This window comes from Bradyrhizobium canariense, assembly GCF_900105125.1.
In the GTDB taxonomy this organism is placed as follows: Bacteria; Pseudomonadota; Alphaproteobacteria; order Rhizobiales; family Xanthobacteraceae; genus Bradyrhizobium; species Bradyrhizobium canariense_A.
In genome coordinates this window covers 6,186,479-7,109,224 of record NZ_LT629750.1, presented here as the reverse complement: position 1 = coordinate 7,109,224, position 922,746 = coordinate 6,186,479, and the positions used below count along the sequence as shown (strand labels likewise).

Annotated in this window: 850 protein-coding genes, 6 tRNA genes, 10 pseudogenes and 2 riboswitches (2 of these 868 only partly in view); of the genes and pseudogenes, 374 read left to right on the top strand and 492 right to left on the bottom strand. The window is 61.4% G+C overall.

The window, feature by feature from the left end; all coding sequences use genetic code 11:
- From BLV09_RS33555 to BLV09_RS33540, 4 genes are all read right to left on the bottom strand, one after another.
- On the bottom strand, positions 1-96 hold the beginning of the coding sequence (locus BLV09_RS33555) for a TetR family transcriptional regulator (RefSeq protein ID WP_146691409.1). The gene continues 579 nt to the left of window position 1, outside the view; the window shows 96 of its 675 coding nt (coding positions 1-96); its start codon is at positions 94-96; its stop codon lies off the left edge, out of view.
- Positions 97-201: 105 nt separating this feature from the next.
- The gene (locus BLV09_RS33550) at positions 202-2,493 is read right to left on the bottom strand and encodes a xanthine dehydrogenase family protein molybdopterin-binding subunit (RefSeq protein ID WP_146690473.1); all 2,292 of its coding nucleotides are present in this window, start codon (positions 2,491-2,493) and stop codon (positions 202-204) included.
- Positions 2,490-2,966, bottom strand: coding sequence for a (2Fe-2S)-binding protein (locus BLV09_RS33545; RefSeq protein ID WP_146690472.1), 477 nt, complete (start codon positions 2,964-2,966; stop codon positions 2,490-2,492). Before BLV09_RS33545 ends, BLV09_RS33550 begins: the two co-directional genes overlap by 4 nt.
- A gap of 12 nt (positions 2,967-2,978) precedes the next feature.
- On the bottom strand, positions 2,979-3,839 hold the full coding sequence (locus tag BLV09_RS33540) for an FAD binding domain-containing protein (protein ID WP_146690471.1): 861 nt from the start codon (positions 3,837-3,839) through the stop codon (positions 2,979-2,981).
- A gap of 286 nt (positions 3,840-4,125) precedes the next feature.
- Between BLV09_RS33540 and BLV09_RS33535 the strand changes: the two genes are divergently transcribed.
- Positions 4,126-4,653 (top strand): cupin domain-containing protein, encoded by a 528-nt coding sequence (locus tag BLV09_RS33535; protein ID WP_100386460.1) that lies wholly within the window; start codon positions 4,126-4,128, stop codon positions 4,651-4,653.
- 67 nt (positions 4,654-4,720) lie between these two features.
- Here BLV09_RS33535 and BLV09_RS33530 read toward each other — a convergent pair whose 3' ends face one another.
- The 6 genes from BLV09_RS33530 to BLV09_RS33505 form a co-directional block, all read right to left on the bottom strand.
- The gene (locus tag BLV09_RS33530) at positions 4,721-5,455 is read right to left on the bottom strand and encodes a TetR/AcrR family transcriptional regulator (protein WP_157810259.1); all 735 of its coding nucleotides are present in this window, start codon (positions 5,453-5,455) and stop codon (positions 4,721-4,723) included.
- A 166-nt stretch (positions 5,456-5,621) separates the two neighbouring features.
- Complete coding sequence (locus BLV09_RS33525) at positions 5,622-7,049, bottom strand: aldehyde dehydrogenase family protein (RefSeq protein WP_146690469.1); 1,428 nt, start codon at positions 7,047-7,049, stop codon at positions 5,622-5,624.
- A gap of 114 nt (positions 7,050-7,163) precedes the next feature.
- Positions 7,164-8,036 carry an ABC transporter permease gene (locus BLV09_RS33520; protein WP_146690468.1) on the bottom strand — a complete coding sequence of 291 codons (873 nt, stop codon included), beginning with the start codon at positions 8,034-8,036 and terminating at the stop codon, positions 7,164-7,166.
- Between the two features lie 14 nt (positions 8,037-8,050).
- Positions 8,051-8,860, bottom strand: a complete 810-nt coding sequence (locus BLV09_RS33515; RefSeq protein ID WP_146690467.1) for an ABC transporter ATP-binding protein — start codon at positions 8,858-8,860, stop codon at positions 8,051-8,053.
- Between the two features lie 113 nt (positions 8,861-8,973).
- Positions 8,974-10,014 (bottom strand): ABC transporter substrate-binding protein, encoded by a 1,041-nt coding sequence (locus tag BLV09_RS33510; RefSeq protein ID WP_146690466.1) that lies wholly within the window; start codon positions 10,012-10,014, stop codon positions 8,974-8,976.
- A 110-nt stretch (positions 10,015-10,124) separates the two neighbouring features.
- Positions 10,125-10,328, bottom strand: coding sequence for a hypothetical protein (locus BLV09_RS33505; RefSeq protein WP_146690465.1), 204 nt, complete (start codon positions 10,326-10,328; stop codon positions 10,125-10,127).
- A 207-nt stretch (positions 10,329-10,535) separates the two neighbouring features.
- On the opposite strand from BLV09_RS33505, the gene BLV09_RS33500 reads away from it, so the two are divergent.
- Together BLV09_RS33500 and BLV09_RS33495 are read left to right on the top strand one after the other, a co-directional pair.
- A complete protein-coding gene (locus tag BLV09_RS33500) occupies positions 10,536-11,456 on the top strand; it encodes an alpha/beta hydrolase (protein WP_146690464.1) in 921 nt (306 codons plus the stop codon).
- 19 nt (positions 11,457-11,475) lie between these two features.
- Positions 11,476-12,162, top strand: coding sequence for an aspartate dehydrogenase (locus tag BLV09_RS33495; RefSeq protein WP_146690463.1), 687 nt, complete (start codon positions 11,476-11,478; stop codon positions 12,160-12,162).
- A gap of 28 nt (positions 12,163-12,190) precedes the next feature.
- Here BLV09_RS33495 and BLV09_RS33490 read toward each other — a convergent pair whose 3' ends face one another.
- The 3 genes from BLV09_RS33490 to BLV09_RS33480 all read right to left on the bottom strand — a co-directional run bounded on the left by BLV09_RS33490 (position 12,191) and on the right by BLV09_RS33480 (position 14,969).
- A complete protein-coding gene (locus tag BLV09_RS33490) occupies positions 12,191-13,138 on the bottom strand; it encodes an amidohydrolase family protein (RefSeq protein WP_146690462.1) in 948 nt (315 codons plus the stop codon).
- A 65-nt stretch (positions 13,139-13,203) separates the two neighbouring features.
- Positions 13,204-14,253 carry a hypothetical protein gene (locus tag BLV09_RS33485; RefSeq protein ID WP_146690461.1) on the bottom strand — a complete coding sequence of 350 codons (1,050 nt, stop codon included), beginning with the start codon at positions 14,251-14,253 and terminating at the stop codon, positions 13,204-13,206.
- A gap of 29 nt (positions 14,254-14,282) precedes the next feature.
- Complete coding sequence (locus BLV09_RS33480; protein WP_157810258.1) at positions 14,283-14,969, bottom strand: cysteine hydrolase family protein; 687 nt, start codon at positions 14,967-14,969, stop codon at positions 14,283-14,285.
- Between the two features lie 299 nt (positions 14,970-15,268).
- Between BLV09_RS33480 and BLV09_RS33475 the strand changes: the two genes are divergently transcribed.
- The gene (locus tag BLV09_RS33475) at positions 15,269-15,580 is read left to right on the top strand and encodes a hypothetical protein (RefSeq protein ID WP_146690460.1); all 312 of its coding nucleotides are present in this window, start codon (positions 15,269-15,271) and stop codon (positions 15,578-15,580) included.
- A gap of 99 nt (positions 15,581-15,679) precedes the next feature.
- On the opposite strand, the gene cofC is transcribed toward BLV09_RS33475, so the two are convergent.
- The 6 genes from cofC to BLV09_RS33445 form a co-directional block, all read right to left on the bottom strand.
- Positions 15,680-16,303 carry a 2-phospho-L-lactate guanylyltransferase gene (gene cofC, locus BLV09_RS33470; RefSeq protein WP_167558971.1) on the bottom strand — a complete coding sequence of 208 codons (624 nt, stop codon included), beginning with the start codon at positions 16,301-16,303 and terminating at the stop codon, positions 15,680-15,682.
- Entirely contained in the window at positions 16,300-17,259 is a 960-nt protein-coding gene (gene cofD / locus BLV09_RS33465) for a 2-phospho-L-lactate transferase (RefSeq protein WP_146691408.1), read from the bottom strand. Before cofD ends, cofC begins: the two co-directional genes overlap by 4 nt.
- Positions 17,260-17,261: 2 nt before the next feature.
- The gene (cofE, locus tag BLV09_RS33460; RefSeq protein ID WP_244548876.1) at positions 17,262-18,020 is read right to left on the bottom strand and encodes a coenzyme F420-0:L-glutamate ligase; all 759 of its coding nucleotides are present in this window, start codon (positions 18,018-18,020) and stop codon (positions 17,262-17,264) included.
- A 149-nt stretch (positions 18,021-18,169) separates the two neighbouring features.
- Positions 18,170-18,847, bottom strand: a complete 678-nt coding sequence (npdG, locus tag BLV09_RS33455) for an NADPH-dependent F420 reductase (protein ID WP_146690458.1) — start codon at positions 18,845-18,847, stop codon at positions 18,170-18,172.
- A gap of 22 nt (positions 18,848-18,869) precedes the next feature.
- On the bottom strand, positions 18,870-21,275 hold the full coding sequence (gene cofH / locus BLV09_RS33450) for a 5-amino-6-(D-ribitylamino)uracil--L-tyrosine 4-hydroxyphenyl transferase CofH (RefSeq protein WP_146690457.1): 2,406 nt from the start codon (positions 21,273-21,275) through the stop codon (positions 18,870-18,872).
- An 86-nt stretch (positions 21,276-21,361) separates the two neighbouring features.
- Entirely contained in the window at positions 21,362-22,621 is a 1,260-nt protein-coding gene (locus BLV09_RS33445) for a pyridoxal-phosphate dependent enzyme (RefSeq protein ID WP_146690456.1), read from the bottom strand.
- A 156-nt stretch (positions 22,622-22,777) separates the two neighbouring features.
- Between BLV09_RS33445 and BLV09_RS33440 the strand changes: the two genes are divergently transcribed.
- On the top strand, positions 22,778-23,596 hold the full coding sequence (locus BLV09_RS33440) for an IclR family transcriptional regulator (protein WP_146690455.1): 819 nt from the start codon (positions 22,778-22,780) through the stop codon (positions 23,594-23,596).
- Positions 23,597-24,058: 462 nt separating this feature from the next.
- Positions 24,059-25,000: a Bug family tripartite tricarboxylate transporter substrate binding protein gene (locus tag BLV09_RS33435; RefSeq protein ID WP_167558970.1), complete on the top strand. Its 942-nt coding sequence runs from the start codon at positions 24,059-24,061 to the stop codon at positions 24,998-25,000.
- A gap of 102 nt (positions 25,001-25,102) precedes the next feature.
- Here BLV09_RS33435 and BLV09_RS33430 read toward each other — a convergent pair whose 3' ends face one another.
- The 3 genes from BLV09_RS33430 to BLV09_RS33420 form a co-directional block, all read right to left on the bottom strand.
- Entirely contained in the window at positions 25,103-26,233 is a 1,131-nt protein-coding gene (locus BLV09_RS33430) for a DSD1 family PLP-dependent enzyme (protein ID WP_146690453.1), read from the bottom strand.
- Positions 26,234-26,333: 100 nt separating this feature from the next.
- The gene (locus tag BLV09_RS33425) at positions 26,334-27,335 is read right to left on the bottom strand and encodes an LLM class flavin-dependent oxidoreductase (RefSeq protein WP_146690452.1); all 1,002 of its coding nucleotides are present in this window, start codon (positions 27,333-27,335) and stop codon (positions 26,334-26,336) included.
- A gap of 55 nt (positions 27,336-27,390) precedes the next feature.
- A complete protein-coding gene (locus tag BLV09_RS33420; RefSeq protein ID WP_146690451.1) occupies positions 27,391-28,575 on the bottom strand; it encodes a M24 family metallopeptidase in 1,185 nt (394 codons plus the stop codon).
- Between the two features lie 229 nt (positions 28,576-28,804).
- Here BLV09_RS33420 and BLV09_RS33415 point away from each other — a divergent pair, with 229 nt between their 5' ends.
- Genes BLV09_RS33415 through BLV09_RS33400 form a run of 4 tightly spaced genes read left to right on the top strand, consistent with a single transcriptional unit; the run spans position 28,805 to position 33,457 of the window.
- Positions 28,805-29,650, top strand: coding sequence for an FAD binding domain-containing protein (locus tag BLV09_RS33415; RefSeq protein WP_244548875.1), 846 nt, complete (start codon positions 28,805-28,807; stop codon positions 29,648-29,650).
- A complete protein-coding gene (locus BLV09_RS33410) occupies positions 29,647-30,135 on the top strand; it encodes a (2Fe-2S)-binding protein (RefSeq protein WP_100386442.1) in 489 nt (162 codons plus the stop codon). The genes BLV09_RS33415 and BLV09_RS33410 overlap by 4 nt, the downstream gene beginning before the upstream one ends.
- Positions 30,132-32,441: a xanthine dehydrogenase family protein molybdopterin-binding subunit gene (locus BLV09_RS33405; protein WP_146690450.1), complete on the top strand. Its 2,310-nt coding sequence runs from the start codon at positions 30,132-30,134 to the stop codon at positions 32,439-32,441. Before BLV09_RS33410 ends, BLV09_RS33405 begins: the two co-directional genes overlap by 4 nt.
- The gene (locus BLV09_RS33400; RefSeq protein ID WP_146690449.1) at positions 32,438-33,457 is read left to right on the top strand and encodes an LLM class flavin-dependent oxidoreductase; all 1,020 of its coding nucleotides are present in this window, start codon (positions 32,438-32,440) and stop codon (positions 33,455-33,457) included. The genes BLV09_RS33405 and BLV09_RS33400 overlap by 4 nt, the downstream gene beginning before the upstream one ends.
- A 251-nt stretch (positions 33,458-33,708) precedes the next feature.
- On the opposite strand, the gene BLV09_RS33395 is transcribed toward BLV09_RS33400, so the two are convergent.
- The 10 genes from BLV09_RS33395 to BLV09_RS33350 are packed head-to-tail and all read right to left on the bottom strand — an operon-like array spanning position 33,709 to position 44,058.
- Positions 33,709-34,761 carry an ABC transporter substrate-binding protein gene (locus BLV09_RS33395; protein ID WP_146690448.1) on the bottom strand — a complete coding sequence of 351 codons (1,053 nt, stop codon included), beginning with the start codon at positions 34,759-34,761 and terminating at the stop codon, positions 33,709-33,711.
- A gap of 28 nt (positions 34,762-34,789) precedes the next feature.
- Positions 34,790-35,203 (bottom strand): Rieske (2Fe-2S) protein, encoded by a 414-nt coding sequence (locus tag BLV09_RS33390; protein WP_146690447.1) that lies wholly within the window; start codon positions 35,201-35,203, stop codon positions 34,790-34,792.
- Positions 35,200-36,312: an amidohydrolase family protein gene (locus BLV09_RS33385; RefSeq protein WP_100386437.1), complete on the bottom strand. Its 1,113-nt coding sequence runs from the start codon at positions 36,310-36,312 to the stop codon at positions 35,200-35,202. Before BLV09_RS33385 ends, BLV09_RS33390 begins: the two co-directional genes overlap by 4 nt.
- Positions 36,309-37,415, bottom strand: coding sequence for an amidohydrolase family protein (locus BLV09_RS33380; protein ID WP_146690446.1), 1,107 nt, complete (start codon positions 37,413-37,415; stop codon positions 36,309-36,311). The genes BLV09_RS33385 and BLV09_RS33380 overlap by 4 nt, the downstream gene beginning before the upstream one ends.
- Positions 37,415-38,530 carry an ABC transporter ATP-binding protein gene (locus BLV09_RS33375; RefSeq protein ID WP_146690445.1) on the bottom strand — a complete coding sequence of 372 codons (1,116 nt, stop codon included), beginning with the start codon at positions 38,528-38,530 and terminating at the stop codon, positions 37,415-37,417. Before BLV09_RS33375 ends, BLV09_RS33380 begins: the two co-directional genes overlap by 1 nt.
- 29 nt (positions 38,531-38,559) lie before the next feature.
- Positions 38,560-40,326: an ABC transporter permease gene (locus BLV09_RS33370; protein WP_146690444.1), complete on the bottom strand. Its 1,767-nt coding sequence runs from the start codon at positions 40,324-40,326 to the stop codon at positions 38,560-38,562.
- A 13-nt stretch (positions 40,327-40,339) separates the two neighbouring features.
- The gene (locus BLV09_RS33365) at positions 40,340-41,359 is read right to left on the bottom strand and encodes an ABC transporter substrate-binding protein (RefSeq protein ID WP_244548874.1); all 1,020 of its coding nucleotides are present in this window, start codon (positions 41,357-41,359) and stop codon (positions 40,340-40,342) included.
- A gap of 55 nt (positions 41,360-41,414) precedes the next feature.
- Positions 41,415-41,828, bottom strand: coding sequence for a Rieske (2Fe-2S) protein (locus BLV09_RS33360; protein ID WP_100386433.1), 414 nt, complete (start codon positions 41,826-41,828; stop codon positions 41,415-41,417).
- Positions 41,828-42,931, bottom strand: a complete 1,104-nt coding sequence (locus tag BLV09_RS33355) for an amidohydrolase family protein (protein WP_146690443.1) — start codon at positions 42,929-42,931, stop codon at positions 41,828-41,830. Before BLV09_RS33355 ends, BLV09_RS33360 begins: the two co-directional genes overlap by 1 nt.
- On the bottom strand, positions 42,928-44,058 hold the full coding sequence (locus BLV09_RS33350) for an amidohydrolase family protein (protein ID WP_146690442.1): 1,131 nt from the start codon (positions 44,056-44,058) through the stop codon (positions 42,928-42,930). Before BLV09_RS33350 ends, BLV09_RS33355 begins: the two co-directional genes overlap by 4 nt.
- 150 nt (positions 44,059-44,208) lie before the next feature.
- Here BLV09_RS33350 and BLV09_RS33345 point away from each other — a divergent pair, with 150 nt between their 5' ends.
- The gene (locus BLV09_RS33345) at positions 44,209-44,712 is read left to right on the top strand and encodes a MarR family winged helix-turn-helix transcriptional regulator (protein WP_146690441.1); all 504 of its coding nucleotides are present in this window, start codon (positions 44,209-44,211) and stop codon (positions 44,710-44,712) included.
- A 125-nt stretch (positions 44,713-44,837) separates the two neighbouring features.
- Here the strand turns inward: BLV09_RS33345 and BLV09_RS33340 are convergent, their stop codons facing one another.
- The 7 genes from BLV09_RS33340 to BLV09_RS33310 form a co-directional block, all read right to left on the bottom strand.
- Positions 44,838-45,953: an aldo/keto reductase gene (locus BLV09_RS33340; RefSeq protein ID WP_197685000.1), complete on the bottom strand. Its 1,116-nt coding sequence runs from the start codon at positions 45,951-45,953 to the stop codon at positions 44,838-44,840.
- A 23-nt stretch (positions 45,954-45,976) separates the two neighbouring features.
- Entirely contained in the window at positions 45,977-46,846 is an 870-nt protein-coding gene (locus BLV09_RS33335; protein WP_146690440.1) for an ABC transporter permease, read from the bottom strand.
- The gene (locus BLV09_RS33330) at positions 46,843-47,601 is read right to left on the bottom strand and encodes an ABC transporter ATP-binding protein (protein WP_146691405.1); all 759 of its coding nucleotides are present in this window, start codon (positions 47,599-47,601) and stop codon (positions 46,843-46,845) included. The genes BLV09_RS33335 and BLV09_RS33330 overlap by 4 nt, the downstream gene beginning before the upstream one ends.
- 35 nt (positions 47,602-47,636) lie before the next feature.
- Positions 47,637-48,719 (bottom strand): ABC transporter substrate-binding protein, encoded by a 1,083-nt coding sequence (locus BLV09_RS33325; protein WP_167558968.1) that lies wholly within the window; start codon positions 48,717-48,719, stop codon positions 47,637-47,639.
- Positions 48,720-48,792: 73 nt separating this feature from the next.
- A complete protein-coding gene (locus BLV09_RS33320) occupies positions 48,793-50,151 on the bottom strand; it encodes a spinster family MFS transporter (protein ID WP_146690438.1) in 1,359 nt (452 codons plus the stop codon).
- A complete protein-coding gene (locus BLV09_RS33315) occupies positions 50,114-51,100 on the bottom strand; it encodes an NAD(P)/FAD-dependent oxidoreductase (protein ID WP_146690437.1) in 987 nt (328 codons plus the stop codon). Before BLV09_RS33315 ends, BLV09_RS33320 begins: the two co-directional genes overlap by 38 nt.
- A gap of 26 nt (positions 51,101-51,126) precedes the next feature.
- Entirely contained in the window at positions 51,127-52,794 is a 1,668-nt protein-coding gene (locus BLV09_RS33310; protein ID WP_146690436.1) for a UGSC family (seleno)protein, read from the bottom strand.
- Between the two features lie 220 nt (positions 52,795-53,014).
- Between BLV09_RS33310 and BLV09_RS33305 the strand changes: the two genes are divergently transcribed.
- Positions 53,015-53,509, top strand: a complete 495-nt coding sequence (locus BLV09_RS33305) for a MarR family winged helix-turn-helix transcriptional regulator (protein ID WP_146690435.1) — start codon at positions 53,015-53,017, stop codon at positions 53,507-53,509.
- A gap of 300 nt (positions 53,510-53,809) precedes the next feature.
- Here the strand turns inward: BLV09_RS33305 and BLV09_RS33300 are convergent, their stop codons facing one another.
- Positions 53,810-54,433 (bottom strand): TetR/AcrR family transcriptional regulator, encoded by a 624-nt coding sequence (locus BLV09_RS33300; protein ID WP_244548873.1) that lies wholly within the window; start codon positions 54,431-54,433, stop codon positions 53,810-53,812.
- A 301-nt stretch (positions 54,434-54,734) separates the two neighbouring features.
- Here BLV09_RS33300 and BLV09_RS33295 point away from each other — a divergent pair, with 301 nt between their 5' ends.
- Both BLV09_RS33295 and BLV09_RS33290 read left to right on the top strand, forming a co-directional pair.
- Positions 54,735-55,979 (top strand): efflux RND transporter periplasmic adaptor subunit, encoded by a 1,245-nt coding sequence (locus BLV09_RS33295; protein WP_146690434.1) that lies wholly within the window; start codon positions 54,735-54,737, stop codon positions 55,977-55,979.
- Between the two features lie 32 nt (positions 55,980-56,011).
- Positions 56,012-59,233: an efflux RND transporter permease subunit gene (locus BLV09_RS33290; protein ID WP_146690433.1), complete on the top strand. Its 3,222-nt coding sequence runs from the start codon at positions 56,012-56,014 to the stop codon at positions 59,231-59,233.
- A gap of 168 nt (positions 59,234-59,401) precedes the next feature.
- Here BLV09_RS33290 and dhaK read toward each other — a convergent pair whose 3' ends face one another.
- From dhaK to BLV09_RS33220, 14 genes are all read right to left on the bottom strand, one after another.
- Complete coding sequence (gene dhaK / locus BLV09_RS33285; protein WP_146690432.1) at positions 59,402-60,391, bottom strand: dihydroxyacetone kinase subunit DhaK; 990 nt, start codon at positions 60,389-60,391, stop codon at positions 59,402-59,404.
- Between the two features lie 43 nt (positions 60,392-60,434).
- Complete coding sequence (locus tag BLV09_RS33280) at positions 60,435-60,863, bottom strand: hypothetical protein (RefSeq protein ID WP_146690431.1); 429 nt, start codon at positions 60,861-60,863, stop codon at positions 60,435-60,437.
- On the bottom strand, positions 60,860-62,458 hold the full coding sequence (gene ptsP / locus BLV09_RS33275) for a phosphoenolpyruvate--protein phosphotransferase (RefSeq protein ID WP_146690430.1): 1,599 nt from the start codon (positions 62,456-62,458) through the stop codon (positions 60,860-60,862). Before ptsP ends, BLV09_RS33280 begins: the two co-directional genes overlap by 4 nt.
- A gap of 4 nt (positions 62,459-62,462) precedes the next feature.
- Positions 62,463-62,777 carry an HPr family phosphocarrier protein gene (locus BLV09_RS33270; protein ID WP_146690429.1) on the bottom strand — a complete coding sequence of 105 codons (315 nt, stop codon included), beginning with the start codon at positions 62,775-62,777 and terminating at the stop codon, positions 62,463-62,465.
- The gene (gene dhaM / locus BLV09_RS33265; RefSeq protein WP_100386419.1) at positions 62,770-63,171 is read right to left on the bottom strand and encodes a dihydroxyacetone kinase phosphoryl donor subunit DhaM; all 402 of its coding nucleotides are present in this window, start codon (positions 63,169-63,171) and stop codon (positions 62,770-62,772) included. Before dhaM ends, BLV09_RS33270 begins: the two co-directional genes overlap by 8 nt.
- Complete coding sequence (gene dhaL, locus BLV09_RS33260) at positions 63,168-63,782, bottom strand: dihydroxyacetone kinase subunit DhaL (RefSeq protein WP_146690428.1); 615 nt, start codon at positions 63,780-63,782, stop codon at positions 63,168-63,170. The genes dhaM and dhaL overlap by 4 nt, the downstream gene beginning before the upstream one ends.
- The gene (locus tag BLV09_RS33255; protein ID WP_146690427.1) at positions 63,779-64,786 is read right to left on the bottom strand and encodes an ABC transporter ATP-binding protein; all 1,008 of its coding nucleotides are present in this window, start codon (positions 64,784-64,786) and stop codon (positions 63,779-63,781) included. The genes dhaL and BLV09_RS33255 overlap by 4 nt, the downstream gene beginning before the upstream one ends.
- Positions 64,779-65,876: an ABC transporter ATP-binding protein gene (locus BLV09_RS33250; RefSeq protein ID WP_146690426.1), complete on the bottom strand. Its 1,098-nt coding sequence runs from the start codon at positions 65,874-65,876 to the stop codon at positions 64,779-64,781. Before BLV09_RS33250 ends, BLV09_RS33255 begins: the two co-directional genes overlap by 8 nt.
- A gap of 6 nt (positions 65,877-65,882) precedes the next feature.
- The gene (locus tag BLV09_RS33245; protein WP_146690425.1) at positions 65,883-66,092 is read right to left on the bottom strand and encodes a hypothetical protein; all 210 of its coding nucleotides are present in this window, start codon (positions 66,090-66,092) and stop codon (positions 65,883-65,885) included.
- A complete protein-coding gene (locus BLV09_RS33240; RefSeq protein WP_146690424.1) occupies positions 66,089-67,042 on the bottom strand; it encodes a carbohydrate ABC transporter permease in 954 nt (317 codons plus the stop codon). The genes BLV09_RS33245 and BLV09_RS33240 overlap by 4 nt, the downstream gene beginning before the upstream one ends.
- Positions 67,039-67,998 (bottom strand): carbohydrate ABC transporter permease, encoded by a 960-nt coding sequence (locus tag BLV09_RS33235; RefSeq protein WP_167558966.1) that lies wholly within the window; start codon positions 67,996-67,998, stop codon positions 67,039-67,041. The genes BLV09_RS33240 and BLV09_RS33235 overlap by 4 nt, the downstream gene beginning before the upstream one ends.
- Before the next feature lie 114 nt (positions 67,999-68,112).
- The gene (locus BLV09_RS33230) at positions 68,113-69,453 is read right to left on the bottom strand and encodes an ABC transporter substrate-binding protein (RefSeq protein WP_146690423.1); all 1,341 of its coding nucleotides are present in this window, start codon (positions 69,451-69,453) and stop codon (positions 68,113-68,115) included.
- 222 nt (positions 69,454-69,675) lie between these two features.
- Entirely contained in the window at positions 69,676-69,954 is a 279-nt protein-coding gene (locus BLV09_RS33225) for a class I adenylate-forming enzyme family protein (protein WP_349536700.1), read from the bottom strand.
- A gap of 450 nt (positions 69,955-70,404) precedes the next feature.
- Entirely contained in the window at positions 70,405-71,121 is a 717-nt protein-coding gene (locus BLV09_RS33220; protein WP_146690421.1) for a TetR/AcrR family transcriptional regulator, read from the bottom strand.
- Between the two features lie 90 nt (positions 71,122-71,211).
- On the opposite strand from BLV09_RS33220, the gene BLV09_RS33215 reads away from it, so the two are divergent.
- The 5 genes from BLV09_RS33215 to BLV09_RS33195 all read left to right on the top strand — a co-directional run bounded on the left by BLV09_RS33215 (position 71,212) and on the right by BLV09_RS33195 (position 78,936).
- A complete protein-coding gene (locus tag BLV09_RS33215; protein ID WP_146690420.1) occupies positions 71,212-72,354 on the top strand; it encodes an FAD-dependent monooxygenase in 1,143 nt (380 codons plus the stop codon).
- A gap of 629 nt (positions 72,355-72,983) precedes the next feature.
- Positions 72,984-74,267 carry a cystathionine gamma-synthase family protein gene (locus BLV09_RS33210; protein WP_100386409.1) on the top strand — a complete coding sequence of 428 codons (1,284 nt, stop codon included), beginning with the start codon at positions 72,984-72,986 and terminating at the stop codon, positions 74,265-74,267.
- A 314-nt stretch (positions 74,268-74,581) separates the two neighbouring features.
- A complete protein-coding gene (locus BLV09_RS33205) occupies positions 74,582-75,796 on the top strand; it encodes an FAD-dependent monooxygenase (RefSeq protein ID WP_146690419.1) in 1,215 nt (404 codons plus the stop codon).
- A gap of 282 nt (positions 75,797-76,078) precedes the next feature.
- Positions 76,079-77,005, top strand: coding sequence for a Bug family tripartite tricarboxylate transporter substrate binding protein (locus BLV09_RS33200; RefSeq protein WP_146690418.1), 927 nt, complete (start codon positions 76,079-76,081; stop codon positions 77,003-77,005).
- Positions 77,006-77,445: 440 nt separating this feature from the next.
- Positions 77,446-78,936, top strand: coding sequence for an ATP-binding protein (locus tag BLV09_RS33195; protein ID WP_146690417.1), 1,491 nt, complete (start codon positions 77,446-77,448; stop codon positions 78,934-78,936).
- Positions 78,937-79,131: 195 nt separating this feature from the next.
- Here BLV09_RS33195 and BLV09_RS33190 read toward each other — a convergent pair whose 3' ends face one another.
- The 13 genes from BLV09_RS33190 to BLV09_RS33130 form a co-directional block, all read right to left on the bottom strand.
- On the bottom strand, positions 79,132-80,436 hold the full coding sequence (locus BLV09_RS33190; RefSeq protein ID WP_146690416.1) for an NAD(P)/FAD-dependent oxidoreductase: 1,305 nt from the start codon (positions 80,434-80,436) through the stop codon (positions 79,132-79,134).
- 3 nt (positions 80,437-80,439) lie between these two features.
- Complete coding sequence (locus BLV09_RS33185) at positions 80,440-81,249, bottom strand: GntR family transcriptional regulator (protein ID WP_146690415.1); 810 nt, start codon at positions 81,247-81,249, stop codon at positions 80,440-80,442.
- Positions 81,250-81,256: 7 nt separating this feature from the next.
- Entirely contained in the window at positions 81,257-82,237 is a 981-nt protein-coding gene (locus tag BLV09_RS33180; protein ID WP_100386405.1) for a Bug family tripartite tricarboxylate transporter substrate binding protein, read from the bottom strand.
- Positions 82,237-86,025 (bottom strand): hydantoinase B/oxoprolinase family protein, encoded by a 3,789-nt coding sequence (locus BLV09_RS33175; protein WP_146690414.1) that lies wholly within the window; start codon positions 86,023-86,025, stop codon positions 82,237-82,239. Before BLV09_RS33175 ends, BLV09_RS33180 begins: the two co-directional genes overlap by 1 nt.
- Before the next feature lie 556 nt (positions 86,026-86,581).
- Positions 86,582-87,319 carry an MBL fold metallo-hydrolase gene (locus BLV09_RS33170; protein ID WP_146690413.1) on the bottom strand — a complete coding sequence of 246 codons (738 nt, stop codon included), beginning with the start codon at positions 87,317-87,319 and terminating at the stop codon, positions 86,582-86,584.
- Between the two features lie 142 nt (positions 87,320-87,461).
- Positions 87,462-87,854, bottom strand: coding sequence for a DUF962 domain-containing protein (locus BLV09_RS33165; protein WP_146690412.1), 393 nt, complete (start codon positions 87,852-87,854; stop codon positions 87,462-87,464).
- A gap of 45 nt (positions 87,855-87,899) precedes the next feature.
- Positions 87,900-88,625 (bottom strand): ABC transporter permease subunit, encoded by a 726-nt coding sequence (locus BLV09_RS33160; RefSeq protein ID WP_167558964.1) that lies wholly within the window; start codon positions 88,623-88,625, stop codon positions 87,900-87,902.
- A 130-nt stretch (positions 88,626-88,755) separates the two neighbouring features.
- Positions 88,756-89,754, bottom strand: a complete 999-nt coding sequence (locus BLV09_RS33155; RefSeq protein ID WP_146690410.1) for an ABC transporter ATP-binding protein — start codon at positions 89,752-89,754, stop codon at positions 88,756-88,758.
- Positions 89,754-90,521, bottom strand: a complete 768-nt coding sequence (locus BLV09_RS33150) for an ABC transporter permease subunit (RefSeq protein ID WP_146690409.1) — start codon at positions 90,519-90,521, stop codon at positions 89,754-89,756. The genes BLV09_RS33155 and BLV09_RS33150 overlap by 1 nt, the downstream gene beginning before the upstream one ends.
- 58 nt (positions 90,522-90,579) lie before the next feature.
- Positions 90,580-91,635 carry an extracellular solute-binding protein gene (locus tag BLV09_RS33145; protein ID WP_146690408.1) on the bottom strand — a complete coding sequence of 352 codons (1,056 nt, stop codon included), beginning with the start codon at positions 91,633-91,635 and terminating at the stop codon, positions 90,580-90,582.
- Between the two features lie 217 nt (positions 91,636-91,852).
- Positions 91,853-92,608: a phosphonate metabolism transcriptional regulator PhnF gene (phnF, locus tag BLV09_RS33140; protein WP_283806807.1), complete on the bottom strand. Its 756-nt coding sequence runs from the start codon at positions 92,606-92,608 to the stop codon at positions 91,853-91,855.
- Between the two features lie 19 nt (positions 92,609-92,627).
- The gene (locus BLV09_RS33135; RefSeq protein ID WP_146690406.1) at positions 92,628-93,839 is read right to left on the bottom strand and encodes a CaiB/BaiF CoA transferase family protein; all 1,212 of its coding nucleotides are present in this window, start codon (positions 93,837-93,839) and stop codon (positions 92,628-92,630) included.
- Positions 93,836-94,939, bottom strand: coding sequence for a TauD/TfdA family dioxygenase (locus BLV09_RS33130; protein ID WP_146690405.1), 1,104 nt, complete (start codon positions 94,937-94,939; stop codon positions 93,836-93,838). Before BLV09_RS33130 ends, BLV09_RS33135 begins: the two co-directional genes overlap by 4 nt.
- 1,159 nt (positions 94,940-96,098) lie before the next feature.
- Between BLV09_RS33130 and BLV09_RS38885 the strand changes: the two are divergent.
- Positions 96,099-96,305, top strand: a pseudogene (locus BLV09_RS38885) (tyrosine-type recombinase/integrase); the annotation flags it as partial.
- A gap of 180 nt (positions 96,306-96,485) precedes the next feature.
- Here BLV09_RS38885 and BLV09_RS33115 read toward each other — a convergent pair.
- Positions 96,486-96,562: transfer RNA gene (locus tag BLV09_RS33115), tRNA-Pro, on the bottom strand.
- 69 nt (positions 96,563-96,631) lie between these two features.
- Between BLV09_RS33115 and BLV09_RS33110 the strand changes: the two genes are divergently transcribed.
- The 4 genes from BLV09_RS33110 to BLV09_RS33095 are packed head-to-tail and all read left to right on the top strand — an operon-like array spanning position 96,632 to position 100,162.
- On the top strand, positions 96,632-97,624 hold the full coding sequence (locus tag BLV09_RS33110) for an L-threonylcarbamoyladenylate synthase (protein WP_146690404.1): 993 nt from the start codon (positions 96,632-96,634) through the stop codon (positions 97,622-97,624).
- Positions 97,625-97,672: 48 nt separating this feature from the next.
- Entirely contained in the window at positions 97,673-99,100 is a 1,428-nt protein-coding gene (locus BLV09_RS33105; protein ID WP_146690403.1) for an FAD-binding oxidoreductase, read from the top strand.
- 14 nt (positions 99,101-99,114) lie between these two features.
- Entirely contained in the window at positions 99,115-99,558 is a 444-nt protein-coding gene (locus tag BLV09_RS33100; protein ID WP_174556622.1) for a GNAT family acetyltransferase, read from the top strand.
- A 22-nt stretch (positions 99,559-99,580) separates the two neighbouring features.
- A complete protein-coding gene (locus tag BLV09_RS33095) occupies positions 99,581-100,162 on the top strand; it encodes an NUDIX domain-containing protein (RefSeq protein WP_146690401.1) in 582 nt (193 codons plus the stop codon).
- A 182-nt stretch (positions 100,163-100,344) separates the two neighbouring features.
- Here BLV09_RS33095 and BLV09_RS33090 read toward each other — a convergent pair whose 3' ends face one another.
- On the bottom strand, positions 100,345-101,112 hold the full coding sequence (locus BLV09_RS33090; RefSeq protein WP_146690400.1) for an SOS response-associated peptidase: 768 nt from the start codon (positions 101,110-101,112) through the stop codon (positions 100,345-100,347).
- A gap of 125 nt (positions 101,113-101,237) precedes the next feature.
- On the opposite strand from BLV09_RS33090, the gene BLV09_RS33085 reads away from it, so the two are divergent.
- From BLV09_RS33085 to BLV09_RS33070, 4 genes are all read left to right on the top strand, one after another.
- Positions 101,238-101,753 (top strand): hypothetical protein, encoded by a 516-nt coding sequence (locus BLV09_RS33085; RefSeq protein ID WP_146690399.1) that lies wholly within the window; start codon positions 101,238-101,240, stop codon positions 101,751-101,753.
- Positions 101,754-101,945: 192 nt separating this feature from the next.
- The gene (locus BLV09_RS33080; RefSeq protein WP_146690398.1) at positions 101,946-102,368 is read left to right on the top strand and encodes an NUDIX hydrolase; all 423 of its coding nucleotides are present in this window, start codon (positions 101,946-101,948) and stop codon (positions 102,366-102,368) included.
- 208 nt (positions 102,369-102,576) lie between these two features.
- On the top strand, positions 102,577-102,954 hold the full coding sequence (locus BLV09_RS33075; protein ID WP_146690397.1) for a TIGR02301 family protein: 378 nt from the start codon (positions 102,577-102,579) through the stop codon (positions 102,952-102,954).
- Between the two features lie 187 nt (positions 102,955-103,141).
- On the top strand, positions 103,142-103,408 hold the full coding sequence (locus tag BLV09_RS33070; RefSeq protein ID WP_100386386.1) for a hypothetical protein: 267 nt from the start codon (positions 103,142-103,144) through the stop codon (positions 103,406-103,408).
- Positions 103,409-103,458: 50 nt separating this feature from the next.
- On the opposite strand, the gene BLV09_RS33065 is transcribed toward BLV09_RS33070, so the two are convergent.
- A complete protein-coding gene (locus BLV09_RS33065) occupies positions 103,459-104,793 on the bottom strand; it encodes a dihydroorotase (RefSeq protein WP_146690396.1) in 1,335 nt (444 codons plus the stop codon).
- Positions 104,794-104,929: 136 nt separating this feature from the next.
- Here BLV09_RS33065 and BLV09_RS33060 point away from each other — a divergent pair, with 136 nt between their 5' ends.
- The 6 genes from BLV09_RS33060 to BLV09_RS33035 all read left to right on the top strand — a co-directional run bounded on the left by BLV09_RS33060 (position 104,930) and on the right by BLV09_RS33035 (position 111,406).
- A complete protein-coding gene (locus tag BLV09_RS33060; RefSeq protein ID WP_146690395.1) occupies positions 104,930-105,811 on the top strand; it encodes a YgfZ/GcvT domain-containing protein in 882 nt (293 codons plus the stop codon).
- A complete protein-coding gene (locus BLV09_RS33055; protein ID WP_100386383.1) occupies positions 105,808-106,434 on the top strand; it encodes a DNA-3-methyladenine glycosylase I in 627 nt (208 codons plus the stop codon). The genes BLV09_RS33060 and BLV09_RS33055 overlap by 4 nt, the downstream gene beginning before the upstream one ends.
- A complete protein-coding gene (locus BLV09_RS33050; protein WP_146690394.1) occupies positions 106,431-107,048 on the top strand; it encodes a YfbR-like 5'-deoxynucleotidase in 618 nt (205 codons plus the stop codon). Before BLV09_RS33055 ends, BLV09_RS33050 begins: the two co-directional genes overlap by 4 nt.
- 77 nt (positions 107,049-107,125) lie before the next feature.
- On the top strand, positions 107,126-107,632 hold the full coding sequence (locus BLV09_RS33045; protein ID WP_100386381.1) for a tyrosine phosphatase family protein: 507 nt from the start codon (positions 107,126-107,128) through the stop codon (positions 107,630-107,632).
- A gap of 19 nt (positions 107,633-107,651) precedes the next feature.
- Complete coding sequence (locus BLV09_RS33040; RefSeq protein ID WP_100386380.1) at positions 107,652-108,623, top strand: NUDIX hydrolase; 972 nt, start codon at positions 107,652-107,654, stop codon at positions 108,621-108,623.
- 71 nt (positions 108,624-108,694) lie between these two features.
- Positions 108,695-111,406, top strand: a complete 2,712-nt coding sequence (locus BLV09_RS33035; protein WP_146690393.1) for a DUF2339 domain-containing protein — start codon at positions 108,695-108,697, stop codon at positions 111,404-111,406.
- 7 nt (positions 111,407-111,413) lie between these two features.
- Here the strand turns inward: BLV09_RS33035 and BLV09_RS33030 are convergent, their stop codons facing one another.
- The 4 genes from BLV09_RS33030 to BLV09_RS33015 form a co-directional block, all read right to left on the bottom strand.
- Positions 111,414-111,656, bottom strand: coding sequence for a DUF6894 family protein (locus tag BLV09_RS33030; RefSeq protein WP_100387527.1), 243 nt, complete (start codon positions 111,654-111,656; stop codon positions 111,414-111,416).
- A 280-nt stretch (positions 111,657-111,936) separates the two neighbouring features.
- Positions 111,937-112,530: a hypothetical protein gene (locus BLV09_RS33025; RefSeq protein ID WP_100386378.1), complete on the bottom strand. Its 594-nt coding sequence runs from the start codon at positions 112,528-112,530 to the stop codon at positions 111,937-111,939.
- 115 nt (positions 112,531-112,645) lie between these two features.
- Positions 112,646-113,632, bottom strand: coding sequence for an acrylyl-CoA reductase (NADPH) (acuI, locus tag BLV09_RS33020; RefSeq protein ID WP_146690392.1), 987 nt, complete (start codon positions 113,630-113,632; stop codon positions 112,646-112,648).
- A 43-nt stretch (positions 113,633-113,675) separates the two neighbouring features.
- On the bottom strand, positions 113,676-114,926 hold the full coding sequence (locus tag BLV09_RS33015; RefSeq protein WP_146690391.1) for an MFS transporter: 1,251 nt from the start codon (positions 114,924-114,926) through the stop codon (positions 113,676-113,678).
- A gap of 377 nt (positions 114,927-115,303) precedes the next feature.
- Between BLV09_RS33015 and nadA the strand changes: the two genes are divergently transcribed.
- From nadA to nadC, 3 genes are all read left to right on the top strand, one after another.
- Positions 115,304-116,416, top strand: coding sequence for a quinolinate synthase NadA (nadA, locus tag BLV09_RS33010; protein WP_146690390.1), 1,113 nt, complete (start codon positions 115,304-115,306; stop codon positions 116,414-116,416).
- 107 nt (positions 116,417-116,523) lie between these two features.
- The gene (locus BLV09_RS33005; RefSeq protein WP_146690389.1) at positions 116,524-118,131 is read left to right on the top strand and encodes an L-aspartate oxidase; all 1,608 of its coding nucleotides are present in this window, start codon (positions 116,524-116,526) and stop codon (positions 118,129-118,131) included.
- Between the two features lie 25 nt (positions 118,132-118,156).
- Complete coding sequence (gene nadC, locus BLV09_RS33000) at positions 118,157-119,035, top strand: carboxylating nicotinate-nucleotide diphosphorylase (RefSeq protein ID WP_146690388.1); 879 nt, start codon at positions 118,157-118,159, stop codon at positions 119,033-119,035.
- A 95-nt stretch (positions 119,036-119,130) separates the two neighbouring features.
- Here nadC and BLV09_RS32995 read toward each other — a convergent pair whose 3' ends face one another.
- The 3 genes from BLV09_RS32995 to BLV09_RS32985 all read right to left on the bottom strand — a co-directional run bounded on the left by BLV09_RS32995 (position 119,131) and on the right by BLV09_RS32985 (position 124,134).
- On the bottom strand, positions 119,131-120,576 hold the full coding sequence (locus tag BLV09_RS32995; RefSeq protein ID WP_146690387.1) for a cell wall hydrolase: 1,446 nt from the start codon (positions 120,574-120,576) through the stop codon (positions 119,131-119,133).
- A gap of 453 nt (positions 120,577-121,029) precedes the next feature.
- Entirely contained in the window at positions 121,030-123,888 is a 2,859-nt protein-coding gene (gene ppdK, locus BLV09_RS32990; protein WP_146690386.1) for a pyruvate, phosphate dikinase, read from the bottom strand.
- Positions 123,889-123,978: 90 nt separating this feature from the next.
- Positions 123,979-124,134 carry a DUF3096 domain-containing protein gene (locus tag BLV09_RS32985; protein WP_100386371.1) on the bottom strand — a complete coding sequence of 52 codons (156 nt, stop codon included), beginning with the start codon at positions 124,132-124,134 and terminating at the stop codon, positions 123,979-123,981.
- Positions 124,135-124,373: 239 nt separating this feature from the next.
- Here BLV09_RS32985 and BLV09_RS32980 point away from each other — a divergent pair, with 239 nt between their 5' ends.
- Positions 124,374-124,739: a DUF1236 domain-containing protein gene (locus tag BLV09_RS32980; RefSeq protein WP_146690385.1), complete on the top strand. Its 366-nt coding sequence runs from the start codon at positions 124,374-124,376 to the stop codon at positions 124,737-124,739.
- Positions 124,740-124,903: 164 nt separating this feature from the next.
- Here BLV09_RS32980 and BLV09_RS32975 read toward each other — a convergent pair whose 3' ends face one another.
- The 7 genes from BLV09_RS32975 to BLV09_RS32945 all read right to left on the bottom strand — a co-directional run bounded on the left by BLV09_RS32975 (position 124,904) and on the right by BLV09_RS32945 (position 131,409).
- Positions 124,904-125,491 carry a class I SAM-dependent methyltransferase gene (locus BLV09_RS32975; RefSeq protein WP_146690384.1) on the bottom strand — a complete coding sequence of 196 codons (588 nt, stop codon included), beginning with the start codon at positions 125,489-125,491 and terminating at the stop codon, positions 124,904-124,906.
- Between the two features lie 4 nt (positions 125,492-125,495).
- On the bottom strand, positions 125,496-127,607 hold the full coding sequence (gene glyS / locus BLV09_RS32970; protein ID WP_146690383.1) for a glycine--tRNA ligase subunit beta: 2,112 nt from the start codon (positions 127,605-127,607) through the stop codon (positions 125,496-125,498).
- Positions 127,607-128,542: a glycine--tRNA ligase subunit alpha gene (locus BLV09_RS32965; protein WP_146690382.1), complete on the bottom strand. Its 936-nt coding sequence runs from the start codon at positions 128,540-128,542 to the stop codon at positions 127,607-127,609. The genes glyS and BLV09_RS32965 overlap by 1 nt, the downstream gene beginning before the upstream one ends.
- A 425-nt stretch (positions 128,543-128,967) precedes the next feature.
- Positions 128,968-129,159 (bottom strand): hypothetical protein, encoded by a 192-nt coding sequence (locus BLV09_RS32960; protein WP_100387524.1) that lies wholly within the window; start codon positions 129,157-129,159, stop codon positions 128,968-128,970.
- Positions 129,160-129,261: 102 nt separating this feature from the next.
- Positions 129,262-130,173: a S49 family peptidase gene (locus BLV09_RS32955; protein ID WP_146690381.1), complete on the bottom strand. Its 912-nt coding sequence runs from the start codon at positions 130,171-130,173 to the stop codon at positions 129,262-129,264.
- 248 nt (positions 130,174-130,421) lie between these two features.
- Positions 130,422-131,189 (bottom strand): tRNA1(Val) (adenine(37)-N6)-methyltransferase, encoded by a 768-nt coding sequence (locus BLV09_RS32950; protein ID WP_146690380.1) that lies wholly within the window; start codon positions 131,187-131,189, stop codon positions 130,422-130,424.
- A complete protein-coding gene (locus tag BLV09_RS32945; protein ID WP_100386365.1) occupies positions 131,182-131,409 on the bottom strand; it encodes a DUF2007 domain-containing protein in 228 nt (75 codons plus the stop codon). The genes BLV09_RS32950 and BLV09_RS32945 overlap by 8 nt, the downstream gene beginning before the upstream one ends.
- A gap of 136 nt (positions 131,410-131,545) precedes the next feature.
- Here BLV09_RS32945 and BLV09_RS32940 point away from each other — a divergent pair, with 136 nt between their 5' ends.
- Both BLV09_RS32940 and BLV09_RS32935 read left to right on the top strand, forming a co-directional pair.
- Positions 131,546-132,556: a polyprenyl synthetase family protein gene (locus BLV09_RS32940; protein WP_100387523.1), complete on the top strand. Its 1,011-nt coding sequence runs from the start codon at positions 131,546-131,548 to the stop codon at positions 132,554-132,556.
- A 170-nt stretch (positions 132,557-132,726) separates the two neighbouring features.
- A complete protein-coding gene (locus BLV09_RS32935) occupies positions 132,727-134,151 on the top strand; it encodes a solute carrier family 23 protein (RefSeq protein ID WP_146690379.1) in 1,425 nt (474 codons plus the stop codon).
- A gap of 149 nt (positions 134,152-134,300) precedes the next feature.
- On the opposite strand, the gene BLV09_RS32930 is transcribed toward BLV09_RS32935, so the two are convergent.
- The 3 genes from BLV09_RS32930 to BLV09_RS32920 all read right to left on the bottom strand — a co-directional run bounded on the left by BLV09_RS32930 (position 134,301) and on the right by BLV09_RS32920 (position 139,050).
- A complete protein-coding gene (locus BLV09_RS32930) occupies positions 134,301-135,227 on the bottom strand; it encodes a 4-(cytidine 5'-diphospho)-2-C-methyl-D-erythritol kinase (RefSeq protein WP_146690378.1) in 927 nt (308 codons plus the stop codon).
- 118 nt (positions 135,228-135,345) lie between these two features.
- Positions 135,346-137,127: a tetratricopeptide repeat protein gene (locus tag BLV09_RS32925; RefSeq protein ID WP_100386362.1), complete on the bottom strand. Its 1,782-nt coding sequence runs from the start codon at positions 137,125-137,127 to the stop codon at positions 135,346-135,348.
- A gap of 264 nt (positions 137,128-137,391) precedes the next feature.
- On the bottom strand, positions 137,392-139,050 hold the full coding sequence (locus tag BLV09_RS32920; RefSeq protein WP_146690377.1) for an electron transfer flavoprotein-ubiquinone oxidoreductase: 1,659 nt from the start codon (positions 139,048-139,050) through the stop codon (positions 137,392-137,394).
- Positions 139,051-139,195: 145 nt separating this feature from the next.
- On the opposite strand from BLV09_RS32920, the gene BLV09_RS32915 reads away from it, so the two are divergent.
- The gene (locus BLV09_RS32915; RefSeq protein ID WP_146690376.1) at positions 139,196-140,017 is read left to right on the top strand and encodes a uracil-DNA glycosylase; all 822 of its coding nucleotides are present in this window, start codon (positions 139,196-139,198) and stop codon (positions 140,015-140,017) included.
- Between the two features lie 88 nt (positions 140,018-140,105).
- Here BLV09_RS32915 and BLV09_RS32910 read toward each other — a convergent pair whose 3' ends face one another.
- From BLV09_RS32910 to BLV09_RS32895, 4 genes are all read right to left on the bottom strand, one after another.
- Positions 140,106-141,656, bottom strand: coding sequence for a glycosyltransferase family 39 protein (locus tag BLV09_RS32910; RefSeq protein ID WP_146690375.1), 1,551 nt, complete (start codon positions 141,654-141,656; stop codon positions 140,106-140,108).
- Positions 141,657-141,760: 104 nt separating this feature from the next.
- Positions 141,761-142,504, bottom strand: coding sequence for a ribonuclease HII (locus BLV09_RS32905; RefSeq protein WP_244548872.1), 744 nt, complete (start codon positions 142,502-142,504; stop codon positions 141,761-141,763).
- 110 nt (positions 142,505-142,614) lie between these two features.
- Positions 142,615-143,070 (bottom strand): VOC family protein, encoded by a 456-nt coding sequence (locus BLV09_RS32900; protein WP_146690374.1) that lies wholly within the window; start codon positions 143,068-143,070, stop codon positions 142,615-142,617.
- A 24-nt stretch (positions 143,071-143,094) separates the two neighbouring features.
- A complete protein-coding gene (locus BLV09_RS32895) occupies positions 143,095-144,258 on the bottom strand; it encodes a PA0069 family radical SAM protein (protein ID WP_100387522.1) in 1,164 nt (387 codons plus the stop codon).
- Between the two features lie 193 nt (positions 144,259-144,451).
- On the opposite strand from BLV09_RS32895, the gene BLV09_RS32890 reads away from it, so the two are divergent.
- Together BLV09_RS32890 and BLV09_RS32885 are read left to right on the top strand one after the other, a co-directional pair.
- On the top strand, positions 144,452-145,021 hold the full coding sequence (locus BLV09_RS32890; RefSeq protein ID WP_146690373.1) for a glycosyltransferase: 570 nt from the start codon (positions 144,452-144,454) through the stop codon (positions 145,019-145,021).
- A gap of 70 nt (positions 145,022-145,091) precedes the next feature.
- A complete protein-coding gene (locus BLV09_RS32885) occupies positions 145,092-146,036 on the top strand; it encodes a bifunctional helix-turn-helix transcriptional regulator/GNAT family N-acetyltransferase (protein ID WP_100386356.1) in 945 nt (314 codons plus the stop codon).
- Here the strand turns inward: BLV09_RS32885 and moaB are convergent.
- Positions 146,033-146,596, bottom strand: a complete 564-nt coding sequence (moaB, locus tag BLV09_RS32880; RefSeq protein ID WP_146690372.1) for a molybdenum cofactor biosynthesis protein B — start codon at positions 146,594-146,596, stop codon at positions 146,033-146,035. The two genes, BLV09_RS32885 and moaB, sit on opposite strands and share 4 nt — an antisense overlap.
- A gap of 110 nt (positions 146,597-146,706) precedes the next feature.
- The gene (ypfJ, locus tag BLV09_RS32875) at positions 146,707-147,648 is read right to left on the bottom strand and encodes a KPN_02809 family neutral zinc metallopeptidase (RefSeq protein WP_100386354.1); all 942 of its coding nucleotides are present in this window, start codon (positions 147,646-147,648) and stop codon (positions 146,707-146,709) included.
- A gap of 226 nt (positions 147,649-147,874) precedes the next feature.
- On the opposite strand from ypfJ, the gene BLV09_RS32870 reads away from it, so the two are divergent.
- Together BLV09_RS32870 and BLV09_RS32865 are read left to right on the top strand one after the other, a co-directional pair.
- Positions 147,875-149,008 carry a site-specific DNA-methyltransferase gene (locus BLV09_RS32870; RefSeq protein WP_146690371.1) on the top strand — a complete coding sequence of 378 codons (1,134 nt, stop codon included), beginning with the start codon at positions 147,875-147,877 and terminating at the stop codon, positions 149,006-149,008.
- A 267-nt stretch (positions 149,009-149,275) separates the two neighbouring features.
- The gene (locus tag BLV09_RS32865) at positions 149,276-149,962 is read left to right on the top strand and encodes a glutathione S-transferase family protein (RefSeq protein ID WP_100386351.1); all 687 of its coding nucleotides are present in this window, start codon (positions 149,276-149,278) and stop codon (positions 149,960-149,962) included.
- 83 nt (positions 149,963-150,045) lie between these two features.
- Here the strand turns inward: BLV09_RS32865 and BLV09_RS32860 are convergent, their stop codons facing one another.
- Complete coding sequence (locus BLV09_RS32860) at positions 150,046-150,474, bottom strand: nuclear transport factor 2 family protein (RefSeq protein WP_146690370.1); 429 nt, start codon at positions 150,472-150,474, stop codon at positions 150,046-150,048.
- A gap of 91 nt (positions 150,475-150,565) precedes the next feature.
- On the opposite strand from BLV09_RS32860, the gene BLV09_RS32855 reads away from it, so the two are divergent.
- Positions 150,566-151,489 (top strand): LysR family transcriptional regulator, encoded by a 924-nt coding sequence (locus BLV09_RS32855; protein ID WP_146690369.1) that lies wholly within the window; start codon positions 150,566-150,568, stop codon positions 151,487-151,489.
- A 2-nt stretch (positions 151,490-151,491) separates the two neighbouring features.
- Here the strand turns inward: BLV09_RS32855 and BLV09_RS32850 are convergent, their stop codons facing one another.
- Positions 151,492-152,106 (bottom strand): glutathione S-transferase family protein, encoded by a 615-nt coding sequence (locus BLV09_RS32850; RefSeq protein WP_146690368.1) that lies wholly within the window; start codon positions 152,104-152,106, stop codon positions 151,492-151,494.
- Positions 152,107-152,235: 129 nt separating this feature from the next.
- Here BLV09_RS32850 and BLV09_RS32845 point away from each other — a divergent pair, with 129 nt between their 5' ends.
- The gene (locus BLV09_RS32845) at positions 152,236-153,513 is read left to right on the top strand and encodes a flavin-dependent oxidoreductase (protein ID WP_146690367.1); all 1,278 of its coding nucleotides are present in this window, start codon (positions 152,236-152,238) and stop codon (positions 153,511-153,513) included.
- A gap of 72 nt (positions 153,514-153,585) precedes the next feature.
- Here BLV09_RS32845 and BLV09_RS32840 read toward each other — a convergent pair whose 3' ends face one another.
- Complete coding sequence (locus tag BLV09_RS32840; RefSeq protein ID WP_146690366.1) at positions 153,586-154,737, bottom strand: A/G-specific adenine glycosylase; 1,152 nt, start codon at positions 154,735-154,737, stop codon at positions 153,586-153,588.
- A gap of 121 nt (positions 154,738-154,858) precedes the next feature.
- On the opposite strand from BLV09_RS32840, the gene BLV09_RS32835 reads away from it, so the two are divergent.
- The 10 genes from BLV09_RS32835 (at position 154,859) to BLV09_RS32790 (ending at position 165,090) form a co-directional block, all read left to right on the top strand.
- Complete coding sequence (locus BLV09_RS32835; protein WP_244548871.1) at positions 154,859-155,107, top strand: type II toxin-antitoxin system RelE/ParE family toxin; 249 nt, start codon at positions 154,859-154,861, stop codon at positions 155,105-155,107.
- Positions 155,082-155,399 carry a HigA family addiction module antitoxin gene (locus tag BLV09_RS32830; protein WP_146690365.1) on the top strand — a complete coding sequence of 106 codons (318 nt, stop codon included), beginning with the start codon at positions 155,082-155,084 and terminating at the stop codon, positions 155,397-155,399. The genes BLV09_RS32835 and BLV09_RS32830 overlap by 26 nt, the downstream gene beginning before the upstream one ends.
- Before the next feature lie 36 nt (positions 155,400-155,435).
- A complete protein-coding gene (locus BLV09_RS32825) occupies positions 155,436-155,915 on the top strand; it encodes a DUF721 domain-containing protein (protein WP_146690364.1) in 480 nt (159 codons plus the stop codon).
- A 120-nt stretch (positions 155,916-156,035) separates the two neighbouring features.
- Entirely contained in the window at positions 156,036-156,692 is a 657-nt protein-coding gene (locus BLV09_RS32820; protein WP_100386343.1) for a DsbA family protein, read from the top strand.
- Between the two features lie 229 nt (positions 156,693-156,921).
- Positions 156,922-160,386, top strand: coding sequence for a chromosome segregation protein SMC (gene smc, locus BLV09_RS32815; protein WP_146690363.1), 3,465 nt, complete (start codon positions 156,922-156,924; stop codon positions 160,384-160,386).
- A 117-nt stretch (positions 160,387-160,503) separates the two neighbouring features.
- Positions 160,504-161,481: a small ribosomal subunit Rsm22 family protein gene (locus BLV09_RS32810; protein WP_146690362.1), complete on the top strand. Its 978-nt coding sequence runs from the start codon at positions 160,504-160,506 to the stop codon at positions 161,479-161,481.
- Between the two features lie 140 nt (positions 161,482-161,621).
- A complete protein-coding gene (locus BLV09_RS32805; protein WP_100386340.1) occupies positions 161,622-162,182 on the top strand; it encodes a LemA family protein in 561 nt (186 codons plus the stop codon).
- 30 nt (positions 162,183-162,212) lie between these two features.
- Entirely contained in the window at positions 162,213-163,433 is a 1,221-nt protein-coding gene (locus BLV09_RS32800; protein ID WP_146690361.1) for a M48 family metalloprotease, read from the top strand.
- Positions 163,434-163,606: 173 nt separating this feature from the next.
- On the top strand, positions 163,607-164,362 hold the full coding sequence (locus tag BLV09_RS32795; RefSeq protein WP_100386338.1) for a hypothetical protein: 756 nt from the start codon (positions 163,607-163,609) through the stop codon (positions 164,360-164,362).
- Positions 164,363-164,421: 59 nt separating this feature from the next.
- The gene (locus tag BLV09_RS32790; protein WP_167558962.1) at positions 164,422-165,090 is read left to right on the top strand and encodes a hypothetical protein; all 669 of its coding nucleotides are present in this window, start codon (positions 164,422-164,424) and stop codon (positions 165,088-165,090) included.
- Positions 165,091-165,131: 41 nt separating this feature from the next.
- Here BLV09_RS32790 and BLV09_RS32785 read toward each other — a convergent pair whose 3' ends face one another.
- The gene (locus BLV09_RS32785) at positions 165,132-165,671 is read right to left on the bottom strand and encodes an adenine phosphoribosyltransferase (protein ID WP_100387521.1); all 540 of its coding nucleotides are present in this window, start codon (positions 165,669-165,671) and stop codon (positions 165,132-165,134) included.
- Positions 165,672-165,827: 156 nt separating this feature from the next.
- Complete coding sequence (locus tag BLV09_RS32780) at positions 165,828-167,993, bottom strand: anthranilate synthase component I (RefSeq protein ID WP_146690359.1); 2,166 nt, start codon at positions 167,991-167,993, stop codon at positions 165,828-165,830.
- A gap of 338 nt (positions 167,994-168,331) precedes the next feature.
- On the opposite strand from BLV09_RS32780, the gene BLV09_RS32775 reads away from it, so the two are divergent.
- Positions 168,332-169,333 (top strand): VOC family protein, encoded by a 1,002-nt coding sequence (locus BLV09_RS32775; protein ID WP_146690358.1) that lies wholly within the window; start codon positions 168,332-168,334, stop codon positions 169,331-169,333.
- Between the two features lie 161 nt (positions 169,334-169,494).
- Here BLV09_RS32775 and BLV09_RS32770 read toward each other — a convergent pair whose 3' ends face one another.
- From BLV09_RS32770 to petA, 3 genes are all read right to left on the bottom strand, one after another.
- Positions 169,495-170,169: a dienelactone hydrolase family protein gene (locus BLV09_RS32770; protein WP_100386334.1), complete on the bottom strand. Its 675-nt coding sequence runs from the start codon at positions 170,167-170,169 to the stop codon at positions 169,495-169,497.
- 182 nt (positions 170,170-170,351) lie between these two features.
- Complete coding sequence (locus BLV09_RS32765; RefSeq protein WP_146690357.1) at positions 170,352-172,421, bottom strand: cytochrome c1; 2,070 nt, start codon at positions 172,419-172,421, stop codon at positions 170,352-170,354.
- A 65-nt stretch (positions 172,422-172,486) separates the two neighbouring features.
- On the bottom strand, positions 172,487-173,014 hold the full coding sequence (gene petA, locus BLV09_RS32760; RefSeq protein WP_100386332.1) for a ubiquinol-cytochrome c reductase iron-sulfur subunit: 528 nt from the start codon (positions 173,012-173,014) through the stop codon (positions 172,487-172,489).
- A 278-nt stretch (positions 173,015-173,292) separates the two neighbouring features.
- Between petA and BLV09_RS32755 the strand changes: the two genes are divergently transcribed.
- The 4 genes from BLV09_RS32755 to hemF are packed head-to-tail and all read left to right on the top strand — an operon-like array spanning position 173,293 to position 175,668.
- Positions 173,293-173,763 carry a tRNA (cytidine(34)-2'-O)-methyltransferase gene (locus tag BLV09_RS32755; RefSeq protein ID WP_146690356.1) on the top strand — a complete coding sequence of 157 codons (471 nt, stop codon included), beginning with the start codon at positions 173,293-173,295 and terminating at the stop codon, positions 173,761-173,763.
- Complete coding sequence (gene queE / locus BLV09_RS32750; RefSeq protein WP_146690355.1) at positions 173,760-174,392, top strand: 7-carboxy-7-deazaguanine synthase; 633 nt, start codon at positions 173,760-173,762, stop codon at positions 174,390-174,392. Before BLV09_RS32755 ends, queE begins: the two co-directional genes overlap by 4 nt.
- A gap of 14 nt (positions 174,393-174,406) precedes the next feature.
- Positions 174,407-174,772 carry a 6-pyruvoyl trahydropterin synthase family protein gene (locus tag BLV09_RS32745; protein ID WP_146690354.1) on the top strand — a complete coding sequence of 122 codons (366 nt, stop codon included), beginning with the start codon at positions 174,407-174,409 and terminating at the stop codon, positions 174,770-174,772.
- 8 nt (positions 174,773-174,780) lie between these two features.
- Complete coding sequence (hemF, locus tag BLV09_RS32740; RefSeq protein WP_146690353.1) at positions 174,781-175,668, top strand: oxygen-dependent coproporphyrinogen oxidase; 888 nt, start codon at positions 174,781-174,783, stop codon at positions 175,666-175,668.
- Positions 175,669-175,670: 2 nt separating this feature from the next.
- Here the strand turns inward: hemF and BLV09_RS32735 are convergent, their stop codons facing one another.
- Genes BLV09_RS32735 through BLV09_RS32715 form a run of 5 tightly spaced genes read right to left on the bottom strand, consistent with a single transcriptional unit; the run spans position 175,671 to position 179,242 of the window.
- A complete protein-coding gene (locus BLV09_RS32735) occupies positions 175,671-176,438 on the bottom strand; it encodes a TSUP family transporter (RefSeq protein ID WP_146691403.1) in 768 nt (255 codons plus the stop codon).
- Between the two features lie 11 nt (positions 176,439-176,449).
- Complete coding sequence (locus BLV09_RS32730) at positions 176,450-177,706, bottom strand: CCA tRNA nucleotidyltransferase (RefSeq protein WP_146690352.1); 1,257 nt, start codon at positions 177,704-177,706, stop codon at positions 176,450-176,452.
- Positions 177,703-177,966 (bottom strand): DUF6111 family protein, encoded by a 264-nt coding sequence (locus tag BLV09_RS32725; protein ID WP_100386325.1) that lies wholly within the window; start codon positions 177,964-177,966, stop codon positions 177,703-177,705. Before BLV09_RS32725 ends, BLV09_RS32730 begins: the two co-directional genes overlap by 4 nt.
- On the bottom strand, positions 177,963-178,622 hold the full coding sequence (locus BLV09_RS32720; RefSeq protein ID WP_433994369.1) for a CoA pyrophosphatase: 660 nt from the start codon (positions 178,620-178,622) through the stop codon (positions 177,963-177,965). Before BLV09_RS32720 ends, BLV09_RS32725 begins: the two co-directional genes overlap by 4 nt.
- An 8-nt stretch (positions 178,623-178,630) precedes the next feature.
- Positions 178,631-179,242: a DUF1285 domain-containing protein gene (locus tag BLV09_RS32715; RefSeq protein WP_146690350.1), complete on the bottom strand. Its 612-nt coding sequence runs from the start codon at positions 179,240-179,242 to the stop codon at positions 178,631-178,633.
- Between the two features lie 296 nt (positions 179,243-179,538).
- Between BLV09_RS32715 and BLV09_RS32710 the strand changes: the two genes are divergently transcribed.
- From BLV09_RS32710 to BLV09_RS32685, 6 genes are all read left to right on the top strand, one after another.
- Positions 179,539-180,543 carry an AAA family ATPase gene (locus tag BLV09_RS32710; RefSeq protein ID WP_100386322.1) on the top strand — a complete coding sequence of 335 codons (1,005 nt, stop codon included), beginning with the start codon at positions 179,539-179,541 and terminating at the stop codon, positions 180,541-180,543.
- A complete protein-coding gene (locus BLV09_RS32705; protein WP_146690349.1) occupies positions 180,543-181,487 on the top strand; it encodes a DUF58 domain-containing protein in 945 nt (314 codons plus the stop codon). The genes BLV09_RS32710 and BLV09_RS32705 overlap by 1 nt, the downstream gene beginning before the upstream one ends.
- The gene (locus BLV09_RS32700) at positions 181,487-184,297 is read left to right on the top strand and encodes a DUF4159 domain-containing protein (RefSeq protein ID WP_146691402.1); all 2,811 of its coding nucleotides are present in this window, start codon (positions 181,487-181,489) and stop codon (positions 184,295-184,297) included. Before BLV09_RS32705 ends, BLV09_RS32700 begins: the two co-directional genes overlap by 1 nt.
- A 9-nt stretch (positions 184,298-184,306) precedes the next feature.
- Positions 184,307-186,370, top strand: coding sequence for a hypothetical protein (locus tag BLV09_RS32695; protein ID WP_146690348.1), 2,064 nt, complete (start codon positions 184,307-184,309; stop codon positions 186,368-186,370).
- A gap of 161 nt (positions 186,371-186,531) precedes the next feature.
- On the top strand, positions 186,532-186,954 hold the full coding sequence (locus tag BLV09_RS32690; RefSeq protein WP_146690347.1) for a DUF2946 family protein: 423 nt from the start codon (positions 186,532-186,534) through the stop codon (positions 186,952-186,954).
- A gap of 155 nt (positions 186,955-187,109) precedes the next feature.
- Positions 187,110-189,386 carry a TonB-dependent receptor gene (locus BLV09_RS32685; RefSeq protein WP_146690346.1) on the top strand — a complete coding sequence of 759 codons (2,277 nt, stop codon included), beginning with the start codon at positions 187,110-187,112 and terminating at the stop codon, positions 189,384-189,386.
- A gap of 85 nt (positions 189,387-189,471) precedes the next feature.
- Here BLV09_RS32685 and BLV09_RS32680 read toward each other — a convergent pair whose 3' ends face one another.
- The 4 genes from BLV09_RS32680 to BLV09_RS32665 form a co-directional block, all read right to left on the bottom strand.
- The gene (locus BLV09_RS32680; protein WP_146690345.1) at positions 189,472-189,984 is read right to left on the bottom strand and encodes a GNAT family N-acetyltransferase; all 513 of its coding nucleotides are present in this window, start codon (positions 189,982-189,984) and stop codon (positions 189,472-189,474) included.
- Positions 189,985-190,053: 69 nt separating this feature from the next.
- Complete coding sequence (locus BLV09_RS32675; protein ID WP_146690344.1) at positions 190,054-190,989, bottom strand: glycosyltransferase family 2 protein; 936 nt, start codon at positions 190,987-190,989, stop codon at positions 190,054-190,056.
- 52 nt (positions 190,990-191,041) lie between these two features.
- Complete coding sequence (locus BLV09_RS32670) at positions 191,042-192,094, bottom strand: hypothetical protein (protein WP_244548870.1); 1,053 nt, start codon at positions 192,092-192,094, stop codon at positions 191,042-191,044.
- 199 nt (positions 192,095-192,293) lie between these two features.
- Positions 192,294-192,779 carry an NUDIX domain-containing protein gene (locus BLV09_RS32665; RefSeq protein ID WP_146690342.1) on the bottom strand — a complete coding sequence of 162 codons (486 nt, stop codon included), beginning with the start codon at positions 192,777-192,779 and terminating at the stop codon, positions 192,294-192,296.
- Positions 192,780-192,935: 156 nt separating this feature from the next.
- On the opposite strand from BLV09_RS32665, the gene BLV09_RS32660 reads away from it, so the two are divergent.
- On the top strand, positions 192,936-193,823 hold the full coding sequence (locus BLV09_RS32660; protein ID WP_146690341.1) for a metallophosphoesterase family protein: 888 nt from the start codon (positions 192,936-192,938) through the stop codon (positions 193,821-193,823).
- A gap of 26 nt (positions 193,824-193,849) precedes the next feature.
- On the opposite strand, the gene BLV09_RS32655 is transcribed toward BLV09_RS32660, so the two are convergent.
- From BLV09_RS32655 to aceA, 3 genes are all read right to left on the bottom strand, one after another.
- Positions 193,850-194,404 (bottom strand): hypothetical protein, encoded by a 555-nt coding sequence (locus tag BLV09_RS32655; RefSeq protein WP_146690340.1) that lies wholly within the window; start codon positions 194,402-194,404, stop codon positions 193,850-193,852.
- Positions 194,405-194,663: 259 nt separating this feature from the next.
- On the bottom strand, positions 194,664-194,873 hold the full coding sequence (locus BLV09_RS32650) for a DUF4170 domain-containing protein (RefSeq protein ID WP_079542893.1): 210 nt from the start codon (positions 194,871-194,873) through the stop codon (positions 194,664-194,666).
- A gap of 14 nt (positions 194,874-194,887) precedes the next feature.
- The gene (gene aceA / locus BLV09_RS32645) at positions 194,888-196,195 is read right to left on the bottom strand and encodes an isocitrate lyase (RefSeq protein WP_146690339.1); all 1,308 of its coding nucleotides are present in this window, start codon (positions 196,193-196,195) and stop codon (positions 194,888-194,890) included.
- Between the two features lie 189 nt (positions 196,196-196,384).
- Between aceA and BLV09_RS32640 the strand changes: the two genes are divergently transcribed.
- The gene (locus tag BLV09_RS32640; protein ID WP_146690338.1) at positions 196,385-197,830 is read left to right on the top strand and encodes a helix-turn-helix domain-containing protein; all 1,446 of its coding nucleotides are present in this window, start codon (positions 196,385-196,387) and stop codon (positions 197,828-197,830) included.
- Positions 197,831-198,079: 249 nt separating this feature from the next.
- Here BLV09_RS32640 and BLV09_RS32635 read toward each other — a convergent pair whose 3' ends face one another.
- On the bottom strand, positions 198,080-198,343 hold the full coding sequence (locus BLV09_RS32635; protein WP_146690337.1) for a hypothetical protein: 264 nt from the start codon (positions 198,341-198,343) through the stop codon (positions 198,080-198,082).
- Between the two features lie 1,246 nt (positions 198,344-199,589).
- Between BLV09_RS32635 and BLV09_RS32630 the strand changes: the two genes are divergently transcribed.
- Together BLV09_RS32630 and BLV09_RS32625 are read left to right on the top strand one after the other, a co-directional pair.
- Positions 199,590-200,408 (top strand): hypothetical protein, encoded by an 819-nt coding sequence (locus BLV09_RS32630; RefSeq protein WP_146690336.1) that lies wholly within the window; start codon positions 199,590-199,592, stop codon positions 200,406-200,408.
- A gap of 548 nt (positions 200,409-200,956) precedes the next feature.
- On the top strand, positions 200,957-202,951 hold the full coding sequence (locus BLV09_RS32625; protein WP_146690335.1) for a hypothetical protein: 1,995 nt from the start codon (positions 200,957-200,959) through the stop codon (positions 202,949-202,951).
- Between the two features lie 186 nt (positions 202,952-203,137).
- Here BLV09_RS32625 and BLV09_RS32620 read toward each other — a convergent pair whose 3' ends face one another.
- The gene (locus BLV09_RS32620) at positions 203,138-203,899 is read right to left on the bottom strand and encodes a S1 family peptidase (RefSeq protein ID WP_167558961.1); all 762 of its coding nucleotides are present in this window, start codon (positions 203,897-203,899) and stop codon (positions 203,138-203,140) included.
- A gap of 185 nt (positions 203,900-204,084) precedes the next feature.
- A complete protein-coding gene (locus BLV09_RS32615) occupies positions 204,085-204,540 on the bottom strand; it encodes a DUF2846 domain-containing protein (RefSeq protein WP_167558960.1) in 456 nt (151 codons plus the stop codon).
- Between the two features lie 314 nt (positions 204,541-204,854).
- Here BLV09_RS32615 and BLV09_RS32610 point away from each other — a divergent pair, with 314 nt between their 5' ends.
- Positions 204,855-206,129: an acyl-CoA dehydrogenase family protein gene (locus BLV09_RS32610; protein ID WP_146690332.1), complete on the top strand. Its 1,275-nt coding sequence runs from the start codon at positions 204,855-204,857 to the stop codon at positions 206,127-206,129.
- 370 nt (positions 206,130-206,499) lie between these two features.
- Positions 206,500-207,117: a flavin reductase family protein gene (locus BLV09_RS32605; RefSeq protein ID WP_146690331.1), complete on the top strand. Its 618-nt coding sequence runs from the start codon at positions 206,500-206,502 to the stop codon at positions 207,115-207,117.
- A 406-nt stretch (positions 207,118-207,523) separates the two neighbouring features.
- On the opposite strand, the gene BLV09_RS32600 is transcribed toward BLV09_RS32605, so the two are convergent.
- The 6 genes from BLV09_RS32600 to BLV09_RS32575 form a co-directional block, all read right to left on the bottom strand.
- The gene (locus BLV09_RS32600; RefSeq protein ID WP_100386304.1) at positions 207,524-207,712 is read right to left on the bottom strand and encodes a hypothetical protein; all 189 of its coding nucleotides are present in this window, start codon (positions 207,710-207,712) and stop codon (positions 207,524-207,526) included.
- An 82-nt stretch (positions 207,713-207,794) separates the two neighbouring features.
- Positions 207,795-208,658 carry an alpha/beta fold hydrolase gene (locus BLV09_RS32595; protein WP_167558959.1) on the bottom strand — a complete coding sequence of 288 codons (864 nt, stop codon included), beginning with the start codon at positions 208,656-208,658 and terminating at the stop codon, positions 207,795-207,797.
- Positions 208,659-208,678: 20 nt separating this feature from the next.
- The gene (gene yghU, locus BLV09_RS32590; protein WP_146690329.1) at positions 208,679-209,563 is read right to left on the bottom strand and encodes a glutathione-dependent disulfide-bond oxidoreductase; all 885 of its coding nucleotides are present in this window, start codon (positions 209,561-209,563) and stop codon (positions 208,679-208,681) included.
- Positions 209,564-209,706: 143 nt separating this feature from the next.
- Entirely contained in the window at positions 209,707-211,950 is a 2,244-nt protein-coding gene (locus tag BLV09_RS32585) for a xanthine dehydrogenase family protein molybdopterin-binding subunit (RefSeq protein WP_146690328.1), read from the bottom strand.
- Entirely contained in the window at positions 211,947-212,429 is a 483-nt protein-coding gene (locus BLV09_RS32580) for a (2Fe-2S)-binding protein (RefSeq protein ID WP_100386300.1), read from the bottom strand. Before BLV09_RS32580 ends, BLV09_RS32585 begins: the two co-directional genes overlap by 4 nt.
- A gap of 1 nt (position 212,430) precedes the next feature.
- A complete protein-coding gene (locus BLV09_RS32575) occupies positions 212,431-213,300 on the bottom strand; it encodes an FAD binding domain-containing protein (protein ID WP_146690327.1) in 870 nt (289 codons plus the stop codon).
- 272 nt (positions 213,301-213,572) lie between these two features.
- On the opposite strand from BLV09_RS32575, the gene BLV09_RS32570 reads away from it, so the two are divergent.
- From BLV09_RS32570 to BLV09_RS32555, 4 genes are all read left to right on the top strand, one after another.
- Positions 213,573-214,904: a lytic murein transglycosylase gene (locus tag BLV09_RS32570; RefSeq protein ID WP_146690326.1), complete on the top strand. Its 1,332-nt coding sequence runs from the start codon at positions 213,573-213,575 to the stop codon at positions 214,902-214,904.
- Positions 214,905-215,107: 203 nt separating this feature from the next.
- Complete coding sequence (locus tag BLV09_RS32565) at positions 215,108-215,611, top strand: DUF1993 domain-containing protein (protein WP_146690325.1); 504 nt, start codon at positions 215,108-215,110, stop codon at positions 215,609-215,611.
- A 423-nt stretch (positions 215,612-216,034) separates the two neighbouring features.
- The gene (locus BLV09_RS32560) at positions 216,035-217,138 is read left to right on the top strand and encodes an alkene reductase (RefSeq protein WP_146690324.1); all 1,104 of its coding nucleotides are present in this window, start codon (positions 216,035-216,037) and stop codon (positions 217,136-217,138) included.
- Positions 217,139-217,418: 280 nt separating this feature from the next.
- The gene (locus BLV09_RS32555; protein ID WP_146690323.1) at positions 217,419-218,231 is read left to right on the top strand and encodes a tetratricopeptide repeat protein; all 813 of its coding nucleotides are present in this window, start codon (positions 217,419-217,421) and stop codon (positions 218,229-218,231) included.
- Here the strand turns inward: BLV09_RS32555 and BLV09_RS32550 are convergent.
- From BLV09_RS32550 to BLV09_RS32465, 18 genes are all read right to left on the bottom strand, one after another.
- A complete protein-coding gene (locus BLV09_RS32550) occupies positions 218,217-218,933 on the bottom strand; it encodes a hypothetical protein (protein WP_146690322.1) in 717 nt (238 codons plus the stop codon). The genes BLV09_RS32555 and BLV09_RS32550 overlap by 15 nt on opposite strands.
- Before the next feature lie 193 nt (positions 218,934-219,126).
- A complete protein-coding gene (locus BLV09_RS32545) occupies positions 219,127-220,866 on the bottom strand; it encodes an ABC transporter substrate-binding protein (protein WP_433994455.1) in 1,740 nt (579 codons plus the stop codon).
- Between the two features lie 129 nt (positions 220,867-220,995).
- Positions 220,996-221,322 carry a DUF2160 domain-containing protein gene (locus BLV09_RS32540; protein ID WP_100386292.1) on the bottom strand — a complete coding sequence of 109 codons (327 nt, stop codon included), beginning with the start codon at positions 221,320-221,322 and terminating at the stop codon, positions 220,996-220,998.
- Positions 221,323-221,506: 184 nt separating this feature from the next.
- Positions 221,507-222,313 (bottom strand): carbohydrate ABC transporter permease, encoded by an 807-nt coding sequence (locus BLV09_RS32535; protein ID WP_146690321.1) that lies wholly within the window; start codon positions 222,311-222,313, stop codon positions 221,507-221,509.
- On the bottom strand, positions 222,313-223,215 hold the full coding sequence (locus BLV09_RS32530; protein ID WP_100386290.1) for a carbohydrate ABC transporter permease: 903 nt from the start codon (positions 223,213-223,215) through the stop codon (positions 222,313-222,315). Before BLV09_RS32530 ends, BLV09_RS32535 begins: the two co-directional genes overlap by 1 nt.
- Positions 223,215-224,300 carry an ABC transporter ATP-binding protein gene (locus BLV09_RS32525; RefSeq protein ID WP_100386289.1) on the bottom strand — a complete coding sequence of 362 codons (1,086 nt, stop codon included), beginning with the start codon at positions 224,298-224,300 and terminating at the stop codon, positions 223,215-223,217. Before BLV09_RS32525 ends, BLV09_RS32530 begins: the two co-directional genes overlap by 1 nt.
- Positions 224,301-224,312: 12 nt before the next feature.
- Positions 224,313-225,392: an ABC transporter ATP-binding protein gene (locus BLV09_RS32520; RefSeq protein WP_100386288.1), complete on the bottom strand. Its 1,080-nt coding sequence runs from the start codon at positions 225,390-225,392 to the stop codon at positions 224,313-224,315.
- Complete coding sequence (gene glpD / locus BLV09_RS32515; protein ID WP_146690320.1) at positions 225,389-226,933, bottom strand: glycerol-3-phosphate dehydrogenase; 1,545 nt, start codon at positions 226,931-226,933, stop codon at positions 225,389-225,391. Before glpD ends, BLV09_RS32520 begins: the two co-directional genes overlap by 4 nt.
- A gap of 95 nt (positions 226,934-227,028) precedes the next feature.
- A complete protein-coding gene (locus BLV09_RS32510; protein ID WP_146690319.1) occupies positions 227,029-227,859 on the bottom strand; it encodes a DeoR/GlpR family DNA-binding transcription regulator in 831 nt (276 codons plus the stop codon).
- Between the two features lie 125 nt (positions 227,860-227,984).
- Positions 227,985-228,176, bottom strand: coding sequence for a hypothetical protein (locus BLV09_RS32505; protein ID WP_100386285.1), 192 nt, complete (start codon positions 228,174-228,176; stop codon positions 227,985-227,987).
- Positions 228,177-228,418: 242 nt separating this feature from the next.
- On the bottom strand, positions 228,419-228,853 hold the full coding sequence (locus tag BLV09_RS32500) for an acyl-CoA thioesterase (protein WP_146690318.1): 435 nt from the start codon (positions 228,851-228,853) through the stop codon (positions 228,419-228,421).
- A gap of 33 nt (positions 228,854-228,886) precedes the next feature.
- Positions 228,887-230,983 (bottom strand): 3-hydroxyacyl-CoA dehydrogenase NAD-binding domain-containing protein, encoded by a 2,097-nt coding sequence (locus BLV09_RS32495; RefSeq protein WP_146690317.1) that lies wholly within the window; start codon positions 230,981-230,983, stop codon positions 228,887-228,889.
- A gap of 9 nt (positions 230,984-230,992) precedes the next feature.
- The gene (locus tag BLV09_RS32490; protein ID WP_146690316.1) at positions 230,993-232,276 is read right to left on the bottom strand and encodes an acetyl-CoA C-acetyltransferase; all 1,284 of its coding nucleotides are present in this window, start codon (positions 232,274-232,276) and stop codon (positions 230,993-230,995) included.
- Positions 232,276-234,546 carry an acyl-CoA dehydrogenase gene (locus BLV09_RS32485; protein WP_146690315.1) on the bottom strand — a complete coding sequence of 757 codons (2,271 nt, stop codon included), beginning with the start codon at positions 234,544-234,546 and terminating at the stop codon, positions 232,276-232,278. Before BLV09_RS32485 ends, BLV09_RS32490 begins: the two co-directional genes overlap by 1 nt.
- Before the next feature lie 193 nt (positions 234,547-234,739).
- On the bottom strand, positions 234,740-235,363 hold the full coding sequence (locus tag BLV09_RS32480) for a flavin reductase family protein (RefSeq protein WP_167558958.1): 624 nt from the start codon (positions 235,361-235,363) through the stop codon (positions 234,740-234,742).
- 140 nt (positions 235,364-235,503) lie between these two features.
- A complete protein-coding gene (locus BLV09_RS32475) occupies positions 235,504-236,112 on the bottom strand; it encodes a TetR/AcrR family transcriptional regulator (RefSeq protein ID WP_100386280.1) in 609 nt (202 codons plus the stop codon).
- Between the two features lie 18 nt (positions 236,113-236,130).
- Positions 236,131-239,271, bottom strand: a complete 3,141-nt coding sequence (locus tag BLV09_RS32470; protein WP_146690313.1) for an efflux RND transporter permease subunit — start codon at positions 239,269-239,271, stop codon at positions 236,131-236,133.
- 203 nt (positions 239,272-239,474) lie between these two features.
- Positions 239,475-240,581: an efflux RND transporter periplasmic adaptor subunit gene (locus tag BLV09_RS32465; protein WP_146690312.1), complete on the bottom strand. Its 1,107-nt coding sequence runs from the start codon at positions 240,579-240,581 to the stop codon at positions 239,475-239,477.
- A 54-nt stretch (positions 240,582-240,635) separates the two neighbouring features.
- On the opposite strand from BLV09_RS32465, the gene BLV09_RS32460 reads away from it, so the two are divergent.
- The 4 genes from BLV09_RS32460 to BLV09_RS32445 are packed head-to-tail and all read left to right on the top strand — an operon-like array spanning position 240,636 to position 244,830.
- Positions 240,636-240,992, top strand: a complete 357-nt coding sequence (locus BLV09_RS32460; RefSeq protein WP_146690311.1) for a hypothetical protein — start codon at positions 240,636-240,638, stop codon at positions 240,990-240,992.
- A 4-nt stretch (positions 240,993-240,996) separates the two neighbouring features.
- Positions 240,997-242,514 carry a DUF4153 domain-containing protein gene (locus BLV09_RS32455; RefSeq protein ID WP_146690310.1) on the top strand — a complete coding sequence of 506 codons (1,518 nt, stop codon included), beginning with the start codon at positions 240,997-240,999 and terminating at the stop codon, positions 242,512-242,514.
- A gap of 7 nt (positions 242,515-242,521) precedes the next feature.
- Complete coding sequence (locus BLV09_RS32450; RefSeq protein ID WP_100386275.1) at positions 242,522-243,223, top strand: response regulator transcription factor; 702 nt, start codon at positions 242,522-242,524, stop codon at positions 243,221-243,223.
- Positions 243,220-244,830 carry a sensor histidine kinase gene (locus tag BLV09_RS32445; protein ID WP_244548868.1) on the top strand — a complete coding sequence of 537 codons (1,611 nt, stop codon included), beginning with the start codon at positions 243,220-243,222 and terminating at the stop codon, positions 244,828-244,830. The genes BLV09_RS32450 and BLV09_RS32445 overlap by 4 nt, the downstream gene beginning before the upstream one ends.
- Positions 244,831-244,977: 147 nt before the next feature.
- Here BLV09_RS32445 and BLV09_RS32440 read toward each other — a convergent pair whose 3' ends face one another.
- The 3 genes from BLV09_RS32440 to BLV09_RS32430 form a co-directional block, all read right to left on the bottom strand.
- Positions 244,978-246,312, bottom strand: coding sequence for an MFS transporter (locus BLV09_RS32440; protein WP_146690309.1), 1,335 nt, complete (start codon positions 246,310-246,312; stop codon positions 244,978-244,980).
- 193 nt (positions 246,313-246,505) lie between these two features.
- The gene (locus BLV09_RS32435; RefSeq protein ID WP_146690308.1) at positions 246,506-247,252 is read right to left on the bottom strand and encodes an SDR family NAD(P)-dependent oxidoreductase; all 747 of its coding nucleotides are present in this window, start codon (positions 247,250-247,252) and stop codon (positions 246,506-246,508) included.
- Positions 247,253-247,471: 219 nt separating this feature from the next.
- Entirely contained in the window at positions 247,472-247,777 is a 306-nt protein-coding gene (locus BLV09_RS32430; RefSeq protein WP_146690307.1) for a histone, read from the bottom strand.
- A gap of 273 nt (positions 247,778-248,050) precedes the next feature.
- On the opposite strand from BLV09_RS32430, the gene BLV09_RS32425 reads away from it, so the two are divergent.
- Complete coding sequence (locus tag BLV09_RS32425) at positions 248,051-248,467, top strand: DUF2809 domain-containing protein (RefSeq protein WP_244549221.1); 417 nt, start codon at positions 248,051-248,053, stop codon at positions 248,465-248,467.
- Here the strand turns inward: BLV09_RS32425 and BLV09_RS32420 are convergent.
- The 4 genes from BLV09_RS32420 to BLV09_RS32405 all read right to left on the bottom strand — a co-directional run bounded on the left by BLV09_RS32420 (position 248,452) and on the right by BLV09_RS32405 (position 252,108).
- A complete protein-coding gene (locus tag BLV09_RS32420) occupies positions 248,452-249,630 on the bottom strand; it encodes a winged helix-turn-helix domain-containing protein (RefSeq protein ID WP_146690305.1) in 1,179 nt (392 codons plus the stop codon). The two genes, BLV09_RS32425 and BLV09_RS32420, sit on opposite strands and share 16 nt — an antisense overlap.
- Positions 249,631-249,821: 191 nt before the next feature.
- Complete coding sequence (locus tag BLV09_RS32415) at positions 249,822-250,073, bottom strand: hypothetical protein (RefSeq protein ID WP_146690304.1); 252 nt, start codon at positions 250,071-250,073, stop codon at positions 249,822-249,824.
- 140 nt (positions 250,074-250,213) lie between these two features.
- A complete protein-coding gene (locus tag BLV09_RS32410) occupies positions 250,214-250,444 on the bottom strand; it encodes a hypothetical protein (protein WP_100386269.1) in 231 nt (76 codons plus the stop codon).
- 260 nt (positions 250,445-250,704) lie between these two features.
- Entirely contained in the window at positions 250,705-252,108 is a 1,404-nt protein-coding gene (locus BLV09_RS32405) for a caspase family protein (protein ID WP_146690303.1), read from the bottom strand.
- 380 nt (positions 252,109-252,488) lie between these two features.
- Between BLV09_RS32405 and BLV09_RS32400 the strand changes: the two genes are divergently transcribed.
- From BLV09_RS32400 to BLV09_RS32395, 3 genes are all read left to right on the top strand, one after another.
- Entirely contained in the window at positions 252,489-253,121 is a 633-nt protein-coding gene (locus tag BLV09_RS32400) for an OmpA family protein (RefSeq protein ID WP_100386267.1), read from the top strand.
- A gap of 75 nt (positions 253,122-253,196) precedes the next feature.
- Positions 253,197-253,325: a hypothetical protein gene (locus BLV09_RS38530; protein WP_283806804.1), complete on the top strand. Its 129-nt coding sequence runs from the start codon at positions 253,197-253,199 to the stop codon at positions 253,323-253,325.
- Positions 253,326-253,366: 41 nt separating this feature from the next.
- On the top strand, positions 253,367-253,732 hold the full coding sequence (locus tag BLV09_RS32395) for a hypothetical protein (protein ID WP_146690302.1): 366 nt from the start codon (positions 253,367-253,369) through the stop codon (positions 253,730-253,732).
- 35 nt (positions 253,733-253,767) lie between these two features.
- On the opposite strand, the gene BLV09_RS32390 is transcribed toward BLV09_RS32395, so the two are convergent.
- Positions 253,768-254,349, bottom strand: a complete 582-nt coding sequence (locus BLV09_RS32390; protein ID WP_146690301.1) for a TetR/AcrR family transcriptional regulator — start codon at positions 254,347-254,349, stop codon at positions 253,768-253,770.
- Positions 254,350-254,539: 190 nt separating this feature from the next.
- Between BLV09_RS32390 and BLV09_RS32385 the strand changes: the two genes are divergently transcribed.
- Positions 254,540-256,009 (top strand): MATE family efflux transporter, encoded by a 1,470-nt coding sequence (locus BLV09_RS32385; RefSeq protein WP_146690300.1) that lies wholly within the window; start codon positions 254,540-254,542, stop codon positions 256,007-256,009.
- Between the two features lie 13 nt (positions 256,010-256,022).
- Here the strand turns inward: BLV09_RS32385 and BLV09_RS32380 are convergent, their stop codons facing one another.
- Entirely contained in the window at positions 256,023-256,502 is a 480-nt protein-coding gene (locus BLV09_RS32380; RefSeq protein ID WP_146690299.1) for a VOC family protein, read from the bottom strand.
- 210 nt (positions 256,503-256,712) lie between these two features.
- Positions 256,713-257,747, bottom strand: coding sequence for an alpha/beta hydrolase (locus tag BLV09_RS32375; RefSeq protein WP_244548867.1), 1,035 nt, complete (start codon positions 257,745-257,747; stop codon positions 256,713-256,715).
- 262 nt (positions 257,748-258,009) lie between these two features.
- Here BLV09_RS32375 and BLV09_RS32370 point away from each other — a divergent pair, with 262 nt between their 5' ends.
- Together BLV09_RS32370 and BLV09_RS32365 are read left to right on the top strand one after the other, a co-directional pair.
- Positions 258,010-259,536, top strand: coding sequence for an amidohydrolase family protein (locus BLV09_RS32370; RefSeq protein ID WP_146690298.1), 1,527 nt, complete (start codon positions 258,010-258,012; stop codon positions 259,534-259,536).
- 221 nt (positions 259,537-259,757) lie between these two features.
- On the top strand, positions 259,758-260,207 hold the full coding sequence (locus BLV09_RS32365; RefSeq protein ID WP_146690297.1) for a hypothetical protein: 450 nt from the start codon (positions 259,758-259,760) through the stop codon (positions 260,205-260,207).
- 18 nt (positions 260,208-260,225) lie between these two features.
- On the opposite strand, the gene BLV09_RS32360 is transcribed toward BLV09_RS32365, so the two are convergent.
- Together BLV09_RS32360 and BLV09_RS32355 are read right to left on the bottom strand one after the other, a co-directional pair.
- Entirely contained in the window at positions 260,226-260,963 is a 738-nt protein-coding gene (locus BLV09_RS32360; protein WP_146690296.1) for an enoyl-CoA hydratase/isomerase family protein, read from the bottom strand.
- Between the two features lie 118 nt (positions 260,964-261,081).
- Positions 261,082-261,606, bottom strand: a complete 525-nt coding sequence (locus BLV09_RS32355) for a cupin domain-containing protein (protein ID WP_100386259.1) — start codon at positions 261,604-261,606, stop codon at positions 261,082-261,084.
- 132 nt (positions 261,607-261,738) lie between these two features.
- Between BLV09_RS32355 and BLV09_RS32350 the strand changes: the two genes are divergently transcribed.
- On the top strand, positions 261,739-261,954 hold the full coding sequence (locus BLV09_RS32350) for a CsbD family protein (RefSeq protein WP_100386258.1): 216 nt from the start codon (positions 261,739-261,741) through the stop codon (positions 261,952-261,954).
- Between the two features lie 139 nt (positions 261,955-262,093).
- On the opposite strand, the gene BLV09_RS32345 is transcribed toward BLV09_RS32350, so the two are convergent.
- Genes BLV09_RS32345 through ggt form a run of 3 tightly spaced genes read right to left on the bottom strand, consistent with a single transcriptional unit; the run spans position 262,094 to position 265,201 of the window.
- On the bottom strand, positions 262,094-263,071 hold the full coding sequence (locus BLV09_RS32345) for a D-2-hydroxyacid dehydrogenase family protein (protein WP_146690295.1): 978 nt from the start codon (positions 263,069-263,071) through the stop codon (positions 262,094-262,096).
- Between the two features lie 34 nt (positions 263,072-263,105).
- Positions 263,106-263,570, bottom strand: a complete 465-nt coding sequence (locus tag BLV09_RS32340) for an FKBP-type peptidyl-prolyl cis-trans isomerase (RefSeq protein WP_146690294.1) — start codon at positions 263,568-263,570, stop codon at positions 263,106-263,108.
- A gap of 44 nt (positions 263,571-263,614) precedes the next feature.
- Complete coding sequence (ggt, locus tag BLV09_RS32335) at positions 263,615-265,201, bottom strand: gamma-glutamyltransferase (RefSeq protein ID WP_100386256.1); 1,587 nt, start codon at positions 265,199-265,201, stop codon at positions 263,615-263,617.
- Between the two features lie 204 nt (positions 265,202-265,405).
- Between ggt and BLV09_RS32330 the strand changes: the two genes are divergently transcribed.
- On the top strand, positions 265,406-266,158 hold the full coding sequence (locus BLV09_RS32330) for a rhodanese-related sulfurtransferase (RefSeq protein ID WP_146690293.1): 753 nt from the start codon (positions 265,406-265,408) through the stop codon (positions 266,156-266,158).
- Positions 266,151-266,366 (top strand): SlyX family protein, encoded by a 216-nt coding sequence (locus tag BLV09_RS32325; RefSeq protein WP_146690292.1) that lies wholly within the window; start codon positions 266,151-266,153, stop codon positions 266,364-266,366. Before BLV09_RS32330 ends, BLV09_RS32325 begins: the two co-directional genes overlap by 8 nt.
- A 225-nt stretch (positions 266,367-266,591) precedes the next feature.
- Here BLV09_RS32325 and BLV09_RS32320 read toward each other — a convergent pair whose 3' ends face one another.
- Positions 266,592-266,813, bottom strand: coding sequence for a hypothetical protein (locus BLV09_RS32320; RefSeq protein ID WP_100387509.1), 222 nt, complete (start codon positions 266,811-266,813; stop codon positions 266,592-266,594).
- 117 nt (positions 266,814-266,930) lie between these two features.
- Here BLV09_RS32320 and hemE point away from each other — a divergent pair, with 117 nt between their 5' ends.
- On the top strand, positions 266,931-267,995 hold the full coding sequence (hemE, locus tag BLV09_RS32315; RefSeq protein WP_146690291.1) for a uroporphyrinogen decarboxylase: 1,065 nt from the start codon (positions 266,931-266,933) through the stop codon (positions 267,993-267,995).
- 141 nt (positions 267,996-268,136) lie between these two features.
- Here the strand turns inward: hemE and hemC are convergent, their stop codons facing one another.
- The 5 genes from hemC to BLV09_RS32290 all read right to left on the bottom strand — a co-directional run bounded on the left by hemC (position 268,137) and on the right by BLV09_RS32290 (position 273,848).
- A complete protein-coding gene (hemC, locus tag BLV09_RS32310; protein ID WP_146690290.1) occupies positions 268,137-269,120 on the bottom strand; it encodes a hydroxymethylbilane synthase in 984 nt (327 codons plus the stop codon).
- A 92-nt stretch (positions 269,121-269,212) separates the two neighbouring features.
- Positions 269,213-270,853, bottom strand: a complete 1,641-nt coding sequence (locus BLV09_RS32305; protein WP_146690289.1) for a GMC family oxidoreductase — start codon at positions 270,851-270,853, stop codon at positions 269,213-269,215.
- Positions 270,854-270,896: 43 nt separating this feature from the next.
- A complete protein-coding gene (bioB, locus tag BLV09_RS32300) occupies positions 270,897-271,913 on the bottom strand; it encodes a biotin synthase BioB (RefSeq protein WP_146690288.1) in 1,017 nt (338 codons plus the stop codon).
- Positions 271,914-272,007: 94 nt separating this feature from the next.
- Positions 272,008-273,117 (bottom strand): S-(hydroxymethyl)glutathione dehydrogenase/class III alcohol dehydrogenase, encoded by a 1,110-nt coding sequence (locus tag BLV09_RS32295; protein WP_146687829.1) that lies wholly within the window; start codon positions 273,115-273,117, stop codon positions 272,008-272,010.
- A gap of 179 nt (positions 273,118-273,296) precedes the next feature.
- The gene (locus tag BLV09_RS32290; RefSeq protein WP_146690287.1) at positions 273,297-273,848 is read right to left on the bottom strand and encodes a carboxymuconolactone decarboxylase family protein; all 552 of its coding nucleotides are present in this window, start codon (positions 273,846-273,848) and stop codon (positions 273,297-273,299) included.
- Between the two features lie 297 nt (positions 273,849-274,145).
- Between BLV09_RS32290 and BLV09_RS32285 the strand changes: the two genes are divergently transcribed.
- Positions 274,146-275,357, top strand: a complete 1,212-nt coding sequence (locus BLV09_RS32285; protein WP_174556621.1) for a multidrug effflux MFS transporter — start codon at positions 274,146-274,148, stop codon at positions 275,355-275,357.
- 2 nt (positions 275,358-275,359) lie between these two features.
- Here BLV09_RS32285 and BLV09_RS32280 read toward each other — a convergent pair whose 3' ends face one another.
- The 3 genes from BLV09_RS32280 to BLV09_RS32270 form a co-directional block, all read right to left on the bottom strand.
- Entirely contained in the window at positions 275,360-276,247 is an 888-nt protein-coding gene (locus tag BLV09_RS32280; protein WP_146690285.1) for an amidohydrolase family protein, read from the bottom strand.
- Positions 276,244-277,536, bottom strand: coding sequence for an MFS transporter (locus BLV09_RS32275; RefSeq protein WP_146690284.1), 1,293 nt, complete (start codon positions 277,534-277,536; stop codon positions 276,244-276,246). Before BLV09_RS32275 ends, BLV09_RS32280 begins: the two co-directional genes overlap by 4 nt.
- Before the next feature lie 254 nt (positions 277,537-277,790).
- On the bottom strand, positions 277,791-278,756 hold the full coding sequence (locus BLV09_RS32270) for a GlxA family transcriptional regulator (RefSeq protein ID WP_146690283.1): 966 nt from the start codon (positions 278,754-278,756) through the stop codon (positions 277,791-277,793).
- 232 nt (positions 278,757-278,988) lie between these two features.
- Between BLV09_RS32270 and BLV09_RS32265 the strand changes: the two genes are divergently transcribed.
- The gene (locus BLV09_RS32265; RefSeq protein WP_146690282.1) at positions 278,989-279,630 is read left to right on the top strand and encodes an HD domain-containing protein; all 642 of its coding nucleotides are present in this window, start codon (positions 278,989-278,991) and stop codon (positions 279,628-279,630) included.
- 620 nt (positions 279,631-280,250) lie between these two features.
- Here BLV09_RS32265 and BLV09_RS32260 read toward each other — a convergent pair.
- Positions 280,251-280,535, bottom strand: a complete 285-nt coding sequence (locus BLV09_RS32260) for a hypothetical protein (protein ID WP_146690281.1) — start codon at positions 280,533-280,535, stop codon at positions 280,251-280,253.
- Between the two features lie 699 nt (positions 280,536-281,234).
- Between BLV09_RS32260 and BLV09_RS32255 the strand changes: the two genes are divergently transcribed.
- On the top strand, positions 281,235-281,543 hold the full coding sequence (locus tag BLV09_RS32255; protein WP_146690280.1) for a hypothetical protein: 309 nt from the start codon (positions 281,235-281,237) through the stop codon (positions 281,541-281,543).
- 552 nt (positions 281,544-282,095) lie between these two features.
- Positions 282,096-284,036 carry a sigma-54-dependent Fis family transcriptional regulator gene (locus tag BLV09_RS32250; protein ID WP_146690279.1) on the top strand — a complete coding sequence of 647 codons (1,941 nt, stop codon included), beginning with the start codon at positions 282,096-282,098 and terminating at the stop codon, positions 284,034-284,036.
- A gap of 69 nt (positions 284,037-284,105) precedes the next feature.
- Here BLV09_RS32250 and BLV09_RS32245 read toward each other — a convergent pair whose 3' ends face one another.
- From BLV09_RS32245 to BLV09_RS32215, 7 genes are all read right to left on the bottom strand, one after another.
- On the bottom strand, positions 284,106-285,734 hold the full coding sequence (locus BLV09_RS32245; RefSeq protein ID WP_100386240.1) for a molecular chaperone GroEL: 1,629 nt from the start codon (positions 285,732-285,734) through the stop codon (positions 284,106-284,108).
- Between the two features lie 65 nt (positions 285,735-285,799).
- Positions 285,800-286,600, bottom strand: coding sequence for a metal-sulfur cluster assembly factor (locus BLV09_RS32240; protein ID WP_146690278.1), 801 nt, complete (start codon positions 286,598-286,600; stop codon positions 285,800-285,802).
- A 5-nt stretch (positions 286,601-286,605) separates the two neighbouring features.
- A complete protein-coding gene (locus BLV09_RS32235; RefSeq protein WP_100386238.1) occupies positions 286,606-287,649 on the bottom strand; it encodes an amidohydrolase family protein in 1,044 nt (347 codons plus the stop codon).
- A gap of 109 nt (positions 287,650-287,758) precedes the next feature.
- Positions 287,759-288,115 (bottom strand): MmoB/DmpM family protein, encoded by a 357-nt coding sequence (locus BLV09_RS32230; protein WP_100386237.1) that lies wholly within the window; start codon positions 288,113-288,115, stop codon positions 287,759-287,761.
- A gap of 41 nt (positions 288,116-288,156) precedes the next feature.
- A complete protein-coding gene (locus tag BLV09_RS32225; RefSeq protein ID WP_146690277.1) occupies positions 288,157-289,254 on the bottom strand; it encodes an aromatic/alkene monooxygenase hydroxylase subunit beta in 1,098 nt (365 codons plus the stop codon).
- Positions 289,255-289,302: 48 nt separating this feature from the next.
- Complete coding sequence (locus BLV09_RS32220) at positions 289,303-290,346, bottom strand: FAD-binding oxidoreductase (protein ID WP_146690276.1); 1,044 nt, start codon at positions 290,344-290,346, stop codon at positions 289,303-289,305.
- 97 nt (positions 290,347-290,443) lie between these two features.
- Entirely contained in the window at positions 290,444-292,114 is a 1,671-nt protein-coding gene (locus tag BLV09_RS32215; RefSeq protein ID WP_100387506.1) for an aromatic/alkene/methane monooxygenase hydroxylase/oxygenase subunit alpha, read from the bottom strand.
- On the opposite strand from BLV09_RS32215, the gene BLV09_RS37590 reads away from it, so the two are divergent.
- Positions 292,092-292,511, top strand: a complete 420-nt coding sequence (locus tag BLV09_RS37590; RefSeq protein WP_167558957.1) for a hypothetical protein — start codon at positions 292,092-292,094, stop codon at positions 292,509-292,511. The genes BLV09_RS32215 and BLV09_RS37590 overlap by 23 nt on opposite strands.
- 47 nt (positions 292,512-292,558) lie before the next feature.
- Here the strand turns inward: BLV09_RS37590 and BLV09_RS32205 are convergent, their stop codons facing one another.
- Both BLV09_RS32205 and BLV09_RS32200 read right to left on the bottom strand, forming a co-directional pair.
- The gene (locus BLV09_RS32205) at positions 292,559-292,924 is read right to left on the bottom strand and encodes a hypothetical protein (protein ID WP_244548866.1); all 366 of its coding nucleotides are present in this window, start codon (positions 292,922-292,924) and stop codon (positions 292,559-292,561) included.
- A 56-nt stretch (positions 292,925-292,980) separates the two neighbouring features.
- Positions 292,981-294,024 (bottom strand): NAD(P)-dependent alcohol dehydrogenase, encoded by a 1,044-nt coding sequence (locus BLV09_RS32200; RefSeq protein WP_146690273.1) that lies wholly within the window; start codon positions 294,022-294,024, stop codon positions 292,981-292,983.
- A gap of 336 nt (positions 294,025-294,360) precedes the next feature.
- Between BLV09_RS32200 and BLV09_RS32195 the strand changes: the two genes are divergently transcribed.
- Together BLV09_RS32195 and BLV09_RS32190 are read left to right on the top strand one after the other, a co-directional pair.
- Entirely contained in the window at positions 294,361-296,241 is a 1,881-nt protein-coding gene (locus tag BLV09_RS32195; protein WP_146691400.1) for a sigma-54-dependent Fis family transcriptional regulator, read from the top strand.
- A gap of 108 nt (positions 296,242-296,349) precedes the next feature.
- Positions 296,350-296,769, top strand: a complete 420-nt coding sequence (locus BLV09_RS32190; protein ID WP_146690272.1) for an SseB family protein — start codon at positions 296,350-296,352, stop codon at positions 296,767-296,769.
- 252 nt (positions 296,770-297,021) lie between these two features.
- On the opposite strand, the gene BLV09_RS32185 is transcribed toward BLV09_RS32190, so the two are convergent.
- The 13 genes from BLV09_RS32185 to BLV09_RS32125 all read right to left on the bottom strand — a co-directional run bounded on the left by BLV09_RS32185 (position 297,022) and on the right by BLV09_RS32125 (position 310,079).
- Entirely contained in the window at positions 297,022-297,483 is a 462-nt protein-coding gene (locus tag BLV09_RS32185) for an Lrp/AsnC family transcriptional regulator (RefSeq protein WP_100387504.1), read from the bottom strand.
- A 246-nt stretch (positions 297,484-297,729) separates the two neighbouring features.
- On the bottom strand, positions 297,730-298,491 hold the full coding sequence (locus BLV09_RS32180) for an SDR family NAD(P)-dependent oxidoreductase (RefSeq protein WP_167558956.1): 762 nt from the start codon (positions 298,489-298,491) through the stop codon (positions 297,730-297,732).
- On the bottom strand, positions 298,488-299,996 hold the full coding sequence (locus tag BLV09_RS32175; protein WP_146690271.1) for a class I adenylate-forming enzyme family protein: 1,509 nt from the start codon (positions 299,994-299,996) through the stop codon (positions 298,488-298,490). The genes BLV09_RS32180 and BLV09_RS32175 overlap by 4 nt, the downstream gene beginning before the upstream one ends.
- A 29-nt stretch (positions 299,997-300,025) precedes the next feature.
- Positions 300,026-301,015, bottom strand: coding sequence for an ABC transporter ATP-binding protein (locus BLV09_RS32170; protein WP_146690270.1), 990 nt, complete (start codon positions 301,013-301,015; stop codon positions 300,026-300,028).
- Positions 300,993-302,021 carry an ABC transporter ATP-binding protein gene (locus tag BLV09_RS32165; RefSeq protein WP_146690269.1) on the bottom strand — a complete coding sequence of 343 codons (1,029 nt, stop codon included), beginning with the start codon at positions 302,019-302,021 and terminating at the stop codon, positions 300,993-300,995. The genes BLV09_RS32170 and BLV09_RS32165 overlap by 23 nt, the downstream gene beginning before the upstream one ends.
- Position 302,022: 1 nt before the next feature.
- Positions 302,023-302,868: an ABC transporter permease gene (locus BLV09_RS32160; protein ID WP_100386227.1), complete on the bottom strand. Its 846-nt coding sequence runs from the start codon at positions 302,866-302,868 to the stop codon at positions 302,023-302,025.
- A gap of 4 nt (positions 302,869-302,872) precedes the next feature.
- Positions 302,873-303,841 carry an ABC transporter permease gene (locus BLV09_RS32155; protein ID WP_146690268.1) on the bottom strand — a complete coding sequence of 323 codons (969 nt, stop codon included), beginning with the start codon at positions 303,839-303,841 and terminating at the stop codon, positions 302,873-302,875.
- 13 nt (positions 303,842-303,854) lie between these two features.
- Positions 303,855-305,459 carry an ABC transporter substrate-binding protein gene (locus tag BLV09_RS32150; RefSeq protein ID WP_146690267.1) on the bottom strand — a complete coding sequence of 535 codons (1,605 nt, stop codon included), beginning with the start codon at positions 305,457-305,459 and terminating at the stop codon, positions 303,855-303,857.
- Positions 305,460-305,534: 75 nt separating this feature from the next.
- Positions 305,535-305,969 carry a PaaI family thioesterase gene (locus BLV09_RS32145; RefSeq protein WP_244548864.1) on the bottom strand — a complete coding sequence of 145 codons (435 nt, stop codon included), beginning with the start codon at positions 305,967-305,969 and terminating at the stop codon, positions 305,535-305,537.
- Positions 305,966-306,979 carry a quinone oxidoreductase family protein gene (locus BLV09_RS32140; protein ID WP_100386224.1) on the bottom strand — a complete coding sequence of 338 codons (1,014 nt, stop codon included), beginning with the start codon at positions 306,977-306,979 and terminating at the stop codon, positions 305,966-305,968. The genes BLV09_RS32145 and BLV09_RS32140 overlap by 4 nt, the downstream gene beginning before the upstream one ends.
- A 155-nt stretch (positions 306,980-307,134) precedes the next feature.
- The gene (locus tag BLV09_RS32135) at positions 307,135-307,986 is read right to left on the bottom strand and encodes a VOC family protein (RefSeq protein WP_244548863.1); all 852 of its coding nucleotides are present in this window, start codon (positions 307,984-307,986) and stop codon (positions 307,135-307,137) included.
- A gap of 87 nt (positions 307,987-308,073) precedes the next feature.
- Positions 308,074-308,793: an aspartate/glutamate racemase family protein gene (locus BLV09_RS32130; protein ID WP_100386222.1), complete on the bottom strand. Its 720-nt coding sequence runs from the start codon at positions 308,791-308,793 to the stop codon at positions 308,074-308,076.
- Positions 308,794-309,053: 260 nt separating this feature from the next.
- Positions 309,054-310,079 (bottom strand): histone deacetylase family protein, encoded by a 1,026-nt coding sequence (locus tag BLV09_RS32125; protein WP_146690265.1) that lies wholly within the window; start codon positions 310,077-310,079, stop codon positions 309,054-309,056.
- Positions 310,080-310,229: 150 nt separating this feature from the next.
- On the opposite strand from BLV09_RS32125, the gene BLV09_RS32120 reads away from it, so the two are divergent.
- From BLV09_RS32120 to BLV09_RS32110, 3 genes are read left to right on the top strand one after another with little or no spacing between them, the layout of a single operon-like run.
- Entirely contained in the window at positions 310,230-311,339 is a 1,110-nt protein-coding gene (locus BLV09_RS32120) for an ABC transporter ATP-binding protein (RefSeq protein ID WP_146690264.1), read from the top strand.
- 16 nt (positions 311,340-311,355) lie between these two features.
- Entirely contained in the window at positions 311,356-312,204 is an 849-nt protein-coding gene (locus BLV09_RS32115) for an ABC transporter permease (RefSeq protein ID WP_167558955.1), read from the top strand.
- A 57-nt stretch (positions 312,205-312,261) separates the two neighbouring features.
- Positions 312,262-313,272, top strand: a complete 1,011-nt coding sequence (locus tag BLV09_RS32110) for an ABC transporter substrate-binding protein (protein WP_167558954.1) — start codon at positions 312,262-312,264, stop codon at positions 313,270-313,272.
- A gap of 29 nt (positions 313,273-313,301) precedes the next feature.
- On the opposite strand, the gene hutC is transcribed toward BLV09_RS32110, so the two are convergent.
- Together hutC and BLV09_RS32100 are read right to left on the bottom strand one after the other, a co-directional pair.
- On the bottom strand, positions 313,302-314,042 hold the full coding sequence (hutC, locus tag BLV09_RS32105; RefSeq protein ID WP_146690261.1) for a histidine utilization repressor: 741 nt from the start codon (positions 314,040-314,042) through the stop codon (positions 313,302-313,304).
- A complete protein-coding gene (locus tag BLV09_RS32100; protein WP_146690260.1) occupies positions 314,039-315,400 on the bottom strand; it encodes a formimidoylglutamate deiminase in 1,362 nt (453 codons plus the stop codon). Before BLV09_RS32100 ends, hutC begins: the two co-directional genes overlap by 4 nt.
- Before the next feature lie 115 nt (positions 315,401-315,515).
- Between BLV09_RS32100 and hutI the strand changes: the two genes are divergently transcribed.
- From hutI to BLV09_RS32085, 3 genes are read left to right on the top strand one after another with little or no spacing between them, the layout of a single operon-like run.
- Positions 315,516-316,736: an imidazolonepropionase gene (gene hutI, locus BLV09_RS32095; protein ID WP_146690259.1), complete on the top strand. Its 1,221-nt coding sequence runs from the start codon at positions 315,516-315,518 to the stop codon at positions 316,734-316,736.
- Between the two features lie 24 nt (positions 316,737-316,760).
- Positions 316,761-318,428, top strand: a complete 1,668-nt coding sequence (gene hutU / locus BLV09_RS32090; protein ID WP_146690258.1) for a urocanate hydratase — start codon at positions 316,761-316,763, stop codon at positions 318,426-318,428.
- Positions 318,429-318,440: 12 nt separating this feature from the next.
- Positions 318,441-319,025: a HutD/Ves family protein gene (locus BLV09_RS32085; RefSeq protein WP_146690257.1), complete on the top strand. Its 585-nt coding sequence runs from the start codon at positions 318,441-318,443 to the stop codon at positions 319,023-319,025.
- On the opposite strand, the gene BLV09_RS32080 is transcribed toward BLV09_RS32085, so the two are convergent.
- From BLV09_RS32080 to BLV09_RS32060, 5 genes are all read right to left on the bottom strand, one after another.
- Complete coding sequence (locus tag BLV09_RS32080; RefSeq protein ID WP_146690256.1) at positions 319,022-319,834, bottom strand: phosphate/phosphite/phosphonate ABC transporter substrate-binding protein; 813 nt, start codon at positions 319,832-319,834, stop codon at positions 319,022-319,024. The genes BLV09_RS32085 and BLV09_RS32080 overlap by 4 nt on opposite strands.
- A 28-nt stretch (positions 319,835-319,862) precedes the next feature.
- The gene (locus tag BLV09_RS32075) at positions 319,863-320,864 is read right to left on the bottom strand and encodes an ornithine cyclodeaminase family protein (protein ID WP_146690255.1); all 1,002 of its coding nucleotides are present in this window, start codon (positions 320,862-320,864) and stop codon (positions 319,863-319,865) included.
- 75 nt (positions 320,865-320,939) lie between these two features.
- Positions 320,940-322,199 (bottom strand): Zn-dependent hydrolase, encoded by a 1,260-nt coding sequence (locus BLV09_RS32070; RefSeq protein WP_146690254.1) that lies wholly within the window; start codon positions 322,197-322,199, stop codon positions 320,940-320,942.
- 313 nt (positions 322,200-322,512) lie between these two features.
- Entirely contained in the window at positions 322,513-323,361 is an 849-nt protein-coding gene (locus BLV09_RS32065; protein ID WP_146690253.1) for a GntR family transcriptional regulator, read from the bottom strand.
- 49 nt (positions 323,362-323,410) lie between these two features.
- Complete coding sequence (locus BLV09_RS32060) at positions 323,411-323,794, bottom strand: RidA family protein (protein WP_100386208.1); 384 nt, start codon at positions 323,792-323,794, stop codon at positions 323,411-323,413.
- 327 nt (positions 323,795-324,121) lie between these two features.
- Here BLV09_RS32060 and BLV09_RS32055 point away from each other — a divergent pair, with 327 nt between their 5' ends.
- The 6 genes from BLV09_RS32055 (at position 324,122) to BLV09_RS32030 (ending at position 329,390) form a co-directional block, all read left to right on the top strand.
- Positions 324,122-324,898, top strand: a complete 777-nt coding sequence (locus BLV09_RS32055; RefSeq protein ID WP_146690252.1) for an amino acid ABC transporter ATP-binding protein — start codon at positions 324,122-324,124, stop codon at positions 324,896-324,898.
- Positions 324,899-324,904: 6 nt separating this feature from the next.
- Positions 324,905-325,606, top strand: coding sequence for an amino acid ABC transporter permease (locus BLV09_RS32050; RefSeq protein WP_146690251.1), 702 nt, complete (start codon positions 324,905-324,907; stop codon positions 325,604-325,606).
- Positions 325,607-325,615: 9 nt separating this feature from the next.
- Positions 325,616-326,293, top strand: a complete 678-nt coding sequence (locus tag BLV09_RS32045) for an amino acid ABC transporter permease (RefSeq protein ID WP_146690250.1) — start codon at positions 325,616-325,618, stop codon at positions 326,291-326,293.
- 57 nt (positions 326,294-326,350) lie between these two features.
- Positions 326,351-327,202, top strand: a complete 852-nt coding sequence (locus tag BLV09_RS32040) for a substrate-binding periplasmic protein (RefSeq protein WP_167558952.1) — start codon at positions 326,351-326,353, stop codon at positions 327,200-327,202.
- 132 nt (positions 327,203-327,334) lie between these two features.
- Positions 327,335-328,252 (top strand): glutamate cyclase domain-containing protein, encoded by a 918-nt coding sequence (locus BLV09_RS32035; RefSeq protein ID WP_146690248.1) that lies wholly within the window; start codon positions 327,335-327,337, stop codon positions 328,250-328,252.
- 61 nt (positions 328,253-328,313) lie between these two features.
- Positions 328,314-329,390, top strand: coding sequence for an alanine racemase (locus tag BLV09_RS32030; protein ID WP_167558951.1), 1,077 nt, complete (start codon positions 328,314-328,316; stop codon positions 329,388-329,390).
- Between the two features lie 258 nt (positions 329,391-329,648).
- Here the strand turns inward: BLV09_RS32030 and BLV09_RS32025 are convergent, their stop codons facing one another.
- Complete coding sequence (locus BLV09_RS32025; RefSeq protein WP_146690247.1) at positions 329,649-330,497, bottom strand: LysR family transcriptional regulator; 849 nt, start codon at positions 330,495-330,497, stop codon at positions 329,649-329,651.
- Positions 330,498-330,603: 106 nt separating this feature from the next.
- On the opposite strand from BLV09_RS32025, the gene BLV09_RS32020 reads away from it, so the two are divergent.
- Positions 330,604-331,614, top strand: coding sequence for a bile acid:sodium symporter family protein (locus BLV09_RS32020; RefSeq protein WP_146690246.1), 1,011 nt, complete (start codon positions 330,604-330,606; stop codon positions 331,612-331,614).
- 99 nt (positions 331,615-331,713) lie between these two features.
- Here BLV09_RS32020 and rnz read toward each other — a convergent pair whose 3' ends face one another.
- Together rnz and BLV09_RS38320 are read right to left on the bottom strand one after the other, a co-directional pair.
- Complete coding sequence (gene rnz / locus BLV09_RS32015; protein WP_146690245.1) at positions 331,714-332,619, bottom strand: ribonuclease Z; 906 nt, start codon at positions 332,617-332,619, stop codon at positions 331,714-331,716.
- A 233-nt stretch (positions 332,620-332,852) separates the two neighbouring features.
- On the bottom strand, positions 332,853-333,137 hold the full coding sequence (locus BLV09_RS38320) for a hypothetical protein (RefSeq protein ID WP_244548862.1): 285 nt from the start codon (positions 333,135-333,137) through the stop codon (positions 332,853-332,855).
- 122 nt (positions 333,138-333,259) lie between these two features.
- On the opposite strand from BLV09_RS38320, the gene BLV09_RS37715 reads away from it, so the two are divergent.
- Positions 333,260-333,598, top strand: coding sequence for a hypothetical protein (locus BLV09_RS37715; protein ID WP_174556577.1), 339 nt, complete (start codon positions 333,260-333,262; stop codon positions 333,596-333,598).
- Positions 333,599-334,403: 805 nt separating this feature from the next.
- On the opposite strand, the gene BLV09_RS32000 is transcribed toward BLV09_RS37715, so the two are convergent.
- Both BLV09_RS32000 and BLV09_RS31995 read right to left on the bottom strand, forming a co-directional pair.
- Positions 334,404-334,724: a BA14K family protein gene (locus BLV09_RS32000; protein WP_146690244.1), complete on the bottom strand. Its 321-nt coding sequence runs from the start codon at positions 334,722-334,724 to the stop codon at positions 334,404-334,406.
- 354 nt (positions 334,725-335,078) lie between these two features.
- A complete protein-coding gene (locus BLV09_RS31995; protein ID WP_100386196.1) occupies positions 335,079-335,339 on the bottom strand; it encodes a XapX domain-containing protein in 261 nt (86 codons plus the stop codon).
- A 286-nt stretch (positions 335,340-335,625) separates the two neighbouring features.
- On the opposite strand from BLV09_RS31995, the gene BLV09_RS31990 reads away from it, so the two are divergent.
- From BLV09_RS31990 to BLV09_RS31975, 4 genes are all read left to right on the top strand, one after another.
- Positions 335,626-336,024 (top strand): thioesterase family protein, encoded by a 399-nt coding sequence (locus tag BLV09_RS31990; RefSeq protein WP_146690243.1) that lies wholly within the window; start codon positions 335,626-335,628, stop codon positions 336,022-336,024.
- A 684-nt stretch (positions 336,025-336,708) separates the two neighbouring features.
- The gene (locus BLV09_RS31985) at positions 336,709-337,179 is read left to right on the top strand and encodes a DUF2231 domain-containing protein (protein ID WP_244548861.1); all 471 of its coding nucleotides are present in this window, start codon (positions 336,709-336,711) and stop codon (positions 337,177-337,179) included.
- A gap of 3 nt (positions 337,180-337,182) precedes the next feature.
- Positions 337,183-338,550: a PQQ-dependent sugar dehydrogenase gene (locus BLV09_RS31980; protein WP_244548860.1), complete on the top strand. Its 1,368-nt coding sequence runs from the start codon at positions 337,183-337,185 to the stop codon at positions 338,548-338,550.
- Positions 338,551-338,915: 365 nt separating this feature from the next.
- Positions 338,916-344,456: a trifunctional serine/threonine-protein kinase/ATP-binding protein/sensor histidine kinase gene (locus BLV09_RS31975; RefSeq protein WP_146690242.1), complete on the top strand. Its 5,541-nt coding sequence runs from the start codon at positions 338,916-338,918 to the stop codon at positions 344,454-344,456.
- A gap of 434 nt (positions 344,457-344,890) precedes the next feature.
- On the opposite strand, the gene BLV09_RS37585 is transcribed toward BLV09_RS31975, so the two are convergent.
- Positions 344,891-345,253, bottom strand: coding sequence for a hypothetical protein (locus tag BLV09_RS37585; RefSeq protein WP_167558950.1), 363 nt, complete (start codon positions 345,251-345,253; stop codon positions 344,891-344,893).
- A 506-nt stretch (positions 345,254-345,759) separates the two neighbouring features.
- Here BLV09_RS37585 and rpoH (BLV09_RS31965) point away from each other — a divergent pair.
- A complete protein-coding gene (gene rpoH, locus BLV09_RS31965) occupies positions 345,760-346,692 on the top strand; it encodes an RNA polymerase sigma factor RpoH (protein WP_146690241.1) in 933 nt (310 codons plus the stop codon).
- A gap of 85 nt (positions 346,693-346,777) precedes the next feature.
- Here the strand turns inward: rpoH (BLV09_RS31965) and BLV09_RS31960 are convergent, their stop codons facing one another.
- The 3 genes from BLV09_RS31960 to BLV09_RS31955 form a co-directional block, all read right to left on the bottom strand.
- Positions 346,778-349,132 (bottom strand): FdhF/YdeP family oxidoreductase, encoded by a 2,355-nt coding sequence (locus BLV09_RS31960; RefSeq protein WP_146690240.1) that lies wholly within the window; start codon positions 349,130-349,132, stop codon positions 346,778-346,780.
- A gap of 231 nt (positions 349,133-349,363) precedes the next feature.
- On the bottom strand, positions 349,364-349,771 hold the full coding sequence (locus BLV09_RS37580; RefSeq protein ID WP_167558949.1) for a hypothetical protein: 408 nt from the start codon (positions 349,769-349,771) through the stop codon (positions 349,364-349,366).
- A gap of 132 nt (positions 349,772-349,903) precedes the next feature.
- Positions 349,904-350,317: a hypothetical protein gene (locus BLV09_RS31955; RefSeq protein WP_146690239.1), complete on the bottom strand. Its 414-nt coding sequence runs from the start codon at positions 350,315-350,317 to the stop codon at positions 349,904-349,906.
- 178 nt (positions 350,318-350,495) lie between these two features.
- On the opposite strand from BLV09_RS31955, the gene BLV09_RS31950 reads away from it, so the two are divergent.
- The 8 genes from BLV09_RS31950 (at position 350,496) to BLV09_RS38315 (ending at position 361,077) form a co-directional block, all read left to right on the top strand.
- On the top strand, positions 350,496-351,677 hold the full coding sequence (locus BLV09_RS31950; RefSeq protein WP_100386189.1) for an efflux RND transporter periplasmic adaptor subunit: 1,182 nt from the start codon (positions 350,496-350,498) through the stop codon (positions 351,675-351,677).
- Positions 351,674-354,787, top strand: a complete 3,114-nt coding sequence (locus tag BLV09_RS31945) for an efflux RND transporter permease subunit (protein WP_146690238.1) — start codon at positions 351,674-351,676, stop codon at positions 354,785-354,787. Before BLV09_RS31950 ends, BLV09_RS31945 begins: the two co-directional genes overlap by 4 nt.
- A gap of 191 nt (positions 354,788-354,978) precedes the next feature.
- Positions 354,979-356,247: a cupin domain-containing protein gene (locus tag BLV09_RS31940; protein ID WP_146690237.1), complete on the top strand. Its 1,269-nt coding sequence runs from the start codon at positions 354,979-354,981 to the stop codon at positions 356,245-356,247.
- A 241-nt stretch (positions 356,248-356,488) separates the two neighbouring features.
- Entirely contained in the window at positions 356,489-356,893 is a 405-nt protein-coding gene (locus BLV09_RS31935) for a cupin domain-containing protein (RefSeq protein ID WP_157810233.1), read from the top strand.
- Positions 356,894-356,989: 96 nt separating this feature from the next.
- Positions 356,990-357,655, top strand: coding sequence for a 2Fe-2S iron-sulfur cluster-binding protein (locus BLV09_RS31930; RefSeq protein WP_146690236.1), 666 nt, complete (start codon positions 356,990-356,992; stop codon positions 357,653-357,655).
- A complete protein-coding gene (locus tag BLV09_RS31925; RefSeq protein WP_146690235.1) occupies positions 357,652-358,632 on the top strand; it encodes an FAD binding domain-containing protein in 981 nt (326 codons plus the stop codon). Before BLV09_RS31930 ends, BLV09_RS31925 begins: the two co-directional genes overlap by 4 nt.
- A 13-nt stretch (positions 358,633-358,645) precedes the next feature.
- Positions 358,646-360,847, top strand: coding sequence for a xanthine dehydrogenase family protein molybdopterin-binding subunit (locus BLV09_RS31920; RefSeq protein ID WP_146690234.1), 2,202 nt, complete (start codon positions 358,646-358,648; stop codon positions 360,845-360,847).
- Positions 360,844-361,077 carry a hypothetical protein gene (locus BLV09_RS38315; protein ID WP_244548858.1) on the top strand — a complete coding sequence of 78 codons (234 nt, stop codon included), beginning with the start codon at positions 360,844-360,846 and terminating at the stop codon, positions 361,075-361,077. The genes BLV09_RS31920 and BLV09_RS38315 overlap by 4 nt, the downstream gene beginning before the upstream one ends.
- A 736-nt stretch (positions 361,078-361,813) precedes the next feature.
- Here the strand turns inward: BLV09_RS38315 and BLV09_RS31910 are convergent.
- Positions 361,814-362,839, bottom strand: a complete 1,026-nt coding sequence (locus BLV09_RS31910; RefSeq protein WP_349536699.1) for an aldo/keto reductase — start codon at positions 362,837-362,839, stop codon at positions 361,814-361,816.
- Positions 362,840-362,899: 60 nt separating this feature from the next.
- The gene (locus BLV09_RS31905; RefSeq protein WP_146690232.1) at positions 362,900-363,925 is read right to left on the bottom strand and encodes an NAD(P)-dependent oxidoreductase; all 1,026 of its coding nucleotides are present in this window, start codon (positions 363,923-363,925) and stop codon (positions 362,900-362,902) included.
- Between the two features lie 427 nt (positions 363,926-364,352).
- On the opposite strand from BLV09_RS31905, the gene BLV09_RS31900 reads away from it, so the two are divergent.
- The 3 genes from BLV09_RS31900 (at position 364,353) to BLV09_RS31890 (ending at position 367,330) form a co-directional block, all read left to right on the top strand.
- On the top strand, positions 364,353-365,261 hold the full coding sequence (locus tag BLV09_RS31900) for an AraC family transcriptional regulator (protein WP_167558947.1): 909 nt from the start codon (positions 364,353-364,355) through the stop codon (positions 365,259-365,261).
- A gap of 60 nt (positions 365,262-365,321) precedes the next feature.
- Positions 365,322-365,549 carry a hypothetical protein gene (locus BLV09_RS31895; RefSeq protein WP_244548857.1) on the top strand — a complete coding sequence of 76 codons (228 nt, stop codon included), beginning with the start codon at positions 365,322-365,324 and terminating at the stop codon, positions 365,547-365,549.
- A 296-nt stretch (positions 365,550-365,845) separates the two neighbouring features.
- Entirely contained in the window at positions 365,846-367,330 is a 1,485-nt protein-coding gene (locus BLV09_RS31890; RefSeq protein WP_146690230.1) for a porin, read from the top strand.
- Positions 367,331-367,665: 335 nt separating this feature from the next.
- On the opposite strand, the gene BLV09_RS31885 is transcribed toward BLV09_RS31890, so the two are convergent.
- Complete coding sequence (locus BLV09_RS31885; protein WP_146690229.1) at positions 367,666-367,932, bottom strand: hypothetical protein; 267 nt, start codon at positions 367,930-367,932, stop codon at positions 367,666-367,668.
- 193 nt (positions 367,933-368,125) lie between these two features.
- Between BLV09_RS31885 and BLV09_RS31880 the strand changes: the two genes are divergently transcribed.
- Positions 368,126-368,923 carry a transcriptional initiation protein Tat gene (locus BLV09_RS31880; protein WP_146690228.1) on the top strand — a complete coding sequence of 266 codons (798 nt, stop codon included), beginning with the start codon at positions 368,126-368,128 and terminating at the stop codon, positions 368,921-368,923.
- A gap of 93 nt (positions 368,924-369,016) precedes the next feature.
- Here BLV09_RS31880 and BLV09_RS31875 read toward each other — a convergent pair whose 3' ends face one another.
- The 4 genes from BLV09_RS31875 to BLV09_RS31860 form a co-directional block, all read right to left on the bottom strand.
- Positions 369,017-370,339 (bottom strand): sensor histidine kinase, encoded by a 1,323-nt coding sequence (locus BLV09_RS31875; protein ID WP_244548856.1) that lies wholly within the window; start codon positions 370,337-370,339, stop codon positions 369,017-369,019.
- A gap of 417 nt (positions 370,340-370,756) precedes the next feature.
- Complete coding sequence (locus tag BLV09_RS31870) at positions 370,757-371,131, bottom strand: response regulator transcription factor (RefSeq protein WP_100386175.1); 375 nt, start codon at positions 371,129-371,131, stop codon at positions 370,757-370,759.
- Positions 371,132-371,250: 119 nt separating this feature from the next.
- Positions 371,251-371,910, bottom strand: coding sequence for a response regulator transcription factor (locus tag BLV09_RS31865; RefSeq protein WP_146690227.1), 660 nt, complete (start codon positions 371,908-371,910; stop codon positions 371,251-371,253).
- A complete protein-coding gene (locus tag BLV09_RS31860; protein ID WP_244548855.1) occupies positions 371,907-374,636 on the bottom strand; it encodes a PAS domain-containing protein in 2,730 nt (909 codons plus the stop codon). The genes BLV09_RS31865 and BLV09_RS31860 overlap by 4 nt, the downstream gene beginning before the upstream one ends.
- A 1,985-nt stretch (positions 374,637-376,621) precedes the next feature.
- On the opposite strand from BLV09_RS31860, the gene BLV09_RS31850 reads away from it, so the two are divergent.
- From BLV09_RS31850 to BLV09_RS31825, 6 genes are all read left to right on the top strand, one after another.
- Entirely contained in the window at positions 376,622-377,269 is a 648-nt protein-coding gene (locus BLV09_RS31850; RefSeq protein ID WP_244548854.1) for a winged helix-turn-helix domain-containing protein, read from the top strand.
- A gap of 237 nt (positions 377,270-377,506) precedes the next feature.
- Positions 377,507-378,973, top strand: coding sequence for a catalase (locus BLV09_RS31845; protein WP_146691393.1), 1,467 nt, complete (start codon positions 377,507-377,509; stop codon positions 378,971-378,973).
- A gap of 111 nt (positions 378,974-379,084) precedes the next feature.
- Positions 379,085-379,828 (top strand): MIP/aquaporin family protein, encoded by a 744-nt coding sequence (locus BLV09_RS31840; RefSeq protein ID WP_146690224.1) that lies wholly within the window; start codon positions 379,085-379,087, stop codon positions 379,826-379,828.
- Positions 379,829-379,923: 95 nt separating this feature from the next.
- Entirely contained in the window at positions 379,924-381,186 is a 1,263-nt protein-coding gene (gene hemA, locus BLV09_RS31835; RefSeq protein ID WP_146690223.1) for a 5-aminolevulinate synthase, read from the top strand.
- 31 nt (positions 381,187-381,217) lie between these two features.
- Positions 381,218-381,472 carry a hypothetical protein gene (locus BLV09_RS31830; protein ID WP_146690222.1) on the top strand — a complete coding sequence of 85 codons (255 nt, stop codon included), beginning with the start codon at positions 381,218-381,220 and terminating at the stop codon, positions 381,470-381,472.
- Positions 381,473-381,532: 60 nt separating this feature from the next.
- The gene (locus BLV09_RS31825; protein WP_167558946.1) at positions 381,533-382,327 is read left to right on the top strand and encodes a hypothetical protein; all 795 of its coding nucleotides are present in this window, start codon (positions 381,533-381,535) and stop codon (positions 382,325-382,327) included.
- Here BLV09_RS31825 and BLV09_RS31820 read toward each other — a convergent pair.
- From BLV09_RS31820 to BLV09_RS31810, 3 genes are read right to left on the bottom strand one after another with little or no spacing between them, the layout of a single operon-like run.
- Positions 382,324-383,604, bottom strand: coding sequence for an efflux RND transporter periplasmic adaptor subunit (locus BLV09_RS31820; RefSeq protein WP_146690220.1), 1,281 nt, complete (start codon positions 383,602-383,604; stop codon positions 382,324-382,326). The genes BLV09_RS31825 and BLV09_RS31820 overlap by 4 nt on opposite strands.
- 2 nt (positions 383,605-383,606) lie before the next feature.
- Complete coding sequence (locus BLV09_RS31815) at positions 383,607-386,783, bottom strand: efflux RND transporter permease subunit (RefSeq protein WP_146690219.1); 3,177 nt, start codon at positions 386,781-386,783, stop codon at positions 383,607-383,609.
- 52 nt (positions 386,784-386,835) lie between these two features.
- Positions 386,836-387,360, bottom strand: a complete 525-nt coding sequence (locus BLV09_RS31810) for a DUF305 domain-containing protein (protein ID WP_433994368.1) — start codon at positions 387,358-387,360, stop codon at positions 386,836-386,838.
- 427 nt (positions 387,361-387,787) lie between these two features.
- Here BLV09_RS31810 and BLV09_RS31805 point away from each other — a divergent pair, with 427 nt between their 5' ends.
- Both BLV09_RS31805 and BLV09_RS31800 read left to right on the top strand, forming a co-directional pair.
- Positions 387,788-388,027 (top strand): hypothetical protein, encoded by a 240-nt coding sequence (locus BLV09_RS31805; protein ID WP_100386165.1) that lies wholly within the window; start codon positions 387,788-387,790, stop codon positions 388,025-388,027.
- A 1,004-nt stretch (positions 388,028-389,031) separates the two neighbouring features.
- Positions 389,032-389,322, top strand: a complete 291-nt coding sequence (locus tag BLV09_RS31800; protein ID WP_167558945.1) for a DUF2158 domain-containing protein — start codon at positions 389,032-389,034, stop codon at positions 389,320-389,322.
- Positions 389,323-390,917: 1,595 nt separating this feature from the next.
- Here the strand turns inward: BLV09_RS31800 and BLV09_RS31790 are convergent.
- Entirely contained in the window at positions 390,918-391,361 is a 444-nt protein-coding gene (locus BLV09_RS31790; RefSeq protein ID WP_146690216.1) for a hypothetical protein, read from the bottom strand.
- Positions 391,351-391,665 (bottom strand): hypothetical protein, encoded by a 315-nt coding sequence (locus BLV09_RS31785; protein WP_146690215.1) that lies wholly within the window; start codon positions 391,663-391,665, stop codon positions 391,351-391,353. Before BLV09_RS31785 ends, BLV09_RS31790 begins: the two co-directional genes overlap by 11 nt.
- Before the next feature lie 66 nt (positions 391,666-391,731).
- On the opposite strand from BLV09_RS31785, the gene BLV09_RS31780 reads away from it, so the two are divergent.
- Positions 391,732-392,658: a DUF4238 domain-containing protein gene (locus tag BLV09_RS31780; RefSeq protein ID WP_146690214.1), complete on the top strand. Its 927-nt coding sequence runs from the start codon at positions 391,732-391,734 to the stop codon at positions 392,656-392,658.
- Positions 392,659-393,103: 445 nt separating this feature from the next.
- On the opposite strand, the gene BLV09_RS31775 is transcribed toward BLV09_RS31780, so the two are convergent.
- The 4 genes from BLV09_RS31775 to mnmA all read right to left on the bottom strand — a co-directional run bounded on the left by BLV09_RS31775 (position 393,104) and on the right by mnmA (position 395,674).
- Positions 393,104-393,180, bottom strand: a tRNA-Met gene (locus tag BLV09_RS31775).
- 117 nt (positions 393,181-393,297) lie between these two features.
- On the bottom strand, positions 393,298-393,660 hold the full coding sequence (locus tag BLV09_RS38310; RefSeq protein ID WP_146690213.1) for a hypothetical protein: 363 nt from the start codon (positions 393,658-393,660) through the stop codon (positions 393,298-393,300).
- A gap of 171 nt (positions 393,661-393,831) precedes the next feature.
- Positions 393,832-394,470: a class I SAM-dependent methyltransferase gene (locus BLV09_RS31765; RefSeq protein ID WP_100386161.1), complete on the bottom strand. Its 639-nt coding sequence runs from the start codon at positions 394,468-394,470 to the stop codon at positions 393,832-393,834.
- Between the two features lie 16 nt (positions 394,471-394,486).
- Entirely contained in the window at positions 394,487-395,674 is a 1,188-nt protein-coding gene (gene mnmA, locus BLV09_RS31760; protein WP_100387493.1) for a tRNA 2-thiouridine(34) synthase MnmA, read from the bottom strand.
- 350 nt (positions 395,675-396,024) lie between these two features.
- Here mnmA and BLV09_RS31755 point away from each other — a divergent pair, with 350 nt between their 5' ends.
- The 8 genes from BLV09_RS31755 to flbD all read left to right on the top strand — a co-directional run bounded on the left by BLV09_RS31755 (position 396,025) and on the right by flbD (position 404,186).
- Positions 396,025-397,659 carry a flagellar hook-length control protein FliK gene (locus BLV09_RS31755; protein ID WP_167558944.1) on the top strand — a complete coding sequence of 545 codons (1,635 nt, stop codon included), beginning with the start codon at positions 396,025-396,027 and terminating at the stop codon, positions 397,657-397,659.
- A gap of 10 nt (positions 397,660-397,669) precedes the next feature.
- Complete coding sequence (locus BLV09_RS31750) at positions 397,670-398,386, top strand: flagellar hook assembly protein FlgD (protein ID WP_100386158.1); 717 nt, start codon at positions 397,670-397,672, stop codon at positions 398,384-398,386.
- A 214-nt stretch (positions 398,387-398,600) separates the two neighbouring features.
- Positions 398,601-398,876, top strand: a complete 276-nt coding sequence (locus BLV09_RS31745) for a DUF1153 domain-containing protein (protein WP_002714638.1) — start codon at positions 398,601-398,603, stop codon at positions 398,874-398,876.
- Positions 398,877-399,048: 172 nt separating this feature from the next.
- Positions 399,049-400,668 carry a flagellar basal-body MS-ring/collar protein FliF gene (gene fliF / locus BLV09_RS31740; protein WP_146690211.1) on the top strand — a complete coding sequence of 540 codons (1,620 nt, stop codon included), beginning with the start codon at positions 399,049-399,051 and terminating at the stop codon, positions 400,666-400,668.
- Position 400,669: 1 nt separating this feature from the next.
- Positions 400,670-401,755: a flagellar motor switch protein FliG gene (gene fliG, locus BLV09_RS31735; protein WP_100386156.1), complete on the top strand. Its 1,086-nt coding sequence runs from the start codon at positions 400,670-400,672 to the stop codon at positions 401,753-401,755.
- Positions 401,755-402,396, top strand: a complete 642-nt coding sequence (locus BLV09_RS31730; RefSeq protein WP_146690210.1) for a FliH/SctL family protein — start codon at positions 401,755-401,757, stop codon at positions 402,394-402,396. Before fliG ends, BLV09_RS31730 begins: the two co-directional genes overlap by 1 nt.
- A gap of 3 nt (positions 402,397-402,399) precedes the next feature.
- Positions 402,400-402,750: a flagellar motor switch protein FliN gene (fliN, locus tag BLV09_RS31725; RefSeq protein ID WP_100386154.1), complete on the top strand. Its 351-nt coding sequence runs from the start codon at positions 402,400-402,402 to the stop codon at positions 402,748-402,750.
- Positions 402,751-402,806: 56 nt separating this feature from the next.
- A complete protein-coding gene (flbD, locus tag BLV09_RS31720) occupies positions 402,807-404,186 on the top strand; it encodes a sigma-54-dependent transcriptional regulator FlbD (protein ID WP_146690209.1) in 1,380 nt (459 codons plus the stop codon).
- Positions 404,187-404,400: 214 nt separating this feature from the next.
- On the opposite strand, the gene BLV09_RS37575 is transcribed toward flbD, so the two are convergent.
- The 10 genes from BLV09_RS37575 to BLV09_RS31680 all read right to left on the bottom strand — a co-directional run bounded on the left by BLV09_RS37575 (position 404,401) and on the right by BLV09_RS31680 (position 413,611).
- Positions 404,401-404,556: a hypothetical protein gene (locus BLV09_RS37575; RefSeq protein ID WP_167558943.1), complete on the bottom strand. Its 156-nt coding sequence runs from the start codon at positions 404,554-404,556 to the stop codon at positions 404,401-404,403.
- A 183-nt stretch (positions 404,557-404,739) separates the two neighbouring features.
- Entirely contained in the window at positions 404,740-405,321 is a 582-nt protein-coding gene (locus BLV09_RS31715; protein WP_146690208.1) for a flavin reductase family protein, read from the bottom strand.
- Positions 405,322-405,329: 8 nt separating this feature from the next.
- Complete coding sequence (locus BLV09_RS31710) at positions 405,330-406,175, bottom strand: ATP-binding cassette domain-containing protein (protein WP_146690207.1); 846 nt, start codon at positions 406,173-406,175, stop codon at positions 405,330-405,332.
- A gap of 8 nt (positions 406,176-406,183) precedes the next feature.
- Positions 406,184-406,990, bottom strand: coding sequence for an ABC transporter permease subunit (locus tag BLV09_RS31705; protein WP_146690206.1), 807 nt, complete (start codon positions 406,988-406,990; stop codon positions 406,184-406,186).
- Positions 406,987-408,156: an FMNH2-dependent alkanesulfonate monooxygenase gene (gene ssuD / locus BLV09_RS31700; protein ID WP_146690205.1), complete on the bottom strand. Its 1,170-nt coding sequence runs from the start codon at positions 408,154-408,156 to the stop codon at positions 406,987-406,989. Before ssuD ends, BLV09_RS31705 begins: the two co-directional genes overlap by 4 nt.
- Complete coding sequence (locus tag BLV09_RS31695; RefSeq protein WP_146690204.1) at positions 408,153-409,106, bottom strand: sulfonate ABC transporter substrate-binding protein; 954 nt, start codon at positions 409,104-409,106, stop codon at positions 408,153-408,155. Before BLV09_RS31695 ends, ssuD begins: the two co-directional genes overlap by 4 nt.
- 34 nt (positions 409,107-409,140) lie before the next feature.
- Positions 409,141-410,091, bottom strand: coding sequence for a sulfonate ABC transporter substrate-binding protein (locus BLV09_RS31690; RefSeq protein WP_146690203.1), 951 nt, complete (start codon positions 410,089-410,091; stop codon positions 409,141-409,143).
- Positions 410,092-410,437: 346 nt separating this feature from the next.
- Positions 410,438-410,593 (bottom strand): hypothetical protein, encoded by a 156-nt coding sequence (locus tag BLV09_RS37570; RefSeq protein WP_167558942.1) that lies wholly within the window; start codon positions 410,591-410,593, stop codon positions 410,438-410,440.
- A 21-nt stretch (positions 410,594-410,614) separates the two neighbouring features.
- Positions 410,615-412,090, bottom strand: a complete 1,476-nt coding sequence (locus tag BLV09_RS31685) for a putative sulfate exporter family transporter (RefSeq protein ID WP_167558941.1) — start codon at positions 412,088-412,090, stop codon at positions 410,615-410,617.
- Positions 412,091-412,402: 312 nt separating this feature from the next.
- Complete coding sequence (locus BLV09_RS31680; RefSeq protein WP_146690202.1) at positions 412,403-413,611, bottom strand: LLM class flavin-dependent oxidoreductase; 1,209 nt, start codon at positions 413,609-413,611, stop codon at positions 412,403-412,405.
- Positions 413,612-413,824: 213 nt separating this feature from the next.
- Here BLV09_RS31680 and BLV09_RS31675 point away from each other — a divergent pair, with 213 nt between their 5' ends.
- The 5 genes from BLV09_RS31675 (at position 413,825) to BLV09_RS31655 (ending at position 417,131) form a co-directional block, all read left to right on the top strand.
- Positions 413,825-414,934 carry an ATP-dependent DNA helicase gene (locus BLV09_RS31675; protein WP_146690201.1) on the top strand — a complete coding sequence of 370 codons (1,110 nt, stop codon included), beginning with the start codon at positions 413,825-413,827 and terminating at the stop codon, positions 414,932-414,934.
- 193 nt (positions 414,935-415,127) lie between these two features.
- Complete coding sequence (msrA, locus tag BLV09_RS31670) at positions 415,128-415,847, top strand: peptide-methionine (S)-S-oxide reductase MsrA (protein ID WP_146690200.1); 720 nt, start codon at positions 415,128-415,130, stop codon at positions 415,845-415,847.
- A gap of 91 nt (positions 415,848-415,938) precedes the next feature.
- The gene (msrB, locus tag BLV09_RS31665) at positions 415,939-416,352 is read left to right on the top strand and encodes a peptide-methionine (R)-S-oxide reductase MsrB (RefSeq protein ID WP_146690199.1); all 414 of its coding nucleotides are present in this window, start codon (positions 415,939-415,941) and stop codon (positions 416,350-416,352) included.
- Positions 416,353-416,454: 102 nt separating this feature from the next.
- Positions 416,455-416,619 (top strand): DUF3309 family protein, encoded by a 165-nt coding sequence (locus BLV09_RS31660; RefSeq protein WP_100386144.1) that lies wholly within the window; start codon positions 416,455-416,457, stop codon positions 416,617-416,619.
- A gap of 221 nt (positions 416,620-416,840) precedes the next feature.
- Complete coding sequence (locus BLV09_RS31655) at positions 416,841-417,131, top strand: hypothetical protein (RefSeq protein ID WP_100386143.1); 291 nt, start codon at positions 416,841-416,843, stop codon at positions 417,129-417,131.
- Between the two features lie 168 nt (positions 417,132-417,299).
- Here BLV09_RS31655 and BLV09_RS31650 read toward each other — a convergent pair.
- The 3 genes and pseudogenes from BLV09_RS31650 to BLV09_RS31640 all read right to left on the bottom strand — a co-directional run bounded on the left by BLV09_RS31650 (position 417,300) and on the right by BLV09_RS31640 (position 419,722).
- A pseudogene (locus BLV09_RS31650) lies at positions 417,300-418,054 on the bottom strand (IS5 family transposase).
- Positions 418,055-418,135: 81 nt separating this feature from the next.
- Positions 418,136-418,708 carry a DUF4112 domain-containing protein gene (locus tag BLV09_RS31645; RefSeq protein WP_433994367.1) on the bottom strand — a complete coding sequence of 191 codons (573 nt, stop codon included), beginning with the start codon at positions 418,706-418,708 and terminating at the stop codon, positions 418,136-418,138.
- A 51-nt stretch (positions 418,709-418,759) separates the two neighbouring features.
- Positions 418,760-419,722, bottom strand: a complete 963-nt coding sequence (locus BLV09_RS31640; protein ID WP_146690197.1) for an AraC family transcriptional regulator — start codon at positions 419,720-419,722, stop codon at positions 418,760-418,762.
- Between the two features lie 274 nt (positions 419,723-419,996).
- On the opposite strand from BLV09_RS31640, the gene BLV09_RS31635 reads away from it, so the two are divergent.
- Positions 419,997-420,236, top strand: coding sequence for a hypothetical protein (locus BLV09_RS31635; RefSeq protein WP_146690196.1), 240 nt, complete (start codon positions 419,997-419,999; stop codon positions 420,234-420,236).
- Between the two features lie 40 nt (positions 420,237-420,276).
- Complete coding sequence (locus tag BLV09_RS31630) at positions 420,277-420,525, top strand: GCG_CRPN prefix-to-repeats domain-containing protein (RefSeq protein WP_146690195.1); 249 nt, start codon at positions 420,277-420,279, stop codon at positions 420,523-420,525.
- Positions 420,526-420,603: 78 nt separating this feature from the next.
- Here the strand turns inward: BLV09_RS31630 and BLV09_RS31625 are convergent, their stop codons facing one another.
- From BLV09_RS31625 to BLV09_RS31610, 4 genes are all read right to left on the bottom strand, one after another.
- Positions 420,604-421,017 (bottom strand): DUF5413 family protein, encoded by a 414-nt coding sequence (locus BLV09_RS31625; RefSeq protein WP_146690194.1) that lies wholly within the window; start codon positions 421,015-421,017, stop codon positions 420,604-420,606.
- Between the two features lie 200 nt (positions 421,018-421,217).
- Positions 421,218-422,864, bottom strand: a complete 1,647-nt coding sequence (locus BLV09_RS31620; protein WP_146690193.1) for a hypothetical protein — start codon at positions 422,862-422,864, stop codon at positions 421,218-421,220.
- A 37-nt stretch (positions 422,865-422,901) separates the two neighbouring features.
- On the bottom strand, positions 422,902-424,194 hold the full coding sequence (locus tag BLV09_RS31615; protein WP_146690192.1) for an adenylosuccinate synthase: 1,293 nt from the start codon (positions 424,192-424,194) through the stop codon (positions 422,902-422,904).
- A 280-nt stretch (positions 424,195-424,474) separates the two neighbouring features.
- Positions 424,475-426,472 (bottom strand): M13 family metallopeptidase, encoded by a 1,998-nt coding sequence (locus BLV09_RS31610; RefSeq protein WP_197684998.1) that lies wholly within the window; start codon positions 426,470-426,472, stop codon positions 424,475-424,477.
- A 279-nt stretch (positions 426,473-426,751) separates the two neighbouring features.
- Here BLV09_RS31610 and BLV09_RS31605 point away from each other — a divergent pair, with 279 nt between their 5' ends.
- Entirely contained in the window at positions 426,752-427,687 is a 936-nt protein-coding gene (locus BLV09_RS31605; RefSeq protein ID WP_146691388.1) for a DMT family transporter, read from the top strand.
- Here the strand turns inward: BLV09_RS31605 and BLV09_RS31600 are convergent.
- Complete coding sequence (locus BLV09_RS31600) at positions 427,684-428,085, bottom strand: DUF1330 domain-containing protein (protein WP_146690191.1); 402 nt, start codon at positions 428,083-428,085, stop codon at positions 427,684-427,686. The genes BLV09_RS31605 and BLV09_RS31600 overlap by 4 nt on opposite strands.
- A gap of 112 nt (positions 428,086-428,197) precedes the next feature.
- Here BLV09_RS31600 and BLV09_RS31595 point away from each other — a divergent pair, with 112 nt between their 5' ends.
- The gene (locus tag BLV09_RS31595; protein ID WP_146690190.1) at positions 428,198-429,043 is read left to right on the top strand and encodes a metal-dependent phosphohydrolase; all 846 of its coding nucleotides are present in this window, start codon (positions 428,198-428,200) and stop codon (positions 429,041-429,043) included.
- A 104-nt stretch (positions 429,044-429,147) separates the two neighbouring features.
- Positions 429,148-429,417: an EamA family transporter gene (locus tag BLV09_RS38305; RefSeq protein WP_283806872.1), complete on the top strand. Its 270-nt coding sequence runs from the start codon at positions 429,148-429,150 to the stop codon at positions 429,415-429,417.
- 78 nt (positions 429,418-429,495) lie between these two features.
- Here the strand turns inward: BLV09_RS38305 and BLV09_RS31585 are convergent, their stop codons facing one another.
- Complete coding sequence (locus tag BLV09_RS31585; RefSeq protein ID WP_146690189.1) at positions 429,496-431,181, bottom strand: methyl-accepting chemotaxis protein; 1,686 nt, start codon at positions 431,179-431,181, stop codon at positions 429,496-429,498.
- A gap of 227 nt (positions 431,182-431,408) precedes the next feature.
- Between BLV09_RS31585 and BLV09_RS31580 the strand changes: the two genes are divergently transcribed.
- Positions 431,409-432,452, top strand: coding sequence for a C-terminal binding protein (locus BLV09_RS31580; RefSeq protein ID WP_146690188.1), 1,044 nt, complete (start codon positions 431,409-431,411; stop codon positions 432,450-432,452).
- Positions 432,453-432,583: 131 nt separating this feature from the next.
- Complete coding sequence (locus BLV09_RS31575) at positions 432,584-433,555, top strand: MBL fold metallo-hydrolase (protein WP_146690187.1); 972 nt, start codon at positions 432,584-432,586, stop codon at positions 433,553-433,555.
- Positions 433,556-433,681: 126 nt separating this feature from the next.
- Here the strand turns inward: BLV09_RS31575 and serA are convergent, their stop codons facing one another.
- The 10 genes from serA to BLV09_RS37565 form a co-directional block, all read right to left on the bottom strand.
- Positions 433,682-435,271, bottom strand: a complete 1,590-nt coding sequence (serA, locus tag BLV09_RS31570) for a phosphoglycerate dehydrogenase (RefSeq protein WP_146690186.1) — start codon at positions 435,269-435,271, stop codon at positions 433,682-433,684.
- A gap of 212 nt (positions 435,272-435,483) precedes the next feature.
- The gene (locus BLV09_RS31565) at positions 435,484-436,656 is read right to left on the bottom strand and encodes a phosphoserine transaminase (protein WP_146690185.1); all 1,173 of its coding nucleotides are present in this window, start codon (positions 436,654-436,656) and stop codon (positions 435,484-435,486) included.
- A gap of 79 nt (positions 436,657-436,735) precedes the next feature.
- Positions 436,736-436,960 carry a hypothetical protein gene (locus BLV09_RS31560; protein ID WP_146690184.1) on the bottom strand — a complete coding sequence of 75 codons (225 nt, stop codon included), beginning with the start codon at positions 436,958-436,960 and terminating at the stop codon, positions 436,736-436,738.
- A gap of 172 nt (positions 436,961-437,132) precedes the next feature.
- Positions 437,133-437,603, bottom strand: coding sequence for a GNAT family N-acetyltransferase (locus tag BLV09_RS31555; protein WP_146690183.1), 471 nt, complete (start codon positions 437,601-437,603; stop codon positions 437,133-437,135).
- Between the two features lie 17 nt (positions 437,604-437,620).
- Entirely contained in the window at positions 437,621-438,211 is a 591-nt protein-coding gene (locus tag BLV09_RS31550; RefSeq protein ID WP_146691387.1) for a glutathione S-transferase family protein, read from the bottom strand.
- 80 nt (positions 438,212-438,291) lie between these two features.
- A complete protein-coding gene (locus BLV09_RS31545; protein WP_146690182.1) occupies positions 438,292-439,143 on the bottom strand; it encodes an outer membrane protein in 852 nt (283 codons plus the stop codon).
- A 225-nt stretch (positions 439,144-439,368) separates the two neighbouring features.
- Positions 439,369-440,217 (bottom strand): outer membrane protein, encoded by an 849-nt coding sequence (locus tag BLV09_RS31540; protein WP_146691386.1) that lies wholly within the window; start codon positions 440,215-440,217, stop codon positions 439,369-439,371.
- 280 nt (positions 440,218-440,497) lie between these two features.
- On the bottom strand, positions 440,498-441,757 hold the full coding sequence (locus tag BLV09_RS31535) for an MFS transporter (protein WP_146690181.1): 1,260 nt from the start codon (positions 441,755-441,757) through the stop codon (positions 440,498-440,500).
- Positions 441,758-441,922: 165 nt separating this feature from the next.
- The gene (gene glmM, locus BLV09_RS31530) at positions 441,923-443,272 is read right to left on the bottom strand and encodes a phosphoglucosamine mutase (RefSeq protein ID WP_146690180.1); all 1,350 of its coding nucleotides are present in this window, start codon (positions 443,270-443,272) and stop codon (positions 441,923-441,925) included.
- Positions 443,273-443,488: 216 nt separating this feature from the next.
- Positions 443,489-443,656, bottom strand: coding sequence for a hypothetical protein (locus BLV09_RS37565; RefSeq protein ID WP_167558940.1), 168 nt, complete (start codon positions 443,654-443,656; stop codon positions 443,489-443,491).
- Positions 443,657-443,767: 111 nt separating this feature from the next.
- Here BLV09_RS37565 and BLV09_RS31525 point away from each other — a divergent pair, with 111 nt between their 5' ends.
- Positions 443,768-444,904, top strand: a complete 1,137-nt coding sequence (locus tag BLV09_RS31525; RefSeq protein WP_146690179.1) for an alpha-hydroxy acid oxidase — start codon at positions 443,768-443,770, stop codon at positions 444,902-444,904.
- A 119-nt stretch (positions 444,905-445,023) separates the two neighbouring features.
- Here the strand turns inward: BLV09_RS31525 and BLV09_RS31520 are convergent, their stop codons facing one another.
- The 10 genes from BLV09_RS31520 to BLV09_RS37560 all read right to left on the bottom strand — a co-directional run bounded on the left by BLV09_RS31520 (position 445,024) and on the right by BLV09_RS37560 (position 454,072).
- A complete protein-coding gene (locus BLV09_RS31520) occupies positions 445,024-445,581 on the bottom strand; it encodes a hypothetical protein (protein WP_146691385.1) in 558 nt (185 codons plus the stop codon).
- A gap of 189 nt (positions 445,582-445,770) precedes the next feature.
- On the bottom strand, positions 445,771-446,391 hold the full coding sequence (locus BLV09_RS31515; protein WP_100386121.1) for a hypothetical protein: 621 nt from the start codon (positions 446,389-446,391) through the stop codon (positions 445,771-445,773).
- Between the two features lie 62 nt (positions 446,392-446,453).
- Entirely contained in the window at positions 446,454-447,296 is an 843-nt protein-coding gene (locus BLV09_RS31510; RefSeq protein WP_146690178.1) for a shikimate dehydrogenase, read from the bottom strand.
- A gap of 30 nt (positions 447,297-447,326) precedes the next feature.
- Positions 447,327-447,968 (bottom strand): YoaK family protein, encoded by a 642-nt coding sequence (locus BLV09_RS31505; RefSeq protein ID WP_146690177.1) that lies wholly within the window; start codon positions 447,966-447,968, stop codon positions 447,327-447,329.
- A 15-nt stretch (positions 447,969-447,983) separates the two neighbouring features.
- The gene (locus tag BLV09_RS31500; protein ID WP_146690176.1) at positions 447,984-448,778 is read right to left on the bottom strand and encodes a GNAT family N-acetyltransferase; all 795 of its coding nucleotides are present in this window, start codon (positions 448,776-448,778) and stop codon (positions 447,984-447,986) included.
- 34 nt (positions 448,779-448,812) lie between these two features.
- Positions 448,813-450,864 (bottom strand): elongation factor G, encoded by a 2,052-nt coding sequence (locus BLV09_RS31495; RefSeq protein ID WP_146690175.1) that lies wholly within the window; start codon positions 450,862-450,864, stop codon positions 448,813-448,815.
- 185 nt (positions 450,865-451,049) lie between these two features.
- Entirely contained in the window at positions 451,050-451,535 is a 486-nt protein-coding gene (locus BLV09_RS31490) for a DUF992 domain-containing protein (RefSeq protein ID WP_146690174.1), read from the bottom strand.
- A 264-nt stretch (positions 451,536-451,799) separates the two neighbouring features.
- A complete protein-coding gene (locus BLV09_RS31485; protein WP_146690173.1) occupies positions 451,800-452,333 on the bottom strand; it encodes a DUF992 domain-containing protein in 534 nt (177 codons plus the stop codon).
- Positions 452,334-452,459: 126 nt separating this feature from the next.
- Entirely contained in the window at positions 452,460-453,662 is a 1,203-nt protein-coding gene (locus BLV09_RS31480) for a pyridoxal phosphate-dependent aminotransferase (protein ID WP_146691384.1), read from the bottom strand.
- Between the two features lie 236 nt (positions 453,663-453,898).
- Positions 453,899-454,072, bottom strand: a complete 174-nt coding sequence (locus tag BLV09_RS37560) for a hypothetical protein (RefSeq protein WP_157810222.1) — start codon at positions 454,070-454,072, stop codon at positions 453,899-453,901.
- A 406-nt stretch (positions 454,073-454,478) separates the two neighbouring features.
- On the opposite strand from BLV09_RS37560, the gene BLV09_RS31475 reads away from it, so the two are divergent.
- The 7 genes from BLV09_RS31475 (at position 454,479) to BLV09_RS31450 (ending at position 459,582) form a co-directional block, all read left to right on the top strand.
- Entirely contained in the window at positions 454,479-455,132 is a 654-nt protein-coding gene (locus BLV09_RS31475) for a glutathione S-transferase family protein (protein ID WP_100386113.1), read from the top strand.
- Positions 455,133-455,298: 166 nt separating this feature from the next.
- Positions 455,299-455,475 carry a hypothetical protein gene (locus tag BLV09_RS37555; protein WP_167558939.1) on the top strand — a complete coding sequence of 59 codons (177 nt, stop codon included), beginning with the start codon at positions 455,299-455,301 and terminating at the stop codon, positions 455,473-455,475.
- Positions 455,476-455,640: 165 nt separating this feature from the next.
- On the top strand, positions 455,641-455,817 hold the full coding sequence (locus BLV09_RS37550) for a hypothetical protein (protein WP_157810221.1): 177 nt from the start codon (positions 455,641-455,643) through the stop codon (positions 455,815-455,817).
- Between the two features lie 123 nt (positions 455,818-455,940).
- Complete coding sequence (locus BLV09_RS31470) at positions 455,941-456,756, top strand: PAS-domain containing protein (RefSeq protein WP_100386112.1); 816 nt, start codon at positions 455,941-455,943, stop codon at positions 456,754-456,756.
- Positions 456,757-456,875: 119 nt separating this feature from the next.
- Complete coding sequence (locus BLV09_RS31465) at positions 456,876-457,337, top strand: GNAT family N-acetyltransferase (protein WP_146690172.1); 462 nt, start codon at positions 456,876-456,878, stop codon at positions 457,335-457,337.
- A 358-nt stretch (positions 457,338-457,695) separates the two neighbouring features.
- On the top strand, positions 457,696-458,637 hold the full coding sequence (locus BLV09_RS31460) for an aldo/keto reductase (protein WP_100386110.1): 942 nt from the start codon (positions 457,696-457,698) through the stop codon (positions 458,635-458,637).
- A gap of 213 nt (positions 458,638-458,850) precedes the next feature.
- Positions 458,851-459,582, top strand: a complete 732-nt coding sequence (locus BLV09_RS31450) for an HAD family hydrolase (protein ID WP_146690170.1) — start codon at positions 458,851-458,853, stop codon at positions 459,580-459,582.
- A 2-nt stretch (positions 459,583-459,584) separates the two neighbouring features.
- Here BLV09_RS31450 and BLV09_RS31445 read toward each other — a convergent pair.
- From BLV09_RS31445 to BLV09_RS31435, 3 genes and pseudogenes are all read right to left on the bottom strand, one after another.
- Positions 459,585-460,281: pseudogene (locus tag BLV09_RS31445) on the bottom strand (glutathione S-transferase family protein).
- A 196-nt stretch (positions 460,282-460,477) separates the two neighbouring features.
- Positions 460,478-461,185 (bottom strand): glutathione binding-like protein, encoded by a 708-nt coding sequence (locus BLV09_RS31440; RefSeq protein WP_146690169.1) that lies wholly within the window; start codon positions 461,183-461,185, stop codon positions 460,478-460,480.
- Positions 461,186-461,344: 159 nt separating this feature from the next.
- Complete coding sequence (locus tag BLV09_RS31435; protein ID WP_146690168.1) at positions 461,345-461,581, bottom strand: hypothetical protein; 237 nt, start codon at positions 461,579-461,581, stop codon at positions 461,345-461,347.
- 297 nt (positions 461,582-461,878) lie between these two features.
- On the opposite strand from BLV09_RS31435, the gene BLV09_RS31430 reads away from it, so the two are divergent.
- Both BLV09_RS31430 and BLV09_RS31425 read left to right on the top strand, forming a co-directional pair.
- Positions 461,879-462,772: a LysR substrate-binding domain-containing protein gene (locus tag BLV09_RS31430; RefSeq protein ID WP_146690167.1), complete on the top strand. Its 894-nt coding sequence runs from the start codon at positions 461,879-461,881 to the stop codon at positions 462,770-462,772.
- Between the two features lie 175 nt (positions 462,773-462,947).
- Positions 462,948-463,202 carry a hypothetical protein gene (locus BLV09_RS31425; protein ID WP_100386104.1) on the top strand — a complete coding sequence of 85 codons (255 nt, stop codon included), beginning with the start codon at positions 462,948-462,950 and terminating at the stop codon, positions 463,200-463,202.
- Between the two features lie 259 nt (positions 463,203-463,461).
- On the opposite strand, the gene BLV09_RS31415 is transcribed toward BLV09_RS31425, so the two are convergent.
- Entirely contained in the window at positions 463,462-465,447 is a 1,986-nt protein-coding gene (locus BLV09_RS31415; protein ID WP_146690165.1) for an alkyl/aryl-sulfatase, read from the bottom strand.
- 62 nt (positions 465,448-465,509) lie between these two features.
- On the opposite strand from BLV09_RS31415, the gene uvrB reads away from it, so the two are divergent.
- The 5 genes from uvrB (at position 465,510) to BLV09_RS31390 (ending at position 472,883) form a co-directional block, all read left to right on the top strand.
- Complete coding sequence (uvrB, locus tag BLV09_RS31410; protein ID WP_146690164.1) at positions 465,510-468,581, top strand: excinuclease ABC subunit UvrB; 3,072 nt, start codon at positions 465,510-465,512, stop codon at positions 468,579-468,581.
- On the top strand, positions 468,562-469,428 hold the full coding sequence (locus BLV09_RS31405) for a hypothetical protein (RefSeq protein WP_146690163.1): 867 nt from the start codon (positions 468,562-468,564) through the stop codon (positions 469,426-469,428). Before uvrB ends, BLV09_RS31405 begins: the two co-directional genes overlap by 20 nt.
- Positions 469,429-469,434: 6 nt before the next feature.
- The gene (locus BLV09_RS31400) at positions 469,435-470,412 is read left to right on the top strand and encodes a beta-ribofuranosylaminobenzene 5'-phosphate synthase family protein (protein ID WP_146690162.1); all 978 of its coding nucleotides are present in this window, start codon (positions 469,435-469,437) and stop codon (positions 470,410-470,412) included.
- Positions 470,409-471,977, top strand: coding sequence for a non-canonical purine NTP pyrophosphatase (locus BLV09_RS31395; protein ID WP_146690161.1), 1,569 nt, complete (start codon positions 470,409-470,411; stop codon positions 471,975-471,977). Before BLV09_RS31400 ends, BLV09_RS31395 begins: the two co-directional genes overlap by 4 nt.
- A 142-nt stretch (positions 471,978-472,119) precedes the next feature.
- Positions 472,120-472,883 (top strand): IS5 family transposase gene (locus BLV09_RS31390; protein ID WP_146686312.1). Its coding sequence is split into 2 segments (ribosomal slippage): positions 472,120-472,455 and positions 472,458-472,883, totalling 762 coding nucleotides; the frame shifts between segments, so codons are not numbered across the junction.
- A gap of 763 nt (positions 472,884-473,646) precedes the next feature.
- On the opposite strand, the gene BLV09_RS31385 is transcribed toward BLV09_RS31390, so the two are convergent.
- From BLV09_RS31385 to BLV09_RS31375, 3 genes are all read right to left on the bottom strand, one after another.
- On the bottom strand, positions 473,647-473,838 hold the full coding sequence (locus BLV09_RS31385) for a hypothetical protein (RefSeq protein ID WP_100386097.1): 192 nt from the start codon (positions 473,836-473,838) through the stop codon (positions 473,647-473,649).
- A 59-nt stretch (positions 473,839-473,897) separates the two neighbouring features.
- Positions 473,898-474,134 (bottom strand): hypothetical protein, encoded by a 237-nt coding sequence (locus BLV09_RS31380; RefSeq protein WP_100387483.1) that lies wholly within the window; start codon positions 474,132-474,134, stop codon positions 473,898-473,900.
- Between the two features lie 161 nt (positions 474,135-474,295).
- Positions 474,296-475,402 (bottom strand): alpha/beta fold hydrolase, encoded by a 1,107-nt coding sequence (locus BLV09_RS31375; protein WP_146690160.1) that lies wholly within the window; start codon positions 475,400-475,402, stop codon positions 474,296-474,298.
- Between the two features lie 351 nt (positions 475,403-475,753).
- Between BLV09_RS31375 and BLV09_RS31370 the strand changes: the two genes are divergently transcribed.
- The 6 genes from BLV09_RS31370 (at position 475,754) to BLV09_RS37545 (ending at position 479,207) form a co-directional block, all read left to right on the top strand.
- Positions 475,754-476,209: a nuclear transport factor 2 family protein gene (locus BLV09_RS31370; RefSeq protein WP_146690159.1), complete on the top strand. Its 456-nt coding sequence runs from the start codon at positions 475,754-475,756 to the stop codon at positions 476,207-476,209.
- A 124-nt stretch (positions 476,210-476,333) separates the two neighbouring features.
- On the top strand, positions 476,334-476,600 hold the full coding sequence (locus tag BLV09_RS31365; protein ID WP_146690158.1) for a hypothetical protein: 267 nt from the start codon (positions 476,334-476,336) through the stop codon (positions 476,598-476,600).
- 163 nt (positions 476,601-476,763) lie between these two features.
- Positions 476,764-477,198, top strand: a complete 435-nt coding sequence (locus BLV09_RS31360; protein WP_100387482.1) for a nuclear transport factor 2 family protein — start codon at positions 476,764-476,766, stop codon at positions 477,196-477,198.
- A 160-nt stretch (positions 477,199-477,358) separates the two neighbouring features.
- Entirely contained in the window at positions 477,359-478,276 is a 918-nt protein-coding gene (locus BLV09_RS31355; RefSeq protein WP_146690157.1) for a hypothetical protein, read from the top strand.
- Between the two features lie 163 nt (positions 478,277-478,439).
- A complete protein-coding gene (locus tag BLV09_RS31350) occupies positions 478,440-478,871 on the top strand; it encodes a hypothetical protein (protein WP_100386092.1) in 432 nt (143 codons plus the stop codon).
- 198 nt (positions 478,872-479,069) lie between these two features.
- Positions 479,070-479,207, top strand: a complete 138-nt coding sequence (locus tag BLV09_RS37545) for a hypothetical protein (protein WP_167558938.1) — start codon at positions 479,070-479,072, stop codon at positions 479,205-479,207.
- A 12-nt stretch (positions 479,208-479,219) separates the two neighbouring features.
- On the opposite strand, the gene BLV09_RS37540 is transcribed toward BLV09_RS37545, so the two are convergent.
- The 3 genes from BLV09_RS37540 to BLV09_RS31340 all read right to left on the bottom strand — a co-directional run bounded on the left by BLV09_RS37540 (position 479,220) and on the right by BLV09_RS31340 (position 480,512).
- Complete coding sequence (locus BLV09_RS37540; RefSeq protein WP_167558566.1) at positions 479,220-479,381, bottom strand: hypothetical protein; 162 nt, start codon at positions 479,379-479,381, stop codon at positions 479,220-479,222.
- Between the two features lie 181 nt (positions 479,382-479,562).
- On the bottom strand, positions 479,563-480,045 hold the full coding sequence (locus BLV09_RS31345; protein ID WP_100386091.1) for a MaoC family dehydratase: 483 nt from the start codon (positions 480,043-480,045) through the stop codon (positions 479,563-479,565).
- Positions 480,045-480,512 (bottom strand): MaoC family dehydratase, encoded by a 468-nt coding sequence (locus BLV09_RS31340; RefSeq protein WP_146690156.1) that lies wholly within the window; start codon positions 480,510-480,512, stop codon positions 480,045-480,047. The genes BLV09_RS31345 and BLV09_RS31340 overlap by 1 nt, the downstream gene beginning before the upstream one ends.
- 212 nt (positions 480,513-480,724) lie before the next feature.
- Between BLV09_RS31340 and BLV09_RS31335 the strand changes: the two genes are divergently transcribed.
- Positions 480,725-481,018 carry a DUF4282 domain-containing protein gene (locus BLV09_RS31335; RefSeq protein ID WP_100386089.1) on the top strand — a complete coding sequence of 98 codons (294 nt, stop codon included), beginning with the start codon at positions 480,725-480,727 and terminating at the stop codon, positions 481,016-481,018.
- 133 nt (positions 481,019-481,151) lie between these two features.
- Here the strand turns inward: BLV09_RS31335 and ychF are convergent, their stop codons facing one another.
- The 4 genes from ychF to BLV09_RS31315 all read right to left on the bottom strand — a co-directional run bounded on the left by ychF (position 481,152) and on the right by BLV09_RS31315 (position 484,353).
- Positions 481,152-482,249: a redox-regulated ATPase YchF gene (gene ychF / locus BLV09_RS31330; protein ID WP_146690155.1), complete on the bottom strand. Its 1,098-nt coding sequence runs from the start codon at positions 482,247-482,249 to the stop codon at positions 481,152-481,154.
- Positions 482,250-482,413: 164 nt separating this feature from the next.
- Positions 482,414-483,019, bottom strand: a complete 606-nt coding sequence (gene pth / locus BLV09_RS31325; RefSeq protein ID WP_146690154.1) for an aminoacyl-tRNA hydrolase — start codon at positions 483,017-483,019, stop codon at positions 482,414-482,416.
- 129 nt (positions 483,020-483,148) lie between these two features.
- Positions 483,149-483,880: a 50S ribosomal protein L25/general stress protein Ctc gene (locus BLV09_RS31320; RefSeq protein ID WP_100386086.1), complete on the bottom strand. Its 732-nt coding sequence runs from the start codon at positions 483,878-483,880 to the stop codon at positions 483,149-483,151.
- Between the two features lie 188 nt (positions 483,881-484,068).
- Positions 484,069-484,353, bottom strand: coding sequence for an accessory factor UbiK family protein (locus tag BLV09_RS31315; protein WP_100386085.1), 285 nt, complete (start codon positions 484,351-484,353; stop codon positions 484,069-484,071).
- A gap of 171 nt (positions 484,354-484,524) precedes the next feature.
- Here BLV09_RS31315 and BLV09_RS31310 point away from each other — a divergent pair, with 171 nt between their 5' ends.
- The 6 genes from BLV09_RS31310 to BLV09_RS31285 all read left to right on the top strand — a co-directional run bounded on the left by BLV09_RS31310 (position 484,525) and on the right by BLV09_RS31285 (position 489,893).
- Positions 484,525-485,259, top strand: a complete 735-nt coding sequence (locus tag BLV09_RS31310; RefSeq protein WP_146690153.1) for a dienelactone hydrolase family protein — start codon at positions 484,525-484,527, stop codon at positions 485,257-485,259.
- Positions 485,260-485,274: 15 nt separating this feature from the next.
- Positions 485,275-486,129: a prolipoprotein diacylglyceryl transferase gene (gene lgt, locus BLV09_RS31305; RefSeq protein WP_100386083.1), complete on the top strand. Its 855-nt coding sequence runs from the start codon at positions 485,275-485,277 to the stop codon at positions 486,127-486,129.
- 56 nt (positions 486,130-486,185) lie between these two features.
- Positions 486,186-487,253, top strand: a complete 1,068-nt coding sequence (locus BLV09_RS31300; RefSeq protein ID WP_433994454.1) for a class I SAM-dependent methyltransferase — start codon at positions 486,186-486,188, stop codon at positions 487,251-487,253.
- Positions 487,250-488,017 carry a peptidoglycan editing factor PgeF gene (gene pgeF, locus BLV09_RS31295; RefSeq protein WP_146690151.1) on the top strand — a complete coding sequence of 256 codons (768 nt, stop codon included), beginning with the start codon at positions 487,250-487,252 and terminating at the stop codon, positions 488,015-488,017. Before BLV09_RS31300 ends, pgeF begins: the two co-directional genes overlap by 4 nt.
- 124 nt (positions 488,018-488,141) lie before the next feature.
- Positions 488,142-488,774, top strand: coding sequence for a hypothetical protein (locus BLV09_RS31290; RefSeq protein ID WP_146690150.1), 633 nt, complete (start codon positions 488,142-488,144; stop codon positions 488,772-488,774).
- Between the two features lie 165 nt (positions 488,775-488,939).
- Positions 488,940-489,893, top strand: a complete 954-nt coding sequence (locus BLV09_RS31285; protein WP_100387481.1) for a ribose-phosphate pyrophosphokinase — start codon at positions 488,940-488,942, stop codon at positions 489,891-489,893.
- Positions 489,894-490,044: 151 nt separating this feature from the next.
- On the opposite strand, the gene BLV09_RS37535 is transcribed toward BLV09_RS31285, so the two are convergent.
- The 11 genes from BLV09_RS37535 to BLV09_RS31235 all read right to left on the bottom strand — a co-directional run bounded on the left by BLV09_RS37535 (position 490,045) and on the right by BLV09_RS31235 (position 502,187).
- Positions 490,045-490,236 (bottom strand): hypothetical protein, encoded by a 192-nt coding sequence (locus BLV09_RS37535; protein ID WP_167558937.1) that lies wholly within the window; start codon positions 490,234-490,236, stop codon positions 490,045-490,047.
- A 1,062-nt stretch (positions 490,237-491,298) separates the two neighbouring features.
- A complete protein-coding gene (locus BLV09_RS31280; protein ID WP_146690149.1) occupies positions 491,299-491,805 on the bottom strand; it encodes an SRPBCC family protein in 507 nt (168 codons plus the stop codon).
- Between the two features lie 10 nt (positions 491,806-491,815).
- Positions 491,816-492,652, bottom strand: coding sequence for an XdhC family protein (locus BLV09_RS31275; RefSeq protein ID WP_100387480.1), 837 nt, complete (start codon positions 492,650-492,652; stop codon positions 491,816-491,818).
- 11 nt (positions 492,653-492,663) lie between these two features.
- Positions 492,664-493,875, bottom strand: coding sequence for a vWA domain-containing protein (locus BLV09_RS31270; RefSeq protein WP_146690148.1), 1,212 nt, complete (start codon positions 493,873-493,875; stop codon positions 492,664-492,666).
- A complete protein-coding gene (locus BLV09_RS31265; RefSeq protein WP_146690147.1) occupies positions 493,872-494,744 on the bottom strand; it encodes an AAA family ATPase in 873 nt (290 codons plus the stop codon). Before BLV09_RS31265 ends, BLV09_RS31270 begins: the two co-directional genes overlap by 4 nt.
- A 159-nt stretch (positions 494,745-494,903) precedes the next feature.
- On the bottom strand, positions 494,904-497,324 hold the full coding sequence (locus tag BLV09_RS31260) for an aerobic carbon-monoxide dehydrogenase large subunit (RefSeq protein ID WP_146690146.1): 2,421 nt from the start codon (positions 497,322-497,324) through the stop codon (positions 494,904-494,906).
- Entirely contained in the window at positions 497,321-497,821 is a 501-nt protein-coding gene (locus BLV09_RS31255) for a (2Fe-2S)-binding protein (protein WP_146690145.1), read from the bottom strand. Before BLV09_RS31255 ends, BLV09_RS31260 begins: the two co-directional genes overlap by 4 nt.
- A 10-nt stretch (positions 497,822-497,831) precedes the next feature.
- Positions 497,832-498,695: an FAD binding domain-containing protein gene (locus BLV09_RS31250; protein WP_146690144.1), complete on the bottom strand. Its 864-nt coding sequence runs from the start codon at positions 498,693-498,695 to the stop codon at positions 497,832-497,834.
- A 333-nt stretch (positions 498,696-499,028) separates the two neighbouring features.
- Positions 499,029-500,246, bottom strand: a complete 1,218-nt coding sequence (locus tag BLV09_RS31245) for an MHYT domain-containing protein (protein ID WP_146690143.1) — start codon at positions 500,244-500,246, stop codon at positions 499,029-499,031.
- A 215-nt stretch (positions 500,247-500,461) separates the two neighbouring features.
- The gene (locus BLV09_RS31240) at positions 500,462-501,025 is read right to left on the bottom strand and encodes a 6,7-dimethyl-8-ribityllumazine synthase (RefSeq protein ID WP_146690142.1); all 564 of its coding nucleotides are present in this window, start codon (positions 501,023-501,025) and stop codon (positions 500,462-500,464) included.
- Between the two features lie 73 nt (positions 501,026-501,098).
- A riboswitch (FMN riboswitch) is annotated at positions 501,099-501,247 on the bottom strand.
- A 109-nt stretch (positions 501,248-501,356) separates the two neighbouring features.
- Positions 501,357-502,187 (bottom strand): LON peptidase substrate-binding domain-containing protein, encoded by an 831-nt coding sequence (locus BLV09_RS31235; protein ID WP_146690141.1) that lies wholly within the window; start codon positions 502,185-502,187, stop codon positions 501,357-501,359.
- A 505-nt stretch (positions 502,188-502,692) separates the two neighbouring features.
- On the opposite strand from BLV09_RS31235, the gene BLV09_RS31230 reads away from it, so the two are divergent.
- Positions 502,693-503,193, top strand: coding sequence for a YbjN domain-containing protein (locus tag BLV09_RS31230; RefSeq protein ID WP_100386071.1), 501 nt, complete (start codon positions 502,693-502,695; stop codon positions 503,191-503,193).
- A 170-nt stretch (positions 503,194-503,363) separates the two neighbouring features.
- Positions 503,364-504,203, top strand: a complete 840-nt coding sequence (gene proC, locus BLV09_RS31225; protein WP_146690140.1) for a pyrroline-5-carboxylate reductase — start codon at positions 503,364-503,366, stop codon at positions 504,201-504,203.
- Positions 504,204-504,239: 36 nt separating this feature from the next.
- On the opposite strand, the gene BLV09_RS31220 is transcribed toward proC, so the two are convergent.
- From BLV09_RS31220 to BLV09_RS31205, 4 genes are all read right to left on the bottom strand, one after another.
- Positions 504,240-504,635 carry a thioesterase family protein gene (locus BLV09_RS31220; protein ID WP_146691383.1) on the bottom strand — a complete coding sequence of 132 codons (396 nt, stop codon included), beginning with the start codon at positions 504,633-504,635 and terminating at the stop codon, positions 504,240-504,242.
- A 173-nt stretch (positions 504,636-504,808) separates the two neighbouring features.
- Positions 504,809-505,012 (bottom strand): tautomerase family protein, encoded by a 204-nt coding sequence (locus BLV09_RS31215; protein ID WP_146690139.1) that lies wholly within the window; start codon positions 505,010-505,012, stop codon positions 504,809-504,811.
- A gap of 191 nt (positions 505,013-505,203) precedes the next feature.
- Positions 505,204-506,739, bottom strand: a complete 1,536-nt coding sequence (gene hisS / locus BLV09_RS31210) for a histidine--tRNA ligase (RefSeq protein WP_146690138.1) — start codon at positions 506,737-506,739, stop codon at positions 505,204-505,206.
- A gap of 168 nt (positions 506,740-506,907) precedes the next feature.
- On the bottom strand, positions 506,908-508,020 hold the full coding sequence (locus tag BLV09_RS31205; protein ID WP_146690137.1) for a branched-chain amino acid aminotransferase: 1,113 nt from the start codon (positions 508,018-508,020) through the stop codon (positions 506,908-506,910).
- A 291-nt stretch (positions 508,021-508,311) separates the two neighbouring features.
- Between BLV09_RS31205 and BLV09_RS31200 the strand changes: the two genes are divergently transcribed.
- Genes BLV09_RS31200 through BLV09_RS31190 form a run of 3 tightly spaced genes read left to right on the top strand, consistent with a single transcriptional unit; the run spans position 508,312 to position 511,003 of the window.
- Positions 508,312-508,863 (top strand): MarR family winged helix-turn-helix transcriptional regulator, encoded by a 552-nt coding sequence (locus BLV09_RS31200; protein WP_146690136.1) that lies wholly within the window; start codon positions 508,312-508,314, stop codon positions 508,861-508,863.
- The gene (locus BLV09_RS31195) at positions 508,860-509,591 is read left to right on the top strand and encodes a response regulator (RefSeq protein WP_100386064.1); all 732 of its coding nucleotides are present in this window, start codon (positions 508,860-508,862) and stop codon (positions 509,589-509,591) included. Before BLV09_RS31200 ends, BLV09_RS31195 begins: the two co-directional genes overlap by 4 nt.
- A gap of 23 nt (positions 509,592-509,614) precedes the next feature.
- A complete protein-coding gene (locus BLV09_RS31190; protein ID WP_100386063.1) occupies positions 509,615-511,003 on the top strand; it encodes an ATP-binding protein in 1,389 nt (462 codons plus the stop codon).
- A gap of 84 nt (positions 511,004-511,087) precedes the next feature.
- Here BLV09_RS31190 and BLV09_RS31185 read toward each other — a convergent pair whose 3' ends face one another.
- On the bottom strand, positions 511,088-511,630 hold the full coding sequence (locus BLV09_RS31185) for a DUF3617 domain-containing protein (protein WP_146690135.1): 543 nt from the start codon (positions 511,628-511,630) through the stop codon (positions 511,088-511,090).
- Between the two features lie 46 nt (positions 511,631-511,676).
- Entirely contained in the window at positions 511,677-511,967 is a 291-nt protein-coding gene (locus BLV09_RS31180; protein ID WP_146690134.1) for a hypothetical protein, read from the bottom strand.
- A 162-nt stretch (positions 511,968-512,129) separates the two neighbouring features.
- Here BLV09_RS31180 and BLV09_RS31175 point away from each other — a divergent pair, with 162 nt between their 5' ends.
- The 4 genes from BLV09_RS31175 to BLV09_RS31160 all read left to right on the top strand — a co-directional run bounded on the left by BLV09_RS31175 (position 512,130) and on the right by BLV09_RS31160 (position 514,904).
- Positions 512,130-512,600, top strand: coding sequence for a hypothetical protein (locus BLV09_RS31175; RefSeq protein ID WP_146690133.1), 471 nt, complete (start codon positions 512,130-512,132; stop codon positions 512,598-512,600).
- A 137-nt stretch (positions 512,601-512,737) separates the two neighbouring features.
- On the top strand, positions 512,738-513,466 hold the full coding sequence (locus tag BLV09_RS31170) for a ribonuclease T2 family protein (RefSeq protein WP_146690132.1): 729 nt from the start codon (positions 512,738-512,740) through the stop codon (positions 513,464-513,466).
- Positions 513,467-513,548: 82 nt separating this feature from the next.
- On the top strand, positions 513,549-514,409 hold the full coding sequence (locus BLV09_RS31165; RefSeq protein ID WP_100386059.1) for a 23S rRNA (adenine(2030)-N(6))-methyltransferase RlmJ: 861 nt from the start codon (positions 513,549-513,551) through the stop codon (positions 514,407-514,409).
- A gap of 279 nt (positions 514,410-514,688) precedes the next feature.
- Positions 514,689-514,904 (top strand): cold-shock protein, encoded by a 216-nt coding sequence (locus tag BLV09_RS31160; protein WP_100387477.1) that lies wholly within the window; start codon positions 514,689-514,691, stop codon positions 514,902-514,904.
- A gap of 81 nt (positions 514,905-514,985) precedes the next feature.
- Here the strand turns inward: BLV09_RS31160 and BLV09_RS31155 are convergent, their stop codons facing one another.
- Positions 514,986-515,609, bottom strand: coding sequence for an outer membrane protein (locus tag BLV09_RS31155; protein WP_100386058.1), 624 nt, complete (start codon positions 515,607-515,609; stop codon positions 514,986-514,988).
- A 251-nt stretch (positions 515,610-515,860) separates the two neighbouring features.
- On the opposite strand from BLV09_RS31155, the gene uvrC reads away from it, so the two are divergent.
- The 10 genes from uvrC to BLV09_RS31105 all read left to right on the top strand — a co-directional run bounded on the left by uvrC (position 515,861) and on the right by BLV09_RS31105 (position 526,101).
- Positions 515,861-517,933: an excinuclease ABC subunit UvrC gene (uvrC, locus tag BLV09_RS31150; RefSeq protein ID WP_146690131.1), complete on the top strand. Its 2,073-nt coding sequence runs from the start codon at positions 515,861-515,863 to the stop codon at positions 517,931-517,933.
- Positions 517,934-518,025: 92 nt separating this feature from the next.
- Entirely contained in the window at positions 518,026-518,643 is a 618-nt protein-coding gene (pgsA, locus tag BLV09_RS31145) for a CDP-diacylglycerol--glycerol-3-phosphate 3-phosphatidyltransferase (RefSeq protein ID WP_100386056.1), read from the top strand.
- Positions 518,640-518,891, top strand: a complete 252-nt coding sequence (moaD, locus tag BLV09_RS31140) for a molybdopterin converting factor subunit 1 (RefSeq protein ID WP_146690130.1) — start codon at positions 518,640-518,642, stop codon at positions 518,889-518,891. The genes pgsA and moaD overlap by 4 nt, the downstream gene beginning before the upstream one ends.
- A gap of 90 nt (positions 518,892-518,981) precedes the next feature.
- Positions 518,982-519,449 (top strand): molybdenum cofactor biosynthesis protein MoaE, encoded by a 468-nt coding sequence (locus tag BLV09_RS31135; RefSeq protein WP_146690129.1) that lies wholly within the window; start codon positions 518,982-518,984, stop codon positions 519,447-519,449.
- Positions 519,449-520,483 carry a 50S ribosomal protein L3 N(5)-glutamine methyltransferase gene (gene prmB, locus BLV09_RS31130; protein WP_146690128.1) on the top strand — a complete coding sequence of 345 codons (1,035 nt, stop codon included), beginning with the start codon at positions 519,449-519,451 and terminating at the stop codon, positions 520,481-520,483. The genes BLV09_RS31135 and prmB overlap by 1 nt, the downstream gene beginning before the upstream one ends.
- Positions 520,484-520,578: 95 nt before the next feature.
- On the top strand, positions 520,579-521,925 hold the full coding sequence (locus BLV09_RS31125; RefSeq protein ID WP_100386052.1) for an aspartate aminotransferase family protein: 1,347 nt from the start codon (positions 520,579-520,581) through the stop codon (positions 521,923-521,925).
- A gap of 116 nt (positions 521,926-522,041) precedes the next feature.
- Entirely contained in the window at positions 522,042-522,602 is a 561-nt protein-coding gene (locus BLV09_RS31120) for a phage holin family protein (protein ID WP_146690127.1), read from the top strand.
- 5 nt (positions 522,603-522,607) lie between these two features.
- Positions 522,608-523,735, top strand: a complete 1,128-nt coding sequence (locus tag BLV09_RS31115; RefSeq protein ID WP_146690126.1) for a YihY/virulence factor BrkB family protein — start codon at positions 522,608-522,610, stop codon at positions 523,733-523,735.
- A gap of 56 nt (positions 523,736-523,791) precedes the next feature.
- Positions 523,792-525,234: an EAL domain-containing protein gene (locus tag BLV09_RS31110; protein WP_146690125.1), complete on the top strand. Its 1,443-nt coding sequence runs from the start codon at positions 523,792-523,794 to the stop codon at positions 525,232-525,234.
- Positions 525,235-525,249: 15 nt separating this feature from the next.
- A complete protein-coding gene (locus tag BLV09_RS31105; protein WP_146690124.1) occupies positions 525,250-526,101 on the top strand; it encodes a TIGR01459 family HAD-type hydrolase in 852 nt (283 codons plus the stop codon).
- A gap of 84 nt (positions 526,102-526,185) precedes the next feature.
- On the opposite strand, the gene BLV09_RS31100 is transcribed toward BLV09_RS31105, so the two are convergent.
- Complete coding sequence (locus BLV09_RS31100; protein ID WP_100386047.1) at positions 526,186-526,581, bottom strand: response regulator; 396 nt, start codon at positions 526,579-526,581, stop codon at positions 526,186-526,188.
- A gap of 237 nt (positions 526,582-526,818) precedes the next feature.
- On the opposite strand from BLV09_RS31100, the gene BLV09_RS31095 reads away from it, so the two are divergent.
- The 11 genes from BLV09_RS31095 to BLV09_RS31045 all read left to right on the top strand — a co-directional run bounded on the left by BLV09_RS31095 (position 526,819) and on the right by BLV09_RS31045 (position 538,932).
- Entirely contained in the window at positions 526,819-527,790 is a 972-nt protein-coding gene (locus tag BLV09_RS31095) for a bifunctional riboflavin kinase/FAD synthetase (RefSeq protein WP_146690123.1), read from the top strand.
- Positions 527,791-527,975: 185 nt separating this feature from the next.
- Positions 527,976-530,975, top strand: a complete 3,000-nt coding sequence (ileS, locus tag BLV09_RS31090) for an isoleucine--tRNA ligase (protein ID WP_146690122.1) — start codon at positions 527,976-527,978, stop codon at positions 530,973-530,975.
- On the top strand, positions 530,972-531,466 hold the full coding sequence (lspA, locus tag BLV09_RS31085) for a signal peptidase II (RefSeq protein ID WP_167558935.1): 495 nt from the start codon (positions 530,972-530,974) through the stop codon (positions 531,464-531,466). The genes ileS and lspA overlap by 4 nt, the downstream gene beginning before the upstream one ends.
- A gap of 96 nt (positions 531,467-531,562) precedes the next feature.
- Positions 531,563-532,294, top strand: a complete 732-nt coding sequence (locus BLV09_RS31080; protein WP_146690121.1) for a hypothetical protein — start codon at positions 531,563-531,565, stop codon at positions 532,292-532,294.
- Positions 532,295-532,412: 118 nt separating this feature from the next.
- Positions 532,413-533,801 (top strand): M16 family metallopeptidase, encoded by a 1,389-nt coding sequence (locus BLV09_RS31075; RefSeq protein WP_146690120.1) that lies wholly within the window; start codon positions 532,413-532,415, stop codon positions 533,799-533,801.
- Between the two features lie 56 nt (positions 533,802-533,857).
- Entirely contained in the window at positions 533,858-535,174 is a 1,317-nt protein-coding gene (locus BLV09_RS31070) for a M16 family metallopeptidase (RefSeq protein WP_433994453.1), read from the top strand.
- Positions 535,175-535,244: 70 nt separating this feature from the next.
- Positions 535,245-535,664 carry an alternative ribosome rescue aminoacyl-tRNA hydrolase ArfB gene (gene arfB / locus BLV09_RS31065; RefSeq protein ID WP_146690118.1) on the top strand — a complete coding sequence of 140 codons (420 nt, stop codon included), beginning with the start codon at positions 535,245-535,247 and terminating at the stop codon, positions 535,662-535,664.
- Between the two features lie 350 nt (positions 535,665-536,014).
- The gene (locus BLV09_RS31060) at positions 536,015-536,350 is read left to right on the top strand and encodes a c-type cytochrome (RefSeq protein ID WP_146691382.1); all 336 of its coding nucleotides are present in this window, start codon (positions 536,015-536,017) and stop codon (positions 536,348-536,350) included.
- Positions 536,351-536,746 (top strand): VOC family protein, encoded by a 396-nt coding sequence (locus tag BLV09_RS31055; protein WP_146690117.1) that lies wholly within the window; start codon positions 536,351-536,353, stop codon positions 536,744-536,746.
- 34 nt (positions 536,747-536,780) lie between these two features.
- Positions 536,781-537,329, top strand: a complete 549-nt coding sequence (locus tag BLV09_RS31050) for a gluconate 2-dehydrogenase subunit 3 family protein (protein WP_146690116.1) — start codon at positions 536,781-536,783, stop codon at positions 537,327-537,329.
- Between the two features lie 34 nt (positions 537,330-537,363).
- The gene (locus BLV09_RS31045; RefSeq protein WP_100386037.1) at positions 537,364-538,932 is read left to right on the top strand and encodes a GMC family oxidoreductase; all 1,569 of its coding nucleotides are present in this window, start codon (positions 537,364-537,366) and stop codon (positions 538,930-538,932) included.
- Between the two features lie 99 nt (positions 538,933-539,031).
- Here the strand turns inward: BLV09_RS31045 and BLV09_RS31040 are convergent, their stop codons facing one another.
- Positions 539,032-539,349: a ribbon-helix-helix domain-containing protein gene (locus BLV09_RS31040; RefSeq protein ID WP_100386036.1), complete on the bottom strand. Its 318-nt coding sequence runs from the start codon at positions 539,347-539,349 to the stop codon at positions 539,032-539,034.
- Between the two features lie 287 nt (positions 539,350-539,636).
- Here BLV09_RS31040 and mutL point away from each other — a divergent pair, with 287 nt between their 5' ends.
- On the top strand, positions 539,637-541,448 hold the full coding sequence (mutL, locus tag BLV09_RS31035; protein WP_146690115.1) for a DNA mismatch repair endonuclease MutL: 1,812 nt from the start codon (positions 539,637-539,639) through the stop codon (positions 541,446-541,448).
- A gap of 160 nt (positions 541,449-541,608) precedes the next feature.
- Here mutL and rsmD read toward each other — a convergent pair whose 3' ends face one another.
- On the bottom strand, positions 541,609-542,160 hold the full coding sequence (gene rsmD, locus BLV09_RS31030) for a 16S rRNA (guanine(966)-N(2))-methyltransferase RsmD (RefSeq protein WP_146690114.1): 552 nt from the start codon (positions 542,158-542,160) through the stop codon (positions 541,609-541,611).
- Positions 542,161-542,342: 182 nt separating this feature from the next.
- Positions 542,343-544,538, bottom strand: coding sequence for a pseudouridine synthase (locus tag BLV09_RS31020; RefSeq protein WP_146690113.1), 2,196 nt, complete (start codon positions 544,536-544,538; stop codon positions 542,343-542,345).
- Between the two features lie 139 nt (positions 544,539-544,677).
- On the opposite strand from BLV09_RS31020, the gene BLV09_RS31015 reads away from it, so the two are divergent.
- Together BLV09_RS31015 and BLV09_RS31010 are read left to right on the top strand one after the other, a co-directional pair.
- A complete protein-coding gene (locus BLV09_RS31015) occupies positions 544,678-545,124 on the top strand; it encodes a nucleoside deaminase (RefSeq protein ID WP_146690112.1) in 447 nt (148 codons plus the stop codon).
- A gap of 95 nt (positions 545,125-545,219) precedes the next feature.
- Positions 545,220-546,017: a substrate-binding domain-containing protein gene (locus BLV09_RS31010; RefSeq protein ID WP_146690111.1), complete on the top strand. Its 798-nt coding sequence runs from the start codon at positions 545,220-545,222 to the stop codon at positions 546,015-546,017.
- A gap of 114 nt (positions 546,018-546,131) precedes the next feature.
- On the opposite strand, the gene BLV09_RS31005 is transcribed toward BLV09_RS31010, so the two are convergent.
- The 9 genes from BLV09_RS31005 to BLV09_RS30965 all read right to left on the bottom strand — a co-directional run bounded on the left by BLV09_RS31005 (position 546,132) and on the right by BLV09_RS30965 (position 554,000).
- Positions 546,132-546,875, bottom strand: coding sequence for a transporter substrate-binding domain-containing protein (locus BLV09_RS31005; RefSeq protein ID WP_433994452.1), 744 nt, complete (start codon positions 546,873-546,875; stop codon positions 546,132-546,134).
- A gap of 191 nt (positions 546,876-547,066) precedes the next feature.
- Positions 547,067-548,368, bottom strand: a complete 1,302-nt coding sequence (locus BLV09_RS31000) for an MSMEG_0569 family flavin-dependent oxidoreductase (protein ID WP_146690109.1) — start codon at positions 548,366-548,368, stop codon at positions 547,067-547,069.
- A gap of 13 nt (positions 548,369-548,381) precedes the next feature.
- Positions 548,382-548,669, bottom strand: a complete 288-nt coding sequence (locus tag BLV09_RS30995) for an MSMEG_0570 family nitrogen starvation response protein (RefSeq protein ID WP_146690108.1) — start codon at positions 548,667-548,669, stop codon at positions 548,382-548,384.
- Complete coding sequence (locus BLV09_RS30990; protein ID WP_146690107.1) at positions 548,662-549,828, bottom strand: MSMEG_0565 family glycosyltransferase; 1,167 nt, start codon at positions 549,826-549,828, stop codon at positions 548,662-548,664. The genes BLV09_RS30995 and BLV09_RS30990 overlap by 8 nt, the downstream gene beginning before the upstream one ends.
- Positions 549,825-550,820, bottom strand: coding sequence for a sll0787 family AIR synthase-like protein (locus BLV09_RS30985; RefSeq protein ID WP_146690106.1), 996 nt, complete (start codon positions 550,818-550,820; stop codon positions 549,825-549,827). Before BLV09_RS30985 ends, BLV09_RS30990 begins: the two co-directional genes overlap by 4 nt.
- The gene (locus BLV09_RS30980) at positions 550,820-551,368 is read right to left on the bottom strand and encodes an MSMEG_0567/Sll0786 family nitrogen starvation N-acetyltransferase (RefSeq protein WP_146690105.1); all 549 of its coding nucleotides are present in this window, start codon (positions 551,366-551,368) and stop codon (positions 550,820-550,822) included. Before BLV09_RS30980 ends, BLV09_RS30985 begins: the two co-directional genes overlap by 1 nt.
- Positions 551,365-552,501 carry an MSMEG_0568 family radical SAM protein gene (locus BLV09_RS30975; protein ID WP_146690104.1) on the bottom strand — a complete coding sequence of 379 codons (1,137 nt, stop codon included), beginning with the start codon at positions 552,499-552,501 and terminating at the stop codon, positions 551,365-551,367. Before BLV09_RS30975 ends, BLV09_RS30980 begins: the two co-directional genes overlap by 4 nt.
- Positions 552,410-553,471 carry a Nit6803 family nitrilase gene (locus BLV09_RS30970; protein WP_146690103.1) on the bottom strand — a complete coding sequence of 354 codons (1,062 nt, stop codon included), beginning with the start codon at positions 553,469-553,471 and terminating at the stop codon, positions 552,410-552,412. The genes BLV09_RS30975 and BLV09_RS30970 overlap by 92 nt, the downstream gene beginning before the upstream one ends.
- A 46-nt stretch (positions 553,472-553,517) precedes the next feature.
- Complete coding sequence (locus BLV09_RS30965) at positions 553,518-554,000, bottom strand: MSMEG_0572/Sll0783 family nitrogen starvation response protein (protein ID WP_100386023.1); 483 nt, start codon at positions 553,998-554,000, stop codon at positions 553,518-553,520.
- A gap of 342 nt (positions 554,001-554,342) precedes the next feature.
- Here BLV09_RS30965 and BLV09_RS30960 point away from each other — a divergent pair, with 342 nt between their 5' ends.
- A complete protein-coding gene (locus tag BLV09_RS30960) occupies positions 554,343-555,725 on the top strand; it encodes a PLP-dependent aminotransferase family protein (protein WP_146690102.1) in 1,383 nt (460 codons plus the stop codon).
- Here the strand turns inward: BLV09_RS30960 and BLV09_RS30955 are convergent.
- The 3 genes from BLV09_RS30955 to BLV09_RS30945 all read right to left on the bottom strand — a co-directional run bounded on the left by BLV09_RS30955 (position 555,722) and on the right by BLV09_RS30945 (position 558,961).
- Positions 555,722-556,345, bottom strand: coding sequence for a DJ-1/PfpI family protein (locus tag BLV09_RS30955; RefSeq protein WP_146690101.1), 624 nt, complete (start codon positions 556,343-556,345; stop codon positions 555,722-555,724). The two genes, BLV09_RS30960 and BLV09_RS30955, sit on opposite strands and share 4 nt — an antisense overlap.
- Before the next feature lie 7 nt (positions 556,346-556,352).
- Positions 556,353-557,660, bottom strand: a complete 1,308-nt coding sequence (locus BLV09_RS30950; protein WP_146690100.1) for an MFS transporter — start codon at positions 557,658-557,660, stop codon at positions 556,353-556,355.
- 122 nt (positions 557,661-557,782) lie between these two features.
- The gene (locus BLV09_RS30945; protein ID WP_146690099.1) at positions 557,783-558,961 is read right to left on the bottom strand and encodes an MFS transporter; all 1,179 of its coding nucleotides are present in this window, start codon (positions 558,959-558,961) and stop codon (positions 557,783-557,785) included.
- Positions 558,962-559,035: 74 nt separating this feature from the next.
- Between BLV09_RS30945 and BLV09_RS30940 the strand changes: the two genes are divergently transcribed.
- Together BLV09_RS30940 and BLV09_RS30935 are read left to right on the top strand one after the other, a co-directional pair.
- A complete protein-coding gene (locus BLV09_RS30940) occupies positions 559,036-559,836 on the top strand; it encodes an AraC family transcriptional regulator (RefSeq protein WP_146690098.1) in 801 nt (266 codons plus the stop codon).
- Between the two features lie 185 nt (positions 559,837-560,021).
- Complete coding sequence (locus BLV09_RS30935; protein WP_146690097.1) at positions 560,022-561,371, top strand: malonyl-CoA decarboxylase; 1,350 nt, start codon at positions 560,022-560,024, stop codon at positions 561,369-561,371.
- A 59-nt stretch (positions 561,372-561,430) separates the two neighbouring features.
- Here the strand turns inward: BLV09_RS30935 and BLV09_RS30930 are convergent, their stop codons facing one another.
- Positions 561,431-563,821, bottom strand: coding sequence for a TonB-dependent receptor (locus BLV09_RS30930; RefSeq protein ID WP_349536698.1), 2,391 nt, complete (start codon positions 563,819-563,821; stop codon positions 561,431-561,433).
- A gap of 433 nt (positions 563,822-564,254) precedes the next feature.
- Between BLV09_RS30930 and BLV09_RS30925 the strand changes: the two genes are divergently transcribed.
- Positions 564,255-564,569 (top strand): hypothetical protein, encoded by a 315-nt coding sequence (locus BLV09_RS30925; RefSeq protein ID WP_146690096.1) that lies wholly within the window; start codon positions 564,255-564,257, stop codon positions 564,567-564,569.
- A gap of 72 nt (positions 564,570-564,641) precedes the next feature.
- On the opposite strand, the gene BLV09_RS30920 is transcribed toward BLV09_RS30925, so the two are convergent.
- The 8 genes from BLV09_RS30920 to BLV09_RS30880 all read right to left on the bottom strand — a co-directional run bounded on the left by BLV09_RS30920 (position 564,642) and on the right by BLV09_RS30880 (position 570,746).
- The gene (locus BLV09_RS30920; protein ID WP_146690095.1) at positions 564,642-565,811 is read right to left on the bottom strand and encodes a mandelate racemase/muconate lactonizing enzyme family protein; all 1,170 of its coding nucleotides are present in this window, start codon (positions 565,809-565,811) and stop codon (positions 564,642-564,644) included.
- Between the two features lie 131 nt (positions 565,812-565,942).
- Positions 565,943-566,191, bottom strand: coding sequence for a DUF3297 family protein (locus tag BLV09_RS30910; RefSeq protein WP_146690094.1), 249 nt, complete (start codon positions 566,189-566,191; stop codon positions 565,943-565,945).
- A 17-nt stretch (positions 566,192-566,208) separates the two neighbouring features.
- The gene (locus BLV09_RS30905) at positions 566,209-566,685 is read right to left on the bottom strand and encodes a glutathione peroxidase (RefSeq protein WP_146690093.1); all 477 of its coding nucleotides are present in this window, start codon (positions 566,683-566,685) and stop codon (positions 566,209-566,211) included.
- A 31-nt stretch (positions 566,686-566,716) separates the two neighbouring features.
- A complete protein-coding gene (locus BLV09_RS30900) occupies positions 566,717-568,117 on the bottom strand; it encodes an amidase family protein (RefSeq protein WP_146690092.1) in 1,401 nt (466 codons plus the stop codon).
- Between the two features lie 184 nt (positions 568,118-568,301).
- Positions 568,302-568,868 (bottom strand): c-type cytochrome, encoded by a 567-nt coding sequence (locus BLV09_RS30895; RefSeq protein WP_146690091.1) that lies wholly within the window; start codon positions 568,866-568,868, stop codon positions 568,302-568,304.
- An 82-nt stretch (positions 568,869-568,950) separates the two neighbouring features.
- On the bottom strand, positions 568,951-570,273 hold the full coding sequence (locus BLV09_RS30890; protein WP_146690090.1) for a PQQ-dependent sugar dehydrogenase: 1,323 nt from the start codon (positions 570,271-570,273) through the stop codon (positions 568,951-568,953).
- Positions 570,270-570,464: a hypothetical protein gene (locus tag BLV09_RS30885; RefSeq protein ID WP_146690089.1), complete on the bottom strand. Its 195-nt coding sequence runs from the start codon at positions 570,462-570,464 to the stop codon at positions 570,270-570,272. Before BLV09_RS30885 ends, BLV09_RS30890 begins: the two co-directional genes overlap by 4 nt.
- A gap of 24 nt (positions 570,465-570,488) precedes the next feature.
- Positions 570,489-570,746, bottom strand: a complete 258-nt coding sequence (locus BLV09_RS30880; RefSeq protein WP_100386010.1) for a DUF6894 family protein — start codon at positions 570,744-570,746, stop codon at positions 570,489-570,491.
- 300 nt (positions 570,747-571,046) lie between these two features.
- On the opposite strand from BLV09_RS30880, the gene pqqA reads away from it, so the two are divergent.
- The 10 genes from pqqA (at position 571,047) to BLV09_RS30830 (ending at position 581,232) form a co-directional block, all read left to right on the top strand.
- Positions 571,047-571,127, top strand: coding sequence for a pyrroloquinoline quinone precursor peptide PqqA (pqqA, locus tag BLV09_RS30875; protein WP_012029362.1), 81 nt, complete (start codon positions 571,047-571,049; stop codon positions 571,125-571,127).
- Between the two features lie 136 nt (positions 571,128-571,263).
- The gene (pqqB, locus tag BLV09_RS30870) at positions 571,264-572,193 is read left to right on the top strand and encodes a pyrroloquinoline quinone biosynthesis protein PqqB (RefSeq protein ID WP_146690088.1); all 930 of its coding nucleotides are present in this window, start codon (positions 571,264-571,266) and stop codon (positions 572,191-572,193) included.
- A gap of 74 nt (positions 572,194-572,267) precedes the next feature.
- Positions 572,268-573,023, top strand: a complete 756-nt coding sequence (gene pqqC / locus BLV09_RS30865) for a pyrroloquinoline-quinone synthase PqqC (RefSeq protein WP_146691380.1) — start codon at positions 572,268-572,270, stop codon at positions 573,021-573,023.
- A gap of 117 nt (positions 573,024-573,140) precedes the next feature.
- Complete coding sequence (pqqD, locus tag BLV09_RS30860; RefSeq protein WP_100386008.1) at positions 573,141-573,458, top strand: pyrroloquinoline quinone biosynthesis peptide chaperone PqqD; 318 nt, start codon at positions 573,141-573,143, stop codon at positions 573,456-573,458.
- Positions 573,455-574,663: a pyrroloquinoline quinone biosynthesis protein PqqE gene (gene pqqE, locus BLV09_RS30855; RefSeq protein ID WP_146690087.1), complete on the top strand. Its 1,209-nt coding sequence runs from the start codon at positions 573,455-573,457 to the stop codon at positions 574,661-574,663. The genes pqqD and pqqE overlap by 4 nt, the downstream gene beginning before the upstream one ends.
- Positions 574,653-575,639, top strand: coding sequence for a prolyl aminopeptidase (gene pip, locus BLV09_RS30850; RefSeq protein ID WP_146690086.1), 987 nt, complete (start codon positions 574,653-574,655; stop codon positions 575,637-575,639). The genes pqqE and pip overlap by 11 nt, the downstream gene beginning before the upstream one ends.
- A 13-nt stretch (positions 575,640-575,652) precedes the next feature.
- Positions 575,653-576,324 (top strand): DUF4286 family protein, encoded by a 672-nt coding sequence (locus BLV09_RS30845; protein WP_146690085.1) that lies wholly within the window; start codon positions 575,653-575,655, stop codon positions 576,322-576,324.
- A 239-nt stretch (positions 576,325-576,563) separates the two neighbouring features.
- Complete coding sequence (locus BLV09_RS30840; RefSeq protein ID WP_146690084.1) at positions 576,564-578,363, top strand: FAD-dependent oxidoreductase; 1,800 nt, start codon at positions 576,564-576,566, stop codon at positions 578,361-578,363.
- Positions 578,333-580,180: a 2-oxoacid:acceptor oxidoreductase subunit alpha gene (locus BLV09_RS30835; RefSeq protein ID WP_167558933.1), complete on the top strand. Its 1,848-nt coding sequence runs from the start codon at positions 578,333-578,335 to the stop codon at positions 580,178-580,180. Before BLV09_RS30840 ends, BLV09_RS30835 begins: the two co-directional genes overlap by 31 nt.
- Entirely contained in the window at positions 580,177-581,232 is a 1,056-nt protein-coding gene (locus BLV09_RS30830; RefSeq protein ID WP_100386002.1) for a 2-oxoacid:ferredoxin oxidoreductase subunit beta, read from the top strand. Before BLV09_RS30835 ends, BLV09_RS30830 begins: the two co-directional genes overlap by 4 nt.
- Positions 581,233-581,245: 13 nt before the next feature.
- Here BLV09_RS30830 and BLV09_RS30825 read toward each other — a convergent pair.
- The 8 genes and pseudogenes from BLV09_RS30825 to BLV09_RS30785 all read right to left on the bottom strand — a co-directional run bounded on the left by BLV09_RS30825 (position 581,246) and on the right by BLV09_RS30785 (position 591,188).
- Positions 581,246-581,961: pseudogene (locus BLV09_RS30825) on the bottom strand (IS5 family transposase).
- 139 nt (positions 581,962-582,100) lie between these two features.
- On the bottom strand, positions 582,101-582,526 hold the full coding sequence (locus BLV09_RS30820) for a DUF4399 domain-containing protein (RefSeq protein WP_146690082.1): 426 nt from the start codon (positions 582,524-582,526) through the stop codon (positions 582,101-582,103).
- A gap of 19 nt (positions 582,527-582,545) precedes the next feature.
- The gene (locus BLV09_RS30815; protein ID WP_146690081.1) at positions 582,546-584,060 is read right to left on the bottom strand and encodes an SUMF1/EgtB/PvdO family nonheme iron enzyme; all 1,515 of its coding nucleotides are present in this window, start codon (positions 584,058-584,060) and stop codon (positions 582,546-582,548) included.
- A 167-nt stretch (positions 584,061-584,227) separates the two neighbouring features.
- Positions 584,228-585,772: a SpoVR family protein gene (locus BLV09_RS30810; RefSeq protein ID WP_146690080.1), complete on the bottom strand. Its 1,545-nt coding sequence runs from the start codon at positions 585,770-585,772 to the stop codon at positions 584,228-584,230.
- Positions 585,769-587,049, bottom strand: a complete 1,281-nt coding sequence (locus BLV09_RS30805) for a YeaH/YhbH family protein (RefSeq protein WP_146690079.1) — start codon at positions 587,047-587,049, stop codon at positions 585,769-585,771. The genes BLV09_RS30810 and BLV09_RS30805 overlap by 4 nt, the downstream gene beginning before the upstream one ends.
- Before the next feature lie 13 nt (positions 587,050-587,062).
- On the bottom strand, positions 587,063-589,006 hold the full coding sequence (locus BLV09_RS30800; protein ID WP_100385997.1) for a PrkA family serine protein kinase: 1,944 nt from the start codon (positions 589,004-589,006) through the stop codon (positions 587,063-587,065).
- Positions 589,007-589,371: 365 nt separating this feature from the next.
- Positions 589,372-590,565, bottom strand: coding sequence for an ABC transporter substrate-binding protein (locus BLV09_RS30795; protein WP_100385996.1), 1,194 nt, complete (start codon positions 590,563-590,565; stop codon positions 589,372-589,374).
- A gap of 395 nt (positions 590,566-590,960) precedes the next feature.
- Positions 590,961-591,188, bottom strand: coding sequence for a hypothetical protein (locus BLV09_RS30785; protein WP_146690077.1), 228 nt, complete (start codon positions 591,186-591,188; stop codon positions 590,961-590,963).
- 164 nt (positions 591,189-591,352) lie between these two features.
- Between BLV09_RS30785 and BLV09_RS30780 the strand changes: the two genes are divergently transcribed.
- From BLV09_RS30780 to BLV09_RS30755, 6 genes are all read left to right on the top strand, one after another.
- Positions 591,353-594,199 carry a bifunctional transaldolase/phosoglucose isomerase gene (locus BLV09_RS30780; protein WP_146690076.1) on the top strand — a complete coding sequence of 949 codons (2,847 nt, stop codon included), beginning with the start codon at positions 591,353-591,355 and terminating at the stop codon, positions 594,197-594,199.
- 104 nt (positions 594,200-594,303) lie between these two features.
- Positions 594,304-595,278 carry a phosphogluconate dehydrogenase (NAD(+)-dependent, decarboxylating) gene (gene gnd / locus BLV09_RS30775; protein ID WP_146690075.1) on the top strand — a complete coding sequence of 325 codons (975 nt, stop codon included), beginning with the start codon at positions 594,304-594,306 and terminating at the stop codon, positions 595,276-595,278.
- A gap of 57 nt (positions 595,279-595,335) precedes the next feature.
- Positions 595,336-596,859, top strand: coding sequence for a glucose-6-phosphate dehydrogenase (gene zwf / locus BLV09_RS30770; RefSeq protein WP_146690074.1), 1,524 nt, complete (start codon positions 595,336-595,338; stop codon positions 596,857-596,859).
- Positions 596,852-597,595 (top strand): 6-phosphogluconolactonase, encoded by a 744-nt coding sequence (gene pgl / locus BLV09_RS30765; protein ID WP_100385991.1) that lies wholly within the window; start codon positions 596,852-596,854, stop codon positions 597,593-597,595. Before zwf ends, pgl begins: the two co-directional genes overlap by 8 nt.
- Positions 597,596-597,629: 34 nt before the next feature.
- Positions 597,630-598,148 (top strand): gluconokinase, encoded by a 519-nt coding sequence (locus BLV09_RS30760; protein ID WP_146691379.1) that lies wholly within the window; start codon positions 597,630-597,632, stop codon positions 598,146-598,148.
- Positions 598,145-598,957 carry an HAD family hydrolase gene (locus tag BLV09_RS30755; RefSeq protein ID WP_146690073.1) on the top strand — a complete coding sequence of 271 codons (813 nt, stop codon included), beginning with the start codon at positions 598,145-598,147 and terminating at the stop codon, positions 598,955-598,957. Before BLV09_RS30760 ends, BLV09_RS30755 begins: the two co-directional genes overlap by 4 nt.
- A 188-nt stretch (positions 598,958-599,145) precedes the next feature.
- Here the strand turns inward: BLV09_RS30755 and BLV09_RS30750 are convergent, their stop codons facing one another.
- Positions 599,146-600,951 carry a glycoside hydrolase family 15 protein gene (locus tag BLV09_RS30750; protein ID WP_146690072.1) on the bottom strand — a complete coding sequence of 602 codons (1,806 nt, stop codon included), beginning with the start codon at positions 600,949-600,951 and terminating at the stop codon, positions 599,146-599,148.
- Between the two features lie 29 nt (positions 600,952-600,980).
- Positions 600,981-602,927: a 4-alpha-glucanotransferase gene (gene malQ / locus BLV09_RS30745; RefSeq protein WP_146690071.1), complete on the bottom strand. Its 1,947-nt coding sequence runs from the start codon at positions 602,925-602,927 to the stop codon at positions 600,981-600,983.
- Positions 602,928-603,129: 202 nt separating this feature from the next.
- On the opposite strand from malQ, the gene BLV09_RS30740 reads away from it, so the two are divergent.
- The 6 genes from BLV09_RS30740 to treY are packed head-to-tail and all read left to right on the top strand — an operon-like array spanning position 603,130 to position 617,174.
- Complete coding sequence (locus BLV09_RS30740) at positions 603,130-605,085, top strand: alpha-1,4-glucan--maltose-1-phosphate maltosyltransferase (protein ID WP_146690070.1); 1,956 nt, start codon at positions 603,130-603,132, stop codon at positions 605,083-605,085.
- Positions 605,086-605,097: 12 nt separating this feature from the next.
- On the top strand, positions 605,098-608,397 hold the full coding sequence (treS, locus tag BLV09_RS30735; protein ID WP_146690069.1) for a maltose alpha-D-glucosyltransferase: 3,300 nt from the start codon (positions 605,098-605,100) through the stop codon (positions 608,395-608,397).
- Positions 608,394-610,541, top strand: a complete 2,148-nt coding sequence (gene glgB / locus BLV09_RS30730) for a 1,4-alpha-glucan branching protein GlgB (protein ID WP_146690068.1) — start codon at positions 608,394-608,396, stop codon at positions 610,539-610,541. Before treS ends, glgB begins: the two co-directional genes overlap by 4 nt.
- 2 nt (positions 610,542-610,543) lie before the next feature.
- Complete coding sequence (gene glgX / locus BLV09_RS30725; RefSeq protein ID WP_146690067.1) at positions 610,544-612,619, top strand: glycogen debranching protein GlgX; 2,076 nt, start codon at positions 610,544-610,546, stop codon at positions 612,617-612,619.
- Entirely contained in the window at positions 612,616-614,382 is a 1,767-nt protein-coding gene (gene treZ, locus BLV09_RS30720) for a malto-oligosyltrehalose trehalohydrolase (RefSeq protein ID WP_146690066.1), read from the top strand. The genes glgX and treZ overlap by 4 nt, the downstream gene beginning before the upstream one ends.
- Entirely contained in the window at positions 614,382-617,174 is a 2,793-nt protein-coding gene (treY, locus tag BLV09_RS30715; RefSeq protein ID WP_146690065.1) for a malto-oligosyltrehalose synthase, read from the top strand. The genes treZ and treY overlap by 1 nt, the downstream gene beginning before the upstream one ends.
- Positions 617,175-617,225: 51 nt before the next feature.
- Here treY and BLV09_RS30710 read toward each other — a convergent pair whose 3' ends face one another.
- The gene (locus tag BLV09_RS30710; protein ID WP_146690064.1) at positions 617,226-617,537 is read right to left on the bottom strand and encodes a polyhydroxyalkanoic acid system family protein; all 312 of its coding nucleotides are present in this window, start codon (positions 617,535-617,537) and stop codon (positions 617,226-617,228) included.
- Between the two features lie 168 nt (positions 617,538-617,705).
- Between BLV09_RS30710 and BLV09_RS30705 the strand changes: the two genes are divergently transcribed.
- The gene (locus BLV09_RS30705) at positions 617,706-617,870 is read left to right on the top strand and encodes a DUF3309 family protein (protein WP_100385981.1); all 165 of its coding nucleotides are present in this window, start codon (positions 617,706-617,708) and stop codon (positions 617,868-617,870) included.
- Positions 617,871-618,066: 196 nt separating this feature from the next.
- Complete coding sequence (locus BLV09_RS30700) at positions 618,067-618,867, top strand: transporter (RefSeq protein ID WP_146690063.1); 801 nt, start codon at positions 618,067-618,069, stop codon at positions 618,865-618,867.
- A gap of 13 nt (positions 618,868-618,880) precedes the next feature.
- Here the strand turns inward: BLV09_RS30700 and ligD are convergent, their stop codons facing one another.
- Entirely contained in the window at positions 618,881-621,541 is a 2,661-nt protein-coding gene (gene ligD, locus BLV09_RS30695; RefSeq protein ID WP_146690062.1) for a DNA ligase D, read from the bottom strand.
- A gap of 122 nt (positions 621,542-621,663) precedes the next feature.
- Between ligD and BLV09_RS30690 the strand changes: the two genes are divergently transcribed.
- Positions 621,664-622,545, top strand: a complete 882-nt coding sequence (locus tag BLV09_RS30690; RefSeq protein WP_146690061.1) for a Ku protein — start codon at positions 621,664-621,666, stop codon at positions 622,543-622,545.
- 149 nt (positions 622,546-622,694) lie between these two features.
- Here the strand turns inward: BLV09_RS30690 and BLV09_RS30685 are convergent.
- The 7 genes and pseudogenes from BLV09_RS30685 to BLV09_RS30655 form a co-directional block, all read right to left on the bottom strand.
- Positions 622,695-622,910 (bottom strand): annotated as a pseudogene (locus BLV09_RS30685) (DUF6496 domain-containing protein); the annotation flags it as partial.
- Between the two features lie 92 nt (positions 622,911-623,002).
- Positions 623,003-623,692, bottom strand: a complete 690-nt coding sequence (locus BLV09_RS30680) for a response regulator (RefSeq protein WP_100385977.1) — start codon at positions 623,690-623,692, stop codon at positions 623,003-623,005.
- Positions 623,689-626,412, bottom strand: coding sequence for a sensor histidine kinase (locus BLV09_RS30675; RefSeq protein WP_146690059.1), 2,724 nt, complete (start codon positions 626,410-626,412; stop codon positions 623,689-623,691). Before BLV09_RS30675 ends, BLV09_RS30680 begins: the two co-directional genes overlap by 4 nt.
- Before the next feature lie 56 nt (positions 626,413-626,468).
- A complete protein-coding gene (locus BLV09_RS30670) occupies positions 626,469-627,074 on the bottom strand; it encodes a K(+)-transporting ATPase subunit C (protein WP_146690058.1) in 606 nt (201 codons plus the stop codon).
- 99 nt (positions 627,075-627,173) lie between these two features.
- Positions 627,174-629,288 (bottom strand): potassium-transporting ATPase subunit KdpB, encoded by a 2,115-nt coding sequence (gene kdpB, locus BLV09_RS30665; protein WP_100385974.1) that lies wholly within the window; start codon positions 629,286-629,288, stop codon positions 627,174-627,176.
- Positions 629,289-629,312: 24 nt separating this feature from the next.
- Positions 629,313-631,016, bottom strand: coding sequence for a potassium-transporting ATPase subunit KdpA (gene kdpA, locus BLV09_RS30660; protein WP_146690057.1), 1,704 nt, complete (start codon positions 631,014-631,016; stop codon positions 629,313-629,315).
- A 44-nt stretch (positions 631,017-631,060) separates the two neighbouring features.
- Positions 631,061-631,150, bottom strand: a complete 90-nt coding sequence (locus tag BLV09_RS30655; RefSeq protein WP_016846764.1) for a K(+)-transporting ATPase subunit F — start codon at positions 631,148-631,150, stop codon at positions 631,061-631,063.
- Positions 631,151-631,769: 619 nt separating this feature from the next.
- On the opposite strand from BLV09_RS30655, the gene BLV09_RS30645 reads away from it, so the two are divergent.
- From BLV09_RS30645 to dapA, 5 genes are all read left to right on the top strand, one after another.
- Positions 631,770-632,231 carry a hypothetical protein gene (locus BLV09_RS30645; RefSeq protein ID WP_146690055.1) on the top strand — a complete coding sequence of 154 codons (462 nt, stop codon included), beginning with the start codon at positions 631,770-631,772 and terminating at the stop codon, positions 632,229-632,231.
- A gap of 23 nt (positions 632,232-632,254) precedes the next feature.
- Positions 632,255-632,539 (top strand): hypothetical protein, encoded by a 285-nt coding sequence (locus tag BLV09_RS30640; RefSeq protein ID WP_146690054.1) that lies wholly within the window; start codon positions 632,255-632,257, stop codon positions 632,537-632,539.
- Positions 632,540-632,722: 183 nt separating this feature from the next.
- Complete coding sequence (locus BLV09_RS30635) at positions 632,723-633,010, top strand: hypothetical protein (RefSeq protein ID WP_146690053.1); 288 nt, start codon at positions 632,723-632,725, stop codon at positions 633,008-633,010.
- A gap of 36 nt (positions 633,011-633,046) precedes the next feature.
- The gene (locus tag BLV09_RS30630) at positions 633,047-633,502 is read left to right on the top strand and encodes a hypothetical protein (RefSeq protein WP_146690052.1); all 456 of its coding nucleotides are present in this window, start codon (positions 633,047-633,049) and stop codon (positions 633,500-633,502) included.
- A gap of 2 nt (positions 633,503-633,504) precedes the next feature.
- Positions 633,505-634,461, top strand: a complete 957-nt coding sequence (gene dapA, locus BLV09_RS30625) for a 4-hydroxy-tetrahydrodipicolinate synthase (protein ID WP_146690051.1) — start codon at positions 633,505-633,507, stop codon at positions 634,459-634,461.
- Positions 634,462-634,503: 42 nt separating this feature from the next.
- On the opposite strand, the gene BLV09_RS30620 is transcribed toward dapA, so the two are convergent.
- Positions 634,504-634,791, bottom strand: a complete 288-nt coding sequence (locus BLV09_RS30620; RefSeq protein WP_146690050.1) for a hypothetical protein — start codon at positions 634,789-634,791, stop codon at positions 634,504-634,506.
- Positions 634,792-635,101: 310 nt separating this feature from the next.
- Between BLV09_RS30620 and BLV09_RS30615 the strand changes: the two genes are divergently transcribed.
- From BLV09_RS30615 to BLV09_RS30610, 3 genes are all read left to right on the top strand, one after another.
- Positions 635,102-635,554 carry a hypothetical protein gene (locus tag BLV09_RS30615; protein WP_167558932.1) on the top strand — a complete coding sequence of 151 codons (453 nt, stop codon included), beginning with the start codon at positions 635,102-635,104 and terminating at the stop codon, positions 635,552-635,554.
- Between the two features lie 131 nt (positions 635,555-635,685).
- Complete coding sequence (locus tag BLV09_RS37530; protein ID WP_167558931.1) at positions 635,686-635,856, top strand: hypothetical protein; 171 nt, start codon at positions 635,686-635,688, stop codon at positions 635,854-635,856.
- Positions 635,857-635,882: 26 nt separating this feature from the next.
- Positions 635,883-636,287: a hypothetical protein gene (locus tag BLV09_RS30610; RefSeq protein ID WP_146690048.1), complete on the top strand. Its 405-nt coding sequence runs from the start codon at positions 635,883-635,885 to the stop codon at positions 636,285-636,287.
- Positions 636,288-636,349: 62 nt separating this feature from the next.
- Here the strand turns inward: BLV09_RS30610 and fdhF are convergent, their stop codons facing one another.
- The 7 genes from fdhF to mobB all read right to left on the bottom strand — a co-directional run bounded on the left by fdhF (position 636,350) and on the right by mobB (position 645,406).
- Entirely contained in the window at positions 636,350-639,115 is a 2,766-nt protein-coding gene (gene fdhF, locus BLV09_RS30605) for a formate dehydrogenase subunit alpha (protein ID WP_146690047.1), read from the bottom strand.
- Complete coding sequence (locus BLV09_RS30600; RefSeq protein WP_146690046.1) at positions 639,112-640,821, bottom strand: NADH-ubiquinone oxidoreductase-F iron-sulfur binding region domain-containing protein; 1,710 nt, start codon at positions 640,819-640,821, stop codon at positions 639,112-639,114. The genes fdhF and BLV09_RS30600 overlap by 4 nt, the downstream gene beginning before the upstream one ends.
- A 146-nt stretch (positions 640,822-640,967) precedes the next feature.
- Positions 640,968-641,225, bottom strand: a complete 258-nt coding sequence (locus BLV09_RS30595) for a hypothetical protein (protein ID WP_146690045.1) — start codon at positions 641,223-641,225, stop codon at positions 640,968-640,970.
- 94 nt (positions 641,226-641,319) lie between these two features.
- Positions 641,320-642,963, bottom strand: coding sequence for an OFA family MFS transporter (locus BLV09_RS30590; protein ID WP_100385961.1), 1,644 nt, complete (start codon positions 642,961-642,963; stop codon positions 641,320-641,322).
- 338 nt (positions 642,964-643,301) lie between these two features.
- Complete coding sequence (locus BLV09_RS30585) at positions 643,302-643,553, bottom strand: sulfurtransferase TusA family protein (RefSeq protein WP_146690044.1); 252 nt, start codon at positions 643,551-643,553, stop codon at positions 643,302-643,304.
- 60 nt (positions 643,554-643,613) lie between these two features.
- Entirely contained in the window at positions 643,614-644,870 is a 1,257-nt protein-coding gene (locus BLV09_RS30580; protein WP_146690043.1) for a molybdopterin molybdotransferase MoeA, read from the bottom strand.
- An 8-nt stretch (positions 644,871-644,878) separates the two neighbouring features.
- A complete protein-coding gene (gene mobB / locus BLV09_RS30575; RefSeq protein WP_146690042.1) occupies positions 644,879-645,406 on the bottom strand; it encodes a molybdopterin-guanine dinucleotide biosynthesis protein B in 528 nt (175 codons plus the stop codon).
- 123 nt (positions 645,407-645,529) lie between these two features.
- On the opposite strand from mobB, the gene fdhD reads away from it, so the two are divergent.
- Complete coding sequence (gene fdhD, locus BLV09_RS30570) at positions 645,530-646,420, top strand: formate dehydrogenase accessory sulfurtransferase FdhD (protein WP_100385957.1); 891 nt, start codon at positions 645,530-645,532, stop codon at positions 646,418-646,420.
- A complete protein-coding gene (gene mobA / locus BLV09_RS30565) occupies positions 646,413-647,096 on the top strand; it encodes a molybdenum cofactor guanylyltransferase MobA (protein ID WP_146690041.1) in 684 nt (227 codons plus the stop codon). Before fdhD ends, mobA begins: the two co-directional genes overlap by 8 nt.
- A 167-nt stretch (positions 647,097-647,263) precedes the next feature.
- Here the strand turns inward: mobA and BLV09_RS30560 are convergent, their stop codons facing one another.
- The 3 genes from BLV09_RS30560 to BLV09_RS30550 are packed head-to-tail and all read right to left on the bottom strand — an operon-like array spanning position 647,264 to position 651,363.
- Complete coding sequence (locus BLV09_RS30560; protein ID WP_167558930.1) at positions 647,264-649,213, bottom strand: molybdopterin biosynthesis protein; 1,950 nt, start codon at positions 649,211-649,213, stop codon at positions 647,264-647,266.
- Positions 649,214-649,221: 8 nt separating this feature from the next.
- Complete coding sequence (locus tag BLV09_RS30555; RefSeq protein WP_146690039.1) at positions 649,222-650,340, bottom strand: molybdopterin-binding protein; 1,119 nt, start codon at positions 650,338-650,340, stop codon at positions 649,222-649,224.
- A gap of 57 nt (positions 650,341-650,397) precedes the next feature.
- Positions 650,398-651,363: a TAXI family TRAP transporter solute-binding subunit gene (locus BLV09_RS30550; RefSeq protein WP_146690038.1), complete on the bottom strand. Its 966-nt coding sequence runs from the start codon at positions 651,361-651,363 to the stop codon at positions 650,398-650,400.
- A gap of 121 nt (positions 651,364-651,484) precedes the next feature.
- Between BLV09_RS30550 and BLV09_RS30545 the strand changes: the two genes are divergently transcribed.
- The 5 genes and pseudogenes from BLV09_RS30545 (at position 651,485) to BLV09_RS30520 (ending at position 656,208) form a co-directional block, all read left to right on the top strand.
- Positions 651,485-652,465: a Bug family tripartite tricarboxylate transporter substrate binding protein gene (locus tag BLV09_RS30545; RefSeq protein WP_100387467.1), complete on the top strand. Its 981-nt coding sequence runs from the start codon at positions 651,485-651,487 to the stop codon at positions 652,463-652,465.
- Positions 652,466-652,658: 193 nt separating this feature from the next.
- Positions 652,659-652,734: transfer RNA gene (locus tag BLV09_RS30540), tRNA-Ile, on the top strand.
- Positions 652,735-652,957: 223 nt separating this feature from the next.
- Positions 652,958-653,062: pseudogene (locus BLV09_RS30530) on the top strand (IS5/IS1182 family transposase); the annotation flags it as partial.
- Between the two features lie 291 nt (positions 653,063-653,353).
- Entirely contained in the window at positions 653,354-654,868 is a 1,515-nt protein-coding gene (locus tag BLV09_RS30525; RefSeq protein WP_197684997.1) for an amidase, read from the top strand.
- 32 nt (positions 654,869-654,900) lie between these two features.
- Entirely contained in the window at positions 654,901-656,208 is a 1,308-nt protein-coding gene (locus BLV09_RS30520; protein ID WP_146690037.1) for an MFS transporter, read from the top strand.
- A gap of 365 nt (positions 656,209-656,573) precedes the next feature.
- Here BLV09_RS30520 and BLV09_RS30515 read toward each other — a convergent pair whose 3' ends face one another.
- The 5 genes from BLV09_RS30515 to BLV09_RS30495 form a co-directional block, all read right to left on the bottom strand.
- Positions 656,574-658,376, bottom strand: coding sequence for a gamma-glutamyltransferase family protein (locus BLV09_RS30515; protein ID WP_146690036.1), 1,803 nt, complete (start codon positions 658,374-658,376; stop codon positions 656,574-656,576).
- An 8-nt stretch (positions 658,377-658,384) separates the two neighbouring features.
- Complete coding sequence (locus BLV09_RS30510) at positions 658,385-659,398, bottom strand: 2Fe-2S iron-sulfur cluster-binding protein (RefSeq protein WP_146690035.1); 1,014 nt, start codon at positions 659,396-659,398, stop codon at positions 658,385-658,387.
- Between the two features lie 11 nt (positions 659,399-659,409).
- Complete coding sequence (locus BLV09_RS30505; protein WP_146690034.1) at positions 659,410-659,889, bottom strand: GlcG/HbpS family heme-binding protein; 480 nt, start codon at positions 659,887-659,889, stop codon at positions 659,410-659,412.
- A 59-nt stretch (positions 659,890-659,948) separates the two neighbouring features.
- Complete coding sequence (locus tag BLV09_RS30500; protein ID WP_146690033.1) at positions 659,949-661,448, bottom strand: aldehyde dehydrogenase family protein; 1,500 nt, start codon at positions 661,446-661,448, stop codon at positions 659,949-659,951.
- A 79-nt stretch (positions 661,449-661,527) separates the two neighbouring features.
- Positions 661,528-662,865: a hypothetical protein gene (locus BLV09_RS30495; RefSeq protein ID WP_197684996.1), complete on the bottom strand. Its 1,338-nt coding sequence runs from the start codon at positions 662,863-662,865 to the stop codon at positions 661,528-661,530.
- Positions 662,866-663,300: 435 nt separating this feature from the next.
- Here BLV09_RS30495 and BLV09_RS30490 point away from each other — a divergent pair, with 435 nt between their 5' ends.
- The 6 genes and pseudogenes from BLV09_RS30490 to BLV09_RS30465 form a co-directional block, all read left to right on the top strand.
- Positions 663,301-664,071 (top strand): TenA family transcriptional regulator, encoded by a 771-nt coding sequence (locus BLV09_RS30490; protein WP_100385947.1) that lies wholly within the window; start codon positions 663,301-663,303, stop codon positions 664,069-664,071.
- Positions 664,072-664,075: 4 nt separating this feature from the next.
- Positions 664,076-664,402, top strand: a complete 327-nt coding sequence (locus tag BLV09_RS30485; RefSeq protein ID WP_100385946.1) for a 2Fe-2S iron-sulfur cluster-binding protein — start codon at positions 664,076-664,078, stop codon at positions 664,400-664,402.
- A 44-nt stretch (positions 664,403-664,446) separates the two neighbouring features.
- The gene (locus BLV09_RS30480; protein WP_146690031.1) at positions 664,447-664,755 is read left to right on the top strand and encodes a ferredoxin; all 309 of its coding nucleotides are present in this window, start codon (positions 664,447-664,449) and stop codon (positions 664,753-664,755) included.
- A gap of 19 nt (positions 664,756-664,774) precedes the next feature.
- Positions 664,775-665,143, top strand: a complete 369-nt coding sequence (locus BLV09_RS30475; protein ID WP_100385944.1) for a 2Fe-2S iron-sulfur cluster-binding protein — start codon at positions 664,775-664,777, stop codon at positions 665,141-665,143.
- 308 nt (positions 665,144-665,451) lie between these two features.
- Positions 665,452-666,270 carry a GntR family transcriptional regulator gene (locus tag BLV09_RS30470; protein WP_146690030.1) on the top strand — a complete coding sequence of 273 codons (819 nt, stop codon included), beginning with the start codon at positions 665,452-665,454 and terminating at the stop codon, positions 666,268-666,270.
- A gap of 92 nt (positions 666,271-666,362) precedes the next feature.
- Positions 666,363-666,650, top strand: a pseudogene (locus BLV09_RS30465) (recombinase family protein); the annotation flags it as partial.
- A gap of 175 nt (positions 666,651-666,825) precedes the next feature.
- Here the strand turns inward: BLV09_RS30465 and BLV09_RS30460 are convergent.
- The 3 genes from BLV09_RS30460 to BLV09_RS30450 form a co-directional block, all read right to left on the bottom strand.
- On the bottom strand, positions 666,826-667,767 hold the full coding sequence (locus BLV09_RS30460; protein ID WP_167558929.1) for an amidohydrolase family protein: 942 nt from the start codon (positions 667,765-667,767) through the stop codon (positions 666,826-666,828).
- A gap of 107 nt (positions 667,768-667,874) precedes the next feature.
- Positions 667,875-668,192: an extradiol ring-cleavage dioxygenase gene (locus tag BLV09_RS30455; protein ID WP_100385941.1), complete on the bottom strand. Its 318-nt coding sequence runs from the start codon at positions 668,190-668,192 to the stop codon at positions 667,875-667,877.
- 20 nt (positions 668,193-668,212) lie between these two features.
- Positions 668,213-669,058, bottom strand: a complete 846-nt coding sequence (locus BLV09_RS30450) for a hypothetical protein (RefSeq protein WP_100385940.1) — start codon at positions 669,056-669,058, stop codon at positions 668,213-668,215.
- Positions 669,059-669,170: 112 nt separating this feature from the next.
- Here BLV09_RS30450 and BLV09_RS30445 point away from each other — a divergent pair, with 112 nt between their 5' ends.
- From BLV09_RS30445 to BLV09_RS30410, 8 genes are all read left to right on the top strand, one after another.
- Complete coding sequence (locus BLV09_RS30445; RefSeq protein WP_197684994.1) at positions 669,171-670,052, top strand: branched-chain amino acid ABC transporter permease; 882 nt, start codon at positions 669,171-669,173, stop codon at positions 670,050-670,052.
- A 1-nt stretch (position 670,053) separates the two neighbouring features.
- Complete coding sequence (locus BLV09_RS30440; RefSeq protein WP_167558928.1) at positions 670,054-670,869, top strand: branched-chain amino acid ABC transporter permease; 816 nt, start codon at positions 670,054-670,056, stop codon at positions 670,867-670,869.
- A complete protein-coding gene (locus BLV09_RS30435; RefSeq protein ID WP_146690027.1) occupies positions 670,866-671,651 on the top strand; it encodes an ABC transporter ATP-binding protein in 786 nt (261 codons plus the stop codon). Before BLV09_RS30440 ends, BLV09_RS30435 begins: the two co-directional genes overlap by 4 nt.
- Complete coding sequence (locus BLV09_RS30430; protein ID WP_433994366.1) at positions 671,648-672,352, top strand: ABC transporter ATP-binding protein; 705 nt, start codon at positions 671,648-671,650, stop codon at positions 672,350-672,352. Before BLV09_RS30435 ends, BLV09_RS30430 begins: the two co-directional genes overlap by 4 nt.
- A 10-nt stretch (positions 672,353-672,362) precedes the next feature.
- Positions 672,363-673,202: a creatininase family protein gene (locus tag BLV09_RS30425; RefSeq protein WP_167558927.1), complete on the top strand. Its 840-nt coding sequence runs from the start codon at positions 672,363-672,365 to the stop codon at positions 673,200-673,202.
- A 53-nt stretch (positions 673,203-673,255) separates the two neighbouring features.
- Positions 673,256-673,912 (top strand): cysteine hydrolase family protein, encoded by a 657-nt coding sequence (locus tag BLV09_RS30420; protein WP_146690025.1) that lies wholly within the window; start codon positions 673,256-673,258, stop codon positions 673,910-673,912.
- Positions 673,913-674,031: 119 nt separating this feature from the next.
- The gene (locus BLV09_RS30415) at positions 674,032-674,841 is read left to right on the top strand and encodes a GntR family transcriptional regulator (RefSeq protein WP_146690024.1); all 810 of its coding nucleotides are present in this window, start codon (positions 674,032-674,034) and stop codon (positions 674,839-674,841) included.
- Between the two features lie 161 nt (positions 674,842-675,002).
- On the top strand, positions 675,003-676,175 hold the full coding sequence (locus BLV09_RS30410) for an ABC transporter substrate-binding protein (RefSeq protein WP_146690023.1): 1,173 nt from the start codon (positions 675,003-675,005) through the stop codon (positions 676,173-676,175).
- A gap of 205 nt (positions 676,176-676,380) precedes the next feature.
- Here BLV09_RS30410 and BLV09_RS30405 read toward each other — a convergent pair whose 3' ends face one another.
- Together BLV09_RS30405 and BLV09_RS30400 are read right to left on the bottom strand one after the other, a co-directional pair.
- Positions 676,381-677,226, bottom strand: a complete 846-nt coding sequence (locus tag BLV09_RS30405) for an N-acyl homoserine lactonase family protein (RefSeq protein ID WP_146690022.1) — start codon at positions 677,224-677,226, stop codon at positions 676,381-676,383.
- 60 nt (positions 677,227-677,286) lie between these two features.
- Positions 677,287-679,008, bottom strand: a complete 1,722-nt coding sequence (locus BLV09_RS30400) for an amidohydrolase (RefSeq protein WP_146690021.1) — start codon at positions 679,006-679,008, stop codon at positions 677,287-677,289.
- Between the two features lie 256 nt (positions 679,009-679,264).
- On the opposite strand from BLV09_RS30400, the gene BLV09_RS30395 reads away from it, so the two are divergent.
- From BLV09_RS30395 to BLV09_RS30385, 3 genes are all read left to right on the top strand, one after another.
- A complete protein-coding gene (locus tag BLV09_RS30395; protein WP_146690020.1) occupies positions 679,265-680,755 on the top strand; it encodes a 2-hydroxymuconic semialdehyde dehydrogenase in 1,491 nt (496 codons plus the stop codon).
- Positions 680,756-680,869: 114 nt separating this feature from the next.
- Positions 680,870-681,403: a 3-hydroxyanthranilate 3,4-dioxygenase gene (locus BLV09_RS30390; RefSeq protein WP_100385929.1), complete on the top strand. Its 534-nt coding sequence runs from the start codon at positions 680,870-680,872 to the stop codon at positions 681,401-681,403.
- Positions 681,404-681,478: 75 nt separating this feature from the next.
- On the top strand, positions 681,479-681,883 hold the full coding sequence (locus tag BLV09_RS30385) for a RidA family protein (RefSeq protein ID WP_146690019.1): 405 nt from the start codon (positions 681,479-681,481) through the stop codon (positions 681,881-681,883).
- Between the two features lie 44 nt (positions 681,884-681,927).
- Here BLV09_RS30385 and BLV09_RS30380 read toward each other — a convergent pair whose 3' ends face one another.
- The 9 genes from BLV09_RS30380 to BLV09_RS30340 form a co-directional block, all read right to left on the bottom strand.
- Positions 681,928-682,647, bottom strand: a complete 720-nt coding sequence (locus BLV09_RS30380; protein WP_146690018.1) for an ABC transporter ATP-binding protein — start codon at positions 682,645-682,647, stop codon at positions 681,928-681,930.
- On the bottom strand, positions 682,640-683,392 hold the full coding sequence (locus BLV09_RS30375; RefSeq protein ID WP_146690017.1) for an ABC transporter ATP-binding protein: 753 nt from the start codon (positions 683,390-683,392) through the stop codon (positions 682,640-682,642). Before BLV09_RS30375 ends, BLV09_RS30380 begins: the two co-directional genes overlap by 8 nt.
- Complete coding sequence (locus tag BLV09_RS30370; RefSeq protein WP_146690016.1) at positions 683,389-684,324, bottom strand: branched-chain amino acid ABC transporter permease; 936 nt, start codon at positions 684,322-684,324, stop codon at positions 683,389-683,391. Before BLV09_RS30370 ends, BLV09_RS30375 begins: the two co-directional genes overlap by 4 nt.
- On the bottom strand, positions 684,324-685,187 hold the full coding sequence (locus BLV09_RS30365) for a branched-chain amino acid ABC transporter permease (protein WP_146690015.1): 864 nt from the start codon (positions 685,185-685,187) through the stop codon (positions 684,324-684,326). The genes BLV09_RS30370 and BLV09_RS30365 overlap by 1 nt, the downstream gene beginning before the upstream one ends.
- A gap of 100 nt (positions 685,188-685,287) precedes the next feature.
- Positions 685,288-686,499 carry an amino acid ABC transporter substrate-binding protein gene (locus BLV09_RS30360; protein WP_146690014.1) on the bottom strand — a complete coding sequence of 404 codons (1,212 nt, stop codon included), beginning with the start codon at positions 686,497-686,499 and terminating at the stop codon, positions 685,288-685,290.
- Positions 686,500-686,541: 42 nt separating this feature from the next.
- The gene (locus BLV09_RS30355; RefSeq protein ID WP_146690013.1) at positions 686,542-688,224 is read right to left on the bottom strand and encodes an amidohydrolase; all 1,683 of its coding nucleotides are present in this window, start codon (positions 688,222-688,224) and stop codon (positions 686,542-686,544) included.
- A gap of 293 nt (positions 688,225-688,517) precedes the next feature.
- Positions 688,518-689,411, bottom strand: a complete 894-nt coding sequence (locus BLV09_RS30350) for an MBL fold metallo-hydrolase (protein WP_146690012.1) — start codon at positions 689,409-689,411, stop codon at positions 688,518-688,520.
- 6 nt (positions 689,412-689,417) lie between these two features.
- Positions 689,418-690,191: an amidohydrolase family protein gene (locus tag BLV09_RS30345; protein WP_167558926.1), complete on the bottom strand. Its 774-nt coding sequence runs from the start codon at positions 690,189-690,191 to the stop codon at positions 689,418-689,420.
- A gap of 415 nt (positions 690,192-690,606) precedes the next feature.
- Positions 690,607-691,521, bottom strand: a complete 915-nt coding sequence (locus tag BLV09_RS30340; RefSeq protein WP_146690010.1) for an ABC transporter substrate-binding protein — start codon at positions 691,519-691,521, stop codon at positions 690,607-690,609.
- Positions 691,522-691,661: 140 nt separating this feature from the next.
- On the opposite strand from BLV09_RS30340, the gene BLV09_RS30335 reads away from it, so the two are divergent.
- Positions 691,662-692,867, top strand: a complete 1,206-nt coding sequence (locus tag BLV09_RS30335) for an ABC transporter substrate-binding protein (protein ID WP_146690009.1) — start codon at positions 691,662-691,664, stop codon at positions 692,865-692,867.
- Positions 692,868-692,969: 102 nt separating this feature from the next.
- Positions 692,970-694,646, top strand: a complete 1,677-nt coding sequence (locus tag BLV09_RS30330; RefSeq protein WP_244548852.1) for an amidohydrolase — start codon at positions 692,970-692,972, stop codon at positions 694,644-694,646.
- A 709-nt stretch (positions 694,647-695,355) separates the two neighbouring features.
- Here the strand turns inward: BLV09_RS30330 and BLV09_RS30325 are convergent.
- The 4 genes from BLV09_RS30325 to BLV09_RS38525 form a co-directional block, all read right to left on the bottom strand.
- Positions 695,356-696,684, bottom strand: a complete 1,329-nt coding sequence (locus BLV09_RS30325) for an NAD(P)/FAD-dependent oxidoreductase (protein ID WP_146690008.1) — start codon at positions 696,682-696,684, stop codon at positions 695,356-695,358.
- Positions 696,685-696,781: 97 nt separating this feature from the next.
- The gene (locus BLV09_RS30320; RefSeq protein WP_146690007.1) at positions 696,782-698,455 is read right to left on the bottom strand and encodes a hydantoinase B/oxoprolinase family protein; all 1,674 of its coding nucleotides are present in this window, start codon (positions 698,453-698,455) and stop codon (positions 696,782-696,784) included.
- On the bottom strand, positions 698,452-700,467 hold the full coding sequence (locus BLV09_RS30315; RefSeq protein ID WP_146690006.1) for a hydantoinase/oxoprolinase family protein: 2,016 nt from the start codon (positions 700,465-700,467) through the stop codon (positions 698,452-698,454). Before BLV09_RS30315 ends, BLV09_RS30320 begins: the two co-directional genes overlap by 4 nt.
- Before the next feature lie 79 nt (positions 700,468-700,546).
- On the bottom strand, positions 700,547-701,239 hold the full coding sequence (locus tag BLV09_RS38525) for a helix-turn-helix domain-containing protein (RefSeq protein WP_146690005.1): 693 nt from the start codon (positions 701,237-701,239) through the stop codon (positions 700,547-700,549).
- A 107-nt stretch (positions 701,240-701,346) separates the two neighbouring features.
- Between BLV09_RS38525 and BLV09_RS30305 the strand changes: the two genes are divergently transcribed.
- The 4 genes from BLV09_RS30305 (at position 701,347) to BLV09_RS30290 (ending at position 705,257) form a co-directional block, all read left to right on the top strand.
- Positions 701,347-702,447 (top strand): ABC transporter ATP-binding protein, encoded by a 1,101-nt coding sequence (locus BLV09_RS30305; RefSeq protein ID WP_167558925.1) that lies wholly within the window; start codon positions 701,347-701,349, stop codon positions 702,445-702,447.
- 24 nt (positions 702,448-702,471) lie between these two features.
- Positions 702,472-703,539: an ABC transporter substrate-binding protein gene (locus BLV09_RS30300; protein ID WP_146690003.1), complete on the top strand. Its 1,068-nt coding sequence runs from the start codon at positions 702,472-702,474 to the stop codon at positions 703,537-703,539.
- Positions 703,540-703,617: 78 nt separating this feature from the next.
- Entirely contained in the window at positions 703,618-704,454 is an 837-nt protein-coding gene (locus BLV09_RS30295) for an ABC transporter permease (RefSeq protein ID WP_197684993.1), read from the top strand.
- A gap of 2 nt (positions 704,455-704,456) precedes the next feature.
- Positions 704,457-705,257 carry an ABC transporter permease gene (locus BLV09_RS30290; RefSeq protein ID WP_146690001.1) on the top strand — a complete coding sequence of 267 codons (801 nt, stop codon included), beginning with the start codon at positions 704,457-704,459 and terminating at the stop codon, positions 705,255-705,257.
- Between the two features lie 597 nt (positions 705,258-705,854).
- Here BLV09_RS30290 and BLV09_RS30285 read toward each other — a convergent pair.
- From BLV09_RS30285 to BLV09_RS30260, 6 genes are read right to left on the bottom strand one after another with little or no spacing between them, the layout of a single operon-like run.
- Positions 705,855-707,081, bottom strand: coding sequence for an allantoate amidohydrolase (locus tag BLV09_RS30285; protein ID WP_146690000.1), 1,227 nt, complete (start codon positions 707,079-707,081; stop codon positions 705,855-705,857).
- Positions 707,078-707,908: a type 1 glutamine amidotransferase gene (locus BLV09_RS30280; RefSeq protein WP_146689999.1), complete on the bottom strand. Its 831-nt coding sequence runs from the start codon at positions 707,906-707,908 to the stop codon at positions 707,078-707,080. The genes BLV09_RS30285 and BLV09_RS30280 overlap by 4 nt, the downstream gene beginning before the upstream one ends.
- A 3-nt stretch (positions 707,909-707,911) precedes the next feature.
- Complete coding sequence (locus tag BLV09_RS30275; RefSeq protein WP_146689998.1) at positions 707,912-709,084, bottom strand: iron-containing alcohol dehydrogenase; 1,173 nt, start codon at positions 709,082-709,084, stop codon at positions 707,912-707,914.
- A gap of 9 nt (positions 709,085-709,093) precedes the next feature.
- Positions 709,094-710,479, bottom strand: a complete 1,386-nt coding sequence (locus tag BLV09_RS30270; protein WP_146689997.1) for an aldehyde dehydrogenase family protein — start codon at positions 710,477-710,479, stop codon at positions 709,094-709,096.
- Between the two features lie 37 nt (positions 710,480-710,516).
- Positions 710,517-711,884, bottom strand: a complete 1,368-nt coding sequence (locus BLV09_RS30265) for a glutamine synthetase family protein (protein WP_146689996.1) — start codon at positions 711,882-711,884, stop codon at positions 710,517-710,519.
- Between the two features lie 59 nt (positions 711,885-711,943).
- Positions 711,944-713,287 (bottom strand): aspartate aminotransferase family protein, encoded by a 1,344-nt coding sequence (locus BLV09_RS30260; protein WP_146689995.1) that lies wholly within the window; start codon positions 713,285-713,287, stop codon positions 711,944-711,946.
- A 366-nt stretch (positions 713,288-713,653) separates the two neighbouring features.
- Between BLV09_RS30260 and BLV09_RS30255 the strand changes: the two genes are divergently transcribed.
- From BLV09_RS30255 to hisN, 3 genes are all read left to right on the top strand, one after another.
- Positions 713,654-714,490 (top strand): DeoR/GlpR family DNA-binding transcription regulator, encoded by an 837-nt coding sequence (locus BLV09_RS30255; protein WP_146689994.1) that lies wholly within the window; start codon positions 713,654-713,656, stop codon positions 714,488-714,490.
- A 13-nt stretch (positions 714,491-714,503) separates the two neighbouring features.
- Positions 714,504-715,520, top strand: coding sequence for a helix-turn-helix domain-containing protein (locus BLV09_RS30250; RefSeq protein WP_146689993.1), 1,017 nt, complete (start codon positions 714,504-714,506; stop codon positions 715,518-715,520).
- Positions 715,521-715,589: 69 nt separating this feature from the next.
- On the top strand, positions 715,590-716,381 hold the full coding sequence (gene hisN / locus BLV09_RS30245; protein ID WP_100385902.1) for a histidinol-phosphatase: 792 nt from the start codon (positions 715,590-715,592) through the stop codon (positions 716,379-716,381).
- Positions 716,382-716,407: 26 nt separating this feature from the next.
- On the opposite strand, the gene BLV09_RS30240 is transcribed toward hisN, so the two are convergent.
- Complete coding sequence (locus BLV09_RS30240) at positions 716,408-717,367, bottom strand: choline kinase family protein (RefSeq protein ID WP_146689992.1); 960 nt, start codon at positions 717,365-717,367, stop codon at positions 716,408-716,410.
- Positions 717,364-718,320: a phosphotransferase gene (locus BLV09_RS30235; protein ID WP_146689991.1), complete on the bottom strand. Its 957-nt coding sequence runs from the start codon at positions 718,318-718,320 to the stop codon at positions 717,364-717,366. The genes BLV09_RS30240 and BLV09_RS30235 overlap by 4 nt, the downstream gene beginning before the upstream one ends.
- Positions 718,321-718,536: 216 nt before the next feature.
- Between BLV09_RS30235 and BLV09_RS30230 the strand changes: the two genes are divergently transcribed.
- Positions 718,537-719,943 carry an amidase gene (locus BLV09_RS30230; RefSeq protein ID WP_146689990.1) on the top strand — a complete coding sequence of 469 codons (1,407 nt, stop codon included), beginning with the start codon at positions 718,537-718,539 and terminating at the stop codon, positions 719,941-719,943.
- A 43-nt stretch (positions 719,944-719,986) separates the two neighbouring features.
- On the opposite strand, the gene BLV09_RS30225 is transcribed toward BLV09_RS30230, so the two are convergent.
- The 4 genes from BLV09_RS30225 to BLV09_RS30210 all read right to left on the bottom strand — a co-directional run bounded on the left by BLV09_RS30225 (position 719,987) and on the right by BLV09_RS30210 (position 725,347).
- On the bottom strand, positions 719,987-721,807 hold the full coding sequence (locus tag BLV09_RS30225; RefSeq protein WP_146689989.1) for an ABC transporter ATP-binding protein: 1,821 nt from the start codon (positions 721,805-721,807) through the stop codon (positions 719,987-719,989).
- Position 721,808: 1 nt separating this feature from the next.
- Positions 721,809-722,726 carry an ABC transporter permease gene (locus BLV09_RS30220; protein WP_100385897.1) on the bottom strand — a complete coding sequence of 306 codons (918 nt, stop codon included), beginning with the start codon at positions 722,724-722,726 and terminating at the stop codon, positions 721,809-721,811.
- Positions 722,727-722,728: 2 nt separating this feature from the next.
- On the bottom strand, positions 722,729-723,709 hold the full coding sequence (locus BLV09_RS30215; RefSeq protein WP_100385896.1) for an ABC transporter permease: 981 nt from the start codon (positions 723,707-723,709) through the stop codon (positions 722,729-722,731).
- 75 nt (positions 723,710-723,784) lie between these two features.
- Positions 723,785-725,347, bottom strand: coding sequence for an ABC transporter substrate-binding protein (locus tag BLV09_RS30210; protein ID WP_100385895.1), 1,563 nt, complete (start codon positions 725,345-725,347; stop codon positions 723,785-723,787).
- 300 nt (positions 725,348-725,647) lie between these two features.
- Between BLV09_RS30210 and BLV09_RS30205 the strand changes: the two genes are divergently transcribed.
- From BLV09_RS30205 to BLV09_RS37525, 4 genes are all read left to right on the top strand, one after another.
- Complete coding sequence (locus BLV09_RS30205) at positions 725,648-726,496, top strand: HAD-IIA family hydrolase (RefSeq protein ID WP_146691374.1); 849 nt, start codon at positions 725,648-725,650, stop codon at positions 726,494-726,496.
- A complete protein-coding gene (locus BLV09_RS30200) occupies positions 726,496-727,479 on the top strand; it encodes a phosphotransferase enzyme family protein (protein ID WP_146689988.1) in 984 nt (327 codons plus the stop codon). Before BLV09_RS30205 ends, BLV09_RS30200 begins: the two co-directional genes overlap by 1 nt.
- A gap of 176 nt (positions 727,480-727,655) precedes the next feature.
- The gene (locus BLV09_RS30195; protein WP_146689987.1) at positions 727,656-729,818 is read left to right on the top strand and encodes a N,N-dimethylformamidase beta subunit family domain-containing protein; all 2,163 of its coding nucleotides are present in this window, start codon (positions 727,656-727,658) and stop codon (positions 729,816-729,818) included.
- Positions 729,819-730,071: 253 nt separating this feature from the next.
- Complete coding sequence (locus tag BLV09_RS37525; RefSeq protein ID WP_167558924.1) at positions 730,072-730,242, top strand: hypothetical protein; 171 nt, start codon at positions 730,072-730,074, stop codon at positions 730,240-730,242.
- Between the two features lie 17 nt (positions 730,243-730,259).
- Here BLV09_RS37525 and BLV09_RS30190 read toward each other — a convergent pair.
- Positions 730,260-730,379, bottom strand: a pseudogene (locus BLV09_RS30190) (IS481 family transposase); the annotation flags it as partial.
- A gap of 307 nt (positions 730,380-730,686) precedes the next feature.
- Between BLV09_RS30190 and BLV09_RS30185 the strand changes: the two are divergent.
- The 4 genes from BLV09_RS30185 (at position 730,687) to BLV09_RS30170 (ending at position 733,629) form a co-directional block, all read left to right on the top strand.
- The gene (locus BLV09_RS30185; protein ID WP_244548851.1) at positions 730,687-731,568 is read left to right on the top strand and encodes a LysR family transcriptional regulator; all 882 of its coding nucleotides are present in this window, start codon (positions 730,687-730,689) and stop codon (positions 731,566-731,568) included.
- A gap of 117 nt (positions 731,569-731,685) precedes the next feature.
- The gene (locus BLV09_RS30180; protein WP_146689986.1) at positions 731,686-732,135 is read left to right on the top strand and encodes a DoxX family protein; all 450 of its coding nucleotides are present in this window, start codon (positions 731,686-731,688) and stop codon (positions 732,133-732,135) included.
- Positions 732,136-732,338: 203 nt separating this feature from the next.
- Entirely contained in the window at positions 732,339-733,340 is a 1,002-nt protein-coding gene (locus tag BLV09_RS30175) for a glutathione S-transferase family protein (RefSeq protein ID WP_146689985.1), read from the top strand.
- Positions 733,333-733,629 (top strand): DUF2218 domain-containing protein, encoded by a 297-nt coding sequence (locus tag BLV09_RS30170; protein ID WP_146689984.1) that lies wholly within the window; start codon positions 733,333-733,335, stop codon positions 733,627-733,629. The genes BLV09_RS30175 and BLV09_RS30170 overlap by 8 nt, the downstream gene beginning before the upstream one ends.
- A 216-nt stretch (positions 733,630-733,845) precedes the next feature.
- On the opposite strand, the gene BLV09_RS30165 is transcribed toward BLV09_RS30170, so the two are convergent.
- From BLV09_RS30165 to BLV09_RS30145, 5 genes are all read right to left on the bottom strand, one after another.
- A complete protein-coding gene (locus tag BLV09_RS30165) occupies positions 733,846-734,670 on the bottom strand; it encodes an alpha/beta fold hydrolase (RefSeq protein ID WP_146689983.1) in 825 nt (274 codons plus the stop codon).
- 112 nt (positions 734,671-734,782) lie between these two features.
- Positions 734,783-736,504: a ubiquinone-dependent pyruvate dehydrogenase gene (poxB, locus tag BLV09_RS30160; protein WP_146689982.1), complete on the bottom strand. Its 1,722-nt coding sequence runs from the start codon at positions 736,502-736,504 to the stop codon at positions 734,783-734,785.
- A 149-nt stretch (positions 736,505-736,653) separates the two neighbouring features.
- Complete coding sequence (locus BLV09_RS30155) at positions 736,654-737,520, bottom strand: alpha/beta fold hydrolase (protein WP_146689981.1); 867 nt, start codon at positions 737,518-737,520, stop codon at positions 736,654-736,656.
- A 93-nt stretch (positions 737,521-737,613) separates the two neighbouring features.
- Positions 737,614-738,408 carry an acetoacetate decarboxylase gene (locus tag BLV09_RS30150; RefSeq protein ID WP_146689980.1) on the bottom strand — a complete coding sequence of 265 codons (795 nt, stop codon included), beginning with the start codon at positions 738,406-738,408 and terminating at the stop codon, positions 737,614-737,616.
- An 81-nt stretch (positions 738,409-738,489) separates the two neighbouring features.
- Entirely contained in the window at positions 738,490-739,428 is a 939-nt protein-coding gene (locus BLV09_RS30145) for a fumarylacetoacetate hydrolase family protein (RefSeq protein ID WP_244548850.1), read from the bottom strand.
- A gap of 544 nt (positions 739,429-739,972) precedes the next feature.
- Here BLV09_RS30145 and BLV09_RS30140 point away from each other — a divergent pair.
- The 8 genes and pseudogenes from BLV09_RS30140 to BLV09_RS38280 all read left to right on the top strand — a co-directional run.
- The gene (locus tag BLV09_RS30140) at positions 739,973-741,619 is read left to right on the top strand and encodes a hypothetical protein (protein WP_197684992.1); all 1,647 of its coding nucleotides are present in this window, start codon (positions 739,973-739,975) and stop codon (positions 741,617-741,619) included.
- A complete protein-coding gene (locus BLV09_RS30135) occupies positions 741,616-742,734 on the top strand; it encodes an HlyD family secretion protein (protein ID WP_146689978.1) in 1,119 nt (372 codons plus the stop codon). Before BLV09_RS30140 ends, BLV09_RS30135 begins: the two co-directional genes overlap by 4 nt.
- Before the next feature lie 29 nt (positions 742,735-742,763).
- Entirely contained in the window at positions 742,764-744,143 is a 1,380-nt protein-coding gene (locus BLV09_RS30130) for an efflux transporter outer membrane subunit (RefSeq protein ID WP_146691371.1), read from the top strand.
- 271 nt (positions 744,144-744,414) lie between these two features.
- Entirely contained in the window at positions 744,415-745,614 is a 1,200-nt protein-coding gene (locus tag BLV09_RS30125; RefSeq protein ID WP_146689977.1) for an alpha/beta hydrolase family protein, read from the top strand.
- A 306-nt stretch (positions 745,615-745,920) separates the two neighbouring features.
- Complete coding sequence (locus BLV09_RS30120; RefSeq protein ID WP_100385878.1) at positions 745,921-746,616, top strand: gluconate 2-dehydrogenase subunit 3 family protein; 696 nt, start codon at positions 745,921-745,923, stop codon at positions 746,614-746,616.
- Positions 746,616-748,394, top strand: coding sequence for a GMC family oxidoreductase (locus BLV09_RS30115; RefSeq protein WP_146689976.1), 1,779 nt, complete (start codon positions 746,616-746,618; stop codon positions 748,392-748,394). The genes BLV09_RS30120 and BLV09_RS30115 overlap by 1 nt, the downstream gene beginning before the upstream one ends.
- Positions 748,391-749,719 (top strand): cytochrome c, encoded by a 1,329-nt coding sequence (locus BLV09_RS30110; RefSeq protein WP_146689975.1) that lies wholly within the window; start codon positions 748,391-748,393, stop codon positions 749,717-749,719. The genes BLV09_RS30115 and BLV09_RS30110 overlap by 4 nt, the downstream gene beginning before the upstream one ends.
- Positions 749,720-749,766: 47 nt before the next feature.
- Positions 749,767-749,970, top strand: a pseudogene (locus tag BLV09_RS38280) (SDR family NAD(P)-dependent oxidoreductase); the annotation flags it as partial.
- A 245-nt stretch (positions 749,971-750,215) separates the two neighbouring features.
- Here BLV09_RS38280 and BLV09_RS30100 read toward each other — a convergent pair.
- From BLV09_RS30100 to BLV09_RS30075, 6 genes are all read right to left on the bottom strand, one after another.
- Complete coding sequence (locus BLV09_RS30100) at positions 750,216-751,100, bottom strand: alpha/beta hydrolase (RefSeq protein ID WP_146689974.1); 885 nt, start codon at positions 751,098-751,100, stop codon at positions 750,216-750,218.
- Positions 751,101-751,424: 324 nt separating this feature from the next.
- A complete protein-coding gene (gene cyoD / locus BLV09_RS30095; protein WP_146689973.1) occupies positions 751,425-751,799 on the bottom strand; it encodes a cytochrome o ubiquinol oxidase subunit IV in 375 nt (124 codons plus the stop codon).
- Positions 751,799-752,419 (bottom strand): cytochrome o ubiquinol oxidase subunit III, encoded by a 621-nt coding sequence (gene cyoC / locus BLV09_RS30090; protein WP_146689972.1) that lies wholly within the window; start codon positions 752,417-752,419, stop codon positions 751,799-751,801. Before cyoC ends, cyoD begins: the two co-directional genes overlap by 1 nt.
- Positions 752,416-754,398: a cytochrome o ubiquinol oxidase subunit I gene (cyoB, locus tag BLV09_RS30085; RefSeq protein ID WP_146689971.1), complete on the bottom strand. Its 1,983-nt coding sequence runs from the start codon at positions 754,396-754,398 to the stop codon at positions 752,416-752,418. The genes cyoC and cyoB overlap by 4 nt, the downstream gene beginning before the upstream one ends.
- A gap of 1 nt (position 754,399) precedes the next feature.
- Positions 754,400-755,272, bottom strand: a complete 873-nt coding sequence (gene cyoA, locus BLV09_RS30080; RefSeq protein WP_197684990.1) for a ubiquinol oxidase subunit II — start codon at positions 755,270-755,272, stop codon at positions 754,400-754,402.
- Positions 755,273-755,544: 272 nt separating this feature from the next.
- A complete protein-coding gene (locus tag BLV09_RS30075) occupies positions 755,545-755,958 on the bottom strand; it encodes a MucR family transcriptional regulator (protein WP_100385869.1) in 414 nt (137 codons plus the stop codon).
- An 813-nt stretch (positions 755,959-756,771) separates the two neighbouring features.
- Between BLV09_RS30075 and BLV09_RS30070 the strand changes: the two genes are divergently transcribed.
- The gene (locus tag BLV09_RS30070; protein ID WP_167558922.1) at positions 756,772-758,208 is read left to right on the top strand and encodes a LuxR C-terminal-related transcriptional regulator; all 1,437 of its coding nucleotides are present in this window, start codon (positions 756,772-756,774) and stop codon (positions 758,206-758,208) included.
- A gap of 1,106 nt (positions 758,209-759,314) precedes the next feature.
- Here BLV09_RS30070 and BLV09_RS30065 read toward each other — a convergent pair.
- The gene (locus BLV09_RS30065; RefSeq protein ID WP_167558921.1) at positions 759,315-761,291 is read right to left on the bottom strand and encodes an ATP-binding protein; all 1,977 of its coding nucleotides are present in this window, start codon (positions 761,289-761,291) and stop codon (positions 759,315-759,317) included.
- A gap of 294 nt (positions 761,292-761,585) precedes the next feature.
- Between BLV09_RS30065 and BLV09_RS30060 the strand changes: the two genes are divergently transcribed.
- The 3 genes from BLV09_RS30060 to BLV09_RS30050 all read left to right on the top strand — a co-directional run bounded on the left by BLV09_RS30060 (position 761,586) and on the right by BLV09_RS30050 (position 764,080).
- On the top strand, positions 761,586-762,479 hold the full coding sequence (locus tag BLV09_RS30060) for a LysR family transcriptional regulator (RefSeq protein WP_146689968.1): 894 nt from the start codon (positions 761,586-761,588) through the stop codon (positions 762,477-762,479).
- A 582-nt stretch (positions 762,480-763,061) separates the two neighbouring features.
- Positions 763,062-763,490 (top strand): DoxX family protein, encoded by a 429-nt coding sequence (locus BLV09_RS30055; protein WP_146691369.1) that lies wholly within the window; start codon positions 763,062-763,064, stop codon positions 763,488-763,490.
- 44 nt (positions 763,491-763,534) lie between these two features.
- A complete protein-coding gene (locus BLV09_RS30050; protein WP_100385863.1) occupies positions 763,535-764,080 on the top strand; it encodes a YbhB/YbcL family Raf kinase inhibitor-like protein in 546 nt (181 codons plus the stop codon).
- A gap of 700 nt (positions 764,081-764,780) precedes the next feature.
- Here the strand turns inward: BLV09_RS30050 and BLV09_RS30045 are convergent.
- Together BLV09_RS30045 and BLV09_RS30040 are read right to left on the bottom strand one after the other, a co-directional pair.
- Positions 764,781-764,855: transfer RNA gene (locus BLV09_RS30045), tRNA-Glu, on the bottom strand.
- Between the two features lie 75 nt (positions 764,856-764,930).
- The gene (locus tag BLV09_RS30040) at positions 764,931-765,272 is read right to left on the bottom strand and encodes a hypothetical protein (RefSeq protein WP_100385777.1); all 342 of its coding nucleotides are present in this window, start codon (positions 765,270-765,272) and stop codon (positions 764,931-764,933) included.
- An 82-nt stretch (positions 765,273-765,354) separates the two neighbouring features.
- Between BLV09_RS30040 and BLV09_RS30035 the strand changes: the two genes are divergently transcribed.
- Together BLV09_RS30035 and rpoH (BLV09_RS30030) are read left to right on the top strand one after the other, a co-directional pair.
- Positions 765,355-766,359: an RluA family pseudouridine synthase gene (locus BLV09_RS30035; RefSeq protein ID WP_433994365.1), complete on the top strand. Its 1,005-nt coding sequence runs from the start codon at positions 765,355-765,357 to the stop codon at positions 766,357-766,359.
- Positions 766,360-766,574: 215 nt separating this feature from the next.
- Positions 766,575-767,471, top strand: a complete 897-nt coding sequence (rpoH, locus tag BLV09_RS30030) for an RNA polymerase sigma factor RpoH (RefSeq protein ID WP_100385776.1) — start codon at positions 766,575-766,577, stop codon at positions 767,469-767,471.
- 253 nt (positions 767,472-767,724) lie between these two features.
- Here rpoH (BLV09_RS30030) and BLV09_RS30025 read toward each other — a convergent pair whose 3' ends face one another.
- A complete protein-coding gene (locus BLV09_RS30025) occupies positions 767,725-768,231 on the bottom strand; it encodes a hypothetical protein (RefSeq protein WP_244548849.1) in 507 nt (168 codons plus the stop codon).
- Between the two features lie 167 nt (positions 768,232-768,398).
- On the opposite strand from BLV09_RS30025, the gene BLV09_RS30020 reads away from it, so the two are divergent.
- Entirely contained in the window at positions 768,399-768,743 is a 345-nt protein-coding gene (locus tag BLV09_RS30020; RefSeq protein WP_146689967.1) for a hypothetical protein, read from the top strand.
- A gap of 115 nt (positions 768,744-768,858) precedes the next feature.
- Here BLV09_RS30020 and BLV09_RS30015 read toward each other — a convergent pair whose 3' ends face one another.
- The 5 genes from BLV09_RS30015 to BLV09_RS29990 form a co-directional block, all read right to left on the bottom strand.
- Positions 768,859-769,482 (bottom strand): peptidoglycan recognition protein family protein, encoded by a 624-nt coding sequence (locus tag BLV09_RS30015; protein WP_146689966.1) that lies wholly within the window; start codon positions 769,480-769,482, stop codon positions 768,859-768,861.
- Positions 769,483-769,516: 34 nt separating this feature from the next.
- On the bottom strand, positions 769,517-770,737 hold the full coding sequence (locus BLV09_RS30010; RefSeq protein ID WP_146689965.1) for a GGDEF domain-containing protein: 1,221 nt from the start codon (positions 770,735-770,737) through the stop codon (positions 769,517-769,519).
- Positions 770,738-771,623: 886 nt separating this feature from the next.
- Entirely contained in the window at positions 771,624-772,235 is a 612-nt protein-coding gene (locus BLV09_RS30000) for a LysE family translocator (RefSeq protein ID WP_146689963.1), read from the bottom strand.
- A gap of 16 nt (positions 772,236-772,251) precedes the next feature.
- A complete protein-coding gene (locus BLV09_RS29995) occupies positions 772,252-772,935 on the bottom strand; it encodes a hypothetical protein (protein WP_146689962.1) in 684 nt (227 codons plus the stop codon).
- A 216-nt stretch (positions 772,936-773,151) separates the two neighbouring features.
- Positions 773,152-773,550 (bottom strand): response regulator, encoded by a 399-nt coding sequence (locus BLV09_RS29990; RefSeq protein ID WP_146689961.1) that lies wholly within the window; start codon positions 773,548-773,550, stop codon positions 773,152-773,154.
- Between the two features lie 179 nt (positions 773,551-773,729).
- On the opposite strand from BLV09_RS29990, the gene BLV09_RS29985 reads away from it, so the two are divergent.
- Positions 773,730-774,572, top strand: coding sequence for an SDR family NAD(P)-dependent oxidoreductase (locus BLV09_RS29985; protein ID WP_146689960.1), 843 nt, complete (start codon positions 773,730-773,732; stop codon positions 774,570-774,572).
- A 1,115-nt stretch (positions 774,573-775,687) separates the two neighbouring features.
- On the opposite strand, the gene BLV09_RS29980 is transcribed toward BLV09_RS29985, so the two are convergent.
- The 3 genes from BLV09_RS29980 to hutH all read right to left on the bottom strand — a co-directional run bounded on the left by BLV09_RS29980 (position 775,688) and on the right by hutH (position 779,443).
- A complete protein-coding gene (locus BLV09_RS29980) occupies positions 775,688-776,491 on the bottom strand; it encodes a lytic murein transglycosylase (RefSeq protein WP_146689959.1) in 804 nt (267 codons plus the stop codon).
- Positions 776,492-776,718: 227 nt separating this feature from the next.
- Positions 776,719-777,513 carry a lytic murein transglycosylase gene (locus BLV09_RS29975; protein ID WP_146689958.1) on the bottom strand — a complete coding sequence of 265 codons (795 nt, stop codon included), beginning with the start codon at positions 777,511-777,513 and terminating at the stop codon, positions 776,719-776,721.
- A 352-nt stretch (positions 777,514-777,865) separates the two neighbouring features.
- Complete coding sequence (hutH, locus tag BLV09_RS29970) at positions 777,866-779,443, bottom strand: histidine ammonia-lyase (RefSeq protein WP_146689957.1); 1,578 nt, start codon at positions 779,441-779,443, stop codon at positions 777,866-777,868.
- A 481-nt stretch (positions 779,444-779,924) separates the two neighbouring features.
- Here hutH and BLV09_RS29965 point away from each other — a divergent pair, with 481 nt between their 5' ends.
- Entirely contained in the window at positions 779,925-780,293 is a 369-nt protein-coding gene (locus BLV09_RS29965) for a hypothetical protein (RefSeq protein WP_146689956.1), read from the top strand.
- A gap of 90 nt (positions 780,294-780,383) precedes the next feature.
- Here BLV09_RS29965 and BLV09_RS29960 read toward each other — a convergent pair whose 3' ends face one another.
- The 8 genes from BLV09_RS29960 to BLV09_RS29930 all read right to left on the bottom strand — a co-directional run bounded on the left by BLV09_RS29960 (position 780,384) and on the right by BLV09_RS29930 (position 789,222).
- Positions 780,384-781,349 carry a reverse transcriptase family protein gene (locus BLV09_RS29960; RefSeq protein WP_146689955.1) on the bottom strand — a complete coding sequence of 322 codons (966 nt, stop codon included), beginning with the start codon at positions 781,347-781,349 and terminating at the stop codon, positions 780,384-780,386.
- Between the two features lie 4 nt (positions 781,350-781,353).
- The gene (locus BLV09_RS29955; RefSeq protein ID WP_146689954.1) at positions 781,354-781,665 is read right to left on the bottom strand and encodes a helix-turn-helix domain-containing protein; all 312 of its coding nucleotides are present in this window, start codon (positions 781,663-781,665) and stop codon (positions 781,354-781,356) included.
- 37 nt (positions 781,666-781,702) lie between these two features.
- Positions 781,703-781,879: a hypothetical protein gene (locus BLV09_RS37520; protein ID WP_167558919.1), complete on the bottom strand. Its 177-nt coding sequence runs from the start codon at positions 781,877-781,879 to the stop codon at positions 781,703-781,705.
- Positions 781,880-782,383: 504 nt separating this feature from the next.
- The gene (rpoD, locus tag BLV09_RS29950) at positions 782,384-784,510 is read right to left on the bottom strand and encodes an RNA polymerase sigma factor RpoD (protein WP_146689953.1); all 2,127 of its coding nucleotides are present in this window, start codon (positions 784,508-784,510) and stop codon (positions 782,384-782,386) included.
- A gap of 350 nt (positions 784,511-784,860) precedes the next feature.
- A complete protein-coding gene (dnaG, locus tag BLV09_RS29945) occupies positions 784,861-786,882 on the bottom strand; it encodes a DNA primase (RefSeq protein WP_146689952.1) in 2,022 nt (673 codons plus the stop codon).
- A gap of 203 nt (positions 786,883-787,085) precedes the next feature.
- Entirely contained in the window at positions 787,086-787,484 is a 399-nt protein-coding gene (locus BLV09_RS29940; protein WP_146689951.1) for a gamma-glutamylcyclotransferase family protein, read from the bottom strand.
- A 32-nt stretch (positions 787,485-787,516) separates the two neighbouring features.
- On the bottom strand, positions 787,517-788,329 hold the full coding sequence (locus BLV09_RS29935) for a transglutaminase-like domain-containing protein (RefSeq protein ID WP_146689950.1): 813 nt from the start codon (positions 788,327-788,329) through the stop codon (positions 787,517-787,519).
- 2 nt (positions 788,330-788,331) lie between these two features.
- Positions 788,332-789,222 (bottom strand): transglutaminase family protein, encoded by an 891-nt coding sequence (locus BLV09_RS29930; RefSeq protein WP_146691366.1) that lies wholly within the window; start codon positions 789,220-789,222, stop codon positions 788,332-788,334.
- Between the two features lie 98 nt (positions 789,223-789,320).
- Here BLV09_RS29930 and BLV09_RS29925 point away from each other — a divergent pair, with 98 nt between their 5' ends.
- The gene (locus BLV09_RS29925) at positions 789,321-790,124 is read left to right on the top strand and encodes an N-formylglutamate amidohydrolase (RefSeq protein ID WP_146689949.1); all 804 of its coding nucleotides are present in this window, start codon (positions 789,321-789,323) and stop codon (positions 790,122-790,124) included.
- A gap of 194 nt (positions 790,125-790,318) precedes the next feature.
- Here the strand turns inward: BLV09_RS29925 and BLV09_RS29920 are convergent, their stop codons facing one another.
- Positions 790,319-790,936: a LysE family translocator gene (locus BLV09_RS29920; RefSeq protein WP_146689948.1), complete on the bottom strand. Its 618-nt coding sequence runs from the start codon at positions 790,934-790,936 to the stop codon at positions 790,319-790,321.
- A gap of 412 nt (positions 790,937-791,348) precedes the next feature.
- Between BLV09_RS29920 and BLV09_RS29915 the strand changes: the two genes are divergently transcribed.
- Positions 791,349-792,020: a TetR/AcrR family transcriptional regulator gene (locus BLV09_RS29915; RefSeq protein WP_100385757.1), complete on the top strand. Its 672-nt coding sequence runs from the start codon at positions 791,349-791,351 to the stop codon at positions 792,018-792,020.
- An 81-nt stretch (positions 792,021-792,101) separates the two neighbouring features.
- Here BLV09_RS29915 and BLV09_RS29910 read toward each other — a convergent pair whose 3' ends face one another.
- The gene (locus BLV09_RS29910) at positions 792,102-793,295 is read right to left on the bottom strand and encodes a patatin-like phospholipase family protein (protein WP_100385756.1); all 1,194 of its coding nucleotides are present in this window, start codon (positions 793,293-793,295) and stop codon (positions 792,102-792,104) included.
- Between the two features lie 65 nt (positions 793,296-793,360).
- On the bottom strand, positions 793,361-793,669 hold the full coding sequence (locus tag BLV09_RS38275) for a hypothetical protein (RefSeq protein WP_244548848.1): 309 nt from the start codon (positions 793,667-793,669) through the stop codon (positions 793,361-793,363).
- Positions 793,670-793,797: 128 nt separating this feature from the next.
- Here BLV09_RS38275 and BLV09_RS29900 point away from each other — a divergent pair, with 128 nt between their 5' ends.
- Positions 793,798-794,067 (top strand): hypothetical protein, encoded by a 270-nt coding sequence (locus BLV09_RS29900; protein WP_146689947.1) that lies wholly within the window; start codon positions 793,798-793,800, stop codon positions 794,065-794,067.
- A 46-nt stretch (positions 794,068-794,113) separates the two neighbouring features.
- Positions 794,114-794,341, top strand: a complete 228-nt coding sequence (locus BLV09_RS29895) for a hypothetical protein (RefSeq protein WP_146691364.1) — start codon at positions 794,114-794,116, stop codon at positions 794,339-794,341.
- 59 nt (positions 794,342-794,400) lie between these two features.
- On the opposite strand, the gene BLV09_RS29890 is transcribed toward BLV09_RS29895, so the two are convergent.
- Both BLV09_RS29890 and BLV09_RS29885 read right to left on the bottom strand, forming a co-directional pair.
- Positions 794,401-794,961, bottom strand: a complete 561-nt coding sequence (locus BLV09_RS29890; protein WP_146689946.1) for a hypothetical protein — start codon at positions 794,959-794,961, stop codon at positions 794,401-794,403.
- 12 nt (positions 794,962-794,973) lie between these two features.
- On the bottom strand, positions 794,974-796,386 hold the full coding sequence (locus tag BLV09_RS29885) for an LVIVD repeat-containing protein (RefSeq protein WP_146691363.1): 1,413 nt from the start codon (positions 796,384-796,386) through the stop codon (positions 794,974-794,976).
- Between the two features lie 171 nt (positions 796,387-796,557).
- Between BLV09_RS29885 and BLV09_RS29880 the strand changes: the two genes are divergently transcribed.
- Genes BLV09_RS29880 through BLV09_RS29865 form a run of 4 tightly spaced genes read left to right on the top strand, consistent with a single transcriptional unit; the run spans position 796,558 to position 798,310 of the window.
- On the top strand, positions 796,558-796,872 hold the full coding sequence (locus BLV09_RS29880) for an ArsR/SmtB family transcription factor (protein ID WP_100385753.1): 315 nt from the start codon (positions 796,558-796,560) through the stop codon (positions 796,870-796,872).
- Positions 796,865-797,335: an SRPBCC family protein gene (locus tag BLV09_RS29875; protein ID WP_146689945.1), complete on the top strand. Its 471-nt coding sequence runs from the start codon at positions 796,865-796,867 to the stop codon at positions 797,333-797,335. The genes BLV09_RS29880 and BLV09_RS29875 overlap by 8 nt, the downstream gene beginning before the upstream one ends.
- A complete protein-coding gene (locus BLV09_RS29870; protein ID WP_146689944.1) occupies positions 797,328-797,789 on the top strand; it encodes an SRPBCC family protein in 462 nt (153 codons plus the stop codon). The genes BLV09_RS29875 and BLV09_RS29870 overlap by 8 nt, the downstream gene beginning before the upstream one ends.
- Positions 797,790-797,797: 8 nt before the next feature.
- On the top strand, positions 797,798-798,310 hold the full coding sequence (locus BLV09_RS29865; protein ID WP_146689943.1) for an SRPBCC family protein: 513 nt from the start codon (positions 797,798-797,800) through the stop codon (positions 798,308-798,310).
- 128 nt (positions 798,311-798,438) lie between these two features.
- Here the strand turns inward: BLV09_RS29865 and BLV09_RS29860 are convergent, their stop codons facing one another.
- From BLV09_RS29860 to BLV09_RS29850, 3 genes are all read right to left on the bottom strand, one after another.
- A complete protein-coding gene (locus BLV09_RS29860) occupies positions 798,439-800,049 on the bottom strand; it encodes an acyl-CoA synthetase (protein WP_146689942.1) in 1,611 nt (536 codons plus the stop codon).
- A 181-nt stretch (positions 800,050-800,230) separates the two neighbouring features.
- The gene (locus BLV09_RS29855) at positions 800,231-800,686 is read right to left on the bottom strand and encodes a GatB/YqeY domain-containing protein (RefSeq protein ID WP_146689941.1); all 456 of its coding nucleotides are present in this window, start codon (positions 800,684-800,686) and stop codon (positions 800,231-800,233) included.
- Positions 800,687-800,759: 73 nt separating this feature from the next.
- The gene (locus BLV09_RS29850) at positions 800,760-801,467 is read right to left on the bottom strand and encodes an alpha/beta fold hydrolase (RefSeq protein ID WP_146689940.1); all 708 of its coding nucleotides are present in this window, start codon (positions 801,465-801,467) and stop codon (positions 800,760-800,762) included.
- 159 nt (positions 801,468-801,626) lie between these two features.
- On the opposite strand from BLV09_RS29850, the gene carA reads away from it, so the two are divergent.
- From carA to BLV09_RS29835, 3 genes are all read left to right on the top strand, one after another.
- A complete protein-coding gene (gene carA, locus BLV09_RS29845) occupies positions 801,627-802,817 on the top strand; it encodes a glutamine-hydrolyzing carbamoyl-phosphate synthase small subunit (RefSeq protein ID WP_100385746.1) in 1,191 nt (396 codons plus the stop codon).
- A 207-nt stretch (positions 802,818-803,024) separates the two neighbouring features.
- Entirely contained in the window at positions 803,025-803,534 is a 510-nt protein-coding gene (locus BLV09_RS29840) for a PaaI family thioesterase (RefSeq protein WP_146689939.1), read from the top strand.
- Between the two features lie 67 nt (positions 803,535-803,601).
- Complete coding sequence (locus BLV09_RS29835; RefSeq protein WP_146689938.1) at positions 803,602-804,144, top strand: hypothetical protein; 543 nt, start codon at positions 803,602-803,604, stop codon at positions 804,142-804,144.
- A 202-nt stretch (positions 804,145-804,346) separates the two neighbouring features.
- Here BLV09_RS29835 and BLV09_RS29830 read toward each other — a convergent pair whose 3' ends face one another.
- Positions 804,347-804,874 carry a Dps family protein gene (locus BLV09_RS29830; RefSeq protein ID WP_100387447.1) on the bottom strand — a complete coding sequence of 176 codons (528 nt, stop codon included), beginning with the start codon at positions 804,872-804,874 and terminating at the stop codon, positions 804,347-804,349.
- A 122-nt stretch (positions 804,875-804,996) separates the two neighbouring features.
- Between BLV09_RS29830 and BLV09_RS29825 the strand changes: the two genes are divergently transcribed.
- The gene (locus BLV09_RS29825; protein WP_100385743.1) at positions 804,997-805,704 is read left to right on the top strand and encodes a class I SAM-dependent methyltransferase; all 708 of its coding nucleotides are present in this window, start codon (positions 804,997-804,999) and stop codon (positions 805,702-805,704) included.
- Between the two features lie 66 nt (positions 805,705-805,770).
- Positions 805,771-805,847: transfer RNA gene (locus BLV09_RS37515), tRNA-Ala, on the top strand.
- A 30-nt stretch (positions 805,848-805,877) separates the two neighbouring features.
- Here BLV09_RS37515 and BLV09_RS29820 read toward each other — a convergent pair.
- Entirely contained in the window at positions 805,878-806,246 is a 369-nt protein-coding gene (locus tag BLV09_RS29820; protein WP_146689937.1) for an ArsR/SmtB family transcription factor, read from the bottom strand.
- Positions 806,247-806,364: 118 nt separating this feature from the next.
- On the opposite strand from BLV09_RS29820, the gene BLV09_RS29815 reads away from it, so the two are divergent.
- From BLV09_RS29815 to BLV09_RS29795, 5 genes are all read left to right on the top strand, one after another.
- Complete coding sequence (locus BLV09_RS29815) at positions 806,365-807,525, top strand: MFS transporter (protein WP_146689936.1); 1,161 nt, start codon at positions 806,365-806,367, stop codon at positions 807,523-807,525.
- A 265-nt stretch (positions 807,526-807,790) separates the two neighbouring features.
- Positions 807,791-811,120, top strand: a complete 3,330-nt coding sequence (gene carB / locus BLV09_RS29810) for a carbamoyl-phosphate synthase large subunit (RefSeq protein WP_100385740.1) — start codon at positions 807,791-807,793, stop codon at positions 811,118-811,120.
- A gap of 215 nt (positions 811,121-811,335) precedes the next feature.
- Positions 811,336-811,809, top strand: a complete 474-nt coding sequence (gene greA, locus BLV09_RS29805) for a transcription elongation factor GreA (protein WP_174556618.1) — start codon at positions 811,336-811,338, stop codon at positions 811,807-811,809.
- A gap of 260 nt (positions 811,810-812,069) precedes the next feature.
- On the top strand, positions 812,070-812,465 hold the full coding sequence (locus tag BLV09_RS29800; protein WP_146689935.1) for a DoxX family protein: 396 nt from the start codon (positions 812,070-812,072) through the stop codon (positions 812,463-812,465).
- Between the two features lie 8 nt (positions 812,466-812,473).
- Complete coding sequence (locus tag BLV09_RS29795; RefSeq protein ID WP_174556576.1) at positions 812,474-812,881, top strand: DoxX family protein; 408 nt, start codon at positions 812,474-812,476, stop codon at positions 812,879-812,881.
- Positions 812,882-813,052: 171 nt separating this feature from the next.
- Here the strand turns inward: BLV09_RS29795 and BLV09_RS29790 are convergent, their stop codons facing one another.
- Positions 813,053-813,532, bottom strand: a complete 480-nt coding sequence (locus BLV09_RS29790; protein ID WP_167558918.1) for an Lrp/AsnC family transcriptional regulator — start codon at positions 813,530-813,532, stop codon at positions 813,053-813,055.
- A gap of 268 nt (positions 813,533-813,800) precedes the next feature.
- On the opposite strand from BLV09_RS29790, the gene trxB reads away from it, so the two are divergent.
- The 4 genes from trxB (at position 813,801) to BLV09_RS29770 (ending at position 817,581) form a co-directional block, all read left to right on the top strand.
- Positions 813,801-814,766, top strand: coding sequence for a thioredoxin-disulfide reductase (gene trxB, locus BLV09_RS29785; protein ID WP_146689933.1), 966 nt, complete (start codon positions 813,801-813,803; stop codon positions 814,764-814,766).
- Positions 814,767-814,784: 18 nt separating this feature from the next.
- Entirely contained in the window at positions 814,785-815,708 is a 924-nt protein-coding gene (locus BLV09_RS29780) for a LysR family transcriptional regulator (RefSeq protein WP_167558917.1), read from the top strand.
- Positions 815,709-816,188: 480 nt separating this feature from the next.
- Positions 816,189-817,136 (top strand): 4-hydroxy-tetrahydrodipicolinate synthase family protein, encoded by a 948-nt coding sequence (locus BLV09_RS29775; protein ID WP_146689932.1) that lies wholly within the window; start codon positions 816,189-816,191, stop codon positions 817,134-817,136.
- Complete coding sequence (locus BLV09_RS29770; RefSeq protein ID WP_244548847.1) at positions 817,099-817,581, top strand: GNAT family acetyltransferase; 483 nt, start codon at positions 817,099-817,101, stop codon at positions 817,579-817,581. The genes BLV09_RS29775 and BLV09_RS29770 overlap by 38 nt, the downstream gene beginning before the upstream one ends.
- 21 nt (positions 817,582-817,602) lie before the next feature.
- On the opposite strand, the gene BLV09_RS29765 is transcribed toward BLV09_RS29770, so the two are convergent.
- Positions 817,603-820,020 (bottom strand): heavy metal translocating P-type ATPase, encoded by a 2,418-nt coding sequence (locus BLV09_RS29765; RefSeq protein ID WP_146689931.1) that lies wholly within the window; start codon positions 820,018-820,020, stop codon positions 817,603-817,605.
- 54 nt (positions 820,021-820,074) lie between these two features.
- On the opposite strand from BLV09_RS29765, the gene BLV09_RS29760 reads away from it, so the two are divergent.
- The 3 genes from BLV09_RS29760 to BLV09_RS38520 all read left to right on the top strand — a co-directional run bounded on the left by BLV09_RS29760 (position 820,075) and on the right by BLV09_RS38520 (position 821,016).
- Entirely contained in the window at positions 820,075-820,350 is a 276-nt protein-coding gene (locus tag BLV09_RS29760) for a metal-sensitive transcriptional regulator (protein WP_100387445.1), read from the top strand.
- A gap of 136 nt (positions 820,351-820,486) precedes the next feature.
- Positions 820,487-820,636 carry a hypothetical protein gene (locus BLV09_RS37510; protein WP_167558916.1) on the top strand — a complete coding sequence of 50 codons (150 nt, stop codon included), beginning with the start codon at positions 820,487-820,489 and terminating at the stop codon, positions 820,634-820,636.
- Positions 820,637-820,881: 245 nt separating this feature from the next.
- A complete protein-coding gene (locus tag BLV09_RS38520) occupies positions 820,882-821,016 on the top strand; it encodes a hypothetical protein (RefSeq protein WP_283806798.1) in 135 nt (44 codons plus the stop codon).
- A gap of 157 nt (positions 821,017-821,173) precedes the next feature.
- Here BLV09_RS38520 and BLV09_RS29755 read toward each other — a convergent pair whose 3' ends face one another.
- The 6 genes from BLV09_RS29755 to BLV09_RS29725 form a co-directional block, all read right to left on the bottom strand.
- On the bottom strand, positions 821,174-821,854 hold the full coding sequence (locus tag BLV09_RS29755) for a ParA family protein (protein WP_100385730.1): 681 nt from the start codon (positions 821,852-821,854) through the stop codon (positions 821,174-821,176).
- Between the two features lie 502 nt (positions 821,855-822,356).
- Complete coding sequence (locus BLV09_RS29750; RefSeq protein WP_146689930.1) at positions 822,357-823,547, bottom strand: ABC transporter substrate-binding protein; 1,191 nt, start codon at positions 823,545-823,547, stop codon at positions 822,357-822,359.
- A 108-nt stretch (positions 823,548-823,655) separates the two neighbouring features.
- Positions 823,656-824,015: a hypothetical protein gene (locus BLV09_RS29745; protein WP_244548846.1), complete on the bottom strand. Its 360-nt coding sequence runs from the start codon at positions 824,013-824,015 to the stop codon at positions 823,656-823,658.
- Positions 824,016-824,163: 148 nt separating this feature from the next.
- A complete protein-coding gene (gene ilvD, locus BLV09_RS29740; RefSeq protein ID WP_146689929.1) occupies positions 824,164-826,005 on the bottom strand; it encodes a dihydroxy-acid dehydratase in 1,842 nt (613 codons plus the stop codon).
- 150 nt (positions 826,006-826,155) lie between these two features.
- Positions 826,156-826,536 carry a fluoride efflux transporter CrcB gene (gene crcB, locus BLV09_RS29735; RefSeq protein WP_146689928.1) on the bottom strand — a complete coding sequence of 127 codons (381 nt, stop codon included), beginning with the start codon at positions 826,534-826,536 and terminating at the stop codon, positions 826,156-826,158.
- A gap of 271 nt (positions 826,537-826,807) precedes the next feature.
- A riboswitch (Fluoride riboswitch) is annotated at positions 826,808-826,868 on the bottom strand.
- A 103-nt stretch (positions 826,869-826,971) separates the two neighbouring features.
- Positions 826,972-827,361, bottom strand: coding sequence for a hypothetical protein (locus BLV09_RS29725; RefSeq protein ID WP_146689926.1), 390 nt, complete (start codon positions 827,359-827,361; stop codon positions 826,972-826,974).
- Between the two features lie 496 nt (positions 827,362-827,857).
- Here BLV09_RS29725 and BLV09_RS37505 point away from each other — a divergent pair, with 496 nt between their 5' ends.
- On the top strand, positions 827,858-828,079 hold the full coding sequence (locus tag BLV09_RS37505; protein ID WP_167558915.1) for a response regulator: 222 nt from the start codon (positions 827,858-827,860) through the stop codon (positions 828,077-828,079).
- 1,424 nt (positions 828,080-829,503) lie between these two features.
- On the opposite strand, the gene BLV09_RS29715 is transcribed toward BLV09_RS37505, so the two are convergent.
- The 4 genes from BLV09_RS29715 to BLV09_RS29700 form a co-directional block, all read right to left on the bottom strand.
- Positions 829,504-830,043: a hypothetical protein gene (locus tag BLV09_RS29715; RefSeq protein WP_146689924.1), complete on the bottom strand. Its 540-nt coding sequence runs from the start codon at positions 830,041-830,043 to the stop codon at positions 829,504-829,506.
- A gap of 534 nt (positions 830,044-830,577) precedes the next feature.
- A tRNA-His gene (locus BLV09_RS29710) sits at positions 830,578-830,654 on the bottom strand.
- 228 nt (positions 830,655-830,882) lie between these two features.
- Positions 830,883-831,314 (bottom strand): phasin, encoded by a 432-nt coding sequence (locus tag BLV09_RS29705; protein ID WP_146689923.1) that lies wholly within the window; start codon positions 831,312-831,314, stop codon positions 830,883-830,885.
- Positions 831,315-831,611: 297 nt separating this feature from the next.
- Positions 831,612-831,989, bottom strand: coding sequence for a phasin (locus BLV09_RS29700; protein ID WP_100385717.1), 378 nt, complete (start codon positions 831,987-831,989; stop codon positions 831,612-831,614).
- Positions 831,990-832,333: 344 nt separating this feature from the next.
- Here BLV09_RS29700 and BLV09_RS29695 point away from each other — a divergent pair, with 344 nt between their 5' ends.
- Complete coding sequence (locus BLV09_RS29695) at positions 832,334-835,927, top strand: PAS domain-containing protein (protein WP_146689922.1); 3,594 nt, start codon at positions 832,334-832,336, stop codon at positions 835,925-835,927.
- A gap of 129 nt (positions 835,928-836,056) precedes the next feature.
- A complete protein-coding gene (locus BLV09_RS29690) occupies positions 836,057-836,884 on the top strand; it encodes a metallophosphoesterase family protein (RefSeq protein ID WP_146689921.1) in 828 nt (275 codons plus the stop codon).
- On the opposite strand, the gene BLV09_RS29685 is transcribed toward BLV09_RS29690, so the two are convergent.
- The 6 genes from BLV09_RS29685 to BLV09_RS29660 form a co-directional block, all read right to left on the bottom strand.
- Positions 836,823-837,308 carry a Crp/Fnr family transcriptional regulator gene (locus BLV09_RS29685; RefSeq protein ID WP_146689920.1) on the bottom strand — a complete coding sequence of 162 codons (486 nt, stop codon included), beginning with the start codon at positions 837,306-837,308 and terminating at the stop codon, positions 836,823-836,825. The two genes, BLV09_RS29690 and BLV09_RS29685, sit on opposite strands and share 62 nt — an antisense overlap.
- A gap of 146 nt (positions 837,309-837,454) precedes the next feature.
- Positions 837,455-840,646, bottom strand: a complete 3,192-nt coding sequence (locus BLV09_RS29680) for an efflux RND transporter permease subunit (RefSeq protein WP_146689919.1) — start codon at positions 840,644-840,646, stop codon at positions 837,455-837,457.
- On the bottom strand, positions 840,643-842,067 hold the full coding sequence (locus BLV09_RS29675) for an efflux RND transporter periplasmic adaptor subunit (protein ID WP_146689918.1): 1,425 nt from the start codon (positions 842,065-842,067) through the stop codon (positions 840,643-840,645). The genes BLV09_RS29680 and BLV09_RS29675 overlap by 4 nt, the downstream gene beginning before the upstream one ends.
- Positions 842,064-842,471 carry a FixH family protein gene (locus BLV09_RS29670; protein WP_146689917.1) on the bottom strand — a complete coding sequence of 136 codons (408 nt, stop codon included), beginning with the start codon at positions 842,469-842,471 and terminating at the stop codon, positions 842,064-842,066. The genes BLV09_RS29675 and BLV09_RS29670 overlap by 4 nt, the downstream gene beginning before the upstream one ends.
- 97 nt (positions 842,472-842,568) lie before the next feature.
- On the bottom strand, positions 842,569-843,075 hold the full coding sequence (locus BLV09_RS29665; protein WP_167558914.1) for a hypothetical protein: 507 nt from the start codon (positions 843,073-843,075) through the stop codon (positions 842,569-842,571).
- Positions 843,032-843,823: an alpha/beta fold hydrolase gene (locus BLV09_RS29660; protein ID WP_146689915.1), complete on the bottom strand. Its 792-nt coding sequence runs from the start codon at positions 843,821-843,823 to the stop codon at positions 843,032-843,034. The genes BLV09_RS29665 and BLV09_RS29660 overlap by 44 nt, the downstream gene beginning before the upstream one ends.
- A gap of 149 nt (positions 843,824-843,972) precedes the next feature.
- On the opposite strand from BLV09_RS29660, the gene BLV09_RS29655 reads away from it, so the two are divergent.
- The 3 genes from BLV09_RS29655 (at position 843,973) to BLV09_RS29645 (ending at position 847,611) form a co-directional block, all read left to right on the top strand.
- Entirely contained in the window at positions 843,973-844,623 is a 651-nt protein-coding gene (locus BLV09_RS29655) for a GntR family transcriptional regulator (RefSeq protein ID WP_146689914.1), read from the top strand.
- On the top strand, positions 844,620-846,149 hold the full coding sequence (locus tag BLV09_RS29650) for an aldehyde dehydrogenase (RefSeq protein WP_146689913.1): 1,530 nt from the start codon (positions 844,620-844,622) through the stop codon (positions 846,147-846,149). Before BLV09_RS29655 ends, BLV09_RS29650 begins: the two co-directional genes overlap by 4 nt.
- A gap of 94 nt (positions 846,150-846,243) precedes the next feature.
- On the top strand, positions 846,244-847,611 hold the full coding sequence (locus BLV09_RS29645; RefSeq protein WP_146689912.1) for an MFS transporter: 1,368 nt from the start codon (positions 846,244-846,246) through the stop codon (positions 847,609-847,611).
- Positions 847,612-847,831: 220 nt separating this feature from the next.
- Here BLV09_RS29645 and BLV09_RS29640 read toward each other — a convergent pair whose 3' ends face one another.
- Both BLV09_RS29640 and BLV09_RS29635 read right to left on the bottom strand, forming a co-directional pair.
- Positions 847,832-848,482 (bottom strand): 3-oxoacid CoA-transferase subunit B, encoded by a 651-nt coding sequence (locus BLV09_RS29640; protein ID WP_100385705.1) that lies wholly within the window; start codon positions 848,480-848,482, stop codon positions 847,832-847,834.
- Positions 848,482-849,219, bottom strand: coding sequence for a CoA transferase subunit A (locus BLV09_RS29635; protein ID WP_146689911.1), 738 nt, complete (start codon positions 849,217-849,219; stop codon positions 848,482-848,484). Before BLV09_RS29635 ends, BLV09_RS29640 begins: the two co-directional genes overlap by 1 nt.
- Positions 849,220-849,439: 220 nt before the next feature.
- Here BLV09_RS29635 and BLV09_RS29630 point away from each other — a divergent pair, with 220 nt between their 5' ends.
- The 4 genes from BLV09_RS29630 (at position 849,440) to BLV09_RS29615 (ending at position 854,710) form a co-directional block, all read left to right on the top strand.
- Positions 849,440-851,371, top strand: a complete 1,932-nt coding sequence (locus BLV09_RS29630) for an AsmA family protein (RefSeq protein WP_146691359.1) — start codon at positions 849,440-849,442, stop codon at positions 851,369-851,371.
- A 160-nt stretch (positions 851,372-851,531) separates the two neighbouring features.
- Positions 851,532-852,914: an ABC transporter substrate-binding protein gene (locus BLV09_RS29625; RefSeq protein ID WP_100385703.1), complete on the top strand. Its 1,383-nt coding sequence runs from the start codon at positions 851,532-851,534 to the stop codon at positions 852,912-852,914.
- Between the two features lie 72 nt (positions 852,915-852,986).
- Positions 852,987-853,847: a carbohydrate ABC transporter permease gene (locus BLV09_RS29620; protein ID WP_433994364.1), complete on the top strand. Its 861-nt coding sequence runs from the start codon at positions 852,987-852,989 to the stop codon at positions 853,845-853,847.
- A gap of 11 nt (positions 853,848-853,858) precedes the next feature.
- Positions 853,859-854,710 carry a carbohydrate ABC transporter permease gene (locus tag BLV09_RS29615; RefSeq protein WP_146691357.1) on the top strand — a complete coding sequence of 284 codons (852 nt, stop codon included), beginning with the start codon at positions 853,859-853,861 and terminating at the stop codon, positions 854,708-854,710.
- A 12-nt stretch (positions 854,711-854,722) separates the two neighbouring features.
- Here the strand turns inward: BLV09_RS29615 and BLV09_RS29610 are convergent, their stop codons facing one another.
- The 5 genes from BLV09_RS29610 to BLV09_RS29590 all read right to left on the bottom strand — a co-directional run bounded on the left by BLV09_RS29610 (position 854,723) and on the right by BLV09_RS29590 (position 862,272).
- Positions 854,723-855,538: an ABC transporter permease gene (locus BLV09_RS29610; protein ID WP_146689910.1), complete on the bottom strand. Its 816-nt coding sequence runs from the start codon at positions 855,536-855,538 to the stop codon at positions 854,723-854,725.
- Between the two features lie 148 nt (positions 855,539-855,686).
- Positions 855,687-856,601 (bottom strand): ABC transporter permease, encoded by a 915-nt coding sequence (locus BLV09_RS29605; RefSeq protein ID WP_100385700.1) that lies wholly within the window; start codon positions 856,599-856,601, stop codon positions 855,687-855,689.
- Positions 856,598-857,779 (bottom strand): ABC transporter ATP-binding protein, encoded by a 1,182-nt coding sequence (locus tag BLV09_RS29600; protein ID WP_100385699.1) that lies wholly within the window; start codon positions 857,777-857,779, stop codon positions 856,598-856,600. Before BLV09_RS29600 ends, BLV09_RS29605 begins: the two co-directional genes overlap by 4 nt.
- Positions 857,780-857,878: 99 nt before the next feature.
- On the bottom strand, positions 857,879-859,333 hold the full coding sequence (locus tag BLV09_RS29595) for a glycerol-3-phosphate dehydrogenase (RefSeq protein WP_100385698.1): 1,455 nt from the start codon (positions 859,331-859,333) through the stop codon (positions 857,879-857,881).
- Between the two features lie 251 nt (positions 859,334-859,584).
- On the bottom strand, positions 859,585-862,272 hold the full coding sequence (locus BLV09_RS29590) for a sensor domain-containing protein (RefSeq protein WP_146689909.1): 2,688 nt from the start codon (positions 862,270-862,272) through the stop codon (positions 859,585-859,587).
- A 269-nt stretch (positions 862,273-862,541) separates the two neighbouring features.
- Between BLV09_RS29590 and BLV09_RS29585 the strand changes: the two genes are divergently transcribed.
- On the top strand, positions 862,542-863,690 hold the full coding sequence (locus BLV09_RS29585) for an NAD(P)/FAD-dependent oxidoreductase (RefSeq protein ID WP_349536697.1): 1,149 nt from the start codon (positions 862,542-862,544) through the stop codon (positions 863,688-863,690).
- 175 nt (positions 863,691-863,865) lie between these two features.
- Here BLV09_RS29585 and BLV09_RS29580 read toward each other — a convergent pair whose 3' ends face one another.
- A complete protein-coding gene (locus BLV09_RS29580; RefSeq protein ID WP_100385695.1) occupies positions 863,866-864,051 on the bottom strand; it encodes a YdcH family protein in 186 nt (61 codons plus the stop codon).
- 276 nt (positions 864,052-864,327) lie between these two features.
- Between BLV09_RS29580 and BLV09_RS29575 the strand changes: the two genes are divergently transcribed.
- Entirely contained in the window at positions 864,328-864,534 is a 207-nt protein-coding gene (locus BLV09_RS29575) for a YdcH family protein (protein ID WP_100385694.1), read from the top strand.
- 70 nt (positions 864,535-864,604) lie between these two features.
- Here the strand turns inward: BLV09_RS29575 and BLV09_RS29570 are convergent, their stop codons facing one another.
- Entirely contained in the window at positions 864,605-864,982 is a 378-nt protein-coding gene (locus BLV09_RS29570; protein WP_100385693.1) for a response regulator, read from the bottom strand.
- Positions 864,983-865,120: 138 nt separating this feature from the next.
- On the opposite strand from BLV09_RS29570, the gene BLV09_RS29565 reads away from it, so the two are divergent.
- The 3 genes from BLV09_RS29565 (at position 865,121) to BLV09_RS29555 (ending at position 867,166) form a co-directional block, all read left to right on the top strand.
- Positions 865,121-866,293 (top strand): GAF domain-containing sensor histidine kinase, encoded by a 1,173-nt coding sequence (locus BLV09_RS29565; protein ID WP_146689907.1) that lies wholly within the window; start codon positions 865,121-865,123, stop codon positions 866,291-866,293.
- Between the two features lie 373 nt (positions 866,294-866,666).
- Positions 866,667-866,891: a hypothetical protein gene (locus BLV09_RS29560; RefSeq protein ID WP_100385691.1), complete on the top strand. Its 225-nt coding sequence runs from the start codon at positions 866,667-866,669 to the stop codon at positions 866,889-866,891.
- Between the two features lie 23 nt (positions 866,892-866,914).
- Complete coding sequence (locus BLV09_RS29555; protein WP_100385690.1) at positions 866,915-867,166, top strand: hypothetical protein; 252 nt, start codon at positions 866,915-866,917, stop codon at positions 867,164-867,166.
- A gap of 93 nt (positions 867,167-867,259) precedes the next feature.
- Here the strand turns inward: BLV09_RS29555 and BLV09_RS29550 are convergent, their stop codons facing one another.
- Positions 867,260-867,955, bottom strand: coding sequence for a GGDEF domain-containing protein (locus BLV09_RS29550; RefSeq protein ID WP_146689906.1), 696 nt, complete (start codon positions 867,953-867,955; stop codon positions 867,260-867,262).
- A gap of 183 nt (positions 867,956-868,138) precedes the next feature.
- Between BLV09_RS29550 and purE the strand changes: the two genes are divergently transcribed.
- From purE to rpsU, 3 genes are all read left to right on the top strand, one after another.
- The gene (gene purE / locus BLV09_RS29545; RefSeq protein WP_100385688.1) at positions 868,139-868,627 is read left to right on the top strand and encodes a 5-(carboxyamino)imidazole ribonucleotide mutase; all 489 of its coding nucleotides are present in this window, start codon (positions 868,139-868,141) and stop codon (positions 868,625-868,627) included.
- The gene (locus tag BLV09_RS29540) at positions 868,624-869,721 is read left to right on the top strand and encodes a 5-(carboxyamino)imidazole ribonucleotide synthase (RefSeq protein WP_146689905.1); all 1,098 of its coding nucleotides are present in this window, start codon (positions 868,624-868,626) and stop codon (positions 869,719-869,721) included. The genes purE and BLV09_RS29540 overlap by 4 nt, the downstream gene beginning before the upstream one ends.
- Positions 869,722-869,906: 185 nt before the next feature.
- Positions 869,907-870,212: a 30S ribosomal protein S21 gene (gene rpsU / locus BLV09_RS29535; RefSeq protein ID WP_100385686.1), complete on the top strand. Its 306-nt coding sequence runs from the start codon at positions 869,907-869,909 to the stop codon at positions 870,210-870,212.
- A 135-nt stretch (positions 870,213-870,347) separates the two neighbouring features.
- Here the strand turns inward: rpsU and BLV09_RS29530 are convergent, their stop codons facing one another.
- From BLV09_RS29530 to BLV09_RS29475, 12 genes and pseudogenes are all read right to left on the bottom strand, one after another.
- Positions 870,348-871,307 carry a hypothetical protein gene (locus BLV09_RS29530; RefSeq protein ID WP_146689904.1) on the bottom strand — a complete coding sequence of 320 codons (960 nt, stop codon included), beginning with the start codon at positions 871,305-871,307 and terminating at the stop codon, positions 870,348-870,350.
- Between the two features lie 104 nt (positions 871,308-871,411).
- Positions 871,412-871,696, bottom strand: coding sequence for a cupin domain-containing protein (locus BLV09_RS29525; protein ID WP_100385684.1), 285 nt, complete (start codon positions 871,694-871,696; stop codon positions 871,412-871,414).
- 21 nt (positions 871,697-871,717) lie between these two features.
- Positions 871,718-872,815 (bottom strand): calcium:proton antiporter, encoded by a 1,098-nt coding sequence (locus BLV09_RS29520; RefSeq protein WP_146689903.1) that lies wholly within the window; start codon positions 872,813-872,815, stop codon positions 871,718-871,720.
- 54 nt (positions 872,816-872,869) lie between these two features.
- Positions 872,870-873,682 carry an alpha/beta hydrolase gene (locus BLV09_RS29515; RefSeq protein ID WP_146689902.1) on the bottom strand — a complete coding sequence of 271 codons (813 nt, stop codon included), beginning with the start codon at positions 873,680-873,682 and terminating at the stop codon, positions 872,870-872,872.
- An 18-nt stretch (positions 873,683-873,700) separates the two neighbouring features.
- Positions 873,701-875,098 carry an NAD(P)(+) transhydrogenase (Re/Si-specific) subunit beta gene (locus BLV09_RS29510; RefSeq protein ID WP_146689901.1) on the bottom strand — a complete coding sequence of 466 codons (1,398 nt, stop codon included), beginning with the start codon at positions 875,096-875,098 and terminating at the stop codon, positions 873,701-873,703.
- 43 nt (positions 875,099-875,141) lie between these two features.
- A complete protein-coding gene (locus BLV09_RS29505; RefSeq protein ID WP_100385680.1) occupies positions 875,142-875,459 on the bottom strand; it encodes a proton-translocating transhydrogenase family protein in 318 nt (105 codons plus the stop codon).
- Positions 875,460-875,603: 144 nt separating this feature from the next.
- Positions 875,604-876,734, bottom strand: coding sequence for a Re/Si-specific NAD(P)(+) transhydrogenase subunit alpha (locus BLV09_RS29500; RefSeq protein ID WP_146689900.1), 1,131 nt, complete (start codon positions 876,732-876,734; stop codon positions 875,604-875,606).
- A 135-nt stretch (positions 876,735-876,869) separates the two neighbouring features.
- Positions 876,870-877,022, bottom strand: coding sequence for an aa3-type cytochrome c oxidase subunit IV (locus BLV09_RS29495; protein WP_100385678.1), 153 nt, complete (start codon positions 877,020-877,022; stop codon positions 876,870-876,872).
- An 85-nt stretch (positions 877,023-877,107) separates the two neighbouring features.
- Positions 877,108-877,512: a type II toxin-antitoxin system death-on-curing family toxin gene (locus tag BLV09_RS29490; protein ID WP_146689899.1), complete on the bottom strand. Its 405-nt coding sequence runs from the start codon at positions 877,510-877,512 to the stop codon at positions 877,108-877,110.
- Between the two features lie 12 nt (positions 877,513-877,524).
- Positions 877,525-877,749: an AbrB family transcriptional regulator gene (locus BLV09_RS29485; protein ID WP_100385676.1), complete on the bottom strand. Its 225-nt coding sequence runs from the start codon at positions 877,747-877,749 to the stop codon at positions 877,525-877,527.
- An 84-nt stretch (positions 877,750-877,833) separates the two neighbouring features.
- Positions 877,834-878,549 (bottom strand): annotated as a pseudogene (locus tag BLV09_RS29480) (IS5 family transposase).
- Between the two features lie 202 nt (positions 878,550-878,751).
- Positions 878,752-880,611 (bottom strand): M3 family oligoendopeptidase, encoded by a 1,860-nt coding sequence (locus BLV09_RS29475; protein ID WP_146689898.1) that lies wholly within the window; start codon positions 880,609-880,611, stop codon positions 878,752-878,754.
- Between the two features lie 137 nt (positions 880,612-880,748).
- On the opposite strand from BLV09_RS29475, the gene BLV09_RS29470 reads away from it, so the two are divergent.
- The 3 genes from BLV09_RS29470 (at position 880,749) to BLV09_RS29460 (ending at position 886,754) form a co-directional block, all read left to right on the top strand.
- Positions 880,749-882,260, top strand: coding sequence for a sigma-54-dependent transcriptional regulator (locus BLV09_RS29470; protein WP_146689897.1), 1,512 nt, complete (start codon positions 880,749-880,751; stop codon positions 882,258-882,260).
- A 402-nt stretch (positions 882,261-882,662) separates the two neighbouring features.
- A complete protein-coding gene (locus BLV09_RS29465) occupies positions 882,663-884,864 on the top strand; it encodes a L,D-transpeptidase family protein (RefSeq protein WP_146691356.1) in 2,202 nt (733 codons plus the stop codon).
- Between the two features lie 273 nt (positions 884,865-885,137).
- A complete protein-coding gene (locus BLV09_RS29460) occupies positions 885,138-886,754 on the top strand; it encodes a DUF882 domain-containing protein (RefSeq protein WP_244548845.1) in 1,617 nt (538 codons plus the stop codon).
- A 190-nt stretch (positions 886,755-886,944) separates the two neighbouring features.
- Here BLV09_RS29460 and BLV09_RS29455 read toward each other — a convergent pair whose 3' ends face one another.
- On the bottom strand, positions 886,945-887,217 hold the full coding sequence (locus BLV09_RS29455; protein WP_100385672.1) for a DUF2312 domain-containing protein: 273 nt from the start codon (positions 887,215-887,217) through the stop codon (positions 886,945-886,947).
- A 279-nt stretch (positions 887,218-887,496) separates the two neighbouring features.
- Positions 887,497-887,799 carry a DUF1244 domain-containing protein gene (locus BLV09_RS29450; protein ID WP_146689895.1) on the bottom strand — a complete coding sequence of 101 codons (303 nt, stop codon included), beginning with the start codon at positions 887,797-887,799 and terminating at the stop codon, positions 887,497-887,499.
- A 185-nt stretch (positions 887,800-887,984) separates the two neighbouring features.
- Here BLV09_RS29450 and BLV09_RS29445 point away from each other — a divergent pair, with 185 nt between their 5' ends.
- Positions 887,985-888,617 (top strand): DUF1036 domain-containing protein, encoded by a 633-nt coding sequence (locus BLV09_RS29445; protein ID WP_100385670.1) that lies wholly within the window; start codon positions 887,985-887,987, stop codon positions 888,615-888,617.
- The gene (gene pyk / locus BLV09_RS29440; RefSeq protein ID WP_100385669.1) at positions 888,614-890,050 is read left to right on the top strand and encodes a pyruvate kinase; all 1,437 of its coding nucleotides are present in this window, start codon (positions 888,614-888,616) and stop codon (positions 890,048-890,050) included. Before BLV09_RS29445 ends, pyk begins: the two co-directional genes overlap by 4 nt.
- Positions 890,051-890,177: 127 nt before the next feature.
- Here the strand turns inward: pyk and BLV09_RS29435 are convergent, their stop codons facing one another.
- The 3 genes from BLV09_RS29435 to BLV09_RS29425 form a co-directional block, all read right to left on the bottom strand.
- Entirely contained in the window at positions 890,178-890,603 is a 426-nt protein-coding gene (locus tag BLV09_RS29435) for an OsmC family protein (RefSeq protein WP_100385668.1), read from the bottom strand.
- Positions 890,604-890,705: 102 nt separating this feature from the next.
- On the bottom strand, positions 890,706-891,380 hold the full coding sequence (locus BLV09_RS29430; RefSeq protein WP_100385667.1) for a TetR/AcrR family transcriptional regulator: 675 nt from the start codon (positions 891,378-891,380) through the stop codon (positions 890,706-890,708).
- 274 nt (positions 891,381-891,654) lie between these two features.
- The gene (locus tag BLV09_RS29425; protein ID WP_146689894.1) at positions 891,655-892,878 is read right to left on the bottom strand and encodes a glycosyltransferase family 87 protein; all 1,224 of its coding nucleotides are present in this window, start codon (positions 892,876-892,878) and stop codon (positions 891,655-891,657) included.
- A 193-nt stretch (positions 892,879-893,071) separates the two neighbouring features.
- Here BLV09_RS29425 and BLV09_RS29420 point away from each other — a divergent pair, with 193 nt between their 5' ends.
- The gene (locus BLV09_RS29420; protein WP_146689893.1) at positions 893,072-894,085 is read left to right on the top strand and encodes a TRAP transporter substrate-binding protein; all 1,014 of its coding nucleotides are present in this window, start codon (positions 893,072-893,074) and stop codon (positions 894,083-894,085) included.
- A gap of 121 nt (positions 894,086-894,206) precedes the next feature.
- Here the strand turns inward: BLV09_RS29420 and BLV09_RS29415 are convergent, their stop codons facing one another.
- The 7 genes from BLV09_RS29415 to BLV09_RS29385 form a co-directional block, all read right to left on the bottom strand.
- Positions 894,207-895,412, bottom strand: coding sequence for an ABC transporter substrate-binding protein (locus BLV09_RS29415; protein WP_146689892.1), 1,206 nt, complete (start codon positions 895,410-895,412; stop codon positions 894,207-894,209).
- A gap of 204 nt (positions 895,413-895,616) precedes the next feature.
- On the bottom strand, positions 895,617-897,539 hold the full coding sequence (ftsH, locus tag BLV09_RS29410) for an ATP-dependent zinc metalloprotease FtsH (RefSeq protein ID WP_100385663.1): 1,923 nt from the start codon (positions 897,537-897,539) through the stop codon (positions 895,617-895,619).
- Between the two features lie 245 nt (positions 897,540-897,784).
- Positions 897,785-898,852, bottom strand: coding sequence for a tRNA lysidine(34) synthetase TilS (tilS, locus tag BLV09_RS29405; RefSeq protein ID WP_146689891.1), 1,068 nt, complete (start codon positions 898,850-898,852; stop codon positions 897,785-897,787).
- A 68-nt stretch (positions 898,853-898,920) separates the two neighbouring features.
- Positions 898,921-899,943: a tol-pal system protein YbgF gene (ybgF, locus tag BLV09_RS29400; RefSeq protein WP_146689890.1), complete on the bottom strand. Its 1,023-nt coding sequence runs from the start codon at positions 899,941-899,943 to the stop codon at positions 898,921-898,923.
- 165 nt (positions 899,944-900,108) lie between these two features.
- On the bottom strand, positions 900,109-900,600 hold the full coding sequence (gene pal / locus BLV09_RS29395) for a peptidoglycan-associated lipoprotein Pal (protein WP_146689889.1): 492 nt from the start codon (positions 900,598-900,600) through the stop codon (positions 900,109-900,111).
- Between the two features lie 323 nt (positions 900,601-900,923).
- Positions 900,924-901,664: an N-acyl amino acid synthase FeeM domain-containing protein gene (locus BLV09_RS29390; protein WP_167558912.1), complete on the bottom strand. Its 741-nt coding sequence runs from the start codon at positions 901,662-901,664 to the stop codon at positions 900,924-900,926.
- A 179-nt stretch (positions 901,665-901,843) separates the two neighbouring features.
- A complete protein-coding gene (locus tag BLV09_RS29385; protein ID WP_100385659.1) occupies positions 901,844-904,174 on the bottom strand; it encodes a putative bifunctional diguanylate cyclase/phosphodiesterase in 2,331 nt (776 codons plus the stop codon).
- Between the two features lie 475 nt (positions 904,175-904,649).
- Between BLV09_RS29385 and BLV09_RS29380 the strand changes: the two genes are divergently transcribed.
- The gene (locus BLV09_RS29380) at positions 904,650-905,633 is read left to right on the top strand and encodes a fatty acid desaturase family protein (protein ID WP_100385657.1); all 984 of its coding nucleotides are present in this window, start codon (positions 904,650-904,652) and stop codon (positions 905,631-905,633) included.
- A 44-nt stretch (positions 905,634-905,677) separates the two neighbouring features.
- Here BLV09_RS29380 and tolB read toward each other — a convergent pair whose 3' ends face one another.
- The 11 genes from tolB to BLV09_RS29325 all read right to left on the bottom strand — a co-directional run bounded on the left by tolB (position 905,678) and on the right by BLV09_RS29325 (position 914,353).
- Entirely contained in the window at positions 905,678-907,009 is a 1,332-nt protein-coding gene (tolB, locus tag BLV09_RS29375; RefSeq protein ID WP_100387439.1) for a Tol-Pal system beta propeller repeat protein TolB, read from the bottom strand.
- Positions 907,010-907,087: 78 nt separating this feature from the next.
- Positions 907,088-908,023, bottom strand: coding sequence for a protein TolA (locus BLV09_RS29370; protein ID WP_100385656.1), 936 nt, complete (start codon positions 908,021-908,023; stop codon positions 907,088-907,090).
- Positions 908,024-908,033: 10 nt separating this feature from the next.
- Positions 908,034-908,480 carry a protein TolR gene (tolR, locus tag BLV09_RS29365; RefSeq protein ID WP_100385655.1) on the bottom strand — a complete coding sequence of 149 codons (447 nt, stop codon included), beginning with the start codon at positions 908,478-908,480 and terminating at the stop codon, positions 908,034-908,036.
- Between the two features lie 37 nt (positions 908,481-908,517).
- Complete coding sequence (gene tolQ / locus BLV09_RS29360; protein ID WP_100385654.1) at positions 908,518-909,231, bottom strand: protein TolQ; 714 nt, start codon at positions 909,229-909,231, stop codon at positions 908,518-908,520.
- A 396-nt stretch (positions 909,232-909,627) separates the two neighbouring features.
- Entirely contained in the window at positions 909,628-910,104 is a 477-nt protein-coding gene (locus BLV09_RS29355; protein WP_100385652.1) for a DUF2852 domain-containing protein, read from the bottom strand.
- Positions 910,105-910,221: 117 nt separating this feature from the next.
- Entirely contained in the window at positions 910,222-910,944 is a 723-nt protein-coding gene (locus BLV09_RS29350) for a TetR/AcrR family transcriptional regulator (protein ID WP_146689887.1), read from the bottom strand.
- 74 nt (positions 910,945-911,018) lie between these two features.
- Complete coding sequence (locus BLV09_RS29345; protein ID WP_146689886.1) at positions 911,019-911,438, bottom strand: YciI family protein; 420 nt, start codon at positions 911,436-911,438, stop codon at positions 911,019-911,021.
- Between the two features lie 49 nt (positions 911,439-911,487).
- Complete coding sequence (locus BLV09_RS29340; protein WP_146689885.1) at positions 911,488-911,904, bottom strand: YciI family protein; 417 nt, start codon at positions 911,902-911,904, stop codon at positions 911,488-911,490.
- A 136-nt stretch (positions 911,905-912,040) separates the two neighbouring features.
- A complete protein-coding gene (locus tag BLV09_RS29335) occupies positions 912,041-913,246 on the bottom strand; it encodes a serine hydrolase domain-containing protein (protein ID WP_146689884.1) in 1,206 nt (401 codons plus the stop codon).
- An 85-nt stretch (positions 913,247-913,331) separates the two neighbouring features.
- On the bottom strand, positions 913,332-913,697 hold the full coding sequence (locus BLV09_RS29330) for a nuclear transport factor 2 family protein (protein WP_146689883.1): 366 nt from the start codon (positions 913,695-913,697) through the stop codon (positions 913,332-913,334).
- Positions 913,694-914,353: a glutathione S-transferase family protein gene (locus BLV09_RS29325; protein WP_146689882.1), complete on the bottom strand. Its 660-nt coding sequence runs from the start codon at positions 914,351-914,353 to the stop codon at positions 913,694-913,696. The genes BLV09_RS29330 and BLV09_RS29325 overlap by 4 nt, the downstream gene beginning before the upstream one ends.
- A 144-nt stretch (positions 914,354-914,497) precedes the next feature.
- On the opposite strand from BLV09_RS29325, the gene BLV09_RS29320 reads away from it, so the two are divergent.
- Positions 914,498-914,995: a winged helix-turn-helix transcriptional regulator gene (locus BLV09_RS29320; RefSeq protein WP_146689881.1), complete on the top strand. Its 498-nt coding sequence runs from the start codon at positions 914,498-914,500 to the stop codon at positions 914,993-914,995.
- A gap of 36 nt (positions 914,996-915,031) precedes the next feature.
- Here the strand turns inward: BLV09_RS29320 and BLV09_RS37770 are convergent, their stop codons facing one another.
- Positions 915,032-915,172 (bottom strand): TetR family transcriptional regulator, encoded by a 141-nt coding sequence (locus BLV09_RS37770; RefSeq protein WP_197684989.1) that lies wholly within the window; start codon positions 915,170-915,172, stop codon positions 915,032-915,034.
- Between the two features lie 20 nt (positions 915,173-915,192).
- Here BLV09_RS37770 and BLV09_RS29310 point away from each other — a divergent pair, with 20 nt between their 5' ends.
- From BLV09_RS29310 to BLV09_RS29290, 5 genes are all read left to right on the top strand, one after another.
- Entirely contained in the window at positions 915,193-915,438 is a 246-nt protein-coding gene (locus tag BLV09_RS29310; protein ID WP_244548843.1) for a hypothetical protein, read from the top strand.
- Positions 915,439-915,464: 26 nt separating this feature from the next.
- The gene (locus BLV09_RS29305; RefSeq protein ID WP_100385644.1) at positions 915,465-915,758 is read left to right on the top strand and encodes a hypothetical protein; all 294 of its coding nucleotides are present in this window, start codon (positions 915,465-915,467) and stop codon (positions 915,756-915,758) included.
- 89 nt (positions 915,759-915,847) lie between these two features.
- On the top strand, positions 915,848-916,636 hold the full coding sequence (locus BLV09_RS29300) for an SDR family NAD(P)-dependent oxidoreductase (RefSeq protein ID WP_146689880.1): 789 nt from the start codon (positions 915,848-915,850) through the stop codon (positions 916,634-916,636).
- Positions 916,637-916,734: 98 nt separating this feature from the next.
- Positions 916,735-917,037 (top strand): hypothetical protein, encoded by a 303-nt coding sequence (locus tag BLV09_RS29295; protein WP_146689879.1) that lies wholly within the window; start codon positions 916,735-916,737, stop codon positions 917,035-917,037.
- A 189-nt stretch (positions 917,038-917,226) separates the two neighbouring features.
- The gene (locus tag BLV09_RS29290; RefSeq protein WP_146691355.1) at positions 917,227-917,664 is read left to right on the top strand and encodes a hypothetical protein; all 438 of its coding nucleotides are present in this window, start codon (positions 917,227-917,229) and stop codon (positions 917,662-917,664) included.
- A 77-nt stretch (positions 917,665-917,741) separates the two neighbouring features.
- Here the strand turns inward: BLV09_RS29290 and BLV09_RS29285 are convergent, their stop codons facing one another.
- The 5 genes from BLV09_RS29285 to BLV09_RS29265 form a co-directional block, all read right to left on the bottom strand.
- Complete coding sequence (locus tag BLV09_RS29285) at positions 917,742-918,155, bottom strand: VOC family protein (protein WP_146689878.1); 414 nt, start codon at positions 918,153-918,155, stop codon at positions 917,742-917,744.
- Between the two features lie 39 nt (positions 918,156-918,194).
- Complete coding sequence (locus BLV09_RS29280; protein WP_146689877.1) at positions 918,195-918,743, bottom strand: SRPBCC family protein; 549 nt, start codon at positions 918,741-918,743, stop codon at positions 918,195-918,197.
- A gap of 37 nt (positions 918,744-918,780) precedes the next feature.
- Complete coding sequence (locus BLV09_RS29275; protein ID WP_146689876.1) at positions 918,781-919,194, bottom strand: DoxX family protein; 414 nt, start codon at positions 919,192-919,194, stop codon at positions 918,781-918,783.
- 206 nt (positions 919,195-919,400) lie between these two features.
- The gene (locus BLV09_RS29270) at positions 919,401-920,672 is read right to left on the bottom strand and encodes an RNA polymerase sigma factor (protein WP_146689875.1); all 1,272 of its coding nucleotides are present in this window, start codon (positions 920,670-920,672) and stop codon (positions 919,401-919,403) included.
- Positions 920,669-921,037 carry a YciI family protein gene (locus BLV09_RS29265; RefSeq protein WP_100385638.1) on the bottom strand — a complete coding sequence of 123 codons (369 nt, stop codon included), beginning with the start codon at positions 921,035-921,037 and terminating at the stop codon, positions 920,669-920,671. Before BLV09_RS29265 ends, BLV09_RS29270 begins: the two co-directional genes overlap by 4 nt.
- 131 nt (positions 921,038-921,168) lie before the next feature.
- On the opposite strand from BLV09_RS29265, the gene BLV09_RS29260 reads away from it, so the two are divergent.
- Entirely contained in the window at positions 921,169-922,134 is a 966-nt protein-coding gene (locus BLV09_RS29260; protein WP_146689874.1) for a 2-hydroxyacid dehydrogenase, read from the top strand.
- A 27-nt stretch (positions 922,135-922,161) separates the two neighbouring features.
- Here the strand turns inward: BLV09_RS29260 and BLV09_RS29255 are convergent, their stop codons facing one another.
- Positions 922,162-922,746, bottom strand: partial view of a TetR/AcrR family transcriptional regulator gene (locus BLV09_RS29255; RefSeq protein WP_146689873.1) — the 3' portion only. Its footprint extends 72 nt past the window's final position; 585 of the gene's 657 nt are visible here — the last part of the coding sequence; the start codon falls outside the window, past its right edge; its stop codon occupies positions 922,162-922,164.

Sequence of the window (922,746 nt, the reverse complement as noted above, 5' to 3'; positions counted from 1 at the left end):
GCGCGCACCTTCAAAACCTATCCGGGCGAACTCCTCGGTCGCCTGCTTTAGTATCTTTTCCCGGACCCGGGCCGGATCACTACTACGAGGTGCCACGCTGATCATCTCCATACCGACGTGCAACGATGGAGGCAGGCGCACGGATTCGCAATGCCCGGCCGACGCGGCCGGCCGACGATCGGTGGCCGCTGCGCAGGTTGCTCAGGCGACCGCCTGGATCGCCCCGCCATCCTCCGCCATTTGCCAGATCCGGGCCGGCGACAGCGGCAATTCCATCGGCTGCACGTTCAGGTGGGATAGCGCATCCGCAACCGCATTGGCCATGATGCCACCGACCGGAATCAGGCCACCCTCGCCTGCGCCCTTCACCCCCAAAGGATTGTTCGGGCACGGCTTGAGCTCCAGCGTAATCGACCGGATGTTGGGAAAATCCGATGCCGTTGGCATCAGATAATCGGCGAACGAGCCAGTCAACAACTGCCCGTTCTCGTCATAGACGAGATGCTCCAAGAACGCGCCGCCAAGACCCTGGACGATCGAGCCAATCGCCTGGCCGTGCAATGTCGATGGATTCACGATCCTGCCGACATCCTCGACCGACAGATAGTCGATCACCTTGACGTGGCCGGTGCCAGGATCCACCGCGATATGCGCCGCCTGGGTGCCATAGGCCCAAGTATACTTCTTGTTGAAAAACGTCGCTTCCACCTCTAGCGGAACGTCGGACAGGCCCGCCAGCGCCAGCGTCTTGCCGCCGTGGACGATCTGTTCGCCGTCGATCGTCACCTCGCCGGCCGCACAGCCGAAACGCAATGCCGCCGCCGCGCGAATGCTGTCCTTCAGCTTCCCGGCCGCGAGCAAGATCGCCGAGCCGCCCATCACGGTCGAACGCGAATGATAGGCGCCATAGCCGTTCTTCACGTCGCTGGTCGAACCATGCTTGATGGTGATCTTCTCGTAAGGAAGCTCGGTTGCGTCGGCGGCAATCTGGGCCATGATCGTTTCCAGCCCTTGGCCCACCGAGGACGATCCCAGATAGACGGTGAGCGAACCGTCGGTCCCGAGCACCAGCCGCGCGTCCTCGCTCGGCCCGGCTGCGCCGCCCTCGATGAAGCTGCCGACGGCAAGGCCGTGATAGTAGCCGTCGATCAACTTGCCGCTGAGCTTGCTCTTCTCGGCCCAGTCGAACTCCTTCATGCAGAGATCGAACACCGCGTGATAATCGCCGCTGTCGAGCTCCGTCGAGCTGTCATAGGGCGTGATGCTGGCAAGCGGATACGGCATCTGGGCATCGGCCACGAGATTGCGCCGGCGCAGTTCAACGCGGTCGATCTTCAGGTCCTTGGCGGCCAGATCGATCATCCGCTCGCGAATGAAATCGGTCTCGTAGCGTCCGGGGCCGCGATAGGTGCCGCTCGGCGTCTTGTTGGTGGTCAGCATCGTGGTCTTGAGGTCGATATGCTCGAACGTATACGGCCCCGACATGTACTGCGCGACGTTGCGCGGACCGACCGAACCGTTGGTGCGAAGGTAGGCGCCGATATCCGCCCAGGCCTGGCCGCGCAGCGCCAAAAAACGACCATCGCGGCTGACGGCGATCTCCACCTCGCATTCGATGTCGCGCGCATGATTGGCGGTCATCATGTGCTCGCGGCGATCTTCGGTCCATTTCACCGGGCGCCCGACCAGCTTGGCTGCGGCCGGGATCAGGTAATCCTCCGGATAGAATTCGCCGCGCGATCCGAATCCGCCGCCGACGTCGACCTCGATCAGGTTTACGGCCTCGACTTCGAGGCCCAGCGCGGCAGCCAGCACCCGTCTGTTGTACCACGCCGTCTTGGCCGCGCCCCACACCGTGAGTATGCCGGCATCGGCATTCCACTCTGCGACGAAGCCGCGCGGCTCCATGAACATCGCGGCATGGCGCTGAACCTTGAAAGTTTCGCGCCGCGTGTAATCGGCGGCTGCGAAAGCGGCGTCCGCATCACCCTTGAAGGCCTTCCAGGTGATGGCCGCATTCGATCCATGATCCTCGAACAACACGGCCGGCATAGCCCCGGCCTGCCCGCGATTCGTGATGGCCGGCAGCGGCTCGATATCGAGATCGATATAATCGAGCGCATCTTCGGCTATGCCCGGCGTATCCGCCAGCACCACGGCGATGGGTTCGCCGACATAGCGAACCTTGCCGTCGGCCAGCATCGGCTGGTGAAATACTTCAAGCTGCGGAAGCGGCTGCAGCCGGAGCGGAATCCTGGGCACGACGGTGCCGAGATCGGCGCCAACCACAACGCGACGGACTCCGGGCAACTGCATCGCGCGGGAGACGTCAATCGCGTTGATCTTGCCATGCGCCACCGAGCTGCGCAGGATTACCGCATAGAGCTGACCCGGCCGATTGACATCGGCGACATAGGTTCCCCTGCCGCGCAGGAAGCGCAGGTCCTCGGTGCGCTCGATCGGCTGGCCGATATAGGAATTGCGAGATTTCATGCTTTTTCCTTTTGACCCGCATAGAATTTGCGGGCGCCAAGAACGGCCTCAACGATCGGAACGTAGCCGGTGCACCTGCAGAGGTTTCCCGACAGGACATCGCGGATGCGCTCTTCGTCGGCTTCGGGCTCGCTGGTGAGCAATGCATGCGCCGTCGTGATGAACCCGGGCGTGCAGAATCCGCACTGAAGCGCGTGATGCTTGCGGAACGAGGCCTGCAGCGGCGACAACTCGTCGCCCGACAGTCCCTCGACTGTCAAAACCTTCTCGTCCTTGGCCTGCACCGCAAGCATCAGGCAGGAACGAACCGCCTCGCCATTCACCAGCACCGTACATGCGCCACAGACGCCATGTTCGCAGCCGAGATGCGTGCCGGTTCTGCCGAGATTATCGCGAAGGCAATCCGCCAGGGTCGTCCGTGCCTCGACGCTGGCACTGACCATCGCACCGTTGAGTTCGAATTCGATCTGCATTGCGTTACCTGACTATTGGCCGATAGACTGCTGCAGCCCGCGGGCCAGCAGCGTCCCGACAAGCGCGCGGCGATAGGCGGCGGGGGCATGAATATCCGAGGGCGGATCGATCTCCGATCGCGCGGCTGCGGCAACCGCTGCGATGACTTGGTCATCGACGACGCTTCCATTCAGCGCGGCTTCGGCGGCGCCGAGCCTGATGGGACAATCGGAAATGCCGATCGCGCCAATATGCGTATTCACCACGCGCCTGTCGTCGTCCAGATCGTAGAACAGGGCAACACCCGCCATGGCGAAATCGCCCTTGCGACGCGCGAATTCCTTGAAGGCCCACCGTCTCGCAGCAGGCCACGCAGGGAGATGGACTTCGGTCAGAATCTCGTCCGGCTCCAGCGTTGTCTGCAACGCAGCGGTAAAGAACGCGGAAGCTTTCTCGATGCGGGTGCCGGCGCCGCCCACGATTGTCAGCCGAGCCTCGCAGGTCAGCGCGACGCCCGGCATCTCCGCGGAAGGATCGGCATGCGCCAGCGAACCTCCGACAGTTCCCCGGTTTCGGACCTGATAATGCGCTACATGCGTGATCGCTTCGGCCAGCAGCGGATGCGCCTTTGCCAGCCGCTGATCGCTTGCGATGTCGCACCACCGGACTTTCGCGCCGAGGTGAACACCATCATCCTCGATCCGGATCATGTTGAGATCCGGGATGTGTTTCAGATCGACCAGCAACTCGGGAACCGCGAGCCGAAATGCCATCATCGGCATCAGGCTCTGGCCGCCCGAAATGACCTTCGCATTGCCGTTGCCCGACTGCAGCAGGCTTACGGCCTCCGCCAATGTCGTGGGTGACCTGTATTCGAACGCGGACGGCTTCATATAGCCCCCAAGAGAGTGAAAACCTGCTAAGCTCGAAGCCTGTTTAGAAGATGTCTTATGTTGACCGTTTAGTCAACTGACGCTTCTCGAATACCAATTCTGGCCGACCTCACCAGTGGCCTCACCCGCATCGGCTTGCTATCAGCGGTCCGGACAACACAAAATCGCGCAATGTACAGCCGCACAGGTTAGCTGCTATTCAGTTGACTAATTGGTCAACACAAAATAGATTTTTGCCTGCCGGGCGATGCTATCTGGCACGTCTTTGATTTTTCAGGAGATTGATATGGCTACGGCGAGACACGCGCGTCCGAAAGAACTCGAGGGCGTGCCGATCGATACCATTCTTGAGCGCTACGTTGCGCGTTTCGCAGACCGCAAGGCCGATTGGGCCGCGTTCGAGGATGCCAAAATCGAAGGCTTCAAGCGGGCCCAACATCGCTTCATCGGCGCAGGCGGCTCCGGAAAGCACGGCGACAAATCGTCGATTCCGGCCGGCAACTTCACGCTGTCCATCATGTTCGTCCCACCGGGCCAGGGCAACGCCGCGCACACCCATGAAGTCGAAGAAGTCTTTTTCGTCCTCCAGGGATATCTCGACGTTTTCGTTCAGGATGAAGACGGCCGCAAGATCACACGCCGGCTCGGCCCCTGGGAGTGCATCTCCTGCCCGGCGGGAGTCATCCATGGCTATCAAAACGACAGCCTGGAGCCGGTCTATTTCCAGGTCATGATCGGACGCGGCAAGCCCGAAACCATGGGATATGCCGACGAGGAACTATTCAAACGCCGAGACAATCACCTCAAGTCCTGACCGCTTCATTTGCTCGCGCGCATGTCGGCGCGCGAGCAGGCGGCCAGCCATCATGTCACAGCGATATTCAGGCGGCTCCGCGCGAACGAGCTTTGTGACCCACCGCGCCGTATTGCAGATAACCCAGCGTCAAATCTTCGATGTGCACGATTCGCGCTTTCATCTCATCTTCCGTGGAAAGTTTTCGGTCCAGAAGATAGGACAGCGTGTAACGGTTTGACAGATAGTGATAGGCGAGCGCCGAGATCGAGATATAGAGCTCGACCGGATCGACGTCGGACCGGAAATCGCCGGACCTGGCGCCCTCCTTCAGCAGATTTGCGATATTGCCGAGCAAGCCGCTATAGCCGGCTTTCGTCAATTTCGACTTGCGCAGATGTTTTCCTTTGTGAAAATTCTCCGAATTGAGAAGCCCGATGAACTCGGGGGAATCGCGCCAGTATTTGAAGGTTGAGCGAACCAGCTTGCGAATCCCGTCGACCGGCGACGATACGTCCAGCGGCCACGTCATCTGGTATTCGTGCATGCCCTGATAAGCCTGCTCGAGAACTGCGATGAACAGTTTCTCCTTGCTGCCGAAGTAGTGGTAGATGAGGTTCTTGCTGACCTTGCTCAGGCGCATGATGTCGTCGATACGCGCCCCGTCATATCCCTTGGCGGAGAATTCCTGGGTCGCCACATCAAGGATCCGCTGCCGCGTCTTGTTGACGTTCGTTGTCGTGCCGTTGACCGCAACCGGCGCCTTGGTTCGTGGCGATGCGGCGCGCGCAGCCTTTGTCCCCTTGGCTGGCGCGGCTTTCATCTTCGTTGGCTTTTCGCGGGCCGGTTGCACATGACGCATGATCTTTGGCTTTCAATAGAGTGGGCGCGGCTACCCTACGTTGCGCACCGCAGCCGATCCAGTGCCCGAACCGGACGTTCCTCCGCAACCCACCGCTTTGTAATTCCCTCGAACGGTTTGACCGCGCTCAGTTCGCGCCGGGCCGGATGCCGATGAACTTGATCTGGGACAGTTCTTCCATGGCGTATTCGACGCCTTCGCGCCCGATGCCGCTCTGCTTGACGCCGCCAAACGGATACATGTCGAGACGAAAGCGGCTGGCTTCATTGATCCACAGCGATCCCACCTCCATGTCATCGGCGAACCGCATGGCGTTGGCGAGACTTCTGGTGAACACCGCCCCCTGCAGCCCGAAATCGGAATCGTTGGCGAGTTCGATGGCCTGATCGGCGCCGTCGAACGCCGTCACCAGCACGACCGGCCCGAATACTTCTTCATTCCACAACCGCGAATCGCGCGTCACGCCGGTCAAAATCCCGGGCGAGACGGTCGCCCCGTTTCGCTCCGGCGCCAGCGCCAGCGTCGCACCGCGATCGACGGCATCCGCGACCATCGCCATCACGCGCTCTGCTGCCCCCGCATGCACCATCGGCCCGACGTCCGTCGCGACATCCGACGCCGGACCGACCTTCAAGGCGCGGGCCGCCGTCACAAACAGCGGCAGGAAATCGCCGAGCACCGAACGATCCACCAGTACGCGCTGCGCGGAAATGCATTGCTGGCCGCTCGCCTCGAAACCCGCCGACGCGATCCGCAACGCGGCAAAGGCCAGATCGGCATCTGCGAGAACGATATTGGCCGCATTGGAGCCGAGCTCAGCGAGAAACTTGCGGGCGCCGGCGGCGCGCACCAGATCGTTGCCGGCCGCCGTGCCGCCGGTGAACGAGATCGCGGCGATGCCGGGATGGGACGCCAGCGCGATCGCGGTGTCCTTGTCGCCGGTCACGACGTTGAACAGGCCTTCAGGCCATCCGGCGGCCAGGAATAGCTCGGCCAGTCGCAACGCAACCCGGGTGCCGGCGAAGGCCGGCTTCACTACAATGGCATTGCCGACTGCAACCGCGGGAGCCACCTTCTGCAGCAGCAGATTCACCGGCGCATTGAACGGCGTGATGCCGGCAACGACACCGAACGGCACGCGCCGCGTCATTCCGACCAGGCCCGCACCGGCAGCCGCCGCGTCCAGCGACAGCACCTCGCCCTTCAACTGCGGCGCCGCTGCGGCACAGGCCTCGATGAACTCCGCGCCCCTGTTGGCTTCAAACCGCGCCATCCGGATCGGCTTGCCGACATCCTCCGAAATCAGATCGGCGAGCTCGACCGCATGTGCGCGCACGGCTTTCGCCGCCGCCTTCAGCCATTCGACCCGAGTGGCGAGCGGCGCTTTCCTATGCCGGAGGAATGCTTCCCTGGCCGAGATCACCGCCGCATCGACGCCGGCTCTGCCGGCCTCATTGATGCGGCCAATGACGATTCCGTCCTGCGGACGCTTGAATTCAGTTTGCGAGGTGGCGGCGACGGAGGCGCGGGGGATGAAGCTTGAGGCTGTAAACATTGGTCATTTCGAAACAGAGGATCGGGACGGCAGGAACCACCCACCACATGGATTTATTTCTGGCCTGCGGGACAAGGCTTGCAAGTCAGGGAGTGCCACAGCCGGTCTTTTCGCTCACATCGATCCGGCCTTGGTGGCGTCGCTCGTGCGCTCCCGGTATGGCATGGCGAATTGCTCCAGCATTTCGATCACACCAAACAGGATCAGGCCGAGCACCGTGAGCGCCAGCACACCTGCGAACAGCAGCGGCGTATTCATGTTCCCATTGGCCACCATCAACTGATAGCCCAGCCCCGAATCGCCGCCGACGAACTCGCCGACCACGGCGCCGACCACAGCCAGCGTGATGGAAATCTTGAGACCTGCGAAGATCGACGGCAGCGCATGAGGAAAGCGGATCAGCCGAAAGGTCGCGAAACTGGACAGGCCCATCGAGCGGGCCAGAAAAATCTTCTCCTGCTCGATCGCGCTGAGGCCCATCACCGTGTTGATCACGATCGGAAAGAACGCGATCAGGAATGCGATCAGTATCTTGGGCAGCAGGCCGAATCCAAACCAGACCACGAACAGCGGCGCGATGGCCACTTTCGGCATCGCCTGGGTGGACACCAGCAGCGGATAGACCGACTTCGCGAAGACAGGCCAGTGAAAGATTCCCAGCGCCAGCGGAATCCCGATCACGATGCTGAGGATGTAGCCGAGCATGATCTCGACAGAAGTCGTCCAGGATTCGCGAAGCAGCAACGAAGCATTGTCGATGCTGGCTGCGATGATCTTGCTCGGGGCGGGAAACAGGTAGGTCGGAATCTTGAAGAAATCCGCCGCGACCTCCCACACCACCAGCAGCAAGCCCGTCACCAGAATGGGAAAGATGATCTCCGCGCGCCTGTCGCGGGATCGCTTGCTTCTGCTTTCGCTTTGAACGCGCCGCTCCACCTGCTCGATGGAAAGCGCCGCTGTTTGTTCGAGTGCCGCGGCAGATGGCATATCAGGCTCCTGCATCAATGCTCCCGCAGAATGCCGCGGGCGAGGAAGATTTCCAGAATTTCGCGGCTATAGCCCGCAAATTTCGGCGATTCGCGCATCGCAAGGGTCCGCGGGCGCGGCAGATCGATATTGATGATCTTGTCGATCTTGCCCGGCCGCGGGGTCATAACGATGACCCGGTCCGACAGGAATACGGCTTCGGCGATGCTGTGCGTCACGAACAGGATCGACACGCTGCGCGTGCTGCAGATGTCCTGCAGATCGAGCACCAACTGGTCGCGCGTCAAGGCGTCGAGCGCGCCAAACGGCTCGTCCATCAGCAGATGCGAGGGATCGTGCAGCAGGGCACGGCAGATCGAGACGCGCTGGCGCATGCCGCCGGAAAGCGACTTGGGATATTTGTTCTCAAAGCCGCCGAGGCCAACCGCCGCCAGCAGTTCCCGCGCGCGAATTTCAGCCGCCGCGAGATCCATACCGCGAGCTTCCGCCTGCAGCATGACGTTCTCGAGCACCGTTCGCCAGTCGAGCAGCACGTGATTCTGAAAGACGATTCCGATATCGGTGCGGGCCTTGGTGACGCGCTGGTTGTCGACCAGGATCTGGCCGTCGGAAGCCGAAGTCAGGCCCGCGGCAATCATCATCAAGGTGCTCTTGCCGCATCCGCTCGGGCCGACCAGCGATACGAATTCGCCCTTGCGCTGCTCGATCGAAATCCGGTCGAGCGCTCGCACCGGCCCATCATCGGACGGATATACCTTGCTCAGCGATTGAATCTGCAAATAGGCGGACCCGGTATTGACCGTGGCGGGTGAGCTAGCTTGCATGGCAGCCTCAAATCTGGTGTTGGTCCATTTCAATGCAAACGTAGCGCCCGCAAAGCTGCACTACAGCGAATGCGCTCCGAGTTCGTGGAGCATTGCCGCGCGACGCCTCGCCTTCAGGCGTTCTGCGGCGGAACAAACTCAGCCTCGGTCGGCACGAACTCATTGGTGTAAAGCTCGGCCGCCTCAAGCGGTGTGGTGACGCCGCCATAGGCTTTCAGTACCGCCACCGTCGAGGTCCAGTCCTCTGCTGCCATCCAGCCGAGCGGCTTGTTGGCCGTGGTCGGCGTAACCCAGGTGCTCCAGGACAGCTGCGCTTCACGAAGCGTGATCGCGACGTCAGTCGTCTCCGAATATTTCTTCACGATCTGCGTCAGTTCCTCGGGATTGGCGCGCCCATAGAGGAATCCCTTGACGCTGGCGCGAACCATCCCGCGGATGAGTTCCGCTTCCGAAAGCAGATCGTCGTGGACAATGATGCCGTTGCTCATCGCGGTCACGCCCTCGTCGGCGTACCAGAATGCGCGAACCTTCTTCTTGCCACGAACTTCGATTCCCGGGATGTATCCCTGTGCAAAGCCGCCAATCGCATTGAGCTGGCCGGAAATCAATGCAGGCCCGGCACCGGCGCCATCGACATTGACGACCCGCACCTTGCTGGGGTCGAGACCGGCCCCCTTCATGAAGGCGGGCCATTGCTGAAACTGCGCCGTTCCGGTCGCAATGCCGACGGTCTTGCCCTCGAGATCCTTCGGCGTCTCAACGTCGGACTCTTCGAGCACCATCGCAGCACAGGGATTGCGGCGGTAGATTCCGCCGACCATCTTCAGCTTCATGCCCTTCGAAACACTGTTGCCGACGACGAACCCGTCGGCGAAACCGAACTGAGCAGCTTTTGAAGCGACGATCTGGGAGGTATTGCCCGAGCCTTTGCCCTGGTTGATCGTGACATCCAGGCCGACGTCGGCAAAATATCCCTTTTCCTTGGCGATGGCGAAACCGGCGTTCGGTCCGCCATAAATCCAGTCCGACTGGAAGCTCACCGGCCGCAGCGACTTGAGCGACTGGGCATTTACGATCGCAGGAAGCGACAACGATGCGGCCACGGAAGCGCCCGCCTGGAGCAAGCCGCGCCGCGTCAATGAGCCTGTAGACATAGTTCCCGCTCCCGGTGGGCCGTGATAAGTGCGAATTATTGCCACGCATTGATCAATGTCAATGCTAACTAACTAGTCTGTCTCTTCCGAACCCACAGGAATAGCTTATTTTATCGGCGGATGCGAACAATAATCGGGCAGCCGCCGCGATCCGCATTGAACTGAAGAAGCGGACCGCACGCCGGTGCCATTCCCGCCAGCCGCTGCCGCTCGGCGCGGCTCACATGTTCATCGCATTTGCGAAGATCGTTGCCACAAATTTCGGCTGCAATTGCGCGCCGTGCCGCGGTGAATCCACCCCGATCGCCGACCATTCCTTTCCTTGTTAACGAAAAGGCTCGAAAGGGCCGAGATTGTTGACGGCTAACCACTTAGTTAGTCTAATGATGGCGAACACATCGTTGGCGGTCGATTGGCCAACGATCATACCTCGGATGGCGAATCCACGCGGGTCGAACGGCGCTGCTAAGGCGCTGGCCAGCCCGATCGCAGATTATCGCAGCAGATAAAGCCCCTTTCATATGATGGACCGTAACGCCGCCCTGCCCGACATCCCGGATGATCTGCGACAGCTTATGGCGGAGGTCGGTCCAAAATGGCGCGACAGCGTAGCGAAGAACGTCGATCTGATGATCCACCGATTTTCGGATGTGCTCAAGCGCAGCCCGCGCGACGGAGTGACCGTTCGCCCTGGAATTTCGTATGGGGACCACGAGCGCAACGTCTTTGACGTCTTCCTGCCCGAAAGCATGGCTACGCCACCCCCCGTCGTTCTGTTCGTGCATGGCGGTGCGTTCGTCAGCGGGCACCGCAACCGCACCGAGCAGATTTATTCGAACGTGCTGTATTATCTGGCGCGGCACGGCATCGCCGGGATCAACATTGGCTACCGTCTTGCCAACCACGCCACCTATCCCGCGGCGACGGATGATATCGCCGCCGCGGTCGCATGGGCGCATGCGCGCGCCGCGGAATTCGGCTGGGATCCCGCGCGTATCTTCCTGATGGGTCATTCGGCGGGCGCGGCCCACGCCGGAAGTTACGCCTACGATCCCAGGTTCCGGCCAGCCGGCGGAACCAAGCTTGTCGGCATGATCGTGGTTAGCGGCCGCGTCCGGATCGACAACCTGCCGGAGAATCCGAACGCCGGGAAGGTCGAGGTTTATTACGGTCCTGATGCCTCGAAGTTCGACGATTACTCGCCGGTTGCGCATATCGACAAGGACAGCCTCCCGACCTTTGTGGCCTGGGCCGAATTCGAGAACCCATTGATCGACGTGTATTGCGCCGAACTGGTCTATCGGCTGGCCCATGCGAAACGCAAGGCGCCGCCGTCGATGTGGCTTTCCGGGCATAACCATACCTCGTCGATCGGGCAGATCGGCACGTCTGACGACGCGCTGGGCCAGGCCATCGTCGATTTCGTGCGCAATCCGCGCTGACAATTCGGGAAAACAGCTGATGAAAATCGCCCTGATCGGCGTTGGCGCTATAGGAAGCTGGCTGCAGGAGAGGCTCGATCCGAAACCGGTCGTGGTTCGCCGCGGCGACGCCTTGCCGATGGCCGACGTCGTGGTGGAAGTCGCCGGGCATGCCGCGCTGGCGCAATATGGTGTTGCCGCGCTCCGGCAAGGCAGCGATCTGGTGATCGCCTCGATCGGCGCGCTGGCGGATGAGGCACTTTGGGTGTCGCTGCAGCAGGCCGCGACGCGCGCAAAAATCCTGCTGCCGGCCGGCGCCGTGGCCGGCATCGATGCGCTGGCCGCGGCCCGCCTTGGCGGGCTGGATTCCGTGCGCTACTCCTCGCGAAAACCGCCGGCCAGCCTGTCCAACACGCTTCCACTGGACCGAGAAAGCGTCGTCTTCGAAGGCAATGCGCGCGATGCCGCCCTGCAATTTCTGAAGAACGCCAATGTGGCGGCAACCATCGCGCTGGCCGGCATCGGTTTCGAGAAAACCGAGGTGCGTATCATCGCCGATCCGACCCTGACGCAGAACGTTCACGTCCTGGAAGCGAGCGGAGCCTTCGGCACGTTCACCATGAACATTGCGGGGCGCCCGCTGCCGGGCAACCCCAGGAGTTCGAGCCTGACGGCCATGAGCCTGCTGCGCTGTATCCAGAACAGGCAATCATCCATCGTGCTGTAACGCGCGCTCCGGCGAGCGCGCATCGGCTTCAGATGCGCAGCAGGCGCTTGGCGTTACCGGAAAAGATCTTGGACTTGTCGGCATCGTTCAGCCAGGTCTTGTGCATCCATTGCACGCCGGCCGTATTGGACGCGTAGGGCCAGTCGATCGAGAACATGATGCGGTCGATACCGATCTCGGTGATGCAGCACTGCAGCGCCGGATCCGAGAAAAAGCCGCTGGTGGTCACATAAAAATGCGAACTAAACACCTCGCGAAAATTCTTCATCGGCGTATCGCGTGACAGCGCCTCGTCGATCCGCGCCAGCGTGTAGGGGATCGTCTCGCCGAGGTGGCCCAGAATGATCTTCACGTCGGGATGCGCGTCGAACAGACCGCTGAGCACCAGCCGCATCGCCTGCGTTCCGGCCTCGAACGTAAAACCCCAGGCGGCACGAATGAACATCGGATGGGTTTTCGCGTAATCGCCGTAATAGGCCTTGATGACAGCCGGATTTGGATCCGCGGGGTGAATGTAGAGCGGCACGTCCAGCGCCGCCGCACGTTCAAAAATCGGCCAGTAGCGCTTGTCGTCGAGAAACGGGCCCTCCGTCAGGCTGTGCAGCATGCCGCCCTTGAAGCCGAGCTTGTTGACGGCACGCTCCAGTTCATCCGCAGCGGCCAGCGGATGCGCGGTCGGAAGCGATGCGAAGCCGGCGAACCGCGTCGGATGATTCTGAACCGCTGCGTGCAGACGATCGTTGGCAGCCTTGGTCCATGCGACGGCGACGTCTTCCCGCACGCCCTGGGAGCCCGGAGGACCGTGCGACAGGATCTGAAGATCGATGCCCGCCTCATCCATCTCACGGATGCGCTGGGCGCCGAGATCTTCCATGCGTTTCACCAGTGGAGACGGCATACGCACCGAGTGATGCCTGGTATCGAGCGCATTGTTCCAGTCCGGATCGAAATAGTGTTCTTCCAACGCGATAATCATTCTGTCTCCTGGCTGTCACTGCGTCCGGACGGACGAAACGAAACTTGGATAAGCGGCAACTGCGATTACGCCCGCTGCACTTCGGGTCTATCAACCGCCGGAACAAGCGTCGCCTGGCTGGCGTCGCGATCGAACGTCGCGACGAGTTCGCGGTTAATATCGCGCGCGACGGTCCAGCCCTGGTAGATAAAGGCAGAGTAGAGATCAACGCATGTCGCGCCGGCGCGGCGCATCGCCAGAACATCGGACGCGCTGCTGATTCCGCCATTGCCTTTGATCGGAATGCGGCCGCGCGCAAATCTGGCCGCCCGCTCCACATTGACCAACGCGGTATCGAAGATGGCACGCCCGTGCAAGGTCCCGATGCCCGTGCCCAGCCGCGGCTCGGCAAGCCGACGTCCGCCGCCGACCTTCAGGCCGCCCACCCTGGCCTCAACACACAACTCGACAAGTTCGGCGAAGCGGTCGTGCGACTGGGTGGTATCGTTGGGCACCCGCACGATGATCGATCCCGTATTTCCATCGATCCGCTCGAGGATGCGGCGCAGCATGCCGATCTCATCGAAAGTCTCGCCAGGCTTCAGCACATTTGGGCACATCAGGCTGATCTCGACGGCATCCACATGCGGCATCACCTCAAGTACACCCGCCGCAATGGTTTCCGACGAGAATCCGCCGACATTGGCGACAATCGGCACCGGCTTGACTGTGCGTTGCTTCAGCCGTTCCACAGCGTAGGCGCGGCCCTTGCTCGGCACGCCCATGGAATCGGCGATGGACTCCCTGTTCCGATACCGGACCAGCCGCGGAAACGGATTTCCATAGCGCGGCTCGGGCATGATGGAGCCGACGCAGATGAAACCGAAGCCGAGGCTGGACAATGAATCCAGCAGATCGCCGTTTTTGTCGAAGCCAGCTGCGAGGCCGACCGGGCTCGACATTTCGAAGCCGGCGAAGGTCGTGGTCAGGCGCGGATCAGATACCTTGAGGCCACCGGCGGCTGACAGCAGCTGCCAGGGCAACGGCCAGCGTAACGCTGCGTTCCCGAGATAATGGCTGCGGTCCGCCGGCAAGGTGAACAGCGCGGGAGCAAGCACGTTGCGATATAGGGACATAGTCGATCGACGCCGAGACAGGCCCGCCCCTAGTTCGACACTGAAGCGAGGGCCGGTTGCTCCGCAGTCGCGCAGCCGGCGTTCCAGATCGCGGCGACCTCCGAAGAGTTCACAACCTGGCCGTAGTCCCGGCTGAATCGCTTGAGCGCGCCGACATGGTCTTGCTCACTGGCGGCGCCGCAACAATCGGCTACGACCGTGACATAGTAATCGATGAAATAGGCGTCGCGGCCAAGCGACTCGACGCAGGTATCGGTGGCAATGCCGGTCAGCAACAGACTGCGGATTCGGTGTTTCCTCAGAATGTCCTTGAGCTCCGTATTGACCATCGCGCTATAGCGATGCTTGATCACGATGGGCTCGCCGGCTTCCGGCCTCACTTCAAAGAAGTCAGCGCCCCAGCTGCCGGTCAGGCAACGCGGCATCTCCATGCCAAGTCGGGAATTTCGCTCGCGCATCGGCGCGGACAGGTATTCGGGGTCGTAGATGGCCTGAACGAAGACCACCAGAACGCCGGCTTTGCGCGCCGCTTCGATCAACCGAAGCAGCGCTGGCACCCGTTCGGTCTGGATTGGCTTCAGGTCAGCCCCGACCTTGTCGAAAAAGCCGCCGCTGGCTGCAAAATCGTTCTGCACATCGATCACGACGAGAGCGCAATGCCTGGGATCGATCTTCTGATCCAGTCTCGCGAGTAGTTCGGTACTATCGTCGGACAACGCGCGCTCCTGGGCTGCAATCATTCCCGGCAGAAGCCGCTTCCATCAATCCGGCGCCGGCCCGCCGGGCTGCGGCGCGGTTCATCGAAATCTTCCTTGAGACTGACCAGTTAGTCAAGACGATTTTCTTCTCTCCAGTTCGAGAAGTTTCGCTGCCACAAAAAGGCGAGGCGCGTGATCCCTGGCTGAATCGCAAGGAAGCGGCAGCGTTGATCTGGCATTGCTGGAGGCATCGGGAGAAGCAGACAATCCACTCAGGTTCGTCGAAGGGAAAGCCGGTGCTAACCGATAAGTGCCCATTGCATCAGGTTGCGCGCTTCATCCTGATCGGGCGTTACACCAGCACTCGGGCCGGCGCGATCGCAACAGCATCGCCCTGCGCGGAACCGGGCCGCTCATTTGCGAACTTGGAACGAGGCATCTTTTACCGCAAGCCGATTGGCAAACGAGCCAAACGCCAGACCCCCGCGCCTATCACGCCGCGGCTGCTTGCCCACATGCGCCGCTGGAAAGAGCGAAAGCTGATCGCAACCTGCTTTATGGCGTTCAATGGCAAACCGGTGACGTCGGTCAAGAAAGGTTTCCGCAGAGCAGTTGGGCTAGCTGATTAAGAGTCTGGCTTGTTTGCAATTTTGACAGATGCTTAGCTGTAAACTGCGTCGCAGTTGAGCATTTTGGAAACAAAGGTCACGTCCTTTGCATCCGGGCCATCACGTCAGATCACTCGGCAGATCAACGTCCGCTCGCGAGTAATGCAGCCATCGCCAAAGGTGTTCGGGAAGATCGACATCGAACGAGAGGCTGTCGTCGCGAACGATTCGCAGAGCGAGATGGGCTTCGTTCGCCAGGCTGCAGTGAGCATCGTAGCTATCCGGGCCGAATTGAAACTGAAATGTTCGGGCGGATGCGTGCCGCAGCAGCAGAAGATTGGTCCCCGTCGCGCTCTCGTCGGGGACAATGACGATATCGCCGGGTTCTGCAACGACAGACGAAAGAGAATTGGACGTGGAGAGCGGCAAGTCGATCGGCATTATCAACAGACCTTCCATGTCCGGGTGCCGGGCGGCAATTGCCGCGCGCGCCTCCTCAAGCGCGCGGTTGAGATCGGAACTTGAGTCCGCAAGGACCGAAGCGCCGTACCGGCCCGCAATTTCGACGACGTGCGGGTCGGCAGTAACGACATAGATCCGGGCCGGTGCAACCAGGGTACAGACCATTGCCAGCGTCCGGCACAGGAAGAACTCGCATAGCGCGCGCCTTGCATGCACGTCCAAGGCCGCGGAGAGCCGGGATTTACCCTGATCGAGACTCTTACATGGGATCAGTATGATCACCGGATTCCGCTCCCGAGCGTTTTCAAAAATGTCAGGCAACTCTGCGCAAGTGTCTTTCGATCCTCGATCGAGCGCATGACGGTTCCCGTGACATTGGTCGCAATTCCCATCGCCTGAATGTCGGCGACGTGAACGTCATCGATAGTGTCGATCACCAGGCCGTCGATCAGGCCGCGATAGTGAGCCGCAACGCTGGTGACGGATGGCTGTACGCCAAGTTCCTGCATGATCTTGGCAGCCGGTCCCTTGATTGCCGTGCCGCCGACAATCGGCGACACGGCGATAACAGGCGCGCCGGTATCCTTGATCCAGCCGCGCATGGCCGGAACGGAGAGGATCGGATCAACGCTAAGGTAGGGATTTGACGGGCAAATGATGATTGCTTCAGGCGTCTCAGCGCCACGCATCGCTTCAACGAGCGGATTAAGATGTGCGGCGGCATCACCGTCGAACGAAAGACGCTCAACCGGAATCTCGCAGCGCAGCCGGACAAAATAATCCTGAAACGGCAATGTCAAACCGCCGCTGTGAACTTTCGTGCGCACCGGCTGGTCCGACATCGGAAGCAACTGCGACGAAATCCCGAGCGAGCGGCAAAGATCCGCGGTAACCGCCGTCAATGTATCTCCGGCCCGCAACCGGTAGGTCCGTATTGCATGGGTAGCGATATCGCGATCGCCGAGCCGGAACCAGTCCGGACCGCCGAGACGGGAGACCTGCTCCATGAACGTCCAGCTCTCGTCACGGATGCCCCAGCCCCGTTCGGGGTCAGCGATGCCCGCCAGCGTGTACATGACCGTATCAAGATCAGGCGAGATGTGCAGACCAAGGTGTTCGAAGTCGTCACCCGTATTGACCACGACAACGAGGCGATCACCGAGCACCCTAGCAAGGCCATCCGCGAGCTTGGCCCCGCCAACGCCGCCGGCCAGCGCCACGATTCGTCGGTCCGTCATACTCACCTGAACAAATCCTTTTGCTTCGGCCGCAACAGGTCCGCAGTCGATCCTTCACCGGTTTCAACGAGACCACGCACGAGGATGACCGGCCTGCCTTCACCGGCTTGCCCCATCATCAATGAAGCTGCTGCCGCCAGTTCGTCCGCCCAGCCGACTTCGGTGGTTTCAAGCGGGCGTCCGAAAAGATCCGGGCGCCCCCTCAAGTCGAGCAGCGTCGGTACACCGCTAGCACCGATCGCGGTACCGATGGTTCCATTGCGCCATGCGCGGCCGAAACTATCGATGATCAGAACACCGACATCAATCTCTACACGCGCTGCAATCGCGCGCCGGATTGCGGTCGCGGAACGATCCGGATCGACGGGAAGCAGCAACGCGTGGTCTTCACCGTTCACATTAGACCGGTCTATTCCCGCGTTGGCCATGACAAACCCGAGTTTGTGCTCGACGATCAGAACACCAGGACCACGACGCACGACGGTTTCCGATTCCGACAGAATCAGTTCAACAAGCCTCGCATCCTTTTGAACCTCGGTGGCCAATTCGATGGCTCGCGGCGAAGGGATCACTGTGGCGAGATCGACAGTACGATTTTCCGCTTTCGATACGATCTTCTGGGCCATCACAAGAACGTCACCGTTCTGTAAATCCCAATCCGCCTTTTCAATCGAAGCAAGGATGATCTCGGCCAGATCGTCACCTGGCTCGATCAGCGGGACGTCAGGTAACGGTCGTAACCAGAGGTCGTGCGAGATCAACGTTCCTTACCTCGCCAGTTTTCGGCCAGTTTGGTCATACGCCGGCCGGCAGATTGGATCTTGGTCATCCGGCAGATCAATATCAGCGACAGCATCAACTTTTGGCAACGATCGCACTGGAAATGACCGCCGCACCGACGCTAGACAACTCACAGTTTTTCCTTGACCGGCAAACCGGTGATACGGATTCCACTGCGGGGGATCTTATATCGCCGATTGATCGCGATCAGCACCGAAGTCAATGCTTCTGCTGCTGCGGAATTGCCGGCTGTTCCAGCGTAGATACCCCGCAGCCCGATCGCTTCCACCAATTCGATGACTTTTTCGCAAGCCGTTCCATCGTCACCGCAAACCAGCACGTCACAATCGACGTCATGATCAAGATCGGCGAGGTGATGGGCCGAGACGTTCTGGAACGCCGATACGACGCGCACGCCGCCTCCGAGCAGAGCCTGCAAATTCGCAACGGCGGACCCACCGTCCGGAAGTTGCACGCGGCTGACTTTCGGCGGCACCAGCGGCACGGTGGCGTCGATCAGTATCTTTCCCTGCAATGCGTCCCGCAGAGGTTCGACGGTCTTTACTTGTCCCGCAAACGGTACGGTCAGGAGCACAATCTGAGCTCCGGTGACAGCCTGAGCGTTATCTGTCCCTCGCGTGCGCGAATGACCGATCCGCTCGTTGATCTTGCTGGCGGCCTCAGCCGCGCGGGCCGCATCACGCGAACCGATCACGACCGGATAACCGGCATGCGCGAACCGCAAAGCCAGTCCACCACCCTCGTTCCCTGTCCCACCAAGTACCGCTATCGTCTCGCTTCCACTCATTCTCGAAGTCCCTTGCCCAGCATCAGGCCGGAAGTGGAGCCGCGTTCATCGCGCCTCGCATGTTGATTTCTCCCAGAACCATCGGCTGCAATGGCGGCGCGCTGTAAGAGGCCACGACGCGGTCCGGCGCAGCGGCCGCGTAGAGCGATGTCCGTTGCATCGAAATCCGGCCACTCGTTCGGATGATGTCATCCATTGCCTCGGGCGCGAATTCCTGGCCATGCTCGGTGCCCGCAGCGCGCGAGATGCTCTCGTTCATCAGGGTGCCGCCAAGATCGTTGGCGCCGGCCGCAAGGCAGGCCTTCACGCCTTCCGGACCGAGCTTTACCCAGGAGACCTGAATGTTGGTTATAAGCGGATGCAATGCGAGCCGCGCCACGGCGTGCATCAGCAAGGTCTCGCGGAAGGTCGGCCCTTTACGGGCGCGCCCTCGGAAATAGAGTGGCGCCTCCATGTGAACGAACGGCAGCGGCACAAACTCCGTAAAGCCGCCAGTGCGCTCCTGAAGGTCACGTAAACTCAGCAAATGCGTGGCCCATTGCTGCGGCGTATCGATATGGCCGAACATGATGGTCGATGTGGTCCGCAGTCCCGCGCCATGTGCCGCAGCAATCACATGCAGCCATTCGGCGGCGCTGAGCTTGTCAGGACACAAGATGGCGCGTGCGGTGTCGTCGAGGATTTCGGCCGCAGTTCCCGGCAGTGAACCCAGGCCGGCGTCTCGCAACATCCGGAGGAAACGTTCAACCGATATGCCGAGCGTCGAGGCGCCGTGAGAAACTTCGAGCGGCGAAAAGGCGTGAACGTGGATACCCGGCGCGCCGGATTTTGCCGCGGCAAGCAGATCGAGATAGGTCCGGCCGGTGTAGCGTGGGTGGATACCACCCTGCATGCACACTTCGGTCGCCCCGCGCGCCCAGGCTTCCGCCGCGCGGCGTGCGATTTCGTCATGATCGACGTCGTAGGGCTTGCCACGCAGATGGTCGGCGCCTTTGCCCTTCGAGAAGGCACAGAAGGTACAGCGATAAGCGCAGATATTGGTGTAATTGATGTTGCGGTTGACAACGTAGCGTACGATGCCTCCGCTTGTTGCCTCGCGCAAGGCATCGGCCGCGTTGATGACCGCCTCCAGATCGCCATCGCGCGCGGAAAACAGTCGCGCAATATCGTCACCGCTGAACCTTGCACCGGAAGTCGCACGCACAAGCAAGCGCTCGACGCCGGGATCGACCTCACGCAGCGGGGCTGGCGCCGAAATCTCCGGCGCGCATGGCAACCCTGGCGACCAACGGTCGGCGCGCGCCCAACCCTCCGCGTCGCTGGCTCGCAGCAGCGGCGTGCCGAGCGCCGGATCGGTCCATCGCTTCATGTCGTGCCAATAACGAGGATACAACGGCAACCGCGATAACAAGCTAAGTCCGGCACGCGCCGTGGCACCGCGCAACATGTCGAGGGCAGGCCACGCCGCTTCAGGATTGACATGATCCGGCGTGACCGGCGAAATGCCACCCCAATCGTTGATGCCTGCCTTGAGCAATTCGGGAAAGCGCTCATAGCTCAGGTTCGGCGGTACTTGAATGTTCATTGCCGGCCCGAGGATGAGCCGCGCGGCCGCGGCAGTCCACAACAGATCCTCGAACGAGGCGCCTGGCACATTGGCCATCCGCGTTCCGGCTTTGGGTTGGAAGTTCTGGACGATGACTTCCTGGATATGACCGAACCGCTCATGCAGCGCATTGATCACAAGTAGGGATTCGATGCGATCCTCGCGCGTCTCGCCGATACCGATCAGGATTCCGGTTGTGAAGGGGATCGCAAGCCGGCCGGCCTCGGCAAGCATCGCAACCCGCGTTTGCGGTACCTTGCCCAGGGAGCCGTAGTGCGGCCCGCCTTTTTGCAGGAGACGCATCGAGGTACTCTCCAGCATAATGCCCTGGGAAGCGCTGACGCATCTCAACCTGGCCATTTCATCCGACGACAGGATGCCGGGATTGACATGCGGCAACAGCCCGGTCTCGGCAAGCACCTGTCTGCAGGCTTCCACGAGATAGTCGATCGTACTGGCGTAGCCAAGGCGCTCAAGTTCATCGCGCGCGACGCGGTAGCGCTGCTCCGGCAATTCGCCGAGCGTGAAAAGCGCTTCCGTGCACCCTGCAGCGACGCCCGCGCGCGCAATCGCCAAAACCCCGTCTATCGTCAGGAAAGCCGATTCTCCCTGGCGAGGCGGATGCGCAAAGGTGCAATACCCGCAAACGTCACGGCACAAACGCGTCAGAGGAATAAAGACCTTTGGAGAGAACGAGATCAGATTTCCATGGCCCTCGGCCCGCAGAGCGCAACTGCGATCCATCAGGTCTCCGATGGAAAGCCCATCGATCTCGCGCAGCACGCGCTGCACGACGTCGTTTGCCGGAAAGAACTCCGCCATCTTGCGATACTCGCTTACCATTCAATACCAGCGAATTTTCTGCTGGTAGCTCCCAGCCATTGCACCGCTCGATCGCTGTTCCAAGTTCAACTCCTGAACGCAGCCGGGACGGCTTCACGTAGGTGTGAAAAGACGGATTCCACATCACCGTCCTCGGTCCGCAGTTCACCTTGTGCAGCAGCGGTTGCTTGCGGATCCTTTAGCCCCGAGGCCGTCAGCAACGTAACCACCGTTTCATCCGCGCGAATTTGACCCGCCGCCTTGAACTGCGCCACCGCGGCGATCGCGCCTGCGGAAGCCGGCTCGACGTAAAGTCCTTCCAGCCGCGCCAGCTTCTGCTGATATTCCAGGATCGCCTCGTTACTAACCGTCGCCGTACAGCCGCCTGACTTTCTCAAAACGTAAAGTGCCTGGAACGTGCTGCGCGTAGCGGTCGTCGATTTAGCGAGCGTGTCGTGGGTCATCGGCATGTCCGGCAGCACATCGCCGCCATCACGCAATGCCGCCCCGAGCGAACCATATACCTCCGCGGCCATCATTCGGGGCATTCGATCGATCCAGCCGAGGGCAAGCATTTCCGTAAAACCACGCCACATCCCGATCAGCGCATCGCCATAGCAAACCGGCAACACGCAGCAATCCGGAACCCGCCAGTTCAGCGCCTCTACGACTTCGTATGCAAGCGTCTTATAGCCCTCGATACCGTAGGGGTTGCTGCCAACAACCGGGCCGAAAAACGGCGATGTCGGAAACCAGCCGAAATGATCTACCGCGTAACGCATCAGCGGCCAGCGGGACTCTTTCCTCGCGAGCGATACCACCCTTGCGCCGTAAACACGCATCTGGGTCTGCAACGGGCCGATCACGCCGCTCGCCGTGAAGATAATGCATGGAAGGTTGGCTTTGGCCGCGTAGGCGGCAACGGCGGCGCCGGCATTTCCGGTTGAACTTGAGACGACGGCCGGCGCGCCCATCTTTTTTGCCGTGGAGACAGCGACGCAGGCGAGCCGATCCTTGAACGACCATGTCGGGCTGCGCGTCTCATCCTTGCCGAACAACCCCTCAAGTCCGAGATGTTTACCAAACGCAGAAAGACGGTGCAGCGGGGTGCCCCCCTCGCCCAGGCTGATGGCCTCGTTGATCGAGACGGGCAGGATATCTCCATAGCGCCAAAGTCCGCGATCAGCACCCGAAGGCCGGGACCGCGAATGCGCCTGCGTACCGTCGTACTCAACGACCAGATTGCTAGGTGCCTCATTCCGGCATTTGGGGCAATCGCTGACGTAATCCCGCACGCCGAAGCAGGAACTGCAGCGTAGACATCGAAGCCCTACGACCTTTGCCATGCAAATTCCCGCAGACCGCCCTCACAATTTGACATGGGGGCAACGGCGTGCCAAATATCGGCACAACGTTCCAGTTATCTATCTCAACAGAACCTTTTCGCCTGAGACTGTCAAGTCAACGTTGGGCCCTTGCCACCTTGAACCCGGGAGACGTCCGTGGGCCGAATTGCCGTAGGTAGCGGAGAAAATCAATCCGTTACGCGGGCCATCGAACTGCTCAACCTGCTGGCAGACTCTACTGAGCCGCTTGGCGTGCGCGATATTGCGCGGCGCATCGGCGTTGCTCCGAGCAACGTTCAGAGGCTGATCAATACGCTCACCAAAGCCGGCTTTCTTGAGCAAAGCGAGAGCAACGGGCGATACAAGATCGGTCACCGGGCGTTTCGCGTGGGTAGCGCTTTTATCGAACAGAACAATCTCTATTCGGCCGCGATGCCCGAGCTTTATAACCTGGCAAGCCTGCACATCACTGGATTTCTCGGTGTCTTGCGCGAGAACATGGTCGTGTACCTGGCGACCGTGCAAAGCGAGGGTCCTGTTGCGGTGACCCACCGGCCTGGCTCGCAAACCTATCTGCATTCGACTGCGATGGGCAAGGCTCTCCTGGCCGAGATGGACGACTCCAGAATCAAATCCATCCTGACCGCTCGTCCCTTGCCACGCCTGACGCCCAAAACCCAAATCTCGGTGCCTCAGTTGCTCAAGGAGATCGAACTAATTCGTCGCACCGGCGTGGCGATCAGCGAAGAGGAAAATCGCTACGGCTTCTTTTCGGCAGGCACCGTTATTCGCGATTTCAGCGGAACCGCTGTAGCCGTTATCAGCGGCGCCGTTCCCGCGGCCGTGACGGAATCGGATGATCGCGCGAAGATCGCCGAGCAAGTGTATCAGGCCGCGCAGAATGCGTCGCTAAAACTGGGAGCACCGAAGCGCCGGCGTGAATCTCTCTACAAACCGAGCCGCAAAACGCGATAGTCGCGCCAGCGGAACAGCGCTGTTCCCATTTTTCGAACACGCCAGGAGACTCTCTCCGATCAAGCAGTTCGTCTCCGACCCGTCAGTTATGATCTTTGCCAGAGATTCCTGTCCAACGTCAGATTACGAGCCGTTGCGCCTAAATCCGCGCCGCGCTGCCACATAAATTTGCAAACAATCCCCGCATCATCTTCGCTGCGTCCATCTGACACGATGGTGCGGCCGCGCCTGAATTGACACCTCATCCTTGTCATGTAAGCTTTAATTAGAACGATGTGCCGATAAGTGGAACGCCGTTGGGCGATGGTGATCCGCTCCTCCAGTTGGCCTGTGATTTGCTCTGTCGAGGCTGCATTCGATCGCACTACGGTGCGGGTTTGAGAGAGGCCACAGATGTCGTTGTTTAAGAACTGCTCGTCACATTCATTTGACAGACGGGTCAAGCGGGCAAGCATGATCGCGATGTCATCCGCTCTGCTTTGCGCCGTATCGCCGGTTCACGCCGGTAGCTACCCGGATCGTCCCATTCAGATTATTGTCCCATTCACGGCGGGCGGAAACACCGACACCATCGCAAGGCTGATAGCCGATGAGATGCAGCATTCACTCAAGCAGCCGGTGATCGTCGTTGATAAGCCTGGTGCGGGCACAAATATCGGAGCGGAATACGTCGCCACGAGCGACCCCGATGGGTACAGGATGCTCCTCAATGCGCCGGCTTCGTTCGTCGTGAATCAATTCATCTTCGACAAACTGGAATACGACCCCGACACGGCCTTCGCACCGGTTTGTCTTCCTGCGCGCGTTCCGAACGTGCTGGTCGTGCATCCATCGCTCGGTGTTACCACCATTCAGCAACTGATCGACAAGGCGAAAGCCAATCCCGGAGCCCTGCAATACGCAACGGCGGGAATCGGCACGACAAGTCATTTGTCCGGTGCCCTGTTTGCAGAAATGTCGGGAATAGAAACGACCGCGGTACCATACAAGGGCACGTCACAATCCGTCACGGATTTGGTCGCGGGTCGCGTGGCATTCACCATCGACAACCTCGGTCCCATTCTGCCGTTCATCAAGTCCGGTCAGTTGATCGCACTCGGAGTGTCCACAAAGAACCCCGTTGACGTTCTTCCAAACGTTCCGCCCATCAACACGGTGCTGAAGGGCTACGAGCTCAGCCCATGGAACGCTTTGGTGATGCCGGCGAAAACGCCAGACGACATTGTCCATCTGGTCGGACGCGAATGCGATCGTATCGTGCATCTTCCCGATGTTGCCGAAAAAATAAAATCGCTTGGCTCGGACCCCGTTGGCGGCACACCCGAAGAGCTGGCGGCTTTCCTGAAAACCGAACGGGTTCGATGGGAAGCCGCAGTGAAAGCTGCGAAAATTCCGAAGGAATGAGCGCAGGGGAGCACGTGATCCGCCAACCAATCCTGGTCGGTCGCGCGCCTTCGATGGATCAACGCGCGATCGGAGCCACTGGCGGGCTGAAATGCCGGGAAGTCATCGCGTAGCGGCCTCGCGCCATCCATAGCGCGCGGCAATCGGCCAGATCTGCATTTCTGCCTCTTCAACAACGTGATAAAATGCGTGGAGATTGATGGTCGGGTCGCAATGGCTTGCACCCAACAGCACCCTTTGGCCAAGCGCAGGCTGCCTAACCCCGTCAGGAAATGTTAGAATCCCGTGTTCGTCGCCGGCGAAGCGGTAGGCTGCACGCCCGGCCACACCAAGGATTTTGCACGGCGGCGGACCGTTGGTCGCCAGCGCTTTGGTGCCCGCATCAACCGTGACCTCATTGGCTCGGTTTACCGAGACGACGGTTGCCATCACGAACAGGCTCGGCTCGAAGGGCAGCCCGGCGCCGGTCTCGTCGACAATGCGCGCATAGTCCGCATCCATGAAGATATAAGACCCGACCTGAAGCTCAGTGTAAGGGCCAACGCTGTCCTGCACGTGCGTTCCCGTTCCACCTCCCGTGACAATCGTGGGGCGGAGGTTCACCTCGGCCAAGGCTGCGGCAAAGTCCCTGAGCATCGCGGCGGCCTTTTCAGCCGCGGCGCTCCGGGCAAGCGGTTCAGGAATATGCTGAGCATTACCGGCAAAGCCCTGGATGCCGGCGAACCGTAGTTGAGGATGCGAGGCAATCGCGCGGGCCAAGGCCACTCCCTCCGCGACACTGGTAACTCCAGTGCGTGCCTGACCGACATCGGTATCGACCACAATCGAAAGAGGAGGCTGGTCGAGAGCAATTGCTTCAGCGGCAGCACGAACCTGTTCAACGTGATCGAGCGCGATCGTGAGCGGACTCGTTCGATTAAGCGCCGCCAGCCGCGCGAACTTTGCGGGATCGACGACCGGCGCTGTGAGCAGCAAGTTCGGTATGCCGGCTGCGGTGAGCATTTCCACCTCGCCAACCGTCGCACACGCAATGCCGAGCGCCCCTGCCCCGATTTGCAAGCGAGCGATCTCCACCGATTTGTGGGTCTTTGCGTGAGGCCGCAAACTCACACCCGATCGCCTGGCAATCGCGGCCATCTTTTCGATGTTGCGCCCGAGAGCCCCCAAATCGACGACGAGAGCTGGCGTGTCCACTTCGCGCAGTATGGTGTCGATCTGGAGAACGGCTAACAACCTTTAACAAGAGCCATGTCTAACAAGAGCATGTTGAGCTGGGATTGCGCCTTGCGCCGATACGAACCCAACCAATTGGCGGACCGTGCCGGACAAAGGCTCATTTGATATGCGGCATGACCTCTTCGGCAAACCAATGCATCTGCTCAAGCAATTCTTCCTGCGAATTGACCGCAACCGCCATCGCGGCACAATGATCGACGCCCATCGCCTTTAATTGATGGATCTTGTCGATGATCGACTGCGGAGATCCGACCAGATTGGCGGTGACCTGATGCGCCGGATCGCGACCGGTATGTGCCAAGGATACACGATGCGCGACAAGACCGCTCTTCATGTAGGTCTGTTCCGCAGCCTCCTGCGTTTTTCCGACCAGCAGAGAGAACTGGGGAGCGACTTCGACCTCTTTCGGATCGCGCCCAGTGGCCTCGGCATGCTTGCGCAGCGCCTGGATTCGCTCGGCGATCTCGTGGAACGGCCTCCAGCCTGGGAGCCAACCCTGACCAATCTCGGCCGCCCGTTCGACTGCCTTGAGACTGTGGCCGCCGATATAAAGCGGAAACGGATCCTGCTTCGGCTTCGGAAACATCTCGATGTTCCGATAGGAGTAATATTTTCCGCTAAAGGACGACACTTTTTCAGTCGTCAATTTTTGGAATATCTGAAGCCCCTCTTCCATCATATCGCCGCGGTGCGGATGCGCGTACCGATTGCCGACCCAGGACTCGAATTCTTCCCGATATGCGCCGAGGCCGACCGCCATCATGAACCGCCCGCCGGACATCTGATCGATCGTCGCAACCTGTTTGGTCAAATAGACCGGCTCACGATTTGGCATCACCAAGAGGGCGGTACCGACCCGAAGCTTTGTCGTCGCCTGCGCAATCATCGCCAGCGTGATCAGGACGTCGTAAAAATTCGGCGAATCCTTGAAGTGTTCGCGTACATAGTTTGGCGGTGTAATATGGTCATTGCCCCACACCGAGTCGTATCCGAGTTTCTCGGCAAGCTGAGACTGAAGCACCAGATCTTGCGGCGTGCAAAAGTTCACGGGATAAGCCAGCCCCTCATATCCGGTGGAAAGGCAAATCGAGAACTTCATGGCTCGCGCACTCCTTCAGTTCGATCAGAACGGCCGCCGGTCGGCGAAATCAAGTCTAGAGGATTCTCAACCCCGTAGGCAGGGACATCAGCGATTCGGCGCCATCCTTCGTAACCCTGACCATGTCCTCGACCTGCAATCCCGCGAAGCCGAGCTCGTAATATGGCGTTTCGACGCAGATCACCATGTCTTCCTCGAGAACGTCTACCGAGCTCGCGGCGATATTCGGCGGATCATATCCATCAACGCCAATGCCATGTCCGACGTGGCTGCGCGCGAAATGCGGAATGCCTTCTCGCTGAACCGTGGCGACGATTTCCTTGAAAAGGTCGGCGACCCTGAGGCCCGGCTTGATGATATCGTAGCCGCGCAGCACTCCCTTCTCGACCGCCGCGTAATATTTCCTGATTTTCTCTCCCGGATCCCCCAGTGCTGCGCCGCGAGACATGTCGGAACGGTAGTGCCGGTATCGTCCACCGACGTCAAAGCGGATAAGATCGCCGTTCTTCAACTTCCGATCTGACGGTTGCACGTTAATCATCGCGCTTCGATTGCCGAATCCGATGCAGCCGACGACTGGTGCAGCGTCGTTCTCTACGAGATGCGCGTTGAACCTTCGCAACATTTCCCGCTCAGTAACGCCCTCCTTCGCGATCGAAAGCGCGGCGTCGATCGCGCCCTCGGTCACCCGGGCAGCGTGCCTCAGTATTTCAATCTCACGAGGCGTCTTGATCGCGCGAACCCGCTCGAACAGCGAGAAGCATCGCACGAATTTGATATCCGGAAGCGCCGCTTGCAGTTGATCCATGCACTGGGGCGTGATCCCCATTTCATCGATGCCAACCGTTCCGCGTTCAATGCCCCGCTCCTTCATCGCGCCTACCAGCGCATCAACCGAGTTCTTGTAGGCCTTGCTGCTGAACAGCTGATGCTGAAGCTGATCCGCGGCGTCGAGTTGCACGGACCGATCCGTATCGATCTGGAAATAGCCGTATCGGCGAATGTCGCTTATCCAAGGGTTCTGGTCCGGAACAAGATCCAGAAGGCTTGAGTTCACGATGATAGTGGGCTCATGGCCTTCACCAGGAAACAGCACATAGGCCTGCGGACCGCGCCGGACCCACTGCGACATCGCCCAAAAGCCGCTGAGATAGGTCACGTTCTCGGCACAGGTCGCAATGACAGCGTCGAACCCATCCTTTCGCATCAGCGCTTTCAGCCGCGGAACATTCGCCAGCATCAACCTTAAACTCCCTTGACGGACATTGTTCCGATAATAGGAACGACGTTTCAATAAATTGAGCTCTGCGGGGCTCCGTGTCAACTGGCAAGGAAAATTGACACCTGAATTTCACAGTGACATCCTCCATATAGAAACATCGTTCTGATTATCAGAACATCTCAAGGCGGGCTATGGTCCACTGCACGCCATCGGGAATGGGCTCGTGAAATTTCCTCCTCTCAGCTGTTTGACGCCGCGGTCGCTCGACGAAGCCATCGCGCTTCTGGAGTTGCACGGCGGGGATGCCAAGCTGTTAAGCGGTGGTCAAAGCCTGATGCCGATGCTGGCGTTTCGTCTGGCATCATGCAGTATCCTGATCGATCTCAAGCTTATTCCCGATCTCGATCGCATTACCGTTACCAATCGCGGCGTCGAACTCGGCTCAAAGGTGCGTTGGCGCGATATTGAGCACGATGCTCGTTTGCCAGACGCACACCCGTTGCTCTCGATCGCGGTTAAACACGTCGCCCATTACGCGATACGAAATCGGGGAACAGTGGGCGGAAGCCTGGCACACGGCGACCCAGCATCCGAGCTGCCGGCGCTGGCCGTCGCCTGCGGCGCGATGATCGCCGTTGCCGGACCGAACGGGCGACGGTCAGTACCCGCAGAGGAGTTCTTTCTGTCACCCCTCGTGACAGCGCTTGAGCCTGACGAAGTCATCGTCTCCTTGCACTTTCCGCCTTGGCCGACAGAGCGGAGCTTCGGCTTTCAGGAATTCTCGCGGCGCAGGGGAGACTTTGCCATGGCTGGCGCAATCGTCTTTTTTGACAAGGACGAGGGCCGAAATATCCGCTCGCCCCGTATCGGAGCATTTGGGGTCGCAGACACCCCGCTGCGGCTAGAGGAAGCGGAAAAGTTCCTTCTGGGCAACAGCGCGAACTCGCAGATTTTTGAAGAAGCCGCAGCGCACGGCGTTCGGAACATCGATGTGCGGAGCGACGTACATGCTGATTCCGATTATCGTCGATCCCTGCTTGCAACCCTTGTCACACGCGCGCTGGCGGAAGCGGCCAAACGGACACGTCCATGACCTCAGTACCGGTTGCAATCACGATAAACGGGGTGAAGAAGGCGCTGAACCTGTCGTCCCGTATGACGCTTGCGGACGCCTTGCGTGACGTCGTGCGCCTCACCGGAACGCATGTCGGCTGCGAACATGGTGTTTGCGGCTCCTGCACCGTCATCGTCGATGGACTTGCTGTCCGTTCGTGCCTGATGCTGGCGGTTCAGGCGGATGGCTCCGAGATAACGACTGTCGAAGGGTTGGCCCACCAGGGTGAACTTTCAGCGCTGCAAGCGTCGTTTCGGAAGCATCACGCGGTCCAGTGCGGCTTCTGCACGCCAGGCATACTGACGACCATGCACGTCTTTCTCAAAGAGGAGCCAGACGCGGATGAGGAACGCATTCGCGAAGTCTTGTCCGGAAACCTCTGCCGCTGCACCGGTTATGTTCAGATCGTGGAAGCCGTCATGGATGCACGCGCGAGCTATTCCCGGAGCGGACCTGCCGCATGAAGAGATCGAACGCCTATATCGGCAGCCCGCTCGACAGAATTGAAGACTTCCGTCTGCTCACAGGCGCCGGCGCGTTTGTCGGCGACCTTAAGCCGGACAAGCTGCTCCATGCCGTGATCCTTCGAAGTCCGTTTGCTCATGGACGAATCAGGAGAATCGAAGCTGGGCCTGCGAGGTCGTTGGAAGGAGTCGCGGCCGTCCTTACCGCGGCTGAAATCGGCGAGGTCCCCATCATTCCAATTCGACAGCATGGGAAGCCCGAAGGAGAGCCTTATCGCCAACCCGTGATCGCGGACAAAAAAGTCCGGTATGTCGGTGAGCCTGTCGCCGTCATTATTGCCTCGGAGCAGTGCATCGCAGAAGATGCTGCCGAGCTCATTGAAGTCGAAATCGACGAACTTCCCGCGGTCGCGACCCACGAGATCGCCGCGTCTGGCCAGACGCTCCTGTTCGAAGACACCGTCACCAATCTGGCGACGGCTTTTTACGCTCGAATGGGCGATGCTGACGCGGCCTTCGCGACGGCCGAATACAAACGCAGAGAAAAGTTCAGCGTTCAGCGGCATACCGCGTCCCCCATGGAAACGCGAGGCCTGCTTGCCGAATGGGATCCGGAACTTGAGCGGATGATCGTCAGCGGCGCAACCAAGGTGCCGTTCTTCAATCGGCGCGTCCTCGCCGAAATGTTGAAATTGCGACAGTCGCAGGTCGATTTGATCGAAGTCGATGTCGGCGGCGGTTTCGGTGCGCGCGGCGAGTTCTATCCCGAGGACTTTCTTATTCCGTTTGCCGCGCGCTATCTGGGCGGGAAGGTCCGATGGATCGAAGATCGTCGGGAACATCTGATGGCGATGAACCATGCCCGCGAAATGTATGCGGACCTGGAAATCGCCTGTCGTACTGACGGCACCGTGGTCGGCGTAAGGGGCCGTATCGATATCGATCTGGGCGCCTATGTAAGAACCAACGGATTCACGACGCCACGAAACGTGGCTCAGTTCGTCTCGGGCCCGTATCTGATGCCCAATATTGCGATCGATGCTTTTTCTTACCTCACCAGCAAGACACCGACCGGAACCTATCGCGGTCCGGGTCGATACGAGGCCAGTTTCTTTTGCGAACGGCTACTGGATATGGCAGCTAATGATCTGGGCATTGATCCTGCGGAATTTCGCCTGAAGAATTTAATCCCGGAAGATCAGCTGCCCCGTCCGCTCGCGACGATGGCCGGTCTCGACCGCACCTGGCAGACAGAACTCGACAACGGCGCGTACGGTATCGTCATGCAGCGATGCCTTGACGAATTCGGCTGGAACGAAAAGAAGAAGATTCAGGGCCAGATGATCGATGGCCGCTATCACGGCATCGCCGTCGGCAATTTTGTCGAAGGCGGAGCTGGCGGCAGATTCGAAAATGCCCGGATGACGATCGAGACTGACGGAACTGTCACCGTTGCAGTCGGCTCTACGGCATTGGGGCAGGGTCTTCAGACAATATTGAGTCAGGTCGCGGCCGACGCGCTTTCGATGCCGATCGAACGGATCCAGCTATTACATGGATCAACGACGCTGGTAACGCAAGGTTTCGGGTCGTTCCATTCGCGCTCGACCGTTATGGGAGGGTCTGCGATTCTGCTAGCGGCTGAATCTCTCATTGCGATGCTCCGCGATAAAGGCGCAAGGCATTTCGGATGTGAGTACGGCGACGTCTCGGTATCCGATGGCTATGTTCGGTACGGGAAAAAATCCATCGAGTTTTCCACCTTTGCCGGATCGGAGGTCGAACGGCAGTTCGAAAACCACAAGCTGACCTACAGCTATGGGAGCCATGCGGCTCACATCGCGGTCGACCCCGGCACCGGACACGTTGAACTTCTCGATTATATGACAGTCGACGATGTCGGTCGCATCATCAACCCGGCGACCCTACACGGTCAGATTCTCGGCGCCATCGTCCAGGGGCTGGGCAGTACCTTTCTCGAGCACTTGCAGTACGACGAGAACGGCCAGTTGCTGACCGGCTCCCTCGCTGACTATCTTTTGCCGACAGCGACGGATTTCCCAAATATTCGCGGCATTTCGCTCGGCCTTCGCCCCTGCCCGAACAATCCTCTTGGCGCGAAGGGCGCCGGCGAAGGAGGTCTGATCGCCGTCGGGGGAGTGATTGGAAATGCAATAGCGGCCGCGCTCCGCTCGATGTCCGTCGAGCCGCGAGATTTGCCATTGTCGCCATCAAACATCTGGAGACTGATGCAGCAGGTGAAGCCTATGAGCAGTACCCCTAAAACAACCGTGCAACCGCAATGAGCGACCTTCCCAAGATCAGCATACGACTGGACGGCTCAATCCCGCCGCGGGAGTGCGTGGAGCTGGCAGTCGCCGCCGACAAGGCCGGACTTTCAGGCGTTTGGTTTGCGGAAAACGCCTTCGCAAGAGGAATCTGGCCGGCAGCAGCCGCTTGCGCAGTTGCGACCAAACGCGTTCACATTCATGTCGGTGTCTTTAATCCGTTCAATCGCCATCCGACGATGATGGCGATGGAAGTGGGCGCCCTGGATGAACTATCGAACGGTCGGGCCAGCATAAGCCTCGGAGCAGGTATCATGGCAGCTTCTTCCAAAATGGGAATCGATGCAGAAAAGCCTGTTCCTGCGCTTCGAGACGCTTTGATCATTTTGCGCGCGCTGCTCAACGGCGAAGAGGTCAACTACATCGGTCAAAGATTCTCCGCCAAGAAGATCAAGCTCGACTATAAGCCGCGGTCGGGTATTCCGATTTTCTTGGCCGGCCGAGGCAATCTGACGATAAAGTTGGCCGGTGAAGCGGCTGATGGGCTCTTGGTTTCGAATATGTGCTCAGCCGGATACGCCGGACGCTCCGCGGAGTTAATGCGCTCCGCTCGTTTCGGTGCCAAAAATGGATCTGCCGGTCTCGTCGTTCAATACATGCCCTGCATCACCAACGGCGCACCGCTCGAGGCGTTCAGAGATGCAAAACGCATCGTGGGCGAGATGATGCCTCGGTTCTGGGCGCTTGGGCAAAAGGTTTCGTCTGCGAAGGAGGCGCTGCTGCTTGGGACCGGCCTCAGTGAAGAAGAATTTGCCGAAGCAGCGAGCGATATTAACAGCGGCCAAGATCCAGCGGACGTTCTCGACGAGCGCTACGCAACCACATTTTCACTTTATGGAACACCGGAGGAATGCCTGGCCCTTGCGAGGCGCTACAAGGCGGCAGGCGTTGACGAACTGGCATTGACCTTCAGCGGGCCATCCGCGCCGCATGAGATCGCCGCCATTGGTAAAGCCATCGAGGCTTCTGAATAGGAGACGCAGTTCCGGTAGCGCCGGCTGATAACCCAGCACTATGCGAACAAGACGAATGGGCGGTCTAGCCGTGATCCCGATTCCAACTGATAAGGTTTCTTCTAAAACCTTATCAGTGAAGAACTGCCTCCGTTTTACGCCATTCCTATCAGCTAGCAGACTGACTCCATTTGTATGAAAACCTATGCAGTTCAAGCTATGGTTTGCCACGAGCTGCTCATAGGACCACAGAAGAAATTGCCCCATTCGACTCATTTGTAAATGCTGCGCGCCAGATCCAGCATTTCGTTCTGCCGCGCCGGGTCGGAGCCGCCCATTAATTTGACATCGGCTATCGCACGCGCCTCCGGAGAGACCTTATCGAGAACGCCGTGCCGCACGACGCCAAATCCGTCCTGCGCGAATATCTGCTGAACCTCGTCGGACATCGAGAAATCGATATAAAGGCGCGCGGCGTTCGGATGCGGCGCGCCCTTTATGGCAGCGGTCGCATAGAGAACGTAAGGCGCGCCCTCCGCAGGCAGGACTGTGCGAACCGGGAGGCCCTTGAGGTTCTGAATGTCCCCCAAGATGAAGGGCATGTAGATGGCCATTTCTCCGCGCGCCACGCGCCGTGCCGCTTCGCGCTGTTCCCGCGTGAACTGGATAGCCTGTATCGCCAACGCTTCGTTATAGCCCTTTCCCAACTTTTCCTGGGTCACGAAAAACAGAACGTAACCACCGCCGACCGCCCGCATGTCGTCGGACAATATCTTGCCTTTCCACTTGGGATCGGTCAGGTCGCGCCAGCTCTTGGGCTCCTGTCCTGGCGGGACGAGCCGATTGTTGACCAACAGTCCATAATTGATGGTCATGACGGGCGCCTTGAGACCATCGTCCCGGAACGGTTCGACGAGCCCGGTCGCATCGGGTACGGGCTCATGAGGCACGATAGACTTGTCCTCGGCGTTGAGAATGAGAACCTGATTTTCAGAATTGAACATGACGTCACCGAGGTACCGGCCGGCGGATTGTTCGGTGCGTATGCGTTCGCGCAATTCGCTGGCGCGCGCCTCCAGGACTTGCACGGGTATGCCGTATTTCGCCTCGAATGCCCTGGCAATCGCCTTGGTGGAGGGGGCGCCCACAAGCGCGGTGTACAGAACGAGCCCCCCTTCAGCCTTGGCAGCGGCGACGACCTTGTCCCAATCCGCCACCTGCGCGGATGACGGCGCGCTTGCGCCTATCAGCGGCAGAACGACGCACAGGCTAGTAAGTGCTCGTCGCGCGACGGCGAGAGGCGGCCCAAAGCGAAACGCGATCATGATTCCTCCCAAAACTCTTTTTGTTTGTTCAGAGGGTCACGACGACATAGTCGTCTTCAACCCGAACGTCATAGCTTTCGGCCACGTAGGGACCTTTTACCAATTGATCGCCGCTTTGCACGGTGACATCAAAGCTGCGGATCTTGAGCCGGTTTGGCGCGCAATAGGATTGCCCGGTCTTGATTTCGAATTCCCAGCCGTGGAACGGACACCGGATGAATTCGCCTTTCCGTACAATAGTGTATTCGCCAACGCCCTGCGGCTGCACCAACCCGACCACGGCACCCTTGCACAGTTCCGCGCCGCCATGCGGACAACGATTGAGCAGCGCGAAGAACTCGCCGTTGACGTTGAACACGCCGATGTGGCGGCCGGCCACTTCGACGATCTTGTGAGAGCCCGGCGGCATATCCGGGGCCTTGCCAACGACATGACGGTTCATGGCAGGCCGTAGAGTTCCCGGGCGTTGCTGCTGAACACTTTTCTGCGTTCCTCATCGGACAACTGAATCTTGAAGGCGTAGCGCGGGTCGTCAAAATCCCAATGTGGATAGTCGCTGGAGAACATCAGCCGATCCCAGCCCAGCCAATCGATGACGTCGCGCAGATGGGCCTGCTTGCGGGTCTCTTCCATGGGCTGGGTCGTGAACCACACGCTGCGCCGCAGATATTCGGACGGCGGCCTTGGCACATGCGGTACCTCCGCGCGCAACCGCGACCAATGCTTGTCCATGCGCCAGCTCAGATTCGGCGCCCAGGTGAAGCCCCCCTCGACGGAGACCACCTTCAGCTTCGGAAACCGTTCGAACACGCCCTCAAAGATCATGCTGGTCAGGACGCCCTGCATGATCGTGCCGAATGTATTGTGCTCCTCCAGGTAATAAGTGGGCCATCCCGCGCCGGCGGAGGGATGTCCACCGCCCATCGCGGCAGGGTGAAACGCGACCGGAAGGCCGACGCGCTCCGCGGCGGCATAGATCGGCCAGTAACGCTTGCGCCCCAGCGGCTCCTGAGCTTTCGGGGAAAGCAGAATTTGCCTGAATCTCTTGTCAGAGGCACGCCGCTCGATTTCCGCAGCGGCAAATTCCGCATCCTCCTGCGGCACGATAATCGCGGCGACCAATCTGCGGTCCTGGTCCACCCATCGTTCCACCTGCCAATCGTTGATCGCGGTCGATAGCGCCTCGGCGAAGTGCTGGTTGCGCTCTTCGAAGATACCGCGTCCGAGCGCGATCAGCATTCCGAATTCGATTCCGTTCGGATCAAGATGCTGGTTCTGCAACATCGCCAACGAACAGCCGGGCGGCCCGCCCTCCTCCGGATAGGCGTCGGCCCGCATGCCGCGCGCCATCATGCGAGGGTGCGGCTCCTGATTGTAGAGGCCGCCGCGGACATGCGGTCCGATCGCCTCGACATGCTCGCGCCAGCGCGCCGGTAGCCATGGATAAAGGTCCGCCGCGGATCGCGCGGTGATATGCACGTCGCAATCGACAATGTAGGCGCGGGTTGAGGCCGGACGCGCGGTGGCGCGTTCAAGGAGGTCCTGGGTCATGTGGAAAGCTCCGATGCAGCGGGGATTGCAATGTGCGGCTTCTGAAGTCGGTGATAGGTCGCATAGGGATTGTCGATCGCGATCTTGCGAATGAGTTCCAGTGAAAAGCCGTCCGGAATGACGTCCTCACCGTCGAAATGCCAATGCGGATAGTCGGTGGAGAACAGTAAAATGTCGTCCGTGCCGAAATGGTCGAGCACCCGCTCTACCAAGGTTGGATCCGACGGCGCGTCGAAGGGCTGCAGCGTCAGCCGGACGCGCTCGCAGATGATTTCGCGCGGGATGCGATCGATCCAGGGTAATTCGGTGCGCACGCCGAGCCACATCTTGTCCTGCCGCCACAGGAACGGCGGCAGCCATGTCGCGCCGGTTTCAGCCAGCACGAAGGTAAGGTCGGGAAATTTCTGGAACACGCCCTCGGCCAGCAAGCTGACTAATGCGCCCTCGAATCCGGTGGACTGCGTGACATAATCCTCAACGAAATAAGACGGCCAGCCGTTTCCCATTGGCGCCTGCCGGTAGAGGCCGCCGGCGTGCAGGCAAATCGGGAGACCAGCGCGGGTGGCGGCCTCAAAGACCGGCCAATAAATCCGGCGTCCGATCGGTATCTCGCCGAGCGATGGCAACAAGATCTGGACGAAATCGGGATTACCCGCCAACCGCTCGATCTCGGCGACCGCGAGTTTTGGGTCCTGCAACGACACGACGATGGAGCCGCGAAGCCTGCGGTCGGTCGGAAGTAATTCCTTGGCGACCCAGTCGTTGAACGCGCTGAGAATGGCCGACGCCATATCGCCGTTGAACAGCGCAACGGCGCCATGGATGATGTTGCAGATGGCGTAATCGGTTCCGAAGGCGTCGAGCGCCTGGCTCCGGAGCATCGCCATGTCCGAGCCCGGCGCGCCACCCTTGGGCTTCCAATCGGGGCGGCCATGAATCGACAGCAGCGGATTGTTGCTGGTCATCGTAAAACCCATACGATCGACGTGCCGATTGTGAAGCTGATCGCTCCAGTAGTCTTTCATGTAGGGAAGCAGCGCCGACATCGGAGGCGCAGCGGGATGAATGTCGCAATCGACGGCTCCGCGAAAAGGAAGTTTCATCAGTTGGCCTCCCCTTGATCCACCACGGCCCAGGCCGCGCTCTGAGGAACGGCCACGGTTACATTGTCACCAACGGCATAGTCGCCGAACGCGGGGGCATCGACGTTAAGTCGGCCCTCCTCTGTCTCCACAAAGATCGACCGCGTCGGGCCGCGGAAAATCGTATGCGCGATCCGTCCGGACCAGCGCAGGCCGTCGTCATCGGCACCGGCGACGGGAGCCGCGATGCTGATGTCTTCGGGCCGCACCATCACCGTGACGGCTCGCCCAGCCGGCACTTCGGTCGCGGCCTCGCAACGCCCGCGCCAACCGCGACCGACCACATCAAGCCGTACCTTGCCGCCGTCGATGCGCGCGCAAGCCTCCACATTGGCGGCGAGCAGATTGGGGGTACCGAAAAAACCGGCTACCGTCCGGTTAGCGGGGTAACGATAAATATCCTCTGGCGCCCCAATCTGCTGAATCCGGCCCTGATCCATCACGACGACACGGTCGGAAAGCGCCATCGCTTCCGACTGGTCGTGCGTGACATATAGCGTCGTCATGCCGAGCCGTCGCTGAATGGCGCGAAACTCATCGCCCATTTGCAGGCGCAGCTTGGCGTCAAGATTGCTCAAGGGCTCGTCGAGCAGAAGTACCTTCGGCTCGAACACCAACGCCCGCGCGATGGCAACGCGTTGTTGCTGGCCCCCCGACAGTGCCGGTGCGGGGCGCTCGGCGAACCGCTCCATTTCGACCAGACGTAGCGCCTTCGACACGAGATCGCGGATGTCGGCAGCGGACCGCCGCCGCACGCGCAAGGGATAGGCGACATTCTCGAACACCGTCATATGCGGCCAGATCGCGTAGGACTGGAACACCATGCCGAGACGGCGTCTCTCCGACGGCACGAAAATGCGCGAGTCTGCATCGCTGACCAGTTCGTTGCCGATACTGATCCGTCCGCCGGTATTTTGCTCAAGGCCCGCCACCATGCGCAAGGTTGTGGTCTTGCCGCATCCCGAGGGCCCTAGCAGGGTGACGAATTCACCCTCGCTAACACGCAGGTCGACATCGCTGACGGCGGCGAAGTCGCCGAAGCGGCGGCTGACCTTTTCAAGCACGACATTAGACATCAGGCACCCAATTCAAATCCGCCGCACCATTACAGCGCGCCGACCCATTTCTTGATGACGCTTAGCTGGACCCATCTGAAGACGATCACCATCACCATCATCAACAGGCCGATCACGCTTACCTGCTCTGCACTGCCATTGGCCCAGAGTTTCAGAAGGACGACCGACAGAACCTCGGAACCGACGGAGTAAAGCAGCACGGAAGCACTGAGCTCGCGCATGATCCCGAAGAACACCAGCACCCAGCCGACGGCGAAGGATGGCCAGACCAGTGCGATCATGATGCGCTGCATCGTCTGCAGCCAGCTCGCGCCGTGGACGCGCGAGCACTCCTCAAGGTCGAACGACAATTGAGCATAGGCGCTCGACATCACTCGGACCGAGAGCGGAGTGCCCAGTGAAATATAGGCGAGCAGAAGCGCCCAGATCGTCCCGTAGATCGGGATGGCATGCGGCAGCAGCGCGAAGCCCCACAGGAAACCAACTCCGAGAACGATGCCCGGCATCATCCAGGGCAACCATGCCATCGCATCGATCAGGCGGCGTCCACGCCACCTGGTCCTGACCGAGATGTAGGCGACGGTACCGCCGAGCCCCATTGTCAGCGTGGCGCCAACGAAACCCAGAAGCATGGTGTTGCCGAAGCCGCGCCAGAACTCACTGCTGCCGGCCACCTCCTGATAATGTTCGAGCGTCAGCATGTCCCATTGATAGAAGCCGAAGAACTTGAAAAAGGATCCGATCAGCAGTTGACCTACCGGCAGAACGACCGTGACGAAGAAGAACAGTGCGCAAAACGCGAAGGTTACCCAGCGCCATCTGCCCAGCTTCATCACCGCCGGCGAATAGCCCTTGCCGGTTACCGTCTGGAAGCTGCGTCCGCGCAACACGCCCCATTGCAGCAAGATGATGAGGAACATCAGCGCCATGATCACGAAGCTGATCGCGGTCGCATATTGATATTGCGGCGGCGAGCGCTGATTGATGGAATCGTAAATGTCAGTCGTGATGACGTGAATGCCGGCCGGCGAGCCGAAAAACAACGGCGATTCGAAATTCTCGATGCCGCGGATGAAACTGAGGATAGCAGCGCCGGTGAGCGCTGGCAGCATCAGCTTCAGCGTCACCGTCAAGAATGTCCGCAGGCGCGTCGCCCCGCACATCCGGGCCGCTTCCTCGAGGCTTGGATCCATCGCGCGAAACGCATCGACGATCAACAAGAACAGGAAGGGCACAGAATATTGCATCATGTGCCAGATCACGCCGCCGTAGGAATAGACGTTGATTGGCGAACTCGTGGATCCCGTGATCCACTGGTAAAGCTGGTTGAGAAGCCCAACCTGCGGATTTCCCAGCATGCCCCAGGCCATCGCGGTGAGGATCGGCGGGATAAAGAACGGCAGCGTCACCAGCACTTCGAGCGTTCCGCGAAACGGAGTGTCCGTCCTCGCGAGAATCCAGGCCAGCAATACCGCGATGATTACCGACGGGATGGTCTTAGCCAGCGATATGCCGATGGTATTGAGAAGGATAAGCAGACTCTGCTGCGAAACGATGTCGCGATAGCCGTCGAGATTGAACACGCCGACGACGCCAGGAGGCGTCGAATGCAGGCTGCCATAGAGTAGCATCGACAGCGGGTAGACCGTCAGAAACGCCAGCAAAAGGGCCAGCAGCGTCAAGCCGACGATGCTGCCAGCCGGCGTCGCACGCAGCCATCGCCAAGCGGCGGAACTGCTCGACGGTGACGGCCTCGTCACGATATCCGATACGCGATCGTCGGCTGAAAGAGTCATTGGACGAAGGGCCTCAAGGGTAGAGTTTCCTGGCCAGCGCCATCATGTCCGCGCGCTCAGACAGTTTAGCCGGGCCCATCAGCTTGGCGTTCGCATAGGGCTGGGCGTCCGGATCGGCACGTTCGGCCGCGCCCTGCACGACCGGAAGCATCCAGGCATTGGCATAAAGTGCCTGCGAATCGACGCTCAGGAAATGTTGCATGAAGAGCCGCGCGGCATTCGGATGCGGCGCGCTCTTCAGCATCGCCATATCCATCTGCGCGTAAGGAGCCCCCTCCTTCGGCACCACGACCTTGACCGGCAGACCCTTGAGATCCGAGGCAAAGGCGAAAACTTGTGAAATATAAATCGGGTATTCGCCCCGGGAGACGCGACGCGCATCATTGCGCATGTCGCGGCTAAACACAGGCTTTTGCGCGGCCAGCTTTTCGTTGAAATCAGCGCCCATGTTTTTTTGCAGGATGGCGAACAGGGTGTTGCCACTGCCAAGCGGACGCATGTCATCCGACAGCAGCTTGCCCTTCCATTTCGGCGCATTCAGGTCGTTCCAACTCGTCGGAACGTCCTCATTCCGAACGAGCCTTGTGTTGATCAGAATGCCCATCGGCTGAACATAGGCTGGCACGCTGAAGTCGGTGGTCTTGAACGGCGGACGAAGGTTAGCGGCATTGGGGATCGGCGGCAGCTTCTGAATGAAGTCGCCATTCTTGAGCTGTTCTTCGATCATGGTCGTGGTGACCATTTCGGCGTCGCCGAGATAGCGTCCGGCCGATTGTTCGGTCCGGATGCGCTCGACCAGTTCGCTGGCGCGCAAATCGAGGCTCTCTACGGGGATCCCGTAAGTCTTCTCGAATGACTTGATAACTGCCTGGAAGTAAGGCGCGCCCAGCGCCATATTATAGACGACGACCTTGCCCTCTTGTTTGGCTGCAGCGACAACCGCGTCCCAGGATGCATCTTGCGCCGACGCAGGAACCGCGGCACCAGCTAACAAGGCGACTACGGCAAGTAGTCTTTTCAAATTCAGCGCCAAGATTGCGTCCTCCGCCTTGTTTTATTGTTATGGCGATCGAGCGTTCGATCGGCTCTCAGACTTCGATCACCACGTACTGCTTCTCGATCGAAACCGGGAAGGTTTCTGCTTGCAACTCGCCTTCGACCAACGCCCCGCCGGATTCTACTTTCAGCTCGAAGCTGCGAACTTTGGTACGATCCGGTTCGCACCATGATTTTCCCGTTCTTAGATCGAATTCCCATCCATGCCATGGACAGCGCAATAATTCGCCGCGGCGGCTGAACTGGTAAGACCCCGGCTCGCTGGATTCCACGAGACCGACGATGCGCCCCTTGCACAAGGACGCGCCTTCATGCGGGCAGCGATTTCCGACCGCGAAATACTCGCCGCCGACGTTGAAGATTCCGATCTCGCGGCCCTTCACGCTCACAAGTTTGCGCTTGCCGGGTGGAATATCGTCAACCATTGCCACGACGTGCCGCGCCATCAGCGGAATCCGTAAAACGCCCGTGCGTTTCGATAGAGAAGCTGGTCGCGTTGCGCGTCGCTGAGTGGCGCCTTGAAGGCGTAACGTGGATCGTCGAAGTCCCAATGGGGATAATCGGTCGAGAACAGCAGACGATCCCAGCCGATCCGATCGAACAGATCGATCAGATGGGCGGCCCGGCCCGGCTCTTCCATCGGCTGGGTGGTGAACCAGACCTGCTCGCGGATATATTCGGAAGGCGGTCGCTTCAAATGGGGCACTTCGCTGCGCAGCCGCAACCAATGCTTGTCCATTCGCGCCGTCAGCGACGGGATCCAACCCAGCCCGCCTTCCATGATCACGACGCGAAGTTTCGGAAACCGCTCGAATACGCCCTCGAACACCAGACTTGTCAGGACCGCTTGCATGGTCTGCGCCACCGCATGGTGCTCTTCCATATAATAAGACGGCCACCCTCCCCCGGTGGACGGATGCCCATTGGTGCCGCCGACATGGACGGCGATCGGTAAATCGTTACGCACCGCCGCTTCAAAAATCGGCCAATAGCGGCGCCGGCCGAGCGGCTCATCGGTCCGCGGTAAAACCAGGATCTGCGTGAAGCTTGGATCGCTTGCCCGCGCATCGATTTCGGCGACTGAAGCTGCGGTATCTTCCTGTGCAACGAGAACCGAGGCACGCAGCCGTGGTTCGTTCTTGACCCAACGCTCGACCTGCCAGCTGTTCATGGCCTGGGTTAGCGCCACGCCGAAATCCAGATTGCGTTGGCTGCCGGGATTCCAGCGCAAAGGAATCAGCATTCCGATTTCGACGCCGTTGGCGTCGAGATGCTGGGTCCGCATCAGGTCCAGACTAGAGCCAGGCGGACCGCCCTCCTCGGGATAGGCATCGACCCGCGCTGCGTCCGGCGACATCCGCGGATGGGTCAGCGCTTCCGAAAAGGCATGACGCAAATGGCTGCCATAGACCGAGAGATGCTCGATCCATTGCTTGGCCAGATAGGGGTGAACTTCGGTCCATGAAGTCATCGCGGGATGGATATCGCAATCGATCACCCGCAACTTTGATTCGGCGGCACTGCCTCGCTCAAGTTCGACGATGCTCATACGCTGATCTCCATGGCATGATCAACCTTCGCCAGGCGCGGGTAGGTCGCAAGCGCGTTTTCGCTTGTGATCTTATTCAACAACGCGCCGGAAAGTCCGTCCGGCAACACGCGATCGCCGTCGAACTGCCAATGCGGATAATCCGTGGAGAACAGAAACAGCTCGTCGGAATTTAGGTGCTCGATCAGCCGCAGGATCGCTTCCGCCTCATCCGGCGCATCGACCGGCTGAACCGTGAAGCGGACATGGTCACGCACGATTTCCGAAGGTCGGCGCGTCACCCAGGGAACCTCGGCCCGAACGCCCTTCCAAGTCTTGTCCGCGCGCCAGATAAAACCGCTCAACCAGGTCAGTCCCGACTCGATGGCAACCACCTTGAGTCCGGGGAACTTAGCGAACACGCCTTCGGAGATCATGCTCTGCAATTGATTTTCGAACGCGGCGGACTGCGACACGTAATCTTCGACATAATAAGATGGCCATCCCACAGCGGTCGGCGCGTAGCGATACGCGCTGCCGGCGTGAACGCCGATGGGTAGGCCCAGCTTTTCCGCCAGGCGATAGATCGGCCAGAGCTGCCGGCGTCCGAGCGTGACCTCTCCGGACACCAGCATCAACACCTGCACGAACCGCATGTCGTCGGCGCGTCGTTCGATTTCGGCAACCGCAAGCTCGGTATTATGCGTCGTGATCACAATCGACGCGCGCAGTCGAGGATCCCGACTGAGCCAATGATCACGGATCCAATCGTTGGTGGCGCGGCAGAGCACGGCGGCCATGTCTTCGCTGTGCATAACCTGGGCACCGTACAGGCAGTTGAGAATGCCAAATCGCGCCTGATAACGATCCAGCACATGCGCTTGCATCGCTTCCAGCGACGATCCCGGCTTTTGGTCGCGGTCGAGCTTCCAGTCCGGGCGGCACGACAGCGGCGCGTTTTGGGGATAGCTCGTAAGGCTGAGATTGAGGCGATCGAGCGCGCGAACCGAGATCATTTCGCGCCAGTAATCGTCAAGATACGGCAACAGCATACCCATCCCGGGCAATGCGGGATGCAGGTCACAGTCGATCGCCCCGGCATATGTGGCCGGACGATCAGCGTCGGCCGCTTGGTGATCTCCTGCCATGATCTTTTCTACATTTTGGGTTTGGCGCTGCGGCCACATTGCGCTTATGTTGATGGATCAATAAATGATATGTCAAGCAATTTGATCTAGATCAAAGTGATAGGAATCGATCCGGTGGGAGGGTTCCTGACTTGCCAGGAGACGCTTCGAATGCCTGCCACCAAGACACTGGCGACCAACGAGGCACAGCCGCGAGAGTCGCACATCGGCGGAATACTCGGGGAAGAACACATCGCGGTGTTGCTATCGAGCGTCGGCACGCGGCTCAATCGCGGCGCCACCGCCTATTACCGCACGGCGTGGAATCTCAGCATGGTGGAGTGGCGCCTATTGATTGTGCTCAAGGATACCGAATTCCTCAATGTGGGTGAATTGTCCGAAGCGGCCGATCTCGACAAGGCCGCTGTTAGTCGAAGTCTCGCTTTGCTTGAAGAACGAAAGTTCGTTTCGGTCGAGCAAACGCGGACGCGGGGTCGCGCCGCAATCGCCAAGTTGACAGTCGAGGGACGTGAGCTCTCCGAAAAGCTATTGCGGGTTTCGCTCGAACGCGAGGCGCTCTTGTTCAAGTACTTTACTCCCGCCGACAAAGAACACCTGAACGTACTTCTTCGTCAGCTGACGCGGGCCTTGGCTGGCCCGGACTGGGACTATTAGTTGAGCGGTCCCTTCGCGCCCCGTCGGCGATATTAATTTGCGATCCCTAGGCAGGCGAAGCAACAGCACCCGCCCCGCTTCCGATTTTGGTTAAATCCGGCTTCATTCATTGCCTCGTGAGCAGGTTATTGCCGCGTCTTCGCGCGCCAGACTTGCTTCGGCTCAAATTCGTGCACCTTTTCAGGCCGCAGTTTGCGGTAAACTGGCGCCACGTTGCGGTCTTCATCCACCAATGTCAGGCGGTCGATCTCGATCAAGTCATCCGGCGTGAATTTGATTTCCAGCGCCTTGATGTTCTGAGCGATGTGTTCGGGCTTGTCGGCTCCGGCGATGATGGTCGACATCGCCGGCCGCGACAACAGCCATGCCAGCGACATCTGCGGCAGCGTCCATCCCCGCGACTCTGCAAACGTCTTGAGATTCTCCTGCACATCCCAATTTCGCTTACTGTTCCACGCCGCATAATTCGGACTTGCGGCAGCACGCGTGCCGGGAGTCGCGGCCGCATCGCGCTTGTACATGCCGGTCAGCAATCCGCCCGCCAGCGGAAAGTACGAATTCATACCGATGCCGTATTTGACGCAGAACGGCTCCATGCGCTTTTCGATATCGCGGTACAGCAGGCTATAGTGATCCTGCGCCGAGATGAACTTTTGCAGGTTGTACTTCTCGGCGGTCCACTGCGCCTCGCAGATCTCCCATTCGAAGAAATTGGCAACGCCGAGGTATCGCACCTTGCCGGCGCGGACCAGATCGTCGAGCGCCCGCAACGTCTCCTCGATCGGCGTCAGCCGGTCCGGCCAGTGCACCTGATAGAGATCGATGTAGTCTGTCTTGAGCCGGCGCAGACTCGCCTCGCAGGCCCGCACAATATGCAGGCGCGAGGTTCCGATATCGTTCGGGCCGAGGTCCATGCGGTTGGAGAACTTGGTGGCGATCACAGCCTTCTCGCGGCGGCCAACCAAAGCTGCGCCGAGCTTTTCCTCGGATGCGCCGATCCCGTAGCTGTCGGCGGTGTCGAAATAGTTGATGCCCTGGCCCAGCGCATAATGCACGACGGCTGCCGCGGCCTTCTCCTCGACGAAGTCGCCGAAGGAGAAGCAGCCGATGCCCATCTCGGAAACCGTCAGTCCGGATTTCCCGACCCGGCGGTATTTCATGCCACCGACGGTTTTCATCTGCAGCCCGATCGCGGTGACTTGTGAACTTGCTTGCGATGTTTCCGATGCGCCTTCAGCCATAGTTAGCTCCCATTTATTTTTGTTTATTTATCCTGCCAGACGAACAACCGCGCGCCGAGCGCCAGCAGCAGCCGATCGACGGCAAAGCCCATGCCGGCGATCACCAGGATGCCGCACCACATCAGTGCCGGATCGAACGAGCGCTCAGCAAACATGATGAGATAGCCGAGGCCATCATTGGCGGCGATCAGTTCGGAGGCGACAATCAACAGGAACGCCGTCGACGTTGCCACCCGAAGGCCCGCAAACACGAACGGAAGCGACGCCGGGATGATCACATGCCAGATGAGTTGGCGCTGGCTGGCGCCCTTGGTCAGCGCGTTCCAGACGAAGAATTTGTCGACGTTCTTGACGCCCGTATAGGTGTTGATGACGATAGGGAAGAAACAGCCAAGAAAGATCAGCGCGATCTTCGAAGCGTCCCCAATCCCCAAAAAGATCATCATCAGTGGGAACAGCGCGAGCTTCGGCGTCGGGAACAAGGCCGAGATCAGCGGATCGAGAAAGCTCTCGACCGCGCGGATTCGCCCCATCAGGATCCCGGCGGCGATGCCGACCACCGCGGCAAGTCCGAGCCCCATGCCAGCCCGCATGAAACTCACTTCGATATGGCTGAGCAGTTCGTGGGTGACGAAGACCTGCTGATAGAACGTCCGCGCCACATCCTCCAGCGGCGGCATGAACATGGGGTCGAGCACGTTTAGCCGCGACAGCACTTCCCAGATCAGAAAGATCAGAAACACCGGATAATAACGCGCGACTGCCGAGAGCCTGTTCCAGGTCTTGCTCCCGGTCGGAGTCGGCGTATGGGCAGTGGACGGAACGGCGGATGCGGCGCCCTCCCCGCCCGCTCCGGTTCGCGGAGCTCGATCGGATGTGGTCAGGATGGTCATCCAATGGCCTCCATGGTTTCTTGGCGAATCGCCGACCAGATGTGGTTGCGCAAGCGTCCGAACTCCGGCAGCGCGCGGGTCTCCTGCCGCGGCCGTGGCAGATTGACCTCCACGATCTCCTTCACCCGGCCCGGCAGCGGCGACATAATGACGATGCGGTCGGACAGCAGCACCGCTTCATCGATGCTGTGGGTGACGAACAGCACCGTCTTGCGATCGCGCTCCCAGAGCTGCAGCAACTGATCCTGCAGCACCTCGCGCGACAGCGAGTCCAGCGCGCCGAATGGCTCGTCCATCAGGAACACGCTGGGCCCGCAGGCCAGCATCTGCGCGATCGCGATGCGCTGCTTCATGCCGCCGGAGAGCTCGCGGGGATAGAAGCCAGCGAATTTGGTAAGACCCACCATGTCGAGATAGTGCGCCACCAGCGAACGGCGTTCGCTCTCCGGCAGTCCACTCATCTGCGGGCCGAACGCTACGTTCTCCTCCACCGTCCGCCAAGGAAAGATGCTGGAATTCTGCAGCACCAGGCCGCGGTCCGGATGCGGCCCATGGATCGGCTTGTCGTCAACCAGTACTTGTCCGTCGCTGGCCTGCAGGAGACCCGCGACGATATAGAGCAAGGTCGACTTGCCGCACCCACTTGGGCCGACGATGCTGACGAACTCGCCGCGCCTCGCCTGCAGGTCGACGCGATCAAGCGCCAAAAGGTCACCCTGACGTCCCGAGCGAAAGCGCTGACTGATCCGCCTCACGTCGACATGGACAGCACCTTGCGTAACCGCGACGCTCACTGGCTAACCTCCTTGCTGTCGTCCCACTTCATCCCAAGCCTGGCATACGCCTTGCGAAGGTAGCTGGTGTCGATGGCCTGCTCGGGCGTCGCTGCCGGCTTGCCACGCAATTGACCGGCATTGACCAGCATCTGGCCGTAAGCCGCAAACGTCTGCCTCGGCAAATCGAGCGAATTGAGCATATAGAGCTCCTTGCCTGCCGAGGCGACCCGCAGTTTGTAGAAGGCCTCGTTGGTAGCTTCGTCGTACTTCAAGGTCTTCGCGGTAATCGCCTTGACCTTGGCGCCGTCGTCGTTTGTGACGTCATCCTCGATGAATTTTCGCGTCACCAGCATACCCATCAAAAAACGCACCGCCTCGTCTTCATGATCCTTCAGCCAGTCGGCCCGGCCGACGATGACCTGCGACATGTCGATCGGTATTTTGGTGATCTGATCGCTCGCCATCAGGACGTTGACCGGCACGCGCTGGGAAGCGTGATAGGCGCCGATCGAAGTCATGACGGCGGCATCGACTTCATTGTGAACCAGCGCGCCTTCCATCTGCGGATACGGCATGCTCAAGAATTTCACCGACTTCGGATCTAATCCCGCTTCCTGGAGCCGGTCGCTCAACGCCAGATACCAGTTCGAGGACAGGCCGAATACCGCAACCCGTTTGCCGACCAGGTCTTTCAGCGATTGGATGCCGGCGTCCTTGCGGGCGATCAGGTTGACCGCGGACCAATGCGTACCCGCCTGATCGGTGAAGGAATATTCCACCGCCGAGATAATCTTGAGCGGCGCACCAAACGAAATCGCCTGCAGCGTCGGCGCCGGCGCGACCGCCGCGAGATCGACCTGTCGTGCCACTACCGCTTCGAGCTCCGGCGCGTTGTCGTTGAAGCTCGCGAGGTCAAGCTTCAGCCCCTGGGCTTCGAACGTCTTCTGGTCAAACCCGATCCAGAACGTGCTTGTCGGTGTCGCCGCCTGCCAGCCGAAGCGCACGCTCTTTTGCGGCGCCGCGGCGCCTTGCCCATGAGCCGCGCCTGCGGCCAAACCGCATATGACTGCCAGGGCCGTCAATTGGATGCGAAACATGTGTCCCTCCGCTTCGGCGATTTCGCCGCTATCTTTGTTTCCCGCCTGTTGCCGGCGGTGTTTAAGCAGGCGCTCACGATGAGGCGCCCGCCTGCATGCGCTGGTAGGCCTGCGCATAGGGTTTCATTGCGCTGAAAATCAAAAGCAGGATCACCGGACCGACCATCAGGGTGAACCCCGACAGCGCGTATCGCAGCATCGCCTCGTTGTGAAATACCCTGTCAGTGATCAGGGCGATCGCGGTCGGACCGAAGCCGCCGCCGACCACGCTGATCGAGAACAGATAGAGCGCGCTGATCTGGCCGCGCATCTCATTGGGAGTAACGATCTGAATCGCGGCGTTCTGGCCTGGCGCGGTCATACTCCATGCGGTAAAGCCGAAAAAACCCGAGGCGAGCGCGAGCCAGGGATTTGGCATCAGCGGCATGGCGACGAGCAGCGGCATCGCAAGGCCATAGCTCATCAGGCACGCCACCAGCAGCGCATCATGGGGCCGGCGTTTTGTCAGATATTCCGCCAGCAGCGTTCCGAGATAGAGACCAAGCGGGGTGGCGATCAGGATGGCGCCGCCGAGCAAGGGGCCGACGCGTTCTGGACCCCACCCATAAGTGCGCTCGAAAAACATCGGACGCCACGCCTGCAGCCCATAGCTCTCGACCGAGGCCACCGCGATACTGAGAAACAGCGGCGCGTAAAACTTCCAGTTCAGGCCCAGAAATCGCAGGACGTCACGCAGCGGCACACCCGCTGCAGATTTTCGGTCGCGCCGCGCCGGCTCCTTGACGCTCACCAGCATGACAAGCGCAAGCAATAATCCTGGAAGTCCGGTTACAAGCAGCACCATGTGCCAGTCGCGCACGACGAGGCCGCCCGGCAGCGACAGCGGCGGCATGCCGGCAAACACGGAAAGCAGAAGTCCGCCGATCACCAGCGCGCCCGCCATGCCGCCGGTGATGCCGAGTTGATAGATCGCAAACGCTCGCGGCAATTTTTCGTGCGGCACGAGATCCGCGATCATCGACATCGAACAGGGCCCCTTGACTGACTCTGCGGCGCCCACCAGTGCGCGGGCAGCGAACAATTGCCAGAGCTGCTGCGCCAGTCCGCACAGCATGGTCGCGACGCTCCACAGCGTCAGACCCGCCGTTAGGATAACCTTGCGGCTTTTGGTGTCGGCGAGACGCGACAAGGGAAAGCTGAACAGCACATAGGCAATTGAAAAGGTAAGGCCGATCAGAAGACTGATCGCTGTATCCGAGAGATGCAGGTCGCGCTTGATCGGCCCGACCAGGAGATTGACGATCCCGCGATCGATGTTCGACATCATCGAAACCAGCGAGAGCACCACGACGCTGTACCAGGCGCCCGACGACGCCGGCAACGTCCAGGCTCCGCTAGTGGCCTGATGCGCGACGGCTTCGCTCTGCAACACCAAAATCGTTTCCTTCCCGATCGATATTTTTGTTTTCGTGTTCGGCTCGCAGATAGCGAACCGCAGATATCGCCGCGGTGGCGGCGTCGCCGGCAACGGCAGCCAGCAGGTTGACCGAACCGGCGCGAATATCTCCAGCGGCAAACAGGCCCGGCCGCGAGGCGCGCATCATCGGGTCGGTCACGATATGGCCGTCGGCGTCGAGCCTCACGATTTCCTTTACGATGCTACTGCGCGGTTCCAGTCCGGTGTAGATAAATACCGCTCGGCAGGGATTGCGTTCGGTTTCCGCACCGCTGCGAATTGAGACACCCGTCACTGTTTTGTCGCCCTCGATTGCGACGATTTCCGCATCGGCCAGAATGCGGACGTGCGGCAGCGCTGCGAGCTGCGCGATCGCGCTGGGACGTGCGGACGGAGAAGACCCGCGATGAATCAGCATGATCTCCGAAGCATAGCCAGCCAGAACCAGCGCCTCATCGAACGCAGAATCACCACCGCCAATCACGACCGCAACCTGACCTTTGAACAGCGGACCGTCGCACGCCGCACAGTGCGACACCCCGCGGCCGGTAAACTCAACTTCGCCAGGAATTCCCAGTTTGCGGAGCGCAGAGCCGGCGGCAATGATCACCGCGCGGGCCACGATCTCCTCTCCGGCGCACACCAGCCGGTAATTACTGCCTTCGACCGTTATGGCTGACACCGTGTCAAGCTGGACCATTGCACCAGCCGCTTCCGCTTGCTGCTGCAGCAAAGGCCCCAATTCATAGCCGGCGATGCCGTCGGGAAATCCGGGAAAATTCTGGATCGACTCGATCGTAGCAATTTGGCCACCCGGCGCCAGCTGTTCGATCACCAGCGTGCTCACGCCCTGGCCCGCGGCGATCATGGCCGCGGTCAAACCTGCAACGCCTGCACCGATGACGACGACATCTGTGTTTTGCATGACGGGTTAGGCCTCACCGTCGCGCATCAGCGCCAGTCGTCGATCGATACCGTGGCGCGGTGCTTGGCGCCCATGATCTGCCAGTAGCCATTTGTTTCGCCGCCGACCACGACGACATTGATGGCCTCTTCCAGGAACATCGGAATCAGTTCATCCGGCGCAGCCTTGAGCCGCGTCGCCAATGGCTCCACGCCGAGCGTGGCGTTCGGATAGATGTAATTCTGAACCAGCTGCATGTCCCAATAGCGACCCGCCGGCATTTGCGCGGTCTCGTGAACGAACCGAATCAGCTTTTGCTTGGTGTCGAAGCCGCCACGGTCGATGAACTGCCGTGCCGTGATCGGGTCCAGCAACAGCACCGGTGCGGTCACGGCATCGACCGCGACCAGCATATCGCGCACGTGCTCGCGCCAGTAATCCTTGCGCAAGCCGAGGCCGAAGGTGGTCGAGCGGCAGCCGAAGAACACGCTGACCACGCTGTCTTCCGCCTTATAACCGCGCTGCACATGCAGCGGCTCCCAGGGACTGAGCTCCTCGTTCTCGGCGAACGTGATGCTGTTATAAGTGTAGGCATTGCCAAGCGATCCCATGAAGGTATCGCCCGGAACCGAACCACCCTGCAGATTTTGCGACAACAGGCCATAGGCTCGTCCGATCGTCGCATTGGCGTGGTTATAGGGCCCCATGGCGCCGATGCCGCAATTCATGCCGATCTGGTGGCGGATCGGACCGTTGACGACCACCATCGCCGATCCCGAACTCGAGGTGCTGCCGCGCGCCGTCACTTCCGACGCCGCGAGCGCCAGGATCACGGGAAAGTATTCCGGCCGGGCGCCAGCCATCACGGCATTCACCGCCACCTTTTCGACGGTGTATTCCCACGATCCGCGATTGGGCGTCGGCTGCATGCGGCCAACGACTTTATCTGCCGGCTGGCTCGTAGCAGCCAGCATCGCCGCGACCCGCGCTTCGGTCGGCAGCACGATCGGCAGCTTGTCGGTCCAGTTGTTTTGGAGAAACAGCTCGTGCAGTTCCGCTTCGGTGGCGGCTTCGACAAAGCGCGGTGTCGATCTTTCGCTCTCGGCCGGATGCCGGCCCGCGATATTGCCGGTCAGCGCGTCGATGATTTCGCGCATTACCGGGCGGCCTGTCACGGGATCATTGCCTTCGACATAGGCGCGCAATTCGGGTGCGCTCTTGCCCATCACGGGCTGGGGCACGAAGACCGACGGCGCATCCGACAGACCGCCCATGCGTGTCACCGAGCGCACCACCTTATCGAACATGCTGGTGTGGATCGCGACGGTCGGAATACCGAATTTGGTCTCCATGGTGATGGCGTGGGTGGAGACCGCGGGTGAGCAGGTGCTGCAATGGCCGACGCCGATGATCGCCGCATGACCATTGGCCTTGATCTCGCTCCAGAGCTCATGATCGTCGCGCCCGTAATACCCGGCGAGCGAGACCAGTTTGACGGTCACGGCGGGCATATGACTCGCAAACCAATTCGCCACTTCCTTCAGCAATTCGATGGAATCGTCGAAGCGGCTGTCGATCAGATAGACCGTCTTGCCGTCGAGGGTTTCCAGCCGCGGCGCCAAGGACTTCTTCGCTACCTTGGGCGGATAGCCGACCGGATTGAAGCAGATCATCTTATTTTCGACGATGTGGGGAGCGGGAACAGCGATATTCATGGCGGCAGGCATCCTTCCCATCAATCGCGCCGTCTTGGGCACGTTTTTATCGATTTCTGAGCCGGCTCAGCGCCCGCACTGGACTAATAATGGCCTATGACATTTAGTTGTCAATCAGATAATCTTAAATAAGATGATTTCTGAGGACCTTGAGCCCTAGTGGCTTGGCAGGCATAACCACCCGGCTGCGGCAACCTCGCATTGAGGATGGAAAACGACCTTGAGCTCAGTTGAATCGCCGGAAACGGCCGCCCACGATGACGTTAGAGGCCGAGAGTTGCAGCTCGGCCTGCACGGCCAGCGTCTCGGATTTCGGGTGCGGCGGCTGCACCATCTGCTCAGTGAGCGGGTCGTGGAAGCCTTCGCGCCTTACGGCTTGCGACCCGGCTCGCTCACCATGATGGTGCTGATCTCTGCCAATCCCGGCTATTCGCAGGTCGAACTTTCCCGGATCGGCAATCTCGACAAGTCGGCCATCGTGACCATCGTTGATGACCTGGAAAAACGCGGGCTTGCGATACGCGGCCGATCCTCCAGCGATCGGCGGCGCAATTCCTTGTTTCTGACGGCGCAGGGCGAGAAGCTGATGAAGGAAATGCACCAGCTCGCGATGGCGAGCGAACAACCGTTACGCGACGGCTTGTCACCAGGAGAATACGATCAATTATTTGAGCTGCTTGAAAAGGCCCGGGCGCTCCTTGCAGAGGAGAAATAGCTGCCAGCCATCGTTCGAGACGACTGGCTTCCAATCGCCTTTTTAGCGCGAAAGAGGAACAACGTCTCGTCAGCTTCCATATCCACTCAATATGCGAACCGTCGGCCTGAGGTGGTCTCGTTCACAACCTGGGCCGGGCGCGAGTGGAGCTTAAGGCCGAGTTCTCCCACAAACTTTCGCCGTGAGTTAATGGAGCGGATTTCACCTGTTTCATGATCACGCCGGTTTGCGGGGACACGCAACACCTGATCCCGAATCACGCGTTTCATGATGGGTTTATCATCGCAGATATCAAACGCATCAGGCGCTGCGCGAATGGCCTTTGCTGCCGAGCTTTGATCGTCCACTCTTCCCCGTCGGCCACGCGCTCATGGCGAGGCGACCAATCCGGGCGAGCTTATCGCGCGAGGCGCCGTCTCGCGCCTGGACCGCAAGCCCCCGCGCCACGGCGCTGTAATAGGCAGCCAACATGTCGCAATCGGAATCTTCAGGTACATCGCCGTTCGTCACACCCTTTCGGATGCGTGCCGCCATCGCGCTTTCCGAAAAGGCGCGATGTTCGGCCATCATGTCGCGGATGTTGCTCATGCCCGGCGAGCAATGTGTGCCCGCCAGCGAGATCATACAGCCGAGGGGGTGATCACCGCGGGTGAACTCTTCCGCGGTCGCCTCGAACAGTCGCGCGAAGGCGGTCTTCGTGTCGATCGAAGGGTCATTGAGGATGGCGTTGAACCATTGGCCCGCCCACTCGAGATAGGAGCGCGTGGCCTCGCAATAGAGCGCTTCCTTGCTGCCGAATGAATTGTAGAAGCTCGAAGCACTGATCCCCATCGCGGCGATCAGATCGTCGAATGACGTGCCCTCATAGCCGCGTTCCCAGAACAGCTCCATCGCTTCCCTCAGGGCAACGGCGCGGTCAAACACCGCGGGGCGTCCTCGGCCGCGTTTGCGCTCCTGCGCTTGGTTCTGCTGGATTTTCTTCCCTTGAATTATTTTTGGTGTCATCGCTCCAATAATCCTTGAACGGCGCCTCCCCGAGTTTATATCGCCAAGATCATATTGGAGTGCCTCCTCCAGATATCAACCCTGCGCGCCGTTTTTCCATTCTTCCGAGGACTACCACTTGGCATCAACCCTCGCACACTGGAGTGGCCGGCGCTCGCGGCGCTGACGATTCTCCACGGCCAAGTTCCGTGCAGCGTGGCAAGGACTCATGGACAGTCTCATGGATCAGATCACCGACCATTCGAAGTTTGAACGAAAACCGCTCAGTGAACCGGCAGCGCGCCCGCGGAGGTGGAGAGCGGCCGCGATCAGCGCAGCGATAGCGCTCGGCTTGTTCCTGGCCTATCTCGGCTTTGCACCTCACAAGGCCAATCAGGCGGCGGCCGTGCCGGCGCCCGCTTTGCCGGTGACGGTCAGCCAGCCCTTGCATCGCGACGTCGATACCAGGGTCGGCTTTCTCGGCCAGTTCTCCGCCATCGACAAGGTCGAACTTCGGGCACAGGTCGGCGGCACGCTGACCGAGATCGACTTCAAGGACGGCCAGATCGTTCACAAGGGCGACCTGCTGTTCGTGATCGACCCGCGGCCCTATGAGATCAAGCTGGAGCAGGCGCAAGCGGCTTTGCAGACCGCCACCGCGCGCGTGGCGCTCGCCGGCAACCAGCTTTCCCGGGCGCAATCGCTCAAGCGCAACGACTTCGCCACCCAGGAAACCGTCGACCAGCGTACCAACGACCAGGATGCGTCGCAGGCCGCGGTCGAGGACGCCAAGGCGCGCGTGCGCGATGCGGAGCTCGACCTGGAATATTGCCACGTGCGGGCGCCGTTCACGGGACGCATCGGCGCGCGCCAGGTTTCGATCGGAAGCCTAGTCGCGGGCAGCCGGGCCGCGACCAGCCCGACCACGCTGCTGACGACGCTGGTTTCGCTCGACCCACTCTATCTCGATTTCGACATGAGCGAATCCGACTTCCTGACGTTTTCGCGCGAGCGCGCCCGCCTCAAGGGCCCGCTTGCCAACAAGGTGCTGATCGGCCTTAGCGACGAGAACAGTTTCAGCCGCGAGGGAACGCTCGACTTCATCGACAATGCGCTCGATCGTTCCAGCGGCACCATTCACGCGCGCGCCACGGTGCCGAACCCCGACCTGTTCCTGGCGCCGGGCCAGTTCGCGCGGTTGCGGGTCGCGATCGCACCGCCCACGCCGGCCTATCTGCTGCCGGACGCCGCCGTCGTGCTCGACCAATCGCAGCGTCTGGTGATGACCGTCACCTCCGATGGCACGGTGAAACCGAAGATCGTCACCACCGGCGAGCTTCGTGGCGGCTTGCGGGTGATCCAGTCCGGTCTCGATGCGAGCGATCGCGTCGTCATCGACGGCCTCGTGCGCGCCATTCCCGGCACCAAGGTCACGCCGCAGGACGGCGCAATCCACTACGACGCCACTGCCGACGGCCAAGGTTAAGGCGAAGGCTGAAACAAAGGCGGGAGTTTCCCATGTCACACAGCTTCATCGACAGGCCGATCTTCGCCACCGTGCTCAGCGTCTTCCTGACGCTGATCGGGCTAGGCGCGCTCGCCATCCTGCCCATCTCGCAATACCCGGAGATCGTGCCGCCCACGGTCCAGATCACCACGGTCTATCCCGGAGCCTCCGCCGAGACGGTTTCGCGCACGGTCGCAACGCCGCTCGAGCAGGAGATCAACGGCGTCGAGAACATGATCTACATCAACAGCCAGTCGACCGGCGACGGCAAGCTCACCATTACCGTCACCTTCCGGATCGGCACCGACCTCAACGTCGCGCAGATGCTGACACAGAATCGCGTGCAGGATGCCCTGCCCCGGCTGCCTGAAGATGTGCAGCGGCTTGGCGTGCAGGTGCGGAAAGCGACGCCTAACATCCTGCTCGCGGTGCATCTCTATTCGCCGGACTCCTCGCGCGACACGCTCTACATCTCGAACTATGCGACGCTGCACGTAAAGGACGTGCTGGCACGCCTGCCCGGCGTCGGCGACGTGCAGATTTTCGCGGGGCGCGAATACGCCATGCGCATCTGGCTCGACCCTGACAAGGTTGCGGCGCATAATCTGAACGCGAGCGAAGTGCTTGCCGCCCTGCAGGCCCAGAACGTCCAGGTCTCGGCGGGCGTGCTGAACCAGCCGCCGGTCGCTTCGAAGCAGGCCTATCAGCTCAACGTGCAGACGCTCGGCCGCCTCTCCACGCCGGAGGAGTTTGCCTCCATCGTGCTGAAATCGGACCACGAAGGCCGCGTGACGCGCCTGCGCGACGTCGGTCGCGTCGAGATCGGCGCCGCCGACTACGGCTCGACAGCGTTCATGGACCGCGGGCCCGGCATGCCGCTCCTGATCTTTGCCCAGCCGGGCGCGAACTCGCTCGCCGTCGAGCACGAAGTGCTCGACACGATGGAGACGCTGGTCAAGGACTTTCCACCCGGCCTCAGCTACAAGGTCATCTATGACCCCACCATCTTTGTCGGCAAATCGGTCGACGAGGTGATCAAGACGATCTTTGTCGCGATCCTGCTCGTGGTCGGCGTCGTGTTCCTGTTCCTGCAGAGCTGGCGCGCCGCGATCATCCCTGTCATCGCGATCCCCGTCTCGCTGGTCGGCACCTTCACCTTTCTCTACGCGCTCGGAATATCGCTGAACAATCTGTCGCTGTTCGGCCTCGTGCTGGCGGTCGGCATCGTCGTCGACGACGCCATCGTCGTCGTGGAGAATGTCGAACGCAACCTCGAGCGCGGCATGACGCCGAAGGAAGCCGCCCACGTCACCATGACCGAGGTCGGCGGCGCGCTGATCTCGATCGCGCTGACGCTGTGCGCGGTGTTCGTGCCCTCCGCCTTCCTGTCAGGCATTACCGGACAATTCTTCCGTCAGTTCGCCATCACGATCGCAGCCTCCACCCTGATCTCCTGCTTCGTCTCGCTGACCCTCAGCCCCGCCCTTTGCGCGGTGCTGTTCAGGGCGCATGAGCCCGGTCACAAGGCGCAGGGCTCGTGGATCGTGCGGCTGGTGCAGGCTGGATTCGCCCGCTTCAATTTCGGGTTCGAGTGGCTGTCGACCAGCTATGGACGGCTGACGCGGCGGCTGGTGCAGATCACCGGCGTCGTGCTCCTGGTCTATGCGGCGCTGATTGGGCTGGCCGGCTTCCAGTTCGCCCGCGCCCCTACCGGCTTCATTCCGGAGCAGGACCAGGGCTATCTCATCACCGTCGTCCAATTGCCGCCGGGCGCGACGCTCGACCGGACCGAAGCGGTGGTCAAGAAGGCGATCGACATCATCATGTCGACGCCAGGCGTCGAGCACGTCGCGCCGTTCGCGGGCCTTGATGCGACCACCTTCACCATCGCCTCCAACGCCGGAACGATCTTTTCCGGCTTGCCTTCCCTTTACAATCATGAGGTCAAGGGCCTGACCGCGACCAGCGTGCTTGCCGACCTGCGCAAGCGGCTGTCGGTGATCCAGGAAGCTTATGTGCTGACGATCCCGCCGCCGCCGGTGCAGGGCATCGGCAATGCCGGCGGCTTCAAGATGATGCTGCAGGATCGCGCCGGCCTCGGCTCGGAGGCCTTGTCGAAAGCGGCGCAGGCGCTGGTCGCGGCCGCCAACAAGGATCCAAGTTTTGCCGGCGTCTTCACGCTGTTCGGCACGCGCTCGCCGTCGGTCTATGCCGACATCGACCGCGAGAAGGCCGAGAAGGTCGGGCTGACACCGACCGACGTCTTCAACGCGCTGCAGGTCTATCTCGGCTCGCAGTACGTGAACGACTTCAACTATCTCGGCCGCACCTACCAGGTGATCGCGCAGGCCGATGGCTCGTTCCGGCAGGACCCGCAGGACATCGCGCGGCTGAAGGCGCGCAACAGTGTTGGAGAAATGGTGCCGGTCGGCACCGTGGCGCGGCTCAAATCGGTGAACGGGCCCTATCGCGTGCCGCGTTACGACCTGTTCCCCGCCGCCGAAGTGATGGGTGTCGCGGCGCCGGGAGTAGCGACCGGCACCGCGCTGCGCCGCATGGAGGAGCTCGCCCACCAGGTGCTGCCGCCCGGCATCGGCTTCGAATGGACCGAGCTTGCATTCCAGCAGCAACAGAAGGGGACCTCGTCGCTGCTGGTGTTCGGCGCGGCTGCCCTGTTCGTGTTCCTGGTGCTCGCGGCGCAATATGAGAGCTGGAATCTGCCGCTCGCAGTGGTGATGATCGTGCCGATGTGCCTGCTCGCTTCTGTGACCGGGCTGTTGTGGCGGGGCATGCCGATCGACGTGCTGGCGCAGATCGGCTTTGTCGTGCTGGTTGGACTAGCCGCCAAGAACGCGATCCTGATCGTGGAATTCGCGCGCCAAACCGAGGAAGCCGGCGCCACCCCGGGCGAGGCCGCCGTCACCGCGGCCCGCACGCGGCTGCGGCCGATCCTGATGACGTCGCTGGCCTTCATCTTTGGCGTCGCCCCACTCGTCGTCGCCACCGGTGCCGGCGCGGAAATGCGCCAGTCGCTGGGCACCGCAGTGTTCGCAGGCATGCTCGGCGTGACCGCGTTCGGTCTGTTGTTCACACCGGCATTTTACACGGTGGCCCGCAAGATCGGGCGCAAAAAGCCACAAGCGGGACCCAACGAAGCTGCCCCCGCGAGCGATATCGCTGCGGATCGCGACCAACCAGCGAGCGGCGTGCGCGTGCAGAGCCGGGCGATCTGAGACGAGCGAACGGCGCCGCCGATTTTGTGAAAGTCGGCCCGACAGAATCAAGCCCCCAGCAATCCCAAGGCTAATCCCAGGGCTTGCTGGGTGCTTTGCGTCGTCTTGTTTGCGACGACACGCGGCCACCAACAAACCCGAGAAAACACCAGTCTGCGCGAGATGAGGTCAAACGCCCCAACGCAGCGCTGCGGTGTGCACCGGGGCATCCCACAGTGCCTTCGTTTGGCTATCGAGTATGGATACAGTGAGAGAGACCCCGGCCATGTCGAGGGACGTGACATACGAACCGGTCAGGAAACGCGTCGCCGTGATTCCCGCGTTGTCCAAAATCCACTTTGCGCTGTTGACCATCAAATAGAGTTCGATCAGAGGCGTTGCGCCGAACCCGTTGACGAGAAGCAGCACCTCACTCCCCTGGCTGGGTGCAAGATCCTTGAGGATCGCTTCGAGCAGCTCGGCGGCGATTGCGTCAGCGGGAGCGAGCGGTACCCTGCGCCGGCCAGGCTCACCATGAATGCCGACACCCATTTCCATCTCATCGTCAGCCAACGTGAAATTCGGCCGTCCCGCCGCCGGTACGGTGCACGGCATCAGCGCCACCCCCATCGAGCGCGTGCGCCGGTTGACCTCGTCGCCAAGCACCTTGAGAGCGGCAAGCGGGGCTCCGGTCTCGGCCGCGGCGCCGACCATCTTTTCCACGATCAGCGTACCCGCAACACCTCGACGGCCGGTCGTGTAGGTCGACCTCTCGACCGCCACGTCGTCGTTGGTCACCACACTCGCAACTTCTCGCCCGGCCATCTCGGCAGCCATGGTGAAATTCATCACATCGCCTTCGTAGTTCTTGACGACGAAAAGCACGCCTGCGCCAGTGTCGACGGCTTCCGCGGCTTCGATCATCTGGTCTGGCGTCGGCGAGGTGAAGACCTGGCCGGGACAGGCGGCGTCGAGCATGCCGAGGCCGACATAGCCGGCATGGAGCGGTTCATGTCCCGAGCCGCCACCCGAAATCAGCGCGACCTTGCCCGGCTTCAGGGTGCGGCGGCGCACGAATTTGCGCTCGGCGCCAAGAAGCAAGATATCCGCATGCGCTGCGGCCAGGCCGTCAAGGCTCTCTTCGAGCACCGTATCGGCGCTGTTGATCAGCTTTTTCATGAGCGTCCTCCCGATTGTTAATCTTGTGATCCGGATCAACCTTTCAGCCGACGCTCTCGGCGTAGCGCGCGAGCCGCGCGGCAAAATCAACAACGAGCTGTTCAAGCGCACGGTTTTTCTTGTCGTCGCCGAGATCGGGCACCGTCACCGTGACGGTGCGTGTGCGCGCTTCGCGGTGGGGTGCGCGCAGTCGTCCGGGGTGCGCGCGTCCGTAGGCTTCAAGGAATGCCGCGCGCTCGCCACCCGACAGATGGCAGACTTCGAAGATGATCGAGACATGTTTCGCCGGGATCGGCACCAGATACGCCGGATTGGTAATCTGAGTCACGAAGGAGCGGTTTTTTCCCAGGGCCGCAGCAAGCTTCAGCCGCGTCCCTGACGGGCGGTTGTCGAGCACGCGCCGGAGGATGACCTTGTAATCCGCGACATTGCTGTCGCCAGGCCCGCGGGTGCCCTCGTCTGCATCGTTCATAAACGCACCTTCGCGATTGCGGCCTTGAGCCGTGCGACTGCAATCGGTGACACGGAGAGGGTTGTCAGCCCCGTCGCAAGCAGCGCCGTCGTCAGGCGGGTATCGGCTGCAGCGTCGCCGCAGAGCGAAACCTCGACGCCGCGCTTGCGCCCGGACTCGACGGTCCGGGCGATCAGCGCCAGCACAGCTGGATTGCCCGTATCGTTGAGGTCGGCAACGGCGCCGACGTCGCGCGCCGCAGCCATCGTGTACTGGGTCAGGTCGTTCGAACCGATGGAATAGAACGCAGCGCCGAAATCCTCGGCGCGAAGCGCGGCCGCCGGGACCTCGACCATGATACCGAGCGGCGGGCGAGCGCATGCGATCCCTTCCGCCCCGAGTGCCGTGAACTCGGCATCAAGCATGGCACCAGCACGGTCGAGTTCCGCGGGGACCGCGATCATCGGCAGCATCACCTTCAGCGTTCCGTGCACAGCCGCACGGCACAGCGCCCGCAGTTGCACCCGAAACACCTCCGGCCGCGCAAGCGAGAGACGAATACCGCGAAGCCCGAGAAACGGGTTGCTCTCGCCGTCGATGGTCAAACCGGTGATCGGCTTGTCGCCGCCGGCATCGAGAGTGCGGATCGTCACCGGCCTTCCCTGGGCCCAGTCGAGAATACGCCGATAGACCGCGTATTGGGTGTCCTCGTCAGGCAAGCCCTTGGACGCCTCGAATAGAAATTCCGTGCGCACGAGACCAATGCCGTCGCAGATTGCGGGATCAACGCCCGCGAGGTCTTCAGGTGCAGCGACGTTGAGAAGAACCGCGATCCGTCGGCCATCAGCGGTACATGCAGGCTCGGCGCGACCGGCGTCAGCGGCGACTCGCGCAGCGTTCGCAGCCGCCATGCGGTGCTCGAACTGAAGGCGCGTTTCGGGTTCGGGGTCGAAGATCACGGTGCCGGCATCGCCATCGACCAGCGCCAAGGCCGGCGGCCGCCCCTTCCACGACAACGGGCCGAGCCCGACGACCATGGGGGCTCCCCGGGCGCGCGCCAACACCGCGACATGCGAGGAAGGTGAGCCGGCGCCTAGCGCGATGGCGCCACCGTGGGTCCAGTCGGCGGCAAGAAAAATGGAGGGCGAGATGTCGTCACAGGCGACGATCGAACCGCCAGTGATCTTCGTAACCGTGGCCGCGTCGCTCAAATGCGCGAGCACGCGGTCGCGGATGTCGACGAGATCTGCGACACGGGCACGGAAATATTCATCTTCCGCGGCACGATAGCCTGTGATCTCCGCGTCGAGAGCCGAGCGCCAGGCATTGTCGGCGGCGACACCGGCGGAGATGGCGTCATATGCCCCCTCCGTTAGCGCATCATCTTCCAGCATCGCGACCTGGAATTCCAGAATGTCGGCGACCTCGCCCTGAACCGTCGTGATCAGTTCGGAGAGCTCGGCTGTCGCACCTTCGATTGCCGCCTTCAGCGCGCCCGCCTCCCGGGCGGGATCGCCGGTCGCCGTCCGCCTCGCAACAGCGGCCGTCAACACCGTGACCGGTCCGATGGCGAGCCCCGGCGAGGCTGGACGGCCGGTGAGTTGAATCTCGGTCACCGCCTCACACCTCGCCGAAACTGTCATGAACCAGCGCCAGCATGGCAGCGAGCGCCACCTCGCCGTCGGGACCGCTGACGCGGAAATGCAGCGTCGCGCCCTGCGGCGCCTTCACGCGCATCACCTTCACCGGACTCTTGGCGTCCGTCCAGGGCCCATCCGCCGCGAGGGCAAGTTCGATCTTCGCGGTAAAGCTCTTCGCGCACTGCGTGAGCTTGACCGACGGCCGCGCATGAAGACCGACTGGATTGACGAGAACCGCCGAGGCCGTCAGCAGCACGAAAGTCTCAGCCGCCCGGCTGGCGTTGGCATCATGCATAGAATTCCTCCGCGCTGCGCTTGACGGCGGCAAGCGGCGAGCCGCCCGAGGACTCGGTCGCCGCGATCACGGCTCCCTCGACCACCGGGGCATTACAAATCACGACACGCGCTCGCCGATCTTCGGACAGCATCTCGATCGCCATCTCGGAATTTGTCTCCGCTCCGCCTAGATCAACCAGGATCGCCACGCCGGCCGGCGACCAGGCTGTCTCGACCGCCTCGAGGATGCCGGCAACATTGGTGCCGAGCCCTCCATCGATGTCGCCGCCTGTCCAGGCCAGCGGCACAGCATTGCCTACCATCTGACGCACCATATCGGCCGCGCCCTCCGCGATCTTAGGGGAATGTGAAACGATGACGATTCCGACATTGCCGGAATTTGATTTGTTCATGTACTTGCCTCGAATTCCAGTGTCGTAACCGCCGCGCCGATCAGGAGGGACGCCGAGCGCGATCCGGGGTCCATATGACCGATAGAACGTTCGCCGAGGAAGGACGCCCGGCCGCGGATTGCGAGCATGGGCGTGGTGCGATCGGCTGCCTGCGCCGCCTCGATCGCGATCGCCCTGGCATCGCCACCTCGCGCAAATACGATTTGCACCGGCACCAGGACATCCAGCAAGGTTTTCTGTCCCACTTCCGAACGCCCGCGCGCCTTGACGGCATCGATCGCCTTCTCAGTAGCCGCGACGAGATCGGCGCGCATCGGCTGCTCGGGAAGCGCCTTGCCGAGCTCCATGAAGAAAGTGCCGACCAGCGGTCCAGAGGCGCCGCCGACCTTCATCACCAGCGTCATTCCAATCGCCTTCAGCATTTCCGGCAATGATTTGTCTGCAAGGCCGGGGAGTGTGGCAAGCACGGCCACGAAACCGCGCTTCATGTTCAGCCCGTGATCGCCGTCGCCGATCGCCTGATCAAGGCTGGTCAGTTCGTCGGCGTGCTCGATCATCGATTCCGCAAGCGCCCGAACCAGCTTTTCCCTGGCTGTCCGATCGAGACTCATGCCGCGACCCTCCTGCCGGCCGCGTCGAAGAACAGCGGGTTGTTGAGACGGAGCGACACGATATCGCCGGCACCGAGCCTTGCCTCAGGGTCCGACAACGTCACGACGGGCTGGCCGCCAAGCTCGAGGTGGAGATGGCTTTGGTCGCCGAGATGTTCAATCCGCGTGACGGTTGCCGACACGTCTCCGTTGCCGCGCGCGATCGTCAGGTGCTCGGTGCGCGCGCCGATGGTTTTGGCCGCGCGCGGCGCGCCGGCAAACAGAGCCGCAGGCAGCAGGTTGATGGTCGGCTGTCCGAGCCGCGCGGCGACATAGGCGTTGATCGGGTTCTCATAGATCTCGCGTGGCGTACCGATCTGCATCAGCCGCCCGGCCTCAATCACGCCGATGCGCGAAGCCATGGTCATGGCTTCGGTCTGGTCGTGGGTGACATAGAGGATGGTCGCGCCGAGATCAGTCTGGATGCGCTTAAGTTCAAGGCGCATTTCGCCGCGCAGCTTGGCGTCCAGCGAGGACAGCGGTTCGTCCATGAGATAGATCGAGGGCGAGCGCACCAGCGCCCGGCCGATGGCGACGCGCTGCATCTGCCCGCCCGACAACTGCGTCGCCTTGTTGTGCAGCTTGGTTTCGATGTGGAGAAGACACGCAACCTCCTCCACTTTCGCGCGGATCTCGGCCTCCGCCATGCGGCGGATCGGCGCACGTAACGCAAAGGCCATGTTCTCGAATACCGTAAGATGCGGATACAGCGAGTATTGCTGAAAGACGAAAGCAACGTCGCGATTGGCCGGTGCATCGCCGGTCACGTCGCGTCCGTCAATCCGGATCGAACCGCTGTCCGGCATCTCCAATCCGGCGATGAGGCGCAACGTCGTTGTCTTGCCGGCGCCGGTCGGCCCGAGCAGCGCGACGAATTCACCGTCTCCGACGGTCAGCGACAGATCGCTGACTGCATGCACCTTGTTGAACACCTTGGAGACGGCACCGATCTCGACCTTAGCCATGCGCACCTCCCTCGTGCAAGGCGGTGCGGATCGCACGACCCGACCCCTTGTCGAAGATCGAAAGCGTATCGGGTCGAAAATCAAGCCCGACACTCTCTCCGGTACGAAAGGACATGCTGGCGGGCGACCGGGCCTTCAGCGCCCCATAGCGCGTCGTCACGGTAACGATCTGGGTGGTCCCGAGATATTCCGATCCATAGACCTCGCCCCGCACCATGCCGCGATCAGTGAAACGCACATGCTCGGGCCGGACTCCGAGGACGAGATCGCTTTCCGCCAGCGCCTCGCGTGCAGCGGGAACCGCAACCTCGCGCTCGCCGAGCCGGATCGTCTGCGCGCCGGCTTCCAGGCTACCGCGAAACGGCAGGAAGTTCATGGGCGGCGAACCAATGAAGTCGGCGACGAAGAGCGAGGCCGGCCGGTCATAGATGTCGCGCGGACTCGCGACCTGCTCGATGATGCCGTTGTTCATCACGACAATCATGTCGGCCATCGCCATGGCCTCGAGCTGGTCATGCGTAACGTAGACCGTCGTCGCGCCGAGCCGATCATGCAGTGCCCGCAATTCACGGATCATCGCCTCGCGCATTTCAGTATCGAGCGCTCCGAGCGGCTCATCCATCAGGAAACATTTAGGCTTGCGCACAATCGCCCGCCCGAGCGCGACGCGCTGCCGGTCGCCGCCGGCAAGGCTCGACACCGGCCGATCAAGAAGATGGGAAATGCGCAGGATGCGCACGGCATCCATGACCCGCCGGTCGATCTCCGCCGCACCGACACCTTCGCATTTCAAGGGAAAGCCGATATTCCGCCGGACATTCATATGTGGATAGAGCGCGAAGAGCTGGAACACGAAAGCGATATCGCGTGCCGAGGCGCGGTTCATCGTCACGTCCTCACCGCCGAGCCGAATGGTGCCGGCCGTCGGCAATTCCAGTCCCGCAATCATGCGCAGCGTCGTCGTCTTGCCGCAGCCGGAAGGCCCGAGGAGGCAGAGGAACTGGCCGTCCTCCACCGTAAAGCTGGCCGCCTTGACCGCATGGAACGTCCCAAACGATTTGTCGATCGCTTCGACCCTGATCTGTGCCATCGCGCCCTACTCCCTGACCTTCGACACGATAATGAACATCACCGTGCCGAACAGAGTGGTCGCGAAAGACCAGGAATAGAGCATCAGGAAAAACGGCTGCATCAGCATGATGACGCCCATGGCGATGATCGTCGTAGCGATGGCCTCTAGCGGACCGCGTCGCAGAATCCTGTTCGTGAGGCCGCGTCGCGGCATCTGGTTCGCCTCGATGCTCATTTGCGAACGGCTCCAAAGGTGATGCCACGCAGCAGATGCTTGCGTAAAAGCACCGTGAACACGACGATCGGCACCAGGAAGAGCGCCGTGCCAGCAGCGACCGCGGGCCAGTCCTGCCCGCCCTCGCCGATGATGATCGGAATGAAGGGCGGCGCCGTCTGCGCATTGCCGGAGGTCAGAAGCACGGCAAAGGCGTATTCGTTCCAGGCAAAGATAAGACAGAAGATCGCCGTTGCCGCTATCCCGGTCGTCGCCTGCGGCAGCACGACCTTCACGAAGGCCTGAAAGCGCGTATAGCCATCTATCATTGCCGCCTCCTCATATTCGCGCGGGATCTCGTCGATGAAACCCTTGAGAAGCCAGACCGCGAGCGAGACGTTAACCGAGGTGTAAAGCAGGATCATCCCGAGCCGCGTATCCGACAGCCCGATGGTGCGATACATCAGGTAGATCGGGATCGCGACCGCGATCGGCGGCATCATTCTTGTCGACAGAATGAAGAACAGCAGATCGTCCTTGAGAGGTACGCGAAATCGCGAGAAACCGTAGGCCGACAAGGTGCCGAGGGCGACCGCGAGCACCGTCGAACCGAAGGCGATGATCAGCGAATTGATGAAACGCGGCACATAGTTCGACGGTCCGGCGACGACCATGTTGCGATCGCGCGCAATGCCGTCGCAAAGCCCCTGTGCTGGTCCCAGCGTCTGGATGAATTCCGGCGTCTGGCGCGAGCGCGTGGTGAAGAGATTGCAATAGCCCTCAAGCGAAGGCTCGAACAGGACCTTCGGCGGATAGGAGATCGCATCGTCTGGCGACTTGAACGAGGTGAGCACGATCCAGATCAGCGGAATCATCGTGATCACAGCATAGAGAATCACGAGCGAGCCAGCGAAACGTCTCGTGCCCGACGACGGTTCGACGACGGAATGGGCCGTATTGGCAAGGCTCATCGGCTCTTCACCCGGTTCAGCGCCTTCACATAGATGTTGGCGAGGCCGAATACCGTCACGAACAGGATGATCGCGAAGGCCGAGGAATAGCCGGTCCGCCAGCTCTCGAACGCCGCGCGCTTGAGCGTGATCGAGGCAACTTCCGTGGTCGATCCTGGCCCGCCCCCCGTCAGCAGGTTGACCATGTCGAACATCTTGAAATTCTCGATCCCGCGAAAGAGCACGGCGAGCATGATGAAGGGCAGCGCCATCGGCAGCGTGATCGACCAGAACTGCCGCCATTTCGACGCGCGATCGACCTCGGCCGCCTCATAGATGTAATCCGGGATCGAGCGCAGGCCGGCAAGGCAGATCAGCATCACGTAAGGTGTCCACATCCAGGCATCGACGATGACGATGGCCCAGGGGCTCAACGTCACGTCGCCCAGCATCTGGAACGACGAGGCGTCGTGGCCGGTAAAGAAGGCGACGACGTAGTTGAACAGCCCGATCTGCGGGTGGTAGAGAAAAGTCCAGAAATTGCCGACGACGGCGGGCGAGAGCATCATCGGCAGCAGGATGATCGTGGTCCAGATGCCGTGGCCGCGAAACTTCTTGTCGATCAGAAACGCAAGGCCGAAACCAAGCACGGTCTCGATAATCACGGTCCAGATCACAAAATGGGCCGTCACCTGCATCGCCGCCCAAATGTCGGAATCGGTCAAGATTGACTGATACCAGTCTATCCCCAGCCATTTGATCGGCACGTTTGCCCGATTGGCGCGATAGTTGGTGAACGACAGATAGATCGTCCAAACCAGCGGGAAAATATTGATTGCCAGCAGCAGCACGATTGTCGGCGTGATGAAGAGCCAGGCCAGCGCCCTGTCGGACAGGCCCCGTATACGGCGCACCACGCCCGGCCGGACCAGCGCAGCCTGATAGGCGATCGGCGATGAAGCACTCAAATCATGCATGGCGTCGGTTGGTCCTGATGCGCCGAGGTCGTCCATTGCGGGACGGAGAATGGGTATTAGCGGAAGAAAACGCCTGGAGCGCTGACCAGCGCACTCCAGGCGACTATCCCAGAACTACTTGCCTTCTTCCTTGAAAATAGCTTTCCAGTCCTTCACCAACCCGTCGAGCGCTTCCTGCGCGGTGCCCTTGTCGGCGACCACGTAATCATGCACGCGCTTCTGCTCGGCTTGCAGGAGCTGTGCATAGGAGGGCTCAGCCCAGAAATCGACGACCATGCCCATCGACTGCAGGAACTCCTTGGCGAAGGGGGCGCTGCCCGGGAAGCTCGGGTCGTTCAACACCGACTTGGCGCAGGAATATCCACCCAGAGCCCACCACTTCTTCTGCACGTCCCCTGCGGCGAACCACTTGATGTATTGCAGTGCTTCGCCCTGGTTCTTGGAATAGGAAACAACGGAGATTCCCTGCCCGCCGAGTTGCGTCGCCTGTGACGCGGGGCCGGCTGGATTGACGAAGAAGCCGATCTTGTCACCGCCGACATTCGGGTCCTTGTAGAGACCGGGGAAGAAGGCGAAGAAATTCATCTGCAACGCGACCTGGCCTGATTTGAAGGCATCGAGACCTTCCGACATGTAGGAGTTGGAAGCGCCAGGAGGCGTGCAGCACTTGTAGAGTTCTTTGTAGGCTTCAAGTCCTTTGACGGCACCCGGCGAGTTGACGAAACCGTCCATCGCATAGGGCTTGTTGGGATCCTGATATTTGAAGCCATAATCATAGAGATAGTTTGAGACCCCCATGGTGATGCCCTCCGAGCCGCGCTCGGTGTAGATGGATGCACCATAGACCTTCTTGCCGTCGATCTCGCGACCCTGGAAGAACTGCGCGATGTCGTGAAGTTCGTCCAGCGTCTTCGGCACGGCGAGATCGCGGCCGTATTTGGCCTTGAAATCCTTCTGCACGTCGGGGCGCGCGAACCAGTCCTTGCGATAGGTCCAGCCCACCGCGTCGCCCATGGCCGGCAGCGCCCAGTAGTTCGGCGTATTCTTCGGCCACTCGGAATAGCCGACCACGGTCGCCGGCATGTAGTCGTCCATGCTGATCCCTTCCTTCTTGAAGAAATCATTGAGCTTGACGTACTGGCCGTTCTCGGCGGCGCCGCCGATCCACTGTGAATCGCCGATGATGAGATCGCACAACGACCCGTGCGAATTGAGTTCGTTCAGGAAGCGATCGGCATAGTTGGTCCACGGCACGAATTCGAATTTCATGCCGATCCCGGTCTTGGCAGTGAAATCCTTGGACAGTTCGACCAGCGCGTTGGCGGGGTCCCACGCGGCCCAACACAACGTGATGGTTTTGCCCTGCGCTTGCGCGGGCGCGGTCGCCGCTCCGATGCCGAGCGCGGAGGCAACAGCCCCGCATGCAACAAGAAGCGCCTTCATCGTATGTCTCATTATGCGTTCCCTCCCAGTGGAGCCGGCCATCGACATGGCACAGCTTTCCTACCCGCTCGAATGCTTCGAGCAGAGCAACACAGTCCTTGACGGGTGAATGACTGAACGACGTTTCCTCGTGCTTACCCGGATTCTAAGGATCCGGTGCAGCTCGATTTGTTTAGTAAATCACAATTTACTAAACATTGCAAGCGAGCTCTTGTTAGTTCTGTGGACGTGCTGTTATTTCAACGACCTGAACGCGCGGCTTTCCGATGCCAGCTGGAGACCGTCAACGACCGTCTGCCCCCATTCCTTGTTGGGTTCGCCGAGCACTCGCACTTCATCTACGCCCGGAATCCCGGCGACCACGGCCTCGATCTCCTGAGGATAGATATGGTAACCGGTATTGATCATACGGTCCTGACGGCCGCGATAGGTGAGATATCCCTCGCCATCCACGCTCATCAGGTCGCCCCGCGAACACCAACCGTCGGCGTCGGCATATTCCCGTACCACCATCGGTCCGCGGACGCAGATTTCCCCCGGCCGAGTGGCAGGATTCGAACCTGCGACCCCTGCGTCCCGAACGTAAATAGCGATCGAGAAGATCAATAAAAACAATGACGTCTAGCTCTGATTGACCACCTTTATCGCTGTTTGGTCGTAGGGTTTCGGTGGTCAATCGGTGGTCAGAACTCCCCCCTTCGCAAAGCGTTTGGGACTAAGCCCGTGTACCCATAAACCCGTTGGCGTGATGGGACGAGACTACGTCCGCTTTGCCCCGTTAGCGACCAAGCTCGTGCGGCGGCGCAATCTAACGGACATACGCGACTAGGGGCGAGGGGCGCGCGCTTTCTTCGATGCGATGCGATGAAAATCGAAATGTGTGCGGCACGGTTGCCTCGACGAACCTGAAACTCTGGCCCGGCTTTACAACCTTCCGTCTGTTCGATCCCCACGATGGTGATTTCAAGTATGCGGCTGGCGAGATCTGGCGGTACCGCGCACGCGTTTTGATTGAAAGCGCGTTTGCGCAGCGGCCTGAAGTGAGGCTTGGGCGTAGGGCGTGCCCACCATGGCGGCTTCGAGGCCACTGGTTCCCCGGTCAATCAGTGCGAGAAAGACGGATTTCGCCTTCTCGGCATCCTGGCTCTCTCGATAGGCGCGATGCGCTCGGATGAAAGCCACCGTCCAAGTTGCGAGAAGCAGATTGGCCGCCAAATGGGCGTCCGGATCGGTCGGTTCTCTCTCTACGCTTTCGGCGAGCGCCACCATCACGAATTGTGCGAGTTCGTCGCGTATCGCCCTGGCCCGCGCAATGAGAGTAGCGCTTTTCTCAATCGTTTCGACGAAGCCCTGACTTTCGGGCGAGAAGCTTATGTAAAGGGGGTCTTCCGAAGCGGCCCGATGAGCGAGCAATCGTAGCGCTTCGATAGGGGCGACACTTTTATCGCGCTGCCGCAAAGCATCACGAAGCGTCTCGCGACCTTCCTCGTCCCGATCGAAGAACATGTCTTCCTTGCGGGGAAAATGATTGAACACCGTCATCCGGCCGACGTCGGCGACCTCCGCGATCTCGTCTACCGTGACGTTATCGAAACCGCGTTCAATGAAGAGCCGCGTAGCAGCGTCGGAGATGCCCTGTCGCGTGGCGAGGCGCTTACGAATTCGGCGATCAGGCGGCATTGACAAGTTCTCCAAAACGCCATTTATTGTACTAAGTACATAAACGTATTTGATCTATGTATTGTATACATACATGATTGGACGGAATATATGCAAAAGCAAGTCAGCGGTGCTGCGGCGGAAACCGCGCCAAACAAAAACGTGCTCATTTCCGGGGCAAGTTTCGCAGGACTGGCGACCGCATACTGGATGAACAAACTCGGCTACAAAGTAACGGTTGTTGAGGTTTCGAAAGACCTCAAGAAAGGCGGGACACCAGTTAACATCGGCGATGATGTCGCAGATATCGTGAAGCGCATGGGCCTGTTCGAGCAGATTCAAGCAAACCGCTTGAAGATGGAAGGCGTAGAACTGAAAAACGCCGATGATGCCACGGAAGGATCGCTGCAATTTCCGCCCGGTACCCCATCCTCCGAAATCGACTGGGAGATAGAGCGGGATACGCTTCTGGATCTTATGTTCGGTGCCGTAAAGGACGACGTGGAGTTCGTTTTCAAAAACAGTATCGAAGCGTTAGACCAAACGGAAAACGATGTCAGAGTTACCTTCAAAGACGGTTCGGAACGCTCATTTTCTTTGATATTCGGCTGCGACGGGGTTCATTCGCGTGTTCGGAAACTGCAGTTTGGAGACGAAAATGAATACTTGCATTTCCTTGGGCAATATTTCTCCATAACGATCGTCAACGAGTTGTTGATCAAGGAACATACCACGCAGATGTATAGCGAACCGGGCAAGTTCGTGATGCTGAATGCTTATAATAACAAGACGGACATCGTTCTTTGCTTCTCTTCCGAAAACGAGATTCTTTACGACTATCGGGACGAGGCGCAGCAGCGAAAAATTATTTCTGAACAGTTTGCCGGCCAAGGCTGGAAGACGCCGGAGCTATTGGAAAAAGTGGAGAATTCGACGTCATTCTACTTCGACAAAGTCTGCCAGATAAAAATGCCCTCATGGACGAAAGGCAGAGTGGCCCTTGTCGGCGATGCCGCCTACTGCGCCTCTCCGGCTGCGGGCATGGGCGGGTCGTTGGCGATAATCGGCGCTACCGCATTAGCGGATGCGTTTCAAAAACACCGTGGGAATGTGGAACTGGCGTTCAAGGAATACAACGAAAGTTTCCATCCATATATTGAAACGGTGCAAGCGAACGCTGCAAACAATTTGGACGTACTCATTCCGAAACCTAAAGATGGCGTTCGTGAAGGAAACGCGCGCCCGGAAGCCTAGTAACATGTCTCGGCCATTCCGCGGGACTCGTGGAATGTTCGCATCGGAGGCGAGCTTGCTCTCCGATCTCAAAAACGGCGGACTTCCGGCTGCTCCGAATTGCTGCTTGGCAAACCGAACGAATTCAGTGCTTCCGAGTATCTGGCGATTTACGGAAAGAATGCGTTCGGTCTCGGCGCGTCTATCTGGTCCTCCGGCAAAAACTCAATGTGCTTCGCCGGCGAACGCCGAAGCGACCGCACCTCAACAACGCGGATCGTTTTCTATTTGTTTGGCTCTATCGCCGGTTTCCATCCGTCCTTGAGGCGATTGCGATCGTCAGGCCGGAGACCATCATTCGCTGGCACCGTGCCGGGTTTTGGGCGTATTGGCGCCCGCGATCCCGCAACCGTGTTGGCAGACCGAAGGTTTCGGCCGAGCTGCGCACGCTCATTGGCGAGATGAGTGCGAAATCCGGGGATCGGCTCGGGCGCAGTGAAATCACTTCTGGATTCTGCTACTTTGAGCCTGGCAACTTTGACTGGAGGGAGCCGCTGGGTGCTCTGATGCCCAACGCTATTGACTGTCTCGCCATTGCGGAAGACTCCCAACGCAGGGCGACATTCCGAACTCAGACAGCGAGACAGGCCATGGTGAAACCGTTTCCGTCGAAGACCTACATCGGCAATCACATGCTGCATCCCGAAACGCTGATGCTGAACTACGGCTACGATCCGCAACTGTCGGAAGGGGCCGTCAAACCACCGGTCTTCCTGACCTCGACCTTCGTCTTCAAGACCGCCGAAGACGGACAGGACTTCTTCGATTTCGTCTCGGGTCGGCGCGAACCTCCCGAGGGGATGGGCGCGGGCCTGGTTTATTCGCGGTTCAATCACCCCAATAGCGAGATCGTCGAGGACCGGCTCTCTATCTACGAGCGCACCGAGAATTGCGCGCTGTTCTCGTCAGGCATGGCGGCGATTGCGACCACGATCCTCGCATTCGCCCGCCCGGGCGACGTCATTCTGCACTCTCAACCGCTCTATGGCGGGACGGAAACTCTGTTTGCGAGAACGCTTGCGGGCCTCTCCATCAGCGCCGTGGGCTTTGCCGACGGCATCGACGAAACCATAGTCAGGTTGGCGGCGGAGGACGCCATGCGCAAAGGCCGGGTCGCGATGATTTTTATCGAAACGCCGGCAAATCCCACCAACGGCCTGGTCGATATCGCGATGGTCCGCCGCGTCGCAGAAATGATCGGCCTGGCCCAGGGGCACACGCCAATCGTCGCGTGCGACAATACGTTGCTCGGGCCGCTGTTTCAGCGGCCGATCGAACACGGCGCGGATCTTTCGTTGTACTCGCTGACCAAATATGTCGGCGGACATTCCGACCTGATCGCGGGCGCTGCGCTCGGCTCGAAAGCCGTTATGAAAGATGTCAAAGCGTTGCGAGGCGCCATCGGCACCCAACTGGACCCTCATTCCTGCTGGATGATCAGCCGCTCGCTCGAAACGCTGAGCATCCGCATGGAAAAAGCCGATAGGAACGCACGGCTCGTAGCGGATTATCTGCACGACCACGCCAAGGTGGCGAAAGTCCATTACCTTGCTCACTTCGAACAGGCCTCCCCCACTGGCCGTGTATTCGCGAGACAATGCACCGGTGCAGGCTCCACATTCTCGTTCGACATTGTTGGCGGCCAAGCCGCCGCGTTCAAATTCTTGAATGCGCTCCAAATCATCAAGCTGGCGGTGAGCCTGGGCGGCACTGAATCGCTTGCCAGCCTGCCCGCCAGCATGACCCACTCCGGCGTTCCGGCTGACATTCGCCAAAAAATAGGCATTCACGACTCCACGATCCGGCTGTCGATCGGCATCGAACACCCGTCTGATCTGATCGCGGACATCGCGCAGGCTTTGAACGAGGCATAGTTGCACTCCTTGCGTAAGAGCCACCGCAAGAAGCGACAACGCGTGGCACCGATCTGTCCCTACACACCCAAGCCAAACTCAGCGCGATAGCAACGCAGCTCAATGAAAGGCCTCGAGAGACCTAGCACTATCAAACCCCAGCAGACAAGCTCGTGGAATTTGCAGCGATCAGTTGAACCCGCCACGCAAACCGGACATTGACCCATTGCGATGCCGGTGTGCGTGCGGAGCCGCCTGACCTATGCTGGTCTTGCGGGAAAGCTTGAAAACCGCGAGTATTTACGACAGTTGGGGTTCTTCCGCGGGCCCCCGGTTTGAGGTCAACGATCGTGGCTAGCAAAAACAAGGTTCTTATTGTGGGCGGAGGCATCGGCGGAATTACCGCGCTGCTGGCGCTCCGTCAGCGCGGCATCGCCGCCGAGCTATTCGAGCAGGCCGCCGCCTTCGGTCAGGTGGGCGCCGGCCTTCAGGTCAGCGGCAACGCAACGCGGATTCTGCGGGAGCTTGGCCTCGGTGGTACGCTTGCTCGCGTCGCGTATTACCCGGAGGGACGTGACTACCGCGCCTGGGACAACGGTGATCGTCTCTACTACACGCCGCTCGGCGAGCGGGCGGAAGAACGTTTCGGTGCGCCGTACTACACCGCGCACCGGGCCGACTTGCTTGATGTCCTGCTTGGCGGCCTTGAGAAAGGAAGTTTCCATCTCGGTTCCCGTATCGAGCGCTTCGATCAAGATAACGATGGCGTCACCATTTCGTTGGCAGATGGAAGCACCGCGACCGGCGACATCCTTATCGGCGCCGACGGAATTCATTCCACGGTGCGCGGACAAATGTTCGGTAAGGAATTGCCACGATACACCGGCAACGTTGCCTGGCGCGGGCTGGTGCCGGCCGAGCGCGTCGCACACCTTGATGTTGCTAAGGTCGCTGGCGTATGGATGGGACCGAACCGTAGCATCGTCCAATATTACATCGCGGCGGGAAAGACCTTTAATTGGATCGGCATCAGCCGATCGAAACAGCCGGCACGGGAATCCTGGCTGGCTGAGGGGCGTGTTGAGGACGCGCTGGCCGAATATGCCGGCTGGCACGACACAATTCGCACCATCATCGCGGCGACGCCGCGCGTGCTCCGCCAGGCACTATATGATCGCGAGCCGCTGCCCGATTGGCGGATCGGGCGGGTGGTCTTGCTGGGCGACGCGGCCCATCCGATGATGCCATTCTACGCGCAGGGCGCAGCGCAGAGCATCGAAGACGCGTACGTTCTGGCTGGCTGTCTCGCCGCATCGCCGGACGAACCGGTCGCAGCCCTCGAACGTTACGTGAAACTTCGCCAGCCGCGCACCGCCTGGATGCAAGGGCTTGCCCGCCGCGAAGAACAACTCTACCAGACGAGCGACGCCTCCGAGATCGCGGCGCGCAACATGAGTATGCGCGAGAACCGGATTCCAGAATCAGCAACCTTCCCCCCGGAACAGGAGCGGCTCTACGGTTATGACGCCGAGGCGGTCTTACGGGAATAGGTGAATTTGCGATGTAAAGTATTCGTCTCGCACTATGGGACGATGCAATAAGCGTGATCAAGAGTGCTCACAGTCACGGGGCAACAGCAGACATTAGGCTTCGGACCTTGATGGATTAATCCGAGATAGTGCTATTTACTGTTTAAACGGGAAATAGCGATGTGCTCAAACGTTGTTGATGCCACAAGGCAAGTAGAGGACGTCCGGCGGTCAAAAGATACATTTCGGGCCGACCGGAGGTCAATTCTGTCCCACTGCGCGGCCACAATCCTAGCGGTCACAATGCCGTCTAATGCTGGCGCGAACTCCGACTACCCCGACCGGCCGATTCAGATCTATGTGCCATTTGCCGCTGGCAGCGCCAGCGACGTTATAACACGCATCCTGCTTGGCCGGATGGCTACATCTCTCGGCCAAAACTTCGTGGTTGAAAATCGTCCTGGCGCGGGAGGGAATACCGGTACGGCAGCAGCCGCGCACGCTGCGCCGGACGGTTATACGCTGGTGATGAGTACTTCCGGGCCGCTGGCTGCAAACAAAGCTCTGTTCAAGGAGCTCGGTTACGATCCACAAAAAGACTTCGCACCAATCTGTTTGTTCGCCACTCTTCCTAATATCGTCGTTATTAACGCGAAACTTCCGCCCAAAACGCTCATCGACCTAATCAATTATGCGAAGGAACACCCTAAGCAGCTCAATTACGGTTCAGTTGGCGTGGGCTCTTCACAACATCTAGCCGGCGCCTATTTCGAACAACTCACTGGAACACAACTTGTCCACGTTCCTTACAGGAATATTGCAAGCTATACGCCCGACTTCATCTCCGGCCAAGTTCCCGTCGGATTTCAACTCCTGCCAAACGTTTTAGGTCTAATAAAGAGCGGTGATGCGCGTGCTCTTGCGGTGGCCGGCAACGAACGCATGACGGCATTGCCTGATGTGCCGACGGCTGCCGAGGCCGGCCTGCAAGGCTACGAGAGCTGTGCGTGGCTTGCGTTGCTTGCGCCCGCCAACATAGACAAGGCTCTCGTCGATAAGTTGTACGCCGCAGCCCAGGATGCCACGAGAGATCCAAAGGTGCGCGCGCTCTTCGCCGAGCAAGGCGCTAAACCGACGGACCTCGGGCCGGAAGACCTCAAACAATTTATGGCGTCGGAGATTTCAAAATGGTCCGAGGTTATTGGAAAAATGGGAATTTCGCCGATGTAGTTACAACTGCCAAAGAAGAGTAGGAGGTGCAATGCCTGCTACTGTACTTTTCGGACCTCAACGCTGCGTCGATGTCCCGCTTTGTGCCAGAAGGAGCCGCTCGACGACTGATAAGCTTTGTGTGAAAACCTTATCACTATGCAGCTGACTTGATTTTGATAGAAAGCTATCGTTCCAAGAACTGATAAGCTTTGTGTAACTTCCTTATCAGTCGCCAAACTGCAGGGAGCCTTCGCGCGAACCCGTTGGACGCGGCGGAGCGACACGCAGCCCCCTTGCTGAACTCCGGCAGCTCCGGGCTTGTCACGCCTATTCAGGTCAGTGTCTGAACCGCTGGCGTTCGCATGGCACGCGGAATATGGGGCTATCAGACATCGGCGCTCGACGCGCTGCGTTCAGATTGATAAGCCCCTGTCTGCAGGGAGACTTTGAGTCGAGGCATGACCGTTGCGATCGAGATGGGACACACAACGACGGCCGCCACGGCGACTCTGGACCTGGAGGAACTACTAGCTACCCGTCTGCTGGTGCAGGGCAATTCCGGCTCCGGCAAATCGCATCTGCTGCGACGATTACTGGAACAGAGTGCTCCCTGGGTGCAGCAGACCGTCATCGACCCCGAAGGCGACTTCATAGCGCTTGCCGACCGTTTCGGCCACCTCGTGATCAACGCCGAGGACCATACTGAGCGGGGCCTGCAGGCTGCCGGGGAGCGTGCGCGCATCCATCGCGTCTCCACGGTGCTCAATCTCGAGGAGCTCGACGCCGAGAACCAAATGCGGCGCGCCGCTGCCTTTCTCGGCGGGCTTTTCGAGGCTGCACGTGACCACTGGTACCCGATGCTCGTGGTGGTCGATGAGGCACAGCTGTTCGCGCCAGCCGTCGCCGGGGAGGTTTCCGATGAGGCCCGTAAACTCTCTCTCGGCGCCATGACGAATCTGATGTGCCGAGGCCGCAAACGCGGGCTTGCGGGGGTCATCGCAACCCAGCGATTGGCCAAGCTTGCTAAGAACGTTGCGGCCGAGGCTTCCAATTTCCTCATGGGCCGCACCTTCCTGGATATCGACATGGCGCGCGCCGCCGACCTTCTCGGCATGGAGCGGCGACAGGCAGAAGCCTTCCGCGATCTGGAACGAGGGCAATTTATGGCGCTGGGCCCAGCGCTCTCTCGCCGCCCTCTAGAGCTCCGCATCGGTCCAACGGATACCCAGCCACGCAATGTAACCCCGCGACTGATGCCGCTACCGAGTGCGACACTGGAGGACGCACGCGCCACTATTCTCGCCGCCCCGCCGCCCGAAAATATCCGGCCACCGCGCCGATCGCCGGCGCCTGACGTCCTCGAGCAGCTTATGTTGGCGAAGTCTGTAGCGCTGGAGGTTCGCCCCGAAGTGGTGGAGCAGCCACTTAGCGCTGAGGAACTGGCCGAGCGGCGTGAGCGCGTGGACCGTATTCTGCGCGCCGTCATGGCCGAACCCGACGCGAGTTTCCGTGTCATCGGCGTACTCTATCAGGAGTTCGTCGTCCGCTGCCGAATCGAGGGTCTTGGTCTGGCCGTGCCGGACCTAGGTGACTTCCGTCGTATGCTGATACACGCGCGCGCCGGCCTCGACTGCGATATGACAAAGGATGACGCGTGGCAGGATGTCTCGGTCCGCGCCGCGATTCTGCCCGAGGACATGCAGGGTGTCTTCATGATGGTCGCCCGCGCAGCGAAGGAAGGTTGGCCCTGCCCGAGCGATGCCGCGATTGCCCGCGCCTATGGCTCGCACTCATTGCGCCGTGCGCGACGCCTGCTGACATACATCGAGGAGCAGGGCCTTATCGTCTGCCAGCTTGACGGTACTGGCCGGCGGATCGTGACGCTTGTCGAGTTGGCCTGGGCGACGGCACCCGGCGATCCCAATGCCGAGGTAGTACCGGCGGAGTGAGCCTCAACGTTCGCCAAAACACCGCTTTCGTAGGGATGGGCGCCACCGCCGCACCCACCCAAAGCATCGATGTGCGATACTCCGTATTCGCCAGCGGCTCCATGTGCGGGCCGTCTTCTTGGGCAGGGGCTTCCGCCCGCGACTAGTTCTAAATTCGGCCAGTTACGACAACCCAATGCGTTCGCAACCTCGCGTTCAAATTCCCAACGTGTCCCGCACTTTATAGTATGTCATAATGACTTTCTTTGCTGGCACACGAAACGCATGAAACGGAATTGACGTAAGTGGATCTGTGAGCGGACCGAGTTCGCTCCCCCGCCCTACACTAAGATCGGCAACCATGTAACCAAACAAAGTCGCCAAAGCGACGCCACGACCGTTGTAGCCCATCGCATAGAAGACGTTATCGGCTAATCGTCCCACCCGTGGTAACCCGTCGAGCGTAACGGCGACACGTCCGGACCAGCGAAAGTCGATGCCGCAGTCCGCGAGCGCGGGATAGATCTGCGCCATCTCGCGCGTAAGCCGGCGGTAGATCCGGTTGGATTCCTTGTGTGACGCACCACCTCGCCCGCCAAAGATCATGCGGCCGTCGTCAGAGATCCGAAAATAGTTGGTCAATCTCTTGGCGTCAGTCACGACGTTACCGTGTGGCAGGATCGCCGCGCGCGCCGACTCGCCGAGCGGCGCGGTTGCGATCAACGACGAGGTGATCGGCACAACACGGCACTTGAGGTCGGAGCCCGCGCGCGTCAGGTCTGTGTAGGCATTAGTCGTCAGCAACAGCCTGCGGGCACGCACCGTCGCGCTCGGCGTCCGCACGGCGACCGACGCACCCTCGCGGGACCAGGACAGCACCGGCGTGCCGACGTGAATGCGACCGCCTCGCCGCGCGACCGCTGCGGCAAGCTGGCGACTGAATCGAAGCGGATGGATCGCGCCGCCACGCGGCTCGAAGTAGGCCCCGGTATAGAAAGGCGTTCCGGTGCGCGCCTCGGTCTCGATGCGGTCGAGCAGCCGCGGCACCGCGTCGCCGGCCTGTTTTTCAAGCCAGACCGCGTCCGCGGCGAAACGATTGGCATCATGCGCGTGCACAAATGGCGTGAGGTGCCCGCAACGTGCAAAGCCGCAATCCATGCCCTCATCGCGCACGAGCGTTTCGATCAGATCGACGGCGCGGTGTGCGGCGCAATGCATGTCAAGCGCGGTCCGCACGCCGTAGTCCTTTGCGAGCGCCGGAAAGGTGTGCTTGAAGCGCGGCACTACCATGCCGCCGTTGCGTCCGCTCGCGCCCCAGCCGACGTCGCTCGACTCCAATACCGTGCAATCGATTCCCATCGATCTCAGACGATAGGCAGCCGAAAGCCCGGTGAATCCAGCTCCGACGATCAGCGTGTCGGTTTCACGATCTGCGGTGAGTTCGTCGAAGCCGTGACCGGGGCCTCGCGTTGCCGCCCAATAGGACGCAGGATGCTCGGCGCGCGGAACAGGCGCTGGCACGACCTAACGCCAATCCATGCGAGAGGCCTGCGCGTAGTCATCCGCGGTCGCGTGGATTTCTGCGCCCTCCGTGCTCGCCGCCATCCGCAGTTGGCCCGCGCGACGGATGTGCGCATGAGCGGCCGCTGCAGCAGCTGTTGGGTTTCGCGCCGCGATCGCCTCGAGGATCGCACCATGCTCTGCAGCAACCTCGTGTCCTCGCCGGGGCAATGAGTAGGTGGAAAATCCGAGAAGGCTGACTGAATCGTCGATTATACGCGACGCGCGTATAAGGAAGCGATTGTGCGTCGCGACGTGGATCGCGAGATGGAAGCGCTTGTTCAGGCGGCCGAGATTACGCGCGGTGTCTTCCGGATTCCACAGCGAATGTATCTGCCGCAACGCGTCGATCTCAAGGTTAGTCGCGTTCTGCGCCGCGGTTGCAGCTGCAACGCCTTCGATCATCTCCCATGCATGGTAGAGTTCCACGATCTCGCCCGGCGTCAGTGACGTGACGACGAGACCGCGGCCCGTTACCGACGAGGCGAGGCCATGGGCTTCTAGCAACCTCAGTGCTTCCCTGACCGGGGTCCGGCTAACGTTCAACTGTGCCGCAATGTCGCGTTCGACGAGCCGATATCCCGGCTTGATCGAGCCCTCGCGGATGGCCTCGCGTATTTCCTCGTATACACGGTCAACGAGCGCAAACGACTCCTCCCGCGGCGCCAGACGGCTCGTGGATCCCGGCCGCGGCGGCGCCGACGAACGCCGTGGCTTCTCACGGACGCGGGACAACTTTGATCCGGCCATTCTGGTTCTGCCTGCGAGGTGCAAGAGTCAATTAATTCGCAACGGAGATTTTTGCATCTTTGGCAAGTCGGCGCCACTTTTCATTTTCGCGAAGGATGTACGCCGCAAAACCGTCGGGATTTACGCTGACGGGATCCGCACCCAGGTCAACGAGTATCTTCTTGACCTCCGGCTGTGCCATGATCTTGGCCACTTCCACATAAATCTTCTGGACAATGACCGCGGGCGTTCCGGCCGGAGCCGCGAGCCCCTGCCAAACCGTGAAATCGAACCCCGGAATGCTCGCTGCGACGGTTGGCAGATCCGGCGCTGCGGCGGTCGGCATCAGACCGGTCACCGCCAGCGCCTTCAGATCTCCGGCGCGAACATGCGGGAGCGCCGAAGGGATCGAATCAAAGAACAGCTGCACGCGATCGCCCATCAGATCGATGATCGCCGGCGCCGAGCCCTTATAAGTGACATGAACCATCCGCGTTCCCGTCGCCTGCATGAAGAGCTCGGCGGCAAGGTGCGCAGAACTGCCGACACCGAACGACGCGAAGTTTAGCTGACCGGGCTTCTGCTTTGCGAGCGCGACGAACTCCGCGACCGTGCTCGCCGGCAAGGATTTCGGCACCACCATGATGGCGGGCGCTGTCGTGACCTGGATGATCGGCGCAAAGTCCTTGACCGGATCGTACGGGGTGGTCGTCACCACGCTGGGACCCATCGCATGGGTGCTCGCCGTCACAAGGACCAGCGTGTAGCCGTCGGGTGGCGACTTCGCCACAAAGTCCGTTCCGATCATGCCGGACGCGCCGGCCCTGTTCTCGACGATGACCGGTTGGCCGAGTTGTGCGGTCAGCCGGTCGCTGATGAGACGCGCCACGATGTCGGCGACACCGCCCGGCGCCCAAGGTACGACAATCCGGATCGTGCGGTTCGGAAAGGCGTCGGCGCGCGCTTGGCTTCCGATCAGCACAAGCGTGGCCCCACCCAGCAGGGAGCGGCGGGTCAGTCCGAGGGCGGACATCACGCGACCTCTTTCTTCGTCGCCGCATCCCGCTCCGCGGAATAGCTGTAAGCTTGCTCCGCATGCCCCGCCGAAATGTATCCGAACGCGAGATCGCGACGGACAAGCTCACGATCGCGCTCACTTGGATCGCCGAGACCGCCGCCACCGGGAATCTGACAAATGATCGACCCGCCGGGGGGCACCGTGGTATCACCGCCCGCACCTGCACGGGCGCCCGCGATTAGCATGACCCCTTTCGGCGTCTCGCGGCCGTCAAGCAGACCCGGAACCGGAAAATCATAACGACCGCCCCGGAAGCCAATGAGGATCGGTCCATCTGGTCCAAGCTCGCTGTCCGGGACGAGGAGTTCGAAAATCTGTCCAAGACCGCCGCGCGTACGTCCCGGCCCTGCCGAGTCTTGCCAAAGCTCGCGACGCACGACGATGAGCGGCAGATCAGTCTCTAAGATTTCGACCGGCGTGTTGCCGATGTTTACTGGGAATGTGAGGCAGGACACGCCGTCCTTGTCGTGTCGCGCGCCGAGGCCGCCGCTCGCCGCGTTCAACGTCGCGAATGACGACCCGTCGCGGCGCTTGCCGAAGATGTACTGCGCCCACAATGGCGTGCCGCCGCAGCCGGCGATGACGCGCTCTGGCATCACTGGCGCAAGAGTCGTAAAAATCATCTCCGGCACGAAGTTTCCGATCGTCGTGCGCGCGAACACGGGGGCCGGGAACTGGGCATTCAGGATCGTGCCGGGCTCCGCCCGCACCGTGATCGGCGCGAGTGTGCCATGATTGGTCGGGATCGGCAGGTTAAGGAGCGCGATGACGGCAAATACCGAATAGGCGGCCGTGTATGTCAGCGTGCAGTTGATCGCGGAAACGACCTGCGGCGACGAGCCGCTGAAGTCGACGACAATTTCCTCACCCTCGACCGTCACCTGCGCGCGGACGCGCAACTCCTGGCCGCCGATAATGCCGATCGGCGCCTCGTGCGTGTACACGCCGTCCTTGATGGACGCGATTTCCGCGCGCGTGATCTTCTCGGAACGAATAATGATCTCGTCGGCGAGGATCTGCAGATCCGGCCAGCCGCGCTGAGCACAGATCTCCACGAGCCGCTCGCAACCCACATGGTTGGCCGCGAATTGCGCGCGCAGATCACCGATCACGGTGTCTGACATGCGGACGTTCGAAGCAATAAAGGCAAACACGTCCTCATTCGGCTCGCCGCCCTTAAATATCTTGCATACCGGAATACGCAGACCTTCCTCATAATTGTCGCGGCTCTCGGTCGTTGCGCGGCGCCCGCCAATATCGACATGATGGGCTGCTGACACCGCAAATCCGGCGACCTTCTCGCCACGAAATGCGGGCGTTGCAACGAAGATGTCGACGTGATGTCCGCTCCCGTGCCAGGGATCGTTGCCGATCAGCACATCGCCCGGCTTCAGCTTTTCGCACGGATAGCGCTCCAGCATGTGCCGCAGCATCGGGCCAAGACCGCCGGCGATCCCCGGCGTGCTATCGCTCGACTGCACGAGCAAGCGCCCTCGTCCGTCGAACACCGCGCAGGCGTAGTCCTTAACGTCGCGCACAACCGTCGAGAACGAGGTGCGCACCAGAGCTGCCGCAAGCTCGTCAACCGACGATGCGAGCTTGCGCCACAGCATCTCGAGCGACACCGCATCGAGGCTCTCGCTTGCGCGGCTGGCGGACGCTTCGGGAATCGCCCGCGCGGCCAACGAGACGACGAGCGTGCCGGACGCATCGACCGTCAGCGTGCTGTCGGAATTGATGATCGTCGTCGACTCCGCCTCCTCGACGATCGCAGGACCCGCGATCTCGACGCCTCTCCTAAGCGCGCTGCGCCGCAACACCTTGTGGGAGACGAAATCACCGATGACCGGGCAGTAGGCCTCGCGCGCGCTTTCGGCAGCCTCGGCGGCTTCACCCGCTGGTGTCTCTGCCTGCTCCACAAACTGGCGCCCCGGCGCGATCGCCCGGACTCGGAGATTCATGATCTCAAGTTCAAGCGCATCGAATACACGCCCGTAGAGTTTCTGATAAACTGTATTGAAGGCTTTGCGTACGTTCGTTGCGGAGAGATCATCCGTATTCTCGGTCGGTACCGAAACGTCGTAGCCCTGTCCGAGATAGCGGACGTCAAGCGAACGCTCGAATTTGATGACGGCAGACGGCGTGCTCGCCGGCATGCCCCGTTGTGCTTCGGCCTCCAGCTCGTTGAAAACATCGGCAAGTTGCGTCGGCGACGTCTTCGACAGCCAGACGCGATGCGTGCGCACAGTATCGAACGTCATTGGCGCCACCAGCATGCCAAAAGCGGATGCGACGCCAGCGCGGGGCGGTATCAGAACCGTGCGAGCGCCGATTCTGCGCGCGAGGTCGCTGGCGTGAACTGGCCCTGCTCCGCCAAACGCGACGATCGCGCAGGATGATGGATCCTCGCCCTTCTCGGCGACATACACCTTCGCGGCACTAGCCATATTCTCGTTGACGACGCTGTGAACGCCCCAAGCAGCCTGCGCCGCAGTGATGTCTAGAGGTCTGGCTAGATGTGTCTCGATCGCACGACGTGCCGCAGACGAATTTAGCTTCATCTGTGCGCCGAGGAAGTAATCCGCATTAAGGTAACCGAGAATGAGGTCGGCGTCGGAGACGGTCGGCCGATCGCCACCAAGTCCATAGCAGGCCGGGCCAGGTTCGGCGCCCGAGCTTTCCGGGCCGACCTCAAGTGTTCCCTTCGCGCTGATTTGCGCAAGGCTACCGCCACCGGCGCCAATCTCCATTAAGTCGACGACAGGAATGCGGACCGGCAATCCACTACCGCGCTTAAATCGTCGAACCCGGCCGACTTCAAGCTCATGTACACGCGCTACGCGCCCGTCCTTCACAAGGCACATTTTCGCAGTCGTACCGCCCATATCGAATGCCAGCACCGTGTTCTGACCCGAAAGCGAGGCATAGTGTGCAGCCGCGATCGCACCCGCTGCTGGGCCCGACTCGATGATCTGCACGGGAAAATTGCGCGCGTGCTCGGCCGAATTAATGCCGCCGCTTGACTGCATGAGCAGCAAGTCGCCGGTAAACTTCAGGCGCTCCAAGCGCTTCTCCAGCATGGCGAGATAGCGCGAGACAACCGGTTTCGCGTACGCATTCACCGTGGCCGTGGTCGCTCGCTCATATTCCTTCAGCTCACGCATAACCTGATGCGACAGCGTCACCGGCACCGACGGCGCGACCTTCGCAAGAATCTCGCCGATGCGCTTCTCGTGCGCCGGATTGGCGAACGAATTGATCAGGCAAACCGCGATTGACTTCGCACCCTTCGCAAGCAGCGCTTCCGCGGCTTCGGTCACAGAGCGCTCGTCCAACTGCTTCAGAATGACGCCCGACGCGTGAGTGCGCTCGTCTACCTCAAGACGCAGGGGGCGTGGCACCAACGGTTCGGGCAGGTCGAGTTGGAGGTCATTTCCGTCGTAGCGCTTTTCGGTCGCGATCTCGATTACATCGCGGAATCCACGCGTGGTGATTAGCCCCGTCACCGCACCTTTGCGCTCCAGAACCGCATTAATGACGAGAGTCGTGCCGTGGACCAACAGTGAAGCCCGCGCGACACAACCCTTGATGCGATCGTCAAAGACCTGCAGGCCGCGCTCGATCGCAAGCGAGGGATCGGTGGGAGTGGTCAAGACCTTCTCTATCTCGATCTTTCCTGTCGTCTCATCGATCATCACGAGATCGGTAAAGGTGCCGCCAATGTCGGATCCAAGGCAAATCATATTGGTACTCCATGGTATACCAAAGCATACAGCCTGGAAAACTTGAGGCGCAAGGCCGAATTTTGAGCAAATCGCGCCAAAATGTTTCGCTTTTGCTGCGATGTCGTTGAAGAGCCATAAAAGTCGCTTTTGAACCGACCCGGGTGCCGCCGCCGTTTAGAGAAGTCACGATTACACCCGGACGCCGTCCATCGGATGTTATGGAGATCGAGGGGTTTGTTTCCGCTTCGCAGATCCATTGTTATGGAATACAGGTTTGGGCTTCGGCCCCAAACCAGGTGCTCCAGGAGGTCTCCGAATCCGAGCGGGAGTTCGAAGCTCTCCGAGCGCGTCACTTCGGTCCAAAACTGCGAACGCCTAGCACCGCGCTGGGCAACCACGCGTAGATGATCGCTGGTGCGGTGAGTGCCATCATCATTTCGGAGCCCGCGCCGGGCCGTCCGAGCGAAATCTTGCAGACTCTCGGCGTGATCGCCGCCCCAATTCGCTCGATGCCGGAGCCACGGAGCGCTTTTGGCAGTGCGGCAGCAGCTAAAACTCTAGCTGCATTTTGCGCTCAGATCCCGACCACCATGCCGTCGTATGCGCAGATTTCAGCAATTAGGTCGGCTTTTCCGATCATCTCCGGACTTAGGTGAGTCAACACAATCCGTCTGGCTTCAAGTTCGTGCCAATGCTCCTTCAGGGTTGGATAGTTGAGGTGAAACTTGACCGGCTTTTCATAAAAATAGCACTCGGCGATCAACAGATCCGCGCCTCTCGCCATCGTTGGCATGTAGGACGTCCACTCGCCGTCGCCTGTGTAAGCTATTACTTTTCCGTCCACCGCAACTCGTACTGAAGTTGGATTCGTCTCAGGTGTATGAATAGCAGGAAAGGTTGTGACATTTATTGGGCCAAGGCTTCGTTCGCTTCCCGTCGCGATCTCAACGAACTCGATGTCAAATTTCGGAATCATTCGCTCCATTCCTGGAAAGAGAGCGTCTCGCATCGCGAAGATTCCCGCCTGGATGCCTTTTGGCCCAGCTATGGTAAGCGGTGCTGTTCGTTTAGCCCCAAGCATCGCATCCATCAGGAGAAAGGGAATGCCTCCACAATGATCTCCGTGAATGTGTGTACAGATTATTGTGCTGATGGAATTGTGATCAATTCCCTGGGCTTTCAACGCGATCAGCGATGAGGCCCCAAAGTCAATTGCGAAGCGGCAACTCGGCACATCTACCAGGATGCAGGTATTGAACCGCCCGCCAGAACCGAAAGCGTCTCCACAACCGACAAATCTCACGTGTGACATTGAATTTCCTCTTTTGCATCATGCATACGAACGATGGGCCAATCATTAGTCCCAGAAAAATTCTGCGGGCCCTGCGGCTTCCATCTGGTGCATTCAAGAAAGATATTGAGGCTCATCACTGTGAGGTCGACGACTTCGCAACTCAACGATCATCCATCCTTCTAGCCGGCGTATCACGCTCAGCCGGGCGATCGAGGTCCGCGGACGTCATTGGTGAATTGTCCAACCTTGCGATCTCCGCACTGAGACCACCTGTGAGCCAGAGCAGCAACATCCTGACGTCGCTTACAAACGACCAGGATGGGTACCGCCAACTTGCGGGCCGGTTCCCTTCGATGAAAAAATGCGCAAACCATGCCGGAATGTAAAACGTCAGCACCGCCAAAAGCAGCGGCCACCCGCTCCGGGTAATGGCTGCGACAATGATGAGAGCGAGGAAACCGCTCGTCCCAATGAAGTGGACATTACGCGTCGCGGCACTGCGATGCTGGCTAAGGTAGAAAGGCCAGAACTGGGCATAGGTTTCGATGGGCATGTTTGCAGCTCCTCCGGTCATAAATGAGTTAAATGATCACGGCAGTCATGACTGTGCCTTCGTGCCTTTCCGGCGCGCCTGCGCCGGATGGCGGCTGGAGGCGAGCAGTAGCTCCAACGCAATCAGCGCCGGGAGCAGAACCACGGTGAAAACAACCGCAGTGCCCGCGGACAACCGCTGGTCCAGGTTCGTGAAGGTGTCCACGAGGACGACGCCGATCGGACGATACCGTGCCGATCCCAGGAATAAACTGCTGCCGCTCTCTGAAAAGGAGATGACGAAGGCCGTCGCCGCTCCGGTCGCTACGGCGCGCCAGACATTTGGCAACGCGACAAGCACGAAACGCTGCGTCGGAGAAGCTCCGAGCGTACGTCCGGCCCGATCCAGCATATCCGTATCGAACATGATTAGCGCGGAAGCTATGGGCCAGATCGCAAACGGCAGTGCTTGCAGAACGTGTGCTGTAAGCAAAATCACCCAGCCGCCCTGAAGGCTTGGATACGCCAGGATCAAACCCATCCCGAGCATGAGAGATGGCACGACGGCTGGAAGTGCACCCAGATCGCGAGCAGCTCGCACAAACCATCCCGAGCGCCCTTGCGTCGCATAAGCAAGCGGCGCTGCGACGGCGGTTGCGATTACTGCGGTGGCGGTAGCCAGTAACAGGCTGAACGCGATTGATTCCCGCACGATCCCAAAGGCCTCAATCACGCCTTGCAGGGTAGCCCCTCGCAGGCCGCGGCTGTCCCAGGTAACCGTGAAAGCGCCCACGAACAGGAAGCCAAGCGGAGCGACGAGTAACGCAGGCGGAAGCCAAACCAACAGGGGCTCCAACAGGCGCCACGCGATCTCTGTGCCGCGCCGCGAGCCCGCTTGCCTGCCGCGCACCGGCGCGATCGTCTCAGAACGCATCGCTGCGTTCCCGAACAACGTCCAGCATGTCTCCGGCGTCGCAGCCTTTTGTTCGCATCCTGAGCCGGATAAGTGAACCTGGTGTAGCCTCATGCCATTTGTCCACGTCTGACACGATGGCGCGCCCCTCGCTGTCGCGACCTAATAGCCGCCGTCGATCTCCCAGGAACTGCACGCGCTCAACCCGCATCGTCACGTCCGCGGCTTGGTCATGACCGACCGGCTGGAAATCCTCCGGGCGAACCATCCGCAGGACACCGGTCCGATCCGGAAGATAGTTCGCCGGGCCAACAAATCTCGCAACCTCTTCGGTGGCGGGTTGGAGATAGACTTCCTGCGGCGATCCGTTTTGCGCGATCCGGCCTTCGAGAAGCACGATGATCCGGTCCGCTAGCACGAACGCGTCCTCTTGATCATGAGTAACCAGCACCACCGGGACCGGCAAAGGTTCCAGAAGACTCCGCAACTCCTCCCGAATACGTCTTCGCAGGGCCGGATCGAGCGCAGACAGCGGCTCATCGAGGAGCAGCACGTCGGGCTCCGCTACCAATGCCCGGGCCAGCGCGACGCGCTGCCGCTGTCCTCCCGAGAGCGTCACGACGGATTGCTCGGCCAAGGCCGCTATTTCAACCATCTTGAGCGCGTCACGGGCGCGGGCCCGGCGTTCGCTGCGGCCTATCCCTCGTACCCGAAGCGGAAATTCTACATTGCCGGCCACGCTCAAATGCGGAAAAAGAGCGTGGTTTTGAAACACGTAACCGACTTGACGCGTCTCGGCCGGTTCATTTGTCACGTCCCGCTTGCCAAAGATCACTGTCCCCGAGGACGGCGCGACGAGGCCGGCAACGATGTTTAGGAGCGTCGTTTTACCCGACCCTGACGGACCCAGGAGCGCCGTGACCGCCCCGGACTTGAACAAAAGGTTCGTCTTTCCGAGCAGCGGAGTGATACCGAAGCGCTTTGTGACGTCCTCAAGCCGTACGTCCATTAGTAAACGCCTCCACTTGCGAGACGGCGCATCGCCCCGGCGGTCGCAAACGCGGCGACCGCAAGCGACACAGCCATCGCGCAGGCTGTACCGAAATTGGCAAAGCCGACAAATTCCTTGAAAACCAGCATGCCGAAGATAGGAAAGCTGCGGGTGACCAAGAGGGCCACGCCGAACGAGGCGATCGAGATCAGAAAAGTCGAGACGGTGGCGTTGACAATGGCGCCACCAAGAAGGGGGACTGCAACAAGCAATGCCGTTTGTGCCGGACGCGCACCCAAGGTGCGCGACGCGCGCAGAAGATCAGGATCCAGCTTCTCGACGGCCTGCGCCAGAAGCAGAGCGCAGCGCGGGATCTGGAATCCAGCATAGGCCACGACCAGGCCCGCGGTGGTGTATACAAAGCCGCGGGTCACCTCGGTGCCGAAAAGTTCATATTCCGCGATCGGCACCAGCCCAACATTGCCAATCAACGCTACGGCGAGCATCCCGTAGACCACGCCGCCGAACGCGTAGTTGGCTTGACAGAACCCCCGGAGCAGCACGGCGCCTGAACCGCCCCGCCCGATCCGCCATGCGGCCGGCAGTCCAAGCAGCGCGGCGCCCACTGATGTGAAGAGGCAAAAAGCCAATGTCTGCAGGAGCGCGTTGCGAAAGTATCCGGCGCCGAGCACGTCTCGGTAATTCGCGAGCGTCGGTGCACCCAACTCGTCCGTAAAACTAATTCGCACGACCTCTCCGAGAGGCACGAGAAGCGTCAGCGCCATCGCCAGGATGAAGACGATCAGCAGGAATCGGGGCACGCGCAACGCTCCTCGCAAGGTGTCACGACCTCAACTTGAAACGTTCCAGCACGGCGTCGATGTCGCCGTCGCGAGTAACGATCTCGGTGAACGCACGTTTCAGGTCCGTGACGACGAGCGCCTCGTGATCGAGATCGAGCGACACGAGGCGCTCGGCGCGTGGCAACTGATCGGCGACGGTCTTCGGCATCGCCTCGGTGACGACGGGGCGGAAAAAACTGGCACCAATAATCTCTTGCGCTTCGGTGCCAAGTAGCCAGTCGAAAAAACGCTGGGTCCGCTCAACGTCGGGCGCGCCTTTGGCCATAGACATGCCAAGCTCGACTGCGACCACGCCTTGGGCTGGCGCGACGGCGACAACCGGCGCGCCCTGAACTTTGGAAAGAATCGTGTTTCCTTCTGCGTCGATGAGCACACCCACGTCACCGCTGGCAAGGCGTGGCGCCATCGTCTCTGCGCGAAACTGACCTCCATTCGCGGCAAACGCTTTTAGCCAGCGCATGCCAGGCGTGAAGTCCGCTTTCGTGCCGCCAACGATAAAGTTGATTCCGTAGAGAAACGTCGACGCGGTGCCCGAATAGGTCGGCTCCATGATCGAGCAAAGGCCCTTGTATTCGGGCTTGAGCAAGTCATCCCAGGTTTGCGGTACGCCTAGGCCGCGCTTGCCGAGCACGTCGGTATTGGCTCCGATCACGATGTTAGCCGAGCTGATTGCCCACCAATGTCCGTCGGGGTCCTTGCGGCCCACCGGAATGGCATCAAAACCGCGGGGCTTATACGGCATTGTCACGCCGCTGCGCTTTGCCTCGATCGCTATGTCGAGCGACCAGAAGGCGCCGTTCGTCTGCGGCCGCGCAGCCTCTATCTTCATGGCTGCCAGCGCGGTACTCGACCCGGCCTTCAGGTCGAGCGTCGGAGAGACCCCGGCCGTCTTTTCATATGCTGCAGCGAGCGCGCCCCAATTCATATATTTGGTCGGCAGTTCGTAGAAGATAAGTGTTTCTGCCGATCGGGATGGACGCACCATGCTCATCGAGAGCGCCGCGGCCCCAGCGCCCAAGAACGTTCTACGATCCATCTTCGACTCCTTTGTGGAGCAGCCGGCGTGCGCGAGGGCGCAGCGACTGCGCAGATTTAAAGTACAGGGCGGGTTGCTGGAGGCTGATTTTGCGGCGCCACGCTTTTGATCGTGTCGCCCGAATGCCGCTTCCCCGAAACACCAACCTGTCTACACAGGTGGTATCGAATTCGTATGACGGCCGGATGGCTGTTGAACGACAGCGGCGCGATCTTTGTCAGGGCTGACCTGGAAACTCCACCTGGAGCTCGATCCGATCACCTCGGAAGCGCGTCACGCAGAATTCCACGGGCAGGTTGGATGCGACGTCAGCATTCACGCTCGAGACGCGTATCACGGGTTGCGAAGGGCCAATGTGCAGCAGTGTCGCATCGGCAGGAAGCGGCAACTCGGTGGAGATCGTCGATCCGCGCCGGCTGACCGTGACGCCACATCGATCCCTCAAAAAATCATGCAGAGAACCACCGCCATATTCGGAAGCGACAAGGGGAAAGGTCTCGTGATCCAAAAACTGCGACTGAACGCAGAACGGTCGGCCATCGACGTCGCGGACGGTATCGATACGTACGACTGCGGCAGACTGCGAAAGCCTGAGCTTCCGGGCCATTTCGGCATCCGCGTTCGTTACCTGTTTGCTTATAATTCGGGTGAACGGCGAGTGTCCGCTCTCCTCGATCATCAGGGAAAATCGTGTCGCCGGACCTAGCCTGTAGTCGATGGCTCCCGGCAGAATGTTCACGCCGACCCCGGCCCGCCGTTCGACCAGCCCGGCCGACACGAGGATGTCTATCGCGCGACGAAGCGTGTGCCGATTGACCCGGAACCGGGCACTCAGGGCCTGTTCCGACAGGCGTCCGACCGGATGCTGCTGAGCGCGCAGTTCCTCTCCCAGGACATGAGCAATCTGCAGATACAAGGGCTGCCCATCCTTGTTCGGCTCTTGCGACGGCCCGACCGCTGTTGAGAAGCTCATGACCCGCGTCGTCATGTCGTCAAATGACCCGACGTGCACGCAATTCGGATACCTCGCTCTCACCCATCCCCAGGATTTCGACCAACAAGGCATCGGTGTGCTCACCTAAAGCCGGAGGTTCCAGGCGATAGGTTGCGCCCCTTGCCGACATCCGCACGGGATGGCCGAGCACCTGCACCGTCCCGCCCGAAGCTCGTGGTATCTCGACCACCATGTCGCGCGCACGCACCTGCGGGTCAGCGAAAACCTGTTCGAGCGTGTTGATGGGGCTACCGCCGATGTTCAGGGCAGCGAGTTGCTCCAGCCACCATGCCGTAGGCTGAGCGACCAATACGGGCGAGAGAGCGGCCGTGACGGCAGCCCGGTTTTCAACGCGGGCGGAATTGGTGACGAAGCGTGAATCCTCCATAAGGTGCGACAGCCCAAAGCCCTTACAAAATCGGTCGAAGGTAGCGTCGTTCGCAATGGATAGAACCATGTGCCCGTCCGCGGTACCAAATACCTGATAGGGCACCACGGTGGGATGTTCGTTGCCCAGGCGGTCCGGGTTTCTGCCCGTCGCGAGATAGGTCATGCCTTGATTTGCCAGCGAGGCCACAGCCGTATCCAGCATTGCGATATCGACGTGCTGCCCCAGGCCGGTCCGCTGGCGGTGGCGAAGGGCTGCAAGTATGCCGATGCAAGCATACAAGCCGGCGAACAGGTCGGTGACCGGAATACCGGTCTTGTGCGGCAGGCCCCCTGGTTCGCCGGTCAGGCTCATCATCCCGCCCATGGCCTGGATCAGACTATCGTAACCTGGAAGCGGCGCGTAAGGGCCCGTCTGTCCGAAGCCTGTGATGGAGCAATAGATCAGTTCAGGCTGCGTCGCGTGCAATTCGTTGAAGCCCAGCCCATACCGGGATAGCGCGCCGACCTTGAAATTTTCCACCAGGATGTCGCAGCGGCGTACAAGCCGGCGGGCCAAGGCTTGGCCCTCCTCCGACGCCAAGTTTAATGTGATCGACCTTTTGTTTCGATTTAAGCCCGCGAAGTAAGCGCCGTCTGCGGTGCCAGGCACAAACGGTGGCGCGAACGCGCGCGAGTCATCGCCCGTACCCGGCCTCTCCACTTTCACGACGTCCGCGCCCAGATCGCCCAGGATCTGCGTGCATGTGGGACCCGCAAGCACGCGGGTCAGGTCGAACACACGCAGACCTGCCAGCGGGCCACTAGAAGCATCCACACTCATGCGAAAGCAGGCGTCGTCGGGTCCAGTGGAATCGTTAAGGCGCGCCGGTCAGGAATGTTCACGCCACCCCGGACCGTACCGCGTTCGATCTTGATCCAGCGCTCGGCGATTGACGGATGCAGTTCGCGGCCGTCCGGCAGCGAAAGCCAGATCCGCATCAGATGCCTCTTCCGGGCGGCGTCCGGCCAATCCTCGAACGCCGTGCGCGAGTGGAACACCACATGATTGTGGACGTACTGGAAATCACCGGGCTCAAATGGGATGCGGGCAGCAAATTCGTCCGAGTTGCAAAGATCGAGGAACATCCGCATCGCCTGCCATTGCAGATCGGTCGTCGGCTGAACGTCGGTGAACCGCCTCGCCGATTGCAGGTAGGCTTCCAGCGGAGCATACCCGGTAAAAACGCCGTTCTGCCACATGAACAACGGGATGCGCATCCATGGCTGCTTCCCTTCAGGCACTTCGCCCCGGCGATCGACCGTCAGCGGCTCATACAACGCGCGGCAGAGGTCCGGTCGCCGCCCCATCATCTCATCATGCACCGCAACTCCGCTTACGAGGGCGCTTTCGCCTCCCCGCATCGCCGTAGCCAGGCACATAAGGCCGACAACGTCGCAGGAATCCGAATGGAACTCCAACCCCGCCTTTGTCTGCGTCAGTCGCTTGTTCACATCATCGACAGACGTGCCAATGTCGATCACGTGCCCCAACATATGTCCGTTGCGGTTCTGCGGGACAGGGTCACCCAAGTGGCGCGATATGCCAAAATACATTCGCGTTAAAGTCTCGCGATCGTAACGAGTGACAGGCAAGCCTCGCATGTAAGCGAAACCGCGCCGAAACATAATATCCTCGCGAAGCATGCCAATCTTCGTGGCGAGGCGCGGAAGCGGGAAATCGTCTTTTTCGATTCCCAAGATATCGACCTGTCTCGTGCGGCTGAAACGCGCCGCCTCCTCGATCTCGCGAATGTCCTCGGCATCAAGCCGATGGATCCAACTGTCGTCGCGCGCGAGATCTCCGGCCCGCCACGCCATCGGCCCACCAATCGGACCTGATGGGATTGAATCTTGGGACGTCTTCACATTGCCATCAAACATCCATGCTTCCCCTAGCACAAATAAAACGGCGCCCGTTGGTGTGCTTTAAATCACATCGCACTAACGGCACCTGTCTATACAAGCTTATCTGTGCTGAGTGACGGTTTGGTGACGTTTGAGTCGGGTGCATCGTCACGAGTCAACGCGTGGCGTCCTCTCCTGGCGTGCTGCAGACTCAAAGAAGTATTCCAATCGGATTGGCTATTCACGGAAGTAGCAGAGCTTGAGGCAGCTGCTACCCTGATCAAGATTGATTCTCGACTCTCGCAAAGTAGATTTTCCTTCCACAACCGATGGCGAACGTTTCTCTCTTTCGACAGTTTCGGGCTTGCCCCATCGTGGTGCCGCCCCTACGCGAAGCTCGGTCGCTGTCATCGACTTGAATCAATTAGCTGCTTTTATCTCGGCGTCATCAGATGTGGTATCCGCGACGCAGTGATCGATTGAGCAGAATTATTCGAAAACTATTTGCTGCGCAGCTGAAGCTGCCGTCCGGGCGTAGCGTTATCATCTCGCGTCTAACCGGGAGAAGCATCGCCCGCTTACGAGCGATACTTCCATACTTGAAAACTGACGCAGACGCTTCTTCTTGGTTGATAAGCTGCCTTGTGACAAATGAGAAAGGCGAGAGGCTTTTCGGACTCTCGGTATCGGACAAAACCGAACTCGAAATTGCGATTTTGCGGATGCATAGAAGGATGTACGGCGTCCCCCTGTTTGGCCGACCGAGCGAAACGGCAGTACCTCAGACAAAATCGGATACCGCGTCGGACCTATCCGTTCTAGAATTTGTGGATCGATATGTTGCCTCGGAAGGGTACTTCTCAAACGCAATCCTGTTGGCCTATCGGAGTGGCCACTAAATCGATGATTCTGCTTCAGAGCTCCTTGGAGCCAGGAAACAGATTCCGGTTTGTCGTTGGATCGGTGCGGTGTCGCCTACCTGCAACTGATAAGGTTTTATGCAAAACCTTATCAGTCTGCGCCATGCGGGATTTCCGTTACGCTCAGACTCGAATGTTTTAGAACCTGGCTTCAAATGATTTGAGCGACATGCCAGGCAAGCAGGCCAAAACGCTTTCGACCGATCATATCGACGATCTCTTGTTTTTCGCCGAGCGCTCTCGGCATCCACTCCGGGGCTACGCTGGCTGCCGGTATGACAAGGGCAGCGTTACCTGCGCGGAGCCAGACCATATCGACGGCTGCCCTCCCTATACCCCGCCCTCGCCTACGCAATGGACGGCTGAACCAGACCGCCTACAGCCTCTCCTGTTTGTCCGGGATGACCGGTAGGGTCACGCCCCACACTTTGCGCCATACGGCGGCAACCTGGCTGATGCAGCGCGGCGTGCCGATCTGGGAGGCGGCAGGGTTCTTGGGCATGTCGCCCGAGGTCCTGCAAAACACCTACGGGCATCATCATCCAGATCATTTACAGGGCGCTGCCGCTGCAATCGGGCAAAAAAACAGGTACGTTTCGGTGGTTGAATCGGTAGTTGACTCGGGTAGCGCCAACAATCAGAACAAAAAAGCTAATGAAATCTGGTCGGAGTGGCAGGATTCGAACCTGCGACCCCTGCGTCCCGAACGCAGTGCTCTACCGGGCTGAGCCACACTCCGACAAGAAGGCGGCTTATAGCCTTGGGTTTCGCCCACCGCAAGAAGCCGGACCAAAGGATTTAATTCCCCGTGAATGTGGGCCTGAAAACGCAGATTTTGCCCGCCGGCGAGGCCGCTACGGCCGCGGCGGCGCGTTGGCTGGCTGATGGGGGGCTGGTCGGGTTCCCGACCGAGACCGTTTACGGGCTCGGCGCTGATGCCACCAACCCGGCGGCCGTCGCGCGGCTCTATCAGGCCAAGGGCCGCCCGGCCTTCAATCCGCTGATCGCCCACGTCAACGACCTCGCCGCCGCCCGGCGGATCGCGCATTTCGACACGCTGGCGCTCGCGTTGGCCGAGGCGTTCTGGCCGGGTCCGCTGACGCTGGTGCTGCCCAAAACCAGCGACTGCGCCGTGGCTGATCTCGCCACCGCCGGGCTCGATACCGTCGCGATCCGCATTCCGGCACACCCGGTCGCGCGGGACATCCTGCGCGCATTCGACCGGCCGGTGGTGGCACCGTCGGCCAACCTGTCCGGCCATGTGTCGCCGACCACAGCGGCCCATGTGCAAAGCGACCTTGAGGGGCGCATCGACCTGATCGTTGATGGCGGCGCGGTCGCGGTCGGCGTCGAATCCACCATTATCGGATGTTTCGACGCGCCAATGCTGCTGCGTCCCGGCGGCCTGCCGCGCGATGCCATCGAGCGCGTGCTCGGCCGTGCGCTGGTGCAACTGCCCGAGGACGCGGGCAACGATACCGGAGCCCCGCTGGCGCCGGGCATGCTGGCGTCACATTACGCGCCGCGTACGCCGGTGCGGCTCAACGCAGATCGGGTTGAGGCTGGCGAGGCGCTGCTCGCGTTCGGCCCGGCCGCCATACCGGGAGCGGATGCAGCTCAGGTAGTCATGAATCTGTCGCCGCGCGGTGATCTGACCGAAGCCGCTGCCAATCTTTTCGGCTATCTTCGCGCACTCGACCTCAAGGGCGCGCGCGCCATCGCGGTGATGCCGGTACCGCATCACGGCCTCGGCGAAGCGATCAACGACAGGCTGCGCCGCGCCGCGGTGGGACGGGAATAAAGCACAACACAAAATCCAAACGACAAAGTCCAAGGTAGAAGCCAGGCCATGAATATCGCTCAATCATCCGTACCGCCGCTCTCGCCCGAACTGATCGCGCGCTTTCGCGCCATCGTCGGCGACAAATATGCGGTAACCGATGCGGCCGATATTGCGCCTTACCTCACCGAGGAGCGCGACCTGTATCACGGCCGCTCGCCGCTGGTGTTGCGGCCGGGCTCGACCGCGGAAGTATCCGCAATCTGCAAGCTTGCCAGCGAACATCGGATCGCGCTGGTGCCGCAGGGTGGCAATACCGGTCTGGTCGGCGGCCAGACCCCGCATAATGGCGAGGTCGTGATTTCGATGCGGCGGATGGACAAGATCCGCGACATCGACACCGCATCCAACACCATGACCTGCGAGGCCGGCGTGGTGCTGCAAATCGCGCAGCAAAAGGCCTCCGACGTCGACCGGCTGTTCCCGCTGTCGCTTGGCGCCGAGGGAAGCTGCACCATCGGCGGCAATCTCTCGACCAATGCCGGCGGCACCGCGGCGCTGGCCTATGGCGTGGCGCGCGAGATGGCGCTCGGGGTCGAGGTCGTGCTTGCCGATGGACGCATTTTGAACGCGCTGTCCAAGCTGAAAAAGGACAACACCGGCTACGATCTGCGTAACCTCTTCATCGGCGCCGAGGGCACGCTTGGTATCATCACCGCCGCGACGCTGCGGCTGTTTCCGAAGCCGCGCGCCGTCGAGACCGCCTTTGTCGGCCTCAAATCGCCGGCGGCGGCATTGAAGCTATTGTCGATAGCGCAGAACGAGGCTGCCGGCAGCCTCACCAGTTTCGAGCTGTTGTCGGACATTTCCGTCGATTTCAGCGTGCGTCACGGCATCGACATCCGCGATCCCCTCGCGGGCAAGCATCCGTGGTATGCGCTGATGGAGCTGTCGTCCTCGCGCGATGATGCCCGCGACGCGCTAGAATCGATCCTGGAGAAAGGAATGGAAGACGGCATCGTCGATGACGCGGTCATCGCGGCCAACCTCAGCCAGCGCCAGGCCTTCTGGAAGCTGCGTGACGAAATGTCGGCGGCGCAGAAGCCGGAAGGCGGTTCGATCAAGCACGATATCTCGGTGCCGGTCGCCGCCGTGCCCGATTTCATCGCTGAAGCCAATGCTGCGGTCGTCAAGCTCATTCCGGGTTCGCGGCCGGTGCCGTTCGGTCATCTCGGCGACGGCAACATCCATTACAATGTGAGCCAGCCGACCGGCGGCAATGCGGCTGATTTCCTGGCGCGCTGGCACGAAGTCAATGCCGTGGTGTTCGAGATCGTCCTGCGGATGGGCGGATCGATCTCCGCGGAACACGGCATCGGCGTGCTCAAGCGTGACGAACTGCCCGAGGTGAAAGACAAGGTCGCGATCGAACTGATGCGCGGGATCAAGGCGATGCTCGACCCATCAGGCATCATGAATCCCGGCAAGGTGCTGTGAACGCAGCCCCGACGATGCCGGCTGCCGCGCTGTCGATAGCGCCGATCGCCGATGCCGATATCGCCGCTGTCGTCGCGCTTTGGCAGGCCTGCGGATTGACGCGGCCGTGGAACGATCCCGCAGCCGACATCGCGCTGGCGCGGCGGGGGCCTAACGCGACGGTGCTGATCGGCCGCGACGGCGAAGCGATCGTGGCGACCGCCATGGTCGGCCATGACGGCCATCGCGGCTGGGTCTATTACGTCGCGGTCGATCCGGACCGCCGCGCGCAGGGCCATGGCCGCGCGATGATGAATGCCGCCGAGGCTTGGTTGCGCGGGGCCGGCATCGCCAAATTGCAATTGCTGGTGCGGCGTGAGAACGCCAAGGCGGGAGCGTTCTACCAATCGCTGGGTTATGCGGAGGCGGAAACGATCGTGTTCGCCAAATGGCTCGACGGCCGCGAGCCGACGCCATGACCGGGAATTTCAAGGATTTTCCATGACCGTTTCCGACCGCATCCGCGTCCAGAACGTCCGCCTGCTCTCCGACAACTATTACGTATTGACGACCACGACCTTCGAATGGCGGCGCGCCAATGGCGAGTGGCAGACGCAGCAGCGCGAGGCCTATGACCGCGGCAATGCCGCGACGCTGCTGCCCTATAATCTCGCGCAACGGACCGTGGTGCTGATACGGCAGTTTCGCTATCCGACTTACGTCAACGGTTACGACGACCTCCTGATCGAGGCCATAGCCGGGGTGCTCGACAACGAATCTCCTGAAAACCGCATCCGTGCCGAAGTGGAAGAGGAAGCCGGCTACCGGCTCGGCGAGATCCGGAAAGTCTTCGAAGCCTTCATGAGCCCGGGCTCGGTCACCGAAAAACTGCACTTCTTTGTCGCGGAATATGATTCATCGATGCGGATCGGAAACGGCGGCGGCCTGGTCGCCGAAGGCGAGGATATCGAGGTGCTAGAACTACCGATCGATCAGGCGCTTGCCATGATCACCGACGGCCGCATCCGGGACGCCAAGACCATTATGCTGTTGCAATATGCGGCGCTGAATATTTTCAGGTGAGATCCGTAAGGTAGGCAAAGGCGCAATCTGCGCTGTGCCCAGCATGCATCCTGTAATATCGGTGCAAATAGTGGGCCCGCTTTCCGCCCTCGCTGTTACTTGAGCTACGGCGGACAAGTGGCTTTGCTACCTTGCGATTCCACGATTGATTAAAACAGCGACAGTCTCAAAATAACGACCCTTCAAAACAGCGACCCCTGCCCGTCGTCTTCCGATGCCGCCGACGTCACTTTGCGTGCGGCCGATTTCTTCGCCGCCGCCGCTTGTTCGGCGGCGATCTGTTCCGCCGTGATCGGCAGCGTCAATTGCGCATCGTCATTGGCGACGCGGTTGACCCGTGTCGAGACCTCGTGCCAGGCGAATTCGCCTTCTTGCGGCGCGGTCAATAACAGCATCGCCGCCTCGACGCCATTGGCGCGGCAATCGAGCCAGCGCTCGAAATCTTCCGGTGCAATCGCGACGGGTACGCGATGGTGCAACTCAGCGAGATCGGCGCTCGCGGGTGCCGTGACGACGGCCACGGTGTCGAGTTCCTCGCCGTTCGGGCCGATCCAGGTCTCGGCCAGTCCGGCAAACCCGAACGGCTGGCCGTCGCGGCGGTGGATGAAGTAAGGCCGCTTGCGATCTTCGTATGCCTGCCATTCATAATAGCCATCGGCCGGGATCAGGCAGCGCCGTCGCTTGATCGCATTTTTGAAGGCTGGCTTTTCCTGAATCGTCTCCGACCGCGCGTTGATCAGGAGCGTAAATTTACGGGGATCCTTGACCCAGGCCGGCAGCAGTCCCCAACGCATCAGGCGAAAATGCCTGATACCATTCTCGATGATGACTACAGGTATCGGTTGCGTCGGCGCAATATTAAAGCGTGGCGGGAAATTGGGCTGTTCGGCATAGCCAAAAAGCTGCCGCAAAGCCTCCGGCGCCGAGGTGATTACGAAGCGTCCGCACATTCTGTGATCCGAATAGACATCATCTCTTGCCTTGACGCGTTTTCTTGACGCGAACCGTTACCACTTCGCTTAAAAACGCTACTACGTTCAGCACCTTTTAACCCCAAGCGTTAAGACTGCATTTGATGACCTCGACAGCCTCCCCATCCGCGCGATCCGATCGCCCGATACCGAATACGCCGGTCCCTGATGAAGCGGCCCGAGTTGCCCGGCTGCGCGCCGCCAACATCAATCCGCGCACCGGGCTTGCCACCGATTATCTGAATCACTTCAACGAAGCCATCATGCTCCTGGAGATGATTCCCGACATACCGGAATGCTCGGAAGATTTCCTGGGCTGGCATCCCCTGTCCTATCGCGAGCATTTCACGGCGTCTAATTTCAAGGCGCGAGAGCTTGCGATCGAATCCTATGATTCAGCCAACCCCGGCGTCCGCGCCGAATTCGACAATATTACCTCCGCGATGACCTCCATTCTGACCGCCGTTGGTGCCGCCATGCGTGAAGCCAAGCAGGACAAGACTCGCGCCACACTGGCAGGGCAGGCCACCGGCTGGGTCAAACCGCTGGTTGCGCTGGCCGGAGGCATCATCAATGGCGGCAACGAAGCCAACGTCGAAACCATCATGGCGAGCCGCTAGATCCATGATCTCATTTCGTTGAGGGAAAACCGGTTCCCACTTTTCCGGATGATGTTCTCATGTAGCGAGTTTGAAGGTCCCCTCGGCTTTCGCGGACCGCATTGTATTCGTGGATTTGTTGGAGGTCCTATGATTCCGAAGTTCGCATAAAGTGTGCCACATCTAGCTGCGAACTTTGGAGCACTGATCCCCGTGGCCACGACCGTCCAGCCATCGCATCCCCAGCTTGCCGTCAGCGCCGCGATCTTTCGCGACGACAAGATCCTGCTGGTGCGGCGGGCGCGCTCGCCGGGCAAAGGTTTCTATTCGCTGCCCGGTGGACGGGTCGAATTCGGCGAATCGTTGCATACGGCCCTGTATCGCGAAATCAATGAGGAAACCGGGCTGAAAATCGAGATTGTCGGGCTGGCCGGATGGCGCGAGGTTTTGCCGGGAACCGGCGGCGGGCATTATCTGGTGATGTCATTCGCGGCGCACTGGATCGGCAAGGAGCCCCTCCTCAATGACGAGCTCGACGATTTCCGCTGGCTCGCGCCGGATGCGCTCGGCGACCTCAAGGTGACCGGCGGCCTGCAAGAGGTTATTCAAGCGGCCTGGAGCTTAATCCAGGCCTAGAGCCTTCTTGATCCAGGCCTGGAGCCTTCGGTTCCGGTCGGATCAAGACCCGGCTCTAATGTTCTGTTCCAACGCGCTTTTCTTCACGTGAAGCGGCACCCGCTTCGCTCCAAAACACTTTAGATCCTGGCGCTCAACGCCTTGCTTCCAGCGTGTTGAGAAGGCATATCACCGCTGCCCCGCGGCACCAGGGGTCCTGGACCCATTCATGCTGAAACGCGCTCTCGCCGCTCTCATCCTGATCTCGGTATGCAATCTTGGCCCGGCGCGGGCCGAGGATGCCGCCGCGCCATTCGACGGCGATTTGCAGCGGCTGGCCGAAATTCTCGGCGCGCTGCATTATCTGCGGGGCATTTGCGGCAGCAATGAAGGCGGCAAATGGCGCAACGAAATGCAGGCGCTGATCGATGCCGAGACGCCCTCGGGAGATCGCCGCGCCCGCATGATTGCCGGCTTCAATCGCGGCTATAACGGCTTTCAGCAGACCTACCGGACCTGCACGCCGGCGGCCACCGTCGCGATCCGCAGATATGTCGAGGAAGGCGCGAAGATCTCGCGGGATCTCACGGCGCGCTACGCCAACTAACGCACGGGTGCGGACGTTTTCCTGACCGCGTCGCGACGGTCCGGTGGTACTAGATTGATATTATCCCCTGCCGTTAACCTTTCTTAAAGAACTTAAAGAAGTGCCCTTGGCGGTTCCGTGGTGCGTGCTACACCTCCTGCACCAAAGCGCTCCGCCCTGGATCGCGCATGTCAGCCTGTCAAATTTCATGAGCCATCCAGTGTCCTTCACAGCCGGCCGCGATCCACTGCCCGACCACGAACAGAAGCAGGCCGCGCTCGGTTATCTCAACGAAGCCTGGGCGGAGGCGCGGCACGATGGCGTCGATGGCGATTGCCTTGCGCAGGCCAGCCTGTTTGCGGCATTTGCCGAACTGGTCGGAACCTACGGCGAAGATGCGGTCGCGAAATTCGTCGAAGGCCTCGCCGCGCGCGTCCGCAATGGCGAGTTTTCGGTCTCGCTCTCGAAGCAGTAAGTCTTTCGGACGTTACCGCCCGGTCAAGCCGGGCGACCGCAGTCCTTGATTCATGCCCTCAGCGTTTCCAGAAACCGCACCGGCTCGCCGGTCGAAGGCGTCGACAACTCGCCCTGCCACATCACGCGGCGGCCGCGCACGAAGGTGCCGACCGGCCAGCCGGTGACCCGCATCCCGTCATAGGGCGTCCAGCCGGCGCGCGAAGCGATCCATTTGTCGGTGATGGTCTCGCTGCGCTTGAGATCGGCCACCGTGAAGTCCGCGTCGTAGCCCGCGGCGATCCGGCCCTTGCAGGCGATATTGAACAGCCGCGCCGGACCGGCGCTGGTCAGATCGACAAACCGCGCCAGCGACAGGCGTCCGGCGTTGACGTGGTCGAGCATCAGCGGCACCAGCGTCTGCACGCCGGTCATGCCCGACGGCGATGCCGGATAGGTCTTGGCCTTTTCTTCCAGCGTGTGCGGGGCGTGATCGGAGCCGAGCACGTCGACGATGCCCTGCTCGATGCCGCGCCAGATCCCCTCGCGATGATCGGCCGATCGCACCGGCGGATTCATCTGCGCGCGGGTGCCGAGCCGCTCATAGCATTCCGGCGCCGCCATCGTCAGGTGGTGAGGCGTCGCTTCACAGGAGGCGACGTCCTTGTGGTCTTGCAAAAACTCGATCTCTTGCTTGGTCGAGATATGCAGCACGTGAATGCGTTTTCCGGTTTCATGGGCGAGCTTGACCAGCCGCTGGGTCGCCATCAGCGCGGCGGTCTCATCGCGCCACACCGGATGCGAACGTGGATCGCCTTCGATGCGCAACCCCTTGCGATCGTTGAGGCGGTACTCGTCCTCGGCGTGAAAGGCGGCGCGGCGCCGGATCACCTTGAAAATCCGCCGCAGGCTTTCGTCGTCTTCGACCAATAGCGCGCCGGTCGATGAGCCGATGAAGACTTTGACACCAGCGCAGCCGGGCGCGCGTTCCAGTTCCGGTAGATCCTGAACGTTCTCGCGGGTGCCCCCGATGAAGAACGCGAAATCGCAATGCATCCGGTGATAGCCGAGCTTCACCTTGTCGGTGAAGGTCTGTTCGGTCACCGTCAACGGATTGGTGTTCGGCATTTCGAACACCGCGGTCACGCCGCCCATCACGGCGCTGCGCGAACCGGTTTCAAGGTCTTCCTTGTGGGTCAGCCCCGGCTCGCGAAAGTGCACTTGCGTATCCATCACACCCGGCAGGATGTGCAGGCCCCTGCAGTCGATCACCTCGGCGGCGGAGGCCTGGGAAAGCCCGCCGATCGCGGCGATGCGGCCATTGGCAATGCCGATGTCACGTACGCCCTCGCCGTCCTGATTGACCACGGTGCCGGATTTTAGAATGGTATCAAATCGTTGATTCATCGGTCCTCGGTAACAGCCTGACGATGCCATACGGGCCTTGTTGTCAGCACCTTAGCGCCTTACGTTGCCATGTGATATCCGCTACCAGCGTTTTCCCAAGAAGTTCAAAGAGAACCTCAAGAAAGCCGTCCAAAGAATGAAAGCAGCGTTTCTTCCGGATCGAGGCGTGGTGAAGGTCAGCGGCGAGGACGCGCGCGACTTTCTCAACGGCCTCGTCACGACCGACGTGACGCTGCTTCACCCCGGCCTTGGCCGGTTCGGCGCATTGCTGACGCCGCAGGGCAAAATAACGACCGATTTCCTGATCACGGAAGTGCCTTCCGGCCACGGCGGCGGCTTCCTGATCGATGTCCCACGCGCGCTGGCGCAAGGCCTCGCCGACAAGCTCGGCTTCTACAAACTCCGGGCCAAGGTCGCGGTCGAGAACCTGTCCGACAGCCTCGGCGTGATGGCCGCGTGGGACGGCGAACCCGCGATGAAACCCGATCTGACATTCGCCGATCCGCGCAATGATGCGCTCGGCTGGCGGATTCTGGTGCCGGAGGAGCTCAAGCAAAAACTCGCTGATCTCATTGGCGCGGAGCTCGTTGACAGCAGCGCCTATGATGCGCATCGCATCGCCTCGGGCGTTCCGCGCGGCGGCCTGGACTTCATGTATGGCGACGCGTTTCCGCACGAGACCAACATGGACCGCCTCCACGGCGTCGATTTCGATAAAGGCTGTTATGTCGGACAGGAGGTGGTGTCGCGGATGCAGCATCGCGGCACCGCGCGCACCCGGACGGTGCGGATCATTCTTGACGGCCCCTCGCCGGCGCCGGGCGAAACTATTCTCGCTGGCGACAAATCGGTGGGCACCCTGGGGTCGACCGCAGGTCAAAACGGCTTGGCGCTGATCCGGACCGATCGCGTTATCGACGCCCTCGATGCCGGAATAGCGCTGACGTCAGGTGGCGTTGCCATCCGCCTCGCCGATCCGGACGCCTTGCGTTCGGCACCGAAACAGACCATCGCATGACCAGGTCGGCGCGCCTGCATGCCGATGGCCTGACGCGGTGCCCCTGGCCCGGCGAAGATCCGTTTTACATGGCCTATCACGACACCGAATGGGGCGTGCCGGAATATGACGACCGCGCTTTGTACGAGAAGCTGATCCTCGACGGCTTCCAGGCAGGACTTGCGTGGATCACGATCCTGCGCAAGCGTGAGAATTTCCGCCGCGCCTTCGATGATTTCCAGCCCGAAAAGATCGCGCGCTACAACGCCAAAAAAGTCCACGCGCTGATGAACGATGTTGGCATCGTCCGCAATCGCGCCAAGATCGAGGGCACGATCGCTAGCGCCAAATCCTATCTCAAGATCATGGAAGACGGGCCCGGCTTCTCGAAATTCATGTGGGAATTCGTCGACGGCAAACCGAAGGTCAACCAGTTCAAGACCACCGCGAGCGTGCCGGCATCGACGCCAGTGTCGGTCAAGATGTCAAAGGAACTGATCGCGCGCGGTTTCAAATTCGTCGGCCCGACCATCGTCTACGCCTTCATGCAAGCGACCGGAATGGTCAATGATCATCTCGTAACGTGCTTTTGCCATGAGACCTGTGCCGGCAAGCACCGCGCGCCGCGCCTCAAAATCAAATGACGGCCGGAAAACGACCGGCGCCTGAACCCGCAACACGGGTCTGGCAGCGCATGTTGTCGGGGCGGCGGCTCGACCTATTGGACCCGTCGCCGCTGGACATCGAGATCGCCGATATTGCCCACGGGCTGGCGCGCGTCGCGCGCTGGAACGGCCAGACAAGCGGGGCGCATATTTTCTCGGTGGCGCAACATACGTTGTTGGTCGAGGCCGTTTTGCGCGAGCAGACGCCGCGCGTCGATATCCGTGTACGATTGGCAGCGCTGCTGCACGATGCCCCGGAATATGTCATCGGCGACATGATCTCGCCGTTCAAGGCGGTGCTGGGTGGCGATTACAAGGCCGTGGAGAAGCGGCTACTGTCGGCAATCCATATTCGCTTCGGGTTACCGGCAGTGCTCAGCACTGAGATCACGCAACAGATCAAGGACGCCGACCGCGGCGCGGCCTATCTGGAAGCAACTCAGCTGGCAGGTTTCGCGCAAGCCGAGGCCAAACGTCTGTTCGGTCGCGATCCCAGCCTGCCCGCCTCGACGCAGACGGATTATTTGACGCCCTGGACCGCGGCGAAAGCCGAGAAGCGGTTCCTCGCGCGGTTTGCGACATTGTGCATATAACCGTGTGTCACAGGGCTGATCTGCCGCTTTAATCGCCGCCCGCGCGGGCCTATAATCGACGCGACCAAAGGACCGCCATGATTCACGTCTGCTCACTCGCCGCACTTCCGGACACCGTCAAGGCCACCGGCGCCAGCCATGTTCTGACCATCATGGCCAAGGTCGATCAGGTGCAGCGGCCGGAATCGGTGCTCGAGGCCAATCACCTGAAAGTCGCGGTCGATGACATCACCGAGCAGATGGAGGGGTTCGTCGCGCCGTCGGACATTCATATCGAGCAGGTGCTGAACTTTGTGCGCGGCTGGGATCGCCGCGCGCCGATGGTGGTGCACTGCTATGCCGGCATCAGCCGCTCGACCGCGAGCGCGTTTGCCGCTGCCTGCGCGCTCAATCCGCAACGCGATGAAATCGCAATCGCGCGGCAAATCCGCGCCGCCTCCCCGATCGCCTCGCCGAACCGGCTGATCGTCAGTCTGGCGGACAAGGCGCTGGGGCGGGAGGGCCGGATGCTGCGCGCGCTCGACGAAATGGGTCCGGGCAACATGCTGGTCGAAGGCCGCCCGTTCCGCGTCGATCTCGACTAGCTGCCATGAACGACGCCAGATGAGCGAAAAGCTTCTGACGCCGATCGAAATCGGGCTGACCGCCGCCATTGTCGCGATCGAAGGCAATGAGCCGCTGATCCTCACCGCCTCCGGAACCGATGGACTCGCCGGGCTGCCGTTCGGCCCCTTTGATGCGGTCGCGCACCGCACGTTCGAGATCGGCCTGCGCGCCTGGGTGGAAGAACAGGCGGGATTGCGCCTCGGTTACGTTGAACAGCTTTACACCTTCGGCGATCGCGGCCGCCACACGCAGCCCGGCGACACCGACACCCATGTTGCCTCGATCGGTTACCTCGCGTTGACCCGGCCCGCTGACAACGCCGCACGCGCGCCGGGAGCGACCTTCGAACCCTGGTATCGTTTTTTCCCATGGGAAGACTGGCGCGAAGCGCGGCCCGACATCATCGAACGCGACATCTTTCCCGAGTTGACGAATTGGGCTGCCCAGACCGAGGAGCCCGGAATGGCCCGCGCGCTCAGCCGCAAGGACCGCGTCCGGCTGTATTTCGGCACCGAGGGCGCGCATTGGGATGAAGAGCGCGTGCTCGACCGTTACGAACTGCTCTATGAAGCGGGGTTGATCGAGGAAGCCCGGCGGGACGGCCGGCCTGCCGCCTTGGCGCGCAAGTCGATCCCCCGTCTCGGGGTGTCGATGCGTTTCGACCACCGGCGAATTCTCGGCACCGCGATCGCGCGGCTGCGCGCCAAGCTGAAATACCGTCCCGTCGTCTTTGAACTTTTACCGCCGGAGTTCACACTCACGGAACTGCAACGAACCGTGGAAGCGATCTCGGGGCGGCATTTGCACAAGCAGAATTTCCGCCGGCTGGTGGAGAATGGCGCGCTGGTCGAACCCACCGGCGTGATGTCGACACAAACCGGCGGCCGGCCCGCGGCGCTGTTTCGTTTTCGGCGTGAAGTATTGCAGGAGCGGCCCGCGCCGGGCTTGCGTGTCCGTGGCCGGCGCTGACAATCTGGCAGCGCTGATGTGTGAATTCGACACGGCCGCCCGAACGGTCGGGCCGACGGTCTGGAGATTCGATGTTCGATTTTTTCTCGTTTCTGGTGGCCATCGTCGCGCTCATCATCGCGCGCAAAACCTTCAACCAGGTCGCAGCGCTGCGCGCGCGGGTCGATACGCTCGAAAGGGCGGCGGCCCAATCGCAAATAGCCCCGCCGCCGCTTGTGCCGGATCTGGAACCTGGTCAGGTTTTCCCGGACGCATCGCCTGAAGTTGCCATCGAACAGCCCGCGGCCGTTGCGGATGCCGAACCGGCCACGACTGTTGCGGAAGAGCAGGATGCCGCGCCGAAGGACGACGACATCAGCGGCGTGACGACAGCGCCCTCGCCACTCCCTCAACCCAGCCCTACCCCGAGCTTCGAGGAACGTGTCGGCACGCGATGGGTGGTCTGGGTCGGCGGCTTGACGCTGGCGCTCGGTGGATTCTTCATGGTCCGCTATTCGATCGAAGCGGGATTGATCGGGCCCGAGGTTCGCACGCTCTTGGGCGGCGCCTTCGCGCTGGCGCTGCTCGCGGCCGGCGAATGGATGCGTCGCAAGGACAGCATCTCGACGATCGAAGTGCTGCCGATCGCCAACATTCCGGCGATCCTCACCGCCGCGGGAACATCGGTTGCCTTCGCGACCGTTTATGCCGCCTACGCGCTTTATGGTTTTCTCGCGCCGGCGACCGCGTTCATTCTGTTGGGACTGGTGGCGCTGGGCACACTCGCTGCCGCCCTGCTGCATGGACCCGCTCTTGCGGGCCTTGGCGTCGCCGCAGCCTTTGTCACCCCGATCCTGGTGTCATCCGACAAGCCGGATTTCTGGGCGCTGTACATCTATCTCGCCATCGTCACCGCGGCAGCCTTCGCGCTGGCGCGGATCAGGCTGTGGCGCTGGCTGGCCGTCACCACCATCGTGTTCGCGCTGCTGTGGACGCTGCCGTGTCTCGATTGCGGACCACCGATGGTCGGGCCGCATCTGTTCCACGTGATGTCAGGCTTCATTCTCGCGGCAGTGTTGGTGGTGTGCGGCCTGCTGTTCGGCCCGCCCGCGGATGAAGGCCGGATCGAGCCGATCTCATCCGGCGCGCTGGCGGCCTACCTGTTGGGCGCGACAATGATCGTGCTGACAAGTTTCCATGCCGACGCCGCCATGATCGCGTTTGCGCTGCTCGTTGCCGGCACATTGCTCATCGCATGGCGCGCCCCGGCCGCCGTCGGTGCTATCGGCGCCGCAGCGGCGTTCGTGTTTATCGTATTCGCCGAATGGGCGGTGCGCGGCAATCCGGACATGCTGGTGCTGCCCGGCGGTCCGCTGCCGGAAATTGGGCCCCACGCGACCGACGGCTCGGTCTCGCTGCATCTGATATCGGCGGCGATCTTCGCGATCGGTTTCGGCGCGGCGGGATTCCTGGCGCAGGGACGCTCGGTCAGCGCCATCATTCCCGTGGTGTGGTCGGCCGCCGCGGTGTTCACGCCGCTGGCGCTGCTGGTCACGCTTTACGCGCGCATCGCGCATCTCGATCGCTCGATTCCGTTTGCGATCCTCGCGGTCGCGCTTGCCGCGGCGTATAGCGCAGCGACCGAAATCCTCAGCAAGCGCGACCATCGGCCGGGGCTGCCGATTTCGATTGCGCTATTCGCGACCGGCGCGCTCAGCGCGATGGCGCTGGCGTTGACCTTTGCGCTCGAAAAAGGCTGGCTCACCATTGCCATGGCGCTGATGTCGCTGGGCACGGCCTGGATTTCGCTGCAACGGCCAATTCCGTTCCTGCGCTCGCTGGCTGCCATTCTCGCGGGCCTCGTGGTGCTGCGCACCGGCTACGAGCCGCGCATCGTCGGCGATGCGGTCGGCACCACGCCGATCTTCAACTGGCTGCTGTGGGGCTATGGCGTGCCGGCGCTGGCGTTCTGGATTGGCAGCGTCTTCCTGCGCCGCCGCGGCGATGACGCGCCACAGCGCGCGGTGGAATCGGCGGCAATCCTGTTCACGGTGCTGCTGGCATTCATGGAAATCCGTCACGCCGTGAACGGCGGCGATGTCTATCGCGATACGGCCGGCCTCACCGAAGTCGCGCTACAGGTGTGCACGGCGCTCGCGATGGCGATTGGGCTGGAGCGGCTGCGGATTCGCACCAACAGCGTCATTCACAATATCAGCGCGATTGTGTTGACGGTCTTTGCCGGACTGGCTGCCGTGTTCGGCCTGATGCTATTGGAAACGCCGATCTTCTGGCCTGTCAACGTCGGCGGCGTCTTCATCAATCGCATCCTGCTCGGCTATGCGATCCCTGCCGTGCTCGCGCTGTTGCTGTCTTACGCGGTGGCAGGCCGGCGCAGCGCCATCTATGCCAACACGATCGCGGCGGGCGCGCTTGTCCTGGCGCTGACCTACGTCACGTTCGAAATTCGAAGGCTCTATCACGGACCGGTTTTGACCAGTGGCGTCACCAGCGGAGCCGAACAATACACCTACTCGATTGCGTGGCTCGCATTCGGAGTGGTGTTGCTCGGCCTCGGCATCCTCTTCAACTCACAGCGAGCCCGGCTCGCATCAGCCGTCGTCATCGCGCTGACGATCCTGAAAGCGTTCCTGGTCGACATGTCGACGCTGACGGGGGTTTACCGCGCGCTGTCGTTCATGTGCCTGGGGTTGGTGCTGGTGGCGATCGGCTGGTTGTACCAACGGATCCTGTTCCGCAGACAGGCGCCCTCCGCCGCAGCTATCGCGCAGCCGGGCACCTAGCCGCGCACTATAGCGGCTGGTCGAGCGATTCCGCCGTGAGCCGGATTCGAAACACCGGCTTTTTCGCTTCATCCAGCAGTTCCATCTGCCACTGGGCGTTCTGTTTCAGGCTTCGGGAGATACCGCTGACAAGATTGGCGCAGACCTTGGTCATTTCAGCCCATGCGTCATCGCGGCTCTCGAATTCCGATCCCAGGTCGGCGGCGCCTGAATAGCGTCCGTGACTAATCCGGAAATAATAAAGCGACATGATGAACCCTTGTTTCGGGCCGCCCAAGAGTATTTTCAAACCAGGTGCGAGGCGGTGTGCCGCGAGAAAATGCTCTGCTTGAAAGCCGGCGCGTATTCCGATCGCAAATCCGGCATCCACTTTTGCGGAATGCGCGCAAGCCCGTCGATTATCGACAAACTGGGTCGCAAGTCGCTACGAAGATGTGAAAATACAGGCCCGTAAGACTACGGTGTACGGCCGGGACCATTGCCGCCCGGCCGCCGTCTTCTAAGAATCCGCGCCAATGGCCGGCGCTGGATCAATCGGTCGAGCGGCGCAGCTCCGGCGCACTTTCGGATTTCGCCGGCTCGACCTTCGTTTCGGATTTGACCGGTTCAATTCCGGCGTTCTCGACTCGCGGAGTCTCAACGCGGCTTGAAACTTCGGTTCGCGACGCGTCGGCCGACTGTTCGTGCCGATGCAACGAACGCGGACGCGCGACCGAGCGCGCCAGCAGCATCTGCACCGCGCCCTGGTTATGGAAATCGCAATAGGCGAAGCTCATCCCCGAAACCGATCCACGGAAGCTGCGCTCGTCCTGCTTGTCGAGACTGAAACACGGCTCGAACGGAATGCCCTTGATCGATGCGCATACCGCCTCGCCGCGGACCTGCAACGTGTTGCCGGGCAGCCTGATATGGCGAATCGGACCGGAGCCGCTGAATTGCACCGAACCCGCGGCGCCCATGTCATCGAGAATCCGGCCTGCGCCGCGGGTGCCGTCGAAACAGGTGAATGCGAACACCTTGCCGGCTACGAACTTGCGGGCCTCATCGGCGTTCATCGTCCCGGCCAGAGCAGGTGCGATCAGTGCCCCGGCCGTAACCGTCCCCAACACAAAACGCGCAAGCATGCTGTAACTCCAACTCACCGAGCGCGGGCTCCCAGCCTAAGGCCCCTTTACCCGCTGCTTACCATACTAACCGTGGCAACATTGGAGCAGGTTCGTTGGTAAAGTCTGAACGTCATTAGAGAATTTTTACCACGATTCGACCGCGGACCTGTCCGGCGAGGATTTTCGCGCCGGCCGCGATAACCTCGTCCAGACCAATTTCATGAGTAATTTCAGTAAGTTTTCCTCGATCCAAGTCACTGGCCAGCCGGCTCCAGGCGATTTTGCGCAGCTCGATCGGGCACATCACGGAATCGATGCCGAGGAGACACACCCCCCGCAAAATAAACGGCGCGACCGAGGAAGGCAGGTCCATGCCGGCAGCAAGGCCGCACGCGGCGACCGCGCCGCGGTATTTCGTCATCGAGAGAATGTTGGCCAGCGTGGTCGATCCGACGCTGTCGATGCCCCCGGCCCAGCACTCCTTTGCCAGCGGCTTGGCCGGCCCCGATAACTCCGCGCGATCGATCACTTCAGCCGCGCCGAGATCTTTCAGGTAGTCGGCCTCCGACGTCCGGCCCGTCGAGGCAATGACGTGGTAGCCGAGCTTTGAGAGCACGGCGATCGCAACCGAGCCGACGCCGCCCGCCGCACCGGTCACGACGATTGGACCGTTGCTCGGCGTCAGGTCGTATTTTTCCAGCGCAAGCACCGACAGCATCGCGGTGTAGCCGGCGGTGCCGATCGCCATCGCATCGCGGGTCGAGATGCTCTCCGGCAGCCGCACCAGCCAGTCGCCCTTGACGCGCGCCTTCTCGGCATAGGCGCCAAGATGGGTTTCACCCATGCCCCAGCCGTTGCAAACGACCTTGTCACCGGCCTTCCACTGCGGATTCGAAGATTGTTCGACGGTGCCGGCGAAGTCGATGCCGGCGATCATGGGAAAGCGCCGCACCACCGGCGCCTTGCCGGTGACGGCCAACCCGTCCTTGTAGTTCAAGGTCGACCATTCGACCCGCACCGTGACGTCGCCTTCCATCAATTCGGCTTCGTCGAATGGCGCGAGCGCAGCGGTGGTGCCTTTTTCAGCCTTGTCGATCCTGATCGCTTTGAACGTTCCCATGGCAAACTCCCTGAAGCTCGAATTTCGGGAAAGGTTTACCGGATCACGCCGGTTGCGCAACCGGCCGGGCGACCGGCTGCTCGACGATCGGCAGATTGATCAGCGCCGACAGCACGCCGAACAGAACCGACAGCCACCAGATCGGCGTGTACGACCCGAATTTCTCGAACACGATACCGCCGAGCCAGACGCCGAGAAAGCCGCCGACCTGATGGCTGACAAAGGCGAAGCCGTACAGGGTTGCAAACCAGCGGGTGCCGAACATCAGCGCCACCAGCGCCGAGGTCGGCGGCACGGTCGATAGCCAGGTCAGGCCGCTGACCGCGCCGAACGCGATCGCCGAGAACGTCGTGATCGGAAACGAGATGAAGGCAATGATCGACACCGCACGCACGAGATAGATCGTCGACAGGATGTAGCGCTTCGGGAACACGTTTTGCAGCCAGCCGACGCTCAGCGATCCCATGATGTTGAACAGGCCGATCGCCGCGATCACCCAGCCGCCGGTCTGGGCGGGAATGCCGCGATCGACCAGATAGGCCGGCAGATGCACGGTGATGAATGCAAGCTGGAAGCCGCAGGTGAAGAAGCCCAGCACCAGCAATACGTAGGAGCGATGGCCGAACGCTTCCGCCAGCGCGGTCTTGAACGATTGCTGGTCCGAAGCCGCCACGCTGGCCGCTGGCACAGGGGGCGTGCTGAGTGCGAGCGATAACGGCACGATCAACAGCATCAGCGCGGCAAACACGATCAACGCCGTCTGCCAGCCGAAATTGTCGATCATCGCCACGCCGAACGGCGCAAACAGGAACTGCCCGAACGATCCGGCCGCCGTCCCCGCGCCGAGCGCCAGCCCTCGCCGTTCCGGTGGCAACAGCTTGCTGAATGAGGACAGCACCAGATTGAACGAGCAACCCGACAGTCCAAATCCGATCAGGACACCGGCGCCGAGGTTAAGCGACAGCGGTGTTGCCGCATAACGCATCAACACCAGACCTGCGGCGTAAAGCAATGCGCCGACGCACATCACGCGCAGGGCGCCGAACCGGTCGGCGATCGCCCCGGCGATCGGCTGGCCCAATCCCCACAACAGATTTTGCACGGCAAGCGCGAGGCCGAAAACGTCGCGCCCCCAGGCAAATTCGCGGCTCATCGGCTGAATGAAAAATCCGAGGCTCGATCGCGGCCCGAAACTCAACATCGCGATCGCACAGCCGCAGATGATGATGACGATCGGCGTACGCCAATTACCGAGGCTGGAGGCCGAACGGAGATCGCCTGCGGTCGTCGACATGCAAAGTCCCCAATTGCTCGCAGCGGATCCAAAACGGCGACCGCACATTACAGGGAGTTAATGCATTCGCATGCAAATCCCAATGGCACGGTCCGGAAAATCCACATCGCAATGCAGCTTTGCAAATGGCGACGGCCAGATCAGACAATTTGAACGCCCGGCGATCTAGCGGAGCCCGGGAGACCGTGCTATATTTGATTTGCTCGTTATGAGGATAAGTAAAGTCCTCCTGACGCCCCGGACTCCTCGCGACGCCGCGAGGTTGGTTCGGACAAGACTCACTCAAACGCCAGGAATTGCCGGCCCGCTCCAAGGGCGGATTTCTCAGCACTCAGATATGCTCAAAACGAGCAAATAAGAACCTCAGGGAGACTGCCATGCCGATCGCTGCAATTTACGGTCCCGAAGACTTCGGAAACCCAATTCCAGGCCGCTCCGCTGTGCCGAAGCGAAACCCCGTCAGCCCTGCCGAGCGCGCCCATGCACTGCCGGTGCCTTCGCTGGAGTGGACTCCCGAGGTCGAACGCGAAACCGCTCACCTCTATGAGCGGGTCAAGAATGTGATCTCCCCGGTCGAGTGGCCGTTCATGGCGCCCTACATCAAGGCGATCAATGAGCTGAAGAAAACCCGCGATGCGGTGATCCTGGCGCACAATTACCAGACGCCGGAGATCTTCCATTGCGTCGCTGATATCGGCGGTGACTCGCTGCAGCTCGCGATCGAAGCCACCAAGGTGAAGTCCGGCACCATCGTCCAGTGCGGCGTGCACTTCATGGCCGAGACGTCGAAGATCCTCAACCCCGAGAAAACCATTCTGATTCCGGACTCACGCGCGGGCTGTTCGCTGGCCTCCAGCATCACGGGAGCCGACGTGCGGCTGTTGCGCGAGCGTTTCCCAGGCGTGCCTGTTGTGGCCTATGTCAACACATCGGCCGACGTAAAGGCGGAGGTCGATATCTGCTGCACCTCCTCCAACGCGGTGCAGGTGGTCGAGAGCCTCCATGCGCCGACGGTGATCTTCCTGCCGGATCAGTATCTGGCGAAATATGTGGCTTCAAAAACCAGCGTGAAGATCATCGCGTGGAAGGGCGCCTGCGAAGTGCATGAGCGCTTTACCGGCGACGAATTGCGCGCCTATCGCGAGGCCGATCCGTCGGTGCAGATCATCGCGCATCCGGAGTGCCCGCCCGACGTGCTCGCTGAAGCCGATTTCACCGGTTCGACCGCGCACATGATCAACTGGGTTCGCAACAAGCATCCCAAGCGCGTGGTGATGATCACCGAATGCTCGATGGCCGACAACGTGCAGGCCGAATTGCCCGATGTCGAGATGGTACGGCCGTGCAATTTGTGCCCCCACATGAAGCGGATCACGCTGCCCAAGATCTTGGACAGCCTGGTCTACCTGCGTGAGGAAGTGACCATCGATCCCATGATCGCCGACAAGGCGCGCCGTTCGGTCGAGCGGATGATCAATCTGAAAAATTAAAACACACCGTCGTCAACGGGAGGCCGCGGCAATCACGCCGATTAGCAGAGACGGCACGGCGTATGGGTCCCCGCTTTCGCGAGGACGACAAATAGTGGGAAACGAAAATGCAAAACCAAATTGATGATCTCATCCCCACCACCGGCGATGTCGTCATCGTCGGCGCAGGCCTCGCCGGGCTGTTCTGCGCGCTCAAACTGGCGCCGCGTCCGGTTACCGTGATTTCCGCGAGCCCGCTCGGCGAAGGCGCTTCGACCGCATGGGCGCAAGGCGGGATCGCTGCGGCGGTTGCAGAAGGCGACAGTGCGGAGGCACACGCCGCCGATACGGTCGCGGTCGGCGCCGGCCTCGTCGATGAGACGGTTGCACTCGGACTGGCGCGGGAAGCCGGTGCGCGCATCCGCGACCTCCTGCATTATGGCGTCCCGTTCGATCGCGACCTCGAAGGCAAGCTCGCAGTCTCCCAGGAAGCGGCACATTCGGCACGACGCATCGTGCATGTGCAGGGCGACATGGCCGGCAAGGCGATCATCACCGCGTTGATCGAAGCCGTGCGCGCGACGCCTTCGATCCGGGTGATCGAAGGCTATGTTGCTGAAGCGCTCCTGACCGATGACGACGCCGTCACCGGACTTCAACTGCGTAAAGCCGGCGACGTCGCTGCCAGGCCACTTATCATCGCATCGCGCACGGTGGTATTGGCGACCGGCGGTATCGGGCATCTCTATGCCGTGACGACCAATCCGCCCGAAGCCAGCGGCCTCGGGCTTGCGATCGCCGCGCGTGCCGGCGCCGTGATCGCCGATCCGGAATTCGTGCAATTTCATCCCACAGCGATCATGGTCAGCCGCGATCCGGCGCCGCTGGCGACGGAAGCTTTGCGCGGCGAAGGCGCGACGCTGATCAACGCGAGTGGCGAGCGCTTCATGCTGGCGCGGCACAGGCTCGCCGAGCTCGCACCGCGCGATATCGTGGCACGCGGGGTGTTTGCGGAAATCGCCGCGGGCCGTGGCGCGTTCCTCGACGCCACCACTTCGCTCGGCAACCATTTCGCCGAGAAGTTCCCGACCGTCTATGCAAGCTGCCTGTCCGCGGGCATCGATCCGTCGAAACAGCCGATCCCGGTGGCGCCGGCCGCGCACTATCACATGGGCGGCATCGCCGTGGATGTGAATGGCCGCACGTCGCTGAAGGGATTATGGGCCGGCGGCGAAGTGTCTTCGACAGGCGCGCATGGCGCCAACCGGCTGGCGTCGAACTCCCTGCTCGAGGCCGTGGTCTACGCCGCGCGCATTGCGGAGGATATCGACGGCAGCACCGCTCCCGCTTCATCCCGCCTGCCCGAGGCTTCGATCCCGCCGCGAAATTGCGCGATGCCGCCACTGATCGAGGCCAATCTTCGGGCGATGATGACCTCGCATGTCGGCGTGATCCGCGATGGTGAGCAGCTCGCGGAAGCCGTGCGCGCGTTCGCGGCGATCGAGCGCGACACCGGCAATATCGCGCTGCGCAATATGGCAACCACGGCGCTCCTGGTCGCGACATCGGCATGGGCGCGGCGCGAAAGCCGCGGCGCGCAATACCGTTCGGACTATCCGACCGAGAAGCCGACGCTGGCGCATCGCACCATGACAACATTGGCGGCCGCACGCGACGTCGCGGCCTCGCTGACCGAGCCCGCGCCAGCGCGCTCCGCGCAGCCGATCACCGCTTAACAGATAACAAGATAAGGTACGCATCATGACGACCCCCAACTCGCTGTTCTATCCGGAAGCATTTCTGTCGCCGCTCGCGATCGACGAAGCCGTGCAACGCGCATTGAATGAGGATCTCGGCCGCGCCGGCGATATCACCTCGATGGCTACCATTCCCGAGAGCGCTCGTGCCCACGCCGTGATGGTTGCCCGGCAGTCCGGCGTGATCGCGGGTTTGCCGCTCGCGGTTGCGATTTTTCAAAAGCTGTCGCCGGATCTCGGCATCGAGGCGCATGCGCGCGACGGCGCGGCCGTCGCCGCCGGCACGCATGTGCTGACGATTTCAGGGCCGGCACGCGCCGTGCTGGCGGGCGAGCGCACCGCGCTGAACTTCGTCGGCCGGCTTTCCGGCGTCGCCACGCTTACCGCCGATTATGTCCGCCACACCGCCGGCACCAAATTACGCATCTGCTGCACCCGCAAGACCACGCCCGGGCTGCGGGCGCTCGAGAAATATGCCGTGCGCTGTGGCGGCGGCTTCAACCATCGCTTCGGGCTCGACGACGCGATCCTGATCAAGGACAACCATGTCGCGGTCGCCGGCGGCGTCAGGCCCGCGCTTGAACGCGCACGGGCGCATATCGGACATCTGGTGAAGGTCGAGATCGAGGTCGATACGCTGGCGCAACTGCGCGAGGTGCTCGATACCGGGCTCGCGGATGTGGTCCTGCTCGACAATATGGATATCGCAACCTTGACCGAGGCCGTGAACCTGACCAAAGGGCGCGTCGTGCTGGAGGCTTCCGGCAGCATCACGCAGGCAACGATCGCGAAGATCGCAGCCACTGGCGTGGATTATGTCTCGTCCGGCGCGCTCACGCATTCGGCGCCGAATTTCGACGTAGCGCTCGATATCGATGCGTGAGCGGGAAACCCGTTTAGAATCGCAATGCGCGAATTCGGTCACCTCTCCCAGTGGGAGATGGAGCGTTGGCACCAGTGTAGAGCTTCTAAATCACGCTAGCGCCGTACCGTGGTTTCAGACTGCTCGGCGGTGCTCTTGGCGGCTTCCGCCAGTTCCGCCGAAATTTCCGCGGTCTGCGCCGGCGTTCCCCAGCTTGGCGCGTCGCTGCCGTCACCCCAGGCCCGCGGCCGATAGAAGGTGTGGACGCCGAATTTGTAGGTCTTCTTCATCTCGCTGACCCAGGACGGATGCACCCAATAGGCATGGTAGTGGGTCGATTTCGCGACTTCCGGCAGCCAGAGCTGGCCGTCGAGCATCGCCTTCGCGATCCGCTTGGCGCGATCCCACATGTCGGGCTCGCGCACGACGTCGGCGACGTTGTCACAGGCGAAGGTGAACTGGCACGCCATGTGATGGTTCTTGTTCTGGTAAACCACGCCACACACCGTGGTCGGGTAGAAGCCCGAGAATGCGCGGTTCAGCACCACCTGCGCCACCGCGATCTGGCCACGTACGGCTTCGCCGCGGGCTTCGAAGTAAACCGCTTCAGCCAGGCACTTCTCCGACTTGGCGCGTGATTTTTCGTCGAGCAGGCCGAGCCGTTCGGCCGGCGTCTTGATCCGCTGATTGTCGGCGTTGACTTCGCCCTTGGCGGCGACGCTTTCGCCATTCTCTCCGATCGCGGAGCTCTCGTCCGCGGTCGACGGCAGCGACGCCACCTTCATGTCGGGATCGGCCGCGCCCGGTGCGACAACCATCGGCTCTTCGCCGGGCTCCCAGCGCTCCATGCTCTCCGCCGCCGCACCAAGCGAGGAGCTGCCGAAATACAGGCTCGCGGTCTTCACCGAGAAACCGTCATGCGGGGTTGCGGATTCCAGCGGAATGGTGTCGGGGGCAACTTTCAGATCGTCGAGCGGCTGGGCTTCGAGCGACAATGAAACATCATATTGCGGAAGCGGCGGAGCACTCAGCGCTTCCTGAAGTTCCGGATCGAGCGGAAGACGATCGCCGAACGATGCGGCCGCGGCGGTCTTCTGACCCACCACCGAGGCATTGGATGTCGACGGATCTTCAAGCGGCGGCGCGGCATTTGCCGGCGCCGCACCCTCCGGCGGCGGGGCCTTGACCAGGCGATCGCCCTTCAAGGTGCGATCGACCTTGGGAAAATCAGATGCCTGATAGCGCGGCGGAGCCTGGAGCAGATGATTGCGCGTCAGCGAACCGGTGTCGAGACCGGAATTGTCGAAGCTCGCCAGCCGATAGAGTCCGGCCTGCGGCGAAGAGGTGCCGATCGGGCGGCCAAAGCTGTAAGTGGCGAGCTGGATGGTGCTAGCGGCGGAGAACACCCGCTTTTGCCAGCGCTCGGCGACACCAGGCTGCCGGGCCAGCAGCGATGCAATATCCTGATATCCGATTTCCGTCGGACTCAGCGCGAAGATGCAGAGACCGAGGCCGAAGAACGCGAAACGCGCGCCCTTCGGCCGGTTACGCACTACTAACATCGATACGCTCACGCAACGCTACACACACACGCGCGACCGAATTCAGTACATCCGTGCAATTCGATCTTTTTTGGTGTTATCGAATTTAGGTTGCGGGGGAGTTAACCGGTGGTGCGCAGCGGATACACGCAAGGAATGACTGCGTTTTCGTCGCCGGCATCAAAATTGTTGGTAAACAGGCGCTCGAACAAATTGGTAAATATCCGGTCAACGAAAATGATGAAGAAAATTTTGTAGCGCCCGGATTCTGCCGGCGGGGAATTATGAGTTCCTGAAACTGCGCAGTGTAAGGATCAACACGTCATTCCGGGGCGATGCAGAGCATCGAACCCGGAATCTCGAGATTCCCCGATGTGCAATTGCACATCTGAGGTCTGGTGCCAACGCACCATCCCGGAATGACGGAGGTCTAGATTGCGCTTCGCACAATGACGGTCGTGGTGGTCAACGACCTCAGGCCCGGCTGGCGACAGTCTTGCCAAGCGCAGCTTGGGCCGCGGCGAGCCGCGCGATCGGCACGCGATAGGGCGAGCACGAGACGTAATCGAGGCCGATCTCGTGGCAGAACGCCACGGAGGCGGGATCGCCGCCGTGCTCGCCGCAAATGCCGACCTTCAGGTCAGGCCGGGTCTTGCGTCCACGCGCCACGCCGATCTTGACCAGCTCGCCGACGCCATCGCGATCGACCGAAATGAACGGATCGATCTCCAGGATGCCCTTGGCGATATAGGTGCCAAGGAAGCCTGCGGCGTCGTCGCGGCTGATGCCGTAGGTGGTCTGGGTCAGATCGTTGGTGCCGAACGAAAAGAACTCGGCGGTCTTGGCGATCTCGCCGGCCATCAGGCAGGCGCGCGGCAATTCGATCATGGTGCCGACCTGATAATTCAGCTTGGCGCCGGTCTCCTTCATCACGGATTGCGCGGTCGCATCGATGCGCGCCTTGACCAGATCGAACTCCATCTTGGTCGCGATCAGCGGCACCATCACCTCCAGGCCGACGGCCTTGCCGGTGCGCTTGCCGGCTTCGACCGCGGCTTCAAAGATCGCGCGCGCCTGCATCTCCGCGATCTCCGGATAGGCAATCGCAAGACGGCAGCCGCGGAAGCCAAGCATCGGATTGAACTCGGCCAGATCGCGGGCGCGATCGGCCAGCCGCCGCGGATCGGTGTTCATCGCACGTGCGACTTCCTCGATCTCGGCCTGGGTGTGCGGCAGGAATTCATGCAGCGGCGGATCGAGCAGCCGGATCGTCACCGGCAGGCCCTTCATGATCTCAAACAGCTCGACGAAATCCGCGCGCTGCATCGGCAGCAGTTTTGACAGCGCGGAGCGGCGCGCCTGCTCGTCCTCGGCGAGAATCATCTCGCGCACGGTGCGGATGCGGGTTTCCTCGAAGAACATGTGCTCGGTGCGGCAAAGCCCGATGCCCTCGGCCCCGAACTTAACGGCGGTGCGCGCGTCATCAGGCGTATCGCCGTTGACGCGAACGCCAAGCTTGCGAACCTGATCGGCCCAGCTCATCAGCGTGCCGAATTCGCCCGACATTTCCGGCTCGATCATCGGCATGCGTCCGGCCAGCACCTGGCCTACCGACCCGTCGATGGTGATGACGTCGCCGGTCTTGAAGGTGCGCGAGCCGATGCTCATGGTGCCGCGGCCGTAATCGACGCGAATGCTGCCACAGCCGGAGACGCAGGGCTTGCCCATGCCGCGCGCGACAACGGCGGCGTGCGAGGTCATGCCGCCGCGCGTGGTCAGGATGCCTTCGGCCGCGTGCATGCCGTGAATATCTTCGGGACTGGTCTCGATCCGGACCAGAATAACCTTGCGGCCATCTGCCTGCAGCTTGGCGGCCTCGTCGGAGGAGAACACGATTTCGCCGGCGGCGGCTCCCGGCGAAGCCGGCAGGCCGGTGGCGATCACGTCGCGCTTGGCATTGGGGTCGATGGTCGGATGCAGCAATTGATCGAGCGATGCCGGATCAATCCGCGACACCGCATCCTTTTTGGAGATCAGGCCTTCATTGGCAAGCTCGACGGCAATGCGCAGCGCGGCTTTCGCCGTGCGCTTGCCGCCGCGTGTCTGCAGCATCCACAGCTTGCCCTGCTCGACCGTGAACTCCATGTCCTGCATGTCGCGGTAATGCTTTTCCAGCATCGTGTAGATTCGCGTCAGCTCCTTGAACGCCTCAGGCATCGCGATTTCCATCGATGCCTTGTCGGAACCGGAATCCTTGCGCGCATCCTCGGTAATGTCTTGCGGCGTGCGAATGCCGGCCACCACGTCCTCGCCCTGCGCATTGATCAGGAACTCGCCGTACAGCTTGCTCTCGCCGGTCGACGGATTGCGCGTGAACGCAACGCCGGTCGCCGACGTCTCGCCCATATTGCCGAACACCATCGCCTGCACGTTGACGGCGGTGCCCCAGGATTCCGGAATGTCGTGCAGCCGGCGGTAAGTCACCGCACGCGCGTTCATCCAGGAGGAAAACACCGCGCCGATCGCACCCCACAATTGGTCGTGCGGATCCTGTGGGAAATCCTTGCCGGTTTCGTGCGCTACCGCGTCCTTGTAGCGGCCGACCAGTTCGACCCAGTCATCGCCGGTGAGATCAGTGTCGAGCGTATAGCCCTGGCCGTCCTTGAACGTATCGAGAATGTCTTCGAAATGATGATGCTCGAAGCCGAGCACGACATCTGAATACATCGTGATGAAGCGGCGGTAGCTGTCATAGGCAAAACGACGATCGCCGGACAGCTCAGCCAGCGCTTCGACCGTCTTGTCGTTGAGGCCGAGATTAAGCACGGTGTCCATCATACCCGGCATCGATGCGCGGGCGCCCGACCGCACCGAGACCAGCAGCGGATTCTTGGCGTCGCCGAACGTCTTGCCGGCGATCTTGCCGACATGATCCAGCGCCTTCTCGACCTGCGCCTTCAATTCCTTCGGATAGGTTTTGTCGTGCGCATAAAAATAAGTGCAGACCGACGTCGGAATGGTGAAGCCGGGAGGTACCGGCAATCCGAGATTGGCCATCTCGGCGAGGTTGGCGCCCTTGCCGCCAAGCAAATCGCGCAAGCCTGCTTTGCCTTCGGCTTTGCCGTCGCCAAACGTGAATACCCATTTACCCGATGGCACCGCTGTTGCCGCTGGCTTGGCCGCGACTGCCTTGGCGGGCTTCGGCGCTGGCTTGGCCGGGCTTTTCTTCAGCGCCTTACGGGCTGTGGCCGGCGGCGCGGCTTTGCCCCGAGCTGGGACAGATGCCTTTGATTTAGCTGCGGTTTTCTTCGTCTTCGCTACGGCTTTGGCCATGACTTACAACAATCCGCGATCGGGGAAAGGGATGCGCGCCTTACACCACTTTGGGCGGTTCCGCGCAAGGCGCGAAGCCCGTTTCAAAGCTTACAAATGCAGCCATCTAAGCAGGCCGAGACCGATCAGACCGTTGAGAATCAGGAAAATCGCGACAATCAGATTGAGGAGCCGCGGCATAATCAGAATAAGCAGGCCCGCAATCACGGAGATGATCGGTGAAATGTGGGCGACAGTGAGGGTCATTTAGAATCTCTCCGCGATAGCGCTGTGGGGAAAGGTCGAATCGGGATCTGCATTTTACCGTCTGATGCGGTTCCACGATAGGAGACGCTTGTGGCTTCAATGGGTTCCGGCGCCAACAAAAAATGCTGAAAATTGCAGCCGCGGGACTCGCATTTTTTCGGGAACGATGCCGTGCGCGATGAATTGGGTGAAATTGATCGCCGGTGCAAGCCGGCGTGCTCATCGCGAAGGAGTTGATCATGCGGAACAAGCTACTTGCCATTGCAGCGATCGCGGGCGCCCTGACGGCACCGATTGCAGCGCAGGCGCAAAGCGAGATCACCACGGGCATCGTTCGCGGCGGCCCTGCGGTTGTTGATGACGATGTCGATGGCATCGCGGTCGATCAACGTCCGGCGTTTCGCCAATACATCATCCGCGAACACGTACCGAACTACACCATCCCCGATCGCGTTGTCGTCGGCGGAATCCTGCCGGAAGCCGGCGTGACCTATTACGACGTGCCGCAAACATACGGCGTGACGCCCTACCGCTACACCGTGGTCAATGGCGAGACCGTGCTGGTCGAACCGCGCTCGCGGCGCATCGTTCAGATCGTCGAGTAAACCAGCTCGCGCAAAACCGTTGTCCGGGCGCCCCGCCGCGACCGGATATGAAGGCCTCGCCCGGGCTCCCCGCCGGGAGGGGCTTTTCATTTTTGAAATAGTGTGATCGAGCGAGGTGAAGATCGCGGCCCGCGCACGAAAATGCGTCAAATAAAGCTCAGGATTTATTTCTTTACGACGAGTCGGCGAATCTTCTTGCCGGAAGAGGCGCTGACGACCTCTTCGTCAAGCAACAGCGCTGCCGCCGTCAGTTCCGTCAGCACCAGCGAGGCGTCAAACGCGGCGTACAGCCGGCCATGCGCGTCGCGCACATCGGCGCCATCGATAACCCGCCAGCTCAGATAGAGAACACCGTCGGGCTTGACGATATCGAACATGCGACGAACCGAGGGCGCGATCAGCGCGCGATCAAGGTGCATGATCACGGTTTCGCAAAGCACATTGTCGTAGCGGCTGGCGTCGATACCGTTGAGATCGGGCAACTCCGCATGCGCGAAACCCAGATGCGGGTACCGCGAGCGCGCCTCGGCCAGCAGGCCTTCCGAGGCATCGAAGCCAACGGCCGGAAAACCATTCGCATTCAGCCAGGCCACCTCGCGGCCGCTGCCGCAGCCGATATCAGCAGTCGCCCCGCCCTTGACGAAGAAGCGCGCGACGATGTCCTGGAGATCGACCGGGGTTGGCTGCGCGTGCCACTCATTCGCGAACGCTGTCGCCTCATTGTCGTAGGCGGCGAGCGTCTCGCGATCCATGGGGTCAGCCTTCGATCTTGGAAAAATCCGCCACGGCCCGCGTCGCCGCGCGGATTTCATTCAACAGCTTCAGGCGGTTTTCACGCACCTTCGGGTCATCGTCATTGACCTTGACCTTGTCGAAGAACGCATCAACCGCCGGACGCAGCTTCGCCATCGCACTCATCGCGGCAGCAAAATCTTCCCTGGCTACGGCGCTACCTGCTTCCGCCTTCACCTGATCGATCGCCTTCGCTAACGCCTTTTCCTCGTCGAGCCTGTAGAGCGCCTCATCCGGCGCGCCGTCAAAGCTGCGCTTGTCCTTCTTCTCCTCGATCGAGAGGATATTGCTGGCGCGCTTGGTGCCGGCAAGCAGGTTCTTGCCATCATCGGTATCGAGGAATTTGCCGAGCGCCTCGACGCGGCGGACGATCGATAAAAGGCCCACCTCACCGCTGCCAAGCCCAAGCACAGCGTCGACGAGATCATGTCGAGCGCCCTGATCGCGAAGCTGAACAGTGAGACGGTCCTCAAAGAAGGTCTGGAATGAATCGCCAATTTCAGAAATCGCGACATCAGAAAGATCTGGGCGAACTCTTTTTATCCGCTTTTCGAGAAGGCCGCGTGGGTACAGATCAATCTCACGCTCGATCGCAATGCGAATCACCCCCAAGGCTGCACGGCGCAAGGCATAAGGGTCTTTACTCCCCGTCGGCTTCTCATCGATGGCCCAGAAGCCGATTAGCGTATCGATTTTATCTGCCAGCGCCACGGCGACGCTCACCGGATCTGTCGGTACGCGATCATTCGGCCCCTGCGGCTTGTAATGCTCCTCGCTTGCGGCGGCGACGGAGGCATCCTCGCCCTGCGCCAGCGCGTAATATTTCCCCATCAAGCCTTGCAATTCGGGGAATTCACCGACCACTTCAGTCGCCAAATCCGCCTTCGCCAGATGCGCGGCACGTTTCGCCTTCTCAACATCGGCGCCAGCGAGTTGCGCCATCTCCGCTGCTGACAATTCGATCCGCTTGATACGCTCGCCCTGCGTGCCCAGCTTCTCGTGAAATACAATGGAATCGAATTTCGGCAGCCGGTCTTCCAGTTTCGTCTTCAGATCGGTCTCATAGAAAAACTTCGCGTCGCTCAATCGCGCGCGGATCACGCGCTCGTTGCCGGCGACGATGGCCTTGCCGGCGTCGGAGGCTTCGATGTTGGCGGTAAGGATGAATTTGTTGGTCAGCTTTTTCGTTTTGGGATCGCTGACCACAAAGCATTTCTGGTTGTTGCGGATGGTGGCGCGGATCACCTCATCCGGGATCGACAAAAACTCCTTGTCGAAGGAGCCCATCAGCGCCACTGGCCATTCGACGAGGCCAGCCACTTCGTCGAGCAACACCTGGTCTTCGACCAGTTCGAAACCTTGCGCGAACGCCAACTGCTTGGCGTCGGTCGCGATGGTGTCCTTGCGGCGCTCGGGGTCGAGCACGACCTTGGCGTTGAGCAGCTTCGCCTCGTAATCCTCGAAGCGGCGCACGCTGATCGCGGCCGGCGCCATGAAACGATGGCCGTAGGTGGTCTGGCCGGTTTCGATGCCGTCGACGGAAAATTTCACGACGTCGGGGTCTTCGGTTTCCAGGCCAAAGGTCGCGATGATCGCGTGCAGCGGCCGCACCCATTGCAGCGCGCCTGGACGCGCCGAGCGCTCGCCCCAGCGCATCGATTTCGGCCACGGAAATGTCCTGACGATGACAGGCAGCATGTCGGCAAGCACATCCAGCGTGGCGCGGCCGGGCTTCTCGATCAGCGCGATGTAAAAATCGCCCTTCTTCGGATCGCGCTGGATTTTAGCCTCGTCGAGCGAGGCAAGGCCAGTGGCTTTGAGAAAGCCGGCAATCGCAGGCTCCGGGCCACCGACGCGCGGGCCCTTGCGCTCTTCCTTCAGGTCGGACTGCCGCGCCGGAATGCCGTGCACCGTCAGCGCCAGCCGCCGCGGCGTCGCAAACGCCTTGGCGCCTTCATAGACCAGCCCTTCGGCCACCAGCTTGTCGGTCACCATGCGGCGCAGATCATCGGCCGCCTTCGCCTGCATCCGCGCGGGAATTTCTTCGGAGAAAAGTTCGAGGAGAAGATCGGGCATCAGCTTGCTCTGCCCGCTTCGGTGTGCACCCAGGCATCGCCGCAGGCCTTGGCGAGTTCGCGAACGCGCAGGATATAGCTTTGCCGCTCGGTCACCGAGATCACGCCGCGCGCGTCGAGCAGGTTGAAGACGTGGCTCGCCTTGATGCACTGGTCATAGGCCGGCAGCGCCATCAGATGTTCCTTCTGATTGCCGCCATTCTTCCAGCCGGCTTCGAGATATTTCCGGCAGGCCTGCTCCGCCATCTTGAACTGCTCGAACAGCATCGCCGTGTCGGAATATTCGAAATTGTGCCGCGAATATTCCTGCTCGGCCTGCAGGAACACATCGCCATAGGTGACGCGCTCGGCGCCGTCGCGGCCGTTGAAGTTGAGATCGTAGACGCGGTCGACGCCCTGCACATACATCGCCAGACGCTCGAGCCCGTAAGTGAGTTCGCCGGCGACCGGCGCACATTCGACTCCCGCGACCTGCTGAAAGTAAGTGAACTGCGACACTTCCATGCCGTCGCACCAGCACTCCCAGCCCAAACCCCACGCACCAAGTGTCGGGCTTTCCCAATCGTCCTCGACGAAGCGGATATCGTGCAGATGTGAATCGATGCCGATCGCGGCCAGTGACTTCAGATAGAGGTCCTGAAGATTCGGCGGCGAAGGCTTCATGATCACCTGAAACTGGTAATAATGCTGCAGCCGGTTGGGATTTTCGCCGTAGCGGCCGTCCTTGGGCCGGCGCGACGGCTGCACATAGGCCGCATTCCATTGCTTCGGCCCGAGCGCGCGCAATGTCGTCGCCGGATGGAAGGTACCAGCACCCATTTCCATGTCGTAGGGTTGCAGGATCACGCAGCCCTGATCAGCCCAGAACCGCTGCAGAGCAAGGATAAAGCCCTGGAACGAGCGTTCCGGGCGCATATGGGGCGGTATGGCGTCCATTGTTGGTTCGAAAATCTTTCGGGTCCTGCAAGAGCGCGGACCGTATCGGCGAGGGAATGGGGAATCAAGGCAATGTCGGCCTGGATTTACCCCGAAAAACGCGGCCGCGACACAATTGCGGTCTCCGGGGTGACGCCGCGCTAACCATCACGGCAAGGCCGCAGCCCGCGCTTGTGGATCGTTAGCAATTGACGGCTACCACGGCGGAACTTCGGGAGCTCAAGATGATTGGGGCTTTCGAAGATTGGCGCTCCGGAGTTCGTGATCTCCCACGACGGGATTGTGACATACGGACGCCAACGGGCTCGGTAAAACGATCCCACCTCCAAGCTTGCTGGCCGGTCCTCGAAGGGGTGATGCCCTCACCCTGAGGCCGGCGCAAGCGATTCTGGAGGGCAAACTCCCGAGGGAATGATCGTTTGCGATCAGCCGGGCCGATAGGCGCCGGTGATCGGATCCTGCCGCAGCGTCGGAATATCGTTCGCTCGCGCAGCCTCGGCGACGCGTGCCAGACGCGCCTCTTCCAATTCCCTGTTGACCCGAAGGGCTGTCCGATAAGCCCAGCGCACCACGGCCAGTCCACCCAGGGCACCAGCGATTGCAATCAGCGGCGGCATCGGTCGATCCTCGTCCATACGTCACGCCCCCGTCGTATTGTCGCGCAAGCCGGGCCGGCCTGCAATCACTTGTCTGGGACTAAATGGCGCGGGGAACCGCCTTCAAAACCCGAATTTGGCCCAGATTGCTCGCGTTTCCAGCGCCGAGATCAGTTCGTCCGGTAGCCCCGTGATGCCATCCAGCGAGGTCAGCGTGGCCGCGCCCGCCGACTTCCGGCCGAGCAGACCCGACAGCATGCCGCTTGCGGGCGCAATGACAGGCGTCTTCACCTTGTCACCGTAACGCGCGCGCAACGTCGAGCGCAGATCCCCGATCGCATCGGCAAGGCCGAGCGAGACGGACGTCTCTCCCGCCCAGTACTCGCCGGTGAACAGCACATCCTCGCTGCCCTTGAGCCGGCTGCCGCGGCTCTTTTTGACGAGCGAAATGAAGATCGTGTGGATTTCGTGCTGGAGCGCTTTGACGCGCGCGACATCGTCAGGATTTTCCGGCTTGAACGGATCAAGCATCGCCTTGTGCGCGCCGGCGGTATAGAGCCGCCGCTCGACGCCGATCTTCTTGATCAATTCCTGAAAGCCGAAGGATCCCCCGACGACGCCGATCGATCCCAGGATCGAGGACGGGTCGCAGAAGATCTCATCGCCCGCGCAGGCGATCATGTAGCCGCCGGACGCCGCGACGTCCTCGACGAAGACCAGCACCGGCAGACTCTTTTCCGCCGCGAGTTGCCTGATCCGCAAGTAGATCTGCCGCGATTGCACCGGCGAGCCGCCGGGCGAATTGATCACCAGCGCGACCGCCTTGGCATTCTTTGTGGCAAAGGCGCGCTCCAGCATCCGGGCAACACCGGCGAGCGTCATGCCGGGCCGCAGCGGCGTCACTGCGCCGATGACCCCGGACAGCCGCACCACCGGGACCACGGCAACGCCTCGCCGCAGACGCGCCGGAATCAGTTCCTTGAGCCGGTCAAGCATGGCCGGCGATTTCCGAAGAGCGCCCGTGTGGTCTGTCATCTCATTACCTCAAAATTAACCATTTCTTATCACGCGAGTGTCATTGAATCGATGGAACACCTTTTGCATTACAGCTGTTGGATGGGCTGCAATGCCGCAGCGGAGAAAGACATGAAGATCTATCTGTTGATGCTGCTAATCGGCTCTCTTCTGACGGCGATCCACTTCACTTCGGCTCCGGAACAAGGCTCGAAAAGGCTTCCGCAGTAGCCGCTCTGATCAAGGCTTGAGCGGTCGGGCGACCGGCTTCAGGGGTTAGCCAATGGCAATACCCCTTTTCCAGCGAGAATGTCTTGCACCTGTTTATTGGGCGCTGCTGACTCATTATTGAGCATCAGCGCGGCGTATATACGCGTCGGCGCCTTGCCACCCTTCACGGCGCGAACGAGCACCCGAATAGCAGGCGCTGCGGGATCACCGTGAACCGGCAGAATGGCCAGGCTGCCGAACCCGCGATCGAGCGCCGCCAGCACCTCGGCAAGGCCGTCCGCCCGCCATATCAAGGTGAGCGCACCGCCGGATTTCAGCATCCGCCGCGCCGCATGAATCCAGCTCTCAAGCGTCTCAGCGGTCGCAACATGGGCAATTTCACGGGTCTTTTCCGGCGAGGCGCGGTGCCGCGCGGGGTCGTTGAACGGCGGATTCATCAGCACGGCGTCGGCGCTGTCGGGAGGCAGGCCCGCCGCGACGAATGCATCGGCGCCGGCCGTCACGTCGAGCACGATGATTTCAGCCGCGATCGCATTTGAGCTGGCATTGTCCCGCGCGAGGCCCGCGAGCATCTCGTCGATCTCGACCAAGGCAAGCCTGATTCCAGCCACGCGCCTGGCCACCGCCAGGCCCGCGGCGCCGACCCCGGCGCCAAAATCAACCACGCGATGGCCTGACTGCACCGCAGTCGCCGCGGCCAGCAGCATGGCGTCGTGGCCCGCGCGATGGCCCGATCGGGGCTGCCGCAGGCGCAACTGCCCGCCAAGAAACGCATCCTCGGTGAATTCACCTGGCGGCTCAGTCATCGGCCCGCAGTTCGTGGGACAGCCCGGCGTCGCTGAGAAGCCGGCGCGCCTCGAGATTGTCGTCCTCATGGACCAAAATCCGGCGGGGAAGCACCCCGAGCGAGCCCTCGATAATGCTCATGTTCTGATCCAGCACCAAATGATGGATGTTTGCGCCATCAAGCAGCGCGCCGACAGCCGAAACCAGCACGATATCGTTGGTCCGAACCAATTCCCGCACTCTCAGGCTCTCCTTTGTCGACCGGCGTGGCAGCCGCGCGGCGCAAGTCAACCGCTGGATGCCCTTGCCGCGCTACGCCGCACTTTCTATTGTTATACCCAAGCATAGTGCGAATTGGGCAAATGTGGAGACCGGCGTGGCGGTTATTGTACCTTTCGAGAGCCCCTCGAACGCTTCGATTGATCAGCTGGTCGAACTTGTCGCCGCCGATATGGAGCGCGTCAACGCGACCATTCTGTCCCGGACCGGCTCGGAAGTGACCATGATCCCGGAGGTCGCCAACCACCTGATCTCGTCAGGGGGAAAACGGCTGCGCCCGATGCTGACGCTGGCGATGGCCGGCCTCACCGGCTATTCCGGCGACGGCCACATCAAGCTCGCGGCTTCCGTCGAGTTCATGCATACCGCGACCCTGCTGCACGACGACGTGGTCGACGAGAGCGAATTACGGCGCGGCAAGTTGTCGGCGCGGATGCTGTGGGGCAACGAAGCCAGCGTGCTGGTCGGCGACTTCCTGCTCGGCCAGGCGTTTCGCATGATGGTCGAGGTCGGCTCCCTGCGCGCACTCGATATCCTGTCCTCCGCCGCGGCAACGATCGCCGAGGGCGAGGTCATGCAGCTCGCCGCGGCCAAGAACACCGCCACCACGGAAGATGAATATCTCGCCGTGATCAGAGGCAAGACCGCCGAGCTGTTCGCGGCAGCCTGCGAGGTGGGCCCGGTTCTCGCCAATCGCCCGAAGGCCGAACAAACCGCGTGCCGTTCGGTCGGCATGAATCTCGGCATTGCATTTCAGCTGGTGGACGACGTTCTGGACTACGGCGGCAAGGCCGCCAAGCTCGGCAAGAACATCGGCGACGATTTCCGTGAGGGCAAGATCACGCTACCGGTGGTGCTGGCGTTCCGCCGCGGTAACGACAGCGAGCGCGCCTTCTGGGCCAACGCGCTGGAACGCGGCGAGATCGGCGATGGCGATCTCGATCACGCCATCGGCCTGATGACCAAACACCGTGCACTGGAAGACACCCTTAGCCGCGCCCAGCATTACGGCGCGATGGCGGTCGACGCGCTGGCGCTGTTTCCGGCCTCTCCGATGAAGGCGGCGCTCGAGCAGGTGGTGGCGTTCTGTTTGGCCAGGTCGCATTAGATCTCGCTGCGCAGCAAGGGTCGCGACCCGCCAATTGTGAATTTTTATGTGGCGGCTTGCGCATCCAACAAATGAATGTTGTATTCCAGAACAATCTTTGATTGCTATTTTCGCCTGCGACTATTTTGTGAATTGTTGAGCCCGAATGCCATTCAGAGGGGCTAATTCAAATGAAGTTCATTAGCGAGAAGCCGATGTGGGCAGGCTTCGCCCTGTTTTTCTCGATGTACTACGTGCTCGGCGCCAATCCCGATATTTTGAGGGAGATTGGCGTACCCGTCTCAGCCGCGCTGTTAGGTACCTTCCTGGCAATCATCGTCGGCAATTTTTCGGGCGCCTTCTTTACGAAAACCGGACTCATGATTGCTCCCGCCATCGGCATCAGCATTTTCGTCAAAAACTTCGTGTTGAATTCGGACCACGTTATTGATTGGCGACACGCAATGGTCGCCTGTGTCATTGCTGGGCTCGCGGTCGCCGTCACGTCGTTCTTTACTGATTGGCGGGATCAAATCGTCAAGGACCTTCCCGAGTCCGTAAAGAAGGGCGCTAAGGCCGGAATCGGCGCGCTTCTCGTCAAGGAAGGGTTTGATATATTCAAGAAGGCCGAGGAGTCTTTTCATCTCGAACCGCGTGGTGCCGGAATGGCAGTCGCCATCGGCGTCGTATTCCTGGTGCTGTTCTTCCTCATCCGAAGATCAATCGAAAACAATTCGAGGAGCGCACTGTCCGCTCTTCAGTTTATCATGCACCTGGAATTCGTGTTTGTTGTGGTTCTGATGTCCAGCTATCTCTGGCTGTTTCAGCCAGACTACATTTCCGCATTGCCGGAAACCAGCCAGGTTTCGATTCTGTGGTTGGAGCCCATCGTACGGACCAGCTGGCACATTAATTTCAACGTCTGCATGCTCATTCTGCTGTTTGCCGCCACCGTCTGGTTCATCGTGATCTCCGATATTCCAGGCACGCCAAGCGAAGTACTGCCCGAAAAATTGGAAGACGTTGCTACGGATGGAACGGAAACGGCTCCAAAGGGATATCAAAGTGCACGGGATAAAGCCGTCAAACTGGGATATCGGAATGACGGTGTTTTCGCGTCGCTGGCGCCGCTGTTTGGAACAACGCCGACCATTTACTACGCTGAAAATCAGATACTGAAGAGCTTTGGTCAGACCGGAGAATATTCTTCCGCGGTGGGATATTGGGCCGCCAGTCTTTTCGCGCTGGTCTTCATTGTCCTAGTGATCGGACAATTTTCGGGGCATCAAATCCCGATAGATAGGTATCTCTCCCCTGTCGCTGTGACGCCAATCCTGATTTTTATCGGTCTGTACATCATATCAGTCTCCTTTTTCGATATCCCTTCGGCCGCGGCGGCGCCATCCACCAGGAATCCCGAATATTACTTTCCAACTGCGGTCTCGGTCATCCTGACTTCCCGTATCGGACTCGAATACACGCTCCCGCTTTCGATCCTGTCTTTTTGGCTTGTCAGATCCGCGGGGGAAAAATACGGACCGTCGTTTATATGGATCAGCATCGGATCGGGTGTTTCGCTCATTATCTTCGGTGCGCTTTTCGTTTTTGGCTCCTGACAAGCCCGCAACCAACTCGGTCAGCAATCGTGGGTCAGTTAACGTGACGTTTGGCGTGGATTGCAGACACGGCAAAGAGCATCTCGTCGGAAGATGCTAGACGACTAGGTGTGTTTTGATGGAGCCGCGCCGACGCAGTCGTTCGCGCTTTAACTCAGCGTACCCGCATGGACCCACCAATTGGGGTGAGCGAGCAGGATGTTCTGCGCCGCGCGTTGCGCCGCGGCATCGTCCCCGAAGATCGCAAAACAGGTCGCGCCCGAGCCCGACATCCGCGCCAGCCGCGATCCCTTCGCTTCGCCTAGCGCCGACAACACCTCAGCGATGACAGGCTGAATGCGCATGGCCGGCGCTTCCAGATCATTGCTGACGGCAGTGAGCGCTTCGATCCAGTCGTCAACCAAGGAGCTGTCTTCCGGCCATGCGGGAGCCTGGATCACATCGGTGGCGCCGACCAGCAACTCGCCGTTCCGCAAACCCAGCGCTCGAAATACGTCCTTGGTCGCTACCGCAACGCGCGGATTGACCATCACGCAGGCCATTTTCGGCAAGTTCAGCGGCAGCAGGTTTTCACCGACACCGGTCATGTCGCAGGCGCGCGAGGCCAGGCACACCGGCACATCGGCGCCGGTCAGCAACGCGACGTCGCGCAAGCGCTCATCGTCGAGCGCAAGGCCATTCAACCGGGCCAGCAGGCGAAGCGCCGCCGCGGCATCGGCCGATCCGCCGCCGATTCCGGCCGCGACCGGGAGCACCTTGTCGAGGACGAATTCGCCGAGCTTTAGATCCGGCACGCGCTCGGCCAAAAGCTGCGCCGCCTTGAACACGAGATTGTCGGCCATCTCGCCGCAGGCCTCGGCAAGCGGCCCGGTGGTCTTGAGACCCAGTCCGGATCCGGGCGTCAGGCTGAGGCGGTCGGCGCAATCGGCGAACGCCACGACGCTTTCGAGATCGTGATAACCGTCGACGCGGCGTCCAACCACCCGCAAGGTCAGGTTGACCTTGGCGCGTCCAGCTTCCATCAGCGCCGGCGCGGCGGATTTGACATCCGGTTCAATATTTTCGCGCGTCGTCATAACGAGCTTCAAATCCAAAACTGCATTAAAATTATATAGCCCTAACGTCTTCCGGCTCCAACATTCGGGAATTGCGAATGTTGGAGCCGGAACGCTGGTGTCTTCGACAAGCCTTCGCTCAGCCGCCCTTGCCGTCTTCCTTTTTCTTGTCGGCGGAGGCCGCGGACGACGTGTCATCGGGCATGCCGTTCTGGATCTTGGCCTCGATCTTGGGCAGGTCATCCGGTTCGGGCTTCAGGTCGCGGGCATGAGCCCACTGGAATTTCGCTTCCAGCGTGCGGCCGACGCGCCAATAGGCATCGCCGAGATGGTCGTTGATGGTCGGATCCTCGGGCTTGAGGTCGACCGCGCGCTCGAGGTTTTTTACCGCTTCGTCGTAATTGCCGATGCGATAATAGGCCCAGCCCAGGGAGTCCACGATGTAGCCGTCGTCAGGACGCTGATCGACGGCACGCTTGATCATCTTCATGCCTTCGTCGAGGTTGATGCCCTGATCGATCCAGGAATAACCGAGATAGTTCAGCACATGCGGCTGATCGGGCTGCAGCTCGAGCGCCTTGCGCATGTCTGCTTCAGCCTTGGGCCACTGGTGGGAGCGCTCCTCGCAGATGCCGCGATAATAGTAATAGACCGTGTTGCCCTTGTCGTTCGGATCCGGCAGGGCGTCGATTCCCTTGGAATAGGTCTCGGTGCAGTCGGCGAACTTCTTGCGGCCGCGTTCGACATTGCCAAGCGCCATGATGGCTTCGAGGTCCTTGGGATCCTCGGCGATAACGCTCTTCAATATCTTGATCGCCTCGTCGCCACGGTCGGCGGCATCGAGATCGGTCGCAAGCTGGATCTGCGCATTGCGCTTCAGGACCGAATTGGCCGGCACGCGCTCATAGATCTTGATCGCCATGGCCGGCTTCTTCACCGACTCGTAGAGATCGGCCAGCGACAACAGCGCCAGCGGATGATTGGGAGCGAGATAAAGCGCAAGCTGCAGATAGACCAGCGCCAGGTCTTCGCCGCCACGGCGCGTCAGCGTCGCGCCGATGCCATACAGCGCCTCGGCGGCGCCGGTCTGCGGCGAGTCGACCAGCGGCGGCAATTTCTTGCCGGCCTTGGTCTCGCGCAGGCCTTCCAGCACCAGCGGGTGGCGCGGAACCTTCTTCTCGAAGGCTTCATAGATCGCGTTCGCCGCCGGCTCGTCCTTGTTGCGCGATAGCCAGCGCGCATAGTCGTCGGCCACGCGCAGCATGGAATCGTCAAGCTTGTAGGCCCGCTCAAGCCGCACGCCGGCATCCTTTTCCTTGCCCGCGAGCTCCAGGATCATGGCGGAGTGCAGGTCTTTGAACAGCGGATACCATTCCGGTCCGGTCAGCTTGTCGATATTGGCGACCGCCTGCTTGGTATCGCCGGCGCCATAGGCGGCCCAGCCCGACAGCAGCGTCGCGACCAGATCCGTGATCGGCCCGCGAATCGACTGATTGATGTTGAGCTGCGCGCTGGCGTATTTCTTCAGCTTCAGATCGCGCACGCCGACCACAAGACGGGCAACGCGATTGGATTTGTCGATGGTCAGAATACGGTCGGCGAGCTTCACGGCCTCGTCGATATCGCCATCGGCGACCGACGAGATGAACGCGCGATCCAGCAATTCATTGTTCTTCGGATCGGTCCGAAGCGCCGAACGATAGAACGCGGCCGCGGAACTGGCGTCCCGTTCCACGCTGGCATGACGGGCGGCCAGATAGCTGCCCGACATCGTCAGCGCTTTCAAATCGTGGCTGGTGGGGAATTGCGCCGAGTTGTCGGAGGGATGATCCGGGGTCTGCGCCGAAAGCGATCCGGGCAGCGCGAACACGGCGAAGGAGAGTGCAGCAATCGTCCAGCGGTTGAAACGAATGGAAAACATCACGGTTCGCCTAGCTCCAGGATTTCGTTGCAGGATGTTACGGGCAATCTCGAATGCGAACCCTATCGTCGGCATCAAGCCCTGAGACAATGCCGCGTTTGGCGTTTAACCGCAAGGATACGGGTCAAGGATACCGGTGGCCAATCGATCGGCAGAAAGGCCCGATGACCGCCGATTTAAGCCAGCTTCGCCTCAAAACGCTTGCAGTGTGGCGGTATCGTGACCGAAAGCCGCGCCCTTGGGCGCAGCCTCACGCAATCGTGGTCACATCGCCTCGTAATTCGGCCCGCCGCCGCCCTCCGGGGGAACCCAGGTGATATTGCCGTTCGGATCCTTGACGTCGCAGGTTTTGCAATGGACGCAGTTCTGGGCGTTGATGACGTAACGGGGCCCTGAAGCCTCCTCGACCCATTCATAAACGCCCGCCGGGCAATAGCGATTGGACGGCCCGGCATAGACATCATGTTCGGATGTCTTCTGCAGGTTCATGTCGGCGACCTTCAGATGAACCGGCTGGTCCTCTTCATGGTTGGTATTGGACAGGAAAACCGACGACAGCCGGTCGAAGGTGAGCTTGCCGTCCGGCTTTGGCGGCGCGATCGCCGCATGCGCCTTCGCGGGATCCAGCGTCTTGCGATCGGGCTTGGCATGCGACTGCGTCCCGAACAGCGAGAAGCCCAGCGTGTTGCACCACATGTCGATGCCGCCGAGCGCGACGCCGATCAAGGTGCCGAACTTCGACCACAGCGGCTTGACGTTGCGGACCCGGTACAGATCCTTGCCGACAGCAGAATCGCGCCACGCATTCTCGTATTCGGCAAGCTCATCATTGGCGCGGCCGGCACCGAGCGCGACCGCGACCTGTTCAGCCGCCAACATGCCGCTGCCGATCGCGTTATGCACGCCCTTGATGCGCGGCACATTGACAAAACCCGCGGCGCAACCGATCAGCGCGCCGCCGGCAAAGCTCAGCCGCGGCACCGACTGATACCCGCCTTCGGTGATGGCGCGTGCGCCATAGGCGAGCCGCTTACCGCCTTCGAACACCGTGCGGATCGATGGATGGGTCTTGAAGCGCTGGAATTCATCGAACGGCGACAGATACGGATCATCGTAGTTGAGATGCACGACGAAACCGACCGCCACCAGATTGTCGTCGTAGTGATACAGGAACGAGCCGCCGCCGGTCGAGTTGTTCAGCGGCCAGCCGAATGAATGCTGGATCAGGCCCTTCTGGTGCTTGGCGGGATCGATCTGCCAGACCTCCTTCAGCCCGATGCCGAACTTCGGCGGCTCGCTTTTGGCATCGAGAGCGAACTTCGCGATCAGCTGCTTGGTCAGGCTGCCGCGCGCGCCTTCGGCGAACAGCGTGTATTTGCCGAGCAATTCCATTCCGCGCGTGAACGAGTCCTTGTGGGAGCCATCCTTGGCGATGCCCATGTCGCCGGTGGCAATGCCGCGCACCGCGCCCTTTTCATCGTACAGCACCTCGGTCGCGGCAAAGCCCGGATAAATCTCGACGCCGAGCGCTTCGGCTTTCGGCGCCAGCCAGCGGCACACATTGCCGAGCGAGCCGATATAGCAATGATGGTTGTTCATCAGCGGCGGCATCATGAAGTTCGGCAGCCGGATCGCGCCGCCCGCCGTCATCCAGTAGAACCGGTCATCCTTGACCTGGGTTTTCAGCGGACAGTCGGCGTCCTCGCGCCAGTCCGGAATCAGTCTGTCGAGCGCCACCGGGTCGATCACCGCGCCGGACAGAATGTGGGCGCCGACTTCCGACCCTTTTTCCACCACGACGATACTGAGATCGGCATTGAGCTGCTTCAGCCGGATCGCAGCCGACAGGCCGGACGGCCCGGCGCCGACAATCACGACGTCGAATTCCATGGACTCACGCGGCGGTAGTTCTTCGGTGCTCATGATCTGGTCTCAGCCCGGTTGAGAACGCGTCTAAGAGCCCGTTGTTTCCGATTTTTACCGGAAGAACAACATGGAAATGCCTCTTGAGGTGTTTCGTCATGACGCAATGCATCCTAGATTGGGCCGATGCCGCAAAGCTTCCGCCATGACGCCTGATCCCGCCCCTACCATCAGGCAATTGCTCGCCTTTTATCTGGAGGCCGGAGTCGATTGCGCGCTGGCGGAGGAACCCGTCAATCGCCTCGCCGATCCCGACATCGTCCCGGCCGCGAGCGAGCCGGCGCTGCCAAAACCGGTCAGGACGGCTCCTGTCGCGATTCCAGTCGCGCGAGCCGACGCGCCACCTGCGCCCGAGGCCGCGATCTCCTCGGCGAGGGAAGCGGCGCGGACTGCGCCTTCGCTCGAAGCGCTGCGTGCGCTGCTGGAAAAATTCGACGGCTGCGCGCTGAAACATACCGCCACGCGGCTGGTGTTTGCCGACGGCAATCCGCAGGCGCGCGTGATGTTCGTTGGTGAAGCCCCGGGACGCGATGAGGATATCGAGGGCCTGCCGTTCGTCGGGCGCTCAGGCAAGTTGCTCGACCGCATGATGTCAGCGATCGGGCTCGATCGCAGCCAAGCCTACATCGCCAACGTCATTCCGTGGCGGCCGCCCGGCAACCGCACGCCGACGCCGCAGGAGACGCAAATCTGCCTGCCGTTCATCCAGCGGCAAATCGAACTGGTGAACCCGGATGTGCTGGTCACACTCGGCAATCCCTCGACCCAGACCTTGCTTTCGACCCGCGAAGGCATCATGCGGACCCGCGGCAAATGGTTCGACTATGATACCGGCACGCGCGTGATCCGCGCGCTGGCCACGTTCCATCCGGCGTATCTATTACGCTCGCCGTCCTACAAGCGCATGGCCTGGCAGGATCTGCGCTCGATCGCCAAAGTGCTGGAGCAGGCGCCACCGTCGTCCTGAGAGTGCTTTCCGCCATTGCGAGGCGCAAAGCCACGAAGCAATCCCGCTACTTTCCAAATCGGGATTCTGGATTGCCTTGCGGAGCCTGTCATCGGGCGGCGTTTTGCGTCGCCCCGCTGCCCTGCAATGACGCCACCGCCTTCGGCCGCACGATCGCCCAACCGACCCGCAGCAAGGGCTGGCGGCCGTTCACCAACCGGTCGAACACCCTCGGCACTTCGGGCACCAGATCCGGGAAATGCTGCGCGATGTCGGCCGGTGGCGAGCCGACGGTGTCGGCAGCCCGCCAGACCACGACCCCGCCGGTCTGGTAGAATTTTTCCTGCGTCAGCCACGGCGTGCGTTCCGGCGCAGCGTCGAGAAACAAATGCGGTCGCCCCGGGTCCAGCGAGATCAGGCTGGCAAGCTCGGCATCGCCAGTCACCGCCCGTAACGGCTGGTTGGTGCGCCGCTCGAAACTATCGCCGAAGAAATGTCCGATCGCGGTCGCCGGCAGTGACGTCGCCACCTCGCCGCCGCCGGTCCAGGGTAGAAAAATCGATCCGACAACAACGGCGACCGCGGGAACGCCGATCGCAGCCGCCCACACCGCGCGCAGGACGCGATGACGCCGCAGCTGGATCAAATCACCGGCCGCGACGATCACGGCCAGCCCCGACATCATCAGCGCGATTCCCGCCCCGCCAACGACACGATCAAGGTCGAACAGACCCGAGATCAGGCTTCCGGCCAGCGCGGGGGCGATCGCAAAGAAATAGACAAAATTGCGCGCCAGCGGCTCGACCGGCGGCCGATAGATGATCGGGGCGTCATCGGCATCGCGCGTAAACCAGCCGGAGTTGAGCACGACCAGCAGCACGATACCGAACATTGCCAGCAGCAGCCGACCGAGCAAGCCACCGCCATGCGCGGCTCTTGCGCTCAACTCCGCAAGCGCCGGCAGATGCGGCAGCGCCAGGGTATCGGCGCGGATCAGCCAGATCAGATAGGGCAGCGCCAGCACGACAATCACCAGCAGCGCAAACAGCGGATCGAAGGACATCAGCGTGCGGCGGCCACGCGCCGTGGCAATGGCAAAGCCCGCGACCAGGATCAACAGGCCGACTGCAGCCGGGGTTGTCAGCAATAACAAACCGGCCTCAATCGACCATGCGAACCACGCATTGCGGCGGCCCTGCCCGATCAATTGCCAGGAATGCAGCAGCAACAGCGCCCACAGCGGGCGCGCCAGCACCAAGGGACCGAAATCGACACCGGGCGAACTGAAGGCCACGACCGTCATCGTCAGCAGGACCGCGAGCACCGCCTGTTGTCCGCCGACGACGGCGCGCGCCAGCAGATATAACGTCCAGAACGCGGCGATCGAGCAAAGCTGCGCCAGCAGATAGACACCAAAGATATGATTGCCCGCGGCACGAAACGCGATGTCGGCGAGCCAAAACGCCAGCGGCGGCCCAAGCTCGGTGCCCACCCGGTATTCCCGGCCATAGGCGAGCACGGTCGCAAGATCACCGGGAGGGCTGCGATACAGCAACAGCGGCACAATGAGCCACAGCGCCGCCTGAAACAGGATGACATGCCAGACGATCAGCCGCGGCCGGGCGCGAATCAGTTCGATAATCAGCGAGGTGAAACGCATGAACCGCCTGAGTGCCCGCCTCGAACTGATCGGGGCCAGCCGTGGCGGCCCCTGTTCGATCCCCGACATGTGATAAAACGCGCGAGCTGCCGAAGCAACTGGCGTTAGATTTCAGTTGAAACCTCGACTTCGATCCTGGTTTCGATGGCGATGACACCGCTATCGATCATCGCCGGCTGATGTTTTTCCCGCGCGGCCACCACGGGCGCAAAGAAACTGCGGTGATACACACTGGGTCCAAGCCGATTCAGCGCTTCCAGATGTTCCGGCACGGCGTAACCCTTGTGCGACTCGAAACCATAGCCGGGGCAATCCAGCGCCAGCGCGCGCATCAGGCGGTCACGCGTTACCTTGGCGATGATCGACGCTGCCGCGATCGACATCACCAGCCCGTCGCCACCGATCACGGCATCGCAGTCGCACTGCGTATCGAGCTTGTCGCGGCCATCGACGAACACATGCTTCGGTATTTCCGGCAGCGCATGCACCGCGCGCGCCAGCGCCCACAGCGACGCCCGCAGGATATTGTCGCGATCGATTCGCGCACGCGAGGCAAAGGCCACCGCAAATGACGACGTCGCGCAAATCTCCTCGAACAGTTCCTCGCGGCGCTCGGCGGTCAGCCGCTTGGAATCGTCGATCCCCTTCGGGATCCGTTTGGGATCGAGCACCACGGCTGCCGCCACCACCGGACCCGCCAGTGGACCGCGCCCGGCCTCGTCGCAGCCGGCGACCGGCCAGACCCCGCGCTTGATCAGCGCGCGCTCGCGGCGAAAGCTCGGCGGCACCACCGCGATCACGCCCTTTGGCAGCCTAGCCTGATTTTTCGAAGGTTTTTCCCGAATCATGCTGGGATGGTGCGCAAGCGAGACCTGCGACGCAACCGGGAACTCGATTCACGACCGGCATTTCACCGCTCTCAACAGAACGGCGCGCTCATCGCGTATCTATTGCAAGCCTAATCCGGCAAGTGCGCGCGCCTGTCGTCGCCGACCTCGATGTTGGGAGCGATCACGACTTCCCAGGGATGGCCGTCTGGATCGGCGAAATATCCGGAATAACCGCCATAGTCGGTGCCATGCGCAGGCTTCAGCAACGACGCGCCTTGGGAGATCGCGAAATCCAGTACGGCGTCGACCTCTTCTGTCGTGCGGCAGTTCCATGCGAGCGTCGTGCCGCGAAAGGCCTGCGGCCGCGGGCTTTCGGGAAGCGTGACGTCTTGCGCGAGCTGCCCCCAGGGGAACAGGCCGAGCACGGGACCGCCGGTTTCGAAGAATGCGACAATCTCACCGGTCGCACTGAATTTCCGCTCAAAGCCCAGCGCTTCATAGAACGCGATGCTGGCGCGCATGTCATTGACGCCGAGCGTAACGACCGTGAGCCGCGGAACCGGTGCAGGCAGATTTTTACCCATGTCATTCTCACTTAATCTTCGCTGCTAGAACAAACTGAGCTGCTGCCCGCTGCGCTTCGGCCTTGCGAAATGATCGGTCGTCAATTTCGCGCGCCGCTTGTTCAGACCAAGTTTCTCGCAGGCGATCTCGAACCGGCGACCGATCATCCAGGCCATCGGTCCGGTTCCCTTCATCCGCGTTCCCCACTGGGAATCGTAATCGCGTCCACCGCGCATGTCGCGGATCAGCGTAAAGACATGCCGGTAGCGGTCGGGATAGTTCGCCATCAGCCATTCGCGAAAGAGGTCGCGGACCTCCAGCGGCAGCCGCAGCAGCACGTAGCTCGCTTCCCTGACGCCGGCATGCGCCGCGGCGTCCAGGATGCGCTCGATCTCGGAGTCGTTCAGCGCCGGGATCACCGGCGCCACCATCACCGTGGTCGGAATGCCCGCATCCGACAATTGCCGCAGCGCCTCCAGCCGCTTCGGCGGCGTCGAGGCTCGTGGCTCCATGGTGCGCGCAAGCTTCGGATCGAGCGTCGTGACCGAGAGCGCCACCTTGACCAGATTGCGTTTCGCCATCCGCGCCAGAATATCGATATCGCGGGTCACCAGCGCCGACTTGGTGACGATACCGACCGGATGGCCGGCGCGATCCAGCACTTCGAGAATGCCGCGCATGATCTCCCGCTCGCGCTCGATCGGCTGATAGGGATCGGTGTTGGTGCCGATCGCGATCATGCGCGGTTCGTAATCCTGCGCCGCCAGTTCCTTCTCCAGCAGCGCCGGTGCGTCAGGCTTGGCGAACAGTTTGGATTCGAAGTCGAGCCCGGGCGACAGACCGAGATAGGCGTGGGTCGGCCGCGCAAAACAATAGACGCAGCCGTGCTCGCAGCCGCGGTAAGGGTTGATCGAACGGTCGAAACCGATATCGGGCGAGTCATTGCGGGTGATGACCTTGCGCGCGGTGTCCAGCGCGACCGTGGTCTTGAACGGCGGCAGTTCGTCGAGGCTCTGCCAGCCGTCGTCGAACGCGACACGCGCTTCAGCCTCGAAGCGGCCGGTCTCGTTGGATTGCGCGCCACGGCCGCGCCGCCGTCCGCGCTCGACGGCAACAGCCAATTCCGGAAAAGGGGAAGTTGCACCCGCCGGCTCGGAGGGCGCCGTGACCGGCGGGTGCTTGAGGGCATGTGAGGATGCTCGGCTCATGGCGAGAACATAACACGTCATGAGAACAAATCAAGAACAATACATTCACCCATCCACAATCGAGTGATGGAGTTTCCTCGATGCGCGTAAGATGAGCTTGCCTGAAAAAGCTGCAACAGCACGGCTGATTTGATTGTGACAAGGTGATAACAGTGCGACGTTTTCCCACGTCTGAGCCATCGAAGCCTCATTCATGCTGAGCGTGATCATTCCAACCGAAGGCGTCGAGCAAACCGCGGTTGCCACGCTCGCGGCGCTGGTGCCGGGCGCCGCCGCCGGCATCGTGCGCGAAGTGTTGCTGGTCGATCGCGCGGGCACCGACACCATCGAGCGTGTCGCCGACGTTGCCGGCTGCCGCTTCCTGGCCTTTGAGGGAACACGCGCAGCGGCCTTGGCGGCCGGCGCCAGGCAGGCCCGCTCGCCGTGGCTGATGTTCCTGCATGCGGGCGCGGTGCTCGACAGCGGCTGGATCGAAGAGACAACGCAGTTCATCCAGACCGTCGCGAGCAGCGGCCGGCAACGCGCGGGAATCTTTCGCTACGCCCGCTCGCCCTATGCCGATACGGGATTTCGCGACAGTTTCAAATTCATCGCACGGATGGTGACAGGTCCCTCGGCGGAACAGGGCCTCCTGATCGCGCGCGACCATTATGACCGGCTCGGCGGCTATGCCCCGGACGCCCGCCGCTCCGAGGCCAGGCTGCTCCGGCAGCTCGGCCGCTCCTCACGCACCATGCTGCGCAGCAGGATCATCGTCGCCTGATGCGTTTTCAAGCGAGGCGGCACAAGAATCTGCGCTTGTAATCTATTTGATTCTATCAAATAATTGATTGATGAAATCAAGTATATCGCCAGATCCTGCTCTGGAGAGCCAGATCGCCGCCGTCAGAGGCTTCAGCCGGTTCTACACCCGCAAGCTAGGCATCATCGAGCCGAAGCTGCTGCACAGCCCCTGGACGCTGCAGGAAGCGCGGATCATTTACGAGCTCGCGCAGCACGAGAGCTGCACCGCGACCGACTTGGTCGGCACGCTCGGTCTGGATGCCGGCTTCCTCAGCCGCACCTTGCAGGCCCTGCAACGCCGCCAGATCGTCGCGCGGAAACCTTCAAAGGCCGATCGCCGCGTCACCGAGCTCGCATTGACTGCGAAAGGCCGCGCGGCCTTTGCCGAACTCGACAGCCGGTCGCGCAACGAGATTGCGGCTCTATTGAGCGGGCTCGACATCGACGCGCGCGCTGCCGTCGTCAATGCCATGACCACGATAGCGCACACGCTGGAACCGCCGGCGCAAAAGCCCACCGGCTTCCTGTTGCGGAGCCATCGCCCCGGCGACATCGGCTGGGTCACATCACGGCACGGCGCGCTGTACGCGCAGGAATATGGCTGGGACATCAGCTTCGAGGCGCTGGTGGCGGAGATCGCAGCGCAGTTCGTCCGGTCATACGATCCTTCCCGCGAACATTGCTGGATTGCCGAGATCGATGGCGAACCCGCGGGCTCGATCTTCCTGGTCAAGGCATCCGACGACGTCGCCAAGTTGCGACTGCTACTGGTGGACAAAAAAGCGCGAGGGCTGGGCGTCGGGCGCGCGCTGACCGAACAATGCATCCGTTTTGCAAAGGACGCCGGCTATAGCTCGATCACGCTGTGGACCCAGAGCATCCTGGTCGCCGCGCGCGGCATCTACCAGCGCGCCGGATTTCGCCGCGTGAAGGAAGAGAAGCACCACAGTTTCGGCGTCGACCTCGTTGGCGAAACCTGGGAGATGAAGCTTTAGGCCGTCGCGCCCTGCGCCTTCGGACGCCGCAGATGTTCGTCGAGCCGGGGCATGATCTCGACGAAGTTGCAGGGCCGCGTGCGGTAATCGAGTTGCGCGGCCAGGATGCCATCCCAACCATCGCGACAGGCGCCGGGCGATCCCGGCAGACAGAAGATAAAGGTGGCGCCCGCGACCCCCGCCGTGGCGCGGCTCTGCACGGTCGACGTGCCAATCTTGGCGTGACTGAGCATGTGGAATGCGATGGAGAAACCATCCATCCGTTTTTCGAATAATGGCTCGATCGCCTCCGGCGTCACGTCGCGGCCGGTAAAGCCGGTGCCGCCGGTGGTGATGATCACATCGACGCCCGCATCCGCGATCCATTTCTTGATGATGATACGAATCGCATCGACGTCATCGACGACGATCTCGCGCGCCGCGAGCGTGTGACCGGCCGCCGTCAGCCGCTCTGCGAGGATGGATCCGGATTTGTCATCCTCCAGCGAGCGGGTATCGGAAACCGTCAGCACCGCAATATTGAGCGGCACGAAAATTCGGGAGTCGTCGATGGAGGACATTACAAACCCTCGCCCGTCATTCCGGACAGATCGCAAAACGGGCTGATCCGGAATCGCATGAGTAGAGCATCATGATTCCGGGTTCGCACGGCCGGAACGACGCCGATCAATTACAACGCTCCGGCGCCGAACGTGTTGCAGGCCTGCACCGTGCCCTGTTGGTAGCCGGTCATGAACCATTGCTTTCTCTGCGCGGCCGAGCCGTGCGTGAACGAATCCGGCACCACGCGCCCGGTGGCTTGTCGCTGCAACGTATCGTCGCCGATCGCGGACGCCGTGGTCAGCGCAGCATCGATATCACCCGGCTCAAGGAAATTGGGGCGCTTCTTCGCCTCGCGATTGACCCAGACGCCCGACAGGCAATCCGCCTGCAACTCGACCTTCACCTGAAGCGCGTTGGATTCCGCCTTGCTGCCGGACTGTTGCTGCAGCCGCGTCACGCGCGGCAGGATACCGAGCAGGTTCTGGATGTGATGGCCAGCCTCATGCGCGATGATATAGGCCGCGGTGAACTTGCAGGCGCTGCCCGAGCAGCCGTGGAATCGCGTCTCGACCTCGCGGAAAAATCCGGTATCGAGAAAAATCTGTTTGTCGGGCGGGCAGTAGAACGGCCCCATCGCCGACTGCGCCATGCCGCAGCGCCCGCCATTGGTGGCGTTGCGAAACAAAACGATGCGCGGACCGGAATAGGATTGCCCGCTGGCCTGGAAGATTTCGCTCCAGCGATCGTCGATCTCGCCGAGGATACCGGCGATCATGCTGCCCATCTCATCGGTCGGCGCGCCGGTCTTGCTGGAAGAAGTCCTGCGATCGGTCTGATAGGTCGGCGCCTGACCGCTGCCGCCGTTGAGAATTTCCGCGCCGCCGATCAGGATGCGCGGATCGATGCCGAAGGCGTAACTGACAAGGCCGAGCACGATGAGGGTGCCGATGCCGAGCCCGCCGCCGCCCATCGGAAGACCAAAACCGCCGCCGCCACCCATTCCGCCGCCACCGCTGTCATCGCGACGGTCGTCGATGTCGTCGCTGCGACGGAAATCATCGTAACGCATGGCGCTTTTCCCTCATTCCAACGTTCTGCAACCGCTCATTCGGCATCAACGCGACGAGAACGTAAAATTTCCATTCCATTAATCAATAACCCGCCCGGCAAAAATTGCCTAGCGTGAAAGAATTTGCCGGTTAAGTCGATTTTTACTTTGCCCGGTCAATGTATCGCCAGTCGGTTGTTTAGTCCCGCGTCGCCGACAGCGTCGCCTGAGTCAGAGTATTTGAGTCATGGTTGTGTCGCGTCGCGGGGCGTCTGTAAGGGCGCCCCGCACCAAATTCGAGTCCGATTCCAGCACTCGTATCGTCATTGGCGATTGCGTCGCAGAGATGTCGAAGCTTCCGGCCGGCTCGGTCGACCTGGTTTTCGCAGATCCGCCGTACAATCTGCAGCTCAAGGGCGACCTCAAGCGTCCCGACGAGTCCCATGTCGACGCCGTCAACAACGATTGGGACAAGTTTTCATCCTTCGCCGCTTACGATGATTTCACGCGTGCGTGGCTGCTCGCCTGCCGCCGCATCATGAAACCGTCAGCGACGCTGTGGGTGATCGGTTCCTACCACAATATTTTCCGCGTCGGCGCCATCATGCAGGACCTCGGCTTCTGGGTTCTCAACGACATCGTGTGGCGCAAGACTAATCCGATGCCGAATTTTCGCGGCCGCCGCTTCACCAACGCCCACGAGACCATGATCTGGGCCGCGCGCGACGAGAAGGCCAAAGGCTACACGTTCAACTACGAGGCCTTGAAGGCCTCCAACGAGGACGTGCAGGCGCGCTCGGACTGGCTGATTCCGCTGTGTACCGGTGAAGAGCGGCTGAAGGGCGAGGACGGCAAGAAGGTGCACCCGACCCAGAAGCCGGAAGGCCTGCTGGCGCGTGTGTTGCTGTCGTCATCAAAACCCGGCGATCTCGTGATCGATCCGTTCAACGGCACCGGCACCACCGGCGCCGTGGCCAAGCGTCTCGGCCGCCGTTACATCGGCTTCGAGCGCGACAAAACGTATGCCGCCGCGGCGGAAGCCCGCATCGCCGCCATCGAGCCGCTGCCGGAAGCGACGCTGGCGCCGTTCATGACCGCGCGCGAGGCGCCGCGGGTCGCGTTCTCCGAGCTGATCGAGCGCGGCATGATTTCGCCCGGCACCAAACTGGTCGATTCCAAAAAACGCCACGGCGCGCTGGTGCGTGCCGACGGCGCCATCATGCTCGGCGACAAGGTCGGCTCGATCCACCGTATCGGCGCGGTCGCGCAAGGCGCGGGCGCCTGCAACGGCTGGACCTTCTGGCACGTCGAGACCAAGAAGGGCCTCAAGCTGATCGACGAGCTGCGCGCCGAAATCCGCTCCGAAATGGCCGCGGGCTGAGCTTCCAGGCCAAACCTTTATCTCTCCGTCGTTCCGGGATGCGACAAAGTCGCGGACCCGGGATCCATACCGCCGACCGGAAGCATGGTTGCGGGCCTGTGCATCGCTGAATGCCCCGGCCAATTCAGCAGTGTGCGAGTGGCCAGCTCCCTTCACAAACTCGTCGCTTGCGCTTTACGCCGAAATTTGAGCATGGACATAGCCGCTCGCGGCCGTGCCGCCGCGTCCCGATTTTCCCGGGGCCAACAAAGATAAGGGAGATTTCTGATGCTCAAATTTTACTTCAATGGCGCACCGAACCCGAACAAGGTCGCGCTGTTTCTGGAAGAGACCGGCCTGCCCTGCGAGCTGGTGCCGGTCGATACCCGCAAGGGCGATCAGTTCAAGCCGGAATTCCTCAAAGTGAATCCGAACGGCAAGGTGCCGGCGATCGACGATAACGGCGTGTTCGTTTTCGACAGCAACGCGATCCTGCTTTACCTCGGCGAAAAAACCGGCAAGTTCATGCCCGCCAACACGCCCGCGAACCGTGCGCAGTTGCTGTCATGGCTGATGTTCATCGCCACCGGACTCGGCCCCTATTCCGGGCAAGCCGTGCACTTCAAGCATGCCGCGCCCAAGGATCTCGAATACGCCCATAACCGCTATCAGTACGAAGCGCATCGCCATTACAAGATCCTCGACGATCATCTCGCCAAGAGCCGCTACATGGTCGGCGACACCTACACCATCGCGGACATGGCGTTCTGGGGCTGGGCACGCATGGCGCCATACGTGCTCGGCGACGACGTTTTTACAAAATATCCCAACGTAAAGCGGCTGCTCGATGAAGTCTCCGCGCGTCCGGCCGCGGCGCGGGCGATCGCGCTGAAGGACAAGTTCACCTTCAAGGCGGAAATGGACGACGAAGCCAAGCACATCATGTTCGGCCATCTGAAGACCAAGGCGGCCTGATCACCGCGTCCCCGTGAAATCGTAGGGTGGGCAAAGGCGCCTTGCGCCGTGCCCACCTTTTTCTTGCTTATTTCTTACTTGGCTCATTGTGCTTGCGGAAACGGTCCCAGCGCCCTCTCGGTCAGAATCGAGTCGCAATATTCCCTGACCTCCTTGATCTTCCCGTTCTCCAGCCGGAACACCAGGCAATAGTCGTTGTCGTAACGGACCCCCGCTTTGGTGACGTTGTCGCCCTTGGCCTCGACCACGACATGATCACCGTCCGCGATGAAGCGATGCGCAAGGGTGCGCGCCCGCTCGACCAGCCGCGAACGGACATGACCGTGCAAATCGTTCAGGATCGATTGCTTGCCGGTGAAAATGCGCGACCAGGAATACTGCCCGGTCACGATCCATTTCGCGTCGTCGGCGAGACTCGCGGTGAACAGCGAACGGTCGCGCGCCGCGGGATCGGGGTCTCCCGCGGAAACGAAAATCTCTTGCATCAGTTTCTTGTTGTCGGCTGCGCTCATGGCTGTTCTCCGTTGATTGGCTGATCGCCAAGCATTGCCGCGCCGCGCGCCATTCTTCCAATCGATAGTGAATATGATATCTATTCATGATATGAATTTGAATTCGCTTGACCTCAATCTGCTGGTCGCGCTCGACGCCCTGCTCAAGGAAGCCAATGTCAGCCGCGCGGGGATGCGGATCGGGCTGTCGCAGCCGGCCGCGAGCCATGCGCTGCAGCGGCTGCGCGATCTGATCGGCGACCCGCTTCTGGTGCGCAACGGCGCAAGGATGGAGCTGACGCCGCGGGCGCAGGCCTTGCGCGGGCCGCTGGCGCAGGCGCTCGACCAGGTACGCTCCTTGTTCGTTCCCGACGATTTCGACGCCGCGCGGAGCGAACGGCACTTTCGCCTGATGATGCCGGATCTCGCGGTCGAACTATTGATGCCGCCGCTGATGGCGAAGATCACGCGCGCTGCGCCAAACGTAACCATCAACGTCGTGCCGTGGCGGGGGCCCGCGATCTTCACCGCCGAGTTCGCGCGCACCATCGATCTCGTGATCTCGATCGGCGATGCGTTCCGCGGATTTCACCGCCAGCGCCTCTATACCGACAGCGATGCGCTCGCGGTGCGGCGCGGGCATCCCGCCGGCGTCAAACTGAAAAAGCGCGAGGCGTTCGTCAGCGCTCGGCATGTCGCCGTCGTCATCCGCGGCCAGAACGAGGACCTGATCGATACCTGGCTGCGCGCCAGGGGCATCGAGCGGCGGATCGCGCTGGTCGTGCCCGGCTATATCGAGGCGCTGCATGTCACCGCGCGCACCGACCTCGTCGCCTTCGTGCCGCGCCGCCTGATCGCCGCACTGTCGAAGCAATTGTCGCTGGTGACGGTGACGCCACCGCTCGACCCCGGGATTGACGAGCAGTTCCTGTTCTATCCGACCCGCGCGCAGATGGACCCCGGTTCGATCTGGCTGCGCAAGCTGATTCTGGAAACGGGACGCGGACTGGATCGCGACAAACGCAGGGCTGCTTAACCCTACTGCTCGGCCATCACCTTCTGGACCGCCGGCCGTTCCGACATGCGTTTGCGATGGTCGGCCACCTTCGGCAGGGTCGCAAGATCGACGCTGTCGCCCTCCAGCCACCCGGACAGCGTAAACAGATAGGCGTCGCAGACCGTGTACTGCTGGCCCATCACCCACGGCCCCTTCAGCATGTCGCGCTCGATCAGCGCGAAATTGGCGCCCATGGTTTTGGGCACCATGCGCTTCATGTCGGCGAACGTACTTTCCTCCGTCGCCCAGCGGTAGCCGCGCCCCTTGTGGGCGTGCGCGACATGCACGGTCGAGCACAGATAGCTGTTGAAGGCCTGTACTTTGGCGAATTCGAAAGCGTCGTCGAGCGGCGCCAGTTTCGCCTGCGGAAAACTCTGGGCGATGAAGGCAAGCATCGCCGGCGTCTCGGTCAGGACGCCGCGATCCGTCACCAGTGACGGAACCCTGCCCTTCGGATTGATCGCGAGATATTCCGGGCTGTTCTGCTGGTTGGCCTTGAAGTCGAGCTTCACGGTCGTGTACGGGGCGCCGGCCTCCGCCAACGCGATATGCGACGCAAGCGCGCAGGTGCCGGGAACGTAGTAGAGCTTGAACATGGCTGTCCTCGTTGAGAAAGCCGAACGTTAACGGCGTGTCTCTCCGCCGTCCATCCCCGCCGGGCTTTCGCGGTTGCCCGCCTTGGCCGCCCATGCCATGACGCTTGCAAAGCAACAGGGATCCCAGGGATGACGGTACTCATCGCCGGCGGCGGCATCGGCGGGCTGACACTGGCGCTCAGCCTGCACCAGATCGGCATTCCCGCCAAAGTGTTCGAGAGCGTCTCGGAGCTGAAGCCGCTTGGCGTCGGCATCAACGTGCTGCCGCACGCCGTGCGCGAGCTGATCGAGCTCGGCCTGCTTCACAAGCTCGACGCCTCAGGGGTCCGCACCAAGGAGCTTGCGTATTTCTCCAAGCACGGCAAGCCGATCTGGAGCGAGCCGCGCGGCATCGAGGCCGGCTACAAATGGCCGCAGTTTTCCATCCATCGCGGCACGCTGCAGCAGATCCTGCTCGATGCCGCAACCGAACGGCTGGGGTCGGAGAACATTCTCACCAGCCATCACCTGACCGGTTGGTCGGAGACCTCAGGCGGCATCCGCGCCGGCTTCATCGACAAGGCGACGGGTAAATCCGCAGGCAGCTACGATGGCCGGCTTCTGATTGCGGCCGACGGCATTCATTCGGCGATCCGCGAGAAACTTTATCCGCAGGAAGGTCCGCCGATCTGGAACGGACGCATCCTCTGGCGCGGTATCACCAAGGGCGATGCGTTCCTGTCCGGCCGCACCATGATCATGGCCGGCCACGAGATCCTGAAATTCGTTTGCTACTCGATCTCCAAGGAGCCCGACGCCAACGGCAAGTTTTCGATCAATTGGGTCGCCGAGCGGCATATGCCGCCGACCTATCAATGGCGGCGGGAGGATTATAATCGCACCGCCCGGCTGGAAGAATTTCTGCCGTGGTTCGAAGACTGGAAATTCGACTGGCTCGACGTGCCCGGCCTGATCCGGAATTGCCCGCATGCTTATGAATATCCGCTGGTCGATCGCGATCCGATCGATCGCTGGACATTTGGCCCGGTCACTCTGATGGGCGATGCCGCGCATCCGATGTATCCGATCGGGTCCAACGGCGCGTCGCAGGCGATCCTCGATGCCCGCGTCCTGACCCGCGAGATCCTGGCACACGGCCCAACCAACGCTGCGCTGATGGCCTATGAGGCGGAACGACGGCCCGCCACGACGGATCTTGTGAAGCTCAACCGCCGCAACGGGCCGGAGCAGGTGATGCAACTGGTCGAGGAGCGCGCACCTGATGGTTACGGCGTCGTCACCGACGTGTTGTCGCAGAAGGAGCTGGAAGAGATCGCCGCCAACTACAAGCGCGTCGCCGGCTTTCAGGTCGAAGGCCTCAACGCCAAGCCGCCGATCGTGACGATGCCGACGCGCAACAGCCTTTAGTCTTTTGTTTGACGCGTTTTCTTCACGCGAACCGGTACCCACTTCGCTCGAAAACGCTATAGGTACGGCTAGCTATTCTCCAAGCCCATGCGCGATCACCTTGCGCATGACGTTCGGCAGCGCTTCGTCCTTCAGCGTCGCAATCGGCACCCAGCGCATGCCCTCCGGCGCGCGGCCACGCGCGGGAATGTTTGCGGTATAGACCACCAGCTCCAGCGGGAAGTGCGTGAAGACATGCGTCACAACGCCGGCCTTGCGGTGCCATCGCGCAACGCCGTTCAAAACAGGCGCCTGCGTCAGTGATGCCTTGTCGTCCTGCGCGGCCCGCCAGTCGGAGGTCGGCACTTCGGTCATGCCGCCGAGCAATCCCTTTTCGGGGCGGGTGCGAACCAGCAACTCATTGCCGCACGTGACCACGAACGCTGCGCCCCGGCGCAACTCGCCGGCTTTCTTCGGCGCTTTGCGCGGAAACGTTTCCTGATCGCCGCGCGCGCGGCTCACGCAATCTTCATTGAGCGGGCACAGCGCGCAGGCTGGCTTCTTGGGCGTGCAGATGGAGGAGCCGAGATCCATCAGCGCCTGCGCACTATCCCCGGCGCGTGACTTCACGTCGCCGGCGCGTGCCTTCACGTCCCCGGCGCGTGACTCCGCATCGCCAGCGCCAAGCAGCGTCGCTGCAAGCCGTTGGATCAGCGGTTTGGCCTGCGGCAGCGGCTCCTCGACCGCGAACAGCCGCGACACCACGCGCTCGATGTTGCCGTCGACCGGCATGGTCCGCCGGCCAAATGCAATCGCAGCGATGGCGGCTGCGGTATACGGCCCGATCCCCGGCAGCGCGCGCAAGCTTTCCTCGATGTCCGGAAACACGCCGCCATGATCGCGCCGCACCGCCACCGCGCAGGCATGCAGATTGCGCGCGCGGGAATAATAGCCGAGCCCGGCCCACATCCGCAGCACGTCGTCCAGCGACGCGCTGCCCAGCGCATCGACATCGGGCCATCGCGCGACGAATTTCTCGAAATAGGGTCCGACCGTCTTGACGCCGGTCTGCTGCAGCATGATTTCCGACAGCCAGACCCGATAAGGATCGGCGCGCTCACCCGCCGGCGGACGCCACGGCAGCCGGCGGCGATGACGGTCGTACCAATCGAGCAGCAGCGCGGGGCGGCCACCGTCTTCGGGGAGGATTCGGTTCTTGTTCTTGGTTGCTGATGATGGGGGCACGTCTCATTTTAGAATTAGAATCACGACCTGACCAGCAAACTTGATTGGTTCAGGCTTGCGCCCATAACGCGTTGCGTTATAGTCAATCATGATTCAAGGCTTCGTCGATCCCTAATCAGAATTGATCTGGTCAGGACGCCGGAGTCGGAAATTACCGGCCGACATCCAGAATGTTGCTCTAAGAAAGCTTCGTCTTCTGAATCAGGCACGGGTCTTGAACGATCTTCGCGTGCCGCCCGGCAATCGCCTTGAAGCACTGCGAGCGAATCGCCAGGGACAACACTCGATCCGCATCAACAATCAATGGCGCATCTGTTTTAGATGGGACGAAGGAGGACCATCACATGTCGAAATCGTCGATTACCACTAAAAGCGGCCTTCTAACCAACCCGCATCCCGGCGAAATCCTCCTTGAAGAATTCCTGAAGCCAATGGAACTCAGCCAGAATGCTTTGGCGCGTGCCGTTCATGTTGCTCCCCGCCGAATCAATGAAATTGTGCTTGGCAAGCGAGATGTCACCGCCGACACTGATTTGCGGCTTGCCCGCTATTTTGGGCTGTCGGAGGGCTTCTTTCTCGGCTTGCAGATGGACTACGATCTGATGCAACGAAGGCGCGAGATCGATCGCGATCTCAAGACAATCCGGCCGCGCGCGGCGTAAGCGTGTCGCCGTTGCAGGACGGTGTTGCAAGAACCCATGTCCAGACCCGGTCCGATCAGTGCCAAGCCGCTTTCCGTCCTGCTCAGCGACGTGTTTTCCGACGCCTACGCCAAGCAGGGATTCGCGGCGCGGGAGCTGGTGACGCGCTGGTCGGAAATCGCGGGGCCGGAGATCGCCAGATGTTCCGAGCCGCTGAAAATCCAGTGGCCGCGGCCGGTGGAGGGACAGCCGCAGGAACCGGCCACACTTGTTCTGCGGGTGGAAGGTCCCATGGCGCTCGAAATCCAGCACGCCTCCGACACTATTCTGCAACGGGTGAACCGCTTCTTCGGATGGAGCGCGGTGGGCCGGCTGGCGTTGCGGCAGGCCCCGCTGTCGCGCCGGGATCGGCCCGCGGCCCCTCGCGCCCCTGACGCGAAAGCGATCGCGAAAGTCGCCGAAAGCCTTTCGGCGGTCGAGGACGAGGAATTGCGGGCGGCACTGGCCCGGCTCGGCGCATCGATCAAGCGAAATTGAGCCTGCCGCAAGCGACGAGGACGGCGGCGCGCCATTGCCACAATTGTGGTTTCAAGCTAGCGAACAGACCTCTTGTTTAGGTCCTTTAGGCGTGAACGCGCCAAATCCGGGAGCAAACCGTTGATCATTACGCGCCGCGCCTTCACCGCCGCCCTCTCGCTGACCGGGCTGGCCGCCCTCGCCGGTCTCTCGCCGCTGCGTCTGATTACGGACGCAATGGCGCAAAGCGCTGCAGACGTTGCCAAGCCCGTATCGCTGCCGGACATGGCGCTCGGCCCCGCCAACGCCTCGGTGACGATCACCGAATTCGCCTCCATGACCTGTCCGCATTGCGCGGCCTTCAACGCCGAAGTGTTTCCGAAGATCAAGTCGACCTATATCGACACCGGCAAGATCCGCTACATCTTCCGCGAATTTCCGCTCGACATCAAAGCGGCCGCGGGTTCGATGCTGGCGCGCTGCATCGCCAAGGACGACGCCGGCAAATATTTCGCCGTCGTCGACATGCTGTTCCGGTCGCAAAACGACTGGGTGATGAAGAACACCACCGAAACCCTGACACGCATCGGCAAGCAGGCGGGTCTCAGCCAACAGGCGGTGGAGGATTGCCTCAAGGATCAGGCTCTGCTCGACAAGATCGCCGCCGATCAGAAATACGCTTCCGAAGTGCTGAAAGTGAACTCGACGCCGACCTTCTTCATCAATGGCGATGTGATCAAGGGTGAGGCCTCGTTCGACGAATTCGACAAGAAGATCAAATCGCTGCTGAAGAGCTGATTCTTAAGCCAACGCGCGCGGAACCCAAGTCAACCCCCGCAAAAGCCTCCAGAAAAGCCTCTAGAAAAGCCTTGGGAAAAGCCCCGGGCGGCGGTTGCCCTCGGCGCCCGGCCTCGCCATTGTCGCGGGCCAAGAGAGCCGCAACGCGACTCGCCCACACACCGACATTGCCTTCTATGGTATTGTCCCGGCAGGGAGATTCGCGCCCTGCCAACAGAGCAATGTGCCCATGAAACTCACGCGTCTTCGCCTTCACGGTTTCAAGTCCTTCGTTGAACCCACCGACTTCGTGATCGAGCCGGGGCTCACCGGCGTGGTCGGGCCGAACGGCTGCGGCAAATCCAATCTGGTGGAAGCACTGCGATGGGCGATGGGCGAGACCTCGCACAAATCGCTGCGCGCCGCCGACATGGACGCGGTGATCTTCGCGGGCTCCGGGAACCGGCCATCGCGCAACCACGCCGAAGTGGTGATGACGATCGACAACACCGATCGCACCGCGCCGGCCGCCGTCAACGATCGGGAGATGCTGGAAATCTCGCGCCGGATCGAGCGCGAAGCCGGCTCGGTCTACCGCATCAATGGCCGCGACGTTCGCGCCCGCGACGTGCAGATATTGTTCGCCGACGCCGCCACCGGCGCGCGCTCACCGGCACTCGTCCACCAGGGCAAGATCGGCGAGATCATTCAAGCCAAACCCGAACAGCGCCGCCGCGTGCTGGAAGATGCCGCCGGGGTCGCCGGCCTGCATGCCCGCCGCCACGAGGCGGAGCTGCGTCTGAAGGCTGCCGAGACCAACCTCACCCGCGTCGAAGACGTCGTCGGGCAACTGGCCGGACAGATCGAAGGCCTGAAGAAGCAGGCACGGCAGGCGATTCGCTACCGCGAAGTCGCCGCCAAGGTGCGCAAGGCCGAGGCCATGCTGTTCCACCTGCGCTGGCTGGAAGCCCATGCCGACGTCGCGGAAGCCGGCCGCGTTCACGACCTCAGCGTCCGCGACATGGCGGAACGCACCCGCGAGCAGGCGGAAGCCGCCCGCATCCAGGCGATCCGCGCTTCCGAACTGCCGGCGCTGCGCGAGGCTGAAGCCCGGGCGGCGGCCGGATTGCAGCGGCTCACCAATGCGCGCGAGACGCTTGACCGAGAGGAAGAGCGCGCCAAGGAGCGCGTTGCCGAACTCGACCGCCGGCTGATGCAATTCTCGGCCGACATCGCCCGCGAGCAGCAGCAGACGACTGACGCCGAAGTGGCGCTGCGGCGGCTCGAGGTCGAAGACACCGAATTGAAAGACGAGATCAAGTCGCGCGTCGAAAAGCGCAGCGGCGTCGACGGCCGTGTCTCCGAGGCTGAAGCGACGCTCGCCGCCGCCGAGCGTTTGTTCACTGAACTGACCACCGCACTTGCCGACCTCAGCGCCAAGCGCAATCAACTTGAAGCCAATGTGCGGACCCATCGCGATCGGCTGGCCCGGCTCGACCAGGAGATCGCCAACGTTCAAGCCGACGAGCAGAAGCTGGCGCAGGACACCAGCGGTCTGGGCGACCTTGCTGAACTGGCCGCCGCCATGGAAGCCGCACAGCAAAATCGCACGCTGTCCGAAATCACGGTGCAAGCCAACGAGGCAAGTCATGTCGCCGCCCGCGCCAGGCTGGAGGCTTCCCGCGCGCCGCTCAACGAAGCCGACAAGCGCGTGCAGCGGCTCGAGACAGAAGCGCGCACGATCTCGAAACTCGTCAATGGGGAAACCAAGAATCTCTGGCCGCCGATCATCGACGGCGTCACCGTCGCCAAGGGATATGAGAAGGCCCTGGGCGCCGCATTGGGCGACGATCTCGATGCACCGGTCGACCCGACAGCACCGATGCGCTGGACTAATGCCGGCGTCATCGAAGGCGATCCGGTGCTGCCCGAGGGCGTTGAGTCGCTCGCCGCCCATGTCGAGGCGCCATCCGAGCTGGCGCGTCGGCTCGCGCAGATCGGTGTGGTCGCCAAGGATCGTGGCGCGGAGCTGGTATCGCAGCTGAAAACCGGCCAACGGCTGGTATCGCTGGAAGGCGACGTCTGGCGCTGGGACGGCTTTGTCGCCGCGGCGCATGCGCCAACCGGCGCGGCACGGCGTCTCGCCGAACGCGCGCGGCTGATCGACATCGAAACCGAGCTGGAGCAGGCCCGCATCGAGGCCGCCGCCAAGCGTCAGGCCCTGGAAACCGCCGACGCCGAACTGAAGGCCGCGTCCGAGTCGGAAGCTTCCGCGCGCGAGGCGTCGCGCGCCGCGCAACGCGAAGCCGACGCCGCGCGCGAACGCCATGCCAACACCGAGCGCGAGATCAACCGCCACGCGGCGCGCAAGTCGGCATTGACCGAAGCACACACCCGCCTCAATGCCGACCGCGCCGAAGCCGAGAGCGGACATCAAGACGCCTCCGCGGCGCTGGCTGAATTGCCGCCAAGCCTCGACACCGAAACCAAGCTTGCCGCGGTGCGCGCCGATATCGACGGCCATCGCCGTCTTGCCGCGCAGGTGCGGGCCGAGGCGCAAGCGCTGGCGCGCGAGGCGGAACTGGCCGATCGCCGCCTGCAGGCCATTGTTGGTGAGCAAAACCAGTGGAAAACCCGCAGGGAAAGCGCGGCCTCGCAGATTGCGACCATCGAAGCCCGCATCACCGAGGTCACCGCCGAACGCGCCGAGCTCGATGATGCGCCGGCATTGTTCGCGGAAAAACGCCGCGCATTGATCAACGAGATCGAAGCCGCTGAAAACGCCCGCCGCGTTGCCGCCGATGCATTGGCCACGGCGGAAAACGTAATGGCGGAAACCGATCGCACCGCCAAAATCTCCCTCGAAGCGCTGTCGAGCGCGCGCGAAGCCTGCGCGCGCGCCGAGGAGCGCATGGACGGTGCCAAGCGCCGCATCGCGGATGTCGAGCGCGAAATCCACGACATGCTCGAAGTCGAGCCGCAGGCCGTGGCGGGTCTCGCGGAGATCGTGCCGGGTGCGGAATTGCCGCCGCTGGCGGAAATCGAGGAAAGCCTGGAAAAGCTGCGCCGCGACCGCGAGCGGCTTGGCGCGGTCAATCTCCGCGCCGAGGAAGAACTACGCGAGGTCGAAGCCCAGCACACCGCGCTGACGACCGAACGCGACGATCTGGTGGAAGCCATCAAGCGGCTGCGTCAGGGCATCCAGAGCCTCAACCGCGAGGCACGCGAACGCCTTTTGACCTCGTTCGAAACCGTCAACAGCCATTTCAAGCGGCTGTTTACCGAATTGTTCGGCGGCGGCGAGGCCGCGCTGCACCTGATCGAAAGCGACGATCCGCTGGAAGCCGGACTCGAAATCATCGCCAAGCCGCCCGGCAAGAAGCCGCAGACGCTGTCGCTGTTGTCAGGCGGCGAGCAGGCGCTGACGGCACTGGCGCTGATCTTCGCGGTGTTCCTCACCAACCCGTCGCCGATCTGCGTGCTGGACGAAGTCGACGCGCCGCTCGACGATCACAACGTGGAACGGTTCTGCAATCTGTTGCACGAGATGACCTCGACCACCGAAACGCGCTTCATCATCATCACGCATAATCCGATCACGATGGCGCGGATGAACCGGCTGTTCGGCGTCACCATGGCCGAACGCGGCGTGTCACAGCTGGTTTCGGTCGATCTCGAAAACGCGGTGAAGATTCTCGATCAGAACGTGGCGTGAGCCATTGCGTCATCCCGAGGAGCCGCGCTACAGCGCGGCGTCCGAAGGATGGACCCCGACCAAAATCGTCATCCTTCGAGGCTCGCAAGGGCTCGCACCTCAGGATGACGGCAAGCGATGACCTCACCCGATCTTCCCACTGAGCTCAAGATTGCGCTCAACGCCAAACTGCAGGGCGTGTCGCGTAACGAGGCGGCCGGGCGCGCCGCGCTAATCTCGCAGACCTACCGTGGCGGCGGCAACTCGGTCACGATCCGCTCCGAGGCCGATGCGCTCGCCTACGCGCTGGCGCGGATGCCCGCGACCTATGCCGCTGTCACCGCGAGCCTGAATGCTCTCTGCGAAATCAGGCCGGACTTCGCGCCGGCAAGCCTGCTCGATGTCGGCGCCGGACCGGGCACGGCCACATGGGCCGCCGCCGAAGCCCTGCCGTCGCTGAAGCGTTTTGCATTGCTCGACGCCAACAGCGCCTTGCGCGAGCTGGCACTCGACCTCGGCCGCGACAGCGCGCGCCTTGGCAATATGACCTATGAGCGTGGCGAAGCCCGCGCCGCGCTGGCCAACGCCGAAGCCGCGGACCTCGTGGTGGCGAGCTACATGATCGGTGAAACCGGTGAGGCCGAGCAAAGCACGCTGGCCGAGCTGATGTGGGCCAAAGCCCGCGATACGCTGCTGGTCGTCGAACCCGGTACGCCGGCGGGCTATGCGAGGATCATCGCGTTGCGGAAGTGGCTGATCGCGTTGGGCGCGCATGTGGTAGCGCCCTGCCCGCACGACGGCAGATGCCCGCTTCAACCACCCGACTGGTGTCATTTCACCCAGCGACTGCCCCGCTCGCGGGCGCACAAGCAAATCAAGGGCGCCGAGCTTCCCTTTGAGGACGAGAAATTCAGCTATGTCGCGCTGACGCGCGCGCCGGTCGCGCCATATTCCGCCCGCGTGCTGGCGCAGCCTGCGGTCGGCAAGGTCGAAATCTCGGCGAAACTCTGTACACCGGAGGGTCTGGTCGTCACAAAAGTGCCGCGCAGGGCCAAGGCGGACTATGCGCGCGCGAGGCGCTGGCGTTGGGGTGACGCGATCACCGATCAAGGTTAATCCGGCTCCATCAAACTGCCTTGAACTAAACCCTCGCTTGCACCGACCAAGGGGTGGACACCTTCCTCATAACGGGCCTGCCGCCCAGGCCCATTTTCATCTAGGATCGCACATCTTCGCCTCACCAGGAGTTGCTTGCCATGTCGACCGGCTGGATCGTTCTCGGCGTCATCGTCATTCTCGTTCTCTTTGCATTTGGCGCCTATAACCGCCTCGTTACGCTCAGCCAGCGCGTCAATCAGGCCTTCGCCGATATCGATGTGCAGCTCAAGCAGCGCCATGACCTGATTCCAAATCTGGTCGAGACCGTGAAGGGTTATGCCGCGCATGAGCGCGGCACGCTGGACGATGTCGTCAAGGCCCGCAGCGCCGCGATCTCGGCGCAAGGGCCGGCTCAGGTTTCCGCCGCGGAGAACCAGTTGAGCGGCGCGCTCGGCCGGCTGATCGCGCTGTCGGAGGCGTATCCGGACCTCAAGGCCAACGCCAACTTCCAGCAACTGGCGAACGAGCTGTCGGACCTCGAGAACAAGATCGCCGCCAGCCGCCGCTTCTTCAACAATGCGGTCCAGGAATACAACACCGGCATTCAGCAAATGCCCGCCGCGCTGTTCGCAGGCACATTCGGCTTCACCCACAAGGATTTCTTCGACCTTGGCGCCAGCCGCACCGAAGTCGAGCAGGCGCCAGCGGTGAAATTCTGACCTCAAGGGCGTCCGGCAGAGCAGCGCATCATGGCGGCGTACGGTCTTTACACGCACATCGCTTCGAACAGGTTTCGTTCGATGCTGCTGCTCGCCGGGCTGTTTCTTCTGGTCTACGTGGTGGTCTACGCCGGCGCGCTGATCATCGAAGTGGTGAACAACAGCAACGGGACGGTCGACTATTATCTGACCGTGGCGTTTGCGGACGTCATCAGGACTCTTCCCTATTCGACCGGGGCGGCCGCGCTGTGGATCGTGATCGCCTACTTCTTCCATCAATCGATCATCGACGCAGTCACCGGTGGCGAGAACGTCACGCGGCAGCAGGAACCCCGGCTCTATAATTTGCTGGAAAACCTCTGCATCTCGCGCGGCATTCCGATGCCGAAACTGAAGATCGTGGAGAGCGGCGCGCTGAACGCCTACGCGACCGGGCTCAACCAGCGCCAATACGCCGTCACCGTCACCAGGGGCCTCCTGAACGCGCTCAACGATCAGGAGATCGAGGCCGTGCTGGGCCACGAGCTCACCCACATCCGCAACGGCGACGTGCAGATGATGGTGATCGCGGTGATCATTGCCGGCGTGGTCGGCTTCTTCGCCGAACTGCTGTTCCGCAGTTTCACCGGCTTCGGCAATTATGGCTGGGGTTACGGCGGCGGTTCGTCGTGGCGGTCGTCGTCGTCGTCCTCGTCATCTTCCTCCTCGGACAGCGGCGGCGACCGGAAAAGTTCGGGTGGCGGCGCGGTCATTATCATCGTGATCCTCGCGGTCGTGCTGATTGCGCTGGCCTGGCTGCTGTCGCAGCTGGTTCGGCTGGCGCTGTCACGGTCGCGCGAACTGCTCGCCGACGCCGGATCGGTCGAGCTGACGAAGAATCCCGACGCCATGATCTCGGCCTTGCGCAAGATCGAAGGCCGCGGCGAACTGCCTGGCGCGACCTCGGCGGTGATGGAACTCTGCGTCGACAATCCGCGCGAGGGTTTTTCGGACCTGTTTGCAACCCACCCTTCCGTGGACCAGCGCGTGCAGGCGCTGGTGAAATTCGCCGGCGGTCACGATCCCGGGCCGCTCGCTCTGCCCGCGCCGGACGACCCGACGCAAACGCCGGCCAATGGCCAGGTTCCCTCGCCCGTGCCGTCGGGTCCCTGGGGTTCCCCTGCGGATTCCGGTGCTGCGCCGCAGGTCCCGCCACAGGGTCCTTTGCAGGGCCCGTGGAGCGATCCGGCCGGTCCGTGGGGTCGTCATTAATCCTTTTGCGTCAATGCGATGCGCAACCGTTACGTTAACGACATCGGCAGCGATTATTCTCGATGTCCGTCTTAAAGAATTGAATTCTCCCTTGTTTCTGCCATGTTCGCGCCCAAAGCAGGGACAGGGACATCACGGTCGCTCCCGGCGGCCGGGGCGCATAAGGGAATTTCATGGCAAAGCCAGTAGTGATCGTCGTAGGAGCCGATAAAGGCGGGGTCGGCAAGACCACCGTGTCGCGAACCTTGCTGGACTATTTCAGCGCTAACAATGTACCGACCCGCGCCTTCGATACCGAATCGCCGCGCGGGACGCTGAAGCGGTTCCATCCTGACATCACCGAGATCGTCGACATGACGACCACCTCGGATCAGATGAAGATCTTCGACACGCTCAACGCGGTCAGCCCCTCCGTCACCGTGATCGACGTCCGCGCCGGACTGATGTCCCCCGCGCTGGCCTCGTTGCGCGACATCGGGTTTCTCGATGCCGCCAAGTCAGGCCAGATCACCTTTGCCGTGTTCCATATACTGGGACCCTCGATCGCCTCGCTCGACGAGATCGCCGAGACCGCGAACTTCATGCAGGGCGTCAAATATTTCCTGGTGAAGAATTTCATCAACAACACCAGCTTCTTCGAGTGGGACCAGTCGACCTACAATTCCTATTTTCACCGCATCAAGGACGCCACCGACCTGGTCATCCCCAAGCTCAACGAAATGGCCTTCGAGCAGGTCGAGGTCGCCTCGGTGCCGTTCCTCAAATTCGTCGCCAACAAGGGCACGAGCGACGAGGCCGCCAATTATTCCTTCGTGCTGCGCGGCTATGTCCGGCACTGGCTCGCCAATGTCTGGAGCGAGTTCGACCGCATCAAGCTGACCGATCTCGTCGGCGCCACCAAATCGGTCACGCGCAGCGGCGAAAAATAATTGCCTCGTAGACGGGATTGGGCTGGATTAGGCGATCAATTCGCCTGATATAATCCTTGATGAGCTACACGCCGGTCTTCATCGTCTGCTCGCCCCGCCCTATCGTCGGCAAGACGACGGTCGCGCGGCTGCTCAGCGAATTCCTGCTGCTGAAAAACGGAACGGTGACCTCCTTCGACATCAACCTGAAGGAGCCGTCGCTGCTCGACTACCTTCCCAGGATAACCGAGACGGCCGAGATCGACGACACGGTCGGCAAGATGCAGCTGATGGACCGCCTGATCGTCGATGACGGCGTCGCCAAGGTCATCGATCTTGGCTACCACGCCTTCGACGAGTTCTTCAAGATGTGCGAGGAAATCGGTTTCATCAAGGAAGCGGCGCGACGCCACGTCGCACCGGTTGTCCTGTTCGTGGCGGATACCGACCGCGTGTCGGCGCGCGGGCACGAAACGCTGAGCCAGCAGATTCCGCCATCCGCGCTGGTCACCATCGACAACGAATATGTGGTACGCGGCGAGCTGCCGTCTGCGTTTTCACGCGGACCGGTGCTCCATATCGCCGCACTTCCGGTGTTCCTGAAAACCTATATCAGCCGGCTGACCTTCTCGTTCACCGATTATTTGCGCCAGGAGAAGGATTCATCGACCGAGCTGCATCAATGGATCCGCAGGAACTATCTCAGCTTTCGCGAGCTGGAGCTGAACCTGATCTTGCAGCAGTCGTGATTTCTTCTCCCTCGCCCCGCAAGCGGGGGGAGTCGGAAAAATCAGTGCCCGTCAAAGGCCATCAGCGTTCGCACCGGCACATCCATCGCCCGTAATTTCGCAGCGCCCCCGAGATCTGGCAGGTCGATGATGAAGCAGGCTGCGACCACATCGGCGCCGATCTGGCGCAGCAGTTTCACGGCGCCCTCCGCGGTGCCGCCGGTGGCAATCAAATCGTCGACCAGGATTACACGCTCGCCAGGATGGATCGCGTCGGCATGCATTTCCATCTCGTCGAGGCCATATTCCAGCGAGTAGGCGATGCGCACTGTGGTATGCGGCAGCTTGCCCTTCTTGCGGATCGGCACGAAGCCGGCGGAAACCTGATGCGCGACCGCGCCGCCGAGAATGAAGCCGCGCGCCTCGATGCCGGCGACCTTGTCGATCTTCGAGCCGGCCCAGGGATGCACCAGCTCATCGACCGCGCGGCGGAACGCACGCGCGTCGCCAAGCAGCGTGGTGATATCGCGAAACAGGATTCCCGGCTTCGGATAGTCAGGGATGGTGCGGACAGTGGCCCTTAAATCATATTCAAAAGTCATCGGTTTCATCTCGTTTCAATGGTCCTATTTTCGTCATTGCGAGCCAACGGGTCGGCGCAGAGCGCCGCCCGATGACAGGCTCCACGAAGCAATCCAGAACCGTTCAACAAGACTGGATTGCTTCGTCGCAAATGCTCCTCGCAATGACGGTTCATTTCAATTGACCGGCACCGCAAGCCGGAATGCATTCTCCACGATGCGCAAGCCGACTTCGCCGCCGAGCGACATCAGTGATTCCGGATGAAACTGCACGCCGCCGACCGGCAGCGTCTTATGCTCGATCGCCATGGCAACGCCGTCTTCGGTGCTCGCGGTTACGCTGAGCACGTCAGGCATGCTGTCCCGTTCGACAAAGAGCGAATGATAACGGCCGATCACGATCTCATTGGGCAGGTTCTGCATCAGCCGCCCGCCGCGCACCTGAACGCGCGATGGCCGGCCATGCGCCGGCTGGCCGAGTTGGCCGAGCTGGCCGCCGAAATATTCGCCGATCGCCTGCACCCCGAGGCAAACGCCGAAGATCGGCAGTTTCTTGCCGAGCGCCGCACCGATCGTCTTGGCAATCCCGAAATCTTCCGGCCTTCCCGGTCCCGGCGACAACACTAGGAGATCATAGTCTTTGGTGCTCAGCATCTGCTGGGCATGGACGTATCGCACGACGGTGACGGCGGCGCCGACCTGCCGGAAATAATCCGCCAGCATGTGAACGAAGCTGTCGTCATGATCGATCAACAGCACCCGCTTGCCCGAGCCGGTCGCGTCGGGCGCAACGGCAGACAGCCGCTTTGGCGGATCGCCGCGCAGTGCCTGAAACAGCGCCGCCGCCTTGACCTGGCATTCACGGTCCTCGGCGGCGGGATCGGAATCGAACAGGCAGGTGGCGCCGACCCGCACCTCGGCCAGGCCGTCCTTCATGCGGATGGTGCGGATCGTCAGGCCGGTGTTGATACTGCCGTCGAAATTGACCGCGCCGATCGCGCCGGCATACCAGCGCCGCGGCGAGCGCTCGTTGTCCTCGACGAACTGCATCGCCCACAATTTCGGAGCGCCGGTCACGGTCACCGCCCAGGCGTGGGTGAGGAATGCATCGAGCGAGTCGAAGCCCGGCCGCAGCATGCCTTCGACGTGGTCGACGGTATGAAACAGCTTCGAGTAGGTCTCGATCTGCCGCCGCGCCAGCACCTTGATGCTGCCGGGCACGCACACGCGCGCCTTGTCGTTGCGATCGACGTCGGTGCACATGTTGAGCTCGAATTCGTCCTTTTCCGAATTCAGCAATTGCCGGATCTGCTCGGCGTCGCCGATCGCGTCGGTGCCGCGCGCGATCGTGCCCGAGATCGGGCAGGTCTCGACCCGCCTGCCGTCGGAGCGCACGAACATTTCCGGCGACGCCGACACCAGGAATTCGCCGTCGCCGAGATTCATCAGCGCGCCATAGGGCGAGGGGTTGATCCGGCATAGCCGCTGGAACACTTCCGCCGGCGAACGATCGCAGGGCTCGGCGAACAATTGCCCAGGCACCGCCTCGAACAGATCGCCGCGCGCGAACGCCGCGCGCGCAGTCTCAACCGTCGCCTGATATTCACCTGGCGCATGATCGGCAAACCCCTGCCGCGGCGTCCTCGCATAGACGCTCTCGGCAGTTTCGCGCGGCAGACCTGCGGTGGACTTTCCTTTCCAGGCGAACTCGTAAGACAGCACCACACCGCGCCCGGTGGCGCGGTCGTACGCCAGCAGCCGATCCGGCACGTAAAGCACGATGTCGCGCTGGTCTTTCTCGCGCGCGCGCTTCTGCACGAGGTCCTCGATCTGGAACACGAGGTCATAGGCGAAAGCGCCGAACAGGCCGAGCAACGGATCGTCAGTGGCGCCGAACGCTGCCACCAGCGCGCGTACCAGCGACATCACGCTGGCGCGGCGGGTGCGCTGGTCTTCCTCGACCGGCGCTGGGCCGCGCAGGATATGACCGGCAAGACGGACAGCGCTTTTCTCAGAGATGACGACGCTGGGCTCGCGCAAGGTGTCTGCGAGAAAGGCGATCAGCACTTCGCCGCGCGCATTCAGCGCGGCCAGCGAAAAATCAGAGCCGGATGTTTCCAGCCGCAGCGGCGGATCGGAGAAGCCGAGATCGAAGCTCTCATAGCGGCCAGGCACCGTGGTGCCCGACGACAGCACCACCCCGCGACGGCGGTCGAGCAGATCGATCAGATCATCGAGCCTGCTGGCGCCACCGGTGAATTGCTCCACTGACCGCGAAACCTCGAGGCCGCTGCGGGTGCGGTATTCGCTATAGGCGGGAAGCGAGAAAGCTGTCCTGTTCATGTGATCCTCTTACGAAACTTGCCGAGGAAACGCCACACAGGACAAACGAAAAGGCCGTCGCGCTGCGATGACGGCCTCTAACGATTGGAGAAAATGAAATCGCACCGGCCACCTTTAGAAGGTGCGCCACCAAAGACGGTTTTCGCGGACGACGATGCTCATGGACCGAGTAAACACCATGGCCGCGCCGGTTCGTCAAGGGATGCCCAGCCGGGCCGCAGCCTGGCGGGCCGTGGCTGGGGCGCATCTTTTGGGTTTGAAACGGGCAAAATATGCGTAGGATTTAAGCAAGCACGACGGAATTAACGATCGGGCTTCACAATCAGCGGAGGCGCGCAATGCCCGTACAGGCCTTGGGATATGTCGGATTTGGATCGGCCGATCTCGACGGCTGGCGGCAGTTCGGAACCGGTCTGGTCGGCCTGCAGGCGGTGGAACGCAGCGCTTCGCTGCTCGCCTTCCGGATGGACGACCGCAAACAACGCATCGTGATCGACCGCTCGTTGCCGGAGGGCGCGCGCTTTTTCGGCTGGGAGGTTGCCGACGCGGCCGCATTGGACGCGCTTGCGGCGCGGCTGGAAGCGGCCAAGGTCGATGTCACGGCCGAACCGCAGACACTTGCCGATAACAGGCGTGTTCGCGGCCTGATTTCGTTTCGGGATCCGGCGGGCAATCGCCTCGAAGCGTTTTACGACGCCGAGGTCGACGACACGCCGTTCAGTCCCGGCCGTTCGATTTCGGGTTTCCGCACCGGCCCGCTCGGCGTCGGTCATGCCGTGCTGACGGTCGAGAATATCGACACGGTGATGCCGTTCTATGTCGATGTGCTCGGCTTCGGACTCAGCGACTACATGCAGAAGCCGTTTCGCGCCTATTTTTTTCACGTCAATGCGCGGCATCACAGCCTTGCCTTGATCGAGACCGGACGCAACGGCATGCATCATCTGATGGTCGAGCTGTTCTCGCTCGACGATGTCGGCCAGTCCTATGATGTCGCCTTGAACCAGGCCGAGCGGGTCAGCGTCACGCTTGGCCGTCACACCAACGATCTCATGACATCGTTTTACGCCAAGACGCCATCCTCGTTCATGGTCGAATGCGGCTGGGGCGGTCGCGAGATCGAGCCGCAGACATGGCAACCGCTCGAACTGAAGGATGGTCCGAGCCTGTGGGGACATGAGCGCGTGTGGCTGCCGCCGGAGGATCGTGATCTGGCGCGCGAGATGCGGATGCGTGCAGCCGCTGCCGGCCTCCGCGCTCCGGTTCAGGTGATGGACGGCAATTACAAGCTGATGACCGGGACGTGCGCGTGGTGGGACGGGGTTAGCGGCAAGGGCTGAGCGATGTGGGTCGCAGGCCTCGCCGCAAACACGGTACGCCCTCTCTCCCGCTTGCGGGGGGAGAGATGGAGAGGGGGCATCGCGAGCATTGTGCTCGTAGTGGCCCCCACCCTAACCCTCCCCCGCAAGCGGGAGAGGGAATCGCGCCTGTGACGCTTGCCTCACCCCAGATGCTTTTTGAAAAACTCCGTGGCGCGGCCCCAGGCCAGCTCTGCCGCCTCACGGTCGTGCACCGCCATCCGCTGCTCGTTGACGAAGGCGTGTTCGGCGTCATAGCGGAACAGCTCCAGCGATTTGCCGGCGGCCTTCATGGCCTTCTCGAACCCGTCGACCAGTTGCGGCGTGCACCAATCGTCCTTGTTGGCGAAATGCGCCTGCAGCGGAATCTTGATGTCGGCGGGCTTTGCCGCCTGCTCCGGCGGAATGCCGTAGAACACCACGCCCGCGGCCAGCTCCGGCACCCTGGCAGCGCCGATGATGGTCACGGCGCCGCCGAGGCAGAAACCGGTCAGGCCGACCTTGGCGCCGTTCCTCGACAGATACTGCACCGCGCCGCGCACGGTCTGCGTGGTGGCATCGATGAAATCCAGCGAGTTCATCTCTTTGCCGGCCGCATCCGTGTCGTGATACGGCACCACCTTGCCCTTGTAGAGATCTGGCGCCAACGCGTCGAAGCCAGCCACCGCGAAGCGGTCGCACAGCCCCTTGATCTGGTCCGACAGCCCCCACCATTCCTGGATCACCACCACGCCCGGCGCATTGCCGCGCGCGGCGTTGGCGAGATAGCCGTGAGCTTCCTTGCCGTCGGGACGCTTGAACGTGATGCTGGTGCCCATGGGTTCCTCCGCTGATTTCGTCGTTGGTTTCGTCGTTGATTTATTGGGGGCCGATTGGTGGCCATTTTGTCCGTTGCGCGGCCGGGACGCAATCGCCCTGCTGTAACGTGATGGTGTTTGCCGCTTACCCAACAAAAAAGCCCCCGCAGGGGCTTTTCCAGTCCGGATATGCGATCCCGAGATCAGTGCGCGTTGGCCCAGACCTTCTTTTTGGTGAAGTACATCAGGCCTGCGAACAGGATCAGGAACACGAACACCTGCATGCCGATCCGCTTGCGCGCCTCCATGTGCGGCTCCGCCGTCCACATCAGGAACGTGGCAACGTCCTTGGCGTATTGCGCAACCGTCACCGGCGACCCGTCGTCAAACGTCACCTGACCGTCGCTCAACGGCTTCGGCATCTTGATGGCGTGGCCCGGGAAATATTTATTGTAGTAGGAGCCGTCCGGAATGGTCACGCCGGCCGGCACCTTGTCGTCGAAGCCCTGCAGGATGGCGTCGACATAGTTCGGGCCCTGCTCCTGGAATTGCGTGAAGAAATCGAAGATGAATTGCGGGAAACCGCGCTCATAGGAACGGGCTTTCGTGATCAGCGACAGGTCGGGAGGCGCAGCCCCACCATTGGCCGCGCGCGCGGCCTGCTCGTTGGGGAACGGCGCAGGGAAGTAATCGGCGGGCCGGCCCGGCCGTTCGAACATGTCGCCCTGATCGTTCGGGCCATCCTTGATCTTATAGTCGGACGCGAAGGCCGCCGCCTGAGCTTCCGAGAAACCGGGACCGCCGGGATCGGCGAGATTGCGGAACGCGATATAATTCAGGCTGTGGCAGTTGGAGCAGACTTCCTTGTAGACCTTCAGGCCGCGCTGCAACGCTCCGCGATCGAACTTACCGAAGGGGCCGGCGAACGACCAGCTCTGCGACGGCGGCGTATCGTCCTCCGCCGCGCGGGCGTTTTGCGCGCTGCCGGCGAACAGCGTACCAGCAACCATGAGGGCAATCACCGTCGACACCATCGGTGCCGATTTGCTGCCGGTTTTGGACAGCACGTCGGCGGCGATAGAGTTCGGCAGCGGCCGCGGCGTTTCGATCCGGCTGAGCAGCGGCAACAGGATCAGGAAATAGGCGAAGTAGCAGAAGGTCAGGACGCGGCCTGCGATCACGTAGATGCCTTCCGGCGGCTGCGCGCCGAGATAGCCGAGCAGCACGCAGACGACGACGAAGATCCAGAAGAACTGTTTCGCCAGCGGACGGTATTTGGACGAGCGCGTCTTGGCGCTGTCGAGCCAGGGCAGGAACGCCAGCACGATGATCGCCGAGAACATCGCGGTGACGCCCGCGAGCTTGTTCGGGATCGAGCGCAGGATCGCGTAGAACGGCAAATAATACCATTCCGGCACGATGTGCTGCGGCGTCACGCCGGGATTGGCGGGGATGTAGTTGTCGGCGTCGCCGAGATAGTTCGGCATGTAGAAGATGAACCAGGCGAAGAAGATCAGGAAGCAGGAGACGCCGAACATGTCCTTGATGGTCGCGTAAGGCGTGAACGGCACGGTGTCCTTTTCCGTCTTCGGCTCGACGCCGGTCGGATTGTTCTGGCCTGCGACATGCAGCGCCCAGACGTGCAGCACCACGACGCCGGCGATCACGAACGGCAGCAGGTAATGCAGTGAGAAGAAGCGGTTCAGAGTCGGGTTGCCGACGGAATATCCACCCCACAGCAAAGTCACGATGCTCTCGCCGAAATAGGGCACGGCCGAGAACAGGTTGGTGATGACGGTGGCGCCCCAGAAGCTCATCTGGCCCCAGGGAAGCACGTAGCCCATGAAGCCGGTGGCCATCATCAGCAGGTAGATGATGACGCCGAGGATCCAGAGGATTTCACGCGGCTCCTTGTACGACCCGTAATACAGGCCGCGGAACATGTGGATGTAGACGGCAAGGAAGAACATCGAAGCGCCGGCCGCATGCATGTTGCGCAACAGCCAGCCGTAATTGACGTCGCGGACGATGCCTTCGACCGAGCGGAAGGCGAGATCGGCGTTCGGCGTGTAATGCATCGCCAGGATCACGCCGGTGAGGATCTGCACCACGAGCATCATCGAAAGGATGGCGCCGAAGGTCCACCAGTAGTTCAAGTTGCGTGGCGTCGGATAGGCCACGAACGAGGAGTGGACGAGACCGAAAATCGGGAGACGCCGTTCAATCCACTTCACGGCTGGATTGGTCGGCTGGTAGTCGGATGGTCCGCTCATGATGCGATCCTGAGGAATTTAAAGACGAAGCGACGGGCGAGATACTCGGACACCTGTTCCGGGCTTCAGCCAATCTGGATTTTGGTATCGGAGACGAATTGATAGGGCGGGACCGCCAGATTCAGGGGCGCCGGCCCCTGGCGAATACGACCCGAGGAGTCGTATTGCGAACCGTGGCAGGGGCAGAAGAAGCCGTCGTAATTGCCCTCATGCGCAATCGGGATACAGCCGAGATGGGTGCAGATGCCGATCACGACCAGCCACTGGTCGTGGCCATCCTTGACCCGGGACTGGTCGGTGGCCGGATCGGGAAGGCTCGCCACGGGCACCGCGCGGGCCTCGTCGACCTGCTTCTTGGTGCGGTTCATGATGTAGATCGGCTTGCCGCGCCAGAACACCTTGATGTCCTGCCCTTCAGCGATCGGCTTCAGATCGACCTCGATCGGCGCGCCCGCCGCGATCGTCGAAGCGTCCGGATTCATCTGGGAAACGAGCGGCCATATCGTGGCTACTGTGCCAACCGCAGCGGCGGCTCCTGTTGCAACAAAGAGGAAATCACGGCGTGTCGAGCCCGCCGAAGACGCTGTCGTCACGATTCCAAACCCTTTCTCAGCTGCAGCCGGTGGAACCGCCTCAGGGAACGCCCATACGAACCAGAGGAGGCCTGCCGGCGCCCGCGACCCCCGCGGCGGCAAGAAGACCGCTTTGCCCCATCCAATTGGGCGGAACAGGCAGTCCAGAATCGTTCTATTGGCACCCTTGCCGTGAGAGCGCAAGCCCGCTATCGGCTCGCAAGCGTGCAATGCACTAAATCCGCGCCAGACGACGATTTATTCAGACATTTCATCAGCGCTTCACAAGCCGACAGCCCATGCAAATCGCGCTTTTCCAGCCCGACATCCCCCAGAACACCGGGACGATTCTGCGCCTTTGCGCATGCATGGACGTGGCGGCCCATATTATCGAGCCGGCCGGCTTCGCGATCTCCGATCGGCGCTTCCGCCGCGCAGGCATGGATTATCTCGATCAGGTAACCCTGACGCGTCACGACTCATGGTCAAAATTCGACCAATGGCGTAAGGAGGCGGGTTACCGGCTGGTCCTGTTCACCACCAAGAGTGCCAGCCCCTATCTTGATTATCAGTATCGGGCGACAGACATCCTGCTGTTCGGGCGCGAAACGGCAGGCGTGACCGATGAGGTGGCGGCCGCGGCCGACGCGAAGCTGGTGATCCCGATCAAGCCCAGTTTGCGCTCGCTCAATGTGGCGATGGCCGCCGCCATGGCACTAGGCGAGGCGCTGCGGCAAACCAACGCCGGAGTTAAGGAGACGCTGCGGTGAGTTACGCGGTCAAGGAAATCTTTCTGACCCTGCAGGGCGAAGGCGCCCATGCCGGCCGCGCCGCGGTGTTCTGCCGGTTCTCGGGCTGCAACCTCTGGAGCGGCCGCGAGCAGGATCGCGCCACCGCGACCTGCCGGTTTTGCGACACCGATTTTGTCGGGACCGACGGCACCCTCGGCGGCCGCTATGGTTCGGCCGCGGAACTTGCCGATACCATCGCCGGGCAATGGATGGGCGCCGAGGCCAACCGCTACGTGGTATTGACCGGCGGCGAGCCCCTGCTGCAAGTCGATACGGCTCTGATCGACGCGCTCCATGGACACCGCTTCAGCATCGGCATTGAGACCAACGGCACGATCGAGCCGCCCGACGGCATGGACTGGATCTGCGTTAGCCCAAAAGCCGGCGCGGAGCTCGTGGTCCGGCGGGGCCATGAACTCAAGCTGATTTATCCGCAGGCGGACGCGGCACCGGAGGCCTTTGTCGATCTGGCCTTTGAGCGCTTCTCGCTACAGCCGATGGACGGGCCCGACGTGATCGAGAACACCGCGCGCGCGGTTGATTATTGTCTGCGGCATCCGCAATGGCGGCTCAGCCTGCAGACGCATAAAACACTGGGTATCAGATAGGTCTGGATTTGCCGATGTGGGAATTGACGAAATCGTTCCGGTTCGAGGCCGCGCATGCGCTGCCGGGAACGACGTTGGGCGAGGCCAGCGAGGAAATCCATGGCCACTCGTTCCGCGCTGAAGTCAGTATCCGCGGCATGCCCGATCCGGCGACCGGGATGGTGCTCGACCTCGGCCTTCTCGAACGGAGCATGACGGACGTGCGAAAGATGCTCGACCACAAGCTGCTCAACAAGGTCGACGCGCTCGGGCCGCCGACACTGGAGAACCTTTCCCGCTTCATCTGGGAAAAGGTCCAGCACGCCGGTCACGTCACGCGGGTCAGCGTTCACCGCGACAGCTGCAACGAAAGCTGCACTTATTTCGGCCCGCAGAGCTAAGCACCGGCATGGACCTTTCCGTAATCGAAGATCGCAAGGCGCTGGCCCGGCAATGGTTCGAAAGCTTGCGCAATGACATTTGCGCAGCCTTCGAGAAACTCGAAGACGAGGCCCCCGCCTCGCTCTATCCCGGCGAGGCCGGACGTTTCGTGCGCACACCCTGGGACCGCACCGATCACACCCGCCAGCCGGGCGGCGGCGGCGTGATGTCGGTCATGCGCGGACGGTTGTTCGAGAAAGTCGGCGTGCATTGCTCAACGGTGCATGGCGAATTCGCGCCGGAATTCCGCGCGCAAATCCCCGGCGCCGCCGACGATCCCGCGTTCTGGGCCTCGGGCATTTCGCTGATCGCGCATCTGCGCAACCCGAACATTCCGGCGGTGCACATGAACACCCGCTTCGTCGTCACCACCAAAGCATGGTTCGGCGGCGGGGCGGATCTGACGCCGCTACTCGAGCGGCGCCGGACCCAGCAAGACGCCGATACGGTGGCTTTTCACGCCGCGATGCAGGCCGCGTGCGATGCTCACGCCGCCATCGCGCCGTACGCAAAATACAAGAAATGGTGCGACGACTATTTCTATCTTCCGCACCGTAAAGAGGCCCGCGGCATCGGCGGCATTTTCTACGATTGGCACGACAGCGGCGACTGGAACGCCGATTTTGCTTTTACGCAGGATGTCGGCCGTGCCCTGCTGAAAACCTATCCGGAGCTTGTCCGGCGCAATTTCGGCACGCCGTGGAGCACCGCCGACCGTGACGAGCAGTTGATCCGGCGCGGACGCTATGTCGAATTCAATTTGCTCTATGACCGCGGCACGATTTTCGGATTGAAAACCGGCGGCAACGTGGATTCCATTCTGTCGTCGCTGCCGCCCGAGGTGAAGTGGCCCTGACTTTACGATAACTGCCGCAGCCCTGAGGAAATCATCACCAAGCCGCCGGCAATCACTGCAACATCAAGGATCGCGGTGTGAATATGCACTGGCATGCGCTCGACAAAGGCGCGCGCAAGGAATGCCCCCGGCAGCGCCACCACACCGATCAACAGCGCAAACGCAAGCACCTGAGCGTTGACGACACCGGCCAATCCGAACACCGAAATCTTGATGACGCTGGTCGCAAGCGAAATCACTGCGTCTGTGGCGATGACGGCAGCGCCTTCGAGACCCACCGCCATCAGCAGCGACAGCAGGATCACGCCCGATCCGGAGGTGCCGCCGACCACCACGCCATAACCGACCGCGCCTAAGCCAAGCCCGGTGTCGCCGATCCGGACATCGTGGCGCTTGAGCAAACGGCGCAGCGGCACGCTCGATATCAGCATCGCGCCGATCACCACCGCTGCCCCGGCATTGGTAAGCCGCGTATAGCCGTAAGCGCCGAGCGCGGTCGTCACCGCCGCCGCGGCAATCACGATCAGCGCGCGGCGGCGGTCGGCATAACGCAGATAGGCAACGAAACGGCTGAGGTTGGTGAAGATCGAGGAGATCGCGATGATCGGCACCACCGGCCCGGCGCCGATCAGCGGCACCAGCACCAGCGGCATCAGCGCGCCAGTGCCGTAGCCGGCCAAACCTCCGAGCACAGCAGCAAACAACGCCACGCCGGCAACCAGCAACAGTTGAAGCAGGGAAATATCGGCAAAGCCGGACATGATGTTCACAGCCACAATGTTCAAAGTCGGTGGTCGCGGTTGAAACGTGTGACGGTCTGGTCGGCGATGGCTATAAGCGAGGGCTGATCCATCGGGAAGCCCGCCGCGAGCCAGGCATCTTCGGCCAGGGCGATTACGTGACCGAGCGCGGGGCCTTCGGCAATTCCGCGCGTGATGAAATCAGCCGCTTTCAACGGAAATTTCGGCGCGGCCCAGCGCTCGGGCAAACTTACCAACTCCCGCCAATACGCGGTGTCTGTGTCCGCGCCCGCCCGCGCCCACGCCAGCATCAGCCGGTTGCGATAACGCTCTGGCCCAAGTCGGTAGAGCCGCCGACGCGCCCTCGCCTCGTCCATGCCGGCCAGCCGCCACCAGCGATGGCCCATGGAATCGAGCGTTTTGGTTTCGCTGTTGGTCAGCCGCAGGCGCCCGGACAGCCGCCTCGCATCCTCGGTGACGGCGACCGCAAGCGCACCGAGCCGGCGAATGGCGCTCGGCGAAAGTCCCAGCGCGCGCTCGACCGAAATCATCGCGCTGAACGGCCCGATATAGGCGATGCCGCCCAAAATAGCCTGCAACAACCCGCCGTCGGCCATCGCTTCGACAGCGCCCACCGCGCCTTCCGCGACCATCAGCTTCAGCATCTCCATGCGCATACGTTCGGCGGAAAGGGTCTCAAGGCCCGCGCGCGCGCCGATGCAGGCGAGGTATCCCGCGCGATCGGGTTCACCTGCGCCATAGGCGGCGTGAATGCGGAAGAACCGCAGGATGCGCAGATAATCCTCAGCAATACGCCGGTCCGGATCGCCGATGAAGCGCACGCGTCTTGCGGCGATATCCTCAAGGCCGCCGACATAGTCATGCACGACGCCATCGGCATCGACCGACAGACCGTTGATGGTGAAATCGCGCCGCTGCGCATCGCGCATCCAGTCGCGGCCGAACGCAACCTTCGCCTTGCGGCCAAAGGTCTCGATGTCCTCGCGCAAGGTGGTGACCTCGAACGGCTGCGCCTCGACCACGAGCGTCACCGTGCCATGCTCGATGCCGGTAGGTACGCTCTTGACGCCGGCCGCCCTGGCGCGGCGAATGACTTCGTCAGGTGACGCCGTCGTCGCGATATCGATATCGCCGGTCGGAATTCCGAGCAACGCGTTGCGAACCGCGCCGCCGACCACGCGCGCCTCGGCGCCCGCGCCGTTCAACAATTCGAGCACGCGGGCGGCTGGACCGGATCTGAGCCAGGGCGCGTCGTCAAGCACGCGCACATCCGTCATTTTTGAGCTCCCGGAACGAGTTTGCCATTCTCGACATGCGCGGGAATATAGGTCGAGTTTGGTGGCGCACCGGAAAAATGCGTCAGCACAACGAAACCGATCACGACAAGCACCAGCGAACCCAATGCCAATTTGGCGACGACGTGCAAAGGCCACGAGGTCTGCACCATAAAACCGGAGCGCGACGCTATCAAAAAAACCGCATAGACCACAAAGGGGAGCAGGAAAATTCCGACTTCGGTGAAAGCCGGACGGATCATGGCAAATAGATCCGCTCGTACAGTACGCGAAGAATTCCCGCCGTCGCGCCCCAGATGTAGCGTTCCGCAAACGGCATGGCGTAGTATGAACGCACAATGCCGCGGAATTCCTTGCTGTGCACCTGATGGTTGTCAGGATTCATCAGGAACGCCAGCGGCACCTCGAATGCATCGTCGACCTCGGCTTCATTGATGCGCAGCTTGAATCCCGGCCGCACCCGCGCCACCGTCGGCAGGATGCGAAATCCGAAGCTGGTTCCGTACAGATCGAGATAGCCTACCGGATCGATGAATTCACGCGTGAGGCCGACTTCCTCAAGGGCCTCGCGCAACGCGGCATCGAGCGGCGTGGCGTCGGTCGCATCGATCTTGCCGCCGGGAAAGGAGATCTGGCCGGCATGATCGTTGAGATGCGCCGATCGCTGCGTCAGCAGTACGGTCGGTTGCGGATGGTCCACCACCGGAATCAGGACCGCCGCCGGGCGGATCGGCTGTTCGCGCGCGAGGATCTCGAGCATTCGATCGGTGCCGGCATCGCCGCTCGGCGGAACGATGTTCGGGTCGAACAGGCCGGGTGGAACGTCGAAATGCAACCGCGCGCGCGCCCGATCGAAGAACTCCACTGAACTGATCGCAGCGGGTTCCGTCTTCAACATCGGCTCGTTCAAAGCGCCGCCCTCACCTGCTCTGCGTCGGCCATCGCGAAAAATTCGCCTGACGATGCGACCCCAAACATCGGACGACCATCGACCACTCGCTCCTCGCCCATGTCAACCAGATCATAATAGATCGCCCGCGTAACCTTGGCCCACAGATCGGCGCGGACGTGAACATAGGGCGTAAGGCCGCCGTCGGCGGCGGCCGTAAATCGCAACCGGTGTGCGGCGTCGCAAGCGACCCAGTCGTCGACATTGGTACGGAACCGCAGCAACCGGCCTTGGCTGTCGCTGTCCTTGAGCATCTCGACGGCGAGAAACGGCGCATCGTCGACACGGATTCCGACTTTCTCCACCGGAGTCACGAGAAAGTGCTTGCCGTCCTCGCGCTTGAGAATCGTCGAGAACAGCCGCACCAGCGCCGGCCGGCCGATCGGCGTCCCCATGTAGAACCATGTTCCATCGCCGGCGATTCGCATGTCGAGATCGCCGCAGAATGGCGGATTCCACAGATGCACCGGCGGCAGCGCCTTTCCGCCCGGGCCGGCATCCGCAGCGTCACGGGCGGCGGCGGTCAAGCCTTCAAGGCCCTGATGCGGAATCTGCCCTTGCTTCGCCATTGTTTACCCTGAATCTCATCGCTTCCATTTGGCACGAATGGTGCACGTATTCCGTGAGGTGTTTGGTGCAGACGTCGTTGCAGCGTTCGGGTGCGTTTCCCGGACGACGGAACGGTTGAAATCTTGATGCCAAACTCGCCACATCGTGATGCAGTTCATACCCCATAATGCCGATAATATGGGGATAGTTTAATTCAACGAATGCATGGCCTTCGCATAGGTTTAGCATGAGCTTCATGGCATGACGACGCCATTGGCGGCGTTTTCAGGCAAGGCGTAGGGTCGAGGAGAAATAGATGGCTGGAGCGGACAGTGTCGAAAAACTCGAGGACGTGATTGTCCGCTCGGCCGAGCAGGTCGCCGGCCAAATTCGCGCGGCGAAAGATGCGATCGCGACCGTCATTTTCGGCCAGGAACGCGTCATTGAAAATACGCTGGTGACGATCCTGTCCGGCGGTCACGCGCTTCTGATCGGCGTGCCCGGTCTTGCCAAGACCAAGCTGGTCGAAACTCTGGGAACCACGCTGGGGTTGGACGCCAAGCGCATCCAGTTCACGCCGGACCTGATGCCGTCGGATATTCTGGGCGCCGAAGTGCTGGACGAAAGCAGCACCGGCAAGCGCTCGTTCCGCTTCATCTCAGGGCCGGTGTTCGCGCAATTGCTGATGGCCGATGAAATCAATCGCGCCAGCCCGCGCACGCAATCCGCGCTGCTGCAGGCCATGCAGGAGCAGCACATCACGGTCGCGGGGGTGCGGCACGATCTGCCGAAGCCGTTCCACGTGCTGGCGACGCAAAACCCACTGGAGCAGGAAGGCACCTACCCGCTGCCGGAAGCGCAGCTCGATCGCTTCCTGATGGAGATCGACGTCGATTATCCGGATCGGGAAGCCGAGCGGCGCATCCTGTTTGAAACCACCGGCGCCGAAGAAACGCTGGCAAAAGTATCCATGGACGCCGACATCCTGATCACGGCGCAGCGGCTGGTGCGCCGCCTGCCGGTTGGCGATTCCGTCGTCGAAGCGATCCTCTCGCTGGTGCGCTCCGCGCGTCCGGGTCCCGAAGGCGGCGAAGCCGGCAAGCTGATCGCTTGGGGACCGGGTCCCCGCGCCAGCCAGTCGCTGATGCTCGCGGTTCGCGCCCGCGCCTTGCTCGATGGGCGTCTGGCTCCCTCGGTCGACGACGTGCTTGATCTCGCCGAGCCGGTCCTCAAGCATCGCATGGCGCTGACCTTCTCCGCCCGCGCCGAGGGTCGCACCATTCCCGATGTGATCCGGCAATTGAAAGCGCGGATCGGTTGATGGCGGGAGATGACAAGCACACAGCCAGGGAGATCATAGCAGTCCGACGTGCCGATGGTGAAAGCCGAACGCTCGCCGCATCGTTGCCGCGTCTGGTGCTTGAAGCGCGCCGCATCGCCGCCAACGTCATTCACGGCCTGCATGGACGGCGGCGCGCCGGCACCGGCGAAAGCTTCTGGCAATATCGCCGCTTCAATTCCGGCGAACCATCCCAGAACGTCGACTGGCGCCGATCGGCGCGCGACGATCATCTCTATGTTCGCGAGCAGGAATGGGAAGCCGCGCATACCGTGTGGCTGTGGCCGGACCGCTCGCCATCGATGGCTTTTGCGTCCAGCCAAGCGCGCGACAGCAAGCTGGAGCGCGGGCTGATCGTGACCTTCGCGCTCGCCGAACTGCTGGTTGCGGGCGGCGAACGCGTCGGCATTCCCGGCCTGATGAATCCAACCGCGAGCCGCAGCGTGATCGACAAGATGGCGCAGGCGATGCTGCATGACGACGCCACCCGCCTGAGCCTGCCGCCATCGTTCGTGCCATCGGCGCTGGCCGAGACCGTGGTGCTGTCGGATTTCTGGTCGCCGATGCCGGAGATCAGGAACATGCTTGCCGGCCTGTCGGCCTCGGGCGCGCATGGCGCACTGATCCAGATCGTCGATCCGGCGGAGGAAAGTTTTCCCTATTCCGGCCGTGTCGAATTCGTCGAACCGGAGGGCGGCGGCATGATCACCGCCGGCCGCGCGGAAAGATGGGCCACCGACTACGTGGCGCGCGTCGCGCTTCACCGTGACGAAATTCGCGCCGAGACCGACAAGCTCGACTGGCTGTTCTCGACCCACACCACCAGCCGTTCGGCCGCCGAACTGCTGCTGTTCCTGCATAGCGGCATGATGGTGAGCAAGTCAGGCGCGCGCGCCAGCACCGTCAAAGTGGGGCGAACCGCATGATCGCCGGCCTGCCTCTCGCCTTCGCCGAACCGGCTTTGCTGCTGGGCCTGTTGAGCCTGCCGGTGCTGTGGTGGCTGTTGCGCGTGATGCCGCCGCGGCCGCGGCGCATCGAGTTTCCGCCGACGCGGCTGTTGTTCGATATCACGCCAAAGGAAGAGACCCCATCGCGGACGCCGTGGTGGCTCACCGCCATCCGGCTGGCGGCGGCGGCTCTCATCATCCTGGCAGCGGCGGGGCCGACCTGGAATCCGCAAGCCGGTGCTGCCGGCAGCCACGCGCCTCTGGTGATCCTGCTCGACGACGGCTGGAGCGCAGCGTCAAGCTGGGACATCCGGATCAAGGCCGCGGACGAATTGATCACGCAGGCCGACAGCGACCGCCGCGCCGTCGCGCTCGTTCCGCTGTCCGAGCCCGCGCGCGATATCACATTGATGCCTGCGGGCACCGCGCGGGTGGCATTGCGTCAGCTCACACCAAAGCCTTATGCGATCGAGCGGGTTGAAACTCTCCCCCTGATCGGACGTTTTCTCAACGCGACCGGCGATTGCGAGATCGCCTGGCTGTCTGACGGCGTCGATACCGGGCGCGGACCGGAGTTTGTCGACGCCTTAAGCAAAACGATCGGGGATCGCACGTTGACGGTTTTCAAGGACGGCACCCCTTCCCCGCTGGCGCTGGTTGCTGCCGAAAACGCCGCGGCCAAGATGACCGTAAAGGTGCTGCGCACCGACAGCGGAATTGCAGCCGGCGTCGTGCGCGCGCTCGATCTGAAGGGTTCACCGATTGGCGAAGCGCGCTACAGCTTTGGCCCGCGGGACAGCGAGACCGAAGCCTCGTTCGATCTGCCGGTCGAGCTGCGCAACGACATCGCACGGCTCGAAATCTCAGGCGAACGGTCGGCCGGCGCGGTGCAACTGCTCGACAAACGATGGCGGCGGCGCGCGATCGGCATCGTCAGCGGATCGACCAACGACAATGCGCAGCCGCTGCTCGCACCGACATTCTATCTCACCCGCGCGCTCGGCCCATTCGCCGATGTGCGGCTGGGTGATCGTGGCGCGCCGCAACAGGCGATCGCGCAATTTCTCGACCAGAAGCTGCCAATGATCGTGCTGGCGGATGTCGGCACGCTGTCGCCTGAAATCCGCGAGCGCCTGGATGCCTGGATCGACCAGGGCGGCGTGCTGGTGCGCTTCGCCGGTCCGCGTTTGGCGCAGTCCGAGGACGACGATCTGGTGCCGGTGAAGCTGCGCAGTGGCGGACGCACGCTTGGCGGCAGCCTGACATGGGAGAAGCCGCAGCATCTCTCTTCGTTCGGCGCCAACGGTCCGTTCGCCGGCCTTCCCGTGCCCGGCGATATCACCGTCAATCGCCAGGTGCTCGCCGAACCGGATGCGACGCTGGCGACGAGAACCTGGGCCTCCCTGGAAGACGGAACGCCGCTGGTGACGGGTGAGCGCCGCGGCAAGGGTCTGGTGAGCCTGTTCCATGTCAGCGCCGATATGCGCTGGTCCGATCTGCCGATGTCCGGCACCTTCGTCGAAATGCTCCGGCGGATTGTCGATCTCGCCGGCTATGCATCCAATCCGGATGCGGCGGTCACGACCACGGCAACCACCGAGACGGTAGCGCCGCTGCGCACGCTCGACGGCTTCGGCGCGTTCGGTCCGCCGCCCTCGACCGCAAAGCCGATCCCTGCGGACTTCCGCGATCGGGCGGCATCGGACCATCCGCCGGGATTCTACGGCCCGGCCGACGGGCCGCTCGCGGTCAATGCGCTGGCGGCGTCGGATCGGATCGCGCCTCTCGATATCTCGCCGTTGCGGGCGCGGCGCGGCAGCTACACCAACTCGGAGCCGAAAGACTTGCGCGGCATTCTGCTATCGTCGTCACTGGCGCTGTTCCTGATCGACGCGATCATCGTCGCGCTGCTTGGCGCCGGCCTCGCTGCGCTGCTGAGGCGCCGCGCGGTGTCGGCGGTCCTGGCGTTCGCGTTTGTTTTGTCCGCGATGCTCGCCGTACCATCCCCGTCCCGCGCCGACGAGAAGGACGATTTCGCGATCAAGGCCACCACGCAAACCCGGCTCGCCTATGTCGTCACCGGGAATGCCGATGTCGATTCCATCGTCAAGGCGGGCCTGTCCGGACTGACCTTGTTTCTCGCGCAGCGCACCGCACTCGAGGCCGGCGATCCCGTCGGCATCGATCCGGCGCATGATGAACTGGCGTTCTTCCCCCTGATCTATTGGCCCGTGGTGCCCGGCGCCCCGAAGCCGCCGCAAGACGCCCTCAACCGGATCGATGCCTACATGAAAAACGGGGGAACCGTGCTGTTCGACACCCGTGACGCCATCGAGGCGCCGCCGGGTGAAGCCGGCGCGTCGCAGACGCCGGGGATGCAGGCGCTCCGCGAGCTTCTGTCCTCGCTGGACGTTCCCGAACTCGAACCGGTGCCGCGCGATCACGTCCTGACCAAGACGTTTTATCTGCTGCGCGATTTTCCCGGCCGCTTCAATTCGGGCCAGACCTGGGTCGAGGCGTTGCCGCATGAAGATGACGAGGACGCCGCGGCGCGGCCGGCGCGCGGCGGCGACGGCGTGTCGCCGATCATCATCACCTCCAACGATCTTGCCGGCGCCTGGGCGATACGCCCGGACGGCCAGGCGATGTTGCCGCTTACGCCCGGCGAACCACGGCAGCGCGAATTCGCGTTCCGCGCCGGGGTCAACATCGTGATGTACACGCTGACCGGCAACTACAAGGCCGATCAGGTGCATGCGCCGGCGCTGATCGAACGCCTCGGACAATAGGAACGCGATATGCAATACGGTATCGCGTTTACCCCGCTAGTCCCCTCGCTCGTGCTATGGCTCGCGCTTGCCGCGATCGCGGTGATCGCACTCCTGCTGTTGCTCGGAAGGTCGCGCGGCGCCGCCGTGCGCGTGGCGGCGCTGGCGCTGATCGTGCTGGCGCTCGCCAATCCATCCTTTACCCGCGAGGATCGTGAGCCGCTGTCCTCGGTGGCGGTGGTCGTCGTCGACAAAAGCCCCAGCCAGAGCTTTGGCGATCGCACCCGGGAAACCGCTCAGGCGCAGGAAGCACTGGTCAATGAGCTGAAAAAGATCAAAGGCCTGGAGGTCCGGGTCGTCGATGCCGGCCAGGCCGATGGCGAAACCGACGGCACCAAACTGTTCGGCGCATTGTCATCGGCGCTGTCGGATGTTCCGGTCGATCGTGTCGCCGGCGCGTTCCTCATCACCGACGGACGGGTGCATGACATTCCCGCCAACGCGGCGGCGCTGGGATTTCAGGCTCCCGTGCACGCCCTGATTACCGGGCGCAAGGACGAGCGCGACCGGCGCATCGCGATATCAGCGGCTCCCCGTTTCGGCATTGTCGGACAAAGCCAGACCATCACCTACCGGCTGGACGATCAGGGCGTCAGCGGCGACCGCGCCAAGGTTGTGGTGCGCCGCGACGGCGATGTCATCAACGAGCGCACCGTGCTGAGCGGCCAGACCGTCAATGTCGATATCGACATCAAGCATGCCGGGCCGAACATCGTCGAGATCGAGGCCTCGCCGCTCGACAATGAGCTGACGCTGGTCAACAACCGCGCGGTGGTTTCGATCGACGGCGTGCGCGATAAATTGCGGGTGCTGCTGGTGTCGGGCGAACCGCATTCCGGCGAGCGCACCTGGCGCAACCTTTTGAAATCCGATCCCAGCGTTGACCTCGTGCATTTCACGATTCTGCGCCCGCCGGAAAAGCAGGATGGAACGCCTATCAATGAATTGTCGCTGATCGCCTTTCCGACCCGCGAGCTGTTTCAGCAGAAGATCAACGAATTCCAGTTGATCATCTTCGACCGCTATGCCCGCCAGGGCGTGCTGCCAATCGCCTATTTCGACAACATCGCGCGCTATGTGCGCGCCGGTGGCGCGGTGCTGGTTTCGGCGGGTCCCGATTACGCCTCCAACACCAGCATCTGGCGTACACCGCTGGATTCGGTTCTGCCGGCTGAACCCGTCGGCGTCACCGAGAAACCGTTTTATGCGCATTTGAGCGACGCCGGCAAACGCCATCCCGTCACGCGCGGGCTGGAAGGCTCCAACTTCGAGCCGCCGCATTGGAGCCGGTTTTTCCGCACCGTCGACACCCGCAACGCGACCAGCCCGCCGGTCATGACCGGTGCCGACGGCGAGCCGCTTCTGCTGCTGTCGCATTATGGCGAAGGGCGCGTTGCGCTGCTGTTGACGGATCACATCTGGCTATGGGCGCGCGGCTATGAGGGCGGCGGACCGCATCTCGACCTGCTGCGGCGGATGTCGCACTGGCTGATGAAGCAGCCGGATCTCGACGAAGAAGCGCTCCGGCTGCAGGTTCACGGCAAGGATCTGACCGTACTTCGCCAGACCATGGCGGATACCGTCGCGCCGGTGACGGTGACATCGCCGTCCGGCGCGACGCGCGAGCTGACATTGACGGCGGGCGAGCCCGGCACCTGGAGCTCGACGGTACCGGCCAACGAGCTCGGCCTGTGGCAAGCGACCGACGGCACCTTGAAAGCCTTGATCAATGTCGGCCCGACCAATCCGAAGGAATTTTCCGAGGTCACCTCCACCTCCGACACGCTGAAACCGCTGGCGCAGGCGACCGGCGGCGACGCGCGGCGCGTCGTGGATGGCTCCAGTATCGATCTTCCGCGCATCGTTCCGGTGCGATCGTCAAGCGCGTTTCACGGCGACGGCTGGATGGGTGTGAGAATGCGCGACGCCAGCGTCGTCAAGGGTGTCGGCGTGTTGCCGGTGTTCGCAGGTCTGATCGGGTTGCTGCTGCTGCTCGGCGCGTTTGCCGCGACCTGGCTGCGCGAGGGGCGCTGATCGTCTTCGGCGTTGCAAAATTACACATGCCTGACGGAATCTTCAGGCACACGACCGGACTGTGGTTGACATCCATCTGGTATCCCTGATGTTATAATATAACATTTGATGGCCCCGACGCTTTCGTGCTGTCGGCCATCTGATGTGGGGTGCGTGCAGGCATGAAGTGGTTCCGATCGAACATCAAATATGGATCGCGGCTTGCGCTGTTGGCGCTCGCGATTCAGTTTGCGTTGTCGTTCGGGCATTTCCACGGGATTGCAGCGCAGGCGGCGCCCGCGGTCCAGTCCGGCCTGTCGCAGCCGGACGTCTCTCACGCCACTAGCCTTTCTGCACTGGACACCGCCCGTCAGTCGGCGCAACCGCGGCAGCCGGCGCCCGACCATGATTCCGACCGGCAATCGAACGACGCCTGCGCGATCTGCGCCGTTATCGCGATGGCGAATGCGGTGCTGTTTGCAACGCCGCCGCTGTTGCAACTGCCGCAAGCAGTCGAATTTCTCTACCTGACCACCGATGCCGAGTTCGTCCACCTGAACTCCGCACGCATCGCTTTTCAGCCCCGCGCTCCCCCGATCTCCTGACATCGATTGATTGCTGAGCCTTGGAGGAAACGCCGCGCCATGCGCGGCTGCTCCTGGAATGAATGGGAATCGGTCCGTCGATCATCGACGGCAAGCTCGGTCAAACTTCCTGGCAAGCAGGAATCCGGCCGCGGCTTATGGGGATCGGAATAATAATGTCAGTATTCGAAAAGCCACGATGGGCCGCTTCCGGCGCAGCCTCGCTGCTGCTCTGCGGCCTTTGCAGCCCGGCGCTATCGCAAACGTCGGCGCCGGCTGCAAACGCACCGACCGCGCTTCCGGACGTCGAAGTCGCAGCACCCAAGCGTGTGCAGCTGCCGCGCCGTCCGCGAACACGCGTGGTGACCGATAAGCGTCGCGAAACGCCACCGGCGGCGCCAAAGCAGACCGAAGCGCAGGTGGTCGCAGGCAACAACGATAAATTGGATGAAGCCCGCCGCGCCATCCTGGCGCCCACCGGCGCCGGCTCCTATCAATTGAACCAGCAGGCGCTCGAAGCGCTCCCGCAGGGCACCAACACGTCACTGGACAAGGCGCTGCTGCAGGCCCCTGGCGTCTCGCAGGACTCGGCCGCGAGCGGCGAATTCCACGTCCGCAACGAGCACGCCAACGTTCAATATCGCATCAACGGCATCATGCTTCCCGACGGCGTCGGCGCGTTCGGGCAAATTCTCGACACCGGCATCATCGGCAACCTCGATCTTTTGACCGGTGCGCTGCCGGCGCAGTATGGCCTGCATACGGCGGCCGTGCTGGACATTCAGACCAAGGCGGACGCCTTCAACAACAGCGGCAGCGTCAGTGTCTATGGCGGCAGCCACGGCACGATCACGACGTCGCTCGAATATGGCGGCACCATCGGACAAACCCAGTATTTCGTTTCCGGACGCTATTTCGGCAGCAATCTCGGAATCGAAAACCCGACGCCGTCGAACGAAGCCATTCACGACCGCACAGCGCAGGAAAAAGGATTCCTCTATCTCTCGACGGTGCTCGATCCCACCAGCCGCCTGACCTTCATGAGCGGCGTATCCAACGGGACCTATCAAATTCCCAACAATCCCGGGCAGACGCCGCAATTCAACGTCAATGGGGTGACCGACTTCAATTCGGCGCTGCTCAACGAACACCAGAACGAGTTCAACCAGTTCAACGTCCTTGCCTACCAGAAATCGGGCGATGGCATCGACTACCAGCTCTCCTATTTCAACCGCTACAGCCAGTTGCACTTCATGCCTGACCCCACCGGCGATCTGATCTTCAACGGTATTGCTTCGGACGTCTACCGGCAGAGCTTTGTCAATGGCATTCAGGAAGATACCGCCTGGCGCATCGGCTACGCCCATACCCTGCGGTTTGGATTTTCCGTCAGTGCGGAACGCTCCTTGGTTACCGATATAGATAGCGTGCTGCCGGTCGATGCCGATGGCAATCAGGTTGATGCCATGGGTAATCCGGTCGGTCCTCCATTCAGCGTGTTTGATTCCAGCTCCAAGACAGGCTGGCTCTTTGGCACCTATCTTCAGGACGAGTGGAAGATCACGAACGATCTGACCCTGAACGCAGGCCTGCGCTTCGACCAGATGTGGCAATATGTCGACGCCAACCAGCTCAGCCCGCGTATCAACGTGACCTGGAAACCGTTCGACGGCACAGTGTTCCACGCCGGCTATTCCCGCAACTTCACGCCACCGGACCAGGTGCTGGCGGCGCCGACCAATCTTGCGCTGGTGGCGAACTCGACGGCGCAGCCTGCGGTGTCCCAGAACGATCCGGTGCAGCCGGAACGCTCGAACGTGTTCGACGTCGGCGTCACCCAGAAGATATACACGGTACCAGGCCTCGAACTCGGAATCGACGGTTACTACAAGACCGCCACCGACCTGCTCGATGACGGGCAATTCGGACAGGCCTATGTTCTGACGGCGTTCAACTATGCCCGCGGAGAGAATGTCGGCGTCGAATTCAAGGCGAACTATACCAACGGCAACTTCCGGGCCTACGGAAACCTGGCCTGGGCCAAGCAGATCGCGACCGATGTCGTGTCGAACCAGTATTTGTTTGATCCTGACGAACTCGCCTACATCGCCAACAACAACGTCTATACCGATCACGCGCAATTGCTGACCGCGTCGCTCGGCGCGTCCTATCTGTGGAACGGCACGCGTTACAGCGCCTCGATGATCTACGGCAGCGGCCTGCGCGACGGTTTCGCCAATACTGGCACCGTCCCTTCCTACACGCAGGTCAATCTGGGCGTGTCGCACGATTTCAATATCGTGTCGCCGACCAAGCCGACCACGCTACGCTTTGATGTCGTCAATCTGTTCGACACCATTTACCAGATCCGGGACGGGTCCGGCATCGGTGTGTTCGCGCCGCAATATGGACCGCGCCGCGGCTTCTATTTCGGCATCTCACAGAAATTGTGATGAGCGAACAACCTGACGCATCTCTCGGTAAAACATGACTATTTGCCCTCGGATCGCATCCGAGGGCAAACTTTAAGATCACGCGTTATCGCGCAAAGCTCCAGTCCGGGCGGATTGCACCGGAGACATCGGTGAACGCGCCATCGGCCAACTCCGCCACCAGAAGACGGCTGTAGTCGACCGGTCCCGGCATGGTTGCCCTTCCCTTCGGGACGGCCTTGAAGCCGACGCGGCTGTAATAGGGCTCGTCGCCGACCAGCAGCACCAGGCGATGGCCCCGCGCCTTCGCATCCTGCAGCGCGCGATCGAGTAGCGCACGGCCAACTCCGCGGCTGCGAAAGGGCGGCTCGACCGTCAGCGGTCCCAGCAGCAATGCCTTGGTATCGCCGATACAGATTGGCAATTGGCGCACCGACCCAACCAGCAATGTCCCGATCCGGGCCGTGAAGGAGAGATCGAGCAGGTGATCAACATGCTCGCGGATCCGGTAAGCGCTCAGCACGAAACGGCCGGGCCCGAAGGTGCGTTCATGCAGCCGTTCGATTGCCTGCGCGTCGTTGGCGGTTTCGGCCAGGATAGTCAGAGAGAGATCATTCATCGTGAGGCGCGGGATAGCACCAAGCGGCGGCGCGGTCCATCGCCCCGGCGCCCGCAAATAACCATTGGTTTAGCCGGCCCGGATCGGTGGCTGAGCCAGATACGACAACAGCTTCATCTCGCGGCGGCCGCGAGTCACGGTATCGAGCACCAGCCCCGATGACACCGACAGCACCGCCACGATCATCAGACCCGTGGAGAGAACCGCGGTTGGCAGCCGCGGAACAAGACCGTCCTGGAGATAGGTGACGAGGATGGGAATGGCGAGCCCGACCGAAACCAGCATAAAAAAGATTCCGAGCACGGTGAAAAAACGCAGCGGCTTTTCCGACCGGTAGAGTTTCAGAATAGTGCTTAGAATCCGAAGGCCGTCGCGCCAGGTGTTGAGCTTGCTGAACGATCCCTGCGGCCGGGCGTAATACGGCGTTTCGATCTCGGCGACCGGCACCCCCAGTTCAAGCGCGTGAACGCTCAGCTCGGTTTCGATTTCGAAGCCATCCGACAAAACTGGAAAAGATTTGACGAAACGGCGCGAGAACACGCGGTAGCCTGACAGAATATCCTTGAAGGCGCGACCGAACACGCTCGAGAGAAAGCTCGTCAGCATCCAGTTTCCGGTACGATGCCCTGGCCGATAGGCGGCCTGCACCTGATCGACGCGAAGGCCCACGACCATGTCGAGATGATCCGATAACAGCCTGTCGATCATGCGCGGCGCGCTGGCGGCGTCGTACGTCGCATCGCCATCGACCAGCACGTAGATATCGGCCTCGACATCGGCGAACATCCGCCGGACGACATGACCCTTGCCCTGGCGCCGTTCGCTGCGCACCTCCGCGCCGGCTTCACGCGCGATCGCAACGGTGCGATCCGACGAATTGTTGTCGTAGATGAAGATTTCCGCCATCGGCAGCGCTTTGCGAAAATCCGCCACGACGGTGGCAACCGCGGCTTCCTCGTTGAAGCACGGCACCAAAACAGCAATTCGCATCGATGATGGTGTCATTGCAACAACGCCCGCCCGATCAGCCCCGCCGACTCAAACCTGCATATCATGATCAGGCTTTTACCGCCTGCTCAAGAATGCCACCATCCACTGCTCCCGCCGGCTCCATCAACCAATTGAACAGCAAGCTCCACAGTGAAAGCATGGCGACAGGGACCGTGTAATAGGGCGTGAAGATCGGGTGGCTCATGAAGAAGGCAAGATTCACCAGAAGGTTTGCAGTCACTATCAGCGCGACCCGCCTGATGCCGTCCGTGCGACCCCTGCACAGATGAAAGATGATCGACGCGCCCACGAACGCCAGCAGAGCAAATTGCAGGTCGGCGAGGTATTGCGAGGTGACGCTAAGCGCGAAATCAGGTCGCGCCAGGTCGTTGCCGCTGTAGGTCGTCTTAAGGGGGCTGCCAGCGTTGACCATGTTCGCGATCAGCGTCGGCGCCATCCCAACCAGTAATGAAAATATAAACAAAACGCCCCGCAGGAAGACCTTCATTTTCCGGCACGATAGGAAAGAAACAAGGAAAAACAGGAAATAGGCGGATGAGAGAAACAGGTTGGGCAGTCTGAAATCAACGGACAAGCCGAGCACGAAGCCAAGCAATACCGTCAATAAAGTTTTTCCCTTCTGCTGCGACCGGCCGAACAAGCGAGCCGTTAGAAAGCCCGCCAATGCGCACACCGCCATTGTGGGTGCCATGGAATAACTCGCTTTCGCGGGATTGACCATCAAGTAGACGGCAAGACAACCGACGCCGCCAGCGATCAACGTCAAGCAAGGCGCGCTGGCGTAGAAAATGCCAAGCAGCGCAAAGCCGAACATGATGGTTGCGGTCGAGACGTAAAGCGGGATCAACTGGTGTCCGGAAGGAAACAGCGCCAGGACAGCGCCCGTGCCCGGTGGATATTGCATCACCCGTCTTTGTGTCGCCGGCATCAGGTTATGGCAGGGAGCCGTCGCCGGCTTGTTCCAGGTCGGAAACCCAATCTCCTTCAGTTTTGAAGACAGATAGTGATCGTCATCCCGCGAGATATCTGTGTCCAACCCGCTGAGCCCAAATCGCTGAAAGAGATGGGCCTGCCGCAGATAGCAGATGTCGTCATACACGCCTCTGCTTTCGCTCCAGTGCGAGATAGTCCAAATGTTGCCGAGCAATATCAGGAAACATAACAGACTGCAGGCTACCTTCAGATATCGCATCGTCGGTTAGCGGTGCTCGATATGCATGAAGGCATTCTCTGGCGGATGCACAGCATCCAAGCGCAATCATTGTCTCGCGGCAATAGGACATGCCGGGAAAATTAGGTTAGCGCCAGGTCGGGATTTGCCGCGTTGCTTTGAGCACCTCAGCGATCCGCAGTCGCGTGCCCCTGGTCGTCTCCGCCGGCAGCGCGGCCACGTCGAAGAAGCCGGAGTCGATGATCTCGCGATTAGGCTCAGGCCGGCGATCCTGCCTGAACTGTCTGACCAGATAGACGGCGACATGGTCGCGGCGCGACACATGGCTGTTGAAGAACAGGCCGTGCAGCACCGGCTCCCCCAGCACTTCAATTCGCCCCTCTTCCATCAATTCGCGCCGCAGCGCTTCGAGGAACGTCTCGCCGACTTCCACACCGCCGCCCGGCAGATGCCAGCCGGAGACGTAGCTGTGCTTGATCAGAAACACCTTGCCGTCGCCATCAAGCACCACACCGCGAACCCCCAGCGTCATGCCGCGGGCGACGCGCCAATAGAGATGAAACACCCGCCGCAGCGCCGGTTCAAATCGCTTTCGCAGGCTCTGTACCTTCATGGCCGCCAAACATCCCGATCTCGAAACATCATGTTTGATCCTAACGTGATCCTTGCGTGACGGCGCTCAACTTGCCAATAGATGGCAGGGCGTCACAGGATATCACGAGATGATCGTGCAGCTTTATCGCGCGGGCAGTCCGATTGGACATGTGTGATGGCGGCGTTCACCCTCGCCCACCTGTCGGATCCGCATCTTCCGCCCTTGCCGGCAGCACGGCTCGGCGATCTCCTGGGTAAACGTGCATTCGGTTATCTCAACTGGACGCGCAACCGCCACAAATACCAGCGCCGCGATGTGCTCGATGCTCTTGTGTCGGATCTACACGGCCAGACACCGGACCACGTCGCCGTAACCGGCGATTTCGTCAATCTTGCGCTCGAAGCCGAATTTGAACCGGCGCGGGCCTGGCTTGAGGGCGTCGGCTCGCCCGATCGCGTCACGATCGTGCCCGGCAATCACGACGCCTATGTTCGCGCGACACAGCCTCGCATCGCCGAGGCGTGGGGAAGCTACCTGGCTGGCGACGATGCCTCAGGCGGCGGCACATTTCCGTTCCTGCGTCGCCGCGGTCCGCTGGCCCTGATCGGCGTATCCTCGGCGGTCCCGACGCCGCCGCTGATGGCGACGGGATGGCTCGGGCGCACGCAGCTTGACGCGCTGGAGCGGACGTTGAGCCGCGTTGCCGCCGAGCAGCTTTTTCGTGTGCTGCTGATTCATCATCCGCTGCGTTCAAATGCCCGAGCCAAGCGGCTGACCGACTCGGATCAACTGCTGGCGCTCCTGAAGCAGCATGGCGTGGAATTAGTCCTGCACGGGCACGATCATGTTCACTCAACGATCTGGATCGACGGACCGCACGGCACGATCCCCGTGATCGGCGTGCCGTCAGCGTCGGCCCTTGCGCACGGCCATTACCCTGCCGCGGCCTATAATCTTTTTTCAGTCGAGCGCGATGGCGGAGCGTGGCGATGCGAGCAGACCGTGCGCGGCATCGACGACAAGCTCTGCGTTCAGCAATTGAGCCGGACGCGGTTGATTTAATCTTTCGTCACTGCGACGGTGAGACGTCAGAAATCCCGAAAACTCGCAAACAAAGCGAGGGCAAACAGCGCGAGCGCACCGACGATGAAGCCGAAGACGAACATCCAAAATCCGCGCCGCGGTTTCTCGACTGGCGCGGGCGCTGCGGCCGGTGTCACCACCAGCGCATGTTCGCGCTCGATCATGCGGCGCGCGACATAATCGGTGACGGCCTTGACGATAATCTCGACATCGTGGGACTCGGCAAGCACGATGCGGCCGAAGCGCGTATCCTGCACGAAGCGATAGATGCGCTTGTCGCGGCCCATCAGAACATGCGCCACCACATCGATCCACAGCCGCGGCGTCTCGCCCTGGCTGACACCGCGATCGAACAGATCGACCTGCTCCGGCACCTGCGCGAACAGCGGATCGAGTGCTTCGTTGAGGATCTCGAGCCGCGCCACTTCGGCATCACGCAAATCGACGACGACGCCGGTACGATCGGCGGCCTCGATCCGCGCCTGCCGGAGCGCATCGCGCAGCCGGGTCGGGCGCGCCTCGCTTGCGGCACTACTTCCGGTATTCTGCGCGTCTGACATCCGTGAACGGCCTTTGTCCTGATGGGTGCGGATATTCTTAACCTATCAGTAACCACCCCGCCCGCAAAGACCGTTTATTCCCAAGGGGTTGCTCGCTCCCCTTGTTTTTGACGCGTTTTCCCCGCGCGAACCGGTCACCACTTCGCTTGAAAACGCTATGGCCGAAAAGCAGTGGTCCCAGCCGATACCCGGCCGGGACCACCATCTTCCTTGGACGTTTCTTCTAGCTTGCTCTTCTAGCCTTCGACCGCCGATCAGATCAGGCCGGGACGCGCGAGGGCTCTTCCACGATCGAGAAGCGCACACCGGCCTTGTGGCGATTCTCCTCGGAGACCACGCGCCAAGCGTCCTCGGCTTCCTTGCGGGTCTTGAACGGGCCCTGCACCTGCGCCGAGCCTTCCACGAGCTTGTGGAAGTTCATCGAACCGAACTCGCCGCCGATCACCCAGAAATTGCTGCCTGTGGTCATGATAGCCTCTCCTCTCATTCAGCCGCTTGAACGTGGATGTCCGAACCGGGCGCCTTGAACTGCGCGGCTTCGGTCGAGTCGTGAAGCGCCGTGGTCGACGAGGTGCCGCCGGTGATGGTGGTGGACACCAGATCGAAATAGCCGGTGCCGACTTCGCGCTGGTGGCGCGTCGCCGAATAGCCGTGCTTTTCGGAAGCGAACTCGGCCTGCTGCAGGCGCGAGTAAGCCGCCATGCCTTCGGCCTTGTAGCCGCGCGCCAGTTCGAACATGCCGTGGTTGAGCGAGTGGAAGCCCGCCAAGGTCACGAACTGGAATTTGTAGCCCATCGCGCCGATTTCGCGCTGGAATTTGGCAATCGTCGCCTTGTCGATGTTAGCTTCCCAGTTGAACGACGGCGAGCAATTGTAGGCCAGCATCTTGCCGGGATAGACCTTCTGCACCGCCTCGGCGAATTCCTTTGCCTCTTTCAGGTTCGGCGTCGAGGTTTCCCACCACAGCAGGTCGGCGTATTTCGCGAACGCGATGCCGCGCTTGATGCAGTGAGCGAGGCCCGTGCCGGGCTTGAGCCGGAAAAAGCCTTCGGCGGTGCGCTCGCCGGTGATGAACTCGCGATCGCGCTCGTCGACATCGGCGGTGATCAGCTTGGCGCTTTCCGCGTCGGTCCGCGCCAGCACGAAGGTCGGCGTGCCGCAGACGTCGGCGGCCAGACGCGCAGCAATCAAATTGCGCTCATGCGCCGCGGTCGGGATCAGCACCTTGCCGCCCATGTGGCCGCACTTCTTCTCGGACGCCAGCTGGTCCTCGAAGTGAACGCCGGCCGCGCCCGCCTCGATATAGGCCTTCATGATCTCGAACGAGTTCAGCGGACCGCCGAAGCCTGCTTCGGCGTCGGCCACGATCGGCACGAACCAGTCGATCTTGGCGCCGCCTTCGGAGTGCTCGATCTGGTCGGCACGCTGGAAGGTGCGGTTGATGCGGCGGCACAGCTCCGGGCCGGCATTCGCCGGATAGAGGCTCTGGTCGGGATACATCGCGCCCGCAGTGTTGGCATCGGCGGCAACCTGCCAGCCCGACAGATAGATCGCCGGCAGACCGGCGCGGGCCTGCTGCATCGCCTGGTTGCCGGTGACGGCGCCCAGCGAATTGACGTAGGGCTCGCTTTTCAACGACTGCCAAAGCCGATTGGCGCCCTTTTCGGCCAGCGTGTAGGCGATCGGCACCGAGCCGCGCAGCTTCTCCACTTCGGCCGGGCTGTAGGGACGGCTGATGCCATCGAAACGCCCGGCGGGCGCGGGAACCAGCTGCTCAAAGGTCTTCGACATCGTATTCTCCAATCGACATTCGTGACAGTGCATTGCGAAACGCGTGACAGGAGCTAAACGCTAAACTCGATATTTCGTACAGATGGCTTGTATTCGAATGATGATGTCATGTAACATCGAGACATGTCATAGATGTTATTTTGTTAATTTTGTCACAAATCGAACCGCAAATAAGTTGGCGAGGCTGCCATGGCCGGCGATTCCGGGAAAAAACTGTTTGTCGGACCGAGATTCCGGCGCATCCGCCAGCAATTGGGGCTGTCGCAGACCCAGATTGCCGAGGGGCTTGGCATTTCCCCGAGCTACATCAACCTGATCGAGCGTAACCAGCGCCCGGTGACGGCGCAGATCCTGCTGCGGCTGGCGGAGACCTACGACCTCGACCTGCGCGACCTCGCCACCGCGGATGAAGACCGGTTCTTCGCCGAACTGAACGAGATCTTTTCCGATCCGCTGTTCCGGCAGATCGATTTGCCGAAACAGGAACTGCGCGACCTCGCCGAATTGTGCCCCGGCGTGACGCATTCGCTGCAACGGCTGTATGCCGCCTACACCGAGGCGCGCCGCGGCGAGACCATGGTAGCGGCGCAAATGGCCGACCGCGACGAAGGCACCCGCTTCGAGGCCAACCCGATCGAACGCGTGCGCGACCTGATCGAGGCCAACCGCAATTATTTCCCCGAGCTCGAACAGGCCGCGGAAAATCTGCGCGACGAGTTGAACATGGCTTCGGAAGGGTTGTTCGCGGCACTCGCCACGCGGCTGCGCGAAAAACATTCGATCGTGACCCGCATCATGCCTGTCGATGTCATGCGCGAGACGCTGCGGCGGTTCGACCGGCATCGCCGGCAATTGCTGGTCTCCGAACTGGTCGACGGACCCGGCCGCGCGTTTCAGCTCGCGTTCCAGATCGGCCTTGCCGAATGCACAGGCCCGTTCGAGACCATCATCAACCGCGCCGGTCCGCTCGACGACACGCCGCGCCGGCTTTATCGGATTACGCTGGCGAATTATTTCGCCGCCGCCGCGATGATGCCCTACCAGGCATTTCACAGCGCTGCGGAATCGCTGAGCTACGATGTCCACGTGCTGGCGCAGCGCTTTAACGCCGGCTTCGAGCAGGTCTGTCATCGCCTGACCACTCTGCAGCGGCCGAACGCGCGCGGCATCCCTTTCTTCATGCTGCGCGTCGACAATGCCGGCAACGTGTCAAAACGGTTTTCCTCCGGCACCTTCCCGTTCTCCAAATTCGGCGGCACCTGCCCGCTATGGAATGTGCATTCAACCTTCGACACCCCGGACCGTTTGCTCAAGCAGGTGATCGAACTGCCCGACGGCACCAGGTATTTCTCGATCGCGCAGATGGTGCGACGACCGGTGGCGCCGCATCCGCAGCCGCAGCCGCGTTTTGCGATCGGTCTGGGCTGCGAAATCCGCCACGCCGCCAAACTGGTCTACGCCACCGGCATGGACCTCGAGAAAACCGAGGGCACGCCGATCGGCGTCAACTGCCGCCTCTGCGAGCGCGAAAACTGCAGCCAGCGCGCCGAGCCGCCGATCACGCGAACGTTGATCCTGGATGAGAACACACGGCGGGTGTCGTCGTTTGCGTTCTCCAATGCGCGGGAGGTGTGAGGGCTCGCCATTGCGAGCCAACGGGTCGCGCGAACGCGCGCCCGATGACAGGCTCCGCGAAGCAATCCAGGGCCGCATGCGAAGCTCTGGATTGCTTCGTCGCTTCGCTCCTCGCAATGACGGCATTATAATTGAGATCGTCATCACCGGGCTTGACCCGGTGATCCATCTTCTTCGAGATTGATTGATGCCCGGATCAAGTCCGGGCATGACGAGTATGTTTCGTGACACGCCCTCCACGCCTCAACCCTAATCCGCCATCGCAAACGCCTTGCACCAGCCGTCTTCGCTGACGTCGCCTTCGACCACCTTGCAGGATTTCGGCCGCTCGAACAGCGTGCACAGGCCGCAGCTGTAGATGCCGTTCGGCGTGTCCTGATATTCCGCCTGCTGCCGCGTCATTTTATCCGCGGCTGCGGTTTGCGATATCCGAAACAACAGCGCTGCGGGTATCCCGCCGACTGCCACGCGCAAAACCTTTCGCCGCGAATTGTGCCATCGTTTTTCGACCATCGCGCTTTTTCCCGATCTCGCCTTGCTCTATGCCCATCGTCCCGGCCTTGTGCGCAATGGCGCACAGGCGCCGGGACCCAACCACCGATGTGCATCGTCGAGAAGATCGAGGCCCCAGCGTGGCGCAACAACTGATATCCGTGGTCATGGGCCCCGGCTCAAGGCCGGGACGGCGCAAGTATCCGAAGCCGTCATTCCGGGGCGATGCGGGAGCATCGAACCCGGAATCTCGAGATTCCCCGATGCGCGATTGCGCATCTGAGGTCTGGTCCTTCGGACCATCCCGGAATGACCGAGGCTGGATGCTGCGTCCCTACGCATCGCCCCGGAATGACGGAGAACACACACATCCGCGATCCCGCGGCGCGCGGCGCCCGAGTTGTGCAGGAATTATTCGCCCAAAGGAAACAGAGGGCGCAGGGAAAGCCGGGTGCCCGCTGCACCCGCAGCCCCGTGTGCGGTGGTGGTAGTGGCACACGAGTGTCGTCACCACAGGTTCACCGGGTTCACCCGGCCTTCCCTGCGCAATGGTTTTAACGGTCTATTCCGCGCTCTCCTCGGCGACGAATTCGTCTTGTCACCGTCGTTGACGAATGGGGCGCGTCGAGTCCCGGTTGGGCTCGCAACACCTCCGCCAACTTGACACCAGCAACGGGTGCCAGGACCACACGGCTTCACCGTCCGCAACCCGTCTTCGCCAAGAGGCTTCGCCGGGTTTTGGGCCCGCACGACAACTTCAGCAAAGACGGAAACAGCGCCGTTCGTCTGCGCACCCTGATCGCTCACGAACTCCAAATGAAGCCGCCCTGCGAGTTCAGTCGCGCGCCCGACGCTGCCGCGTCCACCGCATCCCGTGCCCAACGTCCGTGACGATCGCGATACGCCCCTCTTGTGGGGACGGGATGTGTCCGCCCTATTCCTGTTTCTACCGGCCGGTCAAGCGTCCGGGTCCGGATTCGGACGCATCCGCCTTGCGCGACCGCCCTGAAAACGAGATCGGCATCGATGAAGCGGCGGCGTGACCGGGCGGTCCTTCACGCCCAATTCCCTGGCCTTGCCGGCTGGGCTTTGCGCTGCGCTGCAGCCAACGGGTTTCGTTAAGTTAATTCCAGCATAACGGCCGGGAGACGGTTGGCGGCGGGGGATTAACGGCGCCGCAACACCGGTCGCTTATTGTACGGGCACTCGTCCGCAGAAAACCACGATCTGTCTTTCGCGGCCGACGACCGGATAGCAGGGGATCATCATGCGCGTCGCATTGGCCTTTTCAACGATCATCGTTCTCGCGCTCGGCTGCACGGCCGCCGGCGCCGGATCGCGCGTGCTCCAGATCGACCCCTCCGACAGCGCCGCAGCGCCGTCGGTACCGCCCGGTTTCGACACCTATCGCGGCTACACCTTCGACCTGTCGGAATACGCGGGGCGCAAGGATTACGATGCGCTCAAGGACAATCTCGAGCACCAGCTCGATATGGTCGAAAGCGCGGGATTTAGCCCGAGCGTGCTGAAATTCTTTCATTCCGTGCCGCTGGTCGCGAGCGAGATGACCTGCATGGAAATCGGCGCCGGCGCCGCATGTTACGGCGCCGTCGTGCCCGACCGGACCCGCCGTGGCTCACGCGGGCTCACGACCTGGGATCACGACAAGCAGCAATGGACCAACCCTGATATGGTCGAGCTGGCCGCCGATGCCGGAACCGGCGTCATCATGCTGAGCCCGAACATGACGCGCTATGCACCGGAACCGATCCTGCTGCACGAGTTTCTCCACGCCTATCATGCCAAGCTGATGCCGAACGGCTTCGACAATCTGGGCATCAAGGGGTTCTACGCCTACGCCAAGTCAAAGGATCTGCTTCCCAAGGACACCTACGCGCTGACCAACCACAAGGAGTTCTTTGCCGTGACCGCCAGCATTTTCCTGGCCGGCCAAGACTCGGTGCACGATCCCAAGACGCGCGAGAACCTGAAGGAAAAGATGCCCGACTATTACAAGTACCTGGTCGAGCTGTTCGGATTTGACCCGGGCGCACCGGCGGTCACGCCGGTCGCCTCCGCCAACTGAGGCGGTCCCGGCTCCAGGCCGGGACGACGCGAACGGGCTTGTTCTTCGCTTAAACTTTCAAGGTACCGACTTATCCGTCATTGCGAGCGAAGCGAAGCAATCCAGAATCCCGCATCCGACTCTGGATTGCTTCGTCGCTTTGCTCCTCGCAATGACGCAAGACAAGCGTCCGCCTTCCGCGGCGCGATACGCTCCCTCTCTCGTAGCCGTCATTCCGGGATGGTCCGCAGGACCAGACCTCAGATGTGCAATTGCACATCGGGGAATCCTTGGATTCCGGGTTCGATGCGGAGCCTGTCATCGGGCCGCGCGCCCGCGCGGACCCGGTGGCATCGCCCCGGAATGACGGGTGCGCAGCGAAATCTCCGCAAATAAGGCTGGACAGCCTACATCAGCGGCCACGGAACTCCCCGCAGGGCCGCAAAATCGCCGTCAAAATGCTGGCTGATCTCTCCTAATTCGCTATCGTGCCGGTTCCCGTCATTCGGCATCCCGTCATTTGGCCCCCGGGCCGAAACGTTCGAAGACGCCCCAGGAAGGTCGCTCACATGCGTCTTGCGCGCTGGTCTGCTGTTGCGACGGCATTGCTGCTTTTATCGATCATGGAGTCGCCGGCCCAGGCGGCCGGCAACTGCGGCGATGCCGCAGAACTCACCGTGGTGCCGTCGCCGCTCGCGCCATGGAAGGGCGCGCCGCTGCGTGTCATGGTCGTCAGCGAAAAGCCGCTTCAAGGCACGTTTTCACTGATCGCGCCGGATGGCAGCGTGGCGGCCAAATCGGCCGGCCGGCTCGGCGGCGGGCCTTATTCCTGGTTCGCCGAAGTTGCCGAGCCCGCCGCAGGCACCTGGCACGCAACGCTGGCGCTCGACCGTGCGACCGCGGACTGCAGCGCGATCACCCGCGACATCGCCGTGAGCGCGCGAAAACCTGATCCGCTGCCGACGCCGCCGGGAAGTATCTGGAAGGTGCGCGCCACCTGGAACAGCACGACCGAAGCTTTGTTTTCGGCGTGGATCGAAAAACTGTTCGACGCGCCGCCGGAGCAGGATCTGAACTGGAAGGTGTGGCATGAAGTGCTGCGCGACAAGTCGCGCAATTTCCTGTTCAACTATCTCGGCCGCGGCGAAGACAATGTGCAGACCGGCCTGCGCCCCGACTGCGCCGACTTCGTCTACTTTCTGCGCGCCTATTTCGCCTTCAAGATGGGGCTGCCGTTCGGCTATTCGAATTGCTCGCGCGGCACCGGCGGCAAGCCGCCGAAATGCTACCAGTGGTTCGACATCGAGCATCCCGAGGTCACGCGTCCGCCGCCGCCGCCCGAACAGGACGTCATCGCATCGGCAGACCCCACCGCCGCCGCGCCTCCTCCGGCGCCGGCGCCGGGCCTGCTGCGATTGCTCGGCCGGCAGCAGCCGCCGCCCGATCCGGTCGCGACGGCAGCGGCACCCATCCTTGCGCCTGCGCCCCCGCCGAAGCCGAAGCGCCCGAGCAATTTCGGCGAGTATCTGCGCGACGTCGGCGACGTCGTCCACACCGGCGCCGTGCGCGTGGCGGGGAGCGACGACAACACCGATTTTTACACCATCCCGCTGACGCAAAAGGCGCTGCGCCCGGGGACTGTCTATGCCGACCCCTATGGCCACGTGCTGATGCTGGTGCATCGCGTGCCGGAAGTGAACGGCATGCCGGGCGTGTTTCTCGCCGTCGATGCCGAACCGGACGGATCGATCACGCGCAAGCGTTTCTGGCGCGGCAATTTCCTGTTCGTGCACGATCCCGCGCTCGGCAGCCCCGGCTTCAAGCATTTCCGCCCGATCGTGAGCGACAGCGGCCGGCTGCGGCGGCTAAGCAACGCCGAGATCGGCAAGAATCCGCAATACGCTGACTTCTCGCTCGATCAGTCGAAACTGAGCGCCGAGGATTTTTACGACCGCATGGACGACGTGATGTCGCCCGAGCCGCTTGATCCGGTGAAGGCGATGACCGACGCCATCACCAGCCTCGACGAGCAGGTGAAGACGCGCGTCACCTCGGTCGAAAACGGACGAAAATATCAGCAGAAGCAGGCTGGCGACACCGCGATGCCGAACGGCCCTTCGATCTTCGAGACCACCGGCGCCTGGGAAGACTATTCCACGCCGGCGCGCGATTTCCGCCTGCTGATCGCGATCGATGTGGTGCGGGGCTATCCCGATCATGTCGCGCGGCGGGCGGACCGCTACGCGATGGCGGGCAAGGGCATCGAGGACGTGAAGCGCCAGTTGCAGGGCGTGCTCGCTTCCGAGCTGACCTCGCGCAAGATAACCTATACGCGCAGCGACGGCTCGCCATGGACGCTGTCGCTCAAGGACGTCATCGATCGCGCGGCGGATTTCGAGATGGCCTACAACCCGAACGACTGCGTCGAACTGAGGTGGGGCGCCCCCGAGAACAGCGAGGAAGCCTCAACCTGCAAGCGGCGCGCGCCGGCGGCGCAGCGCGCCAAGATGTCGTCGGACTACCGCATCTGGTTCCGCGAGCGCCACTGGCCGACGCACGCGTAAGCGCGTTGCGGGAAGGCTGATGACCGTTTGCCGGGAGCGGACGGCTTCAACTGTCGACGAGAAGCACCGTTCGTCTGCACGGCGCTCGATCGCTCAGCAAGTAGCCCGCATGAGCGCCGCGATATGCAGTGATCGAATAAAAACATAAAATCCCGGATACCGCTCCGCTCATCCGAGCTACGCTTGCTATCGGGCCGTGATCTGACCACGCGTAGCCAGTTCTCGCAAGCTTACTCTAGGTCCTTCATCGATGTCATCAGAGATGCGCTCAGGAATTTCGAGTTCGAGAAGCGCGGAGCTTGGCGTAACAAACGCGATATCAGTCGCACCATCGTAGCTGCAAGATGCGACCCCAAAAACTTCGCCCTTGAGATTGAAGACCGGCCCCCCGCTCGATCCTCCGTGCAGATTAATGCTTGTTTGGTAATAGGGCGGCTTTAACTTCGCCGAGGGGCCACGGCCGGAAAAATATTCCTGAAGTACGCCGTTATAGAAATCGGGCTGAAGTTGCACAGATTGGCCAGTCGATTCATCTCCGATCACTTGATGAAGAGGATACGACCATGTGCTAATTGGAGATTCAATGTCGGGGGTGACACTCGTTAAACAAAGAACTTTCGCTCGATAGACTAAGCAAGTTTCTTCATCGACGAACTCGTATCGAGGAATTCCGAATGCCACGTCGGCCGATTCATGAATGAAAAATTTCCAGATTGGAAGAAATCTCGTTCGACCGTTTGACAAAGTATGCGCAATTCCGACTGAGTCCGGTGTCACCGACAGAAGCTCCTGCGCCTCCAGCGCGACATGTGCGGCGGTTGCAAAGCCGCCTCGAGGCTGAAGATAGAAGCCGGTGCCAAGGAGAGAAAGTGATGTAGGAGTCGGCCGCTTAAGAATGGCGAAGGTTGCGAGGCGGCCGTCAGCTAAATCATGATCGGCCGTACCCATTCTCCATGTTCCGGGAGAAGCCGTACCTGGCAGTGGGGGCAAAGACGATGCGGTCATGATATCGAAATCTATCCGTGCCTTTACCCTGACGCCAGTTTTGTTATTCCCGTAATCCGCCTCGTTATAGTCGCTGAAGGGCGGATTACGCTTCACTAATCCGCCCGACGGCACCAAGCGCGCTTAGCTCATGGCGCTTTCAGCCGTTCAATTTCCGCGGCGCCGGTTGCGGGGTCGAGGCTGAAAAAGGCTGCTCCTGAAAAGCCGACCGATAGCGGGGACTCAGGCCGCATCTGTTCTCCCTTGCCGCCTGAAAGACTGTGAACCGCGAAATCAGTTCCGATAGCGCCCGACATCGGGGACCCGATATTGAAGTAATATTCCCTGCCCGCTTCGACCTGTACATCGGTATCGAATGCTGCCAAGGACATCGCGTTCTTGACAGAAAGCTTATAAGACCCCGGCGGACGATCGACAAAGAAGTAGGAGCCGTTGGTTACCGATCCGACGACTTTGCCGTCGACCTTTATTTCCGCCGCTGCGGCCGTCCCTCCCATCGCGCCGATAATTGCCTTCTCGCGCAGGAAATATAGTCTCGCCAGCCGCGCGTCTCTTTGGCGCGATTGCGATTCGATCGGCGCCATTCCAGCGCATGATGCTAATTGAAACGCGACGCAACACATAACGACCATACGATAAAGCTGTCCCATCCCCACCCCTCAACCTCCGGTGATTCGACGCGACGTTAATTCAGATGAGGATGCGCGGGCAATATCCATCCGTTCATGACGGCGGAATTGCCGTGACGGCCGATTCAATCGGCCGCGCGCTTTGAGCTGAAAGGCCCTCGCCTGCTTGTGCAGCGCCCGCGCCCCCGTCTACAGTGCCGGCAACGAGAACAGCGATCGTCCCTGCCCATCACAGCAGGAAACGATCCGCGAGCATGGGAGAACTGCACATGAAACACGCCTACGTGCCCCGCACGACGACCTATAACCTCAATCCCGGCGAAGAGCTCAACGACCTCAGGATGTCGGATCAGGTCCGGCCGCTGTATGAGCACGTCAAGAAATTCATCCGGGAAACGGTCGATCCGATGTCGGTGGAGTTTTACCGGCTCGGCGAGAACAAGACCGACCGCTGGAGCTTTACGCAAGGCCAGCTCGACGTGCTGGGCAAGGCCAAGGCAAAGGCCAAGGAAGAAGGGCTGTGGAATTTCTTCCTGCCCGACGCCGAGACCGGCGAGGGCCTGAAGAATCTGGACTACGCCTATATCGCGGTCGAGCTCGCGAAAAATCCGCTGGCCTCGGAAACCATGAACTGCTCGGCGCCGGATACCGGCAACATGGAGGTGCTGGAGCGCGTCGGCACCAAGGCGCAGAAGGAGAAGTGGCTGAAGCCGCTGCTATCAGGCGAAATCCGTTCCGCCTACGCCATGACCGAACCCAATGTCGCCTCGTCCGACGCCAAGAACATCTCGACGACGGCCAAACTCGACGGCGACGAATGGGTGATCAACGGCGAGAAATACTACATCTCCGGGCTCGGCGATCCCCGCTGCAAGATCATGATCGTGATGGTGAAGACCAATCCGGACGCGCCGCCGAGCAAGCAGCAGTCGCAGATCCTGGTGCCCAAGGACACGCCCGGCGTCGAGATCCTCGGGCCGATGCATGTGTTCGGGCACGACCATGCGCCGCGCGGGCACATGCATCTGCGCTTCAACAATGTGAGGGTGCCGAAGGAGAACATCCTGCTCGGCGAAGGCCGCGGCTTCGAGATCTCGCAGGTGCGGCTCGGGCCGGGCCGCATCCATCACTGCATGCGCACGATCGGCAAGGCGGAAAAGGCGCTCGATTTGATGGTGTCGCGCGGCCTGACGCGGCAGGCGTTCGGCAACAAGATCGCCCATCTCGGCGGCAATTTGCAGATCATCGCGCAGGCGCGCTGCGAGATCGAGGCGATGCGGCTGATGGTGCTGAAAGCTGCGAAAGCGATGGACGTGCTCGGCAACAAGGAAGCGCGGATCTGGGTCAGCATGGTCAAGGCCATGGTGCCCGAGCGCACCTGCAAGATCATCGACCAGGCGATCCAGATGCACGGCGCCACCGGCATTTCGCAATGGACCCCGCTCGCCGAAATGTACCAGGACGTGCGGCATCTGCGCTTTGCCGACGGACCGGATGAGGTGCACTGGATGGTGGTCGGGCGGCACGAATTAAGCATGCCGTAAGCGCAGAATTGTAGGGTGGGCAAAGGCGCGCTGCGCCGTGCCCACCTTCAAGACCTGCGTACTGAATGGTGGGCACGCGGAGTTTATCATCGGGCGCGCATTTGCGCGACCCGGTGGCTTTGCCCACCCTACGGGACCGAGCATGCCGTAGGGGCGCGATCCTTTAAAAGCGCAAGCGGCCGTCATTGCTGGGGAGCGTTCGCGACGAAGCAATCCAGTCTTTTTGCGGCTCTGGATTGCTTCGCTCACGCTCGCCATGACGGCGCTGCTATTCTATCAATGTTGTCCCGGCGAACGCCGGGACGACGATAACCTATTGCGTTCGAAGCTTAAGCCAGGACGCACAAATGTTGCCGCCCGGAGTTATCATATGGAATACGCCCCTCACGATCTCGCCCCTCGCGAGCGCTACAAATTGCTGGCCGGATTCGTGCTGCCGCGGCCGATCGCCTGGGTGACGACGCTCGGCCCCACCGGTGTCGTCAACGCCGCACCCTTCAGCTTCTTCAACGTGCTGTGCGAGGATCCGCCGCTCTGCATCTTCGCCGCCAGCCTGCGTCCCGACGGCCGCGTCAAGGACACCGTGGTCAACATCGAGCGCACCGGCGAGTTCGTGGTCAACATGACCGATGAACCGCTGGCGCGGGCGATGCACGATTCCAGCGGCGACTTTCCGCCCGAGGTCGGCGAGCCCGGCTATCTCGGGCTCAAGCTCGCGCCCTCGTCCAAAGTCGCGGTGCCGCGCCTGGCGGATGCGCCATGGGCGCTGGAATGCAAGACCTGGAAGACGATCGACGTCAACAGCGACCGGCTATTGATCATGGGCGAAGGCATCAATTTCTATATCCGCGACGAATTGTGGGACACGAGTTCGATGCGCGTGCACATGGAGAAGTATCACCCGGTCGGCCGCATGTTCGCCGATCGCTACTGCCGCACCGACGACCGCATCGTATTTCCGCCGGCCGAAGGCGCGCCCGCGAGATAGCCTGGCTTGCGGGGCAGCGCACCGCGGCTTCATCCTTCGAGACGCGGCCAAGTGGCCGCTCCTCAGGATGACGTTGACCCTGCGAGGCCAGGTTTCTACGGCTGCGCCGGCCTGCCAAGCCGCGGCGGCGGTTTTTTCTGCCGCACTGGGGGACCCAGTGGCAGCGCGCGCTTTGAAACGACTTTTTTCGGCGCCGGCGAGGTGAACCGGGCAGCCCATCGCTGCTCGAAGCGTCTTTGAAGATCGAGAGGGATATTGCTCACGATGGAACTCCCGTTCCAGATCGCCACCATCCCTGCAACACGCGGCTCGGGTTTAAGATCCAAGTTCACGGCAACGTGCTCACAAGGCAATTGCCGATCTCGCGCGGCCTCTCACTGCAGGTCTGTTTTAGCGCAGGTCTGTTTCAGTGGACCCACTGGCTCAAACCGGCCACGGTCGAGGTGAAGGGGACCAGCAGCGCACAGGCGGCGCCGACCACCAGCATGCCCGACGCGATGGCCAGGACGAGGTCGATCGACCTTGAATGGTCGCCGCCGCTAATCAGGTCGAAGTGCCTGGCGCGGCTTTGGTCCCGATATGTATGAAGGCGCATGACAGCACTCCCCGTGCGTGTTCGCGATCAACCAATCCGCGATTGCCAATCCGGTTCCCCGCCATTCGCCAATATCGCTGTGTTACGTCGACGCAGGCCGGTGCGCGCGCAGGAAGGAATGGATCTGGCGCACCGCCAGCGGAATCCGCTCCTTGGGCTCCTTCCACGGGAACATGCTGACTTCGGCCTTTGGCGCCAGCATCGCGGCCTCCATCGCCACCGCATAGGGATGGGCCGGGACATCGTCGGGGAGGATCAGCACCGGCGTCTCGCAGTTGCGCACGAAATCGCGCGTCACGGTGAAGACGAAGTCGGGATCGGTGCGGTACATCCGGGTCAGGAACTTGTCGACCGTCTCCATCGTCAGGTCCGGCCGGCGTTTGACCAGCTCCGGCCCCCAGTTTTTCATATTGCCGTCGTAGAAGAAGTCGCGCAGTTCCGGACGCGATCCGCTGGGCTGCGCCAGCACGGCGGCGACGACACGGTCCGGCGCCCGCTTCAGGAGATTCCAGATGAACGGGCCGCCGATGCAGAAGCCCAGCACCATGAACTTGTCGATGCCGAGATGGTCCATCAGGCCGAGGTGGTCGTCGGTATAGGAGTCCCAGGGGCGCTCGATCTCGAGCGGGCCCGAGGACTGGCCGGCATTGGCGTTGCGCAGGTCGGCGGCGATGCAGCGGTACTTGCCCTTGAACTCCGCGATCGGGTCAAACGGCGAAATCGTGCTGGTGAAGCCTGATATCGTCGAGTTCAATCCGCCGCCGGCGATCAGCAGCAGCGGGAAGCCGGAACCGGCCTCCTCGAAATGGATGCGGACGTTGCCTTTTTCGTAAGTGCCCATGGTCGTTGCTCCCTGCCCGGCCTGTTGCGCAAACACGCGCGGCGCCGCAGCCATGGCGGTAGCGGCAGCGCCTGTTGTCAGTATGGTGCGCCTGATCGAATCCATCATCGGCGACCTGTTTTCGTTTATGAGGGCGCGGTGGCGGCCTCTCCGATCTTGTCCTGCGTTCTGGTTTCGAAATCGCCGGCGTCGTGGCGCTCATGCAGCTGGCTCGATGGATCGCCCCAGGTGCGGTTGACCATGCGCCCGCGCTGCACCGGCGGACGCTTGGCGATCGCCGCGGTCCAGCGCTGCAGGTTCTTGTAGTCCTGCACCGAGAGAAATTCGCCCGCGCCGTACAGCAGGCCCTGAGCCAGGCCGCCATACCAGGGAAACACCGCGATATCGGCGATCGTGTACTGGTCGCCGGCGAGATATTCGTTGTCGGCAAGGCGGCGGTCGAGCACGTCGAGCTGCCGCTTGGTCTCCATCGCGAAGCGGTCGATGGCGTATTCGATCTTGGTCGGCGCATAGGCATAGAAATGGCCGAACCCGCCGCCGAGATAGGGCGCGCTGCCCATCTGCCAGAACAGCCACGACAGGCATTCGGCGCGGCCGGCGGCGTCGGTGGGCAGGAAGGCGCCGAATTTTTCCGCCAGATGCAGCAGGATCGAGCCGGATTCGAACAGCCGGATCGGCTTCGGGCCGCTGCGGTCCATCAGCGCCGGGATTTTCGAGTTCGGATTGACCGCGACGAAACCAGAACCGAATTGCTCGCCGTCGATCTTGATCAGCCAGGCGTCATATTCCGCGCCGCGATGGCCCGCCGCCAGCAGCTCTTCCAGCATGATCGTGACCTTCTGGCCGTTCGGTGTCGCCAGCGAATAAAGCTGCAGCGGATGGCGGCCGACCGGCAGCTCCTTGTCATGCGTCGATCCCGCGATCGGGCGGTTGATGCTGGCGAACCGGCCGCCGCTCTCCTTGTTCCAGGTCCAGACTTTCGGCGGCGTGTAGGTGGATTCGTCGGTCATTCGTTGTAGCTCCAGACGCCCGAGGTGCTCATTGACGGTACGGATTAATCCAGCGGGCCCGCGCCAGGCACGGACCGATGGCGGCCCCAATGGAGCCGCGGCTGTGTTATCGTTGATTGGCGATTATGCTTTGCTGCGGAACATCACTCCGTCGCTTCCAGCCCCGCCAATACCTTCGGCGGCGACATCGGCAAACTATAGAAGCGCTTTCCGAGCGCGTCGTGGACGGCGTTGGCGACCGCGGCCATCACAGGCACCAGCGGCACTTCGCCGACGCCCTTGACGCCTTGCGGATGCTTCGGGTTCGGCACCTCGACCATCACAGTGTCGAGCATCGGCAGATCGGAACAGACCGGCATGCGATAGTCGAGGAAGCCGGGATTATCGACCTTGCCGTCGCGGTTGTAGATGTATTCCTCGTTGAGCGCCCAGCCGATGCCTTGCGCGACACCGCCCTGCATCTGGCCCTCGACATAGCTCGGATGCACGGCGCGGCCGACGTCCTGTACTGCCGTGTATCTGATGACGCGCACGATGCCGAGTTCGACATCCACCTCGACGTCGCAGATATGCGTGCCGAAACCGCCTTCCGCGCCTTCGGTGTTGAGCTGCACGCCGGCGCCGATCGGCCCGCCCATCTGCGGGGCTTTTGCAGCAAGCTCCGCCAATGTCAGCGGTTCGAACTGGCCGGCGTTGGGGCTCGCCGGATGCGCCGCGCCGTTTTCCCATTTCACCGCGTCGGGATCGATCTCCCAGATCTTGGCGGCGCGCTCGCGCAGCGTGGCGATGACCTTGTCGGTCGATTGCGTCACCACCATCGCGGAAGCAAACAGCACGCGGCTGCCGCCGGTCAGATTCGAAAAGCCGATCGTCGCGGTGTCGCCGATGAGAACCGAGATACGGCGGTAGTCGATGCCGAGCAGCTCGGCGCAGATATTGGCGATCGCCGCGCGCGAGCCGCCGATATCGGGATGGCCCGTGGTGACGACGACGTTGCCGTCCTCGGTGATGTTGACCTGCGCGCTCGATTCACCGCCGGCGTTGAACCAGAAGCCGCTGGCGACGCCCCTGCCCTGCAACCTGCCGAGCGGCGCCTTGTAATGCGGATGCGCTTTCGCGGCCTCCAGCGTCTCGATGTAACCGATGCGCGGAAACACCGGACCGTGCGAGGCCTTGGTCCCCTGCTTGGCGGCATTCTTAAGCCGCAGCTCCAGCGGATCCATCTTGAGCGCTTGGGCGAGTTCGTCGAGCACGCATTCCACCGCGTAGGCGCCGATCGGCGCGCCCGGCGCGCGATAGGCCGCAACCTTGGAGCGGTTGGAGAGCACGTCGTAACCGACCGACAGCACGTTCGGGATATCGTAAGGCGAGAAGCTGCAGCCGACCGCACCGCGGATCGGCGAGCCCGGCAGCGCACCGGCCTGCAGATAGAAGGTGCCTTGGGCTGCGACGATCGTGCCGTCCTTCTTCGCGCCGATCTTGACCGTGCTCTTCGAGCCGGAGGTGGGCCCGGTCGCCCGCATCACTTCCTCGCGGGTCATCACCATCTTCACCGGACGGCCGGATTTCTTAGCGAGCAACGTCGCCAGCGGCTCGAGGTAGACGATGGTCTTGCCGCCAAAGCCGCCGCCGATTTCGGCGGGAATGGCGCGGATGTCGCTCTGCGGAATCCCGCTCAGATGCGCGGTCATCGCGCGCACCATGAACTGGCCCTGGCTCGAGCTCCAGATCGTGGTCTTGTTGTCGGCGCCGACGCTGACGAGACAGGCGTGCGGCTCGATATAGCCCTGATGCACCGGGCGCGTGGTGAAGCTGCGCTCGACGACGATTTCAGCCTCCTGGAATCCCTGCGCGACGTCGCCCTTCTTGATCTCGAGCCGGCCTGCGATGTTCGACGGCTTGCCTTCGAACTTGTTGAACTCGTGCAGGATGGGCGCGTCGGGCTTGATCGCATCGTCGATCTCGATCGACCACGGCAGCACCTCGTAATCGACCTCGATCAGTTCGCAGGCCTTCGCCGCAATCGCCTCCGTGGTAGCGGCGACAGCAGCGACCGGGTGGCCGGGGAACAGCGCTTTCTCGCGCGCCATCACGTTGCGGCACATCCAGCGCATGTCCTGGATACCGAGCATGACCGACTTGTCGATCGGGAAATCGACCACGTCGCGCGCAGTGACCACGGCCTTGACGCCCGGCAGCGCCTCGGCCTTCGAGGTGTCGATCGATTTGATGCGCGCATGCGGATGCGGGCTGCGCTTGACCTTGCCCCAGATCATGCCGGGCATGGTGGTATCGGCGGCAAAGGCCGCGCGGCCCGTGACCTTGTCGACGCCGTCAGGTCTGATCGTCCGCTGGCCGATCCACTTGTTGTTGGTGATGACATTCATTGTGCTGCCTCCCGCATTTCAGCGGCGGTCTCCAGAACCGCGCGCACGATCTTGTCGTAGCCGGTGCACCGGCAGAGATTGCCGGCGAGCCAGAAGCGGACTTCTTCCTCGCTCGGCCGCGGATTCTTCTGCAGCAACGCATCGGAAGCGACCAGCATGCCTGACGTGCAGATGCCACATTGCAGTGCCGCCATTTCCAGAAACTTCTGCTGTAATGGATGCAGCCTGTCGCCCTTGGCCATGCCTTCGATGGTGCGCAACTCATGGCCTTCGGCTTCGGCTGCGAGCATCAGACAGGAACAGACGAGGCGATCATCCAGCGTGATGCTGCACGCGCCGCAATCACCGGACGCGCAGCCTTCCTTCGAGCCGGTCAGGCCAAGCGGCCCGCGCAGCGCATCCAGCATGGTGTCGTTCGGCTCGCACAGAAACTCCATCGGCTCGCCGTTGACGGTGGTGGAGACATGCAATTTCGCCATGTCAATTCCTCCCCGCGCGCTTCGCCGCGATCGCCACCGTGCGCCTCAAGAGCACGCCGGCGACTTTGGTGCGATAGGCGATGGTGCCGCGCTTGTCGTCGATCGGACGGCAGGCGGCGGAGCACGCGGCCGCGGCCGTGTTGAGCGCGGCATCGTCGAGATGGCTGCCGATCAACGCTTTCGCCGCAGCCTCGACCAGCAGCACAGTCGGCGCCACCGCGCCGAGGCCGACGCGCGCCGCAGTGCAGACGCCGTCCTTCATAGTCAGACTAACGCCACAGCCAACCACGGCGATGTCCATTTCGGTGCGCGGGATCATGCGCAAATAAGCGTCGCTCGAGCCCCTCGGCCGCGGCGGCAATGTAAAACCGACCAGGATCTCGCCGGGCAACAGATTGGTGCGGCCCGGACCCGCCGGCACTTGTTCCACCGGCATCTGGCGACGGCCGTTTGGCCCCTGCAGCGTGACAATGGCGCCGGCCGCGACCATGGCGGGCACGCTATCGCCGGCCGGCGAGCCGTTGCAGAGATTGCCGCCTGCGGAGGCGCGGCCCTGAACCTGGGTGGAACCGATGAGATTCACCGCCTCCAGCACGCCGGGCCAGACCTTGCCGAAGCGCGGATGTTCTGAAAGCACCGCGCCCGGGACGGCGGCGCCAATGCGAAAACCGCCATCGGCGGTTTGTTCGATCGCCGTCATTTCGGCGATCTTCTTGATGTCGACGATCACGCCGGGCTTCACGGCGCCGGAGCGCATCTGCACCAGAAGATCGGTGCCGCCAGCCAGGATCCGCGCGGCATTTCCGGCAGCGGCAAATACGCCGATCGCTTCATCAAGCGTGTTCGGCGCCAGGTATCTGAGTTCAGTCATGGTTGTTTCGCCATCTCCCTCGTCTGCTCATCCCATATGGACGGTGGCCTTATTTCGGGCCTGCAGACGCGGAAGCCTACACGGGCAAGGCCGATTGCAACAGCCTCCGGGGTCCGATGCAAATGGCATGCTCCCATGCGCCGAGCGCGCTGGCATTGTGTGATGGCCCGGCAGATCGGGGCGTTTTACCGCTTTGGCCGGGCATGACGCCGGGACTTCAATAATGCTACGACGGGGTATCTTCCGAGAATCTGTACCCCGTCGGTAACCGCATGCGAACGTGTTCAACGAAACGGCTTTTCCTTGATTTTTTCCCTCACATCTTCGTTGGCGCGATTTTGTCGGCGATCTTGTGCGGGCCACAGCCAGCATCGGCGCAACCGGCGCCGGTCCCGCGCCCTACAGCCCCTTCCCCGCGCGCAGCGTCCTGCCATAATGGCGAAAATTTCGACCGCTTTCTTGGCGAACTGAAACAGCAGGCCGTCGCGGCCGGTGTCTCGCAGCGCACGGTCGCCGAGGCCTCGCCGTATCTGGTCTACGACCAGGGCATCGTCAACCGCGACCGCGGCCAGCGCGTGTTCGGACAGATCTTCACCGAATTTGCCGGCCGCATGGCCGCCCCTTATCGATTGCAGCAGGGCCAGGCGAGGATCAAAACCTATGCTGCAGCGTTCGCGCGCGCCGAAAAGGAGTACGGCGTGCCGCCGGCGGTGATATCAGCGTTCTGGGGCCTGGAGAGCGACTTCGGCGCCAACATGGGCAATCTGCCGACGCTGCGCTCGCTGGTGTCGCTAGCCTATGACTGCCGCCGCTCCGAGATGTTTCAGGGCGAAACCATTGCCGCGCTGAAGATCATCGGTCGCGGCGATCTCACGCCGCCCGAAATGGTGGGATCGTGGGCCGGCGAACTCGGACAGACGCAATTTCTGCCGACGCATTATTTCAGCTACGCCGTCGATTATGACGGCGACGGACGCCGCAATCTCCTGCGCAGCGCGCCCGACGTGATCGGCTCGACCGCGAACTACATCGCCAACGGCTTGAAATGGCGGCGCGGCGAGCCGTGGCTGGAAGAAATTCGCGTGCCGCCAAACTTACCCTGGGATCAGGCGGATCTGACGATCCAACTGCCGCGTTCGAAATGGGCGCAGCTCGGCGTCACCTATCCCGATGGCCGCGCATTGTCGAACGATGACATGCCGACGTCGGTGCTGTTGCCGATGGGGCGGATGGGACCGGCGTTTTTGGCCTATGCCAATTTCGCTGCCTATACCGAGTGGAATAACTCGCTGATCTATTCGACCACCGCGGGCTATCTCGCGAGCCGCATTGCGGGTGCGCCGCCGATGCGGCGTCCATCGGGCCCAGTCGCGCAATTGCCGTTCAGTGAAGTCAGGGAATTGCAGCAGCTCCTGGTGCGCGCGGGTTTCAATGTCGGCAAGGTCGATGGCGTGCTGGGCCAGCAAAGCCGCACCGCCATCAAGGCGATGCAGATCAAATACGGCCTGCCCGCCGATTCCTGGCCGACAGCCGAACTGGTGGCGCGGATGCGCGGCGGCCCACGCGCGCAGCCCGCGGCCACGGCATTGCCGGCAGCGCGCTGACACATGACGGGCATCACCTCTCCCCGCCTGCTGGGAGAGGGAGAAGAGGTGTTATCGCCGCGGCGCTTCACCTGATCCGGTCGCGCCGTGGAATATTCGACTAAGACCGCGCGCAGAAAGAGTTGTATTTCACCCCTCGCCGCACCACTTCGAGTAGCGCCTGTCTTCACCGGCGATATTCCACAACACGAAATGAGCATCACATGTCGTTTTATGACGCCACCGTTCCGGCCTTCCTGCAAATCCTCGGCAGCCTTTCGGGCATCCTCACCAAGGCCGAGGCGCACTGCAAGGCGAAGAATATCCAGCCCGAAGTGCTGCTCGGCGCGCGGCTGTATCCGGACATGCTGCCGCTCAGCCGCCAGATTCAGCTGGTGTGCGATTTCGCCGCCAAGGGCTGTGCGCGCCTGACCGGCAGCGAGGTGCCTTCCACGCCGGACACTGAGAAAAGCTTTGAAGAACTCAGGCAACGGCTGGCCAAGACCATCGATTATGTGAAGACGTTCAAGCCCGCGCAGTTCGACGGCGCCGATAGCCGCGATGTCACCTTTCCCACCGGCCCCGACAAAACCATGACACTCAAGGGCCAGCAATTCCTGAGCAACGTCGCCTTCCCGAATTTCTATTTCCACGCCGCGACCGCGCACGGCATTTTGCGCCATAACGGCGTGGAAATCGGCAAGCGCGATTTTCTCGGCGTGAGCTAATTATCACTCCGGGCAGCCCGCAGGCAGGGCTGAACCTCGGATGTGCAATTGCACATCCAAGGGCGCGAAGCGCGAGGCCGGACCGCGCTTCTTTCGTCATTCCGGGGCGCGAGTGAAACGAGCGAACCTCAGATGTGCAATTGCACATCGGGGAATCTCGAGATTCCGGGTTCGACACTTTCGTGTCGCCCCGGAATGACGCCATCCCCCTTCGCATCGGTCCGATCCAGCGCTCGCAGCACGATGAGAGATCGTTTATGCTGCGTCTTGCCTGATTTCGGATAAATCATGCTTCTCGATGCCGATCCCATGGCAAGCGTCGGGCGCGGCTCATTTGCAGCCCCGGAATGGCTTGCGGCATTGCAGCGAAGCCTGGGAATGCCCACCTCCTCCTGACCTGCAATTTTCCTGGAACATCAAAAAATGAGCACGCCGACCAAACTTTTCGACACCTACAAGCTTGGGCCTCTTACACTCCCCAATCGACTTGTGATGGCGCCCCTGACCCGCAACCGCGCACTGGCGGGGCTGGTGCCCAATCCGTTAGCCGTCGAATATTACGGCCAGCGCGCTTCCGCAGGCCTTTTGATCTCCGAAGCGAGCCAGGTCTCGCAACAGGGCCAGGGATATCAGGACACCCCCGGCATCTACTCGAAAGAACAAGTCGCCGGCTGGCGCAAGGTCACGGACCGCGTACATGCGCGCGGCGGACGCATCTTTCTTCAGGCCTGGCATGTCGGCCGCGTCTCGCACACCTCGCTGCAGCCCAATAACGGCGCGCCGGTTGCGCCCTCGGCGATCCGCGCCAACGGCAAGACCTTCGTCAACAACACCTTCACCGAAATCTCCGAGCCGCGTGCGCTGACGCTGGAAGAAGTCCCCGGCATTATCGAGAGCTTCAAGCGCGGCGCGGCGAATGCCATCGAAGCCGGCTTCGACGGTGTCGAGGTTCATGGCGCCAATGGTTACCTGCTCGACCAGTTCGCCAAGGACGGCACCAACAAGCGCACCGACGCTTACGGCGGATCGATCGAGAACCGCGCCAAGCTGATGCTGGAAGTCTCAAAGGTGGTGGCTGCGGAAATCGGGCCGGAGCGAACCGGCATTCGCATCTCGCCGGTGACGCCGGCGAATGATATTTCCGACAGCAATCCGCAGCCGCTGTTCGACTACATCGTCGATCATCTCAATGCGCTGAAGCTCGTCTACATCCACGTCATCGAGGGCGCGACCGGCGGCCCGCGCGACATCGCGCCGTTCGACTACGGCTCGCTGCGCAAACGTTTCAAGGGAGCCTATATCGCCAACAACGGTTACGACTTCGAATTGGCAACCAAAGTGCTCGCGGCCAATGCGGCCGACCTGATCGCGTTCGGCAAGCCCTACATCGCCAATCCGGATCTGGTCGAGCGTCTGAAGAGCGGCGCGCTGCTCAACACGCCGGATAAGGCCACCTTCTACGGCGGCGGCGCCAAGGGCTACACCGATTATCCGGTGCTGGGCGAGGCGCTGGACGCGGCGCAGTAGAGTGAGAGGCGGCCGCGACGCCTCACCTCTCCCATTGGGAGAGGTCGGCGCGTAGCGCCGGGTGAGGGGTTCCTGACTAACGATAGACCGTACCCCTCTCCCCATCGGAGAGGGAGCCCGCTTTCGCCGAAGTCTGTCTGCGGAATATCTTATTTTTAAAAGGAAAGGCCGGGATCGCTCCCGGCCTTTTTGCGTTCGCGATTGCTTTTTTGCTCAGCCGATCTTTTGCCCTAATGTGCCCGGCGTTCACCTTCGCCGTAAGCAGGCATGATCGAAGCATATGACCCCTGATAACACCGAGGAGATCGTTCGCCGCGCGACGGCGGCCTTTAACGCCGGCCAGCCCGGCGAGGCGCGCAAGCTTTGCGAGAAAGGCTTAAGCCGGCAGCCCGGCGATCCCATGCTGAGCCATCTGCTGGCCGCTGTGCTTTTCTCCACAGGCGAGGTTCAGGCAGCCCGCGCGCATGTCGAGACAAGTCTCGCCAAGCGCCCCGGAAACGCGGCGGCGCATCTGCTCGCGGCCCGCATCGCGCGCGGCGCCAAGGATTATAACGGCGCGCTATCTCATCTGGATCGGGCGATCGAGATTGCGCCGCAACGCGAAGCCTTCCTCGAAAAGGCGCGGACGCTGGACCATGCCGGTCTCAAGCCGCAGGCGCGCGAGGCCTGGCGCGCCATTCTACAAATCATCCCGCAGCACCAGGAGGCCGCGGCGCGGCTCGGGCAGATCGCATACGAAGATGGCGATTATGATGCTGCCGCTCATTTGCTCGAACGTGCGGTCAGTGGCGATGCGCCTGCTTCGGTCTGGTTCGATCTCGGCCTCGTGCGCCAGGATTTGCGTGACCACAACGGCGCCGCCACGGCCTATCGCAAGGCGCTCGAAATCAAACCTGATTATGCCGAAGCCGCGCTCAATCTCGGCGTCGTGCTTCAGGAAACCGGAGACATGGACAATGCGATGCGCGCCTATGCGGAGGCCTATCGGCTGCGCCCTTCGGCATTCGGCACCATCGCGATGGCGCTGACATCGGGCTCTCACGGCCGCCTGTGGCTCGATGAGGCGGCGTTGCGCCGTTCACTCGGCGGTTGAACGGCCGCGTCGCGCGCGGAATCGCTTGCGATAAACGCCGGGGGTAGCCAACACCTCGGCCACGGTCTTCGCGTAGGCCTCCTTGTGACTGTCGTCGAAACTTTCAAACACAAGCTGCGGCGCGGCGCGCGGCACGGCAAAACACTGCGCTACCGGCGTGCCCTTTGGCAGTACGCCGGAAAAGTCCGGTTGCGTCCAGATCGCGGGGAAATTGATTCCGCCGTCATGGAAGCGATCGGCATCCACCAGTCCCGAAATCAAGCGAAACGGCAAATCGTCGCGATTGATGGGATGCGTGGCAAACAGCGACCATTCCGGCTCAAGCTCGATGGTCCAGAAGCTGTTGAACTTAAGCGCGGCCTGCCCTTCCCTTGCGAAAGGCGCATCCGGAAACTGCGCCGGAACGTGAAAGCTGAGGGGCGCACGCGGATGTCCTGCTGTCGATGGCTCCGGAATGTCCCAGTCCCACGAAAACGATCCGCGATCAACGGCGACATCACAGGGCAAAAGAATCATCACGCCATAGGCCATCGCGTCGATGAAGGGCGGGCATTGCTTGACGGTGCGGATTTCGCGGCCGTGGATTTCCGAATGCGCTTTCGTGGGCATGGCGCGGAGCCAGTCGGGCAGCGCGCCGCGCGCCAAAATCGGCCGTGGCAAATGATCCGACAATGCCGGATCGCAGCGGAAGATCATACGCATGGCAAACTCCTGTGCTGATGGCCGATAATATCGTCATTGCGAGCGAAGCGAAGCAATCCAGAGTCGCGCAAACGTCTGGATTGCTTCGTCGCTTCGCTCGCAATGACGCCAGAAGGCCGGGATCGCTCCCGGCCTTCTGTTTTCTTTCTCGCCGCGCCCGGGTCAAGCCCGGCCATGACGATGTTGAGCAGCCTCAGTTCGAGGCGCGCTTGGGCGGAGATGCCGGCCACGACTTGATCAGCGTGTCGTAGTCGATCGTTTCGCCCTGCGGCTTCTCGTTCGCCAGCTTGCGCTGCGGAGCGATGTTGCCGTCCTTGGCCGATTTGGCGAACCAATATTCGGCCGTCTCCTTCTTGTTCAGCTTCGGTCCGCAAGCACCCTGAACGCCGGATTTCTCCAGACGCTCCATCACCGAGTCCTGTGCGGCTGCCAGCGAATCCATCGCCTGCTGCGGCGTCTTCGCACCGGACGACGCATCGCCGATGTTCTGCCACCACAATTGCGCGAGCTTCGGGTAATCCGGCACGTTGTTGCCGGTCGGGGTCCACTGCACGCGCGCCGGCGAGCGGTAGAACTCGATCAAGCCGCCGAGCTTCGGTGCACGCTCGGTGAATGACTTGTCCCAGATGTCGGATTCACGAATGAAGGTGAGACCGACATGGCTCTTCTTCAGGGACACCGTCTTGGAGACGATGAACTGCTGATACAGCCAGGCTGCCTTGCGGCGGTCGAGCGGGGTGGACTTCAGCAGCGTCACCGAACCCACGTCCTGATAGCCGAGCTTCATGCCTTCTTTCCAGTACGCGCCGTGCGGCGACGGAGCCATGCGCCATTTCGGCGTACCGTCAGCATTCATGACCGGCAGACCGGGCTTCACCATGTCGGCGGTGAAGGCGGTGTACCAGAAGATCTGCTGCGCGATATTGCCCTGTGACGGCACCGGTCCCGATTCGGAGAAGGTCATGCCTTGCGCCTGCGGCGGGGCATATTTCTTCATCCAGTCGAGATATTTGACGATCGAATAGACCGCCGCCGGACCGTTGACGTCGCCGCCACGCTCGACGGACGAGCCGACCGGACGACAGCCTTCCATGCGGATGCCCCATTCGTCGACGGGCAGACCGTTCGGGATGCCCTTGTCGCCGTTGCCGGCCATCGACAACCACGCGTCGGTGAAGCGCCATCCGAGCGAGGGGTCCTTCTTGCCGTAGTCCATGTGACCATAGACCCTGACGCCGTTGATTTCCTTGATGTCGTTGGTGAAGAAATCAGCGATGTCTTCATAGGCCGACCAGTTCACGGGAACGCCGAGATCGTAGCCATACTTGGCCTTGAACTTGGCCTTGTATTCCGGATTGCTGAACCAGTCGTAGCGGAACCAATAGAGGTTCGCGAACTGCTGGTCGGGCAACTGGTAGAGATGGCCATTCGGCGCTGTGGTGAACGACTTGCCGATGAAGTCATTCACGTCGAGCCCCGGATTGGTCACGTCCTTGCCTTCGCCGGCCATCCAGTCCGTCAAGTCGACGGCCTGACCGTACCGGAAGTGCGTTCCGATGAAGTCGGAGTCGTTGATCCAGGCGTCGTACACGTTCTTGCCTGACTGCATCTGGGTCTGGATCTTTTCCACGACGTCACCTTCCTGGATGATGTCGTGCTTGACCTTGATGCCCGTGATTTCCTCGAACGCCTTGGCCAGCGTCTTGGATTCATATTCATGCACGGTCAGCGTTTCGGAAACGGCGTTGATCTCCATTCCCTTGAAAGGTGCAGCGGCCTTGATGAACCACTCCATCTCCTTCATCTGGTCTTCCTTGGACAACGTCGAAGGTTGAAACTCCGAGTCGATCCACTTCTTCGCAGCAGCCTCGTCCGCAATCGCAGGCGCGGTGAATGCAGCAGAAGCTGCTGTCAACGCGACCGCACTTGTCATCATCCAAAAGCGGGTCCTGGTCAAAGGACCTTTCCTTCTCTCTAAGTGTCGCATGTTGATTCCTCCGTTGCAGCGACAAACGTACTCAGGCCCGGGTTGATCTCCCGGATCTGCTCTTTTTCACCCGCGTCAGACCGTGCGAAAAATCACCACGGCCGAAACAAGCGAAATCAGGCTAGCGAGCCACAGGCTCGATATTTCAACTCCCTCTCCGATCGGAAGCGTCGCGATCGTGTCGGTGCCGACGAAGCCGATCCACAGCAGATGGATGACGGCAGTCAGGATCAGTGAAATGAACAAACGGTCGCCGCGCGTCGTCGGGATGCGAAGGACGCCGACGCGTTCGGCTTCCGGATAGGCAACGGCGAGCCAGGTCATGACAGCCAGCGTCGTGGCGAGCAGCACGAAGAAGATCGCGGTCGGAAGCGTCCAGGCCATCCATGCGATATTTTCCATGGCTTATTGCTCCCATCCGACCACGAGGGAACTGCCCCCCCTCTCCCATGGGGAGAGGGTTGGGGTGAGGGGGTACGGTCTATCGTAAGGCTGTAACCCCTCACCCGGCGCTACGCGCCGACCTCTCCCAACGGGAGAGGTAAAGCAAGACAATCTGATCCACTTCGATTGAATGATCATCGAACTAAACCCTGCCGAGCGCGAAGCCGCGCGCGATGTAGTTGCGGACGAACCAGATCACCAGCGCGCCGGGGATGATGGTCAAAACGCCGGCCGCGGCCAGCAATCCCCAATCCATGCCGGCGGCCGAGACGGTCCGGGTCATCACTGCCGCGATCGGCTTGGCGTTCACCGATGTCAGCGTGCGCGCCAGCAGCAATTCGACCCAGGAAAACATGAAGCAGAAGAAAGCCGCGACGCCGATGCCGCTCGCGATCAGCGGCACCAGGATCTTGATGAAGAAGCGCGGGAACGAGTAGCCGTCGAGGAAGGCGGTTTCGTCGATCTCGCGCGGCACGCCGGATACGAATCCTTCCAGGATCCACACCGCCAGCGGCACGTTGAAGATGCAATGCGCCAGCGCCACCGCCCACGGCGTATCGAACAGGTTGATCGCCGAATAAAGATTGAAGAACGGCAGCGCGTAGACCGCCGCCGGCGCCATCCGGTTCGACAGCAGCCAGAAGAACAGATGCTTGTCGCCGAGGAAGCGATAGCGCGAAAACGCGTAGGCGGCGGGCAACGCCACCGAAATCGAGATGATGGTATTGATGACGACGTATTTCAGCGAATTGATGTAGCCGGAATACCAGCTCTCGTCGGTGAAGATGCGCAGGTAGTTGGCGATGGTCGGCTGATGCGGCCACAGCGTCATGGTCGAGACGATCTCTTCGTTGGTCTTGAAGCTCATGTTGACGAGCCAGTAGATCGGCAGCAACAGGAAGATCAGGAACAACGCCATGATGACGCGACGCCCGGGAATCGACTGCATCAGGCGACTCCCTTGTTGGGCTGGCGTTCGGCGCCGGCATTGGTCATGATGGTGTAGAACACCCAGCACACGATGATGATGATCAGGTTGTAGACCAGCGACAGCGCGGCGGCCTTGCCGAGATCGAATTGCCCGAGCGCGATCTTGACCAGTTCGATCGAAATGAATGTCGTTGAATTGCCCGGACCGCCGCCGGTCACCACGAACGGCTCGGTGTAGATCATGAAACTGTCCATGAAGCGCAGCAGCACCGCGATCAGCAGCACGCGATGCATCTTCGGAAGCTGGATGGCGGTGAACACCGCCCAGCGCGAGGCGCCGTCGATCTGCGCCGCCTGGTAATAGGCATCGGGAATCGATTTCAGCCCGGCATAGCACAACAGCGCGACGAGACTGGTCCAGTGCCAGACGTCCATGACGATGACGGTGGCCCATGCATCAAATTCGTTCGACACATAATTGTAGTTGATGCCGATGCCGTTCAGCACATAGCCCAGCAGACCGATGTCGGGCCGGCCGAAAATCTGCCAGATGGTGCCGACCACGTTCCATGGAATCAGCAGCGGCAATGCCAGGATCACGAGGCAGGCCGCGACCGTCCAGCCCTGGCGCGGCATCGAGAGCGCGACCAGAATTCCAAGCGGGACCTCGATCGCGAGGATCACGGCCGAGAAGAACAAATTGCGCCACAGCGAGGCAAAAAACCGGCTGCCGAGATCGGTCGATGGATCGAGCAATTCCTTGAACCAGCCGACGCCGTTCCAGAAGAACTGGTTGTTGCCGAAGGTGTCCTGCATCGAATAGTTCACCACCGTCATCAACGGCAGGATGGCCGAGAACGCCACCACCAGAAACACCGGCAGCACCAGGAACCAGGCCTTCTGGTTGACGGTCTTGTCCATTACGCGGCCCCCTCGACCAGTAGACTGTCGGCGTAAACATGCACACGCGACGGGTCGAAGATCAGTCCGGCGACGTCGCCCGGAATCGAAAATCCCGGTGGCACCCGCGCTGCAAATTTGACATCCCCGACGCGAAGGCGCGCGAAGCGAACACGGCCGAGATCGTCGATCCGCTCGACATTCGCCGACATCAGGCCGGGCGCGGGCGGAGCGACGTCGACGAATTCGGGGCGCACGCCGATTTCGATCTTCGCGCCCGCCGGCAGCCGGTCATAGCTGCGATCAAGCGCAATGGCGTGGCCGTCGATCCGGGCTTCGCGGCCGCTGACTTGCGCGGGCACAATGTTCATGCCGGGCGAGCCGATGAAATAGCCGACGAAAGTGTGCGCCGGCTTGTCGAACAGTTCCGCCGGCGTGCCGCTCTGCACCACGCGGCCGTCATGCATCACGACAACGGTATCGGCGAAGGTCAAAGCTTCGGTCTGGTCATGGGTGACATAGATCATCGTCAGATCAAGCTCGCGATGCAGCGCCTTGAGCTTCGATCGCAGCTGCCATTTCAGTTCGGGATCGATTACCGTCAGCGGCTCATCGAACAGGATCGCGGCGACATCGGATCGGACCAGGCCGCGGCCGAGCGAGATCTTCTGCTTGGCATCGGCCGTCAGCCGCATCGCCTTGCGCTTGAGGTAGGGGGCAAGGTCGAGCAAATGCGCGATCTCGGCGACCCGCGCGTCGATCTCTGCTTTGGGCAGACCGCGATTCTTCAGCGGAAATGCCAGATTTTGCCCGACCGTCATGGTGTCGTAGATCACCGGGAACTGAAACACCTGCGCGATATTGCGCTTCTGGGTTGACAGCGGTGTGATATCGACGCCGTCGAACAGGATCTGGCCGCGCGACGGTGTCACGATTCCCGAAATGAGATTGAGAAGCGTGGTCTTGCCGCAGCCGGACGGCCCGAGCAGCGCATAGGCGCCGCCCTGTCGCCAGGTCATCGAGATCGGCTTCAATGCAAAGGATTCCGGAGCGGCGTCATTGCCGCTGTAGGAATGCGCGAGATCGACGAGGTCAATGCGGGCCATGCTGCATTTCCCTCACATCGCGCCGGGCGCGGCGACCAGGCGGCCAGCCGGGTCGAACACGAAGAGATTGTTCGGATCGAGCACGGCGTCCAGCACGTACCCGGGTGGAAATTCATGCACGCCCTGCAGCACGGCGACCCAATTGGACGCGTCGCGATTGAGGTGCACGAAGCTTTCGGAGCCGGTGATTTCCGTCACCGTGACGGTGGCGGAAAAGGCATGGCGGCCGGCGATCCCGTTGGCGACCTCCAGCTGATGCGCGCGGAAGCCGACATTGTAGGCGCCATCGCCGAGACCGGCGTAAAGTCCGCTGGCGGGCGCCTGCACGCCGCCAGCGTACTGCACCGAGCCATTATGCTTTTCGATCCCGACTATGTTGAGCGGCGGATCGGAAAAGACCTGGGCGACACGCATGGTGTCGGGGTGACGATAGACTTTCGAGGTCTCGCCGACCTGCAACACCTGGCCCTCCCACATGCAGATCGTATTGCCGCCAAGCAGCAGGGCTTCGGAGGGCTCCGTCGTGGCGTAGACGAAGATCGCGCCGGAGGCCTCGAAGATGCGCGGCAATTCCGTGCGCAGTTCCTCGCGAAGCTTGTAATCGAGGTTGGCGAGCGGCTCGTCGAGCAGGACCAGGTCCGCACCCTTGACCAGTGCGCGCGCGATCGCCGTGCGCTGCTGCTGGCCGCCGGACAATTGCAGCGGGGTGCGCGTCAGATACGGCTCGAGTTTCAGGAGTCTCGCTGCCTCCTGCACGCGCTTCTCGATCTCGGCGCGCGGCTTGCCTTGCACGCGCAACGGCGAGGCGATGTTCTCATAGACGGTCAGCGAGGGATAATTGATGAACTGCTGGTAGACCATCGCCACCGAGCGATGGCGCACGTCGGCGCCGGTGACATCCTTGCCGTCGACAAGGACGCGGCCGGTGGCCGGCTTGTCGAGGCCGGCGAGCAACCGCATGATCGAGGTCTTGCCTGACAGCGTCGGGCCGAGCAGTACGCTCAAGGTGCCGCGCTCCAGCGTCAGCGAGACATCGCGGATGGTCGGAATCCCATCGACGGCGCGGGTGACGTGTTCGAGGGCAACGCTCATGTCCGCCCTCCCGCCTCCAGCAAGGGATTCTCAGGCACGAGCCGATGCGCGGCAATCCAGTCATCGATGGCGGCGATTTCGCTGGCGGACAATCGCAGTCCAAGCTTGGATCGCCGCCAGACGATGTCTTCGGCGGTACAGGCCCATTCGGATGACATCAGGTACCTGACTTCACTTTCCGTCAAGGTCGCGCCAAAGGACCGACCGAGATCGGCGATCGATTTCGCGTTGCCGAGCACCTTGCTGGCGCGCGTGCCATAGGCATGGGCCATGCGGTTGGCGTGGGCCGGCGTCAGAAACGGATAGCTGCGGATGAGTTCTGCGGTCAGCGCGGCGACCGCCGAGACGTCCATGTCACCGCCGGGCAACGGCGATTTGGCGGTCCAGCCTTCGCGCGCCTTGGTACCCCTGAGATAGGAAGCGAGCTTTTCAAGCGCCTCCTCGGCCAAACGGCGGTGGGTGGTGATCTTGCCGCCATAGATCGACAGCAGCGGCGCACCGCCGGGCGTGTCGAGTTCGAACACATATTCGCGGGTCGCCGCCTTGGCTTCGCTGGCGCCGTCGTCATACAGCGGGCGAACGCCGGCATAGGTCCAGACCACATCCGCAGGTTTGACTGGCTTGGCGAGATATTCGCTGACGGAAGCGCAGAGATACTGGATCTCCTCCATCGTGGCGCTCACCTTGGCGGGATCGCCGTGATAGTCGCGATCGGTGGTGCCGATCAGCGTAAAGTCTTCCTGATAGGGAATGACGAACACGATGCGGCCGTCGCTGTTCTGGAACATGTAGGCGCGGTCGTGCGCATACAGTTTCGGAACGACGATGTGAGAACCCTGCACCAGCCGCACCTTGGCCTTGGCATTGACGCCCGCGCCCGACGCCAGCACGTCCTCGACCCAGGGCCCGCCGGCATTGACCAGCACGCGCGCGGCGATGGTGCTGCGCTCACCAGTTAAACTGTTCTGGACGGTGACGTGCCAGATTCCGTCGGCCTGCCGGATCTCGACCGCGCGTGAACGGGTGCGGATATCGGCGCCGCGGTCGGCGGCGTCGCGTGCGGTCAGAACCACCAGCCGCGCGTCGTCGACGAAGCAGTCGGAATACTCAAAACCTTTGGTGTAGCGGTTGGCGATCAGGGGCCGGCCGACCTCGTCGCGGGTCAAATCGACCGAGCGCGTCGGCGGCAGCAAATTGCGGCCGCCAATATGGTCGTACAGGAACAGTCCCAGCCGCAGCAGCCAGGCCGGGCGCAGGCCTGCGTGATGCGGCAGCACGAACCGCAGCGGCCGGATGATGTGCGGGGCGATCTGCCAGAGGATCTCGCGCTCGATCAGCGCTTCGCGGACCAGGCGGAACTCGTAATATTCGAGATAGCGCAGCCCGCCATGCACGAGCTTCGTCGACCACGACGACGTACCGCTCGCCAAATCGTTCATTTCGCAAAGGAAAACAGAATTTCCCCGGCCGACCGCATCGCGTGCGATGCCGCAGCCGTTGACACCGCCGCCGATGATAGCGAGGTCGAAAATTCGGTCCAAAGACGTCCCCCCGGGCGCTCGCCAGTTCGTTTTGGCGATTTCGCTTTCGGTTTTGATTAAATCACAACCAAATACGAAAGCAACCGAAAAGGGAACTATTTCGTGGGGACAGTGGCCGGAACCGGTTCGCCAACGGGTTCGTCGATATCAGGGGTGGCTCCCGGCATCGCCTCGACCACCTCGATGCCGCGGGAGTGGCAGATATTGGCAAGCCGCGGCGGCAGCGCCGCGTCCGTGACGAAGGTCTGGATCTGGCTGATATGGGCGATCCGGACCGGGGCACTGCGCCGCAGCTTGGTTGAGTCGGCGACCAGCATCACGCTGCGCGCATTGGCGATGATCGCCTGCGCCGCCTGGACCTCACGATAATCGAAATCCAGCAACGCGCCCTCCTCGTCGATCGCGGAGGCGCCGATGATGGCGTAGTCGACCTTGAACTGGCCGATCAGGCTGATCGCAGTCGAGCCGATCACGGCACCGTCGGCGCGGCGCACGGCGCCGCCCGCGACGATGACCTCGATGCGTGGAAGCCGATACAGCAGCATCGCGACATTGAGGTTGTTGGTGATAACCAGAAGGTCCTCATGCGAGGTCAGCGCGCTGGCAACCTCTTCGGTCGTGGTGCCGATGTTGATGAAAAGCGAGCAGCCGTTGGGAATCCGCGACGCCGCGGCGGCACCGATCGCTCTCTTTTCGTCGGCCGCCACGAACCGGCGGGCTTCATAGGCGAGATTCTCAACACCTGACGCGATGATCGCGCCGCCGTGAATCCGCGTGAGCGAACGTTGATCGCACAGATCGTTCAAATCCTTGCGAATGGTCTGCGCCGAAACCTCGAAACGCCGCGCGAGATCTTCCACGGTCACCCGGCCGGAGGCGCGGGCGATGTTGAGAATTTCGGATTGACGGTGGGATAGACCAGCCACAGCACACCTCAGGCAAAAAATGTGCCCCATGGTGCGGCGGTTCTCGCGTCCGGTCAACGCACGCGAGTCATATTGCAGCGGCTTGAACCGCTCGACGTCGGATCAGCGTTAAGAGGCTATCCGTCCTACGCCGCGATCGTCATGCCGCCATTGGCAAGGCGAATGGCGGCACGCTCGGCCTCGCGTGCGTTGCGAAAAACCTGACCTTCCATCCGGTTGAAGCGGGGGGAAGCCGCGAAGAAGCGATAACCCTCGGAATCGCGCACGACGATACCCGCCGGCTGCGAGCCGACTTCGATGATGTAATTGTCTGACATGGCCCGGTCTCTGTTCCTCAGTCCGGGCATACAACGGAGACGGTGATCAAAGGTTCCGCAGACAAGGATGTCCGTTGGTAGTGTCTTATTCAAACTGAGACACTACCCGGCCGTCATACCCCGCGAAAGCGGGGTATCCAGTACGCTGCGGCCTTTCGATCGATCACTGACGTTTCTGGAATACTGGATCACCCGCTTTCGCGGGTGATGACGGCTGCGCTAGTTGCCACCGGACGATACGCCTACGCCGAAAGCGGCGCGCCGTCCTGCTTGATGATCTGCGGGTGGCCCTGATCGTCGATCGAGACGTAGGTAAAATTGCCGTCCGTCACCAGGATCGACTTTATCTCCTTGCGGCGCAAAACCCAAGCCTCCAGACGGACCGTGATCGAGGTCTTGCCGATCTTGACCAGATTGGCATGCACGGAAACCAGATCGCCGACGAACACGGGCTTGCGAAAGTTCATCGCTTCGATCGCGACCGTCACGGTCCTGGATTTCGCGATCTTGGAGGCGAACACGCCGCCGCCGAGGTCCATCTGGCTGAGCAGCCAGCCGCCGAAAATGTCGCCGTTCGCGTTGGTGTCGGCCGGCATCGCCAGCGTGCGGATGCAGAGATCGCCGCACGGCTCCGTTTCGTTATTCAGCGGAGCGTGAACGGCTTGCGTGTCGGTCATATCAGGGGCCCGTCGAATCGTTTCTTGAAATAGCTATTTGAAACTATCCCAGCCGGCATCCGGCGTGAACCGGTCGCCGAATTTCGCCGCCAGCGCACGCAGCGCCGACACCACGTTTTCGGGGCCGCGGGTTCTGGCATAATTCAGCGGACCGCCGCGAAACGGCGCATAGCCGGTGCCGAAGATCATGGCGCCATCGACCACGTCGGCGTTGTCGACGATGCCTTCGCGCAGGCACGCGACGCAGACGTTCGACATCGGCAGGATCAGGCGATCGGTTATGTCAGCCGAAGGCTGCGCCTCTGACGATGGACCGGAGCCTTTGTCGGCCTTGCCGTCCTTCCAGACATAGAAGCCTTTGCCGGTCTTGCGGCCGAGTTCGCCGTTGGCGACCTTGTCGCGGAGCCATGCCGGCGTCGGCGGCAGCGAATCGCCGAATTTCGAGCGCAGCATGTCGCCGACATCGAGGCAGATATCGAGCCCGACCTGATCGGCCAGTTCGATTGGCCCCACCGGCATGCCGAACTTTCTCGCGGCCGCGTCGATCGTGACCTTGTCGATCTTCTCATCCAGCAACAGCATCGCTTCCAGCATGTAAGGCGTCAGCGCGCGATTGACGAGAAAGCCCGGCGAGCTCTTGATCGGCAGCGGCAGCCGATCGATGGCGCCGACAAAAGCCAGCGCCTCCTTCAGGATCTGCTGATCGCTGCCATCGTGGCTCACGACCTCGACGAGTTGCAGCCGCGACACCGGATTGAAGAAGTGCAATCCGACCAGCCGCTCGGGCTTTTGCAGCGTCGTGCGCAGGTCTTGCAGCGGAATGCTCGAGGTGTTGGTCGCGAGGATCGCGCCCGCCTTCATTTTCGGTTCAAGCCCGGCATAGACCTTCTGCTTCAGCTCGAGCTTTTCCGGCACCGCTTCAATGATCAAGTCGGCGTTGCGGACCCCCTCGCCGTCCAGGTCGGGAATGAGCCGGTCCAGCGCGTCACGGACATCGGTGCGTTTGTGGAGGATCTTGCCGAACAGATCCGCCGCGCGTTTCATCGCGCCCGCAATCGGCTCTGCCTTCATGTCGGCGAGCGTGACTCGCATGCCCTCATTGGCGCACCAGGCCGCGATATCGCCGCCCATCGCGCCGGCGCCGATGACGTGCACATGGCCGATCTTGTTGCCGGTCCCTGCGAGCTTCTTCATCTGCTCGCGCAGGAAGAACACCCGGATCAGGTTTTGCGCCGTCGGCGTCACCATCAGATCGGCGAACGAGGCCTTCTCGGCCTTCAGCATCGAGGCCTTGTCGCCGCCGTGTTTTTCCCAGAGGTCGATCAGCGCGTAAGGCGCGGGATAATGCTCATGCGGTGCGGCCTTTTCCGCCTCCGAGCGCATCCGTGAGCCGAGAAAGCCGCGCACCGGCGTGAAATTCAGGATCGTATTCAGAACGCCGGGCCGGGCGCGCTTCAAGCGGCCGAAGATCGCATCCTTGACGGCGTTGCGGACATGCCGCTCCTGCGTCACCGCATCGACCAGCCCCAGCGATTTGGCCTTGCGGGCGTCGATGGTTCTGCCGGTCAGCATCAGCGTCATCCCCTGCATCGGATTGACCAGTCGCGTGAAACGCGCGGTGCCGCCGAGGCCGGGATGCAGGCCGAGCATCACTTCCGGAAAACCAAATCTTGCCCCGTCGATCGCGATGCGCGACTGGCAGGCGAGTGCGACTTCAAGACCACCGCCAAGGCAGAAGCCGTGGATCACCGCGACGGTCGGAATCCGCAAAGCTTCGAGACGATCGATCGCCGCATGCGCGCGGCCGATCGCCGTCTCCACCACGCGAGGATCGGTCGCACCACGGAATTCGTTGACGTCGGCGCCAGCGATGAAGCCGGATGTCTTGGCCGAGCGGACGACCACGCCCGAGGGGCGCTGGCTTTCCAATGCCGCCAGCACGAGGTCCAGTTCTTCAATGACATCTGACGACAGCGTGTTGGCGCTGGCGCCCTCGCGATCGAACAGCAGCCAGGCGATACCGTCGCCGTCATGCGTCAGCTTGAAATTGCGATAGGGTCCGCTCTCGGCGACCTTAGGCCCGAGTTCGAGCACCCGATCTTTGAGGACGTCCATGACTTTCGAATCCATGACCGTTCCTTATACCGCTTCGATCAACATGGCCCCGCCCTGCCCGCCGCCGATGCATTCGGTGGCGATGCCGCGCTTGGTGCCCAGCCGTTTCATCGCGTTGACGAGATGCAACACGATGCGGTTGCCGCTGCAGCCGACGGGATGACCAAGGCTGATCGCGCCGCCGTCGACGTTGAGCCTGGCCTGATCGATTTCTCCGGCCGCCGCTTCGAGACCGAGGATCTCGCGGCAGAATTTTTCATCATTCCAGGCGGCAAGGCATCCCAGCACCTGGGTCGCGAACGCCTCGTTCAATTCCCAGGTCTCGATATCCTGCAAGGTCAAATCGTTGCGCTTCAGAAGCTCGGTCGCCGACAGCACCGGACCAAGCCCCATGATACTGGGATCAAGCGCCGACCATTGGCTATCGAGAATCGCAGCCTTTGGCGTCAGGCCATGCTTGGCCACCGCATCTTCCGAGGCCAGGATGACCCATGAGGCGCCGTCGGTGATCTGCGAGGAGTTGCCGGCAGTGACCTGGCCCCACGGCCGCTCGAACACCGGCTTCAGCTTTGCCAATGTCTCCGGCGTGGAATCGGGGCGCACGCCGTCATCATGGTCGTAGAATTTGCCGTCGCGCGCAAAGGCGGTTTCGACCTCGCCTTTCAGCCAGCCTTGTGACTGCGCGTTGGCCAACCGCTTGTGGCTCTCGGCAGCATAGGCGTCCGATTGCACGCGCGTAATGCCGAACAGATGCCCAACCACTTCGGCGGTCTGCCCCATATTCAGTTCGGTGATCGGATCGGTCAGCCCGCGCTCCAGGCCGATGATCGGCTTGAAATAAGCAGGACGCGCCTTCAACGCCGCCATGATCTTGGCGCCGATGCCTTTGGCGCCGGCAAGGCCCGCGAACCAGCGCACGCCCTGCTGCGGCCATACCAGTGGCGCGTAGCTCAGCGCTTCCGAACCACCGGCCAGGATCAGATTCGCGTTGCCTTCGCGGATATAACGATACGCCGTATCGATCGATTGCATGCCCGAGCCGCAATTGATCTGCACCGTGAATGCGACCATCGCCTCGCCCATGCCGAGCCGCAGCGCAGCGACACGGGCCGGGTTCATCTCGTCGGCAATCACGTTGACGCAGCCGAGAATGACCTGATCGAACGCGCTGGGCGCGAAGGGCTGCCGGGCGAGCAACGGCCGGCCGCATTGCACGGCAAGATCGACCGGCGTGAACGGGCCGGGTCCGGAGCGCGCTTTCAGGAACGGCGTCCGGCTGCCGTCGACGATAAAAACCGGTCGCGCCATCAGCCTGCCGCCCTCTGCTCACCCAACTCCTGGAAGAACTGATGCACGTCGGCGGGTTTCTTGTAAATCGGCGAGATCGCTTCCGGTGCGAAGTCGTCGACTTCGATCACTTTTGCGACGGCTTCGTGCGCGGCGGCGAGCTTTTCGCCCTCCGCTTGCGTGATGACGCCCTTTTTCACCGCCTCGTTCCAATCGCGAAGGCGGGCGGCACGCATCTTCCTGGCGATATCCTCCGCCCCGGTCACCAGAAGGAACGCCTTCTCCAGCCGCGCGACGCCGCGATCGTCATCGACATGCGCGAGATCCGATGTCAGCCGGTCACGGGCCGCCGATGGTTCCAGCAGAAGCTGCGCGCATTGGTGGATCACTTGATCTGACGGGCCGAGTACGCGGGTGCCGAACGGCTGGATCAGGAATTTCAGAACGATGCCGACAACGCGGTTCGGCAAATTCGCCAGAATTTCCGCAAAACGCAGCTCGATGGTCTTGAAGCCGCTTTCCATGCACCATTCCAGCGCGACGAAATCGGCCTGCTGACGGCCTTCGTCCTGCCAGCGCTTCAAGGCCGCCGACAGCAAATACAGTTCAGACAGGATATCGCCGAACCGCGCCGACAGCATTTCCTTGCGCTTCAGCGCGCCGCCGAGCGTGAGCAGCGCCATGTCGGCGCATAGCGCGAACGCCGAGGAGTAGCGCGAAAGCTGGCGATAGAACTCGGTCGCTTCGCCGGCGTCGGGCGCGGGCGCGAACATGCCGCCGCTCCAGCTCCGGCCCCAGGCCCGGAACAGCGTGGTGATGCTGTGACCGACATGTTTCCAGAACGCCTTGTCGAACGCGTCCAGCCCCTTGGCGTGGTCCGGCTCGCCGAGGGCGTTCATCTCGTCCAGCAGATAAGGATGCGCGCGAATGGCGCCCTGCCCGAACACGATCAGATTGCGCGTCAAAATATTAGCGCCCTCGACCGTGATGCCGACCGGCACCGACCGATAGAGGTTGCCCAAGTAATTTTGCGGACCGTCGATCACGGCCTTGCCGCCGTGAATGTCCATGGCGTCGTCGATCGCAATCCGCATCCGCTCGGTGGCATGCAGCTTCATGATGCCTGAAATGACCGCGGGATGATGGCCCTGGTTGAGCGCCGCGCAGGTCAGCCGCCGCGCCGCATCGAGCAAATAAGCGGTGCCGGCGATCCGGGCGAGCGGCTCCTCGATGCCTTCGAATTTGCCGATCGGCACATTGAACTGTTCGCGGATCCGCGCATACGCGCCCGTGGTGCGCGCGGCATAGGCCGCGCCCGCGGCCGACAGCGACGGCAGCGAAATGCCGCGTCCGGCGGCCAGCGCCGTCATCAGCATCTTCCAGCCCTGACCCAAGCGCTCCTGCCCGCCGATGATGTAATCCAGTGGAATAAAGACGTCGCGGCCCCAGTTCGGGCCGTTCTGAAACACCTGCATCGAGGGCAGATGACGATGGCCGATCTCGACGCCGGGCAGATGGGTCGGGATCAGCGCCACCGTGATGCCGAGCTCTTCCTGCGAGCCGACGAGATGATCGGGGTCATAGGCCTTGAAGGCGAGACCCAATAACGTCGCCACCGGCCCCAGCGTGATATAGCGTTTGTGCCAGTTGAGACGCAGGCCGAGCACCTCGCGCCCCTCGAAATTGCCTTTGCAGATGATGCCGCTGTCGATCATCGAGGCGGCGTCGGAGCCCGCTTCCGGGCTGGTCAATCCGAAGCAGGGAATCTCGCGCCCGTCCGCAAGCTTGGGCAGCCAGGTCTGTTGCTGCTCCTTGGTGCCAAAGCGCATCAGGAGTTCGCCGGGTCCGAGCGAATTCGGCACCATCACCGTGACGGCCGCCGCCAGCGACCGCGTCGAGATCTTCCGCACCACTTCGGAATGCGCATAGGGCGAGAAACCAAGCCCGCCAAATTCCGCAGGGATGATCATGCCGAAGAATTTGTGTCGCTTGATGAAGTCCCAGGCTTCCGGCGGCAGATCGCGCCATTCCCAGTTGATCTTCCAGTCGTCGAGCATCGCGCAGAGCTCGTCGACCGGGCCGTTGAGAAAGGCCTGTTCTTCCGGTGTCAGCGTCGCCGGCGCATTGGCGAGCAGTTTCGACCAGTCGGGATTGCCGGTGAAGAGATCGGCGTCCCACCAGACATCGCCGGCCTCCAGCGCCTCGCGCTCGGTATCCGACATCGCCGGCAGCACGCCGCGCGCCCAGGAAAAAATCGGCTTGGTGATGAAGTCGCGGCGAAAGGAGCTCATGGCGATGTCCTCGTGGTCAAGACAGCAGCGCGGCCGGAAGGCCCGCATTCGCAGAAAAAGCGGCTCAATCTAGCAGCAAAGACCGAGAATCACTTGATGCTTCGCATGGAGAGTAAAGCGGAATTGATAACGGCACTGCAACGCAACAGTTCCGCGACAAACGCGATACCAACGCGACTTATGGTAATGCCGTTCAGTCCGGCCGTACCATCTCGAACATGGCCTCGGGCCTGATTTCGAAATAATCGCCCCTGCGGCCGGCGCGCACGATGGGGCGGGCCAGCGCGGTCTGGTAGACGCCATCCTTGATCAGGGTCTTGTCGATGTGCACGGCGACGACCTCACCCAGCGTGAGCCAGCCCTGCACCTTCTTGCCGTCAGCACCCTGGAGCTGAATGATCTGCGTCAGCTTGCATTCGAACGAGACCGGGCTTTCCGCGACCCGGGGCACGTTGACGAGCCGGCTCGGCGCCGCCGTCAGGCCCGCGATTTCGAATTCGTTCACGTGGCGCGCGACATGCGCGGCCGTGGCATTCATCTGCTTCGCCAGATCCATGGTCGCGAGATTCCAGACGAACTCGCCGGTCTCCTGGATGTTGACGACGCTGTCCTTCCAGGACGTCGAGGAAAAGCCGATGATGGGGGGAATGTAATTGAAGCCGTTGAAGAAGCTGTAGGGCGCCAGATTGACGTTGCCCCTGGTGTCGCGAGAGGAGATCCAGCCGATCGGGCGTGGCGCGATGATGGCGTTGAAGGGATCATGCTTGAGGCCGTGGCCGTTCGCCGGCTCGTAATAGTGCAAATCCTTCTCGGTCACGCTCAATCTTCCTTTTCCATTCGCGAGGCTGCGCCGACTTCGGCAACCACCACCGTCATTCCGGGGTGATGCGGAGCATCGAACCCGGAATCTCGAGATTCCGGGTCTGGTGCTGACGCACCATCCCGGAATGACGACACTCAGTTCTTTTTAGCATGCGGCGTCAGCGCCGCGAGCACAAAATCGATCATCTGGTCGAGCGAGGGGCCCGGCTTGTTGGCGCATTGCGCGATCATCTGCGGATGAAAAAACCGCATCATCGCGGTGCAGGCGCACATCGCCGCCTCCACCACGTCATCGACCTCGAACTCACCTGACGCGGCGCCCTCGGCGATGACGGCACCGATGGTCTCGGTGACCCGCTCCATATGGGCGACGCAGACTTCCCAGCTCTCCTGCATCGCGATCTCGACCATCTCATGCAGCTTGGAATCGCCGACATAGCGTTCGCAGTTCATGCGGTGGATCGTCGTCATGAGTTCGCGCAGTTTTGCAGCCGCCGATCCGCGCTTGCCTGCGATGACCTGCGCCGCGTCCTCGACCCCGCCCATCAGGCCGCGCGCCACGCCCTCGTGGATCGCCTTCTTGGAATCGAAAAAGCGATAGACGTTCGCCGGGCTCATGCGCAGCTCTTTGGCGATATCCCCGACCGTGGTCTTCTGGTAGCCGATCTGGCGGAAAAGACGCTCCGCCACCACGAGAATCCGCTCCCGTGTGTCGGTTTCGACATGTTCTGAGATCAGCGTCATTCGGATACCAATGTTCAATTATTCCGCGGCCGCAGCAAGCGGAAATGCGGGCTGTGACCCATCATGATGTTGCGGCGCAAGATCAATGTGTTCGTTCGGACCGCTTTCTTCAAGGCTCTTGCGAAACCACAATGCATAGAGGCCCGGCAGATACAGCAAGGTCAGGAAGGTCGCAACAAACAACCCCCCCATAATGGTGATCGCCATCGGTCCCCAGAACGCCGAGCGCGACAGCGGGATCATCGCCAGGATCGCAGCCAGCGCCGTCAGCACCACCGGGCGGGCGCGGCGGACGGTGGCCTCGACGATGGCCTCCCGGCGCGTCAGGCCGTGGGACACGTCGGTTTCGATCTGGTCGACCAGGATCACCGCATTGCGCATGATCATGCCGGCCAGCGCGATCAGTCCGAGCAGCGCCACGAAGCCGAACGGCTGGTTCGCGACATTCAACCCCAGCGACGCACCGATAATGCCGAGCGGCGCGGTGAGAAACACCAGAAACAGCCGTGAGAAGCTCTGCAACTGGATCATCAGCAAGGTCAGCATGACAATGACCATCAGCGGAAACAGCACGAAGATCGAGGCATTGCCCTTGGCCGACTCCTCGATCGCGCCACCCACCTCGATCCGGTAGGCCGGCTGCAGGCTGTCGCGGATTTCCTGCAATTTCGGCCAGATCTGGTTGGTGACGTCAGGCGCCTGCACGCCATCGGCGACGTCGGCGCGCACCGTGATCGCCATGTCGCGGTTGCGCCGCCACAGGATCGGCTCCTCGTGGGAGTATTCGATCTTGGCGATCTGTTGCAGCGGCACGGCGACGCCATTGCGCGAGGTGATGGTGAGATCGCCGACATGGGCGAGATCGAGCCGTTCGGACGGCACCGCGCGTGCCACCACCTCGACCTTCTCGATGCCGTCGCGCACGGTGGTCACCGGCGCACCTGAGATCAGCATGCTCAGCGCCTGCGAGACATCCTGCGGGGTCAGGCCGAGCGCGCGGGCGCGATCCTGATCGACCACCAGCTTCAGGTACGGCGACTGCTCGTTCCAGTCGAGTTGCGGATCCCTGACGTTGGGATTCTGCTTGACCACATCGCGCACCTTATAGGCGATCTCGCGCACGGTTTTGGTGTCGGGTCCGATCACGCGGAATTGCACGGGAAAGCCGACCGGCGGGCCGAAATTGAACCGATCGACGCGCACCCGCGCTTCGGTCAGAACGCCGTCACCGACCGCCTTTTCCAGCCGCGCCTTGATTCGTTCGCGCGCCTCGACGTCCTTGGCGACGATCACGATCTCGGCAAAGGATTCATCCGGCAGTTGCGGATTGAGGCCGAGCCAGAAGCGTGGAGAGCCCTGACCGACATAGGCGGTGTAGGTCGAGATGTCCTTGTCGTCCTTCAGTAGCGCCTCGGCCTTCGTCACGGATTGCTGGGTGACGCCAATCGCTGTGCCTTCCGGCAGGCGCAATTGCAGGAACAATTCGGGCCGCTCGGACAGCGGGAAGAACTGCTGCTGCACATGACCGAAGGCCACGATCGACAGCGCGAAGACACCAACCGTCGCCAGCACGACCTTGATGCGGTGCTCGACGCACCACTGGATCATGCTGCGGAGAATGCGGTAGACGCGGGTCTCATACACCGCGTGCGGATCGTGATTGTGATGCACGGTGATATTCGGCAGCAATTTGACGCCGATATAGGGCGTGAAAATCACCGCCACGAACCAGGACGCGACCAGCGCGATCGCCACGATCCAGAAGATGCCGCCGGCATATTCGCCGACCGCCGAATTGGCAAAGCCGATCGGAAGAAAGCCGGCCGCCGTCACCAGCGTTCCCGTCAGCATCGGGAAGGCGGTGGATTCCCAGGCAAAGGAGGCCGCGCGGACGCGGTCCCAACCCTGCTCCATCTTCACCACCATCATCTCGACCGCGATGATGGCGTCGTCGACCAACAGCCCGAGCGCGATGATCAGCGCCCCCAGCGTAATGCGGTGCAGGTCCAGCGACATTGAATTCATGACGATGAAGACGATCGCCAGCACCAGCGGCACCGACAGCGCCACCACGATGCCGGTCCGCCAGCCCAGTGCGACGAACGAGACAAACAGCACGATCGCCAGCGCCTCGACGAACGAATGCACGAATTCGCTGACAGCGTGCTCGACCACTTTCGGCTGGTCGGCGATCTGTTCGACGTTGATGCCCTGCGGCACCGCCTTCATGAATTCCGCGGTTGCGTCGGAAACGTCCTTGCCGAGCTCGAGAATATTGGCGCCCTTGGCGGTGACCACGCCGATGCCGAGCGCCGGCTTGCCCTTCTGGCGCACCACAAAACTCGGCGGGTCAACATAGCCGTGGGTGACGGTCGCGATATCGCCGAGCCGGAACACCCGGCCGTTGCTTTCGACCGGCGTCTCCGCGACGGCCTTGGCGCCATCGAGTGCGCCGGTGACGCGCAGCGGCACGCGTTGCGCCGAAGTCTCCACCGTGCCGGCCGGCACCACATTGTTCTGCTTGGCCAGCGAATCGAACAGCACCTGCGGCGTGATCCCGAGCGTCGCGAGCTTCGCATGCGAAAACTCGACATAGATCTTCTCGTCCTGGATGCCGTAGAGATCGACCTTGGTGACTCCCGGCACCTTCAACAGCCGCTGCCGCATGCCTTCGGCGGCCTTCTTCAGCTGCGCATAATCGGCGCCATCGCCGGTCATCATGTAGAGGATGGAATCGACATCGCTGAATTCGTCGTTGACGACGGGACCAAGCAGGCCGGTCGGGAGATCGCCCTGGACGTCAGCCAGTTTCTTGCGCAGCAAATAAAACAGGTACGGCACGTCTTTCGGCGGCGTGGAGTCCCTGAAGGTGACCTGCATCGCCGTGAAGGATGGTTTCGAATAGGTCTGCACCTTTTCGAAATAGGGCAGTTCCTGCAGCTTCTTCTCGATCGGGTCGGCGACCTGCATCTGCATTTCTTCGGCGGTCGCGCCGGGCCAGATCGCCGATACGTTGACCACCTTGACCGTGAAGAACGGATCTTCCGCCCGGCCAAGATGCTGGTAGGAAAAGAAGCCGGCGGCGCCGAGCGCGATGATCAAGAACAGAATGAGTGCGGGATGGCTGACCGCCCAGCCCGAAAGATTGAAGCGCTTCATCTCACTCTCCCCTGCCCGAACCGACGATAAGAGTTGCCACAACGGCGGCGTGCTCCCTCTCCCGTGGGGAGAGGATCAGAGTTACAAGGGGGTACGGTCCCTCGGATAAAGCGTAACCCCTTACCCGGCGCTGCGCGCCGACCTCTCCCGATGGGAGAGGTGAAGTCGCGAACGAGTCTCGATTTCATCTCACTCTCCCCCGATCAAAACGACAGCGACGAGACGACCCTGACCTTCTGGGCCGGATCGAGCTTCTGCACGCCGAGCGTGACGACCTGCGCGCCTTCGTCGACGCCACCGGATATGACGACGTCATTACTCTCGTAGGATTTCACGGCGACCGGCTTCAACGCGACTTCGCCCTTGTCATCGACGACGTAGAACGAGGGATCGCCGCCTTCGCTGAACAGCGCCGACAACGGCAACCGCGCCACGCGCTCGGTCGCGGGATCGGCCAGCGTCAGCGTCGCGGTCATGCCGAGCGAGACGCGGTCGTCGGCGCCGGGCAGCGAGAACTTCGCAAGATAGGTTCGCGTCGCGGGATCGGCTGATGGCGCGACTTCGCGCAGCTTCGCGGCATATTTCTTGTCAGGCTCGGACCACAGCGTGACGGTCGCCACGCCATCCTTGGCGCGACCGAGCAGCGTCTCCGGAACCGCGACGACAGCTTCCTTTTCCCCAAAGCGCGCGACACGGATCGCGGTCTGCCCGGATGCCACGACCTGACCCGGCTCGATCAGGGTCGCGGTGACGACGCCGCGGGAGTCGGCCTCCAGCGTGGCATAGGAAAGCGAGTTCCTGGTGAGATCGACCGAACGCTCGGCACGATTGAGACGGGCCCGGGCTTCGTCGCCGGCCGCTTTCGCCTGATCCAGTTGCGCGTCGGTGGCCCAGCCCTTGGCGCGCAGATCCTTGGCGCGCTGCTCGGCGGCACCGGCCTGCGCCAGCACGCCGGTCGCGGCACGGAATTCGGCTTCCGCCTGTTCGGCCTGCAGCTTCAAATCGATTTCATCGAGGGTCGCCAGCGGTTGCCCGAGATCGACCGTCTGGCCGACCTCAACCAGGCGCTTGGCGACCTTGCCGGGAACGCGAAAACCCATGTCGGCCTCGATCCGGGGCCGGATGGTGCCGACGAAACTGCGCTCCGGCGATTCCGCCTCATAATGCACGGAGGCGACCAGCACCGGCCGGCCGGGGGTGGCCTTTTGGGCGACAGTATCGTCGCAGCCGGTCAGCGCGATCGCCAGAAAAGCCAACGAAATGCCGGCTAACAGTCTGGAATAACCCGATAAAATGGAACGGACGAACATCAATCTCTCCTCCGGCTAACAGGCTCATGAGGAGTATCAAGTGTTCACTGATAAATGTCAACATTCGTCAGTGATCATGAATTTGTGAAAATACGCCTCAGCTGGTCTCGTTTCACCCCCGACGGGCGCGAAGTGCCGCGCCCGGCGTCTGCGCGAAATCTGCACAAAAATCCGCAAATTCTGAACGGCCTGAGCAAATGCGCTGCCAACGCGCAAGCCATCGTCGGGCGCATGGGGAAAGTCATCACCATTCAGTTCCGGCGCTCCAGGCTGCCGCGACGCCTGCTCAATGACGGCTGGTGGCTGGAATCGAAGCCCACCCGCCCCACCGTGACCGTCTTCCCCAAGCGCCGCACGCCCGATCCAAAACCCGGTGTCAGGCACCTCACCCTCGTCAGGCCAGAGAAGTAGCAGCATGTCGATCGCAGCCACCACCAATCTCGAACGCGCGCCTTTCAATCCGCTCATCACGCGGCTCGCCACAGCCATCGGCTGCGCTGCGCTCGCCGACTGGCTGTTTTTTGGTTGGGAAATCGGCGTCTCGCTGGCACTGTTTCTCGGCGTACTCGGCGTCACTGCCGTCGCATGCAATGGCACCCGCGCCGCGCGTCCTGTTCGGATGGTCATGACCGCTGTGTTTGTTGCCGGCCTGGCTGCGCTGATCGAAAACGTCGACATGCTGTCGGTGACGATTGGCATGCTCGCGACCGCGATGTTCGTCATTGTCATGACGGCTGGCGAAAATTCATCCTGGTACCGGGACCTATTTGAAGCCGCGACGGTGCCGTTCCGCGGCCCATTTCAATTTGTTGGCGACGTGATCCGCGCGCTCCGGCACATGAAACGAAGAACTTCCGGATGGCTGGGCTCGCTCGTCGCCTGGATCGTTCCGTTGAGCATCTTCGCGATCTTTCTTGGCCTGTTCTCATCGGCAAATCCGCTGATTGAATATCAATTGAAGCGGATCGATCTACGGCCGTTGCTCGAATTCCTCGAATCCTGGCGGCTGGTGTTCTGGGTCTTCATTGTCTGCACCGTCTGGCCGTTGCTTCGTCGCCGCGTCAAAAGCAAGCCGGTTCGGCAGCTCCCGCCGGAGGGCAGCGCAGCCGCCGTCGAGCCTTCCGATCTGGATTACCTCTTGGGCGAGAAGGCGATGTCACGATCGCTGATCCTGTTCAACGCATTGTTCGCGCTCCAGAGCGGGCTCGATCTTGCCTATCTCTGGGGCGGTGCGAACCTGCCCGACGGCATGAGCCACGCGGAATATGCCCATCGCGGCGCCTATCCGCTGATCGCGACCGCGCTGCTGGCTGCCGCCTTCGTGCTTGTTGCGATGCGCCCAGGCGGGCCTGCGGAGAATTCCAAACTGATCCGCCCTCTGGTTCTGGTTTGGGTCGCCCAAAACATCCTGCTCGTCGTCTCGTCGATCTTCCGGCTCGATCTCTACGTTGCTGCTTTCTCGCTGACCTATCTGAGACTCGCGGCATTGATCTGGATGGTGCTGGTGGCAACCGGGCTTGTGCTGATCCTTATCCAGATCATGCGGAAGAAATCGAATTCCTGGCTGCTCTCCGCTAACGCCATCTCGCTCGCGCTCGTGCTCTACGCTTGCTGCTTTCTCAACGCGCCATGGCTGATCGCGAGCTATAATGTCGAGCACAGCCGAGAACTCGGAGGCACAGGACCAAGCCTCGATATAAAATACCTCGAATCGCTCGGCAGCGCGCAAACCTTGCCTCCCGTCGAAGCGCATCTGTCGCAGTTTCCGGGTACGCTGCCGCTTTCGCTGGCGTACCGGGCAAGCCCGGATCGCAACTACCTCAAGCTCCCGGGTAATTGGCGGGCCTGGAATTTTCGAAGATGGCGCCTCGAACGATATTTCGCTAACACTGCACCCGAGCGGCTGAATCCATCGAATAACGGCAAAGGCTAGAGCTACCGTGGCTCATTCCATCCTCGTCGTTGACGACGACCCCCATATTCGTGACGTCGTTCGCTTCGCGTTCGAGAAGACGGGAATGACGATTTCCACCGCGCAGGACGGCAAGGACGCGCTGCGCCAGTTCGACCGCGACGTCCATGAACTGGTCGTGCTCGATATCGGCATGCCCGAGATGGATGGCCTGGAAGTCTGCCGGCAAATCCGAAAAACCTCGGATACCCCAATCCTGTTTCTGTCGGCCCGCGACGAGGAGATCGATCGTATCCTCGGTCTCGAAATCGGCGGCGACGACTACGTCACCAAGCCGTTCAGCCCGCGTGAACTGGTGGCAAGGGTGAATGCGATTCTGCGACGTGCGCGACAGGTGCACGCGCCGGCTGCAACCACAAAGACGATGAGCCACGGCGGACTCGCGATCGATCCGGACGCCCATGCCGCGAGCTTCCTCGGCACGACGGTTGCGCTGACCGCGCTCGAATTCGCGATCCTGCGCACGCTTCTGGCGCGGCCGGGATTCGTGTTCACGCGCGAACTGATCCTCGACGCGGCCTATGCCGGCAACATTCATGTCGCAGACCGGACGATCGACAGCCACGTCAGGAATATCCGCGCCAAGATGGCCCTCGCCGGCTGTGATACCGTGGTCGAGACTGTCCACGGTGTCGGCTTCAAGTTGGGGCGTTGCGAGGCATCGCGTTGATCGACGCTTCCGCAGTCACGCGGCAGAAGTGGCGGCCATCGCTGAGCCTGATTGTTTTTCTGGTTCTGACGGCGGTGCTCGCGCTGCCGCTATTCAGTCTTTATTTCCTCAAGGTCTACCAGAACGAACTGATCCAGCAGACCGAGTCGGAGCTGATCGCGCAGAGCGCGGCGCTGGCGGCGGTCTTTGAGCGCGAAATAGCGACGGGAGCCGCGCAAGGCGTAGCGCTTGGTGCGAAGATTCCGCCCGCCGCTCGACCATCGCCCCCCGAGCCGTATCAGCCAATCTGGCCGCGGCTGGAACTCGCCGACCAAAGCGTGCTGCCGCCGCGGCCGGACGCGCTGCCGGCGTCCAGGCCCGCCGATCCGGCTTTCGTCGCGCTCGGCACGCGCATGGCGCCCGATCTGGTCGCGACGCAAAATGTGACGCTTGCGGGCTTTCGATTGCTCGATCCGAACGGCGTCGTCATCGCCGGCCGCCAAGAGGTCGGGCTGTCGCTCGCTCATTTGCAGGAAGTTGCCGAAGCGCTGCAAGGCCGTTTCAGCGCGGTATTGCGCGCGCGCATTTCCAAGCATGACACGCCGCCGCTCTACTCCACCAGCAGGGGCACCGGCGTGCGCGTCTTTACGGCGATGCCCGTGATCGTGCACGACCAGGTCGCGGGCGTTGTTTACGCCTCGCGCACGCCCAGCGACGTCTTCAAATATTTGTATGAGCAGCGCGGAAGGGCCGTCCTCGCAGTGCTTTCCATGATCGTGCCAACGCTGCTGATCGGTTTTCTGTTTCATCGGACGATCACCGAGCCGATGCGGGAACTGGTCGAGCGCACCAACCTGGTCGGCAAGGGCGAGCGCGATGTCCTGCGTCCGCTGAAACGCCACGGCACCAGCGAATTCGCCCGCCTGTCGCAAAGCTTTCTCGACATGGCGCGGCGGCTTAACACGCGCTCCAGCTTTATCTCGACCTTCGCCACGCACGTGTCCCACGAGCTGAAATCGCCGTTGACCTCGATTCAGGGCGCGGCCGAACTGCTGCGTGACGATATCGATGCGGCAACACCGGTGATGAGCGACAAGGACAAGCGCAAGTTTCTCGACAACATCATTGCCGACGCCGACCGGCTGGCGAAGATCTCGGGCCGGTTACGCGATTTCGCTCGCGCCGAAAACCCGGTCGCGATCGGCGCTGCGAAACTATCCGTGGCAACAGCCGGCCTGCGTTCGAGCTTCACCTCGCTCGATGTTCACGCCAGCGGCGAGCTCGATACGCCAATGCGCATAACGGAAGAAAACGCCGCGATTATTTTTTCCAACCTCGCTGACAACGCGGTACGCCATGGCAGCTCGACGCTTGAGATCTCAGCCGAACGAGATGGAAATATGCTGAGGGTAAAGGTCGCCGACAATGGCGAAGGCGTCTCGCTCAATAACCGGGCCCAAATCTTCGATAGCTTTTTCACGACGCGCCGCGACAGCGGGGGTACCGGTATGGGCCTTGCGATCGTTCGCGCCATGCTTGATGCCCATGGCGGCGCAATCCGTCTTCTCCAGGCCGAACGGGGCACCGCGTTCGAATTGACATTCCCGCTGACCGACGCTGCATCGTGACGAATAGCGCGGCGGAAAATGGTGACACGGAGCGAAATCGATGCTGGGGAAGTTGCCCGATCGCTTCCACACATCAATTTGACGCGGAGACATAGCGTCCTTCGCCGCTAACTGAAGCGTCGAAGCGATTGGGCGGGCCCCCAATCCCTACTTCGCCTCGCCCGCGCTGGCGAATTCCGCCTTGGTCTCGTGGCCGCCGAGGAAGACCAGAAGGCCCCCGATCAGCGGCAATGCCGCGAGCACGAACAGACCGGTCGTGGTGCTGCCGGTGGTTTCCTTGACCCAGCCGATCAAATAGGGGCCGGCAAAGCCCGCGAGATTGCCGATCGAATTGATCAGCGCGATCGCGCCGGCCGCCGCCACGCCGGAGAGCCACGCCGTCGGCAGCGTCCAGAATACGCCGAAGGTGCAGAAGATGCCGATGGCGGCCACGGTCAGCACCAGCATGGTCGTCATGGGATCGGTGATATAGCCGCAGACGCCGAGCGCCGCCGCGGTCAGCAGCAGCGGTGCGCCGACATGCATCACGCGCTCACGGGTGGCGTCGGAATGCCGCGCCCACAGGATCATCGCGACGGTGCCGAACAGATACGGCACCGCGGTGACGAATCCGGTCTGCGCATTGGAGAAGCCGAACGCCTTGACGATCTGCGGCAGCCAGAACTGCACGCCATAAAGCGCGGCGACGAATCCGAAATAGACCAGGCTCAGCCTCAGCACTTTGGGCGACGCCAGCGCCTGCCCCAGCGTGAGATGTTTCGCGGCCCGCTTGGCGGCAGCCTCGCGGTCAAGCCGCGACGACAGCCATGCCTTCTGCTCGGCCGTCAGCCAATTGGCGCTCGCCGGCCGATCGGTGAGATAGAACCAGGTGACTACCCCGAGCAGCACGGTCGGCACGCCCTCGATGATGAACAGCCATTGCCAGCCCTTCAGCCCCATCACGCCATCGAGCCCGAGCAACAGGCCGGAGACCGGCGCGCCGATCACGGTGGAAACGGGAACGGCGATCGCAAACGCCGCGAGAAATCGCGCGCGATATTCGGCCGGATACCAATAGGTGAGATAGAGGATGATGCCGGGGAAAAACCCGGCTTCGGCGACGCCGAGCAGAAAGCGTATGCTGTAAAAGCTCCAGACGCCGCTGACGAACGCCATAAGCGCGGAAACGATGCCCCAGCTTACCATGATGCGCGCGATCCAGCGGCTGGCGCCGAATCTTTCCAGCGCCAGATTGCTCGGCACCTCGAACAGGAAATAGCCGATAAAGAAAATCCCGGCGCCCCAGGAAAAGATCGTCGGCGTGAATTTCAGCTCGGCGTTCATGGTCAGCGCGGCGAAGCCGAGATTGACGCGATCGAGATAGGACAGGAAATAAGCCAGCACCAGAAACGGAATCAGCCGCCACGAGATCGCGCGGATCGTGGAAATCTCAAGCTCGCTCTTGGCGTTGGCCGAAGCAGCGAGGGTGGCGGACAGGCTCATGAAAGTTCTCCCCGGTCTCTTGTTTTTGGCCGTATGGCGGGCCCCAGATGCCGGTCTCTTAGCATCGCGAGCGGGGAGATAGAAAGGGAGATTGGCGGCGCCGAAGGGCTGGTCTGCGTCGCTATACTGGCGCGCGCCGAGACGAAATCGTACGGCTGCTTCAATGCCGGTTACCCATCAGCCGATGCAAGGCCTACGAAGCGGTCTTGCCTCCGTTCACGCCGATGATCTGGCCGGTGATGAACGACGCCTTGCTGGAGGCCGCGAACACGATGGCGTCGGCGATTTCCTCCGGCCTTCCGGCACGCTTGAGCGGGACGCCGGCAACGAGACCCGCCTTCCGGTCGGCGCTGCCGGTGAAGCGATCCAGCATCGCGGTTTCGATCGGGCCCGGCGCGACCGCGTTGACGCGAACGCCGAATGCCGCGGCTTCGAGCGCGGCCGATTTGGTCAGCCCTTCGACCGCGTGCTTGCTGGCAGTATAAAGTGATGCGCCGGGCGCGCCGCGGTGGCCCATGGTCGATGACAGATTGACGATGCTGCCGCTGCCTTGCTTCTGCATCACGCGCAACTCGTGCTTCATGCTCAGGAGCACGCCGAGCACGTTGGTATCGAAGGTGGCGGCATAGCTGTCCGCGGTCTGTTCCGTGATCGGGCCCGGCGTGCCTTCGGTGCCGGCATTGTTGACGGCGACGTCGAGGCGGCCGAACCGGGCGACAGTCTTGTCGACCAGGTTTTGAACGTCTTTCTCATGGCGAACGTCGGCGTGAATGAATTCCGCCTCGGCGCCCGCCGCGCGAAGCGCAATCGCCAGCGCCTGGCCGGCGTCATCGCGGCGGCCGGAAACGACGATACGGGCGCCCTCTTTTGCGAAGGCCAGCGCGGTGGCGCGGCCGATACCGGTTAGCGCGCCGGTGATCAAGACGACGGGGTGGCTCATGTAATCTCTCCTTTGCTGGCAGCAGGCCATGCCCGGCTCGCCTTTCAGCCATTACTCGCTGATGAGGCGTTTGGGGCCGGGCCGGCACCTAACCGCTGAAGTTGGAGAGAGATGTAGGTTACGGTAGAGCGCGCGAGAAAGACTTTGTGGGTTTCAATCCATGCTTTTAAGGCATGGGCGACGTTGCACCGACTGCTGCTTGGGAAAGACGGGCGACAATCATCTTCCACGTTTTCCTTTACGCGTTTTCTTCACCGTCTTCTTTGCCGATTTTCCGGCCGGCCTCTTTGCGGTTTGCTTTTTCGTCGTCTTCGCAGACTTTTTGGCGGCCTTCTTCGCTTGCTTCGCAGCGGTTTTCTTTGACCTCCCGGCCGCGGATTTTTTGGCCGGCTTTTTCGCTTTGTTCTTGCGCGCCTTCGTTACCGTCCGCTTCGGTGCCGCGCGTTTCTTCTTTCGAGCCGGAGCAGCCGCAACCGGCGGCACCATCATCGGATCGGAAACAAGGCCGTCGGCGGCGAGCGGCATGTAGGTCACGGCGCTATCCTCGGCCTTGACGGGTGGCTCTTCGGTCTTCAACGCGCAGCTGGCGGCATTGGCAGCGGTGTTGGCGATGTCCTTCACCGCGTCGGTGATCTTCTCTAAAATAGATTTATCGTTGTCCATGAAACCTCTCGCCAGCCGGCTATTCCGATCTAACCGGCGTAGAGGCTCCAGGTTCCAAATTGGGAACGCTTGGCCATTCGACGCGCTCGAAACGGCACCCGAAGGCCGAGGAGGATGGAGACTTCAGTGGTGAGGATGGTCCGCGTTTTGCTGTGCCTGTCGGTCATCGTCCTCGGCCTGGCCTTGCGCAGATTCGGGCTTGGTCTTGGGCTGCCGGCCCTTGTCGTGAAATATGGCGGCTCGGCTCTGTGGGGAACGATGGTTTTCTTTCTGGTCGCGATCGCCGCTGCCGGTTTCTCACGCCGGCGCGTCGCGCTGGTCTCGATCGCGATTGCCATCTGCGTGGAATTGTTTCGGCTCGTTCATGCCCCCTGGCTGGACGCGTTTCGGCTGACGCTTGCGGGCGCACTGCTGCTGGGCCGCATCTTCTCGCCGTGGGACATGCTGGCCTACGGCTTCGGAATCGCGGTGGGCGTGTTGCTTGACCGTCTCGTGGTGCCGGCCTTGATCGCACGCGATTCAGCGCAGCGTGCCCCTCACTCCGCGAGTTGAAACCGCTCGAAACGGTGCAGCTCTTCCTCGATGCGGCGTTTCAGTTCCTTGCGGGCGCCTTTTCGCGCGCCGTTGCCGACCCAGCTCCATTTCTGCATCAGCAATTTTCGGTTCTTGCGATCTGTCTTGAGATCGATGGCGGCGGCGATGTCGTCGCCGACCAGAACCGGTAGCGCGAAGTAGCCGAACAGCCGTTTCTCCTTCGGCACATAGGCCTCGAAGCGGTGTCCGTAGCCGAAGAAGAGCTCGGTGCGCTTGCGCTGGATGATCAGCGGGTCGAACGGCGAGAGGATGTGCACCAGTTCGGAAGCCGTATTACCTGTCATCGCCAGCGTCTCGGGACGCGCCCAGTGCTCCTGCTTGCCGGCGCCTTCGAGCGTGACCGGCACAAGCTCCCGGGCGCGCACCCTCGCCTCGATCAAGCGCCGTATCGACGCCTTGCTCGGCGCATCGAGATGGCAGATCGAATCCAGGCTGACGACGCCCTGGGCGCGAAGCGCGCGGTCGAGCAGATAGGCGGTGATTTCGCGCGCCGAGGCAGGCTTGGGCGGCCCGTTGGGCGGCTTGTCCCAGCCGAAATGCCGTGCCGTCAGCTCATAGGTCTTGAGCATGCCGCTGCGCTCGCTGATCGTGAGCGCGCCGGTGTAGAACGCCAGCTGCAGCGCCCGCTTCGATGGCTTGCGGCTGGCCCACAGATGCTCCTTGTCGGTCAGCACATCATCGTCGATGTCGCGGATGGTCAGCGCGCCGCCGCGCCGGATCAGCGTCATTACCTTGCGCGTATCGGCTGCTGTGACCGAGCCGAACCATTTATGGCCTTCGCGCTTGTGCAGCTTCATCGCCGGAATGAAGAAGCGAAAGTCCTTTGTCGGCACATAGGCCAGCGCGTGGGTCCAATATTCGAACACAGTTTTGTCGACGCTCTGGGCCTGGTACAGATCCGCACGCCGATATTCGGGAATGCGGCTCCACAGCACGTGGTGATGGGAGCGCTCGATGACGTTGATGGTATCGATCTGCACATAGCCGAGATGCTCGACCGCGGCCGCTGTCGCCTGTGCCCCCGCCCCGAACGGCGCTGACGTGTCGAGCCGCTGGGCACGCAGCCAGATGCGCCTGGCGTCGATCCTGGTCAGGGGGTGGGATTTGTCGGCAGCGGGCATTGCGGCGACAATGTAGCGAGATTCGAGCCGGCTGACAGCTGCATCACCGCTTGATGCGGGAAGGTCTAGCGTTATCTTTTTGTTTGAGCGTGATCTTTTCGGAAAACCGGTTTCCACTTTTCCGGATCATGCTCTAAAGTCGCAAAAAAGCCGCGCCGCCCGAAAGCAGCGCGGCCAATAAATGTCCTAACCTATTTCATCATGCTCATCTTCTGGGCCTTCATGTAGTGCATGCAGCCGCCGCGCATGTTGCCCTTGCTCATCTCGGCATTGGCCATGCCCATTTCCTTGCCCATGCCCATTTTGGTCGGGCCATCGGCCATGCTCGACATCATCGTCGTGGTTTTGGTCATGTTGTCGCCGGTGCATGCCATCATCGCTGCCGAAGCGGGCGCGCAGGCAAGAGCCGAAAACATGGCCGCAATGATCAAGACCTTCTTCATCAAAACCCTCCCTTGAAACGAAGCCGGCGTTTTGCCGGCTTTCGTAATACGCATTTTCTGATGACAACGTTTCCGGGGGAAATTATTTTTGTGTGCTGCAACGCAGCGAATTCAGGGCCGGGTCTTTGTCCAACCAGCGCTCAGTGTTTTGCCGGCGCGCCGATACTTCCGGTCGCCGTCTCCGGGTCGCATTGGGCCTTGCCATGCTCCGAGGCCTGGCATCTGTAAACGCTGCCGGTCAGCCGGTCGATCAGCCACACGCTTTCCTCGCTGGGACTGTCCATTCCGATGAATCGCGTGCCGATGATGGTGATCAGCGTGGATAGCAGGATGGCGGTCGCGATCATGGCCGCGCCGACCAGAACCGGCATCGATATTCCCGCACGATCCTGCGCAGCCCCGCGATACCCTTGATACTCACTATGCCGTTTCGATGACTGAAACACGATGGGCTTGCTTCACTTTCTTTTCTTGTTGAGGGGCACTCCTATGGGCGCATCTGGCCAATTTATTGTTCGCACATCGGCGCTGGCGCGACTGCTTTGCGACCACGCGACGTCATGCAGTGTCGTTCAAACGAAGAGGCGACCCAAGGGCCGCCTCTTGATCTTCACGGTTAAATTTTCAGCGTTTACCGGCGTCCGAACAATCCGCCCATCATGTGGCCGAACAAGGCGCCGGGTCCGCCACCGCCGCCGCGGTAATAATGACGGTCTCCTCCGCCGGAATGACGGGAATGGTGCACCGGCTCGTCGTCTGAAGCGTCATCGCTTGAGGCTACCCGGGTCGTGACGATCTCGGTCAACAGCGCCTTGTGTTCGAGCGAGTTGAGGAAACCGGTCTTCGGATAGCCGCGCGCCGCCTGCCAGCGGCTGATCATGTCGCGGGTCGCGGCGTCGAACTTGCCGCTGGCCTTGACGTCGAAGCCAAGGCTGGTCAGGCGGCGCTGCACGTCACGGCGCTGGCTCCTGTTGAGGCCGATCTGATCTTCGCTGGTCTGGTCGGCTTGTTCGGTGAAGGTCGCGGGATCGACGCCGGTGGTCAGGTTGCGGGTCGTGGTCGACGGGCCGTTCTGCAACTCGGCGATACGGGCCAGCGCCAGCGGCTTGAAGGTTCCGTTCGGGTAGTTGGTCAGGTAGGCGTTGAGTTCCTCCGGCTTGTTGGAGTTCTTGATCGAACGCCAGAACTCGAGTTCGACTTCCGAAGCGGCCGTGGTGGTGGCGGCCGGTGTGTTTGGCGCCTCGGTTGTTGCGCCGTCCGTAACCGGGGCCGGATTGAGATACACCGAACCGATCAGGTTAGTATGGCCCCACGGCAGCTGGCCCTTGTTGGTCTCGTCGTTGACCTGGGCGCGGACCTTGGTCATCGCCTGCTGGATCTCGACGCCGGGCTGGGTGATGTTGGCGATCAGCGCGCGGGTGAACGGGCTGTTGGTACCGCCCTGGCCGTCGAGCGCGGTCTGCCCGGGGCCGGTGGCGAATGCGATCAAGGTGCCCTCGCCCGACTTCATCTCGGCCAGACCGGACTGGACGGACAGGCTGCGGGTCGGGGCATTCGACTTGATCTTGGCGGCGAACGGGTTGTCGCGGCAGGCATCGAGGAACACCAGCTTGACCTTGGCGTCGCTCATGGTCTGGTCGAGCGTGAGGTCGATATTGATCGCGGCGCCCAGCTTGACGTCCATTTCGGATTTGATGTCGGCATCAACAGGCAGCAGGTAATTGGCGCCGTCGATGGCGATGCCGTGACCGGCATAGAAGAACACCGCGATGTCGGCGCCTTGCGCCTTCTGGCCGAATTCGAGCAGCCGCGCCGTCATCTTGTCGCGGGTGAGGTCGGTGCCTTCGACGACGTCGAAGCCGACATTGCGCAGAACCGTGGCCATCGATTTGGCATCGATCGCCGGATTGGGAAGCGCCGCCACGTTCTTGTAAGCGCCGTTGCCGACCACGAAGGCGACCCGCTTGTCGGCCTTCGCGACGGTGGCGCTGATCAGAAGTCCTGCGATTGACAGTGCAGCGATCAAGAAGCGCATGATCCGTCTTCCCTTGCAAAACCCTGGCCCGAAGGCCGCATCCGATGCGCGCAATCTGGCGCAGTTCGCTCGGGGGGGAATGTGATCCACGTCACTTAGGATTCAGGGGGTAATCGAACCGCTGTGCGGACGGACCGACGTGACCGGCACCTCGTGCGGCCAGAGACTCTGGAGACTCTCACGTGAATCCCGGCCTGCCCGGTCTTCTGCCCGACAAGATCATCGGGCTCCGCCACCGGACTGAAGTCCTTATCCCGCGCCGACACACCGGCTTTTCAAGCGGATTCTTCCTGCGTGAGCTAAATCACACTCGACGATTTGAACCTATCCTATGCTTGCACCATCAAAATAGGACCAGGCGTTACAGCGAGGATACGACAATGACCAGCTTTCATGGACTTACCGCACTGAAGGCGATTACGCTGAGTGTCGCGCTGTCGATGACAGCCGGCTTCGCATTTGCTGGCGACAACAATGTCTCGGCGGACCAGATCGTAAATGCGCTCAAGCCCAAGCCGCTGACCCGCGGCCTGTCGCAGGAGGATCCTGCAATCAAGGCCAAGGAAGTCGGTTTCATCCAGACCCTGCGCAACCGCAAGACCCGGTCGCTCTCGATGGGAGAGCGCGAGGAAATCGCCGAGATCGCATCAACCAAACCGAAGATCGATCTCGACATTCAATTTGATTACAACTCGGCGGACATCCGTCAGAGTTCGCTGCCGGACGTGCAAGCGCTCGGCAAGGCGCTTACGGATCCCAACCTCAAGGGCTCAACCTTCGTCGTCGCCGGTCATACCGACGCGATCGGCGGCGAAGCCTTCAACCAGGACCTCTCCGAGCGCCGCGCCGATACGATCAAGCGGTACCTGACGGAGAAATACGGCATCGCCGGCACCGATCTCGTCACCGTCGGCTACGGCAAGGACAAGCCGAAAGATCCGAACGCGCCGATGGACCCGATCAACCGCCGCGTTCAGGTCGTCAACATGGACACCAAGACCGCCTCGAAGTGAACAATCACAACGATCCCCTGCCCGCCGGTGTTCGGCAGGCGGGATCGAGAGCTTAAGCAAACCATTGACAGGCGGATGAGCCGGCGATCCGGGCGCCTGATCCAGATTTCAAACCAGGGGATTTTCATGAAAAAGATCGTTATCGCCGCAGCGCTTCTCGTGCTCGGAAGTTCGGCTCACGCCGGCACCTATAACGTTGCATGAATTGTTGATCGATATTTTTTCCATATGCAGGGATGATTGAGATGAAATCGCATTTCACTGATCTCGCCGTCGCAGCCTTGCTTGTCGTCGGCCCGGCTTGCTCCGGCTTCGCCGAAGATGCACCCGCACCGCAAGCGCCGGCCGCGCAAACTGCCACGCCAGCGGCGCAACCCGAAGCACCACCGCCGAGCGTGCCACATCCGTCAATCCTGCCAAAGAAAGCCGAACCTGCGACATCGTCAGCGGACGCCGAGCCGCTTCCGCCGCCTCATCGACGCTACGCCCATCATCACCGCCGCTGGCACACTTACCGGACGGCCTATTGGGAACCGTTCCCGATCTACTGGCCGCATTTCTACCACAACCGGGTCCACTGGAATCGGGTGCCCTGGCTGTTCCGCTTCTGATGTTGTTTGCGTCGCTTTGAAGCGCGCATGAACGATCAAGCGGCGTTGTCGCCGGCAAGCGCCAGTGCTGCGCTTATGCCGCTCTCCAGGATTTCATCGGATAGCTGCTTGTCGTTGACGGCGCGGGCCAATTGAAGCGTGCCCACCATCATGCCGTAAATCGCCACCGCATCGCGTCGCCGCCTGGCGGCCGAGCCCTTTCGAATTTGCGTTGCGATCAAGCTAATGAATGCGGAAATCTTGCCGGTAAATGCATCGCGTGTCGCCTTCGGATGGCGCGCGACCTCCGCAACCAGAGCCGCGGTCGGACAACCACCGCTGGGGCGATCGCGGTGGGCCGGGGACAGATAGTCCCGGATCATCACTTCCAGCCCGGCATTGGTTTTCAAGCCGGTCCGAAGTGTTTCCTCACGCCCGCGGAGCGCATTGGACAGCACCGTCCGGACCAGATCTTCCTTGGATTTGAAGTGCGAATAAAACGCGCCATTGGTCAGGCCCGCATCCGTCATGATGCCGGCTATCCCGACGGCAGCGACGCCGTTTTCGCGAAACTGCCGGGATGCAACATCGATGATGCGCTGGCGCGTTGCGTCCTTGTGTCCCTTCTCGTACCGCATGCTCGTTTCCCCGCTATCAGGTCGTTGTAGGCGCCGGCCCGGCGCCGGACCAACGCGATCGTGACCGCTTGCATTATTGAATTACGATCATAATAATGCATTATACTCATAATTCAATGGGTAGATCGAAGCTCCGCGCCGCCTCCGGTTGCGGCAGGCTCTCTGGTAATTGACGACGACAGGACGCAAAATGGAACTGAACGCAGCCGCCGCAACGCTCACCCTGGACGCGGTATCCGGCGATTCCGACGACGGCTATGCTGACGGCGCCGTTCAAGTCCGTCCCGAGGCGACAGCTACGCAAGTGCGCAATGACGAGACGCGCTCGCCGATCCTGACCGGCGCCATTGTTCCGACGCTGCTGCGGCTGGCGTTGCCGACGATGGTGGTGCTGCTGGCCCAGACCGCGGTCAATATCGCCGAAGCCTATTATGTCGGGTTTCTCGGAACCGACGCGCTGGCCGGTGTCGCGCTGGTGTTCCCGGTGTTCATGCTGATGACGATGATGTCGAATGGCGGTATCGGCAGCGGCGTCGCTTCCTCGGTGGCGCGCGCGGTCGGCGCCGGCCGCAAGCAGGATGCCGACGCGCTGGTCTTTCACGCCCTGATTCTCGCCATCATTTTCGGTGCGCTGTTCATGCTGGGCGCCATCAAGGGCGGCCCGATGTTGTACCGGGCGCTTGGCGGCCGCGCCGAGGCGCTCGACGCCGCGCTGAAATATTCCAATTATCTCTTTGCCGGTGCGATCCCGGTGTGGATCGTCAATTTGGAGGCCGCGGCGTTGCGCGGCTCGGGCAATGTCAGGGTTCCGGCGATCGTAACGCTGGTTGGCGCGCTGGTGCTGATTCCGGCCTCGCCGCTTCTGATTTTCGGCTTCGGCCCTGTCCCCGCACTGGGCATCCAGGGCGCCGGAATTGCGTTCGCGGTCTATTATTGCGGAGCGATGCTGGTGCTGCTGCGCTATATGGCGTCCGGCCGCTCCGGCCTGACATTCAGCATCGTTCCGCTTCAGGGCCGGCTATTCGTCGATATTCTCAAGGTCGGAATCCCGACCGCCATCAATGCGGTTCTTACCAACCTGACCGTTATTCTCGTCACCGGCGCGGTCGGGCTGTTCGGCACGACAGCGCTCGCGGCCTACGGCATCTCGTCGCGGCTCGACTACATCATGATTCCGATCCTGTTCGGCCTCTGCACCGCCGTGCTGACGATGGTCGGCGTCAATATCGGCGCCGGGCAGATCGCGCGCGCGAAAAAGATCGCCTGGATCAGCAGCCTAGTCGGATTGGTGCTGACCGGATCGATCGGTCTTGTGGTCGCGCTATTCCCGATGCTTTGGCTGCATCTCTTCAGCCACGATCCCGGCGTGCTGCGCGATGGCACGATCTATCTGCGCATCGTGACACCGGCCTATGCCGCGCTGGGCTTCGGCTTTGTCATCGCCTTTGCCGCGCAGGGCGCCGGGCACGTGTTCTGGCCATTCATCGCCGCCATCGCGCGAATCCTGATCGCCGCCGGCCTCGGCTGGATCGCGGTCGGCTATTTCGGCGCCGGAATGGCGACGCTGGCCGCGTTGGTGACGGCGTCGCTGGTCGCGTATGCCGGATGCTGCGCGATGGCGATGATCGCGGGTTCGGTCTGGCGTCCCGACAGGCCTTGAGGGAACGCGCGTATCAGCCGCCATTATAGGCCTTTTGAAGCGCCGCGATGTCGAGCTTGACCATCTGCATCATCGCCTGCATCGCGCGCTGCGCGCCAGCTTGATCCGGACCGCCCAGCAATTTGAGGAAGATCGATGGCACGATCTGCCAGGACACGCCGTAGCGATCCGTGAGCCAGCCGCATTGCACGGCCGCGCCGCCATTGGACAACAAGCCGTCCCACAGACGATCGACCTCGGCCTGATCGGCGCAATCGATCTTAAACGAGATCGCAGGCGTATATTCGATCCGCCGGCCGCCGTTCAGCGCCATATATTCCTGGCCTGCGAGCGTGAACTGAACCACCAGCACCGAGCCCGCCTTTCCGGCGGGACTATCGATCGTGTTCCGCTGGATTTTGTCGATCCGCGAATCCGGCAGCAGCGAGACATAGAATTTCGCGGCCTCCTCGGCCTCGCCGTCGAACCACAGGCAGGGTGCAATCTTGGACATCGGTAAAGCTCCTTGCGTTCCATTGCGTTCGCCCCAAGGACGAACGGACGCTCGCTGATCCGACAGCCGGCTTCGGATTTTTTGTTCGTCATTCCGGGATGGTCCGAAGGACCAGACCTCAGATGCGCAATTACGCATCGGGGAATCTTGCGCGACAAACCTCTGGATTCCGGGTTCGATGCTCTGCATCGCCCCGGAATGACGATTGCCTCACGTCGCGATCGGTGCCGGCATGGTGAGGAATGACCGGGCGACATGCCAGAACAATTGCCGGTTGGTCGCGAGCGTCACCGAATGCGCGGTGCCCGGCAAAATGATGAACTGGCGGTCGCCATTCGGCAGCAGATTGAAGAATTCCTCGATGTCGGCAACGGTGGCGATCCCGTCATATTCGCCGCGCACCAGCAACACCGGCGACAGCACCTTGTCCGGATGCACCACCGGCAAATTGGCGGTCATGTCGAGATAGGTGCCGGTTGGAATCTGGTCGCCGAACTGCATTTCCGCATCAGCCAGCGCCTCGACGGCGGCAGGATCGCTGGTGCCCGGCTTGTCGCGGGTCGCGATCGAGCGGATCATGTCGCGGTCGCGCTTGCGCATATTGTGGGTACGGTAATAAGCGAGTTGCTCGGCGCGCTTGGCCAGCGTCGGCGACCCCTCTCCCTTGTAGGTGAAGGCGGCAAGCACCAGCCGGTCGGCGCGGTCGGGCTGCGCCATGGCATAGGCGCCGGCGCGCAGCGCCCCAGAGGACTCGCCGAGGAAATGGAATTTCTGCCGGCCGGTTTCGCGAATGACGACTTCCGCTGCCGCTTTCAGATCCTCGACACCGCTGGCGATGTCGGCATTGCCCGACGTCCGCCCCGACTTGCCGTAATTTTCATGATCCATGGTCCAGCAATCAAAGCCGTAGCGGGCGAACTCGTTCATAACAGAATATTCGCCATGGCCGGGTACGTTGAGATCGAACGACCGTGAAGTCACCGACGAGCCGTGAACAAAGAACACGACCGGCCGCGAAGGCTCACCGGCTTTCGGCTCGCCCAGCCGCTTGCGAAACATCCACAAGGGAATATCGCCCTTCTTCGCCCAGTATTCGCTGCTCCAGATTTCGCCGCCCTCGGTCGGCGCAGCATCGGCGCTTTGCGCAAGCAGCGCATCCGCCATTCCGCCGGCGACAAGACCCGCTCCAAGTCCGGCCCCCTTGATCAAAGCGCGCCGCGCCAGCGGGCGGTCGAGATGTTTCATGGCTTCCTCCAATCACTTCTGTTTCTGTTTGTTTCTTCGCCAGCTTCGTACGCCATTTGGATGCGCCATGATGCTGCGTCTTGAAAGTGACGCGAATGTAACATGCGATGCGCAGTTTGGAACGATGCACTGCAGCGCGACGCGCGCATCGAAAATACGCGATGATGATAAGGAGGGGCTTGCCCAATGCGAATACAGGTCTAGTCTCCCGGCCGTGCAACCGGAGCCTTCATCGCGGAGCACAAGCCAGGGAGAACAAGCCGTGAGCAGCCAACTGACCGAAGCCGAACTCGCCGCATTGATGCCGTCGGAACTGTGCCAGTACCAGACTCCGATCCCAACCCAAATCGTGGCAAGCGACGAGTTTTATCCCGACCCGCAAAACGAACGGCAACGCGAAGTCGAGGCGCGGCTGCTGGCGATGGCCGACGATCTCGGCGGCAAGCAGGGCCTGGACCGCCGGAAATTCTTCCAGAGCGCGGCCGGCATGGCCGCATCCTTTGTCGCGATGAACGAGGTTTACGGCGCGCTGTTTGACGCGACGCCGGCGGAAGCAGCGACACCCGCGATGGCCCAGGAGCGCGCCAACGCGCTGAAGGACCAGTTCATCATGGACATGCACACCCACTTCCTGCGCGACGATACCCGCATCACCACCTTCGTGGACATGCGCAAGGCGGTCGGCAAGGCCGGCTGGAACAAGGAATTGAGCGACCACGAGCAGACCATCGAGGATCTGAAATTCAACAACTACAAGAAAGAGATGTTTCTCGACAGCGATACCAAGATCGCGCTGATCTCGTCGGCTCCGTCAGACATCGAACAGGACTGGTTCCTGACCAATCAGCAGATGGCCGACGCGCGCAAGAAGATCAACGACGAGGCGGGGTCGCGAAGGCTGTTCTGTCACGCGATCTTCACGCCGGGACAACCGGGCTGGCTCGACAAGCTCGACGCCGGCCTCGCGCTGAAACCGGAATCCTGCAAGGGCTACACCATCGGCGACAACACCCATAAGGAGATCAGCCACTTTCCGTGGCGGATGGACGACGAGAAGGTCGCCTATAAGGGCTACGAGAAAATGGTGAAGGCAGGCATCAAGAACGTCTGCATCCACAAGGGGCTGTTCCCGCCCGGCATCGAGAAGCAGTTCCCGAACCTGCGCGGCTTTGCCGACGTCGCCGACGTCGGTCAGGCCGCCAAGGACTGGCCGCAGCTCAATTTTGTCATCTATCACTCCGCCTATCGTCATGTCGGCGGCGACCCGAAGCAGGCGCTGGCCGAGTTCGAGCGCACCGGGCGTATCTCCTGGACCAGCGATCTTGCCGACATCCCGGCGCAGTACGGTGTCAACAATGTTTACGGCGACGTCGGCCAGTTGTTCGCCACCACGCTGGTCGCGGAGCCGAATGTCTGCGCGGCGTTGATGGGCACGCTGATCAAGGGTCTCGGCGTCGATCACGTCTGCTGGGGCACCGACGCGCTGTGGACCGGCGCGCCGCAATGGCAGATCGAGGGCTTGCGCCGCCTCGAAATTCCGGAAGTCATGCAAAAGCAATTCGGCTTCGCCCCGCTTGGCCCTGCCGACGGCCCGGTCAAGACCGCGATCTTCGGCGACAACAATGCGCGGCTTTACAACATGCAGCCGAAGCGCGCGATGCTCGACCTCAAAGGCGACCGCTTTGCGATGATGAAGACGGAATACGAAAAGGCCGGACCGGAGCCGTCAAACACGCGCTATGGCTATGTGGTGCCGAACGGCCCGATCGATCACAGCGTGTTTGCGTAAGTGAGGCTCTCGTGCCCCGGACGCAGCGCAGCGTGAAACGATACGCTGCTGATCCGGGGCCCATGCTGCAATCGAAACAAGCGTGGATCCCGAGGGCGCTTTGTCTGTTCGCATGACGATGTTGCATCACGGGTCCGCGAAAGGCGCAGAGTCCGGCATTTCGTTTTGATCTACGATGCAGCGGACTTTTCAAACCGCTGCGCCTGGTTATGATCCCCTGAATGGACGCATCGCTGATCTCGGGTTTTGCAGCGTTGGCCGGCGCCGCCATTGGAGGTCTGACCTCGGCGACGGCTGGCTGGCTCAGCCAGCGTTACACGGCGCATGCCCAATGGGTTGCCAACGAAAATCTGCGCCGGCTGGACATCTATCGCGATTTCATCGAAACCGCCTCGAAGTGCTACATCCACGCGCTCCAGCACGACGAGCCCGATATTTCAGGTCTGGTCGGGCTTTACACCAATATTTCGCGCATGCGGGTGTTGTCGGCTGCCGAGGTCGTTGAAAAGGCCGAACAAGTCGCGCAACGAATCCTCGATACCTATACGGAGCCGGACAGGAGCTTTGCCGAGCTCCGAAGTATGGCGAGAAACCATGCCATCGACCTCCTCTATGACTTCAGCAATGCGTGTCGGCTGGAGCACGAGCATTATCGCCGCCGGCAACTCTAGCGCGGCAGGGGGAAGCAATTACCTGCCCTTGAATTGCGGCTTGCGCTTCTCCGCGAACGCCTTGACGCCTTCCTTCAAGTCTTCGCTGGTACGAATCGGATCGAGGATCCGCCGCGCCTCGGCGACAGTCTCCAGCGGCCCCTTCGGCATGGCGTCGCGGGCGAGCCTCTTCAGCCCCTGCACCACCAGCGGCGCATTGCCGGCGATCTTGGCCGCCATTTCCTGCGCCTGCACGAGATGCTGGCCGTTCGGCACGACCTTGTTGACGAAGCCGATCTGGTAGGCGCGCTCGACGGAAAGCTCTTCGCCGACCAGCAGAAACTCCATCGCGATCTTGTGCGGCATGCGCGAGACCACCAAGGAAATGCCGCCGCCGGTGGTGCCGATCCTGGCCTCGGGATAGCTAAAGCGAGTCGTTTCCGAAGCCACGCAGAGGTCGGCCATCTGCACCAGCACGAAACCGCCGCCGACCACCCAGCCTGAGGTCGCCGCAATCACCGGCTTGTCGAGATCGACGCCGAGCCCGGGCACCGCGTGCCACATGTCGACCGGAAAATCATTCACATCGGCGCCGACGCAAAAATACTTCTCCTCGCAGGAGGCAAGAACGGCCACACGATCGTCACTGTCACGAAATCGCAGCCAGGCCTCACGCAGCTCCTTGCACAGCGCGTTGTTGAGCGCGTTGTGCACGGAAGCGCGGTCCATGGTGATGGTCGCGACGTGGTCTTTGCTTTCGTAACGGACGAGTGTCATTGGCCCCTTCACCTGCTCCGTCATTCCGGGACACGCGCTTTGCGCGTGGACCTGGGATCTGGATTTTGTGGCGCGAGATTCCGGGTTCGCGCTAACGCGTCGCCCCGGAATGACTTCGTCACTTCGTCTCCGCGGGATCGCGGTGCACCGGGTCGATCCACAACACCGTCTCCGGCTTTTCCACCGGCTCGATGTCGAGATTGATCGCGACCGCCTGGCCGTCGCTGCGCACCAGCACGCATTCCAGCACCTCGTCGCGGCTGGCGTTGATCTCCTGATGCGGCACATAGGGCGGAATGAAAATGAAATCGCCGGGGTTGGCTTCGGCCGTGAATTGCAGATGTTCGCCCCAGCGCATCCGCGCCTTGCCCTTCACCACATAGATGATGCTCTCGAGATGGCCATGATGATGCGCGCCGGTCTTGGCGTCGGGCCTGATGGTCACGGTGCCCGCCCATAATTTCTGTGCGCCGACGCGGGCGAAATTGATCGCGGCCTTGCGGTCCATCCCGGCCGTGGACGGCACGTTGGGATCGAGCTGATCGCCCGGAATGACGCGGACGCCGTCATGCTTCCAGCGGTCGTGATCGTGAGAATGATCGGCATGATCGTGAGAATGGGTGTGATCGTGAGGGCCTGTCATCGTGTTGCTTTCCGAAAAAATGTTCCGTCGAAAGGTAGCGAAAACCTCGGCCGCAAACCAGTCGAATCAAGGAACCGTTGGCGCATGGGGGACTTGTTCTTGCAAGCTTAACACTTCCAAAGGAGAGTTCCCATGGGTGCAACCACAGACAAGGTTAAAGGCGCCACCAACGAGGCGATCGGCAAGGCCAAGCAGGGCGTCGGCGAAGCCGTCGGTTCCGACCGGTTGCAGGGCGAAGGCGTGATTCAGGAAGTCAAAGGCAAGGGCCAGAAGGCCGTCGGCGACGCCAAGGAAGCAACCAAGGACGCCGTGAACAAGGCGGCCGACGCAGCCAACAAGAATCTCTGATCGACAAATGTTGGCGAACTGCAAAGACCGGCCCGTTGGGCCGGTCTTTTTTTAGCTCGTCGCACCCGCTCTCGTGGATGAACGGGACGAGCCCGGCCATGACGGATGTGCCAGCAAGGTTACTCCGAACGCGACCACCCTATCGCCTGCCGATGGCCTCCGGATTGACGACGTTGATCGGTGCACCCGCGGCATAAGCGAGGATCTGGTCGAAAATATCCGTGAACTGGATTTCGTATTCGTCCTGCGAGACGTAGCCAAGATGCGGCGTGCAGACGACGTTGTCCATATTCAGCAAGGGATCATTGACGTCACGCAGTGGCTCCTTCTCGTAAACGTCGATCGCCGCCATGCCGGGCCGGCCAGCGCGCAACGCATTCACCAGCGCGTTCGGCGCGATCAGACCTGCGCGGCTGGTGTTGACGATCAGCGCTGACGGCTTCATGCGCGCGAGATCAGCCGAGGTGACGATACCTCGCGTCGCGTCGACCAGGCGCATGTGCAGCGAGAGCACGTCGCATCGCTCGAAGAAAGCGTCCTTGCTGCTTGCAGTCTCATGCCCATCGGCGCGCGCCTGCGCGAGCGCCTTCTCGCGCGCCCATACCAGCACGTTCATTCCGAATGCCTTGCCGTATCCGGCGACGACGGCGCCGATCCGGCCATAGCCATAGATGCCAAGCGTCTTACCGCGCAGCGTATGACCGACGCCGATCTGCCACTTGCCGGCCTTTAATGCCGCCATCTGCTGCGGGATCGCGCGCATCGCCGCCAGCACCAGTCCCCAGGTGAATTCGGCGGTCGCATAGGATGGCGTATCGGCATGCTGGCTCGACGACACGATGATGCCAAGCCGGGTGCAGGCGTCGATATCGATATGCGGATAGACGCTGCGCTGGCTGATCAGCTTCAGCTTCGGCAGCCGCTCCAGCAGCGGCGTGCGTATCTGCGTCCGCTCGCGGATCAGCACCAGCGCTTCGGTGTCGGCGAGACGCTCCGCCAGCACGTCGACATCCTGGACGTGATCGTTCCAGATCTTGACGTCATGTCCCGCAAGCTTTGCGAAGCAATCCAGGGTGCGCACCGTGTCGAAATAATCGTCGAGGATTGAAATCTTCACGACGCGCATCCCTCTTTCACAGTGGCCCTGCGAATTATTTTACGCTGAGCAGTTCGACGTCGAAAATCAGCGTCGCGTTCGGCGGGATCACGCCGCCGGCGCCGCGGGCGCCGTAGCCGAGTGCGGGCGGAATGATCAGCGTGCGCTTGCCGCCGACCTTCATGGTGGCGACACCCTCGTCCCAACCGGCGATGACCCGGTGCTGTCCGATCGGGAATTCGAACGGCTCGTTGCGGTCGACCGAGCTGTCGAACTTCTTGCCCTTCTTGCCGTCCTCATAAAGCCAGCCGGTATAGTGCATGACGCAGGTCTGACCGGGTTTCGGCGACGCGCCGGTGCCGACGGTGGTATCGATGATCTGCAAGCCTGAAGCTGTGGTCATGGGTTTTCCTGCGGTCTGGGCCAACGCGCCGGACGGCGCAACAAAGAGAGAGACGCCAGTGATGCCGATGGCAACGGCAAAGGCGAGCGGAAGAATTTCAAACTTGAGACGTCGCATCTTTCAGCGTCCTTTGTGAGGGAGAGAGGCCGCGGGCCGTTCGCTCAATATCCAAGCGCGCAGCCGTCCTTGCGGGGATCGGAGCCGCCCGTGAGCGTGCCCTTCTCCCAATCGATCCAGATCGCCTGACCGCCGCCGAGTGGGGAGACCACACTGGTGGTCTTGTGCCCGAGCTTCTTCAGGCCCTCGACGATATCAGCGGGTATCCCATCCTCGAGCTGATAGACGCCTTCATAATGGAGCCCGCGTGGCATATCGATGGCTTCCTGCACGTCGCAGCCATAATCGAGAATGTTGGTCAGCACGTGGGTCTGCCCGACCGGCTGATATTGGCCGCCCATCACGCCGAACGGCATCACCGCGCGGCCGCCCTTCGTGACCAGGCTGGGGATGATCGTATGCAGCGGCCGCTTGCCCGGCGCGATGCAGTTGGGATGGCCGGGCTGAATGCGGAAACCGCCGGCGCGGTTTTGCAGCAGAACACCGGTCTTGTTCGACACGATCGCCGAGCCGAACGAATGGGCGATCGAATTGATGAACGAGCAGACGTTGCGATCCTTGTCCACCACGGTGATGTAGACCGTCGAGGGATTCATCGGCGGCGCTATGTTCGGCAGATCGATGACCCGGTCCATCCTGATCTTGCTGACGTGCTCATCGGCAAAATCCTTGGCCAGGATCCTGACCACGTCGACGTCGACCTGGGCGGGATCGCCGATGTATTGCTCGCGCATCATGTAGGCGATCCGCGCGGCTTCGGCTTCGAGATGAAAACGCTCGATGCTCACAGCCGGAAATTTCGTCAGGTCGAAGCGCGAGAGGATGTTGAGCATCACAAGCATGGTGATGCCAGGCCCGTTCGGCGGGCACTGCCAGACGTCATGGCCCTTGTAGATGGTGCCGATCGGAATCGTGGTCTCGGTGGTATGACCAGCGAAATCGTCCAGCGTATGCAGGCCACCGATGCCGCGCAACGTCTCCACCATGTCCTCGGCGATGGCGCCCTTGTAGAACGCGTCACGGCCGTCTTTCGCGATCGCCCGCAAGGTCTTGCCGAGCTCAGGCTGATGGATCACGTCGCCGGCGACCGCGGGCTTGCCGTGCGGCAGCAGATAGCGCTCGGTATTGGTGCCGCTTTTCAACTTGTCGAACTGGTTCTTCCAGTCGAACGCGATGCGGGGAGCGACGACATAGCCCTCCTCCGCCGCCTTGATCGCCGGCTGCAGCAAGGTATCGAGCCCGAACTTGCCGTGATCGCGCAGGATGACCTCCCAGGCGTCGATCGCGCCCGGGATGCTGACCGCATGGGCCGAGGTCAGCGGCACCGAATGGATCTTGCGTTCGAGATACCATTCCGGTGTCGCCGCCATCGGCGCGCGGCCCGAACCGTTATACGAAACGATCCTGCCTTCACCCCTGGGCTGAACCAGCGCAAAACAATCGCCGCCGATGCCGGTCGATTGCGGTTCGATCACGCCGAGCAAGGCGCACGCCGCAACCGCAGCGTCGGCCGCGGTGCCGCCCGCCCGCATCACCTCGATCGCCGCGAGTGCCGCCTGCGGGTGCGACGTCGCCACCATTGCGTTCTGCGCGTGGACCGTCGATCGGCCGGCGAGATGGAAATTCCTCATGTCAAATGGCTCACTCTAGCGTTGTTTTTGCGGGATCCTGTGGGCATCGGGCCCGGACGGGCTGGAGGAATTACTTGGCATATTCAGGGGCTGCGGGGCAATGCTCGCAAGGGAATGCTGGCAATGCGGGCGGCATTGCCTCCCTGGCGCATCCCCGCGAATGCCGGGGTTTTCGGCCTCCCGCAGGCCTGATAAACCCCCGCCATGCCGTATGACGTCGCCGCCTTCTATCAATTCGCCGCATTGCCGGACTTCCGGGAGCTCCGCGAACCGTTGCGGGCGATCTGCGCCGAACTGGAGCTGAAAGGCAGCGTGCTGCTGGCCCATGAAGGCATCAACGGCACGCTGGCGGGCCGCGACGGCGCCATGGGTGAATTCATCGGGGAATTGCGCCACGGGCGGCTGTTCGGCGGACGGCTCGACAACCTCGAGCTGAAATTCTCAAAGGCCTCCGCGATGCCGTTTCAACGCCTGAAAGTCAGGTTGAAAAAGGAGATCGTCACCTTCGGCGATGCCGATGCCGATCCGACGCGGCAGGTCGGGGTCTATGTCGACCCTGCCGATTGGAACGCGCTGATCACAACCCCGGACACGCTGGTGATCGACACCCGCAATGCGTTCGAAGTCGCCATGGGCACATTCGCGGGCGCCGTCGACCCGGGCATCGCGCGTTTCGGGGAGTTCAAGGATTTTGCCGCGCGGCATCTCGATCCAGCCAGGCATCAGAAGATCGCGATGTTCTGCACCGGCGGCATTCGCTGCGAGAAGGCGAGCGCGTATCTGCTCTCGCAGGGTTTTGCCGAGGTCTATCATCTCAAGGGCGGCATTCTCAGATATCTCGAAGGCGTCCCCGAGGCGGAGAGCCGATGGCGCGGGGAATGCTTCGTGTTCGACGAACGCGTTGCGCTCGGCCATGGGTTGCGGGAGCGTTCAGTGAAGGATGATTGCGATGAGTGACCTCAAGACGCTCGGCGACCGCATCGATACGCTCGAAAGCCGCCTGATGTTTCTGGATGAGACCATCGAGACGCTGAACCAGACCATTACCGATCAGTGGCTCAAGATCGACACGCTGACACGCCAGCTCGCCAGTTTACACGCGCGCCTGCAGGAAGCCGAGGCGAATGCTCCGGGGGCCGCGAACGAGCGGCCACCGCATTATTAGTGCGGCACGATTTAAGTAACAGGTTTTAAGTATCACGGTCTGAAGGCTTCACAGCCTCACTGCAAACCAGATCACGACCACGACGATCGCCACAACGATTACGCTCCACACCAGGGGCGTAACCCGTTTCGAGCTTCCGCTTCGCGGAGAGTCGTTTGGAGCGTGGTTGAATTCGCGGCTCATCTGGACACCTGCGAACAAGGAAGGTCTGGAATCAACGCCAGCCTATCGAAACACGGCCTTGACCTTGGTCCAGAGCGAGTCGTCTTTCGCATGGCGATCATGGGTCGACTTCGCCGGTTGCGCAGCGCTGACGGGATCCGACGCCGGAAAACTGCCGATTAAGCCGGCATCGAGTTTCGCGTGCATTTCCCGGTCGGCCGAAGTGGCCTCTCGGGGGTTGTCGGCGTGCTTGTCATGCGGCGCGGGATCGAATTTTCCAGCCAATTTCTCAACCATGGCATCCTCCAGGCTGAGATAACGCTCCCCCTGGTTGCAGGTTCCACCTCCTGCCTTGGCCAAGCCGGCATCAACAGTGTATCAGGAACCGGATATCGCCTCTCGATGACAGCGGACAGCTACTTGACCCAAATCTCTCCCGTAAAACCCTTTCTTGAAGTGCTTTCCGGTCGCCGGCAGCCGGTGCCGCCGATCTGGATGATGCGGCAGGCCGGCCGGTATCTGCCGGAATATCGCGAATTGCGCGCCAAAGCAGGAGGTTTTCTCGATCTGTGCTTCACGCCGGAATATGCCGCCGAAGTCACGCTGCAGCCGATCCGCCGCTTCAACTTCGATGCCGCGATCATCTTCTCGGATATTCTTGTCATCCCCTACGCGCTCGGCCGCACCGTGCGCTTCGAGGCCGGCGAAGGCCCACGGCTCGATCCGCTGGATACGCCCGACAAGGTTGCGACGCTGGCCGCGCACGCGGATTTTACCAAGCTCGAGCCGGTCTATGAAGCGCTGCGGCGGGTGCGCCGCGAGCTCGATCCCAAGATTGCGCTGATCGGCTTCTGCGGTGCGCCGTGGACGGTTGCGACCTATATGGTGGCCGGACAGGGAACGCCGGATCAGGCGCCGGCGCGGATGATGGCCTATCGCCATCCCGACGCGTTCGCCGCGATCATCGACGTGCTGGTCGAGAACTCGATCCAGTATCTGCTGGGCCAGCTCAAGGCCGGCGCCGACGTGCTGCAAATTTTCGACACCTGGGCCGGCGTGCTGCCGCCGCGCGAATTCGAGCGCTGGTCGATCGACCCGACCCGGCGCATCGTCGCAGGCGTGCGCGCGAAGGTGCCGGATGCGAAGATCATCGGCTTTCCCCGCGGCGCCGGCGCCATGCTGCCGGCCTATGTCGGCGCGACCGGCGTCGACGGCGTCAGCATCGACTGGGCGACGGAGCCGTCATTGATCCGCGAGAAAATACAGACCCGCGTCGCCGTTCAAGGCAATCTCGATCCGCTTGTGCTGATCGCGGGCGGTGCTGCGCTCGATCGCGCCATCGACGATGTGCTTTCGAATTACGCCAGCGGCCGGCTGATCTTCAACCTCGGCCACGGCATCCAGCCGGAGACGCCGATCGCGCATGTCGAACAGATGCTGAAGCGCGTGCGGGCGTACAAGGGATAGGGCCTCGGTTAGAGCCGTCATACCCGCGAACGCGGGTATCCAGTACTCACCAGCGAGCGTCGTTTCGAGAGGTCACGGCATACTGGATCATCCGCTTTCGCGGATGATGACATCGGTATTTGCCGAAGCTGGCGCAGGCCGTCACACCGGCCGGCTGCGCTCGATGATCTCGGCCGCGCCCTTGTCCAGCAGTTCGAGCCCAACCGCGCGGCCGAGTTCGCGCGGCCGGTCGGCCGGCCCGGAGCGTGCCGCCTCGATGAAGACGCCGCCGGCGTGATCCAGCACCGAAGCGATCAACGACATCTGCGAACCATCGATCGCCGAAAATGCCGCGATCGGCGAATTGCAATGGCCATTGAGCACCCACAGCACCTCGCGTTCGGCATCGGCGCTTTTATGCGCGGCCGGGTCGTCGATCAGAGACAGAAGCCGCCGCGTCTGCCAGTCCTGTTCAGCGCATTCCACCGCGACAATCCCCTGCCCCGCCGCCGGCAGCATCTCGCGAATTGAGAATTCATAGCCAATGCGATCGGCGAGGCCGACACGCTCCAGCCCGGAGCGCGCCATGATCAGCGCATCGGCCGGGCCGACCGCGCCGCCATCGGGCAACCGCTGCATTTCCAGACGATCGAGCTTGCGGACGCGGGTGTCGGCGGCGCCGCGATAATGAATCACCTCGACGTCCGGAAACAGCCGCCGCGCATAGGCGGCGCGCCGCACGGCGTTGGTGCCGATCTTGAAACCCTTGCCGCGCGTTTGCCTGAGTTCTTCGATCGAAAGGCCGGCGCGCAGCACCAGAACGTCGCCCGGCGGATCGCGCGCCAAGGTCGCGCCGATCACCAGCCCAGGGGTATCCTCATTGCCGGGCATGTCCTTGAGCGAATGCATCGCGGCGTGCAACTCGCCCGCCAGGACAGCGCTGCGGATTTCGGCAACAAACGCGCCGCCCTTGCCGCCATGCGGCAGCAGCTTGCCGATCTGATCGGAATCACCCGTTGTTTCGAACTTGACGATCTCGACATCGAGTTCGGGAGCAGCCGCGGTCAAACGGCGGGCAATTTCCTCGGTTTGCGCGAGCGCCATGGTGCTCTTGCGCGTACCAATTCGGATTTTGTTTGCCGCCATCGAAGCTCCAACTGACGCCGCAAGGGCCGCGGCCCACTATCGGCCGGACCATAAGACCAGCCGATTAGAGACGCAAACGGCGGCAGCTATCGCTATCGCGCGTCCTCCAAAATCATGTCGGAAGCCTTTTCCGCGATCATGATGATGGGTGCGTTGGTATTGCCGGAGACCAGATCCGGCATGATCGAGCCATCGACCACCCGCAGCCCCTCGATCCCGCGCACCCGAAGCCGCTGATCGACGACGGCCAGCGGATCGTTCCCCATCCGGCATGTCGACGTCGGATGATAGATCGTGCTGCCGCGCTGGCGGCAATAACTCAGGAGTTCCTCGTCGGTGGAGACTTTTGGGCCGGGATCGAACTCATCAACCACATAAGGCTTGAGTGCCGGCGCGTGCAGAATCTTGCGCAGGATCTTCAAGCCTTCGACATTGGCGGTGCGATCGGCTTCGGTCGCAAGATAATTGATCCGTATCTCCGGTTGAACCGCCGGATCCGCGCTTTTGATCCGAAGCGAGCCGCGGCTCTCGGGACGCAACTGACAGACCGAGGCGGTAAAGCCGGGGAACGCGTGCAGCTTCTCGCCCATCTTGTCGGTCGAGAACGGCAGAAAGTGGATCTGGATATCCGGCGTCGCGAGGCGAGGATTGGTCTTGAAGAAGGCTCCCGATGTGCCCGCGGCAATCGTCAGAGGACCCTTGCGAAACGCAGCATATCGCGCGCCCGCCAGTACGCGGCGGACCGGATTGTTGACGATGTCGTTGAGCGTGATTTTCTGGCTGCAGCGCATCACGATCCTGACCTGCATGTGATCCTGCAGGTCGTTTCCGACGCCGGGCGCATCGAGCACAACGCCGATGCCATGCTTCTGCAACAGCTCCGCCGGCCCGACGCCGGAGAGCTGCAGCAATTGCGGCGAGTTATACGCGCCGCTCGAGACCAGTATTTCCTTGCGCGCTCGCGCCGTTTTGACGGTGCTGCCTTGCCGGAACTCGACAGCACGGGCGCGACGTCCCTCGAACAGAATGCGCTGCGCCTGTGCCGAGGTCTCGACATGCAAATTGCTGCGGTTTCTCGCGGGACGTAGATAGGAAAACGCCGTGCTCGCGCGTCTGCCGCGTTGCGTCGTGGTCTGGAAAAATCCGGCGCCTTCCTGGGTCGCGCCGTTGAAGTCCGGATTGGTGGGAATACCGGTTTCCGCCGCCGCCACGACAAATGCTTCCGACAGCGGATCGGCGTGCCGCCAGTCGGACACCGGCAGCGGACCACCGGCGCCGTGGAATTCGCTTGGACCACGCTGCTGGTCTTCCGCCTTCTTGAAGTACGGGAGCACGTCGTCATACCCCCATCCAGCATTTCCACGCTGCCGCCAGCGATCGTAATCCTGATGCTGGCCTCGCACATACAACAGGCCGTTGATCGAACTCGATCCGCCCAGCACCTTGCCGCGCGGCTGAAATACCGTTCGACCATCCAGTCCGGGCTCCGGCTCGGTCTGGTACATCCAGTTGACGGTCTTCTCCTTGAACAGCTTGCCATAGCCAAGCGGCACGTGAATCCAGAGGTTGGTATCCTCTGGGCCTGCCTCCAGCAGCAGCACCGAGCTCTTGCCGTCCGCGCTCAGGCGATTGGCCAGCACGCATCCGGCCGATCCCGCACCAATGATGACATAATCATATTCAGGCGCATCGGACGAAAGACGGCCCGGCGCAGAGGAGACTTTATCGTTCATGTTTTTTGTTTTCGTTTCTTCCCTGGTCGAAAATTGTCCGGAATTACGACGCTCCATCCAGCTCCATCGGCTGCAACCCCAGCCTTTGAAACAGCGCCATATCCTTGTCGTTTTCCGGATTGCCTGCCGTCAGCAAGGTATCGCCAACGAAGATCGAGTTGGCACCGGCGAAGAAACACAGAGCCTGCATCTCATCCGTCATGGCGGTGCGTCCGGCGGACAGGCGCACGACCGATTCCGGCATCATGATTCTGGCAAGCGCAACGGTGCGCACGAAGTCGATCGGGTCGATCGGCGCAGCGTTCGCCAGCGGCGTGCCGGGGATCGGGATCAACATATTGATCGGTACGCTTTCAGGATGTTCAGGCAAGTTGGCCAGCGTGGTCAGCATCTCGACGCGGTCGCTTTCCTGTTCGCCCATGCCGACAATACCGCCGCAGCAGACCTTCATGCCCGCGGCGCGCACATTCGCAAGCGTCTCGATGCGATCGGCGAAATGCCGCGTGGTGATGATCTCGCTGTAATAGCGCTCCGACGTATCGATGTTGTGATTATAGTAGTCGAGGCCGGCGTGACTTAATTGCTCCGACTGTTCGCGGTCGAGCATGCCGAGGGTCATGCATGTTTCCATGCCCAGCGCCTTGACACCCTTCACCATCGCCACGACAGCTTCCATGTCCCGCGGCTTCGGGTTTCGCCACGCCGCGCCCATGCAGTAACGGGTCGCCCCGCCGTCGCGCGCTTTCTTGGCTTCGGCGATCACACGCTCGACTTCCATCAGCTTGGAGGCGCTGAGGCCGGACTCATGGTGCACGGACTGGCTGCAATAGGCGCAATCCTCCGGACATCCGCCGGTCTTGATGCTCAGGAGACGGCTGAGCTGGACGCGATTGGGATCGAAGTTCGCGCGGTGAATGGTCTGCGCCTTGAACAGGAGATCATTGAGCGGCATCCGGTATAGCGCCGCCGCCTCCGCCGTCGTCCAGGTCTTTCCGATACCGGACCGAATGGAAGGTGATGACTTCTCGGGGGTGGTTTCGCGGGTCGTTGCAAGCGTCATGGTCTCTCCAATGCTCCGATCCACTACGCCTGGGGCATGATGGGCGGATGGTAACAGGTGTGGGGCAATCGTTCCTGTGCGTGATGGTTTTGATTTAGAACACGACGACCGAACGGATCGACTTGCCCTCGTGCATCAGATCGAAGCCCTTGTTGATGTCCTCGAGCTTGAGGACATGGGTGATCATCGGGTCGATCTCGATCTTGCCGTTCATGTACCAGTCGACGATTTTCGGCACGTCGGTCCGGCCGCGCGCACCGCCGAACGCCGAGCCCTTCCAGACCCGCCCGGTGACCAGCTGGAACGGCCGGGTCGCAATCTCCTTGCCGGCTTCCGCCACCCCGATCACCACCGAGACGCCCCAGCCGCGGTGGCAGGCTTCCAGCGCCTGGCGCATCACAGTGGTGTTGCCGGTGCAGTCGAAGGTGAAATCGGCGCCGCCGTCGGTCAGTCCGACCAGATGCTGGACGATATCGCCGTCGATCTTCCTGGGGTTGACGAAGTGGGTCATGCCGAAGCGGCGGCCCCATTCTTCCTTGGAATCATTGACGTCGACGCCGACGATCTTGTCGGCCCCCACCATTCGCGCGCCCTGGATGACGTTGAGCCCGATGCCGCCGAGGCCGAACACCACCACATTGGCGCCCGGCGTCACCTTGGCGGTATTGACCACCGCCCCGACCCCCGTGGTGACGCCGCAGCCGATGTAGCAGCTCTTGTCGAACGGCGCGTCCTGCCGGATTTTGGCGACCGCGATCTCCGGCAGCACGGTAAAGTTCGAGAAGGTCGAGCAGCCCATGTAATGGAAGATGGTCTGGCCCTTATGGCTGAAGCGCGAGGTGCCGTCGGGCATCACGCCCTTGCCCTGGGTGGCGCGGATTTTGGTGCAGAGATTGGTCTTCTGGCTGAGGCAGCTTTTGCACTCGCGGCATTCCGGCGTGTAGAGCGGGATCACGTGATCGCCCGGCTTGACCGAGGTGACGCCGGGGCCGATTTCGCGGACGATGCCGGCGCCCTCATGGCCGAGGATCGAGGGGAAGATGCCCTCGCTGTCGAAACCATCCAGCGTATAGGCATCGGTGTGGCAAATGCCGGTCGCCTTGATCTCGACCAGGACTTCACCGGCCCTCGGGCCATCCAGATCCAGCTCGACGATTTCAAGCGGCTGCTTGGCCTGGAACGCGACTGCGGCGCGTGTCTTCATCTACCGTTCCTCCACTCCAGCCCCTGCCCAAAGCTGGGTCCTGTCTAGCGCTTTTTGGATCATTCGTCCGGGGTTGACAACATAGCATGCACCCGGCGGCGTACGTCCATCGCTCAAGCCGCAAGCCCAGCACCTGCTGCCCTTGCCGCCCACATCGATCCCCCTGCCGCTCCGAATTATTATTCGGCGGCCTCGCGAACGGGAACGCCCTGCTCGATATCGAATTGCAGGATGTCATTGAAACGGTTGAAGGCGCCGCATAGCGCGATGCGCCATGTCAGTTCGACAATCTGGGCTTCAGAGAAGTGCTCCCTCAGGCGCGTAAAGACCTCATCGCGCGTCTTGTTCCAGTTCTGGGTGACAGCGATGGCGTATTCGACCACCAGTTTGTCGACCTCGTCGAGCTCCGGATGATCCTTGTAATCGAGCAGCCGTTCAGCGCCGTCTTCCGAGACGCCCTGGATCGCCAGCTTCGGCGCATGATGCGACACGCAGTACGTGCACTTGTTCAGCAACGACACCGTGACCAGCGCCAGTTCAAGATGGCGCTTCGACAGGACGGCCTCATCCGCCAGATCGACCAGCAGCGACCAGGTATGCTTGAAGATCGGCGGCCGGTGCGCCATGACGCCCGCCTGATTCTCGAACGCGCCATAGGTTGTCATCTTGTCCCAGAGCGGCCTGAGATCGGCCGGCAGATCGTCTTTGGTCTTGATGGACACGCGCGACATGATTTCTCCATGGATCAGGAATTGTGGTCGGGCCGAGAGGCGGCGTTCCCCATAAAACGCCGTCCGGCCTGAAAGCCAGGATCAGAATAAGCCGCAAGCCGATCATCGCCAACCGCCGTAACGCGGCGCGGAGGTCATTTCGGCCGGTTCAATGCCCGGAACGCAGTTTCGCTGGGCTGCCATCCCTGAACGCCACTTGTGCACTGCAGCATAGCCCATAAATTGAGGGTTTCCAGCAAGGTGCGCCGTGTGACTGAGATCAATACCGACGACTGGGTTTCATCGACCCATCGCCCGATGGGCTTTCCCGAATTCGTGGTCGTGATTGCGTCGATCATGGCGCTGAACCCGCTGGCGATGGACATGATGCTGCCGGCGCTGCCGAACATCGCCTCGACGTTTCACATCCAGATTGCCAACCGGCCGCAGGCGATCCTGTCGACATTCCTGATCGGCTTCGGTGTCGGCCAATTCGTCATGGGACCGCTGTCAGACCGTTTCGGCCGCCGCGCGGTCCTGATCGACGGCATGGCCTTATATTGCATCGCCAGTCTGCTTGCGATCGCAGCGCCCTCTTTCGAGACATTGCTGCTGGCGCGGGCGCTGCAAGGGCTCGGCACTTCGGCCACCCGCGTGATCGCGACTTCGATCGTTCGCGACTGCTACGCCGGCCGCCGCATGGCCAGTGTCATGTCGCTGGCGATGATGGTCTTCATCGCCGTGCCGGTCATCGCGCCGTCGTTCGGGCAAGTGGTGATGCTGCTGACGCAGTGGCGCGGCATCTTCATCGTGCTGATGCTGTACGGAACGCTTGCGCTGATCTGGAGCGCGCTGCGAATGCCGGAAACGCTGCCGCTATCGGAGCGAAAGCCGCTGACGGTCCGCGGGATACTTGGCGCCTTTCGCCAGACGATCACCAACCGCCAAACCCTGGGGTATGCCCTGGCCGCGGGCTGCGTGCAGGGCGCGCTGTTTGCCTTCGTGTTCTCATCGCAGCAAGTGTTCACCGAAATCTACAAGCTCGGGCATTATTTTCCGCTGGCGTTTGCAGCCATCGCTGTTGGCGTCGCCATAGCCGGATTTCTCAACGCCCGTCTGGTTGGACGCATCGGCATGCGCGTGATGTCCCACAGCGCGCTGGCTGGCTTCGTCGCGGTGGCCGTGATCATGTTTATCGCCGTGAAGGCGGACATGCTGCCATTGCCGCTATTCATGGCGCTGGGAGCCCTGATGATGTTTTCGTTCGGGCTGATGTTCGCCAATTTCACCGCGCTGGCGATGGAGCCGCACGGCCATATCGCAGGCACGGCTTCGTCCCTGTACGGCTCGATCACGACCCTGCTGGGCATCGGCGTCGGCACCGTGATCGGCCAGGATTACAACGGCACGCTGCTGCCGTTTGCGACCGGATTCCTGTTATGCACGCTCGCAGCTTTCGCTGTCGTGGCGGTGGCGGAAAAGGGCCGCATGTTCACGCCCCACGGATCGACCGTGTCCGGTCCGTCCTGAGGTCAAGGCGCGAAGCCATACAACCGGGCTGGATTCTCGACCAGGATCTTGCGCCGCAGTTCGTCCGACGGAGCCCAGGCGCCGAGCATATCGAAAAGCTGGCCGTCATCGGGCATATGGGTTTCGCCGAACAGGCTTGGATGCGGCCAATCCGTGCCCCAGACGCAGCGATCGGGTGCGGCCTCGATATATCCCCGCGCCATCGGCGTCACGTCGTCATAGGGATAACCCTTGACCGAACTGCGATAGCCCGAAATTTTGACGTAGGCTTGGCCCGATTGCATCAAGCCGACGGCGGCTTGAAATTCCGGACTGTTGACGCCGCGATCGCTCTGCACGCCGGCCATGTGATCGAGCACCACGGTGACCGGGAGCTTTCGTATCATCGGCGCAAGATCGGCGATTTGATCGCCATGGGTATAGAACTGGATGTGCCAGCGTAACGGCGCCACCTTGGCGGCGAGCGTTTCCAGTTGGGCCAGCGGCGTGCCGTTGCCGCTGACCGCGTTGAACCGCACACCGCGCGCGCCGCGCTCATGCATTTGCGCCAGCGTGCGTTCGTCCACGCTGTCGTCGATGACCACGACGGCTCGGGAATTAGCGCGCCCGAGCAATTCCACCGCATCCAGCGTGCAGCTGTTATCGGTACCGAAGGTCGAGGGCTGCACGATCACCATGCGGTCGATGCCGATCGTGCGCGCCATCGCCTGATAGTCCGGCACGGTGGCTTCCGGCGGCGAGTAGGAACGGCCGGGACTGAGCGGGTAGCGGTCATACGGCCCGTTGATGTGGAAGTGACAATCCGTGCTGCCGGCCGGCGCCTTCCAATGCGGCGCTGAGGTGACGGAGCGAGGTGGCAGGCAAGGCTTGATTGGAGGAGGCTTGGTCATGCGAGGCGGTCCTGAATGCCGACCGGTGCCGGTCGCAGCGGTGTCAAATCTCCGGGCACGATCGCGCCCACCGATCGGCCCTTGGTCTCCGGCAACATCGTCAGTGCCAGCAACATCAGGCCGTAGGCCAGCACCGCAAACAGCAGGATCGCGCCGCCAAGCCCAAGTTTTTCGCTCAGGAATCCAACCAGCGCCGGAAACAGCGCGCCCACGGCCCGGCCGGAATTATAGCAGAAGCCCTGGCCCGCGCCGCGAACCTCGGTCGGATACAGTTCGGTCATGAACGGCCCCATCGCGGAAAACATCATATAGAGGATGAAACCGAGCGGTGCGCCGAGCACCAGCATCAAGCCGTCGCTGATCGGCGCGGCCAGATAGATGATCAGGCAGAGCACGGAGCCGACGGCCGAGACGATGAAGGTCCGCTTTCGGCCAATCAGGTCGGCGAGATACGCCCCGACGATAAAACCAATGAACGCACCGAAGATGTGGATCAGCAGGTACGAACCGGTATTGAGCGAACTCAGACCGCGCTCGGTTTTAAGATAAGTGGGAAGCCAGACCGAAAGCGCATAGGAGCCGCCCTGGGCGCCCGTCACCATCAGCGCGACCTTGAGCGTGGTGGCGAGATAGGGCCTGCGCAAGACCGCGAATGCCTGCATGATGCCGTTGGCATCCGAGTTGCGACGCGCATTGAAAACTTCCGGCTCGGAGATGCTGCGCCGGATCCAGAACACCAGCAGCGCCGGCGTCAACCCAATCCAGAACATCACGCGCCAGGCGATTACCTCCGGCAGCACGGCGTACATCAGCGTGTACAACAGCGCAGCCGCGCCCCACCCCACAGCCCAACCGCTCTGCACGAAACCGACGGCGCGACCGCGATATTTGTCGCGGATCATCTCGCCCATCAGCACTGCACCGGCCGACCATTCGGCGCCGAAGCCAAGTCCTTGCAACGCGCGCAGCACGAAAAGCTGCTCGAAGTTTTGCGCAAATCCGCACAGGAACGTGAATACCGCGTACCACAGCACGGTGATCTGCAACACGCGGACCCGGCCGTAGCGATCGCTCAGCGCTCCGGCGAACCAGCCGCCAAAGGATGAAACGACCAGCGTGACCGTTCCAAGCATGCCCGCCTCGCCGCGCGAGATGTGCCAGGTCGCAAGCAAGGTCGGAATGACGAAACTGTAGATTTGCACATCGAGCGCATCCAGCGTCCAGCCGCCGAAGCAGCCCGCCATGGTCCGCCGCTCACCCGCCGTGAGCTCCCGCATCCATTGAAACATCCGCACCTCCCCAAGGTCTCGTTGGTTTCCCCTGATTTTTATTCGTTGTTTTTTCGTCATTTATTCTGGTTATTTCGAATCTTTCCATCTCTTTGTTTCGGCGCATATCCCACACGCGGAAATTCATGGCTGCCCGCGCACGAGCGCACGCGTCATCGACCAACGGGCAACAAGCTGCGCGTGCGGCGCACAACGTTGTGTCCTGCCAGAGGAAGGTGTTGGTTCGGACGAGCAATTCCGCTGATACGCGAACGTCAATCTGATCGGAAGCTCGCGCGATAATGCGCCGGCGACACGCCAAGTCGTTCGCCGAAGACGATCCGCATCCGGTCCGCGGTGCCGAAGCCGCAGTCGTAGGCCACCGCCTTGAGCGGCCGGTCGCTTGCCTCCAGCAACCGGCGCGTGGCGTCGATCCGCGCACGCTCGACGAATTCATGCGGCGTGATCCCGGTCTCCTGCACGAAATGGCGGCCGAAATTGCGCGCGCTCATGCCGACCTCCTCTGCCAGAGACTGAAGGGTATGGCGGCTGCCGACATTCGCCATGACATGCGCCTGCGCCCGCGCCATCGGCGAATCGTCGTCGACCGGCGCGGTCAGATAGGGACTGAACTGCGATTGCCCGCCCTGGCGCTGTGCGACCACCACCAGCCGCTTGGCGACGGCAATAGCGACCTGCGGCCCGTGGCGCTGGCCGACCAAGGCCAGCGCGAGATCGATTCCCGCCGTGACGCCCGCCGACGTTATCAGCCGCCGGTCACGGATATAGATCCGGTCGTGCATGACATCGGCGGCCGGAAAGCGCGATGCGAGCTGCTGCGCATTCTGCCAGTGGGTCGTCACCTTGTGGCCATCGAGCAGACCGGCACTGCCGAGCGCGAAGGCGCCGGTGCACACCGAACCGTAGAGTTCGACGCGGTCCGGCGCTGAACGCAGCCACTGCGTCAGCTCCGGATCCGGATCGGCCTCTGGCATTGCCGGGCCGCCGGCGACAAGGAGGATTGCGAACTTCCCGGGCGCTTCCGCGAAATCGAGATCGGCGGCGATCTTCATGCCGTTCGACGCACGCAGCGGCTGCTTGCTCGCCGCCACCAATACGGTCTCGTAACCTTCCCCGGTCGCGATGAAGCCGTTCGCCTCGGCGAACACGTCCACGGGTCCGGCGACATCCAGCGCCTGCACGCCTTCGTGGATCGCGATCGCCACTTTCTGAACCGCCATGCCTGTCTCCTTGCCGGCCGCGCTGGCGTGAATCGATGTGTCGTTGGCCCGATCCGGCGGTCAGGCAGCGTTGCGATTGAAGGCTGAAACAACCAAAAACACAGCAACGGATCGCGCCGCTTTTTCTCAAAGCTCTCAGAGCGGCGGGATCCCGATCGATCACAGAGATGTCAGGCGGGACGCGTCGCTTCACGCCACGGTGACGTCTTGCCACATCAAGGAGTGTCTTGAAATGACCAAGATCATCGCCGGCATCGAAGTCCCCGATAGCCTCATGGCGCGCGCCGCAACCCAGCTTGTCCGCGATACCGAGGACGATCTGCTCTACAACCATAGCCGTCGCGTTTTCTTCTGGGGCGCGCTTACCGGAAAACGGCGCGGCCTGAAATACGATCCGGAGCTGCTGTATATCGGCGCGATGTTTCACGACATGGGCCTGACCAAAGCCCATTGGAGCCCCGATCTGCGCTTCGAAGTCGATGGCGCCAATGCGGCGCGCGATTTCCTCAAGAGCTATGGCGTGCCTGAACGCGATGTCGAGGACGTGTGGACAGCGATCGCACTCCACACCACGCCCGGCGTGCCCGAGCATATGCGGCCCACGATTGCGCTGGTGACCGCCGGCGTGGAAATGGACGTGCTCGGTATCGCCTATGACGACTTCTCGCATGAGCATCGCGATCAGGTCTGCGCATGCCATCCGCGCGAAGCGAACTTCAAGGAAAACATCATCGACCATTTCGCCAACGGCATCATCAGGAAACCGCTGACGACCTTCGGCAACGTCAAGGCAGATGTACTGGCGCTGCGTGATCCGAACTACCGGAGAATGAATTTTTGCTCCGTCATCCTCAATTCGAAATGGCAGGAATGACCAGGCGAGAAATAGCGCATCGGTAGGTAAACAGTTCCAGGAAGCGCGGCGCGCTCCGCGATATCCTGCAAACATACGGTGTCCGCCCGCCCGATGTTCGTTTTCAAGCAGATTTGAGCGGTGCGGTGGCCGTGGCTCGGGAAGAACTCGCGCGATCCACCGCGGCATTGACAACGGCATAAGCACCGGCCAAGGTGCAAATATTCCATCGCTTTCGTTGGCTCCCACGTAGGATGCAAGTCGCACTGCGTAGCACTACTTCAGCTCAAGAGCGCAAAAAAAGCCCCGCGAAAATGCGGGGGCTTTCTTGTTTAACCGCCGCGGCTCATCGCGGATGGAGTTAATGTCGATCCGCTCGGATCATTTGCGATGGGAGCGAGCGTATTCCCGGAAACGTTCGGAGGCCTGGTTGCGATAGGGCGTGCCGTACCAACCGTGACGCCTCTGTAGGGGCGGACGACGGGATTTGCCAGGTTCATTGCGTTTTCCGCAAGTGCGAACGTACTTGGCAGCGCGAATGCAATGGTCAGTGCGATTGTCGTTAGTTTCATGATGTGTCCTTCTCGTTTAGATAAGCGAGAAGTGGGAATGTCTGTTTGCGCGTTCAATTAAAACCTTGTTTAAGCGCAATCGAGGCCTCCAAGCTGTTCACTGCTCGCAGAGCCTCGATCGCCTTCCATCGTTGAAAACCCGCCAGCGTGAACCGGGCGGACCCATAAGGTCGCGCGCGATCGGTGACGGCGGACCTTTTGACGATAGTTCACGAAAAACGCCGCTTTTGTTGTTCGCCCGGGGCATTCACAAAGCGCTTTTTTGGGCGAATAGTCCGCGCCATGATGAAGGTTGGCAAAATCTACAGGCTCAAATTCCCAGGCATTGCCGCGCGCGCGATCGAGCCGCTGCATGGGCTGGCGCCGAAGGAGTACCCTTTCCTGATGGAAAGCATCTTCCTGCGCAGCCGTTGGTACGTGAATGCTCGCGGCGAGCCGCTCTATCCCGACGCGCCGCGGCTTGTCCTAAGGACTACTGATCGAGCCGCGCTCACGGCGCGTCGTCCGGATGCACCCACTCGTAAGACGCGGTGTCGCGCTTCTCGGTCGGCATGATCGTGTGCACGGGCGGCACCGTGGATACACGCCCTGCGAACGGCGCCAAAGAAACGGCCCAGCAAGCCTGGGCAGCTGGACCGAAGTTTGGCAGGGAGGAGTGCCGGATGGGAGAGCCGGCACCATGTCCATATTGGTTCAGCAATCCGCCAGTCCTATTAAATTCTGTTTTAGAGTTCGAGGCTGTTCCTCGTCGCACGGCCTTGGCATATCGCCAGCCGGGTTAGGCTGCTGGTGATTTGAGATCCAGCCCGGGATTACCAGCACCGCCGGGCGATCATACTCCGCTCGGGCGGCGTTGTTCGCTTTGAGCACAATGTTCAAAACGTGCGTGTCCTCGCCGCCGGGACGCATATCCACGATTTGCAAAACGTGACCGAGACCGCAGCACCGAATAAAATTCAATTTAATGGTGTCGGCGGATTGCGAACCTACATCGGATGCATGCGTGTTGGCGATCAACCGTCACGGTGATCGCGTGTTCGAGGGAGTCTCGGCATGAAAAAGCTTTCCGTTGTTTGCGTCGCCCTTTGCGTTGGCCTTTCGACCACCACCGCGTTTGCACGGGGCGGTGGCATGGGATCGCATATGTCCGTAGGTGGTATGGGGTCGCATATGTCTGTAACTGGCGGCGCCTTTGGCACCAGCGCCGCTGCGCCTGGCACCAACTCGCTGGGCACGGCGCTTCCGTCATCCGGCATCGGCAATGGTCCGATGAAAGGACCATTGCTTGGCACCAATCCTGCCATCGACCGCGAAGAAGCGAAGGTCGACAAGATGATCGGGTCGATCTGCCGGGGTTGTTGAGCCGGAGCCCGGACCCGAAAAGTATTTTCACTGCGCTTCTTTTCGCCAATTGACGCCCACGTTGCGCCGATCGGTTTGATTGCGCCGCAATCAAGCCGTCCGCTCGCCACACGACGTGGTAGCGGGCTGTTTCGCGATCGAATTGAAGGGCTGCTGGGCCACTACGCGCCGCTCAAACCCCGGATGCTGCGCTGCACCGATCAAATCCGGCCGACGAACAGAAGGTTCCGGACCACCGGACTCCCCCTTTGCGCGAATTAGCCAAGAAGGATAGGCTGCGCCCGTCAGCGGGCGCGAAGAACCGCATGTGACGTCTGGGAAGTGAACGCTGGATGGGTTGTTTGATTGGATGGCGCCGCCGTCCTCACGAACATGCGTGACAGGTATTCGACTCGATACAGGCCGCCGCCGTCCGGGTGCCTGGAAGGGTTTTTGACGTCGCGCTTGGAGTGACGGAAGCGGCGATGGCGAGCAAGCAGCCCGCACTCAGGTGATCGATCACGAGGCCCCAGCGTGCGGGTCTCGAACTTTTTTCACCTCGGAGGAGCCGGGATGGACCAACGAGACGTGCTGGCCGCTTGGGAGAAGTTCGTCGAGCGCGGAGCTTTATCATCCGATTTGAGATCGTCGGTCGCCGCATCGTGGCAGAGATCCAAAAACCATCGGGTCACGATCGACCGTGCGCGGGCACCGCTTGTTGCAGACGCCGAACTGTTTCGTCACCGTTCCAAGAACGCTTCGCTCCGTCATGCCGCTCACTGCGCGCTCGAGAATTCGAAAACATTTCTGAGCGATGCGAGTTCAATCATGATCCTCACCGATCCCAGCGGGTTGATCATCGATACCCAGGGCGACGACAGGGTCATCGACGCCGGTCGCGCGGTTCATCTGGAACATGGAGGGCGATGGAGCGAGGCCGACATCGGCACCAACGCGATCGGCGCAGCGATAGCGGAATCGAAACCCGTCCAGATCCGCGGGGCGGAGCATTTTTGCTCGAAGGTGCAGCGCTGGACCTGCGCTGCCGTTCCGGTTCACGATCCCACCGATGGCGAACTGCTGGGCGTGGTGGATATCTCGGGCCCCGCCAGCACGTTCAACCCGCAAAGCCTCGCTTTGGCGGTTTCTGTCGGTCATCACGTGGAAAGCGTGTTGGCGCAATTAATACGACAGGAACACGAAGAATTACTGTGCCGCTTTCTCGCCAAGAGATCGCTGTGGGCGAGCGACGAGTGCATCGTGCTCGACCGTCGCGGCGTAATCCTCCACGCCACCGAGCGCGCGCTGAATATGCTCCAGAATGACCGTCACGGCGTTCGCGACGGCGTACCAACCCGCTTTTTAAAAGCGCTTCCCTTCGATGAATGGCCGGTCAAATTGAGGGAACTGCTTCCGAACGCGAGCTTCGATCTGGTCGCCAACGAAAGCTCCGGCATCGGCGCCATCGTGGTGCTGCATGCACGGCGGCGCTCACCCCTTGCGGACCGCGAAGCCCAGCATTTGAAACCCGCCTTTGAACGCCGCGAGACCGCAAGTCCGTCACATCCCCGGAAAGATTTGACGCCGGGACCTCAACATCTCGCCGATAACGTTCGGCGCACGGCCTCCAGCTTCGTCGCCCGCGATCCGGCGGTTCGCGCCATTGTCCGTCAGGTCGAGACGGCGGCGGCACGCAAGATGCCGATCCTGATCCGCGGTGAGACCGGTACCGGCAAGGAACAGCTCGCCCGCCACGCCCACGCCGCCAGCGGCAGGACCGGCGCCTTCGTCCCCGTCAATTGCGCCGCGCTTCCCGAAAGTCTGATCGAGGCCGAACTGTTCGGCTATGCCGAAGGCGCATTCACCGGGGCCCGGCGCGACGGCGCCATCGGACTCGTCAAGGAGGCCGACGGCGGCACGCTCTTCCTTGACGAGATCGGCGACATGCCGGTCGCGCTGCAGGCCGTGCTTCTGCGCCTGCTTGATGACTGGACCGTGCGCCCCGTCGGCGGCGTCAGATCGAAGGTCGATGTCTTTCTCATCTCCGCCACCAACGCCAGCCTTGACAAGGCCATTGCCGAAGGACGCTTTCGGTCCGACCTACTCTATCGCCTCAATACGCTCGAGGTGACGCTGCCGAGACTGCGTGATCGCAACGACTTCGACGCCATCGTTCGCCATCTGCTTGGCGCGATCGATCCAAATTGCGAAATCACGCCGGCAACCATCGCGCATCTCGCCGCGCGTCCCTGGCCCGGCAACATTCGCGAACTGCGCAATATGCTGGCGCGCTTCACGCTCGCCGCTACCGGCGGCTTGATCGACGAGGCCGGCGTGCAGGCCATGATCGATAAGGCCCCGCCAACGGCGCCGGGATCGCTGCACGATATCCAGCGGGCCCGGATCCTCGTGGTCTATGCCGAGACCGCCGGAAACATCAGCGAAACTGCGCGGCGTCTCGGCGTTTCAAGAAACACCATCTACCGGGCCCTCGGAGAAAAAAAGCCGAGGTGACCTGCGAGATAGCTCGCAAGTGTCATCGGTTCCGTTTCGCGACGACAATCCGCTTTGCTGCTCCGGCGATCAAAGCAGCTCGGCGCCGCCGCCATAGGCGGGCCCAGCCGTCGGATCGTAGTCGTCCGGCTTCTTGGCGATCAACGTTTGCGTCGTCAGGATCAGGCCGGCGACGGAGGCCGCATTGCGAACCGCGCTGTAGCAGACCTTGACCGGATCGATGATACCGGCCTCGATGAGATCGACAGATGCGCCGTTGCGTGCGTCGAGCCCATGGCCGTTCGCACCTTTTGCAACCCTCGTAACCTCGGCCTCACCGTTCAAGCCTGCATTGGCGGCAATGTAGAAAAGCGGCCGGCTGAGCGCACGTTGAAGCAGCTCGGCACCCTGCCTGGCGCCGCCGCTCAACCCATCGATCATCTCGTCAAGTTTCGGAGCGGTCTTGAGTAACGCCAGTCCGCCTCCCGGCACGATCCCCTCTTCGATCGCTGCCCGGGTGGCGTTGATCGCATCCTCGATCAGCTGGGTGCGGCGCTTCTGCTCGACCGGCGTGGCGCCGCCGGCAAGGATCATCGCGGTGCCGCCGGAGAGTTTTGCGATTCGTTCCTGGAACTTGTCCCGCTCGATATTTTCGGGCGCGGCATCATATTGGCGCATGACCTGCTCGCGGCGCGCGGCGATCTTTTTTTGATCGCCGCCTCCCGCCGTGATCAGCGTCTTCGAGGCCGAAATCCGCACCTGGCGCGCGGAGCCGAGATCATGCAGTTCCGCCTTTTCGAGCCTGCCGCCGAGATCGACCGAAATCACGCGACCTCCGGTAGTGATCGCGATGTCCTCCAGCATCGCCTTGCGCCAATGGCCGAATTCAGGCGGATGGATCGCGGCCACCTTGAAATTGGTTTTCTCCCGGCGCGCCAAGAGCTGCATGATCACGGGCGGCGCCACTTCTTCGGCGATGATCAGCAAGGGCCGACCGCTCTTTTCAATCAGCGAGATCACACCGGCCAGTTGATCACCGGTCTGAATTTTATGATCCGTCATCAGGATGAACGGATTGTCGAGAACGACCTGCATTTTCTCGACATCCGTGACCATGTGATGCGAGAGATAGCCGCGCTCGAAGGCCATGCCTTCGACGATCTCCAGCGTCGTCTCAACCGTATTGCCAAATTCCACCGCGACAATCCCGTGATTGCCGGCTCGCTCGAAGGCTTCGGCTACCATTTCTCCAAGCGCCGCGTCATTGGCGGCAATGCTTGCGACGGCACGCAGACCGGCGGAGCCCTGCAGGGGTTTGGCCGAGCGCTTCAGCGCGGCAATAGTCTCGATGACTGCGAGTTCGAGCCCTTCGACCAGTTCGACCGGGTTGGCGCCAGCGGCCAGGCACTTCAGGCCTTCCTGCACAAGCACGTCGGCGAGGACCGTGGCGGTGGTGGTGCCGTCGCCTGCCTCGTCATTGGTCTGCTTCGAAACTTCCCGCAGCACCTGCGCGCCCATATTCTCGAATGGGCATTCAAGCTCGATCTCGCTGGCGATGCTGACGCCATCGCGCGACACGATCGGCGTACCGATCGGTCGATCCATGATCGCGTTCATGCCCTTCGGACCCAGCGTGCCACGCACCGCTTTGGCGAGTTTGGCGACGCCCCTGCCCAGCGCGGCCCGCGCGGCTTCATCGTGCAGCATGATTTTCGGCATTGGATATCCTCAACTTTACGACGGGGTCGTCTTACTCGAATTCATCTCGATCTGGCGCTCCGGCATCAGGGCACGTGTTGCGTATCCGATGATCCCGGCGAAGCTTTCGATTTAGGCACGAACGGCGTTTCAAGATCGAAGCGCACGGCAAGCAGACCGCGGCAAAGTGCGCCGTTGAATTCGGCATTGATGCCGACGCGCCGCAGGCCCGAAACGTAGGCAGCGAAGCCGTCGGTTTTCAACCGCGCTCCCGTTGCGTCAACGAAAGCCGGCACATCAGCCCCTGGCGGCCCGGCGACGGCGCGCCGTTCAAGATAACGCCGCACCAGTTTTGCACCGTCATCATCGACCGGCAGGCAACCGAGCTCCGCCAGCGTCAGACTCACGATCGTTTCGGGCGCGTGACCCGCCCCGACGAGATGATTGAGCAACGCGACCTGCCGGCGCTGGAACGCCTTGACGAGAAACGTCTGACGCAGATCATCCAGGTCGCCATCGGCCTCCGCGCCGAAGGTCTCCTGAAACGACAGCCCCCTGGCGAGGCCGGCATTGATCCTATCCGCATACATGTGCTCGCCCAGTACCACGCTGACGCCTTCGACCCAGTCCAGCGCGTTCACAGCACGGCGCATGTCATCCGCCATCAGGAACGAGAAATTCGCGGCGCACCAATAGGTCGGCAGACGGAATTCGATGTGAACCCGGTTGTTCGAATCCACATCGGCTTTCGTGACGAAATTCAAGTCGGTTACGGACTCGTCGAGTTCCGGATCCATCACGTCTTGCAGGCAGGCCAAAACTTCGGCTTGCTTGTCATGGATCTGCCGGTTGCGCGACCGGTCGGCCTCTTCGGCGCCACCATTCATGGCGATCACCTCGGCGCGTGGACGGCTTCGGGCAAGTGGGCATAACCCCCGCCCGCCCTGATCTTCTTCTTCTGGGCTTCGACATCAATGCCGTAGAGACGTGCCGCATTGAGGCCCAGAATCTTGGTCTTCGTCTCCATCGACAAAACCGAACCGGTTTCCTTGGTGACGTCAGCGGGAATTTCGAACGCCATGAACTTGTCGATCAGCCATTTCGGCGTCCAGATGCCGTAGTCGCTGCCGTAGAGGATCTTGTCCGGCCCGACCCAGAACAACAGCTCCGAAATGACGTGGGCGAAATACCCCGGACGCGTGTGGATGAAGGGCAACGCCACCGCCAGACCCGCATAGACATTGGTTTCCTGGGTCGCGATCCAGCAGAAATCGTCGAGACGCGGCAGGCCGCAATGCTCGACAATGAAGTTCAAATCCTGGAACGAGGTGGCCACGTCATCAATGTCGGCCACGTCGAACGCATCGCGGTTAAGCGGAATAATGGTCGGTCCCTTGTGGACGTGGACATTCTTGATCCCGAGCTTTTGCGCCGCCTCGAGATATTTGTAGGACGCCTTGTCGCTCAGCTTGTAGCCCTTGGATTCGCCGCGCCATTCGGCGGTGTAGAGCTTGACGCCCTTGAGCTTGTGCTTTTCGGACAGGGCATGCAAATCTTCCAGGCCCTTGGTGCCGTCGCGTGGATCGAAGGCGCCGTTCAGGATGAAACGATCCGGGTGGCTCTTCTTCATTGCCGCATTGCGCTCGGTCGTATTGAAACCGTTCTTGTAGAAATCGGTGAGATAGGTCGGCTGCAGAATCGCCATGTCGTCGTAGCCGGTCACGAACAGATCGTCGAACATCGTCTTGGCATCGTATTTTTCGAACTTCTCCTTCTCCCACTTCTCCGAAGGCGGACTGAGATTTGAGTGGTACGCATAGAAGCATTCGATGAATTGCTTGCCGTGGATATTCTTCTGGTTGGCCGGGCTTCCGTCCCAAAAATGGGTATGCCCGTCGATCACGAAAATTTCTTCACCCTTGGCTGTCCTGTACATGGCGTTTCTCCTGCTCCCGCTCGGATTGAGTGTTATGAGGCTCGCCATCGGCGTAGCCGGATTGGCCTGGCCGGCGCGCGCGCCGGCCAGGCATTGTTCGCAGCGATCTTCAAACGATGTATTTCATCATCTCGTTCATGTCGCCGAACAGCATGACCGTGTTATCATCCGTCATGACCATGCGGCCGTAATGCGTCGAGGTTGAAATCTCGAAGAGATGCGGAGTCATGACGCGACCAAGCTCCTCCGAAATTTCATCCATCTTGAATTCCATCTTGCCGTCGCCGTCGATGCGGATCATGGCCGGCATGTAGGTCACCCTGATGTGATCGTGGCGGCTCATGACGTCAGCGATCGCGCGTGCCTCGACACTGTCGTTCATCGTGACTCCGCATTGGTGCGAAACCGTATCCTCGAAGGTAATGTCCTTCATCGATTTGAAGATGTTGTCGTTCTCTTGAAGCATGGCTGTCTCCTGAAGGGTTGGGTTAGGGGCGCAGGATCGGGTTATGATGCGAGATTGGCCGGAACTTTCAGATCAAGCTCGGAGGCTATGCCTTTGATGCGGTTCTTGGCGTGCCCCAAGGCGTCGCCGAATGTCGCGACCTTGACGCGCGGTTGCGACCAGATCGGCTGCAGATGATTGGCGGCATCAAGTGCAAGCTCGGCGTGCTTTGCCAGCCACTTGTTGAACAGCGCAATGTTCTGCGTCCCGTGAGTTGGGTCGGTACCGAGGATGTGGAACAGCTCGACGGTGTTGGCGAGATTGCGCTCATAATCCGCCTCTGCCGCGGAAACGACGGCCGGGGTGATGAAATCGTTCTGCGCCGAGGCCGCCTGCATCAGGAAACCGGAGCGGAACAGTTCGCCAACCAGCGGCTCGAACACGACATTGGTCGCAAAATATTGCTCGAGATAGTCGTTTGACCCCATGATCGATTCAACTGATTTGCGCACGCCCTGCCAGATCGGGTCCTCCAGCCAGTGCTGCTTGCCGGCGGAAATATCGAATCCCGGAAGGTCGAGGCCGATCTCGCTCAGATAGAGCGTGATATCCTGCGCGAAGCGCAGCTTGTAGGAAGAGTTGGTCAGGATCGCGTTGTTGACCATCTGCGTATAGCCGTAGCGCTGCGCCTGCATGGTCGAAGTGCCAAGACCAAACTCGGCGTGCTTGTAGGCGCCCAGATGGTTCTGCAATATCTTCACCCAGGCCGAGTCGAAGCGAGCGGGCGCACCGGATTTACGGCCGTTTTCGATGGTGTTCTGCACCATGCCGCAAATCGTCGACTGGCGCTGGTAATGCGTGCGTTCCCATTCCTGATCGACGGCGCGGAATTTGTGCCAGTTGGAGCTCTTTGCCGCGGTCCAGTCCTTGCAATATGTCGGCGTTCCGTCGGGGAAAGAGATGATCCAATCCTGCAAAAGATAGCGCTCGGGATCGGGCTGAACATCGACCGTCATGTCTTCGTAGTGGGTCGCCTTGCGGCCCCTGGGTTCGAAGTAATTGTACTTGCGACTATCGGAGCCCGGAAATACCGCGGCCCCTGCGGCTCCTGATTTGACGAATGCCGGCTTGGTGGCCGCTCTGCTCGCTTGTACGCTCATGGCTAGCTCCCTTTTGCTATTTTGTTCTGCGACGAACTCTGGACGCCGTCATCGCACCGCCGGCGTGAACTTGTCGAAATAGATATGGTCCGGTTCGACGCCATTCATTTGCAGGACCGGCAACACGGCGTCGATCATGGGTGTCGGCCCGCACGCGTAGGCGTCGATCGCACCGGTCAATTTCTCCTCGCGCAAATGACGCAACACGACCTCATGGACGAATCCGGTCTCCCCGGCCCACGCGCCATCCGCCTCCGCGTGCGACAGCGCCGGTATGAATTTGAAGTCCTTGAGCTTGGTGGCGATTGCCGCCAATTCATCGAGGTAGAAGAGATCGGCGCGCGTGCGAGCGCCGTAGAAGAACCGCACGGGCCTTTGTTCCTCGCTCGCGATGTGATCAGCCAGGATCGACCACAGCGGCGACATTCCCGAGCCGCCGCCGATCAACAACATCGGCCCGGGCCTCTCCTCGCGCCGGAAGCAGGTGCCGTACGGCCCTTTGGCAATCAGGGCGTCGCCGACACCCAGCTTTCCATCGAGTTGCGACGAAAACGCCCCATTGGGATATTTCTTGATGATGAAGCGCAGGTTTTTGCTTTCGCTGGGCGCGTTCGCCATCGAAAAAGCACGGGTGATGGCGCCATCCCCCAGCGTCAGATCGACATATTGGCCGGCCCAGAATTTCAGGGGCTTCTCGATTTCGATTTCCAGTAACCGGATGTCGGACGTCAGTTCGCTGATTTTTGCGACCTGTCCGGCAAATGACTTTACCGCGATCGAACGGCTGAGCAGGTCTTCATCGTAATTGAGCAGTTCGAAGCTGACATCGCTGAAGGCGTGCGTACGGCACAACAGAACGTGGCTGGTCTCGCTCTCGTAATCCGGCAAGGCGAAGGTCGAATATTTCAACAGCTCGATGTCGCCATCGATCAGCTTTGACTTGCAACTGCCGCATTGTCCTTCCTTGCAACCGTGCATCAGCGAAATGCCCTGACGAAACGCTGCGTCAAGCACGGTCTCGCCCTCTTCCACTTCCATCTCGATGCCCACCGGCTCGAACCGAACCTTGTGAACCTGCGCGTCCGTCATCATGTCGGCCCTGTCGTCGTCGTGATTGAAAAAATGGCTGGAGGGTCTTGCTGCTTGCCGGCAAAGGGGCCGCCGAAGCGGCCCCTTCCGTTCGTCATGCTCAGTGGCAAGGATTGATCGTGAAGCCCTTGCGATAATCAGCCACCGCGACTTCTCTCTCTATCGGCGAGAGCGCCCGGAATCCGCGCAGCGGGCTGCCAAGCGTGTGTCCGCGCACGTGATCGAGCGTCCACATATCCTTGGAGTCGAAGCGCAGATGCGGCTGCGCGATGAGGGTCTTGCCGTCCGGCCGGACGAATCCAAGATCCTTGATCGCGTCGGCGACATCCCAGCCGTGATAGCAGTCTTCCCATTCACGGCGGCCGCTGAAACGGCCCATCGCTGGCGTGGCTCGGCCTTCATATTCCGCTGAGAATGCGACCTTGTGGGTCCATCGGCAGCCTTCCGAGCAATAGGTGTACATCTTGCCATCGACTTCATCGCAGACGAAGTCTTCGCGTATCAGGCAGGGAACCATGCAGCTCCAGCAGCGGTGCGGGTACACATAGCCCACCTCACTGTTGAAGAGGATGTTGGTTTCGCCGGGGACGCTGAGCTTGGCGTGCCATTTCCAGAAGTCGCCAAATTCGGCATACCAACCCGGATATTTGTGCTCGAACCACTCGAAGTCCTTTTCGGTCTGGGCTTCGATGCGCCAGAAGTTCACCGACCAGCCGACCGTGAAGAACTGCGCGGTCTTGTGGACGTAGTTCTTCTTGACGATCCGATCCCAGGCGGCGGCGACGTCGTCGTGATGGATCTTGATGCCGTACTTCTCGAGCGGCAGCATGTAGGTCCGGTAATAGTCTTCGTAAATCCAGCGATGCCAAAGCTCGGCATAGGATTCCTTGTTCTTGTCGCGGTTGGTCGTGCCGTATTCGATGAAAGTCCCGATCGCGGCATCGACAATCGCGTGATTTTGCCAGAAGGCATACTTCAGATCGCGTTCCAGCAATTGATGGTTCGACGGATCGTTGATCATCGCCATCAGCATTGAGTGACCGTTGCCGATATGGCGGGACTCATCCGACTGCACCGACAGAAACACCGTGGGCAGTGCGTAGTCGCCGTTGCGCGCGGCTTCCGATGGCATCGCCACAAACAGTGTGTTCGTGAATGCGGTCTCCGCAACCACGGTCAGATAGACGTTGGCGGCGGTGATGGCGTCACCGGTCAGGAAGCCCTCGGCGAACTGCCGCCCGATGGTGGTGGCATAGCATTTGCCGAACGCCGCCTCGGTGATATCGAATCCGGCGGGATCGATATAATTTTCCATGTACCATTTCTTGAGGTTCATCTGGATCGTCGAGTGGCGGAACTCGTCGACCATCTGCATGGTAAAGCCGGTGCGCAATTCCTCGCCCGGCGCCAGCCGACCGACCATCGCCATGGAGCGCGCCGCCGAGATCTCCGGGAACGGGATGATCGCCAGGAACAGCTTCATCCATTCGACCCAGCGCGGCTCGACGTTGCGGAACATGTCGCCGCGCAACGCGGCGTCCAACGCCCCGTAAACGCGGTTGTCCTTTTCTTCCTGCATCGGGAAATACGACCGCAGCACCTGTTTCATCGGGTCGCGTGGCGTCTTCGAGATCTTGTAGTCGGTCGGAAAGGTCATTGCCTCCTGCACGTAGCTTGGCGTCCAGCCAAGATCGGCCACCCGGTTTGCCGCTTCGGCAATGCTTATGCCTTTCTGGGAGGTAATTTTATTGAGCGTCAGACTTGCAGTCATTTCCTTCTCCTTTGAACGTTGTTTTGGCTTCAGCATTTTCGCTTTAGTCACGGGATCAAAAGGAAACCCAATTGCTGGCTCTCTTGATCGCATTCTTCAAATTCGCGTCGGCGTAACGAACTTTAAGTCCGGTAAAGGTACTTTGATTTCCGAAATCACAGTTTTGGTTCAAACCGGTTTGACGGAGCTGACCGTCTTACCCACCTCCGTTGGTTCGGTTGATCAGCGGCTTGCCCTCGGCGATGAATTTCGCCGAAAGGACGAAGGCGCCAATTGCAAAGTCCTTGCCGTGCCGTGCGATCATTGCCTCGGCGATTTCGGCGATCTGAATGAAGAAGGCGTCTTTCGACTTGTCTTCCTCGCTCATTTCCAAGTGCTGAGGCGGCGCATGGCTTGATCCGGCTGCCGCAGCCTTTCCGGCCGCCTTGATCTCGATCTTGCTCATCATGCATGCCCCGAGCGTTGATGTTCACCGGCCGAAGGACCGCTTTCAAATTCCAGCAACGACGCATTGAGCCATTCGCGCTCGGAGACGAGACGCTGATGCTCCTCGTGAAGCGCCTGCACCCGCGCAGTCGCTCTTTCCAATTCTGCTCCCGCCCCGGCATCGCCCCGGGCCACATCGCGGCGGGCGCATTCGAGCTCGATTTCTGCACCGCCGCGGGCACTCTCGTTTTTCAGCTGCATTTCATTGTTCCGAATCATGCCTTCGATCAGCTTGTGCCGCGCGAGCATCCGTTCCCGAGCGCGCTCCAGCTCGGCGGCCTCCTCTGCCGTAATTTGCGGTCCGCGCCCGCTGGCGTCTGTCACTCGCACTACTCTGGTTCGATGTTCCGGACTGAAGCTGAGCATCTTGTGAAAAATTTCTACGGGATCAGAACAGCGCGGCCGTGGATGCGCCCATTGTGCAGATCATGGAGCGCGTCGTTGGCCTGGCTGAGTCTGTATTCTTTGGTATGGAGATCGACGAGGCCGCGATCCGCGAGCGCCATCAGTTCGACCAGTTCGGGATAGGTACCGACCAGATTGCCGACGATGGTCTTTTCGGTCGTGATCATGTCGATGGTCGGAAGATCGATCTTGCCGCCATAACCGACGATGTAATAGTAGCCGCCGTTCGCCGTCATCGACAGGCCTTTGGCAATCGCGTCGCCTTCACCGACGAAATCGATCACGGCTTCGGCGCCACGCCCACCGGTCAGCGCCAATACGGCCTCGACTTCATTGCCGTCCGCTTTCACGAGGTGATGAGCGCCGCACTCCTTGGCGAGATCGAGGGACTTGTCGGCGCAGTCGATCACGATGATCTCCGCCGCGCACAGCGCAGCGAGAACCTGGATGCCGATATGCCCAAGTCCGCCGGCGCCGATCACTGCGACATATTCGCCGGGCAGCAGATGGCGGGAGGCTTTCTTGGCGGCGCGATAGGCCGTCAGTCCGGCGTCGGTGTACGGCGCGACATCCTTCGGCGCGAGCGACTTGGGTAGCTTGATGAGAGAGCGCTGGCCCGTGAGCAGATATTGCGCGTAACCGCCATTGGCGTTGATGCCCGGAAACGAACTATCCAGCGCGTGCATGTCGTCGCCGCGCCGGCAGGCGAGGCAATGTCCGCTGGTCACCAGCGGATGGCAAATGACGCTGTCGCCGACCTTGACGCCTTCAACTCCGGGCCCAATCGCCTCGACCCAGCCGGCATTTTCGTGACCCATGATGTACGGCAGCTTGACGTCAACCTTGCTGCGCCAAATGCCTTCGACAATATGGAGATCGGTGCGACAGACACCGGCGCCGCCGATGCGAACGATCACGTCCATCGGGCGCGAAATCTTCGGGTCCGTCACATCCTCGTATTTGACGAATTCCTTCGCCGTCAGCTTTTCATCAAAGTCATGGAGCACCGCGGCTTTCATTTATTTGTCTCTCCCCCTGATATTTTTATTTTGTGATTGTCGCGTCGACGTCGTCTTGCCGAGTAAGTGAGCAAGGGCTGTGCCAAGCTCTTAACAAGCTGATCTTTCTTGCGTTCTCTGCATCTCGGCCGGTTTGCTCCGATCCGCATCGGAGCAAACTTGACAGCGAAACTGTTCCGAGACGGAACACTTCGAAGACGACAGCAACGAACAGCGATAAATTTGGATTTTTGCTCGTTTGATCTATGATCGGTGAAAGCGCAGGCGCGCGAACGACGCCTGAACCAGGCCAATATCAAGAGGAAATGCCGAACAGCAGTTCCGGGAGGATCGATGATGCTGCCTGCCAGCCGGCGCGTCGACAATGCATGGATGACGCTTGAGCAGCGCGGAGCACCGCCCGCGGAACTGTTGTCGGCGGACATTTACGACAGCTGGATGCGCTGCATTTCGTTCGGCCTCGACACGCTGCGCCCGCCTACACCCGAATTCGTCAGCCCTGCTGTCCTTCGCCAGGAACAGCAGCGTTGTTCGCTTGTCCGCGGCCTTGCGCTCGCCGAGATGCACACGCTGCATCAGCAGATCGCGGGTTCCAATTTCATGATTGCCTTTGCGAACGCGGATGGCTTGCTGCTCGACATCATCTCCGATCCAAGCTTCAGCGACGCTTCGAACGCGGCGAGCATTCGTCCCGGCACCGTCTGGAAGGAGAGTATTTGCGGCACCAACGGCCTTGGCACCGCAGCCCATCTCAAACGCGTGATCGTCGTGCACGGGCGCGATCACTTTTTTTCGCGCTACAACAATCTGACCTGCATCGCAGCGCCGATCTTCGCGCCCGATGGCGAACTGGCTGGAATACTGGACGCTTCATCGGATTGCGTGTCCAGGCAGGCTCACACCCAGGCGCTCGTCGCGATGGCGGCGACGCAGATCGAGAACGGGCTATTCCGCGAACATCATCGCGGAAATATCCTGATCGCGTTCCACAACCGCGGCGAATATTTGCACACGTTGAGCGCGGGGCTGCTGGCCGTCGACAATGAGGGCAGGATACTCGCGGCGAACAGGGCCGCGGGCATCCTGTTGCACGGCTTGCCGGCCTCGCCCGGCCGTCGCTTCGCCGATGTCTTTCGCACGAAGTTCAGCACCTATCTCGACGAGGGCCGGCGCAAGGAACGCCAGCGCCTTGAGGACGACGTCGGCAGCCAGTTCGTCTCGACAATCGAGAACACGCGCCAGTTCCCGATGATTCAGGGAGTTTCCAGACCTCGGCCCCCGCTGCCGAAGGAAGTCGCCACGCAATTCGTGTCCGATGATCCGACGATCGCGGCAGTTGTGCGGCGGGTCGAGAGTGCGGCGGCCCGCAAGATGCCGATCCTGATCCGCGGCGAGACCGGTACCGGCAAGGAGCAACTCGCCCGCCATGCCCATGTCGCGAGCGGGCGGACCGGCGCCTTCGTCCCGGTCAATTGCGCCGCACTCCCCGATAGCCTGATCGAAGCCGAGCTGTTCGGTTATGCCGAGGGCGCTTTCACCGGGGCCAAGAAAGGCGGCGCCGGCGGATTATTCAAAGAGGCGGATGGCGGCACGCTGTTCCTCGACGAAATCGGCGATATGCCGGTGACGCTGCAAGCGGTGTTGCTACGGTTTCTGGACGATTGGACGGTCCGTCCGGTCGGCGGCGTCAAACGCCAGGTCGACGTTCTCCTGGTGTCCGCCACCAACGCCAATCTCGACGAATCCATCGCAAAGGGCCGCTTCCGATCCGACCTCCTGTTTCGCCTCAATACGCTCGAGGTAACATTGTCGCCGCTGCGCGAACGTTCGGATTTCGCCAAGATTGCCCGCCATCTGATCGAGAAGGTTGATCCCTCCGCGGACCTGACGGAAAGCGCAATCGATCGACTGACGGAGCTGAATTGGGATGGCAATATCCGCGAATTGCGCAACGTCCTGTCAAGGTTATCGCTGGCCGAGCCGGGACATCTGATCGACGAAACGTTGGTCGACAACCTCCTCGGGCCTGCATCCAGCGAGCGGCGCCCTGAAAGGGTGTCGGGCAGCAGCGGGCTCGAACACGGCTTGCATGAGATTCAGCGCGCCCATGTGCTGACGGCGTATGCGGAAACCGGCAACAACATCAGCAAGACCGCGCGCCGGCTCGGCGTGTCACGCAATACGATCTATCGCGCCCTTCGGGACAAGCAGAGCTAGCGTCATCGCTGGGATCGCGGAGGACGCCGGTAATGCGGCACGATCTGTCCTTCACGCAAAGCGCGGTATGCGAGAAATCGGATTATCATATTCCATGGGAGGATCATCGTGTTCGAACCGGAAAACAGTCTCGAAGCCCTGATGCAGGCCGCGGGAAAGGATCCAGGTATCGTTCCCGCATTCTATCGAGCGCTGCTTGAAACCGAAATCTATGTGCTGACTCCTGAAGCGCCAATGAAACCGGGCCGTCGCCGCTCGCTCAAATTTCAGGAAAAGATCAGTGTCGCCACCGTCGAATTCCAGGGCATGAGATGGCATCCCGCCTTTACGTCGAAGAAACGCATATCCGACTATGTCAAGGAGCCCGAGACCTGCCTTGGCGCGGCCGCGCGCAATCTGTTCGAGATGTTGCCCGAGTCCAATTTCTGGCTCAATCCATTGTCCGAATGCCAGAAGCCGCTGCCTGCGACCGAAATCGCGCTCCTGATGAACGGCAAGATTTTTGAAACGTTAGAGAGAGCGAGATGAGAATTGTGGGCTGGCCAAACGATCTGGCTGACAATGCCATCGAGTACATCGGCATGCAGCAGGCAGATGCTGCCCAATAGACGTTCTTCGTCTACGCGAGAATCACTGGTTGCGGGGACTCCCAGATCGGGTAATCGGGCGCGGTCGTTCGGCGACCAGCACTCCCGTCTTCACGATCAACGTGGGATCAGGATTCGTCGTCAGGATATTCTGTTGCGTGAGATTGAGGGCGGCGGCGGCTTTCCAGCCGCCCTACGCATTCATGAGGGGCAACTCAGTGGTCGATTTGATCTGCTCCATCGTAAACATCGATGATACGTCGTGCAGGTCGATCTTGGCGATCAGGCGCTGGTACAGGTCGTCATAGGCGCGGATATCGGACACCACCGCGCGGATCAGATAATCGACGTCGCCGCTGAGACGATAGAAATCGACCACCTCGGGAAAACCGACAACGATCTTGCGGAATTTCTGCACCCATTCGGCATTATGCTGGTTGGTTTTGACCGCGATGAAGACGCTGACGCCGAGGTTGAGTTTTTCCGCGTCCAACAGGGCAACCCGGCGCTTGATATAGCCCATGCTTTCAAGCTTCTGGATCCGGCGCCAGCAGGGTGTCGAGCTCAACCCGACCCGCTCGGCGATCTCCTGCATCGACACACTGCTATCCACCTGCAGAATCGCGAGGATTTTGCGATCGAGTTCATTGAGCATGTCGGCCTCCAATCCAGGCAGGACGCGGAAATTTCCACTACCTGTTACTGAATTTGAGCAATGTTATTGCCGGATTTTATGAACCGCGAGCATAAATTTTTGTCAGCGCCTGCGCAAACTCGCGGCAAAGGGCTTACGCCGGCCCGAAGCGCGCCGCGAAATGCAAATACCGGGTTTGGTCTCGGTGACTGAACAACAGCGGCAGCTCACGGCCGCCGCGCCTAAGCTCCGCGGGAAGGAAGCAGCCTACAAGCGCTGACCGCCGCTGGCATCGATCTGCTGGCCGGTGACCCATCCACCGTCATCCGACGCCAGGAACGCCACCACCTTGGCGATGTCCATCGGCCGCCCGACGCGACCAAGCGCGATCGTCTTCGCCATCGCCTGACTTGCGACGGGATCGCGCGCATTGACGTTCATGTCGGTCGCGGTCGCGCCGGGCATCACCGCATTCACGGTGATGCCGCGACGGCCGAGATGGACAGCCAACAGCCGGCTCAGCACTTCCAGTCCCGCCTTCGCCGGCGCATAGGCCGCCATATCCGGATAAGCAGCTCGCGTTCCCATCGACGAGATGTTGATGATGCGTCCGCCCGCGCGCAGATGCGGCAACAGCGCCTTGATCAGGAAGAACGGCGATTTGAGATTGATCTGCAGCATCCGTTCGAAATCGTCTTCCGTGATGTCCTCGATGGTCGCGCGCCCGCCGACCCCGGCATTGTTGACGAGGATGTCGAACTCGGCCCTGCCATATCGCTCCGTCAGTTCCGCCTTGAATTTTCCGGCGAGTGCGGTGGCGCCGCCGCGTTCGGCCAGATTGGCTTGTAGCGCGAACGCCGAACCGCCGGCCGCGATGATATCGTCGATGACGGCATTCGCGGCTTCCGCAGCGGCATGATAATGGATGGCGACGGTGGCGCCGTCGCGTGCGAGCCGCTGCGCGATCGCCTTGCCGATGCCGCGGCTGGCGCCGGTGACGAGCGCGATCTTGCCCGACAGCGCTGTCACGCCGACCAGCCTTGTGCCGCTTCGAGCGAACGCGCCCGCGCGATCAGGGATTTGCGGTCGATCTTGTTGGTGCCGGCCCAAGGCAGTTCGTTGACGAACTCGATCCGGCGCGGATGCTGATAAGCCGGCCCATTGGCGATGGTGAATTTCCGTATCTCCTCGGCACTCGGCTTGGCATTGGCGCGCGTGACGATGAAGGCGACCGGGACCTGGCTGCGTTCTTCGTCCGGCAGCGGCACCACCGCCGCCTGCTGGACCTGCGGATGACGTTCAAGCAGTTTTTCCACTTCACCCGGATAGATGTTCTCGCCCGAACAGACGAACATGTCGTCGGCACGGCCGACAAAATAATAAAATCCATTGTCGTCGCGCCGCATCACGTCGCCGCTGTAGTACCAGCCGTCGGTGATCGCCTTGGCCGTCTGCTGCGGCAGATTGTGGTAGTGGTCCATCAGCGCTGGGTTGCGCATCAGCAGCACGCCCTCGTTTTCGCTGCCATTGACCAGCTTGACGCTGTCGAGCGTGATCGGATAACCCAGCGCCAGCGGCGGCGTCGGAATGCCGTTCGGATGCGGTCCGAACACCGCGGGACCGGCCTCGGTGGTGCCATAGCCGATCGAGATCGTGACGTTGGGCAGCGCCTGCTTGATCTTGTCCCATAGCCCCATGGTCATCGGCGCCGAACCCAGCATCAGCCGACGGACGGAGGTAATGTCGTTCCGCGCGAGCAGCTCGGTCTCCTTGACCACCCTCGCCCACATCGTGGGAACGGCGCCGGCCGCAGTCACCTTATATTTCGCGATCGCCTCGATATAGCTGCGGGTCTCGAACGCCGGCAGCAGCACCACCGAGGCGTTGGTGGCAAAGATGGTCTTGAGCGCAAACAGCCCGTTCATATGAAACAGTGGCTGCGCGATGATGTAGCGGTCCGCTTCGTTCTGCGCACCGCTGGTACGGGTCGAAATCGCCCAAAGCTGGCCATAATGCGACAGCGGTACACCTTTGGGCCGGCCCGTCGAACCGGACGTATAGAGCATCTGGCCAACCTCGTCGGGGCCTGCCACCACGCTCGTAAAAATGCCGGGCGCGACGGTCGCGGCAAACCCGTTCGGACCGGCGTCGTCGAAGTTGATGACCGGGATGTTGTCGCGCACAAGCCCGCGGTTCGCCGCATCGACAAAGGCGAGCGCGATGGCGGCATCGTCCATCACGTAATCGACGGTCTCGCGCGGCAATTTGATATTGACGGGCACGGCAATGCAGCCGGCCCGCATGATGCCGAAATAAGCGATAACATATTCGGCCCGGTTGAACGCCGCGATTGCGATGTGGGTGCCGCGGGCGAAGCCCCGCTCGAACAGGTAGTTCGCAACCCCATCGGCGAGGCGGTCAATCTGCCGATGCGTGTAGATCCGCGGACCACCGGGCAAGGCGAGATCGACGATGGCCTCCTTGTCGAGATTGCCGTTGCGGTCGATCAGATCACCGAGATTATGCCAGCGCATGGGCAAGACTCCTTTTTCCCTGAAATCACTCATCTGGCCGCGCTCACGGCCTGCGGCACCCCGGCGGGCTGCTCGAGCAGGTCATAGTGACAGGCCACCATGCGGCCGCCGGACACCGCCCGCAGCAGCGGCCGCTCCTGGCTGCAGCGCTCGCGCGCCATCTGACAGCGCTCGTGGAAGCTGCAGCCCGTCGGAGGATTGAGCGGACTTGGCAACTCGCCTTGCAAAATGCTTCTGGTCCGGCTGCGCGCCAGCTTCGGATCGGCGACCGGCGCCGCCGCCAGCAGCGCCAGCGTGTAAGGATGCGCCGGCTGCCGCCAGAGATCAGCGCCGCGCCCGCTTTCGACGATGCGGCCGAGATACATCACAATCAGCCGGTCGGAGACGTGTTCGATCACCGACAGATCGTGCGAGATGAAGAGATACGACACGCCGGTCTGCTGCTGCAGGTCCTGCAGCAGATTGATGACCTGGGCACGGACCGAGACGTCCAGCGCCGACACCGGCTCGTCGCAGATGATGACCTTCGGTCTCAGAGCCAGCGCACGGGCTATTCCGATCCGCTGCCGCTGACCGCCGGAGAATTCGTGCGGATAGCGCCGCGCGCCATCCGCCGGCAACCCGACCTGCTGCATCAGCTCGGCGACCCGATCGCGGATGTCGCGGCGCGACCATCCGGCGACGCTGAGCGGCTGGCCGATGATGGTGCCGATGTCGTGGCGTGGATTGAGCGAACCGTAAGGGTCCTGAAAGATCATCTGCATGGTCTTGCGCACAGGCTTGAGCTGCGCGCCCTGCAGATTGGTGATGTCCTGGCCGTCGAGCACGACGCGGCCGTCAGAGCACGGCACCAGGCGCATGATCGCCTTGGACAAGGTCGATTTGCCGCAACCGGATTCGCCGACCAGGCCGATGGTCTCGCCGGCCTCGAGATCGAAGCTGACGTCGTCGACCGCGCGCACCGTGCCCTGCGCGCTCTGGTATTGCACGCAAAGGCTAAGTACCGACAGCAGCGACATGTCGCGATAACTCCTCTTCGGCAGCGAAACACGCCGCGGTGCGGCCTGGCATCAGCGGCATCAAGGCCGGCCGTTCGGCGCGGCAACGGTCGAAGGCATCGGGGCAGCGGTTCTGGAAGGCGCAGCCAACCGGCAGCTCGGACAAGGCCGGAACGGCACCGCTGATCTCGGCAAGCCTGGTGCTGTGCCGCCGCATCGCCGAAGGCGTGGCGCCGAGCAGGCCGCGTGTATAGCGATGCAGCGGCCGCTCGAACAACGCCTCGACCGGCGCCTCCTCGACCTTGCGGCCGGCATACATCACCACGACACGGTCCGCGGTCTCGGCGACGACGCCGAGATCGTGGGTGATGATGATCATTGCCATGCCGAAGTTCGCCTGCAGCTCCTTCATCAGATCCAGGATCTGCGCCTGGATGGTGACGTCGAGCGCGGTGGTCGGCTCGTCCGCGATCAGCAGTTTCGGTCCGCAGGCGATCGCCATCGCGATCATGACGCGCTGGCTCATGCCGCCGGACATCTGGTGCGGAAAATCATGCAGCCGGCGTTCGGCGTCCGGGATGCGGACCTGCCGCAGCAATTCGACGGCACGGTGTTCTGCCTCCTTGCGCGAGACGTCGTTATGCGACTGCACCGCTTCGATCAGCTGATCTCCGATGGTGACCACTGGATTGAGCGAGCTCATCGGATCCTGAAAGATCATCGAGATATCCTTGCCGCGCACGCGCTGCATCGCGCGATCGGACAAGGTGGCAAGGTCGCGTCCCATGAAGCGCACCGCGCCACCGACGATCCTGGCCGGCGGCCATGGCAACAGGCGCATGACCGCCAGCGCCGTCAGCGACTTGCCGCAGCCGGACTCGCCGACAACAGCCACGGTCTCGCCGGCCGAGACCGTCAGCGACAGGCCGTCGACCGCGGGCAGCACGCCGCGCCGGGTGAACAGCGACACCTGCAGGCTGTCGATATCGAGGATCGGGGCGCCGTCAGGAACCTTGCTGACGCCCATGTTAGCGGTCCCGAAGCTTGGGGTTGAGCGCATCGTTGAGACCGTCGCCAACCAAATTGAGCGCCAGCACCGTGAGCATGATCGCCACGCCCGGCACCGCGCAGATGTACCAGGAGGTGCGGATCAGGGTACGGCCATCGCCGATCAAGCGTCCCCAGCTCGAGACGTTGGGATCGCCGAGGCCAAGAAACGACACCGCCGATTCGAACAGGACGGCGCCGGCGATCACCAGCGACGACAGCACGATCACCGGCGGTAGCGCGTTGGGAAGTATCTCGCCGAACATGATCCGCAGATTGCCCATTCCCATCGCACGGCAGGCCTGGACGAATTCGCGGTCGCGCAGCGACAGGAACTCGGCGCGCGTCAGCCGCGCGATCGGATTCCAGCTCACGATCCCCACGGCGATCGTCACATATTCGATCTTCTGGCCGAGAATTGAAACGATCGTCAGCACGAAGATCAGGTTCGGGATGGTCTGAAACAGTTCGGTGAAGCGCATCAGCAGTTCGTCAACCCATCCGCCGAAATAGGCGGCCATGGCGCCGACCGTGATGCCGATGATCGTTGCCGTCAGGCTGGCGCAGAGTCCGATCAAGAGCGTGGTGCGCGCGCCGTAGGCGATCATCGCCGCGATATCACGGCCCAGCGAATCCGTGCCCAGCGGATAACGCGAGTTGACGAACGGCCAGATCTCGGGACGGCCGACGATGCGCAGCGGATTGCGCGGGAACATCCAGGGCGCAGCCAACGCGACGCCGATCACCACGACCACCAGGACGAGGCCGGCCAGCGCCGCACGATTGCGGGCGAAGCGGCGGGCAAAATCGATGGTCAGCGTCAACATGCGCCTACCTCGGCCGAATACGCGGATCGAGCCGCAGATAAAGCAGGTCCACCGCGGCATTGGCGACCGCGACCAGCAGCGAGCCCAGCACGAGAACGCCGAGCACCATCGGGAAATTGCGGCTCATGACGCTATCGAACAGCAGGCTGCCGATGCCCGGCCAACTGAACACGGCCTCGATCACCACACTGCCGCCGAGGATCGTGCCCAATTGCAGACCGAGCAGCGTAATGATCGGAAACAGCGCGTTGCGCATCACATGCGCCAGCGTGACCCGCGCCGGCGACAACCCCTTGGCGCGCGCGGTGCGGACAAAGTCGAGCCGGAACACCTCCAGCATTGAAGCGCGCATCACCCGCGCATAGGTCGCGGCGTAGAACAGGCCGAGCGCGGTGGCGGGCAGCACCAGATGATGCATCACGTCCAGCGCATCGGCGAACGCGCCGTTGTCGGCGCCAATCGTGCGCATGCCGCCGACAGGAAACCAGCCGAGTTTGACGGCGAACAGCACCGTCATCATGATCCCGAGCCAAAAACTCGGCGCGGCAAAGAAGAAAACTGCGCCGAGCGAGATCAGATTGTCCCATATCGTATTGACCCTGACCGACGCCAGTACGCCGGCAGTCACGCCGACCACGAGCGCGATCGCGGTCGCCGACAGCATCAGGATCAGGGTGGCCGGCAATTGGTCCATGATCACGTCGAGCACCGGTGCGTTCTGCCGGTAGGAAAACCCGAGGTCGAGCCGCATCACCGACCAGATATACTTCGCCAGCTGCACCCAGGTCGGCTGGTCGACCCCGTAGGTGTGGCGCAGCTGATCCAGCATCGAAGGATCCGTGATCTGCTGCTCCGACGTCATGACGTCGAACAGGCTGCCGGGCGCAAGATGAATCAGCACGAAGTTGAGCACGATCACCGCCAACACCAGCGGGATGATCTGCACGAGGCGGCGAAGGACGATGCGACGCAAGTCGGCGCTCCGTTCAGCGGTCGAGCCAGAGTTCGGCCCAGCTTTCGCCCATGAAGTCCGCGGTCGTGGAATGGTTGCGGACGTCGGAACGCGCGATCGTCACCGGTTCGAGATCAACCAGCGGCAACAGCGGCGCCTCGCTGGTTGCGAGGCGGTCGAAGTCCTTGGCCAGCGCGATCCGTTTCGGTTCATCGGTCTCGACCGCCATCTTGGCGACGACCTCGTCGAGTTTCGGGTTCGAATAGCCGGTGGCATTGCGGAACGCGGCGCCCTTGACGATGCCGTCGGTGGTATAGAACTCCGTCGCGCTTGGGATCAGCTCGATGCTGCCGGAATTGTTGGATATCGCGACGTCGTAGTCGTAGTCGGTGTAGATGCGCTTCAGCGACGTCGCGCGATCGGGCACCGCCAGATCGACTGTGATGTCGATATCCTCGAACGCCTGCTTGATGTATTGACCAATCTTCTCGTTTTCCTCGAACCAGCCGGCCGAGACCAGGTTGAGCTTGAAACGCGAGCCGCCCTTCACCGGATAGCCGGCGGCATCGAGCATCTTGGCCGCTTTCTTGGAATCGAACGGGTAATCCTGGACATCCTTGGTAAAGAAGATCGAGTTCGAGGAGTGGATGGCGCCGATCGAGGGATGGGCGCGGCCGAAGAAGATCGTGTCGGAAATGAATTGGCGATCGATCGCCTGCATCAGCGCCTGCCGCACTTCCCGCTTGTTGAAGATGTCGCGGCGCTGGTTGAATTCGATGGTGGTGACCCAGGCCGAGTTAGAATAGCCCTTGGTTTCGGCAATGATCTTGCCGCCCTTGATGAGACGATCGATGTCCGGCATCGGAATCGGATTGAAGGTGCCGATATCGAGTTGGCCAGCCTCGAAGGCCGCCGATCGCGATGCCGGGTCGCGCCACCAGCGGATCACGAGACGATCCAGATAGGGCAGCGACGGGTTCCAGTATTTGTCGTTGCGAAGATATTCGACATGGCTGCCGCGGACCCATTCCTTGACCTTGAACGGGCCGGTACCAACCGGCGTGTTGTTGATCGGGTTGGTAATGATATTGCCGCCCGCATAGATGTGCTTGGGAATGACGAGGCCGGACTTGCCGGCAAGCACGGACTTGAGGAAGAACTCCGGAACAGGCGCCTTGAATTTCAGCACCACGGTCAGCGGATCGGTCGCCTCGGCCCCTTCCAGCACATCTAGTGACACCCCCGCCGAAATCGGCTTCCAGTATTCCATCGCGTTGAACACGACGTCATCCGCGGTGAACGACTTGCCGTCGTGCCAGGTGACGCCGTCGCGCAGCTTGATCGTGTAACTGCGAAAATCAGCGGCGGGCTTGATCTCGAGCGCCAGCACCGGCTCGAACTTCAGATCGACCGTGAGCCGGAGCAGCCGCTCGTGGACCTTGGTCGAGGTGAAATACGGGCTCGATCCGCCGCCGGCGGGAACGAACAGCGATTGCGGCTCGAAGCCGCCCCAGGTCGCGAGCAGCGTGCCGCCGCGCTTTGGTGCCTCGACGTCCGCGCGCGCAGGCTCGATCATGCGGGTTGCGAACGCGGCGCCCGCGCTCGTCATCAGAAAGTCACGTCTCGAAAACCTGTTCATCGTTCTTCCTTGTTTCGATTACGTCGAACCGGTCCTCGTCGTGCGTCGTCCGTCCCAGTGTTGTTGTTTGCGTTGTTATTTTGCTTCGAGTGTTGAATAGGTCCCTCTTCCGATCGCCAGCAGCGCGCCTTTCTCGTCGAACACATCGACGTCGGCGACGCCGACACTCTTGCCGGCGCGGCGCACCCGCGACACCGCGACCAGCGCGGTGTCGACCGCGGGTTTGAGATAGTCGACGCGGAAATTGACCGTCGGCAATCCGCGGCCGACCATCATGCCGACCGCGAAGTCACCGACGGTGTCGATCACCGAGGCGATCACGCCGCCATGCCACTGCTTCGATCCCGGACGGCGTTCAAACTCCGCACGCATCACTGAGCGCATGGTGACTTCCTGCTTGATCGGATCCGCATTGACCACGGTGAGGCCGAGAAACAGGTTGAACGGCGAGGCATCCAGCATCTTTTGGATTTCGGCGGCCGTCAGCGCGGTGGTTTCGGACTTGCTCACGGCACCACCACGACTTTTCCGAATACGGCGCGATCCTCGATCACCCGCACCGCTTCCTTCGCCTCCGTGAGCGGATAGGCTTTGTCGATCAGCACCTGAAGCTTGCCGGCCCGCACCAGATCGAACAATTTTTCGATATCCTCGCGCTCCCAACCGTTGGAGCCAAGAACCTTCAATTCGAAGGTCCAGATGAAACGGATATCCTCGGTGGGAGAGTAGCCGGCGGTGGCGCCGCAGGTGAGCAGTCGGCCGCCCAGCTTCAGGCAGCGCAGCGATTTCACCCAGGTGTCGCCGCCGGTGAAATTGACCACGACATCGACGCCGCCGCCCTCGACAAACCGCCGCCGATGCGGCTTGCCATGGCGCTCGAACACCGTCTTCATGAAATCGTTCTGGGTGTAGAGAATAATCTCGTCGGCGCCGAGTTCGGTCAGCCGACGCCCTTTTTCCTCATTGCCGGCGCAGGCGATGACATAGGCGCCCGCAAGCTTGGCGAGCTGGACGCAGCAGACGCCGACGCCGCCGCTGGCGCCGAGGATCAGCACCTTCTCGCCGGCCTTGATCTGGCCGATGGTGTTCATCATCCGGATCGCGGTGCCATAAGCAACGGGCAGCGCCGCCGCCTGCTCGAAGCTGACGCCATCGGGAATCCGGACCAGTTGATGGGCCTTGGCGCGGCAGAATTCGGCGAGGCCGCCGTCCTGGGTTTCGCCCATCAGGCCGCCTTCGACACGGTTGACCGGATCGATCAGAACGCGATCGCCGACTTTCCAGCCGTCGACGCCCGTGCCGATCTCGGCGATCTCGCCAACCACGTCGAGCCCGATGATGACCGGCAGCGGCACCTTGATGCCCGGCATTCCGCGACGCGTGAAGACGTCGTGGTAATTGATCGACGAGGCCTTGACCCGCACGACGACGTCGCCCTCGCCTGCCTTCGGCGTCGGATAATCCGCCTCGTATTCAAGCTTGTCGTTATCGCCATGTTCCCGAAGGACTACCGCTCGCATCTTCCGTATCGCTCCGTTGTTAGGCCGCGGCAGGCGACGCTGTCGCCCGTTGATCCGCTGCCTGTTGCGTCATCAAGATCGCGTGTTGCCCGGCCGGCTTGCCGCAGATCGTCTCCGCGCGGTCCCGGACAACCCCCTTCGTCAAGTCATACATCTCACGCGGTGAACCCGAGCGCGACGTTGGCGGCCTGCGCGTGATCGACCACGATTCCGCGTTCAAAAGGCCGGTACGCAATCTTCGCCGCGTCGAACACCGCGCGCGGCTGGTCCAGCGAAGTCACCTTGAACGTCAGCGCGACCATTCGATCCGAACCGGTGGGATCGGCTAACGCGGCGCCCACGTAACGCTCGGCGACCGCCTCCGGCTTCAATACGAGCACGGTGGCAGCACCGGCCGTAAACGATACGCCGCCGGAAACGGGCTTCAGCAGCGGCGCGCCGAACATCCGCTCGTAGAGCGACGCGGTGCGCGCCGGATCGCGCGAGGCGATCACGAATTCGACGACATCGGTGACGCCGTTGCGATGCAGTTGCCACTCGGGCCGATACACCAGTTCCGGCGTATCGTGATGGCAGAAGAATGTTCGGCCGTTCTGCACCTGCTCGCCACTGACACGGATCACCTTGAAGCGCGCGTCCTGCGCACCGCCCGGCAGCTGGACCGGCCGGGCAAAACTTATCGGCTCGAGCACGGGCACGCCGCGCTCCGTCAGCGCCGCATAAACAAGATTCGCATCGGGTGACTTGAAGACGAGGCCGGTCAGCCCGGCGGGATGCGTCCACAGATCGGCGCGCTTGGTTTCGCGCCCGGGCAGGTAGCCGAGCAGTTCCAGATAATTGTCGCGAAAGATCGCGAGATTGTTACTTGAGCCCAGTGTGTGATGGCCGCGCTCGGTGAGCTGGAAGCCGAGCTTTGTGTATTGCTCGGCTGCCTCACCCAGCTTGCCCATCACATTGACCACGACGTGGTCAAGAACGGGCCTGATGGCATCGACAGAGACAACCATATCACTCACTCTTCTGTCATAAACCTGCGCGGGGCTTCGGAAATACGTAGCAAGATCAATGCCACTTCGCGGCCTGGAACCGTCATTTCACGCAGCCCTCGGATGCGGCGCCTGCTTTGCCATCGAGAATTCGATTGCCGCGTCGACGTGCAGCAATGTCGAGTCGAATACCGGCAGATCGACATGCTGCGGGCCGACCAGTAAGCAGATTTCCGTGCAACCGAGGATCACGCTGTCAGCGCCGCGCGATTTCCCGCGGGCGATGACGTCGAGATAGAGTTCGCGGGAACGCGCGTTGACGATCCCCTGGCACAATTCATCGAAGATGATGTCGTGAACAATGGTGCGGTCATCGGCATCGGGAATGACAGGATCCAGCCCGAAATGATCGCGCAGCCGCTGCACGTAGAATTCCTGCTCCATCGTGTAGCGCGTCGCCAACAACAGCGGCCGCTTGCATCCGTCGGCCTTGATGGCGCTTGCGGTGACGTCGGCGATATGCAGGAGCGGGATCGATACCGCGCGCTGCACTTCCTCGGCCAGCTTGTGCATGGTGTTGGTGCAGATCAGCAGGCAGCCCGCCCCCGCCTCTTCCAGGGCGCGGGCGATATCTGCAAGAATATTGCAGGCGTCGTCCCAGCGCCCCTGCTTCTGCAGGCTGACGATCGCGTCGAAATCGACCGAACGCATCAATATCTCGGCAGAATGAAGCCCGCCCAACCGGGCACGGACCTGCTCATTAAGCTGACGGTAATAAATAGCAGTGCTTTCCCAACTCATTCCGCCAATCAAGCCAATCGTCTGCATTTCTCGCTGCCCGCTCTACACCACATCTCCGTGCTGAGCGGGATAGTAGCAGCGCGGCCGCGCAATCCGGTTGCGTTGCGTCGGCACAATAGACGATCTGTCCGGGAATAAACTTCATAGTTGGGCCGATGTCTGGAATAGAATTTCAAGGCGGCGCCAGAACGCATCCTGCCCATGCTGCCGGGCGCCGCCCGCCATCCTCGCGTATGCATCTCCGGGGCACGACGTACCGGCTTTTCGAAGCAGCGACGCCGCTGGCGTCAGCGCGCTTCTTCGAACCCCGCGAGAACCGCTGTCAGATTGGCCCCAAGAATATCCGACAAATATCCGCCCTCCTGCACGAACACGGTCGGCAGCCCCAAGCCCGCGATCGCCTTGCCGATGCGCTGGAATCCGTTCGTGGTCACTGCGAGACCCGCGAGCGGATCGTGCTCCGACGCATCGAGGCCAAGCGCAACCACCAGAGCGCCCGGCGCGAAAGCCTCGATCATTTTTCGCGCCACGCCGAGCGCCTGCAGGTATCCCTCATCGCCGGTGCCGATCGGCAGCGGAATATTGAGATTGGCGCCAAGACCCGCGCCGGCACCGCGTTCATGGGCATATCCCCAGACGAACGGATAGAAAAAGGTCGGATCGGCATGGATCGAGACCGTCAGGACATCGCCCCGTTGATAGAAGATGCCCTGCGTGCCGTTACCGTGATGAACGTCGACGTCGAGGATCGCTACACGCTCATGCCTAAGCCGCAGATGGGCCGCCGCAATCGCGCTGTTGTTGAGGAAGCAGAAGCCGCCGGCGAGGTCATGATAGGCGTGATGGCCCGGAGGACGACAGAGCGCGTAGGCCGCGTCCTCGCCGTCCAGGATTAGCTGAGCTGCCGTCGTCGCCACATCCGTCGCGGCGCAGGCTGCGGCCCAGGTGCCGGGCCCGATCGGACAGGCCGTATCGACGGTATGCCAGCCGAGACGGCCCACGATGTGCGTAGGGTAAGTCCCGGCATTGCGAACGGGATGCATGTTGGCGATCATCTCCGAACCTGCATCGCTGAGCGCGGACCAGGCGTCCCACGCTTCGGCGAGGAAGCTGAGATATTCGGGGCTGTGGATCCTTGCTCGCGGCCCTTGCCCGAACACAGTCGGCTCAACCAACTGATGCCTGCCGGCCTTGAGTCCCGCCAGCAGCCGATCCGCGCGTTCAGGCTGCTCGGTCGTGCGCTTGACGACACCGCGAACCAGGAAGAATTGCGGATCATGGCTTCGGTGCAGTTCGGTATAGACGGCCTTCACTCAAGTGCTCCTATCTTCGAAAAAAGCAAAAATCCTCGGTGCTGGCCGGGGTCGGGCAATCATGCCGGGAGGACCGGTCCGATACACGCAAAAAAATTCAGCAGATGTCTTCCTCTCGAGGCAGCAGTCAATGATCCAGGCTGAGCGCACATGTGGCGCCAAGGACGAGCCAGCGCGGTTTACGTTTCGACGGTGTCGCTTAGTCTCTCCCCATCTACGGGTACAGCAATTTCAAGGGCCAAGCATAGCCGCGCCGTCCGCTCTTCAGGTTTGCAGGATCCGCGCGACAGCAAGTCAACGACGCTCGTGACCTCCTTACTGGCTGGAGAACTGCGTTGTCAGGGGCGACTTTTGCCTCACAATCGCACAACTATGCCTATCATCTGCCCTTGCCGCAGGGCTGCCCTTTCCATTATGTATATACATGTTATTATGTCTAGACATGATCACGCGAGCCTTGCCGTCATGACTGAAGCTGTCCTCTCGTTCGATGCCATCCGCCAGGATTTCCCGGCGCCGGGATCGCAGTCGAAGATCCGGGTAATCGAAGGAATTAGCTTCGAAGTCGGAAGCGGTAAATTCGTCGCCGTGATTGGACCGAGCGGATGCGGCAAGAGCACGCTGTTGCAAATGGCGGCCGGCCTTTTAATGCCGACGCGCGGCGGCGTGCGCCACCGCGGCCGCGTGATCAGCGATGTCAATCGCGAGGTCGGCTTCGTGCCGCAGCAGGCCCAACTGTTTCCGTGGAAGACGCTCGCGGAAAACGTCGAGTTGCCACTGCTGCTGCGGGGCGTCGCCACCGCCGAACGCAAGAAGCGCGTCGCCTCGGCGATCGAGGCCGTCGGCCTTGGCGGCTTTGAACATTATTTTCCCGGTCAATTGTCCGGCGGCATGCAGAAACGCGGCTCGATCGCACGGACGCTTGTGTATCGGCCGGATGTCATCCTGATGGACGAACCATTTGGTGCGCTCGACGCGCAAACAAGAATGGTAATGCAGGATGACCTGCAAATGCTTTCGAGCGAGGCCGGCGCGACCGTCCTCTTTATCACCCACGACATTACCGAGGCCGTACTGCTCGCGGACAGCGTCGTGATCATGAGTCAGCGTCCTTCACGGTTGCTGGCCAACATCGAAATCGATTTGCCGCGGCCGCGCGATGTGTTCGAACCGTTTCGCAATCCAGGCTTCGAAGCGGCCTATGAGCAGGTGTGGTCGGTGTTCCGGTCGCAAATCGATATTCGGCAACGGTCGCATTGAGACAGAAGGCAGGACGATGAACGACATCTCCGCCACAGCCAGCCCATCGGCCACGGCTGAACTCCCGGCAGCCAGAAGGCGCTCGTTCCGAGGTAAAGCCACGCATTTCCTGACGCTTCTGCTGCCGGGCATCGCGATTTTGATATTCTGGCAATGGGCCGCGGGCCGGCTGATCAAGGAAATCTATGTCAGCAAGCCCACGGCCGTAGCCGAGCGGCTGTACGAACTTTTCAGTTCCGGAGAAATCTATCCGCATCTGTGGACGACCGGCCAGGAGCTTGTGCTCGGCTACGTCATCGGTGTTGCCGGCGGAATTCTGGGCGGCTATGCGCTCGGCCGCTCGCCGCGGCTCGCCAGCATCTTCGAACCCTATGTCATGGCATTCTACGGCGTGCCCAAGATCGCGCTCGCGCCATTGTTCATCATCTGGTTCGGTATCGGCATCTGGTCGAAGGTAGCGCTCGCCTCGATCATGGTTTTCTTTCTCGTGTTCTACAATGTCTATACCGGCGTCCGCGCCGTCGATCGCGAACTGGTCAACCTGACGCTGGTGATGGGCGCAAACCAGCGCCAGCTCACCTATCACGTTTATTTTCCAGCAGCGGCGCCCTATGTCATCCTCGGCATGCGAATGGCCGTGCCTTATAGCGTCATCGGCGTGATCGTCGGCGAATTCACGTCGTCCACCCAAGGCCTCGGTCTGTTCATCCACGAGGCATCGTCGACCTATGATCCGGCTGGCGTGTTCGCCGGCATCGTCATCCTGCTCGCCTTTGTCGTCGTGGCCAATACTCTGACGGGACGGCTGGAGCGGCGCTTTCTCCGTTGGAAAACGCCAACCGCGCGCGCACCAAGCGATATCTGAATTCGGACTGCTGCAACAGGAGCAAATATGTCTTCGATAACCGGCCTGACCCGAGCGATGACTATTGCAGCAGCGTTACTGTTGCTTCCGACCCTGGCATCCGCTGAAGAAACCGTACGCATCGCACAAGGGTTCGCCTCTTTGAGTTTCCTTCCCCTGTGGGGAGCTCGTGCACTGAATAGCTTCGCTCCTCAGGGATTGACCGGAACGGTGGTGGTTTCGCCTGGTGGCGATCCGGCCGCACTCGCGGCCTTGGATGCCGGCGACGTCGATCTTGCCGCGGTCGGAACGGAATCGGTGCTGCGCGCCGCGGCGAAAGGCCAGCCATTCGAAATCGTCTACAATCTGATGTCGAAGGTGACGCTCGAGGTCGTTGTTGCGCCATCGTTCCTGGAAAAGACTGGCGTGAAACCCGGTGATCCACTGCAAAAGCGCATTGCCGCCCTGAAAGGCGCGACCATCGGCGTCGCTGCGGTCGGCGGCACCCAGGAAACCGCGGCGCGATGGCTGGTGGCGAAAGGCGGCCTCGACCCGAAGAGCGATATCAGCATCGCACAGGTCGGCAGTCCCCTCGCGCTGCAGGCAGCGCTGGAAAACAAGCGCATCGATGCCTTCGTGCTGTCGCCGCCTGAAGGCTACCTCGCAACCAAATCGGGCGCCGGCACGATCCTGATTTCGCTCGGCGATGACTTTCCGCTGCTCGCCAATCAGCCCTACCTGGTGCTGGTTGCCAAGAAGCCGATCAACGACAAGGCATCGGCGTTGATCGTCAAGACCGCGCAGGCCATGCAAGCGGCCAGCACGGCCCTGCTGAAGAACCCCGAGCCGACCGCGCAAGCCATTCAGAAGCAGTTCTTCGTCAAAGCCGATCCGGGGGCCATCGACGCCGCAGTCAAATCGCTCAACAGCGGCGTCGCCGGCGGTGGCAAGCTGGACGTGCAGGCCTTCCAGAATCAATTGGTGTTTTCCAAGGAGGTCGGCACCAATTTTGGCAAAGAATTCGACGCGGCCGCGTCACAGAACGATTTGTGGACCAACAGCTTCGTCGAGCGCGCGGCGCAAAAATAAAACGATCGAACGAAGCAACAAGAGAGACTTCAGCCGGTTGGCGTGAACCGCGCGACCAAATCATAGAGGTGTCCGGGATGGGTAATCCGCACCGCGGTGATCGGCTCGCCGTTACGCCACGTTCGTCGCTCGATCACCAGGCATGCCGCGCCCTCGTCGATCTTTAGATCCTTGGCCAGATCCTTGTCGGCGTTGCAGGCCGTGATGCGATGCTCGGCCTCGGTCCAGGGTACGTGACCGACCAGCCAGGTATTCGGCGGTGTCGTTGAAAAGTCTTCGCGCAGCGCGTCCGGCACCGCCTGCAGATTGATCAGCCGATCTTCGATCGCAAACGGTTGGCCTTCCGCCTCATGCAGACAACGTATCGCCAGCACCTGCGCGCGCGCGCCGACCGCAAGACGGGTTTTGTCGTGGGCCAGGGCCACGCGCTTGCGAAGATCAATCAGCCGGTACTGATAGCGTTCGCCGCGCTTTTCGACTTCGCCTTTGAGATCGGGAATCTGAAGAATCGCGGATTGCACCCGCGGCCGTGAGACGAAGCTGCCGGCCCTGCGACGGCGCACCACCAAACCCGCTTCGGCAAGCGCCGAAATCACCTTGTTCACGGTCATGCGGGAGCATGAGTAGGTTTCCATCAGTTCGTGCTCGAACGGCACGCGATGCCCCGGCGGCCAGTCACCGGAGGTGATCTTAGCCTCGAGATCGCCGCGGATCCGCTGGTACAGCGTTTTGGTCGTGCCTTCGGCGACGGCTTTCGGTTTCACAGTCATGCAGAAAGCAACCCCTCGATCACCCGGCGGAAGCGCGGTGCGACCGTCTCCCGGCCAAGGTGCCGGCCGTCTTTAACGACCTTGCGGCCGCGTGCCCAGACGCAATCCACCAGCGACCGACCGGTACCGAAGATCCAACTGTCGAGGATCGCGTCGCCGGCGCGACCGGCCAGCGCCACGCTCTCCGCATCAAGGCTGACGATGTCGGCGAAGGCTCCTTCGGTCAGCCCGGCTTTGGTGACGCCGAGCGCCTGCGACCCGCCGCACAGCGCGCTGTCGAACAGGGCGCGCCCGGTCGATATGGTGTCGCCGGACGCCATCACGTTTCGTGCCTTCAGCGCCAGCCGTTGCGAATATTCGAGTTGCCGCAATTCGTCTGTCAGACCGATCAGCACGTTGGAATCCGTGCCAACCCCAAATATCCCGCTGCGCCCGATGAATTCCTGCGCGCTGAAGGTCCCGTCACCAAGATTGGCCTCGGTCACAGGGCATAGCCCTGCCACCGCACCACAGTCGGCGACCGCGTGGATTTCAGCCGGCGTCGCGTGCGTCGCATGAATGAGACACCAGCGGCGATCGACCGGCGCATGGTCGAACAGCCATTGCAGCGGCCGTTGTCCGCTCCAGGCTATGCAATCCTCGACTTCCCCGGTTTGCTCGGCGACGTGGATGTGAATCGGACCATCCATGGCGAGCGCCACCACTTCCTTGAGTTCGTCAGGTGTGACGGCTCGAAGCGAGTGAGGAGCGAGACCGACCACCGCGCCGTCCTGTCCGGCTACCGCGCGGCGGCTGGCATCTATCAATCGCAAAAATCCGTCGACATTATTGACGAAACGACGCTGACCGGGATCAGGGCTGCGACCGCCAAATCCCGCATGCGCATAAAATACCGGCAGCAGCGTGAGGCCGATGCCCGAAACTTCCGCGGCTGCGGCAACCCGCTCGGCCAGTTCACCCGGATTGTCGTAAGGTTCGCCGGAGACATCATGGTGAATGTAGTGAAACTCCCCGACCCGGGTAAATCCCGCTTCCAGCATTTCGACATAGGCCTGCGCGGCGACGACCTCGATATCGTCGGCCGTCATGCGGCCGACGAAACGATACATCACGTCCCGCCAGGTCCAGAAGCTGTCGGCAGAAGCCTCTCTGAGCTCGGCAAGACCGGCCATGCCGCGCTGAAAGGCGTGGCTGTGCAAATTGCATATGCCAGGAAGCCCGATCCGGTGGCGCTCATCGCCGGGCTCCGCCGGACGACCGCTTCCGATACTGACGATACGCCCGCCGTCGACGACAATCCTGACGGCGTGCGTCCAGCCCTGAGGCAGCAGAGCTTGGTCAAAAAACAATCCCGTCACTCTTTATCTCCGAGCCCGCGAAACTCTGGACAGGCCAAACGGCGCCTTGTAATATGTATAGACAAATAGACGCAATGCCAAGCGCGCAAACGTCTGCAACGGGTCTGCGGGGTTCATGACATCAGTCGATCATATCTGGCATGGATGCCGTCTTGCGACGCTTTCGCCGTCTCGCCAAGGCCTCGGTCTGGTCGATGATGGCGTGATCGCCGCCGCAGCAGGCCGCATCGTCTATGCGGGCCCCGCCTCGGATGCGCCCTCGTCGCTCGACGCCAAGCAAATAACCGATTGCGACGGCCGCTGGATCACTCCGGGGCTGATCGACTGTCATACCCATCTGGTCTATGGCGGCAACCGCGCCCGGGAATTCGAACAACGCCTCGCCGGCGCGAGCTATGAAGAGATCGCGCGGGCCGGCGGCGGAATCGTCTCGACGGTAAAAGCTACCCGGCAGGCAACCACCGAAGAACTGGTCTCCGCCGCTCTCCCCCGGCTTGACGCACTGATTGCCGAAGGCGTTACGACGATCGAAATCAAATCCGGCTATGGGCTCGAACTCGCGACCGAACGCCGTCAGTTGCAGGCCGCTCGGCAACTCGGCAGCGAGCGCCCGGTGTCGATTAGCACCAGTTTTCTCGGCGCCCACACCGTGCCGCCGGAGATGAACGGCCGCAGCAGCGATTATATCGACTTGATCTGCAACACGATGCTGCCGCAGATCGCCGCCGAAGGGCTCGCCGATGCGGTCGACGCTTTCTGTGAAGGCATCGCTTTCTCGGTGGATGAGACCGCCCGGCTGTTTGCAAAAGCGCAAGCCTTGGGTCTCCCCGTTCGTCTTCATGCCGATCAATTGTCGAACCTTCACGGCGCCGCGCTCGCCGCGCGCTTTGGCGCGCTTTCAGCCGATCATCTCGAATATGCCGATGATGACGGCATGGCGGCGATGGCAAGGGCCGGCACCGTTGCCGTGGTCCTGCCCGGCGCGTTTTATTTCATTCGCGAAAAACAGTTGCCGCCGATCGATGCGATGCGCCGGCACGGCGTGTCGATCGCGCTCGCCACTGACAGCAACCCCGGCAGTTCGCCGCTGACGTCGCTGCTGCTGGCAATGAACATGGGTGCAACACTGTTTCGACTGACAGTCGACGAATGCATCGCCGCCGTGACGCGAGAGGCTGCGCGCGCGCTCGGGCTATCAGCGGAAACCGGCAGCCTTGAACCTGGAAAATATTGCGATCTCGCCATCTGGAATATCGAGCAGCCGGCCGAACTGGTCTACCGGATGGGCTTCAATCCGCTCCATGCCCGGGTGTGGCACGGCACCTTGCTTGCTTGACATTCCGAGCTTAAAGGAAATCGGATTATGACCCGCATCGACAATGCCCGCGTCATCCGCGCCGCACGCGGCAGCGCGCTTTCCGCCAAATCGTGGCTGACCGAAGCGCCGATGCGGATGCTGATGAACAATCTCGATCCGGACGTCGCGGAGAAGCCGAGTGAGCTCGTCGTATATGGCGGCATCGGTCGCGCCGCGCGGGACTGGGAAAGTTTCGATCGGATCGTCACGACGCTGAAGCGCCTCGAGCAGGACGAAACACTGCTGGTGCAATCGGGCAAGCCGGTCGGCGTATTTAGAACCCATGCCGACGCGCCACGCGTGCTGATCGCCAACTCGAACCTGGTGCCACATTGGGCAAATTGGGAGCACTTCAGCGTGCTCGATCGCAAGGGCCTGATGATGTACGGCCAGATGACGGCCGGCTCCTGGATTTATATCGGCAGCCAGGGCATCGTTCAGGGCACCTACGAGACCTTCGTCGAGATGGGCCGGCAGCACTTTGGCGGCGACCTCTCGGGCAGGTGGATTCTGACCGCCGGCCTTGGCGGCATGGGCGGCGCGCAACCGCTCGCGGCCGTCATGGCCGGTGCATCCTGCCTCGCGGTCGAGTGCCAGCCGTCACGGATCGAGATGCGGCTGCGCACCCGCTATCTGGACCGCCAGGCCGGTAACCTCGACGAAGCGCTGGCGATCATCGAACAGGCGAACCGGGACCGAAAGCCGGTGTCGGTGGGCCTGCTCGGCAATGCCGCCGAGATTTTTCCAGAGTTGGTCCGCCGCGGCGTGCGGCCAGACGCGGTCACTGACCAGACCTCGGCACACGACCCCGTCAACGGCTATCTGCCGAAGGGCTGGACCACCAGCGAGTGGGAAGCCCGGCGCGAGACCGATCCGAAGAGCGTGGCCCGTGCCGCGCGGAAATCGATGGCCGAACACGTTCGCGCCATGCTGGATTTTCATCGCATGGGCATTCCCGTCGTCGACTATGGCAATAACATTCGTCAGATGGCGCTTGAAGAAGGCGTCACGGACGCGTTCGATTTCCCGGGCTTCGTTCCGGCCTATATCCGGCCGCTGTTCTGCCGTGGCGTCGGCCCGTTTCGATGGGCGGCGTTGTCAGGCGATCCCGAAGACATTTATCGGACCGATGCGAAGGTCAAGGAATTACTGCCGGACAACGCGGCGCTGCATCACTGGCTCGACATGGCGCGCGAACGCATCGCGTTCCAGGGCTTGCCGGCGCGTATCTGCTGGGTCGGTCTCGGCGACCGCCATCGGCTTGGTCTTGCCTTCAACGAAATGGTGGCGCGTGGAGAATTGAAAGCGCCTGTTGTGATCGGCCGCGACCACCTGGATTCCGGATCGGTCGCCTCACCTAACCGCGAAACCGAATCGATGAAGGACGGTTCCGACGCCGTGTCTGACTGGCCGCTGCTGAACGCGTTGCTCAATTGCGCCAGCGGCGCCACCTGGGTGTCACTGCATCACGGCGGTGGCGTCGGCATGGGCTTCTCGCAGCATGCCGGCATGGTGATCGTTTGCGACGGCACGCCTGAGGCGGCAAATCGGATCGCTCGCGTGTTGTGGAACGATCCCGCGACCGGCGTCATGCGTCATGCCGATGCCGGATATGACCTCGCCATCGATTGCGCCCGTGCGAACAGGCTTGATCTGCCGAGCCTGAGCTGAGGCAGGCCGGTATTGAAGATCATTCGCGCCAGTCATTGCCTGACAACGCCGTGGAAGAATGGCGGCGGCTCGACGACGGAGATCGCCGCGGAACCATCAGGCACATCGCTGGATACATTCGACTGGCGCGTCAGCATGGCCCAGGTCGCGTCTGATGGGCCGTTCTCCGAATTTCCCGGGATCGACCGCACCCTTGCCATCGTCAGCGGACGTGGATTGGTACTGACGATCGGAAACGATGCTCCGGTAACGATTGAAGGCGAATCCGAACCGATCAACTTTGCCGGCGACATCCCGACATCGGCGCGGCTCATCGGAGGCGAGATCACCGACCTCAATGTGATGGCGCGGCGTGGGCGCTTCAGTCATCGATTGCGGCGCGTTCGCGAGGCTCTCTCATGCGATTACGATGATAACGACACCGCCGTCGTCCTGTCGCTCAATGGAAACACCACCGTCACTTCGCAATACGAGGTCGCGACGCTCGGTCACGGCGATGCGGCCATTTTAGTGTGCGCGCGCGAAGTTTCCTTCTGCATAACGCCAGCTGTCGGAAGCGACTGCTATCTTGTATTACTGCGTCAGCACCGCGATTAACCGGGCTCGCCATATCCGGCGGCGCGCGCTTCTGCGTCCCAGCGCGTCATCAGACGATAGTCGTCTTTGACGACCGGAGCAAAGGCCTCGAGACAAAGCTGGTCCCTCAGGCCGGCGCAAGCCGCAGCACCACCGAACGTCGCCAGCGTGGTCTGGAGTGCCGATACGATGTCAGGGGGACACTCCGATGCCGCAACCAGAAACGGAACTGGCGCGGGATCGGTGGTCGCGACAATCCTGATCTGCGACGCAAGCTCTGGCTGGTGACGCAGCATCAAATCCAGCGCATAAGAGTCAAGCGGACCGACGTCGATCTCGCCGGCGAGCAACGCTTCAATTACCCGCCGCGGCGTAAACAGCGGGCCAATGCTTTCGCGATAAAGCTTCCTGCCACGCTGCTGATAAAATGGCAGCAGATGGTGCCGCAGCGCGTTGTAGCCGGAATGGGAATCCTCGATCGTGTATCCGAGACGATTGCCAAACGTATCTTCGATCGACGCGAATTTCGAGTTAGCCAGCACAACGAGACGGGTGGCGTACACCGGCCGCCCCGGGATCGGCGCACCGACAGGAACGGGTGCAGCTATCGGTCGTGGTGGATCTGCCGCGAGCGCGTAGGGAAATCCGCACATGAAGGCGCAGGCTAGATCAGTGCGCGACCACAGCTCAGCCAGAGGCAACGGCATGGCATGATCGATCACACGCAGATCGACGCCGGATTCCCGCGCAAGCCATCCAAAGAACTCTTTCCAGGCCAAGGCCGCCGCCGGATTGACCGAATACATTCGTGCATTCGCGACATACGGCATAGGTCGAACTCTCGCGGCCGCCGTTTGATCAGGCAAAGCGAAGGCGCTGGCCTATTCCCAATCGCTCGGATTTTTCCAGCATCGCATGGCCGAGAGCAATATCGGACAGCGAAAGTCCGCGATGCCAGAACAAATTGGTCTCGGTGTCACTTTGCCGTCCGGGCTTAAGGCCTGCGACGATCTGTCCGAGTTCCGCATGCAGGGTTGCTTCGGACAATTTTCCAGCCTCGACATGGGCGCGCAGGCTGCCGAACTTGCCGCCCTTGCACTGCCCCCAATCGTCGACCACCAGCTTTGACATGATATCGGTCAGCGACAGTTCGATCGCGCTCATCGTTCCGTAGGGGACCACGAAGGCTCCCTTCTTGATCCAATCGGTTTTCAACAGCGGCGTCGGCTTGTCGAGCCGGGACGCCTCGACCACGATATCCGCGCCCTCGACGCAGCTCTGCCAGTCCTCGGTTGCGATGACCTTCTTGCCGAGATCCCGGCTCAGGCGTTCCGCAAAACTGTTACGGCTTTCCTCGCGACGCGAGTGCACGCGGATCTCATCAAAGTCGAACAGATGATTGAGCAGGCGTACATTCCAGTATGCCGTTCCCCGCGCGCCGATATGGCCGAGGATCTTTGAATTCTTGCGCGCAAGGTGCTTGGCACCGATCGCGGTCACCGCGCCAGTCCGCATGTCGGTGATGCCGCTGGCATCGAGGATCGCTTTCGGCGCGCCGGTGCGCGGATCGAACAGCGCCAGGATGGCAAGCTCGGACGGAAAACCGAGCTTGTAGTTGTCGACGAAGTCACCGACGATTTTGACCCCGGCTGAATCGATCGGCGCCTTGATGGCGCCGCGCAGGACGTTGAAGTGCCCGTTGGCGACACCGGGCTCGAGATGAACACGGGGCTCGATCACCGTTTCGCCCCTGCCTTGGCTGGCAAGGCTCGCTTCAATGGCCGACAAAATCTCGTCGTCGGTGATCTTGAGTTCGTCGATGTCGAGGCGGTTGAGATAGGCGATGTAGATCGGCGGCACGTACGCACTCCCTCGACTTGAATATGTCTATACATTATTGGGGGAGCGCGGAAAGTCAACAGGGGGCGTGGATTTTCAGATCATAGACTGGTCGAGGTCCCTCACTGCCTGATAGATCACCGCCGCTCCCGCCGTGATCGCTTCGCGGTCTGCCCATTCCTCCGGCGCGTGGCTTTTGCCGGCTCGGCACGGAACGAAGACCATGGCAGATCGCGAGATGCGGCTCATGAATGCCGCATCATGACCCGCGCCGCTCGGCAAATCGGTCTCGCTGAGCGCGAGACCGCGCGCACCTTGGCTCAATGCCGAACGCAAATGGGCATCGCAGGCGACAGGCGAGCCATCGGACAAGGTCGCAAAGGACGCGCGCGTGACCCGAGCCGCCGCCGCGTGCGCCGTGCTTTCCCGATCGATGATATCAACGAATCGCGACGTCAGCGCCGGATTAGTGGTGCGCGCGTCGACAATGATCCGGCACCGCCCGGGCACGATGTTGGATGCCGAAGGATCGACCGTCAGAACGCCGACTGTTGCAACGAAGTAATCCGGCCCCTCGGCGGCCAGTTGTTCGGCTGCCCGGCGCACCGACGCAACAGTGTTGGCGGCAGCTACAAGCGCATCATGACGCAGCGCCATCGGCGTGGTGCCGGCATGATCAGCCTCGCCCTGAAATACAATCTCGATCCGGCGGATGCCGACGATCGACGTGACAATGCCGACGTCGAGCGACTGCGATTCCAGCACGACGCCCTGCTCGATATGCAATTCCAGAAAAGCGCGGATGTCTCCGCGTATTGCCTGATCGAGCCGATCAGGATCGCCACCGACCCGCCGCAGCGCGTCACGCAGCTTTTCGCCGCCGGGCTCGGCGAGATCGAGCATCTTTTCGTCAAGCGAGCCGGTCATGCCGCGGCTACCGATGCATGACAGTCCGTATTCGCTTGGCTCCTCGGCGAGAAAGTCGATGATCTCGATGGTGTGCCGGAACTGGACGCCCGCCTCGCGCAACGACCGTACGATCTCAAGCCCGGTGGCAACACCGGCTATGCCGTCGAACCGTCCTCCGGCCGGCACGGTATCACTGTGCGATCCGATCGCGATCACGCCAAGCGCGGGATCGCTGCCTTCGATCCGCCCGATCAGGTTGCCGGCCGTATCGATCCGCGTGGCGAGCCCGGCCTCGGCGAAGCGTCGCGCGAGCCAGGCACGGCCCTCGAGAAACAATGCCGTGAACGAACGCCGTGTATAAGGCCGGGCGGGATCGGTGATGTCCGCAAGCGCCATCACATCAGCCCAGAGTCGGTCTGCATCGAGGGGTAGATTGGTCTTTGCCATTTGATCCCGGTTTAATGAGAGGAAGTACGCCCTCGGGGCTGCAAAGTGAGGGTCCATAAATACCTTGCCGAAGGAAGCGGCAAGGTAGTTTCACTTCTACCAATGTCGGCTTTGCGCTAATGCGGTCAACTTTTGATCAGAACCGGAAATCGGGTGTGCCCGCCATTTGAGCCGCGGAAACAGAAGACCCTCGAAAATGACGGGCGTTAAGGCGAGAGGACTGATCGTGAGGACGTGCCACGATCTCAAATTGCTGCTCCAGGCACGCGCTCAATATGGCGCGCCGATACTCGAACCCATCGCCCGTAACTCGCTAGTCTCGATCGGCCCACCGGCCGCGCCTGGTGGCGAAAAAATCATTCAGCAGTCGATCCACGGTGAGCGGCGGAACGCGCTCTTCGCTCAGGATCCGGGCAAGCCGCGTCTGGGCTTGTTGGGCGTGGGCCGGCAGGAGCTGGCTCAAGCCGGTGCGGTCGCGGCGGCTGATCGCATCGATAATCCGCACATGCTCATCGAGATTGATCTCCATCTGCGCCTCCAGGACGTTCCGCTCCCGGTTCTCGATCTTATAGATCAGCACCAGCAGGCGCCGGAGGTGACGATGGGTCGAAAGAGCGAACTCGTAAAACAGCGCATTGCCGATCGAGCGGTGCATCCGTAAATGAAACTCTTCGTTCACCGAGGTGATCCCCAGGAAGGATTTTCCCCGAACCTCACGCGTGTAGCGTGCCTGGATTTCCTCGAGGTCCGCAACGAGGCTGTCGTCGTCGAAGCTGCAAAGCTGGGCGAGCACGGTTTCGACCAACTGGTAGGCCATGATGACCTCGCCGATTTCAACAAAATCCAGGCCGCGCACAAACATGCCGCCCCGATTTGGAGAAATATTGACGAGGCCTTCGGCGACAAGCCGATTGATGGCCTCGCGCGCGGGAGTCCGTCCCAACTTGAAATGATTTCGCAGCAGCGGTTCGTCGAGCCTGCTTCCTGGCTGCAGGCTCATATCGATGATTTTGGACCGGATAAGGTCGACCGCTGCGTCCGTTTGAGATGCCTCCCGAGGCTCCTCCGCGGTCCTGCGCGAGCCCCGATTGCCCGAGTTGCGCGCAGCGCCCGGCCTGTTTCGTGCGCCAGCCAACGGTTTGACGCCCTTTGAACGCTTCATGCGTGTCCTCTTGCCAACAGGTTCTAGCTCACCCCCCGGGTACGCGGCCCTAACTTGTCGTTATCGGGCCGAGATAGGCGACCACATCCACCTCCACCAACACGCCGTTGAGTTGGCTGCCGGTCAGCGTGCGGACGGGCTTGTTATTCGGAAAATAGCGCGCATAGACCGCGTTGAAGCGAGGCGCGTTGGCGACGTCGGAGAGATGCACTGTGGCTTTGACGACGTTGTCGAATGTCGCTCCGAACGACTTCAGCACGCGCTCGACATTTTCCAGAGTGGCAGCCGTTTGCTCCTCGATCGTGGTGCCGATCACGTTTCTCTTGGAATCCCGCGGCACCTGTCCGGCCGTATAGACAAAGTCGCCGGCGCGCAGGCCGTGCGAATAATGACCACCGGCCATCGGCATATCGTCAGTCTCGGAACGTGTCATGGGCTTCTCTCTCCGTGGGATCCGCAAGATATCTGTCGCGCCTGAACGGCTTTTGACAGACCGGTTGTCATCGTTGGGCGACTCCGAATTGCGCGCTTCGCCAACCGCTTGCTCGTTTGATGGGTCTGCGTGTTGCCTGTTCTTCGATCATGCTTGCGAGCAAATTGTGCAGTGCGTGCATTTCCGTGTCGTTGACAAAGTATACGTGACATATATCGTTTGCAACAACGAGATCGCGCGACAGATCATGTACGGACTGTTGGCGCTCAATCTGCAGTTCGGAAGTCGCGCAGGCGCTGGCCGCCAAATGGTGTTGGAGAGTTAGTCGTGGACGCGGGCCGACCGATCATCCAGGTAAAGGATTTGCGCAAGTCGTTCGGACTTTCGGAGGTGCTGCGCGGCATCACGCTCGATGTGTCGCCGGGATCGGTGCTCAGCATCATCGGCGCCAGCGGATCGGGGAAGAGCACCTTTCTGCGCTGCCTGAATTATCTTGAGCGCCCGACGTCGGGCGATATCGTGATCGATGGCGAGGCGATCGGACCATCGACAGCCGGCGGCCGGCGGACATCCGGCGCGTCGCCGAAAGATATTGCGCGAATGCGCACGAAGCTCGGCATGGTGTTTCAGCAGTTCAACCTGTGGCCGCACATGACGGTGCTCGGAAACGTGATCGAGGCGCTGATTCAGGTCAAGCGCATGCCGCGCAGGGAAGCCGCTGACGTCGGGCGGCGCTTTCTCGCCAAGGTCAATTTGCTCGACAAGGAAGGCGCCTATCCCGCCAAATTGTCGGGCGGCCAGCAGCAGCGGGTTGCGATCGCGCGTGCGCTGGCGATGCAGCCGAAAGTGATGTTGTTCGACGAGGCGACGTCCTCGCTCGATCCCGAATTGACCGGCGAGGTGCTGGAAGTGATGCGCGACCTCGCGCGGGAGGGCATGACGATGCTGGTCGTGACCCACGAGATGGGTTTTGCGCGCGATGCGTCGGACCGGGTGATCTTTCTGCACGAAGGGAAGATCGAGGAGGATGGCACCGCAGCGCAGGTATTCGGAGCGCCGTCCAGCGAGCGCTGCCAGCGTTTTATTTCGTCGGCGCTTGGTTAGCCGCCGGTGTTCGCCGCCCTGCATAACGCGTTCGACCCCGGGCTGTTCTGGGAGTACCGCGTCGTTCTGCTGACCGGGCTGCTGCGCAACGTCATCATCTTTGCCGAAAGCGCCGTGCTGGCGGCGGTACTTGCCTTCGTCGTCGGCGCCGCGAGCCTCAGCCGTCACGCCATTATTCGCTGGATAGCCGTTGCCTATGCCGAGTTTTTCCGGAATACGCCGGAATACGTGCTGCTGGTGTGGGTCTACTTCGTTCTTCCCTTGATCATCGGCAAGCTGGTTGGGAGCAAGGTCAATCTCAGCCCCGAAGTGGCCGCGGTTCTCGGCCTCGGCGTTGCCTATAGCGGCTTCCTGTCGGAGACCGTGCGCGCCGGCTTGCGCTCGGTCGCCTACGGCCAGACTGAAGCTGCGCTTTCGCTGGGAATGTCGGGATTCACAACGTTGCGCCGCATCGTGCTGCCGCAGGCGGTGCGCCGGATGCTTCCCGACACGGTCAATCAACTGGTCTCGCTGTTCAAGGCGACCACGATCGTATCGCTGATTGCGGTGCAGGACATCATGTACCAGGTCTCGATGATCAGCGTCGCCGAGATGAGGCCGGTTCCGCTCTATACCGGGGCCGCGTTGCTCTATTGCGTCGTGATCATTTGCGCCACCCAGTTGTTCCAGCGGTTGACCGAACGGTGGCGTCGCCGGGGTTGGGCATGAGCGATCACGATGCTTGAAAACTTCAACCGCTACGTCCTGGCCAATCTCGGCGCGCTGTTCGACGGCCTCTGGGTGACGATCTACGTCTGCTTCTGGGCGTTTCTGCTGGCGATTGTATTGGGCCTTGTCGCCTGTTTTGTACGCATGCGCGTGCCCTATGTGCGGGTCATCGCAATTGCCTATATCGAGTTCTGCCGCGCGACCCCCATTCTGGTGCAGTTGTTGTGGGTCAATTACGTCTGGCCGGAAATCTTCGGGTTCCCGCAGACGGTGACCGGCGCCGGCATCATCGCGCTGGCACTGCAGTCGAGCGGCTATCTGGCGGAGACATTCCGGTCCGGCTTCGAGGGACTTCCGAAAGGCCAGAGCGAGGCCGCGCTCGCCGTCGGGATGAACCGATGGCGCATCGTATCGCGGATCGAGATGCCCCAGGTCGCTTTGGTGATTGCGCCGCTGGTGATCAACCAGCTCGCGGTCGTCGTCAAATCATCGACGCTGGTCTCCGTGATCGCGATCTCCGATCTGATGTACCAGGGCCTGAAGATCGTCAATCAGTGGTACGAGCCGATCGAAGTCCTGACGACGATCGCTCTGATCTATTTCATTCTCCTGTTCGGAATCTCCCGGGCGGCGAACTACGCCTATGTTCATTTTCAAGCGAAGTTTGGACTGGCGAATGCGCGATAAAAACCTTCCATCCGTCCGAAAATCCACGTCCATCGTAAACCCTCGAGGAGTATGACCATGCAAGATCAGTTCGATCTCTCCAAGCGCTCTCTACTGACCGGCGCCCTCGCAGCCGGTGTCGGCGCCGCCACGCTCGCCGGGGCGATGCAGGACGCACACGCGCAGCTTCTGGAGTCCGGCATCGATCCCAAATCGGTGCTGGCCAAGGTCAAGAAGGGTGGAACCCTTGAGGTCGGCTATGCGCAGCTTCCGCTGTGGTTCTACAAGGACGCAAAAAGCGGAGAGTTGAAGGGCGTCTTCAAGGAACTCGTCGATAATCTGGCGAAGGAACTTGAAATGACCGTGAACTGGCACGAGGTGACCTTCGCCAACTCCACGATCGCCCTGCGTTCGGGCGACTACGACATGTTCGGTTCGTCGGCGTCCTACACCGTGCCGCGCGCCACCGTCTGCAATTATGTCGGGCCGCTGTGGTCGAAGGGCAGCTTGGCGGTGATCCGGAAGGCCGATGCCGACAAGTACAAGACCGCCGCGGATCTCAACAACCCGGATGTGACGATCTCGGTCAATGCTGGCTCGAGTGATGAGCAGCGGATGCCACCGCTGTTCCCCAAGGCCAAGTTCCAGGCCGTCGCCGGTCAATATTCGATGGCCGCCGAACCCGTGCGTGCCGGCCGCGTCACCGCCTGCATCGTCGGTGACACCGAGGCGGTTGCGCTCGCCAAGCGAAATCCGGACTGGGCGATGATCGTCGATGCCAAGAATGCCTTCGACAAGCGGCCGAACACCTGGATGATCCGGCATGGCGACGTCGCCTGGAAGAATTTTCTCGATTCGTGGTGCACCTTCATCACCGCGAACGGCGAAGTTCAGCGCCTGTTCGACAAATATGCCGCCGAGGTTCTGTAACGCGAGCGGCGAAAGGGCGACAGCAGCGCAGTCTCGATTGCACGACAAGCATCGAGGCTTGCGCCGGCTGCGCCCGTTACGGCGGTACACGTTCGGGATAAGCGTAGGATAAGCGATTGAGGTGTTTCCAAAATGAGTGACAAGATCGATAAAATCGAGGCGATTGTCGGCCGCAAGGTCAAGCGCGACATCACGCGCATGACGGAGCTGATGAAGGGCAATCTGGAGAAGGCGGCGGCCTCGATCATGGACAGCCCCAATGCCCATGTCGGCATCGTGACCGGATTTTTCATCCAGCACGCCACGCCACCATCGCCGGAGACGGACGGGCTGATCGGGATGGGGCATCTCGCGGCGGGCCTGGCCAGCGCCGGCGTGCCGGTGACCGTGATCACGGATGCACCCTGTGCCAAGGCGGTCTGGGCCGTGGTCGATGCGGTTCCGGAGCAGGTCGACCTGGAAGTAACGGCGACCAACGAAAGATCGGTCCGCCGCCTGCGGAAATCGCTTGAAAGCGCCGATCGGCCGATCACGCATCTGATCGCGATCGAGCGGGTATCGCCCGCCGCAGATGGCAAGCCGCATCGTGAGCATGGTTGGGACATGTCGCGCGAAACCGCGCCATTGCATTTGCTGTTCGATGATCCGACCTGGCAGCGGCGCTGGATCACCATCGGCATCGGCGATGGCGGCAACGAGATCGGCATGGGATCGCTGCCCCAGAACATCGTCGAGAGCGAAATACCGAATGGCCGCGTGATCGCGGCGACGACGCCGGCCGATCACCTCATCGTAGCCGGCGTTTCGAATTGGGGCGGCTACGGACTTCTGGCGGCGATGGCCTGCTTGCGGCCGCAGAAGGCCGCCGCGCTGCTGCGTCATTTCAATCGCGAGATGGATCATCGGCTGCTGACCGCGGCCGTCGAGATCGGACAGGCGGTGGACGACAGCCGGGTTGACAGTCCGGGTCGGCCGCAGATGAGCGTCGACCGGATTCCGTGGGAGCAACACGCGATCCTGCTCGAGGAGATCGCAGCAGCCGTCGGGTGACGTGGGCAATGCGGCAAGGGCCTTTCGGATCGGTGCTGGTGATGGAATGAGGATTACGGACATGACGGATGTCTCGATCGACGCGCGGTATCAACAGCCGGACGAGCAGGTCTCGACGCCGTGCTTCGTCATTTTTGAAGACATGGTGTTGCGCAACCTCAAGCGAACCGCGGAAGCCTGCGGCGGCATCGAGCGACTGATGCCGCACGTCAAGACGCATCGCGCGCCCTGGATTGCGAAGCTGTTGATGGCGCAGGGCGTCGGCGCCTTCAAATGCGCGACGCCGGCCGAAGTCGAGATGGTGCTGGCGGCTGGGGCGAAGCGCGTGACCTGGGCCTATCCGGCGGTCAGTCCCGCCAACCTCGCGCGGTTTCTTGCGCTGGCGCGCGCCCACAAGGATGCGCGGCTGACCGGCATGGTCGATTCCGAACAGGGCCTTGACGTCTGGAAGGCGCAACTGAGCGCCGAAGACGACAATGTCGATATTCGCGTTGATCTCGATCCTGGAATGGGACGGACCGGCGCGCCCATGTCAGGCGTCGCCCTCGGTCTTGCGGCGGAAGCCGGCAAATTCGCCCGCTTCGCGGGATGGCATGTCTACGATGGCCACATCAAGGGCGATCGGGAAACACGACGGCGACAGGTCTCGGAGATTGCCGAAAGATTGTCCGGTTTGCAGGCGTCGTTGCACGCGGATGGCGTGGTATCCGACGTCGTGGCCGGCGGCAGCTATACGTTCAATCTGTGGCCGCCTGAGGTGGCGCGCTACGTATCGCCGGGAAGCTGGACCTATTCGAGTTCCCAGCACGACATTGAACTCGCCGATCTCGGCTGGGAGCCCGCGGCTTTCGTGCTGGCCACGGTCGTTTCGGTTCATGCGGGGACCGCGACCCTGGATGCCGGCTCGAAGGCGGTCTCTCCCGACAAGCCCATCCCGGAACGGTTTCGTTGGCCCAGAAAGATCATTTCGATGAGCGAGGAACACACTGTCGTCGAGGCCGATGATCTGAAGGTCGGAGACCGGGTTTTCCTGATGCCGCAACACGCCTGCACCACCGCCTATCTCTATGACAATGCATTGGTGAAAACCTCCGCGGGGGCATGGCAGCGCCGCCAGCAACTCGGCAGCAAACGTTAGGCGCGACATCGCGCGGAAGCTTCCATGCGGTGAATTCCTTTCGCCACCTGGCATCCAGCAATCCATTCATTGATCAAAAATGGGCTGCTCGTGGAGGCAAGCAGCACTGTTTCGATTTGGTGACCAGGCTTTCCAAGAGTTCGATAGTCCTCCTTCTTGTTTGAGGATCGTCGATACGTTTGGAGCCGATAGGAGACGCTGGCCTTCGAATTTTTCCGAGGTCAAGACGATCCAAAGACCTCGCGTTCGCTTTGCCGACTACATTCGCATGCCGCTTGCCAGAATTGCGTCCGCGAGTTCGGCGGCAGGTCCGCTTAAGGTTCTACCCGTGCCGAGCAGAACGAATTCGACGGTGCCGAGATCTGGCAGACCGTGACCATTTGGGAGCTCGACAAGGCCCGTCGGGATCAGGTCTCCGGGGAAAACCGCGACGCCGAGTCCGGCGAGCGCCGCGGCTCGAAGTCCGCTCAAGCTGCCGCTTGTGCACACGATGCGCCAGGGACGACCGCGCCGCTCAAGCGCGGCGAGAACGATGTCGCGGGTTATGCTGGGCGGTGAATAGAGGATCAGCGGTACAGGCGTTGATGGATCGAGGCGTGGCAGATCGCCGGACACCCAAGCTAACCGATCGCGCCAGACGACGCGTCCGCGATCCTCTCCCGGACGACGTTTGCCGCAGACGAGGTCAAGCTCTCCGCGCTCAAGTTTCTCGTTGAGCTCACCGCTCAGGCCAACCGTGAGCTCGAATTCGACAAGTGGATGTGTGCGAACAAACTGCCGCAACACTTCCGGCAGAAGCGATGTCACAAAATCCTCTGACGCGCCGAATCGCAGCCGGCCGCGCAGCTCGGAGCCCGCCAAATAGCGCTCCGCCCGTTCGTTCGCCGCCAGGATGCTCCGAGCGAACTCGATCATGGCCTCGCCATCAGCCGTCATTGCTACCGAATGGGTATCGCGGACGAAGAGCCGCCGTCCGGCCTCGTCCTCAAGCTTTCGGATGTGCTGGCTGACCGTCGACTGGCGCAAGCCGAGCCGCTCGGCGGCCCGGGTGAAACTCCGGGTCTGGGCAATCGCCAGGAAAGTCTGAAGCAGGACGGGATCTAGCATGGCTCTATCATCACGATTTTCGATTACAATAATAGCGGTATGCGGCATTCACAATGACCGGTGGCGTTGATATCAAACCAGTTGTCCCCCGCAAGAGAGGCTCGAAATGATTTTGCTCCGCTCCGTCTGGTCACGCATCGATAGGTTCCTCGCGGCCATCTTGCTGACGGTTGCTTTCGCCGCCGTGATGCCGGCCCGCGGCGATGCGGCCGTGGCCGTTGGCTGGCTAACGGATGCCGCCATCGCGCTGTTGTTTTTCATGCACGGGGCCAAGCTTTCGCCCGAAATCGCGCTTCTTGGCGCGCGGCACTGGCGACTGCACTCGATGGTGTTCCTGAGCACGTTCGTGCTGTTTCCGATGCTCGGAATTTCGGCGCGATTCCTGGCCCCAAATTTTCTCCCCGAGCCGCTCTGGGCCGGGGTGATCCTGCTCACCGCACTGCCCTCGACGGTGCAGGCCTCGATCGCTTTCACGTCGGTGGCCGGCGGCAACGTGCCTGCGGCGCTGTGCAGCGCTTCCGCTTCGAATCTGCTCGGCGTTTTCCTCACTCCCCTGATCGCCGGTTTCCTGCTCACCCGCCACGGCGTCGACATCTCCGTGCACTCGGTTCTTGCCATCGTCGTGCAGCTTCTGCTGCCCTTCGTCGCCGGTCAGCTATTGCGGCCGTGGATCGGCGCCTATGTCACGCGCCATGCGCGCGCGCTCAAGAGCGTGGATTACGGCTCGATCCTGCTCATCGTCTACTCGGCTTTCAGTCACGGCGTCGTGGACGGTATCTGGCATCAGATCGCTGCGGGAGACCTGTTCAAGGTCGCGCTCGTCGATGTCGCGCTGCTTGCGGCCGTGATCACCATCCTGACTTTTGCGAGCAGGCAGCTTGGCTTTGCGCGTGCCGATGAAATCACCATCGTTTTCTGCGGATCAAAGAAAAGCCTCGCCAGCGGCTTGCCGATAGCAACCTTGCTGTTCGCCGGGCACGTTGGGCTCGTTGTCATCCCGTTGATGCTGTTCCACCAGATCCAACTCATGGTCTGCGCCTCGCTCGCACGGCACTACGCAGCGCGCCGGGTCACGGCGAGTGAACCGCCTTCAGGTCTCGCCGCAAGGTCCGCCTGAGCGTTCGGTTATCGTAGCATCGGAAAAGTCGGTTGCGCCCTCCATCTTGAACGAATGGCCTTGGGTGGACCCTATCGGCTCGCGCAGCGAATTGATCGCTCACACGACGATGTGGTCGAGGTCAGCGGCAACGCTCGTCATCGGGAATATCTTCGTCGCCTCGGCCAGTATGTCCTCTGCCGGGTAGCGTCCGGAAATGTGGGTCAGAACGAGTTGCTTCACGTTACTCATCGCCGCGAGACCCGCGGCCTCCGCGGCGGTCAGGTGGCCGTAATCGCGCGCAATGGCGGCATCTCTTTCAAGGAACGTCGCCTCGATGACCAGGACGTCCGCCTCTTGAACTCGCTCAGCCAACCCATCCGCGGTTTCGGTGTCGCCTACAATAACGAGCTTTCTGCGAACCTCAGGGGGTCCGAGAACGTCTTCGGGGTCAATTGTCCTGCCGTCCCCCAGAACCGCGGCTACGCCTTTCGCAAGCGATTTGCGCACTGGACCGTCGGGTACTCCGAGCGCGGCAAGACGGTCGGGCTGAAGATGTCGGCGTTCTGCACTCTCGAAGGAGAATCCGAAACTGTCCGTATCACGATGTCGGACTGGAAAGCAGGCGATGGTGAAGTCATCCAAGTCGATGACCTGCCCTTCCGCCAACGGCATCAGTTCGAGCGGAATAGGTGCCCGGCCTTCACCCCATAGGCCAGCGAGCATGCGGGCAACGACTTCAAGCGTGGCCGGACCGCCATGGATGGTCATGACGTCGGCGCTCCGTTGTAAGCCAAGGGTGGACAAAAGACCGGGAATGCCGAGTACGTGGTCGAAATGGGCATGGGTTAGCAAGAGCCGCTCAAGCCGTCGAAAACCGACGCCACTCCGCAACAACTGGCGCTGGGTCCCTTCGCCGCAATCTACCAGTATGCGCTTGCCGCCTGCCGCGACGAGGAGGCCCGGATGGTTACGCTCCGTCGACGGAACGCTAGCCGACGTGCCGAGGAAAGTCAGGTCAAACATCGTGGCCAGGTTTCCCCCAGGCTAGAGCCTTGTGCACGACACCCGCATATTTGTTTTCGGTCAACCGTAACCAATCATCGGAAGCACAACAAAGCACTCGCACGTGAGCGAGGAAGGCAAGATCCGAGTTCGACCTCGCTTCCCAATCCTTGAATTCCGCAACGACCCGCCGGTGCGACAAACGAGCCGAAACTACCCCCGCAAGGATTGGATTATTCTAGCGCCAAAACCCTTCACTCGCGTGCCTTTTTCACTATCCATCTTTTGTTGTCCAGTCGCTCCTGCTGGTTCGCCAAAGTGCGCCACGCGGCTTCCATCTGCAGGAAGGTACATCTTGTCTCCTCGTCTTCGGAGCGTTGAGCTAAGAAGGCGCAGTCCTCAGCGTTATCACGGAAAATATCAGCCAAACTCATACTGGCCAGATGGCCCGAATGGCGGACGGTTTCAACAGGATTTCTCCGTGAAATGTTTGTAACGTCAACAGGCGAAATCTCGCGCGTTTCCGTCAGCCAGATCAAGCAACCTCGCCACCGCTGATCCGCCGCGGATGGAAGGGCCTGTGTTCAGCAGGCGATGCAGCGTGTGATTTGTTTCGCCATTATCCGCGTAGCCTTCGCTTCCAATCAATGGAACAGCCCACATGATCGATGCGCCGATCAAAACGCAGCGAACTAAGGAGATCGGCTGCAACGGTTCATCACAAACGATCCGCATCCGATCTTTGCCGTTGTGTATCGGCTCGCGGATGATCTGGGCATACACCGGGCATCGGCGGCAAGTTGCTGACGTATCTGTTCATCACCCGCAAGAGCGCGATGATCGCGGCTCCCACTTAAAGAACATTTTAATCGAACGGTCGAGCAAACTTCCTACCTTCAACCGAAGGAAAGGACACAACCATGAAGCTCACGAAAATCGTACTGGCAACTGCATTCGTGCTCTCGGGCACGGTCGCGCTGGCGCAAGCCAGAACTGCTGAAGCTGCAACTCCTGAATTTGGATCATCGGCAGCTTCGTCGGCGGGTTCCTATGTGTGGCCGTCGGAGGGCCGGTATTCGAAGCCCCCCACATCGAGCAACACGTTCCACAGCTCTGGTAATTCAATCGATAAATACGACCAATCAACACAAACCCCCATGGGTTTTCCAGGGGACTCCGGGCCTTACAGATAATTTTTCTGTGGCAACTCTTCTCTGGTTTTGGGTAAACCATGGCCGCCGCCATCGGACAGGCAAGATTGGAACGTTCTGCGATACAGCGGGTGCACGTGCTCGTGCGTCCTAAGGATGGGCTCGCAGGCAAAACGAACCGAGCCAGCTCCATCGCGGGAGATGGCGCGCAAGCCATGAATGCAAGTGCTGCGAACGGTGCCAAAGAAACGGCCCCAGCGAGGGCAGAAAGCTGGGGCCGAAGTCTGGCAGGGAGGAGTGCCGGATGGGGGTCCCGGCACAACCCTGGTATAGGTTCAGCAATCCGCCAGTCCCATTAAATTCTGTTTTAAGGATCGAGGCTGTTTCCACACAACCTGGGCATAACGCTAGCCGGGTTAGGCTGCCGGGACTTTTAAAGGCGTCTTCGTTGTCGTTCACCGAGCCAAGCGCCGCTTGCCGAGCATCGCTCCGCCTGTTTCAATCTAGCCGATCCAGTGCCGTTGATGGGGACGCAGCCCGCCATGGCCCTTGCCTGAACATAGCTCATGCAGAAGGCCGCACCATAGCCGATGATGCGGCCTTCTGCAGGAGCAGCCCAGTTTCGACCGGCTGCATTTGGTGCTTCGTGCCACCTTATTTGCAGGCGTGCCGGCGGCCATCATATCCAAGGAACGTCTCTGATGACGGATCGTAGGAATGGTAACGCTGGGCGCAAGACCCACCATTCGCACTGCCTTCCGGGGCGGCATAAGCGTAACTGCCACTGAACGGTCCCAAACCCGCCTCGGCGTCCATGCGTGCCGCCGGTGTAGGCCGGCCGCCGTTCAGGATATCATTGTTCGGATAGTAAAATGCGAACGAACCCGGCTCCTGGATAGCCGCCTGCGCGAATACCGGCGTTACGAACGTCAGCGACAGAATGGCTGCCGCGCTGAGAATCTTGAATTTGGTCATAGCTTGTCCTCTTCCGTGAATCGAGTGGGAGCGAGATTTTCAGAAACCTCGCTTTCTGCGCCCCTGAATGCTCAGAGGCCTCACCACGGAGGTAAGCCGAAGCACTACCCATCCCACTAAATTGCGCTTCAAGATGCTAAACTGAAATTTACGTCGAACCCGACGTCGCCCTGGACGACGAAGGGCAGCGGCTTTTGCGCGAGACGGAGTGGCTTAAGAGAACTGAAGCGAACTGAAGAGGAGCCGCAGGGCAAATCTCGAGATCATGTTCGGTAGAACGCGCCTGGGGAAAGGCGCTCCCGATATCGCGGAAACTGGCCCGAAGAAATCAGCATCGGATCGGACTCTGCGACGTCAAAAGCGCCGTTCGTTTCCCTCGGTGCGGCGAACGTCGTCAGAGATCGCCGCTTCACCGTGACCGCCTGAGGCCACGCCGGGTTGTAGGCCGCTTTTGAATACATGCGATCTAACGAGCGATACGGCCTGCTCGCCAGCCAGCATACCGAGGAGGCCGAGAAGTGCGATCGCAGGCGGTGCCGGAGACCGTACTTTAACGAGCCCATAGACGACTCCGACTGCCACACCCAAGATAAGAGAAGCGAGATAAGGTCGCATCGAATGCTCCTTGGCCAGTTACCATCAACGCGAACCCGTCCGCCCAACGAACGACCTCTGTAATCGATCGGCAATGCCTGACGATTCCGTCGATCCGAACATCACCGCGATATCGTGACAATTGAAGATAGCAAAATGACATATCGCTATTAAATTGCGGTTCAGAACGCTAAATTTGATTTTATGAAGTTGGATATTCAAATAGTTGCTCATTTCACGAGCCATCTGTCTATCTGTTACTGTAAGCCGCGCCAAGAATGATTACTGGCGAGACGGAGACAACTGAATGCGCCAAATACCGTTGGGAACGAAAGGAACGTTCACGCTGCGCGTGCTGCCCGAGCATCTCGCCAATCAATTCAAAGACGCGATGCTGCCGCAGGTGCTGGCGACCCCCGTTATGATCCTGGTCATGGAGAATGCCGCTCTGAACGCGATAAGACCATTTCTGGAGACGGGTGAGAGCGCGGTCGGCACCGAAATAGATGTTCGGCACCTTGCAGCGACGCCCGTCGGTCATAATGTCCGTGCCGAAGCAGAGGTGATCAGGACCGAGGGAAAGCGGATCGTGTTCAAGGTGTCGGCGAGGGACGAGACAGAAGAGATCGGCAACGGGACCCATCAGAGAATCGTGATCAACCTCCAATCGTTCAACGAGCGTCTCGCAAAAAAGAGCAAACGTTAGTCGTTCGAGCTCAATCGCCTACCGATCAGACCGATCCTTTAAGCATGTACGCAAGCTTACGATCGGCAGCGCCACCAAATCATGATTTTTCAAGCTGGATGGTTTGGTGCTGCAGCGTTCACGTCATTCTAACTTGCGTGCCTGTCACTTCCGGTCTAGCCCACCGCGCGTCCTCCGACGCATCATCTGAATTTCAATTTGAGAATTCTAAATCGGCTTTTAATGAGGACGTCGCGCTCGACCGCGTTCTCCTGCTGACTTACGACACATTGTTAGCAGAGCCGCAGCCTGCGAGCTGGAGAATCTGAAGGCCATCTTTGATCGCCTCGGCGTGGCTCAGGCAGATCGCCCCGGATCATGGCGAACCTCAAACACAACGTGATGCCGATGGATCAACTCATGCAAATGCTGCGCTTGAACCTCTGATTGGTTCTGCCGCCGGCTAATCGGAACCGAGCCATCGTTTCGAGATGAGCTGACAGAAGGCTACTCGCGATTGCCGTCGGGCATTGGCGAAATCGTTCGAGCGGCTCCCGGAGAATAAACTCGAATTTAGAAGACAATGCGTGGGGCCGAGACAATGTTGGATCATGAGCGCGAGGTTTGCACCTCCCCCATGCGCGCTTGGAGGATCAATCGCTTGTTGGAAGCGCAGATGCGCACGACCGTTAGGAGGATTGACGCATGAAGCATGCTATGATCACGGAAGCGACTTTCTTTGGCGATGCCGATTTGAGGCCGACCGCGAAGCCTCGTGGACGGCCGATGCATAAAATGGTGGTGTCGTTTTCCGCCGCGTATTTCGCCGGCGCTTTCATCACCGATCTCGTCTATTGGCGGATTCCTGATGTGCTGTGGGAGAGATTCTCGATCTGGCTGATCACCGCGGGTCTGATAATGGCGGGCTTTGCCGCCATCGCTTATGTGATCGACCTTGCAGGCAGCAGACAAATCGACAGGCCGGCTTGGCCCCGCGTGGTTGGTTACGCGCTCGCTGTCTCGCTCTCTCTGATAAACGCCTTCGTTCATAGCCGCGACGGCTACACCGCGGTGGTCCCGACCGGCCTGATGCTTTCCGGGCTCGTCGTTGTCGTTCTCTTGTTGACGGCTTGGGTTGGCATAGCCCTGGCAAATCGCCATCGTGTTGGAGGATAAAATATGATGCACGCACTCGGAATTTCACGTACGGCGAAGCTACCGCGTCTCGCCGCCATTGTTGTCGCCTTTGCCGGCTTGGGACTCGCCGGCTGTGATGATCATGGCGGCGACCCGAAAGTGCAGATCGGCGCCAACCCCGTGCTGCCCAAGCTGCAGCAATATTTGATGCCGCCGATACGGATCGCAAAAGCTGTCGGATGGGGAAACGACGAAACTCCCGCGGTGCCGCAGGGATTGCAGGTCCATGCATTGGCGACCGGCTTTGAGCATCCGAGGTCCCTCTACGTTCTCCCCAATGGAGACGTACTGGTGGTTGAGAGCAATGGTCCGAAAGCGCCGATCAGTCGGCCCAAGGACATCATCACTGGCTGGGTACAATCGTTCGCCGGCGCCAAGGCAAAGGACGCAAACCGCATCACGTTGCTACGCGATACCAAAGGCGATGGCGTTCCCGAATTGCGAACCGTGTTTCTGGATCATCTCAACTCGCCGTTTGGCGTCGCCCTGATTGGTCACGATCTTTACGTCGCCAACACCGATGCGATCGTCCGCTATCCGTATCAGGATGGACAAACCAGCATCACGGCCGCGGGCACCAAGCTCACCGATCTTCCTGGCGGCCCCATCGATCATCACTGGACGAAGGCTCTGTTGGCCAGTCCGGACGGCTCCAAGCTCTATGTCGGGGTCGGCTCAAACAGCAACATCACCGAAAACGGGATCGGGGCCGAATACGAACGCGCCGCGATCTGGGAGGTCGATCGGGCATCGGGCGCGCATCGCATCTTCGCCAGCGGAATTCGCAATCCCACCGGGCTGCAGTGGGAGCCTGAGACCGGTAAGCTTTGGGCCATCGCCAACGAGCGCGACGAGATCGGGCCCGACCTGGTTCCGGACTATCTGACCTCGGTGCGAGACGGAGCCTTCTATGGCTGGCCCTATAGCTATTACGGCCAGCATCTGGACCCACGCGTCGAACCGCAGCGGCCCGATCTGGTGGCCACAGCAACCGTGCCGGACTATGCGCTGAGCTCCCACGTGGCGCCGCTAGGTGTAGCGATGTACACAGGCACCGATCTTCCCGCCAACTACCGCAGCGGTGCGTTCGTCGGCGAACACGGAAGCTGGGATCGAACGCCGCTTAACGGCTACAAAGTTGTCTTCGTGCCCTTCAGCGGTGGACGGCCGAGCGGGCCGGCGCAGGATGTCGTCACAGGCTTCCTCGATGCAAACGATCACGCGCGCGGGCGGCCAGTTGGTTTGGCAGTCGACCGGAGTGGCGGGTTGTTGATCGCCGACGATGTTGGAAACACGGTTTGGCGCGTGTCGTCACTTAAGCCGGGTTCTCCACCAAAGCGAGCCAGTTAGCAGGCCCGATATAATCCGTGTCGTCGATAGACAGGTCCCGTGTACTAGCCAGTTGATCGAGCGAACACCCCGCATGGCGCAGAGAAAGCGCCATGCGGTGACGTTCGGATGACGCTCTCGCTGACCACATCGGCTCACTATTACGTCATAATGACCACCAATTTTGTTATTTTAATCGGCATCATCTTTTTCAAACCCGGCAAAGGGGGACGCCAGTCGGCAGCCTTGTACCCACAGAACCGGATATCCTTGTGCGCCCCCCGTATGTGGTAAGCTACTAGTTCAATTCGCGCCCGGGCGATCGTCTGCATGGGACGAATGGTAGTTTAGTATCTTCACACCGGTCTGGCGGTGGAGTCCGGCGGATGATCTCATCCTCTTGGTTCGACGTTGGCGGGGATAGTGGCCTCCGGGTGGTGTGGGAGGATGGCGATCGCGTCTTCTGCAGGGGATGGCGCGATGGCGCCGACGGCAACCGGAACACGGTCCTCGTCGTGTTTCCCGCCGCAGAGCAGCCAACATTCGACAGCCTCAATCGCCTCACTCACGAATACGGACTGAAGGACGACCTGGATGGTGCGTGGGCGGCGCGACCCGTCGCGCTGACACACCACAACGACCGCACGACGCTGGTACTTGAAGATCCCGGCGGTGCGCCGCTCGATCGGCTGCTTGGCCAGCCACTGGACGTATCGCATTTCCTGCGCATCGCAATCCCTCTCGCGGGGGTGCTGCGCCAAGTGCATGAGCGAGGCCTAATCCACAAGGACATCAAGCCGGCAAATATCCTGCTGGATGCTGCAAGCGGCGGTGTGTGGCTGACGGGGTTCGGCATTGCCTCGCGTCTGCCGCGCGAACGCCAAGCTCCCGCGCCGCCAGCGTCGATCGCGGGCACGCTCGCCTATATGGCGCCCGAACAGACCGGACGAATGAACCGCTCGATCGACGCCCGCAGCGACCTCTATGCGCTCGGCGTCACGTTCTACCAGATGCTCACGGGCTCACTGCCGTTTACGGCGGCCGATCCCATGGAGTGGGTCCATTGCCATATCGCCAGAAAGCCGGTGCCGCCAAGCGAGCGGCTGGAGACGGTTCCGGCCGTGATTTCCGCCCTCGTCCTAAAGCTGCTCGCCAAAACCGCCGAGGAGCGATACCAAACCGCCGCTGGTGTCGAGCGCGATCTGCGGCAGTGCCTGACCGACTGGGAAGCCCGAGGTCACATCGATGACTTCCCGCTGGGCCAACAAGACATTCCCGACCGGCTGCTGATCCCCGAGAAACTGTATGGCAGAGCGCGCGAGGTCGAGACCCTGCTCGCTTCCTTCGACCGCATTGTCAAAAACGGCGCGCCGGAGCTGGTGCTGGTCACCGGCTATTCCGGCATCGGTAAATCCTCGGTCGTGAACGAACTGCACAAGGCACTGCTGCCGCCGCGCGGCCTTTTCGCATCGGGCAAGTTCGATCAGTACAAGCGCGACATTCCCTATTCGACCCTGGTGCAGGCTTTTCAGAGCCTTGTGCGACCGCTTCTTGGCAAGAGCGACACCGAGCTGGAGATCTGGCACGGCGCGTTTCTGGAGGCGCTGGCCCCGAATGCACGGCTCATGACCGACCTCATCCCCGAACTGAGGCTCATCATCGGTGAGCCGCCGCCGGTCGCGGAGCTTGAACCGAAGCAGGCGCAAAGCCGTTTCCAACTGGTGTTCCGCCGATTTATTGGTGTGTTTGCCCGACCGGAACATCCGCTCGCACTCTTTCTCGACGATTTGCAGTGGCTTGACGCGGCGACGCTCGACTTGCTCGCGGATCTGTTGATCCGCTCGGATCTGCAGCACCTCATGCTGATCGGCGCCTATCGCGACAACGAGGTCGATGCCGCTCATCCGCTGATCCGGAAGCTCGATGCTATCCGCGAGGCGGGCGCGTCCGTGCAGGAGATTAGACTTGCGCCGCTCGCCCAGGAAGACCTGGGCCGGCTCATTGCGGATACGCTTCGCTGCGCGCCCGACCGGGCCGCCCCGCTTGCGCGACTGGTGCACGAGAAGACGGGTGGCAATCCGTTTTTCGCCATTCAGTTCATTTCCGCGCTCGCCGAAGAGGGGCTGCTCCGCTTCGATCATGAAGCGGCGCGCTGGCGCTGGGAGCTCGATCGCCTTCACGCCAAGCGATACACTGACAACGTGGTGGACCTTATGGTCGGGAAATTGACCCGCCTGCCCGTCGACACCCAGGCTGCGTTGCAGCGGCTCGCCTGCCTCGGCAACGTCGCCGAAATCACGATGCTTTCGGCCGTTCTCGGAAAATCGAACGACGAGGTCTGTTCGGATCTCTGGGAAGCCGTTCGTCTGGAACTGGTCGAGCACCTGGAGGGCTCGTACAGGTTCATCCATGACCGTGTCCAGGAGGCCGCCTATTCGCTCATACCGGAGCGGGTGCGTGCCGAGGCGCACCTCCTGATCGGAAGGCTGCTCGTGGCGCATACGCCCGCAGAAAAGCGCGAAGAGACGATCTTCGAAATCGTCAATCAGCTCAACCGCGGCGCCGCCTTGATCACCTCACAAGACGAGCGCGAGCAACTGGCCGAACTCAACCTGATCGCCGGCCGGCGCGCCAAAGCCACGACCGCCTACGCCGCGGCGATCACCTATCTGACCGCCGGTGCGGCCCTGTTGCCGGAAGACTCCTGGGACCGCCGGCACGAACTCACCTTTGCGCTGGAACTGCACCGGGCCGAATGCGAGCTCCTCACCGGAGCGCTGCCAGAAGCGGAGCAGCGGTTGAATGTGCTTTCGACCCGCGCCGCAAGTACGGTGGAGCGGGCGACCGTTGTGTGCGTGTGCGTCGATCTGTACACGACCGTCGGTCGGAACGCGCGCGCCATTGCCGTCGGTCTCGATTGCCTCGGGCGTTTGGGCATCCACTGGTCGCCGCATCCAACAGAAGAAGAAGCGCGCCGAGAATACGATCGGATCTGGTTGCAACTTGGGAGCCGTCCGATCGAGGAGCTCGTTGATCTGCCCATGATGACCGACCCGGCCTCCCTCGCAACTCTGAATGTTCTGACCAAGGTGTTTGCTGCAGCTATGTACACAGAGGCCAACCTGGCTTGCCTGGTCATCTGTAGAGCAGTCAATCTCAGCCTCGACCGTGGTAACAGCGATGGCTCGACGTTCGCCTACGTAATGCTTGGCGCAATCGCCGGCGCGCGTTTTGGCGATTATAGGGGCGGTCTTCGCCTCGGCCAGCTTGGCTATGAGCTGGTCGAGCAACGCCGTCTCTGGGGTTCCCAGGCCAGAGTCTATAACCAGTTTGGAACTCACGTTCTCCCTTGGACGAGACATTTCAAAGATTGTCGCGATCTGCTGCGTCGGGCGTTCGAGGTGGCCAACAAGAACGGCGACCTGACCTTCAGCGCGTATAGTTGCCACGCCTTGACCACGAACCTTCTCGCGGTGGGCGACCCGCTTCCCGAGGTGCAGCGCCAAGCCGAGCATGGTCTCGCGTTTGCAGACAAGGCCCAGTTCAGGGTGGTCATTGACCTCATCGCCATCCAGCTTGGGCTGCTCCGGACTCTGCGCGGACTTACGCCGAAATTCGGCTCCTTTAACGATGCGGAGTTTGACGAGATTCGGATCGAGCGCCGTTTGGCCGCTAACCCGGATCTGGCGCGTGCCGAGTTCTCCTATTGGACACGCAAGTTGCAGGCGCGCTTTCTTGCAGGTGACTATACATCAGCCGTGAATGCCGCATCGAGGGCGCAATCGCTGCTCTGGATAGCGCGATACGCTGTGGAAGCGGCGGAGTATCATTTCTACGGGGCGCTTTCCCTCGCGGCAGTCTGCGACGCCGCCGCAGTCGACCAACGCCGGCAGCACGTCGCAGCTCTGGTTGCCCATCACCGACAGTTCGAAGTCTGGGCGACGAATTGCCCAAGCAATTTCGAAAACCGCGCCGCGCTTGTCGGCGCCGAGATCGCGCGGATCGAAGGCCGGGAGATCGATGCCGAGCGCCTCTACGAACGGGCGATCCGATCGGCCCACGACTACGGCTTTATTCACAATGAGGCGCTCGCCAATGAACTCGCTTCCCGCTTCTACGCGGCACGGGGGTTCGAGAAGATCGCTCGTGTGTATTTGCAGGAGGCCCGCTACGGCTACCTGCGTTGGGGAGCTGACGGCAAGGTGCGACAACTCGAACACATTCATCTGCATCTCCGCGACCCGCCAATCCCCGCATCTCTCGCCGCTACCATCGGCGCGCCCGTCGAGCGGCTGGATGTCGGGACGGTGCTCAAGGCCGCGCAGACTGTGTCCGGCGAGATCGAACTCGGCAAGCTCATCGAGAAACTGCTGCGGATCGCGGTCGAACACGCCGCCGCCGAGCGTGGGCTGCTCATCCTGTGCCCGGACGACGAGCCACGGATCGCGGCGGAAGCGACCACCGGTCGCGGCCAGGTTGAGCTCACATTACGGGAAGCTGCCCTGTCACCTGCAGAACTCCCCGAAGCCGTGCTCCATTATGTGATCCGGACGGGGGAGAGCGTGATCCTTGAGGACGCCTCGGCGCAGAATCAGTTTTCGACGGATGAGTACATCTCTCGGAAGCTCCCTCGGTCGATCCTCTGCCTGCCGCTGATGAAACAGTCCAAGCTGATCGGGCTGCTCTATCTCGAGAACAACCTGGCATCGCACGTGTTCACGCCCGACCGGATCTCGGTACTGGAGCTATTGGCGTCGCAAGCGGCGATCTCGCTTGAAAATGCCCGTTTGTACAACGATCTCGGGGAAAGGGAGGCCAGGATCCGCCGCCTGGTCGACTCGAACATCATCGGAATCATGATCGGAGACTCTCGGGGCCGGATACTCGAAGCCAACGAAGCCTTTCTCGACATGTTGGGCTACAGCCGTGAAGATCTTATCGCAGGTCGGATACGCTGGACCAAGCTAACGCCCGCCGAGTGGGCCGCCGCCGACCAGGATGCGCTGGACCAGATGAGTGCGACTGGAAGCTGCAAGCCTTTCGAGAAGGAGTATTTCCGCAAGGATGGCAGCCGCGTGCCGATTTTAGTCGGTGGCGCGTTTTTCGAGAGAAAGCGAGACGAGGGAGTTGTCTTTGCCATAGACATGACCGACCGCAAGTTGGCCGAAGATAAACTGCGTGCCAGCGAACGACGCCTTCTCGAGGCCCAAATGGAGCTCGCGCACGTCAACCGCGTCACGACAATGGGGCAGCTCACCGCCTCGATCGCGCATGAAGTGAACCAGCCGCTCGCTGGCGTCGTTGCCAACGCAGAGGCTTGTCTCCGCTGGCTCGACCGCGGAACTCCGGACCTCGACGCAGCGCGACGCTCGGTGAAATGGATTATCGACGACGGCAATCGTGCGAACGAAGTGATCCAGCGCGTCCGTTCGCTCGCGAACAAGACCAGCGTTGAGAAGATGCCACTCAACATCAATGACGTCGTTAGGGAAATCGCCGCACTGGTGCAGCGCGAACTGACCAGCCACCAGATATCGTTGCAAATGGAGTTGGTAACTACTCTACCCATGATCCCGGCCGACCGGATCCAATTGCAGCAGGTGATTATCAACCTCGTGATGAATGGCATCGAAGCCATGCAATCGATCACGGATCGACCGCGCGAATTGATAATCCGATCGCGTCAGGAAGATGCGCAACAAGTGCTCGTAAGTGTGACGGATGCCGGCGTCGGGATGCCAGCGGCTAATGCGGACCGGCTGTTCGACGCCTTCTTCACCACCAAATCCAGCGGCATGGGTATGGGACTCTCGATCTGCCGTTCGATCATAGAAGCCCACGGCGGCAAGCTGTGGGCTACGGATAACTTATCCCACGGTGCTACGTTTCAGTTCACCCTGCCGGTTAACGCAGACACGGTGTCGTGAGGTTGCGCGGAAGTGCAGCCGGTTCTTTCCGGGGCAACGATTCCAATCTTCATGATCAAGAAATTAACATCAGCTCTCCTCGAGCTTGATCTCGACGGGGTGGCCCATAGCAACCACCCTGCTTGACTTCGCCAAACAAACTACAATTTGGCCGCGACCAACGCTGCCCTTATCAGGGAATGCCTCGCTATTGCCGGGGACCCTCCGGATCGACGGTTGAACGCCATCGACAGCCGACTGAGCCAAGATCCACGCCGTATCTGGCTTGCCTGCCCGTTTTGCTCAGTGCCTCAGTATTCAATTCGGTTGATTGAACGGGAATTTAGTAGAGACGAGAAGCAGGCATTCCCATCTCCAGTCAATCGCGACGTTGGAAAGCCCTGCGCTGAAACACCAACGTATTGACAGCGCCTGTGGCGGAAAGTCCGCCCATCTCAATGGAGAATGACATGAGAGGACGAGTGATGATGATTTTGGCAAGCGCGGTGCTTGCCGGCAGCCTTCTTGCCACGGGTGCACAAGCCCGCGGTGGCGGGGGCGGCGGTGGACATGGCGGCGGTGGCGGAGGTCACATCGGTGGCTTTGGTGGAGGCCATATGGGTGGCTTTGGCGGCGGCCGCATCGGAGGTCTTGGCGGAGACCGTGTCGGTGGTTTTGGCAGCGATCGCATTGGAGGTCTTGGCCGAGACCGCGTCGGTGGTGTTGGCGGCGGTCGCATGGCGAACCTCGACCACGATCACTTTGGTGTTGGAAGAGATCATTTCGCCGGCGGCGGCCTTTACGGCCACGGTTTTCATGGCATTCGAAGGCATCATTTCGCTGGCAACGGCCTTTACGGCTACGGCCTTGATTGCCCGTATTACCCGTACAATACGTCGTCTACTTGGACGTACCCCTGCGCCTACTAATGGCAGGTCAATCGGAAGTCGCGAGCGCACGGCTTTCGCTAACTTATTGGGCTCACCTGGAGAATTGGCGATAGCCAGCTCTACCGGCTGGGCCCGATTTGCGAGAGTAGTGGTTTTGAACCGACGCCATTCGAGCGTGATGACACGGAAGCGGCGAGCTGGGTGGCATGACGTTCGATCGGAATCACAGGCGTTATGGCTGATGACGTGGCTGTGACTGATCCGCGGTGAGCGAGAAGCACCACGCCGCATCCAACGAACCCCGCGCCTGAATTCGAATTTAATGTCCTAAATCTCAATTTAATGGCTCCTCCGTACGCTGCCCTTATCATTTGGTGATCCGATCGAGTTTCGAACGGCAGAAGCTATCCCATTTTTACGACGGAGCGATTGATATGGGCATTGAGGGACAATTCGCGGGCCTCACAACTCGGACACGAGGTCAACCAGCGTTTACCAGAGATGGACGCGGCAAAGGTTACCTGTCCGACATCCGGCGCTTTGCCATGCTCGAAAGGAAGCAGGAGTATGAGCTCGCCAAACGTTGGCGGGAACGCGGCGATCGTGATGCCGCCAACCAGTTGGTCACAAGCCATCTGCGTCTCGCCGCCAAAATCGCCATGGGTTACCGCGGTTACGGCCTGCCGGTTTCGGAAATCATCTCCGAAGGCAATGTCGGCCTGATGCAGGCGGTGAACCGCTTTGAGCCCGAAAAAGGTTTTCGCTTTGCCACTTATGCAATGTGGTGGATCAAGGCTTCCATACAGGATTACATTCTGCGTTCGTGGTCAATTGTGAAAATCGGAACTACCGCGAACCAGAAGAAGCTGTTCTTCAAATTGCGCTCGGCAAAGAGCAAGATCGCTGCATTCGAAAGCGGCGACCTGCGCCCCGATCAAGTTGCTTTGATCGCAAAGGACCTCGACGTCAACGACAAGGATGTCATCGACATGAATCGGCGTCTCGGCGGCGATAGGTCAATCAATGCGCCGGTTCATATGGACGGTGAAACCGACGAATGGCAGGACCATCTCGTTGATCAGTCCCCTTCGCCTGAAGCCATCGTCGTCGAACAGAACGACAAGGAACACCAGCATAACGCACTGACCGCCGCGATCGACGTACTGGACGAACGCGAACGTCGCATCTTCGAGGCACGCCATCTGGTCGACGAGCCGCTGACGCTGGAAGAGCTTGCGGAACAGTTCAACGTATCGCGTGAACGCATCCGGCAAATCGAGGCGCGCGCATTCGAAAAAGTCAGGAAAGCGGCCAAGAACCTTGCCACAAAAGCGCCGGCGGCGATGCTCGAGACCTGGAGCGCCTGAACTGGGGTCCAATCCGCAGATCTCCTTCAAACGTTTGGGTTGTTGAACTACAAATCAACCCGTACAAGCTCCGCGTAAACACTTTTCATGTACCGTAGACCTCTTCCACCTTGGCGGTCTCGACCAGTCGACGCAATACTTCATGATTTGGCGAGGCGCGGAGCAGAACCGGAGTCGATCTGTAGGAAGGCGTTCCGGATTTTGTGTCGTAATGATCGAGCGCCACCAGGACGTTTGCCTCCGGATAATAAGCCGCGATCGCTCCCTGCGCGATGTTGTGGGCGACCGCCGTCAGGTTGCGCATAACACGCTTGTCCGGTTTCGATACCGCATCGGGCACGACACTCACATCGACGAGATCGCCGTGCTTCAGACCGCGGCTGGCGAGGTCCCTCTCATTGACGAACACGACATCACGGCGTCCCGTAATCCCACGATAGCGATCATTCAGGCCGTAGATCGTCGTGTTGTACTGATCATGGCTTCTGATCGTCGTGAGCGTGAGAGCTTCCCGATTCGCGACACGCGGATCCTCATCGAGACCGGGGTAGACGAGAAAATTGGCCTTCCCTGTCGGCGTCAGCCACTCTCGTTCCGATGCAGCAACATACAGCCGAAATCCACCTGGCTTCTTAATGCGGGCATTGAAGTCTGCGAACGCCGGAAAGACCGCCTCGATGGAATCACGAATCTTTCCGTAATCGGAGACCAGGTCGGTCCATCCGACCCGCGTGTTCGGCAATGTGGCAAGCGCCATCCCTGCGATGATTTCCGGTTCCGACCTGAGATGCTCGGACGCGGGCTTCAGTCCGCCGCGAGAGGCGTGGACCATCGACATTGAATCTTCCACGGTAACCGACTGCCGCCCCGTCGCCTGAATATCAATCTCGGTGCGCCCCAGACAGGGAAGAATGAAGGATTGTTTCGCAACCAATAAATGGGAGCGATTGAGCTTGGTGGCGATATGCACCGCGAGATCGAGGTTCCTCATCGCCTTGAACGTCGTTTGTGGATCGGACATCGCAACCGCGAGATTGCCGCCAAGACAGACCAGAGCCTTCGAACGCCCGTCCCGGATCGCCTCGATAGATTCGATCGCGTTATGGCCCTTGTTGCGTGGCGGCTCGAATCCAAACACGCGAACTATTCCATCCAGAAGCTCATCACTCGGCGCTTCTGTAATGCCGACCGTGCGGTCTCCCTGCACATTGGAGTGGCCCCGCAACGGAGAAATGCCGGCTCCCTTACGCCCGATATTGCCGCGGAGCATCAACAGATTGGCGATCTGCTGCACATTGCCTGTACCATGGCGATGCTGGGTGATTCCCATACCGTAGTTGATGATGACCCGCCCCGCCTTGGCGTAGACATTACCCGCAAACTCGATATCTGATCGCGACAAACCCGATGCCTCCTCAATCGCGTCCCACGAGGTCATTTGGAGATCAACCAGCAGTTCGTCGATTCCGGTGGTATGATTCCTGATGAAGTCACGGTCGAGAACATCTGGACCACCTTCGGAACGGCTTTTCTCATCGAGCGCCAGCAGGGTCTTCATGATTCCCTTCAGCACCGCGATGTCACCGCCGACCTTCACCAGATAGTAGGTCGAGGCAATCGGCGTCGAACTCAGTGTTAGCATCTCGACAGGGTGCTGCGGTGATGTGAACCGCTCCAATCCGCGCTCGCGCAGCGGGTTGAATACGATAATCGGTACCCCCCGCTTCGAAACCTCGCGCAGGGTCGTCAGCATGCGGGGGTGATTGGTCCCAGGATTATGGCCTATACAAAATAGCGCGTCGCAATGATCGAAATCCTCCAGGGTCACCGTTCCCTTGCCGACACCGATCGACTCCGGCAGCCCGACACTCGTCGCCTCGTGACACATGTTCGAGCAATCGGGAAAGTTGTTGGTTCCATATTCCCGAGCAAACAGCTGATAGAGAAAGGCCGCCTCGTTGGATGCCCGACCGGACGTATAAAACTCCGCCATATCGGGGTGCGGCAACTCACGGAGCGCGGCTCCGATCTTTGCAAGCGCCTCGTCCCATGAAATCGGCAGATATCGATCAGTGGCCTGGTCGTAGACCATCGGATGAGTGAGCCGTCCCTCATTCTCCAGGTCGAAATCCGACCATTTCCAGAGTTCGCTCGCCGTATGCGTGGCGAAGAACTCCGGCGTCGTCCGTTTAGCTGTCGCCTCCCAAGCGACAGCTTTGGCGCCGTTCTCGCAGAACTCGAAAGACGAGGTATGTTTCGGATCAGGCCAGGCGCAGCCTGGGCAATCGAACCCGTGCGGCTGGTTCATGCTAAGGAGACCGCGGGTCTCTTTTACGACAGCCATTTGACCACGCACGGCATCTGCCACTGCTTTTAGAGCGCCCCACCCCGCTGCAGCTCCCTCGTATTCGCCGACGCCTGCGACATCGTCTTCACTCATTGTGCTCTCCATAGTCGCGGTGACGTTTGGCCGAGAGATATTCTCGTTACGAACGGATGGTTTTCCATCCGAGATGGTCGATGGACATCGGGCGTGAACAAAGTCCGCTCAAGTAAAATAAAGTTCAGACTTCTGACTCTTGAATGAGCTCGGCATCCCTTCGTTCGAGCTCAGACAATCGGATTTGCGGTCAGCTGCGATGAAATCAGCGACGAGAGCATAAACTCGTATTTAATTGAACAGCTCACGCGAACCGGCCAACTTGTGCAGCAGGCCGCAGACCAGTTCAGAGCAAATCAGCTTTCGACGTACGGTGCGAGACGACCAAGATTGGTCGCGCTGAACGAGAAGTTGAACATCTGCCGTGGCCGACCATTCGGACGCTCTATGCGCCCTACGGAGGGATTGACCGATGTCCAATAGCCTCGCACCAAGCGGGATCGTCGCGAAACTGATCGACATTGGCGCTCGCTGCGGTAACGCTGCCGGTAAACGATTAGCGTTGATCGCCGCAGTCCTTCCAGCGCTGGTTGTCTGCAACGTTGCCATGGCACAAGTTGGCGGAATGGCCAGCCCGACACCTGCCATTGGCGCGACCTCGCCGCTTGGCTTAGAGACGGGTTCGGCGGTTTCGCCCACCGGCATTCCCCTTGGCTCTACCGAAATCACATCAGCTGGAGTCAGTCCGGCACCCATCGGCGTAACGGGCACAATTACAACTCCAACCACGGGCAGCGGTACGGCATGTTCGACGCTGGCGACTTCGCCATCTCAAATGTTCGGATCGACCGCGACTTTCGACGGCGGCGGAACGGCAGTTGGAGCCTCGGCGCCAGCCGCCGCGGTGGATCCTGGCATCCTTGCAACCTCGGGAACCTCAACATCGCCGGGAATGTCGACATCCTCGGGAATGCTGGACACGTCTGGCATGTCGGGAATGTGCGGCTCCGGCTCAAGCAGCATTGCCGCCTCGTCCAGTCCAACATCAACATTGCCCACCACGCCGGGCGGCGGCGCTCGAACCGGACTTCCGTTGGGATCTTTCGAGATTGGCAATCTTGGGGTTAGTTCCGCAGCAGCGGTACCGACGATAAGTGTATTGCCCACCGTAGGTGCCATGGGGAGTTCAGCACCGCTGGTGCCAACGATACCCACTGTTGCATCTCCGCCCGCTGTTTCATCCATGACGGCAAGCACCTCCTCAGGGAGGAACGCTCTTTCCGTGATTGATCCGAGCGGATCCACACTAACTCCGACGGGTGCGGGCTCGGATTAAAGAGCCGAGCCTGACCATCAGAACAACCGGAACGTCGATCATTCCAGGCGGTAGTGAAATAATTTTCATCTGTAATCGAGAGCGGTCATGAAAAAGAAAGTCGTTGTCCCTGCCTTAATAGCTGCGGTGCTTGCGGCCGGCGGTCTGCTGTACCTGACGCATATTGTCCCGTTGGAGAAAGTCGTTGCCGCGCCCGCTCCGCCGCCCGCGGTGCCGATCGTCGCCGGGATTGTCGACCAGCATGACGTGCCGATCTATCTCAGCGGTGTCGGCACGGTGATTGCGTACAACACCGACATCGTGCGCGCCCAGATCCAGGGGCAAATCATCAGCATCAACTTCACCGAAGGCCAGACCGTGCATGCCGGCGACCTGCTCGCGCAGATCGATCCACGTCCCTATCAGGCGTTGATTGACCAGTACACTGGAAACCTGGAACGCGATCAGGCCCAGCTCGTCAATGCTCAGGCCAATCTCACTCGCTACAGCCAATTGGGTGACAAGGGCTGGGCCACTCCACAATTGATCGAGACCCAGCAAGCGCAAGTGGGGGAACTGCAGGCGGCTATCAAGGCCGACCAGGCGCTGATCGACGCCGCGAAGGTGCAGCTCAGCTACACGCGGCTGACGTCGCCGATCGATGGCGTGGTCGGCATTCGTCAGATCGACGTCGGCAACATCATCAGCCCGTCGAATACGAACGGCCTCGTCGTCGTTACGCAGCTCCATCCGATTTCGCTGATATTCACCCTTCCGGAGACGAGCCTGCCGCAAATCCAGCAGCAGCAGCAAAAGAGCAACGCGCCGCTCCCCGTTCTCGCCTACACCCAAGATGACAAGATCCAGTTGGATCAAGGGGTGCTCGGCCTCGTCAACAACGAGATCCTGCAGACCACCGGCTCGATCCAGCTCAAGGCGAATTTTGCCAACAAGGCGAACCGGCTCTGGCCGGGCCAGCTCGTCAACGCGCGGCTGCTGGTCGATACGCGGCACAACGGCCTGACTGTTCCCGCAGCGGTCGTGCAGCGAGGCCCGCAAGGAACCTATGCCTATGTCGTCAATCCGGATGGCACCGTGGCAATCCGCCCAATCAAGGTCGCGCAAATCAGCGATGGCCAGGCGCTCATTGATTCCGGTCTCAAAGCCAACGAGCAGGTCGTGGTCGACGGACAATACAAGCTGCAGCCCGGCACGCAGGTCGCGATACTGCACGGCCATGCCGCAGAGGAAGCAGCCGCACAAGACGCACTGCAGGCGCCGATCCCATGAATATTTCCGCGCCATTCATCCAACGACCGATCGCGACCGCTCTGCTGATGGTAGGATTGCTGGTGGCCGGACTGATCGCCTATCCGCTATTGCCGGTGGCGTCGCTGCCGAACGTCAACTATCCGACGCTTACGGTCACGGCCCAATTGCCGGGCGCCGACCCGCAGACCATGGCATCCACGGTGGCATCGCCGCTCGAGCTGCAGTTCGGTGAGATCCCCGGCCTCACCCAGATGACGTCGGCCAGTGCGCTCGGCTATGTCCAGATCACGCTGCAGTTCGATTTGAACCGCCCCATCGACGGGGCGGTGAGCGACACGCTGTCGGCCATCAATGCGGCGAACGCCTACCTGCCGGTGGGCTTGCCGTATCCGCCGCTCATCCGCAAGGTCAATCCGGCTGACACGCCGATTCTGGTGCTCGGGATCACCTCGGACAGCCTGCCGCTGACCGTTGTCGACGCCTATGCGCAAAACATTCTGCTGCAAAAGATCTCGCAGATATCCGGGGTAGGCCTCGTGGGCATTGGAGGCACGCAACAGCCGACCGTCCGCGTACAGGTCGATCCAGAGGCGCTGGCCGCTCGCGGCATCAACCTCGAGGATGTTCGCACGGTACTCGGTCAGGCCAATGTCGACCTCCCGAAAGGTACGCTCAACAGCCCTCGCCAGACCTACACGCTCAATACCAACGATCAGCTGTTCAAGCCCAACCAATACGACGACCTGGTCATCGCCTACCGCAACGGGTCGCCGGTCCGGATCCGCGATATCGGCCGCGCCGTCAGCGCGGGAGAGAACGAACTGATCGCCGGCTGGTACAACAAGCAGCGGGCGATCATCCTGGCGATCCAGCGCCAGCCCGGTGCCAACGTCATCGAGACCGTGAATCGGGTCAAGGCGATGATGCCCGTGCTCGAGGCCTCGATCCCGGCCGCCGTCAAGGTCAATATCATTTCCGATCGCACCCAGACCATCCGCGCATCGGTTGCCGACGTGCAATTTACGTTGCTGCTGACAGTTGCGCTCGTCGTCATGGTGATCTTCATATTCCTCCGTAATTTCTGGGCGACCGTTATCCCGGCCGTCACCGTGCCGCTGGCGCTGGTCGGCACCTTCGCGGTGCTCTACGAACTCGGCTATAGTCTCGACAACCTCTCGCTGATGGCCCTGTCGATCGCGGTCGGATTCGTGGTCGACGACGCCGTGGTCGAGATCGAGAACATCGTACGGCATATGGAGGAAGGCCTCTCGCCGTACGACGCGGCGATGAAGGGATCCGGCGAGATCGGCTTCACCGTCATGGCGATCACGTTCTCGCTGATCGCCGTGTTCATCCCGCTGTTCCTGATGGGCGGCTATGTCGGATTGCTGTTCCGTGAGTTTGCGGTGACGGTGAGCGTGGCGCTCGTCCTCTCGCTAGTGATCTCGCGGACGCTCACGCCGATGATGTGCGCCTATCTGCTCAAGCCGGAGAGCAAAGACCACGGACGGCTCTACCGGTTGTCCGAGCGCGGCTTCGACGGCCTGCTGAATGTCTATGAGGCAGGCCTCAAGATCGTGCTGCGGCATCAGTTCGCGACGCTGATGGTGATGTTCGGCACCATCGCCTTGACCGGGTATCTCTACGTGGTGATTCCCAAGGGTTTCTTTCCCGAGCAGGACACCGGATTGATCCTCGGCCAGTCCGAGGCGGCACAGGATATTTCATTCCAGGCTATGGCGGAACGCCAGCAAGCTTTGCTCAATGCCATCGTGCGGGATCCAGCCGTGGCAACAGTCGGATCAGCGGTGGGTGCGGGCGGTGGCCTCTACACGCTCAACGACGGCCGTGTATTCATCCAGCTCAAGCCCAACGACCAGCGCGATCCGATCGATAAGGTAATCGCACGGCTGCGGACCAACCTCGCCAAAATCCAGGGCATCACGCTCTATATGCAGCCCGCGCAGGACATCACCATCGGCGCGCGGCTGAACAAGACCCAGTTTCAGTACACCTTGAACGACGCCGATCCCGGCGAGCTCGACCATTGGGCGACGCAGTTCCTCGACAAGATCAAGGCGGTCCCAGGCATCACCGACGTCACCACCGACCAGCTCAATGCCGGACCGATGCTCGACATCACGATCAAGCGCGAGGTCGCCTCGAGCTACGGCATCCTGCCTTACACGATCGACAACACGCTCGACGACGCCTTCGGCCAGCGTATCGTCTCGACCATGTATACCACCCTGCAGCAGTACCATGTCATCCTGGAGGTCAATCCCAAATTCCAGTACGGGCCCGAAGCGCTCAATGGTATCTACGTCAAATCATCGAGCGGACAGCAGGTGCCGTTATCGACGCTGGTCGATTCGGTGGTGAAGGTCGCGCCGCTCGTGATCAACCACCAGGGCCAGTTCCCGTCGGTGACGATCTCGTTCAACCTCGCGCCCGGCACCGCGATCGGCCAGGCGGTAAGCCGCATTCAGACGGTTGAAAAGGAGTTGCACCCGCCGCTCTCGCTCCAGACCAGCTTTCAGGGCAACGCCCAGGCATTCGGAGCATCGCTCAAGAGCACGCCGATCCTCATCGTCGCATCGCTCTTCGTCATCTACATTATCCTGGGCGTGCTGTACGAGAGCCTGATCCATCCGATCACCATCATCTCCACCCTGCCCTCGGCCGGCGTCGGCGCGCTGCTGCTACTGATGGCGGTTCACATGGATCTGAGCGTGATCGCAATCGTTGGCATCATATTGCTCATCGGCATCGTCAAGAAGAACGGCATCATGCTGGTCGATTTTGCCCAGCAGGTCGAACACAACGAAGGCCTGACGGCCGAGGAATCGATCTACCAGGCCTGCGTACTGCGTTTCCGGCCGATCCTGATGACGACGATGGCGGCGCTGCTCGGTGGCGTGCCGATGATGGTGGGCACGGGGGTCGGCTCGGAGATTCGCCAGCCGCTCGGCTACGCCATCGTCGGCGGCCTCGCTCTGTCGCAGATTCTCACTCTGTATACGACGCCGGTCGTCTACATCTATCTCGACAAGCTGCAGACCCGGTTCTTCGGGGACAAAAAGAATGAGGCGGCCGCTGGCCACGCAGAGCGACAGGCCGCCGAATGAACCGAAGATCGGAGCCATCTCCAATGCTGCCGCCACCAGGATCGGTTGACCAGCATCTGAATGTAGGAGGCGACGAGCCCGACAGCATACGCGTGAGCGGGCCGTTCTGAACTTCAATTTAATGGCGCACAAAAAGCTCCCGACTACCTCTCAACTATTCAAGCTTCATTCTTGCACAGGAGTGACAAACGATGTTCTCGCGGCGTGACATGTTGGCGGCGACAGCCGCGGGTGGGCTGGTGACGGCAGCGACAATGACAACGGCGAACGCTACGCCGGTGAAGAGCGATATCACCTTCGGCAATCCGAACGATCCGCCGCAGGGTGCAATCAACGCCAGGAATCCAAGAAGCGTTATCGATCCAGGTCCGCAGAATCCGGCGATAAGGGATCAATTTCCGGGGGCATTCTCTCCGCCCGCAACCGACACCGGCAGCATGCCCTTGAGCTGGGCGTCATTCAACAACGCGCCACGGCGCATTCAAAATGGCGGCTGGGCACGTCAGGTAACACAAGACTCCTTCGCGGTCGCGGACACCATTTCCGGCGTCAACATGCGGCTGACGGCCGGCGGCATACGGGAGATGCACTGGCACCAGTTTGCAGAGTGGGCCTACATGACCTACGGCACCTGCCGGATCACTGTTCTCGACGAATTGGGCCGGCCTTACATCGCCGACGTGAAAGAAGGCGACCTGTGGTATTTCCCCGCCGGCCTGCCGCATTCGCTGCAGGGACTCGGCCCGGACGGCTGCGAGTTCGTGATATGCTTCGATGAAGGCAAGGCCTCCGAATTCACCACCCTCCTGGTGTCGGAATGGTTCACGCATACGCCGCCCGATATTCTCGCCGACAATTTCGGTGTTCCGGCCGAGACGTTCCAGGACATTCCGCTGCGCGACCTCTACATCTTCCAGGGCAAGTTACCCGGCGATCTGGCCGCGGACCGCGAAGCGGTGAGCGGAAGGGGCGCGCCTCCGCACCCCTTCACCTTCTCGCTCGGATCGGGAGCCCCGGCGCGCGAGACCAAGGGCGGTACGGTGCACATTGCCGACAGCCGCAACTTCACCGTTTCCACGACGGTCGCTGCTGCGCTGGTAACGGTGCATCCTGGCGGCCTGCGGGAGATGCACTGGCACCCCAACGCCGATGAGTGGCAGTACTGGATCAAGGGCAAAGGGCAAATGACGGTCTTCAACACTGGCCCGAACGCCGTCACCATGGACTTCAACGCGGGCGACGTCGGCTACGTCAAGAAAAACCTCGGACATTATATCAAGAACACAGGCGACACCGACTTGCAGTTCCTCGAGGTGTTCAGAAGTTCATATTTCGCAGATGTCTCGCTGTCCGACTGGATCACCCGTACGCCGCCGGCGATGGTTGCCCAGCACCTGAACGTGAGCGAGGCTACGATCGCAAAATTCCCCAAGAACAAGCCGGAAATCATGCCGGTATGATCGGAACAGGGGGGGGCCTTTGCCGAAAACAACATGCCACCCCCTTCCGACTTCGGCCACCTGTCTGCTTAGACATCCGCTTCGCGCGCCGGCGCGGTGAACATGTCACGATTGGCACGACCGCCGAGAACACGTGACCTGACTTCAATGCGAAGCGGATTTTCTAAACTCCAATTTAGTGGCTCTCTAAATGGCCGCTGATTAACTTCCGAGTGGAAGATTCAAATTGATGCGGGACGCCATGAATTCTTTTTCTGCAATCAAAATCGTCAGCCCAGCTGAATTCGATCCGGGAACCGCGCAGACGCCGGGCTCTGAACGTCGCGCCGCTATCGCGCCGGCGCTCGGCATCGCGTCGGCGATGTGGGGCGGTCTGTTCGAGGTGGAACCGGGATCACGGACGGGAGTTCACCATCACGGAGAGCAAGAGACGATCGCCTACGTCCTCTCCGGCATCTGCGAAATACGCTGGGGGACGAAGGGAGAATCCGTCGCGCGCGCAAAGGCTGGCGATTTCATTCACGTTCCCGCCTTCCTGCTGCACATGGAAGTCAATCCATCAAAACTGGAGCCGTTTCGATGGGTTGTCGTGCGCAGCACCGCGACGCCCATCGTCGTCAATGTTCCGGACGACACCTGGCCGTAAGCCGGATGTCTTCCTTCAGGCAGCAGGATAGCAGCAGGCCGTAAGCCTGATGCCCTCTGCGATAGTCTTTGCGGACTATGCAAGCATGGAGCAATCATGGACGAGTACGAATCCAATACTGCGCTCGACAGAACTGAGGTTACCCGCCGCACTGTGATCGAGACTGGAACCACCGCTCTGCTTTTGACCACGCTGCCGCGTGCCGTCTTTGCGGCCGGCCCGATCGACGAAAGTGGGCCGCCCCCAGCGCCTGTGAATGTCGAACTTCAGATCAACGGCCACCCTCATTCGCTGACGCTTGATCCCCGCACAACGCTGCTCGATGCTCTGCGAGAACACCTCGCACTCACAGGCTCGAAGAAAGGTTGTGATCACGGCCAATGCGGCGCCTGCACCGTTCTGGTCGAAGGGCGGCGCATTAACTCCTGCCTGACGCTTGCAGTGATGCATGACGGCCAATCCATCACCACGATCGAGGGGCTGGCCGAAGGCGAGAATCTGCATCCGCTGCAGACGGCTTTTGTCGAGCATGACGGCTTTCAGTGCGGTTACTGCACCTCTGGCCAGATCTGCTCCGCCATCGGAATGCTGGCCGAAAGCCGGCTGGGCATGCCGAGCTACGTGACGGAGGACCTGACGCAACCGGTCGCTGAACTCACCGATCCGGAAATTCGCGAGAGGATGAGCGGTAACATCTGCCGCTGCGCAGCCTACCCCAACATCGTGGCCGCTATTAAACAAGCTGCAGGAACGCCGGCATGAAAGCCTTCACCTATCAACGCGCAGATACAGCCACCGGTGCCGCCGCCGCTGCGGTCAAACCTAGCGCGAAAATCATTGCCGGCGGCACCAATTTGCTCGACCTGATGAAGTTGCAGGTCGAGACGCCATCTACCTTGATCGATATCAATCGGCTGCCGCTCGACAAGATCGACGAGACACCGGAAGGCGGCTTACGCATCGGTGCGCTGGTTCGAAACAGCGATCTCGCGGCCGACCCTCGCGTACGGCAGCGTTACGGCGTCCTGAGCCGTGCATTGCTGGCAGGCGCCAGCGCACAGTTGCGCAACAAGGCAACGACCGGCGGAAATCTGCTGCAGCGAACCCGCTGTTACTATTTCTATGACATCTCAAAACCCTGCAACAAGCGCAGCCCCGGCTCCGGCTGCGCGGCGCTCGCCGGCTTCAACCGTATTCACGCCATCCTGGGCACCAGCGACCAATGCATCGCGACGCATCCGTCGGATATGGCTGTCGCGATGCGCGCACTCGATGCCAAGGTAGAGACGTCGAACCGCGAGGGCGATACCAAAGTCATTCCGATCGCGGAGTTTCATCGTCTTCCGGGCAGGACTCCCGAGATCGAGACGTCGCTCAAGCCGGGCGAGATCGTCACTGCGGTGACGCTGCCTCCGCCGCCTCCAGGTGTGCAGGTCTACCGCAAAGTACGCGACCGCGCCTCCTACGCCTTTGCGCTGGTTTCCGTCGCCGCGATCGTCGATAGCACGCGCGGCCGGATTCGCTCGGCTCGGCTCGCCTTCGGTGGTCTGGCGCATAAGCCCTGGCGGTCACCGCAGGCGGAGCAAAAGCTGGCGAACGCTTCCGCAGACACGACCACCTTCGACGCAGCCGCAAATGCCGTGCTCGAAGGCGCGCGCGGGTTCGGCGGCAACGATTTCAAGATACCGCTGACGCGGCGCACCCTGCACAGCGTGCTGGCAGAGATGACCCGGACCTGAAGGGAACGAACGCATGGAAATGAATTCACCCGTCGGTCCAAATGCCCTCGATGCCCAGGGCATTGTCGGCAAGCCGCTCGACCGCGTGGACGGGCGATTGAAGGTGACCGGCGGCGCGCGTTACGCCTACGAGACGCAGCAGGACAACGTGCTGTATGGCTTTGTCGTGGAAGCCTCGATCGGAAAAGGAACAATCAGATCGATCGAGACACGCGCTGCGGAGAAGGCGCCGGGCGTCGCGCTGGTTCTCACCCATCGCAACGCGCCCGCGCAGGGCACCGGCAATCACCGTGAGGCACACCCGGTGCTCACCGGGCCGCAAGTGACGCGTTATGGCCAGCCGGTTGCGTTCGTGGTTGCCGAAAGCTTCGAGCAAGCCAGGGCGGCGGCTTACCTGGTGGATGTGAAATACGATCAGTCGACCGGGAAATATGCGCTCCGTGCCAACGTCGCCGAGGCGCGCGCTCCAAAGTCGAGCGATGCGCAGGCAGCCGACAGTGCGGTTGGCGATTTCACCGGTGCGTTCGCCAGCGCTCCGGTGCAAATCGACGTGATCTATACCACCCCATTGCAAAGTCATGCGATGATGGAACCGCATGCCACGCTTGCGATGTGGGACGGCGACCAATTGTTACTGCACACCGCTAACCAGATGCTCAACCAGGGTCAGCAGGCCATCGCGACAACCCTGAAAATTCCCATTGAGAATGTGCGCCTGATCAGCCCGTTCATCGGCGGCGGATTCGGCGGCAAACTCTGGGTCAATGCCGATGCCATCCTGGCGGCGATCGCCGCGCGGCAGCTCAAGCGGCCTGTGAAAATCGCACTGACGCGGCAACAGATCTTTCACGTCACGACGCACCGCTCCGACACCATCCAGCGGCTGCGCCTGGGCACCGATCGCGACGGCCGTATCCTCGCGATTGGCCACGATGTGTTCTCCGGCAATTTACCCAGCGAGCAAACTTACGAAGGCGCCGCCCTTCAAACCCGCACGCTCTATGCTGGTCCCAATCGGCTGACGCGACATCGTCTCGCGCCCCTGGATATTCCGGTCGCATCCTCAATGCGCGCACCCGGCGAGGCTGTCGGACTGATGGCACTCGAATGCGCGATGGACGAGCTTGCCGAAAAGCTCGACCTCGACCCGATCGAACTTCGCATTCGAAACGAGCCGAGCGAGGATCCGGAAAAGCATATTCCCTATTCCAGCCGTCACTTGATCGCCTGCATGCAGGAAGGTGCGCGGCGCTTTGAATGGGACAAGCGCAATGCGAAGCCAGGCCAGATCCGCGACGGACGTTGGCTTGTTGGAATGGGCATGGCCGCGGCGACGCGCGGCAACCCGCTCCACCTTTCCAAGGCCAATGTCCGATTGGACCCTGATGGTACCGCCACCGTGCGAATGGCGATGACCGACATCGGTACCGGAACCTATACCATCCTGGCCCAGATCGCCGCCGAGATGCTCGGCCTGCCAACGCAACACGTCCGGGTCGAACTCGGCGATACCAACTTTCCGCAGGCAGCGGGTTCGGGTGGATCGTGGGGTGCAGGCAGTTCGGGCTCGGCCCTGTTCGAGGCCTGCAATGCCCTACGTGAAAAGCTGGCGCGGACGGCCGGCATGGATCCGGCAACCGCACGCTTCGCCGACAGCAGCATCGCATCCGGAGAACAATCCAAAAAGCTGACCGACCTTGTCGGCACGGGGATGGACGCCGACGGCGAGATCCAGCCGGGCCGCAACAACAAGGATTTCTCGCAACAATCCTATGGCGCGCACTTCGTCGAAGTCGGCGTCGACGAAGATACCGGAGAAATCCGGCTGCGGCGCATGCTGGGCGTGTTCACGGCCGGCCGCGTCCTAAACGCGAAGACGGCCCGCTCTCAGGCGATCGGCGGGATGGTCTTTGGCGTGGGAGCTGCACTGCAGGAAGAGATGACGCTCGATCCCCGCTTCGGCTATTTCGTCAACCGCGACCTGGCCGAATACCTCGTGCCGGTGCACGCCGATATTCCAGCCATCGACGCGATTTTTCTTGCCGAGCTGGACAACAAGTCCAATCCGTTAAAGAGCAAGGGGATCGGCGAACTCGGCATCTGCGGTGCCGGTGCCGCGATCGCCAACGCAGTCTACAACGCGTGCGGAGTCCGGATTCGAGACTACCCGATCACGCTCGACAAGCTGCTTTCCGGGCTGCCGAGGCGCGCATGATCGAGGCAGACGCAGCGAGCAGCCGGCGCCGCCCGATCGTGGTTGCCGCGATCGCGATGGCCGCGGCCGCAGCGATTAGTCTTGCGACCTCGCGCGGCACGGCCGCTGGGCCGGAAGTCGCGCCCTCGCCCCGTGCCACCGAATACCTGCCGAGCATCAGTGACCTGATGATTGCGACGATTCAACCGCGGCACGAGCGGCTCCAGCGGGCCGAGCAGGATGGAAACTGAGAATTTGCGGCCTACGAGCTTGGAAATCTCCGCGGCGCATTCGATCGACTCGGGCACGCCCACCCGCTTGAACACGATATCTCCTTTCCGGAGATGATAGCCTCCATCGTGGAGCGGCCGTTCAGGGAGCTCAACAGCGCGATCCAATCCAAAGACGGTGCGGCATTCGCCAAGGCTTATGCCGATCTGACGGACGCGTGTAATTCATGCCACCAGGCTCTCAACCACGGCGTTGTCAGAATCCGCGTCCCCGGCCGGATATCTGCGTCGGATTTAGACACCGACAACACGTCGCGGAATTGACCCTCGCCATGCCAGAGATTCATAACGGCTCGATCCGCAAGACATCCTGGATGCTAATTTAATGGCTAATGATATGCGTGAACTTATCTCTTGGAGGCGCGACCGGCCGGCGCCTTCGCATCACCTGGTGAACGCAACTTGAGTTCGCGACAGGAGAAGCGCCGTCATATCCATCGCAAATCTCCCGGCCTAGGCTCGCCGTAATAACTGGCTGCCCTTGCCTCTTAAAGTCGATCGTGGCGGACGAGAGCCACTACCTGAAGATAACAACGGGACATCCGAGGACTATTAAATTCGCCGTCAGGTTTTAGACCCAAAACTAGACCGGTCGAGCGATCCAGCGTTTTCGACATGTGGGCCAAGGAAATCATCAAGAGTATCATCGAGCCGTAACTGCTCCGCGTGAAATTTCATACGAGCAACCTTTGTTGCGTCACGCCGCGGCGCTGCGTGCCGGTGGGGCCATGAATTCAGGGCCGACCGGATCCGTGATGGTCTCGCGCAGGATCAGGTCAATCTCGGCCTTGGCCGAAGGATCGAGCGACCAGCCAACCACCTCGTCGACTGGCTGCAACTGATCGGGATGACGCGCCCCCCATAATGCTGTCGTGATGCCCTGGTCGAGCATCCAGCGGACCGCCAGGTGAATAACGCGCTTGCCGAAGCGTTGCGCGAGGCTATCGAGCCGGCCCACGGCGGCCCGATATTGTGCGAACCGAGGCCCGATGAACTTCGGATCGCTACGCCTCAGATCATCTCCATCGAAAACCGTATCCGCCCGCATCCTACCGGACAGGAGGCCGCGGCACAGCGCGCCATATCCCAGCATCGCGATTTTATTTTCCTGGCAATAGGGTAGAAGGTCGGTCTCAATTCCGCGTTCGAACAAATTGTACGGCGGCTGCAGCACATGCAACGGCGCAACACGGCGAAACCGCTCCATCTGGAGAACCGAAAAATTGCTCACGCCGATGGCGCGGATCTTCCCCTGCTGCAATAGCGTGAGCATCGCTTCCGCGGTTTCTTCGATCATCACCAATGGATCGGGCCAATGAACCTGATAGATGTCGATGTAATCGGTTCGAAGCCGGCGCAGGGAATCATCAACCTCCCGCATGATCCGGCCGCGGCTGGCGTTGCGGGATACTCGTCCGCCTTCCCATTGCAGCCCGGCCTTGGTGGCAACAAGCACGTCCGAACGCAGCCGGCCTTCGGCGATCGCCTTGCCCACGATCTCCTCGGAGCGACCGAATCCATACACCGGGGCCGTGTCGACAATGTTGATGCCATGCTCGAATGCGGCCCGGATGGTAGCGACAGATTCGGCTTCGTCGGTACCGCCCCACATCCAACCGCCGATCGCCCAAGTGCCGATCGCGACGGGCGACACCTCGAGTGAGGTGCCTGGAATTTGCGTAAGCTTCATGTTCGTTTTGACAACTTCTGTTTGATCATCCACGATTCTATTCCTTCTTAACTGCGCGCGCCCCGGGCGTGGAGGCGGCGGACAAATCCGGCCTTACTCGCCAATGACCGCGGGCACGGGAACGAGTCCCGCTTCCTCCGCGGCGATAAGCCCGAGGGCGGTCCAGTCGAGTTCGCCATGACCACGCGCGATACCTGTGATCAACCGGTCCCGAACCACGCCCACCGAAGGCATCGGGACCCCCGCTTTCTCTGCCTCCGCGAGCGCCAAGCGCACGTCCTTGAGCACGAGGGGCAAGACAAACCCGGGCGCGTATGTCTGTTTCGCAATCTTGTCGCCGTAGATTTTATGCGCCCGGCCGCCAAACATCGTGCTCGTCATAATGTCGATGAAAGGTTGCGGGTCTAGCCCGCGCTTTCGAATTACAGCAACGACTTCTCCAAGCATCTCCAGCGCCGTCGCGCTCATCATATTGCCGAGCAATTTAACGAGGTTCGCGTCTCCCGGGTCGGCACCGATCACAAAAGTCCTTTGTCCGAGGCCGTCGAGGACCGGTCGGCAACGCTCGATATCGGCTGGGGCGCCGGCAGCAACAATGAACAGCTGGCGCGCCTTGGCGGCTTCCGGATTTCCGAACACCGGCGCACTCACGTAGCCTTGTCCGTTCCGTGCGTGCGCGTTGGCCAATAGCGACGCGGTCGTCGTGCTGATGGTACTCATCGACAGATGGATCGCGCCGGGACCCAGACCCGCCGCCAGTCCGGCGAGGTTAACATCGGCGCGACCGAGCACGATCTCGCTCACGGCATCGTCATCCGGCAACATGCTGATGACGACCTCGCAGTGGAGCAAATCACCGATATCCGTTGTGGGCCGGAGACCGAGTGCCTCAAGCTTGCCGATCTGGTCCGGGTGACGGACATAGGCAATCACCTGTCGTCCCTCGGCCGCGAGGTTCGCAGCCATCGCCACTCCCATGCGACCAAGGCCGACAAAACCGATTTCGCCAAGCGCGGACCGGCGGGTGGCCGTCGCTTTCGAGCTGCCGGAGTACTCGCGGGACCGAATTTTGGATGCATCTCCGAAGGTAGGTGGAGAGCGAGAATCGTGCTTGGACATCCGGGCTCCTGATCTGCCGCGGCCGCGCGGTCTGATGCGTGCCCTTTGCGGCGGGCATATCCGGGATCTGGTGATGGGCCGGACTTGCGCTTGTCTCAGCTTGCGGCGCTTTACCGTTTTTTGCTTGGATTACCTGAAGCCGCGGTCCCGCTTGGTAACGGCATGGCACACGCTCCGCCGGAGTTCGTGCCTGCCCGCCCTGAATAAAATCGAATTTAGCTATCTGAACCGAAATTTAATGGTGCCGAAATTGCACCCGCTTACCTTGGCCTTCGACGGTAATTCTCCTGAGGCGGACGAATGTCTCTTCGTCCGTGCGCGGTAATGATGGCTTTGTGATCGTATGCTCCTGCCACAACTTCCAGATCCTCGACGCAAAGATGCTGGCAGAGGAAGAGAGCCGATACGGATGTCCGGAGGAACAAGAATGAGTGACCTCGGTATCGGCGTTTCGGGTTTCTGTCCCTCCCTTCCATCGATCGTCGAAATTTCACCGCCCGATATCGCTCGCCGCCGACTGGCGCATTGGGGTTCAATACAGGCAGACAATGTGAGAATTACCCGGCGCGAGACTTTCGAATACGGCTTTCAAGCTCGGAGACATTTGCTGATCGCTTACGAACGCGCAGAGCGAGATGACGGCGAGACGCTTATCGATGGCTTGCCAAAATCAACCTTACGCGAATTCAATTGCAAGCTCAGCTTTGTGCCTGCTGGGCGTCGGTTCTACGGGTGGCAGGCGCCACGGGTGCTGACGCGCGTCACCTATTTCTATATCGATTTACAGGACCCGTTGTTCGATCTGGAATCTGGCATCACCACCGCGATCAGGCCGCGCCTGTTCTTCTTCGATAAAGCCATCTGGGATACGGCACTCAAACTCAAGGCTGAGGTTGGGAATTCCGACCCAGGGAGCCGCCAGTACGCAGAGGCACTGGGCCTCGTACTAATGCACGAACTCATCCGATTGGACCGCACAACATCCACAGCGAGGCCGCTTAGTGGCGGCTTGCCGGCGTGGCAGCGAAAGCGCGTGGTGGAATTCATCGAGGAGCATCTCGCGGAGGAAATTTCGTTGGGCACTCTTGCAGAGCTCGTCAACCTGAGCCTCTTTCATTTTGCACGCGCCTTCAAACAATCCTTCGGCGTGCCTCCGCATCGCTACCATTCGGCCCGCCGGATGGATCGCGCCAGGAGCCTGTTGCAGAGGCCCGCGCTCTCGGTGACGCAGATCGGCGCGCAGACCGGCTTTCGCGAAACAAGTTCGTTTACGAGGGCGTTTCGTAAATTCACGGGACTTACGCCGACCGAATACCGGCGTCACGCGGAGGAATAACCTCAAAAGTGGAAATCGGGACGACCTGTGACGGAACCCATCGAAAGAGGGTCGGTGCCAATGAACCTCCCACTATCGAAGAACTATTCCATTGTTGGTGTCTTTACCGACGCCTGGATAGAGAAATTCCTGGAGCAGGCTGCGCGCATGAATGACACGCTGGCGCAATTGTTGGCCGAGGGGAAGATTCCACCGATCGATCGCTTCCTTCCCCTGGAACAGGTCAAGGAAGCGATGCGCGCCGTGGCTAATCGGACGGTTCAGGTCGGAATCGTCCTTGACGGGTAACCCCCTCGTACAATCGAGTTTGCCGTCCAGAAGGCCATAGATGATGGTACGGGTAATGGTTCACCAGTTCGCGCAACCAGGCGAGTGCAGCGCGCCAACTGTTGAAGCCGATTAGCCGGGGAGCCCTCTTTCATCCGCGCAATCCGGTACGTGTTGTCACTTCGGACAGTACTCAGCGATTTACTGAGGACGATTGTTGCGATATCTTGATCCGGTCCTATCGTGTATCGGACCGAGGCGTGTATGCCCGGCACAGCTTCGCGACCGTTCCTATTTGAACCGGTCGGGAGGGCGATATGAAGAGATTTGCTGTTTGCACAGCGATCATTCTTGGACTCGCTGGCGTCGCGTACGCGACGGCTGCTTCGGCCGACGACATAATGGTAACGAAGGCTGCGCCCGCCGTCGCCACGAAGTCTCCGCCGACGTCAGCGACGTGTAGCAGCCTTGAGGACTTTGTCGCCACGGCCTGCCCATTGACCTGGAATGGCATCACGGTCTACGGCACGATCGACGCAGGTGTGACGTGGCTTAGCCATGGAGCGCCCTTCAATGGGACATCCGCCGTCGGGGCAGATTATCTCATCCAGAAGTACAGCAATCGCCCGCAGTGGAGTCTCGCGCCGAACGGTTTGTCCAATTCAAACATCGGCATCAAGGGAAACGAGCCGTTCGCTCCCGGATGGGCTTTTATCTTCGATCTGCAAGCCGGGTTCGATCCTTATTCTCTCCAATTTTCCAATGGACCGCACTCGGTGCTTCAGAATGCCGGCGTGCCGCTCACCAGCCAAAACTCGGGCTCCGATTCAAGCCGGGCCGGGCAATTTTATAATTCCGTGGGCTATTTGGGCGTCAGTTCGCCCTATGGCACTCTGACCGTTTTCCGGCAGAACTCGCTAACTTTGGACGCTGTTTTCGCCTACGATCCGATGGGCGCTTCGTACGCTTTTTCGCCGATAGGCTGGCAGGGGATCACCTGCGGCGTCGGTGACACTGAAGACTGCCGATTTAGCACGTCGGTGAAGTATCGTGTGAACATTGGCCAGTTCAGGGTTGCAGCGCTCTGGCAATTCGGTGGCTACGAGCTGAACAACGCCGCGACGGGTTCCTATCAGTTCCAAATCGGCGGCGACATCGCCAATTTGGCCGGCGGCACGCTTTCGCTCGATGCAATTGGCAGCTACGTCCAGAACGCCGTGGCGATAGCGCTTGCCGGTAATACGCTGCCGGCGGTGTTGCCTCAGGTCGCCACCGCCACGCTTTCCGATGATTCCAGCGTGATGCTGGTTGGCAAATACAGCAACGGGCCCGTCAAGCTGTTTGCTGGATATGAATTCATTCAATATGCGCCCCCCAGCAATCGCTTTGCCCCCGGTGCCGGCTTTAGCGATATCGCGGGAGACTTCGTCTGCGCCGGCTGCAGTGCGATCAACGGCACGAACATCAACAACACGGCTTTCGACGCCGGCGACAAGTTATTCCACGTATTCTGGACCGGAGTGAAATACGCCGTCACTGACAATCTGGATGTGATCGGCGCTTATTATCACTACGACCAGCCCGCCTTTGGTACATCGGTCAATTGCGCCGCCAACGCCGCAGCGTTCGCAAACTGCCACGGGACGTTCGACGCTGTTTCTTTCGTCGCTGATTGGCAGTTCGCGAAAAAGTTTGATGCCTACGCCGGTATCATGTTCTCACAGGTCAATGGCGGCTTGGCGAACGGTTACCTTAATCGCAACACGATCGATCCCACGGTTGGTCTTCGCTTCCGCTTCTGAGAAACCTGCAGGTGCTTTTAGCCCGCGCCGGCGAGCTGATTTGAAGAAGCTTTGCCGCGGTGCATGAGTCTGGTTGTGGACACTTTTCGGACCTCACGCGAGGTCCGACTTGAGTCCAGAACGCGCACCAAGCGGACGTCCGCCGACCACTCTGAATTTAGGGGGTCACATTAGAATCACGCAAGATCAGCCGAACTTTGGCAAGGCTGATCGCCCTGCTCTTCGTGATCCTCTGTCTCTTGCTCCCGGTCTTCCCGTACCGCAACGCAGAGGTGGGCCAAATCCCACCCCTGCGTCCGCGTTCGGATGCCGCTCGAAGCGGCTAGGCCATGTTATCAATCGTCGTATTTCGGTCCGCCATGATAACGATACGCATTGGGCTCGGCCGCGGGATGCGGGATCATGGCGTTCCTGTTCTGCCACCTGTCGTCGCGAAAGTAGCCGCCGTCAGTATAGGGATTGCCGGCTCCATAGTTTTCGCAATTGGCGTTCGGGTAGAACTGGGCACAATAGCCGGGGTTAGAGATAACGGCCTGCGCCAGCGCAGGCGTTGCGAAAGCTGCCGCGGCAACAGCGGCGGCGCCGATCAGTGCGAATTTCATCTTGATCTCCTGGTTGAGCGTATGGGGTAGCGGTGAGCCTCTACATCGGAACGCGATTGCACTTCCGCCAATAAATTATGTTTCAGAAATCATTTCGGTGCGGTTCTCGCGTTGATCTCATTCAAAAGATTTAATGGTACCGAACCACCCCGCTGCCTATCTGCCTGCAGAGAACTAGCAGGAGATAACGGCCGTGAATCTCATCACCGGAAGACGGGGCGTATTGAGGACATTGGCTTTGACTGCGGCGACAGGCGCGATCGGTCTTGCCTCGGCGCGGGCTGAGCCCGCAACAACGGCTGCCGAATCCGTCATGACACCTCCCGGTGCCACCTACCTCGAAGCATTGAAGAGACGTTTGACGCAGGCGCCTCGCCGGCGCGACTTCAAAACCGTACCGATGATCCTAAGCCGTCAGGAAGAATGGGATCACGAAGCATTGACGGAGGTACTCTCCTATCGGCCTGCGCCAAGGCAGGCCTGGGACAACACCGACATCGCCGGCCCCTGGCTGAACCTGATGCGCAACGCGCTCAATTCGCAGATCTGGTCATTCAAGCATCCGGATTTCCTCGCCGTTTCGGTGACCCACGGCACCGCGCAGCTTGCGCTCTACGATCAGGCCATGTGGGACAAGTACCAACTCCGCAGACTGGCCGGCGACGAGTTCAAGACCAATACGCTGATCACCGAGCGGGGGTCGGTGACGGCCGATTCAGCCAACTATGAGGACCCGGCGGGGGCCTTCTCCGGCGAAGATAATTCGATCCCTGCGCTGATGCGGCGCGGCGTTGTCTTCATGTCCTGCCACAATGCAATTTGGGAGCAAGCCGCAGCCCTCCTCAAATCCGACATCAACCCTGACAAGCTCTCTCATGCTGCGCTCGCCGCAGAACTGACCAACCATCTGGTGGACGGCGCCGTTCTAATTCCAGGTGCCGCTGGCACGCTGCCCGAGTTGCAACAGGTTGGCTTTCACTACGCAACGTAATGCCGGCTGTCTGCGGTACATCGAGCCTCGGGTGTCCGCCGTTGCACCAGCTTGTGGTTGATGAACCCTCTTATGTCAGCGCACTCTGATTGTTCACGCCGGCGTCGATGCATACGGGCATCCGATCTCAACCACGCAGCCAGACCCGGGAACGATGGTCAATCGAAAGCCGTGCAGCCTTGCAATTGCGGCGACCAGGTTCAGTCCGAGTCCTAACCCTGACGTGTGTCCTGCTTTATCGGAGCGGTAGAAACGCCGCAGGACGGCGTCACGCTCGTGTTCGCTTATACCCGCGCCAGTATCCTTGACGCGCACAATGCTTTCGCCGTGGCCGGGAATCAGTCTGATTTCCACCCTCCCTCCACCCGGAGTGAATTTGACCGCGTTGTCGACGAGATTGGCCACAGCCTCGATCAGCAAATCCCGGTCACCGTAAGCGCTAAGTTCGTCCGGTGAGTGAACGAGAAGAGTAATGCCTTTGTCTTCGGCAATGGGATCGTACATGTCACCTACTTCACGTATGAGATCCGCAAGCGCTACTTTACCAAAGCCCGCCAACCGCTGGCTTTTCTCGATTTCTGCAAGCCGCAGAATGGCCGTGACGATCGCAAGCGACTGATCGATTCCCGCAATTGTTTTGTCCGCAACCATCCTCAGCTGATCCAGCGTTCTGGCTTTGGTAAGACCGCGCTCAAGCGTCAGTCTCGCCCGGGCGAGAGGTGTGCGCAAATCATGCGCGATGTCATTGCCGACGCCGGCAAGGGACTGAATGAGGGTCTCCATCTCGTCGAGCATGCCATTGACTATCATGGCAAGATTGGAGAAGGGATCGTCGCCGTTTCCGTGTGGCAGTCGTTCACGCAGGTTGCCGGCGACGATGCGCTGTACCCGCTCGTTCACCTCAAAGATACGTCTACGGGCGCGAGCGCTCAGCGCCCAGCCGACGCAGAGGCAAAGAAGGACGGCGGGAAGCAGACCAAGCGCGAGCGCCCCACCCAGAACACGTGCGATCTCCCCGACCTCATCGACGCTCCGTCCGATCACGAGCACGTCGCCATTCGGCAATTTTCGTGCAATCAGGCGGACCGCCTGTTGCTCCCGGCCACTTTCGTCCGCCCTGTCGACCACAGCGGTCTGTACCGCATCACCGGCCTTAAGATCAGGCGGCAGATGTTCCAGGTTACCAGCGATCCTGCGGCCGTCTGAGCCAAACAATGCCGTGAGCCGAACGCGGTCCGAATCCTGCTTCAGATCCTCATCGATCGCGTCAAGCCTCCGTTCGGGTGACAACTGCACGAAGAGGCGCATTTGGGAGGCGATCATACGATCCGATCGCATCGTCAAGTCATTTTTGGTTTTCAGATAGACGAAGCCGAGCAACGCAACGACAAAGGCCGCGAAGATCCAGGCGACCACCAAAGTCCACCGCAGCGTGGTCGACGCGCGAGCTCGGGCAATTGCATGAGATTCTTCCACGAGCAATTAGACAGGCGCGCCACTTTTCTGCTGGACTCGGGAGTTAATTGCGAGGCTTGGGGCAAAGCGGCCCTGCCTTCGTCAACATAATCTGTACTCCGCATTTGACTCGCTGCTCGCGCCCGCCCGGCCCAATTACCTGGTCCAGTTGCAAGCGAGCCTAGTCTGACCAACGCGAAGGCTCGATCCTACAGAGGTTGTTTCGAATGTCGTGTTGGTTTGGGATACCCCATACTTTGGTTTAACCCGCGGGAGGACTCGCTGCAGACGTGCGGCCTCTTTCTAAGAAGCCATCGCGGGTGGTGCAGATTTTGCGTGATGCGGATTTTGCGTGATACTGCGCCAGCGCTCACCGCGTTACCGACTGGTTCCGCCGCGATGCCGGTTCAGGGCGCCTTCGACGCAGCTGATCAAGGCGGGTCCAGCGAAAGGCTTGGCCAGGAAGCAAACGGCTCCCGCCTTCAGCGCGCGGGCGCGGACGCTCTCTTCGGGGAAGGCCGTGATAAAGATAAACGGCACGGTGTATCCCTGGGCGCGCATATGGTCCAGAAGGTCCAAGCCGCTCATAGCGGACATCTGCACATCCGCAATGACGCACGACGAGTCGTTTAGACGGATCGACTGCAAAAACTCCTCGGCCGACGCGAATGCATCGACCAGATATCCATGCGAGCTGAGAAGATTATTGGTCGCGGCACGGACCGACGCATCGTCGTCAATTACTGAAATCATTGAAAGCGTTGACAAGTCGGCCTTCCTGAAGTGAGAGCAAGGCGCTTGCCTTGGCACCGCCCCAGCCAACAAATGCGCCATGAATCAGGGTTGCAAAATCATACTTAGGTTTGTAGGCGCTAGGGTTTGTTGCGGCGAATTCCGAGCGTTTCGGCCTTTCTCACCAGATCGGCCAATGACTTCGCCCCCATTTTCCTCATGATATGGCCGCGATGGAGCTTCACTGTAATCTCGGCAAGTCCAAGTTCGGCCGCTACCTGTTTGTTCATGAGGCCAGACGATACCAAAGCCAAAACCTCCCGCTCGCGGGGGGTCAGGGTCTCAAGAAGCCTCTGCAAATGCGCGACTATCTTGTCAGCTTCGCGCCGCTTTCGATCCCGTTCAATCGCCGTCACCACAGCGTCGAGCATCTCTTGTTCGCGAAACGGTTTGGTGAGGAAATCGACCGCTCCGCCCTTCATGGCCCTGACGGTCATCGGAATGTCGCCATGGCCGGTCATGAAGATGATTGGCATGTGAATGTTCGCCTTGGCCAGTTCGGTTTGAAAGTCCAGCCCGCTCAACCCGGGCAACCTGATGTCAAGGACCAGGCAACTGGCGACCTCAGGCAGCTTACTGTGCAGCATTTCGGGCGCCGAACCGAACACCTCAGCCTTCAGGCCCACCGATTGAAAAAGATTGACCAGTGCCCTGCGCATCGATGCATCGTCGTCGATAACAAAGACGACCGGCTCCTCGGCATTGGCCGGTTCATGCGATGATCTGGGGCGCTCGGTCATGACGCATCCTCTAGATGCAATGGCAGCACGAATTGAAACGTAGCACCGGGGCCCTCGTTGCGGGAGGCCGACAGACGTCCGCCGTGGGCTTCCACGATCGAACGGCAAATTGAGAGCCCCATGCCCATGCCGCTGGACTTGGTAGTGAAGAAGGCCTTGAACAGCCGGTCCGCGTCATCGACGGAAATTCCAACGCCACAATCCGTCACACTCAGGAACACTCGGGATGTCTCGTCCTGGCCTGATCGGATGACCAGTTCGCGTGGTCGATCCGTCACCGACTGCATTGCTTCAATTCCATTCATCACCAGGTTGATAATCACCTGCTGCAGTTGGACCCGATCACCAAGGACCGTGGGCAGAGCTGGCGCCAACTCCGTTCGCAACGAGATCCGGTGGCTGATCAACTCGCGCTGCACCAGCGTGACGACCTCCCTGACGACATCATTGACGTCGAGCGGAACCTTCTCTGTCTCAGTCTTGTTCGCGAGCGCCCAGACACGCCGGACTACCTCGCTCGCCCGGTTGCCGTCGTCTATCACCCACTCCACCGAGCGGCGCGCTGCGTTCAAGTCGGGCGTCTCCCGGTTGAGCCAGCCTAGACAGGCCTCGGCGTTGGCGACGACAGCGGCGAGCGGCTGGTTCACTTCATGGGCGATGGAGGCTGTCAGTTCGCCCAAGGTGGTCACGCGCGTAACATGCGCGAGTTCCGCCTGCGCCTTGCGCAGCGCCTCTTCGGCGTGATCTGCGCGGATCGTCGCAGTGATATCGGTGCCGGTGCCCCGATAGCCCAGGAAATCGCCGCTTATGTCAAAAAATGGCTTGCCGCTTGACCGGACATATATCGGAGATCCACTCTCGCTCACGGTGCTGTACACGAAATCGCGAAATGGCAGATGTGCCTCGTGCATCGCCCGATGCAGTTGCCATTTTTCTGGTTCGGATTCGACGTCGGTTGCAAGATCCCAGCGAGCCACGCCAGTTATGGGTGACGGCACGATGCCAACGGCTTTGACGTGCTCCGATATGCGGTTGATCCGGTGGTCAGGTCCGGTCTCCCAGAGCCAGTCGGAAGCCGTTTCGGCATAGTCGCGAAAGCGCTGCTCGCTCTCGCGAAGTGCAACCTCGGCAAGCTTGCGGTCCTCAATGTCGGTAGACGACCCGTACCATTTGACAATGTTACCCAATTCATCGCGCAACGGTTCGGCTTGGAACAAAAACCAGCGATATTCACCGTCGAATCGCCGGAGCCGAGCCTCAAGCCCGCCCCGCCTACCGGACTCCCGTATTGCGCTCCACTTCTGCAACATGCCCTTCTTGTCGTCAGGATGAAAAGCGCGAGGCCAACCGACCGCGGCCTGATCCAGTGAGAGGCCGGTATAGTCGAGGGCCGGTTGATTAAGGAAATCGGGGCTCCCATCGGGTCCTGCGCGCCAGACCAGCGTCGGGATTGTGTCGATGACCAGTCGCAGGCGATCTTCGGATTTCTTGATTTCGTCAACGGCCTTTTGCAGCGTCTGCTTTGCGGCGTATTGCTCGGTGACGTCGACATGCGTACCGATTACCTCGATCACGTCACCGTCACTGCTCACGACAGGATGACCCACGGAATGTACGTGCTTTGTCGATCCATCCTGCAGAGCGATTCGAAAATCAACTTCGAAGTCTGCTTTCTCACGGATGGCCTTGGGTACTACTTCCAAAATCCGACACCTGTCTTCGGGAAAAATACGATCCTGAAACGTTTGTGCTGACAAAATGTCCTTATCTCTTTCCGGATCAAACCCGAACAGTTGATATACTTCGGCCGACCGATACACGAACTCCCGCCGCCGCACGTCCCAGGCCCAGCTACTTGTATGACTCAAACGCTGGGCTTCGGCCAAATAGGTCTCGGTGCGCCGCAGCTTCCGTTCCGCTTCCCGTGCAACCGTCACATCCGTCATCGCCCCGACAAACTCGATTTCACCCGATTCATCTCTCACGGCGTGAGCTACGGCGTGGAGGTACTTCACGGAGCCATCTGGCATCAACAATCGATATTCATGGTCGAAATCGTTGCCGTCACTGGACGCCTGCTGGATGGTCTTTTGCACGGCGGCGCGATCTTCAGGATGGGTGCGTTGGAAAAGAAGCTCCAGGCTCGGTCTCGCCGCTCGGTCGTATTGGAGGATTCGGAACGTTTCATCTGACCAGAAGATTTCTCCCGTCGAGATATTCCATCCAAAGCTTCCAGTACGGCTCAATCTCTGCGCTTCGGTCAAATGCATCTCGCTATGCAGCAACGCGGCTTCGATCCGCTTTTGATCCTTCATCGCCATCCGCAGATCATCGCCGGAAAGCCGGAGATCTTCCGTTGTCTTTCTCTGCGATGAAACCATGAATGAAACAACGATGGACGTAATTAAAAACAGGATGAGACGCGGTACCTCCGAACTCTCCAGAGCAAATAAACTTTGCTTCCAAGTAAATGAATTGATTGGGGGCATCAGGTAATAGTGGAAGGCCAGAACTGCGAGTACAGTCGCCATCAAGGCAGGGCCGAAACCGCCAAACCATGCAGTAAAAATAACGGCGCAAAGCATCAACGATGCGATGGCTTCAGCATGCAGTAGAAGTGTTATAAGCTCCGTAGCAATTATCGCCATTGCGACCGAAAAGACTGCCATTGCGTGGCAGGATATCGTGGACAGCTTTGGCCATTGTGAGAGATCAGGTTTAGTCATTCTCGGCACTCGTCTGCTTCGGGTGATGAGACTGCTGACGGACGCTGGGGACAGCTCGCGACGCCACCAAACTGCGCGGCTAAATACCCGAAATTCATGGTCTGGCTACGCATCATTTCGCAGAGCTACCGGGTCTCCCGGCGAGCGCTATTAGAGCACTTCGGAAGAAAATCAGCAATTCGTTCCGGCTTGAACCGGCGCATGACGGCGGTTTACCGGACTGGTCCGCACGCGGCTTTGTTCGCCGCGGGTGTCCGCAGGGACGCGTCGCCGCCGCGCATAAATGACGACGGTCCCGTTGGTCCGTCAACTTAGGCGGACACTCGCCGCTGCGCTGCAGGAACATCGTGGCGCGAAAGGCAAACACCACAAACTTCCGTATAGCTCGTCTGATCCCTTTCGATATCGCGCGCTTACCTACGTACGATTGAGCCATCAGCCTCAATCATCTTAGTTTCACCGTTAATCCGAAGAGCCGATTGCAGGTGACAACATGTTCACGACCTCGGTGAAAAAGATTGAGCGAAGCCGCAGCAAGACCGCGGGGCTGGATCACGTAGCTGGCCCCTCGGCAAACGATCTTCACGTCGGCGAAGAAGTCTGCTGCTTCATCTTAGGAGACGCGCACATGAGAACCAAACTCTGCTCACAATGTCCTTATGCGCCGCGAGACTTGGCAGGCCATTGCTACTCCGAAGGGGTTCTTCACGTCTGCGCGAAGTGCGATGGCCCAGGAGCGAGCACCCACCACCCACGCAAGGTCCACAGGAGGCAACAATGCGCAACAGCCCTCAATATTCCTGGAACGGCGCAGCCAAGCGTTGCGCAGTCTGCGACGGAAAGTTTGGCCTTATACGCCACTACTGCTGGCGAACGCCCCTCTGTTCGAAGAGGTGCGTCGACCGCCTCAAGACGCGCCAGGAAGGCGACCGCAGATGGTTGCGTCGACTTCACGCAGCCTGACAACGGTTGCGGCAACACTTCCCGGGCAACATGGCACATGCCCGATCGCCCGCGCGTTAGCTGTTGCGACGATGCGGACTGCTATCCGACCGAAATCAGGTACGTCGACGGCAACATCTACGTAAACCGCCGAGAGGACCGAAAGTACATTCTCGTTCCGCCGGAAAAGGTCGAGCGACATAGAAACTACTCCAACGGCAGAAATCACCTCTGCCCTCCGCAACCCCTTGGTCCTCACCCGTCCGGTACGGCCCTTTTCTTCGCATTGGGAGGCAGCACGTGAGATTCATCTTGGTGAATGGGAGGACGCCCCGCCCGCGATCCGTGTGTGTGATGTGCGATCAGCCGGTCGGAGTGAACTACCTGCGCGAAATCGGAACGCAACTCATCTACTGCGATCACAATTGCTATGCAGGTCACTGCCAAAGCGCCGTGCTGCTTCTCGAAAGTCAGTCAAAAGCATCGTGAAGCCTTCATGGCCGAATAAGCCGGGCCTTTGGCCAGAATCGTTGGATGTCTGCCGTAGAGGCCAAACTGACATCAATCTACTTAGTCCCCAGTGAAGCGATGAACAGGCACTTTTCGATGTATCAACTGCACCATTTCCCAGCAATGCTGAGCGCCATCGATTTCTATCTGGTGATGCTCTCGCGCTGGCGCGCCCAATGGCCCGCCCGCCGCGTTCGCGCCCCAAAATCGCAAAGCCTCTCGACAGGGTGACGGCCCTCCCCTTCGTCCGCCGGGCGTACGGGCGAGAAGGAATCACCGGCGAGATCTGCTGAACGATCAACCAATCCGGCCATCGGGGACGAGTCCGTGCGGTCGGGGGAAAGGACATTACGATGAGAGCTCATAACATCAGCCACAGACCCGATCGGACGGACTCATTATTCGTCGGTTCTGAGTCAAAGACTTCGGAGCCGAGGTCAGCGTCAATACATTTGCTAAATCCATCAACCAAACCTGGAGGGCACCGAGGCGCCGTTCGGAGCACGCCGGTGCCGCCAACGACGCAGGATGAAATGGCGAAGCTTCTGGCCGATATCGACAGCGTGCCTATTCTGGTTCGTTCCCTCATCAAGGATCTATCGGCGGAAATGCGATCTGACTTTAGCTCCAAGGTCGCCGATATTCATTCGCTGCTTTTGAGCACACTTGAAAAGATAGTTGATCGAACGCGTGGATCTTCCCTGCGGAGAGGACTCACCTCAAATCGGCCGCTCGCGATAGTTGAATCGCGATCGCGGGCAGAACCTTTGGTCCGGCTGCCGGCGCTGCTGAATGAAACCGTGCTGCGCGTGGGACCGCTGGAGCTCGACCTCCTGGATCGAACTGCGAAGCGTGACGACCGTCAGATCGATCTGCGGCCACGCGAGTTTCACTTGCTCAAATACATGATGCAACGACGCGACCAGTTGCTGACTCGGGCAACCCTCTTCAAGGAGGTATGGCGCTATAGGTTCGTCCCTGAAACGAACCTTGTCGATGTTCACATGGGCCGACTTCGTCGCAAGGTGGACGGGCCAAATGAAGCCCCCATGATTCGCAACGTCCGCGGCGTTGGCTTCGTTCTAAGCGCGACTCCCTGCTCACAGAATTCGCCGTCGAGAGCGGACGAGCGATCAAGCACTCTGGCCGTCGCAGATAAATCTCCGCGGTCGGTAGCATGAGCGGTGCAATGACAACCGATAAGACCAACGGACGAAGATCCGTCCTTCCGGCGCGGCATTTTCTGCAGCGTGATCCGCGCCTCGCGTCTGGCGAGGGTAAACCTCTCCGCGTCCTCCAATCGAAAATTCTAGCGCTGAGGCTTTCGGAAAGCATCGGTCGGACGGTACCGGCCGGCGGCAACGCAAGAAGTCTCGCACATTCAGGAGCCCACCATGTCCAAAACCCAGGAGCACACCATGTCCACAACGAAGCGATTTAGCAATGCCACCGGCTCGCCGGTCGCCGATAACACCAACATCATGACCGCGGGTCGGCGCGGCCCGGCGCTGCTCCAGGATATCTGGCTGATCGAGAAGCTGGCGCATTTTGACCGGGAAGTGATCCCGGAGCGGCGCATGCACGCCAAGGGCTGGGGAGCCCACGGCACGTTCACGGTAACCCACGACATCAGCCGCTACACCAAGGCCAAGATTTTCTCGAAGATCGGAAAGCAAACGCCGATGTTCGTGCGGTTCTCGACCGTGGCCGGTGAGCGCGGCGCGGCCGATGCGGAACGCGACATCCGCGGCACCGCCCTCAAGTTCTATACCGAGGACGGAAACTGGGACATCGTCGGCAACAACACGCCGGTGTTCTTCTTCCGCGATCCGTTGCGGTTCCCCGACCTCAACCATGCCATCAAGCGCGACCCGCGCACCGGGCTGCGCAGCGCGGACAACAATTGGGATTTCTGGACGCTGCTCCCCGAGGCGCTGCACCAGGTCACCGTCGTCATGTCCGATCGCGGTATCCCGAAGAGCTTCCGCAACATGCACCTGTTCGGCAGCCACACCTTCTCGATGCTCAATGCCGCCAATGAGCGCGTCTGGGTCAAGTTTCACTTCCGCTCCCAGCAGGGGATCCAGAACCTCACCGACGCCGAGGCCGAGGCCCTTGTCGCCAAGGATCGCGAAAGCCACGGCCGCGACCTGCTCAATGCGATCGAGGCGGGCGACTTCCCGCGCTGGACGCTTTTCATTCAGGTGATGACCGAAGCGCAGGCAAAGACTCATCGGCACAATCCGTTCGACCTGACCAAGGTCTGGCCGAAGGCGGAGTATCCGCTAATCGAGGTCGGCGTGATGGAGCTCAATCGTTACCCGGACAACTATTTTGCGGAAGTGGAGCAGGCCGCCTTCTCGCCCGCCAACATCGTGCCCGGTATCGGCTTTTCCCCGGACAAGATGCTCCAGGGGCGGCTGTTCTCCTATGGCGACACCCAACGCTACCGGCTCGGCGTCAACTTCAACCACATCCCGGTCAACGCACCAAAATGCCCGTTCCAGAGCTACCATCGCGACGGCAAGATGCGTACCGACGGCAATCTAGGCGAGACGCTTACTTTCAATCCCAACAGCGCGGGGCTTTGGGACAACCAACCCGATTTCGCTGAGCCGCCGATGCCGATCGAGGGCGATGCGGCGCATTGGGACCACCGCGTCGACGATGACCATTGGGAGCAGCCCGGCAACCTGTTCCGAAAAATGACGCCGGCACAGCAGCAGCTGCTGTTCGAGAACACGGCGCGGGCGATGGGCGACGCCAGGTTGCACATCAAGCAGCGGCACGTCGACAATTGCACGCGCGCGGATCCGGCCTACGGCGCTGGCGTCGCGAAGGCGCTCGGCCTCGATTTCAGACCGCGGACGATCGCGGCGGAATAGGCTCGCTGGCTGGCGGCACTCACCTGCGCCGCCAGCCATCCCCAACCAACGTATCGCTCCTCGGCAAAATCTGATCGCGCCGAGTTGTCAATCTCATCTTTGGAGTCGACGATGACGTCCAACCGGATTGCACCCAAACTCCTCGCGGAGTTCATCGGCACCTTCGCATTCGTGTTCATCGGCGCCGGCACCGCAGCGGTGATCGGCGATGGTGTCGGCCTACCCGGTATCGTCGCGGTTGCGTTCGCCCATGGCCTCGCCATCATGGCCTTCGTCTTCGCCTACGGCTCCGTGTCGGGCGGGCATATGAATCCCGCCGTCACTGTCGGCGTGCTCGCGACGGGCGCGATCAGCGCCGGTGAGGCGATTGGCTACATCATCAGTCAGCTCATTGGCGGTGTCGTCGGTGCGCTGTTGTTGCGGAACGTACTGGGAGGAGCAGAAACCGGCCTCGGCACACCTGCACTCGCGCACAACCTCGCTCTGGGCACCACGTCCCTGACGATTACGCCCGCCGCCGGCTTCACGATCGAAGCCGTGCTCGGCTTTTTCCTGGTCACGGTCGTACTCAGCACGGCGGTCGCGGGCCGCGCCGGCGCTCTCGCTCCGCTGGCGATCGGAATGACGCTGACGCTCAACATCCTCATGGGCGGGGCGCTCACGGGCGCCCCCTTCAACCCGGCGCGAGCGCTGGGCCCGATGGTCGCGACCGGTAATTTCAACGACGCTTGGCTTTACGTGACAGCCCCAATCGTTGGCGCCATCGTCGCTGCCATTCTGCACACCGGTCTCGCCTGGCTCACCCAAGAACGGGCGCCCGAGCTCGGCAGGGCCGTCCGGACACCCGCCGAATGAATCCCATTCAAGGCTTATACGTCGAGGGCCTGTGCGCCGGCCTGCTTCGCAGGTAGCGCGTAGCAGACAAACCCGATCACCAAAGGATTCCCAGAATGTTCGACTATAACGGGAGCTTTCAATCTGCCATCGCTGCCCTGAAACGTGAACGCCGCTATCGCATGTTCGCCGATCTGGAACGCAAAGCGGGACAGTTCCCTCACGCGCTCTGGAACAGCCCGAGCGGTAAACGGAATGTCGTTGTGTGGTGCTCGAACGACTATCTCGGCATGGGCCAGCATCCGAAAGTGATCGAAGCGATGTGCGCCGCCGCGCGCACGATGGGCGCGGGCGCGGGCGGAACGCGCAACATCTCGGGCACTAATCGGGCGCTGGTAAAACTGGAGGACGAGCTTGCCGACCTCCACGGCAAGGAAGCGGCACTCGTTTTCACCTCGGGCTACGTATCCAACCATACGGGCATCGCGACGATCGCGAAGCTCCTTCCGAACTGCCTGATCCTTTCTGATGCACTCAACCATAATTCCATGATCGAAGGCGTGCGTGCCGCTGGCTGTGCCAGGCAGATCTGGCGCCACAACGATCTTGAGCACCTCGAGGAGTTGCTCTCGCGCGCAGCGCCCGACCGCCCGAAGCTGATCGTGTTCGAGAGCGTCTATTCGATGGACGGCGACATCGCTCCACTCGAAGCGATCTGCGACCTCGCAGAGCGCTATAACGCGATGACCTATCTGGACGAGGTACATGCAGTTGGCATGTATGGGCCGCGCGGCGCTGGAATCGCCGAGCAAGAAGGCGTGATGGCGCGCATCGACGTCATCGAGGGAACGCTCGCCAAGGCCTTCGGGACGCTCGGCGGCTACATCGCCGCCAGCGACGCTGTCGTGGACGCGGTCCGATCCCATGCGCCCGGATTTATCTTCACGACGGCATTGCCTCCCGCGGTAGCTGCGGCTGCGACAGCCTCGATAGCCCATCTCAAGACGTCGGGTGCAGAGCGTGCGGGCCAGCGCACCGCCGTGGCAGCGACCAAGGCGGCGCTGCGAAAAGCCGGCCTGCCCGTGCTGGCGACGGAGACGCATATCGTGCCGGTCATGGTCGGCGATCCCGACCTGTGCAAGCGGGCGAGCGATATCCTGCTTGACCGGCATGGGATCTACATCCAACCGATCAATTATCCAACGGTTGCCAGAGGCACCGAGCGATTGCGGATTACTCCAACCCCCGCGCATGACATTCGGCTGATCCAACAGCTAACTGACGCCATGATTTCCGTGTGGCAGGAGCTCGATCTCCCGCTCGGAACAGACAACGAGCCCGTCCAGCACCGTACACAGACGATCGCCGCTGGAGGATAACATCGGGATTGCTCGACCCTTCGCAATCTCAGTGCGTTTGGGGTCCATTGATCTGGCGCATCCGCCGTTTTGGGCGGAGACGCAAGGAAGCGATTTTTCCGATCAGCAGCCGGGCGGCGATACTCCCGGCGTTGCCGAAGCGCCGGTCGCGTTGGCCGGTGACATCGTGCCGGGCGTTGCCAGATTCATCGTCGTACTCTCGGCGCATGCCGACGTGTTCGGCGTTGGTACAACCGCCCCTGTCGGATCGATACTGGTGCCACCAAGCTGCGCGACGTCTTGCTGAATCGCACCGGGCGGCGGGTTCGCCGGAATTTCCGGCGTCGAGAGCGGCAAAGCCGCGCCGTTGGTCGGCGGGCCTCCCGGCATAGAGCTGCATAGGGTGGTAGAGGAACTGCCAAGCGGGGCCGTTGGCGAGATATTTCCGGTCGTGGTGATACCGATTGACGTGGGAATGGTTCCCAAAGGTCCCACCGGCGTCATCGCGGTCGGTGACGTCGTTGTGGCCGTCGTGCCTGGCATTGATGTGGAAATTACGCTCTGTACCGTCGATGACATCGGTACGGGAATCGCGGCAATGGAAGGCGACGGCAGAGGGGGTATCGCGGGCAGCTGTCGTGCCGGTATGGTCGAGCCGGGAAAAACAGTCACGGATGATGTTTCCGGCTGTTGGGCAAATGTCAGCGGTGGGATCGCACTTCCAGGTGCAGACGTGGAATCAGTTGTAGACGTGGAAGAGGTAATCGCTACAGCCGATGTCGTCGGGGCCGCGGGTATCGACGGTGTCGTTCCGGTTGTACCAGCCATAGACGAGAAGGAAGTAACAGGCACTGCCGGAGTTCCCGGCGTAATTTGCCCTGTCGGTGTGGAGCAGACCACGACCGTCCCCGGAATCGTAGGATCAGAGGCCAGCGGCACGGCGGCCAACGTCGTGTCGGGAGCGCCCGGCTGGGTTGTCGCCGAGAACGGGCTTGGACCATTGAGCGGCGAAGTCACGATCGTCGCTGGCGTCGATGAAAGTCCCATGGCTGTGGTGCCCATGGTGGACACCTGCGCCCAGCTGGCGTTACAGGCTAACAATAGGGCGGCCGTTGTGAACAGCAGGCGTCGCATCGCAAATCCTTCCTCCGCGATGATTTAGCTCGTCTGAGTTTTGCGCACCGACCGCACCGCGACCTTGCTGCCTTCCGCCAGGTTCACCATCGGATTGAGGATGACCTGATCGCCCGGCTTGACGCCGTCGTGCACTTCGACTTCCGTGCCGAAGTCACGCGCGATCGTGATCTTCTGCAGATGAGTTGCTCCGTTCTCGACGACCGCGACATGCAGGCCGTTCTCATCGAATACGACCGCCTCGGCCGGTATGATCATCGATGGCGTCTTGCGTGGAATATACAACTCGACGGTACAGTAGATTCCGGGACTAAGCGCGCCGTCCGGATTGGGGACGTCGATCTCGGTCAGCAGCGTCCGGCTGCCGGGCTGCAACGCGCTCGCGATGCGCGTGACCTTGCCGGGAAAGCTGCGATCCGGAATCTCGGGGACACGGACCACCGCGTCGACGCCGGGCCCAAGTCCGAAAGCCTCGTCCTGCGGGACGAACACCTGGGTGCGGATCACATCAGGGTGCATCAGCGTGAACATGAAGGTCGATCCGGAGGTCACCAGGCTCCCGTTGTCGATGTTGCGTTGTGTGATCACACCGTCAAATGGCGCGACGACGCGCTGATATGCCTTTTCCTGCTCGAGGATACGAATCTGGGCTTCCTGGGCAGCAATATTGGACTGAGCCACTCCCACCGCCGCTTGCTGCGCCTGCAGGGTCAGGCGATCGTTGTCGCCCTGCTGAAGCGTGAGCCATCCCTGCTTGACCAGCGTGCTGTCGCGCGCATTCGTGACCCGGGCGAGCTCATGGCTTGCCTGCGTCTGCTGCAACGTCGCCTGATTCTGGGCCAGCGTCGCCTTGGCTTGCGTAATCTGGTGATCAAGCTCGGGGGCGGTAATGTCCGCCAGCAGGGCTCCGGCCTTGACGCGATCGCCGATATCGACGTAGCGCTTTTCGATGTAGCCATTGGTGCGCGCGAAGATATTGGCCGCCTCAAATGCCGTCGTCGTCGCCGGCAAGCTGACAGTAATTTTACTGTCGCTGGCGCGGACCGTAGCCACGGCAACATCGGGAACAAGGGTCCGGCTCTGCTGTGCGACAGCCTCGACATCCAGCCCGGCCTGGTAGTGGCGCCAGGCGCCCGTTCCAAGGCCGCCCACGAGCAACAGCAGGGCAACGCCGCCAAGCAGCGCCCCTCCATAGCGACGTCGCCTCTTGGACGTCACATTGGGCAGTGCAACAACGCGATCTGTTTCGGAATCAAGCCGGTTCTGAACACTTTCTCTTTCCGGCCGCACACTGGTCTGGGTCATTCTTAGATTTCCTCGAATACGCCATGGTGAGGCTTTCCGTCGTTGCCTTTGCGCAGCATGGCGAACAGGTAAGGCACGATCAGCAATGTTGTCGGTGTCGCGAACAGCAGGCCGCCGATGACGGCGCGCGCAAGCGCCGCGTTCTGTTCCTCGCCGGCGCCTCCGATCGCCATCGGGATCATGCCGACGATCATCGCGGCGGCTGTCATCAGCACGGGACGGATTCGGGTGTGGCCGGCACTCAGTGCGGCCTCAAAGGCGGAGTGCCCTTTCAGCTGCTGCTCGCGCGCGAAAGTCACGAGCAGAATTGAGTTCGCGGAAGCGACGCCGACCGCCATGATCGCCCCCATCAGCGACGGCACGTTCAGCGTGGTACCGGTGATGAACAGCATCGTGACGATCCCACAGAGCGTCGCCGGCAGAGCCAGGATCACCACGAACGGGTCGCCGAAGGTCTGATAGTTCACAACCATCAGCAGATAGACGAAGACCGCGGCGAACAGCAGACCGATGCCAAGATTCCGGAACGAGTCGTTCATGCTCTGGATCTGGCCGATCACCTGAATCGAATTGCCGGGCTTGAGTTCCTTCTGCAGCTGCGTTGTCACTTTATCGATGTCGGCTGCGACACCGCCGAGATCGCGCCCCTGCACGCTCGCATAAACGTCGTAAACCTCCTGAACATTGCTCTGGTTGGAATTGGTCGGAACCGTGTCCCGCTTGAACGTCGCGATATTGCTGAGCATGCCAGGGACGATTTGACCGCTGACCGCCAGCGAAGTCGACACCGGGGTGTTGGCGAGCGCGTTCAGCGAGTTGACCCTGTATTCCGGTGTCTGTACGGCCAGATAATACGGAATCCCCGAAGCCGGATCGGTCCAGAAATTTGGCGACACCTGCACCGACGAACTCAGGCTGACATTGATGTTGGTGGCCACCGTGCTGGCATTGAGGCCAAGCTCAGCGGCCCGAGTCCGGTCGATATCTGTGTAGAAATCCGGACCGTCGACTTCCTGTTGCAGGTGCGCGTCGGCGATGCCGGGAATCGCGGCAAGACGCTGACGAAGTTTCTTTGCCAACGGTAGGTTGTTCGGGTCGGAGCCCATCGTCCGGACGTCGATCTGCGCCGGCAATCCGAAGTTCAGAATCTGCGTCACGATGTCGGCTGCCTGGAAATAAAACGTATCCTCGGGAAATTCGGCGGGCAGCACCTGACGCAATTTCTTGATGTAGTCGGCGGTCGGCCTATGGCCTTCCTTGAGCGCCACCTGGATAACACCATCGTTGATTCCAATCGTGGAGCCGTCGGCGAATGCCAGATTGTAGGCTCGCGCCGGCAGCCCGATATTGTCGATAATGAGCCCGCGGTCCTTGTCCGGAATGACTTCGCGGATCTTGTCCTCGACCTTCTGGAATATCGCCTCGGTGCTTTCGATGCGGGTCCCGGCGGGAGCGCGAACGTGAAGCTGGATCTGGCCGCCGTCGATGAGCGGGAAAAAATCCCGGCCAACGAGCATCGCCATTACTGCGCCGAGACCGAGTATCAACACGGCGACGACAGGCACGATGGCTCGCCGCCGAAGCAGAAGGGTGAGAATTTTCATATAGCCATCACGCAGTCGCTCGAAGCCGCGCTCGAATGCGGCGGAGATCCGCGAGAAGAAACCTGCCGGGCGCCCATCGTCCGTGCCATGACGCTCACTCCTCAGCAGCAAGCCGATCGTGATCGGCGTCAGGGTGCGCGACAAACCGTAGGAAGCCAGCATCGCAAATACGACGGCAAGTCCAAGTGGCGTGAACAGGTACTTGGCCGGCCCGTCGAGGAACACCACCGACGTGAACACGCAACTGATGGCGAGAGTCGAAACCAGCGTCGGCACCGCAATTTCGGCGGCGCCGTGCAGCGTCGCCTCCGAAAGCGGCATCCGCTCTTCGGTCCATAGTCGGTGGGTGTTCTCGATGGTGACGGTCGAGTCGTCGACCAATATACCGACCGCCAGCGCAAGGCCGCCGAGCGTCATGGTGTTCAACGTTTCTCCGAGAAAGTACAGCATGATGAGGGACGACAGGATCGCCAGCGGGATTGAGATCATCACCACCAGCGTCGAGCGCCAGGAGCCAAGGAAGATCAGAATCATCAGCGCGGTGAGACCCGCCGCGATGGCGCCTTCCCGCAGCACGCCGTTAACCGAGTTCGTAACGAATACCGACTGGTCGAACAGCTCGTTGATCTTCAGTCCCGCCGGCGCCGCGGCGCGGATCGCCTGCAGGGCCTGCTTCACGCCGTTGACGACCGCCAATGTGGAGGCATTGCCATTCTTGATCACGCTGAGCAAGACCGAGCGATGGCCGTCCTCGCGCACGATGTTCTGCTGCACCAGCGATCCGTCGCGGACCTGAGCCACGTCCTTCAACAGGATGGTGGCGCCGTTGACGAACTTGACCGGCATTTGATTGAGATCGTCGATCGACGCCGGTGTCGCGTTGGTTCGCACGGTATATTGGGTTTTTCCGATCTTCGCGGTTCCTGACGGCAGCGTCAGGTTCTGGGTATTGACCGCGTTCACGATGTCGAGCGGCGTCAGACCCCGGGACAGCAGCTTGTCCGGGTCGATATCGACCATGATCTGCCGATACTTGCCACCGGCCGGCGTCGGCAGCGTGACGCCGGGAACCGGCGCCAGTTCCTGGCGAACGCGGTAAATGCCGAAATCGTAGAGCTGCTGCTCGTTCAGGCTGTCCGAATTGAGACTGAGTTGCAGCACGGGAACGCTCGATGCATTGAACTGCACGACGATCGGCGGCTGGATCCCGGGCGGCATCAGCGCGCGAATCGAATTCGTCGCGGACACGACTTGCGCAATAGCGAGGTCGAGATTCACGTCGGGCTGGAAATAGAGCTTCTGGATCGACAGACCATTGAGGGTCTGCACTTCCATGTTCTTGATGCCGTTGACGTTGGCGCTGATGGAATACTGGCTGTAGGTGCTGACGCGCTGTTCCATCTCCGGCGTGGTGAGCCCGGTGTATTGCCATATGACCGTCACCACTGGAATCCGGATCTCCGGAAAAATATCCGTCGGCATTGATCGGATGGCGGCGACGCCGAGAAACAGGATCAGCGCTGCCAGCACGTAGAAAGTGTGAGGAAACCGCAACGCAAATCGAACAATGGCCATGATCTATCCCTGCAGCTCAGCTCCGCGAACGAAGCCCTGTAACCGGCGTCGACTATCGAGACATCTTCATTCCGTCACGGGCGACCGAGCCGTCAGTCGAATCCGATTGCGGTGACGACTCGGCGCGGGGCTGCTCCGGCGATTGCGCTGGGGACGATCGCTTGTCACTGACGGCATCCCGCATGACCATGATCTCCTGCTGCTGCTTGGCAACGATCTCCCGAGCCAGTCGGCGCAGCTGCTCGTTATGGCCGTATTTGAGTTCGGCCTTCGCCATATCGACCGCGCCTTGATGGTGCGGCACCATCATTGCCACGAAATCGCGGTCGACATCGCCGCTCGGCTTGATCGTCATATCTGCCATCATCTTGTTCATGGCGGCGGCGTTCTCCGACAGGAACGGCTTCTCCCGCGAATGAGCTGGCTGGTCCGCGACATATTGGATCGGCATCGCTCCACGGACGTGATCCGTCCCCTTCGGAACCTCTGCAAGGGCGAACGATGTCGCGGCGACTGACGCCGTGGTTGCCAGCGAGATCATGCGTTTGCGGACAAAAGAGCGCGAGAACAGAACCATCTTCACCTCCGGACATCGTAAGCCGCTGCGTGCGCGAACTTTCCCGCGGCACGCCCTTGAGTTCACCGGTATCTTCTTGGAGGGTCGCCCCAACAAACTTTCGACAACAGAACAAGCGCCGGAAGCTACTCTGACAATGGTCAGCGTCGCGACGTTCTCAATTAAAATCTGATTTAGAATTCTGAAATTGGTTTGAACGTCCGGCAATCGATGGACGAGTTACCGGACTTATTAAGCTACCAAAAGGTCGGTGACTGCGTTGATGCTCGAGCGTCAGGATCAGCGGAGGATTTCCACCGTACGACGCACTTGACTTCACGCGCCGTTGAAACGAAGCGAGGAATTGTTACTTTCATCAGTCGATCGCCGCTCCATCTCCATGGAGAAGCCAAACGCTGTTGGCTTTTATATCCAATGGAGAAATCGAATGACTAAGCTTAAACTTCTGTCGGCTGCGCTGATCGCCGCGGCCACGCTCGCAACTCCCGCTATGGCTCGTGAGAGCCATGTAACCTCGCGGCACATCGCAGCGGACGCCAATACGAGTACCACGCATGGCGAGCGTTATGTTGACGGACGTCTGTGCTATCCGGCTCCGGCCGTAGGCGCCTTTGCCACGCAGCCCTGGGATAACGGTCCGCCTTGCGAACCCGCGCCGGTCAATTGATCCGTCCGTGTCGTAGATCGGCCTAGCAAATCCGGGATCAATATCGATCCGGACTGAGCGCTAACGTGACCGCGTTCCAAGAGGTCGGGCTGGCCACGAAACTCCATCAGCCCGACTTCTTGTATGGCGCTTCCTGGTCACGTCGAAGCGCAAGCTTGAATCCGGGTCACTCGCTGCTTACGAGTAACTGGAACGTCGCACTTCGTTCGGCCGAAATACCGCAATGAGAGAAAACAACAGCGATATCGGTCAAGCAATTACACGTGCCCGATAGATTTAAATCTCGACCGGAAGCCCCCGTGGGCAGTCGATCGAAAATGGTCCTTGAATCAACACGGATGCACGGAGCATCTCAAAGAGGTCTGTCAATGTTGCGCAACGCTGCCGTCGTTCTTGCAATTCTCCTTGTTTTCGGAGTATCCGGGCTTCCCGCCAGTGCATTTACCCGCGGCAGCGGTTATGGTGGCTGTAGCGAAAGTGATGGTTTTCGCGAAAATCACCTTAGCGGCTGCTTCCGCCGTACTCCCCGTGAGGCCTATGGCGGTTACGAAAACCGCGTCGGCGGTTTCCGCTCGTACGGGGACCACGATATGTGGGGTCATTGGGGCGCCTACTATGGGCCAATGATTTGAACCGAACGGTCACGACAACCACATGCTGTGGCGGCTAACGCTGCCCATCCGATCCGGTGGCATGTCTTGACCGCGTTACGTGCTCTCCTCAGCGTGACGAGACTACGGACTCGTCCGAACACGATGGCCAGACCCGCCACGCTCTCGATTTAAAACCAATCTGGAAATTTCGAATTGCTTTTGAGCTTCGAGCAAACGACCGGCGCACCAACGGATTTTATGACAGTCCACACCGATCGTTCGAGGACGCGACAACTCGCGGGCAGGAGCACAGCGTCGAAATCCCCGCGACCTGGGCCACTTCTAAAATGAAATTTAGTGGCGTGAGTGAAAGGTGATCCTATGTCTGATTCATGAGAGATGGAGTTTAATATGCTAGTGGTTACAAAACGCGCTTCGATCATAGCTGCAGTAATTCTCGGGACGGCGCTCAGCATACCTTTGTCGGTACCGGCGCTTTCGGACCCTTCTTCATCGAGTACGGCAATGCCGAGCCAAGCCGCTGCCTCGTTCCAGCGTGGCGATCTTGTTCGGCTGCGTTCGGGAGGGCCTGCGATGACTGTTCACGGTATCAACGGTAATCAGGTTGATTGCTTTTGGACCGGCGAGGACGGCCAGCCCAATGCTGATAAGTTCCCCATCGATGTGCTTCAGAAACTCTGATCACGGTCGATTTATTTGGATCTCCGGCGAATATGCGACACCGATGTCAGTAGCCGCTCGGTGAACCCTGCTCGCGATGTCCGTCATTGACTCTGCTGTTGCGCGATGTGGAAGCCGGTAAAAGACGTGCGATATATGCGGCGACTTAATTGATGTCCGCACTCGCACGATCCCAATTCCGGATAGTACGGAGATGTGTGGCCCGCAAACCACAAGCGAGCGCAACGTTCGAGACGTTGTCATCGAGCAATTGCTATGGAGTTAACGAATCATCTAGACCGCCAAATGGGGCTGGGAAGCGGAGAGTAGTATGAGAGTCGCTTCCTTAGAAAGTGTATTGACGGCGGCCACGCTGGTATCGGCCATCGTCGTCGTGCTGTGGGGAATCAAGATTTTCTACGGCGCGTGAACAAGCAGTAATCTGACGTCGAACAAGAGACCTCCGGCCAAGAAGAGGTTCACGACGAAGGCATCACTTCCGCGGCGGCGGAAGCCTTCCCTTTCAATTGCGGACGAATAGTTCGTCGGCTGATCGTCCTTTCCGACGCTCACTCATTTTGGTTTACGGCGTTGCGTGAGATGCGCGCGCGCCGCAAGAAGCATTTGGTTTCGATCTCTTCATGCATTTCGGCTTTTATCTGATGATCGTAGCGCTTGTTCTTATAGGCTTGGAGGCCATCTACTCGGTCTATCAATTGGCAACGTTCGTTCTTTAAGTCCCACGCGCTACCGCGTGCTTCCGGAATTGGCGCGAGAAGAATAGCCGTAAATGTCGATTGGCCCGCTCAGGTCGTCAGCATTGGCTGTTGCCCAACGTCGCCAATCGCTAAATGTCCGCTTTCGCGCCAGAGGCGGCCATTCAACGACTGATCAGCTTATTATTATTTTCTTATCAGTCGCGACTGACTCCATTTTATGCCTTTCCTTATTGGTCCCGGACTCCGTTTGAACGAATTTCGTATAGCAAACGGACGGACGTCAGCTCTGCGCCATGTCACGCGAGAACTTTGGCGTACATGTCGTCTGGTCGCCGCAGATCAGCCGCCGCCAAACTTGGATGGATCATCGTAGGCAGGGGGGTCGTCGTGGTCGGTCCGCAGACCGCCCGGAACGGAGTCGTCGCGATAGATCCGCACACCACTCGGAGCGACGTAGCTTGGGATCACAGCCTGGCTGGGACGAACGATGACATGGTGCGATTTGGCATGATGCCCTCTTGGGGCGGCGTTCGCGGAAGCACAGAGAGCGATCACAAGGCATAATGCCAAGCCAGAACGCATTGCACTTTCTCCAATTAATTAGCCCCGTTCTGACGTGGTGCGCGGAAAGCCCGGCATTGCTGCCGGGTTTCGCTTTTGTCACTTGCGGCTGGCGATGTGCCGCAGCCACCACCTGATGCCGGGTCCGGGCGGGATCGGCTGCCCAACGGGAAGCACGATGTCCGGCGGACGCGACGGGCGGTTATCGCTCATTGCATCTCCTATTGATCGCGAGGGCGTTCAAAGCACATCGGCACCGACCGCAGCGAAACAGGGAAGCAACTGGCTTCCTACCCTCGGCAACAGTGTAGTGCTGTTTGGCGCGCCGCTCAATGCCTACGGCTTGACGCCTTGCGCGGCGGCCGAGGCCTGTATCTCGGCCGGGTCGAAATGCTGGAAGACTGCCGCACAAAGCTCGTTCGTCGCATCGATCGATGACGCGGGCTTGAACAGATCAACGGTGCCCGCCTTCTCCGGGTATCGAAACACGAAATCCTTGTGATACGGCGAGAGCGCGCGCACGAAGGCCTCAACGCCATCCATCGGCGCGAGCCCGCGCGCCGAGGCCTTGTCAAACAGGTCGGTCAGATCGTGCGACCGCTCCCACTTGCCCGGCGGCTCCCCTTTCTTTTCGAGATGCGCCTTCAGCGCATTCTCGACGCTGAAGCCGAGCAGCAAAAAGAACGACATGCCGATCTCGGATGTGGTTTGAGCGGTCGAAGCGAGGCGACGCGCGCCGTCCAGCAGACCGATCGCCCACGCAAGCTTGTCAACGTGCATGGATCAAGCGGGCATCCGGCCCGAATTGTTTGGCGAGCCGCTCGACGTTCGTCCGTGTGTTGATCGCGATCACGAGCGCACCATCGGCGGCGGTGAGCCATCGCGCGAGCTGTTGCGGTGTTCGATCCTCGCTCAGGATTTTCGGATCAAGGAAATAAAGATCGACGAAGTCGAGTTGAGACAGCGCCGGCTTCAGCATTTCCTTTAGGTCGTCGAGCTTACCATTCAGTTCGGCAATGATCGCCCGCTCCGCGCGGGTCTTCTCGCGAAGAAGGGCTATGTGCTGTTGATTGGCATCGGTCATGATGGAACCGCCTCTAGAGCCGACTAAATAGCACGAAAATGAGGCAAGTCGTGCTATAGGGGAAGGATGGCACTCGATCACTATGTCGCGCAGACCTATCTCGGCCAATGGTGCGACCGTAAAACCGGTCGGAAGCTGCAAGCCTATCGCAAATCGACTGGCAAGCAGTTTGCCTGCTGGCCCGATGTGGTGTGCGCGCAGAAAAATGACGACCTCAACCCATATCTGACCAAGAGAGACACCCTTGGTCAGTACCGCGCGCTGTGGGAGCCCTTCTGGAATCGTGCTGTCGAAGGCTTTCGTCGACGCGAATTCACGGGCGACAACAAATTTGTGCTCGCGCTCGGTTGGGCCAGCATGTTGGCGACGACGCCGACAAGCTCCGGCATCGGGGCGGAAGTCGTTAAGAACGAGCTTCGCAGCCTGATTCCGATCATCGCACGCCCTCCGCCACCGGGCATCCGGCTTGAAGACCTCAGCATCACTGTAGACCCAAAATTCGCACAGGCGCTTTTCACGCAAACTCTGCCTCGGGTTGCTTGGCGTCTCTATGTGCAGCCGTGGACACTCCTTACAAATGCTACAGACGAGCTGTTCCTGACGAGCGACAACCCATCTGCCGCGTTTGGGCAAGACAACATGGGGACGCCCCCGGCACGAATGCTGCCGCTTGCGCCAGACCTTTGCGTGACGACGCTTATGGATTTCAAGCTGGCCGTACCCAACGATTTCCAATTGGCGGACCTCACTACTCGCCCATGTGGCGGGGTGAGGCCTGAAGCCGCGACATTGGAGCAAGCGCGCTTCGTCAACAGCCTGACCGTAAAGCACGCGGGCGATATCGTGTTGTCATCTCAGGCCAGCGAAGATGTCGCGGCCCTTGTGGAGGCGCTGCAGCGCGACGGGGTGAGGCTCGATTATACTGCGGATTCGCTGGAGGGCACCAAGGCCCTTTTGGCTGTCGCGAAGGTTGGCATCGATATCGTCAGGTAGAGTGCGCCTAATCCGCCGGCCTTTTCGTTTTACGCGCTGCCATTGAACTACGCCCACCAAAGCAATCCTCTGGGGGCAGTCTCGCCTCCGCTACAGCCTATGTCCATGACACTCTCACCAGGACGCGGCGCGAGCGCCGCCAACGCGTGCCGACCAAGCAGAGCGAGTTGTAGCTCCAATGGCTACCGGACCTCCGCCCACGCTCACCATTTCTCTCCGAGACACGATCAAGGCCGCGCCCGCGCGTCGCGGTTGAAGCAGGTCGCACCGTCGATCCGAAGTCCTGAATTCGAGCGCAGAAGGACTCGGACCGAGCGAAGAACGCGGAGCAGCCGCGCTGGACGTCACCTGAAACAGACTCGTTGGTACAAATTGGTACAATAGCGCGCCTGAGAAGCAGGGCGTTTCAAGCGCTCTTGTAAGTATTTGAGGACATATAGCTTATTGGTAGCGGGAGAGGGACTCGAACCCCCGACCCCAGGATTATGATTCCCGTGCTCTAACCAGCTGAGCTACCCCGCCACGGCGCACGTCGTTACGGCCCTCAATGCCGCAGTCGCGAACGCGCGGCATATAAGAAGTCGGTCAAGGGCCTGTCAAGCAAACCCCGTCGTTCGGCCAAGCCGTTGCAGGGGCAGCCTATTTTGGACGGACGTTTGGATCACCGCCAGGGCTCCCGGGCGGAGGAATCACCGGCATGTTGCCGGAATTGGGTGTCGGAGCCCGCATCGCCGGATCCACGCCCGGCGGCGGGCACAGGACACCGTCGGATTTCGCCAGTTTATCGCCCAACGGCTCCTGGCTTTGACCCGTCGTTGTGCCCTGCGGAGCAATACTGCCCTGTGGCGTGGTTTGCGTCGGAGTGCAGCCGTTGGCGCGATCGGGCGCGGACGGCGCGGTCTGGGCCGGTGGCGTTGTTGGCGCCGGCGGCGCTTGGGCGCTTGCCGCGCCGGACGCCGCCAACAGCACGCATGAGAGCAATAATGAGCGTTTCATTTTCATGCAGGGAAAACGGCCTGCCCGCGCGGAGGTTCCGCAGCCAGAGACTGATTCAGCGTGGCTGGATCAGTCTCTTCGCATTGTCGGTTTGCTTGGGGCATGATCTCCGCGCAAACGCTTGGCGTTTGTTGCGATGAAAAACCGGTTCCCACTTTTCGGGATCATGCCCTGCTCTCAGGACTTGCGGTAACGGATCAGCGAGAAATGTCCCATCGGCGGCATCGGCCGCCGTTCGGTCAGGCTGACCCCACCGTGTTTGGCGGCCCAATCGACCAGCCGCGCCCACGGGAATTCCGGCCGCCAGCCGAGCCGGCGCGCCAGCGGCGCGAAGGCCAGTTCGAACAGGCGGCGCGGGCCGCTTTCGGCGCCGATATGGTTGACCAGGATGAGTTCGCCGCCGGGTTTCAGCACGCGGATGAAGTCATCGAGCGTGGCTTCCGGATCGGGCACCGCGGTAATGACATATTGCGCCACCACTGCGTCGAAAAACGCATCCGGGAAAGCGAGATTCTTCGCGTCCATCACCGCGAGCGTCTCGACATTGGAAAGACCGAGCGCGCGCACCCGCTGTTGCGCCTTGCGCAGCATCGGCTCGGAAATATCGACGCCGCACAATCTGGTGGTCGGCGAATAATCCGACAGCGACAATCCGGTGCCGACGCCGACATCGAGGATCCGCCCGCCGATCTTGTCTGCTTCCGCGATGGTCGACTGGCGGCCGTGGTCGAAGACCTTGCCAAACACGAGATCGTAGACCGGGGCCCAGCGCCCATAAGCCTTTGCGACCCCTTCGCGGTCGATATCGCCAGCCATGCCCCCGCCTTGAAATCTATCCGCGCATGGTTTCGACGAGTGGCTGCGGCGCGGCCTTCGCTGTCACGCGCCTGGCGGTGGCGCTCTGGATGAACCCGCCGCCGAGCACGCGCGCCTGCCCGGAAGGTGCATCGTAGAACACGCAAGCCTGGCCGGGGGATACGCCCTCTTCGCCTGCGATCAGTTCGACTTCATATCCGCCATCGGCCGCGCGCAGCCACGCCGGCTGCGGCGCGCGGGTCGAGCGCACCCGCACGAAGATTTCCAGTCCATTGCCGACCGCGCGATCGAGCGCGCCGTCGCCGATCCAGTTGATGTCGCGCAGCACGATGCGATCCATCCGCAGGGCTTCACGCGGCCCCACCACGACGCGGCGGCTGAGAGCATCGAGCTTCACGACGTAAAGCGGCGCGCCGGAAGCGATGCCGAGCCCCTTGCGCTGACCGACCGTGAAATGAACGATGCCCTGATGCTGCCCGATGACGTGACCATCGAGGTCGACGATGTCGCCGGGCTCCATGGCGCTCGGCCTCAACCGGCTGATGATGTCGGTATAGCGCCCGGTCGGCACGAAGCAGATGTCCTGGCTGTCCTGCTTGTCGGCGACCGTAAGCCCAAAGCGCCGCGCCAGTTCGCGCGTCTGCGCCTTGGTCATGTCGCCCAGCGGAAAGCGCAGATAGTCGAGCTGTTGCTGCGTGGTCGCGAACAGGAAATAGCTCTGGTCGCGGTCGGCGTCGGCCGCACACACCAGGGCGCGCGATCCGTCGCCCCTGCGGCGCGAAGCGACGTAATGCCCGGTTGCCAGCGCCGAGGCGCCGAGTTCGCGCGCGGTCTTGAGCAGATCGCGAAACTTGATCGAGCGGTTGCACTCGATGCAGGGCACCGGCGTTTGGCCCGAGGCATAGCTGTCGGCGAAATTGTCGATCACCGACTCGCGAAAACGGCTCTCATAGTCCAGCACGTAATGCGGGATGCCGATCCGCTCGGCGACGTCGCGGGCGTCGTGGATGTCCTGTCCGGCGCAACAGGCACCCTTGCGATGGGTGGCCGCGCCATGATCGTAAAGCTGCAGCGTGATGCCGACCACGTCGTAGCCTTCGGACTTCAACAGCGCAGCCGTCGCCGATGAATCGACGCCGCCGGACATGGCGACCACGACTCTGGTGTCTTGCGGACGGCCTTCGAGATCCAAACTGTTGAGCATGGTTCCGGTCATCGATGCGGTCGCGGCGGCATCGAGCGCGTCGCGACAGACGGTTCCGGAAAGTGAGTATCGCTGCCGGAACGGTTGAAAAGCTGCCCTTTAATATAGGCCGCATTCCCATGAAGCAAATCACGCAGGCCCGTTTTGCGAGGCGCAAACGGCAAATCTTGCCGCCGGGCAGAAAGGGATCCCGCGCCGCGCCGCCCCCGGTAGGCCGCCTCCGGCACAAGGCATTGAAATATATAGATATTTTTTGAGACACGGAGTGGCCCGGTCCTTGCTGAACTCTAGACCAGTTCTATTGCAAGAGGCCGTCCGTGCAGAGCGTCACGTCAGAAGCAGCGACAAACGTGTCTTATCAGAACACGCAGCCGAGACCTGCGAGGTCGGCTTCCGACCCATCGCAGGGGAACGATATTTTCGCGTCCCTTGTCGACAGCAACACGGCGGCCGACGCCAGCAATGCGACCGCCCAGGCCCAGCAGCAATCCGCCTCGCAAAACTGGTCCAACAACAATTCGGCTGCCACGGACAACAACCGGTGGAGCAACACGGCTCCGGCGAACCAGAACCAGCCGGCCAACAACAACAATAGCAATAACAGCAACAATTCAGACAATCAGAACGCCAATGCCGGACCGGCTTCCGACCCCAATGCCGGCGCCAACACCGATGCACCCCAGCGCTCCCGGACCAAGTCAACCGGCTCGACGAGCGACTCCTCGCAATCGAGTACACAGTCGTCGTCCAGCGACAGCTCTACGGCGGATTCGACAAGCGGCTCGACAACCCCGGCACCGCAGGTTGGCACCCCTCTCGTCGTGCTGAGCCCGGTTGCGGTAGCGATTCCCGTCACCGTCGCGGTGACAAGTACGCCCGCGGCGACCTCATCGGCATCAGGCACCAGCACGGCGCCGCTTGCGATCGCGGCGGCAGCCATTGCCGCCAGCCAGTCGGCATCGGCAGCAGCAACGGCCTCATCGGCACAAGCCAAGATTGATCCCGGCGCATCAGCGTTCAACACCACAACCACCGCGGCTGCAACCGCGGACGCAAAAGTTACGGCCCAGGCGACGGCAAGCGAAACCGCCGCGGGGTCCGCAAAGCTGCAGGCCACGCAGACCGACACAACCGCAGCAACCGACGTGGCGGCGACAATTGCCGCGACGACGCCTGTTGCGCCGAAAGCCACGGCCAAGACTTCGGGCGCGACACAACCGCAAACAGGCACCGCAGCCTCAGATAGTTCAGCTGATAAGTCGGGTAGCGCAGACCCGACCACGGCAGCCGCGCAGCAAGCCGCCATCGCCAGCAAACAAGACGCCGCGGACGCCAGCGTTGATCCGACCAAAGGCGACGGCTCGGCTACCGCCTCGACGACAGCGGCGGCCGCCACATCGGCGCATGACCATTCTGCGGATGCGACGACAGACCGCTCGCCGACCAATACAGCCGATACCAGCGTTCAGGCAGCGGCCAACATCCAGTCCCAGCTCCCTACCGCGGCGGCCAATGCCACTTCAGTAGGAGCAGTCAACGTCACCGCGGCAACACACACGGCAGTGCCTTTGAGCGGGCTCGCGGTTGAAATCGCGGCATCGGCCAAGAATGGCAAGAGCAGTTTTGAGATCCGGCTCGATCCAGCCGACCTCGGTCGCATCGATGTTCGCATCGATGTCGATCGCAGCGGCCAGATGACGTCGCATCTGACGGTCGAAAAGCCGGAAACGCTATCGATGCTGCAACAGGATGCGCCCCAGTTGCAGCGCGCGCTGAACGACGCAGGCTTCAAGACTGGTGACGGCGGCCTGCAATTCAGCCTGCGTGATCAATCCTCCTCGGGCCAGAACAGCGGCAACGACGCCAACCGTAACGCGCAAAAGCTGGTGATCAGCAACGACGATACCGCCGCCGCGGCAACGACTGCGGGACGAACATATGGCCGCACGCTCGGATCCAGCAGCGGCGTGGACATCAGGGTTTAAGGAGACGGACATGACAGCTACATCAGCCAACACAGCCAGTCCGATCGTTTCGGGGACGACGCCCCTACCGGCGTCATCATCGTCGTCGAGTTCATCGGCTTCAGCCGCCAACGCGATGGCTTCGCAGCAGATCGCCGGCAACTTTCAAAGCTTCCTGCAACTGCTGACGACGCAGTTGCAGAACCAGAATCCGCTCGATCCACTGGACACCAACCAGTTCACCCAACAGCTCGTCGAATTTGCCGGCGTTCAGCAACAGCTCAATACCAACGACTCATTGGCGACGCTGGTTTCCCTGCAGCAGACCGCGCAATCCACCCAGGCGCTGGGATTCGTCGGCCAGACCGCGGTGGTCAGTGGCAATACCGCCGCGCTCGTTAACAGCCAGGCGACGTGGGATCTCAGCGTCCCGGCCAACTCGGACGTCAATATCTCTATCGCCGCCAGCAACGGCCAGACCGCCTTCTCGGGCACCTACAATGTAACAAAGGGCGACAACCAGCCCTTTGTCTGGAACGGCATGGGGAGTGACGGCACCACCCAGTGGCCCGCCGGCAATTACACCCTGACGGCCACGGCCAAAGACTCCTCGGGCAACGACGTGGCTATCACCACCGCGATCCAGGGCGCGGTCAGTTCGGTCGATCTCACCCAGTCACCGCCGCTGCTGACGATCAACGGCCAGACCTACACGGTCAACCAGATCCAGAGCATCGTCGCAAACTAGCGACAGCACGGCTCCCGCTGTCGTCCGTCAGGCTTCCGGCCTCGCTCCCGGCCCGCCTATCAGCTCCCTCCCGCGCCAGAACCGGCGCCCGGGGGAGCATTGTCACGGCATTTTCAAGGAGATTCGTATTGAAGCCTTGGGCTTAGGCAAATTTTAAGTCGCGGGGCGTAGGTTATCCCGGTGAGTTCAGTGGTTGAGAGTTTGTGAGTACGCCATGACAGAACCCCATCGCCCGAGGGTAAAATACGTCATCGGGCCTGACGGCAGTCCGTTAACGATTGCGGATCTGCCCGCGCCCGGAACCAAACGGTGGGTTATCCGCCGGAAGGCCGAAGTCGTCGCCGCGGTTCGTGGCGGTCTGCTCTCCCTTGAGGAGGCTTGCAGCCGGTACACCTTGACCGTTGACGAATTCCTCTCCTGGCAGTTTTCCATCGATCAGCATGGCCTTGCTGGGCTGCGCACGACCCGCATCCAGCAATATCGCCAATAATCGCTTTCTAAAACCTATCATATTTGATGAAGATCGGCCTCGCTTTGCGAGGCCGATCTTTTTCATAACGCAATTTCGCCGGGGCTCTTAACCTGCGTTAACCATATCGAAACCATCACATAGGCAATAATTGCCCAGTCGGTTGTTGGCGCCGAATCTCGGGGGCAGTTGCTTGCAGAGTCTGGTGGACTTTCTAAAGGGGCTGGGCGCCTCGCGGCTGATGGCGATGGTCGCGGTGACAGCCGCACTGATCGGTTTCTTCGCCTTTGTCATCATGCGGGTCACCACGCCGCAGATGACCACCCTCTATACCGATCTCAGTACCGAAGATTCTTCGGCGATCATGAAGGATCTGGAACGCCAGGCGATCCCCTACGAGCTGCGCAATGATGGCGCCGTGATCATGGTGCCGAAGGACAAGGTCACGCGGCTGCGCATGAAGCTCGCCGAAGGCGGCCTGCCCAAGGGCGGCGGCGTCGGCTACGAGATTTTCGACAAATCCGACGCGCTCGGCACCACCAGCTTCGTCCAGAACATCAATCATTTACGCGCACTGGAGGGTGAACTCTCCCGCACCATCCGCGCCATCGACCGCATCCAGGCCGCGCGGGTCCATCTGGTGCTGCCCGAACGGCCGCTGTTCTCGCGCGAGACGCCCGAGCCGTCGGCCTCGATCGTCGTCCGGGTGCGCGGCGCGCTGGAGCCGCAACAGATTCGCGCCATCCGCCATCTGGTCGCCTCCGCCGTCAACGGCCTCAAGCCGCAGCGGGTGTCGATCGTCGACGAAAGCGGTCAATTGCTCGCCGATGGCGAAGCCGGCGACAACGAAAACGTCGTCGGAGACGAGCGCCGTGCCGCTTTCGAAAAGCGGATGCGAAACGAGGTCGAGGCGATCGTGTCGTCGGTGGTCGGTGCCGGCCGCGCCCGTGTCCAGCTCTCGGCGGATTTTGACTACAACAAGATCACCCAGACCTCGGACAGCTTCGATCCGGAAGGCCGGGTGCTGCGCTCGAGCCAGACCCGCGAAGAATCCAGCTCCACGGCCGAAAATAACGGCCAGGTCACCGTCAATAATGAGCTGCCGGGCAATCAGCGCCCGGATGGCGCGACGGCGGCGCGCGACCAGAGCAAGAAAACCGAAGAGACCAACAATTACGAGATATCCCACACCACCAAGACCGAAGTGACCGAGGCCGGAAAGGTCAACCGCATCTCGGTCGCCGTGCTGGTCGACGGCAGCTATTCGAAGAATGAAAAAGGCGAGATGGTCTACAAGGAGCGCGGCAAGGAAGAGCTGGACCGCATCGCCACGCTGGTGCGCTCAGCCATCGGCTTCGATCAAAAGCGCGGCGACCAGGTCGAGGTCGTAAACCTCAAATTCGCGGAAGCACCAGCCGTCGCCCCGATCCCCGAGCCCACCGGACTGCTCGGCATGCTGCAGTTCACCAAGGACGACGTGATGTACGTCATCGAGCTGGGCGTGATGATGCTGCTCAGCCTCGTGGTGCTGTTCATGGTGATCCGGCCGCTGGTCCGGCGCATCCTCGCTTCCGAGGTGATCCCGGCGATCACGGGCAACGATTCGTTGCCGGCCCTGACCGACGGCAGCGCAGCTTCCGGCACCGGCCAGAGCCTGGTGCCAAGCTCCAACGGCCCGAACATGGTCGACGTCGCCCAGGTTCAGGGACAGGTCCATGCCCAGACGGTGCATCGCGTCGGCGAACTGGCCGAACGGAACCCGACCGAAACCGCTTCCATCGTTCGTCAATGGCTCGGGGAGCCTGTGACCTGACATGGCCCTCCCCGCGCAAACAGCCAACGCCAACGACATCAACAGCGTCATCGCGCAGCTGGCGAGCCGTCAGGGCAATCGTCCCAAGGGCCCGCCGATCAGCGGCCCGAAGCGCGCCGCGATCCTGATGCTGGCGCTCGGCGAACAATATGGCGGCAAGGTCTGGTCGCTGCTCGACGATGACGAAGTGCGCGAGCTGTCGATGGTGATGTCGACGCTCGGCACCGTGGAAGCCGAGGTGGTTGAAGAGCTGCTGCTGGAATTCGTATCGCGGATGTCGGCGTCCGGCGCCCTGATGGGGACGTTCGACGGCACCGAACGGCTGCTGCAGCAGTATCTGCCCGCCGAGCGCGTGACCGGCATCATGGACGAGATCCGCGGGCCCGCGGGCCGCAACATGTGGGAGAAGCTCTCCAACGTGCAGGAAGAGGTGCTCGCCAATTATCTCAAGAACGAATATCCGCAGACCATCGCCGTGGTGCTGTCGAAGCTGAAGCCGGAGCACGCGGCGCGCGTGCTCGCGATCCTGCCCGAGGACATGGCGCTCGATGTGGTCGGCCGCATGCTGCGGATGGAGGCGGTGCAGAAGGAAGTGATCGAGCGCGTCGAGCAGACGCTGCGCACCGAATTCATGTCGAACCTGTCGCAAACCCGCCGCCGCGACGCCCACGAGGTGATGGCGGAAATCTTCAACAATTTCGACCGCCAGACCGAAACCCGCTTCATCACTTCGCTGGAAGAAGACAACCGCGAATCCGCCGAGCGCATCAAGGCGCTGATGTTCACCTTCGACGACCTTATCAAGCTGGATTCCGGCTCCGCGCAGACGCTGATGCGAAACGTCGACAAGGACAAGCTCGGCATCGCGCTGAAAAGCGCCAATGAGGAGGTTCGCAGCTTCTTCCTCGGCAACATGTCTTCCCGCGCCGGCAAGATGCTGCTCGACGACATGGCCGCGATGGGACCGGTCCGTCTGCGCGACGTCGACGAGGCACAGGCGCTGCTGGTCAATCTCGCCAAGGACCTCGCCGCCAAGGGCGAAATCATGCTGACGAAAAACCGCGCTGACGACGAGCTGGTGTACTGATGGCCGCCCCTGCAAAATTCCTGTTCGACATGGACTTCTCGGCGCCGGACAAGGCGCGCGAGCGGCCGGCCACGCCGGCGGAAATCGCCCAGAAGGTCGCGGCCGCCGAGGCCCGCGCCTATCGCGACGGCTTCGACGCGGCCCAGCGCGAGGCGAAAGCCGAAAGCGACCGCCGCGCCGCGCTGGCGCTCGAGGAAATCGGGATTGCCATCAAAGCCATCGCGACGCGCTTCTCCGGCATCGAGGCCAAGATGGAGACCGAAGCCGTCGACGTCGCGGTCGCGGTTGCGCGCAAGCTGTGCAGCGAGTTGGTTGCCCAGGAGCCGCTCGGCGAGATCACCGGGCTGGTCAGCGATTGTTTCTCGCATCTGGTCTCGACGCCGCATCTCGTGGTCCGGATCAACGATTCCCTTTACGAAGGCGCGCGCGAGCGGATCGAGCGGCTGGCGAAACAGAGCGGCTTCGAAGGTCGCCTAGTGATCCTGGCGGAGCCTGGAATTGCGACCGGTGACTGCCGAATCGAATGGGCCGACGGCGGCGTGGTGCTGGAGCGCGCGGCCATCGAAACCAAGATCAACGAACTCGTCGGGCGCTACATGGCGTCCCGCGGCCAGGCCGGCATTGCGGCCATGAGGACTTAAGCCATGAGTGACACCGACGCACAGGTCCCGCTTCCGGATCTCAACGCCGCCGATACGCCTGGCATCGATGACGTGGGGTATAATGAAGACGAAAATGCCGCGCGCATTGCCGCCGATCTGGAGGCCGTGTTCGACGTGCCGGTCCAGGTTTCGGCCGTGCTCGGCCGCTCCAAGATGGATGTCGGCGAATTGCTGAAGCTCGGCCCCGGCACCGTGCTCGAACTCGACCGCCGCGTCGGCGAATCCATCGACATCTATGTCAACAACCGGCTGGTGGCGCGTGGCGAAGTGGTTCTGGTGGAAGACAAGCTTGGCGTGACCATGACGGAAATCATCAAGGCGGAACGCGCCTGAGGCCCCTTTAACGACGCGGCGCATAACCGGCGCCGACAGACGGACAGGAGATTACCATGCGGCTTCTCATCGTTGGCACATTGAAGGGCCAGCTTACGACAGCCACCAAGATCGCCATGGACAACGGCGCTTCCGTGACCCATGCGGAGGACCACGAACAGGCGATGCGCGTCTTGCGCAGCGGCAAGGGCGCCGACCTGCTGCTGGTCGACGTCGCCCTCGACATCCGCGACCTGGTGATGCGGCTCGAGGCGGAACACATTCACGTGCCGATCGTCGCCTGCGGCATCTCCAGCGACGCGCGCGCGGCCGTGGCCGCGATCCACGCCGGCGCCAAGGAATACATCCCGCTGCCGCCCGAACCGGAACTGATCGCCGCGGTGCTCGCCGCCGTCGCCAACGATTCCCGCGACATGATCTATCGCGATGAAGCGATGGCCAGGGTGATCAAGCTGGCGCAACAGGTCGCGGGCTCCGACGCCTCGGTCATGATCACCGGCGAATCCGGCACCGGCAAGGAGGTGCTGGCGCGCTACGTCCATACCCGTTCCCACCGCGCCAAGCGGCCGTTCATCAGCATCAATTGCGCGGCGATCCCCGAGCATCTGCTCGAATCCGAATTGTTCGGACATGAGAAGGGTGCCTTCACCGGCGCCGTGGCGCGGCGCATCGGAAAATTCGAGGAAGCCACCGGCGGTACCCTGCTGCTGGACGAAATCTCCGAAATGGACGTCCGGCTGCAATCCAAATTGCTGCGCGCGATCCAGGAGCGCGTGATCGATCGCGTCGGCGGCGTCAGGCCGGTGCCGGTCGATATCCGCATCATCGCGACCTCGAACCGCAATCTGGCCGACGCCGTGCGCGAGGGCACATTCCGCGAAGACCTGCTGTTCCGGCTCAACGTCGTCAATCTGAAGATCCCGCCGCTGCGCGAACGGCCGGCGGATATTCTCGAACTGGCGCAGCATTTCGCCAAGAAATATGCCGACGCCAACGGCCTGCCGACACGGCCGATCTCCGCCGATGCGCGCCGCGTGCTGACAACCAACCGCTGGCAGGGCAACGTCCGCGAACTGGAAAACACCATCCATCGCGCGGTGCTGATGTCGCAAGGCGACGAAATCGGCGTCGAGGCCATCATGACGCCGGACGGCGACCGTCTTGACCTCACCAAGACCGTGCCCGCGGTCGCGCACGCCACCTTCGCCGCTGAACAGGTCACCCGCGCGCTGGTCGGTCGCACCGTCGCCGACGTCGAGCGCGATCTCATCCTGGAGACCTTGAAGCACTGCCTCGGCAATCGCACCCACGCCGCGAATATCCTGGGCATTTCGATCCGCACGCTGCGCAACAAGCTCAACGAATATGCCGACGGCGGATTGCCGATCACCCCCGCCGGAGCCGGCGACTATCAACGGATGGCTGCGGCGGGTTAATCGCCACCGCTGTCATTGCGAAATGTGCGCCCGATGACGTCATTCCGGGGCGACGCAAAGCATCGAACCCGGAATCTCGAGATTCCCCGATGCGCAATTGCGCATCTGAGGTCTGGTCCTTCGGACCATCCCGGAATGACGGTCGCGGATAATTCGCGGCTCCTACCATCCGGACATTGGCACCGATCCGGTGGCTCTTCACCATCACGTCATGCTACGAATAATCGGGCGCGCCGGGCTTGCGGAAAATGTGAATGGGATCGCCGGGCTGCAAATCGCGCCCGGTGAATGTCACATAGGCGTAGAGCGCGAGATAACCGATCGCCAGCGCGCCGACGGCATAAAACACCCAAATCGCAAGGCGTTTCATCAGGCGATAACGCTGCGTTGAGCGAAATCCGCAACCCCGATGACGACCTGTAAAAAATTGCGTTTCACGCCTGCTTCTCCCGGCCAATCCCGCATCGCAGGATTCCTCAGGGCTATTTAGGCGGCCAGTGGCGAAAAAGCCATCTTTCGCGAAAGAACGGAACCGGCGAACGCGATAGCTGCTCTATCCTGCGCGCGCATGCGCCAGCGGCACGCTGACCTCCGCGAGCCTCGCCGCATCTTCATCCTGATCCACCGCAACATAGCGTCCCTGCCAATAGGCCAGTGCCGCGGTTCGCGGGGAGCGCTGGATATCCAGCACACGCCCGATCACGATGACATGGGAATGCCGCTCGATCGCCTGCTCGACCGCGCAATCGATCGCCGACAGCGCGCCAACGAGAAGCGGCACGCCGGATATGCGCGTGGTCCATTGCGCGCCCGCAAAACGTTCCGCGCCCTTGAGCCCGTCCTTGCCGGCAAACCGCTCGGCGACCTCGAGCTGATCGGCGGCGAGGATGTTGGCGCCGAAGAAGCCATGGCGCTTGACCAGCGGCCATGACGACGCTTCCCGGTTAATGCTCACGATCAGGGTTGGCGGCTCGACCGACAGCGACGATACCGACGTCACCGTCATGCCCGTGATGTCCTTGCCGCGTCCTGCCGTAATCACGCTGACGCCACCGGTCAGATGGCGCATGGCGCCGCGAAAATCGTCAGTAGAAATACCGCTGATGGCGGTGATGTTGCGGACGATGGAGTTCATGGACTGTCTCACTGCTCTGATGGATCATCCGCCGATTGCAGAAGCTCGCGCAGGATCGAACCTTCCAGCGCCGCGAGATCGGCCGAGCCGCGGCGGCGCGGACGGGCGATGTCGACGTTGATGTCGTGGGCGATACGGCCCTCTTCGATCACCAGTACGCGGTCCGCCAGCGCAACCGCTTCCGAGACGTCGTGGGTGACGAGGATCGCGGTGAAAGACTGATCGTGCCAGACCCGCTCCAGCAGCCGCTGCATCGAGATCCGCGTCAGCGCATCGAGCGCGCCCAGCGGCTCGTCGAACGCCAGGATGCGGGGATGGCTGACCAGCGCGCGCGCCAGCGCCACGCGCTGCTTCTGCCCGCCGGACAGCACCGCCGGCCACTGGTCTCGCTTGTCGCCGAGGCCCACCTCGGTAAGCGCCTTTTCCGCGCGGGCTTGCGCGTCCGGAGACGCGCGGCCGCGGCCAAGACCGACCTCGACATTCGACAGCACCCGCGCCCATGGCAGCAGACGCGGCTCCTGGAACATCACTCGGATATCGCCGGCGCGCATTTCCTCGCCAAAGCTGACGGTGCCGGCGTCGGCGGTCTCCAGACCGGCGATCAGGCGCAACAGAGTGCTCTTGCCGCAGCCGCTGCGGCCAACGATCGCCACGAACTGGCCGGCGGGAATATGCAGGTCGATGCCACGCAGCACGTCGTTATGTCCGAACGACTTGCGCAGGCCACGAACGGTGAGCGGAAGCCCGCGGGCCGGGGCTTCCGACCCATTCCGCGCGAGCCGCGCCTGTTCGATGAAATCCGCACGATCCACCGGCTCGGCATCGGACGGAAGAAAGCGGAGGGCTTCTTGCATGTGCACTCTCAATGTTTCTGGAAGGCCGGATGCCAGGACAGGGTCAGCCGCTCCAGCGCACGCGAGGCGCTGTCGGCAAGCTTGCCAAGAAGGGCGTAGATCAGGATGCTGAGCACCACGACGTCGATCAGCATGAATTCCCGCGCCTGCATCGCCATGTAGCCGAGGCCCGACGACGCGGCGATGGTTTCCGCCACGATCAGTGTCAGCCACATGATGCCAAGCGCAAAGCGTATGCCGACGAAGATTGAGGGCAACGCGCCCGGGAAGATCACCCGACGGAACAGTTCGCCGTCGGTCATGCCGTAGATGCGTCCCATCTCGATCAACTGCGGGTCGACGGTCCGAATGCCATGCAGCGTGTTGAGGTAGATCGGAAAGAAGACGCCGAGCGCGACCAGAAACAGTTTGGCGGACTCGTCGATGCCGAACCAGAGGATGACAAGCGGTATCAGCGCAAGATGCGGAATATTGCGCACCATCTGAAGCGTGGTGTCGGTCAGCTTGTTGCTGAGCTGCGACAGGCCGTTGGCGAGACCGAAGGCAAAGCCAATGCCGCCGCCGATGACAAAGCCGACGCTGGCGCGCCAGAAGCTGACCCAGATGTTGCGCTCGAGTTCACCCGACAGCAGCAGCTTCCATCCCGCCAACGCCACATCGGTCGGCGCCGGCAGCACCCGCGACGACACAAAGCCGGTGACGCAGGCCACCTGCCACACCAACACTATAACCAGCGGTACGATCCATTGGATCAGGCCATCGGCCCGCGGCAGCCGCAGACTACGAACGCGCGGAAGACTTTCGATCAGGCTCATGATTGCGATGCCTTCACCAGCGGCCGGTGTTCGTTGGCGATGGTCTCGCCGAACGGCCCGGTGTTGACGCGAAGCGGCGTCACATTGTCCGGCTGCGCCAGCGACAGCAGCGGAAATACCAGCTCGGCAAAGCGATAGGCTTCTTCAAGATGCGGATAGCCTGACAAAATGAACGTATCGATGCCGACGTCCTGATATTCCCTGATGCGCTCTGCGACCGTTTGGGGATCGCCGACCAGCGCCGTTCCGGCGCCGCCACGCACCAGCCCGACACCGGCCCAGAGATTGGGGCTGATCTCGAGCTTGTCGCGGCGCCCGCCATGCAGCTGCAACATGCGCTGCTGGCCGACCGAGTCCATCCGCGCGAATATCTTCTGCGCCGAGGCGACGGTCTCATCCGTGACATGCTTGATCAGATCGTCGGCGGCCTTCCAGGCTTCCGCATTGGTTTCGCGGACGATCACATGCAGGCGGATGCCGAAAGAGAGCTTGCGCCCGCGCTTGGCGGCGGCTGCTTTGACGCGGTTGACCTTCTCGGCCACCTGCGCCGGCGGCTCGCCCCATGTCAGATATTTATCGACGGTGTCGACCGCGACATCGATGCCGGCATCCGACGATCCGCCGAAATAAAGCGGCGGCCGCGGCGACTGCACCGGCTTGAACAACAGGCGGCCATCCTCGATGTGGATGTGCTTGCCCTCGAAGTCGACCGTCTTGCCGGCGAGCAGATCGCTGTAGACGTTGAGGAACTCCCGCGTCACGGCATAGCGCTCGTTATGGTCGAGGAAGATGCCGTCGCCTTTGTTCTCGACGGGATCACCGCCGGTGACGACGTTGATCAGCAGCCGTCCGTTCGACACGCGGTCAAGCGTCGCAGTCATGCGCGCGGCCACGCTCGGCGATTGCAGGCCGGGGCGCACGGCGACCAGATAACGCAGCCGTTCGGTCCATGGCGCGACAGCGGAGGCGACCACCCAGGAATCTTCGCAGCTTCGCCCGGTCGGCAGCAGCACGCCGAAATAGCCGAGCTGGTCGGCAGCCTGCGCGATCTGGCGCAGGTAATTGAAGTTCACATTGCGGCCGCCGGTCGTGGTGCCGAGGTAATGTCCGTCGCCATGGGTCGGCAGGAACCAGAGGATATTGGCAGGATTCTGTTGCGAGTTCATGAGCCTGACTTCCTTGCAATGTCCGATACGCGCACCTGGATCGGGACCAGCTTCAAGCGGTAGAGCGTGTCCGCCAGCTTCTGCTGATCGACCAGAACCTGGTCGTCGATCGGCTTGATGCCGTAGGACTGCCGCTTCAGCGCAACTTCAAGCACCGGCGCCGGCAGTCCAACTGACGGGCTCAACTGCTCGGCGACCGCGTGAATGTCCGCTTGCGCCCATGCATCGACCCCGCGCAATTCATCGAGCACGGTGTCGAGTACCTTGGGCTCGGTCTCGATGAATTTCTGCGACGACAAATAGAACTGCGTATTGGGAACCAGTCCGGTGGCATCGGTCAGGGTCTTGGCGCCCAGCGTCGTCTCCGCTGCGGACTGATACGGATCCCAGATCGACCATGCGTCCACCGCCCCGGTTTCGAACGCCGCGCGCGCGTCGGCCGGCGCAAGATAGACCGGCGTAATGTCCTCGTATTTGATGCCTGCCTTCTCGAGGGCCTTCACGAGCAGGTAATGTGCGTTCGAGCCCTTGGCCACCGCGACTTTCTTACCCTTAAGGTCGGCCACGCTCTTCAGCGGGCTGTCCTTCTGGACCAGAATGGCTTCACCCTTCTGCGCTGGCGGCTCGTAGGCTACGTAGCGGATCGGCGCACCGGCCGCCTGCGCAAACACCGGAGGCGTCTCGCCGGTGTTGCCGAAATCAATTGCGCCGACATTGATCGCCTCCAGCAGCGGCGGACCGAACTGAAATTCCGTCCACTTGACGTCATAGCCCAGCGCCTTCAGCCTCGGCTCCAGCGTTCCCTTGCTCTTGAGCAGCACCAGCTTGCCGTATTTCTGGTAGCCGATGCGCACGACCTTGTCCTGGCCGTAGGTCGCGCCGACGCCGGCCAAAGCCGTGCTCATCGACAGCACCGCGACCGCAATTACCTTCTTAAACCAACGCATCATTTTGATCCTCGTTCGCGGGATGAGGGAAATCGGCTCAGGTCTGCACCGGCTTCCAGACCGCGTCGCGAACCACGACCGGTTTCGGAATGAGACCGAGCTTGAAGAATCGATCGGCAACGCCCTGCTGGGTCGCGATGATGTCATCGGTGATCGGACCCACCGCAAAGGACGAGCGGTTGGCCGCGACGGTCTGGATATCAAGGGGGATGCCGGTGACGGCGCTCAGCGATTTTGCAACCTCGTCGCGGTGCGCTTCCGCCCACTTCGCTGTCGAGGACGTGACGTCGATGATCTGCTGCAGAACAGCGCCATGGTTTTTAGCAAAGTCGCGGTTGGCGATATAGAATGAGTTGGTCTTGGTGATTTCAGAAGCGTTGACGAGGACGCGGCCGTTCTGCTTGGTCTCGCCGATCGCGAAGTATGGATCCCAGATCGACCAGGCGTCGATGCTGCCATTGGCAAATGCCGGTCCCGCATCCGGCGGCGTGAGATAGACCGGCGTGATATCGGCGTAGGTCAGACCAGCTTTTTCGAGGGTCTGCACGATGATGTTATGCGCGCTGGAACCCTTGGTGAAACCGACGCGCTTGCCTTTCAAATCCGCAATGGTGCGGATCGGCGATTGGCTCTGGACCAGGATGCCCTGCCCGTTGGTGATCGGCTGACCCGCGGCGTAGACAAGGTTGGCTCCCGCCGACTGCGCAAACACCGGCGGGGAATCGCCGACTGCGCCGTAATCGACACTGCCGACGTTCATCGCTTCGAGCATCGGCGGTCCCGAGGAAAACTCGACCCACTTAACGTCAATCTTTTGTGGCGCGAAATGCTTCTCAAGCGCAGCCTGCTGCCGCGCGATCACGAGCACGCCGTTCTTCTGATAGCCGATGCGGATTTCCTTGACGCTTTCTTGTGCATTCCCCTGCCGCGACAGCGCGGCAGCGGTCACGGTTCCAAGGGAAAGCTGCAGAAATTGCCGGCGTCGCATCACGATCTCCTGGGAATGCCGCAGCATCACGCGGCATTCGATTTTGGGAATGATGGTGTTGCCTTTCGAGAGTGTCGAGTGCCCTGCAAAAATAGCAATGGCGCACTCTTCAACGCTTTGGTGGCGAAGCATTTGTTGCCGAAGGACAATGGATTGCAGGCCATTTTTCTCGGGCCTTCAGACCCGCCAAACCCTTAATCATAAATTAGGCGGCGGAACCTGGGCCTCCGCGCACAAAAGCGCAATCGAACCGGCTGGGGCAAATTCCCTGTTAGCATAAACAAACGCGCTCGATCCGACCGCCGTCGGACCGAGCGCGCCAGCTTTTACCGCGCCAGAAGTCGCGTCAAAGCTGGATCGGGACGAAGTGATTGACGGCGATCAGCACCGCCAGCAACACGATTCCAATTCCGAGACTCCAGCCGATCAGTTTCTTCTCGACCGGCAGCAAGGGTTCCACAGGGGCGGTGGCGAGTTCGTTCTTGAGGTCTGGTTGCGACATGGGATTTTCCTCTTCAAACAATCAGCTTGCGAGCGGCGGCTTGACGCCGCTGAAGAACAGCCAGGAAATCAGGAGTCCGACCCAGATCACGAATCCGAACAGGCTGACGAAATAGACCGCCGCAAGCTTGCCAAAGCCCTGCTGCCAGAGCTTGCGGAAATCCGAGAGCACGCCAATCGAAAAGAAGGTCAGGATGAAGAAAATCACGCGGAAGACATTGGCCTCGCCTGCCGCCGCAGGAAGCGCTTTCGTAATCTCCGGGGTCGATCCTACCGCGAGCCACAGCGAGACGGCGAAGACGAAGATAAAGCCGAGAATGAATTTCGGGAATCGCTGCCAGATTTCCGATGGCTTTGCTTTGTCTGTCCCCTTGTCGATATGGTTGGTCCAGATGTAGCCGAGGATGAACGCCCATATCCCGATGAAGATGTCGATGAAGATCTTCACGGTCGTGGTGGTCGCGAGGATCCAGCCCGGCTGATAGTGGATGCCTTCGGCGGCCGCCTTCGCCATGATCAGCGATTCGGTGATGCCACCGCCCGCGACCGCCGCACCATCGGTCTTGATGGCGAGACCGATCCAGGCGCCCGCCACCAGCGGCTCCTGCCAGAGAAAAGTTTGAGCCAGAAACGGCAGGATCAGGATTTCAACGACCGCGAAGACGACCACCAGCGAAGACACCAGCACCGGCACCGCCGGCCTCGCCCGGATCGCGCCGCCGGTTGCGATCGCCGCCGCTACGCCGCAGATCGAAATGCCCGATGCGAGCGGCACCGACCACTCGCGGCTGAAGCCGAACCATTTGCGCGAGATGTAATAGATCACAGACCAATAGATCAGATACGCCTCGACGATCGCCGCGGCGCCGCGCAACAGCAGTGAGGACGCGAGATTCAACCGGCTCGCCGCCGTCACCGCGACCGTCGCACCGAGGATAACGATCGCGATCTTGATGTAGAGTTCGGGCCGGATGGCCTCCTTCAGCCACGTCGCGAGCCGCGGAAAGAAATTGGCGATGACGAGCCCGACCAGAAGTGCGACGACGAAGCCGCCTTCATTGGTCAGTTTGAGCGACCAGGCGATGCCGAATTTCTGCTGCTCTGCCGGCGTCACTGCCGCAATATACGCGTAACTGCCGAGGATCCAGCTTGCATAGGCAAGCACGAATACGGCAGTGAATGCGACGGCGAATTTTTTAACGTCTGCGCCGAGCGTCGCGACACCCGCGCTCAACACAATCAGCAACGCGGCATAGGTCGCGAGCAACGCGCCGCCTCCGCCGAGCCAGGCGTAGGTCTTGGCGATTGGCGCGAGCGCCTTCGTCACGTCGGTATAGACCGACGTATTGACCGCCCAGCCCAAGAGGTCGGTTCCTGCAATACTGAAGAGGGCTGCGACAAAGACCAAAAGACCGATCACGACCGCAAGCCAGTCTTCATTCAATCGCGCCTTCAGCGCGATCGGCTCCGACACCTTATCAACTGCGATATCCGACATTCGACTTCCCCCGGCTTAGTCCTGCAAGGCATCGGGATTCCGCGCCCGATCGCCTCCCGCCCCACTTCACGCAATATGACGGCGAAGCAACACCGGCGGCAATCTCACAGAATTTCTTTGTTAGCCGCGCGGAAACAACGGTGTTCTCCAAAGACGCTTCCGGATGGAAGGAATGTGTGCTTGCGCAGAAGACGCTGCCGACGCGTGCGGTCGGCTCGCTCCGCAAATCGTATCCTTCAGCCCAACAAAACGCCTGCCGATGTCGACACCGGCAGGCGCTTCGTTAGCTCACACGAGCTTAATTTCTGGCAGTTACCCTGCCGCCGCGATCGCGGGCTTTCCGACGCTCACCGCCAGCTTGCCGTAGCGATCGGTGAAGGCTTCGGTGTCGATCTCCTCGAGCTGGATCTCGCCGCTCATCACGCCGGCCTTCCACGCCTCGTGCTCGGTGTCGTTCTGGAATTCCGGCATCACTTCCCTGGCAAACAGTTCAAGGGAGTCGCAGATATGCTCGTGGCTGTTCTTGCCGGCCTGGTTGAGCAGGATCACCTGGTCGATATGGGAGCTGCGGAAGCGCCGCAGTTTCTTTCGGATGGTCTCGGGCGATCCGATCAGGCCGCCGCGCAATGCTGCTTCCTGCGCCTCGGGATTGTCACGCTTCCACTTGTTGTATTCGTCCCACATGTTGACGGTGCCGGGCGCGGGACGCTGGCGATTCTGCGATGCGCCGTAGAAGCGCAGCGCGAACTGAAAGAAGGTCGCGCCGTCGGCCCGCGCCCTCGCCTCCTCATCGGTTTTCGCGCACATGAAGAACGACACCAGCGCCATGTTCGGATTGATCTGGTAATCCGCGAGCTTCGTCAACCGCTTGGTAATGGCGTTGTAATAAGCGTGCACCCAGGCATGCGCCGCATCGGCGCTGACGAACTGGAATCCGAGCGCGCCAAAGCCGTGCTGGCCCGCGCGCTCGATGGTCGGCAATTGCGAGCACGCCATCCACAATGGCGGGTGCGGCTTCTGAACGGGTTTGGGCACCACATTGCGCAGCGGCATATCGAAATATTTGCCGTGATGTTCGCTGCCGCCGTCCTTGAACATCGGGAAGATGGCGCGAACGGCTTCCTCGAACACCTCCTTCTTGGTTTCCATGTCACGTCCGAACGGCGTCAGCTCGGTGATCGAGGCGCTTTCGCCCATTCCGAATTCGCAGCGGCCGTTGCTCAGGAGATCGAGCACCGCGACGCGCTCGGCGACGCGTGCGGGATGATTGGTGGTGAGCTGGAAAATGCCGTGGCCGAGCCGGATGTTTTTAGTGCGCTGGCTGGCGGCGGCGAGAAATGATTCCGGCGACGGCGAATGCGAATATTCTTCCAGAAAATGATGCTCGACGACCCAGGCATGGTCGTAGCCGCAGCGATCCGCGGTCTCCAGTTGTGTCAACGCATCCTGGTAAAGCTTGAGCTCGCCACCCGCTTCCCACGGACGCGGCAATTGCAGCTCATAAAAGATGCCGAATTTCATCATCTCTCTCCCGCGAGCGGCTTGTTATTTTTCAAACAGTGTATCCCCCGCCACTCCCAAGTCCAGCCAAGTCCAGCCAAGTCCGGCCTCGGCCGTGGCGGGACAATTCCGCGTCGCGGAAGTCAGCTTGCATGCAACGCGCGAATGGTTAGCTTGTGCACCGCCCGAGTCGCGGCTGCATGCGCGGGACGCCGCTCCCTCCGCCGAGACCCCATGACTGTCTTTACGCCGCATCAGGATTCAGCGCTGAAAGCCGTTGCCGACTGGCTCAAGGCAAAGCCCGGCAAGAACGGCACGCCGCCGGTATTCCGGCTGTTCGGCTATGCCGGAACCGGCAAGACCACGCTGGCGCGTCACATCGCCGATGCGGTCGACGGCGAAGTGAAATTCGCAGCCTTCACCGGCAAGGCCGCGCTCGTCATGCGCAATAAGGGCTGCGACAACGCTTCCACGATTCACTCGCTGATCTACCGCGCGCGCGAGAGCGGCGTGGAGCAGCCGAGCTTTGAGCTGTGGGACGACGCACCGGCTTCAAAAGCAAAACTGATCGTGATCGACGAATGCTCGATGGTGGACGCCGAACTCGGCCGTGACCTGATGTCGTTCGACTGCCCGCTGCTGGTGCTCGGCGATCCCGCGCAGTTGCCGCCGATCCAGGGCGGTGGCTTCTTCACCGATTGCGAACCCGACGCGATGCTGACCGAAGTGCATCGCCAGGCGCAGGATGATCCGATCGTGCGCATGTCGATGGATATCCGCGAGGGCCGCGAGCTCGACATCGGCCGCTACGGCGAAAGCGAAGTCGTATCGCGTTCCGAACTCGACCCGGAGCGGGTGATGAGCGCCGACCAGGTTCTGGTCGGACGCAACAATACGCGGCGCTCCTACAACATGCGGGTACGGCAGAAGCAGAACATCGAGGATCCGTTGCCGGTCGCCGGCGACAAGCTGGTCTGCCTGCGCAACAACCGCAAGAAAGGTCTGTTCAACGGCGGGCTGTGGCGGGTGAAATCACGAGCGCAATCGAAATCGAAAATCATCACCATGCGGCTATCGCCCGACGAGGATTTCGGCCACAAGGTGACGAAAGTTTCGGTGCGGGGTGACTGTTTCGGCGGCGCGATCGAGACCATCCCCTGGGAGCAGCGCAAGCCGTATGACGAGTTCGATTACGGCTATGTGCTGACGGTGCACAAATCCCAGGGCTCGCAATGGGACGACGTGGTGCTGTTCGACGAGAGCTTTGCGTTTCAGGACAGCCGCGCGAGATGGCTCTACACCGGCATCACCCGCGCCGCGAAGCGGCTGAGCGTGGTGGTGTAGCGTTGCACCCGGCGGGCGGAAATCCACCGGCTTAACGCCTTGCGAACGAGGCTTTTTTCACGCAGTCGTGTCTGTCCGGTCGTAACAATCCCGGTCCTGCTGCGTATCTTGGGGTATCGAGCGGGGCCATAGCGGTTGCGAACCGCGGTTCCCGCTCTAAGCTATCCCCCAGTCCGCTCACCCGGAGGAAACCATGTCCCGTAGCCCATTCAGCCGCCTGTCGCTCTGCGCTGCCGCGATCGGTGCGCTGGCCATTACCGCATTCAATGTCCTGCCGTCGCGCGCCGCGGAAGACGCCGTGGTTATCCCGGCGCCGGCCATGGACGCTGCACCATCCGACGCGGTCCAAACCACGGTTCTGTCGGGCGGCTGTTTCTGGGGGGTGCAGGGCGTGTTCCAGCACACCGCCGGCGTCGTCAGCGCGGTGTCCGGATATGCCGGCGGCAGCAAATCTACCGCCGACTACAGCATGGTCAGCACCGGCACCACGGGCCATGCCGAGTCGGTCCAGATCAAATACGACCCGAAGAAGATCAGCTATGGCAAGCTTCTGCAGATCTTCTTCTCGGTCGCGCACGATCCGACCCAGTTGAACCAGCAGGGGCCGGACAGCGGAACGCAATATCGTTCGGCGATCTTCACCACGTCGGACGAGCAGAAGAAGGTTGCCGACGCCTATATCGCCCAGCTCAACGCCGCGAAGGTGTACAAGAAGCCGATCGTGACCAAGGTTGGGCCGCTCCAGGGATTCTATCCGGCGGAGGCCTATCATCAGGACTACCTGACGCTGCACCCGAACCAACCCTATATTGCCTATAACGACATCCCGAAGGTCGAGAACCTCAAGAAGATCTTCGCGGAAAACTACATCGAGAAGCCGACGCTGGTGGGCAACGCAAAGGTCACCAACTGACGGCTGCAGGATTGGTTGATCGCGAACCGTTTCCCGCCCCGGATCAAGTCCGGGGCGGGCGTTCGTTTGAAAATAATCGCAAGGAGGCTTTATGTCCGAGACCAAGACGATGACCGGCAAGGTCGAGAAGAGCGAGGCGGAGTGGCGCAAGGAGTTGACGCCGATGCAGTACACCGTGCTGCGCGAGAAGGCGACCGAGCGGCCGTTCTCCGGCGAATACGAGCATGAGCAGACGCCCGGCACCTATACCTGCGCGGGCTGCGGCCAGACCCTGTTCGAGTCCGACGCCAAGTTCGATTCCGGCTGCGGCTGGCCGAGCTTTACCGCCCCCACCGTGGATGGCCATGTCGACGAAGAGCGCGACATCAGTCACGGCATGATCAGGACCGAAGTGCTGTGCTCGAAGTGCAATGGCCATCTTGGCCATGTGTTCGACGACGGTCCCGGCCCGACTGGTTTGCGTTACTGCATCAATTCGGCGGCGCTGAAACTGCAGCCTAAATAGACTTCGACGGTTCCTGCGCTGGAACCGACGGGCCGGATATGGTTTGTTCAATGGGCGGCGCGGCGGAATCTCATTCGCCGGTCGCCTGTTGGGGAGTGTGCCATGTCGCTCGGAACGATACTTATCATTATCGTCATCATCTATCTGTTGGGCGGCTTCAGTGGCCGGTTCGGCGGCTACGGCTACGGGATGGGCCATTCCGGGATGGGCATTGGCGGGGTCGTGCTGGTGATTCTTCTCGTCCTGCTGCTGCTCGGCAAGCTCTAAAGCACTTAAATATTTGAAATATAAAGGTTTATTCCGGATGGAACCGGAACGGGACTGGATTCATCATCCGGCGAGCGAAGAGTCGCATTTCTGTCAAACGAGCCTATATTAGAGACTGTCCTGAAATGATGTGTGCCGGTGCCCTGTCCGGTTGACGGGTGCCGCATGAACTGTTCGCGATCTCAGTCGCGCTTCCACGAAAAACACAAGGGTCACTGACCATGGCTTCTTTCAGCTACAACACCGCCGCCGAACTATTCCCCGCCGCGATCCGCAAGAAAAAGCGCGCCGGCTTTGCGTATCGGCGGTTTGGCACCGCGGCCGAGGCGGTTCGCTTCGCGATCGAGGAATTGCCGGCGGATTCGCTGAACGGCGCCTATCTGCAGGTTGAAGAGGCCCGCTTCGATCAAAGCGGCATCCGCTCGCTCTATGAGAACGAGGCATTTCCGCTGCCGCGCCGCCCTCGCGCGCCCGAGCCTGCCGGCGACAATACCGACGCCGACGCGGCGTAATCCCACTTCGCAGAACGACAGCGCGCTCCTGCTCTTCCATCCGGACGAGCGAGCGCGTTTTGGTTGCGCCTTGGTGCTTTCAAGCGAAAGCCTGCCCCGGACTTGATCCGGGGTGGGGATCGATTTGCGTGAAGAAAATTCCGAACAGGCTCTAGGCTGAATCGACATTCAGCGTGTCCAGACCATAGCACTTGCGAGATGGATGAAGGCGAGGAAGTGAACCGCTCTGCGGTCGTAGCGGGTTGCGACGCGGCGGAAGTGCTTGAGCTTGTTGAAGCAGCGTTCGATGCGATTTCGCAGTCGATAGAGTGCCGGATCGTAGCTGTGGGGATGCTTGCGCGTAGGGTTTGGCGGGATCACCGCTGCGGCGCCGGTCGCTTCGATAGCCTCGCGCAAGGCGCGACTGTCATAGGCGCGATCGGCAATGACGTATTGGCCAGCGGAGCCTTTGATGAGAGCCTCGGCCTGCGTAACGTCACCGCTCTGGCCAGGCGTGAGGATAAAGCGCAGCGGCCGGCCAAGCGCATCGGCGAGCATGTGGATTTTGGTGGTCAATCCTCCTCGGGAACGCCCCAAAGCCTGGTTTTGGTCCCCCCTTTTCCGGTCGCGGCCTGCTGGTGGGCACGAACCAGGGTGGTATCGAGCATCAGATATTCGTTCTTGTGATCTTTGATGAGAGCCTCGAACATGCGCTCCCACACGCCATTCTTTGCCCAACGGGCGAAGCGCGTGTGCACGCTTTTCCACTTGCCATATCGAGGTGGCAGGTCGTGCCAATGCGCGCCGGAGCGCAAGACCCACAGAACAGCATTGACGAATAGGCGGTTGTCGGCACCGGTTCGACCAGGATCGCCGGCCTTGCCGGGCAAAAGCTCTGCGATCAGCCGCCACTGTGCCTCGGTAAGTTCATATCGCTTGACCATGCCTTATGCTCCGAATCAATTGATCCGGAACACAAGGAATCATCGCTAATCCGAACTGTGAATCCTGAATGTAGATTGGTCCTAGCGCGGCTGCCTGTCCATCCAATGCCGCAGGATCCGCATGTTGCGGATATTGGCGCGGAACAACACGTCGAACGCATCGCCCGCAACCGGCACCATGCCGACCGTGCCTTCGAGCGCGACATTGGCGAGCATTCGCGCCGTGACGTGCCAGGGCGCACCGAGCGCGCGCGCCTCGCGCACCAGCCACAGCGAGAACGCCGAGGCGATGAGATCGCCGACCACCGGGATCAACCGGATAACGCCGTCGACGCCGTAGCGGATGTTGGTGCCGGGCAGGACGAAGGCGACGTCCAACAGCTTTGCCACGGCATCGAGCCGCGTCAGCCGCTGTTCACGGGTGAGATTCCCGAACGGATTGGCGCTGGAGTGGCCGAAGTCGAAGCGAAATCCGCGAAAGCCCGCGCCCGGCGATCCTTCCGGGATCTCGCGGCCATCCTGATCGATGATCGGACCGCGCGCCTCTCCGTCGCGAAAAGTCGCGTCGCCAAAAGCCGCACGGGCACCACTCCGGGAGCTCGTGCTACCGGAATAGGCAGGGCGTCGGGAATAGATATCGTTCGGCATCGCCATCAGATGGGTAACGCGTGAGGCCAGTGCAAGTTGCTTCGCCCGGCGGGGCCTCTATTTACCTCGCGCCGCCGACGGCGTCAGCCCAAAGCGACGGCGGAAGCAGCGGTTGAAATAAGACAGATCGTTGAAACCGCAATCGAACGCGACGTCGCTGATCCGATGCTCGCCCGCACGCGCCAGCAGACCAGCCGCTTTGCGCAGCCGCAACTCGGTGAGCCGCGCGGTGAAACTGGCGCCGGCCTCGTACAGCAATTCGTTGACATAACGCTCCGACAGCCCGGCAGCGGCGGCAAGCTTTTGTGCCGAGAAATCCGGCTCGGTGAAACGCTTTTCCAGGATCATCAGGACAGTCTTCCGCCGGACGGAGCGCAGGCCGCCGCGCTGTGCCGCCTGCGCGAGATCGCCACGGGCGCCGAGGCCGAGGCTGACGAGATCGGCCAGATGCGCCGAGATCGCGATTCCCGCTTCGTCGACCGCGGCGGAATTCTGCAACAGCAGATCGCTGTAATCCATCGCCAGCGACAAAGCACCGCCGGACTCCAGTTCGCGACCGACCAGATCATCGACATCGGCGACCAGCGCACGCAGCGTCGCCATCGGTAAATGCACATTCGTGAAGCGCTTGTGACTGGCGCCATCGGCGCTGAAAAACGGCTCGTCCAGCTTGAGCAGCACCATCGCACCCGGCCGCAAGGTAAATTCGCGGCCGCGATGGATCACCTGCGCCGCCCGGCTGCCGGTATTGCGCGCGAGGCAATAGCGGTCGTCATTGGTCTCGATCACCTGGCGGCGCTCGCGCCGCACGGTGGTGAAGGTGCCATCGCAGCGGCCAAGCATGGTGGTGCCGATATGGATGGAATTCATCGCGGCGCGAAACGGCACGTCGGGGGCCGGGTCGAGTTCGCCGGTATTGGAAAAATGCTCGAACAGTTCGGCGAAGGAGAGGAAGCGCTGCCGGTCGTCAAGTCCCTGGGGCAGCATATCGGTCGACAGTATTTTCTTGATGACGGGCATTGAAACCGCAAAACCTGAAACGAAGCGAATAGCTTGTGCCGCGCGGAATGAACGCAGGCTGAAAACGGCGCGAGGTTATCCATCTTCGGTGACGAAGGAAACAGCGCCGGACAGTCCAAGTCCGCATCAACCCGGCGCTCGCCAGTCCAAGACGACCTGGCTGCGCGAGGATACCGATGCGGCCGGAATGCCGCTGGAATGTAGCGTCGAGTCCGGTGGCGCATTCCGGCAACAGGGATTGCTCCAGCCACCTGTCCTCCAAGGAGAAAACGATATGGGGAAACCTTCCGTGCGCACCGTGCTGCTTGGCGTCGCCATCGCGACCAGCATCGGCATCGGCTATGCCATCGGCGCCCAGCCGCACATGAACGAAAGCATCGCCTTGCTGCAGTCGGCGCGCGGCGAACTCGCGGCGGCGACGCCGAACAAGGGCGGCCATCGCGAACGCGGATTGGCGCTGATCGACCAGGCGATCGCCGAAGTCCGCGCCGGCATCGCTTTCGCCGGCGGTTAAGTCACAAACCTTTCAAATAATCATCCACAGGAGACTAGTCATGAACCGACTGATCGCAGCAGCTTTCCTTGCGAGTACCTTGATGGGCGCCGCCAACGCCATGCCGTTGAGCCCGCTCGCGCCGGCACAGGGCACCGATGTCATTCAGGTCGCGGGCGGATGCGGCCCCGGCTGGCACCGCGGGCCCTATGGCGGATGTCTGCGGAATTTTGCCAATCCGGCCGCGCATGCCTGCCCGCGCGGCTTTCACATCGGTCCAGGCGGTGGCTGCCGCGGCAACGGCCGCTGATCATAGCACCCGGATAGAGTCTTTTGATCACGTAACAATCACTTGCGCGCAATGGCGGGCCGAAAGGTCCGCCATTTTTTATGCGGTCACGGGTTCGTCGATCGACTCGTGCGACAGCCACGAGGACACCGTCGCCGGGACGAAACCGACCAGGCCGTACAGGATGAATTGCGTGACGCCGCTGTCGGAGCCCCTCGAGCCATAGAGGAATTCCGCCGCAACGAACGCGATCCCGCCGACGATCAGCATGCGGACCACAGGGCGAATTCTTTTGACGTGGAAGACAATGTCATCCACCGCGGCAATCATCAGAACAGGCAGGATACCGAACAGGTAGCTGTATTGCAGCGTCTTGATGAAGACGGCGAACAGCTTGGTGACTTCCGACCAGGTCGGCTGATCCAGATAGCCCGACATCACCGTGGTCGCCAGCAGAAGAAAAAACCCGCCGAGAAACGGCCCCAGCGCCGCAAATATCAGATACCGCTTCATGCTCCCCTCGCGCCTTTTCGTTCCCGTATAGCAGTTTTGCTCGCTGTGCGAACGACTGCAACCAGGAAACTCGAAGCGCGAGGCCAGGATTTGTGGATCAGGACTGGTGGATCAGGACTTGCGGGGGCAAGGCTTGGAGCGACAGCCGTTCAATCCCTACACAGCGGCTTGCGCGAATTCAGAGGGCACACGGCCGCTCCCTACTCGCCCCACGCCGCGAAGGCGTCATTGAAGGCCCGCTCGCCGGGCGCGCCCTTTTCGATGGCGATGATGGCGCGGCGCTGGTTGACATAGACCAGCGGCACGTCGAACCACGAGCGCTCCTTCAGAAGCTGGATATTGCGCGAGCGATCGGACTCGACGTTGGACAGCCCGACCAGGAAGAAGCCGTCGGTGACCTTGACGGCGAGGCCGGCCAGCGGCGTGCCGCGCGCCTGCTCGTTCGATTTCATCAAAATGCCCGGCACATTGCTGACGCCGCCGCCATCGAAATCGGGCGGCAGGATAAAGGTCAGCTCCGCCGTATGGCTGGCCGGCAGCGAGGTGTCGGTGTTGCGGCGGAACGACATCGTCATCTTGAACTTGCGGTCCGGGATCTCGATGTCGGCGCGCACGGCGATATCGGCCGGCTGGTTAGCGCCGGCCTTGACCGGCTCGGTACGCCAGACCACCGTGCCGACATACTGCTTGCCCTTGGGATCGGACGGATCCTCGTCATACAGCACCACGCGTTGCGCCACCGGCGCGAGCTGGTCGGTGGATGACGGCTGGCCGACGCGATCGGGGATTTTCGGCTTCGACAGCGGCGCGGACGTATCCTTCGGCGCTTCGGCCACCTGGGACGGCTTGAACAGCCCGCTCACGGTGTTCAGGGCCGACTTGCCCCACAGGAAGCCGGCACCGACCAGGATAAACACAATGCCGACCGCGATCGCGCTCTTGAACGGAAACGACGAGCCGGTGCGAATGCGCTTCTTCGGCTCGCGGTCCCTGTCCGGCGACAGGCGCGGGCGCGAGGCGGCTGCCGATGGCGCGTAGCGGTCGGCCTCCTCGATGGCTTCGTCATACGAATAGGGCGCGTCCGGATCGACGCCACGGTTCTCCATGCCCGGCTCGAGCCGGTCGAACTCCGGCGATGGCGAGGGCACGTTGGCGTAGGTTTTCCGTGCCGCACGGTTGGCCTGGGCCGCGGCCCGGCCGAGGTCGTCGGCATCGGCGGCGATGTCGCGAAAGCCCCGTATGTTGGGCTGCGGGGGCGGCGGCAGGCCATTATCGGCGCCGCGGCGCGGCGCGCCCGGCCGATCACGGGTCGGTGGCGAATCCTGCGCCGGGATTTGAGGCTGCGGCGGTCGCGGAAGTGGCGGCGGGTCGGCGCGAAGGTTGCGCTGCGGGCGCGGCTCTTCCTGTCCGAGCGGCGGCCGTTCATTGCGCGGTGGGGTCGGCGCCGGCGAGCGCGGACGCGAGGCCGGAGGCTGCAATGTCGAGGGCTGAGGTGCCGAGGGCTGCCCCGCGGAAGCCGGTGGCGCCGCTTCGCCTGGCCGCGAGCCGGGCCGGGTGGCGGCGCGGAACGAATCGCCGGCGCGCGGCGCACCGCCGCTGCGAGGCGCATCGCCCGAGCGGATGTCGCGGGCGCGCTGGGCGGCCTCGGACTCGACCTTGCGCACGGCCTCTTCCAGTGACAGCCGCTCGCGGGTGATTTCGGATTCGCTCAAAGGCGGCTCGACGCCGCGCAACTGCGCGATCAGCGCAGAGCGCGCCCGCTCATAGAGCGCACGGCGAGCCTCGCCGGGCGCACTGGGGTCCAGTCCGGCAATGGCACGGGCGATCAGCGGGTAGTAATCAGCCATCTCTGCTCAACATTGCGGGCTTTCCGGTAATATCTCGTTAAGCCTCGAACGGGTTCTGCACCAGGATAGTATCCTCGCGTTCCGGGCTGGTGGAAAGCAACGCGATCGGACAGCCCACTAATTCCTCGACCCGGCGCACATATTTGATGGCTTGCGCCGGCAAATCCGCCCAGGAACGGGCATTGGCGGTCGGCTCCTTCCAGCCCTCGATGGTCTCGTAGATCGGCACCACCCGGGACTGGGCGCCCTCGCCGGCCGGCAGATGGTCGATTTCCTTGCCGTCCAGCATGTAGCCGACGCAGACCTCGATCGAATCAAAGCCATCGAGAATATCGAGCTTGGTCAGCGCCAGGCCATGGATGCCGCAGGTCCGCACCGTCTGGCGCACCAGCACCGCATCAAACCAGCCGCAGCGCCGCTTGCGCCCGGTATTGACCCCGAATTCCTTGCCGCGGCGGCCGATCTCCTCACCGATTTCGTTGAGCAGCTCGGTCGGGAACGGCCCCTGCCCGACCCGCGTCGTATAGGCCTTGCAGATGCCGAGGACATAGCCGACCGAGCTCGGCCCCATGCCGGTGCCGGTCGCCGCCTGTGCCGCCACCGTATTGGACGAGGTGACATAGGGATAGGTGCCGTGATCGACGTCGAGCAGCGCGCCCTGCGCGCCCTCGAACAGGATGCGCTTGCCCTCGCGGCGCTTGAGGTCAAGCAACCGCCACACCGTTTCAGCGTAAGGCAGAAGTTTCGGCGCCAGCGCCGTCAATTCCTGCAGGATTGCCGCACCGCTGATTTCTTCCAGCCTGAGGCCACGGCGCAAGGCATTGTGATGCGCCAGCAAGCGGTCGATCTTGTGCGGCAGCGTATCGAGATCAGCGAGGTCCATCAGCCGAATCGCGCGGCGGCCGACCTTGTCCTCATAAGCCGGGCCGATGCCGCGCCGCGTGGTGCCGATCGCGGTGATCGCGTTGGAAGACTCCCGCAGCGCATCGAGTTCGCGATGCAATGGCAGGATCAGCGTGACGTTTTCGGCGACGCGCAGATTCTCCGGGCCGACCGCGACGCCCTGGCCCTTCAGCTTGGCGATCTCATCGAGAAACGCCTGCGGATCCACCACCACGCCATTGCCGATGACCGACAGTTTCGAAGGCCGCAGCACGCCGGACGGCAGCAGCGCCAATTTGTAGGTCTCGCCATTGATGACCAGGGTATGGCCGGCATTATGACCGCCCTGGAAGCGCACGACGATGTCGGCCTGCTCCGACAACCAGTCGACGATCTTGCCCTTACCCTCGTCACCCCATTGGGCGCCGACCACGACAACATTGGCCATTTCGCGGATATTCCCTCTGCAACACTCTCTGCACGAGCATGATCGGTTTGGAAAACCAGTACTTAAGTCTCGGATCAGCCCGAGAGCATGCTTTCCGGATCATGCGCCCAGCCCAAATCACGGCCGGGGCCGCTCGCATGCGAGGCATACAATCGGATAAAGGATGCGGGCTATCGACGCAAGCAAGAACCAGCCTTTTGCGACCTGTTGAGGCGCTCCCAACTCCTTGATATCCCCTAAAAAAACGGCAGCCGCGACGTGGTGGCGCGGTGAACCCAAACTATCGGGCATTTTCAGGGCAAACGATCTCGCGGTCGGTCTGCCATAACGATATTCGCTGCTCCGGCGGCAGATACATCCCCTCGCCGGGCATGACCTTGAAGGCGTCGGCGAAAGCGCTCTGGTTGCGGAGCGTACCGTCGGCACGGAACTGCCCGGGGGAATGCGGATCGACCTTGAGGCGTTCGATCCGGGCCGCGTCACGCACTTCCTCGTGCCATATCTGGGCGAAACTGACGAACAGCCGCTGGTCGCCGGTAAAGCCATCGATGACCGGCGCCGGGCAGCCTTGCCGGGCCAGCCGATAGGCGCGTACGGCGATGGCGAGACCGGCATTGTCGGCGGCGTTTTCGCCGAGCGTGAGCGCGCCATTGACATGATAGCCCGGCAACGGACTGAAGGCATCGTATTGGGCGACAAGGCTGCGCGTCCTGGTCTCGAAACGCGCGCGATCGTCCGCGGTCCACCAGTTGCGCAAATTGCCCTCGCCGTCGAAGCGGCTACCCTGGTCATCGAACGCATGACTGATCTCGTGGCCGATCACCGAGCCGATGCCGCCATAATTGGCGGCGTCGTCAGCCTCGGCATCGAAGAATGGCGGCTGCAGGATGCCGGCAGGAAACACGATCTCGTTACGGCTGGCGCTATAGAACGCATTGACGGTCTGCGGCGTGGTGCGCCACTCGGCCCGATCGACCTTGCCGCCCAGCTTGGCCAGCCAGAATTCGTAATCGAAGCGGCGCGCGCGCATGACGTTGCCGATCAGATCGTCCTTGCGAATCTCGAGCCGGCTGTAATCCCGCCATGCGGTTGGATAGGCGATCCTCGGCGCGATCGCCTCGAGCTTGGCGAGCGCCTCGCGGCGCGTGTCGGGGCCCATCCAATCGAGTGTCGCAATGTCCTCACGGTAGGCCGCCATCAGGTTTGCGATCATCGCCTCGGCGCGGGCCTTGTTGGCCGGCGGGAAATAACGCTCGACATAGAGCTTGCCGAGGTCGAAGCCGATCAGGCGATCGACCGCCGCAACGGCGCGCTTCCAGCGCGGCTGCATTTCCGGCACGCCGCGCAGCGTGTGCTGCTCGAAGGCGAAATCCTCATCGGCGAACGGCGCGGAGAGATAGCCGGCATACGAGCTGAGCAAATTGTAGGCGAGGTAAGCCCGCCAGGTCTCCAGCGGCGCCTCGCGAAAGATATCGGTGAGCCCGGTAAAATAGCTCGGCTGCGCCACCACGACGGTGCTGATGTCGCGGCCGACACCGGCTGCGCCCAGATAGGACGGCAGGTCCTGCGGTGCGATCAAAGCCGGCAGCTCGGCGATGACGGTCTTGTTGTAGGTCTTGATGGGATCGCGATTTTCAACCCGCGTCCATTGCAGGTGCGCCAGCGCTGTCTCAAGCGCGATAATGCTGTCGGCGCTTTTCTCCGCCGCGGGCTCGCCGGCAAGTGACAGCAATTTGACGATGTGATCGCGATAGGCGGCGCGGATGGTCTGAAAGTGCGGGTCGTCCTTGAGATAGTAATCGCGATCGGGCAGGCCCAACCGGCCCTGCTCCAGATGCGCGACATAAAGCGTGGCATCGTGCGCGTCAGGCCCGATATCGAGATCCCAGGGGATGCGGACCCAGAGGCGCGAGAGTTCGGCGAACAACGCCGGCAAATCGGCTTTTTCACGCAAGCCGTGAATCCGCTGCAGCGTGTCGCGCAGACCGCTGAGGCCGGCTTTTTCCACGCCGGCCTCATCCATGAAAGAATGATAGAGGTCGGCGAGCTTGCGGCGCTCCAGATGCCCTTGATCCTCGGGATCTATACCCTCGATCGCGTTGCGGAGCTGCATTTGAGTGGCTTCGCGCACTTCCGAAAAAGTGTCCCAGCCACTTCGGTCCGCCGGAATCGGCGTCGCCGCAAGCCACTTGCCGTTGGCGTATCGCCAGAAATCCTCCTGCGGCTTGACCGTGGGATCGATCGCCGCGATGTCGATGCCGGAGCGCGGCCCGGCCATCGATAAGACCGGCCATGCCAATGCGATCAAAACCGCTAAAGAAAATTGTCGAAGCATCGGCGCAGGATAGTCGCCGCGCGTAAGTTTTCCAACCGGCGCGCGCGGTTCGATCGCGCGCTCCGGGCGGAAGCACACCCCGCGCATGGTCGCGATGCATCCACCCCATTGATGCCGGACGAAAATCCGTGTCTGTGAACCGCGCCGGGTAAACGCTCCGGCCCGGCGTCACGCACCGGGCGGGTTCCGGTGTCATTGAACCGGGCCAACAACAACCATCTTATGTCAGCCTCCGATCCGACCTCGAGCGCTGCCTCCCCTGGCGGTTGGCTCGTCAACCAGCCCTATCTGCTGCTCTCCATCACCGCGTTGTGCTGGGCCGGCAACGCGATCGTCGGCCGGCTCGCCGCCGGACATATTCCGCCGGTGACGCTGTCGTTCCTGCGCTGGTTGTTCGCTTTTCTGATCCTGCTTCCCTTTGCCTGGAAGCATCTGGTGCGTGACTGGCCCGCGATCCGCGGCCGGCTCGGCATCATGATCATTATTTCCGTCACCGGGATCAGCGCCTTCAACACCCTGCAATACTGGGCGCTGGAATATACCCAGGCGCTGAACACGCTGCTGTTGCAGTCGGCCGGACCGCTGGTCGTCGCGGTGTGGTCGTTGATCCTGCTCGGCGTGCGGCTGACCCTGGCGCAAGCTGCCGGCGTCGTGCTGTCGCTGACCGGCGTCCTGGTCATCCTGCTGCACGGCGACCTCACCGCGCTCTCAAGCATCGAGTTCAACAAGGGCGACATCATCTTCACCGTGGCGCTGGCGATCTTCGGACTCTATTCGGTGTTGACGCTGAAGCGTCCCGCGATCCACGGGCTGTCGTTTGCCGCCTTCACCTTCGGTTGCGGCGCGGCCTGCCTCATTCCACTGTGGATCTGGGAATTGCTCACGCGTCCCGTGATGGCGATCAACACGGCGAACCTGCTGTCGCTGTTTTACGTCGCGGTGTTTCCTTCGACGCTGGCCTATACCTGCTATAATCGCGGCGTGCATTTGATTGGCGCCAACCGTGCCGCACCGTTCTTTCACGTGGTGCCGCTGTTTGGATCCGTCATGGCCATGGTCTTTCTCGGCGAGCGGCCGCAGCTATTCCACATCGTCGGCTTCGCGCTGGTGCTGACAGGCGTTTTTGTCGCGTCCCGAAAAGCCTCAGCGAAAACCTAGCCGATCCTGAATTTGCTGTAGGCCTCAACCGAGGCGATGATCACGTGCTCCGCGCATCCGTTGCGGCGATGCGGATCGCAGAGATTTTCGTAATCCGCCGAGGTCATCATGTCGATGAATGCAGCCACGGTCGGATAGTACACCAGCGCCAGATAGTCCCATTGATTGCCGTCGCGGGCGCCGAGCGCGACCGTTTTGGCATTACCGGTCCACAGCAACGTTCCACCGCGCGCCTTGATCATCGGCACAGTCAGGGCGCTGTAACGCAAATAAGCATCCCAACCGCTGCCGTCGCCATCGAGCGAGCGTCGGTGAAAGCGCATCAGGTTCACCATCACGATCGGCCCCTGGTGATCCAGCCCCTCAAGGCCTTCGATATTCAGTAAATCCACGCCCATATCCGCCTCCCGCACTTCCTGGTCGCAACGATTATGTCACAACGCCGCGCTATCCTGATACGGTCGCGGCCCGCCAGATCGCGATCCGCGTGGACACCGGGAGCAGCAGGCGATGATTACCGTTCCGGAACTCGCGGCTGACGCGCTGGGCGAATTTTTGGCGAATTACATGCGGCGCCGGTTCGGCTCATCGCAAGCCCATCTGGTGGAGATGGTGCCTTCGATCGCGCGAATTGCCCTCGAATGCATCGGCAACAGCGACGCGCTCTATCACAATGTCGAACACACCATGCTGGTCACGATGGCAGGGCACGACATCCTGCGCGGGCGCGCGCTTCATACCCACATGCCTGCCGAAGATTATGCGCATGTAATCATCGCCTGCCTGACCCACGACATCGGTTATGTCCGCGGACTGTTCAAGTCCGACGACGCTGACGGCTATATTGTCGATCCCGGCGGCCGCAGGGTCACCTTGCCACGCGGATCGTCAGATGCGGCACTGCTGCCGTATCATGTCGACCGCTCCAAGATGTTCGTGATGGAGCGCATCGAAGGCGTCGCGCAACTCGACAAGCGGCGGATTGCGCGTGCGGTCGAAGGCACCCGTTTTCCTTCCACCTTTCCCAGCGAGAATGAGGAATTCGATGAGGAGGCCGCGCTGCTGCGAGCGGCCGATCTGATCGGGCAGCTCGGCGATCCGCACTACATCCGCAAGGCCAACGCGCTGTACCACGAATTCGAGGAGGCCGGACTGAACCGGCAGCTCGGCTACTCTTCGCCGGCGGATCTCGTCAACCTCTATCCTCAGTTTTACTGGAACAGCGTGGCGCCGCATGTGCAAACGGCGATACGCTATCTCAACGTCACTTCAAGCGGACGGCAGTGGATCGCCAATCTCTACAGCAACGTCTTCCGCGCCGAGCGCGACATCGCGCTGTCGGGTCCGCAGAAATAAGCGGCAGGAGGTCGCTTGAGGCGACCGTCGCATGGCACCAATTCTCGCGGGCGTCTTGTTCCGGCGCGATAACCGGCACAGCGTAGGTCCCTACTCAAAGACCGATCGTTTGCGCATTGCCGTCCACGCCTCTGCGATCCTCCCCGCTTCGCTGGTTCAGCAACCAGCCTTACCTGCTGCTCAGCCTGACTTCGCTGTTCTGGGCGGGCAACATCGTGCTTGGGCGCTACGTCGCCGGGCACGTGCCGCCGATGACATTGTCCTGCGTGCGCTGGATCGGCGCCTTCTTGATGCTGCTGCCGTTCCTGCTGCTGAGTGAAAACTACAGCTGTTTCACTTCATCGGCTACATGCCGGTGCTCGCGGGCGTCGTGATTGCGTCGCGGCAGTCATCGGCCAGGGCATAAGTCCGCCATGGACACTGGCCGTAAACCTTGCTGGTAGCCGGTCGATTTACGCCGCGCGTACCTTGGTCAGGAACTGGTCGACCGCGGTGCGCAGCATGCCCGACTGATTGTCGAGTTCGCGGGCGTTCGACAGCACGTCCGAGGCAGCCGTGCCGGTCGCTGCCGCAGCACTGGTGACGCCGCCGATATGGGCGCTGATTTCGCTTGAACCCGCCGCGACCGACTGAATGTTGCGCGCAATCTCGCGCGTCGCATCGCCCTGCTGCTCGATTGCGGTGGAGATGCTGACGGTGATCTCGCTCATCTGCGCGATCGTCTCGGTGATGCCGCCGATCGAGACCACGGCGTCGCTGGTCGAGGCCTGCATGGCCGCGACCTGCGCCGAGATCTCCTCGGTGGCCTTGGCGGTCTGGTTCGCCAGCGCCTTGACTTCGGAAGCAACGACCGCAAAGCCACGGCCGGATTCGCCGGCACGGGCCGCTTCGATGGTCGCGTTCAGCGCCAGCAGATTGGTCTGAGCGGCGATGCTGTGAATGAGCTTGACCACTTCGCCGATCTTCTCGGCGCCGGTGGACAGGGCGCGGACGGTGGTGTTGGTGCTCTCGGCGTCTGCCACCGCCTTGCTGGCGATCTCGCTCGAACGCGCCACCTGCCGGGAGATTTCAGCAACCGAGCTTGAGAGCTCTTCGGCTGCGGCTGCGACCGTGCCAACATTGTTCGAGGCGCTCTCCGATGCCGCACCGACTGTTGCTGCGCGCGCACTGGCGTCGCTCGCCGTCGACGTCATCAATTGCGCCGTGGTCTGCATTCCTGCTGCCGCAGTGGACACCGAACGCACGATGCCGTTGACGCTACGCTCGAACTCGCCGGCGAGGCTTTCCATCGCCGAACGACGTTCGGCTGCGGCGCGCTCCTGCGTTTCCGCCTCGACCTTTTCGAGCCCGCGAATGCGCACTGCATTGTCCTTGAAGATCTGAACGGTCGCTGCCATCGCGCCGACTTCATCGCCGCGCTCGGTACCGGGAATCTCGCCTTCCAGCGAGCCATCGGCCAGCGCGCGCATGCGCGCGCCGAGTTGACCGAGCGGACGGCTGATGCTGCGGCCGATCAGCCAGGCCACGCTGCCGCCAACGGCACCGATGATGACAATCGCAAGACCAAGCGTCCATATGATCGGCTTCAACTTGGCATCGAGATCGTCGAGATAGGCGCCGGATCCGATATACATATTAAAGCCGGGCACAGCGACGGCATAACCGATCTTGCGGACCGGCTTTGCCTCGCCCGGTCTTACGTAATCATAGGTCAGCAGGACTTCGCCCTTGGCTTTCACGCCATCGAGCAGCTCATGGGAGATCATTCTGCCACTCACCACCACGTCCATGCGGTTGGTGCCGATCTGCTTGGGGTCGGGCGACAGCACCGTGATGCCATCGAACGTCGTACCGAACAAATAACCGGCGCCGTTGTCGTAGGTCATCGAGTTGGCCCGGCGGCCGAATTCGGCAAGGGCTGCCTCCTTGGTGAGCTGACCGGCATCGACCTGCTTCTGCAGCCCGATCGCCATGTTGCGGCCGGCTTCGACGATGGAGCGAACCTGATCGATCCGGGCGTTCAGCATCTCGCGCTGCATCAGATAGCCGGCAAGAACGCCGGCGATGCAGAGGCCGAACAGGGTTACACCCACCAAGATACCAAGCTTGGGGGCAATCGTCAGATTGTTCAGCTTCACTGGGATCTCCGGAGGAAATAGCCGAGGGGGGGCGCAATTGGCGGAATGAACTGCATCACGCTATAGTGAAATCCTTTAGCGCTTGGTTACCAAAGCCTCTCCGTAGAACTACCCGACCAAAAAAACGCAGGATTGCGCGAGAGGATGATCAGGATGCTGGAATCGGGAAGTAGCGGTGGTGTGCCGCTGATATAACCAACACCGAAACGTCAAATCGGGAGAAGGAAATGCCGAAGTTCAAAATAGTGACGCCGAAAGGCGCGAGTTTCACCGTCGCAGGAGGCGGCTACGCCTACGAACTGGAAGCGCTCGATCCGATCGGCGCTGAAATCGTCGAGGCGCCGACCAGCGAGGCCGAATTCATCGCCGCCGCCCGGACCGCCGACGCCATCTATGCCAAGGGCATTCCGATTTCGAAGAAAATCATCGACAGCCTGGAGAATTGCAAGGTCATCACGCTGGGCAGCGTCGGCGTCGACAGCGTGGACGTCAAAGCCGCCACCGCCCGCGGCATTCCCGTCACCAACATCCCCGACACGTTCATCGAGGAAGTGGCCGACCACGCGATGATGCTGTTGCTGGCGGGCTTTCGCCGCCTGGTCCAGCAGGACAAGATGGTCCGCGAAGGCCGCTGGTCGGAAGGCCGGCCGGCGCTGCTGAAAATCCCTCGGTTGATGGGACAGACGCTGGGCTTCATCTCGTTCGGCCGGGTGGCGCGCGCCGTCGCCAAGCGCGCCGCGCCGTTCGGGCTTCGCATGATGGCCTACGACCCGTTCATCCAGGAGACGCTGATCTCCGAGCATGGCGTCCTGCCGGCGACCTTGTCCGAAGTGCTGTCGCAATCGGATTTCGTTTCGATGCACGCGCCGGCGCGGCCGGAAGTTCACCACATGCTCGGCGAAAAGCACTTCAGGCAGATGAAGCCGAGCGCCATCTTCATCAATACCGGACGCGGCCCGACCGTGGACGAAGACGCACTGATCAAGGCTCTGCAGGAAGGCTGGATCGCGCACGCCGCGCTCGACGTGCTGGAAAAGGAGCCGCCGTCGCACAACAATCCAATGCTGGGCATGGAGAACGTCACGCTGACCGCGCATGTCGCCTCGGCCTCGGCGCGCTTCGACGAGGCGCGCAAACGCCGCGTCGGCTATGAATTATCGCTGGTTCTGTCGGGCATGTGGCCGGTAAGCTGCGTCAATCCATCGGTGCTGCAGAACACCGCGCTGCGCCGCTGGCAACCGATCGGCATGGACCGCGGCCCGAACAGCTAAACGCGGCCTCAACGCCGGCGGCGAGCCCTGCGCGGTTCGCTGCCGGATATTTCTAAAAGATGCCGGATGCTTCGAAAAAAGCGGGAAATAGCGAAGATCGGTCCGCGCGCGTTCATTCAGGGGTCAGTGCCATGGCTGCTCGAAACGAGACTTCATTGTCGAGGCGACGCTTTTGCCTCTGCTGCGCCGGTGGTGCGGCCTTTGCCGCGACCGGTGGCTGGCTGACACCGCGCGAAGCCTTCGCCGAGGCCAGAGGTCTCGTCAGCCTGATCAAGGACAGCGCAGCGGTATCGCCGATCGTTACGCACAGACTGCGAAACAATGTCAGCGTGCTCGAGGGCTCCGGCGGAAATATCGCGGTGCTTACCGGCCCTGACGGCAAAGTGCTGATCGATGCCGGCATCGGTGTTTCGCGCCCTCACATCACCAAGGCCCTTGCCGATCTCGGCAGCGATCCGATCACTCATCTCGTCAATACGCACTGGCACTTCGATCACGCCGACGGCAACGAATGGCTGCATTCGGTCGGCGCAAAAATTATCGCCCAGGAGAACACGCGCAAGCATCTGTCCGGGATTCAGCGCGTCGAGGATTGGGATTATAATTTTCTGCCAACGCCGTCGGGCGGGATTCCCAGCGAAGTCTTTGCGAAAGAGCACAGATTAAAACTTAACAGCTCGACCATCGATCTGAAATACTACGGCCCTGCCCACACCGACAGCGACATCTCCGTCACCTTTGCCGAAGCCAACATCGTTCACGTCGCCGACACGTTTTGGAACGGCATCTATCCCTTCATCGACTATTCGACCGGCGGCAGCATCGACGGAACGATCGCGGCGTGTGACGCCAATCTGGCGGCGACGACAGACGGCACGATCATCATTCCGGGCCATGGACACCCCGTCAGCAACAAAGCCGAGCTCAAGGAATTCCGCGACATGCTCGTTGCGGTCAGGGACAACGTCGCAAAGCTCAAGCAACAGGGAAGATCGAAAGACGAGACTGTCGCGGCCAAACCAACCGCGGCCTTCGATGCCAAATGGGGTCAGTTTGTCATCGATCCCGGCTTCTTCACCAGGCTGGTTTACGAAGGCGTTTGATCAGCGATCACCTCAGCATCGGAAGTTGGGGTGAAAGCCGATCAGGTGACAGATGCCCTGCCCCTTGCAGGCGCACTCACCCTTGACGACATGACGCGACCGGCGGAGAGCGGTGTCCCTCGCGTTTTAGAACACCAGCGCCTTGACTTGCTTCACCTGCGGCAACGCCTTCACCTTGGCGAGCACATCCGCCGGCACCGCGCCGTCGACCTCGACCAGCGCAATGGCGTCGCCGCCCTGCTTGGTGCGGCCGAGATGGAAGGTGGCGATGTTGATCTTGGCGTCGCCGAGCAGGCCCGCGAACTTGCCGATGAAGCCGGGCTTGTCCTCATTGGTGACATAGATCATCGACTTGCCGAACTCCGCATCGACGCGAATGCCCTTGATGTCCACCAGCCGCGGCTTGCCGTCGGCATAGACCGTACCCGACACCGAGCGCTCCTGCCGCTCGGTCGTGACGGTGACCGTGATCAGGCTTTCGTAGTCGCTTTCCGCCGCACGCACGATCTCGTCGACCACCATGCCGCGCTCCTTGGCGACAACCGGCGCCGAGACGACATTGACATCGCCCAGCATCGGCCGCAGCAGTCCTGACAGCACCGCCGAAGTCAGCGCCTTGATCTTCATTTCGGCGACGTGGCCTTCATAGGTGATCTGTACTTTCGCAATACCGCTCTCGGTGAGCTGGCCAGCGAACGAGCCGAGTTTTTCGGCAAGCTCGATGAATGGCCGCAGTTTCGGCGCCTCTTCCGCGGTGATCGAGGGGAAGTTGACCGCGTTGGAAATCGCGCCGTTCAGAAGATAGTCCGACATCTGCTCGGCGACCTGCAGCGCGACATTCTCCTGCGCCTCGGTGGTGGCGGCGCCGAGATGCGGCGTGCAGATTACATTGGGGTGGCCGAACAACACGTTCGAAGTCGCCGGCTCCTCGACGAACACGTCGAACGCTGCGCCCGCGACGTGCTTGGAATTCAACGCATCGACCAGCGCCTGCTCATCCACCAGGCCGCCGCGAGCGCAGTTGATGATGCGCACGCCTTTTTTCATCTTTGCCAGCGCAGCCGCGTCGATGATGTTTTTGGTCTTCTCGGTCAGTGGCGTATGCAATGTGATGAAGTCGGCACGCTTGAACAGCTCGTCGAGATCGACCTTCTCGACGCCGAGATCCTTGGCGCGCTCCGGCGACAGGAACGGATCGAACGCGATCACCTTCATGCGAAGACCGAGCGCGCGGTCGGCGGCGATCGAGCCGATGTTGCCGCAGCCGATCACGCCGAGCGTCTTGCCGGTGATCTCGACCCCCATGAAGCGGTTCTTTTCCCATTTGCCGGCTTGCGTCGAAGCATCGGCCTGCGGAATTTCGCGCGCCAGCGCCAGCATCAGGGTGATGGCATGCTCGGCGGTCGTGATCGAATTGCCGAACGGCGTGTTCATCACGATGATGCCCTTGGCCGTGGCGGCGGGGATCTCGACATTGTCGACGCCGATGCCGGCGCGGCCGATCACCTTCAGCCGCGTCGCTTTGTCGATGATTTTCGCGGTTGCCTTGGTCGCCGAGCGGATCGCGAGGCCATCATAATTGCCGATGATCTCGGCGAGCTTGTCTTTGTCCTTGCCGAGATTGGGCTGGAAATCGACCTCGATGCCACGGTCCTTGAAGATCTGCACCGCAGCCGGCGACAACGCATCGGAAATAAGAACTTTGGGTTTGGACATCTGAGTTTTTCCTTCGCGCTCCCCTGAGGGAGGCCGGTGCAAAGCGCCGAGTGAGGTGAAAGTCTCGAAGCAATCTCTTCTCCCTCTCCCCGTTCTTACGGGGGAGAGGGTTGGGGTGAGGGGCATTTGCGAGGTACGAAGCTTAAGAGCCCTCGCCCGGCGCCGCGCGCCGACCTCTCCCCGTAAGAACGGGGCGAGGTTAAGAAGGAAATTTACGCAGCCTTCGGAAGCGAAGCCTTGGCTTCCGCAAACGCCCAGTCGATCCACTGCGTCAGCAGCGCGACATCCTGGGCCTCCACGGTCGCGCCGCACCAGATCCGCAAGCCCGCCGGCGCATCGCGGTAATGCGCGAAGTCGTAACCGGCGCCTTCCTTTTCCACCAAGGCGACGAGCTTTTTGGAGAAATCGGCCTGCGCGTCCGGCGTCAGCGACGTGATCGCGGGATCGATTACCTTCAGGCACACCGAGGTGTTGGAGCGGATCGCCGCATCCCTCGCGAGGAAATCGATCCACGGCGTTTTCGCCTTCCAGTCGGCGAGCACCTTGGTGTTGGCGTCGGCGCGCGCCATCAGCGCCTTGAGACCGCCGATCGATTTGCCCCAGTTCAGCGCATCGAGATAGTCCTCGACGCACAGCATCGACGGCGTGTTGATGGTCTCACCCTCGAAGATGCCTTCGTTGAGCTTGCCGCCCTTGGTCATCCGGAAGATCTTCGGCAGCGGCCATGCCGGCTTGTAGGTCTCCAGCCGTTCGACCGCGCGCGGACTCAGCACAAGCATGCCATGCGCGGCCTCGCCGCCCAGCGCCTTCTGCCAGGAGAACGTCACCACATCGAGCTTGGGCCAATCGAGCTTCTGTGCGAACGCCGCCGAAGTGGCGTCACAAATCGTGAGACCTTCACGGTTCGCGCTGATCCAGTCGGCGTTGGGAACGCGCACGCCCGACGTGGTACCGTTCCAGGTGAAGACAATGTCGGAAGCGGGATCGGCCTTGCTGAGATCGGGGATCTCGCCGTAGCCGGCGTGCAGCTTGGCGACATCCTTCAGCTTCAATTCCTTGACGATGTCGCTGACCCAGCCTTCGCCGAAGGATTCCCAGGCGATGGTGGTGACGGGCCGCGCACCGAGCAGCGACCACAACGCCATTTCGACCGCGCCGGTGTCAGACGCCGGCACGATACCGATCTTGTAGCCGGCGGGGACTTCAAGCACTTCGCGCGTCAACTCGATCGCGAGCTTGAGCTTGGCTTTCCCGACCTTCGCACGGTGCGAGCGACCGAGCGCGGCGTCTTTGAGATTTTGGGGATTCCAGCCGGGGCGCTTGGCACAGGGGCCGGAGGAAAAGTGCGGCACATTTGGCCGCGAAGCGGGCTTCGCTGCAGTCATGATCTATCCTTCCAGATAGCAAGCCTCCCGTTGGGGGGAGGTGTCCCGCTGCGGTAAATAAGGGAGCCGCCTGCAATCGTCAAGAAACTTCGGACGGATCAGGCATGACCCTGGGATCACGGTCGATTGATGGCTCGGGTTTCGCCTGCAAAGGCGCTTGCGGAGCCGGTTGCGAGTCCAGCAATTCCGCAGCGTCCGTGACGAGTTTCGCGGCCCTGCGCCAGCTTGCAACTTTCAAAATACTTTTTTCATCGGCCTGCACGACGTATTCGTGACCGACCTTGATAATCGAATAATTATTCATGTGCGGTCCCCAAGCTACGCTGGCCTGACGGGATACCTCAGCATGACACGAATCGTTCCCCGGGGAAAATGACGAAAGACCGGTTAGTTTATCGCCTGTTAACCGGATCAGAGAGTGACGACCACCTTAAGCGTCGGCGAGCGCAGCATTCAACTTTGGGCTGGCCGCGGCATCAAAACCGCAAGGTCATTCCGACGTGGCTCGCTTGAAACCCGAGTCTCGCGTAGAAGCGCTGCGCATCGACGCGGGTATGATGCGTCAGCAATTCGACCAGCTTGCAATCTTTTGCGCGCGCCTCGGTGACAGCCCACTGCACCAGTCGTTCGCCGATGCCACGGCTGCGGCAATGCGAAGCGACGCGAACGTCCTCGATCAGACCGCGCGATGCGCCCTGCGAGCTCAATCCAGGCAAGATGCAAAGCTGCAGGCAGCCGATAACTGCGCGATCGCCATCCTCCGCGACCACGAGCTGGATATTCGGATCGCGGTCGACCGCCTCGAACGCCCGGAAATAGGACGGCGGCAGCGGATCCTCGAGCCGTTCGCGCGCGCTGCCGAGGCGATCATCCGCCAGCATCGCGACGATGGCCTGAACATCATCGCGGCGGGCGCGACGGATGGTGATCTTGGAAATCGTGTCCATGGTTATTCCAGTTGATATCAACGCGCGGGTTGCAGCTTGAGGGACTTTTCCGTCTCGCCGATCCAGCGCCGCACGGCGGCGTAACCGTCGAGATGAAAACCACCCTGATGCGCCAGCCTCGTATAAGCCAGCAGCGAGATGTCGGCGAGTGAGACCACATCGCCGACCAGAAAGCGCGTCGCGGCGAGCTGGTGCTCCATCCGCGCCAGCGCGGCGTAACCGCGTTTGATCTTGTCGGGATCCAGATCGGATGCCGGCTTGCCGAGATAGACCATCTGGAAGCGGCACACCGCAATATACGGCTCGTGGCTGTACTGTTCCCAGAACAACCACTCGTCCATCTTCGCCGCAAGAAAAGCGTCAGCCGGGATGAGCTCGCTGCCGCGGGCAAGATATCGGATGATGGCGTTGGATTCCGCCAGCGTCCGGCCGTCCTCGAATTCGACGGTCGGCACCTGGCCTGCGCTGTTGAGCTTGAGAAATGGCGTGGTCCGCGTTTCGCGCTTCCGCGTGTCGACCTCGATCCAGCTATAGGGCAGCGCAAGCCTGTCGCAGACCCATTTCACCTTCAGGCAATTGCCCGAATTGCTGTCGCCGTGGATTTTCATCAATCGCGCCGTTCCCGGGACGGGTACGGCATCGGACCAGCGGCCTCATTTGCTGTCAAGATCGGCCGGCAAGCGTCCGCTCAGAACTTGTACCCCAGGCCCGCGCGCACGCTGTTCTCCGAGACCGCCGTGTTCTGGACCGACACGAACTGGATGTATTCCCATTCACCGCGCAGGAAAACATTGCCCCACAGCATATATTCGAGGCCAAGGCCGGCGGTCCAGCCAACCACGAAGGCATTGCTTTTTCCAATGGTCGAGGTCAGCCCAAATTGTGGAAGCGGAAAACTGGTCGAACCTCCACCGGCATCATTGATCGTTCTGATCACGGAGCTCGATACCGTGCTCGAAACGTCCATGCGCCCGACCGCAAGGCCGCCGAACATATAGGGCATGAAATCGCCGGTGGCCCAGCCCGCGCGGCCACGGAATGTCATCTCGTCCTTAACCCGTAGCGCAGCACGGCCATTCAGCGTCACACCGTCCACGGCGGTATCACCTGCCGGCAAGATCAGGCCCGGCTCGGCGACCTGAATCGGGCCGAGACTCGCGCTGGTCGATGTCGCGAGACTGGACAGATAAGTATAGTTTGCCTCCACGCCGAGCACGACATCGTCGAACTGAAAATTGCGTCCGACGAACGCGCCAAACCCCGAGCTTTGTCCGTTGACTTTGCCCAGCACGTTCAATTCGGACGCCGGCCCCTGCAGCGTCGTGTTGCGGAACAAGTCATTGGTCTGCGACACCACGGTGCGGCTATAATTCGTGTTCGCCCAGGATTCGTCGACCTGACCGCCGGCGTACCAGCCGTCCCAGTTTCTGGTCGGCGCGCTGGACGCGGGCAAGGTGCCGCGAAGAAAATCAGGCATGTCAGCCGCCTGCGCGCTGGCCGCCATTCCCGCCATCACCGCCGCCAGCAGAAATCTACGCATCGCAACAACTCCCAATCGAACACTCTGAGACTTGATGCTGATCATCGCCTGTTAACCTTAATCAATCGTTGTCGAAGGGTTCTGATCGGCACGATCTTTCAAAAACTGAATCGGTTTTTGTCATCACGTGTCTTTGGTCGGCGCGATCTGTTCTGCTTCACACAAAAGCAAAACGGCGCGGGAGGATCCCGCGCCGTTAACTAATATTAAGTGGTGAGAGGTCGCTCAGCCCTTGGTGACCAGTGGCGGCGGCGCATAAACCGGCGGGCTGTCGAGATTCCAGCGCACGCCGAGCTTCACATCGTTTGAGGTGATACTCTTCATGACGAACGGGCTGCCGTTCACGACCGTCACGCCATCGAACGAATTCGTGGGACCGGTGACGGCATCGCCAAGGTTCATGTAGCTATAGCCGAGTTCGAGCGTTACGTTCTGAGTAACCCGATAGGCTAGACCGGCGTGCAGCGCCCAGGCGAAGTTCCATTTGCCGGCATCACCTGCATAGGTGACGCTGTTGTTGAGTACGCCACCGTTGTAGATCACACCATTGTCTTGGAAACCGCTGACCCGATTATAAGATCCGCCAATGCCGGCGCCGATATATGGCGTCACGCACCACCAGGTGCCGAGATCGACATAGGCGTTGGCTAGGATGACGGCTTCCGACTTACTGCCGGAATAGTTGTTTGCTTCGGTAAAGGTTGGACCAAATACGCCCACCGGAACAGACTGCGAGCCATGAAAGTTGGAGCGCCCGCGCCATTGGCCGATGACATCTGCCCTGAACCAATTGTTAAATTGATAACCGACGCCGAGGTCGTACAGCGCCGCGCTGTCGAAGCCCATGCCAGTAGACGTGAAGAGAGAAGCATTGGGATCGCCCGGATTGCCCAGCGACTTGAGTTGCTGATTGGTCATGCCGATATCGCCGCGCAGATACCAGCCGCCGAAATCCTCGACCGGCGGCGGCGCATACGCCGGTGCCGGCATGATGGAAGGCATGTCGGCGGCAAAAGCCACTGACGACAACAGCGATGCCGCTCCTGCGGCGACAATAAACTTAACGCTACGCATAGGACTCGTCCTTTTGTCCGGTGGGGCAGACAAAGGAGGCCCCACTTCAAAAACTCACGGACGGACGATGGCATTAAATGCTTAAGCGCCGCTTAACCCTAATTTTTAAGGTTGATAATGTCTGAGGATTTTTTGCGATGACGGAAATGGCGTTGGATAAGATGGTGAACTCTCATCGCAATCACTAACCAACCACTACCCAATCACTAACAATGTATTGATGGAGTCTGGACGCGCTCGCATCGCGCCGCCGGTTTATTAGATCGAACCCGGGCGGATTCTAATGCGCGGTTTTCGGCATCTTCGGCAGGAACACGGCGAGCAGACCGAGCGCCGGCAGAAACGCGCAGACCTGATAGACGAATGCGATGCCGGTGTGATCGGCGACGCGGCCAAGCACCGCGGCACCGAGACCGCCGATGCCGAATGCAACGCCGAAGAACATGCCGGAGATCATCCCGAACCGGTGCGGCATCAGTTCCTGCGCGAACACGATGATCGACGACGTCGCCGACGAGATGATCAAGCCGATGAACACCGTCAGTACCGCGCCCGCGAACAGGCCGACATGGGGCAGCGCCAGCGTAAACGGCAGCGCGCCGAGGATTGAAAACCAGATCACATATTTGCGGCCGAACCGATCACCCAGCGGTCCGCCGAAGAACGCACCCACCGCATTCGCAGCAAGAAAAATGAAAAGATAAAGCTGCGCAGCCTGGGTCGATACGCCGAATTTGTCGATCAGATAGAAGATGTAGTAGCTCGACAGGCTCGATACATAGAGCTGCTTCGAGAACAGAAGCGCGACCAGCACGGCAAGCGCGGTCGTCACACGCCGCGAGCTCGGCGCATCCGGATGCGGTGCGGACGGCGTAAACTTCTTGGCCGCGATCTGCGGCTTGTACCACCGTCCGATCCGCCACAGGATGACGATCGCGAGAAATGCGATCGAGGAAAACCAGGCGATGCTCGGCTGGCCGAACGGCACCACGATCAGCGCCGCCAGTACCGGTCCCATCGACGTTCCGAAACTGCCACCAAGCTGAAACACCGATTGCGCAAAGCCGTAACGTCCGCCCGAAGCAAGCCGGGCGATCCGCGCCGATTCCGGATGGAACACGGCTGAGCCCAGTCCCACCAGCGCGGCCGCGACGAGGATGACGACGTATTGGTGCGCCGCGCTGAGCAGCAGCAGGCCGAAGAACGTAAAACCCATGCCGATAGCGAGCGAGAACGGCTGCGCCTTCTTGTCGGTGAAGTGCCCGACCAATGGCTGCAGCAGCGACGCCGTAAACTGGAACGCCAGCGTGATCATGCCGATCTGCGCGAAGTCCAGCGCGTAGCTATCCTTCAGGATCGGATAGATCGACGCGATCAGCGACTGCATCGTGTCGTTGAGGAAATGCGAAAAGCTGATTCCCGTCAGCACAATATAGGCCGGCCCCATGGCGGCCGCTTTGGCCAGCGCATCGGGCGTCACATCCGGCACGATCACTGGCTCGACCAGCGCTTCTTCGGAGACGACGACAGGCTTGTTCAACGGATAATTCCCGGGGGATTCGCGGCGCGATGCGCATTTCCTACGCTGCCGGCGCCGGACCGACCAGCTTCATTCGCTAATGGCTGCGATGCGATTGGGCACACGATCCGCCAACGTGTGAGCGGTACGGCGAAGAGATCACGTGTCCCCTTGAACCAATCGCGCTCAGGCCGCCGCCGCGGCTTCGCCGAGCGCCGAGACGATATGGTCGACCACTTCCTCGACCAGGATGCGATCATCGCCCTCGCCCATCACGCGGATCACCGGCTCGGTTCCGGATGAGCGGACCAGCAACCGGCCGTGGCCATTGAGCCGTTTCTCTCCGGCGACGATCGCCGATTTGACTTCGGCGTCGTCGAGCGGCTTGCCGCTGCGATAGCGCACATTCTTCAGGATCTGCGGCAACGGATCGAACCGGTGACAGACTTCCGACACCGGGCGGCGGAGCTTTTGCACCACCGCGAGCACCTGCAGTGCGGCGACAAAGCCATCGCCTGTTGTCGCATAGTCGGACAGGATAATGTGGCCCGATGGTTCGCCGCCGAGATTGTAGCCGCGGCTCAGCATGTGCTCGAGCACATAGCGGTCGCCGACCGGCGTGCGAACGAGCTCGATGCCGTGACCTTCGAGGAAACGCTCGAGTCCGAGATTCGACATCACGGTCGCGACGATGCCGGGCTTGGCAAGGCGACCGTCTTCCTTCCAGCTCTGCGCGATCACCGCAAGCAATTGATCGCCATCGACCAGATGTCCGCGCTCGTCGACCAGGATGACCCGATCGGCGTCGCCATCGAGCGCGATGCCGATATCGGCGCGCATTTCGCGCACCTTGCGGCTCAGCGCTTCCGGCGAGGTGGATCCGCATTCCTTGTTGATGTTGAATCCGTCCGGTTCGACGCCGATGGAAATGACGTCGGCGCCGAGCTCCCACAGCGCTTCCGGCACCACCTTGTAGGCCGCGCCATTGGCGCAATCGACCACCACGCGCAGGCCCTCGAGGCTGAGATCGCGCGGCAGCGTGCGCTTGGCGAATTCGATATAGCGATCGTGCACGCCGTCGATGCGGCGGGCGCGCCCGAGGCTGGCGCTTTGCGCGAGGCGCTTGTCGAGAGATTCGTCCAGCAATTGTTCGATCTGCTTTTCGACATCATCGGACAGTTTGAAGCCTTGCGGCCCGAACAGCTTGATGCCGTTGTCCTCGAACAGATTATGCGAGGCTGATATCATCACCCCGAGATCGGCGCGCATCGACTTGGTCAGCATCGCTACCGCCGGCGTCGGCATCGGGCCGAGCAGCAGCACGTCCATGCCGACCGAGGTGAAGCCGGCCACCATCGCGTATTCGATCATGTAGCCGGACAGCCGCGTATCCTTGCCGATGACCACGCGATGACGATGCTCGCCGCGCTGAAACACCAATCCAGCCGCCTGTCCGACCTTGAGCGCGAGCTCCGGCGTGATCAGCCCGTTGGCGCGGCCCCGAATCCCATCGGTACCGAAATATTTGCGGTTCATGTGTCCCCCAGCGGCCCTTCAAGGATTCTCAAGCCGTCCAGCACGAGGCCTCAAATGCCCACTACCATGGCGTGAACCGGGTTATAATGCCTTTGTCCCTAACATGGCTTCAAAAAATATGATGAATCATTACCGGCAGGTAAACCGGCAATAAGCGACTAACCTATTGTTTAATCTCATATTATGCCCGGAGCCGACCGCAAAACGGCCCGCGCGTTAATCCTTGCGCTTGACGTGATGATCCTGTTTGGAAGGCGGCGGCTGGGTGACGTTGACCGGGTCCGAGCCCGGAAAGGTCTCTTCCAGCCCCTCCTCGAGAGCCTCGTCCAGCCGGCGTTTCTCGGCGCTCTTGGCGTCTTCTGCGTGGGAGCGTGGTCCGGTCATGGGTGCCCTCCTGGTTGGCGGCAGCGTCTTCCGCGGAGCGATTTGGCGGTTGGCCCAAGCATGCTAGATGAAACCTCAAAGCGGTAAATGCAAGAAGGGCCGGAAACTTCCATGAAACACATCACCTGCATCGAGGACCTGCGTCAGCTTCACAAGCGCAAGGTTCCGAAGGCGTTTTTTGATTATGCGGATCGCGGCTCCTATTCCGAGGACACGCTGCGCGCCAACCACGACGATCTTCAGCAGATCAAGTTTCGCCAGCGCGTCCTCGTCGACGTCTCCAAGCGCGATCTCTCGACCACGATTCTTGGAGAAGCCGCCGCGCTGCCTCTGATCCTGGCGCCGGTCGGATTGTTGGGCATGCAGCATGGCGACGGCGAGATTTATGCCTGCCGCGCCGCGCAGGCCGCCGGCATTCCGTTCACACAAAGCACGATGTCGATCTGTTCGATCGAAGACATCGCAGCCGCGGTCGACAAGCCGTTCTGGTTCCAGCTCTACGTGATGAAGGACCGCGGCTTCATCAAATCCCTGATCGAGCGCGCGATCGCAGCGAAATGCAGCGCGCTGGTGCTGACGGTCGATCTTCAGGTGATCGGTCAGCGTCACCAGGATATCAAGAACGGCATGACGGTGCCGCCGGAATGGTCGCTTTCGAAACTGTTCGATTTCGCCAGCAAGCCGGCCTGGGTATCCGGCGTGTTGCGCGGCAAGCGCCGCACCTTCGGCAATCTCGTCGGCCATCTGAAGGGCACGGAAGACATCACCGCTCTCTCGACCTGGATCAATTCGCAGTTCGACACCTCGCTGAACTGGAAGGATGTCGAATGGATCCGCAGCATCTGGCCGGGCAAGCTCGTGCTCAAGGGCATTCTCGACGTTGAGGATGCCGAGGAAGCCGCCAAGAGCGGCGCTCAGGCGCTGGTGGTCTCCAACCATGGCGGCCGGCAGCTCGACGGCGCGCCGTCATCGATCGAGGTTCTGCCTGAAATCGTCGATGCCGTGGGCTCGAAGATGGAAATCCTGTTCGACGGCGGCATCCGCTCGGGCCAGGATGTGATGCGGGCGCTCGCGCTTGGCGCCAAGTCCTGCATGATCGGCCGCGCCTATGCCTACGGGCTTGGGGCCGCCGGCCAGGCCGGCGTCGCCAAGGCGATCGAGACGATCGCGAAAGAACTCACCACGACGATGGGATTGTGCGGCGTCAACACCATCGCCGAAATCGACGACCACGTGCTGGCGATTTAAGGGCCGACGGGAACATCATTCCCGGACGGTCCGAACAACCAGACCCCGATGCGCAATTGCGCACCGGGATTCTCGAGATTCCGGGTTCGCGCTTCGCGCGCCCCGGAATGACAAAGTGGTCACATCGGCGGCGTGATGCCGTCGATGCCGACGCCGACGCGGTTGGCTTCCAGCGTGCCGTCGTCCTTCTTGGTTGCGCCGAAGATGATGATCTTGGCGCCCGGCTTCAGTTCGCTCTTGTCGCCCGAAATGAAGGAGACAATCGGCGTCTCCGGCGGCACCACGACTTTCTTTTCACCGTCCTTGTACTTGACCAGAATGTTCTGGCCATCGGTGCCGGCAACCGTCTCGGCGACGGTCGCGTTGGTCATGGTGCTGTTGGGACGCAGATCCCAGGCCCGGAAGCCTTCAGCCGCGCCGCGTTGGGCTTCAGGGAAAATATGAACGGCGAGCGCCTTCTGGGTGCCGTCCGGCTGCGGCATCGCCGATACGCCGATGTAAGAGTTCGTCTTGATATCGGACAGCGTGGATTTGGCGATGCCGATCACCACCACATTGTCGGTCACACGGACCTTTACGTCCGTGCCCTCGCGCGACTTGATCGTCAGGAGCGACCCGTCAACGCCCTCGATCGCGCCGCGGATGCGGATCGCCGGCGGCTGCTGCGCCGATGCCATTGGCACAGGCGACACTCCAAACAACACAATGCCGGTCAACGCAACTGCGAGACCGTGCGGTAACAACGAATGAATTTTCGACACGCCGTTTCCCTTCGAGGATGATTTCACCAGAGGATGCATCGGGAACCCCGCGAACGAGCAGCTATTCCCGGCCTCGTAGCGATATACGTCCGGCGCCGGCCATTGTTACATCGGCGGGGTCAGCCCGTCGCGGCCGACGCTGACGCGGTTGGTCTCAAACGAACCGTCCGGCAGCTTTTTCATGAAGGCGATCACCTTGGCGCCTGCCTTCAGGTCGGACTTGTCGGCGGGCACGTAAGTCACGACCGGCGTATCGGGCGAGACCTCGACCTTCTTCTCGCCGTCCTTGTATCTGATGATCAGCGAGTTGCCGTCATTGCTCACAACGGACTCGGCCACCGTCGCATTGGTCATGGTGCTGTTGGGGCGCAGATCGTATGGCCGCGATCCTTCTCCGGTGCCGCGCATGTTTTCCGGAAACACGTGCACTTCGAGCGCGTTTTGCTTGCCGTCCGGCCCCGGCACCGTGGTGGCGCCAATGAAGGACCCCACTTTGATGTCCGACAGCGATATTTTGGTGATTCCGACCACCAGCATGTCGCTGGTCATGTGCAGCTTCACATCGTCGCCGCTGCGCGACTTGACAGTCAGTTGATCGCCGTCAACGGCCTCGATGGTGCCGCGGACCCGCGACGGCGTCGGCGGCTGCTGGGCGAGCGCATAGATCGATGAAGCTGCGACCATCGCAATGGCGATGAGGGGGCGCGTGAACGTATGACGGGGCATGATTGGGTCTCCGGGGTGCTTCACTTAGCAGCAGACCCCGTAGCTTCCACTCTATTCCGGTGTCAAACCTTCGTGAGATCAGCCTCGACCAGCGCACGGAGCTCGGGCGTGACTTGCGGGCGCTGTCCAAACCACAGTTCAAACCCGCGCACCGCCTGATGCAGCAGCATGCCCAGCCCGTCAGCGGTCTGCAGTCCGCGTGCCCGCGCCGCCAAGAGCAACGGCGTATGCAGCGGCACGTAGACGAGATCGGCAACCACGGCATGCGAAGGAAGCCGGCTCACGTCGACCTCCAGCGCAGGCTGGCCGTGCATCCCAAGCGACGTCGTGTTGACGAGCAACCCCATGCCCGGCAGCAGATCGCCAATGGCGTCCCACGCCGCGGGTTGAACGCTGGCGCCGAATTGATCCGCAAGCGCGCGTGCGCGATCGATGGTGCGGTTGACCAGATGCACGCGCTTGATGCCGCGCTCGATCAGGCCGAACACGACGGCGCGTGACGAGCCACCAGCGCCCAGCACCAGCGCATCGGTGACGGCGTCCCATTCGCGCGCGCAGGCGTCGAGATTATTGATGAAACCTTCGATATCGGTATTGGTCGAGCGCAGCTCGCCATTCTCGTACCACAGCGTATTGGCCGCGCCGACCGCGTGGGCGCGCGCATCCGGCGTCGACAGCGCCAGCGCGCGCTCCTTGTGCGGAATGGTGACGTTGGCGCCGACAAAGCCGTGGCTCGACAGACGCAGCACGAATTCGGCAAAGCCTTCGGGCGGAATGGCTTCGATGTTGTAGCCGCCCTCGATACCCAGCGTCCTCAACCAGTAATGATGGATCAACGGCGAACGCGAATGCGCCGCCGGCCATCCGATCAAACATGCGCCGCGGAGTTTGGTCCCGATTGTCATTCTTTCAAATCGGCCAAGCCGCGCTCGCTGTCAATCCTGTCGGTTCGCTGCTGCGAAAACCATGCCGCTCAGGGCCAGCGCCATCGCCGCAGCGAACCAGATCGCGGCAAGACTGATCCAGCGATAGGCGAGCGCGCCCACCACCGAACCCGCCACCAGCGCCGCCCACAACAGCAGGTTCGGCACCCAGGCCCAGCGCGGGCCGCCGCACAGCGCCGCGGCTGCGAGCTGACCTGTTTTGACCAGCGCGCCCGTGATGTAAGTGAGACCGAGCCCCGCGCCGCCGTCGGCCTGAAACACCGCGTTTTCCAGCCCCATCGCCAGCACGATCGCCGCTATCGCGCTACCCGACAAACCGAAAGCGTGACAAAGCCCGGCAACGGCGAGCAGCAACGCTTCCGTCAGCAGCACCCAGCACTGGCAGTAGAGCTCACGGCCGAGCACGATCAGGCTGCCGGCGCCCGCGCCGATCACAAACAGCGCGATCAGGCCGGCCGCTTCGGCTGCGCTGCGCCAATGACCTTCGGCCAGGGTAACGCCCAGCCGCGTCGAGTTGCCGCTCATGAAGGAAACAAACAGGCCGCCGAGATGCAGAAAGCCGATGCCATCGACATAGCCGGCCAGCGCGCTCAACGCACAGGCCAGCGCAGCGTTGCGGCGCGAACTAAGCATGGCGCCGCTCGGCTCTCAGGCGTTCCATTCGTAGATTTCTTTTTCATACGCCTCGACAAAGCCGGCGCGTTGCAGATTCCGGTAGGAGTGCTCGATCATATACAGGGTTTCGGACACCAGCATCGAACAGCCGGACCGTTCCGCGCGTTCGACCCTTTTCGCGATCAGTGCCTGCTGGGCTCCGCGCTTGCGATGACTTTCCGCGGTCGCGGCAGCCATGAGATATCCAATGTCCTCAAAAATACAGAGCGCCGCAATGGCCACCGGTCGGCGGTCGTCAAAAGCCATGTAATGAAAAAAACTCTCCCTTCCCGCGCATCTCGTATATTCCGGCCACAGCGTTTCGCCGAGCTGGTCGCTGGCATCAGCTATCTCGTCCGCGCTCACCTCGCGGACTTCGAGATCGGTGTTGAATGGAACGGGAGCATGGCCGGTGCGGCACAGGGTCGGATAGCCGGTGCGCCGGATGCGGGACAACCCGTGCTGCTCGAGCCAGCCGCGCGCCAGATCCATGTCCGGACCGGGGCTGAGCCAGACGAAGAAGCGCTTGACGCCTTCGGTCAGGAACAGATCGATCAGCCGGGCGACGCCTTGGGACGACATTCCCGGTTCAGCACCGCACATATAGACGCGATTGAGGTTGGAGGATGCGAAAGGGGTCTGACGATCGAGATCGATCGTCACATAGCAATTGCCGAGTGATCCGCCGTGGAATTGCCTTCGAATGAGGCTCGCGGGCTGGCGTTGGCTGTCCACCCATTGGGTGAGCCGCCGCATCTTCAGGGCCAAATCGGTGGCGTTGGGGATCATGATCCCTGCCTCAAGGACATGATCCCCGAAACCCCTACGCCGCGACCCGATGCGCAGCGATGATCTGATCGGCCGCGCGGCCGGTGACCTCTGCCATGCGATCGAACTGCCGGGTGAAACTGCCGGCGCCGGCCGTCGCCGACCGTAATTCGACGATCAGGTCGCCGATCTCCGCCTCCGGCATGGTGGCCCGGACGCAATCCCATCCCGGCCAGCCCTCGCGGGTATCGAAGCCGAGAATCTGACCACGCCTTGCCGACAGGATGGCATTGACCTTGGCGGTGGCATCGCTGGGACACACGATCTCGACCACGTGGATCGGCTCCAGCAACACCGGCTGACACTGCGGCAGCGCCTCGCTGACGCCGACCCGCGCCGCGGTGCGGAACGCAAGATCCGATGAATCGACGCTGTGATAGGAGCCGTCGGTCAGCGTAACGTGAACATCGATGACGGGAAAGCCGAGCGGCCCGCGCAACAGGCCATCAACCACGCCCTCCTCGACTGCGCCGATATAATTCCGCGGCACCGCGCCGCCGACCACCGTTTCGTGGAATTCGAAACCGCTGCCGCGCGGCACCGGCTTGACCTCCAGCACCACATCACCGAACTGGCCGTGGCCGCCGGATTGCTTCTTGTGCCGGCCGCGCTGGGTAATCGATTTGCGGATCGTCTCCAGGTAACCGATCGCCGGCGGATGCGCTTTGACGTTGACGCCAAAGCGCTCGCGCAGGCGTTCCAGCGCGACGCGCAGATGCATCTCGCCCTGCCCCCACAGCACGGTGTCGTGGGTGCGTTGATTTTGGATCATGGTCAGCGAAGGATCTTCCTCGTTCAGCCGCAACAAGGCCTGACCGAGCTTCACGTCGTCCTTGCGATCCGTCGCCGCAAGCGACATCGCCAATACCGGAGGCGTCGGCTCGACGTGCACCAAAGCCGAAGGCGCCGTCTTGCCGCTCGTGAGCGTATCGCCGGTCTTGATGGCATCGAGCTTGCCCAGCGCAACCGTGTCGCCGGCCTCGGCGGAGGCGCGCTTGCTGTCATGGGTGCCGTTGACGGAGAGGATTCCGGATACCCGTCCGCTCTCGCCGGATGAGGATTGCAGTGTCGCGCCGTCGTCGAGATGCCCGGCGAGCAGGCGTGTCAGCGATAATTTGCCGCCGTGCTGCAAATGCATGGTCTTGAACACATAGCCCAGCGCATCCTTGGTCGATGAAGACACGCCGAGACGTTTTGCGGTCGCGGCCACGCCGGGCGCTTCATGCCGCAGCGCCTTCAACAGGCGCAGCACGCCATTCTCGCGCGCCGCCGAGCCAAGCAGCACCGGACAGATCAATCCTTCGCGCAATTCGCGGGCCAGGTCGTCGAACACCGCGTCGCGCGGCGGCTGGATATCCTCGAGCAACTGCTCCATCAGCGCGTCGTCATGATCGGCGAGCTTTTCCAGCATCGAAAAGCGCGCTTCCTTCTCACGGTCGCGATTGCCGCCTTCGAGCGCCATGACCTCGGAAGGCTTGTGTTCGCGATAGACGAAGGCGCGCTCCAGCGCGAGATCGACGAAACCTTCGATCAGGTCGCCATTCCAGATCGGAATTTGCCGCAACACCAGCGGTACCCGCGAAGCCGGCTGCAACGTCGCGAGCGTCTCGCGGATGCGCTTGTTGGCCCGGTCGATCTTGTTGAGGAAAAGAAAACGCGGAATGCCGAGATCTTCGAGTTCGCGCAGGATGATCTGCAATTGCGGCAGCTTTTTCTCGTCGGCTTCGCAGACCACCACCGCGGCATCGACCGCCGGGATCGCGGCGCGCATGTCGTGCACGAATTCGATCGAACCGGGACAATCGATAAAGGTGTAACTGTCGTCCATGAAGCTGGTCGTGGCCGCGCTTAAGCCGACGCCCATCTTGTGGCGTCGCGCTTCGGGGCTGGCGTCGCCGACCGAGGTTCCGGCTTCGACACTCCCGGCGCGGGGGATTGCACCCGTACGCGCCAGTATTGCTTCTAGAAGTGTGGTTTTACCGCTTTGGAAAGGGCCCACCAATGCAATGCACCGTGGACCGCGGGGACTACTGACGTCTTGTCCCATTGCCGCCTCCTCATCTGGAGCTCGGCCCTTGATTGGGTCGGCGAATGGATGCTCCGCCTACCTCAGGGATTTGGCAAGTCAGAAAAAGGTCGCTGCGGTGCATTGTCGGTGAATGACACCGGACGCCGTGAGCGCAAGCCATCGGGTCGGCGCCAGGCGCGACCCGATGATAGCGAGGCGCTGCCTTACCTTCCCGGCCGAAGTTCCAGGCTTTCCAGCCCGGCCGCGACATTGATACCGACCTGGCCCTGCAGACTGAGCGGCTGCAGCGCGATCGAATTGTTCGAACCACCGACCAGCACATTGCCGCCGGCCCCGACACCGAGCGTCGCGCTGCCTTGGGCGCCGGCGTAATCGCCCGAGAGATCGCCGGTACCGAGCCGGGCGACCGGCGCGTAGACGCCCCAGGCGAGCGCCGACTCCTGGGTGATGCCGAGGTCGACACCGACCTTGCGGATGGTCGCGATATAGCGGTCCTCCGGCATGCCATCGACGTGCAGGACGCAGCCGAGATTGGTTACCGAACCGACAATGAAGCCAATGCTTGCGCCGCCACGGCATTCAAGGACGCCGACCTGAACACGCTGGATCGGCTGCTGCGCGGTGGCGCCAGCGAAGGAGCCAAGCAGCATGCCGGCGGCAATGCCGGCAAGGATGAATGAGCGGCGCATGAAGAAGTCTCCGGCTGATGAATGTGATGCGAGCAGAGAGTCACGGAAGCGCCATACCCCATGACGCTTTCCTCCTTCTCTATGACACAACATGGGCAGCCGTGCCACATTTGCCGCGCCTTGATCCAGGCCGCCGCTCAAGCGGCACGTTTCAAAACGTGACAGACCCGTCACAAAAAAAGGCCCGCTTGCGCGGGCCTCTTCCCTCAGCCGATTACTTGGCCGAATTCCTTGGCCAAATTCCTTGGTCGATTTTGGATTTCTTCAGCCGTGACGATGATGCACGTAGTGATGATGGCGATGGTGCCGATGGAAGGCATGACGGGCGAACCCGACCGGCTCCAGTTCGATGCCGGCAATTCCCGCCGCGACGTTCAACCCGGTCTGGCCTTGCACGCTCACCGGCTGCAAGCCGTAGGCATTCCCCGGGCCACCGACCAGGAAATTGCCACCAAAACCTACGCCGACCGACGCGTTGGCGCCGACCCCACCGTAAGTGCCGGCGAGTTCGCCGCGTGCCAATGTGGCATTCGGCGCACTCACCGCCCAGGAGAACTGGGTCTGTTGGGTGAAACCGAGGTCCACGCCGATCCGGCGAACGGTCGCGGCATAAGCCTCAGGCCGCCGGCCTTCGCTTCTGAACACGCAATCGAGCCTGGTCACCGAGCCGACGACAAAGCCAACATTCTGGCCGCCCTGGCATTCCAAAATACCGGCAGGAACCGGCTGCTGTGCATTGGCACTTGCGAACGACGCTACCAGCGCAGCCATGGCAATACCAAGTGTAGAGAGTCGCATAAGTCTTATCTCCGCGTAAGCAAATGAGTTTGCGCGGCGACAGAAAGGGAAGCGCCGTGTCCAAAACAAGGCGCTTCCCAAATACTGACGTCAAAACATCAAATGTTCGACGATGATGTGATTTGACTATCGCAAATTGCCGCAGAACCGCTGGATGCGTTTGCAGGCTTCTTCGAGGTCGGAGGTTTTGGTCGCGTAGGAAATCCGAAACGCTGGTCCCAATCCGAACGCCGAGCCCTGCACGACCGCGACACCCTCGTTCTCCAGCAACTCGGTGACGAAGTCCTCGTCGTTGCCGATCACCTTGCCGGACGGCGAGGTCTTGCCGATGGTGCCTGCGCAGGACGGATAGACGTAAAACGCACCCTCCGGGCGCGGGCATTCGATGCCCTTGGCCTGGTTGAGCATCGACACCGCGAGGTCGCGCCGTTCCTTGAACACCTTGTTGTTCGCCGGAATGAAATCCTGCGGACCGTTGAGCGCCTCGACGGAAGCCCACTGCGCGATCGACGACGGGTTCGAGGTCGACTGCGACTGGATCGTCGCCATCGCCTTGATCAGTTCGGCGGGGCCGCCGGCATAGCCGATGCGCCAGCCGGTCATGCAATAGGCTTTGGAGACACCGTTCACGGTCAGCGTGCGGTCATACAGTTTCGGCTCGATCTGCGCCGGCGTCGTGAACACGAAGTCGTCATAGACCAGATGCTCGTACATATCGTCGGTCATGACCCAGACATGCGGATGCTTGACCAGCACATCGGTGATCGCCTTCAACTCGCTCTTGGTATAGGCGGCGCCGGTCGGGTTCGACGGCGAGCACAGGATGATCCACTTGGTCTTCGCCGTGATCGCCTTCTCCAGCGCCTCGGGCTGCAGCTTGAAACCCTGCGCCGCCGTACACACCACCGGCACCGGTTCGCCACCGGCAAGCGCCACCATTTCCGGATAGCTCACCCAATAGGGCGCGGGGATAATGACCTCGTCGCCGGGATTGATGGTGGCCATCAGCGCGTTGTAGAGCACCTGCTTGCCGCCGGTACCGACGATGACCTGGTTCGGCTTGTAGGTCAGCCCGTTCTCGCGCTGGAACTTGGCGATGATGGCCTCCTTCAGCTCGGGAATGCCGTCCACCGCGGTGTACTTGGTCTTGCCCGCTTCAATGGCGTGGATCGCCGCCAGCTTGATGTTGGCAGGCGTGTCGAAATCGGGCTCGCCAGCGCCGAGGCCAATGACGTTGCGGCCCGCCGCTTTCAGCGCCCGTGCTTTATCCGTTACCGCGATGGTCGCGGACGGCTTCACACGGTCGAGCGCAGCGGACAGGAAAGGCATCATCGTCTCCTTGCAGGCGTGGTGAACTCGATCAGCCACGACTCTCATTGATGGGATCGGTGCACCCTAAAGCGCGCCACGCTGCATCGCAAGAAGGTAGCTCGGGCGGGCGCAAATTTTAGGGACGTTAAAACGGCCTCGCGTCAGATCGCGCAACATTCATAAAATTCCGCCGCAAAATGGCTCATTTCCGGCAAGTGCCGCCCTGGTGAGGACGGCCTTGGCAAGAGCTGCGGTCAGGCTGACGGCTCGCCGCGTACCGGGCGCGCGCCTGCAGCCAGATCCCCCTCGGGGTCCATGCGATCGCGATCATAGGCTGGATCGCGCCATCCGACGGCCGGATCGATTGCAACGACAAACCCGTGCTCGATTACGATCTGACAATCCCCGGGGCCAGCGATGGCATTCATCATCGCCTCGAGCTGGAAAGGCGGCCTCCGCAATTACGACATCGGCATTCTCGCCATGGCGCGGATCGTGCCTGCTCGCGCGCGGGATCGCCGGTGCGACCGGCATACCCTTCGGTCTCATGACGATATTGTTGCTGTATGTGCAGGTCATGCGGCGCGTCATGCAAGACCGCGTCAGGATCACCATCGGCGCGGCCGGAATCGCGCAAGCGTGATCTGATGTGTATCGCCGTGTTGGCAAGAACTTCTGCGCGACCGCACTGCGGTAGAGAATTTCGACTTTTTCCAGCTTGCGGGCCTTGCGACGCATCAACATCGGCATCATTGTTTAGCCGCGTTGCGGAATGACAAGGCGCACCGCCTTTTCTTTTCGTACGTGCACGTCCCACCGATCGATTGAATCCAGATGTACAAGCTCTATTCGATGCAGCGCTCCGGCAACAGCTACAAGGTCCGCCTTGCGCTGGCGCTGCTCAACGCGCCCTATCGCGCGATCGAGATCGACATCCTGCGCGGCGAAAGCCGGACGCCGGAATTTCTCGCGAAGAATCCAAGCGGACAGGTGCCGCTGCTGGAGGTCGCGGAAGGACGCTACCTCGCCGAATCCAACGCCATCCTCTGGTATGTCGCCGGCGGTACTTCGCTTGCGCCGGACACGCGCATCGAGCGCGCCGAGGCGCTGCAGTGGATGTTCTTCGAACAGCACGCGCTGGAGCCTAACATTGGCGCGGCCTATTTCTGGCTGTCGCTGGTCAAGGGCGGCCGCGCCCTGCAAACCCACGCTCTGGAAGACTGGATGGAGCGCGGCTACGCCGCGCTGCAGGTGATGGAAAACCACCTCAAGACTCATCAGTATTTCGCCACCGGCCAGCTGACGGTCGCGGACATCGCGCTCTACGGCTACACCCATGTCGCCGACCGCTGCGATTATGACCTCACGACATTTCCCGCCATCCGCGCCTGGCTGCGGCGGATCGAGCAGACCCCTGGTTTCGTCGGCATGCACTGGCGGCCGGCCAACGAGGTCGACGACCCCGCCGGGATCGCCGCCGAAGCCTGATCTGCTGAAATAGCGGGCATAACCGCCGGATTCGCCGCCGTTTCGCCATTTTCGGGGCAATCGCCGCCGCAATATTGCCTGTGATGGCTGCGAAATTTTCCGTTGTGCGGGTGATTCGCCCGTCGAAGGAACTCGGCCGAAGCAAGCCGGCCAAAGGAACCTCGCCATGAGACGGTCGCCCGGCACAGCAGGCTTTGAAGGCCGTTCTGCGCCCGTAGCTTCGTCCGGATTGAATGACGCCGTCGCGGCCTCGCTCGCGGTTGGCTCGCTGTCGCTCTGCCTGATCGTCACCCTCACGGTATTTTCGATCAAGGTCAGCATGGCGATGCCGATTCCGGCTTAACTCAAAATCATTTTCCCAGATCGTTTGAAATTTTTACGCGACAAGTGCTTCGATTCCGAAGTCCGCACGCAAGCGCGGCCGCTCTGATGCGAGCCTCGGATTTAAAGCGAGCACTGGCAACTTTGCAGTTTCCAGCGCGATGATGCGCACCGCGATCGGGCAACGATGAAAGCACCTGTCGTACTTGTTGCCATAGCGCTGACGGTTGCGATCCTGCTCGCGGCCTCATTCGTGATCGCCACGGGAAGGCGCGGCGAAAATGCGCTCCGGCTGCTCGCCCAAAATCCGGCGAGCCGGATTTTGCATGTCCCGATCGGTGCACGATCGATATCATTTGATTAGAAAAATCAGAAATCACCGTCTGTCCGGCCAACCTTTGCTTAAGGCTGCAACACAAAAAGCCGCCGCGAACCCCACCCTTCGTCACGTTGCCGGCCTTATTCTCGCTGGGAGAACGAGACAGGCATGCGGTTCGACTGGCGCGCAATCTCCGGCCCACTTCTGACGACAGCGACGGCGCTGATCGTCATCTTTGTCGATCGCCATTTTTTCACCGTCCCCAATCCTTCACCGCTGTTTATCTGCATCGTCGCCTTTGCAAGTTCGCTTGGTGGCCTTGCCTCGGGGATCACCAGTGCCGCCATCGCGGTCGCCTCCTCCGCGCTGTTTTTTCTCAACCACCGTGCGACGCCCGGCTACGACTCAGCCGATCTGGTGCGCCTGTCGATGCTGGCAGTGACCGCGGCCGGCACCGCCGGGATTACCGGCCTGCTTCGGAAAAGACTGACGGACGCGTTTGCGTGGGAACGTCGACATCACGACACCGCCGAGCGCCTGTCGGCGGCGCTGGATCAGGTCGACATCGGCATTGTGCTGCTCGACTCCGATACCCGCGCGGAATTCATCAACCGTGCCTTCCGCGACTATTTCGCGCTTCCGGACGCGAAAGCCGACAGCAAGCCGCCGTTCATCGCCCTGATGTATCATGGCCGCGACACCGGCGCCTTTGAGATGCCGGAAGATGAGTTGAGTATCTTCATCGCACAACGCACGAAGATGATGCGCGCCGGCGATTCAACGCCGATCAACATCAAGCTCAAGGACGGGAAGGTGCTGCGTTTCAGTTGCACGGCGTTGCCCGATGGCGGGAGAATGTTGAGCTACACGCCGGTGACCGACCTCGTCCGTTATACCGACGATCCCAACAGCGTCGAATATTACCAGTCGCTGCGCGGCGGCGGCGATCGCGGCCTTACGCGGCACTTGCGCGCCGCGGAATAAAGACCTCGCCCTGGCGAATGCCGAATGCGGTTGATCCTCCGCCACGCTGGCTTTAATAAAACGGATATCACTGGCGCGCGGCTTCGGTGACGCCTCTTTCATCCTTGCGGAAATCGCGAATGACCAGCGAACTTTCCATCCGTTTCGTGACCCGGCAGGATTATGACCAATGGCTTCCGCTGTGGGACGGATACAACGCGTTCTACGGACGATCGGGAGCGACCGCGCTCTCCGCTGAAGTTACAGCAATGACGTGGTCGCGTTTCTTCGATGCCTACGAGCCGGTGCATGCGCTGGTGGCGGAACGCGACGGAGAATTGCTCGGCCTGACGCATTATCTGTTTCACCGCAGCACCATTTCCATCGCGCCAAATTGCTATCTGCAGGACTTGTTCACGAGCGAGGCCGCGCGCGGAAAAGGCGTCGGCAGAGCACTGATCGATGGCGTCTACAATCAGGCGAGGCGTGCGGGATCGCCACGCGTCTACTGGCTGACGCATCAGACAAATCACACCGCAATGCAGCTCTACGACAAGGTGGCCGAACATTCCGGATTTGTGGTCTATCGCAAGCAGTTCTGACGCCATTGGAACGCCGAGGTAACTCAGGCTCAGATCTGTCCGCGGGGTCGAATGCCGGCCCGCCTGTGGATAACTTTGGCTGTCACTGCTACGTAATAATACGGGGTTAGGTTGCGCCTGCGTTTGATCAGGCCCCCCGTCAAGATCACGCGCCCCAAGCGGCCCCCGTCAGTCGCCGCGTCTGACCGGGGCCGCATTTTTTTGATCCCGTATTTTGATCCTGTTTTGACTTGAGAGCCTGCCCGATTGGCGCCGATGCCGGTCTGAATTGCACGGGCGACAATGCCGCTCGGCTTGCGGCCGCAGGACGCGCGGGCCACAATATGCGGCAACAGGCACCATCTCACAGGATATATCCATGCAAATTCGCAATCTCGGCGGCTCCGGCCTGCGTGTCTCCGCGGTCGGTCTCGGCTGCAACAATTTCGGCCAGCGCACCGATCTCGAAACCTCGCGCAAGGTGATCCACAAGGCGATCGACCTCGGCGTGACGCTGTTCGATACCGCCGACATCTATGCGGGCATGGGCGGCTCGGAGACCGTGCTGGGCCAAGTGCTCGGCGACCGGCGCAAGGACATCGTGCTGGCGACCAAATATTCCAAGCCGATGAGCACCGATGGCACCAAGCAGGGCGCGTCGCGGCGCTACATCATGTCTGCGGTCGAGGCCAGCCTGACGCGGCTGAAGACCGACTATATCGATCTCTATCAGCAGCACGATTACGACCCGCTGACGCCGATCGAGGAAACCTTGCGGGCGCTGGACGATCTGGTGCGGCAGGGCAAGGTCCGCTACATCGGCAATTCGAATTTTCCGGCATGGCGCATTGCCGAGGCTGAACTCGTCGCGCGCCAGATGAACGTCAACCGGTTCGTGTCGTGCCAGGACGAATATAGCCTGGTGGTGCGCGACATCGAAAAGGACCTGCTGCCTGCAGCAAAAGAATATAATCTCGGCCTGCTGCCGTTCTTTCCTCTCGCCAGTGGTCTCCTGACTGGAAAATACAAGCGCGGCGCCGATGTGCCGGCGGATACACGCTTTGCCAAGCTGCCCGCGTTGCGTGATCGCTACGTCACGCCGCGTAACGAAGACATCGTCGAAAAGCTGCAGGCCTTTGCAAAGGCGCGCGGCCGGACCATGCTGGAACTCGCCTTCTCCTGGCTGGCGTCGCGACCGCAGGTATCGAGCGTCATCGCCGGCGCAACGCGCGTCGAGCAGATCGAGCAGAACGTCAAGGCGATCGATTGGGCGCTGAGCGCGGAGGATATCGCCGAGATCGACAAGATCACAAAGGGGTAAATTGGTTCGGTTGATGACAAACCAGTCGGCAAACACGGACTCTCGCCGCATCGTCTGTTCCGGCTGCGGAACGGAATTTACCTGCAGCCCGGCAGGGCCGTGCTGGTGCGCTGACGAATCTTTCCGTCTGCCGATGCCGGTTGATGGCGGAGACTGCCTGTGCCGGGATTGCCTGCAGCAAGCGGCGGCGCAGGCAGCGAGCACCGCGGCAACGTGACCGCCGATTGGGACATCAGGGCGATCCTGCTCGATATGGACGGAACGCTGCTCGATACCGAGAAGGTTTACTTCGAGAGCGTGATCACGGCTCTGAAGGCGTGCGGATATACCGACGACATCGTGACGCTCTGTCACGCGATGGTCGGCATTCCCGGACCGGAGTGCGAGGCCATGCTCCGAGATCGCTACGGTGAAGATTTTCCGCTCGCCGAGCTTAACCGGGCCTTCGTCGCCAAGCGGGATGAAATACTGAAAGCAGGCCTGCCGTTGAAGAGCGGCGCCGTGGACCTGCTCGACGCCTTGCAGGGGACCGGCCATCCCCTGGCGATTGTTACTTCCTCGTCGCGGCGCACCGCCGACGAGCATCTGACGCTTGCCGGAATTCGAACGCGTTTCGAAGCCGTCGTGACCCGCGACGACGTCGCGCGCGGCAAGCCAAGTCCCGATTTGTATCTTCTGGCCGCCAGCCGGTTTGGCGTGCAGCCGGAATTCTGTCTGGCCATCGAGGATTCAAATCCCGGCGTGGCGTCCGCCCACGGTGCCGGCGCCATCACGATCATGGTGCCCGATATCGTGCCGCCAACCGACGAGTCGCGTGCGAAATGCGCGGCTGTATTGCCCGACCTTGGCGCCGTGCTGGAAATGTTGCGGGAAAGAGATCTGCTTAAACGCCGGCCCAACAATTTCCGGCCGACCCGTAAAGCGGCTCGCCATTTGCCAGCCTGAGGCTATACCGGATAACCTGGCGATTTCCGCGCCATGCCGTCGAACGCATCGAGCAGCCTTTCGCGCCACGCATAGACCGGATCGGCCCCGTCGAGCAATTTGAACGGGCTGATCGCGCGCGCCCACTGGAAGCCGCCGAACACGATGTAGTCGGCGTAGTTCGGCTTAGCGCCGCCGAGATAGCTTTGCGTCTTCAACGTCAGCCGCATAGGGTCGAGCGCGCGGCGAAAGCTCTCGACAGCCTTGTCGCGTCCGGCCACGACTTCTTCCAGCGGCTTGCCGAAGCGGGCTTCACGGGACTTGCGGAAATAAGCCGCATCCTCCGGCTTCAAGTGGCCCGGAATGTCGGCGACGATCAGCGGAAACATGCCGCCGATCACAGTGACGTCGCCCCACCAGTTCAGCATCCGGCCGATGGCGCGGCCGCCCTCGCCGCCGAACAAGGACGGCCGGTCCGGGATAGGTGTCTTCGAGATAATTGGCGATCGCCCAGGAGTCGGCGACCGAGGTCTCGCCGTCGAGCAGTACCGGCACCTTTTCGGATTTGTGCGGGGCGATCGCGTGCTTCTCGGTGAAGCACCATGGGATCGATTCCGCCGACAGCCCCTTGCGCGCCAGCGCCATCCGCGTGCGCCAGCAAAACGGGCTGAACGGCCGCGTGGAGTCAGTGCCGACCAGTTCGAAAAGTTTCAGGGCCATACCGACATACTGCTCGAACATCTGCGACTAGACAAGAACCCGTCATTGCGAGGAGCGCAAGCGACGAAGCAATCCAGCCTTCCTTGTCGCCATCTGGATTGCTTCGAGGAGCCTGTCATCGGGCGCGCGTTCGCGCGACCCGTTGGCTCGCAATGACAGGTTTAATTATCCGTCTACGCCAGCGCCTTGCCTCGCGCTATCTCACCACCGCCGCGGTCTGTCCGAACAACAGCTTGCGCTCTTCCTCGGTGCGGATCGTCGGCTGGCCGAAATTGGGATTGACCTCCTTGGCCTTGGCGTAAGCGCGTTCCGTTGCCGGGCGGGCGCGGATGGTTTCGAACCAGCGCTTGAGGTGCGGGAAGTCGTCGATGTTCTGGCCGTGGTTCTTGTGCGGCACGATCCAGGGATAGCTCGCCATGTCGGCGATCGAGTAATCGCCGGCGATGAATTCGCGATCGGCCAGGCGCTTGTTGAGCACGCCGTAAAGCCGGTTGGTCTCGTTCACGTAGCGATCGATCGCGTATTTGATTTTTTCCTGGACGTAGTTGCTGAAGTGATTGTTCTGCCCGGCCATCGGCCCGAGCCCGCCCATCTGCCAGAACGTCCACTGGATCGCGTCGTAACGGCCGTAGATATCGGCAGGCAGGAACTTGCCGGTCTTCTCCGCCAGGTACAGCAGCATCGCGCCGGATTCGAAGATCGAGATCGGCTTGCCGCCGCCCTTCGGCTCGTGATCAACCATCGCCGGAATGCGGTTGTTCGGCGCGATCGCCAGAAACTCCGGCTTGAATTGATCGCCTTTGGCGATGTTGATCGGGAACACGTTGTACGTCAGCCCGGTCTCTTCAAGAAACATCGTGATCTTGTGGCCGTTCGGCGTGGACCAGTAATAAAGATCGATCATGGCGCGTTCCTGTTCCTGCTATAGCGTGCTGTTCACGCAAATTGGATGCGATTGCATGAAGTTCACCGCATCGGAAACGCGAAGTCAATGGCGCGCCGTTGGCGTCTCGGCGAATTGATCTGCACCCAGGACCTCAGAAAGCGCGGGCGATCCGCGCGATCAACCGGCACGGCCGTGCTGGCGCAGGATTCTTTCGCCGTCTTCGGTGACAATCACGACCAGCCCGAAACCCGCAATGGCCTCACGCGCGACATAGCCGCGATCGACCGCATCCTCCCAGATCGTCAACCGCGGGCACGAGGTTCGCCAGGTCGCGATCACTTCGGAATAGAGTCTTGGCTCGCGCGCGATCCATTCGACAAAATCGAGCACCAAAGGGTCCGCCGCATCGACCATCAGCTTTCTCCGTTGTCGGGGGCAAGTTTGTCAGGGCAAACGCATCGAAACCGCTTGCCATCCTTGCCTTGCTTGTTTCATCCGCACAAACCGAGTTATCTTGGCCTGGCACCAGTTTTTCTGAGGGTAGTGGAGTGGATTTGGCATTCGCTCCCCACCCGACCGCAGACTCACAAGCGAATGTCAAATCCAAAACTCCACTACAAACCTATATTTGCTGGTGGTCCTTTGATTCTAACATTCGCAAAGGCGCCCGCCGAAACGGGATGCGAATGTTAGAATCAAAGGACCACTAGTATGCGACGGCTGCTGTTTCTCAACGGCATCAAGGCGTTCGAGGCTGCGGCGCGGAGCGGAAGCTTCGCCGGCGCTGGCCTCGAGCTCAACGTGACGGCGGCGGCGATCAGCCGGATGGTGCATCTGCTGGAGCAGCGGCTTGGCGTCGCCTTGTTCGAACGCAAGGCCAACCGGCTGGCGATGACCCCGGCCGGCCGCGCCTATCAAAGCGGATTGACGCCGATCTTCGACGCGCTCGCCAGCCTGACCGCGCAGGTCTCCGCACCTTCCAGCGTGCGCGTGCTGACCATCGGGGTCGGGCCCACCTTTGCCATGAAATGGCTGATTCCGCGCCTGCTGGATTTTCGCAAAAGCGAGCCCGATATCGACGTACGGATTGCAACGGGCGGCGTGGCGGTGCCGTTCGGCGATGATTGGAACTGCGGCATCAAGCTCGGTGAAGGCGATTGGCCGGGGCTGGTCGCCGAGCCGCTGTTTGCGGCTGATCTGTTGCCGGTGTGCGCGCCGCGGCTGGCGGCACAGCTCAAAAGCCCCGGTGATTTGAAAGGCCCGAGCCTGCTGTGCGTCGCGCATTCGCCGGATGACTGGCCGCGCTGGCTCAAGGCGGCCGGCATCGCGCGGGTGACGGCGCGCGGACCGGAGTTTCAGCATTACGGCCAGGCGTTGCAGGCGGCAGCGGACGGATTAGGCGTGGCGATGGGCATTCGGCCCTATATCGACGACGACCTCGCCGCGGGACGGCTGGTCGCACCGTTCACCTTGTCGGTGCCAAAGGGCATGCGATGGTATCTGGTCTATCGCAGCCTGAATGCCGGACAACGCGATTTCGTCGCCTTCCGGCGCTGGATCATCCGCGCCACAGCCGGCCCTGCTGTCCGCAAGGCGCGTCGATAGTTTCGAATTTCCGAACCTGTTGTTGGGCTGACCCCGCGGCTGGGCAACGGGCCCGAAGATCCCGGTGTCATTTCAAACGCGTCCGGCAAAAAAGCCGCGAGATGTGAACGGCTTCACATTCGCTTTTGCGGAAATGTGGTCGGGTGGAGGTTCCAATTGTTACCGGGGACTCCAAATGACCTGCCTTTATGATGGCTTTGACATCGAATCCTTCGAAGCTGGACGGGATTTGTGGCACGCCAGGATCAGGCGCGCCGATCAGACCCCGCTCGTCATTGACGGTATGCCGTTTCCCGCGCTTGAACTCGGGTTCGCGTGGCCCAGCCCCGATGCGGCGATCGCGGATGCAAGGAGCCACATCGATCATTTCGGGCGGCGATACGCGGCGGCCTGGCAAATGCCGCAGGCCAAATCACGGACCGCTCCTTAAGCGCTGGAAGGTCGCCGCAGTCATGCTGCGAGTCATAACTCACCCGCCGTCGCACTCCGCCACCGCGCGATCCAATTGCCCGGATTGCAACGCCGGGCTTGTGGTCCTGCGCATCATCCCGGGCCGCGCCGGGTCCGAGTATTGGACCATGCGATGCACGAGGTGCGGCGGCATCCATCTGGATATCGTGAAGGCCCCGTCGGCGCCGCATCCGGCCTCGGATTCCGCCGGGCATCGTCCCTGAGGGCCGCGGCCCACGCTACTCCACCGTGACCTTTCTCGGCTCGACGATCTCGAAATCGGCGGGGAAATCGTCGAGCAGGCCGAACAGCTCGCGCAACTTCGGAGGATTGCCCGATATCGAGACATCCCCGCTGGCGACGCTGTCGGCAAACGTCCGCTGCTTCAGCGAGATCGCATCGAAGGCGGCGCGGGTCAGCTTGACGCCGACATCCGCATCGTCGGCCAGCTTGCCGGTCCGGTGCGTCAGCGCCGAATTCTCCAGGTTCATCACATAGGTTTCGTTGCGGTCGGTGAAGGTCCAGTTGATGACGATGTGCTTGCCCTCGGCTTTCGCGGCGTTGAGCCGGACGCCGAGAAAATCGAACGCCATATCGATCGAGACGCCCTTGAGCAGCTCGGCACTCGCGCCCGCCCCTTGCGCCGACGGAACGCCATTGCGCAGTTCGGCCGCGCCGAGCAGATAGGCGTTGCGCCAGGTCGCGGCCTCGCTCTGATAGCCGAGCTGTTCCAGCGCATCGGCGCCGAGTTCGCGCGCTTGCCTGTTGCCGGGATCGGCGAACACCAATTGGCTGGTGACGCTGGCGACCCAGCGATATTGTCCCGCCTTGAAGTCCTCGCGCGCGCGTTTCAGCACCGCGTCGGCGCCGCCCATATATTCGACCTGCTTGCGCGCGGCCTCGGCGCGCGGCAACGGATCGAGATCGGCGGGATTGGCGTCGTACCAGCCGAGATAAAACTGATAGACCGCTTTCGCGTTGTGACGCAGCGTGCCGTAATAGCCGCGCGCCGACCATTCATTGGCGAGACTCGCCGGCAGCTTCAACTGCTCGGCAATCTCCGTCGGCGTCAGGCCGTGATTGAGCAGCCGCACGGTCTGGTCATGCATGAACTTGTAGAGATCGCGCTGTTTTTTCAGGAACGCGACGATCCGCTCATTACCCCACATCGGCCAATGGTGCTGCGCGATCACCGCATCGGTCCTGTTGCCGTAACGCTCGATCGCCTCGTCGATGTAGCGCGACCACAACCGGCCATCGCGGATTTCGGCGCCGCGCAGCGTGTAGAGATTATGCATGTTGTGGGTCGCATCCTCCGCCATGTCCAGCAGCTTGAACTGCGGAAAGTACATGATCATTTCCGACGGTGCTTCCGAGCCCGGCACCAGATGAAACTCGATGTCGACGCCATCGACAGTGCGGGTCTCATAGCTTTGCCTGATCAGATCGTTCGGCGGGATCAGCGAGATCGTGCCCTTTGACAGCGCCTTGCCGAGACCGGTATCGATCTGCGCGCGCTCGCCGACCGGCAGCGGGCTGCCGAACTGATATTGCGCGCGGCGGGTCATCGCGTTGCCGGCGATGATGTTCTCCGCAACCGCATGCTCCATGAATCCATCGGGCGCGATCACCTTGACCTTGCCGGATGCCGCATCCTGTTCCGAGATCACGCCCTTGGCGCCGCCGAAATGATCGGCGTGGCTATGGCTGTAGATCACGGCGACGACCGGCTTTACGGGACGGTTCTTCAGATAAAGATCGAGCGCGGCCTTCGCAGTCTCGTTCGACAGCAGGGGATCGATCAGGATCAGGCCGGTGTCGCCCTCGATGATCGTCATGTTGGAGATGTCGAGGCCGCGCACCTGATAGACGCGCTCGGTCACCTCAAACAGGCCGTCGATCGCATTGAGCTGCGCCTGACGCCACAGGCTCGGATTGACCGTCGCCGGAACCGTGTCTGTCTGCAGGAACGCATACGCCCTGGTGTCGAAGGCCGGCTTCGGTCCCGGGCCCGCAATAATGCCATCCGGCAGCGTCGCGATGAATCCTCGCTTGGCGTCGTCGAAATCCGCACGATCGGCAAACGGCAGCGATCTGGCAAACGCATCGTTGACCGCGTGGGTCGCAGGCTCGGCGTCTTTCGATTGTGCTGACACCTGCTGACAATTGAGCGCGCAGGCGCCGAGCACGGCCGACAGGATCAGTGTCTTGCGAAGACCATTCATCGGCGTTTTCCTCTCGGGTTTTTGCCCTTTTATGTCGGCCTGACTCGTCCCATATTCTCGCCATGGCGAAGAACCCAGACAATCCCAAAAAGCCCGGCAAAACCCCGAAATCGAAGGCCCACCGCCCCGAGGTGCAGCCGATCGATCCTGCGCTGGCGGAACTGCTCAACCCCGCCATCAACCGCGGCGAAAGCGGCATCGGCTCGTCCACAGGCTTGCAGCCGCCGCCGGATAATTCCTGGGACCGCCGCGCCGGCGGCGAGGCCGCTGCGCATCGCGCGCGGGCCTCGACAAAGGGAACGAGTAGTGATGTCGCAAGGCGCGATGCATCGGACAACACGTCACGGGGCCTGCCCCCACCCAACCCTCCCCCGCAAGCGGGAGAGGGCTCCAGGCGGCTGACGCCGGGTGCTGCGGGGAGAAATTTTTCCGAGGACGCGCAGCCTGCGTCCCCTCTCCCGCTTGCGGGGGAGGGGCAGGGAGGGGGAGCTTCCACGCAGCAAGGCTTCGACGAAGCGCCGCAGGCCAATTACGGCACCGCGGCGACGATTCCGGCGCTCGATCCGGAACTGGCAAAGCAACTCGGTTTTACTACCGAGGAAGAAGACGCTGCCGCACTGGCGCGGCCGCCGCGCAACAAGATGGAGGCGCTCGGCGTCGCCGCCACCGCGGATGCGCTGGATGCGCTGATCCGCGATGGCCGTCCCGAATTCAAGGGCGAAGACGGCCAGGTGAAAGTCTGGACGCCGCACCGGCCGCCGCGCCCGGAAAAATCCGAAGGCGGCGTGCGTTTCGAGATCAAGTCGGAATATCAGCCGAAGGGCGACCAGCCGACCGCGATCGCCGAACTGGTCGAAGGCATCAATCGCAACGACCGCACCCAGGTGCTGCTCGGCGTCACCGGCTCGGGCAAGACCTACACCATGGCCAAGGTGATCGAGGCCACCCAGCGGCCCGCCATTATTTTGGCGCCGAACAAGACGCTGGCGGCGCAGCTCTATGGCGAGTTCAAGAGCTTCTTCCCCGACAACGCGGTCGAGTATTTTGTCAGTTATTACGACTACTACCAGCCCGAGGCCTATGTGCCACGGACGGACACCTACATCGAGAAAGACTCCTCCATCAACGAGCAGATCGACCGCATGCGCCACTCGGCGACGCGCGCGCTGCTCGAGCGCGACGACGTCATCATCGTCGCCTCCGTGTCCTGCATCTACGGTATCGGCTCGGTCGAAACCTATACCGCGATGACGTTCGCGCTGAAGAAGGGCGAGCGCATCGACCAGCGGCAATTGATCGCCGATCTGGTGGCGCTGCAATACAAGCGGACCCAGGCCGATTTCACCCGCGGTACGTTTCGCGTTCGCGGCGACGTCATCGACATTTTCCCGGCGCACTATGAAGACCGGGCCTGGCGCGTGAATCTGTTCGGCGACACCGTGGAGAATATCGAGGAGTTCGATCCGCTCACCGGCCACAAGCAGGACGAACTCGAATTCATCAAGATCTACGCCAATTCGCACTATGTGACGCCGCGGCCGACGCTGGTGCAGGCGATCAAGTCGATCAAATCGGAACTGAAGATGCGGCTGGATCAGTTGCACGATCAGGGCCGGCTCCTGGAGGCGCAGCGGCTGGAGCAGCGCACCACCTTCGATCTCGAAATGATGGAAGCCACCGGCTCTTGCGCCGGCATCGAGAACTATTCGCGCTATCTGACCGGACGCCGGCCCGGCGAGCCGCCGCCGACGCTGTTCGAATATGTGCCCGACAATGCGCTGGTGTTCGCCGACGAGAGCCACGTCACGGTGCCGCAGATCGGCGGCATGTTCCGTGGTGACTTCCGCCGCAAGGCGACGCTGGCCGAATACGGTTTTCGATTGCCCTCCTGCATGGACAACCGGCCGCTGCGGTTTGAAGAATGGGACATGATGCGCCCGCAATCGGTCGCGGTGTCGGCGACCCCATCGGCCTGGGAGCTCAATGAAAGTGGCGGCGTGTTCGTCGAGCAGGTCATCCGCCCCACCGGACTGATCGATCCGCCCGTCAACATCCGCCCTGCCCGCACCCAGGTCGACGATCTCGTCGGCGAAGTCCGCGCCACCGCGCAGGCCGGCTATCGCAGCCTGATCACGGTGCTGACAAAGCGGATGGCGGAAGACCTCACCGAATATCTGCACGAGCAGGGCATTCGCGTGCGCTACATGCACTCGGATATCGACACCATCGAGCGCATCGAGATCATCCGCGACCTCAGGCTCGGCGCGTTCGACGCGCTGGTCGGAATCAATTTGTTGCGCGAGGGCCTCGACATTCCCGAATGCGCGCTGGTCGCGATCCTCGACGCCGACAAGGAAGGATTCCTGCGCAGCGAGACCTCGCTGATCCAGACTATCGGCCGCGCCGCGCGCAATGTCGACGGCAAGGTGATCCTCTATGCCGACCAGATGACGGGGTCGATGGAGCGCGCAATCGCCGAGACCAACCGCCGCCGCGAGAAGCAGGTCGAATACAACACCGCCAACAACATCACGCCGGAGAGCGTGAAGAAATCGATCGGCGATATCCTCAACTCCGCCTACGAGCGCGACCATGTGCTGGTCGAGATCGGCGACGGCGGCATGGCTGACGACGTCATCAGCATCGGGCATAATTTCGAGGCGGTTCTTGCCGATCTGGAAACGCGAATGCGCGAGGCCGCGGCCGATTTGAATTTCGAGGAAGCCGCCCGCCTGCGCGACGAAGTGAAGCGCCTGCGCGCGACGGAATTGGCCGTGGTCGATGATCCCACCGCCAAACAGCGCGTGGTGCAGGGCAAGGCCGGCGCCTATGCCGGCACCAAGAAATACGGCGATGCCGCCAACCTGCCGCGACAGTCATCGAAGCGCGGCGGCAACAACACCGCGCGCACCGGCAGCGCCACCTCCAAAGTCCACAAACCCCATCTCGACGAAATGCACGGCCCGGAGTCGCTGCCTTACCGTGAAAATCCCACCCTGCCCGCAAAGCCGTTCGGCGGAAGCAGCCGGATCATCCAGCCGACCGACTCCCGCCAATCCGGGCCCGAATTCGGCCCCTCCCCACGCTCCACCGGCGGCGCGCCGGGACATAGGGGTGGCTGGAAAAAGCGGTAGAAAACTACTCCCCAATACACTTTATCGCGAGGCGGGCACTGGCGCGCCATTCTACTTTCAGTATACCTTGGGTCATTTCCAAGGATTGCTAATGAAGTGGCTATTCCTTCCGACCAACTTATTTTGGATTGTTGGTCACATCGTAATGCTCGCCGCGGGAATATTTTTCACCGCGATTGCGGACCAATCAGCACACAAGGATGTGTTGCTGGGGATCGGCGGATCATTGATCGCGGCCGGCATCGCAGGCGAAATCCTCTTTCTTTACGTCGCAGCCTCGCAGCAGACGAAAGACAAGCTCGATTTAATTTCCGTCGCCGGCCTACAGCGGATTTTCCGAACTCGTTCGGTTAGCATAAGAGATGAGTATCACTCCCGCCTTCTCAACGCGAAGGAAGTTGACATTCTCGGTTTTGGCTTGTCGAGCTTTCGCGAGGATTATGGAACTAAGTTTGCAGAACTGTCACTGAAAACCTCATTCAGAATACTATTGCTTGACCCGGAATTTCCTTCCTCGGCTAGCAGCGTTGCAACTATTCGAGATCGTGAAGAAGGAAACAACGATGGAGATATCAAAAGGGATGTTGATGCATTCGAGAGTGCAGTTCGGCGAGCAACCTCTTTAGTAAAAGCTAACTTTCTTGTAAGACGTCTCACGGCTCTACCGTCGATAAACATCTTCCGGGTTGACGATGAGATTTTCTGGGGTCCGTATTTGATATCGGACCAAAGCCGAAACATGCCGACTCTGCTAGTTCGACGAGGCGGTTTTCTTTACGACCAAATCAAAGACCACTTCGAACATCTTTGGACAAACAATCAATTTAGCAAACCAATTTCCGATTAGATCGAAATGCGCCTTCGAGTTCATGCGCGGCCGCGAATTCATACTGGTCTGGTTGACCTCGCAGGCGTATCCGATCGAAGTTTTTGCGGGGTGGGATTTTCCATATCCGGCCCCTGCACGAGCTGGTGCATCGAAGACGCGAAAAATATCCGATTGAACGGCATTTCGCATCTAGACCACCTCGCGCTCAACGACATTGAAAGAGTCGTAAACGACCTAAAAGCAATGACCGTAAAAGGTTTTTCGGCGACGCTAGAGCGCAGCCCGCCGCAGCATGTAGGTCTGGGGACGAAAACTTCTCTTTTGCTCTCATTAATCGCTGCCATCAACAGACTAAAGGATCTCAGCCTTTCTGACGCCGAAATTCAACAAATGTCTGGTAGAGGGGGCGCCTCCGGCATCGGAATCAATCTATTCTTCTGCGGCGGTGTAGTGTGGGACGGCGGACACGCTACGACAGACAACTTGATCTTTGTCCCGTCAAGTACAGCCAGCGCGACCGAACTTCCGCCATTGATAGCGCGATGGTCCTTCCCAGATCATTGGACCGTTGGATTGGTCTTGCCTGACAACCCAACATTTTTCGGCGAAAAAGAAGCATCTTTCTTTAAAGAAAAAACTCCCCTGCCTAGCGATCAAGTTCTACTTACGATGTCAGCCGTATATCATGGAGTTATTCCAGCGTTTGCGACGGCTAATCTCAGCTTAATGAAAGGCGCTTTGGAAAGAGTCCATTCGACAGGCCTAAAACGCGAAGAACTGCGCGCGCAAACGGAAAAAACCATTGATACCTTTCGAAGGTTTCAGTCGCTTCCCCGAATTGCGTCCGGTCTGAGCAGTCTAGGTCCGCTGATATACTGCATCTTCGACAGACGCGACTCCGAAAGTCGGGAAGCATTGGAAAATTTGGCTCGACTGACCGGCAGTAAATTCTTGGGCGTGTTTTCCGGTTGCAATTCGGGCTTCGAGGTTGAAGCAGCATGAAACGCCCTCGCCCTCACTACGGAAATGCATTCGAGTACGATCGCATTCTGAATGTGTTTTTCTATACTTCGAACACTGAGAAGCTTCTTCAGGCTCGCTTATTATTCATGAGGCACGGCTACGAATTGAAACATTTTCGAGGGAAAAAAGAGCCATACGACGAAGAGTACCAATTAGGAACCGTCGGCCTACTCAATCAGGCCATCGAACAAGTCAAGGCCGAGTTTGGTGTCCGTTCGATATTCTTTGTTGAAGACACGTCGGTGAGGATTGAGGCGTTAAGCGCTACTGGCGATTTTCCGGGTCCAGCCGTGAAGGAATGGTTCTCACAGGCAACCTTTGACGCCGTGGATAGACAACTGCGGGATGCAGGAAATGACCGTAGGGCTAAGGTCAATTCGGACATAGCTCTCTACATGCCGACACTTCAATCTCCTGTATTGTTTCATGGAGAGACAATCGGCAAAATTGCAAGCACGCCCCCCTCATTTCAAGGGTCGGTTCAATATCCGTGGCTAACTCCTGAAACCTTCAATGGCTGGATCATTCCAGACGGTTCAACAAAACGCCTTGGCGAGATGGAATTTGAAGAGTCTCTGGATTACGACTTTCGTGCAAAGGCCTTAAAGGAACTTCTCGCCGCGCTGGAGCACTTTAATGCCGCAATAAATTTACGACCTAACTTTTATACGACACGCAGATCTGTGGATCTACAACCCGGACAGTTATCGCTCATCCCGGAGCCATCTCGAACCGTAGTCCTTGTGGTGGGAGCTAGGTGCTCGGGAAAAACGACTTTTAGCGACTATATGGCAAACTATGAATCCGTGAGGGTATACGAAGCCAGTACTGTACTTCGTGGCATAGCCGAGGAAGTTGGAGTAATTCCGAGCAACTCAGACGAGGCTCTAGACTTTCTAGGTGAAGTCGGCTGGGACTCGGTGGCCCGCAGAATTGCAGACTATATTGACAAGGACGATTCTAGGCTGAGTGTTGTCTCTGGTCTAAGAACGCCCGAAGAGTTACTCTTCTTAAAACGTAGGTTTCCAGCTGCACGCATCGTATTGATAGACGCGGACCAACGAATAAGATTCGAGCGACACATTCGTCGCGCGCGCGACAGCACTCTCACCGACATGAGAGCTTTTTCGCGAGAAGATGAAAAACAAAAGGAATTTGGAACTCTACGGATTGCCAACGACATTGCCGAAATCACAATTATAAATGACGGAACACGCAACCAATACAGTAAGAAAATTGAAGAGGCCCTAGATTTAATTTCAGGAGCTCCCGAGAAGCTACGACTTCAATCAAGCAAATCGCTAAGCGAATTGCACAGAAGTTTGAAAGCCCTTTTGACAATTGGCATCGCGGCAACCTGCGAGGAAATCGCCGAATTAACAGCTAAGCTTGGATCACCTGTTCGAAAGTACAATACTAATCGCGCCTTGAAGGCAGTTCCAGAGTTTGCGAGTCGCCTCGAACAGAAAGGTGAACGGCTCAGATATCAGCCTACAAATAGATCTCTCAGTTTATTGCGCCTGCTGGATTTACTGACTGGCTAGCACCAGAAAATCATCGCTGGCTCCACGACAAAGCGATCCGAGAAGGGCCCAAGCCGCTGATTCGCCTGTCTAGGTGGTGTGGACTCTAAGGATTCCCTTTTAGGAGCAAATCAGATTCAAGGCTTCTTTTTGGGAGGCGGCCTTGGGTGTGATGGATCGGTTGGTTTTGAGCGATGCGGCTTGGGAGCGGATGGCGCCTCTGATTATAGGTCGGCCTGACCAGAAAGGCTCCACCGGGCGCGACAACCGGATGTTCGTGGAAGGTGTGCTGTGGATCGTGCGGACGGGCTCTCCCTGGCGTGATCTTCCGGAAGCGTTCGGGGATTGGAACAGCGTGTTCCGGCGCTTCAGTCGATGGAGCATCAAGGGTGTTTGGTGGCGGATCTTCGAGGCGATGTCCGACGACCCGGATTTCGAATATCTGATCGTCGATTCCACCGTCGTCCGGGCGCATCAGCACGCTGCCGGGGCGAAAAAAGGGGGTCTGAAGATCAGGCGCTTGGCCGCTCGCGCGGCGGCCTGAGCACCAAGATACATCTGGCCGTTCGCGGCCTGGGATGTCCGGTGCGCTTCACGCTTACCGCAGGTCAGAAGGGCGATGCACCGCAAGCCGCCGCATTGATCGAGGGATTGCCCGCCGAGATCGTTATGGCCGATACAGCCTATGACGCCGATCATTTGCGCGAAGCCATCGCCGCCAAGGGAGCGCTCGCCGTCATCCCCAACAACCCGTCACGCGCGCTCAAATATCCGCTCGACAAACATCTCTATGCCCAGCGCCATCTTGTCGAATGCTGCTTCTCCAAGCTCAAGCAATTCCGCCGCGTCGCCACCCGCTTCGAAAAGACCGCTCGAAATTACCTTGCCGTCATCACTCTCGCAGCCATCATCTTATGGATGCGATAAGTGTCCACACCACCTAGCCCCTCTTTCAAAAATATTTTCGTTTCCACCTGACCCAAATCATATCCATAAGCCGCGCCGTCCTGTCCCGCAGGAGGGGCGTGTCGCGATCGTCACGGACGTTGGGCACAGGATGCGGTGGACGCGGCAGCGTCGGGCGCGCGAGGTGATTGCGGGGCGGGTCTGACGACCCGTGAGCGATCAATAGCGCGCGGACGAACGGCGCGTACGCGGACGGTGAAGCCGTGTGGTCCTGGCACCCGTTGCTGGTGTCAAATTGGCGGAGGGTAAGTCGGCCCAACCGGGATGCGACAACCCTTAATCCGTCGGTGACGGTGACAAGACGAATTCGTCACCGGGGAGAGCGCGGAATAAGCCGTTAAAACCATTGCGCAGGGAATGCCGGGTGTTCCGGTGAACCTGTGGTGACTACCGTGTGCTACCTACACTTCGCACACGGGCTGCGGGTGCAGCGGGCACCCGGCGTTTCCTGCGCCCTCTGTTTTCGGGGCAAGAGATGCATGCACAACTCGGGCGCACTCCGCTGCGAGATCGTGAAGCCGTATCTCAGAGCGATGTGGCTGTTTGAAATGTGAAGTTGGTAGGCGAAGGACGTCCAATGCGCACGTAGGGATAGACGGCCGCGCCGGCGCAGGCCCGGAATCCCTGGTCGCCGTCGTGGTTATGGATTCCGGGCTCGCGCTTTTAACGCACCCTCAGATGCGCAATCGCGCATCGGGGAATGACGGCGTGGGGTGCCGCGCACTTACCCCGACCGCCTGTGGCTGGTGTTCTGCGTCAGATTGCCGTGCGCGGCCTGTTCGCGAATGTTGTGTTTCTCGTCGTCGCGATGGCCCTTGGTGGTGTCGAGCGGGACGCTGGGCGCGCTGCCGGGGCCCTTGTGACACTGGTTATCCTGCGGAACGGGCCTGATTGACTTCATCGACGATCTTGTCATCGTTCGTCTCCGTTACTCGACGAGGAAAAACGCGGGTAGCGCTCCGAAAACGTCGTGCCTTACATCTTCTCCTGCCCGGCGGGCGGCTGACCCTGGCCCTGCTGTTGCCGCTCCTGCTCCTTGGCGTGATGGCGGCCGTAGAGGCATCCGGCGGCGGCGCCGAGAAAACCGTGATGCCCGGCATAGTGGCCGGCGACGCCGCCGACCACGGCGCCCTTGATGCATCCCTTGGCATCGGCCGAATTCGCGGCCAACGTCAGCGCGGCGACGGCGAGCAAGGTGGCGATCGTTTTCATGGCGATAAAATCCTCTTTAAGACGGCTTTCCAAATGCGACCTGTCGGGATAATCGCGCATCCGCGATCCGGTTCCTTCCCCTAGGACGTAAGGATGGTCTGACACTGTTCAAGACCGCAAATACGATCGCAGTAGCGAGGGAAAACCTCACGTCTGGAGCCTCAGTTCAGCTTCCTGCCGCCGTCGGTCACGCCATCGAGAAACGCCCCCGCCTCGCGGTTGAGAAATTCCACGTCCGCCGGATTGAACCCGCCGGCCGAGGCGTGGCCGGCCACGGTGCCGGGGTTGATCGTCATCAGCTTGACGTCGGCGATGTTCTTCGCCGCTTCCTTTGGCTCGAATTCCGGGTTGAGCAGATCCTTGGTGCCGGTCAGGATCAGCGTCTTCGCCTTGATCGAGGCCAGCGCCTTCGCGGTGTCGCCGTTGAAGCCAGGCGTGGTGCCGACGTCGTGCCGCTCATAGGCCCAGGTCTGATAGATCCAGTCGTTGGCGTCGAACGCTTTCATCGCGGCGCTCTCCTGCTCGGCCATCCAGGGCAGCGCATCCATGCCGTTCTTGAACTGGGCCGAGTACATGTCCGGCGTGCGCGCGGCCAGCAGGTTGAGAATATCGCGCCACAGCCGCACGCCCTTCTCCGGCGGCGTGTCGTAATTGCCGTCCTTCCAGGCGGCGTCTTCCATGATCGCCTTACGCGAAGCTTCCAGCACCGCGACGGTCCAGCCCGGCGTCTTCGACAGCGGCACGATCGCGACCAGCGCATCCATGTAGTCGGGATGGCTGACGCCCCATTGCAGGGTCTGCATGCCGCCCATCGACGGGCCGATCACCGCCACGACGTGGTCGATGCCGAATTTTTCCCTGAGCAGCCGGTATTGCGATTCCACCATGTCGCGGATCACGAATTTCGGAAATTGCATGCGCGGCTGCAGCTTGGAATTGCTCGGCGAAGTCGTCAGCCCGTTGGCGATCGCGTCGGTGCAGATAATGAAATATTTGTCGGGGTCGAGCGCCTTGCCCGGCCCGATCATGAAGTCGAGCCGGTGGTGATTGCCGGAGATCGCCGTCACCATCAAAATGGCGTTGGATTTGTTTGCATTGAGCGTGCCGTGGGTGACGTAGGAAATCGAGAAATCCTTGATCGCCTCGCCGCTCTCCAGCTTGAGATCGCCTTCGTTGTAGAGCTGGTGTGGCGGCTGCTGCGGCGTATGCGCCGCGGCCGGCAGCGACAGCAAAAGACCGGCGGCAACGAGAGGCGCGATGCGTTTCATGGTTCTCCCCATCATCAATGTCGTGGAGGGTCTTTGACGGGCGCCCTCCTCGCTTCGACGATACGGGCCCACGCGATAGCTGTGAAGCGCCTGCCATGCCGCGATCGGAAGATTTGCTGGACATAATGAGTGGAATAAAATGGGCGGCTTGCGGTTTTCGCCGGCGCACCAACGTCTGCTGTTTGGAGGTCTCGCCCCGAAGTCAAGGCGGACATCAACAGCTATCGCGGGTACACGTATCGGTTGCACCTCCGCGCAGACACAAAACTACATCGTTTTGCCAATTGATCCCTTGGCAATTCCATTCAGAATGGCCACTGCGAGTCGGGCAAGAGGCTGGCGGAGAGCGAAATGGTCGAAAATCCTCACCGGCAAAGCGTGCTGAATTTTCTCGATGCATTCTATTCCGGCGACATCGAAGCAGCGACAGAGTACTGCGACGAGGAACTCGACAGCGTCACCCATGCGCCGATCGATCTGTTTCCGCATCTCGGACAGAAGTACGGGCGGGCCTGGGTCGGGGAAGCGATCCGCACCCAGCAGGCGCGTTATTCCAGCCGGAAGTGCGAGGTCAAATTCATCGCCGCTGAAGGCGACAAGGTTGCGACCATGCAGCTCCTGAGTCTGCGCAAGCGTAACGACGACCGCATGGTTCTTCTCGAGACGGCGGAATTCTTTACGATGCGCGGCGGGCGCATCTTCATCCACCGCTCGTTCTTCGATACATTCGATTTCGTCCAGCAATTGCTCGGTCAGGACCTGACGGATTCATTCGCAGCGAGCGTGCGCGACACCATGCAGCGATGAGCTGATCGCGACGCCGCCCGGCCCATCGATTTATTTCGCGCGATTTATTTCGCGCCGCGTTGAACCTTGCTGCGCCTGCCGCGACTAACCATGAGGTCCGCAGGCACCCGTAGAAAATGCAGTTATGAAAATCGCGTTGCTGGCGCTGCTGGGTCTGGTGCTGGGAGCGTTGGGTGGAGCAGCCCTCGGTATCGGCGCGGGCCTCGCCTGGACCGAAATCTTCAAAACCAGCGATTTGAAAGGCTATAGCGGCATGCTGGTGTTCTTCACCTTTATGCCGCTCGGCGCGGTGATCGGCGGGTTAGGTGGCGCGACGTTGTTCGGCGTGATGGCGTTTCGCGACACCAAAATCGCTATCGAGCGCGAGTCAACGCGCCGGCACGACAGCTAAATTTCGCTCGCATTTGTGCAATGCAAAATTGCAGATTGCATTTTAGTTAATGGCCCTTATGTGACGCCTCAACAATGAAGTGCAGCATCCGGGCACGGCGTCGCAAATGACGCGCGTCACAGCCGTTTGCTTCTTTCCAAATCAGGTTCAGGAATATTGCATCATGACAGAGCATAGTCTCTGGCGTTTTTCACGCGCGTTGCATCGCGCGATCAACGAACGCCAGTACGCGGACCTCGAGGCCTTGATCGACGAGGATGTGGACTGGTCGATTTATGGCCCGATCGACATGTTTCCTTTTCTAGGCGCACGCCACGGCAAGGCGTCCGTGCTCGATGTCATTAAGCGGATCGCCGACAGCGTCCGCGTTCACCGCTTCGATCGCGAACAGATCCTGCTCGGCGTCGACTCGGCGGCATCGATGATGCGCTATTCATTGACCGCGCTCGACTCGAACAAACCAATCAGCCTGCGGCTGGCTCAGTTCGCGCAATTCAAGGCCGGCCGGCTCTCCAGCATCCGGGTTCTCATCGACACGTTCGATCTGGTGGAGCAGGCGCTCGGGCGTCCGATCCATCTGCCGCGGATGGCGTCCTGAGATCGCGGCGAAGCGATCCGGAGGAAAGCGTGGATCGAATCACCGCTGCGCCCGATCGCGATGACGTGAATCCTAGCTGGCCTCATTCGCCACAATTTTGTACCACAGCAAACGCATCTTGAACTCATTCGGCATGTGAGCCGGATCAGGGCTGGGGTTTATGACTTCCACGATACGATACGGCTGGACGAGGCTGCCTGTTGTTGTGGCCGGCTTCAGCCTGGTGTGGGCGCTATCGGCGGCCGCCCAGACCGTCCCCTCCACAGCCGAACCCGACGCCGCCGCGGCGGAAGCGGTGGGTCCGGGCGTGGATGCCAATGACGACGATATGAAGGACATCGACGTCGACAAGCTGGACTGGAGCCAGCTCAATGTCGATGCGTCCACGCTGACCATCCACCCGGCATCGAAGGGACGACCGGCGTCACAGGCCTCGACCGGCACCGACATGTCATGGTCATCGAACGACAATCCGAATGGCTCATCGGCCGTTTCGGTCAAGGAGTCGCTGTCGAGTTTTCTGAACACGCAGGTCGGCGCCGATATGACCGTCACGCGACAGCCGCAGACGCTGACGGAATCGCAGCTATTATCGGAGAAGCTCGCCAACGGCGGCAGCCTGCCGCAATCTTCCGGCACGGCATGGGCAACGATCACGGCGCCCGGTGTTGGTTCAATCTGGGACAAGACCGCGGTCGAAGCGCGGGTCGATCCCGCGGAGGACCAAAGCAAGCTCGGCACGTCGTTAAGCAAATCGCTGCCTCTGAACGAGCAATACTCGCTTACGCTGGAGAACGGTTACAACGTCGTCGAGCAGGGTGTCGTGCCCGGAGGCGCCATCATCGGACGTCCGATCCGGAACTATGAAACCGAACAATCGGCGAAATTGAGCATCGCCGAGACCGGCACCAGCTTTACCGCCGGCCAGTCGCTGTCATCGACCGATGACAAATGGCTGCGCAAGATCGGCGCCGAGCAGAAATTGTTCGGCGGCGTCAGCGTGACCGGCTCGATCGGCGAAACCCCGCTCGGCGCGGCCAATAAAAGTCTTACCGCCGGATACAAGCAAAGCTGGTAGCAGCGGCGCACGCAGCGTGCCTCGCGAAAGATCGAGCATTGCCGCATATTGGCCCCGATGCGGTCAAAATCGACAGCCCAGATGGCCCCACTTAGAATCTTCTAGAATCTTCGTCGTGCGGGGGACATCCGCGCTCGCTCAAAGCGAAACAGGGGAATAGCCGATGAATGCGACCACCCGTCCTGAGAAAGTTGAATCAACTGAAGAGGACAGCAATCTCAATCTCGCCGCGGTTTCGGAAGTCGAAGCCGGCATCCGGGATTTCGTGCGCAATGACATCGCCTATCTGCGTCGCCCGGCGCCGGGCATGGTGAGCACGCCGGAGCAGACGGTGCTCGAGCCGACACATGAAGCGACCGTCAATAACGTCAACTCGCTGATCCAACGCGTCGCCGGCACGTCGCTGTCGGAAATCGAAAATCTGATTTCTGAACTCGAAAGCCTGCGTGAGCTGCTGCACGCCGAAGGCCAGCGGGTACAGCGCGAGATTTCCGGCTACGCCCAGCTTAGCCAGGCCGCGATGAAATCGACGCGGATGATCTCCGATAATGTGATGCAGTGGAAGCGCACCGCGGAAGGGCTGCGCAACAGCTGATCCCTCCGTCTTAAGTTCTCGACGACCGCCGTTTCCCTCCGGGAGGCGGCGGTTTTGTTTTGGAGGCGCCTTTGAAAACGCGATGACACCGATTTGAACTTATCCGGCCCAAGCCGCGACCAAGGCCTGACAGCAGCGCGCGGCAAGAGATCAGGCTGCAAGATCGGGCTGCAGGACCCGTTGGGGGGATAAATCTCGATGAAAACCATAAGGCCTGACAATGCCGACCCGATCCCGTTGCGGGATTCGACGCCCAGGATGGGCACCATCATGATCCGGTTCGTCGGATTGCTGGTTCTCGCCGTCGTTATTCTGGCTCTGGTCTGGAGCCGCTAACGCGACGTATGGTTAGCGAAGGGTGACTTCTTCGCTCGCGCTCGGCGCGGCTTCCAGCGAATAGGCACCGTCGGCGTAGCCCTTCACCACCATGCCGGTGGTCAGCATCACCGCCAGCGTGACGGTTGCAAAGATAAAGCCGACAAATTTCAAGCTGCCGTGGTCCACCATCATCGTTCCCCTGTGCCGTCCCCACACGTTTCCGACTATGGCAGGCACAAAGTTCAAAATGCGTTAGCAAAAAAATCGTTCCGCAAAATCTTCAAGGACAATGAAAAGGCGATCCGGTAACCCTAGCAATCCGGTAACCATGTTGCAGATTGCTTTTACCGCGCATCACTGATGGTCGCCTGCTTCAGGCGCCGCTATTCCGCCGCGGCACAAAGGCGGTTGCCAGCAGCGAGAACACCAGCTCGCCACGCTGATTGGTCCCGCTGTTGCGGCCCTGCACGATGCCCCATTCGGGGCGCTTCTCCGACGACCGCAGCGACTCGATCTCGCTGGCATAGCTGATGGTATCGCCCGCCAGCACCGGCTTGATCCAACGCAGTTCACGAAACCCCGGCGACGGTCCCCAGACCGCAACCTTCTCGCCGCGCGCAGCCGCTTCCTTTGCCTGACGCTGGCCGTCGGCCACCAGCAGCTTCATGTAGACCGATCCAACGTGCCAGCCCGACGCCGCCAACCCGCCGAACAGCGATCGGCGTCCAGCCTCTTCATCGAGATGAAAGGGCTGCGGATCGAACTGCGCGGCAAACTTCTTGATCAACTCGGCGGTGAAGGTAAACGACCCCAGTTCACGCCGTTGTCCGATCGCAATGTCCTCGAAGAAACGCATCAGGCCGATTGCTCCGACGCGGCCACCGCGCGCCGCCTCACGATGATCGGCGAGACCATCTCGCATAATGCCTGACCGGCTGCGTTGCGGATGACACCTTTGAAGGTCACGATGCCGGTCTCGGGCCGGCTGCGGGACACCCGCGCCTCTGTCACATCGACATCGAGCGTCAGATCGTCTCCGGGCCGAAACGGCGCCAGCCAGCGCAATTCATTGATTCCGGGCGATCCCAGCGACGCGGTGCGGCCGATAAAGCCATCAAACATCATCCGCATCATGACCGAACCGAGATGCCAGCCCGAACCGGACAAGCCCTTCAGCATCGAGTGCTTCGCAGCCTCCTCGTCGAGATGCATCGGCTGCGGATCGAACTCGGCAGCAAACGCGAGCATCTCCTCGCGCGTGACATGGCGCGGCCCGAACGTGCCGAGATGACCGGGCTTAAAATCTTCGAAGGTGAGCGTCATGGGTTGGGGACGGCTGGATGGAGGCCCGATTGTGGCCGCTATTTGCGGCAATCTCAAGCCGCCCATGGGCACGGCTTGCCCTCTGCGGGCACGCACCGCCTTTCGGTGCTCGCACCTGACTTGCCCGCAGCAGCATTCGGAGCTAGGCCCTGTGCCGTCAGGAGCCAGATTAGACGCGAATCATATTCGACTTTCCGGGGGGAGAACGAACGATGTTTGATTTTCAGGACCTGTTCCAGTGGGATCGTTTCATCACGCCGACGATCATCAAGACCTTCTACTGGCTGGTCATCGCACTGATCGTGCTGTTTGGCATCTCCGGAATTTTCTCGGGCCTGGCGATGATGGCGATCAGCCCGTTCGGCGGATTTATCGTGCTGCTTTACTCGATCGCCAGCGTGATCGTCGGCATCATCTTTTCGCGCATCGTCGCGGAATTTGTGCTGATCGTGTTTCGCATCAACGAGCATCTCGGTGCGATCCGCGACCAGGGACAGGGGCATTAAGGCAGATGCGCGACCGATCGCTTCCGCATCACTGCGGGCGCAAGCGAAGCGATCGAGGATCGCGACGAAGACCGGGTCGCTCCGCTCCCCGCAATGACGGTGATTGACGCCGGACCTGTCCGCAAAGCGCGTATCAGGTATTGAACCTGAAATGCATGACATCGCCATCGGCGACGACATATTCCTTGCCTTCCAGCCGCAACTTGCCGGCATCGCGCGCGCCCGCTTCGCCACCGAGCGCGACGTAATCGGCGTAGGCGATGGTTTCAGCGCGAATGAAGCCCTTTTCGAAATCGGTGTGGATCACCCCGGCAGCGGCCGGCGCCTTGGTGCCGCGGTTGATGGTCCAGGCCCGCGCTTCCTTGGGGCCGACGGTGAAATAGGTGATGAGATCGAGCAATTGATAGCCGGCGCGGATCAGGCGATCGAGGCCGGCTTCCTCCAGGCCCAGCGTATCGAGAAACTCGGCGCGCTCCTCGCGCGACAATGTCGCGATCTCGGATTCGATCTTGGCCGATATCGCGACCGCGACCGCGCCCTCTTTCTTGGCGTGTTCGAACACCTGTTTTGAAAAACTGTTGCCATCCTTGGCAGCACTTTCCTCGACATTGCAGACGTAGAGCACCGGCTTCGAGGTCAGCAAGCCGAGCATGCTAAAGGCGCGCTCTTCTTCCGGCTTGCGGTCGAGAAACCGCGCCGGCTTGCCGTCGCGCAACAGCACCAGCGCACGGTTGACGAGGTCGAGCTGCTCCTTGGCGTCCTTGTCGTTGCCCTTGGCCTTCTTGGTCAGATTGTCGACACGCTTTTCCAGGCTGTCGAGATCGGCGAGCATCAGTTCGGTCTCGATGGTTTCGATGTCGGCCAAGGGCGCGATCTTGCCTTCGACATGGGTGATGTCGGAATCCTCAAAGCAGCGCACCACATGGGCTACCGCATCGACCTCGCGGATGGTGGCGAGAAACTGATTGCCGAGGCCCTCGCCCTTCGAGGCGCCGCGCACTAGGCCCGCGATATCGACAAAGGTCAGCCGCGTCGGGATGATCTGCGCCGACTTTGCAGTCGCGGAGAGCTTGTCGAGCCTGATATCAGGCACCGCGACCTCGCCCACATTCGGCTCGATGGTGCAGAACGGATAATTCGCCGCCTGGGCGGCCGCTGTCTCGGTCAGCGCATTGAACAGGGTCGATTTGCCGACGTTGGGCAATCCGACGATACCGCATTTGAATCCCATCGTGCTTTTCCGGTCCTTCGCGCGATCACGTACGAGCGAGTTGATCTATGGCTATCTTACGCGGACATCAGGCGCGAAGCGCCGTCTTCCCATCTAGCGTCCCGCTCATCCATCTTTCTCGACGGATGGATCGCCGGATCAAGTCCGGATATGACGAGACGTGCTTATTCCTTGCCTTCGTCTTCCTTGTCGAAAAATCCCTTCGCCTGCATCGCCAGATGGACCTTGTTCTGGAAGGTCGAATCGCGAGCCGTCACCAGCAATCCGGCGTTGTCGGCAACCGCTTCGCAGAGCGCCTCGACCCAGGGACGGTCGCTCTTGGCGAAATCTGACAGCACATGGCCGTGCACCAATTCCTTGACGCCGGGATGACCGATCCCGAGCCGGACCCGGCGATAATCATTGCCGATATGGGCCGAGATCGAACGCAGACCGTTGTGGCCGGCGATGCCGCCGCCGATCTTGATGCGCACCTTGCCCGGCGGCAGTTCGAGCTCATCCTGAAACACGGTGATCTCGCTGATGCCGAGCTTGAAGAAGCTTGCCGCTTCCTGCACCGCGTGCCCCGACTCGTTCATGAAGGTCGTGGGGCGGAGCAGCACCACCCGCTCGCCATCAAGCGTGCCTTCGGCGGTCTCGCCCTGAAAACGACGGCGCCATGGTGCGAAACCATGACGCCGCGCGATCTCATCAACGGCCATGAAGCCGATATTGTGCCGGTTATGCGCGTATTTCGCGCCGGGATTGCCGAGACCGACAAAGAGCAGCATGACGCGGCATCCCGCGCTAGCGCGCGATCAGCAAAAGTGGTCGCCGGTTTTGCGTCCGATCGCGCGCCAACTTATGAATTGGCACATGATCTTTCGCCAAACCGCTCACACTTTGGCGGATCATGCGCTTTACTTCTTCTTGTCGCCACCACCGGCGGGCGCCTTGGCGCCCGCTGCGGGAGCAGCGCCCGCGGCAGGTGCAGCGGCAGCCGCGCCTGCGGCCGGAGCAGCACCGGGTGCCGCAGCAGCGGGACCGGCAGCCGCGGCGGCGGCCGCAGCCTTCTGCTCTTCGGCGTAACCCGACGGCGGTACAATGGTCACCAGCGTCGCATCTTCGCGCGACAGCGCCTTCACGCCGGCCGGCAGCTTGATATCGGACAGATGCAGCGAGTGGCTGATCTCCAGGGTGCTGACGTCAGCTTCGACGAATTGCGGAATGTTATCGACCGAGCATTCCAGATCGAGGGTATGGGTGACGATGTTGACGGTACCGCCGCGCTTCACGCCGGGAGCGGCTTCCGCGTTCTGGATGTGTAGGGGCACGCTGACGCGGATGGTGGCGCCTTCGCCGAGCCGCATGAAATCAACATGGATCGGAAAATCGCGCACGGGATCGAGATGGAAGTCGCGCGGTATCACGCGGTGCTTCTTGCCCTCCAGATCGATGTCGTAAATCGTGGTGAGGAACCGGCCGGCCAGAATGCGCTGGCGCAGTTCGGCATCGTCGACCGAGATGGTCACGGGGGGCTGGTTGTTGCCATAGATCACTCCGGGTACTTTCCCGGCGCGACGCTCTGCCCGGGCGGCCCCCTTGCCGCTCTTCGGACGTGCGGTCGCCTTCAATTCCTTGACGGTCGCCATTGTCTTAAGTCCTTGTTTTCTAAAAAGTTAAAGGCCGCATCGCGGCCCATTTACGGTCCACAGCAAGCCTCCAGGGGTGCGGGGGCTGCGGACGTGCCGGGGTTCTAGCCCCAAAGTCCGAAAATGACAAGGAAATGCGGGGATTTTCTCGTCCCTTCCTTACCCTCCCTTGGGGAGGGTAAGACGCCCTACCCGTCCGTCTTCATGCTGCCGCCATTCGGCGAAGCCCCGAGCTTGGCCTCCAGCGCGGCGATCCGCGTCTTTAGCGCCTCGTTTTCCTCGCGCGCCAGCCGCGCCATGTCCTTGACCGCCTCGAATTCCTCACGCTTGACGATATCGAGGTCGCGCAGGATTTTTTCGGCCTGATTGCGAACCACCGTATCAACCTCGCGCTTGACGCCCTGGGCGGCGCCGGCGGCATCATTCATCAGACGTCCGATCTCATCGAAAAACCGATTGCTGGTCTGGGTCATCTGGAACGCTCCGGTCGCTGCAAATTGATCGCTACGCCGAGACAATGGCGATCCGGAGGCCCCGGTTCAAGGCCGGCGTGACGCCCGTTTGCCTTGTCATGCTCCAGTTTCCTTGCAATCGTATTCAACGCCCACCGTCAAATCAGAATCACAAAACATAAAGAAACGCCCATGATCGACCAGCAAATCGACATTCCCACCAAGGACGGCAAAACCACCACTTTTATCACCCACCCCGAGCGCGGCGGCCCGTTTCCCGTCATCATCTTTTACATGGACGCACCGGCGATCCGCGAGGAACTGCGCGACATGGCCCGGCGGCTTGGTACGTCAGGCTATTATGTGATGCTGCCCAATATGTATTACCGCTCCGGCGCGATGGAGCTCGGGCCAATCAATCCCGATCCGAATTCACCCGAACGCAAGCGCATGTTCGAACTGATGAACTCGATCGACATTCCCCTGGTGATGGAGGATACAAAAGCACTGCTCGCTTACGCCGACGGCCAGGCCGCCGCGCGCACCGACATTGTCGGCACCGTCGGCTACTGCATGAGCGGCCGATATGCCGTTAACGCCGCGACCCATTTTCCCGGGCGGGTCAAGGCGGCCGCCTCGATCTACGGAACGCATCTCGCCACCGATCAACCCGATAGTCCGCATCTTGCCGCGCAAAAGACCAAGGCCGAACTATATTTCGGTTGCGCCGAGACGGATATCTACGCGCCGATGGAAATCATCGAGAAAGTCAGACAGGGAATGAAAGGCGCCAGTGCCGAGGTCGAGATTTATCCGGGCACCCATCACGGCTTCGCTTTTCCGAAACGGCCGGTGTATGATCGCGACGCGGCGGAACGGCATTGGGAGCGGCTGCTGGCGCTCTATCGCCGCAACCTCTCAGCGTAAGATTCCGACGACTCGATGCCCTTCCTCACCATCGCCTTTCCGGTCTTCAACCCGATCGCTATTTCGATCGGACCGTTCGCGATCCGCTGGTATGCGCTGGCCTATATCGCCGGCATCGTGCTGGGATGGATCTACGCGCGCGCGCTGATCAAGAACGACAAATTATGGGGCGGGCCGGCGCCGATCACGCTGCTGCAGATGGACGATTTCATCCTGTGGGTCACGATTGGAATCATCCTCGGCGGCCGCACCGGCTACGTGCTGTTCTACAATCTGCCGTTCTTCATCCAGAATCCCGCCGAGATTTTCGAACTGTGGAAGGGCGGCATGTCGTTTCACGGCGGCTTTCTGGGCTGCGTGGCCGCTGTGATCTGGTTTGCGCGAAAGAACGACGTCCCGATCCTGTCGCTCGGCGATATCACCACCGCGGTCGGGCCGATCGGGCTATTTCTAGGGCGTATCGCCAACTTCATCAACAGCGAGCTGTGGGGCCGGCCGGCGGACCCCAGCCTGCCCTGGGCGATGGTATTTCCCAATGGCGGGCCGCTGCCGCGCCATCCCAGCCAGCTCTACGAGGCGGGGCTTGAAGGGATCGTGCTGTTCACGATCCTGGCCGTGATGATCCGTATGGGCGCGTTGAAGCGGCCGGGCCTGATCCTCGGCAGCTTCATCACGTTCTACGCACTTGCCCGCATCACCGGCGAGTTCTTCAGGGAGCCCGACCCCCAGCTCGGATTTTTGTGGGGCGGACTGACCATGGGTATGCTGCTCTCGGTGCCGATGGTTATTGCGGGAGCGATCATTATTGTGATGGCATGGCGCGGTAAATTTCCGAAGCACGTGCCCGGTTCCGATCAAGGCAGGCCGTGACTGATTTTTCACCGCTGCAGTCCGAGCTCAAGAAGCTGATCACATCGTCCGGACCGATGCCGGTCTGGCGGTACATGGAGATGTGCCTGACGCATCCCGAACATGGCTATTACGTCTCGCGCGATCCGCTCGGGCGCGAAGGTGATTTTACCACCGCGCCCGAAGTCAGCCAGATGTTCGGCGAACTGCTGGGGCTGTGGGCCGCCTCGGTCTGGAAGGCGATCGGATCGCCGTCGGTGTTCCGGCTGATCGAACTCGGACCCGGCCGCGGCACCATGATGGCGGATGCGTTGCGCGCGCTGCGCGTGCTGCCGCCGCTGTATCAGGCGCTGAGCATCCACCTCGTCGAGATCAATCCGGTGCTGCGCGAAAAGCAGAAGGCGACGCTATCGAACGTGCGCAACTTGGCCTGGCACAAGCACATCGACGAGGTGCCGAACGGTCCCGGGGTTATCCTCGCCAACGAATATTTCGATGTGCTGCCGATCCACCAGATGGTGAAGCGCGAGACAGGCTGGCACGAGCGCACGGTCGAACTCGACAGCCACGGCAAGCTGGTGTTCGGCGCCGCGCCTGAGCCGACCCCGCGCTTCGAGGTGCTGCTGCCGCCGCTGGTCCGCGCCGCACCGGTCGGCGCGGTGTTCGAATGGCGGCCCGATGCCGAGATCATGAGGCTCGCAACCCGCGTGCGTGAACAGAACGGCGCGGCGCTGATCATCGACTATGGCCATTTGCGCAGCGATGCCGGCGATACGTTTCAAGCCATCGCCCACCACCATTTCACCGATCCGTTGCAGAATCCGGGCGAGGCCGATGTCACTGCCCATGTCGATTTCCAGGCGCTGGTGCGCGCCGCCGAAGATCTGGGCGCGCGCGTTCACGGTCCGGTGCCGCAGGGAGATTTTCTCAAACGCCTCGGCATCGAAACCCGGGCCGTCGGCCTGATGGCGAAGGCCACGCCGGAGGTTTCCGAGGACATCTCGGGCGCGCTGAAACGGCTGGTCGGCGGCGGCCGCGGCGGCATGGGCTCGATGTTCAAGGTGCTGGCGATTTCGGAGCCCCACCTCATCTCACTGGCGGGTTTTGCCGACGAAGAGCCGGCCGAGAAAGACCAGCCCGAATGACGCTCACTTCGCCGCTGCTCTCAGCCGTTCCCGGCCTGCGCCACGCTTTCTTCTCACGTGAAGGTGGCGTTTCTGGCGGAATCTATGCGGGGCTGAATGCCGGCATCGGCTCGAAGGACGATCCCGCGCACGTCGCCGAAAATCGCCGCCGGATGGCAGAACGAATGGGCGTTGCGCCCACGCATTTTCTCACCGTGCATCAGACCCATTCGCCCGACGTCGTGGTGGCGACTGCGCCATGGAGCGCAGCATCGCGACCGCGCGCCGACGCCATCGTCACCCGCATCGAGGGGCTTTCGATCGGCGCCAGCGCGGCCGATTGCGGACCGATCCTGCTGGTCGATCCGAACGCCCGCGTGATCGGTGCCGCGCATGCCGGCTGGAAGGGCGCGCTGTCGGGCATCCTGGAATCCACTGTCGAAGCGATGGAAAAACTCGGCGCCGAGCGTGACGGCATGATCGCCGCCATCGGCCCCCTGATCCGCCAGCAGAGCTACGAGGTGGGCGGCGAATTCGTCGAGCGGTTCATCGAAGCTGACGCCGAAAATGCGCTGTTTTTCATTCCGTCGATGCGCGACGGTCATTCGATGTTCGACCTTGCCGGCTTCATCCGGATGCGGCTCGAGAACGCTGGCATCCCGATGATCGACGATGTCGGAATCGACACCTATTCCGACGAGCGCTTCTACAGCTACCGCCGCTCGGTGCATCGCAAGGAGCCGGACTACGGCCGGCATGTTCACGCCATCGCGCTGGAAGCCTGATCTCGGCGCAACTGTGTCAACTCAGAGCAAATTCCGTTGCCGGGGGGAGTTGCCTTAATCCCGGTTAACCTTTGTGATGCCGCTGCCCTAGACCTTAATGCATTTTAACGATATCGCTCGGGGCATGAGGGATGCGTCATTAACTCTATCCCGGGCCAACCGGATGGCGGCGCGCGCGATGATTGCCGCGACGTTTCTGGCGATCGCCTGTGCGCTCGGCGGTTGTGCCAACAGCGGGGCCATCAACAACTCCTACGCGATGGCCGGCGGCAGCGGGCCAACCGTGGCCTTTGAATCGATCGACGGGCCGCCGCCGCAGGTGTTCGACCGGATGGTGGGCGTATTGGACAGCGAATCGAAGCTTCGCAACCTGTCCATCGTGTCCCGCGAAGGGCAGGCGTCGTACCGCGTCCGCAGCTACCTTGCCGCCGAGGTCAACCATGGCCGGACCATGATCGCATGGGTCTGGGACGTCTATGATGCCAACCAGCAGCGGGCGCTGCGCCTCAGCGGCGAAGAGGCGGCCGGCAAGGCCGGACGCGATGCCTGGGCCGCGGCCGACGATCTGGTGTTGCGGAAAATCGCGCAAGCCGGGTTCAGCGGCCTCAGCGCCATGGTCAATGGCACGGCGCCGGCCGATGAGCCGCCGCCCGCCGCCGCCCCCGACAAAGGCAGCCCCGCGGTCGCGGGTGTGGAGCAGGCCTCGCCATCTTCGGATGAATCCAGCGCCGGCACCCTTAGCTACGCCGCCCGTTGAGACCTGAATTAGCCCTCCATTACCGATTTTACGCAGGAAAACCGGTGGGATGGGTTGCCAGCCGAGCCACGTCCTTGATATCACCTCGCTCGTCGAAGGCGCCGGTTCCGTGGGTATCCCGATATGCTGAACATCGTATCCAACAAGGCGCGAGGAGAGGCGTCGATGTCAGCTAAAAACGGCTCCATCAAGCTGGTCGCCGGCAATTCCAATCCGGCACTGGCGCAGGAAATCGCCAACTGGCTGAAAGTGCCTCTGACCAAGGCCGTCGTCCGCCGCTTCGCGGACATGGAAATCTTCGTCGAAATCCAGGAAAACGTCCGCGGCTCCGACGTCTTCATCATCCAGTCCACGTCATTCCCGGCCAACGACCATCTGATGGAGCTGTTGATCATCACCGATGCGCTGCGCCGGGCCTCCGCGCGCCGCATCACGGCGGTGATCCCCTATTTCGGCTATGCCCGGCAGGACCGCAAGGTCGGTTCGCGCTCGCCGATTTCCGCCAAACTGGTGGCCAACTTGATCACCCATGCCGGTGTCGATCGCGTCATGACGCTCGATCTGCACGCAGGGCAGATCCAGGGCTTCTTCGATATTCCGACCGACAATCTCTATGCTTCGCCGGTGATGGTGCGCGACATCAAGGAGCGCTTCGACCTCGCCAACGTCATGGTGGTATCGCCTGACGTCGGCGGCGTGGTGCGCGCGCGCGGGCTTGCCAAACGCATCAACACGCCGCTGGCCATCATCGACAAACGCCGCGAACGCGCCGGCGAATCCGAGGTCATGAACGTGATCGGCGATGCCGCCGGATATACCTGCATCCTGGTCGACGACATGGTGGATTCCGGCGGCACGCTGGTGAACGCCGCCGACGCGCTGATCGCCAACGGCGCCAAGGACGTCTACGCCTACATCTCCCATGGCGTGCTGTCGGGCGGGGCCGCGGCCCGCATCATCGGCTCCCGGCTGAAGGAACTGGTGATCACCGATTCGATCCAGCCGACCGAGGCCGTGATCAAGGCGCCCAACATCCGCACGCTCTCGATCGCCGGATTGATCGGGGAAGCGATCGGCCGCACGGCGGCCGAAGAGTCGGTGTCGAGTTTGTTCGACTAATCTCTCACCGTCGTCCCCGCGAGAGCGGGCCCCATACGCTGCGGCCTCTCGATTCTTCGCGCGGTGGCTGACGGCTTCTGCTCAAACGAACACCTGTGGTTATGGGCCCTGCGTTCGCAGGGACGACGTATGGGTTAGTGCGTGTGCAGATTCACATTTCAAACAGCGAACACAGCTTCGCGATCTCGCGCAGGTTTCGCGCGAGTTTTGCCATCAACGTTCCGCCCTTCCGAAAATGAGGGCGCAGGGAATGCCGGGCGCTCGATGCGCCCGCAGCCTTGCGTGCAAAAATAAAAAAGCACGCAAGCAAGTCACCACGGTCACACCGGAAAACACCCGGCATTCCCCGCGCAATGGTTTTAACGGTTTCCTTCGTGCTCTCCCCGGTGACCGGGCTCGTTTGCCACCGTCATCGGCGGAATGGCTTCCACCAACTTGACGCCAGCGTCGGGGCGTCAGGACCACACGACTTCGCCGTCCGCAAGTCTGCGCTCTCGTCAGCAGCGCCACCCGCGTCCACCGCATCCCGCACCTACGTCCGTGACGATCGCGAACGCCCCTCTGGTTGGGGCGGGACGGCGAGGGATAAGAAGTGATTTGGGTCAGCGGAGAAGGGGAATATTTTTTTAGCGAGGACTGGATGGCGCAAATCAGTTTGAAATGGTTCAAGAAATTGGACAGGGCGCGCGAGCGTGAAAGCGAGCATTTGTACGAGTTGGGAGGGCGGATTACGCCTCCAGCACAACCCACCTCACCACGCCGAAGTCCGCTTAAGGCACGGGCTACGCGAACGCACGGTTTTACCGCGAACTAGACAGGCCATGTCTCAGCAAGGAAGACAGTATCGGGGTCTTCCCCAATTTCCTTGACTACATTCTGAAACTCTTCCGGACTCAAGGCTAGAAATTTGCCCGACGGTTTGAGGAGCGGCGCTCCGCCACCTCCTTCGGCAATCGCTTCCGTTTCATTTTGAGAACGGCGGCTAGGCAGAGACGCAATCTCGTTCCAGCCTTCCGATCGCCCCGCGCTACTATTGCTTACATTTTATATTACATTCAACCCCAAGAGGTTCCGTCTTGGGCTGAAGTTCTGATGTGGGTTATGCCGGAGAATAAGCGTAGCCCGGATGAGCGAAGCGACATCCAGGATTGGCTAAATTATTTTGGTCCCCGCATATCGCTTCGCTCATGCGGGCTACCCGCTCCGATCCAACGAAGCGGCGTGGCGGAAGGTACTCGGATTAAGATGGCAAAGTTGATGGCCCCGGATCAGCAGCGCGCTGCGCTCATCCGGGCTGCGTTTGCTGCCGCATCCCCACGTCATTGCGAGCAAAGCGAAGTAATCCATCGCGCGGCAAGGGAAGTATGGATTGCTTCGTCGCTTACGCTCCTCGCAATGACGGTTGCTAAGCCGCGCCGGTCAGCTTGCCGAACCAACCCTTGGGCGCCGCTCCCGCTTGAGCCTCTGCAGCCCCGCCCACCACCGCCCCGAACGAGGCAAAGAACTCGCCGGCCAATTTCCTCGCCGTGGAATCGATCAATCGTCCCCCGAGTTGCGCCAGCTTGCCGCCGATCTGCGCATCGACCGCGTAATGCAGGATCGTGACCTCAGGGCTTTCGGATTCCAGACGCACGGTCGCACCGCCTTTGGCAAAACCGGCAACGCCGCCGGACCCCTCGCCCGAGATGCGATAGCTGTTCGGCGGGTCGAGATCGGACAGCGTCACCTTGCCGCCGAATGTCGCCTTCACGGGACCTACCTTGAACACCACAGTTGCGGTCATCTCATTGGGCGTGGACATATCGAGCGACTGACAGCCGGGAATGCACTGCTTTAAAACTTCGGGATCATTGAGCGCCGCCCACACCTTTTGCTTGGATGCCGGGATTTTCTGGCTGTCGTTCATTTGCATTGCTGGATTCCTAACTGCTGGTCGCTTGCGAAGAGAGGCGCTGTCCGCGGCGGCGCTCGATGGTGATCTCGGCGAGGATCGACATCGCGATTTCCTCCGGCGTGATGGCGCCGAGATCGAGACCCGCCGGCGCCTTGACGCGATCGAGCGCCTCCGGGGCGAGGCCAGCGGCGATGAGCTTCTCGCGCAGCGCCACCATCTTGCGGCGGCTGCCGACGAAGGCGTGATAAGCGGCATCGATCGCGACCGCCGCCCGCAACGCGACCTCGTCGCCCTTGCCCTGGGTCGAGATCACGATGAAACGCCTGGCCTGATGCAGCTCGCCCAGTGCATAGCCGTCGACCAGCGTGTCGGCATCGGGCACGACCAAAAGATCGCCAGCGGGAGCGGCAAGCGTGACGTGATACCCCAATTGCCGGGCCTGTCCGGCCAGCGACATCGCGACCGGGCTCGCGCCAAAGATGATCAGCGACGGATGCGGCAGCACCGGTTCGACGAAAATATCCATGGTGCCCTTGCTCGGGCACATGTTGCTGGCGAAACGAATGCCGTCGCGATTGTCGCCGGCCTTGACGCCGAGCTCGGCGAGCATGTCTTCCGGCTGCACCGACACCATGCGCGGTTCGCCATCGGCCAGCGCCTCGCGCGCCGCCTTCAGGACCGCGCCACGCGCGCAGCCGCCGCCGATCCAGCCCGCCACGATCGTCCCATCCGGCCGGATGATCGCCTTGGCGCCGGCCTTGGCTGCCGTCACCGACACCGTGCGCACCACGGTCGCCAGCACGAACGCCTGCTCCGCGGCTTTCATCTGCGCGACGAGATCCATTACTTCGACATGAGCGGTCATCGGTCGCCCCATCAGAGCTTCGCCAGATAAGGTTCGAGCGCGGTCAGGCTTTTGAGCGTATTGGCCGGCGCATAGAGATCGACATGCGGCAGCGCCGCCTTGATGCCGGCCGCAACGGGGGTGTAGCCCTCCCACGCCATCATCGGATTGAGCCAGACGATGCGGCGGCAGCGCCGGCCAAGCGCTGCCATTTCGCGGCCAAGCAGCGCGGCGTCGCCGGTCTCGTAGCCGTCGGACACGATCATCACGCAGGTGCGGGAATGGATCACGCGCGCCGCATGCCAACGGTTGAAAGTCTGCAGGCTCTCGCCGATCCTGGTGCCGCCGCCCGCACCATGCGCCATGATCGACAGCCGATCGAGCGCGCGCGCCGCATCCTTTTCCTTCATCGCGTCGGACACATGCGCAAGCCGGGTGTGGAACAGGAACGCCTCGGCCTGCCTGAATTCATCCAGCACGCCGTGAATGAAGCGAAGGAAGACGCCGGTGTACATGCTCATCGAGCCGGAGGCATCGAGCAGCATGACGAGACGCAGCGGCTTTTCCTTGCGCTGGCGTTTGACCAGGCTGATCGGGACACCGCCATGGCTGATATTGCTGTGAATGGTCCGGCGCAAATCGAGCCGGTAACCGCGGCGTCGCGCCAGATCGCGGCGGGTCAGCCGCGTCCGCATGGCCCGCGCTAACCGCGCTGCCGCCATATGCGCTTCTTCGATCTGCCCGGGCTCGGCCATTTTCCGGAAATCGACCTCGGCAAGATTGGAGGCCACGGAGGCGCCCTCCATCCGACCCTCGCCGTCACGCTCGCCGGGCGCGTCGGCGGCGGACGGGATCTGGTCCATCGCCGTGTCACTGCCGCTGCGTTGCTCTGGATGATTGTTCGGCAGGCCCTTCAAGGAGGGATTGTTGGCCGACTTGGCCGAGCCTGATGTCATCGATCGCGACCGCACCCGCTTGCCGAGCCAGAACGCGTCGAACAGCCCGTCGAATTTTTCCCAGTCGGATTTGCGCGCCGAGAACAGATGCTTGAACGCGGAACGCAACAAGCCGGGCTTTTCGGCATAGCCCCCTGCCATCAAGGCGGCAGCGTCGCGGCCTTCCTGCAGGCCGACCGCAAAGGCGTTGTCGCGCAGGGTCTTGAGAAACGCCGCGAGCTTTGCCGAGACCAGCCGCGAGACCTCGTCGATTTCGTCATATCCCGGGCTGTTGCCGCAGCAGCTCATGCGACCTTCCCCAGCAACCGTTGCGTGACCTCGCGCGTCACCCGTGACTTGTCCTCATGCGTCTTGAGCAGACACATCATGGTTTCATGCACCGTCTCCGGCGCGTCGTGCAGGTCGCGCACGTCGATGCCGACCAGCGCCGCCGCCCAGTCCAGCGTCTCGGCGACACCCGGGACCTTGCGCAGCTCTTCCTTGCGAATGCCTTCGACCATGCGTGCGATCTGCAGCGACAGCGAGGCGCTGGCGCCTGATATCCGCGCCATGATGATGCGCGCCTCGCGATCGGTGTCGGGATAATCGACATAGTGATAGAGGCAGCGGCGGCGCAGCGCATCGGAGAGTTCGCGGGTGCCGTTCGAGGTCAGAACGACGTGCGGAATCGTAATGGCGGAAATCGTGCCCAGTTCAGGAATCGAGACCTGAAAGTCAGACAGGAGTTCGAGCAGGAACGCCTCGAACTCATCGTCGGCACGATCGATTTCGTCGATCAGCAGCACCGGCGGCTTATCGCGGCGGATCGCGGCCAGCAGCGGCCGCTCCAGCAGATATTTCTCGGAGAAGATCTGGTCCTCGACCGCGTCCGCGTTCTCGCCGCGATGCGCCTGGATCGACAGCAATTGCCGCTGGTAATTCCATTCGTACAGCGCGGCCGATTGATCCAGCCCCTCGTAGCATTGCAAGCGGATCAGTTCGGTCGCGTGCACGGACGCCAGCGCCTTGGCGACTTCGGTTTTGCCGACGCCGGCTTCGCCTTCCAGCAACAACGGCCGCTTGAGCAGTTGCATCATCGAGATCGCAGTCGACAGCTCACCGTCAGCAATGTAGCCGCTTGCCGCCAGGGCTTGCGCTATCTCGTTACGGTCTTTCATCTTCTATCAAACCTTCAGTCATTCCGGGGCGTCGCGGCAGCGACGAACCCAGGTACGCAATTGCGTACCTGAGAATCTCGAGATTCCCCGATGCGCAATTGCGCATCTGAGGTCTGGTGCTTGCGCGCCATCCCGAAATGACGGCAGCGGGCAACAACGCTACGCAAACACTCCCAAATTCTTCGCTGCCCGCCAGTTGCGCCAGTAATCATGCGGCATCTGGATGTGCGTCGAGCCGAGGAACGAAAACGCATCGTTGACGGCGTTGGAGAACGCCGGCACGCCGCCGACATTGGGGCTCTCGCCGACGCCCTTGGCGCCGATCGGGTGGTGCGGCGACGGCGTGACGGTGAAGTCGGTTTCCCAGTGCGGGGTCTCGACCGCGGTCGGCATGAAGAAATCCATGAACGAACCGGTCACGACGTTGCCTTCGTCGTCGTAGCGGATCTCCTGGCCCATCGCGATCGCGAAGGCTTCGGTCAGTCCGCCATGCACCTGGCCCTCGATGATCATCGGGTTGATGCGGGTGCCGCAGTCGTCCAGCGCGTAAAAGCGCCGGACCTTGTAGACCCCGGTATCGACGTCGATGTTCATCACGCAGATATAGGCGCCGAACGGATAGGTCATGTTCGGCGGATCGTAATAGCTCACCGCCTCCAGGCCCGGCTCCATGCCCGGCGGCACCGAGTTGTAGGCCGCCCAGCAGATGTCCTTCATCGACATCGCCTTCTCAGGGAGACCCTTGACGCGGAAGCCGTCGATGTCCCATTCGAGGTCGTCTTCATGCACCTCGAGTTTGTAGGCTGCGATCATCTGCGCCTTGGCCCTGATCTTGCGCGCGGCCATCGCGATCGCCGCACCCGCGACCGGCGTCGAACGCGAGCCGTAGGTGCCGAGCCCGTAAGGCGCGGTGTCGGTATTGCCTTCCTCGACCATGATGTCGTCGGCCGGAATACCGATCTCGGTGGCGATGATCTGCGCCCAGGTCGTCTCGTGGCCCTGGCCCTGGCTCTTCGAGCCGACCCGGGCAATGCCCGCGCCGGTCGGATGCATGCGGATTTCGCAGGAATCGAACATCGCAATGCCCAGGATGTCGCAATTCTTCGACGGACCTGCGCCGACGATCTCGGTGAAGAACGATACGCCGAGGCCCATGATCTCGCGGGTCTCGCCGCGCTTGAACGCCGCGCGTCGTTCCGTCTGCTCCTTGCGCAGGCCGGCATAGTCGACCGACTCCATCATCTTGCGCATGGCGGTGTGGTAATCGCCGGAATCATATTCCCAGCCCAGCGCGGAGTGATACGGGAACTGCTCCGGCTTGATGAAATTCTTCAGCCGCAGCTCGGCCGGATCCATCCCGAGCTTCTGCGCCAGAATGTCCATTCCGCGCTCGATGCAGTACGCCGCTTCCGTCACCCGGAACGAGCAGCGATAGGCGACGCCGCCCGGCGCCTTGTTGGTGTAGACGCCGTCGACCGCCAGATGCGCGGTCGGGAAGTCATAGGAACCCGTGACGATGTTGAAAAAGCCCGCCGGCCATTTCGACGGATCGGCGCAGGCATCGAACGCGCCGTGATCGGCCAGCACATGGACGCGCAAGCCCGTGACCTTGCCGTCCTTGGTCGCGGCGATCTCGGTCGTCATGTGATAGTCGCGCGCAAACGAGGTCGCGGTCAGGTTCTCGATGCGGTCCTCGACCCATTTGACCGGCTTGCCGGTGACGATCGAGGCCACCGCGGCACAGATGTAACCGGGATAGGCGCCGACCTTGTTGCCAAAACCGCCGCCGATGTCGGGCGCAATCACGTGGATCTTGTGTTCCGGAATTTTGGCGATCAGCGCCACCACGGTGCGGATCACATGCGGCGCCTGGAAGGTGCCCCAGATCGTCAGCTCGCCCTTGATCTTGTCGAACGAACAGACGCACTGGCAGGTCTCCAGCGGCGACGGATGGGTGCGATGATAGGAGATCATCTCCTTGATCGTCACCTCCGCCTTGCGGAAGGCCGCGTCGGTCAAATCCTTGTCGCCGACGGTCCACTCGAAGATGTGGTTGTGATGCTTGCGCGGACCGTGCGCGCCGGTAGTCTTGCCGGCAAGGTCCTCGCGCAGCACCGGCGCATCGGCGTCCATCGCCTTGAACGGATCGACCAGCGGCGGCAGCGCTTCATACTCGACCACCACTTTATTGATGCCGTCATCGGCCGCGTAGCGGTCGGTCGCGACCACAAACGCGACCTCCTGATTCTGGAACAGCACCTTGCCGTCGGCCAGCACCATCTGCACGTCGCCGGCCAGGGTCGGCATCCAGGCGAGGTTGACGGTCTTGAGCGTTTCGGCGGTGATCACCGCCAGCACGCCCGGCACCTTCAGCGCTTCCTCCGAATTGATGGATTTCACGCGCGCATGGGCATGCGGCGAGCGGACGAAATCGCCGTGCAGCATGCCTGGCAGCTTGACGTCGTCTACGTAATTGCCCCTGCCCTGGGTGAAGCGGATATCTTCGACGCGCTTGCGCTTGCAACCCATGCCCTCGAGCTTGGCTTCGCGTTGTTCCCGCGTGGGAGTCATGTCGTTCATTCCGCAGCCTCCTGGAGTTCGACGCCGTTGATCTTGGCGGCCGCATATTGAATTGCCTTGACGATGTTCTGGTAGCCGGTGCAGCGGCAGATATTGCCCGAGATGCCCATCCGGATTTCAGCCTCCGTCGGCGACGGATTTTCCTTCAGCAATCGCTGCGCACGCACGATCATGCCGGGCGTGCAGAAGCCGCATTGCAGGCCGTGCATCATGCGGAAGCCTTCCTGCAGCGCGGAGAGCGATCCGTCGGCATTCGCCACGCCTTCGATGGTGATGATATCGGAGCCGTTGGCCTGCACCGCGAACACCGTGCAGCTCTTCACCGACATGCCGTCGAGATCGACGGTGCAGGCGCCGCAATGCGTGGTCTCGCAGCCGATATGGGTGCCGGTCATCGCCAGGTTTTCGCGGATGAAATGCACCAGCAGCGTGCGCGGTTCGACGAGGCCTTCGACCTCGGCGCCGTTCACCTTCATGGTCACATGGGTTTTCGCCATTTGCCCCTCCCTAACTTGCCCGAGCCGCGGCGCGCAGAAGCGCCCGCATCACCATGATGCCGCCAACATGCTTGCGGTACTCGACCGGACCGCGGGCATCCGCGGCCGGCGACATGATCGCTTCTGCCGCGGTGGCGGCTTTCTTCAGAGTCGCCGCATCGAGGCTGGTGCCGATCACGGCCTGCGCCGCCTCCGCCGCCAGCAGCGGCGTTTCGTGCAGATTGGTGAGGCCGATCGAACAGCTTGCCACCTTGCCGCCGGACATCGTCAGCACCACGGCCGCCGCCGCGGTGGCGTAATCGCCGACCTTGCGTTTCAGCTTTTCATAGGCGTAGCCGTGACCGGCAGCGGGCACCGGAATTGAAACCGAGGTCAGCAGTTCGCCTGGCTCGAGCGCGGTGAAATAGGCGCCCTGATAAAATTCGGAAGCAGCAATGTCGCGGGCGCCGGAGGCCCCTTCGAGCCGGTAGCTTGCATCCAGCGTCATCATCAGCGCCGGCATGTCGTTGCCGGGATCGCCATTGGCGACATTGCCACCAATGGTGCCGCGGTAGCGCACCTGCGGGTCGGCGATCAACAGCGCGGTCTCCTGCAGGATCGGCAGCGATTTCGCAATTTCGTCCGACGCCAGCAATTCATGCTGGGTGGTCATCGCACCGATGACGATCTGGCTTCCATCGCGGCGGAAGCCCTTCAGCCCATCGACCCCGTGCAGATCCACCAGATGCTCTGGTGTGGCGAGCCGAAGCTTCATCATCGGAACCAGGCTGTGGCCACCGGCCAGAGGGCGGGCGTCGTCGCCGAGCGTTGCCAGTAATTTGACCGCATCGGCCACGGTCGCGGGCCGGTGATAATTGAATGGACCAGGAATCATCGTCTCCTCCATTCGTCCTTTGGCGCCCTCTTGGTTGGTTTGGCGTGTATCCGGTCGCAAAACCGGTGTCCGGTTTTGCGGAATACGCGCGAGGGGCGCAGACGTTAATGGGACGCTCTGCCCGGAAACGTTGACGCGCAAGATGGCGGCGACCACGGGGTCACAAGGGCAGAAAATTCACACGAAATGCGTTTTCGTACGCACGAAATGCGTCAGTCTTGCCGACCTAATTGGTTGCGACTGGGCTAATGGGCGTCGTTCTCCTTCTCTCCGCTTGAGCGGGAAAGATGAACAGCTCGCGTATTCGCCGATTTAACGAAAGGCCAATCCGGATCAGGCGTGGCGCCTGGCGAGACCGAGCCGTGCCTTGACCTCGGCGATCTTGGCGCGGCTCACCGGCACCCGATGGGGCGACGGGCCATCGAGTTCGATCACCGCGCCGTCCCCTTCCTTGCGAACGAACGTGACATGCGGGATCGCCACGATATGGCTGCGGTGCACTCGGAGGAACAGCCCGGGATCGAGCTGCGCTTCGGCCTCCGAGATCGACCACGGACACATGCGTTCGCGGGTGCCGTCATGGACCTTGGTGTAGTGGGCATCGGCCCGGACGCTGCGAATATCGGCGGAATCGATGAAGTGCGTGCCGTCGGCGCCTTCGACCGGAAGCCGTGGCGCCGGAGCGGCACGGGGCGGCTGGCCAAGACCGCCGAGCGGCGTCGGCCGCATCCGCGCGCCGGCCGGGGCCACCGGCGCCTCGATTGAGGGAACGTCGGCCTCGAGACTGGCCGTCTCCGCAACCGGGGCCGTCCTGTCGGCTGAGAGCGCCAGCGCCTTCCTGCGCGGATCCGGCACCAGCGACAACAGGAAGCCCGCGGCAATGACGAAACACAGCAGCGCTACCACCAGCGACAAAATTTGCGGCGATGCAGCCAAACCTTCGATGTGATGATGCGATTCCCCGGACGGCGGCGCGATGTGCATGCCCAACATGGCCGTATAGTGCATGCCCGATACCGCGACACCGAACGCGACCGCACTCAGGACCAATTGCACGCCGCCCTGCCGCGCGAGGAATGCGCGTAGGCCGCCATAGGCCGCGGCAATCGCGATTGCGACCGACAGCACGACCATCGTGGCGTCATGCTCCATCGCAAAACCGCCGGACAGCCCGTGCATGCCGACATAATGCATGCTGGCGATGCCGAGCCCGAGCAGCACGGCCGACGAGATCACGCGCATCAGCGACGGTTCGCCGACGCTGACGAAGAACAGCGAAATCCCGACGACCAGCGCGCAGATCAGGAACGAAACGATGGTCGGAAGCACCAGATAGACGGTGCCGGCCGGCAGCGGCGCCGCCAGCATGCCGACGAAATGCATGGTCCAGATGCCGACCGCAAGGAAGCCCGCCGCTCCCGCCAGCAGCAAGCGATGACTAGCGTCCGGCGTCCCGCGGATGCGCGCGGCGAGGCCGAAGCCGGTGTATCCTCCCAGAATCGCGATCACCACCGAGAGCGCGACGAGATAGGGATCGTGTCCTTCGAACATGATCGTCTCGGCCGCCCGTCGTCACGGGCGTGCCTCCTCCCGGCCTAAGTTTATAGGCGCGGCGGTGGAAATGACAATCGGCCGAAAGTGGCCTCGATCCTGATTGAATCGGATCGAGGCTCAATTTTTTGTTTTGGCGCGTTTTCCTGACGCGAACCTGTACCTGCCCCGCTATCTGCGTGCGGGGCAGGCTTCGCTCAAAACGCTAGGGGGATCTACACAATCCCCGCCGCGACCTGGCCACGCAGCCGCTCGAGGCTGTGCAGTGTGCTGGCACAGGCTTCGGCGACCTCGACCCCCTTGATGACGAAATGCTTGCGGAAGAACTCGACATGCACGGCGCTCTCGTGGAATTGCTGCGGTGTCAACACCGCCGAGAACACCGGCACCTCGGTGCGCAACTGCACGTCCATCAGCGCCTTGATGACGGTGTCCGCGACAAATTCGTGGCGATAGATGCCGCCATCGACCACGAGACCTGCGGCCACGATCGCGGTGTAGCGCCGGGTCTTGGCGAGCAGCTGAGCATGCAGCGGGATCTCAAAGGAGCCCGGCACCTCGAACAAATCGACCTGCGCGCGCGCAATCCCGCGCGCCTCGATCTCGCCCAAGAATGCAATCCGGCACTCCTCGACCACTTCGCGGTGCCAGGACGCTTGCACGAACGCGATCCGCTGCGGCTTTGTAAATCGCGGGTGCGTGGGCACGACCGGACGGTCGGGCGTTTCGGGAGAGTTTTTTAGTTCGGAGACTTCAGCTTCTTGCAACATCTGATTCATGGCTTTCCTCTTTCAGGACCAGAATCAGGGCACACGGAACGACACCGCCACGCGAAACTGCGCGGGCTGCCGCAACCGTTCTCTTTCATCCGGACTTTAACCGTCGGCTTCGGAATTGCACCGAATCTGCTGACCCTTCCTCGGGAGAAGAAGGCGCTCGCGGGCTTGGGCTTTTTCACCCTTACCGCCGGTGGGGACTTTCACCCCGCCCTGAGAACATCGGCTGCTCGGCTGAGCAACCTGAGAGTAAATATGGCGTGTTGCCGACATCCCAGCAAGCACCTTTGGCATCGGGAATCAGCATGTCCCCATGCCAACGGAACAGGGCGGCCTAGGCCGCGTGCTGGCTGGCTTTCATGAGTTCGAGGATCGCTTCAAGCCGCGCGACCACGTCACCCGTTTCAAGGAGCTGCTGCTTCCTGTCGATCCCGATCGACAGCAACGGAGCGACTGCATCGGCTAACCCGCCCGGTTCTCCGATGCTCGGGAGTTGCAAACGGGCCTGTGGCCCCTGTGGCATGGCGGATAAATCTAGGTTTGCCCATATCTGGTAAGCGTCGAGAACAGCGAGAAACAGAGCCTCTGCCTCCGCCGTGTGGCCGCGGGTCTCTTCGAAAGGCGCGACCTCGGCCGCAAGGAATTCTTCCTCGACAGGGCCAATGATCGCCGTGCGTTCGAGGCCGGAGACGAAAAGCTTGAGGGTTCCGTCCAACAGCGTCGCGCGATGAATCACGCTCGCCATAACGCCCACCGAATAGAGGGCATCGAGCGTGGGATCGTCGTCAGCCGCGCGCCGTTGCGTGACCACCAGAACGCGGCTGTCCGTCGATATGGCGCGCGCTATGGCGCGTCTGGTTTTATCCCGCCCGACGAAGATTGGCGCTACCATCTGCGGAAAAAGCACAAGATCCCGCATCGGCACGATCGGGATACCCGCCCCACCTGACACGGGCGTAAGAACGTTGAGGGGTGCCGGCGTCACGGATGAATGAAACGCCGGCTGGCTTGCCTGAATCCTTGCGGCTAGAAAATTCCAGTCGGGGAAACCAAACGTCTTGGCGACCAGTTCCAGGCTCTCGCTGTGAGAGAGGGAAACGGATTTGGTCTTCAAGGCTTCGCGCAGGGTTTGCGCCATAGCCTTAGCGTCGCGGAAATCGCGCATGGGATCGTCCTCTGCATTGGCGAACGAGGAATGTCAGGTGCTTGCGTTACTGACTCGTTCGCTCGGGCAAAGGGTGCCTGAAGCGGCTCGATACGTTCACCGTACCCTCAAAGGGGCGCAAGCAGCGGGCCGTATCCACCCGGCTGAAAATATGCGCCCTGGAAAACGGCGCTGTCAATCACGATCCGCAAAATTAGCCATTAAGACGGCCTGATTCAGACCCGCCGGGGGCGAAGGTGGCGCGCCGGACTCGATCCGCGGGAATCCGATTCCGGTTTGTTCTCATCTTAATAATTAGGTCGTGCGAAGACCTGTGGACGAGCGGCGCTTTGCCTGTGGACGGACTCGGGGTGCGGTTGCGCCGATTCCGCAAATCACATCACTTCACGCTGGCAGGAACCCAGGGCGTTCGGGGGGACGGCAGTCGACAGCGGCGCATCACCCAGAAGCGCGGCCAGTCCCTTCGTGCGTATCAGCATAATCAAAAAAGTAAGGTCGAGACGGCATGTCCCTCCTCGAAGGCATCATCGATTCCCCGAACAATCCGCTCGCGGTGGTCGAGGATATTGCGGCCGATAATAACTGGTCGTTCGAACGCTCCGGCGAAGACGAAGTAACGATCGTGTCCAAGGGTAACTGGACCGATTACCAGCTATCCTTCACCTGGATGAACGAGATCGAGGCGCTGCATCTGGCGTGTGCCTTCGACATGAAGATTCCCGTTCCGCGGCGCGCCGAAGTGCAGCGGCTGATCGCGGCCATCAACGAGCAATTGTGGGTCGGGCACTTCGATATCTGGACCCATACCGGCATGATCATGTACCGGCAGGCGCTGGTACTGCCCGGCGGGATCACCGCCTCGACCGCGCAATGCGAGACCATGCTGGTCGGCGCCATCCACGCCTGCGAACGTTATTATCCGGCGCTCCAGTTCGTGGTCTGGGCCGGCAAGACCGCGGCCGAAGCCATGAGCGCCGCGATGTTCGACACCGAGGGCGAGGCGTAAGGCGCTCGCCACAAGTCTGGCATGTTTGGTTCGTCAGCGCGAACACGCGGGCGCCGCCCGCGCCGTGTCGCCGGCGTTCAAGCAAAGTGCTTGTGGCCTTTCCTGCGCTTCACTAGAACCGCTGACGGTTGGGTCCCGGCGTGCGCCGGGACGACGAGAAAGTGTCTTCAATGTCGCCGTCAGTCACCACCGCTCAACAGCTTGGACAAATCAACGGTACCATCGTGCTTGCGGGCGCGGGCAAGATGGGCGGTGCGCTGCTGTTGGGCTGGCTCGGCGGAGGGTTGGAGGCCAGACGCGCCGTCGTGATCGAGCCGCACCCCTCCGACGAGATCAACCTGCTCGTCAAAAGAGGCGTTCGTCTCAACCCATCGGCAAAGGACGCCGGCGCCATTGGCGCGCTGGTGGTCGCGGTGAAGCCGCAATCGTTTCGCGAGGCGGGAACAGCGCTAAAGGAGTTCGTCGGATCGTCCACGCTCGTCGTCTCGATCATGGCGGGCACGACGATCGCCTCGATATCGGAGATCTGCGGCGGCGCGGTGGTTCGCGCCATGCCCAACACGCCGGCCGCGATCGGCCGCGGCATCACCGTGGCGGTGGCCGCGGGCAATGTCAGCGCTCAACAGCGCGCGGTCGCCGACGCGCTGTTGCGTGCCACCGGATCGGTCGAGTGGACCGATGACGAGCAATTGATGGATGCGGTGACCGCCGTCTCTGGCTCCGGTCCGGCCTACGTTTTCTTGCTGGCGGAAGAACTCGCACGCGCCGGCGTCGCGGCCGGTCTGCCTGCGGAGCTCGCGACCAAGCTCGCGCGCGAAACCGTCGCCGGGTCCGGCGAGTTGCTGCATCGCATGGAAACGCCCTCGGCGACCCTGCGCCAGAACGTGACGTCGCCCGGCGGTACCACGGCGGCGGCGCTGGAAATATTGATGGGACCGGACGGCATGCAATCGCTGCTGACGCGCGCGGTCGCGGCGGCAACGAAGCGATCGAAAGAACTGGCGAAGTGATTCCTCATCCTGAGGACGGTGGTATTTACGGCCTCATTAACCCGCGCCGAGCTGCTTCATAAAAGTTGCGGCGTTGACGAGACCGCGGGCGTGACGGCCTTCGCCGATCCTGCGCTTGTCGTTGAAGGCCTCGACCTCGAAACGGATCACCCGGCGCTCCACCGCGATCACCTTGGCGGTGGTACGAACGCGCCCACCGACCAGCGTCGCGGCCAGATGGCGGATGTCGACTTCGGTGCCGAGCGTGATCCAGCCAGTTTCGAGATGCGGAGCGATGGCATCCGCCGACGCCATCTCCATCTCCAGGATCATCATCGGCGTCGCATAGACCATCGGCATGTCGGGAACGAAATGCCCGACGGTGCGATCCGCCGGCACCACCAGCATGCGCTCAGCACTCATGCCGATCTTGATGGCGTCGCGCGCGTCCATATTGAGCCCTGGTGGGTGGTCGCTGTCATTCCAGGACACGCGTCTTCGCGTGGACCCGGAATCCAGAGATTGTTAGTTCGAGATTCCGGGTTCGCGCTGCGCGCGCCCCGGAATGACGATGCTATTTCGCTCTGTCACGCTTTCGCGGGGACGACGATGTGGTGAGAGCTGAACTACTTCTTCGCCGCGGCGGCGCGTTCGACAAACGTCTTGCCACCCTTCATCTTGTGCGCCAGCGGCGCTTCGTTGATCTGGATCACGACGGCATCGGCGTCGACGCCGAGGTTCTTCACCAGCGCTTGCGTGATGTCGCGCATCATGCCGGCCTTCTGTTCGTCGGTGCGGCCATAGGCCATGCTCACGGTAATCTCAGGCATCCTAGTCTCTCCCTTTGCTCTTGCGACTTGCCAAAACCACGATCTGCTTTGCGCCGTGAAGCGCAAACGCTTACATCTTGCACTGTCATCATCATCCGCGAAAGCGGATGATCCAGTATTCCGCGCCGCTTCCGTTCAACTTGACGTCACGGCGTACTGGATGCGCGCTTTCGCGGGCATGACGGCCTTAGCTAATTCCACCTCACGCCGTGCTTATCAAGGATCTTGCGCACTTCGTCGACCAGCGAGGCCTGCGGCACCTTGGTCTGGGCCTCGCCCTGCTTCTGTAAATATTCCTCGCGGTCTTTTTCGAGCTTTGCAAGCTCGGCGCCAAGGATGAGGTCCTTCAACAGAACCTGCGGCCCAGCGGGATCGTCCTTCTCATCGCTTCCCTGGATGATCACGCACGGGCTATTGCGCCGGTCGGCATATTTGAGCTGATTGCCCATGTTCTTGGGATTGCCGAGATAGAGCTCGGCACGGATGCGAGGACCATCCGGCTTTGCCGGATCAACAGGAGCGTTGCGAAGCTGCGCGACCATTTTCTGGTAGTCCGCGACGCGATCGCGATCGAACACCGTGACCACGACGGGACCGAATTCAGGCGTGGTGTCGATCTTGCCCAGCATTGTGAGCGCAGCCTGCAGCCGCGACACGCCGATGGAAAATCCGGTCGCCGGCACCGGCTCGCCGCGAAAGCGCGAGACGAGGCCGTCATAACGCCCGCCGCCACCAACGGAGCCGAAGCGGACGGGACGGCCTTTTTCGTCTTTGGTTTCGAGCGTCAGTTCAACTTCGTAAACAGGGCCGGTGTAATATTCGAGACCGCGGACGACAGTCGGATCGATGCGAATTCGATCTGCACCATAGCCAGACGCCGCAACGAGTCTGTTTATTTCTGCCAGCTCCGCACGGCCGTCCTGACCAATCTTGCTATCACGAAGACGAATAGCGATCTGTGCATCTTTCTCTTCGGCATCATCTACTGGCTCGATGACGCCGGTAATCAAAACGATGTCAGCTCGGCTAAGTCCAGCGCCCTTCGTGAAGTCGCCGGACTCATCCTTGCGGCCTTCCCCTAGCAATTGCTGAACGCCGGAAATACCCAACCGATCGAGCTTGTCGATCGCACGCATAACGGTCAGCCATTGACCATCGTCAGCAATGCCAATGGCGTCTCGCACCCCGTCCAGCACCTTGCGGTTATTGACCTTCACCACGTAGCTGCCGCGGGGAATGCCGAGCGCTTCCATCGTGTCGGCCGCCATCATGCACATCTCGGCGTCGGCGGCGGGCGAAGCTGATCCTACCGTGTCGGCGTCGAACTGCATGAACTGGCGGAAGCGGCCGGGACCGGGCTTTTCGTTGCGATAGACATAACCGGCGCGATAGCTGCGATACGGCTTCGGCAGGCTGTCAAAATTTTCGGCGACGTAACGCGCCAGCGGCGCGGTCAGGTCGTAGCGCAGCGAGATCCACTGCTCGTCGTCGTCCTGGAACGAGAACACGCCCTCATTGGGCCGGTCCTGGTCGGGCAGGAATTTGCCGAGCGCGTCGGTGAACTCCATCGCCGGCGTCTCCACCGGCTCGAAGCCGTAGAGTTCGTAGACGGCGCGGATTTTCTCCACCATCGCCCGCGTCGCGGCGATCTCGGCGGGGCCGCGGTCAGCCAGCCCACGCGGCAGGCGGGCACGGAGTTTTTGCGGTTTTTTGGGTTTATCGGCCATGGGCGGCGTTGGTATCAGCCGACGCGCGATGCGGCAACCGTTGCTGTTATTGGTACGTCGTCATTCCGGGGCGCGTCGAAGACGCGAACCCGGAATCTCGAGATTCCCCGATGCGCAATTGCGCATCTGAGGTCTGGTCCTGCGGACCATCCCGGAATGACGCACTGGTCACAGCACCTTTTTGATCCAGTTGTGCGGATCCGCCGCGCGGCCGTACTGGATGTCGACCAGCTTCTTGCGCATCCCCATGGCGACGGGCCCGGCGGCGCCGCCGCTGATGAGAAAATCACCACTCGCGGAACACACCTTGCCGATCGGCGAGATAACGGCCGCCGTGCCGCAGGCGAAGGCCTCTTTCAGCCTTCCGCTGGCGGCATCAGTGCGCCACTGCTCGATCGTGTAGGCCTCCTCGCGCACGCGGGTGCCGGAATCCTTCGCGAGCGCGATGATCGAATCGCGGGTGATGCCCGGGAGGATCGTGCCGAGCGGCGGCGTCGAGAGCGAGCCGTCGTCGAACACGAAGAAGACGTTCATGCCGCCGAGTTCCTCGATGTAGCGGCGCTCGACCGCATCGAGGAAAACCACCTGATCGCAGCCGTGATCGATGGCCTCGGCCTGCGCGCGCAGGCTCGCGGCGTAGTTGCCGCCGCATTTGACGGCGCCGGTGCCGCCGATCGCGGCGCGCGTGTAGTTCTCCGACACCCAGATCGACACCGGCGCAGGTCCGCCCTTGAAATAGGAGCCGACCGGCGAGGCGATGACGGCGAAGATGTATTCCGCTGATGGTTTCACGCCGAGGAAGACCTCGCTCGCGATCATGAACGGCCGCAGGTAGAGACTGCCCTCGCCGCCTGGGATCCAGGCGCGGTCGATGCGCACGAGCTGCTCGACCGCTTCGATGAACACAGGCTCGGGCAGCGGCGCCATGGCCATGCGCTCAGCCGAACTCCGGAAGCGCCGGGCATTGGCATCGGGGCGGAACAGGTTCACGCCGCTGTCGTCGCGCTTGTAGGCCTTGAGGCCTTCGAAAATCTCCTGCGCGTAGTGCAGCACGGCCAGGGCCGGATCGAGCGGGAAATTCGCGCGGGATTCGACGCGCGCGCCATGCCAGCCCTTCGCCTGATCGTAGCGGACCACAGCCATGTGATCGGTGAAAACCCGGCCGAAGCCCGGGTCCACGAGCCTTGCCGCGCGCTCCTTCTCAGGAGTCGGATTCGTCGCAGGCTGGATGTCGAATTTCAACCAGGTGGCGCCATCGATCTTGTCGAACGAAACTCCCATGGGCTCTCTCCCGGATTGACGCTGTCCGCGCCCTGAGCGGCGGCGTTAATGATTTTCTACGCCTGACCTTCGCTCATCCCGGTGTTTTAGGCCGGTTTCCGCTTTGGCGGAATGCACGAAGTCCAGTATGTTTGTCGAAATGCCGCTCGACAATCGCGCGGCGGTGGAATTCACGAGCCGGTGCCGCAACCTGCGGGTTTCCCAGCGATTTGGGACGCCACGAAACGCAGAACGATCTAATATTTCGCGGCGACTGGCGGTTTTGTAACATTGAACCCAAGATATGTCAACATGACTGACATAAATTTCTCAGGCCCATCGGCCGACCCGAATTTGAGGGAATCATCCGGCTCCCCTGCCCCGCGGGCGGGCGAGCTGCGCTGGGATATCATTGAGCTGCTGTTCTTCGCCTACCGGGATTTTGTCGGCGACGCCGATCATGAGCTGGAAGCGTTCGGTTTCGGCCGGGCGCATCACCGCGTCATGCATTTCGTCCACCGTTACCCCGGTTTGAAGGTCGCAGATCTGCTCGACGTGCTGCGCATCACCAAGCAATCGCTGGGACGCGTTCTCAAGCAATTGCTCGATGAAGGCTATATCGTGCAGCGAACCGGCAATAACGACCGCCGGCAGCGCCTTCTTTTCGCCACTGCAAAGGGCGAGGCGCTGGTGGCAAAGCTCGCGGGGCTGCAGACCGACCGGATCACAAATGCGTTGCGGGACATCAGCCCGGCCGGCGAGGACGCGGTCAGGCAGTTCCTGCGCGCCATGATCGATCACGACGATCCGGACAAGGTGCTGGAAATCATCCTCAAGCCCGGCAATCCAACCGTAAAGGAATGATCGTGGCCCAGGCTGCAACCCTACTTCAATCGCCGCCGCAACCGGCCGACGATGCCCCGCATCTGCTGCTGGTCGATGACGACCGCCGCATCCGCGACCTGTTGTCGCGCTTTCTGTCCGGTGAAGGCTACCGCGTCACCACCGCGATGAGCGCCAAGGATGCCCGCGCCAAACTGCTCGGGCTGCATTTCGACATGCTGATTCTCGATGTCATGATGCCCGGCGAGACCGGCTTCGATCTGGCCCGCTTCATCCGCACCTCGTCGTCGGTGCCGATCATCATGCTGACGGCGCGCCATGAAGCGGAAAGCCGGATCGAGGGCCTGCAAATCGGCGCCGATGATTATGTCGCCAAGCCGTTCGAGCCGCGCGAACTGGTGCTGCGCATCGGCAATATTCTCAAGCGCACCGCGCCGCCTCCGGTGGAGACACTGGAGTCGATCGCGTTTGGGCCTTACGTCTATCATCTGGAGCGCGGCGAGCTGCGCCAGGGCGACGAGGTGATTCATCTCACCGACCGCGAGCGCGATATGTTGCGCATCCTGGCGGCGACGCCGGGCGAGACCGTGCCGCGCGGCGCGCTGACCGGCGGCGACGGCTCCGTCAACGAGCGCGCCGTCGACGTGCAGATCAACCGGCTGCGGCGCAAGATCGAGCGCGATCCCGCCAGTCCGCTGTTCCTTCAGGCGGTACGCGGCGTCGGCTATCGACTCGTCGCATCGCCTTAATCATTGCCGATAAATCCTCACCAATGAGCACGCTCGACACCGGCCTGACCCTGATCCGCACCGCGTCGCGACGCGTCTCCGCGGCCAATGGCTGGATGGGCAACGCGTTCAAAGGCTGGATGCCGACGGGACTCTATGCCCGCGCGCTGCTGATCATGATCGTGCCGATGGTGGTGCTGCAGTCGGTGGTGGCGTTCGTGTTCATGGAGCGACACTGGAACACCGTCACGCGGCGCCTGTCGGCTTCAGTGGTGCAGGACATCGCCGGCCTGATCGACGTCTATAACGCCTATCCGCAGGACAAGGATCACGCGCTGTTGCGGCGTATCGCCCAGCAACGGCTGAACCTGGTGCTTGATTTCCTGCCCGTCGGAGACCTGCCCCCGCCGGGTCCGAAACCGTTCTTCTCGCTGCTCGACCAGTCGCTCTCGCGGCAGCTTGGACGACAGATCGGCAAGCCGTTCTGGATCGATACCGTCGGCAACTCCAATCTGGTGGAGATCCGCATCCAGCTCGACGACGCGGTCATGCGCATCTTCGCCCAGCGCAGCGCGGCCTATGCCTCCAATTCGGAGATATTCCTGTTCTGGATGGTCGGCACCTCCTCGATCCTGCTGATCGTCGCGGTGTTGTTCCTGCGCAACCAGATCAGGCCGATCCTGCGGCTGGCGGATGCCGCCGAAAGTTTTGGCAAGGGCCGCGAAGCGCCGAATTTCCGTCCCCGCGGCGCGCGCGAAGTGCGTCGTGCCGCGCAGGCGTTCCTCGAGATGAAGGGCCGCATCGAACGCTCGATCGAGCAGCGTACCGCGATGCTGGCCGGCGTCTCGCACGACCTGCGCACCATCCTGACCCGCTTCAAACTCGAACTGGAGCTGATCGGCGACAGTCCCGAGGTCGACGGCATGCGCAAGGACGTCGACGAAATGTCCGGAATGCTGGAGGCTTATCTCGCCTTTGCGCGCGGCGACAGCGGCGAGAACGCGCAGCCGACCGACATGGCCAAGGCGCTGGAGGAATTGCGCAGCGATGCCGAACGCAACGGCCACAGCGCGACCGTGCAGTTTCATGGACTGCCCGTCGTCACGGTCAAGCCTGCTTCGTTCAAGCGTTGCCTCGGCAATTTGGTGTCGAACGCGGCCCGGCATGCCAATGCGATTGCCATCAAGGGCCACCGCGATCACCGCTATCTGACCGTGACGGTCGACGACGACGGGCCGGGCATTCCATCCGACATGCGCGAAGAAGTGTTCAAGCCGTTCCTGCGGCTGGACGACGCCCGCAACCAGGACGAGGGTGGTACGGGACTCGGCCTTGCGATTGCCCGGGACATCGCGCGCTCGCATGGCGGCGACATCATGCTCGGCGACAGCCCGATGGGCGGCCTTCGCGCCACGGTCCGGATACCGGTTTAGCTGATTTATTTTGACGTATTGCCTTCGCCGATCCCAGCCGGATCGCTTTCGGCGCCGGCTTTTGCCTGAAAGCGCTGTTGCCCGTTACTTCGACAGCTTGGGCAGCAAGTTCTTCAGCTTTTCCATGTCATGGATATTCATCTTGAGGCCGCCGGGCATCACGATGTCGCCGGGCTTCTGGTCGGGCTTGCAGGCGCCAAGCCACTTCGCCTCGATCGTCGTCACGTGATCGCCCTGTATGGCGGCCGGGCCGCCTTCGGCGTGCGCGGTGGATTTGACGGTATAGGCGGAATTGAAATCGCCAGTGATCTCGGCGTGCGAGGTGATCGAGACGCCGGCCGCGCCGCAAACGGAATCGCTGACATAACCGGTCGCGGTCTTCTGGATATCCTTCTTGGAGCAGACTTCCTTCGACATCGGCGAGAAAGCCGTGCTCATTTCCTTGTCGGTGGCCTCGTCGGTGCAATGCTGCATGGTCACCTCCGGCATCGACGAGCCGGCCCGTACCATCTTCATTTCCCACAGACCCGCCTTGCGAATCGGCAGTTCATCCGCGCATGCGCCGAACGCCGGCAGCAGCGCCAACAAGCAAGACGCCAGACCCAGTGAAAAAAGCTGACGCGTCATGTTGTGGCTTCCGGTCAATCTCTTGCGAGGGGCGAGTTAGCCCCTGTCAGTAGCGGGTGCGCAACGGCCGACCGCCGGCGTCATACGGCACCCAGCGGCAGGCAAACGAAATATAGCCGCCATAATGGGGCTCGATCGCGAGGAATTTCGCGACCTTGCCGTACTGCGCACAGTGATCGATCGCAAGCGAGCGGATATCGGTCTGGCCGGTCAATGAATAAGCGATGATGCCGCCGGTGTCGTTGCCCTTGAAGGGGGGAACGGTATCGGCGCGAACCGGCGAACACGCCAGCATCCCGCATACGGCAACCAAGCTCGCGGCCCGAATCATTCGCATCGCAGACTCCATTTCAACGGGGCCACCTTAAAGCGCATCCATCGCCGTGAAAAGAACGGCGGAGCGGCCGACGCCGAGTTATCGGCAGGTGTTGCCGCGTTGCACTTGACCGCGCCGAGGGTTCGCGGCACCGTCCGCGCCTCGGATCAGCGGCGGATTCCCATGCGCGACCTCTTCACATTTCCCAAAAAGTTGGCTCTCGGCGCCGCGATCGGCGTTGTTTTGGGCCTGTTTGCGTTCGGACAGGCGGCCGAGGCGGCCAATCCGTTCGAACTGAACTTCTGGCTCTCCGGCCCGAAATATGACGGCCGGGTAGCCCCGTGCGAAGCCGCGCTATCGACCATCAGTTCGCAATTCCAGGAGAAAGAAAGCACCTTCTGGAATTCCGATCTGACGATCACCGCCTATGGCGACATTCGCGAGACCGCGTTCCGACCCTGGCAGTCCGATAACATCCCGCGTCGCTATTGCAGCGCCAGCGCAATGCTCAGTGATGGCAAGCTGCGTCACGTGCACTACTCGATTATCGAGGACGGTGGATTTTCCAGTTTCGGCCAGGGCGTCGAATGGTGCGTTACCGGGCTCGACCGCAATTGGGCCTATAACCCTAACTGCCGGTCCGCGCGCCCGTAGAAGCCTCAATCTGGTCGCCTCTCCCCGATCATTCCGCTGATGGCACGGAAGGCCCGCGTGGCCTCGGTGCTATTTTGTTCTTGAAATGTTCCGATCGGCTGCTAGGCTTCCGACCGGTCCAGGCAAGGGGCGTCATCATGTTTCATTTTCGGCGAACTCGAAATTTGAGGTTTTGGGTTTCGAGGTTTTGGATTTCAGGGCTGGCCTGGTGCGGCCTGCTTGCCGCTACGGCACTGCTCTGCATGGGAACGGCATCGGCCCAGGATCGCCGGCAGAACGCGCCCGGCGAGTTCGATTATTACGTGCTGTCGCTGTCGTGGTCGCCTTCCTTCTGCGAAGAGGCGGAGGAGCGCGGCAGCGGCCGGCGTTCGCAGGCTCAGTGCGGCGGACGACCGTTTTCCTTCGTGGTGCACGGGCTATGGCCGCAATATGAGCACGGCTTTCCCGAGTATTGCCAGCGGCCGTCGCCGCGGCTGGATCGCAACATCATGACGTCGATGCTCGACCTGATGCCGGCGCCCGGCCTGATCTACAACGAATGGGACAAGCACGGCACCTGTTCGGGACTGGACGAACGCGCCTATTTCGAAACCATCCGCAAGGCGCGCGCGGCGGTGAAAATCCCCGAGGAATATCTCCAGCTGTCGGATGCGAAGACGGTGGCGCCGTCCGAGATCGAGGACGCCTTCATCAAGGTCAATCCCGGCCTCAGCGCATCCGCCATCGCCGTGACCTGCAACCGGACGCGGCTCAGCGAAGTGCGCGTCTGCATGAGCAAGGACCTGCAATTCCGCTCCTGCGAGGAGATCGATCGCCGTGCCTGCCGGCGCGACCAGGTGTCGATGCCTCCGATGCGGGGCGGCTAATTTAGATCGTGATGGCCGGGACAATCCCGGCCATGACGCGTAGAAGGTACGGCAGCTTCTCCAAAGGTCCGCCGATCTTCTGATGAATTACCGTCACGCCTTTCATGCCGGCAACTTTGCCGATGTCATCAAGCACATCGTGCTGGTGCGGATTCTGACCTATCTGCAGGAAAAACCGGCCGCGTTCCGCGTCATCGATACCCACGCCGGTGCAGGCGTCTACGATCTGACCTCCGAGGAAGCGCAGCGCGGCGGCGAATGGCTCACCGGCATCGCGCGGGTGATGCAGGCGCGGTTTTCGGAAGCCACAGGCGCCCTGGTGGCGCCCTATCTGGACATCGTCAGAGCCTTCAATCCGCAGCGCGGCCTGACGGCCTATCCGGGATCACCGCTGATCGCGCGCGCGCTGCTGCGGCCGCAGGATCGCCTGACCGCGTGCGAGATCGAACCGAACGCGCGCAAGCATCTGATCGGGGCCCTGCGCCGCGATACCCAGGCCAAGGTGGTCGACCTCGACGGCTGGATGGCGTTACCGGCCTTCGTGCCGCCGAACGAGCGGCGCGGCCTGGTCCTGATCGATCCGCCCTTTGAGGCCAAGGACGAGTTCGAGCGGATGGCCGAGGGTTTCGCCGCGGCCTTCGCGAAATGGCCGACCGGCAGCTATTTGCTGTGGTATCCGGCGAAAAGCCGGCGCGCCACCGACGATCTGGCGCGGTATGTCGCCGAGGTCGTCTCGACCGGCGCATCGCCTGGAAAATGCCTGCGTCTGGAATTCAGCGTCGCGCCGCAAGCCGCGGGCGCGGCGCTGGCCTCGGCCGGTCTTCTGCTGGTCAATCCACCATGGATGCTGGCAGCCGAACTCAAGGCGATCCTCCCCGAGCTCGAAAAGCCGCTCGGCCAGGGCGGTGCCGGCCGGTTCAGGCTTGAAGTACCCAAGCCTTAGTCTGGCCGGGCCGCGGTCCGTTCAAGCCGACCCGCTGTGAAAAGTCCGATTTGAGCCGTAGGCAATTCGCGGCAAACCGTATTATGCTTAGCGTCATTAGGACTGGCTTTACGTTCCGCTTCCGCGAATGGTAGCGGCGGAGTGATTAGGCCTCTAATTTTTTTCAAGACGGATCGGCGGTGTCGCCTAATCCGCAAAGTGATGGCCAAGCTTTCCGGCAGCGAATGTCCGGTCGGGCCGATACGCAAGGCGCGTAGCGGCGGAGCGGGGAGTTTCCCTATGGCCATGACTGGGACGGTCAAGTTCTTCAATGCTGAGCGCGGCTATGGCTTCATCAAGCCCGATGACGGCGGACGCGATGTGTTCGTTCACGTCACCGCGGTCGAGCGCGCGGGATTAAAGGATCTGTCCGAAGGACAGCGCATCACTTTCGAAGTTGAACCGGACAAGAAGGGCAAGGGCCCCAAGGCGGTCAATTTGGTGATTTCGTCCTGATGTGCGTATCGCGTCGGCGATAAAAAAATCCCGGCCGCAAAAGCGGCCGGGAGGTTGCGAGATTATATTTTCTTGTTGCTATCAGAAATGATAGTTCACGCCGGCGCGCAGCAGGCCAAACTGGTAGCCGTTCGACGCACCGGTGATGCTGAAGCGCTCGTCCGAAAGATCGACATAGAGGTATTCGATCTTGGCGCTCCAGTTCTGGGCGAAACCGACTTCGGCGCCGACGCCCGCGGTCCAACCCGCGGTGGTGTGGGATTCCGACAGGCCGAACGTCTCGCCGCGCAGTTCGCCGAATGCCAGACCGCCGGTGCCATAGAGCAGGATGTTACTGAAGGCATAGCCGACCCGGCCGCGCACCGTTCCGAACCACGGGTTCGAGAATTTCCAGGGCGCGAATGTATCATCGGCGCCGGTGGCCTCGAGATCGCCTTCGATGCCGAACACCAATTGACCCGATTGCCAGTTATAGCCGCCCTCAACGCCCCCCGCGACACCCGACGGGCTGGTCGAATTGTTGTCGACGGAGCCCCAGGCGTAGCCGAGATTGCCGCCGAGATAGGGACCGGCCCAACTATTGGCGTTGAGCGGCTGGTTGACGGTATAGGGAGCACGCGATCCGTAGGAAAGGTCGGCCGCCTGCGCCGACATGGTCCAGCCCGCGGCGATCAACGCCAATCCACGCAAAGCAACCTTGCTCATCAGAATACTCCACTACGCAACAGCAGCGACCGCGGCGGTCCGAGGCCCGCATGGTTACGGAATTCCCGCTTTTTCTGATCAGATTTATCGAGAGTTTTAAGTTAAAGGCTTGTTAAGGGCAGTTACCGTTCCGCTCATCATTCTTAAGAAAGCCTTACCTTGAAGGGAGTGGCGCAATGGCGTTCCTGATCTGTGCGCGCGGCGATCGCCAGGAACTTCAAATCTGCGCTCCCAGCGCTTAAATTCAGGCCATGGCCCACGATTCTACTGAAGATCCGGCAACATCAGGTCCCGGGAAGCCCCGGCTCGGCGTTGAGGCGGATGTGCCGCCGCAGGACGCGTCCGCCGGCGACATCGATCCTGCGACCGCGATCGCCGAGGACGACGACGAGGCGCGGCTGCCCGACGTTCCGGAGGAACCCACCGAGGCCATCGCGGCAGGCCCGCTGGCGGTTGGACACGCCGCGATCGAGAATGCGGTACGGCTGGCGCCGACCTCTCCCGGCGTCTATCGCATGCTCAATGCGGCCAGCGACGTGCTCTATGTCGGCAAGGCCAAGAACGTCCGCAAGCGGCTCTCCTCCTATGCCCGCGTCAACGCGCCCCAGCCGGCGCGCATTCTGCGCATGATCGCAGCCACCGTTACCGTCGAGATCATATCCACCGCGACGGAAACCGAGGCCCTGCTGCTCGAGGCCAATCTGATCAAGCAGTTGCGCCCGCGCTTCAACGTGCAGCTGCGCGACGACAAATCGTTTCCCTATATTCTGATCACGGGGGACCACTGGGCACCACAGATTCTCAAACATCGCGGCGCGCAATCGCGTCCCGGCAGGTATTTCGGCCCGTTTGCCTCGGCAGGGGCGGTCAATCGCACCATCACAGCCTTGCAGCGCGCGTTTCTGGTGCGCTCGTGCACCGACGCGTTCTTTGAAAGCCGCACCCGGCCTTGCCTGCTCTATCAAATCCGGCGCTGCGCCGGGCCATGCACCGGCGAGATCGATTTTCCCGGCTATACCGAGCTGGTGCGCGAAGCGACGGAATTCCTTTCCGGCCGCAGCCGCTCGGTCAAGCGAGAGCTCGCCAGCGAGATGGAAAAGGCCTCGGCCGAGCTCGCGTTTGAAACGGCGGCGGTCTACCGCGACCGCCTCGCGGCGCTGTCGGCGATCCAGTCACAGCAAGGCATCAATCCGCGCACGGTCGAGGAAGCCGATGTGTTCGCAATCCATCAGGAGGGCGGATATTCCTGCGTCGAGGTGTTCTTCTTCCGCACCGGACAGAACTGGGGCAACCGCGCCTATTTTCCGCGCGCGGAGAAATCATTCACCCCGGAAGAGGTGCTGGCCTCGTTCCTCGCCCAATTCTACGATGACAAACCGCCCCCGAAACTCGTGCTGCTGTCGCACAAGATCGAGGAAATCGAATTGCTGGCCGATGCGCTTTCGGTCAAGGCCGGATTCAAGGTCGAAGTCTCGACGCCGCAGCGCGGTGAAAAGAAGGAATTGGTCACGCATGCGCTGACCAATGCCCGGGAGGCACTCGGCCGCAAGCTCGCCGATACCGCAACCCAGGGCCGGCTGTTGCAGGGAATGGTCACGACGCTCGGCCTGCCGCATCCACCGAAGCGGATCGAAGTTTACGACAACAGCCACATCCAGGGCACCAACGCGGTCGGCGCCATGATCGTGGCGGGGCCGGACGGCTTCATCAAAAATCAGTACCGGAAGTTCAACATCCGGTCCGAAGGCCTGACGCCGGGCGACGACTACGCGATGATGCGCGAAGTGCTGCAGCGGCGCTTCAAGCGGCTGGTGACGCCCGCGGACGGCGACGCCGCCAAAGCCAAGGCGGACGACGATTCGTTTCCGCAATGGCCTGACCTCGTCATCATCGACGGCGGCCGCGGTCAGCTCAACGCGGTCAGGGAGATTTTCGAGAGTCTCGGCCTGACCCAGGTGTCGCTGCTGGCGGTCGCCAAGGGGCCCGATCGCGACGCCGGCCGCGAAACCCTGTTCATGCCGGATCGCGAGGCCATCAAGCTCGAACCGCGCGACCCCGTGCTGTATTTCATCCAGCGGCTGCGCGACGAGGCGCATCGTTTCGTGATCGGCTCGCACCGGAAACTCCGGAAAAAAGACATCCGGGAAGCAGGTTTGCAGGAGATTCCGGGCATCGGCCCGTCACGGAAACGTGCCTTGCTGCATCATTTTGGAACGTTGAAGGAAATCGAACGGGCGTCGATCGCCGATCTCGGCAAGGTTCCGGGCGTCAGCGCGGAAAGCGCCCGCAAGATTTTCGAGTTTTTCCATGCGCAGCCGGGTTAAAGGCAGGGTCTGGCGTCATATTTGCGTGGTCTACAGCAGGTCTCGAGTGCCGTACGGTTGACCTTCATGCTGCGGCGGTATTGGTAAGGCGGATGAACATCGCGACAACCAGGGGGACGGCCAAGAGCTCGCTGTCCCTGCCGAATATCCTGACCTGCGCCCGCATCCTCGCGATCCCGGTGGTGGTGGGCTGCATTTATGCGCAAGCCATCATGGATGGACCGCTATGGCTGCGCTGGGTGGCACTGGCCGTGTTCATCGCGGCCGGCATTACCGATTATCTTGATGGCTATTATGCGAGAATCTGGAACCAGCATTCAGCCTTTGGCCGGATGCTGGATCCGATCGCCGACAAGCTGCTGGTGGCGTCCTGTCTGCTGATGCTGGCAGCCGACGGGATCATCCACGGCTGGACGCTATGGGCTGCGATCGTGATTCTGTGCCGCGAAATTCTCGTGTCAGGCCTGCGGGAATATCTCGCGGGATTACGGGTCAGCGTGCCCGTAACCAAGCTCGCCAAATGGAAAACCACGGTTCAGTTGATCGCAATCGGCTTCCTGCTCGCTGGCGAGGCCGGTGACGCGGTGATTCCGATCACGACCCAACTCGGCCTGCTGCTATTGTGGATATCCGCGATTTTCACCATCTATACCGGCTGGGACTATTTCCGCGCCGGCATCCGTCACCTCATCGAGGAGGACGAGGGATGAAGGTGAAGTATTTTGCCTGGGTGCGCGAGCGGGTCGGAAAGGCCGAGGAAACCATCGAGCCGCCGGCAGACGTCCGCACCATTGACGATCTGATCGGCTGGCTGGCACGGCGCGGCGAAAGCTACGCTTATGCCTTCGAAACGCCGCGGGTGATCCGCGCTGCGATCGACCACGCCCACGTCAAGCCGGACAGCATGATTGCCGGTGCGCGCGAGATCGCTTTTTTCCCGCCGATGACCGGCGGTTAGGCCATTGCGCAGCGTTTTCAAGCGAAGTGAATGCCGGTTCGCGTTAGGACAACGCGTCACAACAACACATTCAGCCACCGCGACGATCGCATGACCGCTCTCGTGACCATCCGCATTCAGGAAGCCGATTTCGACATCGCGCAGGAGATTGCCGCGCTGACGCGAGATCGCAAGGATATCGGCGCCGTCGTGAGCTTTTCCGGCATTTGCCGGGACAGCGAGGGCAGCGAGCCCATCGCCGCGCTCACGCTTGAGCATTACCCTGATATGGCCGAGGCTGAAATTGCCCGGCATGCCGACACCGCGATGTCGCGGTGGCCGTTGACGGGCCTCACCGTCATTCATCGCGTCGGCCGCATTACGCCGGGCGAGAATATCGTGCTGGTGCTGACGGCCTCACGGCACCGGCAGGCAGCGTTCCAGGCGGCCGAATTCCTGATGGACTATCTGAAAGCCAATGCGCCGTTCTGGAAGCGCGAGGAACGCGCGGATGGAACGAAATGGGTCGAGGCCCACGATCACGACGATGCGGCCGCCGCGCGCTGGACCAAATCCTGATGGCCAAGCGGCCGGCTTCCAGACGCGCGAAACCGGCCGCCGGGCGCGGCCGTAGCGTCTCCAAACTTCCGAAGGTCGCGACCGGCGAATTGCTGACGCTGCTCGATTTCGTCCGTTATGCGGCAAGCCGCTTCGTCGAGGCCAAACTGGTGTTCGCGCACGGCACCACCGATCCCGTGGCCGAGGCCGCGTTTCTGGTCGGCGAGATCCTGCATCTTCATCCCGATCAGTTCGAGACCTTCATGACCGCGCGGGTCACCGCGGCAGAGGCCAGGCAGATTCTCGATGTGATTGGCCGCCGCATCACGACGCGGAAACCGGCGGCCTATCTCGTCAACAGGATCTACATGCGCGGCCTGCCCTTCTATGTCGACGAACGCACGATCGTACCGCGCTCCTTCATCGGCGAATTGCTGGACTCGCATTTCGGCGGCCAGGGTGACCAGGAAGGCGGCGCGCTGATCGACGATCCCGAATCCGTCGAGACGGTGCTCGATCTCTGTACCGGTTCGGGATGCCTTGCGGTGCTCGCGGCCCGGGCTTTTCCCAATGCGCAAATCGACGCGGTGGACATTTCAAAGGGTGCCCTCGAGGTCGCCGGGCGCAATATCGCCGACTACGGCCTGCAAGACCGGGTGGCGTTGCACCGTGGCGACCTGTTCGGACCGCTCGGCGGCAAGCGTTACGACCTGATCATTTCCAATCCGCCTTACGTCGATGCCGACGGCATGGCGGCGCTGCCGCGCGAGTGCCGTGCCGAACCCCGGCTCGCCTTCGATGGCGGCGCCGACGGGATCGATATCGTCGTCCGCATTTTGCAGGAGGCTGGCCGGCATTTGACGCCGCAGGGCGGGTTGTTGTGCGAGGTCGGCCGTTGCCGTCCCGCGATTGAAGCGGCCTATCCACGATTGCCGCTGCTGTGGCTGGACACCGAGGAGTCCGATGGCGAGGTGTTCTGGATCGGCGCCGCCGATTTGCAGGGCAGCCAGTTTGTAGGGCAGCCAGAGGCTCGTTCTGCCCCTAAAACCGTCTGAATGAACGCAAATTTAGCGGTCGTCGGCGTTCCCGTACCGCCGCGAAGCTGATAGCCTGCGGATAGCCGCCAAACCCTAAAACACAAGAGGCCACTATGCTCGACAAGAGCCCACGCCCTGCCGCCGTCAACGTACCGAACGACCTCGCCGCGCACTGGATGCCGTTTACCGCCAACCGCGCCTTCAAGAAGGCGCCGCGGCTGCTCGCCGGCGCCAAGGACATGCATTACATCACCGTCGATGGCCGCAAGATCATCGATGCCGCCTCCGGCATGTGGTGCACCAATGCCGGTCACGGCCGCACCCAGATTTCGTCGGCGATCGCCAAGCAGGCTGAAGCGTTGGATTATGCGCCGCCGTTCCAGTTCGGCATCCCGCAGGCCTTCGAACTCGCCAGCCGCATTGCCGATCTCGCGCCGGCCGGCCTCGATCACGTGTTCTTTTGCAATTCCGGATCGGAGGCCGCCGATACCGCGCTGAAGATCGCGCTGGCCTATCACCAGATCAACGGCCAGGGCAGCCGCACCCGCCTGATCGGCCGCGAGCGCGGCTATCACGGCGTTGGCTTCGGCGGCACGTCGGTGGGCGGCATCGTCAACAACCGCAAGATGTTCGGAACGCTGCTGGCCGGCGTCGACCATCTTCCAGCGACCTATGACCGCGAGAAGCAGGCCTTCACCAAAGGCGAGCCGGACTACGGCGTCCATTTCGCCGACGAGCTGGAGCGCCTGGTCAACCTGCATGGGGCCACAACCATTGCCGCCGTGATCGTCGAGCCGATGGCGGGATCGACCGGCGTGCTGCCGGCGCCCAAGGGCTATCTCAAGCGGTTGCGCGAGATCACCCAGAAGCACGGCATTCTGCTGATTTTCGACGAGGTCATCACCGGCTATGGCCGGCTCGGCTACGCCTTCGCCGCAGAGCGCTACGGCGTGCTGCCGGACATGATCACCTTTGCCAAGGGCATCACCAATGGCGCGGCTCCGATGGGCGGCGTGATCGTGCGTGACACCATTCACGACGCCTTCATGAGCGGTCCGGAGCATGTGGTGGAGTTGACCCACGGCTACACCTATTCGGCGCATCCGCTGGCTTGCGCCGCGGGCCTTGCGACGCTCGACATCTACCGCGACGAGAAACTGTTCGAGCGCGCCCTCAAGCTCGAGCCGAAATTCGCCGACGCCGTGATGACGCTGAAGGGCCAGCCGAACGTGGTCGACATCCGCACCATCGGCCTGACGGCCGGCATCGACCTCGCGTCGCGCCCAGACTTGGTCGGCAAGCGCGGCTTCGATGCGCTGAACAGCGCCTTCCACGACAACGATCTGATGCTGCGCATCGCCGGCGACACGCTGGCCCTGACGCCGCCGCTGATCGTCAGCGAAGAGCAGATCGGCGAGATCGTCGAGAAGGTCGCCAAGGTGATCCGCGCGGTCGCGTAACACGGCTCGCACCACTCCTCTCCCTCAAGTGCAGGGAGGGGAGCAGGTTCGGAACATTCGAAACCAATCCACGTTCCTCCCTCACAGGGCAACCGGCCCCGTGATGGAGGAATGACATGCTCGCGCCTTCGAGCGATCTGCTGCGCGCCGGGGTGGGGCTCAAGCTCAACCAGATCAAGCTGGCGATACGGTCATATCTTCGCGACCGGACCAATCAGGCGACCGGCACGGTTACATCCTATGCCGTCGCGACCGGATTATTCGCTGTGGCGGGTATTTTCCTGATCGCCGCCTGCTTCGTCGGCATCACCGCGCTGTTTCGCTGGGTTGAAATCAACTACGGGCTGTTTGACGCGTTCGGCGTTGTCGGCGCGTTGCTGCTCTTGATCGCCGCCATCTGCGCGGCTCTCGCCGCCGTGAAACTCAAGCGTCCCTCGCCGCACTTCCCCTCCCTCACCAGCCGTCTGCGCGTCGCGGTATCCGGGACTGTGGCCGATCCGGACAAGATCGAGGCCTTGCTGCCTTCGAGCGCACCGCAGCCACGCCTCAACCGACACCAACGGAAGACGCAGGCCGCTGCGGCGTGGAATAACCGTGACGTCCGCACCGGGCTGATCCTGATGGCGACCTTACTCGGCTGGGCCGCCGCGCGGCGGCGCCGGGCGCGACGAATGTAAGTCCGATGTCCGACCAGCGAGCGGCTCCCAACAACAATTTGCTGCTGATCGCGGCCACCACCATCCTGGTGCTCTCGCTCGAGCACTATCTTTCAAGCCGGGTGCCCCAACCATCCTCGGAGGAGCTGCCGCCTCCTGATACGGATGCTTCCCCACATGACGTCTCGCAACGGGCCCACGGCCGGGAATTCACCAACCCGTTTCGGATCCCGTGGACCGGCTGGAAGCAGATTCTGTGGCGCACCTATGAGCGGACGAGCGAAGACCGCCTGCTTGCGACCGCCGCGGGGGTGGTGTTCTACGGCCTGCTCGCAGTATTTCCGACAATCACCGCACTGGTGTCTTGCTACGGCCTGTTCGCCAATCCCGTGACCATCGGCGCCAATCTGCAAACGCTGGCGCTGATGCTGCCGGAAGGCTCGTTCCAGATCGCGCAGGATCAGATCGCGCGCGTGCTGATGAAAGGCAATACCGCGCTGGGCGCGGCGTTCCTGTTCAGCCTCGCCTTCGCCCTCTGGAGCGCCAATGCCGGCGTCAAGGCGGTGATCGATGCGTTGAACGTCGTCTATGAGGAACGGGAAAAGCGCAGCTTCATCCGGCTGAACTTGCTCTCGCTGGCGTTCACCACCGGCGGCATCGCAGCGCTGCTGCTGATGGTCGGCGCGGTGGTGGCGGTACCGCTGGCGCTCGACCATGTCGGCCTGGCGCCGGAGAGCCAGTCTATCGTGCGCCTGACGCGGTGGCCGCTGCTGCTGGTGATCCTGTTGTTCGCGCTTGGGTTGCTCTACCGGTTCGGACCGAGCCGGCGGCCCGCCCGGTGGGAATGGCTGAGCGTGGGAGCACTGGCCGCGGCCTTGCTGTGGATCGCAGGCTCCGGCTTGCTGTCATGGTATCTGTCGAATTTCGGAAACTACGGCGCGACCTATGGCTCGCTGGGAGCCGCCATCGGCCTAATGATGTGGATGTGGATGTCGGCCATCATCGTGCTGTGCGGCGCCGAGCTGAATTCTGAAATCGAGCACCAGACCGCGCTGGACACCGCGATCGGTCGCCCAAAACCGCGTGGCGTCCGCCGCGCCGTCATGGCCGACACGCTGGGAGCAGCGGTTCCGGCCGTGCCCAAAGAACACTAGCTGCTCGAATCAACATTGATGCTAAGCTTGCAACGCTTGGGGGAGCGTGGCGCAACATGATCCGTATTTCCACGATTTTTATCGCCATCTGCATGGTGCTGGTCGCAGCCTCGCTCGGCCTCGTTCTGTATTCCGTGGCGGGCATCAGCGGAACGGAATCCGCGATCGTGGCGCTCACCGCACTGACGTTTCTGATCCTCTACAACGCGGTGTCGATGCGGCTGCGCGATCGCACCGACGTCGGCGGACAAATCACGGACCTGTCGCGCGGCACCGCCGACCTCGCCCGCCAGGTTGCCGAATTCGGACGCCGCCTTGCCGTCGTCGAGGGCCGTGTCACGTCGGCCAACTCAACCGGCGCGGACCGCATCCAGGCTGTCGTCGGCGAGATCAATGAACTCGGCGTGCTGGTCAAACAACTCGCCGCCTCCGTCGCGACCCATGACGATCTGCTGGCGTCGGGCGTGCCGGCCGCAGCGCCTGTGCCGGCGAACCAGCCGGAACATGACCGGCAAAAGCAGCTGCCTTTGTCCGGCGAAGGCACCAGCGTTGCGGCACCTGCCGCCGCGCCGCCGGTCACCGTCGCGGCCGAGCCCGTGTCTTCCCACAACCAGGCGCAAGTCCTTACCGCCGTCAAAAATGCCATCGAGGAAAACCGGCTCGATCTCTATCTGCAGCCGATGGTGACCTTGCCGCAGCGCAAGGTGCGCTTCTATGAGGCGGTGACGCGGCTGCGCGACGACAAGGACCAGATCATCACCGCGGACGATTTCGTCGGGATCGCCGAAGCCGCCGGACTGATCGGACGGATCGATCATATGGTGATGCTGCGCTGCGTGCAGGTGCTGCGCCGGCTGATGGTGCGCAACAAGGAGGTCGGGATATTCTGCAACGTCGCCGCCGCGACGCTTGGCAATCCAGCCACCTTTGCGCAATGCCTCGATTTCCTTGAAGCCAATCGCGCGCTGGCTCCCGCATTCGTGCTCGAATTCAAGCAGGCAACATTCCGCAATCTGGGCTCGACCGAGACCGAACATCTGGCGGCTTTGGTGCAGCGCGGATTCCGTTTCTCCATCGACCACGTCACGGACCTGCGGATCGAGCCGCGCGAGCTGGCCGATCGCGGGGTCCGCTTCATCAAGGTGCCCGCCGTGCTGCTGCTCGATCAAAGGCAGACCTCGACCTCCGACATCCACCCTTCCGATCTTTCCGATCTGCTCGGCCGGTTCGGAATCGACCTGATCGCCGAACGGATCGAAGGGGAACGTTCAGTGGTCGATCTGCTCGATTACGATGTGCGGTTCGGGCAGGGCTTCCTGTTTGCACCTCCCCGGCCGTTGCGGCCGGAGGGAGCATCTGCTACCGGCGGGGCCGCTCCCAACAAGGTGCAGGACACCAATGGCCCCGGCAAAACCACTCCCATCGACGCTCCGGCGATCGATCCTCCCAGGTCTAGCGGCAATGCCGCGCTGGCGCGGCGCGCCGCCGGACCGGGCTGACCGGCAATCCCTGCAATGACCCTTCGCTTTGCCGAGAAGCTGCGCGACCTCGTAGGCGGCGTCGACGTCGTGCTCAGCGATATCTGGGGCGTGGTCCATAACGGACTTGAAGCGTTCCCCGAAGCCTGCGAGGCGCTTCATACCTTTCGCAAGCAGGGCGGCACCGTCATTCTCATTACCAATGCACCGCGCCCTGCGGATTCAGTGCAGCGGCAATTGCGCAAGCTTCATGTCGCCGACGACATTTATGATGCCATCGTCAGTTCAGGCGATCTCACCCGGCATTTCGTCGCCGATCATCCCGGCCGGAAAGTATTCTGGCTCGGCCCGGAACGCGACAATTCGATCTACCGCGGCCTTGATCCGGTGCTCGCGCCGCTGCCGGAGGCCGATTACATCGTCTGCACCGGCCTGATGGACGACGAGACCGAGTCCGCCGAAGATTATCGCGGCATGATGATGCAGGCGCGCGAGCGCGAGCTGACGCTGATCTGCGCCAATCCCGACATCGTTGTCGAACGCGGCGACCGCCTGATCTACTGCGCGGGCGCCATCGCCGAACTCTATCGCGAACTCGGCGGCGAGGTGATCTTCTACGGCAAGCCGCATCGGCCGATCTATGAACGCGCCATGGAGCTTGCCGCCGAACGCCGTGGCCAGCCGCCTCAGCTCAGCCGCGTTTTGGCGATTGGCGATTCCGTACGGACGGATCTGGCGGGCGCCCATAATTTTGGGATCGATTGCTTGTTCGTCACGCGCGGCATCCACGCCGAGGATTTCGAAGGCATCGACCAGCTGGACCCCGCCTCGGTGAAAGAGCTGTTCGGCCATCCGCCGCGGGCGCTGACGCGCGAGTTGCGCTGGTAAAGCGCAGCATCGCCAAAACGCAAATGCCCGGGACAGGCCCGGGCATTGCGAATTGGGACGCGTACCGTCCGAGTGTGGAAGCGCTTACGCGCTCGCCATATCCGGGAACACCGCCTCGATCTTGGTCTTCAGCGTGGCCGCATTGAACGGCTTAACGATGTAATTGTTCACACCGGCCTTCTTGGCCGCGATCACGTTCTCGGTCTTTGATTCCGCCGTGATCATGATGAACGGCGTGGTCGCCAGATTGGGGTCGGCCCGCACTTCCCGGAGCAGGTCGTAACCGGTCATCGGTTCCATGTTCCAGTCGGAAATCACGAGTCCGTACTTCTTGCCGCGCATCTTGTTCAGCGCCGCTGATCCGTCGCTGGCATCGTCGATATTCTCAAAGCCAAGCTGTTTCAGGAGATTTCTGATGATGCGGATCATGGTGTTGTAGTCATCCACCACCAAAACCGACATCGATAGATCAACCGCCATCTTGGACCCCCGCACGACACTGACGCCGCATACGATTAATTAGGCCTGCACAAGGCCGGAACGCCCCGCAGTTCATCCCCAAGCAGTAGCATCAGCCGTTAAACAGCCCGTTAACCCGCCGGCCGGCCCGAACCGGGTCTGCTACCTCCCCGAGGCCCGATTGGGCGTCCCTTGACTTCGCCGGGCCCGCCAAGTCACGGTCCCGCCGCACCCGATTTGAGCCGAAGAATCCCCAAAATGACATCTGGCTTTACTGTTATCCGCGATTCCACGCCGTCAGCCGCGATCCCGAAGGGGACCGTGGTCGCCATGGGGAACTTCGATGGCGTCCACCTCGGCCACCGCGCCGTTATCGCGGCAGCCCTTGCCATGGGGCGCGCCCACGGCAAACCGGCGCTGGCGGTGACGTTCGAGCCCCATCCGCGCAGTTTTTTCAGCCCGAATTCACCCCAATTCCGCCTCTCCGACGAGACCAGCAAGCTTCGGCTATTGGCTGGAACCGGGCTGGCGGGCGCCGTGGTGATGACTTTCGACAAGAACCGGGCCGGGACCACGGCGCAAGACTTCATTCACCATGATCTGATCGACCGGCTCGGCATAAGCGGGATTGCCGTCGGCTATGACTTCCACTTCGGCAAGGGCCGGGTCGGATCGCCCAGCCTTTTGGTCGGCGAGGCGCCCCGGCTCGGCATCGAGGTCGATGTGCAGCCGCACGTCGATATCGACGAACGGCCGGTCTCCTCCAGCGCCATCCGCATGGCGCTGGCCGAAGGACAGATCGACGACGCCACCGCGATGCTCGGCGGCCCATGGTTCGTGTCCGGCGAGGTGATCCATGGCGAGAAACGCGGCCGCGATCTCGGCTATCCCACCGCCAATATCCGTCTCGACAAGAATTGCGGGCTCAAGCACGGCATCTACGCCGTGCGGGTCGGCCGCGGCGATCAACGCTTCGATGGCGTCGCGAGCTTTGGCCGCCGCCCGACCTTCGACAATGGCGCGCCGCTGCTCGAGGTTTTCCTGTTCGATTTCAAGGGCGATCTCTACGGAACGGCGCTGGACGTTGCCTTCATCGGCTTTATCCGCGAGGAGCTGAAGTTCGACAGCATCGAAGCGCTGGTGCGCCAGATGGATGACGACAGCGCGCGCGCCCGCGCCGCTCTGGCGGCGGCGCCGGCGGCTTTCCCGAAGCTTGGGACCATAGGTTAAGGCGCCGGCAGGGCTTTGCGATCCGGCGGCTGGCTGCTATGGAAAGCCCCATGTTTGCGCGGCGCACCATAAGCATTAGCGGCCCGGCTTCTGCCTGAGCTTCGGCTCGGCGGAAAACCGGGACCTGCTTCATGCATCCGCGATCAGTCGCGTTTCAGCGCCCTTCGAGCCAAACCAGAGCATTCATGTCCGACAAGCTGCAAAAATCCGAAGCCGCCGACTATTCCAAAACCCTGTTCCTGCCGCAGACGGAATTCCCGATGCGCGCCGGCCTGCCCCAGCGCGAGCCGGAAATCCTCAAGCATTGGAACGAGATCGGCCTCTACGAGAAGCTGCGCAAGTCCGCCGCCGGCCGGGTCAAATTCGTGCTGCATGATGGCCCGCCCTATGCCAACGGCAACATCCATATCGGGCATGCGCTGAACAAGATCCTCAAGGACGTCGTCACCAAGAGCCAGCAAATGCTGGGCTTCGACTCCAATTATGTGCCGGGCTGGGACTGCCACGGCCTGCCGATCGAATGGAAGATCGAGGAGGAGAACTACCGCTCCAAAGGCAAGCAGAAGCCCGATTTCCGCGACTCCGCGGCGATGGTGGCGTTCCGCCGCGAGTGTCGCGCCTATGCGACGCACTGGCTCAACGTGCAGCGCGAGGAATTCAAGCGGCTCGGCATCATCGGTGACTGGAATCACCCCTACGCCACCATGGATTATTTCGCCGAAGCCCAGATCGCGCGCGAACTGATGAAATTCGCGGCCAACGGCACGCTCTATCGCGGCTCCAAGCCCGTGATGTGGAGTGTGGTGGAAAAAACCGCGCTGGCCGAAGCCGAGGTCGAGTATGAGGACTACACCTCCGATACGGTGTGGGTGAAATTTCCGGTTTCCTCACCGGCGCATGGCGCGCTGGCCAGCGCTTCCGTGGTGATCTGGACCACTACGCCTTGGACATTACCCGGCAATCGCGCCATCAGTTTCTCGCCGAAAATCTCCTATGGGCTCTACAAGGTCACGGACGCGCCCGCTGATAACTGGACCAAAGCCGGCGATCTTCTGCTGCTCGCGGATGCGCTTGCGGAAAGCGTATTCAAGCAAGCGCGCGTCACCGCCTACGAGAAGGTCCGCGACATCCCGGCCGACACCCTTGATGCGGTGGAATGTGCGCACCCGTTGAAAGGTCTCAGCGGCGGCTACGAATTCACGGTTCCGCTGCTCCCCGGCGACCACGTTACCGACGACACCGGCACCGGCTTCGTTCACACCGCGCCCGGCCACGGCCGCGAGGACTTCGACGTCTGGACGGCGAATGCGCGCGAGCTGGAATCCCGCGGCATCAACACCACCATTCCCTATACCGTCGACGAGAACGGCGCGCTGACCGATCAGGCGCCGGGGTTCACGGGAAAACGCGTGATCAACGACAAGGGCGAAAAGGGCGACGCCAACGAGGCCGTGATCAAGGCGCTGGTCGAACGCGGCATGCTGCTGGCGCGCGGCCGTCTCAAGCACCAATACCCGCATTCCTGGCGTTCGAAGAAACCGGTGATCTTCCGCAACACGCCGCAATGGTTCATCGCCATGGACAAGGACATTGCCGATGACGGCAAAGCAAAGCCCGGCGACACGCTTCGCGCCCGCGCGCTGCATGCCATCTCGGTCACCCAGTGGGTGCCACCGGCGGGACAGAACCGCATCACCGGCATGATCGCGGGCCGTCCCGACTGGGTGATCTCGCGCCAGCGCGCCTGGGGCGTGCCGATCGCGGTCTTCGTGCGCGAAAAAGGCGACGGCTCCGCGGAAATCCTGCAGGACGACGCCGTCAATAAACGCATTGCGGACGCCTGCGAGCAGGAAGGCGCCGACGCCTGGTACATGGACGGCGCGCGCGAACGCTTCCTCGGCTCGCATGCCAATGAAGAATGGAAGAAGGTCGACGACATCTGCGACGTCTGGTTCGATTCCGGTTCGACCCACGCCTTCGTGCTGGAAGACCCCGTGCATTTTCCGGGCCTGGCCGGCATCAAGCGCAAGATCGACGGCGGCCAGGATACCGTGATGTATCTCGAAGGAAGTGACCAGCATCGCGGCTGGTTCCATTCGTCGCTGTTAGAAAGCTGCGGCACCCGCGGCCGCGCGCCCTACGACGTGGTGCTGACGCACGGCTTCACGCTCGACGAGAACGGCCGCAAGATGTCGAAGTCGCTCGGCAACACCGTCGAGCCGCAAAAGGTGATGAAGGATTCGGGCGCTGATATCCTGCGACTGTGGGTATGCGCGACCGATTATGCCGACGACCAGCGCATCGGTCCGGAAATCCTGAAAAACACCATCGAGACCTATCGCAAGCTGCGCAACTCGATCCGCTGGATGCTCGGCACGCTGCACCACTTCAAGCCGGCCGATGCGATCGCCTATGCCGACATGCCCGAACTGGAGCGGCTGATGCTGCATCAGCTCGCCGAGCAGGCGGCGATCGTGCGCCAAGCCTACGCCGAGTTCGACTATAAAACCGTGATCGCGAGCCTTTCGGCGTTCATGAACACCGAGCTGTCGGCGTTCTATTTCGATATCCGCAAGGACACTCTGTATTGCGACCCGCCATCGTCGCTGGCCCGCAAGGCCGCGTTGACCACGATCGACATGATTTGCGATGCGATCCTGAAATGGCTGGCGCCGGTGCTGTCGTTCACGACCGAGGAGGCGTGGCGGATGTACAGGCCGGAGGCCGAGCCCTCGGTGCATCTCACGCTGTTTCCCGAAGGCCTCGAAAAATTCCGCGACGATACGCTGGCCGCTAAATGGGAAATCATTCGCAACGTCCGCCGTGTCGTCACCGGAGCGCTGGAACTGGAGCGCGCCGCCAAGCGCATCGGCTCGTCGCTGGAAGCCTCGCCGCTGCTTTACGTTTCCGACAAGACGATCTTTGCGACGTTGTTCGATATCGATCTGGCGGAAGTCTGCATCACTTCGAACGCGATGGCGACCAACGAGGATGCGCCGGTCGATGCGTTCCGGCTGAATGACGTGCCGGGCGTCGCCGTGGTGGTGGAGAAAGCCGTCGGCACCAAATGCGCGCGGTCGTGGAAGATCCTGCCCACTGTCGGCGAAGATCCTGAATATCCCGACGTGTCGCCGCGCGACGCGCAGGCGCTGCGCGAATGGAAGGCGCTGGGGGTAGCCGTTTGACTTTTCCCCGCTCCGGCATCATTGCCGCCATCGCCGTGCTGATCCTGGATCAGGCGTCGAAACTGTGGCTGCTGCGGGTGTTCGACATCGCTCACCGCGGCGCGGTGGAGGTGACGTCGTTTTTCGATCTGGTGCTGGCCTGGAACGTCGGGATCAGCTTCGGCTGGTTCCAGAGCGACAGTCCGCTGGCGCAGACCGCCCTGATGATCGTCAAGGCCGTGGCCGTGATCGTTCTGGCGATCTGGATGGCGCGGTCACGTACCCTGATCGCGACCGTGGCGCTCGGCCTGATCATTGGCGGCGCCATCGGCAACGCCATCGACCGCTTCGTTTACGGCGCCGTGGTCGATTTCGCCCTGTTCCATGTCCAGCTCGGCGGCCATACCTACAATTGGTACGTGTTTAACCTCGCCGACGTGGCGATTGTTGCCGGGGTAGCGGCCCTATTGTATGATTCCTTCCTGGGGGTACCCGCCGCAAAAGCGCCCTGATCCCGGCTGATACGGACCCTCAGGGCTTGAATGGCTTACCGGAGCGGAGCTGCGCCCGTTGGCGACCCGCGGAAAAATTTGAACAGGAACAGTGCGATGCGCGACACCAAAGCCAGCGATTGGTTTGTGCAGGATGCGTCAAGCGTGCCGGTGCGCGTCCTGCGTATCGCTGCGGTCGCCTTGGGCATTGGTCTGGTGATGGCGGTGGGCGTCGCGCGTGCCCAGGACGCCGATGAAGATGACGACAAGACCTTCGAAGAGAAGATCATCGAAGGTATCATGTCCGGAATCGGCGGCACCAACATGGAAAACCGGGGCATCGATTATCGCGAACGTTCCCCGCTGGTCGTGCCCCCCAAGATTGATCTGCCGCCGCCGGCCGCCCCGACGGCCGAGGTCAAGGTCCCGAACTGGCCGAAAGATCCCGACGAAGCCCGGCGTAAGGCCGCCATCGCAGCGCGCAAGAAGGAAAACAAGGATCCTGTCGAAGCCTCCCGCATCCTGACGCCAAGCGAACTTAATGTCGGCAGGACGGCCGCCGGATCTGGCGGCAGCACCGCCAACTCGGAAAGCCTGCAGCCCGGCGGCGATCCGGGCATGCACGCGGTCCTCAACCCGTCCGAGCTCGGCTATACCGGCGGCTTTATGGGCATGTTCCACGGCAATACAACCGAGACCGCACCGTTCAAAGGTGAGCCGACCCGGGATTCCCTGACCCAGCCTCCGACCGGATACCAGACGCCGTCGCCGAATTTTGCGTACGGCACCGGTCCGAAGGAATCGCTTAACAAGGAATATAATCCTGCCGCCGGCAAGTATGGCGAATAATCGCCTCTCGCAGCCGACCCATTGCGCTCAACTTCGTGACATCCGGTGGCCCACGCTCCGCGTATAGTGCCGCGGCTCTATCCCGAATGCTTCTGTTCGGGCCTCCAGACAGGTCATAATGCACACGCACCGTTACGCCGTTTCTGTCGTCGCTGCGCTGGTATCAGCGTTCGCTTTCTTCACGCAGGGCGCTGTCGCCCAGACCACGGTCACCTCGGATCCTCCCGCCACGTTTACCCTCGGCAACGGCCTGAAAGTGGTTGTGATCCCCGATCACCGCACGCCGGTCGTCACCCAGATGATCTGGTACAAGGTCGGCTCCGCCGATGAGACGCCCGGCAAGTCAGGTCTTGCGCACTTCCTCGAACATCTGATGTTCAAGGGCACCAGCAAGCATCCGGCCGGCGAATTCTCCCAGACCGTGCTGCGGGTCGGCGGCAATGAGAACGCCTTCACGTCCACCGATTACACCGGTTATTTCCAGCGCGTGCCCCGCGACCAGCTCGGCCGGATGATGGAGTTCGAGGCCGATCGCATGACCGGCCTGATCCTGAAGGATGAAAACGTGCTGCCAGAGCGCGACGTCGTGCTCGAAGAATACAACATGCGGGTCGCCAACAATCCGGAGGCGCGACTGATCGAGCAGGTCATGGCGGCGCTCTATCTCAATCATCCCTATGGCCGTCCGGTGATCGGCTGGCACCAGGAAATCGAGAAACTCAACCGCGAAGATGCCCTGGCGTTCTACAGGCGCTTTTACGCGCCGAACAATGCGACGCTGGTGATCGCCGGTGACGTCGATGCCAAGGACATCCGCCCGATGGCAGAACGGACATTCGGCGAAGTCGCGGCACAGCCCGACATACCGGCGCAGCGCCTTCGTCCGCAGGAGCCGCCGCCGATCGCGCCGCGCACCGTGACGTTCGCCGATGCCCGCGTCGAACAGCCCAAGCTGATGCGCTATTACCTGGTTCCGTCCGCGACAACCGCCGCCGCCGGGGAAAGCCCTGCGCTCGACGTGCTCGCGCAATTGATGGGCGGCGGCAGCAATTCCTATCTCTATCGCGCACTGGTGGTCGACCAGCCGCTCGCCGTCAGCGCCAGCGCGGGATATCAGGGTACCTCACTCGACGCGACGCAATTCATGATCTCGGCCTCGCCGAAACCGGGCGTCGAGTTCCCGCAGATCGAGCAGGTAATCGATCGCGTGATATCGGACGTCGCACAAAACACGGTGCCCGCCGAAGATCTCGAGCGGGTCAAGACGCAACTTATCGCCTCGGCGATTTACGCCCAGGACAATCAGGCGACGCTGGCGCGCTGGTACGGTGCCGCGCTCACGACGGGCTTGAGCATCGAGGACATCAGAAGCTGGCCCGACCGCATTCGCGCCGTCACCGCCGAACAGGTGCGCGCGGCCGCGCAGAAGTGGCTCGACAAGAAGCGATCGGTGACGGGTTACTTGATCAAGGACAGCGCGCCGAAGCGCGAGGAGAAGCGCTCGTGACCTATTCCTGGATTTGCACTCGGCGCACCGCGCTCATTCTTGGCGCCTGCCTCGCTATGGCGCCGTTGACGTCAACGCCATCGCACGCAGCGGCCAAGATCCAGCATCTGGTTTCACCCGGCGGCATCGAGGCCTGGTTCGTGCAGGACTCCACCGTGCCGCTGATCGCGATGGAATACGCCTTCGTCGGCGGCGCAGCCCAGGATCCGGCCGATAAACCCGGCGTCGGCAATCTGGTCGCAGACCTGCTCGATGAAGGTTCCGGCGATCTGGATTCCAAGACCTTTCACGAGCGGCTCGACCGCCGCGCCATCGAGCTGAGCTTCAGCGCGAGCCGGGATTATTTCCGCGGCTCGCTGCGCATGCTCAAGGACACCCGCGACGAAGCCTTCGATTTGCTCCGGATGTCACTGACGTCGCCGCATTTCGACAACGCCGACGTCGAACGGATTCGCTCGCAGATCATTTCCAATCTGCAAAGCGACACCAGCAATCCATCGGCGCTGGCCGGCCGCAAATTCCTGGAAATGGCCTTTGGTGACCACCCCTATGGAAGGCCATCCGAGGGCAGCCTGGAGAGCGTGCCGAAAATCAACGTCGCCGACCTGAAGGACTACGTTCGCCGCGTGCTGGCCAAAGATACGCTGAAGGTGGCCGTCGTCGGCGATGTCGACGCCGACACGCTCGGCAAATTGCTCGACCACACGTTCGGCAGCTTGCCGGCCAAGGCGAGCCTCACGCCGGTCCCCGATATCGAGGTTGCCAAGCCGCCGCAGCGCGCGCTCATCCCGCTCGACGTGCCGCAGACCGTGGTGACGTTCGGCGGACCCGGCATCAAGCGCCACGATCCGAATTTCATGGCTGCCTACGTCGTCAATCATATTCTCGGCGGCGCCGGGCTGTCGTCACGGCTTTACCGCGAAGTGCGCGAGAAGCGCGGGCTTGCCTATTCGGTCTATGAATCGCTGGTATGGATGGAGCACTCCGCGCTGTTCGTCGGAAACACCGGAACACGCTCCGACCGCGCCGGCGAGACGGTCGAAGCCATCAACAAGGAAGTCCGCCGCATCGCCGAGGAAGGCCCGACCCAGAAGGAATTGGACGAAGCCAAGTCCTACCTTAAGGGCTCGCAGATGCTGGCGCTCGACACCTCTTCCAAGCTCGCCTCGGCGATGCTGCAATATCAGCTCGATCGGCTGCCCATCGACTATATCGAAAAGCGCAACGCCATCGTCGACGCCGTGACCCTCGACGATGCGAAGGCCGCAGCCAAGCGTCTGTGGGGACAGGGCTTGCTCACCGTGATCGTCGGCCGCACCCCGCAAGCCGCCGCTGAGCCCGTGGCCGCCACTCCGCCGCCCACAGCAAACTGAGCCGTGCTCTACGCGCGGTTCCGGAAGAACATGCTACATACGCGTCACCCTTGAGGCTTCCGGTGACGCCATGCTGCGGATTTCCCGCGATCTCCTGATCAACGAAGACGATATCGAGATCGGCTTCGTGCGCGCCTCCGGTCCGGGCGGACAAAACGTCAACAAGCTTGCGACCGCGGCGCAGTTGCGGTTCGATACCCGCCGGATCACGCTGGCGGACGATGCCGCGGCGCGGCTCGCCCGGCTCGCAGGCCAGCGCATGACCAAGGACGGCGTGATCGTGATCCACGCGCAACGCTTCCGTACCCAGGAACGCAATCGCGCCGACGCCATCGACCGGCTGCTGGAACTGCTGCGCGAGGCGATGGTGCGGCCGACGCCGCGTCGTGCCACACGGCCGACGCTGGGCTCGAAGCAGCGCCGGCTGGAAGGCAAGAAGCACCGCGGCGACATCAAGGCGAGGCGCGGCCGCGGCGGCTTCGACGACTAGATCATGATTCAACTGAGTTGAATCATGATCCAGCGTTATCTTTTTGTTTGAGCATGATCTTTTCCGAAAACCGGTTTCCACTTTTCCGGATCATGCTCCAGATCATGAAGCGATCCGGTTCTTGCCGGATCGCTCCAGGACAACTCAGAACTAGGACAGCTGGCTTGCCTGATCCGCGCTCGGGCAGAACACATGTCCGCGTTTTGTCCTGCCGTGAAACAGCCCGCTACTACCACCGCCGGTTCGTAGCGACCTAAAGTCCGTGCACGCCAACGGTGATGCACATGACAAAGCGGCGCGCGGTACATGCAATCGGACTGGGATGTTGCAGCGCGGTGCTGGTCGTGAAAATGGCTGGCGCGCAGATACCGCTGCCCACCGCGAAGCCGTCGGATGGCGCGGCATTGTTCAAAACACAATGCGCGACCTGCCACACCACCAATCTGTCCGATCCGGTCCGCCAGGGTCCGCCGCTGTTCAAGATCATCGGCCGGCACGCCGGCAAAGCGGACGGATTCCACTATTCAGCCGGGTTTGCGAAAGCCGATTTCGTCTGGGATGAGGCCAAACTGGATGTCTGGCTGACCAATCCGCAGGAGGTCGTTCCGGGCGCCGTCATGGCGTACCGGCAATCAAAACCCGAGATCCGCACGGCCGTCATCGCCTATCTCAAGGAGCTGAACTGAATGGCAAAACCGGTTCACTCGATGATCCGCGTTCTCGATGAAGCGAAGTCGCTCGACTTTTACGCGCGGGCCTTCGGGCTCGAAGTCGCCGACCATCTCAAATTTCCGGACTTCGCGCTGATCTATCTGCGTCATCCGTCTTCACCGTTCGAGGTTGAACTGACGGTCAACTTCGATCGCAAGGAGCCCTACTCGCTCGGCGACGGGTACGGCCATCTCGCTGTCGTCGTCGACAACGTCGACGCCGAGCACGCCCGGTTCGAACAGGAAAAGCTGTCCCCCGGACCGCTGCGCGATTTCAAGCATGACGGCGCGACGCTGGCCCGCTTTTTCTTCGTCGCCGATCCCGACGGTTACAAAATCGAGGTGATCCAGAAAGGCGGCCGCTTCGGTTAATCGCAAACAACAAAACAATCAGTGGAGGAGAGCCATGAGAGAAGTTGATCGTCGAAGCAAATATAATCGCCGAGTATTTCTTCAGGGCGCTGCGAGCGCGGTACCGGTCGCCGCAGTGGCGACAAGCTCAGGTCTGGGCATCACGGACGCCTGGGCCGAGGACGCAACCGCGCTGACGCCTGCGACGCTGAAGACGCTGGTGAAAGTCGCGCGCGATATCTATCCGCACGACTTCCTGGTCGACAGTTATTACGTCACCGCGATCAAGCCATGGAACGGCAAGGCGGCAAAGGACCCGGCCGTCAAGGCGATGCTTGAAGATGGCGTTCGGCGTCTCGATCAGGACGCACATGATCGGCACCAGGTTGCCTACGCCCAGGTCCCCTGGGAAACCGACCGGATCGTGTTGCTGCAGGGAATCGAGCAGACCGACTTCTTCAAGAAGGTTCGCTCCGATCTTGTTGTCTCTCTCTACAACCAGGAAGAGGTGTGGCCGAAGTTCGGCTACGAGGGCTCATCCGCCGAGCATGGTGGCTACATCAAGCGTGGTTTCAACGACATCGATTGGCTGCCGAAAGTCTGAAGGCTTCGAGCAAACCTGGTTGGGAGAACATGTCATGGCGAAATTCGATCTGAATGACGACGGCGTCGTCGTAATAGTGGGTTCCGGTGCAGGCGGCGGAACGCTGGGAAACGAACTGGCCCAGAAAGGCATCAAGGTCGTGATCCTCGAGGCCGGCGCACGCAACGAGATCCAGGACTTCATCAACAACGAATGGGACAGTTTCACGCAACTGGCGTGGAAGGACATGCGAACGACATCCGGCAACTGGCGTGTCGCCAAGGACTTCCCGAACCTGCCGGCATGGATCGTCAAGTCGGTGGGCGGTTCGACCGTCCACTGGGCCGGCGCATCACTGCGGTTCGACGAGCACGAATTCAGGATCCGCAGCACCTACGGCAATGTGCCGGGCGCCAACGTGCTCGACTGGCCGATCTCGCTGGCCGAGATGGAGCCCTGGTACGCCAAGGCCGAAAACAAGATGGGGGTGACCCGCACCAACGGCATCCCCGGATTGCCCGGCAACAATAATTTCAAGGTGCTCGAAGCCGGCGCCAAGAAGGTCGGCTACAAGGAAGTCCACACCGGCCGGATGGCGATCAACAGCGAGCCACGCGACGGCCGCGGCTCCTGTCAGCAGATCGGTTTCTGTTTCCAGGGCTGCAAATCCGGCGCGAAATGGTCAACGCTCTACACCGAAATCCCCAAAGGCGAAGCGACCGGAAATCTTGAAGTGCGTCCCAACAGCATGGCGCTCAAGATCGAGCACGATGGGTCGGGAAAGGTGACCGGAATCGTCTATGCGGATGAAGCCGGAAAGACGCAGCGTCAAAAGGCGCGGATCGTTGCCGTCGCCGGCAATTCGATCGAAAGCCCTCGCCTGCTCCTCAACAGTGCGTCCAATACGTTCCCCGACGGCCTCGCCAACAGCTCAGGACAGGTCGGCCGCAATTACATGCGTCACATGACCGGCAGCGTCTATGCGGTGTTCGACAAGTCGGTGCACATGTATCGCGGCACCACCATGGCCGGCATCATCCGCGATGAGGCACGGCACGATCCGTCGCGCGGCTTCATGGGCGGCTACGAGATGGAGACGCTGTCGCTTGGCTTGCCCTTCATGGCGGCGTTTCTCAATCCGGGCGCATGGGGCCGCAGTTTCACCAGCGCGATGGAACAATATCCCCAGATGGCCGGCATGTGGCTGGTTGGGGAAGATCTGCCGCAGGAAACCAATCGCGTCACGCTCGACCCGACGGCCAAGGACACCTACGGCTTGCCGGTTGCGAGCGTGCATTACGACGATCATCCCAACGATGTCGCGATGCGTGACCACGCCTACAAGCAGGGCTCAGCGGTGTACGAGGCGATCGGCGCAACGGCCACCTTCCCGACGCCGCCTTATCCCAGCACCCATAATCTGGGAACCAACCGCATGAGCGCGAAGGCAAAAGACGGCGTTGTCAACAAATTCGGGCAGACTCACGACGTCAAGAATCTGTTCGTCTCCGACGGTAGCCAGTTCACCAGCAGCGCGGCCTGCAATCCGACACTGACCATCGTTTCGCTCGCTATCCGGCAGGCGGATCATATCGCGGGCGCAATGCAGCGGAAGGAAATCTAGAATCTTTTGCCGATGCTCAAGTCAGGATGCGCCACGCGGCACGTCCTGACCGACAACGTTTGAATCCGGGGAGGCGAGGCCAGCTCGGGCGGGCCGCGCCTATTCGGCTGCGACCAGTCTCGGTGCGGCGCCCTCAAGAAAATCGGGCATCACGGCAACGACCTTCGACCGATAGATCAGGCACGAACAGCGCAGCAGCGAAGCAAAATTATGCACTTCGCCGCAATGATCCAGCACCTCGCTGTAAAGGCGCGTCAGGAATTTCGCGAGACTCATGTCTTCCTTGCTCGCGATTTCTTCAAGCGTATCCCAGAAAGCCATCTCCAGCCGGATGGACGTGCAATGGCCATCGATCCGAAGCGATCTGGTCTGTGATTCATAGTCCCGTTGCGGCTGATGAGCGAACAGCTGGCACATAGGATATCCTCCCGATCTTTTTATAGCTTTTCTAAACGATATACCCGGTTGGCACGGGTCACAATGTTCCTGTCATTGCCCGACGCGCGGCACCAATCGGCATATCGTGCAACCGGGAGCGGCGCCTCTCCCGATGGGAACAGGCCGAGAAACTCTTGGACCGAGAAACCATTGGGGCCAAGAAACCCTTGGGACCAAGAAACCCTTGGGTTTGATGGCCCCACCCTCCCCTCACCGGGCAAAAGCTCCTAGATTGGCGAACTCCTCCCACGAGTCGCCCAAAACCCATGCCGGTCCGCCAACTCCCCGAACAGGTCGTCAACCGCATCGCAGCCGGCGAAGTCGTCGAACGTCCGGCCAGCGTGGTCAAGGAACTGGTGGAAAACGCCATCGACGCCGGCGCCAGCCGGATCGACATCTTCACCGATGGCGGCGGCCGGCGGCGGATCGGTATCACCGACGATGGCAGCGGCATGACCCACAGCGATCTGGCGCTGGCCGTGGATCGCCACGCCACCTCCAAACTCGACGATGAGGACCTGCTGCGAATCCGCACGCTGGGGTTTCGCGGCGAGGCGCTGCCTTCGATCGGCGCGGTGGCAAAGCTTGGCATCACCACGCGCCATGCCACCGAGCCACATGCCTGGTCGCTGTCGGTCGAAGCCGGCGAAAAATCCGGCATCATGCCGGCAGCGCTTTCTCACGGCACACGCGTCGAAGTCAGCGACCTGTTTTACGCCACGCCGGCGCGGCTGAAATTCCTCAAGACCGATCGCACCGAAGCCGAAGCGATCCGCGAAGTGGTCCGCCGCCTTGCCATGGCGCGGCCCGACATTGCCTTTACGCTCGCCGGCGAAGAGCGCGCGCCCGTCACCTGGGCCGCCGCGCTGCCGGGCGCCCCCGGCCGGCTCACGCGGCTTGGCGATATCCTGGGCGCGGATTTTCGCTCCAGCGCAATCGAAGTACGGGCCGAGCGCGACGGCGTGGTCGTCGAAGGCTTTGCCGCGGCGCCATCGCTGACCCGCGCCAACGCGCTCGGGCAATATCTGTTCGTCAACGGCCGCCCGGTGCGCGACAAGCTGATCCTGGGCGCAGTGCGCGCAGCCTATTCCGACTATCTGCCGCGCGACCGCCATCCGGTGGTGGCGCTGTTCGTCACGCTGGATCCGCAGGAGGTCGACGCCAATGTGCATCCGGCCAAGACCGAGGTCCGGTTCCGCAACGCGGGCCTGGTCCGCGCATTAATCGTGCACGCCCTGAAAGAAGGTCTCGCCCGCGAAGGCAAGCGCACCGCGGCCAATGTCGACGGCGCGGCGATCTCGTCGTTCCGTCCTTCATTCGCGCCACGCTCGACCAATTGGGACTGGCGACGCTCGCCGGCCTATCCGGTCAACCCGCAGCCAGCGTTTGAGGCCGCGATCGCGACAGCCTTTGCCGAGCCCGGACAGGCCGCGTTCGACGTCGGCACGCCCACAGCCGACGTTCGTTTCGAGCAGGCGCCGTCAGCCGATCTGCTCGACCGCCCACTGGGCGCGGCGCGGACACAAATTCACGAGACCTACATCGTCTCACAAACCCGCGACGGTCTTGTCGTCGTGGATCAGCACGCCGCCCATGAGCGCATCGTCTATGAAAAGCTCAAGGCATCGCTGGCGAAGAACGGCGTGCAGCGGCAAATCCTGCTGATTCCGGAGATCGTCGAGTTGGACGAAGCGACGGTCGAGAGGCTCGTCGATCGCGCCGAGGAACTGGCCTCGTTCGGATTGGCGATCGAATCCTTCGGCCCCGGCGCGATCGCTGTGCGCGAGACGCCGTCGCTGCTCGGCAAGGCCAATGCGGGATCGCTGCTGCGCGATCTCGCCGAGCACATGGCGGAATGGGACGAGGCGTTGCCGCTGGAACGCAAGCTGATGCATGTCGCGGCCACCATGGCCTGCCATGGCTCGGTACGCGCCGGCCGCCGCCTCAAGCCGGAGGAGATGAATGCGTTGCTCCGAGAGATGGAAGACACGCCAAATTCCGGCCAGTGCAATCACGGCCGCCCGACCTATGTGGAACTGAAACTCGCGGATATCGAGAAGCTGTTCGGGCGGCGGTAGGGCGAGGTGAGCCTGTCGTGACGATTAGTATGTTCGTCATTCCGGGGCGATGCGGAAGCATCGAACTACGATGTGCAATTGCACATCGGAGAATCTCGAGATTCCGGATCGCCGCTTCGCGCCGTCCGGAATGACGGACGTACGAATGGATTGCCATGAATTACGCTCGCAAAAACACAAACTCCGTGTCGTCATAGGCGCGGCGCTCCAGTTCTTCGAAACCTTCTGGCGCGACAAACTCCGCCGCCTTGGCCTCCTCAACCACTAGCAGCGCGGCGGGTGACAGCCAACCGCCGTCGCGCAACGAGGCCAGCGCCTTCTCGGCGAGCTTCATGCGATAGGGCGGATCGAGAAACACCAGTGAGAACGGCTCGACCGGATGCGCGGGGCCAAGATCGGTGGCATCGCGGCGGAACACTTTTGTCACGCCGCCCAGACCGAGCGCTTCGACATTGTTGCGCAGCAGCGCGCGCGCTTCCGCTCCGTTATCGACGAACAACGTGAATCGCGCGCCGCGCGAAACCGCTTCGATCCCGAGCGCGCCGGTGCCGGCGAACAGGTCGAGCACCCGGGCGTCGGTAATCGGATCATCATAGGCGTGGATGAGGATGTTGAACACCGACTCGCGCAACCGATCCGCAGTAGGGCGAATGTCGCGCGACGACGGCGACGCCAGATTACGCCCTCTCAATCGCCCACCGACGACGCGCATCAGAATACGCCGCTGCGTTCCCCTCCCCCTTGTGGGGAGGGGTTAGGGGTGGGGGTGCCACACCCAAAGACCTCGCGCGGGGCACCCCCCACCCTGCCCCTCCCCCGCAAGGGGGGAGGGAACGGAGAGGGCACCCGTGCGAACGCCATAAATGGAAGAGACACGAAGTTCATGTAGCCGGCTTACTCGTCCCGCGGCTTCAGATCGCGCTTGCCGTGATAACCGCGCTGCGGACGGCGCGGCGGGCCGTAGCCACTGGCCTCGGCTTCATTGCGCGCGCGTGCTTCCTCGCTGCCGGTGCGTTGCACCAGCACCCGGCGGCCCTTGCGGTCGGCGATCAGGCCGCTTTTGCCAGCCGGCTTGAACGGCTTTTTGCCGCGCGGCGCATCGCTCTCTTCATTCGCGGGTTTGGTGTCAGCCTCGCCCGGCATCGGCCGGTTGAAATCCGCGCCTGCCAGCGCGGCGATCTTCTCGCCGAGCTGGTCGCGCAGCACCCGGGTCTTGACCTCCTCGACCTCGCCCTCGGCAAGTTCGGCCAATTGGAACGGACCATAGGACACGCGGATCAGGCGGTTCACTTCAAGACCGAGATGCGCCATCACGTTGCGGACTTCACGGTTCTTGCCTTCGCGGATCGCAAACACCAGCCAGACATTGGCGCCCTGGTCGCGCTCCAGCGTCGCATCGATCGAACCGTATTTGATACCATCAACCTCGACGCCCTTCTTGAGTTCATCGAGTTGCGCCTGCGTGACCTCGCCGTGGGCCCGCACGCGATAGCGCCGAAGCCAACCGGTTTCGGGCAATTCGAGCGCGCGCGCCAGGCCGCCGTCATTGGTCAGCAGCAACAGGCCCTCGGTGTTGAAATCGAGCCGGCCGATGCTGATCAGCCGCGGCAGGCCTTCGGGCAGATTGTCGAACACCGTCGGCCGACCTTCGGGGTCGGCATGGGTGGTCATCAGGCCGCGCGGCTTGTGATACATGAACAACCGCGTGCGCTCGCGCGGCGGTAATGGCTTGCCGTCAACCGCAACGACATCATTGGCGGTGACATCGAGCGCCGGCGAATTGATCACGCGACCGTTGACGGTGACGCGGCCCTGTACGATCCATTCTTCGGCGTCGCGGCGCGAGGCCAGCCCTGCTCGCGACACCACCTTGGCGATGCGCTCGCCAGACTTCTTTTCGCGCGGCGGACGCGCCTGACCGCGCTCATCAGGCGTACGTTCGCGATAAGCGCCACGACCGCCGAAGGCCGGGCGTTTGACGAAAACCTTGCTGTCATCCTCGTTGTCGCGGCGCGGCCGGTCGGCATCGCGTTCGCTGCGCGGATGCTCCTGCCAATCCGTGCGGCCTTCATGTCTTCCACCGGCGCGGTCGAATTTGGGCCGCTCGCGAAATGGACGATCCCCTGCGGGACGATCCTCGCGTGAGCGCGAAAATCGCGGGCGCTCCTCGCCACCACGATCGTCCCGCGGTTTGTCAAAGCGCGGCCTATCAAACTTCGGCTTGTCGAAACTTCTTGCGCCATCACGAGACGGGCGCGAATTGCGGCCAACGTGATCGGGCGAACTGGCGTCGCGCTTCTGCCAGGGTTTTGAATCACCGCGTTCGGGGCGATCACCAAAATCCTTGCGTGGACCGCGAGAGAATTTGCTGTCGCCGCCAAACTTTCTTTCGGGCCGATCGCCGCGGGGACGGTCGCCATCACGCGGCGGCCGCGCACGATAGGGGCGGTCGCCCTGGGGCCGGTCACCCTCTTTTCGAAAACCTTCGCCGCGCGGCGTGTAGGGCCGCTTCTCGCCGCCGCCATCTCGTGATGCGTAAGGTTTTTTGTCGCCAAATTTCCGGTCGGAAAATCGCGCAGCCGGGCGACCCTCGCTGCGCTCGCCACGTGGCGCACGATCATCGCGATTGTAATTCGGGCGATCGCCGCGCGGCGTATACGGGCGCTTTTCGCCATCGCCACGGGACGGACGATCGGCAAAAGGCCGATCGCCGCGGGGCCGGTCATCCCTGTTGAAACGGGCAGGACGCGGAGCGTCCCCATCATGGCGGCGCGGAGCATCGCCGTCCTCTCGATGCGGCGGTCGACCTTCACGCTTGCCGGCGTAAGGTTTGCCGGAACCGGAATAGGGCTTCTTGCCATACGGCTTGTTGCCAAATGACTTGTTGCCAAACGACTTGGCGCCGTCGGATTTCCCGACATAGGGGCGCCGCTCACCGTCGCGCTTGTCGCCGTCGTCCCTTTTCGTGAAGCCCCGCTTGGCGAACTTCTTCTCCGGACCCCTTGCGGCGCCGGAACGGCCCTTGCCGCCCGAGGGCCGATCACGCCGGCCGCGCGGGGAAGCGTTGTCTTTGTCGTTATCGCGGGGCATGAAGGGGTCTCACTTAGGGCTGTAGGGCAAATAGTAACGAATGCGCACTCTCTGGTTTGAGCCGCATTCTTTCGCAAAATCGGTATCCACTTTTGCTGAAGGCACATTTAGTAGCAGAGTTATCCAGGTAATACGAGACATGACCGCATCATCTTTCATGGATTTGGCCCTGAAAGCGGCCGAAAAGGCCGGAAAAGCCGGTGAAGTGCCGATCGGGTGTGTGATCGTGCTTAATAACGAGGTGATCGCGTCCGCCGGGAACCGCACCCTGACCGATCGAGACCCGACCGCGCACGCCGAAATCCTGGCCATCCGACAGGCCACGGAAGTGGCGGGCAGCGAGCGGCTGGTCGATTGCGATCTCTATGTCACGCTGGAGCCGTGCACCATGTGCGCCGGCGCGATCTCGTTCGCGCGGATCCGACGGCTTTATTACGGTGCGGCCGATCCCAAGGGCGGCGCGATCGATTCCGGCGTGCGCTTCTTCGCCTCCCCGACCTGCCATCACGTACCCGAGGTCTATTCCGCGGTCGGTGAAAGTGTCGCCGCAGCCCTGCTGCGGGAATTTTTCAGATCGCGGCGGTAGGAGTTCGAACCCTAGGCTAATCTCAATTTGCGGGATACGATTGCGTCAACGGTATCGAGGACGGCCGATCAAGAGTCGTCCCAGGGAGGAATGCCATGAGGTCGAGACTAATCGTTGTTCGCGCGTTCGCGTTGGGCTTCGCAGCCACGCTGTGGCTGACCGGCGCAGCCGATGCGGCGGAAGTCCGGGTGATGATCTCGGGCGGACTGACGGCAGCCTATAACGCGCTGGTCCCGGAATTCGAACGCGCCACCGGCAACAAGGTGATCACGGCATACGGACCTTCAATGGGAACGACCGTGAACGCGATCCCGGTGCGGCTGGAGCGCGGCGAACCCGCCGATGTCCTGATCATGGTCGGCTATGCGCTGGGCGATCTCGTCAAGCAGGGCAAGGTCGCAGCCGACAGCCGCGTCGATCTCGTGAAGTCGCCGATCGGTATTGCCGTGAAATCCGGCGCGCCGAAGCCGGATATCAGTTCGGCGGACGCGGTCAAGCACGCGCTGCTCGCGGCGAAATCAGTCGCCTATTCCGACAGCGCCAGCGGCGTCTATGTCTCGACCGAAATGTTCCAGCGCCTTGGCATTGTCGAGGACATGAAGGGCAAGGCCCGGCAGATTCCGGCCGAGCCGGTCGCAGGCGTCGTGGCGCGCGGCGATGCCGAGATCGGCCTGCAGCAGATCAGTGAAATGCTCCCCGTCCCCGGCGTCGACATTGTCGGCCCCCTGCCGGCAGATCTGCAGAAGATCACGGTGTTCTCGGCCGGCATCGTTACGACCTCCAAGGAGCCCGACGCCGGCAAGGCGCTGATCAAGTTTCTTGCTTCACCCGCGGCCGGCGCCGCGATCGTCAAGAGCGGCATGGAGCCGATCCCGGCGAGCGCAACGAATTAGAGCATGATCCGGAAAAGTAGAAGCCGGTTTTCCGAGAAGATCATGCTTAAACAAAAAGATAACGCTAGAGCGTGATTCAACTCAGTTGAATCATGCTAGAAGGCCGAAGGAGCGCTACTTCGTCCGGATCGGCGTGTCCTTCAGCCCGTTATTGTCATAGGCCTTGCGCAAGGTGCCGTTCGACACCGCATCCGTCATGAACTTGGTCGCGAACGCCAGTGATTGCGGATGATTTAACGGCACAGCCACCGCGGTCACGGTTTGCTTGAAGGTTTCATCCAGCACGTGCGTTCCCGGAATCTTCCTGGCCATGGCGTTGAGCTGGTCGCGCGACAATGCGAACGCGTCGACCTCGCCATTCTTCAGGAGATTGAAGATCTCGTCATAGGTCTGATAGCCCGTGACCTTCGCGTTCTTTAGATGCGCAACCGCGCCGCGCATGGTGGTGGTATTATTGACCGCGGCGACCTTCATGCCAGGCTGATCGAGCTTCTCGAAATCCGTCGCCGATGAGCCGGCTTTTACGATGTAGGTTGCATCGGCGACTTCATAGATCGGCCCGAACGACATCTTGGTCTCACGCTCCGGGTCTTTGGGCAAAAAGGTGATATCCCAATTGCCCTTTGAAACAGAATCCGTGATCTGCCCGGAATTCTGGTACACGACGTACTCAACAGGTACGCCAAGCTGCGTGGCCATTTCCTTACCGAGATCGACCGGCACCCCGGCATAGCCTCCCGCTTCGGTCTTGGTGGACCAGAACGCGCCACCGGCGGGACTGATCGCGATCGCCACCCGCAGCTTGCCGGTCGGCGCGATTTCGTCCTTCAGGGCATCCGCGCTTGCAGGACCAACCATCATCATCGAGACCGCCAGAACGACGCCAGCGAGATACGGCACAGATTGAACATACATCGGTTTCTCCACCCATCGGCTCGTTATGATCGATCGAGCCTTCATCGGCCATTTTGGCCGATTGAGACAGGCGTTAAAACCCAAATCGCCGCGCTAGATCAATAAATTTGTCGCGACATGATGCCGTGTCCACATCACGCCGCGTTTTCCGCGGGCTGAAAGGCCGGTTGAGCGGACGCCGCGGCCTTCGATGGAAGCGCACTCGCAGCAATGTGTTTCGAGACGAACTCGGCATCCCGTCCGACGCCGACGAAACGTCCCGACCCCCACGTATAGAGCCAGGGCAGGCCCAGCACATAGACACCGTCCATCGAGGTCACACCGCGCCGATGGGTCGGATAGCCGGCACCGTCGAAGATCGGAAGTTCGACCCATGACCAGTCGGACCGGAAGCCGGTGGTCCAGATCACCGTGCTGATTCCGGCTTTGGCCGGATCGAGCGTGGCGATGGTTTCGGTGGGCTGCCAGACCGGCTCGTAGTGTGGCGACGCCGGCGCCTCAATGCTGTTGCGCGCGATATGGTTGTCGATCAGGCCGCATATGCCGTTATAGACGCGATCTGCATTGTCGAGATTGTTCTGAAGATCGCCGGCAAACTCGAGCTGGCCGTTCTGGATATCCTTGAGCCGCCCATAGAGCGTCATGCCCTCGAGCGCGAACCGGCGCAGGTCGATATCCCGGCCGCCGTCACGCCCGGTCAGATAGTGGTTGGCGTTCTTGCGCACCTTCTCCTTCAGATTATGCTGGTCCACCGGCAAATCGTACTGGCCGAGATCATCGAGCCATTCCACGGCATCGCGGCCGCGATAAACCCGCGGGCAGCGTGGCGCGCTACCGACCGCCAGATGCACTTTGCGGCCGGCCAGATGCAAATCCTCGGCAATCTGGCAGCCGGACTGACCACTGCCGATCACGAGCACATCGCCCGGCGGCAAGCTTTGCGGATTGCGATAGGCTGAGGAATGCAGTTGGGTCACCGGGCCGTCGAGACGAGCCGACATCAGCGGCACGTTCGGAACGTGATAGCCGCTAACCGCGAGCACGACCGCATCGGCCGTGATCCCGCCCGCGCTGGTCTCGAGAGCAAAGCCGCCGCCGACATCCTGCTTCAAACGCGTCACCGCGACACCTTCTCTGATCGGCGCCGAAATGTGTTTGGCATAGCCCTCGACATAACCGACGATTTCATCACGGAGCATGAATCCCTTGGGGTCGCTGCCCTGATAGGGATATCCCGGGAGCTGGCATTGCCAGTTCGGGGTCACCAGGCAGAACGCGTCCCAGCGCTGGGTCTTCCATGAATGCGCGATCTGGTTCTTTTCGAGGATGACGTGATCGATGCCGCTCTGCTTGAGCTGATAGCTCATGGCAAGGCCAGCCTGGCCGCCGCCGATTACGACGACGCTCGCATGAGAAGGAATCGACGATCCGGTCATGGGATTCTCCCTGTTATTCGTGAAAGGATGTGATGGTCACGCCTGCGTTCGACGACGCCTCGAACCGTTGGGCGCTGGCTTCCAGCTTCGCGAGTTGGCCCATCGCCCGCGAACAGGCAAAACCGTATTTCTCCCGCACCCGATCGCTTGCGATCATCAGTGCGGTTCGGCTGCGCCGCATGAATTCCGCGACGTCGTAGGTCGTGCCGACCTCCAGGTGATCCTTGATGACGAGCGAAGGCGAGTAGCATTGCTCGGTCGCACCATCCGGCCAGCGAATCTGGAACAGCATCTCAGGCATGCTGCAGCTCCACGAGCCGTTCATAGACCGGCAGATGCGCGCGCGTCGTGTTGCTCCAGTCGTGCTGGCGCGCCACCAGCGTGCCGCGCTGGGCCAGCCTCGAATGCAGCGGCTCGGTCAGGACGATTGCGATCGCATTTGCGATCGAGGCGACGCTGAACGGGTCGCACCAGACCACGTCGTTCTCGTGAAGATATTCGGTGAACGGCGCCATCCGCGACGTGACCACGGGCGTGCCGCTCGCCATCGCTTCCAGTACGACCAGTCCAAAACCTTCCTTGACCGAGGGAAAGACCAGCGCATCCGCCGATCTATAGAGCGACGGCATGTCCGCATCCGGAACCGGACCGAGGTAACGAACGGCGCGGGCGAGCACATCATTGTCCGAAAGCATCACATCGAACTGCCGGCGATACGACGCGTGGTCGAGCAGCGAGGCGCCGCCAACAATGACAAGCTGCGCGTCGCGGTGAATGTTCAGCACCTGCTGGAACGCTTCGAGAATCCGGACGCTGTTCTTGCGCACTTCGATACCGCCGACCGCGAGCAGCACCTGGCTGCCATTGATCCCGTATTTCTCCCGCACCTCCTGATCGATCGCACGCGGGCTGCTCCCGAAGCGCTCGGTGTCGACACCGTTTCCGATTGCTGTCGAAGGCCGGCCGAAGGCCGACATGATCTGCTCCTGCCAGAGCGCACTGACGACCAGCAACTCGTCGGCCTCGGTAATCGAGCGCACCTGCCAGTCGCTGAGGCGCGGGTCCGTGAAGCTGTCGATATGGTGAACCGTACGCGCAAATCTGCCGATCAATCCGCGCCGCTTCAGCGTCGCCAGCGCATTGCCGGAAATGGCATCCTGCGCGTGGAACACATCGAAGCCCCGGTTGGCCGGCAGCTCAAAATGCCTGACGTAATCGGCGATACGGGCGCGCACCATGTCGGCGACATCTTTGGCCGCAGGCGAAGCCATGACCGTGACCGCGGGCGACAAGGGCGCGCGAAAAAACCCCTTGCCGCTCGGATCGGGCGCGTGCACCACCGCCTCATGGCCGAGCCGGGTCAGGCTGTCGGCAAGCTCGATGGCGTGCACCACACCGCCGCGCGGATTGGTCGAATGCGCGAGGATGGCAATCCGTAATGGCCGGCTGCCTTGGGTCATGCGACGGCCTCCATCGCTGGCCGAGCCAGCTTTCCGGTGCCGATCAACGGCTGTTGCGCAAAATCCCAGACCGTCTCGGACGCCGCGCCATCGCTGATGCTGACGCGGCTGCCTTGCGAGATCGAACCGATGGTTGCCGCCGCAATGCCCCGCCCCGCAAAGCGCGCGATCGTCTCAGCGACATTCCACGGCTTGACCGACAGCAGATAGCCGAAGCTTGGAAAGGTCAGCAGCCAGCGCTCCAGCGCGACCTCGGCCGGTTTCGGGATCGAGCCGATATCGATATCGATGGCAACGCCGGAGCATTCGGCCAGCATCGCGGCCGTGCCGACGATGCCACCCTGACTGATATCTTTGGCCGCGCATGAAAGCCCGGCTTCGGCGATCGCGGGCAGCAGCTCGAGGTCGCCGCGCAGGCGCGCATGCGGCGCATCGGTTGCGGCTTCCCAGTTCGAGAACGGCTCGCGGTAGCGACCGCGCAGATCGATCGCCGTAATCAACGCGTCGCCCGGTTCGGCGTCGAAGCTGGTCAATAGTCTGTTGGCGCGGCCGAGGATCGCGACCGAGAGCTGGCCGCGGTCGGTCCGGATGTTGGTGTGACCGCCGACCACCGGAACATGATAGGCCTTCGCCGCATCCTTCAATCCCGCCAGCACCGGTGCGGCATTGGCCTCACCATCCGCCCAAATCGCGTTGACGACCGCGATCGGCCGTCCGCCCATCGCGGCGATGTCGGAGATATTGACCATCGCGCCGCACCAGCCGGCGAACCAGGGATCGCCGGCGACGAATTCGTTCATGAAACCTTCGATCGCGAACAGCAGATAGCCGTCGCCGTCAGGTATCGCGGCGCAATCGTCGCCGACCGGAATAATGTCGTCGCCGGACAGCCCGAGCAATTTGGCCACCGACGCAATATCGCTCTTGGCCGCGATGCCGCTGCTGCGGCGCAGCCGCTCGGCGAGTGTGGATATGGCGAGCGGGGCCGTCATCACGCAGCCAGCTTCGGCAGCGAGAGGAAGCCGACTTCGGGCTCGGGGAATGGCGGATAGAAATCCAGATCCGCCTGCATCATGTGATGCGGCTTGCCGTACAGCTCGACTTCCTTGAGGCTGCGCCAGTGCATATGACGGAAGAGATCGACGTTCTGGCTTTGAATGTTGCCCAAAAACGTATGACAGCCGCGCGCATGCGCCGAGGCAACCGCCAGCCGGATCAGTCCGGCGCCGACCGCGCCCAGCCTGCGATATTGCCTGGATACCGCAAGCCGCGAGCCCCACCAGACGCCGCGATCTTCGGGATGCCGGTGAATACGAACCGTGCCGACCACCGCATCCGCCGCGACGCCAAAAAGCGAAATCGCCGCGATCGGGATCGCTGTTTCATCGACCGCGTCGCGGTCGTCGCCATCGAACAATCCCTGTTCGCTGCAGAACACCTGACGGCGCAGCGCCGCGGCGCCGCGCTTTTCCCACGCCTCCGTTGCAAATTTGATCTGGTAGGCGCTGGCGAGAAACGGCTTGAATGGTTCGAAGATCATGCGCTGATCCTTTTCTCGTAAGTCGACAATGCCGAGCACGCGCCGCATTTGCCGCAGCCGGCTTTGATGTCGCTCGATTTCATTCCGCCTGTGACCAGCATGTCGGCGAGCGGCGCCAAGATGTCGTGCATGAGAGAGGGCGGCGGCGTTGGATGGCTTTCCAGCGGCGTGCCTGCGATCGGCACGAACGGCACCACGAACGGATAAACGCCGGTCGCAACCAGGCGCTCGCAGATCGCAAGAATCTCTTGCTTGCTGTCGCCAAGGCCGGCGAGAATGTAGGTGGAGACCTGGCCACGTCCGAACACCGGCACCGCGGCTTCGAACGCCCTGAAATACCGTTCCACCGACACCTGGGCCTTTCCGGGCATGATGCGGGCACGGACGCTTTCAGTGACGGCTTCCAGATGCATGCCGAGCGAGTCGATGCCGGCGTCGCGCATGTGCGTAAACCAGATATCGTCGTCGGGCGGTTCGCATTGGCCCTGGATCGGCAGATCGACCGCGGCTTTGACGCCGATCGCGCTCTCGCACAGGATTTTCGCGCCGCGGTCGCTGCCGGGCGGCGTGCCGGTGGTCATCACCATATGCGTGACGCCATCGAGTTCGACGGCGGCTTTTGCGACTTCGCCGAGCTGCTCCGGCGTCTTGCGTTCGATGGTGCGGCCGGCCGCGAGCGATTGGCCGATGGCACAGAACTGACAGGTCTTGGTCCGGCTCTGGTAGCGAATGCAAGTCTGTAAAATGGTCGTCGCCAGCACGTCGCGGCCGTGCAGCGTGGCGATCTTGGAATACGGAATGCCGTCAGCGGTCGATCGCTCATAGAAACGCGGCCGCAACTGGAATTTTACTTCGCCGATCACGGCGCCGCCTCGGCTGACCCGGCTGCGGCCGAGCCCGTCCGGCTTATCGACGACATAGGGGCTTTCGAACGCCGGCGCGTTATGCACCGGGATCATCACGGTCGCGCCGTTGATCGTCATCGGCATATGGTCGGAGGGACCGGCCCCGCCACGGCGGCTGTCGCCGCCAGCCTTGGGATCAACGAGTCGAACTCCGAAGGATTGCAACTCGTTGATCAGCTGCTCGGTCGGCATCGGCCTCGGCTGCTCGGAAGGTAGAATCGGTTTCATCGGATGGTCCTCCTGATGTGGAGAAAGACGGTGTCGGGTGTGATTTGCGCATCGGGGCGGTGGCGCGGTCGTCCCACAACAGCGACAGCAGTTCAGGCCGCGCATAGTGGCCGACCGAATCCATCATCCGCTTGCGTTTGACGATCAGCGCCATGTCGAGGTCGGCAACCAGAATGCCCTCGCCTGACGTGAGCGGCGGAACGATGTGATTGCCTTCCGGCGAGATGATCGCTGTCATGCAGCCGCCGCGCAGGCCGCGGCGTGGACCTTCCTCGGGTGAAATCTTTGCGATCTGCTCTTCGGTCAACCAGCCCGTGGCATTGACGACGAAACATCCGCTTTCCAGCGCATGATGACGGATCGTGACCTCGATCTGATCGGCGAAGATTTGCCCGACCAGCGAGCCCGGAAACTGCGCGACGTGGATTTCCTCGTGCTGCGCCATCAGCGCGTAGCGGGCGAGCGGATTGTAGTGCTCCCAGCAGGCCAGCGCTCCGATCCGCCCCACGGCGGTGTCCACGACCTTCAGGCCGGCGCCATCGCCCTGCCCCCAGATCATACGCTCGTGAAAGGTTGGCGTGATCTTGCGACGCTTCAGAACAAGCGTGCCGTCGGCGTTGAAAATCAATTGGGCATTGTAGAGCGTGCCGTGGTCACGCTCGTTGACGCCGAGCACGACCACGATGCCATGTTGGCGTGCCGCCGCCGCCACCGCTTCCGTTACCGGACCGGGGACGACAACCGCGTTGTCATAGAGGTGAATATGCTCGGCACCGCTGAGCATCGGCGGCCGGATAAAGGAGAAGTAGGGATACCAGGGCACGAACGTCTCGGGGAACACGACGAGACGTGCGCCTTTTGCCGCCGCTTCCGCGGTCGCGGCGAGGACGCGGTCAAGCGTCCCCGTCGGCGTATCGAGATCGGGCGCGATCTGCACCGCGGCAACCCTGATTTTCGGTTTCTCGGCCATAGGCGCCTCGTCTCGTCCAGTGTTGCCTGTCAGAGCGTCCAAATGTTCAGAGTGTCCAGGTGTGCAACATGAAGGCGTTTTCGTTGCGATGGAGCAGCGTGAGGTCCAGCACATCGAGCGGGCTGATCGGAATGATGCCGGGGATCAGCGAGGGTTCGCCGTGACCGTACAGCGCCTGCAGCGCGAAACGGCATGCATAGACCTTGCCGCCTTCCGCCATGAACTTCACCAGCGTGTTGTTGAAGTTCTGGTGACCCGGAAACGCTTCGTCACCGAGTTTGGGAAAGCCGCGCTGCACGCCGAGCGTGACGCCGGGGCCGTACAGCAGGATCGACGTCTCGAAGCCCTTGCGCATCAAGCGCGTGGCTTGCAGCATGTTGACGAAACCGATCGAGCCTTCGAACGCGACCGTGTGAAATGTGACGAGCGCCTTTTCGCCGGGCTTGGCTTTGACGTCTTCGAAAACCTTCTGTTCGTAATCGACGAGATAGTCGCCCTTTTGGTGCGCGGGCTGTGTGACGGCTGGCATGTAGCACTCCTTGCTTTGGCCCCGGGGCGTTCGCCGGGCGCGTCAGCAATATTGCAACGGACGTGCCAATTGACCTTTTGCACAACCGATCATCAAAACAGTCAATTTGCTATCAATTATACATTCAATCTTGAATGGATTCCTGACGGGATCGAAACGGCTGCCGCAAAAAAATGCGTAGAAATCTTGTGCGGCCTGCATATCCAACGGGCAAAAACCAGTTGAGGGAACCGGACCGACGGCAATTCACCTCAATCTTTACGGCACCAACAAAAGGTTGCATTAGGATAGCTAAATGCAACAATATGCAGTCAATATTCGACCCTGGAATGCTGAGGATGTATGGCCGACTGGACACCTGATCTCGCGACCAGCGACAAGCCCCGTTATCTCGCCATTGCCGATGCCATTGCAGACGATATCGGCGCAGGAAGATTGGCCGTCGGCGACCGGCTGCCGCCGCAGCGTAAACTCGCCAAGCGCCTCGATGTCGATTTCACGACGGTGGCGCGCGGATATGTCGAGGCGCAGAAACGCGGCCTGATCGAATCCAAGGTCGGACAAGGAACCTTCGTTCGCAACAGGCCGAAGCCGCGCCGGAACCAGCAGCCTCCTGCGCCGCGCCCGGTCGATCTTTCGATGAACCTGCCGCCTGAGCCCGACGATCCCGATCTGATCGAGCGCATGCAGGCTGGCGTCGAGTATGTGTCGCGCGATATCGTTTCGCTATTGCGCTACCAGGGCCTCGGCGGCACGCAAGCCGACAAGGATGCGGCCTCAAGCTGGCTCGGACGCCGCGCGCTGGTGCCTGCCCAGGAACGGATTTTTGTCTCGCCCGGCGCGCATCCGGCCCTGCTCGCGATCCTGACCATTCTTGCCAAGCCAGGCGATGCCGTTCTGTGCGAAGCCATCACCTATCCCGGCATTCGCTCGATCACGGCACAGCTCGGGCTGCGGCTGATCGGCTTGCCAATGGATGCCGAAGGCATCGATGTCGATGCACTCGCCGATGCCTGCAAAAAGACAAAACCCAAGGCGCTGTATCTCAATCCGACCTTGCAGAACCCGACGACGCTGACGATCAGCGATCAGCGGCGGCGCGATATCGCAGCCGTCGCGCGCCGCTTCAAGCTTCCGATCGTCGAGGATGATGCTTACGGATTCATCCCGACGCACGGCCATGCGCCCTTTGCCGCGATCGCGCCCGATCTGACCTGGCATGTCGCGGGCCTGGCGAAATGCATCGGCGCGGGACTTCGCGCGGCTTACGTCGTCGTTCCCGACACCCGCTCGACATGGCCGTTTGCGGCGGCGCTTCGCGCCGCGACCGTGATGGCCTCGCCGTTTACGGTCGCGCTGGTGACGCGATGGATCGAGGACGGAACGGCCGATACGCTATTGCGCTTCATCCGCAGCGAAACCACCGCGCGACAGAAGCTGGTTTCGGAGATATTGCCGAAGGGCATTTATAAGAGCGACCCGCTGAGCTTCAACATCTGGGTCGAGCTGCCAAGCTTGTGGAATCGCGCGGCCTTCGTCGGACATATGCGCTCGACCACGATCGGCGTCGTGGCCAGCGACGCATTTACGGCCGCCGGACCGCCGCCGGAAGCCGTGCGCGTTTGTCTTGGAGGTCCGATCGGCCGTCCGCGGCTGGCGGCCGGACTGGAATATATGGCGCACGCGCTGGAGGAAGCGCCGGAGCTGGCATCCGCGTTTCTCTAGATCAGGACCGGCGCGAAGCCTTCCCGATTGGCCTGCCACGCGCGCTGATATTCCATGATCCGCGCGGTTTCATCGGCGACGTGCTGGCCAAGCATCGTACTGAGAAGATGGAGCGTGGCGTCGATGCAGAGCGAAACGCCGCCACCGGTCACCACCCCATTGCCTCGATCCACCAGCATGGCCTCGCGCACGTCGATCTGCGGATAGCTGGCGCGCATGACCTCGATCGGGGGCTTTTCCGGCGGCACCACCTCACGCTTGGTGGTCGCGGGGCCATCATTCAGGATACCGCTCGCCGCCAGGATCATGCCGCCGGTACAGACCGAGGCGATGCGGCCCGAGCCGTGAACACGCCTGATATAGTCGAGCGTGCCAGGCGCTTCCGCCTGCACGATCCATCCGGGGCCACCGGTGACGATGACGAGATCGCAAGCGGGCGCCTCGTCAATCCCGAAATCGGCATTCACCTTCAGCCCGTTGGCGAGCGCAACAGGTCCGGCACGGGGCGCGATGGTGCAGATCTCGATTTCCGGCGCGATGCGGCGCGCCATCGACAGCACGCCGAAGGTCGCGAGATCGATCGGCTCAACACCATCGTAGATGAAGATGCCGAACAGCATGGGCGGCCTATTCGGTCAGCGAGCCGCCCACGGTCTCACGCGCCGCCAGTGCCGCTGTGAGCGTAATGAGTCCGAGCACGACCAACATGATCGACACACCGGTGGTGCCGCCGATATAGCCGGCCATCGCGGTCGCGACGATCGGCGCAAAGCCGCCGCCGATCGCGGCGGAAAGCTGAAATCCGAAGGTCGCACCGCTGTAGCGCACGCGCGGTCCGAACAATTCAGGGAAGTAGGCGGATTCCGAGGCGAACATCAGGCCGTGACCAAAATTCATCGCGAGCATCATGGCGATGAAGACAACCGCCGCACTCTTGCTTTCCAGCATCCAGAACAGCGGGAATGCGAACACGATCGTGAACAGCGCGCCGACAATGAACAGCGGCCGGCGTCCGATCTTGTCCGAGAGCCAGCCGAACAGCGGCAGGGTGATCAGCTCCAGCAGCGCTGCATAAAGCACCGCGTTGAGCATCATCGGCTTGGACAGGCCGAGCCTGGTGGTGGCGTAGACCACGACAAACACGGTGAGCATATAGACCCACGACACCTCGGAGAGCTTCAATCCGACGGCAATGAGAAACGATTTGGTGTTCTTGCCGATGGCTTCGCCGAAGGGATTGCTGGACAAGCCGTCGCGCATCTTGAGGCCTTCGAACACCGGCGTCTCAGGTACGCGCGACCGTACGAACGTTCCGATTGCCAGCAAGAGAATGCTGATCAGAAACGGGATGCGCCAGCCATAGGCCTGGACGTCGGCGTCGGATAATTTGGTAACCAGCGAGAATACCAGCGTCGCCAGCACCAGTCCGATCGGAAAGCCGATCTGCACGAAGCTCGTGTAAAAGCCGCGCCTGTCGATCGGGGCGTGCTCCAGCACCATCAGCGAGGCGCCGCCCCATTCGCCGCCAAGGCCAATGCCCTGGATGACGCGCAGCACGATCAGCAGGATCGGCGCCAGGATCCCGATCGAAGCATAGGTCGGCAACAGGCCGATGCAAAAGGTGCTCAGGCCCATGATGAACAGCGTCAGCACCAGCATGGATTTGCGGCCGAGCCGATCGCCGTAATGGCCGAATAATGCGGCGCCGAGCGGCCGCGCTACAAAGCCGACGGCATAGCTGCCGAGCGCAGCCAAGGTGCCGGCCAGCGGGTCGAAGGTCGGGAAAAATGCCTTGTTGAACACGAGTGCCGCCGCGGTCGCGTAAATCAGAAAATCGTACCACTCGATGATGGTCCCGATGCTGCTTGCGAACACGATGGAATTGATCTTGTCGCGCTCGATATCGACGGTCGGCGCGGTTGCCGTGATGGTCATCGGAGGGCCTCCGCTGATGCGCAATCCTCCGCAAAAGGAGGATATCTGGCTTAAGCGGATGCAAGCGGCATGCCGGATTATCGCCCCATCCCGGGACGAAACCTGTCGCGGAATGGAAGCGGTCAGTTCGCCTGGGCGGCCGGCACCCGGATTTCCTGCGGCAGGATGATCGCAGCGGCGATCACCAGCAGGCAAAGTGCTGCGAAGGTATGCAGCATGGTGACGAAGCCACCCTGCTGGTACAGCCACGCCACAAGTCCGACGGAAACCCCCGCCGCGGTAAAGCCGACGAAATAGCGCACCGCGTAGGCGCGCGAACGCCATTCCTCGCTGGTGTACTTACCGACCATGGCATCGTTGACGGTCACCTGTCCGAAGGCGCCCATCACGATGCCGATTGAAACCAGGATCAGCGGCAGGTTCGACAAGGTGGCGGCGAAATAAAGAAACGGCGCCAATACAAAAGACAGCGGCAGCGAGACCGCTTTCAACGAATGCTGGTCGAGCAGCTTGCCGATGGTATATTGCGTCATCGCGCCGAACACATAGACGCACGCCGCGATCGCGCCGAGCAGTGCGGGGCTCTTGGTCAAGTCTGCCAAGCGTTCCGCGAACAGTTTCGGCAGCGCCACCGTAACCGCGTTGAAGGTGGTCGATATCGCGATCACCACGATCAACAGCGCTACGATCACACGCCACATGTCCTGTTTGGCGACGCGCGCCTGCGCCGCGGCCTGTTTCGAGCCGGTGCGATCCTCGTGAACGACTGCCCAGGCGAAGGCCACGCCGATCAGGATCGTGACGATGCCGGGAATGATGAAGGCCCAGCGCCAGCCGAGATACTGGCCGACCACGCCGGTGACCAGCGCCGATGACGCCACGCCGAGATTGCCCCAGACGCCGTTGAGCCCCATCTCGCGACCGAGCTTGTCGGCGTAGGATACGATCATGGCCGTCCCGACCGGATGATAGATCGACGCGAAGATGCCGATCGAGAGCAGCGCGGCCCCGAGCTGCAGCGGCGTCTGCACCAGCCCGACCGAGATCATCGACGCCCCGATGCCGACAAAGAAGATTACCATCATGTGCCGCCGGCTCCAGCGGTCGCCGAGCCAGCCGGTGAGCAGCGAACCCGCGCCGAAGGCGATAAAGCCGGGGGTCGCGTAAGGCAGCAATTCGGAATAGGCCATGCCCAGCGCCGGCCCCATGACGATGACCGCGGCGGCAAAGATCAGCATCGAATAATGATCGATAAAATGGGCCGCGTTAACGAAACCGATCACCCGGGTCGGGTTGTTCATCTGACGAATCCTCGTGTCGAATCCTGCTATTTTCTGCGATAGTTATAGGGTGTTACCCTGACGAGAAGTCGCCAATGACTGTCGCCGAAAAGCCAATTAGCGCGATCATCGGACGCCGTATTTCAACCGGCGACGGCGTCTACATGATTGCCAACCGCTACCGCAAGGGCGTTCGGCTCGACACCCACCTGCACCGCCAGGCGCAGCTGGTCTATGCCGCCGAGGGCACGATGCAGGTCACCACGCCCAAGGGACGCTGGCTGGTACCGCCGGACCGTGCCGTTTGGGTGCCCGCTTTGCTCGAACATTCGATCGACGTGCTGGCCGACATCGAGATGCGCACGCTGTATTTCGATCTGGCCTGGCTCGCCCGGCAAGATCGCAGCCAGGATTTCGACGCTGAATATGTGGTGCGGGTGTCGCGGCTGCTGCATGAGACGATTCTCGCGCTGTTCGACGGCCGTAACGACGCCGAACGCACCGAGGTTCTGGTCCGGCTGGCGCTGCTCGAACTGCACGAGGCGGAAGATTCCGCGACCTTCATTCCCTTGCCGCATGAGCCTCGCTGCCGGCGCGCCGCCGACATCGTGCTCGGCGACCCCACCGGTTCGCACGAGATCGAGACGCTGGCGCGCGCGGTCGGGACCTCTGCGCGAACGCTATCGCGGCTGTTCGCCTCCGAGACGCAGTTAAGCTTCAAGAGCTGGTGCCAGCGCGCGCGCATCGCGGCCGCGATCGAAAAGCTGTCGATGGAGGCCAATGTCTCGGTCAAGCAACTCGCTTCCGATCTCGGCTATGCCAGCGTGCCGGCGTTTTCGCACGCGTTCCGGCAGGTCACCGGCAAGACGCCGACCGAGTTTGCGGGAAAGGAATGAGAAAGTTCGTCACACGCGGACGGGTTCGACCCGCGTTAAGCCCGGCCAGGACAAATTGCGGCCTTCGCGGACATGGCAAATTGCCGTATTGTCAGCCCGCTTGATTGTGACCATCATTACCATAAATCTCGTGTAGACAATTCCGTCCGGTTTGGATTCGACTCACCCCTGACTTTATCGAGCACATGGCCAACGCCTTTTTCTCCGATCTCCTCTCCACGATTTCCGAGCGCGGCCGCACGCTGCTTCGCCGCGGCGGATCGACCGAAACGAAACAGGACGCCTCCGAGCTGCTCGAATTGTGCCAGGCGCTGCTGTCCGGCCGGGGCGAGGCCTCGGGTACCGCGATGGCCCGCGAGGTGCTCGACCGCTACCATCACCTCGATGAAGCAGGCCGGCTTGCTTTCTTCGAAACGCTGACGCGCGATTACGGCCCTGACCGGGAAAAGCTCTCTCATGCGATCGAGACCTGGCGCGCGCAGCCAAGCGACGACGATGCCAGCGATCTGCATTTCGCGTCCGAGCCGCGCCGGCAGGAACTGATCCGCCGGCTGAACCGGGCACCGAGCGGCACCAGCGAACTGGTGGCGATGCGCGCGGATTTGCTTCGTGCCATGAAAGCTAACAAGGACCTCGCAGTGCTCGACCGCGACATCGTGCATCTGCTGTCTTCATGGTTCAACAGAGGATTTCTCGTGCTGCGCAGGATAGACTGGTCGAGCCCCGCCAACATCCTCGAAAAGATCATTCGCTATGAAGCGGTGCATGAAATCCGTGACTGGGACGATTTGCGCCGCCGCATCGATCCGGTCGACCGGCGCTGCTACGCCTTTTTTCACCCTGCTCTGATCGATGAACCCCTGATTTTCGTCGAGGTGGCGCTGACAGAGGCCATTCCCGGCGCGATCGCGCCGCTGCTCGCCGAAGACCGCCGGCCGGTGGCTATCGAGCGCGCACGCACCGCCGTGTTCTATTCGATTTCGAACACGCAGCGCGGCCTCGGCGGCATTTCCTTCGGCAGCTTCCTGATCAAGCAGGTGGTCGAGGAACTGCAGCGCGAATTGCCAAAGCTGGAGAATTTCGTGACGTTGTCGCCGGTGCCCGGCTTCATGCAATGGCTCAAACAGAGCGATGTTCCGGTATCCGATGAAGGCCGGGCGCTGCTCGATCAGCTCGACAAGCCGGACTGGTTCGAGAACGCGGAGCTCGCGGCGCAGCTGCGTACCGTGGTTGAGCCGCTCGCGGCCTATTATTTCCTGAAAGCGCGCTCGTCGAAGGGGCGGCTGATCGATTCGGTGGCGCGTTTCCATCTCGGCAACGGAGCTCGGCTGGAACGGATCGACTGGCTCGGCGATCTCTCGCCCAAGGGGCTGCGCGAATCCGCCGGCGTCATGGTCAATTATCTCTATCGTCTCGAGGATATCGAGAAGAACCACGAAGCCTATGTCAACCAGGACGAAATCGCCGCCTCAAACGCGGTGAAGAAACTGCTCAAGAGCGAAGGCCGGCGCTTGCTGGATATGCGGCTGTCGTAGCTTTCCGGCGTTTGACTAGCACACGGCGGGAGGCAAATGCCTCCCCACAAAGTCACCACTCAGAACGTGGCCCTTGCCGACACGCGGAAGGTACGCGTTTGCCCCGGCGAGATGTTATTGTTGCCGTCCGCCGACGCCCAGTAGCCGGTGTTGAAGATATTCTCGACGTTGAATTGCGCGCGCCAGTTCTCGTTGATCTTCAGGTAGACTGCGGTGTCAAAGCGGACGAAGCCCGGCAGTCTGACGGTGTCGTCGGACGACGCAAAGGAGTCGCCGAAGTAGATGATGCCAAGAGCAGCGCCCCACATCGGGTTAATCTGATATTTGTTCCACCACGCGAATTGGTTGTAGGGGACGAGCTGAACGCGATTTCCGGGGACGACAGTCGTCGATGTCGCGCTGGTGATACGCGCGTCTGTGTAGGCATAGGCGAGTGACGACTGCCAATCGTTCGTGGCATAGCCAACGAGACTCGCCTCGAATCCCCTGGTCAAGGTGCTACCGGACGCGAAGAAGAATCCTGGATTGTTGCCGTCGGCGATCGGCTGATTGGTGCGGTTCAGATTGTAGACGGCGGCCGAGAACAACAGCTTCGGATTGATATTCCACTTCGCGCCAACTTCTGTGTTTTCGAATTCTTGTGGTTGCAAAATCAAGGTGCCGGGACTTAACGTACTGAATTGATCGCCGGAAGCCGGCAGATATGAAACGCTGTAGGCGGTATAGAGCGACACAGTTTCCACCGGCTTTAGGATCACCGCGGCTTGCGGGGAGACCTCATCGTCGATCCTGGCTCGCTGTATGTTCGTATTCATGTCCAGCGCCGACATGTCGAAGCGATCGAAGCGGGCGCCGCCGATCAACTGCAGCCAGCGGGTGATTTCGATCGTGTCGCGAGCATAGGCCGAATCCACGAAGAGGCGATATTTGCTGTTTGAATCGGCAGCGCTGACACCGGGCGAGAAGGCCCCCGGATACTGATGGATGAAGGTGACGGGTCCAAAATAGGTCGGCGCAAACGGGTTCGCTATAATCGTATTGGAGATACCACCGGCCGCGGTCGGGAAAAATCCGGTGTTGCGGATATCGACACCGCTCTGCTGGCCGAATTCCGTGCCGAATGCAATCGTGTGAAGTGCGGGACCGGTGTTGGTTTTGTAAACGAAATCGGTCTGGTTGAAGGCGTTATCGCGGTTGGTCCAGTGCTGGTACGCCCCGAGGTTTAACGATGTATCGGCGGGATTTACCGCTCCTCCCAAGGAGCCGTTGGCCGGATAAACGTTCTGGTAAAATTTCTTGTAGTCGGCATAGATCGTCCCGTTCCTGACCGTCAATCCGTTTTCGAAATCGTGCTCGACGATAGCCATCGTGGTCTGCACGTTAGCGCTTGCGACATTGTAGGTCGGGCTGCCGAAGAAAGTCGTAAGATCCCCGTTCGGTGCAAACGGGGTGGCCGGATTGAAGCGAGTCGATGACGGCGCCGTTGCGTTGACAGCTTGCGACGGGTTGCCGCGATCGGACGTGCGCTCGTCGTGGAAATACTCGTAGCTGAGCCTGATCTTGGTATTGTCGTCCGGCTTCAGCGTGATAGTTGGATTAATGCCGTAGCGCTCGATCTGGCCGAAATCCCGGAACGTATCGGTGCCTTCGTAGAACGCGTTGAGGCGCACGGCCACATTTTCATTGACCGCCTGCCCAGCATCGAGCGTGAAACGCCGGTCGCCAAAGGAGCCGGTTTGCGCTGAGGCGTCATACACGCGGGTGCCATCGGCCTCCTTGAGCGTTCGGTTGAGCAGGCCGCCACCGGCGCCACGACCGAAGGTCAGCGCGCTCGGCCCCTTCAGGACTTCGACGCTTTGCGCATTATAGAGATCGCGAAAGTACTGAACGTCATCACGGAAGCCGTTGACGAAGAAGTTCGCGCTGGAGTCCACACCGCGAATGACCAGCTCGTCACGATTGCCTTCGCCCTGATGCACGGCGACACCGGGGACATAGCGGGTGACGTCGGTGAGACCCTGAAAACTCTGGTCCCTGATGAAGTCCTTGGTGATGACACTGAGCGACTGCGGAATGTTGACCAGCGGCGTGTTGGTTTTGGTCGCGACCGACGTGCTGTTTGCGTAAATGCCGACCGTACCGGTGCGCGCGTCCTGCGACACTGCGAAAACCTTCGGCGCCGGCGCCGGCTCTGGTCGCCGCGCGGTTTGCGCGCGCCGTTTACGCGCGCTGTCGGCCCGCTTGACAGGGGCGCTATTGGCGCGACGCCTGTCGTCGGGAGCGGTAACGGTCACCGGCGGAAGCGAAGATCCATCGGTGTCACGCTGCGCCGACTGCGCTGGCGCCTCCTGGGCTCCCATCAACATTCCGAGTGCGGCGTAACCTACCGACAGCAGCGGCGCTCTGGATGCGAGACGGGCTCGATGTTCGACCTTGAACTTGCTTGTCACGTTAGCAGCCCCCACAGCTTGTCGTGCTTTTTCGCGGCAAGTGGTTCATGGCTAACGATAACGAGTGCGTCCAGAGCATCAGAGAGGGGTGCGTCAAAATGACTTTCTCGCGCAGTACGATTTAGAAACAATCTAGTTTTTTTAAATCGAAGAAACGACTGCGGCACAATTACTTTTCGCTCGCGTCAATTTTTCGAAGTCGAAGACAAACGCGCCTGCTTCGAAGAATTCTAAAAAAGTGCGACATCATCGTACTCGCTCCGAGTGCACACGAAGCTAAGTTCGGGGCTACTCCGGCGAACAAAATTGACGGACCAACGCCGTGGCGCGCAAGGCCACGAATTAATCCGAGGCATCGTCGGAATAAATTAGAAGTTGTGGAGTTCAACCTGCCAGGAGTTCGTTCCGGACTCGATCGGACGAAGGCCGCCGGATGAGCAGGCGACAGAACATTAAAGAGAAGGGATTCGTCCTGGAGACGGGCGGACGCGCGGTGCTGGCTTTTCGTGCCGCGAGCATGGAGGAAGCCCGAGACCTTTGTTCGCAGGACTGGTTTGTCGAGGAACTCGCTTCCTATCGATCCTGCGGCCATCCGATCTGGGACGGCACGACTGAACTCAGGATTCGGCGCGCCAACGCCACCGAATCCGCCGAGATACAAATTGCGCTGACCACCGAACTCGCCCGCAAGGAATACGAAGGCCACGTGTTTGTGTTCTTCGTGCCTGTGGATACCAACCTTCAGTAGCCGCGGAGTATCAGAGCTGAACCGGATATCCGCGGTTTGCCTGATCGCGCCGGATTCCTTTTCAGGAGCGCCTCACGACGCCAACGCTTTCATCTCCGCGTAGAGATCGGATTTCCCCTCAAAGCCGATGCCCGGCAGATCCGGCATCGTGATGGTGCCGTTCTCGACGCGAACGCCGTCGGGAAAACCGCCATAGGGTTGGAACAGGTCAGGATAACTCTCGTTACCGCCTAGCCCCAGGCCAGCGGCAATGTTCAGCGACATCTGGTGCCCGCCATGCGGAATGCATCGGCTGGCCGACCAGCCCGCGGAATGCAGTACCGCAAGCGTGCGCTGATATTCGCAGAGGCCGTAAGACAGCGCGCAATCGAACTGCAGCCAGTCGCGATCCGGCCGCATCCCGCCATAACGAATGAGGTTCCGCGCATCCTGGTGGCTGAACAGGTTTTCGCCGGTCGCCATCGGGCGCGGATAGAACTCGGCCAGCGCAGCCTGGAGCTGGAAATCCAGGGGATCGCCGGCTTCCTCATACCAGAACAACGGATAATCGCGCAGCATCTTGGCGTAAGCCACGGCCGTCTCGAGATCGAACCGGCCGTTGGCATCGACGGCGAGCTGCGCCTGGCCGCCGATTTCCTTCAGCACCGCTTCGATGCGCTCGCGGTCTTCCGTGATCGGCGCGCCGCCGATCTTCATCTTCACGACGTTGTAGCCGCGATCCAGATAGCCGCGCATTTCGCCGCGCAGTGCCGAGAGATCCTTGCCGGGATAATAATAGCCGCCGGCGGCATAAACGAAGACGCGCGGGTCGGCGGTTCGTCCGTGACGTTCGGCGAGCAATCGAAACAGCGGCTTGCCCGCGATCTTCGCCACCGCATCCCATACCGCCATGTCGATGGTGCCGACCGCGACCGAGCGCTCACCATGTCCGCCCGGCTTTTCATTCGACATCATCGTAGCCCAGACCTTGTCCGGGTCGAGATTGTCGCCGGTCTTGTCCAGTAATGATTTTGGATCGGCTTCCTTCAGCCGCGGCGCGAAGCGCTCGCGAATCAATCCGCCCTGCCCGTAACGGCCATTCGAGTTGAAGCCGTAACCGACCACCGTCTTGCCGTCGCGCACGACATCGGTGACGACAGCGACGAGGCTCGTCGTCATTTTGGTGAAATCGATATAGGCGTTGCGGATGGGCGACGAGATCGGCTTTGTGATCTCGCGAACGTCGACAATACGAACGGACATGCGGTTGGCTTTCAGATCTGCTAGGAGATTGCTTATGCCGTCATTGCGAGCGGAGCGAAGCAATCCAGAGCCTCAATTGCAACACTGGATTGCTTCGTCGCTACCGCTCCTCGCAATGACGAATGATCAGTTCACGGCTCGGTCTTATCGCGAAAATACGGCTCGACGGGACCGTGGACCTTGAGGGTCAGCGGGTTGCCGTAACGATCCCTGGCGTTGCCCGCCGTCACGCGGACCCAGCCCTCGCTGACGCAATATTCCTCGACGTTGGTCTTCTCGACGCCCTTGAAGCGAATGCCGACATCGCGTGCCAGCACGTCGGCATTGTAGTAAGGGCTTTTCGGATCGGTCGAAAGCCGGTCGGGCAGTTGATCGCTCATCGATTCGTTTTTCTCGTTCACAATAGTGCCTCGATTTCCTTGGTAAGCCCTTCCGGTTTTGCCGTCGGCGCATGCCGCGCCACCGCCTGGCCCGCACGATCGACCAGGAATTTAGTGAAATTCCATTTGATCGAGGAGCCAAGCAACCCGGATTGCTCGTGCTTCAAATATTGATACAGCGGATGCGCGCTGCCGCCGTTGACATCGATCTTGGCAAACATCGGAAAAGTCACCGCATAGTTGCTGGTGCAGAACTGCTCGATTTGCCTGGCATCGCCTGGTTCCTGGTGCCCGAACTGATTGCACGGAAATCCCAATACTGAAAAGCCGCGCGGGGCGAGCGCCTGATGCAATTCCTGAAGGCCTTTGTATTGCGGGGTGAAGCCGCATGCGCTTGCGGTGTTGACGATCAGCAGAACCTGACCTTCGTACCGCTTCAGCGGAATCTCCTCGCCGGCAAGCGATGTTGCCGAAAAATCATAAACGCTGGGCATCGTGTCCACTCAACCTGAATCCAGGGCGCGATCAGCTGACGGGATCGATCGGCGCCGACGGCGTTCCGCCAGCCTCGATTGCCTCGCCCGCAAGCAGGCACAGATCCTCGCGGTAGCGGCCGGAAACCAGCTGGACGCCGACGGGAACGCGCCCCACCAGTCCGGTGGAGACGGTTAGCGCAGGCAGCCCCATGAAGGGAATAGCAATTTGCGATAGCTGTGCGCGCCATACCCGGGCAAAGGAAGCATCGTCCTTCCGATCGAGCTGGTCGGGAAACGGCAGTTCGCCGGAAACCGGCATCAGCAGCACCGCATATTTTTCGAAGAACTGCAGCCATTCCCGCGTCAGCGTCGCCCGCCGCGTCAGGGCTTTGGAGAGCGCCGCCCCATCAAACGGAAAGACCTTGGACCTGTTGCCGCGCAGGCAGGCCAGCGCACCGGGATCGCCTTCACGTTCGGCGGTCTCCAACTGCGCTTCAAAGCCGTCGCCGAGCCACAGTTTGGTCTGTAGCTCCGCTGGCTCACGCAGCGGTGGCGTGGTGTCGATTTCCTCGACGGTCCATCCGTCGCGCTCCAGCCGCTTGGCGGCATCAGCGACGGCCACCCTCACTTCCGCAACGGTCTCAAGACCGTCCGGATTAAAACAAAGCGCTGCCCGCTTCGGCATCGCAGGTCCTTCAAGCGGCGCCGGCACCCACCAGGGATCACGCATATCCGGGCCGGACATCGCGGCCAGCGCAATCCGGAGATCGCCGATGGTGCGCGCAAGCGGGCCCGATACCGCGCTGATCTGCGGGCCGATGGGGCGTTCGGGCAGCGCCGCGTTAAAGGCCGCGATACGGCCGACCGTCGGCCGCAGGCCGTGAATGCCGCAGGCGTAAGCCGGATAGCGGATCGAGCCTGCGATGTCGGTGCCGTGCGCGATATGGCCGATGCCCGCGGCCACTGCCGCGCCGGCCCCTCCAGAGGAGCCTCCGGGCGTGATGCCGGGATCGCGCGGATTTTTGGTATCGCCATGGATCAAATTGGTGGTGAACCAGCGATAGGAAAAGGCCGGACAGTTGGTGCGTCCGAGAATGACGGCGCCGGCTTGTCGCAGATTGTCGACCACAGGACTGTTGCTGCGCGCGATGGTGTCGCGTTGCAGTTTGAGGCCGTTGGTGGTGGCGAAGCCCTGCTGATCGATATTGACCTTGACCGTCACCGGCACGCCGGCCAGCGGCCCCACTGCCTCGCCCCGCGAGATCGCCGCATCGATGGCGCCGGCCTGCGCCAGGACATATTCCGGCCGGTGGTCGACAACGGCGTTGATTTTGGGGTTGACCGCGTCAAGCCGCGACAGCGCCGCAAATGCGACCTGTTTTGCCGAAACCTTTTTCGACCTTACCGCGGCGGCGATATCAGCAGCCGGCAGACGCCAGAGATCTTCCATGGACAGCTCCGTTTGACCGCTGGTGTTGTAGCGCCGCCCATACCGCAGCGCCATCGCGATTCCAAACGAAATCAGCCCCTAAGCGAGCGCCAACGGCCCCCTGGACATGACGGCTTTCAGTTGAATCAGGCGTCGGCCGTAAACAGGGCGAGAGAGAAGCGCCTTCGACCCGAACTCATCCCGCTCAGCGCACCCGGGCGATATAATAAGCGAGATCGGCGATCTGCTCGACCGTCACCGGCTGCAGCACTTCAGCCATGGTGCCGTCATAGCCGTGGCGGCTGTTGTCCTTATATTCCCGCATGGTCTTGGCGAGATAGTCCTCGCGCTGATTGGCGATGTGCGGGACATTATCGCCACCCGAGAAATCCGGCCTGTGGCAGGAATTGCAGTGGTTCTGCTGAACCAGCGCCGCCGCGCGCGCCATCCGCGCCGGATCGCCGGCGTCGGCCGGTGGCGCCGGCTTCGGCAATGTCGCGATGAAATCGGAAAAGGTTCGCAGGTCGTCGTCGCTGAACGATTTGGTCATGTCGTTCATCGGCTCAAACACGCGCAGCTTTTCGCGGAACATAAAGAGCTGGATCAGCGCGTAAGGCGCCTGCTGCCCGCCGAGCGAGGGAATGTTTTCGGTCTGGGACTGCCCATGCTCGCCATGGCAGGCAAAGCAGGTCGCAGCACGCTCCTCGATGGTTTCGGCTCTCAATGGGGTTACGGCAAAAACCAGCGCCAGGAAGGCAAACATTTTACGCATCGGCAATCCCGGCAATCTCGAAGTTTAGGGAACAGACGTGAAAAAAGCCGGAGGCAGCGCGCAGCCTCCGGCTTTCCCGATTTTATTTCGAAGCAACCTTCGGCTTGCCGTAGCTGACGCGATAGACGGCGCCGTTCCAGTCGTCGGAGACCAGCAACGAACCATCTTTCATTTGCATTACGTCGACCGGCCGGCCGAGATATTTGTTGTCTTCCAGGAAGCCGGTGATGAAGGGCTCCACGGACTTGACCGTGCCGTCCTTGTTCAGCTTGACGACCGCAACGTCACCGCCGGCTTTCTTGGATCGGTTCCACGATCCGTGCCGCGCCACGATGATGGCGTCCTTGTAGCTCTTCGGGAACATGTTGCCGGTATAGAACCGCATGCCGAGCGAGGCGACGTGCGGTCCCATCAGGCCGACCGGCGGGGTGTAGTCGGAACAGGAATGTCCCCAGCCGAACTCGGGGTCCGAAATATTGCCCTGATAGCAGTACGGCGCGCCGAAATCCTCGCCGACCTTGGTCACGCGATTGAGTTCGTCCTGCGGAACGTCCTCCGACATCCAGTCGCGACCATTGTCGGTGAAGTACATCTGCTTGGTTTCGGGATTCCAGTCGAAGCCGACGCTGTTGCGAACGCCGTACGCGACCACCTCCGCGCCGCTGCCATCGAGATTCATGCGGCGAATCTGGCCGTGTGCATCGTCGTGCAGGACGTTGTTGCCGGGCTGTCCGACCGGAACATAGAGCTTGTTGTCGGGTCCGACCGCGATGAACTTCCAGCCGTGGGCTTCGTCCTTCGGCAGCTTGTCGTAGATGGTGGTCGGCTTCGGCGGGTTGTCGATGACGTCTTCGATCTTGTCGATCTTGTCGATCTTCGAGAGCTCGGCAATGAAGAGCGTACCGTCGTGGAACGCAACGCCATTGGGCCGATACAGGCCGGAGGCGATGACCTTGACCGAGCGTTTGCCGTCCTTGTTGACGATGGCATAGACCTTGTCGACCAGGCGGCTGCCGACAAACACGGTGCCCTTGTCGCTCTGGGCCAGCGAACGCGCATTTGCCATGCCGGCAGCATAGACCTCGATATTGAAGCCGGGCGGCACCTTGAGTTTTGCAATCGGTAATTTGTCAGCGGCGGTGGCGAGCGGAGGCCCGGCCACGGGCGCAAGCTTTGCCGCGGCTTCGCTATCCGGCCGGCCGATCAAGGGTGAGCCCGGCGGAAGCGACGGCGCGGCGGCTGGAGCCGCAGTTGAGGCAGGTGCGGCGGCCGGTGCTGGCGCCGCGGCAGGCGGAGAGTCGGTCGATGGCGTCGCCGGCTGCTGCGCGGCGGCGGCCAGCGTAAACGTACCAATAAGAGCACCGGCCAGCACAAGGCTGCGCGGTGCGCGCGAGTGGATCATCATATGAATGTTCTCCCTTTGCGGAAGCCGTTGATTCCAGCGCGGGCGAGCGATACCGGCGCGGGTGGCATTCCTGATTGCCACTCTCCGATATTTTTCTGCCCCAGCGCAATCGAAACATTTTTCGCAAAGCGCCATGACAAACTAGAGACGCCGCCGGAGACAAACCATCGGCGTCGCGCGATTTTGATCATGCACGGCGCAACTGGAATGATCGGCTAGTGCTTCGTGACCGGTTCATCCGGCATGTCGAGAATCGCCTCGGCAAAGGGAAACTCCAGCACGATCTCGCCGTCGTCGTCGGTCACTTCGAGGATCGCATTGAAGAGACCGCCTTGGGTATCTTCGGTCTTCAGCAACTCCCGGATCATGGCGCGCGCGACTTCCCAGGCGCGATCGGGATTGCGCAGTTCCTCACCTTCGGGATCAGGGATCAATTCGTCGCCGATCCGCGTGTTGAAAAAATACCGTGGCATGGGTTGAAACCGACTTTCCGTTGAGGCATCCCGCAAGAGCCCATCAAACTCACAAGTTGTTTATCCGGAACCATTAACGCCATCCGGGCGGCGCCAGCCCCCGATCGGCGCGGATAATACTGAACCCGTTGATCCGGCATTGGTTTGACATCGGGGTGCACAAGTCAGTGAATTCCTTTCGCATTGCAGCATAAAAACATTAGGGTTCACCGGACGAAGATTTCGCTGGCGAACTTTTCTTTCGGCATTAGTTTATCCAGTGAGGGCGGAATTCGTCCTACTCGAGCAAGGAGAGCCCAAATGGCCTGGAAAGCACCGAAGATTGTCGAAGTGCCGGTTGGCATGGAAATCAACATGTATGCGTGCGCCGCCCGCAAGTAAGCGGCAGCGATAGCTTCACGTTTACGCAGGTGGACCTCCAGCCGAGACATGTTCCGGGTCAGGATCGTGTGCGTGTTGGTGTCCACCTTCGAAACGTCAGGACTCTTCCAAACGTTAGGACTCCAGGAGACGGATCATGCTTCGCGTCGTCGTCCTGGGCGCCGGGGCTGGCGGCGGTGTTCCGCAATGGAATTGCGGATGTCCGGTTTGCCGAATGGCGCGAACCGAGCAACCCGAACTTCAACGTACCCAGGCTTCGGTCGCGATCAGCGCCGATGGCAATCACTGGTTTCTGATCAACGCATCGCCCGATCTGCGTCAGCAGGTGACCGCAACACCTCAGCTTCATCCCGCGCACGGAAAGCTTCGCCATAGTCCGATATCAGGCGTCATCCTGACCAATGGCGAGATCGATGCGGTCGCCGGCCTCTTATCGATGCGCGAAGGATGGCCGTTTACGATCTATGCCCACGCGCGCGTGCTTTCGATCCTGAAGAGCAACAGTGTCTTCAACGTCCTGAACGAGAAGAATGTGCGGCGTCAGCCAATCCAGGTGAATGAGGCATTCGAGCCAGGCTTGCCCGACGGTTCACCGTCCGGCATCGAGGTGCTGCCGTTTGCCGTTCCCGGCAAGAGCGCGTGGTATCTCGAAGGCACGGCTCATCCCGAGGGAAACGACGGCGAAGGCGATACGCTCGGGCTTCGGATCAGCGACAAGTCGACCGGGAAACATCTCTATTTCCTTGCCGCCTGCGCCCGCGTCACCGATGATCTCAAGTCGCGTCTTGCCGGCGCTTCGGCGATCTTCTTCGACGGTACGGTGTGGCGCGATGACGAATTGATCGTCGCCGGCCTCGGCAACAAGACAGGGCAAGGCATGGGCCATATCGCCATGTCAGGCCATGCAGGCGCGATCGAGAGCCTGGCCGGCCTCGATATCGACAGCAAGATGTTTCTGCATATCAACAACTCCAACCCGGTGCTGCTGAGCGACTCCGCCGAGCGGAAGACCGCCGAGCGCGCCGGGTGGCAAATTCCCGCTGATGGAACGGAGATTACGCTTTGAGCGCCATAACTTCGAACACCATGACTTCGAACGCCAAGAATGCCGAGATTCCGAACACCAAACCTTCGGCCGCAATGACCGCCTATTCCATCGGCAAAAGCGTGCCGCTCAACAGCGCCGAGGAACTGGAGGCCGCGCTCCGCCACATCGGCGCCACGCGCTACCACAATCTGCATCCGTTCCATCGGCTGCTGCACGGCGGCAAGCTGAACAAGGGCCAGGTACAAGCCTGGGCGCTGAACCGATATTATTACCAGAGCACGATCCCACTAAAGGATGCTGTCGTGATCTCGCGCTTCCGCGACCGTGGCATCCGGCTCGAATGGCGGCACCGGATCGAAGACCATGACGGCGATGTCGGCAGCGAAGGCGGCATCGAGCGCTGGCTGAAACTCACCGAAGGGCTTGGGCTCGACAGCGCTTACGTCGAATCCACCGAAGGCATCCTGCCCGCGACTCGCTTTGCGGTAGAAGCCTATGTGCATTTCGTGCGCGACAAGACGCCGCTCGAGGCCATCGCCTCCTCGCTCACCGAATTGTTCGCGCCGAACCTGCATGAGGAACGCATTTCGGGAATGCTGGCGCACTACAACTTCGTCAATCCGGATATCATGAGCTATTTCAGCCGGCGCCTGCAGCAGGCCCCGCGCGACGCCGGCTTCGCGCTCGAATACGTCAAGACCAACGCCAGGACGCCTGCGGAACGCGAGGCGGTCTGCAATGCGCTGATCTTCAAGACCAATGTACTATGGGTCCAGCTCGACGCGCTGTATCATGCCTATGTCGACGGCCATATTCCGCCGGGGGCGTTTGTTCCCGAGGGAAACTAGGGCATGATCCCGAAAAGTGGGAACCGGTTTTCGGAAAAGATCATGATCAAAAAAGATAAAGCGACGAGTCTGATTCAGCGGAGCTGGATCAGACTCTAGACAACAAGAGGCGAACCGATGGCAGCCCTGCGCAGTCGCAACATCAGTGTCAGCGAAGCCAGCCGGCCGGTATTGCCGCGGCATGCCAAGCTGAAATTCGATGAGACGCGGCAGGTATGGGTCATCCTGGCGCCGGAGCGGGTTCTGGCGCCGGATGAAATTGCGGTGGAAGTGCTTCAGCTCTGCGATGGCGTGCGCAACGTCGAACAGATGATCGATCAGCTCGCGGAAAAATATGCCGCCGAGCGCGGCGCGATCGCGACCGACGTCATCGCCATGCTGCAGGACCTTGCCGACAAGGGATTCCTCACCGAGGCCCGTGAGAAGACATCATGAGTCCAACGCTCACAGACGCCAATGCAACGCTCCGCGATCCCGGCGACGGACTCGCGGTGCTGGAATCGCGCGGCTCGATCGCGGAAACCTATGGCATTCCGCTCGCAGTGCTGGCCGAGCTGACGCATCGCTGTCCGCTGCAATGCCCCTATTGCTCCAATCCGGTGGAGCTGGACCGCGGCGGCAGCGAATTGACCACGGAGGAATGGAAAAAAGTCCTCACCGAGATCGCCGAAATCGGCGTGCTGCAAATCCATTTCTCCGGCGGCGAACCCACCGCGCGCAAGGATCTGGTTGAACTGGTTCAGCACGCCAGCGACGTCGGGCTCTATTCCAATCTGATCACCTCCGCCGTGCTTCTGACCAAAGATCGGCTTTCAGCGCTGGCCGATGCCGGCCTGTGTCACGTGCAGATCAGTTTCCAGGGCAACGAGCCCATCGTCGCCAATCGTGTGGCAGGCCTTAAACAGGCGCATGAGAAAAAGATTGAAGTCGCGAAATGGACGCGCGAACTGGATCTGCCGCTGACGGTCAATGCGGTGATGCATCGCCAGAACCTGTTCCAGCTTTCCGACATCATCCAGATGGCGGTCGATCTCGACGCCGACCGGCTCGAGGTCGCCAATGTGCAATATTACGGCTGGGCGCTGAAGAACCGCGCCGCGCTGATGCCGACATTCGAGCAGATCGAGGAGACCAGCCGCATCGTCGAGGAAGCGGAAGCGCGGCTGAAAGGCATCCTCGCGATCGATTATGTGGTGCCGGATTACTATGCGCTGCGGCCGAAGAAATGCATGGGCGGCTGGGGCCGGCAGTTCTTCAACATTTCGCCCGCCGGCAAGATCCTGCCGTGCCACGCCGCTGAAAGCATCACCGGGCTCGAATTTGAATCGGTCCGATCCAATCATTCGATTGCCTGGATCTGGCAGAATTCCGAGGCCTTCAATCGCTATCGCGGCACCGGCTGGATGCCGGAACCGTGCCGCAGCTGCGAATTCAAGGAGATCGATTTCGGCGGCTGCCGCTGCCAGGCCTTCGCGCTCACCGGCGATGCCGGCAATACCGACCCGGCCTGCACGCTGTCGCCGCTGCACGAGAAGATCTTCAAGCTGGCGGAACAGGAATCCGCGGCCGACAATAACCGCTTCATCTATCGCAATTTCGCCGGCGGCACGCTGGAGACGGAAGGCGACCATGGCGCCTGACGCCGACGCGGGTAAGTCTTCCCATCGTGCCAACCCGTTTGCTCCGCTGACCTCGGAACAGCTCGCGGTCGGCGACGGCCATGAGCTCTATGTCGAAAGCGTCGGCCGGGCCGGCGGCATTCCTGCGGTCTACCTGCATGGCGGGCCGGGCAGCGGTTGCCAGCCCGATCATCGGCGATTGTTCGATCCCGAGCGCTTCCACGCCGTTCTGTTCGATCAGCGCGGCGCGGGCCGCAGCCGCCCCAAGGGAAGCCGCGAAGACAACACGCTGCCTCATCTGATCGCGGACATGGAAATGATCCGCGAGAAATTCGGCTTCGAACGTTGGCTGGTGGCCGGCGGCTCCTGGGGCGCGACGCTGGCGCTGGCTTATGCGCAGACGTATCCGCATCGGGTCAGCGGCATCGCGCTGCGCGCGACGTTTCTCGGCACAAGGGCCGAACTCGAAGGCGCGTTCCTGAAACTGCTGCCCCTGCTCTATCCCGATCTTAGCAATGACTTCCTCAGCGTATTGCCGGAGGAAGAACGCGGGCAGCCGCTTGATGCCTATTGGCGCCGCATCCTCGATTCCGATGCGGCCGTACACGGCCCCGCCGCCCGTGCCTGGCATGACACCGAACGGATTCTTTCCGAACATGCGCCGGGGCGCGTCAGGCTCGACCTTGAATCACTGAATTCGACCCGCTCTCTTCCCGGCTCGCCGTTCATGGAAGCGCATTACTTCCAGAATGACTGCTTCATGAAGCCTGACCAGTTGATGGCGGAAGCTGCCAGACTCGCCGGAATTCCCGGCATTATCGTGCAGGGCCGCTACGATCTGTTATGCCCGCCTGCAACGTCGCACGCGCTCAGTGCGGTGTGGCCGGAATCGGAAGTTCGCCTTGTCGAAGGCGCCGGCCATACGCTGTACGATCCGGGCGTGCGTGACGCCGTGATGAAGGCGATCGCGGATCTGGCTTCCAGGATCACGGAATAAGGAATCACTGAATATGCCGTTGGCCGGAAAAGGCATGCTGCTGACGTCGATGGATATCGACGCGGCCGACGAAGCCGAATTCAACCGCTGGTACGATCGCGAACATCTGGAAGAACGTGTCGCGATCGATGGCTTTCTCGAGGCCCGCCGCTACGTCGCGCATGAGGGTAAACCGAAATATCTCAGTCTCTATTCCACGGCGAGTTTCGAGGTCCTCGACAGCCCCGCCTATCGTACCGCGCTGGCCAACCAGACCGCGTGGTCGAAGGCCAATATCGCGCGTTTCAAGAACATGATCCGCGCCGTCGCCCGCATCACCATCAGCCGCGGACAGGGCCGCGGCGCGGCGCTGGGCATTATCCGCTTGCGCCCGGTCGGGGGCAGCGAGGAAAAGCTGCGCGCCGCGCTGCGCGAGCAGCTCGATCCGGCCAAACTGGACGGGATCATCTCCATGCATCTGATCGAAAGCGATCCAGATCTGTCCAAACCGCTCACCGAGGATGCTTCGCGTCCCAATCCCGGAGCTTCCGACTGGTTTGTGCTGATCGACGCAACGGATGTGAGCGCGGTTCCGGCGGCAACAGCGCGATTTAACAACAATGTCGCGCTCAAATCGCTGGTGATTTCAAGCGGCGTCTACCGGCTGATGTGGGATGTGGCGAAAAGCGACATTCCGACGGCCTGATTGAACACCAAGCTATTTCGCCCATGTTGCACTGCCGCAAAAGCACGCAATGACATCACACCCGATCACTTCGCCGCATGAAAACTGCTGATCGCGCAAAATTGCCTTTGTGCATCACCTTGAATGGTTCTAATAAGATAAGCCTATGATGCAATTCAAAAACCACAAGAACGCCGTCTGAGCGTTCGCAGGAAGAGTAAGGCCGCACTGGTCTTAGTATCAGCGCGGAGATGGTGGGAATGAAACCGACTGATATCTCTGCGCCCGATTACTTTCATAAAGTTGTCGACTGCCAGTGGGCCTGCCCCGCGCACACGCCCGTTCCCGAGTACATCCGGCTGATCGCTGAAGGGCGTTATAGCGACGCCTACATGATCAATTGGAGATCGAACGTGTTTCCCGGAATCCTGGGACGCACCTGCGATCGTCCATGCGAACCCGCGTGCCGCCGCGGCCGCGTCGAGGAGACGCCGGTCGCGATCTGCCGGCTGAAGCGGGTCGCCGCCGACTTCAAGGACGATGTCAAACATCGGATGCCGCGGCCGTTGCCGAAAAACGGCAAGCGCATTGCGCTGATCGGCGGCGGTCCGGCGTCGCTTGCGGTTGCCCGCGATCTCGCGCCGCTCGGCTATCACTGCACCGTGTTCGACGCCGACCCGAAGGCAGGCGGCATGATGCGGTCGCAGATTCCGAAATTCCGCCTTCCCGATTCCGTGATCGACGAAGAAACCGATTACATCCTCAATCTCGGCATTGAGTTCAAAGGCGGCCAGCGCATCGACAGCCTCAAGAAGCTGCTCGGCGAAAACTATGACGCGATCTTTGTCGGGTCCGGCGCACCGCGCGGCCGAGAGCTCGATGTTCCCGGCCGCAAGGAAGCGGCCAGGAATATTCACATCGGCATCGACTGGCTCTCCAGCGTCTCGTTCGGCCACACCGACAAGATCGGCAAACGCGTGATCGTGCTCGGCGGCGGCAACACCGCGATGGATTGCTGCCGCACCGCGCGCCGCCTCGGCGGCGAAGACGTCAAGGTGATCGTGCGTTCCGGCTTCGAGGAGATGAAGGCCTCGCCCTGGGAGAAGGAAGATGCGCTTCACGAGGATATTCCGATCCTCAATTTCATGGTGCCGGTCGCGTTCGTTCACGACAATGGCAAGCTGACCGGCGTCACCTTCCAGAAGGTGAAGGCTGAGTACGATGCCAAGGGCAGGCGCAGCCTGGTTCCCTCGGGCGAGCCGGACCAGACGATTGCCTGCGACGACGTGCTGGTGGCGGTCGGCCAGGAGAATGCATTCCCCTGGATCGAACGCGATTGCGGCATCGAGTTCGACAAATGGGATATGCCGAAGGTCGATCCCACGACCATGGGCTCGACCAATCCAAAGGTGTTCTTCGGCGGCGACGCCGCGTTCGGCCCCAAGAACATCATCTGGGCGGTGGCGCACGGCCACGATGCTGCGCTGTCGATTCACAAGCTCATTTCCGGCGAGGACATCCACGAACGGCCGCTTCCCGAAGTGCAGATCTCGTCGCAGAAGATGGGCATCCACGAGTGGAGCTACGACAACGACATCTCCGCCGACAAGCGCTTCAAGGTGCCGCATCGCGACAAGGTCGTCGCACTGAAGGACATCCGCACCGAAGTCGAGCTCGGCTACGACGTCAAGCTTGCGCTCGGCGAAGCCCAGCGCTGCCTGAACTGCGATATCCAGACGGTCTTCACCGCGCCGCTGTGCATCGAATGCGACGCCTGCGTCGACATCTGCCCGATGGACTGCATCACCTTCACCCAAAACGGCGAGGAAACCGATTTGCGTGAGCGGCTGAAAGCCCCGTCGCCTCATCACGACCAGGCGCTCTATGTCGCGGACGGCCTCAAGACCGGACGCGTGATGGTAAAGGACGAAGACGTCTGCCTGCATTGCGGGCTGTGCGCCGAACGTTGTCCCACTGGCGCCTGGGACATGCAGAAATACCTCATCGATATGACTCACGCGGGTACATCATGTCAGTCCAAAGCCCGATCAGCAGCGTAAACGACTTCGTCGTCCGCTTCGCCAACGTCAATGGTTCGGGTTCGGCCAGCGCCAACGAGCTATTCGCCCGTTCGATCCTGCGCCATGGCGTGCCGGTATCGCCGCGCAACGTTTTCCCCTCGAACATCCAGGGCCTGCCGACCTGGTATGAAGTGCGGGTGACCGAGGACAGCCATCTCGGCGCGCGCGGCGGCGTCGACATGATGGTGGCGATGAACCCGCAGACCTGGGACAAGGACATCGCCTCGATCGAGCCCGGCGGTTATCTGTTCTACGACTCGACCAAGCCGATGCCGTCTTCGAAATTCCGCGCCGATATCACGGTTATCGGCGTGCCGCTGACTGCGATCACCAACTCGACCTATACCGATCCGCGCCAGCGCCAGCTATTCAAGAACATCATCTATCTCGGCGCGCTGTGTGCGCTACTCGACATGGATCCGAAACTGGTCGAGCAGCTGATCGGCGAGCAATACAAGGGCAAGGAAAAGCTGCTCTCATCCAACGTTCACGCTTTGCATCTCGGCCGCGACTGGGCGCTGCAAAACCTCAAATGCCCGATCGGCCTGCGCGTCAAGAAAGCCGACAAGGTTGGCGATCGCATTTTCATCGAAGGCAACAGCGCCGCGGCGCTTGGCGCGGTTTATGGCGGCGCCACTGTATGCGCGTGGTATCCGATCACGCCGTCGTCGTCGCTGGCCGATGCTTTCACCAGCCATTGCAAGAAGTTGCGGCACGATCCCGAAACCGGCAAGGCGCAATACGCCATCGTTCAGGGCGAGGACGAACTGGCCTCGATCGGTATCGTGATCGGCGCGTCGTGGAACGGCGCGCGCGCCTTCACCGCGACCTCCGGGCCCGGCATCTCGCTGATGACCGAATTCATCGGCCTGTCTTATTTCGCCGAAATTCCCGCCGTGATCATGAATGTGCAGCGCGCCGGCCCTTCGACCGGCATGCCGACGCGTACCCAGCAATGCGACATCATCGCCTGCGCCTATGCCTCGCATGGCGACACCAAGCATGTGCTGCTGTTCCCCGAAGACCCGGCCGAAGCTTTTGAGTTTGCCGCGCAATCGTTCGACCTCGCTGAACGCCTGCAGACCATGATCTTCCTGATGCTCGATCTCGATATCGGCATGAACCACCGGCTCTGCCGCCCGCTGAAGTGGGATGACGCGCGGCAATACGACCGCGGCAAGGTGATGACGGCGGAGATGCTGGACGAGGGACGCGACTTCGGCCGCTATCTTGACGTCGACGGCGACGGCATCCCGTACCGCACCTATCCCGGCACGCACCCCACCAAAGGCTCGTTCTTCACCCGCGGCACTTCGCGCGACCGTTACGCGCGCTATTCCGAAGAAGGCTCTGTTTACGCCGACAACATGCAGCGGCTGGTGCGCAAGTTCGAAACCGCCCAGGACATGGTGCCGCGGCCGTTGCAGGCCAACGCCGCCAAGCCCACCAAATATGGCGTGATTTATTTCGGCTCGACCTCCCCGGCCATGGATGAGGCGATCGGGTTACTTGAAGCGCGCGGGCATCAGCTCGACCGGCTTCGCATCCGCGCTTTCCCGTTCCACTCCAGCGTTGCGAGCTTCATCGCCGACCATGATTTCGTTTACGTGGTCGAACAGAATCGCGACGCCCAGCTTCGGTCGCTGATCGTCAACGAGAACGGGATCGATCCGGTCCGGCTGATTCCGATCCTGCACTATGACGGCACGCCGATAACCGCGCGCTTCATCGCCGGTGCCATCGGCGCCCACCAGGATCAGCTCAAACTGACCCCGCTCCGCAAGGTTAAGTCATGACCTATATCGCCAAGCCGAAATTCCAGCATCCTGGGCTGCCGAAGAACGAGCTCGGCTACACCCACCGGGATTACGAAGGCAAGATTTCGACGCTGTGCGCCGGCTGCGGCCACGACTCGATCACGGCGTCGATCATCGAGGCCTGTTACGAGCTGTCGATCGAGCCGCACCGCGTCGCCAAGATTTCCGGCATCGGCTGCTCTTCGAAAACGCCGGACTATTTCCTCGGCAATTCGCACGGCTTCAATTCGGTCCATGGCCGTATGCCCTCGGTGTTGACCGGCGCCAATCTCGCCAACCGCGATTTGATCTATCTCGGCGTCTCCGGCGACGGCGACTCCGCCTCGATCGGCTTTGGTCAGTTCGCGCATTCGATCCGGCGCGGCGTCAACATGACCTATATCGTCGAGAACAACGGCGTCTACGGCCTCACCAAGGGCCAGTTCTCGGCCACCGCCGATCGCGGTTCGAAGTCCAAGAAAGGCGTGATGAACACCGACAACGCCATCGACCTCGTCGCGATCGCGCTGCAGCTTGGCGCCAGCTTCGTGGCGCGCAGCTTTTCCGGCGACAAGACCCAATTGGTGCCGCTGATTGCTGCCGCGATCCAGCACAAGGGCGCGGCCTTCATCGACGTCGTCAGCCCCTGCGTCGCCTTCAACAACCATGCCGGCTCGACCAAAAGCTTTGACTATGTCCGCGAACACAATGACGCGGTGAACCGCCTTGACGTCATCACCGGCCGCGACCCGATCACGGTCGATTACGCGCCAGGCTCGGTAACGGTGGTCGAGCAGCATGACGGCACGAAATTGGCGCTGCGCAAGATCGACGCGGATTACGATCCGCATGATCGTCTCGGAGCGATGACGTTCCTGCAGAAGCATGCCGCCAAGGGCCAGATCGTCACCGGGCTGCTCTATGTCGATCCGGAATCGGAAGACCTGCACAGTCATCTCAACACGGTCGACACGCCGCTTAACCAGCTCGGCGAGCAAACGCTGTGTCCGGGCTCCGCCGCGCTGGACAAGATCAACGCCAGCCTGCGCTAGGTGGCGTGGACACTTATCGCATCCATAAGATGATGGCTGCGAGAGTGATGACGGCAAGGTAATTTCGAGCGGTCTTTTCGAAGCGGGTGGCGACGCGGCGGAATTGCTTGAGCTTGGAGAAGCAGCATTCGACAAGATGGCGCTGGGCATAGAGATGTTTGTCGAGCGGATATTTGAGCGCGCGTGACGGGTTGTTGGGGATGACGGCGAGCGCTCCCTTGGCGGCGATGGCTTCGCGCAAATGATCGGCGTCATAGGCTGTATCGGCCATAACGATCTCGGCGGGCAATCCCTCGATCAATGCGGCGGCTTGCGGTGCATCGCCCTTCTGACCTGCGGTAAGCGTGAAGCGCACCGGACATCCCAGGCCGCGAACGGCCAGATGTATCTTGGTGCTCAGGCCGCCGCGCGAGCGGCCAAGCGCCTGATCTTCAGACCCCCTTTTTTCGCCCCGGCAGCGTGCTGATGCGCCCGGACGACGGTGGAATCGACGATCAGATATTCGAAATCCGGGTCGTCGGACATCGCCTCGAAGATCCGCCACCAAACACCCTTGATGCTCCATCGACTGAAGCGCCGGAACACGCTGTTCCAATCCCCGAACGCTTCCGGAAGATCACGCCAGGGAGAGCCCGTCCGCACGATCCACAGCACACCTTCCACGAACATCCGGTTGTCGCGCCCGGTGGAGCCTTTCTGGTCAGGCCGACCTATAATCAGAGGCGCCATCCGCTCCCAAGCCGCATCGCTCAAAACCAACCGATCCATCACACCCAAGGCCGCCTCCCAAAAAGAAGCCTTGAATCTGATTTGCTCCTAAAAGGGAATCCTTAGAGTCCACACCACCTAGGGTTTGCGCACAGAAACTCTATTTGATCCTGACGGTAATCTTGTTTGAGACGACCGGGGGGTTGAACGGATAATGCTGGGCGTCACCCAACACCAGCTGAAGCGTGTGTTTACCGGGCGCAAGCTCGATATAGGCCTCGGTTTGACCGGCTCCGAAATGAAGATGTGACTTGTCCTGCGCAATCGGTTCCTTGGGATCGATTGGTTCATTCACGTCCACCAGCAGATGGTGGTGGCCACTGTTCTGGAAATTATCGCCAGCGTGAGTCACGCCCATGTTGCGCAGGCCGAAACGGCACCAGAAGCCGCCCTTGATCGTCGCACCGTCGTGCGGCGAAATGAAATAGAGAACCACATCCTTTGGTGCGGTTTTTCCCTGGGCGTGCGTGGCGCCCGAGGGCAACACCAGCGCTCCACACAGCAGGACGTGACGGAAGATCTTCATGGAACGGACTCTCCGGCCTCTAAGGTGTTAGAGCGACCCGGAATCCATGGGTCGGATACCGAACATTGGTATCGTAACTGTCACGGTTGGCCGGTCGCACGTAACGCGCATCATTCTTCCAGGAGCCTGACCGAAGAACATGCGAAGCACAATCTCCCCCGGTCCACGGTGAACCGTCCACCGGGGCGCCCTGGTAATTTTTGTGCCAGCAATCCTCTACCCACTGATCGACACCGCCGCCCATGTCATAAAGCCCGAATGGATTGGGTTTAAAATTTCCGACCTTGATCGGCTGGTCGATAGCCGCGACGTCGGTGCAGTCCTTGCAACTGGCCATGCCGGATTGCAGCTTCTCGCCCCACCAATATTTCGTCTGGGTACCTGCGCGCGCGGCATATTCCCACTCCGCCTCGCTCGGCAGCCGGTAAGGCTTTTTGGTAGTGACCGCGAGCCACGTGACATATTGCTGGGCGTCGGTCCAGCTCACATTCGTGACAGGCGCATCATCTTGCCCCGCCGCCACGAACGCGCATGCCTTTGCAGCGGCGCATTCATTCCATTCCCGGATCGTGACTGGATATTTACCGATCGCGAGCGGCTTGACCGTTACCTGATGGATCGGCTTTTCCGAGCTGTCTTCATTGCTGCCCATCGCGAAGCTGCCGCCTCGAAGCACGACCGTTTCCGGCTCGTGGACTGAGGGAGCCGACTGCGCCGGCGCTGTCGCCGACGGCTGCGACAAGGGCATCGTTGGCGATGCTGCGCCGGATTCCGAAGGCGCCGGTCGCAGCTTCGGCAACACGACCGGAGACGAGCTCGGTGCTGAGGCCTGATCGCCCACCTTGCCACGCGGCTGCCAGAGCAGATACCAGAGAACACCGCCGGCGATGATCAACAAGGTAATGCCCAGCAAAAAAATCAGAAGGTTCTCGCGTCGTTTTCGGGTCTTGTTGAAAGCGGCTGCGTCCGGCAGCACCCGGTAGACCCTCACCGGATCGGTGATGTTCTTGACTTTGCGGTCTCCGAGCGACTCGTATCCGCAAACCACCTTGTGCTTTATCTGTTCGTAAATGCCGCCTGAGATGTAAACCTGGCCGGGATCTGCAAGGCCCTCAAGACGCGAAGCAATGTTGACACCGTCACCGTAAACGTCGTCCGTTTCGACGATAACATCACCCAGATTGACGCCAATCCGATACTCAATCCAGGAATTCTTCGGAAGCGGCGCGTTGCGGCCAACCAGATTTTGCTGGATGACGATGCTGCACCGGACAGCCTCGACGGGACTGTCGAAAATGGCAATAAAGCCGTCGCCGGTGGTTTTGACGAGCCTTCCGTGGTGCTCTGCAATGCTGGGCTCGATGAGATCGCGCTCGATCCGTTTGACGCGGCCGTGCGTTCCTTCTTCATCGAGTTCCATCAACCGGCTGTAGCCCGCAATGTCGCCGGCGATGATCGCGGCAAGACGCCGCGGCGTCGCGCTACCCGGAGGCCCGCCTGGCTTGCCCGATTTGAAGTTGCGAATTTCACCCATGGTTTGGGTTCTCTAGCAGCTTGCCCACGGCGGCATGAGCGACGGCCCCGCAATTTGGAGCTGAACTGACAGGCTATCATATTGCCGGGTTGGGACAAGCCAAGGCGCAGTCGCGTCCCGCCAATACGCGACATTCTGGCGCTGCTTCGAGCGACGCCCGCCGTCCGTTACGCAGCCGCGGCGAGTTTGCGCGGGGTGACGATGTATTCTTTCACAGTATTGCCGGCCGCATCGGCCTCGACGAGCGACACGTCATAGCTCCAGAGATCGGCAAGATGCTGAAGCACGCGCTTGGCATCGGCATCATTGAGTTGCGCGCCCTTCACGACGGCATGGCGCAACATCAGCCGGCGATCGCCGGCCAGATCGACATCGACCACCTCGATGTTGGCATCGATGAAGCCGACGTCGTACTGCCGGGCCAGTTCGCGACGGATACGACGATAGCCCCTGGCATCATGGATCGCATCGACCTTGATGCCGGCGCGCTCTTCCGGGTCATCATGCAAATGGAACATGCGGAAGTGCCGCATCAGCCGCGGGCTGAGGAATTGAGCAATGAAGCTTTCATCGCGATAATTGGCCCAGACGTCGCGCAACACCGCCGTCGCGTCGCCCTTTCCCGCGATATCCGGAAACCACTCCCGGTCCTCATCGTCAGGATTGGAAACGATGCGCTCGATGTCCTGCATCATGGCAAAGCCAAGCGCGTAGGGGTTGAAGCCCGAATAACGCCGATCGTCGAAGTCAGGCTGAAACACCACATTGGTGTGCGACTGCAGGAATTCGAGAAAATTTCCGTCGGAGATCCGGCCCTGTTCGTGCAGCCGGTTCATGATGCGGTAGTGCACGTAGGTAGCAGTGCCCTCGTTCATGACTTTTGTCTGGCTCTGCGGGTAAAAATATTGCGCGATGTGCCGCACGATGCGGAGCAGTTCGCGTTGCCAGGAATGCAGGCGTGGTGCCGTCTTTTCCAGGAAATACAGCAGATTTTCCTGCGGCAGCCCGAGCAAATTGCGGCGGCGCTCGACGTTCAATACCGCTTCGCTCTTGGCCGCTCCAGTCGGAACCGTCCGCCACAGATCGTTGAACGCGCTTTCCAGGTGCAGCCGGCGCTCTCGGGCGCGCTTTTCTTCGGCGCGGAGATCGAGCTTCTTCTTGCCGGGATAGCGATCGATCCCGTGCGACATCAGGGCGTGCGCGGCATCCAGCGTCTGCTCAACTGCCAGCCGGCCGTGACGCTCCTCGCATTGCGCGACGTAGTTCTTGGCAAAATCGAGATAGTCGAGAATGCCGTCGGCATCGGTCCATTGCTTGAAGAGATAATTGCTCTTGAAGAAATGATTGTGGCCGAACGCTGCGTGAGCGATCACCAGTGCCTGCATGGTCGCGGTGTTTTCCTCCATCAAATAGGAAATGCACGGCGAACTGTTGATCACGATCTCATAGGCAAGGCCCATCAATCCCTTGCGGTAAGACGCCTCCTGATGGGCGAAATGCTTGCCGAACGACCAATGCTTGTAGAACAGGGGCATGCCGACCGAAGAATAGGCGTCCAGCATCTGCTCGGCAGTGATGACCTCGATCTGGTTGGGATAGACATCGATCCCAAGCTCGGTTCGCGCGATGCCCTCGCAGGCATCGTGAATGCGCTGCAACGTCGGGAAATCCCAATCCCCGCCCTCGAACAGCAGTTCTGACGTCGCGGTCATGACGCGGCCCTCTCGTGCTTACCACGGCGATGGAAGAGATCGTGGAAGACCGGAAAGATTTCGCTGCGGTCGCTGACCTTGCGCATCGACAACGGCGCGCCATCGGTGCGCAAGCGCTCATACAGCGACCAAAGCGACGAATCGGACAGGTCGAATGAGTTGCTGCCGGCTTCGCCGACTTCCAGATAGGCGAAGAACTGACTGACCGGCAGGATCATCTCCGTGAGCAGCCGGCCCGCAACCTCGCCGTCCGAAAAGGAATTGTCGCCATCCGAAGCCTGCGCCGCGTAGATGTTCCAGTCCGCCGGACGGAACCGCGACCTGACGATGTCATGCATTGCCTGCAGCGCGCTCGACACCAGCGTGCCGCCCGATGCCGGCCCGTGAAAGAAAGTATCTTCGTCGACCTCTTCGGCGCGGTCGGTATGTCGAATGAAGACGATCTCGACGTGGCGATAGCGCCGCTTCAGGAACACATAGAGCAGCATGTAGAACCGCTTGGCGAGGTCCTTCATATGTTCGGTCATTGAGCCTGACACATCCATCAGGCAAAACATGACGGCCTGGGCCACCGGCTTCGGCATGGTTTCGAAGCGGCGATACCTGATGTCGATCGGATCGATGAACGGAATCCGGCGAGCTTTGGCCTTCAAAGCCGCGATCTCGGCCGTCAGTTCAGCGCAGCGCGTCTCGTCGTCGCACTCGGCGAGTTCCGCCTCCAATTGCGCGATCGCCTCTGGCCGCGGCCGCCGCAGCGCAACCCGCCGCGCCATCGCGCGGCTCACCGTGCGGCTTACCGAAATGTTCGCAGGCGAACCGGTGGTGGCATAGCCGGCGCGCTGAATCCCCTCGCTTTCCGCCTGGGCAAGTTTCCGCTTGGCGAGATCCGGCAGTTCCAGATCGTCGAGGAACAGGTCGACAAATTCATCCCTGCTGAGAACGAACCGGAACGCGTCCTCACCGTCGCCTTCGCCGGGCTCGGATGCCTTTCCACTGCCCTCGCCCGACCGTGGAAGGATATCGCCTTCGATAAACTTCTTGTTGCCGGGGAGAACCATGTCGCGCGTGCCGCCCTCGCGGCGAAAGCGCGGCTCATTCATACCGTCCAGCGGGATGCTGACCTCGCCGCCTTCCAGGACGTCCTTGATGTCACGCTCTTGCGACGACTTCTTGACGGCGCCTTGAACCAGCGCCTTTGCACGGCGCAAAAAACGCTGACGATTCTCCAGACTCTTACTGCCTGGGTTCAGGCGCCGATCGACGATATGAATGACCACTGTTGCATCCGCCTCAACCAGCTTGTTTAACGCGCATGTACCATTCGACCAGACGGCGAACCTGGCGCTCGGTGTAGCCGCGCTCCACCATTCGCGCGACAAACTCGCCGTGCTTCTTTTCGGTATCGCCATCCTTTTTCGAACCGAACGAGATCACCGGCAGCAGGTCTTCCACCTGCGAGAATATCCGCTTCTCGATCACTTCGCGGATCTTTTCGTAGCTGGTCCAGCCCGGGTTCTTCCCGCCATTCTGGGCTCGCGACCGCAGCGAGAATTTGACGACCTCGTTGCGGAAATCCTTGGGATTGGCGATGCCGGCCGGCTTCTCGATCTTGGTCAATTCCTGATTGAGAAGTTCGCGATCGAGCATTTGGCCGGTATCGGGATCCTTGAAGTCCTGATCCTCGATCCAGGCATCGGCATAATCCACGTAGCGGTCGAACAGGTTTTGACCGTAGTCGGAGTAGGATTCGAGATAGGCCTTCTGAATCTCGTGGCCGATGAACTCGGCATAGCGCGGCACGAGCTCGGCCTTGATGAATTCGAGGTAGCGCTTCTCGACTTCATCGGGGAGCTGCTCGCGGCGGATCGCCTGTTCCAGCGCATACATCAGGTGAACCGCATCCGCACCCAACTCCGAGGTGTCGTGATTGTAGGTCGCGGCCAACACCTTGAATGCGAAACGTGTCGAAATGCCGTCCATGCCTTCGTCGACACCGGCGGCGTCCTTATATTCCTGGACGCTGCGGGCCTTCGGATCGGATTCCTTCAGGCTTTCACCATCATAAACCCGCATCTTCGCAAACAGCGTCGAATTCTCGTGCTTTCGCAGCCGCGACATCACGGAAAAGCGAGCCAGCGTCTCCAGCGTGGCCGGAGCACAAGGCGCCGACGCGAGTTCCGATCCCTGGATCAGCTTCTCATAGATCTTCTGCTCCTCGGTGACCCGCAGGCAGTATGGAACCTTGATGACGCAGATACGATCGATGAAGGCTTCGTTGTTCTTGTTGGTCTTGAAGCTTTGCCATTCGGATTCATTCGAATGGGCAAGGATCACACCGGTGAAGGGAATAGCCCCGATATTCTCGGTGCCGATATAGTTGCCTTCCTGCGTCGCCGTTAACAGCGGATGCAGCATCTTGATCGGCGCCTTGAACATCTCGACGAATTCGAGAACGCCCTGATTGGCGCGATTGAGCCCACCCGAGTAGCTGTACGCATCGGGATCGTTCTGGGCGAAGGTTTCGAGCTTGCGAATATCGACCTTGCCGACGAGCGAGGAAATATCCTGATTATTCTCGTCACCGGGTTCGGTTTTCGCGATTCCGATCTGGCGCAGGCGCGAAGGCTGGATTCGGGCGACACGGAATTGCGAGATATCGCCACCGAACGCTTCGAGCCGCTTGTAGCACCAGGGGCTCATCAGCCCGTTCAGTCGGCGGCGCGGAATGCCATATTTTTCCTCGATCATCGGTCCCAGCGTTTCCGGATCGAACAGGCTTAAGGGGCTCTCGAAGACTGGACTAAGTTCATCACCGGCCTTCAGCACGTAAATCGGATGCAGCTCCATCAGCAATTTGAGCCGTTCCGCCAGCGACGATTTGCCGCCGCCCACCGGTCCCAGCAGATAGAGGATCTGCTTTCGCTCTTCGAGGCCTTGAGCCGCGTGCCGAAAGAATCCGACGATGCGCTCGATCGTTTCCTCCATACCGTGGAAACCGGCGAACGCCGGATAGACGCGCATGGTGCGGTTCAAAAAAATACGGCCAAGGCGTGGGTCCTTGGCCGTGTCAATCATCTGAGGCTCACCGATCGCGGCAAGTAGCCGTTCGGCCGCATTGGCATATCGTAGCGGATCGCTTCGACACGATTCCAGATATTCCGCCATCGACATATCGGTCTGGCTTCGAGCTTCGAAGGACCGAGCGAAAGCGTTGAACAGAGAATCGTTGTACATGACTTCTCTCCTCATAAGTCCGCCGCACTGCTTGCGAAACCGGGCCGGGGAAGCTGCGAACCCTCTCGCGTCATCCGCGCCCGAGTTTCGAATCAGTAGTCAGCACATGGTGCGATTGGACACGCTGCTGACTCCCTCGCGCAATGCGCTACGCAAGCAGCGGATGGGTTATAAACAGGCAGTCCGCCTAGTTTGTGGGCGAAAGAGCCTCACGGGGCGTAATTTCCTCGTGATGTAGCCGCCCCGCCACATCCGGGCATCTACTGCCTCGCAGAATCCGGCGAAAATGGAACCGGGAATTGCTCTTTTTGGGAATATCCCAAAGAGAAACGCTTAAGGCATTCCCGAGTTCCACCCGCCATCGTCTATTTGTCGCCGAGAACATCGCCGAACAGCACCCACGACTTTCCGTCGAACCGCGCCATCTGGATCTGGTGAATGGCCGTGACGTCGCTCGGATCGTTATGGACCGTTATTCCGGGAAGAAGCAGCGGCAGCGCGAGCGCCTTCAACGTCGTTGACTGCTTGATGATGTTCTCACGGCTGAGATCGTCTTTGCAATTTCGCAGCACCGCCTCCATGACTTGCGCGACGGTATAGCCCTGCACATTGAAAAGATCGCCGGTGCTGGCGTTCGGCTGGTACTTCTTCATCCAGGCCAGGAAATCCTTGACCCCGGGATCGTCCGCCCAGCGCGCATCGTTCGGATCCTTGAGGTAGAGCCCGGTCACCACGCCGACGGTGTTTTCGATACCTGCGGGTTCAAGCACCGCGGAAACGGAGTTAGAGACCGACGGCAGGATGATCAGCGGCTTCCAGCCCATGCTGCCGGCTTTCTTGATCGCCTGAGCTGCGAATTTGGGCGTCGCCTCCGCGAAGAAAACATCCGCGCCCGACTCCCGCATCGTGACCATCTGCGAGTCGATGGTCGGGTCCGATGTCAAATAGGTTGTCGACGAGACGAGTTGATCGACATGCTCGCCAAGTCCTTCCTTGAAGCCCCTGAGATAATCCTTGCCGGCGTCCTCGTCGGGGATGATGACGGCGATCTTTGCGTCCGGCTTGGTTTTCAGAACGTATTGCGCGTAGAGCTTGCCTTCCAATTCGTAAGTGGGGTTGAAGCCGACCGTCCAAGGAAATTGCTTCGGATCGTTCCAGCGCGTCGCACCGGACGAAACGAAGATTTGCGGAACGTGTTTGATGTTGAGATATTTTTGGACGGAAATATTGGGAGCGGTGCCGACCGAACTGAACACCGCAAGCACTTCATCCTGCTCGACCAGCCTGCGCGTCTGTTCGACCGTCTTGGAAGGCGAGTACGCATCATCCAGGCTCAGGAAGTCGATCTTGCGGCCGTTGATACCGCCTTGATCGTTCAGCATCTGGAAATAGGCCGCTTCCGCGCGCGCGATCGTGCCATAGGCGGATGCAGGTCCGCTATAAGGCGCGGTATTTCCGAGCTTGATGGTGGTGTCGGCCGCGAGGGACGCGCCGACCAGCATCATCGAGAACGCTGCGCCGATGAACGAGCCGGCGAGAAGTTTATTGCGGGTTGACAAGGTCTTTTTCCTTTTTCGTTTCCTCGATCGCGCGCACCATATTTGCTTGGCCCAGCCTGCGCAATCGCAGGAGAATTCCGCGCGCCGGTAATCTCGGGAGCCGTCGCAATCGCGATCGACGATCAATCGGGCGATTTGTTATTGATGTTGACGATGGTGCATTTGGCGGCAGCACCGGGCACGCAAAATCCGAGCGCGTCCTTGACCGCGTCCTCGATCCTGCGGCGCCCCGTGATTGAGCACCGTGAGCGGATGAGGCAATCCGTCATCCGGCCGAACCACGATGGCTTCCAGCTCAACCGGGCTTGATCCGTTTGGGTCCGGAAATGTCCGCTGGAATTGCAGTGCATCCGGACGAATGCCGTCGGCTCGGGCCCGGCCAGTCGATATGGCGATCAGCGCCAAGGCTTCAGTGCCAAGGCTTCAGTGCCAAGGCTGACGTAAAAAATATAAAACATGTTGTACCGATCATTGTCCTGCGTCCGCCCCGTGACGCAGCTTATGAGCGTAACATGCGGATATCGCTTGAGATCAAGCTGGCGCTCAAAATCAGCGCGGTATCTGCCCGAGACCTTCAGCCCCGCCCCCGTACCGCCAAAAAATTCCATCGGGAATGCCGCCAAACAGCCAATTTCCGGGATCGATATACTGTGAATGGCGTTATGATATGGGGATACTCATATTCCCCCGGTCATCACCTCATCGGACTTCGTTGATAAATACCGGCTTCCCGCCAGAACAAGTCCCAAAAGCAGCAATTCGGCCAACCCGAACAGAAGCAGGCATCATGAATCCCGTCAAAGCACTCGAAAACCACGGCCAGGCGGTCTGGCTGGATTTCCTGGCCCGCGGCTTCGTCGCCAAGGGCGATCTCAAAAAGCTGATCGACACCGATGGCGTCAAAGGCGTCACATCGAACCCGTCGATCTTCGAAAAGGCGATCGGCAGTTCGGACGAATATGACGCCCCGATCGGCCAGGCGCTGAAACGTGGCGATCGGCCGGTTTCCGAGCTGTTCGAGCATCTCGCCGTCGAAGACATCCAGCATGCCGCCGATGTGCTGCGTCCGGTCTACGATCATCTCGGTGGGCATGACGGCTTCGTCAGCCTGGAGGTATCGCCCTATCTCGCGATGGATACCAAAGCCACGATCGCGGAAGCCGAGCGGCTCTGGAAAGAGGTCGATCGCAAGAACCTGATGGTCAAGGTGCCGGCGACCACGCCGGGCCTGCCGGCGATCCAGCAGTTGATTGGCGAAGGCATCAGCATCAACATCACGTTGCTGTTCTCGCAGAAGGTCTATGTAAAGGTCGCCGAAGCCTATCTGTCGGGCCTGGAAAAATACGTCGCCGAAGGAGGCGATCCCTCCCACATCGCGAGCGTTGCCAGCTTCTTCGTCAGCCGCATCGACACCGCAGCCGATAAGCTGATCGACGAAAAGATCGCCCAAGCGAACGACCCGACCGAGAAAGAGCGGTTGGCCGGGCTGAAGGGCAAGGTCGCCGTCGCCAACGCCAAGCTTGCCTATCAGGAATACAAGCGGCTGTTTTCCGGCGCACGCTGGGACAAGCTTGCCGCCAAAGGCGCCAAGCCGCAGCGGTTGCTGTGGGCTTCGACCGGCACCAAAAACAAGGACTATAGCGACGTACTCTATGTCGAGGAGCTGATCGGCCCCAACACGGTCAACACCGTGCCGCCGGCCACACTCGACGCCTTCCGCGATCACGGTAAGTTGCGCGACAGTCTTGAGGAAAATGTCGAGGACGCCAGGCATGTGCTGGACGAGCTCGAGAAATCCGGCATCTCGCTCGATGCGATCACGGCCGAACTTGTCAAGGATGGCGTCAAGCAATTCGCCGATGCCGCCGACAAGCTTTACGGCGCTGTCGCGCACAAGCGCGCAACCGTGCTCAGTGCTGGCCTCGATCGGCAGCAAATGGCGCTTGGAAGCAGCCTTGGAAAGGCCGTCGAGAAAAGCACCGAGGATTGGCGCGCGTCGGCCAAAATACGGCGGCTCTGGCAGCACGACAAATCGGTCTGGACCGGCGATGACGAGAACAAGTGGCTGGGTTGGCTGACCAGCCCCGCGGCCGCCGATATCGCCGACTATGAGGACTTTGCGCATCGGGTGAAGGGACAAAGCTTCACCGACGCTGTCGTGCTCGGGATGGGCGGATCGAGTCTTGGGCCGGAAGTCCTGGCACAGACGTTCCCGAAGAAGGCCGGTTTTCCGAAATTGCATGTGCTTGATTCAACGGACCCAGCGCAGGTCCGCACCATGCAGGCCTCGATCAACCTCGCCGACACGCTGTTCATCGTCTCCAGTAAATCCGGCGGCACCACCGAACCCAACGTGATGAAGGATTACTTCTTCGAGCGGGTGTCCGAGACGATTGGCGCCGACAAGGCTGGTTACCGGTTCATCGCGGTGACCGACCCCGGCTCATCGCTGCAGAAGGTGGCGGCCAAACAAGACTTCGCCCGGACCTTTTATGGCGATCCTGCCATCGGCGGGCGCTATTCCGTATTGTCGCCATTCGGGCTGGTGCCGGCTGCGGCGGCAGGCGTCGACCTGCGCACGCTGCTCACCCACACGATGGCAATGGTGCGCTCTTGCGGACCGGATGTGCCGCCGCATGAAAATCCCGGCGTGCAGCTTGGCCTCGCGATGGGCCTTGCCGGTCTCGAAGGCCGCGACAAGGTCACGATCCTGTCATCGAAAAAGATTGCCGATTTCGGCGCGTGGGCCGAACAGCTGATCGCCGAATCCACCGGCAAGGACGGCAAGGGCCTCGTCCCGATCGATGGCGAGACGCTGGGCGACGCAGCCTCCTACGGCAACGACCGGTTCTTCATTGATATCCGCACCGAAGGCGAAAGTGACGCCGCGCATGACGGCAAGCTCGCCGCGCTGGAGAACGCCGGGCATCCGGTGGTGCGCATTGTCATGAAGTCGATCGAGCATATCGGCCAGGAGTTCTTCCGCTTCGAGATGGCGGTTGCGGTCGCGGGCTCCGTGCTTGGCATCAATCCCTTCAACCAGCCTGACGTCGAGGCTGCCAAGATCAAGACCCGGGAGTTGACCGCCGCCTTCGAGAAGACCGGTTCGCTGCCCAAGGAGCAGCCTGTTATCTCGACCGATGCGGCCGACATCTACACCGATGAGAAAAACGCGGCAGCACTGCGCCAGGCAGGCGCCGATGGCGACCTCGACTCCTGGCTGAAAGCCCACCTCGCCCGCTCCGGCGCGGACGACTATGTGGCGCTGCTTGCCTATATCGAACGCAACGCCACACATATCGACAGTCTGCAGCACATGCGGCTTGCGGTCCGCGACAAGCGCCACGTTGCGACCTGTGCCGAGTTCGGCCCGCGCTTCCTGCATTCCACCGGACAAGCCTATAAGGGTGGCCCGGACAGCGGCGTTTTCCTTCAGATTACCGCGGATGACGCCAGGGACCTTGCGGTGCCCGGCCAAAAGGCGAGCTTCGGCATCATCAAGGCGGCTCAGGCACGCGGCGATTTCGGCGTGCTGACCGAACGCAACCGGCGCGCGCTCCGCGTACATCTCAAAGGCGATCTCGCATCAGGATTGAAGATGCTCGATACCGCAATCCAGAATGCGCTGAACTGATGAAACGAGAACCGAAGCGCGCACGTTCTGCCGTCCTCGCAGCAGCAGAGCGGGCGCGTTTTGTAAAACCAATATTTCAATCTGTCATACGTTAGGAAACCCAGATGCAGCTCGGCATGATCGGTCTTGGCCGGATGGGCGGCAATATCGTCCGTCGGCTGATGAAGCACGGACACACCACGGTCGTTTACGACAAGGACCCGAAGGCCGTCGCCGCCATCGGAGCCGACGGCGCGGTCGGCGCCAGCGCGCTGGAAGAGTTTGTCAGCAAGCTCGATAAGCCGCGAACGGCCTGGGTGATGCTGCCGGCTGGCAAGATCACCGAGATGACGATCGAAGCGCTGTCGAAGCTGATGCAGGAAGGCGACGTCATCATCGATGGCGGCAACACGTTCTGGCAGGATGACGTCCGCCGCGGCAAGGCGCTGAAACAACGCGGCATCCACTATCTCGACGTCGGCACCTCCGGCGGCGTCTGGGGCATCGATCGCGGCTATTGCATGATGATCGGCGGCGACAAGGCCGTCGTCGACCGCCTCAACCCGATCTTCGCGACGCTGGCGCCAGGGATCGGCGATATCCCACGCACCGGGGGGCGCGAAGGGCGTGATCCCCGCATCGAGCAGGGCTACATTCACGCCGGTCCCGTCGGCGCGGGGCATTTCGTCAAGATGGTCCACAACGGCATCGAATATGGCCTGATGCAGGCCTATGCCGAAGGTTTTGATATTCTGAAGAACGCCAATATCGACGCACTGCCCGAAGATCATCGTTTCGATCTCAATATCGCCGATATCGCCGAAGTCTGGCGGCGCGGCAGCGTGATCCCGTCATGGCTGCTGGACCTCACCGCGTCGGCGCTGGCCAAAAACGATACGCTCGATAACTACTCGGGCTTTGTCGAGGATTCCGGCGAAGGCCGCTGGACCGTCAATGCCGCGATCGATGAAGCCGTCCCCGCCGAAGTGCTGACTGCGGCTTTGTACACGCGCTTCCGCTCGCGCAAGGAACACACCTTCGCCGAGAAGATCTTGTCCGCGATGCGCGACGGCTTCGGCGGCCATAAGGAGCCGAAATAGCATCCCGCTTCCGCCACCGTTAAGCCCCTGACACTTCAAGCGAGAGGCCGGCCATTCGTGACAGACCAACCTTCAAGCCAGAAAAAGCCCGACCCTTGCACCTTCGTCATCTTCGGTGTCACCGGAGACCTCACGCATCGGCTGGTGATCCCTTCCCTTTATAATCTCGCCGCGACCAACCTGCTGCCTGATAGTTTTTGCGTGGTCGGCGTCGCCCGCAACGGCATGTCGAACGACAATCTGCGCGAAAGCCTGATGAAGGGCTTGCGCCAATTCGCAACCCGCAACGTCGATGAAGCAATTGCCAGGAAGTTGCTGGAATGCGTCACCTGCGTCGAAGCTGATCCCAAGGACCCGGCATCCTTCGACAAGATGCGCGATCAAATCAACAAACTGGAGGCGGCGCGGAAGACCGGCGGCAACCGGCTGTTTTATCTGGCGACGCCGCCCAATGCGTTTGCGCCGATCAGTCGCGAGCTCGGCCGCACCGGCCTGCTGGCGGAAGAGAACGGCGCGTGGCGGCGGCTGGTCGTGGAGAAACCGTTCGGAACCGATCTGGCTTCCGCCAAGGCGCTGAATGCCGAGCTTTTGAAAATCGTCGACGAGCATCAGATCTACCGGATCGATCACTACCTCGGCAAGGAAACGGTCCAGAACATTTTGGTGCTGCGCTTTGCCAATGGCATGTTCGAGCCGATCTGGAATCGCAACCACATCGATCACATCCAGATCACCGTCGACGAAAAGCTCGGCGTCGGGCATCGCGGCAGTTTCTATGACGCCACCGGCGCATTGCGCGACATGGTGCCGAACCATCTGTTCCAGCTTTTGTCGCTGGTCGCGATGGAGCCGCCCGCGCGCTTTGACGCTTACACGGTGCGGTCGGAAAAAGCCGAAGTGCTTGCGGCGGTCCAGACCCAGAGCGAAGAGGAGGCGCTGAAGAATTCGGTGCGCGGCCAGTATGTGGGCGGCAAGATCGGCGACACCAAGATCGAGGACTATCGCAAGACCGAGGACGTCAAGCCCGGCAGCACCACTGAAACCTACGCCGCGATCAAGCTGACGATCGACAACTGGCGCTGGGCCGGCGTTCCCTTTTATCTGCGAACCGGCAAGGCGCTCGGCATCAAACGGACCGAAGTGGCGATCAAGTTCAAGCAAGCACCGTTCTCGATGTTCAGCTGCACCGCGGTGGACCGGCTGTCGCAGAATTACCTCATCATCAGCATCGAACCCACCGAAGGCATTACGCTGCAGTTCAACACCAAGGTGCCGGGTCCGACAATTTCCATCGACGGCGTCGAAATGAAATTCCGCTACAAGGACTACTTCAAGGCGGAGCCAAGCACCGGCTATGAAACGCTGATCTACGACTGCATGATCGGCGACAACATCCTGTTTCAGCGCGCCGACAGCGTGGAAGCCGGCTGGCAAGCGGTGCAGCCGTTCCTGGATGCGTGGAAGAAGGCCGGCGCCAAGGGCCTGGAAAACTACAAGGCGGGCAGCGAAGGTCCCGCGGAAGCAGATGAGCTGTTGACGCGCGACGGCCGACACTGGCGAAAGCTCGGCCCGAATGGCTAAGACCGGTCAAACAAGCGTGATCGCGGTTTCCGATCCGGCGGCGCTGGCCAAAGCCGCCGCGGATCGCATCACGGCAAGGATCGTCGCGAACGGTGGACGCGTGGCGATTTGTATGTCCGGCGGATCGAGCCCGAAGCAGCTTTTCGAATTGCTTGCGACCGACACCTATCGCAGCCGGATTCCTTGGGATCGTGTTCATTGGTTCATTGGTGATGAACGGTTTGTCCCCGCGGATAATCCCCTCAACAACATGCGAATGGCCCGACAGGCCTTTCTGGATAAATGCGCGCCGCCGGCCAACGTTCATCCGATTTTGACGGATACTGCCGATGCCGAGGAGGCTGCGCGCCGCTACGAGAGCGAGTTGAAATCGTTCTATGGCGCAGACAGACTGGATTCGACCCGGCCGCTATTTGATGTGGTGTTACTGGGCGTCGGGCCGGACGGCCATACCGCATCGCTATTTCCTGAATACCCCGCCGTCGAAGAGACCCAGCGCTGGGTCATCGAGGTCCCCAAGGCCCATGTCGAGCCGTTCGTCCCGCGGGTCACGCTGACGTTGCCGACGCTCGCCTCCTGCCGCGAGATGATGTTCGAGGCCAGCGGCGCAGGAAAGCGTGCGATCCTGACGCGCGTGCTCGACGGCGAGGATATGCCGGCAACCCGCGCCCGCTCCCAAGGCGAGACCGTCTGGCTTCTGGACAAGGCGGCGCTGCCGGAGAATTTTCGTGCCTGACGACGCCAGCAACATGCCGTGCGCGCTTGTCGTGATGGGCGTATCGGGATCAGGCAAGACCACCATCGCCGATAAACTGGCCGAACGGATCGGCTGGCGTTGCGAGGATGGCGACAAATTCCATCCCGCCAGCAACATCGCCAAGATGAGCGCCGGCCACCCCCTCACCGATGAAGACCGCTGGCCCTGGCTGCAGGCCATCGCCAATGAAATCGACCGTATCTGCAAGGCCGGCGAGCGCACGGTCATCGCCTGCTCCGCGCTCAAACGCGCCTACCGCGATATCCTCGTGCATGGCCGCGATGATGTCCGGATCATCTATCTCAAGGGCACGCAGCAATTGATCGCGGACCGGCTTGCCAAACGAAAAGGCCATTTCATGCCGGCAGGCCTTCTCGATAGCCAGTTCAAGACGCTGGAGCCGCCCGCGAGAGACGAAAATCCCGTGACGGTATCGATCGATGCGTCGGTCGACGCCATCGTCGATGACATCGTTCGTCAGCTCGGAATATCTCAAGCCGATAACAGCGCCACGCGCAGGAACCGCCCATGACCCGGATCGCCCTTGTTGTCTCCGATGTCGACGGCACACTGCTGACCAAGAACAAGATTTTAACCGAAAAAGCCGCGCACGCAGCACGGCGTCTCGAAGACAGCGGCGTCGGCTTCACCGTCACCTCCAGCCGGCCGACGATCGGCATGCGCTTCCTGATCGAGCCGCTCCAGATCAAGCTGCCGATCGGGTCGTTCAATGGCAGTTCGATCTGCGATCCGCAGTTGAACCCGATCGAGCAGCATCTGATTCCGGCGTCCGCAGCTCAGCGCAGCCTGGATATCCTGAGCCAGTTCGGCGCCGACATCTGGCTGTTCACCAACGATTGCTGGCTGACCCGCAACGGCCAAGGCGAATACGTCGCGTTCGAACAGCGCACCATCAAGGCCGATCCGGTCATTGTCGAGGATTTCGCACCATATCTGTCCGTCGCCTGCAAGATCGTCGGCAGCAGCGCCGATGCGGCGCTGCTGCAACGCTGTGAGGCCGCGATGCAGCAGGCGTTGGGCGCAGAGGCAACGGCGGCCCGATCGCAAAACTATTATCTCGACATCACGCCGCCGGGCCACGACAAGGGCACGTTTGTGCAGGCGATGGCCAAGCGGCTCGGCATTTCGACCGATGCGGTCGCCACCATCGGCGACATGCACAATGATCTTGCGATGTTTCGAAAGAGCGGCATGTCGATCGCGATGGGCAATGCGACCGACGAAATCAAGAAGCAGGCAACCCATGTCACGACCTCGAACGAGGACGAGGGTTTTGCCGGCGCGATTGAGACGATTTTGAAGAATAATGAAGCCGGGTGATGCTATTTCCTCGCGTCGTCCCGGCGAACGCCGGGACCCATACGCCGTGTCCTCTCCTGCCGGCAACCCGGCAAGCGTCGTCTGCAACAATTAACGCTTGTGGGTCCCGGCTCGCGCGGAGCCTGTCATCGGGCCGGCCAAAGGCCGGACCCGTTGGCTTGGCCGGGACGACATAAACTTTTACTTCTTTACTTCGATCGCTGCATCGCAGGTTTTTCGTTCGACCGCTTGGCATCGCTGAGATTGTGGGCGGTATTGATCAGCGCGATGTGGGTCAGGGCTTGCGGGAAATTCCCTGTCTGTTGTCCAGCTCCTGAGTCGAACTCCTCCGCCAGCAATCCCAGATCATTCGCTACGGCGACGACGCGGTCGAACAGTTCCTGTGCTTTGCTAATTTCGCCGGCCAGCACATAGGCATCGGCAAGCCACAGGCTGCAGGCCAGAAACGCGCCTTCGATCGGCTGCTTTTCGTCCGAGATCTCGCGAGGATCGTGCCGCAGCACAAATCCATCGCGCATCATGTATTTTTCGATGGCCTCGAGCGTACCGCGGACGCACGGATCCGAGCCAGGAAGAAAGCCGACCGATGGCAGCAGCAGGATGCTGGCGTCGAGCAATTGCGATCCATAGGATTCAACAAAGGCATTCTGGGCGCGATCAAAGCCCTTCTCGCAGACATCGCGATGGATCGTGTCGCGCAAGTTTCGCCATTGATCGAGCGGCGCCGCGAAGCCGAACTTCTCGGCGCTTTTGACGGCGCGGTCGAAGGCGACCCACGTCATCACTTTCGACGAGACATAGTGCCTGCCGGCGCCGCGCCGTTCCCAGATGCCGTTATCCGGCTCATTCCATACTTCAGCCAGATGCTCGAGCACCTTGCATTCGAGGTCCCATGTGCCGTCGTCGAGCTTCAGTTCCGCCACGCGCGCCTGGTGAAAGGCATCCATCAGTTCGCCATACACATCGAGCTGCAACTGGGCATGCGCGGCATTGCCGATCCGCACCGGCTGCGCGCCTTCGTAACCGGGCAGCCAGTCGGCCTCCCATTCCAGCAGACGCCGCTGTCCCATGATGCCATACATGATCTGCATGTGGGCCGGTGCGCCCGCGACCGCCCGCAGCAGCCAATTGTGCCAGCAGCATGCTTCCTCGGTATAGCCCGAGTTCATCAACGCCAGCAGCGTAAAGGTGGCGTCGCGCAGCCAGCAGAAGCGATAATCCCAATTCCTGGCACCGCCGAGTTTTTCCGGCAGCGAGGTTGTCGGCGCGGCCACAATGCCGCCGGTCGGCGCATAGGTCAGCGCCTTCAGCGTGATCAGCGAGCGCATCACAAGATCGCGGCAATCGCCTTCGTAGGTGCAGCGGCTGCACCATTCGATCCAGAAGTCCTCGGTCTCCTGGAGAGCTTGCGCCGGATTGATCGCCCCGGGGACCGCGAGATGGGACGGACCGTAAGTAAGGACGAAGGGAATGGTCTCGCCCTCGCCCACCTCGAAGTCGGCTACCGTGGTGAAGTCTTCGCCACGGGTCTGGACTGGCGTTCGCAGCACGGTCATATCCTGCCCGCAAATCGCGAGCAGCCCAGAACCATCCTCGTTTTTCTTGACCCAGGGAATATCCGTGCCGAAGCCGAAACGGATAATGAGCTCCATCCGCAACTTCACCCGGCCGCTCACCCCACGCACCAGCCTGACGATATCGGAGGCCTTGCCGCGCGGCGGCATGAAATCGATTACGGCAACGGTGCCGCTTTCGGTCTCGAAACGCGTCTCCAGGATCAGCGTGTTGTCCCAGTAGCGGCGGGAGGTTTTTTTGACCTCTTCGGCAGGAGCGATCAGCCAGCGGCCATGCCTGGACGTGCCGAGGATTGCCGCAAAACAGGCGTCGGAGTCGAACGCGGGCCAGCACAGCCAGTCGATCGATCCGTCGCGGCCGACCAAGGCCGCCGTTTCGCAATCACCAATCAATGCATAATCTTCAATCTTGCAGGGCAAATGATATCACCAATTGAAATGCTTGTGCTTCAGGTCGTGGTGTGCGTCCGCCCGCGCATCGCGGCTTTGAGCGCAGGAACGTCAATCGCCGCGGCGATCTTATCAATCGTAAGCGGCAGCCGCCGTCGCCAGTTCGGATGCTCGTCAACAGTGCCGGGAATATTGGGCTGATCGATCACGCCCAGAAGATCCTCCAGCGATATCGTGAGCAGGCGCGATTTGGTGCGGGCCAGGAACCTCGCGACCGCGTAGAGATCGTATCCATCGATACCGCTATCGCGCAACACGTCGGACAGCATGTTCAGCGCGTGCCAGCGCGCCTCATCGCTTTCGCCGGGATCGATCCCGAGCGAGCGTTTCAGCTTCAAGTCGCTGAACGAACGCCATCCGGCATAGGTCGAGAGGTCATGCGTGTTGAAGGTGACAAGCGCATTGGCGGAATAATGGTCGAGGCCTCGGAACACCCCGCGATCGTCGCGTTCGAACATCATCACTAGATAAGACCAGATGCCCCAATCCGCCATCTGCTCGCGAAAGCCTTCCGGCACCGTGCCGAGATCTTCGCCAATCACCACGCAGCGATGCGCGACGCTTTCCAGCGCCGTCGCCGCCAGCAGCGCTTCGAACGGCATCTGCACATAGGCGCCATTATTGGCGGCAAATCCATGCGGCACGAGATACAGCCGCTTCAAGCCAAGCACATGATCGAGCCGGATCGCACCGGCGTAGCGCATCGACGCCCGGAGCATCGCCCGATACGGCTCGAAGGATTTTATCGCAAGACCGGCGGCGTTGAAGCCTGCCAGGCCCCAATTCTGCCCGGCCGTATTCAGGGGATCCGGCGGTGCGCCGACGGCAAGATGACGCGAGATCGCCGTCTGCTCATTCCAGGCATCAAACCCGTCGGACTGAACGCCCACGGCCACATCGAGATAGAGCCCGACCGCCATGCCAAGCTCGCTGGCAAGATCCCGGCATGCCCTTAATTGCCGGTCGGCCGTCCACTGCACGAATTCGACGAATTCGATCTCGGCGCCGTCAGCACCATTGCGCAATTCGGCGCATCTGGCTTCATCGGGCTGACGCCATTTCTCCGGCCATTCCCACCATGGCTTGTTGAATGTGTGCCTGAGCGTCTCGAAACAGGCAAACCGCGACAGCAGCGGTCCGCGCTCGGCACGAAATTGATCGAAATCTTGCCGGCCGTCGATCGTCGGATGCGTTCTGAATTCTGCGAATGCCGAACGCAACGCTTGCCATTTCAACTTGGCAACAGCCGCATAATCGACGAAGTCGCTCGCGCGCAGCCGGTCGATATTGTCGGCACTCTCGGGCTGTGAGCCGGCCAGTTTACCGACGTCGATATAGAGCGCGTTGAGAAATAGCCGGCTGTTGGGCGAATAGGGACTGCGATCGTCGGGCCGATCGTCGAACAAGGCATGCAGCGGATTGAGGCCGACCCCGCCAGCCCCCAAATCGGCGGCCAGCCTGATCAGGCCCTCGAGATCGGTGAAGTCGCCGATCCCCCAGTTGCGCTCCGACCGGATGCTGTAGAGCTGAACCGCAAGCAGCCAGCTCCGGTCGAAATCGCCGCCGAACGCTCTCGAAGGCGCCACAATCAAGGTCGCCTCTTCCGTGACTGACGACGCATCGCACAGATGCAACCAGTAGGAGCCGCCGGGCAAGTCCGCAGGCCATGCGATCATGCTGTCCTTGGTCTCGCCTTGGGCGATAACCTTAAGACCGGCAATGATTTTCCAGCGCACCGGCAATTTGGCAGCCTGCCCGAGTTCGGTCCGCGAGGGCTGGCCGGACCGGACCACCACCGGCTGGCCGAGAAACCGACGCGGCGTCTCGACCGGGATGGCATCCAGGATGATTTTCAGGGCGGCCTCGTCCGTCACATGCCGGTGACCCTGCCCGTCGATAAATTCGGTCTGGATTCCGAGGCCTGCAGCTTTGGTGAAAAGGTTCATTCGGCACGCTGTTTGCACGCAACGGGGTTTGGGACGTCACGAAATTCTCTAGATGCAGGAAGAGGATAGCCGTGTTTAACTCTCTGCCACCCTCGACGTTCCCGGGGAACCAATGCCCTGCGAACGGCTTTCTATATAGGTTCGAAGCGTCTCTTTTCCCGCAAACGAAACGGGACGTTGTCTCCATGTCTATGGCATCACCGTGAACAAAACCGCTCAAACTGTCGAGAGCGCCGCCATTGGCGGTACTTTCCATATCGAAGATGTTTACCCGCTGATCGACGGCGGCCGCTTTCCCGTGAAACGTATCGTGGGCGAGCGCGTCGATGTCTGGGCGGATATCTACCGCGACGGACATGACGTGATGGCCGCGGCGCTGATCTGGCGTCTCGAGCAAGAGCGCGAATGGCGCCGTGCGCCGATGAGCCATCATAGCAATGATCGGTGGGGTGGATCGTTCGTGCCGGACCAGCCGGGACGCTATGTTTACGCCATCGAAGCCTGGACCGACGAATTCGCGACCTGGAAACATGGTTTCGAACTGAAGCAGAAAGCCGGCGCCGACCTCACCCTCGACGCCATCGAGGGCGCGGGCATGCTGACCAAGGCGCAGTCCGGCGGCCACGCCGCGGCGGCGGTGATCTTGAAGCAGTGCGAGGATTTTCTGCAGACCGGCGACACCGCGCCTCTTCTGACCGACGAATTGCAGGACGCGATGGCTGAAAGCCAGTTGCGGCCGGATCTGACGCGATCGCAGCTATTTCCATTCGTGGCGGACCGGCCGCGGGCAAGAAATGGCGCCTGGTACGAGATGGTGCCGCGCAGCCAGGGCCAAACTCCCGGCCAGCATGGCACCTTCAAGGATTGCATCGCGCGCCTGCCGGATGTCGCGGCGATGGGTTTCGACGTGGTCTATCTCACGCCGATCCATCCCATCGGGAAAACCAACCGCAAGGGCCGCAATAACGCGGTGACGGCGGTCGATGACGATCCCGGGAGTCCCTACGCCATCGGCGCCGCTGAAGGCGGCCACGATGCGGTGCATCCGGAGTTGGGCACGCTGGAGGATTTCCGCGAGTTTGTCGCGGCCTGCATGTCGCACGACATGGAAGTCGCGCTCGATTTCGCCATTCAGTGCTCGCCCGACCATCCCTGGCTCACGCAACACCCGCAATGGTTCAAGCAGCGGCCGGATGGCTCGATGCGCTACGCGGAAAACCCGCCCAAGAAATATGAAGACATCGTCAATCCCGATTTCATGTCCGAGGACGCCGGTGCGCTGTGGAATGCGCTACGCGATGTCGTGCTGTTCTGGATCGACCAGGGGGTCAAAATCTTCCGCGTCGACAACCCCCACACCAAGCCGTTTCCATTCTGGGAATGGCTGATCCATGAAATTCAGCTCCGCCATCCCGACGTCATCTTTCTGGCGGAGGCTTTCACGCGACCGAAACTAATGAAGGGGCTTGCCAAGCTCGGCTTCACACAATCTTACACTTACTTCACCTGGCGAACCCAGAAGTGGGAGCTGGAGCAATATCTGAACGAGTTGACGGCCTATCCGGAGCACGATTTCTATCGCCCGAACTTTTTCGTCAACACGCCCGACATCCTGCCCTATCACCTGCAAAGCGGCGAACCCTGGATGTTCAAATCACGCGTCGCGCTTGCTGCCACATTGTCGAGCGCCTATGGAATCTATAACGGCTTCGAACTCCTGGAGCATGACCCCATTCCGGGCAAGGAAGAATATCTCGATTCCGAGAAATACGAGATCAAGGTGCGGGACTGGGACAAGCCCGGCAACATCAAGCCTTATATAAGCGAGCTCAACCGCGTCCGCCGCGAAAACGCCGCGCTGCAACAGACCAGCAATTTGCACTTCCTGCCGATCGAAGACGGCAACGTCATCGGCTTCGTCAAGGAATCGGTCAATCAGACCAACAGTGTCGTCGTCGTCATCGCGCTATCGCGCGATCCACATGAAATCTGGCTTCCGCTCAACGACGTCCAGATCGGCATAGCCGATGACCGCCGCAATGTTGCCGCGGTGGAGAATTTGATGACGGGAGAACGATACCCGGTTGAGTGGGGCGGCATTCATGTGCGGATCGATCCGATGCGAGATCCCGCGATGCTCTTTCGCTGCCTGGCGTAGGGAAAGAGCGCCATGAATGTGATGTCGTCCATCGATACCAAGGAATTACCGGCCACCGACACCGTCGATGAGCTCTGGTACAAGGACGCCGTCATCTATCAGCTTCACGTCAAGGCCTTTGCCGACAGCAACAATGACGGCATCGGCGATTTCGCAGGCCTGACCGAAAAGCTCAGCTATCTGCAGGAACTCGGCGTCACCGTGCTGTGGCTGTTGCCGTTCTATCCGTCGCCCGGCCGCGATGACGGCTACGACATCGCCGACTATGGCGACATCAATCGCGATTTCGGGACGATGAAGGATTTCCGGCGTTTCATCGTCGAGGCCAAGAAGCGCGGCCTGCGCGTCATTACCGAGCTTGTCGTCAATCATACATCCGACCAGCACGACTGGTTCAAGCGCGCTCGCCGCAGCGATCCGAAATCGAGCGCGCGCAACTGGTATGTCTGGAGCGACACCGACCAGAAATATCTGGGCACGCGGATCATCTTCACCGACACCGAAAAATCGAACTGGACCTGGGATCCGGAAGCCGGCCAGTTCTACTGGCACCGCTTCTTCTCGCACCAGCCTGATCTCAACTTCGACAATCCGCGCGTGGTCAGTGCGATCATCCAGGTGATGAAGCGCTGGCTCGATGCGGGCGTCGACGGCTTCCGGCTCGACGCCATTCCCTATCTGTGCGAGCGCGACGGTACCAATAACGAGAACCTGCCGGAAACTCACGCCATCATTAAACGGCTGCGCCTGGAGCTCGATAAATATTCGAAGGGCAAAGTGCTGTTGGCGGAAGCCAACCAATGGCCGGAGGATGTGCAGGAATATTTCGGCCGTGGCGACGAATGCCACATGGCTTATCACTTCCCGCTGATGCCACGGATCTACATGGCAATCGCGCAAGAGGATCGTTTTCCGATCACCGACATCCTGCGGCAGACGCCGGATATCCCAAGCAACTGCCAATGGGCGTTGTTTCTGCGCAATCACGACGAGCTGACGCTGGAAATGGTCACCGACGTCGAGCGCGATTATCTGTGGTCGACCTACGCCAACGATCCCCGCGCGCGCATCAATGTCGGCATTCGCCGACGCCTTGCGCCATTGATGGACAACGACCGGCGCAAGATCGAGTTGATGAACTCGCTGCTGCTGTCATTCCCGGGCACGCCGATCATCTATTACGGCGACGAGATCGGCATGGGCGACAACATCTATCTCGGCGATCGCAACGGCGTACGCACGCCGATGCAATGGACGCCCGACCGCAACGGCGGCTTCTCGCGGGCCGACCCGGCGCGGCTTTATGCCCCGACCATCATGGATCCGGTCTACGGCTATGAATCCGTCAACGTCGAGGCGCAGTCACGCAGCCTGTCCTCGCTGCTGAGCGCAACCAAGCGACTGATCTCGGTACGCAAGTCGACGCTGGCATTCGGACGCGGCACCATGACGTTCATCCGTCCCCTCAACCGTTCGGTGCTTGCTTATGTCCGGCAATATGGCGACGAAGCGATCCTCTGCATCGCCAATCTGTCGCGGTCCGCTCAGGCCACCGAACTGGATCTTTCCGCCTGGAAGGGCCGTGTTCCCCTGGAGATGCTCGGACGCACCTGCTTCCCGACCATCGGCGACCTGCCCTACATGATCACGCTGGCGCCCTACGGCTTCTACTGGTTCCAGCTGCAGGAGCCTGACAAATCCGAGCCCGCTGCGCCCAGGGCCGTACCCGAATTCGAGACGCTGGTGGTGCCGCTCGGCTCGACCTGGGTGTCGCTCGCCCGCACCCGCGGTGTATTTGAACGCGACGTGTTGCCCGGACATCTGGCGCGGACCCGCTGGTATCCGGAGCGTTCGCCTCAGGCGATCCAGCCGACGCTGGCTGCGGCGATCCCGTTCTGCGACATCGGCGACAACCGGCCCTGGCTCGCCTTTTTCGAGACGATACAGCGAGGCGTGACGACACGTTACGTCCTGCCGATGCAGATCGAATGGGTGCGCTTCGACCGCGAGCGCTACAATCCGCGGGCGCTGGCGGCGGTGCGCCAGGGTGCGCGGGAAGGCACGCTGCTGGATGTCGCGACCGATCAGATCTTCATCGCGCTGTTGCTGCGCAATCTCCGGGAGTCCCTGACCGTTGAAGAGGGCGACCTGCGCCTTGAGTTCAGGCCAACCAGCAAATTCTCGGACCGACCGGTCAGGCAGCCCGAGCGCATCCGCGCCGTCGAGACAGAACAGTCCAATAGCACCGCGCTGGTGGATAGCGACTATGTCGTCAAGGTGTATCGGAAGCTCGAGGCCGGCATCAATCCCGAGATCGAAATGGGACGCTTCCTCACTGAAGTTGCGGGCTTCACCAACACGCCGGCACTGCTCGGCAGCGTCGAACTGGTCGAAGGCGAGACCAGAAGCGCGATCGCCATCGTGCATGCGTTTGTTGAAAACCAGGGCGACGCCTGGACCGTGACGGCGGCCTATCTCGATCGCTTTGTCGAGGAACAGCGGCTGCTGGGAGCCAGCGAACACGCCGGCGAAAGCGAGGAACAGACCCCCTATCTGCGCTACATGTCGCAGACCGGACGACGTGTCGCCGAGATGCATGTCGCGCTTGCCAGCAGCAGGGATATTCCCGATTTCACCCCGGAGCCGATCAAACCTGAAGACGGACAGCGCTGGATCAACGATGTCATGGCCCGCGCCGAACGTGTCTTCGACACGCTGACACAGCGCCGCGACTCGCTCAGAGAGGCGGATCGTCCGCTCGTCGATGAACTATTGGCGCAACACGATGCCCTGCCGGATCGGCTGAAGGCGCTGCTGCCGCGGGACGGCGACAGTTTGAACATCCGTCACCACGGCGACTTCCATCTCGGCCAGATGCTGATCGTCAAGGACGATATCTTCATCATCGATTTCGAGGGCGAGCCCCGCCGTCCTCACAGCGAACGGCGGCGCAAGGCGCCCGCCGCGCGCGACGTCGCGGGCCTGATCCGTTCGATCGACTACTCGGCGACCGCAGCGCTGGAGCGCGCGCTGAAGCTCGCGCCTGACGAGAACGGCAAGCTTGCGGCGGCGGTGGCCGACTGGCGCGATCGCGCGACCGCGGCGTTCCTTGCCGCCTACCGTGAAACCATGACCAATCAGGATCTGTGGCCGGCCGACCGGCAGACCGCCGAGCAGATGCTGAATTTCTTCCTGCTCGAAAAGGCGTTCTACGAAATCGAATACGAATTGGCGCACCGGCCGGACTGGCTGCGCGTCCCGCTCACCGGCATGCTTCGAATATTGTCTCAGCAAACCAACGAGGCCCCATGACCAAATTGTCCGCGGAGGCCTATGCGATCATCGAAGGTCGTCACTCCGATCCGTTTCACTATCTAGGGCTCCATATCGAGGGTGATCAGAACGTCGTGCGCGCTTTCCTGCCCGAAGCCTCGAATGTCGAGGCTGTCGGCGAGCATGGAGAAACCGCGCCGCTCGCGCGCATTCATGATTCCGGCCTGTTCGCCGGCGCGCTGCCGAACGGCTCGAAGCGCTACCAACTGCGCGCCCGTTATGGCGACAATGTTGTCGATCTCGACGACCCCTACCGTTTTCCGCCTGTACTGACCGATTTCGATCTGTATCTGCTCGGTGAAGGCACTCATCAGCGGCTTTACGACAAGCTCGGAGCGCACCCGATGACGCTCGACGGTGTCGAGGGCGTGGCATTCGTGGTGCTTGCGCCAAATGCGCGTCGCGTCAGCGTTGTCGGTGATTTCAATTTCTGGAACGCACGCCGGCATCCGATGCGCGTGCGCGGCGTCGGATATTGGGAATTGTTCATCCCTCATGCCCGCGTGGGCGATCATTATAAATTCGATATCGTCGGCCCACAGGGCCAGCATCTGGCGCTGAAGTCCGATCCGATGGCGTTCGCCGCGGAAGTGCGGCCGAGCACCGCTTCGATTGTCCTCGACGAGACCCGGATTCCGCATCCGCGCCCGGCTCCATCCGGCATCAACGCGCTGGGCTCGCCAATGTCGATCTACGAGGTCCATCTCGGCTCGTGGCGGCGCAAGAGCCATAACGAGTGGCTGACCTATCGCGAGCTGGCCGAGCAGCTTCCGCGCTACGCGCGCGATCTCGGCTTCACCCATATTGAGTTTCTGCCGGTCAACGAGCATCCGTTCGACGGCTCATGGGGCTATCAGCCGACCGGCCTGTACGCGCCGACCAGCCGGTTCGGAACGCCCGAGGATTTTTCCGCACTGGTCGATGCCTGCCATCGCGAGGGACTCGGCGTGATGCTGGACTGGGTGCCCGGGCATTTCCCAGACGATCCGCACGGCCTCGGCCATTTCGACGGCACCGCGCTGTACGAGCACGCCAACCCGTTGCAGGGTCGTCACCTCGATTGGGGTACGCTGATCTACAATTACGGCCGCACCGAAGTCGTCAATTTCCTGGTGTCGAATGCGCTGTTCTGGCTGGAGCGTTATGCCATTGACGGGCTGCGGGTCGATGCGGTCGCCTCCATGCTCTACCTGGATTATAGCCGGCCGGCCGGAGGCTGGATCCCGAACAAACACGGCGGCCGGGAAAATCTCGAAGCCATCGATTTCCTGCGCCGTTTCAATACCGAAGTGTTCGCCCGCTTTCCGGAGGCCACTACAGCTGCGGAAGAATCGACCGCCTGGCCGCAAGTATCGCGCCCGGTCGAATTTGGCGGCCTCGGCTTTGGCTATAAATGGAACATGGGCTGGATGCACGACACGCTGAACTACATCAGCAAGGAGCCGATCCACCGCAAATTTCATCACGGCGACATTCTGTTCGGCCTGCACTACGCATTTTCGGAAAACTTCATCCTGCCGCTCTCACACGATGAAGTCGTTCACGGCAAGCGCTCGATTCTCGGCCGCATGCCCGGCGACGACTGGCAGCGCTTTGCCAATCTGCGGGCTTATTACAGCTTCATGTTCGGACATCCCGGCAAGAAGCTGATGTTCATGGGCTGCGAGTTCGCCCAGGAGCGCGAATGGAGCCACGACCGTTCGCTCGACTGGCATCTGCTCGACCAAAAGAATCATGCCGGCATCCAGTCGCTGATCCGCGATCTCAATCGGCTTTATCAGGCGCTGCCGGCCCTGCACGAGCTGGATTGCGATCCGTCCGGATTTGAATGGATCGTAACCGACGACGCCAATGGCAACGTGTTCGCCTGGATCCGCAAGGGCAATGATGCACGCGCCCGCTGCCTCGTCGTCGTGAATTTTTCACCGAACGTTTATTACAATTATCACGTCCGGGTGCCGTTCGCCGGCAAGTGGCGCGAGGTGCTCAATTCTGACTCGGCGCATTATGGCGGCAGCAATGTCGGGAACGTCGGCGAAGTCCACACGCTGGATGGCCTGGTTCCCGAACTTAATCTCACCATCCCGCCTCTCGCTGCCATCTTTCTCGTGCCGGAAAACTGAGCATGCGATTGTCAGCGGGAACGCCCTCGCGCCTCGGTGCAAGCTGGGACGGCCGAGGCACCAATTTCGCGCTGTTTTCCGCCAACGCCCAAAGGGTCGAGCTTTGCCTGTTCGACAATCAGGGCCGCCGCGAACTCGAACGCATCAGACTCCCCGAGCGCAGCGAAGACGTCTGGCACGGCTACCTGAACGACGTCGCGCCCGGGCAGCTATATGGTTATCGCGTTTACGGTCCGTACGAGCCCGAACATGGCCATCGCTTCAACCCCAACAAGCTGCTGCTCGATCCCTATGCCAAGCGGCTCGCCGGGCGGCTGGTATGGAGCGATGCGCACTTCGGCTATCGCACCGGCAGCGCGCGCGAGGACCTTTCCTTTGATCGGCGCGACAATGCCCGTGGGATGCCGAAGGCCGTTGTCGTCGATGAAACCTTCAACTGGGGACGCCGCGAGATACGTCCCAACATTCCCTGGGAAGACACCATCATCTATGAGGCGCATGTCAAAGGCCTGACGCAAAAGCGCGACGATATCCCGCCAAATCTGCGCGGCACCTATGGCGGCCTGTCATCACCTGTGATGATCGATCACCTCAAGCGTCTCGGCGTCACCACCATCGAATTGCTTCCGATTCATGGTTTCGTCGACGACCGAATGCTGGTCGAAAAGAAGCTGGTGAATTACTGGGGATACAACACGCTGTCGTTTTTCGCGCCGGAGCCGCGCTATTCCCAGGACAATCCGCTCGACGCCTTCCGTACCACCGTGGCGCGACTGCACGACGCCGGCATCGAAGTGATGCTCGATGTCGTCTACAATCACACTGCCGAAGGCAACCATCTGGGCCCGACACTGTCGTTTCGCGGCATCGACAACGCCTCCTATTACTGGCTGATGCCGGACAATCCGCGCTACTACGACGATTTCACCGGCTGCGGCAGCTCGGTCAACCTAACCCATCCGCGCGTTCTGCAGATGGTGATGGACTCGCTGCGCTATTGGGTTGAAGTCTGTCACGTCGACGGCTTCCGGTTCGATCTCGCTACCACCCTCGCGCGCGGGCCGAACGGATTCGAGCGTAACAGTTCGTTTCTCACCGCGGTGCGCCAGGACCCGGTGCTGGCAACCGTGAAGCTGGTCGCCGAGCCATGGGACCTCGGGCTCGGCGGCTATCAGGTCGGCGGATTTCCGTCGCAATGGTCCGAATGGAATGACCGCTATCGCAGCGCGATGCGGCGCTACTGGAGCGGCGAAGGCAGCCTGATCGGCGAGGTGTCGAGCCGCATGACCGGCTCGTCCGACCTGTTCAATCACAGCGGCCGCACGCAACGCGCGAGCGTCAACCACATCACCGTCCACGACGGGTTCACGCTGTCCGATCTGTTCAGCTATAACGAAAAGCACAATGAGGCCAATGGCGAGGATAATCGCGACGGCTCCAGCGATAACCTCAGCAACAATTGCGGCCATGAAGGTCCGACCGACGACCCTGCCGTCGTCGCCATGCGGCGTCAGTTGCGGAAGAATCAGCTTGCCTGCGTGCTGCTGGCGCAGGGCTTGCCGCTGATTCTGGCGGGCGATGAGGTCGGCAACAGCCAGGGCGGCAACAACAACGCCTATTGCCAGGACAACGAAATAGGCTGGGTCGGCTGGGAAGGCCTCAACCAGGAAGGTGACGACCTCACCGACTTCATCGGCCACATGATCGGTCTGCGCAAACAATTTTCGCAACTCCGCTCGCACCGCTGGCTTGATGGGCGGCGGCCCGATGGATCTTATGGCGTGTTGTGGCTGACGCCCTCAGCCGATGAGATGAAGGAATCGGACTGGAATTTTCCGGAGGGCAGGTTCCTCGCTTATGTGCTCGGCCCGATGGAACAAGGACAGGCGCCGATCTTTATCGTTCTAAATGCCGCTCCCGAGGAGATTGAGTTCACGCTGCCGAAGATGACCGAATACGCGAGCTGGAAGCAGCTATTGAACACGACCGAAAGCCAACAAAAGACGACCGACTTCGCCTCGGGCGCCGAGACCAAGGCGCCTCCCCGCTCGGTTCTCGTCTTTGCGGGTTCGGCATGAATGGGCGTCAGTTCGGCCCAATACTGACGCCGGACGGCGCATCCTTTCGTTTGTGGGCGCCGGCTGCCAAGCGGATCGATCTGCTGTTGGAAAAACCTCACCCGCTTCGCCGCGGTGACGATGGTTGGTTTTCTGCCGACGTCGCCGGTGTCACGGCGGGCGCGCGTTATAAATTCCGGATCGACGGTGAGATCGAGGTGCCGGATCCAGCCTCCGCATTTCAGCCCGACGACGTGTCCGGTCCAAGCGAGGTGATAGATCACGCGGCCTATCGCTGGCGCGCCGACCAATGGCGCGGACGGCCATGGCAGGAAACGGTCGTGATCGAAACCCACGTCGGCACTTTCACGCCGGAAGGCACCTACCGCGCCATGATCGGCAAGCTCGATCATCTCGCCGAAACCGGTATCACCGCACTGGAACTGATGCCGCTGGCGGATTTCGCGGGCAAACGCAACTGGGGCTATGACGGCGTGTTGTGGTACGCGCCCGACAGCGCCTATGGCCGTCCCGACGATCTCAAGACCTTGATCGACGAGGCGCATCTTCGCGGGCTGATGGTGTTCCTCGACGTCGTCTACAACCACTTCGGCCCCGAAGGAAATTACCTCGGCCGATACGCGCCTTCGTTTTTTACGGACGCGCAAACCCCCTGGGGCAGCGCGATCGATTATCGGGTGCCGCAGGTTCGCGACTTCGCCATCGAGAACACGCTGTATTGGCTGCGCGACTATCGCTTCGACGGATTGCGGCTGGATGCCGTACATGCCATCGCCGAGCCCGGCGAAGTTTCGATGCTGCATTCGCTCAGCAAAGCAGTCGGAGAATTGGCGGCTGAAACCGGCCGTCACATTCATCTCGTGCTCGAGAATGACGACAATGCCGCGAGCCTGCTCGACGCCAACGAAGATCCACCGCATGGCAAATACCGCGCGCAGTGGAACGACGACTATCATCACGCCTGGCACGTGCTGCTATCAGGCGAGACCCACGGCTATTACCGCGACTATCGGCGTTCGCCACTCCACGATATCGCCCGCGCGCTCGGCTCCGGCTTTGTGTATCAGGGCGAAGCGTCCACGCATCGCGGCGGGCAATTGCGCGGCGAGCGGAGCGGGAAGCTTGCCCCGACCGCCTTTGTCAACTTTTTGCAGAACCACGACCAGATCGGCAACCGCGCGCTTGGCGACCGGCTCGAAAGCAATGCCAGTGCCGATGCCATCGAAGCCGCATTGGCGATCACCTTGCTGGCGCCGATGGTCCCGATGCTGTTCATGGGTGAAGAATGGGGCTCGAAAGCGCCGTTTCCCTTTTTCTGCGATTTCCAGGGCGACCTCGCCGACGCCGTCCGTAACGGACGCCGCAGGGAATTCGCCGGCGCCTATGCGAAACATGGCGACGAGATTCCCGATCCCCTGGCAATATCAACCGTTCGGTCCGCTGTGCTCGACTGGCCTTCGCGCGAGCAAGAGCCTGGACGCCGTCGGCTGTCGATGGTGCGAAAGCTGCTTTCGATCCGGCAAAAAGAGATCGTCCCACGGCTTGACGGAGCCGCGTTCGGCCGGGCGCATACCGCAGATGATGGTTTGCTCACGGCCGACTGGCGCATGGGCGATGGCGCCACGCTGCGGTTGACCGCGAACCTCTCGCCTCGCGGGATCGATGACCCAGCCGGTCGGGCACGCGGCACCATCATCTGGGGTGATGAGACCAGCGGGCCGATGCGGCCTTGGTCGGTCTGCTGGCGTCTGGAAGCACGCTGATGCCCCCGGCCATTCCGATCGCAACCTATCGCCTGCAACTCACACCCGACTTCGATTTCGACGCGGCCACGGCGGTCGTTCCCTATCTGAAGGCGCTCGGCATCAGCCATCTCTATGCCTCGCCCTTCATGAAGGCGCGCAAGGGCAGTACCCATGGCTACGACATTGTCGATCACACCCAGTTCAATCCTGAACTCGGCGGCGAGGCCGGCTTTGTGCGATTGAGCCAGGCGTTAAAGCAGCACGACATCGGCCTCATTCTCGATTTCGTTCCAAACCATGTCGGCGTGCATTTCGCCGATAATCCAAGGTGGCTTGACGTGCTGGAATGGGGTCCAGCCTCGCCGCACGCGGCCTCGTTCGACATCGATTGGGAGCTATTGCCATATCGGGCACGCGGCGGTGTGCTGCTGCCCATCATCGGTTCATCCTACGGCGAAGCCCTGGAGAAGGGCGAGATCGAGCTTCGTTACGATTCCGGCGAAGGCAGCTTTTCCGCCTGGTATTTCGAGCATCGCCTGCCGATCGCGCCGGAGCGCTACAGCGAGATTTTGCGAACGATCATCAAGGAGGCTGACGCCGAAGACAGCGAAGCCGGCAAACAAATTCTCGCGCTCGCCTCGCACTACAAGGGGTTGCGTCATCCCAATCGCAACGAAGCGCCGGCCTTCAAGAAAGCGCTGACGGGTATCCCGGGAAGCGCCGAAATCATCGCGCGCGGACTGGCGGCCTACCGGGCGGGAGCCGGGCGCGCCGCGCCGATCACGGCGCTGCATCATCTGCTGGAGCGCCAGCATTACAAGCTCGGCCATTGGCGGCTGGCCTCCAGCGACATCAACTATCGGCGCTTCTTCGATATCAACACGCTCGCGGGATTGCGCGTCGAGGACGCCGGCACATTCGACGCCATCCACCGGCTGGTCAGAAAATTGATCACGGAAGACAAACTCCAGGGCTTGCGGCTTGATCACATCGACGGCCTGCGCGATCCCGCGCAATATTTTCAGCGCCTGCGCCGTCTGATCCGCGAGGCGCAAGGAAGCACGACCAGGCCATTCTACATGGTGATCGAAAAGATCCTCGGTGAGCATGAAGCCCTGCCCCGCTTCAGCGGCGTCCACGGCACCACCGGTTACGAATGGCTGAACACCATCACCCAGGTGCTGGTCGACGGCACCGGGCTCGATGCACTTGATGAGATCTGGCGACAGATCAGCAATATGCCGCCCAAACTCGGGCCTGTCCTGAAGGAAGCCAAGCGGAGAGTTCTCGAGACCCTGCTGACCAGTGAATTTACCGTGCTGACACGCCTGCTGGCGCGGATCGCCAGCGGACATTATTCCACCCGCGACTATTCCGCTGATAGCCTCCGACAGGCGCTCGAACTCTACGTCCTGCATTTTCCGGTCTATCGCACCTATCTGGCATCGACCGGCCCAACGGCGCCGGACCGCGCGCTGATCTCGGAGACCATCGAAAAAGCGCGGGCCGAGTGGTTCGCCGCCGACGAAGGCATTTTCGACTTTCTGCGCGACACGCTGACGATGGATTTGATCGGACCCGGCCGCCCGCCGCACAGCACGCCGCGGGTTCGCCGCTTTGCCCTCAAGACCCAGCAGTTTACCGGGCCCATGATGGCGAAGTCGCTCGAGGACACCAGCTTCTATCGCTATCAGCGCCTGCTCGCGCTCAATGAGGTCGGCGGCGATCCGGCGGCCAAGGCATTGTCAACAGACGTATTCCACGAAGCCATGAAGGTTCGCGCGAGCGAGTGGCCGCATGGCATGACAGCGACCGCGACCCACGACACCAAGCGCGGCGAGGATGCACGGGCGCGCTTGATTGCCCTGACCGAGATTCCCGGCGAGTGGACCAGTGCTGTTGCGCGATGGAAAGTCCTGAACGCGCCGCATCTCGTCATCGAGGGCGGGATGCGCGCGCCTTCCGCAACATCAGAGTACATGCTGTATCAGGCGCTGTTGGGCGCGTGGCCGTTGGGTGGGCGCGATAATGTGTTTCTGGAGCGGATGCAGGCCTACGCGCTGAAGGCGGCGCGCGAGGGCAAGCAGGAAACCAGCTGGCTTAATCCCAATGAAGCCTATGAGGCAGGATTAAAGATTTTTATCGCGCGGATTCTGGATCGTTCAGTTTCCGCCGAGTTCCTGAACTCGCTCGAAACGCTGGCGCGGCGTGTTTCGCTTCTGGGCGCATTGAACTCGCTCAGCCAGATCACATTGAAGGCGACGATACCGGGTGTGCCGGATTTCTATCAGGGAACGGAGTTCTGGGATCTGTCGCTGGTTGATCCCGATAATCGGCGTCCGGTGGATTTTACCGAGCGCGCTGCGGTACTGGCAAAAATGGAAACCCCGGATTGGAACAGCCTCGTGCAGAGCTGGTCCAGCGGCCATTTAAAGCTGGCCTGGACCCGGCATCTCCTGAAGCTTCGAAACGAACTCGCTGAATTGTTCACGCACGGTGATTATCAACCGTTAGAGGTTACGGGGGCGCATCGCGACCACGTCATCGCTTTTGCGCGGCACCATGGCCGCGACGCGGTGATAACAGCCGTGACAAAATCATTCGCGCCGCTATCGCAAGGTGGCCGCGCATGGCCCAGCGCCGAAGGCTTTGATGGTTGGCTTAATCTCAGTGCCTATTCCGTGGAAGGGATCGGCAGCGAGAGCGGTCAGGCGGAGCTGCCTCTCTCCGCGCTGTTCCGGCATCTACCTGTTGCAGTCCTGAAGGCGAGAGTCGGCACCATCAAATCCGGGCGAAAGCATCACGCGTGATACGACGTTAAAAACGCAAAAGACCGCCCGAATCCAGGCGGCCGCGCAGCGTCAGCTTCTCTTGGTGAGCAGCAATTGGCCACGATTTCGGATCGCGACCTGGGCCACTTCCGCGAATCGCTGCAACAACCAGGGCAGCGTAACTTCCAGCCGGACATGATCATCCGCCACGTCGAGATGGCCCGACGCCGCTTGCCCCAGCGCGCGGACACGAAAGATCATGCGATTGTCTTCCCATCGCTCCTCATCGACCTTCAACACGGGAATGCTGGAGGCAGCCCGCGTCAGCCCCGCCTGCAGGCGACGCGTCGCCTCTTCGCGGCCAAGCCGATGCGGAATCGAAACGACAAGCGGTGCAGACATCTCAAAATCCTTTCCTTATCTAACTGCATGTAATTCCACGCCGTTCGAAAAGAAGAGACGTCAGCTAAATATGGCGATGCAAAAAATGGAACTTTAGCAGTTCCCGTTCGTTTTTTCGCCTGAAGGCAGAGCAACGGGTGCCGACTGCCGGGCTGGAGGAGATACTGCATGTCCATTGGTACGATCATTCTAATTATTCTGATCATCGCCCTGCTCGGCGGGTTCAGCGGCATCGGCGGCGGACCGTTCTACGGCACCGGATATTATGGCGGCGGCGGCCTCGGACTTATCGTCGTGATCCTCTTGATCCTCGTGCTGCTCGGCAGGATCTAGCTCTCACTGGTTGATTCGATCGTGAATGGTGTGGAGACCAGCGAGCGCCGGGTCTCCACACCATTGCGTATCCAAGGCTTTTCCGAAAAAATTAGCTGTTGTCATACACCGTGATGGTCCGCTTTTGAGCAAGCCGGATGAACAGGGGCCGGCCGGTGTTGGTCGTGATTGGTGGGTAGTTTTTTAGGCGTATGCCGTGAGCGGACGAATTTTCCAGATATGCCTGCCCTCGGCGTTTTTGCTGCTGTGGGCCGCGGCCGACGCACGGGCGGACGCCTGTCCGACCGCCAAGGATGAAATCGCAACCGACCGGCCGGATGTCACCAACTCCAGCCTCGTCGTTCCCGTTGGCAGTCTCCAGAACGAGAATGGCGTGAACCTTACCGCTCGTGACGATGGCCAGACCATCGATGGCACCAACAGCCGATGGCGGCTCGGCGTAGCGCCCTGCCTGGAATTGCTGGTGGATCTACCGACCTATTTTGCCAATGTTCGAGGACCGGGAAGTTCGGGATTTGCGGACGTCTCCCCGGCGATCAAATGGCAAGTCAGTCCGGTCCCGGGAAAGATCGACCTGTCCCTTGTGTTCGGCGCGGCGCTGCCGACTGGCGCGGCCTCCATCGCGGGGCGTGGCGCGCAGCCTTATGTGCAAATGCCGTGGTCGTGGGAATTGCAGGACGGCTGGGGTCTCAGCGGCATGTTTACCGAGTTCTTCCATCCCTCGGATTTCACAACCAACCGTATTACGGAAACCACCTTCGCGATCGAAAAGAAGATCGGCGAAAGAGCCAGCCTGTTTGTTGAATATGTCGGCGACTATCCTGAGGGCGCGAACCCGAGTCAGTTCCTGAATTCGGGCGGGCTGTACCGCCTGACCCCGACGCAGCAAGTCGACTTCCACGTCGCGCTCGGACTCAATCGCAATTCCCCAAGCTATATCGCCGGAATAGGCTACTCATTCCGACTGGACGGATTATTCGCGGGCTTGCCGAGATGAAGCGATCCGCGTGCTATTTCCGCGCGGCCAGCTTCTTGATCGCCGCCTTGATTGATGACGCCGCGTCGTCGTAATCGGCCCACGCCTTGGTCTTGGTGAGTAGCCCCGGAACGGACCGAACCGTATAACGCTTCGGGTCGAGATCGGCTTTCACCTGCGCCCATGTCAGCGGCATCGAGACGGTGGCGCCCTGGCGCGCGCGCGGCGAGAGCACGGCGACCGCGGTCGACATCCGATCGTTGCGCAGATAATCGAGGAAGATCTTTCCCTTGCGCAGTTTTTTCGACATGTTGAGCAGATAACGCTCGGGATCCTCATCGGCCATCCACTGGCAAACGCCTTGCGCGAACGCCTTGGCCTCCTTCCATGTCACCTGGTCTTTTGCGCCATGCAGCAGCGGTGTCACCACGTGCAGCCCCTTGCCGCCGGTGGTTTTGCAGAAACTTTCCAGGCCAACGTCACTCAGTCGCTGCCGCATGTCCTTGGCGGCTTCGACGACGTCGGCGAATTCAACTTCCGGTGCGGGATCTAGATCGAACACCAGTCGTCCCGGCACGTCAGGCGCATCCGGCGCGCAGTTCCAGGGATGCAGTTCGAGACCGCCGATTTGCGCGACAGCAGCCAGGCCTTCGACCCGGTCGACTTGCAAATAAGGCTTGCGATCGCCGGATACTTTCACCAATTCCAGCAGGTTCGAGATGCCCATCATCGCGTGACGCTGAAAGAATGTCTCACCGTTGATACCGTCAGGTGCGCGAACGATGGAGCATGGCCTTCCCTTGAGATAGCCGATCATCCATTCGCCTACGGCCTCGAAATATCTGGCGAGATCGAGCTTGGTCACGCCCTTCCCGTCGCCGGCATCCGGCCACAGCTCCTTGTCGGGCTTTGAAATCACGACGCCCATGACTTCGGCGGACTTGCCGGTCGCCGGCCTCGCGCTCTTCGCAACGGTCTTTCCGCCTTTGACGGAAGGGTTGGCGATTTTGCTCATCGACGGCCTTTCCGCCTCGACCTCGTTGGCCGGCTTGTCCTGACGCAATCCCTTGAAAGCAGCCTGCCGTATATTGCCGGCGTCAGTAAAACCGGCGAATTCAATCTCGGCGACCAACTCAGGCTTCAGCCAGTGCACGTCGCGGGTCTTGCGCGGGGCATCCTTGCCGCCGAACGGGCTCTTGTCCGAGGCCGCGGCCTTCAGCGCCGGCATGATACGCCTGATCTTGTCCTGCCCGAAGCCGGTGCCGACGATCCCGACAAAGGCCAGATGATCGTCGCGATACACGCCCGCCATCAGCGAGCGGAATTTGCCGTTGGTGGTTTTCCAGCCACCGAGAACGACTTCGTGTCCGGCGCGGCATTTGGCCTTGGTCCAGTTCTCTGAGCGGCCGGAGCGATAGGGCGCATCGAGCTTCTTGGAAACAATACCCTCCAGCGACAGCTTGCAGGCCGATTGCAGGATGGCATCACCGCCGCTTTCGAAATGCTCGACATAGCGGATCTGCCTGACTTTGGCTTTCGCCCGGGCCTCCAGCAATTGCTTCAAGCGTGCCTTGCGTTCGCCAAGCGGCAGGGCGCGAAGATCTTCGCCGCCGGCGAACAGCAGATCGAATGCAAAGAAAATGAGCTGATCGGTCTTGCCATCGGAAAGCGCGGCTTGCAGCGTGGAAAAATCCGGCGCGCCTTGATGGTCGAGCGCGACGATCTCGCCGTCGATCAGCACATCTGGCAGCGCACTGGCCTCCTCGGCAATGGCTGCGAATTTTTCGGTCCAATCCAGCCCTTTGCGGGTCTTGAGGACGGCTTCGCCATCCTCGACGCGCAATTGTACCCGGTAGCCGTCGAACTTGATCTCATGGCCCCATCCGTCCGCGCCGGGCGGACGATCGACAGAGGTGCAGAGCTCAGGCGCGACGAAATCCGGCATCGCGGCAACCTTCTTGGCCTTTGGCGCCTTTGCGGAAGCCCGCGCCGGTTTCGAAGCCGCCTTCTTGTTGTCCGCCCGTGCTTCGGCGGCTTCACCCCGGTTCGAATGCCAGACCGCGTCGGCTTTGCCGCGACCATTCCTGGTCAGCATGAACGGCTTTGGCGCTTTTCCCTTACCCTCGGCGATCTGATCCATCGATCGTCCCGAGGCGACCGATTGATCCTCATCCAGGATGTTGTTGGCTTTACCCTCCTTGGCGAATTCGTCGCGGTGCTTGATCAACAGCCAGTTGGTGCGCTTGCCGCCGTAACGGTCGCCACGCATACGGACCAATACCCAGCTGCCGTGAAGCTTGTCGCCATGCAGGGTGAATTTCAGATCACCCTTTTTAAATCCCCGTTCCGGATCGTCGGATTCCCAATAGCCACGATCCCAGAGCTGCACGGTGCCGCCGCCATATTGCCCTTCAGGTATCGTGCCTTCGAAATCGCCGTAGTCCAGCGGATGATCTTCCACCTCCACCGCCAGCCGCTTGTCATGGGGATCGAGCGAGGGACCGCGTGTCACCGCCCAGGATTTGAAGACGCCGTCGAATTCCAGCCGCAGATCGTAATGAAGCCGCGTCGCATCGTGCTTCTGAATCACGAACCGCCGCTGTTTCGAAGGCGCGACCTTGACCCTGCCGCTCGGCTCGGCGGTCTGCTCGAAATCGCGTTTCTTTCGATAGGTGGACAGGCTTCCAGGCGGCACGGTCAAACTCCACAGAAAGACGTATCGGTGCGTCCGGCGCGGCGGCAGGATCCCGAACTAAAACACGCAGTATCTGTTGAAAGTTCCAGAATTTCCCCACTCACACCATGCCGGAGATTGTAATGGCCGCTCGCGCCTATTGGAAAGGCTCCCTGAAACTTTCTCTCGTGTCCTGCCCGGTGCTGCTTTATCCGGCCTCGACGTCAGTCGAGAAAACCCGCTTCCACATGATCAACAAGGAAACCGGCAACCGGCTGAAGCAGCAGATGGTCGATGCCGAAACTGGCGAGGTCGTCGAAAACGACCAGAAGGGCCGCGGCTATGAGCTGAAAAAGGGCGAGTATGTCGAGATCGACAAGGATGAGCTGGAGGCGGTCCAGATCGAAAGCAACCATACCATCGATATCGACAGTTTCGTGCCCAAGGAAGAGATCGACAAGCGTTATCTCAACCACCCCTATTACATCGCTCCCGACGGCAAGGCCGGCGTGGATGCCTTCGCGGTCATTCGGGATGCCATGAAGGATCAGGATCGCGTCGCGTTGGCACGCATCGTTCTTACCAACCGCGAGCACGTCATTGCGATCGAGCCGCTCGGCAAGGGCCTGCTCGGCACCACGTTGCGATATCCCTACGAGCTGCGCGACGAAGACGAATATTTCGACAGCATCAAGAACCCGAAGATATCGAAAGACATGATCGAACTTGCCGGCCATATCCTCGACACCAAGGCCGCGCATTTTGACCCGTCGAAATTCAGGGACGAATACGAAGATGCGCTGAAAGCGCTGGTGAAACGCAAGGCCGCCGGCAAGCCGGTCAAGGTTGCGGAGCGCGAGGAAAAGCCGGACAACGTCGTCAGCCTGATGGATGCACTCACGCAAAGCCTAAAGGGCAAGGCGTCGGCCAAGCGCACGGCGCATTCTGCCGTCCGGCGGGTAGCGCAACGCCGGCCGGCCAAGAGACCGCACCGGCCGGCGGCACGACGTCGCAGTGCGGGATAGGGCCAGAATCCTTATCATCATTGCAAGCCAACGGGTTGCGAATGCGCGCCCGACGACAGGCTCCGCGAAGCAATCCAGAGCCAAACATTAAGAACTGGATTGCTTCGTCGCTCTGCTCCTCGCAATGACGATAAAGAATTTCCCTATCACCTTGCCTTACGCTTCTTCGCTGTCTTTCGCTTCTTCGAAGCCTTCTTCGGCACCTTTGCTCCCGCTGCCCTTGCTTCGGAAAGGCCGATCGCGATGGCCTGTTTGCGGCTCTTGACGGTCCGGCCCGATCGGCCGCTCTTCAAGGTGCCCGCCTTGCGCTTCTTCATCGCGCGTCCGACTTTGGCGGACGCCTTCTTCGAATATTTTCGTGCCATGATTTTTCTCCTGGTGGCGCGAAAATAATCATCGCAACCGGCAAAGGTTCCGAATCTGCAACCTTGCTCCCGTGTCTACCGGGATCTTGCCCTTAATCCGCTGCGCGTAGCCGATAGCCGATGCCGGTTTCGGTCAGCACGAATTGCGGGCGCTCCGGATCGGCTTCGATCTTCTGCCGGAGTTGACGTACATAGACCCGCAAATATTGCGCGTCGGTCAATTCGTCCCACAGCTCGTTCAAAAGAAACCGATGGGTCAACACCTTGCCGGCGTGCTGGACCAGCACACGCAACAATTCGTATTCCTTGGGCGACAGCTTGATGTCCTTGTCGCCGACCTTGACGATACGGCGCACCAGGTCGACGGACAGATCGCCTGACCGAAACACCGGCCGTTCGCCGTGAACCTGCAATTGATGCCGCAACGCGGCGCGCAGGCGCGCGAGCAGTTCGTCCATCCCGAAGGGTTTGGTGAGATAATCGTCGGCGCCGAGATCGAGCGCCTGGACTTTTCCGGCCTCATCGCCGCGGCTCGACAGCACCACAATCGGCACAGCGTCATTGCGCCCGCGGATCATGCGCAGCAACTCATGGCCCTGGATGTCCGGCAGGCCCAGATCGAGAATGATCAACGCCGGATTTTCGGCCAGCAATTCGAGCGCGACCTTGCCGTTGGAGGCTTCCAGGATCTCATAGCCTTGCGTGCTCAATCCCATTCGCAACAGCTTGCGGATCGGCGGCTCGTCATCGATGACAAGGACCTTGATGGGGGATGCGTTCATGCGGCGGTATCCAGCGCGGCGGTTTTAGCCGGGATCGGCAATCGGATGGTCAGCACAGCGCCGCTTCGATCGGTGCGATTGGTCGCCATGATCGTCCCGCGCATCGCCTCGACGAAGCCGCGGGAGATCGCCAGCCCAAGGCCGGTGCCGGGACGGACGTGATCGCCTTTTTGGGCGCGGTAAAACTTATCGAACACGCTTTCGAGCTCCGTCGGCGGAATACCGTCACCTTCGTCGATGATTTGCAGCAACACCGACTCTTTATCACGCAGGCTCCTGATCGATATCGTGGTGTCGGCGGGTGAATATTTCGCCGCGTTGTCCAACAGATTGAACAACACCTGTTCGAACAGCACGGCATCGAGCTCCAGCATCGGCATGTCGGCCGCGAGCTCAAGCAGAACCTTGTGATGCGCCAATATCTTGCTGGCGCGGCGCAATACGCTGCCGACGATCTCGCCGACATCCTGCCGGGTCGTATTCGGCACGATCGCGCCGGATTCCAGCTTGGTCATGTCGAGCAGATTGGCGATGAAACGGTTGAGGCGCTCGGACTCGTCGATGACAGTCGCCAACAGGTCACGCTTTTCCGGCTCGGTCAGGCCGCTTGCGAGATCCCGCATCGTGCTGGCGGCGCCGAGGACGGAGGCCAGCGGCGTCTTGAGATCATGCGAAATCGAGGTCAGCAGCGCCGAACGCAAGCGATCCGACTCGACGGTTCGCTTGACGCGATCCATATCCTCCACCAGCAGCACCCGTTCGATCGCGAGCGCGCCCTGGTCAACCAGAGCATCGAGCAGGCGACGCTGGTCCGGCGTCAATAGCGGCCCCGTCCTGTCGTCATCGATGCCGATGACGCCGATCGGCCCGCGGCCGGTTCGCATCGGAAGGAACAGGCGCTTGGCGCCGGGCAGCGTATCCGAGCCGCGGCCGGCGGTGCGATCGTTGCCCCAGGCCCAGTTCGCGGCGGCCAGATCCGCCTTGTCCAGCTGGTCCTCGGGCGGATAGCCCGCCTTGACGGTCAGAACATGATCCTCCGGCAGCAACAGCACCACCCTCACCTTGAGCATCAGCGCGATCTGATAGGCGGTCGCCCACAGCACGTCATCGAGCGTCGCGGTGCCCGCAAGCTTGCGGCTGAAGGCGTAAAGCGATTCCGTGGTGCGAATCCGGCTGGTCGCCGTGAGCGCCTGGGTGCGGACGCGCGCCGCCACGTTGGAAACCAGGATCGCGATCAGCATGAAGAAGAAGAACGCCGCGACGTTGGTCGGGTCGGTAATGGTGAAGGTGTAGATCGGCGGCAAGAAGAAGAAATTATAGCACAGCGAGCCTGCGACGCTTGCCAGCAGCGACGGCAACAGGCCGAAGCGAACCGCGACGCTCACCACGGCCGTCAGAAACACCAGATCGACGTTTTCGATACCAAATACCGGCTGGATCAGTTTCGCGGCGCCAAGGCCGACAGCCACGATCGCGAGCGCCATCAGGTAGGGGCGCGGATCGAACGGTTCGGGCCGCTCCGCCGTCTGAACCGCCGTTTTAGCTGCCGTCTTGGCAGGCAGCTCATCGCCTGCGATCACGTTGACGCTGATATTGCCCGCGCGACGCACCAGATCATGCACCACCGAACCGCGGATGATTTCGAACCACCGCGAACGCGTCGCCTTGCCGATGATGATCTGGGTCACGTTGTTGGCGTGCGCGAAGCCGATCAAATCATCGGCAATGCGGCGACCGACACCGGGAATGGTAACCGCCTCTCCGCCCAGCGCCTCCGCCAGACGCATCGTGTCGGCCAGCTGATCGCGCTGCGCATCGGTCAATTGCAGGCTGCGCCTCGTCTCGATGCTGACGGCCGTCCACGGCGCATGCAGGCGGTCCGCGAGCCGCTTGGTGTAGCGTACGAGCCCTCCCGCGCGCGGATCCTCGCTAAGACAGACCAGGATGCGTTCGCCCGCGGCCCAGGGACCGGCGATCGCATTGGCCTGCATATGTGTCAGCAGCTGTTCGTCGACACGCTCGGCGGTCCGGCGCAACGCCAGCTCGCGCAGCGCAGTCAGATTCCCCGGCGAGAAATAATGGTCGAGCGCGCGCTCGGCCTGCTTGGGAACGTAGACCTTGCCTTCCTTCAGCCGCGTGATCAGGTCGTCCGGCGTGAGATCGATCAGCTCGATCGCATCCGCCCGGTCGAACACCGAGTCAGGTACGGTCTCCCGCACCCGCACATGCGTGATCTGGGCGACCACATCGTTAAGGCTCTCGATGTGCTGGATATTGACCGCGGTGTAGACGTCGATTCCGTGAGACAGCAGCTCCTCGACGTCGAGATAGCGCTTGGGATGGCGGCTGCCCGGCGCATTGGTGTGGGCGAGTTCGTCGACCAGCGCAAGCTGCGGACGACGCGCAATCAGCGCGTCGATATCCATTTCCTCAAGGAACTGGTCCTTGTAATGGAAGCGTTTGCGCGGAATGACTTCGAGGCCTTGCAACAGCGCCTCGGTCTCGGCCCGTCCGTGCGTCTCCACCACGCCAACGACCACGTCGACGCCGGCTTTCAGCTTGGCATGCGCGCTCTGCAGCATTTCGTAGGTCTTGCCGACGCCGGGAGCGGCGCCGACGAAAATCTTGAGCCGGCCGGACTGATCGTTCTCCCGTCGCGCGGTCTCCAGCAGGGCTTCCGGCGAAGGTCTTTTATCGGGATCGCGGCGCTGATTTGCCATAAGGCATTATAATCCTCATGCCGCTCCGGGCCTAGCTGGGCCGAGCCCAGCTTGCGTTACTTCGATGCAGCGGCGTCGAGCGCCAGATTAAGCGCCAATACGTTGACACGCGGTTCACCGAGCAGCCCGGCGAGGCGGCTTTGCGTCTTCTCCTCAACCAACCCGCGGAGCCGATCTTCCGGCATATTCCGCGCCTTCGCCACGCGCGGCACCTGGAATAGCGCAGCCGCCGGCGAAATATCAGGGTCGAGACCGCTGCCGGAGGTGGTGACGAGATCGGTGGGAACGGGCTGGGAAGGATTCTCGGCCTTCAGTCTGTCGACGTCCTCCTTGAGCCGGTCGCTCAGGGCTTTGCTGGTCGGGCCGAGGTTAGAACCACCCGAATTGGCCGCGTTATAGGGTGCAGCCACCGTCTTGGTCGAATCGGCCGGATCCGGCGCTGTGGTCGCGGAAGGCCGGCCATGGAAATATTTGTCGCTCTTGAACTCCTGCCCGATCAAGGCGGAGCCGACCACCTTGCCGTCCTTCTCGATCAGGCTGCCCTCAGCCTGCTTCGGGAAGATCACACCGGCGATCGCGGTCATCGCGAGCGGATAGGCGAGGCCCGTAATCAGCGTCAGCACGACAAGGATGATGATGGCGGGGCGAATTTCTTTCAACATGATCGTCTCCTATTGTCCTTGCGAGGCGCGAAGCGAGGAAGCGATCCAGCAGTCACTGGAAGCAGCTCTCGATTGCTTCGCTATCGCTCGCATGACGGTTCAAGCCAGATTCAAGGCGGTGACGATGAGGTCGATCGCCTTGATACCGATAAACGGAATGATGATGCCGCCGACGCCATAGATCATCAGGTTACGGCGCAGCAGCGCACCGGCGCCGATGGCGCGATAGGCCACGCCCTTCAGTGCAAGCGGAATCAACGCAATGATGATCAGCGCGTTGAAGATGATCGCCGACAGGATCGCACTTTGCGGGCTTGCCAGATGCATGACATTGAGCACGCTGAGCTGCGGATAAAACGCCAGGAACATCGCGGGGATGATCGCAAAATACTTCGCGACGTCATTGGCGATCGAGAACGTGGTCAGCGCGCCACGCGTCATCAACAGCTGCTTGCCGATCTCGACCACTTCGATCAGCTTGGTCGGGTTGGAGTCGAGATCGACCATGTTGCCGGCCTCGCGGGCCGCTTGCGTGCCGGTGTTCATGGCAACGCCGACGTCGGCTTGCGCCAGTGCCGGCGCGTCGTTGGTGCCGTCGCCGCACATCGCGACCAGCTTGCCCTTGGCCTGCTCGTCACGAATCAGCTTCAGCTTGTCCTCAGGCGTCGCCTGCGCCAGGAAATCGTCGACGCCAGCTTCCGCGGCAATCGCAGCCGCAGTCATCGGATTGTCGCCGGTGATCATCACGGTGCGGATGCCCATGCGGCGCAGCTCGGCGAACCGCTCGCGGATGCCGCCCTTGACGATATCCTTGAGCTGGACGACGCCCAGCAAACGGCCGTCCTTGGCCACGGCAAGCGGCGTGCCGCCGGCTTTCGAGATCTCGTCCGAGATCGCCCGAACTTCCCGGGCGGCATCGGAGCCGATCGATGTCTGCAGCGCACGGACGGTGTTTCCGGACGCCACCGCGCGCGTGTCACCGCCGCCGACATAATTCAGGATCGCGTCGACCGCACCCTTTCGCACCGACGAAGCACCGGCATCGACGCCGCTCATACGGGTTTGCGCCGTGAACGGAATGAAGGTTGCCGCAAGCTCCGCCATGTCACGGCTGCGAATGCCGTATTTCTCCTTCGCGAGCACGACGATCGAGCGTCCCTCGGGGGTCTCGTCAGCCAGCGAGGCAAGCTGCGCTGCGTCCGCCAGTTCCTGTTCGGTCACGCCCTGTACCGGACGGAATGCCGTCGCCTGGCGGTTGCCGAGGGTGATGGTGCCGGTCTTGTCGAGCAGCAGGGTATCGACGTCGCCGGCGGCCTCGACCGCGCGGCCCGACATCGCCAGCACGTTGAAACGCACCAGGCGGTCCATGCCGGCGATACCGATCGCCGACAACAGCGCGCCGATGGTGGTGGGAATCAGCGTCACGAACAGCGCGACCAGAACGACCACGGAAATCGAGCCACCGGCATAGGTCGCATAGCTCGGAATGGTGACCGTGGCGAAAACGAAGATGATGGTCAGCCCCGCGAGCAGGATATTGAGCGCGATCTCGTTCGGCGTCTTCTGCCGCTCGGCGCCTTCTACCAGCTTGATCATGCGGTCGATGAAGGTCGACCCCTGGGCCGCGGTGATGCGGACGCGAATCCAGTCGGATAACACTTGCGTGCCGCCGGTCACCGCCGAGCGGTCGCCACCGGATTCCCGGATCACCGGCGCGGATTCGCCCGTGATCGCGGCTTCATTGACGGAGGCAACGCCTTCGATCACTTCGCCGTCGGACGGAATATTGTCGCCGGCTTCGACCAGAACGATATCGCCGACCTTGAGGCTGGTGCCGGGCACCAGGCGGTAGGTCTTGTCCGATCCCGTGAGCAACTTGGCCTGGCTCTCGGTCCGGGTCTTCCTGAGAGATTCAGCCTGCGCCTTGCCGCGGCCTTCGGCGACAGCCTCGGCGAAGTTAGCGAACAGCACCGTGAACCACAGCCACAGGATGATCTGGAACGTAAAGCCGAGACTTTCCCCGCCCGTCACGATCTGACGCAGAAAGATCACTGTCGTCAGCGCCGCGACGGCCTCGACTACAAACATCACGGGGTTCTTGATCATCAGCCGCGGGTCGAGTTTGACAAAGGCTGAGCCGAGTGCGGGCAGGACGATTTTCGGATCGAGCATCGCCGAGACCGGCACGCGCTTCTGTAATTTCATGGCTTCCATGGAGGTGACTCCTGACGTGATCGATCAAAACAGGGTGTTGGCGTTCATCGCGAGATGCTCGACGATCGGCCCCAGCGCCAGCGCCGGGAAGAAGGTCAGGCCGCCGATGATGAGGATCACGCCGACGACCAGACCAACGAACAGACCGCCCGTTGTCGGCAGCGTGCCGGCCGACGGCGGGATCGACTTCTTGCCCGCGAGCGAGCCGGCCAGCGCCATCGCCGGCACGATCATGAAGAAGCGGCCGACGAACATCGAGCATGCCAGCGTCAAATTGTAGAAGAAGGTATTGCCGGAGAGGCCCGCGAAGGCCGATCCGTTATTGCCGGTCGCCGACGTGAAGGCATAGAGCACTTCGGTGAAACCGTGCGGGCCGGAGTTCGCCATCGAGGCGACCGCCGACGGCAACACGACAGCAACCGAGGTCCAGCCCAGATACATCAACGGCAGCACCAGAATGGCGAGCATCGCCATCTTGACTTCACGCGCCTCGATCTTCTTGCCGACATATTCCGGCGTGCGGCCAACCATCAGGCCGGCGACGAAAATCGCCAGCACGACGAACAGCAGCATGCCATAGAGACCAGCGCCGACACCACCGACGATGATCTCGCCGAGCTGCATGTTGATCAGCGGAATCATGCCGCCGAGCGCCGTGAAGCTGTCATGCATCGCGTTGACGGCACCGCAGGACGCGGCGGTCGTAATCACCGCAAACAGCGAGGACGCGACGATACCGAAGCGGACTTCCTTGCCTTCCATGTTGCCGCCGGTCAAGCCGAGCGAGCTCAGCATGGACGTGCCATTGGCTTCCGCCCAATAGGTGACGGTAACGCCGGCGATGAACAGCACGCCCATCACGGCGAGGATCGCCCAGCCCTGGCGCTGATTGCCGACCATGCGGCCGAACACGTTGGTCAGCGCCGCACCGAGCGCGAAGATCGAGATCATCTGCACGAAATTCGACAGCGCGGTCGGATTCTCGAACGGATGCGCGGCGTTGGCGTTGAAGAAACCACCGCCATTGGTACCGAGCATCTTGATCGCGACCTGCGAGGCCACCGGTCCAACCGCGATGGTCTGCTTGGCGCCCTCCAGAGTGGTGGCATCAACATAGGCGCCGAGCGTCTGCGGCATGCCCTGCGAGACCAGGAACAGCGCATAAACGATACAGATCGGCAGCAACACATACAGCGTGCAGCGCGTCACATCGACCCAGAAGTTGCCGATGGTACGCATCGAAGAGCGGGAAAAGCCGCGGATCAACGCCACCGCCAGCGCGATGCCGGTTGCCGCCGACAGAAAATTCTGATGCGTCAGCCCCAGCATCTGCACCAGATACGACATCGTGCTTTCGCCGCCGTAGTTCTGCCAGTTGGTGTTGGTGATGAAGCTGATCGCCGTATTGAAGGAAAGATCCTCCGCGACCGCGGATTGTCCAGCCGGATTGAACGGCAATATCGCCTGCAGGCGCAGCACCGCATAGAGAATGAGAAAACCACCGACATGAAACAGCAGCATGGCGACCGTGTAGGTCAGCCAATGCTGTTCGCGTTTCTCATCGACGCCTCCGATCCAGTAAATTCCGGCCTCGACGGGCCGCAGCACCGGCGAAAGAAACGTGCGCTCGCCACTGAAGACGCGCGTCATGTACCAGCCGAGCGGCTTGACCAGCGCGACAATGATCGCACAGAACAGAAGAATTTGAATCCAGCCAATGACAGTCATCGGGATGTGCCTTTAGGATTTGCGCGGGATCGGTGCGAAGGCGGTCAGAACCGCTCGGGCCGTAACAGGGCGTAGGTCAGGTAAAACAGCAGGCCCAGGGACACGAGACCGGCGAGTGAATAATCGAAGATCATCGTTGTTCTCCTTCAAAGCGTTTTCGAGCGAAGTGGGTACCGGTTCGCGGGAAGAAAACGCGTGACAAATTCAGAGTCGTTCGCAGGCGTAGGTGTAACCAATCGCCGCTACGAAGAAGCCGAGGCCTAAGGCCAGCATGAAGATGTCCAACATGGGATGCTCCTGTGCGGTATAAGCGGAAAGACCCGAGGATGGTCTTTTCGCCCATTGTTGGGTGCTGACGTGCCACCCGACGCATAGGTTTTCGAGACGGAGCCAATGCAAACGTTATAGGAATCTTATAAAGGTTCCCGCGTCGTTCCGGCGGGCGCGGGACTTCTGCCGCTGGTACTACCGGTCGTGGGGCTGAGCCGACGGGTTGCCGCCGATGCGAGCCCAACGAAATTGAGCAAGCCTACCGCCCACGCATCCAAGATGGAGATGCGGCATCTCGTCCCGGCAGGTACAGCAAATGTACACGAAATAATGGGCGTCTGGCCGCGGTAGAAGCCCGCGCTACGCCCACTTATGGAATCCCTATATCTTGGGACCCCGCTTCATCTCGTTTTCAAATGCGGCTTTGGCCATCTTGCCCAGCACGGTCGTAACTCGCGGCCGTGGCTTACGTGAGATGATACGATGCTGCTACTTTCGGAACATCCTGGCGCGATCGGCGATCGGCTTCGCGACGCCGACACCGCGACGGCAGAACTCCTGTCGAAGGTTATTGGCGAAACCTGCCGACGCTTTCCATCTGTCGGACAGACCGGCAAGACCGCGCGGATCGAACGACTGATCGAGTCGGGAGCCTGGATCGACGCGGCACTTGCCTTGATCGATCTGGAACTGCCGCTGTGGCAGGTTCGCCGCCTCGCCTATGACGAGGGTGAGTGGCATTGCGCGCTGTCGCGCGAGCGCGAGCTTCCCGAATGGCTCGATCAATCGATCGAAAGCCATCACGCAGACCTGGCATTGGCGATTTTGAGCGCGTTCGTCGAGGCTCAACGCGTCAGCGCGCCATCGAGCAGGCCGAGCGTCCCCGCCGTACCGCGCGACCGAAGCGCGGCCTACGAGCCGCTTTGCGTCGACAACTTCGCCTGACGGCAATCTCCCCGGGGAACCAAATGCCTCGCTCGTTTCCAGTGACACTGAACGGCAAAACGCTTCACGTCATCATGCGGTTCAGTCTGCGAATGCTGGTGCTTTGCCTGTTTTCGGCATTCGGCAAGCTTGGCTTCGCGCGGAGCCTGGCGGCACTATTGCTGCTGTCCGTCGTTGTTTGCATCGTCACCGCCATCATGCGCAGGGAACGACCGTTCGCAGGCACGCTGACGAACTGGGACGAAGCCGCGGTCTACGGCTTGCTTTGTGCGTTGACGGTCACGGTCAGTCAGGTGGCTCCTTCGTGAAGGCCCATTCTCACAACCAATCCTAAACTTCTCATCAATGTTCAACGCGCCACGACCACTACATCTCTCTTATGAAATAGAAGTTGCCCCGCTCTCGAATTCATATGCGATCTCCTCGATATCTCAATCACAAAAAAACGGCAGTGCGATTGCTTCGACGGCATCGCCGCCAACCATCAGGAGATGACTGTGAAGACGATTGAAGAGCCTCCATCGTGCACATCTAACATTGTCATTATTGGACGGAACAGCAGGGGCAATTGGGTCGCCCAGGAACAGAACGGACTGTTCGGCGGATTATTCGTCAACCGCGCGCAGGCCATGAAATACGCATTGTTCGAGAACGGTCATCATCCGGAAACGATCGTGCTGACGAACAACATTGTCGAACTCGACATGCACCGCAAGGCGTCGTTTCTCCCCGAAGCGACCGGAATTGACGAAACCTCCCTTCGAAGCCGCGCCGCCTAGGCGCCCGCGTTCACCTCGAACAAAGGGAACACTCCTATGTCGCGACAGCCGCTCTCTTCACCACGAGACGAGATTGTCGATACGATGATCGATCTCGCACACCTTGCCAAATCGCATCGGATCGTCGTCGCCGGAAACGAAAGCATCGAGCTTTATCTGGCTCTCAAGCGACGAGGATTTGACTTTGGTGTCCTCGCATCGGCCTGCCGCACGCCCTGTGGGCAACACGCGGCGGGGCTGATCGGCGGATGTAACTCCTATCAGGCCATTGAGGCCGCGGTTGTTCAGATCTCGAGATTTCTCAACTCAGCCGCCAATATCGCCATATCGATCGAGTCGCGCGAAAGCGGACTTGTCGCCAGGGTTCGGGTGAAATTGCAGCAGCTTGGATTCAGAATAGAAGCCGGCGCCCGTTGCCGGGAAAGCTTCGTGCTGGCGGCGCACCGTCACGAATTCGGCCAGGACTTCGGTGTCATTCAAAACGTGGCGTGATCATGGCCAGAATTTATCCATCGCACTGGCTCGGCGGCTTCATCGCCGACCTTCCTACGCCATTTGATGACCACGACGGGATCGACTGGCCCGCGTTCGAGATGCTTTGCGAACACCAGATCGGATCGGGCGCGACCGCGATCGTCGTCAACGAAACCATGGGCGAGGCCTCGACACTCAGCGAGGACGAACACGGGGCAATCATCGGCACCGCCGTTAAAGTAGCGCGCGGCAGAATAGCTGTGATCGCCGGCGCCGGTTCCAACTCAACGAGCCAGGCGATCGAACTGACCGCCAGGGCCGAAGCCGAAGGCGCCTACGCGGTATTGTCGGTCGTGCCGTACTATAACAAGCCGATGCAGGCGGGCATCCTGGCCCATTTCCAGAACATTGCCGCTTCGACCAGTCTTCCCATTATTCTGCACGACAATCCTTCCCGCACGATGCGCGAGATGTCGGATGAGACCATCCTGCGGCTTTCGGAATCGTCGCAATTCCTCGGGTTGAACGACGCGACCGGAAACGTGGCCCGTCTGTTTCGTTTGAGGTCGATGCTGCCGGCCGAATTTCGATTGCTTTGCGGGAACGACGTGAACGCAGCGGCATATCTCGCCTGCGGCGGCGACGGCTGCATCTCGATGGTGGCCAATCTGTTTCCCGATCTATGCCGCCGCAGCTACGATAGCTGCATGACTGGCAATGTGCGGGTTTCGCGAGACCTTTCGGGTCGCCTTGCGGCATTCGGCGCGCTGCTCTCCGCGGATTCATCGGTCGCCGCGCTGAAGTACGGCATGAGCATGCTGGGCTTCATGGGGCCGGCGGTGAGACTGCCGCTCGTCGAGCTGGACGATGACGCCAAACAGGCGATTACGCTGCCGATTGCGGCTGCCCTGGGCGAAAATCAGATCGACAAGTCGAGCGCCCGTCCGCCGGCACACCGACGAAGCAACGCGAGATAGCTTGCAGAAAGCCACTCTCGCGCAACCGCGCTGATCCGGCTTTCAGTGGTCGATCCGCGTAAAATGGTCGTCGTCAATCCGGAGCCAGTCATGGTGAGGACCACGAACCCTGAACTCTCGTTCAATACGACGAAGCTTGGCGGCAGCGATGACCTTGAGCACAGCGCCGAAGAACGCCTTTACACCGCTCATAACGCGACTGGCATAGGCGCGGGCAGGCTTTGCCGAGATTCTTCCAAAGCGGTAGTTGCCCGGACGCAACTTCAAGCGATGTGAGCGACGATCGAGCGTCGGATCGGGTAACCGATTTCGGGTAAAGACCAAGGTCATCTTCTGTCTCCATGGCAACCAGAGTTCCGATCAAGCTTCGCTGAATCAGACTCGTCGCTTCCTGTTTGGTCGCGCCCTGCCCCGGCCGGAAGATGCGCCGGAGGACATAGGAATTCGAGAGGACCCGTTTCGCCTCGTCATAAGAACGCCATAGGCGCGCCACGCAGCCCCGGCGCGCGCCATGAAGCCAAATGCGTTCTTTATGCCGTCCCTATACGGCGCGCGGCCGAGCCGTCTCGAATTTACATGCGGTCAGGACTTAATAGGGATGCAGGCGCCGACCATGCGTCGGCGCGCCTTTGGGACCAGCATGTCCATGAACGCGATGACCTACAGCAAAGAAGTCTCTCAAGCGGCAGCCGGATCGAGGTTGTCATCTGAGCCGCTCGCGTCCGACCTGCTTCCAAAATTTCAACATCCCGCAGCGGCGCCGTTTCAGCGGCCCGGTCCGGAGGTCCTCAGCGAGGCGATTCCGGTATTCTTCATCGGCCGCAACCGAAATGGTTTTTGGATCGCGCGCGATGTGGACGGAAGGTTTGGTGGTGTGTTCTGGTCCAAGGAGGCTGCGATTCGTTTTGCGAGAAACATCTGGCCGGCCGGATGCGCCACCATCTTTCCGCAAACTCGCTTTGAGCTTGATATCGAGAATGGCGGTAATCCGCTTGTTTCCTACATAGAGATCACCCAGCGTTTTCTCACGCGGGGGCTGCGCCGGTTGACCGCTGTTACGCGAACCCTCGTTCGCCTCGGAAAGCGGCCATGACTCTCCTCATCCATCATGATGCCCGATCGGACCATCGGGTCCGTCGCGCGCTGGAAACTGATCCCGGTAAAACGCGGACCGAAGCAGCGCGCGCAACCGCGAAGCGAGGAGTTATCAGATCCGCCATCACAATGCTGCTGATCATGACGGCCCTGGTGGGAATCATCGCACTGAAAACCGAGATCTACCTGGCTCGCCTCACGAGCCCACGCCTGACCTCGGCCGAATTGGTTGATTCAGCCAAAACAAAGGTCGCAACCGCGATCGCTGATGGGGGCCAAGCCAAGGCCGGCCAGAGATAAGGCTGAGGGGCTGTCGAAACGCTATTATGGGTTTGGGGGCATCTGGAACGGAACGGCACATCAAGACATTGCGCGCCTGGCAGCTTGCCCTTCTGCGGTTCGTCGTGACGCTGGACAATGCCGACAGGCTGGCGGTATTCGCGATCGCGGGCGAAATCGACAAATTGAGCCTGGACGACAGCGCAAATCCCGGCTTCAGATTCTTTCGAAAGACCAGCGCAGACCTTTGCGCATCAATTTTGGATCCGAACGAGGCCGGCCTGGTGTGCTTGCGTCAATACCTTGCGAGGATTGACGACGAGCGGCTGAAGCGCATTTTTGCAGCTGCCATCGGGTGCGATCCACCGGAAAAACCTTCCATCAGCAGGCCAGCCGGACGAACCGGCGATCTGTGGCGAGGGCTCGCCTCCAGAACGTTGCGGACAGGCTGACGACGTCCATATCGTGACGCGGGTTGCTAGCCTCGTCACAGGCGCGGCGTCGAAACCGGCGGCTATTCAGCGGCGCTGCGAAGCTCGGCCTTTTCAGCCCTGACGGCGCAGAACTTGAACTCCGGAATCTTGCCGAATGGATCGAGCGCGGGATTGGTCAACAGGTTCGCCGCCGCCTCCGCGTAGCAGAACGGCATGAACACCATGTTTTCCGGCACGTCGCGGTCGGAGCGGACTTTGAGTTCGACGGCGCCGCGGCGCGTTTCCAGCCGGATGAAATCGCCGGGCCACACCTGCAACCGCCGCATATCCCTCGGCGACATGAAAGCCACCGCCTCAGGCTCGATCTGGTCGAGCACGTGGGAACGCCGGGTCATCGAGCCGGTATGCCAATGCTCGAGCACGCGCCCGGTAGAGAGCACCATCGGATATTCGTCGTCGGGCAATTCGTCCGGCGGCAGCACATGCGCCGGCACGATCCTGCCGCGGCCGCTCTCGGTCGGATAGCCGGTCGTAAAGATGATCTCGTTCCCGGGCAGATGCGGATCGTCGACCGGATAGGTCACCGCGCCCTCGCGCACCAGCCGCTCCCAGGTGATGTTGTTCAGCGACGGCATCACCTGCGTCATTTCGGCGAAGACGTCGGCCGGCCCCTCATAGCGCCAGTCGAGGCCCATGCGCCTGGCGATCTCCTGGATGATCCATAGATCCTGCCGTGCATCGCCGGGCGGCTTGATCACCTCGCGCGCCAGCTGCACGCGGCGATCGGTATTGGTGAAGGTGCCGGACTTTTCCGCAAAAGCCGAGGCGGGCAAAATGACGTCGGCGTGGAATGCCGTTTCGGTGACGAACAGATCCTGCACGACGAGATGATCGAGCTTGGCCAGCGCCTCGCGTGCGTGTTGCAAGTCAGGGTCGGACATCGCGGGGTTTTCACCCTCGATATACATGCCGGTGATCTCGCCGGCATGGATCGCGTTCATGATCTCGACCACGGTCAGCCCGCGATTCGGATCGAGATCCTGATGCCAGAGCTTCTCGAACGGTTCGCGCAGATCGGTGCGTCCGACCGGTTGATAATCCGGCAGGAACATCGGGATCAGCCCGGCGTCGGAAGCGCCCTGCACATTGTTTTGCCCGCGCAGCGGATGCAGCCCGGTGCCGGGCCGGCCGACCTGCCCGGTGATCAGCGCCAGCGCGATCAGGCAGCGCGCATTGTCGGTGCCATGAACATGCTGGCTGATGCCCATGCCCCAGAAGATGATCGAGGCCCGAGCGCGCGCATACGTCCGCGCCACCTCGCGCAGGGTTTCCGCGGGAATGCCGCAGATCGGCTCCATCTTCTCCGGCGTGAATTCCTTGATGCGTTCCTTCAGTTCGTCGAAGCCTTCGGTGTAGCCCGCGATATATTGCTCGTCGGTCAAGCCTTCGGTGATGATGGTGTTGATCATCGCGTTGAGCATCGCGACGTCGCTGCCGGGCTTGAATTGCAGGTGCTTGTAGGCGTAACGCGACAAGGACTGCCGGCGCGGATCGATCACGATCAGCTTGGCGCCACGCTTGGCTGCGTTCTTGATGAAGGTCGCGGCCACCGGATGGTTCACGGTCGGATTGGCGCCGATCACGATGATGACTTCGGCATCCATCGCCGCCGAGAACGGCGCCGACACCGCGCCGGAGTTCAGCCCTTCCATCAGGGCTGCGACCGAGGAGGCATGGCACAGCCGCGTGCAGTGATCGACGTTGTTGGATCCGAAGCCGGTACGCACCAGCTTCTGGAACAGATACGCTTCCTCGTTGGAGCCCTTGGCCGAGCCGAAACCGGCCAGCGCCTTGACGCCCTTCCCGTCGCGGATCTTGACGAGACCCTTGGCGGCAACATCGAGCGCCTCCTCCCAGGAGGCTTCGCGGAAATGCGTGAACGGATTGGCCGGGTCGACCTGATCGTTGGAGTCCTTCTTCGCATTCGGCAAACGCACCAGCGGTTTGGTGAGACGATGCGGATGATGGATGTAGTCGAAGCCGAAGCGGCCCTTGACGCAGAGCCGGTTGTGGTTAGCCGGGCCATCACGGCCTTCGGCATAGATAACCTTCTCATCCTTGACCTGATAGGTGACCTGACAGCCGACGCCGCAGAACGGGCACAGCGAATCCACCTTCCGGTCCGGATAGGTGACTCGGGTCTGGTTCTCGTCGAGCATGACCGCCGGCATCAATGCGCCGGTCGGACAGGCCTGCACGCATTCGCCGCAGGCCACGCAGGTCGATTCTCCCATCGGATCGTCGAAGTCGAACACTATTTTCGACCCGTGACTACGATAAGCCATGCCGATGACGTCGTTGACCTGCACTTCACGGCAGGCGCGCACGCAGAGGCCGCACTGGATGCAGGAATCGAGATTGACCCGCATCGCGGGATGGCTGGCATCAGCCTGCCAGCGCTCAGCCGCCGGGAAGCGGCTTTTGGTCACTTCGACTTTTTCGGCCCAGTGCCAGAATTTCGAATCCGGATCATGCGAGGTTTCGCGTGCCGGCTGGTCGGCAACCAGAAGCTCCATCACCATCTTCTGCGCTGCGACGGCGCGTGCACTCTCCGATTTGACTTTCATGCCGACACTGGGCGTGCGCTTGCAGGAAGCCGCCAATACGCGCTCGCCCTCAATCTCCACCATGCAGGCGCGGCAATTGCCGTCCGGCCGATAATCCGGCTCAGGGGAATAGCAAAGGTGCGGAATCTCGTGGCCCTGGCGTTTGGCGACCTGCCAGATGGTCTCGCCGTCGATGGCTTCGACCTGCTTGCCGTCGAGTTCGAATTGGATCTTGGTCATTCCGCAGCTTCCTTTGGAAGGAACTCATCCGGGAAATATTTAATCACTGACGTTAGCGGATTCGAGGCCGCCTGACCGAGGCCGCAGATCGAAGCATCGCGCATCGCCTGGCTCAATTCGTTGAGCAATTCGCGGTTCCACACCGGCCGCTCCATCAAGAGCGCCGCTTTCTGGGTGCCAACGCGGCAGGGCGTGCACTGACCGCAGCTTTCGTCTTCAAAAAAGCGCATCAAATTCAGCGCCGCGGCCTTTACGCTGTCTTGTTCGGAGAGAATGACAACTGCTGCCGATCCGATGAAGCAGCCGTATTTTTCCAGGGTGCCGAAATCCAGCGGAATATCGTCCATCGATGCCGGCAGGATGCCGCCGGACGCCCCGCCCGGCAGGTAAGCGTGGAAGGTATGGCCGTCTGCCATGCCCCCACAGAATTCGTCGATCAATTCGCGCACCGTGACGCCGGCCGGCGCCAGCTTCATGCCGGGATTTTTGACACGTCCAGACACCGAATAGCTGCGCAGGCCGTGGCGGTCGTTGCGGCCATGGCTCTTCCACCAGTCGGCGCCCTTCTCGACGATGTCGCGTACCCACCACAGCGTCTCGATATTGTTGATTAGCGTCGGCAGGCCGAACAATCCGACCTGGAACGGATATGGCGGCTTGTGCCGCGGCAACCCGCGCTTGCCTTCGATGCTTTCGAGCAGCGAGGATTCCTCACCACAGATGTAGGCGCCGGCACCGCGCCGCAGGTGCAGCACGGGACCATCAGGTGGCAGCTTGGCAAGCTCGCGATCGAGAATTTCGCGCGCGGCCGGATATTCGTCGCGAATGTAGATGTAGATATCGGTCGCTTCCACCACATGCGCGCCGATCAGCATGCCCTCGAGAAAACGATGCGGATCGGTCTCGAGGTAGTAGCGATCCTTGAACGTGCCGGGCTCACCCTCGTCGCCATTGATAGCCATCAGCCGCGGCCCGGGCTCGCCGAGCACGGCGCGCCACTTTCGACCCGTGGGAAAACCCGCCCCGCCGAGACCGCGCAACGACGCGTCGTCGAGCGCCTTCAACAAATCTTCCTTCGCCAGATCGCCGGAACGCAGGCGCCTGAGCAACGTATAGCCGCCACCGGCGACATAGGCGTCGTAATCGACATAGTCAGGCAGATGCGCGTGGGTGTCACCGCCTTTCGCCGCAGCCAGCACGCCCTCGACGCTGGCATGATCGACAAAGTGATGGCCGACCTCGGCTGCCGGCGCTGTATCGCAACGGCCGACACAAGGCGCACGCACCACGCGAATGCCGGGGCCGGCGGTGTTCTGCAATTCCTGCAACAGTTTTTCGCCACCCAGCATGGCGCAGGTCAGGGAATCGCAGACGCGAATGGTCAGCGATGGAATGTCGGGCGCGCCCTCCTTCACCACGTCGAAATGCGCGTAGAAGGTCGCGGTCTCGAACACCTCCGCGAAAGAAAGCTTCATCTCGTCGGCGAGTGCGGCGAGGTGAGCGGCGGAAATCTGACGATACTTGTCCTGAATAAGATGCAGATGCTCGATCAGCAGGTCGCGGCGCCGTGGCCGGTCGCCGAGCAGAACTTCGATCTCGTGCGCGGCGGTCGGGTCGACCTGACGGCCCTTCGGGGTCGCCGTGGCTCGCCGGCGCCCTTCGCCGGGATGCTCGAACGCGCGAACCTGATGCACATTGTGACTCATTGGAAGATCTCGCTCTCCATCAGCCACGTACCCTAAGCCCTGGCATGCCAGATGCCAAGATAAATTAGGGAGTTCCCATAAGCATTTAAGGGGCATGCAGCGTCGCTGGCATGCCCCCCTTTTAGATTGATGCGGCGTGCAAGCTCTCAGGTCTTGTCCATGCAATCTTCGATGTAGAACCATCGGTCGTCGCCGACCAGCCCCTGCCTCTTCACTTCCTTGCGGCAGGCCTTCAGCTTGACCTTGTTCTCACTCCACTTGGCCCTCATCTGCTTGAGCTTTTCGACGGTCAATTTCATTCTCGACATTTTCGCAGGCGCAGGTGCGGCCGTCTGGGCCGAGGCGGTATGCAGACTGCCGGCGACAAGCATCACGGCGGCAAGACAAACACTGGTGCGAAGCATGGGAAGTTCCCCTGATCTTATGCGTTGGATGGGATGAAAAAGACAGAACGGCGCGGGACGGTGAGGTCACCGCCCCGCGCACCGTGACAATCGATCACAGGATCTTGGCCGCGCTCTGCAGCGTGATCCAGACACCCCAGGCGAGCGGAATGCCGACAAAGGCCCAGAACAAGGCGGCCCTTACATCCAGTCCGCCTTTGCCGATGCCGAACGAACCCGAAGGTCCGGCGCCGGCGGTGCTCGCCGCCTGAAGTTTTGCCACTTCAGCCTCGCTCATGTGCCACTTCGGATCGACCGGCTTGACCAAATAGTTGCAGATCAGGCCGGCGATCAGCATGGCGCAAAGGATGTACATGGTGGTGTTGTAGAGCTGGTCGCGTGGCACACCGGCCGCAAGCTGGAACTCGCGGATGTAGTTGACGACCACCGGGCCGATGATTCCCGCCGTCGACCACGCCGTCAGCAAGCGTCCGTGAATGGCGCCCACGAATTGCGTTCCGAACATGTCAGCAAGATAGGCCGGCACGGTTGCGAAGCCGCCACCGTACATCGACAGGATAATGCCGAAGCCGAGAACGAAGAGCAGCTTGGAGCCCATGGCCGCAAAGGTCGGGGCCAGTGCGTAAAGCGCGATGCCCAGAATGAAGAACGTATAATAGGTGGTCTTGCGCCCGATCCTGTCCGAGAGCGACGCCCAGAAGAAGCGGCCGCCGATATTGAACAGCGAGAGCAGGCCGGTAAAGCCGGCCGCGATCCCCGCGATGGTGGCCTTTTGCGCGGCAGTCAATGCGTTGAAGCCGAGATCGGGTAACCCGATCAGTTTGCCGGCAAAGATTTCCTGCAACATCGGCGACGCCATGCCGATCACGCCAATGCCAGCGGACACGTTCAAGCACAGTACCCACCAGATCAGCCAGAACTGCGGGGTCTTGTGCGCGTTGTCGAGATGAACGTTGGCCTTGGAAATCATCACGTTCGCCTTGTTCGGCGGCGTCCAGCCTTCCGGCTGCCAGTTCGGCGGCGTGATGCGATAGGAGAAGGCGCCGATCGTCATGAACACGAAATAGATCACGCCCATCACCACGAACGTCTCCCACACGCCGACCGACGTGGGACTCTTGAAATAGTTGATCAGGATGTTCGCCAGCGGTGCGCCGATCATGGCGCCGCCGCCGAACCCCATGATCGCCATGCCGGTCGCCATGCCGCGATGGTCCGGGAACCATTTGATCAGCGTCGAGACCGGAGAAATATAACCGAGGCCGAGACCGACGCCGCCGATGACGCCGGCGCCAAGCCACATGATCCAGAGCTGATGAACGTAGACGCCGAATGCGCCAATCAACAGGCCGCCGGCCCAGCACAGTGCGGCGACAAAACCGGCCTTGCGCGGCCCGACATTTTCCAGCCAACCGCCCCAGATCGCCGCGGACACGCCCAGCACGACAAAGAACAGCGTGAACATCCAGCCCATGCTGGCCACTCGCCAGTCGCAGGTCGTGGTGAACAGCTCCTGCACCAGCGACATGTCCGGGCAGGCCTTCGGCGCGGTCAGCCCGATCGCGCGCGACAGCGGCAACCAGAACACGCTGAAGCCATAGGCCATGCCGATGCAAAGATGGATGCAAAGTGCCGCAGGCGGCACCATCCAGCGATTAAAGCCAGCTGAAGCGACCGTCCGTTCCTTATCGAGGATGCCGGCACCAACGCCGGACATGGTCCCGCTCATTGTCGTCATTGATTCCTCCCCTGTGCAGTCGCCCTTGCCGGACGTATCTGCAGTCCACGATTCCATCCCCAGCCATCGCGGGCATCAACGTCTTTGTTGCTGCTCCGCACAATTTCGAGATGCGCTGGAATCGCAAAGCGCATTCCAAAATTCTAACACCCGATGCGACACGTTATGCCCGCCGCCGGTGCCGGCCTTGATTTGAAAGCTGCGCCGTCCCCGACCGCTTGCACCGCCACAGGCGCAACTTAACCTCCGCGCCCCTGCGGATGAGCTGAATTGGGACAGAAGCTGGGCCCGGAGTCGATAGACAAAAAGTAGCGGATCACAAGTTTAGCAACCGCGGGCTAGGGCCGAACGGCATGGGTAAGATCCGCTGTCTTTTCGATCAGGAAAACAATCCGCTGTTCCCCACGCTCGACAATCTCCACCTTGTCACCGGTCTCGCGGATCAGATTCGGGATATCGATCACCGACAGCGGATCGGTGCAAATAACTTCCAGGAAATCGCCTGAAGGCACCGCTTTGAGCGCCTTTCGCGTTTTCAGCGCCGGCAACGGACATTTAAGTCCGCTAAGATCGAGTTTTATCGTGGCCATGTCCCGAACATGGCGAAGGCGGATGACCTCGTCAACGCCATCGGGGCGGTTCGGCAACCGTCAGATCAGGCTCGCATAACTCAGAAATCCGACGCTCTCGCCCGGCTCGACCCGCGTGATCTCCTCGTCGAGTTCCACCAAGCCATCGGTGTCGACGAGCGAGGAAAGCAATCCGGCGCCCTCGCGCGGAAATTTGACGGCTTCGAGCACGCCATCCTCACCCGCGCGTAAACTGACCCGGACATATTCGCGGCGCGCGATTTTCTTCTTGTAAGTAAAGCCTGAACGAACCGGCATCGGAATAAGCGGTTGTTGTGTGGCGCCGGACAGCGCCAGAATGGTCGGTCGCACCACATGCACGAAGGTGACGAAACTCGCCACCGGATTTCCCGGCAATCCGATGAAGGGCGTGCCCGCGATAATTCCCATCGCGACTGGGCGCCCGGGCTTGATCGCCATCCGCCACAGCACGAGCTTGCCGACGCTCTCGACACTGGCCTTGACGTGGTCTTCTTCACCGGTGGAGACGCCCCCGGTGGTCAGGATGAGGTCGTGGGCGCCGGCTGCGGCTTTCAGAGCCCGCGCCAGCGACGCGCGGTCATCCCTGAGAATTCCGAGATCGCTGATCTCACAGCCGAGCCGCGCCAGCATCGCGATCAGCATAAAGCGGTTGGAATCGAACAGTTGTGCGGCGGCGCGCCGGCCTCCCGGCGATACCAGTTCATTGCCGGTCGAAAATACCGCCACGCGAATGCGCCTGATCACCTCGATATTCGCCAGCCCGAATGCGGCCGCGAGCGCAACATCCTGCGGCCGCAAACGCCGGCCCGCCGAGAGCGCGGGGGTTCCGGCAGCGATGTCTTCGCCGGTGAGCCGCACATTGGCGCCGGACCTCAATCCCGCGGGGAGAACCACCTTGCCATCATCTTCGACCCGCACGTCTTCCTGCATGAAGACGGTGTCGGCGCCCTGCGGCATCGGCGCGCCGGTGAAAATCCGCACGGCATGACCCGGCTTGATCGCCTCGCTTGCCGACGCGCCGGCCTGAACCCGTCCCATTACCGGAAAGGTCTTCTCTTCTGCTTGCGGAAGATCGCGGCTCGACACGGCATAACCATCGACCGCGGAATTGGTAAACGGCGGCAGCGGCAACGGCGCGGAAATATCATTGGCGAGAATCCGCCCATCGGCCTGCGCGAGCGAAACGGTCTCAACGTCCTGCACCGCCGTCACGCGCGTGGCAACGATGCCGACGGCCTCATCGACCGACATCATCGGGCCGCCGAAGGCAAAGCAATCGTCGGACAATTGCGCCATCTTGCTTCTCAGACCTCCGTGGCGCTTTTCGCCAGCACATCCTCGACCGATGTCGCGGAACGCTGCAGCAAGGCGGCGATAGCCTCGACATCATCGAGATGGGCGGTTGGGAGCGTGGTTTCAACCACGGCGTCGGTCGCGATGCCGACGACGCCGGGATCGTCTGGAAACAGCAATGGCTTGTTATTTGCGATGCGATGCACCTCGATCTTGCGGTGCGGCTCGCGCTTGAAGCCTTCGATGACAACGAGATCGACCCGCGACATTTTAGCGAGCAATTCAGGCAGCCTCGGCTCGCCGGCGCCGCGCAATTCATGCATCAGGGCCCAGCGCCGGGTGGAGGACACCAGAACCTCTGTCGCCCCCGATTGCCGATGCACCCAGGAATCCTTACCGGGCACGTCGACATCGAATTCGTGATGGGCGTGCTTGATGACGGAAACGCGCAGCCCCTGCTTCAGAAGATAGGGGATGACCCGCGTCAGCAACGTGGTCTTGCCGGCACCGCTCCATCCCGCGAGGCCAATCACTTTCATCTCGTTCTCCGACAAGCACCGGGAACCGGGGCCAAGACCTTATCCAAGGGTACGTTATCCAGGATACCTTATCTAAGGGTGCTTTATATCGGCTGACAGGCAATGTCATGCTAACCTGCCGGTATGATGAAGATCGAAAAAGCGCCCGTCCCCCTGATCGTCCCTCATCCGGACGATCCGCGCCTGACCGAGCGCGTCGTCGGGACCGACCAGACCGGCGCCACCGTCGAGATCAAGGTGCCGGTGGAACGGCCGCTGACGCTGTACCTGAACGCGCAGGAGATCGTCACCATGATGACGATCGGCGACTATCCGGAATACCTGGCGCTCGGCTATCTGCTCAATCAGAACATGCTGAAATACAGCGACGTCGTCACCGAGGTCGAATATGACGACGACCTGCAGGTCGTGGTCGTGCGCACTGAGCATCATACCAACTTCGAACAGAAGCTGAAAAAACGTACGCAGACCTCAGGCTGCGCGCAGGGCACGGCGTTTGGCGATCTGCTGGAAGCCGTGGAGAGCGTCGCGCTGCCGCAAGCCGAGCTGCGCACCTCCTGGCTCTACCAGATGACGCATGCGATCAACACCATGCCGTCGCTCTATCTCGAGGCCGGCGCGATTCATGGCTGCGTGCTCTGCAAGGAGGGCACGCCGGTCTGCTACACTGAAGATGTCGGCCGGCATAATGCCGTCGACAAGATCGCCGGCTGGATCTATCGCCACGGCGTCGATCCCGCCGACAAGATTCTCTACACCACGGGGCGGCTGACGTCCGAAATGGTGATCAAGACGGTACGGATGGGAATCCCGATTCTGATATCGCGTTCGGGCTTCACCGCCTGGGGTGTCGATCTGGCGCGGCAGGTCGGTTTGACGCTGGTCGGGCGCGCGCGGGGCAAGCGTTTCATCGCGCTCTCCGGTCAGCAGCGGATTATCTACGATCAGAACCTCGCCTTTGTCGAAGAGGAATCCGCCCGACACAAGCGCAAGGGCGAAGACCGTGATGACTGAAGCGACGTCAAGCGACGCGCGGGCGACGTCAAGAGACGCGCGGGCGACGTCAAGAGACGCGCTGGCAATTCCAGGCGTGCTGCTGGCCGGCGGTCTGGCGCGGCGGATGGGCGGCGGCGACAAGCCGATGCGCCAGATCGGCGGCCGCACTATTCTCGAGCGCGTGATCGCGCGGCTGAAACCGCAATGCGACGGGCTCATCCTCAACGCCAATGGTGACCCCGCGCGCTTTGCGAGCTTTGGGTTGCGCGTCATTGCCGACACGGTGGAAAATTTTCCGGGACCGCTCGCGGGTATCCTCGCCGCACTCGATTGGACCGCCGCCAACCGGCCCGAGGTTTCCTGGGTGCTGAGCGCCGCGGCGGATTGTCCATTTCTGCCGCGCGATCTTGTAGCGCGCCTGTATGAGGCACTTGTGAAAGAGAGCGCACAGCTTGCGGTCGCGGCGTCTGATGGACAATCGCATCCGGTGATCGGAATATGGAGCGTCGGATTGCGCGACGAACTTCGCCACGCGCTGGTGGTGGAGGATGTCAGGAAGATCGACCGCTGGACCGCGCGTTATAAATTGGCAACCGTGACCTGGCCGACGACACCGCTCGATCCGTTCTTCAACGCCAACACCATGGACGACATCGCGGAAGCGGAGCGGCTGGCAGCGCTGGATGGGGGCTGAGGCCCGCCCCATACTTTTCAGTGTCGTCCCGGCCTTGAGCCGGGACCCATACGCCGTGACATTTCGACTTAAGGAAGTGCAGGTCGCTAGATCTCATTCAACGATGATGACCGGTGGTTATGGGGTCCCGGCGTTCGCCGGGACGACTCGCGGAGGTGACAACCAAATTACGCCGGCCTGAAACCCGCCCGCGCCAGCGCCGCGCGGCTTTCATCTGACGCGAGCGCATCCAGAAACGCCTGCACCGCCGGGCGCTGCTTGCGCGCCTTCACCAGCGCGAAATCATAATGCTCTTCCGCCAGCGGAATGAAGCCCAAGCCCGTCGCGTGCGCGACCGGCGCAATCGTCATGCCCCAGTCGGCGCGATGCTGCGCGACAGCGGCGGCGACCGCGTTATGCGAGCGCGGCTGGTTCCAGTAGCCATCGGGCCGCGCCTCGCCAAGCAGGCGATCGATCAGGATGCGGGTGCCCGCGCCCTGGTTGCGGTTGACCATGATGCAGGCTGGATCGGCCAGCGCCGCACGCACCGCGTCCTGCGCGCTCAAGCCTTCGAAACGCTTGTCGTCCTGGCGAAACACAATGCCCTGCATCCGCCGCCAGCCAACCACCAGTTCGAGCCCCTCGCTGAGGAATGGCGTGTTGTAAGTTTCCGATTTCTCATCGAACAGATGGATCGGTGCGAAATCGCATTCGCCGCGCTTGGCCGCGGCGAGCCCGCCAAGGCTGCCGACCGCGATCGAGCGCACGACAAGCCCGGCGCGCGCCAGCGGCGCCGTCACCAGATCGAGCCCGGTGCAATGGCTGCCGACGATCACGAGATCGGGCACCCGCACATGCGGCGTGAACAGCGTTACCTCGGTCTCAGATCCCGCCGGCATCTGGTCGGCCAGCGCATCGATCTTCAGAAAACCATCGGCTTGCGCGAACGACGTGATCGCGCCTGAGCCCTTGCCGGTGGGATAGGCGATCAGGCCATCTGCGCCTTCGACCAGCGACACCATGACGAATTCGGTGCGGCCGAGTTCGGACGCGATCCGCACCGGAATTTTCGCCGCGACTTTCGCGTCCGAACGCGGCGGCAGGCCCGCCATCCGCCGCAGCACCGGCACGATCATGTCGTGGAAGGTGAACATCGCCGAGGTCGGAAATCCCGGCAGGATGATCACCGGCTTGCCATCGCAGACCGCAAGACACAGCGGCTTGCCCGGCTTCAGCGCGACGCCATGGGCGATGATGCCGGGTTTTCCGAGCCGCGCGATGATGCGGTGGGAGACATCGCCCGCGCCCTTGGACGTGCCGCCTGAGAGCACCAGCATGTCGCTATTTGCCAGCGCCTTGCGCATCGCGGATTCAAGCTGCTGCTCGTTATCGGGAATGGCGCCTAAAAACGTCGCATCGCCGCCATTCTCGGTAATCGCCGCGGTGACGATCGCGCCATTGGTGTCGTAGATCGCAGCCGGCCGCAGCGGCTGGCCCGGTTGAACCAGTTCGTCGCCGGTGGAGATGACGGCGACGCGCGGACGTCGCACCACCGAAACCCGCTCGATGCCGCAGGCAGCCAACATGCCGATCTCGCGCGAGCCGATCAGGGTACCGGCGCGCAGCAGCGCCTCGCCGCGGGCGATGTCGGAACCCGCATAGGAAACGAATTGTCCGGGCGACGCGGCGCGGCGAACCTCGATCGCGCGAGGACCTGTCGGCTGCGTGTGCTCAACCATCACGATGGCGTCGGCGCCACGCGGCACCGGACCGCCGGTCGCGATGGACGTGGCGGTTCCCGACAGCACCGGCTTTTCCGGCGCGATGCCGCAGGCAATCACTTCGTCGTTCAGCTTGAGGCGAACCGGCGCCGCCTCGCTCACTGAAGAAAGGTCAGCGGAGCGCACTGCAAAACCGTCGACGTTGGAACGATCGAACGGGGGCACGTCGATCGGCGCCACGATGTCTTCGGCGAGCGCGCAGCCGAGCGCACCGGCGAGCGACCGGCGCTCGCTCGGCAGCGCGCGCGGAAACAAAGCCGCCTCAAACCGCGCCAGCGCATCTTCGCGCGACAGGATCGTGAGGAACTGATCCTGTTCCATGCTGTCGCGGGCGCTCGGCAGGGGCGTATGGGCCATTTTGGAACTCATTCCCGCAACATATAGGCATCAACTGCGGCGCCCGCAGCAAACCCTTCGGAGCCCGCGGGGATGACGAGCCAGGCATCGGCGCGGGCGATCATCTCAAGCGACAGTTCGCCCACGGCCAGCGGCATCCAGAGATCTCGTTGCCTTTCCAGTAGAACGATTTCGGTAATACCGACGGTTGAAGCCATCTTGCGGGCCAGCGGCAGCGACATCGGCTGCCGCCTCGCGCGTCCGGACAATCGGTCCAATGCCGGGACAACAAGAGTCCACCATGCCGCAAGTGCCTGATCCGGCGCACCCGGCAGCACCACGACCGGGATTTTTCCGATCCGGCCGATGGCAGCGGTCCGGCCCGGCGCCAGCGCGATGCCATGGGCGACGACTTCGCCATGCTTCGCTAGCGCGACGACCGCAGCATCAGTGCGGCCGACGCCGCTGCCGCCGGTCGTAACGAGCAAATCGCATGCGTCGATATCGAACGCCTTGGCGATCGATGACGCATCGCGCGACGCGGCCTCAGCGAGGATCACTTCCACGCCAGTTGCACGCGCGGTTTCGCAGATCAGCTCCGTCGTCATCGTCGAGCCTGAGGCCGCAGGAATATTGACAACGCGCAGACGCGGGCGGCGCACGTTCAATTTGTCCAATCCTGCCCCGCACGCGATCAACAGATCGAGCGGGTGAATGCGCTGCCCGACCGCGACAAAGCTTCCCTCGGCGATATCGCCGCCGCTCCGGCGAACGCCCTGCCCTGGGATCGCTTCCGCCAGCACCTGAATCAGCGCACCCGTCTGATCGACGGAATCGGCATCGACCACGCAGTCGCATCCCTCCGGGATCGCGTCACCGGCCTCGACCCAGACCGGCGCGATCGCCAGCGGCAGCGGCGTATAGGAGGACGCACCAACGAGGTCGCGGGAACGCAGCGCCCAGCCATCGGAAATTGCGACATCATGCGGCGGAGAGGCTTTCAACGGCGGACTATCGGCGGCAATGCAGCCCAATGCCTCCGCGAGCGGCAATTCAATCGGCCTGACGGGCATAAGGCCATGCAGCAACGCGGCGAGGGCCGCGTCGAGTGGCGTAAGCGAAGCCGGCAGACGCTGGGTTGAGGTCATGCGCGATGGTGGACCACGTATCGTCCGCTTGGCAACCATTCGCCGCCGGCACCTCCCCTACTTCACCACCCCGATCTCGCGGAAATAGCGCAGCACGCCGGGATGGATCAGATCGGTTTCCGGCGCGGCAGCGACGGTGTTCGCCGCTGTGGTTTCACAGGCCTGCGCGAGCTTCTTGCAGAACGTGGCCTCAGAAGCATGCAGCGTCTTTGCCAGGCGATAGGCGACGTCATCCGGCAGGCTCTCGCGCACCAGAATAAAACTCCAGGAGCCGACCGAGTTGATCGCCGCGTTCTGGTTCGGATAGCTGCCGGCCGCGATCGTCAGCGGCTTGAGAAACGAGTGCTTGGCTCTGATGCGCGCGATCTCGTCGGCATCCGGCGCGATGAACCTGGCGCCGCCGGGGCTTGTCGCGATCGCGGTAAAGCCGGGCCAGCCGACACCGGCGCCCCACAACGCGGCGACCCGACCGTCCAGCACCATCGCCGGTCCATCGCCGGCGTGGTCGAGATAAACAGATTTGAAATCCTCATCCTGCTTCAATCCGAGCCCATCGAGCATGTAGCGCGACAGGATCGGAAGGCCGGAGCCCTTGGCGCCGAACGCAATCGGCTGGCCGACGAGATCCCGAATGGTCTTGTACGGGCTGTCGGCCCGCACCACGAACATGCCGGGGCTGGAATACATCGCGGTCAAGATCTTCAGGTGGGTACGCGGCCGGCCGATCCCCATGAATGCCTCATAGGAAGGCTCTCCCGCGACAGTAGCGATATCGATCGTGCCCGCCTCCAGCAGCGGAATGTTCTCGTTGCTGCCCTTGGTGTTGCGCGGCTCGATCGACAGGGTCGGATCGGCGTCATTCATGACCGCGGCAAAAGCGTTGCCGTAAAGTGGGAAGCCGCCGCCCGGCGTCGCTGTCCCGAAATTAATGGTGGTCTTTGAAATGGTCTTGCCTCCGTCCTGCGCCGCGACGCTTGTAGCGATCAACGCCGTTGCAACGCAAACAATATGAGCAATCTTCATGTCGGCCTCAGCTATCGTTCCGCCGGGATGGCGAATGGTCGCGCCGACGTTGTAGGCAAGCCCGCGATTTTATGAAAGCATGGGTTTAAGCGATAACGACAACAAAATATCGGGGGCGGAAATGGTTGGATTTTTACGCGCGGCTTTATTCGGTCTGGTTTGCCTTTCAAGCCTTGCGGCAGGCATCGCGCCGTCATCCGCCGCGTCAGACTATCCGAACCGCCCCGTGCGCTGGCTGATCGGCTTTGCCGCCGGCGGCCCGGTCGACATCGTGGCGCGGATCATGAGCCAGTGGCTGTCGGAACATTTCGGCCAGCAATTCGTGGTGGAGAACCGTGCTGGCTCCGGCGGCAATATCGCAGCCGCGGCCGCGATCAACTCGCCGCCGGACGGCTACACGATATTGTTCGACGCCCCCAACAACGCCATCAGCACCTCGCTCTACAAACATCTGTCCTATGATTTCATCCGCGACACCGTGCCGGTCGCGAGCATCATGCAACTGGCCAATATGCTCGTGGTGTCGAATGCGCTGCCGGTCAAAAACGTTCAGGAGTTCATCGACTACTGCAAGGCCAATCCGGGCAAGGTGTCCTATGCATCTTCCGGTTACGGTACGTCGGTGCACATGTCCGGCGAATTGTTCAAGGCGATGACCCATGTCGAGATGGTGCATGTGCCCTATCGCGGCTCGGCCATCGCATTTCCCGACATCATTTCCAACAAGGTGCAGCTGATCTTCGACAATCTGCCGTCGGCGCTGGAACAATCACGTGCCGGCACCGTGCGCGCGCTCGGCGTCACCTCGCCGCAGCGTTGGCCGGGTGTGCCCGATGTTCCGGCGATTGCCGAAACCGTGCCCGGATTCGAATCGGTCGGCTTCTACGGCATCTCCGCGCCGAAGGGCACGCCACCGGAGATCGTCGACATCCTCAACAAGGCGGTCAACGAAGCCTTGAAAGACCCCAAGCTGGTGGCGCGGTTGACCGAAGTCGGCGGCATTCCCAAGCCGATGACGCCGGCAGAGTTCGGGAAGCTGCTTTCGGACGAAACCGAGAAATGGCGCAAAGTGGTCGAATTCGCCGGCGTTTCGGTGGATTGAGGAAAAGCACCTCGTCATTGCCGGGCCTGCCCCGGCAATCCATCTCCCTGGCGAGAGATCTTTGGGAGACTGATGGATGCCCGGGTCGAGCCCGGGCATGACAGAATCTGCGTCGCGGCATTGCCGGATCGCCTGCCACATTGTAAGGGGGGCAGCACCGTTGCTGAGCCGCTTTCCGCGGCAGCTTGCGGCGGGGCCTGTAGCTCAATGGTTAGAGCCGGCCGCTCATAACGGTCTGGTTGCAGGTTCGAGTCCTGCCGGGCCCACCAATATTTGCAGGGGTTTTTGGCGCTCCTGCCCGCTTGGCTTTTTCCTCAACCAACGAAACAACCAACGCTACCTTTTTCGACTCTGGACGCGAGCCCATATCGTCTGCAGCACCGCGCAAATGGGCCGGGTGATGGTGACCGTGGGTGTCCCGAAGGGTCTTTTCGCTCATGCCCAAAAACCCTGCTGCTTCCCACATAGGAGCCCCACGCTGCATTAGGATGTCGGCGTGTCGCAACCCGATACGACAAACTCGCAGCCAACTATCTAGCGTTCGTCGAGCTTGCATCAATCCGCATTTGGTTGCGTGCTAATGAGTTCGCGCCCTAGTCTACGCCCATCTGCCTCTTCGATCGGTAGCCTCGCTCCTACTCGTTTTCGCTATCGTCCGGCCGCGTAGGATGGTGACGCGCATGTATCATGCCACCCCCCACCTCGGTGGCAAGCAGCTGCCCCAAGCGACGATGCAGGTTGGTTGGGCAGCTAGGATTGTCTACTGTATTCTTCTTTGGAACCATGATATTTCATTATTTCTAGCAAATATCGCGTATTGCGCGTGATATTATTGTATGTAGTATACAATCCAGCGGCGTGTCCTCATCAGCTACAGGAGGAAACTGCTTGAATGCTTTAGACCTGCCCTGTCCTGACGACAGCCGGGGCAGCCTTTGCTTCGCGCCACTCTGGCGCGCCGTGCAGTGGCTGCAGTCCGGACAAACCAGCGCGGCCGAGCTGGTGGACGCTTGCGAACGCGCCTACCTCGCAGCGAACGCGACCGTTAACGCGATGGTGGTGGCTAATTTCGAGGGCGCTCACCGGGCCGCCGCCGAAAGTGACCAGCGTCGGCGCGCCAACGCCGCGCTCGGCGCGCTGGATGGCATTCCTTTCAGCATCAAGGAATCCTTCGACGTGCAGGGATGGCCCACTACCTGCGGCAGTCCCGCCCACGCCACTCATCGCGCGAGCCAGGATGCGCTTGTGGTCGAGCGCCTGCGGGCGCAAGGCGCTGTGCTGCTCGGCAAAACCAACGTGCCCCTCGGCCTGCGCGACTGGCAGACCTACAACGCCCTCTATGGCACGACCCGCAATCCGCGCGACCCGAGCCGGACGCCAGGCGGATCGTCGGGAGGTAGCGCAGCGGCCGTGTGTGCTGGTATGAGCTTTTTCGACATCGGCTCGGACATCGGTTCGTCGCTGCGCAATCCGGCACATTATTGCGGTGTGTTCTCGCACAAGAGCAGTCTCGGCATCGTACCGTTGACGGGCCACGGAACTGCGGCCCCTGGGTTTGTCGCCCAAGACATCAACGTTGCCGGACCGGTGGCCCGCAGCGCGCACGACCTCGAATGCGTGCTGCAGGCAATTGCCGGGCCCGAGGCGGACGAGGCGCTGGCCTACAACCTGACTTTGCCGCGCTGCGCGCATACGGCATTGAGCACGTTCCGCGTTGCCGTTCTTCCCAGCCACCCCTTTGCCGAAGTCGACGCGGAAGTGAGCGAGACCATCGAAGCGCTCGGACGGTGGCTGGAGAGCCAGAATGCCAAGGTTAGCTGGCAGGCGCGCCCCGACATCGATGCGATCGAGCTGTGGCACACCTATATCCTGCTGCTCCGAGCAACCACATCCATCTACACGGACGACACGGCGTTTGCCGCTCTGCTCGACCGAGCGGAACCTAATTCCACCGACCACAGCTATGCGGCCCTGCAATTCGTCGGCGCCGGCATGCACCACCGGCGCTGGCTGCTCCTGCAGGCGGCGCGCAGGCGCTTCGCGGAGGCATGGCAGCGATTCTTTTGCGACTACGATGTGCTGCTGTGCCCGGCTGCCGCCACTACCGCGTTCCCGCTCAACGAATCGGGTGAGCCGTGGCAGCGCGTGCTGTCCGTCAACGGCAACCCGCAGCCGATGACGACCCAGCTATTCTGGGCCGGGTATTCTGGCCTGTGCGGTCTGCCGTCGACCATAGCGCCCATCGGCCCCGGGCACAGCGGACTACCGGTCGGCGTGCAGATCGTCGCTCCGCGCTTTGGCGATCTGACGTCGCTGCGTTTTGCCCAGCTGCTGGAGAGTAGCGGTCACGCATTCCAGCCGCCGCCAGCAGTTATGCCGGCGCAAGATGTTCACGGCCAGTGAAGGCCACGTACAACCGCAAGGAGGGAGCGATAATGCTGGATTGGTTTAAAGAGCTGTCACGCATGGAACGCAAGGGCTTCTATGGCGCGTTCCTCGGACACGCGGTCGACGTCTTCGACTTCATGATCTATTCGTTCCTGATTCCCACGCTGCTTACGCAGTGGAGCATGAGCAAATCGGCAGCGGGCGCCATCGTCACGTGGACGCTGGTATCGTCCCTCGTGGGCGCGATCGGTGCGGGGCTGCTGGCGGACCGCTACGGTCGCGTGCGCGTGCTGCGCTGGACGATCGTCGTGTTTGCGGTAGCTTGTTTCCTGTGCGGCATGGCCAATTCGCCCGAGCAGCTTATGATCTTCCGCACCATCCAGGGGCTTGGCTTCGGCGGTGAATCGTCGCTGTGCATGGTGCTGGTGACGGAGATGATCCGCAACCCGGCGCACCGAGGCAAATATTCCGGTTTTACCGCAAGCAGCTTTTCGTTTGGCTGGGGCGCCGCAGCGATCGCCTATGCGATCACTTTCAACTTGTTCGCGCCGGACATTGCTTGGCGGGTTTGCTTCTTCCTCGGCATCCTGCCAGCGTTGGTAGTGGTGTATTTGCGTCGCAATCTGGAAGAACCCGAGCTTTTTCTCAGGAGCCGCGCGCGGCAGAACGGAGTGTCGCCGGCGCAGAGCTTCATGCGCGTGTTCCGCAAACCGCTGATGAGGAAGACGGTGCTGTGCAGCCTGTTATCCGGCGGCATGCTGGGAGCGTATTACGCGATCGCCACGTGGCTGCCGACCTTCCTGAAGACCGAGCGCGGCTTGTCCGTCTTCGGCACCAGTTCGTATCTAACCGTGACCATCCTCGGCTCGTTTGTCGGCTACGTGGCCGGCGCCTACGCCACGGACCGATGGGGCCGCCGCCTGACCTATATTGTCTTCGCGGCAGGCGCCTTCGCGATGGCGCTGGCGTATATGGTGATCCCCGTCTCCAATACGTCGATGCTGTTCCTTGGCTTTCCGCTCGGAGTAATGATGCAAGGCGTGTTCTCCGGCATCGGCGCGACTATCTCGGAGTCGTATCCGAACGACGTTCGCGCGACCGGCTATGGCGTGTCCTACAACGTGGGCCGTGTCATCGGTTCGCTCTTCCCGCTGTCGGTGGGATGGCTGAGCAGCAATGGCACCTCTCTGCCGCTGGCGATTGCTATGGTGGCCGGCGTTGGTTATGCCATGGTGATACTCTCCGCCGCACTGCTGCCGGAAACCACCGGCATCGAACTGGACGAGACAGCTGGTGAGGGCGTAACCGTCCATGACGACGGGCGCCAGCCGGCACCCGCGGGCCGGCTTGCGTGATCACGGGGGCTGCGTGGTTTGGTGGGGTAGACTCTGGCGTCGCCATCGCAGTTGCGCGAGATTCGGTACCCGCAACGCAGCGGCGATCCCTCGATGGTAACCTGATCGAACGAAGACGCGAATGACGGCGACATCGATCCGTTCGGACCGATGTTGTTCGCCGCGCCCCTATCTGCCTAACTGAACAACAATTCCTGGGAGAACACCGGCTCGAACGACCGCCACGTGTGCGGCGGGGCGGCGAAACTCTTCGCTCGGCGCAGTGATCGACCGCATGTGGACAAGGCTGACCGACAGGGAAAGCAACAGCGCCGTCTACGGTTAGAGCGGCCGGCCTACCTCGCCAAGGGTCAATTCTTTCTTCGCTACCGTCCGGCCGCGTAGCCCTGCATGCCGCGCGGGTTCGCGGCGGCACGCCGGCGTTTGCCGATTTTCGAGGCCGCCGTAAGGCGGCCCTCCGACCAGCTTGGGCCGGTCTCGACGATATGGCCGCGGTCTTTCAGCGTATCGACGGTCGCCTTCGACACGCGATCTTCCACCACCAGCACGCCGGGCCGCGCGGTGCGTGGCCAGAACGAGATCGGGAAATGCTCCGAATGCCAGGCGGGCGCGTCGATCGCTTCCTGCAGGTTCAGCTTGGCATGGACATGCCGCAGGAAGAATTGCGTGATCCATTGATCCTGCTGATCGCCGCCGGGCGAACCCCAGGCCAGATAAGGCTCACCGTCGCGCAGCGCCATGGTCGGGCTGAGCGTGGTGCGCGGGCGCTTGCCCGGCGCCAGTGCGGCAGGATGATTTTCCTCGAGCCAGAACATCTGTGCGCGGCTGCCGAGACAGAAGCCGAGTTCGGGGATGACCGGCGATGATTGCAGCCAGCCGCCGGAGGGCGTTGCCGAGATCATGTTGCCGGCGGAATCGATAATGTCGAAATGCACAGTGTCGCCGCGCACCTCGCCGAAGCGGCCGACGGTCGGCTCGCCAGCGCCCATGGCGCCGACGGCTTCGCGGTGACCTTCCTGGCGGCGCAATTTCACCACCGCACCGAAGCCCTCGACCGAGCCGGGGATGAAATCGAGCGAGGCCTGATCCGAGATCAACTTGCGTCGCTCGTCATTATAGGCATCGGACAACAGCGTCGCGATCGGGATTTCGCTGAACTTCGGATCGCCGTAAAACTTCTCGCGGTCGGCGTAGGCCAGTTTGGCGCATTCGATTTGCAGGTGAATGAACTCGGGTCCTGCCGGGTCGAGCCCGTCCAGCGTGAATCCCTTGAGCAGCGCGAGCTGCTGCAGCATCACCGGTCCCTGGCTCCAGACCCCGGGTTTGCAGACGGTATAGCGGCCATAATCGTAGGTCAGCGGGGCTTCGATGGTGGGCTGCCAGCGCGCCATGTCGTCGGCAGTCAGCACGCCGCGATGCGGCGCGCCGCTGACATCCATGATCTCCTGGGTCCGGCAGAATTGACCGATCGCCTCGGCGACGAAACCATGGGACCAGGCCTTTCGCGCCCGTTCAATCTGCGCGACACGGTCGGCGCCCGCGCTTTCGGCTTCCTTTAAGATGCGGGCATAAGTCTCGGAAAGCCTTGGGTTGGTGAAGAGGGTGCCGGGCTTTGGCACTTCATTGTTCGGCAAATAGACCGCCGCCGACGTGGTCCAGTGGTTCCTGAACAATTGCTCGACGGTTTGGATCGTCGCCGCGGCGCGCTCCACCAGCGGATAGCCGTCACGGGCATAGGCGATGGCCGGTTCCAGCACATCGCGCAGCCGCATCGTGCCGTAATCGCGCAGCAGCAGCATCCAGGATTCGAACGTGCCGGGGACGCAGGCGGCCAACAGCCCCGTGCCGGGCACCATGTCGAGGCCTTCGCTGCGGTAGTGCGCAATGGTTGCGCCCGACGGCGCCGGGCCCTGGCCGCAGATCACCTCGGTGCGGGCGCGTTTGACATCGTGCACGATGATCGGCACGTCGCCGCCCGGGCCGTTCAGATGCGGCTCGACAACCTGCAGCGTAAACGCGGTGGCGACACCGGCGTCGAAAGCGTTGCCGCCTTTCTCCAGAATGCCCATTCCGACCGCGGTGGCGATCCAGTGGGTCGAGGTGACGACGCTGAAAGTGCCTTCGATTTCCGGCCTCGTGGTGAACGGATCGGTGATATTTTTGCGCATGGATTCTGTCAGGAAGGAACCGGCAGAGAATGCTGCAGAGTGAAACCCTCGGTATATATGTGCTCGATCGAAGCGCCGCGAGCTGCAAAGGCTTGCTTGGCGCTGAAGATCATCTCGGGTGATCCGCACAGATAGATCGCGTGTTCAGAGAGGTCCTCGAAATCTGCAGCCACCGCATCTTGCACGTAGCCGCGACGTCCCCGCCACGTGGGCGCAGCACGGGATAGTACCGGCATGAATTTGAATTCGTAGAGCCGGTCGGACCATGTCAAGATCTCATCATGCAGATAGAGATCGGCAGCGGTCCGTGCACCCCAATATAGGCAGACCGGCGGACAGCTCGGATCGCACATTAGAGACTCAAGGATCGCTTTGATGGGCGCCAACCCGGTGCCGGTCGCAACCATCAGTAAAGGCCGGTCATCATCGGCGCGGAAATAAAAACCTCCCAGCGGCAACTCTACATGCAGCGCCTCGCCGACCTTTAGGTTTCCAAGTATATCTTGGGTGAATCTACCGCCTTCGATATGCCTCACGTGGAAATCGATCCGATTGTCTTGTGGGGCGGACGCCATTGAAAAACTTCGTGTGCTATTATCGGGAAGGATGACGTTCATGTGCTGCCCTGGCCGGTAGTCCAACTCTGTTACAGCAGGAACTTCCAGCACAAGACGGGTAACCAGTGGACTGACGGGCCGAATGGCGTGAACTGTTGCAAGATGGTGCGCGGCGGTCGGCATCTCTGCTTGGGCGAAGGCCGAGCTAATGACGAGGTTGCATTCGGGCTTGGCCTGACAGGCCAGTGCGTAACCTTGATCTTCTTCTTCCGGCGTCAACGCCAGCGGAAACTCATCATACGCGACTGAGCCCTCGATCAGCTTGATGCGGCACGTACCGCAGCCGCCAAGTTGACAATCGTGTTCCAGATTGACGTTCGCGCGCAACGCAGCCGCCAGAATTGTCTCGCCGGACTCCACGTCGAAGGATTGGTCCGTGTGCGCGATTTGTATTCGGAAAGTCACGACTTCCTCCGTCACAACTTGATGTCGGCCTTGACCAGCACGCGATGCTTCTTCGGCGTCAGCAGCTCCTGCAGCGCCTGCAGGGCCGCGACGCCGCAGGCGGTATCCTGCTCGCCGTTGCCGCCGCTGAGGCCAATGCCGCCGACGACCTCGTCGTCGACCACGATCGGAAAGCCGCCGACGAACACCGCGAAGCGGCCCTCGAAGCTCCACTGAATGCCGAATGCTTCGTTGCCCGGCAGCGCCGGGCCATTAGGCGACTGGTTGAACAGATGGGTCGAGCGCTTGTGCCCGGCTGCGGTGAAGGCCTTGTTCCAGGCGATCTGCGGTCCGGTCACACGGGCACGGTCCATGCGCTCCAGCGCCAGCGGATAGCCGCCCTCGTCGGCGACGCAGACGGTTTCCAGTACGCCGATCTCTTGCGATTTGCGGATAGCGGCGGCGACCATAACACGCGCTTCTTCGAGTTCGAGCTTGAATGACGATCTCATGTGGGTGTCCCGGTGGTTTGACCTGTGAAAATTATCGGATGAGTGAAGTCAGTCGCGGGTCAGCAGCCGCGATAGACCGTCTTGATCTGGGTATAGAATTCCAGCGCGGCGCGGCCGGACTCGCGGAAGGTCGAGGTGCTGGAGCGCTTCAGGCCGCCGAACGGCGCGTTGATTAGGTTGCCGGTGGTGGTGCGATTGATCTTGACCGTTCCGGATTCGATGTCGCTCGCGAAGTCGTGGATGTAGCGTGGATTGCGGGTCGCGATCGCGGAGGACAGCCCGTACTCGGTGTCGTTCGCCTTGGCGATGGCATCCGCATAGCTCGTTACCTCGATAAGGGCGATCACCGGCCCGAAGATTTCCTCGCGGGCGATCCGCATGTCCTGGGTGACATCGGTGAAAATCGCCGGCGACACGTAATAACCGTGATCATAGGCCGGACCGCTCAGGCGCTCGCCGCCGCACAACAGCGTCGCCTCACTCTTTCCGATCGCGATGTAGCGCAGCACCGTGTCCAGTTGCCGCGCGGTCGCCAGCGGTCCGATATCGTAACCCGCGACCATGCCGTCGCCGACCTTCAGCGCCTTCACCCGAGCGACGAGCTTCTCGGTGAATGCCGCCTTCACCTGCTTCATCACCAGCACGCGGCTGGTGCCCGTGCAGGCCTGGCCGCTGAGCGACAGGCCGCCCTTGATGGTTAGATCGACGGCCTTGTCGAGATCGGCATCCTCCATCACGATCAGCGGGTTCTTGCCGCCAAGCTCCATCTGGGTGCGGGTGGTGAAGCCGACCGAGCGATGGATCTGCTCACCGGCCGTGGTCGAGCCGGTGAACGAGATCGCGCGGACCACCGACGGCACCGTGATGGCCGGGCCGACATCGGCGGCGCCTCCGGTGATGAAATTGAGCACGCCCTTGGGAATCCCGGCGGCGACGAAGGCCTCCGTGAGGCGATAGCCGCTCATCGGCGCATCCGACGACGGCTTGAACACCACGGTGTTGCCGGCGATCAGCGCCGGCGCAATCTTGCGCGCCGGGATCGACACCGGAAAATTCCACGGCGTGATCACCGACACCACGCCGAGCGGTTCGCGCTGGCTGTAGACGATCATGTCGGGATCGTCGTTGGGAAAGGTCTCGCCCGTGAACGACTGGCCTTCGACCGCATAGAACCGCAGGGTCTGTGCCGAGCGCAGGATCTCGTCCTTGCTCAGATTGAGCGCCTTGCCCATCTCCCGCGTCAATTCCGCGGCGAAGCGATCGACATTGGCGTCCAGATAGTCGGCTGCGGCGTTCAGAATCTTCGCCCGGGCGGACACGGAAGTCTTTTTCCAGCTTGCGAAGGCTGCTGCGGCCGCGCGGACCGCCGCATCCGCATCCTTCGCCGAGGAGGCCGGAAACCGGCCGACAATGTCGCGGGTATCCGCCGGACTGATATTGTCGATGGTTTCGCCGGTTTCGCCCGCCGACCATTGTCCGTCGATGTAATTCCTGAAGTCTTCAATGCTTCCGGTACGCGCCGCGTAGGCGCGCCCGAGGGAGGTTGCGGTTTCAGTCATGACGATTTTTCCTCATCTCATCTTCTTTTCTAAGCATGGTCCGTTCGAAAAACCGGTTTCCACTTTTCCGGATCGTGGTCTAGCTCCAGAACAACACGGCACAGATTGTGGAGACGGCGAGCCCGGCCAGCACGGGCAGCAGCAGCGCCCGAACTGTGTCGAGCACGGACACCCGCGCGAACCCGGCCACGGCAATCAACGACGACCACGCGATCAACGTCCCGCCGCCGGTCCACACCGCGCCCATCTGTCCGACGGCGCACAACGTGGTGACATCGAGCCCGACGGTCGGTCCGAGCGCGCCGGCCAGCGAGCCGGTCAGCGGCAGGCCAGCGAAACCGGAGCCGTCGACGCCGGTGATCATGCCGACCAGCAGGACGCCGAACGCCACCAGGATGTGGCTGTGCGGAATCCACGGCTCCGCGCTCTGGATCAGGTTGAACAGCAGCGGCGGCGCGTCGCCGACCGGGACATTGAGGACGCCGGCGGCGAGGTCGCCGCCCGCGCCCAGGAAGAAGAAGCCGGCGATCGGCAGCACCGAGCCCATCGCCTTGAACGCGAACACGAAGCCGTCAGTGATATGGTCGGCGCAGACGTCGAGACTGCGGCGCGCGCCCTCGGCGGCGAGCGTCGCCAGGATCATCAGCGCCGCGCCCATGCCGCCGACCAAAGCGGCGGCGGCGCCGCCCTTGAGTTCGGCCGAGCCAATGTCGACGCCGAGTTTCGGCAGCACCATCACCGCGATCACGGCGGCGAAGCCGAGTGGCGCGAGAATCGCGAATAGTTTCGACCAGGCCTCGTGGCGCGTCGCGACGTGCGGCCGCTCGTGCCGGATCTCGGCATCAATGGTGAGCGGTTCTTCGTAGCTGGTGCTGGTGCCGCGGGCCATCTCGGCCTTGTCGAACGTGCCGACGGCTTCCAGCCGCTCAAGTTCGCCGTTGACCGACTGGCGCTGCCACCGCTCGAGCAACGCCTCGCTGCCCGGCTGGATCAGCTTGCGGATCGAGAAATAGGCCAACAGCAATGCGATGCCGCCGGTGATCAGCGATAGCGACAGCGCGCGGTCGGCCACCGCCGCGGCGCTGATCGCCGCGCCGGCAGCCTTGGCGCTGATGCCTGGTGCTACGCCGATCACGTAATCGGACGACAGCGCCATGCCCTGCCCGGCGATCGCGATCGCCATGGCGCCGGCGAGCGGCGGCAGCCCGGCGACGATCGCCGCGGGCAGCAGCACCGCGGACACCAGCGGAACCGCAGGCGTCGGCCAGAAGAACAACGAAATGACGTAAGTCACGGCGGCGAGGATGAAGAACGCGGAGTGGCCGTTGGTCATCACCGCGCGGAACGGCTGCACCATCAGCACGTCGGAGCGCAGCGACTTCAGCGCGTTCAGCAGCGAGGTGATCAGGGCGATCACCAGGAAGATGTTGAACAGCTCCTTGGCGGCGACGAAACTCGCATTGAAGATGCTTGCGAGGGCAGTTACCGGACTCCCGGTCCACGCCAAAGCAACGGCAAACGTGGCGATTATGGATGGGACAACCACGTTCGCGCGAAAGACCATGGTGAGCACGACCGCCGCGACCCCTGCAAGATAAGTCCAATGAGCCGCACTGATAGTGGCCTGCTGGAGCATACTCCCCCCTTGTTGATACTTGAGCGTCGAGCGGTCGGCTCATCTCATTTTCTTGTATACAGTATTCTGATCTACAACGTCAAATAAATCGCAAAATGACCAAAAACGCGACATTTATGCCCTATTTGCCGATTCCTTCCAGCCTAATGAATTGACAATAACACCTTTTCGTATACAAAATTGCACGACTGGAAACACCGGAAAAGGAGCCCATGAATGCCCGAACTCATGAACCATGTAGAATTCCGATCGGCCCTCGAGAACGCAATCAAAGGCAAGAGTGCCAACAAAGCTCCATTCAGCATCGCCTGGGCCAGCGGCAAGCTCAGCCGCGCACATCTCGGCAAATGGGCCGAGAACCACTATCACTATGTCGGTCCGTTCGCGGACTATCTCGCCTACATCTATGCCCGGATGCCGGAAGGATATACTGAGGCCAAGGACTTCCTGCTGGCCAACATGTACGAGGAAGAGATCGGCGGGGATCGCCACACGGATCTGCTCATCCGTTTCGCGGAAGCGTGCGGCACGACGCGGGCTCGGGTCATCGATCCGGACAATATGACACCCACCACCCGGGGTTTGCAGAGCTGGTGCTATTCGGTCGCGATGCGCGAGGATCCGATCGTTGCGGTGGCCGGTCTGGTCGTCGGCTTGGAGTCGCAGGTGCCCTCGATCTACCGCAAGCAGACGCCGACGCTGCGCGAGAAGTACAAATTCACAGATGAGGAAGTCGAATTCTTCGATCTCCATATCGTGTCCGATGAGATCCACGGCGAGCGCGGCTATCAAATCGTTCTTGAGCATGCCAACACGGTCGAGTTGCAACAGCGCTGCCTGAAGATCTGCGAGGTCGGCGCGCAGATGCGCCTGCTGTACACGACTGCTCTGTATTGGGACTATGTTGCCAAGGACGTGCCGATCAACGAGATCGAGAATGTCGAACACAAGGTGCCACAGGGCGAGCGAAAACTGCTGCAGGCCTGAGCAAGTGCCCAAGGTCATTCTTCATCGTGACGGCCACGCCCACCAGGGCGAGGTCGCCTCGAACAGCAATCTTGTCGTCAGGGCGGGCATCAAGCAGTTCCCTTATCCGCATCTGCGTTACGGATGCGGAATGGGAAAATGCGCGAAATGTGCCTGCCGCGTGCTTAAGGGCGCCGAGCAACTGCCCGCTCCGAACTGGAAGGAGAAACAGCGGCTCGGTCCTCGGCTGGAAGAGGGCTACCGACTGATCTGCCAGCTCTGGATCAACCACGACATCGAACTGGCACAAGACAAGACTCCGCTCGAGCCTTTGGCGCCGGTTGTACCGTGACAAGCGCTGCCGAGCAGATGCAGCCAACAACACAAGGAAATCTCATGTATGTCATTCTGACAAGCAAGCCCGGACAATTCAGGACCAAGGTGGTTCAAGGCCTGAAGCCGTTAGAGGCCTACGATTATCTGTTTTACGGCCAGACCAAGGCGCATTTCGTGATCGCGGAGCTGCTCGAAGATAGCACCCGGATCCGGGTGATCGAGGACGATACCGCGATCGTCAACGACGTGCCTTCAAAGTTTCTTGAGAAATTCGAGACGACTCAACAAGCCCTCGAAGAATTGAGGCATCTAACGACGTTCGGCCACATGGACACCGAGCTGCGCAAAACGACGCTTCCGACAAGCTGACGGTGTGACTGGATACGACATGATTCAGGTCACCTTCCTTACCAACAAGGGCAAAGTGGCGAACGCGCCTGCGAACAGCAACCTGCTCCGGGTATCGTTGCGCGAGCAAGGCGGCATTCCGTTCAAATGCGGCGGCGGGTTGTGCGGCACATGCAAATGTCGGGTCGAACAGGGCCTTGAACACACAGATGCTATCAAGCCAAAGGAGCGCAAGCATTTGACCGACGATGAGTTCAAAGCGGGTTATCGTATGGCTTGTCAGACGTTCCTCAATGGCGACGTGAGCGTTTCTTGGGTGCCGTTGGCCGAGCGCCGCGCGCCGGCGCAGCGAACGGAGATTCCCGCTGTTGTCTCGTGCCCCAGGGGCAGCGGGCTAGACGAAAGTTGATCAAGTTTATCCTTGGGGGAGCAAGCCCCCCTTGAACACTAACTCCAAAGAGCCTTATGACACCGTCTTGACTTTGCTGTCCGCGCGAAACTGGCAATCTGCGGCGGTTGAGCCGACAAATTCTTGCTCGGCGATTTTGTGGCAATCGACCAGCGATCGTGCAACGAGATGACATTCAAACTGGTTCAAGGTACGGTCATGGCATGCTTCCGGCCTCACTATGCAACGCGAAGCAAGCCGCGGTAAGGGTCGGCGCTTGGGCACGTCCCCTCAGAGCCCGATAGCATTTTTGGGGAAGGATTGACGACATGACTCTTATGCCCGGATCGCTAATGCGGCGACTTGGCCAGGACCAATTTTCACTCCACGATCGTGTCGTCGCGGAGCTGCGCCAAGCAATTCTATCGGGGCGATTGAGGCCGGGCGAGCGTTTGGTTGAAGAGCGACTAGCGGATGAATTGGGGGTTTCTCGCAATCCGGTACGAGAAGCCATTCGTGCGCTCGCATCCGAAGGCTTGGTCAACGTCACGGCTCGTCGCGGTGCAACGGTTGCGACCATGACGGAGCAGGAAGCTCGAGAAACAATCGAAGTCCGCGCGTTGCTAGAGGGACAGAACGCGAGACTGGCGGCGCGCCGTGGTGACAAGCAAATCATCAAGCGCATTGAGGCGATTTTGAATAAAGGCACGGCGGCGGTCGCAAGCAAGCGATTCGATCAATTATTCGACCTCAACCAAAAGTTTCATAGCGAACTCGCTGCGGCCGGACAGAATACTGTGCTCGGGGATCTGCTCCAGAAATTTAGAGAACGGACCGCGATGCTTTTCGCGCCTATGGATCCGAGCAGGCAAGCCCGAACTTGGGAGGAGCACGCCGCCATTTTGCGCGCGATCATCGACGGCGATGAACGAACATCCGCTACGCTGGCGGCCGAGCATGTGATGCGAGCCGGAATGGATTTTCTGGTCGGGCTCAACGCGGGAGACGGGCCGTTGATGCTTCTAGGTGAACGCAAGGAAGCTCCGACTCAGCAACGGCCATCCAAGCAAGTAGTGCCGCCCGCCACCAAAAACGCCGCGCCTAACCGGAAGGGCCCTTCCCAATCGAAGCGAAAAGCTCGAGCATAGTGTGAACGTCCGCGCGACATCAACGCTGAGAGTCTCAAGATAACCCATCAGCGCAAAGAAGGGATTCGTAGGTATGGCTATCGACGTGTCGTGGCCGGTTCACGGTCGTACTCGCTGAGGCAATGGATCGCCTTAGTCGGGACCAGGAAGATATCGCCGGAATGTTTAAGCGGATCGCGTTCGCCGGCGTGAGGATTGTGACCCTTTCAGAGGGCGACGTGACGCATCTACACGTTGGCCTCAAAGGGACAATGACTGCTCTGTTCCTCGAGGACCTGGTGGACAAGACCCGCCGTGGTTTGCGCGGGCACGTCGAGAACGGAAAATCCGGCGGCGGCCTTTGTTTTGGCTATGATGTCGTCAAGCAGTTTGCCGCTGATGCGGCCGGGTGTTGGACCTGTTGAAGCGGCACAGATGGCTGCGTGCGGTGACGCCCACAACGCGCCAGGCTCAGCGTGACCCTCGTCCACGCCGGGTCCAGCAAACCCAATCCGATACTGTGGTAACGCTCCGCTTTGGCCAATCACGAGCTTCGGTTCCAACTGCCGATAAGCGTCAGCCTTTAAGCAACCGCTGCGCGTTGGTGCGCTCGATCGCGAGAAGCACATCTGCAGGCAGCCCTAGTTCGGACAATCCCTTGACGGTCGCAACCATCGTGGATTCAGGGGCAAACGGGTAATCGCTGCCGAACAACACTTGCTCGGGCGCGACCAGCTTGAGCAGCGCGCTGAACGCGAGCTGGTTGGCCGACAGCGCGGTATCGAAGAACAAACGCTTCAATTCGAACATCACGCCATCCGGCACGCTGGCGCGGAATTCGGGGCGAACCTCGAGCCGCGCGATGCGCTCAGCCAGAAACGGCACCGTGCCTCCTGCATGCGAAAAGATGAAGCGGATGTCGCGGCAGCGCGCGAATGTGCCGCTGAACAGCAGGTTCGTCACCGCCTTGGTGGTGTCGAAGGGAAATTCGAGCGTCGCAGCCGGCACGCCGATCCCATGCATGTGGCAGCATGGCGCTTCAGTCGGATGGAAGTAGACCACAGCGCCGCGCCGATTGAGCTCGTCGAGCACCGGCGCGAATTCCGGGTCGCCAGGGTACTTGCCGTCATAGTTGGTAAGCATACCAATGCCATCGGCTTTCAGTTCGTCGAGCGCATAGGCGATCTCGCGCAAACTGCCTTCGACGTCCGGCAGCGGCAGACTCGCAAACACTCCAAACCGGCCCGGGTGATCAAGCCGAATCCTGGCCGCGTAGTCGTTGCACTCGCGCGTCAGGTGTCGGGTGGCATCGATATCACCGAACCACAGGCCCGGCGCGGAGATCGAGGTGATCGCCTTCTCGATGCCATTGCGATCCATCGCCTCGATCGAATGTTGCGGAGTCCATTCCGGCGTCTTGCCAGCGACGATCAGAGGTCCGATCCGATCATCGCCCACCGCCCGAACATAGCCCGGCGGCAGGATATGATGGTGGACGTCAATTCGATGTGCTGACATGGCGGAAATCATCCGGATCGACCCGGACCCTTTGTACTGAAGTCACTATCTTCGCAAGCACCGCACGTCGGCGCGCGGAGGCGACAAAGCCATCGAAATCGCTGGCCTTAGTTCTTCGGAATATCGCGGTCGTGGCCCTGCAACGAGGCAACCAATTTGTTGGAAGCCTCGACTGCGCCCTTGCCGGCGTCGTTACCCCAGATGAAGCGCGACAACTGGCCGCCGAGATAGGGGTGCATGCCGAGATCGTAAAGCTTGCGGAAATCGCGCTCCTCGATCGCCTTGCGCTCCTCCGGAGACATTTTGTAACGGTCGAGCACCGCCGCCTCGTTGGTCTTGAATTGCTTTCGAATCTCCGGATTCCACTTCATGTCCTGAACAAGGTCATGCGCGGCGAGGTTTGGATTGAATTTTTCCCAAGCCATGACGTTCCCCACTGCTTTGCCTAGAGATCCCAGATCACGCCGCCGATGCCGCACCGGAAGCTCGGCCAGCCGGTGTATCCGAACGTACGTCCCGGCCGCTCGCCGATCGCTGCCATCACGGGAAACCACGACAGGACTTCGGCAGTGCCGCCGATTCCGGCTTCTTCCATGCGATCGACCGTAATCTCCTTGAGCAGCGCCCTGTGGTCGCCCTTGGCACAAAGTTCGAGAAACTTGCGGTCGAATTCCTCATCGATCTTGTAGTATTTCACGCCACCCGGTTCGTGGCTCAATCCGCCCGAGCCGAACAGCGCCACACGCATGTCCGCGGGCAGGTCCCTTTCGATGAAGTCGCGCAAGGCGTGTCCGACCTCGAAGCAGCGTTCGGCATTGGGGAACGGCGGCACCGTGCAATTTTGCAGCACCGGCACGAGTGTGATGCCGGTCTGGTCGAGATTGGTCATCGTGACCGGCACGGAGATATTATCGTCGAATTTGAGGTTCTCGTCCCGCACCGACATGCGAACCCCGCGGCGGGTCATGCCCTGGAACAGCGCCTTGGCAACATCGGGATTACCCTTCGCGGTGTAATCGCGGCAGCCGATCCACTCCTGAAACCATTCATGCGGACCACTATGCTCCGGAGCGGTGCCTATCAAAAAGTCCGGATAGAAGGTGATGCGGCTGTTGGCGAGGTGATCGTTCGCGAACACGATCAGCACGTCAGGACGTGCATCTCTCAGTTCCCTGGAGATTGCGCTGTAGGTGTCGGTGACGACCTTCTTCGATTCGTCCGGCGCTTTGTCGAACAAGCCGACGATAGCGGGCGCATGCGGCGCACCGGCCGCAAAAACGATCTCTGCCATACAGCCTCCTCTGTCTGAAGACGTTTTATATACATTGACGAGAATTATTCAATCATCATAATTGTATAAATTATGTAATCCACCCAACACGGAAGCGCCGAGGCCTCCAACGATGATGTTGATCCAGCAGATTGTGAATGGCGTAATGCTGGGCAGCACCTATTCGCTGGTCGCCATCGGCTACACGCTGGTGTTCGGTGTGCTGCACTTGGTGCATCTCGCCCATGGCGAGGTCTTCATGATCGGCGCTTTCGTCGGATTACAGGTGGTTCTGCTGGCCGGTGGCGGTGTCACAACGGCGATCGCGGCCGCCGCAGCGGCGTCAGCGGTGCTCGGCGTGCTGGTCTACCTCCTCGCGATCAAGCCGATCAAGGCACGCAAGGGGCATTTCCTCGCGCCGATGATCAGCACGATCGGTGTCGGCGTCGTTCTGCAAGAGCTCGCGACACGGGCGTTCGGCGGCGAGCAGGTCGGCTTTCCCGTCCAGATGGAAAGTTATGTCTGGCATCTCGGCGCGGTCACGCTGACATCCGTTCAGCTTGTCATTCTGTTCGTCTCGCTCGGCCTGATGTTCGCGCTGCATCTGTTCATCACCTTGACGCGCGTTGGCATGGCGATGCGCGCCACCGCCGAAAGCACGATGATCTCGCACACGCTCGGCATCCGCAGCGATCGCATTATCATTCTCACATTCGCCATCGCCTCCGCCCTGGCGGGTGTCGCCGGCGTGCTGGTGGGCATGTCGTTCAATTCGATTTCGCCCTATATGGGCGTCGATATCGGCATCAAGGGCCTCGCGGCGATGCTGCTCGGCGGCCTTGGCAATGTATACGGCGCGATGTTCGGTGGTCTCGTGATCGGCATCGTCGAGGTGATGAGCGTGGCGTACCTGTCATCGTCCTACCGCGATGCTTTTGCATTCTTCGTCATTATCGCCGTGCTGCTGCTACGCCCACGCGGCATCTTCGGCACCACCGACCACGTCGAGGGGTAAGATGCTCGATCCGTATATCGAGTCGGTCCTGATCTTCACCGGCATCAACGTCGTCCTGGCGCTGAGCCTGTATCTTCCGGTCTCTGCGGGTCTGCTGTCACTCGGTCAGGGCGGCTTCATGGCGATCGGCGCCTATACGTCCGGCTACCTCACTGCGGTGGCGGCGTGGCCGTTCGGCATCGCTCTCTTGTGCGGCGGGCTGATGGCCGGCATGGTCGGCTTGATCGTCGGCATCCCCACGCTGCGGATCAAGGGTGTCTATCTCATCATCATGACGATGGGATTTGGCGAAATCGTTCGCGTGTTCTTTCTCAACTTCGAGCCGACCGGCGCGGCATCCGGCCTCGGCGGCATTCCAACCTACACCACTTTGCCGGTTGTCTGGGCCGTTGCATTCCTGGCGCTGTTTCTGTGTTTCCAAATTCGAGGCTCCCGCATCGGCCGCGCGATCGAGGCCGTTCGCGAAGACGAACTCGCTGCCGAAGTGATCGGCATCAATCTCACGAGGATCAAGGTCTCGATCTTCGGTCTCGGCGCCTTCGTCGCGGGAATCGGGGGCGGCCTGTTCGCGCACTATGCCACGTTCATCGATCCGAGCCAGTTTTCGTACGCACGCTCGGCGGAAATTTTCATGATGGTGGTGTTGGGCGGAATGGGCAATTTCATCGGCGCGGCCGTCGGCGCGATCGTCGTCACGGTCCTGCCCGAACTATTGCGGATCGGCGACGCACAGGAATGGCGCATGACGGTGTTCGGCGCGCTGCTGGTGCTCATCATGATCGTCCGCCCCTGGGGCCTCTTGGGAGTGCGCCGATGAGCAGCACCGATACACCTGTGCTCCAGACGCGCAACCTGACGCGGCGCTTCGGCGGTTACTCCGCTGTATCCAATGTCGATCTCACGATTCGAAGAGGCACGATCCACGCCCTCATCGGCCCCAACGGCGCCGGCAAGACGACCCTGTTCAATTTGATGACCGGCGTGCTGCCTCCGACCGAAGGTCAGATCATAATCGATGGCGTCGATGTCTCGGGCTCGCGCCCGGACAGCATCGCGCGCCGTGGCGTCGTGCGAACCTTCCAGGGCGTGCGTCTTTTCCCGTCCATGACCGCGCTCGAAAACGTCGAGGTTGGACGCTTCAGCCGTACCCGCGGCGGCTTTCTCACCGCTCTCGCACGCGTGCCGGGCCTTGCGACGCCGACCGAGGCGGCCACGCGGCGCCGCGCCGAAGAGCTGTTGGAGCGGGTCGGCCTCTCGGCTCGGCGTAACGTGCTGGCGACCGAACTGGCACTGGCCGATCAGCGGCGTCTGGAGATCGCCCGCGCGCTCGCGGTCGATCCGAAGCTGCTGTTGCTGGACGAGCCGGTCGCCGGCATGAACCCCGTCGAGGTGCAAGAAGCCGCCAGGCTGTTCAAATCGCTGCTCGATGACGGCATCACGATCCTGATCACCGAGCATCACATGAGCCTGGTGATGGCAATCTCCGATGTGATTTCGGTGATGAACTACGGCCGCAAGATCGCCGAAGGCCCGCCCGAAGCCGTCAAGCGCGATCCTGAAGTACTGGCCGCCTACCTTGGGACCGAGGCGGCGGCATGATGCTTGAGGTCGACAATCTGCATGTCAGCTACGGCAAGATCGCCGCCGTCAAGGGCGTCTCGATCAATATCGGCGAGGGCGAGATCGTCGCGCTGATCGGTCCTAACGGAGCGGGCAAGAGTACCCTGCTCAAGACCATCGCCGGATTGTTGCCGGCCAGTCGCGGCACGATCGCGTTCAACGGGAAGACCATCGCCAACTTGCCGGCTGCGGAAGTGATGCGCCGCGGACTGGCGCTCGTGCTCGAAGGCCGCTCGACCCTGAAGCAGATGACGGTGCAGGAAAACCTGATCCTGGGCGGCTACGCTCGCAGCGATCATGATGAGATTGCCAAGGACATGGAGCATCTGCTCGATCGCTTTCCGATTCTGCGCGATCGTCTCAAGCAACGCGCCGGCACGCTGTCCGGTGGCGAACAGCAAATGCTGGTGATCGCCCGCGCGCTGATGTCGCGGCCGCGCCTTCTGATGCTCGACGAGCCGTCGCTCGGCCTTGCACCGCTGATCACGGCCAAGATCCTCGATTTCGTTCACGAGTTGAAGACCAGGGACAACATGACGATCCTGCTGGTCGAACAGAACGCCAATCAAGCGCTTCACCTCGCCGATCGGGCCTACGTGCTGGAGAACGGCGAGGTCGTGCTGCAGGGTGCCGATCTCGCGAGCGATGCGCGCGTTCGCGAGGCCTATTTGGGAGTGTGAGGACAGTATCATGAGCGAACCACGATCGACCGAAGCCCATTCCATTTTCCAGGACACGATCGCGAACATGACGTTCCCGGACCTCGCCAAGGCAGCGGCCGATCGCGCCGTGGTGTTGTGGGGCCTTGGCGTCATCGAGCAGCACGGTCCACATCTTCCACTTGGCACCGACGTTTACATGCCCTCCGAATTGTTGCGCCGCGTGCGCAAGATTCTCGCGTCGAAAGGCGTGGCCAGCGTCATCATGCCGCCCTTCTACTGGGGAGTGAACCAGGTCAGCGGACTGTTTCCGGGCAGTTTCATGGTGCGGCCCGAGGTCATGATCGAGCTGATGGTCGATCTGATCAAAAGCCTCAAGAAAGACAGCTTCTCGACGCTGTTCTGCGTTTCCGGCCATGGCGATGCGCTGCATAACCGCACGATCTTCGACGGCGTCTGCCGCGGAGCCGATGAGTCCGGCCTGAGTGCCCATTTCGTCGGCGCCCCGTCGTTCTTCAAGCGCATCGGCATCGACCCGGCGAGCCCACGCGTCTTACCGACCATGACCGAGGTCGAACGCAACAGCAAATACTTCGACGTGCATGCCGGCGAGTTCGAGACGTCGTCGATGTGGGCGGTTTATCCCGATCTCGTGAAGGACGAATTGCTGCCGACGCTGAAGTCGACCGATTTTGGCATCGAGGATCTGACCGAATGGCGCAAGGGCGGCGAGCACGCACTCCGCAAAACGCCGCAGGGCTATCTCGGCGATCCCGCGGCGTCGAGCCGCGAACTCGGCGAGCGGATGATGGCGGAACACGCCGAGATCGTCGCCGAGGCGATTGCGGCCAAAGTGGCTGCCGTCGTTTGACCATCCGAAATCGATCGACAGGGCTTTCTCGATAGGACTTAAGGAAAACAGCGATGACCAAGACGCTTCTGGATACGGTCGATAAGCGGCTTAGCCCCGCACATTCGGCTGTGATGGTGATCGACATGCAGAACGACTTCTGCGCCGAAAAGGGCTATGTCGAGACCGTGGTCGGCAAGGATGCGACGCCCTGTCGGGCGGTAGCGTCCGAGATCATGGCGCTGGTCGGCGCAGCACGCGAGCATGGCGTGCCGGTGTTCTGGATTAAAGCCAATTACGATCCGGATCGTCTGCCTGAAGGCATGCTCGTAAAGCAGAGAGAGAAAAGTTCGGATATCTGCTGCGGCACCGGAAGTTGGGGCATTGATTTCTATGGCGTCGCGCCCGATTCCGGCGAACCGGTGATCGAAAAACATTCCTACAGCGCCTTCGCTGGCACCGATGTGGAGCAGCAGCTCAGAGCGCGGGATGTAAGGACCCTGGTTTTTGCGGGAGTGCAAACCAACGTCTGCGTCGAAAGCAGTTTGCGGGATGCGGTCTGTCGCGGTTTCTACGCCGTCGTGGCAAGCGATTGCGTGGCGTCGCATACGTTGCCTCTTCATGAGGCAACGCTGAAGAATGTCCAGTTTTTGTTCGGTGACGTTCTCGAGCGCCGCCGGATCGCCGCGGTCTGGTCGGCGGCGCCACAGAGTCGACGAAATACCGGATAACTCACTGTATTTGATGGAAATAGCTCAAAATCAGGGCGACAAGAATCGGGGGGTGCTATAGTATTCGGCATAATATTGCGCCGATTTCACAAATTTCTGCGCCGAGAACAGATGATAGCATGAGCAAGAGCAAACTTCTTTGGGGACCGGCACCTCGTCGTCAGATCGACGCGCCGAAGACGCTCGCCGATGAGGCGTATCAGCGCATTCATGACGATATTATTCGCGGCGAATTCGCTCCGAACGACAAGCTCCAACCTGACGCCCTGCGCGAGCGTTACAACATCGGGCTAAGTCCGGTGCGCGAAGCATTGTCGCGCGTTGCACTGGAGGGTCTCGCGGTCGCCGAAGGGCAGCGCGGATTCTTCGTCGCGCCTGCGACACGTGAGGAGTTGCTCGACATCGCTGACCTGCGCATCAATTTTTCGGTGCTGTCGCTGGAGCGATCGATCCGCACCGGCGGCGACGATTGGGAGAACGCCGTTGTTACCGCCTATTACCAGCTGAACAAACTGGAGAACCAGGTGCATCGCGAGCCCGGCACGTTCCACGATGAATGGGAGCGACGCAACCGCGCGTTCCATCAGGCTCTCGAGTCCGGCTGCGGCTCGCCCTGGCTGCTGCATTTCTGCGACATCCTCTATGATCAGCTCGAGCGTTATCGGCGCCGCTTCGTCGTTTACACCGATATCGATCCGACCATCGGCGAAGAGCACAAGCAGATCATGGAATTGGCTTTGGCGCGCGATACCGCCGCGTGCAAGGTTCTCAAGCAGCATTTCGAACATGCCGCACGCGTGATCGGTGGCATGATGGAAAAGGCCGAAGGCGCCAAAATCGTACCCCGGATCAAAAAAGAAAAAGAAAAAGCCGTGGCCCGTCCCAAGGACAAGCCGGCGGCCAAGCGCAGCAACGCCCGCGTCGCCTGACCGCGGATACTGGTTCACAAATCAAGAGATCGCAGCTTGACGACGACCGCTTTGCGCGGCCGCGGGCTTGCCTTACGCTTAGGCACTCGAACATTAAAAATTGGCGTTGTAATAAATTATTGCTCTCATAATATACTTTTTATCTTTGATAAGGAGTTTCGATGGACACCCGGAAGGCTGAGAAATCAAGGCGGATGTGGATCCATCGAGCGGCTTTGCTGGCCGCGGTGACGCTCGGCTACGGCGCGGTTCGCCCTGCGTTCGCCGACGTCAAGATTGGCGTGCTGATGCCGCTGTCCGGCAAGGGCGCTTCGTACGGCCAGCACCAGGAGATCGCCATGAAAATGGCGCTCGAAGAACTCCAGAAAACCGGCATCAAGGGCGAAAAGGTCGAGGCCGTCGTCTATGATACGCGCGGTGAAAATGCTGAAGCGATCACCCTCACCCGCAAACTGATCTTCAACGACAAGGTGCTGGCAATCATCGGCCCATTCTTCAGCGCCGAGTGCGAAGTCGCATTCCCTATCGCCGTGCAGGGCAAGATCCCGATCATCACCGCGTCGTCGGCCAAGCCCGGCATCGCCGGAAAGAACCGGCCGTGGGCCTTCCGTAACGCACTGTCGTCGGACCAGATGAACGGCTTCCTGCTTGATACCTGGCTGAAGCGCAACCCGGTGAAATCGGTGGTGATCCTCACCGACGTGAAGGACGCCTTCACCAAGGTCGACGGCACGGTGGTGTTCCCGGCCGAATTCAAGGAAAAGGGCGTCAACGTTCTCGACAATATTTCCTATCAGACCGGCGACATCGACTATTCCGCGCAAGTCACCAAGGCCAAGGGTCTCAATCCCGAGGGCATCCTGATCGCCGGTCTTTATAACGAAGGCGGCAATATCGTCCGCGAAATCCGAAAACAGGGCATGGCGCAGCCAATCGTCGGCGCGCTCGGCATGTCCGAGACACGCTTCCTCGACATCTCCGGCAAGGCCGGCGACGGCACCACCGTGGTAAATCCGTTCTGGCCGGATGATCCGGATCCGAAAGTACACGCCTGGGCAACCGAATATCAGAACCGCGCCAAGGTGGCGCCCGGCAACACGGCAGCGCTGATGTACGACACGATCTTCCTTGCAAAGAACTGCATCGAGAAGTCGGGCGTGACCAACAAGCCGGAAGATCTGGCTGCCGACCGCGAGCGCATCAGGGATTGTCTGGCGCATGTGAAAGACTTGTCGGGCATCACCGGTCCGATGTCCTTCGACGCCGACGGCGACGCACAGCTCAAGCCGACGGTGCTGGTCGCCAAGGACGGCAAGTGGGAGGCCGTCAAGTAAGTGGCATTGAGCAAGGCGGATTTACCACCGGCCTCTGCTTTCCGATCCGCAAAAAGCAACGGCCGCAACTTCGATTACGGCCGTGTTGCATTGGGGAAGACTCGAAACGGTTATTAACCGGATTTGTAGCCAGCGGCGTCTGTAAAGCCCGGTGACAGTTCGATGTGCGTCACCTCACATCACTGAACCGCCGATGCAGCGGAACCTATCCCAGCAGGCTCTGGTGGCTGGCGGCGAGATGAAGTTCCGCGACGCGCACGTCGTGCGATTTTCCAGACGGATGACGCGTGAAAATCTCGATGTCATGGCCGGGCAGCATCCGCGCCAGATCGTCGCCCGCCACTTTCTTGACCCGCTCCATCTCGCGCAGCAGGTTCCAGACGTTGCCCTGCAGATAGCCCGGCGGCCACATCCGCTCAACGCTGAAGTAGGAATAGCAGACATCGCCGGCGAGCGCGTAGGTGCCCACGCTGGTCTCGACCTCGAGCCACTGGATTCCGAAGCTATGCGTGTCCTTGGCCAGGCGGCATGTCACGCCTTTGCGCAAGACATGGTCGCCGTCGAGAAGCGTGACGCGCCCTTGCGCAATTGCAGCGTCCAGTGAGTCGAAATTGTTGGCGTCGAGCGAGGAGAACACCCAGCGGTCCTTGGTCACCCCGTCCCGACCATATTCCGCAAGCACTTTCTTCCAGCTTTCATACTCGTAGCGCTGCACGAAGATGCGCGCGTTGGGAAAAGCGTCGAGATTTCCGGCATGATCGAAATGCAGATGAGTCAGCACCAGCGTATCTATCCCGGCGGCGTCGATGCCGTGACGCCGCAGCACCTCGTCGCTGCGCACGAAATCCTTGAAGCCTGGACCGGTCATCGAGGTACCGGAGCTGAAGCCCGTATCGACCAGGACACGCTCACCGTCGTTCGATTGCAGCAGCGAGAAGATCATCGGCACTTCAATATGGCCTTGATTGCTTGCCACCGGGGTGCCGCGCACGAAATCGAGCGGCAGCCGGCCTTCGGCGTACTGAAACGTCCAGATACTCCAGTCTTTCATTCCCTGTCTTTCCCTCGCGCTCGAACGCGCGCCTCTCGTGCCGGTGGCTCTGAGCAACCTTCAGCTGCCGAACAGGCCGATGTCATGCACCGGTTTTCCGGCAAGCAGCGTGGTTATCACCTTAGCCTCGGGAATACGGTCCTCGTCGATCGTCATGATGTCTTCGGACAGGATCGCGAGATCGGCAAGCTTACCGACCTCGAGCGAACCGATGCGATGCTCCCAGAATGCGGCATAGGCCGCATTCCAGGTCATCAGGCGGAGCGCCTCGGCCCGCGTGATCTTCTGATGCGGCAGGCCGAACACATGGCCGGTCACGCCACCTTTGCGGGCCAGGCTCTGCCAGAACGTAAACAGCGGATCGAACGGCCGGCCGTCGGTCGATTGCGCGATCATGACGCCAGCGTCGATCCAGTCGCGAAGCGGAACCGAATTGGCAGACATCTCTTCGCCGAAGCAACGCAGATAGACCGTGTCGTAGTTCCACAGGAAGTTGGTCGTCGTCGTCGCGACCACGCCGAGACGGCGGCAAGATGCCATATTCTCGGTGCTGGGAAACTGGCAGTGCTCGATCGCCCAGCGCTTGCCCAGGATCGGGATCTCCCGGTTGATGGTCTCGAACATCGACAACACCTTGTCGATGGCGCCCCCGCCGGCGCATTGCACCTGGACGCGCAGATTGGCGCGCGCCGCCCGGAACAGGCCATCGAGAAACGCCTCGTCCGGCGTATGCTGGACGCCGGTCCAGGCGTAGCCGCGAGCACCGACATAGGGTTCACGCATCAGGCACGCGCCGATCGCGGTGGCGCTGTCGAAGGAATAGCCGAGACCGCCGAAACGGAGCAGGTCGTCGCCGAAGCCTTGGCCTGCGGCGTAGAGCGCTGTCTCGTCAATCAGGGCCTGGCCCTGCTCGACGTTGAGAAAATAAGGCTGCGGAAACGCCACCACGAAATAGGTACGCACAGAGAGCTTGCCGCGCTGCCACAGCTCGGTATAGGCCCTTTGCTGAGGCTGCGGGATGCCATGACCTTCGTAGATCGCGGTGACGCCGGCACGATTGAACGCGTGCATGCCGGCCTCGACGGCGCGGTTCATGTAGTCCTGATCCATGGGCGGGATCATGGGAAACAGCGCCCGCTTGCCGCGGATCGTGCCGTAGGTGTCAGGCATGATCTTCGGGAAATTAAAATCGCGAAAGATGCCAGTCGGCTCACCAGCGCTGTCCTTGTCGATCTCGACGCCTGAAGGCGTTTCGGTCGATGCCGTGATGCCCGCGATTTTGATCGCCGCACTGTTGGCGATGCCGATGCCCGGCGCGACCAGTCCCGATGGCTCGATGAAGACAGGGTTGTCCGGCGATACCCTGTCGAGGTCGTAGCGATTGGGCCAGCGGCCTTCGCGCAAAACGCCGGGAAACGCAAAGAATTCCGGCTCGCTGGCGACCGGATTGCAGATGATCCATTCACCCGGTTTGCGCTGGCCGACCTCGCGGCGCACGACGTCGAGCACCTCCTCGATCGACCTGACACCATCGAATGATGGCTTGAGAAAGCGAATGCCGACGCCGTCCATGTGCGGATGGCCATCGACGAAACCGGGAATAACCGCGCGGCCTTCGAGATCGACCCGGCGCGTGCCGGCACCAGCAAGGGCAAGGATGTCTTGCGACGAACCGACCGCAACAATCTGGCCATTTTGGATCGCGACCGCTTCGGCCACCGTGTCGCGGGCGTCGACCGTGTAGATCCGGCCGCGATAAAGGACGGTGTCGGGATGGGTCATTCGAGCAACTTTGCCTGGGCAGAAGTGGATGGTGACGCGGCCCGACCCATTCCGTCGGCCTAGCTTTTATTAGATCACGATGGTATTTATGAAATCAATAGATTTTATGAAACGGGCTGATTATGATTTCACCACCTGAAACGCAGCCACCCTGCCCGAGCGACTGCAAGCCGCCTCGTGCGGCGAACGGATCGCGGCAACGGACGGCTGAGCAGCGATCCCCGCGTCTTTGAAAATTTCCTACCAGAGTTGAAAAATGGCACTGACAGCAACGAAGACCGAGGCCGCCGCCTCGCCCCTGCGCAACTTCATCGACGGCCGTTTTGTCGCCTCCGGCAAATCAACCTTCGAGAATCGCAATCCGGCCACCGGAGAGTTGGTCAATCTCGTTGCGGAGGCCGATGCGGCGATGGTCGACGATGCGGTCAAAGCGGCGCAACGCGCGCTCAGGGGTCCATGGGGCCGTATGAGCGAACAGGAACGCTCTGCGATCCTGCGCAAGGTTGCCGATGGCATCATGCGCCGCTTCGATGAGTTCTTGAAGGCCGAGATTCTCGATACCGGCAAGCCCGTGTCCCTGGCCTCGCATATCGACATCCCGCGCGGAGCCGCCAATTTCAACGTATTCGCCGATCAAGTGCTCACGCTGTCGACGGAAAGTTTTCGGATGGCGACGCCCGATGGCGCGGGCGCGCTGAATTACGCCATCCGCGTTCCGCGTGGCGTCATCGCCGTGGTGTGCCCGTGGAATCTGCCGCTCCTGCTCATGACGTGGAAGGTTGCGCCGGCGCTTGCCTGCGGCAACACCGTCGTGGTGAAACCGTCCGAGGAGACGCCGACGACCGCGACACTGCTCGGCGAGATCATGAACGAGGCCGGCGTGCCTCCCGGGGTTTATAACGTCGTGCACGGTTTCGGACCCGGCAGCACCGGCGAATTCCTGACCCAGCATCCCGGCGTGGACGGCATCACCTTCACCGGGGAAACCTCCACCGGCCGCGCGATCATGACGGCCGCGGCCAATCACGTGCGCCCCGTCTCGCTCGAGCTCGGCGGCAAGAACGCCGCCGTGGTGTTCGCGGATTGCAATCTCGACAAGGCGATCGAAGGCACGATGCGCTCGGTGTTTGCCAATTGCGGCCAGGTCTGCCTCGGCACCGAACGCGTCTATGTCGAGCGGACCTTGTTCGATACGTTCGTCGATCGCCTGAAATCGGCCGCGGCGAACCTGCGCATGGGTGATCCGTTTGACAGGGCGACCACGATGGGACCGCTGATCAGCCAGGAACACCGCAAGAAGGTGCTGTCATTCTACGACAAGGCCAAGGCCGAGGGCGCCAATGTCGTGCTCGGCGGCGCCGTGCCGTCACTCGATGCAAGATTTCACGGCGGTTCGTTCGTGCAGCCGACAATATGGACCGGGCTCCCCGAAACCTCCTCGGTAATCCGCGACGAGATCTTCGGACCGTGCTGCCACATCACGCCGTTCGACAGCGAGGAGGAAGCTATCGCGCTCTCCAACGACAGCCCGTACGGATTGGCGACGTCGATCTGGACCGAGAACCTGACACGGGCGCACCGCGTCGCCGCGCAAATCGAAGTCGGCATCACCTGGGTGAACTCGTGGTTCCTTCGTGATCTTCGCACCCCGTTCGGCGGCTCAAAGCAGTCCGGCATCGGACGCGAAGGCGGTGTTCACTCGATGGAATTCTATACCGAACTGCGCAACGTCTGCGTCAAACTCTGAGGCGCAGCCGAACGGCGGCGTCAATTTGAACCGCGGCACAAAGCGGCGTAGCGTCGCGTGAAGCCGATTTCGAACCACCGCGTTAGTCGGCACCCCTGTGCAAAGGAGACGGCCATGAAACAACTCCCGGTCCTGGAACTCCAGGAGATCGCCAAAGAGCTCGCCGAGACCGGCAAGCGCGTCAAGGTCCTGTGGCAAGAGCCCGGATCGCTGGCCTTCGTCGCCCGCGGCCGTGAATATCGCAGCGAATTCCATATCAACGGCAGCGACGAAGTGACCTACATGATCAAGGGCACGATGAACCTGCATTATCGCACCCCGGAGGGCAAGGAAGAGATCGCGGTCATTCCGGAGGGATCGACCAACTGGATGCCACCGAACACGCCGCATTCGCCGCGCTTCCCGCCGGACGCTTTCGCCCTGATCGTCGAACGCCAGCGTCACGAAGGGGAGATCGACAAGTTCCAGTGGTTTTGCCCGAAGTGCGACAATTTTCTCCACGAGGAGACCTTCGTCGTCAGCGACTATCGCGCTGATCCGGTGTCGCAGGCCTACAAGAATTTCTTCGACAACGAAGACGCCCGCACATGCAAGAAGTGTGGCAATGTGATGCCGAACGCGCTCGCAGAGGCGGCCAAGACGTCCTAGCCACGAATTTGGCTGCCGCCGATCGATATCCGATCGTCGGCCGACCCCAGACCGCCGAAACGAAAGGACGACGAATTGCCCAAGACATACGTGACATCAGCCGCTGCGCCGACGACCGGCTTTACCGACCTGCAGAAGCCACCGCCGATCGCGCAGGCCATTCGCTTCGGCAACATGCTGTTCGTGTCGGGACAAGGGCCGCTCGATCCGGCGACCAAGACCGTTGTCGAAGGCGACATCGAAGTTCAGACCCGCCGCACGCTCGACAATCTGCTGAGCGTTCTCGATGCCGGCGGCGCGACGCTCGCCAACGTCGTCAATATGCGCGTGATCCTGCGCGACGTCGCTGACTTCCCGCACTTTAACGAAGTGTTCCGCACCTATTTCGAGCACGAGCGCGTCACGCGCACCTGCGTCGGTGGTACGCCCCACCGCAAGGGCGTCAATGTCGAGATCGATTGCGTCGCCATGTTCGACTGACAGGTATCGGGCCGGACCGGTTGAAGCTCGTCCGGCCTCTTCATTCAGGCGATGCCCATATAGGCCTGCTGCACCATCGGATTGATCGAGAGTTCTTCCGTCGGCCCGATCAGGCTGACTCGGCCGGAATCGAGCACAATCCCCCGCCCCGTCAATTCGAACGCCGTGGCGACGTCCTGCTCCACGAGCAGCAGCGAAAGCCCTTCCCGCTTGACCTTTTGCAGCGCCTCGCCGAGATGATCGACCATCTTTGGCGCCAGCCCAAGCGATAACTCATCGATCATCAGCAATTTCGGTTTGCTCATGATGCCGCGCGCAATCGCGCACATCTGCTGCTCACCGCCCGACAGCGTGCCGGCAGCCTGGTGACGACGCTCGGCAAGAATCGGAAACAGATCGAGCATGCGCTCGAGGTCGTGGCGAATATTGGCACGGTCGGTGCGCAGATAGGCGCCGGTCAGGAGATTATCGAGCACGCTCATCGGCCCAAATAGCCGACGGCCTTCCGGGACGTGAACGATCCCGTGGGAAAGAACCTGCCTGGGCGACCGGTTGGTCAGATCTTGGCCCATGAACGCGATCTGCCCGGAGCGCACGCGCAGCAATCCGGACAGTGTACGCAGCAGTGTGCTCTTGCCGGCGCCGTTTGCCCCGACGAGGCAGACCGCCTCGCCTTCATTGATATGAAAGTCGACACCCCAAAGGATCTGGATGTCGCCGTAACCCGACATCAGGTTTTTGACGCTGAGCAGCGGATCAACCATGCCGCACCATCTGCCGTTGGGCGAATTTCGAGCCGAGATACGCCTCAATCACGCGCGGATCCTTGATGACATCGGCGGCCGGATCGTCGGCGATCAGCTCACCGTGATGAAGAACGATGATGCGGCTGCACAGGCCGGTCACCACCTTGAGCAGATGCTCGATGATGACGATCGAGATGCCACGCGCCGCGATGGCGCGGATCAGATCGAGCGCTTGCTCGACTTCGGACGTGTTGAGGCCGGCATTGACCTCGTCGAGCATCAAAATGTGCGGGTTCATCGCCAGGCTCTTGGCCAACTCCAGCCGCTTGCGGTTCGCCAGCGTTAGCTGCTCGGCTGGCCGGTCAGCCATCGCGGCGAGACCGGTGAATGTGAGATGCTCCATCGCGACACTGCGGGCCTCGTCCATGGAGCGGATGTTGGCGGCAAACATCGCGCCTGCCATCACGTTCTGGATGACCGTCATGCTCGGAAACGGCTGAACCACCTGAAACGTCCGCGCGATACCCCGTGCCGAAATCTGAAATGGCTTCAGCCGATCGATCCGTTCACCCTTGTGTACGATCGTACCTGACGTGGCGGGATGAACGCCGGTGATGATGTTTACGAGCGTGCTCTTGCCTGCACCGTTCGGTCCGATCAGGCCGACGATTTGACCAGGTTGAAGCGTCAGCGACACGTTACGAATGGCGTGAATGCCGCCAAATGAACGGCTCACATTCCTGAGTTCGAGAAGCGCGCTCATGCCGTGGCCGCCTTGCGCCAGTAATTCCGCAGGTTGAAGGACGACAGCCCGGCCGGCAGGAATAGTATGAGGATTACGATCAACAGGCCAAGGACGCCGGTATGCAATTCGAGCAGGTTGCGCCACACCACCTCGTCGAGCACGAGAAACGCGACGGCTCCGATGATCGGCCCGAACAAAGTGCCCATGCCGCCGAGCAGCGTCATCAAGATAGGCTTGATCGAGAACAGCACGTCATAGACATCGGTCGGCTCGATATAGCCAGTCCAGGAGGCGTAGATCGCTCCAGCGATGGCGGCGAAGCCCCCCGACAACGAGAATGCGTAGATCTTGTAGCGGGTGGTGTTGATGCCGACGATATTGGCAGCATCCTCGTTCTGCCTGATACAGGTCAGCCCGAAGCCGAACCGGCTATGGGCGACAATATAGGTCGCCGCGAAGGTCACCGCCGCTAGGGCAAACATCGCGTAGAAGAAGAATTGGGCCAATGCCGACGGGCTCCAGCCAAAAAACGGCAGATTTAGGCCCATGCCGCCGCCGGTCACGCTGGTCCAGCCATTCGTCAACTCGCGCAACACTTCGGTCACAACCAGAGTCGCGATCGCGAAGGCGTGGCCGCGCAACCTGAGCAAGATCGCACCGAGCAGCAACGCGAATAGCGTGCCAACGATAGCCGCGAATATCCAGGCCAGCGGGATCGGCAGGCCTCTCGATTGCAGCACCGCCCCGGCATAGGCGCCAAGCCCGAAGAAGGCCGCCAGTCCGAACGACGGATAGCCCGCAAAGCCGCCAATGAAATTCCACGCCATCGCCAATGTCGCATACATCAGCATGATGGTCGCAAGTCGGAGAAAGTAGTTGTTGCCGAGAAGCGGCATCGCCAGAACGGCGAGCGCAATGACGATGGCAATCGCGAGCTGCAGACGGGACATCAGTAGCCCTTCACACCGAGAAGCCCATGCGGGCGAACCAAAAGCAAAATGATCAGCACAACAAACGCCAATGTCAGGGCATATTCCGATCCGAACGCAATCGCGCCGAAGCTTTCAAGAAGACCAAAGATCAATCCGCCGAGTGCCGCACCGGGAACGCTGCCAACGCCGCCCAGGATGCAGATAACGAAGGCCTTGCTGAGGAACAGCGGTCCTGACAATGGCGACACAGGAAATGAGACGCTGAGCAGGCTACCCGCGGCGCCGGCAAGCGCGGCGCCCAGCGCAAACGTAATGGCGTAAGTCTGCTTGACGTCGATGCCCATTAGCAAGGCGGCGTCGCGATCGAACCGCACGGCGACGATCGCGCGGCCGATCGAGGTCAACCGCAGGCACAGCCAGAGTACAAGGATCAGCAGAAAGGCGAGGACCGCCGACAGCGCCCGATCGAGCGGGATGAAGACATTGCCGATCTCGGCGACGCCAAGCGAGTGTTCGAGGATCACTTTGCGGTAATTGGCGGAAAACCCTACCAGCATCGCATTGTTCATCATCAATTCGAGCCCAAAGGTGAGGATCAGCGTCACCAGCACCGACTGAGCAACGACACGATTGATGATGAAGAGCTGGGCCACATAGCCGAGCGCGCCGAGCGCGATCGCCGCTGTGATGACCGAGACGAAGGGATGAATGCCCAGCAGATTGTAGGAGAACAACGCGATATAGGCGCCCAACACGATGAAGGAGCCGTGCAGCAGATTGATGATGCTCAGCACGCCCCAGACGAGCGAGAAGCCGGCCGCGATGCATGCATAGAGCCCGCCAAGAATGAGGCCGTTTGCGAGATATTGGAAAAAGATCATAGGCTGCGGCTCGTTTTGAGGAGGTTATCCAGCTGCGAAGGACGGTGCCGATACCGGCGGCGATCCTTCGCGATCGGAGCGTTGTCGCATCGACCCCGACTTACTTCTTGTCGAAACGCAAGTCGCTTTGCTTGATATCAGGCGGAAGAACCACGACAGGCTTGCCGCCCTGGACCTGGATCGCCGGCGGCTTCAACGACGAAATCTGACCGGTCGGACCGAATTTGATGTGGCCGTAGAACGTGTCTGTATCCATCGCCGCCAGTTGATCGCGGACCTTCGCTTTGTCGACTGAGCCCGCCTTGTTAACAGCGATTGCGAGCACTGCGCCGCAGGCAGCGGCCGAGGCAACCGAATAGTCGGGATAGATGTTGTTGTAAGTCTTGCGGAACAGTTGTTCGAAATTCTCCGCCGAGCCGAACACGTCCTCGCCGTTGAACTTGGCTGCGACGTCCCACCAGGTGGAAGTAACGACGTTCTCCGCGAGCTTGCCGGTATTTTCGATGAATTCAGGCGTGCTCGGGCCGACCAGCATCGTGATCAACTGCGTCTTGACGCCCTGCTCCTGCATCTGCTTGCGGATCAGGATCATGTCGTTGACGTAGCCCGTCGCGTAAATCCAGTCCGGCTGCGCGGCGCGGATCTGCGTCAGCGCCGAGCCGAAATCGACGCTACCGATCGGAAACTTCTGATCGGATACGATTTCGAGACCCTTGCTCTTGGCGTAGGTCGAAAATTCCTCGGCGATCGCCAGCGGGAACAGGTCGTTGCGAGCCAGCACGGCGACCTTCTTCACGGTCGGGTTCGTCGCCTGCACCAGATCGACCAGCGGCTGGACCACAGTACTGTTCGGTGTGTACATGCCGAACAGGTATTTGAAACCTTGATCATAGACCTGGGCGGACGCCGCCTGAGCCGCGATCATCGGTACGCCGTATTTCTCGCTCACGGCGCTGACAGCCTTGGTGGCGCCCGACCCGAACGGGGCGAAGAGCGCATCGACCTTGCCCTCGGTGATCATCAATTCCGCCGACTGCACGGCGCGAGGCGTATTGGACTGATAGTCGGAATAGGTGATTTCGACTTTGTAGGTGTCGTCGCCAGCCTTGATACCGCCGGCCTCGTTCTGGGTTTTCGCCCATAGATCGTATCCCGACTTCATTCGCAGGCCTTCCGGCGACAGGGCGCCGGTAAGCGGCAACGGCGCGCCGATCTTGTAGATCTTGTCGGCTGCGTCGGCGCTATGCCATGTTGCAAGGATACTCGTAACGGCGACTGCAATCACGGCGCTTAATGTCTTCAGACTATCCATTCGTCATCTCCGACGTGAGAGCTCGTTTCCATTGAAAACGTATCAAGATGGCGCGCCATACACCCAGCGTCCGCCAACCATGGTCGCGGTGCAACTGATATCGAGCAGACCCTCGGTCGTTGCGGTTAGCGGATTGCCCGACAGCACGGCAAGGTCGGCGTAATACCCCGGCAGCAGCGGCCCCTTGCGGTCCTCTTCAAAGGTCAGCCATGAGCCATTCACGGTCAGAAGCCGTAACGCTGTTTCGTTCGACACCGAGCCGCCTGGTCCCATTACGCGGCCGGTTCTGCGATCCTTGCGCGCGATCATCGTCCACATACAGAATAGCGGATCGTTCGGCACCGCATCGGTAGCGGCGGACACTGGTACGCCCAGTTCGACAAGAGCCTTGGCCGGCGACAACAGATCGAGCTGTTGTTCATCGAGGTCAGCAAATGGCCTAGCCACCTTCCAGAGATAATGGGCTGGAATAAGCGTGACGGCGACGCCCATCGCCTTGATCGCCTGGAGATCCCGCGGGCTCGCCTTGCTGATGTGCTCGATGACCCAGCGTCGCTGTCCGATCGGATAATGCCTGGCGACGCGCTCGAGGATGGGAACGACCTCATGCAGTTTGTCGGACGCCAGCGTATGCAGGCGCAAATCATATTTGGCCGCCAGCATGCAGATCTCTTCGTAATCGGCCGGCGAATTGACATTCGGCAAACCACCGCCCCAGCCGATATCGCCCATATTCTTTCTGAGCAGATCATTGAACTGTAGATTGCCGCCATAGCCGACAAATACGCCGGAGATCTTCAGCATTTCGTCACCGAAGCCCTGGCCTCGCGCCCATGGCATCCAGTGGCGCATCGCGTATTCCGCTTCCGATGTCCCAAGCCATGCCGGGCTGAGAACCAGGCCGCTGCGCAGCGACAGTTCCTTGCGCTCCCACAGCTCGCGGAACGACGCCACGACATCAGGCGCGCAACCGTGTCCCTCGTAGACGCTGGTCGTCCCCTTCTCGTGATACATCGGCAATGAGCGGCGCAGGCCTTCGATGCGATCCTCGAGCCTGAACCGCGGCGTCGCCGGAAGGAGATCCGGCTCCGCCATGCGCATGTAATTGCGCTCGACAATGATGCCGGTCGGCTCGCCAGACGCATCGAGGAGAATCTCGACGCCGTCGACGCGCGGCTTGGTGGTCCTGTCGATTCCGTTCAGTTTCAGCCCAAGACTGTTCAAAATCATGAAGCACGGCGGCTCGCCCCAAAAGCCGCTCGGACTCGTGATGTAGACCGGATGATCGGGTGCAACGCTATCGAGATCGTGCCGGTCGGGGAGCCGGCCCTCGGCAAGCGATTTGTCCGCCTCCCAGTAATAAGGCGGCTCGCCAATCGGCATCGTCACTACCCATTCGCCTTGAGGCGTCCCGGCAACGAGCGCACGGATGCGATCGAGGACGTCCTTGATGGATCGCGCGCCCTGCAGCGAGGGGCGGATGGTCTTCAATCCCAGACTGTCCGAATGCGCGTGGGTATCGTTGAAACCGGGAATGATGGTGCTGGCGCCGAAATCATGAATGCGGGTACTGTTCCCGCGCAGCTGCATGACGTCGTCGCGGCGGCTGGCAAAGAGAATGCGGCCATCGGCAATTGCAACGGCATCAGCCTGCGAATTTGCCGCGTCCAACGGCAACACATCTCCAAGCAAGATGCAGTCGGCCGTCCCGCCTCTATGTGTCATCGCATGTTCCGGTACGCATAGAGAACGCAATGCCCTTCATTTTCAGCTTCATAAAATCATACGCTTTGTATAATTTTAGTCATATTTCGTCAAATGTATAGGATTATCCGGCGAGGCTGTCGCGCCGCGCCTGCCGCTATTGCGGGCAATATCCCACGAAAAATTAGTCGTTGTGCCCGCGCTTGTTGCACCGCAGTGCTTTCGGCGGCTGCGGTCAGCTTCGCGACGACTAGAGCATGGTCCGGAAAAGTGGGAACCGGTTTTCCGAAAAAGATCATGCTCAAACAAAGAGACTAGCTCGGTAGCAGCGGGTCGCGATTCCATTCGAACGCAAAGCCCTCGCTGGTACGGGTTATGAAGCAGCCTGTGCCCGGGACAAAATGCGTCGGCAGGACGAGGGTGCGGTGTTCGGCGCAGGACTCGAGCAAATGCAGCCGCGATTGCACGCCTAGCTGCGGATCGTCATCGAGGCTCGTACCCCAACGCGGATAGTGAATCTGCAGCGGAACGTGCATGACGTCGCCGGAAAACACCGCACGCTTTCCCTGTGAACGCAACCGGATGGCGGTGTGCGCCAGCGTGTGACCGGGGGCGGGCTCGACCGTCAGCATGTCGTCGAGCGTATAGCCGTCGTCGACGGCGACCGACTGGCCGGCCTCGATCACCGGCAGGATCGAATCCTCCCAGGTGAATTCGTTGTGGGGAGAGAATCGATACGACGCGTGCTCAGGATTCCAGCGGTCGAGTTCATGACGATGCGCAATGTATTTCGCGTTTGGGAATGTCGGTCGCCAGCGGCCATCCTTAAGCACTGTATTCCAGCCGACATGATCGGCGTGCAAATGGGTGCACATCACGAAGTCGATCTGCTCTGGCGCCACACCAGCCGCGGCAAGGCGTTCAAGCCAGGCGTGATCGCGCTGGTGAAAGCGCGGGAAATAAGGCCGGTTCTTGTGGTTACCTCCGCAGGCATCGATCAGCACCGTATGACGACCGGTCTTGACAAGATATGACCGGACCGAGGTGCGAAACTTGCCCGCGGCCACGTCATAATGCAGTGGATCCATCCAGTGCATGTGCTTGGCCAGTGCATCTCCATTGCAATCCGGCAGCAATTCGAGCGGGACGAAACTCGGCTGCACACTCTCTTCGATCTGGGAAATAACGACGTCGCCGACTTTCAACACGAATGACTAACTCCGATTCGATTGCTGCGTTGCTGGATTGCGAAGATGGGCGATGGCCTCCTGCCCTTCCTTACGGATTAAGCCCTCGTTGGGCTCAACGACCACGCCGTTGCGTTTGCGGATGCGCCCATCGATGCAGACCAGCACCACATTTGCCGCGTTGATGTCGCGAGCGGACACCAGCGCCCGCGCCGCTGTGGCGTGTCCGCGCGCCGCGATGTTGGGATCGACCAGAATGAAATCGGCGCGTTTGCCCGGCGACAGGGATCCGACCCGCGGATCAAGCTTGAGCCGCAGCGCCGCGCCTATGGTACAACCCGCGAGATCGGCCTCTTGCGATTCCGGCACCAAACCGGACGCGACCGGTTCGCCTGCCGGACAAACTATTCCGTCGCCGTCCTCGGGAGGGAGCCCGATCTCAAGGCGATAGTCGCTACGTTCCGCCGACCAACGTTCGCTCAGCTCGGTCAGGACTTCGCGTTGCTTGTCCGCGGCGGACGACGGATAGCTGAAGCAGCCACGCAGCCCGGAGTCGATCTGCGCCAGCATCGCCGTCTCGGCGCGGTCGGCGCCAATTTTGTGCGCACAGTGATACACGCTAGTGATGCCTGACGACATCAGGTCGAGCATCGCCAGCCGCACGATGCGGTAAATGTCTTCCGCATCGGCGCCCGCCACGTCGCAGCCGCCCTCGTCCGCCAGCGCATCGATGGCGGGATGGCGATGATCGGCGATGAGGCCCGGCAGAGCAACGAACCTGTTGCCGTCGATCTCGAGCATCGCCGAGGCTTGCAGCGCTTGGCCGATATTGACGATCTCGCCGTCACGGACATGGATATCGGCGCGCGGCAGCGCGCCGATATCCGCGTCCATCGTCAACGCTTGCACGTTACGGACGATGAACTCGCTCTGGGCGGGGTGAATAACCGGCGCACGAGAATAGGCCTTACGCCGTTCATACGCTGCCCGGCGCTGCAATGCGCTCGTGACATCAGGCACGGTGTCCGTCAGCCCTTCAGCGAAGAAGCCGGAAGCCGAGAAGGAGCTGGACGGATTGCAGCACAAGCAAAACATGGCGGCCTGTCTGATCAGACGCAGCGATCGCGCGCGCTTCGCTCGCCGATACCCGGCAAGTTCACGCGTCGAGCACCGCTTTCGCAGCCGGCATGTTCAACTATCTTACGTCCTGTTGCAATCATGTCTGCATCAGATCGGGAACGAACAGCTCGTCCAGCCGAAGCTGACGTTCCGTGATGCCCTGCTCGAACGCATAGCGGCTCAGCATTTCCAGCGCAGCGCGGTTGCGAGCAACGCCATTAGCCCAGCGATCACAGGCGGTTTCTTGTTCCCTCGGGTTTTCCGATACATTCCTCGCGCGCTCAAAAGCATCGTAGACTTTCGATGCCAGCGATGGCTGATCCCGCAAAAGCGTTCTGCGAACCCCGACGAGATGCATGATTGGAAATACACCGGTGTCGGCGAAATATCTTTGCTCGGCGGCCGATGAGTCAGCGAACAGGCGCTTGATCGGTGCCGGAGCGGGACCGAAGCCATGTGGCGGATGGTAGTGCACGATCGCGTCGATCTCGCCGGCGACAAGCATCGACGACAACGTCGCGCCGCGCGGCACAGCCCTTATGTCCGTGTCTCCCAACACGTCAGGAACCGCAATGGTGTCGCGCTCGACATCGTCGACGTCACCGATGCGCCAGCTGATGTCGCTCGCGGCAACGCCGTAAACGTCGGACAACAAGCCGCGCACCACGAGCGCCGCCGTATTGAGATAATTGCGCACGCCGACCACGCGCCCGCTGAGATCCTCCGGGGTCTCCACGCCGCCGTCGGCACGCACATAGATCGCGGAATGACGAAAGGCTCGCGATGGAAAAACCGGAATTCCGGCGTAGCCGCACGTTCCTCGCGCAACGTGCATCAAATATGTGCTGAACGACAACTCGCTGATGTCAAACGCAAGGTCGTTGAAAGCGCGCGCGAACATCGTTTCCGGTGGCAAGGTCTGCACATCGAGGCCATGACCTTCGATGCCGATCTCTCCATCGATTAGCCGGCGCGTGCGATCGTAGTTCCCGCACGCCAGTATCAGGGTCATTGGCGTCAATCCGGTTCGTTTGACATCACAAGGAAACGTCATACAATGTATATTACAACATAAAAAATCAAATATTTAGAAATTTCTCAATCGCCGATGTGAGCGTGACGCGCCCACTCGCCTGGGACGGAGTCCGTTAGATGCGTCATGGCCTGCCAATCGGATGTGTTCTTCTGTGCCTCTCGATGATCGGCGCTGCCGTGGCGCAGGTGCCAGCCACCGTCAAGATCGGCGTCCTCAGCGACTTCTCGGGCCCGTTTTCGGATCAGGCGGGCAAGGGCTCGCTGGTTGCCGCTCAGATGGCGGCGGAAGATTTCGCCAAGGAATCGAAAGGCCTCAAGGTCGAGATTCTGTCGGCGGATCATCAGAACAAGCCCGATGTCGGCGCCGCCATCGCGCGCCGCTGGGTCGATCAGGAGGCCGTCGACGCAGTGGTCGATCTGCCGAATTCAGGCGTTGCACTCGCGGTCAACACCATCATGAAGGACAAGAACCGGACGATGCTCGCGTCCGGCTCGGCGACGTCTGATCTGACCGGCAAGTTCTGCCAGCCGACAACAGTGCAATGGGCGCTCGACACCTGGGCACTCGGCAACGCCATGGGCCGCGCCATTACCGAGCGCGGCGGCAAGTCCTGGTACTTCGTCAGTTTCGATTACGCGCTCGGCAAGGCGCTTCAGCGCGACACGACGGAAGCGGTCGAGAAGCAGGGCGGCAAGATTTTGGGATCGGTGTCGCATCCACTCGGCACCGCCGATTTCAGCTCCTACCTCCTGCAGGCGCAGGCATCCGGTGCCGATGTGATCGCGCTCGGCGACACCGGCGCCGACGCCATCAACGCGATCAAGCAGATCGCCGAGTTCCAGATTTTGGGCAAGGACAAGAGACTGGCAGCCCTTTTCATGCAGATCGTGGACATCGATTCGCTTGGGCTCAAGGCCGCGCAGGGCCTGTTGCTCAGCGAGGCGTTCTATTGGGACCTCAACGACAGCACCCGCGCCTGGAGCAAGCGCTTCGCCGAGCGCATGAACGGACGCATGCCGACGATCAATCACTCGGCCACCTATTCCGCGACCCTCGCCTATCTGCGTGCGGTGCAGGCAGCGCAGACCATCGAGGGCGACAAGGTAGTGGCGCAAATGGAGAGCGCGGAGATCGACGATCCCCTGTTCGGCAAGGTCAAGGTCCGCAAGGACGGACGCGCGATCCACCCCATGTTCGTGTTCGAAGTAAAAACGCCAGAGGAATCCAAAGGCCGTTACGACTATTACAAGCTGGTGCGAACGATTTCGGCGGAGGACGCGTTCCGGCCGATCGACCAGGGTGGCTGTCCGCTGATCCACTGAGCGCGGTTACGCCGGCTACCTTCTCCCACATATCAATCGACAAAACTTGTAACGAGGGCAGCGGCGCCCGCCCCTCGGCTCCGGCGTAAAAAAGAGATCACAATGAACAAATACACTCAGGGGACCGGTGGCTTAGGCAACGCCGCGATGCGATCCCCCGCCGACACGATTATCGTCAACGCTCACGTCATCACGGTGGATGCCGCCTTTTCGTTTGCACAGGCCGTTGCCATCCGCGACGGCAAGTTCATTGCGGTCGGAGGCGAAGCCGACATACGAAGCTGGAGTGGTCCCGAGACGGTCGTGATTGATGCCGGCGGAAAAACCATTGTTCCCGGGCTGATCGACACCCATGCGCATGTCGAAGCCGCCGGCCTGCTCAAATATACCGTCTCGTTCGACGGTGTGACCTCGATTCCCGAAGTGCAGGAACAAGTGTCTGCGATGGCAGCCCGCACGCCGGCAGGCGAATGGATCCGCGGCCGAATGTGGCATCCGCCATCGCAACTGGAGGAGAAGCGTTTCGTCCATCGCTCCGAGCTCGACGAAGCGGCGCCGGATCATCCGGTGTGTCTGCCGGTCGGCCATTTTACGTTGACGAACAGTCTTGCGCTGAAGCTCGCCGGCATCGATCGAAATACGCCCAATCCCGATGGTGGCGAAATTCACCATGATGCTGCCGGCGAGCCCAACGGGGTGCTCGAGGAAAACGCGGAAGACCTGGTCAAGAAGCTGCTGCCGGCCTGGCCGGAAACGGTTCGGATCAGCCAAATTCAAGAAGCCATGGCGTATTTCAACAGCTTCGGAATCACGAGTGCGATCAGCGCGCGAGTGAATCCGTTCGATATGCGCGTGCATCAGATCATCGCACGCAATGGCATGGCGACACTGCGCATCAGCGCGATGTTCGCGCCAACTGGCGGTCTCAATCCGACAATGTCGGAGGACGAATGGGAAGCCTTCCTTGCGAAAATCGGCGTATTTTCCGATTTTGGCGACGACTGGCTGAGCTATTCCGGCCTGAAGATGCAGGTCGATGGCGGCATGACGCTGCGGACCGCCGACATGCGCGAGAGCTATCCGGACCAGCCCGGCTATCACGGCACGGTGGTTATCGGTCAGGAACGCCTCAATCGACTGGTGTCGATCGCCAATCGCTACGGCTGGCGCGTCGGCATCCATGCCGTCGGCGACGGCGCGATCGACAAGGTGCTCGACGCCTATGCGCTGGCCGACAAGGAGCGCTCGATCCGCGACCGCCGATTTATCGTCATTCATGGCAGCCTGATGCAGCCCGATCAGATGGACCGCGCCAAGAGCCTTGGCGTGCGCGTCGATACGCAGAGCGCTTTCCTCTGGGACAAGGCCTCGACCATCGCACGCTTCCTCGGCAAGGAAACGGCGGACCGCGCCATCCCGGCGCGCGACATGATCGATCACATGGGACTGAATGCGGTGGCGCAGGGCACCGATTATCCAATCAACCCACTCAACCCATTCATCAACATGTCCATCAGCATCACACGCAAGGACATCAGCGGTACGGTGTACGGTCCCGCGCAGGCCATCAGCCGCGAGGAAGCGCTGCGCCTCTATACGAGTTCGGCATCCTGGTATTCGTTCTCGGAGCATAAGACCGGCTCGATCGAGGTTGGCAAGCTGGCTGACCTTGCAATCCTCTCGGACGACCTCCTCACGATCGATGAAGAGAATATCAAGGACATCGTCGTGTTGAAGACAATGGTGGGCGGTCGCGTCGTCTACGAAAAGGTGCCATAATCAATATATCAATGCACGACTCACTGTCGGAACGGCTCGGGGCAATGGCCTCTAATCGTCCGTCGCGCTGTTTGCCATCGGCTCTGAGCCAGCTATTCTGGACAAGTCGACCGGGCGAAATTGACGCTATATTGCATGGCGAATTGGGCACGATCCTCGGTTGGATCGAAGCACAAGCCACTGAAAGACCCGGAAACGCGGAACTCCCGCGGCTTTCGTTACGGGAGTGTCGGTATCGGTGGTTTCGGGACACGCAAGCGCGTTTGTTATAACTTCCGGCTTGGGAGACCTTCGACGGCCGGCGGCAAGATCGAGAATAGCCATCAACTCGCCGCGTAGGATGGCGTGGCTCTCACCCCGCTTGTAGCCGGGGGTTATCACCACCTCGCCAACCAGCGAGCGGATGTCCTCCCGGGCCTCCCCAATTGCTCCTCGATCGAAAGCTGATGAGCGCGGCCAACGCACCCCGCTCTGTCCGTTTCCACGTTCAGATTTCGATCCGCTGGCCATCGTCAACAATGTTTTAAACAGGCCAGGGAATCTATCGCGCTGGAACTTATGGATTGGGATGAGCCGCCTGATTACATTGAAGTTGACACTGCCTGACCGGTCGATCCCCGGCGTTGGCCGTCCCCTCCGAAACAAAATCCTCGCCCGATTTTCCGAATAGCGTTCGGCTACGTCGGCACAGACTTAAATGGCAATACTCTTAGGCATCCCTTGCCAGGAACCGGCTCAAGCCATCGCGAAACCGATAATACGCCCCGATAGCCGGCAAAGCCCAATTTGGATTGCCATTGTACAGCGGGAAATCCGGAAAGTCCTCGCGCTCGAAACCGCAAGGCCGGTTTGCGCGTCCGGAGATCCGACGAGCAGTTTCGGTGCCCAGGTAGGTCATCATGGCAATGCCGCTGCCATTGCAACCGAGCGCGTAATGCATGCCGTCCATCAGACCAGTGTGCGGCAGCGCATCGAAGGTGAAGGCAACATTGCCCGTCCAGGCGTGGGTCACCTTGACACCCCTGAGTTCGGGAAACCGATCGGTGAGGAAGCGCTGCAGGATCGGTGCGCTCACTTCCGGCGAGACGGTTGTGAACCGGGCCCGTCCGCCGAAAATCATGCGACGGCCGTCAGGTGACATCCGATAATAGCACAACACGCGTTTGGTGTCGGCGAGCGTACGACCTTTGGGACTGAGCGACGCCGCCAGATCCGGCGGCAACTCTTCCGTGGCAATGATGTGGCTTCCGATTGGAACGACCCTGCGCTTTAACTTCGGCGTCGCATCACCGGTATACCCGTTGGTCGCGATCACGACATCGCCTGCGACGACGGCACCGCGCGCGGTTTTCAGCGACCATCCGCTTCCACTGCGCGTAATGGACCTGACCGGCGTCATGCTGCAGATCGTGACGCCGCGCCGGCGCGCCGCCTCCAGCAGACCTTTGTAATAAAGCGCCGGATGCATGTTGGCGGATCGCTCGACCACCATGCCGCCGTAGTAATAGTCGGAACCGATTTCTTCACGCTGACGCTCACGTGGGACCATGTAACTGCCCGACTTGGCCGCACCGTTCAACTTGGCGACGCTTGCCTGTAGGGTGGCATAATCATTCGGCGTCCACGCCCCAACGAACCGACCACCGTGTTGCCAGTGGCATTCGATTTTTTCACGCTTGATCAGATTATCGACGAGGCCGAAGGCGTCGGCAGCAGAAGACAACATGTCCTGCATCTGGTCGGGCGGCAGTTCGACGGATTTACCCGTGAAGCTTTTTCCGATGTTAACGCCCCCACTCACCGCACCGCCGTTACGCGTGCTTGCACCGATGCCAAGCTCGCCCGCTTCGAACACACAACTTTCAATTCCGGCGTCGGCTAATTCGATCGCGCAAGCAAGGCCGGCGTAACCGCCGCCGACGATAGCGACGCGAACCTGCGACGGGACGTCTACCTGCGGTCCGGCGGCAGGTTTATAGGCTTCCCACCAAAACGGTTCGGGCTTGAAGTCTGAGTGAAAAACTTCCGATCGTTTCATTTCCGCCCCGCAGTTTAGGCTCTCATTGAAAATAAGGTGGTCGCCTCACGACGTCTGTTGTGCTTATCCCAGCGGTCAACCTCGACAGGGCCGCACGTCAAGCCGTCACGAAACCTGCACTCAGATCCCGAGCGATTGCCGCATTGGAACGCTCGGTAATCGGGCCATATCCGCCACCGCCGCCTGTTTTCAGCACCAGCAGGTCGCCCTTGAGCAACTTGACGGAATCTTTCGACCGAACCTGAATTCGCTCGTCACCGCGTTGAATCTCGCAGCTGCCGGTCGTTCCGTCCTCACCGCCGGCAAGACCGGAGGGTGGAATTCGAAAACGATCGGCATAAATGGCGAATTTAACGCCGTCTTTGAGTACCCGATAAGACCGATAAAAGCCCAAACCACCGCGATGGCGGCCCCTGCCACCTGTGTCCGCCAGCAGGCCATAACCTTCGACGCGGAAAAAATCGAAATCCATGTCGAGCGCTTCGACCGGCACGTTGGTGCAATTGGACAACGGTCCGGCGACAGCGTCGCACCCATCATACTGAGGTGACCCGCCCCAGCCTCCATTGTGAATTTCGAGGTAGACGCGGTAACGCCCCTTGTCGAGTTTGCTGAGGCAGGTTGCGACGGTCGTATCGAAGCCGCATGCAGCGATCCGTTCCGGGATGGCCTGTCCCAATGCCTTGATCACGCAATCGAAGGCGCGATAGATCGATTCCATGCGTGCGCGCACCGGCGCCGGCGAATGTGGATTGAGCAGCGACCCGAGCGGGGCCGAGATCGTAACCGCCCTGAACACGCCTTCGTTATAGGGAACGTCATCCGTGGTGAGCGCAGACTTGAGGGCCGACAGCGTAGCACCGATGGTTGAAGCGAACGGCGCATTCAGGTTGGTTTCGACCTGATCGCACGTACCGCTGTAGTCCACCGAGATAGCGTCTCCTTTAACGGTCACCGTGGCGCGAACCCGGAGCGGCGTATCGGAAAGGCCATCATCATCGACCGCGTCCTCGCCGACGTACACGCCGTCCGGAATGGATTGGATCACGGCGCGCACCCGTCTTTCGGCGTACTCCTGCATCTCGCTCATTGCAGCCCGTACCTTCGCCACGCCGTGCCGCGCGCACAATTCCTGGACGCGTGCGATGCCGGTCCCGCAGGCGGCAAATTGAGAGTTCATGTCACCGATGGTCTGATCGGGAACGCGGACGTTCGCGGTCATCAGGCGCTCGAACGGTCCACCGTTCCAGTCACGCGCCAGATTATACTTCGTGGGAGGGAGAATCAGGCCTTCCTGATAGAAATCCGTTGCCGCCGTCGTGATGCCCGGCGCACCTCCACCGATGTCCAGATGATGCGCAACCGCTGCACTGAAGCCGACAAGTTCGCCCTGGAAAAAGATAGGCATGAAAACGAAGATGTCTTGCAGGTGCTGTCCGCCACCGAGGTAGGGATGGTTGGTGATGTAGAAATCACCTTCCTTGAGTTCGGTCGGGGGGGTCTGTGCCGCGCAATGCCGGAATGTGTGCGACAGCGAGCCAACGAGAATTGGAATGAGTTCGTCGCTCTGGGCCACCGACGCGCCTGACGCATCGAGAAGCCCGGTCGATGCATCCTTTGCCTCGCGCACGATCGTGGAATACGCCGAACGACACAGGTTGACGCCCATTTCGCGCGCCGAGGACATCAGCGCCTGGCTGATGATCGCATAGTCTACCGGACTGAGCTTCTCGACAGCTTCAGGAGATCGACGGGCTTGACGCACGCTCATGGCAGTTTCCTCATCACTAGATTGTCGTGCCCATCGGCTTCTGCTCGCCATCCGGCCGGCATCCAGATAGTGGTCGTGTAATCCTCGATGACGGCCGGACCGTTGACTGCATTCCCGTCACTGAAAGCAGAGCGTGGCAACACTGTCGCGTCGATGCGCCGCCCTTGCTCGAATACAGCCCCGGTGCGTTTGCCTCGATCGGGAAGCGCGCCCGTCACAAGTGCCGGGATATCCTTCTGCGCGACGTGAAGGCCGGCGCGATAGGACACGATCTCCACCTGCGTACGGCTGCCCGCGCCGTGGCGATAGATCTTGTGATGTTCGGCCATAAAGGCCGCCAACAGGCTTTCGGAAGTAACCGACTCGATTTGGGTCGGATCAACCGGCACCACCAGTTCGAACGCCTGGCCCACGAAACGCATATCAAGCGTGATATCGAACAGCCGTGTGCCCGAAAGGTCGAGTGCATCGGCGCGGCCGTGGAGTTCTTTCATCAGAGCGCGAACCGTTTCACGCACCACATCCGCCGCGTTGTGGTCGATCAGGGTTCGACGCGTTTGACTCTCGTTGATTGAGTAATCGGCCGCGAGAAGGCCGTAGGCCGAGATAACGCCGGCGTTCGGTGGAACCACGACCGTGTCCAATTCCAGCGCATCCGCAACATCCGCGGCGTGCAGCGGTCCCGCGCCACCAAACGGCACGAGAGCATACCCTCTGGGATCACGCCCGCGTTCGGTGGAAACCACCCGGATTGCGCTGACGACATTCGCCGTAGCGATGCGTATGGCGCTTTCGGCAAGCACTTCGACGGACATGCCCAATTTATACGCCAGCGGTGCAAAGACCCGCTCCGAAGCTGCCGCATCGAGCGACATCGAGCCTGCGAGCAGTGCATCCGGTCTCAGTCGTCCGCAGATCACATGTGCGTCGGTCAGGGTCGGCAGATTTCCACCGCGCCCGTAGCAAGCAGGACCGGGATGAGCGCCGCTGCTGCGGGGCCCCACCCGCAACATTCCACCGTCATCCATCCACACGATACTGCCGCCACCTGCGCCAATGGTCGCGATGTCCACCATCGGCATCTGTACGGGCAGGCCACCGATTTTGCTCTCCCGTAAAAGTTGAGGCTTGCCGTCCGTCACCAGACAGACGTCGGCGCTGGTCCCGCCGATATCGAGCGTAATTATATCGCTGAACCCGGACAGACCGACGTGCCGAAGCGCACCGACAACCCCGGCGGCTGGTCCCGACAGGAGTGCCGTCACGGCACTCCGTCGCATTGCGGCAGCCGGAATGCGGCCGCCGTTCGACTGCATGATGCTGAAATGACCTTTAAAATTCTGAGCTGCGAGCTTCGCCTCGATCCGCCCCAGATAGGCCGAGATCACTGGCTGAACGTATGCGGCAATCGTCGTCGTCGAAGCGCGCTCGTATTCGCGGAATTCTCGGGTCACGTCATAAGAAATGGTCACCTCGATATGGGGAGCGAGACGTTTGACGAGCGCCGCGACCGCCGTCTCGTGAGTCGGATTTGCAAACGCGTTGAGGAGGCAGATCGCAACGGCGTCATATCCGCCGCGTTCGAGAAATTGCGTCAGCGACGGGGTGAGCGCATCGCAGTCGAAAGCGCGCTCGATGGTACCGTCCGAAAGCACGCGCTCCGGGATCTCGAACGAATCCTGGCGGGCCACGAGCGGCACCGGCTTTTGGTAGAACAAATCGAAGATCCGCGTCCGGTCATGGCGCTGGATCAGCAGAATGTCGCGAAATCCCTGCGTTACCAGAAAGGCGAGCTTGCCGCCCTTTCGCTCCAGCACCGCGTTCGTCGCAACCGTTGATCCGTGAACAAAATCAGTCGTCGTTTCCAGTTCAATGCCGGCCACCGCAAGTGCTGCGAACGCACCTTCGTCCGGCCGTATCGGAACGCTGGGTACTTTCGTAACGTTGACACCGTTTGGTCCGACCGACACCAGATCCGTGAATGTTCCGCCAATTTCGACGCCAACGCGCATTTGATCTCCAACGCTTTATCGCTGCCGCCTGTTTGCAGGCAGCACATTCCTACCAACGATTCACAATCGTGAAAAAACATCATGACTGCTTCCTTCGCGCTTTCGGTCCGGTTTCCTGCGCTTTTGCCGTCTTCGCATTCACCCAGATGACGCGCGCGCTGCGTCGTCCGACGCTGCGGAAGCGGTGCGGGCGCTTGCTCGAAAACCGAAAGCTGTCACCTTCGTTGAGGGTGAAGCGCTGCTCGTCGACAATCAATTCGATCGATCCCTCGAGGACGAGTCCCGCCTCCTCGCCCTCATGCGCGTAGGAATCGTCTCCGGTGTATCCTTCCGGCTCAATCACCACGACATAAAGGTGCAGCAGCGCCTCGATCGAAGATGGCGTCAGAAGCTGCTTGAAAATACCGGTGCGGCCGAAAGGCAGATTTTTCCTGTCCGCCATCCGAACGACGATCTGGTCCTTATCCTCATCGGCGGATTCATCGAACAGGCTGGCTATACTGGTGCCCAACGCGTCAGCAAGCGTTGCCAAAACTTTCACCGAAGCAGACGAAAGCCCGCGCTCGATCTGACTCAAGAATCCGATTGAGAAGGCCGTTCTTGCGGCAACTTCAGCCAACGACAGCTCGCGCGCTTTGCGCAACCGCCGAATTCGGCTGCCCAACAACGCATCAATCTCGTGAATGGACGCTTCAGATTCAGCTGGAGCGAGCGCGTCGAGAACTGCCACCGTGTAGCCGCCTGCGTGAAAATTTGACTGCAAAATTATCATACATATGAAAATCTCTTGCGCAAACGAAAATTATGAGATCATTTCTTCAGGTTGGGATTTGGTCTGACGATCAAAGCGCCGTGAAGAATGCCGCGAGTGGGAGCCTGATGTCTGGCAATGCGCCGATCCTGGATGTGCGTCACGTGCGAAAAGCTTTTCCCGGCTTCGTCGCGGTGCACGATCTCGATCTCCAGGTGCAGAGCGGTGAGTTCCTAACTCTTCTCGGCCCATCCGGATGCGGCAAGACCACCTTGCTGCGCATGATCGCTGGCTTCGAAACGGTGACAAGCGGAGATATTTTTATTTCCGGCGAGCGCATGACCGACTTTCCTCCCTATCGGCGTCCGCTCGGCATGGTGTTTCAGAATCTCGCGCTGTTCCCGCATCTAACCGTCGGCGAAAACGTCGGCTACGGATTGAAGGTGAGGCGAACCGAGCAGAAGACCCTCGCGGGCGAAGTCGAACAAGCACTCGAACTTGTGGGCCTGGCGCATCTGACCGAGCGTTCAGTGCATCAACTCTCCGGCGGGCAACGGCAGCGGGTGGCGCTGGCGCGTGCGCTGGTCATGAAACCCAAGGTGCTGCTTCTCGACGAACCTCTCGGAGCGCTCGACCTGAAACTGCGCCGCCAGTTGCAGGTCGAACTTAAAAGCTTGCAGCGACGTGTCGGCACCACATTCATCTTCGTGACGCATGATCAGGAAGAAGCACTCAGCATGTCCGATCGTATCGCCGTGATGAATGAAGGGCGCGTCGTCCAACTGGCCGATGCCCAGACGATCTACGATTCACCCGCCACATCCTTTGTGGCGCGTTTCGTCGGCGAAAACAATTTTATCGAAGCCGAGGTCGTTGGGACAAAATTGGACCAGGTTTTGCTTCGGTTTACCGATCTCGGCGTCACCCGGCCAATCGCCTCGCGCGCGTGCTTTGCCATCAATGGCGCCAAGACGTTCACCGTGACGGTGCGCCCGGAACACGTTCGGATCAGTCACGCGGACGAGAACGGCTCGGGCATCACCGGAGCGATATGTGACGAAGTATATTATGGCTCAGCCGTCCGCTACACGATCGACGTCCAGGGTCAGAAATTTCTGGCGACCCTGGCTTCCGGCGCGGGAAGCACCCGGCAGTTCAGGCTGGGCGAAACGGTCACGCTGGATTGGAACGACGAAACGACAGTCGCCATACCAAACACGCCATCATGAGTACGCACTAAAAATGGAGTCGAAATGCTGACAGGATCAAAACGGCGGCTGGAAGCGGTTGCAATCGCACTTCTGATGGTCTCCGGCACGGCGGTCAGCTCTGTGCCCGCAGCCGCGCAAAAAGTTGTGATGGCGACATGGGGCGGTGGCGTCAGCGACACCTGGCGAGAGAGCTTTGCCAAGCCCTATCAGGAGGCAACCGGCACACCAGTCACGATCGTTGAGGTGCCTAATCCGGAAGCGCAGGTGCGGGCGCAAGCGAGTGCCCCACAGTACAATGCCATCATTGCTTCGTTCTTTGAGGCCGCCAATTTGTACAAGGATGGGCTGATCGAGACATTCGACGCCAAGGATTTCCCGGAGATCGCAAATATCGCGGAGAAATACCGGCTGACGACGCCGGATGGGCGACTGATCGGAATGCCTGTCTATTTCATGTATTATGGCATCGCACTCAATACCGATCTTGCCAAACCTTCCGAGATGACATCGTGGCAGGATCTCGCCAAGCCGAAATGGAAAGGCCAGATTGCGTTGAATCGGCCTATTTATGCATCGACCTACGATCTCGTCGTCATGTCCTATGCCACCGGCGGCAACGAGACCAACATCGAGCCCGGCGCCAAGCTGTTCGAAAAGATCGCCGACAATGCCATGACGACTTTCAGCTCCATGGCGCAGATGAATCAATTGCTCACACGCGGCGAAGTCGCTGCCGGCGCCTATTACTCCACCCGCATCTGGCAGATGAAGCGCGAAGGGCTGAAGAATGTCGAATTCGTCATTCCAAAGGAGGGCTCGCTGATGCTGCCTTACGTCGTCGTGATCCCGAAAGGCAGCTTCGATCGCGACACGGCCAAGAAATGGCTGAACTACATCGGAAAGTCGGAAGGGCAGCTGAAGGCCACTGAGATGTCCGGCTACATGCCGCTGAACGAAACCGCGAAGCTTCCACCAGAGACCGAGAAGCTGATTGGGATGCCGCTCGCCGAATTGAAAAGCAAACTGATACAGCCGGACTGGGCCATCATCGCCGCCAAGCAGCAGGAACGCGTCAATCTGGTAGAGCAGATCGTCGCCCGCGCCAAATAGGCGCAGGACAATGCCGGGCAAGCTCCGGCAGCGTTCCTGCCGGCCCAACCGCAACGAGACCGAGACGCAGTTTTAATCATGAAGCCCGGTCGCTGGTTCCTACTGTTGCTGCTGCCTGCCGGGCTGGTGATGAGCCTATTCATTTACGGCTTGTTGCAGCTCGGATGGCAGTCGTTCCTGTTCGAGAATCGAGTCGGCCTCGGCAATTACAGTTCGTTCTTCGCACGTGCCGATTATGTCAACGTACTCGTACATACCATCGAGACCGCGATCGAGACCACGCTGATCTGCCTGGTGTTGGGTTTTTCCGCGGCCTATGCAATCGCTCGCGCCAAACGCTGGCGAAATGTCTTACTTATTCTTGTCATTCTGCCGTGGCTCGTCAGCGTCGTCGTGCGCACCTACGGCTGGATCGTGATCCTCGGCAATCGAGGTACATTCAACAGCCTCTTGATATGGACAGGATTGGCGGAAGGGCCGCTGCGCCTTCTCTATAACCAGACCGGCGTCTTGATCGGGCTCGTCCATGTCTTCTGCCCGTTCATGATCATCTCAATCCTCACTGTGCTGATGCAGATCGACCGCTCGCTCGAAGAGGCGTCGATGAGTCTCGGTGCTGGGCGCGTCGAGACGTTTCTGCGCGTCGTCGCTCCACTCAGCATACCTGGCGTCATCGCCGGCAGCACGATCGTTTTCCTGCTGTCCACCGGCGCCATCATTACGCCGCTGCTGCTGGGCGGCCCGCGCAACGGAATGTTATCCACGCAGATCTACCAGGACGTCTTCCAGCTGTTCAACTTCTCAAAGGCCGGCGCAATGGCGTTGATCCTGATGCTGGTCTCGATATTGGTGGTGTGGCCGCTCCAAATCGTCGAACGACGCCTGACGCGACGCCTGAAAGGCAGCGAGATCTGAGCATGCGCGCTGGACTTATGCTTTGGCGGATATGGATAACTGCCATTTTCCTGTTCTTGCCGGCGCCGATCGTCATCGTCGCGATTTCATCTTTCTCGCGAACCGGATATCTGCAATTTCCGCCGCAGCAATTCTCAATCCGCTGGTATCAGGAGTTCCTCTCCAGCGAAGCGTGGCTCAAGCCACTAGCCGTCAGTTTCGCGCTCGCTGTCGTGGTCGCGATCATCACAACCGTTTTCAGCTTTCTCGCGGCCTTCGCGGTGACCCGCATACGCTTTCGGGGCAAGGCAGCGTTCGATACGCTGATGCTGTCACCCTTGTTATTCCCGCACGCCGCGATCGGTGTGGCATTGCTCGGTTTGCTGGCCGCCGTTGGTTGGGTTGGCCACTACAGCGGCATCCTGCTCGCGCACGTCATTCTGTGTATTCCATTCGCCTACAGGCCGGTGCTCAATTCGATGCGAAAGCTCGATCTCAGCATCGAGGAAGCGGCGATGAGCCTCGGTGCGCAACCGGGATACGTCTTCCGGACTGTCACGCTGCCGTTGCTGCGGTCCGGCCTGGTGACAGCCCTGCTGTTCAGCTTCATCATCTCGTTTGATGAGGTGACGGTTTCAATTTTTCTTGTCGGGCCCGACGCTACGACTCTTCCTACTCGGATATTCGCGCACATCCAGGAGAGCGCAAGCCCCGTCGTCGCTGCGATTTCTACCTTTTTAGTAGCGGTTACGATCGGCCTTATCGCGCTGCTGCAGAGGCTCATAGGTCTTGACCTATTTATTGAGGTGGAGCGATCACGGTAAACCAGCGAGCTCAGACGAAGATCACGCCTGTGCGTGAGGCGGTTAGTGGCCCAAGGGTTTCTGCAGTTGGAGAACACCGACCTCACCTGGTTTCGGGAGTTGGTAGTTTTATTCTGAATGGTGGCAAAATGCCGTGCGCGAAGAGATTCGAACTCCTGATCCAGATTTAAGCGGCGATTTTTTCTTCGATATCGATCTGCTTCCCCGCTCTTTAGCTGAATGAGCGCACGCGATTAGCGTCTCTGGATGCTCTATCGAGAGAAAATGTCCACCTGTCATTCTCGATGAGACATGGTCACACTTTGCAGCAGCAGGATCGGCTCCGTCGCCCGCCCTGCATTCCGCAAGAATCATGCCCGTCCCGGCGGTCAGACCGGGACGGTGAGTGAGTTATAACAAAAGCGGTTGCGGGGACAGGATTTGAACCTGTGACCTTCGGCTGTGAGTCGATGTCCCGAGCCTAGTTTAAACGATTGGTCAAATCTGAGCGGCTCAACTTCAGTTCCGGAACCGAGGTGCAGATCGCCGTCGCAGAACGCTACCGCCGATTGATCGTCTGACCACTTCATCTGCGCAAATCTTTGCAAGCCGTGCGGGTCAGCCTTCTGCCGTAACCATGCGCCACAGCGTTTCCACCAGCACCTCGTAACCCTTATCGAGGGCCTCCGGCGCGGTGAACTCGCGCGGGTTGTGGCTCAGTCCACCCTGACTTGGGACAAAGATCAAAGACGACGGAATACGCTTCTGGATCGCTAATGCGTCGTGCCCCGTAACCGTCTTCAGCGCCAACGCCTTCATTCCGAGATCGCCGGCGACGCTGCGAACCATATCGAAGCCGGCCGGGTCGAGCATGGGTGCGGCCCTTTGTTCATCGGCAGCGATCGAGATCTGGACGCCGATCGCCCCCGCCTCCTTCTCAATTCGCTGCAGAAAACGATCGCTGATCGCAAGCACCACCGCTTCATCGTCGTGCCGGACCTCAAACCAGACTCGAACCCGGCCTGCGACCACATTGGGCGAGTTCGGGAAAACGCTGATGCGCGCCGCCGCGGCATGGGCGCCGGCATTCGCGCGCTCGACTTCGCTATAAAGCGCTTCAATGGCGCGCGCCGCGGCACGCAGGGCATCGCGACGCCGGCCCATCGGCGTCGGACCGGTGTGCGAGACTTCGCCTTCGAACACCACCGAGATCTTTCGCGTCATCCAGGCTCCCGAGACAGCCGCAATATCCGCAGCCTCACCTTCCAGCAGGTCGCCCTGCTCGACATGAAGCTCGACATAGCGTACCGGCTCAAATTCCATTGGGGACGCGCCGCGATAGCCGATCATGGCGAGAGCATCGCCAAGCGTAACGCCGTCCCCGTCCTTGCACGCATAAGCCTGTTCCAGCGACAAACTGCCGGCGAATACCGAGCTGCCCGTCAGGCTTGGCTGGAAACGCGCGCCCTCCTCATTGGTCCAATTCGCAACCGCGAGGTTACGCCGCGCCGTGCCGGGATTGTCGAGGGCGCGATCGCGCACCGCCTGCACCGCAAGAAGTCCCGCAAGGACTCCGTAGCAGCCGTCGTAGCGGCCGCCCGTTGGCTGGGAATCGAGATGAGAGCCCGCGATCACGACATCCTTCGATGCGGGCGCCAGTACCGCAACACCGAACATGTTTCCGATCGGATCGATCCTTGGAAGAAGTCCGCGACGGCTGATCTCGCGAAGAAAAAGATCCCGCGCCTCCTTATCAAGCGGTGTTGCCGTCAGCCGGCAGACCCCGCCGTCTCCGGTCGAACCGATCGCCGCAAAGGTTGCGATGAGATCGTGCAATTCGGTCATTTCCGCACCAGAGACGCGATCCAGTTCGACAATTCGATCTGCCGCACGCTTTCCTTCATGATGTCGTCACCGAACCCAAGCCGCCAGGCGATATCGCGGCGTTGCCGGTTTGCCGCAAGGGTGGACAGATCGGCGGCATAACGGTCCAGGTCCGCGACGTCGACGAAAAAGCCTTCGGTCACCAGCATCGGCCCATATCGCCGGATCACGGCGGCGACGTCGTGCAGCCCATATTCGGGGTGGTACTGCACGCCCCAGAACACGCCGCGGCCGAGGCGTATTTCCGCAGCTTGAATCTCGCTCATCGCATTGCGCGCGGTGACAATCGAGCCCTGGGGAAGCCGGGTCACGATGTCACTGTGAATAGCCGGCGCATCGAACACGGCGTCGCGCGTCGCATGCATGGGATGATCGCCACCAGCGGGGGTCAGTGCGATCTTGCGCGCGAAGGCAACCTCTCTTCCGGCCGGGTTTAATCCAACTTCCCCGCCAGCCGCCACGGCTGCAAGCTGCAGGCCCCAGCACGAGCCGAACATCGGAATGCCGCGCGCAAACACCTCGCGAACAAAATCGATCTGCCGCAACGACTCGATTTCGCGCTGGTAGATATTGAGCGATGAACCGGTGATCGCCACGCCGTCATAGCAGTCCAGCGGCTGCGGAGTTGTCCCGTCGCCATCTGCCGGCGTACAGATGTCGACGATCGCATTCGTGGCGATCGCGCGCAGCACGGCAGCATAGCTCTCCGCCGGAGTCGCGCCCGCGGATTCGGCAATACGGCGGCGACCAGCCGACGTGTTACCATCAATGACAAGCAGCCGCAGCACGGCCTAGCCTCCCAGATCGCCAAGGATGGCCGCAAGCGTAAGCTGCTCGAACTCGGCCTCGGTCAATTGCCGCGGATTGGCGCCTGCGGTCGGATCCTTCACCGCATCGGCCGCGATCATCCGGGCATCCGCTTCCTTGACACCAAGCTCCGCCAGCGTATGCGGCACACCGAGCTTGTCCCGGAATGCCAGTATCCAGGCAAGCACCGCGTCGAAATCGCGCCCCGGCAGATCGAGCGTGCGGGCGATGTGCGGGATCTTGTCGGCGATCGCCGCTCTGTTGCAAGCGAGAACATAGGGAAAGACCACGCCATTGGTAAGGCCGTGATGGGTATCGTAGCGCGCCCCAACGGGATGGGAGATCGAGTGGATCGCTCCCAGCCCCTTCTGAAACGCCGTCGCCCCCATCGAAGCTGCGGCGAACATATAGGCGCGGGCTTCGAGGTCCCGACCATTCTCGACCGCGCGCGGCAAATAAGTGTCGATAATCCTGATTCCTTCGAGCGCCACACCGTCGGCGAGCGGATGAAACGCCTGCACACAATAAGCCTCAAAGCAGTGGGCGAGCGCGTCCATTCCAGTCGCCATTGTCAGGAACGGCGAAAGCCCGACGGCCAGTTCGGGATCCTCGATGGCAATCTTGGGCATCATCAGGGGATGGAAGATGATCTTCTTTTCATGGGTATCTTCGCGGGTGATCACGCCGGCGCGGCCAACCTCGGAACCCGTCCCGGCCGTCGTCGGCACGGCGATGATCGGGACAACTCCATCAGTATTGGCCCGCGTCCACCAGTCGCCGATATCCTCGAAATCCCACACCGGCCGGGACTGCGCCACCATGAACGCCACGCACTTGCCGACGTCCAGGGCCGATCCGCCTCCCACTGCAATAACACCGTCATGACCGCCGGCCTTGAAGGCGGCGACACCGGCATTCAAGTTCGATTCGGTCGGATTACCCTTCACGTCCGAGAAGACGCTGATCGGAATTCCGGCATCGCGAACGCGTCGAACAATGCCCGCTATCAGATCGTTCTCCGCAAGGCCCCGATCGGTCACCAGCAAAGGCCGAGTGAGACCGTAGGTGCGGCACGCGTCGGGAAGCTCGGCAATGCGTCCGGCGCCAGTGACGACGCGTGTGGGGAAATTCCAGGCCCCGGTGATTTGAACTGCCATGTGCTGCTCTCAGTGTTCGATGCGAAGATGAAAAGATTTGGGGCGGGTCAGCGCCTCGAAGCCGAGGCGCGACATGCTGGCGCCGCGGCCGGTGTCCTTGACCCCGGTCCATGCGAGCGAAGGATCGACATAGTCGCAGCGGTTCATGAAGACGGTGCCGGTGGCGATGCCGTCGCCAATCCGCTCGGCTGCATCCACATCCGCCGTCCAGACCGAAGCGGTCAAGCCGTAGGGACTGTCGTTCATCAGCTCGACTGCCGCCTCATCGGAAGGCACCTTCATGATCCCAACGACGGGGCCAAAGCTCTCCTCCATCATCACCCGCATGGTATGATCGACATCGACCAGCACCTGCGGCATCAGATAGGCCGTTCCGGCCTTGTTGGCGGAAAAACGCTTCGCGTCGATCAAGGGGCGCGCGCCCTGCACCAGGGCCTCCCTTGTATGCGCCCGGACGGTGTCGGCAAAGCGCACCGCGGCCATCGGGCCCAGCGTCGTCTCCTGCGCCAACGGGCTTCCAAGCTGATAGCGCGAGGTCAGATCGGCGAATGCATCCACAAAGCGATCGTAGACCTGCTCGTGCACATAGATGCGCTCGATGCCACAGCAGCATTGGCCGGAATTGTAAAACGCACCATCGACAAGCTGTTCGACCGCAAAATCAAAGTCCGCGTCCGACCTGACGTAAGCCGGATCCTTGCCGCCCAATTCAAGGCCAAGCGTGGTGAAAGTGCCGGCCGCCGCCTGTTCGATCGCGCGGCCGCCGGCGACCGAACCGGTGAAGTTCACGTGGTCGACGGAACGGGACGCGATCAGCTTTTCCGCGGCACCGTGATCGAGGTTTAGCGCGGTGAACAAATGCTTCGGCAACCCGGCCAGGTCCATGGCGGACTGAAAACGCTCACCGACCAGCAAGGTCTGGGCGGCATGCTTCAGGAGGACGGCGTTGCCCGCCAGAAGCGCCGGAACAACGGCATTGACGGCGGTGAGATACGGATAGTTCCATGGTGCGATCACCAGCACTATTCCCGCGGGCACGCGTTTAATCATGCGCCGGAGGCCGGGCCGTTCAGCGGGCGTCGTCGGCGCCAGCGCCTCGTCGCTCAATTCGACCAGAACCCGGACGCGCTCCTCCAGGCTTCGCAACTCGCCGCCGTAACGCACCGGCCGACCCATTTGCATCGCAAGCTCGGGTACGATCTCGTCGTTCTGCGTCCTCAAAACCTCGAGGAACGCGAGCACTTTCGCCTTTCGCTCGGCCAGCGGCACCCTGGACCATTCCCGCTGCGCCTGCCTGGCTGCAGCCAGGGCCTGCGCAATTTCACCATCCGATGCGATGCGCCGCCGGGCAACTTCGCTGCCGTCGACCGGCGAGATGCACACAATGTCGTTCACGATGATTCCACTCGGTTTGAGGCGAAGGACGCCAGCTTCAGATGATTTCGAAATAGCGCGCCAGTTCCCAGTCGGTGATCGCCTTGCGAAATTCGCGCTCCTCCCAGTGGCGGGTCATGGCATAGTGATCGACGAAGATATCGCCGAACAGATTGCGAGCAGCCTGTGAGGCGATAAGCCGGTCCGCGGCCTCCGATAGCGTGCGCGGCAACGCGCGCGCCGCCGGATGCGTCATGTCATAGGCGTTACCCGAGACAGGCTCACCAGGTTCGATCCTGTTTTCGATTCCCCAGAGGCCAGAGCCCAGCGCTGCGGCGATCGCGACATAGGGATTGATGTCGGCGGCCGCGATCCGGTACTCGACACGCTGGCTTGATGGCGAACCGGGAATGACGCGTAGCGCGCAGGTCCGATTCTCGATCCCCCAGGTTGCGTCGGTCGGTGCCCAGAACCCCGGGATCAGGCGCGAGTAGCTGTTCACCGTGGAGGCCACCATCGCCAGCAATTCGGGCATCAGCGCCTGCTGGCCACCGACAAACCAGCGCATGGTATCGGACATGTCACCCGCTCGCCCGCTTTCGTGAAACGCCGGCTTGCCTTCGCCGTCGCGCATCGAAAGGTGCAGATGTCCCGATTGCCCCGGATAGGCGTTCGACCATTTGGCCATGAAGGTCATCATCTTGCCCTGGCGCTGCGCCCACACCTTGGCGAACGTCTTGAAGATCACGGCGCGGTCGGCCGCTGCGAGCGCGTCGGTATGTTTGATAGCGGCTTCCAGCACGCCCGGCCCGGTTTCGGTATGAAGCCCCTCGATCGGCATATCCATGTCGTCGCAGAGCTTGAGCAGCGCCTGATAAAAATTCGACTCGACCGATGATCGCAGCATCGAATAGCCGAACCAGCCCGGCGTCAGGTTCTTGAGGTCGCGGTAGCCTTTTTCCCTGATACTGTGGGGTGTTTCGTCGAACACGAAGAATTCGAATTCAGCGGCGACCGTAGCGGCAAATCCCATGGCGGCGGCACGGTCCACGACACGGCGAAGCAGCCGGCGCGGACAGAGCTCCGCTGCCGTGCCATCGAACTCGCCCAGGAAAAAGAGCATGTTTTCTTCGGTCGGCACCTCGCGACACGTCGCCGGATCGATGCGTGCGGTCGCGTCGGGAAACGCGGTGTGCCATCCGGTGAACGTGGACTTATCGTAGAGCTGGTCTTGAGAGTCCCAGCCAAAGATGACATCGCAGAATTTGAAACCCTGCTCCAACGCGTCGAAAAACTTGTCGCGCGCCACGTACTTTCCGCGAATGACGCCGTCGAGATCCACCACCCCGAGCTTGACGTGGGACAGGCCGCGTGCCTCCACCAGCGAACGGGCATCTGCGGCGGTTTTTACACTTCTCGAATCCATGGTTTTCGGGTCTCCACAATCCCGCTCTGCAGGACCGCGATCAAAAATGACGTCGTTCGTCAGGTTGGACAAATCTCGCGCAGAACCTCGTCGCAGGCGGCGATGAACATGTCAGCATTGTCCTTGGTGAAGCAAAGCGGGGGACGGATCTTCAGCGTATTGCCGTAGGGACCGGCCGCGCCGACGAGAATGCCTCGATGACGAAGCCGGTTAATGAGCTGGCTTGCGATCTCCGGTGCCGGCGTCTTCGCGTCGCGATCACGGACGAGTTCGAGCCCGATAAACAGTCCGCTGCCGCGTACATCACCGATCTGGATGTGGCGGTTACCGATCTCGCGGAGCCCGTTCATAACGTAACCGCCGATCTTCCGCGCATTTTCTATTAGCCCCTCGTCCCCGATCACATCGAGCACCGCGAGCCCGGCTGCCGCAGCCACCGGGTTGCCTCCGAATGTGTTGAAATACTTCGTCTCGGCGGCGAACCGGTCGAGCAATGCCGCGCGCGTCGCCACACCGCCCACCGGGAAGCCGTTGCCCATGGGCTTTCCCATGGTGACGATGTCAGGCACGACACCATGCCGGGCGAAACCCCACAGCGCGGCTCCGGTTCGCCCGAAACCCGGCTGGACCTCATCGGCAATGAACAGGCCTTGGCGTTCATGCACGAGTTTGACGACGGGCGCGAGAAAGCCGGGCGGATCGGCATAGATCCCATCGCTTGAAAAGATCGTATCGACCAGCAGCCCCGCAAAGCCGATGCCGCTTTGCTCAAGGTCCGTGATGGCTCCGCCGACACTCTCGGCAAAACGCTTGCCGAGATCACCGATCGGGGCACGAAACATCTCCGGCGCCGGAACGATACGAACGTGGGGAGGCAAGGGCTGCCCCGGGCGAGCCGATGGCGACACATCGGTCACCGCGGCGGTATTGCCGTGATAAGCCGTTTCCGTCACGACGAAGCCGGCACCGCCGGTCGCCACCTTCGCAATCCGCAGCGCGAGATCATTCGCCTCGCTGCCGGTGCAGGTCAGAACCAGATGATCGATATCAGCCGGGAACGTTGCGAGCAGCCGTTCTGCATAGGAATCGACGACGTCGTTGAGATAGCGCGTGTGGGTATTCAGCCGACCGGCCTGCCGCCGAATGGCTTCAACGACGCGCGGATGCGAATGCCCGACCGAGGGGACATTGTTGTAAAGATCAAGATAACGTCGGCCTTCGGCGTCAAACATCCAGACGCCTTCGGCGCGCTCCATCCGGATCGGCTCCTGATAGAACAGCACCGAAGCCGAGCCGAACGACCGCAGGCGGCGCTCGACGGCGTCCCGCAGCGCAGCATCCATCGCGGACACCTTGCTGCGGTCAAAGGCGTTCAGCGCCAGGATTTCTTTTTCCTCCTGCATCGCGCGCTCCTCCTCGATCGGCGCCGGCGGGAGCGGCGCAAGCAGCGTTCGTGCCCCGACGACTCCCAACCAACAATTTGGAATAATGTGGCTCTCTCCACAATAATAAAGCAGTTGGCGGACACGACACATCGGAGCGTCAGTCATATGCCGCGCGGCAGCATAGAGAATGTTCATAAAATCAAACCATTATACAGGCGACTGGCTCAGCTGCGCAGAGAACAGGCATTCCACCGCCCAAAATTTGAGGAATCTGCCACACAATTAATGTGGACATCCAACATGGACTGAGAAAGGATTTGTCGAGAGACAGCCGCAAGCGTCGCCCGATCCTGCGGCGACCGACGCTGCTGCAAGGACAGCTTGATGACGAGCGAGCAGTTACAAGCGACCGACGGCTCCGCGACCGACAAGCGGCCGCGAAAATCGGAAGGCGATCGCCTCTCGAAGCTCGCGCGTCACAAACACATCATCTCGCAATTGACGGCAGCTCCGACCTTGCGGGCCTCGGAACTCGCGGCAGTGCTTGGCGTCTCGGGTGAAACGATCCGACGCGACCTGATGGAACTTCAGGAACAGAAACTCATCAACCGCACCTATGGCGGAGCGTCCCGCCCGTTCGCGCTCGAGCCCACCCTCACCGACCGCAAGGCGATCATGATCGCCGAGCGGGAGGCGATCGCCGCCGTCATCGCCGATCTCATCCTGCCAAACGAAGTTCTGATGCTGGCCGCCGGCGCAACGACATTCCATGTCGCCAGACGATTGGCATCCCGCGCCCGCGATATCACGGTGATCACGCATGACTACGCGATCGCCGCCGCGCTGGCGGTGAATTCATCGATCCGCGTACTTTGCTGTCCCGGCCGGTATCATCCGACGGAAGGCTATGTATTCGGCACGCAGACGATCGCCAGCATCAATAGTTATGAAGCCAACCGCGCGATCGTCAGCGCGACAGGCATCAGCGCCCGCGGCATCAACGATGCTGATGACGAGGCCGGAGCCATTTATGGCGCGATGGTGAGGCGGGCAGCGGAAGCCATCATCGTCGCCGATCATACCAAGTTCGACCAACGCGCGCTGACGGTATTCGCGCATTGGACCGATATCGACCGCCTCGTTACCGACCGGCAACCGGAAGGAGCGATGGCAGCCGCCCTCCGTGAAGCCGGAACGGAAACCATCGTTGCCCAACGCTGAGAAAGGCCAAGCCATGGCACGCCTGACATCTCTTCTCCCGCGCGATGAATACACCGGCTTCGACGACGAAGCCCTAGCGTCGCAGCAGACCCGGATCGGCCGCCTTGATCTCGAATTCATCCAGCCGGATCGGTCTCTTGCCCGCAACTGGGAGCGCGTCGGCAGCGTTCATGACGCTTCCTATCTGCTAGTCTTCCCGCTGGCGGGAGGCGTGACATTCAGCCAGGACGGGCGTACCGGTCTGGCAAGATCCGGCGAGTACGTTCTGCTCAGCGAACTCGCCTTCTATGAACTCTCGCCGGACAAGAATACCCGCCTGCTCATGGTGCGCATTCCTGCGGCAGAATTGCGCGGACGGCTGGTCTCCATCGAAGACCATGTCAGCCGCCGCTTCAAGCCGAACGAGCAGATGACGCGCCTGCTGGTGGGAATGATCGGAAGCGTTGCGGAACTGTTCATCAATTCTCCGCCGCCCAATCCCCAGGCGCTCGCGACCGAAATCGTCAGCTTCATCGCGCTGACGATCGGTTCAGAAGACAGGGGCGCGGCAACTGACGTTCGCAATGCGCGCTATCATTTGCGCCGCCGAATCGTCGATTTCATCGAAACCCATCTGAGCGATCAGTCGCTCTCACCGAAAAAGATCGCTGCGAGCAGCCGGATTTCCCTGAGCTATCTCTACAGCCTGTTCAACGACAATGAGACGACCGTTAGTCAGTTCGTCCAGACCAAACGCCTGCAACGCGCTTATGAGATTCTCGTTGCCGACCCGAAAGGCCACCGAACAGTTTCAGAGGTCGCCTACGAAGTAGGTTTCAAGAACGTCTCGCACTTCTCGCGATGTTTCAGCCGCCATTTCAGGGTTGCGCCGCGTGACGCTCGTCAGACCCACAACGCCTCCCCTCACCCGACTACGGATCCGCGGCACGCGCCCCCGAAAGGCTTGCTTGCGCCGGGAGTGCCGTCTTCCCCACGCGGCAGTCTCGGCTCGCCCTATTGGGAGCGGCGGTCGCTTCACGAAACCGCATAGAAACCGTTTCCCCTGCGCCACACGTATCGCTGCCTATTGCGACCGCGCGCTTCTTCTCCGGAGCGACCATTGGACGATATTCAAGACAGGTTGTCCGAGAACGAGTTGGCCTCGTTCTTCCATGACCTCGCCGACGCCGCCGGCCGGATTGCGGTAACGCACTTTCGGTCGAACATCGACTTCGAGCGCAAGCCAGATCTTTCGCCGGTCACCATCGCGGACCGGGCCATCGAACAGGAATTGCGGCGGTTGATTTCGAAGCGATTCCCCGAGCATGGCATCCTCGGCGAGGAAACGGGATCAACGCCGGGCGATCGCTATACCTGGTATCTCGACCCGATCGATGGGACGAAGAGCTTCATTTCCGGAATGCCGCTGTTCGGAACGTTGATTGCTCTCGCGGATGAAAGGAATGGAGCCGTCATCGCGGGGATGATCGACATGCCGGCGCTGGCGGAACGATGGTATGGCACTCCGAGCGGCACCACCTTCAACGACGCGCCGGCCAGAGTGAGCCGCGCCGTCAATCTGGAAGAAGCGCAGATCTACACATCGTCGCCGGATTTCTTTTCGCCGGAGGATTGGGCGCGTTACGACGCACTCAGCCGCAAGGCTATGTTCAGACGATTTGGTGGCGATTGCTATCAATACGGCCTTTTGGCCTCCGGGCATTGCGACCTTGTCGTCGAATGCTCGCTGAAGTCGTTCGATTTCATGGCGCTGGTACCGGTGATCGAGGGCGCCGGAGGCGTGATCTGCGATTGGGAGGGCCTGCCGCTAACCCGCCATTCCGACGGACGGGTGATCGCGGCTGCCAACGCGGCCTTGCTCCAGCAGGCACTCGCAATCCTCCAGCAATAGTCGGACTTCGGCTGAACGAGAGCGATTCAGACCATCCGCAGCCAGCTTTCCCAGCGGGGGTCGTACATCACGTCGCGCGCCCGCATGTATTTCCACACCCCGTATTTCTGGTAGTCGAAATCCCAGTCCTTGAGCTTGCGATTGACGACCGCCCAGGACGCCCATTTGATGTCGGCAAGCGCGCGGTTGACGATGACCCGCGCGACCATCTCGGGACGCACCGCGCCCAGATATTGCTCGATCAGGCCTTCCGTTAGTTGTTCGTCGAAGAACATCTCGGCGAAGAGAACGCCGAGTTCATAACTGCGTTCGTTGTTCGAGGCGAACTCGTAATCGATCAGCTTCATTGGCTTGGGGCTGGCGCCCAACTCTGCGCCAACGAGGAAATTCCCGGGCATCGGGTCGTTGAAGCAGGGTACGAGGTCGAGGCCGGATGCCATGAATGCGGCCTTGGCCTGGCCGTAGCGATGCATGATCCAGGACATATCATGCGGAAAGTGCGAGCCCAATTCGCGGCCCTGTTCGACGTGCTCCTCGATCATGTCGAAGATCGTCTTGGTCAGGCTGAGCTTTGGCCCGGCATGCAGCCGGCGATAGAGGCTGAGAACGTCGGACTGAATCGCGGATTCGCCAAAATCCCCATTGGTGCAAGCTCGATAGCCTTCGAGGAATTCGCTGACTTCGAGGCCGTCCCGGGCATCGAAGAAAATCACTTCCGGCGCAATTCCCATAGCGTGGGCGTTGCGTGCGGCCTCGTTCGCGGCCACCCGGTCGATGAACATTTCGGAACCTTCGCCGGGCACCTTGATGAAATAGCGGCGCGGATCGCCGGCAATTTCGACCAGCCAGTTCTGATTCATCAAACCACCGACAAGCGGGGTATAGCTGGCCTCCCTGCCGCGCCACGGCGGCACTCGTTCAATAGCGCTTTCGACATTGCGTTCGTGGACGGTTGTCGCCTCGCCAAGCTTTCTGCGAACCGTCATGCAATCCTCCGAAGCGCCTCGCCGAAGCGCGGCTCGCGGACTGCCATCCGGCAGCGCAAGAAGCGCCAACTGGCAAATTTGTAGAACTCGAGCGTATTGCGCGCCGACTTGGCGGCAAGAAGCGCTCCGATCAACCCCCACCGCAGATCGTCCGCGACGCCATAGATGCGCGCGCGGTTGAATGCCGCCTCGTCGAACGCTCCGGCATTGCGCGCGAAGGCGTCCCGAGCTTCGGGCTCCTGGTCGAACGCCTCAACCAGGAAGCTGCCGATGTCTTCCAGCGGGTCGGCCGTAGTGGCACGATCCCAATCGATCAGGCGCACTTCGCCGGCATCGCTGATCAGGATGTTAGATACGTTGCCGTCGCCATGGATCGGTACCGGCGTGGTGTCGAGACCTCCAAACGCCGCGGCTGCGAATCGCAATTCCGCGACCAACCATTCGGTATCGGTCGGAATCTGGGCCTTTGCCGACGTCGCGGCCACGTAGAAGTGCTCGATCTCGTCAAAAACACCCTTCCGTTTGGACAAGGGCTTTCCCGCCTGGAACAAGCGGCGCGCGGCCATCACCGCATCGACGATCTTTGGCTCGAGCATCCGTTCGAGCGTCCCCACCCGCCAACCGTGGTTCAGGTCCTCCATGATGAGGATGCCCGCCTGGATGTCAGCCAGAACAACCTTGGGGCCGATACCAAGATCGGATGCACGCTGCGCCGCCTGGAAGGCGCAGGGTACGTCGATGTAAAGCTCGGCGTCGCGATCCATTACCTTGACGAAAATGCTCTCGCCATTCGACTTGTTGATGGCTCGCCAGGGGAAGCCGTCGACGCCTCGCCAACTTGGTGACGCCAGAATGGGGATCGCGGGTTCGATCACGATATCTCCCGCCCCCCACCCCGGCAGGCTCCCGATACGATCGCGGATTGTGGTCACAACCGCTCCAGATTGACTCATGGCGATCTCTGATCTTTCGCAATATTGGCTTCAGTCAGGCTCCGCGCGGCATTCCAGCTCGCGTGGCAGTTTCATCGATAGTTTGATCAATCCAGATGCAAAAGGGATGCCTCTTGCTCCACGAAATCATGCCGGTTCGACCAGCGGCCTACCCTAGTGCGGGCGATATTCGCTATTCGAACTGGTGAAGAGCCGGCGGGAAGCCGCGGAGGATGCATGTCTGCTGAAGAGCTGATCGGAATGAACCTTGCCGGGCTGACCGGTGCTTACGCATCGCGAGAGCTTTCGCCGGTCGAGGTTCTGCAAGCGGTCATCAATCATTCCATGGCCGTGAATGGCTCGATCAACGCCCTGTTCAGCTTTCGCCCCGAACAAGCCATCGCGAGCGCGCGGCAGTCGGAAGCGCGGTGGAAGGCTAAGGCGGCGCTCGGGCCGCTTGATGGCGTACCCATGACGGTCAAGGACAGCGTCGCGATGGTCGGCTGGCCTTATTTCCACGGGATCGGGGCGAACCGCTCGCAGCCGCCATCGAACTACGACTCGCCACCTGCCATTGCCCTTCGCGAAGCCGGAGCGGTGATTTTTGCAAAGACGACCATGCCGGATTGCGGCCTGATGGCATCCGGTATCAGTTCGCTGCACGGCATCACCCGCAATCCATGGGGGCTGGCCTGGAATACCGGCGGATCATCGGCTGGGGCCGGCGCATCAATCGCTGCCGGCGCTGGATTCGTTTCAGTGGGAACCGACATTGCCGGCTCGGTTCGGCTGCCGGCCGCCCACTGCGGTCTCGCATCACTGAAGCCCACCCACGGGCGCGTGCCTCACCTTCCGGCTGACACCATGCGCATGGCCGGCCCCATGGGGCGTAGCGTCGACGATATCGCCCGCCTGCTGACGGTGCTGACCCGGCAGGACGAACGTGACACCTGGAGCCTTCCCGCGGATGACGTGCGATATCACGAAAGACTCGGTCGCGATGTCAAGGGACTGAAGATCGGCGTCCTCACCGACATGGGCTTTGGGGCGAAGCCCGAAGCCGCGGTACGCAACGCGGTGGAGGCTACCGGCGAATTGCTCGCGGGCGCCGGCGCGATCGTCGAGCCGTTCATCTCCCCGCTCGACTATGACGCCATTGCGCCTATCGACCTGTTCCTCCAGGTACGCGGCTATCTCGAGTACAATTCGCTGCCGCCGCATACCGACAGCGAGCGCGACATCAACCCCTATGTGCGTGAATGGTGCCTTGGCGGCGCACGGCATTCCGGCGCCGATCTCTATCGGGCGCTCGGCCAGATCGGCAAGATGAAGGCCGCAATGCTCGCAGCCTTCGAAGGCTGGGACTATGTCATTGCACCGACGCTGGCCGTGGTGAATTTCCCGGCCGAGGAACCCGGCGTCTCGCGCGAAAAGCCGCTTGAGCATACATTGTTCACCGCGATGTTCAATCAGACCTGCCAGCCCGCCTCCACGATCTGCATGGCATTCGACCGCCGGCATCTGCCGATCGGGGTTCAGATCATTGGCCACCGGTTCGACGATCTCGGCGTATTGCAGTTGACGAAAAGTCTTGAAGGGCTGCGATCCCTGACCATGGACTGGCCGTTTCATCCGCGTGCCTGAGACGGTTGCGCCCGAAAATTGCGTATCGGGCGAAGTTACCCACCTACGCTGCGGCTTTCGCTTCGTCGCTATCGAGAAGATGGCAGGCGGCAAGGCGTCCGGGAGAATGCTCGACCAGTTTCGGGGTTTCGACGCGGCAGCGGCCGAACGCCTTCGGGCAGCGCGACGCGAAGCTGCAGCCCGCCGGAATGTCGATCGGACTGGGTGGCTCCCCTTCCAGCAGGAAATCTCCGGGATTGAACAACTTGTCCTCGAGCGTCGGTGCCGCCGACAACAGCGCCTTCGTGTAGGGATGCTGAGGGTCGAAGAACAGTTCGCGATTGTCGGCGATCTCGACCATCTCGCCAAGATACATCACGGCAATCCGCGTGCAGACCTTCCGTACCATCGCCAGATCGTGCGAAATAAAGACATAGGTCAGGTCGTTCTTTTCCTGCAGCTTCGAGAACAGATCGATCAGCCTGGCCTGCTCGCGCTGGTCCAGCGCGGACAACGTCTCGTCAAGGATCAGGAGCTTGGGGTCGAGGATAAGCGCCCGCGCGATCGAGATCCGCTGGCGTTCGCCGGTGGAGAGCGCATTGGGCAATTGATCGTAGAGTTCGGCTGCAAGACCCACCTCCGCCATCGCCGCGATCACGCGGCGGCGCAAATCCGACCGCGGGATCCTGCCGCGAATGAGCAGGCTTTCCTCAATCATGCGGCCGACGGTGGTGCGGGGCGGCAGCGCATTGTAGGGATCCTGCAGCAGGAGCTGGAATTCGTTCCGCTTCCGGATCAGTTCACCCCGCGACAGGCCGCCGAGCGAAGTGCCGTTGAGCAGGATGCTACCCTGGTCAGGGACCTCCAGCCAGGCCAACAGACGGGTCAACGTCGATTTGCCGCAGCCGGATTCGCCGACGATGCCGAAATTCTCGCGCGGCATGATGTCCAATGTCACGCCGCGAACGGCCTGGACATTGCTGTAGGAGTTGAAGCTGCCTCGCTTGCGGGCGCGATAGGTCCGGTAGACCTTCTGCACCTGCATCAGCGGCACCTCGCCTTGCGCCTGACGCCTGGCAAGCGGCCCCTCTGCCGTTGACCACATGCGTGGAACGCTGGCGATCGCCTTGCGCGTATAATCGGTCGCCGGCGAGGCCAGCAGTTCGGCGAACGCCTGCTGCTCGATAAACCGCCCCTGGTGCAGAATGGCGGTCCGGTCGCCGAACTGGCCGAGGGTCGGCAGCGAGGACGATAGATAGATTGTCGCCATCCGGTGACGCAGGCACAGATCGTGGAGCAGCGCCACGATCTGCGCCGCGATGGTGACGTCCAGCGGTTGCGTCACGTTGTCGGCGATCAGGACCGCAGGCTCGGCGCAAATCGCATCGACGATCATCGCGCGCTGCATCATGCCGCCGGAAAATTTCGATGGATAGTCCCAGTAGCGCTCCTTGGGCGAGGGAATGCGGACCTCGCTCAGGAGCTGCATGACCCGCTCACGGCATTCGCGCCGAGACCATTCCGGCCTGACGCTGTGCAGCTTCTCTGCGATCTGGCTTCCCACCGGCACCGTCGGATCGAGCGCGCTCTGCGGCTTCGAGCCGATATAGGCGATGTCGCGGCCGGTGCGGACCTCCTGGATCCCCGGCTTGAGAATATCGTGGCCGGCAAAGGCGACCTGGCCTGCACGATATTCGAGGCTTTCCGGCAGCCAATTCGCCAGCGCCCGGCTGAGAACGGTCTTGCCTGCGCCACTTTCGCCGTAGATCCCGAAAATATCCGACGTGTTCAGACGCAGGCTGATGCGATCGAGGATGGGAGGGGATCCCGGCGTTACGGGGCCGACGGTGAGATCGCTGACTTCGAGAATGAGCGAGAGATCCATGTCAGAGACCACCGTAGATCCGGTTGCGAGCTTTCTCGAGCGCCGATCCCATCAGATTGATCGACGTCAGCGCGACGGCGAGAAATATGCCAGGCATGGTGGCGATCCACCACGCGTTGAGCAGGTATTTGCGGGAATCGGCGATCATGCTGCCAAAGCTCGGCGTTGGCGGCTGGATCCCCAATCCCAGGAAGCCGAGGATGGCTTCGAAAATCATCATGCGCGCAACGTCGAGCACGGCGACAAACGCGATCGGTGGCAGGATGTTCGGAGCGGCGAACAGCAGCAGAATGCGCCAGTCCCCCGCCCCGAGAACACGCAAGCCCCGGACATATTCCTTGCCGCGCTCGGCGACGGCGGCACTGCGGGCGACCCGCGCATAGAGCGGCCAGCCTGACAGCGCCAGAACGATGATGATCGTCGGAACCGTCGGCCGGGAAACGCCGAGGATGGTGATGGCCAGAATGATCATTGGGATCGACAGCTGCGCGTCGGTGATCCGCATGATCACGGTATCCCACCATTTGCCCTTGAAACCCGCGAACAGGCCAAGGCCGCAGCCGATGATAAAAATCAGGACCACGGTGATGATGCCGACCAGCAGCGAGTAACGCAGCCCGATCAGGCATCGCATCAGCATATCGCGGCCGAGTTGGTCCGTGCCCAACGGATGCTCCCAGACCCATTTGTCACCGAGAAACAGCGGCGAAAGGAATTTATCCTTCACGACCATCTTGGTGGCGCTGACGGATGACAGCTCCGGATAGATCGCCGACGCCAGCAGAAGCGCCACGAAGATGAAGAAACCGATCCGAAAGCTCGGCGTCCGCCATGCGCCAAGCAGAATGCGCCGATTGACCGACCGGATCCGCGTCGGCTTTGGCTCAGGCTCGGCGGCAATGATCGTGGTGACCGCCATGATCAGATCTCCACCCGAGGATCGATCATGTAGGCGACCAAATCCACGATAATATTGATGAAGACGAACACGGCGCTGGTGGTGATCGCAATGCCCTGGATCACCGGAAAATCACGCCCGACGACGGAGACGACCGTCAGGTTTCCGAGGCCGGGGTAATCGAAAATGTACTCAATCACGAGCACGCCGCCGATCAGCGTCGAAAGCTGAATACCCAGCAGATTGACCAGCGGTACCGCCGCATTGCGCAACGCGTGGGAGTAGACGATGCGGCGCTGCGACAAGCCGCGGACCCGCGCCTCATCGATGAAGGTCGCCTGCATCACCTCGCCAAGCGACGTCGTCAGCGTGCGAATGATGAAAGGCGCAATCTCAACCGACAGCACCAGGGCCGGCAGCAGGACGTAGGAAAATCCCTGGTAACCGAGCGCCGGCAGCAGCTTGAGCTTGACCGACAGGAACAGGATCAGGACGATCGCCAGCCAGAAATTGGGAATCGACACGAACAGCGACTGCACGCCGAAAGCCAGCGCATTCTGCCAACCGTGCTGATTCAGCCCGCCGGCAATTCCGATCGGGAACGAGATTAACAGCGCGAACAACAACGCCATGCCGCCCAGTTGAAGCGTGAATGGCAGGCGTTCGAGAATGAGGTCGGTCACCGGCGCCATGTCGGACTTGGTCGGATCGACATATTGCCCGCCGGTTGCGATCATGCCGCTGCGCGGGCGCAGATAGGACTGCCCGAGATCGCCCTGCAGCAGGCCCCGCATGTAGCGGCCGTACTGCACGATGATCGGATCGCGCAGCCCCATCTTGGTCGCCACCTTCTCGACGACGTCGGGGGGCGCCATGCCGCCGACGATCAGGCGCACCGGATCGCCGGGAACCACGCGCAGCAACGTGAAGATGATGAGCGAGGTGATGAAGACGATCAGGAGGCCCTGCGCGACCCGTTTGACCAGGAATTCCAGGATCAACATCGAGAAGAGCTACCTTGCATTTCATCGAGCGGGGTATCTGGCAGGCCGGAGCGATCCGGCCTGCCAAGGAAATCGTTAGGCCAGCGTGGCCTTTGTCATGTCTTGCTGACCATTTGGATAGATGTACAGGCCTTCCAGCTTCTTGCTGTAAGCGTGGATAAAGACCGATGTGAACAGCGCAAGCGCCGGGGCCTTCCTGGCGATGGTCGGAAGCGTTTCGGTCTGGAGGATCTTCTTGCGTTCCTCGATGCTGGCCGCATTGTGCTCCTTGTCCAGCACCGCATCGATCTCCTTGTCGACGATGCCGGTGATGCGCTTGGACGAGGAATGGAAGTGGGTGCGCAGCACCAGATCGGGTTCGGGCGAGCCCGTGCACCAGCCGCAGTCGATCATGTTGCCCTCGCCGCCGCCGGGCTTGTCATAAAGCAGGTTGCCCCAGGCCGCGACCTCGAGGGTCTGGAGATTAACCTTGAAACCCTGCTCCTGAAGCATGCCCGTAATCAGCTCGGCATATTCCTTCGTTTTCGGATAGAAACCGACCGAGGTGTAATAGGTCAGCTCGGGCAGACCTTCCCCCTTGGGGAAGCCGGCTTCCGCGAGCAACTTCTGTGCCTTGGCCGGATCGAATTCCGGATAATCGGCAACTTCGGTATAACCGAACTTCACCGGTGAAATATGCGCCTTCGAGAAGGTGCCGGACATCCCGAGCACCTCGAGGACCTGCTTGCGGTCGATCGAGTAACATGCCGCCAGGCGTACCCGCGGATCATCAAACGGCTTCTTCGAACAACGGAAGAAGAGATATTTGTTCTCGACCGACACCGCCTTGTAGATGTTGAAGCGTGGGTCTTTCGAGATGGTCTCGACCTGCTCCTGCTCCAGCCGCTCGATGATATCGGCCTCGCCGTTCAGAAGGGAGAGCGTTCGCGTCGTCGTGTCGCCAACGAAATGATACTCGACACCTGGAATCTTGGGCGAACCGAGGAAGTAGTCCGTATTCGCGGTCAGGACCGTCGTATCGCCCTTCTGCTCGACATATTTATACGGCCCCGTGCCGTTCATGCGCGCCGACAATTGCGCCTTGTTGGCAACGTCCTTGGCCGACAGGATCGGGAGAAAGGACGAAAGATAATAATAGAGTGTTGCCGGATAGCCCTGCGCCTTGGTGTTGATATGGCATGTATAGTCATCGACCACGTCGATCGCGACAAGGCCCGGATACCATTGCGCCGGGCGATCAGGCAGGCAGCCATATTCATAGGAGGCCTTCACATCCGCGGCCGTGAACGGCGAGCCGTCGTGGAACTTGATGCCTTTTCGCAGCTTCACTTCCATCGTGTAGGTGTCGATCGGCTTCATCGATTCAGCCAGTTCGAATATCAGTTCGTCCGGCTTCTCCGGCTTCATCGGCGCCCGCGTGAGATATCCGAAGACGAAACCCTCGACAATAATCTGACCGAGATTGGTGTGAGTGGTCGGGTCCCAGTTGCCGGTAAGCGCCTCCGCACCGAGGAAGCGCAGCGTCTTGCCTTCGGCGGCGAAAGCGGAGTTCACCAGAAAATCGGGATTGATCCGCCCCAAGCCAAGCGCCGCGGCGCCGGCAACCCCACCCAACATCACGTCTCTGCGGTTGATCATGTCAAAATCCCCTCGATGATTTCAGCAAACGCTGGAACTGCTCGGGTCGCGAGGCTCTCAGCCGTTTCTATCGCCGTCGGCAACTTGCTTGGCGACTTGCAAAGCGTAGACCAAACGGCGCGGACGCCTAAATCCTGCTGCTCCACCATTTCGTTGCTCACGCTCCCGGGAATAGCCGTCCACGCTACGATTCCCGAGCCGCGGCAACGCGACGCTCAACTCCGAGGCACCTCGCCTTTCTGGTGTGCAGCACACGAATGATGGACGGCCAGAACAACGGTTTGGCGCGGACGACCTATGATGGCGACGAGAACTGACATCAACGGAATATCAGAATTGCAACAGCGTGCTTCCCGTGCGAACCGCCCTATTCGCGGCATCATCTCGGACCTTGATGGCGTGGCCTATCGAGACGACGATCCGATCCCAGGTTCGGTTCAGGCGTTTCGCGGCTGGCACGAACGCGGCGTGCCCTACGCGTTCGTCACCAACAATTCGACCAAGTCCGCGGCGCAGTTTGCAGCGAAGCTGAACGGCATGGGCATTCCGGCAACGGCAGCACAGGTCTTCAACACCATTTCCGCGGTGAGCATCCTGCTTCAACAGCGCTGGCGGCCAGGAACGCCGGTTTTCGCGATCGGCGAACAGCCTTTGCTCGAGGCGCTTGAGGAATCCGGATATCGCCTGACCGGGACGGATGCGGAGGTCGTGGTTCTCGGGTTCGATGCCGGGCTGAACTACGCCAAGCTGCGTGGCGCAATCCGCGCCGCCCTGGCGGGTGCGACGGTCATCGCAACCAATCCCGACGTGCTCACGCCCGTGCATGACGGTTACGACCCCTGCGTCGGCGTATTGACGGCGGCGGTGGCTGCGGCTGTGCCGAGTGCAACCCCGATCGTGGTCGGCAAGCCACATCCATTCATGATCGAGCAGGCACTTAAGCATCTGGGCACAAGGAAAGAAGAGACGGTGATGATCGGCGACCAGATCGCGACCGATATCGTGGCAGGCCAGCGTGCCGGCCTGCGCACCATCCTGATCGCCAGCGACGTTCCATTCAACGCCGTGACGGGCGTGGTGCCCGAGCGAATCATAACGAGCCTGCTCGACCTCGTCGACGTGGTTTCGGAGGAGACCGGAGCCGCCTGATGATGACCGCCGCCATCATCGAAACCATTCGGTCCGAACTAAGCGCCGCGCTGCCGCGATGGGGCATGTCGACCTGTGCCACGCTCACATTTCTCAGCCATTCCGAAAACACGACGTTTCTCGCAGAGGATTCCTCCTCGGGACAGCGACTGGTCCTGCGGGTGCAGCGGATCGGCTATCACTCGCCGGAGGAGATTGTTTCGGAACTGTCGTGGATCGATGCGCTGATCGCGGAAAAGGTAATCGTCACGCCGCGACCGCTCTCGGACCGCGACGGCCTGCTGCTTTGTGACGTGCCGCTGAACGGATCGATGCGTCAGGTGGTGGCTTTCGAGCACATGAGCGGGCGCGAGCCCGATCCCGCTGCTTCGCTATCCACCTGGTTCCTCAAGCTTGGCACACTGACCGCCCGGCTTCACGAGCACAGCCGATCGTGGAAGAGAACAGCCGCTTTCCAGCGCAAGACCTGGGACTTCGATGCCATGCTGGGTGCACGCCCCCTCTGGGGCGACTGGCACGCGGCACTGGGGCTTCGCAATGCCGACCGGCAACTTCTGCAGCGGGTCGCCGATGCGCTGGCGCAGCGCGTCCACGCTTACGGACAGAATAGCCACCGGTTCGGCCTGGTGCATGCCGATCTGCGTCTCGCAAACCTCATGGTCGACGGAGAAAGGCTCGGCATCATCGATTTCGACGACTGCGGCTTTTCCTGGTTCTTCTACGATTTCGCCGCGGCTGTAAGCTTCATGGAACATGAGCCTGTTGTAGCCGACCTGCAAAATGCCTGGCTCGAAGGATATCGCAAGATTGCCCCCGTATCGAAAGCCGATGAGGCCATGCTGCCGGCTTTCGTGATGCTGAGAAGAATGCTGTTGACGGCCTGGATAGCATCGCATTCGGACACCGAGACGGCACGCCAGCTGGGAACGGATTATACGGAAGGCACCGTCGCGATGGGTGAGCGGTTTCTCCGGGGGCTCTAGCCGGATCCAACCCTCGGTATCAACGCCTACCTTTCCTTGGCTCCAGTGTTGTTGCTCCACGACTCCAGAAAGCCGGTGCAGGCCCTCCCCGCGCATCGTCAATCTGTCAAGAATGGCGCGAGGTTCGGACACATCCCGCCGATTTCCGAGCCGAAGTTCCGGTGGGAGTCGCGTCCGTGGACATTCAAGCCTATTTCGAGGAATGGTCGTGCCAACCGGGCGACGTCGCCCGGCTTGCGATCAGCACGCCGCACAAGACCATCCGTGCGAGTCTGGTGCGGCTCGTCTCCGGCCCCGCGCAGGGAGACCATGTCGAAGGACAGGTCATCGATTTTTCATCGGTGCTCGACAGGACGGTCCCTGGCCGCCTGCAGACGACGATGGTCGGATCGTACGCGGAATTCCCCCTTCCAGCCCCGATCGCAGATCGCACGATCAGCCTTCATTGCTGGGCATGGCCAACGGTGCCGGAGCGCAAGACGCTTCAGGCGATCTGGTCGCTCGGCGACATCGCGCTGGTGATTGTATCGGGCGAACTCGCGCTTCGTGCGAAAGACAAGACGCTGGCGACTATTCCCGGCGCTATTGTTGCCAAGCACTGGTATTCGATCCTGGTCACGCTCGGAAATGGTGAAGCGTCGATCGACTTGAAGCGCCTTGACGGCAAGACCGGCGCACACCGAACGATCGCCGTCGCGACGGGCGCGACCGCCACGTCCGACACACTGCTGCTCGCCACTTCCGGGATCGGGCCATCCGGATCACCGCAGCAGCCCTTCAACGGCAAGATCGATTCTCCAACGCTGCATCTGACCAAACCATCGGCCGAGCAGGTCGCGGCGCAGCACGCGGGAAAGAATACCCAATCCGCGTGGGCAGCCTGGAAGCTCGGCAAGGATTTCGCGGCCGAAGCGATTGAGCCCGACTTCGCCGGGGGTGTCCCGGGGCGCCTGGTGAATGGTGTCGAGCGGGGCGTCACCGGACGCAACTGGGATGGACGCAGCGATTCGTTCATCGAAGTCCCGCATCAATACTGCGCGCTGCAATTTCACGACGACGACATGGTCGATGCCGGATGGGAGTACGATTTCGAGTTCACGCTGCCGGATACGCTTCCGAGCGGCATCTATGCCGTCCGGCTCGAGGCCAGCCAGAGCCGCAACCATTTCCCGTTGTTCGTCAGGGCCAAGCCTGGCAGCACCGCACCGGTGCTGTTCCTGGTACCGACCAATACCTACCTCGCCTACGCCAACGATCATCTTGCTTCGCTCGATTTTTCGTCGGTGATGCCGCACGACAAGATTGTCCCGGAAGACGAGCAGTACCTTTTCTCCCATCCCGAGCCCGGTCGGTCCTGCTACGACACCCATGCCGACGGGACACCGGTTCGTTATTCAAGCCGCAGGCGGCCCCTGTTCAACGTACGGCCCGGCTTTCCAAACTGGTTGACCGGCTCCTACCGCCATTTTTCCGTCGACATGTACATCATCGAATGGTTGGAACATGTCGGCATCGAGTACCACGTCGCGACTGACGAGGATTTCGAGCGCGACGGACGTGCACTCACCAATCGCTATGCGACCATCGTCACCGGTTCGCACCCGGAATACTGGACGCGCAAGGGCCTCGACATCCTGGATGGATACCTCAACGAGGGCGGAAGGATCATGTACCTCGGCGGCAACGGATTCTACTGGGTCACCAGCCAATTCGAAGGAAAGCCGTGGGTTATCGAGGTGCGTCGCGATAATAGCGGCACACGATGCTGGGATGCGCCCTATGGCGAGCGGACCCACGTCGCGACTTCGGAAGCGGGCGGCATCTGGCGCTCGCGGGGGCGCGCGCCCAACAAGATGCTCGGTGTCGGCTTTGCGTCGGAGGGATGGTCCAAGGGCTGCGGCTATCGGCGCCTGGACGCAAGCTACAACTCACCCGCGGCAAGTCTGTTCACCGGTGTGACCGAGACGATTGTGGGCGACTACGGATATGTGCTCGGCGGCGCCGTTGGCGACGAGGTCGACAGGTTCGACATCGCGCTCGGCAGTCCCGAACACGCCTACGTGCTCGGGACGTCAACCGGGCTTGGCAACGAATATCAACTCGTCATCGAGGACTTGACCCTGTCGTTGCCCGATCAAGGAGGCGCACAGCGACCGGACATGGTGAGGTCGGACTTGGTCCTGTTTCCGATCGATGGTGGCGGCTGGGTCTTCTCGGTGGGTTCGATCACCTACGGCGGCGCGCTCGCCTGGAACGGTTGCGACAACGGCCTATCGCGTCTTACGGCCAACGTCCTTGCAGCTTTTACCGGCAAAGGGCCGGTACTCGGCGAGACATGAGAACGGGTACCGGACCGGTCCAAGACGACAGTCGTTAGTTCGGCATCTTGATCTCAAGCATGCTGATTTCGCGATTGGAACTTACCTTGACTGTCCCCAACGCTCTTTTGCTGTGTACTGAAAACCTACAGCCGAACCGCACCAGTTTCGCACCAGAAACAACCTCGCCAAATCAGCCCTTGAACGTGCAAAATCACATGAAGGACTTCAAATCAGAATTGACCCGGGACGGATCGAAGAGTTCGGACGCAAGATGCGGGACACCTTGACCAACGGTTCCATGGCGTTTCGCAAAGCCTATCTTCAATCTCTGATCGACGTGATCGAGGTCGACGATAAAGTCATCCGCATCAAAGGGGACAAGGATCTGCTCGAAAAAGCCGTCTTGGCTCGGAAAGCGGCGGCAGCACGGGTTCGCAGATGAGTACTAGGTGGCGCTCCCTAGGTGTTTAGTCCCGGCATTCGCTGGAGCGGATTGAGGGTGAATCGTTCGGGCTCTTTTCTCCAGGCCCTGCAGATGTATTCGTAGGGCGTGAGACCTTTAAGGGTCTTGAGCCGCTTGGCCTGCCGCCAATAGGTGTAAAAGTTCAGGCGCACAGGGAGTGACCTCGGCATCATGCACCGCTCGATTGGTGACAGCCGGTGTGATCCGACGCCGGACGGGCCGGCCCGATCCCACAAGACGTGGGTATAGCGCTGGACGGCGCGCTGATCGCGACGCCATTCGGGCCGGCCTCCCATCCCAATGCCCGAGCGGCCTCCGGTCTCCCGCCGGGATATTACTTCCCGAATCCGCGCAAATATTTATATTCTTTGGCGATTGCAGCCACAATGGAACGTGTTGATGGAGCGACTGGATTGTGACCGCATGTTTGTCGCGGTGCTGGAGATTGGCAGCTTCGCGGGCGCCGCCGAACGACTCGGCGCCAGTAGTGGACAGGCTTCCAAGCTCGTCTCGAAGCTTGAAGCGGATCTCGGCGTTCAGCTTATTAAGCGCACGACGCGCGCGCTTTCGCCCACGGAAGTCGGCCGGGCCTATTACGAGCGGATCAAGGCGCTACTCGATGAATTCGATGCGTTGGATGCGTCGGTACGCAACGCCTCTGGCGCGCCCACGGGGCGCCTACGGCTAACCGCGCCCATCTCCTTCGGAACCGCGCAACTGGCGCCTGTTTTGATCGACTTTGCTCGGACCTATCCCGGCGTTCAGCTCGATGTGAGCTTTTCGGATCGGATCGTGAATCTTGTCGACGAGGGCTTCGATGCGGCTATTCGCATCGGCAAGCCCGGCGACAGCAGTCTCATTGCCAGGAAGCTGTGCGATGTGAGGATCGTGCTAGCCGCTGCTCCTGCGTATTTGGAAACGCGCGGCGAACCCAAAGCGCCGGCTGATCTCACGGAGCACGATTGCATCGTCGACACCAATTTCCGAGATCCCGGGAACTGGCAGTTCTCGACGGATAATGATGAGCAAACCGTGCCTGTCACGGGGCCGCTGCGCTTCTCAAACGCGGATGCCTGTATCGCGGCGGCGGAGGCCGGGCTTGGAATCGCGCGCGTGCCCAGCTTCGTCGCCGGAGCCAGTTTTCGATCCGGCTCGCTTCGGCCGTTGCTATGCGCGTTCGAGGGCGAGCCGGTCGCTCTCTATGTGCTCTACCCTCCAGGTCGCCATCTGGCGCTCAAGGTCCGCGTGCTGCTCGATTTCTTAGTCTCCCGCTACCGCGGCGAGCCGTCATGGGATCGAGGCTAGTGAAGGTCACGCCTTCCAATATGGAATTAAATACCCCCGAAATGACCGGATAATCACCCGGTTCGAATGGGCGCATCTTCCAGGCGACACATCAATCCAGCCGAAGGAAATCGCGCCATGATCGACACCCGCACCGCTCCCTACGCCACCCTGGCCCTGCGCGTGACGCTGGGCATTCTGTTCCTCGCCCATGACGGGCTCAAGTTCTTCGTCTTCACCCCCGCGGGCACGGCGAAATACTTTGCATCCCTCGGCCTGCCGCCGGCGCTTGCCTACGCCACCATGCTGGTCGAGTTCATGGCGGGGGTCAGCCTCATCCTCGGGATTTGGACTCGGTTCACTGCCCTGGTCGGCATTCCGACCCTGTTGGGCGCGATCGTCACGGTCCACGCCGCAAACGGCTTCTTCTTCAACAATCCGAACGGCGGCTGGGAATTCCCCGCCTTCTGGATCGTCGCGCTGGTCGTGCAGGCCCTGCTCGGCGACGGCGCATTGGCGCTCAAGCCGACGCCGACGTTCGCCTTGACGCCCGGCGGTCAGAAGACGCGCCATGGGCTATCGACCTGAGCGCTTCACTCAATCGAAGCGTCGCACGAATTGAACGCCCGCCGCCGCACCGATAGCGCCTAGCGGCAGGTGTTCAGACTACAGCTGCGAAAGTCGGACGCCTGAGAGGCTCCGGCCTTCCCTCTGCGCTGGAACGCCATGTCCTGCGCCTCCAACCAAATCCCCCGCCCGGCTTGAGGCCGGACCACGATGGAGTTCGAACCATGCTTGTGAACGGCAAATGGACGGCAAGCTGGCAACCGGTCCAGGCCGTCGATGACAATGGCGGCTTCGTGCGCCAGACCTCCAGCTTCCGTCACTGGATCACGCTGGACGGGACCGCCGGCCCGACGGGGCAGGCCGGCTTCGGCGCGGAGGCTGGACGTTATCACCTCTATGTCGCGCTGACCTGCCCCTGGGCTTCACGAACACTCATCGCGCGCAAGCTCAAAGGGCTCGAAGACATCGTGTCGGTGGCCGTTGTCGAGCCCGCTCTGACAGAAGAGGGTTGGGGCTTCGGCGACTATCCAGGTAGCGACAGGGACGCACTGAATCACGCGACCCACCTGCACGAAATCTACACGCGCGCCGACCCACATTACACCGGGCGCGCCACCGTCCCTGTTCTTTGGGACAAGCGTCGCAAAACGATCGTCAACAACGAATCCGCAGACATCCTGCGAATGTTCAATTCTGGATTCGGTGCGTTGGCGGATCCGGCCTTCGACCTCTATCCCCGTGACCTCCGCATCGAAATCGATGCGCTCAACGCTCAAGTCTATAGTCGGCTCAACAATGGCGTCTATCGCGCTGGTTTCGCCACGACGCAAACTGCCTATGAAGCGGCGTTCGCCGACGTATTCACCATGCTCGACGAGCTGGAAATACGCCTTCGCGAGCGCGGACCGCTGCTGTTCGGCGAGCGGCTGACAGAAGCGGACCTACGCCTCTTCGTAACGCTCGTGCGATTCGATGCGGCATACCATGGCCTGTTCAAATGCAACCTTCGCCGGCTCAAGGACTACGCCTCGCTTAGCGCGTATCTCGCCCACGTGCTCGCGGCGCCAGGGGTTAAAGAAACGGTCAACATCGATCACATCAAGCGCGGTTACTACTCCATCAAGGCGCTCAACCCGAACGGCATCGTACCTGTCGGTCCCGATCTGACCGAGCCTGGCGCAACTATGTCGCTGAGTTCTGAAAGCCGGGAGCGCCACCATGCCTGAGCGTCGCGCTGAGATTCACACAAAATTCGCCAGCCGCAGCCTCCAGCAACTGTGCAAGCACTGGAGCCACAGGTTCGTGGTCGACTTCACCCCCTCACACGGCGAGATCGCCCTGCCGCTGGGCCGTTGCGTGCTCGACGCCGAAGACGAACGCCTCGTGGTCGTCGTTTCATCCATTGATCCTGCAAGTCTTCCCCGACTCCAGGACGTCGTGGAGGAGCATCTGAAGCGGTTCGCGTTTCGCGAAGCGTTGACGTTCCACTGGAGCGATCGCCGAAATAGCGCATAGGCGGAAATTCGATCGCCGCCGTTCGCCGCCTCGGCAGTGGCACCGGCAACCAGCACGCGTCGCTCCCTGCAGCCTGCTGCTGCTTGGGACGCCGTGCGCCGAACTGGGTTCCCTTGGCCGCAGCTTTTGCGTCACGGCCTCCAGGCGCGCGGCCCGGCTGACGATCTCCCCGGCGATCCAGAGCGGGGTGTCGGATGCTCCGGCCGGGGCCACTTCTCAGCTTTTAATGAAAGCGAGCAGGTCGCTGTTGATGGTGTCGGCTTCAGTCGTCGGCATCCCGTGCGGAAAGCCCTTGTAGGTTTTAAGTACGCCGTTCTTTAAGAGCTTCGCCGAGAGCGGTCCGGAATCGGCGTAAGGTACGATCTGGTCATCATCGCCGTGCATCACCAGAACGGGGACGGAGATCGTCTTGAGGTCTTCTGTGAAGTCGGTCTGGGAAAAGGCGACGATGCCGTCATAGTGGGCCTTAGCGCCGCCCATCATGCCTTGGCGCCACCAATTCCAGATCACCGGCACAGACGCCTTCACGCCAGGCCTGTTGTAACCGTAAAAGGGGCCGGCCGGCAGGTCGTAATAGAACTGAGACCGGTTAGCGGCGAGTTGCGCCTGAAGCCCGTCGAAGATCTCCTTTGGAAGGCCGCCCGGATTGGCTTCCGTCTTGACCATCAACGGCGGCACGGCGGCGATAAGCGCTGCCTTGGCCACACGGCTTTCGCCATGGCGCGCAATGTAGTGGACGACTTCACCGCCGCCGGTTGAATGGCCGACATGCACGGCGTCCTTCAAGTCCAAATGGGCGGTCAGCGTCGCCAGGTCATCGGCATAATGATCCATGTCATGGCCACCGTCCGTCTGGCTCGAACGGCCATGACCGCGCCGGTCGTGGGCAATGACGCGAAAGCCCTTGCCCAGAAAGAACAGCATCTGAGTATCCCAGTCATCTGCCGAGAGCGGCCATCCATGGCTGAATACGATCGGCTGTCCCCAGCCCCAGTCTTTGTAAAAGATCTCAGTACTATCTTTGGTCGCGATCGTAGGCACGTAACTACTCCCTTCTGGTGGTCAGACGTTGAACGTGCTTTAGCCGTCTGTAATACCTCGCCTGCCTCACGTTCAGATCTTGACTAGGCAATCATCTGGTCAGCTGAGGCGATCAGCGCGTGAGGTTGACCTTCGCAAGGTCGACCAGTTCGTCCGCGCGGCCGTTGAGCACTGCCTTGATCAGAAACAGACCGAATTGGTGAGCCTGGTCGAACGTCGTCTTCGGCGGCATAACCAATTCCTGGCGCGCGCTGACAACATCGATGAGAGCCGGACCATCATGGCTGAGCACCTCCGCCAGCGCATCCCTCAGATCCTGTGGCTGCTCAACACGAACGCCCTTGATGCCCATCGCCTCAGCCATCGCGGCAAAATTTGGATTCTTGAGGTCGCATCCCGTGTCCAGGAAGCCGTTCGCCTTCATCTCCATCTCGACAAAGCCGAGAGTACCGTTGTTGAGCACCACGACTTTGATCGGCAGGCCAAGCTGCGTTAGTGATATAAAGTCACCCATCATCATGCTGAAGCCGCCGTCCCCCGACAGCGAGATGACCTGGCGCTTTGGAAATGCGGCCTGGGCGCCAATTGCCTGCAGCAGGGCATTGGCCATTGATCCGTGATTGAATGAACCGAGCAGACGACGTCTGCCGTTCATCTTGAGATACCGGGCGGCCCAGACGGTGGGTGTGCCGACATCGCAGGTGAACACGGTATCGTCGCCCGCCAGTTCGCTTATCAGGCGGGTCACATATTGCGGATGGATCACCGTGCTCTTCGGACCGCTCTCTGCAAGGGCATCCATGCCCGCGCGGGCATGCCTGTAGTGTTCGACAGCGTTATCGAGATGCCGGGAATCGATATTTTCCGACAAAAGCGGCGCTAGAGCCAACAGCGTCTGTCGAACGTCACCCAGTAGACCAAGCGTCAGCTTGCACCGATTACCCAAGGCTTCGGGCCGGACATCGACCTGAGCGATTCGCGCGTGCTCGGGATAGAATTGCCGATAGGGGAAATCCGTCCCCAGCATCAGCAGCACGTCGCACTCCTTCATGGCCGCATAGCCGGACGAAAAGCCGACGAAACCTGTCATGCCTACATCGTACGGGTTGTCGTATTCGACGTGCTCCTTGCCGCGTAAGGCATGGACGATCGGCGCTTTAAGCTTGCCCGCAACGGCCACGACCTCGGCATGCGCACCGGCACAACCGGCCCCGCAAAGTATCGTCACGGAGCTGGCGCCGTTGAGGAGGTCGGCGAGCCGCAACAATTCGTCGGGATCGGGTCGGAGATCGGGTTTCGCGGGTGCGATCCAATCGGCTGGCGCCGCGGCCAGGGGCTGCAAGGCCGTGTCGCCAGAGATGACGACGACGGCCACGCCCCGCTTCGCGATCGCGATGCGCATGGCGCGCTGGAGAATCTGCGGCAGCTGGGCGGGATTCGACACCAGCTCGACGTAGTGGCTGCACTCCTTGAACAGGATCTCCGGGTGCGTCGCCTGGAAGTAGTCGATGCCGATCTCGCTGCTGGGGATGTGCGCTGCGATGGCCAGGACCGGCGCGCCGCTGCGATGGCAGTCAAAGAGGCCATTGATCAGATGCAAATTTCCAGGCCCGCAACTCCCTGCGCACACAGTCAGTTCGCCAGTCAGTTGGGCCTCGGCGCCAGCCGCGAACGCCGCCGCCTCTTCATGCCGAACGTGCTTCCATTCAATTGCGCCGCGCGCTCGCAATGCCTCCGTAAAGCCGTTGAGCGAGTCGCCGACGACGCCGTAAATCCGCTTGACGCCAGCCTTCTCCAGCGTCGCCGCGATAAAGTGCGCAGCCGTCTGCGTCATGGTGCAACTCCTTCTGGTTCCCGGAAATCGCAATGGACGGTCGCAACATATGCGCGTGCCCAACAGATTCCGTTGAATGCTGGCCTATCGATAGATCGTGCAATCTGAGTTCGGGCGATGCGCTCGCTCATTTTGGGCCCGCGCTGCCGTCAGCCCTGCCAGGGTGCGAGGAAGGACTCGAGCGCCGCGTTGACTTCCGCCGGCCGCTCCTCGTGGGGAAGATGTCCGGCCCAAGCGATCGGCGCTGTCGTGAGATCCTCGGCGAGGCCCCGCCAGAGTTCGACCATGTCGACCATCTTCGCCGCCTCGAACTCGCTTCCCCACAGGGCAAGGGTGGGGCAACGCAGCTTGATATCCTTGTCTTCTTCGTCCTGAGCGACGTCTTCTCGCCAGGCCCGATAGTCCTCGAACGCACCGCGAAGCCCTCCGGGCTGCGCGTAGGCGCGGACATAGGTCGCGATGTCGATATCGCTGAGCGCTTCCGGATCGTAAGTCCAACTGGTCAGGATATAGCGCAGCCAGATCTCTTCTCGTCCCTGGATGAGCGCCTCCGGCAGGTCCCTGACTCCTTGGAACAAGAAGAACCAACTTGCTTGCGCCACGCGGGCGTTCATCATGCCAAAGAGCAAACGCGTCGGGATATTATCCAGCGCTGCAAAGCGAGCAACGGCGTCGGGATGGTCCTTGGCGAGCCGCAGCCCGACGCGAGCCCCACGATCGTGGGCGACGATGGCCGCCCGCTTGATGCCGAGGTTGGACATGAGAGCGCGGATGTCGTTTGCCATGGTGCGTTTGTCGTACCCGGTGGGCGCCTTATCGGTCGCGCCGTACCCACGCAGATCCGGCACAATGAGCCGATAGCGCGTCTTCAAGGCATCGATTTGATACCGCCACGCATAGGAGGTTTCGGGAAAGCCATGCAGCAGAATGACCGGCGGTCCTTCACCGGCTTCGGCGTAGTGGAATTTAATGCCGTTTACGACACACCGGTGGTGGCTGATCGACTTCTCTTCCACAGCTTCGTTCCCTTCGCCTTGGGCGAGCCATCAATTCTTCATCGCAAGAAGATCAACGCTGCCGCAGCCGCGCACTCCGGCATCGGCCCGATTTCACTTGAGATAGTCATGGACCGATGTGCCCGGCCGAAGCAGGCTGTCGCTGAGCGTATGGACTATGGAGACGACCTCCCTTACCGGCAACGCGGCAAGCGGGGCTGCCTCATGATGAAATAGGTCGACACTGCCCGGCCCGGTCCAAGCACCCTTCAGCGTGATGTCGGAATATTCAAATCGCACTAGGTCGGCTATGCGTGGCCGCCCATCGACGTCCGGGACGATCTTCAATACGACGCTCGGACGCGCGAGCGCCTTCATGGCTCGTTCGGCTGGAACGTCCTGGTACTTGTAAGCCATGCTTGCTCGGGCAACGAGCGAGCCGTCACATTCCAGCGTACCGACGTAGGAGCTTCCGTTCTGGCCAACGCGCGGATGCCCGTACTTTTTCGGCAGGCCCAACACCTCGCGCCCCATGATGATCGCGGTGACATTCTCCGCCACCATCAGCGGCCGAAAGCTGACCTCTTCGTCGCCGAGAAAGCATGTGATGCTCTGAGCAAATTCGTAATAGTCGCCGATCCCCGGGGCCACCATGTAGAGAAAGGCGAGACTGACCAGCGGGTCCTTGACCACCAGCGGCTCCGGCACGATGGCGCGCGCCAGATCCATGTCCGTCCGATAGGTGACCGTCAGCGCGGGGCGATCCAGAAACCAACTGGGTGAGCGACCGAACGCCGGCTGGTGAATGGGCATCGCAAAGGCTTCTTCACGGACTCGTTGCGCCGATAGCGGCCGCGCATCCGGAGATCCAATGTTGAAGAGGCCTCCTGTAGATCCCGTGCTGGTCATCTAATCAAACCTCCATCGAGCGTTTGAACGCGTCGCCGGTCGCAAGACTGTTCTGGGTGCTTGCTGCGCGCTCGCACATCTTCAATTCAGGGAACCGGTTGAGTTGCTTTCGTCTGCGATCGCGTTCGAGAGCACGCCGATTCCCTCTATCTCGATCTCGCATATGTCGCCGGCCTTCATCCAAACCGGGGGCTTGCGGGCAAGGCCGACACCCGATGGCGTTCCGGTCATGATGATATCGCCGGGTTCCAGCGTCATGCCTTGCGTGATATAAGCGATGCTCTCCGCCACCGGGAAAATCATGTTTTCGGTATTGTCGGACTGCATGACCGTGCCATTGAGTCGACACTCGATCTTCAGTCCCTTTCCACCGGGAGGAAGATCGTCTGCGGTGACCATCCAGGGACCGAAAGCCCCCGTTGCATCAAAGTTCTTTCCCATGTCCCATTGCGTGGTCTTGCCCTGGAACTCCCGGATCGAACCATCATTGGCACATGAATAGCCGGCGATGCAGGACAGCGCATTGGACACATCGAGATGCTTGGCGCGCTTGCCGATCACCACGACCATTTCGGCTTCGTAGTCGAGCGTCGCGCTAACCTTGGGACGGATGATCGGACGGCCGTGCGAGAGCAGCGAACTGGGGCACCGCATGAAGATCGTCGGAGACGCCTCGAAGCGGTCGCCATGGAACGCCTCCTGGAGGTGCTCACGATAGTTGACTCCGAGGCAGATGATCTTGCCAGGCCGCGCCACGGGCAACGCGTAGTCGACACCATCGAGCGGCCGGCGTGCGTTGAACGGCGCCCGCTGAGCCAAAGCCTTGAGTGATGTCAGATCTCCGTTGTTACGCCTGAGCAGTTCGGCAAGATCATTCGGCAGGCTCGGATCGACCGCCTGAAGATCAATTACCTCTTCACCTTCCACGACGCCGAGATGGGCGGCCCCCTTGGTATTGAAACCGATGATCTTCATAACGCCGAAATGCTCCAGGACGGTTGGCTCAAATTTGCCCCTCATATCTGCTCCGCGGGAGAGGCGATGATGGCTACAGCCTTATGTAGGGTGCATTAAATGCGCCGTTGGTCCTATCCCCCCGATGGGGGGCGCTTCGTCCTGTTTGGGGGAACCGTCAGAGCCCATACCGGAACGGACCTACCCGCATCCAGGCTCAGGACTCGTTTGAATCAATGCTTGAGTTGAAATTTCAGTCCGGTGGAACCGCGTTTCCTTCGAAATCCGCCGCAGCGATGCGTGTCGGTTCGAGTCGGGATCGCCCGCACCAAAATCGTGAAGAGCGCATTGCGGGTATGCTTTTCGTGACGACGGCGCAGGTAGCGACGATTCGATTTCAAATCTACGGAACACAGTCCGACGGATCCGGGGACAGCTGCTAGACCTCCCCCGGTTTTGGCGCTCGCCCACCCTTATAGGGGATGCCGCCTCCGTAGCTTGGACGCCATCATGGTCGCAGTCAGGGTAGAGGCGGCTCGTTCTGAGATCCCACGCCGTCTCGGCCTGCCACGGTTGCCGCCGGCAACTTCTATCGCTGATGGGCAGAGACGTGACCGAGGAGCGCCTGGCAAATACAAATTACCAGTTCGCACCAGACGAGGCGCCAACTTTTCCGGGGTCTCCGTTTGCTCCCCGCCACAATCCTTGGCGGCGTGTAGGTTATGCGGCCACCGGTACACTCGTCGGGATCGCCACGAGTTTCCCAAACGCGCTCACAAGTGTGAATGTGGGCACCATCTCGGGATCGCTTGGTCTATACGTTGCACAAGCGAGTTGGCTTCCGGCGATTTTCTACGCCATGAACGCTAGCGGCAATCTCACACTTGTTAAGGCCCGTATTCAATTCGGCATCCCGGCTGTCACCTATGCAATTCTAATCTGCTACTCGGCTGTTGCCGTAGCTCAAATCGCCATTCCCAGTTTCGGCATGGCTGTGCTGGTTCGGGCCGTAAACGGCCTTATGGGGGCGGCCCTGGTCAGCCTCTCAGTCTACTACTTTCTCCAGGTTTTTCCGGCGAAGGTAAGACCGCTTGCTTTGCTATTTGGCGTCAGTCTCCCACAGCTCGGTTCACCCTTAGCACGTCTCGTGCCTGTCGAATTATTGGCGGTAGATCATTGGCAAGGCTTACATCTAATCGAACTTGCAGTGGGGCTTTGCGTTCTTACGAGCATCTCGCTTTTTCCACTGCCACCAAGTCAACGCAGCAGGGCATTTGAGCGGCTCGATTTTTTGACGATCGCGTGTGTTGTGTCGGCAATGCTGCTCAGCTGCGCCGTCCTTGGGTTGGGTCGCGTGCTCTGGTGGACGGACACACCCTGGCTTGGCTGGATGCTCATCGCCGCTGTCCCGTTATTCATGCTCGCGGCCGCAATCGAGACCACCCGTCAAAATCCGCTCGTGCACTTTGAGTGGCTCGGAACAATCGGAATGCTCCGGTTCGCCGCGATAGCACTTCTTGTGCGGTTGGCGCTGGCCGAGCAGACCTTTGGATCGGTCGGGCTTTTGTTTTCCGGCGGCTTAAACAACGATCAACTGCATACGCTGTTTTGGATCGTCATTCTGGCCATGGCTCTAGGTCTGGTGACGGCCGCTCTGACGCTATCGGAGCAAAGGATTCCCTATCAAGTCATTGCGGCAGCGGTTTTGATCGCGATCGGCGCGCTCATGGACAGTCAAGCAACAAGCCTCACTCGTCCTCCGCAACTCTATTTGAGTCAGGCGCTCATCGGTTTTGGAACCACGTTGTTTGTTGGCCCGGCGCTTCTTTTCGGGTTCCTTCAGTTGATACGGAAGGGCCCCGACCATTTGATCACGCTCGTGGTCTTGTTCAGTATCACGCAGAATGTGGGCGCCCTCGCCGGATCAGCGGTCGTGGGCAGCTATCAGGTCATACAAATACATGCGCATGCCGCCGCATTGTCGGAGGATCTGCTCGCGAGCAATCCGCAAGTGCTCGATCGCCTTCAAAGCGGAGCCAGAGCGCTAAGCCCGGTCATTGTCGACCCGTCGCTCGGCGGCGCCGAAGGAGCGTCGCTTCTCGGTAATTCGCTCATGCAGCAAGCAAGCATCTTAGCGTTCAACGACGTATTTCGGCTGCTCGCTTTGCTTGCGTTTGGCACGGCGCTCTACGTGGGTTGGCTCGTTGTTCTTCGCTCTATCCGTGGTGGATCGAACGTGAAGCGGATAGCAGCATGACCGAAGCTTCCGAGGCGGCGCCCAGCGGCGCAGGCGAATCGTCCGAAGGCCCGGCTCCCACCGCGCACTGGCGACCGGCGCGAAAACATCCGTTGGTCCTCGTGGCAATTCTGGCCGTCGGGTGCGCGGCCATCTTCACCATCATGCGGGCATGGGACTTACTTCCGTTCACCGGTTCAGTCCAGGTGACGGAAAACGCTTATGTACGCGGTCGGACCGCCGTTATTTCTCCACAGGTAAGTGGCTACGTCATCGCAGTCGAAGTTCGTGACTACCAGACCGTCCGGGCCGGGGACGTTCTCGTCCGCATCGACGAGAGTTCTTACCGCGCCAAAGTCGACATGGCGCAGGCAAACCTTTCGGCCGCAGAGGCAGCGCTCGCCAACAATCGCCAGGCCAAGGCGTCAGCCGAGGCGTCGCTTCAGGGACAGGCTGCTGCGGTGGCAAGCGCAAGGGCGCAGCTCTTGCGTGGAAAAGCCGACATGGCGCGTGCAGGCCAGCTCGTGGGCGACGGATCGATCTCGATCCGCGAGCGTGATCAGACGAAAGCGGCTCTTGCTCAGGTGGAAGCGCAGCTTGGACAGTCGGTGTCTGGTCAGGAAGTCGCCCGACAGAACGTGCTCACCATCGACGTCGCGCGAGGCGGTTTGGAAGCGCAGGTGGCCGCAGCGCGCGCGCAGCTCGACGCAGCACTCATTGACCTCGGCCACACGACGATACGTGCGGTTGAGCCGGGGCAGTTGGGTGAAATCGGCGTCCGGGTAGGCCAGTACGTAACCAATGGGACACAGCTCACCTCATTGGTTCCTGCTGATCGGTGGATCATAGCTGCTTTCAAGGAAGCGCAAACAGCTCACATGCGGGTGGGGCAGAAGGTAAGCTTCACTGTCGACGGGCTTGATAGCGCGCGTCTCGCGGGTCGCGTCGAGGAATTGTCGCCAGCCGCAGCCTCCGAATTTTCGGTGCTGAAACCGGACAACGCGACCGGCAACTTTGTGAAAGTCCCCCAGCGGATCGGTGTTCGGATTTCCATAAATCCAGGACAAGCCCTCGCGCCGCGACTTCGACCGGGCATGTCTGTCGAGGTGCGTGTCGATACAGGTGGGCCGTCGTGACACGGCGGGCGGCGGTTCTTGTTCCGTTGATGCTAGCGGCCTGTGCCGGACCTAGGTCGATGCCACCGCCACAGGCGGCTGTCTCGCCGCCGACGGCTTGGCACGGAAAGGAGGCTACGGGCGACGTCGATCCAAATTGGTGGCTGGCGTTTGGCGATCCGACGCTCCAACGGGTTGTGGAAACAGCGCTCACCAACAACGTCGACGTTGCCATCGCTGCCACAAGGGTTGCTGAGGCGCGGGCCGACTTCAATCTGTCACGCGCGCAACGACTTCCCAATATTGGCGCGAGCGCGGAAGGCGGTCGCAGCCGGAGCGTCAACCCCGGTTTCGGAATTCCTGAGATTCAGACAGCGGGCCAAGGTGAAGTTCAGGCGGCGCTCGACCTCGATCTTTTCGGTAAACTGGCTCAAGCCAGCGAAGCGGCGCGCGGCGTGATGTTGTCAAGCGAGGCGGCCCACGACAACGTCAGGTTGGCGGTCGCATCATCGGCAGCCAGCGGCTATATCACGCTGCGAGCCCTGGACGCTCGCATCATAGTTCTGCGGGAGACATTGGCGGCGCGAAAGGCAGAGTTGGAAATCGCGCGCAGGCGAGCAGCTGCTGGCTATTCGAGCCAACTGGATCTCGCGCAGGCTCAGGCCGAATACGAAGCGACAGTCCAGCTGATCCCCGCCACGGAGCTGGCGATCGCTCGCCAGGAGGACGGTCTCAACCTTCTCCTAGGGGAGAACCCTCAGGGGATCGCCCGTGGCAAGGGCATTGATGGATTAAGCGCTCCATCTGTGCCCGTGTCGCTTCCAGCAAGCCTATTGCGCAGACGCCCCGACATCGCTGCGGCGGAGTTCCAGCTCGTTGCCACGGACCATGCGTTGGATTCTGCTCGTGCGGCCTTCATGCCGGACGTTCGCCTCACGGCATCAGGCGGCCTTGTTGGTTCGACGCTGGTTGCGGCTAGTCCGATAGCAATATGGGCGCTGGGCGGCAGCATCCTCGCACCGTTGTTCGATAGTGGGCGATTGCAGGCGCAGCAGGACGCTGCTGTGGCCCGGCGAGACCAAGCCGCCTTTGCCTATCGGAAGGCCGCGCTTGTCGCGTTTCGTGAAGTTGAAGATGGATTAGCGGCTGTTCAGCACAATGCTGAGCAGGAGCGCTCGCTCATTGCGCAGCGCGATATTCTCGCGCGAACATTGACGCTGGCGACCAATCGCTACCGCGCAGGTTATTCACCGTATCTCGATCAGCTGGATGCCCAGCGTAGCCTGCTTTCTGTTCGTCTCACGCTTATTCAAGTGCACACCGATCGCCTAAATTCGGCAGTGGCCTTGTATCAAGCCAGCGGCGGTGGATGGACCGGCCCGACTGAACAGCAGCGCACGATTGTCTCCGCCGCCGCCCCGCAGCCATAGGTTTCGCGTCGTGCGACGATTGGGTAACTCGGCAGAACCGGGAGCTCTTGCTTCGCACGATAGGGACGCTGTCGTTTCGGACTGAAACGAACTCGTGCCCCCATTCCTGAGGCACCTTCCCCCATAAGGGGGATAGAGGTGCAGACGTCGACGCTGCAGTCTGCCTAGCTCCGATGGCGTGACGGCGGCGTCGCGGCCGGGAGAGTTGCCAGCTTCCGGAAGACGATCGAGATCCACTCGGCCGGCGACGGAAGCCAACCGGGCGAGCCACATGAAATTCCTGTTTGAGGATGAGTCCTTCTCCTTCGAGACGCTGCGCGCTGCAGGTTTCGCGGTGGACGGCGGCGCCGATCTTGGCGAGATCATCGTGACCGCCGAGAAGATCGGCGAGGGCGACGAGGCGGCCTGGCATCGCGAATGGAAGGCGCTCGCGGCCCGGATCGAGGCGGCTGGCGAGGCGTCGTTCGCGGCGGGGCATAAGGTCAGCGCCCGAGAAGCGTTCCTGCGCGCTTCCAACTATTATCGTGCCGCCGAATTCTATCGCCGCGACGATGCCTGGAACGATCCGGAAGTGACCGGGCTGACCGCGAAGTCCCGCGACACCTTCCTCAAGGCAGGAGCCCTGTTCGACACGCCGGTCGAGGACGTGCGCATCCCCTATGGCGACGGCAGCCTGCCTGCTTATCTGTTCCTGGTCGACGACAGCGGTAAGCCCCGCCCGACGATCGTCTACAATAATGGCTTCGACTCGACGCGCGAGGAGGCCTGGTTCGCCATCGGCGCGGCTGCGCTGCGGCGGGGCTACAACGTCATCGCCTTCGACGGGCCGGGCCAGGGCAGCGCGCTGCGGGACGACAAGCTCGTCTTCCGTCACGACTGGGAAGCCGTTCTCGGCCCAGTTCTCGACTACGCACAAAAGCGCCCGGAATTCGCCTCCGACAAGCTCGTCCCCTTCGGCTATAGCCTCGGCGCCCAGCTGATCGCCCGCGCCGCAGCCTTCGACAAGCGCCCGGCCGCCCTAATCCTCGACGATGGCATGTATGACTTCTTCGACGCTAACGCCGCGCTGCTGCCCGGCTTCGTCACCGAATGGGTGCGAGCCGGCGACAAGGACGAGGCCGTCGACCAGGTGATGCAGCTCTTCATGCAGAAGAGCACCAATGCCCGCTGGGCAATGCGCAATGGCGTCTGGACGACCGGCGCCACCTCGTTCGGAGACTACCTGCGCAAAAGCGCTGACTACACGCTCGAAGGCATCATCGATCGCATCGAGGCACCGACCCTGATCCTTGAAGCCGAGGAGGACGCGTTCCTGAAGGGCCAGGCGCAGAAGGTTGCCGATGGGCTGAAAGCTCCGCACAAGCTGGTGACCCTGACGCGCGCCCAAGGCGCCTCGACGCATTGTCACATGGGGGCCATGCGCCTTGCGGGCCAGACCATCTTCGATTGGCTCGATGAGGTCCTGGGATGAGAGTCGCACTGTCCTGGCGCATGCATCGTAGTGGGCCTCCCTCCGACCTGACCACGCCATGAGATGTCGACATCGGGCTGAGACAATACCGTCCCCCCGATCTTGAATCTCGTTCCCCCCATAAGGGGGATACAGACGACGACGCGCCACCGGCAGTCTCCTTGGGCGCGACAGATGCGTTGCGTCGGCGGAGAGCCGCCAGCTTCCGGGCGGCCGGCAGCGTTCAGCTATCGCGACGGCGTCGGATCAGAATGCGTCCAGGGTGAAGGCGACATCGACGGAAACGTAGATCGAGGAACAATACACATGGCGAAGGGTCTTTCGATAGACAGACGAAGCCTGCTGTTGGGAGCCGCCCCTGTGGCGACCGCGGTTCTGTCGGGACTGGCGGGATGTTCACCAAGGAGTGGGGATGGCGCTACCGCATACGCGCCGACTTTTTTCAGCGCGGATGAGTGGGCATTTGTTCGCGCGGCGGTCGGTCGCCTCATCCCGTCTGAAGGTCCTGGCCCGGGGGGGATTGAGGCCGGAGTTCCGGAGTTCATCGATCGCCAAATGGAAATGCCCTATGGGCATGGCGCATATTTCTACTTGGCTGGGCCCTTTCTGACGGATGTCCCGCCGTCCTTGGGCTACCAACTTCGTTATGCCCCGCGTGAGATCTACAGGCTCGGCATCGCGGCCGCGAACGTCGAAGCCCGCAAAACGCTGGGAAAGACGTTCGCGGAATTGCCGGCCGGCGATCAGGACCGGCTCCTCGATGGGATGGAAAAGAACGCGGTAAGGTTCACGACAGTCCCCGCGCCCGTCTTCTTCGGCCAGCTGCTCGCAAATGCCAAGGAGGGCTACTTCGCTGATCCGCTCTACGGCGGGAACCGCGGCATGGCGGCGTGGAAGTGGATCGGCTTTCCCGGCGCGCGTGCGGATTTCACAGACTGGATCGACCAGGCTGGCCGCGCCTATCCCTATGGTCCAGTCGCCATCAGCGGAGCGCGCGGCTGATGGCTGAGCGTCGGAAGCGGGTAGACGCTGTCATCATCGGCTATGGCTGGGCCGGCGCGATCATGGCGAAAACGCTGACAGATGCTGGTCTATCGGTCGTAGCGCTCGAGCGCGGCCCAGCCAGGGACACGTCGCCCGACTTTGAATATCCGCGGATTGCGGATGAGCTGAAGTACGGGGTGCGGGGTGATCTCTGGCAACCCCTGGCGAAAGAAACGGTGACCATCCGTCACAGCCTCAACGACGTGGCCGCTCCGTATCGCAAATATGGGTCGTTCGTTCTCGGCAATGGCGTCGGCGGCGCTGGCGTCCATTGGAACGGACAGCTTTGGCGCGCGTCGCCGGAAGATTTGCGGCTGCGCAGCCACATCGAAGAGCGCTACGGCAAGAGCGCGATCCCGCAGGATATGACGATCCAGGACTATCCGGTGACCTTCGAGGAGCTGGAGCCCCATTTCGATCATTTCGAAAAGGTCTGCGCGGTCTCGGGTGTCGCCGGAAACCTGCGCGGCTCAATCCGGCAAGGCGGGAATCCGTTCGAGGGGCCGCGCAGCGATGAATTTCCTACACCGCCGCTGCCGCCGATCGAGGTGGCCAGGTTGTTTGAGAAGGCCACGGCGGAGCTAGGCTACAAAGCCTTTCCAATCCCATCGGCGAACAGTTCGATCGCCTACACAAATCCCTATGGCGTGAGGCTCGGACCCTGCAATCTGTGCGGCTTCTGCGAGCGCTTCGGGTGTTTCCTTTACTCCAAGGCATCGCCGCAGACATCCATCCTGCCAATCCTTGTTGACCGACCTAACCTCGAGGTGAGGACCGGTGCCTATGTCACCAAGATCCTTCGGGACAGCAGCGGGAAGATCGCAACAGGCGCGTTGTACGTCGATGATAGCGGCGCCGAGGTCGAGCAGCCCGCGGACCTCGTCATCCTCTCCGCCTTCCAGATGCACAACGTGCGGCTGCTCCTGCTCTCCGGAATAGGGGTGCCCTATAGCCCGACAACGGGTGAGGGCTTGGTGGGGAAGAACTACGCTTATCAGATGTGCGCCCAGACGGCGGCCTATTTCAGCGAAGATGTCGAGATCAACCCCTTCATAGGAGCTGGGTCCGCCGGCCAGCGCGTCATCGACGAGTTTAACTCCGACCATTTCGATCATAGCGGCCTCGGTTTCATCGGTGGATCGCAGATCTTTGCCGGCGGCACTGGTGGGCGGCCAATCGATCAGATGATGCTCCCGCCCGACGTTCCACACTGGGGAGCGGGCTGGAAGGCCGGTATCCGCAAGCACTATCGGCACTCCGCACCGCTCGGCACCCTTGGAACCGTGATGTCGTACCGGGACCGCTATCTTTCTCTCGACCCGACCTACAAGGATGCGCACGGCTTGCCGCTCCTGCGCATCACGTTCGACTGGCACGACAACGAATACAAAATGGCTGCGTACTCTGCCTCCAAAATGGAGGAGATCGTCCGCGTAATGAAACCTGAGAAGCACGCGACGCTCGTCCTGCGACCAGGCATGGCTTACGATGCGCGCATCTATCAGACGACGCACACCACCGGCGGCGCGATCATCGGAACCGACCCCTCGAACAGTGTGATCAATCGCTATTCGCAGAGTTGGGATGTTTCCAATCTCTTCATCTACGGCGCCTCGGCCTTTCCGCAGAACATCGGATACAACCCGACCGGACTGCTTGCTGGTCTTGCCTATTTTTCGGCCGCGAAGATCCGCGATAGCTACCTCAAATCACCCGGCCCTCTGGTGCCGGCATGAGGTGGAAGACCCGCATTCTCGCCGTCTGCATAGTCTGGGTGGCGGGGCTCCTGTTGGCGATGGGGATATCCTATGTCGGGGACCGGTATACGGGGGAGGCTCAGCTCGCGGCGCCCTCGGCGACGCCGGACGTAGTCGCGCGGGGTGCCTACCTTGCCGGGCTTGGCGATTGCGCCGCCTGCCACAGCATCCCCGGTGAACCGCCCTACTCCGGCGGTCTTCGTATGGTCACGCCGATCGGCGCCATCTACACGACGAACATCACGCCGGACCCTATACACGGGATCGGACGCTTCAGCCTGGCTGACTTCGATCGGGCCCTTCGGTTTGGCGTCGCCGGCGGACATACGCTTTACCCGGCGATGCCTTTCACGTCGTACTACAACACGACGCCTGGGGACGTTGCCGCGCTATATGCCTATTTCCGGCAGGGCGTCCCTGCAGCGGTCGTTCCGAACCGCCCGAGTGAAATCCCTTTCCCGCTTTCGATGCGTTGGCCGCTAACCTACTGGCGCTGGCTCTTCGCACCCAAGCCTACACCTTTCCAACCTTCAGCCGGCTTGAATGCCGAGGTTGCGAGGGGCGCCTATTTTGTTGAGGGCTTAGGCCATTGCGGCGAGTGTCATACGCCCCGCGCCATCACCATGCAGCTCAAGGCGACGACGCCAAAGAACGGCTCGGCCTATCTGTCAGGCGCGGTAATCGAGAACTTTTTCGCACCAAGCCTTCGAAACGGTGGGCCCGGAACGCTTGGTGATTGGGGTGTCGAAGAGCTGGCGCAATTCCTCAAGGGCGGAGCAAGCTCCAAGGGCATCGCCTTCGGCTCCATGCGCGACGTCATCGTTCATAGTACCCAATATATGAGTGATGCGGACGCGCTGGCGGCCGCGAAGTATCTCAAATCCATCCGCAGTGACCACGACGGCGAAGCTAGTCCTTTCGTCTATGACCCCGCTGTTCACAACGCGCTTAAAAACGGCGATGCAAGCAAACCGGGATCCATGGCCTATCTCGACAGCTGCGCCGCCTGCCATCGCCCGGATGGGATGGGGTATGACCGCGTCTTTCCCCGCTTGGCAGGCAACGGCGTCGTCCAGGCAGAAAACCCGATCTCGCTGATCTCGATCATTTTGCAAGGTTCGAGCACGCCCCGGACAGGCGGTGCACCTGCGCAATTCGTGATGCCGAGCTTCGCCAAGCGCCTCTCGGATCAGGACCTAGCGGATTTGGTGAATTTCATTCGCACGAGCTGGGGCAACCACGCCTCTTCTACCACGATCGGCGATGTAGCCCGCGTGCGCAAGGCGATGAGGCCAAACGAATAGCCGTGCTCGGATCGGCAACAACGGCGTCTACACAAGAGAATTTCGTCATGACCGGCCAGACATTAAAAGTTGCAATCGTCACAGGCGCGTCCGGCGGCATCGGCGCTGCTGTGGCTGAACGCCTCGGCAAAGATGGCTTTGCCGTCGTCGTGAATTATGCCGGCAATGCCGCGTCGGCCGAGGCTGTGATTGCGAGGATCGAGTCGGAAGGTGTCCATATTGATCCGTCGCAGGACGGCGCCGAGGTCGTGAACACCGTCGCAGACCGAATGCGCCGGGAAATCTACCGAAACATCGGTCTTGCCGATCTGTTGTCGCCGCAGGCTGCCGGATGAACTGTTCTAGAGAAGGCTCTATCGCGCGGGATTTTTGGATGGATGCGCGTGGCTAGCGCCGGTGCCAATCGTCGCGTCGCTGCACGGGCGCCTTTTTCCGAAGTGAATGACACTTTGAACCGCCCAGCGCTTCGAACATTATCTGGCGGTCAAGCAGTCGCTCAGAGGTGGGCCCTCAGGAATTTGTCGATCCTGATGACAGCGGGATCGACGTACTCAGGTCTATCGTAAAAGTCAAAATGGCAACCGCCCTCAATGATGAAGAGTTCCTTCGGCTCTCTCGCCTTCGCATAGGCGGCCTCGCTCTGCGCCAACGTCTCAGCCTCGGAGCCGGCGATGACTAGAAGCGGGGTCGGCGCCAGCAACTGAATAATGTCGAGCGCAGAGAACTGAAGCATCTTGTCGAACGACCATAGGAGCGTCTGGTTCTGCCATTTTTGATCCGGATTGCGATCGGTCAGGTAGTACTTCTTGCCGTTCTCCACCCAAACGCTCTGTTGCCCCGGAGGCATGAATGGCACGTACTGCGGGTCGCCGCCTCGAGCGAACTCTTCACGCGCCGCCAGAGCTACACGCATCAGATCGTGCCAGTCACCTGCGAAACCGTCGGTCAATGTGCTACGCAAGTCAGGAATACTGCTGACCATAGCCACCGCCTTGATCCGCCGATCTGCCACAGCTGTGTACGGCACGAAGCCGCCCCCTCCACACACCCCAACTGCCCCAATTCGGCCCGGATCAACCTCTGAGCAGCCGGCCAGAAACGTGACCGCCCATTTAATGTCCTCGGATTTGGCGAATGGGTCCTCATCACAGCGCGGAGCGCCCTCGCTTTCGCCATACGTGGAGTGGTCGAAAATAAGGGCTGCATATCCCAGTTGGACCAAGCGTTCGGAATAGACCGTTGGTGTCTGTCCCTTCGTCCCTGACGACGCCCCGACCACAATGACGGCAGGTGGCTTCGCTTGGCCTAGATCTCCATCGGGTAGGTAGAGGTGACCGACAAGCTTTCGGCCATCGCTGAGAAAGGAAATGTCCTTGCGCATAGTCGAGCCTTCTCGGGTCTAGAGATCGTTTCTGACATCGTTGACCGCGACACGACCGGTATCGCGACCGCAGCCTGCATACTGCTTCGGAAGCACCAAACACCCCATCCCCCTGACGGGGGTCGAGCGGTCCAATTCGGGGGAACCGCCCGATAACTTTCGCTGAAGGGACCGAGAGCGGCCAACACGCCTCAACTCGCAGACCGGCCCGTGCTGGACGACGCCTTTTTGCCCAACGCCGTATTAGCCGATCGGGGGACCGGCTCAGATCGAACCCCTCCGCACGCGGTCGAAAGCATGGCCTCGCGACGTGACGAGATTTGGCTAGCGCTGCATTTGCATCAGGCGATCCATAGGCATCATCCCGTGGTTGAGATTGGCCATGATGATCATTGACCCGAACACGGTGAGCCCGACTACGAAAATGCCAAATGCTAGGGCCAGAAAGTTGTTCGTCTGGTCGGGCGCGGTGGAGATTTGCAAGAAGAAGACGAGGTGGATTCCCATCTGCGCGATAGCGAGGACCGCCAGGAGGACAGGGACGCCTGGCGCATAGATGACGTGGGTCGACGACGCCCAAAACGAAGCGAGCGTCAGGATCGTGGCAAAGCCAAGCCCAATGAGGTAGCTGCGCGGGCTGCCGTGGCTGTTCTCGCTGACCCCGGGCGCTTCGCCTTGCGCGTTCGTTTCATCATGCATCAGCGTGCTCCCAGATAGACGATTGTGAAGACGCCGATCCAGACGATGTCGAGCGCGTGCCAGAACAAGCTGAAGCAGAAGAAGCGACGCCTCACCATGGGCTGAAAGCCGAGCGTCGTAACCTGCAGCATCATGATGACGAGCCAGAACAGGCCGGCGGCGACATGCAAACCGTGCGTGCCGACGAGCGCAAAGAACGCAGAAAGGAAGGCGCTTCGCGAGGGGGTGTTTCCCGCGGCGACCATACCGGCGAATTCGGATCCCTCGAGGCTCAAGAAGGACGCACCGAGGACAAAGGTGGCCGTCATCCACAGATATGTCCCGAGCTTGTTGCGCTGCTGTACAGCCATCGAACCGAAGCCGCATGTGACGCTGGAGGCGAGCAGGCAGGCGGTCTCGATGAAGACATGCGTTTTGTCGAAAAGCTCTGCGCCGGGCGGACCGCCGTTCGTCTCGCCACCCAGCACCGCGTAGGCAGCAAAGAGAGCAGCGAAGATGACGATGTCGGATAGCAGGAACAGCCAGAAGCCGTAGCCGACAACAACGCTGGTCGATGCGGGGCCTCTCATTGAGAGGGGAACGGCCTCGGGACTCGAGAGGGCTTGATCCGCGACGGTCATACGGCGCCCTCCCTGGCCGCATGCGCTTCGTAGAACGCTGCGACCTCCCTTGAAGAAATGTCGGTCTCACCGCTCGTGCGCCAGGCTTGGACGAGCACGACAGCCAAAGAACCCATCAAGCCGGCGATCGCCATCCACCAGATGTGCCAGATGAGCGCGAAGCCGAGCACAACGGCGAAGAAAGCGAGGAAGAAACCTGTGGGGTTGTTGCGCGGCAAATGCACCGGGACGTAGGCACGCGCGACAGCGACTTGTTCCGCCTCGTGTCCGCGCTGTTTCGCAGCCCAATAGGCGTCGGTGCCGTTGATCTGCGGCGAGAGAGCGAAATTCCAAGGCGGCGGTGGAGAAGGTGTGGACCATTCGAGAGTGCGGCCGTTCCAGGGGTCGCCGATCAAATCGCGGTTGAGGTCACGCCTTCGAATGCTGACGACCAGTTGAACCACGGTCAGGCCGATGCCGAAGAGGATCAACACCGCGCCCGACAGGGCTACAAGCATTAGGGGCTGCCAGTGCGTGTCCGGATAGTGCTGCATTCGCCGGGTAGCGCCCATCAGACCCAGCGCATAGAGCGGCATGAAGGCGAGGTAGAAACCGAGGAACCAGCACCAGAAAATCGCCTTGCCCAGTCGCTCATCGAGCTTGAAACCGAAGGCCTTGGGGAACCAATAAGTGTAGCCGGCGAAGACGCCGAACACGACACCACCGATCGCGGTGTTGTGGAAATGCGCGACCAGGAAGAGGCTGTTGTGCAGGACGAAGTCGGCCGGTGGGATCGCCATCAGCACGCCGGTCATGCCGCCGAGCACGAAGGTGACCATGAAGCCAAGCGCCCAGTAGACCGGAACGGTGAAGCGGATGCGCCCGCCGTAGAGCGTGAAGAGCCAGTTGAACACTTTGACGCCGGTTGGCACCGCGATGATCATCGTCATGATGCCGAAGAAGCCGTTTACGTCTGCGCCGGCGCCCATGGTGAAGAAGTGGTGCAGCCAGACCAGGAACGAGAGGACGCAAATTGCCATTGTCGCCATGACCATGGAGCGGTAGCCGAACAACGGTTTGCCGGAGAAGGTCGCGACGACTTCGGAGTATACGCCGAAGGCCGGCAGGATCAGGATGTAGACTTCCGGGTGGCCCCATATCCAGATGAGGTTGATGTACATCATCGGATTGCCGCCGGCGCTCGTCGTGAAGAAATGAAAGTCACAGTAGCGGTCGAGCAGCAACATCGCGAAGGTTGCGGTCATGACCGGGAATGAGGCAACGATGAGGAGATTGGCGGCGAGCGCCGTCCAGCAGAAGATCGGCATGCGCATATAGCCCATCCCCGGAGCCCGAAGCTTCAGGATGGTCGTGGTGAGATTGATTCCGGACAGCAAGGTGCCGAGGCCGGAGATCTGCAACGACCAAAGATAATAATCGACACCGACGCCCGGGGAGAAAGCGGTCTCGCTGAGGGGCGGATAGGCCAGCCAGCCCGTGCGCGCGAACTCACCGATGAACAGCGACAGGTTGATCAGAAGTACACCGGCGGCCGTCAGCCAGAAGCTGACGTTGTTGAGCACGGGGAAGGCGACATCGCGTACACCGAGTTGCAACGGCACTGCAAAGTTCATCAGGCCGATCACGAACGGCATGGCGACGAAGAAAATCATGATCGTCCCGTGCGCTGAGAAGATCTGATTGTAGTGCTCGGGCGGAAGGAAGCCTGGTGCGCCGCCCGCGGCGAGGGCGAGCTGGGTGCGCATCATGATCGCGTCGGCGAAGCCGCGAACCAGCATCACCAGGGCAAGGAGCACATACATCACGCCGATGCGCTTGTGATCGACGCTGGTGATCCACTCGCGCCACAAATAGGGCCACCACCCTTTTAAGGTGACGAGGCCAAGGATGCCGGCGATGACGATCGCGACCCCGGCCGAGGCGATCATGACTATCGGCTGATCGAACGGGATCGCCGCCCATGTGAGCTTACCCAGCATGTCAGTGCTCCTGATGCGGCGGGAGCTCAGCGCCGGTACTGCGGGCCGAGGCAGTTTCGAACAGTCCGGGGGAGACGCCAGCGTAGGTCGTCGGCGCAATCGCTTTGCTTGGGCGTGCAAGAGCGCTGTAGGAGGCCGAATCGAGCATGCCGCCCTGGGTCTTGGCAGCCTTCACCCAAGCCTCGAATTGATCCTGGGGCACGGCCGCCAGGTCGAAACGCATATCCGAAAAGCCTTCGCCGCTGAACTGTGCAGACAGGCCCTTGTAGACGCCGGGACGGTCCGCCTGCAGGTTCAGGCGGGTTGTCATGCCGGGCATGATGTAGATTTGGCTGCCAAGCTGGGGGATGAAGAACGAGTTCATCACGCTGGCCGACGTGAGGCGGAACCGGATCGGGGTTCCTACCGGCACGACCAGGCGGTTGACGCTCGCGATGCCCTGGGTCGGATAGATGAACAACCACTTCCAGTCGAGCGAGACGACTTCCACGTCGAGCGGCGCCTGGGCCGATGTGATTGGCTTGGGAGGATCAAGTTCGTGCGCACCAATCCAAGCAATGCCCCCGAGAAACAGGACGACAAGAGCCGGGATCGACCAGACGATCATCTCGATCCGGCCGGAATACTCCCACTCGGGTAGGTAGCGCGCCCGCTTGTTGCTTGCGCGAAACCACCACGCGAAGCCTAGCGTCAGCAGGATGACCGGCACGACGACCGCGAGCATGATGGCCGTGGCGTCGCAGAGAATGACACGTTCGGCCTTACCAATCGGACCGTGTGGATCGAGGACGCCTTCACTGCACGAGCAGAGCAGAAGCGCCGACGATACGAGAATGGCGCCTCGAACTACCTTAGTGGCCACCGCGCTCTGCAATGCTCGCTCTCCAAACTCGGCTAGCTGACAGTGTTCGCGAGCGACGCCCGCTGCCCCGCTGCCAACGAGGGAATCTTCTGACAAGCACCTTGGCCGGTGACCGGTCCGCCCCTCAGCGCATCGCCGAGACGGATCATGGTCGAATCCGATATGACGCCCTATCCCCCCGATGGGGGGCAGATCCTGTAAGGCGGGGGATGGCGCGGCGAAACGGAGCGTCGCAAGGGGACGACCGTTCGTCCGGGTCAGACAGATGGATCGGTACAAGGGGCTTAGCTTGTGCGAGATTCCGGCGCGTTGGATGCTTCCCTCGTTTTTCGCTTCGCAATTCTTGAGCGCAGTTCGGCGTACCCAGGCGCCACCATCGGGTAGTCCTCCGGAAGCCCCCACTTTTTCCGGTACTCATCGGGCGAAAGCGAGAATTTGCGCTTGAGATAGCGCTTGAGAGTCCGCAGCCTTTTCCCATCGTCTAAACAGACCAGGTATTCGTCGGTAATGGATTCCCACACCGGAACGGCGGGCTTCTCGCGGCCGCTCGAAGTTTGCGGGACAGCATCAATGTGGAGAAGCGCGTTGTGGGTCGACACGATCAGAGCAGGAATTTCACTAGCCTTGAGCGTGTTGTTGGAGACGAACGAAGCGACGATGATCGCGGTCAGTTCCGTCAGGTTGGCTACAATCGCCATAACCGACTCCTCGGTGCGCCAGATCGTTCGAGCAGCGACGCCGCGAAGGGATTGCTCCCGACTTCAGCATAGTCGCCCGCGAGCGTGAGCACGCCACAAAGACCCTGTCGTCGACGCGATCGGCACGACATCGGCCGGGCGCTCCCGACACCGGAAGAGATGCATTTGAATCTTGGGCATCACGCAGGGCGTCACCAATCCCCTCTACGGGGGAGTAAGCTTATGAAATGGGGGGGCGCAGCCGACGGCTGCTTCGGCCCAAAGGGAATGCCCGGCAAGGAAGGGGGGCGCTTCTGACATCGTCGGTCCCGCCGCCTCGACGATGGTCCAATCGAAATGCAACGTTCCGGTTAAACTCGCAGCGGCATCTATAAGAGACGTAACTTGGGAAGAGGGTGGAACCAATACGAAACAATACCAAATCTTTACCAGAAAAATACCTCGAAATCACGACTGCTGGGCGTTTCGTCGGTACTAGTGGCGCCGACCGACTGGCGGTCGGCCCCGCGGCTCCCTTGTCACTGACCGCATCAGGATCATGCTATGGCGGAAGGGAGCTTTCTAGGATCGTGCAGCGAAGACGCGCTTCGACCCCGGGGGTCTCGATTCACTGCGCCGTGGAGCGAGGTTGAGAAACCTGCATTCGGGCCGCGGCACTTGCCTGATGATGGCGCGAACCTGATTCAGGTCATCGCGCGGAGCCTCCCCGCGCCCATCACGACGCCCGGCACAAGCGGGCGGTGCAAGACGCAACGGAATCTCACCGGCGCGTCGGCGCCTCAGATCCGGCGCAGCTTGGCGAGGGCCTGGCGCATGATGTTGGCGTTGCAGATCAATGAGGCATTCGCTGAGATTGATCGGATCGAGCTGGAAATCGGTGATTTGCCGACCGAGGTGGGGGAGCGGTTTCGGGCTGCAACAGAACTCCTTCGCGCGGTTGGCCTGGCCTTCGAGGATGACAGCTTGGCCGCTCTCTCGATCGCAGAGTCATGCCTTAAGAAGGCAGCCTATGGTGAGGATCATCATGTCGCATCTACCCTTTGTCACTTTCTATACTGGCAACTGGGTGAACTGGAAACTTTTTATGCTTTACCCCGGTGGCCACCTGACGCGAGGACTGGGCGATCGCAGACGCTTTCGGCGGTGTTCAACCTGTCCATCGAGGCGGCCATGGAACTTGAGCAATTGCATTTTACGACGGCGGCACGCCTAGCGTCCGATGCGCGAGAAATTTCCGAAGCTGGGCTCCGATCCGCCGCAGGATTGGCTGCTCTACCGGTGTGTCTGACCGCACAGGTGCTCTATGAAGAAGGGTATCTGGACGCAGCTGAGGTGATGCTCCGGGACAAGCTTTCTGCGATCAGTGCGCAGGGCTCCGTCGAGTGCGCTTTGCGGGGCTATCTTGTTCTCGCGCGGATAGCGAGACACAGGATGCAATGGGACCTTGCGGCGTTGCTGCTGCGGGAGGCGGAGGCCCTGGGCGGCCGCCGCGGATGGCCTCGCCTCGTCGCGGCGAGCATCGCTGAACGAGCCCTCTTGTTGCTGCAAGAGGGCCGCTTGAACGAAGCCCGCGCCTGCGTCGAACATCTCGACCGCGCCGCCCAGACCCACAACGTCGGATCGGCCCATAGACGCTCCGAGGTTGTACGGTGCCGCACTCTTACGTACTGGCGCGTTTCCTGGGCTGAATCCCCTTCGATAGAAGCAGCGGCAGCTTTTCGTCTGCTTTATCATCAAGCATTAGAGCGACATGAGCTCTATACCGCCTGTCAATTGGCGATTGAGCTGGCCGGCATGCTTGCGCATATCGGGGAAACTCACGAGGCCGACACATTATTTTTTCGAACCCTTCAAGTTGGTTCAAGCACGGGACTTTATCAGGTCTTTATGGACAGAGGGGCTGGGGTCGGTGCGTTGCTGAAGCGGGCCTATGCCTATGCTCAAGGGCCCGAGCCAGGCGGGCACCGCGCTCTTCTTCCCTATCTCGGGAGCTTATCCGCGTGTCTTGACGCTCGAGATGCAAAGCGTGCTTCGGCCAAACCATGGAGCAAAGCAAGTGACGGGCTTAGCACACGAGAGTGCGAGATCTTGGCACTGATCAGTCGCGGTCTCGCCAACAAACGGGTCGCTCAATCTCTCAATATCTCGCCTGAAACGGTCAAGTCGCACATTAAGCGCATTTTTTTGAAGTTAGCTGTCAGCACCCGGACTGAGGCCGTATCTCGAGCTGGAGAATTAGGCCTCTTGTGATCGATACGATAGAAAGCTGGAAATTTCGATCGGGCGGTGTGAATGGCGGCAAAAGCCTCAGCCCGGCAGATCGTAGAAGCGACCCGAATTTATCGACTAACGGGGCGAGGTGCTGCGCTGTTCGAATATTAGTCGGACAGGGTGTTCGTTCGGCAGCGTCTCGGCGAGGCGCTTCCTCGCGGCCGCGCCCAAGCGGGTGTGTGCTTTTACCTGGCGAGCGTCCTTGAGGACTTTATAGGTTGCTACACCCGTGGCATGCACACGCCATTCGGCGAGCGGGGCCTTACCTCCCTCGCACGCCGCTATGGCTCTGGCGACATAGTCAGTCGCGACCGATGTTTCGCCGCGCAACAACGCCGCGCGCGCACGCCTCCCACGCGAGGGCCTGCCAAGTGCGCTCATCGGTCTGTGCAGCCAGGTTTGAAAGTTGCTCAGCGCGGACTGCCGCCGCGGCTGGATTCCTCTCGGCTATGAGGATGTTGACTACGCCCCATTCCAGGGCAAGACGCCAATACCAGTCTAGATGAGCCGGATGGCGCGCCATTTCTTCTTCGGCTGAGTGCAGTCTATGCAGCGCTGACGCAATGTTTCCCAGCCCCATTTCGGCCAACCCGCAATAGATCAATGCTATTCTACGTTCGGGCGGGGGAACGGTGGTGCCCCCAGAGGCGCGATTTCCGTTGCAATACTCTCCCTGTGACAAAACTGGAAGGCAGGATTGCACTGCGCCTTGGAAAGGCAATACGTGAAAAAGTAGGGCGCTACGATGTATTTGGAAGGAGCGGACAGCAAATGTATCGTCGTTCTTTTCAAACACTGCAATGCTCGCATCGTAGTGCGAAAGTGCGGCACCTAATTCTCCCATTAGAGATAGGGACCAGGGTACGCCAATGTGATGCAGCGATGCAGCTCGCGCCAAGTCGGCTTCGACAAGACTGTTGGGGCTTTCGCATAACAGGCGATATCCGCCAGTCAATAAATCATGTCCCTCACGGTATCGTGCCGAAAGTATACAAAAAATGCTGAAATTTATGGACGACCGCGCGATGATGAGTTCGTCGCCGCGGTTTCTTACCCGGATGACGGCTTCCTCACACCGGCGTGCCTCAATCCGATTCCAGCCATGCCCCCAAAGGCGCCGTGGTCAGGCAGTAATCCTGTAGATTTGGATCGGCTTTGTCACTGAGATCGAGAACCTCGCCGAGAACACGAAGGCTGCCGTCGAGATCGTGCCAGCTGAGCACAAACGATAGGCCCAGAAGTCCCCGAATCTGGGCCGCGGTGTCGCGGTGACGAGCGGCCATCTCCGCGAGCTTCGCATACGTTTCCCCTGCCTTGCGATCGTGGGTTGCAGCCTGAATGGCAGCGCGCCGCTCAAGAAATTCGATTTCAGCAGGAATTCGGGCGCCGTCGGGAAGGCCTGCGGCCAATTCCGCGGCACGATCAAGAATGACAAGAGCGTCCCGCCGCGCTGAACGGCTGTTGGCAATGCGTAAGGCGGAACGCAGATAGTCCAGGGCTTTCGGCCAGTCTCGCGCGAACGCAAAATGCTGTGCAAGGCGGGCGGCAAGGTCATTCCGTTGATCAGGTGAGTAGATCTCCTCCAACCGCACGCCAATCGCGCGGTGGAGATGCGCTCGACGAGCTGGCCCAATGCGATCGTAAAGGATCTGACGATAGATTGCGTGATTGAACGCGTAGGGGCGGACATGGGCGTGATTGGGTAAGATTCGCTCTTCACCCCTGCGAATGAAACTTGTGCGCCTAGCGAGTTCCTCACAAATCGCCTCGAACGACTGCTCGTCCATATCAGCTGCGGGCGCAACACTTGCCGTATCGAAATGGACGCCCGCGACGCAGGCTGCTTCAAGCACCAGTTGCTGCTCGTCGGTCATTCCTTCGACGCGTGACTCGATCAGCCGGCCAAGAGTGGGGGGCGTTTCACGAGCCAACTTATCAACGGTGGTGAGGGGACGCCAACCGCGCGTCTCACGGGCAACCATTCCGCACCCGGCGAGGTGGTCCAGCGTGATCCGCATGAACAATGGGTTGCCGCCGGATCGTTCATGAATGAACCGCGTAAAAGCTGCCGAGGGTGATTTGCCGTCCGCGCCCTTCAGAATGTCCGCGATAGCCGGCTCGGGCAGCGGTCCAAGCTCCACCTCGGTGCAATATCCGTGGGCTGAAAGCTCACGTGTCACCCGCTTCAGAGGGTGGCGGGCGGTCTTGAGATCTTCAAGGCGATAGGTTGCGATAATCAAGAGTCTGGCCGCCGATCGGCGCCGACAGATCGCAGACAGTAAATCTATGGTCGCGTAGTCAGCCCAATGCAGATCTTCAAGGATGAGGATCAGCGGGCGCTCCATTGCGAGCGCCTCGATGAGGCTGGCCGCCTCGCGCACCATGCGTCTTTGTGCGCCTTCAACGGCTTGCAGGTTTAAGAGGGCCCGTTGCTCGACAGGAACCTGCGCCGGCATCTGGCTCGCCCAGCTTGGAGCCAGGGTTACGAGGGCCTGAATGGCGCCAACGCCGTTGGGGCCTTTGCACAAGCTGCCAAGCGCCTCGAGTACCGGATAGTAAGATTCCGCTCCGGCGAAGCCCTCGATACATCGCCCCTTCGCAACCCCAAGATCCGGATAGCTTGTAGTCTGACCAAGAAACTGTTCGATCAGAGTGGTTTTTCCGACCCCGGGTTCGCCGCTAACGAACGCCACCTGAGGGTCGCAGGCGGCGGCTCGATGGAGCAGCCCCAGCAGTCCTGCCATGGGCTCAGCGCGACCGGCAAAGCATCCAAGTGGGACGGAATCATCAGCCGGTCGTGGGAAGTCTGATGCGCAATTAATCGGCCCGACGAAGCGATAGCCGCGGCCGCGCTGAGTTTCGATGAACCGCGGGGCCTCGGTTTTGTCGCCAAGGGCTGTCCTGATAGCGAGAACATGACTTTTCAGGACTTCGGGCTGCACATGGACGTTGCGCCAAAGCGCGTGCAGCAATTCGTCGTGGGTCACTAACCGACCAGCGTTTTCGACGAGGTAGCGGAGCACGTCGAACGTTTTTGGGGGTAGCTTTAGGCGCTGGTCCATTCCTCCTGCATCTGTCCGCCATATGCAGAGATTGATCGGATCGATCCGAAAAGTCGGCGACTTTAGCATAACTGGCGGTCCACGAAGCCGCGGTTTGCTTCGAGCATCAACGAAGCCGCAAGCCCGAATGTGGCCAGGGACAATCGCCAGCAGAGGTCCGTTGCCACGCCGGAATTGGGAAATCGACCAGAAGGGTCGAACAAAAGCATCATGGCCAGACAAATGGCATGCTGCTTTTTAATGATAATCCGCTTTATTGACAGATGGGTTCACCCCCGGAGAGTGAGGTGTCAATTGCTGGATCGCATCACGGGAATGCAAATCTGTCTTAAAGTTGCGTCGCTAGGGAGCATATCCTCGGCCGCGCGAGCATTGAGCGTATCGCCGACGCTTGCGACCAAACACATCGATGCGATTGAACGACGGATCGGAGTCGCTCTTTTCCATCGAAGCACAAGGCGCGTATCGGTGACCGAAGCCGGACGGCGATATCTCAGCGAGGTGGAGAGCATCCTCCTTCATCTTGAAGAGGCGGACGCGCTTGCGAGCGATCACCAAGTCACCGTGCGTGGGACGCTACGCGTCAGCGTTCCCACCTCCTTCGGTCTGCGCGTCTTGGCGCCGATCCTGCCGAAATTTCTTGAAATGCATCCGGATCTATCGGTCGACCTCGATTACAGCGACCGCGTGGTCGACCTTCAAGCGGACGGTTGGGACATGGCGATCCGGGTCGGCCGACTTGAAGACAGCAGTCTCATCGCCCGCAAGATCGTTGCTTGCCGAACTCTGCTGTGCGCCTCGCCCTCGTATCTTGCGCGACACGGCACGCCGAGAACACCTGCAGACCTGCGCACCCTTAATTGCCTGGGATATGCCCTGTCCGAACGGCTCGGCGACCGTCAATGGCACTTCGGTGCGAAGGGAGATATCGTCCAGTCCATTCAGGGAAACTTGCGGGCCAACAACGGCGATGCTTTGGTGCTGGCGGCGATGGCCGGGATCGGCATCACCTATGCGCCTGACTTTCTCGTCGACCGAGAACTCGCCTCGGGTGCGCTCGTCGAGATCAAACTCGACCAGCCCACCGTCGAAATTCATGCGGTTCACGCGATCACTCTGGCCGGCCGGCGCCAGCCTGCGAAGGTCCGAACCTTGATCGATTTTCTGGTCGAGCACTTGGCAAGATAATATGTCGGCGAGCGATGCAAGCCTTCTCTGGCGATGGCCAACCCCGCCGATGTGTACGCCACAGCCCGAGAGTTCCGCATCACTTCAGATGAAAGCTTCCTTCGCCAAGGCCAGAGCGGCTCGCCCTGCTCGGCCGGCGGATCCAGTCAAGCAGGCGGCAACCGCCTGGTTTGACGATCGTCGACTTTATTGGGATTCCCGCCCCGGACATCGCCGTTGCAACGGACGTGTATTACAGAGTTTCACCGTAGCCTCCTGTAGACGGGCCGCCACTGAGAAACGCGACGCAGAAGTCTCATGGTGGCGGTCGAGGCGGCTCCGATCACTCTGCGCTTTGCGCCTCTGGTTGACTACACAGGCAACCCCAACAGTCGCGTCTTCTCGGGGTTTCTGACGATACACCCCGTGATCACGACGGCTACTTTGTTCACCCACTACCGCGGCGAGCCGTCATGGGATCGGGCTGGTGAAGGCCATGCCTTCCAATATGGAATTAAATACCCCCGGAATGACCGGATAATCACCCGGTTCGAATGGGCGCATCTTCCAGGCGACATCAATCCAGCCGAAGGAAATCGCGCCATGATCGACACCCGCACCGCTCCCTACGCCACCCTGGCCCTGCGCGTGACGCTGGGCATCCTGTTCCTCGCCCATGACGGGCTCAAGTTCTTCGTCTTCACCCCCGCGGGCACGGCGAAATACTTCGCATCCCTCGGCCTGCCGCCGGCGCTTGCCTACGCCACCATGCTGGTCGAGTTCATGGCGGGGGTCAGCCTCATCCTCGGGATTTGGACTCGGTTCACTGCCCTGGTCGGCATTCCGACCCTGTTGGGCGCGATCGTCACCGTCCACGCCGCAAACGGCTTCTTCTTCAACAACCCGAATGGCGGCTGGGAATTCCCCGCCTTCTGGATCGTCGCGCTGGTCGTGCAGGCCCTGCTCGGCGACGGCGCACTGGCGCTCATGCCGACGCCGACGTTCGCCAAGTGGACCACCGCCGAAGCGTGAGCCTCGCCCGCTTGAAAAATCATCTGATCGAGTAGGAGACTTCCATGCGCACTCTTATTTTCGCACTCGCCACCGCGAGCCTAGCCATGTCCTCCGCCGCCTTTGGCGCGACATTTGAACTGTCTAGCCCGAGCTATCGACCAGGCGACAAGATCAAGACCGAGCAAGTGTACAATGGCCTCGACTGTGTTGGCGGCAATCTGTCGCCGGCCTTGACCTGGAAGAATCCGCCGGCGGGCACGCGCAGCTTCTTGCTCACATTCTTCGATCCTGACGCGCCGAGCGGGTCAGGCTGGTGGCAGTGGGTCGTCTACAACATTCCCGCGACAGCCACCGGCCTGCCGGAAGGTGTGACGTCCAATTACGGCTTGCCCGCAGGCGCGGCCGAAGGTCGAACCGACTATGGCAATCCCGGCTATGGCGGGCCATGCACGCCTCCGGGGCCTGCTCATCGATACATCTTCACCCTGACGGCGCTAAAGGTCAGCGCGCTCGACGTGCCCACGAATGCGACGGCCGCGTGGGTCGGCTATGTCGCCCATGGCGAAGCACTCGCTACCGCCCAGCTGGTACTTCAGTACAGCCGTTGATTCATTTGGTTCCATAGGCTGCGCTGCCGCCCGCACGATCGGGCGGCGAGTTATCGGAAATCAACACTCAGTTAGCGAGATCAGGCATGTTCGCGACAACGCGGGTGTTCATGTTGCGGCTCCTCCAAACTCGGCGCTACAGCCGCCACGTTCTTCGTTCTGCAACAAGTCCTTTTCTTTCCGCCGATATCGCGTTGTCCGATTGTTGTCGTGACGATTTGCCCAGCTCCTATCAACTCGTAAAGCTTCGTGCGTCCCAAGCCGGTCATGCATCATCAATCGTGCAGGTGAGCCGCTGGGCGAATGGCATCGTGCTCGGTTCTGCGGCTTTCGGAGCGGATAGACTGACTTGTGACTGTTGTCCGCCAGTTTTCTCTCGTCGATTGTATCTCACGTAGCCCTCCTATTCGCACAAAGCTCGACAGGACAAGAGTTGATTGTGCGACGAGCAACGTCAATGCGAACATCCGAGGGCGCTCGCGTACGACAGCGCACGTCAGCGGCGGTTTGAATATTTCCGGAAACCAAGGGCGGCGAGGAAATTTTTCGCGAATGCGCCAGCCACAGTGAGGCATCGCGCGGAGGCTAGTCTGCTAATGTCGGCAGCAAATTCCCCAAGCGTTCGCCGCTGTTCACCAGCGTCTTATTCAACCATTATTCAACCAACGCGGCTGATGGCTACCTAAGTGCCTGACTTTGCTGGCGCTCCCTAGGGGAATCGAACCCCTGTTTCAGCCTTGAGAGGGCCGCGTCCTAACCGCTAGACGAAGGGAGCGTGCGGTTCAGGGAATAGCCTTGAAATCGGCCCGCTGCAAGGCGCGGCGGACACCGTTCCGGCGGATCGTGCCGTTCAGGGCTCGCTGACGAATTTCAACCGCCCGGCCGGCTTGAGCGTATGCGCGTCGAAGGTGCGGATTTCGGTCACACCTCCTATATCCAGTGTCAGCAGCAGCCGGTCGCCGGCGACGCCGGTCGCGACGATCCGGGCGCCTTTCGGCAGCGTGGCGGTGACGTCGGTGACGACAGTGCTTCCCTCTGAGCGGAAAAGGCGATAGCCGATGGCGATCAGCACGGCCGCCACCGCCAGCGTCGTGGTTAGGCCCGCAATCAGCATCATCCGCCGTACCCGCGCGAACAGGGCGGCCTGCTCGGGTGTCGGTTCGGGCGCAACAGTAGCAGCGGTATCGGTCATCAAGGGCTCTTTAGAGCATGATCCGGAAAAGTGGAAACCGGTTTTCCGACCGGATCATGCTCAAACAAAAAAGGAACAAGGCTTGTCATCAACTAGCGGTCAAAGGCTGGAAGTCACCGTCGGCGGCGACGAGGGATCGGCCCGGCTCGACCGCGTGCTGGCGGTACGCCGTCCGGAGCTGTCGCGCTCGCGGCTGAAAGCGCTGATCCTGGCCGGTTCGGTCACCGTCAGCGACGCTTCCATCCGCGACCCCGCTTATCATGTCGCCGCCGGCGATACGATCACAATCGACGTCCCCGAAGCCATTCCCGCCGAGCCCAGGGGCGAAGATATCGCGCTTAATATCGTCTATGAGGACGATGACATCATCGTCATCGACAAGCCCAAGGGCCTCGTCGTGCATCCCGCCGCCGGCCATGAGACCGGCACGCTGGTGAATGCGCTGATTGCCCATTGCGGCGCGAGCCTTTCCGGAATCGGCGGCGTCCGGCGTCCGGGCATCGTGCACCGGCTCGACAAGGACACCACCGGGCTGATGGTGGTGGCGAAGAACGACCGGGCGCATCAATCGCTGAGCGAGCAATTCGCCGACCATGGCCGCACCGGCGCCATGCGCCGCGGCTACAAGGCGTTCGCGTGGGACCTGCCCAACCGGCAGCGCGGCACCGTCGATGCGCCGATCGACCGGCACCCGCACGCGCGGGAAAAAATGGCGGTGCGCGACGGCGGCCGCGAGGCCATCACCCACTGGGAAATCCAGGAAGCGTTCAATGGCCGCGACGGCAAGCCGATCGCGGCGCTGCTGGCCTGTCAACTCGAGACTGGGCGCACCCATCAGATCCGGGTCCACCTCGCCCATATCGGCCATCCCCTGATGGGCGACGGCGTCTATGGCCCGCACTTCAAGACCAAGGCCGGCCGTCTCGGTCCCGAAAGCCAGGCGGCCTTGAGCACCCTCGATCGCCAAGCGCTACACGCATACCTCCTGGCGCTGGAGCACCCCAAAACAGGGGAAATTTTGCATTGGGAGGCGGCCTTGCCGGAGGATTTGCTTCTCCTGCAGGAGAGGCTACGAGCGGCGCTATGACGCAGGCCTCTCAGAAAAGCGATGTTATGCCAACAGGTTATGGCAGCCACACGGTGACGTGACTCCGGTTATCCTTCCAAAGGCCCCCCGTTTTGGTGTATGTTGCACCTGCGTTGAATATCCAACGCGGAACATCGCAGAGCGACTGGCTTTAACATAGAGGCCGCCTGCCTGGCCCGCCGCTATCGGGGGCCTGAACCACTGGAGGGCGCTAAATGGCCCGTACAGCTACCTTGCCGGTTCTCAACGGAGAATCCGGCCTCTCAAGATACCTCGCCGAAATCCGCAAATTCCCGATGCTGGAACCCCAGCAGGAATACATGCTCGCCAAGCGCTGGCGTGAGCATGATGATCGCGACGCGGCACATCAGCTTGTCACCAGCCATCTCCGGCTCGTGGCCAAGATAGCCATGGGCTATCGCGGCTACGGATTGCCGATTTCCGAGGTCGTCTCGGAAGGCAATGTCGGCCTGATGCAGGCAGTGAAGCGGTTCGAACCTGAAAAGGGTTTTCGTCTCGCCACCTACGCCATGTGGTGGATCAAGGCGTCAATACAAGAGTACATCCTTCGTTCGTGGTCGCTCGTAAAGATGGGCACCACCGCGAACCAGAAGAAGCTGTTCTTCAACCTGCGCAAGGCGAAGAGCAAGATCTCCGCACTGGACGAGGGTGATCTTCGCCCCGACCAGGTCAAGCTGATCGCCAAGCGGCTGGGCGTGACGGACCAGGACGTGATCGACATGAACCGCCGCCTCGGCGGCGACGCGTCGCTCAACGCGCCGATCCGGGACGACGGCGAGGCCGGCGAATGGCAGGACTGGCTGGTCGATAACTCGCCCAACCAGGAAGCCATCATGGCCGAGCACGAGGAGTTCGATCATCGCCGTCAGGCGCTGAACGGCGCCATCGGCGTACTCAACCCCCGGGAACGCCGCATCTTCGAGGCGCGCCGTCTGGCGGAAGAGCCGATGACGCTGGAAGATCTGGCAAGCGAGTTCGGCGTGTCGCGCGAGCGCGTGCGGCAGATCGAGGTCCGCGCCTTCGAGAAGGTGCAGTCCGCGGTCAAGGGTACGATCGCCCGGCAGGAAGCCGCACTGGAAGCCGCGCATTAATTTGCGCGCCATCGAAACAGAGACATCAAAGCCGGCGGCAACGCCGGCTTTTTTGTTGGTCACGGCGCTTCACCAATCAAAGCGTCCCTCCGCCAACACATTCAGGTCGTCATGCCCCACGAAGGCGGGGCATCCAGTACTCCGGAGCGCTCGCTTTTTGCACCCTGCACTCCAACTGGCGCTCGGGATACTGGATCGGCCGGTCAAGCCGGGCGACGACAGCGGGGGAGTGCTGCGCGCGCCGCCTCATCCCTCAGTAATAAGCCCGCAGATAATCCGCGACGCTGTCGGGCTGGTTGAGATTGTCCCAATCGTAGGGATCGCCATACAACAGCGCTTCGGCCTGGGTTTTGTAATCGGGTGAAACGTTGTCGGCTTGCGGCAGTGGCCGGCTGAGAATATCGCGATAGTCCTGATAATTCTCCTCCGTGCCGATGAAGACGCAGACACAGTGGATCGGCTCGGCATAGAGATAGCGCACATTGCCGCCGTTCCTGTGAATCACGAAACGATGCGGCGGCAGTGCCTGCAGCACGCGTTTTCCGGCTTCATCATTGGCGACCTGCACCCGAAATCCAGCCGAGGAGAGATAGAAGCTGTTCCTGTCGAGAAAGGGCTTGCTCGGCGTCTCCAGTGCCACCAGCAGCGACGTGCACAACAGAACAATGATGGCGGGAAAAATCCGAAAAACTCGCATCCCGTGGGGGCGAAACATCTGACCGTGAGCCGATGCAAATGGCCAGACCGTCGAAGCCGACATCGCGAAATCCCCCTGCGGACCGAGTGCGGTCCATGCGCGTATGACGCAGGGTATAACGGCGCAGGCAAAGGGCCAAGCTGGCATGAACCGGCCGCCGGGATTAAGTGACAAAGACGAACAGAGATGCTGCTGCCAAACCGAGGAGCGAGGCGTTCTCGCGGGCCGTCATGGCGATCAGATTGCAATCAACCGTCGGCGGGTTTTCGCCCGAGTTCATGCGCCGGCTGCCGCGGCTCGAGCAGGCCATGGTCGCGCACGGACTTGAGCCAGCGGAGTTTGTGATCTCAAAGGATCGCGCCACGCCAACGATGCCTTTCCTCGGGCCGTTCTTCTTCGACTACACGGTGTTTGTCGGAGGCGAGAGTTTTACCGTCACCGAACCGAACGATCTCGGCTTCTATGAATATTTCTATCAGCGCTGCGTCGCCGAAGACGAGACCATGCCCGAGCAGCGCCTGCGGCGCCCCGGCCTGATCAGCCGCTTCTTTCGCTGGATGGCGCAGCCGATTTGAAGAAGAAAGAGAACTTCTCAACCCGTCTTGCTCCGACTTGATCCGGGCATCCACGTCTTTCTTAAATTGGATAGATCAAATCTTGGGATGGTGGGCACGCTTCGCTTTAGCCACCCTACTTCCCCCACTCTCTTGCCAGCGTCGCGAGCGCGCAGCCTTCGCAGTAGCGGGCATCCTTGAAGTCGATCCAGTCGTGCGCGTAGACCCGATCGACGGGGATGCCGTAGCGCGCCCGCAGCACGGCAACCAGAATCCGCCATACCGCGATCTGCGCGTCGGTGGCGCCGCGCGTCACATCAGGATAATTGCCGGCGAATTCCACGCCGATCGAGTTGTTGCCGACCACCTGATGATAGGTCGGGCTGTTGTCGATATATTTGTTGTCGTTGCGGTTGCCGCCGTCGCCATGGGTCGGCACGAGATTTTCCGGCACCGACCAATACACCGTGCCATCGGTTTCGACCCAGACGGTGACGCCGCGCCGCGTCGGATTCTTGGATTGCTCCGACGCACCCCAGCGCGCCGAACCGGCCGGGCCCTCGGTCTGATGCACGATGATGTTGCGCCAGGGATGAGCGTTGGACAGATCGCCCCACGGCGCCAGCCACACCATCTTCAAACCGGGAATGTCCGGCGTGCCGGACTGACGCGCGATGGCCGAGAGGTCCGGCGTTTGCGCCGAGGCCGAGGTAAAAATCGCGACGACGCAAAACGCGAGCGCCAGCAAACGGGCGATCATGGCCAGCTTCCGATGAACCGGCTCCATAACACGCTCAGGCGATTTTGCGCAGGGCCTGCTCGATAGCGGCTTCAAGTTCAGGCGCCAGCGGCGGCGACGCCGGATCATAGATCGCATGGCAGTTCCTGCCGTCTTTCTTGGCGGCATACAGCGCGTGATCGGCAGAGGCGATCAAGCGGTCGGGGAATGCGCCCATCTCCCGAGTCCATTGCGCCACGCCGATCGAAACCGAGACGGGGATGTCGGCGCCGACGCATTGCGTGGCGTCTTCGCGGCACACATCTACAATGCGGCGTGCGATCATCGCGCCCTCGCGCACGGTGCTGGCCGGCAGCACCACGCAGAACTCGTCACCACCGGTGCGCGCCAGCATATCGCCGGGCCGCAACCGGGTCTGCGCCATCAACGTGAAATGCTGAAGGCAGGCGTCACCCGCGGCGTGACCGTGGGTGTCGTTGATCGCCTTGAAGCCGTCGAGATCGATCACCAGCAGCGCGAAAGGCGCGCCGCTGCGTTCGGACCGCGCGCATTCCTCGGTCAGGCGCTGCAACAGATGCCGCCGGTTGCCGACTCCGGTGAGGTCGTCAAGCAGCGCGAGATCGGCGACCTCGTTGCGCAGACGGTCCATCGCCATCAGCAGGAAACCGAAATTCAACGCCATCGACAGGAAAACCAGCAACAGGATCACGGCCGACTGGAACGGACTGAAATGAACGAAGGAAATATCGGCGCCGAACAGACTGCCCGCAAGGCGCGCGACATAGATGGCGATAATGATGCTGGCGACCACGCCGGCGAGCCGGGCGCCGGGATTGATGTGGCCGTTCTGCCGCGACAGCAGCGGTTTCAGGCTCAACGCCAGCGGCAGGGATTGAGCGATCGTATAGACGGCGATCCGCATCATGAGGCTGTCGTGTACGAAGATGAAGAACGCCAGGCCGGAGAAACTCAATCCCGTGATCAGCGCGGTGCCGAGCCAGGTGCCTCCCTGGCCGTAGAACCGCTTGATGCCCATCGCAGCCAGGCAGGCGGCGAAAATCAGAAATGTGCCGGCGGCCAGCAACGGCAGCAGTGAGTCCACCGCGACGACGCGCAGCATCGCGAACGCCGCGCCAGCGGCCGCGGTAAACGCCGAGCCGGTCCAGAACCGCGCGGCCTCGAAATTGGGGTAGCTGCGCACGATGTAGGCCCAGATCAGGCCCAGCGCCAGAAAGTTGATGACGAATACCGTCCACAACGTCGGTACGTTCAGCATTGTGAACCCGGAACGTACAAGGCCCCGTCTCCCCTGTTATAGAACACCATCCCAGACCATCCCCGTGATCTTACGGAGTAACATGCAACCACCTCGCTTAACGGACTCTCACCCTCGCCGCGGCAATCCGCAGTTTGGTTTTGAATTGATGAAGAACCGTGAGCATTGCCTCGCCTGTTCCGGATCAGAGCAGATACATGCTCTGGCTTCGTGTCTTGTTAACTCTGTCGCGCCCGCGTGAAGCCGCTTCGATCGTTCGCGTCGTCGACCGTGACGTCGTCTGGCGCTTTCTCGTTCTAATTAGATCAGGCCGAAGCTCCATCCCTTGACGCACTTGCTGCGAGCGGAGGTGCTCCGCTTTCACTCGAAAAGGCTTTAGCGTGTCGAAAATCGTGCAAAAACCCATAACAACTGTGGATAACGCAATGACAAAGGCATGACGGTGCGGGGCATCGCGCTCCGAATCTGCTGGGATTGTATTCGAGGATGTTGCGAGGTTGGCCCTCCGCCGAGCATGCCTCGTGTCGCGTTTCATTCCATTAACTCAAATGAGGATGCTATGGCTAAGAAAGCGAAGAAGGCTAAAAAGGCGAAGAAGGCGAAAAAGGCCAAGAAGTCCAAGAAGTGACTTTCCGCCCGGGTGGAGCCTCGCTCTGCCCGGGCATCCAATTTCAGATGAGCGATTTAATTGACACGGCGGGCCTCGAGCCCGCCTTTTGATTTCTATCATCAAACGCGACGCAGTCTCCTTCCGCCGTCATTGCGAGGAGCGTTCGCGACGAAGCAATCCAGTCTTGCTCTGTGGGCCTTCTCGATTGCTTTGCCGATCCTGTCAACGGATGGCGCTCTGCCGATCCGCTGGCTCGCAATGACGGTGGTGTGGCTATTACCGCTCCGCGAACGCCAGTTTGACGCCGAGCGCGGCGAACCCGGCCGCAAAGCTGCGGCGCAGCCAGGTCATCACCTTCGGCCGCGAGATGATGCGGTCGCGGACGCCGGCCGCGAACAAGCCATAGACCACGAACACCGCAAACGTCAGCGCCATGAATGCGCCGCTCAATTCCAGCATCCGCGCCAGCGGATGGCTTTCATCGGCCGCGATGAATTGCGGCAGGAACGCCAGAAAGAAGATCGACAGTTTCGGATTGAGGATGTTGATCAGAAAGCCGGTGACGACCACGCGCCGGTGCGACCGCCCTGCGGCCGGAGCGTCGATCGCAAGCGCGCCGGTCTCGCGCAGCGCCTGCCACGCCATGTAGAGCAGATAGAACACGCCCAGCCATTTCAGCGTCGCAAACGCCACCGCGCTGGTGTGCAGCACGGCGGCAAGCCCGAGCATGGCCGCCAGCATGTGCGGCACGATCCCGAGCGTGCAGCCGAACGCGGCGGCGACACTCGCACGAGAACCCTGCTTGAGCGCCACCGCGAGCGTATAGAGCACGCCGGTGCCGGGAGAGACGACCACGACCAGCGAGGTCAGCAGAAAGGCAATCGACATAGGCGTCACACGTCCTTCAGCTTTTTTGATTGGGGGTATTCGTTGCCTGCCCGGGCGTCGCCAGATCCGGAAACAATTCGCTGAAACGGCTCTTCTCGCCATCGAATACCGCGAGCCAATGCCGCACCACCTGTTCCGGGTCGGCATCTTTGGCGCGAAGAGCCCGGAATAATTCCATTTTCATCTCTTGCAGGCGAGTGCCCGGAAACTCATTGGCCGAAAACGACTGAGGAAAATCCGCCCTCAGCCAATGCGAGAACATTCGACTAAGCATCGCGGCCCGGCTCTTGGCGGCAGCCGGGGAATAGGAACCCAGCACAAGCTCGGCTGCCTTCATGTTGAACTGCGCGCGGGCCTGAAAGAACATCGTAATTATGCCGGCCATCAACGCGACAACGGCAGCCATAAGGGGAACTGCGACACCGAGGAAAGTCCAGCCACTCTTTTCGCGATCCAGCGCCAGTTGATCGCGCTGCAATGTCAGTCGCTGTCGTTCGATTTCAAGACTCTCCTTCTGGAATTCGCTGAGCTGGTCCACGACAACTGCGGACCCGGCTTGCGCTGCGCCGTTGCCGCCTTGGACGGCGGCAGGCGGCATCTGGGCTGTGCCAGCCGGCGTTTGGGCATCGGCCCGGGTCATTCCGACCACGAAAAGGCCGACCGCCGAGATTACACAGAAAACACGGAAAACCCCCGTCATTGCGCCCTCCCTCTGCAAACCGTGCCTCGCCACGAGCATAGCAGATTTTAAATTCTCCGCGCTGACGTTGCGCGATTTCGGGAACGCCGCTGCCTCCGGCGAGCAGCGCACGCGCCCGGCGCGATCAGCCATCTTGCGGGCAAGGACAGCGTCATCGACTGCCGATATCAGGGACTGCCGATATCACGACGCCCGCGGTCGCGGAAGCAGTGCGGCTCACGCGTTGTCGTTGGCGGCCCGGTGCGCAAGCGACATCCGTTCCGCCGCACGGATCACGTCGAGCGGCGCCCACGGCTTCGACCAGAACTGGGCGCCGTCCGGGAGTGGCTGCCGCAGCGGCATGCCCGAGGTGACGATCACGTCGATATCGGGCACGCGCCGCTTGGCGATGTGCGCAAGCTCGACACCGTTCATGTGGCCGGCGAGGTGGACGTCGGTCATCATCAGCCGCAAAGAGCCGCCGTTCCTTTCCAGCACCAGTTCGGCCGCTTCCGCGCTTTCGCACTGGATCACATCGTAATCGCTCTCTTCGAGCAGCAGACAAATCATTTCCCGTTGCATCGGGTCGTCTTCGACAACAAGCGCAGTGGCACGAAAGGGCTTCGATTGTCCCATGAAGGGCCTCCTGTGAAATCAGCCCCGAAGAAGTAACTTTAGTTAAAGGCCGAAAGGACTGGATGGTTTCCGGTTCCCGGCATAAAAACCGGGGAACCCGTTGCGGCCTCCCCAGGGCTGCATGCCCTTGCACATTTTTTCACCCCACATTCTTTCCTCCCACATGGAGCTAATACCCGATGACTGCGATCCGTGGATCCGCTGCCGCCGTGACCGGCGCCGCCAGCGGCATCGGCCGTGCGCTGGCGCTGGAGCTTGCCGCGCGCGGCTGCGATCTCGCCCTTGCCGATCGTGACGAGACCGGCTTGCAGGCAGTCGCCGCCGAGATTGCCCGCGACCATCAGCGCAAGGTCACGACGCATGGCGTCGATGTCGGCGTACCCGAGCAGATCGCACAGTTCGCGCAGGCTGCTGTAACCGCCCACCCTGCCCTCAACATCGTCGTCAACAATGCCGGCGTCGCGCTGATGGGCACTTTCGGCGAGATCGACCAGGCCGAGATGGACTGGCTGATGAACATCAATTTCTGGGGCGTGGTGCATGCGACGCGCGCGTTCCTGCCGCATCTTTCGCGGCAGCGCGAGGCGCACCTCGTCAACCTCTCGAGCATCTTCGGCATCGTCGCGCCGCCCGGCCAGACCGCCTATGCGGCGGCGAAATTCGCGGTGCGCGGTTTTTCGGAAAGCCTGCGCCACGAATTGCAGGCGGCGGCAAGCCCAATTCGGCTTTCGGTCGTGCATCCCGGCGGCGTCGCCACCGCCATCGCCCGCAACTCGCGCCGTGGCACCGGCATGACCGACAATGTCCGCCGCGCCCAGGCGATCGAACGGTTCGACGCGGTCGCCAAAACCACGCCGCAAGCTGCCGCGCTGCGCATCATCGAAGGCATCGAGAAGAACCAGCCGCGCATCCTGATCGGCAACGACGCCCGCCTGATGGACCTGGTGCAACGTTTTAGGCCCGCGACCTACTGGAAGGTGCTGTCGCGCCTGATCGAGAAGGCGACGAAGAAGGGGAAGTAATTCGTCATGCGAGGAGCGTAAGCGACGAAGCAATCCAGAAGCTTCGAGCGGTCATTCCAGGGCGCAACAAAGTCGCGAACCCGGAATCTGGAAGTTGTCGGTGCGAGATTCCGGGTTCATGCTGACGCATGCCCCGGAATGACGGCGATGCGTCGTCCCGGCTCAAGGCCGGGACGACGTGGAGTATGCTTCTCGATCATCAAGCAGCCAATTAGGAATTACTTCGTCCTGGCCGGGCTCGACCCGGCAATCCATCCCCTTCTAAAAAGTTATTGCGAAGATTGATGGATGCCCGGGTCATCTGGCGCGAAGACGCGCTTCGCGCTTTTGCCCGGGCACGACGCGTATGTCAGACACGGCTTCGCGATCTCGCCGCACCTCGCGCGAGGTTTGCTGGTCAACGTCCTGCCCTGTTCTGAAAATCAGAGGGCGCAGGGAATGCCGGGCGCCCGTTGCGCCCCGCAGCCTCGCGTGCAGTGAAAAAAAGCACACGAGTTAGTCACCGCGGTCACACCGGTTCACCCGGCATTCCCTGCGCAGTGGTTTTAACGGTTTCCTTCGTGCTCTCCCCGGCGATCGGGCTTTCTTGTCACCGTCGTCGGTGTGATGCGAAGCATCATCACCAACTTGACGCCGGCATCGAGGCGTCAGGACCACACGACTTCGCCGTCCACGCATAGGCGCCGTTCGTCCACAGCGCCGCGCGCGTCCACCGCATCCCGCCCCGCGTTCGTGACGATCGCGAGCCGCCCCTCTGGGGAGCGGGACGGCGCGGCTATAGGGGTGATTTGGTTATGGACGAAAGTGGAATATTTTTCGAAACGGGGCTGGACAGTGATTTGCCCGACGGGCGGTTTTTGTAACCAGCCTAAACCACACCCGTCATGGCCGGGCATCGTCCCGGCCATCCACGTCTTTCTTGCTTGGGTGCCTCCAAGACGTGGATGCCCGGGACAAGCCCGGGCATGACGAACTAACCTGGATCGCCGTTTCCTCGCAAACGCACCCGTCATTCCGGGGCGATGCGACAGCATCGAACCCGGAATCTCGAAGTTATTGGCGCGAGATTCCGGGTTCAGCCCTGCGGGCTGCCCCGGAATGACGGCAAATAGCAATCACCTTCCCACCAGCTGATCCGCAAAATACCCGATCGTCTTGCGATAGATCGTGGCGTGATTCCATTCGCGCATCGCTTCGAAATTTTCGCTGCCTTCGCCGTAGGGCGCGCCCATCTTGAAGCCGTTGGTGTGCAAGAGGTTCGCGGTGGAAGCGAGCACGTCGGGCACTGAGTGGCGCAGATCGACGCGGCCGTCACCGTCGAAATCGACGCCGTATTTGATGTAGGACGACGGCAAAAATTGCGTCTGGCCGATCTCGCCGGCATAGGCGCCGATCAAATCCCGCAACGGAAGATCGCCGCGCTGCACGATCTTCAGCGCCGCCAGCAATTCGCCCTGGAACAGCTCGGAGCGGCGGCAATCATGCGCCAGCGTGGTCAGCGTCCGGATCACCGGCAGCTTGCCCATGTCGCCATGGCCGAAATCCGTCTCCAGCCCCCAGATCGCGACCAGGATCTGCCGGGGCACGCCGAACCGCGCCTCGATCCGCGACAGCAGCGCGGCGTTCCGCTGCAGCATCGCCCGGCCGGTGTTGATGCGCCCCGAGCCGACGCGGGTCGAAACATATTGCTCGAACGTCTTGTTGAAGGTGTAGCGCTGGCGGCGATCAAAATTCAGCACCGCCATGTCCTGCGTTACACCGCCGAACGCCTGCGAAATAACGGCTTGCGAGACGCCGGCCGCCTGCGCGTCCGCCGACATGCTGGCGACGAAGGAATTAAAATCCCCACCACAACGGGCGGCGAACGAGGGGGTGGCGATGACCGTGCTGAACAAAATGGCCAAATAAAACTTGCGCATGCGAATCCTTTGCTGCTCGATTATCTCAATCATGTCATGAAAATACGCGCCGCACACCGTCATTGCGAGCCAACGGGTCGCGCGCATGCGCGCCCGATGACAGACTCCGCGAAGCGATCCATATCGCCAACGTGCAGAAAGGTGGATTGCTTCGTCGCTTCGCTCCTCGCAATGACGATGGAGAGACTGGTAACGCTTGCATCAGAGGCGCGTCCCGCAAGCCCGCTTCACTCGCCTCCGTCGATCTGGCGGCCCATCAGCGCGATGGCGCGCTGGTAGACACCCGCCGCATTCCAAGCCTCGATGGCGGCGAAGTTGGGCTCTCCCGGCTGATATCCGGCGCCCGCACGCCAGCCATGGGCTTTCAGGAAATTCGCGGTCGAGCTCAGCGCGTTGGCCGCGACGTCGAGATTGCCGGTACCATAGGCGAGAATGTTCTTCGGCATAAACTGGGTCTGGCCGACCTCGCCATGCATGGAGCCGCGCTGGGCCGGCGACAGCGCGCCGCGATCGATCAATTGCAGCGCCGCGTAAAGGTGCTCGGTGAAATAGGCCGACCGCCGGCAGTCATAGGCCAGCGTCGCGATCGACGAGAGCATGTTCTGGTTGCCGCGCTGGCTGCCGAACCCCGTCTCCATGCCCCAGATGGCGAGCAACGGGCCCGGCGGCACGCCGTAACGCTGCTGAATGGAAGCAAACATCGCGCCTTGCGAATGCTTCAGCGAACGTCCGCGCGCAACGATGGTCGCAGCACCCCGCTTGGCGAGAAACGCGTCGAGCGACAGATTGAAGCTTCGCTGGCCGCGATCGGCGGCGATGGTCGCCGAGGCGTAGTTCGTCGCCATCAAGGCCTGGACGGCCGAGGCGCCGACGCCCTTGGCCCTCGCCTCCTGGGCGAACTCGCTCTTCCAGGCTTCGAACCCGCCGGGGCCACTGCCGCATTGGGCGGCGCGGGCTTGTGGGCTCAGGCCCGCGAGCAGGGTCAGAATAGCGGCCATTATCAATTTTGTGCGCGTGGTCATCAGGAAGTCCCTTGGCAGTCGCTTGGCAGTCCCTTGGCAATACCTTGGGCATAACGGGTGGCCCGAGATCGTAACACCTCTCATGCCATTTTTCGTTCGAAAATGCCCCTTGCGCCCGCGACCTGCCGCCCGGCGGCTTGTCGCCTGCAAATCAGTTGATCCACATCAAGCGGCTGCGCGGCGGTATCCCCTGGACCCGTCAGCCGAAGGGAGAGCCGCTATGATCGGAATGATTCCGGCCACGGATCAGTTTCGCGCCGCACCTGTCTGGTCCGGCAACGGAACAAGCGCCAGGTGATCGCCTCGCCTGGGCTTTCGACGCAGGCGTCGGTCACCGAGCAGCGGCACGCGATCAGGAAAATGCCCCGGGTTGACTGGGTAGTATGGCAGCGAGCAGCGCTGGAGCGATGTGCCCATCGGCATGCAAGGCCCAGAGCCTCATGGCCTCGAGGTCCGACGCGAGATAGCGGTCGCGATCGAGGAAGGCTACGCGCGAGCGGATCGTATCGAACTCCGCTTCGATCAGCGGTGAACTCTTGAGGGGGCGCCTCAACTCGATGCCCTGGGCCGCGGCCATGGCCTCGATGCCGACCACGACGGCCGTGTTGTTCACCATCTCGCCGAGCCGGCGCGCCGCGTAAGTTGCCATCGATACATGATCCTCCTGATTGGCCGAAGTCGGAAGACTGTCGACACTCGCGGGGTGGGCCAGCGACTTGTTCTCGGATGCAAGTGCCGCGGCCGTCACCTGCGCGATCATGAAACCGGAGTTTAGCCCGCCGTCGCGCACCAGGAATGCCGGCAGGCCCGACAATGCGCTGTCGACGAGCAGCGCAATACGCCGCTCCGCCATCGCGCCGATCTCGGCTATCGCGAGCGCCAAAATGTCGGCGGCGAAGGCCACCGGCTCGGCGTGAAAGTTTCCCCCTGAGATCACCTCGCCGGTGTCGGCGAACACCAGGGGATTGTCCGACGCTGCATTGGCTTCGATCGCCAGCACGCGCGCCGCGTGCGTCAAATTGTCGAGACATGCGCCCATGACCTGCGGAATGCAGCGCACCGAGTACGGATCCTGCACGCGTCCGCAATCGGCGTGAGACGGCACGATCTCGCTGCCCTCCAGAAGCGCAAGCACCGCGGCCGCAACAGCGATCTGCCCGGCCTGCCCGCGCGCCTCGTGGATGCGCGCATCGAACGGCTTGATGGAGCCCTGGATGGCTTCGAGCGACAGCGCCCCCGAGATCAACGCCGACGCGAAGACGTCTTCCGCACCAAACAAGCCTGAGAGCGCGAGAGCGGTTGATACCTGCGTGCCATTGAGCAGGGCCAGCCCCTCCTTGGCACCGAGCACAAAGGGCTCCAGCCCGACCAGCGCCAGGGCCTCGCTCCCTTTCACGACTTTTCCATCGGCGGTGAAGGCTTCGCCGTCACCGATGAGCACGCACGCCAGATGTGCAAGGGGAGCCAAATCCCCTGACGCGCCGACCGATCCCTTGGCGGGGATGCGGGGAGTGATGCCCGCGTTGTACAAGGCGAGCAGCGCATCGACCAGCGCCGGCCGTACCCCGGAATGCCCACGGGCCAAACTCACGACCTTGGTCGCGAGCACCAACCGGACCACGGCAGGCGAGAGCGGCTCACCCGTTCCGACGCTGTGCGACAGCACCAGATTGCGTTGCAGTTCGGCCAAATGGTCGTTGCTGATCCGCGTGCTCACCAGCTTGCCGAAGCCGGTATTGATTCCATAGACCACCTTGTGGCTGTCGACGATGTCCTGAACCGTGGCCTGTGAAGCCCGCATGCCCGTGGTTGCCGAGGGATCCAGCGACAGCGCAACGGTACCTGCATGGATGCGTCTCAGCAGCGGGAGGTCGACCGCTCCCGGCTTCAGGACGGCCGTGCTCGGGAAGGCGGGATTGGCTGGGTTCATGACATCTCGTCCAAACCGGATGAAATGCGGGAAACCGGGAACTCACGGTTGTTCCGCGGAGTTGCAGACAGGCGATGATCCTTATTATCCTCGCGTCATTCGCCACGATCGATGGCGCAGGCTTGAATGATGATATCACCAATGCGTTCCGTTTTCCGGAGCATTCCCCCTTGAAAGTGCCGCGCTCTGCTTAAAAGCCCGGGCGGCCCATTTCATCATCGCGCCATGATCGAAGGCCAGCCACCCACCCGCAGGCGCCGCGTCGGGTGCCTGACCAGCCTGTTCGTGCTGCTGGCGCTCGGCGCGATTTTCTACATCACCGTCAACGCCGCGTTCTCGCCGTGGATCTATCGGGTCGGCGGACGCACGCGGCTGTGGCCGGCAAGGCGTCGGCGTCGCGCACGCCGCGTCCGGCACCTACACGTTCTACATCTGGTTTTCGCCGTCGCCCTCAGGCTCGCGCATTCTTGCGTCCACCAGCGTGCGCGGCGACGGCTATCTCTGCACACCGCTTGGCGAGCGCTACCGGCTTCAGCTGCGTGGCGGAACGCCGGGCCGCGTGTGGTCCGACATGGACAGACATGCGTTTCGCCTGCGCGCCTATTATCGGCCGGTGTTCTGGAACTTCACCGGCCAGATCGAACAGCCACCACGCCTGACCTTTGCCGGACGCTGGTCGGGCCCCGATCTCACCATGACCGATGAAGGAAGTTTTGACCGCGCGTTCGCGCCGGACGGATCGCTGAACCTGCATCCATCGGGCCGACGTGTCGCGGGCGGCGTGGTGCCGGTGACGTTTACGGAAAGCGCGTGGTGGTTCGGGCCGAGTTGTCCGGCGGCGGAAGGATAAGTGGCGACTCGATATTTTTAGAGTTACCACCGTCCCGCTTAGTACGCGGTCGCATTGACCGAGTTAAGGGACCAAGCCGGAAACGAGTTTCTATTCAATTTTTTCAAGTCCCCCTACATCTTTTGGTCGCGAATACTTTGCACGGACAGTTTTAGCCCGAGCCTTAAATGCGGGGTCGATCTGCGCTGCGGCTTCCATTCTTCCTAGCAACGGTCGCAATATTTTGCCTTCTTCAACCGCGTTTTGAGCTTTCGCCAAAGCATCAAACCCGTTCTTGATCTTCAAATGCAACTTGTTGGGAACGCGAGGACCAGCGGCCGTATTACAAACACCCGTCACCACTTTTGGCTGCAAGCCTGAAAAAGTATGCGCCTTATGTGATTTCAATCCGTGCCGGGCAATAATGCCCCTAATCGCGTAAAGAACGCCTTTGTTGGCGCGGGGACCGCTCAAGGCCATGTCATCGACATAACATGTCATCGTAAGGCCGAGAGATTCCGCGAATTGTGCGATTTCATCAAACATAGGTTTAAACGAGTAGTACGCGATTATCGGACTTGCCGCGCTTCCCGTTGGGAGATGCGCATCGAAGGTCAGAATATCGGCGAGCAATCCCGCAACGTCACGGCGGCATTTTAGTGGGCCCGCGAAAAAATTAAAAATCACCACGCGCGAAACCGATGGAAAGAATTTCTTCACATCAATTTTGATTGTTGGCATTTTCGGATCGTGTGCGGCTGCGTTGGAAATGTATGATTTCCCTCGCACAGCTGAATGTAGATACTTCGGAACTGCGACGCGCGAGAGCAACTTATGAATTCGGGCGTGAACACCTTGCAGGCGGCGCTTCGGCCATTGGATAGGACGCGCTTTGCCCTTCTCGTTGAAAATTGGGAACAGTCGATAGTTTCCAGTATCTCGCGCGAAGGACGAAAGATCGTCGACACACAACTTATGGCCTGGTGTAGATAACCGTCGGGCGAGAGTGGAAGGTGAGTCAATTGCAGAGAGCCAGCAATCTGACAGAGGGAGATCGGTTCGAGGTTTCTTCCTCATCGGATCAACCAGCTCGCAGCTCGTCACGCGTGGTTTCCTCGAGCCACTCCAGCATTTTTAAGACCTTGTCGGCGGCAAAAGCTCGAGACGTTTCGCGCAACTCCGAAGATCCTGATCGCTCAGCGAATAGGAGCAGCGACGAGACTGGGATTTTGAAATAGTTGGCATAACGCTCAAGCACATCAATACTTGGCTTCTTCCCTCCGGGCTTTTCGAGTTCGGATACGAATGACCGCGATAGATTGAGGGCGTCCGCAAGCTCCGCCTGCGACAGCCGATGGTATTGCCGGATTAATTTCAGTGCCCGGTCGTACATCGATTCACTCAACCTTTCGAAAATTGGGAAAATTAGCTTAGAGATCGCCGCGTAGCCTGTTCACTAGTTCGACTATCCGCACCATCAACGTGAGGACGCGGGTGGCCATAATGAACGTCTGTCTGTTGACAAGGTTGCGGCCGAAGCCACGCACTTGTCGCCAGAAACCAGAACGCTTTCGTTCGCCGCTTGGTGGATCAGTGGTATCGACCATTGACCGTCTCCCTGTTCGCCGGTGCAAAATTGCCCCGGTGCCTTTGAACAAAGAGCATCTCGAACGAAAGGACCTCTAAGCTTCCCAGGCGAACATCGAAGCCTTTTCGATGTTCGCCTATGTTTGGCGGAGGGCGCGCGACGCAGGAACAGGTGCCGCACGACCGGCCAATGGAGGATTCTTTCGAATCCCTAGAGCGATTTGACTCGCCCGGTTTGGGAGGCATGAATGTCGCCCAAGCGAGCCAACACTCACGACTGATTCGGAACTCGCTTGCAAACTAAATTCGCTGTCAGCGAGCTATAATCGCTGTTGACTTCGAATTGCAAGTTAATTGTGAGATTGAGCGTTGATTCGCGACAAAGTCGCTGGAGTTCCTGTTTTGTCTGGTTTTGGCCGCACAGGGCTCTTTTGATTGTTCCGAGCCCGAACAAAAACGGCGGGCTTTCGCCCGCCGCTTTGTCTCGATGGATACCCGGGTCAAGCCCGGGCACGACCTCTGAATTAGTTATCGAGAAACGACCGCAGCTTCCGCGACCTTGACGGATGCTTCAACTTCCGCAGCGCTTTGGCCTCGATCTGGCGAATTCGCTCTCTGGTCACCGAGAACTGCTGGCCGACTTCTTCTAGCGTGTGGTCAGTGTTCATGCCGATGCCGAAGCGCATGCGCAGCACGCGCTCTTCGCGCGGGGTGAGCGAGGCCAGCACGCGGGTGGTGGTTTCGCGCAGATTGGACTGGATCGCGGCATCGATGGGCAGGATCGCGTTCTTGTCCTCGATGAAATCGCCGAGATGCGAGTCTTCCTCGTCGCCGACAGGCGTTTCCAGCGACAGCGGCTCTTTCGCGATCTTGAGAACCTTGCGCACCTTTTCAAGCGGCATGCCGAGCTTTTCGGCAAGCTCTTCTGGCGTCGGCTCGCGGCCGATCTCGTTGAGCATCTGGCGCGAGGTGCGCACGATCTTGTTGATGGTCTCGATCATGTGCACGGGAATGCGGATGGTGCGCGCCTGATCGGCAATGCTTCGCGTGATCGCCTGCCGGATCCACCACGTCGCGTAGGTCGAGAACTTGTAACCCCTGCGGTATTCGAATTTATCGACCGCCTTCATCAGGCCGATATTGCCTTCCTGGATCAGGTCGAGGAATTGCAGGCCGCGGTTGGTGTATTTCTTGGCGATCGAGATCACGAGGCGAAGATTGGCCTCGACCATTTCCTTCTTGGCCTGGCGCGCCTCGCGCTCGCCCTTCTGCACGCCATGCACGATCTTGCGGAATTCGCCGATCTCGAGCCCGGTCAGCGCGGCGAGCTGCTGGATTTCACCGCGCAGCTCCTTGATGCGGTCCTTCTCGTGATGGACGAAATTCTTCCAGCCTTTGGCGGAGAGTTTCGAGACCCGGTTGAGCCAGCGCGGATCGAGCTCCGATCCTTGATAATTGCGCAGGAAATCCTCGCGCGCGACGCCGTGGCTGTCGCCGAGGCGCAGCAGGCGGCCCTCGAACGAAACCAGCTTCTTGTTGATGTCGTAGAGCTGCTCGACCAGTGAATCGATACGGGCCTGGTTGAGCCGAAGCGACTTCACCTCGACGATGATCTCGTCCTTCAGCTTCTTGTACTTGCGCTCCTGCGACGGCGACAGCGTCTCGCTCTGCAACTGGTTGGCGATGTCCTGTTCCTGCAGGCGGCGCAGCTTCTTGTACTCGCTGGCGATCTTGTCGAAGGTCTCCACCACCTTCGGCTTCAGCTCGGCTTCGATCGCCGCCAGCGACATCTGGTTTTCGAACTCGTCGTCGTCCATGTCGCCGTCGGCGGCGGACTCGGCAGATTCCTTTTCCTCGACGTCGGCACCGACCCCGGCGGCGGGCACGGCGCGGAACGGCGTCGGGGCCGGCGGCGCGGCGGGCGGGGCGACATGCGCGGGTGCGGCGCCATTGCCGTTGGCGACGGGCTGGCCGTCAGCACCGACAGGCGCGGCAAGCATCGCCGGGTTCATGTTGTTCTTGGCGTCGGGGCCGGCATAGGTGGCTTCGAGATCGATGATGTCGCGAAGGAAGATCTTTCCTTCGTTCAATTCGTCGCGCCAGATGATGATGGCCTGGAAGGTCAGCGGGCTTTCGCACAGCCCTGCGATCATCGCCTCGCGGCCGGCCTCGATGCGCTTGGCAATCGCGATTTCGCCTTCGCGCGACAACAGCTCGACGGTGCCCATCTCGCGCAGATACATGCGCACGGGATCGTCGGTGCGCTCGCCCGGCTCGGATTTCTTGACTTCGGTGACGGCCTTTTGCGTGACCTCGACAAGCTCGTTGTCGGTGTCGTCGGCATCGTCTTCCTTCTCGTCCTCGCTGTCGGCTTCCTCAGCCTCGGAGACGTTGATGCCCATGTCCGAGAGCATCGACATGATGTCCTCGATCTGCTCCGGCGAGGTGGTGTCCGACGGCAGCACTTCATTGAGCTGATCGAAGGTCACGAAGCCGCGCTTCTTGGCCTGCTTGATCATCTTCTTGACGGCGGCGTCCGACAGATCGAGCAACGGCGACGGCGCGTCGGCTGAATCCTTCTCAGGCGCATCTGCGGCCTTGTCGTCTTTTTCCTTGTCCTTGACCTGCAGCGTCTTTGCCTTGGTGGCCATTCATTGCTCCTAAAACGCGCTCATGCTGGATGCGTCGCCGCGCCCGCCTTGATCCAAACGTCACGTATGACGCGCAAAGGGCGGCGCAGATGTCTCGCCACCCTGAAAGTGCTCCAACCGGCTATGACCTCTTGGCCCTGTGCGTATTCCGCAAAAGTGAATATCGGTTTTGCAATTAGAACACGCGCCATTTTTATTTGACGGATTTTCTAACGGCGAACCGTTCCCCCACTTCGACGGAAAATGCTACAGACCTCTTAAGCGTCCATTAACCCTGTTTTTGCAGCCAAACCATGGGTTTGGCGAGTCTTTTCGCGGTTCCGGCCCGGGCCGTCCGCAGCATTTTTTAATCAGACGCTGCGCTGGAACCGGCCTGAAGACTCGCCGAACCCCTCGATCAGTGCCTCGGTGCCATCAACTTCGGCCATCCTGGCCTTGACGTCACGCAGCCACGTCAAATTAGCCTCGCTGCCATTGTCGCCCAAAGCCAGCTCGGCATCTTTCAATTCCCTAAGTAAGGAGTGCCATTGATGATGCAAGGATACCAGCTGGTGCCAGGTGGAAAGAACGTCCTCGCGCGCCGCGCCGGGCTGCGCGCCCCACACCGCGTGGGTCGTGATCGACCGTTCAACCCTTTGAAGAAATTGAGAAAATCCGCCACGATCGAGATCGGCGCGCATTTTCTCGCTCTGCTCGGAGGGCTCGGCACTGTGGTGATGATCATGGGCGAAGGCGGCGATGATCCCGGCCCGCAGCTTGTGGGCTTCGGGATGGGCCAATTCCAGCGCCGCGACCTCTTCCAGATGGTCGTGCAATAGCCAGGGGTGGTTAATCAGGGATTGCAGGATCAGGGCCTCGCGGCGGGAGATCGAACTGCGCTGGCCGCGCATGATCGGGCTCAAGGCCAGTTGCGGGCTCGACGCCTGATAGGGTCCCGCGCCCAAGGCCGCGGCCGGAGTTATCCCCTGCCCGCGTCCGCCGCGGGGTTCGAACCGGCCGCCTCCGCCGGGGCCGCGGGGCTGAAAACGGCGGCCTGATTCGCCCCCCGCCCCACCCCGGTAATTGCCTTTGGTGTATCCGCCGCGCCCGGTTTCCGGCGCGAACATGCGCTGCAGGCGCTCGGCGAGATCCTGGCGGTAATAGCGCCGCACCACTTCGTCGCGGACGCCGTTGGTGAGTTCGCCGATCCGCGCTTCCAGCGCCGCGCGCCGCTCCGGCGTCGCGTAAGAGCCGCCTTCGATTTCGCGTGACCAGATCATATCGGCCAGCCCGCGCGCCGCTCCGATCACTTCCTCGATCGCGCCGCGGCCGCCGGAACGCGCGAGATCGTCCGGGTCCTGGCCTTCGGGCAGCAGCGCAAAGCGCAAACTCTTGCCGGGCTTGAGATGCGGCAGCGCCAGGTCGGCGGCGCGATACGCCGCCTTCTGCCCGGCGCGGTCGCCGTCGAAGCACAGGATCGGCTCGTCCGCCATCTTCCACAGCAGCGCGAGCTGGTTTTCGGTCAATGCCGTGCCGAGCGGCGCGACGCTGGCGGCAAAGCCCGTCGTCACCATCGCGATGACGTCGACATAGCCTTCGACCACCACCAGCGAGGCGCCGTCATGCGCCGCCTGCCGCGCGGTCGCGAGATTGTAGAGATTGTCGCCCTTGTGAAACAGCGGGGTTTCCGGCGAGTTCAGATATTTCGCCGGGACGTCCTTTTCCAGCGCACGGCCGCCGAACGCGATGACCCTGCCGCGCACGTCCGTGATCGGAAACATCACGCGGTCGCGGAAGCGATCGTAGGGCACGGGGATGTCGTCGCCGGCGATCAGCAGCCCGGCCTCGACCATGTCCTCGACCGGAATGCCATGGCCGCCGAGATATTCCTTCAGCGCGAAACGGTTCTGCTGATTGCTGGGGGCATAGCCGATGCGGAACTGCACTTGCGTCGCCGGCGAGATCGCGCGGTCGCCGAGATAGCCGCGCGCTTTGGCGCCGTCGCGCGAGGCCAGCGTGTCGGCGAAGAACTTCGCGGCGAGTTCCATCACGTCATACAGCGTCTTGCGGCGCTGCTCGTGCCGCGCGGCATCCGGCGTCACCGCCGGCAGCGCCAGCCCCGCCATCGAAGCCAGCCGCTCGACGGCTTCGGGGAACGAGACGCCCTCGGTCTCCATCACGAAGTCGAAGATGTTGCCGTGCTTGCCGGTCGAGAAGTCGTGGTAAAACTGCTTCTGGTCGTTGACCGTGAAGGACGGCGTCTTTTCCTGCTGGAACGGTGACAGCCCCTTCCACTCCCGCCCCGCCTTCTTCAATTTCACGCGGCGGCCCACGACTTCCGAAACCAGAAGCCGGGCGCGCAGTTCTTCGAGAAATTGAGGCGTAAAGCGCATGTGGTTTGTGGTTTGGTCCAGGCGAGTGACAACCGACCATCGATATAGGGCGCACGGCTCAAAACGCGAACATTATTCGCCTTCTCCCGGCTATTCACAGGCCTCGTCATTCCGGGGCGCCCGAAGGGCGAACCCGGAATCTCGAGATGAGGTGCGAGATTCCGGGTTCATCGCTGCGCGATGCCCCGGAATGACCGTACCAGTCACTTCTCCATGAACCGCCCGGACGCGATCCGCGGCAAATGCGCGACCGGCCAGTTATAGATGTAGGTCCAGGCCTCGCTGGCGGTGCCGTCGGCCAGCGTCAGCTTCAGCATCTGCCGGACATACTCGGTGAGCTCCTTGAAACCCTCGCCGCAGGCCTCGTACATATCGAACTCGCGCAGCAATTCGTCGGGCTGCCTGAGCCGGTACAACTCTCCGAGCACGACGTCGGTGGGGTCATCCGACAACACCAGCCCGGGATAATGCTTCACCAGATAGAGCCGGCCCTGGCAGCGCGCCTCGCCGAGAAAATCGGCGCTGCGCGACAACAACTGCGCCATCGGATGAGCGAAGTTACGCATCAGCGTGCCGTAGACGAAGAGACGATCGGAGTTCATGCGGCCTTGTTAGCCCGCCAGCGCAGAACGGATCAAGCCGTCACGACCTCGTCGCTGACGACGAAAAACTTGACCAGGTCCATCCGGCCAAAGCTCGTGGTCAGCGCCACGTCGGCGGCGTCGCGGCCGGTGCCCATCAGGATGCGGCCGATGCGCGGATGGTTGTGGCGCGCATCGAAGGTGTACCACTGGCCGGACAGATAGACCTGAAACCAGCCCGAAAAATCCATCGGCGCGGGATCCTTGGGAACGCCGATATCGCCGAGATAGCCGGTGCAATAGCGCGCCGGGATGTTCATGCAGCGGCAGAACGTCAGCGCCAGATGCGCGAAGTCGCGGCAGACGCCGGCGCGCTGCTCGTAGACGTCATGCGCCGACTTCATGTGATGGGCGTGCTGATAGCCGAAGGTGACGTGGTGGTGCACGAAATCGACGATGGCCTGCACCCGCGCCCAGCCGGGCGGCGTGCCAGCGAATAGCGACCAGGCGATATCGGTGAGCTTGTCGGTTTCGCAATAGCGGCTCGGCATCAGGTATTGCAGCAAGTCATCCGGCAGCTGATCGATCGGAAGCTGCTGCGCGGTCGGCATCACCCCATCAGGCAATCCGCTATCGCGCACCAGCGCGCTGCCGCGCAAGGTGACGCCGCCGGCCGGCGCCACCAGCCGACCGCACACATTGCCAAAGCTGTCACGGTAAAAACCGATCGGCACGTTTGGTTCAGTGACGATGCTCTCGGTGCCGACGATGTCGGCGAACCGCGACGGATGGATGTTGAGCATCGTCACCATCGGCGTCGGCTGCACCGCCGCGTAGGTGATCTCGAAGCCTACCCTGATTTCCATGATCAGACCCCCGCGTCCTCGGAAGCCGAGACGACATTGATGCTGACGTCCATGCCGACGAAGGCGTCGGCCGAACCGAGATACGTCCCGTGCAGCGGAATGGCCTGGCGCGGATCGCGCGCCACCGCCACGCGAATGAGATCGCGGGTACCGATGATGCCGTTGGTGGGATCGAACTCGATCCAGCCGGCGCTCGGCAGATAGACCTGCACCCAGGCGTGGGTATTGCCGCCGCCGACATAGCCATGGGCGCGATCGCCGGGAATGAAGATGTAGCCCGACACGAAGCGCGCGGCGATGCCGAGCCGCCGCAGCGCCTCGATCATGAACAGCGCAAAGTCGCGGCAGGTGCCCGATCCCGTCTGCAGCGTATCGAGCGGATGCTGGGTGCCGTGCTCATGTCGCTTGCGATAGGTAAATTCGTTGCGGATGCCATGGGTGATGCCGCTGAGGATATTGAAGGTCGGCGTCGCGCCTTCGGCATCGAGAAACTTGCGCGCCCATGCCGACAGCTCGCCATTGGGATCGCCATATTGCGGCGTGATGAATTGAACGAGGTCGGGAAATTCCTCGTCGTCATAGACGAACGGATAGAAATAGGCCGGATCATCGGCGGTCAGCGCGAACTCTTCCGCCGGGCTGTGCTCGATCGTCGCGGTGCTGACGATCGACAATCGGTCCGCCCGCTCTTCGAAGGTCGCGATCGCGACGCTGTTGCCGAACACGTCATGGATCCAGCGCAGCGACGCCGGCTTCGGCGCGATCTCGAGCTCGCTCGACAGCACGCGCAGATCGTGGCTGTCGCGCGGGCGCAGCATGACGCGGTGTTCGCCGAACGCCACGTTGTGCGTATAGCGATATTCGGTCTTGTGATGGATCGTCAGTAGCGGCATCGTCGGAGCAATCATCGTAAATTCGGGCGATCTAATCTATACCGGTCATTGCTCATTTCTAAGCAGATATGCTGCTTCGATAGGCAACGTTTGAAGGAATGGTTTTGAACAGCGTCAGCGACACACCCCTACTCCTCGGCGACGCGGAGGTTCCACCGATTCACGAATATAATGCCGAAGGACATTCGCCGTTTCTGCTCACATGTGACCATTACGGCCGACTAATTCCGCGCGTGCTCAGCGATCTCGGCCTGCCCGAGCGCGAGCTGACGCGTCACATCGCTTGGGATATCGGCATCGCCGGCGTCGCCGAGACGCTGTCGAAACATCTGGACGCGCATCTGGTCGCGCAGCGTTATTCGCGGCTCGTCATCGACTGCAATCGCCCGCCGTCCGCGGCGAGCTCGATCCCGATCATCAGCGAAGCCACCACGATTCCCGGCAATGAAGGCATCGCGCGCGACGCGGCCGAGGCGCGGCGCCGACAGATTTTCGAGCCCTATCACCGGCGCATCGACGAGATCATCGACCGGCGATTGCATCAGGGCACGCCGACGGTGCTGGTGTCGCTGCATAGTTTCACGCCTGTCTATGCCGGGATCTCCAGGCCCTGGCATATCGGCACGCTTTATCACCGCGATACCCGGCTGCCGCCGCTGCTGCTGAAACATCTGCGCCGCGAGGCCGATCTCGTGGTCGGCGATAACGAACCTTATGCCGTGAGCGACGAGACCGATTACACTATCCCGGTTCACGGCGAGGCGCGCAGCCTGATGAACTCCGGCATCGAGATTCGCCAGGACCTGATTTCCGATCAGGCCGGCCAGCAGCAATGGGCCGAGCGGCTGGCGCGGATTTTAGGCGAGATCGAAGTAACGCTGCGCGCGGAGCGGCTGATTTAGTTTAGTTGCAGGTAGTTTACTTGCAAGGCACAGGCCCGGTGTCTCCTTCCCTCCCCCCTTGCGGGGGAGGGTTAGGGAGGGGGGTAGGCCGCAAATATCAGCGTTCGTGATACCCCCTCTCCACCTCTCCCCCGCAAGGAGGGAGAGAGCCGAGATGCGCGTGCCGCGAGAGCTCACTCCAAATGCGGCCTCAGCTAGCGCGCCCGCGTCAGCGCGAGCCAGATGCCGCCGCCGATCATGAAGCCGCCGGATACCCGCGACAGCAGCCGCGTCCGCCGTGCCGAGAAGATCAACCGGGCCCGGCCGGACAGCAGCGCGTACATGCCGTCTGTCATCGCCGCGATCACCATGAAGGTGACGCCGAGCAGCGCGACCTGCGAGACATGATCCTTGTTCATGTCCATGAACTGCGGAATGAACGCACCGAAGAACACCAGCACCTTGGGATTGGAGAGCAGCACCAGAAATCCCTGCAGGAAAAATCCGCCGCGTGGCGGAGCCGGCGGCTCATCGGTACTGACGCCTTCGACCGGAAAGCGAATGAGCTTGATGCCAAGCCAGACCAGATAGGCGGCGCCGGCAAAGCGCACCCAGTCGAACCAGTAGCCCATGGTCGCCATCAGCGAGGTCAGCCCGATGGCGACGACGCCGATCACGATCGCAAGGCCAGCCTGCGCACCGGCGATGTTGATGAACGCCGCGCGGGTGCCGTGCCGCAGACCATTGGCGATCACCAGCGTCACGATTGGTCCCGGCAGCAAAGCGAGCGCAATACAGGCAGCGACAAAGGCGAGATAGGCTTGAAGGGACATGTGGGGACTCGCGTGCATCCGAATGGCTGTTCGACGAGGCACGATGGTATCGCAAGAGAAGATCGCCCTCCAACCTGTTTCCTTGTGGGAAAGGGTCGCGAGAATGACCACTCGGATCGACGCTTCGCGCCGTCCAAAGCACAGTCTCCGCGAATTCGGGCCGGGATGAAGAGGTGCAATAGCGTCGCCATATGGACGGCTTGAGAGCCGCCGAGGCGGCTGCTCGGCGGCTCTCGCGCGGGCGACCGCTCCTGGGACGGGGGGATAATCGCCGGCGCTAACGGTTCTGCAACGGGCGCGGTATCCGGCGCTTTGGGACTCGTGTTACGAAGAACGTCATAGCTGGTTATACTAAAAACTATACTGTATCGTTTACATAATCCAACTTCAGCACGCTGACAAGAGGCTTTGGATGGCGAAGGAAGGAATTGTTGCGACGCGTCCTGCCCCGCGGGGGGCCGGCGGCCGTCCCACACGCGAAGCGGCGGTGCGGCGTGATGCGCGCCTGCTCGACGTCGCGACAAAGCTGTTCATGGAGCGAGGTTTTGATTGCACGTCGATCGATGCGGTCGCGGAAACGGCCGGCGTGAGCAAGCCGACCGTCTATGCGCGTTATCATGACAAGCGCGATCTGTTCACGGCGGTCCTGCGCGCCACGATTCAACGCTGTCTCGCTCCGCTATCGGCCGCGGCCGAGGCCGCGATGCTCAGCCCCAAGGGCATCGAAACGACGCTGCACGATCTTAGCCGGCACGTGCTGGCCCACGCTTTGACGCCTGAGGTGATTATGCTGCGGCGAACGCTTGCGGCGCAGGCGGTGCAGTTTCCGGAGCTGGCAAAGCTCGCCTATGAAGAGGGTTGGCTGCGCGCGGTTCGGGCCATCGCCATCCTGCTTGAGCAGTTCGCCGCCCGCGGTCAGATCAGGATAGCCGACCCCACCATCGCAGCCGACCTGTTCCTCAGCCTTGTGCTGAGTACCTCCGAGCGCCAGATTCTCCACGGTATCGCAATCCGCTCGAAGATTCAGGAGCAGCGGAGAGAAGCTGCCGTCAATCTCTTCCTGGATGGCGTGAGAGCTCGCTGAGGTCCGCCTGCATCCAGCTTTGCGCGGACGCGTGAACGTTAGCGCACGACGCTTCGCCACGATCACTGCTGGTCTCGCCTTTCACTGCAACGTGGCTGATCTTCGGTAGCGAAGGCCATTCTGTAGGAAATCGTCCGATGGCGGCGCCTTCGCCCAGAAATCACCGGTTCTGGCCTTGTCATATCCGTATTGATAAAGCGAACGCATATAGCCCGTATCAAAACCGAACGAGCCTGGCGAGGGAATATCTTTGTCGACGTAAGTCAGATTGAATCCGAAGTTGTTGCGGCGGGCGAAGTCATAAGTCTCGTAGAGCACCGAACGGATTTGCGTTTTCGTGACGGAAGCAGAAGCGCGCGCCGCGATGTCGATGGTACTGTTCGGCACCAGCTGAAAGTCCCGCTCGACCTTATCGTTTACCAGGACGTAGATGTTCATGCGCAGACCCCTGGCGAACGCTCCGTTTCGCAACAGGAACGCTTCCGGCAACGTCAGGACCGGCGCCGTCACGCCGCCATCCACATGCATCTCCTGGAAGCGATGTCCGTTCGCTTCCGCCTCGATCAACATCGGCGGGAAAACCACCGGGATACTTGCGGACGCGGCCAGGACATCCCTGAACAAATCCAGCGCCTGGGCGGATCCGATCCTGGCGATGCGACCCATATCCCAGATCACCGTTCGCTGCGTATCGAGATTGGTCGTCACGATGAGAAGCCTTCTGCCCTTGGCGTCTTCGGCCGCGATGGCCGCAAGCATGTCCTGGCCGACATATCGGGCTACGAGCTCGCGCAGGTGCGTATTTCCAAACAGGCCGGATCCGAAAAGAGCGTGCACGATGTTTGGCGTATTGAGCAGGCTTTCAGCGATGCCGCTGGTATAAATGTCCCTCAACGTGGCATCGTAGGCAGGGCCGAGAAATGCAAATGGTGCGATCAGAGCGCCCGTGCTCACGCCCGAGACGACTGAAAATTCAGGACGCGTCCCCGCTGCGGTCCAGCCATTCAGCACACCCGCACCGTAGGCGCCATCGGCGCCGCCTCCCGACAAGGCAAGATAGCTGAGAGGCCCGGAGCGAGAACTCAGATTTGTTTTGAGAAATGTCGATGCCGGCTCGTCAGCATATCTGCGCAGTTCGCCAAGATCCAACACCGTCGAGGATGCCGCATCGGACACGGTGTACGGTGTGCGCGGAAGCGAACTGCAGCCGGCAAGCATGATCATTGCGGCCAGAATGGCGAATGGCAGCACCAACGGCCGACGAAAACAACGCATGACGATTACCTGCTCCGCTCAACGACGCGGCTTTGCCGTGAAGGCCGCCCGCACATCTGGAAAATTTATTCGATGCCGGATTGTCCCAAGGTGCCAATGCCGGATCGCTCCACTTTCTCCAGGTAGTCACGGTGAATGGCCTGGATACGTCTTCGTCCGTCGAACTTGACCCGCCAACTGCTCGGGGATCCCTGTCCGACGATAAGGCCCTGGCGATCACCGTATCTGGGGTGACGCGCACGTCCCCATGCACTCATTCGGACCCGATCGCCGGGCGCGAGCGACGGCGTCGCTTCCGCTGGATCGTCGGCTCCCGAATTGGGACCACCCGATTCCCGCGTTAGTTCCACACCGCCGGTTTCGTATTTCGTCATCCACCATGGTCCTTGTCAGCTTCCCGGATTTGGATTATGTAAACGATACAGTGTGGTTTTTATTTTAACCAGCGGTATAAGCACCGTTCGTAAAGTTGGTCTTAAAGTGCGGGGGTTACGGTCGGCCATTGCCAAGCCCGGGCGCTTGCAACGCCGCAGCCGTCACGGCGGTCAATCACGCGTTCAACAACAGCTCCGTGCTGCAGGCATGGAGTCCGTGGACCGCGAGCGGACGCGCGGCGCTCGACCAGGTCGTGCAGATGCAGGCTTCCATCATCAGCTATATCGACGATTTCAAACTGATGATGGTTCTCTCGCTTGCCGCGGTACCTCTGGTGTTGCTGCTTCGCCGGTCAGCCGCGTCGGCAGGAAACGACCATGCGATGGTGATGGAATGAACGGCATGTCGCCCCCTCCATGGTGAAATCTAAGGAAATGAACACGATGCACAAATTCTTGGTGGCGCTCTTCCTGTTGTCTGTCCCGATTCCGACTGGCGCGCTTGCCCATGGCGGCACGGACCAGGAGGAGAAGGCGTGCATGCGCGACGTCCAGCGTTTCTGCCGCAAACTGATGGATCAGGGCGACTTTACCATTCTGGCTTGCCTCAAGGAAAATCGTCAAAAGTTGACTTCCGCGTGCCGCTACGTGCTGGTCAGCCACGGGCAATAAAAAGACGTGGATGCTCGGGACAAGCCCGGGCATGACGGCTGATAGGACGGATCGCGAACCTAGCCGCCATTCAACGCAGCAATCATCCAGCGCGTCATGTCGTCCGAGCCGAGAAAATCCCGCGCGACCCGCTGAACGCCGGCCGCGGATCCCTTGCCCTGCACAACCGCCACCATGAGGTCGCAGCGTCGCGACAAAGCGAAACCAACGGCGGTATGCGTCGAGCCATCGGGCATCGTGAGATCGTAGCCCCGCGCTCGTCCGGACATGCCGCCGATCCGGATCACCTCACCCGCCTCGAGCGGAACGAAGCGTTGGCTCATCAGATCGAGATCGGCGACGCGGTCGACCTCGTCATCATCAGCGACGCCGCTGTCACAATTGCAGAAGCCGATCTTCGGCCGCGCGTAAAGTTCGACTTCTTCGCCGCATGACTCCGCGCCGCAATGAAATGCACGGCCCGCCGGCCAGCCATCGCGCGGAAACGGCCACGCGATCTCACGCCAGGCGGTTCCGTGGATACCCTCGCCTTGGGGCGGCCGCACTTTTTGATAAGCCGCAACGCCCGACACCGCGCCAAACGCTAAAGCCGCAATCAGGATGGCGGGCCAACGGCGCATGGCTCAAGGCCCTCAGGGCAGACCCGCGGCGGCGCGCGCATCACCAGTGAGCTCGAGGATGTGCAAGCCGGTATTGGCGCGGTCGACGATATAGATGTAGCCGCGGTCGTCGGTCTCGACATTGTTGGTCTGGATCGCGACCTTGCAGCGGTCCTTGCCGTCGATGGTGACGCAGCGTTTGTCGGTGGCCGCTGTGATCGACGGAATGAAATAGCCGACTTCCTTGGGGTGATAGGGATCGCGAATGTCGAGCGCGCGGACGCCGGCATTGAAGAAGGCGATGAACGCCATCTTCTTGTAGTAGACCGGCGCCATGCTTTCGTTGGAAGAATGCGAGCCGAACCGCCCACCGCGTTCGCAGAACGAGCCGCTCGCTTCCGGCACCGTGTAGCTCGAAATCATCATCGGCCGGGTCTCGGTCGTGACGTCGGCAAACCACACCATTTGCCTCGGCTCGCCGCATTCATTCTGGATCGCCTCATCGACGATCATCACGATGTCGCGGGTCTTGCCGTCCTTGTCCTTGGCGAATTCGGCGATCGGCATGTTCAGCATCGGAAACGTGGTGTGGGCGCCGTTGAAGGCCGACATCGGCATCCGCGATATCTCCGGAAAACGAAGGTTGTCCGGCGTCGGCTCCTTCGGCCCATTGATCAGCTTGTCGCGATCAACGATCTGCAGGAAGCCGCCCTTGTCGGTGCCGTAGCCGAAATAGATCCGGTTGCCCTTGGGCCCGGTCGAGATCATGCCGTGCAGTTCGGTCGGCACCGCGCCGGTCGAGCCGGGCTCCTGGCCGGGCAGGCCGAAATCGCGGATTTTGACCGGATGCGCGGGATCGCTGAGGTCATAGACCTGCGTCATGCGGCGCGTGCGCCAATCAGGTGCACCCGACACCAGATAGGCGATGCCGGTGTCACATTCCCAAAAATTCTTGTGGGTGTCCTTCAAGCCCTCGCCAATATGGGTCACCAGAACAGGATTGGCGGGATCGGCGACATTCCAGATCTCATGCCCTTCGCTGCCAACCGCGCGCAGCATATAGACCGCATTGGGATCACCTTTCGGCAGGGTCTTGCCATCGCAAACGCGCACCATCTGCGCACCGCCCGACTCATATTTTCCTTCCTGTCCGGGAATGTGATGCAGATATTTGGGATGGGCGGGATCGGTGACATCGACGATCGAGGTGCCGTTCGGCTCGGCCTTGCCCGTCATCGGATTGACCGGATCGGGAATATCGTCGGTGCCGCCGTGATGGCCGATATAGGCGATCCAGCGGTCGCCCTGATGATGGATGGTCGGCTGATAGGCGCTGCGCGCCTGCAGATCATTGCCGCCGACCAGCTTCATGTTCGACGCTTCCGGCGGCGCGCCGATCACCTGTTGCTGCGCCTGCGCATGCCCGCAACACGTGACGAAAACCATTGAGAAAAAAGCGATCAGGAAGCCCCGGCACTTCATCTTCTTCCACCCCACTGTTCAAAGCCAATCTTCGTTGGCTGGCCGCGACGATACCCATGTCCGCCCCGGTTGCAAACACACGCTCTTGACATGCAACCATTTGGTTGCCTATTATCCCTCTCATGGAATCTTGCCATGGATGAGGTCTTCAAAGCGCTGGCCGATGCATCGCGACGGTCGCTGCTGGACAGGCTTCATCTCAAGAACGGACAGACGCTGAACGAACTTTGCGACGGCCTCGCCATGACACGGCAGGCCGTCACCAAGCATCTCGGGATTCTCGAAGAGGCCAATCTCGTCACCACGTTCAAGCATGGCCGCGAGAAGCTGCATTACCTCAACCCGGTGCCGATCCATCAGATCGGCGAGCGGTGGATCAAGAAATTCGAGCGCGGCAAGCTCACCGCACTCAGCGAATTGAAACGGCAACTGGAGAAGCGTGATGAGTAAACCGGAATTCGTCTATGTCACCTACATCGAGACATCGGCCGAGAAACTCTGGCAAGCCCTCACCGACGGCGACTTCACCGAGCGCTATTGGTTCGGCTATCGCGTTGCCTCGGACTGGAAGCCCGGATCGCCTTATCACTTCGCCAGGCAAGGCGCTGATAGTGTCGAGGGCCACGTGCTCGAACTCGATCCGCCGAAACGGCTTGTCTATAGCTGGAACCCATGTTCGCCCGAGGCGAAGCGCGAGCGCGTATCCCGCGTCACCTTCGACCTGGAGCCGCGCGGCAAAATCGTCAAATTGACGGTGACGCACGACAATCTGGAAGAAGGCGGCAAGACGCTGCGCGATATCTCCGGCGGCTGGCCGATGGTTTTGGCGAGCCTGAAGAGCCTGCTCGAGACCGGGCACGCCTTGATGCTCGATCCTCCGACGGCTGCCGCCAGGGAGAAGGCCGATGCGTAAGCCTGAATTCATCTACGTCACCTATATCGAGACCTCGCCTGAAAAATTGTGGGAGGCGCTGACCAATGGCGACTTCACCGAACGTTACTGGTTCGGTGTACGGTTGCGGTCGGACTGGAAGGTCGGTTCGGCATTCGAGATGGTGCGAAGCGACGGCACCGTTTCCGATGCCGGCAAAGTTGTCGAGTACGACCCGCCGCGACGGCTGGCTTACACGTTCGTGAATTTGTCGGACGAGTACAGAGGCGAACTTCCCGCGCTTGCGACGTTCGTGATCGAGCCCTATGGCAAGCTCGTCAAGCTGACGCTGACGCATGAAGGTTTTGCCGAAGACAGTAAATTCTTATTGGGAATCTCCAAGGGATGGCCCGCCATTCTGTCGGGTCTCAAGAGCATCCTGGAAACAGGAAAGCCGCTTGATATTCCCTACGCTGCGATGAAATCCGAAAGCTGAGGGTTGCGATGAATATCGACAGCTTCAAGCCGATGACCGTCTATGTCATCTACATCGCCGCCACGCCCGAGAAGGTGTGGGAGGCGCTGACGTCGGCGGAGTTCAGCCGGAAATATTTTTTCGGCAACGCGGTCGGGGTTGATCTGAAGATCGGCGGCGCGTACGTCGTCCGCGCGCCGGATGGTTCGCTGCACATCAGCGGTCAGGTGATCGAATGCGATCCACCGCGCAAGCTCACGATCACCTTTAACGTCAACTGGCCGGCGCTGATCGAAAAGCTCGGGCCGACACTTGTGACTTACGAAATCGAGCAGGCTGGCAACGCCGTGAAGCTGACGATGACCGAAGCGCATGACCGGCCGATCGACGACGACATTCTCTCCGGCGGCCGTCAGGGCTGGCCCGCGATCCTCTCCAGCCTGAAGAGCCTGCTGGAAACCGGCGAGGCGCTAGTGATCAAGATGGAGCCGCCAGCGCGGATGCTGGAGGCGCTGAAGAAATTGGGGATCGGGACGCCGTAATTATCGCTCTCGTCGTCCCGATCGTCATTCCGGGGCGCGCGTCAGCGCGAACCCGGAATCTCGCGCCACAATCTCCGAATTCCGGATCTGCGCTTCGCGCATCCCGGAATGACAGCGCTGCGCGCTTATCACCCCAGCGCCCGCAACTCACGCCGCAATACCTTGCCGGTCGCGGTCAGCGGCAGGGACTCCGCAAACTGCACGAAGCGCGGATATTCGTGGGCGGCGAGTTGCACCTTCACAAAATCCTGGATCTCGCGCGCCAGCGCATCGCTGGGCGCAAAGCCCGGACGCAGCACGATCCACGCCTTGATCGATTCGGTGCGGATCGGATCCGGAATTCCGACTACTGCCGACATCGCCACCGCCGGATGCTTCATCAGCGTGTGTTCGATCTCCGACGGCCCGACGCGGTAGCCGGCCGTGGTGATCACGTCGTCCTCGCGGCTGACATACCAGAAATAGCCGTCCTCATCCTGGATGCCGAGATCGCCGGTGAGCAGAAATTCACCGGCATATTTCTTCGCCGTCGCTTCCGCGTTGCGCCAATATTCGATCATGGTGCACGGGTTCGGCTGCCGCACGCCGATGATGCCGCGTTCACCGCGCGGCAATTCCTCGCCCTTCTCGTTGATGATCCGCACGTCGAAGCCGGGCGTCGCCTTGCCCATGGAGCCGGGTCTGATCGGAAACAGATTCGAATTGCTGCCGACCACGAGATTGCATTCGGTTTGCCCAAACACCTCGTGGGCATCGATGCCGAAGGTGGCGCGCACCCAGTCCAGCAATTCGCCGCCCAGCGATTCACCGCCGGTGAAGATGCTGCGCAGTTTGACGCCCGCGTGCGTGACGTTGGCCTGCCGCATCAGTTTCAGCGCGGTCGGCGGCAGGAACACGTTGCGAATGCCGTAATCGGCCATCATCTGCATCGCCGCTTGCGGTTCGAACTTGCGGGCGCGGTGACCGACGATCGGCACGCCGTGATACCAGGCCGCAAGAAGCGCGTTGATGAGGCCGCCGATCCAGGCCCAGTCCGCCGGCGTCCACATCAGATCGCCGGGCTTGGGCAGGAAATCGTGGCACATCTCGACATTGGGCAGATGGCCGAGCACCACGCGATGCGCGTGCAGCGCGCCCTTCGGGTTACCGGTCGTGCCCGAGGTGTAGATGATCAGCGCCGGATCCTCGGCCGACGTATCGACCGTGGCAAATTCCGCCGACGCCGCCTTGAGCGAGGACCAGAACGGCTTGGTGCCGGTGGGCACACGCTCGCCGATGACATAGATATTCCTGAGATCCGGAAGCCGGTCGCGGATTTTTGCCAGCTTCTCCCAGCCGCTCTCATCGGTGACGATGGCCCTGGCGCCGGAATTCGACAGCCGAAACTCCAGCGCGTCCTCGCCGAACAGGGCAAACAGCGGAATCGACACCAGGCCGGAACGGAACGCCGCCATGTGCGCGATCGGCAACTCCAGCGATTGCGACAGAAACACCGCGACGCGGTCGCCGCGCGCAAGACCATCGGCTTTCAGCACATTGGCAAAGCGGCGGGAAAAGTCACTGACCTCATCGAACGACGTGCGGGTCGCAGCGCCGTCTTCATCGACATAGATCAGCGCCAGCCGGTTGGAACCATCGGCGTGACAGTCGCAGCACGCAGTTGCGATGTTGAAGCGCGCCGGAATATCCCAGCGAAAGCCGCGATAGAGTTCGTCGTAGGTTGCAGCTTCGGTGAGCATGTCGTGAGATTAGCGCATCGCCGTCACGGTACAAATCCTCTCCCCCCTGGGAGAGGGTGGCGCAATCGCGCGAAGCGGGATTGAGGCGGGTGAGGGGTTCGCGCGATACGGATGGACCTTACCCCTCACCCGCCTCGCTCGGCCCCCTCTCCCACAAGGGGAGAGGGAAGAACCACAAAACTCACCCCGCCAGTGCGGCCTTCACCAAGCCGCTGGCCTTGCCGAAATCCATTTGCCCGGCATATTTCGCCTTCAGCGCACCGATCACCTTGCCCATGTCCTTGATGCCGGCGGCGTTGGTCTCGGCGATGACAGCCGATATCGCCGCCTGCACGTCGGCCTCCGACATCTGCTTCGGCAGATAGGCTGAAATGATCGCGATCTCCTCGCGCTCCTGCGCGGCCAGTTCGGCGCGGCCGCCCTTGTCATAGAGCTCGACGGATTCCTGGCGCTGCTTGATCATCTTCTGCAGCACGCCCAGGAGGTCGCCGTCGCTGAGCGGCGGCTTGCCCTGGCCGCGTGCATCGATGTCGGCATTCTTGATGGTCGAATTGACCATGCGCAGCGTGGAAAGCTTGCGCTCCGCCTTTGCCTTCATCGCTTCCTTGACCGCATTGTTGATGTCGTCGCGCAGCATTTTTCTGTCCTCTGTGCAGTCCTCAAACCGCTTCAAACACCTGATCTAGGCCGTTCGCGCCATCGAAACAACATTAGTTCTGGTTTCCTAGCCATTCGACCAGGACCTCGGTCGTCACCTCCGGCTTCTCGGGCTGCGGGCAATGGCCGCAATCGGGCAGGATGACCAGCTTCGCGCCTTCGATACCCTCGGCCATTTCCTTCGACAGGCTATTGGGGATCAGCATGTCCTGATCGCCCGTCAGCACCAGGGTCGGACATTTGATCGCCGCCATGGTCGGCTGCGAATCCGCCCGCGCCATGATCGCGGTCTGATGATTGATGAAGCCCGCCACCCCGACATCATCGGCCATGTCGTGGAAGAGCGTTCGCAAGGCCGGTTCATGGACGCGCGCGGGATGCACCAGGAGCGGGAGCATTTCGTCGACGATGTCGTGCAGGCCGCCATCGCGGGCACGCGCCATCAGCGCGCGGCGCCTGGCGCTGGCTTCACTGGCGTCCGGCCGCGCCTGGGTGTTGATCAGCGCCAGCTTCGCCACCCGCTCCGGCGCCTGCCGCATGATCTCGAACGCGATGTAACCGCCCATCGAGTGCCCGGCCAACGCAAAGCGCGGCGGCGCTTCGGCCAAAATCCGCCGCGCAATCGCGCCCATAGTGTCGTCGCGGATATGGTTAGCGACCGTCACCGGCCCGAACCGCCACAGCAGCGGCATCACCGGCGCGTAGATTCGCGCCGAACAGGTCAGGCCCGGAACGAGCAAAATCGGCATCGCATGGTCCATGCTCGGCTTCCTTAATTGGGAGAATGGGTGAAAATCGGCTGATTGCGGGAACCGCAGATTAAAAACCTCTTCCCGCCTGTCAAATATGCGCATTTGGCGTGTGAATCGGCGGCTTTAAGGCTTTGACGCGCGCGCATGCGACGATTATGTAATGCGCTCATGACAACATCTGGAAACGACGCCGCTTGGCCGGACCACAAGCCGACCGCGCTCCTTGTGCTGGCCGATGGCACCGTGCTGGAAGGCTTCGGCCTCGGCGCGGAAGGCCACGCCGTCGGCGAGGTCTGCTTCAACACCGCGATGACCGGGTATGAGGAGATCCTCACCGATCCCTCCTATGCCGGCCAGCTCATCACCTTCACCTTCCCGCATATCGGTAACGTCGGCACCAACGACGAAGATATCGAGACGGTGAACATGGCGGCAACGCCGGGCGCGCGCGGCGTGATCCTGCGCAGCGCCATCACCGATCCCTCGAATTACCGCGCCACGCGGCATCTCGACCTGTGGCTGAAGGCGCGCGGCATCATCGGCCTTTCCGGCATCGATACCCGCGCGCTGACCGCGCTGATCCGCAGCAAGGGCATGCCCAATGCCGTGATCGCGCACGCCAAGGACGGTCAATTCGATCTGCACGGCTTGAAGGAAGAAGCCCGCGAATGGCCCGGCCTCGAGGGCATGGACCTGGTGCCGATGGTGACATCAGGCCAGCGCTTCACCTGGGACGAAACGCCGTGGGCGTGGGAAAAAGGTTTCGGCCGTCAGACCGAGCCTGAATTCAACGTCGTCGCCATTGACTACGGCATCAAGCGCAACATCCTGCGGTTGCTCTCAGGCGAAGGCTGCAAGATTACCGTGGTGCCGGCGACCACCTCGGCCGAAGATATCCTGGCGATGAAGCCGGACGGCGTGTTCCTGTCCAACGGCCCCGGTGATCCCGCCGAGACCGGCAAATACGCGGTGCCGGTGATCCGCAAGGTGATCGATTCGGGTACGCCAACCTTTGGTATTTGCCTCGGCCACCAGATGCTGGGCCTCGCCGTCGGCGCCAAGACCAAAAAGATGCATCAGGGCCATCACGGCGCCAATCATCCGGTCAAGGACGAGACTACCGGCAAGGTGGAGATCACCTCGATGAACCACGGCTTTGCCGTGGATCAGGCGACCTTGCCGAAAGGCGCGACGCAAACCCATATCTCGCTGTTCGACGGCTCCAATTGCGGCATCCAGCTCGACGGCAAGCCGGTATTCTCGGTGCAGTATCACCCTGAAGCATCGCCCGGCCCGCGCGACTCGCATTACCTGTTCAAGCGGTTTGCGGAGCTGATGCGGGCGAAGAAGAGCGCGTAGCGACCCGTCCTGCCATCATTGCGAGCCCACGGGTCGCGCGAATGCGCGCCCGATGACAGGCTCCGCGAAGCAATCCAAATATCTGTCCAGAGAAAGACTGGATCGCTTCGTCGCTTCGCTCCTCGCAATGACGAGGTTCTCTTGTTAGCGCTGGCTATCTGCGCGCCGTTTAATATGATGTCCGTCATCATACGTAGGAATTCTGGCATGCCCGATCACGCTTCCCGTAATACCGAACATGGCGTCGTTCCGACCGAGATCATGGCCTCGATGGCGGGCATTGATTTCGTCCGCGCCATCTTCTCCGGCCAATTGCCGGAGCCGCCGATCATGCAGAACGTCGGGCCGTTCGATTGCACGGCCGAGCCTGGCGCCGTCGTCATCCACAGCATCCCGGGCGAGCGGCACTACAATCCGATCGGCTCGGTGCATGGCGGCTACGCCGCGATCCTTTTGGATTCCGCGATGGGGCTCGCGGTCCATTCCATGCTGCCGGCCGGCACCGGCTACACCACGCTCGAATTCAAGATCAGTTTCATCCGGGGCATGACCAAGGATACCGGAACCATCCGCACCGAAGGCCATACGCTCAATGTCGGCCGCCGCGCCGCGACCGCCGAAGCGCGCATTACCGACGCCAAGGGCCGCCTGCTGGCGCATGCCACCACCACCTGCCTCATTTTCGAGTTTCCCAACGAAACGAAAAAGGGAACGTGAGCCGCTGACGCCGGTTTGATCTACGCGTTATCCTGACGCACAGGAGAAACCACCGCAGGAGATAATCATGCCGGTTGTCAGCGCCGACGTCGAACCGTTCGCCGTTGTCTTTGCGGACGATGGCCTTGTTCCCAATAATCCGATGCCGTTTCTGGTCTACAAGGGTGTAGTTCCCGTCGAGAACGATCATCCCGAGAAAACCATCGAGGGACTGTTCGGCGCCAATGGCTGGGGCGATATGTGGCGCAACGGCGTCTACGACTATCTGCATTACCATGCCACCGTGCACGAAGCGCTCGGCGTCGCCCGCGGCCACGCGCGCGTGCGCTTCGGCGGCGACCACGGCAAGGAATTTGAGATTTCCGCCGGCGACGTCGCCATCCTGCCCGCCGGCACCGGGCACCAATGCCTGTCCGCCAGCGGCGATTTCTGCGTGATCGGCGCTTACCCGCCCGGACCCAAAATGCAGATCACGCGCCCGACGCCTGAAAATCACACAAAGGCGCTGAAGACCATTCCGGAAGTAAAGCTGCCGCGCACCGATCCGGTGATGGGAGAAAGCGGCCCACTGGTGACGCTATGGAAGAAGCATGGCGGCAGCAAGCGGTAGGGTGGGCAAAGCGAAGCGTGCCCACCATCTGCACGGCAGCTATTTCCGCATCGCGTTGTGAACGGTGGGCACGGCGCCAAAGAGCGCCTTTGCCCACCCTGCGATCCATCCGCCAGATTGAGTCGTCGGCAAGCAACGGATTGCTTCGTCGCTGTCGCGGCTTGCAATAACGAGGCGACGGCTCCTGGCCTCGTTGTCGCGCTTAAGCCTCGTTGCCGCCTTCCTGGCGGCTGGCTTCGAACAGGAACCAGGTGCGGCGCTCGGTCTCGTCGATGAAGGTCTCGAGCAATCCGGCGGTGCCGGAATCCTTGTTGTCGTCGGCGAGTTCGTGGGCCTTTCGCATCGCCGCCGCCACGTGCTTGTTGTCTTCCATCAGCTCGCGCAACATTTCGCGCGGCGGGACATATTCCTCATTGTTGTCCTTGATGGTCTGGTGTTTCCCGATTTGCCCGATCGAGCGCAACGTGGTGCCGCCGAGCTTGCGCACCCGCTCAGCCAGCTGATCGGTGGTGGCGAAAATCGCATCGGACTGCTCGTCGAGCATGATGTGATAATCGTGGAAATGCCGGCCGCTGACATGCCAGTGGAAATTCTTGGTCTTCACGTAAAGCGCGAAGGCGTCGGCCAGCAGCGTGTTGAGCGAGGCCGAAAGCTTGTCCACCGCAGCGCGCGGCAGGTCGGTCGGGGTGTCGAGTTCGGGCGAGGTTTTGTCAGACTTGGCTTTGCTCACGATGAACCTTCCTGTTAGGAACCGGAACCTGGCGGCAATTACGGCTCGCCGGATCATCTAACGCGCCATATACCCTCCGGTTCCTGGACCGGAACCCCTGTTTTTACCGGACACCTGTGACGATGGACGACTGGATCGATTATTACGATTCCACGCATACGATTTATGCGAGCAAGCTGCACCGCGATCTGCATTTCCAGCTGATCGCCAGAGATATCATTGGCTACATCTCCTCTCCGGACGCAGTGGTGCTCGATTATGCCTGCGGCGAGGCGCTGTCCGCGGCGAAGGTCGCGGAGGCCTGCGGCAAGCTGTATCTGGTCGAGCCGGCGCCGGGCGTCCGCGGCCGGCTGGTCGCGCGGTTTGCGCCCAACACCAAGATCAGGGTGCGTTCGCTGGAAGAGCTGCGCAACATGGAGGAGAAGTCGGTCGATCTCGCGGTCATGAACTCGGTCGCTCAATATATGACGCCGGCCGAACTCGACTCCGCATTTGTGATCCTGCGGCGGCTGTTGAAACCGACCGGCCGTTTGATCGTGGGCGATATTCTGCGTCCGGAAGTCGGCATGCCGCGCGACGTGCTGGCACTGCTGCGCTTCGCGGCGACCCATGGCTTTCTGCGCGACGCCCTGATCGGCCTGATCAGCACGGCGCTGTCGGATTACCGGCAATTGCGCACGCGGGTCGGCCTGCAGCGCTACAGCGAAGACGAGATGATCGCCAAGCTCGCCGCATGCGGATTTACCGCGTCGCGGGCGCATTCGAATATCGGCCACAATCCGTGGCGGATGACGTTCGTGGCGCGCCATGCATTTTACCCGCGGGATTAACCCAAAGGTTAGGGTTAATGCGGGCTAGACGTGGCTCATCGCGGCGTGATCGGCGATGATGGGCATGGCCCGGTGGCGGAAAGCGTCGACGCGGGAGCAGTGCATCGCTCTTTATCCTGGTTCAAATCCAGGCCGGGCCTCCAACTTTCGTCGGCGCAACCGCGATCGCGGAATCAGCCCGCGCCAACCGTCTCGACATCGGGAATTTGCAGCCGCTTGGCGTCGCGCGCGGCGGATTTGATCACCGCGTCCAACAGGCCCGGAAAGCGCGCATCGAGATCCTCGCGGCGCAGCTTCATCAGCCGGTTGGTGCCGACGATCCGGGTCAGCATCAGGCCCGACTCGCGCAGCTTGGCGAAATGGTAGGCGAGATTGGACTTGCCGCTCAGCGCATTGAAGTCGCCGCAGCACAATTCGGTCGCGGCACGCTCGTGCTGGGCCAGGGTATAGACAATCGCCAGCCTGGTGGGATCGCTCAGGCAATCCAGCACCATCGGCAGGTCGATCTGGTCACGGGTCGGATGCTGGAGGGAGCGACTCATGGGGGCAGTCATACCAATCGGGCTTTGCGCTTGCAATGTTCAATAGTTATTGAACCAATTGACATCCGTTCGCTGATGCACAATAGTTCAATGATTATTGAACTTGAGGGCGATGGCAATGAGCGTCTTGTGGCTGGCCGTAGCGGCATTCGCGATCGGCACGGAAGCTTTTGTCATCGCAGGGTTATTGCCGGTCATTGCGTCCGACCTGCAGATTTCCCTGGCGGCGACGGGGCAACTCGTGACCGCCTACGCCCTGACCTATGCGGTCGGTTCTCCGATCCTTGCGGTGACGTTCAATAATCTGGACCGACGGACCGTGCTGACCTTGGCGCTGTGCTGTTTCATCGCCGGCAACCTGCTGGCGGTGCTGGCAGGCAGTTTCGCCGTGCTGCTGGCGTCCCGGATGCTGATGGCGGTGGGCGCCGGCCTGTGCATGCCGACGGCGCTTGCGGTGGCGGTGGCGATCGCTTCGCCAGAACGCCGTGGCCGCGCCATTGCGCTGGTGACCTCAGGCATGACCATCGCGACCGTGCTTGGGGTACCCTTGGGAACCTGGATCGGCAATCATTACGGCTGGCGGGCGACCTTTATCCTGGTGGCAGGATTGGGCGCCATCGCGCTCGCCGGGCTGCTGTTCGGATTGCCGCGGGGCCTGCCGCGCAACACGGCGACGCTTGGCCAGCGGCTCGCGGTCGCCCGGCACAGTGCAGTATTGCGTGCGCTTTTAATCACTTCGTTCTGGGCCATGGGCGGCCTTACCGTTTTCAGCTATCTGGCAATCCCCCTGCATAATCTACGGTTTAGCCCGACGGAAATCAGCCTCGCGTTGCTCATCTTCGGCGTCGCCGCGGCGATCGGCAACATGCTGGGCGGCACATTGGCCGACCGCATCGGTCCTGTCCCCACCGCGACGTTGGGCCTGGTTACGATGATGATGGCGCTGATCCTGCAGTCGATCGCACTGAAATTCGCGCCGCCGGAATACGCCCGACCGGCCGTGCTCGGTCTGATATTTTTCTGGGGCATCGGCGGATGGGCGTTTTACACCGGCCAAGTGGCTCATCTGGTGCACATCGAGCCACATGCTTCGATGATCGCGTTGTCGCTGAACGCCTCCGCCATGTATCTCGGGTTCGCCGCCGGCGGCGCGCTGGGTGGGATCGTCCTCACGGCGCTTTCGCCAACCGACCTTGGCTGGGTCGGCGGCAGCAGCGTCGCCACGGCGCTCGCGATGGTCCTGCTTCGGGGACGGCGGGCGCAGCTCAAAACTGCATAAAATGCCGGTTGATTGCGGCCTTAAAGCTCTTTCGCGACTGCGAAATCTGTTCTAAAGACCACCCGCGCGCGAGGGTGACCCGCGCCAGCGCATGATCCGCCGAGGTGTAGGCGGTTGGCGTTGAGATCATGCGCTCCTATATTACGAAAGAGAGCACGATCTCACGCAAAACCGGCTACCACTTTTGCTGATCGCGCTCTCGGCTCGAGGGACGCGCGGCATGCGCGCCCTTTTTTTGTGCCCAATTCCCTGCCCGTGAGAGTGAATGCCGAAAAGAACCGACATCTCCACCATCCTGATCATCGGCGCCGGTCCCATCGTGATCGGCCAGGCCTGCGAATTCGATTATTCGGGTACGCAGGCGGTCAAGACGCTGAAGGAAGAGGGCTACCGCATCGTCCTCGTCAATTCCAATCCGGCAACCATCATGACCGATCCGGAATTGGCTGATGCGACCTATATCGAGCCGATTACGCCCGAGATCGTCGCCAAGATCATCGAGAAGGAACGTTACGTCATTCCCGGCGGCTTTGCGCTGTTGCCGACCATGGGCGGGCAGACCGCGCTGAACTGCGCGCTGTCGCTGCGCCGGCAGGGAACGCTGGCCAAGTTCGACATCGAGATGATCGGCGCCACGGCCGACGCCATCGACAAGGCAGAGGATCGCGGCCGGTTCCGCGAGGCCATGACCAAGATCGGGCTGGAGACGCCGCGCTCGATCCAGATCAAGAATCTGCCCGACGCGTTGCGCGCGCTTGACGATATCGGCCTGCCCGCGATCATCCGGCCGTCTTTCACGATGGGCGGCACCGGCGGCGGTATCGCCTACACCAAACATGAATTCATCGAGATCGTCGAACGCGGTATCGACGCCTCCCCCACCGACGAAGTCCTGATCGAGGAATCCGTTCTCGGCTGGAAAGAGTTCGAGATGGAGGTGGTGCGCGACAAAAAAGACAATTGCATCATCATCTGCTCGATCGAGAACCTCGATCCGATGGGCGTCCATACCGGCGACTCCATCACCGTGGCGCCGGCGCTGACGCTGACCGACAAGGAATACCAGATCATGCGCGACGCCTCGCTGGCGGTGCTGCGCGAGATCGGGGTGGAAACCGGCGGCTCCAACGTGCAGTTCGGCGTCAACCCGGCCGACGGCCGCATGGTCGTGATCGAGATGAATCCGCGGGTGTCGCGTTCATCTGCGCTTGCTTCAAAGGCGACCGGCTTTCCGATTGCAAAAGTCGCCGCCAAGCTCGCGGTCGGCTACACGCTCGACGAGATCGCCAACGACATCACCGGCGGCGCGACCCCGGCGTCGTTCGAGCCGACCATCGATTATGTCGTCACCAAGATTCCGCGCTTTGCGTTCGAGAAATTTCCCGGCGCCTCGACCACGCTGACCACTTCGATGAAGTCGGTCGGCGAAGTGATGGCGATCGGCCGTACCTTCCAGGAAAGCCTGCAGAAGGCCTTGCGCGGGCTCGAAACCGGATTGACCGGGCTTGACGAAATCGAGATCGAAGGCCTCGGCCGCGGCGACGACAAGAATGCGATCCGCGCCGCATTGGGCACGCCGACGCCCAACCGTATCCTGCAGGTGGCGCAGGCGATGCGGCTCGGCTGGTCGAACGAGGAGATCTTCACCTCCTGCAAGATCGATCCGTGGTTTCTGGCGGAAATGCGCGGCATCGTCGAGATGGAGGCCAAGATCAAGAAAAGCGGCCTGCCCGGAAACGCCTTCGGCATGCGCAGCCTGAAGGCGATGGGCTTCTCGGACGCGCGGCTGGCGGTGCTGGCCGAGACCACCGAGGCCGACATCACCGCGAAGCGCCACGCGCTCGGGGTTCGCCCCGCGTTCAAGCGCATCGACACCTGTGCCGCGGAGTTCGCCTCGCCCACCGCCTATATGTATTCGACCTATGAGACGCCGTTCGCAGGCCATCTCGCCGACGAGAGCGCGCCGTCGGACAAAAAGAAGGTCATCATTCTCGGCGGCGGACCCAACCGGATCGGCCAGGGCATCGAATTCGACTATTGCTGCTGTCACGCCTGCTTTGCGCTGCACGATGCCGGTTACGAGACCATCATGATCAACTGCAATCCGGAAACGGTGTCGACCGACTACGACACCGCCGACCGATTGTATTTCGAGCCACTCACGGCCGAAGACGTGCTGGAGATCATCGCCACCGAACGCAAGAACGGCACCCTGCACGGCGTGATCGTGCAGTTCGGCGGTCAGACGCCGCTCAAGCTCGCGCATGCGCTGGAAGCCGCCGACGTGCCGATCCTCGGCACCTCGCCCGACGCCATCGATCTGGCCGAAGACCGCGACCGCTTCAAACGCGTGCTCGACAAATTGCGGCTGAAGCAACCCAAGAACGGCATCGCCTATTCGGTCGAGCAGGCACGGCTGGTGGCGGCGGATCTCGGCCTGCCGCTGGTGGTGCGTCCGTCCTACGTGCTGGGCGGCCGCGCCATGCAGATCATCCGCGAAGAAACCCAGCTCAGCGATTATCTGCTCGGCACGCTGCCCGAACTGGTGCCCGGCGACGTCAAGGCGCGCTACCCCAACGACAAGACCGGACAGATCAATACCGTGCTCGGCAAGAACCCGCTGCTGTTCGACCGCTATCTCTCCGATGCGACCGAAATCGATGTCGACTGCCTGAGCGACGGCAAGGATACGTTTGTCGTCGGCATCATGGAGCACATCGAGGAAGCCGGCATTCACTCCGGCGATTCCGCTTGCTCGCTGCCGCCGCATTCGCTGGACGCGCAGATGATTGCCGAACTCGAGCGGCAGACCCGCGAACTGGCGCTTGGCCTCGACGTGATCGGCTTGATGAACGTGCAATACGCGATCAAGGACGGCGATATCTACGTGCTCGAAGTCAATCCGCGGGCCTCGCGCACCGTGCCCTTCGTGGCCAAGGTGGTCGGCACGCCCGTCGCCAAGATCGCAGCCCGGGTCATGGCCGGCGAAAAGCTCGCCGACTTCAATCTGAAGAAACGCAAGCTCGGCCATGTCGGCGTCAAGGAATCGGTATTTCCGTTCGCGCGTTTCCCGGGCGTCGACACCGTGCTCGGCCCCGAGATGCGATCGACCGGCGAGGTGATGGGCATCGACGGCTCGTTCGAAGTCGCCTTCGCCAAGAGCCAGCTCGGCGGCGGCACCCGGGTGCCGCGCAAGGGAACGGTGTTCGTCTCGGTACGCGAGATCGACAAGGTCCGGATCGTCGATGCGGTGCGGCTGCTGTACTCGCTCGGCTTCAAGGTATTGGCGACCTCGGGCACGCAACGTTTCCTGACCGATAGCGGTGTACCGACCGAAAAAGTGAACAAAGTGCTGGAAGGGCGGCCACATATCGTCGACGCCATCACAAACGGCGAAATCCAGCTGGTTTTCAACACCACGGAAGGACCCCAGGCGCTGGCTGACAGCCGTTCGTTGCGGCGAGCTGCCCTCTTGCATAAAGTGCCATATTACACCACTCTTTCGGGCGCCGTGGCGGCCGCACAGGGCATCCGCGCCTATTTGGGCGGGGACCTTGAGGTCCGCACCCTGCAGAGTTACTTTTCCGAAACCTGATCACCCGGCCGGGTCGTACCCCGGCTTAAGTGATTGGCGATAAAGCCGACATGGCCGGAACCACTCCGCCATGCGGCTGTTCTGTTTCGGCGCTTGGCCGTGCTGGAAATGAGAGGGTCCGGTGCCGCATTGTGAGGCTCGGAAAACCTGATCGAAGAAGAAGCATGTCGTGTGTGCCGCCTCCTGGCCCGCGCGATCGAAGGACAAGAGAAATGATGGAAAAGGTTCCAATGACCGCGAGCGGCTACGCCGCGCTCGAGGTTGAATTGAAGCAGCGTCAGTCGGTGGACCGTCCACGCATCATCGAGCATATCGCCGAGGCGCGCTCGCATGGCGATCTTTCGGAGAACGCGGAATATCATGCCGCGAAGGAAGAGCAGTCCCACAATGAGGGCCGCATCGCGGAGCTTGAGGACAAGCTGGCGCGCGCCGATGTCATCGACATCAGCAAGTTGTCCGGCGACACCATTAAATTCGGCGCAACTGTCACGCTTGTCGATGAAGACACCGAGAAGAAAGCGGTGTGGCAGATCGTTGGCGAGCCGGAAGCTGACGCCAAAAAGGGCCGCATCTCCATCACTTCGCCATTGGCGCGCGCGCTGATCGGCAAGAAGAAGGGAGCGTCGGTAGAAGTCGTGGCGCCCGGCGGGCCCAAGGCCTACGAGATCACCAAGGTCGAGTGGCGCTGAGATCGCATTTTTGAAATCGCTGGGGTTGCAAAGGGGCCGGAATCATTTTCCGGCCCTTTCATTTGGTGGGCGACGCGCAGCGGCGCGATGACGGACCGGCTTCGGCATTTCCGGCCGGTAGCCGTGGCAAATACTTCGTTCGCGGCATTATTCCTATGCTGCTTTGCGAAACGCTGCCGAATTTTGTCAGGACGATTGCTTTTCCTGAAGAGCGCGACACGATACGAATCGGACTTATCGGAATTTTGGGGGGAGCAATCATGAATGAAACAATGTCGGCGTGGACGCCGCGCGTCCTGAGCGTGCTGCGCATTATTACGGGGCTGATGATCATCCAGCATGGCATGGCCAAGATCATCGGCTTTCCGGTCTATCCGCCCTATGCCGCCGTCAAGCCGCTGTCTTTGATCGGCGCCGCCGGTTTCATCGAGCTGGTCGGCGGCGCGCTGCTGATCCTCGGCCTTTGGACGCAGCCCGTGGCCTTCATTCTCTCGGGCGAGATGGCCTTTGCCTATTTCATCGCGCACTTCCCGAAAGGCTTTCATCCCCTGCTCAATGGCGGCACGCTGGCGATCATGTACTGCTTCACCTGCCTTTATCTGTCGACCGCGGGCGCGGGACCGTGGAGCGTTGATGCGGCGATGAAAAAGGCTTGAGGGCGATCATGGAACAGATCAACAAAATGCTCGGGGCCGGCGAACCGATGGTTCGCAGCATCTTCCGCATCATCACGGGCCTGCTGATGTTTCAGTACGGCGTGGCAAAGCTCCTGAAATTTCCGGCGGGGACGATATTCGAGAAAGTCGAGCCGTTTTCAATGTTCGGCTTCGCCGGCATGTTCGAGCTGACGCTTGGCGGATTGTTGATCCTTGGCCTGTTTACGCGCCCGGTCGCGTTCATCCTGTGCGGCGAAATGGCGTTCGCCTATTTCATCGAGCATTTCCCGCGAAACTTCATCCCGCTGTTGAACGGCGGCAATCTCGCGATCATGTTCTGCTTCGCCTGCCTCTATCTCGCCTGCGCCGGCGGCGGGCCGTGGAGCCTAGATGCGATCATGCGCGGGAAGCGCTGAGCGCATGGTTCGTGATTGCTGCGCCAACGGGTCGCGCGAATGCGCGCCCGATGACAGGCTCCGCGAAGCAATCCAGGGCCGCAAAGGAAAACCGGATTGCTTCCGCCTTCGCTAAAAAAGCTACGGCGGACAGGTCGTCGCTGGCGCTGCTCGCACTGACGGTGGAACTGCTCAGCCCGGTACCTTCAAATCCAGCGGCACCGCCGCCTCGTATTTCGAGTTATGCAGCACCAGCGAGGTCCTGACATTGCGCACATGCGGCGCCGCCGTCAGATGGGTGACAAAATCCTGAAACGTCGCCATATCCGGCGCCACGCATTTCAGGATGAAGTCGACCTCGCCTGACAGCATCCAGCATTCCCGCACCAGTGGTTCCGCGCGCACGAACTCCTCGAATGCGCGCAGATCGGCGTCCGCCTGGCTGGACAGATGCACGGAGGCAAACACCGTGACGTCAAAGCCGAGCCGGCGCGGATCCAACAGCCCGCGATAGCCCTGGATGTAACCCTCTTCCTCCAGCGTTCTCACCCGCCGCAGGCAGGGCGGCGGGGAAATACCGACGCGTTTGGCCAGTTCGACGTTGGTGATTCGGCCGTCGGCCTGGATTTCGCTGAGGATTTTGAGGTCGATTTCGTCAAGATTCTTCGACACGCGGTTCCGGGTCCTGGGCTGGCAAGGTTTGCTGGAGATAACGGCAACACTCTTAGCCCAGCGCGGCTGGCTTGCGCAATTTTATTGCGCGTGCGATGCGACATTTACCGCAACTTCGGGGAAAATCCGCCGCCTTGTATTGCAATTCTTGCATAGCTCGCCAGATGTCTTAGACTTGGATTTGACACTTTCAGCGCCATCGCGATGCCTTTCCGGGCGCTTTCCGTTCAAACGCTGACGTAATTCCCTTAAGAAAGGGACCTGCTCCATGCCTGCCGCGATCCATGCCAAGGTTGTCATCATCGGTTCCGGCCCGGCCGGCTATACCGCAGCGATCTATGCGGCCCGCGCGATGCTCGAACCGGTCCTGATTCAGGGCATCCAGCCCGGCGGCCAGCTCACCATCACCACCGACGTGGAAAACTATCCGGGTTTTGCCGACGTCATCCAGGGCCCCTGGCTGATGGAGCAGATGGAAAAACAGGCCGCCCATGTCGGCACCAAGATCGTCACCGATCTTGTCACCAAGCTCGAACTCGGGCAGCGGCCGTTCCGGCTGACCTGTGACAGCGGCGACGTCTATCTGGCGGAAACGGTGATCCTTGCCACCGGCGCGCAGGCACGCTGGCTCGGCATTCCCTCCGAAGAGAAATTCAAGGGTTTTGGCGTCTCGGCCTGCGCGACCTGCGACGGGTTTTTCTATCGCGGCAAGGAAGTGATGGTGGTCGGCGGCGGCAACACCGCGGTCGAGGAAGCGCTGTTCCTGACCAACTTCGCCTCGCGGGTGACGGTTGTGCATCGCCGCGATCATTTCCGCGCCGAGCGCATCCTGCAGGAGCGCCTGTTCAAGCATCCCAAGATCAAGGTGGTCTGGGACAATGCGATCGACGAAATCCGCGGCGATGAAAATCCCGGCAAAGTCACCCATGTCCGGCTCAAGAACGTCAAAACCGGCGCCCTGACCGAGCTGCCGGCCGACGGTGTCTTCATCGCCATCGGCCATGCGCCGGCGACCGACCTCGTGCTCGGCCAGATCAAGCTGAAACCATCCGGCTATGTCGAAGTGGCGCCGAACTCGACGGCGACCTCGGTGCCCGGCCTGTTCGCCGCTGGTGACGTCGCCGACGAAACCTACCGGCAGGCCGTTACCGCCGCCGGGCTTGGCTGCATGGCTGCCCTTGAAGCCGAACGCTTTCTCGCCCTGCGCGCCAGCGATCGCATGGCTGCGGAATAATATGGCTCGAAACTAATCATGGCTCGAACTCGCGACGGATTTACTGAAATGGATTGGGACAAGCTGAAGGTATTTCACGCAGCGGCGGAAGCTGGCAGCTTCACGCATGCTGGCGAGCAGCTTGGCCTGTCGCAATCGGCCGTTTCGCGGCAGGTGAGCGCGCTGGAGCAAGAGCTGTCGGTATCGCTGTTCCACCGCCATGCCCGCGGCCTCATCCTCACCGAACAGGGCGATCTGTTGTTTCGCACCGCGCATGACGTTTTCATGCAGTTGCAGGCGGCACGCGCCAAATTGACCGACAGCCGCGAACGGCCGAGCGGCGATCTCAAGATCACGACCACGCCGGGTGTCGGCATCAACTGGCTGATCCCGCGGCTCGGCGAGTTCACCGCGCTTTATCCGGAGATCCGGATTTCGCTGATCGTCACCGACGAGGAACTCGACCTTTCGATGCGCGAGGCCGACGTCGCGATCCGGACCCGCAAGCCGACGCAGCCTGACCTGATCCAGCGCAAATTATTCGCGATGGGTTTTCACGCCTATTGCTCCCCGGAATACATCAAGCGCTTCGGCACGCCGCGCACGCTGGACGAGCTCGACGCGCACCGCATCATCACGCTGAGCGACGGACAGGTCGCGCCGCATCTGCAGAATCGCAACTGGCTGATCGAGGCCGGGCGCAACGGCACCGGTCCGCGCGAAACCTACTTCAAGGTCAACAACATCCTCGGCCTGGTGCGTGCCTGCCAGCAGGGTCTCGGCATCGCCGCGCTGCCCGATTACCTGATCGAGGAAAACAACCGCCTCGTGCAGCTGTTCAGCGAGTCCGACTCAATTCAGCTCGATACTTATTTTGTTTATCCCGAAGAATTGAAGACAGTTGCGCGCGTGCAGGTGTTCCGCGACTTCGTGGTCAGCAAGGCGCAGCGCTGGCCTTCCTAAATCGCCGCTGCACAATCCCCCGGTCTCCGCATGACTGACATGCGGCTCGGACGCTTGCCGCATCGTGCGGATGGGGATCATAGTGTCTCCACGCTGAGCATTCGCGTCGCGCATTTGTCCCCCTCCTCCAGTGGCGCGGACGCTCAGTAATCCCTCTTGGAAGGTGATTGTGTCGGCCTCACGTGGCCAATACCTTAAGCCGGGCTCTCTTGGGCCCGGCTTTTTTTTGCTCTTTTTTCGCGCTCGATGCCGCGGCGTTTCCGCCCTGATCCGGGATCATTGACAGTCCGGATGTCATCGATCATCATTTTCCAATGATCACGAATTCGTGCACAGCGATCTCGAAAAAAGCTCCCCTTCCGGGGACTGGAGATCGACGCGCGCGATAGACTTCTCGCTCACAACCGATCCCAAAACCCCGCCGTCTGGACGGGGTTTTTTATTGTCCCGTCTCCGGCTCAAACCTTAGGAGATGGACCCATGACCAATCTTTCAAGCGCTGACCTTCGAAGCCAATTGCAGGGCCTGTGGCTGCCGCTTGTCACACCCTTTCGTGATGGCGATCTGGACGAGACATCGTTGCGCCGGCTGGTCAGGCACTACGCCCGTGGACCAGTCGACGGATTGGTGCTCGCCGCCACCTCGGGCGAAGGCATGGCGCTCGGCATCGCCGAACTTGAGCAAGTGGTGACGCTGACGCGGGCCGAGATGGCCGACATCAGACATTACATGCCGATCTGCTTGGGACTGTCAGGCGCCAGCACGCTGAAGATGCTGGATCAGCTGGATGAAACGGCGGCCTGGCCGATCGACGGCTACCTGATCTCGAGCCCGTATTACGTGCGGCCCTCGCAACGCGGCCTGCTGCAACATTTCAGCGTGCTTGCCGATCACGCCTCATGGCCGATCGTGCTCTACAACATTCCCTACCGGAGCGCCGTCAACCTCAGCAACGAGACCCTGCTCCGTCTCGCCGAACATCCTAATATTGTGGGACTGAAGGATTGCGGCGCCGACCGCGCGCAGTCCATCGACCTGTTGCGGCGGCGCCCGTCGGGCTTTCGCATTCTGACCGGCGAAGACACGCAATATTACGACGCGATTTCAGACGGCGCCGACGGCGCGATCCTGCTGTCGGCCCATATCGACACCGAGGGTTTTGCTTCGGTGCGGACGCTTTTCAGGGAAGGTAACCGCGACGCCGCGCAGGCACGCTGGGAGAGCATCTCCGATCTCACCAGGCTGTTGTTCGCAGAGCCAAGCCCGGCGCCGGCCAAGTATTGGCTGTCGCGAACCGGGCTGATCGACAGCGCAGAAGTGCGCCTGCCGATGGTGGAGGTGAGCGCAGAACTAGCGGCGCGTCTCGATCTGGAAATCGAACAAAGGTGTCGTGGGGTTGATCGATTGCCGCGACGAGCGCAAAGCTAAATTTTTGCGCCTTGCAGGACCAGAAGCAATGTTCTCGATCGTGACCTATACCGATGGCCATTTCGATGGAGTGGACGCGCTTTGGCGGGAAGCCTTCCCGAACGACACCGCGTGGAATGTCGCCAAAACATCCATTCCCGAAAAACTGAAAGTCCAGCCGGACCTCTTGTTGGTCGCCGTCGAATCCGGTTCGGTCGTGGGATCCATCATGGCCGGATATGACGGACATCGCGGCTGGATCTCGCGAATTGCGGTTGGCAAATCAAGCCAACGCCAGGGGATCGGGGAAGCTTTGATCCAGGAGGCCGAAAGGCGCCTAGCGGCGCTCGGCTGCATCAAGGTCAACCTTCAGGTCGTGGCTTCGAATGCAGCCGTGCTGGGCTTTTATCAGAGCCTTGGATACGGCGTTGAGGAGCGCATCAGCATGAGTAAGCGCCTCCCATAGGCTTCATCGGGCAGCGCAGCACTAGTCCAGTTTGGTGCGCGCCAGCCGCAGCGCGTTGCCGATGACGCTGACCGACGACAGCGCCATCGCGGCGGCGCCCACCGTTGGCGACAACAGGATGCCGAACACGGGATAGAGCACGCCGGCGGCGATCGGAACGCCGGCGGCGTTGTACAGGAATGCGAAAGTGAGGTTCTGGCGGATGTTGCGCATGGTCGCGACCGACAGTCGCCGCGCCCGCACCAGCCCCATCAAATCGCCGGTCAACAGCGTCACGCCGGCGCTCTCGATCGCGACATCAGTACCGCTGCCCATGGCAATGCCGACATCGGCCGCGGCCAGGGCCGGCGCGTCATTGATGCCGTCGCCAACCATCGCGACGTTGCGGCCTTCGCGGCGCAGCCGTTGCACCACCTCGCTCTTGCGCTCCGGCAGGATGCCCGCCTCGATCTCGTCGATGCCGAGCTGCCCGGCCACCGCACGCGCGGTCGTGAGGTTGTCGCCGGTCAGCATGACAATGCGCAGGCCGTCATCGCGCAGCGCCTGCAACGCGGCTTGCGCCGATGATTTGATCGGATCGGCGATGGCGATGACGGCAACGGCGCGGCCGTCGATCGCGACATAGATGGCGGTTGAACCCTGTTGCCGCGCGGCCTCGGCGGCGCCGTCGAGCGCTTGCGTTGCGATCTTCAGCTCGCCCATCAGCATCGCGTTGCCGAGCGCCACGGCCTTGTCGCCAACAATCCCGGTAGCGCCCTTGCCGGATGGCGAGGTGAAATCGCCGGCTTCGCTCAGGCTTAGATGACGTTCCTTCGCGGCGTTGAGGATCGCCAGCGCCAGCGGATGTTCGCTGCCGCGCTCGACACTGGCCGCCAGCCGCAGCACGTCGTTTTCCGCGAAACCTTCGGCCGCGATGATCCGGACCACTTTCGGTCTGCCTTCCGTCAAGGTGCCGGTCTTGTCGATCACCAGCGTGTCGATGCGCTCAAACTGCTCCAGCGCCTGCGCGTCACGGATCAGGATTCCCGCATGCGCACCGCGGCCGACGCCGACCATGATCGACATCGGCGTCGCCAGCCCCAACGCGCAGGGACAGGCGATGATCAGGACCGTGACGGCCGCGACCAGACCGAACGTGAAACGTGGCTCCGGCCCGAACATCATCCAGGCCGCAAATGCCAACAGCGCCGCCGCAATCACCGCCGGGACGAACCAGCCCGCGACCTGATCGGCGAGCCGCTGGATCGGCGCCCGCGATCGCTGCGCCCGCGCCACCATGTCGACGATCCGCGCCAGCATGGTGTCGTGGCCGACCTTGTCGGCCCGCAGCACCAGACCGCCGCTCTGGTTGACGGTGCCGCCGATCACATGATCGCCGCCGGCCTTCGACACCGGCATCGACTCGCCCGTGACCATGGACTCGTCGATGAAGGAGCTGCCTTCGGTGACCACGCCGTCGACGGGAATCTTCTCGCCGGGACGGACCCGCAACAAGTCACCGACCACGATGTGCTCGAGTGCGACATCTTCATCGCCATGTGCGGTGATGCGCCGCGCGGTTTTGGGCGCAAGCCCGAGCAGCGCGCGGATGGCGCCGGACGTGCGCGCCCGCGCCCGCAATTCCAGCACCTGTCCCAGCAAGACCAGAACCGTGATGACGGCCGCCGCCTCGAAATACACCGCGACCGCGCCATGCATGTCGCGGAAGGCGGGCGGAAACAGTTGCGGCGCCAGCGTCCCGACCACGCTGTAGATAAAGGCCACGCCGGTGCCCATCGCGATCAGCGTGAACATATTGAGATTGCGGGTGACCAGCGAACGCCAGCCGCGGACAAAGAACGGCGCGCCCGCCCACAGCACCACCGGTGTTGCCAGCACCAGCGAGATCCAATTCGACCACAGCGGCGGCACCAGATGCATCAGCCCGAGATGGCTGCCCATCTCGATCACAAACACCGGAGCGGTCAGCGCCAGCGCAATCCAGAATCGCCTGGTCATGTCGATCAGTTCGGGATCGGGCGCATCATCGAGCGAGACCTGTTCGGGCTCGAGCGCCATGCCGCAGATCGGACAGCTCCCGGGTCCTACCTGCCGCACCTCGGGGTGCATGGGACAGGTGTAGATGGTGCCGGCCGGCGCCGCCGGCTCGGCCTCGCGGGGGGTGAAGAATTTTTCCGGATCGGCTTCGAAACGTTCGCGGCAGCGCGCGCCGCAGAAGAAATAATCCTGCCCGTTGTACGAAAAACGATGCTTTGCGGTCGCAGGATCAACCCTCATGCCGCAGACCGGATCGATCGCAGCCGCGGTTTCGACGGCTTTATCTTGATGGCCATGATGTCCGCCGCAGCAGGCGTTGGCCTGCGCGCCGCTCGCATGATCGTGGGATGTCTCGTGACCGTGCGAAGGCGCGTGGTCATGAGCGTGTTCTGTCTGCGCCACCGAATACTCTCCTGGCCTCTTGAAATAGATACCCTAGGGGGGTATATGACCTGCATGCGAGCAGAGATCAAGACCTCCTGCCTGAAACGGCTGAAACGAATTGAAGGCCAGATCCGCGGTCTCGCGGGGATGGTCGAGGACGACCGCTATTGCATCGACGTGGTGACGCAGATCGCCGCGGCGAAAACCGCGCTCCGCCGCGTCGAGGAGGAAATCCTGCGTGACCATGTCGCCCATTGCGTCGAACACGCGATCAATTCGGGCGACAAGGCGGATCAGCGCCGCAAGATCGCGGAGTTGATGGACGTGGTCAGCCGGGCGGACCGCTGACGGCAGCCTTCCTCCGGGCGATCATTGGTGTGGTTAATGATTGGTGGCCGCGATGCTTCAAAGCCGAGCGATGCCATGGCCGTAACTTTAAAATTTGAGCCTTATTGACCCCCCCATAACAAAAACGGGGGAAACAATGACCACTTCATACAAGCACGATAAGCGGTACCCGATTTGCGAGCGGGTGCAGCGGACCCAGGACGTTTTTCTGGTCTCGTCATTCGCGCTGTGGGCGATGCTGCTCGGCTTCGCGCCGGTTCTGACCTATCGCGTCCTGTTCGGTTGATATGACGCGCGGGCCGCTCGGTCCTGCTTCAATCAGAACCGAGGCCCTGTCTTTTAGTTGACGCATTTCTGTAACGCGAACCGGGATCCAGCCTGGATCAGGTCCGGGGCAGGCTTACGCGCAAAGCCGCGATCGCGTGGTTAACCCACGGTAGCACCTGTGATCAAATGCGAGCGAAATCGGGGCAGGCATTTTAAAGTTCGACGCGTACACATTCCCCTGCAACAGCAGAACGCAGGGGCGTCGTGAATAATCGCAACAAACCTTTCCCTGACCAACAGGGCTTTACCAAGCAGGACATTCTTTGGGCGCTTGGCATCTGGTCGGTGATCCTGAGCCTGTCGCCAGTGATCGCCTTCTACGTGCTGATGGTGAACTAAAGCCTTCGGTTCTTTAATCAGAACAGAGGCTACAGATTCTGGCTTGACGCGTTTTCTTCACGCGAACCGGTGTCCACTTCGCTCGAAAACGCTATGGCAAACAACGAAAAACGCGCGGACCCCGCGCGTTCGTTGCCGACATCAGAGTCGGGCCGGATCAGGCCGCCTGCTTGTGCATCGCGCCGCTGGCCGACGACGAGCCGCGGATCGCCTTGACCGAACGTTCGATCGCCGCCCAGAGCTTGCTGATCTCGGCTGCCGCACGGCCTTCCGCGGAATATTCGCGGGCACCTTCGCCCTGGGCGAGCGCCATCAACAGATCGGCACGGTTGGTGATCTGGCCACCCCACACCGGCGCACGGAATTTGGCCAATGCCTCGCGGGCGATGGTGACGATCGGGCTTTCGGCATCGTCGCGGCGAGCCGGCGCGCCGTTGATCACGACCGCATAGGGCTTGCGCAGCGCCCGGCAGGTTTGAATCGTGTCCTGCACCGCGTTGACGTCGAACACGCCCGGCCGCGCCGGAATAATCACCATGGTTGCATTCTTGATGGCGTCTTCGACGACAGCCGACGTATTCGGCGGCGTGTCGATGAAGACCCACTCGATGCCATCGCGCTTGGCGGCGGCGACAATTCCGCTGACGGAATTGATGGCGGATTTGATCGGCGGTTCGTTGGTGCCGCGCAGCTTGTGCCACAGCGTAAGCGACCCCTGCGGGTCGGCATCGATCATTAGACAGGGCTTCGTTGACTTATGCACTAGCGCCGCGAGATGAGCAGCCAGGGTGCTTTTGCCCGAGCCACCTTTACGCGATGCGAAAACAATGACGTTCATACCTTGGCCTCCAGATTGACCCCGGCGCAAAAATGAATCAGCGCGCTGATTCGCGAAAGAAGAATTTGGAGTCAATGATGGCGAATGCGCGGATTTGTGCAGGCGTTGGCTTTTGAGTCACACCGTGCGCCGCAGCAGGAGAGACAATCGAATCCGAAAAGCACTTTGACAGCAGGCATTGCGGAATTCCGCGCGTGCTGACGCTCAATCGGTGTGCATTCTGCACTCTACCTGTCCGAGTATCGGCAATACCCGTATGACGAGCGAACAAAACGAGTCCGCCAAGTGATCGGCGCGCCTCCAGAGCCAATGCAGAGAATCCGATCCAGCTTAGCTGAGTGCAGACTCATCGCTATCTGTTTGTTTGGACGTGATCTTTGCCAAAATCCGATTTTCGTTTTTTGGCATCGTGACTTACGAAGCCAATCGCCTGGCTCCTTCCGGGGCGCGCTGAGCCGCAAAGAGCGGCCGTCAATGCGCCGCCCCGGAATGCAAGTGTGATCTACTTCACATCATTCCAATTTGCGCCATTGAAGCGCTGCAGCTGCATGTAGGTGACGACGCGATAGTCGGTCGGCGAGGTGTTGATGCGGCTGTCCGGCAGCAGAAGCCCGAGGTGGAAGTCGCGCAAATTCGCCGCCTGCTTCATGATGTTCTCCCGCGTCAAATTGTCACCACACTGCCTGAGCACCTGCTCCAGCGTCTGGGCCACGCTGTAGCCGGCCACCGTAAGGCTGTCGTTGATATCGGTGCCGGGCATGTTGGTCTTCATCCACTCGGTCCAGGTCTTGACGTCGGGATCATTGGCCCATCTGGGATCGGTGACGTCCTTCATGAATCCGGCCGTCATGATGCCCTTGGACTTGTCGAGACCGGCGGGCCTGAACGTGGCGCCGACCGACGCTGCGCCGAGATGCAGATAGGTCTCCGGCTTCCAGTTCAGGTCGTACATTTTCGTAATCGCCTGCGCGGCCTGCTTGGCATAGGTGAACAGGAACAGCGAGTCGGCGCCGGAATTCTGCAGGATCACCATCTGGCTATCGATGGTCGGATCGGTCGACTGAAAATTCTGCGCGCTGACGATCATCTTGTCGGCGTCCTCGCCGAGACCTTCCTTCAGGCCATTGAGGAGATCCTTGCCGAAATCATCGTTCTGGTAGAGCACGGCGATTTTCGGCTTCGGGTTATGCGCGAGCAGATTCTTGGCATAGAACTTTGCTTCATCACGCAAAATCGGCTGCCAGCCCATGGTCCAGGGGAAATGCGCGGGGTCGTTCAGCGCGGACGAGCCGGCGGCGGGGAAGAGCTGCGGCACGCCCTGCTTGTTGAGGTAAGGCCGGATCGCCATGTTCAAGGGCGTGCCGAGCACGCCGAAGATCAGCGCCACCTCGTCGCCTTCCACCAGGCTGCGCACATTCTCCACCGCCTTGGGCGGCGAATAGCCGTCGTCGCGGCTGATGAAGGTGACCTTGCGGCCGTTGATGCCGCCCTTGGTGTCGTTCAGCCATTTGAAATAGGCCGCCTCAACCTTGCCGAGCACGCCATAGGCCGAGGCCGGCCCGCTATAGGCGATGGTCTGGCCGACCTTGATCTCGGTATCGCTGGTGCCGGGACCATATTGCTTCTGCGCCAGCGCCGGTTGCGCCAATAGAGCGAGCGCGACACCGAACAGAATTATCCTGCGAACGGACATTGAGCTTCCTCCACATTTTTTGTTGTGGAGGAAGTGTGAGTGACCAATCCGATGTTGGCAAGCAGAGTGCGGCTTGAATCGCCGGCGTCAGCGAATGCTGCGCCGCGGTCAAGTGGCGTCGCGCTTGACCGGCTTTTTGAGCTGATGCGGCCTTGTATGTTTTCGCACCGTCGCCGGCTTGAGGTTGAGCGGTGCGCCGGTGTCACCCTGCACCACATCAGGCTCCGGCCCGGACCTGAAGAACGCCTGGCAGCCCGGCGAAAGCTGCTCCTTATTTCTGATCATGCAGACGGTGACACGATCGACATCGGGAATCTCGGAGCTGCACAAACGAAAAGCATCGCCGCTGCAGGCCTGCTGCTGTTCGGGCGTGTAGGCCTCGCTCACTGCGGGCCACAGCGCCGTCAATGACAGCGCCGTGACAAACAGCAAACCGAGCTGGAAATTCCTGGAGCGAGCGACAAGCATGAAACCCCCGACCTGTTGAGGTCGGGATTGTCGGTGAGCGACGGGCGATTGGCAAGGACCGCCCGGTCGCAGTTCGCCACGGATTTAGCGGCGTGAGCTCAGATAGCGCGCACGCGTGACATCGTGGCAACAAGTGCTGGCGATCCTGCTATTCCTTGACCACGCGCACCGCGCCACGCGCGGCGCTTGTCGTCAGCGCGGCATAGGCCTTGAGCGCCATCGACACCTTGCGGCTTCGCTTCGCCGGCTTCCATGCCTCCGCTTTGCGGGCCAGCATCGCCTCGCGGCGTTGCGCCAGGGTGGCGTCATCGACCAGCAGGCTGATCGAGCGCGCGGGAATATCGATCGCAATGCGGTCGCCATCCTCCACCAGTCCGATCAGGCCGCCTTCCGCCGCCTCCGGAGACACGTGCCCGATCGAGAGACCCGAGGTGCCGCCGGAAAAGCGGCCGTCGGTGATCAGGGCGCAGGCTTTTCCGAGCCCCTTCGATTTGAGGTAGCTGGTCGGGTACAGCATCTCCTGCATGCCGGGACCGCCGCGCGGGCCCTCATAGCGGATCACGACAACGTCGCCAGCCTTGATCGTGCCGCCCAAAATGCCTTCGACCGCGGCGTCCTGGCTTTCGAATATCCGTGCTGGCCCGGTGAATTTCAAAATGCTCTCATCGACGCCAGCGGTTTTCACGATGCAGCCGTCGAGGGCAAGATTGCCGGATAGCACCGCGAGACCGCCGTCCTTTGAGAACGCATGCTCGACATCGCGGATGCAGCCTTTAACGCGGTCGGTATCGACCTCGTCGAACCGGCGGTCCTGGCTGAACGCCACTTGCGTCGGCACGTTGCCGGGCGCCGCCTTGAAGAAGGTGCGGACATTCTCGCTTTTGCTGCGCCTGATGTCCCAGCGATCCAGCGCATCGGCCAGCGACTTGCTGTGCACCATCGGCAGTTCGCGGCTGATCAGGTTGGCGCGGTCGAGTTCGCCGAGAATGGCCATGACGCCGCCGGCGCGGTGAACGTCCTCGAGATGCACGTCCGGCACCGAGGGCGCCACCTTGCAGAGCACCGGCACCCGGCGCGACAGGCGGTCGATATCCTGCATGGTGAAGGGGATCCCGCCTTCATAGGCGGCGGCCAACAAATGCAGCACCGTGTTGGTGGATCCGCCCATCGCGATATCGAGGGTCATGGCGTTTTCGAACGCCTTGAAGTTCGCGATCGTGCGCGGCAGCGCCGTCTCGTCGTTCTGTTCGTAATAGCGGCGCGCCAGATCGACGATGAGATGGCCGGCTTCGACGAACAGCCCCTTGCGGTCGGCATGCGTCGCCAACACCGAGCCGTTGCCGGGCAGCGCCAGGCCCAGCGCCTCGGTCAGGCAGTTCATCGAATTGGCCGTGAACATGCCGGAGCACGATCCGCAGGTCGGGCACGCCGACCGCTCGATGACTTCGACCTCGGCGTCGCTGATCGAATCGTCGGCGGCCGCGACCATGGCGTCGACCAGATCGAGCGACCGCTTTTTGCCCTTGAGGCTGACCTTGCCGGATTCCATCGGGCCGCCCGACACGAACACGGTGGGAATGTTGATCCGCAACGCGGCCATCAGCATGCCCGGGGTGATCTTGTCGCAATTGGAGATGCACACCATGGCGTCGGCGCAATGCGCGTTGACCATGTATTCGACGCTGTCGGCGATGATCTCGCGCGACGGCAGGCTGTAGAGCATGCCGTCATGTCCCATGGCGATGCCGTCATCGACCGCGATGGTGTTGAACTCCTTGGCGACGCCGCCGGCGCCTTCGATTTCCCGCGCGACCAATTGCCCGAGATCCTTGAGGTGGACGTGACCGGGCACGAACTGCGTGAACGAATTGACCACGGCGATGATCGGCTTGCCGAAGTCCTCGTTCTTCATCCCGGTGGCGCGCCAGAGGCCGCGGGCGCCCGCCATGTTGCGGCCGTGGGTTGTGGTTCGGGAGCGGTAGGCGGGCATGGTCTGTCCTTTTATGGATCGAGGATAGTATATCCGGAATTTCGAGGCTGAGGCCGTGTTCTAGACGGCGGCTTCTGCCGATTGAACGCGGTTTGGCGCAGAGGGGCTATGCAGCCGCCCGCTTGCGCCCTTCGGGGATGAGCTAATGCCTTACATCACGCGCACAAGCTGCATCGCGGCCACCAACGCTGCGACCGAAAGCACGACCGACGTGATCATGTAGAGGCCCGCCGCTACCAGTTCGCCGCGCTCCATGAGATAAAAGGCATCGAGCGAGAACGTCGAGAAGGTGGTGTAGCCGCCGCAGATTCCAACGGTGAGAAAAATCCGCACCGCCTGCGGCAAATCCCATTTGAGCGCGAACAGGCCGGTGAAGGCACCGATCAGGAACGATCCCGTCACATTGATGATGAGGATGCCCCAGGGGAAATTCGTGCCGAACGCCCGGCCCGCGCCGATCGCAACCAGATAGCGCGCGACCGAGCCGATGGCGCCGCCGATCGCGACCGCAAGAATGAATTGCGGGTTCATCGCTGCCGCCTTCCGATCGCGAGCCACTCGGCAATGCCTGCCACGAGCCCGGCAGCGAAGGTCGCCCCGACAATCCCGCCCGGGGCACCGAAGGCGCGGGCCACGATGGCCACGAGCCAGATCGACCCCACCAGCCATGCGGCGATCGAAAGCGACGGCGGCAACGGGGAACGAGGTAAAAGAGAAGGTGGTAAGCCAATCATCACATCAGCCCTTTCGTTTTGGGGGCATGACGAGACTGGCAGCAGACGTGCTTCTACCAGCGCTCGCGCGCCCGGTAGAAGTCATCAGCCATTCGGCGGTTATCGGGGGACTTCATCCCCATCCTCGAAGCCGGAAGCGTAAATGCGGCTCCGTTTAGGCGCAAGCTCAAAGGATGGGCTTGCCGTGTAAGCGCGATAGCGAACTGGACGAGCCCCGCTGTGGGCGAGAAATTTAGCGGCGCTTGCCGAATACAGGCGGTCCAGCTGTAGATGATGGGCTGGGGCTGGCCATGCTCGGCACAGGGGCGTTAGCAAGTTCGCGCATCCGCTCTGCGATTAATCTTTCGACTCGCTTGTCACGGGCCTCGGCCCGGAGTTGCTCATCCAGTTCTGTCCCGCGAGCGGCTTCCGCTTTGCGCTGTCCCGTTATCCCGCTGCCGTTCTTATTCAGCTTATCCGCAATCGACCTGCGCTCACGCGTCATCAAGATCAGGAGCAGGATCAGACCGCCTATCGGGGTGATGCCGACAGAAAGTATAAACCAACGCACGAACGATCTGCCGCGGCTGCGCGCCAATGCGCCAACGAGAACAGGAAACAAAAGAAAAAGTAGAGCGATCATGGTGGCCGCAACCTCCTGCTCGATGCAGCTAGCATTCGGAGGTGGGGATACGGTGAAATCGCCCCCTAAAATTGTCCGATCTCCGCTCGGAGACCCTTAGCGCGACCGCGGGAGGTACTTGCAATCCCTGGGCGCTGGACGTTTAGTTCGACATTCGGCGCGCTGTCTCGCGCTAAGCCAGACTGATTAAAATCGGCTGGGCGTTATTGAAATCCACGCGATTATCGTTTCTCAAATAGCCTCTTAAAACGCTTCTATGTTTGAGAACCAAAGAATAGCAGCGTGACGGCCGTGAAGCCAAGCCGGAACACTTGTCGAAAAATGCGACCTATCATTGAAATAAAATGTTTCACATGATTCGATTCAAAACCAGACACCGTTCAATATTGAACAGCGCGTCATTGACTCGCACGCTCAAGCTGAGCCATCACCGTCCCACCACCAGGTATTCCCGGTGACTGAGAGTGTTGTGCTCCCGCCTGCCGAGGGACGCGCCATGTCAGCACTGTCCGATTTCACGTCCATTCCGCGGGCTTATTGCCCGAATTGCCGATCGGAAATGATGCTTTCCCGCATTTTGCCGACGCGCACGGCGCTCGACTTGCGCACGTTCGAGTGCGGTAAATGCGCCCACGTTGAAAAAATCATCGTCGAAGTTGACCCTATCAAATCTCATGCGCTTGGTTGGCTTCTGGGAGAACTTAGGCCACCCGATTGAGGCGATACTGCTTCGACGAATCCACGCTGCAACAGCGCCGGACGCGGGCTAAGGGATGTCATCGCCTCATGCCGTCTGGCGCGGAGTGGACGCCATTCGACATCGGTTCGATCAGCTTCTCCAAGCGCCGCGGCTCGCACGGCCAAGCTCCTCATCAAGCGAGAATGCCGAGCGCATCATCCGGATCGACTGCCGTCACCCGGAACCGTTTGGCGCACCGCGACTTGGTAAATCATGCAGACATTCGAGACGACTGATTCAAAAGTCGCGAGACGCTGCCGCTATGATCAACATCGCGGGCAGAAAACCGCCTTGACCGTCAAGGGATCGCTGATCACGGGATTGGTCCATTCGGTCATGGAAGTTAAGTCCAGCAATTCGACGCGATGGATCATCACAATCGCTGCCAAGCCGGGCGTCGCAGCCTAACCGAAGCGAGCACGCTTTATTTGGTTGTCAGCCATCGGTTGATCTCGGCGGCAGTGCGCAGACGCCCGGCTTCCCTGAGCGCAGAACGTCGCCGTTCTCCCCGAGGCATCTGACGGGCTTCCGCAATAACCTCCGTCGCGCGGTCGTCCCAGACGCGGCTATCAGGTGGTGCCTGTGTCGTTTGTTCCATGGTCATTACCCCTATGCAAGGGAGTTAAAAAGGTGCCCGGACGCTTCGGTGGCGACTCTCACCTGGTGAACGTGATTGCACTTCGGGCACTCAAACGTGCGGAAGTCGAACCCCGTGCTCGCCGGCATGACGCGCGCGAGCATCATGGGAGCATGGCATCCGGGGCAAGCTGGCCGCTCGATGTGAGCATTGACGTTGTCGGGAAAAAAATGGGATTTCTGCATGATGCTTCCCTCAAAGAGGCGGGAGCGCAACACTCTCAGTCACCGGTAATGTGCCTGGTGAAGTAGCGGTGATGAGCCAGCATTGATCATCGCGCTCCGGCTCGCTGTTCTGTATTGACCGGTTTTTTGGCGGATCATGGGACTTGCTCAACAAGCACTTTCAGCAATCATTGCGATTTTAGACAATTGACAGAACCGGCTTACTTCCGTGGCCTCCCACGTTTTGCAAAGATCAATCCCCGGTCGTCCGCGCTGCGACGAAGCTGGCCGGCGTTTTTCAGCGCGGCCGTTCGCTGCGGCCCCGGTGGCATCGCCCGCGCTTCCTCGATCGCGTCGAGCGCCTGCGCTGCGCTCGGATTGTCGAATCCAGAAGGTGAATGCGCTCAGATTTTATGGGCCGCACGCAATCTGGAAAGATGTCGGGCAACGGTTGCTTGACCAGACCTGCACCAATCGCACCGGCCGGCATGAGGAAGACGGATGCTGGCCGGACTCGATCAGGTGATCGGCGCAGTGGCAGAAAGCTTTCAGCGCCGATGGTTGGCGTTCGATGATGTTGAGAAATATCTTTCCGGCTCGACTTATTTGCGGAGCCGTGTTCGCCATAACAACCAGACCGACTGGCTTTGACCAGGCGCAAATGGATTTCCAAAGTCTGTGGACGTCCATCGGAGCCAATTCTTAAAGAGCCGGTGAAACAATGGAATGTGAAAGTGATCGGCGTGCATCCCATAGACTTCGCGCTGCGTCCGGTTCCAGCAGGACAGCAATAGCGCGCGATACGGCGGTTCCTCGTCAGCACTAAAACGGTCTAAGCAGACGCGAGCTTCCGCGGAAGATTTTTTGCCTTCACGAAGATCGGCGAGTAACTCATAATAGCGCCGCTTCATCAATGAATGGGCTCTAGCTCGGTTTGAAAGATCGAAGGTCAGATCAAGAGCGCCGAACAAAGCTGCTCCCGCTCCGAGAAAGCCCTTGAGCAGGTTTTCCTGATGATCGCCTTCTCTCTTTGGAATGAGGTCCGCGAAGGCCGCCGCGCCTAAGACAATCACGGCAAACATGAACCAACGATGTGTCGTATCGAGGAAGCCCTCGCGCGCACCATGATAATGGGCATTCATGATGCAACTAACGCGCTCCGCGCTGTCTAGCGTTTCGGCGGCCAGGGGTCCGTGTGCCGGGTCGGACGTCCCTTCTCCTCGTTGATCCGCCCCGGTACTTCGTGCGGGCGATCCTCCGGCGTCCTTGTCGGCCTCGGGTCCGGACGCTGCTGAGGCCGTGGCTCCGGCCTCGGCGGCTCCCTCGGCTCCCGCGCTGCTTGCCATTCTGCTGCCTTCTCAAGATCCGCTGATGGGTTCACGCTTGCCGCTCCCTTTGACCACGCGAGAGGACAATCATTTCTATCTTTTGGTGTGTCAATCGGGAAAGCCTCCCAAAGGTGTACCTTCCCCTGATTGATGCAGACCGATCTCGACGCCCTGCCCGGTTATTTTCCGCTGTCGTAAGATGAGCGAGAAGGACTGAGCTCTGATCAAGAGCCGCGCTGTCTCTGGATCGCGCGGTTTTTTGTGCCGAGTGCAAGCCTTCGCATTCGCTAAGGTCTTCGCTAAGCGATTTTAGCAAATCCACGATTTCGGACTTAACTATTGACTGGCTGGTACAGTTGGGTGGGCTCGAACCACCGACCTCCTGTTCCACAGACAGGCGCTCTAACCAACTGAGCTACAACTGCATCCGTTGCCGGCCCTCTCGAAAAGGGGGTGCCGAACGGGGCGGAAACTAGGTGCAACGCCCGGCTTTGGCAAGGCCGGGAATGGCAATGTCCGCATCGTCTTGCGACGCGGTCGTGGCTAAAGCAAACGCCCCGCCAATTCGTGACAAGACGCAAAACAAACAAGCCCGGGCTTGTCGCCCGGGCCTGTTCGAAACGAAAGCCTTTGGAGGTTAACGGGCTTCCAGATCAGGCAGCCGGCTTGAACAGCTTCGACGCGTTGGCCTTGATCGGCTCGGCGCTCTCGGTCGCGACCTTCTGGGTCAGCTCGGCGAGTTCCTTGGTATGGGCGGTGAGCGATTCGAACGACTTGCGTGCGTGCGTGGTCCACAGCTCCATCGCCTCCGAAGGCGACTTCACGCCGACCAGCGCCTGGGCGAAGTCGAGGTTCGCGCTGGCGGCTTCCTTCATCATCTCCATCACCTTGGTGGAGTATTCCTTGGCGCCGGTGCTGAACACCGAAAACACCGCTTCGATGGTGCCGTTATGGGTTTCGGCGGCGTCCTTGAACTTGGCGTAGTTGTCGCGGGCCTGCGAGACGCCCTTTTCGGCGAACGCACGCATCTGCTCGGGAACTTCGAACGGGATAACGGAGGCGGAGAAAGGATCGGAATTAGCCATAGGCAGCGTCCTTCGCGAGGGGTGAACCGGTGTGACCCCTGGCGTACGCGGCAGGGAGCGTCGAGCTGGAATCACGTAGCGGGAGTTGCCCTTTCGGGCTGGCACTACCCAACACCCATATCATGTCAACATTGTGCAACGCAAAGCAATCTGCGGTGCAATGCCGCAATTTTAACGCGGTTCCGATACGTATTTCGTCGCAGATAGGGCGGGCCGTCCCGGCCGCAAACTGGGCCGGGAAGCCGCCTTTCTGCGCCCGAAGGCGTTCAGCCGTCCCCTTTCAGGGGCGAGTTCGCCTCAGTGTTTCGGCTTGGCGGCGTCCATCGCGGCCCGGCCGACGATCTGGCCCATTTCACTGGCCTGCTCGGCCAGCGAGCGCATTTGCGCCTGCACATAATCGCCGTGCAGCCGCATCACTTCGGTCAGGTCCTTGGCGTGCAGCAGCGCCTGCGCATAGTCGAGCGAGGCCTGCACGTTCTTCTCGGCATAGGTAAGCGCCTTGGCGCTGATATCCTTGGCGCCGGCGCGAACCGTCGCGCCCCGCTCCTCGATCGTGCCCGCCGTCTGCTGTGCGGTGGCGAGGAATTTCTCGAAAGCATTGCGCGCCTGATCGAAGCTCGCCTCGGCCATCGATCGCATTTCCTTCGGAATCTCGAAACGCCCGTCTTCGCTCATGGTCGCACTCCTGTCGTGCTGAAGGAGCCATTCACGGCCCCGGTTCCTCGCTCGCACCCAGCCTTGAAATTATCCGGAAACGACTTCGCCGGTGTGACGTTGTCTTCCAGTATCCTGATCGTGAACCTTTGCTGGCGGTTTTCAACACCTCAACGCGAAAGCCGGCTCGATGGTTCAGACGGATTAAGGTTATCGCGCCTCAGACCATCGTCGCCGCTGTCAAGACGTGGACCTGGCGCCTGCCCCGCGCGATACTATCGGTCCGTTAAGGCTGTCACCGTCTGGCCGCCGATCCCTGAAGCCATCGTCGGAGCCACGCGACAGCTGCCGGTCATGTCAATCCAATGAATAATCTGGAATTCCAGTTGCGAGGCGTCGGCGATCCGCGACTGGCGGTACATGCAACGAGCGCGCTGCCGGCATGGCTTTGGTCGGTCGACGGCACGCGGGTCCTGTGGGCCAATCCGGCCGGCGCGAGGCTGTTCGGTGCAGCCAATAGCGTTGCGCTGGCCAAAAAGACCTTCGGTCCGGCGGACGCGCAGCGGCGTCAGGTGGCCCAGCTCGCAAACCGGCTGCCGCCGTCGGGCGCGATCCGGCTGGAGCGGCTGCGCGGCTTTGGGGCGGCGCTCGGCACCCTCATCACCTGCGGCTGCGCCAAGCTCGATTTCGCAGACGGCAGCCGTGGCATCCTGGTCGCCGTAGCCGAACCTGTCGGCCGCGCCGCGATGCCGCTGGTCGAGCGGCTGCAGCGGCTGGTCGAAGGCATCGATGCGCCGATCGCGGCTTTTACCCGCGAGGGCAGGTTCATCGGCGCCAGCGACGCCGCGCGATTGCTGCCGGGTTTTCGCGATCTCGCCGATGCGGGTCTTGACGAGAGCTGTGTTGGCAAAGCGCGCAGCAATGCAATCAAACATGGCTACGCCGAACTGCCGCCCGGCTTCGGCCGCCTGGTGCTGCAGCGCGTCGGCATTGGCGCGGATGCCGGCCTTGTCGCCCTGATGGCGACCGGCATGGCACCGGCCATGGAACCCATCGCGCCTAACAACAAGCGGCCGGCGATGCCAAACCAGGCCCCGGCCGCATTTGCATTGTTCGACGAATTTGCCGATCCTCCCGCCGAGGCCGCCGAAATCACGCCGGTCGAACCGGAATCTCAACCGGCGCCGGAATACAAACAGCCCGCGATGTCGGGCGAAGCACCTGCCGAGTTTGCATTGATCGACGAATTCACATCGCCTCCCGCAGAGACCAGCGACGCCACGCCGATCGAGCTGGAATCGCGGCCGGCGCCCGATTACGAACAACCGGCGATGTCGGGCGAAGCGCCGGCCGAATTTGCATTGATCGACACGCCGGCAGAACAGCCGGCGGAGCCCGCCGTCGAAACATCATCCGCCGAGGCAACGCCGGAAATGCCCGTGCCCGGCATTGAAGAGCCTGCGCACGAACCGTCGCCCTATGTCGAAGCGGTGGCCGATGAGCCGGAGGCTGCGATGCCTCCCGTCGAGGAGTCCTCCGTATCGGCGAACGAGGCCACGGCACCCGCGGATGACGCGTGCGTTTCGACGACGGCCACATTGTTGCCCGTCGAAACACCTGCATGGCTCGAGGAGTCCCCGCCCAGTCCACGCCTGCACCCGCTGCGCTTTCTGTGGCAGATGGACGCCCACGGCCGCTTTTCGCTGAGCGCCGGCGAGTTCACCGGTCTGATCGGCGCGCGCACCGCCGCACGCTTCGGCCGGTCATGGAGCAGCATCGCCGAAACATTCGGGCTCGACCCTGACGGCCGCGTCCTCAAGGCCTTCGCCACCCACAATACCTGGAGCGGCATCACCCTGGACTGGCCGGTCGATGGCGGCAGCCTGCCGGTGGAGCTTGCCGGATTGCCGGTGTTCGATCGTGCCCACAATTTCGCCGGTTATCGCGGCTTTGGTGTCTGCCGCGACCTCGACGGCCTGACACGACTGGCCGCGTTACGCCGCTATGAATCGCTCCACAACCCGCCGGCGCCGCAGGCGCTTTCGGCCGATATCGTCACCGCCGACCTTGCGGAGGAAGACTACGAACTGAATGCCGGCGTCGCATCGTCCGGTCCCATTGAATTGTCAGCGCCGATTGCTTCGGAGACTTCACCACCAACCCCTTTGGAAACAGCCGTGGAACCGCCCCAAAACGTCGTGCCATTTCGGCCGATCAGCGAGCCGAAATCGCCTGCCCTGACGCCGGTGGAAAACAGCGCGTTCAACGAGCTCGCGCGGCAGTTGGCCGAGCGGCTCGAGAAGGCCAAGCCTGCGATGACGCCAGTGGCCGAGACCGCTGAGGCCGTTGTCGATCAGCCGGCCAACGTCGAAGCCCCCGAGGTCAGCGAACAACCCGGCTGGCTGACGCAGCCCGAGCCGCCCCCGCGCGGCGAAAGCCGTCGCGACCGGGCGCTGCTCGATCTGCTGCCGATGGGCATCCTGATCTACCGGCTCGACCGGCTGCTCTACGCCAACCCGGCGTTCCTGGAGCGGATGGGCTATCACAGCCTTCACGCGCTGGAAGAGGCCGGCGGCCTCGACGCGCTCTATGTCGAACCCGGTGTATCGAACGCCAGCAGCACGTCGGATACCGGCACACCGGTGACGATATCAGCCACGCAAGATTCGCCGGAACACGCGCCGCCATCGACGACGGAGGCGCGCCTCCACACCATCGCATGGGACGGCGCTTCCGCGCTGGCGCTGATTTTTTCGCCCGCGCCCGCGCCGAGCAGCGACACTGTCGTTGCTGCGACCGAAGTGATCGCCGAGCCAGTCGCTGATCCCGAGCCATCACCCGTCGGCCACGCCAATGCCGAAGAGCTCGCCGCCATTCTCGACACCACGGCCGAGGGCATCCTGATGTTCGATGCCGAAGGCAACATCAATTCCTGCAACCGCAGCGCCGAAGCGCTGTTCGGCCATGACGGCACCGAGCTCGTGCAGCACAAATTCGACGAGCTGTTCGCGCCGGAAAGCCAGTCCGCGGTGCGCGACTATCTGGAAAGCATCAAGGGCGCCAATATCGCAAGCCTGCTGGAACAGGGCCGCGACGTGCTGGCCCGCGTGCGTGGCGGCGGGCTCATCCCGGTCTCGATGACAATGGGACGGACACAGGCCCAGGGGCCGAATTTCTTCGCGGTGTTTCGCGATCTTTCGCAAACCAAAAAGAGCGAGAGCGAGTTGCGGGAGGCCCGCCGGCTCGCCGATCGCGGCGCGAACGCCAAAGCGGACATGCTGGCGCGGATCAGCCACGAGGTCCGCGCGCCGCTCAACGCCATCCTGGGCTTTGCCGAAGTGATGATCGGCGAGCGGTTCGGCGCACTCGGCAATGAGCGTTACGTCGAATATATGAAGGACATCCGTGCGTCCGGCGAACGCGTGATCGCCATTATCAGCGACCTGCTCGACCTGTCGCGGATCGAGACCGGCAAGCTCGACCTCACCTTCGCCAGCCAGAACCTCAATGATCTGGTCGAGCAATGCGTCGGCGTGATGCAGCCGCAGGCCAATCGCGAACGCATCATTATCCGGACATCGCTGGCGCACACGCTGCCGCCTGTCGTCGCCGATGCCCGCGCGCTGCGCCAGATCACGCTCAACCTGATCGGCAACTCGATCCATCTCGCCAATGCCGGCGGACAGGTCATCGTCTCCACCGCCTTGTCCGACTTCGGCGAAGTGGTGCTGCGGGTCCGCGATACCGGCCCCGGCTTGAACGACAACGAAGTCGCGGCCGCGCTGGAGCCGTTCCGCACGTCAGCGCTGTCGGATCAGGCGTCCGACAATTCCGGTGTCAACCTGTCGCTGACCAAGGCACTGGTCGAAGCCAACCGCGCGCATTTCCAGATCAAGACCGGCGCGCATTCCGGCACGCTGATCGAGGTGCTGTTCTCGCAGTCGGTCGCGCGGGCGTAGCCCCTGCAAACTAAAGCGGCTGCGCGAATCTGTCGCGTTGGCCGCGTTGGTGGCAGGTATGGTTCTTGCTCCCGTTGTGCCGACCCGCGATCGCGGGCCTGACTGTCCGGCATTCGGAATGATTTGATCATGCGCTGTCTGGTCGTGGCGGACCTGCATTATTCGCTACCGCAGTTTGACTGGTTGCTCAGCGCGGCGCCGGAATTCGATCTCGTCATCTTCGCCGGAGACGCGCTCGACATCGGATCGATGGTGGACTTCCGCGCCCAGATCGTCGTGGTGAAGAAATATCTGGCGCTGTTGTCCGGCCTCACGCGTGTCATTCTCTGTTCGGGCAATCATGACCTCGACGAGCGCAATTCCGAGGGTGAAAAAATCGCCCGCTGGGTTGGTGAAGTCCGCGAATTCGGCATTGCCTGCGACGGCGATAGCCTTGTCATCGGCGACACCCTGTTCACGGTCTGCCCGTGGTGGGACGGGCCGCTCGTCAAGCAGCGCATCGACGACCAGCTTGCCAAGGATGCCGTTCAACGGCTGAAGCGATGGATTTGGGTCCATCACGCGCCGCCGGCGGATTCGCCGACGAGCTGGGGCGGCAAACGTTTTTTCGGCGACATCGAACTGGTGCAGTGGATCCAGCGCTACCAGCCTTCGATGGTGATCTCAGGCCATGTGCACCAGTCGCCGTTCATTGCGGACGGATCGTGGTTCGATCGGCTCGACGCCACCTGGGTGTTCAACGCCGGCCTGCAGCCCGGCCGACCACCGGTATGCATCGTGCTCGACATCGAGGATGGCACGGCATTCTGGCTCGCGGCCGGCGACGAGCAGTGGATCAACCTGCGCGTCCCGCTGCAGCGGCCGGCTGCGCCGCTGACCGATCCGCCACCATGGCTCACATCCTTGGGTCGGATTGCCGATCCGATCCTGGTGAGACCTCCTTCGGCGGCAGGTTGATCATGCTCTGCAGGATATCGCCGACCATCGCGAGGTGATTGCCGTGACCGGCATATTGCTGCTTGAGATCGGCGAGATAGGTGTTCGCGACATTGAGCCGCTGGGCGAGCAGCCGCGCGATCAGCAATGCCACTGCCGGCTGCTCGTCGAGAAATGAAGCCGCGTCATCGAACTCATAGATGATTGAATCGGAAGCCGCGCGCACGCTCGCGGTATGCGGCTGATCGAGCAGAACCGACATCTCACCCAACACCGCGCCGGGCTCGGTGATGACGGCAACGACGGTATCGCCCTTGGTGACCTCCAGCCGCCCGTCGACCAACACATAGAGGCGGCCGGTCGTGCCGCCTTCCTGAATGACGAACGCGCCTGCGGGCACCTTTCGCTGAACTCCGCCGCTGCAATAGTCCAGAATCGCGTGCATCCCATGACATCCCAATCCACCCGCCGAGACTAGGCGGGAGGGTCGCTACCGTCGAACGGATAATGTGGCCGGCATGCTCAAATTGTCAGCAACCGCTGACGCCATATGACCGGCTCATCCTGATACGCCGCTTATCATGCTTCACCTCATTCGGCGGGCTCCGGAACGCGCTGAGGCTGCTTGGTCAGCTTTTCAGCAAGTGGCGGCCGGCTATCGAAGCGGTCATCGCGCGCCAACCGAAAGCCTTTGACCAGGCCAAAGATCGCGGGGATCACGATCAACGTCAGCAGCGTCGACGAGATCATCCCGCCGATCATCGGCACCGCGATGCGCTGCATGACCTCGGAACCTGCGCCGGTGCTCCACATGATCGGCAGCAGGCCCGCCATGATGGCGACGACCGTCATCATCTTCGGCCGCACCCGCTCCACCGCGCCTTCCATAATGGCGTCGTAGAGGTCGCTACGCGTAAGGGCCCGGCCCTCGATGTGGCGTTGCGCTTTAATCTCGGCCAACGCCTGATTTAGGTAGATCAGCATCACCACGCCAGTTTCCGCGGCGACGCCGGCGAGCGCGATGAAACCGACCGCGACCGCGACCGACAGATTGAAGCCGAGCCACCACATCAGCCAGAGGCCGCCGACCAGTGCGAACGGCAGCGACAGCATGACGATCATCGTCTCGGTGATCGAGCGGAAATTCAGATACAGCAGCAGAAAGATAATCAGCAGCGTCACCGGCACGACGATTTTCAGGCGCGCCGTTGCACGCTCAAGATATTCATACTGGCCGCTCCACATGACGTAGTAGCCGGGCGGAAACTGGATGCTCGCTTGCACGGCGCGCTGCGCGTCAGCAACGTAGCCGCCGAGATCGCGATCGCGGATGTCGACATAGATGTAGGTGGCCAATTGTCCATCTTCGGTCCGGATCGAGGTCGGTCCTCGCGCCGGCGTGACCTTCGCCACCTCGCCGAGCGGGACAGCACCGCCGGCGGGCATCGGCACCAACACGTCGTTGGCGATGGCCTGCGGGTTGTCCCTGAGATCGCGCGGGTAGCGCATGTTGACGCTGAAGCGCTGCCGGCCTTCGACCGTCGTGGTCACCGTCTGGCCGCCGAGCGCGGTCGCGATCACGTCCTGGACGTCCTGGATCATGATGCCGTAGCGCGCTAAGGCTTCCCGGTCCGGCGTCACGTCGAGGTAGTAGCCGCCAATCCCGCGCTCGGCGTAAGCCGACGACGTTCCTGGCACGGCCTTCAGCACCTGTTCGATTTGTTTGGCGAGCCTGTCCATCTCCACCAGGTCGGTGCCGATGACCTTCACCCCGATCGGCGTCCGGATACCGGTCGACAACATGTCGATGCGCGCCTTGATCGGCATGGTCCAGGCATTCGACACGCCAGGAAATTGCAACGCCTTGTCCATTTGCGCGATCAGGCCGTCGACCGTCAGCCCCGGACGCCATTGCTCCTTCGGCTTGAGGTTAATGACGGTTTCGAACATTTCGGATGGCGCCGGATCGGTTGCGGTCTCGGCCCGGCCGGCCTTGCCGTACACCGATGTCACTTCGGGGAACGACTTGATGATCTTGTCTTGCGTCTGCAGCAACTCGCCGGCCTTGGTGACGGAGATGCCCGGCAGCGTGGTCGGCATGTAGAGCAGCGTGCCTTCGTTGAGGTTGGGCATGAACTCGGTGCCAAGTTGGCGAGCCGGCCAGACGGTGACCGCGAGCACGGCGATCGCGAGCGCGATCACCAGCGTCTTGGCCCGCATGACGCCCTTGATGACGGGGCGGTAGATCCAGATCAGGAAGCGGTTGATCGGATTCCTGTGCTCCGGAACGATCCGGCCGCGGACGAAAATTATCATCAGCGCCGGCACCAGCGTGACCGACAAAAGTGCCGCAGCCGCCATGGAGAAAGTCTTTGTAAACGCGAGTGGGCTAAACAGCCGCCCTTCCTGCGACTCCAGCGTGAAGATCGGCATGAACGATACGGTGATGATCAGCAGGCTGAAGAACAGCGCCGGCCCGACCTCGGAGGCGGCGGCGATCAGGATGTCGACACGCGATTGTCCCGGCTGTGCACGTTCGAGATGCTTGTGGGCGTTCTCGATCATGACGATCGCGGCATCGATCATGGCGCCGATCGCGATTGCGATGCCGCCCAGGCTCATGATGTTGGAGCCGAGCCCGAGCAGCTTCATCGCGCCGAATGCCATCAGTATGCCGACTGGCAGCATCAGGATTGCCACCAGGGCGCTACGAAAATGCAGCAGGAACACGATGCAGACCAGTGCGACCACCACGCTCTCCTCGAACAGCGTGTGCTTGAGCGTGTCGATAGCGGCGTAGATCAGGTTCGAGCGGTCGTAGACCGGTACGATCTCCACTGATTTCGGCAGGCTGCTGGCGATCTCCTTGAGGCGCTTCTTGACGTTGTCGATGACATCGAGCGCGTTAACGCCGAAGCGCTGCAGCACGATGCCACTTGCGACCTCGCCCTCGCCGTTGAGCTCCGTAATGCCGCGTCGCTCGTCGGGACCGAGCTCAACCCGGGCGACGTCGCGCAACAGCACTGGCGTGCCGTTATTCGTCTTCAGCACGATGTTGCCGAGGTCGTTGATGCTCTTCAGATAGCCTTTCCCGCGGATGACATATTCGAACTCCGAAAGTTCGACCGTGCGGCCGCCGACATCGGCATTGCTGGCGCGGATCGCGTCGCGCATCTTCTGCATGGTGATGCCGAGGTCGCGCATGCGCTGCGGATCGAGGACGACGTTGTATTGCTTGACGAAGCCGCCGACGCTGGCCACTTCGGCGACGCCTTCGGCCTTGGCGAGCGCAAACTTCAGATTCCAATCCTGGATGGTACGCGTGTCGGCGAGGTTCAACTCCTTCGACATCACGGCGTACTGGTAGACCCATCCGACGCCGGTCGCATCCGGACCGATCGTGGGCGTCACGCCGGCGGGCAGTCGCGAAGTCGCGCCGTTGAGAAATTCGAGCACACGCGAACGGGCCCAGTAGATGTCGGTACCGTCCTCGAAGATGACGTAGACAAACGACACGCCGAAGAACGAAAATCCCCGCACCACCTTTGACCGCGGCACGGTCAGCATGGCCGTCGTCAGCGGATAGGTGACCTGGTCCTCGATCACCTGCGGCGCCTGGCCGGGGTATTCCGTATAGACGATGACCTGGGTGTCCGACAGATCCGGAATGGCGTCGAGCGGCAGATGGACCAGCGCGTAGATGCCGGCCGAGGCGGCGAAACCGGCGCCGAACAGTACGAGCAGCAGGTTGTGGGCTGACCAGGCGATGAGGCGGGCGATCATTGCTGGCCTCCCGCTTCCGAAAATCCCTTGAGAGCCGCCTTCAGATTGCTTTCGGCGTCGATCAGGAAGTTGGCTGAAACGACGACAGGCTCGCCCTCCACGATACCCTCCCGGACCTCGACATAGCCGTCGCCGCGATGACCCAGCTTCACGTCACGCGGTTCGAACCGACCCTCTCCTTTATCGATGAAGACGGCTTGCTTGCGTCCGGTATCCAGAACGGCGCTCTCCGGAATGGCAAGAACCGGTTCGGAACTTCCCGTGTTGATCTCGGCGTCGACATACATGTCCGGCAGCAAAGCGAGATCGGCGTTCGGGAGTTCGATCCGAACGCGGGCGGTCCGGGTTTCCCGGTTCACCTGCGGATAGATCACGCTGATCTTGCCCTGGAATTCGCGCCCCGGGAAACTGCGCGCCTTCACCGTGACCGGCTGGCCGACGGCGATAGCGCCGAGATCGCGTTCCGCGACATCGACCATCGCCCACACGACCGATGTATCCGCGACCCGGAACAGCACGTCGCCGGGCTGCGCGCGCATTCCCTCGACGGCGTTGCGCTCCAACACGATGCCGTCGCGGGGCGCGGACCATTCGATCGCGATCGGAACGGTGTGGCTCTTTTCCATCGACACGATGACGGGCTCCGGAACGTCGAGGTTCATGATCCGCTGGCGGGATCCGCGCCCGTAGAGACCGACTTCCCCAACGGTTCCTTTTGAACTGAGCGCCGCAATGTATTCGGCAGCGGCCGAAGATACCGCCGGGCTGTAGATTTCCATCAGCGGCTGGCCCTTCGTGACCCGCGTGCCCGTAGTGACGTCGGCGACCTTCTGCACCCAGCTTTCGGCGCGCATCGAAATCACCGAGACGCGGCGCTCATCCAGTTGAATGGTGCCTGGCGCGCGGATCGCAGTCCGGATCACCCGCCGTGCTGCAGGCTCGGATTTGACGCCGGTACGTTGGATCTTGGCGACAGAAAGCTTGACCGACCCATCGTCTGAATCGTCGCCCTCGAAGACCGGGATGTAGTCCATCCCCATGGAGTCCTTCTTCGGCGTCGGCGACGTGTCCGGCAGACCCATGGGGTTGCGGTAGTATTTGATCTTGCGCTCGGCGGCAGTGGCGGATGGCGCTGCCGACATCGTCGCCTCCGGAGTTGCCTCGTCGAAGCTGACATCGGCGTCCGCGGGAACGCCGCGATAGTCGCGGCCGTCCGGGGTTTTCCCAGGAGTCAGCGAGTACCAAGGCTTGCCGTCAGGATCTTGGTAATAGATCGGCGTGCGGCTGCCTTCCGCCACAGCGGAAGTGACCATGCTGGGGAGGCCTACCGCAGTCCACTGCGCACGCCCGACGATGAACCCGCCTCCCGCCGCCGCGATCAAGGCGGCGGCAGTGGCGCTTGTGAGTACGGCGCGGTTCATTTCTGCGCCGTGATGACGAGCTTGTTCTCCACGGTGCCGGTCTCACCCTGAACCTTTGCGCCCAGGGAAAGCTGCCATCGCCCGGCCATGCCGAAGGTGGCCTTGAACTTGTAGGTCCCGGGCTCCCCGCCCGGCATCGGTGCGATCTTCGTCGCCATCTCCTGCATGCCGTCCGGAGTCATATCCAGGCGAGTCGCGAAGATGACAGCGTCCGATACCGGTTTGCCGGTCTTGGTATTCATTAGCCGTACCGTGATGACCTTGTCGGGGCCGGCCTGGATTGTCTGATCGACGAGCTTGAACTCGTAGTCCTTGATGTCGGCGCGCGCGACCGTGGCCGGACCGGCCATGGCAATGCCGATCAACGCGGCCCTAAGGGCACGCGCATAACGAGACGTCTTCATTTTGGAATCCTCTGATGTCTGTGGCCGCCGCAAGGCGGCATGCGTCTATCCGCGCGGTTTTGAGACCACGCGGCAGCAACCGGCGCTGGAGCGCCGATCAGACCAGAGTTCGAGGAGGATATTCAGGAGGTGAATGGCCCAGGCCGTCGAGCCAGAAATCGTTTCGCGGGCGAGCAAGACCGGCAGAGACCGCGAAAAGCGGCTGGAAAACAGCCGCTGTCAGCCCGGTGAAACATTTGGCCGCGCAGGCCGCCATAAACACGCACTTGTCGCAGCCGATCGGCGCCGGAGCCTTCGACGGGCAGCAGGGCATGTCGTTTGCCATCTCGTCCGGCATGGCCGACGCCGACATATCGTCCGCCATCGCCGGATCCGAGGTCATGCCGGCCATGACAGGCCGGGAAAACGGAGCCAACGCCAGCCCCGCAATCATGAAGATCGCGAGCAGCCGGCGTATGGTGATCTGGCGGTTCACATCAACAAAATCGCACAGGAGGGCTCGGATTGATAGTCCGCCGAGGCTAACGACGCCGTGATCGGACCGCGCGCCGGTTTCCTTTTCAGGTCGGCGCATACGATGCCGGCAGAAAATCGCCGATCGCATCCAGAAAGACTTCCGGCGATTGCAGTTGCGGAACGTGCGCACAGCCGGGAATGACCAGAAGGCGCGCGTTCGGCAGGCCCGCCGCCAGCTCATGCGACATCGGCGGCGGCGTCGCCTCGTCATACTCGCCGACCAGCACCAGAACCGGCGCCTTCACCTGGGCAAGCTCGGGCCGGAGATCGAGACCGGCCAGCGCATCGCAGGCCGCGCGAAACACTTCCGGATCGGTCTTCAAAAACGCCTCGCGGCGATCGCGCATCAGGTCGGGATGCTGCGCCTGGAACTCCGGCGAAAACAGCCGGCGCATCGCGACGTCGGTAATCGCGGCCAGCCCCTTGGCCTTCGACGCTGCCGCCATGTTGCGGAACGCTTCGCGGCCCGGTTCTGAAAACGCCGCGCCGCAATCAGCAAGGATAAGTTTGGTGGCGATGTCGGGATGACGAATCGCCATCTGCAGCGCCACGAACCCGCCATAGCCGTTGCCGAGCACGATCGCCTGTTTGCCGCCGGCGGCATCCTTGACGAACCCAGCCATCCGGTCGGCGACATCTGCGAAATCGCCGGGGACCGCGCGCGATTGGCCGAAGCCCGGCAATTCCGGAACGCACACCCGAAACGACTGCGCCAAGCGGGGCACGATGGCGTGAAAGCTCGCCCGATCCGACAGCAGCGAGTGAAACAGGAACAGCGGCGGCCCGTCGCCGAACTGTGCCGCATTGACCGTGCCGCCTGCGAAAAGTTGATCCATCCCGTTCCTCTTTCACGTCAGCTTCAACGCCCGCCGAGGGGCGCTCGCCAGCGCCCTTGATAGATTAAAACTCGCGTAATTCAAGCCTTTGCTACTTGACGTGATATTTCACGACTGCGAGATTAGTCGTCGAAGCCAAAGGAATTCCGATGCTTTTACGGGATAATGTCTATGAGAGCCTGCGCTCTGATATTCTGACATGCCGCCTGGCGCCTGGTGATGATATGCGGGAGCAGGATCTCGCCGAGCGCTATGCCGTGAGCCGCCAGCCCGTGCGCGAGGCCTTGCTGCGGCTGGAGCGCGAACATCTCGTCACGGTGCAGCCGCGCCAGGGCTACCGGGTCAATCCGATCTCGCTTGCGGACGCGCGCGACCTGCTGCGATTCCGCCTGGTGCTGGAGCCCGCCTGCGTCGCCGAGGCGATCGAGAACGCCAATGACGATGTCCTCAAGGCGCTGGATGAATTCCGGCTGTTCGCGGGCGATCATGAGGACTTCATCGCCTACAACCGCGGCTTTCACTCCGCGCTGGCGCATGCCTCCGGTAACCGCCGCATGGCGGCGTCGCTGTGCGATCTGATCGGACAGGCCGATCGCCTGGTGCGCGTCAGCGTTGCCAATGTGAAAGGCCATGATCCGGCGCAGCTTGTCGCCGAGCATGTCGCCCTGATCGAAGCGATGCAGCGCCGCGATGCCAGAACCGCAGCCCGCATCATCAAGGCGCATGTCGCCCAAACCGAGAAGCGCGTGCTGCCCGCGCTGAAGCGTAACGCCGTGATCGTCGAAGGAAGAGACCCATGAATATTTCCGCAAAACCCGCCACAACCGATGTCGAGATCCATGGCAATTTCGTCGATGGCCGCGAGATCGAGGCGGGAAACGGCGAGATGCTGGATGTCCGCAATCCCGCAACCGGCGACGTGATCGCGCGGATCCCGAATTCGACCGCAGAGGATATCGACCGCGCGATGAAAAGCGCGCGCGCCGCGTTCGAAGGCAAGGCATGGGGCGGCATGGATATTCGTGCGCGGGCGCGGCTGGTCAATCGCCTCGCCGACGCCTTCGAGGCCAATCTCGAACCGCTGTACCGGCTGGAGACGCTCAACAACGGCCGCCCGGTCAACGAGACGCGCGCGCAACTGTCGCGGCTGCCGGATTTCTTCCGTTACTTCGCAGGCCTAGCATTGGCGCGCCGCGACGCGGTGATTCCCGTCGAAGGCTCGTATTTGAACTATACGCTGCGCGCGCCGATCGGCGTGGTCGCCAACTGCACGCCGTTCAATCATCCGCTGATGATCCTGTGCAAGTCGCTCGCCGCTGTTCTCGCCAGCGGCTGCGTCACCGTGGTCAAACCGTCGGAATATACCCCGCTGACCACGCTGAAGCTGGCGCAAATCTTCACCGAGGCGGGCCTGCCGCCCGGCGTGTTCAATATCGTGCTCGGCCTCGGCCAGAGCGCCGGCAAGATGCTGGCCGAACACCCCGACATCAACAAGCTGGTGTTGACCGGCGGCACCGAAGCCGGCCGCATCGCAGGCGCTGCGGCAGCCAAAGTGTTCGCGCACCAGACCATGGAGCTTGGCGGCAAGACGCCGGTGATGGTGTTCGACGACTACGACATCGACCGCGCCGTCAACTATGCCGCGTTTGGCGCCTTCATCGGCGCCGGACAAACCTGCGTCTGCGCCTCCCGCCACATCGTGCAGGCCTCGATCTACGACGAGTTTGTCGAGAAGCTGAAGGCCAAAACCCAGACCATCCGGATCGGCGATCCTTTCGATCCCGCGACGCAGCTCGGACCGGTAATCTCGGCCAGGCAGCGCGACCGCGTGCTGACCTATTCCCGGTTCGGCCATGAGGACGGCGCGCGGCTGGTGACCGGCGGCGTTGCGGCGAAAGTGCCCGGCCATGAAGGCGGATTCTTTGTCGAGCCGACGGTGTTCGCGGACGTGAAATCCAATATGCGCATCTTCCAGGAGGAGGTGTTCGGGCCTTTTACTTCGGTAACGCCGTTCAAGGACGAGGCGGACGCGTTGCGGCTCGCCAATGATTCACCGTTCGGGCTCGCCGCCGCGATCCGCACCCGCGACGTGTCGCGCGCGCATCGCGTGGCGTCCGCCGTCAAGGCCGGCATTGTCTGGATCAACGATCACCACCGCCTCGATCCGGCCTCGCCCTGGGGCGGCGTAGATGACTCAGGCATCGGACGCGAATTCGGCACCGAGAGTTTCGACGACCATTTCAACACCAAGAGCGTGATGGTCGCGACCCATGATCAGCCATTCGACTGGTATCGCGAGACGGCGACGCAACCACGATTGAATTGAGACGATCGAACTGAAGTCGATGCCAACCGGCTGATCACGGTCCGCAAGAAGACTGGCAGCCGTGACAAAACAAAACGACAAAGGGGAAACGCACATGGTCACATCAGTCAACGCCGGAAGCCGTCTCGATCGGCTGCCGATCGGCCCATTCCACCGCCGCATCATGCTTTTGATCGGCATCGGAATGTTCTTCGACGGTTTCGACATCTACCTCGCCGGCACCGTGCTCGGCGTGACGTTGAAAACCGGCTTCTCCACGCTTCAGCAGAACGCCGTCTTCATTTCCGCGACCTTCGTCGGAATGATGCTGGGCTCGTTCGCGACAGGCTTTCTCGGCGACCGCTACGGACGACGGTTTACCTATCAGTTCAACCTGCTGATCTTCGGCCTCGCATCGCTGGCGGCGGCCTTAGCACCCAGCATGACGGTGCTGATCGCATGCCGCTTCTTCATGGGATTCGGATTAGGCGCCGAAAACGTCGTCGGCTATGCGACCATGACCGAATTCGTGCCGGCGCGCTCGCGCGGCAAATGGCTCGGCTTCACCACGGTGTGTGTCGTGACCGGCCTGCCGGTCGCGCTGCTGGTGGCCTCGCTGGTGGTGCCGAATTTCGGCTGGCGCGCGATGTTCGTGCTGGGCGGCATCGGCGCGCTGATCGTCTGGTATCTGCGCAAGGCATTGCCGGAATCGCCGCGCTGGCTGGAGGCTGTGGGCCGCACCGAAGAAGCCGAAGCGCTGATGCAGTCGATCGAGCGTGAAGCTGCCCAAGGGCAACCGCTGCCGGCGCCGGCCGCGATCTCGACGGTTGCGGTTTCCAGTGATCTTTCGACGCTGTTCACACAGCCTTTGCTGTCGCGCATGATCGTCGGCTCGATCTGCCTGATCACCATCAACACGCTGCTGTATGGCTTCATAACCTGGCTGCCAGTGTTCTTCATCAAGCAGGGGCTGAGCATCGCGACCTCGTTCGGATATTCGCTGCTGATGGCGCTGGGTGCGCCGATCGGCTCGGCCATCGGCGCACTGACTGCGGATCATTGGGGCCGCAAGCCGACCATCATCGGCGCCTCGCTGATCTCGATCGTGCTCGGCATCATCTACCCGATGATCTCGGATCCGGTGATGCTGCCGATCGTCGGCTTCGCCTTGACGGTACCGATCTACGTGCTGGTCGCGTTGCTGTTCGGCGTCTACATTCCCGAACTGTTCCCGACCGAGGTGCGGTTGCGCGCCTCCGGCATCGTCAACACGCTGGGCCGCGGCGCCACCATCGTCACGCCGTTCATGGTGGTGACGCTGTTCGAAGCCCGCGGCGTCGCCGGCGTGATGTCGCTGATGATCGGGCTTCTGGTCGTGCAAATCGTCGCGGTCTGGGCGTTCGGCATCGAACCGCGGCATCGCAGCCTGGAAGAGCTCAAGGGCGACGACGCCGCACCAGCGCTGGTGAAACAGGTGTCGTGAGTATCAAGTCGTCATGCCCGGCCTCGTGCCGGGCATCCACGTCTTAACAGCATAGCCGCGAGAAAGACGTGGATGCCCGGGACAAGCCCGGCTAGGCCATGACAGAGAACGGCCTATGAGCTGGTGGGCACGGCGCGAAGAGCGCCTTTGCCCACCCTACGACGTTTCGGGGGGCGCGGGCCGGATCGTGGGGGTCACGATCGCCCCATCGCAATAACGCTCACGCGTTCTTCAGCGCGACCCGGAATTCGGCTTCGGTTTTCGACTTCACCTCGTCGAGCGTAACGCCGTCGGCAAGTTCGATCAGCGCCATGCCGTCCTTGCCGTGCTTGTCGATGGTGAAGACCGCAAGATCGGTCACCACCAAATCGACCACCTTTTCGCCTGTCAGCGGCAGGTTGCACTTCTTCAGCAGTTTCGCGCCGTCCTTGGCGGAATGCTCCATCACCACCACCACGCGCTTGACGCCGGCGACCAGGTCCATGGCGCCGCCCATGCCCTTGACCATCTTGCCGGGGATCATCCAGTTGGCGAGATCGCCATTCTGCGCCACTTGCATCGCTCCGAGGATCGACAGGTCAATGTGCCCGCCGCGCACCATGCCGAATGAATCGGAGCTGGAGAAATAGCTGGTGGTCGGCAATTCGCTGACGGTCTGCTTGCCGGCATTGATCAGATCGGCGTCTTCCTCACCCTCGTAGGGAAAAGGCCCCATCCCCAGCATGCCGTTCTCGCTCTGAAGATTAACGTCGATGCCGTCGGGGATGTAATTCGAAACCAGCGTCGGAATGCCGATGCCGAGATTGACGTAATAACCGTCGCGCAATTCCTTGGCGGCGCGGGCGGCCATCTGTTCACGGGTCCATGCCATCAGACTTCTTCTCCCGTTGCGGCCGCAGGCGCGCGGCTCGGGCGCGGGCGGGTGTTGCGGAATTCGATGCGTTTCTTGCCGGTGCCGACTTCGACGATGCGTTTGACGAAAATGCCGGGCGTATGGATGTGATCCGGGTCGATCTCGCCGGCCGGCACCAGATGCTCGACTTCCGCGACGGTGACCTTCGCCGCGGTCGCCATCATCGGATTGAAGTTCCGCGCGGTCTTGCGATAGACCAGATTGCCGGCGGTATCGCCCTTCCAGGCGTGAACGATGGCGAGGTCGGCGAACAGCCCCCGCTCCATCAGATATTTCTCGCCGTCGAATTCCTTCACTTCCTTGCCTTCGGCGATCAGGGTGCCGACGCCGGTCTTGGTATAGAAGGCCGGAATGCCCGCGCCGCCGGCGCGGATCCGCTCGGCCAGCGTGCCCTGCGGATTGAATTCAAGTTCCAGTTCGCCGGCGAGGAATTGCTGGGCGAACAGCTTGTTCTCGCCGACATAGGACGAGATCATCTTCTTGATTTGCCGCGTCTCGAGCAACCGGCTGAGCCCGATGCCGTCGACCCCGGCATTGTTGGAGACCACGGTCAGGTTCTTGACGCCGGAATCGCGGATCGCGTCCGACAGGGTGTCGGCGATGCCGCACAGGCCGAAACCGCCCGACATGATCATCATGCCGTCCTTCAAAATGCCGTCGAGTGCCGATTTGGCGTCAGGATAGACTTTGTTCATGAAATACAGCCCGATGGAGGAAGAAGGGATTATTAGGCGGAATCTTCGCAACGCGTCAATGATGGGGAGTTAGCCCCAAAGGAGGTGTTCGGAACACCGCTATGGCCTTGAAAGCGTCAAGAAAACCCCGCAAGTTGTGCCGGTCGGTTAGGGCGTGGCGCCCTGCCCTTCTTTTCAACAACGACCCGACGACGACCCCGATCAGGATATGTCATTGACGATGGCCCAAGGAATGAAGCGCCTGGGGATGCCGATTGCGGCGTTTCTCGGCTTGGCGCTGATCGGCCTGATCGCAATGTCCTGGTTCCTCAACCGGGACGCCCTGCGCCAGGCCGTGGAGGCCCAAATCCGGGCCGTGACCGGCCTTGATCTGGTGGTCAAGGGCAATATCGAGGTTTCGGTTTTTCCCGCCAGCTATGTGTCGTTTCATGACGTAGGCCTGAAGGGCGGCGGCACCGCCGACCCCGCGCTCGCCGTCGACGTCCTGACCGCGAATTTGCGATTGCTGCCGCTGCTGCTGCAGCGGTTCGAGATCGCCGACGTCATGATGTTGCGCCCGCATATCCATGTCGTCCGCAATCCCGATGGCGAAAGCAACTGGACGCCGTTCATCGAGACCATTGCGCGCGCCATGAAGCCGGGCGCCGACAACCAGGTGTCGTTTTCGGAAATCCGGATCCAGGACGGCGTGCTCGGCTACGAGGATGCCGCCAATCACGTCAACGAAGGCCTCGACGATATCGACCTTTCGCTGGCATGGCCGTCGATCTCGCGCTCTTTTGCCGCAACCGGCCAGTTCGACTGGCGCGGCGAACGGGTCGACGGCAGCATCAGCGTCAGCGACTTCGTTGCCGCGCTGTCCGGCGACCGCTCGGGCCTCAAGGCGCGGCTGACCAGCGCGCCGCTGAAACTGGCTTTCGACGGCACCGTCGCCGATCGCAGCAGCATGATGATGGAAGGCACGCTGACGATCGACAGCACGTCGTTGCGCAATGCCCTGCGCTGGGCCGGCGGGGCGCCGCCGGGCAGCGGCGGGTTCGGCCGCTTCGCGCTGAAGGCGCGCGCCAATGTCGTGGGTGCGTCGGTCGCGTTGACCAATGTTAATGTCGAACTCGACGGCAACGTCGCCGAGGGCGTCATGACCTACACCAACAATGGCCGCCAGACGCTGCAGGCGACGCTTGCGGCCGGCGCGCTCGACTTCACGCCCTATATCTCGACGGTGCGCCTGCTCGCCAGCGGCGCGCGCGACTGGAACAGGCAGCTGTTCGATCTGAATTCGCTGTCTTCAACCGATCTCGACATGCGGCTGTCCGCGGCCAGGGTGACGATCGGCTCCTCGAAACTCGGACGCACCGCGCTGGGCGCAAACCTGCGCGGCGGCGCGCTGGCACTGAGCGTGGCCGAGGCGCAGGTCTATGGCGGGATCGCCAAGGGCTCGTTCGGGATCGCGCGTTCCGACGCGATTGCCGACGTCAAGGCGGAATTCCAACTGACGGACGTCGATTTGCAGGCCTGCGCCAGCGAATTGTTTGGGATCAACAAGCTGTCCGGCCGCGGCAATCTCAATGTTTCGCTGGTGGCGTCCGGCTCGAGCCCGTTCGGGCTGGCGCAGTCGCTGGATGGCACCGCCAATCTGACCGGTCATGACGGCGCGATCAACGGCTTCAATGTCGAGCAACTGTTGAGGCGGCTGGAGCGCCGGCCGCTGTCCGGCGCCGGCAATTTCCGCAACGGCTCGACGCCCTACGACAATCTGAACATTGCGGTGAAGTTCAGCGAAGGTGTTGCGACCGCGGAGGATATTCGCGTCGAAAGCCCCGCGACGCGGCTCACCTTGACCGGAACCGTCTCGGTGCCGGCGCGCGAATACGACATGAAAGGCATTGCCAGCCTGGTCTCGGCCCCCAACACCCCGCCGGAATTCGATCTGCCATTCGTGGTGCAGGGCCCGTGGGAAGACCCGCTGATCTTCCCGGACCCGGTAAGCCTGATCAAGCGCTCGCCCGCCTCCGCGCCACTGCTGGATGCAGTCAAGGATCCCAAGACCCGCGATGCCGTGCGTTCCGTGCTCGAGCATTTTACCGGCGGCGGACAGAAGCCGGATGCACCTGCCGCGCCGGCGGCTGCCGAGGCGGCGAAGCCGAACTAAGATTTCTGCTGCGCACGCGCCTGCGAGGGTAGCTTTCCGGCCCTCGCTGCCGGGATTCCCAAAAGCAAGATGTCAAAGGGTCGTCTAGATCAGACCACGGCAATGCGTTAGTCTTTTCTCCAACTGGTTAAAAAACCAGATCAATGAGGGAGAGAACAACGTGGGATCCAAGGGAATTCGCGCGCTTTCGATCGCGCTCGCCGCTGCCGGGCTTTTGTACGCCGCAGCGCCGGCGATGGCTCAGGACAAGATCACGGTCTGGTGGGGCAAGGGCTTCTACAAGTCCGAAGACGACGCGCTGCTGGACGCGATCAAGAAGTTCGAGGCCAAGACCGGCATCAAGGTCGAGCTGTCGCAATACGCCATTCAGGACATGATTCCGAAAACGGTGGCCGCGCTGGATTCCGGCACCGTGCCGGATGTCGCCTATTCCGATACTTATGACGTGCAGGCGGCCGGCAAATGGGCGTTCGAGGGCAAGCTGGAAGATCTCTCCGACATCCTGACGCCGATGAAATCTGCGTTTGCACCGAACACGCTCGAGACCGCCTATCTCTATAACGACCAGACCAAGAAGAAGGCCTATTACGGCTTCCCGCTGAAGCAGCAGAGCATGCATGTCCAGATCTGGAAGGACATGCTGGAACAGGCTGGCTTCAAGGAGAGCGACATCCCGACCAAATGGGCGGACTATTGGTCGTTCTGGTGCGACAAGGTGCAGCCGGGCATCCGCAAGGCCACCGGCTCGCGCATCTATGGCATCGGCCAGCCGATGGGCGTGGAATCGACCGACTCGTTCCAGTCGTTCTACACCTTCATGGACGCCTATAACGTCAAGCTCGTGGATGACGACGGCAAACTGCTGGTCGACGATCCCAAGGTGCGCGAGGGCCTGATCGGCGCGCTGAAGGATTACACCGATCCCTACATCAAGGGCTGCACCCCGCCCTCCTCCACCACCTGGAAGGATCCCGACAACAACGTCGCCTTCCACAACCGAACCACGGTGATGACGCACAACTTCACCATCTCGATCGCGGCGAAATGGTTCGAGGATTCCACCAATCCGGCGCTGACGCCGGAACAGCGCGCCGCCGGCAAGAAGGCGTATGAGGAAACCATCATCACCGCGTCCTTCCCCAACAAGCCGGATGGATCGCCGATCAAATACCGCTCCGACGTCAAGACCGGCGTGATCTTCTCAGCTGCGCCGCACAAGGCCCAAGCGAAGGAGTTCGTCAAATTCCTGCTGCAGGAAGAAAACCTGCAGCCTTATGTCGAGGGTGCGCTCGGCCGCTGGTTCCCGGTGACGATCGCCGGACAGAAGAGCGCGTTCTGGCAGGCCGACCATCATCGCAAGGCGGTCTACACCCAGTTCATGGGCGGCACCACGCCGTTCGATTTCACCAAGAACTACAAGTTCACCATCCTCAACAACGAGAACGTCTGGGCCAAGGCGATGAACCGCGTGGTCAGCGAGAAGGTGCCGGTCGACAAGGCCGTCGACGAACTGATCGCCCGCATCAAGCAGGTCGCGGGGTGACGTAAAGACCCTGCCGGCCGCGGTCGCGGCCGGCCTCTCTTTCAAGGGGCCTGCATGGCAACGATGACGGTCATGACACAAGACGACGCGGCCTCTCGCGGGCCGCTGTCGGCGCGTCTGACGACCCCGCAGATCTGGGGCGTCGTGCTGCTGACGCCCTACATGCTCGTGTTCCTCGCCTTCGTGGTCTATCCGGTCTGCTACGGGCTTTGGCTGGCGCGCCATCCGTCGAGCTATGTCGCGCTCTACAACGATCCGATCTTCGCGCGCGCGGCCGTCAACACGCTGATCTTCCTGGTGATCGGCATCAATTGCAAAATGCTGGTGGCGCTGTTCCTGTCGGGCTTCTTCGTGCAGTCGCGCGCGTGGATCCGGTGGCTGTCGGTGCTGTTCATCCTGCCATGGGCGGTGCCGTCGATTCCAACCATCCTGTCGGTGCGCTTCATGCTCAATCCCGAATGGGGCATGGTCAATCAGCTCATCTTCAAGTTCACCGGCGAGGATGGTCCGAACTGGCTCAACGATCCGACGATCGCGCTTACCATGGCGATCCTGGTCCATATCTGGAAATCGCTGCCGTTCTGGACCCTGATCCTGATGACCGGGCGGCTTGCCATTGCGCAGGATCTGTTTGAGGCCGCCGATGTCGACGGCGCGAGCTGGTGGCAGAAATTCCGCTTCATCACCTGGCCGTCGCTGCGGACGCTGTATCTCACCTGCACGCTGCTCTCGATGATCTGGACGCTCGGCGACTTCAACAGCGTCTATCTTCTGACCGGCGGCGGCCCCGCCGACCTCACCCATGTGCTGTCCACGCTCGGCATCCGCTATCTCCGGCTCGACCAGTTGGATATGTCGATGGCCGCCATCGTGTGCGCGCTACCGCTGGTGCTGCCGCTGGTCTATTTCATGATGAAACGGTTGTCGCGATGAAGCTTCCCGCCATCAAGTTTCCCTCCTGGCGCGATGCCGGCACCGAGGCGCGACTGCTGCTGATCGGCATCCCCGTGTTCATCTGGACCATGCTGCCGATCTACCACATGTTCCTGTTCGCGATCTCGCCGAAGGAAGATGCCTTCTCCGGTAAATTCTGGCCCGATCATCCGACGCTGCATAATTTCGAGATCGTGTTTCGTCAGCAGCATTATTTCCTGAGAGATTTCTGGATTCAGTTCTGGAATTCGATCGTCATCGCGGTGGCCGTCGGCGCGCTGACGCTGTTCATCGCGACTGCGGCCGCGTTCGCGATCTCGCGGCTGCGCGTCCCCGGCGGACGGGCCGTGATGAATCTTGCGCTCTTTACCTACTTCATCCCCGCCGCGTTCCTTGCCGTCCCGATGTACCGGACCATGGGCAATTACGGCTTGCTCAACAATCAATGGTCGCTGATCCTGGCGATGGTGACGATCTCCTCGCCTTACGCAATCTGGGTGCTCAAGCAGGCGTCCGACAAATTGCCGCTCGAACTCGACGAAGCCGCGATCATGGACGGCGCGACCACCCTGCAATTGTTCCGGCTGGTCTATCTGCCGCTGATGATGCCGTCGCTGGTCGCGATCGGCACCTATGCGCTGCTGCTCGCCTGGAACGAATATCTCTACGCATTCCTGCTGCTGTCCAGGGACACCGACATCACGCTCCCCGTTGCGCTCGGCAACTTCCTCGCCGCCGACGATTCCCCCTGGGAATTGCTGATGACCACCGGGTTCATCTACGCGTTGCCGCCGGCCGCGATCTACTACGTCTTCCGCCGCTACATGGTCGGAGGGCTGACAGCGGGAGCGGTGAAATCATAAAGCTTCATCCGCTCACAATGGCGCCGCGCTCTCGCCCCGCGCACTCGACAGTTTCGAGGCCAACGACGCCACCACGATAACCACCGCGATCAGCCCGACCACCAGCGTGCAGATCGCGTTGATCTCGGGTTTCACGCCGAGCCGCACTTCCGAATAGATCCGGATCGGCAGCGTTTCCGAGCCGGGACCGGTGGTGAAGCTCGCGATCACCAGATCGTCCAGCGACAGCGTGAACGCCAGCATCCAGCTCGCCGCGATCGCGGGGACGATCAGCGGCAGCGTCACCGCGATAAAGGCGCGCGCCGGGTCGCAGCCGAGATCCATCGCCGCCTCTTCCAGGCTGCGATCGAGCACGCCGAGGCGTGACTGCACCACCACGGCGACAAAGCACATGGTCAGCGTGGTGTGCGCGATCGTCACGGTCCAGAAGCCGCGCTCGGCATTGACAGCCACGAACAGCAGCAGCAGCGAAAGCCCACTGATGACTTCGGGCATCACCAGCGGCGCATAGAGCATGCCGGAAAACAGCGTACGGCCCTTGAAGCGTTCGCCGCGCGACAGCGCCACGGCGGCGAGCGAGCCCAGCAGCGTCGCCAGCGTGGCCGAGGTCGCCCCGACGCGAAAACTCATCCAGGCGGCATCCAGCATGGCGCGGTCGTTGAAGAACTCCGTGTACCAGCGCAGCGACCAGCCGCCCCACACCGTGACCAGCCGCGAGGCGTTGAAGGAATAGATCACCAGGATCACGATCGGGAGATACAGAAACGCAAAGCCAAGCGCGAGCGAGGTGACGTTGAACCGCGTGATCCTGTTCACCGTGCGCGCCATCAGCGTGCTCTGCCGTTCGTTTCCCTCCCCCCTTGCGGGGGAGGGCCAGGGAGGGGGGTAAGCCACAAGCGAGATTTTTCCTTGGGGCCACCCCCTCCCCGCAAGGCGGAGGGGATCCAGAGAGCGTGCTCGCGAATATTCATCGCCATCACCCCGCGCCTTCGAGCTGGCGGCGCTGCAACCGGTCGTACAACAGCAATGGCGCGAGCAGCAGCACCAGCAACAGCACCGCGGCGGCGGAAGCCACCGGCCAGTCCTTGTTGGTGAAGAATTCCAGCCACAGGGTCTGGCCGATCATCAGAGAGTCTGAGCCCGCCAACAGATCCGGAATGACGAATTCTCCGACAATCGGAATGAAGCAGAGCAAGATACCCGCGGCGACACCCGGCAGCGACAGTGGGAACGTCACCAGCCAGAACACCTGACGCGGCGAAGAACCGAGATCGGCGGCCGCCTCCTCCAGCGCGGGCTCCATCTTGGCGAGCGTCGCATAGAGCGGCAGGATCATGAACGGCAGATAGGAATAGACGATGCCGAGATACATCGCGCCGTCGGTGGACAACCACACGACCGGCGTTGAGACCAGATGCAGGGCGAGCAGGATTTTGTTCAGCAGGCCGTCATGCTGCAGGATGTTGATCCAGGCATAGATGCGGATCAGGAATGAAGTCCAGAACGGCACGATCACCAGCATCATCGCCACGCTTTGCCAGCGCCGCGGCAACCGCGCCATGCCATAGGCGATGGGATAGCCGATCACCAGAAGGATCGAGGTCGAGACCGCTGATACCACCAGGCTGCGCAGATAGGACAGAACATAAAGATCGTCCGAGACCAGCAGCCTGAAATTGTCAAGCGACAGCGCGGCAAACGCCGCCTTGATCGCTGCAAGACCCTGGGTCAGATCGAACACCGGCAGATAGGGCGGCTGCGCGATCGCGGTTTGCGACAGGCTGATCTTGAACACGAAGCCGAACGGCACCAGGAAGAACAAAATCATCCACAGATAGGGCGCGATCGCGGCAAAGCGCGCCGGACCTGCGAAGATGCGGCGAACGCTCATCGCTCCAGCACCACGCAATCGTCCGGCGTGAACCACGCGACCACGCGGTGGGTTACGCTGTAGGCATCGGTGTCGAGCCGCGCCGTATTGGCCATCGAGCAGCGCAGGACCGCCCCGCTATCGAGCTTCACCCTGTAGACGGTGAGGCCGCCGAGATAGCTCACCTCCGTCACGACGCCTTCCAGCCGGTTGATGGCATGCGCATGGGCCGCATCCGCGGCTGGACCACGGCGCGACAGTTTTACTTTCTCGGGACGGACGGCGACGCAGACCTGGGTTTTCGTCAGGGGATCGGCTGGCTGCGTGGCAAAGATCGTCCCCGCCTCTGGTGTCGCAACCGCGAGGCGGCCGGTTTCGTCGGGTTGAGACTCGCCCTCGAATATATTGACGTCGCCGACGAACTCCGCGACCCAGCGTGAACTCGGCGCCTCGTAAAGCCCGCGTGGCGTCGCGACCTGCTCCAGATGGCCATTTTCCATGACGCCGATCCGGTCGGCCATCGTCATCGCCTCTTCCTGGTCGTGGGTGACAATGATGAAAGTCATGCCGAGACGCCGCTGCAGCTCGATCAATTCGGCCTGCGTGCTTTCGCGCAGCTTCTTGTCGAGCGCGGCCAAGGGCTCGTCGAGCAGCAGCACCCGCGGGCGGCGCGCCAGCGAGCGCGCCAGCGCCACGCGCTGCCGCTGGCCGCCGGAAAGCTGGTCGGGCTTTCGTTTCTCCAGCCCCTCGAGCTTGACCAGCGCGACCATCTCCGCCACGCGCGTGGCGATCTCGGAACGCCGCATCCGCGCGCGCCGTAGGCCGAACGCGATATTGTCCCGCACATTGAGATGGGGAAACAGCGCGTAGTTCTGGAACATCATGTTGAGCGGGCGCTGGTGTGGCAGCACCTGCGCAATGTCCTCGCCGTCGAGCAGGATGCGGCCTTGGTCCGGCGTCTCAAAGCCTGCTAGCATCCGCAACAGCGTGGTCTTGCCGCAACCGCTCGGGCCGAGCAGCGCAAAGAATTCGCCGGCCCTGATGTCGAGCGACAACCGGTCGACCGCCCGCAATGTGCCGAAATTTTTCACCACGCTGTCGATACGCAGCAGCGGCATCTCGCCGGCCGCGATCGGCCGCTCATGCTTTTCCGGCTCCGCGGCGGCCTGCGGCTCGCCTAACGATAATTCCTCAGCCATTGATCCTCAGCCGGCCCATACGCCAGCCCACGCTAATGACTGGCGGACGCAGGCTCAACCGATTCGGGCTGCAGCAGCTATCATATTATCGTCGACAGCTCAGCCAGGTGCCGCCATGAACGCCGCCAAGGCCTCGCGATCCTCTGGCCCCATCGCCAAACCGAGCTTTGAGCGCCGCCACAAAATGTCATCCGGAAAACGCGCCCATTCCCGCGTCATCAGATAGCGCACTTCCGCGCCCGTCAGCTCCGGCCCGAAGGCCGGGCCCAGGTCGGCGCGGGCTTTGGCACCGCCCAGCAACGCCTCAAGGCGCGAGCCATAGGCGGCGACCAACCGCTGGGCGTGCGCCTCGCTGAGGAAGCGCCAGCGCTCGCGCGCCGTATCTACCTCCGCATCGAACCGGGCCCAGCCGAATTCGCCTCCGGGCAGCGGCGCTGTCGCGGTCCAGCGCGGCGACATCGGATAGAACGGCGTGAGCTTGCCGACCGCCCGCTCGGCCCGCCGGCGCGACGTCGTGACATCGCCGCCGAACAGCGTCAGCAACGGCGCCTTGCCGCGCCTGGCATCGAACGCCATGGTGCCGTCCCGCGCGGGATTAACGACGGCGTTGGCGCCGGAGATTGTCCTGATGACATCGGACGAATCGATCCGCTCGCGAAAATACCGGTTGACCGCATCGCAGAGATAGGCGACGTCGCCCGCGGCCATCGACACAATGGCGGGATCACCCTTGAACGTTTGTCCTATCGTGCCGATCAGCGTGAAATCGCGCTCGTAGGGACTGGCGAAGATCAGCCGCCGGTCGTTGTTCTGGAACACATAGACGGTCTCGGTATCGAACAGCCGCCGGACGATGATCTGGCTGATCCTGCTGGCGCTGAGGCTGGGCGGCGGCACGCGCAGCACCGTCTCCATAACCGAGGCGGTCCAGGCGCCACTGGCGTTGGCCAGTGCCCTCGCCGTGATCACCTGGCGATGGCCGCGATCGATCGTGACCAGCCGCCAGATATCAGACCGTTCGGCGCGAACGCAGCGCGCGCCGGTGCGAATCTCGGCGCCGCGCTCGGCCGCATCGATGGCAATGGCGATCACCAGGCGCGAATCGTCCACCACGCAGTCGGAATATTCGAAAGCCGTGCCAAACGGCCGCTTCAGCGGGTTGCCGACCGGATGATGCGTGACGTCAATCGTCTGCGAGACCGGCAAACCATCGCGAGGCGCCAGCCGGTCGTACAGCAGGAGCCATAATCGCAGCAGCCAGGACGGACGCTCGTCGGAATGGGCCGGGATCGCGAAACGCGCCGGACGCACAAGATGCGGCGCGATGCGCAGCCAGATATCGCGCTCGGCCAGCGCCTCGCGCACACGGAAAAAGCCCCTGCGCTCCAGCACCGACAGGTCGCCGTGGATCAATCGCGATGTCGCGGACGATGCGGCGGCGCCAAGATCGCCCTGCTCGAGAAGAATGACCCTCAAGCCGCGTCCGGCGGCATCACGCGCAACGCTGACGCCGTTCAAGCCGCCGCCGATGATCGCAAGATCGTAGTCCGCCATACGCAAGCTCTAGCGCACGATCCGGAAAAGTGGCTGCCGGTTTTCCGAGAAGATCATGCTTCATCAAGAATTTAGAGCGCGACGACGCATCGCGCTCTGGATCCGAATCCGAAGCCCGCCACACCTTGTGGCGCCCACCTTTGCGAATTTCGGAAAGGACACTGGAGCTTCATGGACTGCCAGTGTGGCTTAAATTCAGAAGCTCTCACCGGCTCTGCGCAAAAATTGCGGAGAGTTTCTGAATTGCCGCGCTAGCCGGTCTTGCGCGCCGGCTCCGGCGCATTGGTGCGGCCGACCAGCGCGGAATACTGCCCGATCGGAGCGGGCTTGCCGATGAAATAGCCCTGCACCGCGTCGCAATCCTCATCGGCGAGGAAACCGAGTTGCTCCTGGGTTTCCACGCCCTCCGCGACAATCGACATTCCAAGGCCGTGGCCAAGTCCAACCACCGCGCGAACGATCGAGGCGGATTGTGGATTGCGCCCGAGATGCATGACGAAAGCGCGGTCGATCTTGATTTTGTCGAACGGAAACGCCTGCAGATAGCTCAATGAGGAATAACCGCTGCCGAAATCGTCCATCGAAACGCGCACGCCGAGCGCCTTCAGCCGGCGCAGCAGCGCCAGGCCGCGGTCGAAATCTTCGATCAGCACGCCTTCGGTAATTTCCAGTTCCAACCGGCCCGGCGCGAGGCCGGTTTCGATGAGAATCGAGTGCACCAGACCGACCACATCACCATGCATGAACTGCGCCGGCGACAGGTTGACCGCGATTTGCAGCGGCTTCGGCCACGAGGCGGCCTCCCGGCAGGCTTCGCGCAAAATCCATTCGCCCATTTCGACGATCAAGCCGCTTTCTTCCGCAATCGGGATGAAATCGCCCGGCGGGACGAAGCCGCGGACCGGATGCAGCCAGCGCGCCAGCGCCTCGAAACCGATGACTTCGCTTTCGGCAACCGTATGCCGCGCCACCGCCTGCGGCTGATAGTGGAGCGAGAGCTCGCCGTTCCTGATCGCGAGCGAGAGATCCTGGTGCAGCACGCGGCGATCGCGGATCTGGGCGTCCATCTCCGGCTCGTAGACGCTGATCGAGCCGCGGGATTTTGCCTTGGCGCGGAACAGCGCCGCACCGGCATTGGCGAGCAGCGATGCGGCGTCCACACCGTTATGCGGGAATATCGAGATGCCGGTGGTCAGGCCGGTGCGAACCGATTTGCCGTCGATCGGGAACTCGTTCGACATCGCTTCAGCGAGCTGCTCCGCCAGCGCCCTTCCGGCCGCGGGTTGCTTGCCGTCGATAATCAATCCGAATTCGTCGCCGCTCAGCCGGGCAACGACGCCGCCGCGCGCCGAGGCCTGGATGCGGCGCGCCACTTCGACCAGCAGCTTGTCGCCGATCGCGTGGCCGAACACGTCGTTGATTTCCTTCAAACCATCGAGATCGACGCAGAGCACCGCGAATTCTTCGTCCGAGCCGGCGCAGGCTTCGATCATCTGCGCGAGCGCCTGCAGGAACGCCGCGCGGTTCGGCAGATCCGTCAGGCCGTCGTGATAGGCCATATGCGCCATCCGCGACTCGGTCTGGCGCCGGTCGGTAACATCCTCGTGGGTCTTGATCAGATATTGCGGCTCACCGGCCTCGTCGAGCACCGTCATGCGCCGCGTCAGGAACAGGCGCAGGCCGTCCTTGGTGCTGATCGGATGCTCTTCGGTGAGCAGGCCGCGCTTCTTGATCGCCGCTTCGTCGCGCGCGATGATCAGCTTGGCTTCTCTCGGATTGAAAATATCGGCAGCCGTCAATCCGGTGGCATCCTCGCGCCGCCGGTTGAGGATGGCCTCGGCGCCGCGATTGGCGAGCAGGTATCGTCCGTCGCTGACGCGCTGGACGATCAGTGAAACCGGAATGTTATCGACGACCAGCTCAAGAAACTTCTTGGTATTTTCGAGTTCCTTGGAGAGCGATTTGCGGTCGGTGACATCGTCGAACATCGCGATCAGGAATTCAGGCTGGTTGTTCTGGTCACGCGCAATCACGCGATTGCTGGAAAGAACGCGTTTCTTCGAACCGCGCTCAACGGCGAACTCGGTGCGGTACTGGCCCTCCGGCGAATCGAGCGCCGCCCTGTCGGCCTCCGCGATGCTCGCCGCCGTGGCGGGCTGGAAGATGTCTTCGCCCCGTTTGCCGACGATGTAGTCGCGGGAAAAGCGGGAGAAGCGTTCGAACGCGCGATTGGCAAAAATGTAGCGGCCGTCCTCGATGCTCTTGGCGGCCACGCATACCGGCACATTGTCGAGCACCGATTCCAGGAACTGCTTGGTCGACGCCAATTGCCGGGAGAGCTTGCGCTGTTCGCTGCAATCCTCGTGCGTCGCCACCGAGCCGCCATTGGGCAGCGCGAAATACCTGACCAGTACCGACCGCCCCTCGGGCAGGCCGGTAACGAGGCCTTCCGGGGTGCCGGCGTTGGTATAAAAGTCCTCGGTGCTGACGTCGAGCAAGCCACGCTCGCGGCGAAGCGCCAGCAGGTCCGGCCCGGTCATGCCTTCGAAGATATCCGAACGCGACAGCCCGTAGATATCGAGGTAGCGATCGTTGCAGAATATGATCCGCCGCCGCGAATCCGTCATCACCACGCCCTGGCTGAGATTGTTCAGGGCGGAGCTGACGAATGCGTTTCTGCGCAGTTGCAACCGCTTGAACTTGCGCAGCGCCGAGGCGATCCATAGCGCGACGGCTCCAACAAAGGAGCAGACCACGATGCCGCCAATCAGCATTTCCCAAATCATATCGGGGCCGGCCGAGCCGCCATAACCGGACGGCGCAAGGTCACCGGACGCAGCGCATGCGGCAGCAAACGGCACGACGGTGCCGGTTAGGCACACGACGGCCCGTGCGGACATTTGAACCTTGCCGCCTGCCTGCCAGTTCTTGTCAGCCATCAGTCACTCGCGGAATTTCTGCGCCGGAGTGTCTGGCTTCACGGGTTTGGATCGGGTAAACGCGTACCCCTACAACTCAAAAATGTGGTTCAAATTACGGCAATTGCCCTGACATGATTAACGCATCCCTAACGGCCGCCCGGTCAGGAAAACCGTCCCAAAAGAAAGTCCCAGAATCGCTCGAAAGGTCATCACAAACAACGCGATAGTATGTGAAATGCTATTGACGCGGGGCGCGCGCCAACCCACCAAGGGGCGCGCCAAATTGTTTGAAATGCGGTCGAGTAGCCAACAATCCCGGATTCGTACTGAGAATGGACAGAGTTGATTGCGTCGTAATCGGTGCGGGGGTGATCGGTCTTGCCGTCGCCCGGCGGCTGGCGAAAGCGGGCCGCGAGGTCATCATCCTGGAGGCGGCCGAAGGCATCGGCACGGTCACGTCATCGCGCAACAGCGAGGTGATCCACGCCGGCATCTATTATCCCGCCGGAAGCCTGATGGCGCGGATGTGCGTCAGCGGCAAGCGCGCCCTCTATGAATACTGCCGGGAGCACGGCATCCCATATCGCAATTGCGGCAAGCTGATCGTCGCGACGACGCCGAAGGAAACCGAAAAGCTGCAATCGATCCGGGCTCACGCCGAGGCCAATGGCGTGCTGGATATGCAAACCCTCTCGGGCGACGCCGCGCGCGCATTGGAGCCGGTGCTGAACTGCGACGCCGCCCTGCTCTCGCCTTCCACCGGCATCATCGACAGCCACGCCTATATGCTGGCGCTGCGCGGCGAAGCCGAGGATTCGGGCGCGGCCTTCGCCTTCCACACGCCGCTATTGGCGGCCAAGGCGGTTGCGGACCGGATCGAGATCGACGCCGGCGGCGATGCGCCGATGAGCATCGAATGCAGCCTCCTCATCAACGCGGCGGGACTGGCTGCACCCGCGGTCGCCCGCAGTATCGATGGCATGCCGATCGACCTGATACCGCGGGCCTATCTCGCCAAGGGAAACTATTTCAGCTGCAGCGCGCGGGCGCCGTTTTCGCATCTGATCTATCCGGTGCCCGAACCCGGCGGGCTGGGCGTTCACCTTACCCTCGACATGGCGGGGCAGGCCCGCTTCGGCCCCGACGTGGAATGGGTCGATAGCATCGATTACGCCGTCGATCCGGCGCGGGCGGAGCGGTTTTACCCGGCGATCCGGCGATACTGGCCGACGCTGCCGGACGGCGCCCTGATGCCGAGCTATTCGGGAATTCGTCCCAAGATCGTGCCGCCGGCGGTCGCCGCCCAGGATTTCCTGATCCAGGGGCCGCAGGACCATGGCGTCGCCGGGTTGATCAACCTGTTCGGTATTGAATCGCCGGGACTGACTTCATCGCTGGCGATTGCGGATTACGTCGGCGAAATGGCCGGAATATAGGCGTCGTCCGCGCCAGCTCCCGCCGACGCCGCGTAACCGCCAACAGGGATCGTGATGCCTGCCTAAGCAGAGCATCCGGTCCCCCCAATGATCAGAAGAATACTGCGGTACACCTCATCGGATCGTCCGCTTCGCGGACGCTGACGACGATGTCGTGGAGGAGCTGTCCCGATTGCTAATGCAGCGTTTCGCTCGCCGTTTGTCTGAGACGCTCGATCTCGTCCTTTACCATTAGTTTCCGGCGCTTTAATTCGACAATTTGCAGGTCGTCTGTGGAAAGATGCACGAGAGCATCGTGGAGTTCGTTTTCGAGAATCTTGTGTTTACGTTCCAGTTCAACAAGATGCGCCTGCATCGCCATACCAAACCTCCTCGGTGGAATTAAACCTCAGGTTAGATCCGGACAGTGAAGTCTACACCCGCCCTCGAATCTGTCGATAGGTATCGAAACTCGCCTGCTCATATTTCGCTGTTATCTGTAACCAATCGTGAGTATGGAACCTATGAGTGTCCCGATCTCCGGGTTAGCCCCGCATGCGGTTCGCAGCCGGCTTGCAGACCGTCACGGCAGGAACGATATTCTTTTGAAACCTCACAACCCTCGCAACCGCATCGCGCTTTTCGGCTAACATAGACCATGACCGACGAAGATGAGCGGGAACTCGAACTCGAGCTGGCACGGCTGCAACAGGAGCACCGCGATCTCGACGCGGCGATCGATGCGCTGCATCAATCTCCCGCACCGGACTTGTTGCGCCTGCAAAGGCTGAAAAAGCGCAAGTTGCAACTGCGCGACCGCATCGCCTTTATCGAAGACCAGATCACGCCCGATATCATCGCATAACGATGTCGACCCGGAATGCGGCGTCAGGCCGCAGACCTCGGATGTTATGGCCCCCGCGGAATGACGACGTTCACTGGCCGATTGTCAACTCTCGCAACACGCCGGTCACCTGCGCCGCATTATAGGGTTTCGGCAGAAACCTTCCGCCTTCGGGCAAATCCGCTTGCCCCACATTAAGACCAGAGGTCGCGATAATCTTGATCGGAGGCCAGCGGCCCCGGACCGCGCGGGCGAGTTTCAGGCCGTCCATCGAGCCGGGCATCTGGATATCGGTAAAAACCACGGTGATGTCGGGGCGCACTTCCAGAATTTCGATCGCTTCGTCGGCATTGGCTGCTTCGACCACCGTGAAGCCGGCAGCGGAGATCATGTCGACCGCGTCCATTCGCAACAGAAACTCGTCCTCGACGATCAGCACCACGGGTCTGCTGGACTCGACTAGACCCATAGTGTCACTCCCTGCGAATACGCGATAAGCGCCGGATATTGTTTTAGTTCCCGCGTCACGGATTTCTCGACAGGTCGTTGGGCCTGCGTTAGCGTTTCTGTCGGGATTTCATTGAAAGATAATTCTTGAAGGATATTCATGGCGACCGACCTCAGCGCGGACATCGCCGCCGTGCAGGGTATCGCGGCGGTTCCACGCATTCTGGAAGTGGTGTGCCGGTCCACTGGCATGGGCTTCGCCGCGGTGGCGCGCGTCACCGAGCAGCGCTGGGTGTGCTGCGCGGTGCGCGACGAGATTGACTTCGGCCTGGTGCCCGGCGGCGAACTCGAGGTCGAAACCACCATCTGTCACGAGATCAGGCAAAGCCACGAAGCCGTCGTCATCGACAACGTTGCCGAGGACGCTAGCTTCAGCGGGCATCATACCCCCGCGAAATACGGCTTTCGGAGCTATATCTCGACGCCCATCATCCTCGCCGACGGCACGTTTTTCGGCACCTTGTGCGCGATCGATCCGCGGCCGGCGCGCCTGAACACGCCGCAGACAATCGGCATGTTCAAATTGTTCGCGGAATTGATTGCGACTCATCTCGAGGCGGTCAATCGGCTTATCGCCAGCGAGGCCACGCTGTTGAGCGAGCGCGAAACATCGGAATTGCGGGAGCAGTTCATCGCCGTGCTCGGCCACGATCTACGCAACCCGCTGGCCTCGATCGCCGCCGGCACAAAAATGCTGGCACAGGATAATTTGCAGATACCTGCCGGCGAGATTCTTGGGTTGATGCAGAAAAGCGTCGCGCGGATGTCGGTCCTGATCGACAACGTGCTGGATTTCGCGCGCGGCCGGTTGGGCGGCGGAATTGCGCTGAGACGCTCGCCGCAATCGCTGGAGCCCGTTCTGAATCAAGTGATCGCGGAGCTTCGCGCCAGCTCGCCCGGGAGCCAGATCGAAACTGCCTTCAATTTGACGCAGCCGGTCGATTGCGACGGCGGCCGCATCGCCCAGCTGTTTTCCAATCTGCTCGGCAATTCGATCGCCCATGGCACGGCCGCGATCCCGGTCCGTGTGGATGCAACGACACAGAGCGGCGAGTTCGTATTGTCGGTCACCAATTCCGGCGAGCCGATCCCGGCGGACGCCATGGGCCGGCTGTTTCAGCCGTTCTACCGCGTGTCCGCGCAGGACTCCCCGCAGGGTCTGGGATTGGGGCTCTACATCGCCTCGGAAATCGCGCGAGCCCATGGCGGCACCATCGACGTCGCCTCCTCGCCGGAACAAACGCGATTCACGTTTCGGATGCCGCTGCCATGAAATCGAAACCGGCGAATCCGGGCTTCGATTAGATTCGTGTGGGCCGGGAAAACCCGAAGCACCCATGCGTGGACGGAAGCCCGGCATGTGAAACGGCGCTGGCCCTGGCCCGTATCTCGCGCGCGGCGCGAATGATCCTCCAGATTAGCCGCGCCGCAGGCGGCCTCGCCTCACCAGCGCGAGGCGAGGTCGTTTGTCGAGGACCGAGGTTTCAATCAATGACCACCCGAACATGACCGGCGGCAATGTTTTGCTGCGGATAACTGAGGGCGAGTGAACGAAAAATGCTGCATCGGGGCCCCGGCCAGCTTGACTCCGAGAGAACAAAATAGGAACATCATCGCCGTCGTTTCCAGCGATCGGAGATCTTGCCATGTCCGAACCTTCCACGCCGCCTGAGGTCAGCCATTACGAGCAGGCCTGCGACCAGGCGATTGCGATGTGCAATGGGAACATGCGCAGCACCATCAAGGCGCTGATCATGGCCAACGAATACCTGGAAGCGGAATTAACGGAATTGCAGGCGGCTTTGCAGGCGGGCGCGCCCGTGAGATTGCCGGGAGCCAGAATTGTCAAAGCCGAGGGCAACGCCGCCTGAGCCACGCTATCGGGAGCAACGCCATGGCCGATGTCACCTACTACGTCGCGCTGCCTTTCCTTCAGGACGATGCCGGCGCGCCGGTCGCCGGAGCTGCGGAAGAATGCCAGAGCTCGTCGGCGGCATTGCGGCGCGCCGAGCTGCTATCAAGGGCCGCAGGCTGCATCGGCGCGGTCGCTTTCAGCCGCACCGGCGATCCCATGATCGGCGAATTCGGCGACGCCCAGTTGCTGAGGAAGTTCGGCAACGTGCCGGATGATCTGAGCACGCTGTAAGGAGCTCACTCAGAGTCTTGCTCCTGATTCCCTTTGTTTGACGCGTTTTCTTCACGCGAACCGGCATCCACTTCGCTTGAAAACGCTTCGACATCACGCTTCGTGCCGCCTCTGCGCCTTGCGCACATACATCGCGCAGTCGGCCTCCTCCAGCGCTTTGCCGGCTTCCGTATGGGGTCCGAGAATGGCGACGCCGGCGGATGCGCCCGCGCTGACGGGACGACCGCGAAACACGAAGGTGAGCCGGTCGACGGCTTCTTCCAGCGATGCCGCCTTGGCGTGGGCATCGGTCTCGCTCAGGTTCCACAACAGCAGCGCGAACTCGTCGCCCCCGAGCCGCCCGATCACATCGGAGGAACGCACCTGGGCGAGCAGCGTCGCCACGATGGCTTTCAGCACCTGATCGCCCGCGGCATGCCCGAACGCATCGTTAATCGGCTTGAGGCGATCGACGTCGAGCACGATCAACGCACCGCTGGCGCGATAGCGCTTGATGTAGGCGATCGCGCGATTCAGCTCGCGTTCGAAACCGCGCCGGTTCGGAATATCCAGCAGGAAGTCGATATCGGCGGAAGCCTGCAATTCGTCGATTTGCGCCAGCGCTTTCGCCAATTGAGCCCGCAGCCTTCGAATGGCCGGTTTGGCATCATCGGGCGCGACCGGTAACCGAACCGCAGGCGCCGCCGAGCCCTTCCGCCGCCCGCGCTCGAGAGCCACCTTTGCCGCCCCGCCGCCGCTTTTGCGCCGTTTGGCAGGTTTTGACGCGGGAACCTTGGTTTTCTTCTTCATGAAAGTGCCTGGAGCTCAGTTCTGATTAACTGGCCCCACCTCGCTCGAAAACACTATTAGAGGCTTGCCGGGATTCACCAAGACAGGATAGTCCATTCCTGATCCCTTGCCACGCCTTGCCGAACCTCCGGCCGAACCTATAATCCGGCCTATGCTTTTGGATTCCCGAAAAGAATTGACCGCATGACCGCGCCTGTAGCCATCATCATGGGAAGCCAGTCGGACTGGGAAACCATGCGCCATGCCGCCGAGACCTTAACTGCGCTCGGGGTTGCCTCCGAAAAACATATCGTCTCAGCGCACCGCACCCCGGATCGGCTGTTCGCCTTTGCCAAGGGCGCCAAGGCGGCCGGCTTCAAGATCATCATTGCCGGCGCCGGGGGCGCTGCGCATTTGCCGGGCATGACCGCGGCGCTGACCGAGCTTCCGGTGTTCGGCGTTCCCATTGAATCCAAGGCGCTGTCCGGCGTCGACTCACTCTATTCCATCGTCCAGATGCCGGCCGGGATTCCGGTCGGAACATTGGCGATCGGCAAGCCCGGCGCCGTCAACGCCGCCCTGCTCGCGGCCAGCGTGCTGGCGCTCAGCGATCGCGCGCTCTCGGGCCGACTGGTGGCCTGGCGCAAGCAGCAGACCGACGCCGTCGCCGAGCGCCCGGAGGAATCGGCGTGAGCGAACCACGACAGGTGAAGCTGAAGCCCGGCGACACCATCGGCATCCTCGGCGGCGGCCAGCTTGGCCGGATGCTGGCGATGGCGGCGGCGCGGCTTGGCCTGCGATGCCGGGTGTTTTCTCCGGACCCCGATTCGCCGGCATTCGATGTCGTGCTGAATGCGACGTGCGCGGAATATGCCGATGTCGAGGCGTTGGAGCTGTTCGCCGGCGATGTCGACGTCATCACCTATGAATTCGAGAATGTACCGGCGGCTTCCGCGATGATCCTCGCGGCGCGGCGTCCGGTGTTGCCGAACCGAAAAATCCTGGAAACCACCCAGGATCGCCTGGCGGAAAAGGATTTCATCAGACAGCTCGGCATCGGCACCGCCGACTATGCCGATGTCTCATCTGCGGCAGCGCTGCGGGCCGCGATTGCGAAAATCGGCCTTCCGGCCGTGATCAAGACCCGCCGCTTCGGCTATGACGGCAAGGGCCAGACGATCATCCGCGAGGGCGACGATCCCGAGCAAATCTGGGCGGACCTCGGCACCAAATCGGCGATCCTCGAGGCCTTCATTCCTTTCGAACGCGAGATCTCGGTGATCGCCGCCCGCAGCGCCGATGGCCAGGTCGAATGTTTTGACGTGACCGAAAACGAGCACAGCGATCACATCCTGAAAACCTCCCGCGTGCCGGCCGCGATCTCCGATGCGCTGGCGGCGCAGGCACGCGGCGTTGCGGAGAAGATCGCAAACGCCCTGAACTATGTCGGCGTGCTCGCGGTCGAGTTGTTCGTGGTGCAGGGGGATGGCGGGCCGAAAATCCTGGTCAACGAGATTGCGCCGCGGGTACACAATTCCGGGCATTGGACGCTGGACGGCGCCTCCATCTCGCAATTCGAGCAACATATCCGTGCCATTGCCGGCTGGCCGCTGGGCAAGCCCGTTCGTCACGGCCAGGTCACCATGACCAATCTGATCGGGGACGAAGTCAACGGCTATGAGCAATGGCTGACCGTTCCGGGCGCAACCGTGCATCTTTATGGCAAGGGTTCGCCGCGGCCGGGCCGCAAAATGGGGCACGTCACGCAGGTTGCAACGGGGTCGTGAAAAATCGCCCGACCGGGATCAAATTACCGAATCCGACCTTTCGGCCTCACATAAATGCGCTGCCACAGGTGGACATTCCCACCTTAGTCTGATACATCCGCGCGCTTAGGGTTAAGGGCTAGGCTTTTTGCCAGCCCTTATACTTTACCAGAATTCCAATCCGATCCACTGAAAGAGGATGCCGCGTGCAGGTTCTCGTTCGCGATAACAATGTCGACCAAGCCCTCAAGGCGCTGAAAAAGAAGATGCAGCGCGAGGGTATTTTCCGCGAGATGAAGCTCCGCGGCCATTATGAAAAGCCCTCCGAGAAGAAGGCCCGCGAAAAGGCTGAAGCTGTGCGCCGCGCGCGCAAGCTCGCCCGCAAGAAGCTGCAGCGCGAGGGCCTGTTACCGATGAAGCCGAAGCCGGTATTTGGCGCAGGTCCGGGTGGCGAGCGCGGTGGCGCTGGCGGCCGTGGTGGCCCGGGCGCCGGTCCGCGCGGACCGCGCTGATCCAGAAAACTGAAATCATCTGCTGATTTCATGATTTCAAGAGATTTGAATCCAATAACGCGGGCCTTGGGCCCGCGTTATTTTTTTGACCGATAGGTCTTGTGAAGCGGCGCTACGGCGCCAGCGCTGATCAGGCTATTGCGGCAGGACCGCGTGAAACACCGACTTCGCAGCCGACAGCATGTCCTCGGCCACGTTCTTGTGTTCCTGCGGCGCGGGCTGTCCGGTCTCGGCACGCAGATCGAGCGGACGCGCCAAGGGAATGTCGGCCGGCGGCGTCGGGCGGCGGGGATCGTCGATCTGCGCCGAGGTCGGATAGGGCTGCGTCGGTGACGGCGCTGCGGCCGGGCCGAACGACTCGCCCCCGTTCGGCGTGGCGACCATGATCGGCGGCGGAAGCGGCCGAACGGCCTGTGGCTGTGCTTGCGGCGCCGATCCGATTCGGGGTCCGGCGTCCGGGGCACGGGCGCCTTCCTGCGCATGCGGCGAAGCTTCATTATTTGGGCCGCGCAGGCGCTCGATCACGGCTCGCGCCAGATCGTTGGCGTCGCGATGGTCCTCCGGCGTAACCGCAGCCTCGACCGTCGGGGCCGGATTGGCCGGAACGACCGCAGGTGCTGATGTCGACGCGGCAGGCTGCACCGCCGGCGAGGCCGTCAATGGAATCGTCCGGATGGCCGTCTTTTCACGCGGCGCGGGCGTGTGCCGGCGCGTGTCAGCCGGGATGCTCGCCGTCTCCGCCGGCTTGTCGTCGGTCTTCTCGGCGGATTTTTCGGGCGACTTCTCTTGCGGCTTTTCCTGAGCCTGGGCCTTTTCCTGGGGTTTTTCCTGCGGCTTTTCTTGAGGCTTATCGACGGCTGATTTGTCGAAGATCGCCTTTTCGGAGATCCCCTTCGCCCTCACGCCCGCCTGGGGAATGTTGGCGAGGTCGGTGGATGTCTCTTTTTTGGGATCTGCCGAGGACACCGCGGCGGCAACCGGCGCGTCGGCTGCAGGCTTGGCCGTGATGTAATGATTGACGATGTAGGCGCCGATGATGGTCGCCGCCACCGAGGGCAATATGTCCGAAGCGAACTTGGAAAGATATTTCAGCATGCCGGCCACTCCCCGCCTGGGTTTGATGGGGAAACTTTGAGGCACATTGAGGGATCAACTGCGACGGATCGGAGGCAATTGGTAAACGTAGATTAACGGTGCCGCTATGGTTTCAATTCGACTTCCAGGAACACGATTTCGTCAGCGGTTTCATTGAGTACGTCGTGCTGGACGCCGGCCTTGCGGAAGTAGGATTTGCCGACCCCGAGCTGGGCCTTGGAACGCTCCCCGCTGGGCGCCACAATGGTCATTTCGCCCGAGGTCACGGGAACAATCACGTAATCCATCTCATGGGTGTGATGACCGGTCGCGCTGCCCGGCGCCAGCCGCCACTCGGTGACGCGAACTTCGGCGGTATCGACCTGAACGTCGGACTTGGCACTGATCATGGTCGCTTATCCTCCAAACAGTCAGGGCACGAATACCAGGAACACGAAGACCGCAAATACCACCAGATGAAGCAGTCCGAACAGGATGTTGGTGCGGCCGGTTCCGAAGGTGAGCATACTGAGGATGAACGTCAACACCAGAAGCACGATCTCGCGCTCCTGCAGCCCGAGAATCAGCGTCTTCTCCAGGGTGTAGGCCGCTACCGCCACCGCCGGGATCGTCAGCCCGATGGTCGCGAGCGACGACCCCAGCGCCAAATTGATGCTCTTCTGCAGATCATTGTTGCGTGCGGCCGCAAGGGCGGCGACGCTTTCCGGCAACAGGATCAACAGCGCCACCAGAATGCCGGCAAAAGCCGGGGGCGCGCCGATCACGGCTGCTCCGGCATCGACCACCAGCGAGAATTTTTTCGCCAACAGCACCACCGCCAGCAGCGAGATCAGCAGCAATCCAGTGCTCAGCAGCAACGGATGGCCGGAGGCCGGCGCGGCGTGATCGGCGGCATCCGCCCTCTCGCTGATGAAATAATCGCGATGGCGGATGGTCTGGGTATAGAGAAACACGCCGTAAAGAACGATCGTCACGATGCTGACGAAGCCAAGCTGCGCCGCCGAGTAGAACGGTCCGGGCGTCGTCAGCGTGTAGTCAGGGAGGATCAGCGTGATGGTCGCGAGCACGGCCAGCATCGACAAATAGAGATTGGCGCCGGAAACCTGAAAATCCTGCTCGCGATAACGCAGACCGCCGACGAGAATGCAGACGCCGACGAGCCCGTTGCACACGATCATGACAACCGCAAAGACCGTATCGCGCGCCAGCGTCGGCACCGCTTTTTCGCCAAGCATGATGGTCGCAATCAAAGCGACCTCGATGACCGTGACGGCCAGTGTCAGCAGCAGCGTGCCATAGGGCTCGCCGATCGTCTCGGCAATCACCTCGGCGTGATGCACGGCCGCGAATACCGTGCCGAACAGGATGACCAGCAGCACGGCCGCGAACAATAGCCCGGCCGGTGATGGCGCGAAGGTGTAGTCGAGCACTGTGACGAACGCGAAAAGCACGACCGCCAGCAGGGGAAACAACCAGGCCGATTTCGGCATTGGGCCGTGCACGCTCATGTGATCGCATCCTCGACGCCCGGGCACAGGCGATGCGCCGAACAATAGCAGCGATCAACCGTTTGAAGCATCCATGAAATGATGAGCGGTTTCGATCGCACCATAATCATCCAGATTGTCGTGGCCGCCGCCGGCAAACCGCACGAACTGCTTCGGCTCATGCGCGAGCGCAAACAAGCGTTCGCCAAAGCCTATCGGAACGACGGAATCGCGCTCGCCATGCATGATCAGCAGCGGGGCCGTGACGGCTGCGATACGTTCATCGGAGCGGAATTGATCCCGCAGCAGCCAATGCACCGGCACGGCTCGAAACAGCGGGCGCACGCCGGCGACATCCGCAATCGACGTATAGGGCGCTTCCAGGATCAGCTTGCCGATCGGATGCCCGGCAGCCAGGGCCACCGCAACGCCCGTACCGAGCGAGAATCCCCAGACGACAATTTGATCGGCTTTGTACCGCGCGGCGGTGAAGGCGTAGACCGCTGCGGCATCCTGCAACAGGCCCTGCTCGGTTGGCTCTCCGCCCGAACCGGCGTAGCCGCGATATGACAGGACGACGAGCCCGGTCCCGTCAGCGGTGATGCGGCGAAAACGGCTGACGCCTCCGGCGAGATAATCGCCATTGCCGGGAAAATAGATGACGACCGCGTGCCCCGGCTTTGCCGGAACGTGCCAGATGATGACCTTTTCGCCGTCAGCCGTGGGCAGGACGTGTTCTTCGGCTTCGGGGAAACCCGCAGCATCAGGCGCCGTTCGCGCTGTCACCGGGATCGGAAAGACGAACGAGCGCTGCGTGAAAAACAACACGGCTAGGCCGCCGACATAGCCGATCAAACCGAGAAGGAGGAGCCATTTGAGGATGGTCATGGCTCCCTGTGGACGGCCTTACATCGCCTTGACGATGTTCTCGGTCATCTTCTTGGCGTCGCCGAGCAGCATCATGGTGTTGTCGCGGTAGAACAGGGGATTGTCGATACCGGCATAACCTGAAGCCAGCGAGCGCTTGATGAACATCACGGTGCCGGCCTTCCAGACCTGCAGCACCGGCATGCCGTAGATCGGCGAGGTCTTGTCTTCTTCCGCCGCCGGATTGGTGACGTCGTTGGCGCCGATCACGAAGGCGACATCGGCTTGGGCGAATTCGGAATTGATGTCCTCGAGTTCGAACACCTCGTCATAGGGCACGTTGGCCTCGGCGAGCAGCACGTTCATGTGGCCGGGCATGCGGCCGGCTACGGGGTGAATGGCGTATTTCACCTCGACGCCTTCTTTCTTCAGCGTATCCGCCATCTCGCGCAGCGCGTGCTGGGCCTGCGCCACCGCCATGCCGTAGCCGGGCACGATGATGACCTTCTGCGCGTTCTTCATGATGAACGCGGCGTCATCGGCGGAGCCGAGCTTGACCGGACGCGCTTCCGCCGTGCCAGCGCCCGCAGCCGCGGTCTCGCCGCCAAAGCCGCCGAGGATGACCGAGATGAAGGAACGGTTCATCGCGTGGCACATGATGTAGGACAGGATCGCGCCGGATGAGCCGACCAGCGCGCCGGTGATGATGAGCGCGGAATTGCCGAGCGTGAAGCCGATGCCGGCCGCGGCCCAGCCGGAATACGAGTTCAGCATCGAGATCACGACCGGCATGTCGGCGCCGCCGATCGGGACGATCATGAGCACGCCGAGCGCCAGCGCGAGAATGACGATCAGCCAGAAGTCGAGCGCGCTGCCGGAGATCACGAGGCCGACGATGAAGAACACCAGCGCTACGGCAAGTGCGACGTTAATGAAGTGGCGGCCGGGCAGGATGATCGGTGCGCCGCTCATGCGTGCCGACAGCTTCAGGAACGCGATCACCGAGCCGGTGAAGGTCAGCGCGCCGATGGCGACGCCGAGCGACATTTCGACCAGGCTCTGCGGATGGATGTTGCCGGGCGTGCCGATGTCGAAGGCTTCCGGCGCATAGAAGGCGCCTGCCGCGACCAACACCGCGGCCATGCCGACCAGCGAGTGGAACGCCGCGACCAGTTCCGGCATCGACGTCATCGGCACCCGGCGGGCAATGACCGCACCGATGCTGCCGCCAATGGCGATGCCAAGGATCACCAGCAGCCAGGCCATGCCGTCGGCCGGCGGATGCGACGCCAGCGTGGTCGCAACCGCGATCGCCATGCCGATCATGCCGAAGAAATTGCCCTGGCGGCTCGATGCCGGGCTCGACAATCCACGCAGCGACAGGATGAAAAGCACACCTGCCACGAGATACAAAACTGCAGCGAGATTGGCGTTCATCTAGAGGCCCCCATTGACTTCGTCACCGCGAGATGCGCGCCGTTCACTTGGTTTTCTTCTTGTACATCGCCAGCATGCGCTGGGTGACTAGGAAGCCACCGAAGATGTTCACGCAGGCGAAGATCAGCGCGATGAAGCCGAAGCCGCGTGCCCAGCCGCTGCCGCTGGAGATCATGCCGACGCCGACCGCGAGCAGTGCACCGACCACGATCACCGAGGAGATCGCGTTGGTCACCGACATCAGCGGCGTGTGCAGCGCCGGCGTCACCGACCACACCACGAAATAGCCGACGAACACGGCGAGCACGAAAATCGACAACCGGAACACGAAGGGATCGACGGCCTGCGCGATATGCTCCATGGCTTCTCTCCTGTTAACCCGTCATTCCGGGACGGCGCAGCGCGACGGACCTGGAATCCCGAGATTGGTTTGCGACGGAGATTCCGGGTTCGCCTCTTCGAGGCGCCCCGGAATGACGAAAGAATGTCGTTCGCGCATCATCGTTCATGCGTTCTTCGGCTGGAAATTCGGATGGATGACGGCGCCGTCCTTGGTCAAGGCGGTCGCCTTCACCAGTTCGTCATCCCAGTTCACGGCGAGCGCCTTGGTCGATTTGTCGACCAGCGTCTCGATGAAGGAAAACAGGTTGCGCGCGTAAAGGCTGGACGCCGACGCCGCGACGCGACCGGCCACGTTGGTAAAGCCGACGATCTTGATGCCATCGACATCGGCGACTTCGCCCGCTTTGACGCCTTCGACATTGCCGCCGCGCTCGACCGCCAGATCGACCAGCACTGAACCCGGCTTCATCGACTTCACCATGTCCGACGTCACGAGACGCGGCGCGGGCCGGCCTGGAATCAGCGCTGTGGTGATGATGATGTCCTGCTTCTTGATGTGCTCGGCGGTCAGTGCCGCCTGCTTGGCCTGATACTCTTTCGACATTTCCTTGGCGTAGCCGCCGGCGGTCTGGGCGTTCTTGAATTCCTCGTCCTCGACCGCGAGGAATTTGGCGCCCAGGCTTTCGACCTGCTCTTTGGTGGCCGGCCGCACGTCGGTCGCGGTGACGACCGCGCCCAACCGCCGCGCGGTCGCGATCGCCTGCAAGCCGGCAACGCCGACGCCCATCACGAACACCTTTGCTGCGGGAATGGTGCCGGCGGCCGTCATCATCATCGGAAAGGCGCGGCCAAACGACTCCGCCGCCTCGATCACCGCGCGGTAGCCGGCCAGATTGGCCTGGCTCGACAGCACGTCCATCACCTGCGCGCGGGTGATGCGCGGCATCAATTCCATCGCGAACGCCGAGACGCCGGCATCCGCCATCGCCTTCAGCGCGGCGTCGTTGCCATAGGGGTCCATGATGGCGATGACCAGCGCACCGCGCTTGTAGTTCGCAAGCTCGGAAGATTCGGGCCGCTTCACCTTGATGACGATGTCGGCGTCCTTCACCGCATCGGCGCTCACGGTGGCGCCGGCCGCGGTGAACTCCGAATCGGGCAGCCCCGATTTGATGCCCGCGCCCGGTTCGACCGCGATATCGACGCCCAGCGTCCTGAATTTTTTCACCGTATCTGGCGAAGCAGCGACGCGCGGCTCGGACGGATCGATTTCCTTGGCAACGGCAATCTTCATGAGGCCTCCGGCGGCGCGAGGCGCGCACGCGCAAGCTAGCGCTATTTCCGCAAGGATGGATACTGGTTTTGCAACCGGAATGCGGGCAGTTTTTCAGATCGCGTCATCGGCGGTGACAGCGCGAGCGGCAATCGATCAAGTCAGGAAAATCGCCATCATGGCGACGATGAAGATGACGGCGGCGGTGCCGTACTTCACCAGCTTGATGAAGCCTTCATAGGTCTGCTCATGGGCCGGATAATCGTTGCCGTCGGCGGTCGTGTAGGCCACTTCGTTATGTTCTGCCATTGGGATCCCCAGTCAAAAGCCTTAGTCTTGCGTGCAATTACCGCAAACGCCCCAAGAGGGCAACGCCGCGCGGTCGCCTTCCCCTCTATTTGGTGGGCTCGGCAGGCCAGTTGTCCCGGATCCAGCGGGTCAGGCTTTCCTCACTGACTTCGCCGGCGGCAAGGGAGAGGATGATCGATGTCGACTGAGCGGGTTCGGGATCGAAAGCGACGCCGTTCTTGAGCAGAAAGCTCATCATGGACATGAAGGCAATGCGCTTATTGCCATCGACGAAGGCGTGATTTTTTGCCAGCCCAAATGCATAGGCTGCCGCAAGCTCAGCCATGTCTGACTGTTCATAGCGCCACTTGTTGACCGGACGCTCAAGCGCGGATCGCAGCATGCCTTCATCGCGCAAGCCGGGTGCTCCCCCGAAGCGGCGCAACTGACGACTATGGATTGCAACGGCCTGCTCGTGGGTGATCCAAAGCGGCTCTTTCGGCTCGCTCATGTGGTGTTCTACTTATTTTGCAAGCGCCGCGAGCGTGTCTCGATACTTGTCCATAATCTGATCGGCGATTTCCATGGTCTTCTCGAAGTCGGGATCGTAGGGCATGGCCTGAAATCCGCCTCCGGCGAGTTCGGTAATGTGCAGTTCCTGACCCCGCTTGAGGTCGAGCCGCTGCATCAATTCACGAGGCAATAAGAGACCGTCGGAATTGCCGATCTTCTTGATTTCGATTTTCATGGTCAGTTCTCCCTCACAAATGGTCCCCGGTTGGCCGGATAATGTCGCGTCCAAACCATCTGGCGGACTAGGTGGTGTGGACACTTATCGCATCCATAAGATGATGGCTGCGAGAGTGATGACGGCAAGGTAATTTCGAGCGGTCTTTTCGAAGCGGGTGGCGACGCGGCGGAATTGCTTGAGCTTGGAGAAGCAGCATTCGACAAGATGGCGCTGGGCATAGAGATGTTTGTCGAGCGGATATTTGAGCGCGCGTGACGGGTTGTTGGGGATGACGGCGAGCGCTCCCTTGGCGGCGATGGCTTCGCGCAAATGATCGGCGTCATAGGCTGTATCGGCCATAACGATCTCGGCGGGCAATCCCTCGATCAATGCGGCGGCTTGCGGTGCATCGCCCTTCTGACCTGCGGTAAGCGTGAAGCGCACCGGACATCCCAGGCCGCGAACGGCCAGATGTATCTTGGTGCTCAGGCCGCCGCGCGAGCGGCCAAGCGCCTGATCTTCAGACCCCCTTTTTTCGCCCCGGCAGCGTGCTGATGCGCCCGGACGACGGTGGAATCGACGATCAGATATTCGAAATCCGGGTCGTCGGACATCGCCTCGAAGATCCGCCACCAAACACCCTTGATGCTCCATCGACTGAAGCGCCGGAACACGCTGTTCCAATCCCCGAACGCTTCCGGAAGATCACGCCAGGGAGAGCCCGTCCGCACGATCCACAGCACACCTTCCACGAACATCCGGTTGTCGCGCCCGGTGGAGCCTTTCTGGTCAGGCCGACCTATAATCAGAGGCGCCATCCGCTCCCAAGCCGCATCGCTCAAAACCAACCGATCCATCACACCCAAGGCCGCCTCCCAAAAAGAAGCCTTGAATCTGATTTGCTCCTAAAAGGGAATCCTTAGAGTCCACACCACCTAGGGGCCAAAACGCTAAAAAGGCGCGTTATACATCTGTATAACACGCCTTTTGGTCCTGTTCAACACTTGTTGTACGAATTATTTATGCCATCCCTTCCAGCTCATCGATCATGCCGGATATCACGGACAGCCCGCCGTCCCAGAATTTCGGGTCCTTGGCGTCGAGGCCGAAGGGCTTGAGCAGTTCGGAATAGTGCTTGGTGCCGCCGGCAGCCAGCATCGCCAGATAGCGCTCGGCAAACCCCTCGGAGGCATTTTCGTAGACCGCATAAAGCGAGTTCACCAGGCAATCGCCGAATGCATAAGCGTAAACGTAGAACGGCGAATGGATGAAGTGCGGGATATACATCCAGAACGTCTCATAGCCCGGCCGGATGTCGATCGCCGGCCCCAGGCTTTCGCCCTGCACACTCAGCCAGATTTCGCCGATCCGCTCCGCGGTCAACTCGCCATTGCGGCGCTCGGTATGGATGGCGCGCTCGAACGAATAGAACGCGATCTGCCGCACCACCGTGTTGATCATGTCCTCGACCTTGCCGGCGAGCAGCGCCTGGCGCTGTTTGGCGCTTTTGGTCTGCGCCAATAGCCGCCTGAAGGTCAGCATTTCCCCGAACACGCTGGCGGTTTCCGCGAGCGTCAGCGGCGTCGGCGCCATCAGCGCGCCGTTCTTGGCCGCCAGCACCTGATGCACGCCGTGGCCGAGCTCATGCGCAAGCGTCATTACATCCCGCGGCTTGCCCTGATAATTCATCAGCACATAAGGATGCGCCGACGGCGTCGTCGGATGCGAGAATGCGCCCGGCGCCTTTCCGGGACGCACCGGCGCATCGATCCAGCGATCGGTGAAAAATCGCTCCGCAATGCTGGCCATCTCGGGCGAGAAACCGCGATAGGCAGTCAGCACCATGTTTCTTGCCTCAGGCCAGGCGATACTTCCGGTGGCGGCAAACGGCAGCGGCGCGTTGCGATCCCAGTGCGCCAGTTTCTTCTTGTTGAACCAGCCCGCCTTGAGCCGATAATAGCGATGCGACAGCCGCGGATAGGCTGCGCGGACGGAAGCAACCAGCGCGTCGACGACCTCGCGTTCGACGCGATTGTTCAGGTGGCGCGAATCCGCGACATCCTGAAAACCGCGCCAGCGATCGGAAATCTCCTTGTCCTTGGCGAGCGTGTTGGTGATGAGCGCAAAGGTCCGCTCATTGGCCTTGAAGGTTTTCGCCAACGCGTGCCCTGCGGCCTTGCGCTTCTCGCCGGCCCGATCCTGCAACAAATTGAGCGTCGGCTCGATGGCGAGCTCGCGCCCCGCGACCTTGAAGCGCAGGCCGGAGATGGTCTGATCGAACAGCCGGTTCCAGGCGGCGTAACCGCTCTGGGACTTCTCATGAAACAGCTGCTCGACGCGATCTTCCAGTTGATACGGCTTGTCCTTGCGCAGATCCTCGATCCACGGGCGATAATGTCCGAGTTCGGGCGTCTGCATCGCGCGGTCGATCGCTGCATCGTCGACGCGGTTGAGCTCCAGCGCGAAGAACAACAAATGGATCGATGCAGCCGTCAGCCGCTCGGACACGTCGCCGTAGAATTTGGATTTTACCGGATCGACACTGTCGCCGGCATGAACCAGACCGGCATAGGATCCGAGCCTTCCTGCGAGATCGTCGATCGCCTCGTAACGCCTAACCGCCTCGGCGAGCCATTTGCCGCCACCTTCTGTCGCAATACTTTCCGCAAGCTTGCCTTTATAATCCGTCTCAAACGCAACGCATTCCGCGTCCATCTTCTCGAGGTCGCGGGTGATTTCCGGCGCGTCGATGCCGGAATAGAGATCGGCCAGGTTCCATTCCGGCAGTTTGCCGGTCTTATTTTTGGCCACGGATTTCTTGATGCTGGGCTTGCGTGGAGCGGACGGCTTGCGGAGGGCGGATGAGGAGCGCGAGGTCATCTGGTTCGAGCCTGTGTGTTCGTTTCGAGTGGAAACGGTCGTGCGAGGGCGCGCCGCCAACCTTTAAGAGGGCGTTAATCGGCTTCGGCGAGAGTGCCCCGATTCGAGACAGATAGTTGTAACGCCCGAGGAAAGCCATGGCTGCCTGTATTTTGATTGCCGATGATGACGCCGTTCAGCGCCGCCTGGTCGAAAACATGGTGCAGAAATGCGGCTATGAGGCGCTGGTCGTCGATAGCGGCGACGCTGTCATCGCCATGCTGACCGCGCCGGATGCGCCAGATATCGACGCCGTCGTGCTCGATCTGGTGATGCCCGGCCTCGACGGCATGGGCGTGCTGGCGAAAATGCGAGAAGCAGGTCTCAACATCCCGGTCGTCGTGCAGACCGCCCATGGCGGCATCGACAATGTCGTTTCGGCGATGCGCGCCGGCGCCCAGGATTTCGTGGTGAAACCGGTCGGCCTGGAACGATTGCAGGTGTCGTTGCGCAATGCGCTCAACACCAGCGCGCTGAAAGGCGAATTGCAGCGCATCAAACACAGCCGCGAAGGCAAGCTGACTTTCGCCGATATCATCACCCGCAGCGAAGCCATGACGGCCGTGCTGCGCACCGCGCAAAAGGCCACCGGCTCCACGATTCCGGTCCTGATCGAAGGCGAATCCGGCGTCGGCAAGGAATTGTTCGCGCGCGCCATTCACGGCAGCGGCGAACGGAAGACAAAGCCGTTCGTGGCCGTCAATTGCGGCGCGATTCCCGATAATCTGGTGGAGTCGATCCTGTTCGGCCACGAGAAGGGAGCCTTCACCGGTGCAACCGAACGCCATACCGGCAAATTCGTCGAAGCCTCCGGCGGCACGCTGTTCCTCGACGAAATCAGCGAACTGCCGCTGAACGCCCAGGTCAAGCTGCTGCGCGCGCTGCAGGAAGGCGCCGTCGAGGCGGTTGGGGGCCGCAAGCCCGTCAAGGTCGACGTCCGCATCATCTCGGCGACCAATCGCAAATTGCTCGACCACGTCAAGAACGGACAGTTTCGCGAGGACCTGTTCTATCGTCTGCACGTGCTGCCGCTGACGATTCCGCCGCTGCGAATGCGGCGTGAAGATATTCCGCATCTGCTGCGGCACTTTCTGGCGCGATTCTGCGCCGAGGAAAATCGCCCCATCACCGGCATCAGCGGCGAGGCCGTGGCGCTGTTGGCGCAACTCGATTGGCCCGGCAACATCCGCCAGCTTGAAAACGCGGTTTATCGGGCCGTGGTGATGAGCGACACCGACCAGCTCGGCATTGCGGATTTTCCGCTGGCCGCGGCACAATCGCTGGCGACCCCGGACGACATGCCAGCCGAGCCGCTGATCATCGGACCCGGTTCGCATTCGACCGCGCCGGCCATGGTATCAGGTAACGAGATACCTATCGCGCCGCCGCTACCATCCGTCGGCATGCTTTCGATGCTGACAAACGCGGGCGAAGTTCGGCCGCTTGAAGAGATGGAAGGCGAAATCATCCGGTTCGCGATCGCGCATTATCGCGGGCAAATGTCCGAGGTCGCACGCCGGTTGAAGATCGGTCGCTCGACGCTCTATCGCAAGCTCGACGAGGCCGCCGCCGACGATGCGGCGCCGCAGCGTACCGACGATGCAAACTGAGGCAGATGAACAATTGCGGCGCTTCGGTGTTGACCGCGTGCAAACACTGAGAGGCCAGGCGGTCCGGAACATTTGAACCGTGGCTTGCCGGTGACAGACAAAGGCAAAGGCTCGTGGCAAAAATGCGCGATCCGTTGCCAAACGGGTGTTGGGAAGTCAGTTTATCGTGAGTTGCCCCGCATGATGCTGGCTGCATGAATGGGGCGCGTATAACGTATCGTCTGCGTATAAATCGTGGCGTGCAGGCGTACTAACTTGAAAGCGATTTGGAGCGATTCAGACGCGAACGATATTCTCGACTGAACACGCCGCCAACCGAGCAGGCCGGCACTTGCGAAAACTGAGACCGATATTCCAACGGCTGTTCCATGGCGGGACAGTTTTCACCCAAGGGGCGCGATGATGCGTGACTGTTCGAAGAGCCGTGCGGGATTCGACCGCGTGCTGATGGCCGTGGCCGCGACCTTCCTGACGGTATCGGCGACCTCGGCAATGGCGCAGCAGGCGGATGGGGCGCGCAACAGCGCCGCCGAGCTTGCGATCGACGCAGCGATCCCGCGACCCGAATCCGCCAACGTCCCGCCCCCGACTGTCAATGACTTCAAACCGGATGCCGCCAAACCGGATGTCACCGCATCGGTGCCCGACGCCGCGAAGGCCCCCGCCCCCGATGCGACAAAGACAGCGGAGAAGCCCGCCGCAACCCCGCCTTCCGCGGTCGCCACCGCTCCGGCCGGCAAGACCGAAGACAGCAAGAACGACGCGGGCAAGACCGACACCGCGACCACGACGCCCGCTGCCACAACGCCTGCTGTCTCGACGCCAGCTACGGCCACCGCGACGCCGGCTGCCGAGCCCGCCACAGAGCCGGTAAAGGCCGCAAGCAATGTCCCGGCAGCGGATCAGCCGGTCGCCGACAAGCTCCGCGACATGCTCTCGGCAAAATCGTCGCATTATTTCGACCGCAAGGCCGAACGGGCTGCGGTCGAGAAATATTACACCGCACATGACTTCGCGCCGCTGTGGACGCAAGGCGGCGCATTGACCGAGCCCGCCAAGGGCGTCATCGCGCGCCTGAAGGGCGCCGCCTCCGACGGCCTGAATGCCGAGGATTACCCGGTGCCGGATTTCACCGCAGCGACCAATCCGGACGCGCTGGCGGAAGCCGACCTGAAACTGACCGCGAGCATGCTGGATTATGCCCGCCAGGCCCAGAGCGGCCGGATGCACTGGTCGCAGGTCAGCGGCGATATCTCCTATCCCGAGCATCCGGTCGATCCATCGGAAGTGCTGGCCAATGTCACCGGCGCCAAGGACGCGTCCGCCGCGCTCGACAGCTATAACCCGCCGCAAAAGCTCTATCGCGAACTCAAGAAGAAGCTCGCAGAATTGCGCGGCCAGGGCGACGGACCGGTGATCCAGGTCGCCGACGGACCGGCGCTTAAATTCACGCCGTCGCGCAGCAAGAAAGAGACCGCGGTCGCGGTGGAAGATCCGCGCGTGCCGCAGCTTCGCACCAAGCTCGGCATCACCGAAAACGCCGGCGACGATCATTACGATGCCAAGGTCGCCGAGGCCGTACGCAAATTCCAGGAAAGCGTCGAGCTCAAGCCCACCGGCATCCTCGACGACAGGACCGTCAAGGCGATCAACAGCCCGAAGCGGGACAAGCAGATCGACACCGTGATCGTCAACATGGAGCGCTGGCGCTGGCTGCCGCGTGACCTCGGCGCGCCGGCGATCGGCGATGCCTATGTCATTCTCAACATCCCCGACTACACGCTGAAGGTGATGCAGCACGGCGCCCAAGTCTGGACCACCAAGGTGGTCACCGGCAAGCCGGGCATTCACGCCACCCCGCTTCTGACCGAGACGATGAAGTACATCACGGTCAACCCGACCTGGAACGTGCCGCCGTCGATCGTCTATGGCGAATATCTGCCGGCGCTACAGCAGGATCCGACCGTGCTGGAGCGAATGGGATTGAGGCTCGAGCACAACCGCGACGGCAGCGTCCACATCTCCCAGCCGCCTGGCGACGGCAACGCGCTCGGCCGCGTCCGCTTCAATTTCCCGAACAAATTCCTGGTGTATCAGCACGACACCCCGGACAAATATCTGTTCGCCAAGGATGAACGCGCCTTCAGCCATGGCTGCATGCGGGTGCAGAATCCGGATCAATACGCCTCGATCCTGCTCAACATCACCGAGCCGAACGAGCATTACACGCCGGAAAAAATCCGCAGCATGTATGGCTCGAGCGAGATCGACCTGAAATTCCCGACCCCGATCCCGGTCAACATCACCTACCAGACGGCGTTCGTCGACGATGCGGGCAAGCTGCAGTTCCGCAAGGACGTCTATGGCCGCGACGGGCTGATGCTGTCCATGCTGCGCAACAGCAAGAACAAGGATATGGAGACCATCGTCGCGCATTCGCAGCCGAGCTATTCGCACCCGGTCGGCAATATTCCGAGCGGCACCAGCTTTGCCAGCGACAACAGCCCCTATTCTTCAGGCCCCTCGTTCTTCGAACGGCTGTTCGGCGGCCCGACCCCTGCTCCCGCGCCGCCGCGCCCGCAGCGCCGAATCTTCACCCGCTGATCAACCTGTCCTCGTTCAGCGGCCGGGCTCCATTTCAACAGCGATATCAATGGTCTCGCCGACCGGGCGAGACCGGTAACGTGAATCATCGTCCACCTCGATCGCGGCACCGGGCTATTTTTCGCCACACTCAATGGGTTAGGTGAACATCTGACTTGGGGGTGGGACGTAAATTTCGGTTAACCCTCCCACCTTAAGACTACGTTCATCGTCTTTTGCCGCTCGGGACGGCAAAGGAATTATTCGATCGGTCTTCTGTGGGTGGGCTCATACGTGCCGGCTGGTTTCGCACGCCATTTCAACTCGCTGTCGTTGACGAAGGCTGGATATCGGGCCGGATATTGTCTTGGCCTGACTTCATTGTTGCTGTTCGCAGGAGCCGGCTCGGTCCATGACGCGGCAGCTACGAACGAAACCCGCACCCTTTCGTTCCACCATACCCATTCCAATGAAGATCTCACCGTCACGTTCAAGCGTGACGGTCGCTACGACGAAGAAGCGCTGAAGCAGCTCAATCATTACCTCCGCGACTGGCGCACCCAGGACCAGACCGTGATGGATCGTCATCTGTTCGACATCCTCTGGGAAGTCTACCGCGACGTCGACGCCAGGAAGCCGATCCAGATCGTTTCCGCCTACCGCGCTCCCGCCACCAACGCCATGCTCCGCCGCCGTTCATCCGGCGTCGCCCGCTTCAGCCAGCACATGCTCGGCCACGCCATGGATTTCTACATTCCGGACGTGCCGCTCGAGCAGATCCGTTACGCCGGGCTTCGCCTGCAGCGTGGCGGCGTCGGATTCTATCCGACATCGGGATCGCCTTTCGTTCATCTCGATACCGGCAGCATCCGTCACTGGCCGCGCATGAACCACGATCAGCTCGCCAAGGTATTCCCCGATGGCCGCACCGTGCATGTCCCGACCGATGGCGTTCCGCTGAAGGGATATGAACTCGCCCGCGCCGATATCGAGAAACGCGACGGCGACGATCGCGCAATGACGCGAAGCAGCCCAAGCCTGTGGGCCAAATTGTTCAAGGGCAAATCGAACGACGACGAGGATGAGGGTGCGAGCGCGAGCACTCCAGCGCCGGCCGTCATACAGGTCGCCGACGCGACGCCCGCCAAATCTGCCGATAAGTCCGCGGACCTCGTCCCGACGCCGCGCTCGAAGCCGCGGATGGTCTCGGCGTTCCAATTGGCCTCGGCCGATGCGCAACTCGTCCAGCCCGGCAAACCACGGCCGGCCGAGCAGACCTCTGCTGATAACAGCGATGCGAAACCGCAAACGCCGGCCGACATCATCAATGCCCGCGGCTTCTGGGGCGATACGCCCGCGGCTGCGAAACAGGCAACGCCCGAGCAGATCGCCGCCATCAAGGCGCGCCAGGCGGTGACGTCAGCCGATACACAATCGACCGCTAGTATTTCCGCCGCGTTCCAGGCGCTGGCCTACGCACCGGTCGCCAACTCACCGGTTGACCGCTCCAAAATCGTTGCAGCCAGCGCGCCGATCCCCCGCGGCAGCCGGCCGGCTCCCCGCGACGCCGGGGCCCCCGCGACCGAGATCAACACCATTGCCGCCAAGGGACCGCAGGGTCAGGACAGCGTGATCGCGACATCAACGCGGATTGCCGCGGCCAAGGGTAATGACACTTGGCTGCGTGTGATCATGCTGGCGCCGAGCGCGAGCAGTTCGATGTTCACGACGGTGCTCGGCGATACCAACATGACGCTGATGCGGGATTACTTCGTCAAGCCGCAGGCCGCGGTCGCGATGAGCTTCTCGGACGATCCGCAGATGGGACTGCTCAGCGAGCACTTCACGGGATCGACGACCGCCCGGCTGGTGACGACATCCTTTGTGACGCAGACTGCATCGCTGCATTAAGCTCGGCTTAGAGCATCAGCTTTCCACGGCCATGACAGCGTCCTCGCGAAAGCGAGGATCGACAATCACCCGCCTTGTCGACTGGCTCGACGCTCGCCCGCGATTCCGTTCAGCGACGGTGGTGATAAATCCCGGTGCGCCGTTGCGCTTGGCCGGGACGACGAGAGACGAGATTTACGAAACTAACGTCTCAGATCATTCCCAACGCCTGCATATACGTCTCCAGGATCGTCTCGGCTTCGGCCCGCTCATTGGGATCCTGCTTGCGCAGCCGCACGATGGCACGCAGCGCCTTGACGTCGAAGCCGTTGCCTTTGCTCTCCGCATAGACGTCGCGGATGTCGTCCGAGATCGTCTTCTTTTCTTCTTCCAGCCGCTCGATGCGTTCGATGATGGACTTGAGCTGGTCCTTTGCGAACTTTGTCGCGGGCTCTTCCGTGACGGCGGCAGCAGAGGTGGCCATCGGATACTCCTGAAGTGAACTGATGGGTGAGGGATGGACGTGCACGCCTTGCGCGCACCCAGATCTGGAAATGACCCTCAAGTTTGGGACGGCTTACGTCAAGGAAACATCGCGTTCATCCACAGCGCGCCCACAGGAGAAAGAAAGCGACTTGACGCCGCCATTGTGAATCAGGCGCCGACATGCATCTGATGACCGGCGCCGCGATGCAATCCAGAGCCACGATCGAGCCTCGACTGCTTCGTCGCTTGGCGCCTCACAATAACGAAAAAAGTCGGGTCAGTGCCCGCTTGGGATCTTGTTCATCTCCGCCAACTGTTCGGGACTGGCGGTGCCCTGAAACTTTGACTTCCAGGTTTCATAGGGCATGCCGTAGACCGCTTCGCGGCTCTCGTCCTTGCTCAGCTCGGCGCCTTTGGCGTCGGCTTCCTCCTTGAGCCAGTTGGACAGGCAGTTGCGGCAGAAGCCCGCCAGATTCATCAGGTCGATGTTCTGGACGTCATTGCGCGATCGCAGATGCTCGACGAGACGCCGGAAAACCGCAGCTTCAAGTTCTGTTCTGGTTTTGTCATCAATCGCCATATCGTTATCTCGCCGTTTCACGTAAAGGATACTGGATATTAAGTGGGCGCTGTCACAGATTTTGCCATATCGCGGCGCAAACAGGGTTCCAACAGGCGGAATTCTGGCCGACGATTGCCATCCGACCGTTGACAGTGCCTGCCGGCTCACGCGAAATCGTCAAAGAACTGATATAGCTTCGCTCAATGGTTGCTGAAACTCCCCAACAGACCCCTCCATCCGTTCGTGTGACCGCCGGTTTGATACCCGGGCTGGCGCTGGCGATCAGCTGTTTGTGGAACAGTTCGGCCGCGGCCGACTTTCGTCTCTGCAACAACACCTCCAGCCGGGTAGGTGTGGCGTTGGGCTACAAGGATGCCGAGGGATGGACCACCGAGGGTTGGTGGAACGTGTCTTCGCGCAGCTGCGAGACCCTGCTGAAAGGCACGCTGATCGCGCGCTATTACTACATTTACGCGCTCGATTATGACCGCGGCGGTGAATGGTCGGGACAGGCCTTCATGTGCTCGCGCGACAAGGAATTCACCATCAAGGGCACTGATAATTGCCTGGCGCGCGGCTTCGACCGCACCGGCTTCTTCGAGGTCGACACCGGCGAACAGCGCGCCTGGACCGTGCAGCTGACCGAATCCAGTGAACAGCAGCCCGCGCAACGGGTGCCGGGGATGCCGGGAACGGTCGATCCGAATGCACCCGGTGGGATCCCGGGCGTCACCAATCCGCAGGGTGGAACACCCGGCCTGCCCAATGCGCCGGGCGGAACGCCTCCGGGCGCGTCTGGTCCGCCGCCAGCCGTTACGCCCGGAAGCAAGCCATGAGACGTCTGCGTCGTATCAAAATTCTCGCAACCCTTGGCCCGGCATCGTCCGACAGCGCCATGATCCGGCGGCTGTTCGAAGCCGGCGCCGATGTGTTCCGCATCAATATGAGCCACACCTCGCACGACAAGATGCGCGAGCTGGTCAAGACCATTCGCAACGTCGAGAGCAGCTACGGCCGCCCGATCGGTATTCTGGTCGATCTTCAGGGGCCGAAGCTGCGTGTGGGCTCGTTCGCCGAAGGCGCGATCCAGCTCAAGAACGGCGAAAGCTTCGTGCTGGATTCCGATAAGGCGCCCGGCGACAACACCCGCGTCCAGCTTCCGCATCCGGAGATTCTCGCGGCCCTCAAGCCGGGGCATGCGCTGCTGCTCGACGACGGCAAGGTACGCCTGATCGTCGAGGAAACGTCACCCGATCGCGCCGTCACCCGTGTCGTGATCGGCGGCAGGATGTCGGACCGCAAGGGCGTCAGCCTGCCCGACACCGACCTGCCGGTATCCGCGATGACGCCGAAGGATCGCGCGGACCTTGAAGCGGCGCTGGTCACCGGCGTCGACTGGATCGCGCTGTCCTTTGTGCAGCGCGCCGAAGACGTCATCGAGGCCAAGAAACTGATCCGCGGCCGCGCCGCCGTGATGTCCAAGATCGAAAAGCCGCAGGCGATCGATCGGCTTCCCGAAATCCTGGAGGCCTCCGACGCATTGATGGTGGCGCGCGGAGATCTCGGCGTCGAACTGCCGCTGGAGCGGGTGCCAAGCCTGCAGAAGCAGATGACGCGGCTGGCGCGGCGCGCCGGCAAGCCGGTGGTGGTCGCAACCCAGATGCTGGAATCGATGATCCAGAGCCCGGTGCCGACGCGCGCCGAGGTCTCCGACGTCGCGACCGCCGTCTATGAAGGCGCCGACGCGATCATGCTGTCGGCAGAGTCCGCTGCCGGAAAATTTCCTGTCGAAGCGGTGTCGACGATGAATCGCATCGGCGAGGAAGTGGAGCGCGACCCGACCTATCGCGGCGTGCTGAATGCGCAACGCGCCGAGCCGGAGCCGACCGTCGGCGACGCCATCGCCGATGCCGCGCGGCAGATTGCCGAAACGCTCGATCTGTCCGCGATCATCTGCTGGACCGATTCAGGATCGACCGCGTTGCGCGTCGCGCGCGAACGGCCGAAGCCGCCGGTGGTGGCGATCACGCCCAATCTCGTCACCGGACGCAAATTGTCGGTGGTCTGGGGCGTGCACTGCGTGGTTGCGGAGGACGCCCAGGATCAGGACGACATGGTCAACCGTGCCGGCTCGATTGCGTTCCGGGATGGTTTTGCCCGAGCCGGACAGCGCGTCATCATCGTCGCCGGCGTGCCGCTTGGCACGCCCGGCACGACCAACATGGTGCGCATCGCCTATGTCGGCCCGGAGAGCGACGCGGATATGTGACGGCACGTCATTCCGGGGCGCGTCGAAGACGCGAACCCGGAATCTCGCTCAGCCACTTTTGGACTCCCCGATGTGCATCGCGCATCCGAGGCCCGGTGGCTAACGCACCATCCCGCAATGACCGCAACTAAACGAGCGTTGCGTCCAGCGTGATCTTGGTGTTGAGCACTTTCGACACCGGACAGCCGGCCTTGGCCATAGCGGTCAGCTCGTCGAATTTCGCCTTGTCCGCGCCCGGAATCTTCGCGGTCAATGTCAGGTGCACCGAGGTGATGGCAAAGCCATCGCCGACCTTCTCGAGCGTGACGTCCGCCTTGGTCTCCATATGCTCGGCCGTGAGCTTGGCTTCGCCTAATATCAGCGACAGCGCCATGGTGAAACAGGCGGCATGCGCCGCGCCGATCAATTCTTCCGGATTCGAGCCCGGCTTGCCTTCGAAGCGGCTGGCGAAGCCATAGGGGTAATCGTTCAGCGCGCCGCTCTTGGTCGAGATCGCGCCCTTGCCGTCCTTGATACCGCCCTGCCATTTGGCGGATCCTGATGTCGTTGGCATATGTCGCTCCTTGCATCGCTGGTTGGGTCGCCGGTTGCACGGCGGACTGCCCCATCCTAACCGGACGGTTGCGGCAAACCGATGTCGCGACGATCGGCTCTGTTAGGCGCCGACCAGTGCTTTTGCCGGCAGCACCGCCTGCACCACGAGGCCGCGGGCGCGGGCATCCATCACGCCGACGGCGCGCAAGGCCAGTAGCGTGACGGTCTGGACCGCGTCGCGCAATTTGGCAGGATCTTCCATATTGTCCGGCGCCAATGGCCCCACCAGCGCTTCATGCAGCGCGCCAAGCAGCGCGGTCGCGGCCAGTGCGGTGTCCTGCGCCGGAAGATGGCCGGCGCGGACCGCGGCCTCGATCCGCGTCGCGATCTCGCCGGCGATCTCGCGGCGGCTCGCCAGCCGCGACGCGGTTACATCGACATCGACAGGCTCGGCCAGGATGCCCCATGCGAGCTTGCGCTGCGACAGCACGTGCACGGCGACCGTGGTGACGGCCGCCGCCAGCGCCGATGACGGTCCGGGGGCTGCATCCGCGGCGCGGCGGATCGCGGCCAGCTCATCGCGCGAGACATCGGCGATCAGTTCGGAAATCAGATCCGCCTTGGAAGGAAAGTAGCGGTAGACCGTGCCGGCGGCGACATTGGCCCGGACCGCGACCGGCGCGATCTGCACCGCCGCCATGCCCCCGTCCGCCGCAGCGTGCCGCGCGGCCGCCAGAATGGCGCTGCGCCTCGCCGCGAGACGCTTTACCACCTGATGGGTTCGCCGATAGACCATGAAGCGCTTCTCGTCCCTGCGCGCACCAGGCCGTCTGGATCCGGCCGTGCAGCACCGTCTTGATTTTGGCGATTTAGAACAAACCGCTACGAAGAAGTGAACAACTATTCAGGACGAATGACAAGATGATTTGCGGCCGCTGCAGACAGATTTGCAGGACGGGCCTCGATACCCGCAAAATGGAAGCGAAATCGCCTTGCCGGGCCAGACCCGCGCGATCAAGGCATCAGCCGCATGGCCCTTCAGGAAACTACTGCGCGGGACTTTCCGTCGGTCAGGCTGATGTGGCGTGGCGAGGCTGCAATGCCGCACTGGCGCGCCACAGCCCGCAGCGGCCCGCGATCAATCCCGCGACGATGAGCGTCGCCGCAAAGCCGGTCGGGGCGCCGACCAGCGGATAAAACATCAGAAGCGCTGCCGCCAGTCCGAGGGCCGGCAATTCAAACCGCCGGAAGCCCTGATTGAGTCCGATCCGGACCAGGAACGCCACCGCGATCGCCAGCACCATGAGGTCGTAGAGAAACAGATAGGGCGTGATCAGCAGCGTGCCCGCCGCGAGCGCCGCGGCCTTCAGCGGATAGCTGATACGGCTGCGCCACATCAGCGCCAACAGCACCGCAACCGTGCCGCTCATGATCCACTGGAATATCCACGCCAACTGTTCGGTGCCGCCGAAATATCGAACCAGCGCGAAAATACTTTGCATCTTGCCCCAGGGGGCGCGGCCTTCGGTGAGGAAGGCTTGCGAGAACATCGGGATCCAGTGAAAGAACGCCTGCCAGGTTTCGGTGCCGAAGGCGAGCCACGACACCAGTGCCATCGTGGCCGCAACGACGCCGGCGGTAAAGAACACCGTCCACTGCGAGGCCGCGATCAGCACCAGGGGAAACAACAGCCCGTATTGCGGCTTGTAGCTCAGCAGCCCGAGGCAGATGCCTGACAGCACCGGCCGCACCGGCATCAGATAAAGCACGCCACCGATCAGCGACGCCGTGAGGAAACCATTCTGCCCAACCAGCGTGTTGGTAAGCACCACCGGAAACGCCGCCGCGAGCAGCCAGCCGAACGGCCGTCCCACGATCGCGCGCATCACCGCAAGATAGGGCACAAGACTTGTCGCGGCCCAGCCGATGAAGGCGACCGCGTAAGGAAAATGCGCCAGCACGGCTGCGACGAACAAAAACGGCGGCGGATAGTGCCAGGCGAAGTTGCCGTCATAGCTCTGGCCGAGCACCGCGACCTGAACCTGTTTCTCGATACCCCAATCATAGGCCAAGGCGGGATGGCCCTCGAGCACCAGCTTTCCGGCCGCCCAGACGTTGACGAAATCGGTCGGGATGCCGAGGCCGTTTTCGTCAAAAATCCACCCATGGGCGAAGAATGCCGAGGGGAAGAATACCGTATTGATGACGAACAGCACGAAGCATGTATTGAGCAGCACCGCAGGAATCGTGCCGTGAACAGCAGAAACCGTCGGGGCAGACGCGGTCGTGGCCATGCGGAATCCTTTGCGCGTGCCACAAGCGGCTCAGACAACGCGCCTCTTCCATCATTAAGGCCGATAGGCTTGAGGAAATCTTAAGCTTTGGTCTCCTCGCGCTGTGATTTTCGTGGCGAAAGGACCTGATTTCGACGACAGTCCGGCCGCAAATTGATGACCGCCCGCGACGAGGCGGAATCGGGAGGACGCGATGCTCAAGGGCTGGACACGGCGGTCGGTACTGTCGGGCGCGGCGGTGGTGGGATCGGCGCTGATCGTCAGGCCGACGCTCGCGGCCGAATACAGGTTTTCGCAATATCACAATCAGGCCGCGAGCGGAACGCTGCACAAGAACCTCACCGCGATGTGGGAGGCTGTGCGCGCCGAGACCAATGGCCGGGTCGAGACCACGGTTTATGCCGAGAACAACAAGCTGCCGGGCGGCGATCCCGATGCGCTGAAGATGCTGATCGCAGGCGAGATCCAGTTCTTCACCTTGATGGGCGGCATCATCGGCACGGTGGTGCCGGCAGCCGAAGCGCAGCAATTGCCGTTCGCGTTCAAGTCAGCAGCCGAAGCCCACAAGACGATCGACGGTCCGCTCGGTACCTATATCGGCGAGGAGATGGCGGCCAAGGGCATGTATCTGTTTCCGGTTGCTGGCTTCGACAACGGCATGCGGCAGGTCGCGGCGATCCCGCGCGCGGTCACGACGCCCGAGGATTTCGCCGGCATGAAAATCAGGGTGCCACCCGGGCAGATGATGATCGACACGTTTGGCGCGTTCGGCGCCCAGCCGGTGACGACATCCGCCAACCAGATTTACGATGCGCTGAAAACCGGCAAGGTCGACGCGCAGGAAAATCCGCTGGCGATCCTGGAGGGTTTCAAGCTCTACGAACTGGTGAAGTATGTCAACATGACCAATCACATGTGGTCCGGCTTCAACGCGATGGCCAACCTCACAGTCTGGAAGTCGCTGCCGCCGGATATCAAGGACGTGATCGAGCGCAATTTCACCAAATATGTCCGCCGGCAACGCCAGGATCAGGCGGCGCTGAATGCGAAGCTGCGCGACGATTTCGTCAAGCGCGGGCTGGTGTTCAACGAAGTCGATCAGGCAGCTTTCCGCGCAAAACTTCCCGGCGTGTATGCGATCTGGAAGGAAAAGCTCGGCACGAAATGCTGGGCGCTGATGGAGACCGAGGTCGGCAAGCTGGGCTGACAGCTGCCGTTATTCCGGCATCGCGCGCAGCGCGAGAGCCGGAATCTCGAGATTCCCCGATGTGCAATTGCACATCTGAGGTTCGCCGCTTTGCGTCGTCCCGGAATGACAGTGCATAAATTCAATTCCCGGTCTGCAGCTCGCCAAAACGATCCCAGTTCTTGCCATTGAAGCGCATAAACTGCATCTGGTCGACCGGAACGTGATCGGTCGGGCTGGTGTTGATCTTGATACCCGGCAGCAGCATCGGCAGTTGCAGATCCCTAATGGCGTAAGCCTGCTTGAGAATGTTCTCGGTGGAGAGATCGTCGCCACAGGCCTTGAGCACGGCTTCAAGCGCCATCGCGCTGTTGTAGGCATTGACGTAATTGGTGTCGTGCAGGTCGGCGTCCGGAACGTATCTGGTCATGAACTCCCGCCATTCCTTCACGCCCGGATCGTCCTTCCAGGCGGGATCGTCGGGATCCTTGACATAGGCGGTGGAAAGAATGCCGACGCCGGCTTCCAGCCCCGCGGGCTGCATCACCGTGGAGATCCACACCGCGACGTTGGACAGAAAAATCATCGGCCGCCAGCCGATCTCATAGGCCTTGCGGATCGACTGGGCGGCGAATTTGGGTGTCGCCGCGATCATGAACACATCGGCGCCGGATGCTTTCAGCTTGACGATCTGGGAGTCGATAGTCGGATCCGATATTTCATAGGTCGCGGCGGTGACGAGGGAATCGTATTTGTCGCCGAGCACGTCCTTCAGGCCCGCCAGATAATCACGTCCGAAATCGTCGTTCTGCGAAATCACGGCGAATTTGGCGTCCGGATTTTTCGCCAGCGCATAGCGCGCGTAGAGCCGTGCCTCGTAACGGAACGGCCCCTGCACGCCCAGCGTGGCCTGCGGGTATTGCGCGAGGTCGGCGAATTTCGACGCACCGGAGCCGATGAATAGTTGCGGGATGTTCTTGCCCTGCAGATATTTCGCGATCGCGGTGTTGTGCGCGGTGCCGATCGGGGAGAAGATCAGCGCAACTTCATCGCTCTCCACCAGCCGTCGGGTCTGCTCCACGGTCTTCGGCGGCGCGTAGCTGTCATCGAGCGAGATCAAATTGACCTTGCGGCCGTTGATGCCGCCGCGCTCGTTGATCATCTTGAAATAGCCGACCTCGCCCTTGCCGAGCGCACCGAACGCCGAGACCGGCCCGCTATAAGGCATGGTCTGGCCGATCTTGATTTCGGTTGATGTGACGCCGCGCATCTCGGCGGACCGAGATGCCGCGGGCCATGTCAGCACGGCCAGCGCGCAGACGACGGCAGGTCTCGTGACGAAACGCATCGACGTCCCCTCCCCTGTTTTGGTCACGCGCAGCGGTGGCCGCGCCCGGCGCGGTTCTGCCCGCGCTCTTGCTGTGATCGGATACATGCCATGAGGCGCAGATCCGCGCCAACCATAAACATGACGAGGCGGAAGCAATTCACTGGACGCGCCACAAAAAAACGCGGCGTTTCCGCCGCGTTTTCAAATCCAATGAAAGCTCACTTATGCCTGCGGCTGCGGCTCCAGCCCCGGGTCGGGATCGGGACGCGGCCGCGGCTTGCCGGCCGGTGGCACCGCCGAGGTACGCGGCGTGCTCGGCTCAAGCACCGACTCACGGCTCGGCTTCTTGCCCTTGAGCAGATCGATGATCTCGTCGCCGGTCAGCGTCTCGAATTCGAGCAGGCCCTTGGCCAGCGCCTCGAGGTCGGCGCGCTTCTCGGTGAGGATCTTGGTCGCCTCGTTATAACCCTCTTCGACCAGCCGCCTGATCTCGGAGTCGATCTTCTGGACGGTTGCCTCCGAGGCATTTTGTGTGCGCGAGACCGACATGCCCAGGAACACTTCGTCCTGGTTCTCGCCGTAGGACACGGTGCCGAGTTCCTCGGACAGGCCCCAGCGCGTCACCATCATCCGCGCCAGTCTTGTCGCCTGCTCGATATCCGAGGCAGCGCCTGAGGTAACCTTCTCGCGGCCGAAGATCAGCTCTTCCGCGACACGGCCGCCCATCATGATGGCGAGACGCGAGGTCATCTGCTCCAGCGACATCGACAGCTTGTCGCGTTCCGGCAACTGCATCACCATGCCGAGCGCACGGCCGCGCGGGATGATCGTCGCCTTATGGATCGGATCGGTCGCAACGACATTGAGACCGACGATGGCGTGGCCGCCTTCGTGATAGGCGGTCAGCATCTTCTCTTCTTCGGTCATGACCAGCGATTTGCGCTCCGCGCCCATCATGACCTTGTCCTTGGCCTCTTCGAATTCGGCCTGCGTCACCATGCGCTTGTTGCGCCGCGCCGCCGTCAGCGCCGCTTCGTTGACGAGATTCATCAGGTCCGCGCCGGAGAAACCGGGCGTGCCGCGGGCGATGGTCTTGAGATTGATATCCGGCGCTAAGGGCACCTTGCGGACGTGAACCTTGAGGATCTGTTCGCGGCCGACGACATCCGGATTCGGCACCACCACCTGGCGGTCGAAGCGGCCGGGGCGCAGCAGCGCGGGATCGAGCACGTCGGGCCGGTTGGTCGCCGCGATCAGGATCACGCCTTCATTGGCCTCGAAGCCGTCCATCTCGACCAGCAACTGGTTCAGCGTCTGCTCACGCTCATCATTGCCGCCGCCGAGGCCGGCGCCGCGATGGCGGCCGACCGCGTCGATTTCGTCGATGAAGATGATGCAGGGCGCATTCTTCTTGGCCTGCTCGAACATGTCGCGGACACGGCTCGCGCCGACGCCGACGAACATCTCGACGAAGTCGGAACCCGAGATCGTGAAAAACGGCACATTGGCTTCACCGGCCACCGCGCGCGCGATCAGCGTCTTGCCGGTACCGGGAGGGCCGACCAGCAGCACGCCGCGCGGAATGCGTCCGCCGAGGCGCTGGAATTTTCCGGGATCGCGCAGGAATTCGACGATCTCCTGCAGATCCTGCTTGGCCTCGTCGACGCCGGCGACGTCCTCGAACGTCACCCGGCCATGCGCCTCGGTCAGCATCTTGGCGCGCGATTTGCCAAAGCCCATCGCCTTGCCGGCGCCGCCCTGCATCTGGCGCGACAGGAAAATCCACACGCCGATCAGCGCGATGAACGGCAACCATGAGACGAGCAGCGACACGAACCACGGCACGTTGTCGCCCGGCGGCTTCGCGGTGATCTGCACCTTGCCGTTATAGAGGCGCGTCACCAGCGACGGATCGCTCGGCGCATAGGTCTGGAAGCTCGAGCCGTTGGTGAAGGTACCGTGGATTTCCGGCCCCTGGATCACGACGTCGCGAACATGTCCCTGATCGACTTCGGTCAGAAGCTGCGAGAACGAGATGTCCTGCGAAGACGTGCGCTGCCCAGGATTCTGGAAGAGCGTGAACAGGGCCAACAACAGCAAGACAATAATAACCCAGAGGGCGAAATTGCGCAGATTGGCGTTCATCGATCTTCCTTCGTGGTCGCGCGGATCGCGGCCTTATGTCCTTGGCAGTAACCTTGGATAGCCACAAGGGAATCCCCTGGTCGACTGCTCTACAATCTAGGTGTCGCCCCGGTCGCTGCCAAGGGAACCATGCAGGACTATTTAGCGCATTTTAGCGCTGTTCCCGTTCAAATAATGGCGTTGAGACCGGTGTTTTCCAGGGTGGTTAAGGCTCCGAGCCGGTATCGGGCAACGACGACCCGGATTCAGTCTCCCCGCCGGCGGCGGGGTGGTGCCTGCTCGATGCGGATTCGACCGTCGACCAGGCTGATCAAGGCGCCGGCCAGCGTCTGCTTCAGCTTTGGCCGCTTCCCTCCGGTTGTTGTCGCGCTAGCCCGATCCAGTGCCGACAGCAACGCTTCGACCTTGCCAAGTTCCGCCGGCCCCTCAGGGCCGAAACGATCGATCGCACGTTGCAACAAGCGGACGCGGACTTCCTCCGGGACAGCGGCAAAAGCCTCGAAGTCAAAGACCTTGAAGCCGGCGATCCCGGCGTCAAAGCCGGGACGTGAGGCTTCACGCTCCCTCAATGCGAGATAACGCTCGGCGCCATCGGCCAGAACTTCTACCGCCGCATTGGCCCGCGCGAGTCGTGAGGCCAGCCGCGCCAGATTGCGGGCATCGCCGCCCTCGGCCGCGAGCGCCGGCAGCAAGGCGCGCAGCCTTGGCCGGGTGAAATTCATGTCGCGATTGGTCGGATCGTCGGCGAAGCCGATCTTTGCCCTGTTAAGCGTAGCCACGAGTTGCGATTTGGAAATATGCAGAAACGGACGCGCGAGAAGTACGCCGTCCCGCTCGGATTGCCGGGCCATCGCCGCAAGACCGGCGATGCCGCTGCCGCGCAACATGCGCATCAACAGCGTCTCGGCCTGATCGTCGCGGGTATGCGCGGTGAGAATATGGGTCGCGCCTGACGTCCGCGCCGCCTGCGCCAGCAATTGGTATCGCGCGGCCCGCGCCGCCGCCGGCAACCCGGTCTTTGGTTTGGCGCCGTTCCAGCGCACCGTCCGATGCGGCAGATCGAGCGCCCGCGCCAGCCGCTTGACGTCGCGCGCCTCGCGCGCGGCCTCCGCACGCAAACCATGATCGACGGTGACCGCGATGAGACGCGGCCCGCGCGCCAGATTCCTGCGCCAGCGCGCCGCAAGCCACATCAGCGCGATGGAATCGGGACCGCCGGAAACCGCAAGCACGATCGCCGGCACGTCTTTCCAGTCCGCGAACAGACGTTTTGCATCCCTCGCCGAGATCACCGAATGGTCGTCGTCGGGCATGGCATAACCCAGCCTATTTATGCCGAGATGCGCCCCAGCCCAGCGTCATATGAAGCCGCCTCCGGCACTCAGCACTTGGTCCGCTTCTGCTCCCGATCCACGGCGGTTTTGACACCGTTCGAGGCGCGGGGATATTTCCGCGTGACCTCGCCAAAAGCAGCGCAGGCGGCCTCTTTCTCTTTCAGAGCCGCCAGCGACTGTCCCAGCCGCAGCAACGCATCCGGGGCCTTGGCCGATTTGTCGAATTTGGTGGTCACCGCGAGGAACGCTTCGGCAGCATCGCGATATTGCTGGCGCTGGAACAGGCTCTCGCCCAGCCAGTATTGCGAATCCGCGACCATCGGATCGCTGGGATATTTTTGCGCGAAGTTGCGCATGGTCTGTTCCGCGAGCGCGTAATCCTTGCGCTCCATGTAGCCGATGCCGAGATCGAACTCGTCACGCGGTGTCGCCGAGGGCGGCAAGGTGGTCAGTCCGCTACCCGCGCCGGGGCTGGGACCACCTGACGGTGGCAGGGCGCCACCGGTGTTCGCACCGGGATATCCGAGATTGAGCGGCTCACCCGGGCTGCGCCCGCCGGGCGCGCCGACAGGCGCCTCGTTCGCCAGCGGCATCTGGCCGCCGCCAAGCGCGCGCGGGGAGCCGGGAGCATTGGGATTCTGGCTGGGATCGAAGGCATCGCCGCGGCGACGGCCCTGAACTGGGGCTTCCTCCTGATAGATCGGCGCCGGGGCAGCAATCTGCTGCTGGCCATAACCCGGCTGAGGCGCGGGCTGCCCATAGTTCGGGTTCGGCTGCGGCGGGGGCAGCGCAGCCACGCCGGGCTGGGCGACCGGAGATTGACCTGCGGGGCCGGCTTGCGCGCCGCCCTGGAGCATCCTCAAACGATCCTGGAGCTGCTGGTTCTGATGTTGCAGCTCCTCATTCTGTCCGGTGAGCTGCCGTAGCTGATTCTCAAGCTGCTGGATTCGCATCTCCGGGTCGCCGTCGTCGGATTGCGCCAGGGCTTGCGAAGAAACCGCCAACGAACCAAGCGCCAGCATTCCGAAGAATGCTGCGGCCCAAGTAACTCTATGAAATCTGGATGACATTTTGCCCTGACGACGAAATCAGCCTGACATCGGAAGCGACGTACATTGAGTGAGGGAGTACGCCAAAAATGTGACTGATACAAACATGTGCTTGAATCCAGTCACTAAAAACAAAACCGGCGCCCGAGGGCGCCGGCCATGTAATCTGATAGCTCAAGCGCGCCCTTAAGAGCTGGCGTTCAGCACCGTGACGGCGCGACGATTCTGCGACCAGCACGAGATGTCATTGCAGACCGCGACCGGGCGTTCCTTGCCGTAGGAGATCGTCCGCATGCGGCCGGCGTCAATGCCGCGCGATGCCAGGAAGGTCCGAACCGACTGGGCACGGCGCGCCCCGAGCGCGATGTTGTATTCACGGGTGCCACGCTCGTCCGCATGGCCCTCGATGGTAAATGAATAGCGCGGATAGGCCTGCAGCCATTGCGCCTGCTTTTCCAGGGTCGCGATCGCCTGCGGGCTCAAATCGGTCTGGTCGCTCTCGAAGAACACGCGGTCGCCGACATTGACCACGAAGTCCTGCTGGCTGCCCGGGGTTGCCGCGCTTGCCATTGCGCCATCGGCGCCAAGGTTCTTGTTGGCGCAGGCGCCCATCGACAGCGCCACCGCCAGCACCGCGGCCAGCTTCAATCCCTGGAGGATTCGCATCTGAGATTTCATTCCGGAGCCTCCACGCTCGCGTTTTTCAACTGTCATCCGGTCTACAGGGGGTTGGTTAAGCGAACGTTCCGTCAACCTTGACGGGGTGTTGCCAAGGCCGGTCAAATGCCCCCAAACGGCGAATAGCGACCGCGATGGTTAATGGGTTGTAAATGTGGCGCGAGGGTGGAGGCAAGTTGCAGCGCGGCAACAGCACGGTGTTTTCGGAAAAACTCAGATTCCAATTGTTCCCGCGAAGCCATCTTCGTCAGTGGGAACCTGTTTCCAAGGCTACCCGTTCCCAAGGCTAGCGCCTGGGTGGGGGTGGCCGGACCAGCTTTTAGTCAGGAATTGGGAACGATCGAGGCGCGATCGAACGAGGTCACGCCGGCCTCGGGTGACGAAGGAAGCTCGCCGTCGCGCTGGAACAGCATCCGCCGCTCGAAAGCGCTTGAACGCAGAAATGGATAACGGGCCAACACCTTCTCACGCACCGTGGGATAATGCGCAGCCATCAAGCCGACCGGCTTCAAGAGACCCGGGTACAGGCGCGGCTCGCACCAGGTCTCCTGCAAAAACACCCGGCGATAAAACGCCTGATGCTCGGCACGAACGGGCGCCAGTCCGTAGTCGGCATTGAAATGGACGCCGGCAGTCGAACCCAGCCGGGCCGTCACGTACGGAAGCTCGGGAAAGTTTTTCACCTTGTCGGGGTCAGCAACGAAGCGCGTTGAATCGATGAAAACCAGCCCCTGATCCAACTTGGGCTGAAGAATGTCACCAAACACCGCAAGCGAGGGCGACGTCCGCCATGTCGGCGTCAACACGTTCACCCTGATGGAGCTGTAAAGCTCGCCGTGAAAATAAACGCCGAATGTCCACGCGTTCGGGGCGTCGTCAAAATCGTCGGTCACGCGCTGATCGGCCGAGGAGCGGATTGCGCCCTCGCGCAGATAGGCCCGGTAGCGAAGGTTATAGATCTCTTCCTTTTCTTCGCGGGTCCGGGCCAGACGATAATCTACTTGATCCAGGGGATCCGAGATCCGGGGAGTGGTTACTGGAGATACTTCGGCCACCGATCCCACACGATACTCCTCGAGCACAAACAACCTCAACGCGTGACAAGACGTTAACACCTTCTTAACGAAGGCGCAAAGGCATCACCGCGTTAGGGTTAATCCAACCGCTAAAAATGTCGCCATGGACGCTGGAACAATCTTGCGTCGAGGTGGCGCTGAGACGAGCAATGTTACGTCAGGGAAGTTTAGGCGATCGAGCGTGAGTGAACCGTGAGCACGGGCTCGTCGGGCAAATGGCGGCCATGCGAGGCGTTCAGGAGTTGCCGGACCCGCACCGACGGAACCGGCCGGCTGAAAAGGTAGCCCTGCGCCTCGGTGACCGTGCCGTCGACACTGATCAGCTCGAGCTGCTCGTTGGTCTCGATGCCCTCGACCACGACCGACATGCCGAGATCGGCGGAAAGCCGCGCCACGCCGCGCAACAATGTCAGCGGCCGATCGGTATCGATCCCCTCCAGGAACGAGCGGTCGATCTTCACCTTCTGCAGCGGGAAGTTATGCAGATAGCTCAGGCTCGAATAGCCGGTGCCGAAATCGTCCAGCGATATCCGCACGCCGATCGCGCTCAACTGCGACAGCACGTCATGGGTCAGTTGCGTATTGCGCAGCAGCGAGGATTCGGTGATCTCGATTTCGAGACGGTGCGCGGGGAGACCTGAAACCTCGAGCGCATAACGAACCTCGCTGAGCACGTCGCGCTGATGGAATTGCTGCGGCGAGAAATTGACCGCGACGCTGACGCCTTCCGGCCATCTCATGCATTCCATGCAGGCCTTGCGCAGAATCCATCGGCCGAGATCGATAATGAGGCCCATGTCCTCGGCGACCGGGATGATATCGATCGGCGAAACCGTGCCGCGCAGCGGATGATTCCAGCGCAGCAACGCTTCGCAGGTCGATATCCGGCCGGATTTCAGATTGACCAGCGGCTGATAGAACAGCTCGAATTCCTCGTTCGCCAGCGCCTTGCGCAGGTCAAGCTCAAGAATGCGACGGGACTCGACGGTTTGCGCCATCTCGTCGCGGAAGAAACAGAAGGTGCCGCGGCCATCGGCCTTGGCGCGATAGAGCGCCATGTCCGCATTCTTCAACAGCGTGTCCGCATTGACGCCGCTGGACGTCAGGGCGATGCCGACGCTGGCGCCGATCTCGACCAGATGATTGTCGATCTTGTATCGCTCGCTCAGGCGGTCGACGATGCGTCGTGCCAGAATTGCGGCATCTTCGGACGATGTAATGTTCTGCTGAAACACCACGAATTCGTCGCCGCCGAAGCGCGCGACAAAATCTTCAGGGCGCAGCATGCCGCGCAGGCGTTCAGCCACGGCGCACAACAGCTCGTCGCCGCAGGGATGCCCCAGCGTGTCATTAACCTGCTTGAATTGGTCGAGATCGACAAACAGCAGCGCCGACAATTGTGCGCCGTCTTGCTGAATGGCGAGAAGACGCCCGATCTCGTCGCGGAAATTCAGCCGGTTAGGCAACGCGGTCAGTTCGTCATAGCGCGCCAGATGGCTGATCCTGGCCTCGGCATTGCGCCGCTCGGTAATATCCTCGAGCAGCACGACAGCGCCGCCGCCGGCCATCGGCTGAAACGTCCACGACAGCGAGCGTCCCCGGTTGGCGTCGGGATCGGCGGTAATCATGTCCCGCGTCTGGGTGTTCTCGATTTCCGCGAGAATCATGTTGCCGCTTGCTTCCGTGATCGAACCGGCCTTGACGCAGGCCGCGATGATGTCGGGCGCGCTCGCGCCGTGCTGCACCAGATCGTCCGACAGATCCATCATTTCGCTGAAACGATGATTCATGACCGCAAGACGGCCGTCAGCGCGGAACATGCACAGCCCGTGCGGCATGTTGTTCAGCGCCGTGTCAAACTGGCCGGCGAGCGCCGCCTCCCGCTCGCGCGCGGTCCAGGCGTTCAGATAGATGCGCTGGAGACTGGATGTCAGCTGCCGGATAGCGATGAAGAAAACGAAGCTCAGCAGAGCGAGGGCGAGGTGATAAGATCCGCCGACAAACATCAGCGCGGCGATCAAGGGTCCGCAGGCCAGAAGAACCTGCAACTGGAAAATTCGAGGCCGGCCGAATGTTCGTCCAACGCCTCCCGACGTATAGGCGACCACCGTCGTGGTGCAGAGCATGTGGGCGGCGGCATCGTTGGTCCGCAGCAATACCGCGAGGGACCAAATACCGAGCGCCGTCCCGTAGGCGATCGCACCGATCCGGTATCGCTTTTCCCAAATCACCGCTTCGATGCTGGTCAGCGGAGAATTTCGCTGTTTGTAACGGTACATCTGCCATGCACGCGCCAGGCCCACGAGCACGAACAGCGGCACGCATAGCCACATCACGACATCGCCAGTGACCGCTGCGATCACGGCGCCGGCAATCGCGGGGCCGCACGCGCCGAAGATCATCGGCGCGGGATTCATGAACAGCGAATCCACCAGCCCCGCAGAAATCGACGGTGACATCTCCTGATCGGGGTCTCTGGATCGGCTTGCAAGCTGCATTAGCGATGAACGTCCTTTTCAGGCTCGTACTTTTACCCGTCGCATATGAAGTCTTTCTGAGGGAACATCGTTAGCAGGACGTTGTCTTTCACAACGCAAGACGAAATTCTGTTTGGTAAATCAGTGCGGTAGGCAAACTTTGCCGATAACAAGATGAGTTCTCGGTCACCACCGGACGGACATTGCCGGTGTTGTGACAACCGCAGCCATCCCGGCGGGCAGGACGCGCGAACCGGCGCTCGAACGCGCCGTTCGCGGGGTCCCTGATGTGGCGGCGAACGGCGAGTATTCCGCGCTGCCAAGGCGGGTCACCAAGGAACATTTCCACGCGCTTTCGCTGCAGATCCGCCGTCGCCGGGCGCCAATCTTAACCACGGATTAAGATTTGACCTTAATTTCGGGTTAACATGCCTTGGTAAATCGCTCGATAAACGATAGCTATCCGTTAAGTAAGGTTGCGTTCAGGAGAGTACCGATGACAGATGCGGTTGTGGCTCGCTCAGCAAAATTGGGCGATTCCTGTCTGCGGGACATTCCGCGCCTTCTTTCAAAGGAAGAAATTCGCAACCTCTCGCAAATCGACAGCGTGAAATTTACCGCGGCCGCGGTGCTTGAGTTCAGCCTTATCGCTGCCGCGGTCTGGATCAGCGAGACCTGGTGGAATCCATTAATATACGCGCTCGCCGTCATCGTCATCGGCTCGCGGATTAACGGGCTGGGGGCGCTCATGCACGATGCCGCTCATTATCGCGGCTATGCCAATCGACAGCTCAACGACTTCGTCGGAGAGATCATAGCGCTGCCAACATCGGCCTCGATGGCGGGCTATCGCAACACGCACTTCGCGCATCATCGCGAGTTGAACAGCGAAAATGATCCCGACTGGCGACGAAATCTCGGGCTGAAGGAGTATGAATTTCCGGCGGCGCCCGGCAGCGTGCTGTTGCGCACCATGAAGTATCTATCGGGCCTCAAGAGCATCACCGCGGTAACAGGATTTCACAACAACAAGGAGACGCGCGACATCGCAGCCGCCGTGGCCCGTGCGCGACTGTTCTTCTTTGCGGCGCTTTTGGTTGCATCGATCGTATTGGGGTTCTGGAAGCTCATTCTGCTTTACTGGATCGTCCCGCTGATGACGGTGTTTTTAGCCATTCGATATATCCGCAGCGTCGCTGAGCATTACGCGGTGGAGCACGAGAACGTGTTGACCGAAAGCCGTACCGTTGTGGCGCCGTTCTGGGAGCGCTGGCTGATCGCCCCCTGGGGGCTGAACTACCATCTCGAACACCATCTGTTCCCCGGCGTACCTTGCTTCCGGCTCGCGGAACTTCATCGACTGTTGATGGCGCGAGATCCCTATCCGAAAATCGCCCACGTGACATATGGCTATTTCAGCGGGCTGGTGCGGGATTGCGCGGCGGCTCCTCATACCGAGGTAGCGGGCTCCACGACATAAGCCCGCCCCGGTCGATCAGCGAAGCGTTTTGTCGATCGGCGGCGCTACGACAGCAGCGGCGACCATGCCGGATCGGACGCGAAGCTCGGGGTTGGGACCCGTTGTTCGGTGCGTCCGGAAATGTCGATGGTGAATAGCGAGGGTCCCTCCTCGCCGCCGGGATCGCGGAAGAACATCACGACGCGGCCATTCGGCGCAAAGGTCGGTCCTTCGTTGTGGAAACCGGACGTGAGGATGCGTTCACCCGATCCGTCGGGCTTCATGATGCCGATGGCAAACTGTCCACCGCCCTGTTTGGTGAAGGCGATGTAGTCGCCGCGCGGCGACCAGACCGGAGTCGAATAGGTGCCGTCACCGAACGAGATGCGCTGCGCGGGGCCGCCGGTCGCCGGCATGATATAGATCTGCGGCTTGCCGCCGCGATCGGATTCGAAACACAGGCGCGTGCCGTCCGGCGCATAAGACGGCGAGGTGTCGATCGCCGGCGTATCGGTCAGCCGCGTGGTCGCTTTCGAACGCAGATCCAGCACGAACAGATTCGAATTGCCGCCCTGCTGCAGGCTCATGATGACGCGCTGGCCGTCCGGCGAAAATCGCGGCGAGAACGACATGCCGGGAAAATTGCCGACGATCTCGCGCTGCCCGGTCTCGATATTGAGCAGATAGACCCGCGGATCGCCTTGGCCGAATTCCATATAGGTGATTTCCTGGGTCGACGGAGAGAACCGGGGCGTCAGCACGAGGTCGCTGCCGCGCGTCAAATAGCGAACGTTGGCGCCGTCCTGATCCATCAGCGCCAGCCGCTTGACCCGATGCTGCGCGGATCCGGTTTCATCGACGAACACGATGCGGGTGTCGAAATAGCCTTTCTCGCCGGTCAGCCGCTCATAGATCTGGTCGGAAATGATATGGGCGATGCGGCGCCAGTATTCCGGCGAGGTGAAATATTGCTGGCCAGTGAGCTGCTGGCCGGTGGCCACGTCCCACAGGCGGAATTCCGCTTTCAGACGTCCGTCGCCCTGGCGGGTCATCCGGCCAGTCACCAGCGCCTGCGCGTTGATGGTTTTCCAGTTCTGGAATTGCGGTGCGGTGTCGATGTTGGTGATCCGCTCGATGAAAGCGGCCTGATCGATCGGCACAAACAGCCCGCTGCGCTTGAGATTGTTGGTGATGACCTGCGTGACATTGGCGCCGACATCGCCGTCCGATGGCGTTCCCGCCACGAAGTTCGGAATCGCGATCGGCAACGGCTGGAATTCGCCTTCGGGCACGATGATGCGCTTCTGGGCGAAGGCGTTGCGGGCGCCGCTGCCTGCCAGCACGCCCAGCGAGGCCATTCCTGAAATGATCTGTCGTCGGCTCGGGCGGAACATCATCTTACGCAATCCATCTTTGTGGGTCATCTGCTCACGAGCTTCGTTTCACGTTTCCGCGCCGCCGACGGGCGGCTGCATTCAAGTCCTTCGCTCGGTGAATACCGGCGCGAAATATTTCCACTCATCGAAATAGGCTGCGGGCAAACTATAGGGCTGACATTCGATAATCGCGCGCAAGGCACTCTCCTGATAAACGCGAAGATAGGGCGTAGCCGGGCTTCCTTCCGGAACCGGCGGCGCTTCCAGCGTGCCATCGCGTTTCAGCTTGATCTCAAAAGCAGCCTCGGGGTTCTGACTCTCGATACCACCGTACGGCTTCTTCCAGCAGCGCTCGACCTGCGACTGGAACATCGCGCCCCACGTCGCGGAATTGTCGGCAGCCTTGCCCTTGGAAAGTCCGAGCGCGGCATTGGAATTCAGCGCGTCGCCGGTCACCGCCTGACGCGTCGGATCGCGCTTGTCGAGCAGCGCTGCGATCTTGGTCTGATCGAAGGTCCGTTCCTTCGGCTTGGTCGGTTGCGGCGGTGGCGTCGCGGCCTGGGTTTGCGGCTTCGGCGGCGGCTTCTTCTCTTCTTTCTTCAAGGCTTCCGCGATCGGATCGACCTTGGGCGGATCCGGCTTTTTCTCGATCGGCTTCGGTTCTTCCTTGGGCTTGCTCTCGGCGACCGGCTTCGGCGGATCCGGTTTTTTCTCGACCGGCTTTTCCACCGGCTTCGGCTGCGGCGGCGGCGCGGTGTCGGTCACGACCGGCGGTTTGTCGCTGATCTTGCCGACCGCCTCATCGTCCACCGGCTTGGCTTCGGCGACCTTCTCCACCAGCGGTTTCGGGTTTTCCTTTTTGCCGGTCTTCGCGCCGGCCATGACATGGGCAAGCTGATCGGCGGAAACGATGTCAACCGGCAAGGATTCTTCCGGCATGGATTCGAGGGCTTTGGACGAGAACGACACCAGTCCCCACCCGATCACGAGAACGTGCAGGGCCACAGACGCAACAAGTGTCTTGTCGACCTTCACCTTCACGCTCTCAGGTCCCCTGCTCCACCTCGGTGACCAGCGCCAGGCGCTTGAAGCCCGCGCCCGACAAAAGGCCCATCACCTTCGCGACGGTGCCGTAATCCGCCTTCTTGTCGGCCCGCATGAAGATACGCTCGTCGAGGCCGCCGCGGGCATCCGTGATCGCCTTCAGCTTCGGTATCAGTTCGTTGAATGCGACTTCGGTGTCGTTGATGAATATCTTGCCACTCACATCGACCGAAAGCTGCAGCGGCGTTTTGTCCTGCTCGAGGCTCTTGGCCTGGGTCTGCGGCAGATCGAGCGGCACCCCAACGGTCAACAGCGGCGCCGACACCATGAAGATGATCAGCAGCACCAGCATGACGTCCACCATCGGGGTGACGTTGATTTCCGCCATTACGGCGCGACGGCGACCGCGGCGGCCGCTGCTCGCCGAACCTGCCATGTTCATCGCCATGATCTGGTGCTCACGATGCTCATGATTATACCGTCCCTCACGCCCGCTCGTCGATCTGGCGCGACAGGATCGCTGAAAATTCGTCGGCGAACCCCTCGAGCCGCTGGGCCTGCCGGTTTACCTCGGACGTGAACTTATTGTAGAAAATAGTCGCCGGGATGGCGGCGATAAGGCCGATTGCGGTGGCAAACAGCGCTTCGGCGATGCCGGGCGCCACCACCGCCAGCGAGGTGTTCTTGGAGGCGGCGATCGACTGGAAGCTCGACATGATGCCCCAGACCGTGCCGAACAGTCCGACGAACGGCCCCGCGGAACCGACGGTCGCCAGCACCAGCAGGCGGCGTTCCAGTCGCTCGATTTCGCGGGCGATCGACACGTTCATCACCTTCTCGATCCGCATCTGAAGCCCGGCAAAGGATCGGGCCTGGCTTTCGAACGAACGTTTCCATTCCCGCATCGCTGCGACAAAACAGGCCGCCATCGATTGCGTCGGCTTGGCCGACAGCGCGCGATAGAGTTCCTCGATCGACTGCCCGGACCAGAACGCCTGCTCAAAGCGGTCCATGGCACGCTTGGTGCGCGCATACAGGAAGATCTTGTCGATCGCGATCGCCCAGACCCATACGGAGCAGGCAAGCAGCCCCAACATCACCACCTTGACGATCCAGGCGGCCTGCAAAAACAGTGCGATCAGCGATACGTCGCTAGACGCCATTGGCAAGGCTGACTGAGCCACGTCGGCCGGATTCATGATCGGTATCCTCTCAACGTCCCAAAATCCCCGGGAGCAAATGGCTGCCGGTTCCACAGCCGCGCGTCAGGTGCGCGGGAAAGCGCAGCGCGAGAGCCTTGTTGTGTCGCATGGGAGGCCCGTCCGAAGCCGAGGCCTGCATCCCCCGCCAACATGTCAAAACAAGGGCTGTCAGCGCGTCTTTACGCCTCTAACCAGACGCTAATCATGGTTAAGACCGAGTTACCACAGGGTATTTTGGCTGCGTCAAAAGGGGGCAGCGGGGCCCGCCCGATCAAGGGGGTCCAGAGCCCCAAAAACAAAGCCGCCCAGCTGCTTTCGCAGATGGGCGGCGGTGTCGCCGTCAGGCTTTATGGGGGCATTCCGCCTGAGGGCTTCAGCTCTGGGACTTAAGTCTTAGTTCTGCGGCTGATCGTTCGGCGGGGTCGGGCGCGGGCGGTGCTGCGCCATGAACTGGTCGAACTCTTCCTTGTCCTTGGCGTGACGCAGGCGATCCAGGAAATCCTTGAATTCGGTCTGCTCCTCCTCGAGACGCCGCAGGGTTTCCATGCGGTATTCGTCGAAGGCGCGGTTGCCGCTCGAGGGCGGGCCAAACCCTCGGAAGCCGAAGCCTCGCCGCTCCATATGGTCGCGCATCCGCTCCATCTTGTACTGCATCCGCTCCATTTTATTCTGCCAGCGATCCTGATGACTCCAGCAACCCATTTTCGTGCTCCTGAGTGTGAAAAAGAGGAAGGCAAGTCCGACCGGCCACCAGAACAGGAAGCCGAGAATCGTCGCGATCACCAGACCGGGGTGCACGTGCATATGCGGCGGCCGGTAGGGTTCCTCTGCGGGGCCGCGCCATCGATGGACATCTGCGGTGTAGGCCATTTCCCTCTCCATGACGGCATCACGCCGTTGTGAATGTAAATAACATTTACATACCTAAACCATCCCGAGTTTTTGTCAAGCCGGGCGCAAGCGGCGCTCCGGCATTTATTTTCAGATTTATTTTGGGGTGCCCCAAGGGCCCGCAACAGGAGCAGCGGCGGATTTTTGATCGGCCGGGTCTTTTGGCTCGGCCGTTCTGCCGCCGGTCTGGAAGCCGAGACCGCGCAGATAGATCAACACCTCGGCTTCGAGCAGATCCTCCGCCGACATCGGCAGCTTGCGTCGCGCCGCATCGCCGCGCGCGAACAGCGACGCCACGCCATGCGACATCGACCAGATGTGCAGCGCCATCATCATGGCCGGCGGCCGCGGCGTGCCGGGTGGCGCCAGCGCAGCGAGGCGCTCCGCCGCTGCCCGGATCACCGCGAACGCGCGCTCACTCGCTGCAAGCAGCGCCGGATTAAGGTCGACAGGAAGCCCGGATTCGAACATCGCCGAATAGAACGCCGGCTCTTCGCGGGCGAAAGCGAGATAGGCCTTGCCGACCCGCTCGAACGCCGTGACGGTGTCCGGACGCCCGTCATCCCAGGCGCTGGTCAGCATCGCCTCGAACTGTTCGAAGCCGCGCTGCGCGATACTCGACAACAACTCGTCGCGATCGCGAAAATGCCGGTAAGGTGCCGCTGGGCTGACGCCGGCCAGCCGCGCGGCGTCCGCGAAGGTGAACCCGGCGGGGCCCTTCTTCGCGATCAGATCGAGTGCTGCCTGTAGCAGCGCCTCTTTCAGATTGCCGTGATGGTAGCCGCGCTCGGCGCGGCCCGGATCTTTGCTCCAGCTCATGTAAATGGCTTTTACATGAGCCGGCCGCAAAGGTCACTAGCATCGCCACGTCAGGCGGCGGGAACCCGTCATGATTAGCGCGCCGTGGAATTACCCTGCAGTTCGGTGAACCCGGCCGCCGCCTTCTGAACGTCGGGAGGGAATTCCGACATTTCCTGCACCTGGCGGATTTCAATGATCTCGTTGTTGGAGGCCGGACACCGCTTCGCCCAGGCGATCGCCTCGTCGCGTGACGACACGTCGATCATCCAGTAACCGCCGAGCACCTCCTTGGCCTCGGTAAAGGGGCCGTCGGTCACGAGGGGCTTGCCATCGGCAAACGAAACCCGCGCGCCCATGGATGGCGGATGCAGGCCGTCGAGCGTGATCAGGACGCCCGCGTCCTTCAATGCCTCGTTATATTTCATCATGGCGGCGACCGCTTCCGCGGAAGGCATGGTGCCCGCCTCCGCCGTCTCATAGCCTCTTGGAATCATCAGCATCATGAATCGCATCGTCGTCTGGTCCTGTTTGCAGATGGTTGGGGGCCGGTTATTCTTCGCGTTATTTCTTCGCAGTCTGGGCGCGGAGCCGCGCCTCCTGCTCGCGCAGCTCGGGCGTCAGCGCTTCGCCGAAATCCTCTGCCGAGAAAACCTGCCGGATTTCGATTTCGGCCCCGCCATCGAACGGCGTGCGCTTCATCCAGTCGATCGCCTCCTCGAGCGATTTGGTCTGGATCATCCAGAAGCCGGAGACCAGATCATTGGTCAGGCTGAACGGCCCACGGCTCACCGCGCTCTGCCCACCGGAATATCTGACCCGCGCGCCCCGCGAGGTCGGATGCAGGCCTTCGCCCGCCTGCATCACGCCGGCTTTCACCATTTCCTCGTTGAACTTGCCCATCGCGGTCAGCAATTCCGTACTCGGCATCGCGCCGGCCTCGCTATCCTTGCTGGCTTTCACAATCACCATGAATCGCATCGTCACTCTCCGTTTGCTTTTCGAGGTCCGGGCCGGCTGTGAACCGACGCTCATCAACAAGACGAATGGGGTTTTGCGGGACCGACATCGGTCGCGGAATTATTTCCGAGGTAATTGCATGGCGTTTGCCGCGCCCTCAATCGTCGATGGCCTGATAGGCCAAGGTCCAGAAATCGGCAAAGGCGCGCGGAGGCTGCGGCGAATCCATCATCCGCTGCGTCAACAGGATGCCGGTGAGTTGTTCGCGCGGGTCGGAATACCAGGAGGTGCCGTAGCCGCCGTCCCAGCCGAACCGGCCCGGCGTCGTGCAGAGGTCGTCCCGCCCGGTGAAGACGGAAAGGCCCATGCCCCATCCCCTGATGTCACCGAAAAACAATTCCGAGCCCAATTTCTGTTCCGAGGTGATCTGGTTTGATGTCATCAGCTCGATCGACGGCCGCGACAGAATGCGTTCGCCTCTGAAGCGGCCTCCGTTCAGCATCATCTGCGCGAACGCGTTGAAGTCGCCGGCGGTCGAGACCAGGCCGGCACTGCCATTTTCAAAGAGCGGCGGATTGGCGAATTTACCGGTGACGGGATCATCGAACACTTTCAGTTCCTGCGTCGCGTGATCGCGCATATAGCTGGTTGCAAACCGCTCACGCTTGGCCTCCGGCACGCTGAACGCCGTGTCCTTCATGCCCAGCGGCGCGAAGATGCGCTCGCTCGTGAATTCGCCTAACGTCGCACCGGACGCGCGCGCGATCAACACGCCAAGGATTTCCGTTCCGCTGTTGTAGAGCCAGCGCTCGCCGGGCTGATAGAGCAACGGCAGGCTGCCATAACACCTCATCAACTCATCGGGCTGAAACGACGGAAACACCGGCCCCGGCGCGAAGCCCGCCTCGGCAATGGCTTTCTGGATCGGATAGCGGTCCGGAAACACCATGAGCATGCCGAGGCCCAGGCGGAACGTCAGCAAATCGCGCAAGGTGATCGCGCGTTTGGCCGGCACGGTGTCGTCGAGCGCCGCATCGATCGCGCGCAACACCTTGCGATCAGCAAGCTCCGGCAACCATGGATCGACGGGATCGTCGAGGCGCAATTTGCATTCCTCGACCAGGATCATCGCCGCGACTGCCGTCACCGGCTTGGTCATGGAGGTGATGCGGAAGATGGTGTCGCGTTGCATCGGCGCGCCACCGATCGCCATTTTGCCGATCGCATCGGCGTGAATCTCGCCGCGCCGGCTGACCAACGTCACCAGACCCGGCATCTCGCCCGCTTCGACGTGGCCGGCCATGATGTCGTGCATGCGCTTGAGGCGCGTTTCCGAAAGTCCGCCGGCTCCTGTGACGCTCATCCCTTGCTCCTTTTCAGAGATAGCCAATCATGATCCCTGCAGGACGACGAACCAGATCGCGCTGAGCCGACATTCCAATCAAACTTTATTGTGATTGTTTGACGAACACACCGTGGCGGTAGGTAGCACCGAAATAAACATCGATGCGCCTGATCCTGTCGCCTTCGAACGTGAAGAACTCGGTATTCCGAAAGCTCTTGCCGTCCTTGGCCAGGCACCGGTAGGTCACAAAGACCCCGCTGCCCTCGACGAAGATCCGTTCGAGCTGATGCCGTTCGATCCAGTCGCTGATCCGCCAGCAGCGCGCGAAGTAAGTGGCCCTGTCGATCTCGTCGTCATAGGGACTGGTAAAGCGGAAATCATCCGTGAAGAAATCCTCGACCGTCTTGCGGTCGTTGGCGAGATAGGCGGCGAAGAGGGCGCGGATGATGTCGGATTTGCTGCCGCTCATGTCACGTCTCCTCGCGGGAACATGCTAAAATAAGGTTCGGCTTCCCTGATCACGCGCGCAAAGGCCGGCCGCGCCTTCAGGCGATCCAGATACGCCGTCACGTTCTTGTGCGCATCGCCGAACGGCAACACCTTGTCGGCGTAGAACAGCGCTGGCGACGCGGCGCAATCGGCCATGCTGAAAGCCTCTCCCATCGCCCAGTTCCTGCTGGCGATCTCCTTGTCGATCATGCCGTAGCACGACCATAGCCGCGCCTTGGCTTCTTCAACGCCGTGCGGATCTTTCGCTCCCGCCGGTCGCAGGCGGTCACCGACGATCTTCTGCACCGACAAGTGCACGTACAGATCGTAAAAACGGTCACGCAGCCGCGTCTGCAGTGCCAATTTCGCATCTCGCGGAATGAAGCGGGTCGGACCCGGATAGCGATCGTCGAGATATTCGATGATGATGCTGGACTCCGGGATCGTGCGATCCTCGGCGTCGTCCCGAAGCACGGGAAACTTGCCGATCGGCCACAGTTTCAACAGCGCCGCACGCTCGGCCTCGTCGCCGAGATTGACCATCTTCGGCGTGAACGCCGTGTCGTTCTCATACAAGGCGATCAGCGCCTTCCAGCAGAACGACGAAAGCGGATGAAAATGCAACGTCAGTGACATGCGACCTCCCTGATGTGCCGGAGCGCATTGCGCTGCCGCGCTTCATACTGATTGTAATTTGCAACCAGTTGCAATCTGAGACAACTGGTGCAATATTGCAAGCGGTTTTTTGGTCCTGCGCCGTGGGCAGAACCGGAGGATAGGATGACCGAGGTTCAGCGGTCCGGCTGCCCGATCAATCTCACGCTGGAGGTGGTCGGCGACAAGTGGAGCCTGCTCGTCATCCGCGACATGATGTTCGGCAACCGCCGGCATTTTCGCGAGCTGTTGACCAAATCCGACGAAGGCATTTCCTCCAATATTCTCGCCGACCGGCTGAGGACGCTGCTCGAGCAGGGCATCATCACGCGCGAGGACGACCCCAGCCACAAGCAGAAGGGAATCTACTCGCTCACCGAACAGGGCATCGAACTGCTGCCGATCCTCGCCCAGATGGCGGGTTGGGGATACAAGTACCTTCCGGTCAGCGAAGAGCTCGGCATCCGCGCCAAGCTGTTGAGTGAAGGCGGCCCGAAGATGTGGGCGGAATTCATGGACGAGTTGCGCCAGACCCATCTCGGCATCAAGCGTCGCAAGAAAGTGGGACCATCAGTCGGCGAGCGGCTCCAGGCGGCATATCAGAGCATCGTGGCTCGGAAATAACATTTGCGACTGATCCGCGCATCACTATCGATGAAATCACGACGCCTGGAGCAGCCGCGCTATGAATGCTTGCACGCCGCAACCCACGCCTTCAGTTAATGCCAGCGTGCGCGCGTCCTTGCTCGAAAAATACTGGTAGACCGAGCCGATGCTGACCCCGGCGCGCTCGGTCCGCATGGGCTTGGCTGTACGACCATTTGCGGGAAACACTGTTCTGGGATCACTACTTCGAAGTGCTCGAGATATTTCCCTCGATTGAGGGCAATTATCTCGCGCGAGCCGAAAAGCCTGATTGTCCCAACCCCAAACTTGTGGGGTTGGGCCTTCGCGGGTTCGTACTTTTCAACCGAATCCTTCGCGAACGCAGCGTGACCTTGCTGCCCCATGCGCCTAAGCTGCGTCGCCCGGTGGTGGTCCGGCGCCGTGCACACAACCGAAACTGAACATCGGATCTGGGGAGTATGACGCCATGTCGGGATTACTCGTTAATCTGATCATCCAGATCATTAGTGGCGCGGTCGGCGGAAACGTCGCCGCGGGGGCAGCCAAGAACATCGATCTCGGTACGCTCGGAAACACAATCGCGGGCGCCGTCGGCGGCGGAGTCGGGGGTCAGCTCCTCGGCATGTTCCTCCCGCTGCTCGCCAATGGCGCCTCGACGCCGGATATCGGCAGCATCATCGGCCAGGTGGCCGGTGGCGGCGTTGCCGGTGCCGTTCTCACCGCCATTGTCGGCGCCATCAAGAACCGATCGGCGGCTTGACCTAGAGGTGGTTTCCGTCTTCTGAGTGCGGGCTGCGCGACGCAACGGCATCGCGCGGCCTGCCAACCCCAGAGGATGACGGCATCCCCATGATACCGACCCCACAGAAAGTCGCGTTGGTGACCGGCGCGGCGCGCGGCATCGGGCTTGCGACCGCGAAACGATTTCTCGCCGAGGGCTGGCGCGTGGCGCTGCTCGACATCGAAGGCGAGTTGCTGGATAGCGCTCACGCCGCGCTGGCCAACCCGGACAACACGCTTGCACTGCATTGCGACGTTTCCGATGCCGGTGCGGTCGCCGCCGCGATGGTCACCGTGAGCGGGCGCTTTGGCAGGCTCGACGCGCTCGTCAATAATGCCGGCATTGCCGTGTTCGCGCCGCTACTGGAAACCTCCGATCAGGACTGGAACCGGGTGCTGGCGGTCAATCTCACCGGGCCCTTCCTCTGCACCAAGGCGGCTGCGCCATTGATGCGCGAACATGGCGGTGGCGCGGTGGTCAACATCACCTCGATCTCGGCCGTACGCGCCTCGACGCTGCGCTCGGCCTACGGCACCAGCAAAGCCGGGCTCGCGCATCTCACCAAGCAACTCGCCGTCGAACTGGCCTCGCTCGGCATTCGTGTCAACGGCGTCGCGCCCGGTCCGGTCGATACCGCCATGGCGAAAGCAGTCCATTCGCCGGAGATCCGCGCCGACTATCACGACGCGATCCCGCTCAACCGTTACGGCCTGGAAGAGGAACTGGCGGAAGCGGTGTTGTTCCTGTGCAGCGATCGCTCGAGCTACATTACCGGACAGATTCTCGCCGTCGACGGCGGTTTCGACGCCGCAGGCATCGGATTGCCGACGCTGCGCGGCGAGCGAAGAAACGGGTAAGACATTCTTGCGCCGGACCGATACAAAAACGTCATTTGCCGATCGCTCGATCTCGCTATATAAACCGGTAGCTTCTTCTCCATTTTGAAGAGGCTAACATGAACGATTTGCATACGTGGCTCTCTGAGCAGCATCACGGCCTGCGGACTTTCCGCGCTTTTCAGCAACAACTGGACACTCTGAGCAAAGGCGATCCGGAGCAGCGCGCTTTGTGCCGCCTGCTGAGCGGCATCGTCGGCAGCTACGTCGAGACCTTCGACGAAGAGCCGTTGCCTGTCTCGGTCGCCGACCGCGCCTACCATCGCCTGCTCGATCTGGTCGCAAGCCTGGATTTTCGCGCCGGCGCCGACCGGCGGCTGGCCGACATCAACCGCGTCGCGGCTTTCGACTTGCGGCATTGACCCGGGAACCCGGCAGATGACGCGCCTTGTCGAGCGACCGATGCCTGACTAGCTTTTTTGGTTACGGGGCGTGTCGAGCATGATCCGGAAAAGTGGGTAGCGATTTTCCGAAAAGATCATGCTTCAACAATGGAGCAGAGAGCGATGGCGATTCCGTCCAAAGCCATCTCGCTCCTGGAGCTGCTCATCATGCCAAAGGCTGGCCTGAAGACTTATCTCGTAACGGCGCTGCTGGTTGCTCTCGCCTCACCGCTGCATGCCGAGATCCGCATTCTCGGCAGCCCCGGCGGACAGGTCGGCCCCTTCCTCGATTTGTTCGAAGGCGTCCGCGAATCCGGCGAACGCGTCGTCATCGACGGACCGTGCCTGTCGGCCTGCACGCTGGTGCTGAGCGTGGTTCCCAGCAATCGCATCTGCGTAACGCGCCGGGCGGTACTCGGATTCCATGCCGCGCGATCGATCGACCGGCGCGGCAGGATGTATGCCGAGCCGGAAGCGTCCGAGCTGGTGCTGGAAGCCTATCCTGCCGCGGTGCGGAGCTGGATCGAGCGCCGCGGCGGATTGTCGTCGCACCTGCTGTTGCTGCGCGGGCGCGAACTCGCAGCGATTTATCCATCGTGCCGGTAGCGCGCGACCGCTGACGGCTCAATCCGGATTCTATTACAGAGAGCCGGCTCCATCCGCGATCGCGCTCCGCGCTTTGGTCAGTGGCCCTCGAGCGGGCAATTGACCATCCAGGGAATGCCGAACTGGTCGACGACCATGCCGAAGCCCCTGGAGAAGAAAGTCTTGCTAAATGGCATGTTGACGCTGCCGCCTTCGCAGAGCGCCTTGAACTTGCGTTCGGCCTCGGCGGGATCGCCGACCGTCAGCGAGACCGAAAAGCCCTGCGGTTTATGGAAATGTTCCGGGGGCGCATCCGAGGCCATCAGCACCTGGCCGTCAATCGACATCCTGGCGTGCATGATATTCTTTTTTCGTTCCGGCGGCGACGGCATCGACTCCGGAGCCTCCTCATTCCTCAGCATCATCTCGATTTTTCCGCCGAGAACCCTCTCGTAGAACTTGAAAGCTGCTTCGCAATTGCTGTCGTAAAACAGATAGGGATTGATCTGCATCGTTCGCTCCTTTCGGTGGTGGACGCCTGTGGTATTCGGTTATTTCTCGGTGAGCCTTTTCAAATTGGCGAGGCCGATTTCGAAGTCTTTGCCGATCATGCGATCCAGGTTCATGAACACCTGCATCACTTTCGACATGAACGGTGCGGGACCACGCATCGTCCAGGTAAGGTCAGTGGTCGGGTTTGTGGCATCACCCTGCGGCAACATGATGAACTCGGCCGTGTTGTGGCCTTCGAATGGCTTGAAGAAATCGAGCTTGATGAGAATTTTCGAAGGCACCGAAATGTCGAGGATTTCCATCCGGCCTGAGCCGACATTGCTGTTGCCTTCCCACGCGTAGACCGCGCCCTTGCCGCTCGCCGCGCCGCTATAGCTGCGATTCATGGCGGGATCCTTGTTCTCGTAAGGCGACCATGATCCCCACTGGTGAAAATCGTTGATCAGCGGAAAGATCTTGTCGGCCGGCGCCTTGACGCTGATTGCGCGCTCGACACTGAACGTTTCCGGCTTGATTGCAGCCAGGATCAGAACAATCGCAATGGCGATCGCAAGCACGACGGCGACGATGGCAATGATTTCGAACATGGAAGACCTCGTACCTGCAAATTACCGGCGATACATGTCAGCGCGAAAACAGCATTAATGCGCGCGAGCTTCTGTTGCGCAACCACAGCCCGCCCCAGACCATCAGCCCCAGATAAAATCCGAACAGGATCTGGCTGAACAACGGGCTGTCGATCCGCACATGCGATGCCATCGCGCCACCGAGATAGCCGGTCAGCAGGATGGCGCCGAGGATCGAGGTCGGCGGCACCGCGTACAGTACGGTGCAGACGACGGTGATGAGGCCAAGGCTGCGCGCCAGCGTTTCGCTCGAACCATAACCCATCCGGTCCATCGTTTCGGTGACGACCGGCCACGGCACCAGCTTGATGGCGCCGTCGAACAGCATAAATACAATAACGAGACCGCTCAGGGCGCGGCCGGTCCAAAGCGCTGGCTTGGAGACCGCTGCGGTGTCCGCAATCGTCGGCATGGCTTGCTCCATTGGTGATGCTCAATCCCTGGACGAACGGGGCAAACGCAATCCGACAGAGAGAATGAATTATTTTTAAAAAGAAGGTTCGGGATGTCCCGTGGTTCGTTATGGTCAGGCGCCGTCCAGCCCGCGCGAAGAGACGCTTCGCGCTTCTGCCGGGCATGACGAGTCCTGAAAACTTCGGCTGGTTGAGGCTTCGGGTCTTACTTCCCAGCCTTTGCGCCTTGCGGCTGGCTGTCGCGCATCAGGCGGTCGAGATGCATGCGGATATGGGCCGCTTCCGCCGTGGTGTTGGCGAGCGCGATGGCGTGGTCGAAGGCGATCCGCGCCTCGTCATTGCGACCGAGCTGCATCAGAAATGCGCCGCGCACGCCAAAGAAATGAAAATAATTCGACAGCCGTTCGCCGAGCGGCTCGATCATTTCAAGCGCCGCCTCGGGCCCGCGCACCTTGGATACCGCCACCGCGCGATTGAGCGTGACTACCGGCGACGGCTGCATGATCTCAAGCGCGCCATAGAGCAGATCGATCTGGGTCCAGTCGGTATCCGAGGGTTTGGCGGCGCGGGCATGCAGGGCCGCGATCGCCGCCTGAACCTGATAGGGCCCGCTTTGGCGATGGCGCATCGCCTTGTCGATCAGCGCCAGTCCCTCCGCGATCATCTTCTGATTCCATAGGCCACGGTCTTGATCGTCGAGCAGCACCAGCGCGCCGTCGGCATCAAAACGCGCAGTGGCACGGGCATGCTGCAGCAACAATAGCGCCGTCAGCCCCATGATCTCGGGCTCGCCCTGGAACAGCCGCAGCAATAGCCGCGCGAGGCGAATGGCTTCCTCGCACAGCGAGCTGCGGATTTCGGCGGTGTCTCCGCTGGCGGAATATCCCTCGTTGAAAATCAAATAGACCATCGCGGCGACCACGGAGAGCCGCTCGGTTCGCTCCACGGCGCCTGGCGTTTCGAACGGCACATCGGCATCGGCGACCCGCGCCTTGGCGCGGGTGATACGCTGCTCCATCGCGGCCTCACTGACCAGAAAGGCGCGCGCGATCTGTTTTACGGTCAGCCCGGAGACGATGCGAAGCGCCAGCGCGATCTGCTGCGTCGGCGGCAGATCGGGATGGCAGCAGATGAACAACAGCCGCAAGATATCGTCGCGGTAATGCGAGCCGTCGAGCCGCTCGGCAAGCCGCTCCTCGGCATCGTCGAGATCGGAGATGACGTCGTCCTCGGGCAGCGGCTCCTGCTTGCGGCTGCGCCTGATATCGTCGATCGCGACGTTGCGTCCGACCATGATCAGCCACGCCGCCGGATCGCGTGGCGGCCCGTTCTGCGGCCAGCTTTTCAGCGCGCGCAGGCAGGCGTTCTGGAAGGCTTCCTCGGCGGTGTCGAGATTGCGGAAATAGCGCAGCAGCGCGCCGACCGCCTGGGGGCGCGCCGAGGTCAGCGCGGCATCGATCCAGGCGGTATCGGTCACGTCTTGATGCTCCCGGGATTGAGCAGGCCGACGGGACGGATTTCGTAAGCGCCGCCGGGATTGGCGGCGCCGAGATCGCGCGCGACGTCCAGCGCCTCGTCCAGATTGTTGCAATCGACGATGTAGAAGCCGAGCAGCTGTTCCTTGGTCTCGGCAAAGGGCCCGTCGAGCACGACAGGCGGATTCTCCTTGCGCAGGGTGGTCGCAGCGGTGGTCGGCAACAGCCGCGCGACCGGCCCGAGCCGGCCCTGTTTGGCGAGTTTATCTTGCACGACGCCGAGTTTCTGCATCACGGCGGCGTCCTGCTCCTTGGTCCAGGAGCCGACGGCATCTTCGTCATGGTAGCAAAGGATCGCGTAGAGCATGGGACAAGGCTCCTGTTCACTGCAACGACGAATAAGGCGGCGCGAAGCCGACAGCAAAGCGGAAATATTTTGCTTGGGCCACCCGGGCCGGTATGTTGCCGGAACTTCCGAACATCTCAGGCAAAAATCCAATGAATAAAGGCACGCTTGCCCTCCTCATCCATGGCGCGACCGAAAACTGGTCGCCGGCGCGATGGAAAAGCCGATTTGACCAGGTATGCCCTGATCGGCGCGTTCTGCTGCTGCCCGATTCCGGGTTCGACCCTGCGGAGGTCCATTACGCCGCGGTCTGGAAGCCCTCGCCAGGGGAACTCGCCGCATTTCCAAATCTGCGGGTCATTTTCAACCTCGGCGCCGGCGTCGACGCGTTGATGGCCGATGGCCGCCTGCCGAACGTGCCGCTGGTCCGCGTGGCCGTCTCCGATCTCACCGCGCGCATGACGGAATATGTCGTGCTTCATGTGCTGATGCATCACCGGCAGGAACTTTACCTGCGGGCCAGCCAGCGCGAGAAACGCTGGGCGCCCAAATCTCAATGGCCGGCGAGCGCGATTTCGGCTGGGATCATGGGCCTCGGCACACTTGGCGCAGACGCGGCGCGAGCGCTGGCGAAACTCGGCTTTCGCGTCTCCGGCTGGAGCCGAAGTCCGAAAGAGATCGACGGCATCGACTGCTTTCACGGCCAAGCGCAACTCGAGCCGTTTCTGCAGCAGACCGATATCCTGGTCTGCCTGTTGCCGCTGACGCCGGATACGCGGCACATCTTGAATCGCGGATTGTTCTCAAGGCTCAACCGCAGCAGCCCGATGGGCGCGCCGGTCCTGATCAATGCCGGGCGCGGCGGCCTGCAAAACGAAGCCGATATTCTTGCATGCCTTGACGACGGCACGCTTGGTGCGGCTTCGCTGGACGTCTATGCCACCGAACCGCTGCCACCGGACAGTCCGTTCTGGACGCATCCGAAGGTCGTGCTGACGCCGCACAATGCCGCCGACACCGATCCCGACGAGATATCGAAATACGTCGCGCGGCAGATCGAGCGCTTTGAGGCCGGGGGAACGCTCGAAAACATCGTCAATCCCACGCGGGGGTATTAGGAACGCGCGATAGCGTGACGACAGGACCTAAGCGCGCACCATCACATCGATCGCGCCCTTCACGATCGCTTCCAACTCCTTGCGCGGCACGCGGGCGCGGGCGCGGATCGCGATGGTATGGATGGTTGCCGATGCAAGCTGCGCAAGCACCAAGGGGTCGGCGGTTTCACTCAGTTCGCCGTTTTCCTTCGCAAGCCGGAAGCAGGTGGCGAAGGCCTTGTCGAGTTCGACAAAGCCGTCAAGCACCATGGCGCGAATATCCGGATCAAACACCGCTTCCGATGCCGCCGTCATCACCGTGAAGCAGCCGCGCGGTCCTTCGTCGCCGGACAGATAGATATCGAGCGCTACTGCGTAGATGCGCTGCAGCCGTTTGCGGATCGGCATCTCGTTCCGGAAAATCTCGATCATCGCCGCGCGCGCGTCGTCGCGATAGCGCTGATAGCTCTTGATGTAGAGTTCGCGCTTGTCGCCGAATGCACCGTAAAGGCTCGGCCGGTTCATGCCGGTAGCGGCGCTTAGATCGTCGAGCGAGGTCGCGGCAAAGCCGTCCTTGCGAAACAGATCGAGCGCCTTGCCGAGTGCGACTTCAGGCTGGTAGGCCCGCGGACG

Bases quoted from the DNA above. Each gene is read 5' to 3' on its own strand.
- ybgF (WP_146689890.1), bottom strand. From the start codon at position 899,943: ATGTCATCCAGATTTCATAGAGTTACTTGGGCCGCAGCATTCTTCGGA.
- BLV09_RS30925 (WP_146690096.1), top strand. From the start codon at position 564,255: ATGAGCAGGCGACAGAACATTAAAGAGAAGGGATTCGTCCTGGAGACG.
- BLV09_RS31310 (WP_146690153.1), top strand. From the start codon at position 484,525: ATGATCGACCAGCAAATCGACATTCCCACCAAGGACGGCAAAACCACC.
- BLV09_RS29955 (WP_146689954.1), bottom strand. From the start codon at position 781,665: ATGTACGACCGGGCACTGAAATTAATCCGGCAATACCATCGGCTGTCG.
- ftsH (WP_100385663.1), bottom strand. From the start codon at position 897,539: ATGAACGCCAATCTGCGCAATTTCGCCCTCTGGGTTATTATTGTCTTG.
- BLV09_RS29815 (WP_146689936.1), top strand. From the start codon at position 806,365: ATGAGCGTCTTGTGGCTGGCCGTAGCGGCATTCGCGATCGGCACGGAA.
- BLV09_RS31000 (WP_146690109.1), bottom strand. From the start codon at position 548,368: ATGACCGGATCGTCGATTCCTTCTCATGCGAGCGTCGTCGTAATCGGC.
- BLV09_RS29330 (WP_146689883.1), bottom strand. From the start codon at position 913,697: ATGAGCGGCAGCAAATCCGACATCATCCGCGCCCTCTTCGCCGCCTAT.
- BLV09_RS33220 (WP_146690421.1), bottom strand. From the start codon at position 71,121: ATGCCGCCTGATCGCCGAATTCGTAAGCGCCTCGCCACGCGACAGGGC.
- BLV09_RS30395 (WP_146690020.1), top strand. From the start codon at position 679,265: ATGGCACTGACAGCAACGAAGACCGAGGCCGCCGCCTCGCCCCTGCGC.
- BLV09_RS32710 (WP_100386322.1), top strand. From the start codon at position 179,539: ATGGCTGGAGCGGACAGTGTCGAAAAACTCGAGGACGTGATTGTCCGC.
- BLV09_RS31125 (WP_100386052.1), top strand. From the start codon at position 520,579: ATGCTCGACAAGAGCCCACGCCCTGCCGCCGTCAACGTACCGAACGAC.
- BLV09_RS30845 (WP_146690085.1), top strand. From the start codon at position 575,653: ATGCCGTTGGCCGGAAAAGGCATGCTGCTGACGTCGATGGATATCGAC.
- BLV09_RS29435 (WP_100385668.1), bottom strand. From the start codon at position 890,603: ATGCCAACGACATCAGGATCCGCCAAATGGCAGGGCGGTATCAAGGAC.
- BLV09_RS31750 (WP_100386158.1), top strand. From the start codon at position 397,670: ATGACAGCTACATCAGCCAACACAGCCAGTCCGATCGTTTCGGGGACG.
- kdpA (WP_146690057.1), bottom strand. From the start codon at position 631,016: ATGACTGTCATTGGCTGGATTCAAATTCTTCTGTTCTGTGCGATCATT.
- moaD (WP_146690130.1), top strand. From the start codon at position 518,640: ATGAAGGTGAAGTATTTTGCCTGGGTGCGCGAGCGGGTCGGAAAGGCC.
- BLV09_RS29600 (WP_100385699.1), bottom strand. From the start codon at position 857,779: ATGGCTGAGGAATTATCGTTAGGCGAGCCGCAGGCCGCCGCGGAGCCG.
- BLV09_RS30300 (WP_146690003.1), top strand. From the start codon at position 702,472: ATGCTGACAGGATCAAAACGGCGGCTGGAAGCGGTTGCAATCGCACTT.
- BLV09_RS30220 (WP_100385897.1), bottom strand. From the start codon at position 722,726: ATGGCGGTCACCACGATCATTGCCGCCGAGCCTGAGCCAAAGCCGACG.
- BLV09_RS30415 (WP_146690024.1), top strand. From the start codon at position 674,032: ATGAGCAAGAGCAAACTTCTTTGGGGACCGGCACCTCGTCGTCAGATC.
- BLV09_RS30375 (WP_146690017.1), bottom strand. From the start codon at position 683,392: ATGAGCGCGCTTCTCGAACTCAGGAATGTGAGCCGTTCATTTGGCGGC.
- BLV09_RS33175 (WP_146690414.1), bottom strand. From the start codon at position 86,025: ATGATTTGCCTTGGATCCGACATTGGCGGCACCTTTACCGATCTCGTG.
- BLV09_RS33155 (WP_146690410.1), bottom strand. From the start codon at position 89,754: ATGGACGTACGGCTTGAGGACGTCACAAAGCGCTTCGGTATCACTCCG.
- acuI (WP_146690392.1), bottom strand. From the start codon at position 113,632: ATGGGAACGTTCAAAGCGATCAGGATCGACAAGGCTGAAAAAGGCACC.
- BLV09_RS29275 (WP_146689876.1), bottom strand. From the start codon at position 919,194: ATGCCGACGATTGCGGACACCGCAGCGGTCTCCAAGCCAGCGCTTTGG.
- BLV09_RS31990 (WP_146690243.1), top strand. From the start codon at position 335,626: ATGCGCCAAATACCGTTGGGAACGAAAGGAACGTTCACGCTGCGCGTG.
- BLV09_RS32045 (WP_146690250.1), top strand. From the start codon at position 325,616: ATGCTTGAAAACTTCAACCGCTACGTCCTGGCCAATCTCGGCGCGCTG.
- BLV09_RS29910 (WP_100385756.1), bottom strand. From the start codon at position 793,295: ATGCGTTGTTTTCGTCGGCCGTTGGTGCTGCCATTCGCCATTCTGGCC.
- kdpB (WP_100385974.1), bottom strand. From the start codon at position 629,288: ATGGAAGCCATGAAATTACAGAAGCGCGTGCCGGTCTCGGCGATGCTC.
- BLV09_RS31255 (WP_146690145.1), bottom strand. From the start codon at position 497,821: ATGGCGAAAACCCATGTGACCATGAAGGTGAACGGCGCCGAGGTCGAA.
- BLV09_RS31525 (WP_146690179.1), top strand. From the start codon at position 443,768: ATGAAACACATCACCTGCATCGAGGACCTGCGTCAGCTTCACAAGCGC.
- BLV09_RS33500 (WP_146690464.1), top strand. From the start codon at position 10,536: ATGATGGACCGTAACGCCGCCCTGCCCGACATCCCGGATGATCTGCGA.
- BLV09_RS29290 (WP_146691355.1), top strand. From the start codon at position 917,227: ATGCCAAAGGCTGGCCTGAAGACTTATCTCGTAACGGCGCTGCTGGTT.
- dhaK (WP_146690432.1), bottom strand. From the start codon at position 60,391: ATGAAAAAGCTGATCAACAGCGCCGATACGGTGCTCGAAGAGAGCCTT.
- BLV09_RS31690 (WP_146690203.1), bottom strand. From the start codon at position 410,091: ATGCGACGCCGGCAATTTCTGCAGCTTTCCCTTGGAACCGTGACCGCT.
- BLV09_RS32280 (WP_146690285.1), bottom strand. From the start codon at position 276,247: ATGACCAAGCCTCCTCCAATCAAGCCTTGCCTGCCACCTCGCTCCGTC.
- BLV09_RS33165 (WP_146690412.1), bottom strand. From the start codon at position 87,854: ATGCCCATCGAAACCTATGCCCAGTTCTGGCCTTTCTACCTTAGCCAG.
- BLV09_RS30075 (WP_100385869.1), bottom strand. From the start codon at position 755,958: ATGGCGATTGTAGCCAACCTGACGGAACTGACCGCGATCATCGTCGCT.
- BLV09_RS30255 (WP_146689994.1), top strand. From the start codon at position 713,654: ATGACGAGCGAGCAGTTACAAGCGACCGACGGCTCCGCGACCGACAAG.
- BLV09_RS30225 (WP_146689989.1), bottom strand. From the start codon at position 721,807: ATGGATCTCTCGCTCATTCTCGAAGTCAGCGATCTCACCGTCGGCCCC.
- BLV09_RS32655 (WP_146690340.1), bottom strand. From the start codon at position 194,404: ATGTCAGACGCGCAGAATACCGGAAGTAGTGCCGCAAGCGAGGCGCGC.
- glmM (WP_146690180.1), bottom strand. From the start codon at position 443,272: ATGAACCGCAAATATTTCGGTACCGATGGGATTCGGGGCCGCGCCAAC.
- BLV09_RS31790 (WP_146690216.1), bottom strand. From the start codon at position 391,361: ATGCACGTTGACAAGCTTGCGTGGGCGATCGGTCTGCTGGACGGCGCG.
- BLV09_RS31685 (WP_167558941.1), bottom strand. From the start codon at position 412,090: ATGTCGGATATCGCAGTTGATAAGGTGTCGGAGCCGATCGCGCTGAAG.
- BLV09_RS30055 (WP_146691369.1), top strand. From the start codon at position 763,062: ATGATCGACACCCGCACCGCTCCCTACGCCACCCTGGCCCTGCGCGTG.
- BLV09_RS32025 (WP_146690247.1), bottom strand. From the start codon at position 330,497: ATGCTAGATCCCGTCCTGCTTCAGACTTTCCTGGCGATTGCCCAGACC.
- BLV09_RS31840 (WP_146690224.1), top strand. From the start codon at position 379,085: ATGACGTCCAACCGGATTGCACCCAAACTCCTCGCGGAGTTCATCGGC.
- BLV09_RS29985 (WP_146689960.1), top strand. From the start codon at position 773,730: ATGACTGCGATCCGTGGATCCGCTGCCGCCGTGACCGGCGCCGCCAGC.
- BLV09_RS30675 (WP_146690059.1), bottom strand. From the start codon at position 626,412: ATGGCAAATCAGCGCCGCGATCCCGATAAAAGACCTTCGCCGGAAGCC.
- BLV09_RS31715 (WP_146690208.1), bottom strand. From the start codon at position 405,321: ATGAACTCCATCGTCCGCAACATCACCGCCATCAGCGGTATTTCTACT.
- BLV09_RS33490 (WP_146690462.1), bottom strand. From the start codon at position 13,138: ATGATTATCGCGTTGGAAGAACACTATTTCGATCCGGACTGGAACAAT.
- BLV09_RS30110 (WP_146689975.1), top strand. From the start codon at position 748,391: ATGAGGTGGAAGACCCGCATTCTCGCCGTCTGCATAGTCTGGGTGGCG.
- BLV09_RS32865 (WP_100386351.1), top strand. From the start codon at position 149,276: ATGCTCAAATTTTACTTCAATGGCGCACCGAACCCGAACAAGGTCGCG.
- BLV09_RS31820 (WP_146690220.1), bottom strand. From the start codon at position 383,604: ATGACCCAGACCAGTGTGCGGCCGGAAAGAGAAAGTGTTCAGAACCGG.
- BLV09_RS29750 (WP_146689930.1), bottom strand. From the start codon at position 823,547: ATGTCCGTTCGCAGGATAATTCTGTTCGGTGTCGCGCTCGCTCTATTG.
- BLV09_RS30880 (WP_100386010.1), bottom strand. From the start codon at position 570,746: ATGCCACGGTATTTTTTCAACACGCGGATCGGCGACGAATTGATCCCT.
- BLV09_RS31640 (WP_146690197.1), bottom strand. From the start codon at position 419,722: ATGCCCGTCATCAAGAAAATACTGTCGACCGATATGCTGCCCCAGGGA.
- BLV09_RS30050 (WP_100385863.1), top strand. From the start codon at position 763,535: ATGCGCACTCTTATTTTCGCACTCGCCACCGCGAGCCTAGCCATGTCC.
- BLV09_RS32220 (WP_146690276.1), bottom strand. From the start codon at position 290,346: ATGATGACGGACGCGCAGGTTCACAAGGTTCGGTTCGAGCCGGTGGGC.
- BLV09_RS31540 (WP_146691386.1), bottom strand. From the start codon at position 440,217: ATGCGTAGCGTTAAGTTTATTGTCGCCGCAGGAGCGGCATCGCTGTTG.
- BLV09_RS32235 (WP_100386238.1), bottom strand. From the start codon at position 287,649: ATGTACAGGACAGCCAAGGGTGAAGAAATTTTCGTGATCGACGGGCAT.
- BLV09_RS31705 (WP_146690206.1), bottom strand. From the start codon at position 406,990: ATGAGCCTGATCGAAAGTCTTCCGCGCGTTCGTAGTCTGCGGCTGCCG.
- BLV09_RS31890 (WP_146690230.1), top strand. From the start codon at position 365,846: ATGAAGAGATTTGCTGTTTGCACAGCGATCATTCTTGGACTCGCTGGC.
- BLV09_RS31345 (WP_100386091.1), bottom strand. From the start codon at position 480,045: ATGCGTTTCTTCGAGGACATTGCGATCGGACAACGGCGTGAACTGGGG.
- BLV09_RS29870 (WP_146689944.1), top strand. From the start codon at position 797,328: ATGCGTAAGCCTGAATTCATCTACGTCACCTATATCGAGACCTCGCCT.
- pgsA (WP_100386056.1), top strand. From the start codon at position 518,026: ATGAACATCGCGACAACCAGGGGGACGGCCAAGAGCTCGCTGTCCCTG.
- BLV09_RS29595 (WP_100385698.1), bottom strand. From the start codon at position 859,333: ATGGCGGACTACGATCTTGCGATCATCGGCGGCGGCTTGAACGGCGTC.
- BLV09_RS30440 (WP_167558928.1), top strand. From the start codon at position 670,054: ATGCTCGATCCGTATATCGAGTCGGTCCTGATCTTCACCGGCATCAAC.
- BLV09_RS29280 (WP_146689877.1), bottom strand. From the start codon at position 918,743: ATGTTCGAAATCATTGCCATCGTCGCCGTCGTGCTTGCGATCGCCATT.
- BLV09_RS31865 (WP_146690227.1), bottom strand. From the start codon at position 371,910: ATGACCGAGCGCCCCAGATCATCGCATGAACCGGCCAATGCCGAGGAG.
- BLV09_RS29465 (WP_146691356.1), top strand. From the start codon at position 882,663: ATGCGTGACTGTTCGAAGAGCCGTGCGGGATTCGACCGCGTGCTGATG.
- BLV09_RS31190 (WP_100386063.1), top strand. From the start codon at position 509,615: ATGAGCACGCTCGACACCGGCCTGACCCTGATCCGCACCGCGTCGCGA.
- BLV09_RS31550 (WP_146691387.1), bottom strand. From the start codon at position 438,211: ATGAAAATCCACGGCGACAGCAATTCGGGCAATTGCCTGAAGGTGAAA.
- BLV09_RS30230 (WP_146689990.1), top strand. From the start codon at position 718,537: ATGTCTGCTGAAGAGCTGATCGGAATGAACCTTGCCGGGCTGACCGGT.
- BLV09_RS33355 (WP_146690443.1), bottom strand. From the start codon at position 42,931: ATGAGCATCGTCGAACTTGAGCGAGGCAGTGCCGCCGAATCAAAGTTG.
- BLV09_RS32555 (WP_146690323.1), top strand. From the start codon at position 217,419: ATGACCCCTGATAACACCGAGGAGATCGTTCGCCGCGCGACGGCGGCC.
- tolB (WP_100387439.1), bottom strand. From the start codon at position 907,009: ATGATGTTCCGCCCGAGCCGACGACAGATCATTTCAGGAATGGCCTCG.
- carA (WP_100385746.1), top strand. From the start codon at position 801,627: ATGACAACATCTGGAAACGACGCCGCTTGGCCGGACCACAAGCCGACC.
- ileS (WP_146690122.1), top strand. From the start codon at position 527,976: ATGTCCGACAAGCTGCAAAAATCCGAAGCCGCCGACTATTCCAAAACC.
- BLV09_RS31595 (WP_146690190.1), top strand. From the start codon at position 428,198: ATGATTACCGTTCCGGAACTCGCGGCTGACGCGCTGGGCGAATTTTTG.
- BLV09_RS29325 (WP_146689882.1), bottom strand. From the start codon at position 914,353: ATGTCACTGACGTTGCATTTTCATCCGCTTTCGTCGTTCTGCTGGAAG.
- pgeF (WP_146690151.1), top strand. From the start codon at position 487,250: ATGACGCTCACTTCGCCGCTGCTCTCAGCCGTTCCCGGCCTGCGCCAC.
- BLV09_RS32585 (WP_146690328.1), bottom strand. From the start codon at position 211,950: ATGAATGTCATCACCAACAACAAGTGGATCGGCCAGCGGACGATCAGA.
- BLV09_RS30150 (WP_146689980.1), bottom strand. From the start codon at position 738,408: ATGACCAGCACGGGATCTACAGGAGGCCTCTTCAACATTGGATCTCCG.
- BLV09_RS32630 (WP_146690336.1), top strand. From the start codon at position 199,590: ATGCGCGTCGCATTGGCCTTTTCAACGATCATCGTTCTCGCGCTCGGC.
- BLV09_RS29660 (WP_146689915.1), bottom strand. From the start codon at position 843,823: ATGGATCAACTTTTCGCAGGCGGCACGGTCAATGCGGCACAGTTCGGC.
- BLV09_RS33515 (WP_146690467.1), bottom strand. From the start codon at position 8,860: ATGCAAGCTAGCTCACCCGCCACGGTCAATACCGGGTCCGCCTATTTG.
- npdG (WP_146690458.1), bottom strand. From the start codon at position 18,847: ATGAGTGGAAGCGAGACGATAGCGGTACTTGGTGGGACAGGGAACGAG.
- BLV09_RS30010 (WP_146689965.1), bottom strand. From the start codon at position 770,737: ATGCTGAACGTACCGACGTTGTGGACGGTATTCGTCATCAACTTTCTG.
- BLV09_RS33530 (WP_157810259.1), bottom strand. From the start codon at position 5,455: ATGAAAGCCGCGCCAGCCAAGGGGACAAAGGCTGCGCGCGCCGCATCG.
- BLV09_RS32900 (WP_146690374.1), bottom strand. From the start codon at position 143,070: ATGGGTAAAAATCTGCCTGCACCGGTTCCGCGGCTCACGGTCGTTACG.
- BLV09_RS30360 (WP_146690014.1), bottom strand. From the start codon at position 686,499: ATGGATAGTCTGAAGACATTAAGCGCCGTGATTGCAGTCGCCGTTACG.
- BLV09_RS32570 (WP_146690326.1), top strand. From the start codon at position 213,573: ATGCGAACGTGTTCAACGAAACGGCTTTTCCTTGATTTTTTCCCTCAC.
- BLV09_RS31250 (WP_146690144.1), bottom strand. From the start codon at position 498,695: ATGATTCCTGGTCCATTCAATTATCACCGGCCCGCGACCGTGGCCGAT.
- BLV09_RS30515 (WP_146690036.1), bottom strand. From the start codon at position 658,376: ATGCGCAAAAATATCACCGATCCGTTCACCACGAGGCCGGAAATCGAA.
- BLV09_RS30820 (WP_146690082.1), bottom strand. From the start codon at position 582,526: ATGAAGATCTTCCGTCACGTCCTGCTGTGTGGAGCGCTGGTGTTGCCC.
- BLV09_RS33030 (WP_100387527.1), bottom strand. From the start codon at position 111,656: ATGTCGCTTTATTATTTCCGGATTAGTCACGGACGCTATTCAGGCGCC.
- treZ (WP_146690066.1), top strand. From the start codon at position 612,616: ATGAATGGGCGTCAGTTCGGCCCAATACTGACGCCGGACGGCGCATCC.
- BLV09_RS31985 (WP_244548861.1), top strand. From the start codon at position 336,709: ATGAAGCATGCTATGATCACGGAAGCGACTTTCTTTGGCGATGCCGAT.
- BLV09_RS32290 (WP_146690287.1), bottom strand. From the start codon at position 273,848: ATGTCGCGCGTGTCCATCAAGACCAAAGACGATCTGCCGGCCGATCTC.
- BLV09_RS30935 (WP_146690097.1), top strand. From the start codon at position 560,022: ATGGCCAACGCCTTTTTCTCCGATCTCCTCTCCACGATTTCCGAGCGC.
- BLV09_RS31920 (WP_146690234.1), top strand. From the start codon at position 358,646: ATGGAAATGAATTCACCCGTCGGTCCAAATGCCCTCGATGCCCAGGGC.
- BLV09_RS31980 (WP_244548860.1), top strand. From the start codon at position 337,183: ATGATGCACGCACTCGGAATTTCACGTACGGCGAAGCTACCGCGTCTC.
- tolR (WP_100385655.1), bottom strand. From the start codon at position 908,480: ATGGCGATGAACATGGCAGGTTCGGCGAGCAGCGGCCGCCGCGGTCGC.
- BLV09_RS32140 (WP_100386224.1), bottom strand. From the start codon at position 306,979: ATGCGAGCGGTAGTCCTTCGGGAACATGGCGATAACGACAAGCTTGAA.
- hemE (WP_146690291.1), top strand. From the start codon at position 266,931: ATGACAGCGGACAGCTACTTGACCCAAATCTCTCCCGTAAAACCCTTT.
- BLV09_RS30325 (WP_146690008.1), bottom strand. From the start codon at position 696,684: ATGAAACGATCGGAAGTTTTTCACTCAGACTTCAAGCCCGAACCGTTT.
- BLV09_RS32810 (WP_146690362.1), top strand. From the start codon at position 160,504: ATGACCTCACCCGATCTTCCCACTGAGCTCAAGATTGCGCTCAACGCC.
- BLV09_RS30335 (WP_146690009.1), top strand. From the start codon at position 691,662: ATGCGTCATGGCCTGCCAATCGGATGTGTTCTTCTGTGCCTCTCGATG.
- BLV09_RS33050 (WP_146690394.1), top strand. From the start codon at position 106,431: ATGACGGCCGGAAAACGACCGGCGCCTGAACCCGCAACACGGGTCTGG.
- BLV09_RS33520 (WP_146690468.1), bottom strand. From the start codon at position 8,036: ATGCCATCTGCCGCGGCACTCGAACAAACAGCGGCGCTTTCCATCGAG.
- BLV09_RS31425 (WP_100386104.1), top strand. From the start codon at position 462,948: ATGACCTGCCTTTATGATGGCTTTGACATCGAATCCTTCGAAGCTGGA.
- BLV09_RS31010 (WP_146690111.1), top strand. From the start codon at position 545,220: ATGAGGTCGAGACTAATCGTTGTTCGCGCGTTCGCGTTGGGCTTCGCA.
- BLV09_RS31605 (WP_146691388.1), top strand. From the start codon at position 426,752: ATGTCAGCCTCCGATCCGACCTCGAGCGCTGCCTCCCCTGGCGGTTGG.
- BLV09_RS37545 (WP_167558938.1), top strand. From the start codon at position 479,070: ATGAAAACCATAAGGCCTGACAATGCCGACCCGATCCCGTTGCGGGAT.
- BLV09_RS32850 (WP_146690368.1), bottom strand. From the start codon at position 152,106: ATGTTCAAGCTCTACTACGTTCCCGGCACCTGCGCGCTTGCGTCGCAT.
- BLV09_RS31195 (WP_100386064.1), top strand. From the start codon at position 508,860: ATGATCGTGGCCCAGGCTGCAACCCTACTTCAATCGCCGCCGCAACCG.
- BLV09_RS31360 (WP_100387482.1), top strand. From the start codon at position 476,764: ATGACAGAGCATAGTCTCTGGCGTTTTTCACGCGCGTTGCATCGCGCG.
- BLV09_RS32295 (WP_146687829.1), bottom strand. From the start codon at position 273,117: ATGAAGACACGCGCCGCAGTCGCGTTCCAGGCCAAGCAGCCGCTTGAA.
- BLV09_RS32540 (WP_100386292.1), bottom strand. From the start codon at position 221,322: ATGGAAAATATCGCATGGATGGCCTGGACGCTTCCGACCGCGATCTTC.
- uvrB (WP_146690164.1), top strand. From the start codon at position 465,510: ATGGCGAAGAACCCAGACAATCCCAAAAAGCCCGGCAAAACCCCGAAA.
- BLV09_RS30475 (WP_100385944.1), top strand. From the start codon at position 664,775: ATGATTCAGGTCACCTTCCTTACCAACAAGGGCAAAGTGGCGAACGCG.
- BLV09_RS30840 (WP_146690084.1), top strand. From the start codon at position 576,564: ATGAAACCGACTGATATCTCTGCGCCCGATTACTTTCATAAAGTTGTC.
- BLV09_RS33015 (WP_146690391.1), bottom strand. From the start codon at position 114,926: ATGTCGACGACCGCAGGCGATCTCCGTTCGGCCTCCAGCCTCGGTAAT.
- BLV09_RS29300 (WP_146689880.1), top strand. From the start codon at position 915,848: ATGATACCGACCCCACAGAAAGTCGCGTTGGTGACCGGCGCGGCGCGC.
- BLV09_RS31845 (WP_146691393.1), top strand. From the start codon at position 377,507: ATGTCCACAACGAAGCGATTTAGCAATGCCACCGGCTCGCCGGTCGCC.
- BLV09_RS31115 (WP_146690126.1), top strand. From the start codon at position 522,608: ATGTCCGACCAGCGAGCGGCTCCCAACAACAATTTGCTGCTGATCGCG.
- BLV09_RS30505 (WP_146690034.1), bottom strand. From the start codon at position 659,889: ATGAGATCGTCATTCAAGCTCGAACTCGAAGAAGCGCGTGTTATGGTC.
- BLV09_RS32885 (WP_100386356.1), top strand. From the start codon at position 145,092: ATGAAATCAAGTATATCGCCAGATCCTGCTCTGGAGAGCCAGATCGCC.
- BLV09_RS32980 (WP_146690385.1), top strand. From the start codon at position 124,374: ATGCGGAACAAGCTACTTGCCATTGCAGCGATCGCGGGCGCCCTGACG.
- BLV09_RS31005 (WP_433994452.1), bottom strand. From the start codon at position 546,875: ATGGTTGGTCCTGCAAGCGCGGATGCCCTGAAGGACGAAATCGCGCCG.
- pqqC (WP_146691380.1), top strand. From the start codon at position 572,268: ATGACCGCCTATTCCATCGGCAAAAGCGTGCCGCTCAACAGCGCCGAG.
- BLV09_RS32905 (WP_244548872.1), bottom strand. From the start codon at position 142,504: ATGATTCGGGAAAAACCTTCGAAAAATCAGGCTAGGCTGCCAAAGGGC.
- BLV09_RS29550 (WP_146689906.1), bottom strand. From the start codon at position 867,955: ATGAAGAAGAAAACCAAGGTTCCCGCGTCAAAACCTGCCAAACGGCGC.
- BLV09_RS29835 (WP_146689938.1), top strand. From the start codon at position 803,602: ATGCCGGTTGTCAGCGCCGACGTCGAACCGTTCGCCGTTGTCTTTGCG.
- BLV09_RS37770 (WP_197684989.1), bottom strand. From the start codon at position 915,172: ATGCGGACCGAGCGCGCCGGGGTCAGCATCGGCTCGGTCTACCAGTAT.
- BLV09_RS32420 (WP_146690305.1), bottom strand. From the start codon at position 249,630: ATGCCCGCTGCCGACAAATCCCACCCCCTGACCAGGATCGACGCCAGG.
- BLV09_RS32305 (WP_146690289.1), bottom strand. From the start codon at position 270,853: ATGAACGATAAAGTCTCCTCTGCGCCGGGCCGTCTTTCGTCCGATGCG.
- BLV09_RS32935 (WP_146690379.1), top strand. From the start codon at position 132,727: ATGAAGTTCATTAGCGAGAAGCCGATGTGGGCAGGCTTCGCCCTGTTT.
- pal (WP_146689889.1), bottom strand. From the start codon at position 900,600: ATGAAATCTCAGATGCGAATCCTCCAGGGATTGAAGCTGGCCGCGGTG.
- BLV09_RS31095 (WP_146690123.1), top strand. From the start codon at position 526,819: ATGACATCTGGCTTTACTGTTATCCGCGATTCCACGCCGTCAGCCGCG.
- BLV09_RS30620 (WP_146690050.1), bottom strand. From the start codon at position 634,791: ATGACCTTGGTCTTTACCCGAAATCGGTTACCCGATCCGACGCTCGAT.
- BLV09_RS32250 (WP_146690279.1), top strand. From the start codon at position 282,096: ATGGACCAACGAGACGTGCTGGCCGCTTGGGAGAAGTTCGTCGAGCGC.
- BLV09_RS29470 (WP_146689897.1), top strand. From the start codon at position 880,749: ATGGCTGCCTGTATTTTGATTGCCGATGATGACGCCGTTCAGCGCCGC.
- BLV09_RS32520 (WP_100386288.1), bottom strand. From the start codon at position 225,392: ATGAGCGTTGCCCTCGAACACGTCACCCGCGCCGTCGATGGGATTCCG.
- BLV09_RS29690 (WP_146689921.1), top strand. From the start codon at position 836,057: ATGCGCTGTCTGGTCGTGGCGGACCTGCATTATTCGCTACCGCAGTTT.
- BLV09_RS30810 (WP_146690080.1), bottom strand. From the start codon at position 585,772: ATGACCGCGACGTCAGAACTGCTGTTCGAGGGCGGGGATTGGGATTTC.
- BLV09_RS32385 (WP_146690300.1), top strand. From the start codon at position 254,540: ATGGAACTGAACGCAGCCGCCGCAACGCTCACCCTGGACGCGGTATCC.
- BLV09_RS32775 (WP_146690358.1), top strand. From the start codon at position 168,332: ATGCCCGTACAGGCCTTGGGATATGTCGGATTTGGATCGGCCGATCTC.
- BLV09_RS31050 (WP_146690116.1), top strand. From the start codon at position 536,781: ATGAGAGAAGTTGATCGTCGAAGCAAATATAATCGCCGAGTATTTCTT.
- BLV09_RS32355 (WP_100386259.1), bottom strand. From the start codon at position 261,606: ATGACAGGCCCTCACGATCACACCCATTCTCACGATCATGCCGATCAT.
- BLV09_RS29340 (WP_146689885.1), bottom strand. From the start codon at position 911,904: ATGCGATTCATGGTGATTGTGAAAGCCAGCAAGGATAGCGAGGCCGGC.
- BLV09_RS33290 (WP_146690433.1), top strand. From the start codon at position 56,012: ATGTCACACAGCTTCATCGACAGGCCGATCTTCGCCACCGTGCTCAGC.
- BLV09_RS33540 (WP_146690471.1), bottom strand. From the start codon at position 3,839: ATGAAGCCGTCCGCGTTCGAATACAGGTCACCCACGACATTGGCGGAG.
- BLV09_RS31070 (WP_433994453.1), top strand. From the start codon at position 533,858: ATGGCGCCGTTGACGTCAACGCCATCGCACGCAGCGGCCAAGATCCAG.
- BLV09_RS38310 (WP_146690213.1), bottom strand. From the start codon at position 393,660: ATGAAAATGAAACGCTCATTATTGCTCTCATGCGTGCTGTTGGCGGCG.
- BLV09_RS32610 (WP_146690332.1), top strand. From the start codon at position 204,855: ATGAAACACGCCTACGTGCCCCGCACGACGACCTATAACCTCAATCCC.
- BLV09_RS32060 (WP_100386208.1), bottom strand. From the start codon at position 323,794: ATGACACGTTCCGAGACTGACGATATGCCGATGGCCGGTGGTCATTAT.
- BLV09_RS31500 (WP_146690176.1), bottom strand. From the start codon at position 448,778: ATGATCCCCAACGCCACCGATTTGGCCCTGAAGATGCGGCGGCTCACC.
- BLV09_RS38530 (WP_283806804.1), top strand. From the start codon at position 253,197: ATGAGCCGGCGATCCGGGCGCCTGATCCAGATTTCAAACCAGGGGATT.
- BLV09_RS29260 (WP_146689874.1), top strand. From the start codon at position 921,169: ATGAATAAAGGCACGCTTGCCCTCCTCATCCATGGCGCGACCGAAAAC.
- BLV09_RS32455 (WP_146690310.1), top strand. From the start codon at position 240,997: ATGTCGATCGCAGCCACCACCAATCTCGAACGCGCGCCTTTCAATCCG.
- BLV09_RS30645 (WP_146690055.1), top strand. From the start codon at position 631,770: ATGCTGCTACTTTCGGAACATCCTGGCGCGATCGGCGATCGGCTTCGC.
- BLV09_RS31675 (WP_146690201.1), top strand. From the start codon at position 413,825: ATGACTGTCTTTACGCCGCATCAGGATTCAGCGCTGAAAGCCGTTGCC.
- fliG (WP_100386156.1), top strand. From the start codon at position 400,670: ATGGCCCTCCCCGCGCAAACAGCCAACGCCAACGACATCAACAGCGTC.
- BLV09_RS31730 (WP_146690210.1), top strand. From the start codon at position 401,755: ATGGCCGCCCCTGCAAAATTCCTGTTCGACATGGACTTCTCGGCGCCG.
- BLV09_RS29920 (WP_146689948.1), bottom strand. From the start codon at position 790,936: ATGTCCCTTCAAGCCTATCTCGCCTTTGTCGCTGCCTGTATTGCGCTC.
- BLV09_RS31175 (WP_146690133.1), top strand. From the start codon at position 512,130: ATGCGCGACCTCTTCACATTTCCCAAAAAGTTGGCTCTCGGCGCCGCG.
- ggt (WP_100386256.1), bottom strand. From the start codon at position 265,201: ATGAGGAATTTCCATCTCGCCGGCCGATCGACGGTCCACGCGCAGAAC.
- BLV09_RS29670 (WP_146689917.1), bottom strand. From the start codon at position 842,471: ATGAAGACGTCTCGTTATGCGCGTGCCCTTAGGGCCGCGTTGATCGGC.
- hemF (WP_146690353.1), top strand. From the start codon at position 174,781: ATGGACCTTTCCGTAATCGAAGATCGCAAGGCGCTGGCCCGGCAATGG.
- BLV09_RS31710 (WP_146690207.1), bottom strand. From the start codon at position 406,175: ATGCAAGAAGCCCTCCGCTTTCTTCCGTCCGATGCCGAGCCGGTGGAT.
- BLV09_RS32625 (WP_146690335.1), top strand. From the start codon at position 200,957: ATGCGTCTTGCGCGCTGGTCTGCTGTTGCGACGGCATTGCTGCTTTTA.
- BLV09_RS37535 (WP_167558937.1), bottom strand. From the start codon at position 490,236: ATGCCGGGTGTTTTCCGGTGTGACCGTGGTGACTTGCTTGCGTGCTTT.
- BLV09_RS29570 (WP_100385693.1), bottom strand. From the start codon at position 864,982: ATGGGTCTAGTCGAGTCCAGCAGACCCGTGGTGCTGATCGTCGAGGAC.
- BLV09_RS30180 (WP_146689986.1), top strand. From the start codon at position 731,686: ATGATCGACACCCGCACCGCTCCCTACGCCACCCTGGCCCTGCGCGTG.
- BLV09_RS33410 (WP_100386442.1), top strand. From the start codon at position 29,647: ATGACCTCAGTACCGGTTGCAATCACGATAAACGGGGTGAAGAAGGCG.
- BLV09_RS31015 (WP_146690112.1), top strand. From the start codon at position 544,678: ATGACCGCATCATCTTTCATGGATTTGGCCCTGAAAGCGGCCGAAAAG.
- BLV09_RS31235 (WP_146690141.1), bottom strand. From the start codon at position 502,187: ATGCGCGATTTCCGCGACGCTAAGGCTATGGCGCAAACCCTGCGCGAA.
- BLV09_RS33340 (WP_197685000.1), bottom strand. From the start codon at position 45,953: ATGGCTGAAGGCGCATCGGAAACATCGCAAGCAAGTTCACAAGTCACC.
- BLV09_RS33385 (WP_100386437.1), bottom strand. From the start codon at position 36,312: ATGACCCAGGACCTCCTTGAACGCGCCACCGCGCGTCCGGCCTCAACC.
- BLV09_RS33545 (WP_146690472.1), bottom strand. From the start codon at position 2,966: ATGCAGATCGAATTCGAACTCAACGGTGCGATGGTCAGTGCCAGCGTC.
- BLV09_RS30455 (WP_100385941.1), bottom strand. From the start codon at position 668,192: ATGGCTTGGGAAAAATTCAATCCAAACCTCGCCGCGCATGACCTTGTT.
- BLV09_RS33230 (WP_146690423.1), bottom strand. From the start codon at position 69,453: ATGAGACATACGATGAAGGCGCTTCTTGTTGCATGCGGGGCTGTTGCC.
- BLV09_RS30000 (WP_146689963.1), bottom strand. From the start codon at position 772,235: ATGTCGATTGCCTTTCTGCTGACCTCGCTGGTCGTGGTCGTCTCTCCC.
- BLV09_RS32165 (WP_146690269.1), bottom strand. From the start codon at position 302,021: ATGGGCGTCAGCAAGGTTCCTGACGGCGCCCCGATCCTCGATATCGAC.
- BLV09_RS30615 (WP_167558932.1), top strand. From the start codon at position 635,102: ATGTCCATGAACGCGATGACCTACAGCAAAGAAGTCTCTCAAGCGGCA.
- BLV09_RS33495 (WP_146690463.1), top strand. From the start codon at position 11,476: ATGAAAATCGCCCTGATCGGCGTTGGCGCTATAGGAAGCTGGCTGCAG.
- BLV09_RS32495 (WP_146690317.1), bottom strand. From the start codon at position 230,983: ATGGATTCGAAAGTCATGGACGTCCTCAAAGATCGGGTGCTCGAACTC.
- BLV09_RS32690 (WP_146690347.1), top strand. From the start codon at position 186,532: ATGAAGTGGTTCCGATCGAACATCAAATATGGATCGCGGCTTGCGCTG.
- BLV09_RS29640 (WP_100385705.1), bottom strand. From the start codon at position 848,482: ATGGCATGGACCCGTGAACAGATGGCCGCCCGCGCCGCCAAGGAATTG.
- BLV09_RS29295 (WP_146689879.1), top strand. From the start codon at position 916,735: ATGAACGATTTGCATACGTGGCTCTCTGAGCAGCATCACGGCCTGCGG.
- BLV09_RS33370 (WP_146690444.1), bottom strand. From the start codon at position 40,326: ATGACTCTTTCAGCCGACGATCGCGTATCGGATATCGTGACGAGGCCG.
- ssuD (WP_146690205.1), bottom strand. From the start codon at position 408,156: ATGAACTCGCAACAGAATCCTGCCAATATCCTCTGGTTCCTGCCGACC.
- BLV09_RS31660 (WP_100386144.1), top strand. From the start codon at position 416,455: ATGTCGCTCGGAACGATACTTATCATTATCGTCATCATCTATCTGTTG.
- BLV09_RS30235 (WP_146689991.1), bottom strand. From the start codon at position 718,320: ATGAGTCAATCTGGAGCGGTTGTGACCACAATCCGCGATCGTATCGGG.
- BLV09_RS29590 (WP_146689909.1), bottom strand. From the start codon at position 862,272: ATGGCTGACAAGAACTGGCAGGCAGGCGGCAAGGTTCAAATGTCCGCA.
- BLV09_RS29305 (WP_100385644.1), top strand. From the start codon at position 915,465: ATGTCGGGATTACTCGTTAATCTGATCATCCAGATCATTAGTGGCGCG.
- BLV09_RS32925 (WP_100386362.1), bottom strand. From the start codon at position 137,127: ATGTTTTCCATTCGTTTCAACCGCTGGACGATTGCTGCACTCTCCTTC.
- BLV09_RS32595 (WP_167558959.1), bottom strand. From the start codon at position 208,658: ATGGATTCGATCAGGCGCACCATACTGACAACAGGCGCTGCCGCTACC.
- BLV09_RS31465 (WP_146690172.1), top strand. From the start codon at position 456,876: ATGACCAGCGAACTTTCCATCCGTTTCGTGACCCGGCAGGATTATGAC.
- BLV09_RS32640 (WP_146690338.1), top strand. From the start codon at position 196,385: ATGGCCGGCGATTCCGGGAAAAAACTGTTTGTCGGACCGAGATTCCGG.
- BLV09_RS30125 (WP_146689977.1), top strand. From the start codon at position 744,415: ATGAAATTCCTGTTTGAGGATGAGTCCTTCTCCTTCGAGACGCTGCGC.
- BLV09_RS30315 (WP_146690006.1), bottom strand. From the start codon at position 700,467: ATGCGCGTTGGCGTCGAAATTGGCGGAACATTCACGGATCTGGTGTCG.
- BLV09_RS30520 (WP_146690037.1), top strand. From the start codon at position 654,901: ATGCTGGATTGGTTTAAAGAGCTGTCACGCATGGAACGCAAGGGCTTC.
- BLV09_RS29485 (WP_100385676.1), bottom strand. From the start codon at position 877,749: ATGAAAATCGAAATCAAGAAGATCGGCAATTCCGACGGTCTCTTATTG.
- BLV09_RS32375 (WP_244548867.1), bottom strand. From the start codon at position 257,747: ATGAAACATCTCGACCGCCCGCTGGCGCGGCGCGCTTTGATCAAGGGG.
- BLV09_RS31100 (WP_100386047.1), bottom strand. From the start codon at position 526,581: ATGGCGGTTGATCTATCGATGTCGGTTTTGGTGGTGGATGACTACAAC.
- BLV09_RS31565 (WP_146690185.1), bottom strand. From the start codon at position 436,656: ATGACTGCAGCGAAGCCCGCTTCGCGGCCAAATGTGCCGCACTTTTCC.
- BLV09_RS32170 (WP_146690270.1), bottom strand. From the start codon at position 301,015: ATGTCGCTGCTGTCGGTACTTAGCCTTTGCGTGCAATACCAGAGCGCG.
- BLV09_RS32360 (WP_146690296.1), bottom strand. From the start codon at position 260,963: ATGACACTCGTCCGTTACGAAAGCAAAGACCACGTCGCGACCATCACC.
- BLV09_RS32830 (WP_146690365.1), top strand. From the start codon at position 155,082: ATGTCGAAATCGTCGATTACCACTAAAAGCGGCCTTCTAACCAACCCG.
- BLV09_RS29800 (WP_146689935.1), top strand. From the start codon at position 812,070: ATGAATGAAACAATGTCGGCGTGGACGCCGCGCGTCCTGAGCGTGCTG.
- BLV09_RS29265 (WP_100385638.1), bottom strand. From the start codon at position 921,037: ATGCTCTACGCGATCCTTTGCTACCATGACGAAGATGCCGTCGGCTCC.
- BLV09_RS32620 (WP_167558961.1), bottom strand. From the start codon at position 203,899: ATGGGTACGGCCGATCATGATTTAGCTGACGGCCGCCTCGCAACCTTC.
- BLV09_RS32340 (WP_146690294.1), bottom strand. From the start codon at position 263,570: ATGCGACGTCTCAAGTTTGAAATTCTTCCGCTCGCCTTTGCCGTTGCC.
- BLV09_RS29605 (WP_100385700.1), bottom strand. From the start codon at position 856,601: ATGAGCGTTCGCCGCATCTTCGCAGGTCCGGCGCGCTTTGCCGCGATC.
- msrB (WP_146690199.1), top strand. From the start codon at position 415,939: ATGTCCGAGACCAAGACGATGACCGGCAAGGTCGAGAAGAGCGAGGCG.
- BLV09_RS31940 (WP_146690237.1), top strand. From the start codon at position 354,979: ATGTTCTCGCGGCGTGACATGTTGGCGGCGACAGCCGCGGGTGGGCTG.
- BLV09_RS29430 (WP_100385667.1), bottom strand. From the start codon at position 891,380: ATGGTCTATCGGCGAACCCATCAGGTGGTAAAGCGTCTCGCGGCGAGG.
- BLV09_RS30210 (WP_100385895.1), bottom strand. From the start codon at position 725,347: ATGATCAACCGCAGAGACGTGATGTTGGGTGGGGTTGCCGGCGCCGCG.
- BLV09_RS31430 (WP_146690167.1), top strand. From the start codon at position 461,879: ATGCGACGGCTGCTGTTTCTCAACGGCATCAAGGCGTTCGAGGCTGCG.
- arfB (WP_146690118.1), top strand. From the start codon at position 535,245: ATGCTGCGGATTTCCCGCGATCTCCTGATCAACGAAGACGATATCGAG.
- BLV09_RS30600 (WP_146690046.1), bottom strand. From the start codon at position 640,821: ATGAGTCACAATGTGCATCAGGTTCGCGCGTTCGAGCATCCCGGCGAA.
- BLV09_RS30955 (WP_146690101.1), bottom strand. From the start codon at position 556,345: ATGCTGTTCGGCATCTTCATCTACGATGGTGTTGAGCCGATCGATCTC.
- BLV09_RS31040 (WP_100386036.1), bottom strand. From the start codon at position 539,349: ATGTGCCAGCTGTTCGCTCATCAGCCGCAACGGGACTATGAATCACAG.
- BLV09_RS37575 (WP_167558943.1), bottom strand. From the start codon at position 404,556: ATGAAACGCCTTGCGATTTGGGTGTTTTATGCCGTCGGCGCGCTGGCG.
- BLV09_RS32825 (WP_146690364.1), top strand. From the start codon at position 155,436: ATGTCCAGACCCGGTCCGATCAGTGCCAAGCCGCTTTCCGTCCTGCTC.
- BLV09_RS32795 (WP_100386338.1), top strand. From the start codon at position 163,607: ATGGCAAAGCCAGTAGTGATCGTCGTAGGAGCCGATAAAGGCGGGGTC.
- BLV09_RS32285 (WP_174556621.1), top strand. From the start codon at position 274,146: ATGGGCTTTCCCGAATTCGTGGTCGTGATTGCGTCGATCATGGCGCTG.
- BLV09_RS32120 (WP_146690264.1), top strand. From the start codon at position 310,230: ATGTGGCGCCAAGGACGAGCCAGCGCGGTTTACGTTTCGACGGTGTCG.
- BLV09_RS32920 (WP_146690377.1), bottom strand. From the start codon at position 139,050: ATGAGCACCGAAGAACTACCGCCGCGTGAGTCCATGGAATTCGACGTC.
- BLV09_RS32650 (WP_079542893.1), bottom strand. From the start codon at position 194,873: ATGACCACAGGCAGCAATTTCTGGGTGATCGGCGGCGAGTTCGGTTCG.
- BLV09_RS31165 (WP_100386059.1), top strand. From the start codon at position 513,549: ATGAATTACCGTCACGCCTTTCATGCCGGCAACTTTGCCGATGTCATC.
- BLV09_RS30250 (WP_146689993.1), top strand. From the start codon at position 714,504: ATGGCACGCCTGACATCTCTTCTCCCGCGCGATGAATACACCGGCTTC.
- BLV09_RS30590 (WP_100385961.1), bottom strand. From the start codon at position 642,963: ATGACGACAATGAGCGGGACCATGTCCGGCGTTGGTGCCGGCATCCTC.
- pqqB (WP_146690088.1), top strand. From the start codon at position 571,264: ATGCTTCGCGTCGTCGTCCTGGGCGCCGGGGCTGGCGGCGGTGTTCCG.
- BLV09_RS29860 (WP_146689942.1), bottom strand. From the start codon at position 800,049: ATGCTCACCGAAGCTGCAACCTACGACGAACTCTATCGCGGCTTTCGC.
- BLV09_RS31510 (WP_146690178.1), bottom strand. From the start codon at position 447,296: ATGACAATCGGGACCAAACTCCGCGGCGCATGTTTGATCGGATGGCCG.
- gnd (WP_146690075.1), top strand. From the start codon at position 594,304: ATGCAGCTCGGCATGATCGGTCTTGGCCGGATGGGCGGCAATATCGTC.
- BLV09_RS30175 (WP_146689985.1), top strand. From the start codon at position 732,339: ATGCTTGTGAACGGCAAATGGACGGCAAGCTGGCAACCGGTCCAGGCC.
- BLV09_RS30170 (WP_146689984.1), top strand. From the start codon at position 733,333: ATGCCTGAGCGTCGCGCTGAGATTCACACAAAATTCGCCAGCCGCAGC.
- BLV09_RS30295 (WP_197684993.1), top strand. From the start codon at position 703,618: ATGAAGCCCGGTCGCTGGTTCCTACTGTTGCTGCTGCCTGCCGGGCTG.
- BLV09_RS33525 (WP_146690469.1), bottom strand. From the start codon at position 7,049: ATGTTTACAGCCTCAAGCTTCATCCCCCGCGCCTCCGTCGCCGCCACC.
- BLV09_RS32365 (WP_146690297.1), top strand. From the start codon at position 259,758: ATGGACGCATCGCTGATCTCGGGTTTTGCAGCGTTGGCCGGCGCCGCC.
- BLV09_RS29385 (WP_100385659.1), bottom strand. From the start codon at position 904,174: ATGCAGCTTGCAAGCCGATCCAGAGACCCCGATCAGGAGATGTCACCG.
- purE (WP_100385688.1), top strand. From the start codon at position 868,139: ATGACCGCGCCTGTAGCCATCATCATGGGAAGCCAGTCGGACTGGGAA.
- BLV09_RS31955 (WP_146690239.1), bottom strand. From the start codon at position 350,317: ATGGATGAAACAGCGGGCGGAGATGCAACAGTGGGTATCGTTGGCACC.
- BLV09_RS31925 (WP_146690235.1), top strand. From the start codon at position 357,652: ATGAAAGCCTTCACCTATCAACGCGCAGATACAGCCACCGGTGCCGCC.
- BLV09_RS33215 (WP_146690420.1), top strand. From the start codon at position 71,212: ATGCAAAAGCAAGTCAGCGGTGCTGCGGCGGAAACCGCGCCAAACAAA.
- BLV09_RS29350 (WP_146689887.1), bottom strand. From the start codon at position 910,944: ATGAGCTGGAGCAAAGATCCGGGCCGCGCCGAGCGCGGCTACCATCAC.
- BLV09_RS29380 (WP_100385657.1), top strand. From the start codon at position 904,650: ATGACAGATGCGGTTGTGGCTCGCTCAGCAAAATTGGGCGATTCCTGT.
- BLV09_RS37550 (WP_157810221.1), top strand. From the start codon at position 455,641: ATGAAAGCACCTGTCGTACTTGTTGCCATAGCGCTGACGGTTGCGATC.
- BLV09_RS30640 (WP_146690054.1), top strand. From the start codon at position 632,255: ATGCCTCGCTCGTTTCCAGTGACACTGAACGGCAAAACGCTTCACGTC.
- BLV09_RS30905 (WP_146690093.1), bottom strand. From the start codon at position 566,685: ATGCCCAGCGTTTATGATTTTTCGGCAACATCGCTTGCCGGCGAGGAG.
- BLV09_RS33090 (WP_146690400.1), bottom strand. From the start codon at position 101,112: ATGTGCGGACGCTTCGTAATCACCTCGGCGCCGGAGGCTTTGCGGCAG.
- BLV09_RS32565 (WP_146690325.1), top strand. From the start codon at position 215,108: ATGTCGTTTTATGACGCCACCGTTCCGGCCTTCCTGCAAATCCTCGGC.
- BLV09_RS32325 (WP_146690292.1), top strand. From the start codon at position 266,151: ATGAGTGACCTCAAGACGCTCGGCGACCGCATCGATACGCTCGAAAGC.
- BLV09_RS33375 (WP_146690445.1), bottom strand. From the start codon at position 38,530: ATGTCTAATGTCGTGCTTGAAAAGGTCAGCCGCCGCTTCGGCGACTTC.
- BLV09_RS33485 (WP_146690461.1), bottom strand. From the start codon at position 14,253: ATGTCCCTATATCGCAACGTGCTTGCTCCCGCGCTGTTCACCTTGCCG.
- BLV09_RS30580 (WP_146690043.1), bottom strand. From the start codon at position 644,870: ATGGCGCAATTGTCCGACGATTGCTTTGCCTTCGGCGGCCCGATGATG.
- BLV09_RS30970 (WP_146690103.1), bottom strand. From the start codon at position 553,471: ATGGCCGAGAAACCGAAAATCAGGGTTGCCGCGGTGCAGATCGCGCCC.
- bioB (WP_146690288.1), bottom strand. From the start codon at position 271,913: ATGACGCTTGCAACGACCCGCGAAACCACCCCCGAGAAGTCATCACCT.
- BLV09_RS31885 (WP_146690229.1), bottom strand. From the start codon at position 367,932: ATGAAATTCGCACTGATCGGCGCCGCCGCTGTTGCCGCGGCAGCTTTC.
- BLV09_RS32080 (WP_146690256.1), bottom strand. From the start codon at position 319,834: ATGCCGTATGTCGCGAATGCACGAATGTATTCGGTCAATCCGGCGGCG.
- BLV09_RS30595 (WP_146690045.1), bottom strand. From the start codon at position 641,225: ATGCTTCGCACCAGTGTTTGTCTTGCCGCCGTGATGCTTGTCGCCGGC.
- BLV09_RS33345 (WP_146690441.1), top strand. From the start codon at position 44,209: ATGCCTGCCACCAAGACACTGGCGACCAACGAGGCACAGCCGCGAGAG.
- BLV09_RS32665 (WP_146690342.1), bottom strand. From the start codon at position 192,779: ATGAAGGTACAGAGCCTGCGAAAGCGATTTGAACCGGCGCTGCGGCGG.
- BLV09_RS37510 (WP_167558916.1), top strand. From the start codon at position 820,487: ATGACCACTTCATACAAGCACGATAAGCGGTACCCGATTTGCGAGCGG.
- BLV09_RS32490 (WP_146690316.1), bottom strand. From the start codon at position 232,276: ATGGCGCGACCGGTTTTTATCGTCGACGGCAGCCGGACGCCGTTCCTG.
- hutC (WP_146690261.1), bottom strand. From the start codon at position 314,042: ATGACTGTGAAACCGAAAGCCGTCGCCGAAGGCACGACCAAAACGCTG.
- BLV09_RS31870 (WP_100386175.1), bottom strand. From the start codon at position 371,131: ATGATTTCAGTAATTGACGACGATGCGTCGGTCCGTGCCGCGACCAAT.
- BLV09_RS29555 (WP_100385690.1), top strand. From the start codon at position 866,915: ATGGCCGATGTCACCTACTACGTCGCGCTGCCTTTCCTTCAGGACGAT.
- BLV09_RS30835 (WP_167558933.1), top strand. From the start codon at position 578,333: ATGTCAGTCCAAAGCCCGATCAGCAGCGTAAACGACTTCGTCGTCCGC.
- BLV09_RS31460 (WP_100386110.1), top strand. From the start codon at position 457,696: ATGCAAATTCGCAATCTCGGCGGCTCCGGCCTGCGTGTCTCCGCGGTC.
- BLV09_RS33075 (WP_146690397.1), top strand. From the start codon at position 102,577: ATGCTGAAACGCGCTCTCGCCGCTCTCATCCTGATCTCGGTATGCAAT.
- serA (WP_146690186.1), bottom strand. From the start codon at position 435,271: ATGTCCAAACCCAAAGTTCTTATTTCCGATGCGTTGTCGCCGGCTGCG.
- cofD (WP_146691408.1), bottom strand. From the start codon at position 17,259: ATGACGGACCGACGAATCGTGGCGCTGGCCGGCGGCGTTGGCGGGGCC.
- BLV09_RS29530 (WP_146689904.1), bottom strand. From the start codon at position 871,307: ATGCTGAAATATCTTTCCAAGTTCGCTTCGGACATATTGCCCTCGGTG.
- crcB (WP_146689928.1), bottom strand. From the start codon at position 826,536: ATGAACCCGCAATTCATTCTTGCGGTCGCGATCGGCGGCGCCATCGGC.
- BLV09_RS32240 (WP_146690278.1), bottom strand. From the start codon at position 286,600: ATGAATGGTGGCGCCGAAGAGGCCGACCGGTCGCGCAACCGGCAGATC.
- BLV09_RS31285 (WP_100387481.1), top strand. From the start codon at position 488,940: ATGTCAGCTAAAAACGGCTCCATCAAGCTGGTCGCCGGCAATTCCAAT.
- BLV09_RS30120 (WP_100385878.1), top strand. From the start codon at position 745,921: ATGGCGAAGGGTCTTTCGATAGACAGACGAAGCCTGCTGTTGGGAGCC.
- BLV09_RS31060 (WP_146691382.1), top strand. From the start codon at position 536,015: ATGGCTGGCGCGCAGATACCGCTGCCCACCGCGAAGCCGTCGGATGGC.
- pip (WP_146690086.1), top strand. From the start codon at position 574,653: ATGGCGCCTGACGCCGACGCGGGTAAGTCTTCCCATCGTGCCAACCCG.
- BLV09_RS33310 (WP_146690436.1), bottom strand. From the start codon at position 52,794: ATGAATATCGCTGTTCCCGCTCCCCACATCGTCGAAAATAAGATGATC.
- BLV09_RS33210 (WP_100386409.1), top strand. From the start codon at position 72,984: ATGGTGAAACCGTTTCCGTCGAAGACCTACATCGGCAATCACATGCTG.
- BLV09_RS31745 (WP_002714638.1), top strand. From the start codon at position 398,601: ATGACAGAACCCCATCGCCCGAGGGTAAAATACGTCATCGGGCCTGAC.
- BLV09_RS32395 (WP_146690302.1), top strand. From the start codon at position 253,367: ATGAAATCGCATTTCACTGATCTCGCCGTCGCAGCCTTGCTTGTCGTC.
- BLV09_RS30670 (WP_146690058.1), bottom strand. From the start codon at position 627,074: ATGTTGAAAGAAATTCGCCCCGCCATCATCATCCTTGTCGTGCTGACG.
- BLV09_RS37560 (WP_157810222.1), bottom strand. From the start codon at position 454,072: ATGAATGCCATCGCTGGCCCCGGGGATTGTCAGATCGTAATCGAGCAC.
- BLV09_RS31580 (WP_146690188.1), top strand. From the start codon at position 431,409: ATGCCGAAGTTCAAAATAGTGACGCCGAAAGGCGCGAGTTTCACCGTC.
- BLV09_RS32215 (WP_100387506.1), bottom strand. From the start codon at position 292,114: ATGACTGCAAGTCTGACGCTCAATAAAATTACCTCCCAGAAAGGCATA.
- BLV09_RS33035 (WP_146690393.1), top strand. From the start codon at position 108,695: ATGTTCGATTTTTTCTCGTTTCTGGTGGCCATCGTCGCGCTCATCATC.
- BLV09_RS32440 (WP_146690309.1), bottom strand. From the start codon at position 246,312: ATGAGCCTGTCCGCCACCCTCGCTGCTTCGGCCAACGCCAAGAGCGAG.
- BLV09_RS31340 (WP_146690156.1), bottom strand. From the start codon at position 480,512: ATGACGCTCACCTTCGAAGATTTTAAGCCCGGTCATCTCGGCACGTTC.
- BLV09_RS31960 (WP_146690240.1), bottom strand. From the start codon at position 349,132: ATGAGTGAAGACGATGTCGCAGGCGTCGGCGAATACGAGGGAGCTGCA.
- BLV09_RS33005 (WP_146690389.1), top strand. From the start codon at position 116,524: ATGCAAAACCAAATTGATGATCTCATCCCCACCACCGGCGATGTCGTC.
- BLV09_RS30445 (WP_197684994.1), top strand. From the start codon at position 669,171: ATGATGTTGATCCAGCAGATTGTGAATGGCGTAATGCTGGGCAGCACC.
- BLV09_RS33360 (WP_100386433.1), bottom strand. From the start codon at position 41,828: ATGGCGCGGCACGTCGTGGCAATGGTTGACGATATTCCACCCGGCAAG.
- BLV09_RS31045 (WP_100386037.1), top strand. From the start codon at position 537,364: ATGGCGAAATTCGATCTGAATGACGACGGCGTCGTCGTAATAGTGGGT.
- BLV09_RS29560 (WP_100385691.1), top strand. From the start codon at position 866,667: ATGTCCGAACCTTCCACGCCGCCTGAGGTCAGCCATTACGAGCAGGCC.
- BLV09_RS33095 (WP_146690401.1), top strand. From the start codon at position 99,581: ATGACCGTTTCCGACCGCATCCGCGTCCAGAACGTCCGCCTGCTCTCC.
- tolQ (WP_100385654.1), bottom strand. From the start codon at position 909,231: ATGAATCCGGCCGACGTGGCTCAGTCAGCCTTGCCAATGGCGTCTAGC.
- BLV09_RS32725 (WP_100386325.1), bottom strand. From the start codon at position 177,966: ATGATCCGTCCGGCTTTCACCGAAGTCGGAATTTTCCTGCTCCCCTTT.
- BLV09_RS31630 (WP_146690195.1), top strand. From the start codon at position 420,277: ATGAACCGACTGATCGCAGCAGCTTTCCTTGCGAGTACCTTGATGGGC.
- smc (WP_146690363.1), top strand. From the start codon at position 156,922: ATGAAACTCACGCGTCTTCGCCTTCACGGTTTCAAGTCCTTCGTTGAA.
- BLV09_RS31555 (WP_146690183.1), bottom strand. From the start codon at position 437,603: ATGGACACGATTTCCAAGATCACCATCCGTCGCGCCCGCCGCGATGAT.
- BLV09_RS30545 (WP_100387467.1), top strand. From the start codon at position 651,485: ATGGTTGGATTTTTACGCGCGGCTTTATTCGGTCTGGTTTGCCTTTCA.
- BLV09_RS29620 (WP_433994364.1), top strand. From the start codon at position 852,987: ATGACACAAGACGACGCGGCCTCTCGCGGGCCGCTGTCGGCGCGTCTG.
- BLV09_RS31475 (WP_100386113.1), top strand. From the start codon at position 454,479: ATGTACAAGCTCTATTCGATGCAGCGCTCCGGCAACAGCTACAAGGTC.
- BLV09_RS30950 (WP_146690100.1), bottom strand. From the start codon at position 557,660: ATGACCATCACGGCAACCGCGCCGACCGTCGATATCGAGCGCGACAAG.
- nadA (WP_146690390.1), top strand. From the start codon at position 115,304: ATGCCGATCGCTGCAATTTACGGTCCCGAAGACTTCGGAAACCCAATT.
- BLV09_RS30390 (WP_100385929.1), top strand. From the start codon at position 680,870: ATGAAACAACTCCCGGTCCTGGAACTCCAGGAGATCGCCAAAGAGCTC.
- BLV09_RS29525 (WP_100385684.1), bottom strand. From the start codon at position 871,696: ATGATCAGTGCCAAGTCCGACGTTCAGGTCGATACCGCCGAAGTTCGC.
- BLV09_RS29990 (WP_146689961.1), bottom strand. From the start codon at position 773,550: ATGGGACAATCGAAGCCCTTTCGTGCCACTGCGCTTGTTGTCGAAGAC.
- cyoD (WP_146689973.1), bottom strand. From the start codon at position 751,799: ATGCATGATGAAACGAACGCGCAAGGCGAAGCGCCCGGGGTCAGCGAG.
- BLV09_RS31395 (WP_146690161.1), top strand. From the start codon at position 470,409: ATGAAACGCCCTCGCCCTCACTACGGAAATGCATTCGAGTACGATCGC.
- fliN (WP_100386154.1), top strand. From the start codon at position 402,400: ATGAGTGACACCGACGCACAGGTCCCGCTTCCGGATCTCAACGCCGCC.
- BLV09_RS32460 (WP_146690311.1), top strand. From the start codon at position 240,636: ATGTCAACATTCGTCAGTGATCATGAATTTGTGAAAATACGCCTCAGC.
- BLV09_RS29335 (WP_146689884.1), bottom strand. From the start codon at position 913,246: ATGAGCGTCACAGGAGCCGGCGGACTTTCGGAAACGCGCCTCAAGCGC.
- BLV09_RS29490 (WP_146689899.1), bottom strand. From the start codon at position 877,512: ATGAGCGAGCCGAAAGAGCCGCTTTGGATCACCCACGAGCAGGCCGTT.
- BLV09_RS32040 (WP_167558952.1), top strand. From the start codon at position 326,351: ATGCAAGATCAGTTCGATCTCTCCAAGCGCTCTCTACTGACCGGCGCC.
- BLV09_RS31365 (WP_146690158.1), top strand. From the start codon at position 476,334: ATGAAAATCGCGTTGCTGGCGCTGCTGGGTCTGGTGCTGGGAGCGTTG.
- BLV09_RS32110 (WP_167558954.1), top strand. From the start codon at position 312,262: ATGACTATTGCAGCAGCGTTACTGTTGCTTCCGACCCTGGCATCCGCT.
- yghU (WP_146690329.1), bottom strand. From the start codon at position 209,563: ATGACCGACGAATCCACCTACACGCCGCCGAAAGTCTGGACCTGGAAC.
- msrA (WP_146690200.1), top strand. From the start codon at position 415,128: ATGTCCCGTAGCCCATTCAGCCGCCTGTCGCTCTGCGCTGCCGCGATC.
- rpoD (WP_146689953.1), bottom strand. From the start codon at position 784,510: ATGGCCACCAAGGCAAAGACGCTGCAGGTCAAGGACAAGGAAAAAGAC.
- BLV09_RS29505 (WP_100385680.1), bottom strand. From the start codon at position 875,459: ATGGAGCATATCGCGCAGGCCGTCGATCCCTTCGTGTTCCGGTTGTCG.
- BLV09_RS30800 (WP_100385997.1), bottom strand. From the start codon at position 589,006: ATGTACAACGATTCTCTGTTCAACGCTTTCGCTCGGTCCTTCGAAGCT.
- BLV09_RS30560 (WP_167558930.1), bottom strand. From the start codon at position 649,213: ATGGCCCATACGCCCCTGCCGAGCGCCCGCGACAGCATGGAACAGGAT.
- BLV09_RS30635 (WP_146690053.1), top strand. From the start codon at position 632,723: ATGACTGTGAAGACGATTGAAGAGCCTCCATCGTGCACATCTAACATT.
- BLV09_RS31930 (WP_146690236.1), top strand. From the start codon at position 356,990: ATGGACGAGTACGAATCCAATACTGCGCTCGACAGAACTGAGGTTACC.
- BLV09_RS31135 (WP_146690129.1), top strand. From the start codon at position 518,982: ATGACCGCTCTCGTGACCATCCGCATTCAGGAAGCCGATTTCGACATC.
- BLV09_RS30450 (WP_100385940.1), bottom strand. From the start codon at position 669,058: ATGGCAGAGATCGTTTTTGCGGCCGGTGCGCCGCATGCGCCCGCTATC.
- BLV09_RS30130 (WP_146691371.1), top strand. From the start codon at position 742,764: ATGCTAGCGGCCTGTGCCGGACCTAGGTCGATGCCACCGCCACAGGCG.
- BLV09_RS30340 (WP_146690010.1), bottom strand. From the start codon at position 691,521: ATGACCCTGATACTGGCGTGCGGGAACTACGATCGCACGCGCCGGCTA.
- BLV09_RS32855 (WP_146690369.1), top strand. From the start codon at position 150,566: ATGAATTTGAATTCGCTTGACCTCAATCTGCTGGTCGCGCTCGACGCC.
- BLV09_RS31470 (WP_100386112.1), top strand. From the start codon at position 455,941: ATGCGGTTCGACTGGCGCGCAATCTCCGGCCCACTTCTGACGACAGCG.
- BLV09_RS32195 (WP_146691400.1), top strand. From the start codon at position 294,361: ATGCTGCCTGCCAGCCGGCGCGTCGACAATGCATGGATGACGCTTGAG.
- dapA (WP_146690051.1), top strand. From the start codon at position 633,505: ATGGCCAGAATTTATCCATCGCACTGGCTCGGCGGCTTCATCGCCGAC.
- BLV09_RS32130 (WP_100386222.1), bottom strand. From the start codon at position 308,793: ATGCAGACGATTGGCTTGATTGGCGGAATGAGTTGGGAAAGCACTGCT.
- BLV09_RS29885 (WP_146691363.1), bottom strand. From the start codon at position 796,386: ATGGTTTTCGTCACGTGTTGCGGGCATGCGCAGGCGCAGCAACAGGTG.
- BLV09_RS32770 (WP_100386334.1), bottom strand. From the start codon at position 170,169: ATGGGCACCAGCATCACGTTCAAGCGTCCCGACGGCAAGGAAGCTCAC.
- BLV09_RS30410 (WP_146690023.1), top strand. From the start codon at position 675,003: ATGGACACCCGGAAGGCTGAGAAATCAAGGCGGATGTGGATCCATCGA.
- BLV09_RS33250 (WP_146690426.1), bottom strand. From the start codon at position 65,876: ATGGCACAGATCAGGGTCGAAGCGATCGACAAATCGTTTGGGACGTTC.
- BLV09_RS33390 (WP_146690447.1), bottom strand. From the start codon at position 35,203: ATGAACCGTCATGTCGTTGGCAAGGCCCCGGATATGCCGCCGGGCTCT.
- fdhF (WP_146690047.1), bottom strand. From the start codon at position 639,115: ATGACCAAGATCCAATTCGAACTCGACGGCAAGCAGGTCGAAGCCATC.
- BLV09_RS30275 (WP_146689998.1), bottom strand. From the start codon at position 709,084: ATGGCAGTTCAAATCACCGGGGCCTGGAATTTCCCCACACGCGTCGTC.
- BLV09_RS32275 (WP_146690284.1), bottom strand. From the start codon at position 277,536: ATGTTTCAATGGATGCGGGAGCTCACGGCGGGTGAGCGGCGGACCATG.
- BLV09_RS30205 (WP_146691374.1), top strand. From the start codon at position 725,648: ATGGCGACGAGAACTGACATCAACGGAATATCAGAATTGCAACAGCGT.
- BLV09_RS33070 (WP_100386386.1), top strand. From the start codon at position 103,142: ATGAGCCATCCAGTGTCCTTCACAGCCGGCCGCGATCCACTGCCCGAC.
- BLV09_RS32020 (WP_146690246.1), top strand. From the start codon at position 330,604: ATGATTTTGCTCCGCTCCGTCTGGTCACGCATCGATAGGTTCCTCGCG.
- BLV09_RS31935 (WP_157810233.1), top strand. From the start codon at position 356,489: ATGAATTCTTTTTCTGCAATCAAAATCGTCAGCCCAGCTGAATTCGAT.
- BLV09_RS31600 (WP_146690191.1), bottom strand. From the start codon at position 428,085: ATGGGCGTGGATTTACTGAATATCGAAGGCCTTGAGGGGCTGGATCAC.
- rpoH (WP_100385776.1), top strand. From the start codon at position 766,575: ATGGCCCGTACAGCTACCTTGCCGGTTCTCAACGGAGAATCCGGCCTC.
- BLV09_RS31655 (WP_100386143.1), top strand. From the start codon at position 416,841: ATGGCTTCTTTCAGCTACAACACCGCCGCCGAACTATTCCCCGCCGCG.
- ychF (WP_146690155.1), bottom strand. From the start codon at position 482,249: ATGGGATTCAAATGCGGTATCGTCGGATTGCCCAACGTCGGCAAATCG.
- BLV09_RS30355 (WP_146690013.1), bottom strand. From the start codon at position 688,224: ATGACACATAGAGGCGGGACGGCCGACTGCATCTTGCTTGGAGATGTG.
- BLV09_RS33295 (WP_146690434.1), top strand. From the start codon at position 54,735: ATGGATCAGATCACCGACCATTCGAAGTTTGAACGAAAACCGCTCAGT.
- BLV09_RS32415 (WP_146690304.1), bottom strand. From the start codon at position 250,073: ATGAAGAAGGTCTTGATCATTGCGGCCATGTTTTCGGCTCTTGCCTGC.
- BLV09_RS29680 (WP_146689919.1), bottom strand. From the start codon at position 840,646: ATGATCGCCCGCCTCATCGCCTGGTCAGCCCACAACCTGCTGCTCGTA.
- BLV09_RS31260 (WP_146690146.1), bottom strand. From the start codon at position 497,324: ATGAACGACATGACTCCCACGCGGGAACAACGCGAAGCCAAGCTCGAG.
- BLV09_RS31335 (WP_100386089.1), top strand. From the start codon at position 480,725: ATGTTTGATTTTCAGGACCTGTTCCAGTGGGATCGTTTCATCACGCCG.
- BLV09_RS31635 (WP_146690196.1), top strand. From the start codon at position 419,997: ATGGGGAAACCTTCCGTGCGCACCGTGCTGCTTGGCGTCGCCATCGCG.
- BLV09_RS32915 (WP_146690376.1), top strand. From the start codon at position 139,196: ATGACGCCTGATCCCGCCCCTACCATCAGGCAATTGCTCGCCTTTTAT.
- BLV09_RS31560 (WP_146690184.1), bottom strand. From the start codon at position 436,960: ATGAATAATTATTCGATTATCAAGGTCGGTCACGAATACGTCGTGCAG.
- BLV09_RS30185 (WP_244548851.1), top strand. From the start codon at position 730,687: ATGTTTGTCGCGGTGCTGGAGATTGGCAGCTTCGCGGGCGCCGCCGAA.
- BLV09_RS32425 (WP_244549221.1), top strand. From the start codon at position 248,051: ATGGTCCGCGTTTTGCTGTGCCTGTCGGTCATCGTCCTCGGCCTGGCC.
- BLV09_RS31275 (WP_100387480.1), bottom strand. From the start codon at position 492,652: ATGACCGCTCATGTCGAAGTAATGGATCTCGTCGCGCAGATGAAAGCC.
- BLV09_RS30135 (WP_146689978.1), top strand. From the start codon at position 741,616: ATGACCGAAGCTTCCGAGGCGGCGCCCAGCGGCGCAGGCGAATCGTCC.
- BLV09_RS37715 (WP_174556577.1), top strand. From the start codon at position 333,260: ATGATCGATGCGCCGATCAAAACGCAGCGAACTAAGGAGATCGGCTGC.
- BLV09_RS30830 (WP_100386002.1), top strand. From the start codon at position 580,177: ATGACCTATATCGCCAAGCCGAAATTCCAGCATCCTGGGCTGCCGAAG.
- BLV09_RS33085 (WP_146690399.1), top strand. From the start codon at position 101,238: ATGACCTCGACAGCCTCCCCATCCGCGCGATCCGATCGCCCGATACCG.
- BLV09_RS29565 (WP_146689907.1), top strand. From the start codon at position 865,121: ATGGCGACCGACCTCAGCGCGGACATCGCCGCCGTGCAGGGTATCGCG.
- pgl (WP_100385991.1), top strand. From the start codon at position 596,852: ATGGCTAAGACCGGTCAAACAAGCGTGATCGCGGTTTCCGATCCGGCG.
- BLV09_RS30705 (WP_100385981.1), top strand. From the start codon at position 617,706: ATGTCCATTGGTACGATCATTCTAATTATTCTGATCATCGCCCTGCTC.
- BLV09_RS31575 (WP_146690187.1), top strand. From the start codon at position 432,584: ATGGCTGCTCGAAACGAGACTTCATTGTCGAGGCGACGCTTTTGCCTC.
- BLV09_RS30115 (WP_146689976.1), top strand. From the start codon at position 746,616: ATGGCTGAGCGTCGGAAGCGGGTAGACGCTGTCATCATCGGCTATGGC.
- BLV09_RS31245 (WP_146690143.1), bottom strand. From the start codon at position 500,246: ATGTTCGAAGGACACGATCCCTATCTCGTCGCGCTCTCGGTGGTGATC.
- BLV09_RS32265 (WP_146690282.1), top strand. From the start codon at position 278,989: ATGACCAAGATCATCGCCGGCATCGAAGTCCCCGATAGCCTCATGGCG.
- BLV09_RS32890 (WP_146690373.1), top strand. From the start codon at position 144,452: ATGCTGAGCGTGATCATTCCAACCGAAGGCGTCGAGCAAACCGCGGTT.
- BLV09_RS33280 (WP_146690431.1), bottom strand. From the start codon at position 60,863: ATGAACGATGCAGACGAGGGCACCCGCGGGCCTGGCGACAGCAATGTC.
- mobB (WP_146690042.1), bottom strand. From the start codon at position 645,406: ATGAAAGTGATTGGCCTCGCGGGATGGAGCGGTGCCGGCAAGACCACG.
- BLV09_RS31850 (WP_244548854.1), top strand. From the start codon at position 376,622: ATGGCGAAGCTTCTGGCCGATATCGACAGCGTGCCTATTCTGGTTCGT.
- BLV09_RS29705 (WP_146689923.1), bottom strand. From the start codon at position 831,314: ATGGCTAATTCCGATCCTTTCTCCGCCTCCGTTATCCCGTTCGAAGTT.
- BLV09_RS29420 (WP_146689893.1), top strand. From the start codon at position 893,072: ATGCTCAAGGGCTGGACACGGCGGTCGGTACTGTCGGGCGCGGCGGTG.
- BLV09_RS29755 (WP_100385730.1), bottom strand. From the start codon at position 821,854: ATGAACGTCATTGTTTTCGCATCGCGTAAAGGTGGCTCGGGCAAAAGC.
- BLV09_RS31155 (WP_100386058.1), bottom strand. From the start codon at position 515,609: ATGAGCAAGGTTGCTTTGCGTGGATTGGCGTTGATCGCCGCGGGCTGG.
- BLV09_RS31110 (WP_146690125.1), top strand. From the start codon at position 523,792: ATGATCCGTATTTCCACGATTTTTATCGCCATCTGCATGGTGCTGGTC.
- BLV09_RS31785 (WP_146690215.1), bottom strand. From the start codon at position 391,665: ATGACCGATGCCAATCAACAGCACATAGCCCTTCTTCGCGAGAAGACC.
- BLV09_RS32845 (WP_146690367.1), top strand. From the start codon at position 152,236: ATGACGGTACTCATCGCCGGCGGCGGCATCGGCGGGCTGACACTGGCG.
- lgt (WP_100386083.1), top strand. From the start codon at position 485,275: ATGCCCTTCCTCACCATCGCCTTTCCGGTCTTCAACCCGATCGCTATT.
- BLV09_RS30680 (WP_100385977.1), bottom strand. From the start codon at position 623,692: ATGAACGCATCCCCCATCAAGGTCCTTGTCATCGATGACGAGCCGCCG.
- BLV09_RS29345 (WP_146689886.1), bottom strand. From the start codon at position 911,438: ATGCGATTCATGATGCTGATGATTCCAAGAGGCTATGAGACGGCGGAG.
- BLV09_RS30065 (WP_167558921.1), bottom strand. From the start codon at position 761,291: ATGGACCAGCGCCTAAAGCTACCCCCAAAAACGTTCGACGTGCTCCGC.
- BLV09_RS33550 (WP_146690473.1), bottom strand. From the start codon at position 2,493: ATGAAATCTCGCAATTCCTATATCGGCCAGCCGATCGAGCGCACCGAG.
- BLV09_RS31300 (WP_433994454.1), top strand. From the start codon at position 486,186: ATGCCGGTCTGGCGGTACATGGAGATGTGCCTGACGCATCCCGAACAT.
- BLV09_RS33255 (WP_146690427.1), bottom strand. From the start codon at position 64,786: ATGGCTAAGGTCGAGATCGGTGCCGTCTCCAAGGTGTTCAACAAGGTG.
- BLV09_RS29635 (WP_146689911.1), bottom strand. From the start codon at position 849,219: ATGAACAAAGTCTATCCTGACGCCAAATCGGCACTCGACGGCATTTTG.
- BLV09_RS31055 (WP_146690117.1), top strand. From the start codon at position 536,351: ATGGCAAAACCGGTTCACTCGATGATCCGCGTTCTCGATGAAGCGAAG.
- BLV09_RS33335 (WP_146690440.1), bottom strand. From the start codon at position 46,846: ATGACCATCCTGACCACATCCGATCGAGCTCCGCGAACCGGAGCGGGC.
- carB (WP_100385740.1), top strand. From the start codon at position 807,791: ATGCCGAAAAGAACCGACATCTCCACCATCCTGATCATCGGCGCCGGT.
- BLV09_RS30480 (WP_146690031.1), top strand. From the start codon at position 664,447: ATGTATGTCATTCTGACAAGCAAGCCCGGACAATTCAGGACCAAGGTG.
- rpoH (WP_146690241.1), top strand. From the start codon at position 345,760: ATGGGCATTGAGGGACAATTCGCGGGCCTCACAACTCGGACACGAGGT.
- moaB (WP_146690372.1), bottom strand. From the start codon at position 146,596: ATGTCCTCCATCGACGACTCCCGAATTTTCGTGCCGCTCAATATTGCG.
- BLV09_RS29930 (WP_146691366.1), bottom strand. From the start codon at position 789,222: ATGCCGCTACTGACGATCCATCACAAGACCGAATATCGCTATACGCAC.
- BLV09_RS30260 (WP_146689995.1), bottom strand. From the start codon at position 713,287: ATGCAGGAGGAAAAAGAAATCCTGGCGCTGAACGCCTTTGACCGCAGC.
- BLV09_RS32715 (WP_146690350.1), bottom strand. From the start codon at position 179,242: ATGGCGAAGCAAGGGCAGATTCCGCATCAGGGCCTTGAAGGCTTGACC.
- treY (WP_146690065.1), top strand. From the start codon at position 614,382: ATGCCCCCGGCCATTCCGATCGCAACCTATCGCCTGCAACTCACACCC.
- BLV09_RS29895 (WP_146691364.1), top strand. From the start codon at position 794,114: ATGCACAAATTCTTGGTGGCGCTCTTCCTGTTGTCTGTCCCGATTCCG.
- pqqD (WP_100386008.1), top strand. From the start codon at position 573,141: ATGGCAGCCCTGCGCAGTCGCAACATCAGTGTCAGCGAAGCCAGCCGG.
- BLV09_RS31080 (WP_146690121.1), top strand. From the start codon at position 531,563: ATGCGCGACACCAAAGCCAGCGATTGGTTTGTGCAGGATGCGTCAAGC.
- BLV09_RS30920 (WP_146690095.1), bottom strand. From the start codon at position 565,811: ATGTCCGTTCGTATTGTCGACGTTCGCGAGATCACAAAGCCGATCTCG.
- BLV09_RS30995 (WP_146690108.1), bottom strand. From the start codon at position 548,669: ATGCCTGAGATGCTGTTCCAGATTCGCTGGCCGGATGGTGCGACCGAG.
- BLV09_RS33435 (WP_167558970.1), top strand. From the start codon at position 24,059: ATGTCATCCGCTCTGCTTTGCGCCGTATCGCCGGTTCACGCCGGTAGC.
- BLV09_RS37525 (WP_167558924.1), top strand. From the start codon at position 730,072: ATGCGGGACACCTTGACCAACGGTTCCATGGCGTTTCGCAAAGCCTAT.
- BLV09_RS32410 (WP_100386269.1), bottom strand. From the start codon at position 250,444: ATGCCGGTTCTGGTCGGCGCGGCCATGATCGCGACCGCCATCCTGCTA.
- BLV09_RS31075 (WP_146690120.1), top strand. From the start codon at position 532,413: ATGCACACGCACCGTTACGCCGTTTCTGTCGTCGCTGCGCTGGTATCA.
- BLV09_RS31625 (WP_146690194.1), bottom strand. From the start codon at position 421,017: ATGAAGCGGTATCTGATATTTGCGGCGCTGGGGCCGTTTCTCGGCGGG.
- BLV09_RS31645 (WP_433994367.1), bottom strand. From the start codon at position 418,708: ATGGCGATGCCGAACGATATCTATTCCCGACGCCCTGCCTATTCCGGT.
- BLV09_RS29980 (WP_146689959.1), bottom strand. From the start codon at position 776,491: ATGCGCAAGTTTTATTTGGCCATTTTGTTCAGCACGGTCATCGCCACC.
- BLV09_RS31180 (WP_146690134.1), bottom strand. From the start codon at position 511,967: ATGCGAATGATTCGGGCCGCGAGCTTGGTTGCCGTATGCGGGATGCTG.
- BLV09_RS30780 (WP_146690076.1), top strand. From the start codon at position 591,353: ATGAATCCCGTCAAAGCACTCGAAAACCACGGCCAGGCGGTCTGGCTG.
- BLV09_RS32765 (WP_146690357.1), bottom strand. From the start codon at position 172,421: ATGAGCGGACCATCCGACTACCAGCCGACCAATCCAGCCGTGAAGTGG.
- BLV09_RS31185 (WP_146690135.1), bottom strand. From the start codon at position 511,630: ATGACGCGTCAGCTTTTTTCACTGGGTCTGGCGTCTTGCTTGTTGGCG.
- BLV09_RS31120 (WP_146690127.1), top strand. From the start codon at position 522,042: ATGCTCGCGCCTTCGAGCGATCTGCTGCGCGCCGGGGTGGGGCTCAAG.
- BLV09_RS31435 (WP_146690168.1), bottom strand. From the start codon at position 461,581: ATGGTCGATGCGGCGGACCCTTTGGTGCTCGATTTTGTCGAATGGATC.
- BLV09_RS29865 (WP_146689943.1), top strand. From the start codon at position 797,798: ATGAATATCGACAGCTTCAAGCCGATGACCGTCTATGTCATCTACATC.
- BLV09_RS32785 (WP_100387521.1), bottom strand. From the start codon at position 165,671: ATGACTTTTGAATATGATTTAAGGGCCACTGTCCGCACCATCCCTGAC.
- mnmA (WP_100387493.1), bottom strand. From the start codon at position 395,674: ATGCTCAACAGTTTGGATCTCGAAGGCCGTCCGCAAGACACCAGAGTC.
- pqqA (WP_012029362.1), top strand. From the start codon at position 571,047: ATGGCCTGGAAAGCACCGAAGATTGTCGAAGTGCCGGTTGGCATGGAA.
- phnF (WP_283806807.1), bottom strand. From the start codon at position 92,608: ATGAGCTTCTCAACAGCGGTCGGGCCGTCGCAAGAGCCGAACAAGGAT.
- BLV09_RS31490 (WP_146690174.1), bottom strand. From the start codon at position 451,535: ATGCGCCGCTCATTCATCCTTGCCGGCATTGCCGCCGGCATGCTGCTT.
- BLV09_RS37585 (WP_167558950.1), bottom strand. From the start codon at position 345,253: ATGAAAACCGTGGCCGTAAAGGCCGCCGCCGGCGAAATGATCTCTTCC.
- BLV09_RS32965 (WP_146690382.1), bottom strand. From the start codon at position 128,542: ATGGACGCCATACCGCCCCATATGCGCCCGGAACGCTCGTTCCAGGGC.
- BLV09_RS31105 (WP_146690124.1), top strand. From the start codon at position 525,250: ATGACCCTTCGCTTTGCCGAGAAGCTGCGCGACCTCGTAGGCGGCGTC.
- malQ (WP_146690071.1), bottom strand. From the start codon at position 602,927: ATGAACCTTTTCACCAAAGCTGCAGGCCTCGGAATCCAGACCGAATTT.
- BLV09_RS31020 (WP_146690113.1), bottom strand. From the start codon at position 544,538: ATGCCCCGCGATAACGACAAAGACAACGCTTCCCCGCGCGGCCGGCGT.
- BLV09_RS31945 (WP_146690238.1), top strand. From the start codon at position 351,674: ATGAATATTTCCGCGCCATTCATCCAACGACCGATCGCGACCGCTCTG.
- BLV09_RS30755 (WP_146690073.1), top strand. From the start codon at position 598,145: ATGACCCGGATCGCCCTTGTTGTCTCCGATGTCGACGGCACACTGCTG.
- BLV09_RS31200 (WP_146690136.1), top strand. From the start codon at position 508,312: ATGACTGACATAAATTTCTCAGGCCCATCGGCCGACCCGAATTTGAGG.
- tilS (WP_146689891.1), bottom strand. From the start codon at position 898,852: ATGCCCGACGACGACCATTCGGTGATCTCGGCGAGGGATGCAAAACGT.
- BLV09_RS31860 (WP_244548855.1), bottom strand. From the start codon at position 374,636: ATGACTAAACCTGATCTCTCACAATGGCCAAAGCTGTCCACGATATCC.
- BLV09_RS32435 (WP_146690308.1), bottom strand. From the start codon at position 247,252: ATGAGCCACCCCGTCGTCTTGATCACCGGCGCGCTAACCGGTATCGGC.
- BLV09_RS32255 (WP_146690280.1), top strand. From the start codon at position 281,235: ATGAAAAAGCTTTCCGTTGTTTGCGTCGCCCTTTGCGTTGGCCTTTCG.
- fdhD (WP_100385957.1), top strand. From the start codon at position 645,530: ATGATGAAGATCGAAAAAGCGCCCGTCCCCCTGATCGTCCCTCATCCG.
- BLV09_RS37555 (WP_167558939.1), top strand. From the start codon at position 455,299: ATGAGACGGTCGCCCGGCACAGCAGGCTTTGAAGGCCGTTCTGCGCCC.
- BLV09_RS30370 (WP_146690016.1), bottom strand. From the start codon at position 684,324: ATGTCCCGTCTGCAGCTCGCGATTGCCATCGTCATTGCGCTCGCCGTT.
- BLV09_RS32930 (WP_146690378.1), bottom strand. From the start codon at position 135,227: ATGACGACGCGCGAAAATATTGAACCGGATGTCAAATCCGCCGCGCCG.
- BLV09_RS31545 (WP_146690182.1), bottom strand. From the start codon at position 439,143: ATGCGTAGATTTCTGCTGGCGGCGGTGATGGCGGGAATGGCGGCCAGC.
- BLV09_RS30460 (WP_167558929.1), bottom strand. From the start codon at position 667,767: ATGTCAGCACATCGAATTGACGTCCACCATCATATCCTGCCGCCGGGC.
- BLV09_RS32065 (WP_146690253.1), bottom strand. From the start codon at position 323,361: ATGAAGCGTTCAAAGGGCGTCAAACCGTTGGCTGGCGCACGAAACAGG.
- BLV09_RS29425 (WP_146689894.1), bottom strand. From the start codon at position 892,878: ATGGCCACGACCGCGTCTGCCCCGACGGTTTCTGCTGTTCACGGCACG.
- cyoC (WP_146689972.1), bottom strand. From the start codon at position 752,419: ATGACCGTCGCGGATCAAGCCCTCTCGAGTCCCGAGGCCGTTCCCCTC.
- BLV09_RS31950 (WP_100386189.1), top strand. From the start codon at position 350,496: ATGAAAAAGAAAGTCGTTGTCCCTGCCTTAATAGCTGCGGTGCTTGCG.
- BLV09_RS29610 (WP_146689910.1), bottom strand. From the start codon at position 855,538: ATGGCGCGCACGGTGAACAGGATCACGCGGTTCAACGTCACCTCGCTC.
- BLV09_RS32605 (WP_146690331.1), top strand. From the start codon at position 206,500: ATGGAATACGCCCCTCACGATCTCGCCCCTCGCGAGCGCTACAAATTG.
- nadC (WP_146690388.1), top strand. From the start codon at position 118,157: ATGACGACCCCCAACTCGCTGTTCTATCCGGAAGCATTTCTGTCGCCG.
- BLV09_RS31230 (WP_100386071.1), top strand. From the start codon at position 502,693: ATGTCCCTCCTCGAAGGCATCATCGATTCCCCGAACAATCCGCTCGCG.
- BLV09_RS31765 (WP_100386161.1), bottom strand. From the start codon at position 394,470: ATGGCTGGCGATATCGACCGCGAAGGGGTCGCAAAGGCTTATGGGCGC.
- BLV09_RS29745 (WP_244548846.1), bottom strand. From the start codon at position 824,015: ATGCTTGTCGCTCGCTCCAGGAATTTCCAGCTCGGTTTGCTGTTTGTC.
- BLV09_RS30015 (WP_146689966.1), bottom strand. From the start codon at position 769,482: ATGATCGCCCGTTTGCTGGCGCTCGCGTTTTGCGTCGTCGCGATTTTT.
- BLV09_RS30345 (WP_167558926.1), bottom strand. From the start codon at position 690,191: ATGCTCGAGATCGACGGCAACAGGTTCGTTGCTCTGCCGGGCCTCATC.
- hemC (WP_146690290.1), bottom strand. From the start codon at position 269,120: ATGGCGGCAAACAAAATCCGAATTGGTACGCGCAAGAGCACCATGGCG.
- BLV09_RS32955 (WP_146690381.1), bottom strand. From the start codon at position 130,173: ATGACAGACCACACGGGCGCTCTTCGGAAATCGCCGGCCATGCTTGAC.
- BLV09_RS29850 (WP_146689940.1), bottom strand. From the start codon at position 801,467: ATGGACCATGCGATGCCGATTTTGCTCGTTCCGGGCCTGACCTGTTCG.
- BLV09_RS38275 (WP_244548848.1), bottom strand. From the start codon at position 793,669: ATGACGAAATACGAAACCGGCGGTGTGGAACTAACGCGGGAATCGGGT.
- BLV09_RS29915 (WP_100385757.1), top strand. From the start codon at position 791,349: ATGGCGAAGGAAGGAATTGTTGCGACGCGTCCTGCCCCGCGGGGGGCC.
- BLV09_RS32705 (WP_146690349.1), top strand. From the start codon at position 180,543: ATGGCGGGAGATGACAAGCACACAGCCAGGGAGATCATAGCAGTCCGA.
- BLV09_RS32545 (WP_433994455.1), bottom strand. From the start codon at position 220,866: ATGACAAGTGCGGTCGCGTTGACAGCAGCTTCTGCTGCATTCACCGCG.
- BLV09_RS32535 (WP_146690321.1), bottom strand. From the start codon at position 222,313: ATGCAGTCGATTCCCGGGCGTCGCGTCATCATGGCGTTGTTCCTGATC.
- BLV09_RS29685 (WP_146689920.1), bottom strand. From the start codon at position 837,308: ATGCACGCGATTCTGGACTATTGCAGCGGCGGAGTTCAGCGAAAGGTG.
- BLV09_RS33245 (WP_146690425.1), bottom strand. From the start codon at position 66,092: ATGAGCATCGAGGCGAACCAGATGCCGCGACGCGGCCTCACGAACAGG.
- BLV09_RS30320 (WP_146690007.1), bottom strand. From the start codon at position 698,455: ATGAGCGTGCGTCAAGCCCGTCGATCTCCTGAAGCTGTCGAGAAGCTC.
- BLV09_RS31780 (WP_146690214.1), top strand. From the start codon at position 391,732: ATGGCACTCGATCACTATGTCGCGCAGACCTATCTCGGCCAATGGTGC.
- BLV09_RS30200 (WP_146689988.1), top strand. From the start codon at position 726,496: ATGATGACCGCCGCCATCATCGAAACCATTCGGTCCGAACTAAGCGCC.
- BLV09_RS32730 (WP_146690352.1), bottom strand. From the start codon at position 177,706: ATGACGGATGTGCGCGTGCTTGACGACGCGCCCTGGCTCAGATCCGGT.
- BLV09_RS29820 (WP_146689937.1), bottom strand. From the start codon at position 806,246: ATGAGTCGCTCCCTCCAGCATCCGACCCGTGACCAGATCGACCTGCCG.
- BLV09_RS32150 (WP_146690267.1), bottom strand. From the start codon at position 305,459: ATGAACAGGTTTTCGAGACGTGACTTTCTGATGACGAGCGCGGGCGCC.
- BLV09_RS32380 (WP_146690299.1), bottom strand. From the start codon at position 256,502: ATGTCCAAGATTGCACCCTGCCTGTGGTTCGACGGCGAGGCCGAGGAG.
- BLV09_RS31240 (WP_146690142.1), bottom strand. From the start codon at position 501,025: ATGAATCAGATGTTGCAAGAAGCTGAAGTCTCCGAACTAAAAAACTCT.
- BLV09_RS30710 (WP_146690064.1), bottom strand. From the start codon at position 617,537: ATGTCTGCACCGCTTGTCGTTTCGATTCCGCATCGGCTTGGCCGCGAA.
- BLV09_RS32470 (WP_146690313.1), bottom strand. From the start codon at position 239,271: ATGAAGCGCTTCAATCTTTCGGGCTGGGCGGTCAGCCATCCCGCACTC.
- BLV09_RS32530 (WP_100386290.1), bottom strand. From the start codon at position 223,215: ATGGACAAGACCGTCAACCAGAAGGCCTGGTTCCTGGTGCTGCCGGTG.
- BLV09_RS32560 (WP_146690324.1), top strand. From the start codon at position 216,035: ATGAGCACGCCGACCAAACTTTTCGACACCTACAAGCTTGGGCCTCTT.
- pth (WP_146690154.1), bottom strand. From the start codon at position 483,019: ATGCTGCTCTTTGTCGGTCTCGGCAATCCCGGCGCGAAATACGCGCAT.
- BLV09_RS29775 (WP_146689932.1), top strand. From the start codon at position 816,189: ATGACCAATCTTTCAAGCGCTGACCTTCGAAGCCAATTGCAGGGCCTG.
- BLV09_RS31520 (WP_146691385.1), bottom strand. From the start codon at position 445,581: ATGGCATCGGCGCAGCAGCCGCCGGCGATCCGCATCCGCGGCGCGATC.
- BLV09_RS29495 (WP_100385678.1), bottom strand. From the start codon at position 877,022: ATGGCAGAACATAACGAAGTGGCCTACACGACCGCCGACGGCAACGAT.
- BLV09_RS29520 (WP_146689903.1), bottom strand. From the start codon at position 872,815: ATGAGCGTGCACGGCCCAATGCCGAAATCGGCCTGGTTGTTTCCCCTG.
- BLV09_RS32475 (WP_100386280.1), bottom strand. From the start codon at position 236,112: ATGACGCTGATCTCAGAACATGTCGAAACCGACACACGGGAGCGGATT.
- BLV09_RS31415 (WP_146690165.1), bottom strand. From the start codon at position 465,447: ATGAATGGTCTTCGCAAGACACTGATCCTGTCGGCCGTGCTCGGCGCC.
- rsmD (WP_146690114.1), bottom strand. From the start codon at position 542,160: ATGCGCGTCGTCGGTGGGCGATTGAGAGGGCGTAATCTGGCGTCGCCG.
- BLV09_RS37505 (WP_167558915.1), top strand. From the start codon at position 827,858: ATGTCAGCACTGTCCGATTTCACGTCCATTCCGCGGGCTTATTGCCCG.
- treS (WP_146690069.1), top strand. From the start codon at position 605,098: ATGAATGTGATGTCGTCCATCGATACCAAGGAATTACCGGCCACCGAC.
- BLV09_RS37570 (WP_167558942.1), bottom strand. From the start codon at position 410,593: ATGTCGCAACCAGACCTCAAGAACGAACTCGCCACCGCCCCTGTGGAA.
- BLV09_RS33130 (WP_146690405.1), bottom strand. From the start codon at position 94,939: ATGTTTGATGGCAATGTGAAGACGTCCCAAGATTCAATCCCATCAGGT.
- BLV09_RS32485 (WP_146690315.1), bottom strand. From the start codon at position 234,546: ATGAGCTCCTTTCGCCGCGACTTCATCACCAAGCCGATTTTTTCCTGG.
- BLV09_RS30380 (WP_146690018.1), bottom strand. From the start codon at position 682,647: ATGGTTGATCCGCTGCTCAGCGTCAAAAACCTGATGTCGGGTTACGGC.
- BLV09_RS29415 (WP_146689892.1), bottom strand. From the start codon at position 895,412: ATGCGTTTCGTCACGAGACCTGCCGTCGTCTGCGCGCTGGCCGTGCTG.
- BLV09_RS29715 (WP_146689924.1), bottom strand. From the start codon at position 830,043: ATGAATGCCCATTATCATGGTGCGCGCGAGGGCTTCCTCGATACGACA.
- BLV09_RS33445 (WP_146690456.1), bottom strand. From the start codon at position 22,621: ATGGCAAAGGTCGTAGGGCTTCGATGTCTACGCTGCAGTTCCTGCTTC.
- BLV09_RS30690 (WP_146690061.1), top strand. From the start codon at position 621,664: ATGGCCGCTCGCGCCTATTGGAAAGGCTCCCTGAAACTTTCTCTCGTG.
- BLV09_RS29725 (WP_146689926.1), bottom strand. From the start codon at position 827,361: ATGATCGCTCTACTTTTTCTTTTGTTTCCTGTTCTCGTTGGCGCATTG.
- BLV09_RS32400 (WP_100386267.1), top strand. From the start codon at position 252,489: ATGACCAGCTTTCATGGACTTACCGCACTGAAGGCGATTACGCTGAGT.
- BLV09_RS32200 (WP_146690273.1), bottom strand. From the start codon at position 294,024: ATGAAAGCCGCGGTGCTCCATGACTTTGATGAAAAGCTGACGGCGAAG.
- BLV09_RS30760 (WP_146691379.1), top strand. From the start codon at position 597,630: ATGGGCGTATCGGGATCAGGCAAGACCACCATCGCCGATAAACTGGCC.
- BLV09_RS32225 (WP_146690277.1), bottom strand. From the start codon at position 289,254: ATGAGCGTACAAGCGAGCAGAGCGGCCACCAAGCCGGCATTCGTCAAA.
- BLV09_RS31350 (WP_100386092.1), top strand. From the start codon at position 478,440: ATGAATGCGACCACCCGTCCTGAGAAAGTTGAATCAACTGAAGAGGAC.
- dnaG (WP_146689952.1), bottom strand. From the start codon at position 786,882: ATGCGCTTTACGCCTCAATTTCTCGAAGAACTGCGCGCCCGGCTTCTG.
- BLV09_RS32985 (WP_100386371.1), bottom strand. From the start codon at position 124,134: ATGACCCTCACTGTCGCCCACATTTCACCGATCATCTCCGTGATTGCG.
- glyS (WP_146690383.1), bottom strand. From the start codon at position 127,607: ATGCCCGATCTTCTCCTCGAACTTTTCTCCGAAGAAATTCCCGCGCGG.
- BLV09_RS32780 (WP_146690359.1), bottom strand. From the start codon at position 167,993: ATGAACAGGACAGCTTTCTCGCTTCCCGCCTATAGCGAATACCGCACC.
- BLV09_RS31270 (WP_146690148.1), bottom strand. From the start codon at position 493,875: ATGAGCTGCTGCGGCAACAGCCCGGGATATGACGAAATCGACGAGGTC.
- BLV09_RS30965 (WP_100386023.1), bottom strand. From the start codon at position 554,000: ATGCCAGCCGTCACACAGCCCGCGCACCAAAAGGGCGACTATCTCGTC.
- BLV09_RS29630 (WP_146691359.1), top strand. From the start codon at position 849,440: ATGGCCCAAGGAATGAAGCGCCTGGGGATGCCGATTGCGGCGTTTCTC.
- cyoB (WP_146689971.1), bottom strand. From the start codon at position 754,398: ATGCTGGGTAAGCTCACATGGGCGGCGATCCCGTTCGATCAGCCGATA.
- BLV09_RS33225 (WP_349536700.1), bottom strand. From the start codon at position 69,954: ATGGTGGTACGGGAATATGCCGACGCCGACGGTTGGTGTTCGCGGGGC.
- BLV09_RS31610 (WP_197684998.1), bottom strand. From the start codon at position 426,472: ATGGCCGGGCCGCGCTCCGGCATCGACATCGCGGCGATCGATCCCACG.
- BLV09_RS32525 (WP_100386289.1), bottom strand. From the start codon at position 224,300: ATGGCCCGCATTGACCTCGTCGATCTCGCGCATTCCTACAGCGGCAAT.
- BLV09_RS30070 (WP_167558922.1), top strand. From the start codon at position 756,772: ATGATGTTGGCGTTGCAGATCAATGAGGCATTCGCTGAGATTGATCGG.
- hutH (WP_146689957.1), bottom strand. From the start codon at position 779,443: ATGAACCCAGCCAATCCCGCCTTCCCGAGCACGGCCGTCCTGAAGCCG.
- BLV09_RS31385 (WP_100386097.1), bottom strand. From the start codon at position 473,838: ATGACAAGATCGTCGATGAAGTCAATCAGGCCCGTTCCGCAGGATAAC.
- BLV09_RS33150 (WP_146690409.1), bottom strand. From the start codon at position 90,521: ATGGCGCTGACGCTTCTCGTGCCTCTCGGAGAGGTCGTGCGAATTAGT.
- BLV09_RS30940 (WP_146690098.1), top strand. From the start codon at position 559,036: ATGACTGTCGCCGAAAAGCCAATTAGCGCGATCATCGGACGCCGTATT.
- BLV09_RS31495 (WP_146690175.1), bottom strand. From the start codon at position 450,864: ATGGGACAAGACGTCAGTAGTCCCCGCGGTCCACGGTGCATTGCATTG.
- BLV09_RS30305 (WP_167558925.1), top strand. From the start codon at position 701,347: ATGTCTGGCAATGCGCCGATCCTGGATGTGCGTCACGTGCGAAAAGCT.
- BLV09_RS29675 (WP_146689918.1), bottom strand. From the start codon at position 842,067: ATGAACCGCGCCGTACTCACAAGCGCCACTGCCGCCGCCTTGATCGCG.
- BLV09_RS32745 (WP_146690354.1), top strand. From the start codon at position 174,407: ATGTGGGAATTGACGAAATCGTTCCGGTTCGAGGCCGCGCATGCGCTG.
- BLV09_RS29875 (WP_146689945.1), top strand. From the start codon at position 796,865: ATGAGTAAACCGGAATTCGTCTATGTCACCTACATCGAGACATCGGCC.
- BLV09_RS33535 (WP_100386460.1), top strand. From the start codon at position 4,126: ATGGCTACGGCGAGACACGCGCGTCCGAAAGAACTCGAGGGCGTGCCG.
- BLV09_RS30400 (WP_146690021.1), bottom strand. From the start codon at position 679,008: ATGACCCATCCCGACACCGTCCTTTATCGCGGCCGGATCTACACGGTC.
- BLV09_RS30900 (WP_146690092.1), bottom strand. From the start codon at position 568,117: ATGGAAGATCTCTGGCGTCTGCCGGCTGCTGATATCGCCGCCGCGGTA.
- BLV09_RS30240 (WP_146689992.1), bottom strand. From the start codon at position 717,367: ATGACGGTTCGCAGAAAGCTTGGCGAGGCGACAACCGTCCACGAACGC.
- BLV09_RS38525 (WP_146690005.1), bottom strand. From the start codon at position 701,239: ATGATAATTTTGCAGTCAAATTTTCACGCAGGCGGCTACACGGTGGCA.
- BLV09_RS30365 (WP_146690015.1), bottom strand. From the start codon at position 685,187: ATGATCTTTTTCCAATATCTCGCAAACGGCCTCATTCTTGGCGGGCTC.
- BLV09_RS29650 (WP_146689913.1), top strand. From the start codon at position 844,620: ATGAATATTTCCGCAAAACCCGCCACAACCGATGTCGAGATCCATGGC.
- BLV09_RS32115 (WP_167558955.1), top strand. From the start codon at position 311,356: ATGAACGACATCTCCGCCACAGCCAGCCCATCGGCCACGGCTGAACTC.
- BLV09_RS32960 (WP_100387524.1), bottom strand. From the start codon at position 129,159: ATGCCGCCGCTGATTGCAATCGCTGGTGCCCTGGGTGGACTGGCCGTG.
- BLV09_RS32160 (WP_100386227.1), bottom strand. From the start codon at position 302,868: ATGTTGACGCTGACCATCGATTTTGCCCGCCGCTTCGCCCGCAATCGT.
- BLV09_RS31370 (WP_146690159.1), top strand. From the start codon at position 475,754: ATGGTCGAAAATCCTCACCGGCAAAGCGTGCTGAATTTTCTCGATGCA.
- BLV09_RS29455 (WP_100385672.1), bottom strand. From the start codon at position 887,217: ATGGCCACCTCTGCTGCCGCCGTCACGGAAGAGCCCGCGACAAAGTTC.
- BLV09_RS30100 (WP_146689974.1), bottom strand. From the start codon at position 751,100: ATGCGCAAGGACATTTCCTTTCTCAGCGATGGCCGAAAGCTTGTCGGT.
- BLV09_RS33510 (WP_146690466.1), bottom strand. From the start codon at position 10,014: ATGTCTACAGGCTCATTGACGCGGCGCGGCTTGCTCCAGGCGGGCGCT.
- BLV09_RS29575 (WP_100385694.1), top strand. From the start codon at position 864,328: ATGACCGACGAAGATGAGCGGGAACTCGAACTCGAGCTGGCACGGCTG.
- BLV09_RS32950 (WP_146690380.1), bottom strand. From the start codon at position 131,189: ATGACTGAGCCGCCAGGTGAATTCACCGAGGATGCGTTTCTTGGCGGG.
- BLV09_RS32615 (WP_167558960.1), bottom strand. From the start codon at position 204,540: ATGGCGCCGATCGAATCGCAATCGCGCCAAAGAGACGCGCGGCTGGCG.
- BLV09_RS30975 (WP_146690104.1), bottom strand. From the start codon at position 552,501: ATGAAACCGATTCTACCTTCCGAGCAGCCGAGGCCGATGCCGACCGAG.
- BLV09_RS31505 (WP_146690177.1), bottom strand. From the start codon at position 447,968: ATGCTTAGTTCGCGCCGCAACGCTGCGCTGGCCTGTGCGTTGAGCGCG.
- poxB (WP_146689982.1), bottom strand. From the start codon at position 736,504: ATGACGCAGACGGCTGCGCACTTTATCGCGGCGACGCTGGAGAAGGCT.
- BLV09_RS29825 (WP_100385743.1), top strand. From the start codon at position 804,997: ATGGACGACTGGATCGATTATTACGATTCCACGCATACGATTTATGCG.
- BLV09_RS33420 (WP_146690451.1), bottom strand. From the start codon at position 28,575: ATGCTGGCGAATGTTCCGCGGCTGAAAGCGCTGATGCGAAAGGATGGG.
- BLV09_RS32580 (WP_100386300.1), bottom strand. From the start codon at position 212,429: ATGGCGAAATTGCATGTCTCCACCACCGTCAACGGCGAGCCGATGGAG.
- BLV09_RS30145 (WP_244548850.1), bottom strand. From the start codon at position 739,428: ATGAGGGGCAAATTTGAGCCAACCGTCCTGGAGCATTTCGGCGTTATG.
- BLV09_RS30265 (WP_146689996.1), bottom strand. From the start codon at position 711,884: ATGGATTCGAGAAGTGTAAAAACCGCCGCAGATGCCCGTTCGCTGGTG.
- BLV09_RS31695 (WP_146690204.1), bottom strand. From the start codon at position 409,106: ATGATGCGTTGGTTTAAGAAGGTAATTGCGGTCGCGGTGCTGTCGATG.
- BLV09_RS31680 (WP_146690202.1), bottom strand. From the start codon at position 413,611: ATGAAATTCGGCATCTTTTATGAGCTGCAATTGCCGCGTCCGTGGGAA.
- BLV09_RS29320 (WP_146689881.1), top strand. From the start codon at position 914,498: ATGACCGAGGTTCAGCGGTCCGGCTGCCCGATCAATCTCACGCTGGAG.
- BLV09_RS30425 (WP_167558927.1), top strand. From the start codon at position 672,363: ATGAGCGAACCACGATCGACCGAAGCCCATTCCATTTTCCAGGACACG.
- BLV09_RS31215 (WP_146690139.1), bottom strand. From the start codon at position 505,012: ATGCCTGAGATTACCGTGAGCATGGCCTATGGCCGCACCGACGAACAG.
- flbD (WP_146690209.1), top strand. From the start codon at position 402,807: ATGCGGCTTCTCATCGTTGGCACATTGAAGGGCCAGCTTACGACAGCC.
- BLV09_RS31220 (WP_146691383.1), bottom strand. From the start codon at position 504,635: ATGGACGCGCGCGACGCCATCAAGATCGGCATGAGTGCTGAGCGCATG.
- BLV09_RS32870 (WP_146690371.1), top strand. From the start codon at position 147,875: ATGGTTGTGTCGCGTCGCGGGGCGTCTGTAAGGGCGCCCCGCACCAAA.
- BLV09_RS30815 (WP_146690081.1), bottom strand. From the start codon at position 584,060: ATGGGTGAAATTCGCAACTTCAAATCGGGCAAGCCAGGCGGGCCTCCG.
- BLV09_RS32465 (WP_146690312.1), bottom strand. From the start codon at position 240,581: ATGTTCGTCCGTTCCATTTTATCGGGTTATTCCAGACTGTTAGCCGGC.
- BLV09_RS29780 (WP_167558917.1), top strand. From the start codon at position 814,785: ATGGCTCGAACTCGCGACGGATTTACTGAAATGGATTGGGACAAGCTG.
- BLV09_RS32035 (WP_146690248.1), top strand. From the start codon at position 327,335: ATGAGTGACAAGATCGATAAAATCGAGGCGATTGTCGGCCGCAAGGTC.
- BLV09_RS32995 (WP_146690387.1), bottom strand. From the start codon at position 120,576: ATGTTAGTAGTGCGTAACCGGCCGAAGGGCGCGCGTTTCGCGTTCTTC.
- BLV09_RS32505 (WP_100386285.1), bottom strand. From the start codon at position 228,176: ATGTCAGACAATTACATCATCGAAGTCGGCTCGCAGCCGGCGGGTATC.
- BLV09_RS33405 (WP_146690450.1), top strand. From the start codon at position 30,132: ATGAAGAGATCGAACGCCTATATCGGCAGCCCGCTCGACAGAATTGAA.
- BLV09_RS31485 (WP_146690173.1), bottom strand. From the start codon at position 452,333: ATGCGACTCTCTACACTTGGTATTGCCATGGCTGCGCTGGTAGCGTCG.
- BLV09_RS30945 (WP_146690099.1), bottom strand. From the start codon at position 558,961: ATGAACAACCCGACCCGGGTGATCGGTTTCGTTAACGCGGCCCATTTT.
- BLV09_RS32805 (WP_100386340.1), top strand. From the start codon at position 161,622: ATGTCGACCGGCTGGATCGTTCTCGGCGTCATCGTCATTCTCGTTCTC.
- BLV09_RS32185 (WP_100387504.1), bottom strand. From the start codon at position 297,483: ATGCTCAATGAACTCGATCGCAAAATCCTCGCGATTCTGCAGGTGGAT.
- BLV09_RS29940 (WP_146689951.1), bottom strand. From the start codon at position 787,484: ATGAACTCCGATCGTCTCTTCGTCTACGGCACGCTGATGCGTAACTTC.
- BLV09_RS31320 (WP_100386086.1), bottom strand. From the start codon at position 483,880: ATGGCGACCGTCAAGGAATTGAAGGCGACCGCACGTCCGAAGAGCGGC.
- BLV09_RS30290 (WP_146690001.1), top strand. From the start codon at position 704,457: ATGCGCGCTGGACTTATGCTTTGGCGGATATGGATAACTGCCATTTTC.
- BLV09_RS31810 (WP_433994368.1), bottom strand. From the start codon at position 387,360: ATGGTTCTGTTCTCGCGCTCTTTTGTCCGCAAACGCATGATCTCGCTG.
- BLV09_RS29510 (WP_146689901.1), bottom strand. From the start codon at position 875,098: ATGAACGCCAATCTCGCTGCAGTTTTGTATCTCGTGGCAGGTGTGCTT.
- BLV09_RS32600 (WP_100386304.1), bottom strand. From the start codon at position 207,712: ATGCGCCTTCATACATATCGGGACCAAAGCCGCGCCAGGCACTTCGAC.
- BLV09_RS30550 (WP_146690038.1), bottom strand. From the start codon at position 651,363: ATGAAGATTGCTCATATTGTTTGCGTTGCAACGGCGTTGATCGCTACA.
- BLV09_RS31375 (WP_146690160.1), bottom strand. From the start codon at position 475,402: ATGAAACGCATCGCGCCTCTCGTTGCCGCCGGTCTTTTGCTGTCGCTG.
- BLV09_RS32330 (WP_146690293.1), top strand. From the start codon at position 265,406: ATGCCGTATGACGTCGCCGCCTTCTATCAATTCGCCGCATTGCCGGAC.
- BLV09_RS33105 (WP_146690403.1), top strand. From the start codon at position 97,673: ATGAATATCGCTCAATCATCCGTACCGCCGCTCTCGCCCGAACTGATC.
- BLV09_RS30040 (WP_100385777.1), bottom strand. From the start codon at position 765,272: ATGACCGATACCGCTGCTACTGTTGCGCCCGAACCGACACCCGAGCAG.
- BLV09_RS33400 (WP_146690449.1), top strand. From the start codon at position 32,438: ATGAGCGACCTTCCCAAGATCAGCATACGACTGGACGGCTCAATCCCG.
- BLV09_RS31315 (WP_100386085.1), bottom strand. From the start codon at position 484,353: ATGACCCAGACCAGCAATCGGTTTTTCGATGAGATCGGACGTCTGATG.
- BLV09_RS29795 (WP_174556576.1), top strand. From the start codon at position 812,474: ATGGAACAGATCAACAAAATGCTCGGGGCCGGCGAACCGATGGTTCGC.
- BLV09_RS29975 (WP_146689958.1), bottom strand. From the start codon at position 777,513: ATGACCACGCGCACAAAATTGATAATGGCCGCTATTCTGACCCTGCTC.
- BLV09_RS31440 (WP_146690169.1), bottom strand. From the start codon at position 461,185: ATGATCGATCTTTATTACTGGTCCACGCCGAACGGCCACAAGATCACG.
- mutL (WP_146690115.1), top strand. From the start codon at position 539,637: ATGCCGGTCCGCCAACTCCCCGAACAGGTCGTCAACCGCATCGCAGCC.
- ypfJ (WP_100386354.1), bottom strand. From the start codon at position 147,648: ATGCGTTACGATGATTTCCGTCGCAGCGACGACATCGACGACCGTCGC.
- BLV09_RS29925 (WP_146689949.1), top strand. From the start codon at position 789,321: ATGGTTTTGAACAGCGTCAGCGACACACCCCTACTCCTCGGCGACGCG.
- BLV09_RS31515 (WP_100386121.1), bottom strand. From the start codon at position 446,391: ATGCCCCGTCATACGTTCACGCGCCCCCTCATCGCCATTGCGATGGTC.
- BLV09_RS29355 (WP_100385652.1), bottom strand. From the start codon at position 910,104: ATGGCCTACACCGCAGATGTCCATCGATGGCGCGGCCCCGCAGAGGAA.
- BLV09_RS32430 (WP_146690307.1), bottom strand. From the start codon at position 247,777: ATGCCGCTCGCCGCCGACGGCCTTGTTTCCGATCCGATGATGGTGCCG.
- ppdK (WP_146690386.1), bottom strand. From the start codon at position 123,888: ATGGCCAAAGCCGTAGCGAAGACGAAGAAAACCGCAGCTAAATCAAAG.
- hemA (WP_146690223.1), top strand. From the start codon at position 379,924: ATGTTCGACTATAACGGGAGCTTTCAATCTGCCATCGCTGCCCTGAAA.
- BLV09_RS30585 (WP_146690044.1), bottom strand. From the start codon at position 643,553: ATGGCCACGATAAAACTCGATCTTAGCGGACTTAAATGTCCGTTGCCG.
- BLV09_RS32635 (WP_146690337.1), bottom strand. From the start codon at position 198,343: ATGGTCGAAAAACGATGGCACAATTCGCGGCGAAAGGTTTTGCGCGTG.
- BLV09_RS31815 (WP_146690219.1), bottom strand. From the start codon at position 386,783: ATGGCCATTGTTCGATTTGCGTTGCGGTTTCCTCACACTTTCTACGTG.
- prmB (WP_146690128.1), top strand. From the start codon at position 519,449: ATGGCCAAGCGGCCGGCTTCCAGACGCGCGAAACCGGCCGCCGGGCGC.
- BLV09_RS30025 (WP_244548849.1), bottom strand. From the start codon at position 768,231: ATGTCGGCTTCGACGGTCTGGCCATTTGCATCGGCTCACGGTCAGATG.
- BLV09_RS29445 (WP_100385670.1), top strand. From the start codon at position 887,985: ATGGTTGCTGAAACTCCCCAACAGACCCCTCCATCCGTTCGTGTGACC.
- BLV09_RS32895 (WP_100387522.1), bottom strand. From the start codon at position 144,258: ATGAGCCGAGCATCCTCACATGCCCTCAAGCACCCGCCGGTCACGGCG.
- BLV09_RS32175 (WP_146690271.1), bottom strand. From the start codon at position 299,996: ATGCGCTGGCATAATCTCGGTGATCTGATCGACCGCAACGGCAATCTC.
- BLV09_RS32860 (WP_146690370.1), bottom strand. From the start codon at position 150,474: ATGAGCGCAGCCGACAACAAGAAACTGATGCAAGAGATTTTCGTTTCC.
- BLV09_RS30980 (WP_146690105.1), bottom strand. From the start codon at position 551,368: ATGATCTTCGAACCATTCAAGCCGTTTCTCGCCAGCGCCTACCAGATC.
- BLV09_RS30420 (WP_146690025.1), top strand. From the start codon at position 673,256: ATGACCAAGACGCTTCTGGATACGGTCGATAAGCGGCTTAGCCCCGCA.
- BLV09_RS30215 (WP_100385896.1), bottom strand. From the start codon at position 723,709: ATGTTGATCCTGGAATTCCTGGTCAAACGGGTCGCGCAGGGCCTCCTG.
- BLV09_RS32695 (WP_146690348.1), top strand. From the start codon at position 184,307: ATGCAATACGGTATCGCGTTTACCCCGCTAGTCCCCTCGCTCGTGCTA.
- BLV09_RS29475 (WP_146689898.1), bottom strand. From the start codon at position 880,611: ATGACCTCGCGCTCCTCATCCGCCCTCCGCAAGCCGTCCGCTCCACGC.
- BLV09_RS30885 (WP_146690089.1), bottom strand. From the start codon at position 570,464: ATGATCAAAATCGCGCGACGCCGATGGTTTGTCTCCGGCGGCGTCTCT.
- cofH (WP_146690457.1), bottom strand. From the start codon at position 21,275: ATGGCGGAGTTCTTTCCGGCAAACGACGTCGTGCAGCGCGTGCTGCGC.
- pqqE (WP_146690087.1), top strand. From the start codon at position 573,455: ATGAGTCCAACGCTCACAGACGCCAATGCAACGCTCCGCGATCCCGGC.
- pyk (WP_100385669.1), top strand. From the start codon at position 888,614: ATGAGACGTCTGCGTCGTATCAAAATTCTCGCAACCCTTGGCCCGGCA.
- BLV09_RS29645 (WP_146689912.1), top strand. From the start codon at position 846,244: ATGGTCACATCAGTCAACGCCGGAAGCCGTCTCGATCGGCTGCCGATC.
- BLV09_RS29890 (WP_146689946.1), bottom strand. From the start codon at position 794,961: ATGCGCCGTTGGCCCGCCATCCTGATTGCGGCTTTAGCGTTTGGCGCG.
- mobA (WP_146690041.1), top strand. From the start codon at position 646,413: ATGACTGAAGCGACGTCAAGCGACGCGCGGGCGACGTCAAGAGACGCG.
- BLV09_RS29935 (WP_146689950.1), bottom strand. From the start codon at position 788,329: ATGGAAATCAGGGTAGGCTTCGAGATCACCTACGCGGCGGTGCAGCCG.
- BLV09_RS31975 (WP_146690242.1), top strand. From the start codon at position 338,916: ATGATCTCATCCTCTTGGTTCGACGTTGGCGGGGATAGTGGCCTCCGG.
- BLV09_RS32680 (WP_146690345.1), bottom strand. From the start codon at position 189,984: ATGAATGATCTCTCTCTGACTATCCTGGCCGAAACCGCCAACGACGCG.
- BLV09_RS29995 (WP_146689962.1), bottom strand. From the start codon at position 772,935: ATGACGGGGGTTTTCCGTGTTTTCTGTGTAATCTCGGCGGTCGGCCTT.
- BLV09_RS30610 (WP_146690048.1), top strand. From the start codon at position 635,883: ATGGGTTTGGGGGCATCTGGAACGGAACGGCACATCAAGACATTGCGC.
- BLV09_RS29450 (WP_146689895.1), bottom strand. From the start codon at position 887,799: ATGGCGATTGATGACAAAACCAGAACAGAACTTGAAGCTGCGGTTTTC.
- BLV09_RS29855 (WP_146689941.1), bottom strand. From the start codon at position 800,686: ATGCTGCGCGACGACATCAACAATGCGGTCAAGGAAGCGATGAAGGCA.
- BLV09_RS29580 (WP_100385695.1), bottom strand. From the start codon at position 864,051: ATGGCGATGCAGGCGCATCTTGTTGAACTGGAACGTAAACACAAGATT.
- BLV09_RS30285 (WP_146690000.1), bottom strand. From the start codon at position 707,081: ATGACCGAATTGCACGATCTCATCGCAACCTTTGCGGCGATCGGTTCG.
- BLV09_RS33065 (WP_146690396.1), bottom strand. From the start codon at position 104,793: ATGAATCAACGATTTGATACCATTCTAAAATCCGGCACCGTGGTCAAT.
- BLV09_RS30435 (WP_146690027.1), top strand. From the start codon at position 670,866: ATGAGCAGCACCGATACACCTGTGCTCCAGACGCGCAACCTGACGCGG.
- BLV09_RS32975 (WP_146690384.1), bottom strand. From the start codon at position 125,491: ATGGATCGCGAGACGCTCGCCGCCTACGACAATGAGGCGACAGCGTTC.
- BLV09_RS32575 (WP_146690327.1), bottom strand. From the start codon at position 213,300: ATGACTGAACTCAGATACCTGGCGCCGAACACGCTTGATGAAGCGATC.
- BLV09_RS30330 (WP_244548852.1), top strand. From the start codon at position 692,970: ATGAACAAATACACTCAGGGGACCGGTGGCTTAGGCAACGCCGCGATG.
- BLV09_RS29655 (WP_146689914.1), top strand. From the start codon at position 843,973: ATGCTTTTACGGGATAATGTCTATGAGAGCCTGCGCTCTGATATTCTG.
- proC (WP_146690140.1), top strand. From the start codon at position 503,364: ATGTCGCCGTCAGTCACCACCGCTCAACAGCTTGGACAAATCAACGGT.
- BLV09_RS31280 (WP_146690149.1), bottom strand. From the start codon at position 491,805: ATGCAAATGAACGACAGCCAGAAAATCCCGGCATCCAAGCAAAAGGTG.
- BLV09_RS33240 (WP_146690424.1), bottom strand. From the start codon at position 67,042: ATGAGCCTTGCCAATACGGCCCATTCCGTCGTCGAACCGTCGTCGGGC.
- BLV09_RS32720 (WP_433994369.1), bottom strand. From the start codon at position 178,622: ATGTTGAAGACGGAACCCGCTGCGATCAGTTCAGTGGAGTTCTTCGAT.
- BLV09_RS37530 (WP_167558931.1), top strand. From the start codon at position 635,686: ATGCTGCTGATCATGACGGCCCTGGTGGGAATCATCGCACTGAAAACC.
- BLV09_RS29700 (WP_100385717.1), bottom strand. From the start codon at position 831,989: ATGAGCGAAGACGGGCGTTTCGAGATTCCGAAGGAAATGCGATCGATG.
- greA (WP_174556618.1), top strand. From the start codon at position 811,336: ATGGAAAAGGTTCCAATGACCGCGAGCGGCTACGCCGCGCTCGAGGTT.
- BLV09_RS31290 (WP_146690150.1), top strand. From the start codon at position 488,142: ATGAGGGATGCGTCATTAACTCTATCCCGGGCCAACCGGATGGCGGCG.
- BLV09_RS31380 (WP_100387483.1), bottom strand. From the start codon at position 474,134: ATGAAAACGATCGCCACCTTGCTCGCCGTCGCCGCGCTGACGTTGGCC.
- BLV09_RS33180 (WP_100386405.1), bottom strand. From the start codon at position 82,237: ATGTCCGCCCTCGGACTGACCCGCCGCTCCCTGCTGGGTGGGGCCACG.
- BLV09_RS37565 (WP_167558940.1), bottom strand. From the start codon at position 443,656: ATGACCGGACCACGCTCCCACGCAGAAGACGCCAAGAGCGCCGAGAAA.
- BLV09_RS32390 (WP_146690301.1), bottom strand. From the start codon at position 254,349: ATGCGGTACGAGAAGGGACACAAGGACGCAACGCGCCAGCGCATCATC.
- BLV09_RS33425 (WP_146690452.1), bottom strand. From the start codon at position 27,335: ATGAAGTTCTCGATTTGCCTTTCCACCGGATATGAGGGGCTGGCTTAT.
- BLV09_RS33145 (WP_146690408.1), bottom strand. From the start codon at position 91,635: ATGGATCGTAGAACGTTCTTGGGCGCTGGGGCCGCGGCGCTCTCGATG.
- glgX (WP_146690067.1), top strand. From the start codon at position 610,544: ATGCGATTGTCAGCGGGAACGCCCTCGCGCCTCGGTGCAAGCTGGGAC.
- BLV09_RS32070 (WP_146690254.1), bottom strand. From the start codon at position 322,199: ATGGCAAAGACCAATCTACCCCTCGATGCAGACCGACTCTGGGCTGAT.
- rnz (WP_146690245.1), bottom strand. From the start codon at position 332,619: ATGTTTGACCTGACTTTCCTCGGCACGTCGGCTAGCGTTCCGTCGACG.
- BLV09_RS31800 (WP_167558945.1), top strand. From the start codon at position 389,032: ATGCTAGTGGTTACAAAACGCGCTTCGATCATAGCTGCAGTAATTCTC.
- BLV09_RS33350 (WP_146690442.1), bottom strand. From the start codon at position 44,058: ATGGCAGGAGATCACCAAGCGGCCGACGCTGATCGTCCGGCCACATAT.
- BLV09_RS30490 (WP_100385947.1), top strand. From the start codon at position 663,301: ATGCCCGAACTCATGAACCATGTAGAATTCCGATCGGCCCTCGAGAAC.
- BLV09_RS30470 (WP_146690030.1), top strand. From the start codon at position 665,452: ATGACTCTTATGCCCGGATCGCTAATGCGGCGACTTGGCCAGGACCAA.
- BLV09_RS31160 (WP_100387477.1), top strand. From the start codon at position 514,689: ATGGCCATGACTGGGACGGTCAAGTTCTTCAATGCTGAGCGCGGCTAT.
- BLV09_RS31895 (WP_244548857.1), top strand. From the start codon at position 365,322: ATGAACCTCCCACTATCGAAGAACTATTCCATTGTTGGTGTCTTTACC.
- BLV09_RS32000 (WP_146690244.1), bottom strand. From the start codon at position 334,724: ATGACCAAATTCAAGATTCTCAGCGCGGCAGCCATTCTGTCGCTGACG.
- glgB (WP_146690068.1), top strand. From the start codon at position 608,394: ATGACCAAATTGTCCGCGGAGGCCTATGCGATCATCGAAGGTCGTCAC.
- uvrC (WP_146690131.1), top strand. From the start codon at position 515,861: ATGGCCCACGATTCTACTGAAGATCCGGCAACATCAGGTCCCGGGAAG.
- BLV09_RS32675 (WP_146690344.1), bottom strand. From the start codon at position 190,989: ATGACACCATCATCGATGCGAATTGCTGTTTTGGTGCCGTGCTTCAAC.
- BLV09_RS29695 (WP_146689922.1), top strand. From the start codon at position 832,334: ATGAATAATCTGGAATTCCAGTTGCGAGGCGTCGGCGATCCGCGACTG.
- BLV09_RS29760 (WP_100387445.1), top strand. From the start codon at position 820,075: ATGCGAGCAGAGATCAAGACCTCCTGCCTGAAACGGCTGAAACGAATT.
- BLV09_RS33040 (WP_100386380.1), top strand. From the start codon at position 107,652: ATGAGCGAAAAGCTTCTGACGCCGATCGAAATCGGGCTGACCGCCGCC.
- BLV09_RS33025 (WP_100386378.1), bottom strand. From the start codon at position 112,530: ATGCTTGCGCGTTTTGTGTTGGGGACGGTTACGGCCGGGGCACTGATC.
- BLV09_RS31805 (WP_100386165.1), top strand. From the start codon at position 387,788: ATGACTAAGCTTAAACTTCTGTCGGCTGCGCTGATCGCCGCGGCCACG.
- BLV09_RS30405 (WP_146690022.1), bottom strand. From the start codon at position 677,226: ATGAAAGACTGGAGTATCTGGACGTTTCAGTACGCCGAAGGCCGGCTG.
- BLV09_RS31905 (WP_146690232.1), bottom strand. From the start codon at position 363,925: ATGTCCAAGCACGATTCTCGCTCTCCACCTACCTTCGGAGATGCATCC.
- BLV09_RS29840 (WP_146689939.1), top strand. From the start codon at position 803,025: ATGCCCGATCACGCTTCCCGTAATACCGAACATGGCGTCGTTCCGACC.
- BLV09_RS33270 (WP_146690429.1), bottom strand. From the start codon at position 62,777: ATGCATGATGCCAACGCCAGCCGGGCGGCTGAGACTTTCGTGCTGCTG.
- aceA (WP_146690339.1), bottom strand. From the start codon at position 196,195: ATGTCGAAGACCTTTGAGCAGCTGGTTCCCGCGCCCGCCGGGCGTTTC.
- BLV09_RS32550 (WP_146690322.1), bottom strand. From the start codon at position 218,933: ATGCGTATGATCTTCCGCTGCGATCCGGCATTGTCGGATCATTTGCCA.
- BLV09_RS30630 (WP_146690052.1), top strand. From the start codon at position 633,047: ATGTCGCGACAGCCGCTCTCTTCACCACGAGACGAGATTGTCGATACG.
- BLV09_RS32800 (WP_146690361.1), top strand. From the start codon at position 162,213: ATGGCGGCGTACGGTCTTTACACGCACATCGCTTCGAACAGGTTTCGT.
- BLV09_RS29515 (WP_146689902.1), bottom strand. From the start codon at position 873,682: ATGACCATCCTCAAATGGCTCCTCCTTCTCGGTTTGATCGGCTATGTC.
- BLV09_RS33505 (WP_146690465.1), bottom strand. From the start codon at position 10,328: ATGGTCGGCGATCGGGGTGGATTCACCGCGGCACGGCGCGCAATTGCA.
- BLV09_RS30990 (WP_146690107.1), bottom strand. From the start codon at position 549,828: ATGACCCAAGGCAGCCGGCCATTACGGATTGCCATCCTCGCGCATTCG.
- BLV09_RS33045 (WP_100386381.1), top strand. From the start codon at position 107,126: ATGATTCACGTCTGCTCACTCGCCGCACTTCCGGACACCGTCAAGGCC.
- BLV09_RS30655 (WP_016846764.1), bottom strand. From the start codon at position 631,150: ATGATCTTCGATTATTCACTCGCCGGTCTCGTGTCCCTGGGCCTGCTG.
- BLV09_RS29285 (WP_146689878.1), bottom strand. From the start codon at position 918,155: ATGCAGATCAATCCCTATCTGTTTTACGACAGCAATTGCGAAGCAGCT.
- BLV09_RS31480 (WP_146691384.1), bottom strand. From the start codon at position 453,662: ATGCCTTTCCTGTCCGCTGCGCTCGACCGTGTGAAGCCGTCCGCGACC.
- dhaM (WP_100386419.1), bottom strand. From the start codon at position 63,171: ATGAACAAATCAAATTCCGGCAATGTCGGAATCGTCATCGTTTCACAT.
- BLV09_RS30430 (WP_433994366.1), top strand. From the start codon at position 671,648: ATGATGCTTGAGGTCGACAATCTGCATGTCAGCTACGGCAAGATCGCC.
- BLV09_RS32660 (WP_146690341.1), top strand. From the start codon at position 192,936: ATGGCGGCGTTCACCCTCGCCCACCTGTCGGATCCGCATCTTCCGCCC.
- BLV09_RS33100 (WP_174556622.1), top strand. From the start codon at position 99,115: ATGCCGGCTGCCGCGCTGTCGATAGCGCCGATCGCCGATGCCGATATC.
- ilvD (WP_146689929.1), bottom strand. From the start codon at position 826,005: ATGCCCGCCTACCGCTCCCGAACCACAACCCACGGCCGCAACATGGCG.
- BLV09_RS32270 (WP_146690283.1), bottom strand. From the start codon at position 278,756: ATGGCGGTTCAGAAAGTGGCGATCGCGATCCACGAAGGCGTGCAGGCG.
- BLV09_RS31615 (WP_146690192.1), bottom strand. From the start codon at position 424,194: ATGGCCAATGTTGTCGTGGTCGGCGCCCAATGGGGTGACGAGGGTAAG.
- BLV09_RS29880 (WP_100385753.1), top strand. From the start codon at position 796,558: ATGGATGAGGTCTTCAAAGCGCTGGCCGATGCATCGCGACGGTCGCTG.
- BLV09_RS32245 (WP_100386240.1), bottom strand. From the start codon at position 285,734: ATGCCGAAAATCATGCTGCACGATGAAGCCGCGCGGGCCGCGCTGGGC.
- BLV09_RS31620 (WP_146690193.1), bottom strand. From the start codon at position 422,864: ATGGCTGATTACTACCCGCTGATCGCCCGTGCCATTGCCGGACTGGAC.
- BLV09_RS33055 (WP_100386383.1), top strand. From the start codon at position 105,808: ATGACCAGGTCGGCGCGCCTGCATGCCGATGGCCTGACGCGGTGCCCC.
- BLV09_RS29665 (WP_167558914.1), bottom strand. From the start codon at position 843,075: ATGCGATCGGCGATTTTCTGCCGGCATCGTATGCGCCGACCTGAAAAG.
- BLV09_RS38315 (WP_244548858.1), top strand. From the start codon at position 360,844: ATGATCGAGGCAGACGCAGCGAGCAGCCGGCGCCGCCCGATCGTGGTT.
- BLV09_RS37540 (WP_167558566.1), bottom strand. From the start codon at position 479,381: ATGATGGTGGACCACGGCAGCTTGAAATTTGTCGGCTTTATCTTTGCA.
- BLV09_RS30910 (WP_146690094.1), bottom strand. From the start codon at position 566,191: ATGAGCGATCAACTGCCCGACCGGCTTTCGACCGATCCGAAAAGCCCT.
- BLV09_RS30020 (WP_146689967.1), top strand. From the start codon at position 768,399: ATGGCGATCAGATTGCAATCAACCGTCGGCGGGTTTTCGCCCGAGTTC.
- hisS (WP_146690138.1), bottom strand. From the start codon at position 506,739: ATGGCCGATAAACCCAAAAAACCGCAAAAACTCCGTGCCCGCCTGCCG.
- BLV09_RS31900 (WP_167558947.1), top strand. From the start codon at position 364,353: ATGAGTGACCTCGGTATCGGCGTTTCGGGTTTCTGTCCCTCCCTTCCA.
- BLV09_RS32790 (WP_167558962.1), top strand. From the start codon at position 164,422: ATGAGCTACACGCCGGTCTTCATCGTCTGCTCGCCCCGCCCTATCGTC.
- BLV09_RS33200 (WP_146690418.1), top strand. From the start codon at position 76,079: ATGCCGTCTAATGCTGGCGCGAACTCCGACTACCCCGACCGGCCGATT.
- BLV09_RS32135 (WP_244548863.1), bottom strand. From the start codon at position 307,986: ATGGTTGTCTCTGTCGATGCCATCAGGCCCGTTCTTGACCACGTCGTG.
- BLV09_RS29960 (WP_146689955.1), bottom strand. From the start codon at position 781,349: ATGAGGAAGAAACCTCGAACCGATCTCCCTCTGTCAGATTGCTGGCTC.
- BLV09_RS31205 (WP_146690137.1), bottom strand. From the start codon at position 508,020: ATGGGAGTTTCGTTCGACAAGATCGATGGCGCCACCTGGTTGAAATTC.
- BLV09_RS31355 (WP_146690157.1), top strand. From the start codon at position 477,359: ATGACTTCCACGATACGATACGGCTGGACGAGGCTGCCTGTTGTTGTG.
- BLV09_RS30960 (WP_146690102.1), top strand. From the start codon at position 554,343: ATGGCCGACTGGACACCTGATCTCGCGACCAGCGACAAGCCCCGTTAT.
- BLV09_RS30890 (WP_146690090.1), bottom strand. From the start codon at position 570,273: ATGATGATCCACTCGCGCGCACCGCGCAGCCTTGTGCTGGCCGGTGCT.
- BLV09_RS33325 (WP_167558968.1), bottom strand. From the start codon at position 48,719: ATGTTTCGCATCCAATTGACGGCCCTGGCAGTCATATGCGGTTTGGCC.
- BLV09_RS31400 (WP_146690162.1), top strand. From the start codon at position 469,435: ATGCGCCTTCGAGTTCATGCGCGGCCGCGAATTCATACTGGTCTGGTT.
- BLV09_RS32350 (WP_100386258.1), top strand. From the start codon at position 261,739: ATGGGTGCAACCACAGACAAGGTTAAAGGCGCCACCAACGAGGCGATC.
- BLV09_RS31265 (WP_146690147.1), bottom strand. From the start codon at position 494,744: ATGAAAGACCGTAACGAGATAGCGCAAGCCCTGGCGGCAAGCGGCTAC.
- BLV09_RS30985 (WP_146690106.1), bottom strand. From the start codon at position 550,820: ATGACGGCCCCGCTCGCCATATCCACACTCGCCGAGCGGCTGCGCCGC.
- BLV09_RS33395 (WP_146690448.1), bottom strand. From the start codon at position 34,761: ATGATCGCGTTTCGCTTTGGGCCGCCTCTCGCCGTCGCGCGACGAGCA.
- BLV09_RS33380 (WP_146690446.1), bottom strand. From the start codon at position 37,415: ATGAAACTTCCTTTTCGCGGAGCCGTCGATTGCGACATTCATCCCGCT.
- BLV09_RS32910 (WP_146690375.1), bottom strand. From the start codon at position 141,656: ATGCGTTTCACCTCGCTGATTATCGAACTGATTCGCGCCCGGCCGCGG.
- BLV09_RS32755 (WP_146690356.1), top strand. From the start codon at position 173,293: ATGCAAATCGCGCTTTTCCAGCCCGACATCCCCCAGAACACCGGGACG.
- BLV09_RS33235 (WP_167558966.1), bottom strand. From the start codon at position 67,998: ATGCATGATTTGAGTGCTTCATCGCCGATCGCCTATCAGGCTGCGCTG.
- BLV09_RS37520 (WP_167558919.1), bottom strand. From the start codon at position 781,879: ATGGTCGATACCACTGATCCACCAAGCGGCGAACGAAAGCGTTCTGGT.
- BLV09_RS32405 (WP_146690303.1), bottom strand. From the start codon at position 252,108: ATGCGCTTCTTGATCGCTGCACTGTCAATCGCAGGACTTCTGATCAGC.
- trxB (WP_146689933.1), top strand. From the start codon at position 813,801: ATGCCTGCCGCGATCCATGCCAAGGTTGTCATCATCGGTTCCGGCCCG.
- BLV09_RS32030 (WP_167558951.1), top strand. From the start codon at position 328,314: ATGACGGATGTCTCGATCGACGCGCGGTATCAACAGCCGGACGAGCAG.
- dhaL (WP_146690428.1), bottom strand. From the start codon at position 63,782: ATGAGTCTCGATCGGACAGCCAGGGAAAAGCTGGTTCGGGCGCTTGCG.
- BLV09_RS30895 (WP_146690091.1), bottom strand. From the start codon at position 568,868: ATGCGTAAAATGTTTGCCTTCCTGGCGCTGGTTTTTGCCGTAACCCCA.
- BLV09_RS30555 (WP_146690039.1), bottom strand. From the start codon at position 650,340: ATGACCTCAACCCAGCGTCTGCCGGCTTCGCTTACGCCACTCGACGCG.
- BLV09_RS33315 (WP_146690437.1), bottom strand. From the start codon at position 51,100: ATGCAAAACACAGATGTCGTCGTCATCGGTGCAGGCGTTGCAGGTTTG.
- BLV09_RS29500 (WP_146689900.1), bottom strand. From the start codon at position 876,734: ATGAAGATTGCCGTTGCCAAGGAAATCGATCCGTCCGAGCCGCGCGTC.
- BLV09_RS33170 (WP_146690413.1), bottom strand. From the start codon at position 87,319: ATGTCACACGTGAGATTTGTCGGTTGTGGAGACGCTTTCGGTTCTGGC.
- BLV09_RS32230 (WP_100386237.1), bottom strand. From the start codon at position 288,115: ATGCTTCAAGAGAACGACAACATCTTCAAATCGATGAAGGACATTACC.
- hutI (WP_146690259.1), top strand. From the start codon at position 315,516: ATGACATCAGTCGATCATATCTGGCATGGATGCCGTCTTGCGACGCTT.
- BLV09_RS31170 (WP_146690132.1), top strand. From the start codon at position 512,738: ATGTTTCATTTTCGGCGAACTCGAAATTTGAGGTTTTGGGTTTCGAGG.
- BLV09_RS33195 (WP_146690417.1), top strand. From the start codon at position 77,446: ATGACCGTTGCGATCGAGATGGGACACACAACGACGGCCGCCACGGCG.
- BLV09_RS31995 (WP_100386196.1), bottom strand. From the start codon at position 335,339: ATGCGACCTTATCTCGCTTCTCTTATCTTGGGTGTGGCAGTCGGAGTC.
- BLV09_RS32500 (WP_146690318.1), bottom strand. From the start codon at position 228,853: ATGACCGACACGCAAGCCGTTCACGCTCCGCTGAATAACGAAACGGAG.
- BLV09_RS32685 (WP_146690346.1), top strand. From the start codon at position 187,110: ATGTCAGTATTCGAAAAGCCACGATGGGCCGCTTCCGGCGCAGCCTCG.
- BLV09_RS33060 (WP_146690395.1), top strand. From the start codon at position 104,930: ATGAAAGCAGCGTTTCTTCCGGATCGAGGCGTGGTGAAGGTCAGCGGC.
- BLV09_RS33135 (WP_146690406.1), bottom strand. From the start codon at position 93,839: ATGAGTGTGGATGCTTCTAGTGGCCCGCTGGCAGGTCTGCGTGTGTTC.
- BLV09_RS30500 (WP_146690033.1), bottom strand. From the start codon at position 661,448: ATGACTGAAACCGCAACCTCCCTCGGGCGCGCCTACGCGGCGCGTACC.
- BLV09_RS32260 (WP_146690281.1), bottom strand. From the start codon at position 280,535: ATGCAGCGGCTCGATCGCGCGCGCGGCAATGCCTGGGAATTTGAGCCT.